This is a genomic window from Nosocomiicoccus massiliensis (genome assembly GCF_002871345.2).
Classification (GTDB): domain Bacteria; phylum Bacillota; class Bacilli; order Staphylococcales; family Salinicoccaceae; genus Nosocomiicoccus; species Nosocomiicoccus ampullae_A.
The window spans coordinates 1-922,746 of record NZ_CP136964.1 but is presented as its reverse complement, the minus strand read 5'-3'; the positions used below and the strand labels follow the sequence as shown (position 1 = coordinate 922,746).

General features: G+C 35.9%; 922 protein-coding genes, 38 tRNA genes, 6 rRNA genes, 2 other RNA genes, 16 pseudogenes, 7 riboswitches and 3 other annotated features (1 of these 994 only partly in view). Of the genes and pseudogenes, 452 read left to right on the top strand and 532 right to left on the bottom strand.

Annotated features, from left to right (window positions below):
- Together CJ229_RS04905 and CJ229_RS04900 are read left to right on the top strand one after the other, a co-directional pair.
- Positions 1-9,109 carry the 3' portion of a DUF7507 domain-containing protein gene (locus tag CJ229_RS04905; RefSeq protein ID WP_317846512.1) on the top strand. 4,238 nt of this gene lie to the left of the window's left edge, so 9,109 of the gene's 13,347 nt are visible here — the last part of the coding sequence; the start codon falls outside the window, past its left edge; it ends in the stop codon at positions 9,107-9,109.
- Positions 9,110-9,189: 80 nt separating this feature from the next.
- On the top strand, positions 9,190-9,570 hold the full coding sequence (locus tag CJ229_RS04900; RefSeq protein ID WP_102167631.1) for an IS3 family transposase: 381 nt from the start codon (positions 9,190-9,192) through the stop codon (positions 9,568-9,570).
- A gap of 55 nt (positions 9,571-9,625) precedes the next feature.
- On the opposite strand, the gene menC is transcribed toward CJ229_RS04900, so the two are convergent.
- The gene (gene menC / locus CJ229_RS04895; protein ID WP_102167630.1) at positions 9,626-10,765 is read right to left on the bottom strand and encodes an o-succinylbenzoate synthase; all 1,140 of its coding nucleotides are present in this window, start codon (positions 10,763-10,765) and stop codon (positions 9,626-9,628) included.
- Positions 10,766-10,870: 105 nt separating this feature from the next.
- On the opposite strand from menC, the gene CJ229_RS04890 reads away from it, so the two are divergent.
- Entirely contained in the window at positions 10,871-11,986 is a 1,116-nt protein-coding gene (locus tag CJ229_RS04890; protein ID WP_257993700.1) for an amidohydrolase, read from the top strand.
- Positions 11,987-11,997: 11 nt separating this feature from the next.
- Positions 11,998-12,687 (top strand): SDR family oxidoreductase, encoded by a 690-nt coding sequence (locus tag CJ229_RS04885; protein WP_102167629.1) that lies wholly within the window; start codon positions 11,998-12,000, stop codon positions 12,685-12,687.
- 39 nt (positions 12,688-12,726) lie between these two features.
- Here CJ229_RS04885 and pdxS read toward each other — a convergent pair whose 3' ends face one another.
- Entirely contained in the window at positions 12,727-13,608 is an 882-nt protein-coding gene (pdxS, locus tag CJ229_RS04880) for a pyridoxal 5'-phosphate synthase lyase subunit PdxS (RefSeq protein ID WP_371440547.1), read from the bottom strand.
- A gap of 94 nt (positions 13,609-13,702) precedes the next feature.
- On the opposite strand from pdxS, the gene CJ229_RS04875 reads away from it, so the two are divergent.
- Both CJ229_RS04875 and CJ229_RS04870 read left to right on the top strand, forming a co-directional pair.
- A complete protein-coding gene (locus CJ229_RS04875) occupies positions 13,703-15,046 on the top strand; it encodes a MocR-like pyridoxine biosynthesis transcription factor PdxR (protein ID WP_102167628.1) in 1,344 nt (447 codons plus the stop codon).
- Between the two features lie 74 nt (positions 15,047-15,120).
- On the top strand, positions 15,121-15,873 hold the full coding sequence (locus tag CJ229_RS04870) for a DUF6612 family protein (protein WP_102167627.1): 753 nt from the start codon (positions 15,121-15,123) through the stop codon (positions 15,871-15,873).
- A gap of 24 nt (positions 15,874-15,897) precedes the next feature.
- On the opposite strand, the gene CJ229_RS04865 is transcribed toward CJ229_RS04870, so the two are convergent.
- Complete coding sequence (locus tag CJ229_RS04865; RefSeq protein ID WP_102167626.1) at positions 15,898-16,824, bottom strand: VOC family protein; 927 nt, start codon at positions 16,822-16,824, stop codon at positions 15,898-15,900.
- Between the two features lie 97 nt (positions 16,825-16,921).
- Here CJ229_RS04865 and CJ229_RS04860 point away from each other — a divergent pair, with 97 nt between their 5' ends.
- On the top strand, positions 16,922-17,536 hold the full coding sequence (locus CJ229_RS04860) for an alpha/beta hydrolase (protein ID WP_068130174.1): 615 nt from the start codon (positions 16,922-16,924) through the stop codon (positions 17,534-17,536).
- On the opposite strand, the gene CJ229_RS04855 is transcribed toward CJ229_RS04860, so the two are convergent.
- Together CJ229_RS04855 and CJ229_RS04850 are read right to left on the bottom strand one after the other, a co-directional pair.
- Positions 17,531-18,373 (bottom strand): Cof-type HAD-IIB family hydrolase, encoded by an 843-nt coding sequence (locus CJ229_RS04855; protein WP_102167625.1) that lies wholly within the window; start codon positions 18,371-18,373, stop codon positions 17,531-17,533. The two genes, CJ229_RS04860 and CJ229_RS04855, sit on opposite strands and share 6 nt — an antisense overlap.
- A 15-nt stretch (positions 18,374-18,388) precedes the next feature.
- Entirely contained in the window at positions 18,389-19,288 is a 900-nt protein-coding gene (locus tag CJ229_RS04850; RefSeq protein ID WP_102167624.1) for an acetamidase/formamidase family protein, read from the bottom strand.
- A gap of 144 nt (positions 19,289-19,432) precedes the next feature.
- Between CJ229_RS04850 and CJ229_RS04845 the strand changes: the two genes are divergently transcribed.
- The 6 genes from CJ229_RS04845 to CJ229_RS04820 all read left to right on the top strand — a co-directional run bounded on the left by CJ229_RS04845 (position 19,433) and on the right by CJ229_RS04820 (position 24,120).
- Positions 19,433-19,942 (top strand): GNAT family N-acetyltransferase, encoded by a 510-nt coding sequence (locus tag CJ229_RS04845; RefSeq protein ID WP_102167623.1) that lies wholly within the window; start codon positions 19,433-19,435, stop codon positions 19,940-19,942.
- 72 nt (positions 19,943-20,014) lie between these two features.
- Positions 20,015-20,117: riboswitch (SAM riboswitch) on the top strand.
- A 55-nt stretch (positions 20,118-20,172) separates the two neighbouring features.
- Complete coding sequence (locus CJ229_RS04840) at positions 20,173-21,189, top strand: methionine ABC transporter ATP-binding protein (protein ID WP_070458647.1); 1,017 nt, start codon at positions 20,173-20,175, stop codon at positions 21,187-21,189.
- A complete protein-coding gene (locus CJ229_RS04835) occupies positions 21,182-21,835 on the top strand; it encodes a methionine ABC transporter permease (protein WP_040928560.1) in 654 nt (217 codons plus the stop codon). Before CJ229_RS04840 ends, CJ229_RS04835 begins: the two co-directional genes overlap by 8 nt.
- Before the next feature lie 4 nt (positions 21,836-21,839).
- Complete coding sequence (locus CJ229_RS04830) at positions 21,840-22,643, top strand: MetQ/NlpA family ABC transporter substrate-binding protein (protein WP_070458650.1); 804 nt, start codon at positions 21,840-21,842, stop codon at positions 22,641-22,643.
- A gap of 3 nt (positions 22,644-22,646) precedes the next feature.
- Positions 22,647-23,810: an aminotransferase class I/II-fold pyridoxal phosphate-dependent enzyme gene (locus CJ229_RS04825; RefSeq protein ID WP_257993699.1), complete on the top strand. Its 1,164-nt coding sequence runs from the start codon at positions 22,647-22,649 to the stop codon at positions 23,808-23,810.
- Positions 23,811-23,898: 88 nt separating this feature from the next.
- On the top strand, positions 23,899-24,120 hold the full coding sequence (locus CJ229_RS04820; protein ID WP_068130203.1) for a hypothetical protein: 222 nt from the start codon (positions 23,899-23,901) through the stop codon (positions 24,118-24,120).
- A gap of 415 nt (positions 24,121-24,535) precedes the next feature.
- Here the strand turns inward: CJ229_RS04820 and CJ229_RS04815 are convergent, their stop codons facing one another.
- Genes CJ229_RS04815 through CJ229_RS04795 form a run of 5 tightly spaced genes read right to left on the bottom strand, consistent with a single transcriptional unit; the run spans position 24,536 to position 28,692 of the window.
- Complete coding sequence (locus tag CJ229_RS04815) at positions 24,536-25,558, bottom strand: lipoate--protein ligase (protein ID WP_102167622.1); 1,023 nt, start codon at positions 25,556-25,558, stop codon at positions 24,536-24,538.
- Positions 25,545-26,432, bottom strand: a complete 888-nt coding sequence (locus CJ229_RS04810; protein WP_102167621.1) for an SIR2 family NAD-dependent protein deacylase — start codon at positions 26,430-26,432, stop codon at positions 25,545-25,547. The genes CJ229_RS04815 and CJ229_RS04810 overlap by 14 nt, the downstream gene beginning before the upstream one ends.
- 12 nt (positions 26,433-26,444) lie before the next feature.
- Positions 26,445-27,206, bottom strand: coding sequence for a protein-ADP-ribose hydrolase (locus tag CJ229_RS04805; RefSeq protein WP_102167620.1), 762 nt, complete (start codon positions 27,204-27,206; stop codon positions 26,445-26,447).
- Positions 27,207-27,266: 60 nt separating this feature from the next.
- Positions 27,267-27,602 (bottom strand): glycine cleavage system H family protein, encoded by a 336-nt coding sequence (locus tag CJ229_RS04800; protein WP_068130215.1) that lies wholly within the window; start codon positions 27,600-27,602, stop codon positions 27,267-27,269.
- A gap of 28 nt (positions 27,603-27,630) precedes the next feature.
- Positions 27,631-28,692, bottom strand: a complete 1,062-nt coding sequence (locus CJ229_RS04795) for an MsnO8 family LLM class oxidoreductase (RefSeq protein ID WP_317846511.1) — start codon at positions 28,690-28,692, stop codon at positions 27,631-27,633.
- A 53-nt stretch (positions 28,693-28,745) separates the two neighbouring features.
- Here CJ229_RS04795 and CJ229_RS04790 point away from each other — a divergent pair, with 53 nt between their 5' ends.
- Together CJ229_RS04790 and CJ229_RS04785 are read left to right on the top strand one after the other, a co-directional pair.
- Complete coding sequence (locus tag CJ229_RS04790; protein ID WP_070457052.1) at positions 28,746-29,936, top strand: NADH-dependent flavin oxidoreductase; 1,191 nt, start codon at positions 28,746-28,748, stop codon at positions 29,934-29,936.
- Between the two features lie 45 nt (positions 29,937-29,981).
- Positions 29,982-30,662, top strand: a complete 681-nt coding sequence (locus CJ229_RS04785) for an ATP-binding cassette domain-containing protein (RefSeq protein ID WP_068130219.1) — start codon at positions 29,982-29,984, stop codon at positions 30,660-30,662.
- Here CJ229_RS04785 and coaW read toward each other — a convergent pair.
- Both coaW and CJ229_RS04775 read right to left on the bottom strand, forming a co-directional pair.
- Positions 30,649-31,464: a type II pantothenate kinase gene (coaW, locus tag CJ229_RS04780; RefSeq protein ID WP_102167619.1), complete on the bottom strand. Its 816-nt coding sequence runs from the start codon at positions 31,462-31,464 to the stop codon at positions 30,649-30,651. The two genes, CJ229_RS04785 and coaW, sit on opposite strands and share 14 nt — an antisense overlap.
- 69 nt (positions 31,465-31,533) lie before the next feature.
- On the bottom strand, positions 31,534-33,117 hold the full coding sequence (locus CJ229_RS04775; RefSeq protein WP_083286840.1) for a BCCT family transporter: 1,584 nt from the start codon (positions 33,115-33,117) through the stop codon (positions 31,534-31,536).
- A gap of 188 nt (positions 33,118-33,305) precedes the next feature.
- Between CJ229_RS04775 and rpoE the strand changes: the two genes are divergently transcribed.
- Together rpoE and CJ229_RS04765 are read left to right on the top strand one after the other, a co-directional pair.
- A complete protein-coding gene (gene rpoE, locus CJ229_RS04770) occupies positions 33,306-33,797 on the top strand; it encodes a DNA-directed RNA polymerase subunit delta (RefSeq protein WP_068130226.1) in 492 nt (163 codons plus the stop codon).
- Positions 33,798-33,925: 128 nt separating this feature from the next.
- Positions 33,926-35,542 carry a CTP synthase gene (locus tag CJ229_RS04765; RefSeq protein ID WP_102167618.1) on the top strand — a complete coding sequence of 539 codons (1,617 nt, stop codon included), beginning with the start codon at positions 33,926-33,928 and terminating at the stop codon, positions 35,540-35,542.
- A gap of 704 nt (positions 35,543-36,246) precedes the next feature.
- On the opposite strand, the gene CJ229_RS04760 is transcribed toward CJ229_RS04765, so the two are convergent.
- Positions 36,247-36,762, bottom strand: coding sequence for a DUF2529 family protein (locus CJ229_RS04760; protein ID WP_102167617.1), 516 nt, complete (start codon positions 36,760-36,762; stop codon positions 36,247-36,249).
- A 114-nt stretch (positions 36,763-36,876) separates the two neighbouring features.
- Between CJ229_RS04760 and fsa the strand changes: the two genes are divergently transcribed.
- From fsa to yidC, 32 genes and pseudogenes are all read left to right on the top strand, one after another.
- Positions 36,877-37,518 carry a fructose-6-phosphate aldolase gene (gene fsa / locus CJ229_RS04755; protein WP_102167616.1) on the top strand — a complete coding sequence of 214 codons (642 nt, stop codon included), beginning with the start codon at positions 36,877-36,879 and terminating at the stop codon, positions 37,516-37,518.
- Positions 37,519-37,544: 26 nt separating this feature from the next.
- Entirely contained in the window at positions 37,545-38,804 is a 1,260-nt protein-coding gene (locus tag CJ229_RS04750; RefSeq protein WP_070623354.1) for a UDP-N-acetylglucosamine 1-carboxyvinyltransferase, read from the top strand.
- An 81-nt stretch (positions 38,805-38,885) separates the two neighbouring features.
- Entirely contained in the window at positions 38,886-39,854 is a 969-nt protein-coding gene (gene glpX, locus CJ229_RS04745) for a class II fructose-bisphosphatase (RefSeq protein WP_040928312.1), read from the top strand.
- A 167-nt stretch (positions 39,855-40,021) separates the two neighbouring features.
- Positions 40,022-41,314 carry a transcription termination factor Rho gene (gene rho, locus CJ229_RS04740; protein WP_068128769.1) on the top strand — a complete coding sequence of 431 codons (1,293 nt, stop codon included), beginning with the start codon at positions 40,022-40,024 and terminating at the stop codon, positions 41,312-41,314.
- A 112-nt stretch (positions 41,315-41,426) separates the two neighbouring features.
- Positions 41,427-41,651, top strand: a complete 225-nt coding sequence (rpmE, locus tag CJ229_RS04735; protein WP_040928311.1) for a 50S ribosomal protein L31 — start codon at positions 41,427-41,429, stop codon at positions 41,649-41,651.
- Positions 41,652-41,769: 118 nt separating this feature from the next.
- Complete coding sequence (gene prfA / locus CJ229_RS04730) at positions 41,770-42,849, top strand: peptide chain release factor 1 (protein WP_068128570.1); 1,080 nt, start codon at positions 41,770-41,772, stop codon at positions 42,847-42,849.
- On the top strand, positions 42,836-43,675 hold the full coding sequence (gene prmC / locus CJ229_RS04725; protein WP_102167615.1) for a peptide chain release factor N(5)-glutamine methyltransferase: 840 nt from the start codon (positions 42,836-42,838) through the stop codon (positions 43,673-43,675). The genes prfA and prmC overlap by 14 nt, the downstream gene beginning before the upstream one ends.
- The gene (locus tag CJ229_RS04720) at positions 43,675-44,730 is read left to right on the top strand and encodes an L-threonylcarbamoyladenylate synthase (RefSeq protein WP_068128566.1); all 1,056 of its coding nucleotides are present in this window, start codon (positions 43,675-43,677) and stop codon (positions 44,728-44,730) included. Before prmC ends, CJ229_RS04720 begins: the two co-directional genes overlap by 1 nt.
- Before the next feature lie 4 nt (positions 44,731-44,734).
- On the top strand, positions 44,735-45,133 hold the full coding sequence (locus tag CJ229_RS04715) for an arsenate reductase/protein-tyrosine-phosphatase family protein (RefSeq protein WP_070457041.1): 399 nt from the start codon (positions 44,735-44,737) through the stop codon (positions 45,131-45,133).
- Positions 45,134-45,194: 61 nt separating this feature from the next.
- The gene (gene rpiB, locus CJ229_RS04710; RefSeq protein ID WP_070709205.1) at positions 45,195-45,623 is read left to right on the top strand and encodes a ribose 5-phosphate isomerase B; all 429 of its coding nucleotides are present in this window, start codon (positions 45,195-45,197) and stop codon (positions 45,621-45,623) included.
- Entirely contained in the window at positions 45,592-46,146 is a 555-nt protein-coding gene (locus CJ229_RS04705) for a TIGR01440 family protein (protein WP_070709207.1), read from the top strand. Before rpiB ends, CJ229_RS04705 begins: the two co-directional genes overlap by 32 nt.
- Before the next feature lie 41 nt (positions 46,147-46,187).
- Complete coding sequence (gene glyA / locus CJ229_RS04700; RefSeq protein WP_040928304.1) at positions 46,188-47,429, top strand: serine hydroxymethyltransferase; 1,242 nt, start codon at positions 46,188-46,190, stop codon at positions 47,427-47,429.
- A gap of 11 nt (positions 47,430-47,440) precedes the next feature.
- The gene (gene upp / locus CJ229_RS04695; RefSeq protein WP_068128559.1) at positions 47,441-48,070 is read left to right on the top strand and encodes a uracil phosphoribosyltransferase; all 630 of its coding nucleotides are present in this window, start codon (positions 47,441-47,443) and stop codon (positions 48,068-48,070) included.
- Between the two features lie 14 nt (positions 48,071-48,084).
- Positions 48,085-49,221 carry a non-hydrolyzing UDP-N-acetylglucosamine 2-epimerase gene (wecB, locus tag CJ229_RS04690; protein WP_070623366.1) on the top strand — a complete coding sequence of 379 codons (1,137 nt, stop codon included), beginning with the start codon at positions 48,085-48,087 and terminating at the stop codon, positions 49,219-49,221.
- 112 nt (positions 49,222-49,333) lie between these two features.
- On the top strand, positions 49,334-49,687 hold the full coding sequence (locus tag CJ229_RS04685) for an ATP synthase subunit I (RefSeq protein ID WP_070623369.1): 354 nt from the start codon (positions 49,334-49,336) through the stop codon (positions 49,685-49,687).
- Between the two features lie 13 nt (positions 49,688-49,700).
- Entirely contained in the window at positions 49,701-50,432 is a 732-nt protein-coding gene (gene atpB, locus CJ229_RS04680; RefSeq protein ID WP_040928300.1) for a F0F1 ATP synthase subunit A, read from the top strand.
- Positions 50,433-50,480: 48 nt separating this feature from the next.
- Positions 50,481-50,696: a F0F1 ATP synthase subunit C gene (gene atpE, locus CJ229_RS04675; RefSeq protein WP_040928299.1), complete on the top strand. Its 216-nt coding sequence runs from the start codon at positions 50,481-50,483 to the stop codon at positions 50,694-50,696.
- Between the two features lie 85 nt (positions 50,697-50,781).
- Positions 50,782-51,300 carry a F0F1 ATP synthase subunit B gene (locus CJ229_RS04670; RefSeq protein WP_052327239.1) on the top strand — a complete coding sequence of 173 codons (519 nt, stop codon included), beginning with the start codon at positions 50,782-50,784 and terminating at the stop codon, positions 51,298-51,300.
- Positions 51,300-51,839 (top strand): ATP synthase F1 subunit delta, encoded by a 540-nt coding sequence (gene atpH / locus CJ229_RS04665; RefSeq protein ID WP_068128554.1) that lies wholly within the window; start codon positions 51,300-51,302, stop codon positions 51,837-51,839. Before CJ229_RS04670 ends, atpH begins: the two co-directional genes overlap by 1 nt.
- Positions 51,840-51,853: 14 nt before the next feature.
- Positions 51,854-53,362, top strand: coding sequence for a F0F1 ATP synthase subunit alpha (gene atpA / locus CJ229_RS04660; RefSeq protein ID WP_068128552.1), 1,509 nt, complete (start codon positions 51,854-51,856; stop codon positions 53,360-53,362).
- 35 nt (positions 53,363-53,397) lie between these two features.
- Positions 53,398-54,270, top strand: a complete 873-nt coding sequence (atpG, locus tag CJ229_RS04655) for an ATP synthase F1 subunit gamma (RefSeq protein WP_070457035.1) — start codon at positions 53,398-53,400, stop codon at positions 54,268-54,270.
- Between the two features lie 21 nt (positions 54,271-54,291).
- Entirely contained in the window at positions 54,292-55,710 is a 1,419-nt protein-coding gene (atpD, locus tag CJ229_RS04650; protein WP_068128550.1) for a F0F1 ATP synthase subunit beta, read from the top strand.
- An 18-nt stretch (positions 55,711-55,728) separates the two neighbouring features.
- Complete coding sequence (locus tag CJ229_RS04645) at positions 55,729-56,136, top strand: F0F1 ATP synthase subunit epsilon (RefSeq protein WP_068128549.1); 408 nt, start codon at positions 55,729-55,731, stop codon at positions 56,134-56,136.
- Positions 56,137-56,183: 47 nt separating this feature from the next.
- Entirely contained in the window at positions 56,184-56,414 is a 231-nt protein-coding gene (locus CJ229_RS04640) for a DUF1146 domain-containing protein (RefSeq protein ID WP_068128547.1), read from the top strand.
- A 64-nt stretch (positions 56,415-56,478) separates the two neighbouring features.
- On the top strand, positions 56,479-57,756 hold the full coding sequence (murA, locus tag CJ229_RS04635; RefSeq protein WP_070623375.1) for a UDP-N-acetylglucosamine 1-carboxyvinyltransferase: 1,278 nt from the start codon (positions 56,479-56,481) through the stop codon (positions 57,754-57,756).
- A gap of 14 nt (positions 57,757-57,770) precedes the next feature.
- Positions 57,771-57,956 (top strand): DNA-directed RNA polymerase subunit beta, encoded by a 186-nt coding sequence (locus CJ229_RS04630; protein ID WP_040928291.1) that lies wholly within the window; start codon positions 57,771-57,773, stop codon positions 57,954-57,956.
- Positions 57,957-57,960: 4 nt separating this feature from the next.
- Positions 57,961-58,395, top strand: a complete 435-nt coding sequence (fabZ, locus tag CJ229_RS04625; RefSeq protein WP_040928290.1) for a 3-hydroxyacyl-ACP dehydratase FabZ — start codon at positions 57,961-57,963, stop codon at positions 58,393-58,395.
- A 479-nt stretch (positions 58,396-58,874) separates the two neighbouring features.
- Positions 58,875-59,522 (top strand): transglycosylase family protein, encoded by a 648-nt coding sequence (locus CJ229_RS04620; RefSeq protein ID WP_068128543.1) that lies wholly within the window; start codon positions 58,875-58,877, stop codon positions 59,520-59,522.
- Between the two features lie 118 nt (positions 59,523-59,640).
- Positions 59,641-61,236 carry a M20/M25/M40 family metallo-hydrolase gene (locus CJ229_RS04615; RefSeq protein WP_102167614.1) on the top strand — a complete coding sequence of 532 codons (1,596 nt, stop codon included), beginning with the start codon at positions 59,641-59,643 and terminating at the stop codon, positions 61,234-61,236.
- Positions 61,237-61,249: 13 nt separating this feature from the next.
- The gene (gene thiD, locus CJ229_RS04610) at positions 61,250-62,047 is read left to right on the top strand and encodes a bifunctional hydroxymethylpyrimidine kinase/phosphomethylpyrimidine kinase (RefSeq protein WP_070457025.1); all 798 of its coding nucleotides are present in this window, start codon (positions 61,250-61,252) and stop codon (positions 62,045-62,047) included.
- Positions 62,044-62,226, top strand: a pseudogene (locus CJ229_RS04605) (hypothetical protein); the annotation flags it as partial. The gene thiD and the pseudogene CJ229_RS04605, both read left to right, overlap by 4 nt.
- A gap of 110 nt (positions 62,227-62,336) precedes the next feature.
- Positions 62,337-63,203, top strand: coding sequence for a membrane protein insertase YidC (yidC, locus tag CJ229_RS04600; protein WP_102167613.1), 867 nt, complete (start codon positions 62,337-62,339; stop codon positions 63,201-63,203).
- Between the two features lie 37 nt (positions 63,204-63,240).
- Here yidC and cls read toward each other — a convergent pair whose 3' ends face one another.
- Positions 63,241-64,728: a cardiolipin synthase gene (cls, locus tag CJ229_RS04595; RefSeq protein WP_257993698.1), complete on the bottom strand. Its 1,488-nt coding sequence runs from the start codon at positions 64,726-64,728 to the stop codon at positions 63,241-63,243.
- Between the two features lie 150 nt (positions 64,729-64,878).
- Between cls and CJ229_RS04590 the strand changes: the two genes are divergently transcribed.
- Positions 64,879-65,028, top strand: coding sequence for an Lmo0850 family protein (locus CJ229_RS04590; protein WP_168161304.1), 150 nt, complete (start codon positions 64,879-64,881; stop codon positions 65,026-65,028).
- 33 nt (positions 65,029-65,061) lie between these two features.
- On the opposite strand, the gene CJ229_RS04585 is transcribed toward CJ229_RS04590, so the two are convergent.
- Positions 65,062-66,264 carry an FtsW/RodA/SpoVE family cell cycle protein gene (locus tag CJ229_RS04585; protein ID WP_068128530.1) on the bottom strand — a complete coding sequence of 401 codons (1,203 nt, stop codon included), beginning with the start codon at positions 66,262-66,264 and terminating at the stop codon, positions 65,062-65,064.
- An 86-nt stretch (positions 66,265-66,350) separates the two neighbouring features.
- Between CJ229_RS04585 and CJ229_RS04580 the strand changes: the two genes are divergently transcribed.
- From CJ229_RS04580 to CJ229_RS04515, 14 genes are all read left to right on the top strand, one after another.
- Positions 66,351-67,691, top strand: coding sequence for a UDP-N-acetylmuramoyl-tripeptide--D-alanyl-D-alanine ligase (locus tag CJ229_RS04580; protein ID WP_317846509.1), 1,341 nt, complete (start codon positions 66,351-66,353; stop codon positions 67,689-67,691).
- Positions 67,692-67,776: 85 nt separating this feature from the next.
- On the top strand, positions 67,777-69,246 hold the full coding sequence (locus CJ229_RS04575) for a DEAD/DEAH box helicase (RefSeq protein WP_070457013.1): 1,470 nt from the start codon (positions 67,777-67,779) through the stop codon (positions 69,244-69,246).
- Positions 69,247-69,326: 80 nt separating this feature from the next.
- Entirely contained in the window at positions 69,327-69,794 is a 468-nt protein-coding gene (locus CJ229_RS04570; RefSeq protein WP_102167611.1) for a PH domain-containing protein, read from the top strand.
- The gene (locus tag CJ229_RS04565) at positions 69,787-71,316 is read left to right on the top strand and encodes a PH domain-containing protein (RefSeq protein WP_102167610.1); all 1,530 of its coding nucleotides are present in this window, start codon (positions 69,787-69,789) and stop codon (positions 71,314-71,316) included. The genes CJ229_RS04570 and CJ229_RS04565 overlap by 8 nt, the downstream gene beginning before the upstream one ends.
- Positions 71,300-71,809, top strand: coding sequence for a PH domain-containing protein (locus CJ229_RS04560; RefSeq protein WP_068128521.1), 510 nt, complete (start codon positions 71,300-71,302; stop codon positions 71,807-71,809). Before CJ229_RS04565 ends, CJ229_RS04560 begins: the two co-directional genes overlap by 17 nt.
- The gene (gene acpS / locus CJ229_RS04555) at positions 71,793-72,146 is read left to right on the top strand and encodes a holo-ACP synthase (protein WP_306452471.1); all 354 of its coding nucleotides are present in this window, start codon (positions 71,793-71,795) and stop codon (positions 72,144-72,146) included. Before CJ229_RS04560 ends, acpS begins: the two co-directional genes overlap by 17 nt.
- A 13-nt stretch (positions 72,147-72,159) precedes the next feature.
- Positions 72,160-73,302: an alanine racemase gene (alr, locus tag CJ229_RS04550; RefSeq protein ID WP_102167609.1), complete on the top strand. Its 1,143-nt coding sequence runs from the start codon at positions 72,160-72,162 to the stop codon at positions 73,300-73,302.
- A gap of 68 nt (positions 73,303-73,370) precedes the next feature.
- Positions 73,371-73,556, top strand: coding sequence for a hypothetical protein (locus tag CJ229_RS04545; protein ID WP_068128515.1), 186 nt, complete (start codon positions 73,371-73,373; stop codon positions 73,554-73,556).
- On the top strand, positions 73,557-73,940 hold the full coding sequence (locus CJ229_RS04540) for a type II toxin-antitoxin system PemK/MazF family toxin (protein WP_068128513.1): 384 nt from the start codon (positions 73,557-73,559) through the stop codon (positions 73,938-73,940). It abuts the gene before it with no gap.
- Positions 73,941-73,976: 36 nt separating this feature from the next.
- The gene (locus CJ229_RS04535) at positions 73,977-74,990 is read left to right on the top strand and encodes a SpoIIE family protein phosphatase (RefSeq protein WP_083314932.1); all 1,014 of its coding nucleotides are present in this window, start codon (positions 73,977-73,979) and stop codon (positions 74,988-74,990) included.
- A 70-nt stretch (positions 74,991-75,060) separates the two neighbouring features.
- Positions 75,061-75,393: an STAS domain-containing protein gene (locus tag CJ229_RS04530; protein ID WP_068128511.1), complete on the top strand. Its 333-nt coding sequence runs from the start codon at positions 75,061-75,063 to the stop codon at positions 75,391-75,393.
- Positions 75,386-75,853, top strand: a complete 468-nt coding sequence (gene rsbW / locus CJ229_RS04525) for an anti-sigma B factor RsbW (protein ID WP_102167608.1) — start codon at positions 75,386-75,388, stop codon at positions 75,851-75,853. The genes CJ229_RS04530 and rsbW overlap by 8 nt, the downstream gene beginning before the upstream one ends.
- A complete protein-coding gene (gene sigB / locus CJ229_RS04520) occupies positions 75,834-76,616 on the top strand; it encodes an RNA polymerase sigma factor SigB (protein ID WP_040928273.1) in 783 nt (260 codons plus the stop codon). The genes rsbW and sigB overlap by 20 nt, the downstream gene beginning before the upstream one ends.
- Before the next feature lie 42 nt (positions 76,617-76,658).
- Positions 76,659-78,797 (top strand): Tex family protein, encoded by a 2,139-nt coding sequence (locus CJ229_RS04515; protein WP_317846508.1) that lies wholly within the window; start codon positions 76,659-76,661, stop codon positions 78,795-78,797.
- A 44-nt stretch (positions 78,798-78,841) separates the two neighbouring features.
- On the opposite strand, the gene CJ229_RS04510 is transcribed toward CJ229_RS04515, so the two are convergent.
- Entirely contained in the window at positions 78,842-80,377 is a 1,536-nt protein-coding gene (locus CJ229_RS04510) for a catalase (RefSeq protein ID WP_102167606.1), read from the bottom strand.
- Positions 80,378-80,612: 235 nt separating this feature from the next.
- On the opposite strand from CJ229_RS04510, the gene CJ229_RS04505 reads away from it, so the two are divergent.
- The 9 genes from CJ229_RS04505 (at position 80,613) to tsaD (ending at position 88,453) form a co-directional block, all read left to right on the top strand.
- Positions 80,613-80,697: transfer RNA gene (locus CJ229_RS04505), tRNA-Leu, on the top strand.
- A gap of 156 nt (positions 80,698-80,853) precedes the next feature.
- Positions 80,854-80,927: transfer RNA gene (locus tag CJ229_RS04500), tRNA-Gly, on the top strand.
- A gap of 134 nt (positions 80,928-81,061) precedes the next feature.
- Positions 81,062-82,622 (top strand): 16S ribosomal RNA (locus CJ229_RS04495).
- Positions 82,623-82,816: 194 nt separating this feature from the next.
- Positions 82,817-85,687 (top strand): 23S ribosomal RNA (locus tag CJ229_RS04490).
- A 52-nt stretch (positions 85,688-85,739) separates the two neighbouring features.
- Positions 85,740-85,853: ribosomal RNA gene (gene rrf / locus CJ229_RS04485) — 5S ribosomal RNA — on the top strand.
- The 16S, 23S and 5S rRNA genes sit together here with 2 tRNA genes alongside, the layout of an rRNA operon.
- A 62-nt stretch (positions 85,854-85,915) precedes the next feature.
- Positions 85,916-86,365 (top strand): tRNA (adenosine(37)-N6)-threonylcarbamoyltransferase complex ATPase subunit type 1 TsaE, encoded by a 450-nt coding sequence (gene tsaE / locus CJ229_RS04480; protein WP_070458254.1) that lies wholly within the window; start codon positions 85,916-85,918, stop codon positions 86,363-86,365.
- On the top strand, positions 86,366-87,007 hold the full coding sequence (gene tsaB, locus CJ229_RS04475; protein ID WP_070458252.1) for a tRNA (adenosine(37)-N6)-threonylcarbamoyltransferase complex dimerization subunit type 1 TsaB: 642 nt from the start codon (positions 86,366-86,368) through the stop codon (positions 87,005-87,007).
- The gene (gene rimI / locus CJ229_RS04470; RefSeq protein ID WP_257993718.1) at positions 86,986-87,450 is read left to right on the top strand and encodes a ribosomal protein S18-alanine N-acetyltransferase; all 465 of its coding nucleotides are present in this window, start codon (positions 86,986-86,988) and stop codon (positions 87,448-87,450) included. Before tsaB ends, rimI begins: the two co-directional genes overlap by 22 nt.
- Positions 87,434-88,453 (top strand): tRNA (adenosine(37)-N6)-threonylcarbamoyltransferase complex transferase subunit TsaD, encoded by a 1,020-nt coding sequence (gene tsaD / locus CJ229_RS04465; RefSeq protein ID WP_068130370.1) that lies wholly within the window; start codon positions 87,434-87,436, stop codon positions 88,451-88,453. Before rimI ends, tsaD begins: the two co-directional genes overlap by 17 nt.
- A gap of 47 nt (positions 88,454-88,500) precedes the next feature.
- Here tsaD and CJ229_RS04460 read toward each other — a convergent pair.
- From CJ229_RS04460 to CJ229_RS04450, 3 genes and pseudogenes are all read right to left on the bottom strand, one after another.
- A pseudogene (locus CJ229_RS04460) lies at positions 88,501-89,403 on the bottom strand (IS3 family transposase); the annotation flags it as partial.
- Positions 89,373-89,915 (bottom strand): helix-turn-helix domain-containing protein, encoded by a 543-nt coding sequence (locus CJ229_RS04455; protein ID WP_317846594.1) that lies wholly within the window; start codon positions 89,913-89,915, stop codon positions 89,373-89,375. The pseudogene CJ229_RS04460 and the gene CJ229_RS04455, both read right to left, overlap by 31 nt.
- Positions 89,916-90,078: 163 nt before the next feature.
- Entirely contained in the window at positions 90,079-91,992 is a 1,914-nt protein-coding gene (locus tag CJ229_RS04450; protein ID WP_102167703.1) for an ABC-F family ATP-binding cassette domain-containing protein, read from the bottom strand.
- Positions 91,993-92,113: 121 nt separating this feature from the next.
- On the opposite strand from CJ229_RS04450, the gene CJ229_RS04445 reads away from it, so the two are divergent.
- The 6 genes from CJ229_RS04445 (at position 92,114) to CJ229_RS04420 (ending at position 96,882) form a co-directional block, all read left to right on the top strand.
- Positions 92,114-92,749 (top strand): redox-sensing transcriptional repressor Rex, encoded by a 636-nt coding sequence (locus CJ229_RS04445; RefSeq protein WP_070622214.1) that lies wholly within the window; start codon positions 92,114-92,116, stop codon positions 92,747-92,749.
- 11 nt (positions 92,750-92,760) lie between these two features.
- Positions 92,761-93,009, top strand: a complete 249-nt coding sequence (gene tatA / locus CJ229_RS04440) for a twin-arginine translocase TatA/TatE family subunit (RefSeq protein ID WP_068130359.1) — start codon at positions 92,761-92,763, stop codon at positions 93,007-93,009.
- Positions 93,010-93,056: 47 nt separating this feature from the next.
- Positions 93,057-93,815: a twin-arginine translocase subunit TatC gene (gene tatC / locus CJ229_RS04435; protein WP_068130356.1), complete on the top strand. Its 759-nt coding sequence runs from the start codon at positions 93,057-93,059 to the stop codon at positions 93,813-93,815.
- 1 nt (position 93,816) lies between these two features.
- Positions 93,817-95,301: a sucrose-6-phosphate hydrolase gene (locus CJ229_RS04430; protein WP_070622212.1), complete on the top strand. Its 1,485-nt coding sequence runs from the start codon at positions 93,817-93,819 to the stop codon at positions 95,299-95,301.
- A gap of 19 nt (positions 95,302-95,320) precedes the next feature.
- Positions 95,321-96,121: a MurR/RpiR family transcriptional regulator gene (locus tag CJ229_RS04425; RefSeq protein WP_102167702.1), complete on the top strand. Its 801-nt coding sequence runs from the start codon at positions 95,321-95,323 to the stop codon at positions 96,119-96,121.
- A gap of 113 nt (positions 96,122-96,234) precedes the next feature.
- Positions 96,235-96,882 (top strand): LPXTG cell wall anchor domain-containing protein, encoded by a 648-nt coding sequence (locus CJ229_RS04420; RefSeq protein ID WP_102167701.1) that lies wholly within the window; start codon positions 96,235-96,237, stop codon positions 96,880-96,882.
- A gap of 27 nt (positions 96,883-96,909) precedes the next feature.
- Here CJ229_RS04420 and CJ229_RS04415 read toward each other — a convergent pair whose 3' ends face one another.
- Complete coding sequence (locus CJ229_RS04415) at positions 96,910-98,610, bottom strand: M3 family oligoendopeptidase (RefSeq protein ID WP_102167700.1); 1,701 nt, start codon at positions 98,608-98,610, stop codon at positions 96,910-96,912.
- A 132-nt stretch (positions 98,611-98,742) separates the two neighbouring features.
- On the opposite strand from CJ229_RS04415, the gene CJ229_RS04410 reads away from it, so the two are divergent.
- The 4 genes from CJ229_RS04410 to CJ229_RS04395 all read left to right on the top strand — a co-directional run bounded on the left by CJ229_RS04410 (position 98,743) and on the right by CJ229_RS04395 (position 101,775).
- A complete protein-coding gene (locus CJ229_RS04410) occupies positions 98,743-99,339 on the top strand; it encodes a LemA family protein (RefSeq protein WP_102167699.1) in 597 nt (198 codons plus the stop codon).
- The gene (locus CJ229_RS04405; RefSeq protein ID WP_180953417.1) at positions 99,339-100,160 is read left to right on the top strand and encodes a TPM domain-containing protein; all 822 of its coding nucleotides are present in this window, start codon (positions 99,339-99,341) and stop codon (positions 100,158-100,160) included. The genes CJ229_RS04410 and CJ229_RS04405 overlap by 1 nt, the downstream gene beginning before the upstream one ends.
- Before the next feature lie 82 nt (positions 100,161-100,242).
- Positions 100,243-101,373: a globin domain-containing protein gene (locus tag CJ229_RS04400; RefSeq protein WP_102167698.1), complete on the top strand. Its 1,131-nt coding sequence runs from the start codon at positions 100,243-100,245 to the stop codon at positions 101,371-101,373.
- A 30-nt stretch (positions 101,374-101,403) separates the two neighbouring features.
- Entirely contained in the window at positions 101,404-101,775 is a 372-nt protein-coding gene (locus tag CJ229_RS04395; RefSeq protein ID WP_102167697.1) for a thiol-disulfide oxidoreductase DCC family protein, read from the top strand.
- Positions 101,776-101,806: 31 nt separating this feature from the next.
- Here the strand turns inward: CJ229_RS04395 and CJ229_RS04390 are convergent, their stop codons facing one another.
- Positions 101,807-102,571, bottom strand: coding sequence for a CPBP family intramembrane glutamic endopeptidase (locus tag CJ229_RS04390; protein WP_102167696.1), 765 nt, complete (start codon positions 102,569-102,571; stop codon positions 101,807-101,809).
- Positions 102,572-102,740: 169 nt separating this feature from the next.
- On the opposite strand from CJ229_RS04390, the gene CJ229_RS04385 reads away from it, so the two are divergent.
- The 5 genes from CJ229_RS04385 to CJ229_RS04365 all read left to right on the top strand — a co-directional run bounded on the left by CJ229_RS04385 (position 102,741) and on the right by CJ229_RS04365 (position 107,104).
- Positions 102,741-103,034, top strand: a complete 294-nt coding sequence (locus CJ229_RS04385; RefSeq protein ID WP_102167695.1) for a co-chaperone GroES — start codon at positions 102,741-102,743, stop codon at positions 103,032-103,034.
- 12 nt (positions 103,035-103,046) lie between these two features.
- Positions 103,047-104,669 carry a chaperonin GroEL gene (gene groL, locus CJ229_RS04380; RefSeq protein ID WP_070458187.1) on the top strand — a complete coding sequence of 541 codons (1,623 nt, stop codon included), beginning with the start codon at positions 103,047-103,049 and terminating at the stop codon, positions 104,667-104,669.
- Between the two features lie 168 nt (positions 104,670-104,837).
- The gene (locus CJ229_RS04375; RefSeq protein ID WP_102167694.1) at positions 104,838-106,289 is read left to right on the top strand and encodes a phospholipase D-like domain-containing protein; all 1,452 of its coding nucleotides are present in this window, start codon (positions 104,838-104,840) and stop codon (positions 106,287-106,289) included.
- A gap of 92 nt (positions 106,290-106,381) precedes the next feature.
- Positions 106,382-106,867 carry a GNAT family N-acetyltransferase gene (locus CJ229_RS04370; protein WP_102167693.1) on the top strand — a complete coding sequence of 162 codons (486 nt, stop codon included), beginning with the start codon at positions 106,382-106,384 and terminating at the stop codon, positions 106,865-106,867.
- A 69-nt stretch (positions 106,868-106,936) separates the two neighbouring features.
- Positions 106,937-107,104: a hypothetical protein gene (locus tag CJ229_RS04365; RefSeq protein ID WP_180953416.1), complete on the top strand. Its 168-nt coding sequence runs from the start codon at positions 106,937-106,939 to the stop codon at positions 107,102-107,104.
- A gap of 54 nt (positions 107,105-107,158) precedes the next feature.
- On the opposite strand, the gene CJ229_RS04360 is transcribed toward CJ229_RS04365, so the two are convergent.
- Complete coding sequence (locus CJ229_RS04360; protein WP_102167692.1) at positions 107,159-108,148, bottom strand: DUF1307 domain-containing protein; 990 nt, start codon at positions 108,146-108,148, stop codon at positions 107,159-107,161.
- Positions 108,149-108,394: 246 nt separating this feature from the next.
- On the opposite strand from CJ229_RS04360, the gene CJ229_RS04355 reads away from it, so the two are divergent.
- Positions 108,395-108,541: a hypothetical protein gene (locus CJ229_RS04355; protein ID WP_180953415.1), complete on the top strand. Its 147-nt coding sequence runs from the start codon at positions 108,395-108,397 to the stop codon at positions 108,539-108,541.
- A gap of 326 nt (positions 108,542-108,867) precedes the next feature.
- Here the strand turns inward: CJ229_RS04355 and CJ229_RS04350 are convergent, their stop codons facing one another.
- The 3 genes from CJ229_RS04350 to CJ229_RS04340 all read right to left on the bottom strand — a co-directional run bounded on the left by CJ229_RS04350 (position 108,868) and on the right by CJ229_RS04340 (position 112,342).
- Complete coding sequence (locus tag CJ229_RS04350) at positions 108,868-110,190, bottom strand: nucleobase:cation symporter-2 family protein (RefSeq protein WP_102167691.1); 1,323 nt, start codon at positions 110,188-110,190, stop codon at positions 108,868-108,870.
- A complete protein-coding gene (locus CJ229_RS04345) occupies positions 110,190-110,768 on the bottom strand; it encodes a xanthine phosphoribosyltransferase (protein ID WP_070623706.1) in 579 nt (192 codons plus the stop codon). Before CJ229_RS04345 ends, CJ229_RS04350 begins: the two co-directional genes overlap by 1 nt.
- 65 nt (positions 110,769-110,833) lie before the next feature.
- Positions 110,834-112,342 (bottom strand): amidase family protein, encoded by a 1,509-nt coding sequence (locus CJ229_RS04340; RefSeq protein ID WP_102167690.1) that lies wholly within the window; start codon positions 112,340-112,342, stop codon positions 110,834-110,836.
- Between the two features lie 73 nt (positions 112,343-112,415).
- On the opposite strand from CJ229_RS04340, the gene CJ229_RS04335 reads away from it, so the two are divergent.
- Positions 112,416-113,267 carry a DUF4097 family beta strand repeat-containing protein gene (locus CJ229_RS04335; protein ID WP_102167689.1) on the top strand — a complete coding sequence of 284 codons (852 nt, stop codon included), beginning with the start codon at positions 112,416-112,418 and terminating at the stop codon, positions 113,265-113,267.
- An 11-nt stretch (positions 113,268-113,278) separates the two neighbouring features.
- Here the strand turns inward: CJ229_RS04335 and CJ229_RS04330 are convergent, their stop codons facing one another.
- From CJ229_RS04330 to CJ229_RS04320, 3 genes are all read right to left on the bottom strand, one after another.
- Complete coding sequence (locus tag CJ229_RS04330; RefSeq protein WP_102167688.1) at positions 113,279-113,947, bottom strand: RluA family pseudouridine synthase; 669 nt, start codon at positions 113,945-113,947, stop codon at positions 113,279-113,281.
- A gap of 289 nt (positions 113,948-114,236) precedes the next feature.
- Positions 114,237-114,599 (bottom strand): hypothetical protein, encoded by a 363-nt coding sequence (locus CJ229_RS04325; protein WP_070710059.1) that lies wholly within the window; start codon positions 114,597-114,599, stop codon positions 114,237-114,239.
- Between the two features lie 637 nt (positions 114,600-115,236).
- Positions 115,237-116,121 carry a fructose bisphosphate aldolase gene (locus tag CJ229_RS04320; RefSeq protein WP_068131119.1) on the bottom strand — a complete coding sequence of 295 codons (885 nt, stop codon included), beginning with the start codon at positions 116,119-116,121 and terminating at the stop codon, positions 115,237-115,239.
- Positions 116,122-116,231: 110 nt separating this feature from the next.
- Between CJ229_RS04320 and CJ229_RS04315 the strand changes: the two genes are divergently transcribed.
- Positions 116,232-117,173 carry an ABC transporter ATP-binding protein gene (locus CJ229_RS04315; RefSeq protein WP_180953414.1) on the top strand — a complete coding sequence of 314 codons (942 nt, stop codon included), beginning with the start codon at positions 116,232-116,234 and terminating at the stop codon, positions 117,171-117,173.
- A gap of 12 nt (positions 117,174-117,185) precedes the next feature.
- Positions 117,186-117,755, top strand: coding sequence for a nitroreductase family protein (locus tag CJ229_RS04310; RefSeq protein WP_102167686.1), 570 nt, complete (start codon positions 117,186-117,188; stop codon positions 117,753-117,755).
- A gap of 43 nt (positions 117,756-117,798) precedes the next feature.
- Here the strand turns inward: CJ229_RS04310 and CJ229_RS04305 are convergent, their stop codons facing one another.
- The gene (locus CJ229_RS04305) at positions 117,799-119,514 is read right to left on the bottom strand and encodes an ABC transporter ATP-binding protein (protein ID WP_102167685.1); all 1,716 of its coding nucleotides are present in this window, start codon (positions 119,512-119,514) and stop codon (positions 117,799-117,801) included.
- A gap of 127 nt (positions 119,515-119,641) precedes the next feature.
- On the opposite strand from CJ229_RS04305, the gene CJ229_RS04300 reads away from it, so the two are divergent.
- Both CJ229_RS04300 and pepT read left to right on the top strand, forming a co-directional pair.
- The gene (locus tag CJ229_RS04300) at positions 119,642-120,703 is read left to right on the top strand and encodes a D-alanine--D-alanine ligase family protein (protein WP_102167684.1); all 1,062 of its coding nucleotides are present in this window, start codon (positions 119,642-119,644) and stop codon (positions 120,701-120,703) included.
- Between the two features lie 34 nt (positions 120,704-120,737).
- The gene (gene pepT / locus CJ229_RS04295) at positions 120,738-121,955 is read left to right on the top strand and encodes a peptidase T (protein ID WP_102167683.1); all 1,218 of its coding nucleotides are present in this window, start codon (positions 120,738-120,740) and stop codon (positions 121,953-121,955) included.
- 17 nt (positions 121,956-121,972) lie between these two features.
- Here pepT and CJ229_RS04290 read toward each other — a convergent pair whose 3' ends face one another.
- Positions 121,973-123,454 (bottom strand): MDR family MFS transporter, encoded by a 1,482-nt coding sequence (locus CJ229_RS04290; protein ID WP_102167682.1) that lies wholly within the window; start codon positions 123,452-123,454, stop codon positions 121,973-121,975.
- A 20-nt stretch (positions 123,455-123,474) separates the two neighbouring features.
- The gene (locus CJ229_RS04285) at positions 123,475-123,654 is read right to left on the bottom strand and encodes a hypothetical protein (RefSeq protein WP_102167681.1); all 180 of its coding nucleotides are present in this window, start codon (positions 123,652-123,654) and stop codon (positions 123,475-123,477) included.
- Between the two features lie 105 nt (positions 123,655-123,759).
- Here CJ229_RS04285 and CJ229_RS04280 point away from each other — a divergent pair, with 105 nt between their 5' ends.
- The gene (locus CJ229_RS04280) at positions 123,760-124,551 is read left to right on the top strand and encodes a class I SAM-dependent methyltransferase (RefSeq protein ID WP_102167680.1); all 792 of its coding nucleotides are present in this window, start codon (positions 123,760-123,762) and stop codon (positions 124,549-124,551) included.
- Between the two features lie 570 nt (positions 124,552-125,121).
- Here the strand turns inward: CJ229_RS04280 and CJ229_RS04275 are convergent.
- Positions 125,122-125,508: a VOC family protein gene (locus tag CJ229_RS04275; RefSeq protein WP_102167679.1), complete on the bottom strand. Its 387-nt coding sequence runs from the start codon at positions 125,506-125,508 to the stop codon at positions 125,122-125,124.
- 114 nt (positions 125,509-125,622) lie between these two features.
- Here CJ229_RS04275 and CJ229_RS04270 point away from each other — a divergent pair, with 114 nt between their 5' ends.
- From CJ229_RS04270 to CJ229_RS04220, 11 genes are all read left to right on the top strand, one after another.
- Complete coding sequence (locus tag CJ229_RS04270; RefSeq protein WP_102167678.1) at positions 125,623-126,516, top strand: YitT family protein; 894 nt, start codon at positions 125,623-125,625, stop codon at positions 126,514-126,516.
- A 10-nt stretch (positions 126,517-126,526) separates the two neighbouring features.
- On the top strand, positions 126,527-126,946 hold the full coding sequence (locus CJ229_RS04265) for a hypothetical protein (RefSeq protein ID WP_070623673.1): 420 nt from the start codon (positions 126,527-126,529) through the stop codon (positions 126,944-126,946).
- A 27-nt stretch (positions 126,947-126,973) separates the two neighbouring features.
- Positions 126,974-128,164, top strand: coding sequence for an NRAMP family divalent metal transporter (locus tag CJ229_RS04260; protein ID WP_102167677.1), 1,191 nt, complete (start codon positions 126,974-126,976; stop codon positions 128,162-128,164).
- A gap of 120 nt (positions 128,165-128,284) precedes the next feature.
- Positions 128,285-129,013, top strand: a complete 729-nt coding sequence (gene nagB / locus CJ229_RS04255; protein WP_102167676.1) for a glucosamine-6-phosphate deaminase — start codon at positions 128,285-128,287, stop codon at positions 129,011-129,013.
- Positions 129,014-129,122: 109 nt separating this feature from the next.
- On the top strand, positions 129,123-130,865 hold the full coding sequence (locus tag CJ229_RS04250; protein WP_102167675.1) for an ABC transporter ATP-binding protein: 1,743 nt from the start codon (positions 129,123-129,125) through the stop codon (positions 130,863-130,865).
- Positions 130,852-132,585 carry an ABC transporter ATP-binding protein gene (locus CJ229_RS04245; protein ID WP_102167674.1) on the top strand — a complete coding sequence of 578 codons (1,734 nt, stop codon included), beginning with the start codon at positions 130,852-130,854 and terminating at the stop codon, positions 132,583-132,585. The genes CJ229_RS04250 and CJ229_RS04245 overlap by 14 nt, the downstream gene beginning before the upstream one ends.
- 157 nt (positions 132,586-132,742) lie before the next feature.
- Positions 132,743-133,159, top strand: coding sequence for a helix-turn-helix domain-containing protein (locus CJ229_RS04240; protein WP_317846631.1), 417 nt, complete (start codon positions 132,743-132,745; stop codon positions 133,157-133,159).
- Between the two features lie 76 nt (positions 133,160-133,235).
- On the top strand, positions 133,236-134,492 hold the full coding sequence (locus CJ229_RS04235; protein ID WP_102167673.1) for an MFS transporter: 1,257 nt from the start codon (positions 133,236-133,238) through the stop codon (positions 134,490-134,492).
- A 286-nt stretch (positions 134,493-134,778) separates the two neighbouring features.
- On the top strand, positions 134,779-135,177 hold the full coding sequence (locus CJ229_RS04230; RefSeq protein WP_327084875.1) for a VanZ family protein: 399 nt from the start codon (positions 134,779-134,781) through the stop codon (positions 135,175-135,177).
- Positions 135,174-136,091 carry an ABC transporter substrate-binding protein gene (locus CJ229_RS04225; RefSeq protein ID WP_070623658.1) on the top strand — a complete coding sequence of 306 codons (918 nt, stop codon included), beginning with the start codon at positions 135,174-135,176 and terminating at the stop codon, positions 136,089-136,091. The genes CJ229_RS04230 and CJ229_RS04225 overlap by 4 nt, the downstream gene beginning before the upstream one ends.
- A gap of 16 nt (positions 136,092-136,107) precedes the next feature.
- A complete protein-coding gene (locus CJ229_RS04220) occupies positions 136,108-136,950 on the top strand; it encodes a M23 family metallopeptidase (RefSeq protein WP_102167671.1) in 843 nt (280 codons plus the stop codon).
- Here the strand turns inward: CJ229_RS04220 and CJ229_RS04215 are convergent, their stop codons facing one another.
- Positions 136,951-137,160, bottom strand: a complete 210-nt coding sequence (locus CJ229_RS04215) for a hypothetical protein (RefSeq protein ID WP_040929004.1) — start codon at positions 137,158-137,160, stop codon at positions 136,951-136,953.
- 68 nt (positions 137,161-137,228) lie between these two features.
- Between CJ229_RS04215 and CJ229_RS04210 the strand changes: the two genes are divergently transcribed.
- Genes CJ229_RS04210 through CJ229_RS04200 form a run of 3 tightly spaced genes read left to right on the top strand, consistent with a single transcriptional unit; the run spans position 137,229 to position 138,123 of the window.
- Complete coding sequence (locus CJ229_RS04210) at positions 137,229-137,582, top strand: TIGR04104 family putative zinc finger protein (protein ID WP_052327309.1); 354 nt, start codon at positions 137,229-137,231, stop codon at positions 137,580-137,582.
- Positions 137,566-137,958: a (deoxy)nucleoside triphosphate pyrophosphohydrolase gene (locus CJ229_RS04205; protein ID WP_040929003.1), complete on the top strand. Its 393-nt coding sequence runs from the start codon at positions 137,566-137,568 to the stop codon at positions 137,956-137,958. Before CJ229_RS04210 ends, CJ229_RS04205 begins: the two co-directional genes overlap by 17 nt.
- A 3-nt stretch (positions 137,959-137,961) precedes the next feature.
- Positions 137,962-138,123 carry a hypothetical protein gene (locus tag CJ229_RS04200; RefSeq protein ID WP_155974675.1) on the top strand — a complete coding sequence of 54 codons (162 nt, stop codon included), beginning with the start codon at positions 137,962-137,964 and terminating at the stop codon, positions 138,121-138,123.
- 62 nt (positions 138,124-138,185) lie between these two features.
- On the opposite strand, the gene CJ229_RS04195 is transcribed toward CJ229_RS04200, so the two are convergent.
- Entirely contained in the window at positions 138,186-139,181 is a 996-nt protein-coding gene (locus tag CJ229_RS04195; protein WP_246827417.1) for a metal ABC transporter solute-binding protein, Zn/Mn family, read from the bottom strand.
- A gap of 205 nt (positions 139,182-139,386) precedes the next feature.
- Here CJ229_RS04195 and rpmG point away from each other — a divergent pair, with 205 nt between their 5' ends.
- From rpmG to CJ229_RS04180, 3 genes are all read left to right on the top strand, one after another.
- Entirely contained in the window at positions 139,387-139,536 is a 150-nt protein-coding gene (rpmG, locus tag CJ229_RS04190; RefSeq protein ID WP_040929001.1) for a 50S ribosomal protein L33, read from the top strand.
- 103 nt (positions 139,537-139,639) lie between these two features.
- Positions 139,640-140,518 carry a bifunctional 5,10-methylenetetrahydrofolate dehydrogenase/5,10-methenyltetrahydrofolate cyclohydrolase gene (locus CJ229_RS04185; RefSeq protein WP_070623655.1) on the top strand — a complete coding sequence of 293 codons (879 nt, stop codon included), beginning with the start codon at positions 139,640-139,642 and terminating at the stop codon, positions 140,516-140,518.
- Positions 140,519-140,522: 4 nt separating this feature from the next.
- Positions 140,523-140,810 carry a hypothetical protein gene (locus CJ229_RS04180; RefSeq protein ID WP_070710025.1) on the top strand — a complete coding sequence of 96 codons (288 nt, stop codon included), beginning with the start codon at positions 140,523-140,525 and terminating at the stop codon, positions 140,808-140,810.
- Between the two features lie 37 nt (positions 140,811-140,847).
- On the opposite strand, the gene CJ229_RS04175 is transcribed toward CJ229_RS04180, so the two are convergent.
- Together CJ229_RS04175 and CJ229_RS04170 are read right to left on the bottom strand one after the other, a co-directional pair.
- Entirely contained in the window at positions 140,848-141,165 is a 318-nt protein-coding gene (locus CJ229_RS04175) for a hypothetical protein (RefSeq protein WP_102167670.1), read from the bottom strand.
- 55 nt (positions 141,166-141,220) lie between these two features.
- Positions 141,221-141,538: a hypothetical protein gene (locus CJ229_RS04170; RefSeq protein WP_070623648.1), complete on the bottom strand. Its 318-nt coding sequence runs from the start codon at positions 141,536-141,538 to the stop codon at positions 141,221-141,223.
- Positions 141,539-141,694: 156 nt separating this feature from the next.
- Here CJ229_RS04170 and CJ229_RS04165 point away from each other — a divergent pair, with 156 nt between their 5' ends.
- A complete protein-coding gene (locus CJ229_RS04165) occupies positions 141,695-142,771 on the top strand; it encodes an IS30 family transposase (RefSeq protein WP_068128648.1) in 1,077 nt (358 codons plus the stop codon).
- Positions 142,772-143,069: 298 nt separating this feature from the next.
- Here the strand turns inward: CJ229_RS04165 and CJ229_RS04160 are convergent, their stop codons facing one another.
- Genes CJ229_RS04160 through CJ229_RS04150 form a run of 3 tightly spaced genes read right to left on the bottom strand, consistent with a single transcriptional unit; the run spans position 143,070 to position 145,235 of the window.
- Positions 143,070-144,002, bottom strand: coding sequence for a manganese-dependent inorganic pyrophosphatase (locus CJ229_RS04160; RefSeq protein WP_102167832.1), 933 nt, complete (start codon positions 144,000-144,002; stop codon positions 143,070-143,072).
- Positions 144,003-144,050: 48 nt separating this feature from the next.
- Positions 144,051-144,425, bottom strand: coding sequence for an MFS transporter (locus CJ229_RS04155; RefSeq protein ID WP_317846630.1), 375 nt, complete (start codon positions 144,423-144,425; stop codon positions 144,051-144,053).
- Positions 144,426-145,235 carry an MFS transporter gene (locus CJ229_RS04150; RefSeq protein WP_317846629.1) on the bottom strand — a complete coding sequence of 270 codons (810 nt, stop codon included), beginning with the start codon at positions 145,233-145,235 and terminating at the stop codon, positions 144,426-144,428.
- 88 nt (positions 145,236-145,323) lie between these two features.
- Between CJ229_RS04150 and CJ229_RS04145 the strand changes: the two genes are divergently transcribed.
- From CJ229_RS04145 to gatB, 12 genes are all read left to right on the top strand, one after another.
- Complete coding sequence (locus CJ229_RS04145) at positions 145,324-146,772, top strand: nicotinate phosphoribosyltransferase (protein ID WP_102167830.1); 1,449 nt, start codon at positions 145,324-145,326, stop codon at positions 146,770-146,772.
- Complete coding sequence (gene nadE, locus CJ229_RS04140; RefSeq protein WP_102167829.1) at positions 146,765-147,595, top strand: NAD(+) synthase; 831 nt, start codon at positions 146,765-146,767, stop codon at positions 147,593-147,595. The genes CJ229_RS04145 and nadE overlap by 8 nt, the downstream gene beginning before the upstream one ends.
- 36 nt (positions 147,596-147,631) lie before the next feature.
- The gene (locus CJ229_RS04135) at positions 147,632-148,207 is read left to right on the top strand and encodes a DUF2179 domain-containing protein (RefSeq protein ID WP_068131072.1); all 576 of its coding nucleotides are present in this window, start codon (positions 147,632-147,634) and stop codon (positions 148,205-148,207) included.
- Entirely contained in the window at positions 148,197-148,394 is a 198-nt protein-coding gene (locus tag CJ229_RS04130; RefSeq protein ID WP_070710029.1) for an NETI motif-containing protein, read from the top strand. Before CJ229_RS04135 ends, CJ229_RS04130 begins: the two co-directional genes overlap by 11 nt.
- Positions 148,395-148,416: 22 nt before the next feature.
- Positions 148,417-149,715: an adenylosuccinate lyase gene (purB, locus tag CJ229_RS04125; protein WP_070458510.1), complete on the top strand. Its 1,299-nt coding sequence runs from the start codon at positions 148,417-148,419 to the stop codon at positions 149,713-149,715.
- A gap of 103 nt (positions 149,716-149,818) precedes the next feature.
- Positions 149,819-150,493, top strand: a complete 675-nt coding sequence (locus CJ229_RS04120; RefSeq protein ID WP_040928990.1) for a heptaprenylglyceryl phosphate synthase — start codon at positions 149,819-149,821, stop codon at positions 150,491-150,493.
- On the top strand, positions 150,493-152,658 hold the full coding sequence (pcrA, locus tag CJ229_RS04115) for a DNA helicase PcrA (protein ID WP_102167828.1): 2,166 nt from the start codon (positions 150,493-150,495) through the stop codon (positions 152,656-152,658). The genes CJ229_RS04120 and pcrA overlap by 1 nt, the downstream gene beginning before the upstream one ends.
- A gap of 6 nt (positions 152,659-152,664) precedes the next feature.
- Positions 152,665-154,635, top strand: a complete 1,971-nt coding sequence (gene ligA / locus CJ229_RS04110) for an NAD-dependent DNA ligase LigA (RefSeq protein WP_070623625.1) — start codon at positions 152,665-152,667, stop codon at positions 154,633-154,635.
- A 3-nt stretch (positions 154,636-154,638) separates the two neighbouring features.
- Positions 154,639-155,844: a CamS family sex pheromone protein gene (locus tag CJ229_RS04105; protein WP_102167827.1), complete on the top strand. Its 1,206-nt coding sequence runs from the start codon at positions 154,639-154,641 to the stop codon at positions 155,842-155,844.
- 64 nt (positions 155,845-155,908) lie between these two features.
- The gene (gene gatC / locus CJ229_RS04100; RefSeq protein WP_040928986.1) at positions 155,909-156,199 is read left to right on the top strand and encodes an Asp-tRNA(Asn)/Glu-tRNA(Gln) amidotransferase subunit GatC; all 291 of its coding nucleotides are present in this window, start codon (positions 155,909-155,911) and stop codon (positions 156,197-156,199) included.
- Between the two features lie 11 nt (positions 156,200-156,210).
- Positions 156,211-157,674, top strand: a complete 1,464-nt coding sequence (gene gatA, locus CJ229_RS04095; RefSeq protein ID WP_102167826.1) for an Asp-tRNA(Asn)/Glu-tRNA(Gln) amidotransferase subunit GatA — start codon at positions 156,211-156,213, stop codon at positions 157,672-157,674.
- Positions 157,675-159,105, top strand: a complete 1,431-nt coding sequence (gene gatB / locus CJ229_RS04090) for an Asp-tRNA(Asn)/Glu-tRNA(Gln) amidotransferase subunit GatB (RefSeq protein WP_102167825.1) — start codon at positions 157,675-157,677, stop codon at positions 159,103-159,105. It begins immediately after the preceding gene.
- Positions 159,106-159,153: 48 nt separating this feature from the next.
- Here the strand turns inward: gatB and CJ229_RS04085 are convergent, their stop codons facing one another.
- Positions 159,154-159,924 carry a hypothetical protein gene (locus CJ229_RS04085; RefSeq protein ID WP_317846628.1) on the bottom strand — a complete coding sequence of 257 codons (771 nt, stop codon included), beginning with the start codon at positions 159,922-159,924 and terminating at the stop codon, positions 159,154-159,156.
- Positions 159,925-160,063: 139 nt separating this feature from the next.
- On the opposite strand from CJ229_RS04085, the gene CJ229_RS04080 reads away from it, so the two are divergent.
- Positions 160,064-160,951 carry a diacylglycerol kinase gene (locus CJ229_RS04080; RefSeq protein ID WP_040928982.1) on the top strand — a complete coding sequence of 296 codons (888 nt, stop codon included), beginning with the start codon at positions 160,064-160,066 and terminating at the stop codon, positions 160,949-160,951.
- Between the two features lie 9 nt (positions 160,952-160,960).
- Here the strand turns inward: CJ229_RS04080 and CJ229_RS04075 are convergent, their stop codons facing one another.
- A complete protein-coding gene (locus CJ229_RS04075; RefSeq protein ID WP_068131008.1) occupies positions 160,961-161,185 on the bottom strand; it encodes a hypothetical protein in 225 nt (74 codons plus the stop codon).
- Between the two features lie 76 nt (positions 161,186-161,261).
- On the opposite strand from CJ229_RS04075, the gene rlmD (CJ229_RS04070) reads away from it, so the two are divergent.
- The 9 genes and pseudogenes from rlmD (CJ229_RS04070) to CJ229_RS04030 all read left to right on the top strand — a co-directional run bounded on the left by rlmD (CJ229_RS04070) (position 161,262) and on the right by CJ229_RS04030 (position 169,967).
- Positions 161,262-162,593, top strand: coding sequence for a 23S rRNA (uracil(1939)-C(5))-methyltransferase RlmD (gene rlmD, locus CJ229_RS04070; protein WP_102167823.1), 1,332 nt, complete (start codon positions 161,262-161,264; stop codon positions 162,591-162,593).
- An 82-nt stretch (positions 162,594-162,675) separates the two neighbouring features.
- Positions 162,676-163,122, top strand: coding sequence for a type IV toxin-antitoxin system AbiEi family antitoxin domain-containing protein (locus tag CJ229_RS04065; protein ID WP_317846627.1), 447 nt, complete (start codon positions 162,676-162,678; stop codon positions 163,120-163,122).
- A 142-nt stretch (positions 163,123-163,264) separates the two neighbouring features.
- Positions 163,265-164,098 (top strand): nucleotidyl transferase AbiEii/AbiGii toxin family protein, encoded by an 834-nt coding sequence (locus CJ229_RS04060; protein ID WP_102167822.1) that lies wholly within the window; start codon positions 163,265-163,267, stop codon positions 164,096-164,098.
- A gap of 91 nt (positions 164,099-164,189) precedes the next feature.
- A complete protein-coding gene (rlmD, locus tag CJ229_RS04055) occupies positions 164,190-165,578 on the top strand; it encodes a 23S rRNA (uracil(1939)-C(5))-methyltransferase RlmD (protein ID WP_102167821.1) in 1,389 nt (462 codons plus the stop codon).
- Between the two features lie 559 nt (positions 165,579-166,137).
- Positions 166,138-166,365, top strand: coding sequence for an SHOCT domain-containing protein (locus CJ229_RS04050; protein ID WP_102167820.1), 228 nt, complete (start codon positions 166,138-166,140; stop codon positions 166,363-166,365).
- Between the two features lie 207 nt (positions 166,366-166,572).
- Positions 166,573-167,241: pseudogene (locus CJ229_RS04045) on the top strand (recombinase family protein); the annotation flags it as partial.
- Positions 167,242-167,292: 51 nt separating this feature from the next.
- Positions 167,293-167,985: a recombinase zinc ribbon domain-containing protein gene (locus CJ229_RS04040; RefSeq protein WP_246827419.1), complete on the top strand. Its 693-nt coding sequence runs from the start codon at positions 167,293-167,295 to the stop codon at positions 167,983-167,985.
- Positions 167,985-168,398, top strand: coding sequence for a serine integrase family protein (locus CJ229_RS04035; protein ID WP_068131174.1), 414 nt, complete (start codon positions 167,985-167,987; stop codon positions 168,396-168,398). The genes CJ229_RS04040 and CJ229_RS04035 overlap by 1 nt, the downstream gene beginning before the upstream one ends.
- Positions 168,399-168,401: 3 nt before the next feature.
- Positions 168,402-169,967, top strand: coding sequence for a recombinase family protein (locus tag CJ229_RS04030; protein WP_068131171.1), 1,566 nt, complete (start codon positions 168,402-168,404; stop codon positions 169,965-169,967).
- Positions 169,968-170,360: 393 nt separating this feature from the next.
- Here CJ229_RS04030 and CJ229_RS04025 read toward each other — a convergent pair whose 3' ends face one another.
- Positions 170,361-171,476, bottom strand: a complete 1,116-nt coding sequence (locus tag CJ229_RS04025) for an IS4 family transposase (protein ID WP_102167819.1) — start codon at positions 171,474-171,476, stop codon at positions 170,361-170,363.
- Between the two features lie 241 nt (positions 171,477-171,717).
- On the opposite strand from CJ229_RS04025, the gene CJ229_RS04020 reads away from it, so the two are divergent.
- The 4 genes from CJ229_RS04020 (at position 171,718) to CJ229_RS04005 (ending at position 174,018) form a co-directional block, all read left to right on the top strand.
- Positions 171,718-172,257, top strand: a complete 540-nt coding sequence (locus CJ229_RS04020) for a TetR/AcrR family transcriptional regulator (RefSeq protein ID WP_317846626.1) — start codon at positions 171,718-171,720, stop codon at positions 172,255-172,257.
- Positions 172,258-172,572, top strand: coding sequence for a DMT family transporter (locus tag CJ229_RS04015; RefSeq protein WP_057995856.1), 315 nt, complete (start codon positions 172,258-172,260; stop codon positions 172,570-172,572).
- Between the two features lie 17 nt (positions 172,573-172,589).
- Complete coding sequence (locus tag CJ229_RS04010; protein ID WP_057995855.1) at positions 172,590-172,940, top strand: DMT family transporter; 351 nt, start codon at positions 172,590-172,592, stop codon at positions 172,938-172,940.
- A 595-nt stretch (positions 172,941-173,535) separates the two neighbouring features.
- Positions 173,536-174,018, top strand: coding sequence for a gamma-glutamylcyclotransferase family protein (locus CJ229_RS04005; RefSeq protein WP_419181882.1), 483 nt, complete (start codon positions 173,536-173,538; stop codon positions 174,016-174,018).
- A gap of 115 nt (positions 174,019-174,133) precedes the next feature.
- Here the strand turns inward: CJ229_RS04005 and erm are convergent, their stop codons facing one another.
- The 3 genes from erm to ermCL form a co-directional block, all read right to left on the bottom strand.
- Positions 174,134-174,868: a 23S ribosomal RNA methyltransferase Erm gene (erm, locus tag CJ229_RS04000; protein WP_070458552.1), complete on the bottom strand. Its 735-nt coding sequence runs from the start codon at positions 174,866-174,868 to the stop codon at positions 174,134-174,136.
- 266 nt (positions 174,869-175,134) lie between these two features.
- Positions 175,135-176,211 carry an IS30 family transposase gene (locus tag CJ229_RS03995; RefSeq protein ID WP_068128648.1) on the bottom strand — a complete coding sequence of 359 codons (1,077 nt, stop codon included), beginning with the start codon at positions 176,209-176,211 and terminating at the stop codon, positions 175,135-175,137.
- Positions 176,212-176,326: 115 nt separating this feature from the next.
- A complete protein-coding gene (ermCL, locus tag CJ229_RS03990) occupies positions 176,327-176,386 on the bottom strand; it encodes a 23S rRNA methylase leader peptide ErmCL (protein WP_123317386.1) in 60 nt (19 codons plus the stop codon).
- 281 nt (positions 176,387-176,667) lie between these two features.
- On the opposite strand from ermCL, the pseudogene CJ229_RS03985 reads away from it, so the two are divergent.
- Positions 176,668-178,039, top strand: a pseudogene (locus CJ229_RS03985) (terminase large subunit).
- Positions 178,040-178,133: 94 nt separating this feature from the next.
- Here CJ229_RS03985 and CJ229_RS03980 read toward each other — a convergent pair.
- Positions 178,134-178,676 carry a recombinase family protein gene (locus tag CJ229_RS03980; RefSeq protein ID WP_070456258.1) on the bottom strand — a complete coding sequence of 181 codons (543 nt, stop codon included), beginning with the start codon at positions 178,674-178,676 and terminating at the stop codon, positions 178,134-178,136.
- 178 nt (positions 178,677-178,854) lie between these two features.
- On the opposite strand from CJ229_RS03980, the gene CJ229_RS03975 reads away from it, so the two are divergent.
- Positions 178,855-180,300 carry a SulP family inorganic anion transporter gene (locus tag CJ229_RS03975; RefSeq protein WP_102167736.1) on the top strand — a complete coding sequence of 482 codons (1,446 nt, stop codon included), beginning with the start codon at positions 178,855-178,857 and terminating at the stop codon, positions 180,298-180,300.
- Positions 180,301-180,327: 27 nt separating this feature from the next.
- The gene (locus tag CJ229_RS03970; RefSeq protein ID WP_070456262.1) at positions 180,328-180,747 is read left to right on the top strand and encodes a universal stress protein; all 420 of its coding nucleotides are present in this window, start codon (positions 180,328-180,330) and stop codon (positions 180,745-180,747) included.
- A 219-nt stretch (positions 180,748-180,966) separates the two neighbouring features.
- Here CJ229_RS03970 and CJ229_RS03965 read toward each other — a convergent pair whose 3' ends face one another.
- Both CJ229_RS03965 and CJ229_RS03960 read right to left on the bottom strand, forming a co-directional pair.
- Positions 180,967-181,281 (bottom strand): DMT family transporter, encoded by a 315-nt coding sequence (locus tag CJ229_RS03965; RefSeq protein ID WP_102167737.1) that lies wholly within the window; start codon positions 181,279-181,281, stop codon positions 180,967-180,969.
- Complete coding sequence (locus CJ229_RS03960; protein ID WP_102167738.1) at positions 181,281-181,631, bottom strand: DMT family transporter; 351 nt, start codon at positions 181,629-181,631, stop codon at positions 181,281-181,283. Before CJ229_RS03960 ends, CJ229_RS03965 begins: the two co-directional genes overlap by 1 nt.
- A 46-nt stretch (positions 181,632-181,677) precedes the next feature.
- Positions 181,678-181,776: riboswitch (guanidine-I (ykkC/yxkD leader) on the bottom strand.
- Between the two features lie 275 nt (positions 181,777-182,051).
- Between CJ229_RS03960 and CJ229_RS03955 the strand changes: the two genes are divergently transcribed.
- The 14 genes and pseudogenes from CJ229_RS03955 (at position 182,052) to CJ229_RS03890 (ending at position 194,359) form a co-directional block, all read left to right on the top strand.
- The gene (locus CJ229_RS03955; protein ID WP_070623602.1) at positions 182,052-182,753 is read left to right on the top strand and encodes a ferredoxin reductase domain-containing protein; all 702 of its coding nucleotides are present in this window, start codon (positions 182,052-182,054) and stop codon (positions 182,751-182,753) included.
- 19 nt (positions 182,754-182,772) lie between these two features.
- Positions 182,773-183,333, top strand: coding sequence for a TetR/AcrR family transcriptional regulator (locus CJ229_RS03950; RefSeq protein WP_102167739.1), 561 nt, complete (start codon positions 182,773-182,775; stop codon positions 183,331-183,333).
- A gap of 671 nt (positions 183,334-184,004) precedes the next feature.
- Positions 184,005-184,925, top strand: coding sequence for an AlbA family DNA-binding domain-containing protein (locus CJ229_RS03945; protein ID WP_070709349.1), 921 nt, complete (start codon positions 184,005-184,007; stop codon positions 184,923-184,925).
- 348 nt (positions 184,926-185,273) lie between these two features.
- On the top strand, positions 185,274-186,038 hold the full coding sequence (locus tag CJ229_RS03940) for an HNH endonuclease (RefSeq protein WP_102167740.1): 765 nt from the start codon (positions 185,274-185,276) through the stop codon (positions 186,036-186,038).
- Positions 186,039-186,184: 146 nt separating this feature from the next.
- Positions 186,185-186,991, top strand: a pseudogene (locus CJ229_RS03935) (aminoglycoside phosphotransferase family protein); the annotation flags it as partial.
- Between the two features lie 175 nt (positions 186,992-187,166).
- Positions 187,167-188,252, top strand: coding sequence for an alpha/beta hydrolase (locus tag CJ229_RS03930; RefSeq protein WP_102167741.1), 1,086 nt, complete (start codon positions 187,167-187,169; stop codon positions 188,250-188,252).
- A gap of 302 nt (positions 188,253-188,554) precedes the next feature.
- Positions 188,555-189,151, top strand: coding sequence for a protein kinase (locus CJ229_RS03925; protein ID WP_102167742.1), 597 nt, complete (start codon positions 188,555-188,557; stop codon positions 189,149-189,151).
- A gap of 164 nt (positions 189,152-189,315) precedes the next feature.
- Positions 189,316-189,732: a PH domain-containing protein gene (locus CJ229_RS03920; RefSeq protein ID WP_070623590.1), complete on the top strand. Its 417-nt coding sequence runs from the start codon at positions 189,316-189,318 to the stop codon at positions 189,730-189,732.
- 38 nt (positions 189,733-189,770) lie between these two features.
- The gene (locus tag CJ229_RS03915) at positions 189,771-190,217 is read left to right on the top strand and encodes a gamma-glutamylcyclotransferase family protein (protein WP_102167743.1); all 447 of its coding nucleotides are present in this window, start codon (positions 189,771-189,773) and stop codon (positions 190,215-190,217) included.
- Positions 190,201-190,713 carry a methylated-DNA--[protein]-cysteine S-methyltransferase gene (locus CJ229_RS03910; RefSeq protein WP_219718736.1) on the top strand — a complete coding sequence of 171 codons (513 nt, stop codon included), beginning with the start codon at positions 190,201-190,203 and terminating at the stop codon, positions 190,711-190,713. The genes CJ229_RS03915 and CJ229_RS03910 overlap by 17 nt, the downstream gene beginning before the upstream one ends.
- Positions 190,714-190,759: 46 nt before the next feature.
- Entirely contained in the window at positions 190,760-192,193 is a 1,434-nt protein-coding gene (locus CJ229_RS03905; RefSeq protein ID WP_102167744.1) for an AlbA family DNA-binding domain-containing protein, read from the top strand.
- 230 nt (positions 192,194-192,423) lie between these two features.
- The gene (locus CJ229_RS03900) at positions 192,424-192,723 is read left to right on the top strand and encodes a DUF2089 family protein (protein WP_070709338.1); all 300 of its coding nucleotides are present in this window, start codon (positions 192,424-192,426) and stop codon (positions 192,721-192,723) included.
- Positions 192,723-193,013 carry a hypothetical protein gene (locus CJ229_RS03895; RefSeq protein WP_102167745.1) on the top strand — a complete coding sequence of 97 codons (291 nt, stop codon included), beginning with the start codon at positions 192,723-192,725 and terminating at the stop codon, positions 193,011-193,013. The genes CJ229_RS03900 and CJ229_RS03895 overlap by 1 nt, the downstream gene beginning before the upstream one ends.
- 155 nt (positions 193,014-193,168) lie before the next feature.
- Positions 193,169-194,359, top strand: coding sequence for a chromate transporter (locus tag CJ229_RS03890; protein WP_102167746.1), 1,191 nt, complete (start codon positions 193,169-193,171; stop codon positions 194,357-194,359).
- Here CJ229_RS03890 and CJ229_RS03885 read toward each other — a convergent pair.
- The gene (locus CJ229_RS03885) at positions 194,343-195,296 is read right to left on the bottom strand and encodes a hypothetical protein (RefSeq protein WP_102167747.1); all 954 of its coding nucleotides are present in this window, start codon (positions 195,294-195,296) and stop codon (positions 194,343-194,345) included. The genes CJ229_RS03890 and CJ229_RS03885 overlap by 17 nt on opposite strands.
- Before the next feature lies 1 nt (position 195,297).
- Positions 195,298-196,134, bottom strand: coding sequence for a hypothetical protein (locus CJ229_RS03880; RefSeq protein ID WP_102167748.1), 837 nt, complete (start codon positions 196,132-196,134; stop codon positions 195,298-195,300).
- 206 nt (positions 196,135-196,340) lie between these two features.
- On the opposite strand from CJ229_RS03880, the gene CJ229_RS03875 reads away from it, so the two are divergent.
- The 5 genes from CJ229_RS03875 (at position 196,341) to CJ229_RS03855 (ending at position 199,768) form a co-directional block, all read left to right on the top strand.
- Positions 196,341-196,532, top strand: coding sequence for a hypothetical protein (locus CJ229_RS03875; protein ID WP_102167749.1), 192 nt, complete (start codon positions 196,341-196,343; stop codon positions 196,530-196,532).
- Positions 196,533-196,913: 381 nt separating this feature from the next.
- On the top strand, positions 196,914-197,810 hold the full coding sequence (locus CJ229_RS03870; protein WP_102167750.1) for a nuclease-related domain-containing protein: 897 nt from the start codon (positions 196,914-196,916) through the stop codon (positions 197,808-197,810).
- Positions 197,811-198,681: 871 nt separating this feature from the next.
- Entirely contained in the window at positions 198,682-198,981 is a 300-nt protein-coding gene (locus CJ229_RS03865; protein ID WP_070623565.1) for a DUF4298 domain-containing protein, read from the top strand.
- A 36-nt stretch (positions 198,982-199,017) separates the two neighbouring features.
- Entirely contained in the window at positions 199,018-199,530 is a 513-nt protein-coding gene (locus tag CJ229_RS03860; protein ID WP_068128724.1) for a hypothetical protein, read from the top strand.
- A 4-nt stretch (positions 199,531-199,534) separates the two neighbouring features.
- A complete protein-coding gene (locus tag CJ229_RS03855) occupies positions 199,535-199,768 on the top strand; it encodes a hypothetical protein (protein WP_068128722.1) in 234 nt (77 codons plus the stop codon).
- A gap of 23 nt (positions 199,769-199,791) precedes the next feature.
- Here CJ229_RS03855 and CJ229_RS03850 read toward each other — a convergent pair whose 3' ends face one another.
- The gene (locus CJ229_RS03850) at positions 199,792-200,790 is read right to left on the bottom strand and encodes an NAD(P)/FAD-dependent oxidoreductase (RefSeq protein ID WP_102167751.1); all 999 of its coding nucleotides are present in this window, start codon (positions 200,788-200,790) and stop codon (positions 199,792-199,794) included.
- Positions 200,791-200,881: 91 nt separating this feature from the next.
- On the opposite strand from CJ229_RS03850, the gene dinB reads away from it, so the two are divergent.
- Positions 200,882-201,955, top strand: coding sequence for a DNA polymerase IV (gene dinB, locus CJ229_RS03845; protein WP_068128782.1), 1,074 nt, complete (start codon positions 200,882-200,884; stop codon positions 201,953-201,955).
- Between the two features lie 49 nt (positions 201,956-202,004).
- Entirely contained in the window at positions 202,005-202,757 is a 753-nt protein-coding gene (map, locus tag CJ229_RS03840) for a type I methionyl aminopeptidase (RefSeq protein ID WP_070456302.1), read from the top strand.
- A gap of 41 nt (positions 202,758-202,798) precedes the next feature.
- On the opposite strand, the gene CJ229_RS03835 is transcribed toward map, so the two are convergent.
- Genes CJ229_RS03835 through CJ229_RS03825 form a run of 3 tightly spaced genes read right to left on the bottom strand, consistent with a single transcriptional unit; the run spans position 202,799 to position 204,927 of the window.
- Positions 202,799-203,356, bottom strand: coding sequence for a beta-class carbonic anhydrase (locus CJ229_RS03835; RefSeq protein WP_068128715.1), 558 nt, complete (start codon positions 203,354-203,356; stop codon positions 202,799-202,801).
- Positions 203,353-204,558 carry a YihY/virulence factor BrkB family protein gene (locus tag CJ229_RS03830; protein ID WP_246828777.1) on the bottom strand — a complete coding sequence of 402 codons (1,206 nt, stop codon included), beginning with the start codon at positions 204,556-204,558 and terminating at the stop codon, positions 203,353-203,355. The genes CJ229_RS03835 and CJ229_RS03830 overlap by 4 nt, the downstream gene beginning before the upstream one ends.
- Positions 204,559-204,606: 48 nt before the next feature.
- Positions 204,607-204,927, bottom strand: coding sequence for a hypothetical protein (locus CJ229_RS03825; RefSeq protein WP_068128714.1), 321 nt, complete (start codon positions 204,925-204,927; stop codon positions 204,607-204,609).
- Between the two features lie 147 nt (positions 204,928-205,074).
- On the opposite strand from CJ229_RS03825, the gene CJ229_RS03820 reads away from it, so the two are divergent.
- The 8 genes from CJ229_RS03820 to CJ229_RS03785 all read left to right on the top strand — a co-directional run bounded on the left by CJ229_RS03820 (position 205,075) and on the right by CJ229_RS03785 (position 210,659).
- Positions 205,075-205,272, top strand: a complete 198-nt coding sequence (locus CJ229_RS03820) for a DUF1128 family protein (RefSeq protein WP_040928250.1) — start codon at positions 205,075-205,077, stop codon at positions 205,270-205,272.
- A 13-nt stretch (positions 205,273-205,285) separates the two neighbouring features.
- A complete protein-coding gene (locus CJ229_RS03815) occupies positions 205,286-206,512 on the top strand; it encodes an aminopeptidase (protein ID WP_102167752.1) in 1,227 nt (408 codons plus the stop codon).
- A 76-nt stretch (positions 206,513-206,588) separates the two neighbouring features.
- A complete protein-coding gene (locus CJ229_RS03810; protein ID WP_168162127.1) occupies positions 206,589-206,765 on the top strand; it encodes a hypothetical protein in 177 nt (58 codons plus the stop codon).
- Between the two features lie 64 nt (positions 206,766-206,829).
- A complete protein-coding gene (locus CJ229_RS03805; RefSeq protein ID WP_068128709.1) occupies positions 206,830-207,333 on the top strand; it encodes an acyl-CoA thioesterase in 504 nt (167 codons plus the stop codon).
- 9 nt (positions 207,334-207,342) lie between these two features.
- Entirely contained in the window at positions 207,343-208,116 is a 774-nt protein-coding gene (locus CJ229_RS03800) for a regulatory protein RecX (RefSeq protein WP_102167753.1), read from the top strand.
- A complete protein-coding gene (locus CJ229_RS03795; RefSeq protein WP_068128706.1) occupies positions 208,106-208,420 on the top strand; it encodes a YfhH family protein in 315 nt (104 codons plus the stop codon). Before CJ229_RS03800 ends, CJ229_RS03795 begins: the two co-directional genes overlap by 11 nt.
- Positions 208,420-209,913 carry a P-loop NTPase family protein gene (locus CJ229_RS03790; protein WP_102167754.1) on the top strand — a complete coding sequence of 498 codons (1,494 nt, stop codon included), beginning with the start codon at positions 208,420-208,422 and terminating at the stop codon, positions 209,911-209,913. The genes CJ229_RS03795 and CJ229_RS03790 overlap by 1 nt, the downstream gene beginning before the upstream one ends.
- A gap of 8 nt (positions 209,914-209,921) precedes the next feature.
- Complete coding sequence (locus CJ229_RS03785; RefSeq protein ID WP_102167755.1) at positions 209,922-210,659, top strand: hypothetical protein; 738 nt, start codon at positions 209,922-209,924, stop codon at positions 210,657-210,659.
- 33 nt (positions 210,660-210,692) lie between these two features.
- Here the strand turns inward: CJ229_RS03785 and CJ229_RS03780 are convergent, their stop codons facing one another.
- Positions 210,693-211,664, bottom strand: a complete 972-nt coding sequence (locus CJ229_RS03780; RefSeq protein ID WP_102167756.1) for a metal-dependent hydrolase — start codon at positions 211,662-211,664, stop codon at positions 210,693-210,695.
- A 40-nt stretch (positions 211,665-211,704) separates the two neighbouring features.
- Between CJ229_RS03780 and mutY the strand changes: the two genes are divergently transcribed.
- From mutY to CJ229_RS03760, 4 genes are read left to right on the top strand one after another with little or no spacing between them, the layout of a single operon-like run.
- On the top strand, positions 211,705-212,724 hold the full coding sequence (gene mutY, locus CJ229_RS03775) for an A/G-specific adenine glycosylase (RefSeq protein WP_102167757.1): 1,020 nt from the start codon (positions 211,705-211,707) through the stop codon (positions 212,722-212,724).
- Positions 212,725-212,778: 54 nt separating this feature from the next.
- Positions 212,779-213,321: a nucleoside tri-diphosphate phosphatase gene (locus tag CJ229_RS03770; RefSeq protein ID WP_040928242.1), complete on the top strand. Its 543-nt coding sequence runs from the start codon at positions 212,779-212,781 to the stop codon at positions 213,319-213,321.
- 30 nt (positions 213,322-213,351) lie between these two features.
- Entirely contained in the window at positions 213,352-215,094 is a 1,743-nt protein-coding gene (locus CJ229_RS03765; protein ID WP_102167758.1) for an ABC transporter ATP-binding protein, read from the top strand.
- The gene (locus CJ229_RS03760) at positions 215,091-215,699 is read left to right on the top strand and encodes a DNA-3-methyladenine glycosylase (protein WP_102167759.1); all 609 of its coding nucleotides are present in this window, start codon (positions 215,091-215,093) and stop codon (positions 215,697-215,699) included. The genes CJ229_RS03765 and CJ229_RS03760 overlap by 4 nt, the downstream gene beginning before the upstream one ends.
- A gap of 32 nt (positions 215,700-215,731) precedes the next feature.
- Here CJ229_RS03760 and CJ229_RS03755 read toward each other — a convergent pair whose 3' ends face one another.
- The gene (locus tag CJ229_RS03755) at positions 215,732-216,838 is read right to left on the bottom strand and encodes an FUSC family protein (RefSeq protein ID WP_068128692.1); all 1,107 of its coding nucleotides are present in this window, start codon (positions 216,836-216,838) and stop codon (positions 215,732-215,734) included.
- Positions 216,839-216,849: 11 nt separating this feature from the next.
- Positions 216,850-218,142 carry a glutamate-1-semialdehyde 2,1-aminomutase gene (locus CJ229_RS03750; RefSeq protein WP_102167760.1) on the bottom strand — a complete coding sequence of 431 codons (1,293 nt, stop codon included), beginning with the start codon at positions 218,140-218,142 and terminating at the stop codon, positions 216,850-216,852.
- Positions 218,143-218,282: 140 nt separating this feature from the next.
- Between CJ229_RS03750 and bcp the strand changes: the two genes are divergently transcribed.
- The 3 genes from bcp to perR all read left to right on the top strand — a co-directional run bounded on the left by bcp (position 218,283) and on the right by perR (position 220,191).
- On the top strand, positions 218,283-218,729 hold the full coding sequence (gene bcp / locus CJ229_RS03745; RefSeq protein WP_070456318.1) for a thioredoxin-dependent thiol peroxidase: 447 nt from the start codon (positions 218,283-218,285) through the stop codon (positions 218,727-218,729).
- 1 nt (position 218,730) lies between these two features.
- The gene (locus CJ229_RS03740; RefSeq protein WP_102167761.1) at positions 218,731-219,672 is read left to right on the top strand and encodes an NAD(P)-dependent oxidoreductase; all 942 of its coding nucleotides are present in this window, start codon (positions 218,731-218,733) and stop codon (positions 219,670-219,672) included.
- 72 nt (positions 219,673-219,744) lie between these two features.
- Positions 219,745-220,191, top strand: coding sequence for a peroxide-responsive transcriptional repressor PerR (gene perR, locus CJ229_RS03735; protein ID WP_040928235.1), 447 nt, complete (start codon positions 219,745-219,747; stop codon positions 220,189-220,191).
- Between the two features lie 12 nt (positions 220,192-220,203).
- On the opposite strand, the gene CJ229_RS03730 is transcribed toward perR, so the two are convergent.
- Complete coding sequence (locus CJ229_RS03730) at positions 220,204-220,587, bottom strand: DUF2614 family zinc ribbon-containing protein (protein ID WP_040928234.1); 384 nt, start codon at positions 220,585-220,587, stop codon at positions 220,204-220,206.
- 407 nt (positions 220,588-220,994) lie between these two features.
- On the opposite strand from CJ229_RS03730, the gene CJ229_RS03725 reads away from it, so the two are divergent.
- From CJ229_RS03725 to CJ229_RS03590, 28 genes are all read left to right on the top strand, one after another.
- Positions 220,995-222,555 (top strand): 16S ribosomal RNA (locus tag CJ229_RS03725).
- A gap of 114 nt (positions 222,556-222,669) precedes the next feature.
- Positions 222,670-222,743: transfer RNA gene (locus tag CJ229_RS03720), tRNA-Ile, on the top strand.
- Positions 222,744-222,755: 12 nt separating this feature from the next.
- Positions 222,756-222,831: transfer RNA gene (locus CJ229_RS03715), tRNA-Ala, on the top strand.
- Positions 222,832-222,975: 144 nt separating this feature from the next.
- Positions 222,976-225,846, top strand: a 23S ribosomal RNA gene (locus CJ229_RS03710).
- 52 nt (positions 225,847-225,898) lie between these two features.
- A 5S ribosomal RNA gene (gene rrf / locus CJ229_RS03705) occupies positions 225,899-226,012 on the top strand.
- Between the two features lie 61 nt (positions 226,013-226,073).
- A tRNA-Val gene (locus CJ229_RS03700) sits at positions 226,074-226,149 on the top strand.
- 5 nt (positions 226,150-226,154) lie between these two features.
- Positions 226,155-226,230: transfer RNA gene (locus CJ229_RS03695), tRNA-Thr, on the top strand.
- Between the two features lie 4 nt (positions 226,231-226,234).
- Positions 226,235-226,307, top strand: a tRNA-Lys gene (locus CJ229_RS03690).
- Between the two features lie 8 nt (positions 226,308-226,315).
- Positions 226,316-226,400: transfer RNA gene (locus tag CJ229_RS03685), tRNA-Leu, on the top strand.
- Positions 226,401-226,416: 16 nt separating this feature from the next.
- Positions 226,417-226,491: transfer RNA gene (locus tag CJ229_RS03680), tRNA-Gly, on the top strand.
- A gap of 12 nt (positions 226,492-226,503) precedes the next feature.
- Positions 226,504-226,592 (top strand) — tRNA-Leu (locus tag CJ229_RS03675).
- A gap of 7 nt (positions 226,593-226,599) precedes the next feature.
- Positions 226,600-226,673, top strand: a tRNA-Arg gene (locus CJ229_RS03670).
- Between the two features lie 13 nt (positions 226,674-226,686).
- A tRNA-Pro gene (locus CJ229_RS03665) sits at positions 226,687-226,760 on the top strand.
- 6 nt (positions 226,761-226,766) lie between these two features.
- Positions 226,767-226,842: transfer RNA gene (locus CJ229_RS03660), tRNA-Ala, on the top strand.
- 33 nt (positions 226,843-226,875) lie between these two features.
- Positions 226,876-226,949 (top strand) — tRNA-Met (locus CJ229_RS03655).
- A gap of 8 nt (positions 226,950-226,957) precedes the next feature.
- A tRNA-Ile gene (locus CJ229_RS03650) sits at positions 226,958-227,031 on the top strand.
- Positions 227,032-227,056: 25 nt separating this feature from the next.
- A tRNA-Ser gene (locus CJ229_RS03645) sits at positions 227,057-227,146 on the top strand.
- 15 nt (positions 227,147-227,161) lie between these two features.
- Positions 227,162-227,234, top strand: a tRNA-Met gene (locus tag CJ229_RS03640).
- A 19-nt stretch (positions 227,235-227,253) separates the two neighbouring features.
- Positions 227,254-227,329 (top strand) — tRNA-Asp (locus CJ229_RS03635).
- Between the two features lie 15 nt (positions 227,330-227,344).
- Positions 227,345-227,420, top strand: a tRNA-Phe gene (locus tag CJ229_RS03630).
- A 4-nt stretch (positions 227,421-227,424) separates the two neighbouring features.
- A tRNA-Thr gene (locus CJ229_RS03625) sits at positions 227,425-227,497 on the top strand.
- A gap of 6 nt (positions 227,498-227,503) precedes the next feature.
- Positions 227,504-227,584, top strand: a tRNA-Tyr gene (locus CJ229_RS03620).
- Positions 227,585-227,589: 5 nt separating this feature from the next.
- Positions 227,590-227,660, top strand: a tRNA-Trp gene (locus CJ229_RS03615).
- Positions 227,661-227,667: 7 nt separating this feature from the next.
- Positions 227,668-227,743, top strand: a tRNA-His gene (locus CJ229_RS03610).
- A 3-nt stretch (positions 227,744-227,746) separates the two neighbouring features.
- Positions 227,747-227,818 (top strand) — tRNA-Gln (locus CJ229_RS03605).
- A gap of 6 nt (positions 227,819-227,824) precedes the next feature.
- A tRNA-Cys gene (locus tag CJ229_RS03600) sits at positions 227,825-227,895 on the top strand.
- An 18-nt stretch (positions 227,896-227,913) separates the two neighbouring features.
- Positions 227,914-227,989 (top strand) — tRNA-Gly (locus CJ229_RS03595).
- Positions 227,990-228,037: 48 nt separating this feature from the next.
- Positions 228,038-228,117 (top strand) — tRNA-Leu (locus CJ229_RS03590).
- 135 nt (positions 228,118-228,252) lie between these two features.
- Here CJ229_RS03590 and CJ229_RS03585 read toward each other — a convergent pair.
- The 6 genes from CJ229_RS03585 to lysA are packed head-to-tail and all read right to left on the bottom strand — an operon-like array spanning position 228,253 to position 234,282.
- The gene (locus CJ229_RS03585) at positions 228,253-229,218 is read right to left on the bottom strand and encodes a diaminopimelate dehydrogenase (RefSeq protein ID WP_257993712.1); all 966 of its coding nucleotides are present in this window, start codon (positions 229,216-229,218) and stop codon (positions 228,253-228,255) included.
- Complete coding sequence (dapB, locus tag CJ229_RS03580; protein WP_102167842.1) at positions 229,211-229,948, bottom strand: 4-hydroxy-tetrahydrodipicolinate reductase; 738 nt, start codon at positions 229,946-229,948, stop codon at positions 229,211-229,213. The genes CJ229_RS03585 and dapB overlap by 8 nt, the downstream gene beginning before the upstream one ends.
- An 11-nt stretch (positions 229,949-229,959) precedes the next feature.
- Complete coding sequence (dapA, locus tag CJ229_RS03575) at positions 229,960-230,838, bottom strand: 4-hydroxy-tetrahydrodipicolinate synthase (RefSeq protein WP_102167841.1); 879 nt, start codon at positions 230,836-230,838, stop codon at positions 229,960-229,962.
- Positions 230,839-230,850: 12 nt separating this feature from the next.
- Complete coding sequence (locus CJ229_RS03570; protein ID WP_102167840.1) at positions 230,851-231,807, bottom strand: aspartate-semialdehyde dehydrogenase; 957 nt, start codon at positions 231,805-231,807, stop codon at positions 230,851-230,853.
- An 11-nt stretch (positions 231,808-231,818) separates the two neighbouring features.
- Positions 231,819-232,994, bottom strand: coding sequence for an aspartate kinase (locus CJ229_RS03565; protein WP_102167839.1), 1,176 nt, complete (start codon positions 232,992-232,994; stop codon positions 231,819-231,821).
- A gap of 1 nt (position 232,995) precedes the next feature.
- Positions 232,996-234,282, bottom strand: a complete 1,287-nt coding sequence (lysA, locus tag CJ229_RS03560) for a diaminopimelate decarboxylase (RefSeq protein WP_180953422.1) — start codon at positions 234,280-234,282, stop codon at positions 232,996-232,998.
- Positions 234,283-234,345: 63 nt separating this feature from the next.
- A riboswitch (Lysine riboswitch) is annotated at positions 234,346-234,490 on the bottom strand.
- A gap of 227 nt (positions 234,491-234,717) precedes the next feature.
- Here lysA and CJ229_RS03555 point away from each other — a divergent pair.
- Entirely contained in the window at positions 234,718-235,827 is a 1,110-nt protein-coding gene (locus CJ229_RS03555) for a PfkB family carbohydrate kinase (protein ID WP_068130426.1), read from the top strand.
- Entirely contained in the window at positions 235,811-236,725 is a 915-nt protein-coding gene (locus CJ229_RS03550; protein ID WP_068130423.1) for a pseudouridine-5'-phosphate glycosidase, read from the top strand. The genes CJ229_RS03555 and CJ229_RS03550 overlap by 17 nt, the downstream gene beginning before the upstream one ends.
- Positions 236,726-237,164: 439 nt before the next feature.
- Here CJ229_RS03550 and CJ229_RS03545 read toward each other — a convergent pair whose 3' ends face one another.
- Positions 237,165-238,082, bottom strand: a complete 918-nt coding sequence (locus CJ229_RS03545) for a nuclease-related domain-containing protein (protein WP_102167837.1) — start codon at positions 238,080-238,082, stop codon at positions 237,165-237,167.
- 677 nt (positions 238,083-238,759) lie between these two features.
- Positions 238,760-239,305 (bottom strand): Maf family protein, encoded by a 546-nt coding sequence (locus CJ229_RS03540; protein ID WP_102167836.1) that lies wholly within the window; start codon positions 239,303-239,305, stop codon positions 238,760-238,762.
- A 121-nt stretch (positions 239,306-239,426) separates the two neighbouring features.
- Here CJ229_RS03540 and CJ229_RS03535 point away from each other — a divergent pair, with 121 nt between their 5' ends.
- The 7 genes from CJ229_RS03535 to fumC all read left to right on the top strand — a co-directional run bounded on the left by CJ229_RS03535 (position 239,427) and on the right by fumC (position 244,740).
- Positions 239,427-239,774: a DUF6176 family protein gene (locus CJ229_RS03535; protein WP_068130678.1), complete on the top strand. Its 348-nt coding sequence runs from the start codon at positions 239,427-239,429 to the stop codon at positions 239,772-239,774.
- 48 nt (positions 239,775-239,822) lie between these two features.
- Positions 239,823-240,950 (top strand): tRNA epoxyqueuosine(34) reductase QueG, encoded by a 1,128-nt coding sequence (gene queG / locus CJ229_RS03530; protein WP_070456230.1) that lies wholly within the window; start codon positions 239,823-239,825, stop codon positions 240,948-240,950.
- Positions 240,951-240,953: 3 nt separating this feature from the next.
- The gene (gene trmL / locus CJ229_RS03525) at positions 240,954-241,421 is read left to right on the top strand and encodes a tRNA (uridine(34)/cytosine(34)/5-carboxymethylaminomethyluridine(34)-2'-O)-methyltransferase TrmL (RefSeq protein WP_371327384.1); all 468 of its coding nucleotides are present in this window, start codon (positions 240,954-240,956) and stop codon (positions 241,419-241,421) included.
- A 10-nt stretch (positions 241,422-241,431) separates the two neighbouring features.
- A complete protein-coding gene (gene nfsA / locus CJ229_RS03520) occupies positions 241,432-242,175 on the top strand; it encodes an oxygen-insensitive NADPH nitroreductase (protein ID WP_070710223.1) in 744 nt (247 codons plus the stop codon).
- A 312-nt stretch (positions 242,176-242,487) separates the two neighbouring features.
- Positions 242,488-243,072, top strand: a complete 585-nt coding sequence (locus CJ229_RS03515) for a sugar phosphate isomerase family (RefSeq protein WP_070622980.1) — start codon at positions 242,488-242,490, stop codon at positions 243,070-243,072.
- Between the two features lie 11 nt (positions 243,073-243,083).
- The gene (locus tag CJ229_RS03510; RefSeq protein WP_070456221.1) at positions 243,084-243,269 is read left to right on the top strand and encodes a hypothetical protein; all 186 of its coding nucleotides are present in this window, start codon (positions 243,084-243,086) and stop codon (positions 243,267-243,269) included.
- A gap of 82 nt (positions 243,270-243,351) precedes the next feature.
- On the top strand, positions 243,352-244,740 hold the full coding sequence (gene fumC / locus CJ229_RS03505) for a class II fumarate hydratase (protein ID WP_068130659.1): 1,389 nt from the start codon (positions 243,352-243,354) through the stop codon (positions 244,738-244,740).
- A gap of 42 nt (positions 244,741-244,782) precedes the next feature.
- On the opposite strand, the gene CJ229_RS03500 is transcribed toward fumC, so the two are convergent.
- From CJ229_RS03500 to CJ229_RS03490, 3 genes are read right to left on the bottom strand one after another with little or no spacing between them, the layout of a single operon-like run.
- Entirely contained in the window at positions 244,783-245,571 is a 789-nt protein-coding gene (locus CJ229_RS03500; RefSeq protein WP_102167835.1) for an RluA family pseudouridine synthase, read from the bottom strand.
- Entirely contained in the window at positions 245,568-246,071 is a 504-nt protein-coding gene (locus CJ229_RS03495) for a thioredoxin family protein (protein WP_102167834.1), read from the bottom strand. Before CJ229_RS03495 ends, CJ229_RS03500 begins: the two co-directional genes overlap by 4 nt.
- Positions 246,061-246,483 carry a disulfide oxidoreductase gene (locus CJ229_RS03490; protein ID WP_306452479.1) on the bottom strand — a complete coding sequence of 141 codons (423 nt, stop codon included), beginning with the start codon at positions 246,481-246,483 and terminating at the stop codon, positions 246,061-246,063. The genes CJ229_RS03495 and CJ229_RS03490 overlap by 11 nt, the downstream gene beginning before the upstream one ends.
- 100 nt (positions 246,484-246,583) lie before the next feature.
- Here CJ229_RS03490 and CJ229_RS03485 point away from each other — a divergent pair, with 100 nt between their 5' ends.
- Positions 246,584-247,684, top strand: coding sequence for a GAF domain-containing sensor histidine kinase (locus CJ229_RS03485; RefSeq protein WP_102167833.1), 1,101 nt, complete (start codon positions 246,584-246,586; stop codon positions 247,682-247,684).
- A gap of 13 nt (positions 247,685-247,697) precedes the next feature.
- Positions 247,698-248,324 (top strand): response regulator, encoded by a 627-nt coding sequence (locus tag CJ229_RS03480; RefSeq protein ID WP_068130646.1) that lies wholly within the window; start codon positions 247,698-247,700, stop codon positions 248,322-248,324.
- On the opposite strand, the gene CJ229_RS03475 is transcribed toward CJ229_RS03480, so the two are convergent.
- Complete coding sequence (locus CJ229_RS03475; protein WP_070622962.1) at positions 248,314-249,189, bottom strand: cation diffusion facilitator family transporter; 876 nt, start codon at positions 249,187-249,189, stop codon at positions 248,314-248,316. The genes CJ229_RS03480 and CJ229_RS03475 overlap by 11 nt on opposite strands.
- A 373-nt stretch (positions 249,190-249,562) precedes the next feature.
- Positions 249,563-250,639 carry an IS30 family transposase gene (locus CJ229_RS03470; RefSeq protein ID WP_068128648.1) on the bottom strand — a complete coding sequence of 359 codons (1,077 nt, stop codon included), beginning with the start codon at positions 250,637-250,639 and terminating at the stop codon, positions 249,563-249,565.
- A gap of 450 nt (positions 250,640-251,089) precedes the next feature.
- Here CJ229_RS03470 and CJ229_RS03465 point away from each other — a divergent pair, with 450 nt between their 5' ends.
- The 6 genes from CJ229_RS03465 (at position 251,090) to yhaM (ending at position 258,339) form a co-directional block, all read left to right on the top strand.
- A complete protein-coding gene (locus tag CJ229_RS03465; protein WP_040929032.1) occupies positions 251,090-251,536 on the top strand; it encodes a helix-turn-helix transcriptional regulator in 447 nt (148 codons plus the stop codon).
- Between the two features lie 49 nt (positions 251,537-251,585).
- Complete coding sequence (locus CJ229_RS03460; protein WP_070456210.1) at positions 251,586-252,716, top strand: DUF445 domain-containing protein; 1,131 nt, start codon at positions 251,586-251,588, stop codon at positions 252,714-252,716.
- A gap of 74 nt (positions 252,717-252,790) precedes the next feature.
- Positions 252,791-253,138: a YlbF/YmcA family competence regulator gene (locus CJ229_RS03455; protein WP_040929034.1), complete on the top strand. Its 348-nt coding sequence runs from the start codon at positions 252,791-252,793 to the stop codon at positions 253,136-253,138.
- Between the two features lie 121 nt (positions 253,139-253,259).
- Positions 253,260-254,444, top strand: coding sequence for a metallophosphoesterase family protein (locus tag CJ229_RS03450; protein WP_068130637.1), 1,185 nt, complete (start codon positions 253,260-253,262; stop codon positions 254,442-254,444).
- Positions 254,445-254,448: 4 nt separating this feature from the next.
- On the top strand, positions 254,449-257,394 hold the full coding sequence (locus CJ229_RS03445; RefSeq protein ID WP_070622956.1) for an ATP-binding protein: 2,946 nt from the start codon (positions 254,449-254,451) through the stop codon (positions 257,392-257,394).
- A gap of 6 nt (positions 257,395-257,400) precedes the next feature.
- A complete protein-coding gene (gene yhaM, locus CJ229_RS03440) occupies positions 257,401-258,339 on the top strand; it encodes a 3'-5' exoribonuclease YhaM (RefSeq protein ID WP_068130632.1) in 939 nt (312 codons plus the stop codon).
- A gap of 51 nt (positions 258,340-258,390) precedes the next feature.
- Here yhaM and CJ229_RS03435 read toward each other — a convergent pair whose 3' ends face one another.
- The 3 genes from CJ229_RS03435 to CJ229_RS03425 form a co-directional block, all read right to left on the bottom strand.
- Positions 258,391-259,344 (bottom strand): peptidylprolyl isomerase, encoded by a 954-nt coding sequence (locus CJ229_RS03435; RefSeq protein ID WP_102167444.1) that lies wholly within the window; start codon positions 259,342-259,344, stop codon positions 258,391-258,393.
- An 82-nt stretch (positions 259,345-259,426) separates the two neighbouring features.
- The gene (locus CJ229_RS03430) at positions 259,427-259,789 is read right to left on the bottom strand and encodes a YtxH domain-containing protein (protein WP_068130626.1); all 363 of its coding nucleotides are present in this window, start codon (positions 259,787-259,789) and stop codon (positions 259,427-259,429) included.
- A 53-nt stretch (positions 259,790-259,842) separates the two neighbouring features.
- On the bottom strand, positions 259,843-260,271 hold the full coding sequence (locus CJ229_RS03425; protein ID WP_102167443.1) for an HIT family protein: 429 nt from the start codon (positions 260,269-260,271) through the stop codon (positions 259,843-259,845).
- A 92-nt stretch (positions 260,272-260,363) separates the two neighbouring features.
- Here CJ229_RS03425 and CJ229_RS03420 point away from each other — a divergent pair, with 92 nt between their 5' ends.
- The 6 genes and pseudogenes from CJ229_RS03420 (at position 260,364) to CJ229_RS03395 (ending at position 266,745) form a co-directional block, all read left to right on the top strand.
- Positions 260,364-261,095, top strand: coding sequence for an ABC transporter ATP-binding protein (locus CJ229_RS03420; RefSeq protein ID WP_102167442.1), 732 nt, complete (start codon positions 260,364-260,366; stop codon positions 261,093-261,095).
- The gene (locus CJ229_RS03415) at positions 261,085-262,287 is read left to right on the top strand and encodes an ABC transporter permease (RefSeq protein ID WP_102167441.1); all 1,203 of its coding nucleotides are present in this window, start codon (positions 261,085-261,087) and stop codon (positions 262,285-262,287) included. Before CJ229_RS03420 ends, CJ229_RS03415 begins: the two co-directional genes overlap by 11 nt.
- A 72-nt stretch (positions 262,288-262,359) precedes the next feature.
- A complete protein-coding gene (locus tag CJ229_RS03410; protein WP_102167440.1) occupies positions 262,360-263,034 on the top strand; it encodes a response regulator transcription factor in 675 nt (224 codons plus the stop codon).
- Positions 263,035-263,937: pseudogene (locus CJ229_RS03405) on the top strand (sensor histidine kinase). It abuts the gene before it with no gap.
- Between the two features lie 92 nt (positions 263,938-264,029).
- Positions 264,030-264,779, top strand: a complete 750-nt coding sequence (locus CJ229_RS03400; protein WP_070622933.1) for an ABC transporter ATP-binding protein — start codon at positions 264,030-264,032, stop codon at positions 264,777-264,779.
- Between the two features lies 1 nt (position 264,780).
- Positions 264,781-266,745: an ABC transporter permease gene (locus CJ229_RS03395; protein WP_070622931.1), complete on the top strand. Its 1,965-nt coding sequence runs from the start codon at positions 264,781-264,783 to the stop codon at positions 266,743-266,745.
- Positions 266,746-266,789: 44 nt separating this feature from the next.
- On the opposite strand, the gene CJ229_RS03390 is transcribed toward CJ229_RS03395, so the two are convergent.
- Positions 266,790-267,317: a hypothetical protein gene (locus CJ229_RS03390; protein WP_102167438.1), complete on the bottom strand. Its 528-nt coding sequence runs from the start codon at positions 267,315-267,317 to the stop codon at positions 266,790-266,792.
- 178 nt (positions 267,318-267,495) lie between these two features.
- On the opposite strand from CJ229_RS03390, the gene hemE reads away from it, so the two are divergent.
- From hemE to CJ229_RS03360, 6 genes are all read left to right on the top strand, one after another.
- Positions 267,496-268,524, top strand: coding sequence for a uroporphyrinogen decarboxylase (gene hemE / locus CJ229_RS03385; protein ID WP_070456189.1), 1,029 nt, complete (start codon positions 267,496-267,498; stop codon positions 268,522-268,524).
- 6 nt (positions 268,525-268,530) lie between these two features.
- Complete coding sequence (gene hemH, locus CJ229_RS03380; RefSeq protein WP_102167437.1) at positions 268,531-269,445, top strand: ferrochelatase; 915 nt, start codon at positions 268,531-268,533, stop codon at positions 269,443-269,445.
- 13 nt (positions 269,446-269,458) lie between these two features.
- The gene (gene hemG / locus CJ229_RS03375; protein WP_102167436.1) at positions 269,459-270,853 is read left to right on the top strand and encodes a protoporphyrinogen oxidase; all 1,395 of its coding nucleotides are present in this window, start codon (positions 269,459-269,461) and stop codon (positions 270,851-270,853) included.
- A gap of 60 nt (positions 270,854-270,913) precedes the next feature.
- Positions 270,914-271,903: a lipoate--protein ligase gene (locus CJ229_RS03370; RefSeq protein ID WP_102167435.1), complete on the top strand. Its 990-nt coding sequence runs from the start codon at positions 270,914-270,916 to the stop codon at positions 271,901-271,903.
- A gap of 86 nt (positions 271,904-271,989) precedes the next feature.
- Complete coding sequence (locus tag CJ229_RS03365) at positions 271,990-273,438, top strand: APC family permease (protein WP_102167434.1); 1,449 nt, start codon at positions 271,990-271,992, stop codon at positions 273,436-273,438.
- Between the two features lie 88 nt (positions 273,439-273,526).
- Positions 273,527-273,862, top strand: coding sequence for a cupin domain-containing protein (locus CJ229_RS03360; RefSeq protein ID WP_102167433.1), 336 nt, complete (start codon positions 273,527-273,529; stop codon positions 273,860-273,862).
- Positions 273,863-273,930: 68 nt separating this feature from the next.
- On the opposite strand, the gene CJ229_RS03355 is transcribed toward CJ229_RS03360, so the two are convergent.
- Complete coding sequence (locus tag CJ229_RS03355; RefSeq protein WP_068130587.1) at positions 273,931-274,137, bottom strand: IDEAL domain-containing protein; 207 nt, start codon at positions 274,135-274,137, stop codon at positions 273,931-273,933.
- A 160-nt stretch (positions 274,138-274,297) separates the two neighbouring features.
- Between CJ229_RS03355 and CJ229_RS03350 the strand changes: the two genes are divergently transcribed.
- The 3 genes from CJ229_RS03350 (at position 274,298) to CJ229_RS03340 (ending at position 278,175) form a co-directional block, all read left to right on the top strand.
- Positions 274,298-274,882, top strand: a complete 585-nt coding sequence (locus CJ229_RS03350) for a competence protein ComK (protein WP_070456174.1) — start codon at positions 274,298-274,300, stop codon at positions 274,880-274,882.
- Between the two features lie 238 nt (positions 274,883-275,120).
- The gene (locus tag CJ229_RS03345) at positions 275,121-276,467 is read left to right on the top strand and encodes a ribonucleotide-diphosphate reductase subunit beta (RefSeq protein ID WP_068131217.1); all 1,347 of its coding nucleotides are present in this window, start codon (positions 275,121-275,123) and stop codon (positions 276,465-276,467) included.
- Positions 276,468-276,486: 19 nt separating this feature from the next.
- Positions 276,487-278,175, top strand: coding sequence for a ribonucleoside-diphosphate reductase subunit alpha (locus CJ229_RS03340; RefSeq protein ID WP_102167432.1), 1,689 nt, complete (start codon positions 276,487-276,489; stop codon positions 278,173-278,175).
- Between the two features lie 455 nt (positions 278,176-278,630).
- Here CJ229_RS03340 and CJ229_RS03335 read toward each other — a convergent pair.
- From CJ229_RS03335 to CJ229_RS03300, 8 genes are all read right to left on the bottom strand, one after another.
- Positions 278,631-278,718: transfer RNA gene (locus tag CJ229_RS03335), tRNA-Ser, on the bottom strand.
- A 54-nt stretch (positions 278,719-278,772) separates the two neighbouring features.
- Positions 278,773-278,844, bottom strand: a tRNA-Glu gene (locus CJ229_RS03330).
- A gap of 4 nt (positions 278,845-278,848) precedes the next feature.
- Positions 278,849-278,920 (bottom strand) — tRNA-Asn (locus tag CJ229_RS03325).
- Between the two features lie 7 nt (positions 278,921-278,927).
- A tRNA-Gly gene (locus tag CJ229_RS03320) sits at positions 278,928-279,001 on the bottom strand.
- An 8-nt stretch (positions 279,002-279,009) separates the two neighbouring features.
- Positions 279,010-279,082: transfer RNA gene (locus CJ229_RS03315), tRNA-His, on the bottom strand.
- Between the two features lie 2 nt (positions 279,083-279,084).
- Positions 279,085-279,160 (bottom strand) — tRNA-Phe (locus CJ229_RS03310).
- Positions 279,161-279,173: 13 nt separating this feature from the next.
- Positions 279,174-279,249 (bottom strand) — tRNA-Asp (locus CJ229_RS03305).
- Positions 279,250-279,260: 11 nt separating this feature from the next.
- Positions 279,261-279,333, bottom strand: a tRNA-Met gene (locus tag CJ229_RS03300).
- Between the two features lie 143 nt (positions 279,334-279,476).
- On the opposite strand from CJ229_RS03300, the gene CJ229_RS03295 reads away from it, so the two are divergent.
- The 3 genes from CJ229_RS03295 to CJ229_RS03285 all read left to right on the top strand — a co-directional run bounded on the left by CJ229_RS03295 (position 279,477) and on the right by CJ229_RS03285 (position 280,534).
- Entirely contained in the window at positions 279,477-280,064 is a 588-nt protein-coding gene (locus CJ229_RS03295) for a thermonuclease family protein (protein WP_180953403.1), read from the top strand.
- A gap of 294 nt (positions 280,065-280,358) precedes the next feature.
- Positions 280,359-280,433: transfer RNA gene (locus CJ229_RS03290), tRNA-Asn, on the top strand.
- A gap of 11 nt (positions 280,434-280,444) precedes the next feature.
- Positions 280,445-280,534: transfer RNA gene (locus CJ229_RS03285), tRNA-Ser, on the top strand.
- 67 nt (positions 280,535-280,601) lie between these two features.
- Here the strand turns inward: CJ229_RS03285 and CJ229_RS03280 are convergent.
- Positions 280,602-281,651: a tyrosine-type recombinase/integrase gene (locus tag CJ229_RS03280; protein ID WP_102167430.1), complete on the bottom strand. Its 1,050-nt coding sequence runs from the start codon at positions 281,649-281,651 to the stop codon at positions 280,602-280,604.
- Positions 281,652-281,660: 9 nt separating this feature from the next.
- Positions 281,661-282,293 carry a helix-turn-helix domain-containing protein gene (locus tag CJ229_RS03275; protein ID WP_102167429.1) on the bottom strand — a complete coding sequence of 211 codons (633 nt, stop codon included), beginning with the start codon at positions 282,291-282,293 and terminating at the stop codon, positions 281,661-281,663.
- Positions 282,294-282,437: 144 nt separating this feature from the next.
- Between CJ229_RS03275 and CJ229_RS03270 the strand changes: the two genes are divergently transcribed.
- The 20 genes from CJ229_RS03270 to CJ229_RS03175 all read left to right on the top strand — a co-directional run bounded on the left by CJ229_RS03270 (position 282,438) and on the right by CJ229_RS03175 (position 296,300).
- Positions 282,438-282,644: a helix-turn-helix domain-containing protein gene (locus tag CJ229_RS03270; protein WP_102167428.1), complete on the top strand. Its 207-nt coding sequence runs from the start codon at positions 282,438-282,440 to the stop codon at positions 282,642-282,644.
- Positions 282,645-282,923, top strand: coding sequence for a hypothetical protein (locus CJ229_RS03265; protein ID WP_102167427.1), 279 nt, complete (start codon positions 282,645-282,647; stop codon positions 282,921-282,923).
- A complete protein-coding gene (locus CJ229_RS03260; RefSeq protein ID WP_145998145.1) occupies positions 282,916-283,152 on the top strand; it encodes a hypothetical protein in 237 nt (78 codons plus the stop codon). The genes CJ229_RS03265 and CJ229_RS03260 overlap by 8 nt, the downstream gene beginning before the upstream one ends.
- A 13-nt stretch (positions 283,153-283,165) precedes the next feature.
- Positions 283,166-283,360: a hypothetical protein gene (locus CJ229_RS03255; protein WP_102167425.1), complete on the top strand. Its 195-nt coding sequence runs from the start codon at positions 283,166-283,168 to the stop codon at positions 283,358-283,360.
- Positions 283,353-283,583, top strand: a complete 231-nt coding sequence (locus CJ229_RS03250) for a hypothetical protein (RefSeq protein WP_102167424.1) — start codon at positions 283,353-283,355, stop codon at positions 283,581-283,583. Before CJ229_RS03255 ends, CJ229_RS03250 begins: the two co-directional genes overlap by 8 nt.
- A gap of 147 nt (positions 283,584-283,730) precedes the next feature.
- Complete coding sequence (locus CJ229_RS03245) at positions 283,731-284,603, top strand: hypothetical protein (RefSeq protein ID WP_102167423.1); 873 nt, start codon at positions 283,731-283,733, stop codon at positions 284,601-284,603.
- Positions 284,604-284,605: 2 nt separating this feature from the next.
- Positions 284,606-286,192 carry a DNA primase family protein gene (locus CJ229_RS03240; protein WP_102167422.1) on the top strand — a complete coding sequence of 529 codons (1,587 nt, stop codon included), beginning with the start codon at positions 284,606-284,608 and terminating at the stop codon, positions 286,190-286,192.
- Positions 286,193-286,475: 283 nt separating this feature from the next.
- Entirely contained in the window at positions 286,476-287,018 is a 543-nt protein-coding gene (locus CJ229_RS03235; protein WP_102167421.1) for a hypothetical protein, read from the top strand.
- Positions 286,999-288,213, top strand: a complete 1,215-nt coding sequence (locus tag CJ229_RS03230; RefSeq protein WP_317846625.1) for a phage portal protein — start codon at positions 286,999-287,001, stop codon at positions 288,211-288,213. The genes CJ229_RS03235 and CJ229_RS03230 overlap by 20 nt, the downstream gene beginning before the upstream one ends.
- A complete protein-coding gene (locus CJ229_RS03225; RefSeq protein ID WP_102167419.1) occupies positions 288,200-288,775 on the top strand; it encodes an HK97 family phage prohead protease in 576 nt (191 codons plus the stop codon). Before CJ229_RS03230 ends, CJ229_RS03225 begins: the two co-directional genes overlap by 14 nt.
- Before the next feature lie 3 nt (positions 288,776-288,778).
- Positions 288,779-289,993, top strand: a complete 1,215-nt coding sequence (locus CJ229_RS03220) for a phage major capsid protein (RefSeq protein WP_317846624.1) — start codon at positions 288,779-288,781, stop codon at positions 289,991-289,993.
- A gap of 60 nt (positions 289,994-290,053) precedes the next feature.
- Positions 290,054-290,338, top strand: a complete 285-nt coding sequence (locus CJ229_RS03215) for a head-tail connector protein (RefSeq protein WP_102167417.1) — start codon at positions 290,054-290,056, stop codon at positions 290,336-290,338.
- The gene (locus tag CJ229_RS03210) at positions 290,331-290,612 is read left to right on the top strand and encodes an HNH endonuclease (RefSeq protein WP_257993691.1); all 282 of its coding nucleotides are present in this window, start codon (positions 290,331-290,333) and stop codon (positions 290,610-290,612) included. Before CJ229_RS03215 ends, CJ229_RS03210 begins: the two co-directional genes overlap by 8 nt.
- A gap of 116 nt (positions 290,613-290,728) precedes the next feature.
- A complete protein-coding gene (locus tag CJ229_RS03205; protein ID WP_102167415.1) occupies positions 290,729-291,055 on the top strand; it encodes a hypothetical protein in 327 nt (108 codons plus the stop codon).
- The gene (locus CJ229_RS03200; RefSeq protein ID WP_102167414.1) at positions 291,055-292,695 is read left to right on the top strand and encodes a terminase large subunit; all 1,641 of its coding nucleotides are present in this window, start codon (positions 291,055-291,057) and stop codon (positions 292,693-292,695) included. Before CJ229_RS03205 ends, CJ229_RS03200 begins: the two co-directional genes overlap by 1 nt.
- 12 nt (positions 292,696-292,707) lie before the next feature.
- Positions 292,708-293,022, top strand: a complete 315-nt coding sequence (locus tag CJ229_RS03195; RefSeq protein ID WP_102167413.1) for a phage head closure protein — start codon at positions 292,708-292,710, stop codon at positions 293,020-293,022.
- Positions 293,023-293,718: 696 nt separating this feature from the next.
- Complete coding sequence (queD, locus tag CJ229_RS03190; protein WP_317846623.1) at positions 293,719-294,093, top strand: 6-carboxytetrahydropterin synthase QueD; 375 nt, start codon at positions 293,719-293,721, stop codon at positions 294,091-294,093.
- Positions 294,093-294,833 carry a 7-carboxy-7-deazaguanine synthase QueE gene (queE, locus tag CJ229_RS03185; protein ID WP_102167410.1) on the top strand — a complete coding sequence of 247 codons (741 nt, stop codon included), beginning with the start codon at positions 294,093-294,095 and terminating at the stop codon, positions 294,831-294,833. The genes queD and queE overlap by 1 nt, the downstream gene beginning before the upstream one ends.
- Positions 294,834-295,063: 230 nt before the next feature.
- Complete coding sequence (locus CJ229_RS03180) at positions 295,064-295,723, top strand: transglycosylase family protein (protein WP_317846622.1); 660 nt, start codon at positions 295,064-295,066, stop codon at positions 295,721-295,723.
- 79 nt (positions 295,724-295,802) lie between these two features.
- Positions 295,803-296,300, top strand: a complete 498-nt coding sequence (locus CJ229_RS03175) for a hypothetical protein (protein WP_040928544.1) — start codon at positions 295,803-295,805, stop codon at positions 296,298-296,300.
- A gap of 43 nt (positions 296,301-296,343) precedes the next feature.
- Here CJ229_RS03175 and nhaC read toward each other — a convergent pair whose 3' ends face one another.
- Positions 296,344-297,762, bottom strand: a complete 1,419-nt coding sequence (nhaC, locus tag CJ229_RS03170; protein ID WP_070456951.1) for a Na+/H+ antiporter NhaC — start codon at positions 297,760-297,762, stop codon at positions 296,344-296,346.
- 25 nt (positions 297,763-297,787) lie between these two features.
- On the bottom strand, positions 297,788-298,939 hold the full coding sequence (gene iadA, locus CJ229_RS03165) for a beta-aspartyl-peptidase (protein ID WP_102167409.1): 1,152 nt from the start codon (positions 298,937-298,939) through the stop codon (positions 297,788-297,790).
- 47 nt (positions 298,940-298,986) lie between these two features.
- On the opposite strand from iadA, the gene CJ229_RS08815 reads away from it, so the two are divergent.
- The 7 genes and pseudogenes from CJ229_RS08815 (at position 298,987) to CJ229_RS08810 (ending at position 303,953) form a co-directional block, all read left to right on the top strand.
- On the top strand, positions 298,987-299,178 hold the full coding sequence (locus CJ229_RS08815) for a JAB domain-containing protein (RefSeq protein WP_102167408.1): 192 nt from the start codon (positions 298,987-298,989) through the stop codon (positions 299,176-299,178).
- Positions 299,179-299,207: 29 nt separating this feature from the next.
- Positions 299,208-299,528: pseudogene (locus tag CJ229_RS03160) on the top strand (transposase); the annotation flags it as partial.
- A gap of 9 nt (positions 299,529-299,537) precedes the next feature.
- Positions 299,538-299,914: pseudogene (locus CJ229_RS03155) on the top strand (DUF6262 family protein).
- 235 nt (positions 299,915-300,149) lie between these two features.
- On the top strand, positions 300,150-300,515 hold the full coding sequence (locus CJ229_RS03150; protein WP_068128936.1) for an ArsR/SmtB family transcription factor: 366 nt from the start codon (positions 300,150-300,152) through the stop codon (positions 300,513-300,515).
- Positions 300,508-302,922: a cadmium-translocating P-type ATPase CadA gene (locus tag CJ229_RS03145; protein WP_317846621.1), complete on the top strand. Its 2,415-nt coding sequence runs from the start codon at positions 300,508-300,510 to the stop codon at positions 302,920-302,922. Before CJ229_RS03150 ends, CJ229_RS03145 begins: the two co-directional genes overlap by 8 nt.
- Positions 302,923-303,001: 79 nt before the next feature.
- The gene (locus CJ229_RS03140; RefSeq protein ID WP_102167406.1) at positions 303,002-303,619 is read left to right on the top strand and encodes a CadD family cadmium resistance transporter; all 618 of its coding nucleotides are present in this window, start codon (positions 303,002-303,004) and stop codon (positions 303,617-303,619) included.
- A 181-nt stretch (positions 303,620-303,800) separates the two neighbouring features.
- Positions 303,801-303,953, top strand: a complete 153-nt coding sequence (locus CJ229_RS08810; RefSeq protein WP_084778812.1) for an IS3 family transposase — start codon at positions 303,801-303,803, stop codon at positions 303,951-303,953.
- A gap of 56 nt (positions 303,954-304,009) precedes the next feature.
- On the opposite strand, the gene CJ229_RS03135 is transcribed toward CJ229_RS08810, so the two are convergent.
- Both CJ229_RS03135 and CJ229_RS03130 read right to left on the bottom strand, forming a co-directional pair.
- Positions 304,010-304,612 (bottom strand): DUF5067 domain-containing protein, encoded by a 603-nt coding sequence (locus CJ229_RS03135; protein WP_102167405.1) that lies wholly within the window; start codon positions 304,610-304,612, stop codon positions 304,010-304,012.
- Positions 304,613-304,691: 79 nt separating this feature from the next.
- Positions 304,692-305,609, bottom strand: coding sequence for a 1,4-dihydroxy-2-naphthoate polyprenyltransferase (locus tag CJ229_RS03130; RefSeq protein WP_070456944.1), 918 nt, complete (start codon positions 305,607-305,609; stop codon positions 304,692-304,694).
- Between the two features lie 122 nt (positions 305,610-305,731).
- On the opposite strand from CJ229_RS03130, the gene CJ229_RS03125 reads away from it, so the two are divergent.
- The 4 genes from CJ229_RS03125 to menB are packed head-to-tail and all read left to right on the top strand — an operon-like array spanning position 305,732 to position 310,326.
- Positions 305,732-307,084 carry an isochorismate synthase gene (locus CJ229_RS03125; RefSeq protein ID WP_317846620.1) on the top strand — a complete coding sequence of 451 codons (1,353 nt, stop codon included), beginning with the start codon at positions 305,732-305,734 and terminating at the stop codon, positions 307,082-307,084.
- Positions 307,081-308,736, top strand: a complete 1,656-nt coding sequence (menD, locus tag CJ229_RS03120) for a 2-succinyl-5-enolpyruvyl-6-hydroxy-3-cyclohexene-1-carboxylic-acid synthase (protein ID WP_102167404.1) — start codon at positions 307,081-307,083, stop codon at positions 308,734-308,736. The genes CJ229_RS03125 and menD overlap by 4 nt, the downstream gene beginning before the upstream one ends.
- On the top strand, positions 308,723-309,511 hold the full coding sequence (gene menH, locus CJ229_RS03115; RefSeq protein WP_068130696.1) for a 2-succinyl-6-hydroxy-2,4-cyclohexadiene-1-carboxylate synthase: 789 nt from the start codon (positions 308,723-308,725) through the stop codon (positions 309,509-309,511). The genes menD and menH overlap by 14 nt, the downstream gene beginning before the upstream one ends.
- Positions 309,508-310,326, top strand: a complete 819-nt coding sequence (gene menB, locus CJ229_RS03110; RefSeq protein ID WP_040928528.1) for a 1,4-dihydroxy-2-naphthoyl-CoA synthase — start codon at positions 309,508-309,510, stop codon at positions 310,324-310,326. Before menH ends, menB begins: the two co-directional genes overlap by 4 nt.
- A gap of 40 nt (positions 310,327-310,366) precedes the next feature.
- On the opposite strand, the gene CJ229_RS03105 is transcribed toward menB, so the two are convergent.
- From CJ229_RS03105 to CJ229_RS03095, 3 genes are read right to left on the bottom strand one after another with little or no spacing between them, the layout of a single operon-like run.
- Entirely contained in the window at positions 310,367-312,247 is a 1,881-nt protein-coding gene (locus CJ229_RS03105; RefSeq protein ID WP_317846632.1) for a phosphatidylglycerol lysyltransferase domain-containing protein, read from the bottom strand.
- Positions 312,248-312,271: 24 nt separating this feature from the next.
- Positions 312,272-312,841 (bottom strand): putative bifunctional lysylphosphatidylglycerol flippase/synthetase, encoded by a 570-nt coding sequence (locus CJ229_RS03100; RefSeq protein ID WP_317846619.1) that lies wholly within the window; start codon positions 312,839-312,841, stop codon positions 312,272-312,274.
- Positions 312,834-313,445: a C39 family peptidase gene (locus tag CJ229_RS03095; RefSeq protein WP_102167402.1), complete on the bottom strand. Its 612-nt coding sequence runs from the start codon at positions 313,443-313,445 to the stop codon at positions 312,834-312,836. Before CJ229_RS03095 ends, CJ229_RS03100 begins: the two co-directional genes overlap by 8 nt.
- A gap of 121 nt (positions 313,446-313,566) precedes the next feature.
- Here CJ229_RS03095 and CJ229_RS03090 point away from each other — a divergent pair, with 121 nt between their 5' ends.
- The 4 genes from CJ229_RS03090 (at position 313,567) to CJ229_RS03075 (ending at position 316,789) form a co-directional block, all read left to right on the top strand.
- The gene (locus tag CJ229_RS03090) at positions 313,567-314,454 is read left to right on the top strand and encodes an SDR family oxidoreductase (RefSeq protein ID WP_102167401.1); all 888 of its coding nucleotides are present in this window, start codon (positions 313,567-313,569) and stop codon (positions 314,452-314,454) included.
- Positions 314,455-314,496: 42 nt separating this feature from the next.
- Entirely contained in the window at positions 314,497-315,471 is a 975-nt protein-coding gene (locus CJ229_RS03085) for a tRNA dihydrouridine synthase (protein ID WP_102167400.1), read from the top strand.
- A 152-nt stretch (positions 315,472-315,623) separates the two neighbouring features.
- A complete protein-coding gene (locus CJ229_RS03080; protein ID WP_168162124.1) occupies positions 315,624-315,797 on the top strand; it encodes a hypothetical protein in 174 nt (57 codons plus the stop codon).
- Positions 315,798-316,048: 251 nt separating this feature from the next.
- Positions 316,049-316,789, top strand: coding sequence for a hypothetical protein (locus tag CJ229_RS03075; protein WP_102167399.1), 741 nt, complete (start codon positions 316,049-316,051; stop codon positions 316,787-316,789).
- 69 nt (positions 316,790-316,858) lie between these two features.
- Here the strand turns inward: CJ229_RS03075 and CJ229_RS03070 are convergent, their stop codons facing one another.
- From CJ229_RS03070 to CJ229_RS03050, 5 genes are all read right to left on the bottom strand, one after another.
- On the bottom strand, positions 316,859-317,926 hold the full coding sequence (locus CJ229_RS03070) for an acyltransferase family protein (RefSeq protein WP_102167398.1): 1,068 nt from the start codon (positions 317,924-317,926) through the stop codon (positions 316,859-316,861).
- Positions 317,923-318,732 carry an intercellular adhesin biosynthesis polysaccharide N-deacetylase gene (gene icaB, locus CJ229_RS03065; RefSeq protein ID WP_070622847.1) on the bottom strand — a complete coding sequence of 270 codons (810 nt, stop codon included), beginning with the start codon at positions 318,730-318,732 and terminating at the stop codon, positions 317,923-317,925. The genes CJ229_RS03070 and icaB overlap by 4 nt, the downstream gene beginning before the upstream one ends.
- Positions 318,729-318,953, bottom strand: a complete 225-nt coding sequence (locus CJ229_RS03060; RefSeq protein WP_070622845.1) for a hypothetical protein — start codon at positions 318,951-318,953, stop codon at positions 318,729-318,731. Before CJ229_RS03060 ends, icaB begins: the two co-directional genes overlap by 4 nt.
- Positions 318,954-318,994: 41 nt before the next feature.
- Complete coding sequence (gene pgaC / locus CJ229_RS03055) at positions 318,995-320,218, bottom strand: poly-beta-1,6-N-acetyl-D-glucosamine synthase (protein WP_070622843.1); 1,224 nt, start codon at positions 320,216-320,218, stop codon at positions 318,995-318,997.
- Between the two features lie 306 nt (positions 320,219-320,524).
- Positions 320,525-321,262: a YebC/PmpR family DNA-binding transcriptional regulator gene (locus tag CJ229_RS03050; protein WP_102167396.1), complete on the bottom strand. Its 738-nt coding sequence runs from the start codon at positions 321,260-321,262 to the stop codon at positions 320,525-320,527.
- 119 nt (positions 321,263-321,381) lie between these two features.
- Between CJ229_RS03050 and menE the strand changes: the two genes are divergently transcribed.
- Positions 321,382-322,773 (top strand): o-succinylbenzoate--CoA ligase, encoded by a 1,392-nt coding sequence (menE, locus tag CJ229_RS03045; protein WP_102167395.1) that lies wholly within the window; start codon positions 321,382-321,384, stop codon positions 322,771-322,773.
- On the opposite strand, the gene yidD is transcribed toward menE, so the two are convergent.
- Positions 322,757-322,981 carry a membrane protein insertion efficiency factor YidD gene (gene yidD, locus CJ229_RS03040; RefSeq protein WP_102167394.1) on the bottom strand — a complete coding sequence of 75 codons (225 nt, stop codon included), beginning with the start codon at positions 322,979-322,981 and terminating at the stop codon, positions 322,757-322,759. The genes menE and yidD overlap by 17 nt on opposite strands.
- Positions 322,982-323,050: 69 nt before the next feature.
- On the opposite strand from yidD, the gene ytkD reads away from it, so the two are divergent.
- A complete protein-coding gene (gene ytkD / locus CJ229_RS03035) occupies positions 323,051-323,512 on the top strand; it encodes an RNA deprotection pyrophosphohydrolase (protein ID WP_102167393.1) in 462 nt (153 codons plus the stop codon).
- A gap of 114 nt (positions 323,513-323,626) precedes the next feature.
- On the opposite strand, the gene pckA is transcribed toward ytkD, so the two are convergent.
- Positions 323,627-325,201: a phosphoenolpyruvate carboxykinase (ATP) gene (gene pckA / locus CJ229_RS03030; RefSeq protein WP_040928517.1), complete on the bottom strand. Its 1,575-nt coding sequence runs from the start codon at positions 325,199-325,201 to the stop codon at positions 323,627-323,629.
- Positions 325,202-325,337: 136 nt separating this feature from the next.
- Positions 325,338-325,449: riboswitch (SAM riboswitch) on the top strand.
- Between the two features lie 83 nt (positions 325,450-325,532).
- Here pckA and metK point away from each other — a divergent pair.
- Together metK and CJ229_RS03020 are read left to right on the top strand one after the other, a co-directional pair.
- Complete coding sequence (metK, locus tag CJ229_RS03025; RefSeq protein WP_068130728.1) at positions 325,533-326,708, top strand: methionine adenosyltransferase; 1,176 nt, start codon at positions 325,533-325,535, stop codon at positions 326,706-326,708.
- Between the two features lie 90 nt (positions 326,709-326,798).
- Positions 326,799-327,707: a nuclease-related domain-containing protein gene (locus tag CJ229_RS03020; protein ID WP_070456920.1), complete on the top strand. Its 909-nt coding sequence runs from the start codon at positions 326,799-326,801 to the stop codon at positions 327,705-327,707.
- Positions 327,708-327,747: 40 nt separating this feature from the next.
- On the opposite strand, the gene CJ229_RS03015 is transcribed toward CJ229_RS03020, so the two are convergent.
- From CJ229_RS03015 to CJ229_RS03000, 4 genes are read right to left on the bottom strand one after another with little or no spacing between them, the layout of a single operon-like run.
- Positions 327,748-328,095, bottom strand: coding sequence for a fluoride efflux transporter FluC (locus tag CJ229_RS03015; RefSeq protein ID WP_068130734.1), 348 nt, complete (start codon positions 328,093-328,095; stop codon positions 327,748-327,750).
- Positions 328,088-328,462 (bottom strand): fluoride efflux transporter FluC, encoded by a 375-nt coding sequence (locus CJ229_RS03010; protein WP_070622835.1) that lies wholly within the window; start codon positions 328,460-328,462, stop codon positions 328,088-328,090. Before CJ229_RS03010 ends, CJ229_RS03015 begins: the two co-directional genes overlap by 8 nt.
- A 51-nt stretch (positions 328,463-328,513) precedes the next feature.
- Positions 328,514-329,503 (bottom strand): proline dehydrogenase family protein, encoded by a 990-nt coding sequence (locus CJ229_RS03005; RefSeq protein ID WP_102167392.1) that lies wholly within the window; start codon positions 329,501-329,503, stop codon positions 328,514-328,516.
- A gap of 43 nt (positions 329,504-329,546) precedes the next feature.
- The gene (locus tag CJ229_RS03000) at positions 329,547-330,050 is read right to left on the bottom strand and encodes a gamma carbonic anhydrase (RefSeq protein WP_102167391.1); all 504 of its coding nucleotides are present in this window, start codon (positions 330,048-330,050) and stop codon (positions 329,547-329,549) included.
- 72 nt (positions 330,051-330,122) lie between these two features.
- Between CJ229_RS03000 and CJ229_RS02995 the strand changes: the two genes are divergently transcribed.
- Complete coding sequence (locus tag CJ229_RS02995; protein ID WP_102167390.1) at positions 330,123-330,923, top strand: alpha/beta hydrolase; 801 nt, start codon at positions 330,123-330,125, stop codon at positions 330,921-330,923.
- Here CJ229_RS02995 and CJ229_RS02990 read toward each other — a convergent pair.
- Positions 330,913-331,479, bottom strand: a complete 567-nt coding sequence (locus CJ229_RS02990) for a tRNA 5-(aminomethyl)-2-thiouridylate-methyltransferase MnmM (protein ID WP_102167389.1) — start codon at positions 331,477-331,479, stop codon at positions 330,913-330,915. The genes CJ229_RS02995 and CJ229_RS02990 overlap by 11 nt on opposite strands.
- Positions 331,480-331,780: 301 nt before the next feature.
- On the opposite strand from CJ229_RS02990, the gene leuS reads away from it, so the two are divergent.
- The gene (leuS, locus tag CJ229_RS02985) at positions 331,781-334,189 is read left to right on the top strand and encodes a leucine--tRNA ligase (protein WP_317846618.1); all 2,409 of its coding nucleotides are present in this window, start codon (positions 331,781-331,783) and stop codon (positions 334,187-334,189) included.
- Between the two features lie 309 nt (positions 334,190-334,498).
- Here the strand turns inward: leuS and CJ229_RS02980 are convergent, their stop codons facing one another.
- Positions 334,499-335,167: a hypothetical protein gene (locus tag CJ229_RS02980; protein ID WP_070456897.1), complete on the bottom strand. Its 669-nt coding sequence runs from the start codon at positions 335,165-335,167 to the stop codon at positions 334,499-334,501.
- Positions 335,168-335,179: 12 nt separating this feature from the next.
- The gene (locus CJ229_RS02975) at positions 335,180-336,397 is read right to left on the bottom strand and encodes a BaiN/RdsA family NAD(P)/FAD-dependent oxidoreductase (RefSeq protein WP_419181881.1); all 1,218 of its coding nucleotides are present in this window, start codon (positions 336,395-336,397) and stop codon (positions 335,180-335,182) included.
- A 122-nt stretch (positions 336,398-336,519) separates the two neighbouring features.
- On the opposite strand from CJ229_RS02975, the gene CJ229_RS02970 reads away from it, so the two are divergent.
- The 7 genes from CJ229_RS02970 (at position 336,520) to trmB (ending at position 344,061) form a co-directional block, all read left to right on the top strand.
- Positions 336,520-338,157 (top strand): putative polysaccharide biosynthesis protein, encoded by a 1,638-nt coding sequence (locus CJ229_RS02970; protein ID WP_102167386.1) that lies wholly within the window; start codon positions 336,520-336,522, stop codon positions 338,155-338,157.
- Positions 338,154-338,849 carry a pseudouridine synthase gene (locus CJ229_RS02965; protein WP_102167385.1) on the top strand — a complete coding sequence of 232 codons (696 nt, stop codon included), beginning with the start codon at positions 338,154-338,156 and terminating at the stop codon, positions 338,847-338,849. The genes CJ229_RS02970 and CJ229_RS02965 overlap by 4 nt, the downstream gene beginning before the upstream one ends.
- A gap of 78 nt (positions 338,850-338,927) precedes the next feature.
- Entirely contained in the window at positions 338,928-339,713 is a 786-nt protein-coding gene (locus tag CJ229_RS02960) for a hypothetical protein (protein WP_102167384.1), read from the top strand.
- A 719-nt stretch (positions 339,714-340,432) separates the two neighbouring features.
- Positions 340,433-340,816, top strand: a complete 384-nt coding sequence (locus CJ229_RS02955; protein ID WP_180953402.1) for a hypothetical protein — start codon at positions 340,433-340,435, stop codon at positions 340,814-340,816.
- A gap of 89 nt (positions 340,817-340,905) precedes the next feature.
- Positions 340,906-342,315 carry a dipeptidase PepV gene (gene pepV / locus CJ229_RS02950; protein ID WP_102167383.1) on the top strand — a complete coding sequence of 470 codons (1,410 nt, stop codon included), beginning with the start codon at positions 340,906-340,908 and terminating at the stop codon, positions 342,313-342,315.
- A gap of 310 nt (positions 342,316-342,625) precedes the next feature.
- The gene (locus CJ229_RS02945) at positions 342,626-343,417 is read left to right on the top strand and encodes a phosphotransferase family protein (protein WP_040928500.1); all 792 of its coding nucleotides are present in this window, start codon (positions 342,626-342,628) and stop codon (positions 343,415-343,417) included.
- A gap of 11 nt (positions 343,418-343,428) precedes the next feature.
- Positions 343,429-344,061 carry a tRNA (guanosine(46)-N7)-methyltransferase TrmB gene (gene trmB / locus CJ229_RS02940; RefSeq protein WP_070456881.1) on the top strand — a complete coding sequence of 211 codons (633 nt, stop codon included), beginning with the start codon at positions 343,429-343,431 and terminating at the stop codon, positions 344,059-344,061.
- Positions 344,062-344,140: 79 nt separating this feature from the next.
- Here the strand turns inward: trmB and CJ229_RS02935 are convergent, their stop codons facing one another.
- Positions 344,141-344,440, bottom strand: a complete 300-nt coding sequence (locus CJ229_RS02935; protein WP_040928499.1) for a hypothetical protein — start codon at positions 344,438-344,440, stop codon at positions 344,141-344,143.
- A gap of 74 nt (positions 344,441-344,514) precedes the next feature.
- Between CJ229_RS02935 and CJ229_RS02930 the strand changes: the two genes are divergently transcribed.
- From CJ229_RS02930 to CJ229_RS02885, 10 genes are all read left to right on the top strand, one after another.
- Positions 344,515-345,591, top strand: a complete 1,077-nt coding sequence (locus CJ229_RS02930; RefSeq protein ID WP_102167382.1) for a M42 family metallopeptidase — start codon at positions 344,515-344,517, stop codon at positions 345,589-345,591.
- Positions 345,588-346,580, top strand: coding sequence for a PTS sugar transporter subunit IIC (locus tag CJ229_RS02925; protein ID WP_068130921.1), 993 nt, complete (start codon positions 345,588-345,590; stop codon positions 346,578-346,580). The genes CJ229_RS02930 and CJ229_RS02925 overlap by 4 nt, the downstream gene beginning before the upstream one ends.
- A 12-nt stretch (positions 346,581-346,592) precedes the next feature.
- On the top strand, positions 346,593-347,402 hold the full coding sequence (locus CJ229_RS02920; protein WP_070710092.1) for a DUF1444 family protein: 810 nt from the start codon (positions 346,593-346,595) through the stop codon (positions 347,400-347,402).
- A 14-nt stretch (positions 347,403-347,416) separates the two neighbouring features.
- A complete protein-coding gene (gene ytpR / locus CJ229_RS02915; protein ID WP_102167381.1) occupies positions 347,417-347,995 on the top strand; it encodes a YtpR family tRNA-binding protein in 579 nt (192 codons plus the stop codon).
- Positions 347,996-348,009: 14 nt separating this feature from the next.
- Positions 348,010-349,602 carry a DNA translocase FtsK gene (locus CJ229_RS02910; RefSeq protein ID WP_102167380.1) on the top strand — a complete coding sequence of 531 codons (1,593 nt, stop codon included), beginning with the start codon at positions 348,010-348,012 and terminating at the stop codon, positions 349,600-349,602.
- Between the two features lie 2 nt (positions 349,603-349,604).
- Positions 349,605-350,903, top strand: a complete 1,299-nt coding sequence (murC, locus tag CJ229_RS02905; RefSeq protein WP_102167379.1) for a UDP-N-acetylmuramate--L-alanine ligase — start codon at positions 349,605-349,607, stop codon at positions 350,901-350,903.
- A 72-nt stretch (positions 350,904-350,975) separates the two neighbouring features.
- A complete protein-coding gene (locus tag CJ229_RS02900; RefSeq protein WP_040928491.1) occupies positions 350,976-351,422 on the top strand; it encodes a DUF948 domain-containing protein in 447 nt (148 codons plus the stop codon).
- A 14-nt stretch (positions 351,423-351,436) separates the two neighbouring features.
- On the top strand, positions 351,437-351,805 hold the full coding sequence (locus tag CJ229_RS02895) for a YtxH domain-containing protein (protein WP_068130896.1): 369 nt from the start codon (positions 351,437-351,439) through the stop codon (positions 351,803-351,805).
- A gap of 117 nt (positions 351,806-351,922) precedes the next feature.
- Positions 351,923-352,909, top strand: a complete 987-nt coding sequence (locus CJ229_RS02890; protein WP_102167378.1) for a substrate-binding domain-containing protein — start codon at positions 351,923-351,925, stop codon at positions 352,907-352,909.
- Positions 352,910-353,067: 158 nt separating this feature from the next.
- The gene (locus tag CJ229_RS02885) at positions 353,068-353,481 is read left to right on the top strand and encodes an AzlC family ABC transporter permease (RefSeq protein WP_102167377.1); all 414 of its coding nucleotides are present in this window, start codon (positions 353,068-353,070) and stop codon (positions 353,479-353,481) included.
- A gap of 47 nt (positions 353,482-353,528) precedes the next feature.
- Here CJ229_RS02885 and CJ229_RS02880 read toward each other — a convergent pair whose 3' ends face one another.
- From CJ229_RS02880 to CJ229_RS02870, 3 genes are read right to left on the bottom strand one after another with little or no spacing between them, the layout of a single operon-like run.
- Entirely contained in the window at positions 353,529-354,671 is a 1,143-nt protein-coding gene (locus tag CJ229_RS02880; protein WP_317846617.1) for an acetoin utilization protein AcuC, read from the bottom strand.
- Between the two features lie 4 nt (positions 354,672-354,675).
- On the bottom strand, positions 354,676-355,308 hold the full coding sequence (locus CJ229_RS02875; RefSeq protein ID WP_068130884.1) for a CBS and ACT domain-containing protein: 633 nt from the start codon (positions 355,306-355,308) through the stop codon (positions 354,676-354,678).
- Between the two features lie 11 nt (positions 355,309-355,319).
- Positions 355,320-355,952 (bottom strand): GNAT family N-acetyltransferase, encoded by a 633-nt coding sequence (locus CJ229_RS02870; protein ID WP_419181880.1) that lies wholly within the window; start codon positions 355,950-355,952, stop codon positions 355,320-355,322.
- Positions 355,953-356,133: 181 nt separating this feature from the next.
- Between CJ229_RS02870 and acsA the strand changes: the two genes are divergently transcribed.
- Together acsA and CJ229_RS02860 are read left to right on the top strand one after the other, a co-directional pair.
- On the top strand, positions 356,134-357,849 hold the full coding sequence (gene acsA, locus CJ229_RS02865; RefSeq protein ID WP_102167374.1) for an acetate--CoA ligase: 1,716 nt from the start codon (positions 356,134-356,136) through the stop codon (positions 357,847-357,849).
- A gap of 163 nt (positions 357,850-358,012) precedes the next feature.
- Positions 358,013-359,680: a formate--tetrahydrofolate ligase gene (locus tag CJ229_RS02860; protein ID WP_070710098.1), complete on the top strand. Its 1,668-nt coding sequence runs from the start codon at positions 358,013-358,015 to the stop codon at positions 359,678-359,680.
- A gap of 82 nt (positions 359,681-359,762) precedes the next feature.
- Here the strand turns inward: CJ229_RS02860 and CJ229_RS02855 are convergent, their stop codons facing one another.
- Positions 359,763-362,327, bottom strand: a complete 2,565-nt coding sequence (locus CJ229_RS02855; protein ID WP_070456850.1) for a transglycosylase domain-containing protein — start codon at positions 362,325-362,327, stop codon at positions 359,763-359,765.
- Positions 362,328-362,635: 308 nt separating this feature from the next.
- Here CJ229_RS02855 and tyrS point away from each other — a divergent pair, with 308 nt between their 5' ends.
- Both tyrS and CJ229_RS02845 read left to right on the top strand, forming a co-directional pair.
- Positions 362,636-363,904 (top strand): tyrosine--tRNA ligase, encoded by a 1,269-nt coding sequence (tyrS, locus tag CJ229_RS02850; protein ID WP_102167445.1) that lies wholly within the window; start codon positions 362,636-362,638, stop codon positions 363,902-363,904.
- A 1-nt stretch (position 363,905) separates the two neighbouring features.
- The gene (locus tag CJ229_RS02845; RefSeq protein ID WP_102167373.1) at positions 363,906-364,937 is read left to right on the top strand and encodes a cytochrome P450; all 1,032 of its coding nucleotides are present in this window, start codon (positions 363,906-363,908) and stop codon (positions 364,935-364,937) included.
- Between the two features lie 19 nt (positions 364,938-364,956).
- Here the strand turns inward: CJ229_RS02845 and CJ229_RS02840 are convergent, their stop codons facing one another.
- Positions 364,957-366,297 (bottom strand): YjiH family protein, encoded by a 1,341-nt coding sequence (locus CJ229_RS02840; RefSeq protein WP_068130865.1) that lies wholly within the window; start codon positions 366,295-366,297, stop codon positions 364,957-364,959.
- 168 nt (positions 366,298-366,465) lie between these two features.
- On the opposite strand from CJ229_RS02840, the gene CJ229_RS02835 reads away from it, so the two are divergent.
- Genes CJ229_RS02835 through CJ229_RS02825 form a run of 3 tightly spaced genes read left to right on the top strand, consistent with a single transcriptional unit; the run spans position 366,466 to position 368,529 of the window.
- A complete protein-coding gene (locus CJ229_RS02835; RefSeq protein WP_102167372.1) occupies positions 366,466-367,605 on the top strand; it encodes an MFS transporter in 1,140 nt (379 codons plus the stop codon).
- 1 nt (position 367,606) lies between these two features.
- Positions 367,607-367,894 carry a hypothetical protein gene (locus CJ229_RS02830; RefSeq protein WP_145998141.1) on the top strand — a complete coding sequence of 96 codons (288 nt, stop codon included), beginning with the start codon at positions 367,607-367,609 and terminating at the stop codon, positions 367,892-367,894.
- Between the two features lie 11 nt (positions 367,895-367,905).
- The gene (locus CJ229_RS02825) at positions 367,906-368,529 is read left to right on the top strand and encodes a hypothetical protein (RefSeq protein WP_070622809.1); all 624 of its coding nucleotides are present in this window, start codon (positions 367,906-367,908) and stop codon (positions 368,527-368,529) included.
- A 24-nt stretch (positions 368,530-368,553) separates the two neighbouring features.
- Here CJ229_RS02825 and CJ229_RS02820 read toward each other — a convergent pair whose 3' ends face one another.
- From CJ229_RS02820 to CJ229_RS02790, 7 genes and pseudogenes are all read right to left on the bottom strand, one after another.
- A complete protein-coding gene (locus CJ229_RS02820; RefSeq protein ID WP_168161300.1) occupies positions 368,554-368,724 on the bottom strand; it encodes a hypothetical protein in 171 nt (56 codons plus the stop codon).
- 3 nt (positions 368,725-368,727) lie between these two features.
- Complete coding sequence (locus CJ229_RS02815) at positions 368,728-369,390, bottom strand: ABC transporter ATP-binding protein (protein ID WP_102167371.1); 663 nt, start codon at positions 369,388-369,390, stop codon at positions 368,728-368,730.
- Positions 369,387-370,616 carry an ABC transporter permease gene (locus CJ229_RS02810; RefSeq protein ID WP_102167370.1) on the bottom strand — a complete coding sequence of 410 codons (1,230 nt, stop codon included), beginning with the start codon at positions 370,614-370,616 and terminating at the stop codon, positions 369,387-369,389. The genes CJ229_RS02815 and CJ229_RS02810 overlap by 4 nt, the downstream gene beginning before the upstream one ends.
- Before the next feature lie 595 nt (positions 370,617-371,211).
- A pseudogene (locus CJ229_RS02805) lies at positions 371,212-372,117 on the bottom strand (IS3 family transposase); the annotation flags it as partial.
- Positions 372,084-372,626: a helix-turn-helix domain-containing protein gene (locus tag CJ229_RS02800; protein WP_317846616.1), complete on the bottom strand. Its 543-nt coding sequence runs from the start codon at positions 372,624-372,626 to the stop codon at positions 372,084-372,086. The pseudogene CJ229_RS02805 and the gene CJ229_RS02800, both read right to left, overlap by 34 nt.
- Positions 372,627-372,695: 69 nt before the next feature.
- Positions 372,696-373,235 (bottom strand): hypothetical protein, encoded by a 540-nt coding sequence (locus CJ229_RS02795; RefSeq protein ID WP_102167447.1) that lies wholly within the window; start codon positions 373,233-373,235, stop codon positions 372,696-372,698.
- 59 nt (positions 373,236-373,294) lie between these two features.
- Positions 373,295-373,732 carry an SACOL1771 family peroxiredoxin gene (locus CJ229_RS02790; RefSeq protein WP_068128940.1) on the bottom strand — a complete coding sequence of 146 codons (438 nt, stop codon included), beginning with the start codon at positions 373,730-373,732 and terminating at the stop codon, positions 373,295-373,297.
- A 207-nt stretch (positions 373,733-373,939) separates the two neighbouring features.
- On the opposite strand from CJ229_RS02790, the gene CJ229_RS02785 reads away from it, so the two are divergent.
- Positions 373,940-375,115, top strand: coding sequence for a Fic family protein (locus CJ229_RS02785; RefSeq protein ID WP_317846615.1), 1,176 nt, complete (start codon positions 373,940-373,942; stop codon positions 375,113-375,115).
- 62 nt (positions 375,116-375,177) lie between these two features.
- Here CJ229_RS02785 and CJ229_RS02780 read toward each other — a convergent pair whose 3' ends face one another.
- A complete protein-coding gene (locus tag CJ229_RS02780) occupies positions 375,178-375,525 on the bottom strand; it encodes a zinc ribbon domain-containing protein YjdM (protein ID WP_070622805.1) in 348 nt (115 codons plus the stop codon).
- Positions 375,526-375,805: 280 nt separating this feature from the next.
- On the opposite strand from CJ229_RS02780, the gene CJ229_RS02775 reads away from it, so the two are divergent.
- A complete protein-coding gene (locus CJ229_RS02775) occupies positions 375,806-376,105 on the top strand; it encodes a hypothetical protein (protein ID WP_102167449.1) in 300 nt (99 codons plus the stop codon).
- A gap of 12 nt (positions 376,106-376,117) precedes the next feature.
- A complete protein-coding gene (locus CJ229_RS02770; protein WP_102167450.1) occupies positions 376,118-376,456 on the top strand; it encodes a hypothetical protein in 339 nt (112 codons plus the stop codon).
- Between the two features lie 19 nt (positions 376,457-376,475).
- On the opposite strand, the gene CJ229_RS02765 is transcribed toward CJ229_RS02770, so the two are convergent.
- The gene (locus CJ229_RS02765) at positions 376,476-376,676 is read right to left on the bottom strand and encodes a helix-turn-helix domain-containing protein (protein WP_102167451.1); all 201 of its coding nucleotides are present in this window, start codon (positions 376,674-376,676) and stop codon (positions 376,476-376,478) included.
- 68 nt (positions 376,677-376,744) lie between these two features.
- Positions 376,745-376,942 (bottom strand): hypothetical protein, encoded by a 198-nt coding sequence (locus tag CJ229_RS02760; RefSeq protein WP_102167452.1) that lies wholly within the window; start codon positions 376,940-376,942, stop codon positions 376,745-376,747.
- Positions 376,943-378,584: 1,642 nt separating this feature from the next.
- Between CJ229_RS02760 and CJ229_RS02755 the strand changes: the two genes are divergently transcribed.
- Complete coding sequence (locus CJ229_RS02755) at positions 378,585-379,091, top strand: Panacea domain-containing protein (protein ID WP_102167454.1); 507 nt, start codon at positions 378,585-378,587, stop codon at positions 379,089-379,091.
- Complete coding sequence (locus CJ229_RS02750) at positions 379,051-379,491, top strand: hypothetical protein (protein WP_102167455.1); 441 nt, start codon at positions 379,051-379,053, stop codon at positions 379,489-379,491. The genes CJ229_RS02755 and CJ229_RS02750 overlap by 41 nt, the downstream gene beginning before the upstream one ends.
- 421 nt (positions 379,492-379,912) lie before the next feature.
- On the opposite strand, the gene rpsD is transcribed toward CJ229_RS02750, so the two are convergent.
- On the bottom strand, positions 379,913-380,515 hold the full coding sequence (gene rpsD / locus CJ229_RS02745; RefSeq protein WP_068129271.1) for a 30S ribosomal protein S4: 603 nt from the start codon (positions 380,513-380,515) through the stop codon (positions 379,913-379,915).
- 227 nt (positions 380,516-380,742) lie between these two features.
- Positions 380,743-381,213 (bottom strand): GAF domain-containing protein, encoded by a 471-nt coding sequence (locus tag CJ229_RS02740; protein WP_102167456.1) that lies wholly within the window; start codon positions 381,211-381,213, stop codon positions 380,743-380,745.
- A gap of 109 nt (positions 381,214-381,322) precedes the next feature.
- Here CJ229_RS02740 and CJ229_RS02735 point away from each other — a divergent pair, with 109 nt between their 5' ends.
- The 8 genes from CJ229_RS02735 to CJ229_RS02700 all read left to right on the top strand — a co-directional run bounded on the left by CJ229_RS02735 (position 381,323) and on the right by CJ229_RS02700 (position 389,881).
- Positions 381,323-383,017 carry a septation ring formation regulator EzrA gene (locus CJ229_RS02735; protein ID WP_068129274.1) on the top strand — a complete coding sequence of 565 codons (1,695 nt, stop codon included), beginning with the start codon at positions 381,323-381,325 and terminating at the stop codon, positions 383,015-383,017.
- A gap of 49 nt (positions 383,018-383,066) precedes the next feature.
- Positions 383,067-384,194 (top strand): cysteine desulfurase family protein, encoded by a 1,128-nt coding sequence (locus tag CJ229_RS02730; protein ID WP_102167457.1) that lies wholly within the window; start codon positions 383,067-383,069, stop codon positions 384,192-384,194.
- On the top strand, positions 384,184-385,380 hold the full coding sequence (gene thiI / locus CJ229_RS02725; protein WP_102167458.1) for a tRNA uracil 4-sulfurtransferase ThiI: 1,197 nt from the start codon (positions 384,184-384,186) through the stop codon (positions 385,378-385,380). Before CJ229_RS02730 ends, thiI begins: the two co-directional genes overlap by 11 nt.
- 47 nt (positions 385,381-385,427) lie before the next feature.
- The gene (gene sppA / locus CJ229_RS02720; protein WP_102167459.1) at positions 385,428-386,429 is read left to right on the top strand and encodes a signal peptide peptidase SppA; all 1,002 of its coding nucleotides are present in this window, start codon (positions 385,428-385,430) and stop codon (positions 386,427-386,429) included.
- Between the two features lie 11 nt (positions 386,430-386,440).
- Complete coding sequence (locus CJ229_RS02715) at positions 386,441-386,950, top strand: RDD family protein (RefSeq protein ID WP_102167460.1); 510 nt, start codon at positions 386,441-386,443, stop codon at positions 386,948-386,950.
- A gap of 3 nt (positions 386,951-386,953) precedes the next feature.
- Positions 386,954-387,454, top strand: coding sequence for a thiol peroxidase (gene tpx / locus CJ229_RS02710; protein ID WP_068129284.1), 501 nt, complete (start codon positions 386,954-386,956; stop codon positions 387,452-387,454).
- A gap of 63 nt (positions 387,455-387,517) precedes the next feature.
- Positions 387,518-388,399, top strand: coding sequence for a class I SAM-dependent methyltransferase (locus CJ229_RS02705; RefSeq protein WP_070622796.1), 882 nt, complete (start codon positions 387,518-387,520; stop codon positions 388,397-388,399).
- A gap of 66 nt (positions 388,400-388,465) precedes the next feature.
- Complete coding sequence (locus CJ229_RS02700) at positions 388,466-389,881, top strand: aldehyde dehydrogenase family protein (RefSeq protein WP_102167461.1); 1,416 nt, start codon at positions 388,466-388,468, stop codon at positions 389,879-389,881.
- A 51-nt stretch (positions 389,882-389,932) separates the two neighbouring features.
- On the opposite strand, the gene CJ229_RS02695 is transcribed toward CJ229_RS02700, so the two are convergent.
- Positions 389,933-390,433 (bottom strand): universal stress protein, encoded by a 501-nt coding sequence (locus CJ229_RS02695; protein WP_068129290.1) that lies wholly within the window; start codon positions 390,431-390,433, stop codon positions 389,933-389,935.
- A gap of 199 nt (positions 390,434-390,632) precedes the next feature.
- Here CJ229_RS02695 and ald point away from each other — a divergent pair, with 199 nt between their 5' ends.
- The gene (ald, locus tag CJ229_RS02690) at positions 390,633-391,745 is read left to right on the top strand and encodes an alanine dehydrogenase (protein WP_040928732.1); all 1,113 of its coding nucleotides are present in this window, start codon (positions 390,633-390,635) and stop codon (positions 391,743-391,745) included.
- Here the strand turns inward: ald and CJ229_RS02685 are convergent.
- A complete protein-coding gene (locus CJ229_RS02685; RefSeq protein ID WP_102167462.1) occupies positions 391,737-392,306 on the bottom strand; it encodes a hypothetical protein in 570 nt (189 codons plus the stop codon). The two genes, ald and CJ229_RS02685, sit on opposite strands and share 9 nt — an antisense overlap.
- A gap of 89 nt (positions 392,307-392,395) precedes the next feature.
- On the opposite strand from CJ229_RS02685, the gene CJ229_RS02680 reads away from it, so the two are divergent.
- Positions 392,396-393,085, top strand: a complete 690-nt coding sequence (locus tag CJ229_RS02680; protein ID WP_102167463.1) for a metal-dependent hydrolase — start codon at positions 392,396-392,398, stop codon at positions 393,083-393,085.
- 911 nt (positions 393,086-393,996) lie between these two features.
- On the opposite strand, the gene CJ229_RS02675 is transcribed toward CJ229_RS02680, so the two are convergent.
- Positions 393,997-394,683, bottom strand: a complete 687-nt coding sequence (locus CJ229_RS02675) for a phosphoribosylaminoimidazolesuccinocarboxamide synthase (RefSeq protein ID WP_102167464.1) — start codon at positions 394,681-394,683, stop codon at positions 393,997-393,999.
- 114 nt (positions 394,684-394,797) lie between these two features.
- Complete coding sequence (locus CJ229_RS02670) at positions 394,798-395,136, bottom strand: YtpI family protein (RefSeq protein ID WP_068129297.1); 339 nt, start codon at positions 395,134-395,136, stop codon at positions 394,798-394,800.
- 73 nt (positions 395,137-395,209) lie between these two features.
- Between CJ229_RS02670 and CJ229_RS02665 the strand changes: the two genes are divergently transcribed.
- The 43 genes and pseudogenes from CJ229_RS02665 to CJ229_RS02455 all read left to right on the top strand — a co-directional run bounded on the left by CJ229_RS02665 (position 395,210) and on the right by CJ229_RS02455 (position 441,414).
- The gene (locus CJ229_RS02665) at positions 395,210-396,169 is read left to right on the top strand and encodes a DHH family phosphoesterase (RefSeq protein ID WP_102167465.1); all 960 of its coding nucleotides are present in this window, start codon (positions 395,210-395,212) and stop codon (positions 396,167-396,169) included.
- Between the two features lie 18 nt (positions 396,170-396,187).
- Positions 396,188-399,331, top strand: a complete 3,144-nt coding sequence (locus tag CJ229_RS02660) for a DNA polymerase III subunit alpha (protein WP_102167466.1) — start codon at positions 396,188-396,190, stop codon at positions 399,329-399,331.
- A gap of 65 nt (positions 399,332-399,396) precedes the next feature.
- Positions 399,397-399,807 (top strand): FadR/GntR family transcriptional regulator, encoded by a 411-nt coding sequence (locus CJ229_RS02655; RefSeq protein WP_068129303.1) that lies wholly within the window; start codon positions 399,397-399,399, stop codon positions 399,805-399,807.
- A 20-nt stretch (positions 399,808-399,827) separates the two neighbouring features.
- Positions 399,828-400,670, top strand: a complete 843-nt coding sequence (accD, locus tag CJ229_RS02650; protein ID WP_040928723.1) for an acetyl-CoA carboxylase, carboxyltransferase subunit beta — start codon at positions 399,828-399,830, stop codon at positions 400,668-400,670.
- A gap of 10 nt (positions 400,671-400,680) precedes the next feature.
- Positions 400,681-401,625: an acetyl-CoA carboxylase carboxyltransferase subunit alpha gene (locus CJ229_RS02645; RefSeq protein ID WP_102167467.1), complete on the top strand. Its 945-nt coding sequence runs from the start codon at positions 400,681-400,683 to the stop codon at positions 401,623-401,625.
- 75 nt (positions 401,626-401,700) lie between these two features.
- Positions 401,701-402,660 (top strand): 6-phosphofructokinase, encoded by a 960-nt coding sequence (gene pfkA / locus CJ229_RS02640; RefSeq protein ID WP_102167468.1) that lies wholly within the window; start codon positions 401,701-401,703, stop codon positions 402,658-402,660.
- Between the two features lie 9 nt (positions 402,661-402,669).
- On the top strand, positions 402,670-404,430 hold the full coding sequence (gene pyk / locus CJ229_RS02635) for a pyruvate kinase (RefSeq protein ID WP_102167469.1): 1,761 nt from the start codon (positions 402,670-402,672) through the stop codon (positions 404,428-404,430).
- 15 nt (positions 404,431-404,445) lie between these two features.
- Complete coding sequence (locus CJ229_RS02630; RefSeq protein WP_070456766.1) at positions 404,446-405,126, top strand: hypothetical protein; 681 nt, start codon at positions 404,446-404,448, stop codon at positions 405,124-405,126.
- Positions 405,127-405,369: 243 nt separating this feature from the next.
- On the top strand, positions 405,370-406,488 hold the full coding sequence (gene citZ, locus CJ229_RS02625) for a citrate synthase (RefSeq protein WP_070456763.1): 1,119 nt from the start codon (positions 405,370-405,372) through the stop codon (positions 406,486-406,488).
- A gap of 27 nt (positions 406,489-406,515) precedes the next feature.
- Positions 406,516-407,778: an NADP-dependent isocitrate dehydrogenase gene (gene icd, locus CJ229_RS02620; protein ID WP_102167470.1), complete on the top strand. Its 1,263-nt coding sequence runs from the start codon at positions 406,516-406,518 to the stop codon at positions 407,776-407,778.
- A gap of 87 nt (positions 407,779-407,865) precedes the next feature.
- Positions 407,866-408,355, top strand: a pseudogene (queF, locus tag CJ229_RS02615) (preQ(1) synthase).
- Positions 408,356-408,364: 9 nt separating this feature from the next.
- Positions 408,365-409,006, top strand: a complete 642-nt coding sequence (queC, locus tag CJ229_RS02610) for a 7-cyano-7-deazaguanine synthase QueC (protein WP_068129316.1) — start codon at positions 408,365-408,367, stop codon at positions 409,004-409,006.
- Between the two features lie 94 nt (positions 409,007-409,100).
- On the top strand, positions 409,101-410,657 hold the full coding sequence (locus tag CJ229_RS02605; RefSeq protein ID WP_102167472.1) for an AbgT family transporter: 1,557 nt from the start codon (positions 409,101-409,103) through the stop codon (positions 410,655-410,657).
- Positions 410,658-410,746: 89 nt separating this feature from the next.
- Entirely contained in the window at positions 410,747-413,344 is a 2,598-nt protein-coding gene (gene polA / locus CJ229_RS02600) for a DNA polymerase I (RefSeq protein WP_102167473.1), read from the top strand.
- Between the two features lie 5 nt (positions 413,345-413,349).
- Complete coding sequence (gene mutM, locus CJ229_RS02595) at positions 413,350-414,210, top strand: bifunctional DNA-formamidopyrimidine glycosylase/DNA-(apurinic or apyrimidinic site) lyase (RefSeq protein WP_317846614.1); 861 nt, start codon at positions 413,350-413,352, stop codon at positions 414,208-414,210.
- Positions 414,211-414,214: 4 nt separating this feature from the next.
- Positions 414,215-414,805, top strand: a complete 591-nt coding sequence (gene coaE / locus CJ229_RS02590) for a dephospho-CoA kinase (RefSeq protein WP_102167475.1) — start codon at positions 414,215-414,217, stop codon at positions 414,803-414,805.
- Positions 414,806-414,850: 45 nt separating this feature from the next.
- On the top strand, positions 414,851-415,858 hold the full coding sequence (gap, locus tag CJ229_RS02585; protein ID WP_068129325.1) for a type I glyceraldehyde-3-phosphate dehydrogenase: 1,008 nt from the start codon (positions 414,851-414,853) through the stop codon (positions 415,856-415,858).
- 104 nt (positions 415,859-415,962) lie between these two features.
- Positions 415,963-416,427, top strand: coding sequence for a transcriptional regulator NrdR (nrdR, locus tag CJ229_RS02580; protein ID WP_068129326.1), 465 nt, complete (start codon positions 415,963-415,965; stop codon positions 416,425-416,427).
- Complete coding sequence (locus CJ229_RS02575; protein ID WP_102167476.1) at positions 416,420-417,697, top strand: replication initiation and membrane attachment family protein; 1,278 nt, start codon at positions 416,420-416,422, stop codon at positions 417,695-417,697. Before nrdR ends, CJ229_RS02575 begins: the two co-directional genes overlap by 8 nt.
- A gap of 9 nt (positions 417,698-417,706) precedes the next feature.
- Positions 417,707-418,639, top strand: a complete 933-nt coding sequence (dnaI, locus tag CJ229_RS02570; RefSeq protein ID WP_102167477.1) for a primosomal protein DnaI — start codon at positions 417,707-417,709, stop codon at positions 418,637-418,639.
- Positions 418,640-418,938: 299 nt separating this feature from the next.
- Positions 418,939-420,873: a threonine--tRNA ligase gene (thrS, locus tag CJ229_RS02565; RefSeq protein ID WP_068129331.1), complete on the top strand. Its 1,935-nt coding sequence runs from the start codon at positions 418,939-418,941 to the stop codon at positions 420,871-420,873.
- Between the two features lie 15 nt (positions 420,874-420,888).
- Positions 420,889-421,323, top strand: a complete 435-nt coding sequence (locus tag CJ229_RS02560) for a PH domain-containing protein (RefSeq protein WP_068129333.1) — start codon at positions 420,889-420,891, stop codon at positions 421,321-421,323.
- A gap of 52 nt (positions 421,324-421,375) precedes the next feature.
- Positions 421,376-421,498 (top strand) — a sequence feature (ribosomal protein L20 leader region).
- 13 nt (positions 421,499-421,511) lie between these two features.
- A complete protein-coding gene (gene infC, locus CJ229_RS02555; RefSeq protein WP_179853829.1) occupies positions 421,512-422,039 on the top strand; it encodes a translation initiation factor IF-3 in 528 nt (175 codons plus the stop codon).
- A gap of 25 nt (positions 422,040-422,064) precedes the next feature.
- On the top strand, positions 422,065-422,268 hold the full coding sequence (rpmI, locus tag CJ229_RS02550) for a 50S ribosomal protein L35 (RefSeq protein ID WP_040928701.1): 204 nt from the start codon (positions 422,065-422,067) through the stop codon (positions 422,266-422,268).
- A gap of 19 nt (positions 422,269-422,287) precedes the next feature.
- Positions 422,288-422,644, top strand: coding sequence for a 50S ribosomal protein L20 (rplT, locus tag CJ229_RS02545; protein WP_040928700.1), 357 nt, complete (start codon positions 422,288-422,290; stop codon positions 422,642-422,644).
- 130 nt (positions 422,645-422,774) lie between these two features.
- Complete coding sequence (locus CJ229_RS02540) at positions 422,775-423,845, top strand: M42 family metallopeptidase (RefSeq protein WP_102167478.1); 1,071 nt, start codon at positions 422,775-422,777, stop codon at positions 423,843-423,845.
- Positions 423,839-424,555 carry a TrmH family RNA methyltransferase gene (locus tag CJ229_RS02535; RefSeq protein ID WP_102167479.1) on the top strand — a complete coding sequence of 239 codons (717 nt, stop codon included), beginning with the start codon at positions 423,839-423,841 and terminating at the stop codon, positions 424,553-424,555. Before CJ229_RS02540 ends, CJ229_RS02535 begins: the two co-directional genes overlap by 7 nt.
- A gap of 297 nt (positions 424,556-424,852) precedes the next feature.
- Entirely contained in the window at positions 424,853-425,905 is a 1,053-nt protein-coding gene (pheS, locus tag CJ229_RS02530) for a phenylalanine--tRNA ligase subunit alpha (RefSeq protein ID WP_070709980.1), read from the top strand.
- Entirely contained in the window at positions 425,892-428,291 is a 2,400-nt protein-coding gene (gene pheT / locus CJ229_RS02525) for a phenylalanine--tRNA ligase subunit beta (protein ID WP_102167480.1), read from the top strand. Before pheS ends, pheT begins: the two co-directional genes overlap by 14 nt.
- 119 nt (positions 428,292-428,410) lie before the next feature.
- Positions 428,411-428,668, top strand: a complete 258-nt coding sequence (locus tag CJ229_RS02520; protein WP_040928696.1) for a cell division protein ZapA — start codon at positions 428,411-428,413, stop codon at positions 428,666-428,668.
- Positions 428,669-428,671: 3 nt separating this feature from the next.
- Complete coding sequence (locus tag CJ229_RS02515; protein ID WP_070456726.1) at positions 428,672-429,199, top strand: CvpA family protein; 528 nt, start codon at positions 428,672-428,674, stop codon at positions 429,197-429,199.
- Positions 429,200-429,245: 46 nt separating this feature from the next.
- Positions 429,246-430,937: a DNA polymerase/3'-5' exonuclease PolX gene (gene polX, locus CJ229_RS02510; protein ID WP_102167481.1), complete on the top strand. Its 1,692-nt coding sequence runs from the start codon at positions 429,246-429,248 to the stop codon at positions 430,935-430,937.
- Between the two features lie 6 nt (positions 430,938-430,943).
- A complete protein-coding gene (locus CJ229_RS02505) occupies positions 430,944-433,265 on the top strand; it encodes an endonuclease MutS2 (protein WP_102167482.1) in 2,322 nt (773 codons plus the stop codon).
- 177 nt (positions 433,266-433,442) lie between these two features.
- A complete protein-coding gene (gene trxA, locus CJ229_RS02500; protein ID WP_040928688.1) occupies positions 433,443-433,757 on the top strand; it encodes a thioredoxin in 315 nt (104 codons plus the stop codon).
- Between the two features lie 54 nt (positions 433,758-433,811).
- Positions 433,812-435,596 carry an excinuclease ABC subunit UvrC gene (uvrC, locus tag CJ229_RS02495; RefSeq protein ID WP_102167483.1) on the top strand — a complete coding sequence of 595 codons (1,785 nt, stop codon included), beginning with the start codon at positions 433,812-433,814 and terminating at the stop codon, positions 435,594-435,596.
- Positions 435,597-435,688: 92 nt separating this feature from the next.
- Positions 435,689-436,300 carry a succinate dehydrogenase cytochrome b558 subunit gene (locus CJ229_RS02490; RefSeq protein WP_068129345.1) on the top strand — a complete coding sequence of 204 codons (612 nt, stop codon included), beginning with the start codon at positions 435,689-435,691 and terminating at the stop codon, positions 436,298-436,300.
- 13 nt (positions 436,301-436,313) lie between these two features.
- A complete protein-coding gene (gene sdhA, locus CJ229_RS02485) occupies positions 436,314-438,059 on the top strand; it encodes a succinate dehydrogenase flavoprotein subunit (RefSeq protein WP_102167484.1) in 1,746 nt (581 codons plus the stop codon).
- A gap of 18 nt (positions 438,060-438,077) precedes the next feature.
- A complete protein-coding gene (gene sdhB / locus CJ229_RS02480) occupies positions 438,078-438,839 on the top strand; it encodes a succinate dehydrogenase iron-sulfur subunit (RefSeq protein ID WP_040928684.1) in 762 nt (253 codons plus the stop codon).
- A 91-nt stretch (positions 438,840-438,930) separates the two neighbouring features.
- Positions 438,931-439,374, top strand: coding sequence for a MarR family winged helix-turn-helix transcriptional regulator (locus tag CJ229_RS02475; protein ID WP_317846613.1), 444 nt, complete (start codon positions 438,931-438,933; stop codon positions 439,372-439,374).
- 16 nt (positions 439,375-439,390) lie between these two features.
- The gene (gene racE, locus CJ229_RS02470; protein ID WP_257993693.1) at positions 439,391-440,167 is read left to right on the top strand and encodes a glutamate racemase; all 777 of its coding nucleotides are present in this window, start codon (positions 439,391-439,393) and stop codon (positions 440,165-440,167) included.
- A gap of 9 nt (positions 440,168-440,176) precedes the next feature.
- Complete coding sequence (gene rdgB, locus CJ229_RS02465) at positions 440,177-440,767, top strand: RdgB/HAM1 family non-canonical purine NTP pyrophosphatase (protein WP_070709787.1); 591 nt, start codon at positions 440,177-440,179, stop codon at positions 440,765-440,767.
- Between the two features lie 8 nt (positions 440,768-440,775).
- A complete protein-coding gene (locus CJ229_RS02460; protein ID WP_246830697.1) occupies positions 440,776-441,255 on the top strand; it encodes a metallophosphoesterase family protein in 480 nt (159 codons plus the stop codon).
- 85 nt (positions 441,256-441,340) lie between these two features.
- Positions 441,341-441,414, top strand: a tRNA-Arg gene (locus CJ229_RS02455).
- Positions 441,415-441,490: 76 nt separating this feature from the next.
- Here CJ229_RS02455 and CJ229_RS02450 read toward each other — a convergent pair.
- On the bottom strand, positions 441,491-442,057 hold the full coding sequence (locus tag CJ229_RS02450) for a hypothetical protein (protein ID WP_102167487.1): 567 nt from the start codon (positions 442,055-442,057) through the stop codon (positions 441,491-441,493).
- A 500-nt stretch (positions 442,058-442,557) separates the two neighbouring features.
- On the opposite strand from CJ229_RS02450, the gene CJ229_RS02445 reads away from it, so the two are divergent.
- Complete coding sequence (locus tag CJ229_RS02445; protein ID WP_068129357.1) at positions 442,558-442,767, top strand: hypothetical protein; 210 nt, start codon at positions 442,558-442,560, stop codon at positions 442,765-442,767.
- Positions 442,768-442,803: 36 nt separating this feature from the next.
- Here CJ229_RS02445 and CJ229_RS02440 read toward each other — a convergent pair whose 3' ends face one another.
- Positions 442,804-443,262, bottom strand: a complete 459-nt coding sequence (locus CJ229_RS02440; protein ID WP_102167488.1) for a QueT transporter family protein — start codon at positions 443,260-443,262, stop codon at positions 442,804-442,806.
- Positions 443,263-443,267: 5 nt separating this feature from the next.
- Positions 443,268-443,312, bottom strand: a riboswitch (PreQ1 riboswitch).
- A gap of 73 nt (positions 443,313-443,385) precedes the next feature.
- Here CJ229_RS02440 and CJ229_RS02435 point away from each other — a divergent pair.
- The 13 genes from CJ229_RS02435 to CJ229_RS02375 all read left to right on the top strand — a co-directional run bounded on the left by CJ229_RS02435 (position 443,386) and on the right by CJ229_RS02375 (position 459,148).
- On the top strand, positions 443,386-443,997 hold the full coding sequence (locus CJ229_RS02435) for an NUDIX domain-containing protein (RefSeq protein ID WP_068129362.1): 612 nt from the start codon (positions 443,386-443,388) through the stop codon (positions 443,995-443,997).
- Positions 443,990-444,985: a hypothetical protein gene (locus tag CJ229_RS02430; protein WP_102167489.1), complete on the top strand. Its 996-nt coding sequence runs from the start codon at positions 443,990-443,992 to the stop codon at positions 444,983-444,985. Before CJ229_RS02435 ends, CJ229_RS02430 begins: the two co-directional genes overlap by 8 nt.
- 77 nt (positions 444,986-445,062) lie before the next feature.
- The gene (gene tig / locus CJ229_RS02425) at positions 445,063-446,355 is read left to right on the top strand and encodes a trigger factor (protein WP_102167490.1); all 1,293 of its coding nucleotides are present in this window, start codon (positions 445,063-445,065) and stop codon (positions 446,353-446,355) included.
- A gap of 114 nt (positions 446,356-446,469) precedes the next feature.
- Positions 446,470-447,726, top strand: coding sequence for an ATP-dependent Clp protease ATP-binding subunit ClpX (gene clpX, locus CJ229_RS02420; protein ID WP_068129367.1), 1,257 nt, complete (start codon positions 446,470-446,472; stop codon positions 447,724-447,726).
- A gap of 49 nt (positions 447,727-447,775) precedes the next feature.
- Positions 447,776-448,363: a ribosome biogenesis GTP-binding protein YihA/YsxC gene (yihA, locus tag CJ229_RS02415; protein ID WP_102167491.1), complete on the top strand. Its 588-nt coding sequence runs from the start codon at positions 447,776-447,778 to the stop codon at positions 448,361-448,363.
- Between the two features lie 102 nt (positions 448,364-448,465).
- Entirely contained in the window at positions 448,466-449,815 is a 1,350-nt protein-coding gene (hemA, locus tag CJ229_RS02410) for a glutamyl-tRNA reductase (RefSeq protein ID WP_102167492.1), read from the top strand.
- Positions 449,816-449,822: 7 nt separating this feature from the next.
- Positions 449,823-450,746: a hydroxymethylbilane synthase gene (gene hemC, locus CJ229_RS02405; RefSeq protein ID WP_102167493.1), complete on the top strand. Its 924-nt coding sequence runs from the start codon at positions 449,823-449,825 to the stop codon at positions 450,744-450,746.
- Positions 450,724-451,425 (top strand): uroporphyrinogen-III synthase, encoded by a 702-nt coding sequence (locus CJ229_RS02400; protein WP_102167494.1) that lies wholly within the window; start codon positions 450,724-450,726, stop codon positions 451,423-451,425. The genes hemC and CJ229_RS02400 overlap by 23 nt, the downstream gene beginning before the upstream one ends.
- Positions 451,415-452,395, top strand: a complete 981-nt coding sequence (hemB, locus tag CJ229_RS02395) for a porphobilinogen synthase (protein WP_102167495.1) — start codon at positions 451,415-451,417, stop codon at positions 452,393-452,395. The genes CJ229_RS02400 and hemB overlap by 11 nt, the downstream gene beginning before the upstream one ends.
- A gap of 2 nt (positions 452,396-452,397) precedes the next feature.
- A complete protein-coding gene (gene hemL, locus CJ229_RS02390) occupies positions 452,398-453,681 on the top strand; it encodes a glutamate-1-semialdehyde 2,1-aminomutase (protein ID WP_102167496.1) in 1,284 nt (427 codons plus the stop codon).
- A 232-nt stretch (positions 453,682-453,913) separates the two neighbouring features.
- Positions 453,914-454,966 (top strand): AbrB family transcriptional regulator, encoded by a 1,053-nt coding sequence (locus CJ229_RS02385; protein WP_102167497.1) that lies wholly within the window; start codon positions 453,914-453,916, stop codon positions 454,964-454,966.
- Between the two features lie 33 nt (positions 454,967-454,999).
- Positions 455,000-455,210: a binding site (T-box leader), on the top strand.
- Between the two features lie 43 nt (positions 455,211-455,253).
- The gene (locus CJ229_RS02380) at positions 455,254-457,881 is read left to right on the top strand and encodes a valine--tRNA ligase (protein WP_102167498.1); all 2,628 of its coding nucleotides are present in this window, start codon (positions 455,254-455,256) and stop codon (positions 457,879-457,881) included.
- A gap of 1 nt (position 457,882) precedes the next feature.
- Complete coding sequence (locus CJ229_RS02375) at positions 457,883-459,148, top strand: bifunctional folylpolyglutamate synthase/dihydrofolate synthase (RefSeq protein ID WP_102167499.1); 1,266 nt, start codon at positions 457,883-457,885, stop codon at positions 459,146-459,148.
- 40 nt (positions 459,149-459,188) lie between these two features.
- Here CJ229_RS02375 and mscL read toward each other — a convergent pair whose 3' ends face one another.
- Positions 459,189-459,593 (bottom strand): large conductance mechanosensitive channel protein MscL, encoded by a 405-nt coding sequence (mscL, locus tag CJ229_RS02370; RefSeq protein WP_102167500.1) that lies wholly within the window; start codon positions 459,591-459,593, stop codon positions 459,189-459,191.
- 225 nt (positions 459,594-459,818) lie between these two features.
- Between mscL and acnA the strand changes: the two genes are divergently transcribed.
- Positions 459,819-462,512 carry an aconitate hydratase AcnA gene (gene acnA / locus CJ229_RS02365; RefSeq protein ID WP_102167501.1) on the top strand — a complete coding sequence of 898 codons (2,694 nt, stop codon included), beginning with the start codon at positions 459,819-459,821 and terminating at the stop codon, positions 462,510-462,512.
- 39 nt (positions 462,513-462,551) lie between these two features.
- Here the strand turns inward: acnA and plsY are convergent, their stop codons facing one another.
- Complete coding sequence (plsY, locus tag CJ229_RS02360; protein ID WP_070456666.1) at positions 462,552-463,148, bottom strand: glycerol-3-phosphate 1-O-acyltransferase PlsY; 597 nt, start codon at positions 463,146-463,148, stop codon at positions 462,552-462,554.
- A 195-nt stretch (positions 463,149-463,343) separates the two neighbouring features.
- Between plsY and parE the strand changes: the two genes are divergently transcribed.
- The 11 genes and pseudogenes from parE (at position 463,344) to CJ229_RS02305 (ending at position 475,992) form a co-directional block, all read left to right on the top strand.
- Positions 463,344-465,317, top strand: a complete 1,974-nt coding sequence (gene parE / locus CJ229_RS02355; protein ID WP_419181879.1) for a DNA topoisomerase IV subunit B — start codon at positions 463,344-463,346, stop codon at positions 465,315-465,317.
- Positions 465,310-467,724, top strand: a complete 2,415-nt coding sequence (parC, locus tag CJ229_RS02350) for a DNA topoisomerase IV subunit A (RefSeq protein WP_102167502.1) — start codon at positions 465,310-465,312, stop codon at positions 467,722-467,724. Before parE ends, parC begins: the two co-directional genes overlap by 8 nt.
- A 66-nt stretch (positions 467,725-467,790) precedes the next feature.
- A complete protein-coding gene (locus tag CJ229_RS02345) occupies positions 467,791-468,591 on the top strand; it encodes a gluconate 2-dehydrogenase subunit 3 family protein (RefSeq protein ID WP_070456658.1) in 801 nt (266 codons plus the stop codon).
- Complete coding sequence (locus CJ229_RS02340) at positions 468,584-470,338, top strand: GMC family oxidoreductase (RefSeq protein WP_070709906.1); 1,755 nt, start codon at positions 468,584-468,586, stop codon at positions 470,336-470,338. The genes CJ229_RS02345 and CJ229_RS02340 overlap by 8 nt, the downstream gene beginning before the upstream one ends.
- Positions 470,339-470,532: 194 nt before the next feature.
- Complete coding sequence (locus CJ229_RS02335; protein ID WP_180953406.1) at positions 470,533-471,405, top strand: Abi family protein; 873 nt, start codon at positions 470,533-470,535, stop codon at positions 471,403-471,405.
- 268 nt (positions 471,406-471,673) lie between these two features.
- Positions 471,674-472,060: pseudogene (locus CJ229_RS02330) on the top strand (acetamidase/formamidase family protein); the annotation flags it as partial.
- 91 nt (positions 472,061-472,151) lie between these two features.
- Positions 472,152-472,604: a hypothetical protein gene (locus CJ229_RS02325; protein ID WP_102167505.1), complete on the top strand. Its 453-nt coding sequence runs from the start codon at positions 472,152-472,154 to the stop codon at positions 472,602-472,604.
- A 391-nt stretch (positions 472,605-472,995) separates the two neighbouring features.
- Positions 472,996-473,439 (top strand): LytTR family DNA-binding domain-containing protein, encoded by a 444-nt coding sequence (locus CJ229_RS02320; RefSeq protein WP_102167506.1) that lies wholly within the window; start codon positions 472,996-472,998, stop codon positions 473,437-473,439.
- A complete protein-coding gene (locus CJ229_RS02315; RefSeq protein ID WP_102167507.1) occupies positions 473,440-473,814 on the top strand; it encodes a DUF3021 family protein in 375 nt (124 codons plus the stop codon).
- 77 nt (positions 473,815-473,891) lie between these two features.
- Positions 473,892-474,791, top strand: coding sequence for an ABC transporter ATP-binding protein (locus CJ229_RS02310; RefSeq protein ID WP_102167508.1), 900 nt, complete (start codon positions 473,892-473,894; stop codon positions 474,789-474,791).
- Positions 474,784-475,992 carry an ABC transporter permease gene (locus CJ229_RS02305; RefSeq protein ID WP_102167509.1) on the top strand — a complete coding sequence of 403 codons (1,209 nt, stop codon included), beginning with the start codon at positions 474,784-474,786 and terminating at the stop codon, positions 475,990-475,992. Before CJ229_RS02310 ends, CJ229_RS02305 begins: the two co-directional genes overlap by 8 nt.
- A 36-nt stretch (positions 475,993-476,028) precedes the next feature.
- On the opposite strand, the gene CJ229_RS02300 is transcribed toward CJ229_RS02305, so the two are convergent.
- Positions 476,029-477,000, bottom strand: coding sequence for a DUF1002 domain-containing protein (locus CJ229_RS02300; protein WP_102167510.1), 972 nt, complete (start codon positions 476,998-477,000; stop codon positions 476,029-476,031).
- Positions 477,001-477,140: 140 nt separating this feature from the next.
- On the opposite strand from CJ229_RS02300, the gene CJ229_RS02295 reads away from it, so the two are divergent.
- The 4 genes from CJ229_RS02295 (at position 477,141) to CJ229_RS02280 (ending at position 482,335) form a co-directional block, all read left to right on the top strand.
- Positions 477,141-478,403: a Y-family DNA polymerase gene (locus tag CJ229_RS02295; RefSeq protein ID WP_070456634.1), complete on the top strand. Its 1,263-nt coding sequence runs from the start codon at positions 477,141-477,143 to the stop codon at positions 478,401-478,403.
- Positions 478,404-478,537: 134 nt separating this feature from the next.
- Positions 478,538-479,776, top strand: a complete 1,239-nt coding sequence (locus tag CJ229_RS02290) for an aminoacyltransferase (RefSeq protein WP_102167511.1) — start codon at positions 478,538-478,540, stop codon at positions 479,774-479,776.
- A gap of 16 nt (positions 479,777-479,792) precedes the next feature.
- Positions 479,793-481,070, top strand: coding sequence for a peptidoglycan bridge formation glycyltransferase FemA/FemB family protein (locus CJ229_RS02285; protein WP_102167512.1), 1,278 nt, complete (start codon positions 479,793-479,795; stop codon positions 481,068-481,070).
- Positions 481,071-481,087: 17 nt separating this feature from the next.
- Positions 481,088-482,335 carry a peptidoglycan bridge formation glycyltransferase FemA/FemB family protein gene (locus CJ229_RS02280; RefSeq protein WP_317846611.1) on the top strand — a complete coding sequence of 416 codons (1,248 nt, stop codon included), beginning with the start codon at positions 481,088-481,090 and terminating at the stop codon, positions 482,333-482,335.
- A 54-nt stretch (positions 482,336-482,389) separates the two neighbouring features.
- Here the strand turns inward: CJ229_RS02280 and thiW are convergent, their stop codons facing one another.
- Together thiW and tenA are read right to left on the bottom strand one after the other, a co-directional pair.
- Complete coding sequence (gene thiW, locus CJ229_RS02275; protein ID WP_102167514.1) at positions 482,390-482,902, bottom strand: energy coupling factor transporter S component ThiW; 513 nt, start codon at positions 482,900-482,902, stop codon at positions 482,390-482,392.
- Positions 482,903-483,574, bottom strand: coding sequence for a thiaminase II (gene tenA / locus CJ229_RS02270; protein ID WP_102167515.1), 672 nt, complete (start codon positions 483,572-483,574; stop codon positions 482,903-482,905).
- A gap of 73 nt (positions 483,575-483,647) precedes the next feature.
- A riboswitch (TPP riboswitch) is annotated at positions 483,648-483,743 on the bottom strand.
- 501 nt (positions 483,744-484,244) lie between these two features.
- Between tenA and trpB the strand changes: the two genes are divergently transcribed.
- Positions 484,245-485,423 (top strand): tryptophan synthase subunit beta, encoded by a 1,179-nt coding sequence (gene trpB, locus CJ229_RS02265; protein WP_102167517.1) that lies wholly within the window; start codon positions 484,245-484,247, stop codon positions 485,421-485,423.
- 409 nt (positions 485,424-485,832) lie between these two features.
- Here trpB and rarD read toward each other — a convergent pair.
- The 3 genes and pseudogenes from rarD to CJ229_RS02250 form a co-directional block, all read right to left on the bottom strand.
- Positions 485,833-486,588 (bottom strand): annotated as a pseudogene (gene rarD / locus CJ229_RS02260) (EamA family transporter RarD); the annotation flags it as partial.
- Between the two features lie 232 nt (positions 486,589-486,820).
- Positions 486,821-487,897: an IS30 family transposase gene (locus CJ229_RS02255; protein ID WP_068128648.1), complete on the bottom strand. Its 1,077-nt coding sequence runs from the start codon at positions 487,895-487,897 to the stop codon at positions 486,821-486,823.
- 63 nt (positions 487,898-487,960) lie between these two features.
- Complete coding sequence (locus CJ229_RS02250) at positions 487,961-488,167, bottom strand: EamA family transporter (RefSeq protein ID WP_102167283.1); 207 nt, start codon at positions 488,165-488,167, stop codon at positions 487,961-487,963.
- Positions 488,168-488,413: 246 nt separating this feature from the next.
- On the opposite strand from CJ229_RS02250, the gene pepF reads away from it, so the two are divergent.
- Positions 488,414-490,201: an oligoendopeptidase F gene (pepF, locus tag CJ229_RS02245; RefSeq protein ID WP_102167284.1), complete on the top strand. Its 1,788-nt coding sequence runs from the start codon at positions 488,414-488,416 to the stop codon at positions 490,199-490,201.
- 92 nt (positions 490,202-490,293) lie between these two features.
- On the top strand, positions 490,294-491,052 hold the full coding sequence (locus CJ229_RS02240) for a MarR family winged helix-turn-helix transcriptional regulator (protein ID WP_102167285.1): 759 nt from the start codon (positions 490,294-490,296) through the stop codon (positions 491,050-491,052).
- 39 nt (positions 491,053-491,091) lie between these two features.
- Here the strand turns inward: CJ229_RS02240 and CJ229_RS02235 are convergent, their stop codons facing one another.
- Entirely contained in the window at positions 491,092-491,967 is an 876-nt protein-coding gene (locus CJ229_RS02235) for a CvfB family protein (protein ID WP_102167286.1), read from the bottom strand.
- A gap of 85 nt (positions 491,968-492,052) precedes the next feature.
- Here CJ229_RS02235 and CJ229_RS02230 point away from each other — a divergent pair, with 85 nt between their 5' ends.
- On the top strand, positions 492,053-493,660 hold the full coding sequence (locus CJ229_RS02230; protein WP_102167287.1) for an ABC-F family ATP-binding cassette domain-containing protein: 1,608 nt from the start codon (positions 492,053-492,055) through the stop codon (positions 493,658-493,660).
- Positions 493,661-493,716: 56 nt separating this feature from the next.
- Here CJ229_RS02230 and CJ229_RS02225 read toward each other — a convergent pair whose 3' ends face one another.
- Positions 493,717-493,917 carry a cold-shock protein gene (locus CJ229_RS02225; protein WP_040928095.1) on the bottom strand — a complete coding sequence of 67 codons (201 nt, stop codon included), beginning with the start codon at positions 493,915-493,917 and terminating at the stop codon, positions 493,717-493,719.
- 106 nt (positions 493,918-494,023) lie between these two features.
- Positions 494,024-494,320 carry a DUF1033 family protein gene (locus CJ229_RS02220; RefSeq protein WP_068130041.1) on the bottom strand — a complete coding sequence of 99 codons (297 nt, stop codon included), beginning with the start codon at positions 494,318-494,320 and terminating at the stop codon, positions 494,024-494,026.
- Positions 494,321-494,435: 115 nt separating this feature from the next.
- Between CJ229_RS02220 and CJ229_RS02215 the strand changes: the two genes are divergently transcribed.
- Entirely contained in the window at positions 494,436-495,152 is a 717-nt protein-coding gene (locus CJ229_RS02215) for a 5-bromo-4-chloroindolyl phosphate hydrolysis family protein (RefSeq protein ID WP_070456591.1), read from the top strand.
- Positions 495,139-496,290 (top strand): toxic anion resistance protein, encoded by a 1,152-nt coding sequence (locus CJ229_RS02210; protein WP_070456588.1) that lies wholly within the window; start codon positions 495,139-495,141, stop codon positions 496,288-496,290. The genes CJ229_RS02215 and CJ229_RS02210 overlap by 14 nt, the downstream gene beginning before the upstream one ends.
- A gap of 30 nt (positions 496,291-496,320) precedes the next feature.
- Here the strand turns inward: CJ229_RS02210 and brnQ are convergent, their stop codons facing one another.
- From brnQ to CJ229_RS02065, 29 genes are all read right to left on the bottom strand, one after another.
- Entirely contained in the window at positions 496,321-497,658 is a 1,338-nt protein-coding gene (gene brnQ, locus CJ229_RS02205; protein ID WP_102167288.1) for a branched-chain amino acid transport system II carrier protein, read from the bottom strand.
- Between the two features lie 134 nt (positions 497,659-497,792).
- Positions 497,793-497,993 carry a DUF6501 family protein gene (locus CJ229_RS02200; RefSeq protein ID WP_040928100.1) on the bottom strand — a complete coding sequence of 67 codons (201 nt, stop codon included), beginning with the start codon at positions 497,991-497,993 and terminating at the stop codon, positions 497,793-497,795.
- 46 nt (positions 497,994-498,039) lie between these two features.
- Positions 498,040-499,266 carry a 2-oxoglutarate dehydrogenase complex dihydrolipoyllysine-residue succinyltransferase gene (odhB, locus tag CJ229_RS02195; protein WP_102167289.1) on the bottom strand — a complete coding sequence of 409 codons (1,227 nt, stop codon included), beginning with the start codon at positions 499,264-499,266 and terminating at the stop codon, positions 498,040-498,042.
- Positions 499,267-499,282: 16 nt separating this feature from the next.
- Positions 499,283-502,063: a 2-oxoglutarate dehydrogenase E1 component gene (locus tag CJ229_RS02190; RefSeq protein WP_102167290.1), complete on the bottom strand. Its 2,781-nt coding sequence runs from the start codon at positions 502,061-502,063 to the stop codon at positions 499,283-499,285.
- A 95-nt stretch (positions 502,064-502,158) separates the two neighbouring features.
- Complete coding sequence (locus CJ229_RS02185; RefSeq protein WP_317846610.1) at positions 502,159-503,484, bottom strand: sensor histidine kinase; 1,326 nt, start codon at positions 503,482-503,484, stop codon at positions 502,159-502,161.
- A 23-nt stretch (positions 503,485-503,507) separates the two neighbouring features.
- The gene (locus CJ229_RS02180; protein ID WP_068130063.1) at positions 503,508-504,176 is read right to left on the bottom strand and encodes a response regulator transcription factor; all 669 of its coding nucleotides are present in this window, start codon (positions 504,174-504,176) and stop codon (positions 503,508-503,510) included.
- A 97-nt stretch (positions 504,177-504,273) separates the two neighbouring features.
- Positions 504,274-504,897 carry a GNAT family N-acetyltransferase gene (locus CJ229_RS02175; protein WP_083286822.1) on the bottom strand — a complete coding sequence of 208 codons (624 nt, stop codon included), beginning with the start codon at positions 504,895-504,897 and terminating at the stop codon, positions 504,274-504,276.
- A gap of 21 nt (positions 504,898-504,918) precedes the next feature.
- Positions 504,919-505,536: a phosphatase PAP2 family protein gene (locus CJ229_RS02170; RefSeq protein ID WP_102167292.1), complete on the bottom strand. Its 618-nt coding sequence runs from the start codon at positions 505,534-505,536 to the stop codon at positions 504,919-504,921.
- Positions 505,537-505,538: 2 nt separating this feature from the next.
- Entirely contained in the window at positions 505,539-506,609 is a 1,071-nt protein-coding gene (locus CJ229_RS02165) for an undecaprenyldiphospho-muramoylpentapeptide beta-N-acetylglucosaminyltransferase (RefSeq protein ID WP_070709935.1), read from the bottom strand.
- Positions 506,610-506,669: 60 nt separating this feature from the next.
- Entirely contained in the window at positions 506,670-508,214 is a 1,545-nt protein-coding gene (locus CJ229_RS02160; RefSeq protein ID WP_102167293.1) for a S41 family peptidase, read from the bottom strand.
- A gap of 21 nt (positions 508,215-508,235) precedes the next feature.
- A complete protein-coding gene (gene deoD, locus CJ229_RS02155; RefSeq protein ID WP_068130073.1) occupies positions 508,236-508,952 on the bottom strand; it encodes a purine-nucleoside phosphorylase in 717 nt (238 codons plus the stop codon).
- Positions 508,953-508,962: 10 nt separating this feature from the next.
- Positions 508,963-509,184 carry a YozE family protein gene (locus CJ229_RS02150; protein ID WP_068130076.1) on the bottom strand — a complete coding sequence of 74 codons (222 nt, stop codon included), beginning with the start codon at positions 509,182-509,184 and terminating at the stop codon, positions 508,963-508,965.
- Positions 509,185-509,188: 4 nt separating this feature from the next.
- On the bottom strand, positions 509,189-509,608 hold the full coding sequence (gene msrB, locus CJ229_RS02145; RefSeq protein ID WP_102167294.1) for a peptide-methionine (R)-S-oxide reductase MsrB: 420 nt from the start codon (positions 509,606-509,608) through the stop codon (positions 509,189-509,191).
- A complete protein-coding gene (gene msrA / locus CJ229_RS02140) occupies positions 509,608-510,129 on the bottom strand; it encodes a peptide-methionine (S)-S-oxide reductase MsrA (RefSeq protein WP_317846608.1) in 522 nt (173 codons plus the stop codon). Before msrA ends, msrB begins: the two co-directional genes overlap by 1 nt.
- Before the next feature lie 12 nt (positions 510,130-510,141).
- Entirely contained in the window at positions 510,142-510,693 is a 552-nt protein-coding gene (locus tag CJ229_RS02135) for a DUF2140 family protein (RefSeq protein WP_102167296.1), read from the bottom strand.
- On the bottom strand, positions 510,686-511,168 hold the full coding sequence (locus tag CJ229_RS02130; RefSeq protein ID WP_419181878.1) for a dihydrofolate reductase: 483 nt from the start codon (positions 511,166-511,168) through the stop codon (positions 510,686-510,688). Before CJ229_RS02130 ends, CJ229_RS02135 begins: the two co-directional genes overlap by 8 nt.
- A 12-nt stretch (positions 511,169-511,180) precedes the next feature.
- On the bottom strand, positions 511,181-512,134 hold the full coding sequence (locus tag CJ229_RS02125) for a thymidylate synthase (protein ID WP_102167298.1): 954 nt from the start codon (positions 512,132-512,134) through the stop codon (positions 511,181-511,183).
- A gap of 200 nt (positions 512,135-512,334) precedes the next feature.
- A complete protein-coding gene (locus CJ229_RS02120; protein WP_102167299.1) occupies positions 512,335-512,772 on the bottom strand; it encodes a BrxA/BrxB family bacilliredoxin in 438 nt (145 codons plus the stop codon).
- Positions 512,772-513,569, bottom strand: a complete 798-nt coding sequence (locus CJ229_RS02115) for a virulence factor (RefSeq protein ID WP_257993686.1) — start codon at positions 513,567-513,569, stop codon at positions 512,772-512,774. Before CJ229_RS02115 ends, CJ229_RS02120 begins: the two co-directional genes overlap by 1 nt.
- Positions 513,570-513,604: 35 nt before the next feature.
- Positions 513,605-513,874, bottom strand: a complete 270-nt coding sequence (locus CJ229_RS02110; protein WP_246827345.1) for a NifU N-terminal domain-containing protein — start codon at positions 513,872-513,874, stop codon at positions 513,605-513,607.
- Between the two features lie 62 nt (positions 513,875-513,936).
- Positions 513,937-514,329 carry a ribonuclease HI family protein gene (locus tag CJ229_RS02105; protein WP_102167300.1) on the bottom strand — a complete coding sequence of 131 codons (393 nt, stop codon included), beginning with the start codon at positions 514,327-514,329 and terminating at the stop codon, positions 513,937-513,939.
- Positions 514,329-515,201, bottom strand: a complete 873-nt coding sequence (locus CJ229_RS02100) for a 5'-3' exonuclease (RefSeq protein WP_102167301.1) — start codon at positions 515,199-515,201, stop codon at positions 514,329-514,331. Before CJ229_RS02100 ends, CJ229_RS02105 begins: the two co-directional genes overlap by 1 nt.
- Positions 515,191-516,039, bottom strand: a complete 849-nt coding sequence (locus CJ229_RS02095; RefSeq protein ID WP_102167302.1) for a sulfurtransferase — start codon at positions 516,037-516,039, stop codon at positions 515,191-515,193. The genes CJ229_RS02100 and CJ229_RS02095 overlap by 11 nt, the downstream gene beginning before the upstream one ends.
- Entirely contained in the window at positions 516,026-519,382 is a 3,357-nt protein-coding gene (locus tag CJ229_RS02090; RefSeq protein ID WP_102167303.1) for a dynamin family protein, read from the bottom strand. The genes CJ229_RS02095 and CJ229_RS02090 overlap by 14 nt, the downstream gene beginning before the upstream one ends.
- On the bottom strand, positions 519,382-520,503 hold the full coding sequence (locus CJ229_RS02085; RefSeq protein WP_102167304.1) for a THUMP domain-containing class I SAM-dependent RNA methyltransferase: 1,122 nt from the start codon (positions 520,501-520,503) through the stop codon (positions 519,382-519,384). Before CJ229_RS02085 ends, CJ229_RS02090 begins: the two co-directional genes overlap by 1 nt.
- An 85-nt stretch (positions 520,504-520,588) precedes the next feature.
- Positions 520,589-520,962: RNase P RNA component class B (gene rnpB, locus CJ229_RS02080), an RNA gene on the bottom strand.
- 7 nt (positions 520,963-520,969) lie between these two features.
- The gene (gene gpsB / locus CJ229_RS02075; RefSeq protein WP_040928122.1) at positions 520,970-521,290 is read right to left on the bottom strand and encodes a cell division regulator GpsB; all 321 of its coding nucleotides are present in this window, start codon (positions 521,288-521,290) and stop codon (positions 520,970-520,972) included.
- 12 nt (positions 521,291-521,302) lie between these two features.
- A complete protein-coding gene (locus CJ229_RS02070) occupies positions 521,303-521,842 on the bottom strand; it encodes an SLOG family protein (protein ID WP_102167305.1) in 540 nt (179 codons plus the stop codon).
- Positions 521,839-522,165: a hypothetical protein gene (locus tag CJ229_RS02065; RefSeq protein ID WP_068128461.1), complete on the bottom strand. Its 327-nt coding sequence runs from the start codon at positions 522,163-522,165 to the stop codon at positions 521,839-521,841. The genes CJ229_RS02070 and CJ229_RS02065 overlap by 4 nt, the downstream gene beginning before the upstream one ends.
- Positions 522,166-522,255: 90 nt before the next feature.
- On the opposite strand from CJ229_RS02065, the gene recU reads away from it, so the two are divergent.
- Both recU and CJ229_RS02055 read left to right on the top strand, forming a co-directional pair.
- On the top strand, positions 522,256-522,855 hold the full coding sequence (gene recU / locus CJ229_RS02060) for a Holliday junction resolvase RecU (RefSeq protein ID WP_102167306.1): 600 nt from the start codon (positions 522,256-522,258) through the stop codon (positions 522,853-522,855).
- Positions 522,856-522,859: 4 nt separating this feature from the next.
- Positions 522,860-525,106: a transglycosylase domain-containing protein gene (locus tag CJ229_RS02055; RefSeq protein WP_068128458.1), complete on the top strand. Its 2,247-nt coding sequence runs from the start codon at positions 522,860-522,862 to the stop codon at positions 525,104-525,106.
- Positions 525,107-525,143: 37 nt separating this feature from the next.
- Here the strand turns inward: CJ229_RS02055 and nth are convergent, their stop codons facing one another.
- The 30 genes from nth to CJ229_RS01905 all read right to left on the bottom strand — a co-directional run bounded on the left by nth (position 525,144) and on the right by CJ229_RS01905 (position 552,068).
- The gene (nth, locus tag CJ229_RS02050; protein WP_068128456.1) at positions 525,144-525,809 is read right to left on the bottom strand and encodes an endonuclease III; all 666 of its coding nucleotides are present in this window, start codon (positions 525,807-525,809) and stop codon (positions 525,144-525,146) included.
- Between the two features lie 2 nt (positions 525,810-525,811).
- Entirely contained in the window at positions 525,812-526,411 is a 600-nt protein-coding gene (locus CJ229_RS02045) for a DnaD domain-containing protein (RefSeq protein ID WP_068128455.1), read from the bottom strand.
- 62 nt (positions 526,412-526,473) lie between these two features.
- A complete protein-coding gene (locus CJ229_RS02040) occupies positions 526,474-527,658 on the bottom strand; it encodes a pyridoxal phosphate-dependent aminotransferase (RefSeq protein ID WP_144265401.1) in 1,185 nt (394 codons plus the stop codon).
- Between the two features lie 32 nt (positions 527,659-527,690).
- Positions 527,691-530,189, bottom strand: coding sequence for an exonuclease domain-containing protein (locus CJ229_RS02035; RefSeq protein ID WP_317846607.1), 2,499 nt, complete (start codon positions 530,187-530,189; stop codon positions 527,691-527,693).
- Positions 530,190-530,198: 9 nt separating this feature from the next.
- The gene (locus CJ229_RS02030) at positions 530,199-530,960 is read right to left on the bottom strand and encodes a biotin--[acetyl-CoA-carboxylase] ligase (protein ID WP_068128451.1); all 762 of its coding nucleotides are present in this window, start codon (positions 530,958-530,960) and stop codon (positions 530,199-530,201) included.
- Complete coding sequence (locus CJ229_RS02025; protein ID WP_317846606.1) at positions 530,947-532,128, bottom strand: CCA tRNA nucleotidyltransferase; 1,182 nt, start codon at positions 532,126-532,128, stop codon at positions 530,947-530,949. The genes CJ229_RS02030 and CJ229_RS02025 overlap by 14 nt, the downstream gene beginning before the upstream one ends.
- Positions 532,118-533,266 carry an N-acetyl-alpha-D-glucosaminyl L-malate synthase BshA gene (gene bshA, locus CJ229_RS02020; protein ID WP_102167308.1) on the bottom strand — a complete coding sequence of 383 codons (1,149 nt, stop codon included), beginning with the start codon at positions 533,264-533,266 and terminating at the stop codon, positions 532,118-532,120. Before bshA ends, CJ229_RS02025 begins: the two co-directional genes overlap by 11 nt.
- A 92-nt stretch (positions 533,267-533,358) precedes the next feature.
- The gene (locus CJ229_RS02015) at positions 533,359-534,057 is read right to left on the bottom strand and encodes a zinc metallopeptidase (RefSeq protein ID WP_068128442.1); all 699 of its coding nucleotides are present in this window, start codon (positions 534,055-534,057) and stop codon (positions 533,359-533,361) included.
- A gap of 53 nt (positions 534,058-534,110) precedes the next feature.
- Entirely contained in the window at positions 534,111-534,692 is a 582-nt protein-coding gene (locus tag CJ229_RS02010; RefSeq protein WP_070456530.1) for a DUF1405 domain-containing protein, read from the bottom strand.
- 54 nt (positions 534,693-534,746) lie between these two features.
- On the bottom strand, positions 534,747-535,541 hold the full coding sequence (locus CJ229_RS02005; RefSeq protein WP_070456528.1) for a menaquinol-cytochrome c reductase cytochrome b/c subunit: 795 nt from the start codon (positions 535,539-535,541) through the stop codon (positions 534,747-534,749).
- Positions 535,542-535,569: 28 nt separating this feature from the next.
- Positions 535,570-536,244, bottom strand: coding sequence for a menaquinol-cytochrome c reductase cytochrome b subunit (gene qcrB, locus CJ229_RS02000; protein ID WP_040928134.1), 675 nt, complete (start codon positions 536,242-536,244; stop codon positions 535,570-535,572).
- 19 nt (positions 536,245-536,263) lie between these two features.
- Complete coding sequence (locus tag CJ229_RS01995; protein WP_068128436.1) at positions 536,264-536,764, bottom strand: Rieske (2Fe-2S) protein; 501 nt, start codon at positions 536,762-536,764, stop codon at positions 536,264-536,266.
- 113 nt (positions 536,765-536,877) lie between these two features.
- A complete protein-coding gene (locus CJ229_RS01990; RefSeq protein ID WP_068128434.1) occupies positions 536,878-537,306 on the bottom strand; it encodes a DUF2487 family protein in 429 nt (142 codons plus the stop codon).
- 26 nt (positions 537,307-537,332) lie between these two features.
- Positions 537,333-538,598, bottom strand: coding sequence for a tetratricopeptide repeat protein (locus tag CJ229_RS01985; protein ID WP_102167309.1), 1,266 nt, complete (start codon positions 538,596-538,598; stop codon positions 537,333-537,335).
- On the bottom strand, positions 538,591-539,886 hold the full coding sequence (gene aroA, locus CJ229_RS01980) for a 3-phosphoshikimate 1-carboxyvinyltransferase (RefSeq protein WP_102167310.1): 1,296 nt from the start codon (positions 539,884-539,886) through the stop codon (positions 538,591-538,593). Before aroA ends, CJ229_RS01985 begins: the two co-directional genes overlap by 8 nt.
- Entirely contained in the window at positions 539,883-540,926 is a 1,044-nt protein-coding gene (locus tag CJ229_RS01975; protein ID WP_070709950.1) for a 3-dehydroquinate synthase, read from the bottom strand. The genes aroA and CJ229_RS01975 overlap by 4 nt, the downstream gene beginning before the upstream one ends.
- Positions 540,926-542,092 (bottom strand): chorismate synthase, encoded by a 1,167-nt coding sequence (aroC, locus tag CJ229_RS01970; protein ID WP_068128428.1) that lies wholly within the window; start codon positions 542,090-542,092, stop codon positions 540,926-540,928. The genes CJ229_RS01975 and aroC overlap by 1 nt, the downstream gene beginning before the upstream one ends.
- 62 nt (positions 542,093-542,154) lie before the next feature.
- Positions 542,155-542,601, bottom strand: coding sequence for a nucleoside-diphosphate kinase (gene ndk, locus CJ229_RS01965; RefSeq protein WP_068128426.1), 447 nt, complete (start codon positions 542,599-542,601; stop codon positions 542,155-542,157).
- A 63-nt stretch (positions 542,602-542,664) separates the two neighbouring features.
- Positions 542,665-543,621: a polyprenyl synthetase family protein gene (locus CJ229_RS01960; RefSeq protein ID WP_068128503.1), complete on the bottom strand. Its 957-nt coding sequence runs from the start codon at positions 543,619-543,621 to the stop codon at positions 542,665-542,667.
- The gene (locus tag CJ229_RS01955; protein WP_068128425.1) at positions 543,605-544,312 is read right to left on the bottom strand and encodes a demethylmenaquinone methyltransferase; all 708 of its coding nucleotides are present in this window, start codon (positions 544,310-544,312) and stop codon (positions 543,605-543,607) included. Before CJ229_RS01955 ends, CJ229_RS01960 begins: the two co-directional genes overlap by 17 nt.
- Positions 544,302-544,763, bottom strand: a complete 462-nt coding sequence (locus CJ229_RS01950) for a hypothetical protein (protein WP_068128423.1) — start codon at positions 544,761-544,763, stop codon at positions 544,302-544,304. The genes CJ229_RS01955 and CJ229_RS01950 overlap by 11 nt, the downstream gene beginning before the upstream one ends.
- 58 nt (positions 544,764-544,821) lie before the next feature.
- Positions 544,822-545,094: an HU family DNA-binding protein gene (locus CJ229_RS01945; protein ID WP_040928142.1), complete on the bottom strand. Its 273-nt coding sequence runs from the start codon at positions 545,092-545,094 to the stop codon at positions 544,822-544,824.
- Positions 545,095-545,199: 105 nt separating this feature from the next.
- The gene (locus CJ229_RS01940; RefSeq protein ID WP_068128421.1) at positions 545,200-545,940 is read right to left on the bottom strand and encodes a hypothetical protein; all 741 of its coding nucleotides are present in this window, start codon (positions 545,938-545,940) and stop codon (positions 545,200-545,202) included.
- The gene (locus CJ229_RS01935; RefSeq protein WP_083286818.1) at positions 545,933-546,139 is read right to left on the bottom strand and encodes a DUF2768 domain-containing protein; all 207 of its coding nucleotides are present in this window, start codon (positions 546,137-546,139) and stop codon (positions 545,933-545,935) included. The genes CJ229_RS01940 and CJ229_RS01935 overlap by 8 nt, the downstream gene beginning before the upstream one ends.
- Position 546,140: 1 nt before the next feature.
- Positions 546,141-547,193 carry an NAD(P)H-dependent glycerol-3-phosphate dehydrogenase gene (locus CJ229_RS01930; protein WP_070456515.1) on the bottom strand — a complete coding sequence of 351 codons (1,053 nt, stop codon included), beginning with the start codon at positions 547,191-547,193 and terminating at the stop codon, positions 546,141-546,143.
- A 16-nt stretch (positions 547,194-547,209) separates the two neighbouring features.
- Positions 547,210-548,520, bottom strand: a complete 1,311-nt coding sequence (der, locus tag CJ229_RS01925; protein WP_102167311.1) for a ribosome biogenesis GTPase Der — start codon at positions 548,518-548,520, stop codon at positions 547,210-547,212.
- A 93-nt stretch (positions 548,521-548,613) separates the two neighbouring features.
- Positions 548,614-549,795 carry a 30S ribosomal protein S1 gene (rpsA, locus tag CJ229_RS01920; RefSeq protein WP_102167312.1) on the bottom strand — a complete coding sequence of 394 codons (1,182 nt, stop codon included), beginning with the start codon at positions 549,793-549,795 and terminating at the stop codon, positions 548,614-548,616.
- A gap of 55 nt (positions 549,796-549,850) precedes the next feature.
- On the bottom strand, positions 549,851-550,447 hold the full coding sequence (locus CJ229_RS01915; protein WP_068128413.1) for a lysophospholipid acyltransferase family protein: 597 nt from the start codon (positions 550,445-550,447) through the stop codon (positions 549,851-549,853).
- Positions 550,437-551,096, bottom strand: coding sequence for a (d)CMP kinase (gene cmk / locus CJ229_RS01910; protein ID WP_070622711.1), 660 nt, complete (start codon positions 551,094-551,096; stop codon positions 550,437-550,439). Before cmk ends, CJ229_RS01915 begins: the two co-directional genes overlap by 11 nt.
- 15 nt (positions 551,097-551,111) lie before the next feature.
- The gene (locus CJ229_RS01905) at positions 551,112-552,068 is read right to left on the bottom strand and encodes a LysM peptidoglycan-binding domain-containing protein (RefSeq protein WP_317846604.1); all 957 of its coding nucleotides are present in this window, start codon (positions 552,066-552,068) and stop codon (positions 551,112-551,114) included.
- Positions 552,069-552,220: 152 nt separating this feature from the next.
- Here CJ229_RS01905 and CJ229_RS01900 point away from each other — a divergent pair, with 152 nt between their 5' ends.
- Positions 552,221-552,472, top strand: a complete 252-nt coding sequence (locus CJ229_RS01900) for a ferredoxin (RefSeq protein WP_102167314.1) — start codon at positions 552,221-552,223, stop codon at positions 552,470-552,472.
- Positions 552,473-552,550: 78 nt separating this feature from the next.
- Here CJ229_RS01900 and CJ229_RS01895 read toward each other — a convergent pair whose 3' ends face one another.
- The 13 genes from CJ229_RS01895 to CJ229_RS01835 all read right to left on the bottom strand — a co-directional run bounded on the left by CJ229_RS01895 (position 552,551) and on the right by CJ229_RS01835 (position 564,318).
- Positions 552,551-553,120, bottom strand: coding sequence for an ECF transporter S component (locus tag CJ229_RS01895; RefSeq protein WP_070709956.1), 570 nt, complete (start codon positions 553,118-553,120; stop codon positions 552,551-552,553).
- Positions 553,117-554,817: a HAMP domain-containing sensor histidine kinase gene (locus CJ229_RS01890; RefSeq protein WP_102167315.1), complete on the bottom strand. Its 1,701-nt coding sequence runs from the start codon at positions 554,815-554,817 to the stop codon at positions 553,117-553,119. The genes CJ229_RS01895 and CJ229_RS01890 overlap by 4 nt, the downstream gene beginning before the upstream one ends.
- The gene (locus tag CJ229_RS01885; protein WP_102167316.1) at positions 554,814-555,524 is read right to left on the bottom strand and encodes a response regulator transcription factor; all 711 of its coding nucleotides are present in this window, start codon (positions 555,522-555,524) and stop codon (positions 554,814-554,816) included. Before CJ229_RS01885 ends, CJ229_RS01890 begins: the two co-directional genes overlap by 4 nt.
- Positions 555,525-555,536: 12 nt before the next feature.
- The gene (gene ccsB, locus CJ229_RS01880; protein WP_102167317.1) at positions 555,537-556,742 is read right to left on the bottom strand and encodes a c-type cytochrome biogenesis protein CcsB; all 1,206 of its coding nucleotides are present in this window, start codon (positions 556,740-556,742) and stop codon (positions 555,537-555,539) included.
- Positions 556,743-556,747: 5 nt separating this feature from the next.
- On the bottom strand, positions 556,748-558,406 hold the full coding sequence (locus tag CJ229_RS01875) for a cytochrome c biogenesis protein ResB (RefSeq protein WP_070622706.1): 1,659 nt from the start codon (positions 558,404-558,406) through the stop codon (positions 556,748-556,750).
- A gap of 1 nt (position 558,407) precedes the next feature.
- The gene (locus tag CJ229_RS01870; protein WP_102167318.1) at positions 558,408-558,950 is read right to left on the bottom strand and encodes a redoxin domain-containing protein; all 543 of its coding nucleotides are present in this window, start codon (positions 558,948-558,950) and stop codon (positions 558,408-558,410) included.
- A gap of 82 nt (positions 558,951-559,032) precedes the next feature.
- Entirely contained in the window at positions 559,033-559,764 is a 732-nt protein-coding gene (locus CJ229_RS01865) for a pseudouridine synthase (protein ID WP_070709962.1), read from the bottom strand.
- Complete coding sequence (gene scpB, locus CJ229_RS01860; RefSeq protein WP_102167319.1) at positions 559,757-560,308, bottom strand: SMC-Scp complex subunit ScpB; 552 nt, start codon at positions 560,306-560,308, stop codon at positions 559,757-559,759. Before scpB ends, CJ229_RS01865 begins: the two co-directional genes overlap by 8 nt.
- Complete coding sequence (locus CJ229_RS01855) at positions 560,308-561,015, bottom strand: segregation and condensation protein A (protein WP_068128390.1); 708 nt, start codon at positions 561,013-561,015, stop codon at positions 560,308-560,310. Before CJ229_RS01855 ends, scpB begins: the two co-directional genes overlap by 1 nt.
- Positions 561,016-561,152: 137 nt before the next feature.
- A complete protein-coding gene (gene deoB, locus CJ229_RS01850; protein WP_317846603.1) occupies positions 561,153-562,325 on the bottom strand; it encodes a phosphopentomutase in 1,173 nt (390 codons plus the stop codon).
- Positions 562,326-562,341: 16 nt separating this feature from the next.
- Positions 562,342-563,232, bottom strand: coding sequence for a site-specific tyrosine recombinase XerD (gene xerD / locus CJ229_RS01845; protein ID WP_102167321.1), 891 nt, complete (start codon positions 563,230-563,232; stop codon positions 562,342-562,344).
- Positions 563,222-563,680: a ferric iron uptake transcriptional regulator gene (locus CJ229_RS01840; RefSeq protein ID WP_070456491.1), complete on the bottom strand. Its 459-nt coding sequence runs from the start codon at positions 563,678-563,680 to the stop codon at positions 563,222-563,224. Before CJ229_RS01840 ends, xerD begins: the two co-directional genes overlap by 11 nt.
- An 86-nt stretch (positions 563,681-563,766) precedes the next feature.
- Positions 563,767-564,318, bottom strand: coding sequence for an NUDIX hydrolase (locus CJ229_RS01835; RefSeq protein ID WP_070456489.1), 552 nt, complete (start codon positions 564,316-564,318; stop codon positions 563,767-563,769).
- Positions 564,319-564,400: 82 nt separating this feature from the next.
- On the opposite strand from CJ229_RS01835, the gene CJ229_RS01830 reads away from it, so the two are divergent.
- Positions 564,401-565,384, top strand: coding sequence for an aldo/keto reductase (locus CJ229_RS01830; protein WP_257993687.1), 984 nt, complete (start codon positions 564,401-564,403; stop codon positions 565,382-565,384).
- A gap of 12 nt (positions 565,385-565,396) precedes the next feature.
- On the opposite strand, the gene rnz is transcribed toward CJ229_RS01830, so the two are convergent.
- Positions 565,397-566,320: a ribonuclease Z gene (rnz, locus tag CJ229_RS01825; protein WP_102167322.1), complete on the bottom strand. Its 924-nt coding sequence runs from the start codon at positions 566,318-566,320 to the stop codon at positions 565,397-565,399.
- Between the two features lie 97 nt (positions 566,321-566,417).
- On the opposite strand from rnz, the gene CJ229_RS01820 reads away from it, so the two are divergent.
- Positions 566,418-567,263, top strand: a complete 846-nt coding sequence (locus CJ229_RS01820; protein WP_068128376.1) for a helix-turn-helix transcriptional regulator — start codon at positions 566,418-566,420, stop codon at positions 567,261-567,263.
- Positions 567,264-567,288: 25 nt separating this feature from the next.
- Here the strand turns inward: CJ229_RS01820 and CJ229_RS01815 are convergent, their stop codons facing one another.
- The 6 genes from CJ229_RS01815 to lpdA (CJ229_RS01790) all read right to left on the bottom strand — a co-directional run bounded on the left by CJ229_RS01815 (position 567,289) and on the right by lpdA (CJ229_RS01790) (position 573,708).
- Positions 567,289-568,404: a M20/M25/M40 family metallo-hydrolase gene (locus CJ229_RS01815; RefSeq protein ID WP_102167323.1), complete on the bottom strand. Its 1,116-nt coding sequence runs from the start codon at positions 568,402-568,404 to the stop codon at positions 567,289-567,291.
- A gap of 209 nt (positions 568,405-568,613) precedes the next feature.
- Complete coding sequence (locus CJ229_RS01810; RefSeq protein ID WP_040928324.1) at positions 568,614-569,051, bottom strand: BrxA/BrxB family bacilliredoxin; 438 nt, start codon at positions 569,049-569,051, stop codon at positions 568,614-568,616.
- 60 nt (positions 569,052-569,111) lie between these two features.
- Positions 569,112-570,293 (bottom strand): dihydrolipoamide acetyltransferase family protein, encoded by a 1,182-nt coding sequence (locus CJ229_RS01805; protein WP_102167366.1) that lies wholly within the window; start codon positions 570,291-570,293, stop codon positions 569,112-569,114.
- Positions 570,294-570,325: 32 nt separating this feature from the next.
- Positions 570,326-571,312 carry an alpha-ketoacid dehydrogenase subunit beta gene (locus CJ229_RS01800; protein WP_068128373.1) on the bottom strand — a complete coding sequence of 329 codons (987 nt, stop codon included), beginning with the start codon at positions 571,310-571,312 and terminating at the stop codon, positions 570,326-570,328.
- Complete coding sequence (locus CJ229_RS01795; protein WP_102167324.1) at positions 571,312-572,301, bottom strand: thiamine pyrophosphate-dependent dehydrogenase E1 component subunit alpha; 990 nt, start codon at positions 572,299-572,301, stop codon at positions 571,312-571,314. Before CJ229_RS01795 ends, CJ229_RS01800 begins: the two co-directional genes overlap by 1 nt.
- A 12-nt stretch (positions 572,302-572,313) precedes the next feature.
- Positions 572,314-573,708 (bottom strand): dihydrolipoyl dehydrogenase, encoded by a 1,395-nt coding sequence (gene lpdA / locus CJ229_RS01790; RefSeq protein ID WP_102167325.1) that lies wholly within the window; start codon positions 573,706-573,708, stop codon positions 572,314-572,316.
- A gap of 184 nt (positions 573,709-573,892) precedes the next feature.
- On the opposite strand from lpdA (CJ229_RS01790), the gene CJ229_RS01785 reads away from it, so the two are divergent.
- Complete coding sequence (locus CJ229_RS01785; protein WP_040928330.1) at positions 573,893-574,135, top strand: DUF2627 domain-containing protein; 243 nt, start codon at positions 573,893-573,895, stop codon at positions 574,133-574,135.
- Positions 574,136-574,140: 5 nt separating this feature from the next.
- Here CJ229_RS01785 and recN read toward each other — a convergent pair whose 3' ends face one another.
- The 13 genes from recN to CJ229_RS01720 form a co-directional block, all read right to left on the bottom strand.
- Positions 574,141-575,808: a DNA repair protein RecN gene (recN, locus tag CJ229_RS01780; protein WP_102167326.1), complete on the bottom strand. Its 1,668-nt coding sequence runs from the start codon at positions 575,806-575,808 to the stop codon at positions 574,141-574,143.
- Positions 575,809-575,821: 13 nt separating this feature from the next.
- Positions 575,822-576,274 (bottom strand): transcriptional regulator AhrC/ArgR, encoded by a 453-nt coding sequence (ahrC, locus tag CJ229_RS01775; RefSeq protein WP_068128364.1) that lies wholly within the window; start codon positions 576,272-576,274, stop codon positions 575,822-575,824.
- Between the two features lie 104 nt (positions 576,275-576,378).
- Positions 576,379-577,158 carry a TlyA family RNA methyltransferase gene (locus CJ229_RS01770; protein WP_068128361.1) on the bottom strand — a complete coding sequence of 260 codons (780 nt, stop codon included), beginning with the start codon at positions 577,156-577,158 and terminating at the stop codon, positions 576,379-576,381.
- Entirely contained in the window at positions 577,151-579,028 is a 1,878-nt protein-coding gene (dxs, locus tag CJ229_RS01765; RefSeq protein ID WP_102167328.1) for a 1-deoxy-D-xylulose-5-phosphate synthase, read from the bottom strand. The genes CJ229_RS01770 and dxs overlap by 8 nt, the downstream gene beginning before the upstream one ends.
- Before the next feature lie 80 nt (positions 579,029-579,108).
- Positions 579,109-579,984 carry a polyprenyl synthetase family protein gene (locus tag CJ229_RS01760; RefSeq protein ID WP_068128357.1) on the bottom strand — a complete coding sequence of 292 codons (876 nt, stop codon included), beginning with the start codon at positions 579,982-579,984 and terminating at the stop codon, positions 579,109-579,111.
- Positions 579,977-580,186 carry an exodeoxyribonuclease VII small subunit gene (xseB, locus tag CJ229_RS01755; RefSeq protein WP_068128354.1) on the bottom strand — a complete coding sequence of 70 codons (210 nt, stop codon included), beginning with the start codon at positions 580,184-580,186 and terminating at the stop codon, positions 579,977-579,979. Before xseB ends, CJ229_RS01760 begins: the two co-directional genes overlap by 8 nt.
- Complete coding sequence (xseA, locus tag CJ229_RS01750; protein ID WP_102167329.1) at positions 580,179-581,519, bottom strand: exodeoxyribonuclease VII large subunit; 1,341 nt, start codon at positions 581,517-581,519, stop codon at positions 580,179-580,181. Before xseA ends, xseB begins: the two co-directional genes overlap by 8 nt.
- 4 nt (positions 581,520-581,523) lie before the next feature.
- A complete protein-coding gene (gene nusB, locus CJ229_RS01745) occupies positions 581,524-581,898 on the bottom strand; it encodes a transcription antitermination factor NusB (RefSeq protein ID WP_102167330.1) in 375 nt (124 codons plus the stop codon).
- Positions 581,899-581,909: 11 nt separating this feature from the next.
- On the bottom strand, positions 581,910-582,263 hold the full coding sequence (locus CJ229_RS01740; RefSeq protein WP_083302000.1) for an Asp23/Gls24 family envelope stress response protein: 354 nt from the start codon (positions 582,261-582,263) through the stop codon (positions 581,910-581,912).
- Positions 582,264-582,273: 10 nt separating this feature from the next.
- Positions 582,274-583,623: an acetyl-CoA carboxylase biotin carboxylase subunit gene (gene accC / locus CJ229_RS01735; protein ID WP_068128496.1), complete on the bottom strand. Its 1,350-nt coding sequence runs from the start codon at positions 583,621-583,623 to the stop codon at positions 582,274-582,276.
- Entirely contained in the window at positions 583,623-584,084 is a 462-nt protein-coding gene (gene accB / locus CJ229_RS01730) for an acetyl-CoA carboxylase biotin carboxyl carrier protein (protein ID WP_102167331.1), read from the bottom strand. The genes accC and accB overlap by 1 nt, the downstream gene beginning before the upstream one ends.
- A 103-nt stretch (positions 584,085-584,187) precedes the next feature.
- Entirely contained in the window at positions 584,188-584,745 is a 558-nt protein-coding gene (gene efp / locus CJ229_RS01725) for an elongation factor P (RefSeq protein ID WP_040928337.1), read from the bottom strand.
- A gap of 12 nt (positions 584,746-584,757) precedes the next feature.
- A complete protein-coding gene (locus CJ229_RS01720) occupies positions 584,758-585,816 on the bottom strand; it encodes a M24 family metallopeptidase (protein WP_102167332.1) in 1,059 nt (352 codons plus the stop codon).
- A gap of 108 nt (positions 585,817-585,924) precedes the next feature.
- On the opposite strand from CJ229_RS01720, the gene CJ229_RS01715 reads away from it, so the two are divergent.
- Together CJ229_RS01715 and CJ229_RS01710 are read left to right on the top strand one after the other, a co-directional pair.
- Positions 585,925-586,485: a coiled-coil domain-containing protein gene (locus CJ229_RS01715; protein WP_070622134.1), complete on the top strand. Its 561-nt coding sequence runs from the start codon at positions 585,925-585,927 to the stop codon at positions 586,483-586,485.
- Positions 586,486-586,497: 12 nt separating this feature from the next.
- The gene (locus CJ229_RS01710) at positions 586,498-586,719 is read left to right on the top strand and encodes an SA1362 family protein (RefSeq protein WP_068128337.1); all 222 of its coding nucleotides are present in this window, start codon (positions 586,498-586,500) and stop codon (positions 586,717-586,719) included.
- Between the two features lie 20 nt (positions 586,720-586,739).
- On the opposite strand, the gene CJ229_RS01705 is transcribed toward CJ229_RS01710, so the two are convergent.
- On the bottom strand, positions 586,740-587,555 hold the full coding sequence (locus CJ229_RS01705; protein ID WP_070622135.1) for a lipoate--protein ligase family protein: 816 nt from the start codon (positions 587,553-587,555) through the stop codon (positions 586,740-586,742).
- 80 nt (positions 587,556-587,635) lie between these two features.
- On the opposite strand from CJ229_RS01705, the gene CJ229_RS01700 reads away from it, so the two are divergent.
- On the top strand, positions 587,636-588,019 hold the full coding sequence (locus CJ229_RS01700) for a rhodanese-like domain-containing protein (RefSeq protein WP_068128333.1): 384 nt from the start codon (positions 587,636-587,638) through the stop codon (positions 588,017-588,019).
- A gap of 38 nt (positions 588,020-588,057) precedes the next feature.
- Here CJ229_RS01700 and gcvPB read toward each other — a convergent pair whose 3' ends face one another.
- The 10 genes from gcvPB to CJ229_RS01650 form a co-directional block, all read right to left on the bottom strand.
- Entirely contained in the window at positions 588,058-589,542 is a 1,485-nt protein-coding gene (gcvPB, locus tag CJ229_RS01695) for an aminomethyl-transferring glycine dehydrogenase subunit GcvPB (protein ID WP_068128329.1), read from the bottom strand.
- Positions 589,535-590,878: an aminomethyl-transferring glycine dehydrogenase subunit GcvPA gene (gcvPA, locus tag CJ229_RS01690; protein ID WP_068128328.1), complete on the bottom strand. Its 1,344-nt coding sequence runs from the start codon at positions 590,876-590,878 to the stop codon at positions 589,535-589,537. The genes gcvPB and gcvPA overlap by 8 nt, the downstream gene beginning before the upstream one ends.
- A gap of 27 nt (positions 590,879-590,905) precedes the next feature.
- Positions 590,906-591,982: a glycine cleavage system aminomethyltransferase GcvT gene (gene gcvT / locus CJ229_RS01685; protein WP_102167333.1), complete on the bottom strand. Its 1,077-nt coding sequence runs from the start codon at positions 591,980-591,982 to the stop codon at positions 590,906-590,908.
- A gap of 67 nt (positions 591,983-592,049) precedes the next feature.
- Positions 592,050-592,141, bottom strand: a riboswitch (glycine riboswitch).
- A gap of 88 nt (positions 592,142-592,229) precedes the next feature.
- A complete protein-coding gene (locus CJ229_RS01680) occupies positions 592,230-592,706 on the bottom strand; it encodes a shikimate kinase (RefSeq protein WP_070456460.1) in 477 nt (158 codons plus the stop codon).
- A gap of 153 nt (positions 592,707-592,859) precedes the next feature.
- Positions 592,860-593,282, bottom strand: a complete 423-nt coding sequence (locus CJ229_RS01675) for a competence type IV pilus minor pilin ComGF (RefSeq protein ID WP_068128324.1) — start codon at positions 593,280-593,282, stop codon at positions 592,860-592,862.
- Positions 593,245-593,508: a hypothetical protein gene (locus tag CJ229_RS01670; protein WP_070622136.1), complete on the bottom strand. Its 264-nt coding sequence runs from the start codon at positions 593,506-593,508 to the stop codon at positions 593,245-593,247. The genes CJ229_RS01675 and CJ229_RS01670 overlap by 38 nt, the downstream gene beginning before the upstream one ends.
- Complete coding sequence (locus CJ229_RS01665) at positions 593,498-593,929, bottom strand: type II secretion system protein (RefSeq protein ID WP_168162104.1); 432 nt, start codon at positions 593,927-593,929, stop codon at positions 593,498-593,500. Before CJ229_RS01665 ends, CJ229_RS01670 begins: the two co-directional genes overlap by 11 nt.
- Positions 593,907-594,236: a competence type IV pilus major pilin ComGC gene (gene comGC, locus CJ229_RS01660; protein WP_068128320.1), complete on the bottom strand. Its 330-nt coding sequence runs from the start codon at positions 594,234-594,236 to the stop codon at positions 593,907-593,909. Before comGC ends, CJ229_RS01665 begins: the two co-directional genes overlap by 23 nt.
- Positions 594,237-594,246: 10 nt before the next feature.
- Positions 594,247-595,293 (bottom strand): competence type IV pilus assembly protein ComGB, encoded by a 1,047-nt coding sequence (comGB, locus tag CJ229_RS01655; RefSeq protein WP_083302002.1) that lies wholly within the window; start codon positions 595,291-595,293, stop codon positions 594,247-594,249.
- The gene (locus CJ229_RS01650) at positions 595,265-596,257 is read right to left on the bottom strand and encodes an ATPase, T2SS/T4P/T4SS family (protein WP_102167334.1); all 993 of its coding nucleotides are present in this window, start codon (positions 596,255-596,257) and stop codon (positions 595,265-595,267) included. Before CJ229_RS01650 ends, comGB begins: the two co-directional genes overlap by 29 nt.
- 156 nt (positions 596,258-596,413) lie before the next feature.
- On the opposite strand from CJ229_RS01650, the gene CJ229_RS01645 reads away from it, so the two are divergent.
- On the top strand, positions 596,414-596,659 hold the full coding sequence (locus tag CJ229_RS01645) for a DUF2626 family protein (protein ID WP_040928347.1): 246 nt from the start codon (positions 596,414-596,416) through the stop codon (positions 596,657-596,659).
- Positions 596,660-596,706: 47 nt separating this feature from the next.
- Here the strand turns inward: CJ229_RS01645 and CJ229_RS01640 are convergent, their stop codons facing one another.
- Positions 596,707-597,330 carry an MBL fold metallo-hydrolase gene (locus CJ229_RS01640; protein ID WP_070456455.1) on the bottom strand — a complete coding sequence of 208 codons (624 nt, stop codon included), beginning with the start codon at positions 597,328-597,330 and terminating at the stop codon, positions 596,707-596,709.
- 87 nt (positions 597,331-597,417) lie between these two features.
- Between CJ229_RS01640 and CJ229_RS01635 the strand changes: the two genes are divergently transcribed.
- The gene (locus tag CJ229_RS01635) at positions 597,418-597,651 is read left to right on the top strand and encodes a DUF2759 domain-containing protein (RefSeq protein ID WP_040928349.1); all 234 of its coding nucleotides are present in this window, start codon (positions 597,418-597,420) and stop codon (positions 597,649-597,651) included.
- A 30-nt stretch (positions 597,652-597,681) separates the two neighbouring features.
- On the opposite strand, the gene CJ229_RS01630 is transcribed toward CJ229_RS01635, so the two are convergent.
- The 10 genes from CJ229_RS01630 to CJ229_RS01585 all read right to left on the bottom strand — a co-directional run bounded on the left by CJ229_RS01630 (position 597,682) and on the right by CJ229_RS01585 (position 607,034).
- Positions 597,682-599,109 (bottom strand): rhomboid family protein, encoded by a 1,428-nt coding sequence (locus CJ229_RS01630; protein WP_070456454.1) that lies wholly within the window; start codon positions 599,107-599,109, stop codon positions 597,682-597,684.
- The gene (locus tag CJ229_RS01625; protein ID WP_068128310.1) at positions 599,106-599,666 is read right to left on the bottom strand and encodes a 5-formyltetrahydrofolate cyclo-ligase; all 561 of its coding nucleotides are present in this window, start codon (positions 599,664-599,666) and stop codon (positions 599,106-599,108) included. Before CJ229_RS01625 ends, CJ229_RS01630 begins: the two co-directional genes overlap by 4 nt.
- Positions 599,667-599,745: 79 nt before the next feature.
- Complete coding sequence (gene phoU / locus CJ229_RS01620; RefSeq protein ID WP_068128308.1) at positions 599,746-600,381, bottom strand: phosphate signaling complex protein PhoU; 636 nt, start codon at positions 600,379-600,381, stop codon at positions 599,746-599,748.
- On the bottom strand, positions 600,381-601,121 hold the full coding sequence (gene pstB / locus CJ229_RS01615; protein WP_246827362.1) for a phosphate ABC transporter ATP-binding protein PstB: 741 nt from the start codon (positions 601,119-601,121) through the stop codon (positions 600,381-600,383). Before pstB ends, phoU begins: the two co-directional genes overlap by 1 nt.
- Positions 601,122-601,221: 100 nt before the next feature.
- Complete coding sequence (gene pstA, locus CJ229_RS01610; RefSeq protein WP_040928354.1) at positions 601,222-602,097, bottom strand: phosphate ABC transporter permease PstA; 876 nt, start codon at positions 602,095-602,097, stop codon at positions 601,222-601,224.
- On the bottom strand, positions 602,097-603,014 hold the full coding sequence (gene pstC, locus CJ229_RS01605; protein WP_068128307.1) for a phosphate ABC transporter permease subunit PstC: 918 nt from the start codon (positions 603,012-603,014) through the stop codon (positions 602,097-602,099). The genes pstA and pstC overlap by 1 nt, the downstream gene beginning before the upstream one ends.
- Before the next feature lie 16 nt (positions 603,015-603,030).
- Entirely contained in the window at positions 603,031-604,005 is a 975-nt protein-coding gene (locus CJ229_RS01600) for a PstS family phosphate ABC transporter substrate-binding protein (protein ID WP_246827334.1), read from the bottom strand.
- 120 nt (positions 604,006-604,125) lie between these two features.
- Complete coding sequence (locus tag CJ229_RS01595) at positions 604,126-605,304, bottom strand: penicillin-binding transpeptidase domain-containing protein (protein ID WP_317846602.1); 1,179 nt, start codon at positions 605,302-605,304, stop codon at positions 604,126-604,128.
- A 123-nt stretch (positions 605,305-605,427) separates the two neighbouring features.
- A complete protein-coding gene (locus tag CJ229_RS01590) occupies positions 605,428-606,318 on the bottom strand; it encodes a penicillin-binding protein 2 (RefSeq protein ID WP_317846601.1) in 891 nt (296 codons plus the stop codon).
- Positions 606,319-606,431: 113 nt separating this feature from the next.
- Positions 606,432-607,034, bottom strand: a complete 603-nt coding sequence (locus tag CJ229_RS01585; RefSeq protein WP_068128303.1) for a superoxide dismutase — start codon at positions 607,032-607,034, stop codon at positions 606,432-606,434.
- Between the two features lie 135 nt (positions 607,035-607,169).
- On the opposite strand from CJ229_RS01585, the gene CJ229_RS01580 reads away from it, so the two are divergent.
- Complete coding sequence (locus CJ229_RS01580; RefSeq protein WP_102167336.1) at positions 607,170-607,901, top strand: DUF1189 family protein; 732 nt, start codon at positions 607,170-607,172, stop codon at positions 607,899-607,901.
- 86 nt (positions 607,902-607,987) lie between these two features.
- Positions 607,988-609,109 carry a flavodoxin-dependent (E)-4-hydroxy-3-methylbut-2-enyl-diphosphate synthase gene (ispG, locus tag CJ229_RS01575; RefSeq protein WP_068128299.1) on the top strand — a complete coding sequence of 374 codons (1,122 nt, stop codon included), beginning with the start codon at positions 607,988-607,990 and terminating at the stop codon, positions 609,107-609,109.
- 58 nt (positions 609,110-609,167) lie between these two features.
- Here the strand turns inward: ispG and CJ229_RS01570 are convergent, their stop codons facing one another.
- From CJ229_RS01570 to CJ229_RS01550, 5 genes are all read right to left on the bottom strand, one after another.
- The gene (locus CJ229_RS01570) at positions 609,168-609,590 is read right to left on the bottom strand and encodes a Fur family transcriptional regulator (protein WP_102167337.1); all 423 of its coding nucleotides are present in this window, start codon (positions 609,588-609,590) and stop codon (positions 609,168-609,170) included.
- Entirely contained in the window at positions 609,580-610,419 is an 840-nt protein-coding gene (locus CJ229_RS01565) for a metal ABC transporter permease (RefSeq protein ID WP_102167338.1), read from the bottom strand. The genes CJ229_RS01570 and CJ229_RS01565 overlap by 11 nt, the downstream gene beginning before the upstream one ends.
- The gene (locus CJ229_RS01560; protein ID WP_070456448.1) at positions 610,409-611,206 is read right to left on the bottom strand and encodes a metal ABC transporter ATP-binding protein; all 798 of its coding nucleotides are present in this window, start codon (positions 611,204-611,206) and stop codon (positions 610,409-610,411) included. The genes CJ229_RS01565 and CJ229_RS01560 overlap by 11 nt, the downstream gene beginning before the upstream one ends.
- A 95-nt stretch (positions 611,207-611,301) precedes the next feature.
- A complete protein-coding gene (locus tag CJ229_RS01555; RefSeq protein WP_102167339.1) occupies positions 611,302-612,201 on the bottom strand; it encodes a deoxyribonuclease IV in 900 nt (299 codons plus the stop codon).
- A 6-nt stretch (positions 612,202-612,207) separates the two neighbouring features.
- Positions 612,208-613,527 carry a DEAD/DEAH box helicase gene (locus CJ229_RS01550; RefSeq protein WP_102167340.1) on the bottom strand — a complete coding sequence of 440 codons (1,320 nt, stop codon included), beginning with the start codon at positions 613,525-613,527 and terminating at the stop codon, positions 612,208-612,210.
- A gap of 126 nt (positions 613,528-613,653) precedes the next feature.
- Between CJ229_RS01550 and CJ229_RS01545 the strand changes: the two genes are divergently transcribed.
- Both CJ229_RS01545 and CJ229_RS01540 read left to right on the top strand, forming a co-directional pair.
- Positions 613,654-614,616, top strand: a complete 963-nt coding sequence (locus tag CJ229_RS01545; protein ID WP_070710283.1) for a 4-hydroxy-3-methylbut-2-enyl diphosphate reductase — start codon at positions 613,654-613,656, stop codon at positions 614,614-614,616.
- Between the two features lie 126 nt (positions 614,617-614,742).
- Complete coding sequence (locus tag CJ229_RS01540) at positions 614,743-616,143, top strand: YfcC family protein (RefSeq protein WP_102167341.1); 1,401 nt, start codon at positions 614,743-614,745, stop codon at positions 616,141-616,143.
- Between the two features lie 58 nt (positions 616,144-616,201).
- Here the strand turns inward: CJ229_RS01540 and CJ229_RS01535 are convergent, their stop codons facing one another.
- The 6 genes from CJ229_RS01535 to CJ229_RS01510 form a co-directional block, all read right to left on the bottom strand.
- The gene (locus CJ229_RS01535; protein ID WP_102167342.1) at positions 616,202-617,266 is read right to left on the bottom strand and encodes a Nif3-like dinuclear metal center hexameric protein; all 1,065 of its coding nucleotides are present in this window, start codon (positions 617,264-617,266) and stop codon (positions 616,202-616,204) included.
- Positions 617,256-617,936: a tRNA (adenine(22)-N(1))-methyltransferase gene (locus CJ229_RS01530; RefSeq protein WP_317846600.1), complete on the bottom strand. Its 681-nt coding sequence runs from the start codon at positions 617,934-617,936 to the stop codon at positions 617,256-617,258. The genes CJ229_RS01535 and CJ229_RS01530 overlap by 11 nt, the downstream gene beginning before the upstream one ends.
- A 63-nt stretch (positions 617,937-617,999) precedes the next feature.
- Entirely contained in the window at positions 618,000-618,374 is a 375-nt protein-coding gene (locus CJ229_RS01525; protein ID WP_068128282.1) for a c-type cytochrome, read from the bottom strand.
- A 103-nt stretch (positions 618,375-618,477) separates the two neighbouring features.
- Positions 618,478-619,584 (bottom strand): RNA polymerase sigma factor RpoD, encoded by a 1,107-nt coding sequence (gene rpoD, locus CJ229_RS01520; RefSeq protein WP_317846599.1) that lies wholly within the window; start codon positions 619,582-619,584, stop codon positions 618,478-618,480.
- Positions 619,585-619,599: 15 nt separating this feature from the next.
- Positions 619,600-621,351 carry a DNA primase gene (dnaG, locus tag CJ229_RS01515; RefSeq protein ID WP_102167344.1) on the bottom strand — a complete coding sequence of 584 codons (1,752 nt, stop codon included), beginning with the start codon at positions 621,349-621,351 and terminating at the stop codon, positions 619,600-619,602.
- Between the two features lie 11 nt (positions 621,352-621,362).
- Complete coding sequence (locus tag CJ229_RS01510) at positions 621,363-622,169, bottom strand: pyruvate, water dikinase regulatory protein (RefSeq protein WP_068128277.1); 807 nt, start codon at positions 622,167-622,169, stop codon at positions 621,363-621,365.
- Positions 622,170-622,426: 257 nt separating this feature from the next.
- On the opposite strand from CJ229_RS01510, the gene CJ229_RS01505 reads away from it, so the two are divergent.
- Positions 622,427-623,818: a glycine--tRNA ligase gene (locus CJ229_RS01505; protein WP_068128275.1), complete on the top strand. Its 1,392-nt coding sequence runs from the start codon at positions 622,427-622,429 to the stop codon at positions 623,816-623,818.
- A 38-nt stretch (positions 623,819-623,856) separates the two neighbouring features.
- On the opposite strand, the gene recO is transcribed toward CJ229_RS01505, so the two are convergent.
- The 21 genes from recO to lepA all read right to left on the bottom strand — a co-directional run bounded on the left by recO (position 623,857) and on the right by lepA (position 642,595).
- Entirely contained in the window at positions 623,857-624,597 is a 741-nt protein-coding gene (recO, locus tag CJ229_RS01500) for a DNA repair protein RecO (RefSeq protein ID WP_070456430.1), read from the bottom strand.
- Positions 624,598-624,605: 8 nt separating this feature from the next.
- On the bottom strand, positions 624,606-625,508 hold the full coding sequence (gene era / locus CJ229_RS01495; RefSeq protein WP_070622148.1) for a GTPase Era: 903 nt from the start codon (positions 625,506-625,508) through the stop codon (positions 624,606-624,608).
- Positions 625,508-625,924 (bottom strand): cytidine deaminase, encoded by a 417-nt coding sequence (gene cdd / locus CJ229_RS01490; protein WP_070456427.1) that lies wholly within the window; start codon positions 625,922-625,924, stop codon positions 625,508-625,510. Before cdd ends, era begins: the two co-directional genes overlap by 1 nt.
- Complete coding sequence (locus CJ229_RS01485; protein WP_180953398.1) at positions 625,925-626,278, bottom strand: diacylglycerol kinase family protein; 354 nt, start codon at positions 626,276-626,278, stop codon at positions 625,925-625,927.
- Position 626,279: 1 nt separating this feature from the next.
- On the bottom strand, positions 626,280-626,744 hold the full coding sequence (ybeY, locus tag CJ229_RS01480; protein ID WP_102167346.1) for an rRNA maturation RNase YbeY: 465 nt from the start codon (positions 626,742-626,744) through the stop codon (positions 626,280-626,282).
- Positions 626,731-627,693 carry a PhoH family protein gene (locus CJ229_RS01475; protein WP_068128265.1) on the bottom strand — a complete coding sequence of 321 codons (963 nt, stop codon included), beginning with the start codon at positions 627,691-627,693 and terminating at the stop codon, positions 626,731-626,733. Before CJ229_RS01475 ends, ybeY begins: the two co-directional genes overlap by 14 nt.
- Before the next feature lie 41 nt (positions 627,694-627,734).
- Positions 627,735-628,469, bottom strand: coding sequence for a YwiC-like family protein (locus tag CJ229_RS01470; protein WP_102167347.1), 735 nt, complete (start codon positions 628,467-628,469; stop codon positions 627,735-627,737).
- A 61-nt stretch (positions 628,470-628,530) separates the two neighbouring features.
- Complete coding sequence (locus tag CJ229_RS01465; RefSeq protein WP_070710270.1) at positions 628,531-629,049, bottom strand: hypothetical protein; 519 nt, start codon at positions 629,047-629,049, stop codon at positions 628,531-628,533.
- An 8-nt stretch (positions 629,050-629,057) separates the two neighbouring features.
- A complete protein-coding gene (gene floA, locus CJ229_RS01460; RefSeq protein ID WP_040928384.1) occupies positions 629,058-630,050 on the bottom strand; it encodes a flotillin-like protein FloA in 993 nt (330 codons plus the stop codon).
- Positions 630,050-630,724, bottom strand: coding sequence for an NfeD family protein (locus CJ229_RS01455; RefSeq protein ID WP_168165520.1), 675 nt, complete (start codon positions 630,722-630,724; stop codon positions 630,050-630,052). Before CJ229_RS01455 ends, floA begins: the two co-directional genes overlap by 1 nt.
- Before the next feature lie 113 nt (positions 630,725-630,837).
- The gene (gene rpsU / locus CJ229_RS01450) at positions 630,838-631,014 is read right to left on the bottom strand and encodes a 30S ribosomal protein S21 (RefSeq protein WP_040928386.1); all 177 of its coding nucleotides are present in this window, start codon (positions 631,012-631,014) and stop codon (positions 630,838-630,840) included.
- Between the two features lie 105 nt (positions 631,015-631,119).
- Positions 631,120-631,782, bottom strand: coding sequence for a deoxyribose-phosphate aldolase (gene deoC / locus CJ229_RS01445; RefSeq protein ID WP_068128260.1), 663 nt, complete (start codon positions 631,780-631,782; stop codon positions 631,120-631,122).
- Positions 631,783-633,168: a tRNA (N(6)-L-threonylcarbamoyladenosine(37)-C(2))-methylthiotransferase MtaB gene (gene mtaB, locus CJ229_RS01440; RefSeq protein ID WP_102167348.1), complete on the bottom strand. Its 1,386-nt coding sequence runs from the start codon at positions 633,166-633,168 to the stop codon at positions 631,783-631,785. It abuts the gene before it with no gap.
- 71 nt (positions 633,169-633,239) lie between these two features.
- On the bottom strand, positions 633,240-633,953 hold the full coding sequence (locus CJ229_RS01435) for an RsmE family RNA methyltransferase (protein ID WP_102167349.1): 714 nt from the start codon (positions 633,951-633,953) through the stop codon (positions 633,240-633,242).
- A gap of 5 nt (positions 633,954-633,958) precedes the next feature.
- The gene (prmA, locus tag CJ229_RS01430) at positions 633,959-634,891 is read right to left on the bottom strand and encodes a 50S ribosomal protein L11 methyltransferase (RefSeq protein ID WP_102167350.1); all 933 of its coding nucleotides are present in this window, start codon (positions 634,889-634,891) and stop codon (positions 633,959-633,961) included.
- Between the two features lie 2 nt (positions 634,892-634,893).
- Complete coding sequence (gene dnaJ, locus CJ229_RS01425) at positions 634,894-636,027, bottom strand: molecular chaperone DnaJ (RefSeq protein WP_102167351.1); 1,134 nt, start codon at positions 636,025-636,027, stop codon at positions 634,894-634,896.
- An 84-nt stretch (positions 636,028-636,111) separates the two neighbouring features.
- A complete protein-coding gene (gene dnaK, locus CJ229_RS01420) occupies positions 636,112-637,932 on the bottom strand; it encodes a molecular chaperone DnaK (RefSeq protein ID WP_068128248.1) in 1,821 nt (606 codons plus the stop codon).
- Between the two features lie 44 nt (positions 637,933-637,976).
- Positions 637,977-638,537 carry a nucleotide exchange factor GrpE gene (gene grpE, locus CJ229_RS01415; RefSeq protein WP_068128246.1) on the bottom strand — a complete coding sequence of 187 codons (561 nt, stop codon included), beginning with the start codon at positions 638,535-638,537 and terminating at the stop codon, positions 637,977-637,979.
- Between the two features lie 3 nt (positions 638,538-638,540).
- Positions 638,541-639,509, bottom strand: a complete 969-nt coding sequence (gene hrcA, locus CJ229_RS01410) for a heat-inducible transcriptional repressor HrcA (protein ID WP_102167352.1) — start codon at positions 639,507-639,509, stop codon at positions 638,541-638,543.
- A gap of 82 nt (positions 639,510-639,591) precedes the next feature.
- The gene (hemW, locus tag CJ229_RS01405; RefSeq protein WP_102167353.1) at positions 639,592-640,710 is read right to left on the bottom strand and encodes a radical SAM family heme chaperone HemW; all 1,119 of its coding nucleotides are present in this window, start codon (positions 640,708-640,710) and stop codon (positions 639,592-639,594) included.
- 61 nt (positions 640,711-640,771) lie between these two features.
- Positions 640,772-642,595: a translation elongation factor 4 gene (gene lepA / locus CJ229_RS01400; protein WP_070456973.1), complete on the bottom strand. Its 1,824-nt coding sequence runs from the start codon at positions 642,593-642,595 to the stop codon at positions 640,772-640,774.
- Positions 642,596-642,756: 161 nt separating this feature from the next.
- On the opposite strand from lepA, the gene rpsT reads away from it, so the two are divergent.
- Complete coding sequence (gene rpsT, locus CJ229_RS01395; protein WP_068128241.1) at positions 642,757-642,999, top strand: 30S ribosomal protein S20; 243 nt, start codon at positions 642,757-642,759, stop codon at positions 642,997-642,999.
- 34 nt (positions 643,000-643,033) lie between these two features.
- Here rpsT and holA read toward each other — a convergent pair whose 3' ends face one another.
- A complete protein-coding gene (holA, locus tag CJ229_RS01390) occupies positions 643,034-643,996 on the bottom strand; it encodes a DNA polymerase III subunit delta (RefSeq protein WP_070456394.1) in 963 nt (320 codons plus the stop codon).
- Positions 643,997-644,080: 84 nt separating this feature from the next.
- On the opposite strand from holA, the gene CJ229_RS01385 reads away from it, so the two are divergent.
- Positions 644,081-644,221, top strand: coding sequence for a YqzM family protein (locus CJ229_RS01385; RefSeq protein WP_083286812.1), 141 nt, complete (start codon positions 644,081-644,083; stop codon positions 644,219-644,221).
- A gap of 23 nt (positions 644,222-644,244) precedes the next feature.
- On the opposite strand, the gene CJ229_RS01380 is transcribed toward CJ229_RS01385, so the two are convergent.
- From CJ229_RS01380 to CJ229_RS01270, 23 genes are all read right to left on the bottom strand, one after another.
- On the bottom strand, positions 644,245-646,377 hold the full coding sequence (locus CJ229_RS01380; RefSeq protein ID WP_317846598.1) for a DNA internalization-related competence protein ComEC/Rec2: 2,133 nt from the start codon (positions 646,375-646,377) through the stop codon (positions 644,245-644,247).
- Positions 646,378-646,451: 74 nt separating this feature from the next.
- Entirely contained in the window at positions 646,452-646,916 is a 465-nt protein-coding gene (locus tag CJ229_RS01375; protein ID WP_102167355.1) for a ComE operon protein 2, read from the bottom strand.
- 10 nt (positions 646,917-646,926) lie between these two features.
- On the bottom strand, positions 646,927-647,517 hold the full coding sequence (locus CJ229_RS01370) for a helix-hairpin-helix domain-containing protein (protein WP_179853815.1): 591 nt from the start codon (positions 647,515-647,517) through the stop codon (positions 646,927-646,929).
- A gap of 49 nt (positions 647,518-647,566) precedes the next feature.
- The gene (locus CJ229_RS01365) at positions 647,567-648,280 is read right to left on the bottom strand and encodes a class I SAM-dependent DNA methyltransferase (protein ID WP_168165517.1); all 714 of its coding nucleotides are present in this window, start codon (positions 648,278-648,280) and stop codon (positions 647,567-647,569) included.
- Positions 648,270-648,605: a ribosome silencing factor gene (gene rsfS / locus CJ229_RS01360; protein WP_102167356.1), complete on the bottom strand. Its 336-nt coding sequence runs from the start codon at positions 648,603-648,605 to the stop codon at positions 648,270-648,272. Before rsfS ends, CJ229_RS01365 begins: the two co-directional genes overlap by 11 nt.
- A 14-nt stretch (positions 648,606-648,619) precedes the next feature.
- Positions 648,620-649,177, bottom strand: coding sequence for a bis(5'-nucleosyl)-tetraphosphatase (symmetrical) YqeK (yqeK, locus tag CJ229_RS01355; protein ID WP_102167357.1), 558 nt, complete (start codon positions 649,175-649,177; stop codon positions 648,620-648,622).
- Positions 649,170-649,733: a nicotinate (nicotinamide) nucleotide adenylyltransferase gene (gene nadD / locus CJ229_RS01350; protein ID WP_070622404.1), complete on the bottom strand. Its 564-nt coding sequence runs from the start codon at positions 649,731-649,733 to the stop codon at positions 649,170-649,172. Before nadD ends, yqeK begins: the two co-directional genes overlap by 8 nt.
- Positions 649,730-650,023 (bottom strand): ribosome assembly RNA-binding protein YhbY, encoded by a 294-nt coding sequence (yhbY, locus tag CJ229_RS01345; protein ID WP_068128226.1) that lies wholly within the window; start codon positions 650,021-650,023, stop codon positions 649,730-649,732. The genes nadD and yhbY overlap by 4 nt, the downstream gene beginning before the upstream one ends.
- Positions 650,020-650,817, bottom strand: coding sequence for a shikimate dehydrogenase (aroE, locus tag CJ229_RS01340; RefSeq protein ID WP_070622403.1), 798 nt, complete (start codon positions 650,815-650,817; stop codon positions 650,020-650,022). Before aroE ends, yhbY begins: the two co-directional genes overlap by 4 nt.
- A gap of 1 nt (position 650,818) precedes the next feature.
- Positions 650,819-651,922, bottom strand: a complete 1,104-nt coding sequence (gene yqeH / locus CJ229_RS01335) for a ribosome biogenesis GTPase YqeH (protein WP_070622402.1) — start codon at positions 651,920-651,922, stop codon at positions 650,819-650,821.
- Positions 651,923-652,453, bottom strand: coding sequence for a YqeG family HAD IIIA-type phosphatase (locus CJ229_RS01330; RefSeq protein WP_068128219.1), 531 nt, complete (start codon positions 652,451-652,453; stop codon positions 651,923-651,925).
- Positions 652,454-652,629: 176 nt separating this feature from the next.
- Positions 652,630-653,328, bottom strand: a complete 699-nt coding sequence (locus CJ229_RS01325; protein ID WP_257993688.1) for a 5'-methylthioadenosine/adenosylhomocysteine nucleosidase — start codon at positions 653,326-653,328, stop codon at positions 652,630-652,632.
- Positions 653,321-653,800 carry a transcription elongation factor GreA gene (greA, locus tag CJ229_RS01320; RefSeq protein ID WP_040928411.1) on the bottom strand — a complete coding sequence of 160 codons (480 nt, stop codon included), beginning with the start codon at positions 653,798-653,800 and terminating at the stop codon, positions 653,321-653,323. The genes CJ229_RS01325 and greA overlap by 8 nt, the downstream gene beginning before the upstream one ends.
- A 12-nt stretch (positions 653,801-653,812) precedes the next feature.
- Positions 653,813-654,421, bottom strand: coding sequence for an O-methyltransferase (locus tag CJ229_RS01315; RefSeq protein ID WP_068128217.1), 609 nt, complete (start codon positions 654,419-654,421; stop codon positions 653,813-653,815).
- Positions 654,422-654,514: 93 nt separating this feature from the next.
- Complete coding sequence (gene mltG, locus CJ229_RS01310) at positions 654,515-655,639, bottom strand: endolytic transglycosylase MltG (protein ID WP_068128215.1); 1,125 nt, start codon at positions 655,637-655,639, stop codon at positions 654,515-654,517.
- Positions 655,640-655,691: 52 nt separating this feature from the next.
- On the bottom strand, positions 655,692-656,000 hold the full coding sequence (locus tag CJ229_RS01305; protein ID WP_068128213.1) for a DUF1292 domain-containing protein: 309 nt from the start codon (positions 655,998-656,000) through the stop codon (positions 655,692-655,694).
- Positions 656,001-656,012: 12 nt separating this feature from the next.
- Positions 656,013-656,435 carry a Holliday junction resolvase RuvX gene (gene ruvX / locus CJ229_RS01300; protein WP_102167358.1) on the bottom strand — a complete coding sequence of 141 codons (423 nt, stop codon included), beginning with the start codon at positions 656,433-656,435 and terminating at the stop codon, positions 656,013-656,015.
- The gene (locus CJ229_RS01295; RefSeq protein WP_040928416.1) at positions 656,428-656,691 is read right to left on the bottom strand and encodes an IreB family regulatory phosphoprotein; all 264 of its coding nucleotides are present in this window, start codon (positions 656,689-656,691) and stop codon (positions 656,428-656,430) included. Before CJ229_RS01295 ends, ruvX begins: the two co-directional genes overlap by 8 nt.
- Positions 656,692-656,751: 60 nt before the next feature.
- Complete coding sequence (gene alaS, locus CJ229_RS01290) at positions 656,752-659,379, bottom strand: alanine--tRNA ligase (RefSeq protein ID WP_102167359.1); 2,628 nt, start codon at positions 659,377-659,379, stop codon at positions 656,752-656,754.
- A gap of 222 nt (positions 659,380-659,601) precedes the next feature.
- On the bottom strand, positions 659,602-661,968 hold the full coding sequence (locus tag CJ229_RS01285; RefSeq protein WP_317846596.1) for an SF1B family DNA helicase RecD2: 2,367 nt from the start codon (positions 661,966-661,968) through the stop codon (positions 659,602-659,604).
- Positions 661,968-662,612 (bottom strand): tetratricopeptide repeat protein, encoded by a 645-nt coding sequence (locus CJ229_RS01280; protein WP_070456370.1) that lies wholly within the window; start codon positions 662,610-662,612, stop codon positions 661,968-661,970. Before CJ229_RS01280 ends, CJ229_RS01285 begins: the two co-directional genes overlap by 1 nt.
- Positions 662,609-663,715, bottom strand: a complete 1,107-nt coding sequence (mnmA, locus tag CJ229_RS01275; protein ID WP_317846595.1) for a tRNA 2-thiouridine(34) synthase MnmA — start codon at positions 663,713-663,715, stop codon at positions 662,609-662,611. The genes CJ229_RS01280 and mnmA overlap by 4 nt, the downstream gene beginning before the upstream one ends.
- Positions 663,716-663,729: 14 nt before the next feature.
- Positions 663,730-664,842, bottom strand: a complete 1,113-nt coding sequence (locus tag CJ229_RS01270) for a cysteine desulfurase family protein (protein ID WP_102167362.1) — start codon at positions 664,840-664,842, stop codon at positions 663,730-663,732.
- Between the two features lie 142 nt (positions 664,843-664,984).
- Here CJ229_RS01270 and CJ229_RS01265 point away from each other — a divergent pair, with 142 nt between their 5' ends.
- Both CJ229_RS01265 and CJ229_RS01260 read left to right on the top strand, forming a co-directional pair.
- On the top strand, positions 664,985-665,989 hold the full coding sequence (locus tag CJ229_RS01265; protein ID WP_070622388.1) for an LLM class flavin-dependent oxidoreductase: 1,005 nt from the start codon (positions 664,985-664,987) through the stop codon (positions 665,987-665,989).
- 199 nt (positions 665,990-666,188) lie between these two features.
- Positions 666,189-667,868: an ABC1 kinase family protein gene (locus CJ229_RS01260; RefSeq protein WP_102167363.1), complete on the top strand. Its 1,680-nt coding sequence runs from the start codon at positions 666,189-666,191 to the stop codon at positions 667,866-667,868.
- A 47-nt stretch (positions 667,869-667,915) separates the two neighbouring features.
- Here CJ229_RS01260 and CJ229_RS01255 read toward each other — a convergent pair.
- From CJ229_RS01255 to CJ229_RS01245, 3 genes and pseudogenes are all read right to left on the bottom strand, one after another.
- Positions 667,916-668,818 (bottom strand): annotated as a pseudogene (locus CJ229_RS01255) (IS3 family transposase); the annotation flags it as partial.
- Complete coding sequence (locus CJ229_RS01250; RefSeq protein ID WP_317846594.1) at positions 668,788-669,330, bottom strand: helix-turn-helix domain-containing protein; 543 nt, start codon at positions 669,328-669,330, stop codon at positions 668,788-668,790. The gene CJ229_RS01250 and the pseudogene CJ229_RS01255, both read right to left, overlap by 31 nt.
- A gap of 67 nt (positions 669,331-669,397) precedes the next feature.
- Positions 669,398-669,811, bottom strand: a complete 414-nt coding sequence (locus tag CJ229_RS01245; RefSeq protein ID WP_070622385.1) for an RrF2 family transcriptional regulator — start codon at positions 669,809-669,811, stop codon at positions 669,398-669,400.
- A 70-nt stretch (positions 669,812-669,881) separates the two neighbouring features.
- Here CJ229_RS01245 and CJ229_RS01240 point away from each other — a divergent pair, with 70 nt between their 5' ends.
- Complete coding sequence (locus CJ229_RS01240; protein WP_068128193.1) at positions 669,882-671,147, top strand: replication-associated recombination protein A; 1,266 nt, start codon at positions 669,882-669,884, stop codon at positions 671,145-671,147.
- 757 nt (positions 671,148-671,904) lie between these two features.
- Here the strand turns inward: CJ229_RS01240 and ssrS are convergent.
- A non-coding RNA gene (gene ssrS / locus CJ229_RS01235) (6S RNA) lies at positions 671,905-672,093 on the bottom strand.
- A gap of 51 nt (positions 672,094-672,144) precedes the next feature.
- Positions 672,145-672,849 (bottom strand): Crp/Fnr family transcriptional regulator, encoded by a 705-nt coding sequence (locus CJ229_RS01230; RefSeq protein ID WP_102167637.1) that lies wholly within the window; start codon positions 672,847-672,849, stop codon positions 672,145-672,147.
- 203 nt (positions 672,850-673,052) lie between these two features.
- Here CJ229_RS01230 and CJ229_RS01225 point away from each other — a divergent pair, with 203 nt between their 5' ends.
- Genes CJ229_RS01225 through CJ229_RS01215 form a run of 3 tightly spaced genes read left to right on the top strand, consistent with a single transcriptional unit; the run spans position 673,053 to position 675,421 of the window.
- Positions 673,053-673,232 (top strand): cytochrome c oxidase subunit 2A, encoded by a 180-nt coding sequence (locus CJ229_RS01225; protein ID WP_068128192.1) that lies wholly within the window; start codon positions 673,053-673,055, stop codon positions 673,230-673,232.
- 18 nt (positions 673,233-673,250) lie between these two features.
- Complete coding sequence (locus CJ229_RS01220) at positions 673,251-673,733, top strand: cupredoxin domain-containing protein (RefSeq protein WP_068128190.1); 483 nt, start codon at positions 673,251-673,253, stop codon at positions 673,731-673,733.
- A complete protein-coding gene (locus CJ229_RS01215) occupies positions 673,733-675,421 on the top strand; it encodes a b(o/a)3-type cytochrome-c oxidase subunit 1 (RefSeq protein WP_102167638.1) in 1,689 nt (562 codons plus the stop codon). Before CJ229_RS01220 ends, CJ229_RS01215 begins: the two co-directional genes overlap by 1 nt.
- 41 nt (positions 675,422-675,462) lie before the next feature.
- On the opposite strand, the gene aspS is transcribed toward CJ229_RS01215, so the two are convergent.
- From aspS to mreC, 19 genes are all read right to left on the bottom strand, one after another.
- Complete coding sequence (gene aspS / locus CJ229_RS01210; RefSeq protein WP_102167639.1) at positions 675,463-677,220, bottom strand: aspartate--tRNA ligase; 1,758 nt, start codon at positions 677,218-677,220, stop codon at positions 675,463-675,465.
- The gene (gene hisS / locus CJ229_RS01205; RefSeq protein WP_102167640.1) at positions 677,220-678,476 is read right to left on the bottom strand and encodes a histidine--tRNA ligase; all 1,257 of its coding nucleotides are present in this window, start codon (positions 678,474-678,476) and stop codon (positions 677,220-677,222) included. The genes aspS and hisS overlap by 1 nt, the downstream gene beginning before the upstream one ends.
- Before the next feature lie 258 nt (positions 678,477-678,734).
- A complete protein-coding gene (locus CJ229_RS01200) occupies positions 678,735-679,463 on the bottom strand; it encodes an N-acetylmuramoyl-L-alanine amidase family protein (RefSeq protein ID WP_102167641.1) in 729 nt (242 codons plus the stop codon).
- On the bottom strand, positions 679,463-679,915 hold the full coding sequence (gene dtd, locus CJ229_RS01195) for a D-aminoacyl-tRNA deacylase (RefSeq protein ID WP_040928787.1): 453 nt from the start codon (positions 679,913-679,915) through the stop codon (positions 679,463-679,465). The genes CJ229_RS01200 and dtd overlap by 1 nt, the downstream gene beginning before the upstream one ends.
- 10 nt (positions 679,916-679,925) lie before the next feature.
- Positions 679,926-682,085, bottom strand: coding sequence for a RelA/SpoT family protein (locus tag CJ229_RS01190; RefSeq protein WP_102167642.1), 2,160 nt, complete (start codon positions 682,083-682,085; stop codon positions 679,926-679,928).
- A 63-nt stretch (positions 682,086-682,148) separates the two neighbouring features.
- On the bottom strand, positions 682,149-682,667 hold the full coding sequence (locus tag CJ229_RS01185; protein WP_068128169.1) for an adenine phosphoribosyltransferase: 519 nt from the start codon (positions 682,665-682,667) through the stop codon (positions 682,149-682,151).
- A gap of 68 nt (positions 682,668-682,735) precedes the next feature.
- Entirely contained in the window at positions 682,736-684,982 is a 2,247-nt protein-coding gene (gene recJ / locus CJ229_RS01180; RefSeq protein ID WP_102167643.1) for a single-stranded-DNA-specific exonuclease RecJ, read from the bottom strand.
- A 47-nt stretch (positions 684,983-685,029) separates the two neighbouring features.
- Entirely contained in the window at positions 685,030-687,309 is a 2,280-nt protein-coding gene (gene secDF, locus CJ229_RS01175; protein ID WP_102167644.1) for a protein translocase subunit SecDF, read from the bottom strand.
- A gap of 104 nt (positions 687,310-687,413) precedes the next feature.
- Positions 687,414-687,671, bottom strand: coding sequence for a preprotein translocase subunit YajC (gene yajC, locus CJ229_RS01170; protein ID WP_068128162.1), 258 nt, complete (start codon positions 687,669-687,671; stop codon positions 687,414-687,416).
- A gap of 14 nt (positions 687,672-687,685) precedes the next feature.
- Positions 687,686-688,834 carry a tRNA guanosine(34) transglycosylase Tgt gene (gene tgt, locus CJ229_RS01165; RefSeq protein WP_070456342.1) on the bottom strand — a complete coding sequence of 383 codons (1,149 nt, stop codon included), beginning with the start codon at positions 688,832-688,834 and terminating at the stop codon, positions 687,686-687,688.
- A gap of 7 nt (positions 688,835-688,841) precedes the next feature.
- The gene (gene queA / locus CJ229_RS01160) at positions 688,842-689,864 is read right to left on the bottom strand and encodes a tRNA preQ1(34) S-adenosylmethionine ribosyltransferase-isomerase QueA (protein ID WP_102167645.1); all 1,023 of its coding nucleotides are present in this window, start codon (positions 689,862-689,864) and stop codon (positions 688,842-688,844) included.
- Complete coding sequence (gene ruvB, locus CJ229_RS01155; protein WP_102167646.1) at positions 689,861-690,874, bottom strand: Holliday junction branch migration DNA helicase RuvB; 1,014 nt, start codon at positions 690,872-690,874, stop codon at positions 689,861-689,863. The genes queA and ruvB overlap by 4 nt, the downstream gene beginning before the upstream one ends.
- Before the next feature lie 17 nt (positions 690,875-690,891).
- A complete protein-coding gene (gene ruvA, locus CJ229_RS01150) occupies positions 690,892-691,485 on the bottom strand; it encodes a Holliday junction branch migration protein RuvA (RefSeq protein WP_070623915.1) in 594 nt (197 codons plus the stop codon).
- Between the two features lie 8 nt (positions 691,486-691,493).
- Positions 691,494-692,774 (bottom strand): GTPase ObgE, encoded by a 1,281-nt coding sequence (obgE, locus tag CJ229_RS01145; RefSeq protein WP_070456338.1) that lies wholly within the window; start codon positions 692,772-692,774, stop codon positions 691,494-691,496.
- Positions 692,775-692,855: 81 nt separating this feature from the next.
- Positions 692,856-693,140 carry a 50S ribosomal protein L27 gene (gene rpmA, locus CJ229_RS01140; RefSeq protein ID WP_040928799.1) on the bottom strand — a complete coding sequence of 95 codons (285 nt, stop codon included), beginning with the start codon at positions 693,138-693,140 and terminating at the stop codon, positions 692,856-692,858.
- Positions 693,141-693,464 carry a ribosomal-processing cysteine protease Prp gene (locus CJ229_RS01135; RefSeq protein ID WP_068128149.1) on the bottom strand — a complete coding sequence of 108 codons (324 nt, stop codon included), beginning with the start codon at positions 693,462-693,464 and terminating at the stop codon, positions 693,141-693,143.
- Positions 693,464-693,772, bottom strand: a complete 309-nt coding sequence (gene rplU / locus CJ229_RS01130) for a 50S ribosomal protein L21 (RefSeq protein WP_068128146.1) — start codon at positions 693,770-693,772, stop codon at positions 693,464-693,466. Before rplU ends, CJ229_RS01135 begins: the two co-directional genes overlap by 1 nt.
- 11 nt (positions 693,773-693,783) lie before the next feature.
- Positions 693,784-693,856, bottom strand: a sequence feature (ribosomal protein L21 leader region).
- Positions 693,857-693,907: 51 nt separating this feature from the next.
- Positions 693,908-694,429, bottom strand: a complete 522-nt coding sequence (gene mreD, locus CJ229_RS01125) for a rod shape-determining protein MreD (RefSeq protein WP_068128144.1) — start codon at positions 694,427-694,429, stop codon at positions 693,908-693,910.
- Between the two features lie 2 nt (positions 694,430-694,431).
- Positions 694,432-695,259 carry a rod shape-determining protein MreC gene (mreC, locus tag CJ229_RS01120; protein ID WP_257993701.1) on the bottom strand — a complete coding sequence of 276 codons (828 nt, stop codon included), beginning with the start codon at positions 695,257-695,259 and terminating at the stop codon, positions 694,432-694,434.
- 335 nt (positions 695,260-695,594) lie between these two features.
- Between mreC and CJ229_RS01115 the strand changes: the two genes are divergently transcribed.
- Positions 695,595-696,191, top strand: coding sequence for a hypothetical protein (locus tag CJ229_RS01115; protein ID WP_102167647.1), 597 nt, complete (start codon positions 695,595-695,597; stop codon positions 696,189-696,191).
- A 54-nt stretch (positions 696,192-696,245) separates the two neighbouring features.
- Here CJ229_RS01115 and CJ229_RS01110 read toward each other — a convergent pair whose 3' ends face one another.
- From CJ229_RS01110 to CJ229_RS01055, 13 genes are all read right to left on the bottom strand, one after another.
- Entirely contained in the window at positions 696,246-696,737 is a 492-nt protein-coding gene (locus tag CJ229_RS01110) for a dihydrofolate reductase (RefSeq protein WP_102167648.1), read from the bottom strand.
- Between the two features lie 86 nt (positions 696,738-696,823).
- Positions 696,824-697,372, bottom strand: a complete 549-nt coding sequence (locus CJ229_RS01105; protein ID WP_102167649.1) for a GNAT family N-acetyltransferase — start codon at positions 697,370-697,372, stop codon at positions 696,824-696,826.
- A 108-nt stretch (positions 697,373-697,480) separates the two neighbouring features.
- Complete coding sequence (gene radC / locus CJ229_RS01100; RefSeq protein ID WP_145998154.1) at positions 697,481-698,164, bottom strand: RadC family protein; 684 nt, start codon at positions 698,162-698,164, stop codon at positions 697,481-697,483.
- Positions 698,161-698,856 carry a prepilin peptidase gene (locus CJ229_RS08805; protein WP_373554031.1) on the bottom strand — a complete coding sequence of 232 codons (696 nt, stop codon included), beginning with the start codon at positions 698,854-698,856 and terminating at the stop codon, positions 698,161-698,163. The genes radC and CJ229_RS08805 overlap by 4 nt, the downstream gene beginning before the upstream one ends.
- Before the next feature lie 862 nt (positions 698,857-699,718).
- On the bottom strand, positions 699,719-700,033 hold the full coding sequence (locus CJ229_RS01095; RefSeq protein WP_068128128.1) for a DMT family transporter: 315 nt from the start codon (positions 700,031-700,033) through the stop codon (positions 699,719-699,721).
- Positions 700,033-700,371, bottom strand: a complete 339-nt coding sequence (locus tag CJ229_RS01090; RefSeq protein WP_102167650.1) for a DMT family transporter — start codon at positions 700,369-700,371, stop codon at positions 700,033-700,035. Before CJ229_RS01090 ends, CJ229_RS01095 begins: the two co-directional genes overlap by 1 nt.
- Before the next feature lie 64 nt (positions 700,372-700,435).
- A complete protein-coding gene (locus CJ229_RS01085; protein WP_102167651.1) occupies positions 700,436-700,999 on the bottom strand; it encodes a TetR/AcrR family transcriptional regulator in 564 nt (187 codons plus the stop codon).
- Positions 701,000-701,106: 107 nt separating this feature from the next.
- A complete protein-coding gene (locus CJ229_RS01080) occupies positions 701,107-701,718 on the bottom strand; it encodes an SCO family protein (protein ID WP_068128116.1) in 612 nt (203 codons plus the stop codon).
- Between the two features lie 68 nt (positions 701,719-701,786).
- Positions 701,787-704,777 (bottom strand): SbcC/MukB-like Walker B domain-containing protein, encoded by a 2,991-nt coding sequence (locus tag CJ229_RS01075; RefSeq protein WP_102167652.1) that lies wholly within the window; start codon positions 704,775-704,777, stop codon positions 701,787-701,789.
- Positions 704,764-705,876: an exonuclease SbcCD subunit D gene (locus CJ229_RS01070; RefSeq protein WP_102167653.1), complete on the bottom strand. Its 1,113-nt coding sequence runs from the start codon at positions 705,874-705,876 to the stop codon at positions 704,764-704,766. The genes CJ229_RS01075 and CJ229_RS01070 overlap by 14 nt, the downstream gene beginning before the upstream one ends.
- A 77-nt stretch (positions 705,877-705,953) precedes the next feature.
- Positions 705,954-706,076, bottom strand: coding sequence for a YvrJ family protein (locus CJ229_RS01065; protein WP_179853813.1), 123 nt, complete (start codon positions 706,074-706,076; stop codon positions 705,954-705,956).
- Positions 706,077-706,289, bottom strand: a complete 213-nt coding sequence (locus CJ229_RS01060; protein ID WP_102167654.1) for a DUF2922 domain-containing protein — start codon at positions 706,287-706,289, stop codon at positions 706,077-706,079.
- 16 nt (positions 706,290-706,305) lie between these two features.
- Positions 706,306-706,506, bottom strand: coding sequence for a DUF1659 domain-containing protein (locus CJ229_RS01055; RefSeq protein WP_102167655.1), 201 nt, complete (start codon positions 706,504-706,506; stop codon positions 706,306-706,308).
- Positions 706,507-706,618: 112 nt separating this feature from the next.
- Here CJ229_RS01055 and CJ229_RS01050 point away from each other — a divergent pair, with 112 nt between their 5' ends.
- Positions 706,619-707,095 carry a DUF2621 family protein gene (locus CJ229_RS01050; RefSeq protein ID WP_040928822.1) on the top strand — a complete coding sequence of 159 codons (477 nt, stop codon included), beginning with the start codon at positions 706,619-706,621 and terminating at the stop codon, positions 707,093-707,095.
- An 11-nt stretch (positions 707,096-707,106) separates the two neighbouring features.
- Here CJ229_RS01050 and CJ229_RS01045 read toward each other — a convergent pair whose 3' ends face one another.
- From CJ229_RS01045 to CJ229_RS01020, 6 genes are all read right to left on the bottom strand, one after another.
- Positions 707,107-707,607, bottom strand: coding sequence for a CcdC family protein (locus CJ229_RS01045; RefSeq protein ID WP_068128104.1), 501 nt, complete (start codon positions 707,605-707,607; stop codon positions 707,107-707,109).
- Positions 707,608-708,312: a cytochrome c biogenesis CcdA family protein gene (locus CJ229_RS01040; protein ID WP_102167656.1), complete on the bottom strand. Its 705-nt coding sequence runs from the start codon at positions 708,310-708,312 to the stop codon at positions 707,608-707,610. It lies immediately after the preceding gene.
- Between the two features lie 139 nt (positions 708,313-708,451).
- Positions 708,452-708,682, bottom strand: coding sequence for a YneF family protein (locus CJ229_RS01035; protein ID WP_102167657.1), 231 nt, complete (start codon positions 708,680-708,682; stop codon positions 708,452-708,454).
- Positions 708,683-708,785: 103 nt separating this feature from the next.
- Positions 708,786-710,771: a transketolase gene (gene tkt, locus CJ229_RS01030; protein ID WP_102167669.1), complete on the bottom strand. Its 1,986-nt coding sequence runs from the start codon at positions 710,769-710,771 to the stop codon at positions 708,786-708,788.
- A gap of 16 nt (positions 710,772-710,787) precedes the next feature.
- Complete coding sequence (locus CJ229_RS01025; RefSeq protein WP_371327386.1) at positions 710,788-711,024, bottom strand: DUF896 domain-containing protein; 237 nt, start codon at positions 711,022-711,024, stop codon at positions 710,788-710,790.
- Between the two features lie 74 nt (positions 711,025-711,098).
- Entirely contained in the window at positions 711,099-711,314 is a 216-nt protein-coding gene (locus CJ229_RS01020; protein ID WP_068128097.1) for a hypothetical protein, read from the bottom strand.
- A 139-nt stretch (positions 711,315-711,453) separates the two neighbouring features.
- Here CJ229_RS01020 and lexA point away from each other — a divergent pair, with 139 nt between their 5' ends.
- Both lexA and CJ229_RS01010 read left to right on the top strand, forming a co-directional pair.
- Entirely contained in the window at positions 711,454-712,068 is a 615-nt protein-coding gene (gene lexA / locus CJ229_RS01015; RefSeq protein WP_102167658.1) for a transcriptional repressor LexA, read from the top strand.
- A 751-nt stretch (positions 712,069-712,819) separates the two neighbouring features.
- The gene (locus CJ229_RS01010; protein ID WP_317846593.1) at positions 712,820-714,394 is read left to right on the top strand and encodes an ATP-binding cassette domain-containing protein; all 1,575 of its coding nucleotides are present in this window, start codon (positions 712,820-712,822) and stop codon (positions 714,392-714,394) included.
- 519 nt (positions 714,395-714,913) lie between these two features.
- Here CJ229_RS01010 and CJ229_RS01005 read toward each other — a convergent pair.
- The 5 genes from CJ229_RS01005 to CJ229_RS00985 all read right to left on the bottom strand — a co-directional run bounded on the left by CJ229_RS01005 (position 714,914) and on the right by CJ229_RS00985 (position 719,368).
- Positions 714,914-715,081: a hypothetical protein gene (locus tag CJ229_RS01005; RefSeq protein ID WP_168165514.1), complete on the bottom strand. Its 168-nt coding sequence runs from the start codon at positions 715,079-715,081 to the stop codon at positions 714,914-714,916.
- Positions 715,082-715,278: 197 nt separating this feature from the next.
- Positions 715,279-716,262, bottom strand: a complete 984-nt coding sequence (gene rsgA / locus CJ229_RS01000) for a ribosome small subunit-dependent GTPase A (RefSeq protein WP_102167660.1) — start codon at positions 716,260-716,262, stop codon at positions 715,279-715,281.
- Between the two features lie 57 nt (positions 716,263-716,319).
- On the bottom strand, positions 716,320-717,915 hold the full coding sequence (locus CJ229_RS00995) for an ABC transporter ATP-binding protein (protein WP_180953413.1): 1,596 nt from the start codon (positions 717,913-717,915) through the stop codon (positions 716,320-716,322).
- 721 nt (positions 717,916-718,636) lie between these two features.
- On the bottom strand, positions 718,637-718,732 hold the full coding sequence (locus CJ229_RS00990) for a type I toxin-antitoxin system Fst family toxin (RefSeq protein ID WP_143861279.1): 96 nt from the start codon (positions 718,730-718,732) through the stop codon (positions 718,637-718,639).
- Positions 718,733-719,020: 288 nt separating this feature from the next.
- The gene (locus CJ229_RS00985) at positions 719,021-719,368 is read right to left on the bottom strand and encodes a hypothetical protein (RefSeq protein ID WP_102167662.1); all 348 of its coding nucleotides are present in this window, start codon (positions 719,366-719,368) and stop codon (positions 719,021-719,023) included.
- A 318-nt stretch (positions 719,369-719,686) separates the two neighbouring features.
- On the opposite strand from CJ229_RS00985, the gene CJ229_RS00980 reads away from it, so the two are divergent.
- Both CJ229_RS00980 and CJ229_RS00975 read left to right on the top strand, forming a co-directional pair.
- On the top strand, positions 719,687-720,775 hold the full coding sequence (locus CJ229_RS00980) for a YkvI family membrane protein (protein WP_317846592.1): 1,089 nt from the start codon (positions 719,687-719,689) through the stop codon (positions 720,773-720,775).
- Positions 720,776-720,917: 142 nt separating this feature from the next.
- Positions 720,918-722,006, top strand: a complete 1,089-nt coding sequence (locus CJ229_RS00975) for a YkvI family membrane protein (RefSeq protein ID WP_102167664.1) — start codon at positions 720,918-720,920, stop codon at positions 722,004-722,006.
- Positions 722,007-722,062: 56 nt separating this feature from the next.
- Here CJ229_RS00975 and CJ229_RS00970 read toward each other — a convergent pair whose 3' ends face one another.
- The 10 genes from CJ229_RS00970 to hflX form a co-directional block, all read right to left on the bottom strand.
- Positions 722,063-722,461: a type II toxin-antitoxin system HicB family antitoxin gene (locus tag CJ229_RS00970; protein WP_070457806.1), complete on the bottom strand. Its 399-nt coding sequence runs from the start codon at positions 722,459-722,461 to the stop codon at positions 722,063-722,065.
- A 31-nt stretch (positions 722,462-722,492) separates the two neighbouring features.
- The gene (locus tag CJ229_RS00965) at positions 722,493-722,678 is read right to left on the bottom strand and encodes a type II toxin-antitoxin system HicA family toxin (protein WP_102167665.1); all 186 of its coding nucleotides are present in this window, start codon (positions 722,676-722,678) and stop codon (positions 722,493-722,495) included.
- A 101-nt stretch (positions 722,679-722,779) separates the two neighbouring features.
- Complete coding sequence (locus tag CJ229_RS00960) at positions 722,780-724,114, bottom strand: protein adenylyltransferase SelO family protein (RefSeq protein ID WP_102167666.1); 1,335 nt, start codon at positions 724,112-724,114, stop codon at positions 722,780-722,782.
- A 5-nt stretch (positions 724,115-724,119) separates the two neighbouring features.
- A complete protein-coding gene (locus CJ229_RS00955) occupies positions 724,120-725,334 on the bottom strand; it encodes a CynX/NimT family MFS transporter (protein ID WP_102167667.1) in 1,215 nt (404 codons plus the stop codon).
- Between the two features lie 150 nt (positions 725,335-725,484).
- Positions 725,485-726,840, bottom strand: a complete 1,356-nt coding sequence (locus CJ229_RS00950) for an IS1182 family transposase (RefSeq protein ID WP_102167897.1) — start codon at positions 726,838-726,840, stop codon at positions 725,485-725,487.
- Positions 726,841-726,957: 117 nt separating this feature from the next.
- Positions 726,958-727,899, bottom strand: a complete 942-nt coding sequence (gene arcC, locus CJ229_RS00945) for a carbamate kinase (RefSeq protein ID WP_068128083.1) — start codon at positions 727,897-727,899, stop codon at positions 726,958-726,960.
- Between the two features lie 140 nt (positions 727,900-728,039).
- Positions 728,040-729,260 (bottom strand): allantoate deiminase, encoded by a 1,221-nt coding sequence (gene allC, locus CJ229_RS00940; protein WP_102167567.1) that lies wholly within the window; start codon positions 729,258-729,260, stop codon positions 728,040-728,042.
- Positions 729,261-729,284: 24 nt separating this feature from the next.
- Positions 729,285-730,247: a 2-hydroxyacid dehydrogenase gene (locus CJ229_RS00935; RefSeq protein ID WP_070457797.1), complete on the bottom strand. Its 963-nt coding sequence runs from the start codon at positions 730,245-730,247 to the stop codon at positions 729,285-729,287.
- 43 nt (positions 730,248-730,290) lie between these two features.
- Positions 730,291-731,532: a methionine gamma-lyase family protein gene (locus tag CJ229_RS00930; RefSeq protein ID WP_040929101.1), complete on the bottom strand. Its 1,242-nt coding sequence runs from the start codon at positions 731,530-731,532 to the stop codon at positions 730,291-730,293.
- Positions 731,529-732,755, bottom strand: a complete 1,227-nt coding sequence (gene hflX / locus CJ229_RS00925; RefSeq protein WP_102167566.1) for a GTPase HflX — start codon at positions 732,753-732,755, stop codon at positions 731,529-731,531. Before hflX ends, CJ229_RS00930 begins: the two co-directional genes overlap by 4 nt.
- Before the next feature lie 101 nt (positions 732,756-732,856).
- On the opposite strand from hflX, the gene CJ229_RS00920 reads away from it, so the two are divergent.
- The gene (locus CJ229_RS00920) at positions 732,857-733,348 is read left to right on the top strand and encodes a thioredoxin domain-containing protein (protein WP_102167565.1); all 492 of its coding nucleotides are present in this window, start codon (positions 732,857-732,859) and stop codon (positions 733,346-733,348) included.
- Between the two features lie 22 nt (positions 733,349-733,370).
- Here CJ229_RS00920 and miaA read toward each other — a convergent pair whose 3' ends face one another.
- The 7 genes from miaA to CJ229_RS00885 all read right to left on the bottom strand — a co-directional run bounded on the left by miaA (position 733,371) and on the right by CJ229_RS00885 (position 743,543).
- Positions 733,371-734,264, bottom strand: a complete 894-nt coding sequence (gene miaA / locus CJ229_RS00915; protein WP_102167564.1) for a tRNA (adenosine(37)-N6)-dimethylallyltransferase MiaA — start codon at positions 734,262-734,264, stop codon at positions 733,371-733,373.
- Positions 734,254-735,135: an alpha/beta fold hydrolase gene (locus CJ229_RS00910; protein WP_070622239.1), complete on the bottom strand. Its 882-nt coding sequence runs from the start codon at positions 735,133-735,135 to the stop codon at positions 734,254-734,256. The genes miaA and CJ229_RS00910 overlap by 11 nt, the downstream gene beginning before the upstream one ends.
- A gap of 14 nt (positions 735,136-735,149) precedes the next feature.
- A complete protein-coding gene (gene mutL, locus CJ229_RS00905) occupies positions 735,150-736,979 on the bottom strand; it encodes a DNA mismatch repair endonuclease MutL (protein ID WP_102167563.1) in 1,830 nt (609 codons plus the stop codon).
- Between the two features lie 12 nt (positions 736,980-736,991).
- Positions 736,992-739,460 (bottom strand): DNA mismatch repair protein MutS, encoded by a 2,469-nt coding sequence (gene mutS / locus CJ229_RS00900; protein ID WP_102167562.1) that lies wholly within the window; start codon positions 739,458-739,460, stop codon positions 736,992-736,994.
- Positions 739,461-739,530: 70 nt separating this feature from the next.
- Entirely contained in the window at positions 739,531-739,956 is a 426-nt protein-coding gene (locus CJ229_RS00895; RefSeq protein ID WP_040929107.1) for a YlbF/YmcA family competence regulator, read from the bottom strand.
- Between the two features lie 58 nt (positions 739,957-740,014).
- A complete protein-coding gene (locus CJ229_RS00890) occupies positions 740,015-741,829 on the bottom strand; it encodes an ABC transporter ATP-binding protein (RefSeq protein ID WP_070710387.1) in 1,815 nt (604 codons plus the stop codon).
- On the bottom strand, positions 741,822-743,543 hold the full coding sequence (locus CJ229_RS00885; RefSeq protein WP_102167561.1) for an ABC transporter ATP-binding protein: 1,722 nt from the start codon (positions 743,541-743,543) through the stop codon (positions 741,822-741,824). Before CJ229_RS00885 ends, CJ229_RS00890 begins: the two co-directional genes overlap by 8 nt.
- A gap of 198 nt (positions 743,544-743,741) precedes the next feature.
- Between CJ229_RS00885 and CJ229_RS00880 the strand changes: the two genes are divergently transcribed.
- A complete protein-coding gene (locus CJ229_RS00880; RefSeq protein ID WP_102167560.1) occupies positions 743,742-745,862 on the top strand; it encodes a DEAD/DEAH box helicase in 2,121 nt (706 codons plus the stop codon).
- A gap of 104 nt (positions 745,863-745,966) precedes the next feature.
- Here CJ229_RS00880 and CJ229_RS00875 read toward each other — a convergent pair whose 3' ends face one another.
- The 44 genes from CJ229_RS00875 to ylqF all read right to left on the bottom strand — a co-directional run bounded on the left by CJ229_RS00875 (position 745,967) and on the right by ylqF (position 795,519).
- On the bottom strand, positions 745,967-746,833 hold the full coding sequence (locus tag CJ229_RS00875; RefSeq protein WP_040929111.1) for a 2-oxoacid:ferredoxin oxidoreductase subunit beta: 867 nt from the start codon (positions 746,831-746,833) through the stop codon (positions 745,967-745,969).
- Between the two features lie 17 nt (positions 746,834-746,850).
- Entirely contained in the window at positions 746,851-748,569 is a 1,719-nt protein-coding gene (locus CJ229_RS00870) for a 2-oxoacid:acceptor oxidoreductase subunit alpha (protein ID WP_102167559.1), read from the bottom strand.
- Positions 748,570-748,664: 95 nt separating this feature from the next.
- Entirely contained in the window at positions 748,665-749,423 is a 759-nt protein-coding gene (locus CJ229_RS00865; RefSeq protein WP_070622081.1) for a TIGR00282 family metallophosphoesterase, read from the bottom strand.
- Positions 749,424-749,470: 47 nt separating this feature from the next.
- Positions 749,471-751,030, bottom strand: a complete 1,560-nt coding sequence (gene rny, locus CJ229_RS00860; protein ID WP_068130441.1) for a ribonuclease Y — start codon at positions 751,028-751,030, stop codon at positions 749,471-749,473.
- Between the two features lie 140 nt (positions 751,031-751,170).
- Positions 751,171-752,208 (bottom strand): recombinase RecA, encoded by a 1,038-nt coding sequence (recA, locus tag CJ229_RS00855; RefSeq protein ID WP_317846591.1) that lies wholly within the window; start codon positions 752,206-752,208, stop codon positions 751,171-751,173.
- A gap of 165 nt (positions 752,209-752,373) precedes the next feature.
- The gene (gene pgsA / locus CJ229_RS00850; protein WP_068130445.1) at positions 752,374-752,958 is read right to left on the bottom strand and encodes a CDP-diacylglycerol--glycerol-3-phosphate 3-phosphatidyltransferase; all 585 of its coding nucleotides are present in this window, start codon (positions 752,956-752,958) and stop codon (positions 752,374-752,376) included.
- A 3-nt stretch (positions 752,959-752,961) separates the two neighbouring features.
- A complete protein-coding gene (locus CJ229_RS00845) occupies positions 752,962-753,711 on the bottom strand; it encodes a helix-turn-helix domain-containing protein (RefSeq protein WP_102167558.1) in 750 nt (249 codons plus the stop codon).
- Between the two features lie 14 nt (positions 753,712-753,725).
- On the bottom strand, positions 753,726-754,415 hold the full coding sequence (locus tag CJ229_RS00840; RefSeq protein WP_102167557.1) for an SDR family NAD(P)-dependent oxidoreductase: 690 nt from the start codon (positions 754,413-754,415) through the stop codon (positions 753,726-753,728).
- The gene (gene yfmH, locus CJ229_RS00835; protein WP_102167556.1) at positions 754,408-755,682 is read right to left on the bottom strand and encodes an EF-P 5-aminopentanol modification-associated protein YfmH; all 1,275 of its coding nucleotides are present in this window, start codon (positions 755,680-755,682) and stop codon (positions 754,408-754,410) included. Before yfmH ends, CJ229_RS00840 begins: the two co-directional genes overlap by 8 nt.
- A complete protein-coding gene (gene yfmF / locus CJ229_RS00830) occupies positions 755,672-756,928 on the bottom strand; it encodes an EF-P 5-aminopentanol modification-associated protein YfmF (RefSeq protein WP_102167555.1) in 1,257 nt (418 codons plus the stop codon). Before yfmF ends, yfmH begins: the two co-directional genes overlap by 11 nt.
- A 2-nt stretch (positions 756,929-756,930) precedes the next feature.
- Positions 756,931-759,261 carry an FtsK/SpoIIIE family DNA translocase gene (locus CJ229_RS00825; protein WP_102167554.1) on the bottom strand — a complete coding sequence of 777 codons (2,331 nt, stop codon included), beginning with the start codon at positions 759,259-759,261 and terminating at the stop codon, positions 756,931-756,933.
- A gap of 60 nt (positions 759,262-759,321) precedes the next feature.
- Complete coding sequence (locus CJ229_RS00820; RefSeq protein WP_102167553.1) at positions 759,322-760,998, bottom strand: ribonuclease J; 1,677 nt, start codon at positions 760,996-760,998, stop codon at positions 759,322-759,324.
- 3 nt (positions 760,999-761,001) lie between these two features.
- The gene (pnp, locus tag CJ229_RS00815; protein ID WP_102167552.1) at positions 761,002-763,137 is read right to left on the bottom strand and encodes a polyribonucleotide nucleotidyltransferase; all 2,136 of its coding nucleotides are present in this window, start codon (positions 763,135-763,137) and stop codon (positions 761,002-761,004) included.
- Positions 763,138-763,231: 94 nt separating this feature from the next.
- Positions 763,232-763,501 (bottom strand): 30S ribosomal protein S15, encoded by a 270-nt coding sequence (gene rpsO / locus CJ229_RS00810; RefSeq protein ID WP_040929129.1) that lies wholly within the window; start codon positions 763,499-763,501, stop codon positions 763,232-763,234.
- Between the two features lie 97 nt (positions 763,502-763,598).
- Entirely contained in the window at positions 763,599-764,537 is a 939-nt protein-coding gene (gene ribF / locus CJ229_RS00805) for a riboflavin biosynthesis protein RibF (RefSeq protein ID WP_102167551.1), read from the bottom strand.
- A gap of 7 nt (positions 764,538-764,544) precedes the next feature.
- Complete coding sequence (gene truB / locus CJ229_RS00800) at positions 764,545-765,456, bottom strand: tRNA pseudouridine(55) synthase TruB (RefSeq protein ID WP_070710375.1); 912 nt, start codon at positions 765,454-765,456, stop codon at positions 764,545-764,547.
- 11 nt (positions 765,457-765,467) lie between these two features.
- The gene (locus tag CJ229_RS00795) at positions 765,468-765,659 is read right to left on the bottom strand and encodes a hypothetical protein (protein ID WP_040929132.1); all 192 of its coding nucleotides are present in this window, start codon (positions 765,657-765,659) and stop codon (positions 765,468-765,470) included.
- Between the two features lie 85 nt (positions 765,660-765,744).
- A complete protein-coding gene (rbfA, locus tag CJ229_RS00790; RefSeq protein WP_070457754.1) occupies positions 765,745-766,092 on the bottom strand; it encodes a 30S ribosome-binding factor RbfA in 348 nt (115 codons plus the stop codon).
- A gap of 2 nt (positions 766,093-766,094) precedes the next feature.
- On the bottom strand, positions 766,095-768,182 hold the full coding sequence (gene infB / locus CJ229_RS00785) for a translation initiation factor IF-2 (protein ID WP_102167550.1): 2,088 nt from the start codon (positions 768,180-768,182) through the stop codon (positions 766,095-766,097).
- A gap of 4 nt (positions 768,183-768,186) precedes the next feature.
- A complete protein-coding gene (locus CJ229_RS00780) occupies positions 768,187-768,492 on the bottom strand; it encodes a L7Ae/L30e/S12e/Gadd45 family ribosomal protein (RefSeq protein WP_068130470.1) in 306 nt (101 codons plus the stop codon).
- The gene (rnpM, locus tag CJ229_RS00775; RefSeq protein WP_068130472.1) at positions 768,489-768,773 is read right to left on the bottom strand and encodes an RNase P modulator RnpM; all 285 of its coding nucleotides are present in this window, start codon (positions 768,771-768,773) and stop codon (positions 768,489-768,491) included. The genes CJ229_RS00780 and rnpM overlap by 4 nt, the downstream gene beginning before the upstream one ends.
- Positions 768,774-768,786: 13 nt before the next feature.
- Entirely contained in the window at positions 768,787-769,875 is a 1,089-nt protein-coding gene (gene nusA, locus CJ229_RS00770) for a transcription termination factor NusA (protein ID WP_070457864.1), read from the bottom strand.
- Between the two features lie 8 nt (positions 769,876-769,883).
- Positions 769,884-770,351, bottom strand: coding sequence for a ribosome maturation factor RimP (gene rimP, locus CJ229_RS00765; RefSeq protein WP_040929136.1), 468 nt, complete (start codon positions 770,349-770,351; stop codon positions 769,884-769,886).
- Between the two features lie 106 nt (positions 770,352-770,457).
- Complete coding sequence (locus CJ229_RS00760) at positions 770,458-774,720, bottom strand: PolC-type DNA polymerase III (RefSeq protein WP_070710373.1); 4,263 nt, start codon at positions 774,718-774,720, stop codon at positions 770,458-770,460.
- A 53-nt stretch (positions 774,721-774,773) separates the two neighbouring features.
- The gene (locus CJ229_RS00755; RefSeq protein WP_102167549.1) at positions 774,774-776,465 is read right to left on the bottom strand and encodes a proline--tRNA ligase; all 1,692 of its coding nucleotides are present in this window, start codon (positions 776,463-776,465) and stop codon (positions 774,774-774,776) included.
- Positions 776,466-776,469: 4 nt separating this feature from the next.
- Positions 776,470-777,774, bottom strand: a complete 1,305-nt coding sequence (gene rseP / locus CJ229_RS00750) for an RIP metalloprotease RseP (protein ID WP_070710371.1) — start codon at positions 777,772-777,774, stop codon at positions 776,470-776,472.
- The gene (dxr, locus tag CJ229_RS00745) at positions 777,775-778,902 is read right to left on the bottom strand and encodes a 1-deoxy-D-xylulose-5-phosphate reductoisomerase (RefSeq protein ID WP_102167548.1); all 1,128 of its coding nucleotides are present in this window, start codon (positions 778,900-778,902) and stop codon (positions 777,775-777,777) included. It lies immediately after the preceding gene.
- A gap of 11 nt (positions 778,903-778,913) precedes the next feature.
- Complete coding sequence (locus CJ229_RS00740; protein ID WP_102167547.1) at positions 778,914-779,699, bottom strand: phosphatidate cytidylyltransferase; 786 nt, start codon at positions 779,697-779,699, stop codon at positions 778,914-778,916.
- The gene (locus CJ229_RS00735) at positions 779,689-780,438 is read right to left on the bottom strand and encodes an undecaprenyl pyrophosphate synthase (RefSeq protein ID WP_070622092.1); all 750 of its coding nucleotides are present in this window, start codon (positions 780,436-780,438) and stop codon (positions 779,689-779,691) included. The genes CJ229_RS00740 and CJ229_RS00735 overlap by 11 nt, the downstream gene beginning before the upstream one ends.
- Positions 780,439-780,547: 109 nt before the next feature.
- Positions 780,548-781,105 (bottom strand): ribosome recycling factor, encoded by a 558-nt coding sequence (frr, locus tag CJ229_RS00730; RefSeq protein WP_068130493.1) that lies wholly within the window; start codon positions 781,103-781,105, stop codon positions 780,548-780,550.
- Between the two features lie 13 nt (positions 781,106-781,118).
- Positions 781,119-781,841, bottom strand: coding sequence for a UMP kinase (pyrH, locus tag CJ229_RS00725; RefSeq protein WP_102167568.1), 723 nt, complete (start codon positions 781,839-781,841; stop codon positions 781,119-781,121).
- A gap of 63 nt (positions 781,842-781,904) precedes the next feature.
- Complete coding sequence (gene tsf / locus CJ229_RS00720) at positions 781,905-782,786, bottom strand: translation elongation factor Ts (protein WP_317846589.1); 882 nt, start codon at positions 782,784-782,786, stop codon at positions 781,905-781,907.
- Positions 782,787-782,868: 82 nt separating this feature from the next.
- Positions 782,869-783,636: a 30S ribosomal protein S2 gene (rpsB, locus tag CJ229_RS00715; RefSeq protein ID WP_102167546.1), complete on the bottom strand. Its 768-nt coding sequence runs from the start codon at positions 783,634-783,636 to the stop codon at positions 782,869-782,871.
- 140 nt (positions 783,637-783,776) lie between these two features.
- Positions 783,777-784,547, bottom strand: coding sequence for a GTP-sensing pleiotropic transcriptional regulator CodY (gene codY, locus CJ229_RS00710; RefSeq protein WP_040929146.1), 771 nt, complete (start codon positions 784,545-784,547; stop codon positions 783,777-783,779).
- 18 nt (positions 784,548-784,565) lie between these two features.
- Positions 784,566-785,930 (bottom strand): ATP-dependent protease ATPase subunit HslU, encoded by a 1,365-nt coding sequence (hslU, locus tag CJ229_RS00705; RefSeq protein WP_102167545.1) that lies wholly within the window; start codon positions 785,928-785,930, stop codon positions 784,566-784,568.
- Positions 785,931-785,938: 8 nt separating this feature from the next.
- Positions 785,939-786,484 (bottom strand): ATP-dependent protease subunit HslV, encoded by a 546-nt coding sequence (gene hslV, locus CJ229_RS00700; protein WP_040929147.1) that lies wholly within the window; start codon positions 786,482-786,484, stop codon positions 785,939-785,941.
- A gap of 5 nt (positions 786,485-786,489) precedes the next feature.
- Entirely contained in the window at positions 786,490-787,371 is an 882-nt protein-coding gene (xerA, locus tag CJ229_RS00695) for a site-specific tyrosine recombinase/integron integrase (protein ID WP_102167544.1), read from the bottom strand.
- A 152-nt stretch (positions 787,372-787,523) separates the two neighbouring features.
- A complete protein-coding gene (gene topA, locus CJ229_RS00690; protein WP_102167543.1) occupies positions 787,524-789,590 on the bottom strand; it encodes a type I DNA topoisomerase in 2,067 nt (688 codons plus the stop codon).
- A gap of 84 nt (positions 789,591-789,674) precedes the next feature.
- Positions 789,675-790,469, bottom strand: coding sequence for a DNA-processing protein DprA (dprA, locus tag CJ229_RS00685; RefSeq protein ID WP_102167542.1), 795 nt, complete (start codon positions 790,467-790,469; stop codon positions 789,675-789,677).
- Between the two features lie 89 nt (positions 790,470-790,558).
- Complete coding sequence (sucD, locus tag CJ229_RS00680) at positions 790,559-791,464, bottom strand: succinate--CoA ligase subunit alpha (RefSeq protein WP_068130516.1); 906 nt, start codon at positions 791,462-791,464, stop codon at positions 790,559-790,561.
- Positions 791,465-791,482: 18 nt separating this feature from the next.
- The gene (gene sucC, locus CJ229_RS00675) at positions 791,483-792,652 is read right to left on the bottom strand and encodes an ADP-forming succinate--CoA ligase subunit beta (protein ID WP_068130519.1); all 1,170 of its coding nucleotides are present in this window, start codon (positions 792,650-792,652) and stop codon (positions 791,483-791,485) included.
- A 98-nt stretch (positions 792,653-792,750) separates the two neighbouring features.
- Positions 792,751-793,926 carry a DUF418 domain-containing protein gene (locus tag CJ229_RS00670; protein ID WP_102167541.1) on the bottom strand — a complete coding sequence of 392 codons (1,176 nt, stop codon included), beginning with the start codon at positions 793,924-793,926 and terminating at the stop codon, positions 792,751-792,753.
- Positions 793,923-794,675 carry a ribonuclease HII gene (locus CJ229_RS00665; protein ID WP_257993695.1) on the bottom strand — a complete coding sequence of 251 codons (753 nt, stop codon included), beginning with the start codon at positions 794,673-794,675 and terminating at the stop codon, positions 793,923-793,925. Before CJ229_RS00665 ends, CJ229_RS00670 begins: the two co-directional genes overlap by 4 nt.
- The gene (ylqF, locus tag CJ229_RS00660) at positions 794,665-795,519 is read right to left on the bottom strand and encodes a ribosome biogenesis GTPase YlqF (protein ID WP_102167539.1); all 855 of its coding nucleotides are present in this window, start codon (positions 795,517-795,519) and stop codon (positions 794,665-794,667) included. Before ylqF ends, CJ229_RS00665 begins: the two co-directional genes overlap by 11 nt.
- Positions 795,520-795,736: 217 nt before the next feature.
- On the opposite strand from ylqF, the gene CJ229_RS00655 reads away from it, so the two are divergent.
- A complete protein-coding gene (locus CJ229_RS00655) occupies positions 795,737-796,984 on the top strand; it encodes a Glu/Leu/Phe/Val family dehydrogenase (RefSeq protein WP_246830714.1) in 1,248 nt (415 codons plus the stop codon).
- Positions 796,985-797,015: 31 nt separating this feature from the next.
- On the opposite strand, the gene arsC is transcribed toward CJ229_RS00655, so the two are convergent.
- From arsC to CJ229_RS00630, 5 genes are all read right to left on the bottom strand, one after another.
- A complete protein-coding gene (gene arsC / locus CJ229_RS00650) occupies positions 797,016-797,414 on the bottom strand; it encodes an arsenate reductase (thioredoxin) (RefSeq protein WP_070710360.1) in 399 nt (132 codons plus the stop codon).
- Between the two features lie 15 nt (positions 797,415-797,429).
- The gene (gene arsB, locus CJ229_RS00645; RefSeq protein WP_102167538.1) at positions 797,430-798,719 is read right to left on the bottom strand and encodes an arsenite efflux transporter membrane subunit ArsB; all 1,290 of its coding nucleotides are present in this window, start codon (positions 798,717-798,719) and stop codon (positions 797,430-797,432) included.
- On the bottom strand, positions 798,716-799,033 hold the full coding sequence (locus CJ229_RS00640) for an ArsR/SmtB family transcription factor (protein WP_102167537.1): 318 nt from the start codon (positions 799,031-799,033) through the stop codon (positions 798,716-798,718). The genes arsB and CJ229_RS00640 overlap by 4 nt, the downstream gene beginning before the upstream one ends.
- 100 nt (positions 799,034-799,133) lie before the next feature.
- Positions 799,134-799,835: a VOC family protein gene (locus CJ229_RS00635; protein ID WP_102167536.1), complete on the bottom strand. Its 702-nt coding sequence runs from the start codon at positions 799,833-799,835 to the stop codon at positions 799,134-799,136.
- A 31-nt stretch (positions 799,836-799,866) separates the two neighbouring features.
- Positions 799,867-800,670 carry a MerR family transcriptional regulator gene (locus tag CJ229_RS00630; RefSeq protein WP_317846588.1) on the bottom strand — a complete coding sequence of 268 codons (804 nt, stop codon included), beginning with the start codon at positions 800,668-800,670 and terminating at the stop codon, positions 799,867-799,869.
- Positions 800,671-800,793: 123 nt separating this feature from the next.
- On the opposite strand from CJ229_RS00630, the gene CJ229_RS00625 reads away from it, so the two are divergent.
- Positions 800,794-802,134: an MATE family efflux transporter gene (locus CJ229_RS00625; RefSeq protein WP_068130548.1), complete on the top strand. Its 1,341-nt coding sequence runs from the start codon at positions 800,794-800,796 to the stop codon at positions 802,132-802,134.
- Between the two features lie 87 nt (positions 802,135-802,221).
- On the opposite strand, the gene CJ229_RS00620 is transcribed toward CJ229_RS00625, so the two are convergent.
- From CJ229_RS00620 to CJ229_RS00530, 19 genes are all read right to left on the bottom strand, one after another.
- Positions 802,222-802,968, bottom strand: coding sequence for an ABC transporter ATP-binding protein (locus CJ229_RS00620; protein ID WP_068130551.1), 747 nt, complete (start codon positions 802,966-802,968; stop codon positions 802,222-802,224).
- Entirely contained in the window at positions 802,965-803,741 is a 777-nt protein-coding gene (locus tag CJ229_RS00615) for an ATP-binding cassette domain-containing protein (protein ID WP_070622105.1), read from the bottom strand. The genes CJ229_RS00620 and CJ229_RS00615 overlap by 4 nt, the downstream gene beginning before the upstream one ends.
- Positions 803,734-804,546: an ABC transporter permease gene (locus CJ229_RS00610; RefSeq protein WP_068130558.1), complete on the bottom strand. Its 813-nt coding sequence runs from the start codon at positions 804,544-804,546 to the stop codon at positions 803,734-803,736. The genes CJ229_RS00615 and CJ229_RS00610 overlap by 8 nt, the downstream gene beginning before the upstream one ends.
- The gene (locus CJ229_RS00605) at positions 804,543-805,490 is read right to left on the bottom strand and encodes an ABC transporter permease (protein WP_040929161.1); all 948 of its coding nucleotides are present in this window, start codon (positions 805,488-805,490) and stop codon (positions 804,543-804,545) included. The genes CJ229_RS00610 and CJ229_RS00605 overlap by 4 nt, the downstream gene beginning before the upstream one ends.
- A 19-nt stretch (positions 805,491-805,509) precedes the next feature.
- Complete coding sequence (locus tag CJ229_RS00600) at positions 805,510-807,024, bottom strand: ABC transporter substrate-binding protein (protein WP_317846587.1); 1,515 nt, start codon at positions 807,022-807,024, stop codon at positions 805,510-805,512.
- Positions 807,025-807,397: 373 nt separating this feature from the next.
- Positions 807,398-807,640 (bottom strand): hypothetical protein, encoded by a 243-nt coding sequence (locus CJ229_RS00595; RefSeq protein ID WP_145998148.1) that lies wholly within the window; start codon positions 807,638-807,640, stop codon positions 807,398-807,400.
- Between the two features lie 793 nt (positions 807,641-808,433).
- Positions 808,434-809,825, bottom strand: coding sequence for a GntP family permease (locus tag CJ229_RS00590; RefSeq protein WP_068131075.1), 1,392 nt, complete (start codon positions 809,823-809,825; stop codon positions 808,434-808,436).
- Positions 809,826-809,868: 43 nt separating this feature from the next.
- A complete protein-coding gene (gene pdxA, locus CJ229_RS00585) occupies positions 809,869-810,870 on the bottom strand; it encodes a 4-hydroxythreonine-4-phosphate dehydrogenase PdxA (RefSeq protein WP_070710353.1) in 1,002 nt (333 codons plus the stop codon).
- 18 nt (positions 810,871-810,888) lie between these two features.
- Positions 810,889-812,169: a four-carbon acid sugar kinase family protein gene (locus CJ229_RS00580; protein ID WP_102167534.1), complete on the bottom strand. Its 1,281-nt coding sequence runs from the start codon at positions 812,167-812,169 to the stop codon at positions 810,889-810,891.
- 12 nt (positions 812,170-812,181) lie between these two features.
- Positions 812,182-812,931 (bottom strand): DeoR/GlpR family DNA-binding transcription regulator, encoded by a 750-nt coding sequence (locus CJ229_RS00575; protein ID WP_180953408.1) that lies wholly within the window; start codon positions 812,929-812,931, stop codon positions 812,182-812,184.
- A 238-nt stretch (positions 812,932-813,169) separates the two neighbouring features.
- On the bottom strand, positions 813,170-813,679 hold the full coding sequence (locus CJ229_RS00570; RefSeq protein ID WP_102167532.1) for a DUF2165 family protein: 510 nt from the start codon (positions 813,677-813,679) through the stop codon (positions 813,170-813,172).
- Positions 813,679-813,873 carry a DUF4177 domain-containing protein gene (locus CJ229_RS00565; protein WP_317846586.1) on the bottom strand — a complete coding sequence of 65 codons (195 nt, stop codon included), beginning with the start codon at positions 813,871-813,873 and terminating at the stop codon, positions 813,679-813,681. The genes CJ229_RS00570 and CJ229_RS00565 overlap by 1 nt, the downstream gene beginning before the upstream one ends.
- A gap of 456 nt (positions 813,874-814,329) precedes the next feature.
- Complete coding sequence (locus tag CJ229_RS00560; RefSeq protein ID WP_317846585.1) at positions 814,330-815,652, bottom strand: type II restriction enzyme; 1,323 nt, start codon at positions 815,650-815,652, stop codon at positions 814,330-814,332.
- 18 nt (positions 815,653-815,670) lie between these two features.
- On the bottom strand, positions 815,671-816,519 hold the full coding sequence (locus CJ229_RS00555) for a DNA adenine methylase (protein WP_317846584.1): 849 nt from the start codon (positions 816,517-816,519) through the stop codon (positions 815,671-815,673).
- A gap of 127 nt (positions 816,520-816,646) precedes the next feature.
- Positions 816,647-819,859 (bottom strand): DUF3427 domain-containing protein, encoded by a 3,213-nt coding sequence (locus CJ229_RS00550; RefSeq protein WP_317846583.1) that lies wholly within the window; start codon positions 819,857-819,859, stop codon positions 816,647-816,649.
- A 28-nt stretch (positions 819,860-819,887) separates the two neighbouring features.
- Positions 819,888-821,051 (bottom strand): M20 family metallopeptidase, encoded by a 1,164-nt coding sequence (locus CJ229_RS00545; protein ID WP_102167528.1) that lies wholly within the window; start codon positions 821,049-821,051, stop codon positions 819,888-819,890.
- A 45-nt stretch (positions 821,052-821,096) separates the two neighbouring features.
- Entirely contained in the window at positions 821,097-822,512 is a 1,416-nt protein-coding gene (locus tag CJ229_RS00540; protein WP_102167527.1) for a YfcC family protein, read from the bottom strand.
- Between the two features lie 115 nt (positions 822,513-822,627).
- Entirely contained in the window at positions 822,628-823,734 is a 1,107-nt protein-coding gene (locus tag CJ229_RS00535; RefSeq protein WP_070710343.1) for a glycerol dehydrogenase, read from the bottom strand.
- A gap of 68 nt (positions 823,735-823,802) precedes the next feature.
- Positions 823,803-824,267, bottom strand: coding sequence for a GNAT family N-acetyltransferase (locus CJ229_RS00530; protein WP_102167526.1), 465 nt, complete (start codon positions 824,265-824,267; stop codon positions 823,803-823,805).
- Positions 824,268-824,425: 158 nt separating this feature from the next.
- Between CJ229_RS00530 and CJ229_RS00525 the strand changes: the two genes are divergently transcribed.
- The 3 genes from CJ229_RS00525 to CJ229_RS00515 are packed head-to-tail and all read left to right on the top strand — an operon-like array spanning position 824,426 to position 826,263.
- The gene (locus CJ229_RS00525; RefSeq protein WP_102167525.1) at positions 824,426-824,797 is read left to right on the top strand and encodes a GntR family transcriptional regulator; all 372 of its coding nucleotides are present in this window, start codon (positions 824,426-824,428) and stop codon (positions 824,795-824,797) included.
- A gap of 5 nt (positions 824,798-824,802) precedes the next feature.
- The gene (locus tag CJ229_RS00520; RefSeq protein WP_102167524.1) at positions 824,803-825,663 is read left to right on the top strand and encodes an ABC transporter ATP-binding protein; all 861 of its coding nucleotides are present in this window, start codon (positions 824,803-824,805) and stop codon (positions 825,661-825,663) included.
- Positions 825,664-826,263, top strand: a complete 600-nt coding sequence (locus tag CJ229_RS00515; protein WP_102167523.1) for an ABC-2 transporter permease — start codon at positions 825,664-825,666, stop codon at positions 826,261-826,263.
- Positions 826,264-826,495: 232 nt separating this feature from the next.
- On the opposite strand, the gene rplS is transcribed toward CJ229_RS00515, so the two are convergent.
- The 15 genes from rplS to fapR form a co-directional block, all read right to left on the bottom strand.
- Positions 826,496-826,849 carry a 50S ribosomal protein L19 gene (gene rplS / locus CJ229_RS00510; protein ID WP_040929189.1) on the bottom strand — a complete coding sequence of 118 codons (354 nt, stop codon included), beginning with the start codon at positions 826,847-826,849 and terminating at the stop codon, positions 826,496-826,498.
- Positions 826,850-826,963: 114 nt separating this feature from the next.
- Positions 826,964-827,635 (bottom strand): tRNA (guanosine(37)-N1)-methyltransferase TrmD, encoded by a 672-nt coding sequence (gene trmD / locus CJ229_RS00505; RefSeq protein WP_102167522.1) that lies wholly within the window; start codon positions 827,633-827,635, stop codon positions 826,964-826,966.
- Positions 827,632-828,120 (bottom strand): ribosome maturation factor RimM, encoded by a 489-nt coding sequence (rimM, locus tag CJ229_RS00500; RefSeq protein WP_068128805.1) that lies wholly within the window; start codon positions 828,118-828,120, stop codon positions 827,632-827,634. Before rimM ends, trmD begins: the two co-directional genes overlap by 4 nt.
- Before the next feature lie 47 nt (positions 828,121-828,167).
- The gene (locus CJ229_RS00495; RefSeq protein WP_040929192.1) at positions 828,168-828,395 is read right to left on the bottom strand and encodes a KH domain-containing protein; all 228 of its coding nucleotides are present in this window, start codon (positions 828,393-828,395) and stop codon (positions 828,168-828,170) included.
- Positions 828,396-828,397: 2 nt separating this feature from the next.
- Entirely contained in the window at positions 828,398-828,670 is a 273-nt protein-coding gene (rpsP, locus tag CJ229_RS00490) for a 30S ribosomal protein S16 (RefSeq protein WP_040929193.1), read from the bottom strand.
- Positions 828,671-828,754: 84 nt separating this feature from the next.
- On the bottom strand, positions 828,755-830,101 hold the full coding sequence (ffh, locus tag CJ229_RS00485; RefSeq protein ID WP_070457661.1) for a signal recognition particle protein: 1,347 nt from the start codon (positions 830,099-830,101) through the stop codon (positions 828,755-828,757).
- Positions 830,102-830,112: 11 nt separating this feature from the next.
- Positions 830,113-830,445: a putative DNA-binding protein gene (locus CJ229_RS00480; RefSeq protein WP_102167521.1), complete on the bottom strand. Its 333-nt coding sequence runs from the start codon at positions 830,443-830,445 to the stop codon at positions 830,113-830,115.
- Entirely contained in the window at positions 830,423-831,538 is a 1,116-nt protein-coding gene (ftsY, locus tag CJ229_RS00475) for a signal recognition particle-docking protein FtsY (protein ID WP_068128810.1), read from the bottom strand. Before ftsY ends, CJ229_RS00480 begins: the two co-directional genes overlap by 23 nt.
- Complete coding sequence (gene smc / locus CJ229_RS00470; protein WP_102167520.1) at positions 831,539-835,084, bottom strand: chromosome segregation protein SMC; 3,546 nt, start codon at positions 835,082-835,084, stop codon at positions 831,539-831,541. It abuts the gene before it with no gap.
- Between the two features lies 1 nt (position 835,085).
- A complete protein-coding gene (gene rnc / locus CJ229_RS00465) occupies positions 835,086-835,847 on the bottom strand; it encodes a ribonuclease III (RefSeq protein ID WP_317846582.1) in 762 nt (253 codons plus the stop codon).
- A 96-nt stretch (positions 835,848-835,943) separates the two neighbouring features.
- Positions 835,944-836,180: an acyl carrier protein gene (locus CJ229_RS00460; protein WP_040929198.1), complete on the bottom strand. Its 237-nt coding sequence runs from the start codon at positions 836,178-836,180 to the stop codon at positions 835,944-835,946.
- A 555-nt stretch (positions 836,181-836,735) separates the two neighbouring features.
- Positions 836,736-837,473, bottom strand: a complete 738-nt coding sequence (fabG, locus tag CJ229_RS00455; RefSeq protein WP_102167519.1) for a 3-oxoacyl-[acyl-carrier-protein] reductase — start codon at positions 837,471-837,473, stop codon at positions 836,736-836,738.
- A complete protein-coding gene (gene fabD, locus CJ229_RS00450; RefSeq protein ID WP_102167518.1) occupies positions 837,466-838,371 on the bottom strand; it encodes an ACP S-malonyltransferase in 906 nt (301 codons plus the stop codon). The genes fabG and fabD overlap by 8 nt, the downstream gene beginning before the upstream one ends.
- Positions 838,364-839,344, bottom strand: a complete 981-nt coding sequence (plsX, locus tag CJ229_RS00445) for a phosphate acyltransferase PlsX (RefSeq protein ID WP_070457649.1) — start codon at positions 839,342-839,344, stop codon at positions 838,364-838,366. Before plsX ends, fabD begins: the two co-directional genes overlap by 8 nt.
- A complete protein-coding gene (gene fapR / locus CJ229_RS00440; RefSeq protein WP_070710335.1) occupies positions 839,341-839,910 on the bottom strand; it encodes a transcription factor FapR in 570 nt (189 codons plus the stop codon). Before fapR ends, plsX begins: the two co-directional genes overlap by 4 nt.
- Positions 839,911-840,302: 392 nt before the next feature.
- On the opposite strand from fapR, the pseudogene CJ229_RS00435 reads away from it, so the two are divergent.
- Positions 840,303-841,486 (top strand): annotated as a pseudogene (locus CJ229_RS00435) (IS256 family transposase).
- 392 nt (positions 841,487-841,878) lie between these two features.
- On the opposite strand, the gene CJ229_RS00430 reads toward CJ229_RS00435, so the two are convergent.
- The 6 genes from CJ229_RS00430 to CJ229_RS00405 are packed head-to-tail and all read right to left on the bottom strand — an operon-like array spanning position 841,879 to position 848,112.
- Positions 841,879-842,508, bottom strand: a complete 630-nt coding sequence (locus CJ229_RS00430; RefSeq protein WP_040929204.1) for a sortase — start codon at positions 842,506-842,508, stop codon at positions 841,879-841,881.
- Position 842,509: 1 nt separating this feature from the next.
- Complete coding sequence (gene recG / locus CJ229_RS00425) at positions 842,510-844,471, bottom strand: ATP-dependent DNA helicase RecG (protein WP_102167272.1); 1,962 nt, start codon at positions 844,469-844,471, stop codon at positions 842,510-842,512.
- Between the two features lies 1 nt (position 844,472).
- Positions 844,473-845,351: an L-serine ammonia-lyase, iron-sulfur-dependent, subunit alpha gene (gene sdaAA, locus CJ229_RS00420; RefSeq protein WP_102167271.1), complete on the bottom strand. Its 879-nt coding sequence runs from the start codon at positions 845,349-845,351 to the stop codon at positions 844,473-844,475.
- Between the two features lie 3 nt (positions 845,352-845,354).
- Positions 845,355-846,026, bottom strand: coding sequence for an L-serine ammonia-lyase, iron-sulfur-dependent subunit beta (gene sdaAB / locus CJ229_RS00415; protein WP_102167270.1), 672 nt, complete (start codon positions 846,024-846,026; stop codon positions 845,355-845,357).
- Between the two features lie 54 nt (positions 846,027-846,080).
- Entirely contained in the window at positions 846,081-847,727 is a 1,647-nt protein-coding gene (locus CJ229_RS00410; protein WP_068128827.1) for a DAK2 domain-containing protein, read from the bottom strand.
- A 19-nt stretch (positions 847,728-847,746) separates the two neighbouring features.
- Entirely contained in the window at positions 847,747-848,112 is a 366-nt protein-coding gene (locus tag CJ229_RS00405) for an Asp23/Gls24 family envelope stress response protein (RefSeq protein ID WP_040929209.1), read from the bottom strand.
- Between the two features lie 187 nt (positions 848,113-848,299).
- Between CJ229_RS00405 and rpmB the strand changes: the two genes are divergently transcribed.
- Positions 848,300-848,488, top strand: coding sequence for a 50S ribosomal protein L28 (gene rpmB, locus CJ229_RS00400; RefSeq protein ID WP_040929210.1), 189 nt, complete (start codon positions 848,300-848,302; stop codon positions 848,486-848,488).
- A 1,118-nt stretch (positions 848,489-849,606) separates the two neighbouring features.
- Here rpmB and CJ229_RS00395 read toward each other — a convergent pair.
- The 13 genes from CJ229_RS00395 to gmk form a co-directional block, all read right to left on the bottom strand.
- Complete coding sequence (locus CJ229_RS00395) at positions 849,607-850,311, bottom strand: DUF554 domain-containing protein (protein WP_102167269.1); 705 nt, start codon at positions 850,309-850,311, stop codon at positions 849,607-849,609.
- 11 nt (positions 850,312-850,322) lie between these two features.
- Positions 850,323-850,928: a thiamine diphosphokinase gene (locus CJ229_RS00390; protein ID WP_102167268.1), complete on the bottom strand. Its 606-nt coding sequence runs from the start codon at positions 850,926-850,928 to the stop codon at positions 850,323-850,325.
- A gap of 3 nt (positions 850,929-850,931) precedes the next feature.
- The gene (rpe, locus tag CJ229_RS00385; protein WP_102167267.1) at positions 850,932-851,576 is read right to left on the bottom strand and encodes a ribulose-phosphate 3-epimerase; all 645 of its coding nucleotides are present in this window, start codon (positions 851,574-851,576) and stop codon (positions 850,932-850,934) included.
- Complete coding sequence (gene rsgA / locus CJ229_RS00380; RefSeq protein WP_102167266.1) at positions 851,576-852,439, bottom strand: ribosome small subunit-dependent GTPase A; 864 nt, start codon at positions 852,437-852,439, stop codon at positions 851,576-851,578. Before rsgA (CJ229_RS00380) ends, rpe begins: the two co-directional genes overlap by 1 nt.
- A gap of 100 nt (positions 852,440-852,539) precedes the next feature.
- Positions 852,540-853,808, bottom strand: coding sequence for a cytochrome P450 (locus CJ229_RS00375; protein WP_102167265.1), 1,269 nt, complete (start codon positions 853,806-853,808; stop codon positions 852,540-852,542).
- 81 nt (positions 853,809-853,889) lie between these two features.
- A complete protein-coding gene (gene pknB / locus CJ229_RS00370) occupies positions 853,890-855,818 on the bottom strand; it encodes a Stk1 family PASTA domain-containing Ser/Thr kinase (protein WP_102167264.1) in 1,929 nt (642 codons plus the stop codon).
- Between the two features lie 2 nt (positions 855,819-855,820).
- On the bottom strand, positions 855,821-856,549 hold the full coding sequence (locus CJ229_RS00365; RefSeq protein WP_070622448.1) for a Stp1/IreP family PP2C-type Ser/Thr phosphatase: 729 nt from the start codon (positions 856,547-856,549) through the stop codon (positions 855,821-855,823).
- 12 nt (positions 856,550-856,561) lie between these two features.
- A complete protein-coding gene (rsmB, locus tag CJ229_RS00360) occupies positions 856,562-857,854 on the bottom strand; it encodes a 16S rRNA (cytosine(967)-C(5))-methyltransferase RsmB (protein WP_102167263.1) in 1,293 nt (430 codons plus the stop codon).
- The gene (gene fmt / locus CJ229_RS00355; RefSeq protein ID WP_102167262.1) at positions 857,851-858,789 is read right to left on the bottom strand and encodes a methionyl-tRNA formyltransferase; all 939 of its coding nucleotides are present in this window, start codon (positions 858,787-858,789) and stop codon (positions 857,851-857,853) included. The genes rsmB and fmt overlap by 4 nt, the downstream gene beginning before the upstream one ends.
- Positions 858,790-858,797: 8 nt before the next feature.
- Positions 858,798-861,173, bottom strand: coding sequence for a primosomal protein N' (gene priA / locus CJ229_RS00350; protein ID WP_102167261.1), 2,376 nt, complete (start codon positions 861,171-861,173; stop codon positions 858,798-858,800).
- On the bottom strand, positions 861,173-862,360 hold the full coding sequence (coaBC, locus tag CJ229_RS00345; RefSeq protein ID WP_102167260.1) for a bifunctional phosphopantothenoylcysteine decarboxylase/phosphopantothenate--cysteine ligase CoaBC: 1,188 nt from the start codon (positions 862,358-862,360) through the stop codon (positions 861,173-861,175). The genes priA and coaBC overlap by 1 nt, the downstream gene beginning before the upstream one ends.
- A 54-nt stretch (positions 862,361-862,414) precedes the next feature.
- On the bottom strand, positions 862,415-862,618 hold the full coding sequence (gene rpoZ, locus CJ229_RS00340) for a DNA-directed RNA polymerase subunit omega (RefSeq protein ID WP_068128850.1): 204 nt from the start codon (positions 862,616-862,618) through the stop codon (positions 862,415-862,417).
- Positions 862,618-863,241, bottom strand: a complete 624-nt coding sequence (gene gmk / locus CJ229_RS00335; protein WP_070622464.1) for a guanylate kinase — start codon at positions 863,239-863,241, stop codon at positions 862,618-862,620. The genes rpoZ and gmk overlap by 1 nt, the downstream gene beginning before the upstream one ends.
- Before the next feature lie 128 nt (positions 863,242-863,369).
- Here gmk and CJ229_RS00330 point away from each other — a divergent pair, with 128 nt between their 5' ends.
- Positions 863,370-865,070: an Rqc2 family fibronectin-binding protein gene (locus tag CJ229_RS00330; protein WP_102167259.1), complete on the top strand. Its 1,701-nt coding sequence runs from the start codon at positions 863,370-863,372 to the stop codon at positions 865,068-865,070.
- A gap of 81 nt (positions 865,071-865,151) precedes the next feature.
- Entirely contained in the window at positions 865,152-865,388 is a 237-nt protein-coding gene (locus CJ229_RS00325) for a hypothetical protein (protein WP_102167258.1), read from the top strand.
- 168 nt (positions 865,389-865,556) lie between these two features.
- Here CJ229_RS00325 and pyrE read toward each other — a convergent pair whose 3' ends face one another.
- From pyrE to CJ229_RS00190, 27 genes and pseudogenes are all read right to left on the bottom strand, one after another.
- A complete protein-coding gene (gene pyrE / locus CJ229_RS00320; protein WP_070622442.1) occupies positions 865,557-866,165 on the bottom strand; it encodes an orotate phosphoribosyltransferase in 609 nt (202 codons plus the stop codon).
- On the bottom strand, positions 866,165-866,857 hold the full coding sequence (gene pyrF, locus CJ229_RS00315) for an orotidine-5'-phosphate decarboxylase (RefSeq protein WP_070457614.1): 693 nt from the start codon (positions 866,855-866,857) through the stop codon (positions 866,165-866,167). The genes pyrE and pyrF overlap by 1 nt, the downstream gene beginning before the upstream one ends.
- 9 nt (positions 866,858-866,866) lie before the next feature.
- Entirely contained in the window at positions 866,867-867,769 is a 903-nt protein-coding gene (locus CJ229_RS00310) for a dihydroorotate dehydrogenase (RefSeq protein WP_068128860.1), read from the bottom strand.
- Positions 867,766-868,515 (bottom strand): dihydroorotate dehydrogenase electron transfer subunit, encoded by a 750-nt coding sequence (locus CJ229_RS00305; RefSeq protein ID WP_070622441.1) that lies wholly within the window; start codon positions 868,513-868,515, stop codon positions 867,766-867,768. Before CJ229_RS00305 ends, CJ229_RS00310 begins: the two co-directional genes overlap by 4 nt.
- Positions 868,516-868,528: 13 nt before the next feature.
- Entirely contained in the window at positions 868,529-869,791 is a 1,263-nt protein-coding gene (locus CJ229_RS00300; RefSeq protein WP_102167257.1) for a dihydroorotase, read from the bottom strand.
- Positions 869,757-870,674 (bottom strand): aspartate carbamoyltransferase catalytic subunit, encoded by a 918-nt coding sequence (locus tag CJ229_RS00295; protein WP_070457606.1) that lies wholly within the window; start codon positions 870,672-870,674, stop codon positions 869,757-869,759. The genes CJ229_RS00300 and CJ229_RS00295 overlap by 35 nt, the downstream gene beginning before the upstream one ends.
- A gap of 45 nt (positions 870,675-870,719) precedes the next feature.
- Positions 870,720-871,235 carry a bifunctional pyr operon transcriptional regulator/uracil phosphoribosyltransferase PyrR gene (gene pyrR, locus CJ229_RS00290; protein WP_070457604.1) on the bottom strand — a complete coding sequence of 172 codons (516 nt, stop codon included), beginning with the start codon at positions 871,233-871,235 and terminating at the stop codon, positions 870,720-870,722.
- Between the two features lie 207 nt (positions 871,236-871,442).
- Positions 871,443-872,357 carry an RluA family pseudouridine synthase gene (locus CJ229_RS00285; protein WP_102167282.1) on the bottom strand — a complete coding sequence of 305 codons (915 nt, stop codon included), beginning with the start codon at positions 872,355-872,357 and terminating at the stop codon, positions 871,443-871,445.
- Positions 872,338-872,817: a signal peptidase II gene (lspA, locus tag CJ229_RS00280; protein WP_070457603.1), complete on the bottom strand. Its 480-nt coding sequence runs from the start codon at positions 872,815-872,817 to the stop codon at positions 872,338-872,340. Before lspA ends, CJ229_RS00285 begins: the two co-directional genes overlap by 20 nt.
- An 8-nt stretch (positions 872,818-872,825) precedes the next feature.
- Positions 872,826-875,564 (bottom strand): isoleucine--tRNA ligase, encoded by a 2,739-nt coding sequence (gene ileS, locus CJ229_RS00275; RefSeq protein WP_102167256.1) that lies wholly within the window; start codon positions 875,562-875,564, stop codon positions 872,826-872,828.
- Positions 875,565-875,823: 259 nt separating this feature from the next.
- Positions 875,824-876,606 carry a YlmH family RNA-binding protein gene (locus CJ229_RS00270; protein ID WP_070710316.1) on the bottom strand — a complete coding sequence of 261 codons (783 nt, stop codon included), beginning with the start codon at positions 876,604-876,606 and terminating at the stop codon, positions 875,824-875,826.
- A 50-nt stretch (positions 876,607-876,656) separates the two neighbouring features.
- Positions 876,657-876,962, bottom strand: coding sequence for a YggT family protein (locus tag CJ229_RS00265; RefSeq protein WP_083286890.1), 306 nt, complete (start codon positions 876,960-876,962; stop codon positions 876,657-876,659).
- A gap of 12 nt (positions 876,963-876,974) precedes the next feature.
- Positions 876,975-877,490: a cell division protein SepF gene (locus tag CJ229_RS00260; protein ID WP_070457597.1), complete on the bottom strand. Its 516-nt coding sequence runs from the start codon at positions 877,488-877,490 to the stop codon at positions 876,975-876,977.
- 9 nt (positions 877,491-877,499) lie between these two features.
- Positions 877,500-878,129, bottom strand: coding sequence for a YggS family pyridoxal phosphate-dependent enzyme (locus CJ229_RS00255; protein WP_070622429.1), 630 nt, complete (start codon positions 878,127-878,129; stop codon positions 877,500-877,502).
- Positions 878,130-878,894 carry a purine nucleoside phosphorylase YfiH/LACC1 family protein gene (locus tag CJ229_RS00250; RefSeq protein WP_102167255.1) on the bottom strand — a complete coding sequence of 255 codons (765 nt, stop codon included), beginning with the start codon at positions 878,892-878,894 and terminating at the stop codon, positions 878,130-878,132.
- A 274-nt stretch (positions 878,895-879,168) separates the two neighbouring features.
- Positions 879,169-880,123, bottom strand: a pseudogene (ftsZ, locus tag CJ229_RS00245) (cell division protein FtsZ); the annotation flags it as partial.
- Positions 880,124-880,148: 25 nt separating this feature from the next.
- Positions 880,149-881,588: a cell division protein FtsA gene (gene ftsA, locus CJ229_RS00240; RefSeq protein WP_068128883.1), complete on the bottom strand. Its 1,440-nt coding sequence runs from the start codon at positions 881,586-881,588 to the stop codon at positions 880,149-880,151.
- A 98-nt stretch (positions 881,589-881,686) separates the two neighbouring features.
- Positions 881,687-882,832 carry a cell division protein FtsQ/DivIB gene (locus CJ229_RS00235; RefSeq protein ID WP_102167254.1) on the bottom strand — a complete coding sequence of 382 codons (1,146 nt, stop codon included), beginning with the start codon at positions 882,830-882,832 and terminating at the stop codon, positions 881,687-881,689.
- A 15-nt stretch (positions 882,833-882,847) separates the two neighbouring features.
- Positions 882,848-884,179, bottom strand: a complete 1,332-nt coding sequence (murD, locus tag CJ229_RS00230; protein ID WP_102167253.1) for a UDP-N-acetylmuramoyl-L-alanine--D-glutamate ligase — start codon at positions 884,177-884,179, stop codon at positions 882,848-882,850.
- Between the two features lie 3 nt (positions 884,180-884,182).
- Positions 884,183-885,142: a phospho-N-acetylmuramoyl-pentapeptide-transferase gene (gene mraY / locus CJ229_RS00225; RefSeq protein WP_102167252.1), complete on the bottom strand. Its 960-nt coding sequence runs from the start codon at positions 885,140-885,142 to the stop codon at positions 884,183-884,185.
- A 9-nt stretch (positions 885,143-885,151) separates the two neighbouring features.
- Complete coding sequence (locus CJ229_RS00220; protein ID WP_180953396.1) at positions 885,152-887,329, bottom strand: penicillin-binding protein; 2,178 nt, start codon at positions 887,327-887,329, stop codon at positions 885,152-885,154.
- Positions 887,319-887,693, bottom strand: coding sequence for a cell division protein FtsL (ftsL, locus tag CJ229_RS00215; RefSeq protein ID WP_068128891.1), 375 nt, complete (start codon positions 887,691-887,693; stop codon positions 887,319-887,321). Before ftsL ends, CJ229_RS00220 begins: the two co-directional genes overlap by 11 nt.
- A gap of 15 nt (positions 887,694-887,708) precedes the next feature.
- A complete protein-coding gene (gene rsmH / locus CJ229_RS00210; RefSeq protein WP_102167251.1) occupies positions 887,709-888,635 on the bottom strand; it encodes a 16S rRNA (cytosine(1402)-N(4))-methyltransferase RsmH in 927 nt (308 codons plus the stop codon).
- A 12-nt stretch (positions 888,636-888,647) separates the two neighbouring features.
- Entirely contained in the window at positions 888,648-889,079 is a 432-nt protein-coding gene (gene mraZ, locus CJ229_RS00205) for a division/cell wall cluster transcriptional repressor MraZ (RefSeq protein ID WP_070457577.1), read from the bottom strand.
- 122 nt (positions 889,080-889,201) lie between these two features.
- Complete coding sequence (bshC, locus tag CJ229_RS00200) at positions 889,202-890,779, bottom strand: bacillithiol biosynthesis cysteine-adding enzyme BshC (protein WP_180953395.1); 1,578 nt, start codon at positions 890,777-890,779, stop codon at positions 889,202-889,204.
- Between the two features lie 110 nt (positions 890,780-890,889).
- Complete coding sequence (gene rpmF / locus CJ229_RS00195) at positions 890,890-891,063, bottom strand: 50S ribosomal protein L32 (RefSeq protein WP_040929246.1); 174 nt, start codon at positions 891,061-891,063, stop codon at positions 890,890-890,892.
- A 2-nt stretch (positions 891,064-891,065) separates the two neighbouring features.
- Complete coding sequence (locus CJ229_RS00190; RefSeq protein WP_040929247.1) at positions 891,066-891,587, bottom strand: YceD family protein; 522 nt, start codon at positions 891,585-891,587, stop codon at positions 891,066-891,068.
- A gap of 148 nt (positions 891,588-891,735) precedes the next feature.
- Between CJ229_RS00190 and CJ229_RS00185 the strand changes: the two genes are divergently transcribed.
- Positions 891,736-892,866 (top strand): nucleotidyltransferase, encoded by a 1,131-nt coding sequence (locus CJ229_RS00185; RefSeq protein ID WP_102167249.1) that lies wholly within the window; start codon positions 891,736-891,738, stop codon positions 892,864-892,866.
- Here the strand turns inward: CJ229_RS00185 and coaD are convergent.
- Complete coding sequence (gene coaD, locus CJ229_RS00180) at positions 892,847-893,344, bottom strand: pantetheine-phosphate adenylyltransferase (RefSeq protein WP_102167248.1); 498 nt, start codon at positions 893,342-893,344, stop codon at positions 892,847-892,849. The two genes, CJ229_RS00185 and coaD, sit on opposite strands and share 20 nt — an antisense overlap.
- Positions 893,337-893,909, bottom strand: coding sequence for a 16S rRNA (guanine(966)-N(2))-methyltransferase RsmD (gene rsmD / locus CJ229_RS00175; RefSeq protein WP_083302021.1), 573 nt, complete (start codon positions 893,907-893,909; stop codon positions 893,337-893,339). Before rsmD ends, coaD begins: the two co-directional genes overlap by 8 nt.
- A gap of 39 nt (positions 893,910-893,948) precedes the next feature.
- Here rsmD and CJ229_RS00170 point away from each other — a divergent pair, with 39 nt between their 5' ends.
- The gene (locus CJ229_RS00170; RefSeq protein ID WP_040929251.1) at positions 893,949-894,317 is read left to right on the top strand and encodes a DUF7147 family protein; all 369 of its coding nucleotides are present in this window, start codon (positions 893,949-893,951) and stop codon (positions 894,315-894,317) included.
- Here CJ229_RS00170 and CJ229_RS00165 read toward each other — a convergent pair whose 3' ends face one another.
- Positions 894,318-894,557 carry a DUF2129 domain-containing protein gene (locus tag CJ229_RS00165; protein ID WP_102167247.1) on the bottom strand — a complete coding sequence of 80 codons (240 nt, stop codon included), beginning with the start codon at positions 894,555-894,557 and terminating at the stop codon, positions 894,318-894,320.
- A gap of 76 nt (positions 894,558-894,633) precedes the next feature.
- On the opposite strand from CJ229_RS00165, the gene CJ229_RS00160 reads away from it, so the two are divergent.
- The gene (locus CJ229_RS00160) at positions 894,634-895,533 is read left to right on the top strand and encodes a glycerophosphodiester phosphodiesterase family protein (protein ID WP_070622413.1); all 900 of its coding nucleotides are present in this window, start codon (positions 894,634-894,636) and stop codon (positions 895,531-895,533) included.
- Positions 895,534-895,573: 40 nt separating this feature from the next.
- Here the strand turns inward: CJ229_RS00160 and CJ229_RS00155 are convergent, their stop codons facing one another.
- A complete protein-coding gene (locus CJ229_RS00155; protein ID WP_068128913.1) occupies positions 895,574-896,011 on the bottom strand; it encodes a YlbF/YmcA family competence regulator in 438 nt (145 codons plus the stop codon).
- A gap of 115 nt (positions 896,012-896,126) precedes the next feature.
- Here CJ229_RS00155 and CJ229_RS00150 point away from each other — a divergent pair, with 115 nt between their 5' ends.
- Positions 896,127-896,483 carry a YugN family protein gene (locus tag CJ229_RS00150; protein ID WP_068128914.1) on the top strand — a complete coding sequence of 119 codons (357 nt, stop codon included), beginning with the start codon at positions 896,127-896,129 and terminating at the stop codon, positions 896,481-896,483.
- A 36-nt stretch (positions 896,484-896,519) separates the two neighbouring features.
- Here CJ229_RS00150 and CJ229_RS00145 read toward each other — a convergent pair whose 3' ends face one another.
- From CJ229_RS00145 to cyoE, 7 genes and pseudogenes are all read right to left on the bottom strand, one after another.
- Positions 896,520-896,984, bottom strand: coding sequence for a DUF420 domain-containing protein (locus CJ229_RS00145; protein ID WP_070457562.1), 465 nt, complete (start codon positions 896,982-896,984; stop codon positions 896,520-896,522).
- A 14-nt stretch (positions 896,985-896,998) separates the two neighbouring features.
- On the bottom strand, positions 896,999-897,961 hold the full coding sequence (ctaG, locus tag CJ229_RS00140) for a cytochrome c oxidase assembly factor CtaG (RefSeq protein ID WP_257993684.1): 963 nt from the start codon (positions 897,959-897,961) through the stop codon (positions 896,999-897,001).
- Positions 897,962-898,073: 112 nt separating this feature from the next.
- Complete coding sequence (locus tag CJ229_RS00135) at positions 898,074-898,421, bottom strand: cytochrome C oxidase subunit IV family protein (protein ID WP_068128918.1); 348 nt, start codon at positions 898,419-898,421, stop codon at positions 898,074-898,076.
- A complete protein-coding gene (locus CJ229_RS00130) occupies positions 898,422-899,048 on the bottom strand; it encodes a cytochrome c oxidase subunit 3 (RefSeq protein WP_068128920.1) in 627 nt (208 codons plus the stop codon).
- Positions 899,048-900,979: a cytochrome c oxidase subunit I gene (locus tag CJ229_RS00125; protein WP_102167246.1), complete on the bottom strand. Its 1,932-nt coding sequence runs from the start codon at positions 900,977-900,979 to the stop codon at positions 899,048-899,050. Before CJ229_RS00125 ends, CJ229_RS00130 begins: the two co-directional genes overlap by 1 nt.
- A 2-nt stretch (positions 900,980-900,981) precedes the next feature.
- A pseudogene (gene coxB / locus CJ229_RS00120) lies at positions 900,982-902,131 on the bottom strand (cytochrome c oxidase subunit II).
- Positions 902,132-902,159: 28 nt separating this feature from the next.
- Entirely contained in the window at positions 902,160-903,071 is a 912-nt protein-coding gene (gene cyoE / locus CJ229_RS00115; protein ID WP_068128924.1) for a heme o synthase, read from the bottom strand.
- A gap of 299 nt (positions 903,072-903,370) precedes the next feature.
- Here cyoE and CJ229_RS00110 point away from each other — a divergent pair, with 299 nt between their 5' ends.
- The gene (locus CJ229_RS00110; RefSeq protein WP_336619816.1) at positions 903,371-904,285 is read left to right on the top strand and encodes a COX15/CtaA family protein; all 915 of its coding nucleotides are present in this window, start codon (positions 903,371-903,373) and stop codon (positions 904,283-904,285) included.
- Between the two features lie 59 nt (positions 904,286-904,344).
- Here the strand turns inward: CJ229_RS00110 and CJ229_RS00105 are convergent, their stop codons facing one another.
- Both CJ229_RS00105 and CJ229_RS00100 read right to left on the bottom strand, forming a co-directional pair.
- Positions 904,345-905,541, bottom strand: a complete 1,197-nt coding sequence (locus CJ229_RS00105) for an FtsW/RodA/SpoVE family cell cycle protein (protein ID WP_102167245.1) — start codon at positions 905,539-905,541, stop codon at positions 904,345-904,347.
- A gap of 11 nt (positions 905,542-905,552) precedes the next feature.
- Positions 905,553-905,855: an Fpa/YlaN family protein gene (locus CJ229_RS00100; RefSeq protein ID WP_040929268.1), complete on the bottom strand. Its 303-nt coding sequence runs from the start codon at positions 905,853-905,855 to the stop codon at positions 905,553-905,555.
- Positions 905,856-905,971: 116 nt separating this feature from the next.
- Here CJ229_RS00100 and CJ229_RS00095 point away from each other — a divergent pair, with 116 nt between their 5' ends.
- Positions 905,972-906,442: a hypothetical protein gene (locus CJ229_RS00095; protein ID WP_317846580.1), complete on the top strand. Its 471-nt coding sequence runs from the start codon at positions 905,972-905,974 to the stop codon at positions 906,440-906,442.
- A 44-nt stretch (positions 906,443-906,486) separates the two neighbouring features.
- On the opposite strand, the gene CJ229_RS00090 is transcribed toward CJ229_RS00095, so the two are convergent.
- Both CJ229_RS00090 and typA read right to left on the bottom strand, forming a co-directional pair.
- The gene (locus tag CJ229_RS00090; RefSeq protein ID WP_257993683.1) at positions 906,487-906,867 is read right to left on the bottom strand and encodes a YlaH-like family protein; all 381 of its coding nucleotides are present in this window, start codon (positions 906,865-906,867) and stop codon (positions 906,487-906,489) included.
- 6 nt (positions 906,868-906,873) lie between these two features.
- Entirely contained in the window at positions 906,874-908,706 is a 1,833-nt protein-coding gene (gene typA / locus CJ229_RS00085; protein ID WP_102167244.1) for a translational GTPase TypA, read from the bottom strand.
- A gap of 103 nt (positions 908,707-908,809) precedes the next feature.
- Here typA and CJ229_RS00080 point away from each other — a divergent pair, with 103 nt between their 5' ends.
- Entirely contained in the window at positions 908,810-908,998 is a 189-nt protein-coding gene (locus CJ229_RS00080) for a DUF5325 family protein (RefSeq protein WP_068128930.1), read from the top strand.
- A 33-nt stretch (positions 908,999-909,031) separates the two neighbouring features.
- On the opposite strand, the gene CJ229_RS00075 is transcribed toward CJ229_RS00080, so the two are convergent.
- Positions 909,032-909,841, bottom strand: coding sequence for an inositol monophosphatase family protein (locus CJ229_RS00075; RefSeq protein ID WP_102167243.1), 810 nt, complete (start codon positions 909,839-909,841; stop codon positions 909,032-909,034).
- 77 nt (positions 909,842-909,918) lie between these two features.
- Here CJ229_RS00075 and CJ229_RS00070 point away from each other — a divergent pair, with 77 nt between their 5' ends.
- Positions 909,919-910,542 (top strand): YktB family protein, encoded by a 624-nt coding sequence (locus CJ229_RS00070; RefSeq protein WP_102167242.1) that lies wholly within the window; start codon positions 909,919-909,921, stop codon positions 910,540-910,542.
- Positions 910,543-910,593: 51 nt separating this feature from the next.
- On the opposite strand, the gene CJ229_RS00065 is transcribed toward CJ229_RS00070, so the two are convergent.
- The 6 genes from CJ229_RS00065 to pdhA all read right to left on the bottom strand — a co-directional run bounded on the left by CJ229_RS00065 (position 910,594) and on the right by pdhA (position 916,498).
- The gene (locus CJ229_RS00065) at positions 910,594-911,295 is read right to left on the bottom strand and encodes a DUF4064 domain-containing protein (protein WP_317846579.1); all 702 of its coding nucleotides are present in this window, start codon (positions 911,293-911,295) and stop codon (positions 910,594-910,596) included.
- A gap of 80 nt (positions 911,296-911,375) precedes the next feature.
- The gene (locus CJ229_RS00060; RefSeq protein WP_102167240.1) at positions 911,376-911,645 is read right to left on the bottom strand and encodes a UPF0223 family protein; all 270 of its coding nucleotides are present in this window, start codon (positions 911,643-911,645) and stop codon (positions 911,376-911,378) included.
- Between the two features lie 49 nt (positions 911,646-911,694).
- On the bottom strand, positions 911,695-913,104 hold the full coding sequence (lpdA, locus tag CJ229_RS00055) for a dihydrolipoyl dehydrogenase (RefSeq protein WP_070457543.1): 1,410 nt from the start codon (positions 913,102-913,104) through the stop codon (positions 911,695-911,697).
- Positions 913,105-913,108: 4 nt separating this feature from the next.
- Positions 913,109-914,392, bottom strand: a complete 1,284-nt coding sequence (locus CJ229_RS00050) for a dihydrolipoamide acetyltransferase family protein (protein ID WP_317846578.1) — start codon at positions 914,390-914,392, stop codon at positions 913,109-913,111.
- Positions 914,393-914,410: 18 nt separating this feature from the next.
- On the bottom strand, positions 914,411-915,388 hold the full coding sequence (locus CJ229_RS00045) for an alpha-ketoacid dehydrogenase subunit beta (RefSeq protein ID WP_040929276.1): 978 nt from the start codon (positions 915,386-915,388) through the stop codon (positions 914,411-914,413).
- Positions 915,389-915,391: 3 nt separating this feature from the next.
- Positions 915,392-916,498 carry a pyruvate dehydrogenase (acetyl-transferring) E1 component subunit alpha gene (pdhA, locus tag CJ229_RS00040; protein ID WP_102167239.1) on the bottom strand — a complete coding sequence of 369 codons (1,107 nt, stop codon included), beginning with the start codon at positions 916,496-916,498 and terminating at the stop codon, positions 915,392-915,394.
- Between the two features lie 197 nt (positions 916,499-916,695).
- Between pdhA and def the strand changes: the two genes are divergently transcribed.
- Positions 916,696-917,250, top strand: a complete 555-nt coding sequence (gene def / locus CJ229_RS00035; RefSeq protein ID WP_102167238.1) for a peptide deformylase — start codon at positions 916,696-916,698, stop codon at positions 917,248-917,250.
- Here def and CJ229_RS00030 read toward each other — a convergent pair.
- Entirely contained in the window at positions 917,247-917,513 is a 267-nt protein-coding gene (locus tag CJ229_RS00030) for a hypothetical protein (protein WP_070710293.1), read from the bottom strand. The two genes, def and CJ229_RS00030, sit on opposite strands and share 4 nt — an antisense overlap.
- Positions 917,514-917,761: 248 nt before the next feature.
- On the opposite strand from CJ229_RS00030, the gene CJ229_RS00025 reads away from it, so the two are divergent.
- On the top strand, positions 917,762-917,977 hold the full coding sequence (locus CJ229_RS00025) for an RNA polymerase epsilon subunit (RefSeq protein WP_068128017.1): 216 nt from the start codon (positions 917,762-917,764) through the stop codon (positions 917,975-917,977).
- Complete coding sequence (rnjA, locus tag CJ229_RS00020; RefSeq protein ID WP_102167237.1) at positions 917,977-919,662, top strand: ribonuclease J1; 1,686 nt, start codon at positions 917,977-917,979, stop codon at positions 919,660-919,662. Before CJ229_RS00025 ends, rnjA begins: the two co-directional genes overlap by 1 nt.
- A 58-nt stretch (positions 919,663-919,720) precedes the next feature.
- On the opposite strand, the gene CJ229_RS00015 is transcribed toward rnjA, so the two are convergent.
- From CJ229_RS00015 to CJ229_RS00005, 3 genes are read right to left on the bottom strand one after another with little or no spacing between them, the layout of a single operon-like run.
- On the bottom strand, positions 919,721-920,365 hold the full coding sequence (locus CJ229_RS00015; RefSeq protein WP_317846577.1) for a potassium channel family protein: 645 nt from the start codon (positions 920,363-920,365) through the stop codon (positions 919,721-919,723).
- A gap of 3 nt (positions 920,366-920,368) precedes the next feature.
- Positions 920,369-921,382, bottom strand: a complete 1,014-nt coding sequence (locus CJ229_RS00010) for a cytochrome d ubiquinol oxidase subunit II (protein WP_102167236.1) — start codon at positions 921,380-921,382, stop codon at positions 920,369-920,371.
- Positions 921,382-922,746, bottom strand: a complete 1,365-nt coding sequence (locus tag CJ229_RS00005) for a cytochrome ubiquinol oxidase subunit I (protein WP_068128003.1) — start codon at positions 922,744-922,746, stop codon at positions 921,382-921,384. The genes CJ229_RS00010 and CJ229_RS00005 overlap by 1 nt, the downstream gene beginning before the upstream one ends.

Genomic DNA, 922,746 nt, shown 5'->3' with positions numbered 1-922,746 from the left:
TTACACGGTGACTCAAGCTGACGTAGACAATGGATCAGTTTCAAACAAAGCGACAGTAACTGGTGAAGATCCAAAAGGAAATACCTCAACAGATGAAGACGATGTAACAGTTGTTGGAACACAAGACCCTCAGTTAACACTAGAGAAGACAAGCGACACTAAAGAAGTTACAGAAGTCGGTCAAGTAGTCACTTATAACTTTAAAGTGACAAACAACGGTAATGTAACAATGAAGAATATCGTGTTAGACGACCCAATGCTTGGCGGAACTATTGAATTAGAGAAAACAACACTAGCACCTGGTGAGTCAATCACAGTTTCTAAAGAGTACACTGTAACTCAAGATGATATTGATAAAGGCACTGTTCACAACACCGCTACTGTTAAAGGTGAAGATCCGAAAGGTAAGACACCTGAACACAAAGATGAAGTGGAAATTCCTGTCACTCAGAAGCCAAGTATCAGTATTGATAAGCTCGCTGTTCGTAGTGATTTAGTAGTTGACGAAAATATTGACTATATATTCCTAGTAACGAATGACGGGAATGTTACATTATCAAATGTTGAAATCACTGATGTTTTAGAAGGCTTAAGCGATATCACATATGTATCCGTAAATGGAGAAGTGATTGAAGATGTTGAAGCAATTACTCTGAAACCTGGTGACATCCTGCTTGCGAACGCAAGTTACACAATTACTCAAGCAGATATAGATAATGGATCAGTGAAGAACGAAGCCACTGTCTCTGGTACACCTCCGAATAGTGATAAACCAGTAGAAGCTAAAGATGAAGTTACAGTTTCAGAAGAGTTTCATGGAAATCTTGAGCTTAAAAAATCTACTTCAACAGAGTCCTATGCAGAGATTGGTCAAACAATTACTTACGATTTTGTCATTACGAACAATAGTAAAGTGACAATGAACAATATCGTACTAATCGACCCAATGCTTGGTGGAAACATTGAACTTGAAAACACAACATTAAAGCCTGGTAAGTCAATCACTGTATCAAAAGATTACACTGTAACTCAAAGCGACATGGATAAGGGGAATATCCCAAATATTGCGGTTGTAACGGGAGAAGATTCAAAAGGTGAAACTTCTACAGCTACGGATGAAAAAGATGTACCTGCAGATCAACAACCTAGTATCTCTTTAGTCAAAGAAGCAGATCACACTGACCTAGTCGTTGGTGAAGATATTACCTACACGTTCACTGCAACGAACACAGGTAACGTGACGCTTAACAAAGTAAATCTTGTAGATGAACTTGAAGGTATTAGCGATATAACTTATGTTTCTGTAAATGGAGAAGCAATTGACGATATCGAAGCAATCACACTAAAACCAGGTGACGTACTTGTTGCGAACGCAAACTACACAATCACTCAAGCTGACGTGGACAATGGGTCAGTGAAGAATGAAGCGACAGTATACGGTACACCACCAAACGTCGATGAGCCAATTCAAGCAAAAGACGATGTAACAATTACCGGAACACAAGACTCTCAATTAACATTAGAGAAAACAAGCGACACTAAAGAGATTACAGAAGTCGGTCAAGTGATCACTTATAACTTTAAAGTGACAAACAACGGTAACGTAACACTTAAAAACATTGTGTTAGATGACCCAATGCTCGGTGGAGACATCGAACTTGAAAAGACAACACTAGCACCAGGTAAGTCAATCACTGTATCTAAAGAGCACACTGTGACACAAGATGACTTAGATAAAGGTGAAATCGTCAACGTCGCGACAGCGACAGGTGAAGATCCAAAAGGAAATACTTCAACAGCTAAAGACGATGTAACAATTACCGGAACACAAGACCCTCAATTAACATTAGAGAAAACAAGCGACACTAAAGAGATTACAGAAGTCGGTCAAGTGATCACTTATAACTTTAAAGTGACAAACAACGGTAACGTCACGATTAAAAACATCGTGTTAGACGACCCAATGCTTGGTGGAAACATTGAACTTGAAAACACAACACTAGCACCAGGTGAATCAATCACAGTTTCTAAAGAATACAAAGTAACTCAAAGCGATATTGACAAGGGTAAAGTTCACAACATCGCTACCGTTAAAGGAGAAGATCCGAAAGGTAAGACACCTGAGAACAAAGATGAAGTGGAAATTCCTGTTACTCAGAAGCCAAGTATCGAACTTGTGAAGACTGCAGATCGCACTGACCTAGTCGTTGGTCAAGATATCAACTACACATTCACTACAACGAACACAGGTAACGTGACATTAACTCAAGTAAATATTAAAGATATTCTTGATGGCTTAAGCGATATCACGTATGTCTCTGTAAATAGGGAAAATATTGAAGATATCGAAGCAATCACACTGAAACCAGGTGACGTTCTTCTTGCGAACGCAAGTTACACAATTACTCAAACAGATATGGATAATGGATCAGTGAAGAATGAAGCGACTGTCTTTGGTACACCGCCAAACGTCGATGAGCCAATTCAAGCAAAAGACGATGTGACGGTAACGCAAGACATTACAGGTAGTCTAAAACTCGAAAAGACAAGTAAGACTGAAGAGTTTAGAAGAGCTGGTCAAATTGTAACTTATAACTTTAAAGTAACAAACAATAGCAATGTGACAATGAAGAACATTGTGTTAGATGACCCAATGCTTGGTGGGAATATTGAACTTGAAAACACAACATTAGCACCAGGTAAGTCAATCACTGTATCTAAAGAGCACACTGTGACACAAGATGACCTAGATAAAGGTGAAATCGTCAACGTCGCAACAGCGACAGGTGAAGATCCGAAAGGAAATACTTCAACAGCTAAAGACGATGTAACAATTACCGGAACACAAGACCCTCAATTAACATTAGAGAAAACAAGCGACACTAAAGAGATTACAGAAGTCGGTCAAGTGATCACTTATAACTTTAAAGTGACAAACAACGGTAACGTCACGATTAAAAACATCGTGTTAGACGACCCAATGCTTGGTGGAAACATTGAACTTGAAAACACAACACTAGCTCCAAGTGAGTCAATCACAGTTTCTAAAGAGTACACTGTGACACAAGATGACGTAGAGAACGGCAAAATCGTCAACGTTGCGACAGTAACTGGTGAAGATCCAAAAGGAAATACTTCAACAGCTAAAGACGATGTAACAATTACCGGAACACAAAATTCTCAATTAACATTAGAGAAAACAAGCGACACTAAAGAAGTTAAAGAAGTCGGTCAAGTGGTCACTTATAACTTTAAAGTGACAAACAACGGTAACGTCACTCTTAAAAACATCGTGCTAGACGACCCAATGCTCGGCGGTAACGTCGAACTTGAAAAGACAACACTAGCTCCAAATGAGTCAATCACAGTTTCTAAAGAATACAAAGTAACTCAAAGCGATATTGACAAGGGCAATATTCATAACATCGCTACAGTTAAAGGAGAAGATCCGAAAGGTAAGACACCTGAGAACAAAGATGAAGTGGAAATTCCTGTCACACAGAAGCCAAGTATCGAACTTGTGAAGACTGCAGATCGCACTGACCTAGTCGTTGGTGAAGATATTACCTACACGTTCACTGCAACGAACACAGGTAACGTGACACTTAACAAAGTAAATCTTGTAGATGAACTTGAAGGTATTAGCGATATAACTTATGTTTCTGTAAATGGGGAAGCAATTGAAGATATCAAAGCAATCACACTGAAACCAGGTGACGTTCTTCTTGCGAACGCAAGTTACACCGTGACTCAAGATGACGTGGATACTGGAATCGTAGAAAACAAAGCAACAGTATTCGGCACACCAGCGAACTCTGAAGAACCTATCAGTGATACAGATGAAGTATCTGTACCACAAGATGTACAAGGTAACTTAACGCTTGAGAAATCTTCAGACACAACTGAATTTACTGAAGTGGGACAAACAATTGTTTATAAATTCGTAATCACAAACAACAGTAACGTGACAATGAAAAACATTGTGTTAGATGACCCAATGCTTGGTGGGAATATTGAACTTGAAAACACAACATTAGCGCCTGGTAAGTCAATTACTGTATCTAAAGAGTACACTGTGACACAAGATGACGTGGAGAATGGCAAAATCGTCAACGTTGCGACAGTAACTGGTGAAGATCCAAAAGGAAATACTTCAACAGCTAAAGACGATGTAACAATTGTCGGAACACAAGACTCTCAATTAACATTAGAGAAAACAAGCGACACTAAAGAGATTACAGAAGTCGGTCAAGTGATTACTTATAACTTTAAAGTGACAAACAACGGTAACGTCACGATTAAAAACATCGTGCTAGACGACCCAATGCTCGGCGGTAACGTCGAACTTGAAAAGACAACACTAGCTCCAAATGAGTCAATCACAGTTTCTAAAGAATACAAAGTAACTCAAAGCGATATTGACAAGGGCAATATTCATAACATCGCTACAGTTAAAGGAGAAGATCCGAAAGGTAAGACACCTGAACACAAAGATGAAGTGGAAATTCCTGTCACACAGAAGCCAAGTATCGAACTTGTGAAGACTGCAGATCGCACTGACCTAGTCGTTGGTGAAGATATTACCTACACGTTCACTGCAACGAACACAGGTAACGTGACGCTTAACAAAGTAAATCTTGTAGATGAACTAGAAGGCTTAAGCGATATAACTTATGTTTCTGTAAATGGAGAAGCAATTGAAGATATCGAAGCAATCACACTAAAACCTGGTGACGTTCTTCTTGCGAACGCAAGTTACACAATTACTCAAGCGGATGTAGACAATGGATCAGTTTCAAACGAAGCGACAGTCTACGGTACACCATCGAACTCTGAAGAACCTATCAGTGATACAGATGAAGTATCTGTACCACAAGATGTACAAGGTAACTTAACGCTTGAGAAATCTTCAGACACAACTGAATTTACTGAAGTGGGACAAACAATTGTTTATAAATTCGTAATCACAAACAACAGTAACGTGACAATGAAAAACATTGTGTTAGACGACCCAATGCTTGGTGGGAATATTGAACTTGAAAATACAATGCTTAATCCAGGTAAATCAATCACAGTTTCTAAAGAATACACTGTGACACAAGATGACGTAGAGAACGGCAAAATCGTCAACGTTGCGACAGTGACTGGTGAAGATCCGAAAGGAAATACTTCAACACATGAAGACAATGTGACAGTTACCGGAACACAAGACTCTCAATTAACATTAGAGAAAACAAGCGACACTAAAGAGATTACAGAAGTCGGTCAAGTGATTACTTATAACTTTAAAGTGACAAACAACGGTAACGTCACGATTAAAAACATCGTGTTAGACGACCCAATGCTTGGTGGGAATGTTGAACTTGAAAACACAACATTAGCACCAGGTGAGTCAATTACTGTTTCGAAAAATTACACTGTAACACAAGATGATATTGATATAGGAAATGTTCACAACATCGCTACTGTTAAAGGGCAAGATCCGAAAGGTGAAACGCCTGAAAACAAAGATGAAGTGGAAATTCCTGTCACACAGAAGCCAAGTATCGAACTTGTGAAGACTGCAGATCGCACTGACCTAGTCGTTGGTGAAGATATTACCTACACGTTCACTGCAACGAACACAGGTAACGTGACGCTTAACAAAGTAAATCTTGTAGATGAACTAGAAGGCTTAAGCGATATAACTTATGTTTCTGTAAATGGAGAAGCAATTGAAGATATCGAAGCAATCACACTAAAACCTGGTGACGTTCTTCTTGCGAACGCAAGTTACACAATTACTCAAGCGGATGTAGACAATGGATCAGTTTCAAACGAAGCGACAGTCTACGGTACACCATCGAACTCTGAAGAACCTATCAGTGATACAGATGAAGTATCTGTACCACAAGATGTACAAGGTAACTTAACGCTTGAGAAATCTTCAGACACAACTGAATTTACTGAAGTGGGACAAACAATTGTTTATAAATTCGTAATCACAAACAACAGTAACGTGACAATGAAAAACATTGTGTTAGACGACCCAATGCTTGGTGGGAATATTGAACTTGAAAATACAATGCTTAATCCAGGTAAATCAATCACAGTTTCTAAAGAATACACTGTGACACAAGATGACGTAGAGAACGGCAAAATCGTCAACGTTGCGACAGTGACTGGTGAAGATCCGAAAGGAAATACTTCAACACATGAAGACAATGTGACAGTTACCGGAACACAAGACTCTCAATTAACATTAGAGAAAACAAGCGACACTAAAGAAGTTACAGAAGTCGGTCAAGTGATCCCTTATCACTTTAAAGTGACAAACAACGGTAACGTAACACTTAAAAACATCGTGTTAGATGACCCAATGCTCGGTGGTAACATCGAACTTAAAAAGACAACACTAGTACCAGGTGAGTCAATCACAGTTTCTAAAGAATACAAAGTAACGCAAAGCGATATTGATAAAGGCACTGTTCACAACACCGCTACTGTTAAAGGGGAAGATCCGAAAGGTAAGACACTTGAAAACAAAGATGAAGTGGAAATCCCTGTCACTCAGAAGCCAAGTATCGAACTTGTGAAGACTGCAGATTGCACTGACCTAATCGTTGGTGAAGACATTAACTACACATTCACTGCAACGAACACAGGTAACATGACGCTTAACAAAGTAAATCTTGTAGATGAACTTGAAGGTATTAGCGATATAACTTATGTTTCTGTAAATGGGGAAGCAATTGAAGATATCAAAGCAATCACACTGAAACCAGGTGATGTCCTTCTTGCGAACGCAAGCTACACTGTGACTCAAGATGACGTGGATACTGGAATTGTAGAAAACAAAGCAACAGTATTCGGTACACCATCGAACTCTGAAGAACTAATCAGTGATACAGACTCAGTATCTGTACCACAAGATGTAACAGGTAACTTAACACTTGAGAAATCTTCTGAAACAACTGAATTTACTGAAGCTGAACAAAAAATTGTTTATAAATTCGTAATCACAAACAACAGTAACGTGACAATGAAAAACGTCAAGTTAGATGATCCTATGCTTGGCGGAGACATCGAACTTGAAAATACAATGCTGAATCCAGGTAAATCAATCACAGTTTCTAAAGAATACACGGTGACACAAGATGACCTAGATAACGGCGAAATCAAAAACGTTGCGACAGTAACTGGTGAAGACCCAAGAGGAAATACTTCAACAGATGAAGACGATGTGACAATTGTCGGAACACAAAATTCTCAATTAACATTAGAAAAAACAAGCGACGCTAAAGAGATTACAGAAGTCGGTCAAGTAATCACTTATAACTTTAAAGTCACAAACAACGGTAACGTAACACTTAAAAATATTGTGTTAGACGACCCAATGCTTGGTGGAACTATCGAATTAGATAAAACAACACTCGCATCAGGTGAGTCAATCACAGTTACTAAAGATTACACTGTAACTCAAAGCGATATAAACAAAGGCGAAATCATCAACATCGCTACAGTTAACGGTGAGACACCTAAAGGTGAAACACTTAAAGACGAAGATAAGATTATTATTCCAGGTAAAAACTCTCCTAACATCACCCTCAAAAAAGAAAGTGACGTTAAGGAAGTTGAAAAAGTGGGTGACGTAGTAAACTATACATTCACTATCACAAACAACGGAAATGTAGACCTACACAGAGTGATTCTGAATGATCCAATGCTCGGTGGAAACATAGAGCTTGAGTCAACTGATCTAAAAGTTGGAGAAAGCATCAAGGTATCTGTGCAACATAAAGTCACAGAAGAGCAATTAAAATATGCAACAATCACAAACAAAGCGATTGCTTCTGGGTTATCACCTAACAACGAACTTGTGTACGAGGTTGATGATGTAGTAATCAATACTACACTTCCAGTTGTTGAGCCAAAACCAGAAGGTGAAATCACTAAAGAAGTTAACGGTAAAGGCGGATACAGAGTTGCAGACAATGGTGAAACATTTACTTTCGATATCAAAGCACTTCTGAAAGAAGGTCAAAATATTGAAACTCTAACAATCTTAGACGAGATTGATGAGCGTCTAGAAATCGAATCTGTAGATGTGATAATTGGTGAAGATACAGTAATCGAATCATCATCAGACGACATTAAGAAACTCGATTCAGAAAAAGCAGAATTACAATCTAATCTGACAGTCCTTGAAAGTGAACTTGAAGCATTAGAAGCAGCGCTTGCCCAAGCAAAAGAAAAAGAAGCTGAAGAACTAACAGAACCTACTGAAGATGAATCAACTGAAGAATCTAAAGTTACTGAAACATCTGAAGAAGTAGAAGTGACCGAGCCTACTGAAGTAGAAACTGAAGCACCAGTTTCAGAACCTAAAGGTGCTAAGTCAGTAAATACTGAAGCAATCGAAGCAGCAATCGAAGAATTGAAAGTACAAATCAATGAAGTGAAAGCTGAAATCGAAGGCATCGATGTACAAATTAGTGAACTAAAAGCTAACAACATCGATCTCAAAGCTGGAAGTATTTTAGAACAGGGTGAGTTAGTACAAAATGGTCAAACAATTGAATTTAAAGTTATTAACAAAGAAGTACTTAAAGCACTTGAAGGTCAAACAATCAAGATGACAATCAAAGCTAAATTCAAAACAATTGACGATGATGCACTAGCTAATGGAGTAGAAAACACTGCAACTGTTACTTTCGGTGATAAACCAAAAGATACAAATACAGTAGTGGTTTACCCAATCAAGAAAGAAGAGCCAACTCCAGAAGAACCTGAAATTCCTGAAGAACCTGAAATTCCTGAAGAACCAAAAGAGCCAGAAGATCCAGTTAAACCGACTCCTGAGCCTGAAAAACCAGAGGTTCCTAAGAAACCTGAAGTTCCGGTTAAACCGACTCCTGAGCCAACACCGCCACCAACTAAGGAAGTACCTAACGTAACTCCTCCAGTTGAAAAGGCACCAGAAACACCTGCTCAATCAAAAGTTGAAGAGAAAGAAAAATTACCTAAGACTGGTGAAGCGCACAACACGAATTACGCAGGAGTAATTGCATTAGCACTTGCAGGAACATTCATGCTTCTCATCTCTAGAAGAAGAAAATCTGAGAGATAATACTCCACAAAAATGGCCTAGACAATTTGATGTGCACCCCTTAAGTTAGACTTAATATCCAACTTAAGGGGTGCTTTTATATGAAAAATAAAAAACATAGTCATGAATTCAAGGTTAAGGTTGTTAATGAGTATTTGAATAATGAAGGTGAATATACTTATCTAGGTAAAAAACATAATGTTAATCCTTCAATAATTCGAAAATGGGTCATTATGTATGAACAATTTGGTGCCAAAATGAGTATGTCACGAAAAGGAAATTGCTTAGATAACTCACCAATGGAAAACTTCTTTGGTTTATTAAAGCAGGAAATGTTTTACGGAGAATCTTTTAATTCTTACAAGGACCTAGAAGAAGAAATACATGAATATATTAATTATTATAATAAACATAGAATCAAGATAAAATTAAAAGGTATGTCTCCTGAACAATTCAGGAAACATACCCTAGAATTAGCTTAATTCCAAAAGTTCAACTTTTGGGTAGCACATCAATCTATTCAGGGACGCCTATTTTTTAATCGAAAAATACCATATCGAGCTTATCTTCTTTTGTGATTACATCTGTTTCGAGTAAATACTGATTGAGTTTTTCAAAATCAACATCTGAACCGATGCCTGGTTTGTCACTTACTGTGACGACCCCATTTTCTGCAACGACTTCTGGCGAGATAATATCCATATCCCAGTATCGGCTTGAAGATGCTGTGTCACCAGGAAGTGTGAAGTTAGATAATGTTGTAATCGCGATATTTGTTAAACGACCAACACCCGCTTCTAACATTCCACCACACCATAGGGGGATATTGTTTGCTTTCGCGAGATCGTGGATTTTAATTGATTCTGCTAGTCCACCGACGCGTCCGACTTTAACGTTAATAATTTTACAGCTACCGAGCTCAATCGCAGCTTTTGCGTTTTCATAGCTATCGATTGATTCATCTAAACAGACAGGTGTCTCGATTTCTTTTTGAAGTTTTGCGTGATCGACGATATCTGAACTACCGAGTGGTTGTTCAATCATCATTAAGTTAAATTCATCGAGCGCTTTTAACGTTTCGACGTCATCTAACGTATATGCTGAGTTAGCGTCGACCATAAGTGGAATGTCTGGGAAATGTTTACGGATCAGACGAACGTATTCAACATCTCGACCAGGTTTAATTTTTACTTTAATTCGTTTATATCCTTCGTTAACTTTCTCCTCGATTTTCGGAAGAATTGCTTCATCTGTTTCTTCTAACCCTAGAGAAATACCAACTTCGACTTTTGTTTTCTCGCCGCCAAGCACTTTATATAACGGTTCACCGATTTGTTTTGCGTATAAATCCCATACTGCAGTTTCAACACCAGATTTTGCCATGTTATTACGTTTAAATGGCTTAAAAATCTCAGTGACTTCTTTAGGATGACTCAATTCGCTTTGGATGAGTAGTGGACCAAAGTATTTCTTAATTGTAACGACTGCACTATCCATAAATTCTTCAGAATATAATGGGTCCTCTCCAGCCACACATTCTCCAAAACCGCTCAAACCATTTTCGTCGATGACTTCAACGATTGTCATGAAGCGGTCAATTTGCGTTCCAAAACTTGTGGTAAATGGAGTTTTCATTTCCATTTTTAACTTGTGAAGTTTAATTGTTTCGATATTCATAACGCATCTCCTTTAATTTATCGTCTAACGACGACAAAACCTTTGTTAAAGTTATAGTGTATACGTTATCATTATATCAAATACACTATTGAAAAGAGGATAAAAATGACTGAACCTGAAATAATTCAAACTGAAATTAATAAAATTTTTAAACACATTCATGCGCATCCTGAACTAAGTTTACAAGAAGTTCAAACAACACAGTATATTTTTAATTATTTACAAAAAAGAGGATTTTCACCGGTTAAATTTGAAGATTTTCCGGGGCTATATTGCGACATTGGGGATTTTAGTGAGAGTAGCGTAAAAATCGGTGTTCGTGCAGATATCGATGCGTTATGGCAAGAAGTAAATGGTGTCGAGCAGGCGAATCACTCGTGCGGACACGATGCACATACAGCGATGGTAATCGGTGCGATGTTAATGCTAAAAGACAACGTTCCTGAAAATAAAGGCGTCCGTTTTGTATTCCAACCGGCAGAAGAAATTGGACTCGGCGCACAAAAGATAAATAAAACAGGTATTATTAATGATTTAGATTACATGTTTGGAATTCACTTACGTCCAATTGAAGAAGCAAAATCAGGATATATTTCACCGAGTATTGAGCATGGTGCCACAGGTTCGATTGCATTTAAAATTATCGGTGAAGATGCGCACGGCGCACGACCACATTTAAACACGAACGCGATTGAAATTGGTTCAACAATCGTAGCGATGCTAGAAAACATCCATGTTAACCCAATGATTCCACACTCGATTAAAGTGACAAAATTCCATGCAGGTGGTCAGTCGTTAAATATTATCCCAGGTAGTGTGTCGATGGGTATTGATTTACGCGCGCAGACAAATAAAGTAATGGATAAAATAATCAATGAAGTGATGGACGTATTAAAAACAATTGAGACGTTATATGAAGTTGAAGTCGACATTGAAGAATCTCAAAAAATGGTCGCAAGCGAAAGCCATGAAGACGCGATTGACGTATTAAGAGAAGCAATTGTAAGCACTGTAGGAGAAGAGTACTTAATCGATCCGATTATTACGAGTGGTGGAGATGATTTTCATAACTATACTGTAGAAAATCCACACTTAAAAGGTGCGATGATCGGTCTAGGTTGTAATTTAACGCCAGGGCTTCACCACCCATATATGAAGTTTGATTATGATATGATGCCAGTAGGTTCACAAGTGATTTACGAAGCAATTATGAAAGTATAAAGGAGAATTTCATGAATTTAACAGGTAAAACAGCAATAGTAACAGGTGGTAACGGAGGTATTGGCCTTGCAATCGCGAAGCGACTCGTTGAAGAAGGTGCGAACGTCACGATTACCGGCCGAAGTGAAGATAAACTACAATCTGCGTTAAAAGAATTAAATAGCGACCACGTACTCGCTCTAAAAACAGACGTTTCAAAATTTGATGAAGTAAAACAATTAGTCGATAAAACGAAAGAAAAATTCGGTGAAATCGATATTTATGTAAACAACGCAGGCCTTATGAAAAGTAGCCGAGTAACTGATGGTGACGTAAAGTCATGGGATAATATGATAGACACGAATATTAAAGGTATTCTATACGGTGTTCACCACGTCGTATCTGATATGAAAGAAAGAGGAAGCGGACATATTATTAATACGACGAGTGTATCTGCACACGAAGTGACAAAACAAAGTACTGTATACTCCGCGACGAAAATCGCAGCACTCACAATTGGGCAAGGGTTAGAAAAAGAACTCGCGCATACTGGAGTGAGAGTGACGAGCATTTCTCCAGGTATGGTCGACACAAGACTTGCTGAAAATGTAAAGTCTGACCGTAAAAAATTAGAAGCAAGAGATATTGCGAACGCAGTCATTTATGCACTCACTCAACCAGATTATGTGAACGTCAACGAAATCATCGTTAGACCAGTATAATAAATAAAGCACTCCGCGAGGAGTGCTTTTAAATTTTAATTATTCACTTCTATCTGCCATAAGTTCAGCTGCATCGAGTGTTCTAATATCGATACCTTTCATAGCTGCACCTAAGTCTTTCGCAAGTTCACCGATGAGTTTGTAGTCTTTATAGTTTTCAGTTGCTTGTACGATTGCTGATGCAAATTTTTCAGGGTCTTCAGATTTAAAGATACCTGAACCGACGAATACACCGTCCGCACCAAGTTCCATCATAAGTGCTGCGTCTTGAGGTGTTGCAACACCACCTGCTGCGAAGTTTAATACAGGTAAACGTCCGTATTCACGAATTGCACGTAATACGTCGATTGGTGCACCAAGTTCTTTACTAGCTGTCATTAATTCCGCTTCGTCTAAGTTTAAAATGTGCTCGACTTCTTTGTTCACTTGTCTCATATGTCTCACTGCTTCAACGATGTTACCAGTTCCTGGTTCACCTTTCGTACGTAGCATCGTAGCACCTTCACCAAGGCGACGTGCAGCTTCGCCTAAGTTTCTACATCCACAAACGAATGGCGTGTCGTATGTCCATTTGTCTAAGTGGTATTCTTCATCTGCAGGAGTTAATACTTCTGACTCATCGATATAGTCGACGTTTAACGCTTCTAACGTACGTGCTTCAGAGATATGTCCGATACGACCTTTCGCCATAACTGGAATAGATACTGCGTTTTGCACTTCTTCGATAATTGAAGGGTTTGCCATACGTGCAACGCCACCCATTTTACGAATGTCGCTTGGTACAGCTTCTAACGCCATTACAGCAACCGCTCCTGCTTTTTCAGCGATTTTTGCTTGTTCAGCGTTAATGACGTCCATAATGACGCCACCTTTCATTTTTTGACTTAATTCCGATTCTAAATGTAAATATGATCGACTCACTGTCATCCACCTCTTTTTTATTGATTAATTTCAGTGTAATTGATAATCTGATGCTTAGGAATACTCAAAACTATAAATACTTTAGGGGTCAGTTATGACATTATATTTAGAATTGTACGAGTCACTAAAATCACAAATTATATCTGGTGATTATGAAACAGACGATAAACTCCCGTCAAAGCGCCAGTTAGAAAAGCATTTAAACGTGTCACAAACGACTATCGAACGGGCGTATGAATTGCTGTTAGATGAGGGGTTTATCTATTCAAAACCGAGAAGCGGATATTATGTCAGTAAGCTAGAAGTGCTACCAGTCGTCAGAAAAACACAAATAGAATCAGATGAAAAAACGATAGAACAAGACTATACATATTCGTTTGAAACGGCTCAAGTAGACTTAGAGCACTTTCCGTTTGATACGTTTCGTAAATTGTCCCGACAAGTGTTTGACGCGCCATATGAACATTTGTTAAATGAAGATTATAACGAAGGGTTATATGAGTTGCGTCAACAAATTGCGAAATACCTGTTTAATAGTCGCGGTGTATCGGCATCTCACGATCAAATTATTATCGGGTCGTCGACAAATCAGTTGATGGAATACGTCGTAAGGTTATTAAACAACCATACGTTTATGATCGAATCACCGAGTTATCCACCAGCGAAAATGGTATTAGAAAAGCATAGAATTGACTACATGACACTACCATTAGAATCAGACGGTATTAACATCGATGACGTTAAAAATAGTCATAGAGATGTGATTTTCATCACGCCAAGTCATCACTTTCCGACCGGTTCAGTGATGACGATTGAAAAGCGCACGCAACTATTAAAATGGGCATATGAAAAAGAAAATCGATATATTATCGAGGATGATTATGATTCAGAATTTCGTTATTTTAAAAAGCCATTACCTGCACTTCAAAGTTTAGATACGGAGTCACGCGTTATTTATATCAGTACGTTTTCTAAAGCATTATTTCCGATGCTTCGTATGGCGTATATGGTACTACCTAAACATTTAGTCGAAGATTTTCATCGGTTAAAATATAAAGAGTCGAATACAGTGCCGGTTCATACGCAGCAAATCGTTGCGCTCTTTTTACGGAGTGGCCATTTCGACCGTCATTTAAATAAAATGCGTAATATTTATGAAAAGAAAATTACGTACATTATGAAGCGTCTAAAACCATATGAGACTGAGTTAACTGTAAGTGGTGAACAAGCGGGCATGCATTTTGTGTTAACAGTAACGAACGGCCGAACGTTAGATGATTGCTTAAAACGTGCGAAGACACGCGATTTAAAAATTGAGCCGATGAAAACATACGATAAAAATCATACAGATGTATCGTTTGTGATTGGCTTTGGTAGTATCCCTTTCAGTCAACTTGAAAGTCATATGGACTTGTTAATTGACGCGTTAACGGGTTAGATTTACTTTTTGTTAGTTTATCTTTAAATGTCATGTTATTATCGAAATAGAGAGTGTATCGGAGGAATTACAAAATGAGATTAACACGTTTTATCGGTTTAGGTTTAAGTTCACTATTAGTACTCAGCGCATGTTCGAATGACGAAAAGGAAGAAAAAGAAGTTGTCGAAGAAGAAACGACAACAACTGCTGAGAACGAAGAGGTAACTGAAGAAGTTAAAATAAATGACGAGACTTTACAAAAAGTCGTCGACAAATCAAACGAGGTTGATTCGTATCATACATCGTTAGCTGTGGATGCGGAATTAGATGAAGAAGTCGAAGAGACAATGAACCTCGAGGTCGATTATGTGGATGGGAACCCACCGGAAATTGCGTTAAAGTCTTCTGACGTTTTAAGAACGATCTCTAAAGATGGTCGTACGTACTTTAATAACGATGAAGAGTGGGTAGAAATTACAGATTCTATCGACGAAGGTTCGTTATTTAGAGTGACGTATCAAAAGCTAGTGAATACGTTAATGACCGTTAAAGATGAGCTTGAAAGAGAAGAAGTCGACGGAAATTATGTATATAAATTTAAAGGTCAAAATCAAAATATATATCATGCGATAGAAAAACTGTTACACATGAACTTAGGAGAAGTCGATGTATCGAATCACGATATCGAATTAGAGTTTGTTGTCGACGAAGAGCATTTCATTCGTTCAATGATTTTTAATATTGCGATTGAAGATGAAGAAGGTACTGTAAACCTTAAAGGTGAAAGCACATTCGATTCGTTTAATGAAATCGATGGAATCGAAGTGCCAGAAGAAATAGAGTAAAAGACTAGCCGAGGCTAGTCTTTTTTAGACTTCAATATCTTTTAAATATAATTCGATAAAGTCTCTATTTTCTTCTAAGAATGGTGGTAGGGATAACTTCTTTCCAAGTGTTTCAATTGGTTCATCGACAGTAAATCCATTCGTATGAACCGCAAGTTCAACGATGATATTTCCAGGTATGTTAATATAGAGTGACGTGAAGTAGTGACGGTCGACAATACCGGAATTAACGTAATGTTCGTCGTTTAAAAGATTTTCTAATTCTTTTAATTCACTTAGACTATCGACATTTACTGCAAAATGATGCACACTCCCGTAACCTTGTTGCTCTATCATCGGTGAGCGGTTTTCTTTAACGTAAATGCGGTCATCACCGATTTTAATGACAGTATCATCTTGATTTTTAAAGTCTTCATCAACTATTCCCCCGAGTAGCTTTAACGTTTCAGTAAATGCTACTTGATACTGCACAGTAACTTCCACACCGTGTATACTCGTAATACGATATTTTTCAACGATTTCACCGTTGTTACCAAAAGGTACTACGTCTTCTTCAACAGGATCCACTATTAACATCATACGTTGGTTTTCAACGTCGTAAAATTTAAGTGCATCTTTACCACTATATTTAGAAATCCCTTCATGACGGATGTTAAAAGAATTGAAGCGGTCTTCAAAAAATTGTAACGCTTCGATTGATTGGACTCTAAAAATAGTCATCGTGATTGCATTTGTCCCATAGCGAACTGGTTGAGAATTTTTAATCTCGAAAAAAGTCATGTCCGTACCGATAGATCCTATTTTGTCTGCATAAAATAAGTGATACATTGATGTATCATCTTGATTGACTGTTTTTTTCACACGACGTAGTCCTAAAATTTTTGTAAAGAAATGGTTGTTGTACTGAATGTCTTTGGTGATTGCAGATACGTGGTGCATTTGATTGATCATATTCATCATCCTTTGGAATTCTTTAAAATAATTATAAGTCATTTATTATGAGTGTTTAGCTTTTTTGTCTTATCATAATAGTATTGGGAGTGAAAATATGAAACACTTATTTATTAAAGGGAAAAACAATTCTGAAGAAACATTAATTCTCCTTCACGGTACCGGTGGACGCGAGACAGATTTGCTCGACATCGCAGCAACGGTAAATAGTTCAGCAAATATTTTAGCATTTCGTGGAGACGTACTTGAAGGTCAACAACTTCGTTACTTTAAACGAATTCATCCTAAAAAATATGATGAAGACAGTTTAAAAAATGAAGGTCAAAAGTTATACGATGAAATTAAAAAATTATTTGAATTATATGACTTAGACTTAAATAAAGGATTTATTATCGGATATTCTAATGGCTCAAATATTGCCAGCCACGTATTATTAAACTATCCGTTACCGATATTTGGTGCATTTTTAATGCATCCAGCTTACTATTCAGAACAAATGCGAGACATAGATTTAAGCCATTTAAATGTGTTAATTACAGCTGGAGCAAGAGACTTTAAGACGTCAGCTGGTGATGCGTTTAAAGTAAAGCAATTATTTGAAGAACGAAATGCAAACGTACAAATTGAACTCACCGATGGTGGTCATGAAATACATTCGGACGAACTGATGCAAGGTCATGTATTTTATATTCAAAAAAGAAGCGCATTATAAGTAATGCGCTTCGAAATATTGTGCGAGACCTTCTTCTGCATTCGTAAATTCTGTTTTGTCATCGCTAAGGTCTTTTAACTCTTCAATCGCATGTTTCATTGCGACAGATTTCCCTGCGACTTTAAACATTGGGATATCGTTCATACTATCTCCGAATACATGAATGTCCGATAAATTTATATTAAAGTGTTCAGCAAGTACAGTGAGACCTGTACCTTTATCTACACCAGGAACCATAATTTCAGAGTTATGCACCGCTGTTTGATAGAGTGCATATTTTGTATTGTTGTCTGAATTTTGATCGAGTGTATTATAAAACTTCTTGATTTTATCTTTATAATTACTAAAGAAATATAGTTTAATAACGTCTGTTAAATCGATCGTATCTACCCACTGATTACTGTCTGTAATACTTCGGCTTGCACCGATTGTTTCGTACGCGAGTACATCTTCTTCAGGTGGATGAAGTAAATCTTCTAACGCGTATTCTTTATCTTGTACAAATGTAAACGGCCCGTCGTTTGTCGTATTGACTTCGTAATAGACATTTTGTTCTCTTGCGATAGAAATGACTTCTTCAATCGTTTCTTTTTTAAATGTCGAACTTCTTAGCACTTGACCTTGAGCAACAACAACAACGCCACTTGCTGCGACGTATCCGTCGACCGGTAAATCCTTAGGTAGCTTGGACGATAATGATTTCATTGAACGACCGGTTGCAATAAAAATGAGTATTCCCTTATCGTGCATTTTTTGTATGGCTTGTTCTAATCTTTTGCTAAATTTACCGTCATTCGTTAGAGCGGTACCGTCTAAATCGATTGCGACTGCCTTCATATTGAAAGCCTCCTATTATTTTAATTCAATGTTTAATTTGTCTAACACATATTGCGGCACGAAGAAACGTGCAGTTTTTAACGGGTCTACAACTTGGTTGATTTCTGTTTGCCCGACTAAACTCATTAGCATTGTCAGTTCTGGTAGTGTTAGTGGCGTTCTTGGCTCTAAAATATTTTGAATCATCACCTGTACGGACTGGTCAACAGCCTCGTCTAAACTTTCGTGAGACACAAATTGATAAATACCTTCATCGTTTACTAAAATTGGATGTTCAGTTTGAACGTTCTCCGCTTTTTCTAAAGTCACTGTAACAGATCCTTCAACTTCTAAACCACTTACAGAAACTTCACCGTCACCCATGGCACCGTGTAAGTCACCTAATCCAAATAATGCACCATCGTGATAGACAGGTAAGTAAAGCGTTGCGCCTGTAGTAACTTTAACAGAGTCCATGTTACCGCCATGGGTATCTGGTGTACCGTTGTTAATCGCCTCATCTTTTGGTGCGACACCAATCACTCCAACCATTTTGTTAATTGGAATTTCAATATCGTTAAAGAGGACAGTATCATCTTTAATATCGAGCACTTTAATCGTTGGTTCGTGTAAATATTTACCCATCACACCAGCATCAGGTACAGTTACCATGACGCCTTTATCGTCAATTTCAATGTCTTGAATCGTAACTTTTAAAACATCTCCAGCTTGAATACCACTGACAAAAATAGGTCCAGAGGCTGGGTTCATTTTATCCCAATCGAGTGTGTCAAACGCGTAATCCTCATCTTGAATTTGATTCGTAAAACAGTCGAGCGTGTCAATTTTAACAGTATCACCAACATCTACAGTTAACTTCGGTTCGTTATCTTTAGACATGTGATAAAAATAATGTTCGTTAGAAAGATGTTTCATCTAAAAATCCTCCTTAAATAATCAGTAATCAACTTCATTGTTACAAATAAACGAGAGCTTGTCTATTTAACTGATAAACAGACAAAGTGAGTGTAGAAAGTATAAATGTTACTATAGAAGTAGCATTAAAAAGGATGGGATACGATGAATTTAGAAATAAGAAAACCGAAAATTGAAGACGCAGAGTCAATCATTGAACATAAAATAAAAGTAACAAAAGAAAATCCAGACACACTCGCAACAGCGATAGAAAATCAGGAACCAGACTTAGAAGATCAAATAAACAAAATAAAAAACATCGGTGAAAACGACTTAAAACTCGTCGCATTAGATGGCGACACAGTCATTGGAATCATCAACATGTTCCACGACAAGCGCCATAAATTCCGTCACATCGCACAATTTGGAATTAGTGTTCAACATAAATACGCAGGACACGGTATCGGAAGCAAACTCATTCAAGAAGTCGTCGATTTCGCGACAGAAAACGATAATATCGAAAAACTAATCCTCACAGTATTTGGTAACAACGACGGCGCGATCAAACTATACGAACGATTCGGATTCGAAAGTGAAGCAACACTAAAAGATCAAGTCAAACTAAACAACGACAGCTACACAGACCTCATTTACATGTCCAAATGGGTGAAGTAGGAGTTTTCTAACAATTTCGAAAAAGTGTTGTAAAATAGCTCTATGTGGTATAAGATTGTTTTAATTGAATATTAAATATCCAGAGAACTCGAGGGATTTGGCCCAGTGACAGTTCAGCAGCGGGCTTTTTAAGTACTGTGCTAATTCCAACGAGCAGATGCTTGACAGATATCATTACAAACCATTTGCTTATTTTAGTAAATGGTTTTTTATTTTGAGGAGGAGTTTCCATGAGTCATATTGAATTGAAGGGCGTTAGTAAGACTTACGATGTCAAAGGTAAGTCTGTTGAAGCGGTTAAAACGACGGATTTATCGATTCGCTCAGGTGAGATTTTTGGACTAATCGGCTTTAGTGGCGCAGGTAAAAGTACGCTACTACGCCTCATTAACTTACTTGAAGTGCCGACAACGGGTGACGTCATTGTCGGTGACGATAATTTAACAAAACTTTCTAAAGATAAACTACGTGTTAAACGTCAAAAGATCGGAATGGTGTTTCAGCATTTTAATTTAATTAACAGTAAGACAGTTGCTGAGAACATTAAGTTTGTTTTAAAAGCAGCGAAATATCCGAAAGAAAGAATGGACGCACGAGTGGATGAGTTGTTAACACTCGTCGGACTTTCAGATAAAAGAGATGCGTTACCTAAAAATTTAAGTGGGGGACAAAAACAGCGTGTCGGTATTGCACGTGCACTTGCAAATGATCCAGAAGTTTTACTATGTGACGAAGCGACGAGTGCGTTAGACCCTGAGATTACAAAAGAAATTTTAAAGTTATTAAAAGAGATTAATAAAACACTCGGTCTCACGATTGTTTTAATTACGCATGAAATGGAAGTCATAAAAGAAATTGCACATCGCGTTGGAGTCATGTCTAACGGAGAAATCATTGAAGTAGACGATGTTTATAACATATTTAGTAATCCGACACATGAAGTGACGAAAGGTTTCGTTCAAGAAATTTATAACTTCCAAGTGCCACCACATATTAAGACAACAAACGAAAACCGAATCATTACGTTAAAATTCGCAAAAGATACAGCAGAAGAAAACCATTTAAATCAGCTGTATAAACTATTTGATTTAAACATTAGTATTTTAAACGGTCGCATCGAATATATTAACGGCGATCCACTCGGTTTACTTATGTTACAAGTGAGTGGTGACGAAGCGGAAATCGGAAGATTTTTTAAACATATCGATGACAGAATCGGATTAGAGAGGGCTGAGATTTATGGATAAGTTAGATATTATACTACCGCTACTGTACCGCTCATTTTTAGAGACGGTATTAATGGTGTCTATTTCAATTTTCTTTGCGGTATTAATCGGTTTACCACTTGGAATTTTACTTTTCATAACGAGCGAACGTCAGTTATTTAAAGTGAAGTCGCTAAACGTCATACTCGGGTTTATTGTAAACGTGATTCGTAGTTTTCCGTTTATCATTTTAATCGTTGCGATTATGCCGTTTGCTACGTGGTTAGTAAATGCGTCACACGGACCAGTATTTGCGTCAGTTGCGTTAAGTATCGCAGCGATTCCATTATTTGCAAGACTCGCAGAGTCGAGTTTTCATAGTATCGATAAAGGTGTCATTGAAGCGTGTATCGCTGGAGGCGCACCGTTATCACAGATTATTTTTGACGTGTTAATACCAGAATCAAAACGAAGTTTAACTCAAGCGATAACGTTAACGATTATTTCAATCATTGCATTTAGTGCGACAGCTGGAGTTGTCGGTGGTGGAGGTATAGGTGACCTCGCAATCCGCTACGGATATTACAGATACGATACGTTCGTCATGTTAATCACTGTCGTATTATTAATCGTTATCGTACAACTCGTTCAATGGATTGGTGACTTTTTAAGTCAGAGGGAGGGGTAAAACTATGCGTGGAATTATTACATTTTTAGCAGGATGTTTAGTCGTCATCGGTATTTCATCTTATTTATTGAGCGACAAACAAGGTGAAGTCATTACGATCGGTGCGACGAGTGGACCATTTACAGATATGGTCGAAAAAGCGATACGACCTGAATTAGAAGAGATGGGGTATACGGTGAAAGTCGTTGAATACTCTGACTGGATTCAACCGAATACAGCACTCGCGAATGGCGATATAGATGCAAACCTGTTTCAAAATATTACGTTTATGAATAACTATAATGAGAAAAACGATAAGAATTTAATTGATTTAATACAAGTGCCAACTGCACCGATGGGATTATATTCTGGTAAATATAAGTCGTTAGACGATATAGAAAACGGTAGTGAAGTTGCGTTACCACCAGACCCAGTAAATATGAGTCGTGCATTTATGGTGTTAGAAGATTCGGGGTTAATCGAACTAAAAGAGGGTTATGATATGTTTGATATCACAGAAAATGATATTATAAGTAATAAGATGAACCTCAAGTTTGTTTATCAAGATGCGGGGCAACTTCCGAGAAGTGTGGATCAAATTGGTTTATCACTCGTACCAGGGAACTTTGCTTTAGCGAGTAACATGAAGTTAGAAGATGCACTTATATTAGAAAATATGTCAGAATACTTTAGAAATAGAATCGTCGTTAACGATGACCTTGCATCAGATAAGATTCGTGAAGATTTAATAAAAGCCGTACAATCGGAAGGATTCAACAAAGTAATCGACGAGGAGTTCAAAGGTTTTGACAAACCGGAGGATGATTAACAAATGGCAAACAAACGTTTAATGCAGTTAGAAGGAGACTTCTTTATGTCTCTACGTAAGCGTCTAGAAAAGATTAAACTGGGCGACAAACCATTACTCAATATGTCAATCGGTGTACCGGATGGTCGTACGCCAGATCACGTACTAGAAAACGTGAAGGAAACGATAGACGACATTCAAAACCACAAATACGCAGGTGTTAACGTTCGCGAAAACTTAATGCAAGCTGTTAAAGACTTTTATAAAAGACATTACGATGTCGAGTTAGAAGATGAAAACATCGCACTATTATACGGTTCAAAAAATGCAATCATTAACTTCCCAAGTCTCTTTATCGAGCCAGGAGAAGGGGTATACGTGCCAAATCCTGGATATATCGATTATGTACCAGGAGTAAAACTAGCGAATGGTGAAGTATATGATTTACCGTTACTAAAAGAAAATGATTTCTTACCGGACTTTGATAATTTAGATGAAAAAGAATTAGACAACGCACGTTTAATCATTTTAAACTATCCATCAAACCCAGTCGGTGCAGTTGCGACAAAAGAGTTTTTCGATGAAACAGTCGAAAGATTTAAAGATACGGACATTATGCTGATCAACGATTTCGCGTATGCTGCATTCGGATTTGAAGGAAAGCCACCGAGCATTCTTGAAAGTGACAAAAACTTTGAAACGTCGATGGAATTTTTCTCATTATCAAAAGCGTTTAACATGTCTGGATTCCGAATAGGATTTGCGGTCGGTAACAAAGATATGGTCGGCGCGCTGAATTTATATCAGTCGTTTGCACATGCAGGAATGTGGGGTGTTCAACAAGAAGCTGCCGCAACGGCGTTAAACGAATCCGATGAATTCTTATTAAAACAAAACGAAATATTTAAACGTCGCCGTGACAAATTCGTGTCAGGACTTCGTGAAGTCGGTATCCCGTTAAATGATATTGACGGTGGTATGTTTGGATGGGTCGAAGTACCAAAAGGCTTTAATAGTGAGTCGTTCTTTGAATATCTATTAGAAGAACAGTCGATTATGGTCATTCCAGGATTCCCGTTCGGATCACTTGGTGAAAACCGAATTCGTGTATCACTCGCAATTGCAGATGAAGAGTTAGATGAAGTCGTCGAGCGATTCCAATCAATCAGTCATTTATGGAAAGAGTAGAAATGTAACGAATTAGTCAAAAATGACTGTTAAATGAAGTAGTAGTCATGTTACAGTGAACGTACGAACAATGAGGGGAATTAGTATTATGATGAAAAATTGGCAAGTCATAATTTATGCATTTGTAGGTGCATTATTTACTGGTGGAATTATATTTTCAATTACGAGCGTAATTACGCAAGAAAATCCACTCAGTTACGTCCTAATATTTGCATTATTGTTAGTACTATTCATTCTATTTACACTGTTACTATTTTCATATAAAAAACACCGTCCGAGTGTAGAAGACATGACAGACGACCGTGAATAATCACGGTCGTTTTTTTATTTCTTTGGTGTAGTTGTTTTAATTGTCAACGTAATGAGATGTCCTTTAATGTAAAAGCGATTTGCGTTAAATAGTTTTTCATCTTTTAATGCAAAATGGATTTGCGTCAAATCAGTTCCGTATATGTTAACGCAAATGCTCTAATCGTTAAATAAAAGTAGCATGCTTTAACAGAAAAGCAATTTGCGTTAAATAGTTTTTCATCTTTTAATATAAAATGGATTTGCGTAAAAGGGATAGTCCGTACGTTGACACAATTCTCGTAATTGTCAACGTAATCAGACACTCGTTTACACAAATGCGTTTTGCGTAAAATAAAGCTATAACGACGCACCCTCACCAAATAAAAAGGCCGTAGTTTCGAACTCTTATGAGTCGTTAACTACGGTCGTTTTTATTAGCTTAAAATTAAATCTGTCAGTTCTTCTTTTGATAAATTACCGAAGTAATAGTTTAAATCGATTTCTGCTAATCGTTCTAATAGATCTTCTCGTTTTACTTTTGTGCCGATTAAGTGCGCGCTCACGTCGTCGATTTGTCCTTGACCGAAGAAGTCACCGTAGATTTGGCATTTGTCGATACGACCTTCGACGATTTCTAAACTGATATCAATCGTTCCAGCTGTCGTACGGCCATCTCTTTGATAACTATAGTTTGGAGAGTTACCATAGTTCCAGTCCCAGTTTTTATATTTCTTTTCGACGAGTTCATCGATTTTCTGCCAGTCTTCGTCAGTTAGTTCGTAGCGTTTTGCTTCATCTACAGATTGAATATTGAGAAGTTCTTTAATGATGAGGTCTTTAAATTCATCTGTCGTAACATTTTGAAGTTCTGGTTTTAAATGTTCGCGAATGCTCGTTACGCGACTTCTTACAGATTTAATACCTTTTGATTCGATTTTCTTTTGATTCGGATTTAATGACTCAAGCATACGTTCAGGGTGAATGTCGAGTAGTAGAGAGAAACCACCATATACGCGTCCGTTTGATTTTGTCATCGCTGCACCAGATACTTTTTTACCGTCTATTAAAAGATCGTTTCTTCCGCTTTGCTCGACATTTTTAACTCCGAGATTTTTCAGGGCTTGAATGACAGGGGCGTACATTTTCTTGTAGTCACCGTATATTCTACTGTCTTCAGGGATTAAGAAACAAACGTTTACTGCACCTTCATCGACGAGTACTGCTCCGCCTCCAGTGTCACGGCGTACGACGATAATGCCGTTTTCGTCTAAATAGTCTTGGTTCACTTCTGCACGAGCGTTTTGGAAACGTCCGATTTCAATTTTAGGTTGGCAATAATACGGAAATATAATTCCTTCATCTAAAAATATATTTTCATTGACATATACTTGCATTGCGAGTGCGTATGCACCGTCGTCTACATATTTTCCGTTACGAAATGGTTCAATTAGATACATGTTGTTGCTCCTTTAAAATGTGATTTGCTTTGACAATCGTCGTTTGAATATCATCTGTTAAAGCGATCGACTGCTCTTTAATATCATCAGGAATTCGGTATGATTTTTGGTTCATCGTAACAAATTTAGCGTCTTTATTTTGACATGTGAATCGCCAAAACGGATGTTTGATAAACTGTGGCGTCGTATAGCCGACACCGATTTCTAAATAGATGACTTTTCCGGATTTATGCTCGTTAAGAAACGCTTCGTATCGCGCTTTTTGCTCGAAGAAGTGTGGACTTTCGACCATGCCTTTTTCGGCGTTACGTTTGTTAATCTCTAACTTTGCGTTACATTTTGGACAAAACGGAATTAGGTCGTATGGTACTTTCATATCTTGTTGTTGTTCGACCATTTTTAACATCATTTCGTCATCTCGGTACGTCTCGTTATGGCAAAACTGACTACACTGCATTAACGCATATTCACCTTGATAGTAGAATACTTTATCCATATCATAGTCTGCTTTATAAAAAGCGTTATCTGCGTTTGTCGTAATGACAAAGTACGGTGTATGTTCGAGCATTTCTTTAAGTGCTACATACGATTTACCGACCGGTTGATCGATATAATTTAGCTTGACGAAGCGACTTTGAAACGCCCAATACTCTTCAGTCGTCGGAAAGTCAAAAAGACTCGCTTGTAACATGTCGAACCATCCGTACTTTTCAATAAAATCTGGAAAGTTCTTTTTAAAACGGTCACCGACATAAGTGAAACCATCTGAAGCAGACATCCCAGCGCCGACACCAACGACGACAGCATCCGCATCTTTTATGAGTGAAGCGAGCGTTTCACTGTCTGAATTTGTGTTGTAGTTCCAAGTAGACATAGTATTTCCTTTCTAACGTAATATGTTCTTATATATCATTTTATCTTCATCGGAGAATACGTTAAAGATGACTTTTATATTAGAGTTTGTTTCTTTTAAATAATCTTTGACTGTTTTTATTGCGATTTCAGCAGCGAGCGGTTTAGGGAAGCGAAACACCCCTGTAGAAATACTACAAAATGCGATGCTCTCTAAATTGTGCTCATCTGCTAATGTAAGAACACTTTTATAACATTGTTTAAGTAAATCTTGCTGCATTTTTGAAGGGCCATCACCTTTAATGTACGGGCCGACTGTGTGAAATACGTATTTTGATGGTAAGTTATAAGCGTCTGTCATTTTCGCGCGACCGACTGCTTCTTTACGACCTTGTGCTTCCATAATTTCGTGACATTCATAGCGTAGCTGAACACCAGCTTTCGTGTGGATGATATTATCAATACACGCGTGGCCTTTTATAAAGCAGCCGAGTAAATCAGCGTTTGCTGCATTCACAATACCATCAACAGCGAGTGTTGTTATATCGCCTTTAAACATATAGATTTGTCTTTCAACTTCTTCTAAATCTTTAAGATGAACAACCGTGTCGTTAATTGACTTTAAAAACTCATCTTGGATGCGTAAATATTTCTCAGGTAAAGGCTTCGGCTTACGCACGTTGACGAGTTCACGGTATAACGTAAATGCATGTTCAAAATCTCTTGCAGATGTGTGCGCGATATTTTGTTCATCTTGTAAATAATGTATTAAATCATTTACTTCGTTTAGTCTCATAACATAAAACCCTCTTTACTAGAAAAAAGCTTACAATTAAAAATTGTAAGCGATCTAACATTATTGTGCGTCGTCTAACGCATTAAATGCATCTTCATCGACGTCTGTCAGTTTTACAACCCAGCTTTCGTTTGCGTCTGAAGCGTTTAAAATTTCTGGTGTGTCGATTGCTTTTGTATTTCGTTCAACGACTGTCCCAGCAAGTGGTGACATTAAGTCTAATACTGTTTTAGAACCTTCTAATTCAAGTAGTGAGTCGCCTTTTTTAACGACGTCCTCTTTACTGAACTGAACGTATCCAACTGTTCCGATATCGTCTTGAAGTTCAGGCGTTAACACTAATGTATAAGTGTCTCCATCTTTATCAATCCATAAGTAGTTTGCTGTTTTTCTCATAAAAAACATCCTTTCTAAATTTTCGAATTTATAAATTAAATGCCTCGTGTATTAACGTGAGTGCATGTTTTCTATTGTTAAATCCTGGCATTAGCGGAATGATGAGTAATTCATCAGCTGAAAGTTCGTTTTGAATATCCAATAGCTTTGCTTTTACCGTTTCTTTTGACCCGACGACCATACGTGTCCGGTTGGCTTTCATACGCTTCAGTTCATCATCTGTATAATCATAGGCTTTCGCTGTTTCTACAGATGGGAAGTATTCGAACTCGTTAAAGTTATTTTTACCGAGTAGCCATACGTCTAAAGCATTCGCGAGTGTCTCGGCTTTTTCATCCGTATCTGAGATGACGACGAAAACTGCTGCAATAGTGACAGGTGTTTCGTTCGTTTTTGACGGTTGAAACATTTCTTTAAATTGCTTTATTGCCCGTCGTCCAGTTGGTATTTTATCGGTAGATGCATACGGAAATAACCCGAAAATATACCCGACACCGAGTTTCGCTGCGAGTTTCGCTGAACGTTCACTCGTACTTAGCATCCACATAGAAGGCGCTGAAGAAGTTTCAGGGTGAACGGTAATGTTTGACGCATTAGTTAAATGTTGTTGCAACGTATCGATATGATGTTCGTAGTCAAAATCAGCTTTTTTCGTATCCATTGCACGTTGTACTTTAGCTGTACCGAACGTATTACCAAAGCCTAAGTTCACACGTCCACAGTGAAAAGCTTCTAACATACGAAAGTTTTCTGCAACTTTTAACGGACTGTAATGCGGCAACATAACACCAGCTGAACCAATTTGAATGTCGTTTGTTTCATCGAGTAGTTTCATCATCAATAGTTCTGGTGAACTGCTTGCAAATGATTTTACATCGTGATGCTCTGCGACGAAGAATCGACTGAAATTTAATGCTTCAGCATGTTGAGCGAGTTCGATTGCTTCTTTCACTGCAGTTACTGCATCTTTCCCTTCATCAATCACTGCGTAATCAAGGACGCTTATTTTAACGATGATTATCAATCCTTTTAAATTAAAATTAATGTATGAAGCATATATAATTATAGTCGCACTGAATTTTATAGTCAAAGAAAGCATATGGTATGCTAGAATGACAAACTTACAATTAAAGGAGTAAGAAAATGAACGAAAAATACGAACCGCTATTTGAACCATTTCAACTGCCGAATGGTGACGTCATTGATAACCGTTTTGTATTGTCTCCAATGATTACAAATTCATCGACTAAAGACGGGGAAGTAACGACTGAAGATGTCTTATATCACGAACGACGCAGCAAGTCTGCGCCGATTCTCGTAACAGGGGCTGCGTATATCGAACCGTACGGTCAACTGTTTGAATACGGGTATAGCGTTGCAGATGATAAAAAAATTGAAGGATTAAAAAAACTCGCACAAGCGATGAAACAGTCTGGTGGAAAAGCGATATTACAACTCACACATGCTGGACGTTTTTCTAACCAAGCAATTTTAGATTTAGGCGTCGTTTATGGACCGAGTTTGATGGAGTTAAATGTGCCAGTAAAACACCAAGTGTTGCCGATGTCTAAACGTAAAATCGACATGGTGATTGATAATTACCGCGAGGCAACTAAGCGCGCAATTGAAGCGGGATTTGATGGTGTTGAAGTATCAGCTGCACAACGATTACTCATTCAAACATTTTTCTCTAAATTTTCAAATGAGCGTGACGACGAATATGGTAGTAAAACGTTAGAAGACCGATCACGATTTGGTTTAGAAGTATATCAAGCTGTTGCAGATGTTATTGAAACTCACGCGCCAAAAGACTTTATGCTCGGCTTTAGAGGGACACCTGAAGAAACAAGGGGTAGTGACGTCGGTTATACAGTTGAAGAGTTTTTACAATTCGTAGATGCACTCGAATCTATTCGACCGCTCGACTATTTAGCAATCGCAAGTTGGGGTCGAAACATTTATAAAGCGACGGTCCGTGCACAAGGTGAAAACGAAGGTGAATACGTCAATAAGATTGTCTATGATCACGTGAAAGGGAAAATCCCACTTATGGTTACTGGAGGTATTAACACGCCAGAAAAAGCACTAGAAGCATTACAATTTGGCGATATGGTCGGAATGTCGAGCCCATTTATTACCGAACCAGATTTCGTAAATAAGTTAAAAGCAGGTCACGAATCAGATATTACACTTCAGTTTGAGATTGACGAGTTAGAAGACTTAAAAATTCCACGTGCAGCTTTTAAAGACATCGTTAGAATGATGGATTACGGCGAAGGGCTACCAAAAGAGACGCGCGATGAGTTAAGACGTATGGCAGAAGATAAAGAATAAGAAATTTCTTGGGAAATATTTAATCTACACGAAAGTAGGAGTCGTATGGAGCTATCCATTGAAAAATTAACCGTTCAATTTAATACGTTTTTGCTCAATATCAATGAACTTCATTTTAATGATGGGTTAAATATCATTATCGGGGGTAACGGTAGTGGGAAAACGACGCTTTTAAATGGTTTAATCGGCTATCAATATAGTGAGAGAGATGTATTGTTTAACGATGCACCGTTTCATTTAAAAGAGCACGTCACATATATCCCGCAACTTTTAAATCGCCCTGACATGACAGTTAAAGACTTCGCCGAGTTAACGAGTCAAAAAAGTAGCGATGATTTACTGAAACGTTTTTCTTTATACGATTTAAAAGATACATCTGTATCTCATATTTCGGGTGGGGAGTTTAAGCGTGCGGTATTTGTCCAAGCAGTGTTAGAAAATAAACCGATACTTATCTTCGATGAACTTGAAGAAGGACTCGACGTCAAATATAAAAAAGAGATGTTTGACTATATAAAAGAATTATCAAAAGAAAAAATCGTTATTATGAACGTGCATGATCTCACGCTCGTATTACAATATGCAGATAAAGTAATCGGAATGAAAAAAGGTGAAGTCGCATTTACGACTTCACCAGAATGTATCACAGAATATAATTTAACGAATATCTTTAACGTACCACTCGAAATTATTGAGTATGGCCGTAAGCGACTTATTGTTTTGTAACTAAAATCGCACCGATTGCACCACTATATTCACCGTTTTCGATGATGTGTGGTTTTATTCCTTTTAGTGAACCGTAGCTATGAATGACACCTTGCATGACATCGTTATCTTTTAATGTCGAACCAATGAGTACTAAATCATTCGTTTTAAATCCTTGAGCGAGCGTCACGCCAAATGAAATCGCACCTTCAGCGACCATTCCGATGACAGATGCAAGTTTATCTGCAGCTGAAGCGGTCGTATGATGGTGTGGTTCTACGCGTGCAAAGTTACTTGCAGTGAGTTCAGGAGTTAACGGTTTTGGTACAGGACCGTCTTTAAATATGTGCTTTACTTTTAAATCTAACGTATCACGGTTTCCTTTTTTTGCTGTTTCTACGATTTCATCAAACGTTTCATAACCTGTAAGTAGTTGTGATAACCCCATTAACGTACCACCACCGATACCAGTACCACCGACGCGGCGCTGAGCGTTATTTTCGACGACGTGAAAACTCGTTCCCGTTCCGATGTTTAAGTATACGAAGCGATCTAAATGGATATTTTGTTGTTCCATTAAATAAGTAAGCCCTGTATACGCTGCGTCGAATTCAATTTGTAAATGCGACTCGTGCTTCACATGTTCTGATATGTATACACTGCCGCCTCCAGTTAAGTATAGTGTGACGTCTTCTTCGTCGTTTAGCTCTTGAATGAGCATATCTACTTCAGTCGTTGGACGGCTACTATATTCATATGTACCATCGTCATACATTTTGACGACTTTCGTTAACGTACCACCCGCATCAATTCCTATTTTCATCGTTATCCTCCATATAAAATAAACTTAGCACCCTCTATTATATGGGTGCTAAGCAATTATTGTAAACTATTAAAATTGTTTATGTTCTTCTTTTGCGTTGTCACTGTGTCGGCGTCTTGCGAGTGCTTTGTTTGGCTCTCTTCGCATACTCTTAATAACACTAAATATCATTAAGATAAGAACGATCGCAAACGGTAGACCAGCGAGTAAGCTTGCTGCTTGTAAACTTGTCAGTCCACCAGCTAAAATCAGTGCGACTGTTAATACTCCGAGTAATACTCCCCATAACACTTTCATGCGTATCGGTGGATTTTCAGTATCACCAAGACTCATTCCAGATACGATAAACGTTGCAGAGTCTGCAGACGTTACTAAGAATAAGAAGATGAGTAAAATCGCAACGATTGACGTTAACGTTGTAAATGGCATCGTATTTAATAACTCAAATAATGCGCGTGTTTCATCTTGTTGAACGATTGACGCGATATCTGTGTTTTTAAATAAGTCAGAGTAAATCGCAGTTCCTCCGAGGGCACCAACCCATAAGAATGATAAAATCGGTGGGACGATTAAAATACCAGCGACGTATTCACGAATCGTACGACCACGTGATACACGTGCGACGAATGAACCGATAAATGGACTCCAAGCAATTACCCATGCCCAGTAGAATACTGTCCATCCTCTTGTCCAATCTCTCGCGTTATATGGTTCGGCACGTAGTGAGTAACCGACATAATTCGATAAATAATCTCCGAGACCTAAAACGATAGATTCCATAATGAAGCTAAACGGACCGAAGATAATCATGAATACTGTTAAGAATAATGCGAGTACCATGTTCATCGTACTAAAGAACTTCATCCCTTTTTCTAGACCGATTACTGTCGATAAGATGAATACCGTTGTCATAAGTACCGTTAAAATAATTTGAGTGACAGGGCCTTGAGGTAATCCAAATGCGTGGTTTAACCCACCATCCATTTGTAAAATACCGAGACCGACTGACGTCGCCATCCCTGTAATTGTCGCGATAATTGCGAGCGTATCGATCGAGTTACGACCGAGTTTACTATAGTTAAATCCAAAAATAGGTTCGAGTGACGTAGAAATTAACCCGTCACGCTTTTTACGATATTGGAAATAACCAATCGCAAGTCCAGCAACTCCGAAAATTGACCACTGTGAAATTCCCCAGTGGAAATACGTATAACCCATTGCGATTCTCGCAGCTTCAGCATCTTGAATTGGGCCACCTAAAAACGGTGCTTCTACGAAGTGTTGCATCGGTTCAGCAACTCCGAAGAATACGAGTCCAACTCCAAGACCACTCGAGAATAACATACCAATCCAAGGCCAAAAGGCAAATTCTGGCTCAGAATCGTCATCACCGAGCTTAATACGACCGTATGGTGAGAGTGCTAAGAATATAAGTAACACACCAAATCCGAATACGAGAAGTAAGAAGAACCAAGTGAAGTTTTGAGAAATAAATTCATAAATTGCTTCAGAAGCTGCCTGGAATCTGCCAGGGATAACCATCGCAATAATTGATGCGACAATGATTATCGTCGCTGAAGTCCAAAAGACTGTTCCGAGTTCAAGTTTAGAGAACCCCTTACGCTTATGTTGATTCGTGTTTTTATTTGACACGATAAAATTTCCTCCTTATTGTCCAATGATTTATTATTACCCTAATCATTATGAAATAAACACTATTTTTTACGGGTTTTATTTTCAAAATATCATATGCTACACTATGAAAAATGCTTGCATTATAATAGTATTGAATGTAATATACTTTTGATTGTGCAATGAATGATATGAAAGGATATCAAATTATGAGATTAGATGAGTTTACAAAAGAAATGATCGACGAACAAGCGTTTATTGATATGGCTTATATTTACTTAGATGATTTAGAAAAAGAAACTGATTTATATTCAATTATCGACAAATTCCAAGAAATCGGTGGATATACTGAGAAAGAAATCGAAAATCGTATTTTACAATTTTATACAGACTTAAATACAGATGGTCGTTTTGTTTCTACTGAAGACGGTGTATGGGGTCTTAGAAAATGGTTCACGGTGGATGACATCAACGACAAAATTGCACCGACGGTTCATAAGTTTGAAGTCGTCGACAATGAACTTGATGAATTCGACGAACTTGACGAAGAACTTGACGATGAAGACATCGAAGATATCGACGAAGAAGACGATGAGGATATCGATGAAGCTATTGATGATGAAGACATCGACACTACGGATTTAAACATCGATGAAGGCGATACGCTCGAAGATGATTACGGTGACGGAGACGACTATTAAATTATTGACAAATTCCGTAATCGTGCTATTATTTTAATTGGGCTCCCTTATTTTAGGGATACAGTGAACGAGCTCCTTTCCAAGCGCATTTGGGAGGGAGATTTTTTTATTTATAGGAGGAATCTTACTTGACTAAGTATATTTTTGTAACAGGTGGCGTTGTATCTTCTCTTGGTAAAGGTATTACGGCTGCATCACTCGGTAGAATTTTAAAAGCACGTGGATTTAAAGTAACAGTTCAAAAGTTTGATCCATACTTAAACGTTGACCCAGGTGAAATGAGCCCGTTTCAACATGGGGAAGTTTTTGTCACAGATGATGGTGCAGAAACGGATTTAGATTTAGGACACTATGAACGATTTATCGACATTACAGTAAACAAATACTCAAGCGCTACAGCAGGTAAGATTTATTCAGAAGTGTTACGAAAAGAGCGTAACGGAGATTACTTTGGAGGAACTGTACAAGTCATTCCTCACATTACAAACGAAATTAAATCGAGAATGTTACGTAACGGTGAAAAGACAGATGCTGAAATCGTCATTACTGAAATTGGCGGAACGACAGGTGACATCGAAGGATTACCGTTTATTGAAGCTATTCGTCAGTTAAGAACACAACTCGGTAGAGAAAATGTCATGTTTATTCATTGTACGTTACTACCATATATTAAAGCAGCAGGCGAAATGAAAACTAAACCGACGCAACATAGTGTTAAAGAATTACGTGGTTTAGGTATTCAACCAGATATGATCGTCGTACGTACAGAGTATGAAATGACAGAAGACTTACGTAACAAGATCGCATTATTCTCAGACGTCAGTGTAGAAAACGTCATCGAAGCAAAAGATGAAGACACAATTTATAACATCGTGTTAAGTATACAAGATCAAAACATGGATGATATCGTCCTTAAAACATTAGGTTTAGAGAGTAAACGTGAAGCAAACTTAGACGACTGGGTACAAGTATTAGAAAACATCCGCAACTTAAATCAAAAAGTGAAAATCGGTATCGTCGGTAAGTATGTCGAACTTCAAGATGCGTATCTTTCAATCGTTGAATCTTTAAACCATGCAGGATTTGAAGAGTTAACAGAAATTGAAATCGACTGGATTTATGCAAAAGACGTAACGGATAAAAATGTCGATGAAATACTCGGTGGATTAGACGGAATCGTCGTTCCAGGAGGATTTGGAGATCAAGGTATTGAAGGTAAACTTGAAACGTTACGTTACGCACGTGAAACAGGTAAACCAGTACTTGGAATTAGTTTAGGAATGCAGTTAATGGCAATTGAAGCGGCGAGAAACATCTTAGGTATGAAAGATGCGAACTCTACAGAAATCGATCCAACAACACATGATCCAATCTTTACTTTAATGAGTGAAGATGCGGAGCTACTTGACCGTGAACATTCATTAAGAATTGGAAGCTATGACTCAGTCGTAGTAGAGGACACACTCGCTTCAAAACTGTATGGTGTGAAAGATATAAGCGAACGTCATCGTCACCGCTTTGAATTCAATAACGAATACGAAGAAAATATTAAAGACGCAGGACTTACATTCAGTGGAATGAGTGAAGATGGTAAATATAAAGAGATTATCGAAATTACAGAACATCCGTTTTATATCGGTGCAGTCTTCCACCCAGAATTTAAATCAAGACCAACAAGACCACATCCATTATTTAAAGGATTAGTTGAAGCGGCTTTAAAAGAAAAAGAAAATAACGAGCAATAATAAAACGGCGTGCAGTGCACGCCGTTTTTTGCTTTGTGGTTGCTTTTTGTTAAAATAACGCCACTGTTGTTAACGCAAAAGCGATTTGCGTAAAATAGTTTTTCATCTTTTAACACAAAAGTGATTTGCATCAAATCAGTTCCGCATACGTTAACGCAAATGCTCTAATCGTTAAATTAATGGGGCAGCCTTTAACGCAAAAGCGATTTGCGTAAAATAGTTTTTCATCTTTTAACACAAAAGCGATTTGCGTAAAAACAGTTCCTCGTACGTTAACGCAAATGCTCTAATCGTTAAATTAAGAGAGCGTGCTTTAACACAAAAGCGATTTGCGTGAAAACAGTTCTGGATTCGTTGACGCAAATGACCCAATCGGATCTAATCGTTAAATTAATGGGGCAGCCTTTAACACAAAACGGATTTGCGTAAAATAGTTTTTCATCTTTTAACACAAAAGCGATTTGCGTCAAATCAGTCCTGCATACGTTAACGCAAATGCTCTAATCGTTAAATTAAGAGAGCGTGCTTTAACACAAAAGTGATTTGCGTGAAATAGTTTTTCATCTTTTAACACAAAAGCAATTTGCGTGAAATCAGTCCGGCATACGTTAACGCAAATGCTCTAATCGTTAAATTAACGAAGCACCTTTTAACGCAAAACGGATTTGCGTCAAATAGTGACTCAAAGCCTAAGTAAAACTATCCTATTCATACTTCGGATTCGTCATTTCTTCGATGAGAATATATAAATGATAATAGATGAATAAAAACGCCGTGCCATATGGGTTTAACACACGATCAAAGTCCGGCATCGGTACGAGTTTTCGCTTCGAAGATAAATCGATGAAGTGATGCTTTTCTTCGAGTTCCGCTTTATTATCTTTATTTGTATTTGAAACTAAGACGTAGTCGATAAACTCGTCGTCGAGTTGATCGACGAATGCTTTTACTTCTTCTGTATATTCTTTTGTGATGATTAATAGACGGTCTGGTGTTGTGATATCTTCGATGGAATGGAACGGTTGAATCGATGGGATACGTTCGTCATTGTGTAAAAAATAATCTTCAAAAAATGTGGCTTCGTTAAATGACTTTAATAATATGTTCCCTTCAGACATCGTTGCTTGAGCGAGTAATCGTGCAGCGATTTCTATTTCTTCTTCTTGATTTTCTATCGTGTTAAACACATTTGTCATTTGTGTATGTAGTATTTTATCCATAGTAACTCCTTTAGTTATATCGTTTAATATATCGTATCATGATGTATTCGTTGAAGAGAGAGAAATACTTATTTATAATGACAGTATATATGTGAAAAGGGGAACATAAAAGAGATGAAATATTTTATTGATACAGCGAATATGAATGAAATAGAAGAAATATATAAATGGGGCGTATTAAGTGGTGTAACGACAAATCCATCACTTGTCGCTAAAGAAAAAGATATATCGTTTCACGATCGTTTAGTTGAGATTTGTGAACTTGTCGATGGGCCTGTGAGCGGTGAAGTTATTTCACTAGAAGCTGAAGGTATGATCGAAGAAGGTCGCGAACTTGCTAAACTACATAAACATATCGTCGTTAAAATTCCGATGTGTGCTGAAGGTATGAAAGCTGTAAAAGTGTTATCTGAAGAAGGCATCAAAACGAACGTGACGTTAATTTTCAATACGGTACAAGCGTTAACAGCAGCGCGTGCTGGTGCGACGTATGTGTCACCGTTTATCGGTCGTTTAGACGACATCGGTTTAGACGGATTACAGCTAATTGAAGATATTCATGATATCTTTTTCATCCACGATATTAACACAGAGATTATCGCCGCTTCGATTCGTAACGAAGGACATGTACACGGTGCTGCATTAAGAGGTGCGGACATCGCAACGATTCCATTTAAAGTGCTTAAAAAGTTAACGAATCATCCTTTAACAGATAAAGGAATCGAGCAATTTTTACAAGACTGGAATAACCAGTAAACCGAAGACACACAGGAGTGGAAGACATGGAACAAGTCATTCAAATAAACGGGGGTCACACACTTTCTGGTGAAGTGTATGTGAGCGGTGCTAAAAACAGTGCCGTCGCACTCATTCCAGCTACATTAATGGCGAGTAGCGGTGAAGTGACGTTAAAAGGACTGCCGGATATTTCTGACGTGAAAACGTTAGTAAGTATACTAGAAGATTTAAATATAAAAACGAAGTTATCAAATCATACACTTACAGTCGATGCTGAAGATGCTGTTAACGTTCCACTAGCAGATGAAAAAGTAGAATTATTACGTGCATCATACTATATGATGGGCGCGATGCTTGGACGCTTTAAAAAAGTAGTCATTGGTCAACCAGGAGGATGCCATTTAGGCCCGAGACCAATCGATCAACATATCAAAGGGTTTGAAGCACTCGGAGCGACAGTTAAAAATGAGCACGGTGCACTGCACATCGAAGCAGAAGAACTCGTCGGTACAAAAATTTTCTTTGATATCGTGAGTGTCGGAGCGACGATTAACGTAATGCTCGCAGCGACGATGGCAAAAGGGCGTACAATTTTAGAAAACGTTGCGAGAGAACCAGAGATTATCGATGTGGCAACACTGTTAAATAAAATGGGCGCAAACATTCGCGGAGCTGGGACAGAGACGATTCGTATCGAAGGTGTTGGGCATTTAAATGGTGCGGCGCATACGATTATCCCGGACCGAATCGAAGCAGGATCATATATTTCACTCGCTGCCACAATTGGAGATGAAGTGAAAGTTAGAAACGTGATTCCAGAACATTTAGACGCGTTGTTTTCTAAACTAGAAGAAGCGGGTGTTGAACTTGAAATAGACGATGACGACGTCATCGTGAGACGTCCTAAAGCATATAAAGCTATAGAAATTAAAACTCAAGCATATCCAGGATTTGCGACAGATTTACAACAACCGATTACACCATTATTATTTTTAGCTGAAGATACGAGTAAAATTACTGAAACCATTTATCCAGCACGTTTTAGACACATCGACGAACTACGCCGTATGAATGCGCACGTTGAAAATAGAGGCGGTTCTGTCTTTATTCATCCTTCAAAATTAAATGGTGCAGACGTATATGCATCGGATTTACGTGCAGGATTTTGCTTAGTCGTTGCTGGTCTATTGGCAGAGGGGACGACGAGAATTCATAATGTTCACCATATCATGCGCGGGTATTCAAATATTATCAAAAAATTACAGCAACTAGGTGCACATATTGAATTGATAAATAGAGAGTAAAATTACTCTCTATTTTATTTTAAACTGTTTATAATGGTGTGTTATAATTATCTATGATAAAAACCGAGGGGGAAACTATAGATGGAACGTAGTTTATCAATGGAATTAGTAAGAGTCACAGAAGCCGCAGCACTTGAAAGTGCAAAATGGGTCGGTAAAGGGTTAAAAAACGAAGCGGATGACGCTGCAACGACAGCCATGCGCCACGTATTTGATACGATCCCAATGAACGGAACTGTTGTGATTGGAGAAGGCGAAATGGACGAAGCACCGATGTTATATATTGGTGAAGAGTTAGGAACAAAAGAAGGTCCAGATATTGATATCGCAGTAGACCCTCTCGAAGGTACGACAATCGTTGCTGAAGGTGGCTGGAATGCATTAACAGTTATTGCAATCGCAGACCGAGGTAATTTACTGCACGCACCAGACATGTACATGGACAAAATCGCAGTCGGTCCTGAAGCAAAAGGTCACGTCGATTTAGATGCGTCAGTAACAGAAAACGTTAAAGCAGTCGCAAAAGCAAAAAATAAATCAATCGAAGAAGTAACAGTTACATTACTTAAAAGAGATCGTAACCAACACATTATCGATGAAGTGCGTGAATTAGGTGCGCGTATAAAATTCGTTGAAAACGGAGACGTTGCAGCAGCAATTAATACTTGCTTTGACTACACTGGTGTCGATATTTTATTCGGTTCAGGTGGTGCACCAGAAGGTGTAATTGCAGCAGTTGGTATCAAAGCACTTGGCGGAGACTTCCAAGGACGTCTCATGCCTAAAGACGCTGAAGAAGAAGCACGTTGTAAATCGATGGGTGTCGATCCAAAAGAGAAGCTTCTATTAGAAGACTTAGTAAAAGGAGACGACGCAATCTTCGCTGCAACGGCAGTGACAGATGGTGAGTTAATGAAAGGTGTGCAGTTTAAAGGGGACTACGTAAATACGTCTAGCCTTGTCATGCGCGCTAAATCAGGAACAGTTCGTTTCATCGAAGGTAAACACTCAATGAAGAAAAAACCTAAAATGGTCGTTGAAGATAATTAATCGTTATATTTTTAAAGTCTAGGATATTTTATCTTAGACTTTTTTATTCGTTTTAATTTATGAGAATGTTACTGTATAATAATGACTGACTTAATAGGCAACAGTGAATTTTTAAATAGAAGAGAGTGTAACATATGTCAGAAGAAACTGAAAAAGTACATGAAGGCATGAAATATGAAACGTTTGACGCGTTATATAAAAATAATACGACGAAAGATTTAACAGCGAGAGCGAAAAGTTTAAACGTTCAAAACTATAGTAAATTAAACAAAAAAGAACTTGTTTTAGCAATATTAGAAGCTGAGATGGAACAAGATGGTAACTATTACATGGAAGGTATTTTAGATGATATCCAACCAGACGGTTACGGCTTTTTAAGAACGGTGAACTATTCTAAAGGTGAAAAAGATATTTATATCTCTGCGTCACAAATTCGTCGCTTCGAATTAAAAAAAGGTGACAAAGTTACTGGTAAAGTTAGAAAACCAAAAGACAAAGAAAATTATTACGGATTACTACAAGTCGACTTCGTAAACGATAATAACGCTGAAGAAATTAAAAAACGTCCTCACTTCCAAGCGTTAACTCCACTTTATCCTGATACAAAAATTACGTTAGAAACGAATTCAAAAGATTATTCGACGAGAATTATGGATTTAATTACGCCGATTGGATATGGACAGCGTGGTTTAATCGTCGCGCCACCTAAAGCAGGTAAAACATCGATGTTAAAAGAAATTGCTACTGCGATTACTAAAAATTCTCCAGATGCAAAGCTTTTTATTCTCTTAATTGGTGAACGTCCAGAAGAGGTTACGGATATCGAGCGCTCTGTAGAAGAAGCTGAAGTCGTGTACTCGACGTTTGACGAGCATCCACAACATCACGTTAAAGTTGCAGAACTATTACTTGAGCGTTGTAAGCGTCTCGTTGAAATGGGCGAGGACGTAATCGTATTAATGGACTCTATTACGCGACTTGCACGTGCGTATAACTTAGTCGTGCCGCCTTCAGGGCGTACGTTATCTGGTGGACTAGACCCTGCGTCACTATTTAAACCAAAAGCATTTTTTGGTGCAGCGAGAAATATTGAAGCGGGTGGAAGTTTAACGATATTAGCAACCGCACTTGTTGATACGGGTTCAAGAATGGATGATATGATCTACGAAGAGTTTAAAGGTACAGGTAACATGGAGTTACACTTAGATCGTAATTTAGCAGAACGTAGAATTTATCCGGCGATTGATATTAAACGTTCAAGCACGCGCCGTGAAGACTTATTATTAGAACAAAAAGAGCTTGAAGTTTTATGGCAACTTAGAAACTTATTTACAGATAAGCATGACTTTACAGAGCGTTTTATTAAGACGATTAAAGAAACGAAATCAAACGAAGACTTCTTTGAAGTACTACGTAAAAAGATGATTGAATCTAGCAGAACTGGAAAACCGTTTATGTAAATTGTAGTGTTGATTTTTTGAAACCATCCGTGTATAATATTTTAAGTATTAGAAAAGGGAAAACCCGAAATAACTCTGTTCCAGATGGTTCAGGGCAAAGGAGATGTGTTTTATGAAACAAGATATTCATCCAGCATATCACAGAGTAAATGTTATCTGTGGTTCATGTGGTACTGAATTTGAAACAGGCTCAACTTTAGAAGAAGACATTAAAGTAGAAGTGTGCTCTAACTGTCACCCATTCTACACTGGACGTCAACGTTTCGCAGCTGCGGACGGACGCGTAGAGCGCTTCAACAAGAAATTTGGTTTCAAATCTCAAAACAACGAAGAGTAATCGATATAAGAGCTACACAGATACGTTCTGTGTAGCTTTTTTTGTACCGTAAATAACAAGGTAACGTACATAATTTATGATATAATTAACAAGAATCTAGAAGAAAAGGACGAAGGATATGTTTGATCAACTCGATATATTAGAAGATAGATACGAACAACTCAATGAACTGCTCAGTGATCCAGATGTAACTAGTAATCCGGATAAGTTAAGAGAGTATTCAAAAGAGCAAAGTGATTTATCAGAAAAAGTAGAAGTGTATAGAGAATATAAATCACATAAAGAAACGATTGCCGAGTCTAAAGAAATGTTAGAAGAGTCAGACGACCCGGAAATGAATGAATTACTAAAAGAAGAAATCAAAGAATCTGAAGCGTTACTTCCTGAGCTTGAAGAAAAACTTAAGTTTTTACTCATTCCAAAAGACCCGAACGACGACAAAAACGTTGTTATGGAAATTCGCGGGGCAGCAGGTGGAGACGAAGCACAAATTTTTGCTGGAGATTTATTCCGTATGTATTCACGCTATGCAGAAACGCAAGGTTGGAAAATCGATGTCGTCGATAAAAGTGCTTCTGACCAAGGTGGGTTTAAAGAAATTAGCTTCGTAATTAACGGTCACGGTGCGTATTCAAAACTAAAATTTGAAAACGGCGCACACCGTGTTCAGCGTGTCCCTGAAACAGAATCAGGTGGTCGTATTCATACGTCAACAGCAACAGTTGCGGTTTTACCAGAAGTTGAAGAAGTTGAAGTAGAAATTCGTAACGAAGACTTAAAAATCGATACGTACCGCTCAAGTGGTGCAGGTGGTCAGCACGTTAACACGACAGACTCTGCCGTACGTATTACGCACTTACCGACAGGTTTAGTCGTAACGTCACAAGATGAAAAATCACAAATCAAAAACAGAGAAAGCGCAATGAAAGTTATGCGCTCTAGAATTTACGACATGATGCAACAAGAAGCACAAGATGAATACAGTGAAAAGCGTAAACTCGCAGTTGGTACTGGTGACCGTTCAGAACGTATTCGTACGTATAACTATCCGCAAAACCGTGTGACAGATCACCGTATCGGTTTAACGATTAATAAACTCGATCAAATTATCGATGGTAACTTAGATGAAGTACTAGACTCACTCATGATTGAAGACCAAAAATCTCGATTAGAAGAGTTAAACAATGCCGAGTTTTAATATTGCTCTAAAAGAAGCGAAAAAATTATTGTCTGCAGCACGTAAAGAAACGCGCGCTGCAGACATATTATTAGACGATTTATTTTCAATGGATACGCTCAGTCTAATTTTAAACGGTCATAATGAAATGACGGATGATGATTACAAGCGATATATGAACGGTGTACAACGACTGTTAAACGATGAACCTGTTCAATATATTACGAACATACAATATTTTTACGGTAGAAATTTTTACGTGAACAACGATACGTTAATCCCAAGAAATGAAACAGAAGAGCTCGTCATGCACGTATTAAAAAACGCCGACTCAGGCGTCGTTGCGGACATTGGGACGGGCACCGGAGCAATTGGTATTACACTCAAATTAGAACGTCCTGAATTAGACGTATACATATCTGACATTTCTAAAGATGCTTTAGAAGTCGCGAAGAAGAATAAAGAAAATCTTGAAGCCGACGTTAAAATTTTAAACGGTGATCTATTTGAACCGTTCATCGAACAGGGGATTAAAGTCGACATACTCGTATCAAATCCACCGTACATTAGTGAAAAAGAACTTGAAGATATGTCATTATCTGTAAAGAAATATGAACCAAAGCTCGCGCTCTTCGCTGAAGAACAGGGTCTGTATTTTTATCGTAAAATGATAGAGTCGTTAGACGACATCTTAAATGACGGTGGGAAAGCTTTTTTTGAAATTGGTTGGAAAGAAAAAAAGGACGTGCTTGCTCTTGTTGACACATATTGGCCGAACGCTAAGCGCGAAGTTATTCAAGATATAAATGGTAATGACCGCATTTTATATATAGAGTGGGTGAAGTAATGAATACAAAAGTATGGGAAATCACATCTGAAGACGTTAACGCACCACTTACAGAGGAAACGATTGAAAAGTTGGACGAAATCAAACTAGCATTTGAATACGGAGAAATCATCGCTATTCCAACAGAAACAGTATATGGTCTCGGTGCAAATGCAAAAGATCCAGAAGCGATTATTAAAATTTTCCAAGCGAAAAACCGGCCTGGAGATAATCCATTAATCGTCCATGTACATAGCTACGAGCAAGTTGAATCGTTCACGTCTTATATCGATGATAAAGTAAAAAAACTCATGGATACGTTTTGGCCTGGACCGATTTCTTTTATCTTACCTTTAAAAGATGGGGTCATCGCTTCAAATACAGTCGCTGAAATGGATAGTGTCGCAGTAAGAATGCCGTCTCATCCAGTTGCACGAAAGATTTTAGAGTACACAAATATACCTATCGCTGCACCGAGTGCGAATTTAAGCGGCAAACCATCTCCGACAGATGCAGAACACGTGATTCACGACTTAAACGGTAGAATATTTGGTGTAGTCGTATCTGAAAAATCTGAGATTGGACTAGAAAGTACAGTGTTAGACTGCACACAGTTTCCATATAAAGTCGCACGTCCAGGACACATATCAATCGAAGAGTTACAAGACGTATTAAAAGAAGAGATTTTAGAACATAAAGATACGATGGAACGACCGATTTCTCCTGGCATGAAGTACAAACACTACGCACCACGTCAGCCGATGAGTGTCGTTGAAGGCGGCATTAACTCGAACACGAGACTTCGTGTACCTGAAGGTATAAAAAAGAATAAAGTTGGAGTCATCGCGCCAGAAACTGTCCGCCAATACATCGACAAAGACATGCAGTTTACGAGTCTTTGCAGAGACGAAGAAAGTTACCGTGAAGCGGCTAAAAATTTATATGCCGCACTTAGACATATGGACGCGTCGGATGTTGAAATCATCTATATATACGGATTTAAGCAAAATAGTGAAACTGAAGCGCTGATGAACCGTATTTATAAAGCGACAGGCAGTACTATTATTAAAGGGTGATTGCATGATTATATTTGTATGTACAGGTAATACGTGCCGAAGTCCACTTGCAGAAAGTTACGCTAAAACAGTGACGGACAGAGAAGTTGAGTCGAGAGGTTTATTTGTTACGTCCAATCAAGTCAGTCCGTATAGTGAGGAGATTATACAAAGAGAAAATTATTCGCCTTCTACGCTACCAGAGCAGTTGACTCATGAGGACACGCTCGACAATACGCTACTCGTCATGACAAAAAGTCATTATATACAAGTAAAAATGTTAAATGAGGATGCGGATGTTCATCTTTTAAGTGAGTATGTAGGTGAAAGTGGAGACGTCCTCGATCCATTTGGCGGTAATATGGATGATTACACACGTGTGTTTCATCAGATGAAACATTATATCGATAAAATAAACTGGTAATAACGAATGATTTTGAAACTGCATTTTAAGAATGTATAATAATATTTAGGAGATGATTTCAATGAAAGTGATTATCGGTTCAGACCACGGTGGATTCAACTTAAAATCAGCCATCATACAGCATTTAGAAGATAAAGGAATCGACGTTAAAGACGTTGGGCCATTCGATACAGATTCTGTCGATTACCCAGATTATGCAAAACCGGTTGCTGAAGCTGTTCAAAATAGCGAATACGACCGCGGTATTTTAGTATGTGGAACAGGTATTGGAATGAATATCGCAGCGAATAAACATAAAGGTATTCGGGCAGCACTCGTTCACGACACGTTTTCTGCACACGCTACACGAGAGCACAACAATTCAAATATTTTATGTATGGGTGAACGTGTAATCGGAACTGGATTAGCGTTAGATATCGTTGATATTTGGTTAGAAACTGAATTTGAAGGTGGTAGACATGAGCGTAGAATTGAAAAAATTGAACAGTGAGCTTACAACGATCATTCAAGAGTTAGAAGACGCTGATTTTTTCTTTTCAAATGCCTCACTCGTCATCGGATGTTCAACATCTGAAGTACAAGGAGAACATATCGGTAAACATAGTTCGATGGAAGTTGCGGAAGTGATTTTCAAAGCATTCGAACCCATCGTTGAACGATATGATATGGATGTGTTTTTCCAAGGGTGTGAACATATTAACCGTGCACTGACTACTACTAAAAAAGCAGTCGAAAGAAATCATTTACAATCACAAATTGTAACTGTCGTTCCTGACAGAAGTGCAGGTGGAAGTTTAAGTGAATATGCGTTTAATCATTTAAAGGATAGTGTCGTAGTCGAGCACGTCGATGTCGATTTAGGCATCGATATCGGGCAAACACTAATTGGTATGCATATTAAACACGTACAAGTTCCTGTTCGAGTGAATACGAAAACGCTCGGAGAAGCACAACTTACAATTGCGAAATCTCGTCCGAAATTAATCGGCGGGGAACGCGCGCATTATAACTAAATGAATTAATAAAATTTATATATTAAGGAGAGTTATCAAACATGTCTTACATTAAACAATCAGATGAAGCACTATACGAAGCGATTCAAAAGGAATTCGACCGTCAAAATGAAAATATTGAGCTAATCGCATCAGAAAACTTTGTATCAGAAGCGGTATTAGAAGCTCAAGGAAGCGTGTTAACGAACAAATACGCTGAAGGTTACCCAGGCAAACGTTACTACGGAGGATGTGAGTACGTAGACGTTGCTGAAGATCTAGCACGTGAACGTCTAAAAGAAATCTTCGGTGCAGAACACGCAAACGTACAACCACACTCTGGATCACAAGCGAACATGGCAGTGTACTTCTCGGTGTTAAACCCTGGAGATACGATTTTAGGTATGAACTTATCTGACGGTGGTCACTTAACGCACGGTGCACCGGTAAACTTTAGTGGTAAATTATTTAACATCGTAAGTTACGGTGTATCTAAAGAAGATGAAGCAATTGACTACGATGAGTTACGTGAAATTGCGATTAAAGAACAACCTAAACTTATCATCGCTGGTGGTAGTGCATACGCGTTACAAATCGACTTTAAAAAGTTCAGAGAAATCGCAGATGAAGTCGGTGCGTACTTAATGGTAGACATGGCTCACATTGCTGGTTTAGTTGCAGCTGGTCTACATCCAAACCCAGTTGAGTACGCAGACTTTGTAACTTCAACAACACATAAAACATTACGTGGACCACGTGGTGGAATTATTTTAACTAAAAAAGAACATGCGAGAAAGATTGATTCAAACATCTTCCCTGGTATTCAAGGTGGACCGTTAATGCACGTAATTGCAGCAAAAGCTGTTGCATTTAAAGAAGCATTACAACCTGAATTTAAAGCATACCAAGAGCAAGTGATTAAAAACGCAAAAGTACTTGCAGAAAAATTACAAGAGAACGGTTTAAGAATCGTTTCAGGACGTACTGAAAACCACTTAGTGTTAGTAGATACAAAAGTATTCGGCTTAACAGGTAAACAAGCAGAAGAAGCGTTAGATAAAGTTGGTATTACAACAAATAAAAATACTATCCCATTCGAAACAGAATCACCATTTGTAACGAGTGGTTTACGTATGGGAACACCTGCGATGACAACACGCGGATTTAAAGAAGCGGAAATGGAAGAAGTTGCAGACATTATCATTGAAACATTAACAAAAGAAAAGAACGGAGAAAGCTTAGACGGAATTCACGACAGAGTCGTTCAGTTAACTAGTAAATATCCGTTATATGACCACAAATAGGGAGAGAGACTATGACAAAAGTACGCGTAATGGATCATCCATTAATTCAGCATAAACTCGGATATATCCGAGACAAACACACGTCGACAAAAGAGTTTAGAGAACTCGTCGACGAAGTCGGAATGCTTATGGCATATGAGGTAACGAGAGAATTATCTCTAGAAGACGTTACTGTTGAAACGCCAATCGGTCCGACTACAGCAAAACGTTTAAGCGGGAAAAAGATTTGTCTCGTACCAATTTTACGTGCTGGTTTAGGAATGACTGAAGGAATCCATAAGCTTATTCCATCTGCGCGCGTTGGCCATATCGGTTTATACCGTGACCCAGAAACGCTTGAAGCGGTGGAATACTATGCAAAGTTTCCAAGTGATATTGAGGAAAGAGATATTTTAGTCATTGACCCGATGCTCGCTACAGGTGCAAGTGCTGTTGAAGCAATTACTGCGATTAAAAAACGTGGTGCAACTAAACTGACATTCATCTGTTTAATTGCGGCACCTGAAGGTGTAAAAGCTTTAGAAGAAGCACATCCAGATGTGGATATTTACATCGGTGCATTAGATGACTCACTCGATGAAAATAGTTATATCGTTCCAGGACTTGGAGACGCAGGAGACCGTCTATTCGGAACGAAATAATAAGGGGTAATCGTATGAAAAAGCGAATTATGGTCGTTTTTGGTACTCGACCAGAAGCGATTAAAATGGCTCCACTTGTGAATGCATTAAAAGAGTCAAAGCATCTAGAACCGGTTGTTGTCGTAACCGCACAACACCGCGAAATGTTAGATCAAGTACTCAATGCATTTAACATTACTCCAGACTATGACTTAAATGTGATGAGAGCAGAACAGACGCTCTCTCACATTACAAGTCAAGTATTAAAAGAGATGGAGTCGATTATACAAAAAGAAACTCCTAATATGGTTCTCGTCCACGGTGATACGACGACGACGTTTTCTGCTGCACTGGCAGCTTTTTATCAGAAAGTAAGTATCGGTCATGTCGAAGCAGGTTTACGTACGTATAATAAATTTGCGCCGTACCCTGAAGAGTTAAATCGACAATTGACGACGCGTTTGGCGGATTTGCATTTTGCACCGACTTTACGTGCAAAAGATAATTTACTTAAAGAACAAGTCGATGAAAGTACAATTTTTGTGACGGGTAATACAGTGATAGATGCTTTAAATACAACGGTAGATCCAAATTATAACAGTAAATTATTATCTCAATATAAAGATAAGAGAGTAATTCTACTTACAGCACATCGTAGAGAAAACTTAGGCGAGCCGATGATTCAAATATTTAAAGCGATGAAACATATTGCTGATACACACCGCGACGTTGTGATTGTATACCCTGTTCATAAAAATCCGAAAATACGCGAACTTGCACAACGATATTTAACACACGACCGTATCGAGTTAATTGAACCGTTAGATGTAATGGATTTTCATAACTTTGCTGCGGCAAGTGAAATTATTCTCACAGATTCTGGCGGCATACAAGAAGAAGCACCATCGCTAAATAAACCTGTACTCGTTTTAAGAGATGTCACAGAACGCCCAGAGGGTGTAGAGAGTGGTGTGCTTAAAATTGTTGGGACAGATTTTGAGAAAATCGTCACTGAAACAAATAGATTACTAAATAACCGAGAAATTTATGATGAAATGACTCAGTTAAAAAATCCATATGGTGATGGACAAGCGAGTCATCGAATCGTCGATATTATTTCACATTATTATGGTTTTATATTAGAAAAACCATCAGATTTTATGAACTCATAATATGTTATTAAAATAACAATAAATGCGTTGACACTTAGGCATGTAATAGGTACACTTTATAAGTGTGCAAACAATACATATATGCCTAAATCACACTTGAGGAAAATGTAAAATGACACTTTTTAAAGGATTTATGAACTTTTTTGCGAAGGCTTTTATTATCATCTTTGTTATAGAGTTCTTGTCATTATTCTTTTTTGATCGAATAATTGTCCAAAGTTTAGTCGTTGGAACAATTATCTCTGTATTTATGGCATTAAGTTGGTATTCCAACTACTATAAAGCATTGCACAGTCAGCAACGAATGACTACAACAGGAACTGTTACGCGTGTAATACTCGTGTTATTAGCGTGCATTATCTGGTATAAATTTCAGGCTGAATTAAATATTATTGCGATTACTGTCGGTTTAATGTCGACTTACGTAATTATATTTGTGAATGCAGTAAGACATTTTAGAAAATGAAAGAGGTGAAGAAATGGATCACGGAACTCCGACTTATGAAGTGAACATCGGTGGCATTCCAATCGTTTTTGATTTAGCAACATGCTTTATGATTGTTGTCACGTGTTTAGTCGTGTTTTTCTTAATGTTTTTCCTTACAAGAAACTTAGCGATTAAGCCAACAGGTAAACCTCAACTCTTTGTTGAATGGCTAATGAACTTTGTTAAGGGCATTATTTCAAGTAACATTGCTTGGCGTGAAGGTGCACGCTTTCACTTCTTTGCGCTTACATTAATTTCATTTATTTTCATGGCAAACTTTATCGGTATACCATTTACCTTTGTTTCGCCGGAGAATAACCTTTGGTGGAAATCACCAACAGCAGATCCAACTGTTACGTTAACACTTGCAGGTCTTATGATTGTCTTAACGCACTACTATGGTGTGAAGATGAAAGGTATCAAAGAATATGCTAAAGACTACGCACGTCCAGTTTGGTTCTTAGTACCAATTAAAATTCTTGAGGAATTTACGTATAACTTAACACTTGGTTTACGTTTATACGGGAACATTTACGCCGGAGAAATCCTATTAACATTACTACTTGGTCTCGTAACGACTGGTGGAGTTTTAGGATTCGTTGGTGGTATCGTACCGATGATGGTATGGCAAGGATTTAAAACATTTATAGGTGCTTTACAAGCATTTATTTTCATCATGTTATCAATGGTATATCTCGCACATAAAATGCAAGATGACCATTAATATAAAAAATAAAAAAATAAACAAACATAATTTAGGAGGAAGTTTTTTATGGCTTTATTAGCAGCAGGTATCGCAGCTGGTCTTGCAGGACTTGGCGGTGCGTTAGGAATTGGTTTAGTTGTTTCAAAAACAGTTGAAGGTGTTGCGCGTCAACCAGAATCTCGTAGTTCATTAATGACAATCATGTTCATCGGTGTTGGGGTAGTTGAGGCGACTCCAATTATCGCGATTGTAATTGCATTCTTATTAATGTTCGCACTATAGATAATTAGAGGCGAAGTCTGTCTAGATTTCGCCGTTTCTTTTGTAACCTTAAGTATTGTGAACTTTCTTGAAAGGAGTGTACATAGTGGAACTATTAATATTAGGCGCTGCACCGTCGTCAATCCCAACGGCTTTTGGTACAGGTCTCGTTTTACTCGGGAGCTTCTTAGTACTACTTTTTGCTCTTTCATATTTCGTATGGGAACCAGTTAAAAAAGTAATGGACGACCGTGAAAAGTTAATTCACGACGACATCGAGAGCGCTGAAATTGCAAAACGAGAAGCAGAAGCGCTTCGTAAAAAGAACGAGGAAATTTTATCTCAAACTCAAGCTGAAGTTAGTGAAATGTTTGAAAAATCTCGTGAAGAAGCGAAAGTACAACAGCAGTCAATTATTGACGAAGCAACAATAAATGCGAAAAGACTTATGTCTGATGCACAAAAAGATATTGAGCAAGAAAAAGAAAAAGCAGTACGTGAAATCAACGACCAAGTCGCTGAATTATCTGTTTTAATTGCTCAAAAAGTGATTGAAAAAGAATTGTCTCCACAAGATCAAAAAGATCTCATTGACAAGTACCTACAGGAAGCAGGGGATAGATAATGAGTTTAGCTAAACAGTATGCAAATGCCCTGTTTGACGTAGTAATTAAACATGACCAACTTGAAGAAGCACGCTTAGATTTAAACGAAGTATCTAAAGTGGTTTCAACAGTTGATGATATTAACGAGTTTTTAATCAACCCGAAAATATCTAAAGAAACAAAATTAACGACGATTCGTGACAGCTTCAAAGGAACGAATGAGTATGTATTTAATATGTTACTCGTACTCACTGAGAAGAAACAATTTTCAATTGTGTCACGTATTCACGAAGAATTTACACATCTGTACAATGAACATTACAATCAGGCGAAAGTTATCGTGGAATCTGTTTACGAATTAGAAGATGAACAAGTAGCTAAAATTGAAGAAATCTTCAAAGCGAAAACAGGTTATGACAAATTGCTGATTGAAAACAAAATAAACGAATCTTTAATCGGTGGATTTAGAGTACTCATTGGTTCTAAAGTTTATGATGAATCAGTTGTACTTCAATTAAGAAAAATTAAAGACCGTTTTAAAACAACGAAAAATATTTAAGGAGTGAAATTTCTATGGCAATCAAGGCTGAAGAAATTAGTGCTCTTCTCAGAAGTCAAATAGAAAACTATGAAGCTGACATGGAAGTCTCAGATGTCGGTACAGTTACTGAAGTCGGTGACGGTATCGCAGTTGCTCATGGTTTAAACGATGCGATGGCAGGAGAGTTACTTGAGTTCTCTAACGGTGTGTTAGGATTAGCTCAAAACCTTGAAGAAGACGAAGTTGGTATCGTTATTCTTGGACCATATTATGATATTAAAGAAGGCGACGAAGTTAAACGTACTGGGAAAATCATGGAAGTACCAGTAGGTGAAGAACTTATCGGTCGTGTTGTAAACCCACTTGGACAACCAATCGACGGTAAAGGTCCAATTAGTACAACAAAAACTCGTCCTGTAGAAAGTCCAGCTACAGGAGTTATGGATCGTAAATCAGTATTCGAACCATTACAAACAGGAATTAAAGCGATTGACGCTTTAGTACCAATCGGACGTGGTCAACGTGAGTTAATTATCGGTGACCGTCAAACTGGTAAAACGACACTTGCAATCGACACGATTTTAAACCAAAAAAACGAAGATATGATTTGTATCTACGTAGCAATCGGTCAAAAAGAATCTACAGTACGTTCTACTGTTGAAACATTCCGTAAGCACGGTGCATTAGACTACACAATCGTAGTAAGTGCAGGTGCATCTGACCCAGCTCCATTATTATACATCGCGCCATACGCGGGTGTATCTATGGGTGAGGAGTTCATGTTCAACGGAAAACACGTATTAATCGTATACGATGACTTAACAAAACAAGCACAGGCTTATCGTGAAATGTCATTACTATTACGTCGTCCACCAGGCCGTGAAGCCTTCCCAGGGGACGTATTCTACCTACACAGTCGTTTACTTGAGCGTGCAGCGAAATTAAATGACGATTTAGGTGGCGGTTCGATCACTGCGTTACCATTCGTTGAAACGCAAGCAGGAGACATCTCTGCATTCGTACCGACAAACGTAATCTCGATTACAGACGGTCAGATTTTCTTACAGTCTGACTTATTCTTCTCTGGTGTGCGTCCAGCGATCAACGCGGGGCTTTCAGTATCTCGTGTAGGTGGTTCAGCACAAATTAAAGCGATGAAGAAAGTTGCGGGTACACTTCGTTTAGACTTAGCTGCTTACCGTGAGTTAGAAGCATTCGCTCAGTTCGGTTCTGATTTAGATAAAGCAACAGCTGCTAAATTAGAGCGTGGTAAACGTACAGTTGAAGTACTTAAGCAAGGTGAAAACCAACCACTACCTGTCGAAGAGCAAGTAGTAATTCTCTACGCATTAGTAAACGGTTATTTAGATGATGTTGCAGTACAAGATATTACAAGATTCGAAAGTGAATTCTTAGAGTGGCTAAGTGCAAACAACAAAGAATTATTAAACGGTATCCGTGAAACATCAGAGCTTCCAGATCACGAAGCATTCGATGCAGCAATTAACGGATTCAAAAAGTTATTTAACAGCAGTAAATAATAAATAACACTATTTATATAAAGGATGGTGAAATCATGGCTTCATTAAGGGAGATAAAAGGTCGTATTAACTCAACTGAAAAGATGAGTCAGTTAACGAGTGCGATGAACATGGTCGCGAACTCAAAACTCGGTCGTTCAGAACAAAACACTAAAAACTTCCGTCCGTATATGGACCGAATGGAAGAAACAATCCAAGCAATTGGAGCAGGTGGAAACAACGTTCACCCGATGCTAACTGCACGTCCTGTTAAGCGTGTTGGCTATATCGTAATCTCAAGTGATACAGGTAAAGCAGGTCCATACAACGCAAACGTTATTAAAGCAATAACAACTGAAATCAATGAACGCCATAACGGTAACCAAGACGAAATTTCACTTATGGTTCTCGGTAAAATGGGATACGACGTACTTAGATTACGTGGCTATAAGATAGATGACTACCGTCTAGGGTTACCAGATCAGCCATCATTTTCGGATGTGAAAAAAATAGCGGCGGCAGCAATTCGTCAATATGAAGATGAAGAAATCGATGAGCTTCATATTATCTATAACGAATTCATCTCTATCCTCGAGCAAAAAGTAACTGTAAGACAGTTACTTCCAATGTCAGAAGATGATATAGAAACGAAAAATGAGTACACTCATCTCGCTTCTTATGAATTCGAACCAGATAAAGAAACGATTTTAAAAGAATTATTACCACAATACGCTGAAGCTATTATTTACGGTGCTTTACTTGAAGCAAAAACAAGTGAGCATGCTGCTCGTATGACAGCGATGAAAGCTGCTACGGACAACGCAAACGAATTGATTGGTGAGTTAACATTGTCTTACAACAGACTAAGACAAGCAGCGATTACACAAGAAATCACAGAAATTGTAAGTGGTGCACAAGCACAAGAATAATAATTTATAGGAGGAACTCAAATGGCTTTAGGACACGTGGTCCAAGTTATGGGACCTGTTGTAGATGTGCGTTTTGAAGAAGGTCAATTACCTGAGTTAATGAACGCACTTACAATAGATCATAAAGGTGAAACTGAAGAAGATTCAATTGCACTTACTTTAGAAGTTGCGCTTCACCGTGGAGACAACACAGTAAGAACAATTGCGATGAGTTCTACAGATGGTATTCAGCGTGGTATGGAAGTAGTAAACACTGGTCAACCTATTTCAGTACCTGTAGGTAATGCCACTTTAGGACGTGTATTCAACGTTTTAGGTGAAACGATTGACCTAAAAGGTCAGATTCCTGAATCTGAACTCAGAAACCCAATTCACCGAGACGCTCCAGAATTTGAGGATCTGTCAGTAGCGACAGAGATTTTAGAAACTGGTATTAAAGTAGTAGACTTATTAGCACCTTACACGAAAGGTGGTAAAATCGGGTTATTCGGTGGTGCCGGAGTAGGTAAAACTGTATTAATCCAAGAATTAATTCATAACATCGCTCAAGAGCACGGTGGTATTTCGGTATTCGCTGGTGTTGGTGAGCGTACGCGTGAAGGAAACGACTTATACTTTGAAATGTCTGACTCAGGCGTAATCGATAAAACAGCGATGGTATTCGGACAAATGAACGAGCCACCTGGTGCACGTATGCGTGTTGCATTAACAGGATTAACGATGGCTGAATACTTCCGTGATGTGGAAGGTCAAGACGTATTACTATTCATCGACAACATCTTCCGTTTCACACAAGCAGGTTCAGAGGTATCAGCACTTCTTGGACGTATTCCATCTGCCGTTGGTTACCAACCGACACTTTCAACTGAGATGGGTCAGCTTCAAGAACGTATTACATCAACGAACAAAGGATCAGTAACGTCAATTCAAGCGGTATTCGTACCGGCCGATGACTACACTGACCCAGCGCCAGCTCAAACGTTCGCACACTTAGACGCGACGACAAACTTAGAGCGTAAAATTTCAGAGATGGGTATTTACCCAGCGGTAGACCCACTTGCATCAACGTCACGTGCGTTATCTCCAGCAGTTGTTGGTGAAGAGCACTACAACGTTGCACGTGAAGTTCAAGCAACTTTACAAAAATATAGTGAATTACAAGACATCATTGCAATCTTAGGTATGGATGAGTTATCAGAAGAAGATAAGGAAGTCGTAGCACGTGCACGTCGTATCCAGTTCTTCTTAAGTCAAAACTTCCACGTTGCAGAACAATTCACAGGTCAAAAAGGTTCGTACGTACCAGTTGAACAAACTGTTGAAGACTTCAAAGCAATCTTAGCAGGTAAATACGACCACGTACCAGAAGACGCGTTCAGACTTGTTGGTGATATGACACAAGTTCTTGAAAAAGCGCGTGAGATGGGTGCAGAAGTTTAATAACAGGAGGTTAGTTATATGAGTACAATTGCATTAGATGTAGTTACTCCTAACGGTTCTGTTTTTACTGATGATAACTGCGAAATTGTCATCTTGGAATCAACGCAAGGTGAACTTGGGGTCATGGCAGGTCACGTCCCAACAGTGACACCTTTAAAGATTGGTAGTGTAAAAGCTAAAATCGATGGTCAATTCGAATATTTAGCAATTACTGATGGATTTGCAGAAATCCGTGGCGACAAAGTTACAGTATTAACTCAAGCTGCAGAATTCGCGGATGATATCGATACTGATCGTGCACTAGCTGCACGTAAGAGAGCAGAAGAGCTTCTAAAACGTGCGCATGAAGAAGAAATCGATGAAGTGCGTGCAGAACTTGCATTCCAAAGAGCAATTAACCGTTTGAATATTGCACAATTTAAATAAACAAAAAGTCTAAGGGAAACCTTAGACTTTTTTTAAGGGGTTTTTAAATGTTTTTATCTCAAATCGCATTGATGAAAATTATATTACATATCGCATGTTCTATTTTTGCATTTTATATTTTAGACTGTTTAAAAGTAGATATGATCTTTAAAAAAGGTCATACTGCTAAAATAAGAATGTTTTACATATTGCTCGCGATTCTTCTAGGGACGAGTATGTCGAATTTTATCATTGATATTTTTGTAGAAACACAAAACCTACAACTACTATTTAGCTAAATACTTTACACTATAAATAGAAGTCTATAGAATTAAATTAATGAGAAATATGTGGAGTGAGAATATGGATAGAATTATTGTTAAGGGTGGACGAAAGCTCGCTGGAAGTGTAAAAATAGAAGGCGCTAAAAACGCAGTTCTGCCTATTTTAGCTGCGTCTCTCTTAGCATCAGAAGGAGAATCGGTAATTACTAATGTTCCAAAATTATCAGATTGTAAAACATTAGTTGAACTACTTCGTATTTTAAATGCAGATGTTAAAATCGAAAGAGATAAAGTATACGTAGACGCAAGTTCAGATTTATCGGTATCAGCACCTTATGAATTAGTGAGCAAAATGAGAGCTTCTATGCTCGTTATGGGACCACTACTTGGTCGTTACGGTAAATGTGAAGTTGCGATGCCCGGCGGCTGTGCAATTGGTAGTAGACCAATTGAACAACATTTAAAAGGTTTTGAAAAAATGGGTGCCACGTTTACAACGTTAGATGGTTTCATTGAAGGTAGAGTAGATGGACGTCTTAAAGGTGCTAAAATACATCTAGATTTTCCAAGTGTCGGTGCCACACAAAACTTAATGATGGGTGCAGCACTTGCCGATGGTGTCACTCATATTGAAAATGCTGCAATGGAACCAGAGATTGTCGATTTACAAAACTATATTAACCGTATGGGTGGTAAAGTAACTGGAGCAGGAACTGGACATATTAAAATTACAGGTGTCGATCAGTTATACGGCACAAAGCATCAAGTCATTCCTGACCGTATTGAAGCAGGCACATTTATGATTGCTGCAGCGATAACGAGAAGTGATATTTTAATTCAAAATATCGTCATTGAGCACTTAAGCGCAGTCGTATCTAAATTAGAAGAAATTGGTGTTCAAATTATTGAAGATGGGGATAATGTCCGTGTAAATGCATCGGAACCGTTAAAGCCAACAGACATTAAAACATTACCACATCCCGGATTCCCGACAGATATGCAAAGTCAGATGATGGCATTACTATTAACGATTGACGGTACGAGTATCGTTACTGAAACTATTTTTGAAAATCGCTTCATGCACGTCAGAGAATTTAATACGATGAATGCAGATATTTCACTGCAAGATAATCATGCTGTAATCCACGGTGGTAAAGAACTTCATGGTGCTCGTGTAAAAGCGACAGATCTACGTGCAGCAGCTGCTCTTATATTAGCAGGACTTGTTGCTGAAGGAGAAACGACGGTTACAGAGCTTCGTCATTTAGACAGAGGATATGTAGATTTTCATAAAAAATTAAAAGCTCTCGGGGCAGATATCGAGCGCGTTACAGAAGCTGAACTCGAACACGTTTAATTTAGAGGTGAGTTATGAAAGAGACATCTAAAATTGTACATCGAAAAATTCCGATGATTGTACGTATACTACTCTATTTATACATCGCAATTTTACTCGTCGTCATCGGTCTAATGATTGGATATGGCATATTAGGGAACCCGTTTGAAGTGTTTAGAATTGAAACGTGGCAGCATATAAAAGATCTAATGAGAGGATAAAGATATGTTAACTTATGACCAAATTAAAGCGATTATTCCGCATCGCCCACCATTTTTATTAATCGATCGTATCGTTGAAATTACCCCAGGTGAAAAATGTGTCGGTATTAAACAAGTGTCTGGAAACGAACCATTCTTCCAAGGACACTTCCCTGAATACGCAGTGATGCCTGGAGTGTTAATCGTAGAAGCACTCGCACAAACTGGTGCAGTTGCTTTATTACAAGAAGAACAATTTAAAGGGAAACTTGCATTTTTTGCAGGTATCGATAAGTGTCGCTTTAAACACCAAGTGACACCTGGAGATACTTTAGAATTAACAGTAGAAATTACACGTGTTAAAGGGCCGATTGGTAAAGGTAAAGCTGTTGCCAAAGTCGGAGACAAAGTAGCATGTCAATGTGAAATTACATTTGCAATCGGAGATCCAGCTGAGTAAAGCTGGATCTTTTTTATACTAACTTTGATGAAAAAACGACGTATTTTAAAAAACTGTACGAAATTAAGACTTAAAATTTAAAAATTACAGAGGATCACTCTATAAATTTAAAAAATTGAGATTTGTTGAAAATAATATTTGGTTGTATATTGTGTTTAAGAAAGGAGACACATACATTTCTAGTTCAAATATGAATGGACTAATTCTCTCAAACTTGTCTGATAAAGCTGTAAACTAAATTTTTTAAGATTCTTTTCATACTCACACACACTCACTCGCCTTAAGATTTCTACGCTGCGTAAGAGAAATCTTAAGGCGTTTTTTATGTTATCTGACAACGTTAATGATAGACATCTGATTGTAATGTTTTTGTAAAAATAAAGTAAAAGCTTTATATAGCTGTAACCTATGAAATGCTTTAATTTGTTAGTATTGTATCTAGTTGAAAAAAGAGACAATATTTTGGGGGCATATATATAATGAAACGTACAATTTTTGCATTAGGATCAGTTGCGATATTAGCGAGTGGTATGGGACTTTCAACGCATGCTAAGGCAGATGAACCAACTGCAAAATCAAACGAAATAATTGCTGAAATCGCACAAGAATATAAATCATCAGTTCAATCATTTACAGCTGAGAAAAAAGTAGAAAAAGAAATTGCACTTAAAGAAGAACTAAAAGCAAGCGAATTAAAAGCTGAGAAAAAAGCTAAGAAGAAAGCTAAAGACAAAGCAAAAGAAGAAAAAAGCGTTGAAGTAGCATATGAAGATACTAAAACGAATGAAACAAACTATAACAACGAACAAGAAGAGACATATGAAGAAACATATGATGATACATATGACAATTCTAACGCGCATGCATCAGCACCAGTTCAACAAGCGTCTAACGATGGTTTAAACTGGGCAGGACTTGCAGCGTGTGAATCTGGTGGAAATCCAAACATTGTAGATGCATCAGGAACATATCACGGCCTATATCAATTTGACGCTGGTACATGGCAAGCAATGGGTGGAACAGGTGTTGCATCACAAGCTTCTGCTGAAGAACAAACGATGCGTGCACAAATGTTATACGCTCAACGTGGTGCACAACCTTGGCCAACATGTGGTGCTTACTTATAATTACTTGACCGATTAAGATTATTCTTAATCGGTTTTTTATTTTAAATAAAAACGCTATCAAAAGACGTCAAAAAGTTGTAGTCTTATATATAGAACAAAGTAATGGAGGAATTTAACGATGAACGGTTTATGGCAAACAGAAGAGAGCCGTGTAGAGTTATTAAAAACACTCGTTAAACATGATTCAATCACACATTCAACAGGAGAGAAAAGTTTTCCAGACTTAGTAAAGAGTGAATTACTCAAACTCGATTATTTTAATACACATAGTGATCACATATATTTTGCGCATACTGAAGATGACCGACGTGCTGTCCTTGCACATTACGCTGGTAATGAAAATAATGATACAGTCGTTTTAATTAGTCACTTCGACACAGTCGGTATCGATGACTTTGGAGAGTATAAACAACATGCATTTAGTATGGATAAAATAACAGATATTTTTAAATCTGATCATACGTACTTAAATGATGATGCCGTATCTGATATTAAAACAGGACACTATTATTTTGGTCGTGGTAGTATGGATATGAAACCAGGTCTTATGCTCCATATGTCTTTAATCGAAAAAGCAGCGCTTGAAAACTGGGACGTAAACTTATTACTCGTTACAGTGCCTGATGAAGAAGTAGGATCTAAAGGAATGTTAGCAGCAGTTAAAAAAATCAATGAAATACGAAAAGAAAAAGATTTAAATATCGTACTTCACTTAAATAGTGAACCGACATTCCAACAAGCACCTGGTAACAATACGCACTACGTATATACTGGAACGATTGGAAAGTTAATGCCTGCAGTGTACGTTTACGGTAAAGAAACGCACGTCGGTAACGCGATGAACGGTTTAAGCTCGAATTACATAATGAGCTTCATCAATAAAAATATGGAATACAACAAATCGTTTATAGAGCGCTATGAGGGTGAAGAAACACCGTTACCTGTTTCGTTGATGATGCGTGATTTAAAGGCGCACTACGACGTTCAAACGCCGTTTAGAACGGTCAGTTTATATAATTTATTTATATTTAAACAAAATGCGAGTGAGATATTTAATACGTTCAACACGATTGTCAAAGAGTCGGTGGATGAGGTAAATGAAGTTATTCAAACGTTTGACGATGGTATTTATAAAGAAGAAAAAGTAAATGTAAACGTCTGTACGTATGAAGAGTTACTTCAACAAGCAATCGATAAATTTGGGGAAGATAAAGTCAGTGAACTACTAGAAAATATTTCAAACAATCAAGACGATCATTTACAATGTATCGAAGCAATCGACAAAATTATGATGTTACTGCGTCATTTAGGACCAACAGTCGTCACGTTTTTCACTCCGCCTTATTATCCAGCAACTAACAGTTCAGAAGATACACTCGTTCAAAATATCGTCGAAACGATAAAAGAAACGAGTAACACATTGAATCGTAACGTTGAACAAGTACATTTCTTTAACGGTATTTGTGACTTAAGTTATGTGAAATACGCGACGAGCTATGAAAGTGATAGAGTATTTAGCTTAAACACTCCGACGTTTAATAAGACGTATATGATACCTTTTGAAGATATTAAAGAAATATCAGCACCGGTATTAAACTGCGGTCCAATCGGTAAAGATGCGCATAAAGTTACAGAGAGATTATTAAAGCCGAGTGCGTTTAAAGAGTTACCTGTCGTATTAGAGACAGTGATTAAACAATATTTTGTAAAGTAAAGGAGGAGCTACAATGACATTACCAATTGTGCTCACTGTGTCGAGCTATGATCCAACAGGAGGGTCTGGCGTGAATGCAGATTTAAAGGCGTTTCAAAATTTAGGTGTATACGGAATGTCTGCAATTACAAGTTTAACGGCACAAAACTCGAGTGGTATTAAAGATGTATTAGAAATACCAGATGATTTTTTAGAAGAGCAGCTTAAAAGTATATTTGATGACACAATTCCATTTGCAATGAAATCCGGAATGATCACGAGCATACCGATGATTGAAATGCTCACGAAATACGTCAAACAGTATCATATACCATTCGTCGTCGATCCGTACATTTTTACACGCGACGGACAGCGTATTATTTCAGAAGAGACGACGAGTGTGTTAAAACAACAATTACTTCATCATGCTGCAGTCGTGACACCGAACATCAACGAAGCAAAATCGTTAACAGGTATTGATATTGAGACTGAAAAAGATATCGAAACAGCAGCGAAAATCTTTTTAAGAGAAATCGGTGTAAAAGCAGTAATTATTAACGATAGTAATATGACTGGTGAAGCGTGTGATTATTTATATACGAAGACGACGTCGTTAAAACTCACTGAAGCAATCGTTCAGACAAAAAATAAGCGTGGAAGTGGCAGTACGTTTTCTGCAGTTATCACGGCAGAGATTGCAAAAGGAAATAGTTTAGAAGACGCGTTTAGAAAAGCGAAGCGATACGTCACTGCTGGTTTAAAAAACAGTCTAGATATCGGTAAAAAGAATGGTCCACTGAATCATTTTATCGACATTACATCATTCGTTTAAGCAAAAAGACGTTAACAATTATAAAACAAAATATTACATTTTCATTAGGGATTAAACTAATTGCATTACTACTCGTGATTCCAGGATGGTTAACTTTATGGATTGCGATATTCTCTGATATCGGAGCGACTTTAATCGTTACTCTGAATAGTATGCGATTAATGAAAAAAGAAGATTAAATATTTCTGAGTAGATTCAAATATATCGCCTATTTTCCTCATGTTTTATCTGTAAATGTGGTTGTAAGTATGGTACAATCACTCTTGTATATAAAATTAGAGGTGAAATTATGGCTAAAAAATGGCTGTTACCGTTAACGATGGGCCTCGTCTTGTTTTTAGCAGGGTGTGACTACTCGAAGCCTGAAAACAGAGATGGTTTTTTCTTTAATACATTTGTTCAACCAATGGACAACTTACTTCATTGGCTTGGAGATCACTTAAACCATAACTATGGTCTTGCGATTATCGTATTAACGTTAATCGTGCGCTTAATCATCTTCCCATTCATGATGAAAACATATAAAAATCAAATGTTGATGCGTGAGAAGATGAAGATTGTTAAACCAGAAATGGAAGACATTCAGCGCCGTATGAAAGTTGCGACGACGCAAGAAGAAAAAATGGCTGTTCAACAAGAGATGATGGCGTTATATAAGAAACACGATATTAACCCATTAAATGTTGGATGTCTACCAATCTTAATTCAAATGCCAATCGTTATGGCGTTATTCTTCGCTTTAAAATATCCATCAGAAGGTGGTATTACTAAATATCCAGAATTCTTATGGATGGACTTAACAGAGCGCAGTTTCATTATGATTGCGATCGCGGTACTCGTATACGCGGTTCAAGCATACGTATCTATGATGTTCTTACCAGAAGAACAACAAAAGCAAATGCGATTATTTATGTTTATTTCGCCACTGATGATTCTGTGGATTTCGGTGATTTCACCATCTGCCTTACCATTATACTGGGCAGTCGGTGGTGCGTTCTTAATCCTTCAAACGATTATCGGTAACTTATATTACCGTAAAAAGGTCGATGAAGAAATGGCGCCGATTTTAGCAGCACACGAAAAAGAACTTGCAGAAAAAGAAAGAAAATCACAAGGTGCAAAAGTATTACCGAATAAAAACAAAAAGAAGAAATAACAAAACTCCGTTTAGCTATAGCTAAACGGAGCTTTTTTTATAGTATCGGTGCAATTAAATTTGCGATTGCTTCTTTAAATTTAATCCACTTACTTCTAGATTGATAGACTTCCGGTGAAAGTATGCGTGAATGTAGCGCATCTTTTTCAAATTGAAGTCTATTTTTTATCGCTTCTTTTTCATCGAATATAAACGCGTTGACTTCGAAGTTTAGTGCGTAACTTCTGTTATCCATATTACATGATCCAATCGATACGACTTCGTCATCGATTATCATTACTTTTTGATGTAGGAAACCACGCTCATAAATGTAGACGCTTGCTCCTATCATCGCAAGCTCTCCAACGTTATGATACGTCCCCCAGTATACGAATGGATGGTCAGGAAATGGTGGGATCATAATGTTAACTTCGACGCCTGACAGGAGTGCGATTTTAATCGCTTCTCTCATCGATTGGTCAGGTATAAAGTACGGTGACTGAATGTATATAGACTTTTTAGCTGAGTAGATCATTTTTAAGTAACCGTATTTAATTTGCTCCCATTCTTCATCTGGACCACTTGCTGCGATTTGCATCGTCGTATCACCAACGACTGGAATTTCTGGGAAGTAACGTGGATGGTGTTTTAAATTGTCACGCGTTGCGTGAGAGTTCCAGTCAAGCATAAAACGTAGTTGTAGAGATTTTACAGCGTTTCCTTGAACTCGAATATGCGTGTCTCTCCAGTAGCCAAATTTTTTACTCAAACCGATATATTCTTCTCCGACATTTGTACCTCCCGTATATGCAATTTTACCGTCTATAACAATGTTTTTACGGTGATTACGGTTATTCATACGAGGGTTTATAAGAGAGAGACGACTTGGGAAGAATGCTTCAACTTTTCCGCCGTAATCACGTAACTCTTTAAAGTTTCTAAGTTTTAAAGTACGTGAGCCCATGTCGTCATATAAAATTTTAACGTCAACCCCTTCTTTTTGCTTTTTAAGTAGGGCGTCGTAAATTCTTTGGCCAAGTGAATCTAATCTAAAAATATAAAATTGAAAGTGAATATGGTCTTTTGCATTTTCTATATCATGTATCATCTGATCAAAAAACTCTGTCGTTTCATAAAATGTCTCTACTTTGTTATTAGACGTTATGAATGACTGATTATTGTTTAATAACATATGGATCAGTTTACGATGTTTTTTAGCTTCTTCTGACGGAAGTGTTAGCTTGTCCATCTTAATATCTTCGAGTTGCTCTGTAACGAGTGATTCAAGACCAATTTTATCTTCTTCGGATATTTTAAAAATTTCTTTATTGTATATCGTACGACCGAATAAGACATATAAAATAAATCCGATAATTGGTATGAAGAAGAGGACAAATAGCCATGCCCAAACACTTTGAGCACTTTTACGCTCCCAAAAGATCATACCAATTGCGAGTACGAAGTTAATGAGTAAGATGATAAATGTAAAAATCGTTGCATACGAAAGTGATGAGAAAAAATCAGCAACGGATTGAGATATATTCATTAATGTACTGAAATAATACAATTTTAAAAATCCTCTCATAATTTTTTAATGTATTCGTGACAAATATGTAAAAAGTTTTTTGAATAACTATAGTAATATTACCACAGTGTCTGTATAATTATAATTAACTCGATAGGAAGGGAGATCATTATGAAACAAAATGACACATCCAAACTAAAAGATGCGGTTCGAGTATTGAAAGAACTTGGCATCAAAGTATCTGTTGCCCCTTCAAGACTAGAAATTATGAATCGTATTTCGAAAGTAGAACAGTTAAGATTAAACGAGAATAATATTTAAAAACGCAAACAGCTCACTGAGCTGCTTGCGTTTTTATTTGTTAAATCGAGCTTCTTTTTTACCAGATAATTCATAAAAATAAATACTAAGTACAATACCAATTCCGACCATGTTTGCCCATAAACCACTACCACCGTAACTTAAAAATGGTAACGGTAATCCAGTGATCGGTACGAGTTGAATCGTCATTCCGATATTTTGGAATATATGGAAAAACAGTAACGATAAAAATCCGATTATAAAGTATCCACCGAAACTGTCGTGTGTTAACAGTGAAATTCTAAACAGTCGTAGTAATAATGAGAGTAATACGATGACTACAAAAGTCGTTCCAATAAAACCGAACTCTTCACCGACGATTGTAAATATAAAGTCCGTGTGGTTTTCAGGAATATAAATTATACCGTCCTTATAGCCACGACCTGTAATTCCACCTGATCCGATTGAAATGAGTGAGTTCATCAGTTGGAAACCACTGTCAGAAATGTATTTTTCTGGTTGTAGCCAAGAGTAAATTCTATCGAATTGATACGCGTGTACTCCGAGTTTATCGATTAAATCTGGTCGATATAAAATACCGAGTATCAGTGACACACCGACTGTCGTAACGACAAATACGACGGGTAAAATAAGCCACCAACTAATCCCAGATATGAGGACCATTCCAAAGAATATCGCAACCATGACGAGTGTCGTTCCTAAGTCGTTTTGTAATAGTACTAACAACATTGGTAATGCGGAAACAACTGCCATTTTACCGAGTAATTTAACGTCTAATGATAAGTCGTCTTCAATCTTATATTTGTTATGTTGGCTGATGACGTATGCAAGTGCCATAATATATATGATTTTCATAAATTCAGAAGGCTGAACACTAAAAAAACCGAACTGATACCAACTTTTTGCACCGTTAATAATTGGAGTAATACTTTCAAATGGAGAAAAGTGTAGAAACACTAAACTCAAAATACCAAAAGCATATATACCCCATATATAATCTTTATAAAAATGGAACGGAATGAGCATTAAAATAAATGCAATTAAAAATCCAAATAAGTAAAATAATAGTTGTCGTTGAGCGAAATTTGTTGAATACTGTTCGCTCGTCATCGCACTGCTAATAATGAGTATGCTGATCGCTGCGAGCATAATAAGTATAAAAATAAGTGTCCAATCAATACGAGCTAATATATTTAAATTTTGACGGGAATACTTTTTTTGATTCAATAGCTTCACCTAAATCTGTGGTAATCTAATATGTAGGACTTATGTCCATCTAATAATTATAACAGTATTTTATTAAAATTATAGGAATGAATATCATGATATCATTAACAATTAAAAAAATCTCCGAACTATGCGGAGGCAAGCTAAACAATCAAGCAAAAGAAATTGAAAATACAAAGATTCACGGAGTTTCAATCGATACGAGAACGATTGATACAAATAATTTGTTTGCACCGTTTGTCGGTGAAAATGTCGATGGACATGATTTTATATTGAATGCGATTGAATCAGGGGCATGTGTTTCTTTATCAGAAAAAGAAGATGTTGATGCACCGCTAATTATAGTAAAGGATGTTCAAAAAGCACTTGGTGACATCGCAAGAGGATATTTAAATACGTTAAATACAAAAGTCATTGCGATTACTGGGTCTAACGGTAAGACGACGACAAAAGATATGGTCGAATGTGTATTAGCACCTCATTTTAACGTTCAAAAAACAATCGGAAACTACAACAATGAAATTGGAATGCCACTGACGATTTTTAATACGAAAGACGATACGGATATTTTGATATTAGAAATGGGAATGGATAATCTTGGTGACATCCATTATCTATCATCTATTGCTCGTCCTGACATTGCGATTTTAACGAACGTTGGAGAATCTCACATTGAAAAGTTAGGGTCTAAAGAAAACATCGCAAAAGGGAAGTATGAAATTGTCGATGATTTAAAAGAGGACGGGTTATTTATCTATTCCAATGACTATGTCGAACTCGAAAATCTTGTTAAAAAAGATACACCTTATGAACAGGTTACAGTCGGTTTAACTGATAAAAATGACCTCGTTGTGACAAACGTTAAAGAAGATAAAAACGGTGTAAGTTTTACACTAAATGGATTTGACTATTCAATTCCGTCACTTGGTAAGCATAACGCCGTTAACGCGAGCTTTGCGATCGCTCTTAGCAAGCATTTTAATATTAGTGAATCGGATGTAAAGAAAAGTTTAGAACAGTTAACGATCACAAATATGCGTATGGAGCAACATATCGATGAGACTGGCGCTTTAATTATTAATGATGCGTATAACGCAAGCCCTTCATCGATGAAAAGTGCAATTGATACAGTACGTCATTTAGATTATAAAAACAAAGTGCTCGTTTTAGGAGATATATTAGAGCTCGGTAGATACAGCGCTCAACTTCATGAATCGGTTGGAGCATATATAAATGAGGATAACAACTTTACACATATCTTCACTTATGGTGAACATGCGAAAACGATTCATGATACGATTCAAAAAGAAAATACACAACATTTCGAGTCGATAGAACAGTTAAAGAATAGTTTAAATTCGTTAAAAGATGAAAATACGGTCATACTATTAAAAGCATCTCGTGGTATGAAACTCGAAAGACTGATCAGTGAATAGTTGTTGTACAATGATCGTGAAAATGATAGCATTAAGTAGTTATGCATTATGAGATAATAGTTAAGAGTCAAAGGAGACTATACATTTGAAATTTTTTGAAGCACTAGGTGTAAGTGATGAAACAATACTTGCACTTGAAGAAATGGGGTTTGAAACTCCAACTCCGATTCAAGAGGAGAGTATTCCTTTCGCATTAGAAGGAAGAGACATATTAGGACAAGCACAAACAGGTACAGGAAAAACAGGAGCGTTTGGTATTCCACTCGTTGAAACAATCCAGCGTGGACAAGGAACGCAAGCGTTAATTTTAGCGCCGACAAGAGAACTTGCGATGCAAGTGAGCGAGCAACTTAAACATTTTTCTAAATATAAAAAGTTAAAAGTATCTGTTATTTTCGGAGGCGTATCAATCGAACGCCAAATTTCAGAGGTAAAAAGACACCCTGAAATTATCGTCGGGACTCCAGGACGAGTCATCGACCATATTAAACGTCGTACGTTAAAACTAAAACACATCACTAAATTCGTATTAGACGAAGCGGATGAAATGATGAACATGGGCTTTATCGACGATGTTAAGTTTATAATGGACCGTCTGCCTGAGGGGAATCGTCAAACGTTACTATTCAGTGCAACGATGCCAAAAGCAATTCAAGAACTCGTCACACGTTTCATGGATGAACCGAAAATCGTAAAAACGATGAACCAAAATCAATCAGATCCACAAATTGAAGAGTATTATACGATTGTGAAAGAGTTAGAAAAACTAGACGTATTCGTCGATTTTTTAGACGTTCATCGCCCGAAACTTGCGATCGTATTCGGTCGTACGAAACGTCGTGTAGACGAACTGACGAGTGCATTAATTGCTAAAGGATATTTAGCAGAAGGCCTTCACGGAGATATTACTCAGTCAAAACGACTCGAAGTATTAAAGAAGTTTAAAAATGACGCACTACAAATTTTAGTTGCAACAGACGTTGCTGCACGTGGGCTCGACATTACAGGTGTTACACACGTGTATAACTTTGATATTCCTCAAGACGCTGAAAGTTACACGCACCGTATCGGCCGTACAGGACGTGCTGGTGAAAGTGGTGTCGCGTTAACATTTGTTAACCCAATCGAAATGGGTTACTTACGTCTAATTGAGGAGACGAAAGGTAAACCGATTCGTCCGCTACGTCCACCATTTAAAGAAGAAGTAAAAGCGGCGCAAGCAGAAGTCATGATCGATAAAGTAAGAAAATACGAAGGAAAAGAAATCGACGAAGAAGTATACGAATTATCGAGAAAATTAGTCGAAACGTTCGATCCTTTAGATATTATTACTGCTTTTGTGAGCGAATATGTCAACGAAAAAGAAGACGATGCGATTCAATTATCATTTGAAAAGCCTCTACCAAGACGTGCAACAGCAAAACAGTCTGGTGGAAAACGTCGAGACTATAATCGCGGTAAAAAAGGTGATAGAAACAACCGTCGTAAACCTCAAAAACGCGACAACCGTGACAGATCGAATCATAAGAAGACATTTAAACAATTTATGAAGTAGTTTAGAGCGCCGTCTGGCGCTTTTTTTAATTTATATTAAAAAATAACTCATGTATAATAGATTAAAAAAGGAGTGTGCGCATGGAATCTGTCGATAAAAATCTACGTCCGTATATGCAACTTAGAGCAGTGCTCGATGGATTAGTTATCTTTTTACTTCCGACGATATATATCTTCGTGTCTTATATATTAGATTTTTATTTTAAATTATCAGTGATTATCTATGCCGTATTAATTGTACTCTATATCGTATTTCGTGTTTTATTACGTCCGATTTTATATACGAGAATTACAAAAATCGGTGTATATGACGATTATTTAATCGTTAAAAAAGGCTTTTTCTTTATAGAAACGGTATTGTATCCGATTGAACGTGTACAAATCGTTAAATTAGAAAAAGGATTTATTGCAAGACGATTTAATCTCGCAAAAATAGAATTAACAAATGCTGCATATACCGTTCGTTTACCAGAAATTGAAACGGTTCGGGCCGAGAAACTAAAAGATACGATTATCACGCGTTTAAAAGAGGTGGATAGTGATGTCTAACGTTCATAAATTACATCCTGTATCTTATGTTTTAACTATAATCGATGTATTTAAAAGATATTGGTACGTATTCATATTGACTATTTACAACCTCGTGACGAGTAAATTACAAGAAGGTGTACTAACAGATAACGCTTTTGGAATCATCTTAATGATCATCAGTATCTTTTTAATTATTACCGGTATCATTGAAAAGTGGACAGTGCGTTATTGGTTTGAAGCAGACAAGGTCATTTATAAATCTGGGCTGTTCGTTAAGAATGAACGTGAGTTAAGTATCGATCGTATTCAAAGTATCGATATTACTCAACCAATACTCGCCCGACTATTTAACGTTGCAGTTGTAAACATTAAAAGTCCAGCTGAAAGTATTTCCCTACCTGGTGTGAAATACGATATGGCAGAGTCGATTCGAACGTATGTGTATCAGCAAAAAGAAGATAAAGACTCTACTCAAGTACATGAGGAAATCGACAATGAATCATATGAAACTAACAAGAGTACAGATTTTAAATTAAATGAAGCAGAAGTCGTCTACGAAATTTCGCCAAAAGAAATGCTATTGCTTATCGCAACGAGTGGAGGACTAGGAATGTTTTTAGCAGCTGTCGCTGGGGGACTCGGGTACTTCGGGTTTGATACGATTATTGTAAATGCGATTGAATCACTCCAAGGACACGCAGGTACGTTATTTGTTCCGATTCTGGTTGCGATAGGAATTGTCATTTTATTTATTGGAATAATTATCGGTGGCATCATCATATTTGTCAGATACTACGGTTACCAAATTAAAAAGCATAAAGATGACTTTATTATTCAGTACGGTTTACTCGAGAGAAAAACAATTACGATTAATAAGAAACGCATTCAAAATATTTCTGTAAGAGAAGACGGATTATTTGAGCGTCTGTTTAAAATTCATGCGTTATATGTCGGAATTACGAGCAACGACTTTTCTGATGAAGACGTTGGAGACGTTGTGCTGACACCTGTTATTAGACAAAGAGAGAGTTATAATTTTTTAAATGAACATTTTAGTGAGTATAATATCAAACGACCTGAACCGAGTGTTCCAATTAGGGCATATAGGAGATATTTCCAAGTGTCGCTCTTGGTCCCGCTTATGATCATTTCAATCACGAGTGGTATTCTTTATTACTATGATCAAATGATTGCATTATATATCGCACTTCTAGTCGGTGTATTTATAATGATTTTAACTATTATTAGTGGCATATATTCTGCTAAAAATAGCGGTGTTCGTATTGAAAATGGAGATTTAAATATGTTAACGACATCTTCATTTAAACGCAGTCATTATATTTTTAAACGCAGTAAAATTATCGACTGCGCGATTCGCCAAACGATATTTACAGAGCATGCAAACCTCGGAACTATTGAAGTGAAAACAGCGTCTGGTCTTATACCTACAACGGTTGACGTAAAACATTTAGAGTATAAAGAAGCAAATGAAATATTCGACTATGTAAGAAAGGGAGTTCAGAATGGAGAAAGTATCTAGAAAAGCGATTAACTACTGGAGAATTCAAGCTGTATTCGGACTTCTAGTCGCACTCGTCGTTATTATAATTTGTGGTGTTCTAGCATATTTCTTTGACTTTCTACACATTCCAGCGATGATTGTCGGAGGAATTGCAGGACTTTTTCTTTTATATGAACTGATCTATAGAATGTGGGTTCACCCAAGTTTATTTTATAAGTATTTTGAATTTAAATTTACAGATGAAGTACTCATCGTTAACGATGGTATATTTAACCGTAAGCACACGGTAATTCCACTTTTTAGAATCCAAAATGTAGACGTGACAGAAGGTCCAATCATGAGTAAATTCGGCTTAAAAGGAATTAGTATATCGACAGCGGGTGGTGGCACGTATATCCCTGAATTAGAAAAGGATCGTGCCGATGAAATTCGTACGATGATTCGAAGTATCGTAAAAGATAACCGAAAAAGAGAAATAGCAATTCTTAAAGAGGATGAAGTACATGATTAATGGTCTCGGCACAGATATTATCGAAATTGAACGTATTCAATCAGTTAATAAAGACGACCGTTTGGCACGTCGTATTTTAAGTGATGAAGAACTCGCAAAGTATATGTCAATTAAAAATACCGAGAGAAAGCTTGAGTATTTAGCCGGGCGCTTTGCAGGGAAAGAAGCATACGCAAAGGCACTTGGAACAGGAATTGGCGCTTTAAACTTTAAACATATTGAGATTTTAAACGACGATGACGGAAAACCGTATATAGTAAATACAAATTCACTGATTTCAATATCCCACTCTAAACAATACGCGACAGCGACTGTCATTATAATGAGTGATAATTAAGGAGAGTATAATTATGGAAGATAGATTTTATCGAGATGCATACGTTGAAGTCGATTTAGACCGAATATACCGTAACTATTTAGAAGTTCAGCGACTACACGAAGATAAGACATTTATTGCTGTTGTGAAATCTAATGCATACGGACATGGCGCCGTAAGAGTAAGTCAATTTTTAGAAGAAAATGGGGTAGACTTTTTTGCGGTTGGAACACTCGATGAAGCGATTGAACTAAGAATGCACGGTATAAAATCTAAAATACTCATTCTTGGAATCATCAATCCAGAACATATAAATAAAGCAATCCAGCATCGCATCGCACTTACAGCTCCAAATTTAGAGTGGCTTGAAGCGGCATTAAAACATAATACCGGTGAATATGACAAAAACGTATGGATTCATATTAAAGTGAATAGCCATATGAATCGCTACGGTACAGATGATGTTGAAGAAATTAAAGAGATGATTGAAAAAATAGAAGCATCAGATCACTTCGTGTACGAAGGTATATTCTCTCATCTTGCACTTTCCGCATCGACGTCGTACGGTGCGCAAAAAGAAATTGACAAATTTAAAACAATTGTTGAATCAGTAAAACGCCCACAATTTGTGCACGTATTAAATTCAGCGGGCTCGTTACTGTTTGACGGTGAATTTACAAATGCAGTTCGAGTAGGGATTTCATTATATGGCTATTACCCAAGTTTAATGGTCAAAGAGAAATCGCAAATTCCACTTAATCCTGCGTTACGACTTATTACACAAGTTGTCGATACGCACGAATTAAAGAAAAACGATTTTGTCGGTTACGATGAGACGTTTATCGTCGATAGCGATACTAAAATCGCGACGATACCGATAGGTTACGGCGACGGCTTATTAAGAAAACATACAGGATATACTGTAAAAGTGAACGGCAACAATCATCCGTTTGTCGGACGTATTTGTATGGACGCTGCGATGATTGAAGTCGATGCTAAAGTTGGCGATGAAGTCATCGTTATTGATAACCATTACGATAGCCCACAATCACTTGAGCGCTTTAGTGAACATGTTGGTACAATACCATATGAATCGACAAATTTACTAACGAGACGACTACCACGCGTATACAAACAATCTGGTGAAATAGACGTATCCAATGAAATCTTAAAATAATTCAGAGAATGTTACTTATTATGTTAAAATATAACTAATGGCATAGAGAATATAGGGAGAGGATTATTGTGAGTTCATATATGTTAGACAAATCAATAGAACAGTCTATGAAAGATGGATATTTAGAGATGTCTGAACTTAACTTAATAATCGCTAGAGAAGGTTTTCATCTTGAATGTGAGGTAGAACGTATCTACTCCCAAAAACTTCAAAATGAACAAAATAAAAACAATAACAAAAAAGATGGTGAGTAGATGAAACGTGGAGAAGTATACCTAGCTGATCTTTCTCCAGTTCAAGGCTCTGAACAGGGCGGTAAACGCCCTGTTGTTATTATTCAAAATGATACGGGGAACAAGTTTTCACCGACGTTAATCGTCGCTGCGATTACTGGAAAAATTGATAAAGCAAAAATACCGACACACGTCGAAGTGAACGCTGAAAAGTATAAGTTTAAGACTAACTCGGTAATACTGCTAGAGCAAATTCGAACGATAGATAAGACTAGGTTACAAGAAAAACTTACATATTTAGATGATGAGAAAATGAAAGAAGTGGACAAGGCGATTCAAATCAGCCTTGGACTAGACGATGATTCAAACAAAAAGCAAAAGAAGAAACATCGTAAATCGAAGTAAGCATTACATACATATTAATGAATAGGAGGAGCACGATTGACCTACATTGATAAACTTGCAAAAGAATACGAAACGATACTACAACTATTCATTTATGAGAATGCAGTGGATGAAGCAATCGCACGATGCCAAACGTTCAGTCAAAATGTTATTGAAATAGACACTTCTCCTGAAGAAATTGTATCCTTACATATTCAAATGCTCAATCATTTACATATTAACGACGGTGAAGAAATAAAAAAGTCGTTAGAAATTCTTGAGGAAGTCATGATATCATTCGGATTTACGTACCGTGATTATCGAGCGATGCTCGATCAAATTAATCATCATGACCAAGAATTAGAAGTCGCTGCAAGTGTTCAGCGTACGATGTTAAAGTCAGAAATTCCAATTATCGATAACTCACAACTCGGTGCAATTAGTGTTGCTGCAGGAAAAGTAAACGGAGACTACTTTAACATATTAAAACAATATGACGATAAAGTAGGTATCGCAGTTGCAGACGTCATCGGTTCAGGTATCCCTGCATCTATTGCGATGGCGATGTTAAAGTTCTCTTTAGAACTTTCACATTTAACGTATAGCCCTCACCGTGTATTAGAGAAAATTAATGACTTAGTAGAAAAAAACATCAATAAAAATATGTTTATTACGATGTTTTATGCCGTTTATGATTATAAAAACTTTGAACTTACATACGCTAGTGCTGGTCACGAGCCCGCATTAGTATATCGATATGAAGACGACATTTTTGAAACTCTCGATACGAGAGATCTTGTCCTCGGTGTGATGCAAGGCGTTTCCTATAAAGAAAGTACAGTTTCACTTAATGATAAAGATATTATTTTCATTTACACTGATGGGGTCTCAGAATTAAGAAAGCACGACGGTACTTTTATAGATATGGAAGACGTTAAAAATATGATTCGCGATAATCGCGACGAACATCCGCAAGATATCGTCCGAAATCTATATCAGCAACTCACTCGTATGCAAGATCAGACTCGAAAAGATGATTTAACGTGTATTTTAATTAAGACGCTACATTAACGTTTATTAAAAAATCAATACGGGTATTGTATTACTATATATTTGTCTGAAATGGAGTAGGATTACTGTTATGAATATTAAGATTGAAGTCAAAGAGGCACAAGAAGTATTTTATGTGAAAGTTGGAGGAGAACTCGACATTTATACAGTGCCGGAATTAAAGAAAGTATTTAACCCGATCGTCTCAGAAGGCACTCATAACTTACACGTCGATTTAAGTGACCTTACATATATGGATTCAACAGGACTTGGTCTTTTTGTTGGGACACTCAAAGATTTAAATCAGTATAATAATGAGTTAAGAATTTCAGGTGCAAACGATCGTGTTATGAAACTATTTGAAATAACAGGACTAAGCGACTTGATTCAAATCACGCAATCGGGAGCGAATGTAGATGAGTAAAAATTATGAATATATAGAAATGAAAATACCTGCAAAACCAAAATACGTAGGGCTCGTTCGCCTAACGTTATCTGGTATTTTAAATAGTGCTGGCGCGACATACGAAGAAATTGAAGATACGAAGATTGCTGTTAGCGAAGCGGTAACGAACGCAGTGAAGCATGCATATTCTGATAGCGATAATGAAATTACTATCGGATTTGCGGTATCAGATGGTCGTGTTGAAATTATCGTTCAAGATTCTGGAAAAAGTTTTGACTATGAAACGGTAAAAAAAGAACTTGGACCGTACAAAGAGTCTGATTCTGTAAGCTTTTTAAGAGAAGGAGGACTTGGGCTTTTCCTAATTGAGACACTAATGGATGATGTGAACGTTAGACGTACACAAGGTGTGACAATTAGTATGGTGAAGTACATTGGTGAAGGTCAGGTGCAAAAAGATGGAGCAATCACAAACTAGAAAAGAACTTTCACGTGATGAAATTAATCGCTTAATTACTGAATATCAAGAAACTGGAAGCGATGAAGCACAAACGCGTTTAGTTTATCACTATGAAAAACTCATCGAGTCACTCGCATATCGATATTCAAAAGGGCAATCACATCACGAAGACCTTGTACAAGTCGGTATGATTGGATTGCTCGGTGCAATTAAACGATTCGATTTATCTTTTGAGCGTAAATTTGAAGCATTTCTAGTACCGACAGTTCTCGGTGAAATCAAACGTTATTTAAGAGATAAAACGTGGAGTGTTCATGTCCCGAGGCGTATTAAAGAGCTTGGTCCAAAAATCAAACGTTCTACAGATGAGTTAACGAATGAGCTAGAGCGATCACCATCTGTTAAAGAAATCGCAGAATATATCGGTGCAACAGAAGAAGAAGTACTCGAAGCGATGGAGATGGGACAAAGCTACAATGCGTTAAGTGTGGATCACTCGATTGACGCAGATAACGAAGGTTCATCTGTGACGTTACTCGACGTAATGGGTGAGGAAGATGATAATTATGCTCAAACCGAGGAACGTTTACTTATAGAAAAGTTATTACCGATTTTATCTGAAAGAGAACAACAGATTATACGATATACATTTTTAGAATCTTTAAGTCAAAAAGAGACTGGAGAAAAAATCGGTTTAAGCCAAATGCATGTATCAAGATTACAACGTGCAGCACTTAAAAAGTTGAGAGATTCTGTTAAAAATACAGATATAGATATTTAAGCCTAATCATAATGATTAGGTTTTATTGTTTAGGAGGACATTATGAACGAAACATTAGTTAAAGAGTTATCGAGTAAATTAAAAATTAAATCAGAGTATGTATTAAACGTACTCAATATGTTAGAGGAAAATGCGACGGTGCCTTTTATCGCACGTTATAGAAAAGAACAAACGGGCGGACTTGATGAAGTTTCAATTAAGCAAATTTCTGATGAGTATAACTATCTAGAAGAATTAGAAAAAAGAAAAGAAGATGTCATTCGCTTAATCGACGAACAAGGGCTACTTACTGAAGATTTAAAAAATCAAATATTACGTCAAACATCTCAAGCACGTGTTGAAGATTTATATCGTCCGTTTAGACAGAAGAAGAAAACACGCGCAACAGAAGCAAAGCGTAAAGGATTAGAGCCGCTCGCTGAAATGATTTATAAACAAGATGTTGACGCTAAAGATATTTATAAAGAGGCAGAACAATATATTAACGAAGAAATCAAAACTATAGAAGACGCAGTTGCAGGTGCAAAAGATATAATTGCAGAAATAATTTCGGATAACCCACAACACCGTATGTACATATTAAGCGTCATTCAAAATCACTCAGAAATTACATCGACTGAGAAAAAGGAACACGATGACAAAACGCAAATTTTTGAAATGTATTATGAGTATAGTGAACGCGTAAAAACAATACCATCGCACCGTATACTTGCAATGAATCGTGGAGAGAAAGAAGATGTGTTACGCATCGGTTTCCAACATGATGACGATAAAATTACGAGTTATTTATACCGTCAAGAATTAAAAGAAAAAAGTAAAACAAAGCAATTGATAGAAGAAACGATCGACGATAGTTTAAAACGTTTAATTTTACCAAGTTTAGAACGTGAAATACGTAATGAGTTAACGAAAAAAGGGGAAACGCATGCGGTAAATATTTTCGAAGAAAACCTAAAGAGTTTACTTTTACAACCACCACTTAAAAATCATACGATTTTAGGTGTCGACCCAGCGTTTCGAACAGGGTGTAAGCTCGCAGTTATCGATTCAAACGGTAAGTTTTTAGAGAAGAATGTTATTTATCCTCACAGCTCTAAAAACACGGATAAAAGCGAAGCGATTTTTAAAGAGATTATTGAAGAAAATAAAGTCACATTAATTGCGATTGGTAACGGAACAGCATCGAGAGAGACTGAAGAATTCGTTGCAAACTTTTTAAAGAAATATAAAATAGAAGTGCCGTTTATTATCGTAAATGAAGCGGGTGCTTCTGTGTATTCAGCGTCGGACGTAGCACGTGAAGAATTCCCAGATTTTGAAGTTGAAGAGAGAAGTGCGGTATCGATTGCCCGTCGTATTCAAGATCCACTTGCTGAACTCGTAAAAATTGACCCGAAATCATTAGGAATCGGACAGTATCAACACGATATTAACCAAAAATTCTTAAATGAGTCATTAGATTTTGTTGTTGAAACAGCAGTAAACCAAGTGGGTGTAGATGTAAACACTGCGTCTTACAAATTACTAGAACACGTTTCAGGATTAAATAAAACAATTTCAAAAAACATTGTAGAGTATAGAGAGACTGAAGGGATTACAAAACAATCAGACCTTAAAAAAGTAAAAAGACTAGGACCGAAAACATTTGAGCAAGCTGTCGGATTTTTAAGAATTGTCGGTGGAGAAGAACCACTCGACCAAACGCCAATTCACCCGGAGCAATATAAAAACACATATGCATTACTAAAATCAGTTGGTGCATCGATAGATGAGCTCGGTGAAGAGAGTATTAAGGAAAAGTTAAATACACTCGATAAACGTAAATATAGTGAAGAAAATGATATCGGACTTCCGACATTAAACGATATTATCGATAGTTTAATTGCGCCTTTAAGAGACATCCGAGATAAGTACGATACACCGATTTTAAAAAGCGACGTGTTAGAACTTTCGGATTTAAAAGAAGGTATGAAGCTATCTGGAACAGTAAGAAATGTTACAGACTTCGGAGCATTCGTTGACATCGGAGTCGGCCAAGATGGACTTGTCCATATTTCACAACTAGCTAATCGATATGTAAAACATCCGCTCGACGTTGTAAGTAGTGGAGATATTGTTGAAGTCTCTGTTTTATCAGTAGACGAAAAGAAAAATAGAATATCATTAACGATGAAAAAGTAATTAAAAAAGAGTGAAGCATTTGCTTCACTCTTTAGTTATTTATTTTAGTCTTTTTTAACTTGCACTGGTTTACCTTCGAATGGGTGATCTCCATTTACTAGGTCAACATCGTTGATGTCAATGCCGAGTGCCTCTGCGACACCTTTACCGTACTCTTCGTCTGCTTGGTAACAGTTGAAGATGTGACGTTTTTTAATGTGCTCTTCAACGCCTGCCATTTCAATTGCAGTGTTTTTGAAGATTGTTTGTTTACCTTCTTCAGATTGAAGACGGAATAATTTACCTGGTTGCTCGTAGTAGTTATCGTCGTCTTCACGGAAGTCGTACTCATATACTTGACCGAGCTCTAAGTTTAATTCAGGTTGTTTTGCATCTTTTTGTGAATTGTGTGCACCGTAACTATTTGGATAATAGTTGATATGTGAACCTAAGTTACCGTCAACTCTCATCGCACCGTCACGGCTGAATGGACATACGTTAGCTGCACCTTTTGGTGAGTTTACCGGAATTTGGTGATGGTTTACACCTAAGCGGTAACGCTGAGTATCTCCATATGAGAATAAACGACCTTGTAACATTTTGTCTGGTGAGAATCCAAGACCAGGAATGATGTTTGTTGGTGCAAACGCTGCTTGTTCTACTTCTGCAAAGTAGTTGTCAGGGTTTTTATTTAACTCGAACTCACCAACTTCGATTAATGGGAATTCACCTTTATACCATACTTTTGTTAAATCGAACGGGTTGTGGTAATGATTTCTTGCTTGCTCTTCAGTCATTATTTGGATGAACATTTTCCATTTAGGGAAGTCTCCATCTTCAATCGCGTTGTATAGGTCACGTTGTGAAGATTCACGGTCTTTACCGACAACATCTACTGCTTCTTCAGCAGTGTAGTTACGAATACCTTGTTGTGTTCTAAAGTGGAATTTCACCCATACACGTTCGTTATCTTCGTTAATCATCGCATAAGTGTGTGATCCGAATCCATGCATATGACGGAAGTCTGACGGGATACCACGGTCAGTCATAAGAATTGTCACTTGGTGTAATGCTTCAGGTAGTGACGTCCAGAAATCCCACTGAGAATTCGGGTTATTCATGTTTGTACGTGGATCACGTTTAACGACGTGGTTTAAGCTTGGGAATAATTTAGGGTCGCGGAAGAAGAATACAGGTGTGTTGTTACCAACTAAGTCCCAGTTACCTTCTTCAGTGTAGAACTTAAGTGCAAATCCACGAATATCACGTTCAGCGTCAGCTGCACCGCGTTCACCAGCTACAGTTGAGAAACGAGCGAACATTTCTGTTTTCTTACCAACTTCTGAGAAAATCTTTGCTTTCGTATATTTAGTAATATCATTTGTTACTGTGAATGTACCGTAAGCACCAGATCCTTTAGCGTGCATACGACGCTCTGGAATTACTTCGCGGTCGAAGTGTGCCATCATATCTAAGAAATAAGGATCTTGCATAACGATTGGACCACGTGGGCCAACAGTCATTGTGTTCTCACGGTCACCTACAGGGTTACCGAATAGAGTCGTTAACTTTTGTTCTTCAGGGTTATAGTGTTTTGACATAATTAACCTCCAAAATTAAATTAGAATAATTCTAAATAAAGTATAGCACATTAAATTTTGACTTGCAAATTCGACAGAATAATAATTCCCTCATTATATAGAAGTAAAACATACATTATTTAAAAGAAGATATTTAGTATGGATGTTGATAAAAATAAAAAGTATTGAGAAATCTAAATAATCGTATTGACAGAGAAATGTAAAGAGAATATAATAGATATCGTTATCTTAATAAGCGGTTGTGGCGGAATCGGCAGACGCGCTAGGTTGAGGGCCTAGTGGGAGTTTATCCCGTGGAGGTTCAAGTCCTCTCAGCCGCATATACATTTTTGTTTGCATTAAGTTAAACGATTGTGTATAATAATTAGGCGTCAACTTAACAACTAGTTGCGCAGATAAAATAAAATAAAAAACTTTAACTTTTCTATTGACTTAGTTTTTCAACTCTGTATAATAGTAAGAGTTGAAACGAAAACGCGGGTGTAGTTTAGTGGTAAAACCTCAGACTTCCAATCTGATGTCGGGAGTTCGATTCTCCTCACCCGCTCCATTAAATTTGAACATTGAAAACTGAATGACAATATGTCAACGTTAATTCCGATAAAAAGAAGTTACTATTAAAGGTAACAAGAACTAGAGCGACTAGTATAAAACGCAATTTAAAAGAGCTAGAAAACTCTAACTATTATGGAGAGTTTGATCCTGGCTCAGGATGAACGCTGGCGGCGTGCCTAATACATGCAAGTCGAGCGCGACTTCTTATACCGAACCTTCGGGTTCACTTTAAGAGTCGAGCGGCGGACGGGTGAGTAACACGTGGGCAACCTGCCCTTAAGACTGGGATAACTACGGGAAACCGTAGCTAATACCGGATAACACTTTTAAACATAAGTTTAGGAGTTAAAAGGTGGATTTATCTATCACTTAAGGATGGGCCTGCGGCGCATTAGCTAGTTGGTGAGGTAACGGCTTACCAAGGCGACGATGCGTAGCCGACCTGAGAGGGTGATCGGCCACACTGGAACTGAGACACGGTCCAGACTCCTACGGGAGGCAGCAGTAGGGAATCTTCCGCAATGGGCGAAAGCCTGACGGAGCAACGCCGCGTGTGCGAAGAAGGTCTTCGGATCGTAAAGCACTGTTGTTAAGGAAGAACGACAGTAAGAGTCACTGCTTACTGTGTGACGGTACTTAACCAGAAAGCCACGGCTAACTACGTGCCAGCAGCCGCGGTAATACGTAGGTGGCAAGCGTTATCCGGAATTATTGGGCGTAAAGCGCGCGTAGGCGGCGAAATAAGTCTGATGTGAAAGCCCTCGGCTCAACCGGGGAAGGTCATTGGAAACTGTATCGCTTGAGTGCAGAAGAGGAGAGTGGAATTCCATGTGTAGCGGTGAAATGCGCAGAGATATGGAGGAACACCAGTGGCGAAGGCGGCTCTCTGGTCTGTAACTGACGCTGATGTGCGAAAGCGTGGGGATCAAACAGGATTAGATACCCTGGTAGTCCACGCCGTAAACGATGAGTGCTAAGTGTTAGGGGGTTTCCGCCCCTTAGTGCTGCAGCAAACGCATTAAGCACTCCGCCTGGGGAGTACGGCCGCAAGGCTGAAACTCAAAGGAATTGACGGGGACCCGCACAAGCGGTGGAGCATGTGGTTTAATTCGAAGCAACGCGAAGAACCTTACCAAATCTTGACATCCTCTGACCGTCATGGAGACATGATTTTCCCTTTGGGACAGAGAGACAGGTGGTGCATGGTTGTCGTCAGCTCGTGTCGTGAGATGTTGGGTTAAGTCCCGCAACGAGCGCAACCCTTAACTTTAGTTGCCATCATTGAGTTGGGCACTTTAGAGTGACTGCCGGTGACAAACCGGAGGAAGGTGGGGATGACGTCAAATCATCATGCCCCTTATGATTTGGGCTACACACGTGCTACAATGGGCAGGAACAAAGGGCAGCGAAACCGTGAGGTCAAGCGAATCCCATAAAACTGTTCTCAGTTCGGATTGGAGTCTGCAACTCGACTCCATGAAGCTGGAATCGCTAGTAATCGTGGATCAGAATGCCACGGTGAATACGTTCCCGGGTCTTGTACACACCGCCCGTCACACCACGAAAGTTGGTAACACCTGAAGCCGGTGGCCTAACCATATGGAGGGAGCCGTCGAAGGTGGGACTGATGATTGGGGTGAAGTCGTAACAAGGTAGCCGTATCGGAAGGTGCGGCTGGATCACCTCCTTTCTAAGGAAATGGAACGGAAAGTTGACATATTGTATTCAGTTTTGAGTGTAATCACTCTAAAGACGTACATTGAAAACCAAATAGAAGCAACAGATTATATATTAATATATGATTTCAAGCGTAGAAACCGAGAACGAAAAAGTTCAAAAATACACGCGCGATAGAGTAGAGATACTCTCTCACAAATTCATTACGATTAAGTAGTGAAGGGCGCACGGTGGATGCCTTGGCACCAAGAGCCGAAGAAGGACGGAACAAACACCGATATGCTTTGGGGAGCTGTAAGTAAGCTGTGATCCGAAGATTTCCGAATGGGGGAACCCGGCATTTTTAATGTCACTCCATTACGAATTAAGTAGTGATGGTAGAGGTAGACCTGGGGAACTGAAACATCTTAGTACCCAGAGGAAGAGAAAGTAAACACGATTCCCGTAGTAGCGGCGAGCGAAGTGGGAAGAGCCCAAACCAGTTTAAACTGGGGTTGTAGGACTTCGAGATGCGAGAAGCAAGTTTAGTGGAAGATTATGGAAAGAATGACCATAGAGGGTAACAGTCCCGTACACGACAAGCGAGCGGACGCTAGAAGTATCCTGAGTACGGCGGAACACGAGGAATTCCGTCGGAATCTGGGAGGACCATCTCCTAAGGCTAAATACTCCTTGGTGACCGATAGTGAACCAGTACCGTGAGGGAAAGGTGAAAAGCACCCCGGGAGGGGAGTGAAATAGAACCTGAAACCGTGTGCCTACAAGTAGTCAGAGCCCTATAAGGGTGATGGCGTGCCTTTTGTATAATGAACCGGCGAGTTACGCATACATGCAAGGTTAAGCAGCGAATGTGGAGCCGAAGCGAAAGCGAGTCTGAAATGGGCGAGTAGTATGTGTGTGTAGACCCGAAACCAGGTGATCTACCCATGACCAGGTTGAAGTCCAGGTAACACTGGATGGAGGACCGAACCGACTTATGTTAAAAAATGACCGGATGAGTTGTGGGTAGGGGTGAAATTCCAATCGAACCTGGAGATAGCTGGTTCTCTCCGAAATATATTTAGGTATAGCCTCATATTATCATCGTGGAGGTAGAGCACTGTTTGGATAAGGGGCCCATCCCGGGTTACCGAGTTCAGACAAACTCCGAATGCCATAGATGAGATGTATGGGAGTCAGACAGTGGGTGATAAGGTCCATTGTCGAAAGGGAAACAGCCCAGACCACCAGTTAAGGTCCCCAAATATATGTTAAGTGGAAAAGGATGTGGCGTTGCACAGACAACTAGGATGTTGGCTTAGAAGCAGCCATCATTTAAAGAGTGCGTAATAGCTCACTAGTCGAGTGACGCTGCGCCGAAAATGTACCGGGGCTAAACATATTACCGAAACTGTGGATCCGAGAGGATGGTAGGAGAGCGTTCTATATGCAGCGAAGCCAAACCGAGAGGGAAAGTGGAGCGTATAGAAGTGAGAATGCCGGTGTGAGTAGCGCAAGACGGGTGAGAATCCCGTCCACCGAACGACTAAGGTTTCCAGAGGAAGGCTCGTCCGCTCTGGGTAAGTCGGGACCTAAGCCGAGGCAAACAGCGTAGGCGATGGACAACAGGTAGAAATTCCTGTACCGGTGTAACATGAATGAGTGAAGTGGTGACGCAGGAGGAGAATCGAATCGCACGACTGGAAGAGTGCGTGCAAGTGACAAGCTGTCATACCAGGCAAATCCGGTATGAGTGTAAGGTAAGTCATGATGCGGAGGGCGAAGCCCGAAGATCGATATTCACACTGCCAAGAAAACCCGCTAGCGAGTGTTATACTGCCCGTACCGCAAACCGACACAGGTAGTTGGGAAGAGAATTCTAAGGTGAGCGAGCGAACTCTCGTTAAGGAACTCGGCAAAATGACCCCGTAACTTCGGGAGAAGGGGTGCTCATGAAAATGAGCCGCAGTGAATAGGCCCAAGCGACTGTTTATCAAAAACATAGGTCTCTGCCAAACCGAAAGGTGACGTATAGGGGCTGACGCCTGCCCGGTGCTGGAAGGTTAAGAGGCGTGCTTAGCGTAAGCGAAGGTACAAATCGAAGCCCCAGTAAACGGCGGCCGTAACTATAACGGTCCTAAGGTAGCGAAATTCCTTGTCAGGTAAGTTCTGACCCGCACGAAAGGCGTAACGATTTGGGCACTGTCTCAACGAGAGGCTCGGTGAAATCATAGTTCCAGTGAAGATGCTGGATACCCGCGACAGGACGGAAAGACCCCGTGGAGCTTTACTGTAGCTTGATATTGAATCTCGAGTACACCTGTACAGGATAGGTGGGAGTTTAAGAAGCATGCACGTCAGTGTATGTGGAGACGCTGGTGGGATACCACCCTGGTGTACTTGCGGTTCTAACCCGGTACCGTGATCCGGTACGGAGACAGTGTCAGGTGGACAGTTTGACTGGGGCGGTCGCCTCCTAAAATGTAACGGAGGCGCTCAAAGGTTCCCTCAGAATGGTTGGAAATCATTCAAAGAGTGTAAAGGTATAAGGGAGCTTGACTGTGAGACCAACAAGTCGAGCAGGGTCGAAAGACGGACTTAGTGATCCGGTGGTTCCGCATGGAAGGGCCATCGCTCAACGGATAAAAGCTACCCCGGGGATAACAGGCTTATCTCCCCCAAGAGTTCACATCGACGGGGAGGTTTGGCACCTCGATGTCGGCTCATCGCATCCTGGAGCTGTAGTCGGTTCCAAGGGTTGGGCTGTTCGCCCATTAAAGCGGTACGCGAGCTGGGTTCAGAACGTCGTGAGACAGTTCGGTCCCTATCCGTCGTGGGCGTAGGAAATTTGAGAGGCGCTGTCCTTAGTACGAGAGGACCGGGATGGACATACCACTGGTGTACCAGTTGTCGTGCCAACGGCATAGCTGGGTAGCTACGTATGGACGGGATAAATACTGAAAGCATCTAAGTATGAAGCCCCCCTCAAGATGAGATTTCCCTATAGATGCCAGAGAGACGATCTGGTTGATAGGTTTGGCGTGTAAGTATGGTGACATACTCAGCGGACAAATACTAATTCATCGATGACTTATTCAATATGATTCAAGCGTGTAACTACGTAATGCTTCTATTTGGTTTTGAGTGTATGTCTAGTGACGATGGCGGAGAGGCCACACCTGTTCCCATGCCGAACACAGAAGTTAAGCTCTCCAGCGCCGATGGTAGTTCGGTTGACCCGTGCTAGAGTAGGACGTCGCTAGGCACTCATTGGAGACCCTATAGGGTCTCCTTTTTTTATATATTTTTATATATTATGAGGTTATTATGGATAAAACTATTTATATAAATGATTTAAATGATACTAAACAACTAGCTGAAACGATTGGTAAATATATAAAACCAGGTTTTGTTATTCTTTTAAGTGGTGATTTAGGGGCAGGTAAAACAAAATTTACTCAATTTTTAGGTAAATCTTTAGGTGTTAAGCGTGCAATTACTTCTCCAACTTTTAATATCATTAAGTCATATAAATTAAATGATAATTATTTACATCATATGGACTGTTATCGATTAGAACAGAGTGATGAGGATTTAGGGTTTGATGAGTACTTCAATGATTTCGATATTACGATTATTGAGTGGTATAATTTTATAAAAGAATATTTGCCGAATGAATTTTTAAAAATTAATATTGAACGTATTGATGAAAATCAAAGGAAGTTTACAATTGTATCAGAAGGTAAACAATACGAGGAGTTAGTAGGTGTGTTATAAGTGAAGTCTTTATATATAGATACTTCAAATCGAGCGTTGTCTGTAGCCGTTTCAGATGACGTATTATTAGCTGAAATTAATATCAATGTTAAACGCACACATTCAGAAACGTTAATGCCAGTTATTAACGAGGTACTTAAACTAGCGAATGTAGATAAGTCTGAGTTAGAACGAATTATTGTAGCAAATGGTCCGGGATCATATACAGGGTTAAGAATAGGAGTAACAGTTGCAAAAACGTTAGCTTTTTCCATAAATATACCGATTTATACAGTATCAAGCTTACTCGTGCTAGCAGCAAGCTATCGTGGTGTAGTTGCACCAATGATGGATGCTAGACGTGGAAACTGTTTTAGTGCGATATATGACGTTGATCAAAATGGATACGATGTTTTAGAAGAGCCAAAGCTTAGAACAGGGAAAGAGTATTCAGATCTCGTGTTAAAATACGGTGCTGTTATTGTGCATAATACATTAGAAACACAGTCATTTGAAGTTGACGGTGTCCATACTACACCAAGAATTTCATCTCTTATCGGAATGGATGATGATCTTTTAACTAAAGTTGATGCACATGACGTTGTACCAGACTATTTAAGATTAACTGAGGCGGAGAGAAATTGGAAAAACAATCAATCGTAATCCGTCCGATGAACTCTGATGATGTTCCAGCAGTTCAGAAAATAGAAGTTGTATCTTTTCCTGATTCACCATGGACAGAAGAAACATATGTCCATGAACTGTGTAACAATCATTTTGCACATTATTTTGTCGCAGAAAAGAATGACGTCATTGTCGGTTATATTGGACTATGGATTGTAGTAGATGATGCACAGATTACAACAATTGCGGTCAGTCCAGAGTCGCGAGGAAATGGATATGCGAATACATTGATGGATTTTATTATAGATTATTGTAAACCAACTGTCCGTCAAATATCATTAGAAGTAAATGTTAATAATTATCATGCGATTAAATTATATGAATCTAAAGGATTTGTATATGGTGGTATACGAAAAGATTATTACGGTGCAGGTAAAGATGCACATGTCATGTGGGTGAGATTAGATGGAGAAAAATATTAATATATTGGCGATAGAAACAAGCTGCGATGAGACTGCTGCGAGTGTTATACAAAATGGGAATACTGTTCTTTCAAATATCGTCGTGAGTCAAATAGAGAGTCACAAGCGTTTTGGAGGTGTCGTTCCAGAAGTCGCATCAAGACATCACGTTGAGTCTATTACCCGAGTGATAGAAGAGGCACTTCACGAGGCGAACGTCACACCAAAAGAACTCGATGCGGTTGCAGTAACATATGGACCAGGTTTAATCGGAGCGTTACTCGTCGGTGTAAACGCAGCGAAAGCATTTGCGTTCGCACATGATTTACCACTTATTCCTGTCCACCATATCGCAGGACATATATATGCAAATCAATTAGAGCATGACGTAAAATTCCCACTCATTGCGTTAATCGTGTCAGGTGGGCATACTGAGCTTGTTAAAATGGAAGACCATTTACAGTTTGAAGTGATCGGTGAAACTCTAGACGATGCGGTAGGAGAGGCATATGACAAAGTCGCTCGTGTAATCGGATTACCGTATCCAGGTGGTCCAGAAATAGATAAGTTATCTAAAGAAGGCATCGATACGTACAATTTCCCACGTGCATTGCAAGATGAGGGATATAACTTTAGCTTTAGTGGTTTAAAATCAAACGTAATTAACACACTTCACAATGAAAGACAGAAAAACATCGAAATTAAACCAGCAAATGTTGCGAAAAGCTTCCAGGAAAGCGTCGTAGATGTCTTAACGACAAAAACAATGCGCGCTTTAGACGAAGAAAATATAAAGACATTAATCGTTGCTGGTGGAGTCGCAGCGAATAGTGGACTTAGAGAACGATTCGAAACGTTAACAAAAGAAAACGGAGTAGAATTATATATACCGAGTTTAAAATACTGTACCGACAATGCTGCAATGATTGGGGCCGTTGCGTACGAACAGTATAAACGTGGAGATTTCGCAGATTTAAATTTAAATGGATATAACTATATAGATATAGAAGACGTAATATACTAACACATCAGACTAAATTGATGTGCTACCCAAAAGTTGGACTTTTGGAATTATGCAGATTGTAAGGTATGTTTCCTGAATTCTTCAGGAGACATGCCTTTTAATTTTAGCTTAATTCTATCTTTATTATAGTATCTAATATATTCATGTACTGCAATCTCTAATGCTTCATATGTCTTGAATACTTCTCCATAAAACATTTCCTGCTTTAATAAGCCAAAGAAGTTCTCCATCGGTGAATTATCTAAACAGTTTCCTTTACGTGACATACTCATTGTTGCACCATATTCTGTTATGGTATTTCCCCAACTACTATGCTGATAATGAAATCCTTGATCCGAGTGAACAACTAATTGGTTTAGATTGTGTTGGTGTTCCTCAAGTGCTTTATTTAAAGGATTTATAGCGATTGCTAGGTTTGGTGAACGACTTAATTGATAGGCAATCACTTCAGAGTTATAACAATCCATAATCGTTGATAAATATAGTTTCTTGCCTTTGATAGGTAACGCAAACTCTGTGACATCTGTGACCCATAGTTGATTAAATGTTTTCGGCTTAAAGTTACGCTTTACCTTATTTGGAGCGACTTTTCCAACTTGTCCTTTATATGAACTGTAACGTGTTCTCGATTTGTTTTTGAATTTTTGACATAGTAAATTATAGGTTTTCATAATGCGTAACAAGCGCTTATGATTCACCACAATTTGTTCTCTGTTTTCGAGTATCGCTTTGATTCTTCTGTAACCATATCTACCTTTATGTTTTGATACAATTTCTTTAATTTTATTTACTAGCCATCGATCTTTTTGTTTCTGATCATCCATATGTTTTATCCAGTAGTAATATACAGACTTCGGTAGCTTCAACACTGTTAAAATCTCTTTTAGTGTATAAGTCGTTTCTTGCCTTACCTCAAGCGCTACTTTCGTTTTTTGTCTGTTGGATCTGTCGGTAAGGCATTTAACTTTTTTAGAATGATATTTTCCAGTTCTTTCATTCTTAGTTCTTCTCTTAGACGTTCTAACTCTTCGCGTTCTGTTTCATTCAGTGGTTCACTCTTCGATACTTGTTTTTGGTTATTTTCTTTATTAGGCATATGTTTTATTGGTCTCCCTTGTTTGCCCTCTAGAGCAGCTGGGCCACCTTCTTGAATCTTGCGATTCCAGTTAGCGATTGTTGAAAAATGCTTGATACCAAAGTGTTCCGCTGTTTCTCTATAAGACAATTGATTTTCTTCTCTATATTTTAAAACAGCTCGCTTAAATTCACTAGTATATTGAGTATTACTTAGAGATTTAGTGAGGCCCTGATAGCCATATGTGTTGTATTGTTTTACCCATGTTTGAACAAGCAATCTATCCACATTATGCTTTTCACCTAAAAATTTATATCCTCCTGCTTCATTTAAATATTCATTAACTACTTTTACCTTAAATTCAAAGCTATGCTTTTTATACTTCATACAAAAACACCCCTAAAGTTGGATTTTAGTGTCCAACTTTAGGGGTGCACCTCAAATCTGATGTGTTTTTTAATAAAAATTACGACAGAATAAAAAAAGTTATGCACAGTTGTGGATAACTTTGTGCATAACTTATGGATTATGTGTGTATTGTTGTGGAGAATTATTCGAGTTCTGATTTTTTAATCTCTATTTCTTCCCATTCTAATAGATTATCTTCGAGTTCAGTATTCAGTGACTCGAGCTTCTCATTCAGTTCATTTGTTTTCTCAAAATCGTTGAATACTTCTGGCTGTGTCATTTCTAATTCGACTTTTTCAATTTCTGTCTCGATTATTTCTATTCTTTGTTGAAGTTTGTCGCTTTCTCTCGATAGTTTTTGTATTTGGCTACGAAGTTCTTTTTGTCTTAGGTAATCGTCGTTAGTATATTTCTCCACTGTTTCCTCTACAAATGCACGTTGTGCTTCTTCCTCTTCTTTTTTATGGAGATAGTATTCATAGTCACCATTTATGATTTTCGTTTTTTGCGTATCCATTTCCATAATGCGATTTGCTAGCTTTTTGATGAAGTACCTGTCGTGCGATACGGCGATAATTGTACCTGGGTAATCCATCAATGCTGATTCAAGCATCTCTTTACTTTGAATGTCTAAGTGGTTTGTAGGCTCGTCGAGTAGTAGCAAATTATTTTTTTGTAGCATGAGTTTAGCGAGTTGTATGCGTGCTTTTTCTCCTCCACTTAACTGATAGACATGCTTAAGTACGTCATCTTGTGTGAATAAAAATTGTCCGAGTATTTTACGAATATCTTGTTCTTGAAAATGAGGATACTCTTTCCACAACTCTTCAAGTATCGTGTTTTCAGAATAGAACTCTGCTTGTTTTTGATCATAGTAACCAATCGATACGTTTGTACCGTACTGGATGTCACCACTGATAGGAGGAAGTAATTTTGCGATTGTTTTAATGAGAGTAGATTTACCGATACCATTTGGTCCTAAAACGAGTAAACGATCCTCTTTTTCAACGAAGAAGTTTAAGTCGTTATTGATAACCTCGTCATATCCAATCGCAAGTTCTTTCACACGTAGTACGTCATTTCCGCTTTCCTTTTCAATGGTGAAATGAAACTGTGCTTGCCTTGTATCGCGCGTTGGAGAATCGATTCGGTCCATTTGTTCGAGCATTTTACGTCTACTTTTTGCCATACCACTCGTCGATGCACGTGCGATGTTTTTCTCGACGAACATTTCAAGTCGCTTGATTTCATCTTGTTGTCTCCTATATAGTCCAAGCTCACGATTATAATCTTCTTCTTTTTGTTTTTGATAATTCGTGTAATTACCGTGATATAATTTTCCTTGTTGGAATTCTATTTCATAAATTTTATCGACGATACGGTCTAAGAAAAATCGGTCGTGGGATATAACGACGACAGATCCAGTATAGCGATTTAAATAGTTTTCTAGCCATTCGACAGTTTCTAGGTCAAGGTGGTTCGTAGGCTCATCGAGTAATAAAATGTCCGGGCGGTAAAGAAGCATTTTACCGAGTTGTAATCTCGTTTTTTGACCACCAGAAAATTCATTTATCGGTCGGTCTAAGTCTTCTAAGCTAAAGTTTAGTCCAGTAATGACCGTTTTAATTTCAACGTCGATTGTGTAGCCATTATGAGCTTCAAAAAAGTTTTGAAGATACTCTAAACGTTTCACTTGGTCGTTATAGTCTACGTGTGTATACTCATGATTTGTTAGCCACTCTGTGACGATATCGATTTCATCTTTTACTTTTAATACGTGACTAAATGCTAGATTCATTTCTTCACGTACAGTTTTGTCGGATTCGAGTGACATTTCTTGTGTTAAATAGCCAATAGAAATATCTTTTGGTGTCGAGATATTACCGCCATCATACGATAATTCATCTGCCATAATCTTCATGAGAGTTGTTTTCCCCGCACCATTTCCACCGACAATACCAATTGTTTCTCTCGATTTAACTTCTAAATTTATATTTTTTAAAATTTCTGTTAAACCGTAATTTTTTTCAACGTTTTGCAAGCTCATGATAATCATAAAAATCCCTCTTTCTCAGTAAGTGTAGTGTACCATGTTATGTATGAGAAATACGATAAAAACCTTAAAGTCATTGACTTATATGGTATAATTAAATGACAAAATATTTGAGGTGAGTCTTTTGTTAAAGAAGCAGAAAATACCGAACGCAACATTAGATCGATTGCCTTTATACTTCAAGTATTTCAAACAAAGTGAAGACAACGGAATTGATAGAGTGTCTTCTAGAGAGATTAGCGAAGCACTTGATATAGACTCAGCAACGATTCGACGTGATTTTTCTTATTTTGGAGAGCTTGGCAGAAAAGGGTATGGATATAATGTCCATGCACTCGTTAAGTTTTTTTCAGAACAAGTCCAAGGCACAGGGATGAAGAACGTTATACTAATTGGTGTTGGTAATCTCGGAAGTGCGCTACTAAACTATAATTTTACAAAAATTCATGATAAAATAAAAATAGCGGTAGCCTTTGATATAGATCAACATATTATTGGACAAACAATAAATGGGGTTGAAGTAAAAGATATTTGCGAGTTAGAATCCGTTGTTCAAGATATTCAAGCAGAAGTGGCGATTCTAACAGTTCCTGGTCAAGTCGGAGTTGATCTATCTTCCAAACTTGAGGCCCTTGGGATTAAAGGGATATTAAACTTCACACCAGAAAAACTTGCAGTTTCAAACGAAGTTACTGTACATAATATAGATTTAAGCGTTGAAATGCAGGCGTTATTATTCTATATGAAGCATAACAATTAGGAGGGGAAAAGATGAGCGTATTATTATTTCCTATGACAATCGGCGCTGTAGCACCGGTAAGTTTAATTATCATCGCTGCAGTTGCACTTTTAATCTTCGGACCTACGAAGTTACCACAACTTGGTCGTTCAGTCGGAACTACAGTTAAAGAATTTAAAGAAGGCTTTAACGGTTTAGGAGAAGACGAAAAACCTGAAGAGAAAAAAGAAGAAGTCGTTAAAATTCAAACGAAACAAGAAGACGAAACAATTCAAAGATAGTTGATTAAAGGTGGCGAACGCCACCTTTTTTTCCGTGAGGTGGCTTTATGCAGGAAAAGAAAGAAATAATCGAGCACGTTCAAGAGTTACGTAAGCGCGTTTTATTTGTCACGTATTTCTTTGTCGCAGCGTTACTGATTGGATTTTATTTTGCAAAACCACTTGTTCATTATTTACAAAATGCACCGTGGTTAGAAATGACTGAAATGCATGCGTTTAACGTGACAGATCCGTTAAGAATTTACTTAACGATGATCGTTATTATCGCGTTTATACTAGTGCTCCCAGTAATTTTATATCAGTTTTGGGCGTTTGTTAGTCCAGGTCTATATGAAAAAGAGCGACAAGTAACACTTATATACATACCGATTGCATTCATTCTTATGATTATAGGAATGGTGTTTTCTTATTTTATCGTCGTACCGTATATCGTGAAATTTACGTTTAGTTTATCAGTTGAAATGGGGATTGTGACGACGATTGGTATTAATGATTACTTTGGCTTTTTAGTACGCACGGTACTTCCTTTTGGTATAATATTTCAAATGCCAATTCTCGTCTTATTTATGACACAGCTTGGCATTATTACGCCAATGTTTTTAAAGAAGAATAGAAAATATGCGTACTTCATCTTATTTGTCTTGGCAGCAATCATTGCGCCACCAGACGTTATGACGCATTTTTTACTAACGTTACCAATGATTTTATTATACGAAATTAGTATCACTGTATCTAAAGTAGGGTATAGACGTTATTTAAAAGCAGAAGAACAGGCGTTAAAAGAAACGTTAAAGGGGGACGAGTAGGATGAAACGAATCGAAGACTACAACTCAGAACAAATCGAAACAGCTATTGAGTCATCGATGATGAGTAAATGGCGTTTAAATTATCACGTTCAACCTGTGATGGGAATACTCGGTGCACCTTGTGGATTCTTCTACATTAATGGTCTGTACCATATCTTTTATGAATGGGAACCTGCAACTAACGAAGAAAGTGCAACGTATTTATATCACGTGACGAGTGAAGACTTAATTCATTTTAATAACGAAGGAATTAAATTACGTCCAGATGACTTATATGATAAAGACAATCTATACGGCGGGAATTTAACTTTAATCAACAATGAACTGACGCTATTTTTTACTGGTGAACAGCAAAAATCAGACGGAGTTCATACATATCAACGTGCAGGTGTTATCGATACAGATTTTAAAATCAAAAAATATCCCGCACCGATTTTAAGGGAAGTTGAACCTGGTTACAAACAATATTTTAGGAATCCATACGTATTTACACACGACGGTGAAATCAATATGATGATCGGAACAATGAACGACGAAGAGTTTGGGCGAATCATCATGTACCGTGGTAAATCACTCGAAGATTTAAAGTTTTTAGGTGAAGTCAATACAGGTTACGATATGTTTGGATATTTCTGGGAATCACCGGAGCTATTTACGTTAGATGATGCCGAAGTGTTAATGTTTAACCCGAGAGGGCTCGATAAGTTTAAACATCATTTTTGGAATATTTATCAGTCAGGATACGTCATTAATGACTTTGAATACGGCTCGTTATTTGTTAATCACGATGATTATAGAGAATTTGATGGTGGATTTGATTTTTATCGACCAGTGACGACATTGGATTCTGAAGGACGACGTGTTTTAATCGCTTGGATGTCAGCTGAAGAGAGTAAGTATCCTACGGAGATTGAAGGCTATAAAAACGCACTGACAATTCCTCGAGTGTTAACGGTGAATGGAGACAGACTCATTCAAACTCCGCATCCACATTTAAAAGAGTTAAGAAGAAACGAATTAAAAGCAATTGGATACTTTAACGAACATCGTAAACCACTCACAGATTTTTATGGGGACAGTTATGAGTTAAATATCGATATCAAAGAAAATAATGCACGTGAGTTATTCTTTTTACTGAGAAAGAGTAATCGTGAAGAAACGATTGTATCTTATAACAGTGAGGAACAAAAGATAACGCTTGATCGTACATTTAGCGGCGCACTAATTTCAGGAGTAGACGGGACAACTAGAAGTATAGAGTTAACAAGACCACTCGAACGACTACAAATATTTATGGACCGCTCATCCATTGAGATTTTTATAAATGACGGAGAGCATACGATGACGGCGAGAATTTTCCCGCGTGAAGAATCTATCGGTGTGGAAGTGATGGCAGAAGATGGTGATTGTTACGTCGAAATGACGCATTACACATTAAAAGGATTCAAAGAAGACCCTGTCATTAGTCAGCGCAAGAAGATTTAAACAACTGGAGGTAGCACTCATGTTTTCAGTATTAGAACTTATCCGTAGAAGGTATGAACATTTCACACCAGTTGAGTTAAAAATTGCAGATTTTATATTAGAACACCCAGAAGACGTGACTCATATGACAGTTCAAGAAATATCTAAAGAGAGTCAAACGAGTGACGCTGCGGTGATTCGATTTAGTAAAAGACTTGGCTTATCAGGTATTAAATCATTAAAAGTCGAACTCGCGAAAGAACTTCATTCTATTAATGAAAATCCTTTATCGAGTAATGTGCAAATAGTATCAGATAATGAGTCGACAATTTTCCAAAAAGTATTTCAAAATACGTTAAGGGTGTTACATAGTAATGACACACTAGTTGATAGAAAGATTCTAAGTGACGTTACAAAGGTAATTGCTAAAAAAGAACGTGTGTTACTATTTGGTGCAGGAGAATGTCTTCCAGTAAGTTTAGACTTTCAGAGTAAATTAATCGAATTAGATATACCGGTGTTTGTCGTAAACGATTTAACGACGTTACGAGGTCGTTTATCAAAATTTACGTCAAAAGATTGTATGATTACGATTAGTACGAATGACAATCCGGAAATTATGAAAGCGTTGAGGCTTGCGAATGAACGATCAGTAGAAACAGTATCGATTACAGATGGTAATTCATATCGAGTCGAGCGCTTATCAGATTATACGGTATTTTTCTCTGAAGAAGTGACGAATACGAACTTAATGATGACGAGTCGAATTGGGTTATATATGATACTCGATATTATATTAATATATCTCGCTAAATATAAAAAACATAACATTCTTTCATAAGTATTTATAGATTGTTTCATAAGCATTAAAGTTATGTGACAAATAGTGTTGTCGATAGAAAAACTACCTATATTTATCTATACTAAAGATAACGAATACGAGGGGGCAGGCTTATGAAACTAAAAGAATTATTGTTATTTTCGGTACTGATTATGTTATTAATTGCACCTGTTTCTTCTGCAGATGAAGAAACGAATGCTTCAGATACTGAAAACTCAGCAACTCAAGAAGAAACAAAACAAAATCAAACGAATTATGCGGATAACCCATCAGAAGCCCCTGATGAATCTACTGACTCTGATAATTCAAACGAAACTGAGAAACCACAAGAGCCAGAAACACCAGAAACAAATGAACCAGGTGAAACTGATAATGAAGACACTAAAAATCCGCCGAATAATAATGATATCATCGACACAATTGATGAACAGGTTAAAGAAGCGGATGATAACGTACTCGACGCGATTGGTGTAGAAGAAAAACCTGGAAATAACAACCCAATTGTTTCAGATGATACACTCGTAACGGATAACTCAAATACTGACACAGCTGTTACGTCAGATAAAGAGTCTAATAAAAAGTCGACATCTAAATCATCAAAGGATTCTGAAAAGAAGAAAACACCACATGGTGCAAAAGAGTTACCAGATACAGGTGTTAATGAGAACATTGAATTACTATACGTAATAGAAATTATTTTATTAAGTGCTGGACTCATGCTATTAGTAAGAAAAACTAATAAAATAAAAATCAAAAAATAAATGCCACATCTTTGATGTGGCATTTTTCTATAGACTTTTATCGTCGATATCATTTAAATAATCTTTTACGAAATCTACGACTTCTTCTAACGTTCCGTCCTCAAACGGAGATTTTAAGTTGGCAACTTTTACTAATTCACCAAATGGTAGTGAACCACCGAGTTTACATAGCGTTAAATAGTCGCCAAATGCGGCTACAAAGTCATCCATTACACGTTTAAAGAACTGCAGTGCACACACTTGTGCGAGCGTGTAGTCAATATAATAAAATGGAGACGCAAATAAGTGACCTTGACCATGCCAAAAAGCACCATCTACATATGCAGGGATGTCTTCATAGTCTCTATCTGGTAAGTATACCGCTTCAATTTTCTTCCATTCTGCGCGGCGTTCTTCAGGTGTTAATTCAGGATTATCATATACGACGTGTTGGAATTCATCGATCGCTACACCGTACGGTAAAAATTCTAACGCACCTGAAAGATGAGAGAATTTAAATTTATCTGTATCTTCTTTAAAGAATAATTCCATCCATGGATACGTAAAGAACTCCATACTCATCGAGTGAATCTCACATGCTTCATATGTTGGCATAATGTATTCTGGAACTGAGAAGTGACGTGAAGAGTACATTTGGAATGCGTGTCCTGCTTCGTGAGTAAGCACTTCGATATCACCTTGAGTCCCGTTAAAGTTTGAGAAGATAAACGGCGCTTCATAATCTTCTATGAATGTACAATATCCTCCGCCTTCTTTTCCTTTTTTAGCCTCGACATCGAATAATTCTCGTTCTGTCATAAATGTATAGAACTCATCCGTTTCTTTAGATAATTCTCTATACATTTTTGCACCATTTTCCATAATTGCTTTAGTGCCACCTTTAGGTGTTGGGTTTCCAGATTTAAACTCATAAGCAAGGTCGTAATATTTTAAGTCTGATACACCGATACGTTCTTTTTGTCGCTTTCTTAATTCAGTCACGTAAGGAACGACGTAATCACGCACTTGTTTACGATAATTTTCTACCATCTCACGGTTATAATCGATACGGTTCATATGAACATATCCGAGTTCTGTGTAGTTGTTAAATCCAAGCTCAACAGCCATTTCATGACGTTTTTTGACGAGTTGATCATAAATATCATCGATTTCATCGAGATGTTCTTTCATGAAATTTTGTTTAGCATACATCGCAGACTTTCTCACTTCACGGTCATCGTTAATCATATACGGAGAAAATTCTGTGAGTGCCAGCTTCTTTCCATCGTATTCAATTTCAGCAGATGAAAGTAAAATCGAATATTTCGATGTTAACACGTTAATTTCAGTCATTAAATCTTTAACTTTAGGGTCAAAACCTTTAATTTCATTGTCGATTAACGCAAATAACTGTTTACCGTATTTTTCTTCTAATTCGTCACGAAACGGACTATTTGCCAGCGCTTTATAATAATCGTTTGTTACAGAAGACAGAACCGGCAAGTTGTTATCGTAAAAATCACGCTCACCAAGATAAAACTCATCATTCGTGTCGATAGATGCACGAACAGTTGCGATCGTAATCATCGAATGGATGTGTTTAATTTTCTCATTGTACTGATCGATAACGACTTCTGCATCTTCTACTGTTTCTGCTTTCTCAAATGCGCTTAAGAGTCCATCGACCTGTTCTCTAAATAAATCAAAATCTGGTCGTTTGTACTCAAAATCTTTAAATTTTGTTACCATAAGTTTCTCACTCCTTGATGTGGGGTACTATTATATTACTATATTATATTGGAAATGTTCATGACTTTAAAAGTAGTCGTATATAATATTTCTTTAGTATAATGAATTTATATTTAAAAAAGGAGTTTTCCAATGAAAAAATTATTAGCACCAATCGGTATTGTACTCGGGATTATCATTGTATTGGCAATCCTTATAATGCCAAAATATAACAAGTTTGTTCAGTTAGATGAACAAGTCAATGAAAAAGAATCACAAATCGAAACGCAACTACAGCGTCGTGGAGATTTAATTCCGAACTTAGTTGAAACAGTTAAGGGCTATGCCTCACACGAAAAAGAAGTGTTTCAAGATGTTGCGGATGCACGTGCACGTTTAGCAGGTGCAAACGGAGTAAATGAGTTAAGCGAAGCAAACGATCAAATGACTAGTGCTTTATCTCGTTTATTAGCTGTTGCTGAAAATTATCCTGACTTAAAAGCGAACGAACAATTTACAGGATTACGTGATGAGCTTGCGGGCGCTGAAAACAGAATCGCAGTTGCACGTCAAGATTATAACAAATCAGTAGAAGAATATAATAAACAAACACGTGTGTTCCCAGGGAACATTATCGCTATGATTTTTAATTTTGAGAAGAAAGACTACTTTAAAGCAAGTGAAGGTGCAAAAGAAGTGCCAGGTGTAGATTTTAACACGAACCAAGAGGATAACTCTGGTGATGAGTAATGAAGCGGATCATTCCACTTCTTCTCATCATTATATTAACAACACCAATCGCAACGGCAGCACGCGTTGAAATGCCGAAACTCGATACGTCGCATTATTTTGTTCAAGATAATGCGCACGTATTAGATGAGTCGACAATTTCTGAGTTAAATGAACTAGGGTCCCATTTAGAAAAAGGTACCGGAGTAGAAATGTTACTGATGACGATGGACTCAACAGGGCAAGAGCATCGTCAAGACTTTGCACTACGTGCATTAAGAGAATATGGTGTAGGTAAAAAAGAAAGAGATAACGGTATCGTTATACTATTTAATAACGACAACGACAATGAATTTAATAACCGAGGAATCGATGTCCAAGTTGGATACGAAATTGAAGGGTATTTAAACGATGCAAAAATTGGTAAAATTATCGATGATTATGCACTTGAAGCGGCTAAAAAAGGCGACTATAATACAGCGCTTAAAAACTTATACACAAAACTCTATGAAGAAAGTCTAGAAGCATATGGCTACGATGAAACTACAGGTGAATTTACGAATGAGCAGCCTGAAAAGACATCGAATGACGATTCGTTTTACGATTTCTTATTCCGTACATTTGTCATTGTGTTTATTATTGTGTTATTGCTATACATTATAAGTAACAATGGTGGTGGCGGACCACCAAGAGGAAGACGCCAGCCGTCGTACCGACGTAGTGGCACTCCAATATTCTTCCCACAAAGTGGAAATGGAGGAGGATTCTCCGGTGGTAGCGGTGGATTTGGTGGCTTCGGAGGAGGAAGCGGCGGCGGTGGAGGTGCCGGTCGCGGATTCTAAAAGAACCTTGACATGACATTGTCAAGGTTCTTTACTTTTATTGTCATGTATAGATGTTAGAATTACATTAGGAGTGATTGTTATGTTAACGAATAAAGAAAAAGAACTCATTAAAGCAACAGTTCCATTACTAAAAGCGTATGGTAGTGAAATTACAAGCACATTTTATAAACGTATGTTCCAAGAACATGATGAATTATTAAATATGTTTAACCAGACAAATCAAAAGTTTGGTGATCAACCCAAGGCACTTGCTAATACAGTGCTTGCAGCTGCTGAGCACATCGATGATTTAGAAGCAATTGTACCTGCAGTCATAGGGATTGGTCATAAGCACCGTGCATTAAATGTAAAAAAAGAACATTATCCTATCGTTGGTAAATATTTACTCATAGGTATTAAAGAAGTACTTGGTGACGCGGCAACTGATGATATTATTAATGCATGGGCTAAGTATTATAATCAAATTGCTCAAATATTTATTGAAGTAGAAGAAAAAATGTATGATGAGGCTGCATGGGACGGGTTTAAACCATTCACTGTAAAAAATAAAGAGTATCTAACGGAAGATATCGTTAGGTTTACAGTAGATAACAATGAGAAATTACCAGAGATTCTTCCAGGACAGTACATTACAGTCAAAGTAAAGCCAATCGATTATCCGTATGAAGCGTTAAGACACTATTCGATTTGTTCTACTCATACAGAAAATGGTTTACAATTTGCTGTTAAACGGGAAGGTCAAAATGATGATGCGGGCGTCGTTTCTCATTACTTATTTGATGAGTTAAATAGTGGAGATGTCATTGAACTTTCAGCACCAGCCGGAGACTTCTTATTAAATGATTCTGATGAAAACTTATTATTCATTGCCGGAGGAGTTGGTTTAACACCGATTATGTCTATGGTCGAAAGTGCGGTAGAAAATAATAAAAACATTGATCTAATCATTTCGACTCATGATGAATCTACATTGCCATTTAAAGAGGAACTAGAATCATTAGAAGATAAAGTGAATGTTACGATTAGATATACTAAAGACGAAGGTTATTTAAATGAGAGTGACATTAAAGGTTACGATGATTATTCAATTTATATATCAGGGTCATTAGGATTTAACCAGGCAATGATTAATGCTTGTGGATCCAATAAATATGATATGAGCAAAATTCATTACGAAGCGTTTGGACCAAGAATGAGCTTAGCATTATAGATTATTATAAAAGAAAAGTGTAGAGTGTATATGAAAAAAGTACTAGTTTATGATGGTGAATGTCAGTTATGTAATCGATTTGTGAATTTCGCAGTTAAGATGAATAAAAATAATGACCTATATGTGACAGATTTTAACAGTCAGTGGATAAAAGATTTAACGTTTCAAGTGAATTCAAATCACGTGTCATATATTTCAAAACATAAAGTATATGAAAAATCAGACGCAGTTCTTCATTATTTAGTGGATGCGAATGATTACTTTAAACCGTTACTCGTGACAAAACTAATTCCAAGAAAATTAAGAAATTCTTTATATGATTATGTCGCAAAAAACCGACATAAATACAATAAAAAATGCACAGTAAAATCTGTAAAATTTTATCAAATGTACTTAAAATGAAAACGACTCAAGCGTTGCTTGAGTCTTTTTTTTAGATGATCGACATGATTACTTTGCCGATTAATATAATGTTAGACTGTAATTGTTCGAGATTTTCTATCGCATCTTTAAAGAATACCTGTGCAGCGACAACCGTTCCGTTCATTAACATATGAACGAGAATTGGAACGAGTAGACGATTTGTCATCACATATACAAAACTAAATACATAACTCATTCCTAAATAAACGAGAATATGTGTAAAGTCAAAGTGTGCGACCGCAAATATTAATCCAGAAATCAGTCCTGCGATTAAAAACGAAACGACACGGTTCATCGGTAGTCGTTCATAAATTTCTGCGAAAATCGCACGTCTAAATACGTACTCTTCGATAATTGGGCCAATAATCGCAACGAAGATTGCCATATACGGCATCGCAGTAATCATTTCCATAATAAGCTGTGTGTTTGCACTCTCTTCAGGGTTTCCGAGTAATTTAATATTAATTGTTGCAGTAACAAATTGGGCGACGAATGCTAACACTAATCCTCCGAATACCCAAACAATTGTCATGAGTGGTGTGGACTTTTCACCGAGTTCAAACATGTTTTTATTTTTATGGATATTACCTAAAACTAAAATAACGATAAGTCCGATAATGTAAATAACAAACTGATAGGGCATATATAAGCTTAAAATTTCCTGAACACTCGCACCAGGATTTTTAAGTGCGATATAAATTTGAATTGGAATACCTGCGATTTGAATGACCCCAAACATCACGACAATAAATAAACTATATATAGTTCTATTCATAAACAATCTCCTTAAAATAAGTCTTTAAACAATAGTACCATTTTACAATATAAAACATGAAAACGAAATGCTATAACTTGAAATTTGACTATCTTTGATGTACTATAAAAATCAGTTAGCACATTACAATGATGAGTGCTAAAAGACGATTATTGAGGAGGCTATAACAATGTTACGACCTTTAGAAAATAGAGTGATTTTAGATATTAGTAAATATACAAAAGAAGAAACGACGTCCTCTGGTATTATTTTAACTGGAGATTCTTCAAAAGAAGAACCGGTCTATGGTGTAGTTGTTGCAGTAGGACCTGGACGTACGTTAGATAACGGAGAAATTTTAAAAATAGATGTTAAAGAAGGCGACAAAGTCGTTTACAACTCATTTACAGGAACAGAAGTGGATTACGAAGGTAAAGAGTACATCATCGTACCAGTACAAGATATTTTAGCAGTAGTAGAATAAGGAGAGATATGAATGGCAAAGGAACTTAAATTTTCTGAAGATGCACGTCAATCGATGTTACGTGGAGTTGAAAAACTCGCAAACGCAGTTCGAGTCACACTTGGACCTAAAGGACGTAACGTCGTTTTAGATAAACAATTTACAGCACCTCTCATTACCAATGACGGTGTGACAATCGCAAAAGAAATCGAGTTAGAAGATCGCTTTGAAGATATGGGCGCAAAACTCGTTTCTGAAGTTGCGACTAAAACAAACGACATCGCAGGAGATGGCACAACAACAGCAACAATTCTCGCTCATGCAATGATCGAGGAAGGACTTAAAAACGTTACAGCAGGTGCAAACCCAGTTGGCATTCGCCGTGGTATTACAAAAGCTGTTGAAGAAGCGGTAAAAGCACTAGAAGACATTTCAAAACCAGTACAAGATAAGGAATCGATCGCTCAAGTCGGTGCGATTTCAGCAAACGATAAAGAAGTCGGAGAATTTATCTCTGAAGCGATGGAAAAAGTCGGTAATGATGGTGTCATTACAATCGAAGAATCTCGTGGGTTAAACACGGAGTTAGAAGTCGTTGAAGGGATGCAGTTTGATAGAGGTTATTCATCTCCATATATGGTGACAGACTCTGAAAAGATGATCGCAGAACTCGATAATCCATATATCCTCATTACAGATAAAAAAATCACGAACTTCCAAAACGATTTACTACCTATTTTAGAACAAATCGTTCAACAAGGACGTCCAATTTTAATTATTGCAGATGACGTTGAAGGGGATGCACTTGCGAACCTCGTGCTAAATAAATTACGTGGTACATTTACGGCAATCACTGTAAAAGCACCAGGATTTGGTGACCGTCGTAAAGCAATGCTCGAAGATATCGCAATTTTAACAGGTGGCCAAGTCATCACTGAAGACTTAGGACTCGAGTTAAAAGACGCTAGCTTAGATATGCTCGGTACAGCTTCAAAAGTACATGTCGATAAAGAAAACACGACAATTGTAGAAGGAAGCGGAGACGAAACAACAATTAAAGGTCGCGTCTCTCAAATTAAAGCACAACTTGAAGACACAGATTCAAGTTTTGATAGAGAAAAACTTCAAGAACGCTTAGCAAAACTTTCAGGAGGCGTTGCGGTCATTAAAGTCGGTGCGGCAACAGAAACTGAAATGAAAGAACGTAAACTTCGTATTGAAGACGCGTTAAACTCAACACGCGCTGCGGTGGAAGAAGGAATTGTATCAGGCGGTGGAACTGCACTGATTGAGGTGTATGACAAAGTCGCATCACTAGACGCAGAAGGCGATGAAAAAACAGGTATAAACATCGTACTAAAAGCACTCGAAGCACCAGTAAGACAAATCGCAGAAAACGCAGGACTTGAAGGTTCAGTCATTGTAACGAAACTAAAAGAACAAACAGGTGGCGTTGGCTATAACGCAGAAACGGACGAATGGGTGAATATGATTGAAGCGGGAATCGTCGACCCTAAAAAAGTGACACGTTCAGCACTCCAAAACGCAGGATCAATCGCATCAATGTTCTTAACAACAGAAGCGGTCGTTGCTGATATACCAGAAGAAGACAACATCGGAGACATGGGCATGGGCGGCATGCCAGGAATGATGTAATCCATTTGACCTATCATCTTTTTTGATGATAGGTTTTTTAATTTTATAAATATTTCTTAAATCAATACAAATTTGTTGAACGATAATTTACAATCTGTTTACACCTTTCTAAAAGTAAATTCATTCATTTCCTGTATAATAATAAAATAGGTATCGTGAGGTGTTCTTATGACAAAAAAGAATTATCGTAGGCGAAGATTTGTCGGGTTGACTGTTGGTGTGGTGGCGATACTCGTTGCTATCCCGCTTTTCGTTGGCGTCTATTCGCTCGTTAAGCCCCTCCCTGACGGGATTTCTACGCAGTCTGATTTTGTTAAAACAGATGATTTGGATATTCTTTATGATGTGACTTATGAGGATAAAAACAGTGCTGTCCATCATGAACAGGAAATCGTTGATACAATGTACGAAGTGATTGATAATGCTGAGGATTTTATCGTTTTAGACATGTTTTTATTTAATGATGACTATAATCACGACACATTGGAGTTTCCTACCTTATCAGAGGATTTTGCTGAGCGTTTAGTTCAGAAGAAGAAAGATTCTGATATTCCAATTACCGTCATCACAGATCCCATCAACTCTTTTTATGGTACATATGATACGCATGTATACAAAAAATTACGTGATGCTGGAATTGATGTTGTCGAAACGGACCTGTCTAAATTAAGAGATTCTAACTATCTATACGGTGGTTATTATAGGACGTTTTTTACTTGGATAAAACCAGGTGGTCTGAAAATTTTACCAAACGCACTTCGTCCGATGGATGACAAAGTGGGTATTGGGAGTTATTTAAGACTCTTAAACTTCAAAGCCAATCACCGCAAGACAATCATGAATGAAAAAGAGGCCGTCATTGCGTCACTAAATCCGCATGATGGTTCGAGCTTACATTCAAATATCGCTGTGAAGTTTTCTGGAGATACTTTGAACGACCTATTAAAAAGTGAAACAGCTGTTTTAGATTTTTCAGGATATGATACATTTAAAATTAAGAATTACGAAGTTGAAACTGATAAAAACACGGGGGAATACGAAATTTCTCTCGTCACTGAAGGTAAGATTAGAGAAGCGCTAATAGATACAGTCAATCAAGCTGAAGCGGGGGACTCTCTTAAAATCGGTGTGTTTTATCTTTCAGATCGCGGTTTAATTAAAGCACTGAAGAAGGCGTTAGATCGCGACGTAAAAGTGCAAATTATTTTGGACATTAACCAAGATGCTTTTGGTAATGAGAAGAATGGTATTCCAAACAAGCCGGTTGCGAGTGAGTTAATGAATTATAAAAACCCTCCAGAAATTCGTTGGTATAAATCTCATGGCGAGCAGTATCATGCAAAGTTTATGATGCATGATAATGGTGAAGATTCAACTTTAATCCTCGGTTCATCTAACTTCACAAGACGTAACCTGAAAGACTTAAATTTAGAGACAGATCTCGTTGTTAAGGCAAAATCAGAAAGCGAAGAAATGATTTCTATGAACGACTATTACGATAGACTTTGGAATAATAAAGATGGTGTTTACACACTCGATTATGAGAAAGAATCTGAAGATAATATAATGAAAAGAATTTTATATAGAATTCAAGAAGGACTCGGTCTCTCTACATTTTAACGAAGACATTTGTCTTGGTTTTCATATAAATTGAATTTTTAATTAAGGAAATTATAGATATTCTGTAAAACAGATAAAAAGGTGATGTAGTTATGGATTTAATCATTCGAAAAATGTTAGAGGCTGATATTCCAGACGTTCAATATGTTGCTAAAAAGAGTTGGAATGCTACATATCAAGGTATAATTCCAGAAGATGTACAAAACAGCTTTCTAAAGGTTGCATATAGTGATGAGATGTTGAAAAAACGACTTGATCAAATTATATTCGTGGCAGAACATGATGAAAAAATCATTGGTTTTATAAATTTCAAAGAAACGGAACAACCAAACACATATGATTTATCAGCAATATACATATTACCAGATTACCAAGGAAAAAGAACCGGTAGTCGGCTGATAGCTCATAGTATTGAGCCAATCAAAAATTTTGAAAAAATCTTTCTAGAAGTTGAAAAAGATAATATCAATGCGGTTAATTTTTATAAGAAACTAGGATTTAAAATTGTAGATGAATATGATGATGAATTTGATGGACATGTCTTGAAAACATTAGAAATGTCTTTATCAAATGTTTAATAATAAATATTTCATGAAATGCTTTTGATGATTCACTATAAAAATTTTAAAATTTATGGGGGTAAGTATATGAAAATTAGAAATACGATATTTATATTTTTATTCATTAGCTTCGTCATGATGCTGCTGGCGGCAACAATTCCAGAAAAATTGGGTGGATTTTTATTTTTATTTTACATCATACCAGGGATTTTATTTTTTGTAAGTGCTGGGATGATTGCGTATAAGAAGGATTAGTTTTCAAATTAAAAAGCACGCGCTGAAGGATTTTTCAGCTTGCGTGCTTTTATGTTATTTCTTTGTTTCTACATGTTCTAATCCATTTCCTAGAAGAGCCATCGCGATTTCTGTGTAGTTTCGTGCTTCTTCTTTTGCACTTTCATCTACTTGCTCAATACCCATTAACTGAAGAACTTTATCTAGATCTTTAACTTTTTCATAATCCATGACGCCTTCTACAGTGAATTTATCATCTTCGAATTTCATATCAAAATTCACACCGTCAAGTTTGTTTAACTCTTCATAATTTTTGGCGATATCTTTAAATTGTTCTTCTGCAGCTTTTTTATCTGCTAAGCCAAGCGATTCATATGACTGTTCGTTATAAGTTGTCTGTTTTAAAATTTTGTTGTTTCCGTCTTGTAAAACAGATACTTCATAAATATAGCCTTCTTGTTCAAGAAGGAATACTTCAGTCGATTCTTCACCTTCAAGATAATATCCTTGTTTTTTAAAGTTATCTACACTTAATTCATAGCTTACAAACTGTGATTCTGTACCAGAGTCAGGTAGTGATGACACTACACTGAGATCTGCGACTGTGTAGTCGACCTTGAATGTTTCGATGAAAGTATCATCATTAAATTCTACTGAGTATTCGACACCTTCTTGGTCTTTATATTTTTCTTCATCACCGAATTCTTTAATCTTTTCTTGTGCCTCTTTTTTGTCTTTCACACCAAGTGTGCTGTATTCGCCCTCAGTGACCTGGTTTTGTTCCAGTAATACGTCATCTGCATGTTTCATTTCGATTGTACTAAGTAAGCCGTCTGCTTCTTTTTTCATGATGTTAGTCGTAGCTTTCGCCTCATCATATTCAGGTTTCTTAGATGACTCACTATTCTCTTCGCCCTCAGTGTCTGTCGATTCTTCTTTCTCAACTTCCTCTGTCTTTTCGTCCGCTGACTCATTACTAGTATTCGTGTCTTTATCTTCATTAGAAGAACAAGCAACGAGCGTTATAAAAGATAGGGCCAGCAGGACCATCCAAAACTTTTTCATTTAAATTTCTCCTCTCAAATATGTAGTAATTAAAGTAAAATTACTAACGGGTCCCATTTAAGGAACTTAATCAAAAACCGTTACGGCAGTGTTCCTTATTCTTAAAATTACCTAATTGAGATATTTTAAACTTAAAATTATAAAATAATACGCGAGGTTGGACTTATGCCTGACTGAATTCAGTGATTTATAATCTGTTTCAGACTAGAATAGAAAGTAAGTATAGAAAGGATTAGGAGTGTAATTATGCTGACAAATAAAGAAAAAGAATATCTTGAACTCGCTGTTAGTCTTGCAGAAGAGGCGTTAAATAAAGGAGACCAACCGTTTGGTTCAGTTAAAGAATTTGAAGATAGAGTAAAAGCACTTCATAAGGAGTACTATAGAAAATAGAGTTTTAGAGTGGTTTTTCATCTTTTTAGGGGTGGTTCGGACGAATCGTCGGCGAGATGAAAAACTCCCCGTCGCTATGGAGGTTATCGTCGGCGAGTTTTTGGTACACCGACGCAAAATGATGAATCGTCGGTGAAAAACGGAAAATCGCGAAATTCACCGACGATTCGGTGATTACCGTCGGCGTATAGAAATTTCGCCGACGATAGTGCTGTCTGCGTCGGTGGGATTCGAGATTCACCGACGATTCCAAAAATCCAAGAAATCCTCACCAAAATCCAACCAAAACCACAAAAATACGCGCACTTCCACGAGTGCGCGTATTATTATTTTGCGTCATCTTCTGCCGCTTCATATATTTGATCTTTTATTTCATCGCTTGGTTGTAAGTTAAAGTTTAATACGATATTTAAAATGATGGCCGATAAACTACCCATTACAATTCCGCTTTCTGTGATGACTGAAATGCTTGACGGGAGACTACTGAAGACGTCTGGTACCGCAGTAACTCCAAGTCCGAGTGCGAGTGAGATCGCGACGACCATTAAGTTGTTTTGTTTTTCAAAGTTTACTGTGCTAAGCATTTTGATTCCGTATGCACTGACCATCCCGAACATCGCAATCATTGCACCGCCTAAGACGGATTCTGGTATCGCGAGTGTCGCTGCTCCAATTTTTGGCATTAGACCGAGAATCATTAGCATAACTCCAGCGATGTAAATAATTTTTAATTTACGTACACCAGACAGTTGAATGAGTCCGACGTTTTGACTGAATGTCGTATATGGTAGGGAGTTAAATAATCCTCCGAGCATAATCGCAAAACCTTCTGCACGGTATCCTCGTTTTAAATCTGCTTCACGAATTTCTTTATCAGTAATATCTCCGAGCGCGAAATAGACTCCTGTAGATTCTACTAAACTCACCATCGCAACTAATATAAGCGTCAGTATCGGTACTAAGTGGAATTCTGGCGTTCCGAAGTAAAAGACGACCGGTAAGTGTAACCATGATGCCTCTTTTACTGGAGATAAATCGACTTGTCCGAAAAAGGCTGCAATAATCGTCCCGACGATGATTCCAATTAATATCGCGATGGATGCGAAAAATCCGCGTGCAAATTTTAAAACGACGAGTATAATAAGTAACGTTATAAATCCGAGCGAGACATTTTCAATCGATGCGAAATCTTCTGCACCTTGGCCTCCAGCGAAGTTATTTAAAGCAACTGGAATGAGTGTTAAACCGATAATTGTGACGACCGTTCCTGTTACAACTGGAGGGAAGAATTTTATCAGTTTACTAAAGTATCTTGCGACGATAACGACGAATAACCCTGCGGATAAAATTGCCCCGTACACACTTTGGATACTATATGTATTTGCAATGTTGATGATCGGTCCGACGGCGGTAAATGCACATCCTAGTACGACTGGGAGTCCAATTCCCATAAATTTGTTTTTCCATACTTGTAAAATAGTAGCGACACCGCACATCATAATATCAATTGAGATTAAATACGTCAGTTGTGCAGTCGTTAGGCCAATCGAGGAACCAACGATTAACGGCACGATCACGGCACCTGCGTACATCGCAAGTACGTGCTGCAGTCCGAGTGAAGCATCTTTAAGATGCTGTCTTTGCTCCATTAATTGTCACCTACGAATTTGACTTGTTTATCGTACATCGACTCGATGCGTGCAAGTGACTCTACGCGGTATCCTTTATCGCGTAAAATTTTACCGCCACTTTGGAATGCCTTTTCTATGACGATTCCAACACCGACAATTTCTGCACCGGATTGTTCAACGACGTCAATAAGAGCGCCCGCCGCTTCACCGTTTGCTAAGAAGTCATCGATGATGAGTACTTTATCATCTTTACTTAAAAACTTTTTCGCTACTGCGATCGTGTTCGTCTCTTGCTTTGTATATGAAAACACTTGTGACGTGTATAAGTCATCGCTTAACGTTAACGATTGTCTTTTTCGTCCGAAAACAACTGGGATATCTAAAAGTAAACCGACCATCACAGATGGTGCGATCCCTGAAGATTCGAGTGTTAACACTTTATTGAACTCGACGTCTTCAAATCGGTGAATAAACTCTTGTCCCACTTCTTTCATTAGTAGAGGATCGATTTGGTGATTTAAAAATGAATCAACTTTCAGTACATTTTCGTTTAATGCTTCACCGTCATTTAATATGCGCTGTTTTAAAAGGTCCATAGTAATCTCCATTCAATTTATTAGTGTATAAATAATATCAAACTCTTCCCTTTATAACAATATCGTTAACGCTTCTTCGGATGAAAAACTTTCGCGTCTAAGCGTCCGGCGTTCTCAATTTCTAAAGCGAGTTGTAGTAATTTATCTTCTTCACCTTTACGTGCGATAAACATGCTTCCGACAGGTAAGCCTTCGTCTGTATTATATAGCGGAAGACTAATTGCGGGTTGACCGGTTAAGTTGAGCGTCCATGTGTACGGGCTATAAGCGCTGCTCGTTTTAAAGACGTCTTCAAAAATATGGGATACTTCATCGTCTGATAAATTTTCTATATTATTAAGCTTTTCAAAAGCCTCATCTGACGGTTTGAACTGATCGATATCTTTTGTCGGACCATTCATTGTTGGTGTTAAGTAAAAGTCATAGCCGTTATCGTCTAAAAATTGGTGATACTGTTCACTTAACGTATCCCAGTAGCTAAGTGACTGTGTGTACATCCATCCAGGTACTTTTAAGCCTGCATAGTACATACCGTATGAGATAAGTTCGACATCGTCTTTTGTAATCTCACGGCCTAAACTTTGCTCCATAGATTTAAACATCGCAGCAGTTTCTACCATGTTCATAGTGAAGTATGAATGAATTGCTTTTTGCCCGTCGATTGAAACAGTATCTTCGACAACTTCGTGACCGAGTGATTCAAGCACTTCGACTGTATATTTTAAGCTTTTAACAGCTTCATCGTTTACTTCTGAACCAATGGGAGATTCCGCACTATACGCAATTTTTAAGCGTTTCTTAGGTGGTGTAAGTTCACAGAACGTAAGTGGTGGAGCGATATACGGCGCTGCAGGTGGCTGGACGTCCATCATCTTTAGAAGTTCGTACGTTTCTCTCACTGATTTTGTTAAAAAGAAATCAATGGACGCACCTTGCCATTGTCTATAACTTCCCGGACCGCTTGTGACGCGTCCTCTTGTCGGTTTTAGTCCGATTAAACCGTTAAAGCTTGCTGGAATACGAATCGAACCTCCACCGTCACTCCCTGAAGCAGCAGGGACGAGTCCAGCTTTTAACGCAGCTGCCGCGCCACCACTAGATCCACCTGAAGAGAGTGGTCGACCAAATGGTGCGTAAGAATTTCCTAAAAGATCCGAATCAGTGACCATCTTAAACCCGAATTCTGGGACGTTTGTTCGTCCGACGATGACAAATCCGTTTTCAATGAGTCGAGTTACAAAGTTGCTCGAAGTTTTTGCGATGTAGTCTTTAAATAAATAGGAACCATTCGTCGCCGGTAATCCAGCTTCTTCTTGCCCGAGGTCTTTAACGACAATTGGCACTCCGTAAAATGGAGGCAATGCTTTTATTTCTTCTGAAGATAAAGTACTTAACACTTTGTCCATTTCTCGTGCGGTACGGAGTGCTCTATCTTTTTGTATATGAATGACAGCGTTCATGTCGTCGTAATGCTCGATATTATGTAACGCACGCTCGACGAGCTCTGTCACACTGACTTCTTTTTGTTTTACTTTTTCGCTATAGTATAATGAATCGTGATGAAATAATGTCATGAGAATTCTCCTTTACGTCTTTACAGATTAGTATATATAAGAAAATTAGTTTTAAAAAGGAAGGTGCCACGAAATGGACCGTTATGAGTATTTAGGGACTGTGAAGTATCATTTACAATCCCTCTCAACTAAACGACAAGATAAAATAATCGAATCGTTATTGAATCGCTTTCGAGACAGTGAGGATGATGACGCACTAATAAAAGAATTAGGTGCCCCGGAAGCACTTGCTGAAAAGTATTTATATAGTAAAAAAGATTTAACGATTGATGAAGATATTACGCACTTTAGTTTTGAGACGACGTTTGTCCCAGTTTATATGTATGAATCAGACGATGAAGATTTGCATTTTAACGTAACGAAAGATATCGACTTGGAAAACGTTCAATATGAAATTAAAGACGGGGTTTTTCATCTGAATTTAAAGCTGTCTCATGCAAATAAAAACACGCGATTAGACATCTATTTACCAGATAAAGAAATTGAGCGACTTGAAATGACGCAGCATTACAGTTCAATTCATGCGGACAGTATAAAAGCGAAAGATATACAATTTAAAAATGACGTCGGGCAAGTATTAGTGAAGAGAGTAGAAGCGGATACGCTCACGTGTTATCTCCAAACGGGAGAGATGCGAATTGATGACGTCGATACGAACCATTTAAAATTTAACGTCAGTACTGGGAAGCTCGTTTTAAATAATGTCAATCCGGATCAACATATCGACGGGAAAGTTGCGACAGGTAACGCGATGGTTACGTTAAAAGAGATGTTTAAAAATAACGAGTTAACGTTAAAAGAGCAATTTGGATTACTCGATATTGAAGGTTACGACGATACGCTAGATGGAGAGGTCCTCGGAGACGGGGAGTATAAAGTGAAGCTCGTCGTCAGTTACGGTACGTTAATGATAGACACGAATTAAGTCAAATAGACTTAATTCGTGAATCTATTCCAAGGATAGCGGTTTGGCGGTTGTCTAGTTACAGTGATGATTTCATCTTTAGTTGGATGTTTAAATTTGATTTCAGAACTCCATAAAGCGATTTGTTCGCCGACTTTACTAAGCTTGTTATAGCGCTGATCGCCGAAAATCGGAGTGTTTTGATTTGAAAGTTGAACGCGTATTTGATGTGAACGACCGGTATGAAGTTTAACTTCGAGTAGGCTGAGTGCTTCATCTACACCGATAGTTTTATAATCAAGCACCGCGCGCTTTGCGTCCTTTGTATCTTTACTCGTAACATAAGACGTGTTCGTCTTACGGTTTTTAACTAAATAATCTTCTAGCGTACCGCTATTATTTAGATGGCCTTCAATGACCGTTAAGTATTTGCGCTCGAACGTCTGTTTACGAATTTCATTTGAAAGGCGACTCGCACCTTTAGACGTTTTCGCAAACACAATCGCACCACCAACTGGACGGTCGAGACGATGGACAAGACCTAAAAAGACATTGCCCGGTTTATTGTATTTTTCTTTAATATATTCTTTTACGATCGTCAGCATGTCTTTATCATTCGAATCATCCGCCTGAACCGGTATATTATTCGGCTTCGTCACAGCAATGACATGATTGTCTTCGTATAATATTTCTAAAGTCATAGTTTAACCTTCTTTGTAATAGTAATTCAATTCAACGGTATCACAATAATTAGTATAAGACGAATGAAATATAAAAAGTCCTTCACAAGTCATAATATTTTGAGACTATCTCTAAATAGTTATGTAGTGCGAAGGACTTTTAGTTTGATAAAAAACTTTCGTGAATTCAATCATAAACTCCTATTCTAAGTTAAAGGGTTTCCAAACAAGTAAATTAAAATAAATGCAACGAGAAAACCGAGTAAGAATATACCGAGGTACTTCGAGTTTTTCATTATAAATCAACTCCTCATAATTTACTTAAATTATTTGCATTAATTTGACAGTTACCTGATGAATCACAGACGCTCATATTACCTTCTTTTGTAACGATGATATAGTAGCCAGGTGGATAAGTGGTACCAACAAGAGCTTTTTCTACCCACTCTAATCCATTTGCAACCCAATATGATGCATTGTGTCCAGTAGTATATTCTATAACACCATCAACTAAATAACCTACTAACACACCACCGACAAAAATAGCTATAGCAGATGCAGAATTTTGCTCCACTTCACTGTTGGTATTATAATGCATTTCATCATAATTTTTTTCATAATTAGAGGAAGCGGATACAAAAGAATTGTTAAGTGTAAACGATGTAGTTAACATAATAACAATTGCAAATGATGAACAAATTTTTTAGTAAACATTATTATCACCTCCATTCAATATTACTTAAATACCCTTAAATTTTAATTTTAAACATAATATTTAATTTTGAATATTATTAAGAAATATAAAGGTATTATGAAATATAAAATTAAATTATAATAAGTTTAATAAATAAAATTCGTTAAAAATATTTTCTAAAAACACATATATTTGATTTTATAAACTTTTTAAATAATTTTTAGGAGAGGTGTATGAGTTCTTTATCTACTTTTTCTCGAATCGTCGGCGAGATGAAAAACTCACCGTCGCTGTGAGGGTTATCGTCGGCGAGTTTTTGGTACACCGACGCAAAATGCAGTATCGTCGGCGAAAAATGAGAAATCGCGAATTTCACCGACGATTCGATGATTCCCGTCGGCGAATAGAAATTTCGCCGACGAAAGTCCTGTTAGCGTCGGTGGGGAATCGAATTCACCGACGATTCGCCAGAATCATCGTCGAGATTCAACTTTCACCGACGATTCCACCATACCAACTCACCACGCAGCTAAATCTAACCAATCGAACCGATGAAACACCCTGAAAAATAGAAAAAACCGAAATTCGATTAGAATTTCGGTTTTATCATCTTTAATTATTTCTTGTTAACTGAAGCGTCGTAGATTTTTTCTACTGAATCAGCGAGTAGGTTGTTGAATTCTTCATCAGTTTGATCGACTGATAATCCTTCTGTTAACCCGCGTGAGAAACTCGCGATGATTCCTTCGTTTTCTTTTAATAGTTCGTTTGCTGTTGCACGGCTATATCCACCTGATAATGCAACGACACGAATGACGCGTTTGTGGTCGACTAATTCTTTGAAGTTATTTCTTACCGAAGGAATTGTCAGTTTAAGCATGACGTCTTGTCCTTCTTCTAACTTATCTAGCTCTTCTAAAATCGCTACTTTTAAAATGTCCTCGATTTTTTCTTTGTCTTTAGAGTTGATGTCAACTTCAGGCTCGATGATCGGTACTAACCCTTTAGCTAAGATTTTCTTACCGATTTCGAATTGTTGCTCTACAACTTCTTTAATCGGACCTTCGTTTGCTTCGTGGATTACTGAACGCATTTTTGTACCGAAGATGCCGTGTTCGTTTGCACGGTCTAATAACTCATCAAGTTCAGGCATTGGTTTCATTAATTGAACGCCGTTTTCTTCATCAGCAAGTCCTTTATCTACTTTTAAGAATGGCGCGATACCTTTGTCTCTTAAGTATTCCGCAGTGTATTTACCGTCAACTTTACTTTCCATCGTTTGTTCGAAAAGAATTGCACCTAAGATTTTGTCGCTAGTAAATGCTGGTGACGTAACGATACGTGTACGCATTTGGTGTACAAGATCGAACATTTCCTCTTCAGTATCGTAGCTATCTTCAGCGATACCGTATAAACGTAAAGCTTTAGGTGTTGAACCTCCACTTTGGTCTAACGCTGCAATAAATCCATTACCGTTTTTAACTTTGTCTAAATGTGACATGTATGAATTCCCACTCCTAAAATAATATTAAGCATAATCGCTCATCATCTATATTATGCTAGATTTCTCGATTTAGTTCAATATGTAAGCAATTTATGTATAATATAATTATGGATAAAGTACAACTAACTCAAGTGAGTAAGCATTTCGGAGATATGAGTGCATTACGAAACGTAAATATAAATATAAAAGAAGGAGAATGTTTGGCAATTGTCGGTCCGTCAGGATCAGGCAAAAGTACAATTTTACGCATAATTGCTGGACTCCTTGAACCGTCACATGGTGAAGTGTATATCGATGGTCAAAGAATGACCGATGCTAAACCGAAGGACCGTAATTTAACATTTGTGTTTCAAAACCTTGCACTGTACCCGCATTTAACAGTGAAACAAAATATCGAGTTTAGTATAAAGAAAAGTATGAGTAAAGAGGTGCTCAGAACTCACGTTGAAACGATTGCGACTGAACTTGGTATTAAACGACATTTAGAAAAACTTCCGAACGAATTGTCAGGCGGTGAACGCCAGCGTGTCGCGCTCGCTAGAAGTCTCGCGACAAATGCAGATATTATATTAATGGATGAACCACTCGCTAGCCTTGACACGAGTTTAAAACGCGAAATTACTGACTTAATTTTACGCATTAAAACTGAAGAAGAGAAGACGATTATATATATCACGCATGATCATAACGAGGCGATGAAATTAGGCGATAAAATACTCGTTTTAAAAGACGGTGAAGTCGAGCAATTTAGTGACGTTTCTAAAGTGTATCATCATCCAAATAATCCGTTCGTCGCGCAGTTTTTCGGAACGTACCCGATGAACGTTTTTACAGGCGACGGTAAATTATTCGCTGTTAGACGAGAAGATATTAAAATCGTTGACGATGGAATTCCAGTAACCGTCGACGATGTTGAAATCGTCGGAGGGGACGCGTTTGTTTCATTTACATATCGGGACCAACCGATGGTATTACTAACGAGAGACGAGAACGTAAGTGTTCACGACGATATTCAAATACAATTTAAATCACTACACGAATTTCAATAAGGAGAATGGCCAATGAGCGTAATTGAACCAATTTTAAATAGAAAAAGTACGAAGATATTTAAGAAGACAGAACCGATTTCTAAAGAAGCGGTTGAAACGATTATAGAAGCGGCAATCCAAGCGCCGAACCATCACATTACTGAACCTTGGAAGTTCTTTGTTATGCAAGGAGAAAATATGCAGCAGTTTTATGATGCGGCGATGGAATTCCAAAAAAACCGTGACATTAGTGAAGAAGAATTTGAGCGTATGAAAGTTAAAATGATCAGTAAAACGATGGTTGCTCCAACTGTTATCTTAGCGGTCTATAGTAAAAATAAAAATAAGACACGCGGTAAATACGAAGAAGATATTTTAGCAGTCGGTGCAGCAATTCAAAATATGCTTATTCAAGCGACAAGTATGGGTATCGATTCTATTTGGAAGACTGGCCCAGTTTATAATGCTACAGAAGTAAAATCAGCACTAGGCATTGAAGAAGACGAAGAAGTTGTAGGGGCAATTTTCTTTGGAGAAAACGACAACGCAAAAGAACTTCTTAGAAAACGTACTGATAAACAAGAAAAAACAATTTGGCTATAAAAATAACTATCCTTTTATATTAAAAAGGATGGTTATTTTGTGTTTATAATGCTGCAAATTGTGCATCGTGTAACGCTCGGTAAAGACCTTCGCTATTTTCTAGTAATTCTTCGTGTGATCCGGATTCTTCAATACCGTTTGGTGTCACAACTAAAATACGATCTGCGTTTTTAATTGTCGCAAGTCGATGAGCGATAACAAGTGTCGTACGACCGACTGCGAGTCGGTTTAACGCGGATTGTATTTCTCGCTCTGTTTCAGTATCTAATGCACTTGTCGCTTCGTCTAGTATTAGAATCGGTGGATTTTTTAAGAACATACGTGCAATCGAAATTCTTTGTTTTTGACCACCAGATAATTTCACGCCGCGTTCACCGACGACTGTGTCTAAGCCTTTAACATAACTATCGACAAGATCTTTTAACTGTGCTTTTTCAAGCGCATCGTATATTTCTTCATCGGTCGCATCAGGTTTACCATATGCGACGTTTTCTCTTAACGTTCCTGAGAATAGAAATACATCTTGTTGAACGATACCGATATTTTCTCTAAGTGATTTTAATGAGTATTCCTTAATGTTCGTGCCGTCTATCGTAATTGCACCGTCAGATACTTCATAAAATCTCGGAAGTAAACTCGTGATCGTCGTCTTACCCGCACCACTTGGCCCGACAAGTGCGACAGTTTCTCCAGGAGTTACGTTAAACGATAAGTCGTTTAAGATTTTTTTATCCTCATATGAGAATGAGACGTTTTGGTAGACGATTTCGCCTTTAGGATTTTCAATCGCTATTGGATTTTCAACTTCTTTAATTTCTGATTCGACGGCCATCGTCTCAGTAAAGTGTTTAAATCCAGCAATACCATTTGGATATAATTCGATGACGGCGTTAATTTTTTCGAGTGGTTTAAATAATATATTTGAAATTAAAATAAACGCAGCGAAATCCCCGTAAGAGATTTTATCGTTTAATACGAAGTACGCACCCGCAATTAAGATGAATACTGTCACAAAACGCATGAGCATATATGAAATTGAGTTGTTTAACGCCATGATTTTATATGCTTTAAGTTTTGTCGCTCTAAAGCGTGAGTTAATTGCTTTAAATGCTTTAATTTCATCTTCCTCACGAGCGAATGCTTGAACGAGGCGAATTCCACCGATTTTATCTTCAATTAAATGGTTGAATTCAGAGACACGTCCGAATAATTCTCTAAACGCAACTGTCATCTTTTTGTTGAAATAAATAGCGATGATTAAAATCAGCGGTACGATCACAAATGAAATGACAGCAAGTTCAGGGTTAATCCAGAACATAATTCCAAATGCACCGAGTAGTGTCATCACGGCAATAAATAAGTCTTCTGGCCCGTGGTGTGCCATCTCACCGATATTCATGAGGTCGTTTGTTAAACGTGTTAACAACTTACCTGTTTTTGTATTGTCAAAATATCGGTACGATAAATATTGAATGTGACTATATAAGTCGTTACGGATATCTCGTTCAATATTTGTACCGAGTAGATGTCCGTAATACGTCACGACATACTGTAAAAACGTATTGAGTATGTATACAGCGAGTAATCCAACTGTTGCGAGTAATATAATTTTAAAGTTACCTGTCGGCAGTAAATTATCTATAAAACCACTGACGATGAGTGGGAAAAGTAACTCTAATAATCCGACAAACACTGCTGATGAAAAATCAATCATAAACAGCGTCTTGTACGGTTTATAATATGAAAAGAATCGCTTCATATAGCACCAGCCCTTAAATAAGATTATCAAAATTATAACATAATAAAATTACGACACTTAAAAAGAATGATTTATAAATAATGAATATGATAAAATAAAAACGAATTTATAAAAAAGGACGAATCATATGAATAAATTAAACATTGGGTTAATATACGGTGGAAAATCAACGGAGTATGAAGTATCACTTCGCTCAGCGAAGAGTGTTTTAGATGCACTCGATAAAAATAAATATAACGTTCGTTTAATACACGTACTAAAAACCGGCGAGTGGGTCACTACAACAGATTTAACAGAAATCGACTTAACATTAGTCGACGAAAAAGAAACGATGAAAGTGATTCCGGGTAATCAATTTGAGACGGAATCTGGTGAAATTCAACTCGATTCAATCTTCTCAGTACTGCATGGTACATATGGTGAAGATGGCAACGTTCAAGGATTACTTGAATGTGCGAACGTCGCTTATGTCGGCTGTGATACGAAAGGTAGCGCAGTCGCTATGGACAAAGACGTGACAAAAAGGTTACTCGATTACCATCATATTCAAGTGGCAAACGGAATCGTCGTTCATTCTTATGAAAAGGATGTCGTCGATTTTAACTTAATTGAGGAAGCACTCGGTTTACCGATGTTTATAAAACCTGCGAACCAAGGTTCTTCAGTCGGTGTGAGTAAAGTAGAGAATGAAGACGAATTTAATCATGCTTTAAACGACGCATTTAAATTTGACGATAAAGTACTCATTGAAACAGCGATCATCGGTCGTGAAATCGAAGTGTCTGTACTCGGGAATGACGAGTTAATAGTATCGATTCCAGGTGAAATTGTTTCAAACGTTGATTTTTATGACTACGAATCAAAATACTTAACAGATGACGGTGCGACGCTAATCATTCCTGCTAAACTGACAGAGGACGAAACGAAAAAAATTCAAGAAGTCGCAGAAAATACTTACCGCACTTTAGACTCTTTAGGATATGCACGTGTAGACGTATTTTTAACTGAAGATGGAGAAGTGATTGTAAACGAAGTCAACACGTTACCTGGATTTACATCGATTTCAATGTATCCAAAACTAATGGAACAAAGCGGTATACCGTATAGTGAATTACTCGACCGATTAATCGGTTTAAGTATTGAAAGATATAACGAAAAAAATAAGTTAACACGTGATTCTGGATTTTAATTTTCGATAAATTACATGGATAAGGGAGATTACTATGAAAGAACAACTTACAGAAAGACTCATTAGATATGCAAAAGTAGACACTCAGTCCGACGCTTCAAGTAAAACGACGCCTTCTACGAGTAAGCAGTGGGATCTTTTACATATGTTAAAAGAAGAGTTAGAAGAAATTGGTTTATCTGATATTACTCTCGACGATAATGGGTATTTATTTGCAACAATACCTGGTAATGTCGATGCTGAAACAGTTGGTTTTTTAGCACACGTTGATACAGCGACAGACTTTACAGGAACAAACGTTAACCCACAAGTCGTTCAGTATAAAGGTGGCGACATCATTTTAAATAGATCACAAGATATCGTCATGACTGTAAAAGAGTTTCCGAACTTAAACAATTATGTTGGTCATACACTTATTACAACAGACGGTACAACACTTTTAGGAGGAGACGACAAAGCAGGTATTACTGCAATCGTCACTGCCGCTGAAGCGATTTTAAATAGCGATATCGAGCACGGTGATATCCGTATCGCGTTTACGCCAGATGAAGAAATAGGTCGTGGACCTCATAAGTTTGACGTCGAGAAATTTAATGCAGACTTTGCATATACAATTGACGGTGGGCCAGTTGGTGAACTTCAATACGAAAGCTTTAACGCTGCAGGTGCGAAAGTAATTATTAAAGGTAAAAACATTCACCCAGGTACTGCGAAAGATAAAATGATCAATAGTTTAACAATCGCTTCTAAATTTGCTTTAGAGTTCGACCCTGAAGATACTCCAGAATGTAGTGAAGGGTATGAAGGATTTTTCCATTTACTCACAATTAACGGTTCAACAGACGAAACTGAATTAGAGTATATTATTCGTGACTTTGATAGAGATAATTTTGAAAATCGAAAAGAAACGATGAAGAAAATTGTAGAGAAATATCAAGATACGTACGGCTCACAAAACGTAAGATTAGAACTAGAAGATCAATATTACAATATGAAAGAGAAAATTGAGCCTAAGTTTTATATCGTAGAAATTGCTCAAGAAGCAATGAAATCACTCGGTATCTCGCCTGTCATTCAACCAGTACGTGGCGGAACAGACGGTTCTCAGCTATCTTTTATGGGACTTCCAACACCAAACATCTTCACAGGAACTGAAAACATGCATGGTAGATACGAGTTTACGTCAGTCAATGATTTAGAAAAAGCGACAGAAACGATTATAGAAATTGTTAAACGTATCGCCCAAAAATAAAAAATCCGTAAAGAAGATTAATCTTCTTTACGGATTTTTTTTCGTCCATCGTCAACAGGACGTGCAGCGTACGTTGCGTTTTTCATCATATCTTCACTCGTCACACGTTTTAAGAAAAACGCAGTGATGAGCCCTATTCCCATAAATACAGCACCGACGTTAAATGCTAAGTTAATGCCCTCAATTGTAATTTGGTTTTCAATTTCAGGTGTCACAACGTCTAGTTTATTTAAATTAAAATTAACGTATCCTTGCATGATGGAAATAAGTAAGGCGATACCAACAGCTCCAGATACTTGGTTTTGCATAGAGTTTAGAGAAGATCCATCTGGGGTTAAATCACGTGGCAAGTCGTTCATACCATTTGTCATAACTGGTGTGTTAACGAGAGTCATACCAAACGCACGAATGACGTAAATCGTTAAAATGTATGAAAAACTAGTATCTATTGTAAGTCGACCTAAAAACGCTGTTGTTACAGTCGCAAGTGTAAGACCGATAATTGCCATTCCTTTAGGGCCATACATATCAAATAATTTACCAGATACAGGGGACAGAAGTCCTAAAATTAACGCACCGGGTAACATGAGTAACCCTGTTTCAAGTGGCGAACGATGTTGTATATCTTGTAAAAAGATTGGGACTAAAATCATACCTGCAAATAGTCCCATATTCGTTGCAGCACTAATGATCGTTCCGAGTAAATACATACGATATTTATATACTCTAAAGTTTAACATCGGAACGTCTAATTTCATTTGTCGCATCACGTAAAAGTAAATGACAACAACACCAATGATAATTGGACCAAATGTTTGAATAGAAAGTAATTTATGGTCTCCAGCAGATACAAGTCCATATAATAATGCACCGAATCCTATCGTTGACATAATAACGGATGGAACGTCCATGACAGCTTTTTTATTTAGTAAAACGTTAGGTAGTAAAACATAACCAGAAATTAAAAGTAAGATTAAGATCGGTATCATCATTAAAAATAAAACATGCCAGTCATAACGTTGAATGATGACACCTGATAGCGTCGGACCAATTGCAGGGGCGAAGAACATGACTAAACTGAACATCCCCATAGCTGTTCCACGTTTTTCAGGTGGGTAACTTCTAATTAAAGTATTCATTAGAAGCGGCATGAGTATTGAAGAACCTGTCGCTTGGATCATACGTCCTGCGATGAGCATCGGAAATGTCACTGAAAATCCTGCAAGTGAAGTCCCGATTAAAAATAATCCCATTGAACTTAAAAATATTTTCTTCGCGCTAAAGCGGTTCATAAAGTAAGCTGTCATCGGAATGATGATTCCAGCAACGAGCATATAAGACGTCGATACCCACTGAACGCTACTCGTTGAAATGCCAAAGTCATTTTTAATCGATGGTAATGCGACGTTTAAAAATGTATTTGATAAAAATGCGATAAACGCACCACTAATTAAAATGATAATTAAACGATAATCTGGCTTTTCGTTCGTTTGTGTCATAATTTCCCCTCCATATATTTTTAATCGAGATAATTATTATCAATAATAGTATATATGTAGAAACCTGCCACACTTCCTAATATAATAGATAATGCAACGATTCTTGGGAAACCGAAACTCGGTACGACAAATGTCACTCCCCAGTAGAATATTAAAATCATCAACGCTATGAGTGTAATTGCGAGTAATGGCTTAGACATAAAATATTCACTCCATATTAATTAAAAAACAATTATTTATTTATCATACAGTTATTTACGTATAGAATACAATTAAATAGTTTGATAGAAAAGGGCGGATAAAAAATGGATTATAAACTAAAAACGTTTGAAGAAGAATACTTTAAAAGTCGTAACGACATACCAAAGGAATTATTAGATGGCATAAAACAACTCGGTATAGATTTTAAAGGTAAGAAAATTTTAGACCTCGGTGCAGGCCCTGGATTTTTATCTAAAATGCTGTCTGACGAAGGTGCGACAGTAGACGCATTAGAGCCGAGTGAAATATTTAGAAAAATGGGAATCGATTATACGCGTGGTGACAACGTTAAATTCCATGACGGATTTGCAGAAAACACGCATTTAAGAGAAAACGATTATGACATTATTTTTGCATTACGTGCATGGCAGTATTTTGATTCAAATGAAGCGGTTAGAGAGGTAAAGCGACTTTTAAAACCAAACGGCTTGATGATTATTTCAGATTTAGGGTTTAGAGTAAATAACTCGATGATGAAAGAAACGATGAAAATCATTCGTGCAAATGCAAAATATAATCAATTAGAACCTGCAGGGTCAAAGAAATATTCAATACAAATGATTAACAGTTTCCCAGTAGAATGGTTCAGTGACTTTAATTACCATAAATTCGACTTAACAAATCTTTTCAAAAAGGATTATAAAATAAAATTCACGGACGAAGAATGGTTGAAACGTATTGGAACGTCATCATGGCTTTCAAGATTTAGTGATCACCGTAAAGAGTCTGTACTAAAAGAAATTAATGATACGTTAAAAAAGTCCGTTGAAGGAGATATTTACGAAGTACCACACGTCGTCAGTACAGCGATATTTAAAAATAAAAATAAAAACTAAAAGAAATGAATGTGTGAAAGCACATTCATTTTTTATGCAAAAATTAGGAAAACGAATACAATTTACACTAAAATTTCAGTGTAAATTGTAATTTTTATGTGTGTTAATTATCAAAAAACTTATAAAATAGACTGTAAATCGTTATCATTCGTATGTTTATTCATTTGTATGTATAAAACAAGTTGAATCTCAAGTGATTAGAAAAAATATTTCAAAATTAAATAAACAATATTAAAATAACTGAATATTATCAATATATAAACTTTAAAAAATGACAATCAAAAACCTTGATAAACGTTGATATAAAGCCTATACTGTACATAGTAAAGAAAACAAGCACATGAAATAAATTAAAAATTACAGGAGGAAAAAACATTGTATAGCACTCAAATTATTCCAGTTGAACAACGTATCAAGGAGTTTAAAGCAGAAGCTCTGAACAACAAAACAATTAAACAAAGAAGAAATAGTCGTAAATCTACAAATATTTTCTCAAAATTACTTGGTTAATTCGTATTTTTATGAACGTAAATAGATTAAAACCGAAGTCTAAGACTTCGGTTTTTTGTTTTATACTAAATTTATCTGCCAAGATACACCAAATGGATCTGTGACCCATGCAAACTGTCTGCTAAAGCCATAATCTTCTAACGGCATTAATATAGACCCTTTTGACTTTATTTTGTCATAAATCGTAATTAATTCGTCCATAGAGTCACACTCAATAAAGAAACTCATTCTCGGTGTAAATTTTGATGCTTCGGATACATTCGCATCGTTTAAAATGACTGGATTACCATTTATTGTAATCAAGCTTTGCATCACTTTGCCTTTCGTTTCTCCACTTTCAAAATAATTAATGAAAACGACCTCTACATCTTTAAAAACTGATTGATAAAACTGAATTGCTTCTTCTGCTCGACCTTCAAACATTAAAAACGGAGTCATTGATTTCATTCATTTCATCCTTTCTATTGTTGATTGATTGAATCTAATCCTGTTCTGTCATTGAATAAACGTATTAAATCTTATAAAATTAAAGTGTTATATAAAATAAAAGGAGTCGATTAAATGATAGCAAAAAACAGAAAAAAAGTTGAAAACTTTAATAAGCGAAAACTTTCGTTTAATAAAAATTGGACTGTTCAAACGCTAATCAATGCGTTTGTTATCATCGTCGGCTCTTTTGTCTTTGCGATTGGGATTAATACATTCATGATCGGTGGTCACCTTGCTGAAGGTGGGGTTATCGGTATATCAATCATACTTTACTATGCATTTGGTTGGTCTACTGCCCTTACGAACTTACTCATTAACGTTGTGATATTAGCTATCGGCTTTAAGTTTTTATCTCGTAGAGCAATGTATTATACAATATTTACAATACCGATGACGTCAATCATGTTATGGATAACTGAAGATTGGCAAATCAATTTTGAGAATATCATCGTAAACATGGTGTTTGGTGGTATTTTAATCGGTATGGGAATAGGTTTAATATTTAGAGTCGGTTCGACGACTGCTGGAACGACAATTTTAGCGCGTATTGCAAACAAATACTTAGATGTTAACGTGTCATATGCATTACTATTCTTTGATTTAATCATTGTGACGATCGGTTTAACAGTCGTACCGTTAGAACGTGTATTACTGACAGTCATAGCTTTATACATCGCTACGAAAGTGATGGACTTTATCATTGAAGGTATGAACCCGAAAAAAGCAGTGACGATTATTTCAACAAAACCAGAGTTGCTCGCTGAACACGTGGCGAACGATATTAAACGCGGTGTGACAATCATGCATGGTCGCGGGTATTATACACAAGAAAACAAAGATGTATTATACGTAGTTATTAATAAAAACCAGCTCGGACGTTTAAAACGTGTCATTAAAAAACACGATGAATCTGCGTTTGTCGTTGTCCATGATGTAAACGACGTGCTCGGTAACTTTATAATTTAAGGAGGAAATGATGGAACTACAATTATATTTTCATAATAAAGAAGTAGAGTTATTACCAGAAACAGTGTTTGAGTTTTTAAATTCTGATCAGTGGTTTAAAAATAATATTAATGGTCTATCACGTATTTTCTATGAGACAAATAGTGAAAATGTGAGAGATGAAGGAACTCCGTTTGTACTCACATATAATGGAACTGACTATAAAGGAAAGATTGATAAATATGTCGAAAATAGAAGGTTAGAATTTACGATCTTTGGTTACGATTATATTATTAAAACGATGATTAATATCGTTCCAGTGGAGTCGCGTTCAGAAGTCGTTATTTCATCAGTGTTAGAAACACATTCTGTTTCAACACTTTTAAAATTCGGCGCACGTAAATTTTCTATTACAAAACAATTGAATGACGTAATAAAACCAATGTACTAATTAAATGGGCGAATTGAGGTGAAGGTCATGAACGAGAGAAGATTAGAGAGAAATAAAATCTTTAGTGCGGTATTTTTAATGGCCAGTGCTTCAATTGGCCCTTTGTTTTTAATGTCAACGGCGGACTTAACGATTCAATTTTATGAGCGTCTTGCGTTCGTCATTATAATCACTGGAATTATCGAACTCGGCATACAAATGAACATATGGCGAATACTCACTGTCGCAAAAACGCCGGCACATTTAGTCATCAATAAAATTATCCCGAATTTTGGGACGTTTATGTCTGTCGTTGTCTTACTTGGTGGAATCGCGTTTAATATCATTAATATTTCGGGTTTAGGAATTGGAATTAGTTTATTATTTAATGTCGATATAAAACTCGGCGCATCCATTGGGCTTATGATTGCGATTTTATTTTATTTATTAAATAGAAATCGTATTACGTTAGAAACGTTTATCGGAGTGATGTTAAGTTTTATTATCGCAATAATTCTACTTGCGTACGCATTTACAGCAACAGATGTACCGTATGATGTCACACTTGCAAAAACGGTCCTACCGATGATTGATTACGATATTGTGACGACAATTGCGATGATGGTTGCCCTATCGATTGGTGGATATATTAGTTTTGCTGGTGCACATCGCTTAATTGATGTTGAAATTACCGGTGAAAAGTATAAAACAGCAGTCACTCGATCTGCTGCTTATAGTGTGATTATCGTTACAGTGACACGCTTACTATTATTCTTCACAATACTCGGGTTATCTAGAAGTAACGTCATTTTATTTAAAGATAACTTATTAGAAAGTGCTTTTTCAGAAGTGTTTGGTGGTCTTGGTAGCTACGCTTTAGGGATATTATTTATATGTGCATCATTAACGTCTATTGTGAGTGTCGCGTATACGACAGGAACATTTATTAAATCAGTTAATGATATTATTAAAAAATATATCGATGTCGTATTACTCATGCTCGTTTTAACGAGTTGGTTCATCTTTTTACTAAAGGGCGAAGAGGTTGTGTTACTTCAGATTACAACAATTTTAAATGGATTAATATTACCAGTTATTCTCGGTGGGATATTACATGCTTCAAGACGCTCTGATATCGTTGGACATTATCGTCATCCACTATGGTTGTCTATATATGGAGTCTTATCACTAGCAGTATCATTTATACTCGTGTTTATTTTAATTTACGAACTTCTATAGTTATTGTTTTACAGAGAAATTAAAAAAGAATATAATATTAAAATACTTAAAAGTTTTAAAGACACTTAAGTATTGTATGTAAATTTTTTGCATACACTCAGTTTCAATTGGAGGCACAAAATGACAAATTTTAAAGAAATTAAAGCAAATACTTATGAAGACATGAGTAACGAAGCGGCAACAATTATTTTCGACGCATTAAAAGAATCGAAACAATTTTCATTAGGACTTGCGACAGGGTCAACGCCTGAAGGTATGTATGATGCGTTAGCAAAAAAAATTAACGAAGCAAACTTAGATCTATCAGAACTAACAACATTTAACTTAGACGAATATGTCGGTCTAGATGAATCAAATGACCAAAGTTATCATTATTTTATGGAAAAACACTTCTTTAGTAAGTTAGATATCCCACAAGAAAACGTTCATATTTTAGATGGTGTTGCGGAAGATTTACAAAAAGAAGTGGAAGACTATGAAGCGCTTATTGACGAAGTAGGTATCGATATTCAAGTACTCGGTATCGGAAGAAATGGTCATATTGCGTTTAACGAACCAGGAACAGATTTTAATTCACTCACACATAAAGTACAGTTAACAGATGAAACGATCGAAGATAATTCAAGATTCTTTGAATCGATTGAAGACGTTCCAACTGAAGCGGTATCGATGGGGCTTCAAACGATTATGAAAGCTAAAACAATCATTCTTTTAATCTCTGGTGACAATAAGAAAAATGCACGTGATTTATTCATCAGTGGAGAAATTACAGAAGACATCCCGGTATCCATTCTCCACAACCACGACAACGTTATTTTAATTACAGATAGTGCAGCACGTGGCGAATAATTATTATTGAATAATTATTTTAAAAATCGTAATATATAATTAATCATTTAACGGAGGGTAATTACCCTCCGATTTTTGTATCTAAAAATAAAAAAGAAAGGAACAAAAGATGCTTACATTTTTAAAGAAAATCAGATGGTATTTTCGAAAACATAAGCTCAAATTACTCATTATATTAGCATCTGCATTAATTTTAAACATTTTAGAAATTTTACCTCCGCTACTTATCGGTAAAACAATCGACCTCATTACAGAGGGTTCAATGACAATAGATTCGATGAAAATGATTATCGGTATATTCTTCTCTGCGATTCTATTGATTTATATACTGACATACATAAGTACGTATTATATCATGCAGTCTGGTTATGATATTGATGCGATTTTACGTAAGCGTTTAGTCCGTAAGTATTTAGCGATGTCCCCATCATTCTATGAAAGAAATAGTACGGGAGACTTAATGGCGCGCATTACGAATGATTTACGCAGTGTGACGATGGGAACGACATTCGGTATTATCACGATTATCGATACGTTAATTTATGGGACAATAATATTAGTTACAATGATGATTGTCGTTAATCCGGTGTTAACAATTATTGCTTTACTGCCGTTACCACTACTAATTGTGACGGAAGTAAAAATCGGTAAAAAGATTATGGAACACCATATGAAAGCACAAGAATCATTCGGAAAAATGAACAACAACGTATTAGAGGTTGTTGAAGGTGTTAGAGTAACGAGAAGTTATGTACAAGAAAATCCGGAGTATAATCGTTTTAAATCAATGACTTCTAATTATATTGATCGCATTATGAAAGTTGCGAAATTAGAAGCACTTTTTGAGCCAATTACGACGTTAGTCGTTGCAACGTCATTTATCATCTCATTTATTGCCGGTGCGTTTTTTATCAATAACGGAACGATCACACTCGGTGAGTTTATAACGTTTAATATTTATTTAAATATGATGATTTGGCCGATGTTCGCATTCGGAATTATGTTAGACACTACAGAAAGAGGTCGTGCATCACTCAACCGAATTGAAGACTTACTAAACGAAGAAGATGATGTGTTAGTCTCAGGTGAAAGTGTTCAAAACAACAACATCTCATTTGACGACTACTCATTCACATATCCGACATCGAGTCGTGAGAATTTAAAAGGTATTGTTCTCGAACTTAAAAAAGGAGAGACACTCGGTATCGTCGGTAAAACGGGAAGCGGTAAAACGACGTTTATTAAACAGTTCTTAAAGTACTATTCTGAAGGTAATGGTCAATTTATTATCGATGGAAAACCGATTCGAAATATTAATAAAAAAGAACTGAGAGATTTAATTGGCTATGTTCCGCAAGAAAACTTCTTATTTAGTAAAACAGTTCGAGAAAACATTTTATTTGGTAAAGAAAATGCAACAGAAGAAGAACTGCAGCGCGCAATTCAAAATAGTGCGCTAGTCAATGACTTAAACAATATGAAGCACGGCTTAGAAACGAAAGTCGGAGAAAAGGGTATCGCATTATCTGGCGGTCAAAAGCAGCGTATATCGATTGCGAGAAGCTTAATTAAAGATCCGGAGATACTTATTTTAGATGATGCTTTAAGTGCAGTAGACGCAAATACTGAACAACATATTATCGATGCGTTAAAGAAAACACGTAAAGATAAAACAACGATTATCATTACGCATAGATTATCTGCCGTGGAACATGCAGATCAAATTATCGTTATCGATGACGGGGCAATCGTTCAGTCTGGTACTCATAAAGAGTTAATAGAAACAGACGGATGGTACAAAACACAACACGAGTACTTTAAACATGGAGGTGAGAACGTTGAACCAACTTAAAAGATTATATGAATTTACAGCTGGTCACCGTTCGCTCCTTCTCTTCGGAATCGTCCTTAACTTAATCGCGGTTGGGTTAAACTTACTCGGGCCGTTTTTATTAAAAATTATTTTAGATAATTACTTAGTAAAAGAGAATGTCGTTGTTAAAGGCTTAATCATTATGCTTTTCATATACTTAATTGTCCAAGTGACTAACGGACTTATTGGGTATTTCTCGCGTATAATTACGTTAAAAGCAGGAAGTAAAGTAATTCAAGCAATTCGACTTAAAGTCTTTAGACATGTTCAAAAATTACCGGTACGTTACTTTGACAACTTACCAGCAGGGAAAGTTGTAGCAAGAATCACAAACGACACAGAAACGATACTAAATGTATTTACGTCAGTTCTCACTCAAGTCATTACGAGTGTATTTACGATTTTAGGGGTCGTTATTGCATCGTTCTTTGTAAACGTGTATGCAGGATTGTTAATGATACTCGTATTACCGTTTCTATTTTTATGGTTATACTTATACCGAAAAGCGTCTAACAAATTTAACATGACGAAACGCGAACGAAATAGTGAAATGAACGCGTCTATTAATGAATCTATTAGCGGTATGAGTGTCATTCAAGCATTTAATAACGAAGAAAAAGTGTTTAACGAGTTTTCTAAACTAAACGAAGATTACTATAAAAGTTCAGTGCGACTTTCAAGGTTAAACGCACTGACAAATACGAACTTAATCGAGTCGTTACGTAGTGTTGTACTCATGATTTTAATCTTCGTATTCAGTTATATGTTTGTATTCCAAAACACAGCATGGTCTGTCGGTTCGATGTATTTAATGATTGACTACGCCGGGAAAATCATGATGCCTTTATATGCGATTATCGGTGTGTTTGATATCATCGAACAAGCTCGTGTCGCGACAAATAAAGTGTTCGAATTACTCGATGAGGAAGAAGAACGAGAAGACCATCAAGAACTTCAAACGTTTAAAGGAAATATCGAGTTTAATGATGTCACTTTCTCATACAATAAAGGACACCGAGTGTTAAATAACATTAACTTTAAAGTGAAAGAAAATGAAACGCTCGCACTCGTTGGGCATACGGGATCTGGTAAGAGTTCAATTATCAACTTACTGATGAGGTTTTATGATCCGGATAGTGGAGAGATACTGTTTGACGGTGTCGACACAAAAACATTAAACAAACAATCGATGAGAAGTCATATGGCAATCGTTTTACAAGATCCATACATCTATAACGGAACACTTCTTTATAATATTCGTCTTGGTAGTGAAGACATTACAGAAGAAGAAGCCATCGATGCTTTAATTTCTGTCGGTGGAGAAATGATTTTAGAACGCTTTGAAAACGGGATTCATGAAGAACTTATTGAAAGTGGTTCGACATTATCACTTGGAGAACGTCAGCTCATTTCATTTGCGAGAGCATTAGCATTTAAACCGACACTATTAATACTAGACGAAGCAACGTCTAACGTTGATAGTGAAACAGAGCAACTTGTACAAAATGCAATGAAAGTAGTATCTTCAAATCGAACGACTGTAATAATCGCACACCGATTATCAACGATTCAACATGCGAACAATATTCTATTATTAGATAAAGGGAATATCGTAGAATCAGGTAATCACGAGCAATTACTAAAACTCGGCGGTAAATACCAAGAAATGTACCATAAACAAGTAATGAGGAAAGAATGAGATTGAGGTTATTCTCAGAATTTTAGACTGTAGATTAAGTCGGATATCGACTTGATCTACAGTTTTTTGTTAAGAAAGGATTATTGAGTTGACAATTTATAATTTGTCGTGTATTATAATTTTAACGTTCAAATTAAATAGAATGTTAGGTGAAAACATGGATGAAGTACATCGTATTAAAAATATTGAGGATTTAAAAGTTTTAAGTGATCCTTTTAGAGTTAATATTTTGCTAACCCTTGGAAACGTGGCTAAATCAGGACAAGAACTTTCTAAAATATTGAATGAAAAGGGATTGAAGATTTACTACCATCTTAATGAGTTGGAAAAGAGAGGGTTTATTAAAGTAGAAAAAACGGAAGTTGTAAATGGGATTGTTCAAAAATTTTATTTGCCAGTTGCTAAAGCATTTATTCCAGATATTAATATATTTAGCCAATTTACTGATACAACACATGAGAATTTCTCAGTTAAAGCAGATGAATACGACATGTTCATTAAAGAATTTAAACAATTGATAGAAAAGTACGGTAGTAATGATGGAGTGCACCAATTTATCGTATTAGAAAGTTAACCCAATACATGGGTTAATTTTATAGCCTAACATTCAAATAAATTTAAACGTTCAAAATCTTAAAGGAGAGTTTGTTATGATTAAAAATAAAGATTTTAACATTTTACTCGTTGGTCGTCTTATAGCAAATTTTGGAGACAGTCTATATAGCATCGCAACTATGTTATTAGTCTATTCGATGACAGGATCAGCACTTTACACTGGTCTTGCATTATTTATTACTTCATCAGCAGCTATTATACAAGTATTATTTAGTCCTTTACTCGATCAAATTAACTTAAAAAGATACTTAATTGGATCACAATTTATTCAAGCGATATTATTAATACTTATACCATTACTAAATCATCTAGAACTTCTAAAAGTGTCTTATATATTTATTATTATGTTTGTTATAAGTTTGATAAATCAAATTATTTATCCGGCGCAAGTTTCGATTTTACCTAAATTATTGAATGAAGAAGAATTGGTTAAGGCAAACTCTTTATTTACAGCAGCGTATCAGGGTAGTGATGCATTATTTAATGCGATTGCAGGGCTTTTAATTACTATATTTGGAATTTTCACTATGTATTACATCAACAGTGCGACATTCTTAATTAACACGATCGTGTTTATATTGTTAAGTAGCTTGATTTCAAAATTAAATCAAAATATAAAAACTAGTTCTAAAAGCAATCGATTTAAATTAGTGAATCATTTTAAACAATTAAAGAATGGGTTGTCACTCTGGAAAGAAGAAACTTTATTTCCATTGTTAGTAGGTGTAATATTTATTAACTTTGCATCAACAGGTATTTTTGCAAATCTTCCTGTATTTGCTATAAATGAAATTCACTATAGTTTTTTACTATCTACTATGGGGTTTGGGGTGTTAATTGGTGCAATTATTGCCGGAAAAAAGAAATCACAAAGTATTTTGTTAGGTCATTTTTATATTATTGGAATTATGAGCATCGGAATATTATGGTTCGCTATGACATTCATCAGTGGTAATTCTCAAATAAATATAATTACTTCATTGATTCTATTCTTTATTGGATGGTTAATTGTAGGAGTATTAAATGTGTTTTCACAAACCATCGTTCAATTAATTGTAGCACCAGAAAAAGTAGGGGTAGCTATGGGTTCTATGATTGGTATTTCTACGACACTCGCTCCTTTAGGAGCTCTTACTGGTGGAATTATTGGAAATTATTTTGGAGTTAAAATAGCAATGGCTACCTTCTCTATGCTTTTTGTATTAGTAGCGATGTATTGGATATTTAATACATCAATTAGAAAGTTAGAAAGTATCACAAACATGATACAAAAAAGGAGTGAAGTGCTATGATATGCAAATAAACTATGACTTACACACAATGACATTGAGATTTATCTCAATGTCTTTTCTTTTTAAATTGATATACTCATGTCAAAATAATATGGTATAGTCAGTCCATAAATAAAATTGGAGATTTGTTACATTGATTTTAATTAAAGCGTTTTGGCCTGTCATTCCGGTTTTTTTCATTTGTATTGTCATATTGCTTTTATTCGCAATTTATTTCAATGGAAAGTTCAATCACCGGTTAAATGATTATAATAAATTTAAAGATTTTACCGTCTTTATAGGCATAATGATGAGTGTTATTGGTATACTATTAATTACGATGATGCCGACAAGTCTACAGGGACACACGATGAACGTCGTACCGTTTCAGTCGATGAGAGAGCTGTATTATTATGGTACAGATGAGGCGATTTTTAATAATTTAGTTATGAATATCGTATTATTTGTGCCGTTTGGATTTTTCGTCTATTTAATGACGAAAAAGGAATGGTTGACGAGTATATTTGGATGCTTGTTTTCAATGTCGATTGAGACGATTCAATATATTTTACCGCTCGGACGTACGACGAACATCGACGACGTTATTTTAAACGTCACGGGAACGTTAGTCGGAATCATACTCGCATACTTTTTTAGAAAGCTCGAGTACTTTATATTCAATTATATTAGTAGGGATAAATCATGAAAAAAAGATTATTGACGTTATCTGCAACCATACTATTAGCTGGTTGTAGTACATATCAGGAAGTGAGTAGTGACGAAAATACACGTGTCATTACAACTGAACAAGCAGGACACTTAGAACTAAATAAAGAAATTAAGCGACCTGTATTATTTCGTGCAGCAGACCCATTAAATGCTGAACTGCTCGGTGTAGAGCCAGTAGGTGTTAACTCTCAGCTTAAAGGTTCAGAGTTAGTAGAAGAGAAGTTAGATGCGACTTTTATTGAACCTGGTGATTTTGAAACAGTAGAGTCATTAGATCCAGATTTAATCGTCACGTATGCTCCAGATGAGTATTCTGCGACATATAGAGATTACGCACCAACAATTGAAATGCGATATATTACGAGCGCATTTAATCCATATAAAAAGCGAATTTATTTAACGCATTTTTATTATTTAGGTGTCATGTTAAATAAAGAAGAAGAAGCCAAACTTATTGCGGATGAGTTTTTAGAAAAAATGTCTACACTTCGTAGTCAGTTAAATCAACAAGTGCTCGATATGAATGCTGCAGTAATTGTCGATGAAGATGATACGTATTATTTAAGGCCGAAGTTTTCAAGCTTTGGAACTGAAGCAGTATATGATGTACTAGGATTTAGTCAACCAAAGTATATTAAACGTATACTAGAAAGTGATGACTATAAAATATACGAGACTGAAGATTACAGTGCTGCGAAACTCGATTATTTATTTGTCGCGACAGATGACTTAAATAATGATAATAAAAAAGAGGCTCTTGCGAAAGCGTTTGACATAAATGTCGAACAAGTGATATTTATGGATATCGATAATTTTAGACCGAACGATTTACAATCTATCGAGTTTCAGTCTAAAGAGTTAATACAAACGTTAAACAAATTAAATCATTAAAAAGGGACGTGACTTCATGGTAACACCAGATACATTTGTAGAATATTTTAATAGTGAGAAGTTTAAAGAAATCTATGACACAGCATTTGAACCGTTTAAACAAAATACTGAAGAATCAAGATTTGTCGAATCGTTACAAATCTTTCATCGTGAAGCGGGAGATCTTCATCAAAAATATCACAATAAGTTAACGATGAATTTTAATCGATATTTTTATGTCAATGATGATGAAACACATAGTCTTACTGCAGCGTTTACAGATGATAACGAGATCATCGGTATTGAACTTTACTTAAATGAAAAGTACGATACGGATGACGTTTGGACAAAAAATGAGTATGCACTACCACTAGAAGAAGCAGTTGTGTCTGCAGGTGGTACAGACGTGTTTCACAACTATCATTACAGAACAGAGAATCAACGCTATGCGTATGATTTAACGAACATGGTTGAGTTTTATCACCATAACGGTGACCCCGGTGATTTAAATGCGTACTTCGTCTTTGGAAATGATGTACTTGCACCGCTAGACGGAGTAGTCGTTGACGTTAAGCGTGATGTTAAAGATAACCAAATTGGCATCGTGAATCAAGATGAGCCGTCAGGAAACTATGTAATCATCGAGCACGAAAACGGAGAATATAGTTTACTTGCACATTTAAAAAAGGATAGTGTAAAAGTTGACGTAGGAGATAGTGTCGTTACTGGAGAAATCGTTGGACAAGTTGGAAATAGTGGCGCGACGACATTGCCACACTTACATTTTCAAGTAATGAGCGACAAAGAATTAAATAAAGACTCTATACGCATTCGTTTTAAAGACTTTGAGAGTCTTAAACAAGGCGATAGAGTCGAATAATTACTCGTCATTGTTTTTTCGTTCGAACGGGTTTTCATCGTATTCTCGTTTAAATACACTCATAATCGACATTAAAGCGATGAGTACGAATAAAACGAGTACTGCGAATTTAAAAACTCCAGGTAAATAAGGCAAACTGAATCTATAAATAACAGCCAATGCAATAATGATAAGAATCGTATTTAGTGATTTACGTAACTCGATTTTCAATATAAGCACTCCTTAACTATGATACTTATTATATTAGCATAAACAGTGTAAAAAAATGGGGGATTCAAGTGGCAAAAAAAGAGTTTCATACGGCCGTATGTCCGCATTGCCATCATAAATGGACATATAAAGAGAAGTTGCTCGGCTATATGATTAAGCCGAGATCTAGAACGCGTTGTCCAAATTGTAAAGAATATATAGAACCATCGACAAAATCTGTTGTGTTTGAGTATATCGCACTCGCTTTACTTATTATTTCAATCGTTTTTATCGTTCCGAATTTACCGATATTAAATTCGACACGAATCATTATTGTGTTATTTCTGTTTTTTGTTTATACGTTTATCTTCGTACCACTTACAGTCAGGTTCGAAGAAATACATTACAATATAAAGGATAAGTCAAATGAAAAAGGAAATTAACGTCGTTGCAGCAGTAATTGTCGACGATTTAGATCGCATACTCGTCGCAAAAAGACCTCCTGGTAAAACACTCGCGAACCTTTGGGAGTTCCCAGGAGGGAAAGTTGAAGCGGGTGAGGATGAAATTGAAGCGTTAAAGCGCGAATTGTTAGAAGAAATGGATACTGAAATCGAAGTGCTCGATAAAATTACGACGACGCGTTATGAATATGATTTTGGAATCGTCAATTTAACGACGTACTATTCAAAAGTAGTACGTGGAAATTTAACATTAAACGAACATATTGAAAAAAGATGGTTAAAACGTAGTGAACTCGGGAATATAGAACTAGCACCCGCAGACTTACCTGCGATTCGAATCATTCAGGAGGGATAACAAGTGGATTTAATTAAAGGATTAATTGGTTTTTTATTTAAAACATTACTCGTACTGACATTATTTACTGGAATTGGATTAGTCGTCGCATACTTTGTCGTTAAAAAAGACGTAAAAGAAATCCAAGAATTTACAGAACGTATCCGCCTAGAAATGGAACAATAATACGTTTTACACACATAAAAATACCCTTTGTTGATTTTAAAAAGTCAACAAAGGGTGTTTTTTTAATCTTGTAATGCTTTTTTAAGTGTTTCGATATTTTCTTTCATCAGACTTTGATATGTTGAGTCTTCTGGATCGTTATCAGTTAAAGCTTCTAAATTGTGGAACGGTAAGAATTCTACATCTGTCTCTTTTCCGATCATGTCAGTTAGACGTGAAGAAACGTTTTGTTCCCTTAAAATGTATGGTGTTTTCGTTTCTTTAATGTCTTCAATCATATGAGTAAGTTCTTTTTGTGATGGTTCATCGTCGTTTAATCCGTGAATACCAACTTGTTTAAAGTCGTATTTGTGTGCTAAGTAACCGATAGACTCGTGTGAAATATATACTGTATCACGTTTTTTATCTTTCATTGCTTCGTCTAGAGAATTAGATAATTCTTCTAAGTCAGCTTTTAAAGATTCAAAGTTTTTCTCGTAAGTTTCTTTTTCGTCTGGGTTCATTTCAACTAATTTGTCTTTAATGTTTTCTGCCATTTGTGTAGCTAGTTCTGGATCTAACCAAACGTGTGGGTCGAACTCACCGTGGTGGTGATGATCGTGTCCGTGGTCGTGTTCATCTTCATCTTCAGTTGCATCGTGATCGTGATCATGGTCGTGGTCATGATGATGTTCGTCTTCGATGAATGCTTCTTCATTGTTAAATGCTTCTAACACTTCAGTGTCGTTTTCGATTGTCTCATGTATCTTTTTAGCTACAGGGTCTAATTCATGATTTGTATAGATGAAAAGATCGCCTTTTGCATAGTTTAGAATGTCTTTTTGGGACGGTTCATAGTTATGCATGTTGACGTTTTTAGGGTAAATAGATTCGACTTCCATCGTGTCTCCTGCGATTTCTTTAGTCATACTATATAGTGGAAAAACTGTAGTATACACTTTAAGATTTTTGTTGTCGCTATCTGTGTTATCACTTTCTTTGTTGTCAGCTGCGTCGTTACTACAAGCAGCGAGAACAAGTATAGCGACGAATGAAATTAGTAATGCTCTTAATTTCAAAATAATTCCCTCCAATGTTTTTGTTCTAAATTAGTATATCGTAACGCCTACGATTTAGCAAATATAAATTTGTGAAATTTACTTGAATTATTAGGGCGTCTACTGTAATATTAATAAAGTGATTAAAAACCGTAATCATCCGTTGATGATCAACTGGCCAGTTGAAGAGAAATCACACGATAATTTATTTGAAGAGGTGACAATAATGCGCGTACAAGTTATTTTAGAATGTACTGAAACAGGTGACCGTAACTACCACACAGTGAAAAACAAGAAAAACAATCCTGAGCGTATCGAGCTTAAAAAATACAGCCCAAGATTAAACAAAGTTACACTTCACCGTGAAACTAAATAAGTAATTGTTTTCAATAACCATATCTATTTGATATGGTTATTTTTTATTATCGAAATGTCATTATGGTATAATAATCTCAACATAAAATATGGAGGATTACACAATGGCAGAAATTTTAGATGGCAAAAAAGTAGCCGCACATTTATCTGAAGAAATTAAAAACGCAGTTGAAGAATCTATCAATCACGGGATTACACCGACAGTCGCTTTTGTCCGTGTTGGTGATCTTGAAGATTCAATTTCTTACGAAAATGCAGCGGTAAAAAAATTCCAAAAATTAGGTATCGAAACGAAACAATTCCATTTTCCTGAAGACATTTCTGAACAGGAATTTTTAGATAAATTTAAAGAGATTAACTGGGATTTTTCAATCCACGGTATTCTTTTATTACAACCACTTCCAAAACATATTAATATTACGAGAGCTGCGCAGTTAATGCGTTCATTTAAAGATATCGATGGGTTAACAGTTATGAACTTAGGTAAAGTGTTAACGAACGCAGATGACCGTTTAGAACCATGTACGCCAGCAGCGGTGATGGAGTTCTTTGATTACTACAACCTCGATTTAAAAGGTAAAAACGTAACAGTAGTCGGAGCAAGTGCAGTCGTTGGTAAGCCGTTATCGTTACTCATGATGAATAGAGATGCAACAGTAACGACGTGTAACTTATATACAGACGACTTAGTCGACAAATGTAAAAATGCAGATGTTATTGTGAGTGCTGCTGGAGCAGTAGATTTAATTCGTAAAGAGCATGTTAAACCAGGTGCTGTCGTTATCGACGTTGGTATTAACTTTAACGAAGAAGGAAAACTTGTCGGAGATGTTGCGTACGACGAGGTTAAAGAAGTCGCAGGTTACATTACGCCAGTACCAGGTGGAGTGGGTGCAATTACGACGACAAAACTCGCTGAGCATTTAATTAAAGCAATCGAACATCAGAAACAAGCAATATTATTTATCGAGGATAAATTCTAAACCGATGAAAAAACGTACAATAGTTTTATTAATCATTGCAATTATTATTTTATTTATCCCAGTGGTCGATAAGACGAGCCAATCCGAGCGAGTGATTATAGATAATTCAACGAGAGAAATTATTCATCCGGATTGTTTTGATGAAAAAAAACATTCAAATTGGATCGACGAAGTTACATTTAACAATGCGTTAAACAACAAAGAATATTTGGTTAGAGACACATGTTCAAAAGAAAAATTGCCGATTGGAAAGACGTCTATATTTAATCGGATGTTTTTAAAAAAAGATTAAACAAAAATGTCTGGCTCAATTAAGAGTCAGACATTTTTTAGTATAAATCCAATTTCATCTTAGGTTTCGCATCTGTTTGAACGAATATAACGACGTCTCCATCTGTCGTAAAATATACATTCTCTAAATTTCGATTCGTCGTGACAGACGCCTCCTCAATTTCAGTGTGCGATTCAATAATAAAATCGTGTTCTTTTATATCGAACGTAATCGTAAATGTACCTACACTTTGAAACTCTTCGTCTTCATATTGCGGAATATCTCTAAAAGCTAAGTCATATACGATTTCAATTTTATTTTTAGAAACAGTGTTTTCAGAAAAACTCGTATAATAATTTACTCCATCAATTGTCATATACATATTAACGAGCGTATTTTCGATATATTTATATTCGAATTTAATATCTATCTTAGTCCAACTCCTTTACAGTAGGGTCAACGTTACTATACACAGTTACTTTTTCGTCAGATGAATCATAGACATAGCACTGGACTTTTGGCTCGATATACTTAATGCCTTCTATAACATTAGATGGTTTATATGAATTTCCTTTTTGTATGATTGAAGATACATGTTGCATCCCGCGATAAGTTCTAAATGTCGCTTCAAATAACTTTCTATGGTGTTTGTAATGAATAGTTGTCGTCATAGGATAGCTTCCTTCTTCTACTGTTATTTCGTATCTATAAAACAGAATTTCATCTACTTCAACATGAATGTGTTCCATAGGCAACATCTCCGTTTTTTAATTATTTTTATTATAAAACGTTAATTGAAAAATTAAGGAAGATTTTATAATCAACCTAGCCACTTAAAATAAAAAAAGCCATGTGAATTTCATGTTATATTGAATGTACCACCAACCAATATAAGGAGAATTCACATGACCCATGTAGATAATAACACAGAATCACGCAAATCTAAACACCTTACATACGGTGAAATGAAGAAAATTGAAGCGTATAAAGCACTTGATTTATCCAATCGAAAGATTGCGTCTTTGCTTGGACGTAGTCCACAAACCATCAATAATGCCATCAATACAGCGTCTGTCACGCAGAAAAGCCAACAGAAACAGAATGGCAAGACGTATACCTACTATAAAAAGGTCTACTCCGCAGAGCTGCATCATGACATTTATCTGCGAAATCGTGCGAACTGTGGCCGCCGTCCCAAATGGGTGGAAACGGAGCGATTCACTGAATGGGCGGATCGAAAAATGCTTGAAGACAAATGGTCTCCAGATACAGTGGTTAATAAAGCCATGGACCTGTTTGATCCGGCGATCATTCCAAGTACTTCAACCCTCTACAATTGGATCGACAGTGGCATCATGCGCACCAAGAATATCGACTTACTCGAAAAGGTTGGACGGAAACCGCGGTCTACCAAAGGTCGAGTGCGACGAAATGTAAAAGTTTTGGGTACCTCAATCGAAGAACGGCCAAAATCCGTAGAGAATCGCCAAGAATTTGGTCATTGGGAAATTGATACCGTCATTGGAAAAATTGATGCCGATGAACCTGTTCTATTGACGCTCGTAGAGCGAAAGACACGCTTTGAGAAAATTTTCAAAATTGCGGGTCAGAGAGCTGATGCGGTAGACCAAACTCTGCAGAGCTTTATACAGTCCTTAAAAGGATTGGACAGTCAGATTTTTAAAACAGTCACTTCGGATAACGGAAGTGAGTTCGCCAACCTATCCCATCTGTCTGAAGAAACCGATGTGTATTTTTGCCATCCTTTTGCTTCTTTTGAACGTGGAACGAGTGAGAATCAACATAAGATTATCCGGCGTTTCTTGCCGAAACATCAGTCTCTTAAAGAAGTAAGCGACCGCCAGGTCCAGCGGATTCAACAATGGATGAACGATTATCCAAGAAGAATTCTGGACTATAAAACACCCCACCAGGCTTTTGTGCAAGAGTTGAAGCAATTGGATTTAGAACTGGCTGCTTAATCTTTTGCTTGACCTGGGGCCCTTATGGGCATGACTTGCCCTGTGTGTTGTTTGAAGTTGAACGCAAACATCCACCACACATCCCGCTTTGCGGATATCTTGCCCATACCCACGTCAAGCAAAAGACTGTAAGAAAGCGTACAATATAACTTTGTGAAATTTACTGAAATAACTATTTTCAAGTGGCTAACTTAAACTTGAAATTTAAGATTGAAAAATTAATATTAAATATATAAAGTGAAATCAAAATAAAAACCTTCCAGTATTTTTATAATACTAGAAGGTTATGATATTATTTTTACTCATATAATGATTGGAATGCTTTTTCGATGTTTGGAACGACTTGTTTTTTACGAGAAACAACACCTGTGAGTAACGCTTCGTTGTCATCTAGTGCAACGTCAAATGCACGCTCGATGACTTTGTTGTTTTCTCCGATTGCGATGACTCTAGAGTCTGACGCTAAGATGTCTGTTACGACTAAAATGAATAGGTCGTACTTTTCTCTGTCGCTTTCTTTTTTGATTTCATCGACGATTTCTTCTTTTCTTTCGAAAAGTTCATTTAAATCAACGACGTTTACTTGAGCGATTCTTACGCTGTTATCGCCCATTTCAAAAGTTTTCGCGTCTCCAGTGATAAGTGCTTGTGTACTTTTATCTTTCGTTGAAGCACCTGCTTTTAACATTTCTAAACCGTAATGATCATAGTTCACGTCTGCGATTGTTGCGAGTTCGTGAAGTGCTTCTTCGTCTTCAGTAGTCGTCGTTGGTGATTTTAATAATAACGTATCAGAAATGATTGCTGACATCATTAAACCAGCCATTTCTTTTGTTACTGTGACATTGTTTTCTTTACAAATCTTATTTAAAATCGTCGCAGTACAACCGACAGGCTCTGCTCTAAAGTAGAGTGGAGCATTCGTTTCAAAATTTGCTACACGGTGGTGATCGATGACGCTAATAATTGTTGCTTTGTCGATACCGTCTGCAGATTGTTGAAACTCGTTATGGTCAACGAGCATGACTTCGTCGTCACTGTTTACTGAATCTAATAATTCAGGTGTTTCCACATTAAAATAGTTTAACGCGTATTCTGTTTCTTTGTTTAAATCTCCAAGTCGGTAAGCTGTCGCTTCTTTACCGAGTTCACGTTCAATAATTGCTGCTACGATCGCAGATGTGATTGTGTCTGTATCTGGGTTTTTATGTCCAAAAACTTTTACTGTCATTGAATAAACTCCTTATTTATTGTCTAATTAATTTTATTTTATCACGAATTAGAAATTCGTTCTATTTTTGAGTTGATAACGGAAAATTAAGTTTCCGATTAATACGAGAACCATTACAACTGTAAAGAATGAGAAGTATAACGTGCCATTTGATAGGCTGATTAACGATCCACCAAATACTGGTCCGAGTATACTTCCGATAGAAAATATAATACTGATAAGTAAGTTCCCTGCAGCTATATGTGTACGTGGAATGACATCTGTTAAATAGCCAAGTCCAAGACTATACATCGATCCACACGCAACTCCGGTCATTAAAAATAGTGCTGTCAGCATGAAAAATGATTCTTTATTGAGTTCCATTAGTAAAAATCCGATACTTCCGATTGAAACTAGCCACGTGAGTAGTTTGCCACGCCCCATTCAATCTCCGAGTGCACCGATTGGAAGTTGGAATAAAATAGCACCTAAGTTAAACATCGGTAAAATCCAAGTCACTTGGCTAATTTCAAAGCCATTTCGCATTGCAAATACTGGGAAGTTTGAGTTTAAAGAACTCTCATAAAATCCGTATAACATCGGGAACATTAGTGCTGCCCATCCGTATACGATAACTGTTTTAAAGTTCGTTAACGTCGATAATAACGTAATTGGTACGTTATCACTATCTGGTTTTGCTTCACTCGCACCTTTTAATGTGAAAATTAGCGGCCATGCAAGCATTGTAATCACACTCGATAAAACAAACGGAACATGAGTCCCATAAACGACTAAGTCGGCAACTTTTGGTCCAATCATAAATCCTAATGAGAAAAACAGACCATACACAGCGATAACTTTTCCGATTTTATGTTGCGGTGTTGTGGACGTTAGCCACGTTTGTGTTGACATATGTAATACGTTATCTGCAATTCCGATAATTACGCGTAATATAAACCAAAACATAATTGAATCTAAAATGGGGAATAAAAACAACGATACACCGACAAATAGTCCACCGAATACAATGAGTTTTTGATATCCGTATTTTCTCATCGGTGCTTCTATTAAGAAACTAGATATAAACACACCGAGATATAACCCAGCAGTATGGAATCCACTTAACGTCGCACTAATGCCACGCGACTCAAAAATAAACGATATTAAAGGGAGCAACATACCTTGAGAGAACCCGCTAATACAAACGATGATAGATAAAACGATGAAGCGTGCTCTGAAACTAGTAAATCTCATTTAATTCACCCGCCAATTCATATATAATGTATGTAATCTATAAAAAATTTAAAAATAAAAATTCATCTTCTAAGTAAGGGGTTAAACGATGTTTAAAGACGACAGTTATATGTTACACACAGATTTGTATCAAATCAATATGGCAAAGACATATTTTGATAAAGATATTCATAATAAACGTGCAGTGTTCGAAGCATATTTTAGAACGATGCCGTTTAAAAATGGATACGCTGTATTTGCTGGACTTGAGCGTATTATCGACTATATTAAAAATCTTAGATTCTCAAAATCAGATATCGAGTATTTAGAAACACTTGGTTATGACGAAGCATTCATTAACTATTTAAGAGAGTTTCGTTTCACAGGTACAATTCGTGCGTTTAAAGAAGGGGACGTTTGTTTTAATAACGAGCCGATACTCCAAGTGGACGCACCACTTGCAGAGTGTCAACTGATCGAAACGGCTATTTTAAATATCATCAACTTCCAAACACTAATCGCAACGAAAGCAAGCCGTATTCGTGAACTCGTTCCGAATGATCAACTGATGGAATTTGGTACACGTCGTGCACAAGAGTTTGACGCGGCAATTTGGGGCGCACGCGCTGCAGTCATTGGTGGATTTGACGGTACGTCAAACGTTCGCGCTGCTAAAAAGTTCGGTATTAAGCCTACAGGTACACATGCCCATGCGCTCGTTCAAACGTTTGGCGATGACTATTCAGCATTTAAAGCATATGCTGATACGCATAAAGACTGCGTCTTTTTAGTCGATACGTTCGATACGTTAAAGTCTGGTGTTCCAACAGCGATTCGTGTCGCAAAAGAATACGGTGACAAAATTAACTTTATCGGTATTCGTTTAGACTCTGGAGATATTGCGTATTTATCTAAAAAAGCGAGAAAGATGTTAGATGACGCTGGATTTAAAGATGCAAAAATCATCGTATCTAATGACCTCGACGAATACACAATTCAGTCGTTACTCACGCAAGGTGCTAAAGTAGATAGTTACGGTATTGGTACAAAACTAATCACTGCATACGATCAACCTGCACTTGGTGCAGTATATAAATTATCTGCAATTGAAGACGAAAATGGCGAGTTAGTCGACCGTATGAAAATTTCAGGAAACGTCGAAAAGTTAACGACACCGGGTAAAAAAGAAGTGTATCGTATTATTAATAATGAGACGAAAAAATCTGAGGGTGATTATATTACACGTGTCGGTGAAAAAATCGATCATAGTGAACCTTTATTTATGTTCGACCCTGTGCATACAGTTAAACGTAAATACGTTAAGAACTTTACAGCAGTGAAAAAGTTACATGATATTTTTGTCAACGGACAACTCGTATATGAGTCATCATCTATTGAAGAAATGAGTCAATTACGTGAAGCAGCGTTAGATGAATTATGGGAAGAAAATAGACGTCTATTAAACCCACAAATTTATCCAGTCGATTTAAGCTTACAATTATGGGAAGATAAAAAGTCATTAATCGAATCGATTGCTGAGCGTGATATTAATGCATGATATTCAGCGAGAAATTATAGATGCGTTACACGTTAAAGAAAACATCAACCCTGACAGAGAAGTGCGTGAAATCATCGATTTTCTTAAAAACTATAAATACCACCACGACTTTATTGAAAGTTTTGTCTTAGGGATAAGTGGTGGTCAAGACTCAACATTACTCGGGAAACTCGCGCAAATGGCGGTCGAAGAGTTACGTGAAGAGGGTCATACGATTCATTTTTACGGAGTACGTTTACCGTACGGTACACAGCTCGATATGAATGACGTCGACGACGCTATTGCTTATATAAATCCAGATTTTGACGTTACTATTAATATAAAAAATGCCGTCGATGCGAGTGTAAAAGCACTAAATAATGCATCGTTTCATATTAGTGACTTCGTAATCGGTAATGAAAAAGCACGTGAACGCATGAAGGCGCAATATGCGATCGCAGCAGACCGTAAAGGTGTAGTACTCGGTTCAGATCACGCAGCAGAAGCGTTAACTGGGTTTTATACGAAGTTTGGTGACGGTGCAGCAGACGTCATGCCGTTAACCGGTTTAAACAAACGTCAAGGTCAACAGATTTTAAAATATTTAAATTGTCCAGAACATTTATATTTAAAAGTCCCTACTGCAGATTTAGAATCTGACCGCCCACTGTTAAGCGATGAAGATGCACTTCAAGTGAGTTATAAAGATATCGATGACTTTTTAGAAGGGAAAACAGTACCTGTAGCGGCGTTTAATCGTATCATTCATTTATATAAAGTGAGTCAGCATAAAAGAGACAAACCGTATCATCGTTATCTTAAGCCGAAATACATGGAGGAATAATTATTGTTACAATTAATTAGCGAAAACGCATGGCTGATGGTACTTACAATTTTTTTAATCAACATATGTTACGTCTCGTTTTTAACGATGCGTACGATTTCGACATTAAAAGGATATAAGTATGTCGCTGCGTTAGTGAGTATTTTTGAAACGCTCATTTATATTATCGGACTTGGTCTTGTTTTAGATAACTTAGATAAGCCGATTAACATACTTGCGTATGCGTTTGGTTTTGGTACAGGGATACTCGTTGGTATCCGCATCGAAGAAAAGCTTGCTTTAGGATATCAAGTCGTCAATGCAATTACTGCAGAAAAAGATAAAGATTTACCGATGCAGTTAAGAGAACTTGGCTACGGTGTTACGCACGGGTACAGTTATGGACGTGACGGTGAACGTACGACGATGCAAATTTTAACGCCGAGACGCCACGAGAAAAAACTTATAAACACGATCATCGAGCTCGATCCGAATGCATTTATCGTGTCATATGAGCCAAAATCTATTCACGGTGGGTTCTGGACAAAAGGTGTACGAAATCGTGAAGTCGCGTCATATGACGTTGAAGATGTAGAAGAAATTTTAGAAGAAGTCGGTACTAATGAAAAATAAAAAACAACTAAAAAAGAAGAAGTTTGAAGTTACAAAGAACGATACGATTGAATCCGTGTTACAACAAATGAGAAGTGAAGGGTATACGCCCGTGAGACGTATGGAAAAACCTGTCTTTAAGGAAACTGAAAACGGGATTGAAGTGAGTCACCAAGAAATAGTATTTGAAGGTAAATTAATCGATTAACGATAAAAGGAGACGTATAGATATGATTCCTCGTTATACTAGAGAAGAAATGGCCAATATTTGGACAGAAGAAAACAAATTTCGTGCATGGTTAGAAGTTGAAATTTTAGCAGCAGAAGCTTGGGCAGAGCTTGGAGAAATTCCAATGGATGAAGTAAAACAACTCCGTCCAAATGCTAAAATCGACATCGACCGAATTAAAGAGATTGAAGCAGAAACACGCCACGACGTCGTCGCGTTTACGCGTCAAATCTCTGAAACGTTAGGGCCTGAGAAAAAGTGGGTCCACTACGGTCTTACGTCAACAGACGTCGTCGATACGGCACAAGGGTACTTAATTAAACAAGCAAACGAAATTATCGAAAAAGATTTAAATGCATTTTTAGACGTCTTAAAAGATAAAGCGCAAGCACATAAATACACGTTAATGATGGGTAGAACACATGGTATTCATGCAGAGCCTACATCGTTCGGTATTAAACTTGCATTATGGTATGAAGAGATGAAACGCAACTTAGAGCGTTTTAAATATGCGAGAAAAGATATTGAAGTTGGTAAAATGAGTGGAGCAGTCGGCAACTTTGCGAATATTCCACCTGAAATTGAAGAGTACGTGTGTAAACATCTCGGTTTAGACTATGCACGTGTATCGACACAAACGTTACAGCGCGACCGCCATGCATTTTATATTTCGACACTTGCGTTAATCGCAACATCTATTGAAAAGATGGCAGTAGAAGTCCGTCATTTACAACGTAGTGAAGTGCGTGAAGTTGAAGAAGCGTTTAGAAAAGGACAAAAAGGTTCGAGTGCGATGCCACATAAACGTAACCCGATTGGCTCAGAAAACGTTACAGGGATCGCTAGAATTATTCGTGGGTATATGACGCCAGCGTTTGAAAATGTACCGTTATGGCATGAAAGAGATATCTCTCACTCAAGTGCAGAGCGTATTATGCTGCCAGACGTTACGATTTTAACAAATTATATGTTAAATCGATTTAAAAATATTATTCAAAACTTAGTCGTTTTTGAAGACAATATGAAAGCAAATATTAACGCGTCATATGGACTTGTGAACTCTCAGCGCGTCATGCTCGGTTTAATCGATAAAGGACTATCACGTGAAGCAGCATATGACCTCGTTCAACCACGTGCGATGGAAGCATGGGAGGGTAAACAAGCTCTACAACCGTTAATAGAAAACGACGCAGAAATCACGAAATATTTATCACAAGAAGATATTGATGATGCGTTTGATAATAGACATTATTTACAATCAGTAGACCGTATATTTGAACGCGTCGGATTAGATGAATAAACCTAGACATTGTCTAGGTTTTTTTCGTGGATGACTATCGTACGTTTAGAATGCATAGTAAAAAAATGCTATAATTATAATATTGATTTTATGGAGGAAACGAATGTTAAGCGACGTAAAACATATATTTAAATTAGATCCAGCGAAAGAGATTAGCGATGAGCATTTAGAACGGTTAGCTGAAAGTAAAACAGATTTAATCGTCGTCGGAGGAACAGATAATGTCACTGAAGACAACGTTTTAGATTTACTCGCACGCGTGAGACGTTTTAGTATTCCACTCGCACTTGAAATATCTAACACTGAATCTGTCATTGGTGGATTCGATCATTATTTCATCCCAGTTGTGTTTAATACGACGAATATTAAGTATCATAACGGACTACTCGTTGAAGCGTTACAAGAATTTCACGATATTATCGATTACGACGAAGTCTCGATATTGCCATATATAATTTTAAATGAAGAGTGTAAAGCGTTTAACAAGGCGGAGTGCTATTTACCAGATGAAGAAACACTCACAAGCCTTGTAAATATGATTGATAAGCTATATGAGTCAAAGTATTTATACATCGAATGCAGCGGGACACTGATCGACGTAGACACGTTAAAACATATACATTCACAACTTAAAAATAGCCATCTTATTTACGGTGGTGGAATTAAAAATCGTGAAGAGTTTAAAGAAAGAAAACCTTTCGCAAATACGTTAGTCGTCGGTAATTCAATTTACGATGACTTTACTCAAGCATTAAAAACGACAAATGAGGTAGAGTAATGGATTTATCTTTAATGAACCGAGCGCAATATGAAGCAATTACGACAACAGAAGGCCCTGTCCTCGTTATGGCGGGAGCTGGAAGTGGAAAAACACGTGTGTTAACGCATCGTATCGCATATTTAATTGAAGAAAAAGATGTGCCAAGCTATAACATTTTAGCGATCACATTTACAAATAAAGCAGCGAAAGAAATGAAAGAGCGTGTCGACAAACTAATCGACGACGACACATCTAAAATGTGGATTTCAACGTTCCACGCGATGTGCGTTAGAATTTTAAGACGAGATATCGACAAACTCGGCTACGATAGAAGTTTTTCAATCTTAGACACGACAGATCAGCTCAATGTCGTAAAAGATGTTTTAAAATCGATGAATATAGACCAAAAACAATATCCACCCCGCCAGTTTTTAAATGCTATTTCAAACTTTAAAAACGCATTAATTACTGAAAAAGAAGCGAAAGAAAACGCATATGATTTTAGAGAAAAACTAAATGCGGATATATATACGTCATACCAAGAAATTTTATATCGTAACAGTGCGCTAGATTTTGACGATTTAATTATGCTGACGATACAACTGTTTCAAAAAGATGAAGCAATCTTAAATTATTACCAAACAAAATTTCAATATATTCATGTCGATGAATATCAAGATACGAACCATGCACAATATCAGCTCGTCTATATGCTTAGTCAAAAATATGAAAATATTTGCGTCGTTGGGGATAGCGATCAGTCAATTTACAAATTCCGCGGTGCAGATATTATGAATATTTTAAACTTCGAAAAAGACTACGATAACGTAAAGACGATTTTACTCGAAGAAAACTACCGCTCGCATCAGCGTATATTAGACGCAGCGAATAACGTCATCGAAAACAATACGAGCCGCGTACCGAAAAATTTAGTGACAAGTCGTGGTAAAGGTGAAAAAATTACATCAATCGTCTCTCAAAACGAACGAGAAGAAGGCCAGCGTGTCGTTAAACAGATTCAAAAACTCAAAAATGAAGGATACAGATTTAACGACATGGCTGTATTATACCGCGCAAACTCACAGTCACGTGCAATCGAAGATGCACTCGTAAAATCATCCCTACCATATAATATGGTTGGTGGTATGAAGTTCTATCAACGTAAAGAAATTAAAGACTTAATGAGTTATATGAAAGTCGTTTTAAATATCCACGATGATATCGCAATGGAACGTATTATTAATACACCAAAGCGTGGAATCGGACCGAAGACGATCGACACGTTAAAGCAACACGCGAACGCGTTAAATTCGAGCATATACGACGCAATTAAAGACGCGGATTTCATCGGTCTATCAAAGAAAAACGCTGAAAACTTAGCACAATTATTAAGTGTACTTGAAAACTTAAAAGAAAAGTCTAAGTTTATGTCGATTACAGACTTAGTCGATGAAATACTCCACGACACTGGATATTTAAATATGCTTATCCGTGAAAACACACTTGAAAGTAATTCACGAATAGAAAACTTAGAAGAGTTTAAAACAGTAACGAAAGAATTTGACGAAACACATACGATTGGAGACGAACTGCTCTTTGACTTTTTAAGTGATATGGCACTCGTTAGTGATCAAGATAGTGTTGACGACACAGATGCTGTCACACTTATGACAATCCACGCCTCTAAAGGACTCGAGTTTAAAGTGATTTTCATCGTCGGTCTTGAAGAAGGGCTATTTCCTTCATATAGATCGATGGATACTGAAGAAGAACTCGAAGAAGAGCGCAGACTTATGTACGTCGCGATTACACGTGCGATGGAGCGCTTAATCATTTCACGTGCGACGTCACGTACTATATTTGGTCGAACAAATAACGCAATGGAAAGCCAATTCTGGTCAGAAATACCAGCAGATTTAGTTGAAGGTGAATCCCTCATTTCTGTATACGACGGACGTAGTAGTAACAGTAAGAAACGTCCACGTAGTAAAAGCCAAGTGTTTACAGATAATAGTGGCGTAACATTTAACGTCGGCGATAAAGTAACGCATAAAACGTTTGGTGACGGGATGATTACAGCAATTAACGGTTCAGGTGACAGTGAAGAGCTCGATATCGTATTTTCAAAAGTCGGTCCGAAACGGTTACTTGCGAAATTTGCGCCAATTGAAAAGAAAGGGTGATAAGAAATGGAAAAACGCATGCGAGAATTAGAAAAACTTCTGACGCAGTACAATTATGAATATCATGTTTTAGATCACCCTTCGGTTCCAGACGAAACGTATGACAAATTATTCCATGAGTTACTTCATCTTGAAGAACAATATCCTGAGTTAAAAAGTGACACGTCTCCAACTTCTAGAGTCGGAGGAGTGGTGCTTGATAAGTTTGAAAAAGTCACGCATGAGACGCCGATGTTATCTTTATCTAATGCGTTTAACGAAGCAGATTTACGTGCATTTAACGATAGAGTAGAACGCGCAGTCGGAAAAGTAGAGTATATGTGTGAATTAAAAATCGACGGTCTTGCAGTATCGCTTTTATATCAAGACGGTAAATTCTCTCAAGGTGCCACACGTGGCGACGGTACTGTTGGTGAAAATATTACTGATAACTTAAGAACGATTCGAGCGATTCCACTGTCAACAGATTTAAATGCACAATTTGAAGTACGCGGTGAAGCGTATATGCCAAAAAAAGCATTTGAAACGTTAAATAAACGTCGCGAAGAAAATAATGAACAAGTATTCCAAAATCCGAGAAACGCTGCAGCAGGTAGTTTACGTCAACTCAATACGAAACTGACGAGTGAACGTAATTTATCTATATTTTTATACGGGACACCACGCGCGGACATATTAGGGGTAACGTCTCAAAGTGAGGCGCTCGATCAGCTCGATAAGTTAGGATTTAAAACAAACAAAGAACGCGCAGTGAAAGAAGATATCGACGGGGTGATTGAATACGTCAACTACTGGCAAGAGCACCGTAATGAGTTACCGTATGAAATCGACGGAATTGTTATTAAAGTGAACAACATAGACCTACAAGAAGAAATTGGTTATACTGTCCGCTCGCCAAAATGGGCAATTGCGTATAAGTTTCCAGCTGAAGAAGCAAAAACGAAAATTATAGACATTGAACTGACAGTCGGTCGTACAGGTGTCATTACACCGACGGCAATTTTAGAACCTGTTCGTGTCGCTGGGACGACTGTTGCACGTGCGTCACTTCATAATCATGAGCTAATCGAGGAAAAAGATATTCGTATTAACGACACGGTAATTATCCATAAAGCCGGAGATATTATCCCGGAAGTTGTGCGTGTCGTGTACGAAGAACGTACAAACCAAGAAGTGTATAAAGCACCGACACAGTGCCCGTCATGTGGTCATGAAGCGGTTAAGTTAGACGAAGAAGTTGCGATTCGTTGTATTAACCCGAAATGTCCGGCTCAAATCGTAGAAGATATTATTCACTTTGCTTCTCGAGGGGCAATGAATATCGACGGACTCGGTGAGAAATTTGTTCATCAGTTATACGATGCGAAACTCATTTCAGACGTTGCAGATCTATACACACTTAAAAAAGAGGAACTTATAGAGTTAGACCGTGTGGGAGATAAAAAAGCTGAGAACCTCTTAAACGCAATCGAAGCGAGTAAAGAAGCACCACTTCAAAAGTTATTATTTGGTCTTGGTATTCGTTTTCTCGGCCAAAAAGCATCACGTTTAATTGCTGAGAGATTTATAACGATGGATAATATTTTATCTGCTGAAAAAGACGAGTTGATGGAAGTTCCTGAAATCGGTGAAGTGATCGCAGATTCTGTTGTAACGTATACGTCAAACGAAGATTTTATTCATCTTATAGAAAAACTAAAATCAGCAGGTTTAAATATGACTGAAGAGGTTGAAGAGCAAGAGAGTACACAGTTTGACGGGATGACGTTTGTGTTAACAGGTAAACTCGAAGAGTTAACACGTAAGGAAGCGAAAGAAAAAATTGAGTTAAATGGCGGGAAAGTGACAGGTAGTGTGTCTAAAAACACAGATGTCGTCGTCGCTGGAAGTGATGCGGGGTCTAAATTAGACCGTGCGAGAGAGTTAGAAATTACTGTATGGAGTGAAGCGGATTTACTCGAAAGGTTGGGCGAATAGCAGATGAAAAAACTTGTAATGAGTACGTTGTTTGGTACAGCGATATTAACGGCATGTTCGAATACGTCTGTCGACGTTGAGAATGCGTCAGAAAATAACGATGAAAATAACAATAACGTTCAAACAGTACGAAATGAAGATGTACAAGATAGTGTCACACAAAGTATTTCAAGCGATTATTACCAATCTGTCTTACCATACGAACTCTCTCCAGCACGCGGGTTAACAAGTTCTAACATGGTTTCAACGTATAATATGGAAGCATTTGAAAAAGGCCTTTTTGAGCAGTCGAAAAGATTCTTTCCGACAAATGAATACGTGTTTCGAGAAGGACAAATTATGTCTGATAAAATGACTCGCGAGTATTTAAAACGTCAATATACGAAAGAGCAAATCGATGAGATGGATGAAGCAACACTTAAAAGGACAGGTGCATTTAGTAACTTAGGGTTAAACCCATCAAACAACGGAGAAGAAGATCCAGAAAAACTTGCAGAGAACGCGCCACTTTACTTATCTCATATACTTGAACAAGATTACTTAAAAATTGACGAAGAAGGTAATCAGACGTTCGAAGGGATTACGTTCGGACTTGCAATGAACAGTGAGTACTTATATCAAAAAGAGCAGTATGGTACGACATATCAAAAAGATTTAGATTTAGAAGTCGTTCAAAAAGAGGGCGAAGATATGGCGCGTGAAATTTTAGAGAGACTTCGAGAAAACAGTGATTATGTCGATAAAAAAGTCGTATTTGCAATCTTTATCCAATCAAAAGGAACCGATATTATACCTGGTAACTTCGTATCCTACGCGGTTGTTGAACCAGGTGTAAAAGAAATTCCTAAGTTTGAAACGATCGATGAACAGAACGTTTTACTACCATCAAATAATGAATCAGTACCAGAAGAAGTAAATAGCGAATATCGTGCATTTAACCGAGAACTCGAAAGTTACTTTAAATCATTTTCTACAAGTGTCGGACGCGGTGTGATTCGTGACGGTAAACTCGACGAGTTATCGATTGAAATACCATTTGAATACGAGTCACGTGGTGAAATGGTCGGTTTAAGCCAATTCGTGTATGAACTTGTCGAAAAACATTTTAAAGGCACAAAAGTTCAAGCAAAGATTCAAGATAAGTCAAAAGTGTATTCGATTATTACGTCTGACGGTGAAGAGAATACGGAACTTTATATTACAGAATAACAAACAATAGAATTGAGACGTATATTTTGATAAAATAATACGTGTTTTAAAAAGGAGGATATTTATGCCAACAGTATCAAAAGAAGAAGTACTAAAGATGGCAGACGTTGCGAAAGTTGCATTAACTGAAGATGAAGCAACGCGTTATGCCGAGTCTATTACAGACATCGTACAACGTGCAGAGGATTTAAAAAACATGGACTTATCTGACGTTGAACCAGCAACACATGCGTTAGAGATTTATGACGTCGTACGTGAAGACGATCCAAACAATCAAGTGTCGATTGAAGACGCGTTATTAAACTCAGAATCAACAGAAGACGGACAATTTAAAGTACCAAAAATGATTTCCTAGGAGGGACATTGGTGACTAACATTCATCATTTAACGGTTGAAGAAATCGTATCAAAAATTAAGCAAAAAGAACTCACACCTTCAGAAGTCGTTGAAGGATTATATAAACATATTGAAGCGCATGATAATAGCGTTCAGTCATTCATCAAATTAACGAAAGAAGACGCATTAAAAGAAGCAAAGCATCTTGATGAATTGCAAGCAAAAGATGAAATGACAGGTGAACTATTTGGATTACCGGTCGGTATTAAAAATAACATTTTAACAAAAGGGATCACGACAACAGCAGCATCTAAAATGCTTGAAAACTTTATACCAATTAACGACGCGACGGTCGTTAAAAAGTTAAAAGACGCAGAAACAATTAGTCTCGGTAAAATTAACTTAGACGAGTTTGCGATGGGATCTACAACTGAAACGTCCTATTATAAAAAGACGACAAACGCTTGGAGCACAAAACTCGTTCCAGGTGGATCTTCAGGTGGCTCTGCAGCTGCAGTTGCGGCAGGATTTGTGCCAGCAGCGCTCGGAACTGATACTGGTGGATCAATTCGTCAACCTGCAAGCTTTAACGGTGTCGTTGGTATGAAACCAACGTATGGAAGAGTATCACGTTTTGGTGGCATTGCATTCGGTTCATCATTTGACACAATTGGCCCAATTACAAAGACGGTAAAAGATAATGCGATACTTTTAAACGTTTTAAGTGGACTCGATGAGTTTGACGGTACAACTGCGGACAAAGAAGCGGATTTCTTAACAAACATCGATAACGATATTAAGGGTATGAAAATCGCAGTCGTTAAAGAATTAATGACAGAAGATGTTAACGCTGAAGTACGTGAAAGCATTGAAAAAGCAGTTGAAACGTTTAAATCACTCGGTGCTGAAGTTGAAGAAGTCAGTATCGATCATTTAGACAAAGTCATTTCAATTTATGAAATCGTAAGTTCAAGTGAAGCATTTTCTAACTTAGCACGCTTTGACGGAATTCGTTACGGTTACCGTGCTGAAGCAGAAAACTTAGAAGACTTATATAAGAAAACACGTGGAGAAGGTTTCGGTGACGAAGTAAAACGCCGTATCATTTTAGGTACGTATATGTTACAAGCAGGTCATTTTGAAGATTACTTCGAACAAGCGCAAAAAGTACGCCGATTAGTAATGGAAGAATTTGCGGAAGTTTTATCGAAATTCGATCTCATATTAACACCAACAACAGCTGCACCAGCACATGAATTTGGTAAACCAGACGAGAATGTATGGATGACAGACATCTTAACAATCCCTGCAAACTTAACAGGATTACCAGCATTATCAGTACCGTGTGGCTTAACTGAAGATAATCGTCCAATCGGATTACAAATCATTGGAAATCACTACGAAGAAAGTAAGATTTACAATGCTGCGTATAAATTCGAACAACAATTTAATCTTCACGATGAATTAAAAAATCTCACATTGGAGGTTAAATAAATGCATTTTGAAACAGTAATCGGACTCGAAGTACACGTCGAGCTAAATACAAAATCAAAAGTATTCTCAGGTGCACCTTCACACTTTGGTGCAGAACCAAATACAAACCTTTCTGTTATGGAGCTTGCACATCCTGGTGCGTTACCAGTCGTTAACAAAACAGCAATCGAGTACGCAATGAAAGCAGCTCTTGCTTTAAATATGGAAATTCCATCTGTTACTCGATTTGACAGAAAGCATTACTTCTATCCAGATAACCCGAGTGCGTACCAAATTACGCAGGATAAAGAACCAATCGGTCAGCACGGACATATCGAAATTGAAGTGGATGGTAAAAAGAAAAAAATCGGTATCACGCGTCTACACTTAGAAGCGGATGCTGGTAAATCAGTCCATAAAGACGACCATTCACTCGTCGACTTAAACCGTCATGGTTCAGCACTTGTAGAAATCGTATCTGAACCAGATATTCGTACACCTGAAGAGGCATACAAATATTTAGAAAAACTAAAATCGATCATCCAATATACAGGTGTTTCTGACGTTAAAATGGAAGAAGGATCATTACGTGCGGATGCGAACATCTCAATTCGTCCATACGGACAAGATGAATTCGGTACGAAAACAGAGTTAAAGAACTTAAACTCATTTAACCACGTACGTAAAGGTTTAGAATTCGAAGAAAAACGCCAACAACAAGTCCTAATGTCAGGTGGAGAAATCAAACAAGAAACGAGACGTTTTGACGAAAAAACTGGCGAAACAATTTTAATGCGTGTTAAAGAAACAGCAGATGATTACCGTTACTTTAGAGATCCAGACCTTGGACCTGTAAGAATTAGTGACGAGTGGAGAGAATCTGTAAAAGCAAGTATTCCAGTACTCCCAGACGAGTTAAAAACACGCTACTTAGAAGAGTACGGTTTACCAGAATATGACGCAGATATTTTAACACTCACAAAAGAACACTCAGACTTCTTTAACGAGATGGTCGAAACACATAAAGCAGATCCAAAACTTGCATCAAACTGGATCATGACAAGTGTGAACGAGTACTTAAACAAACAACAAGTAGAACTTCACGACACAGAAATTACACCGAAAAACTTAGCTGAAATGATCGGACTTATTGAAGACGGTACAATTTCAGGTAAACAAGCGAAAAAATTATTCTCTGAATTAATTAAAAACGGTGGAGAAGCAAAAGCAACAGCTAAAAAGCTCGGTATGGAACAAATTTCAGACCCAGCAGTACTTGGTGAAATGGTCGAAGAAGTACTCAATGAGAACCCTCAATCAATCGCAGACTTTAAAGATGGTAAAGACCGTGCGATTGGATTCTTAGTAGGACAAATTATGAAAAAATCACGTGGACAAGCAAACCCACAAATGGTTAACAAGATTCTTTTAGAAGAAATTAATAAGAGATAATATTTAAAAAAAGACTTTGCACCTAAACTTTAGGTGCAAAGTCTTTTATTATTGTAAGAAGAAGTCTCTAATATTTTTAGCAACTTCTTTTTCAGCTTCACGAGTTAATACGTTTTGATTGTAATCATACATGTCATCGAGCTCTATTCTACTATTATCAACGTAGAAATAATCGTTCTCTCTCATAAATGCTTGATCATCTTCTAATACGTTTTGTAAGTTAACATGCGCATGTGCGTTTGGTTCACTTAAAATGACAGCTGTCTTATTTGCTTCAAGTAGCGACATATACATACGTAATACGTTTGGTAAGTCGTGACTTGGAAGGACCTCTTCGTTATAGTCTTGAATTTGGAGTGCGCTTAACAGCACGACATCAGCACTGTCATTAATGTTTAACTGTGCAAGTTGACCAGAATTAACATCGATATCGATACGATTAAATCCAATCGTCGTATTGTTAAATGCTTCTTTTAAATCGTTCATGAATGCATCGCTATAATACGTCGGTAATACAACATCGACCGTTAACGGTTCGTTGTTTTGAATGTTTGCATCATACTTATCTTGGATGACATCTTCATTAAATATAAGTGGTTCACTTGAAACATTATTTTCTGATGTAGAAGCTTCTTCTTTTCCATCATCTTCTTTGTTCGTGTGATCGTTTTTATCTTTTTGGTTATCGCTGTTACTGGAATTTTCTACTTGACTAGTATTGTTATTATTATCTACGTTACTCTTATTTTCGTGTAAAAAATTTAAGTATAATAAAAATAAAAATACTAGTGAAAGTAGGACAATAATTAGTTTTTTCATCAAATCTCCTCGTAATTTTTTAATGTCTATATTATATATGATACAATTATCTAGATTAGATAATACCATATTTAAAAATATTTTTCATTAACATGAGCAAATATTGTTAGTACGATCAAATATGCGTAGGTGATAGCTTATGAAAACAGCACGTATTATATATAATCCGACGGCAGGGCGAGAAGTGTTTGAGCAACAACTTCCTCAAATTCTCGAACGTTTAGAGCGTGCAGGGTACATTGCGAGTGCACATAGAACGACTGGTATTGGTGATGCGATTGTTGCTGCGAAACGTGCATGTGAACTCGAGTTTGATTTAGTCATTGCGGTTGGTGGAGACGGTACGGTAAATGAAGTCATTAACGGCCTACTTCAGCATGATACACCACCTGAGTTTGGGATTATCCCAATGGGGACAGTAAATGATTTTACACGAGCGCTAGGTATACCGAGTGATATTTTTGAAGCGCTCGACTATATTATTGAAGGTGAACCATTTGCGATAGACCTCGGTCTAATGAACGGTAAATACTTTATGAATATCGGTGGGGGCGGTAAGATTACAGAGGTGTCTTACGAAGCACCGAGTCGCTTAAAGGCAGTTATCGGATCTCTTGCATATTACGTAAAAGGAATTGAACTTATCCCGCAAATTACATCATTCCCAATACGAATTGAACACGATGATGATGTTTACACAGGACGTGTTATGTTGTTTTTAATCGGTTTAACAAACTCGATTGGCGGATTTGAACAACTCGTACCAGATGCTGAGTTAGACGACGGATATTTTTCGGTTTTAATATTAGAAGAGGTCAATTTAGCAGAGCTTGCACACGTTTTAACGCTTGCGATGCGTGGGGAGCATTTAAAGCACGATAAAGTAAAATACTTTAAATCAAGAGAGCTATATGTCTCGAGTTTCGAAGAAGTACAGTTAAATTTAGACGGAGAACTCGGTGGTGTGTTACCTGCACATTTTAAAAATTTACAACAAGCCATTAAAGTAAGAATTAAAAAAGAATAACCGCTTTGGTTATTCTTCGTTTTTTTGTTCATTTTTAATCGACTCGATTTCTTCATCGAACGTCGTTTTATGTTTTTCGTTAAATGCTTCAATATGCGTATTTCTTACGAGGGTAAAATTTAACGCAATAAAAAATGAGACACCAGTCATAATGATTGCTGGTAAGCCAAGTTCAAATGCAGTAAAAAGAATATATGCAAATAGAACCCATAACATCAAACCACTCGCTCTCACAACATACCCTCCCAAATCTTAATATAAATATTATAATTAATTTCATCTATTTTTAAAAGAGAAAACAGGGGATCACATGGACAATACATATAAAAGTAAAGTGTCAGGATATACACATGACGGTAGAGGTGTTGTAAAAGAAAATCACCTCGCGTTTATAGATGGCGCTATAAGAAATGAAACAATTACATATACACTCACTCAGACTGGTAATAAGTTTAGTCAGGGGAAAGTAGTAGATGTTTTATCGAGAAGTGAAAATCGTGTAAATCCACCGTGTAAATATTATGACATCTGTGGTGGATGCCACGTTCAACATATGAATGAAACCGAGGAACGAGACTTTAAAAAAGAAGCGGTTTTAAATACGTTAAGACGTCATATTAAAGATATAGAAGTGAACGATACAGTTGAACTTGACGAACTATATTATTACCGAAATAAAACAGTGTTTGCAGTGAGAGAACAGCGTGGTAAAGTGGTCATCGGTCAATTTCAAAAAAATGGTAAAGACGTCGTCGATATCGATCATTGTATGATTCAAAAAAGAAGTCATAACGAGATCATCGAAGTGTTAAGAAAACTGATAGTAAAATACGACATTTCAATTTACAATGAAGAGAAACATACTGGGTTTTTAAGGCACTTAATCATCCGTTCTAATCACGATGACAGTGAAATACAAATCGTGTTTGTTACGAATGGTAAATCATATACATTTAAACCATTAGTCGATGAACTCGTTCAAGACGCTAGAATTACAAGTGTCATTCAAAACATTCACACTGAAAGAACAAATCTCGTCACGAGTTACAACTCAGTCGTACGATACGGTAAGTCATATATAGTGGATGAGTTATTAAATAAACAATTTAAAGTGAAAGACTTATCGTTTTATCAAGTAAATCATGAAATTACAGAAAAGATGTATAGTGAAGCAATCGAACGGGCTGCACTAACAAAAACAGACGTCGTCATCGATGCGTATTCAGGTATTGGTACGATCGGTCAATTATTAGCAGACAAAGTGGATGAAGTAATCGGTGTAGAAATCGTCGAAAGTGCAGTCGAGGATGCAAGAGACAATGCAAAGTTAAACGACATAAAAAATGCGACGTATATAAATGGTAAAGCTGAAGAGAAAATTAAAGAGATTGTAAACGAAAAACATATCGATGTACTATTTATAGATCCACCGAGGAAAGGGTGCGACCGTACATTTTTAGATACAGTTTTACAAGTGGAACCAGAGAGAATTGTGTATATCTCATGTAATCCAGCAACACTTGGAAGAGATTTAAAAATATTAAGTGAAAAATATACAATCGGTTCAGTCACGCCGTACAATATGTTTTCAAAGACGTATCATGTGGAGGCTCTAGTGCCACTGACAAGGAAAAATGATTAAATTTGAATTGATATGATTTCTATTTATTACTTCCTTTTGTGCTTTGTTTTATATATAATAAAGCACAAAAGGAAGTTTTTTTATGAACAAGAAAAAAATAAATAATATTATTAAAAAAAATAATGGAATAATTACAGCATCAGAAGCTACAGAAAAAAGTATAGATTCTTGGTATCTTACAGATATGGTTCGAAATGGTGAACTTGAAAGAGTAGCAAGAGGTGTTTATCTTCATCCTTCCTATGATAATTATGATGAACTATATATTTTCCAACTTCAACATAAGGTATGCATTTATTCTTATCAAACCGCGCTTTATTTACATGGTCTGACGGAAAGACTACCTTTTACTAACGAGGTTACGGTATATCAGGGATATAATACTTGGAGAGTAAAAGATATGGTTATACCTCATCATGTAAAAAAAGAATGGTACGAAGTGGGAATTACTGAGGTTAAAACGGAGATAGGTAATATAGTTTCGGTATATGATATGGAAAGAACACTTTGTGATATTGTTAGAGATTGAAAAAATCAAAATCCTGAAATATTTTCAAAAGCTTGGAATTTTTATCTGAAGAGAGATAGTAAAGATATATGGAAATTAAGAAAATATGCGAATATATTTGGAATATCCGAACAGATTGAAAATATTTTAGAGGTTATTGTATATGAATAAAGATAGTATAACTGCAAAAATTAGAAATAAAGCTATGGAATTAAAGATTAACTATAATTTAGCGCTAAATCAATTTTTCTTTGATGAATTCCTAAAACTTTTGTCACAAAGTAAGTATAAAGATAATTTCATGCTTAAGGGAGGTATTCTACTGACATATAAGTTAGGAGTTCAAAATAGAGCTACTCAAGATATAGACTTTTTAGCAAAGGGAATTAACATCGACTCTGACAATATTAAATCTATTTTAATATCAATAATTTCAGAAATTAATCAATCAGACGTTTGGTTTGAAATTGACGGGCATGGTGAAAGAATACGCTCTGATGATGAATATGGTGGACATAGATTTAAATTAATTGGCCATCTATCAAACATAAGGATTCCTTTTGCTGTAGATATTGCAACAGGAGATCCAGTTTATCCTAGTCCAGTTGATGAGGAATATCAGACAATCTTAGGAGATAGATATGACCTTAAATGTTATCCAATTGAGTCTGTTTTGTCGGAAAAACTCCATACGATATTAACTAGAGCTGAAAATAATAGTAGGAGTAAGGACTATTATGATATTTATATAATTTTTAGCACACAAATAGAAAAAATAAATTTTGAAGATTTGAAAAGAGCTGTATCACTTACTTTGAAATATAGAAAAACAAATATTTCCAAAGATAGAGCTATTGAAATTATAAATCTTATAAAAAATAATGAATCAATTAGGGATAGATGGAGTAGATATCAGAATAAAAACCCATATGCTAAAGGAATAGATTTTGCTCAGGTTATTGCTACAATTTATAATTTAATTGAAGAGGTAATGTAAACAATTAATTCAGATAATTATGATGGAGACGGTAATGTCTATTACTTTAATTAGTTTAGAAACTAACGAAGAAATGTAGAAGGTGAAAATTATGTCAAAGTCACGTACATATGATGTGACAATAAAAAGTTTTAATAAAAAAGGTCAAGGAGTTACGAAGTATCGTAGAGATGATTGGGAAGGTAAAGGTAAAAATTTACGTTTAACAATCCCTCGCACTATTCCGGGAGAAGTGGTTCGTGTTGAAGTGCCAAATGCTATGAACCGTAAAAGTGCATTTACGCGTCCAATTGAAATTATAAAAAAAGATGAAAACAGAATCGACGCACCGTGTAAATATTTTGATATTTGTGGTGGATGTCAGTGGCAACATTTTGATTATAATGCGCAACTAAAAGTAAAAGAAAATGCGGTTAAAATGTACATCGAAAACAATGGTTTCGACCCTTCAGTGATTCGTCCAATTATCGGTGCAGAAAATATGTGGCGTTATCGTAACAAAATGGAGTTTACGTTCGGTAGTAACGGTGAACTAGGTCTCCATGAAATGGATAACTTTAGAAATATTATTGACCTTGATTCATGTTTAATTGCTGGAGAAGAAACGGAAAAAGTCATGAATATCGTTTCAGAATGGGCAAAACAAAGTGGCATTAAAACATATAACAAAGATACAAAAGAAGGGATTTTACGTTACTTAATGGTGCGAGAGTCTCAACATACTGGAGAAGTGATGTGTGCGATATTTGCTGCAGATGATCCAGAAGCGTATGAAGAAGAAATTAATCAATTATTAAAAACGTTAGTATCTGAAGTCGAAAATATCGAAAGTATTACGTGGTCAAAAAACACAGATCTAGCAGATATGACGCAATCAGAACGTACTGTCGTTCTTCACGGTAGAGATTATATTCACGACGAAATGTATGGATTTAACTATCGTCTATGGTTTGACACGTTTTTCCAAACAAATCCAAGACAAGCTGAAAAATTAGTAGACCTCGCAATAGAATTTGCAAAACCGACGAAAGATCAGTCGATGATTGACTTATTCTGCGGAGTAGGAACATTCTCATTACCATTTGCAACGCGCGTCAAAAGACTCGCTGGTATTGAAATTGTCGAAACCTCAATAGAATCAGCAAAACAAAACGCTGAAGAAAATGATATAGCGAATACATATTTCCTCGCAAAGGACGCTAGACGCGGTATTGACGAAGTACTAGAAAACTGGGGCAGACCAGACGTCATCATGCTCGACCCACCACGATCTGGCGCAGGTGGAAAAGTAATGCGTAGAATCGGACGCCTTCAAACAGATAGAGTAGTATACGTTTCATGTAACCCAGAAACATTCGCAAAAGATATCACATGGCTCAGAGATTTTGGCTATGAACTAAAAATCGTACAACCTGTAGATCTATTTCCGCATACAGTGCATGTGGAGTTGGTGGCGCTGTTGTCAAGGGTGGAAAAGTAAAAGGTTGAAGTGTTAAAAATGTGGGTAAGCAACAATTAAAAGCAATGAAAGCTGGATTTAAAGATGTGTTTGTGAAATATGAGTAAATAAAAACAACCGAGGAGCAGTTAAACTCTTCGGTTGTAACTTAAATGACTATTTAATCTTCCACAATCGCGCCCGATTGTGGAATTATTCAATTTAATTATAACACTTCAAACAATTCTCTCTTTGAGCTTTTTTATAAAATTTCAAAAGAAATTTATTTGTAATTTTTAAACAGGGTGTTAAAAACCAACCTTTTAAAAACGATTAAATATTTTGCCTTTTAATATCTAATTCATCTTGTTCAATTAGATATTTCTGTTCTTCAATATCCAACTTCTCTGGTTTAGCATTATTTAAATTAAACATCTCAATCATCCCTCCAATAAAACTGCCCGTTTGTTGAATAATTTTCTTTCATTATATCTAGAACTTCAATTACATATCAACTATTAATAAACATATTACCGAAATAAGGGGTTCGATTCACTCTTTCTTCGCATATAGGTAGAAGACTATTTAGGAGGAAACCTATATGCGAATGACACAACTCTCACCTAATCATCAAACATCAAATCATAAACAATCAAAACCAACTGAAGATCAACTTCAAAATGAACTTTATTTCCATCTTGCTGAAAATATGCTCATGAAACTACGTGAAGAGGAGCTTATTTCCCATGAAGAACTCAATCAAATAAGTAAATTAATTCGTCAAAAATTCAATCCCTTATTAGGCTCTTTAATGTGCGATAAACCTTGATATAACAGTGTTCTAACGCTAATATGTCACATGCAAGAAAGGAGGCTGAGTGGATGAGAAAGATAACAACACTTGATATGACAACATTTTCAGTAGTAAAACCGAAACAAAAGGTTGCTGCCTATATACGTGTATCAACATCAAATGAGGATTAACTTATTAGCTTGGAAGCACAGAGAAGACACTACAAAACTTTAATTGAAAAGAATGATGAATGGCAGCCAGCTTGTTGATATTTACAGCGATGAAGGTATCACAGGTACGAAAAAAGATAGACGACCAGAACTGCTTCGCTTAATATCCGACTGCGAAAAAGGAAAGATCGACTTCATTTTAACAAAATCAATTAGTTGATTTGCGAGAAACACAATTGACTGTTTAGAACTGGTTAGAAAATTAATGGACTTAGGTGTACACATTTATTTTGAAAAAGAAAACATCAATACAAATTCGATGGAAAGTGAACTCATGCTTTCAATCTTAAGTAGCCTTGCTGAAAACGAATCAGTGTCACTTTCAGAAAACAGTAAGTGGTCGATTAGGCAACGATTCAAACGTGGAACGTACAAATTATCGTATCCGCCTTACGGTTACGATTATATCGATGAACAGGTTGTTGTAAATGAAGAACAAACACAGGTCGTCAAGCGAATATTCAATAGTGTACTTGAAGGAGTGGGAACTGAACGCATTGCTAGGCAGCTAAACGAAGAAAGAATTCCAACAAAACGAAATGGTAATTGGACAGGTTCTACGATACGTGGAATTGTTAAGAACGAAAAATACACTGGAGATGTGCTACTTCAAAAGACTTTTACTGATGAGCATTTTAATCGAAAAGTAAATCAAGGTGAACTGGATCAATACTTAATTGAAAATCATCATGAAGCAATCATCACACATACTGATTTTGAAGCGGCTAATCGAATGCTAGAATATCAAGCAAGCCAAAAGAATGTAGCTGCTGGAAGTAGAAAGTATTTAAACCGTTATCCTTTTTCAGGGAAAATTGAATGCGCGGAATGTGGCGATACATTTAAAAGGAGAATTCACACTTCTACGCATAGAAAATATATTGCTTGGTGCTGTTCAACACACATTAAAAACAGAGATGAATGTTCGATGCTTTTCATTAAGGAAGAACGCATTCATCAAGCTTTTATTACAATGATGAACAAACTCGTTTTTGCTCGAAAAGAAATACTACATCCACTTTTTGAAACAATGAAAAATGGCTTTAAACATGATACAGAAGAACAGCTCGATCATATTGAATTGCAATTGACTGAGTGCTATGCGAAGAGTCAAATGTTGAAAAAGCTAATGGATGATAAGTTTTTAGAACAGAAATTGTATGAAGAACAACGGGCGAAAATGGACAACCAAATTAATGAGTTGTTGGAGGATAAAGAACGGTTGCTACGACTTATTCGCAACGAAGAAGAACAAGTCTACGAACTGAAAAGACTGATGAGTTTCACCAATAAACAGCAGAAAGTTGCATCATTTGAAGAAACGATATTTAACGAATATATTGAAAAGGTTTATATACACTCGTCAACAAAAATAGGTTTTTTATTAAAAAGTGGCTTGTTGCTAAAGGAAGAGGTGAATAGGTGATGGCACATACACCATTTGGCTATCAAATTGAAAACGGTAAAGTAGTCATAAATAAAGAAGAGCTGAAACAACTGCAGCATCTTTTTCAAGCGTATTTATCAGGATTGTCATTAGCAAATGCCGCTAAGGAAGCGGGAATAAAGCGAAATCATGGCGGTATTACCCGAATATTAACGGATGAAAGATACTTAGGAACGGATATTTTTCCTACCTTAATATCAAAAGAATTATTTGAAAAAGTGAAGATAGAAAGATATAAACGGGCAAAAAAATTAGGAAGACTAAATAAAAAACAAGAAGAAACCCCGTTTGAAATTCCCACATTCACTTTACCATCTATCGATATCAAACATGACAACCCATATAAACAAGCAGAATATGTTTACAGTTTAATAGAAAGTGTGGTGACCTAGAGTATGGAAAGTTCAAGAAATGTTACAGTCATCCCGGCAAGACCAAGAAGAACGAGGGAAGTAAGTGATAAGCAAAAGCTGAGGGTAGCTGCTTATTGCCGAGTATCAACTGACAGTGATGAACAGGCAACGAGTTATGAAGTGCAAATCGAACATTACACGTCATACATTCAAGCTAATCCCGAGTGGAAACTTGCAGGAGTTTATGCAGACGATGGCATTACAGGAACGAACACAAAAATGCGAGAACAGTTTAATAAAATGATAGCTGATTGTATGGATGGAAAAATCGATATGATCATTACAAAGTCCATTAGCCGATTTGCAAGGAACACGTTAGATTGCTTGAAATATATAAGAAAGCTGAAAGAACAAGATATACCCGTATTCTTTGAAAAAGAAAATATCAATTCGATGGATGCGAAAGGGGAAGTGATGTTGACGATTATGGCGTCACTTGCTCAGCAAGAAAGTCAGTCGCTTAGCCAAAACGTAAAACTTGGTATTCAATATCGATACCAACAAGGCGAAGTGCAAGTAAACCATAATCGATTTCTCGGCTACACAAAAGATGAAAATAAACGCTTAGTCATTGTGCCAGAAGAGGCGGAAATCATCAAGCGAATTTACCGAGAATACCTGGAAGGATTTAGCTTAAATAAAATTGCAAAAGGACTTGAAGCGGACGGCATATTAACAGGTGCGGGAAGAAAGAAATGGTACAGTAGTTCACTGCATAAAATTCTGACGAACGAAAAATATATGGGAGATGCACTCCTTCAAAAAACATATACAGTCGATTTCTTATCGAAAAAGCGAGTGAACAACGATGGGGTTGTTCCACAATATTATGTAGAAAACAATCATGAAGCTATCATACCAAAGCACCTTTTCATGTTAGTACAAGAAGAATTGAAAAAACGAAAAATCGCTCATATTAGTAAAAATGGACAAAGGCGAAATTACAGCAGTAACCACAGTTTGGCTCAGATTGTATTTTGTGAAAACTGTGGAGAAATATTTAGAAGAGTCCATTGGAATAACCGAGGGAAGAGGTCAATCGTTTGGCGATGCGTCAGCAGGCTTGAAAATACAGGAGTGTTTTGTGATGCGCGAACTGTTAGAGAAGATGACTTAAAGCAAGCCGTTATCCAAGCGATAAATGAACTGTTTAAAAATCGGAGCAACTTTCTAAAAGTCTTAGAACAAAATATTGCACATACGTTATCAAGTCATTTACACGATAAACTGGTGAAAGTTGAAAAAGAACTGGAAGCCTTGCAACATTCTTTAATCGGCCTAGCGAATTCGAACAAAGACTATAATGACGTTGTCGATAATATTTACAAACGTAGAGAAGAAAAACAACAACTTCAACTAGAGATTGCAGAACAAGATAATGGAAGAGAACGATTGGAACAAATATCAGCGTTATTAAAAGAGCAAACATGCGAACTAGAAACGTATGATGAGCAGCTAGTTAAGCGGATGGTTGAGAGAATTGTAGTTCATCCTGAAAAGTTGGAGATTGAATTTAAGTCTGAAATGATTGTTGAAATTGATGTATAGATTAATTGCATGACCCTGTGAAATCGGAGGTAACTTTTCATCGGCTTTTCAATTCTTTATTATCAAGATATCGATAGTCTAGTTGATTGGATAATAGGGACAACTTACAAGTGGAAGTTTCAGAGTATTGCCATTTGGTCAGTAGGTCAGGAAGATATGCGAATTTGGGGAGCATTACCGAAACAAATATTAATAATTCAAGAATGTCTACTAGATGTAGGCATTTTTTTATAACAGTATCATTTTATCACTAGCGTTGCATTAATATTATTGTAATTTTCAGTTTTTGTTTATTTTCTGAGAGAGCCAAAAAACTGAATACCCAACTAAAGGTGGCTCCATCCATTTTTTTAAATATACAGTTAAACATGAGTGACAGCGACGTTTTCTTTATTAAGAGGCGCCTTTCCCTTCTATTTTTAGAAGCCAGATGTAAGCTGGTTTCCATAGAGATGCCCTTAATAAACGGCTGATTTGTAAAATAGTTCTTTTGCTTTCTGTATTGATTTGAACCAGCACATTTAAACAGAAGACAATCATCGCAATATATACTTGATTGTGAATGGCGAACTCACTCTGACCATAGAACTTTTTAATGTTTAAATGTTGTTTAATCCACTTGAAAAAGAGTTCAATCGCCCATCGCGATTTATACATCTCAGAGACTTCTTCTGGACTTAAATCAAAACGATTAGTTATTAAATGGAGTACATTCCCTTTTGAATCGACAACTTTTAATAGGCGAAAGTAATTTTCAGCACGGTTTTGCGTTGTACCAATCAAGACCATTTGGTCCGATAGAACCGGCGAATCCTCTTCTAGCTTAAAGTCGTAAATTTCCCGAATGACGGCATTTTTACGAAGCCTAGAAAGGAAAAAGTAGCCATCGTCTGTCATACGATCGAAACGATCATAATCTAAGTAGCCGCGGTCAAACACATACATGCACTCTTTGTCATCGACCATAACTTCAAGCTGATTTCGATCATGTTCTTTTGCGTTAGTTAGCACGGCTTTTTCAGGATAGGATATTCCTTTCTCCATAAATACCAAGCGGAGATGTAGCTTGACACCTGCTTTTGTTTTACGGAATTCGGCCCACCGATGATTAGCTAGGCTGAGTGGTAGCGTGCTTGAATCAATAATTTTTAACGGCATGACTAGCTTAGAATAATGAGTTTTATCATGAATTTGAGCTACTAAGTCCAAAAATATACTTTGAAATAGTTGCGGTGGCATACCGTTTAATCGCCGTGATAATTGAGATACACTTATCGAATTCAGCTCGGTTTCATGTTGAAGTTGGTCATTGAAAAGCCAGTCGCTTATGGCATGTAAACTCTCCACCTCTTTTAGTTGTGAAAAAAGTAATAATTTCAGGAATGACTCTGTCGTTAGCTTTTTTGTATAGTGGTCTAATTTCAATGTTTTTACGTTTTCTTCAAATAGTTGAAGATTTATAGGTGAAAACCATTGCTCAAATGATGTTTTTCGTGTAATCTTGTCCATGAGTTTGGTCCTTTATTAATGGATTTGGACGGGTTACCACCTGGTTATATCCATTATAAAGGACTTTTTCTTTGGATAATAGTAAATTAGTGAATATTCGATATGTTGTTAATATTTTGTGTTAATTAATGCAATGCTAGTGTCATTTTATATAAAATCAATAATTGACAATTTAAAAATGATTTGCTAATATTACTGTACTGAACGTTCAGTACAGTAATATAGATAACTGGAGTGATGTATGTTGAGTAAAAAAGAAGAACTTCTTACAAATGCGGCTAAGATTATAAATGAGGAAGGTATCCAAAAATTAACCATGCAGTACCTTGCCGAGAAGTCTGGAATTACAAAAGGTGGTGTTCTCTATCACTTTGATAGTAAAGAAATATTATTATTAAATATGAATAAAATGGTGATAGAACAATTCGAGGGAAAAATTAACAAATATAAATCTAAACTGTCTGGAGCTTATCAATTTACACGGGCATATGCATTAGCAACCATTGACTATTTAGATGATACTGAAAATGTTTTGCTTCCATCGGTTTTTATTTCTTCTCTAGAAGATGGAAAGAGTATAGAACTGTGGGAATCCGTATCTGAACACTGGATCAAACTATTCAATCAAGACAAAGGAAATCCTGATAAGATTTTAGAACTGCGTTTGATTTGTGACGGAATTTGGTTTTCTATCATGTATAGCTATGTGGATATTTTTAAAGAAAGAATGGAAAAAATAGTGCTTCATTATTGTGATTTAATGGAAAGAGATGTGATTTAAATGGCATATGTATTTTTAGTAAGTGCGATTCTTGCGGAAGTATTTGGTACAAGCATGATGAAACTAACTTCAATAAGTAGCAATAAAAAAGTACTTTCAATCCTTGGGGTAATTATTGGGTATGCGTTAGCCTTTTATTTACTCTCATTGTCATTAATTTCCATACCGTTAAGTTTCGCTTATGCAGCTTGGAGTGGGACAGGAACAGCATTAACAGCACTCGTAGGTTTTTTAATTTTTAAGGAAAAAATAACTATACAAGGCGCTGTAGGTATTCTTTTACTGATTGTTGGCGTTGTATTAATGAGAATTTAAAAAGGAGTTATTATGGTATGAAATATTATTTGATTTTATTTACTTCCATTTTATTTGAAATTTTTGCTACATCGATGCTTAAACTATCTGATGGGTTTACGAATTTAATTCCTAGTATTGCTCTTGTCATTGGCTTTGGAATTTCTTTTACTTTGTTAATTATTTCTCTAAAGTTTATTCCACTAAGTGTCGCATATAGCATATGGGCTGGACTTGGGACTGCAGGAACAGCTTTAGTTGGAATGTTTCTTTTTAATGAAATCCTCTCAGGCTTAAACGTTTTCGGTCTTATGATCATTATTGTTGGTGTCGTCATCATGAATCTCGAAAAAAAGTCTGATAATCTAAGTAGTTCAAATGCTCTATGAAGTTTATTGACAAATTATTTACTTAAGAAATTATATGTAATTGTTATTTCTAAAATCAAGGTAAGAATAAATTTTCACGTCAATATCATTAATATAAACCCAATTTTATCCAACTGACACGATGTTCAGTTGGAATTCTATTTTCTAGAATGAAATTATTCGAGAAAAACGTAATCTAAAAGAAGTTGAAGCAACAAATTCCCGGCTGAATGGGAGTCTTTTTGTGTATTGATTAGAACTATTTCAGGTTCCGAATTTGAGTAAATTCATTGATATGTTCCCACGTACGTACACCTTTAGTCGATATGTTCCCGCAAACGTACTCACCCATAAAAAAGCGCTAGACATCAAGCTTGGTGGCTCGTCCCACTGTGAAATTGTGGCGTTATTGTCTAGGGTGGATGAATAGGAAGAGTTGAAGTGTTGATAGAATAAGGTTTATAGGGTTTCGCTGAAGTTTATTTTGGATGGATAAACGAGCGAAACCCTTTTCTATTAGCTTTAGATGCCCTGAAAATCAGGGTTGACATGGAGATTCCGGGTTGGTTAAGCCACCCGGAATCATTCAGAAGTAAATTATGAAAGGATTGAAAAGATCGGAAAATTATATATTGTCTACGGATCAAATTTAAATTTAGAACCAATGGCAAACAAATGTCCAACTGCAAAATTAGTAGGAACAAGTGAAATAAAGGACCACAAACTCGTTTTTAGGGGGCCACACGCGCATGCTGTTGCAACGGTTGAACCATGCAAGGGAGAAAGCGTTCCGGTCCTTGTGTGGCAGATTACCTCTAGTGACGAAAAGGCACTTGATCGTTATGAAGGATGGCCACATCTGTATAGAAAAGAAATGATGAAAGTTAAAGTAGATAAAAAGACAGTAAATGCGATGGTCTATATTATGAATGAAGGCAGACCACTTGAGCAGCCGAGTTGTTACTATTACTCAATCATTTTAGAAGGTTATCAAAGCGCAGGATTTGATGTCGAATATTTACGTAGAGCAGTTGAGAATTCATATAAAAAAGACGGTGTTACTTTAGAAAACGAATCTAATGGAGGGAAATTAGTGTAGTCCGAATAATATGATAATATATAAGCAAAGTTGAACACACTAGGTGAATGGAAAATACCAAAAAAGGACTGCCTAGATGGCAATCCTTTTTATTAAATGCTAAGGAATTTGTCACTTAGTTATTAAACAATTTATAGCTATTAAATACTGATAAAAATTGTTCGAAGTTAATGTTCCTTAAATCCTTTATTTTTGCATAACTTAAGGCTTTATTAAACTGGTTTTTAGTAAATAGTTCTCTGTATTCTTGGTTAACCCATTTCATAACAAAATTATTATATATTTTTTTATCTTTGTGTGATATTTTTGATGGGTGTCTTTTTAACATAATTAAAGAACTATTAATTTTAGGTTTTGGATGAAAGTATTCTTTAGGGATTTTACTTAATATGGATATATCTACTTCAGTCATTAAAAGTAACGCTAGAGAACGATTTGTATTGAGTAGCCTTTTAGCAAATCCTTCCTCGACTATTAAGTAACTAACTGTTGCATTACTTTCAAAGACAATTTTTCGTACTATATCCGTACTTATATAATAAGGTATATTACCATAGATTTTATATGTTCTGTTGTTTGGGAACTTGAACTGTAATATATCCTTATTTATAATTCGAAAATTATCGTAATTTGTAACTTTATTTTGTGTTTGAATACATAAATTTGAATCTATCTCGATAGCTGTTACATAATTACATTTTTGAACCAGTTCTAGTGTGAAATGGCCTTTTCCTGAACCAATTTCAAAAACATTATCATCGCTATTTAATTCTAAATTACTCATAATTTTATTTATATGTCGTTTCGAGGTAATAAAGTTTTGACTAAATTTTATCTCTTTTTTGTTCATTATAACCCACTCCAATGTGGTTATAATGAATTTTCTATATTAACAATTCATTATAACCTTAAATTTCAAGTTTAAGTTAGCCACTTGAAAATAGTTATTTCAGTAAATTTCACAAAGTTATATTGTACGCTTTCTTACAGTCTTTTGCTTGACGTGGGTATGGGCAAGATATCCGCAAAGCGGGATGTGTGGTGGATGTTTGCGTTCAACTTCAAACAACACACAGGGCAAGTCATGCCCATAAGGGCCCCAGGTCAAGCAAAAGATTAAGCAGCCAGTTCTAAATCCAATTGCTTCAACTCTTGCACAAAAGCCTGGTGGGGTGTTTTATAGTCCAGAATTCTTCTTGGATAATCGTTCATCCATTGTTGAATCCGCTGGACCTGGCGGTCGCTTACTTCTTTAAGAGACTGATGTTTCGGCAAGAAACGCCGGATAATCTTATGTTGATTCTCACTCGTTCCACGTTCAAAAGAAGCAAAAGGATGGCAAAAATACACATCGGTTTCTTCAGACAGATGGGATAGGTTGGCGAACTCACTTCCGTTATCCGAAGTGACTGTTTTAAAAATCTGACTGTCCAATCCTTTTAAGGACTGTATAAAGCTCTGCAGAGTTTGGTCTACCGCATCAGCTCTCTGACCCGCAATTTTGAAAATTTTCTCAAAGCGTGTCTTTCGCTCTACGAGCGTCAATAGAACAGGTTCATCGGCATCAATTTTTCCAATGACGGTATCAATTTCCCAATGACCAAATTCTTGGCGATTCTCTACGGATTTTGGCCGTTCTTCGATTGAGGTACCCAAAACTTTTACATTTCGTCGCACTCGACCTTTGGTAGACCGCGGTTTCCGTCCAACCTTTTCGAGTAAGTCGATATTCTTGGTGCGCATGATGCCACTGTCGATCCAATTGTAGAGGGTTGAAGTACTTGGAATGATCGCCGGATCAAACAGGTCCATGGCTTTATTAACCACTGTATCTGGAGACCATTTGTCTTCAAGCATTTTTCGATCCGCCCATTCAGTGAATCGCTCCGTTTCCACCCATTTGGGACGGCGGCCACAGTTCGCACGATTTCGCAGATAAATGTCATGATGCAGCTCTGCGGAGTAGACCTTTTTATAGTAGGTATACGTCTTGCCATTCTGTTTCTGTTGGCTTTTCTGCGTGACAGACGCTGTATTGATGGCATTATTGATGGTTTGTGGACTACGTCCAAGCAAAGACGCAATCTTTCGATTGGATAAATCAAGTGCTTTATACGCTTCAATTTTCTTCATTTCACCGTATGTAAGGTGTTTAGATTTGCGTGATTCTGTGTTATTATCTACATGGGTCATGTGAATTCTCCTTATATTGGTTGGTGGTACATTCAATATAACATGAAATTCACATGGCTTTTTTTATTTTAAGTGGCTAGGTTGATTATAAAATCTTCCAATTCATTATAACCAATTATTTTTCATTTGGTTGATAATGAACTGTATTTATTACAAAAATGCTAAAAATACCCAAGTGCTAATTCTCCTTCCGTTTTAAGTGTTAAAACTTAGACGAAAATGGAGAAGTCAATTACAAATAATGAACAATTACCCATTTAAATTCCTCCTTGTTAAACCTAAAGTTATTTTAACACATAAATTGTGAATTAAACAGTGAATATTGTTCTGCAAAAGGGTACAGATTGTGGAACAATTAAATAGATGTCTTAAGCTCAGATAGCAATCTGGGCTTTTTTGTCGTGCAAAACTTTATAAATTCATTTAGTTTTTTTATTTGCTAAGGGGGTGGTTATAATTAGAAAGCTAGAAATTTATAAACCAACAATCTTTAAAGCTGAACAATCTTACTACGATAAGGATGCTGCTGATATGGCAGTAAACTTTATAAGTTATTTAAAACATACAAAAGGTGAATGGTTTGGAAAAAACTTTGACTTGATAGATTGGCAGGAGCAGATTATTCGAGATGTATTTGGGACGATGAAGCCTAATGGCTATCGACAGTTTAATACTGCCTATATTGAGATAGCTAAGAAACAAGGAAAGTCAGAACTTGCCGCTGCGGTTGCCTTACTTTTAACATGTGGTGACTTTGAACATGGTGGAGAAGTATATGGATGTGCTGCGGATAGGCAACAAGCATCGATTGTATTTGACGTTGCAGTTGATATGGTGGAACAATCACCCGCACTTAAGGCACGATTTAAACCCGTCCTTTCACAAAAACGATTGATTTATAAACCATTGGGTGGTTTCTATCAAGTGTTATCTGCGGAAGCTTATACAAAACATGGATTGAACGTCCATGGGGTAGTTTTTGATGAGTTACATGCACAACCGAACCGAAGGCTATACGATGTTATGACTCATGGTTCAGGGGACGCAAGGAAACAACCATTGTATTTCTTAATCACAACTGCAGGAAATGACCAGTATTCAATATGTTACGAAGTACATCAGAAAGCAAAAGATGTACTTGAGGGAAGAAAAATAGAATCCTACTTTTTATCCTGTTATCTATGGTGCAGAGGAAGATGATGATTGGACAGACCCTGAAGTTTGGAAGAAGGCAAATCCATCACTAGGAATTACAGTTGATATTGAGAAAGTCGAACAAGCATGTGAAAGTGCCAAACAAAACCCTGCTGAGGAGAACTTGTTTAGGCAGTTACGACTGAATCAATGGGTAAAGCAATCTGTCAGATGGATGCCAATGGAAAAGTGGGACAGATGTGGTTTGCCAGTTGACCCTGAAAGTTTAATTGGTAGAGAGTGCTATGCGGGTTTAGACTTATCATCGACAACAGATATAACCGCATTTGTTTTAATCTTTCCACCAGAATATGAAGGTGATAAATATGTTGTTTTGCCTTACTTTTGGATACCTGAAGAAAACATTAGACAGCGTGTGGATCGGGACAGAGTACCTTACGAAGAAATATATCGATTGCGGGAACTGAAGCAGGAAGTCATGATGAAAAACGTAGCGCGAGAAGGACTTAGACAGCGGATTGTAGAAATGACAAAGTATTTAAAAGAGCAACCGCAGCAACTTGAAACATACGATGACCTGCTTGTAAGGCAGTTAATTGAAAGAGTGACGATTCATAAAAGGAATTTAACGATTGAGTTTAAATCGGGTATTGAAAAGGAAATAGCAATATAAAATAAAAACTAACGCAGCGTATTTTCAGAATATGCTACGTTAGTTTAAATTAACAATATAGGATTAAACTGTTTCTTTGAATGTAGAATGATAATTAACTTTCAAGATATCTATATAAGGTAGATTTACTAATACCAGTTTCATTTCTTATTTCAGATAGGCTATATTTTTTACTTTGATACATATTAATAGCGCGTTTTACATTTTCATCAGGTAATCGTGGTCTTCCGGCAGTAACTCCTCTTTGTTTTGCCTTATTTAATCCCTTCTTGGTCTTTTCGCTAATTACATCACTTTGAAATTCAACTAGATGTTTTACAATATAACTAAATTGATACCCACTTTCATTGCTCGTATCAATATCTTCTCTAATTGATTTTATGTAGGCACCTTTGTCTTCAATCATCTGTAATAGCTCGACTAAATGTAGTGTAGAGTCCGCTAGCGAATATAATTTAGTGATTATTATTTTGTCACCTTGTTCAAGTGTATGGATCATTTCGTTAAGTTTAGTTCGATTCTTTGCGGAAGAATGATTTTCGATAATTATTTTATCGCAATTTATTTCACGAAGTGTTGTTATTTGTTTATTATAATTATCATCATCACTTTCAGGTCTTATATAACCAATCAACATATTAAACACCCCTTTATTTTAAAAAAGAAGCCCTAATAATTATATCATAAAATATAATATGTTATTTCCCATAATGGTTCCATTTTGGGACGAAAGGTGTTAAACTATTTTTATTAAGGTCAGTTTGGATTTTTCGAGGGATAAAAAATAAATTTAAACAGAAGAGGTGTAGATTTAAGTGTTAGAGAAAATAAAAAGAGAATGGTTTTCAAATGTGAGAGGGGATATACTTGCTGGAATTGTTGTTGCATTAGCACTAATACCTGAAGCAATTGCATTTTCCATCATAGCAGGTGTAGATCCCATGGTTGGTTTATATGCCTCCTTTTGTATCGCTGTAATTATAGCATTTGTCGGAGGACGACCGGGAATGATTTCAGGAGCAACTGGTGCAATGGCATTACTTATGGTTCCTTTAGTAAAAGAACATGGACTTGATTATTTACTGGTTGCAACTATCCTAACAGGTGTAATCCAAATATTATTTGGTATATTTAAAGTAGCTAAAGTGATGAAATTCATACCAAGAGCTGTCATGATAGGTTTTGTAAATGCATTAGCGATTCTAATTTTTATGGCTCAGGTACCTCACTTTATTGGGATTTCTAATTTGACGTATGTATTTGTAGCAATTACATTAGCAATCGTGTATATACTTCCGAGATTTTTCAAAGCTGTTCCAGCTCCATTAATCGCAATTATTGTATTGACAGCCGTAGCACTTTATACCAATGTTGATTTACGCACTGTCGGTGATTTAGGAGCTATCACAAGAACATTGCCAGAGTTTTTTATTCCAAACGTTCCATTTACGTTGGAAACATTAGTAATTGTATTTCTTTTTTCCCTAGCGTTAGCTATTGTTGGATTACTGGAGTCTTTACTTACAGCTTCCATTGTAGATGATATGACAGACACAGAAAGTGATAAAAACAGAGAGTCAAGAGGACAAGGTATTGCAAATATTGTTACAGGGTTCTTTGGTGGGATGGCTGGATGTGCAATGATTGGTCAATCTGTTATAAATGTGAAGTCTGGTGGACGTGGAAGGTTATCTACCTTTATTGCCGGGATATTCTTGATGTTTTTAATTATAGTATTAGGGGACTTAGTCATACAAATCCCAATGCCTGTATTAGTAGGAATAATGATTATGGTTTCAATAGGGACATTTGATTGGTCATCGTTTACTTATCTTAGAAAAGCTCCCAAAACTGATTCTATTGTTATGTTGGTAACCGTAGGAATAGTTGTAGCTACCAATGATTTATCAAAGGGTGTTATTGCGGGTGTTATACTTAGTGCGATCTTCTTTGTAGCTAAAATATCAAAGTTAAAAGTGAAAAATAAACATCAAGATAATAAAGTAATTTATGAAGTGGAAGGTCAGTTGTTTTTTGCATCAACTGAAGACTTTTTAAAGTCATTTGATTTCAATTTGGAGAATAAAAATATAACAATTGATTTTTCAGATTCACATATTTGGGATGACTCTGCTGTAGGGGCAGTTGATAAAGCAGTGATTAAATTTCAAGAAAAAGATAATAAGGTAACTATCATTGGTTTAGATACATCAAGCAGAGAGATATTCCATAAACTCGCTGTGAATAATAATGTAAATTAAACAATTAATAAAATGGGAGGTTAGAAAATGTATAAAAGGTTATTACTAGCTGTTGATGGATCAGAAAACTCATTACGAGCAACTGATGAAGCGGTGAAAATCGCTTCGTTAATTTCCGATTGTAGAATTGAAATTATTTATGTTGCTGATTATTCAAAATCTAAAAATGAAATTCTTCATTCACAGGGAAAAGAAGAACTTGAATATACTCGTCGCAAAAAACTTTCCCCAATAGAAGAAAAAGTGAAGTCGAAAAATATAGAATATAAAATTGAAATACTACATGGATATCCTGGTCCTACTATTATCGAATATGCAAATAAGGAAAAGGTTGACATGGTTGTTATAGGTAGTCGGGGACTCAATTCATTGCAAGAAATGGTATTAGGTAGCGTAAGTCATAAAGTAATGAAAAGAGTAAATTGCCCAGCTCTAATAGTCAAATAAAAATATTAAAACCAAAAATTTTTATCATAAAAAATCAGTTGATATGTTCCCACAAACCTACAAATTAGTCGACATGTTCCCGAATACGAACATTTCATTAAAAATAGCAAATTCATCAATTCTATCAACTCGTACCATGTGGAGGTGGTGGCGTTATTAGAACGAAAATTGATATAGAAATAAAAAATGCCCGTTAGATTTTAGTCTAACAGGCATTTTTTATGAAATGAGTTTTAAGCCAATTGCACTTCTAAGAATCAGTGCAATAAATAATATTCTATAAATACTTTTTGATTCTCCAAAGTAAAACATACCAATAAGTGAACTACATACAACGCTTATTCCTGTCCATATTGCGTAAGCTGTTCCCATAGTAATATAAATCAACGAATAGTGAAGGAACAATAGTGACATACCTATACCAATGATAATGTAAATGACAGTCTGCCAATCCTTTTTTATAGTTAAGCGGTTGATCATTGAAACCGCAAATGTTTCAAACATGCCTGAAATAACTAAGCTTATCCATGCCATCAGCTCTCATACCTCGCTTCACTTTGCTGTTTTTCATAATCTGTGACAATCATTAACCCAATCACGCTAGTTAGAAGTATTAAAATTAAAAAAATCTTCATCCAATTGAAAGGTTCTCCAAAGAATAATATTTCTGCAACTACAGTACCACCAGCTCCTAATCCAACAAACATAGTATATACGGTAGTAGTAGGTAGTACCTGTGCAACTTTGATCATTAAAGTGTTACTTAATATGATTAAAATGACAGTAAGTGTCCATGTTAAAAAGTTATACGAATGAGCAAGTCCAATCACCCATAAAACTTCAAAAAAAGATGCTAAAAATAAAGTGAACCAATATTTTTTCATAGTTACCCCCAATAAAATTAAAAAGCCTGAGAAAACTGATATCAGTTTCTCCCAGGCTTTTATCCTTCCGTGACACAGAAAAATCTGTGAGTTTTCTCTCGGACCAGGCTAACTTAAAAGTTACGGAACCCTAGAAAACATTTTATATTTACTTATTATTCAATAAGATTATAGATGATTTTAATATCATTTTCAAATCAACAAGAATTAATTAATAACAGTATTTCCCTTTTAATTATTATATAACTAGAAAAAGTCGTAAAAGTAGAGAATGGAGAAGTGACCATAAATAAGATTAAACCAACAAAAGATAATCTTAAAAATTTGAAATCTGACGCGTGTCAGAATATACTAAATGGTGTAGTACGACGCATGTGAAGTTAGACGAAATTATAAATTATATATAGAGGAGCATGCTTAATGCAAATATATTGGACTAAAATAAATAAGATTAAAGATGAGAATTCAGAAGTCAAAACATACTTCTTAGACTGTCCTGAGGACTTCACTTGGGAAGAGGGCGCACATACGCATTTTGCACTGAAAGGTTTCCAAGATGAAAATGTTGGCAAGAAAATGGTACGCCATATGTCTATCTCAACAACGAATGATGAAAGTGTAATAGGAATTACAACACGTATCAGAGATTTGCCTTCTGAATTTAAAAAAGCATTAAAGGAACATTCAGTTGGAGATGATGTTGCATTATTTAAAACTCATTCCAACGTGCCGCTAAAAAGAGAAAACAAGAATATTTACTTACTATCATCAGGTGTTGGTTTAGCAACATTTAGACCACTTGTTCTTGAATATTTAAAACGTGCGGATGACGTAAATCAAATTCATTCACTAAATATTGATTCATCAAAAGAATTTTTATTCTCTGATGTATTCGAGAGTTCGACAGAGAAGAAATTTACTTCTGAGTTTGTGGATAACCGTCAAAGTTATTATGAGAGAGTAAAAGAACTTGCTGAAGACAAAGGCGGTCTATTTTATGTTGTAGGTAGCGACGAGTTCATTGTACAAAACATAGAATTATTACGCGAACAAGGTATTCTAAAAGAGCAGATTTTACTTGATAAGCATGCACTACAATTACCTAAATATTTTACTGCTTAAGTAGTTAGGAGTAGTTAAATTGAGTAGAGATAAAATTAAAGAAGTCGCAATTCAACATTTTAATCATTATGGCTACGCAGGGACAAGTCTTTCTAAAATTGCAGCAGAAGTCGGTATTCGTAAACAGTCACTAGCATATCATTTTCCAAATAAATGTGAGCTATTTCAAAATGTATATAAAGAGGTAGTGGAGAAAGAAATTAATTTTGTCCGAAATTATTTTCAGGAAAATAAAGATAAACAACTAGATGAGCAGCTATATAATTTTTTGTCTCTACACAAAGAACGATTTCTATCAGATCATAATGCAACACTTATGTTAACGACAACGCTTCAGACACCTGAAGGTATACCAAAAGATATCTTAGAAGCGCCCTATAGATTTATCAGAATATTAACTGAAACACTAAAAAGTTGTTTCCAAAAAGAATCATTCCGACTAAGTGCAGAAGACTGCGCACTCGCTTTTGTTACGTTAATCGATGGTCTAAATATCCAGCTAGTTTATGAAGACAAAGAGAGATATGAACGACTACAAAAGATAACATGGGATATATTTTGGTCAGGGATTCAAAAATAAAATGGTTAAGACCTATCACAGTCCGAATTTAAAACGTTACGTTGGGCCAGATAATGGTTTGTTAGGGAAAAACCAATGTAAGAATCACTAGGATCATCAAAACAAAATGCCGAAGATAACGATGTTACAAATAATTATTTGCTCCCAAAAGATATCATATGGCTCAGAGACTTTGGCTAAGACTAAAAATGGTATAACCAGTGGACCTAATCCCCTATACGGTTCATGTAGAGACGGTGGTATTACTTGTGAAAAGCACAAAATAAATTACAAAGACCTTTACAATAGCTATCGAATAAGGATGAATGAAGTGAGGAAATGATTAGAGACAATGAACCGCTAAGTGTGTGGTAAAGATTCAAAAGGTTGAAAAATGAATCGTATAAGGAGACAGGGTTCTTGGGCGCTTACCAGATGTCTGAGGGTCCTGTTTTTAACTTTTAAGTGCATGCCGAACTATGTTACAGAATGGGGGATTGCATAGTTCCGTGTCTCTCTTTTTGGTATAATGATTTAGAAGTAAATAATCGTGAGTGAATCGTGCGAAAATCGTGCGAACAAAATCGGAAAATCTTGTTTTGATGCGGTTTGTTATGAAAATAATCGTGAGTGAATCGTGCGAAAATCGTGTAAGATTCTAACCAATATAAGTGCAGTAATGGAGGGTTTAGGTGAAACAATCTGAAATACTAGGAATTGTTGAAGGGAAATATGTAGAGTTAAAAAGAGCTAAAAACAAAATTCCCGATTCTTTTTGGGAAACATACTCCGCATTTGCAAATACAGATGGTGGTATTGTTATTTTTGGTGTGGATGAAAAAACAAAGCAAGTTGTAGGTATAGATCAACCAGAAAAAATGAGAGATGATTTATTTAATATGGTGAATAATCCCCAAAAAGTAAGCATCAATCTCATCAACGATAATGATGTGAAAATTATAGATAGTGATAATGGTGTTCAAATTATGATGATAAAAATATCGGAAGCACCTTATCAATCGAAGCCAGTTTATTTAAAGGGAAATCCTCAATTAGCTTTTGAACGACTTGGAGAAGGTGATAGACGATTAACTCCGGATAAATATAAAGAGTTAGTTGTGGGATCTCAACCTGAGACAGATAATGAGCTATTAAGCAATTATGATTTGTCGGATTTATCCGTTGATGATTTAGAAGTTTATCGAACGGCCTTATATGAGCAAACAAAAAATGAACGATATAGAAGTATGGATTTCAAAGATTTATTAATCGAAATCGGAGCGTTTAGAAAGGATAGACAAGGTGACGGTCAGTATCACTTAACAGTGGGAGGGTTGTTGTTTTTTGGGAAGTACACAGCAATTACAGATAGGTTCCCAGGGTTTCAGTTAGATTATTTTGAAAAAGAATCCTCATTGGACGTTGATTGGAAAGACCGGATTTCATCAGGAGATGCAGGGTATCCCCAATTAAATGTGTATAGTTTTTATCGAATGGTAATGGCTAAATTGAGTACCACATTAAAAGATGAATTTATTTTGGATGAAGATACAAAATCTAGACTTCCATTTAGAACAGTCCTACAGCATGAAAAGAATTTTAAGGATTGTTGAAGATAGGATTACTAAGACATCATAGAATAAATATGTAATTTCCATCCTAACTACCTAATCACACACTCTAAATCACTTTGTAACTTAAGGTCGACACATGGTAGAGTTAGTAGCATTAGTGTTAAGAGTGGTTGAATAAAATGACTTTAAGTGTTGATGTAATAAGGAATATAGGGTTTCACCTAAGTTTGTTTTATGAAAATAAATTGGTGAAACTCTTTTTGTTATTGGTGTTGTAAGAACTAGAATTTGGGGTTAAGTTGACGGATTAGATTTTGAGTAGGACAGTTGATAGACTAGATAAGATTACTATGCGAATTGAAAATATAAGAATGGTAGGTGGTTTATATGCAAAAAGAATTAGATTACTATCCAACAAATGCAAAAAACTATACTGCCGATGAGTGGATTCTGATGTTACAGGAGAAAGACTGTTTTACACCTTTCTTACAGGAAGCAATCTATGTTTTAGTGTTCGAAATGGATGGTAAAGGATCAGCCAAACAAATATCGGAAATTACTGGACGCCCATATCAAGTATATAATACATCTATGGCTCAAACAGTTAAACGGCTAAGAAAAAAAGGCTATACTTTTGAAACTGATTTAAGGAATAAAAGTAAAAAAGAAAGGTACTGGAGTCATTTTTTTAATGGGTATTATGAGAAGGAATTATTTATTTGGGAAGTGAAAGATTCTTTACAAGAAGCATTTATGAAATATATTGGAAAGTTTGATAGAGACGATGTCCTCACTTATGATAATGAATTAGCGAATGAATATGAAACTATAGAAGGAATGAAACGCCATCGTACTCATTATCAAATTGAACGTAATTCAAAAATCATAAATATTGCAAAGAAAGAATTTATTAAAAAGCATGGGGAACTTTTTTGTGAAGCTTGTAACTTTTCATTCGAAAAAACATATGAAATTGAATTTATTGAAGCACATCATATTTTACCACTATATATGGGAAAAAGGAGAACTAGAAAGATAGACTTAATTATGCTGTGTGCAAATTGTCATCGTGCAGTACATAATAAGAAGTGGAATGATAAGCCGATAGATGAATTTTTGGAATATATGAAAAATAAATCGATTAAATATTAATTCATATTAAATTAACTAAACGAAAAAGATACGTTGAGATGATGGCATTACTTGAAAGAATTGAAATTTAAACAATGTCACAACTAAATTTAATTTCTAAAGAACCAATTAATAAAGGTTGATCGTGCGATAAAAAATATTGTGTTACAGCGGACGATGGTGTTAAATACTTTTTGAGGATAGCCCCCGAAGAAGAAAGTGCTAATCGTGCAGAGATGTTTCGAATGATGCAACAGCTAGCCGCTCTTGATATTTCTATGTGTAAACCAGTTGAGTTTGGAAAGTGTGATCAGGGTGTTTATATCATTGAGAGTTAGGTTGAGGGTAGAAATTCTGGAGAAGTCATTCCTAACCTAACTAACAGTGAGAAGTATGTTTTTGGTCTTGAGGCAGGAAGAATGCTCAAAGCCATCCATTCTATTTCAGCTCCGGAGAATCAATCTGATTGGGAAACTCGATTCAATGAGAAGATGGATTCTAAAATCAAGATGTATAAGGATTGTCCCATTAAATTTGACGGAGCAGAAGATATTATAGACTATATAGAATCCAACCGTCAATTGCTTGTAAACAAACCACAAACCTTTCATCACGGAGATTTTCATATTGGCAATATGATGATTGAAAATAATAAGATAGTAATCATTGATTTCAATCGTTTCGATTTTGGTGATCCTTGGGAAGAGTTTAATCGTATTGTATGGTGTGTTCAAGCTTCTCCAATATTTGCTTCAGGCATAATAGATGGATATTTTGATAATGAAGTACCGATGGAATTTTGGAAGTTACTTGCCCTGTATATTTGCAGTAATATTCCGTCCTCCATACCGTGGGCTATTTCATATGGGGGAAGTGAAGTACAAACGATGCTTAACCAAGCAGAAGATGTATTGAATTGGTATGACAATATGCGTAATCCTATTCCAACTTGGTATATTAAAGAAAAAATTTAATAGATGTCTTAAGACCGGATTGATATCCGGGCTTTTTTGTCGTGTAAATTAAATGTATAAATAGCGCGTCTTAATTAGCTTCGATTTAATAGTGACAATCATTCATTATGTTATAAAAGAATAAATAATGGATATAAGTAAATTGAACTTAATTAAAAAATATAGGAGTTTAATTATGAGAAAATTAAAGAAAAGAACTGAGCTATTTATTGTCATCATTCCGCTTGTGTTAATAGTAAGTGCTTTTTGTATTTTTTCAATATTCATATACAATCAGAACATCAATCAGCGATTTGAAAGTTATCCACCACTTATGCTAAAAGTTTCAGACTTTGAAGGCTTGAATTCTAAACAGTATGAATTTCCATCTGATAAGGGACAAATACTAACAGGATCACTGTATAGTGTAGGGGACGACCAAAAAGGAATTATTGTATTATCACATGGTTTTGGCGATGGAGGACATAATTTTTATTTAGAATATATTAATTATTTTGCACAAAATGGATACTATGTATTTGCCTATGATGCGACGGGTACTGATGATAGTGAGGGAGACGGAGTAGGTGGGTTTCCTCAAGGCGCAATTGACCTAGACTATGCGATATCATTTGTTAAAGAAAGTGGGAACTTCCCGGATTTACCAATAGGACTGTTTGGACATAGCTTAGGTGCTTATAATGTTTATAGTGTACTTACATATCACCCTGAAGTAGAAGCGGTTATTGCTTGCTGTGGTGCTAATAAATCTTCAGATTATTTTGAGGCAGTAGGAAAACAAGAAGCGGGTAGTTTTATTTATACAATGATGCCTTTTGTAAAAATTCATGAATGGATGAAGTTTGGTAAATATGCGACTAACACATCGATGGATGGATTTGAGTCGAGTGATGCAGCTATTTTACTTGCCCATAGTGAAGATGATGAAATGATTCCTATACAATACGGCTACGATTTATTTCATGAAAAATATAACGATAACTCGAGATTTACCTTCCTTCACTTTGAAGATAGAGGACATGATCATTTCTTTGATGATCCGAACAACACATATAAAGACGAGTTAGATGAAGCAATAAAAGAGTGGACGGATTCTCTCGACTATAATTATGAGAAAGAAGAAAATGAACAAAGATTTGAGAAAGACAAGGCAGGGTTCATTGAAGAAAATCTTGATAGAGAACGTTGGAGTAACCGTATAGATACTGAATTATTTGAACAGTTTGTTGAGTTTTATGATGCGAATTTAAGTGCGAAGTAAATAATGATTTCAAGGTTTTATAGACTACTTAAGCTCCTGAGAAGGAGCTTTTAATTTTCAGAAATAATAAGAGAGTGTATAGAAGTGTGGACAAAGAGTGACTATCATCTATGTTTGAGTCTTATGTAGCATTTGCAGTGTAATCATCTTTGGCACGAAGAAAGAATACTTTATCGATAATTTGGTATAATGATTTAAAACTATTTAATCGTGAGAGAATCGTGCGAAATGAAGTAAGGATTGTTGATATAAAAGTATTCGATTTAAAGATCATATGCTTATCTTTATATAGGAGTGATTAAATGCTTGAGGAATTAATTAAAAATTGGAAGTTGTACTGTAAAGAGGAAAATTTTGTGGGGTTAGGCTCTACAAGAAAAGTTTATAGAGTTTCAGACTATGTAATAAAAGTCAATTTACATCCAATTGGATATCATCAATCAAAAAATGAATTTGAAATTTACACTACAATGGCTTATAAATATTTAGATCCTTTACTCGCTCAGACATATTACTACGATGAACTTATTTCTATACAAAAATACTACGCTCCCTTAGAACTTATAGATAATCAATCGTATGAAATAAACCTTGAGAATCACTCGCATTTAATACCTGATTCATTTGAAAAAGTTTTAAATGAGCTGGATAAAAACTTCGATTGCTTTGATTTGAGAGACAGTAGCAACTATGGGTTAGATAATGAAGGTAAGCTCGTTTTTATTGATTATGGTATGACAAAATCTTTGTATGAATCGAAATGGGTACCACTAGCTGAAGAAGGTATACTTCCACAAATATACTTTGATATTTGTAACAGCTGTCGAGTAGAGAAAGAGCTACGTATGTATGGAGATAATGATAAAGATAAACGTTGCTATGAATGTGGAAAGGAATAAGGTGATTTAGAAGTATTTAAGTAGATTTCTTAAGCTCGGGATAACAATCCGGGCTTTTTTTCGTGTAAAAAATATAACAGTACAATTATAAATACAAATGGTAAACTATAAATTAACTATAGATCACAATTTTGTTTTTCGTTTAATATATTGGAGGTGAAGTGTTGAACTTTAAATCTAAAAAAGATATTTGGCTTGCTGTGTCCATTTGGGGAGTAATTATTTTAATGTTTTTTATGATGATAACTGAGCGAAATATAGTGGTATATATTGTCGGAATATTAAACAATGCACTACTATTATGGCTATGGTTTGGTACAAGTTATAAAATTGACGATGAGAATCTTATAGTTAAAAACGGACCTTTTAAAAGTACGATAGATATTAAAAGTATTAAAAAATTACGAGCTACAAAAACATTATTAGCAGGACCAGCATTATCTATCGATAGAATAGAGATTCAGTATAAGAGATATGATTCCGTAATTGTATCTCCTAAAGAAAAGAACAAGTTTATTGAGTCTTTATTAAGCAAAAATAAATCAATTAAAGTTGATGATAAACTTTATCCAGATAATTAATAAAGCTAAACGAATATACTTCATGTGGAAGGATTGAGATGATGACTAAATATTATATTGCATATGGTTCCAATTTACACCTTGAACAAATGGCGAAAAGATGTCCAACTGCTAAAGTGGTTGGTAAGAGTGAAATTAAAGATCACACACTTACTTTTAGAGGGACAGATAACCGATCTTTTGCAACAGTTGAACCGTGCAAGGGTGAAAGTGTTCCGATTCTCGTGTGGCAGATTACACCGAATGACGAAAAGGAACTTGATATTTATGAAGAGTACCCAGATTTATATAGAAAAGAAGTAATGGAAGTTATTGTTGATAATCAACCAGTAAACGCGATGGTCTATATTATGAACGAAGGCAGACCACTAAATCTGCCGAGTAAAGAGTACTACTTAACAATTCTAGAAGGGTACAATAGTGCAGGGTTTGATGTTGAATATTTAAATATTGCAATGGAAAACTCAGTTGAAAAAAATAAATAATATTAAAAAGAATACAGGGTTAGATTATGCTGTATATGAATTTCCATTTGGCTTATTAAAAATAGGCTATAAGAAAAGTGTTCTAACAATGGTGAAGAAGATTGATGAAACAAGCGATTACGGCAGAAAGACAGAGTTTACTGAACGTGTATACCGTGAAATTATGGAATATTTGAATGGTGAACGAATATCTTTTGATATTACTTATAATCTTGAGGGAACGGATTTTCAAAAGAGAGTTTGGAACGAACTCGCGCGTATACCTTACGGTGAAACACGTACATACAAAGAAATTGCAACTAGAGTAGGTAATGTGAATGCAAGTCGTGCTGTAGGAATGGCTAATAATAAAAATCCACTCATGATAATCGTTCCGTGCCATAGAGTTGTTGGAACAAATGGAAGACTCATCGGTTATGCAGGTGGAATCGAAATGAAAAAAGAACTGCTAGATATGGAAGAGAAGGTTATAATGGAAGTCGTAAGGAAACATTAAATAATATTATACTTTTTTAAATTGTTTAAATGAGAGGAGGATTATTTTGAACCTAAAGGATTACATTGGTGAGACCAATTTCTATGATAAAAAAGAAAGGTTAGAAGTAAAAAGGCCTAAATCATGGCTAAAATCTGTATCTTCTTTTGCAAATGGAAAAGGTGGTAAGTTAATATTTGGAGTTCAAGAGGATAATACAGTTCTTGGTCTCGAGGATTACAAAATGGATTCAGAAACTATTAGTGAGATCATAAAAAATAAGATGGAGCCAAATCCAGAATTTGATATGGAAATAATCGAAATTGAAAACAAGTTTATATTAATTTTAAGTATTTCATCAGGGAAAAACACACCTTACTTCGTAGTTGATAATGGCTCAAGAATAGCTTATAAAAGAATAGGTAATCAGAGCGTTCCAGCGAATAACTTAGATTTATTTAACCTAACACTAGAAGGAGAACACCTTAGCTATGATTTACTTAGGACAAGTAAGAAATTAGAAGATGTTACGTTTCATGATTTAAGTTTAGAATACAAAAATAGGACGAGAACAGAATTTCATAGTACAGATTTAAAATCGTTTGGACTTGTTAATGATGATAACACTATAACAAATGCAGGATTGTTGTTTGCAGATGGTTATCAAGTTTATCAATCTAGAGTGTTTTGTACAAGGTGGAATGGTTTAACAAAAGCCAACGGTAGAATAGATGCTATAGATGATGTTGAGTTTGAAGGAAACTTAATATATCTCTTAAAAGCAAGTTTAGACTTTGTAAAAAGAAATATCAAAAAAATGTGGATAAAAGGACCTACTTTTAGAGAAGAATATCCAGAGTATCCCGAAAGAGCGATACAAGAAGCACTTGTAAATGCTTTGATTCATAGAGATTATTTAGTAACAGGAAGCGAAGTACACATAAGCATCTATGATAATAGAGTGGAAATATTTTCACCGGGTGGAATGTGTGATGGTACTTTTGTTCAAGATCTTAATCCTTTAAACATTTCTTCGACAAGAAGGAATCCAATTATAGCGGATGTATTTGCAAGACTAGGTCTAATGGAAAGACGTGGATCAGGTCTTAGAAAAATAATTGAATCTTATAAAATAGCGGGAAATTATGACGAAAGACTTCATCCAGAATTTACATCTACAGAAACATCTTTTACAACCATACTTTGGAATATGAATTACAATAATGAGAATGTCACCCAAAATGTCACCCAAAATGTCACCCAAAATGTCACCCAAAATGTCACCCAAAACAATCAACGAAAATTAAAACCAAATGATAGGCGTAAAAGTATTTTAGAAATATTAAAAAACAATCCAAAAGTAACTGCTTTAGATTTGTCGATTCAATTTAAAGTGACAGAAAGAACAATAAAAAGAGATTTGAAGATTCTAACGGATAAAGAAATAATAAAGTATGTTGGCAGTGCTAAGGATGGACACTGGAAGTTAATAAATGAATAATAAATAATATAGATATAAAATTACCATGAGATTTAACATTTCTATGAGAGGAATGTTGGGTCTTTTTCTTTAAGATAGCCAACTTGAAATGAAGCAGCTACATATTTAATTAGCTAAAATTAATCTTATTTAATTAAAAGTAAAATAAAAATTTAACTTTATTAAAGATTTATTTTACAAAATTAAACATACATGATAAGATTTAATTAGAAATAAGGAGGTCGAGTGCTGTGGAAAGAGATAACATACCAAATTGGATTTTATCGTTAGAGCAAGAAGACTTGGAGTTTATAAAAAAGTTTATGTTGCTCTCGGGCTCTTTGAAAGAAGTCGCTAAAATGTATGGTGTATCATATCCGACAGTTCGCATTAAGCTAGACCGTTTAATTGAAAAAATTAAATTGCACGATGAAATTGAAAATGAAGATTTCATCAGTTTTATTAAACAGTTGTCAATTGATGATCGAATTGAATTAGAAGAAGCAAAGTTAATTATTGAAAAGTATAAAAAAGAAAGGAAGAATTCATAGTGTTTGGTTTAGGGTCAATTTATGATGTGTTAATTATAGCAGCCTTTTTAGGATTACAGTTCTTTTTAAGTACGAGACATAGTAAGTTTTGGGGGTTAATATTACCAGTTGTTTTCTTAGTTTGGAGAGGGACTATTATATTTACAACAGATGTAAATGTTTTAGCGGAGGTATTAATTACAGCAGTCGGACTTCTGTTTCTATTTGGTCAGTTTAGCGCTGGTCGAAAACAAGTAAAAGAAAGACAAAAGAAAGAGTTAGAAAAAATGACGTCGCATGATCTAAATTAATTTAGATCATGCTTTTTTAATATATAAAAGTATACATGGTCTCTTCAAAAATCTTTGTAAAAAATATGTAAATATAAAGTTTAATTGACTGAAAACAGATAAAATAAACGATAACTATCGATGTTAATTTAAATAAATCTTAAAAGGAGAGAGTGATGAATAAAGATAAACGTAGTAGTGTGAAGGCACTTTTAGAAATTTTGTTCGTATCTACGCGTCTCGGTTTAACTTCATTTGGTGGGCCGACTGCACATCTCGGTTATTTTCACGAAGAGTATGTCCGTAGAAGAAAATGGATGGACGAAAAGAGCTACGCGGATTTAGTTGCATTATCTCAGTTTTTACCAGGTCCTGCGAGTAGTCAGGTTGGAATTGGTATCGGTGTGATGCGTGGAGGTGTTCTCGGTGGAATCGTATCTTTTATTGGGTTTACACTCCCGTCCGTACTTTTACTGATTTTATTCGCTTTATTTTTAACAGAGTTTGACGTTGCAAACGCAGGATGGATTCACGGATTAAAAATTGTAGCAGTTGCAGTCGTTTTACATGCAATTATCGGTATGGCAAAAAGTTTAACACCAGACTTAAATCGAAAAGCACTCGCTTTATTTGCGTTAATTATTACACTGCTTTGGCCGGCTGCTTTTACGCAAGTCGGTGTGATTATAATTGCTGGTGTAATCGGGTTTTTAATTTATAAAAACCATAACAAAGATGAAGCACTAAGCACCAGTTTCCCAATTAGTAAAAGATTTTCAGCGACTTGTCTTATTCTGTTTTTCGTATTGCTCGTATTGCTACCGGTTATAAGAGAAACGACCGGATCATACTGGATTGCGATGTTCGATAGCTTTTACCGGTCAGGCGCATTAGTGTTCGGTGGTGGGCACGTCGTGTTACCGCTATTAGAACAAGAATTTGTTCCAACAGGATGGTTAAGTGAAGCGGAATTTTTAGCAGGTTACGGTGCCACTCAAGCAGTTCCTGGTCCCTTATTTACTTTTGCTGCGTATATCGGTGCAGTAATGAATGGATGGCTAGGCGGACTCATCGCAACGATTGCGATTTTCCTACCTGCATTTCTACTCATCCTTGGCACGTTACCGTTTTGGAATCAATTACGAAATAACCCGAACATTAAAGGCGCAGTCATGGGTGTGAATGCCGCGGTTGTCGGGATTTTAATTTCTGCGTTATATCATCCGATTTGGACGAGTTCGATTTTAAAACCAATTGACTTTGCATTAGGCGCAATATTATTTAGTATGCTTACATACTGGAAATTACCACCATGGGTCGTCGTGTTGACTGGAGCATTCGGAGGTATAGTTATTCATCTTCTATGAATTGAACCATGAATATATCCGTATCACGGGGAAGGTAGATGATTTCTGCCTTTCCTTTTTTAAGTTCATGTAGTTCTGTTAAACTGATGACATTTTTAATCCGCTTCGTTAGTTTTTTGCCTTCGTCTGTTACATACTGGATGCTAAAAAGCACTTGAGGTTGTTCGTTTACGTGAAGTCCAGTTTGAGAGTAACTGAGAATTTCACCTTCGACAGTTTTTCCATATAATAACAATTCTCCAAACTCTTCTTCAGAATTAAAAGAAATGAGTGGGTGGTATCTCATGACGATATCAAAACTACTCGATAGCTTTAGTAATATTCTTAAAAGGATAATCCCAGAAATCGGTGCCCATATCCAAGACGTTACTGGGCTTAAAAACCTCCAGCCGTATCCGTCATTTTGAACGTAATACGTCACTATAAAAAATCCAATCATATAGACGATGTTAAAAATAATCCACACCGAAGCAAAAGGACTCGTCTTTGTTTCGTATTCTCCGTCATTAAGAGTAAACGGAGGCTGAAAACCGTTTTTATTTAACTTTAAATCAATCGTTTTACCTCTTTCAAAACGGTGTTCGTGTGGCTTTGAATCGACAACTTTAACATATGACTTTACAGGATTTCCTGCTAAATTTAAAAATTTTACGAGTAACCTTTTAGAAATTTCATTACTGTTTTCTTGTATAACCTCTTCATTTAATATTTCAGCGTGTACGAGTTGGCCTGAGTACCTAATATCCTCATGTTGCGTCAATAGTTTTTGTGGTCTCGTTACCAATTTATAAATCATAAATGTTTGTACGAGATAAAGTACAACCCCGACAACTAAAAGAATCGTCGCAACGATTGGTGTAGTTCGAATAGCTGGTATATATAAGAAAAATATTGGAAACACGTACATAAAAAAGAATATGAGTAGTATAAACATCATGTTAAATCCTCTCTTTCTTTATAAGATTGCCCTTATGATCAAAAGTTAAATGGTAATCTTCTCTCGTTCCTTTAAGTAGAGTGTTAAAAGACACGTCATTTCCATCAAATCGCGACTGGATCGTTGCGATATTATTATCGTTAATAATTGTGGTTGATTCATCGTATTCGCCCATATCTTTTAAAATTTCTATCGCCGTATCTACAATTTTTTCATAGCTATCAAAATTAAATTGAGACACTTGAATCGATGCAGTGACGGGATCGACATCTTCCTTTAGTTTTTCAGGGATGATACTCCATGATCCGATTGACATATTATAATAATATAGGTCGACATGTTTTGTATTATTTGGATCGACAACATACACGTATAGATTAGTAGAATTCAGCATGATACGCCCTTCATACACGTAAAATTCACGTGTACCGACAAGTTCGAAAAGAGATTCCATAATCTCATCGCGTTTGTCACGATTTGTCAAAAGATTATTTGATTTGAAAACATTGATAATTTCCATGATTTCTTCTTCAGACAAATAACGATTGATATTCTCTTCTTTTAAGTACAAATCAAATTGTCGATTGATTTCGACATCAAACTCAGTACCATACTTTTCTTCTGCATCTTTAATAATGTCTGAAGAAGTAATGACTTCATTGCTCTCGTCTAAAAACAATCCTTTAACTGTATCGGTTAACGATTGTTCACTGTCTTCTTTGTTCAATTTTTCAGGACTTTTTCTGAACGTGTCTTCAATCGCCTGTTCGACCGCTTGACAAGAAGTTAAAAACAGAGCAACTACAATGTTCAGCAAAATGAATCGTGTTTTATTCATTCCTTATCTCCTTGAGAATGTTTATTTAAAATATGTATATTATTTACTTACTTATAATTTTAGTACCCTGAAACCATTGAAATAAAGCGATTTATAGAACATTTACAAAATCTTTACAATATGAAACGAATTGATGTAAAGATGAAATCAAAGTGTTTGAAATGTATAATGAATAGTAAGTAGAAGAGTGTTAAGGAAGTGTAAAGATGAATGTTAAAAAGTTCTTCGTCATTTTATTTATAGCATCACTCGCAATATTTTTAGGCGGTTTTGTAGTAAGTCATTATGAAACTCTACTACCGTTTAAACCGTTTTATTATGTATTTACATTTGCAGTGACGATCGTCATACTCGTATTTGGATTTAGAGGGTTATATAATGCTTTTGATGAGGAATGATAATATGAAATTTAAATGGCTATTCGTTTTATTGTTTGTCGCATTCGGTGGAACGTTTCTATTTTCGAATATTGATATGTTAATTCCATACAGAAAAATATTTTTATTTGTAGTATTGCTTTTGTTCATAGTAGCATTTATTACAAGTATTTTTAAGTTAAAGAATGAAGCCTGAACTTTTTTGAGTTCAGGCTTTTATTATGGAAACAATAAATTATCATTATTGCCACTTTTAAAATATGGCTAGGTTTTTAATCGATTTATAAAAAATAGATGATTAAATGATTCAGATTTTAAAGAATGTAATGATTTACGTGAATTTATGGAGTTTTTGTATTTGCCTGATATGAGTTAATGTATGTCTAAAAAGGAGTTTTTACTATGAAATCACTCGTACATAGACAACTTGATGCGCTGAAATGGAGAATGGATTTAACGAATGAGCAGTTATATTATTTGGAAAATTTAACAAGAGGCTACAGCGGGGAAGAGGAGTTTAAAGGTTTCTTGATGAATTTAGTTGGTGAGAGTGCCTGTATACTCACAGATTTTACATTTTCAGTCGATGGAGTAGTTAGACAAATTGATGCACTGGTTGTGTTTCGAAACGCAATTTTTATATTCGAAGTAAAGAATTATCATGGAGACTATCTGTTTAGAGATGGTGATTTTTACAACACAAAATTCACTAGTAAAGTGAGATCACCACTAGAGCAACTGGATAATACAGTAATATTATTCAATCGTCTGACTCAAAAGGTGGGGAATACTCTTCCAATAAAAAGTTACGTCGTATTCATTGGTAAAGATTTTCATCTATATGAATCACCGCGTGGTCTTAATATAATCATGCGCGGTCAACTTAAAAAGTTTTTAAATGAATTGCGGTTAAAATATCAGCACGCAGATCAAGGTACAAAAAAGCTTGTCGAGAGTATATATCAGTTTAGACATTTAGAAGAACGAAGGTTAGACATCAACTATTACTATGAAAGTTTAAAGAAATCTTTGTTTTGTAGTGATGATGGAGGAGAAATTATATTAAACAATCGAACGTATTATGAATGTCAGAAATGTAACGGGAAAACTCCAATAGAAGCGGTCGTCCTACAAGCAATTAAAGATTTCCAAACACTATTTCCAGAGATGAAAATAACAATTTCTAATCTCTATAATTTCACAGGAGAGAAAATCTCAAGATATCACTATAGAAAAGTGTTAAATTCGCATTATCAGCGAGTAGGTAATGGTCGCGGTGTTCAATATATAGAGAAATAGCTGATTAACAGTAGCTCGGTTTTTCATCTTGTTAAATTAACGAGGGTGCCTTTAACGGAAACGCCCTTTGTGTAAACGAAATAAAATTAATTTTACACAACTGCGGAATACGTCAAAGGGTACCTAGTTAATTGCACACAAAAGCTCTAATTGTCAACGAACGTGCAACGCTTTTAACACAAATCGGATTTGCGTAAAATTAATCCGAAAACGGTCCTGCTGACATCGGTTGTCCAGAATAAAAACCGTTAAACAGCGGATCGGTTTTTCATCTTGTTAAATTAACGAAGGTACCTTTAACGGAAACGCCCTTTGTGTAAACGAAATAAAATTAATTTTACACAACTGCGAAATAAGTTAAAGGGTACCCAGTTAATTGCACACAAAAGCACTAATTGTCAACGAACGCGCAACGCTTTTAACACAAATCGGATTTGCGTAAAATTAAACTGAAAACGGTCCTGCTGCCACTAATTTTTAAGATGAAAAACAGTTAAACAGCGGATCGGTTTTTCATCTTGTTAAATTAACGAAGGTACCTTTAACGGAAACGCCCTTTGTGTAAACGAAATAAAATTAATTTTACACAACTGCGAAATAAGTTAAAGGGTACCCAGTTAATTGCACACAAAAGCTCTAATTGTCAACGAACGCGCAACGCTTTTAACACAAATCGGATTTGCGTAAAATTAATCCGAAAACGGTCCTGCTGACATCGGTTGTCCAGAATAAAAACCGTTAAACAGCGGATCGGTTTTTCATCTTGTAAAATTAAACGACCCAAAACCTAAACTCAACCAAAAATCATAGAACAATTCACCGACTCTTAGTGGTATACTTAAATTAATTCTATTGTATAGGGTGTGTTGGCATGAAAAAAGATGTTATTCGTTATGAAGAGATTTTAAACCGTAGTGCAGATCTTAAGGATGAAATGCAAAACCTCCTTCAAAAGTTCGAAGAGAACTTAGATGAATATAATGCACTGAAAAATTATTATGGTAGCCAGGAATATTTAAATGACCTCGAGGTGTCGAATACGACTGACGAATACGATGATATTAACCAAGGTGTACTGTCTGAAGATGCGGTGTTTAACCTAATTGGTGAGATGTATCACTTAAATGTTGATATGTTAGAAATCGCTGCAAAATATTTAAGAACTCATTAATATAACCGAATTGAAATAAATTGAGGAGGGACGTTCATGAAGCATTATTATTTTGAAGTGGAGAGACGACACCGTGAAAGTCATGTCTATATTACGAACGAAGCGAGTCAGAAGATTGGTGAAATCATCTTGAACCCGCGTGAAAAGTTCGATAAGGAACATAGCTTTTTGTTTCGTTATAGAGACGGTGAAAGTTACTTTTTAGGATTACGTCAGCGCCGCTTTAAAGATATGAACGTCGCTCGTTATGAATTATTTACGGATGATGAGAAGTTTAAATTTAAAGAAAGAAAAATACATAATATAATGAATTTTCGAGTCGATGGGGTGATTGACGATTCGAACTATTCATTTACAGAACGCGTGGCGAATACGCTAGAGATGGTAAAAGAAGGTGTGACGATTGGTCGTATTACTGAAGATGAAATCGTCGTAAACGATCACACACTACGCGTTGAAGAAAGTGTATTATTTTTAATGTATTTCATGTTTAAATTATATAAACGTGAACCTGTAAGCTTTAAAAAGTACCTTTATAATATGGGGTGACATCATGTCTTTATTAGTGTTAAGTTTTATAATCCCGTTAGTTGGTGTCTTTTTACCGATTTTTATGGAAAATGATTTCGGATGGACACTGACGATTTTATTTTCAGTGCTCGGCGTACTGTTTAGTGCGACAAGCGTCAAAGAACGAAAAGATAAATGGGCGATTATTGCCTTATTATTAAACGTCGTAGCTGTTGTTTACGCAGCATATGTGACGACTCAATTTTTTATGAGCTGATAAAGTATCAGCTCATTTTTTATTTATAAATAACTATACTTATTAATATCGAGTTCAGCATCGTTAAAAATAATAGTGTCAGCAATTACTTTTCCTAAAAATGGAGCAGCTGTTAATCCGCTTGATCCGAGACCATTCGCGACGAATGTTCTTTCATCGACAAATCCAATGAACGGTAGGAAGTCTCTCGTATATGGACGGAGACCAACTTTCATAAACTGTTCCACAATTTCTATATTAGGATAAAACTCCTGAAATACGTTCAATAAATACTCCTCATTTTCTTTTGTCGGAGTGACGTCAAAGCTTTCCGTATCAATATGTGTCGTACCGATAGCAAAGTGGTTTTTACTTAAGTTAACGATGTAGTGACTTCTATGCATGACGACCGGTAGATGTTCAAAGTGACCAGAAGTTTTCACGTGTAAAATCTCAGCTTTTTGGTGGCTGACTTTTGGTTCAAAAGGTTGTTCAGCGCCGTATGCACCGGTTGCGTAAATTTTAAAATCATCATCGTTTGGAATGTATGATTCATTTTTAATCGTGCCACCGGATTTTAAATACGCATCTTTTAATGCGTTTAAAAGTGCATCGCCTTTTACTTGCATCACACCTTCAACGAATATGTTATAGTACTTGTTGTTTAAATATTCTACAGGCGCATCTTCTGACACAGAAATCATTTCTTCGTATACGTCATTATTTTTTTGAATACGTTTCAGCGCTTTACTATATTTCTTTTCGTCGTCGAATAAGATGTACGCACCGTTACGTTCAAATGATGGATTAATTGGTGAAGTTTTAGCGAGTGTTTCAATAAACTCTGGATAATACTTCGCACTTTTAGTGACCATATCGAGCCATAACTTGTTGCGTCTTTGACTGACCCATGGACAGATGATACCAGCTGAAGCTTTAGTCGCTTGTCCTTCATCTTGTCGGTCGTACACAATTGTATCTGTATGTTGTTGTAAGTGGTAGGCGATTGACAAGCCCATAATACCGCCGCCGATAATAATCATAATGATTCCTCCTAATCATATTATAACGATAAACGTTTAGATTTAAATTTAGAACAAATGTTCGATTTTTGGTATACTATTGTTGGTGAGGATAATGGAGCGACGGATTATTCATATAGATATGGACGCTTTTTATGCACAAGTTGAACAAAACGATAATCCTAAATTAAGAGGGAAACCGGTCATCGTTGGTGGGCGGTCTTTTAGCCGTGGCGTCGTTTCGACCGCGAGTTACGAAGCGCGTAAATACGGTGTGCATAGTGCAATGGCAATGAGTCGTGCGCATCAGTTATGCCCGGACGGAATCTTTTTACGTGCGCGATTTAACAGATATCGTGAAGTGTCGAGTCAAATTATGGATATCTTTTTATCGTACACAGAGATCGTTGAGCCATTAAGTTTAGACGAAGCATACCTCGATATTACGCATTTAGTGAGTAAAACTAGACCTGCGAAATCAATTGCGTTACAAATTCAACACGATATTTTTGAGAAAACGGGACTCACGTCTAGTAGTGGGATTTCATACAATAAATACCTCGCAAAACTCGCTTCAGGTATGAATAAACCAAGCGGTACAACGGTAATCGATTACGACAACGTCGACGAAATTTTAATGCACCTGGATATCGGTGATTTCCCAGGAGTCGGTAAAGTAACGAAAGAAAAGATGCACCGACTTAAAATATTTAACGGGCAAGATTTATACGACAAAGACGAAAATTTTTTAATCTTTCATTTTGGCAAAAGAGGAAGAAGTCTATATGAAAAGGCACGAGGGATTGGAACGAATCAACTCGATTACGACCGTGAACGTAAATCTGTAGGTAAAGAAACGACATTTAGTTACGATAGAAATGACGATGAAGAAATGGTACGTGTTTTAAAAGATTTGTCAGAACAAGTATCCGTAAGACTTGAAGATAAAAAACTATGTGGACGCGTCGTCACAGTAAAAATTCGTCACGACGATTTTACAGTGCATACAAAACAAACAGGGACGAGTAATCCAATATTTCGTACAGAAGACATATATGAAGTCGCGCATCATTTGTATTACGAGTTAAAAGATCCGACGATACCGATTCGTTTAATCGGTGTCACTGTTTCGGACCTAGAAAAACGATCGTATCGGAACATGACAATATACGACTTTTTAAAATAAAATATGATTTGTTATACTATATAAATATAGAAAAAAGCGAGGGTTTAAAGTGATAGTTGAAACAGATAAAGAACTAGAAGGATTAAAAGAAATCGGTCAAATTTGTGGACGCGTATTAAAAGAGACAATCGAGTACACAAAAGTAGGGATGACGACAAAAGAAGTCGACGACTATGCAGGTGCTTTACTCGAAAAGTACGGTGCAAAAAGTGCACCGATTACTGAATATGACTTCCCGGGATATACGTGCATTAGTATTAACGAAGAAGTAGCACATGGTATTCCAGGAAAACGAGTCATTAAAGATGGAGATCTTGTGAATATTGACGTCTCTGCAATGAAGGACGGTTTTTATGCAGATACAGGTTTATCATTTGTCGCTGGAGAAGTGGATGATGAACAAAAGCAAAGAGTTATCGACGTTGCTGAACTGGCATTTGACGAAGCGATGAAAAAAGTAAGACCAGGAGCGAAGCTATCTCAAATTGGGCGTGCAGTGCATAATACAGCACGTAAACATAATATGACAGTCATTAAAAACTTAACAGGGCACGGAGTTGGATATAGTTTACACGATGAACCACAGCACGTTTTAAATTATTATGATGCATCGGATAAGACGATTCTTAAAGAAGGTATGGTGCTTGCGGTTGAACCGTTTATTTCAACGAAAGCAACTCTCGTTTATGACGGAAAAGACGACTGGGCATTTGAAACAAAAGACGGTAGTTATGTCGCTCAAAAAGAGCATACAATTATGGTCACTAAAGATGGCCCAGTATTACTCACTGAAGTAGAGTAACAAAAAGACGATCAAACTTTAAGTTTGATCGTCTTTTTCTTTTAGTAATCGTTATGAATAACTTCTACAGCACCTGTACCAGGGTCCATGACAAGACCGTGAACAGGAACATTTTTATCCATTAAAGGATGTTGTTTAACAATTTTGATGTTTTCCGCTACACTTTCTTCTACGCTATCAAAGCCTTGTAACCAGTCGACGACGTCGATTCCTGAATGCATTAACGTGTTAATCACTTCTTCACTGACTCCGCGCGCGTGCATTTCTTTTAAAATCGGTTCTGGCTTTAACGCACCAAATCCGCAGTCATTATGACCCATAATGATAACCTCTTCAACACCGAGCATATATACAGCGACGAGTATACTTCTCATCGTACTGCCGTATGGGTGTGTAATCATAGCGCCAGCGTTTTTGACTTGTTTAATATCGCCATTTTTAAGACCGAGTGCTTTATAAGTTAGTTCCGTTAGCCTAGAATCCATACATGAAACGATTAGCACTTTTTTATCTGGCGTTTTTGACGTTTGATAGTTTAAATAATCTTTGTTTTCAACAAATTTTTCATTGTTTTCTAATAACGTATCGAGTAATCTCATGCTTTTTCTACCTTATCTCTATTCCCGTCTTCATTGACGTTTAAGTATTCTTTATGTTTAATTGCGTTAATTTGAGCACCTAAAATTAAAATGATACTCGTAATATATAGCCATAAAATTAAAATGATAACCCCTGCGATACTACCGTATGTTGCAGAGTAGTTACTAAAGTTAGAAACATAAAAACTAAATCCGAGTGATGCGACGATGAATAGCACTGTTGCAGTAATCGTACCTGGTAGTACAGATTTAATTTTCACTTTAATATTAGGTGCAAAAATATAAACGATTAAGAATGAAACGAAAACGAGTAATACAGGAAGTAAATTACTCACTAAGTTCCATACAAATTTTAACTGTTCTGCATCAACAAAACCAAAAACGAAACTACCGATTTGGTTACCGAGAATCATTAACACGAACGTACCGACAATACCGAGAGCAAGTATCAGTGTAAATACTACAGATAAAATACGAGAGACAATTCCGTTACGATTGTCTTCAACATCATAAGCGACGTTAAATGCACTCATTAACTGGTTCATACCGTTCGAGGCAGACCATAGCGTTAAGAGTAAACCGATAGACAGTAATCCGCCAGAACTACTCGATAGCACGTCGTCTAAAATACCTGTCAGCATACCAGAAATCTCTGATGGTGCGTATTCATTGATCAGATCTGTAAATTGAGACTGATCGACATTAAATAACGGTATGATAGTCAGTAAAAAGATTAACGCAGGGAAGATTGAAAGTAATAAATAGTACGCAAGCTGAGCTGCCATACCTGTCGTATTGTCTTTACTAAACTGGAATAACAACTTACCTAAAAATCCAGCGTCGTCTTTTACTTGAACGGGTTTATTCACTTTTGAGACGTATACAGATGATCCAGGTTTAGGAACGACTGATTGGAACGTCTGATACCCGACGAAATACTCGTGCTTTTTGTTATCTTCTTTTTGTTTTTCATTTAACTCTTTCATGAGTTTTTTCTCTTTTTTCTTTTCGTCAGCTTCGTCTTCTTTTTTTTGTTCTTTATATTCAGCCTCGGCCTTTTCTTGCTCTGTTAACGCATCTTCTTTAGCCTGTGCTGTTTCGCCTTTGTTGCCTTGAGCTTTATGTTCTTTGTTGTAATCATCACCGTGCTTTAACTCATTTAAAAAATCGGTGTTACGTTCACGGTTCGTTTCTTTACTCATACACATACCTCCTATAAAAAAGAGCGCCATTCGACGCTCTATATTGTATTATTGCAGATGCTTTTGATCTTTATTTTTATCGAAAATTGCTTTTGCGTTTTTAAGTGATTCTTCAAGCTCTGGGTTGTTACGGCGAATTTCTTCGAACGTATCTTTCCAGAATAGAACCTCTTCTTTAATTTGCTCAAATTTTGATGGTTCACTTGAATTTGACGCAAATTGATTTTTTAATTCGTCTGGATGTTTTGCATAGTCAATTGCTTTTTTAGAACCTTGAATGACAGATTCTCGTGTGTTTTTATCTATTAGACTAACGAGTCCTCCGACTGCTGCACCTAATAAAACGGCAGGTAATAGTTTGTTTTTCATAATCCATCGTCTCCTTTAAATCTCTCAATACTTAGATATAACCATTTTAGCGAACATTTAAACGAAAGAAAATATAAATCGACAGTAAACGCTATTATTTGGTAAACTTAACTTTATGATAGTACGATTCGGGAGGCCTTATACGAAATGGATAAAGTACAAATGTTAAAAGAAATCGAAGAAGCTTTGAATGTCGTCAGTAAAGGAATTTTAAGTGACGAAGAATTCCCTGACGATAAAATTGATGAATTAAGAGATTACCATCGCTACATCAAAAATCAAAAACAAATTTCACCAAAAGAACAAACGATGATCATCGACGAAATTGGTAAACTTAAAAAGTAAAGGGGTACTACATATGACAAACAACAAGTTAACAAAATACGCAGAGTTACTCGTAGATGTAGGTGTAAATATTAACGAAGGTAAACGTCTATTTATTTCAGCGACGACAGATGCGTTACCACTCGTTCGTGAAGTGACGCGTGTTGCGTACGAACGCGGAGCAGCTGAAGTCGTTACGAAACTTTCTGACGATACGTTATCACGCCTTCACGCTGAAAAACGTTCAGCTGAAGAACTCGCAACAGTTCACCCGTGGATTGTAGAAGAGCGTATGCATTATAGCGACGAGCATGCTGGATTCTTAAGCATTATCTCAAGTTCGCCAGAACTACTAAAAGGGATCGACCCGATGAAACTTAGAGAAATGCAAATCGCTTCAGGTAAAGCGATGAAAGATTTCTCTGCACGTGTACAATCAGATTTCCACTCATGGTGTGTCGCAGGGTATCCGTCTGTAGAATGGGCAAAACTCGTTTACCCAGATGAGACTGAAGAAGTGGCATTTGAAAAGTTATTAGAACTAATTCTTTATACAGTTCGTGCTGATCAAGACAATCCAGTAGAAGCATGGGATACGCACGATAAAACATTGCGTGAGAAAGTTGATATTTTAAACGATGCGAACTTAAAATCGATTCGTTTTGTGTCTGAAGGTACAGATTTAACGATCGGTTTACCGGAAGGATATCTTTTTGCAGGGGCTTCAAGCGTTGACGCGACAGGTCGTAGCTTTATGGCAAATATGCCAACTGAAGAAGTATTCACTGCTCCAGATAGAAATAACGTAAACGGATATGTAAGTAATACGTTACCGTTATCGCACGGTGGAAACATCGTCGATAACTTTAAATTAACGTTTAAAGACGGAAAAGTAGTCGACTTTGAAGCAGAAGTTGGTTACGAAATTTTAGAAAACATTTTAGAAACAGATGAAGGTGCACGTTACTTAGGTGAAGTGGCACTCGTACCGTATGATTCTCCAATCAGTAACACGAATACGTTATTCTACAACACGTTATTTGATGAAAACGCGTCATGTCATATTGCGCTCGGAAGTGCGTATGCATTTAACGTGAAAGACGGAAAAGAAAAATCACGTGAAGAATTAAGCGAAATCGGTATTAACGATTCAATTACGCACGTTGACTTTATGATCGGCGCTAGTGACACAGATATTATCGGTTTAACAAAAGATGGAGAAGAAATTCAAATCTTCAAAGATGGAGACTGGAGTATTTAAAAAGTCTATCCCACACTATTTAAAGTATGGTATTATAGTAGTAGTATAGGTAAGTAATGATTCGGAGGTAAAAACTATGTTCTCATTCGGATTTTTTGGAATGACGTTAAGTATTTTAATTGCTGTTTCGATTACTCTCGTCGCTGTATTAGGTTTCGGCGGTGTAGTTTTCTATTTCTTAGCACAAGCGTTCAACAGTGAAGACGCACTTGTTGTTGATACGAGAGAAGAAGCATTAAACCGTAAAATTTAACACATAATTTTAGAGGAGACGATGATCTCCTCTTTTTTTACTTAAAACAAATCGAGGTGACAACATGATTAAGAAAATGTCAGAATCATATTCAGTAAAATCAGCAATTGTTTTCCCGCAACATACGAACAATTACAATACGATGTTTGGTGGCGTGTTACTCTCTCAAATTGATGATATCGCAGCAATCACTGCAAGACGCCATTCAGGAACGCAAGTGTTGACTGCATCGATTGACTCGATGGACTTTTTAAAACCGATAGAGCTCGGTGATATCGTCGTGTTAGAAGGTGTTGTGACACATACAGGTACTTCATCGATGGAAATTATGGTAAAAGTATCTCGTGAAAGTCACGGGAGTAATGAAAAGAAACTCGCAGGCTTTTGTTTTATGACATTTGTTGGTGTCGATGAAAACGGTAAGCCGGTACCTGTTCCTAAAATTGAATGCGACTCAAACACGCTACAATTTTTAGTCGATAGTGCAGACGTGAGAGTAAAACGACGTAAAGAACGATTAACACATACAAAAGAGCTCGCAACATATATTGAACAAGAACTTTTTTAGGAGGACGTTATGAAAGTAGAAAGAGTCGTGCAGTTAAAAAATAACTTTTACGACGTATACTTTAGCGATCAGTCTAAATTAAAAGTACACGAAGAATCACTCGTAAAATACGAGCTATTGCCTGGCCGAATAATTTCTAAAGATATGCTAGACGATATAAAAACATCAATTGAATTCGACCGAGCATATATTAAAGCAATTCAATATATATCGTATAAAATTCGTTCCACTCAAGAAGTGATCGACTATTTAAAAGACGAGTATGCGGTGGATATTATTAATCAAACGATTATTCGTCTAAAAGAAGAACGATATATTGACGACTCACATTATGCGACGAGTTTAAGTAATACGATTTTTAATACGACAGATAAAGGACCAAAACACCTTGAACGTAAGTTGTTCGAAAAAAACATCGATGAAAATATAATCGTCGAAGAAGTTGAACGATTTAACGACAAAGTCGACGAAGGACGTATTGAACGAATCACTCAAAAAGAGTTAAAAAAATATAAAAGTTCGTCAAATCATTTCGAAATGAAGTTACGTCAAAAACTGATGCGTGATGGTTATACGAACGCACATTTTGATTTTATTCCGTCAGATATTCAGTTTGACGACACTGATTATTTTGAGAAAGAATTTGAAAAATATTATAATAGATTGAAACGTAAATATGAAGGATTTCAACTAAGACAAAAACTAACGGCGTCACTGATGCGCCGTGGGTTTAGTTACGATCAAATTAACGAGAAGTTAGAGGGAATTGAAGATGAGTTTTAGTACGATGACGAGAGTTGAATTAGAGCGATACATTCAAGAGACGCGTGAAAAAATGCGTAAAGCTGAAATGATGGGTGTCGAAAATGAATACCGCGTATTAGAGCGTCAAGCACTAATTGCGGAGTGTTATATGATCGACTTATCACTCATTCAACCAGGGAAAATATATAAAGTGATTGCAAACGAAGATCACTACTTTAAAGTCGAATATTTAAAAGGTGTGTTTGCGTGGGGCTTTTACATCGGTGGAGACGAACCAGAAACAGCAATACCTGTAAGCTTACTTCAGTTGGATAAAAAGTAATGCAAGATATTATTCTTCATAAAGCGACAGGAATCGTCTACTATCATAAAGAGCGCACGAAAGATACGCGTTTCTTTTTAAAGCCGACGTATCTCATATTACGAGACATTAATACTACATTATACCGAGGAGAAGTTCTCGGTATACTCGGTGATTATTCAACTTTAAAGTATTTAAAAAATGTGTTTTCTGGACATTTAAAACCTGAAGAAGGTCGCGTGAAATACGACGTCTCATTTTTAAGTTTAGACGTTGAAGATCATCTTTTAAACGATAAACCTCTAAATACGTTTATAGCTGAAATATTAGAAGAGTATATGACAGAGCGAAAAGTGAAAGAGTCGCTCGAATCGTTAAAACGTCATCCACTCTTTTTTGACTACTGGGAAAACTCAGTGAGTCAATTATCGCGTCAAGATATCGCAGTCATTTTGATGGAACTATCGTCAGAGATAAAAGCCGATATTACGTTATATAATAACTTTTATCGTTATTTAAACGACGATGGTTTTAAACGATTAAAATTCATCATTAATACGTTAGAATCTCGCGAGCTCGGTGTGTTTTTACTCGAGTCGAATTTCATACCGATTGAAAAACTTGCCAACCACTTCGTATGGCTCAGTTATGGCCAAATGCGTTTTGAAGGCACCGTTCAAAATGGTCGTAAAGTGTATAACGATTATATGAAACTACGTTCTCAAATTCGTAGTACGGATGAAGAAGCGCTTTTTGATTTAGATTGGAAAGAGCGTATGTATGAACCGATGAACTTTAAGCACGGTTTAAAACGACGAAACCGAAAAGGTGAATCGGTCATCGATACGTTAAACATACAAAGACTTATTATCGCGTTTGTCGTTTTCTTTACGATGGTACTCTCATACTTTTTAGTCGTTATGGATTTTGAATTCACAAAAGAAGAGCATCCATTTGTAGAAGTTGCTGAAGAAGAAGAGGAAGAGACACAAGTCGAAAGGCTGCGTTATGCGTTTATAATTAGTGATGACGTCACTGTCAATGATACGTCTATACCTAAATACGCCTTAATCGCTATCGATGAATCTAATAAAAAGAATGTGACGACAACGATAGATAATGAAACAGTAAAAATACCGATAGACAACGTCGTATTATTTAACCCGTCGAGTATGTATGAGACGATTGATTACGACACGATGCTTCAGTATATGAATGATCAATTTTTAGACAATCATCTTTTTTATGCAAACTACTTAAACGTAGACGTTAGTCATATTGAGTCAGACTTTAGATTATCGCGTTTAGATTCATATGAAGCAGAAGTTGAAGGTGTCGATATAACATTTTTATTAGACCGTGATACTTCAATTGGTTTAATGACGAGTGGAAAAGAAAGTGACAAAATAAAAAGTGAGTTTAACATTACAGAAGATTATAAAATTTTTAGAACAGATGGTGGATTTGTATTATATGATGCACCAAATAACAAATGGATTTATTTAAGTAGATAGGTGAAACTATGAATCATACATTTCAATATTTATGGAAAAAGACATTTACGTTCCGTGGGCGTCACGTCTTAGCGAGCTTAATTCCGACGTTCATTTATATCTTCTTTATGATTATATTAATTGCAGGACTCACATTTTTATCAGCGGACCAAATGACACGACTCACTTATTTTGTAATCGGTATAACAGCAGTCGTTTGGTTATACCACTCAGCGATGTTGAACTATTATGAAATATTTAGAAAAGACTCGATTATACGGATGAATTACATTCCGTTATATTTAAGAGTATTACCGACAATTGTATTCCAAACAGTGCTTTATATATTGTTTACAATTCTTTATAGTGCGATACTTTCACTAAGAACGGCTGATTTTATGTTGAAATTATTCTCGCTTGGATATTACGTCATACTCGGTATGATTTTAATCGTTCCGTTTACGATATTTTATATTCAACTTCGTCAGCATATAAAATGGAAGCATACAGATAAAGCACTACTCGTTATTTTATTAATTACGACACCTGTATTTTACATCGGAGATAATTTATCGACGATTTTACAAAATATATTAACGTTGAACCCATTTTACTACATCATTTACGGGATTGAATTATCTGCAATAAATGTTTCGTGGTCGACGAATAGGATTCCGACAGATCTATTATTTTTATCTGAGATGACATTAATATATATGGCGTTATATGCAGTGTACACAAAGACAAATATATATATGAAAAAATAATTCCCATTGAATTGATATTCAATGGGAATATTTTTAAGTGACTTTACTTTGGAGTTTTTCTTCAGAAAATACCCAACCTGTAAAGCTCGATTTAATGTCGTTTGTGTCTTGATTTATAATGATAATACATACGAACGGGTAGTGTCCATTTTGTAAATATCTTAAATCGATGTACCTTACCTCGATATGTGACCGATCGACTTGTGTGACTTCATATCGGTAAATACTTGAAAAGTAGGTAAACGCATTAAAGTCTTTGTTTGATTTTACGATTTCGTATAACTCTTCTTCAAGTGGACCGACTTTGTCGAACTCATCATATATAACGACTTGTGTTTTAAACGCTCGACCGACGACAAACTTGTCTTTTGTGACGAGCGCGATACGCCACTCGAAAAATTTAATCGTCGGCATAACAAATAGTCTTAGAATTTCAGAATTTGGTAACAGTCGACTGACTTTTTTCATCAGCATGCGTTTATACATTGCACGCATGACATAATAAATAGCGAGTATACTATAAATGATGAAAAATAGTATGACTGGGTTAAATCCAAATGCCCATAAAACTAAATATAGTGAAAGTAATATTAATATTGGAATATCGATCGTGTTGATAATACCGAGTTGAATCCAACGGTTATCAAAAAATCGCAACGCTTGCGTACCGTACATATTAAATATGTCAACAAACACATGTAAGAACACAGCAAGCAACGACCATAAATACATATGGAAAAAATCTAGGCCGAATATTACGTTTGATACAGTCGCGAGTAGAAGCGGCCAAATGACAAACGTAAATGGTAAACTATGTGTTAACCCGCGGTGGTTTTTAATGTACGTCGCATTATCTTTTGCTTTTAATACCGTATCGATATCCGGGATTAAACTTGCGGCAACCATCGTTGAAGCGAACCCAACAGTGACAGCGTCAACGTGTGGGTCGATTGTTGCGAGTCCAACGAGCGTACCACCCATTAATCCGTGTGTTACAGTATCCATATATAAAACCTCATTTAATATATTAGAATAGGTGAAAAATTTGAACTATAAATTGTTTAACGAATCACTTTTAGATTGGTATTATGAAGTGCGCCGTGATTTACCGTGGAGAGAAACTTCAGATCCATATAAAATCTGGCTATCTGAAGTGATGCTCCAACAAACTCAAGTGAAAACCGTCATCCCTTATTATAATAAGTTTATCAAAAAATACCCAACACTTGATTCGATTGCGAACGAAAATAGTGAATCGCTACTGAAAGAGTGGGAAGGGCTAGGTTATTATAATCGTATTCGTAATTTCCATGAAGCGGTCAAAGAAGTCCAATCAACTTATCAATCCGAAGTTCCAAATCAACCTGAAACGTTCTTCACATTAAAAGGTGTCGGACCGTATATCGGCGGTGCGGTTCAGTCGATCGCATTTAATCATAAAATTGCCGCAGTGGACGGGAATGTCCTTCGTGTTATGACAAGACTCACTGAAGACTCTAGAGACATTTCAAAACAAAAGACGATTTCCTCAATTAAAGCACATATAGAAACGTTTATGCCAGACGATGCGGGTAATTTTAACCAAGCGATGATGGAACTCGGTGCAACTGTTTGTACACCACGCGCACCAAAATGTATTACGTGTCCAGTTCAAGCACACTGTGAATCATTTAAAAACAATACTGTTAATCTATACCCGTTTAAGAAGAAAGCTAAAGCTAAAAAAGAGTTGTACTTTAATGTCTATCTTATCCTAAATGATCAGAATGAAATTTATCTCTATAAAGAAACGAAAGACTTACTCCAAGGCATGTACAAATTTCCAAAATTTGACGTCGACACGAATGTAGAAACGATAGAGGATAAATTACACATTGAATTATCTCAACCTCAATTTTTAGGAGAAGAAAAGCATATATTTACTCACAAAGTATGGTATATGAATATATACGTCGTTCATACGACGTCTACAAATGACCATTTTGTACCACTAAATGAGGTACGAGAACTTCCGATGAGTGTTGCGATGCAAAAAGTATATAAATATATCGATGAAACGATTTAGTAAAGTTCGTATGTTGAATGTGATATACTAACAAAGTAAAAAGAGGTGTGGCGAATGATTAAAGAAACCATACCGAAAACGGGTGAAACCGTCAGAATACAAAGTTATAAACACGACGGTAACATTCATAGAGTGTGGAAAGAAACGACAATTTTAAAAGCGACAGATAGTATTATCATCGGTGGTAATAATCATACACTCGTCACTGAAAGTGATAATAGAAAATGGGTGACGAGAGAACCTGCGTTAGTATATTTTCATAAAGAAGCATGGTTTAACGTCATTGCGATGTTTAGAGAAGACGGCGTATATTATTATTGCAATTTAGCTTCTCCATACGTTTATGATGGTGAAGCAATTAAATACATCGACTACGATTTAGATATTAAATTATTTCCAGATGGGAAATACTTTTTACTCGATGAAGATGAATACATCCAGCATAAAAAAGAGATGAGATATAGTAAAGACATCGATGATATACTGCATTATCAAGTTGACACACTCCAAGAATGGATTGAAGAAAAAAGAGGCCCGTTTGCGGAAGATTTTGTACACATATGGTATAAACGTTATCAAGAATTAAACCAATCGTAAGATTGGTTTTATTAGTGTAGGGGGGATTTCTTGGTTAAACGGTATTTAAAATTTGTTAAACCGTATACGTGGCACGTGATTTTAACGATTATTATCGGGATTATTAAATTCGGTATTCCATTACTCATTCCGTTACTCATCGCGTACACAATCGACGACGTGATTCTCGTCGACAATTTAACAAATGATGAAAAACTCGATAAAATGTGGCGCGTACTTATGCTGTTTGGTGTCATATTCGTCTTAATTCGTCCGCCGGTTGAGTATTTAAGACAATATTTAGCACAGTGGACGAGTAACAAGATTTTATATGACATTCGTCATTATTTATATGCGCATTTACAGCGTTTAAGTTCGAAATATTACGCGAACAATAAAGTCGGCGAAGTAATTTCACGCGTCATTAACGACGTAGAACAAACGAAAAACTTTATCGTCACTGGACTTATGAATTTATGGTTAGACTTAGTCACGATTTTAATCGCGTTAGGTATTATGTTTACGATGAACGTTCAACTGACGCTCGTATCGATGATTATATTTCCGTTTTATATTTTCGGCGTATGGTATTTCTTTTCTAGACTACGCCATTATACGCGTGAACGTTCACAAGCAGTAGCAGAATTACAAGGATTTTTACATGAAAGAATTTCAGGTATTAACGTGATCCGTAGTTTTGCGATTGAGAATTACGAACAACAACGATTCGATAAAGTAAACGATAACTTTTTAAATAAAGCGACAACGCATGCAAAATGGACAGCGTATAGCTTTATGACGGTCAATTCGATTACAGATATCGGTCCGTTACTCGTTATCGGCTTTGGTGCATATCAAGTTATAGAAGGAAGCTTAACGGTCGGGGTACTTGCAGCGTTTATCGCGTATTTAGACCGGTTATATGGACCGCTTCGTCGACTCGTTTCTTCATCTACAACGTTAACACAAAGTATCGCATCGATGGACCGTGTGTTCCAGTTGATCGATGAAGAATACGACATCGTCAATAAAGAAAATGCGTATGAATTAAAAAATGTAAAAGGTGAAATCGAATTTAACGACGTATCATTTAAATATAATGAAGATACACCACTCGTTTTAAATGATGTTAATGCAAATATTGGTGTCGGAAAAACTGTCGCGTTTGTTGGAATGAGTGGTGGGGGTAAATCTTCACTCGTATCACTTATACCTAGATTCTATGAAGTGTCAGACGGACAAGTTCTAATTGACGGACACGATATTAGAGACATCACGTTACATTCGTTAAGAGATAATATCGGCATGGTTATGCAAGATAACATTCTCTTTTCTGATTCGATTAAAAATAACATTTTACTCGCAAAACCAGATGCGACTGACGAAGAAGTGTACCGTGCAGCAGAGCGTGCGAATGCTTCGACGTTCATAGAGAATTTACCAAATGGTTACGATACAGAAGTCGGTGAGCGCGGTGTGAAATTATCTGGTGGTCAAAAGCAAAGAATCGCAATTGCTAGAGTCTTCTTAAAAAATCCACCGATTTTAATATTAGATGAAGCGACAAGTGCTTTAGACTTAGAAAGTGAAGCGATTATACAAGAGACACTAAAAGAACTTGCACACGACAGAACGACAATTGTCGTTGCACACCGACTCTCTACGATTACACATGCCGACACGATTTACGTCATCGAAAACGGTCAAATTGTAGAAAGTGGAACGCATGAAGAGTTACTTGCAAAAAATGGTGCGTATTTTAGACTTTATAGTATTCAGGACGTTGAAGTATGAGTTATTTAGATCTTGAGTTTTTATCAGAAGATACGTTAAAAGCAGCAAAAGAGTTACTCGGTAAAAAAATCGTAACGTATACAAATGGAGTAACAACGAGTGGGTATATTACTGAAGTCGAGGCGTATTTAGGTACGAAAGACCGTGCGGCACATACGTTTAGTGGTGTAAAAAATAAAAAGAACAGAACGATGTTTGAACCATACGGTCATATATACGTCTATACGATGCATGGACATCACTGCATGAATTTTGTCACAACAAAAGACTTACCTGAAGGGATTTTAATTCGAGGAATAGAACCTGCTGAAGGTATTGAAGAGATGATTTTAAGGCGCGGTCGAGAAGTGAATCTTACAGATGGACCGGGTAAATTAACTGAGGCACTTGGTGTTAAAAGAGACACGCATAACGGTAAGATATTAAATACAGGGTACGTCGATATTTACGACGGTAAAATCCCTAAGGAGATCGTTGCGACACCACGTATCGGAATCGATAATAAAAAAGAAGCGGTCGATTATTTATACCGCTTCATCGTAAAAGGCAATAAACATGTTAGTCGTTTTAAAGGAAAACAAGATGACAATAACGGCTGGCAGTAAAAAACGTTCGATGAAATTCATCGAACGTTTTTTTAATCTAAAGTTTCTTCAGTAATTGATAAATCTTCGTCATTTGCGTGATATTTAAAATAGCTATTAGTAATACGGTCCGCATTTTCTATAGACGTATGGTACTCGTTAATTGCGGTAATACTGTTTAAAATGTTTTCGTATCGTAATCGAACGTCTTCACTAATGAGTTTATGATAATCATCTAAAAAGTGTTCGATTAGCGTGTTTTCATAATGGTATAGATTATCTTGGTAATACTCTGACGTTTCTGGTGGGATTTTCTCAGAAATTTTGAGTAAGACTTGTTCATGATACGCAATCAGTAAGTCCATTTCATAGCGAATTCGGTTAATAAAGTCTTCAGTTAAATATTTATAGTCATTTTCAAGTTTGTTTAAACTTTCTAACACATACCACGCGTTACGCGTCATCTGAACGACTTGTCTAAATAATATTTTACTACGTAAGTCACCAAGTTTCGTTTTTCTGAGGTATGGTTTTTCTTCTTCGTACCAGGCGTATAATGTTTCTAATTTAGTGACGCGTTTATCGAGTGATTTCACATCTTTACGAATAGTGATTGCGTCACTCGCACCGTTTAACTCTAATCGAATGAGTTTAAATATGTCGTTACTGATGACGACAGAGTGATTATATAGCCGGTCTTCATATTTAGGAGGAATTATAAATAAGTTAATGACTAACGCACATAATACACCAATCATAACGAGTGAAAATCGAATAATTGCTGTTTGTAAAAAGTCTCCAGTCGTCATGTCAGCACCGAGTGGTTCATCCATAATTGCGATTACTGTAACGACAGCTAAACTCGACACACTTTGTAAATTGAAAAACATGAGTATTGAAAGAACGAGTATAATCGTTAAACCGATGACGATTAAGTTACTTTCAAATAAAAGAACCATGACGATCGCTGAAATTGCACCGATAATGTTTCCTCTAAACTGGTTCCACGTTTGAGAAATACTGCGGTGCACGTTTGGTTGTAGTGCGTTCACTGCAGCGATACCAGCGATTAACCCTGGTGTTAAACCGAGCAATTGCACGACGAGTAATGTTAAAACGACCGCGATTCCCGTTTTTAATATTCGGGCGCCAAACTTCATAGCACCATCTCCTAAAAGTCTTCTTTAAAGACCGCTTCAATAATGTTAAGCGTATCTTCGATATCTTGATCCGTATGTTCAGTTGTAATAAACCAAGCTTCATATTTAGAAGGTGCGATGTTAATACCACGGCGAATTAGCCCGTTAAAGAACGTGCTAAATGCTTCACCGTCAGTATCTTCTGCACCGATATAATCCGTCACTGTTTTATCTGTAAAGTAAATTGAAAAAGCCCCAACTTTACGGTTTACAACTGCTTTAATATTATATTGTTCGATTAATGATTGAATACCTTCAACTAATCGTTTACCTTTACGATCTAATTCTTCATAAACACCGTCTTGTTCTAATACTTCTAAACATGCGATTCCGGCAGCCATCGATAACGGGTTACCCGCCATCGTACCTGCTTGATATGCAGGGCCAAGTGGAGCGACTGATTCCATAATATCTTTACGTCCACCGTATGCACCAATCGGAGTACCACCACCAATAATTTTACCGAGCGCTGTTAAGTCTGGTTTTACACCGAGTAAATCTTGTGCGCCTCCGTACATAAATCTAAACGCTGTAATGACTTCGTCATAGATGACGAGTGCACCGTGTTGATGCGTAATTTCATTGACTGCTTCTAAGAATCCTTCTTTTGGCTCGACGATACCAAAGTTACCGACAATTGGTTCAACTAACACACCGGCAATTTCATCTCCAAAACGTTCAAACGCTTGTTTTAAACCTTCAATATCGTTAAATGGAACGGTGATCATATCTTTCGCAACAGCTTCCGGTACACCAGCAGAGTCTGGTGTACCGAGTTGAGCTGGTCCACTTCCTGCTGCGACTAATACTAAATCGGAATGTCCGTGATAACAACCTTCAAATTTAACGATTTTGTTACGTTTCGTATAGGCGCGCGCGACACGGATCGTTGTCATAACTGCTTCGGTTCCTGAGTTTACAAAACGAATGCGTTCTAAGTTTGGCATTGCACTTTGAATTTTTTCAGCAAAGAATACTTCTTCTTTTGTCGTCGTACCATATAGAATCCCTTTTTGGCTTTGTTCGACGATCGCTTTATGAATATGAGGGTGTGCGTGTCCTGTAATAATTGGTCCGTAAGCTGCTAAATAATCGATGTACTTGTTACCATCGATATCATAAAAGTACGCACCTTCCGCGCGGTCCATTACAATCGGTGCACCGCCACCTACTGCTTTATATGATCGTGACGGAGAGTTTACTCCGCCTAATATAATGTTTTCTGCACGATTTCTAAATTGTTCTGAATTTTTATGACTATACATATATGTGTCATCCTTTAATATGAGATTATTATTTATATAGTAACATATTTACACGCACTCTTTAATTAAGAAGATAGACGTTTAAAATGTTTATATATAAGGTATATTATAAGAAACAATTTATTTTAGGAGCGATAGAGATGGAACAGTTTCCACAATTTAAATTAGAAAATCAAAATGGAGATATTATTACAAACGACGATTTAAAAGGGTTAACAGTCATTTACTTTTATCCAAAAGATAATACACCTGGATGTACGACTCAGGCGTGTGATTTACGCGATAATATAGAAGCGTTTAACGACTTAGATGTTACGGTATATGGTGTCAGTGGAGATACTAAAGAGTCTCACCAAAAATTTATCGAGAAAAAAGACTTAAACTTCGATTTATTAGTCGATGAAAATAATGAGCTTGCGAGTGCAGCGGGAGTTATCGGAGACAAAACAGTTTTCGGTAAAAAGGTTCGAGGTATTGTCCGTACGACATTTATCGTGAATGAAAATAATGAAATCGTAAAACGTTTTGACAAAGTGAGTCCTAAAAAACACGTCGAACAACTACTAGAATTCTTAAAAGAGGGATAATATGGTAAAAATTTTATCAAATGCAGAACTAGATGAAAGTAAATTAAAACAACTAGAAGAAAAAGGCGTTGAATTTAAATACGTTTCTAATAAAGAAGACTTAACTGAAGACTTACTTAAAGACGTTGACGTTTTTAATACGTACGGCGGGAATTTAAAAGAAGATATGGTTGAACTCTTACAATCAGTTAAATGGATAAACGTCATGAGTGCTGGTGTCGATAATATTCCAGAATCATTATATAAAAATAAAATCATTACAAATGTGAGTGGTATTCATAAAATACCGATGGCGGAATATACGATTGGATTACTATTAGCCCATTATAAGAAGTTATATGAGGCGTATGATAATCAAAAGAACAAAAAGTGGGATTATAAATTAACAGGCGGAGAACTCTACGGTAAAACAGCGATTATACTTGGAACAGGTGAAATTGGTAAAGAGCTCGCGCGACTGTTAAAAGCGTTCCATGTAAAAGTAATCGGATTTAATACGAGTGGTAGAGATGTCGAGTATTTCGACGAAACTGAAAGCATTGATAATGTAAAGAATAGACTGAGTGAAGCGGATTTTGTTGTCAGCATTTTACCGAGTACGAAAAAGACGAGAGGATCTGTAGATATAGATTTCTTTAAACATATGAACGATGAAGCGGTATTCGTAAATATTGGGCGCGGTGATCTTATCGAAGACGAGACATTAAAACACGTGTTAGATAAAAAACTCATATCACATTTAATACTCGACGTATTCAATGACGAACCTTTAGACAAAGATGCGTTCATTTATGAATATGATAACGTCACAATTACACCTCACGGAAGCGCACGGACAAACCGATATACTGAACGTGCACTCGATATGTTTTTAGATAACCTAGAGAATTATTTAAACGATGAAGAACTATTTAATCTCGTTTCCTATGAGAAAGGATACTAACATATTTGACATTGTGAATGGGTTATTTGTAAACTGTAATTATATAGATGTAACGAAAGTAGGTTAAACCCTATGACAATTATCGATTGCGATACAATGTTTAATGAGTCGATTGAAAAGTTAAAAGAGACAGGAGTTAGAATTACTCCACAACGTAAAGCAGTGCTAGAGTATTTAATTGAAACAGAAACTCACCCGACTGCAGATGAAATTTTTAAAGCATTGTCACATAACCATAAAAATATGAGTGTTGCGACAGTTTACAATAACTTAAAACTATTTAAGGAAGTCGGTTTAGTAACAGAGTTAACATATGGTGATGCATCAAGCCGATTTGATTTTAAAACTTCACCACATTATCACGTCATTTGTAAAGACTGTGGTAAGATTATGGACTTTCAATATCCAGCACTTGAAGAAGTGGAAGAACTCGCAAGTCTTTTAACAGGTATGGAAGTCGACGGGCATAGACTAGAACTATATGGTCGATGCCGAACATGTAACAAAAAAGAAGATTAGAAGGTTTAACTTCTAATCTTCTTTTTTTAATTGTGATTTAAGTTTTTCGCGTCGATGTTTTACGTTGTAGTCGATGTTAAATTCTTCGCCCTCTAAATCTTTATCTAAAGTTAGTGGTTCTTTACAATGTTGACAATAATCGACTGTGCCTAAAATTTTTGTATGTTTACCGCAGTTTGGACATTGTACTCTCACTGCACGTGCACTAATCATGCCGACGTAAAAGTAAATAACAAAACTTAAAAGAATCGGTATTACACCGAGTATTAAAAAGATCAGCATTAACCACGGCGTCGATCTAAAGAACATTCCCGCATACATAATAATCATACCGATAAAAATTAATGCGAGTGCCCATCCACGTATACGTAATATCTTATTACCTGGAAGTCTCATATTTTCACCTCAAAACTTATTATATACAAAAATCATTTTATATTGTATTATAGAGAAAGTCTTTCTTGAGACGAATTAATTTTTAAAAAAACTTATAAAAACTCTTGACTATATTTTCCAAGGTGTTATTATAGAGTAGTCGCTTCAGTAACGGCGACAAAAATCAAGTAACATATCATCAAATCAAAAAGTTTTAAAAATAATTTTTAAAAACTGTTGACAAGATAAAAACTACTTGATATAGTTAAGAAGTGTTCGCTTCACAGCGACGCAAAAACAATGAACATTGAAAACTGAATGACAATATGTCAACGTTAATTCCGATAAAAAGAAGTTACTATTAAAGGTAACAAGAACTAGAGCGACTAGTATAAAACGCAATTTAAAAGAGCTAGAAAACTCTAACTATTATGGAGAGTTTGATCCTGGCTCAGGATGAACGCTGGCGGCGTGCCTAATACATGCAAGTCGAGCGCGACTTCTTATACCGAACCTTCGGGTTCACTTTAAGAGTCGAGCGGCGGACGGGTGAGTAACACGTGGGCAACCTGCCCTTAAGACTGGGATAACTACGGGAAACCGTAGCTAATACCGGATAACACTTTTAAACATAAGTTTAGGAGTTAAAAGGTGGATTTATCTATCACTTAAGGATGGGCCTGCGGCGCATTAGCTAGTTGGTGAGGTAACGGCTTACCAAGGCGACGATGCGTAGCCGACCTGAGAGGGTGATCGGCCACACTGGAACTGAGACACGGTCCAGACTCCTACGGGAGGCAGCAGTAGGGAATCTTCCGCAATGGGCGAAAGCCTGACGGAGCAACGCCGCGTGTGCGAAGAAGGTCTTCGGATCGTAAAGCACTGTTGTTAAGGAAGAACGACAGTAAGAGTCACTGCTTACTGTGTGACGGTACTTAACCAGAAAGCCACGGCTAACTACGTGCCAGCAGCCGCGGTAATACGTAGGTGGCAAGCGTTATCCGGAATTATTGGGCGTAAAGCGCGCGTAGGCGGCGAAATAAGTCTGATGTGAAAGCCCCCGGCTCAACCGGGGAAGGTCATTGGAAACTGTATCGCTTGAGTGCAGAAGAGGAGAGTGGAATTCCATGTGTAGCGGTGAAATGCGCAGAGATATGGAGGAACACCAGTGGCGAAGGCGGCTCTCTGGTCTGTAACTGACGCTGATGTGCGAAAGCGTGGGGATCAAACAGGATTAGATACCCTGGTAGTCCACGCCGTAAACGATGAGTGCTAAGTGTTAGGGGGTTTCCGCCCCTTAGTGCTGCAGCAAACGCATTAAGCACTCCGCCTGGGGAGTACGGCCGCAAGGCTGAAACTCAAAGGAATTGACGGGGACCCGCACAAGCGGTGGAGCATGTGGTTTAATTCGAAGCAACGCGAAGAACCTTACCAAATCTTGACATCCTCTGACCGTCATGGAGACATGATTTTCCCTTTGGGACAGAGAGACAGGTGGTGCATGGTTGTCGTCAGCTCGTGTCGTGAGATGTTGGGTTAAGTCCCGCAACGAGCGCAACCCTTAACTTTAGTTGCCATCATTCAGTTGGGCACTTTAGAGTGACTGCCGGTGACAAACCGGAGGAAGGTGGGGATGACGTCAAATCATCATGCCCCTTATGATTTGGGCTACACACGTGCTACAATGGGCAGGAACAAAGGGCAGCGAAACCGTGAGGTCAAGCGAATCCCATAAAACTGTTCTCAGTTCGGATTGGAGTCTGCAACTCGACTCCATGAAGCTGGAATCGCTAGTAATCGTGGATCAGAATGCCACGGTGAATACGTTCCCGGGTCTTGTACACACCGCCCGTCACACCACGAAAGTTGGTAACACCTGAAGCCGGTGGCCTAACCATTAGGAGGGAGCCGTCGAAGGTGGGACTGATGATTGGGGTGAAGTCGTAACAAGGTAGCCGTATCGGAAGGTGCGGCTGGATCACCTCCTTTCTAAGGAAATGGAACGGAAAGTTGACATATTGTATTCAGTTTTGAGTGATTGTTATATTGCTCTTGACAAAATGTATCTCTATTCATTAATATAGAATACATTCAATAAAATATGGGCCTATAGCTCAGTTGGTTAGAGCGCACGCCTGATAAGCGTGAGGTCGGTAGTTCGAATCTACCTAGGCCCACTTTATATATGTGGGGGGTTAGCTCAGCTGGGAGAGCGCCTGCTTTGCACGCAGGAGGTCAGCGGTTCGATCCCGCTACTCTCCACCATTTATATAAAACACGTACATTGAAAACCAAATAGAAGCAACAGATTATATATTAATATATGATTTCAAGCGTAGAAACCGAGAACGAAAAAGTTCAAAAATACACGCGCGATAGAGTAGAGATACTCTCTCACAAATTCATTACGATTAAGTAGTGAAGGGCGCACGGTGGATGCCTTGGCACCAAGAGCCGAAGAAGGACGGAACAAACACCGATATGCTTTGGGGAGCTGTAAGTAAGCTGTGATCCGAAGATTTCCGAATGGGGGAACCCGGCATTTTTAATGTCACTCCATTACGAATTAAGTAGTGATGGTAGAGGTAGACCTGGGGAACTGAAACATCTTAGTACCCAGAGGAAGAGAAAGTAAACACGATTCCCGTAGTAGCGGCGAGCGAAGTGGGAAGAGCCCAAACCAGTTTAAACTGGGGTTGTAGGACTTCGAGATGCGAGAAGCAAGTTTAGTGGAAGATTATGGAAAGAATGACCATAGAGGGTAACAGTCCCGTACACGACAAGCGAGCGGACGCTAGAAGTATCCTGAGTACGGCGGAACACGAGGAATTCCGTCGGAATCTGGGAGGACCATCTCCTAAGGCTAAATACTCCTTGGTGACCGATAGTGAACCAGTACCGTGAGGGAAAGGTGAAAAGCACCCCGGGAGGGGAGTGAAATAGAACCTGAAACCGTGTGCCTACAAGTAGTCAGAGCCCTATAAGGGTGATGGCGTGCCTTTTGTATAATGAACCGGCGAGTTACGCATACATGCAAGGTTAAGCAGCGAATGTGGAGCCGAAGCGAAAGCGAGTCTGAAATGGGCGAGTAGTATGTGTGTGTAGACCCGAAACCAGGTGATCTACCCATGACCAGGTTGAAGTCCAGGTAACACTGGATGGAGGACCGAACCGACTTATGTTAAAAAATGACCGGATGAGTTGTGGGTAGGGGTGAAATTCCAATCGAACCTGGAGATAGCTGGTTCTCTCCGAAATATATTTAGGTATAGCCTCATATTATCATCGTGGAGGTAGAGCACTGTTTGGATAAGGGGCCCATCCCGGGTTACCGAGTTCAGACAAACTCCGAATGCCATAGATGAGATGTATGGGAGTCAGACAGTGGGTGATAAGGTCCATTGTCGAAAGGGAAACAGCCCAGACCACCAGTTAAGGTCCCCAAATATATGTTAAGTGGAAAAGGATGTGGCGTTGCACAGACAACTAGGATGTTGGCTTAGAAGCAGCCATCATTTAAAGAGTGCGTAATAGCTCACTAGTCGAGTGACGCTGCGCCGAAAATGTACCGGGGCTAAACATATTACCGAAACTGTGGATCCGCAAGGATGGTAGGAGAGCGTTCTATATGCAGCGAAGCCAAACCGAGAGGGAAAGTGGAGCGTATAGAAGTGAGAATGCCGGTGTGAGTAGCGCAAGACGGGTGAGAATCCCGTCCACCGAACGACTAAGGTTTCCAGAGGAAGGCTCGTCCGCTCTGGGTAAGTCGGGACCTAAGCCGAGGCAAACAGCGTAGGCGATGGACAACAGGTAGAAATTCCTGTACCGGTGTAACATGAATGAGTGAAGTGGTGACGCAGGAGGAGAATCGAATCGCACGACTGGAAGAGTGCGTGCAAGTGACAAGCTGTCATACCAGGCAAATCCGGTATGAGTGTAAGGTAAGTCATGATGCGGAGGGCGAAGCCCGAAGATCGATATTCACACTGCCAAGAAAACCCGCTAGCGAGTGTTATACTGCCCGTACCGCAAACCGACACAGGTAGTTGGGAAGAGAATTCTAAGGTGAGCGAGCGAACTCTCGTTAAGGAACTCGGCAAAATGACCCCGTAACTTCGGGAGAAGGGGTGCTCATGAAAATGAGCCGCAGTGAATAGGCCCAAGCGACTGTTTATCAAAAACATAGGTCTCTGCCAAACCGAAAGGTGACGTATAGGGGCTGACGCCTGCCCGGTGCTGGAAGGTTAAGAGGCGTGCTTAGCGTAAGCGAAGGTACAAATCGAAGCCCCAGTAAACGGCGGCCGTAACTATAACGGTCCTAAGGTAGCGAAATTCCTTGTCAGGTAAGTTCTGACCCGCACGAAAGGCGTAACGATTTGGGCACTGTCTCAACGAGAGGCTCGGTGAAATCATAGTTCCAGTGAAGATGCTGGATACCCGCGACAGGACGGAAAGACCCCGTGGAGCTTTACTGTAGCTTGATATTGAATCTCGAGTACACCTGTACAGGATAGGTGGGAGTTTAAGAAGCATGCACGTCAGTGTATGTGGAGACGCTGGTGGGATACCACCCTGGTGTACTTGCGGTTCTAACCCGGTACCGTGATCCGGTACGGAGACAGTGTCAGGTGGACAGTTTGACTGGGGCGGTCGCCTCCTAAAATGTAACGGAGGCGCTCAAAGGTTCCCTCAGAATGGTTGGAAATCATTCAAAGAGTGTAAAGGTATAAGGGAGCTTGACTGTGAGACCAACAAGTCGAGCAGGGTCGAAAGACGGACTTAGTGATCCGGTGGTTCCGCATGGAAGGGCCATCGCTCAACGGATAAAAGCTACCCCGGGGATAACAGGCTTATCTCCCCCAAGAGTTCACATCGACGGGGAGGTTTGGCACCTCGATGTCGGCTCATCGCATCCTGGAGCTGTAGTCGGTTCCAAGGGTTGGGCTGTTCGCCCATTAAAGCGGTACGCGAGCTGGGTTCAGAACGTCGTGAGACAGTTCGGTCCCTATCCGTCGTGGGCGTAGGAAATTTGAGAGGCGCTGTCCTTAGTACGAGAGGACCGGGATGGACATACCACTGGTGTACCAGTTGTCGTGCCAACGGCATAGCTGGGTAGCTACGTATGGACGGGATAAATACTGAAAGCATCTAAGTATGAAGCCCCCCTCAAGATGAGATTTCCCTATAGATGCCAGAGAGACGATCTGGTTGATAGGTTTGGCGTGTAAGTATGGTGACATACTCAGCGGACAAATACTAATTCATCGATGACTTATTCAATATGATTCAAGCGTGTAACTACGAATTGCTTCTATTTGGTTTTGAGTGTATGTCTAGTGACGATGGCGGAGAGGCCACACCTGTTCCCATGCCGAACACAGAAGTTAAGCTCTCCAGCGCCGATGGTAGTTCGGTTGACCCGTGCTAGAGTAGGACGTCGCTAGGCAAACATTTATTTTAAAAAAAGTATTGCATACATACAAGAAATATGTAATAATAATACGTGCGGAGAATTAGCTCAGCTGGGAGAGCACCTGCCTTACAAGCAGGGGGTCGGTGGTTCGAGCCCGCCATTCTCCACCATTTATGCCGGCCTAGCTCAATTGGTAGAGCAACTGACTTGTAATCAGTAGGTTGGGGGTTCAAGTCCTCTGGCCGGCACCATCTAGAGCCGTTAGCTCAGTCGGTAGAGCATCTGACTTTTAATCAGAGGGTCACAGGTTCGATTCCTGTACGGCTCACTCTTTAAGCGGGTATGGCGGAATTGGCAGACGCACTAGACTTAGGATCTAGCGCCTTCGGGCGTGGGGGTTCGACTCCCTTTACCCGCACCATAAAAAATTAAATATCGCGGAAGTAGTTCAGTGGTAGAACACCACCTTGCCAAGGTGGGGGTCGCGGGTTCGAATCCCGTCTTCCGCTCCATTAAATGGTTGCGCCGGGGTGGCGGAACAGGCAGACGCACAGGACTTAAAATCCTGCGGTAAGTGATTACCGTACCGGTTCGATTCCGGTCCTCGGCACCATTTTTAAGCGCCCATAGCTCAATTGGATAGAGCGTCTGACTACGGATCAGAAGGTTAGGGGTTCGACTCCTCTTGGGCGCGTATATAAAAGTGACGGGAATTAGCTCAGCTTGGTAGAGCACTTGGTTTGGGACCAAGGAGTCGTAGGTTCGAATCCTATATTCCCGATATAATGGGGGGTTAGCTCAGCTGGGAGAGCGCCTGCTTTGCACGCAGGAGGTCAGCGGTTCGATCCCGCTACTCTCCACCATTAGTTTTATATATAAGTTTGATGAGTATACCAGGCGGTGTAGCTCAGCTGGCTAGAGCGTTCGGTTCATACCCGAAAGGTCGGGGGTTCGATCCCCTCCACCGCCACTTAAAGTGGACCTTTAGCTCAGTTGGTTAGAGCAAACGGCTCATAACCGTTTGGTCGCAGGTTCGAGTCCTGCAAGGTCCATCGAATTTTAATTTAATATTATAATGGAGGAATACCCAAGCCTGGCTGAAGGGATCGGTCTTGAAAACCGACAGGGGCGTAACAGCTCGCGGGGGTTCGAATCCCTCTTCCTCCGTTTTCTTTTTATTATCGCGGGATGGAGCAGTTGGTAGCTCGTCGGGCTCATAACCCGGAGGTCAGTGGTTCAAATCCACTTCCCGCAATTTTTTTATATCAATTAATGGTCCCGTGGTGTAGCGGTTAACATGCCTGCCTGTCACGCAGGAGATCGCGGGTTCGATTCCCGTCGGGACCGCCATTTAATTTAATACTTGGTTCTGTAGCTCAGTTGGTAGAGCATCTGACTGAAGATCAGAGTGTCGGCGGTTCGATTCCGTCCAGAACCACCATTTTGCCGGCCTAGCTCAACTGGTAGAGCAACTGACTTGTAATCAGTAGGTTGGGGGTTCAAGTCCTCTGGCCGGCATATTTTGGAAGGGTAGCGAAGTGGCTAAACGCGGCGGACTGTAAATCCGCTCCTTCGGGTTCGGCAGTTCGAATCTGCCCCCTTCCATTTATAGGGGTATCGTATAATGGTAATATAGAGGTCTCCAAAACCTTTGATGTGGGTTCGATTCCTACTACCCCTGTACGACGGCGATTGTGGCGAAGTGGTTAACGCACTGGATTGTGGCTCCGGCATGCGTGGGTTCGAATCCCATCAGTCGCCCCATATTGGGCTGTAGCCAAGCGGTAAGGCAACGGATTTTGGCTCCGTCATGCAAAGGTTCGAATCCTTTCAGCCCAGTAGTTTGGCGCCTTAGCCAAGTGGTAAGGCCGAGGACTGCAAATCCTCTACCACCGGTTCAAATCCGGTAGGCGCCTTTTTTCAATTTTATATATGCGGAGATAGTTAAGTTGTTTATAACATACTTCTTCCTGAAGTAAGTCGTTGGTTTAAATCCAGCTCTCCGCTCCATATTTTTGGTAAGACTATATTAAGTCTTATTTTTTTTATTTAAATTAAGCTCCCGTGGCGGAATAGGCAGACGCGTCGGACTCAAAATCCGATTCTTAGGAGTGCCGGTTCGATCCCGGCCGGGAGTATACAACTAGTATCTACTTGAAGACGTAAAGAAAACGAAGAAAAATAATTGAATAAGTAATTATTGATTGATGTTTACACCACACAGCAATGTGTGGTGTTTTTTTGTATAGAAAAAGCCCTACATAATGTAGGACTTATAGTAATGACTGAATCATCTCTTCAGTTGTGAGTCTCGATAAGTAGCTTGGTGGAACGTCGAATAATGATTTTGCACCGAAGTTTTTATCTTTTAAAAATCTATATGCCGCACGTGCAGAGGCAACTGCGACAGATGCTGTAAATTCTGGGTTACTGTCTAAGTTTAATTCTATTTTATAGGTTGCTTGATTGTTGTTCGTAAACCCACGTCTTAATACATATCCACCATGATTTAAGTTTTGATGATTTTCTTTAAATTCATCTTCAGAGATGAAGTAGACGTTTGTTTCATAGCCTTTAAAGTAGTCTGGCATGTTAATAATATCATTTTTAATATCTTCATCATTTCTAGAATTATCACTCACGATATATACGTCACGAATATGTGCAGATTCTTTTGTATAATTGACATCTTTACCGTCTTCGATTTCTTTGACGAGGTGATCATTTGGAAGTGTATACTGTGCACCGTATTTTACACCGTTGACTTGTCTTACTGCATCGCTATGTCCTTGAGATAGACCCGGACCATAAAATGTATATGACTCACCATTTGGTAAAAAGGATTCGCTATATAGTTTTTGTACAGAGAACACTCCAGGGTCCCAACCTGTACCAATAATCGATACGTTTTCATTGTCCTTTGTGATTTTATCTAAAATATTATAATGGTTGAGTAAATCTTGGTGATTATCATAGCAATCGACTGTAGAGAAGTGAGTACTGTAAAATTCTCTCGTTTCTGGGATGTCATTTTTAGATCCACCACATAATATAAGAACATCGATATTTTCTTTAAAGTCTAATATATCGTCAACATGATACGCTTTCGTATTTAAAGACTTTGGATCACGACGCGTAAACACTCCGACTAAATTAAAGTCGTCATTATAAGAAAGACTCGTCTCTACACCTTGACCTAAATTCCCGTATCCAACGATACCAACATTAATTTTACTCATTATAATTCACCTCTAAAATGTCGTTTACATCATATAATCCTTGAGTTTTTGTTACGATAAACTCTGCAGCTTTTAAACTACCCTCAGCAAATATTCGTTTAGAATATGCGGTATGTGTCAGTTCTAATACTTCATCTTCACCGAAGAAACTAACAGTATGTGTTCCGACAACTGTACCACCTCTTAGGGCGTGGATACCGACTTCATTACTTTCTCTTTTTGCCATACCCTCTCTACCGTAGTTTGCCGATAAAGTATCATCTCTACCATTATTTACCGCATCAAATAACATGTGAGCTGTACCACTTGGTGCATCTTTCTTTTTATTATGGTGCGTTTCAGTAATTTCAATATCAAAATTTTGTAAAGCTCGTGACACTGTTTCAGCAAGTTTTTCTAATATGTTAATACCGAGACTATAGTTACCAGCATAAACGATAGGAATTTTTTTCGATGCTTTATTGATCTCTTCAATACTGTCAATTCCAGTCGTTGCAATAACGACTGGAATCTCTTTAGTTGTTGCATAATCAAGTAGAGGAGAGAGTAAATCAGGCGATGAAAAATCAATAATTACATCGATATTTTCCTTCACATCGTTAAAATTATCGTATATATGATCTTCATTACTATGACCGATACCAGCAGCAACTGTATGATTTGAATCTTCAATTGTTTTAACTAATACTTGTCCCATTTGACCGGTAATTCCAGCAATTAGTATATTCATAGACTTCACCCTTATAATCTATTTAAATTCTTTAGTGTTTGACGGATGCTTTGTTGTACGTTTTCTTCAGCGACTGTCAGAGGTAATCTTAACTCTGGTGTACCAAACCCGAGTAAGTGAGTCGCATATTTAATAGGTACTGGACTGACTTCAGAAAACGCAGCTTCAATAAATGGTAATAATTTTAACTGTAACTCTTTTGATTTTTTAGAGTCACCGTTTAAGAAACTATGGACCATCTCACTCGTTTCTTTCGGGAAGACATTTGCAACGACTGAGATTACTCCTTCAGCACCGACAGCTAGCATCGGTACAGTTAGATCATCATTTCCTGAAATAATCTGAAATTCATCAGGTGTATTATTTCTAATATTCATCGTATACGATAAATCACCGGATGCATCTTTAATACCACAAATATTTTTATGTTTAGATAATTCAACAACAACGTTTAGTGGAATATTATGACCCGTACGTCCTGGAACTGAGTAGAGCATTACAGGGACCTTGCTGACGTTTGCGATCTCAGTAAAGTGTTCAATTAAACCAGTGTCTGTCCCTTTATTATAGAAAGGGGAGACGACGAGAAGGCCGTCTATGTCTAATTCTGACACTTCTTTACTAAATGAGACTGCGTCTTTGGTGTTATTGTTTCCTGTTCCAACAATAATCGGCACACGGCGATTTACTTTGTCGATTGTAAAATTAATGATTTCAAGTTTTTCATCAATAGACAATGTTGCTGCTTCACCAGTAGTACCGATTGAAATAATTGCATCGATTCCTTCTTTAATTTGAAATTCAATAAGTTCACCGAGTGCTTCAAAATCAATGTCACCTGAATTTGTAAATGGTGTAACAATCGCTACACCTGAACCTTTAAATAACATACTAATCTCTCCTTAATTTAAAATTTCTGCAATTTGAACAGAATTTGTCGCTGCACCTTTACGGATATTGTCCGCAGTGACGAACATATGAATACCGTTATCTGTACTATAGTCTCTACGGATTCTACCGACATATACGTCATCTGTACCATTTGCGTCTTCAGTAATCGGGTAGACTAAATTTTCAATATCGTCTTTAATAACAACACCTTCAGCTTCTTCTAGTGCTTTATAAATATCTTTAATATCAAAATCTTGTTCAAATTCGATGTCGATATTGACTGCGTGACCATTTTCAATAGGGACACGCACCGTTGTTGCGGTTACTTTTAACTGATCATCATTTAAAATTTTCTTCGTTTCTTCAATCATTTTCATTTCTTCTTTTGTATAGCCGTTATCTAAAAATACATCAATGTGTGGTAAAACACTTTGTTGAATGTTATACGGATACGTATTCGTCGTACCGTTTTTTAAGTCCTCAATACCACCGACACCAGATCCTGATACGGCTTGATACGTCGTATATGTGATGCGTTTAATACCAAATTTTTGAAGCGGCTTTAACGCAACGACTGATTGAATTGTTGAGCAGTTCGGATTTGCAATGAGTGTTTCATCATTTAAATCATCTCTATTCACTTCGGGGACGATTAACGGCACGTTTTCATCCATTCGGTACACGCTACTATTATCAATCGCAACAATACCTTTTTCTTTTGCAAGGGGGATAAATTTCTCTGAAACCGCGCCACCTGCAGCAAAGAATAGTACGTCGATGTCTCTATCAAATACTGATTCTTCTAGTTCTTCTAACGTATAATCTTTACCATTAAAAGTAATTGTTTCTCCTGCGGATTTTTTAGAACTAAATAGATAAAGTTCATCGACATTAAAATTTCTTTCTTCTAACACTTGTAAAATTGTTCGTCCAACTGTGCCACTTGCACCAACGACTGCAATATTCATAACTATTCCTCCTAAAGTTCAAAATGCTTTCCGAGTTTTATTACGACGTCATCTGCGATTTTGCTATCGACGACATATGAAATACTAATTTCTGACGTTGAAATTTCATAGAAGAAAATATCTTCTTTAACGAACAATTCAAACACTTGTGCAGCGATACCGACTTGACTACGCATCGCAGTACCGACGATTGAGACTTTGGATAGGTTATCTTTAATTTCATAATCTAGGTTAAGCTCTGTAAGCACTCGTTTCGTATCTTCTATCGATGATTTTTCACTCGTAAACGTCACTTCTTTTCTATCGTTTAACCGTGTATGACTAATAATATCTACGTTGACGTTTTCTTTAGCGAGTTCTAAAAAGATATTTGAAATATTGACGTCTTTTGTATCGTGAATAATAACGAGTACAACGTCATCTAATTTTGAGACACTTGTTAGTTTTGTATCTTCCATATCATAAGCCTCCAGTACTTTTGTGCCTTTTGTTTTACCGTCGTTTAATAAAATTTCCATCGGGACATTAAATTTATACGCAAGTTCAACACTTCTTGGTTCAATGACTTTTGTGCCGAGATGCGCCATTTCCATGAGTTCCTCGTATGTGACGACGTTTAACTTTTTTGCGTCACTATAAATTCTCGGGTCAATAGAGTAAATGCCGGAAACATCCGTATAAATTGCACATTTCGCATTTAATTTTACAGCGAGGGCAACAGCTGACGTATCTGATCCTCCGCGACCAAACGTTGTAATATCTCCTAGAGGATTTATTCCTTGGAATCCAGTCACGACGACGATTTCATTTTGTCTTAAATGATTTTCTATACGTTCGATATTAACGTCAGTAATTTTATTTTTACCGTGAACACCGTCGCTTTGAAATCCAGCTTGAAATCCAGTTAACGCGACAGCTTTATGCCCGGCTTCATTTAAGTGAATCGCGAGGAGTGCAGCACTTTTGTTTTCTCCAGTTGAAACGAGCATATCGAGTTCACGTTTAGAAGGTGTCGTGGACAATGCATGTGCCATATCTAATAACTCATTCGTCGAGTCTCCCATTGCTGAAACGACGACAACGACTTCTTCTGTTTTACTTTTTTCTAGTATGATGTCACTCGCACTTTTAATCTTTTCTAAATCTTTTAAAGACGAGCCTCCAAATTTCATGACGAGTCGTTCCATTTTAAAAGACCTCATTTCTTATTAAATCTTCGTAAGTTTCTCTTTTTACCGCAAGATGCGTGTCACCATCTTTAACAAATACGACCGCGCCTCGCGGGATTTTGTTGTAGTTTGACGCCATCGACTCTGTATACGCACCAGTTGATGGTACTGCTAACGTATCTTTAATGTTAGCTTTTGGTAACTTAATATTTTCTATTAAGACGTCGCCACTTTCACATAACTTACCGGCAATTCGGTAATTAGTTATTTTATTAGCAGTCATATTATTAGCGATTGCCGCAGTGTATTTTGCTTCGTATAAAGAAGGACGTAAGTTGTCGTTCATACCACCATCGATCAGTAAAAAGTCAATGTGACTTGACGGCTTAATATGAGAGACGTTATATAAGGTAGTTCCAAAATCATTAATTAATGATCGACCAGGTTCAATAGAAATCGTTTCAACATCAATATCATATTCACGGATATAATTTTCGAGTACGTCTATATATTCATTTAAAAAATTTTCGAGTTGAAGCGGCTGATCACCTTTAGTGTAGTAAACACCAAATCCGCCACCTAAGTTTAATTCATCGAGTTTTAAATTGAACTCTTTTTGAACGTCGCTATAAAATTCAATCATACGTTTTGCTTCAGTAAAATAAGATTTAGAGTCAAAAATTTGTGATCCGATATGACAATGAAACCCTTTAAAATCTAAATGACTTAAATGATTAAGTTCTTCCAAAAACTGTAAAGCTTCTTGAAATGTCAATCCAAATTTAGAATCATCGTTAGACGTTTGAATATATTTATGTGTATCTGTTTCAATCGTTGGGTTGACTCTTAACAAGACACGTTGTGTTTTATTTAAGTTACTTAAAATATTGTTTAATATAGTTGCTTCACTTAAATTGTCTAAAACAATCGTACCGACATTTTCTCTTACTGCAAATTCGAGTTCTTCATTGGTTTTTGCGTTACCGTGAAAGTAAATATTTTTACTATCAAATCCTGAATGTTTCGCTACGAACAGTTCACCACCACTCACAACGTCAAGTGACAGTTGATGAGATTTTAATTGCTTAACTAAATAACTGCATAGGAAAGCTTTTCCAGCGTATATAATATTTGTGTTAAAAATACTTGATTTAAAATGATTTTTAAATATATTAATTTTTTCATCGATTCCTGCTTCATCAAACACGTAAAGTGGAGTACCGAACTCTTCTTTTAGCGTAGAAGTTGCTACGCCACCAATTACTAATTCGTTATCAATTACTTCTGAAGTACCAAATAATCTCATCATTATCCTCCTTACAAATAAAAAACTCATGAGTACAAATGGCACTCATGAGTTCGGTGCCCTCAATGCAACTGCTCACCACTATAAGATTGGGCGTCTTATAGTGACAGTACTATTCTTATTCAGAAATAGTCCCAACGATCATATCGTTTCGGCGATGGCTCCTTTCGAAAATTCTACTCTTAGCGCACCGCGGCCTCTTGTTACATTGAATATTAAATTGTATTTAAAATCTGAAAATTTAGATTAGACAAAATATATCATACAAAAATGAAAGGGTCAAATTTGCTTTAAAAATTAATAGAAAAATATATATCGTCATGATAAAATAAGTGAGCAGTAGCAATGCGTTATTTTTCACAAAGTTATACTGCTAAAATTTGATTGATGTGCTGTATAATAATAGATAGAAATCGTTTGAGAGGAGATAGGCTGTTGGATCAAAGAGAGACTGAAGTATTAAATCTCATAAAAGAGAACCCGTTTATTTCTCAGTCGGAGCTGTCTAAAAAGCTTGGTTTAACTGCTTCGAGTGTATCGAGAATTATAGCAGATCTCGTGCATAAAGAGTTTATTCAGGGACAAGCTTATGTTTTAAATGAAGAGTTCCCGATTGTCTGTGTCGGTGCAGCGAATATTGATAAGAAGTTTTTTGTTCATGAAAAGTTGATTCATGGAACGTCGAATCCGATTGATTCTGCGCATTCTGTCGGTGGAGTCGTGCGTAATATCGCTGAGAACTTGGGTCGTTTAGGCCAAAATGTGGCGCTCATTACGACAAGAGGTGATGACGCAGAGTGGCTGAAGGTAAAAGAAGCTTCTGAAGCGTATATTAATTTAGATTTTACTGAAATCATCGAAGGGAAAAATACAGGCGCATATACCGCATTAATAAACCGTGAAGGCGAAATGGAGTACGGTTTTGCGGATATGAGTATTTACGATGAATTCACACCTGAAGTACTAATTCGTCAGACGTATATTTTAAAGCGTGCAAAATGTATTGTAGCGGATTTAAACGTTCCGAAAGTAACGCTTGAATTTTTAGTGGCATATGCAGAAAAACACGATATTAAGCTCGTATTTATTCCTGTATCTGGACCGAAAATGGAGCGTCTGCCGGATTATTTAGAGCCAGTGGACTGGTTGATTGTAAACCGCGATGAGACCGAAGCGCAGTTTAATATGGTCATTCAGACGGATGAAGATTTAATGGAAGGTGCGAAGCTTTGGAACGCACGCGGTGTGTCTAACGTCATCGTAACGAACGGATCTAAATCTTTAGCGTATGCGTCTAAAGATTATGAAAAGATTTACCCAATTAAAAAATCGAACCGCGTCGTCGACGTAACAGGAGCTGGCGATAGTTTTTCTAGCGCAGTGATTTACGGTTGGCTAAATGGGTATAGTATAGATGACTGTATTGAACTTGGTATGGTCAACTCAACAAAAACGATTGAAACAGATTTTACAGTACGTCAAGATTTAACAGAAAAGCAGTTAAAATTAGATTTGGAGGCTTATAGGAATGAATCATTTAATTGATCTTACAAAAGAAGTACAAGAAGCATTAGAAAATAATAAACCAGTGGTTGCATTAGAGTCGACTATTATTTCTCACGGAATGCCGTATCCCCAAAACGTAGAGATGGCGAAAAAGACTGAAGAAATCATTAGAGAAAACGGTGCAGTACCAGCGACAATCGCAATTATGGACGGCCGTATTAAAGTTGGACTTACTGAAGACGATTTAGAACTACTTGCTAAAGAAGGACGTAACGTTACTAAAGTATCTCGTCGTGACTTAGCAGAAGTTATCGCAATGAAAACACTCGGTGCGACGACTGTAGCATCTACAATGATTTGTGCGAACCTAGCAGGAATCAAATTCTTCGTTACAGGTGGAATCGGTGGTGTACACCGCGGATATGAAGAGCATATGGACGTATCAGCAGACTTAGACGAACTTGGTAAAACAGACGTCGTCGTAATTTCTGCAGGTGCGAAATCTATTTTAGACTTACCAAGAACATTAGAATACCTTGAAACAAAAGGTGTACCAGTAATTGGATATCAAACAGAAGAGTTACCAGCATTCTTCACGAGAGAAAGCGGACTTAAACTCGCATCACACTTCGATACGACAGAAGATATCGCAAAAGTTATTAAAGCAAAACACGATTTAGGACTTGAAGGTGGTACGAGCGTCGTAAACCCAATTCCTGAAGATGAAGCACTCGACAAAGACTACATCAACGGTGTGATCCAAGAAGCGGTAGAACAAATGGAAAAAGACGGTGTCGGCGGTAAAGAAGCAACACCTTACTTATTAAAAGCAATCGTTGAAAAAACAGACGGAAAAAGCTTAGAAGCTAACATCAACCTCGTATACAACAACGCAAAAATCGGCGCACAAATCGCGGTTGATTACTACAAGCTGTAATTAGATAATAGAAGTTAGTGCCCCCTCACATGGTGTGAGGGGGTTTTTATTCATTAAATAATAGTGTATGGTTACTCGAATGTTTGACGAATAGAGGTTTATTCGTGAAGAAATTGTGGGAAGTTACACTGTAACTTAATGAATAAAGGCTCATTCGCTAAGGAATAGTGTAGAGTTACCCGAACCCTTGATGAACAGCGTCGCTTTCATGAAGGAATAGTGTAGAGTTACCTGAACCCTTGATGAACTGCGTCGTATTCATTAAGAAATAGTGTAGAGTTACCCGAACCCCTGATGAACTGCGTCGCATTCATGAAGTAATAGTGTAGAGTTACCCGAACCCTTGATGAACAGCGTCACATTCATTAAGAAAAAGTGAATAGGAGCTACACAGAAACATAAAGAAGAACTATCAATTCTAGACGTAACCGTTAATTTGTTAGTGATCATTTTCTTTATCCACAAAATAGACCATACGACTTGTACCAATTCTTTCGTAATAGCGATTCATAATTTTTCTCAATTTATAATACGAAATGCGACCATCCGTGAAGTCATATATATTTTTATAAGTCACTTTTTCGTCTGGAAATAAGCTCTGAAAATCCTGGATAACTTCAATAATTATATCTTTTTGATGATAAAAACTACCGCACTGTTTGCAAATATATTTTTCATGACCATTTTCGACTAATTTCTCACCATCCAATCTACAAAAAATACGTTTATTTATAGTGTTGAACGTATAATTAACATCGCATTGACGAGTTATTTCGTTGTAACACATTAATATACGTTGTCTAATCGAATTGGCATGAGATTTTAGTGGGAAATTGTTTTTCTTCAAATTTTCAAGAAATGCTGGAAGTTGCGCGTTTGTAACAATCATTTCATCAATCGGCGCATTAAAAAGATGAAAGTTATTGTTAAGAAAAATCACATATTTTTCAATAGGAATACTATAATTTAATTGCTTCAGCAATTGAGTAAATTTATCACTAGTATCGTTAATTTGTTGTATTGGAGACTTCAATAGTCGATTTGTTTTATAGGTATAAAAATTATTGTCTCGAAATACTAAATTGCCGTTATAGTTTTTTACTTCAAAAAGTACTATTTTATTATTAAATATTGCTAACGTGTCAATTTGTCGTTCAGATCCGTTGATTATAAATCTAAAGTCATGAATAGTTGTACAAAATTCGGACATAATGCGATCAAAATTATTAGAAAAACTGATTTCTCCTTCATATCCTAAATTCAGATATCTCAAATATTGATTCTCATGGCTATTCAAATGCCCCCTCTTTTTTAAAGCGATTAACTGACGATGAGCAAGCGATTTTTTTATCTTCATATAATCCTCCTATATACAATATTCACTATATAATTATAAACTTTTCTACTCTTTATAGAAGCTAATTACAAGTTTTGATTATAAATATACTGTTTTAAAATTTCTGCGAAACAATCATGTGAATTACTTAAAAATTGCAACTCATTATTAAAAAATTGTAATGATATTGGAATTTTAAAAGAAGAAATACATAGTGCCTCTTAAAATTTCGCAACAATTTATGTTTGTATGTTCCGAAATTACTGGAGTGTCACTAGAAATGGATAATATGAAGTAATAATTAATAAGAGAGCACTTATTCGTGAAGTAATAGTGTAGATTTACCCGAAAGCTTGACGAATAGCGACTTATTCATGAAGTAATAGTGTAGATTTACCCGAAAGCTTGACGAATAGCGGCTTATTCATGAAGTAATAGTGTAGATTTACCCGAAAGCTTGACGAATAGCAACTTATTCATGAAGTAATAGTGTAGAGTTACCCGAAAGCTTGACGAATAGCGGCTTATTCATGAAGTAATAGTGTAGAGTTACCCGAAAGCTTGACGAACAGTGACTTATTGATGAAGTAATAGTGTAGAGTTACCCGAAAGCTTGACGAATAGTGGCTTATTGATGAAAAACACCTGCTAATCTTCTTCCCCTAGTTAACTGAATAGAAGTTAGCAAGTGTTATTCCTTATTCAAAAAATCTCAGTTCCCGACACACATCTCCAAGTGGTAATCCAACGACAGCGTTGTAATCGCCGGAGATTCGCTTAACAAACTTCGCGCCGAGTCCCTGGATACCGTAGGCTGCTGCTTTGTCATATGGTTCGTCTGTGTTTAAGTAGTGTTCGATTTCTTTATCGTCTAACTCGAAGAACTCGACTTCAGTTTCTCTAACGATTGGTATTTCAGTGTCACCTTTACGCAGGAGTGCTGCTGAAATAACAGTATGCGTTTTGCCCGATAGCATTTTAAGCATGTGGCGTGCGTCGGCTCGGTCAGCCGGCTTTTCTAATATTTCACCGTTAAACTGTATGAGTGTGTCACACGATAAAATAATGTCTTCGTCGTTATCAATCGCGTATGATTTTAAGCTTGCGAGAGCCATTGCTTTCTTCTGTGGATCTCTTTCAGTGACAGAAGATTCGTCAACGTTTGGGATAATAGTTAAAAAGTTTAATTCGACTTGTTTTAATAACTCTTGCCGTTTCGGTGATCCAGATGCTAAAATAAGCATAAATTGTCTCAATCCTTTCTTTATAATAGGTGTGGAGATATTCTAAAATAAGTGTATAATCTAATAATGTATTGAGTATCATTTTAGAATGTTTATTTGCATATCGCAAGAGGTGAAATAAATGTATAAAGTGGAATTAACTAAATTTAGAGTGAAGCCAGGTAAGTCTAAAAAAGTAGACCGCTGGTTGAAATACATCCAAGAAAATATGGAAGGTGTCATTCGTAACGTCGAAGGTGAAAAAGTATATGTCGAGACGATTTTCCGTGAAGCGTTTAACGATGTAGAATATCTTTACTGGTATACAATTCAAGATAAAGAAGCAGCAGAAAGTGAAACGACTTCACCGATTGATCAAACACATATCGACTTTTTTGAAGACTGTATTGATCACACGTTCCATCCGGAAGACATGGTGTCAGAGGTACTCATCATTCCTGATCGTATAAAAAAAGCAATGCAGTATTAAAAGAAGCCAACTTCGGCTTCTTTTTTAATCTATTTAAAGAGGTGGCGTATGGACTATCAAAAGTTAAAAGATGAAATAATAGAATACGCACATACAATCGGCATTGACGAAATTGGTTTTACGACAGCAGAACCGTTTCATGAGTTTAGAGATAAATTAATTTCGTACTACGAAAACAATTATGAATCTGGTTTTGAAAAAGGGACGATTGAAGAGCGTGTAAATCCGAAGTTGTCTCTCCCGAGTGCGCGTTCAATTATCGCGATTGCAGTTGGGTATCCGAATCGTCTACCAAAAGACGCACCGAAGTCTCGTAAAGGCGAACGTCGTGGTATATTCGCGAGGTCTTCTTGGGGATTTGATTACCATCATTTACTTAGAACGAGGCTCGAAAAGTTAGAGGCGTTTATAAAAGAACGAGTCGACGGTGTTGAAACGATGTCTATGGTCGATACGGGTGTTTTATCTGATAGAGAAGTTGCGCTACGAAGTGGTCTCGGATTTGTCGGTAAAAACGGATTTATAATCAATCCGAAACTTGGCACGTGGACGTACTTAGGTGAAATGCTTATTAGCATTCCGTTTCCGCCAGATAAACCACTCGTTGGAACTTGTGGGGACTGTACGATTTGTATTGACCGCTGTCCAACGGGAGCACTCGTTGGCAACGGACAACTCGATTCTAAAAAGTGTATATCGTTTTTAACACAGACGAAAACATTTGTGCCAGACGAGTATCGTAAGTCCATCGGTAATAGAATTTACGGATGTGACACGTGTCAGCAAGTGTGCCCGTTAAACGTTGGTATCAATACCCAGCAAGACGATATTATACTAGAGCCAGAAATTTTAAAGCCGGAATTAACGAGTCTTTTAAAAGTGTCAAATAGAGAATTCAAAGAGACGTATGGTCACTTAGCAGGTGTATGGCGCGGTAAAAATCCGTTACAGCGTAACGCAATTATCGCGCTCGCACATTTTAAAGAAGAAAGTGCGATCCCGACGTTAAAAGACGTCGCAGAAAACGACGTACGCCCTGTCATTAAAGGGACAGCGTACTGGGCGATTGGACAAATTTTAGGCGATAGAGCACTCGATTATATTCACGAGCGCTACAGTAAAGAAACAGACGAAGCAGTAAAAGAAGAAATGCTAAAAGGTATACAAGAGGGTTAAATTATGAATCATATCGTATTATTTCGACCAGATATTCCACAAAATACAGGGAATATCGGACGTACATGTGCAGCGACGAAAACGAAGTTGCATCTAATAAAACCATTAGGGTTTGAAATTACTGACAAACATTTAAAGCGTGCAGGTATGGATTACTGGTACGATCTCGATATTACATATCACGAGAGTATCGAAGACTTTTTAGAAGAAGCAGACGGGAAACTTTACTTTATTTCTAAATTCGGAGAAAATTATTATCATGAAGAGGATTATTCTGATTCAGATGAAGACCACTATCTAATTTTCGGCAGAGAAACGAAAGGTCTTCCAGACTATATTAAAGAAAAGTACAAAGACCGTTTAATGCGTATTCCGATGCACGAAGATTTTAGAAGTTTAAATCTTTCAAATACAGTTGCGATGGTGCTTTACGAAGCGCTACGTCAACAAGGTTTTAAAGGACTTATATAGGAGGATGAACATGAACGAGACAATTCAATTATTACAAAATCACCGATCGATTCGTGATTTTAAAGATCAACCACTTGAAAGAGAAGTGATTGAAACACTAGTGAAATCTGCACAGCAAGCTTCGACGTCAAGCTACGTTCAAGCGTATTCAATTATCGGTGTGACAGATGAAGATAAAAAACAAGCGATTATGGAAATTAGTACACAACCGTACGTAAAAGATAATGGTCATTTATTTATCTTTGTCGCAGACTATAATCGTCATTTAGAGCTTGCAAAACGTAAAGGATATGAAATACATTTTGATACGACTGAAAGTTTACTCATCGGTGTCGTAGACGCAGCGCTTGCAGCACAGAACTTAGCAGTCGCAGCAGAGTCTCTAGACTTAGGGATTTGTTATTTAGGTTCGATTCGTAACAATACGAAAAAAATGATTGAAATTTTAGAACTACCAGAAGGAACGTTCCCAGTGATTGGTATGGCAGTTGGATATAAAAATAGCGAAGGTAGTTTTAAAGAAAGATTACCACAAGACACAGTTTACTTTGAAAATACGTATCCAGAATTTGAACAAATCGAAGCGTCTCTAAATGATTACGATGAATCAATTACAGAGTATTATAAAACTCGCGATGAAAATAAACGACAAGATAACTGGTCAGAGCAAGTCGTTAAGAAATTATCAAAAATGGACCAAGTCCGTAAAGATATAAAAGACGTATTAAATGCACAAGGATTTTTAAAAGATTAAACGAAAAAACGCAAACTTTAGAAGTTTGCGTTTTGTTATGTCATTATTATTTTTCATCTGGTCCGTTATCGACGTATCCTGGTTTGTTTTCTTTACCAGCTGTAAGAATCGAAGTTAGGAATGCTGCACATACCATAAAGATAAGAATTGCTTTCATCTATAATATCCCCCAGTGCGTTTAATAGTTACTCTCATTATAAACTATTTTGTCAGTGAAACAAAGCGTATTTTAAATATCAATTAAACATTGTTTAAAATGGCTGTTTTCGGGTAATCTATTATTAATAACTGTTCTGATAGGAGACGACAATTATGGCTTTAAACTTTAGAATTTATGAAACAAAACATGATGCGGATTTATTTTTAGCAGATCAATTAAGAAAACAAATTTCATTAAATCCGGATTCTACATTAGTACTTGATTTAAACGATACATTAGATAACGCATATGATTATTTAATCGGTGAAGTAAATAACCATCCAGTCAATTTAGCAAACGTGAAATTATTACTTGCAAATGGTGATGGGGGTGCGAAATTTAACGCACTCGATATTCCAGAGCAACAAATTCGTAACGTAAAATCAGATGACGATTTAAATCGTTATCTCGACAAAAAAGAGAAAGTAAACGTTGCGGTATTAAATTTAGATCATGAATTTAAAGGATTTAAATCTGGTAGTAGCGACGACTTATTTAAAGCAAAAGAGTTATTTATATATGCGTCAGGTAGCGGTGCGAGTGAAACAGTTCGTAAACTATACGACGCAGATATGAGTAAAGATTCTCCGTTAAGTAAAGTAAAAAATCATCGTATGGTAACTGTTATTTTAGACGCTGAAGCGGCGAGTAAACTAGATAGAGACATTCGCGAATTTTACACGTACAAGTTTGCGTAGGAGAGATAATGATGGATAAAAAACGTAATGAAGAATACACTGACGAAAATACGATGACGTTTAATACAGAAGACGTAAAAGCACTCGGTGAAGAGATGGAAGCTATCTCCGAGGGCCAAACAGCGTCAATAGACCATACAAACCACGGTGCGGACTTAGAAGATAAAGACCTCGGTAAAGACGAACCGGAAAAGTAATCATGAACTATATATTTTAAGTGAATCCTCCTGTAATTTCAGTTATACTAATGGTAAATACAAATTCAGGAGGATTTTTTTAATGTCTTACAGAATAGAACATGATACGTTTGGTGAAATTAAAGTTCCAGCAGATAAGTTTTGGGCAGCACAAACTGAGAGAAGTCGTCAAAACTTCCCAGTTGGTAAAGAAAAAATGCCGATTGAAGTGATTGTTGCTTTTGCACAACTTAAACGCGCGGCTGCAATTGTGAACTCTGAACTCGGTAAATTATCTGAAGAGAAAAAAGACGCAATTGTTTACGCGACAGACAAAATTATCGCTAGAGAACTAGACGAGCACTTCCCGTTAGTCGTATGGCAAACCGGAAGCGGTACGCAAAGTAACATGAACGTGAACGAAGTCGTTGCACACGTTGCGAACGATTATTTAAAAGAAAAGGGTAGTGACGAGGTTGTTCATCCTAACGATGACGTCAACAAATCACAAAGCTCAAACGATACGTTCCCAACAGCAATGTACGTTGCGTTAATGACTGAAACAGAAGTGACGTTACTTCCAGCACTTCAAAAGTTACGCGACACGTTTAAAGAAAAAGAAGAAAAGTTCCAAGATATTATTAAAATCGGTCGTACACACTTACAAGATGCAACACCACTTTCACTTGGTCAAGAAGTGAGTGGCTGGAGATATTCTTTAGATAAGTCATTAGAAATGATCAACGAATCTAAAAAACAACTCGCAAACTTAGCAATCGGTGGAACTGCTGTTGGTACAGGGTTAAACGCACACCCTGAGTTCGGTGATAGAGTTGCAAAACAAATCTCTGAGCAAACAGGATATGATTTTGTTTCATCTGACAACAAATTCCACGCGTTATCACAGTACGATGAAGTTGTATACTTCCACGGTGCTTTAAAAGCATTAGCCGGAGATGTATTAAAAATCGTTAACGATATCCGTTGGTTAGCATCTGGTCCACGTGCAGGTATCGGTGAAATTACGATTCCTGAAAACGAACCAGGATCATCAATTATGCCAGGTAAAGTAAACCCAACGCAAGCTGAAATGTTATCGATGGTTGCAGCACAAGTATTTGGTAACGATGCAGCAGTTGGATTTGGTGCGTCACAAGGTAACTTTGAATTAAACGTTTATAAACCATTAATTTTAATGAACACGTTACAATCTATTTACCTTCTAGGCGACGGTATGGATACGTTCAACAACAACTGTGCAGTTGGAATTGAACCGAACATGGAAGTAATCGATGAGTTATTAAATCGTTCACTCATGTTAGTCACAGCATTAAACCCACATATCGGTTATGAAAATGCAGCGACTATTGCGAAAAACGCACATAAAAAAGGTATTACATTAAAAGAATCAGCATTAGAAACTGGTCTAGTAACAGAAGAACAGTTCGACGAATGGATCCGTCCAGAAGATATGATTCATCCGAATGCGTAATTGAAATAGAAAAGGTCAGTCTCATATGAGACTGACCATTTTTTATATTTCTACATTGATAATTTTTTCTGTAACGGGATGGTTAAACTGGACACGTGAAGCGTAGAGTCGTAGTGTATCATTGTTAGTGCCACCGTATATTTTATCTCCAATAATCGGTGCGCCGAGATATGACAAGTGAACGCGAATTTGATGTGTACGTCCTGTTTCCAGTTGAACTGTCACTTTATTATCTCTGATTGAAATAACGTTTGTTACTGCGTGTTTTCCACGTCGATTCACTTCTTGATGATTTCTACTTTTCGCTTGTTTGATTGGTAACTCTATTTTACCGATTTTTAATCTACCGATTGAAGAGACATATGCTGTATATTCTCTTATAATTTCATGGTGTTCGATCATATAGTCTAACATCTTTTTAACGTAGCTATTTTTAGCGAGTATGAGAAGGCCTTTCGTGTCGTAGTCTAATCGGTGTACGGGCTCTAAGTATGCAGATGAAATTGTATTCGCCGCGTCGTTCATTAACGTATTTGTTTCGTCGTCGTTCGGATGCGTCTTTTTATTGTGCGGTTTTAACACGACTGCTAAATAATCATCTTCGTACATGACATTTACTGTCTCGTTACTTTTTATATAATTACTATCTTGTGAAAAATCAGGAAGATGAACAACATCTCCCTGACTGACTAAATCTCTTAATTGTTTTTGTTCGCCGTTTATCGTAATTTCTTTACTCATTCTTAACCAGTGCATTTCTTTTTTAGGAATATGCATTGATTTTAAAATGTTTTCTAGCGATTCGTTTTGCTGTGTGACGGTAAAAATCATTGGTTTCTAACGCTTTTAATCCATTCTACGTAGTTGTCTGCCGATTGTGCGCCGCCTTCTGCACGCGTCACTTCTTTACCGTTTTTATAGTAGACGAGTGTTGGTGTTGCAGTAATCCCTGCAGTTTGCTGGTATTCTGGATATTCTAACACGTTAAGTTGAACGAGAGGGAAATCCTCTTTTTCTTTTGCACCGATTAATAGTGGTGTAGATTCGATACAATACTTACAAACTGGGCTCCAGTAATAGACGAATAATTCATCTTCAGAATCGATCTTTTCTTGTGTCACTTCAGGTGTTTCATTGAAATGATAGTTCTCATCGTCTAATCTGTCGATCGTTGGACCTTGGAGGTCTTTGACCTCTTTATCAGTATATGGATAATAGCCACTATCGCTGACTTTTTCAAGGTCGTTTTTGTCAGACTGTAATACTAAAAATACCGCAGCAAAAGCGATGATAACAACCGCGATAATACCGTAAAATAATTTATTGTTCATAGTTTTTCTCCTTTTTAAAAGTGAGTATTGATAAAATAATAATAATAAAGAACGCTGTAAGCGACATGAACGGAATTGTTATAAATCCGAGATAGTTTACGTATGTCACTGTACAAGAGTTATCACTACACGCATTCAACCCGTCTTGTATAGCCGGTAGTTTTTGAAGTGAATAGTGGTAAATGCCGATTAAAAAGCCGAATACACTCATCGATAATATATAAATGTTCGCTTTTATGTCGTTTTTAATTATTGCGATTAAAGATATAATAGTAAGTGGGTACATTAAAATTCGTTGATACCAGCATAGCTCACATGGTATGTAGTTTCTAATTTCACTAAAATATAAAGACCCGAGTGTCGCGATGAGTGACACTAAGAAAATGAGTTGCATTAAAAATTTCTTATTCAACCTATCACCTCAATGTGTTACGTACGTTAAGTTTTATTTTAACATAAAGAGAATTGTATAGAGTAAATAAAGTGTCTAATTTTTTACAAGGAGCATGCATGTGAAAAGTAAAATAGAATTACTACGAATGATTGCAGAGTATTTAAATCAAGAGACAAATCGAGACACGATGTTAAAAGAGGCGCTGAAGTTACTGATCGACAATAGCGAATTCAATACAGGATGGATCTTTTTCATTGATAATAATGGAGAACACGACCTCGCTGCGCATTATAATTTACCAGTTGGATTAAAGGAAAATGATTATGAGAAATTATTTAACGGTAAATGTTGGTGCGTCAATCAGTATAACCATGATAATTTAAAAAATGCGACGAATATAATCGCGTGTTCTAGACTAGAAAAATTGATGCGTGAAGATGCTTCTAAAAATGAAGGGATCACACATCACGCGACAGTACCGCTTATATCTAGTGGGGATTCGTTCGGTATATTAAACGTCGCTTCTAAATACGTTAAAGCATACGATAAGGACACGTTAGATTTGCTAGAATCCGTCGCGTTTCAAATCGGTTCAACGTTAAAGCGACTTGAACTGACAAAGATTGAAAAAGAAAATGCACGTATTCAAGAACGTCAACGCCTCGCAAGAGATCTTCATGACTCGATTAGTCAGACGATTTTTTCAATTAACATTATGAGTAATGCTGGAGTTAGAATTGCAGAGTCAGAAGAGATGAAATCGACGCTACAAAAAATTGAGTCGACGTCTAAATATGCAATGAATGAAATGAAAGCATTAATTTGGCAGCTAAAACCAATTGGGTTAGAAAACGGGCTCGTCGACGCGTTAAAAGAATATGCAGCGCTCATTCATATTGAATTATCGATTGATATCGATGGATTTTATCAGTTACCAGATAACAGTGAAATTGAAGTGTTTCGTGTCATCCAAGAAGCGTTAAATAATACGAGCAAGCACTCGAATGTTAATAAAAGTGATGTCAAAATTATCGTTTCTGAAGGTGTGTTTTCTGTCGTTGTAAGAGATGAAGGTGACGGATTTGATATGAAAGAAGTTACGCGCCAACACGGTCTAAAAAATATGAAAGCACGTGTCGAACGACTCGGTGGGTTGTTTAGTGTTAAATCTAGTCTTGGGCATGGTACGACGATTCGCTTTACGATACCGATTGAATAGAGGGGATATAACTATGAATATTGTAATTACTGACGATCACGCAGTCGTGCGTGAAGGTATGAAGTTTTTACTTAGTACGACAGAAGATTTAAAAGTCGTAAAAGATGTCGATAGTGGTGCGAAGTTAATTCAGTTTTTAGAAGACAATCATAAAATGATAGATTTAGTATTACTCGATTTAGTCATGCCTGAAATGGACGGTATGGCAGTATTAGAAATCGTTAAGCGAGATTTTCCAAAATTAAAAGTCGTTATATTAACGAGCTACACGTCAGAAGAGTACGTACGTCCTGCATTAAATAAAAAAGCAGACGGCTATTTAATTAAAGAAATGGATGCGGATGATTTAATCGAATCATTAAGAAGAGTTGCAAATGGAGATCAGGTTATTCATCCTGATGTGGAGTTAATGTTATCTAAAGGGCAATTACCACATCAAAAAAATGTATTATCAACTAGAGAATTAGAAGTGTTAAAAGAGATGGTACTTGGTAAAAGTAATAAAGAAATCGCGGAGACGCTATTTGTAAGTGAAAAGACGGTCAAAACACATGTGAGTCATATTTTAAATAAACTCGAAGTGTCTGACCGTACACAAGCTGTCGTCTATGCGATTCGTCATCACATTATTAATTTATAACTGCAGGTTCTATATGAACGATTGTTTCAGTATCTCCGAATGCATCGGACATAGCATGTTCGATGTGTTCGGTAATTTTATGTCCTTCTATCACGTTTAAATGTGGATTGACAGTGACTGTCACATCGATAAAATAAATAAATCCGTGAGAACGACCCTTAATATCTACAACGTCTATGACACCGTCGACATCTTCGATGAGTGTCTTCATTTGATTCAATATTTTGCTATTAAATCCGTCAGTTAATGTCGTTGCGGTTTCTTTAAAAATAATAATCGCAGTGTATATAATTAACGCTCCGATTAAAAAACTCGCAATTGTATCCAGTGTTTTAAAACCAAGTAATACTCCAATGATACCAATCGCAGCACCAAGAGATACCATGCCGTCTTGGAAGTTATCGATACTCGCAGCTTTTAACGCGACACTGTTGACTTTATTTGCAAGTTTATAGTTAATGACCGCGACGATAATCATTACAATCATTGAAAACAGAGATACATATAACGATGTCGTACTCGGTTCAGCGAAGTCGTTATTAATAAATTTAATAACCGTTTGTATAATGACTTGTATACCGACCGCAAACATAATGAAACTTGCAATTAACGCTGCAATTAACTCTGCACGAAAGTGACCATACGTATGGTTATCGTCTCTTGGAATTAAAGCGATTGTTAAACCGATAAATAGCGCTGTCGATCCAATCACGTCAGTAAAGTTATTTAATCCGTCTGCGATTAACGCATCGGACTTATCGAAAAAACCAACGGTAATTTTAACGACTGTTAAAAAAATATATGTACAAATAGAAAGCACTGCACCGTGGCGTGCTTTTTTAATATTTTGTTTAATCGTTTGCATTTAAGCACCTCGAACAAAAATAATCTAGATATAAATTTTATCACTTTTTAATTGAGATTACATATGTATTATTTTACTTTTACGTCTAAAAAGGAATATAATAAAATAGCACGATAGGTATTAACAAACAGAAAACAAAATGGCATAATTATAAAATAAAAAGACTTAAATTTCAAGTTTAAGTTAGCCACTTGAAAATAGTTATTTCAGTAAATTTCACAAAGTTATATTGTACGCTTTCTTACAGTCTTTTGCTTGACGTGGGTATGGGCAAGATATCCGCAAAGCGGGATGTGTGGTGGATGTTTGCGTTCAACTTCAAACAACACACAGGGCAAGTCATGCCCATAAGGGCCCCAGGTCAAGCAAAAGATTAAGCAGCCAGTTCTAAATCCAATTGCTTCAACTCTTGCACAAAAGCCTGGTGGGGTGTTTTATAGTCCAGAATTCTTCTTGGATAATCGTTCATCCATTGTTGAATCCGCTGGACCTGGCGGTCGCTTACTTCTTTAAGAGACTGATGTTTCGGCAAGAAACGCCGGATAATCTTATGTTGATTCTCACTCGTTCCACGTTCAAAAGAAGCAAAAGGATGGCAAAAATACACATCGGTTTCTTCAGACAGATGGGATAGGTTGGCGAACTCACTTCCGTTATCCGAAGTGACTGTTTTAAAAATCTGACTGTCCAATCCTTTTAAGGACTGTATAAAGCTCTGCAGAGTTTGGTCTACCGCATCAGCTCTCTGACCCGCAATTTTGAAAATTTTCTCAAAGCGTGTCTTTCGCTCTACGAGCGTCAATAGAACAGGTTCATCGGCATCAATTTTTCCAATGACGGTATCAATTTCCCAATGACCAAATTCTTGGCGATTCTCTACGGATTTTGGCCGTTCTTCGATTGAGGTACCCAAAACTTTTACATTTCGTCGCACTCGACCTTTGGTAGACCGCGGTTTCCGTCCAACCTTTTCGAGTAAGTCGATATTCTTGGTGCGCATGATGCCACTGTCGATCCAATTGTAGAGGGTTGAAGTACTTGGAATGATCGCCGGATCAAACAGGTCCATGGCTTTATTAACCACTGTATCTGGAGACCATTTGTCTTCAAGCATTTTTCGATCCGCCCATTCAGTGAATCGCTCCGTTTCCACCCATTTGGGACGGCGGCCACAGTTCGCACGATTTCGCAGATAAATGTCATGATGCAGCTCTGCGGAGTAGACCTTTTTATAGTAGGTATACGTCTTGCCATTCTGTTTCTGTTGGCTTTTCTGCGTGACAGACGCTGTATTGATGGCATTATTGATGGTTTGTGGACTACGTCCAAGCAAAGACGCAATCTTTCGATTGGATAAATCAAGTGCTTTATACGCTTCAATTTTCTTCATTTCACCGTATGTAAGGTGTTTAGATTTGCGTGATTCTGTGTTATTATCTACATGGGTCATGTGAATTCTCCTTATATTGGTTGGTGGTACATTCAATATAACATGAAATTCACATGGCTTTTTTTATTTTAAGTGGCTAGGTTGATTATAAAATCTTCCTAAAATAAAAAGACGTATTAATTTGAAATTCATTAGAAAATTATATGAATAACATGCGTTTTAATTGCATTTACACTACATTATGTACTAAAATGTGTTTCTACGATGAAATTCATGTATATAGAATTCTCATCAAACGTTGACAGTATTATATTGTATGTCATTTTAAATATTATCCTACCAGTTTCATTCATCGTTGCGAAGATTTACTTTAAGATTTATAAATCGGTTTAAACTTTGTTCAACTAAAAGGTGCGACTGCTAAATGGGATGTTAATATCCTCGAGTCGAATGAGGAAAACACACGTTAACACATAGTTTAACGTATAAATGAAGGGAAGAATTTTAGTTATGGACAAAAAAGCCTTTACTAAGGTCATTCAGGAGAAGTTCAAAATAGTACGAACAGAAGCTGGCTATACTCAAGATTCAATGAGTCAAACAGTCGGTCTTTCTAAAAAGACACTCGTACAAATCGAAAAAGAAAGAATAGTTCCAAACTGGACAACATGTGTTTCAATTTGTGCATTATTCAGAGATAGCGACATTTTAACAAGTACTTTCGGTGGAGACCCACTAGAACTTGCTCAAGTATTATCTCGCGGTAATGCTCACTATCCACAATATAACAAAGAAATGTTATATTGGGAGAAATTAGAAGAAAAAGACGGATGGAGATTAGAGAAAAACAAAATGAACGATCTCTACCGCGTCGTAAATGCTGACAATCAGGCAGAACACGCGTCTTACCTAGAGCGTCAAGCAGTGACATTCTTCAAACAAAAAACTTCAGAATAATATGTCGAACACCTACACTTAGGTGTTCTTTTTTTAAGGAGGTATAAGAATGTCTGTGACGACGATTATAATAACGACAATTGTCGGTGCGTTAATCGGTGGAATAACGAACACGATAGCGATTAAAATGTTATTTCATCCGTATGAAGCAAAACATATATTTGGGAAACGCATCCCACTTACGCCTGGTGTTGTTCCGATGCGTAGAGATGAGGCATCTAAAAAGCTTGGAAATATAATTACAGGCTATTTATTAACACCGGAAGTTTTTGTAGAAAAACTACAAAGTAAAGAATCACAAAAGTTTATGGATTTATTCATCGATCGCCAAATTCAAACGATTGAAGAAGAAAACGTGTCAATCGGTGACGTGTTAAATAAAATATCTCCAAATTTAAAAGAGAAAATATTATCATTTTTATATCAAGAAATTGATTCGAAGATAAAAACGTCGAGTGACGAACTTATGAACAGGTCAATTGAATCGTTGATTCCGCATGACGCAAAAGAGACGATTGACAAAGAAGTCAATAATTTACATCTTGTGATTAACGAAAAAATCATTACTTATTTAACATCCGATAAAGGTTACGAAGATATATATACGATGATTGATGATTTTATCGAAAATAGAGGTAAACTCGAGCGTGCGTTAAAATATGTCGTACCGAAAGACTCCCTTGCAACTCGTGTACAAGGGGAGTTAGTGAAGCTATTAAGTCATGAAGACATGAAATCGATTGAACGAGAATTCATCGTAAGAGAGTATGATAAATTTATAAAAAAATCTCCGAGCGAATATATCTCTAAAATTGATCAAGAAAAAGCGACACATAGTGCAGCGGAAATTTTTAAACGCAAAATGAATTTAGAAGAATTACTCGATAGACCAATCGCTCAGTTAAATGAGACGATGTTTCAAACGTTTAAATCTTCAGGAAAACTACGTTTAAGAGACAACATCACGCATTATCTTGGAAAGTACATTCCAAGTATCGTAAAACATTTAAAATTAGCTGAAGTGATTAAACGTCAAATCGATAGTTTTGACATAAAAACACTCGAATTTTTAGTGTTTGAAGTTGCGAGAAAAGAACTCCAAATGATTATGTTACTCGGATATGTACTTGGAGGAATCGTTGGATTTTTACAAGGTATTCTCGTTCCGTTAATAGTGTAACCGTATCATTTTATTTTATATTAGACGTATGATATTATAATCAATATGAAATTTTAAATACAGAGGAGAATTCCATGGTAAATGTATATGATCAAGCAAATGCGCTTGAAAGTGCATTGAGACAATCTGAAGAATTTAAAGCATTAGAATCTTTTTATAAAGCGGTAAATGAAAATGAAGATTCAAAAAAATTATTCGATGAATTTAGAGAAGTTCAAATGGAACTTCAATTAAAACAAATGCAAGGGGAAGAAATGTTAGATTCTGATATTGAGCGTGCACAGCAAACAGCACAATCAGTAGAAGAAGATGAAAACATTAAACAATTAATGGAAGCGGAGCAAAAATTAAGTATGTTAATCCAAGACTTAAACCGCGTCATTATGAAACCAATCGAAGAACTATACAAAGTGAATGAGTAAATTATAGTAGATTGATTATAGGTTTTTAAACGAATATAATCTCTCAAGAGGCAAGGGTTAGACCCCATGCCTCTTTTGTCGTTTTTTGGTATAATGTATGAAAAGAAAGGTGAGGTGAACGATGGTTAAATTTATCCACGCCGCTGATTTACATCTCGATAGCCCCTTTAAGTCGAGAAGTGAATTGCCGCCACACATTGTTGATCGTTTAATGGAAAGTACATACAACGCAACGAAACGTATGATCGACTATGCAATTAAAGAGAAAGTCGATTTTATCATTATTGCTGGAGATGTATTTGACCAAAAAAACAGAACATTAAAATCAGAAATATTTTTAAAAGAACAATTTCAACGTTTAGAAGATAACGGAATCTTTACGTATATGATTCACGGTAACCATGACCCACTTGATCATAACGTTAAGACGAGTTGGCCAAGTACGGTTCATGTATTTAAAGAAAACATCGAAACATATCAATTGATGAGTAAAGATAACGAGAAAATCTTTTTACACGGATTTAGTTATTTACACGATGAAACATACGAAAATAAAATTGATCATTATCCAGTAAATAATCGAAACGACGGTATTCATATCGGTATATTACACGGAACGTATTCTAAGTCGAATACGAAGAGTAAACGATATACAGAATTTACTTTAGAAGACTTACGTTCGAAACTCTATCATTACTGGGCACTTGGGCATATACATCAGCGTCAAGAACTATCAGATATGCCGCTTATAAATTATGCAGGTAACATTCAAGGGCGTCATATGAATGAAACAGGAGAAAAAGGATTTTATATCGTATCCGGAGACCACGTTCATTTATATAGTACATTTGTCAGTGTTGAAGATATTCAGTTTGAACGCTATGATCTTGAAGTCAATAATATTTACCGTGATGAGTTATATCGTGCAGTCACGGAATATAAAAACAAACTCCGTAAAGAAGGTAGTCGTGTAATCGAATTGACGGTCTATTATGACGGAGAAGAAGACATTAGTGGTAACGACTATTACGAAATACTATCTCTATTACAAGAAGATGAACGAGATGTCGAAGACTTTGTGTGGATTGACCGACTATATATCGAACAAGAAAATGCCGATCAAAACGCACTACTCACGGATATAAAAAATTCATTTAAAGATGACGATGATCTATATAAAACAGCGTTAAACACGTTATATATGGACCCGAAAGTCAATAAATTTTTACCACCAATGGAAGATATCGACAAAGAAAAGCTACTAGAACTTGGTGAAGCACGTTTAAAACTACTCATGAGGAAGTAACAATATGAAAATTAAAGGATTAGATATATACGGTTACGGTAAAATCATCGATAAAAGTTTTAAAATTGAACATGATTTCGTCCAAGTGTTTGGGGAAAACGAAGCGGGTAAATCGACGATGATGTCGTTTATTCACTCGATTTTATTTGGGTTCCCGCGCCGAAACGAAGGCGAACCAAGACGTGAACCGAGACTTGGTAACGCCTATGGTGGGCGACTAATCGTTCAGTTTGTCGATGAAGTTGGACCGGTAACTATTGAACGTATTAAAGGTAATAAGTCAGCTGGAGACGTACGTATTACGATGGCTGACGGTACAGAACGAAGCGAAAATTGGCTAAAAAGAAAATTAAATTATATCGATAAAGAAATGTATCGTTCGATATTCTCGTTTGATGTTCTCGGTCTACAAGATATTAACAAAAACTTAACCGAAAAAGACCTTCAAGATTATTTACTGCGTGCAGGTGCACTCGGTTCTAATAAATATGAAGACATGCTTAACGCAATTAACACTAAGCTTGACGAGCTATATAAACGTAACGGTACAAAACCAGATATTAACGTAAAAATTGATTCGATAAGCAATATGACTGAAAAAATCGCAGAGCTTGAATCGTATGAAGAGACATATGAATCACTCGTGAGTGAAAAGCATAAAATTATCGAAAGTATCGAACGTAAAAGACACTCGGTAAATAGTACTAAACAGCAACTCAAAAATAAGATGAAAGAAATTATGTATCATCCTGAAATTAAAGAGTGGCAAAGTTTAGCAAATAAAATCGATGTCGAACCAGCCTTGTTCCCAGAAAAAGGGATTGAGCGTTATGAAGCGCTTAAAAACCATTTAACGACGGGTCAAAAAGATAAATTACTCCGTCAAGAAAAGCTCGAAGCACTCATCCGAGAAGAGAATAGAGTCGTGTTACCAGAAGAAGACACACTTAATTATTTAGAAAGACTGAGTAAAGAAGAGCCAAATATTAAACATGAACTGCTTGAACTCGAACGTTTACAAAGTGAAGTCGCAACAATCGAAGAAAAAATTCACCGCTCGATGAACGATATCGGTTGGCAAGAAGAGCATTTAGATGTAGATGATTCAAACATCGTGAGAGAAAATGTTCAAAGTTTACTCTCCCGTCACGATGAAATCGAAATGGAAAGCGAATTTTATAATAATTCAATCGCCCAGTTAAAAGATGAAATTAAAGAGACGGATAAAAAACTAGAAAGTTTCTCTGACACTCAAATTTCAAATCAAAGAATACGTGCAAAACTTGAAGTTCAAGACTTAGAACATGAGCTTAAAGAAAAAGAACGCGTCTATCATTTAATTGAAGATAAGTACTTTGAAGAAGAGAAAAAGCGAGAAGCACGTAATAAAACTCAAGGCACAGTTATTATCTCGATGAGTGTCATACTCATGCTAATTGGTCTGTCGTTTATCTTTATAAGTAACCAAAATATATACGGTATTATATTTATCGTCGTTGGGTTATTATCATTACTCTTATTAAAACTCAATAAAACTGAAGAAGAAGACGATCATTTAAAAGATGAATACGAACAAGACCTTGAAAAGCTTAAACAACAAATTAAAGAGAAAAAAGAAGCGCACGATTTAAACTTCGATTATTATGATGCACGTGAGATGATGAACGAAGTCGATCGTCATATGAATAAAAAGTTATCAGATGAAATTAAACTAGAAAGTTTAGAAGAAAAACGTTCGATTTTAGATAGTACAAATGACCAGTTAAAACGAGATCTTGCTCGTGTTAAAGAGAAATTATACGTTAGCGATGAATTAGAAAATGCTCAAATCGTCGATACGATATATACGATTCGTAATATCAAACAAATGAGACGTAACATCGATGAGCTGAATACACGCATCGAAGCAATTGATAGTAATATTACGCAATTTAGTAATTCAGTTAGAGAAGAAGTTTCAAAATACGGTATCGATTTCCACATTAATTCAATTTTCTTTGAAACGAATAAGCTGCTCGAAAAGCTATTAAAAGATAAATCGACATATCATAACTTAAGAGAGCAAATTAACTTATTTGAAAACGAAATCGACGTCATTGATAATCGTAATTACGTTGCAGAAAAAGAAATGAAGGAACTCTTTAATTATGTCGGAGCAGATGATGAGGACGAATATTATTACTACGGCCGAATGTTTACAGAATTTAAAGAGAATGAAGCACGATTCAAAGAGCTCAATAACAAGTTAACAGAAGAAAACTTCGATTTAGAAAGAAGACAGCAATTATCTGAATTCAACACAGCTGATTTAAGAGACGAAGAAACAGCGCTTAATACGATGATCGAAAACTATGAAAATGACATCGACGAAGAGACAACTATGCTTGCAAAAATCGAACAAGACATTAAACATCTTGAAAAAAACGGACAACTTTCAGTACTCCGTCATCAATACGAACTTGAAAAGAATAGTATAGAAACGAGCGCTGTCGATTATATGTCACTGATGTATATTAAGACGTTAATCGAAGCACACATTAAAGCGATCAAAGACAAGCGTCTTCCAATCGTCGTTGAAGAAGCGAGAAAAATCTTTGAATATATTACAAAAGAACGCTATATCGATGTGATGTATGAAGACAACATCATTAAAGTGAAGCATAGTAACGGTCAAATTTTTGATCCTTCTGAAATCTCACAGTCGACAAAAGAACTATTATATATCGCGTTACGCATTAGCTTAATAAAAGCACTTAAAAACTATTATAATTTACCGATTATTATCGATGATGCATTTGTACACTTTGACCAGACACGTACAAGAACAATTTTAGATTACTTTAAAAAGCAATCAGAAGAACATCAAGTGTTATTCTTTACATGTAATTTAGAAAAGAGCATTCCATCGACAAATACAATCGTTTTACAAGATAGTAAAAATAGGAGGTAACAACCGATGAGTAAAATTTCTGCTTTACAACCTGGAGATAGTGTTGAATCGTTTTACTTAGTAAAACGCGCACAAGATGGTGTCACGCAACAGGGTAAGCCATATATGACACTGATTCTAGCAGACAAAACAGGTGAGCTCGATTCAAAATTATGGACTGTTACACCTGAACAAATTAAAGAGTTAAAAGAAGCAGATATGGTAAAAGTTAGAGGAGAAGTTATTAACTACCGTGGGAATAATCAAATGAAAATTTTAGAAATTCGTACGGCAAACGAAAACGATAACGTTTCAATCCATAACTTTTTAAAAGAAGCACCGATCGACGGTGATGATCTGTTCGACAAAATTATGGATTACGCATTAAAAATTACGAGCGCGAATCTTCAGCGCATTACACGTGGATTACTCACGAAATATCGTAAAGAATTCTCAACGTTTCCAGCAGCGATGACAAACCATCACGACTTCGTATCTGGCTTAGCATATCACGTTTATACGATGTTAAGAGTTGGGGAGTCGTTATGTGACATCTACGAAACGCTCGATAGAAATCTGTTATATGCTGGAATCATTTTACATGATATCGGTAAAGTCAAAGAATTATCTGGTGCGGTAAATACGACATATACAGTTGAAGGAAATTTAATTGGACATATCGTTATTGCGACAGAAGAGATTACAAAAATTGCAGACGAACTGAACATTGAAGGCGAAGATATATTGTTACTAAAACATTTAATACTCGCACATCACGGTAAATTAGAGTACGGTTCTCCAAAAACACCGATGATTAAAGAAGCAGAAATTCTGCATATGATTGACAATATCGATGCGAGAATTTTAATGATGGACAAGCACATTCAATCTGTAGAACCGGGCACATTTACACAGCGCGTTTTCCCGTTAGAAGGTAGAATGCTATACAGAAGTGTTGATGAGTAAAATATTGGTTTAAAAAACAGGCTCTATTTTTAAAAATAGAGCCTGTTTTTGTTATTTTTCTTGAATGTCAATCGGTGACATCATTTTATCGACTTGTTCTTTAATATCTTTGTTTTCAAATTTTACGTTGTACTCATCGAGTAATTCTTTGTAGAAGTCCATAATTTTGTTTGGATTTTCTTGGATTTTTTCGTTAATCAATTTAGATTTTGCATCTGCAATTTCAGATTCTGACATATCTTCTGCTTTTTTGTCGAGACGCTTAATGATATGGTAACCGAACTGTGTTTTTACAACGTCAGATACTTCGCCTGGTTTTAATTTGAATAGTGCTTCCTCAAACTCAGGAACCATTTGACCTTTTGTAACGATACCTAATTTACCGTCGTTCTCCGCACTACCAGTGTCGTCAGAATGTTCTTTCGCAAGCTTACTGAAGTCTTCACCATCGTTAACTTTTTTTAGAAGGTCTTCTGCTTCTTTTTTAGCTTCTTCGTCCGTTTTACCGTCTTCAGCTTCTTCATCGACTTTAATTAAAATATGTTGTGCGTCATATGCACCGTTAATCGCATCTTCATCAGAAATTTCTAGCTTTTCACTAAAGAATTTGTTGTGTAGAATGTTTGCGATTTTATTTTGCTTATAACCTTCAACCGTTAAACCGGGTTGGCTTTGAGCGAGTAGTTGTTTGAACTGATCTTCGCCACCATAACCTTCAATCTCTTTGTCGACATCTGCTTTAATTTTATCGATATCAACTTCATCTTTATATTTATCTTCGATTATTTTGTTTAATGCGAGTTCAAACGTTTGTGATGCGACTTCTTCCATACCGAATGAATTTAAAACGTCGTCCACTGTCACGTTTCCGGCGTCACTCTTTACGAGTGTTTCACCAAATTTTGTTTCTTTGTTATCGCTTTTTGATGCGTTATTGTCATCATTTGCACATGCAGATAAAATGAGTGCTGCAGATAACGTTGTTGTTGTGAGTAGTTTTTTCATCTTTTAAAACTCCTTTAAATTTTAGCTTTCACTAATATAACATAACATAAGCGGTGATGCATTTAATACATCACCGCCCATATTATTTGTTATTTGGTTTATCGAAAGCGTGCTGAAGGTCTTCCGCTGTGTTTTGAAGTGTTGCGACGTCGTCTTTTAAATGATCGATATTTGGTTCAATATCTGATTTAAAGTTATCGACTAAGTCTTTCACTTCGTCAGTTAGTTCTTTAATGTTAGACGCTTCATGCTTTGCACGAAGTACAGATTGTTTAATGTTATTAATTTCTTCTTTAACTTGGCTTGCTGACGCACTCACTGTTCCAGAATTAGATTTTAAAGAAGCTGTGAGTTCACGTCCTGATTGAGGCGCATTTAGTACTGATAAAGAAACGCCACCTACAACACCAACGACAAAACCAACTGCAAAATTTCTAATACCCATTTATGTCACTTCCTTACGTATCATACATATTTCTTACCCGAAACGAATGTTTATTATGCATCGAGTTTAGATTTAATTGCTTCAGCGAACTGTTCACGTTCTTCTTTTGTAAACTCAATGTCTTCCCATTTGTAACCAAAACCGTCATGTTCGTCTTTATATCTCGGTAAAATGTGGAAGTGAATGTGGAATACAGATTGTCCAGCAAATTCACCGTTGTTTTGTATGACATTTAAACCTTCAGGGTTAAACGTATCATGTACTGCTTTTGATACGTTACGAATGACTTTCATATAATCGTTTGCTGTTTCGTCGTCTAAATCAAAAATGTTTTCGATACGTTTTTTTGGAACGACGAGCGTATGACCTTTAACGACAGGAAACGCATCTAAAAATGCGATGAATTTATCATCTTCATAAATAATGTTTGCATCGATATCTCGGTCGATGATCATTTCAAATACTGTTTTGTTCTCACTCATTAGTGTTCCCTCCATAATAAGTTATGATATAGTTTACTTAAGATTATTATATACTTATATACACGAATAACAAATTGAAAGCGAGTTTCAATATGAACATTTTAGAATTACAAAACGTTACTGGTGGTTACGGTAAAACACCAATTATTCACGATATATCTTTTTCTTTAAAAGAAGGGGAGATTGTCGGCTTAATCGGTTTAAATGGTGCTGGTAAAAGTACGACAATTAAACATATATTAGGACTTTTATCCCCACATAGTGGAGAGATAAAAGTATTAGATAAAAATATCCGAGACGAAAATATGCGTAAACATTTAACGTATATTCCTGAGACACCAATTTTATATGAAGAATTGACGCTAAGAGAGCACATTCATATGACAGCAATGGCATACGGTTTAATTGAAGACGAGGCGATGACAAGAGCAAAGCCACTACTCAAACTGTTTCGTTTAGAAAATGAACTCGATAAGTTTCCGGCACATTTTTCTAAAGGGATGAAACAAAAAGTGATGCTAATTTGTGCATTCGTTGTTGAACCTGAATTGTTTATAATAGACGAACCGTTTCTAGGACTCGACCCGTTAGGTATCGAAGGTTTAATTGAGTTGATGATATCTATGCGAAATAAAGGTAAATCGATTTTAATGAGTACGCACATTTTAGCTACTGCTGAAAGATATTGTGATAGATATATTATTATTCATCACGGTAAAAAAATCGCAGACGGTACGATCGATTCTCTAAGAGAAGAGACAGGCATTAATGGTACGTTAGATGATATTTATTTACATTTAACAGGTGACAGCAATGTGGACTGATTTATTTAAAACACGGATGGATAAAGACATATCTAAACGTATGTATTATATGAAGTTTATTTTTAACAGTCACTTTTTAATCTTTTTAACGATCGCGCTCGGTGCGTTTTTCTATTCGTTATTTGAGTTACGTGACGTGCTACATAACAATATATACGTCGATATGTTAGTCGCTGTACTCGTAGCGTTATCGATTACACCGACGTATCGCAGTTTGTTAAAAGAAGCGGACCTTATCTTTTTAGTACCTGTAGAAGATGAATTAAATGGATATTTTAAAGAAGCAGAGCGATACTCGTTAGCGCTCAGTTATATATTCCCAGTCGTTATGGTGATATTAACGTTTATGCTCGTTTTAATTAACCATACGCTAATTGAATTTGCGATATTTTCAGTCGCAGTAATCGTGACAGTATATTTAACGTTTAAAATAAAAGTTGAAACGATTCACACGTTACTGAACACTCAACTTGTTATGTATGTTTTAATCGTTTTTAACGCGATATTATTATATTTAACGTTAGTTAACATATACTTTGTCGCACTAATCCCGCTCGTATTAAGTATCGTTTTACTTATTACTCGAAAAAAACGAATCTTAAAAGTGAATTGGACGAGATTAGTAGATTACGAAACACATGAAATTAACCGTTTTAATACGATTATTTCGATGTTTGCGAACGTAAAAAATGCAGATAAAAAATTCAAGCGTCGCAAATATTTAGACGTATTCATGAGAAAACAAAACGTAAAGCATTTCGATCAAAATCATATGTATGATTATATGTTTCATCGTAGCTTTTTAAGAGACTTTGATTTGCCGATGATTATTTTAAGGTTAATGCTTTTATTTACAATTTTCATCGTCTGGATGTCAAACATATATGTGACTGTTATATTTTCATTGTTTGTACTATACATTATCATTTTACAGCTCACACAAATTTACCAGTCACAAGCGTATTTACTATGGCCGAAAATATGGCCAGTACGACGTAGTAATATCCAAAAATCTTATATACGCTACTCACATAAAGTAATTTTTATCATATCGATCATATTTGTGATTATATTTGTCATCATGCACAATAAAGAGTTTTATATCGGCCTAATCTTCCCAATCTTTGGTTACGTATTAAATCAACTATTATCTAAAAACGTATATAAAAAAGAACGCGCACTGAGTGATTAATTGACCAGTGATTAAGCTTCTGGCATGCATCTATTATTCTACCGAGTTATCTAATTGAAATTGAGGTATTTAATGAAAATATTTATTATAGAAGATGATGTGACAATCAGAGAGAGTTTTAAAATTGAATTAGAAAAATGGGATTTTACGGTTACGATTGCTGAAGAGTTCAACACAATTGATCAGCAAGTAAAAGACGAGGAACCTCATATTATACTTCTTGACATCAATTTACCTTCTTATAATGGCTATTATTGGTGTCAAGAGATTCGTAAATTTTCAACGGTTCCTATAGTATTTATAAGCTCTAGACATGAAAGTATGGATCAAGTTATGGCGATGCAAATGGGTGGAGATGATTTTATAGAAAAGCCATTTAATATGAATGTTGCCATAAGTAAAATTCAAGCGCTACTCAGACGAACATATGAATTCAAAAAGGATTTAAATGTACTAAATAAGGGTGAGTATAGTCTTTCGCTCGATACGATGACGTTTACATATCGAGATCAATCGATAGAATGTACACATACTGAATATTTAATTATACAGTTATTACTTCAAAACTTTACTCATTTTGTGAGTCGAAATACTCTCATAGAAAGATGCTGGGAATCTTCACATTTTATAGATGATAATACCCTTGCAGTTAACATAGCTCGGCTTAGAAAGAAACTGAAAAAAATTGGACTAGACGGTTCGATTGAAACTAAAAAGAATTATGGCTATCGATTAAAGGATGTATAAATGAAGCGATATCTATCAAGTAAGAAAAACGAAGTAATTATCATTGCTTTTATATCACTATTATTTTTAATTGTATTCTATCTGTTTGATTTTACATTTCGAGCATATGTACTAAGCATTGCGATTATATTTACAGTATATGTGATTTACTTTATCACTCAATTTTTCACTTTTATAGATGAAGAAAATAAATCTGAACAGATAGAGAGACTAAAAACCCAAATTCAGCAACAAAAAAATAAAGAATATAATTACCGAGAAGAACTCGAATCCTATTTTCTGTTATGGGTTCACCAAATCAAAATACCAATTACTGCTTCAAAGCTTTTGCTTGAACGAAAAGATGATAATCAAAATGATCGACTGAAACAAGAAATCTTTCAAATTGATAACTATACGAATCTAGCATTAAATTATTTAAAAATCATGAATGATTCAACAGACATGTCATTTAAAGAAACAGATTTAGATTCAATTATTCAGCAAGTGATTAAAAGGTACGCCATTATTTTTATACATAATGGTACGAAATTACATTATGATAAAATTGAAGCAGTTGTTCTGACAGATCCCAAGTGGACGGCAATTATGATAGAACAAATTCTAAATAATGCACTAAAATATGCAAAGGGTAAAGATATATATATTTATTTTGATGATTGAACAGAAGAACTCGTAATTAGAGATACAGGTATTGGAATTTCAGAGTCGGATTTACCTAAAATATTTGATAAAGGATATTCAGGATTCAATGGTATGTTCGATGAAAAATCTAGTGGTGTTGGCCTATACATTGTTCAGAGTATAGCACATCGTTTGAATCAAAATGTTTCCGTTGACTCTAAGATAAATGAGTTTACGACTTTTAAAATTAAATTTAAGAAATCAATAACCTTACAATAATGTAAGATTACCAAGTATGTTTGTAAGAATATATAAATGTACTTGGTTTTTTTGTGTTTTATACTTGATCTAAATCAATAAGAGGTGAAGATATGTTACTTGAAGTTAAAAATTTATCAAAAGAATTTGGTCGTGGAAATAATAAGGTGACGGCATTAAAGCAAATGAACTTTTCTATACAAGAAGGTGAGTTTGTTGCAATAATGGGAGAGTCTGGTTCTGGAAAATCTACTTTATTAAATATAATTGCAACATTCGACACACCGACAGATGGAACAGTTTTAATTGATGGTCAAGACTTATCATTATTAAAAAATAAAGATGTTGCTCAGTTCCGTCGTGATCAGCTTGGGTTTGTATTCCAAGATTTTAATGTCCTTCATACAATGACTAATAAAGATAATATTTTAATGCCACTCGTATTGTCTGATGTGAAACCGAGTGCTATGAAAGAAAAATTAATGCCACTCGTGAAATCACTAAACATTGAGTCTCATATCGATAAATTTCCATATGAGATTTCTGGGGGACAACAACAAAGAGTCGCAATCGCACGTGCACTGATCACTGATCCAAAAATATTACTCGCTGATGAGCCTACAGGTGCATTAGACTCGAAGACATCAAAAGAAATAATGGAATTATTTCAAAAAGTTAATGAAGATCAACATACTATTTTACTTGTCACACATTCAGTAACTGATGCTGCCTATGCAAAACGCGTATTATTCATAAAAGATGGTAAAGTCTATCATGAAATTTATAAAGGTGACAATTCAAACCAAGAGTTTCAAAAGAGAATATCAGAAAGCCTTACAATGCTAAGCGAAAGTGGTGAGTAAGATGACATTTAAACTCATTAGTAAACTCGTTGTTAGAAATTTTAAAGCATTAAGAGAAATTATTATACCGTTTGTCATTGCAGTATCTGTAATGTTTGGACTGGAGTATATATTTTTATCTTTAATTTTTAATGATTACTTAAACGAACGCAGTAGCGATCTTATTGAAATAATGATTTATGCCAATGTTCTTGTCGGTATGCTCGTTTTAATATTCGTGATTTACGCTTATAATTTTGTGATTAAACGTCGGAAAAAAGAATTTGCAATTAATATGGTACTCGGTATGGAAAAGAAACATATCCGATTAATCATTTTCTATGAATTAGTTGTAGAATTTATTATAGTGTCATTTTTAAGTATTGTTTTAGGTTATCTATTTGGAAATTTAATATTTTTAACTTTAAATAAACTTGTTCAAAATACAGGCGTATCTATTATGGATTATCCTTTTAGTATTGAAGTGAGTATTATTTTAACTGTATTTATTTTCTTTATCTTCGTAATGTTATTTATTATTAGTAACATTCATATTACTAGACAAAGTCCTATTCAGTTGATGAAGACAGATAAAGCAGGAGAAAAGAAAACTTCAAAATTAGTGATCACAATCCTATCTATACTTGGAACATCATCACTTGCATATGGATATTACTTAGCATTAACAACAACCGGTGTCATAGAGTCGATATTTATCATTCTAATCGCCGCAGTATTTGTCCTAATTGGTACGTATTTTATATTCATGTCCGTGACGTTTATCGCTTTAAACATATTAAAGAGCAGTGAAATGTATTATAAAAAGAAACATTTCTTTACAATATCAGGACTTAATTCACGTTTAAAATCACATGTTGTTGGATTAGCAAGTATTACAATGATCTTAACATTATTAATCGTTACCCTCGGACTAAGTTTGACGACTTACCGTGGAATTCAAACACAAATTGAACATATTCAAAAATACGATTATGAAATAAGTCTTTCTGTAAACGATGAAAACGAGTTTCCTGAAATGCAAGAGTTATATGATAATTTGAAACTGAATGACGATGTAGAGTCTTTAAAAATGAGAAAGTTTATAGAGTTACCAGTTATAGATCGTGATGGTGTTATTGAAAACTTTAAACATTTAAAAAATCCAACTAAAACAACTATGATGTATATGTTTCTACAAACAGTCGACAGTCATAATGAATATCATGATACAAATTTAACTTTAGATGACAATGAAATTTTAGTCAGTAGTAATATGAAACGTTATAATGAGGATTCTAAACTTAACTTTTTAAATAATAATGCGTTAAATGTTAGGTTTGTGGATGATAATTTAATTCAGTCACGAATTGGAATTGATGCATTATATGTGGTCGTACCGAATGAGGAATTATATAAAGAGTTTCAGGCATTCTATAATGAAGAAAATGGTGAAATGGCAGAAGTAAAAGCGATTGTATTTAATGCAAAAAATCATGAAGCAAAAGATAGACTAGATGAAACTGTTCAATCGTATAAAGAGACTACTGGTCTGCCGATTGATAGTAAAGAAGAAATTAAAAAAATGATATACTATTTAAACGGTGGTCTCGTTTTTATCGGAGTAGTTGTATCAATTACATTACTTGCAGGTCTGTTTTTAATTATGTATTACAAACAAATTTCTGAAGGTTATGCGGATAAAGATAACTATCAAATTATGCAAAAACTTGGGTTATCATTTTCACTCATTAAATTGACAATTCGTAGACAAATACTTGTAATTTTTGGGCTACCTATTATAACCGCAGTGATTCATACATTGTTTGCGTCGAAAATAGTGTATAAAGTCCTCGGGTTACTTGGAATTAACGATATATCATTATTTGTTACGAGCTATGCTAGTGTAATTGTTGCTATGATGGTTGTATATATCGTTATGTATATGATTACATCACGAACATATATTAAAATAGTTGGTGAAAAATAAAAGAACGCGCACTGAGTGATTAATCTCAGCGCGCGTTTTTATGTTTAAAATTCGTCTTCTTCGTCTTGTTCTACTTCTTTAACAGTAAAGTAGAGTTGTGACGTTGCAAAGTCTTGGAACATACTTTCTTCGTTTTGGAATTTTTTAAGCACGTCTTGTGTTAAGTAATTCTTAAATGTGTCTGTCTCTTTAAAGTCGTGGTATGCATCGATACTTGTAAATGTGACAATAACTAAATAGCTATCTTGATCGAGCTTACGTGCGATACGATAAGATTTAACACCTTTTACGTTGTCTAACTCAGATCTAAAATCACTTAAGTGTGAAATGATCGTCGATTTACCTAAACCATATGCAGGAATGTGTACTGCGTATGTTGGATGATCTTCACTTAAATCACCTTTAGAGTCGACAATCTCATATGATTGTTCTGTTTCAAATTCAGATTTTGCTTCATTATCTTCGTAATATAAAATACCAGTGTTCGGATTTGCTTGTAGATGTGCATTTGGATATTTTTCTTTTAAACTTTCTAAATAGTCTACTGTTCCGTTTGTTTTGTGGAAATACATATTGATTACCTCTCATTCTTTCTAAGTTGTTATTCATATTATATTATATATAGCCATAATCGAAAAGTTGTTAAACATTTAGGAAATTTTTAAATATGACAATTCATTCACATTTCACGAAAACTTCATATATCATGTTACAATATTGTCGATACAAAAGTAATTAGGGGGAAAATCATTGTTTAATGATACGATTTTAAGAGCAGCTCGAGGGGAGAAAACAGATTACACACCTGTTTGGTTTATGCGTCAAGTTGGACGTTCACAACCAGAGTACAATAAGATTAAAGAACAATACGGTGGGTTAATCGAAATTACGAAGGATCCAGAAATTACAGCTTATTTAACAGCAACGCCTGTTGAAAACTACAATGTAGATGCTGCGATTCTTTACAAAGACATTATTACACCACTTGCACCGATTGGTATCGATGTAGATATCGTGAAAGGTGTAGGGCCTGTTATCGATAATCCGATTCGACGTATTGAAGACGTCGAAGCACTGGGTGAACTTGATCCAACAAAAGATTTAGATTACACAGTAAAAGCAATCGACATTTTAGTCAATGAAAAATTAAACGTTCCGTTAATTGGATTTTGTGGAGCGCCGTTCACTGTCGCAAGCTACATGATTGAAGGCGGACCGACAAGAAGATACCACAAGACAAAATCGTTAATGTATAACGATGAAAAAACATGGTTTGCATTAATGGAAAAATTAACAGATATGAGTATCGTTTATTTAAAAGCACAAGTAGATGCGGGTGCTAAAATGATTCAAATCTTTGACTCATGGGCAGGTGCATTAAACAAAGAAGATTATGAGTACTATTTAGGAAACTCTATGCGTCGTTTAATTAGTGAAACGAAAAAATTAGGTGTACCAGTCACAATTTTTGGAATTGGTGCAAGCCACTTATTAAAAGAGTGGGATACGTTAGGTAGTGACGTAATTGGTCTCGACTGGAGAACGTCGATTAAAGAAGCAAGAGAAATGGGAATTAATAAGTCATTACAAGGAAACTTAGACCCAGCAATTCTACTTGCAGAATGGGACGTTATTGAAAAGTATGCATCTCAAATTTTAGAGCAAGGTCAAAACAAAGGTCATATTTTCAACTTAGGGCACGGGGTATTCCCTGAAGTAAATCCAGATACGTTAAAACGATTAACAGAATTCGTTCACAATTATTCGAAAGGATTGTAATTTAACATGGCAAAAAAAGCATTACTCGTAATGGCGTACGGAACGCCGTATCAAGAATCAGATATCGAACCGTATTACACACATATACGTCACGGACGTCCACCTTCGGAAGAAGCATTAGAAGATTTAAAAATGCGTTATAAAGCAATCGGTGGTGTATCTCCATTAAAAGATACAACAAAACGTCAAGCGCTCGCATTAGTTGAAGAAATGAATAAGCGTAGTGACGATGAGTATGAGTTATTTATCGGATTAAAACACATCACACCGTTTATCGAAGAAGCGGTTGAAGACATTAATAAAGCGGGCATTAAAGAAATTGAAACTGTCGTACTTGCACCGCATTATTCAGCGTTTTCTGTAGAAACTTATAACAAACGTGCAAAAGAAGAAGCAGAAAAGTACGGTATTTCAGTAAAATCAGTCGATGATTTTTATCGTCAAGAGCCGTTCATTGATTACTGGGTAGAACAAGTTGAAGAAACGATGAAAACTATTCCAGAAGATGAGCACGATAAAACAGCAATTATTGTAAGTGCACATAGTTTACCTGAAAAAATGATCGTTGAAAATAACGATCCATATCCAAAACAATTAGAAGAGACGATGGAGCTCATTCGTGAGCGTGCGAATTTCGGTCATTATTTCACAGGATGGCAGTCTGAAGGAAACACGCCAGATCCTTGGTTAGGGCCTGACGTTCAAGATTTAACACAAGACTTATACGATGAACATCAATTTAAACACTTCGTTTACTTACCATTAGGTTTTGTATGTGAACATTTAGAAGTGTTATACGATAACGACTACGAATGTAAAGTAGTTACGGACCGCAACAACGCAGTGTACCACCGTCCACCAATGCCGAACACGGACCAACGATTCATCGACGCAATGGCAAACGAAATCGAAAAGCTATAAAGAGGTGAGTCACGTGAAAAAAGTATGTATTGTCGGAGGCGGGGTTACAGGATTATCTACTGCATACTATTTAACTAAAAATGGTATTGCTGTCGATTTATACGAAGCGAGTGAGAGAATCGGCGGTAAAATTAAAACGTACCGTAAAAATGGATTTGTCATCGAGCAAGGTGCAGAATCTTATATTAGTCGTAAACCTGATCTGACAGATCTCGCAGTAGAAATTGGTATGAAAGATGACCTCGTTCGAAATTTAACAGGGCGATCATTCATATATGCGAACGGTTCACTTAGTCCAGTTCCACAAAACACGATATTAGGTGTGCCGACGACTAAAGAAGCAATTCAAGATACAGAACTCTTATCTGTCAGAGGAAAAGCACGTGCGTTACTCGATAATCAAATTCCAGTCGTTGAAATGCATGGGGATATATCAGCCGGTGAATTCTTTAAAAAGCGTCTCGGTGAAGAAGTCGCGACAAATATGATCGAGCCGCTTCTCGGCGGTGTTTATAGTACAGCTTTAGACGAGATGAGTTTAATGGCGACGTATCCATTCTTTAAAGAAGAAGAAGAACGTTACGGTAGCCTCATAAAAGGAATGTACGAACGCAAAAAACGCAGTCAAAATACTGCAGTTAAAGTATCACAAGATAAAAAACAAGGGATGTTTTATCAATTTAAAAATGGACTGGAGTCTTTTATCGACCGTTTAAAAGAAGTTATCGAATCTCAAGGTGGTCATATTTATTTAAATACATCAGTTGAAAAAATTGAAAAACACGATGATCACTATGAAGTTACTGTTAGTAATAGTAAAAAAGAATATAGTGATGTCGTCGTTGCGACGATGCATTTTGCATATAAAGATTTAATTGACGATCCGATGTTAGAGTACTTTAACCATATGAAGGCGACGACAGTGGCCAATATCGTATTATGCTTTGACGAATCACAAGTCGATAACGCACTCGACGGTACTGGATTTGTAATTAATCGTCAAGAAGATGACATGGCGATGACTGCATGTACGTGGACAAACAAAAAGTGGGCACATTCCGCACCAGAAGGTAAAGCGTTACTTCGTGCTTATATTGGAAAGCCGAACAATGAAAAACTAAATGGTCTCATTAAAAATGGTAAGGACGAAGAAATTTTAGAAGCTGTCAGACGTGACTTAGATAAGATGATGAACATTAAGGGAGAGCCCGAATTCCATATTATTACACGTATGCCTGACGCTGCACCGAACTACTTAGTCGGTCATAAAGAAATGATCGATAAAATTCACGCGTACTTAAAGGAAAATTATAAAGGCCTTTATTTAATCGGCGCACCGCATTATGCAGTTGGATTACCGGACTGTGTAAAAACAGCAAAAGAAACTGCAAATGAGATTATCAATTAAATGTATCAATTAGACTTACTTGCTATAATGGCAGTAAGTCTTTTTTAATGGAGGAAAACAATGAAATTTATATCAAATAAAAATATAGATGACCCAATGATTAACTTAGCGATGGAGGAATACGTCTTAAGAGAGATTCCTACAGATGATTCGTACTTTTTATTTTATGTAAACGGACCATCAATCATCATCGGTAAAAATCAAAATACTGTTGAAGAAATTAATGAAAAATATACACGTGAAAATGGCATTAAAGTCGTACGTAGAGTGAGTGGCGGTGGTGCAGTGTATCACGACAAAAACAATTTAAACTTTAGTTTTGTAACTGAAGATGATGGAAATAGTTTCCACAACTTTAAAAAGTTTACGCAACCAATTGTCGACGTATTAAATGACTTAGGTGTTCCAGCAGAACTTGTCGGTAGAAACGACATTGAAGTGAATGGTAAAAAGATTTCAGGCAATGCGATGGTGTCTATTAAAGGACGTATGTTTAGTCACGGAACGATTATGCTAGATAGCGACCTTGAAGCGGTTCAAAACTCACTAAAAGTAAACCCTAAAAAGATCGAATCAAAAGGTATTAAATCTGTAAGAAGTCGCGTAGGTAACGTGAATGAGTTTTTAGATGAACCATTAGATATCGAACGATTTAAACGACTTATTTTAGAAAAGATATTTGGTAGTGTAGAGGAAATTGAAGAATATGAGTTAACAGATGAAGATTGGGATAAAATCATGACGTTATCTAAAGAGAAGTACCAAACTGATGATTGGAACTTCGGTAAAAATCCACACTACAATTTTGAAGCGAGCCATAAATTTGATGCAGGACTATTAGATGTCCGTTTAGAAGTCCAAAAAGGAATAATAGAACGTGCGGCAATATTTGGAGATTTCTTTGGAATTGGAGAAATTAAAGATATTGAAGAAAAATTAATCGGTGTTAGACACGATTATAAATCGATCGATGAAGCACTTAAAGGTGTTGATATACCGCACTATTTAGGACGTATTACGAGAGAGGAATTTTTAGAACTAATCGTATAAAATATATCGAAAATCGAAATATCCTGTTTATCCTCAAAAATTTAGGGTAAGTAGAATTTATATACTAAATTATTTGAGGGGATATCATGAAAAGACGTAAAGAAAAACGTGAGTCATTCGACAGTACGATGTCGAGGCGTTTTGTATGGGCAATCGCTTACGGTTCATCGATCGGATGGGGTGCGTTCATATTACCAGGTGACTGGTTAAAATCTTCAGGTACGCTCGGTGCCGTTTTAGGGATTATTATCGGTGGATTACTCATGTTAATGATTGCTGTCGGTTATGGTGCGTTAACAGCGAAGTTTCCAGTGTCTGGGGGAGAATTTGCATTTACGTACGTTGGATTCGGAAAGTACTTTAGTTTCATATCATCATGGTTTTTAATTTTCGGATATATATGTGTAGTAGCAGTAAATGCGAGTGCTTTTAGTTTACTATTTAAGTTTATACTTCCGGACTTTTTAGAAGTTGGATATTTATATTCAATTGCAGGCTGGGATGTATATATTACTGAGGTTATTTTATCGACATTTATTTTAATCGTATTTGCGATAATTAGTTTTAAAGGATCAGGACTTTCAGGGAAACTGCAGTTTTACTTTTGTTTATTTATGGCAATCGTTGTGGCGGGATTATTTACTTTATCATTTACACCGTCAACATTTAGCTTTGAAAATGCAGTTCCACTATTTAATGAAGACGTCGGAGTTTTAAGTTCGATTATCGTAATTGTTGCAATTGCACCGTGGATGTATGTCGGCTTTGACAACATCCCGCAAGCAGCAGAAGAATTTAACTTTGAAGCGAATCAGACGTTTAAATTGATTGTATTTGGAATCGTTGCAAGTATTGTTACATACGTGCTTATGATTTTAATTACATCGTGGACGTTCCCGTATACTGAAATGCTTGAGGAATCTAAGTTATGGTTAACAGGAGACGTCATTCATTCAGCGTTTGGTAAAATCGGACTATTCTTCTTAGCGCTGTCGATTTCATTTGGTGTATTTACAGGGTTAAATGGATTTTACTTATCATCATCACGACTCATCTTTGCATTAGGTCGTGCGAAATTTATACCAGAAGCATTTTCAAAACTGCATAGAAAAACAAATACACCGTTAAACGCAATCATATTCGTCATGGTCGTCTGTTTAGCAGCACCTTGGCTTGGACGAACAGCACTCAGCTGGATCGTCGATATGTCATCCGTCGGTGTATCGATAGCATTTTTAGCAACGAGTTTAGTAACAGTAAAATTCTTTAGCGATAAACGCCATAAAAACACACTATATACGGTATTTGGAGTCATCGGAGCAATCATCTCAGCAGTATTCCTGTTGTTATTACTAATTCCAGGATCACCAGCAGCACTCACACTACCGTCATATATCGCATTAGGAATCTGGACAATCCTCGGCGCAGGATTCTTCATGTTCCAGTTTAATAAACTAAAAAGCTTAAAACGAGAAGAACTCGATCACTTGATTTTAGACATGACAAGAGAGGAAATACATTCGAAAGAGATATAGTAGGAAGATTTTTGACCCTTCTAAATATTAGTTATTTAGAAGGGTTTTGTTATGTAATGATATAATATAAATAAAAGCAGGTGAACATATGATTTATAATGAAAAGAATTCTTTAAAGATAGACAATCATTTCGGAGGTAAAGGTACGATTGAAATATTTAAACACGTATCAAAAGGGGATTTAGATACGATTGATATGGTTGCGAATGTTGTACTTCCAAAAGGTAGTTCAATTGGTTATCACTTACATGATAAAGATGCTGAAATTTATAATATCGTTAGAGGAAAAGGATTATTTACTGACGAAAACAAGAAGGAACACATCGTTGGACCAAATGATTGTTGCGTTATTAAAAAAGGGCAGTCTCACGGAATTGAAAATGTTGGAGACGAGGATTTAGAATTTATTGCGATATTATTTTAAATTAAAAAAGCTGATTGAGTTTATGATTAAATCTCGATCAGCTTTTTCATTTGAATACAGTTTTCATATTAATTTTTAACATTTTTTAATAACTCCGTATACTCATTAAACATTTCTTCGTTTTTAGTTAATAGCGCTTCTTCGATTTTTTGTAAATAATGTGCTTCTTTAAAATGATTTAAAGACTCTTCGAGAATAAGATCTGCCGAAAGATCAGTAGCGGCTTGTAAAAACGCACGACGTTGAGCGAGTAGTTTAACTGACTTACTTTCCATTGGTAACGCCTCCAATCAATTGATAATTATTATTATAGTGAGTAGTTATGTGGAAGTCAATATAATATTTGAAATTGTCTGAAAATAATAATGATTATTTTATTTAACATTTATATACATATGTTGTATAATAAGTTAACAACACATGGAGGTAATTGTAGTGCTTACATATTATTCAATTAATAAAAATACGATGTATATTGCTTCGGATAACTATTTCAATACGAACACGTCAATTGCTAGAGAAATTACAGGAGAAGAGTATGTGATTAAAAAAGAAGCGAATAAGTTAATGGCAGAGAATTGTTTGCGGTTCTCTTCGAATTATTTACATAGGAAAGCAATTACTAAAGATATGACGAATATTACTTCTAAGCCACCAATTATGATTGATTTCTTTGGAAGTTATATTTATTTTCCTTTGTTTTCTGACCGTAACTCTTATAATCTTTGGTTTAACATCAGACATATTAAACGGTATGAAAAAGATGAAAGTCGTACACGCGTTCATTTTTATAACGGAGAAGATATCGTCGTTGATGTGACTTATTATCAATTCGACAAACAATACTCTAACGCGATGAAGTTGTATTATAAAATTAGCTTAAGACGTGAAGCATTTTATAGAGAAACAGAAGTTAATGATCGATCGTTGTTGTCACAGAGAGAAACTTTAATGCTAGACGAATTCAAACGACACGAATATTTAATGCATATGCAGCAGCTAGACTATGGTGTGTACTAGCTGTTTATAGCTCTTACGTTTTTAATCTTTTAAAGACGTAAGGGCTTTTTATTTGCGTGATAAGATTTTCTTTTCTTAAATATAATATATCTATATATTGTGCTATTCTATTTGTTTTCATAGTTTTTCACACTATATATTGTGTGTCGTTTTAAAAAATTAAGTAAAAAGTCATTCCATTTTTATCGTGTTAGTGTTAGAATGAATAATCGAAAGATAAAGAAATGAGGTCGAAGTTTTGATTACACAAATTAGAAAACGTAGTGGCGAAATTGTGAATTTCGATAAGAATAAGATTTCCGTTGCAATGTCTAAAGCGAATAAAGCAACTGGTGAACCAGGTATGGCTGAAAAGATTGATGACTTAACGGATCAAGTTGTTAAAGTGCTAGAAAAAAGCGAAGATATTATTACAGTTGAATATATTCAAGACGTCGTAGAGGACGTTTTACTGAAAAGTGATTATAAAGATACAGCGCGTGCGTACATCATTTATAGAGATCGTCAAAAGCAAAAGAGAAAGCGCGATATTTTTGAGAGAAGAGCGGAAATGAAGCCGTTTGAATATCCTGAATTATATCAGTATGTCGATGCGATTCGACACTCTTACTGGATTCATACAGAGTTTAACTATACATCAGATATTCAAGACTATATGCAAGGGGCGTTACCTCACGAGAAGACTGCAGTGACACGTTCGATGCTTGCGATTTCCCAAGTTGAAGTTGCAGTAAAAACGTTCTGGGGAGATCTTTATCACCGTATGCCGAAGTACGAGATCGGTGCGGTTGGTGCAAGTTTTAGTGAATCAGAAGTTCGTCACGCAGATGCGTACAGCCATTTACTCGAAATTTTAGGACTGAATAATGAATTTAGTAAGATCAAAGACATTCCAGCGTTAAAACAACGTGTAGATTACTTAACACGTATGGTTCAATACGCGAGAAGTGAAGATGATAGAGAGTACATCTTATCGATGATTTTATTCTCACTATTTACTGAACACGTGTCATTATTTAGTCAGTTCTTAATTATGATGTCATTTAACAAGCATAGAAATATGTTTAAAGGATTATCAAACGTTATCGAAGCGACTTCTAAAGAAGAGCAAATCCACGGTATGTTCGGTATCGACATTGTAAATACAATTCGCGAGGAACAACCAGATTGGTTCGATGAGGATATGGAAGAAGCGGTGTATAAAGCGTGCCGTGAAGCATATGAGTCAGAAGGAAAAGTAATTGACTGGATCTTAGGCGAAGGTGAACTTGAGTTTATGTCAAGTAACGTCGTTAAAGAATTCGTTAAACAACGTTTAAATAATTCACTTGTATCTGTAGGGTATGAAAAATTATTTGACGTCGATGAAAAACTCGTCGCTGAGACATCTTGGTTTGACGATGAAGTTATCGGTACAAAACTCACAGACTTCCTTCACAAACGTAGTGTAAACTACACGAAGTTTAGTCAATCAGTAAGTGGAGACACGATTTTCTCACCAAAATCTGATTTAGAAGGTAAGACAAAACAAGAGGTAAACCAAACAATCAGACTTAGAATGCTCGACGTAAACGATTTGAAGTAAACAATTAGGAGGATTTCAATTGGCTAAACAACCATTTTATTGGCTTAACGAAGATTCTCGCGTCTTTCTAGAACGCGGGTATTTATCAGAAGGCGAAACACCTGAACAAAGAATAAGAGATATCGCAAATAAAGCAGAAGAAATTTTAGGTATAGATGGATTTTCAGATAAATTTTACGACTACATGGGTAGAGGGTTTTATTCACTTTCAAGCCCAGTATGGTCGAACTTTGGTAAAAAACGTGCATTATCAATTAGCTGCTTCGGTTCATATATTGAAGACAATGTGCCATCAATTATGGACACAGCAAGTGAAGTTGCATTAATGAGTAAATACGGTGGAGGAACGAGCGGTTACTTCGGTAAAATTCGTCCACGTGGATCTGAAATTACTGATAACGGACATACGAGTGGATCTGTTCACTTTATGAAACTATTCGAACAAGTTACTGACACGATTAGTCAGGGATCAGTTCGTCGTGGTCGTTTTAGTCCATATTTACCAATCGAACACGGGGATATCCACGAGTTTTTAGATATTGGTACAGAAGGAAACCCAATTCAAACGTTAACGCACGGAGTTTCAATAACAGACAAATGGCTTGAGGAAATGATCCGTGGAGATGAAGAAAAGCGTAACGTTTGGGCGAAACTCTTATCTAGACGTGTTCAAATGGGTTATCCGTACATTTTCTTCCATGACAATGCAAATAACGATACAGTAGATGTTTATAAAGACAAAGGGTTAACGATTAACAACTCAAACCTTTGTTCAGAAATTATGTTGCCAAACAAAGAAGACTGGTCATTCGTATGTAATTTATCTTCAATGAATATTGAACGTTATGACGATTGGAAAGACACAGATGCAGTAGAAACGATGATTTACTTCTTAGATGCAGTCATGAGTGAATTTATTGCTGATTTAGAATCTATGAGAGATTCTGAAGACGCAGAACTCCGTGAAGCATTTAAACATATGAAACGCGCTTATAAATTCGCGGTTGAAAACCGTGCATTAGGCCTTGGAGTACTTGGATGGCATTCATATTTACAAGCGAACATGATTCCATTTGAAAGTATCGAAGCAAACAAAATTAACTCACAAATCTTCTCACTTATGAGAAAGCGTGCGTATAAAGCAAGTGAAGAACTCGCAGAAAAATTCGGTGAACCAGAAGTACTAAAAGGATACGGTAGACGTAACGCAACGCTACTTGCGGTCGCACCAACAACGTCAAGCTCATTCATTTTAGGACAAGTATCAAAATCGATTGAACCGTTCATGTCAAACTACTTCGTAGTCGACACTGCAAAAGTTAAAAAGACAATGATTAACCCGTACTTAAGAGAATTATTAGAAGAAAAAGGTAAAAACACTGAAGAGATTCTAAAGTCAATTCGTGACAACGACGGATCAGTTCAGCACTTAGACTTTTTATCAGCAAGAGAAAAAGAAGTATTTAAAACGTTTGGTGAATTAAACCAATACAACGTGATTGAACAAGCATCAACAAGACAGCAATTCATCGACCAAGGTCAATCATTAAACATCATGGTAAACCCAAGTCACATTACAGCAGAAGAGTTAAACGAACTGCACTTATTCGCTTGGGCGAATGGTATCAAATCACTATACTATCAACATGGTACAAACGCTGCACAGCAATTTAACTTAAGCAAAATTTGTATCAACTGTGAAGCATAAAACGATGATACACCTTCTAACTGAAAGTTAGGAGGTGTTTTTTCATCTTTAAAAACTAGTTGTTTGTGATATTTCGTTTTATTTAACAGATTTTGGATGAATTATTGGGTTTTTGTAAATGAGAAGATGAAGAGGTCATCCGAAACAGGAGTATAAGGTTGTTTTTAATCTTATTGTGTAATAATAGCTTTTTACAAAATTATATTTAACAAAAATATCGTGATTCTGTTAGATATCTGGATATAATTAACAGATTTTCGGAAATCTGACGAGTTTTTGTTAGATATATTTTTATAATTAACAAATTTTGACTCGCCGGCACAGTTTTTGTTAATTATCTGGATATATCTAACAAATTTCCACTGCAAACCGCAGTTTTTGTAAATGAGAAGATAAAAAACTACCTATAATCCTACAAAAAAGACGAGCACTAAAATCAGTACTCGTCTAATTAGCGGGTAGAAAGGGATTTGAACCCTTGAAACGGGGTTGCCGTTTACACGCGTTCCAGGCGTGCGCCTTCAGCCGCTCGGCCACCTACCCAAACTTATTAAATTATAAAAATAAAAGGCTGTTCGAATGAACAACCTTTAAGAATGACCCCTACGGGACTCGAACCCGTGTTACCGCCGTGAAAGGGCGGTGTCTTAACCGCTTGACCAAGGGGCCAAAGCTCCGCAGGTAAGATTCGAACTTACGACCGATCGGTTAACAGCCGATAGCTCTACCACTGAGCTACTGCGGAATAATAATGGAGCGGGTGAGGAGAATCGAACTCCCGACATCAGATTGGAAGTCTGAGGTTTTACCACTAAACTACACCCGCTAATGAAGGGCGACTGATGGGAATCGAACCCACGAATGCCGGAGCCACAATCCGGTGCGTTAACCACTTCGCCACAATCGCCATGGTGGTTCTGGACGGAATCGAACCGCCGACACTCTGATCTTCAGTCAGATGCTCTACCAACTGAGCTACAGAACCTTAAATATATAAATGGCGGTCCCGACGGGAATCGAACCCGCGATCTCCTGCGTGACAGGCAGGCATGTTAACCGCTACACCACGGGACCTCATTAAAAAATTGCGGGAAGTGGATTTGAACCACTGACCTCCGGGTTATGAGCCCGACGAGCTACCAACTGCTCCATCCCGCGTTAATATGAATTTTTAACGTCTAGATAGTATTCTACACAATGAAACGAATAATTACAAGAGCTTTTTATTAATTTTAAAAAATAAAATGTATCTCTATATAATTTCTTGTATAATTGTAATAGCATAAATGAAGGATGGTTTTATGAACAAGAAATTTAACGTGAACGACCTATATAAACCAGGTAAAGATCCTTTTAAAAAGTTTCGCAAATTAAGTTTACCTGGTTTACTGATTGTCTTTCTGTTTTTAATAGTATTATATTTCGTCAGTGAGAATCCAAAAATTGTCGAAACTGGTGTAGATATAAATGATGCTGAAAGTCTCGTAAAATACGAAGTGACAGTTGATTTTCATATAGATGGAGATACGACTCGATTTTACTTTAATGATGAAAGTTATTCCTTTAGATATTTACTAATTGATACTCCTGAAATCGGCAGAAAATCTGGTGAGAAAGACGAGCCGTTTGCAAAAGAAGCTTTACATAGAGTAGAAGACTTACTTAACGATGCAGAACATATATATGTTATGTTTGATCAATCACAAACAGATAATTATGGTAGATATTTAGTATATGTATTTGCGGATGACATAATGGTCAACGAACAACTTGTAAAAGAAGGTCTTGCAGAAGTAAAGTACGTATACCCGCCAAATACAACGTATGAGAATAAAATGCGACAAGCAGAAGAAGAAGCGAAAAGAAAGAAAGTCGGTATGTGGCGATAAGAAATAATTTTCTAATTATGACTAAATTATGAACGCCTAATTGAGAAAAACGAATTATTTTCTCAATTAGGCTTGTTTTATTTATAAACAGGTGCTATTATATAATCATGAAATGAACAAATCGCCCCCCGATTACATTTTCATTTCGAAGTTGTTCGCAAAACTAATAAATTTTTAAGCAATGCAGAAAATAAAATCTGCATTGCTTTTTTATTTAATTCATATTTTTTTATAAAATATCATTGAAATATTTTACAGAGTTGCTATAATAGAACATGTTGATTAATTAAATATTCCGCAGTAGCTCAGTGGTAGAGCTATCGGCTGTTAACCGATCGGTCGTAAGTTCGAATCTTACCTGCGGAGCCATTTTTATTTTTGGGCACGTACTCAAGTGGCTGAAGAGGCGCCCCTGCTAAGGGTGTAGGTCGGTTCATTCCGGCGCGAGGGTTCGAATCTCTCCGTGCCCGTACATAAACCTTAATATATCAACGTTTACCGTCATTCACGGGGCGTATACGGGGCGTTTTCATTTTATTATGAAAACAAGTCCCGTATTTTTTTTGCATTCTCATCTTCTAATTCCTTAAGTATATGAGAATAAATTTCCCTCGTAGTCGTGGTGCTTTTGTGTCCTAAACGTTTAGATACAACTTCAATATTAATTCCTTTTCTTAAAAGATAGCTACAATGTGTATGACGTAATGAGTGAAGTGTACGATCATAATTAATATTTAAATCTTTGAATGCTTTTCTGTAAGATTTTAAACCAGCATTGTGGGATAAATCGAAAATCATTCCATTAGCCTTTTTAGGTAACTCATCTATTCTTTTTCTGATATAATTCATATCTTTTTCACTAATAGCTACAATACGATCACTTGTTTCATTTTTTGTTCCTCGTAGGTGTATTCTATTACCTTCCAGTAAATCTTTTTCAGTGAGTTTATTTGTTTCTGAAAATCGTGAGCCAGTAATTGCAATTATAAAGAGTAGTAGGTAAGAGCGTTCTTTACGACTTCTAAAGTACTCAATCAATCTTAAGTAATCATCAGTACTTTTTATAAACTTGTCCTCATCAGCTTGATTTACACCTGTAGCGTACGTTCTTAACTTTGCTTGATAAGTAGGGTCTTTGAAAATATCTCCTTCACTATGGGCAAATTTAAAGACTTGCGACAAACAAGAGTGTACTTTTTTAAGTGTACTAAATGCACGATCATCACCATACCACTTTAAGAAGTTTCTATAATCTATCTTTTCTATCTCATTTATTTTAATATCTTCACCAAAATACTCATTAAATAAATCTAATGAACGAGTGTACCAGTAATATTGCTTTTTACTTATTTCTTCTTTCTTATTTTCCAGTAATAACCAATCTGTATAATACTTAGAGAAAGTTTTTTCAGTTGCGACTGGTGAGCCTTCCAGCTGTTCTAAATGCTCCCGTGCTTTTTGTCGTGCAATTGCTTTAGTTGGAAAGCCACCACCTCTATAACGCTTATTCTTGTAGTGAAATACATATCTGAAACGCTTATTTTTGTCTTTTATATCTTTTCTTTCTTGAATGGTGATGTTAGTCATGGTTATCACCTATGATAATGTCATTCTTTTTAATTTTTCATGTCTTGTATCTTCAAACAACCTTATTAACACTTTGTCGCCTTGTTTTATATCATTTTTTTTATCTGCAATAAGTACCTTATCTAATTCATGGTTTTCTTTAATGGCTCTAATTATTAACTTTTTTGATTTATATACCAATTCATTTAGGAAGTCTGTTCTAAATGAAACTGTTAAATCATCTAAAATTTTATAAAATTCCTCATTATCATATAAATCTGTATGTTCAAGATTAATTCTAATAATCGCCGTGTAATCATTTTTATCTATTGGAAAATAGTATGGATCTGAATTAATCGATAAGGTGAAATAAAAGTTTTTCTCATACGATTGCTTTTTAACTTTTAAAGTTAAATTACTCATCTCTCTTTCACTCTTAAAGTAAGTTGATAAATCAATCATATAAGGAGAGTATTCAAAAAACTCGCATGGTGTCACACCTAAATAGTTACAAAGTCTATCTACTGTTTCATACTGAACTCCTTTACCCGTATTTTCTGATATAGCCATTAGAGTAGTTTTTGAGATCCCTGTTTCATAATAAACATCTGAAATTTTTAAACCTCTTTCCGCCATTAACACTGCTAATCTGCTTTTTATCATTGTCTTCACTCCTTTTTATACATACTACTATATCACAATACACACTAATTAAATACAGAGTATTGACAATAATAATTATATATCTTACTATGTAAATAGTTAGTGATTACACTAAATATTTAGTCACAAGTGGGAGGTGTGATTATGAAAAATCAATTAAGAGTGATTTTAGCGATAAAGAAAATATCAGTATCAGAGATTTATGAAAATACTGGTGTTTCTAAAACAACGATTTATGGTCTTTATCATGAAAAAACTAAAAACCCTAGTTTAATCACAGTATTAAATATTTGTGATTATTTAGGTATCACAGTTGATAACTTTATACACGGTTTAGAGGAGGTGAGTTAAATGTTCAATGAATTACTTTTTAAGGAACTCATTAAATCAGCGGTAAAAGAAACACTACACGAACAATCGTTAGAAGAAAATGAGTTTTTAGGCTATTGGTCGAGTAATCAGTTTAAAGAAAAAACAAATATTAGTGAGTTCGATTTTCGTTCCAAGCTATTAACAGACCCAGCATTTCAAAAATGTGTATACAGATTTGAAGGGTCTAGAAAATATTACATTAAGGTAGACGAGGCTTTGAATTATCTAAATAAACATATGATAAGGGGAATTGAATGATATGAATGAAAGTATTTTACAGAGATTAGAAAATGTCGAGAAGAAAATTGAAGAAATCGAAAAAACGTTAAGCAACCTTGAAGGTAGCTATTGTGATTTAGAACATAAACATGAAGATTTACGAGGTGACGTAAATATTATGGAAAGTTCTATACCTACAGATATAGTTGATGAAGTCGCAAGGTTTGAACTTCATGAATTAAAAAATGAATTAAACATAGATCTATAAGGAGAACATAACAATGAAAAATATTACTCGATTAAACAAATTGAAGGTAGAAAGTTATTTTGAAGCATTACATGATTTAGTGGATATACTCGAAATTGAAAATTTCAGTTTTAAAAATGCAGACGAACACAAAAAATTTAATGAATGTATCGAAATGTTAAAGGACTTTAAAAAACATGAATTAAATGAGGGATATAAAAATGATTAAAGATTTTGATATTGAAGATTTATTAGTTGATAACGAGATACACAATGAGCAGGTCAGACTATTAGCAATTTCAATAGCTGAAAAGATAGATGATATTGAGTCAGCTTTAAGAATGATGAAACAAGAAAATACAATGTTAGGCGTTTGTGTCAATGACGTACGCATACTAGCGGATATTATCATTAAGCTAACACATGATGAAATTAAAAAAAGCCAATGCTAATTGAGATAGCAAAGGCTTAAAGGAAATCAACACACAAGGTGTGTGCTGTAATTATGTTATCAAATTTACAGATGAACGTTCAGACGTTCACACCTATATTATAGCACACTCCTATGCATTTTAGAAGAAGAATAGGAGATAAAAATAATGAAAAATATCAATTTAAACAACGATTTTGAAACAGCGGTAACTTATAGCAGTGGAGTTAGAAATGTAACAGATTTAAGATACCAAACTATGAAATGGTCTAAATTTTTAGAAGTGATTAGCAAGGTTGTAGTTGGAAACAAAGGGGATAACGGTGTATTTATCGGCGGTAAAGTCGTAGATAGAAGAAATAACGAAAACGTTGTAAATAGATCTATGGCAACTATTGATATTGATGATATACCCGCAGACTTCCCAAATATGTATGAGCATTTAGCTAAAAAAGGAAATAACACATTTGCAATGTATTCAACTTATCAACACAAACTTATAGACAATAAGCCTAGATACAGATTGATTATACCTTTTGATAAATCAGTTGAATTAAGTAGCGAACAGTACAAGGTACTTATTCGAACTTTAGCTAAAGCGTATGAATTACCAATCTATGACATAAATTGTGAGTCAATCAGTCTAGCAATGAACATGCCAACGGTTAAGCGTGAACAGTTAGATAACTTTGAATTTTATCACTTTGAAGGTGAGCCTTTGAATGTAGAAGGGCTTAAAGAAGTTTTAGATCAAGAAGTTAGAAAAATTAAATTAGATTTTACAAACACATATGAAGAAAGATTAGTAGAGTACAGAAGTATCGCTAGAGATGGTGGTTTTGAAGGTAGTAGAAATGAAGGGCTCACGAAGTTACTCGGTCATTTACTTAATAAAGAAGTAGATGAATTAATATTATATGAATTGTTAAATGGTTGGTGGCATTGCCACAGATACGAGCACGAGAGTTACACAGATAGTCAAAAGGAATTTGACAGTACTTTTAAATCTATCTTCAAAAAACATTTGCAGGGAGGTAGATAGTATTGGCAAAAAAGCTAGAAGAATATGCAGATATTGAATTAGTTGATGTTACTAGTGAAACGGGCAGAGAGAAACACTCTGCTCGTGAAACTGGTAAACCGATTAACTCAAAGATATATCGAGAGATTAAAAAAATAAAAGAAGAAAATAAATCAGATTTACCTTATGGAAACGAATTAAAAAAACGATTAAAACAAGCAAGAAACACAAAGCTAGAAGAAATTAATGAGTATCGTAGAGCAACTATGGAAAAGCCTCAAGAGGTTAAACGATTAAGTCCATTACAGGTTGCTAATTTATTTATTGAAACTGGTCTAGTTAAATTTAATTTATTTGATGATCAAGAGAATAGCAGAATTGGAATGTATTTATCTGATGAAGGAATTTATACGGTCAATCTATTCTATATACAAAGAGTTATTAGCTATGTAGAAGAAAGTTTTACTGAAAACCATGCCAACAATGTTATTTATCATTTAAGGCAAAAATTAAGTATTAAACAACCAACAAAAGATAAAAATTTAATAGCGGTTAATAATGGCATATTTAACAACAAAACTAAAAAACTAGAGCCATTTAGCCCCGATTATATATTCACTACTAAAATATCAACAAATTATATTGATAACCCTAAAAAACCGAAATGGAATGTAGAAGAATGGTTGTCGTCAATTGCTTGTAATGATGCAGATCTAAAAACATTGTTATGGCAAGTTATAAATGAAACATTAAACGGAAACTATACAAGAGGTAAAGCGTTCTTCTTAACTGGTGAAGGTAATAACGGTAAGGGTACATTTCAAAAGTTTTTAACAAATCTTATAGGGGAGAATAACTATCAAGCAATTAAAGTAGACCAATTTGATGAACGTTTTATAACTAGTTCAATGGTTGGAAAATCACTAATTTTAGGTGATGACGTACCGCCAAATGTATACGTTGATAATTCTTCAGTATTTAAAAGTCTTATTACTGGTGATCCAGTTATGATTGAATACAAAAACAAACAACCGTACACGTTAGAATTAACGCCTACGATAATTCAATCAACAAATGGAATGCCAAAGTTTAAAGATAAAACACACGGACTATTACGCAGGATACAAATTGTACCTTTTAGAGCAGATTTTAACGGTGCAATTGAAGATAAAAGAATAAAAGATGAATACATTCATAAAAAAGAAGTTCTCGAGTACGTTCTTAATAAGGCAATTAAAATGGAGTTTGATAAATTTATTCAGCCAAAAGCAACCCTAGATGCAATGGAAATATACAAAGAAGAAAACGACCCAGTTTATGAGTTTTATAAGAACATATTTAAAAATTGGAAAGCTGAATATATACCTAAAAGATTTGTGTTTGAAGGATATGAAAAGTTTTGTGAAGTATACAATTACCGTGCTTTAGGCAGTCGCAAATTTCATAAAGATTTTAAAAACTATGCAATTAAAGATTATGAAGAAAGCACTAAAAAAATAACGCCCGATATAATAGCAGATTTAAAAGACGATAGCGAAAGACAAGATTTTACTTTTTATAGTCCTTTAGACCCAATCGCATACGTTGTTTACGAAAATAAAAAAAGTTAGTGAAGGTTAGCGAAAGTTAGCGAAAAAAATCGTTTCACTAACCAGCGTAAGCCATACGTACCAAAGGTTTTAAGGTTTTGGTTAGCGAGTTAGCGTAAATATCTATATTTTTAAAAATAATTCTATAGTAGATAAAAAAGGCGAAAAGAAGAAAAAAACAGAAATAAGTCGAAAGTTACGCTAACCACTAACCAACATGGAGTAAAACCATGGCACACATGGAGTTTCACGGTTAGCGAAAGGTGAAATTTCACTAACCTTTTCACTAACCGAGGTGATCTAATTGGAGTACTTTAATCAATATTCAATATACAAGAAGATAAACCCGTACAACATAAACCAACAGATACAGGAATTAAAGGATAAACGGGAAGATTTGATTTTTCAATCAGTGCCGAGAATGGCATTTGATGAACAAACTGGTGACATATCGACTTATGCAAGAAGTGTAGAAATAACCGCAATTGATTTGGCACATATCGACAATCGCATTGAGAAACTCGAAAAGCAATTAGAAGTATCTCATGAATTGTTAGACCAGCACGGCAATGAACATATAGATAATTGCTTAAGACAACAATATGAAACAGGTCAATTCATGATTGATTGTACGGAATTTGACGAGTTTTCAAAAACTGTAAATAACAAACTTGGTAAGTTGAGATCTAAAAGAGAAATAGCATACGTGGAAAGAACTAAAAAAATTGATTACACACATGGCGGTAAATACCAACTTTACCAACTCTCAAATTATTTTATGGACTTACCGCCAATATCATTATTTGCAATGGGAAAGAAGGGAACATATGGCAAGTTTACTAGATAGAATATTAGGCATTAACAAGATTAAAGAAAAGCAAACTGAACGGCTGGAGTTACTAACTTCTAACATTGGCATATTCAATAGCTTTACTGGTAATGCTTATGAGAATGAGGTATTTAGATTTGCAGTTGACAGTATCGCTCGAAATATTGGGAAGTTAAGAGGTCGCCACATTGTACACACTAAAAACTATAGTGAGCGTTCCAACGGTAACACACAACTAAATAGAATACTTGGTAACAGACCAAACCCATATATGACGAGTTACGATTTTCTTTATAAATTATGTACGCATTTATACATTCACAACAACGCATTTGCATTACTGGATAAAGATGATAACGGTAATTTACGTGCAATATACCCGTTGCACTCGGTGAATATGGAATATGTCACGGACTTAAGCGGTGAACTGTATTGTAAATTCTTATTTGCCAACGGGAAACACGCAACGTTTCATATTAATCAACTCATCATATTAAGACGACACTTCAACTCTAATGAGTTACTCGGTGACTCTAACGCATCTATTTTACCGACTTTAGAAGTCGCACATATGCAGAACGAGGGCATGACACACGCTATTAGGAATAGTACTAACTTAAAAGGAATTTTAAAGTATAGCCAAACAATCAGCCCCGATAATTTGAAGAAGGAAAAAGATAGTTTTGTAAGAGATTACCTTGATATTTCAAACACTGGAGGCATTGCCTCACTTGATGCAAAGGCGGAATATATACCACTTAAACCAACTGATGCAGATATTAACAGTAATGAAATTGAGGCAATCAAAACAAAGATATATGACTATCTCGGTGTAAGTGAACGTATTGTAAATAGCACATATTCAGAAGATGAGTGGAGTGCATTTTATGAAAGTATCATTGAGCCATTTGCATTACAGTTATCGCAGGAACTCACTGAAAAGGTATTTACAGAGCGTGAGCAGTCATTTGGTAATGAAATTATATTTGAGTCTAATAGGCTACAGTTCGCTAGTAACAAGAGTAAGACGGCAACTATTGAGAAGTTAGTACCATTAGGCATACTCACACCAAATCAAGCCCTAGAGATGCTTAATTTACCTCCTATAGAAAATGGAGATGAACACATTATGTCATTAAACTACATTGATAAAAATATTGCTGAACAATACCAATTAAACAAGTCGGAAGGTGATAAAAATGAAAGAGTTTAGAATAGCAGAATTGAGAGCAGACGAGCAAGAAAACAATGAACTCATATTAGAAGGTGTACCGATTTTGTATGACACACCAACAGTTATAAACGCTCCATTTGGATCGTATAAAGAAGTTATACAGCGTGGTGCATTAGATGATACTGATTTATCTGATGTATCACTGTATATAAATCATGACGTTAAGAGAATACCACTCGCACGAACGCCAAAGACAATGCAGTTAAGACTAGGCTCGGCAGGGCTAGAAATAAGGGCGGAACTTCCACACACCGAAGAAGGTCGCAGTGTTCATACGGCAGTAGAACGAGGCGATTTAAAAGGTATGAGTTTTGCTTTTACTGTAGATGATGACGGTAGTCATTATGATGCGAAAACAAATACACGAACGATTACTAAAATCAATAAAGTGTATGAGTGTTCAGTGGTTTCATTTCCAGCATATCCACAAACGAGCGTGGAGGCACGTTCACAAATTGAGGAAGTATGGAATGAACTTAACAGTCATGAAAGGCAACAAACAAAAATTAAAATTAATCAATTACTAAAAAAGGAGATTTAAACAATGAATACAGTACAAGAATACTTTAACAAATACCGTGATTACTCAATGAATGAAATTGAGAAACGTGCGGAAGAAATCAACGAGGAAATCGACACTAACCCAAATGCAGACGTGAAGAAATTAAATATTGAAATTGAAGGACTGATGAAAGTGAAAGAAAATATTTTAGAGAAAAAAGAAAACGCTACGGAAGAAAGAAGTTTCAACCCAATTACACAAATGAACTTTAAAGAGGAAGTACCGACTGAAAACATTTTTGATACAAAAGAATACAGATTAGCATTCTTCAAAAAGATGCTCGGACAAGAATTAACAAGTATTGAAGAACGTACATTCAATACAGCAATGGAAAAGCAAAAGGTAGAAGGTAGAGCGAACAACTTTAACACAGCTACAAACTCATCTGCCGTATTACCAACTCAAACACTTAACGAGGTTATCCGATTAGCTAAAAAGCAAGGCGGACTACTTGCACACGTTCGTAGTTTCAATATGCCTACAAAGATTGCTATTCCAATTGGAACACCACACGACAAAGCACAATGGCATACAGAAGGTAAGTTAGTTGATGCTGAAATTGTAGAAACTGCTACTGTCCAATTTGACGGTTACGAGATTATCAAAGTATTCTCTATCAGTGCTAAAGCACACAAAATGTCAATTCAAGCGTTCGAGTCATATGTAACAGAGGAATTAACTTCTTGTGTTATGGAGGCAATCGCTGATGCAGTAATTAACGGAACAGGTAAAGAACAAGGCACAGGGCTATTAACTGGCGTTCAGTGGAACGACACAAACACTCTAGATTTAAAAGGTGAGTATTTAGACTTTACGAAAGCACTCGCTAAATTAAAGCGTGGATATTCTAGCAATGCAAAATTTGCAATGAGCAACGCAACGCTATATAACACAGTGTATTCAATCGTGGATAACAACAACAGACCTATCTTCCTACAAGACCCACGCAATGAGTCGGTTGGTCATATTTTAGGTAAAGAGGTTATCATTGATGATCACATTGATGACGGCGTTATTTTACTCGGTGACTTTAAATATATGGGCGTAAACATTTCAGACGGTATGATGCTTGAAGTATCTCGTGAGTCATCATTTAGAAGTGGTTTAATCGACTATAGAGCAATGGCAATTGCAGATACAAAACCTTTAGTAGATGAGGCATTCATTAAACTAACTGCTCCAGTTGAAGAAGTATAAATAATTTATTAGGGCACTGGTGTAATGCTAGTGTCCTATTTTAATAAGGAAGTGAATAAAATGATTATTAAATTAGAAGAGGCAAGAGAGTTCTTAAGAATAGATGATGATTACGCTGATGAGATAATTATTCCATTAATTAATGCTATTCCTAGCTATATTGAGGTTAGTACAGGGTATAAGTGCCCAAATGATAAAGAGGCTCACCCAGTAGCCCAAAACGTTGCTAAATTCATTCTTTTACTATGGTTTGACACTCAAACAGAGGATAGCGAACGCTTAAGACGTACAATTGATAGTCTTTTTACGGCTTTAACGCTTATAAATGAGTCAAATCATGGATAGAACAGCGTTTTACAAGTCTAAAGCGTGGAGAAAGTGCCGTAATGGATATATGCAAAGTAAAAACTATATTTGTGAGCGTTGTGGTGGTGTAGCGACTATATGCCACCATAAAACCTACTTAAACGATAGTAATTATGATGATCCTAACGTTAGTTTGAACTGGAGTCTACTAGAAAGCCTATGTATAGATTGTCATAACAAAGAACACTTTAAAACAGATGCAACGGAAGAAGGACTAACCTTTGATGAGAACGGACAATTGATAAAAAGATGAGTACCCCCATTCATTCCCAGCGAGTGCGGGGCTCGGGGAACGGTGCGGGGAGTTTACTTTTCCTCCACACGAAAAATTTAACGATATGGGGCAAATTTAGGAAAGGATTGAACGATATGAAACAGATTAACCTTAATTTTAAGAAACTTGAAAAAAGTTTACAGGAAGTACCCGACAATAAACAACCAATAGCAACGGCGTTATATGATGAACTCGTATTCATTAATGCAACATTAAACAATTTGCGAGAAATCATAAAAAAAGAAGGCGTATTAGATTTATTTCAGAATGGTAGTCAGGAATACTACCGTGAACACCCAGCACTAAAAAGCTATAATACAACGTTATCACGCTACAGTAATATCATTAAGCAACTGATTGAATTACTTCCAAATAGTGAACAAGCAAGTGATGAACTATTAGACTTTCTCGGTGGTAACTAATGAATTACATGGTTGAATACTTTGAGAAAATGAAAAGCGGTGAAATCGTTGTAAGTAAAAGATTGTACAAGCAGTACGAACAACTTGTAAATGATATGTACGAAAGTGAGCAATTTGAATTTAATTTAGAACTTGCCAACCGCCCAATTGAATTTATCGAGCGTTTTTGTAGGCACTCAAAAGGTGAATGGGCAGGTAAACCAATTGAACTCGAGTTGTTTCAAAAAGCCTATATCAATGCTTTATTTGGTTTTGTCGATAGAGATACAGGTTTAAGACGATTTACAGAGTCATTCTTTTATATCGGGCGTAAGAACGGTAAAACTACACTACTTGGAGCATTGGCGTTGTATATGCTGATTGCAGACGGTGAAGGTGGTAGTGAAGTATACTCGATAGCTACTAAAAAGGAACAAGCCAACATTCTATTTGATGAGGCACACAACATGGTACAACAAAGTAAGTTTTTATCTAATCACGTAAGAAAGCGTAAGAGTGATCTATACTTTCCGCATACATTTAGCAAATTAATGGCACTCGGTAAGAACTCAAACAGTTTAGACGGTTTAAATGCTCATCTCGTTGTAATAGACGAGTTACACAGCATACAAGATAGAAACATGTATGAGGTAATGAAACAATCTCAATCAGCACGTAGACAACCTTTATTAATCATGATTACAACCGCAGGAACGTTAAGAGGTACTATTTTTGATGATATGTACGAGTACGCTTGTAATATTGTAGACGGTAACTTTAAAGATGAGCACTTTTTACCGATTATTTATGAATTAGATAGTAAAGAGGAATGGAAAGACCCTAATATGTGGGAGAAAGCCAACCCGTCACTCAATAGCATTAAAAAGGTGAGTGATTTAGAGCGTAAAGTAGAACGTGCAAAGAACTCACCGAACGACTTAACAGGTGTACTCACTAAAGACTTCAACATAAGAAGTACAGCAGAGCAATCGTGGTTAAGTTTTGATGATATTAACAATGAAGAAACGTTTGATATAGAAGATTTTAGAAACGGTTACGCTATTGGTGGTGCAGACTTAAGTATTACTACAGACTTATCGTGTGCCACACTGTTATTCATGGATCCAGAAACAGAAAAGAGATATGTACACCAAATGTACTGGTTACCTCGTGATAACTTCTATGAGCGTGTAGAAGAAGAAAAGATACCCTATGACAAGTGGTACGAGCAGGGCTTATTGAGGCTATGTAACGGTAATACCATTGACTATAGTGATATTACAGATTGGTTTAAGGAAATGCTTGAAGATTACGGCATTACACCGTTGTGGATATATTACGACAACTACAGTGCGAGGTATTGGGTTGATGAAATGGAACAACACGGCTTTAAAATGGTGAGGTGTCACCAAGGTGCAAGAACGTTAAGTTTACCGATGCAGAACATGGGTGCAGATCTAAAAGCGAAAAGAATTAACTACAATAACAACCCGTTACTTAAATGGTGCTTAACAAACACAAGTATATTGACGGATAGAAACGGTAATATTGTACCGATTAAAAACCAAACAGCTAAAAGAAGAATAGACGGTACAGCAAGTATGCTCGATGCTTATGTAGGCTTATTTGAGCATTACGAGGAATTTATTAGAGCACAGTAAGGAGTGAATATAATGGCATATCATTTTAATCAAAGAATAAACATTATCGAGCGTAAACGTATACCACCAATGCCAAGCGATTATGAGGATATTGTTATTTTTAGACCATATGCAGACGTAAGAACGCTTAAAGGTCGAGATTTTATTTCAGCGGGTGGACTAGGAGGCGTAAAAGGGTTTATACGCTTTATAATACGTTATCGAGAAGGAATAAAACACTGGCATAAGATAGAATACAAAAATAATATCTATGATATTACGAGTATTGAGAATGATGACGGAAAAAACCGAACTATAACGATTTTTTGTGAAGGTGTTAAAAATTGACCTCACAGGAAGGGCACAGAGGAGCGTTAAGAGGTAAACTAATGTTATAATACCTAAATAACGAGAAACCTCATAACGAGCCTTATTTAAAGAAATATAGGTAGGTGCTTAAAATGAGCCGATATTTTATTATAAAACCATACTATTTTAAATATGTACACGAAATAGAGAAGATAATTGTACATTTAATGAACTTAAACAAAAACGATTTGTACATGATTTATAAAGTAGATGATTTACTAGATAGATTAGAACTATTTAGAATTAGTTCTAATCATCATGAAAGTGTGCTGATCCATAATTATATGAAGTCCGTACAGGAGTTATTGAATGCTATAGAATATGCTATAATTAGTGGTGATACTGATACAATTTCCCTCGATAGCTATGCAGGATATTTATTAAGTGAAAAAGAATTATTTTGCTATAATACGGGGCGAAAAACGGGGCGTTTTACTCTGTAATTGACTAGAATTAACGAGATACAAAAAGGGCATAACCGTTGCGGTAACAACGTTTATACCCTAGTCAAAACTGTCTATTTATCTCTCCGTGCCCGTACATAAACCTTATTATATAAGGGATTTAACCAGTTTGGTGACTAACTGGTGGCAGTTATGAAAATAACTGCCGTATTTTTTTGTCTTTTTTTAAATGATACAATGTATATAACGAGTTTATACAAGGAGTACGAATATGTTTTACAATTATGAAATAACAAAAGAGTTTCATTTTAGTGCGAGTCATCAATTAGATTACTTACCAGAAGGACATCAATGCAAAAGACTGCACGGTCATAATTATATCGTTAAAGTGACTTTAGGCTCAGACGAACTCAATGATGATGGTTTTGTTACAGATTTTGGTTTATTAAAGCCAATTAAAGTATTTATAGATGAAAATCTCAATCACAGACATTTAAATGACGTGTTTGATTTTAAAACAACTTCTGAGAATATCGCAAAATTCTTCTATGAAAAAATCAAAAATGAGTTAAATATGGATAACGTTGTAGAAGTTGCAGTATCAGAAACGCCAAAAACATCGGCGAGATACAGGGAGTTACGCTAATGAGACAACAAAAGAAAATGCCTATTATGGAAATTTTTGGACCAACTATACAAGGTGAAGGTATGGTCATTGGTCGAAAGACGATGTTCGTTCGTACAGGTGGATGTGATTATTCATGCGCGTGGTGTGACAGTGCCTTTACGTGGAATGGTGAAGAAAAGGCGAACGTCCTTTCAGCAGAAGACGTCTATAATAAAATTCAAGAAATAGGGTACATAGATAATAGAAGAAATTTTAATCATGTGACGATTACAGGTGGAAACCCTGCACTTATTAATAAACCGATGAATGATCTAATTGATATGCTCCATAATGATGATGTGAAAGTTGGACTAGAGACTCAAGGTTCTATTTATCAAGATTGGTTTTTAAAAATAGATGATTTAACAATTTCTCCGAAACCACCATCTTCTAAAATGGAAACAGATTTTAAGATTCTCGATGATATATTAAATAAACTACATGAAGCGAATGTCAATTTCAGCTTAAAAGTCGTTATATTTAATGAAGAAGATTTTGACTATGCGAAATACGTATATAATAGATATAAAAATTATAATCGAAATTTTTATGTGAGTGTTGGGAATCCGGACCCTTATGAAGGTGGCGATATAAGTCGCCGTCTATTAAACGATTTAAAAGAGTTATGGGAAATGGTATTAAATGATCCTGAAGCTAATGATTTTAAGCCATTACCTCAACTTCACGCACTAATTTATGATAATCAAAGAGGTGTTTAATGACGATTGTTACAATCTGTTACACGCCTGACACAATCACTTCAAACCTTATAGAAATAGGTCTTGGAGTGATTTTTTGGTTAATCGTATCTGAGTAATGAAATACTATGTAATTATCCTGTCAAATATGGGCGTGATTCTTAATATTGCTGTAACCACAGTAATATTTAGACGTGCTATAGTATGTACAGTGAAAGAAATGATTCTACATTTTTTAGGAGGATTTCATAGTGAAGAAAACAATTTTAACAACAGGTTTAGCAGTTGGTTTAAGCTTATCATCATTAGCAGGAGTTCAAGCAAATGCATCAGAAGTTAATGTTGATGAAGCAAAACTTGCAAAACTTGCAATCAATAATCCAGAAAAATTAAACGAAGCACCAGTTCAAGAAGGAGCTTACGAAATCTCATTTGATTCTGAAGGTACAACTTTCAAATTCAAATCAGATGGAGAAAGATGGGTATGGAAATACGCACCAGTTGGTTCGGATTTCTCTGATTTTGATAACTCATTTAACAACAACGAATCATATGTAGCAAGTGCTCCAGTAGTAGAGAACTATTCTTCTTACGAAACGTATGAAGCACCAAGCTACTCATATAATGAACCAAACTATTCGTACAGTGCTCCAAAAGCATCAGCTCCATCATCAAACGATGGTTTAAACTGGGCTGCTCTTGCAATGTGTGAATCAGGTGGTAACCCGAACATCGTAGATGCTTCAGGAACTTACCATGGATTATACCAATTTGACGCTGGTACATGGGCATCAGTAGGTGGTACAGGAGTTGCTTCTCAAGCATCTGCTGAAGAACAAACAATGCGTGCAAAAATGTTATATGCTCAACGCGGTGCACAACCATGGCCTAACTGTGGTGCTTACCTATAATATTTAATAAATCAAGCATGTTTTCTTCGTGAAAACATGCTTTTTTTGTTATTATTATAATTAAGAGAGTGGTGATTATATGGATATAAGTCTAGACGTCATTAGTATTTTATCGATTATAATTGCAGTCATTGCTATTACGACAGCAATTTTAGCATTTAGAGTTCGTGGCAAGTCTCAAGTGTTACTTACTCAACCTTATTTAGAAATCGATGAAGTAAAGACATTTACGAACGATCAAAACCGTCGTGTTCTGCAATTTAGAATTATAAACAACAATGCAAATCCGTTTCATTTTGAGGATTTTACAATTGAAGGTTATGATTTTACGACAGATTATGAATATGGGACACCAGCAGTGGATTCACGAGGGGTTATAGAGCATGACGTAATTAAACTAAACGTTTATATCGAAGAAAGAACAGCGTTTAATGCGAGAATTTTAATTAGATATCGTGACTTTAACAACCATGTACATAAAGCGCGATCAGTTAAAATCTACATTGAAGGTGGAGAAATCGCGCATGACGTCACAGGTACGAAATTTATTTTAACGAAGCGTACTGCGATGTTTTAAGGTGAATTAAATGCAGAAAAAATAGAGATGTTTAAAAACATCTCTATTTTTGTGTGGATTTTTCTTCAAGTTTAGTAATGCCAATACCTGTGTAGCCAAGTATTATTGCAAATATAAAACCACTATAACAAAGTATTGCCCAAGGCGCATAAGATAGAGTAGGCACACCTAATGTACCAGCCATAAAGACTCCTGCACTTGACCACGGGATAATTGGGACAACTACAGTACCAGAATCTTCTAAAGTTCTAGACAGATTTTTAGGATCTAATTGCTTTTTCTTATATGTGTCTTTATACATTTCACCAGGAACTATAATTGAGAGGTAAGAGTTACCAGTTACTAGTGCCATAGTTAAACAAGATAAAACCGTAGCTAATATTAAATCTCCAGTCTTTTTAACAACAGTTAATAGTTTTTCAATGATAACTTCTAGTGAGCCCGACGTTGTAATGATGCCGGCAAACACAAAAGCAGCGAAAGCAATAAGTGTTACGGACGTCATAGACTCCATACCACCTTGGTTGACTAGTCTAAGAACTTCAGGCATTACTTCTTCTTCAGTAATTGTTATTTTTGATACCATATCTACGTTAAAACCACTTACAGTTGAAAGAAATACGTCTTGTAATGTAGATTTTTGGAAAATCATCGCTGTAATTCCAGCAACGATTGAAGATAATATAATCACTGGTAATGTTGGATATTTTTTAATCGCTCCTATTAGGACAATAAGTGGAGGTATAATTAAACAAATATTCCAGTTAAACATCATATCGAGTTCTTGAATCATATTTGTCGCTAAAGGTGATTCTATACTTGAAGATTTCACATTTAGACCGACGATAAAATATATAATTAGTGATAATAACGCAGCGGGGACAGTTGTCCATAACATATGTTTTATATGTTCGTATAATTCAGTTCCTGCAGCAATCGGCGCTAATATTGTTGTATCTGAAAGTGGTGATAGTTTATCTCCAAAATAAGCACCTGCTACGATTGCACCTGCAGTTGCCGGAATATTTGCTTCTAGACCTGTTGCGATACCGATTAAAGCAACACCAACGGTTCCAACAGCACCCCATGATGTACCAGTAACTATTGAAATTATAGCAGCAACAACAAATGATATAACGAGTATGAATTGCGGATTAATGAGTTGTATACCATAATATATTAGCATCGGAATTGTCCCAGCAATCATCCAAGTTCCGATCAGTATACCGATTGAAATCAATATTAAGATTGAGGGCATAGCGAGTGAAATCTTCTCTTGTATACCATCCATCATCTCTTTCCAACTATAGCCTAGTCTTAGAGTGATTAGACCAGCAAAAACAGATGATAATATTAATAATGGTTCAGGTCTGAGTTTTAAGACGCCAAATCCAATAGATAATAATAACAGCATTATAATGATTGGTAATATTGCTTGAAATAACGTAGGCTTTCTTTTCATGTGATTCACATACTTTCTAATTTAATTATTCAAACGTCCCTTTTACAATGACAGCACCACGTGACATCATCTGTCTACCTTTCATAAATACTTCTGTAAGTTTAAATGTGTCTTTATCAATAATTAAAATATCTGCGTCATAGTCTTTCGCGATATTTCCTTTATGTTCTAGTTCTAAAGCTCTAGATGTGTTTGTTGTCACTAAACATAAAACTTCTTCTAATGAAAGAATATTATGTTGTACGACTCTTTTCACTGTCTCTAAAATAGTATCCGTTGGTGCGACGTCTAAGCCGAGTAGATTACCGTCGTCATCAAATTTAGGTAAGCTCCCATTACCGTCAGTAGATAATGTCAGTTGTGATAGAGCTCCATTATTTTCTTTGTAATATTTGACCCATCCAAATGCCTCATCATAATCACATGTAATGTCAACAAATGATCCTTTTTTACCGAGAGAAATCGCGTCGTTCATTAGCTCTTTACTTCTATTAATATGTGTTGCATATAATTTTGAAGCGGGTAGTTCGTACTCATCGAGTACCTCATGTAATTGAGATAAATACGCTTTACCAGGTCCAGTATGGAAATGTGTAACACCAACTTTACCACTTATTAATCCGCCAACACGAGAATCTCCAATAATTTTTGCGAGTTCATGCGTACTCGGTTGACCTGATCGTGAATCGGCTATTGCAATTTCAGCAGTACCGATGATTTTATCGATTAAAATAATATCGTCTTTAACGTTCCCTGTAATTGTCGGTGTAGGTACGTCATAGTTTCCTGTGTAAATGAAAGTAGTGACACCTTCTTTTTCTAATCCACGCGCTTTAGCGAGTAGGGATGAAACATGTCTCGTCGTGCCGTCAGTTCCGAGTAGTCCAACGACAGTTGTTAAACCACTTTTTATAAGGTCACTGAGTTGAACTTCAGGTGTACGCTTATGGAAACCACCTTCACCGCCACCACCGAGTAAGTGGATATGTGGGTCAATAAAACCAGGAACGACGTAGTTATTATTAGCCTCGATGACTTTAACAGTAAACATTTTTTGAAGATCTGTGACATCGATATGATCGTCAATTTTTAAAATTTTATGTTGAGTAAATAAAATATCTTTTTTGCCTAATGACTTTGGAGTAAATAAATCTGCGTTTTTAATTAATGTAAACATATTAGCACTCATTTCTAAATATTCTTACTATTTATATAACCATATTAATGAAATTAAAACATGTTCTATTTTTAAGCACTAAATATAAGGTACTTTATGAAGAAACATTATTTAAAGGAACTGTTGATTCAACTTTAGTAAGTCCAAAAGAAATATTTAACCGAGCATTGCTTACTTCATGTACTGCGATAGTATGTGTACATAATCATCCAAGTGGTGACCTATTAACCATAGTATAATAAATAATAGTAGTTAAAGTAGTTTAGGAGGAGATGTGCTCAATCTAGATGATGATAGTGAAGTCGATGATGTAGTGCTTCAATGGTTCAAGAAAAATATAAATGCACAAGTGCTTCCAAATGGTTATTGTAGATTGCCAGTAATATCAGGTGGTTGTCCACATGCGAATGCATGCTTAGATTGCACTCACTTCTGTACCAGTAAGCAATTCTTACCACAGCACGAAGAACAGTTAGAGCGTACAGAAGAGTTATTAACCATAGCAAAGGATAAACAATGGCAAAGACAAATAGAGACTAATAGCCGTGTTAAAGAGCGTTTAGAACAAATCATTGGAAGTTTGACAGGGTTATTATCAATGGATAAACAAGTTAGAAATACAACAGAAATTGTACGTTTGGCGAAGCAGAAATCACAAAAGACAAGGGGAAAAGTAGACAAAGCGATTTCTAAATTTTCGATTGAAGGTAAAGCTATTAATTTTAATTCAATAGCAAAGGAAGCCAAAGTTTCTAAATCATGGCTTTATAAAGAACAAGATATTAGGCAAAGAATCGAATCCCTTCGTAAAGGTTAAATAACATCAAATATAGTATCAAAATCTGAGAAAAGCTCTCAATCTGAAGGGGTTCTTGTTAAGACTTTAAAAACAAGAGTTAAGGAATTAGAGGAGGAAAATAAAAATTAAAAAACCAAATTCAGAAATTATATGGAGAATTGTACAATAATGAATAGTTAAAAGTTAATCTATAATTGAATTGTGAAGAAATGTACTTAAACTAACAGGGCAGTTATGTTTAAGATACTTTAAAATTTGGTTAAAATCTCCGAAGGGATTGGTTTCTAACATTAGAAATCAATCCTTTTTAATATTAATTATATATCATTCAAACAATCTTTTGACTATTTGTTTATGGTATGATATATTATAATCATCAAACTAACAGTCATTTGAATAAGGAGGATAATTATGACAAAAGATATGTGTGAAGTTACCTGTATTCACGAAGATAAGGTAAACAGGGCTAAAAAAGAGCTTGCTAAACAGAATCCTATGGATGTAGCGAAAGTTTTTAAGACTCTGTCAGATGATACAAGGGTTAAAATTGCTTATGTTTTATCTTTAGAGGGAGAGTTATGTGTTTGTGATGTAGCGAATATCATTGAATCTTCAACGGCTACGGCATCCTATCATTTAAGATTGTTGAAAAATTTAGGTATAGCAACATACCGTAAAGAAGGAAAATTAGTCTATTATTCACTAGATGATGAGCATGTTAAACAGCTTGTAGAAAAAGCTTTCTTGCATCAAAGGGAGGTTGCTAGTATTGGATAGTTCAACAAAAACATTAACAGAAGATAAACAGGTTTACCGTGTGGAGGGTTTCTCGTGTGCGAATTGTGCTGGGAAGTTTGAAAAAAATGTAAAAGAACTACCAGGGGTGCATGATGCGAAAGTCAATTTCGGAGCTTCCAAAATTGATGTCTTTGGCAGTGCAACTGTTGAAGATCTGGAAAAGGCTGGTGCTTTCGAGAATCTTAAAGTGGCACCAGAGAAGACTAAAAGACGGGTCGAACCAGTGGTAACAGAAGATAAAAATGTTTACCGTGTGGAGGGATTTTCTTGCGCAAACTGTGCTGGGAAGTTTGAAAAAAATGTAAAAGAACTACCAGGGGTGCATGATGCTAAAGTCAATTTCGGAGCTTCCAAAATTGATGTATATGGAAATGCATCGGTTGAAGAGCTTGAAAAAGCAGGTGCTTTCGAGAATCTTAAGGTAATTCCTGAAAAACTGGCGAATCCATCGATACAAGCGGTCAAAGAAGACACTAAGGCTCTTAAAGAAGAGAAAATACCGTTTTATAAAAAGCACAGCACATTGCTGTTTGCCACATTAATGATTGCTTTTGGTTACCTTTCTCACTTTGTAAATGGAGAAGATAACCTTGTAACTTCCATGTTATTTGTAAGTTCGATTGTAATTGGCGGATATTCACTATTTAAAGTTGGTTTTCAAAATTTGATACGCTTTGATTTCGACATGAAAACCCTTATGACCGTTGCAGTTATTGGAGCTGCCATCATTGGTGAATGGGCAGAGGCATCCATTGTTGTCATTCTCTTTGCAATCAGTGAAGCACTTGAACGTTTTTCTATGGATAGAGCAAGACAGTCCATTCGTTCATTGATGGATATTGCTCCAAAAGAAGCACTTGTTAGGCGGAATGGTCAGGAAATAATGATCCATGTGGACGATATCGCCGTGGGTGATATTATGATCGTCAAACCAGGGGAGAAAATTGCCATGGATGGGATCATTATAAATGGGGTGTCGGCTGTCAACCAGGCTGCTATAACAGGAGAATCTGTCCCTGTTGCCAAAACGGTAGATGATGAAGTATTTGCAGGTACGCTTAACGAAGAGGGACTACTTGAAGTAAAAATCACCAAATACGTAGAGGATACAACCATCTCCAAGATTATTCATCTGGTTGAGGAAGCACAAGGGGAGCGCGCTCCAGCGCAAGCATTCGTAGATAAATTTGCGAAATATTATACTCCGATCATTATGGTTATTGCGGCGCTCGTTGCAGTCGTTCCACCTTTATTCTTTGGTGGAAGTTGGGATACTTGGGTTTATCAAGGATTAGCGATACTTGTAGTTGGATGTCCGTGTGCATTAGTTATTTCTACTCCAATCTCGATTGTCTCGGCAATTGGAAATGCAGCTAAAAAAGGTGTGTTGATTAAAGGCGGTGTCTATCTAGAGGAATTAGGAGCCATTAAGGCAATCGCATTTGATAAAACAGGAACACTGACAAAAGGTGTACCAGTGGTAACAGATTTTAAAGTGTTAAATGATCAAGTGGAAGAAAAAGAGCTGTTTTCCATTATTACAGCTTTAGAATATCAATCACAACATCCACTTGCTTCAGCAATAATGAAGAAAGCAGAGCAAGATAATATTACTTATTCCGATGTTAGAGTGGAAGACTTCACTTCTATTACAGGTCGGGGCATTCAAGGGAATATAGATGGAACAACCTATTATATTGGCAGTCCAAGGCTTTTTAAAGAATTAAATGTTTCCGATTTTAGCCTTGAGTTTGAAAATAAAGTGAAAGTTTTACAAAACCAAGGGAAAACGGCCATGATTATTGGAACGGACCAAACAATCCTCGGCGTGATTGCTGTAGCAGATGAGGTCCGCGAAACAAGTAAAAATGTGATTCAAAAACTTCATCAGTTAGGAATCAAGCAAACAATTATGCTGACAGGTGATAATCAAGGTACCGCAGAAGCAATCGGTGCTCATGTAGGCGTTTCTGATATTCAGTCCGAATTGATGCCACAGGATAAGTTGGACTATATTAAAAAAATGAAAGCCGAGCATGGTAATGTAGCTATGATTGGCGATGGCGTCAATGATGCTCCTGCACTTGCTGCATCCACTGTTGGCATTGCAATGGGCGGTTCTGGAACAGATACTGCCATCGAGACAGCTGATATTGCATTAATGGGAGATGATTTAAGTAAGCTTCCATTTGCAGTAAGACTTAGCAGGAAAACGCTAAATATCATCAAAGCGAACATCACGTTTGCCATCGGAATTAAGATAATTGCCTTACTATTGGTTATTCCAGGCTGGCTAACCCTTTGGATTGCGATTCTTTCCGATATGGGAGCCACTATTTTGGTAGCATTAAATAGTTTGCGACTGATGAGAGTGAAGGATAAATAGGTACTATATGTGTGTAATTTACGGAAGGACTTTTCATTTTGAAGAAAAGTCCTATCCCTAAAATATTGGAGACGATAAAATGATCGCGACGATACTGACGGCTACTGCGGTATATGTAGCAACAGGAATTGATTATCTCGTCATATTAATTCTTTTGTTTTCGCAAGTAAAAAAAGGTCAGGTAAAACATATTTGGATAGGACAATATATAGGGACTGCAATTGTGATAGGAGCAAGTCTTTTAGTTGCACAGGGGATTGTAAATTTAATTCCTCAGCAATGGGTTATCGGACTACTTGGGCTTTTACCACTTTACCTAGGCGTGAAAATATGGATTAAAGGAGAAGAGGATGAAGATGAAAGTAGCATTTTATCCTTATTCTCCTCTGGAAAATTTAATCAGTTATTTTTGACGATGACTTTCATCGTATTGGCTTCCAGTGCGGATGACTTTTCCATTTATATACCGTACTTCACGACCTTAAGTATGTCGGAAATCTTTATTGTCACTATTGTCTTTCTTATTATGGTTGGAGTTTTGTGCTATGTCAGTTACCGTCTAGCTTCCTTCGATTTTATATCGGAAACAATTGAGAAATATGAACGTTGGATTGCACCAATTGTATTCATTGGGCTAGGTATTTATATATTGTTTGAAAATGGAACATTCAATGCTCTGATTTCATTTCTTCTTTGAAGTGGCGAATCCAAATCATAAAGTAAAGTATAAAGAGGTTATCCTATTGATTGGGATAACCTTTTTATATTTAACTAATTATCATTTACGTTAAACACATGTACTTAAAGTAAGAACATTGATTTAAACCATTTTTTTCATAATTTACTCTTGATAAGATACAAACCCATCAAGAGAAGATATTGAAGTAAATGGAGAAGTATTCAAGACATATGAAGCATTAGAGATCGCAGTACATGAATATATTAGATACTATAATAAAGATAGAATTAAGCTAAAATTAAAAGGCATGTCTCCTGAAGAATTCAGGAAACATACCTTACAATCCGCTTAAGTTCAAAAGTCCAACTTTTGGGTAGCACATCATCAGCATACTGTTGTAAAAAGTTATTATTTAAATTTTAAAACAAGATCAAGTAATGACTCGTCTTCGCGAGACTGAACTTTCACTTCGTTTTCGTCTGGATTTACTGGACCATATGCAACTACTGCTTTAGTAGATTCATTTGTTTGAAGTGTTTTTGTAGAGTCGTTGACAAGTGCGTGATATTCACTATCTTCTGGAATATCTAATGTTAAGTTATCCGTTGCAATCATCCCAGTTTCTGAGAACTGACGTACCGCAAGGTCTAAAGCAAATGCTTCGTTTCCTGCAGTAGGGATTGATGACTTGTTTGTGAATTCATATTCGATGACGACAGCTTTCTTAGCTGTAGCATTTTCATCTGCTTTTTTTTCTTCATCTGATGGTTCGATATCGATAGTATCGATACGTGTAATTACGTATTTACCATACTCGCCATCATATTCAATCGCTTCGTTTAAGTCGTTTTCGCTTACGTCAACGTCTTTAACTACTGATTCGTTTGATTCTGTCGTTGCAGTTTCTTCTGTACCATTTTCTTTTTCGCTTGTTTTGTTATCATCAGTGTTACAAGCAGTAAGTAGTAATGTAGAAGCTGCACCCGCAACTAAAAAGTGTTTTAAATTCATTATTATGCCTCCAATATTGTGTGAATAATTTAAGTATATATGACAATTAGTCAAATATATAGCCGTTTTCAAGAATTGGTTAATGTATAAATAAACCGTATAATAATACGCCGATTGACAGTAATAAACCGTAAATCGTGTTGAATTTGCCCATCGCAGCCATCGCTGGAATGAGCTCTACTGGTGAATCTCCGTCTCTTAAAAGCTGCATTGTTTTTTTATACAATTTAAATGAAAGTAACGGTAAAAGTAAAAATAATGATGGCCATAAATTTGTAAAAGCCATAATAATTGCGAATGCAAAACATAGTATTAGTAAAAAGTTAACGACTTGAGTAGCCGTATCTTTACCTACGAGAATGACGAATGTACGTCGTCCACTTTGTGCATCTTTTACGCGATCACGAATGTTGTTAAACATATTTAACAAGCCGATTGTAATCATAATTGGTAAAGATAATACGAATGGAAACATATGTAATTCTTGTAAATGGATGTAAAACGTAATAAGAATAATGACTGGTCCCATAAATATTCCTGAGAATATTTCACCAAAAGGTGTCCATGATATTGGAACAGGACCACCTGTATATAAGTATCCGACAGCCATCGATATACCACCAATGACGAGTAACCACCAAGAAGTTTCGTATGCAATGTATAATCCAATAAGCGCTGCAATAAAGTAAAATGTAAGTGCGAAAGTTAACACACGTCTCGGTGTAATACCATTTCGTACGATGGCACCGGCGATTCCAACAGAATCTGCACTATCGAGTCCACGTTTAAAATCGTAGTACTCGTTAAACATATTTGTTGCGGATTGAATTAAAATTGTCGCAGTTAACATTAAGAAAAACATTAAAAAGTTTACATTTCCAAATGGAAGTACTGCCGCTGTCCCAACAAACACAGGGACAAATCCCGCGGTCAATGTATGGGGACGTGTTAAACTAATATATTTTTTGTATCCGGTAAGAACATCTGCATGTTGCATTTTAAATCTCCTTTTAAAGATAACTGTACAACATTCTATCATACTTTATGGCGAACTATGTACACAGTTTTTTGGAAAGATGATAAAATATAAAGTAATTATATTAAAGGAATGTGAGTATAATGCATATTGAGTCCTCGCAATCACTTATTGATGAGATTGGTATAGATTCAAACACATCATATTTGGCATTACATTTTAGTACGAAAGATTTCGATATAACGCCGTCCAAAATCTTTATGCACTTTAATCATAAAAAAGGCGAAAGATACTGGTTTAAATCACGTGAAGCGGATATTAACGTAATAGGTGTTGACTATATCGATTCAATTAATCGTAAACAATTTAATGCGGACATTTTAAACACTCAAAAAAATGGCCTATTTAATAATATTCAACATGTTAAATTAAATGATGGATTAGTCGGGGATATCCACTTATTTGGTGGCACACGTTTTGACGATAAAAAAACGACTGATGAATGGATCGATTTTAAAATGGTCGAGTTTATCCTTGCATCATGGCAATTTGATTTACACAATCAGGAAGCGTTTCTTATTTTAAAGAAAGAAGACCTTCAAACAGAAAATTTAGCTGAATTAATCGTGAATACGTTGCGTGGAATCGAAGTGGCAGAGCCTCGCTTCAGATTTCCAGAAATATCGAGCCATCATGAAATTTATCCAAAAGCTTGGAAAGCACTTGTTGACAATACAGTGGACATTTTAGATGATGACTTTGAAAAAGTCGTTTTATCAAGAGAATTACTTATTCGATTTGAAAATGAAATTGATCCAAATTTTTTAATTAACCGTTTAAAAGTAGAGTCAGATACTTTCAAGATATTTTATGAACGTGGGACGTCGACGTTCGTTTCTAAAACACCAGAGAAGCTATTTTACTTAAAAGATGAAAAACTCTCGACGCACGCAATCGCTGGATTGATTCGTAGAGAAGATGACGACACGGTAAACGAACAAAATAAAAAAGATTTCTTAAACGATGAAAAAAACCACTTTGAACATATCGTCGTCAGGGATTCAATCGTCGAAGACTTAAAACCTTATACATGTTCAGTTTATTATGACGATACGCGTATATTAGAAAATAAATTTATTTATCATTTATATACACCAATCGAAGCGACACTTAATAAGGAAAGCAACTTGTTCGACGTCTTACACGCCTTGCATCCAACGCCTGCTGTCGGAGGGTTACCAAAGGATCGTGCGTTAGAATATATAAAGGAAAAAGAATACTTTACGCGTGGATTATACGCAGCACCTATTGGCGTCATTTCAAAGTCTAACGAAGCTGAGTTTGCAGTAGCACTGCGCTCGATGCGCATTACAGGTAAAAGTGCGACGCTTTACGCGGGTGCTGGAATTGTGAAAGGATCTACAGGAGAATCTGAATACGAAGAGACTAGAACGAAATTTAGACCGATGTTAGATGTATTGGAGGCGCTAGAATGACTCATCAAGAATCCTTAACTGAACAAATTTTTACGTTAGTCGACGCGTTATACAGTAAAGGGATGACAGAAATCGTCATTAGTCCAGGATCTCGTTCGACACCAATTGCGATCGCATGTGAATGTCATCCACACATTAAAACATATATCCACCCAGACGAACGTGGTGCAGGTTTTTTTGCGCTCGGGTTAAGTAAAGCATCAAAACAACCAGTCGGCATACTATGTACTTCTGGAACAGCAGCAGCAAACTACGTACCGAGTGTGTCTGAAGCGGGGTTAATGCACATTCCGTTAGTCGTTTTAACGTCAGACCGTCCACATGAATTAAGAGATGTCGGCGCACCACAAGCGATTAAACAAACGAATATGTTTTCGAACTATGTAAAATTTGAAACAGAACTTCCGATTGCTGACGAAAGTGAATATAATATGTCTCACGTTGAAGATCGTGTACTTCAAGCGAGTCAGTATTTTGACGGGATTTTAAAAGGTCCTGTACACATTAATATTCCGGTTCGTGAACCGTTAATGCCAAATATAAATCGAACAGATTGCTTTTTTAGAGAACAACTCATTCAAGAATCTATTACTGTAGAATCGAATATAGAGCCGTTACTAGGAAATGGATTAGTCATTATTGGTGAAACGGACTGTAGTTTAGAAAAGATTGACTTTGAAAAGTATAAGCAACTCACGTTTATAATGGACCCAAGAGTCAGTGAGCGCACGAAGTTATCACGTGTTGTTACAACACATGACTTAATATTTATGAATTTAACAGATGAACAACGTAATGAATTAGAATCACAGTTTGATTTTATATTACGTATCGGTGAAGCGGTGACGTCCAAATCGACGAATCAATTTTTAAAACAGACGTCTTTAAAACAAATATTAATAAGTGAGTTTATCGATGTTAAAACATTTCCGAAAACTCCAGACGTCACTTATGTTGGTGACGTTAAACAAACGTTAGATGCGTTACTCATTGAATCGGATCATTCAGTGGATGTACTATACGAAGTCGATAGAGATATTAAGCAGTTGATCAATGATGAAATTGAAAACTATGACGACGAAGGACGCTATATGTATGAAATTATTAAAAGAACTAATAATGATCGAACGTTATTCGTCTCAAGTAGTATGCCGATTCGTGACTTTGAACGGTATGATGTATTTAATCGATTAAATATATTAGCAAATCGCGGAGCAAACGGTATAGATGGTGTTGTCTCAACGGCATTTGGTGTTGGAACGAAGATGCCGATGACGTTAATTATCGGAGACGTGTCATTAAACCACGATATTAATGGTCTTGTCATGTCGAAGCTTGAAGAGATAGACGGCACTGTCATTTGTTTTAATAATAATGGCGGTAATATTTTTAGTTATTTACCTCAAAAAGAGCACGACATACACTTCGAGAGATTGTTTGGAACACCGCTTGATTTAGACTTTTCACATGCAGCGAAATTATATGGATTTAATTATGATTTAATTAAATCCGTAGATGATTTAACAGAGGAAATTTTAAATCAAAAAGGTCGTAACTTCATTGAAATTAAAACAGACCGTGAAGATAACGTAAAGCAGCATAATGATTTAAAACAAAAGGTAAAGGCACTCGTTCAACATGTTAAATTTTAATTATGAATTTAATGATCATGGTCACGACGAAACGCTAATCATTTTACACGGTTTTTTATCAGATTTACGTTCTATGAGAAAACTTGCTAAAGCATTTACTGATGTGAACACTTTACTTATAGACTTACCTGGCTTTGGGAAAACGAAAAGTGTCGGTATTGATTATGATATGAATCATATTGCTAAAAGTATTGTTCAGCTTATCGATACATTACATTTAAAACATGTTCATGTGTACGGATACTCGATGGGCGGGCGTGTTGCAGTGTCACTACTTGCAAATTATAGTGAACGATTTTCTAAATTTATATTAGAATCCACGTCGCCAGGAATGAGTAAAGTAGACCGACGACATGCGCGTATTAAAATCGACGAATCACGTAGAGAGCGACTTGAAACAGATTTTAAAGCGTTTATAGATGAATGGGAAGAGTTACCGTTATTTCAAAGTCAAAAACTGTTAGATGAAAAATCTTTTTTATTGCAACGAGAAGAAAGACTGAGTCAAAATAATATTGAAGCAGCAGATAGTCTACGTAAATACGGAACAGGTATTCAGCCACATTATTGGGACGATTTAAATAAAGATAACGACGTTTTAATTATCGCCGGTGAAAAAGATGAAAAGTTTGTTAAAATTGGGGATAATATGAATAAGCAACTTAAAAATAGTCGCTTACATATATTTAAAGGGTGTGGCCATAACGTCCACCTTGAAAATAAAGAGACATTCGTAAAACTATGCCACGAATTTTTATCGGAGGGAAAACAATGACACGTGAGTGGAAAACATTAAAGGAATATAAAGAAATTAAGTACGAATTTTATAACGGTATCGCTAAAATTACGATCAACCGACCGGAAGTGCGTAACGCATTCACACCGTTAACTGTTTCAGAAATGATCGACGCGATGAGTCGCGCGCGAGATGACGAGAACGTTTCTGTGATTGTTTTAACTGGTGAAGGTGACTTAGCGTTTTGTTCAGGTGGAGACCAAAAAGTACGCGGGCACGGTGGATACGTTGGAGACGACCAAATCCCACGTTTAAACGTATTAGACTTACAACGTTTAATTCGTGTAACGCCTAAACCAGTTGTCGCAATGGTTGCTGGATATGCAATTGGTGGTGGACACGTACTTCACGTTGTGTGTGATTTAACAATTGCTGCGGATAACGCAAGATTTGGACAAACAGGACCAAAAGTAGGTTCATTTGATGCTGGTTACGGTTCAGGTTATTTAGCACGTATTGTAGGACATAAAAAAGCACGTGAAATTTGGTTCTTATGCCGTCAATATGACGCACAAGAAGCGTTAGACATGGGCTTAGTAAACACGGTTGTACCACTAGAAGATTTAGAAGACGAAACAGTGAAATGGTGTGAAGAGATGATGCAACATTCACCAACAGCACTTCGTTTCTTAAAAGCAGCGATGAACGCTGATACTGATGGACTCGCTGGGCTTCAACAATTCGCTGGTGACGCAACGCTTCTTTACTACACGACAGATGAAGCAAAAGAAGGTCGCGATGCGTTTAAAGAAAAACGTTCACCAGACTTTGATCAATTCCCTAAATTCCCATAAATTTATGAATAAAAAATCTCAAGTTCAATTGAACTTGAGATTATTTTTTATGGATTGTTTGAAGAACTCGAATAATATTTAATAATATCGAGTCATATTTTTTATACACTAAATATCGTGTCTCCCAATGTGGTTTAAATTTAGATTTATAATGACGTAACCCACTGAAACTATAGTAGTCTCCGAGTTTTTCATAAGCGATTGCTGCAAATTTTTCTCGTAAGTAACCGTATTTATTTAATCCGACGTTAGATAATGTCGCCATCCCCATATTAAAGTATTTATAGCCATGATTTTGTGCGTAAAGTAGCATGTTAATGTATAAAACGTCCATCATTGGTAAGTCGACATTTGGGCTCCAACGAATTAAATCGACGGATAGTCGTTCGTCATCGACAGGCATGAAAGTGCAAAATCCGACGACGTTATAGATTTCGTCACGCACTAAACCGACTGGTGCAGCCATTACATAGTCTTTTTCAAATTGACCGACAGAAAATGACAACTCATTTTTTACACCGAGCCAATGATTACTCACACGTAAACATGCGTTGTAATCTTTTTCAGATAACGTGTCTACGACTTCAAAAGAGTATCCCTCTTTTTCAAATTTATTCATCGTCGCACGGAATGCGCGCTGCTTTTTACCACTTAAAGTAAAATTATCTAACGGGATTACAGCTTCCTCACCAAGCTTAAAGAACACATTACCGAAATTATGATAGAGCGGCAAATATTTTTCCTGTGCCTGATAAAATACGATGCGCAATCCGAGTGGTTGATACGTGTCGTAAAACTCCATTAATAAGTCTTCAAAAGAATCCTCGTTTCCAACAGGATCTCCGAGAACAACTGCACGGTCTTTCGTGATACTAAACATAATAAAGGCGTTCTTAGTTTCATTACTAAATATATATTTATCATCGCTAAATGCGAGGTGGCTTAAATAGTTTCCACCATATGTGTTTAAAATCTCACGAACATCATTTTTATCAATACATTGAACGAGTAATTGACCGAGTTCACGTTTAATACGAGATTTTAAAATTGCGGATAAAAGAATCGCTAATCCAACGAGCACAACGGTCATTAAAGTTATAGATTCAACGAGTGTTATACTTTTAAATGATTCTTTAAGAGATATGCGTGAAATAAAATACGTATATACTGAACCTGACACGAACATCATAAATAATAATCCATATCGCTTTGGTTCTAGTGGATATATGATGTAACGGCAGTTTTTCATCTGGTTAAATAGCATGACGATAATTGTGACAAGCCATATAACACTGACGACAGTTCCGTAAGTAAACAACACACCGACACATAGCATTACTGCACCGATTAGGGCCATCAACATACCACGTAACGACTGTTTAAACACTCCGTATGAAGATATAACAAGCAACATTGCACCGGTGATTACTACTGTATACATGATGAATGACACTGACGAATGGTCAAATGATATATTGTATAAGATAATGACACTACCTGTTAAATGTACGAACGCTGTGATGAGTAAAATAATCGCTGTCACTGCGCTTGGTATATGTTTAACGTATGACTGTATTAAATGTGTCGTATAAGAATCGTTGTCTTTAATATATGTACTCATAATCGTCGGTAAATTACTCATAATGAGTGTTAACGCGATCATAAACGGTACGATGTAATAGACAAATCGATAGATTAATAATGCAAGTAATATTTTTTCGCTCGGAATACCGTGTGAACTTAAAAGTGAAATAAATGCTAAATCAAATGCACCTAATCCACCCGGAATCATACTGAGTAATCCGATAATCGATGAAATCGTAAATACCGCAAAGAATAAACTAAATGACATATCAGCATCCAGTAATTTAAAGATAATCAGTAAAATTCCACTTGCTAAAATCCAATCAATTGTGGAGATAGAAACGACTTTAATACCAAATAGTCAATCTGTTCCGATTGGTTTCAATATCGTGAATAAAATAAAAACAATAACAAAAAGAGCCATCGCATACATTAATAGTTGAGCACCTTTGTACTCTAAACTATAGTGAGAAATATCAATCATTTTTGTAATGACACAAATACTAAAAATACCGAGTCCACTCACAAATGATAATAAAACGAGTGATATGTATTTAATTAGATTTTTATTTTCAGTTTTCGGTTGATACATCATAATACGAATACCGTTGCCGATTAACGACCCAAATCCGATTAAGTTATTGAGCGCATTAACGATAAAGCTAATAATAATGACAGTGCGAACGGGTAAGTCTATGTGTGCTGCACGTCGTAATAGTAAATCATATAGGGATAAAGAAAAAATTGCTAAAATCCCAATGAGTGCAATACCCGTAAAGCTTAACGTATCTAGATTTTGAAATTCTTTAATCGTTTCTTTAAAGTTAATTGTTCGAATTTCTTTAAATAGTAAATTCGTAACGATTAAAATGATCGCAAATATTAACACGTACTTAAATTTTGGCCAGACGTGTTTTAATGTTTTATTCATGTAGACTGACCTCCCTGTATACAACGTCGTTTTCACCGTTTACATATCCTTTATAAAATTTCGATTTACGTATTTTAAAAATCTGACGTTTACTTGGCCATAATGCTGGTAAATGTAAAAATTTAAACTGAAATAATATAGGATCGATATAGTAATAGTGTTGTTCATCGTATCCGATTAAAAGGATCGCATGTATATTTGATACCGTTCTAAAAGATCCTGTTGATAACTGAAACGTCTTATACTTTGGACGTTTAAAATTATTCGTTGGAAGCATAATAATCGGTTGCTTCGTATCGAGTACGTCTTCAAGTTCTTTCATCGTCATTTTAGAATGTACAACAATTTTGTCATCAAAAGATTTTAAAAATTGACCGAGCGGTCTTGGGAAAATCGTTTGATGTACGTTAAAATATAAAAAGCTCGGATGCCCCACATATCCAATTCTTGGATCATCCGCATGTTTTGGCATTAGCTCAGCAAGTTTTTTTGGTGAATAGTTGATGCCGTTATACTCTAAAAGCATCGATGCAACTGTTGACTCACACCCCATAATCATTGGGAAAGGGAGAAGTTGCGTTTTCGGTTGAACATTTAATATCATAGGCTTCACTCTTTAGTTTTTATTAATTATATATTACATGATATGAAAGACTACGAGAAACATTTTTAAAATTAAAAAAATAGGGTATAGAATAAGTAAATTTTAAAAGAGGAGTTTTTTCATGACACATTTACAAAACCCAAGAACAAAATTTGAATATAATGATTTTCCAGATCAAAATCAAAAAGGACCTGCGTTACAAACTGAAATGACACCAGTTCCTGATACTGGTGAAGAAACGTATACAGGACATGGTCGTATGAAAGGGTTAAAAACACTCATTACTGGAGGAGATTCAGGTATTGGACGTGCGGCAGCAATCGCATATGCTAAAGAAGGTGCAGACGTTGCCATTCAATATCTTCCAGGTGAAGAAAAAGATGCTAAAGAAGTTGAGGATTTCATTAACAATTTAGGTCAAAAAGCTGTGACTTTAAAAGCAGATTTTCGTAATGACGGAGAAGCGGCAAAAGTAGTAGAAGATGCTGTAGAAGCCCTTGGTGGATTAGACGTTTTAGTTTTAAACTCAGCAGAGCAATTCGCTCAAGAGAAATTAGAAGATTTATCAATAGAACAAGTAAAAAACACATTTCAAGTGAACGTTATTAGTATGTTTGAAGCAATTAAACAAGCTGAAAAACATCTAAAACCTGGTGCATCTATTATTTTAACGACATCTGTTGAGTCATTTAATCCATCTAAACAATTATTGGATTATGCAGCGACAAAAGGTGCCATTTCAAACTTAGTCGTAAACTTCGCTCAGTACTTTAGTGAAAAAGGAATTCGCGTAAACGGAGTCGCTCCAGGTCCAATCTGGACACCACTTCAATTAGACGGTGGGCAACTTGAAGGTAAAATACCAACATTTGGACAAGGGTCACAACTTGGTAGAGCAGGTCAACCAGTAGAACTGTCATCAGTATATGTATTATTAGGCAGTGATGAAAGTAGCTACACGACAGGTCAAATTTATGGTATAACTGGTGGGTACAATATTACGTTATAATAATTAGTATTTTAACTGTGTTTGAGAGGAATTGAACGATAGATGAAAGAGAATTTTTGGAACGATCTTCCGAAACCATTTTTTGTGCTTGCACCGATGGAGGATGTGACGGACGTCATCTTTAGACATGTCGTTGGAGAAGCGGCTCGTCCAGACGTTTATTTTACAGAGTTTACGAACTCTGAAAGTTACTGTCACCCTGAAGGTAATAAAAGTGTGCGTGGTCGTTTAACATTTACTGAAGATGAACAACCAATGGTTGCACACATTTGGGGTGATAAACCGGAGTTCTTCCGTGAGATGAGTATCGGTATGGCCAAAGCAGGATTTAAAGGGATCGATTTAAATATGGGATGTCCAGTCCCAAATGTCGCTGGTGACGGCAAGGGAAGTGGTCTAATCTTACGACCAGACGTTGCAGCTGATTTAATAGAAGCAGCAAAAGCTGGGGGACTTCCAGTAAGTGTAAAAACGAGACTTGGGTACACGTCAATAGACGAATGGAAGCCGTGGCTAACGCATATTTTAAAACAAGATATTGCGAACTTATCTATCCATTTACGTACACGTAAAGAGATGAGTAAAGTTGACGCACATTGGGAGCTAATTCCAGAAATTAAACAATTACGAGACGAAATCGCACCGAATACGTTACTCACAATAAACGGAGATATCCCTGACCGTAAAACAGGTTTAGAACTCGTTGAAAAATATGGAGTAGATGGGGTGATGATTGGTCGCGGAATTTTCCATAATCCATTTGCTTTTGAAAAAGAACCGAAAGAACATTCAAGCGACGAATTACTCGAACTACTCTATTTACACTTAGATTTACATGACAAATACTCAAAAGAACTCGAAGAACGTCCGTTTCAAGCGTTACACAGATTCTTTAAAATATATGTCAAAGGCTTTAGAGGCGCGAGTCAGTTAAGGCATGCGCTAATGAGTACTAAAAATACTGATGAAGTACGAGAGATGATAAAAAAATTTAAAGCACAACAAGTGAATGAATAAAAAATGCCGTCCTAGTATAAGGGCGGTTTTTTGATTGAAATTTCAATATACTACCCCAAAGTTTGTAAATTCTATATAATAGATTTAAGAGGGTAAAATATCAATATTGATTAATGTTTACTTATTAAATATACATAAAGAGAAGGTGATTTATGAAATCCCTAGATGTAGTCGTACTGTTTTTAATCATCATATATGTATTTCTCAATAGTTTTACTTCTATTATGCCAAATGATCCAGTATTTCAAAAAATAATGGCAGGACTAGTCATTCTCGGTGCGTTGTTAATCATTTTTAAAACCTTAAAAAGAGAAATAAAGCATTAAGTTTACGCAAATGAGTTATGCGTAAAATCGTTTTTATTAATTTTACATAAAAACGATTTGTATAAAGAAGGTGTCTGTTTCGTTTACGCAAAAGGCTTAATTGTCAACGAAATGAATGGGGCTTTAATACAAAAGTGATTTGTATAAAATTAAATTATTTAATTTGATGCAAATTAATATAACGACATTATTTTGATAAGAAAATCAACTTTATTATAAAGAGATGATTAATTATTTAAAGGAGTGTTTTCATGAATGCAGGAGTAAATACGTCGGAAGCTGTAACAAGCGGTGGATTTTCACAGTGGTTTATCATTGTTTTAGTAATAATTAATATTGTGATAAGTCTTTATCAATTTAGGGAAATGTCAAAAATTAGAAAACGTGAAATCGAAGATACCAATACACGGCATAAAGAGATGCTAGAACAACAAAGACAACAATTCGCTGAACAATTAAAGCAATTGAATGAACAACATACAAGAGAGTTAGAAGTGAAGGTGATTGTTGAGTCTCAAAAAGAGAGAATTGAGGATATCAGACAGTTAACTAGTGACTACTTATTAAAAATCAGTGAACTAAAGAAAGTTGTATACAATAATTTACTTCACCGAATTCAAGATGAGGAGGATTATAAAAACAATTTACAATCATTAAGTGGAAACTATCATGATTTAACTTATCCAGTACTTGAAGCTAAAAATTTACTTGAGTTCAGACTGTCAGAAATTGAAAATACAGATCATCTAATAAAATATACAAATGATTTGTATCATAAAACCAAAATGACACCGATTAAAATATATGAATGTGACACTTTTAGTCCACCTAATGGTCAGTTTCCTTTGGAATACACGGGTGAATTTACACGTAAAAAATATGATGAAGAACAAAATGATGCGAGGCAAAAGTTATTTGATGAATCAGCTAAATATCTTAAAAATCAGTGGACTAGTCTATACAACAAAATAGATAAATTGAGTGATTTTTAATTTATTGGATTATTGACATATGAAAATGAAAGAGCTACCTCCCAATTTTTTTATGGGAAGTAGCTCTTTTTATGATAGATATTTTGCATCTATTTCTTTAAATATATATTTAAAATCTCTCGTACCAAATAAAATTCGTGTTACTGAGAATGTATGAACGAATATTGAAAATCCGATGATGCTTGTTTGAACAACGAACAGTGTTATTAATATGAATGCAAGTGTTGAATCTACAAATGGTCGAGTGACGTCATACACGCTATTTAAATATAACGGATGAAGTAAATAAATTTGGTATGAGAAATGCGACACAAATATAACGTAAGAATAAGCGATTGTTTTACAATGAATCACTATTCCGAGTACTAAGAAAAACATCATTGTGTTATACGGTATGAGTTTTCCTGCAAAACTTTGAACTGTATAGTAATCGTGGTTAAAGTACATGACGAAAATGACAAACGCTAATATTGAAGCTGCGATGACAATCACTAGATAATCCTCTAAGAACTTGATTACATTATCATAATGATAGCCAATAAAGCCACCTAAAAAGTAGTAGAATATCCAGCCTAGAAAGAACGTGTGCTCATTTAATGGATAGTCATGTATTAAAAACTCTTGGAACCAGTCATAGTGATTTCTTACATAGAAGAACACGACTTGGACTATGAGTGCACTAAACAAGACCCAAATATTTCCGAATATTTTTAGAGGTATCCTTTTAAAAAGTAAATTGAGTAAAATCGTAAATAAAAATATGATAATAAAATACCCGTACCAGTTTCCGATGATTACAGCATCTTTATAGATCTCGATGAAACTTTCATCACTGCCATATTTCATAGTATAAGCGTATAAAATACCGACAAAAAAGTACGGTATAAACACATAAATAATTCTTTTTCTTATAAAGTTATAAGGTATATAATCATACCTTGCAGTCACCAGTAGTTGACTTAAAATTAAAAAACATGGCACTCCAAAAATAAATATATTTCGTATGATATATAAGTATTCATACTCAACTGTCTCCGTCGCTTCTTGTATTGTGTAAGACGTTAAAATATGAGTTAATACGATCGAAGTACATATTATTGCACGTACGTAAACGAGCTCTAGTTTCTTATTTTTCATTTAAATTCATCCCATTCTTCCACAAATTTTTTAAACGAAGATTCTGTAATTAAAATGCGTGGCAAATAATAAGGATGACTGTCTGTTCGAATAGGTGCTTCCTGAAGTGAATATCCGTATACAATTTCTGCACTTTTAATCGCACTTAATTTGGAATCATCGACATAGCCATATGGATAGGCGAGTCGATGATTGGTTTCGTTAAAATGTTTTTTAAGGTAATCGTTACTCGTTTTAATATCTTTTGTTAACGCTTGATCTTCTGTTCTATTTAAAATGGTTTTATGATGTTTATCCATGAAATGTAAGTTATTTGTATGAGAGCTAAATTCCCATCGATTTGTTTTATAGAGTTTTTTTAAACCGTCGAGATCTAATAAAGTTAAATTTAAATAGTTATCGTTACCGACTTGTCCTGTGATGACAAAGCCTGTAGCTTTTATATTATATTTTTTCAATATTTTTTCAGCATTTAAAACCGTATCATCCAGATCATCGAAATTCACCCAAACACATCGCTTAGGGAATTCTCCTTTTTCGTAGTAAAATTCTAACTCTTCTGCATTAACAAACGTTGCATCGTGATCTACGAGCCATTTCATCTGCCGCTCAAACTCATCAGTTGTGACACTATAGATATCTTGCTCTTTGTTTGGTGCAATGACTTTGAGCAATTTATATAGAAGTGTTTCTTCACGGACGCGATGATAATTTAACGCGAGACACTCCTCAGATGCTTTGACATCGTTTGGTATATTCATAAATATCATGAATGTAAGTAGTAGAGCTATACACAATTTCTTCATAATTTTTCCTCTTTAAACGATTGAATAAATCTCATAACGAAGAAAATTGCGATAACGATTATGAAGTAAAATACGGGTTTAAATATATCGATATAATCTGTACGACTGATAGACATTGAGATTCTAGCGAGTTGTACGAACTCTGTATTAATATTTAAAAGTGTCATAGATGTAATGTAAATAACGAATAAACAATATAGCCATAATGGAATAGAACTCACATAAAGAATTGTTTCTCTTAAAAGGTTTAGATTGGAGTGTACTACTGGATATCTCCTCTGTCTGGGCTTGTCCATGTCGCAAACTCTCCTTTCTTACGCTTTAATGCTTTCGGTAATGCAAATAATACGACGAGCCCATTAATTAGCCAGTAAACCGTTGGATACCAACTTAAAAAGAGAAGGCCAATAATATTTCTACGTTCGTACTTTACGTCGATAAATAAAGCGACTAAAAACTGAATAATATTAAAGAACGTTAATATTAAAGCACTGATGACGAGTAAACTTAATTGTTCTCTAACACTAAAAATATTTAGTAAATCTAACCTCATTACTGTAAAGAACAATGTTAGCAATATGATATAAATCCATAAAATTGAAAGTAGAGATTCTAACAGTAATAGATAAAGCGGGAATTGCCCCTTTTTGATAATATTTTTAAAATCACGAATAATGACTTCATGACCACCTTGAGACCAACGCACTCTTTGCTTCCATAAACCACCAAGCGTTTCAGGAACGAGCATAAAACACATCGCGCGTGGCTCGTAAAGGATTTTCCAATCATTTAAATGCAGATTCCAAGACATAGCGATATCTTCAGTGATCATATCCGTATCAAACAGACCGACGTCTTCTAGTGCTTCTTTTCTAAACAATGTAAATACACCTGAAACAGTGTTGATTGCACCTGCTAAACTTTGTGCACGTTTAATACCACCAATAATACTCGCGTATTCAACGACTTGTATTTTTCCAAGCATAGAGTCCTTATTACGAATTCTTGGGTTACCTGTAACTGCACCGATCGAATTGTCGTTTAACATATGTGTCATCATATACTGGGGTGCGCCGTCAAAAATTACAGTATCCGCATCTATACATAGAACGTAATCATACGATGCTTCTTTAACCGCTTCATTTAATGCATTTGCTTTACCTTTGTTTTCTTTTAAATTAATAAATTTAAAATCATAGCGACTTTTTAAGTCAGTTAATTTTGCAGCTGTATAGTCAGTGCTCCCATCATTGACCATAATAATTTCTTTTAAAGGATAATCGAGATGTACTAGGGATGTAAGTGTTTCTTCTAACGTATCTTGTTCATTAAAACAAGCGACGACAAATGTGATTCCTTTTAAATCTGATGGAACCTTGTGACTTTTTGAAAATAACTCATACCTAATAAAGTAAAGGGAAGATCCGATTGTCCAGTACATAGACATAATTGCTGGATACAAAATCAGTATCAATAAAAATTTCAATAAAATCATTCGCTTTCAAGTGTTATCACTTTTAGATATAATGTGCTCTATATCAATACGAGAGCACATTTAATATAGAGAAAAGAAAATTAACACTCAATACTTTTCATTGAATTCTCATTGAGTTGTTAGCGCTTAGTAATAAAAAATGGGTATTATTTCTTTTTTATTTCAAAATAGGGAGTGTGTTTTAACAGAATTCACATTAAATTTTAATGATGATATTTTGAATTTATTATGTATAAAAAGAGAGTTTATAATATAAAAAATCCACTTAAGCTACTAAGCTTAAGTGGAATTGTTATATTACTGTTCACTTGCACGCACTGCGTTATGATGGACGTCAGTGACGTCGTCATCATCATCGAGCGCGTCGAGTATGTTTTCTAAAATTTCATAGTCTTCATCGCTTAATGCGACTGTATTCATCGGAATCATCGTTAATTCACTTTGTGCTAACGTGTATCCTTTTTCTTCTAAATGGTCTCTCACTTGTGCGAAGTCTGCTTGTTCAGTGAAGATTTCAAATACTTCATCGCTCGTTTCTAACTCTTCAGCACCTGCTTCAAGCACTTCTAATAACATTGTTTCTTCATCGTCTTCTGTCGTACTACGTTCGATTACAATATATCCTTTACGTTCGAACATATAACTTACAGATCCAGCTTCTCCAATATTTCCACCGTTTTTATTGTAAGCAATACGTACGTTTGTGTTTGTACGGTTACGGTTATCTGTTAATGCTTCTGCTAAAATACCGACGCCACTTGGTCCGTATCCTTCATACATTACTGGATCGTAGTTTTCACCAGATCCGGATGATGTTGCTTTGTCGATTGCACGTGTAATGTTGTCTTTAGGCATATTTTCTGAACGTGCACGGTCCATAGCTAAACGTAGTGCTGGATTCGTATCTGGATCTCCGCCACCTTGTTTTGCTGCCATATAAATTTCACGCGATAACTTTTGGAAGATTTTACCGCGTTTTTTATCTTGGGCACCTTTACGTTGTTTAATGTTATTCCATTTTGAATGGCCTGCCATAATTTCGTCTCCCTCGTTGTTTTCTTAATTATAATTTATCATTTTTTCTAATGATTGTCTAAATGATACGAGTCACTTTAAAGATTTGATATAATAGGATAGTTAAAGGAGTGTTTACATTGAATCACTGGCTTCACCGTAATTCAAAAAATTATCCGGAAAAGATCGCGGTCATTTACGAAGACTTACACTTAACTTATAAACAATTACAAGATAAAGTACACGATCTCTCTCAAAGAATTCCTAACATTAAAAGAGTTGGGTTATTTATAGATAACAGTGTAGATAGTGCGATTTTAATACATAGTTTAATTGAGCGTCATATCGAAATCGTCATGGTGAACACACGTCTTTCATCTGAAGAAATTAACAATCAACTAATGGACGTTAATGTCGATACAATTTTTTCAACGATTGACTCAGACGTTTTAAATAAAGTGAACGTAAACGTCATCTACTATAGAGAAATCATACAGCACGATAAAGCATCATATGAAGAGGTTGAAGCAAATGATGATGATATATTATCAATCATGTTTACGAGTGGGACGACAGGACGACCGAAAGCCGTGACTCAAACGTATTTAAACCATTATGCGTCTCATATAAATGCGATGAATGGGTTAAATTATGATGAGAATAGTACATGGCTCATGGTCAATCCGATATTTCACATCTCGGGCTTTTCGATATTAATGCGTGCAGTAATTTCAGGGTGTACGTTAATTATCCATAATAGATTCGATTCTAAACACGTTTTAAATGATATTGAACGCTATAAAGTGACACATACGTCGTTTGTACCGATTATGTTATCTCGGATTATGAACGACAAAATGATTCATAGCACGGATTTATCTCGCTTAAAAGCGATTTTAATGGGTGGAGCAAATACGACACCTAAATTACTAAACGAGGCACTTCAATTTAAATTACCGGTATTTAATAGTTTTGGTATGACAGAAACGTGTTCTCAAATTGTTATTGTATCCTATGATGATGACAATATATTAACGGGTACGGTAGGTAAAACCAATGAAAATATCCGTGTCAATGAGAATAATGAGTTGCTCGTTAAAGGTGAAAATGTCACGAGTGGATATTTAAATGCTGAAATGATTACAGAAGATGGCTTTTTTAATACTGGAGATATCGCCGAAGTTAAAGGTGGATATTTATATATATTAGATCGTAGAGATGATTTAATTATTAGTGGTGGAGAAAATATTTATCCAAAAGAAATCGAGGATATCGTCTTACAATATACGGACTTAAAAACGTGTGTCGTTGTTAAAAAAGAAGATGAAGAGTGGGGACAAGTTCCTGTTTTACTCATTGAGGAAAATATTGATGAAAGAACACTCATCAATATTTTTAACACACATTTAGCACGTTATAAGCATCCAAAAGAAATTATTGTCGTTAAAGAAATAAAATATACGCCATCTGGTAAAATTTCTAGAAAATTAAACCGAGAGGCGTATATCAATACATCTACTTCTTCTTTTTAGGAGGGACAGGATCAAATCCACCTTTATGAAGCGGATGACATTTTAAAATACGATGAACAGCTAAATAACTCCCTTTAAATGCACCATGTTCTTCCACCGCTTCAATCGCATATTGAGAACACGTCGGGTAAAATCGACATGATGGGGGAGACATAGGTGAAATATACCGCTGATAAAAGCGAATCATTTGTAAGATTATTTTTTTCATATGCACCATCTTTTCTTATTAAATTTAATATAACAGAATAGCAACTTTAATTTCAATTGAGGTGAGCAGATGAAGCAGTTTATAGATGACAATGGTAATGTAGTAGAGTTGTTTTTTGATGAATCAATTGAAGCGACACATTGTCTTGCGATTCCAATTTATAATAATAAATATGTCTTTACTCGACATAAAACACGTGGTATTGAATTCCCAGGAGGAAAAGTAGAAGCGGGTGAAACGATTATAGAAGCGTTAAAACGTGAAGTATTTGAAGAGACTGGGGGAGTCGTTAAAACTGTCGAGTATCTCGGGACGTATAAAGTTCACGAAACAACACCGTTTTATAAAGCGGTCTATCGCGTAGAGTTATCTGATATAGAAGAAAAAAGTGACTATTTAGAAACGAAAGGTCCGATATTGTTTCACTCCGTTGAAGAAATAAAAGAAACCGATAAAAGTCGATTACTTAAAGATGATTGTATTTTATATTTATATCGTAAAGTTAATAGTAGGGAGTGTAATTATGAATAATATCTTAATCCATGGTTTAGGACAAAATGAAAAAAGCTGGACAAAGGTCATAAATTAATAGAAAAACGCACATTGATTATTTAATCAATGTGCGTTTAATCTTATAAAAAGAGATTAAAATCCGCCTTTTTCAGCGATTTCTTTTACATCATCACCGAATTTTTTGAAGTTTTCTTTAAATGAGTCAATCAGTTGACCTGCTACTTTGTCGTAAGCATCTTTATCTGCCCATGTTTTTCTAGGATTTAATACGTCGCTAGGAACGCCTTCGATTTCTGTTGGAATTTGTAAGCCGAATGTTTCATCAGTAACAAACTCATGGTTTTTAAGTTCGCCTTCAACAGCGTCTGAAACCATTTTACGTGTGTATTTTAAGTTCATACGTTCACCAACACCGTATTCTCCACCAGTCCAACCAGTGTTTACAAGGTAAACTGAAACGTCATGTTCATCGATTAATTCACCAAGTCTATCTGCATATACTGATGCGTGTAATGGTAAGAATGGTGCACCGAAGCACGTTGAGAATACTGGTTCAGGAGATGTTACTCCGCGTTCAGTTCCTGCAAGTTTTGATGTAAATCCACTTAAGAAGTGGTACATTGCTTGTTCTTTTGTTAATTTCGCAATTGGAGGGAGTACTCCGAAAGCGTCGGCTGTTAAGAATACGATTGTCTTCGCGTGACCAGCTTTTGATGGTAATACCGCATTGTCGATGTGTTTAATTGGATACGCTGCACGTGTATTTTCAGTTAGAGAATTATCATCGTAGTCTGGATCTCTTTCATCATCTAAAATAACGTTCTCTAATACACTTCCGAATTTAATTGCACGGTAAATTTCAGGTTCTTTCTCTTCAGATAAGTTGATTGCTTTTGCGTAGCATCCACCTTCGATGTTAAATACACCGTGTTCGTTCCAACCGTGCTCATCGTCACCGATTAGACCACGATTTGGATCTGCAGAAAGTGTCGTTTTACCTGTACCAGATAATCCGAAGAATAACGCTACGTCATCATTTTCTCCGACGTTTGCTGAACAGTGCATACTTAAAATACCTTTTTGAGGAAGTAGGTAGTTCATTACAGAGAAGATAGATTTTTTCATCTCTCCAGCGTATTCAGTTCCACCGATTAAAACGATTTGCTTTTCAAAGTTCACTAAAATAAATGTCTCAGAGTTCGTACCATCTACAGATGGATCTGCTTTAAATGATGGTGCAGAAACAATTGTAAAGTCAGGTGAAATGTTTAAACCTTCTTCTTTTGTCTCAGGATCGATAAATAAAGCTTTTACGAATAAGTTATGCCATGCGAATTCGTTTACGACACGGATGTTTAAACGTGAATCCGTATCTGCACCTGCATATCCGTTAAATACGAATAATTCATCTTTACTATCTAAGTGATCTAACACTTTGTCGAGTAGTGCATCAAACACTTCACCACTAATTGGTTGGTTTACTTCTCCCCAATCTACAGTGTCTCTTGTCACATCGTCTTCAACGATGAAGCGGTCTTTAGGGCTACGACCTGTATATTTACCAGTTGTTGCAGTGAATGCACCGCTCGATGCAATTTTACCTTCTTTTCTTCTAGATGCGGCTTCTACAAGCTCTGCACGAGATAATTGGTTGTTTGTTGAATCTTTTTGTACAAGTGCTTCGATTCTTTTCACAGAGTTTGACATTATATAAATTTCCTCCAAATTTTGTTTATCATCTAATATTTTAATACAAGATACTAAAAGATTCCACCGAATCGAGATATGTTTTAAAAGTACTTGATAATTTCATTGATGTTGTGTATTCTAGTAAACAAGTTATCTCTTATCAAGAGTCGGTGGAGGGAATACCCCCTGTGAAGCCCAGCAACCCCTTCTAACGTAGAAGAATGGTGCTAAAGGTTGCAGAAATAATGATTTCTGAACGATAAGAGAAAAGGGTGGCCTTTTCTCTATGTGTGAGAAAAGGCTTTTTTTATCGAAAGAGATAGCTAATATATTTTAAGGAGAAAATATAATGGAACGTAGATTATTTACGTCAGAGTCTGTAACAGAAGGTCATCCAGATAAAGTTGCAGACCAAATTTCAGATGCGATTTTAGACGAGATTATTAAAGACGATAAAGATGCACGTGTTGCATGTGAGACTGTTGTAAACACTGGTCTTGCAATGATTGTTGGAGAAATTTCAACGTCTACGTACGTCGACATTCCTAAAATCGTTAGAAACACGGTACAAGAAATTGGTTATACGAATGCTGAATACGGATATGATTATAAAACGATGTCTGTATTAACAGGAATTGATGAGCAGTCAGTCGATATTGCTCAAGGAGTTGATGGAGAAGGGGATAACGAATCAAAAGAGAGCGGAACTACTGGAGCAGGTGACCAAGGTTTAATGTTTGGTTACGCGACAGACGAAACTGAGGAATTTATGCCACTTCCAATTACTTTAGCGCATAAACTCGCGCGTCGTCTAACAGAAGTACGTAAAACGCATGTTTTAGACTACCTTCGACCAGATGGAAAAACTCAAGTCACTGTCGAATACGATGAAAATAATCAGCCGTTACGTGTAGATACAATCGTCTTATCCACACAACACGATGAAAAAGTCGCACATAGTGAAATTAAAGAAGATATTAAGCGTGAAGTTATCGATTATGTTATTGATGAAAATCTCATCGACGAGGATACTCGGATGATCATTAACCCGACAGGTCGATTCGTTATCGGTGGACCACATGGAGATGCAGGATTAACTGGACGTAAGATTATTGTCGATACTTACGGTGGTTATGCACGACATGGTGGGGGAGCATTTAGTGGAAAAGACCCAACTAAAGTAGATAGATCTGCAGCTTATGCAGCGCGTTACATTGCTAAAAATATCGTTGCAAGTGGTTTATCTAAACAGTGTGAAATTCAGTTATCATATGCGATTGGTGTTGCTGAACCTGTCTCGATTTCAGTAAATACATTTGGAACAGGTAAAATCGAAGATTCAAAAATTGCAGCCGCAGTACGCAATGAATTTACGTTAACTCCAGACGGTATTATTGAAATGTTAGATTTACAGCGTCCGATTTATAAACAAACAGCAAGTTACGGACACTTCGGTCGTCACGATATCGACGTCCCATGGGAAGCACTCGATAAAGTAGATACTTTAAAATCATATCTTAATTAGTAAAACAGCTCATCATGAGCTGTTTTAATTTTATTTCTATTTAAATTATTGGTATAATTAACAAAGTTAATTGAAAGGAAAGTGAGTTTTATGTCAACAGAAATACTAACAGAGCCTCTATTTATTATTGTTGCAGCTTTGTTACTTATAGTTATTATTTCATTTTTAATTTACTACGTGAAACATCGTAACGAAGTTGAAGAAAATGAAAGATTATATAAAAAGAAAGAAGAAACACTCATCGAAAGCTATGTTAAAAATCAAGAAGATGAACGCATGGCACATAAAAAAGAAGTGTCTCACTTAAATGAAAAATATTTAGAAGATACAACACTTTTAAACAATAAATTATCAAGTATCCAACAATTTACTGTTGATAAAGGTGAATATTTAACAGATTTAGCACTATTAAACTTTAAAAATAAACTCGTCACAGAAGAGAGAATTCGCGAGTCTGATATGTACATTCTGTCGAATATTTATTTACCATCTAGAAATTATACGAACACGCGTAAGATTGATCACTTAGTATTAACGCGCACAGGTATTTATTTAATCGATTCAAAATATTGGAGCGGACATATTTTACATGGTGTGACTGAAGAACAGTACGATGAGATTCCTTATTTAGAAGGGATTTTCCAACTGTTAAACTTAGATCCAAACAAAGAACAAACGTTAATATTTGAAAAAGAAAATGATGAAAAAGTTGCTGTAAATTACTACAACAACACGATCGAAGATACTGAGATGACAGCTGAAAAACTGAGAAACGTATTAAAATTACAGTTTGACGTCGTACCAATTATTTACTTTAACCCGAAAGATAACGGTGGTCATACGATTATGAACTATGCAACAGATAGCAATGCGAAAGTAATCGTAGGAACAGAACAACTTGAAGACTACTTCAATAAACACGTCTTCCAAGGTCGTTTCCAATATACAGTAAAAGATTTAGATGAAATCGCAGAATCACTAATGCGACTAAATCCTTAATTGAAAAACTCACGAAAGTGTAATACTTCCGTGAGTTTTTTTAATTTAAAATATTGATTGATAATGCGACAAAAAATGCACACAACGTAAGTGAAAACATTATTAGTGTGTATAGGAAAAGTTTGATATATTGTTTCTCTTTGAACAATTCGTATTGATCTTTTGTAAAAGCAGAATATGTCGTAAAACCGCCTAAAAATCCAACCATCATTAAATCATAATACTCTCCATTAATAAACTGACTACGAATTATTGTGCCTGCTAAAAATGCGCCGAGAATATTGACAATTAGTGTGCCATATAATGATTTAGGCATATGTATAGATATCATGTCTCTAACGACAGCGCCAATTCCAGAAAGTAAAATAATTATCAGTAATTTAAACATGGCGCTCACCAACTAACTGTTGCACTTTTATTCCGATTAAAAACATCACGAAACCAAATGTCATTGCACATAATAAATAGATATAAAACGAGAGGGCATTATACTCTAAAGTCATTGTAAGATGTACAGTCAATGTAGAAAACGTCGTAAATGATCCGAGGAATCCAGTTATAAATATTGATGCATAAAGAGTATCATTAAAACGATTGTATACGAGTCCGAGTAAAAATGGACCGACTAAATTGACGGTGATTGTAGAAATCATAAAGAAACTGTCAAAATATTGAAGGGTAGTATCAATACTAAATCGACAGAGTCCGCCTAATGTACCACCTAGAAATACTAAAAACATTCTTTTTTTATTCATAAAATTCACCTAATAAATAAAGGATACGGAAGATCCGTATCCTTTATTATATTATTTTTTGAATAATTTTGTTACTGCGATTCCAGCACCGACTGCCGCAGCAGCTGCAGCACCGACTTTGAACTTTTTATTTGTCGTTACTGATTTAACGAGCAAGTTTAAGTTTTGAGGGCGTTCTGCAAGACGTCTCATGAAGTATGCGTACCAGTCGTTACCGTATGGTACGTAAACTGTCATGTTGTAGCCTTCTTCAACTAATGCGAGTTGATAATCGTTTCTAAATCCGTATAACATTTGGAATTCAAATGAATCGTGTGAAATGTCATTCGCTTCAACGAAATCAATCACGCGGTTAATAATGTTATGGTCATGCGTTGCAATCGAAGTGAAACCTTTACCGTGAGTTAAGTGATATTTAATTAACTCAAAGTAGTTGTTGTCAATATCATTCTTACTTTGGTATGCGATACTTGGATCTTCTTTGTAAGCACCTTTAACTAAGCGCGTACGGTTATCCTTGTACTTTTCAGCGTCTTCCATACTATCAAATAAGTATGCTTGTAACACTGTACCGACATTGTCGTAATCTTTTAATAACTCATCTAAAACAAAAAACGTTTTTTCTTTAGAAGCGTAGTTCTCCATGTCGATATTTACGAACATGTTATCTGCTTTTTTAGCAGCTTCCATAATTTCACGCATGTTTTGTAAGATGAAGTCATCTCCAAGGTTTAAACCAAGTTGTGTTAATTTAACTGAAAAATGTGCATCTAAGTGATTTTTATGAATCGCATCAATCATGTCGAGAATTAGATTTTTTTCTATTTCTGCTTGAGCACGATCTTCAATAAATTCACCAAGGTTATCAACTGTAATAGATAAGCCTTTTTGGTTTAGTTGACGGATTTTTTCAACAGTGTCGTCTGTTTTTGTTCCTCCGACAACGTGTTGAGCACCAAAACGTAATCCCATTTTCTTCGTTGCATCGTTTACTGGTTTAATTTGAGATAAACCAATAAAAAAGTCGCGTAAAACTGCCATTAAAAATTCCTCCAAAATGTATAAAATATAAAAATAATAAGAACTACCCTTTGTAATGCGGAATATGATTGACATATGTTGCGTTAATACGTGTCATTTCTTGTATGTCTTCATCCGTTAATTGTCGAATCACTTTTGCTGGTCGGCCGAATGCTAGGCTATTCGGTGGTATTTCAGTATTTGAAGTAACGAGTGAACCTGCACCAATAAATGCGTTCTCACCAATTACTGCACCGTCTAATATCGTTGAGTCCATACCGACTAACGCACCACTTCTAACTGTACAACTGTGTAACGTCACTCTGTGCCCAATTGTGACATGGTCTTCTATAGTGAGTGGCATATTAGGAGTCTGATGAAGGACCGATTGATCTTGGATATTTGTATAATCTCCAATTTTGACTGGCGCAACGTCACCTCGTATTACCGCACCAAACCAAACAGAACAGTGTGCACCGATTTCAACATCACCGATTATTGTAGCATTCTGAGCAATAAAAGTGCTATCATGAATTTTTGGAACGTGTTCTTTATAGTTTAATATCATTATAAACGCGTCCTTTAACTTTGTTATAATTATATAATATCAAATATTTTACAATATGTAAGGAGGAAAATTATGTGGAAATGGGAAATTGAAAATAAAGCAAAAGGTACTATTGTAATATTACACGACATGATTGAACACCATGAGTATTACATCGACTTAATTTCAAAATTTAATAGTATTGGTTACCATGTTTTAATGGGTGATTTACCAGGCCAAGGACAAACGACACGTATGAATAAAGGGCATGTTGAAGATTTTAAGCAATATATCGAACGTCTCACAGAATGGGTAGATGTAGCCAATCGATATGAACTACCAGTAATCGTTGTCGGACAAGGTTTAGGTGGACTCATATTAGCTGAAGCATTAAAAGAAGAGTCGATACAAATTGATGGTGCTATATTTTTAAATCCATTATTTACGTTTAAACAGTCGTTTATAAACCGTAAAAATCTACTAAAATCCTCAATTCGCTTATCGAGAGACGAATCGAAATTTAAACTTGGTGTCGATTTGTCGAGTTTTACATCAGATAACAAATGGTTAGAGCGTTATTCTAAAGACGAACTACTTACTGAAGAAGTGAGTTATCATTGGTATAGCTTAATCAACGAACGTATGAATAATATAGAAAATGATATGGATTTAATTCATGTAGATGTACTATGTATCCATTCAAATGAGAATGACATCATTGATGTGGACCGAAATGTACATATCATAAAAAAAGTGGACAATGATTATTTAAAAATCGTCCGACTGAATAATATAGAACACGGTATTTTCCAAAGAGAAAATATAAGCGTGCCGTTTTATCATGTCGAACGATTTTTAGATGATATTCAACATCACATCGGATTCATGGGCTAGATCGTCTTCTTTCAATGACTAAAATAAAAGGTGCATCATTTATTTGATTGATGAAACGATACATTAAAACGTTAAAAAAGTGTTGGTCGAGTTTTTCTGCATATGATAAGACTGCGCGTTTTTCATCTTTTCCATTTTCATGGCCATGGTAAATCGTAATAATAATACGACCGCCGACGGATAACTGAGATAGTATTGCTTCGATAGCAGTGATTGTTGAATGAGAAAGTGTCGTAATTGTTTTGTTAGCTTTCGGTAAAAAACCTAAGTTAAACATGGCGACGTCGATATGTTTGTCAACATACTGTAAAACATTCTCATGGCTATCATGAATGAGAGTGAGCTGTTCAAGATTTTTATGATGGGCGATTTTTTCTTTCGTCGATTCAATCGCTTCACTTTGTATATCGAATGCGTATACTTTACCTTTTGAAATATGGTCTAGTAAAAATGAAGTGTCATTTCCATTGCCACATGTCGCATCTACCGCGATCGAGTGAGGGTGAAGTATATCATAAGCGAACTGTTTACTTTGATCTAAAACTCTATTTAGCATAACGGCCTCCAAAATATTACTTAATATATAATATATATTTAAGATGTCGTTTTATTTAGAAAAGAAGTTTGCAAAAAATAATTAAACGAATTATAATAACTTTAGGAAATAGTAGTAAACGTATGACTTTTAGAGAGTTAGTGGTTGGTGGAAACTAACGTCAAAATTTACGAACTCGTCCAATAATTACAATTAAAATTCTAAATGAAGCTGCACAATGATGTGAATGCGGGTGGTACCGCGGTCTAATAGATCGTCCCAATGTCTTTTGACATTGGGATTTTTATATAGGAGGAAGAAAATGTCATTTAATCATCGTAAAATTGAAAAAAAGTGGCAAGATTATTGGCTAGAAAACAAAACGTTTAAAACAGACACGAGCGATTTTAGTAAAGAGAAATATTATGTGCTAGATATGTTCCCGTACCCTTCAGGTTCTGGGCTTCACGTCGGTCACCCAAAAGGGTATACAGCGACTGATATTTTAGCGCGCTATAAGCGTATGAATGGATATAACGTTCTTCATCCGATGGGGTGGGATGCGTTCGGTTTACCAGCTGAACAGTACGCAATTGATACAGGAAACGATATTCATGAGTTTAACAATAAGAATATCGATAACTTCCGTCGTCAAATTCAAGAGCTCGGTTTCTCATATGACTGGGACCGTGAAGTAAACACGACAAATCCGCATTATTACAAATGGACACAGTGGATTTTCATCAAACTTTACGAAAAAGGACTCGCGTATGTCGATGAAGTGCCTGTAAACTGGTGTCCAGCACTTGGTACAGTACTTGCGAACGAAGAAGTCATCGACGGATTATCCGAACGTGGTGGACACCCAGTAATTCGTAAACCGATGCGTCAATGGGTATTAAAAATTACAGAGTATGCAGATCGTTTACTCGAAGATTTAGACGATTTAGATTGGCCTGAATCATTAAAAGATATGCAGCGAAACTGGATTGGCCGTTCTGAAGGTGCACACGTGACGTTTAATGTTAAAGACACTGAAGAAACATTTACAGTATTTACGACACGTCCAGATACGTTATTTGGTTCGACGTATGCAGTGCTTGCACCAGAGCATGATTTAGTTCAAAAAATTACGACAGATGATCAAAAATCTGTTGTCGAAGAGTATGTTGAAAAAGCATCTCATAAATCAGATCTAGAACGTACAGAACTTCAAAAAGATAAAACAGGTGTATTTACTGGAAGCTATGCTGTGAATCCATTTAGTGGCGAATCGATGCCAATTTTCATAGCAGATTATGTACTTGCGTCGTACGGAACAGGTGCGATTATGGCGGTTCCTGGACATGACGAAAGAGACTATGAATTTGCTAAAAAGTTTGACTTAGATATTAAACGTGTTGTAGATAGTGACGAAGAACTCCCGTTTACTGGTGACGGAAAACACGTAAACTCTCAATTTTTAGACGGATTAAATAACGAAGACGCGATTCAAAAAGCAATCGAACAGTTAGAAGAATTAAAAGTAGGGGAAGCAAAAGTAACGTACAAATTACGTGACTGGCTATTCTCTAGACAACGTTACTGGGGAGAGCCAATTCCTATTATCCACTGGGAAGATGGAACTTCAACTGCAGTACCGGAAAGTGAATTACCATTAGAGCTTCCAAAAATGGACGAAATCAAGCCTTCCGGAACAGGTGAATCACCACTTGCTAACAATGAAGAGTGGCTAACTGTAGTTCGTGAAGATGGTGTTAAAGGTCGTCGTGAAACGAACACGATGCCACAGTGGGCAGGGTCTTGCTGGTATTACATTCGTTACATTGATCCAACGAACGATGAGTTAATTGCAGATCCAGAAAAATTAAAACATTGGCTCTCTGTTGACTTATACGTTGGTGGAGCTGAACACGCTGTGCTTCACTTACTATATGCAAGATTCTGGCATAAGTTTTTATATGACATTGGTGTTGTACCTACAAAAGAACCATTCCAACAATTATTTAACCAAGGAATGATCCTCGGTGAAGGTAACGAAAAAATGTCTAAATCAAAAGGTAACGTCGTAAACCCAGATGACATTACAAGAAGCCACGGAGCAGACACTTTACGTCTATATGAAATGTTTATGGGGCCGTTAGACGCCTCAGTAGAATGGACAACGACAGGTGTAGACGGCGCGAGACGATTTTTAGACCGCGTATGGAGATTATTAATTGACGAGGACAACAATGTAAAAGAAACGGTTGTCGATAAAGAAACGCCTAAACTCGATAAAGTGTACAACGAAACTGTTAAAAAAGTGACAGAAGACTATGATAATATGCATTTTAATACGGCAATATCTCAAATGATGGTATTCGTAAATGAAGCGTATAAAGTCGATGAAGTGTCACTAGATTATATGAAAGGTCTCGTAAAACTATTATCACCAATCGCACCACACATCTCTGAAGAGTTATGGGAAAAACTTGGTGAAACAGATACGATTACGTACGCAGAGTGGCCAACATTTGACGAGTCAAAGCTTGTCGAATATGAAGTCGAAGTACTCGTACAAGTACTCGGAAAACCAAAAGCGCGTATTATGATGGATCCAACATTAAGTAAAGAACAAGTAGAAGAGATTGCATTAAACGATGAAAAGGTAAAAGAATCAATTGAAGGTAAAACGGTTCGAAAAGTGATCGTCGTACCTGGAAAACTTGTAAATATAGTGGCGAATTAAAATAGTTCGTTATTAAAATATAAACTGCGTCTACGATTTTTATCGTGACGCAGTTTTTTTCTTTTTAAATTTTATTCTCCAAAATAATTATGAAGGCAGGGCTAAATTTTTCTAACTAAAAACCTTTTAAAATATACGATACCGATAAACAATGCAGTCATCATGAGAAAGGGGAGTAGTGTTGTTAACATAGTATCACTCCTAATAATTATGTAATCACTTTCATTATACTGTATTGTTAAGTAAAATAAAATAATTTTTAGCATAAACTAAAAAAACCTCATACAATATGATGAGGTTTTCCTAAAGTTAATCTTCTTTGATTTCAGCATCAAGCATTTGTTGTTTTAATGATTGGTCATAAAAAGCGAGACTGTATTGAGCATAACTTGTAATGAATGGATTTTCGAGTTCTGTATACACAAAAAGCTGTTCGATGACGCTCGTTGTTAAATGATTTAGTGCTTCGGTACGGAATTGTTTATTTAACACTTTAGATAAAATTAAAATGTTGCTTTTTATGAGATGATCAAGCACTTTCACTAGACCATCGTAATACTCATTATGATCAAAAGGTAATGCTTTAATGATATGTGTTTCTCTTTCAACATACTCATCTAATGAGCGTAGTACTTTTTCGTGGGTATCTTTTTGTGCTTCTGTGTAGTTATATGTGCCAAATTTATCTGGTGTTGATCTGAATAAAGCATGCATTGCGTAATAGTCATCTAACGGTATCTCTTCATTATCTTCATTGATACGATATGAAACGACTTGTTCGTAACTCATTGCAAGAAGCATATGTTCCACATGGTTTTGAATGAGTTTATTTAAGTGCTCTGGTTGAATCGTTTTATTTTTAACGATTGAAGATTCCAGAAACTTTAAACGTCCCATCGTTTCTTTCATGAGTGGTAATATATGTTGTTCTCTATATTCAAGAGATGAATAATTTGGTGATTTTTTTAATTCTTTCATTGTATACCTTCCTTAATTTGTGTTTTGCCCAGCGTGCTGTCCTGCGACGTATCCAGTAACTAATGCACTTGTGATGTTATACCCTCCAGTATATCCATGGATATCTAATACTTCGCCAGCAAAGTGTAAACCTTTTATTATTTTACTTTCCATTGTTTTTGGGTCAATCTCTTTTAAGTGGACACCGCCACCTGTGACAAACGACTTTTCTATCGGTTGTGTACCGGTGACTTTAAATTGAAATGATTTTAAAAAATTTAAAATTTTGTTTTTAGATTCGTTATCAAAATTATGTCCAGTCATCGTTTTATCTAACTTTAAATGATTAAACATAAAATCGACATATCTATTTTCGATAAATTGTTTTAATACGTTATGAACGGCTTTATCTTTATTTGCTTTGACATCAATTTCAATTTTTTGTCGTAAGTCATGACTCGACAACTTTGGAAAATAATCTAGTTCCATCATAACAGTTTCTGTCTTCTGTTTTTCAAGTTCTTTAATTACAAACTGACTACAACGTAACGCTGCAGGTCCAGTAATTCCAAAATGAGCAAATAACATATCCATTTGATGAGAAATTCTTGGTTTCCCGTTTTTCTTTAAAACTGATAGTTTAACGTTTTTTAAACTTAAACCTTTTAAGTCTCCAGATTTTATAAAAGGTTCGTTACTTAAAATTGGCACTTCTGTTGGAAATAGGTTTGTCACTGAGTGTCCAAGATTTTTAGCGAATTTAAATCCATCTCCGGTAGATCCAGTGTGCGGTACACTTTTACCGCCAGTTGTAATGATAATATTATGACTTTTAATTGTCTTGCCGTCTGTTAATTTAACACCTGTGATTGAAGCATTATCATGAAGAATCTCCTTCACTTCGGTATTTAATAATATTTCGACGTGTTGATTGTCTAAACAATTTAAAAACACTTGTAAGACATCTTTAGCTTTATTTGAAACAGGAAACATTCTACCATGATCTTCTTCTTTTAATTTGACGCCGTGCGACTCTATAAATTGTATGATTGATTGGTTATCAAATATAGAAAACGGCCCGTATAAAAATTTACCGTTACCTGGTATGTTTTGAATGATCTCTTCGTACGGTAGGTTATTCGTCACGTTGCATCTACCGCCACCAGAAATCAGAAGCTTTTTACCGAGTTGCTTATTTTTTTCGATGAGTAATACTTTTTGATTGTTTTCACTTGCAGCGACAGCCGCCATTATACCGGATACGCCGCCACCGATAATTATCGTATCGTACATCGTGTTTCACCTCAATTGATTTAAAAAAACGAATGAATCTATTATAATATAGCTTAATGATTATGTAAGAAGGTTTTTAAATGTCAAATTCAAATCAAAAAATGTTTAGAAGTACGCTGTTCTTGTCTTCAGCGAGTCTAATTACACAATTTTTAGGAATGATTTATATCATTCCATTTTATAGCATCATGGGTGGAGAAGAAAATCTAGCACTATACGGATATGCTTATACACCTTATACTATCATGCTTTCAATCGCATCCGCAGGTGTGCCAGGTGCTGTTTCAAAATTCGTTGCAAAGTATAATTCTCTCGGTGCATTTCAAACGACGCAAAAACTCTATCGTTCGAGTCTTGTCGTTATGTTAGTATCTGGGTTGATTTGCTTTATGGTACTGTATTTACTCGCACCTGTCATTGCTGATGTTCAGCTCGCGGCATCTTCAGATGGTGAGCACGTATGGGGACACGATGAAATTACAAATATTATTCGTGTCGTCGCATTTGCAGTAATCGTCGTTCCATTTATGGCGACGTGGCGCGGTGTCTTCCAAGGGTTTGAATCATTTGGTCCAACAAGTGTTTCATCAGTTGTAGAACAAGTTGTACGTATCACAGTCGTTTTAGTCGGTTCATACGTTGTGATTCGTGTGATGGGTGGAACGATTCAACAGGGGAACCAAATCGCTGTATTTGCAGCTTTTGTCGCAGCAATAGGTGCGATAATTACACTAGCAGTATTTTGGTTTAAACGTAAAAAATTGATTGAAGCTTCTCTTAAAGAAGATAAGACTGGTATTACATTATCTTATAAAGAAATGTATAAAGAGATTATTTTATCTGGTATTCCATTTGTAGTTATCGGTATTACATTTCCAATGATGATGTTTATTGACCAATTGACACATAATAACGCACTGGCAATTGTAGGGGTACCGTCAAACGTGCAAGATGCATGGTTTGGAATGTTAAATATTACGACTCAAAAACTCGTTATGATTCCAGTCAGTTTAGCTGTGTCGTTTTCAATTACGATCTTGCCGTTTATAACGAAAAGTTTTCAACAAAAGAAGTTTAACGAACTCGAGCATCAAGTAAGTACGATGTTGTTACTTCAACTGACATTAGTCGTACCCGCAGCAGTCGGTATGATGATTATGGCAGTGCCGTTATATACATCATTTTATAGTTTTAGTGAAATGGGTATTAAAATTTTAACGATTTATGCGCCAGTTTGTATTGTGATTTCTGTATTTAGTATGACAGCATCTATCGTCCAGGGAATAGAGAAGCAAAAGTTTAATGTGCTTGTAGTGTTACTCGTCTTAGTCATTAAAGCAGCGCTAAACTTCCCATTAATTATGTACTTCCACACTGTTGGTGCAGTTATTTCAACACTCATTGCGCTATTTTGTGGAGTGATGTTCAATTTCTTTATCATTAAAAAGTATGGAAAATTTAGTTTTAGAAAAATATTAACACCGATGTTAGAAATCGTTCTATACAGTTTAATTATGCTTCTAGCTGTAGAAATCGTTTATGGATTATTTGTTTTATCATTAGATATTACAATAAGAAGAAATGCGATTATAACTCTCGCGACGTGTGTCATTGTCGGATCGTTCATTTATTTAGTGGTCATATTTAAATCCGGTCTAGCGGACAGAGTACTTGGTGAACGTGCAAATAAGATTCGAAGTAAGGTGAGATTCTTATGAGACTCGATAAGTATTTAGCGCATGCAAATTTTGGTTCTAGAAAAGAAGTCAGAGAATTGATCAAAAGTGGTCGTGTAACTGTAGGGGGAAAAACCGTTAAAGACAGAAAATTAAAAGTAAAAGTCGAAGATGAAGTTAGAGTCGATGGCTTTACAGTTGTATTAGAAGAATATATGTACTTTATGTTAAACAAGCCACAAAATGTGATTTCAGCGACTGAAAGCTTTGAGCATGAGACTGTTATTGATTTAATCGATCACCCTCAGTATCGTGAATTATTTCCAGTTGGTCGTCTCGATATCGATACGACAGGACTGCTTATCATCACCAATGATGGTAAGTTAAGTCATCAATTGCTGAGTCCGAAAAAAGAAGTATTTAAGACATACTATTGTAAACTTAAACATGATGTATCAAAGTCAGATATTACTTTTTTAGAAACAGGTATACCGTTAAAAGACTTCACGACAAAACCTGCCAAAGTTGAAGTCATCGAAGAGGATGAAGTTCTTTTATCAATTTCAGAAGGTAAATTTCACCAAGTGAAGCGAATGTTTAAATATTTAAATAACGAAGTACTCGAGTTAAAACGAGTCAAGTTTGGAAATCTAGTATTAGATGAGACACTTGAAGCGGGCGAATATCGACGCTTAACAGAAGATGAATTAACGGATTTAAAAAAAATAATTTAAAAAACGTTTATAAAAAACACCATCGGGTATGTAATAGATAGTTGAGAAACTAATTACAACGAAGAGGTGTTTTTTATTATGAAGAAATTATTAAAGAGAGTGTTACAGTTAGCAGCAGTTGTTGGTGTAGGTTACGCAGTTAAAAAATTAGCAGATAACGAAGAAGCGGTAAAACGTGAAATAGAAAAAGCAAAAGAAGATCCAAAAGGATATGCTAAAAATGTTCAAGATTCGGCGAGTGGCAAAGTCGATGAACTTGCTGAAAAGGCAAAAGGCACTGTCGACAAAGTTAAAAACGAAGCAGTAGACTTCCAAAACAAAGCTTCTAAAGACTTAAATGAGTTAAAAGACAACGCAAATGACGTTAAAGATCAAGTAGCCGATAAAGTAGATGACGTAAAAGCACAAGTCAACGAAAAAGTTGAAGATGTGAAAGTTAAAGCTGAAGACGCGAAAGACAAAGCTCAAGATAAAGCTGAAGAAGTGAAATCTAAAGCTGAAGATAAAGTCGATGAAGCTAAAGACAAAGCAGAAGACGTGAAAGAAGACGTCGAATCAAAAAAAAAGGAAGTTAAAGAAAAAGTAGAAGATAAAAAGGACGAAGTGTACACAACTCCGGATTCTACAGCTGAAAAGAGCACGAAAGGTTCTAAAGCAGTTCTTGCAGACGAAGGCGGATTAGCTGCAAATGAAGTTAAGAAAGAGCAACAAAAAGCCAAAAATGAAAACTCAGTAAAGAATACTGAAAAACAATTTGATAAATACGACAAGAAGCAAGGCAACAAAAAGGACTATGAAGTTGTGGATGAAGAAGGTAAATTCGATAGCAACCACAATGTGCACATCGTAAAAGAAGATAAGTAATCAGACACACCCTAAAACAAATGTTTTAGGGTGTTTTTTATCTTAAATTGCTTGGTGTTTGTGTGAAAATGATTAAATGAGCTAGATTGATGCTGTATTTTACAATAACGAATGAATTTGGTTGAAATATGTTAGATATAATTGGATATTTAACAAAAATCGGATTCCATGTGCGAAATATGTTAGATAAAAAATTATATTTAACAAAAATTGAGGCACAGGATCTAAATTTATTAGATAAATCCGGATAATTAACAGAATCACGATATTTTTGTTAATTATATTTTGGAGAAAGTGTTTTATATCTATCTAAGAGTAAAATTGCTTTTAATGATAACCGTAATAATAACTAAATAGCTGGCTCTTCATCCTTATTTACAAAAATAGACTTTGAAAGTGAAAAAGTGTTAAATATATCTGGATATTTAACAAAAATCAGATCGAAGACCCGAAATATGTTAGATAAAAAATTATAATTAACAAAAATTGAGGCGTAGGACCTAAATTTGTTAGATAAATCAATATATCTAATAAAATATAATTTTTTTGTTAATTATATCCATAATAAGATGAACTAATACACTTTAAAGGTTATAACTCAACAATAGAACGCCAATCTAGCACATACCTCATCCAATTTACAAAAATCCAATTCATATTGTGTTCATATTCACTATGTATAGTTTGAATTAAAGGTAAAACAACATTTGGAGGCAATTATGAAGAGTTATAGTAAAACGTTATTAAGATTTTCTGCAGCTTTTGGACTGATGGGTGCATTTATGGGTGCACATATGGCGGGCTCTGGTGGTTATGAACTTCGACCGATCCACGCACATATTTTAGTCGTCGGATGGCTAAGTTTATTTTCTTTCGCGATGTATTATAGAGTATTTCATCAAAAAGAAAGTTTCCTTGCGAAGTTACATGTATGGACGGCAATTATTGGAACTGTTGGGTTAACACTCGGCATGTGGTTCCAATTTGTGAATCCATTTAGTTTCCCGGATACTGTATCACTCATCATTTATATTATCGGTGGATCAGTTTTATTAATTAGCTATATACTATTCTTTGTTTTAACGTTAATGAATAAAGAATAATTCTCATCCTTTAGCATGTGCTAAAGGATTTTTTATTGTGTGAGAACTTTTATTTAGTATAATAATTACAAATAGAAAGGAGTAGTTGTATGAATTTCAATGAAATTGTAAATCAGTATAAAGATAAAATACTCGAGGATTTAAACGGTCTTCTTTCAATTGAAAGTGTTCGTACAGAAGCTAAGCCGGGTGCACCTGTCGGCGAGGGACCGAAAGAAGCGTTAATGTACATGCTCTCTTTAGGTGACCGTGACGGAATGGATACGAAAGTTGTCGATAATTTAGCAGGCCATATTGAACTCGGTAGCGGTGAAAAGCTATTCGGTATTCTCGGACATGTTGACGTCGTTCCCGCTGGAACAGGTTGGGACTCTAATCCGTTTGAACCGGTGATTAAAGATGATATTATTTATGCGCGCGGTGTCCAAGACGATAAAGGACCAACTATCGCAGCTTATTACGCAATGAAAATTTTAAAAGATCTTGAAGTACCATTAAATCAGCGTGTGCGTTTAATCATAGGTACGGACGAAGAGTCTGATTGGTTATGTACAGATGCATATTTTAAAAATGAAGAAATGCCAGATTCAGGATTTGCACCAGATGCTGAGTTTCCAGTCATTCATGGTGAAAAGGGTATTACGACGTTTGACATCGTGTTTAAAAGCGATGACGATGCGTATGGAGATATTGTACTAAATACATTCACGTCAGGTGATCGATACAATATGGTACCTGAATCAGCGACGGCGAATTTAACTGTAAAAGATGTTGAAAAATTAAAACAGTCATTTGAATCGTTTTTAGATGAGATGCAATTAAAAGGTGACTTCATTGAAGACAGCAACAAAGTAAATATTACTGTGTTCGGGAAAAGTGCACACGGTTCAACACCACTTGAAGGTAAAAATGCAGGAATAGAATTACTACGTTTCTTAAAAGTAATTCCAATCGACGCACGTGCACATAAGTTCGTGTCATTTTACGATAGATATATTGAAGATAATTATGACGGTAAATTATTTGAAATGGACTTTAACCATGACGAAATGGGTGAAACATCAGTCAACACAGGAATCATTCGTTATGATTTAAACGATAAAAGTTATTTCGGTGTGAACTTACGTTATCCAATGGGAATGGACTTTAAAGCGTCACTAAATGCACTTAAAAACGATGTAGAAGTATACGGTGTTTCAATCGAAAACGTAAATGATCAAGTGCCGCATTATGTCGAAAAAGATTCTCCGCTCGTTAAAGTGTTAACTGAAACATATCGTAAACATGTCGATGATGACACTGAACCATTCACAATCGGTGGTGGAACGTATGCGCGTGTACTAAAAAATGGTGTAGCGTACGGTGCGATGTTTAAAGATACAAAAGATACAATGCACCAAGCGAATGAGCAAATGAAAGTAGAAGAACTTTTATTAGCGACAACGATTTATTTAGAAGCACTATATGAAATTCTTGTAAACGGTAAATTAGAAAAATAATATTTATGATAGACAGACGATCGGTCTGTCTATTTTTATTAATTTTTTAAAATGTGTTAAATCAGAACGTACATTCGTTTAACAAAACTTAACTTTAATTAACAAAAAAATAACATTTATAACATTGGTCGCTTAAGCACTTATTAATTAAGATATAACAGCAGTTGGCAAAATATAGCGTCATTTTTACCTTGAATTTAGTTATAAAAGTGGATAGTATTTTAAATACAACTAATCGTGCGCTAATTAAAAAATTTACTTAGCGCTTTTTTTAATGAAACGTTTATGAAGAGAAAGTGAGGTGAACACGGTGGAGCATTTTTATCAGCTAGGGTGGACGTTAGACCCTATTGGTGGCTCGTCTAGCGATGCGTATAAGGCAGAGATTAATGGCGACAAATTCTTTTTAAAACGTAATACAAGCCCGTTTATTACGATGCTATCAGTAGAAGGAATCGTACCTAAACTCGTTTGGACAAAACGTATCGAAACAGGCGAAGTTGTTACCGCTCAACATTGGAAAAACGGTAGATGTTTAACCGATGAAGAAATGAACTCTGACCGTGTCGCTTCACTTATGCGTAAAATTCATTCATCGGATAAATTACTTAACACGCTAGAGCGTCTCGGGATGCAACCGATGTTACCAGAATTATTATTAAACAGAATCGAATCCTCACTTTCACCAAAAATTAACGCGCATAAAACAGTAAGAAAAGCGATCAAATATTTAAATAATAAAATTCCACATATCGATTCTGAATTTTGTAGAGTATGTCACGGAGATGTCAATAATCAAAACTGGTTGTTATCTGATGAAGACGAACTATTTTTAGTAGACTGGGAAGGTGCGATGATCGCCGACCCTGCAATCGATATCGGAATGATTCTATATACGTATGTCGATTTTAAAGATTGGAAAAATTGGTTATCTAAATACGGAAAATCACTCGATCATGATTTTAGACAGCGTATGAAGTGGTATACACTCATTCAATGTTTAACGATGATTCAGTGGTACGAAGATCGTAAAAGATATAAAGAAATGAACCATTGGATTATTTTTTTAAATGATATTTTAGAGAAAGATATGATGGTATAGAGGTAAGTACATTGAGAATGCGAAACAAGCCATGGGCGATGGACTATTTAACTGAAAATAGTCATATTGTCGACGTAGATGGTACATATAAAACAAAAATTAAAGAGTACTTTGGTAATGATAACGACATTCATATCGAAGTTGGTACTGGAATGGGTCAGTTTATAACGACTCTTGCAAAACAAAATCCACATATTAACTATGTCGGAATTGAAATTGAGAAAAACGTACTCATTCGTGTTTTAGAGAAAGTGTTAGAAGAGGGGCTGACAAACGTTCGTCTGCTTTTATATGATGCGAATCTATTAGACGAGTATTTTAATAAAGATGAAGTGTCTAAAATATATTTAAACTTCTCTGATCCGTGGCCTAAAAACCGTCACGAAAAGAGACGTCTCACGTATAAATCATTTTTAAAACAATATAAATCTATATTAAAAGATGATGGAGTATTGCAATTTAAAACGGATAATAGAGGTTTATTTGAATATAGTTTAGTTTCATTAAATAATTTTAAAACGGAATTTTTAGAAGTGAACTTAGATTTACATGCAGATGAAGATGAAGATAACATTCGAACTGAGTATGAAGAGAAATTCAGTCAAAAAGGATTTAATATATATAAAATAGTTGTAAAATTTTAGCACCTTTAAAAAGGTGCTTTTTTGATAGTTCCGGTAATTACAATTGTTTGATAAAATGGATAATAATAAAACATGAAGATTACTGAACAGTAATCTCCATGATTTCACCAGTGTACTTATTCGCTGTGAAGTTGTACTTTTGAAGTTTGTCGCCTTGTTCAACGTGAACGACACCATTTAGTACTTTCTTATCTTGACCAAAGCTTTCATTGTTAGAATTGTTATAGTCAACAGATACAAAAGAAATGCCGTCAAATTGTAAGTAAAGATTATCTAAGACCTTGTCAACATTGATCGTACGTCTAGCGATGACATATAGTACAACAGGTACAATTGTTACAACGCTTAAGACAATTGTCCAAAAAGTTCGTTTTGACATTATGGTAGCCTCCCTTTCTGTTAGTCTACCATAATCAACAATAAATATAAATTTAGAAGGGAAGTTTTTTTCAGATGGAAATCAGTCAAAAAACACTACAACGAATGAAAGAGTTAACGGAACTTCACGGCGCTCCTGGCTTTGAAGATTTAGTGCGCAATTATTTGCGTGAGAATTTTGAAGCGTTTGGCGTCGAATATATTAATGACGGTTTAGGTGGCATTTTTGCTGTTAAAAAATCAAAAAATGAAAACGCTCCTAACGTTTTAGTTGCTGGCCATATGGATGAAGTAGGATTTATGGTTACTGAAATTACAGACAATGGATTTTTAAAGTTCACACCACTCGGTGGTTGGTCAGAAGACGTATTACTCAGCCAAAAAATGTCAGTGAGAACGAATGATAATAAAGAGTTAACAGGTGTAATTGGTAGTGTGCCAATTCACTTTAGACGTGGTGAATCGAAAGACTTAGGTACAAAAATTAAAGACATGTTATTAGATATTGGTGCAGACTCTAAAGAAGAAGCACTTGAGATGGGTGTAAATATCGGGGATTCAATCGTGCCAAATGTTCAATTTGAACAACTTACTGAAAACAAATTGTTAGCAAAAGCATGGGATAACCGATACGGTTGTTTAATCGCTTTAGAAGTACTTGAAGCGCTAAAAGATGTTGAACTTGATTGTAACTTATATATCGGTGCGAACGTTCAAGAAGAAGTAGGCTTAAGAGGAGCTAAAGCGAGCGCAAATTTAATTCAACCAGACGTTGCATTTGTCGTTGACTGTTCACCAGCAAACGATATGCTCGGTAAAAAAGATGATCTCGGTAAACTTGGAGAAGGTACATTACTTAGAATTAAAGACGGTACGATGATCCTTGGCAAACCAATGAGAGATTATTTACTTCAAACTGCAGATAAGCACGATGTGAAATATCAATATTATTTATCTCCAGGTGGAACAGACGCTGGAAGCATTCACGTGTCTAATGACGGAGTGCCAAGCGCGGTCGTTGGAATTTGCTCAAGATATATTCATACGAACCATTCGATTATTCATAAAAATGACTACTTAGAAGCGAAAAAGTTTTTAATCGAACTTGTTAAAGGTATTAATAGCGAAAAAGTTAAGGAGTTAAGAGGGTGAAGGGGTTATTAAAGCGCTGGTTCATCGACGGGATGAGCTTTATGGCGCTCGGTCTATTTTCTTCTTTACTTATTGGTCTTATTATTAAGACAATTGGGACGTATATCCCAGCACTCAGTGGTTTAATTCCTGTTGGAGAACTTGCGATGAGTTTAACTGGTGCAGCAATTGGTGCGAGTATTGCATACGGGTTAAAAGCACATCCACTCGTCGTATTTTCAGCAGTGACAGTCGGTTATAGCGCTTATGAATTCGGAGGCGTAGCTGGAAGTTTTATTGCTGTTTTAGTCGCAACTGAACTATCAAGACTATATGCCGGTCGTACGAAATTAGATATATTAATTTCTCCAATTTTCACGATTGTTATCGGATTTTTAGTCGGTAAATTTGTTGGTCCATTTATATCTAAATTAATGTTATCGCTCGGTTCGTTTGTGAACTTTGCGGTTGAACAAAACCCATTTATTATGGGGATGCTCGTCGCATTAGTATTCGGAATTACATTAACAGCACCAATTTCTAGTGCAGCATTAGCGGTAATGATCGACATTAACGGGCTTGCAGCAGCTGCAGCAGCAGTTGGATGTTGTTGTCATATGGTCGGTTTAGCACTGATGAGTTATAAAGATAATGGATCATCAGGGGTGTTATCGATTGGGCTTGGAACTTCAATGTTACAAGTAGCGAATATCATTAAAAATCCGTGGATTATATTACCACCGTCAATCGCGAGTGTGATTATCGCACCGATTATGACAGTGTTTTTCCCGATGCAAAACAATAGTGCAGGTGCAGGTATGGGGACGAGTGGACTCGTTGGTCAAATCATGGCAATTGAAACAATGGGGCCAAGTATGACAACATATATAATGATAATCATATTCCACATCCTACTTCCAGGAGCAGTAACGTATGCATTTTATAAATTACTCATGAGTATGAAACTTATTAAACCCGGAGATCAAGTACTTAATTTAGGGAATCAATAACGGAGGCATTTCATGAATGTTACTGAATTAAAAGATAAAGTATTAAAAAAACTCGATGAAACGGATCTACAATACGATAGTCGTTTCAATCGAAAAGAAGAAATTTTAAGAATTGAACGCCAAGATAACCATAAAGGAGTGGACGTTCAACTAAACAAATTACTTCAAAAAGCAACGAAATCTGAAGAAATCATCGATGAAATTGTCTACTACGTATCTGAAACTTTAACGCGTATGGCAGATACGAAAGAAGTGACAAATGAAGGAATGATTTATCCAGTTGTACGTAGTACAAGCTTTCCAAAAGAAGCAAAAGACGGTAAGAAATTCATATTCGATGAGCATACTGCAGAAACTGTTATTTTTTACGCGCTCGACCATGGACGTTCATACGAGTTAATCGATGAATCATTACTTGAAACATTAGGTCTTACAAAAGAAGCGCTAAAAGAAAAAGCATTTAATAATTTAAAGACACTTGACATTAAGTATAAGAAAGAAACAGTTCAAGAAAATGACTTTTATTTCATAAGCCATAGAGACGGTTATGATGCATCGAGAATTTTAAACGAAGAATTTTTAAACGATTTTCATAGCAAACTAGAAGGCGAAATGATGATTGGTTTACCACATCAAGACGTGTTAATTATCGTCGACGTTAAAAATGAAGTCGGCTATGATATTATGGCTCAAATGATGATGCAGTATTTTGCAGAAGGTTTAACGCCAATTACGAGCTTAAGCTTTAGCTATCGTCATAAAAAATTAGAACCGGTATTTATTCTCGGTAAAGCAAAGAATTATAATAAAAACAAAAAGTAACAAGGTGAATTTAAATGAAGTTAACATACAACAAAAACATTGGAGATGTCCTTCTCGTATCATTAAAGGGAAGCGATAATTTCGAAACGAAAGATTTCGACGGGTATACAACGATTGTCGATAACGATGAGTTACTCGGCTTAAACATATTTAATGCAAGTGAAACATTTACTGAAGAAGAACTTACAGAGTTAAACGAAGAGTCAATCGTAGAAAAAATTAACGATATTATCAAAGGTGATTTCGGTGAAATCAATCCAGATTTATCACCAAAATTCGTTGTTGGATTTGTAAAAGAATGTAAACCACATGAAGATGCAGATCGATTAAACGTAACGACTGTAGACGTAGGAGATGAAGAACTACAAATCGTCTGTGGTGCACCAAACGTCGACAATGGACAAAAAGTTGTCGTGGCTAAAGTCGGTGCTTTTATGCCGAATGGATTATATATTAAACCATCTGAACTTCGAGGTGTGAAATCTAATGGGATGATTTGCTCTAAAAAAGAGTTAAACCTAGAAGATGACGGAGTAAGAGGTATTTACGTATTAGACGATAATTACGAAGTTGGTCAATCGTTTTTTAAATAATAGGAGGGATTAGGATGCGTAGAAGATCAAGGAATAGATTTCAAGATCGAACATTTAGCAATCAGACGATCGATGATATGAAACTTAATAAACGTTTTCCTTTTCCATTTGAGTTATCTGAAGAAGAACAAGACATTCCGAAACAAGAGAAGAAACAAGAGTCTCGTTATACTGAAAGACGTACGGTAAAGCGTCCTTCGAGTCAAACGATTACGAAAGCACGCGTCGTACCTTCAGCAATTCATGGAACGAAGAACCCGTATCGCCGTGAATATGATGAAACTGCAGAATATAGACGAAAATTTGAACACCATCAATCTCCAATTATTCAAGATATTGTTAGAAAGCGTAAAGAAAAAGAAGAGAAAGATCGTCTGCGTAAAGAACGATTACAAAAAGAACGTAAAGTCGAAGAGACAAAACGTCCAATTGAATCGAAGCACAAAGAACAAAAACATGTTGAAAAAGAATTACCAGTCCATAGAGAACGTAAACTCGGGCCAAGTAAGACGTTACCACCGATTAGTATATTAGGTAACGAACAAGAACAAAACTTCGTTAAGCATGATGACGAAAACCTTGAGTCTATAAATGCAATTATTAAACAGGTGGGTATAGAAGGAAAAGTAGTTGAATACTTTTCAAACGGTATCGTCGGTTCTTATTCGATTCAACTCGATAGACATTTTAAATTGTCCAAAATTGAAGATGTGAAAGCGCAGTTAGAGGGTGCCTTAAATAAAAAGGTGCGTATCATTACCGAAGTGCTCGGAAATAATAACATTCAAATTGAATTTCCACTGGAAAAACCAAGTGAAATTTATTTTAAATCTCTATTTTTAAATAGTAGTTTAAAATTAAGAAAAAATGACTATAGATTTGCACTTGGCAAAACAGTGGATAATCGTATTTTTACGTATGAGTTAAGAAAAGCAGGCCATACATTAATATATGGTAACGAAGAAAAAAGAACGGAAATTATTGACAGTATGCTTGTCTCGTTATTAATGAATCATAGTAGTGATTCATTTCAATTTAAAGTAATTTCTGATTCGAAAGAATTCGATACTTTCAATTCGCTCCCTCATTCGTTTAGTGAAAGAAAATCAGTATACGATACTGATGCATTTAATGATATAATAGATGAGTTAAACAGCAGAAACATTCAGTTTAGAAGGGCACACGTACGTAACATTCAAAGTTTTAACACACGTGTGAAGCAAGAATCGAGAAAGAGTACGATAGTTATATATATTGACGACTTTGATAGAATACTCGAGCGAAATAATCCCGAAGTGATTCGTCATATTTTGCAAATTCTAAAGCAAGGTAAAGCATTAGGCATACATTTAGTCATGAATCACACGAAAACTGACGTTGGAATTAGATATCAACTTCTGAGTTTAATGCAAACTAAAATTTCTTATTACGATGAGAAAAGTAGTGTTATTGATGGTGCGGATAAGTTATTTGAGGGCAATGATTGTCTCGTCACAATTAGTACTTCAAACCGACCAGTACGCCTGAATATGAGTACAGTAAAAGCGGAAGTTTTAAGCAACATCATCAACTACTTATCAGATAGAAGCGATGAAAGTAAGGTGTAATTGTGAAGAAATATCACTTCATTGGAATTAAAGGTGCAGGGATGAGTGCACTTGCACAAGTTCTTTTTGATTTAGGTCATGAAGTACAAGGTTCAGACATAACAAGTGAAGTTTTCACGGAGTATCAATTAAAGAAAAAAGGAATTAAAATATTACCATTTTCTGAAGATAATATAGTCGAAGATTTTACGTATATTGCAGGTAATGCGTTTAACGATGACCATGTAGAGATTAAAAAAGCACTTGAAAATGGATATCCGGTCATCCGCTATCATAAATTCTTATCTGAATTTATGAAAGACTATACGTCAATTGGGGTCACAGGATCTCATGGAAAAACCTCGACAACCGGTTTACTCAGTCACGTTATGAATGGCGATAAAGAAACGACGTATTTAATTGGAGACGGTACAGGTGTTGGTAAAAAAGAAGCGGATTACTTTGCATTTGAATCGTGCGAATATCGTCGTCACTTTTTAGCGTATCATCCGGACTATGCAATTATAACGAATATCGATTTTGACCACCCAGATTATTTTAAAGATGTTGAAGACGTCGTCAGTGCGTTTCAGTCGATGGCAAACCAAGTGACAAAAGCAGTAGTTGCGTATGGAAATGATCCATATATCAATGAAATAAAAGTCGATGTTCCGATGTATACGTATGGTATCGATGGTGATTATACAGTCGAAGCTAGAAATGTAGAAGTGGTAGATAACGGCACTTCATTTGATTTATACATTGAAGGCGAATATAAAGATAATTTTATTATTCCGTTATATGGTGATCATTTAATTTTAAATTCACTTGCTGTCATTACAATTTGTTATTTAGAAGGTTTTGATTTCGATAATATTAAAAGTGCTTTTTTAACATATGGTGGCGTTAAACGACGTTTTTCAGAGACGAAATATAAAAGTTATATCGTCGTGGATGACTATGCGCACCACCCGAAAGAAATTGAGGCAACGCTTGAAACAGCACGAAAAAAATATAAGAATCACCAGGTCGTTGCGGTATTCCAACCACATACTTTCTCTAGAACAGAAAAGTTTTTAAATGAATTTGCAGACAGTTTAAAAGAGGCGGACAAAGTTTATATCGTAGATATTTTTGGTTCTGCGAGAGAACAAAGTGGTAATTTATCGAGTGAAGATTTGGTGAATTTAATACCGGGTTCAAAACTGTTAACAGAAGCAAAAATTAAAGAACTCGATCAATATGAAGATAGTGTCATTATCTTTATGGGTGCAGGAGATATTCAAAAGTACGAAAAAAGATTTACAGAACTTATCTCTTAAACATGTTTACAATGAATTGAATTCGGCTATTAATAAGTTATACACATAAGAACATTTACGGAGGCGTTATTTATGGATTGGAGTATTTTAGGGTGGATTGCACTCGTAGTTGCTGCAGTTGGATTTTTAGTAGCATGTATTGCAGTAGCTGTCGTTTTACTTAGTGTTAAGAAAAACTTAGATTACGTTGCAGAAACACTCGATGGATTAGATGGACAAATTCAAGGAATTACACGTGAGTCAACCGACTTATTACACAAAAGTAATCGTCTAGTTGAAGACGTACAAGGTAAAGTTGAAAAATTAAACTCAGTCGTTGATGCAGTTCAAGGTGTTGGATATTCAGTTCAAAACCTTAACACATCAGTCGATAGAGTGACAAATTCAATTACGACAAACATCTCAGAGAACGAAGAGCAAATTGCACAAGTTGTACAATGGTCAAACGTTGCAATGGAACTTGCTGATAAATGGCAGCAACGTCAGCGTCGTAACAATGCGATAAAAGGTCGCTACTAAGCGAGGGATGTTATATGGAAAAATATGATAGAGATCGACATACACATGGAATTAAACCGTATAGTCCACCAAAACAAAAGAGTAAAAAAGGATTACCACTCGGACTAATTTTCGGTATGATTGTCGGATCTATTTTAGGTCTATTCTTAGCACCAAAATCTGGACAATCACTTCGTGAAGATTTAAAAGATCCAAAAGGTGTATTTGAAGATCAAAAAGATAAAATTGTCGACAAAGTCAAAGTGAAAAAAGCAGAACTCGAAGAAGTTAAACGTATTAAGGACTCGGATCAGGACTTAATGGCCGCTCAAAAACGAGCAATTCGAGAAGATGTTAAAGATGGATATGTAAACAAAGACAGTGTTGATTTATCTAATTTATAAAGTTCAGCTTTTATGCTGAACTTTTTTGATGTTTATTGTTAAATTATTTACATTCTCATTCATTTTCTGTTATGATTATCAATAAACAAAAACGTTTTCATAGGAGGAAAATAAATCATGGCAATTACGATTTATGATGTTGCAAGAGAAGCGAATGTGTCAATGGCTACTGTTTCACGCGTACTTAATGGTAACCCAAACGTTAAGCCAGAAACACGTCGTAAAGTAAAAGACGTCATAGAACGATTAAACTACAAACCGAACGCGGTGGCTAGAGGTCTCGCTAGTAAAAAAACAAAGACGGTTGGGGTAATTATTCCTGACATTTCAGATTTATATTATTCAGCAGTGTTAAGAGGGTTAGAAGACATTGCTGAAATGTATCAATATCAAATCATTATTACAAATACTGATAATGATGCTAAAAAAGAAAAGAATGCGTTTGAAACGTTATTAAGTAATCAAGTGGACGGTATCATCTTTTTAGGTGGAACGGATGACCAAAAAATAATCGATAATATTCAGCGTTCAAATACGCCAGTCGTAGTCTGTGGATATTCTAAAGAAACGTCAATAAACAGAGTAAATGCAAATTATCGTGATGCAATTGCTCGTATTGTAGAAGGGTTTATTGAGCGCGGCAACAAAAAAATTGCATATGTACAAAGCGGTTACCATAGTGTGTTGGAGACTTTACTCGCAGATAAAATTTGTGAAGTATTAGAAGAGCACAACATAAGTAAAGATAATATGTTTGAGTTTTCAGCAAACACTTATGAAGAGGGTATTGAGCTATTTAATAAAATTCATGAAATTAAAGCAGATGCTGTCATTGCAATATCAGATGAGGTTGCAGGTGGAATCCTTCATGGAACGTTAGATATGAACGTAAAAGTACCTGAAGAATTAGAAATTATAAGTTGTTCTAATACGCGCATTGCATATATGATGCGTCCGAAATTATCAACAATCGCAGTACCACTATATGATATTGGTGCAGTTGGAATGAGATTGCTTACAAAAATTATGAACAACGAAGAAGTCGATGAAAAAGTAACGATGTTACCATTGAAAATTAACTACGCAAAAACAACGCGTGTATAAAGCGATTTATATTTTTAAACTTGAGTTTTATATTAAACTCAAGTTTTTTTATGTTTAATTATAACTTTTATTTGTAGAATAAACACAAGTATATTTCACAATTTTCAGAAAATTTATGATACAATGTTACTAATTGTTTTTAAAAGGAGTGGTGGTTTTTGAGTGAAGTATATAAGCGATCTTTTTCTGACGGTATAGCAATTGGTTTTGGATATTTACCAGTTGCGATGGCTTTTGGTATTACAGCAAAACCACTCATTGATTTACTGTCTACAACATTAATGAGTGGTTTAAACTACGCAGGTGCAGGGCAATTTTTAACGTTACAAATGTTAGAAGATAGTAGTTATATCACGATTATTATCGCTATATTTATTACATTTTTAAATTATATTCCAATCGCTGCTTTAGGTGTTTTAATTTTTCCAGGAATACTATATGCAGTAGAGAGTCCGATCGAAGGAATACTTGGAGGGATTTTTGCCGCTATATTAGGTATCTTTCGTGTACCGTTATTTTTTGTAGTTGTTCTTTCAGTTTTCTTTATATATTTATTAATGTTTATTATGTAACTTAAAAATTGCCCCGTTATATTATTTAATATAACGGGGCAATTTTGTTATTCCAAGTACATTTTAATTCTATCAAGAACCATTTGATTTCTTTCAGTAATTTCAGATTGTCTAGGGATATTCGTATAATCATCTAAGTTATCTTGCCACTCTGTAGGGAATGGAAGTTGTGATAATGGTTTGTACTCGTTTATAAATGATTCGGGTAATGTGCCAGTTGGAGGTTCAATCCCTTTTATCCCAAGCCAAACATACGCCCACATTCTAGGGACGACTTGCCAAATGTTATAACCACCGCCTCCTAGAGCGAGTAGTTTACCATTTGCATATTGATCAGCAATTTCATTAACGATCTTAGGAATCTCTTCGTAAGCTCTTGATGTTAAACATAAATGTGTCATCGGATCACGATAGTGCGCATCTACACCGTTCACATGTACGATAATCGTCGGTTTAAATGATTTAGCTGCAATCTCGATACTCTGTTTAAAAACGTCTAAAAATGAATCGTCTTCTGTAAACGCATCGACTGGTAAGTTCACGCTATACCCAAATCCTTGACCAGTACCGCGTTCAGTTACTAAGCCAGTACCAGGAAATAAATACCGACCTGTTTCATGAATAGAGTAAGTCATAATTTCATTTGAATCGTAAAACGTAAACTGTACACCGTCTCCATGATGTGCATCAGTATCTATATAAAGAACACGTTCATTGTATTTTTCTTTTAAATATTGGCATACAATCGCCGCATCGTTATATACACAAAATCCACTCGCTTTACCAGTAAAACCGTGGTGAAGTCCACCTCCGAGTGAGGCAACTTTATCTGCTTTACCTTCCATTATTAAATCTGCACCAGTTAAACTCGCACCGACAAGCATGCTACATTTCTCATGCATATTTTCAAATTGAGAGGTGTCTTCAGTATTTAAACCATAGTTTGCAAGTTCTCTTTTTGTAATGTTGTTATGTCCTGCACGTTTAACAGCATCGACATAGTCTTTTGTATGAACGAGTAAAATTTCTTCTTCAGTTGCGACGCGTGGAGTTACAATTTCTTCATCGCTTAAAAATTGAGCCGCTTTTAATAAATCTGTCGTCATCTTTAAGCGCATCTGATTAAATGGGTGTGTATCATTAAAGCGATATTTAAGTAACTCATCATCATACACATAAAGTGCACGCATCTTTTTAACCTCTATTTAATGGGTCGACGACGTCATATCCCATTTCTTCGAGTTTGTTTATAACAAACATCGGATTCATAGCGTTAATTTTTATGACGACAAATTTATGGCCTTCTTTTTCAGTATTATCAAATATTGTGATGGATACAGCAACAATATTTAAATCATATAGTATTTTACCGATATCATAGACGATTCCTGGACGGTCGAGTACATCAATTTCGATAATTGAGCCAGGTATTTTCATACCAGTGATTTCGATAAATGCTTCCATAATATCTGTTTGTGTAATAATTCCAACGAGTTTTTTTGATTGGATTACACAAATCGCACCGACGTCGAATTCTAAAAAGTCGACTGCGAGTTCTTCTACGAAATCTCTTGGACTCGTAAACATGACACGTGTTTTCATAATATCTTCTAGTGGATGGTGGATAGTCGTTTCACTATGAGTATTTAAAATCGAAGGTAGTGCGAGATTGATATCTTTATCCGTCACTAATCCGACGACTTCTTCATTTTCAACGATTGGAATATGTCGAATGTGGTGTTCGTTTATTAAATTTAAAGCATCATTGATTGTATCCTTCGGAGAGAGCGTTTTCACATCTCTCGTCATAATTCGGCTAACTAACATACATATCCTCCTTAAAAAAAGTATCGGTGTTTAAATCGAATCTCATCAAATATAAGTTGTTGCTCGGTCGTAATATGTTTTCCAACTCTTGCCATTAAAGTATTCGCAGGATGACTTGTAATTTCAGGGTCGTTTGTCATATATACTTCAAATCCTACAACGGCCATTAAATTAATCATTAATTGTTTATAGTCGTAGACGTCTAATCCTGTTCCTTTTAAATCCCAGTGCCAATAATATTCCGTCGTTAAAACGATATAATTTTCCATATACTCATCCATCATCGACAATTTCAGCATGTTTTGGCCAATTCTTAAATTTCGGTATGAATCAGAAACTTCAACTGCACCGAGTTCTAATATAAAAGGGTGGTTACCTTCACTCCATCTTTCAAACTCATCAGGTCTATGAAACGTAACGTAACCGATAATATTATTATCTACACGCGCAACGATGATACGACCTTCTTCTAAACTTGCGATTTCTTTTAATGCTTCAAACTGATCATTAGGTCTTCTAAATGCATTTAAGTGTTCGTCAAAAGTATACGTGTTTAGTGTTTCTTCACTTACAGGTCCTTCGATTATAATTGTTTGGCTATTTTTTTCGTATTCCATTTTAAAATAATTTTTTATATGCTCCAACATATCACCTCAAATCACAATATATGTCTAGTTATTTATATTATACATGAATCATTTTTATATTTATGTCTAAATGCGATTGAAAATTCGAACGAAACCGTTGAAATTCCTAAAAATAACAGATAAGATTATAAGTAACGTCAAAAGAAAGCGTTTTACTTAAATTTTAGGAGTGAATGTAATGAATTACGAAATCTATAAATCTGTAGATAAAAGTTCGAATATGGGACCTTACGAAGAAACAGTTAAAAACTTTTCGTGGGAAGAAGTAAAAAAACATTTTACATGGTATGAAACTAACAAAGTAAACATCGCATATGAAGCAATTGATCGTCACGTTGATGAAGGATATGGTAACAAAGTAGCATTACACTATAAAGACGATTCTGGCGTTTCATCATTTACTTTTAAAGAGATGAAAGAAAAATCAAACAAAGCAGCTAATATGTTAAAAGATAAAGAAGTAAAAAAAGGGGACCGAGTATTTATCTTTATGCCAAGATCGCCTGAATTATATTTTGTATTACTCGGTGCAGTGAAACTTGGTGCGATTGTTGGACCATTATTTGAAGCATTTATGGAAAAGGCTGTTGTTGACCGATTAGAAGACTCAGAAGCGAATTATTTAATTACGACTTCTGATTTATTAGAGAGAGTACCTTATAAAGAGATCGATACACTAAAACACGTATTTGTCGTCGGAGAAGACGTTAGTGAAGATGAAAAACTCTTAGATTTTAAACAGTTATTTGACGAAGCATCAGATGAATGTGACATCGAATGGGTAGATTTAGAGGACGGATTGATTTTACATTATACGAGTGGTTCAACTGGCTCACCAAAAGGTGTATACCACGTTCATAATGTGATGGTTCAACAATATATTTCAGCGAAATATGTGACGGATATTAAAGAAGACGATGTATACTGGTGTACAGCTGACCCAGGATGGGTAACTGGAACGAGTTATGGTATTTTTGGACCGTGGTTAAACCGCGCGACAAACGTTATCGTCGGAGGACGTTTCTCACCAGATGCATGGTATTCAGCACTTGAAGAGTTAAAAGTGACAATTTGGTATTCAGCACCGACAGCATTCCGTATGTTAATGGGAGCTGGAGACGAAGTTATAAAAAATTACGACCTTAGCCATTTAAGACATTTACTATCTGTTGGTGAACCACTGAATCCAGAAGTCATTAAATGGGGAGATAAAGTGTTCAACTTAAGAATTCACGATACGTGGTGGATGACTGAAACAGGAGCACATATGATCGTTAACTTCCCCTCAATGGATATAAAAGCTGGATCTATGGGTAAACCATTACCAGGTGTAGAAGCGGCAATCATTGACGACAACGGTGAAGTCTTACCGCCAAACCGTATGGGTAACTTAGCAATGAAAGCACCTTGGCCATCGATGATGCGCGATATTTGGAATAACCACGAGAAGTATAAATCGTACTTTATTGGAGATTGGTACGTTTCAGGTGACTCAGCATTTATAGATGAGGACGGGTACTTCTTCTTCCAAGGACGTGTAGACGACGTCATTATGACAGCTGGGGAAAGAGTTGGACCGTTTGAAATTGAATCTAAACTCGTTGAACATGAAGCGGTAGAAGAGGCTGGAGTTATCGGTAAACCAGATCCAGTACGTGGTGAAATCGTTAAAGCATTTATCGCATTACGTGAAGGTTATGAACCGACGGACGAGTTAAAAGAGGAAATTCGTAACTTCGTAAAACTTGGTCTCGCAGCACATGCAGCACCACGTGAAATTGAATTTAAAGACAAGTTACCAAAAACTCGTAGTGGTAAAATTATGAGACGTGTATTAAAAGCGTGGGAGTTAAACTTAGACGCTGGAGACTTATCAAGTATGGATGACGATTAATATTAAAGCAGCAGCAAATTCTGCTGCTTTTGTTATGGATAGTTCACCCGTAATTTGTAAAGAAATGTTAGTGATGGCACATAAGTGAATTTTATGTAATAATAATCATTAGAAAGATTGAGTTAAATCTTAAAAAAATATTCTTGTTGGGAGATGTAAAAGAATGGCACATTTAACAGACCAAGAGATTGCTGCTAAAGCAACATTACAACCAATTGAAGAAATTGCTCAAAAAGCAGGTATTCCTGAAGATGCATTAGAACTTCATGGTAAGTATAAAGCAAAAGTAGACATCAAAAATCTCGTTGGAAATGAAGAGGATTCAAAACTAGTACTCGTAACAGCTATGAACCCTACACCAGCTGGTGAAGGTAAATCAACTGTTACTGTTGGACTAGCAGATGCATTCAATAAACTAGGTGAAAAGGTTATGGTTGCATTGCGTGAACCATCACTTGGGCCAGTAATGGGTATTAAAGGTGGAGCTACTGGTGGTGGACACGCTCAAGTGTTACCGATGGAAGAAATCAACCTTCACTTTAACGGTGACTTACACGCGATTACGTCAGCAAACAATACGCTTTCAGCGTTAATCGACAACCACATTCACCAAGGTAACGAGTTAAATATCGACCAAAGAAGAATTACGTGGAAACGTGTCGTAGACATTAACGACCGTGAACTTCGTAACGTCGTTATCGGTTTAGGAGGACCAACTTCAGGTGTTCCACGTGAAGATGGATTTGATATTACTGTAGCAAGTGAAATTATGGCAGTACTTTGCTTAGCGACAGATTTAATGGATCTTAAAGAAAGACTTGGCCGTATCGTATTTGGTTATACGAAAGATAAAAAACCAGTTACAGTTAAAGACTTAAAAGTAGAGGGTGCATTAACACTACTACTTAAAGAAGCGATTAAACCAAACCTTGTTCAAACGATGGAAGGTACACCTGCGTTAATTCACGGTGGTCCATTTGCGAACATTGCACACGGTTGTAACTCATTAATCGCTACAAACACTGCAAGAAAATTATCAGACATCGTAGTAACAGAAGCAGGATTCGGTTCTGACTTAGGTGCTGAGAAGTTTATGGATATTAAAGCACGCTTTGGTAACTTTAAACCAGATGCAATTGTTTTAGTTGCAACAATTCGCGCACTTAAGATGAACGGTGGCGTTGCGAAAACTGATTTAGGTGCAGAAAATCTTGGAGCATTAAAATCAGGTATCGTAAACTTAGAGAAACACATTGAAAACGCACGTAAATTCGGTGTTGAACCAATCGTTGCATTAAACGACTTCGTTACAGATACAGATGCTGAACGTGAATTCGTACTTAACTGGTGTAAAGATCGTGACGTTAAAGTTGCACTTACACAAGTTTGGGAAAAAGGTGGAGAAGGTGGTATTGAGTTAGCGAAACAAGTAAAAGAAGCACTCGAAACACCAAACAACTTTGACTACCTATATGATCTTGAACTTTCAATCCCTGAAAAGATTGAAAAAATCGTTACAGAAGTATACGGTGGAGACGGCGTTAACTTTACAGATAAAGCAAAACGTCAAATCAAAGAAATCGAAGAAAATGGCTGGGGTAACTTCCCAGTATGTATGGCGAAAACTCAGTACTCATTATCAGACGATGAGAAAAAACTCGGTCGTCCAACAGGGTTTACAATTACAGTACGTGAGTTAATTGCTAAAACTGGTGCAGGATTTGTCGTTGCGTTAACAGGTAACGTTATGACAATGCCAGGATTACCAAAAGTACCATCAGCTAACCATATGGATGTTGATGCAGAAGGTAACTCAACAGGATTATTCTAATAAATCTAAGACGTGTACTAATGTACACGTCTTTTTTTGAATCAAAAAAATCCTCCAAGATTATTCTTGGAGGATAAGTTATTTATTCATCATCGTTGTCATCATCTTCGTCGTCTTCTTTATCGTCTTTTCCTTTTTTAAGTGCCTCTTTAATTCTTTTAGGCGCAGAGCCAATACGGTAATAATTGTCGTTTGTTCCTCTTACTGTGCCGCGTAAATCGCTAGCTGATAATTGGTAATCGAAGTCTGCACCGTTACGGTTTAAAACACTTTGATCATTTAAGCCAGATTTCGTAGAAAACTGTGTATGATCAGCAACGAGCCCTGTGACTTGTTTATCCTCACCGCAGTTTCCTTTTTGCATAAGCATTCCACAAAACGTGTCTTCATAAACAGAACTTGGTCGACTGAATTTTTTCCCAGCACCCATTTTTTCACTGTCTACATTTTGTAGAGCACTTGATAACATTTGCCAATTATAAACTGGTAGGTGTCCATCATCTGCTGTACTGTAAACTTGTGGGATATTACTGTCGTAACCCATCCATATACCGAGTGTAACTTCTGGATTGTAAGCAATCATCCACGTATCGATAAATTGCTCAGATGTTCCTGTTTTTGTTGCCCAATCATATGTCGATGAAATCTGATTATAATAACTACTAATATGATACGCAGAACCTGTTCTAAATACTTCTTTTAACATGTCTGTGACTAAGTACGCAGTAGACTCTTTCCATACGTCGTGACTGACTGTTTCATGTTCGTAAATCACTTTTCCAGTTGGATCTGTAATTTTTTCGATCATATAACTATCCGTCATCACTCCGTTATTACCAAAACTAGAAAATGCATTTACTCCATCTTCTACAGTCATGTTGTTCACTCCAAGAGGTAGAGAAGGGATACCGATGTTATTGGCATCAAATAGTGAGTCTGGCATATTTAATCCCATTTTTTCAAGATATTCTCTCGGGTTATGTTTACGAACTTCCGCCCATAGACGTAATGTTGATAAGTTGTACGAGTTCGCAAGTGCATTTTTCACTGATAGTAAACCAAAGTCTTTTTGGTCATAGTTTTGTGGAGAATAGCTTGTGCCTGCTTCAGGGTTATAAATCGAGAACGATTTATCGAGAATGACTGTATCCGGTGCAATAAGTCCTTTATCGACCCCTGGGCCATATACTGCGAGTGGTTTCATCGTAGACCCTGACATACGTGATGTTTGTGTCGCGTGGTTGTTTTCAGATGATTTAAAATCACGTCCACCGATAAAACCTAAAATTGCACCAGTTTTATTATTTTTAAGCATCGCACCGACTTCATGTTTTAATATCTTTTCTTTATCGTTGTTACTAATATCGATAGCATCTAACGAACTACGGTCACCGTAGTAGTAGAATTGATTGTTTTTAACATCTTGCATCGTGTCGTATATTTTTTTGTCGATTGTCGTTTCGATGTGATATCCGTTATTTCTTAACGCATCGTTTGCTTTTTGCGTATACTCTTGATTTAAGAGTGGTGTGATATTTAAGTCTTCTTTTGAAATACCATCCGCTTCTGCTAGGATGTATTTTAATACACCGACTGCACGGCGCTCAATCTCTTCAGTTAAGAATGGATATTTTTGGTTTGGAATTTCAACTGAACTTGTCATATTTTCATATAAGTCATATTCAATTGCTTCGTTATATTCTTCTTCAGTTATTTTTCCTTCAGTAAACATACGATTTAAAACATGCTCTTGACGATTTTTACCAAGTTCACGTTCATCTTCTGGTTTTAACGAACCGTCCACATTAAACGGTGTGTATGCATAAGGGTTTTGTGGTAAACCAGCAATAAAAGCAGCTTCAGCTAAGTTTAAATCTTCAGGATGTTTACCAAAAATCCCTTCTGCTGCACTTTTTAAACCAGCGATGTTTTGACCATTTGCGTTACGGCCAAATGAAACGGCATTTAAATATGAAGTTAAGATCTCATCTTTAGTGAGTAAATCTTCAACTTTAAATGCGAGCAGTAACTCAGATGCTTTACGTTTAAACGTCGGATCATTAGTCAGTAATTGGTTTTTAACGAGCTGCTGAGTGAGTGTACTACCACCTGTACCTTCACCACTCGAAATAACTTCTTGTAAAGAAGCACGAATGAAGGCTTTCGGTACGACACCGTTATGCTCATAGAAGTTCTCGTCTTCTGTTACGATTAACGCATCGATGACATTTTCAGGAATGTCTTCAAATTTAATCGACTCTCTAATTAAATCGGATTTTAACGTACCGAGGTTTTCACCAGATGCAAATGATACATTTGTACTTTCAGTAACGTCTTTTAGTTTAACTTCGATTTCTTCGTTCGTATAATCATCACCGTTATTTACAAGAGCTGCAAAATATCCAAGCCCTACACTAAATAACAAGATTCCAAGTAGTGATAATGAGAGTATCGTAAATAGTAAAACATTCCACACTGTATCGTATGTCGTATTAAACAAGAAACTAAGCGGATGTTTAGTTTCTTTAAAGCGACGTGATATATTTTTAATACGTGATTTAAATGAATCACCTTGTATTTTATTGTGTGTTTTATCTTGACGTGTAAATAATTGCTTAAAGCGATTAACAAAATTATTCTTTTTCATTACGACCTCCTGTTGACAGAATTATATCATAATTTGACATATACTTAACAAGGATTGTATTATTTAATCATTGATATTATAATATTTAGTAACAAAACTTAATATATTGAAATGTAAGAGAAGTAATTTTAAGCTAACTGTTCAGAGAATGTGTGGGTGGTGAGAACACATCAGTGACTTAAAACGAATACACTTACGTAAATATTTCAAAGCGAGAGCTTCATCTATTAGAGTAAAATTTATGGTGGTACCGTGTTCAGCACCCATACAGTGATGTATGGGTGTTTTTTATATACAAAGGAGAGAATATAATGAGTGAATTAATTCAAGATTTAAAATGGCGTGGGTTATTATACCAAGTGACAAATGAAGAAAACATTGAAAAGTTAGTAGAAAACGAAACAGTTTCATTATACTGTGGAACGGATCCAACAGCAGATAGTTTACACATTGGGCATTTAGTACCATTTTTAGTATTAAAAAGATTTCAGCAATATGGACATCGCCCAGTCGTACTCGTCGGTGGAGGAACAGGTCGCGTTGGAGACCCATCTTTTAAAGCATCAGAACGTGATTTAATTTCTGAAGATGATTTAAACAAAAACATCGCAGGTATTGAAGCGCAACTGCGTCGTATTTTTAATTTTGATAGTGGTAAAGAAACAGATGCAATTTTAGTAAACAATTACGACTGGTTAAAGGATATTAGTTTAATTTCTTTCTTAAGAGATTACGGTAAACACGTCGGTGTCAACTACTTACTCGCTAAAGATGCGATTCAGTCACGTTTAGAAACGGGAATTTCGTTTACGGAGTTTACGTACAACATAATTCAAGCAATCGACTTTTTACATTTAAGACAGACATATAACGTTAAAATCCAAGTCGGTGGCTCTGACCAGTGGGGGAATATCGTTTCAGGTATTGACTTAATGCGTCGTATTGAAGGCATTACGGATGCTGAAGGTTTAACGATCCCATTAGTGACAAAATCTGATGGTTCTAAGTTCGGTAAATCTGAAGGTGGAAACATCTGGCTAGATGCTGAAAAAACGTCACCTTATGAATTTTATCAGTTCTGGTTTAACCAAAATGATGAAGATGTCATTCATTTCTTAAAAGTATTTACATTCTTATCAAAAGAAGAAATCGAAGCGCTTGAAGAGAGTGTTAAAATTGAACCTCATTTACGTAAAGCACAGCGTGCACTCGCTGAAGAGATGATCAAAATTATTCACGATGAAGCAGCATTAGAAGAAGCGTTACGTATCACTGAAGCGTTATTTAGTGGAAACATTAAAGAGTTATCTGGTAAAGAACTAAAAGACGCGATGAAAAACGCACCGCAAGCGACAGTAGAAAACACGGAACATCCACTTGTGAATTTACTCGTCGACGCTAAAATTTCACCGAGCCGTCGCCAGGCACGTGAGGATATTAAAAACGGTGCAATTTATATAAATGGTGAGCGTGAACAAGACGTGGATTACACAGTGACTTCTAAAGACTTTTTAGAAGGGGATTTAATCGTATTTAGACGCGGTAAGAAAAAGTATACAGTCGTATACTTTGAGTAATATGAAACATAATCATCGAAAAGAAGACATATATTTTGATCATGAGTTAAACGCATGGATTATAAACGATGCAGTAATTGCCAAAGATATTTTAAAAAATCCGTCATTTACTGCGTTTAGAAAAAGTAAGCAAATAGAATCGATTCATACATCACAATATAATAAAGATGTTATGAAAGAATTTTATAATCACTGGCTGATGTATCAAAAAGAAGGTATCGATCACACAAATATGAAGCGTTCGGTACAACGTGCGTTAAATCAGTCGATCGCTCGACTATCAAAATCAAGTGTCGACGCGAGTCATTTATCTTTAACAAAAGAACAGATTAATGTAGTTAATGATATATCCGTTCCATTTTTATATAGTTATTTACCAAGGTTTTACGGCATATCAAAAATGGATTATAAAAATCTACTCGATATAGGCGTTCCGTTAATCGATTATATTATGTTGGATAATCAAGATGGGGACGAGATTGTAAAATCGATTCATAAAACACGTAACTACTTAATCGATCTTATAAATAAAAAGAAACTCGATCCAAATGGTTTTGTATCGAAATTGCTTGAAGAAGCGGGACAAACAATGGAAGTCATAGATATATTATTAAATATGATTATCGACGGACACCGACCGTTTTTAAGTAGTGTGAATGCACTTATATATCATACGTTAAATAATAAAGACATGACCTTTAAAGTAAAAGACGTATTAAGAGAATATCCACCGTTTCCGTACATTCGTAGAGTGTGTGTAAACGATACGAAGTATCACGATGTCATAATAAAAGAAGACCAGCACGTATTACTGATGATTCAAAACATAAATACAGATATGAATCGTTATGGTCTGACATTTGGTCACGGGATTCATTATTGTCTTGGTGTAGTAATTGTGACGCTCGGTTTAGAAAGACTTTATAAACAGTTAGACGTTTTGAAGGACTATACAATTAAAGAATATAAATGGTCGAGAACGTTTAGTTTTAATGAACTTACAATTTTAGATATAGAAAAGAGACTTCCATAGTTTGGAAGTCTCTTTATGTTTAGAATAAAAGTAATGCAACTGAGATGATGATTGGAAGTGAAATTGCAGTACGCATTAAGAAAATGACAAACATTTTTCCAACGCCAAGTGGAATTTTAGATCCTAAAATAACTCCACCAACTTCTGATAAGTATAGAAGCTGAGTAATACTTAACGCACCGACAATAAATCTTGCCATTTCTGAAACTTCACTACCGATTACTAATGTTGGTAAAAACATATCTGTAAATCCGATAAATAGCGTTTCAGATACAGCTTTTGCATCTGGAATACCAATCGTTTCTAAAATCGGTACGAACGGTGCACCGATAATACTAAATATAGGTGTAAATTCCGCAAGTACTGTACCGAGTGTACCGACCGCCATTACAACAGGTAATACAGCGATCCACATATCGAGAACTGTTTTATAGCCATCTTTTACGACGCCTAATGCTCCATCTGCACCTTCTGCTTTTTCTAATGCTTGTTTATACCCCCAAGAAAAACTCGTTTCACCTTCAGGTATATGTTCACTATACTCATTGTTTTCTACATAATACGTATCATCAATTTTAGATAGAGGCGGGATACGTGGTAATACAACCGCACATACGATTCCTGAGAATATTACAGTCGCATAAAACGGAACGAAATAGTTCAGCATGTTTAGATAATCTAATATAACGATCGTAAACGTAATCGATACGACAGAGAACATCGTCGCAATGACTGTTGCTTCACGTTTCGTATAAAATCCTGCTTCATATTGTTTACTCGTTAATAAAACCCCGATTGTACCGTCTCCAACCCAAGATGCTAGGTTATCAACTGTAGAGCGTCCAGGTAAAGTGAATACAGGGCGCATAAACTTTCTAAATAATGTTCCGACAAACTCTAGTAAACCGTAGTTTAAAAGTAACGGAAGTAAAAATCCAGCGATTAAAAATACCGCAAATAATGTCGGTAATAAGTCATAAAATACAGTTCCACCTGTATCTTCAGACGTGATTTGAATCGGTCCAATGTTGAAGAGTACGAATACACCAAACACAGCACCTAATACACGAACGATGATCCATCCTATTGATTGCTTAAACAATTGGTTTAATAATGCATTGTCAGATTTAACGACGTATGTAAATAATAAAGAAAGTAGGGCGGATATTACCATAATCGATGCGACGATATAACTAATCGCATTCTCACCGAATAATCCGATGAATTCTAAAATTTTGTTTGCAATATATGCAACGGGTACGGTAATTTCCCCAGCCTCATTTTTAATTGGAAAGATGAATATAAAAATACCAATTAAAGATGGGAGAATGAATTTTAAATTGTTCTTAACTGAATACATATAAAACACCTCTTTACTCTCATAATTATACAGAATATTAACTAAAAATAAAGTACATATCATATATTTTTATTTTTAAATCGCTTACATTATTATATACGATTCTTTGCTTATATAGAATAGTAATTCGTGTTATATTGATATAAGATTTTTAGAAATGGTGATTTAATGAATAGATTACTCATCGCTATATTTATGTTTACGATATTTTTACTCGGAATAATGGAACTCATTATTTCAGGACTTACTGAAATGATTAGTACCGAGCTACATATAAGTTATGGTTTAACTGGACAGTTGATTACAGTGTATGCTGTATCTTTTGCGATTTTTGGACCCGTATTAATACAACTGACAGACAAATTCAGTCAGAAGAAGACGCTTATTTATGCATTTTTAATATTCCTATTCGGAAATGTGATATTTATGCTCAGTCATTCGTTTACGATGCTCGCAATCGGACGTGTAGTGACGGCGATGGGGGCATCGGTTTTAATCGTTAAGATCTTAGACTTAACGTCATTATTATCTGAAGCACATAAAAAAGGAAAGACGATCGCATTTGTATATATGGGGTTTAGCGCAGCAAACGTATTTGGAATTCCAATAAGTACTTTAATTGGTAATATATTTGGTTGGCGAGAAGTGTTTTTCATCATCATTGTACTCACGATTATTACAGCAATTCTCGTATTAACGAAAACACCGAATATTACGTATACGACTACGACAGAAGATAAAAACATCATCACGCATAAAAAGAACGTCGTATTATACATTACGATTACGCTACTTATACTCACTGCGAACTTTATTATTATTGGATATATTTCTCCGTTATTAACGAGTAACGGATTCACGCTGAATCAAGTATCACTGGCCTTATTTATAGCAGGGTTAGGCGGTATGTCTGGGACATATCTCGGAGGAATGTTAGTCGATAAATTTCCAATTAAATATGCGATGATGGCGATGATCGTATTATTTTTAATGATGACAATTGCGATTCCATTTACTTTTAATATTCCTGTTTTATTTTATATCGTGTTTTACTTATTTAACGTATTTGAATGGAGTACATCTCCAATGATTCAATCTGGACTAGTAAGTAGTGTAAAAGGAAGTGCAGCCAAAGTCTTTAGTTGGAATATGTCGAGTTTAAACTTAGGAATAGGACTTGGTGCGGTCATCGGTGGGATATTTATTGACCGAATCGCTCCGTTACATTTACCATATATAAGTGCAATATTTTTAGTTGTCGGCATATTCATTGCATCACAGCTGACATTAGTTGAAAGAAGTGAATAATTTGAAGCGTATATTTGTACTCATCATATTGTCGTTATTACTGACTTTCGTACTCAATGCGACAGACATATATCATATTGATTTTACAATTACAAACCTCATTTATATATTTATATTTTTAGTGATTCTAATGGTTATCTATAAAATTATATTTAGATTTATAAAAACCTTTGCAGTGTTCTTTATATTAATAATAGGAGTATTCATTTTGTATTACATTTACGTATACATTACAGGTCAACCAATCGAATCACTCGAATTTTTAAACAACTATTTATTTAATAACTGAAGGTGAATCATATGGAAATAGTTAAAGTAACAGAGCATCATATCGATGACGTCTTAAAACTTCAGCAAGAAGTGTACGATAATTTAGAAGATAAAGAAATGCTTGAAACGATACCACGAGATTTAATGTTAGAAATTCTAAGCAATGATTACAGCGTTGGAGTATTTATAAATGATGAACTAAAAGCACTCCGTGCATTTTATATACCTAAAGTAGGTGAAGCGGATCATTTAGCTGACGACGCTGGTGTTAGTCAAGAAGATACGATATATTCAGAAATAACATTTATCGATGAATCGTTACGAGGTTATAATTTACAGCTAAAAATGGGACGCGTATTGTTAGAGAAGTTAAGAGAAGATAAACGGTTTAAATATTTAATCGGTACAGTGATGCCAAAGAACTTAGCGAGTTTAAAAAACACGTTAAATTTAGGGTTAAAAATCGTGAATACGAAAATCAAATATGGTAATAAACGAAGACATATCCTTTTTCTAGATTTAGAAAAGGAACTAACATATCATGGTGAACCAATTAAAATAAAATACGACGATATCGATTGGATGTTACAATATGGTAAAGATTATATCGGTGTAAAATTTGAAGACGAATATATTACGTATTACAAAAAATGAGAGTCACGTTGAGTGACTCTCATTTTACATTATAACATCGACTGGCTTTGGCCAGAAAAGATACAGTGCACATATGAATAGTACTAATCCTATAAACAAAATGACGAATCCGAGTTTGTTTTTTCGTAACATTGCTAAGCCATACACGATTAAAAATATACCAAATAGGAAAGCAAAAACCATAGGTAGAAACATAATCTACACCTCATTTTCTATATATATCACTCTGTCGTGACGAAGAGCGACTTCTTCATCGTGTGTAACTGTGATCAGTGTCGTGTTATACTGCTTATTTAAATCAAATAATACATCTAATATAATATTTTTATTTTTTTCATCTAAAAATGCAGTCGGTTCATCGGATAAAATAATATCAGGCTTCATAATAATTCCACGTAAAAATGCGACACGTGCTTTTTGTCCACCTGAACACTCAGAAGGTAGGTGATCGAGTACACTCGTAATACCAATTTCATCAGAAATCTTGTCGAAATATTGTTCCGCTTTAACACGTCTCTCTTTAGACGCATATAGTAGGGGGAGTTTAATATTTTTTTCAACTTTTAACGATTCGATTAACGATGACTCTTGGAGTACAAAGCCGATATTTTCATTTCTCAACGCTGCTCTTTTAGATTCTGAAAAACTATCGACTGTTTCATTGAATAGTTTTAAAGAACCTTCATACTCATTATCTACTAGTCCTAAAATATTTAAGAGGGAAGTTTTACCGACACCAGATTTACCCATAATTGCGACCTTTTCGCCTTCGTTCACTGTAAGAGAAAAGTCGTTTAATATAGATGTTTTTTTGTTTTTAAACATCTTTCTTTTTAAACTTAAATCAATCACTTGACTCATTCGAACACCCCCAAAGTAAATGGAATTTTTTTGAATTTATAAACCATAATTTCTGTTAACACAAATGATATAAGTAAGTTCGATATAAATATCCCACCAATGATTAACCAACTCTCAGGCAAGATACCAAAATATCCAAAAACCATACTGCTATCTATTTTCATGACATATGACTCATAGCTTACTAGCTTTAATGCGACAATTAATGCGATAGTATTCAGACTAAGTAACACAATAAAGAACGTATTTAAAATGATTCTCAGTTCTTTATAACTTAGTCCAACGATAAAGTTCACAGCGAATATCTTTTTCAGTAAGCGACTTGCGATAGATGCGTTCCAGTATATTAATACTGTGAGTAATATGAATAATATTGCGAATATAACTAATTGTATTGTGAATCCGATTTTTAAATATTGATTAACTTCATCAATGTTTTCTTCAGGTGTATAAAAATTAAAGGGGGCTCCAAATCTATTTTTCATTTTTTCTTGAACAGCTTTTATATCTTCTTCAGAATCCGTAAAGATAAGTAAATCATGAATACCGTTCATCGTTATGTCTCTAGCTGCACTCGTCAATATATCATCATTTAATGGCATGATAATAGAATAGTTAAGATATTGACGAGTGATTGGTAAATACATATTGGAAATTCTACTGTCGCGCTCTAAAATACCAGTTACTACATATTCATTAAAATCATTCCCACCGTATGTCTCCGGTATCTCTATAATATCCCCAATATTATATGTTTTAGATAATCCTTCTCCAATTAATATAGGGATAGGATCTACATTTGGTTTAAAGTCAAAATATAAATCGTCACCTTTTTGTATTTTAAATTGATAAGTGTTATAGTAATTTTCATCGTAATACATCACATGAACATTATGAAGATTATGATCATTCTTGATACCTAGGACAGAGGAGCCTTCATGTTTAACTCCGAATTTATAATTTTCTATAAGATATTTATAAAAATCTTGCGCGCTTTCTTCAGAAATAGGAGCCATATTATGGAAATCTTTAACTTTCATATTACTTATGTATACATCGTTGTTCGAAAGTCTATTTAAAACTTCTGAACCGCGTTCCGCATGCATCAAAGTACTGATACTAAAGTATGTAAACGAATTCAAAAGTAGGAACAACATAAAGATTACCGAAAATAGTAGGGGACGCTTGATAAATATTTCATCCACAAAGAAAATAAACCTTTTCACTTAAACTTCACCCCTTGTAAAGAGATTAATATGTATATACTAAATAGTAAGAATAAAAATAACGATTCTGAGATGTTGATACCAATCACTAAGCTGATTGTAAAAGATATTAGTGTACTTGCCACTAACAATATTGAATGACAGTATAAAAATCTTTTCCTTATATTTTGCATCGTGTCACCGACTATAAATCTTGAGACTATTTCCACTTTCTTTTTTACAAAAAATTGATAATGTAATAGCACTATCACGAAAGAAAAAATTATTGATATTGGTATTCTTAATATTATAAATAGATCAGCGAAACCACGAAATATTTCATTTTCATCAATTAATATATAATCAATTTTTAAAAGAGAAATATTTATGATGTAACATATTAGATACATTATAAAAAAATAAATCATTTCATTTTTACGAAATAGGCTCAAATTCATTTGATAAATTCCTCCTTTCTAATTAATATATACAATATAACTTATATATATTAATTAGATTATAATTAATTTCCTTTAGAAAAGCTAATAAAATATAAATAAATTATAAAAAAACACTCTCATAGCTGATGTGCTACCCAAAAGTTGGACTTTTGGACTTAAGCGGATTGTAAGGTATGTTTCCTGAATTCTTCAGGAGACATGCCTTTTAATTTTAGCTTAATTCTATCTTTATTATAGTATCTAATATATTCATGTACTGCAATCTCTAATGCTTCATATGTCTTGAATACTTCTCCATAAAACATTTCCTGCTTTAATAAGCCAAAGAAGTTCTCCATCGGTGAATTATCTAAACAGTTTCCTTTACGTGACATACTCATTGTTGCACCATATTCTGTTATGGTATTTCCCCAACTACTATGCTGATAATGAAATCCTTGATCCGAGTGAACAACTAATTGGTTTAGATTGTGTTGGTGTTCCTCAAGTGCTTTATTTAAAGGATTTATAGCGATTGCTAGGTTTGGTGAACGACTTAATTGATAGGCAATCACTTCAGAGTTATAACAATCCATAATCGTTGATAAATATAGTTTCTTGCCTTTGATAGGTAACGCAAACTCTGTGACATCTGTGACCCATAGTTGATTAAATGTTTTCGGCTTAAAGTTACGCTTTACCTTATTTGGAGCGACTTTTCCAACTTGTCCTTTATATGAACTGTAACGTGTTCTCGATTTATTTTTGAATTTTTGACACAGTAAATTATAGGTTTTCATAATGCGTAATAAACGCTTATGATTCACCACAATTTGTTCTCTGTGCTCGAGTATTGCTTTGATTCTTCTGTAACCATATCTACCTTTATGTTTTGATACAATTTCTTTAATTTTTTCTACTAGCCATTGATCTTTCTGTTCCTGATCATCCATATGTTTTATCCAGTAGTAATATACAGACTTTGGTAGCTTCAACACTGTTAAAATCTCTTTTAGTGTATAAGTCGTTTCTTGCCTTACCTCAAGCGCTACTTTCGTTTTTTGTCTGTTGGATCTGTCGGTAAGGCGTTTAACTTTTTTAGAATGATATTTTCCAGTTCTTTCATTCTTAGTTCTTCTCTTAGACGTTCTAACTCTTCGCGTTCTGTTTCATTCAGTGGTTCACTCTTCGATAATTGTTTTTGGTTATGTTCTTTATTAGGCATATGTTTTATTGGTCTCCCTTGTTTGCCCTCTAGAGCAGCTGGGCCACCTTCTTGAATCTTGCGATTCCAGTTAGCGATTGTTGAAAAATGCTTGATACCAAAGTGTTCCGCTGTTTCTCTATAGGACAATTGATTTTCTTCTCTATATTTTAAAACAGCTAACTTAAATTCACTAGTATATTGAGTATTACTTAGAGATTTAGTGAGGCCCTGATAGCCATATGTGTTGTATTGTTTTACCCATGTTTGAACAAGCAATCTATCCACATTATGCTTTTCACCTAAAAACTTATATCCTCCTGCTTCATTTAAATATTCATTAACTACTTTTACCTTAAATTCAAAGCTATGCTTTTTATACTTCATACAAAAACACCCCTAAAGTTGGATTTTAGTGTCCAACTTTAGGGGTGCAGCTCAAGCATTTTGAGAGTGTTAAAAAAGTTTAAACTTTGAATTTTCTTCTTTATTGTAATGTAGTTTTACTACGAATGGATACGACAAACTTGGTGATCCAATAAATGTGTATTGTTGTTCGAGTTTAATGTTTCTTTTTCCTACTGGGTCATAAATAACGACGGAATTATTGTCCTTTTCAATCGTAATATATTGTCCTCTTGGTTTTTTCACAATGTTCGTCACTTTGTAGTTAGAGAACTTCAAAGGAGTATTTGGACGATATTCTCCTTTTTTAAACTTTGGAATATCCGCTTCATAATAGTCATCTTGTAAATTATATGCATGTACAACGTCTTGTATTTGTTGACTCATCACGTTATCTGGAATTTCCTTTGGGTTATAATATAACCGCTCTTGTTGATATAACCCGATAACGATTGTTGTAATGACTAAGCTAACTACTGTAAATCCTGCCCACATCGCAGTACGTTCGTGGAGTGACTTTTTTACAGTTACCGTAAAAAAGTACAGCGTGATTACAGCAAATATAATCGATAATATTAAGTACGTGTTCATAACATCACCTAAAAAGAGTATTAGTTAAATTTTAGTTGAAGTATCTAGAAACCGCAACGTTAATTAATAATTGGCTCAATAATAATTTCAACATTACCTCGAATCGCTTTAGAAACCATACAATTTCGATCTGCGATTTCAATTAGACGATCGATGCGTTTATGAAGTTTATCAGTTTCATTAACTGAAATAGTCGGGCGGTGGGTAATTTTTTCCATTTTAAATTGTTCATCATCACTTAAAGAAGCGGTACCGATAGATGTTAGTTCAATCGTAACGTCAGTAAATCTCGCACGCTCTAACGCTGCAGACAGACTAATAATATAGCAACTTGAAGCGGCCGCAACTAACAACTCATCTGGATTTGAAGCATTACCGGGCCCACCAAGTGAACTTGGTATTGAGATATTTCCATTTAAATGATCCGCTTTAAACTCTCCTGTAGAATTTCTTCCATTATTCCAAAGTGTTTGAACTGTAAAATCATGTGTAATCATAGAATCACCTGAATTATTAAATTGATATAAGTAAGTGTATCATTTTGAAACACAAAACTATAGAAAACAGTTATTTTATGATATATTAATATATATTTTATAGTATATTTGATAAAAACTACATTTTTTATAAAGTGGGTGAGTAAAAGATGAAGTATAAAGATTTAAAAACGGTATTTCACATGTCTGGAACACAAGAATGGGAAAATGAATACACAAATAGATTCAATCATTACGGTTCATACAGAACAGATATTAATATACATCCAATTCAAGAATCAACGTCAAAAACTTGATGTATCATATCCAGTATTCTTTTCAATAACTAAAACGATATTTGAAAGTACAGAAACAATACTCTTAAACTCTAATAAAATAAACTTTCTTTTAAATGAGCAACCAGAAACAGCAAAGAAAGCGTATATAACAAAATTAATTATTAATGAGTTACAAAGTACAAATGAAAAAGAAAATATACGTAGTACAAAAGAAGATATTGCAGATGCGATTTATAGTGTGGATGTTAATAAGAAAAACAAGAAATTTTTAGGACTAGTTAAGCAATATACATCGCTACAAAAGGTGAATGGTGAAAGATTCGAAAATGTTAAAGATTTTAGAACTGCATATGACAAACTTTTAATTAATGAAATAGATCCTGAGGAGTTACCAGATGGAGAACTTTTTAGAACATCTGGGGTAGGGATATATGACAAATCAACAAATAGATGGACACATAGAAACGAGTTTAATGAAGCGGAAATTAATTTGTTTTTAAAAGATATTATACAATTTAATAAATACTATAAGGCACCACAGTTATTAAAAATAGTTTCTACTCATTTTATGTTTGAGTACTTACATCCATTTTATGATGGTAATGGAAGACTTGGAAGGTATATACTTGCGAAGGAATTGAGCGCTTACCTAGATATCATAACTGCATTTACTTTTTCCTATACTATAAATAGAAATAAAGGGAAATATGATAAGTCATTTGAAAAAGCAACAAACTTCCATAATAAAGGTGAATTGACTTTATTTATAGACACGATGTTAAAACTTATTATTGAAGGCCAAGAAAGTGCAATTAAAGATTTTGAAGATAACGAACAAAAGCTATCGCTTTTAGTAGAAAATCTTAAAAATGAAAATTTATTGGACGATGAATTTATCGTAATAAAAAAATTATTAGAAGATAAAGTGTTTGGTAGTCATTACTCTAGAATATCGGTGAAGAAATTAGTAGAAGAGGTGCCGTTTAGCAGACAAAAAGTAGATAAAATTCTAAAAAAACATTTGGATAAGCTCGATAAGTTAAAAGGTAACCCAGTCGTTTATGAAATAAAAGACAGTTTTATCGAAAGATTATTGTCATATTAAAAGCGTCGGTACATATGGTTATTCATATGAACCGACGTTTAATTAATATTTATACTTTAAATTTATATCTTCTTTACAAATTCTGATTTTAGCTTCATCTGACCAAAGCCAGGAATCTTACATTCAATATCATGTCCATCCTCAGGTTCTATTAGTCTAATACTCTTAATATTTGTTCCTTTTTTAATTGAATCAGAAGAACCTTTAACTTTTAGATCTTTAATCACAGTGATTGAATCACCATCGTTTAAAACCGTTCCATGAGCATCACGAACGAGTTGAGATTCCTCAAACTCAAGTTGAGAATCCTTCGTCCACTCGTGACCGCACATCGGACAAATATACAATTGACCATCCTCATATGTATACTCCTGATTACAACTTGGACAAGCAGGTAATGTTGTACTCATTAAAAATCCTCCTAAAAATTAAGTTTTCATACTTTGTTTTTTTATCAATTTACTTTTAATAAAACGCTTTTGTTAGATTCTATAATAGGTGAGAAACTATAAGAAGGCAAGGAGCGTGTACAAATATGCTTTAAATGTTTAATAGTCTATAATTAGAATGTGATAGATGATTATTTTACTGAAATTCTATTAAGGCTAGAGATTATATTTTGAGCATTTGATAAAAATATTGATGACAATATTATCCTTTTAAATACGGACTATCAGGAGGTGTTTATGTATGACTAACGTAGAAAAATACATTATAGAACCATTTCATGATGCAAGTGATGATGAAAAGAGGTTAGTCGGCCCTTGTATATTTGGTGACAATCCTGCAGTGTTTTTTAGAGATGAAGATATCATGTTCGATTATCTGGACAAACTAGGTATACCACATCATGAGGAGATAAGAAGAGTACTAAAGTATATTATTTCGGATATCCAATACCAGGACGAAAAGCCGACGTTAGAAGAAGCATTAAGTAAGATTAAAGAGATTAGAGAACTTCATGCACAGGGTTACTATGATCTTAAATAGGGGTGTTTTACGATGACTAACGTAGAAAAATATATTATTAAACCGTTTGATAAGGCTACTGATGAAGAAAAGAGATTAGTAGGACCGCATATATTTGGTGATAATGCTTATGTATTTTTCAAGGATCAGGATATTATGTTTGATTATCTGGATAAATTAGGAATACCCCACCAAGAAAAGCTTAGAGCCGTTCAACAATATATCTACTCATATGTTCAGGACAAAGAAGATAGGCCAACATTAGAAAAAGCTTTAAGAATGATAAAAGAAATTAGAGATACGGGTGGGAAAGGGCCATACAAGATAAAAAGTAGGCAAGTAATCAAGATAAGGCTACCTAATAAAGAATAAACATATTATATACCAGGGATTAATATCCATGGTTTTTTGCGTAATTATATAATTTTATAATTACCTCAAATGTGAGGTTTTTATAGTCTCTTTCTCCTCTTCTGATTGCGTTAAAATTGCTAGATGAAACACCAGTATCTTTTTGAATTCTATAGCCAGATACATTCTCATCCTCAATTAATTGTTTTATCATATGTTCAACTTCTTCAATAGGATTCATTAAAGCACTTCCTTTTATTTATAGTTTTAGCTACTTTTAAATATAGAAATATGTATTGTTAAATTATTCTATAGAATATTATATCCTTGTTTTTTTGCGTACTCATATAAAGATTTTATAGTTTCATAACGTGCTTTTTCTAAACTAGATTTTCCATTTCTTAAATCTTGAACAGTTTGGTAGGATAGTCCTGCTTGTTTAGAAACTGAGTAACCAGACTCTTCTTTGAATAACTTTAAAATAGTTTGATCAATTTCATTAAACATATAAAACGTCTTCCGAAGTTAAATGATAGTTATCTATAATTTTAGTTATTTTATTTTGTTAAGACTAATAAAATGGATATTATCCTTAATATAATGAACACGTTACATAGGTATTACCAATTAGGAGAGTGCAATCTTGATAACTAACATTTCATTTGCTCTTTATTTATTCTTTAAATTGTAAATACCTTTACCGTTCTATATAATATTTAGTAAGTGGGGTGCTAAAAGCTCCACCACACTTTAATTAAAGTGCCGATTGCGGTTAAGATGTAAACAATGTTCTTATTATTTCTGTTTGTGTCTTAATTCTTTCGGCTCTTATTTTTATTTCAACCAATATTTTACCTGAGCTATATTCAAAACGTTTTTCGAATTAATACGTAGCATAGAAAACCTCCAGAAACTTATATTTCTGGAGGTTAAAAACGTTTCTACTTTTTGATAATTTTCATATTATAAACTCTTTGTGGTTAGATAGGATTAAAAGAGGTTATATAATAGATTTAATACCCTTTGACTTTGCGTATTCGTATAACTTTTCAGCATTGTTTAATATCATTCGGTCTATTTTCAATGATCCTAAATGATATTTTTGAATTGTAGAAGTGTCAATACCAGTTTGTCTGCTGATTTCAGCAGCGCTTATAGACTTATCTTCTAACAATTTAATTATATTATTTCTCATATTTATGGAATGAGCAGAATAATTTAAAGTTACCAATTAATAATTAATGTGATTGTTGAAATAATTATATTAATAATCATTAAAGTAATTAAGATACGTTGTGTTTTTTTCTGTCATTTTTATCACTCCTATACTAGAATAGTAGGGAGAGGGGCATAGCCCCAATCCTTAGAAGAACGATTTGATGAAATTAATCAGAGCTAATACTGTATGGATTATTGCTAGTCGGATTAATAACTCTTCATTTCGTTCTTTTTGTTTCTCTTTTCTTCTGCTCATTCCTTCATATCCTTATATTACGCATGATTATAATCACGAAGTCAACGATATATGTTATATAATATAAAGAAAAGAAGGTTATTTTATTTATATTCTTTGAATTCGTCCTCAATAATTTTTAACGGTTCAAATGGAATCAAATAAACTTTAAACTTTACCTCTGCCCATATACTTTTTTATATTTTTGAATCCCCCAACACTAATACCAGTATCCTTACTAATCCTATAGTTTGAAATGTTCTCACTTGCAACTAACTCTAGGATAGTTTTTTTAATTTCATCAATCGTTTTGACACCCCTTATTTAAACAATGCGATTAAGATATTAATAACACTTAAAATTATAATAACTGTCAGTAAAGCATTTATTTTTTAGTATTTGTCATAATAATGTACCTCTTTTATAATGAAGGTAGAGAGCCTTTCGGCTCTAAACCTTTTTTATAAGAGCAATGAGAGTTTGGATTAAAGCTAATATTGTTTGGAAGATTACTAGCTTTAAAGTTAAATTGTCTCGTTGCTCTTTTCGCTTTTCCGAGCGTTTCAAAGTTACATATAAACTGTACTTTCCATATTCATCACATCACGTCACATATGAGATATAATTCTCAATTGTTTTCCTATGAAAAAACAAAACAATGATATATCATTAAAGTAGTAGATAAGGAGGGGTACAATGTCTAAGCTTAATGATTTTGCGAATTATATGATCGAGTCACATAGAAACATTACTTCTTCTCAATTAAATAGTGAACTAAAACTGCAGAAGTTATTGTATTTTGCACAACGAGAAAGTTTAGCATATACAGGAGATGTACTTTTCGATAATGAATTTGAAGGTTGGGAGCATGGACCTGTTCTAAAAGATATTAGATATTATTTTGATGAGAACTATTCTATTAGTAATCAAGAGTCCACTCTAACTGAAACTGAAAAATTTATCATTGATAGTGTTGTCCACAAGTATGCTAAATACGATGCTTGGTACCTAAGAAATTTAAGTCATGAAGAATACTCTTGGATTAAATCTAGAGAAGGGCTTAAGCCTCATGAATCAGGGAATAAAGTTTTAGCAGTATCTGATATAAAAAAAGATGCAGAGAAAGTTAAGGTTTTTGATTCCTTGTACGGAGTATATATTGATGAACATGAAGATGCAAAAGGGTATAGTTTTGGACTATAGAAAAAGTACGAAAGACTATATCAATTGTATTACACTGTCACGTTACCCTTATTTTGATGTAAAAAGTCAAAAGAAAAGTTTTAAAGTTAGACCCGTTTTAATTATTGGTTTCGAGAAAGACTCCTTTCCATGCGACATAAATGTATTACCAGTTTCATCTATTCAATCATCAAAACATAGACACAATGAATATGATAAACAAATTCCAGTTGATATATTAAACCAGTTAGGGACTGTATTGAATAAAACATCTTATATTAGAGTTCATAAGCAAAGTGTAGTATCTTCAAACGATATAGTTAACAATATAGGTCCAATCAATTTAAAAGATATATCTCAGAAATTCTATGATGAAATAATAGAAGCGCATAAGAAATTTTATGATGAACTTTTTGAATAAGAAAAAAACAGGGATTAATATCCCTGATTTTTTATGTAGTTGTACAATTCTTCAACAAATTTTAAGATAATACTGTCTAGTTTACAACCAATTCATTACTGATGTGTATTAAAAATAATGTGCTATAATATATCTAGGAATAGCTACAGTATCCGTACGCGGACTGTTTGCGGAAGACGTCTATATTGATTGTAGACGTCTTTTTATTTGCATAAAAATAAGCACCCACATTCTTATGTGAGTGCTAAATACAATCTATTTTGTACCTATATTTTTTGCCCCAATTTTGCCCCAATTTTGCCCCAATTTCAAATATAAATACGGGTAAATAAGGGTATTATGTTAATTTTTAATATAAAATAAAAACCCCACAAACATTGGTTTAACAACGTTTGTAGGGTGATTGTAGAAATTAAGTCGTTTATCTTGAGTAGTACTCAACGATTAATTGTTCGTTGATTTCAGCTGATAATTCGCTACGCTCTGGTTGACGTACGAATGTACCTTCTAGTTTATCAGCGTCAAAGTTTAGATATTCAGGAACAAAGTTGTTGAATTCGATAGCTTCTTCGATGATGTTTAATTTTTGTGATTTTTCACGTACAGCAACTGTTTCACCTGGTGAAAGTTGGTAAGACGGGATGTCTAATACTTTACCGTTAACAGTGATGTGTCCGTGGTTTACTAATTGACGTGCTTGACGTTGTGTTTTAGCTAAACCTAAACGTAATACTACGTTGTCTAAACGTGAAGCAAGTAAGATCATGAAGTTTTCACCGTGAATTCCAGGCATTTTACCTGCACGATCGAATAATGTACGGAATTGACGTTCGTTAATTCCATGCATGTAACGAAGCTTTTGCTTCTCTTTTAATTGTAAACCGTATTCTGAGAGTTTAACTCTTTGGTTTGGTCCATGTTGACCTGGAGCGTATGGACGCTTTTCTAATTCTTTACCTGTGCCTGATAATGAAATACCTAGGCGACGTGACTTCTTCCAAGTCGATCCTGTATAACGAGCCATTATTGACTCCTCCTTAATGATATATTTATATGCAAATAACATCATAAGGGGTAGTTACTTCTATGGATATGTGATTCAAAGTGTCTTCGCCTCATAGCATTGGTTACACAACACATCGCAACCGCTAATCACATAAGGTCATAGAATAAATACCTGCTACTTATATTGTTCATTTACACAATTTATTATATTACTTGAAGCTCTACGTTTTGTCAACAGTTTATCGATTATAAATACTTTTTAATTATCTCTACGACTTCGATTAAACCAACGCGGTCTTCTTCATCGAATCGTTCATAAATCGGTGCATCGATATCTAACACTCCGATTCCTTTATCGTCTTTATAGATCGGTAATACGATTTCTGATTTACTACGAGCGTCACACGCGATATGGCCTGGGAATTCTTCGACGTTATCAACGATAAATACGTCGTTACCTCTATAAGCAGTTCCACAAACACCTTTACCAACTTCAATAGTCGTACATGCAGGTTTTCCTTGGAACGGACCAAGGACGAGTTTTTCTAATTGTTCATCGTATAAATAAAACCCGACCCAGTTAATATCTTTTAGAAAGTGGTTAAGTAGTGCAGAAGCATTTGCCAAATTAGCAGTTATGTTTAAGTTTTCCTCAAGTAATGCATCGAGTGCTCCGTGTAGTTCTGAATAGTTTTTAAGCTGAATATCATCAAACATTGTATGTCCTCCTAAAGTAACTGTTACATTTTTAAAAATTATACTGTTTATTGTTTTTTCTTTCAAAGAATTAGTCTATAATTGATAATAAGTTGAGGAGGGTAATTGTATGTGGGTTTACATTTTAATTGGACTGATTATCCTTGTTATTATAGTAATCGGATTACTGTTGTTTTTAAGAAAATCAAAACTTGAAGAAGTACAGAAAGAAGAAGCACGATTACAAGATGTAATTCAATTACCATTTCATTTAGATTTAGAAAAATTAAAAACATACAATCTACATGGAGAGGCAAAAGAATTATACGAACACTTGGATGAGAGATGGAAAGATGCGTTATCCAACAATAAGACGCATGCAGAAAGCAATTTTAAAGCTGCAAATGAAAATTTAAAGAAATTTAAATTTAGTGATAGTAAAAAGAACGAAGATAATGCCGTTCAACATATCGGTAATATCGAGACTACATATGATGCGTTAACAGTTGAAATTAACGACTTTATGAAACAAAATGATGAGAGCAAAGAGTTATATGAAGAGTCGGTTACGCTTCAAAGAGAAGCAAACCGTGACGTTTTAGCAGATGGCCATAAATTCGGTGACTCGAGAAAACCATTAGAATCGTTAATCAACTCATATGAACCAGAACTAGAGAAGTACAACACACTCATCGATGAGGGGAATTACAATAACGCACACGATCATATCGTAGAAATTCACGAAGAACTTACGAATTTAAAAGAGAGTATGGAGAAAATCCCTGCGCTTATTAAAGAAGTTCAAAAAGACTTACCAACACAATTTCAAGAAGTCCGTTATGGTTGTAGAGAGTTAAGATTAGACGGATATGATTTAGAGCATATCAAAGTCGATACGACGCTATCACGCTTACGTACAGAATTAAATTTAATCGAGCCTAAAATTGCAAAACTAGAATTAGAAGAAGCAGAAGAAGATTTAGAACGTATTCACAGCGAACTCGATGATATGTATGACTTAATTGAACACGAAGTCGAAGCGAAAATTAAGTTCGATGATTTACGTGACAAAGTGAGTGATATGCTGTTTAAAGCGAAAGACACAAACATGTCATTACGTACTGAAATTAACTTTATTAAAGATGCATATTATATTAACGATAGAGAAATTCAAACAATTCATAAATATGAATACGAAATCGAAGATCTCGTTACGATGTATGCAGATATTGAGTCTGAAGTTAATAAAAATACGACGCGCTATAGTCAGATTATCGATAACTTAGAACACATCGATCATACGATTGAAGATATTAATGACAAGCAAGAAGATGTACTAGATTACTTACAGTCGTTAAAATACGATGAAGAGGAAGCAATCGATAATACGAACTTAATCGATGACAAAAAAGAAGAAGTCATGCATAGATTAACGACGTCAAACCTCGTGAGAATTCCAGAGCAGTTTATCGTTATGAAGCATGAACTCGATAACGAAGTGAAAGAAATCGATAGATATCTTGAACGTCGTCCGTTAAATGTACGTTATATTAAAGAAAAAGTCGATAAAGCAGTCATTTTATTAAACAACTTCGAGCAAGAAGCGTATGAAGTCATTCACGACTCTGAACTGTCTGAGTTAATTATTCAATACGCAAACCGTTATCGTAAAGATAACAGTACATTAGATGGTGAAATTGAAGAAGCGACGCGTTTATTCAATGAAAATAGATATAAACGTGCACTTCAAATTGCAGAACATGCATTACGAGAAGTTGATGAAGATGCAGTAAAGCGTATCATCGACTCATATGAAAACAGATAAGAGACTTAGGAGCATTCCTAAGTCTTTTTTATGGTAGGTGAAGGAAACATTGATTTATTTTGACAACGCAGCAACGACACGTCCATTAGACGACGTCTTACAGACGTATGACACGGTAAATCGAAAATATTTTTATAATACAGCAAGTTTAAGTAAAGGTGGACAAGAAGCGAGAAAGCTTCTTGAAGCTTCTAGAACACAGATCAAGCAACTATTTAAATTAAATGATTACGACTTACTATTTACTTCTGGAGCCACAGAAAGTAATAACATCGTGATTCAAAGCGTCATTAAAAAGAAAAAACAATTCGGTCGAACGGTGCTCGTTTCAGAACTTGAACATCCGAGTGTTATCGAAGTACTGAGACATATTGATGGGATCGAATTAGTATTTATTGATACGACACCGGAGGGAATCATTGATATCAAAGATTTACAAGAAAAGATGTCGGATGATGTAATCTTTGTATCGGTTATTGCAGTTAACAATATTATCGGGAGTATTCAACCGATCGAGAAAATTGTTGACGTCATCAAGCAATATAACAGAGCATTTTTACATGTCGATGCAACCCAAGCTGTCGGTAAGGTAAATATCGATTATCACGGGGTGGATGCTGTGTCGTTTTCAGCGCATAAGTTTTATGGCGTTAAAGGTGTAGGTGGATTATTTGTTAAAAATATTGCGCAGTTAAATCCAGTGATGTACGGTGGCGGACATGAATATAACGTGAGAAGTGGTACGGTAAACTTACCTGGTATCGCGTCTACTGCGAAAGCACTACGTTTATCTTTTGAAACGATGGAAGATACGTATAATAAGTTGAATTCGTTTAACGATAAAATACGTGAGGCGCTTCGACAAAATGAAGGGGTATATATCCAGCCTAAACATGTACCACATTATATTAACCTGTCGATTACAGGTGCTAAAGGTGAAGTTATTGTGAACGCACTGAGTAAACGTGATATTTATGTATCTACAACGAGTGCATGTGCGTCACAACGTAACGCACCGAACGAAACACTCATCGCGATGGGAAATCCGTTACGTGTGATTGAAGGAAGTATCCGTCTTACGATGGGACAGTATACGACTGAAAGTGAAATAGATACGTTTATAAAAGTATTTGATGAAATATATAAAGAATTAGGAGATGTCATCGTTGAAATATGATTTACTACTTGTTCGTTACGGCGAACTTACGTTAAAAAAGAAAAATAGAAAGATGTTTATCGGTAAATTAGTGTCGCAAATCGAACGTGCTTTAGAAGGACTTGACATCGTTATTCGTGCGAATAGAGATAGAATGTACATCGATCTAGAAAATGAAGATGCATATGAAGTCATCAATCGATTAAAACATGTGAACGGTATATTAAGCATGTCGCCAATTATTCGTCTTGAAAAAACGGATGAAGCGATGAAAGAAAATGCATTACTATTAGAGTCAACATTTAAAGAGGGCGATACATTTAAAGTTGAAGTAAAACGTATCGACAAAGCGTACCATTTAAAGACACATGAAATTCAGCAGTTAATCGGTGGTCACGTCGTAAAAGAAACAAATCGATCAGTGAATATAAAACATCCAGATCATACGATTATGATAGAAATTCGTTATGACGGAATTTATATGTACAGTGAAGTGTATGACGGGGTCGGTGGATTACCACTTGGAACAGGTGGTAAAACTGTTTTAATGCTTTCTGGTGGAATCGATAGCCCAGTCGCTGGATTTGAGATTATGCGTAGAGGTGTTGAAATTGAAGCAATTCACTTTTTCTCTCCACCGTATACGAGTGAGCAGTCGTTAGAAAAGGTAAAAACACTTGTAGATATTATGGCAGATAAAACCGGTGTCGATATTAAAATGCATATCGTACCATTTACAAATATTCAAACGACTATTTACGATAAAATACCTGATGGATATTCGATGACGACAACGAGACGTATTATGTTAATCATCGCAGAACGTCTCGCACGTAAAATCGGTGCGGAAGCGGTCGTAAATGGAGAGAATATTGGACAAGTTGCATCGCAAACATTAACGAGTATGAATACGATTAATGCAGTGACAAATTTCCCAGTACTACGACCATTACTCACATATGAAAAGAATGAAATTATACAAAAAGCTGTGAATTACGGTACGTATGAAACTTCAATATTACCGTTTGAAGATTGTTGTACAATCTTTAAACCAAAACAACCGAAGACATCACCAAATTTAGATACGGTCATAAAATATGAATCTAATGTCGACTTTGAACCACTCATCGAAGATGCGTTAAATCAAATCACAACATACACATCAAAAAACGAACAAGAATCTACAGAATTTGAGGATTTACTGTAATCCACTGTGTTATACTAACTCATACAGATATTAAAGGAGATGAACTTATGAAACGAACGATTGCATTAGTCGCAGCAATTGCCTTACTGATTTCAGGCGTTGTAATGAGCGTATTTAATGTATTCCAAAAAGATCAATTTGAAGACTTATTTAGTAGTCTTGCAGATGATTCACCTGTTAGCGTTATTGAAGAAGGTGACCCGTCAAATAGAATCGCGGTCATTAGTGTAGACGGCGTCATTCAAGATACACCGCAAGGTAGCGGATTATTTTCTGGAGTAGCGGGTTATAATCATCGTTTAACAGTTGATGCTTTAAAAGAAATTATTGAAGATGATTCAGTGAAAGCAATTTTACTCGACGTAAATTCACCAGGTGGTGGAGTATTTGAAAGTGCTGAAGTGTACAAGTACTTAAAAATCGCAAAAGATAAAGGGAAAATTATCTACAGCTCAATGGGTAACATGGCAGCAAGTGGTGGATATTATGTCTCAGCACCTGCAAATAAAATTTACGCAAGTAACGAAACTATTACGGGTTCTATCGGCGTAATTATGCAAAGTATCGATTACAGTGAGCTTGCTGAAAAATACGGCGTAAAGTTTAACACATATACATCAGGCGATATGAAAGACATGTTATCAGGAGCAAAAACTCCATCTAAAGAAGAAAAAGAATACGTTCAGCACATGGTAGATACGATGTTTGATGAGTTCGTAAAAGTTGTTGCTGAAGGGCGTAACATGAGTGAAGAAGAAGTACGTAAATTAGCAGATGGACGTGTATATCTTGGAAGTGATGCCATTAAAAACGGACTTGTAGATGAGATTGGATACTTTGATGACACGCTCGCTGATTTAAAAGAAGAGATTGGTTCAGACAATCCACAGGTTTATACGTATGGTTATGGTTCAGGTCGTTTTTCAATGTTCAATTTTAACGGACCGAGCATCGTGAAACAATTATTTAACGATTCAGATGCGTTAATCGTTGAAAACTTAATCAATAAACGCCAAGGTCCAAAACCGATGTACTTATATGATGAGTAAGGAGTGAGATTATGAAAAGAGAAACAGTGTTCTTGCAAAAAGAAATGGGTTACCCTGTTGCAGATACGTTAATACGTCTCCTCGCATATATCGTTGATCTCATCGTCTTATGGTCGGTACGCCAAATCGCAATTATTCCGATTTTAACGATGCTAGGCGTCATGAATCAAAATGTTATTTTTGATGCAATTCCAATACGCAGCATTGTCGTAGCGGTCGTATTTTTCCTTTACTTCGTTTTAATGACATATTTCTTTGGCCAAACGTTAGGAAAAATGATTTTCGGTATTCGTGTTGTTTCAAGTAAAGGGTACGAGTTAACATTTGCTCAAGTATTATATCGAGAACTTATCGGTCGATATATTACGCAAGCATTATTAAACTTACCGTACTTAATGATTTTATTTAACGAAAATCGAATGGGACTTCATGATTTTATCGGAGACACATTAGTTGTAAACAGAAAAGAGGTTGAATATACTGTGGATGTAGAGACTAATAGAAAAGAAGGGCTGGTTTAATTTATGACGACAATTACTTTTGGTGGAAATGAAGTTAAATTAGACGGAAAAGCTGTTGAAGTTGGTCAACATATCGATAGTTTTAATGTCGTGAATAGCGAATTAAAAGATGTAGAACCGTTAAAAGAATATGCAGGTACAAAAAAGCTGATTAGTGTTGTACCATCTCTTGATACAGGAGTTTGCCAAGTTCAAACGAAAACATTTTATAATAAAGCAGCAGATGTTGAAAACACACAGTTAATTACAATTTCAAACGACTTACCATTCGCTCAAAAACGTTTTTGTGCAGATGAAGGTATCGAAAATGCAGTAACTTTTTCAGATCATAAAGATCTATCATTTGCGAAACAATTCGGTACGCTAATGCCACATTTACGTTTACAAGCGAGAAGTGTATTCGTATTAGACGAAGACGATAATGTTGTCTACGTAGAATACGTACCTGAAGGAACAAACGAACCAGATTATGACAAAGCAATTGACGCTTTAAAAAATATTTAATCAATTGTTATAATAGGGCTATTCGAAAGAATAGTCCTTATTTTTTTAGAGGTGAACTTTTTAATGGAACTCAGTAATTTAGAAAAAATATACGAAGCATTAGTAAATAAAACAGATGATATTCATGAACATACTGGCTTATCGCGAATAGAATCATTGTCTCAAGCATTATTAGAAGTAGACGTAACAGGTACAAAAATAGAGAAGCGAAAAGCATTTCAGTTTGCTTATTTAAAGCAGTTAAAAGAAGAGCAAGTACAACCGAACCATCAACTGACTCCAGACGTCATCGGGTACACAATCGGGTATATCGGTAACGTACTAAATGAAAATAGTAGCGGTTCGGTGTTAGATGTCGGGAGTGGATCTGGCCATTTATCGATGACGTTAAGTGAGTTAAATTCAGAATTACAGTTAAACGGTGTCGAAATCGATCCGACGCTCGCTGAATTAAATGCAAATCTATGTGAGTTTTTAGAGACACATATGAAGATATATCCACAAAATATTATCGAACAAAACTTTATCGAGCCAGTTGATTTAGTCGTTGGAGATTTACCCGTCGGTTTTTATCCGGTAGAGGTTGAAGGGTATACGACAGCGTTTAAAGAAGGTAAAAGCTTTGCGCATCTTTTAATGATTGAAGCGGGGATGAATAAAGCAAAAGAAGACGGAATCGGTATTTTTACAGTACCTTCTAACATCTTAACCGAAAATCAAGAAACGTTTAAAACGTATATAAAAGAAGATGTGACGTTACTCATGTTCTTAAACTTACCGAAGACTATTTTTAAAGACGAAAAAAGTCAAAAGTCGTTAATCGTTCTGAAAAAAGGGCACGTGGCATTAAATAATAAAGATGTTTTAATCGGAGATATCCCTGATTTTAAAGACAAAGACAGTATGAAACAATTTTTATCAACAGTTGAAGCGTGGCAAAAATAATCAGATGTTTGTTTAAATGACTAAACGGATAGAATAGTAATACAAACCTTAAGGAGGGTTTATGAAATGAAATACGACAAAATATATATTGACGGCGAGTGGGTCAAACCATCAACGTCTGACGTGATTGAAGTTGAGAATCCAGCGACAGAAGAAATTTTTACAACGGTTGCTAAAGCAAATAGTGAAGACGTCGATAAAGCAGTCGAAGCAGCAGCACGTGCATTTAAAAGCTTCAATGAAACGTCTTATGAAGAGCGTCAAAAATACGTTGAAGAAATTTTAAACGGTATTAAAGAGAGACAAGAAGATTTTGAGAAAGTCATTCGACAAGAATTAGGAAGTTCATATAACTACACGAAATCAGCTCAGGTGGAACAAGTAATCAAAGAGATGACACTCGCACTTGAAAACGCGGATAAAGTAAAATTTACTGAACATCATGATGGATTTGATTTAGTGCGTGAAGGTGTAGGTGTTGTAGCAGCAGTAACACCATGGAACTTCCCACTGAATCAGATTCAAAGAAAACTTACATGTCTTTTACTCGCTGGTGCCACAGTCGTACTAAAACCGAGTACGAAAACTCCAGTTTCAGCATTTTTACTTGCTGAAGTGATAGATAAAACAAGCCTTCCAAAAGGTGTATTTAATATCGTCCCTGGGTCTGGTAGTGAAGTTGGAGATGCGTTAACTGGACATGAAAAAGTTGATATGATTTCATTTACTGGATCTACTAAAGTAGGTCGAGGCATTTATGAACAAGCAAAAAGTAATATTAAAAACATACACTTAGAACTCGGAGGAAAATCACCGAACATTTTACTTCCTAAAGGTGATGCTAAAAGAGCAGTAAAACAATCGATGGACGCGATTATTAACAACGCAGGACAAGCGTGTTCAGCACTTACGCGTTTAATCATCCCAGAATCTCGACTCGAAGAAGTTGAAGGATATGTTAAACAATATGTCGAAGAAAACGTACGTGTTGGAAATCCTGAAGATGAAAACAATACGATTGGACCAGTCGTCTCTAAAGAAGCTCAAGACCGCGTGTATGACTATATCGACAGCGGTAAACAAGAAGCGACGTTACTAATCGGTGGCGGTAGAGTAGAAAGTGAAGACAAAGGATATTACGTCGAACCGACGGTATTTACGAAAGTCGATAACAAGACTAAAATCGCCCAAGAAGAAATATTTGGACCAGTTTTATCGATTATCACTTATAACGATGTCGATGAAGCGATAGAAATCGCAAATGATACGACGTACGGGTTATATGGTGCAGTATTTGGTGAAAATGACGAAGAAGCATATGACGTTGCCAAAAAATTACGCACAGGTAGTATCATTATAAACGGTGCAGCAAGAAATCCAGCCGCACCATTCGGTGGTTATAAACAGTCTGGTATCGGTAAAGAAATCGGTTGGATTGGTATCGAAGAATATACAGAAACAAAAGTGTTATTTAAGGAGTAATATAAAAATAAGCCTCTACTTTTTAAAAGGTAGAGGCTATTTTCATGGGAATTAATTTACTTCATTTTGAACGAGCTCATCTGTTGCGACTGTCGGTTCAAAATCTTCAGGTAAAGTTTCAGTTCTTACAACTAATACATCACATGGTGCATGACGTACAATAGCTTCAGAGACCGATCCAATAATGAATCGTTCAACTGCGTTTAAACCTGTAGAACCAACGACAACTAAGTCTGCATTTGTGTCTTTAACAATTTTTTTAGGAATCACTGATTTCGGTGAACCGTATTCTACGAGTGTAACGACATCTAATACACCGTCAGCCAGTGCTTTTTCTTTATAGCCTTGTAAAAGCTTATCTGCAAAGTTTTTAGCACGTGCTGAAATCGTACGATCATACGCTTCAACTGATGCGTAACTTCTCGTATCAATAACATTTGCGACGATTAAACGTGCGTCCGTTTTCTTAGCTAAGTTAACAGCTTTTTCAAATGCCCACTCTGCTTCGTGTGATCCATCGACTGCGATTAAAATGTTTTTGTAATCTAACATGTCATTTCCTCCTTAACTTTCAGTACACTATACCCTTTAGCGACTAAAAATAATCAAATAGTAATTAAAATTTGCTAACTTGTACTGTTAATTTTATTTTACCAAATTTTGTATGATAACGATAACATTTTTATGAATGAGTATGTTAATATAAAATAAAGAAAGAGTTTTCATAACAAAAGAAAAGGGGTTATACTTCATGATTATTGGTGTACCTAAGGAAATTAAAAACAACGAAAACCGTGTTGGGCTTACGCCGGATGCAGCATATGCATTTGTCCAAGCAGGACACGAAGTGCGTATTGAATCTGATGCTGGTGTTGGTTCTTTCTTCACTAATGAAGAGTATGTAGAAAAAGGAGCAACAATTGTTTCATCAGCAAAAGAAGCATGGGACGTTGATATGGTCGTTAAAGTTAAAGAACCACTTAAAGAAGAGTTCGATTTCTTTAAAGAAGACCAAATTATCTTTACGTACTTCCACTTAGCACCAGAGGTCGACTTAACGAAGGCGTTAATTGATAAAAAGGTTACAGCGATTGCTTATGAAACAATCGTCGACAGATTTGGTGGATTACCACTATTACAACCGATGAGTGAAGTTGCTGGACGTATGGCAACTCAAGTGGCGGTAGAAAATTTATCAGCAATTAAAGGTGGACGTGGTATTTTACTTGCAGGTGTACCTGGAGTAGACCGTGGTAAAGTTACGATTATCGGTGGAGGTAACGCAGGTACAAACGCAGCGAAAATTGCGGTTGGACTCGGTGCGAGAGTTACAATTTTAGATTTAAACCCACATCGTTTAAGAGAGTTAGATGAGTTATTTGGTGATTCAGTGCAGACGTTAATGTCTACACCGATGAACATTAAAAAAGAAGTTGAGTCGAGTGACGTCGTCATTGGTTCAGTGTTAATTCCAGGTGCAAAAGCTCCTGTATTAGTGACTGAAGAAATGATTAAAAACATGGGTGACGGTTCAGTCGTTGTTGACATCGCAATCGACCAAGGCGGTAACTTTGAAACATCTGACCGCATTACAACTCACGACGACCCAACGTACGTGAAACACGGTGTAATTCACTACACAGTTGCGAACATGCCAGGTGCAGTACCTAGAACGTCAACAATCGCATTAACAAACGCTACGTTACAATACGGTCTTCAAATCGCAAACTTAGGTGCTGAAGAAGCGGCAAAACGTAACGCAGGACTTAAAGAAGGCTTCAACGTGTATAAAGGTCACGTGACTTATAAAGCTGTTGCAGAAGCACAAGATTTAGAATACGTTGAAATTGATTCATTAATCTAATATACAGACTGTTTGAAAAGGGATGAGTGATAGTAGCTCATCTCTTTTTTCTACGGATTCAACGACTGGGATAATTTCAATACGCTTTCTCGCAAATGACTTTAGTTTTGCGAGCGGCTTTAATTCGTTATAGTTTTTAAAATCTATATTTCTCACATCATACATGACTGCAGTTGCGTTATGCTGAATGGCTACCTCTAAATTTTTAGACTGTAAAAAGTATGGGATATTGGAAAACGACGGGCCGATAATTAGGTGTTTATCCTTAACCATCGTTGACAGTTCTCTTAAAAAGTTACTGTCTAATTCATTCTTGACGATACATTGATCCGTCACGTAACCATCGATGCTATCCGTTTCTTTTATCGTTTCATAATGAATGTTTTGAATAATAAAAGGATCTAATTCATTTAAATAGTTGAGTGAAATTAGAACAGTCGAATTTTGATGCATCATTTTATACATCTTTGCAACGAGTGGATTAGATTCTAATTGGTGATTTGTAAAAAATACGAAGTCCTCAGATTCAGTCAATGAATTAACTTTAAAAATAGTAGTCATAACAACACCTCTAACATAATATAGCACATCTATATGGTTAATCTTTTAAAATTTCGGTTATAAATACAGTATATAAAGGAGGAAATATAATGACAAAAGTAACGTATCACGGACATTCAGTCGTTCAGTTTGAACACGATGGTGTAAAAGGGATTTTCGATCCTTTCATCACTGGAAATGAATTAACAGATTTAAAAGTTGAAGACGTAAAGGTAGATTATATTTTACTCACTCATGCACATAATGACCACGTTGGAGACACGGTTGAAATTGCTAAAAACAACGATGCAACAGTTATTGCGCCAGTTGAATTAGCGGGATATTTAGAAACTCAAGGATTAAACACGGTAGGTATGAACATCGGAGGAGAGAAGTCTTTTGATAGTATCAAAGTAAAATTCGTGCAAGCATTCCATTCATCAAGCTTTACAGACGATGACGGAAACGTTCATTACGGCGGAATGCCTACAGGAATCATTTTAACTCTTGGCGATAAAAAGATATATCATGTAGGGGATACAGCAATCTTTAGTGATTTAAAACTCATCAATACATTAAATGGTGAGATTGATGTTGCATTCGTACCAATCGGTGACCACTTTACAATGGGAATTAACGACGCGATTCACGCAACAGACGAATTAATTCAGCCACGTGTTGTAGTGCCTGTACATTACAATACATTCCCACCAATTGAACAAGATCCGGAAAAATTTAAACAAGCGCTCAAAACAGAGTGCCAGATTTTAAAGCCAGGTGAAGCGGTGACGTTTAAATAATCTGGAGGTTAAGGTCGGGTGGACTTTGTGTTTTTTCATCTTAATTAACAAAAATTAGTCATGTAGGTGAAAATTTGTTAAATATATTAGGATAATTAACAAAAATCGGCTGTGGCGGGCGAAATTTGTTAGATAAAAAATTATATTTAACAAAAATGGGGCGTTGAGTCTGAAATTTGTTAAATATATCCGGATATCTAACAAAATCAGGAAATTTTTGTTAATTAAATTTCGGCGAAAGAGCGTTTATATTAATTTAGAGATTAATTACACAATCGAAACCGGGCTTTTCATCCTTATTTACAAAAATGCATCATTTAGCTGAAATTCTGTTAAATATATTAGGATAATTAACAAAAATCGGCTGTGGCGGGCAAAATTTGTTAGATAAAAAATTATATTTAACAAAAATGAGACGTGGAGTTTGAAATATGTTAAATAAATCAGGATATCTAACAAAATCGCGAAATTTTTGTTAATTAAATTTCGGCGAGAGGGCGTTTATATTAATTTAGAGATTAATTACACAATCGAAACCGGGCTTTTCATCCTTATTAACAAAAATATGCCGTGCAGATGAAATTTTGTTAAATATATTAGGATAATTAACAAAAATTCGCTACGGCCTGCCAAATATGTTAGATAAAAAATTATATTTAACAAAAATGGGGCGTTGAGTCTGAAATTTGTTAAATATATCCGGATATCTAACAAAATCAGGAAATTTTTGTTAAATATATTTGGCGAAAGTAGTATTTTCATTCTTAAGAAGAATAAATATATAAAAAGACCAGATTTTTAACACGAAACACCACAGCAATAGTTTTTTTAAAAACAAGATAAAACACCCCATCACCGAGGCGAAGTGTTAGATCACGTCGCGGGTTGGGGTGTTTTTATTTTAGTTCTAATTAGTTAAATAAAATCTTACCGATATCAAGTGGGTGGATATTTTCGTCGCCTTTATAAACGCGCATGTTTCCACCAGAGATTTCGTCGATTAATAAGATGTCGCCTGTTTCTTTATCTCTACCGAATTCGAGTTTAATGTCGTAGAGTTCTAAGCCTTTTTTGAGTAGCTCGTATTTAATGATGTCACAAATTTGGATCGTGAGTGATTCGATTTCGTCGTACTCTTCGTTTGTGAGGAGTCCTAATATATCGAGCGTTTCTTTTGATGCGACTGGATCTTGTCGTTCATCGTCTTTTAACGTAAATTCTACGACAGGTGATTTTAATACTGTGCCGTTTTCAATGTATTTACCATAGCGTCTGTAGTAACTACCAACCGCAACGTATCGGCAGATGACTTCTAATCCATCTCCGAAGTTTTCGATTTCATTTACGCGCATTTCTTTTTTATCTAAGTCGCTTGAAATGTAGTGTGTTGGGATATTTTTATCTTTTAAAATGTTAAAGAAGTGAGATGTCATTTCTAATCCAGCACGACCTGAACCTTCTACAGTCAGACCAACTTGGTTTTCACCTGGATCAAACACTCCGTCTTTACCTGTCATATCATCTTTAAAATAGAGGACGATATCTCCGTTCGTATCTTTAAATACATCTTTCGTTTTACCAGTATAAATACGTTCCATAACAAACTCCTTACAAATCAGTGATATATTAATCATATAAAAAAATTACGCTATTGTCATTTTAAAATTTAAAAAAACCACCTAACTTTTTTATTAGATGGTTTCTACATAATCTTATTGTTTATTGAGTTTGTCGTATGCTTCATCTTCAATCGGTAAGTTTGATTTAAAGTATTTACGTGCTTTGTTAAAGTGTGTCACGTTAATAATTCCTAAAGCGATAAAAATACCACCGATTATATATGTCACAACCGTATTAAACTGAACGATTGAGTTTGTACCGAAGATGATTAAAAACACGCCAAACCATAATCTAGCCATCGCGTTATAGTAAGCTTTTCTCACGTCACGTTTCGTACGAATTTGACGTACTTTGTAGATGAAGAACATTAAGAAACTTACGATTAGCGCTGTGACTAATGTAGTAATTAACAATTGAAAACCAGTGCTCATTATTACAACTCCATTCTACTGTAGTATAATTGCTTAAAAGGAATATCACAACTATTACTGAGGTGTTTTTTATATGTTTAACAAATTTTTAAACCAATTATCATCACTAAATCAATATAAAAATGAAGCGTTTCAAAAAATTGAATCCGCAAATTCGATTGTGATTTTACGACATATTCGTCCGGATCCAGATGCTTTAGGATCTCAACTCGCTTTAAAAAAGTTTTTACTCAATAAGTTTCCAGAGAAAAAAGTACGCGCTCTCGGAAGTACTGAAGAGAACTTAGAATTTATGGGTGAACTTGACGATGGCGAAATTACTAACGAAGATCTCGTTATTATTTTAGACACGGCTAACGTCGAAAGAATCGACTACGACGGAGATTATAGAAATGGTCAGTACGTTATTAAAATCGACCACCATCCAAATGTCGAGCCATACGGAGATGTTAATATCGTAGAAACATCTGTGTCTTCAACGTGTGAACTGTTATATATGTTTTTATCGTTATTTGATAGTGACGCTATTAATGAGGACGTTAAGTCACTCGCGTATTTAGGAATTGTCGGAGACACTGGTCGATTTTTATATAATTCACATGAAACGACTTATGACGTCATGAGTGACATTTCTAAAGGGGGTTTAGACACGAATAGTCTATTACTAGAACTGTACAAAAAATCGTTAGAAGACTTTAAATTTACTGGGTTTTTAATCAGCAACTTTAACTTAACAGATAGAGGTGTACTCAGTGTCTTTGTGTCGATTGAAGACCGTGAAAAGTACGGGGTAGATGAGGCGAATGCTGCGTTACAAGTGAATGTGTTTAGAGAAGTTGAAGAAGTTAAAGTTTGGTTTATGGCACTTGAAACAGAAAATGATATCCGTGTACGTCTACGTTCTAAAGATGTGCCGATTAATGACGTTGCGCAACATTTTGGTGGTGGCGGACACAAACACGCAAGTGGCGTTCGTTTCAGAAGAAGAGAAGATTTACAGCTGTTAATTGAAAAGTTAGAAGAAAAATTATAAGAGGCGGAGTGAATACGAATGATCAATTTAAATGTGCATAGTAGCTATGAATTTTTAAATAGTAATATTCAAATTGATCGCCTTATAAATATTTTAAAAGAAGACGACCAGTGTTCTGTTGCGATTACGGACTTCAATAGTATGCACGGTGCATATGAGTTTTTACAAAAAGCACAGACAAATGATATAAAACCTATCGTTGGACTAGAGATTAGTATAGAAGATGATTTTAAGACGAGCGATATTGTGTTGTATGCAAAAAGTTTAAAAGGTTTTTATTTTCTATCTAAACTATCTTCTAGAATTAGTTATAAAAAAACTGAAGTCATTCCATTATCATTTCTAAGCGATATTACAGACTGTATTGCGGTTCTTAAAAATGATGAAGGACTTAACATCTTTGAATATATAAACATCCCTGACGAGGATAAATATACTGCCCATACTGTTAATAGTGCGTATAAAAAAGCCTACATTCGTCCGAGCTATTACTATAAAAAAAGTGATGCTGCAGTCGTTAACGTATTAAATGCCATTAAAGAAAATGAAAAAATAGACTTACAGTATTTAAACGAATCAGACGGTGACGACTTTATTAAACTACAAGCGGATGTCGCTAAATATAGTGATTACTTAGAAACGAACAAAGAAATCGTCGATAAATGTGACGTCTATATGCCAAAAGTCGAATATACACTACCGAAGTTTACGGAAGGTTCAAGTGAAGAGTTATTAAAAGATGAATTAAAAGATGCGATAAAACGTAAAATTGGTCATATGACAGACGCCTACCGTGACCGATTAAATAAAGAATATAAAACAATCGTCAACATGGGATTCGCAGATTATTTTTTAATCGTTTCAGATCTCGTCAGATATTGTAAAAATAATGAAATTTATGTCGGTCCAGGTCGTGGATCATCTGGGGCGAGTTTAGTCGCGTATTTACTCGATATTACTGACATTGATCCGATTGAGTACGATTTACTATTTGAACGATTTTTAAACGAAGAGCGTGTCACGATGCCAGATATCGATATCGACTTTGCATCTGTCGATCGTCCGAAAGTAATCGAGTATTTACAGCAAAAATACGGCGAAATGCACGTTGCGAACATTTTAACTTATAACAATATGACAGCTAAAAGTGTTGCGCGTGAAGTGGGGCGTATATTTAGCTTTAATGACAGTGAACTAAAAGAAATATCAAACATTATCGATGAAAATAATGTTGACCTGGAACAAGCGTTTAACTCTGAAAGGTTTAACAACTTAATTGAAACAAATGTTAAATATAAGCTGTTAAAAAAATACGCATTAAAAATAGAAAACTTACCACGAAACACTTCAATTCATGCAAGTGGGGTACTGCTTGGTAGAAATCCTTTAAACGAAGAAATACCAATCATGTTTAATGAAACAGGTGTCATAAGTCAGTGGCCGATGGAAGACTGTGAAAAGGTCGGGCTTTTAAAAATCGACGTCTTAAGTTTACAGACGCTATCGTTAATTCGCTATATGAGTACCCGTATCAAAACACGTAATCACGATTTTGACGTAAATAAAATACCTTTAGACGATAAAAAAACATTTCGACTATTATCTGCTGGAATGACGGCTGGTATATTCCAATTAGAATCTGATGGAATTACGAAAGTAATCGAGCGATACAAACCAAATAGTTTACTCGATCTTGCGCTCGTTCTTGCGATGTACAGACCAGGTCCGATGGAACAAATCGACCATATCATCGACATTAAACATTCTTCAAAAAAGGTCGTTTATCCGCATGATGATTTAAAAGAAATTTTAAAAGATACGTACGGAGTCATGATATTTCAGGAGCAAATTATGCAGACGACTCGAAAAATTGCAGGGTTTAGTTTGCAAGAAGCGGATATTACACGACGCGCGATGGCGAAAAAGAACCGCGACGAGTTAATGCGTGAAAAAAGTAAGTTCATTGAAGGCGCTGAGAGGAATCACTATAGCCGTGAAGTGAGTGAACACTTATTTGATTTAATTTTAAAATTCGCAGATTACGGTTTTCCAAAAAGTCACGCGCTCGTCTATGCGTTAATTACGTACAGAATGGCGTATATAAAAGCACATTTCCCGGAAGAGTTTTATGCGGTCATGCTGCTTGACCATAAGACGAAAGAAGAAAAACTTGCAAATACGTTACGTGAGTTAAAACGATTAAAGGTTCAAATAAAACGACCAAGTATTCATGAGTCGTTTTATAACAATACGAGCAAAGACGGATTACGTCTCGGATTTTCGATGATTAAATATATAACGAAAGATATCTCAAATGCAATTGTTGAAGCAAGAAAAGAGAAACAGTTTGAAGACGTGTACGATTTTGTATCACGCATGAATCAGTTAGGTATAAGATTAAACGAAAGACAACTTCGCGCTTTAATTCTTTCAGGTGCGTTCGATGACTTTAATCGCTCGAGAAAGTCGTTATTACAACAATCTAAAAAAGCATTAGATTCCATTAAGGATGGCGTAGACCAAATTAATTTACTCGACATGGTGCTCGGTTTAACAATAATTCGCCCTGAGGATGAAGACGTCGAAGAAATGGCCCAACAAGAACTCATCGATGGAGAAATCGAAATGCTTGGATTTAATATTTCAGAGCATCCAATCATTACAAAACATAATGATGTTCAATATATTCCGTTTTCATTACTCGATCATAAGTCTAATAAACAACGAGGTATTTTTCTCGTTTCTATACTTAGTGTGAGACAAATAAGAACGAAGAAAAATGACGACATGGCTTACGTATCAATCACAGACGGGCATACTGAAATGGATGCGGTACTTTTCCCGAAAGACTATATGATCAACTTATCAAAACTTCAACAAGATATACTCGTAATCGACGGTCGGATGGATGAGTACAGAGGTAAAAAACAATTAATCATCTCTAGGGTTTATATAGTGGATGATTTTATAAGAAATTATATTAAAGATACGAAGTATGTCTATGTAAGAAATTACGAAGATACGCAGTTTAAAAAGCTGTTATCATCGGAAGGAATTCCAGTTTTTGATATGGAACAAACGAAACTTGGACACATGCAACATAACAATTTAAATCGACTTATTAATCTGTTAGGAAAAGAAAATGTACGTTTTATGAAATGAAAATTGCTTGAAAATTTAAATCATGTTATTATCAGTGGTACGACCACTGAAATGGCAGGTATAAAATGAACCAGAAAACTAGATTTGAATATATTTTAACTGAACTAGAAAAAATCATTCGTGAGACGAATATTCAACCTGGAGACCGACTTCCAAGTGAACGATATTTAAAAGAAGAGCTAAACGTTTCGCGTCAAAGTGTACGTGAAGCTTTAAGAGCGTTAGAAATGTTAGGTGTCGTTCACGTGAAAATTGGAGAAGGTACATATCTCGCTGATTTTAAAGAACATCGATTATTTGATATCATCGGACGATTTTTAATTAAAACGGATGCACAACGTGATGAGTTAATGGAAATCAACGAATTATTCGAACGATATATCGATGAAAAATATGACGGCAAAAAAACGGTTGAAGAATCGGATAATTTAATATTATCTACAATTTATACAATCATTAAAAAATATACAGATTAACAAAATGTCGAGGGGAAATTATGTTAAAAGACTTATTTTATAAACTTAACAAAAAAGTAAACGAACCGACCAAAAAAGGAACATATAAAGATTCAGAACCAGTAATGACAAAATGCCCACAATGTAAAAGCTTACTCTATACAAAAGAGTTAGTGAGTAATGTCCACGTGTGTCCAAAATGTGAGTATCATTTCCCAATCACTAGTGACGAGCGTCTCGACGCATTATTCGATAAAAATAGTAAAAAGTTATTATTCACAAATATTACATCGAAAAACCCATTAAACTTCCCGAACTACGTGTCAAAATTAGAAAACGATAAACGTCGAACGGGACTCAATGAAGCGCTTCGTGTTGCACATGGTGAAATTGACGGACACGAAGTCGTGATCGCTGTGATGGATACACGCGTCCGCATGGGTAGTATGGGAAGTGCGGTTGGTGAAATGCTCGCACAAGCATTTAACTATGCAACGGACCATCGTTTACCCGTCATCGTGTTCACAGCAAGTGGTGGAGCGAGAATGCAAGAAGGTATTTTATCGTTAATGCAGATGGCAAAAGTATCTGTAGCGATAGAGCGCCATTCTAGTCACGGACTATTATATGTCGCATATATGACGCATCCAACAACAGGTGGAGTCAGTGCGTCTTTTGCATCTGTCGGTGATATTAACTTAGCGGAAAGCGGTGCGTTAATTGGATTTGCTGGGCGCCGAGTAATTGAAGAGACGATCAAAGAGAAATTGCCGAAAGATTTCCAAACGGCAGAGTTTTTAATCGAACACGGTCAACTCGACAAAGTGGTAGACCGAACGGAAATGAGATCTGTATTAGCTCAAATATTAAGGTTGCATAGTTAGGGGTGAGTGTATGTCTGAAACGAGAAGAGATACTGTACAAGATTTAAAAGACAGAATCGAAGAGTTAAAAGGTTATGAAGAAAAAAACAATATCGATTTATCAAAAGAAATCGATGCACTAAACGATAAAATTAAGATGATGACACGCACACTAACACCTTGGCAGCAAGTAGAGCTTGCTAGAAAGTTAGAGCGTCCAACGACGTTAGAATACATCGAAGCAATTTGCGATGAATTTATCGAGTTTGCTGGAGACCGTGCGTATGGAGATGACCGTGCAATTATCGGTGGTGTCGCAAGCATTAACGGCACACCAGTGACTGTTATCGGTCACCAACGCGGGATGTCGACAAGAGAAAACATTAAACGCAACTTCGGTATGCCACATCCTGAAGGTTACCGTAAAGCACTCAGGTTAATGGAGCAAGCAGAAAAGTTTAAACGTCCAATCGTTACATTTATCGATACGAAAGGTGCGTATCCAGGTAAAGAAGCAGAAGAACGCGGACAAAGTGAAGCGATTGCTAAAAACCTCGTAAAGATGGCTGGATTTAACGTCCCGATCATTTCTATTGTTATCGGTGAAGGTGGATCTGGAGGAGCGGTAGGAATTGGCGTATGTGATCATCTTTATATGCTAGAAAACAGTACGTATTCAGTCATTTCTCCTGAAGGTGCTGCGAGTATTTTATTTAAAGATGCATCGTTAAAAGAAGTAGCAGCAAAATCATTAAAGTTAACAGCTGCAGACCTTTACGAGTTAGGCGTTGCTGATTTTGTAATTGAAGAACCTGAAGGTGGCGCACACGTCGACAAACCGTTCGTATATAAACAAACAAAAGAAGCGATTATAAATGGTCTTGAACAATTAAGTGAAATCGACGATTCATCACGTCTTGATGTACGATTTGAAAAGTATATGGCGATCGGTGATTTTAAAGTTGAAGATAATTAATACAAATTTAACTCTCTTTTAAGTAGAATACTTAGTAAGAGAGTTATTTTTATAAATAGAAAGAAGCGTGTAATTGTGAAACGTATCGCAGTATTAACTAGTGGTGGAGATGCACCTGGTATGAACGCAGCAGTTCGAGCTGTCGTACGTACGAGTATTAATAGAGGTTTAGAAGTGTTTGGAATCTCCCACGGCTTTTTAGGTTTGCTCCGTGGAGACATTATACGCATGGAATTATCCGACGTCGGTGATATTATTCAGCGTGGTGGAACGGCATTATATTCTGCTCGCTGTAACGAATTTAAAGATGAAGAAATACAGCAAATTGCAGTTAAAATTTTAAAAGAATTTGAAATAGAAGGACTCGTTGTTATCGGAGGAGACGGGACGTTTAGAGGTGCGTATGCACTTGAAAAACACGGAATTAAAACAATATCGATTCCAGCAACAATTGATAACGACATTCCATTTACTGAAAGCTCCATTGGATTTGATTCAGCATTAAACACAGTCGTTGAAGCCGTCGATAGAATAAGAGATACAGCAACGAGCCACGAACGTACATTTATTATTGAAGTTATGGGTAGAGATAGTGGAATGCTCGCATTATATAGCGGCATCGCAAGTGGTGCAGAGTCGGTTTTAATACCAGAAGTACCATATAATATTAACGACGTTGCTACAAAAATTAAACGAGGGATTGAACGTGGGAAAACACATTCGATAATAATCGTTGCAGAAGGGGTTATGTCTGCAGAAAAATGTAGTAAACTATTAAGTGAACAATTAAATATAGATTCACGAATTAGTGTCCTTGGACACATTCAAAGAGGGGGACGACCGTCTTCAAAAGACCGTATACTTGCTTCTCGATTCGGATATGAAGCTGTCAATTTATTACTAGAAGGACAATCTGGACAAATGGTGTACTTAACACAGAATTCAATAAAACATGTCGATTACGACACGGTTTTAAATCATGAAAAGAAAATTGATATATCACTCATTGATATAATTAATGAGCTATCTATTTAGGAGGATATTATGCGTAGAACTAAAATAATTTGTACGATTGGGCCAGCATCAGAAAGTGAAGAAACATTAGAAAAATTAATGCGCGCTGGTATGAACATCGCGAGACTGAACTTTTCACACGGAGACCATGAAGAGCATTTAAATCGTATTAAGAGGATTCGAAAAGTTTCAAAAAAGCTTGAAAAACATATCGGTATTCTACTCGATACAAAAGGTCCTGAGATTAGAACGCACAATATGAAAGACGATGTTGTTCATCTTGTTAAAAATCAAAAGCTTGCCGTTCATATGAATGAAGTGCTTGGTGATTCTGAAAAAATATCGATTTCTTATAATGGTCTGATTCACGATGTAAAAGTAGGAGACGAGATTTTAATCGATGACGGAATTATTACGTTAAAAATCGATGCGCTTGATTATGATAACGAAGTTATTCATACAACAGTTCTAAATGAAGGTGAAGTAAAAAATAAAAAAGGTGTAAACGTTCCTCAAGTTAAAGTGAACTTACCGTCGATGACTGAAAAAGATGAAAGTGACATTTTATTTGGTATTGAAAACGAAGTAGATTTCATCGCACCGTCATTTATCCGTAAAAAAGATGACGTATTAAAAATTCGTGAACTACTCGAAGGTAATAACGGTAGCTACATTAAAATCATACCTAAAATTGAAAACCAAGAAGGTATTGATAATATCGATGATATATTACTCGTATCAGACGGTTTAATGGTTGCTCGTGGAGATCTAGGTGTTGAAATTCCGACAGAAGCTGTACCACTTGCTCAAAAAGAGCTTATTAAAAAATGTAACTTTGCAGGGAAACCAGTCATTACAGCAACACAAATGTTAGATTCAATGCAACATAATCCACGCTGTACACGTGCAGAAGCGAGTGACGTTGCGAACGCAATTTACGACGGAAGTGACGCAGTCATGTTATCAGGAGAAACAGCAGCTGGTGAATATCCAGTAGAAGCTGTAACAACGATGGCAAACATTGCGAAGTCAAGTGAAGCAGCACAAGACTATAAGAAGCTATTATCAGATCGTACGAAAGTCCAAGATACTACAGTTACGACAGCAATTGGAGTTTCCGCAGCACATACTGCGTTAAACTTAAACTGCCGTGCAATTGTTGCGGCAACTGAATCTGGACATACTGCAAAAATGATTTCTAAATATCGTCCACAGTGTGATATTATCGCAGTCACTCCGTATGACCACGTCGCTAGACAACTTGGACTCGTATGGGGTGTTCAACCGATTGTTTCAAAAAAGCTGAGTAATACAGATGAAGTATTAAACGGTTCAGTGCAATCTGTCGTTGAAAAAGGATACGCTAATGAAGGTGATTTAATTATTATCACAGCCGGTGTGCCGACTGGACAAGCTGGAACGACAAACTTAATGAAGTTACACGTCGTTGGAGATACGTTAATCACCGCTCAAGGAATAGGAAAATTAACAGGCTACGGTGAAGTAGTTATGGCGAAATCATATGATGAACTTGCTAAAATTGATACGACAGGAAAAATCGTTTTACTAGAAAAAGTTGATGGTATAATGACACCTCACTTAGTTAAAGCGGCAGGGTTAATTACTGTTGAAGGTGGTTTAACAAGTCCTGGAGCAATCGTCGGTTTAAATTTAGAGTTACCGACAATCGTTGGAGCAACAGATGCGTTTGATATATTAAAACCAGGCATGAAAGTTACTGTCGACAGTGAACAGCATGTCGTTTATAGTGGACATGCAGACGTACTGTAATTAAGGAGGATCCGAATGAAAAAGCTTGTCATAAGCATTTTTTCAGCAACTTTACTATTAAGTGCATGTAGTAATAGTAATGATGGTGAAGAAGAAGTAAAAGAAGTTAAACAAGATAAATCTATGACGTCAGAATCGTTAATCGACGAAGTTGTCGCGAACAACCAAGATGTGATTTCTTATGAAGAGCGTGGGACGCTTACGATGAATGATGAAGACGAATTAAACTTTATAGTTACTATTGATAACGATGAAAATGTAAAGTTTGAAGTTGATACGTCTGACTCGGTGTTTACATTATATGATGTAAATGGTGAAAAGAATGTCTTAACAAATGGTGAATTTGAAACGAGTGACATTGAACTAAATCCGTTAACGTATAGGGAGCTCGTTGAAAAACTTAAAGAATTACCAAAAGGCGATCTTAAGACAGATAAAGATGTTTACGTCATTACTTACGATTTACTGACAATTGAAGATTTATCTATATTTAGTAATGAACTTGCATCTAATTTACAAGATTATGATGTTGAAAATTTATCATTAACGCTTCAAGTGAATGCTGACTATAAGGTTGTGCGTGCAGATGTCGAAGGCACTTTAAGAGATGATAAAGAAAATTATGATATTAAAGGCTTCGCAACATTTGAAAACATTGGAGAAGTTGAACAAATAGAAGTACCTAAAGGAGAGTAGTTTATCTACTCTCTTTTTGGTTATAAATTAAACTTATTAAAAAGTATAAGAAACTTAATTTTTAGTTATGATTAAAAATGTTAGTGATTTTAAGTTTTAAGACCGTTCTATATCAATCGTCACAATAGTTTTTGATATAAAATTCACAAATAAGTGTATGAATTAAACGTAAGCACCTATATACAAAGTTTGCTATAATGAAATTAAATAAATCGTTTAAAGATATATGGGGGGTTAAATTCTATGCCTGAAATGAAAGCTGGTTTAGAAGGTGTAGTAATTGGAGAGTCAAGAATTAGTTCAATTATCGGAACTCAGCTAACGTATGCTGGTTATGAAATTGATGACTTAGCCGAAAATGCATCGTTTGAAGAAGTCGTTTATTTACTATGGAACGACCGCTTACCAAACGAAGAAGAGTTAAAACAATTTGAAGCGGACTTATTTAAATATATGTCACTCGCTCATGAAGACGAAGAAGTGTTTAAAATTTTCGCTAAAACAGGTAATCAGCCGATGGCTGCATTAAGAACGTCAATCTCATATCTAGGTATGCTTGATGATGAAGCGGATATTTTAACTGAAGAAGCAAACATGAATAAATCAATCCGTATTCAAGGTGCGATTCCTGCGATTGTTGCTAACTTTGACCGCTTTAGAAAAGGTTTAGATGTTGTTAAACCTAAAGAAGAATACGGCTTTGCTAAAAACTTCTTATATATGTTATACGGTGAGGAACCGACAGATGTACAAGTCGAAGCGATGGAAAAGGCACTTATTTTACATGCTGATCACGAAATTAACGCATCGACATTTACTGCTCGCGTATGTGTTGCGACGTTATCTGACTTATATTCAGGAACAGTTGCTGCGATTGGAGCATTAAAAGGACCACTTCACGGCGGAGCAAACGAACAAGTGATGAACATGTTAACTGAAATCGGTAGTTTAGATAAAGTTGACGAATACATCCATAAAAAACTTGAAAACAAAGAAAAAGTTATGGGTATCGGTCATCGCGTGTATAAAGAAGGAGATCCGCGTGCGAAGTACTTAAAAGAAATGTCTCGTAAGTTAACTGAAGAGACAGGTGAGCCTGAATTATACGAAATGTCTACACGCATTGCTGAAATTGTAGAAGAAGAAAAAGGGTTATTACCAAACGTCGATTTCTTTAGTGCATCAGTGTATCACTCAATGGGTATTTCACATGATTTATTTACTCCAATATTCGCTGTCAGCCGTACGTCAGGTTGGCTTGCACATATGTTAGAACAATATGCAAATAACCGACTCATTCGTCCACGCGCAGAGTACACTGGATATACGAGTAGAAAATACGAACCAATTGAAAGTAGATAATTTTATACACATAAAGGAGATTATATAATGGCAGAGAAAATTACTTTAAAAGACGGCGTTTTAAACGTACCAAACACACCAATTATTCCTTTTATTGAAGGAGACGGAATCGGTAAAGATATTTGGCCAGCAGCTAAAAAAGTAATCGATAGCGCTGTTGAAAAAGCGTACAACGGTGAAAAGAAAATTGAATGGTTAGAAGTTTACGCAGGACAAAAAGCATTCGATAAAACTGGCGAGTGGTTACCACAAGATACACTCGACAAAATTAGTGAGTACTTAATCGCAATTAAAGGACCACTTACTACACCAATCGGTGGAGGTATCCGTTCATTAAACGTTGCGTTAAGACAACAACTTGATCTCTACGTATGCTTACGTCCAGTAAGACATTACAGCGGTGTACCATCACCAGTTAAAAATCCTGAAGACGTCGATATGGCGATTTTCCGTGAAAACACTGAAGACATATACGCAGGTATCGAGTTTGAATCAGGTAGCGATGATGCTAAAAAGCTGATCAACTTCTTACAAGATGAAATGAATGTGACTAACATTCGTTTCCCAAAAACATCTGGAATTGGTGTTAAACCAGTATCTAAAGAAGGTTCTGAACGCTTAATTAGAGCCGCAATTGAATATGCACTAGAGCATAATAAACCGACTGTTACACTCGTTCATAAAGGTAACATCATGAAATTCACTGAAGGTGGATTTAAAAAATGGGGTTACGAGTTAGCTGAAAGAGAATATGGTGACAAAGTATTCACATGGGATGAATACGATAGAATCGTTGAAAAAGAAGGTAAAGAAGCTGCAAACAAAGCACAAGATGAAGCGGTTAAAGCAGGTAAGGTCATTATCCAGGACTCAATCGCAGATATCTTCTTACAACAAATTCTATTAAATCCATTAGATCACTCAGTTGTTGCAACGATGAACTTAAACGGAGACTACATCTCTGACGCGCTTGCAGCACAAGTTGGTGGAGTAGGGATCGCACCAGGTGCGAACATTAACTACGACACAGGACATGCAATCTTTGAAGCGACTCATGGTACAGCACCTAAATATGCTGGTTTAGACGTTGTGAACCCGTCATCAGTAATTTTATCTGCAGTACTTATGTTAGAACACCTCGGTTGGAAAGAAGCAGCTGAGTTAATTAACAAATCTATGGAAACGACAATTGCTAACAAAACAGTCACATACGACTTCGCGAGACTAATGGACAATGCAACAGAAGTGAAAACTTCTGAGTTCGGTGACTTATTAGTAGAAAACATGTAATAGAGAGTATATAGAACCACATCAGTGGTTCTATTTTTTATTTGTTTCTTATATACTGGATAAGACTATAATTAAAGGAGAATTATAATGAAAGACGACACGATGAAAGACTTAACATTACTCGGAAATCAAAATGTTCAATATCCGACAACGTATGATAACAGTGTGTTAGAGACGTTTGATAATAGTCATCCTGAAATGGATTATATGGTGAAGTTTAATTGTCCAGAATTTACGACACTGTGTCCGATGACGAATCAACCAGATTTCGCAACGATTTATATTAGTTATATCCCGGATATTAAAATGGTAGAGAGTAAATCTTTAAAGTTATACTTATTTAGCTATAGAAATCATGGAGGCTTTCATGAAGCAGCTGTGAACACGATTATGAGAGATTTAATCGACTTAATGGATCCAAAATATATTGAAGTGTGGGGTAAATTCACACCGCGAGGTGGAATTTCAATCGAATCCATATGCAAACTACGGTAAACCAGGAACGAAATTTGAAAAAATGGCTGAAAAACGTCTTTTTGAACACGATATGTATCCTGAAATAATTGATAATAGATAGGAAGTTTATATGTCTAAAGCATTAATTGTATTTAGTGGTGGTCAAGACAGTACGACATGTTTAGCATACGCATTAAAACATTACGATGAAGTAGAAACAATCACGTTTCACTATAATCAAAGACACGCTGAAGAAGTTGAAATCGCTCAAAAAATCGCAAAAGATTTTAACGTAAAAAACACTTGTATCGATGTATCGTTAATTAACGATTTAACAGAAAATGCGTTAACGAGAGATATCGACATAAAATCAGATGGTGACGTGCCGAATACATTTGTCCCTGGTCGAAACATATTATTTTTTAATATCGCGAGTATCGCGGCGTATCAAATCGGTGCTGATACGATTGTAACAGGTGTCAGTGAAACTGATTTTAGTGGTTATCCGGATTGTAGAAGTGACTTTGTTACAGCGTTAGAGCATGCGATACATCTAGGACTCGATCGTCATATTAAAATTGACACACCACTTATGGATAAGGATAAAAGTGAAGTGTGGGAAATGGCAGATGAACTCGGTGTATTTGATTATGTTAAAAATGAAACGCTCACGTGTTATAACGGTATAAAAGGATCAGGGTGTGGAGAGTGCCCGGCTTGTATTCTTAGAAATGAAGGATTAGAAGAGTACGAGAAAAGGAAGTTCAATTAAACATTTGAATATGAGATATACTTAAACCCCTATTGAAATATTGTATATTTTCTGACAGAATAGACAGATATATACTTTTAATGGGGGTTTATATATGGAGAACATTAATAAAAAGGGTGGCGTGTTCCAGAAGTTTCTCGACTTCGTTGAGAAATCTGGGAATAAGTTACCACACCCTGTGACTTTGTTTTTCCTGCTAGCAGTTTTAACATTAGTCGCTTCTGCGATTTTATCTGCGATAGGAATTTCAGTCGCGCATCCAGGTGACAAAAACGAAATCATTGAGGTCAATAACTTATTAAGTAAAGACGGAATTACATATATATTTGAAAATATGGTCGATAACTTTATCAACTTCGCACCATTAGGTGTCGTACTTACAACGATGCTTGGTATTGGTATCGCAGAACGCTCTGGTTTAATTTCTGCAGCGTTACGTGGTTTTATTTTAGCAATTCCGAAGTCTTTAATTACTGCAGGGTTAGTGTTTGCAGGGATTATGTCGTCACTCGCAAGTGACGCAGGATACGTTGTATTACCACCACTAGGGGCAGTTATTTTCTTAGCACTTGGTAGACACCCAATCGCAGGACTTGCTGCAGCGTTTGCTGGGGTATCTGCAGGGTTTAGTGCGAACCTCTTACTAAGTGGTACGGATGCGATGCTCGCAGAACTTTCAATGGACGCAGCTAAAATGATCGATCCAGCGTACGTTGAGACGATGAACGTCGCGATGAACTATTACTTTATCGCAGCGAGTGTGTTCGTGTTAACGTTAGTCGGTTGGTTCGTTTCAGATAAAATCGTCGAACCACGTCTAGGTACGTATGACTCTAAATATTTAAACACAGATGATTCAGAAGATATGCATGCGTTAAACGATTTAGAGAAAAAAGGATTACTTTACGCATTTATTTCAATTATTGTTTCAGTACTACTTGTTTCTTTACTCGTCGCATTCCCATTCTCACCAATGCGTGGAGATGAAGGAAGTTACATGGATCAGATTATTCAATCTCCATTCATGTCAAGCTTAGTACCAATCATTGCGATTTTATTCTTTATCCCTGGTCTCGTTTATGGTCTTGTTACAAAAACAATTAAAGGTGAAAAAGACGTCGCGCATCAGTTAACAGATACGATGAACACGATGGGTACTATTATCGTACTTGCATTTACTGCTGGTCAATTCGTTGCATATTTCGCCGAAAGTAACATCGGTATGGTAATCGGTGTTTATGGTGCAGAATTACTTGAGAGTTTAAACTTAAAAGGGATTCCTTTAATTATAGGGTTCATTTTAGTTACAGCATTCATTAACTTATTCATCGGAAGTGCATCAGCTAAATGGGCGATGATGGCACCGATATTCGTTCCAATATTAATGCAACTCGGTTACTCACCAGAATTAACGACAATGGCATATCGTATCGCAGACTCAAGTACAAACATCATTACACCATTAATGACGTACTTCGCAGTCATTATCGCGTTTGCCAATAAATATGTAAAAGATATCGGAGTCGGAACATTAATTTCAATTATGCTACCGTACTCAATATTTTTCTTAATCACATGGTCAATATTCCTAATCGTTTGGATGCTACTTGGATTACCACTTGGACCAAACGCGCCGATCGTATATCCATAAAAACACGTCTTCGGACGTGTTTTTTTAATTTGGAAAGAAACTATTCGACTTGTATAATGAAACTAATAACAAGTTGAGGGAGACTTACTATGGATAAGTTAATTTTAATAGATGGTAATAGTTTAGCATTTCGTGCATTTTATGGACTTCCACTTTTAAGTAACCAAAGTGGACTGCATACGAATGCTATTTTTGGTTTTCAAAAAATATTAGATAAAATTATACGTGAAGAAAATCCGACTCACTTTTTAATTGCGTTTGACGCAGGTAAAAAGACGTTTAGACATGAAAAGTATGGTGAGTATAAAGGTGGACGTCAAAAGACACCACCAGAATTAGGAGAACAGTTTGCGCCGATTCGTAAATTAATTGATGCATACGGTATTAAACGATACGAAGAAACGAACTACGAAGCGGATGATATTATCGGTTCGTTGTCTAAATTAGCAGATGAAAACGGCATGGAGACGATCATTATTACTGGCGACCGTGACTTAACTCAACTCGCAAGTGAACACGTGACGATTTACTTTACGAAAAAAGGTGTCACTCAAATCGATAAATATACGCCGGAGTTTATTGAAGAAGAATACGGTCTTCGTCCGGAACAAATTATTGATATGAAAGGTTTATGGGGCGATACGTCTGATAATATCCCAGGTGTCCCTGGTATTGGTGAAAAGACCGCGATTAAGCTGTTAAAGAAATACGATTCAGTCGAAGGTGTCTACGAACATATTGAAGAATTAAAGGGTAAACAGCGCGAGAATTTAGAGAACTTTAAAGATGATGCATTTATGTCTAAAGAACTCGCAACGATTTATAGAGATATGACGTTTGATTTTAGTTTAGACGACTTAAAACTTCCACCTGAAGACATCGATGCGAAAATTAAAGTATTTAAAGAATTTGAATTCAATTCGTTACTTGAAAGTTTAAATGAGTCGCCTGTAAAGAATACGACGACTTTTGAAGCAAATCGAGTCGACCGCTTAGACATGCTCGGTGAAGATGTTTCTTTATATTTAGAGAGTGAGGAAGCGAATTACTTATTAAATGAACCGACTGTACTCGTAGTCACTGATGGTGAAAATAGTTATGTGATAGCTACTGAAGATATAGATAAAAACGAACTCGAAGAGTTTTTAAAGACGAGAAAATCAGTGAATACGTATGACTTAAAACGACAAATCGCATTTTTAAATCAATTAGGTGTTTCATTTAATCAATTTACAGAGGATATTATGCTCGGGGCATTTTTACTTGATCCTGGTAAAAAAATTGAAGATGTCAGTTCGACTGTTGAACAATTTAACATTCAAATCGATAGCGACGAGTCTCATTACGGTAAAGGGCGTAGTAAGAAAAACCCAACGATTGAAGAGACGAAAGATTTTACAGAAAAGAAAGCCTTAGCAATCCATCATGCATTACCACTTTTAGAACAAAAACTAAAAGATGATGATATGTTTACGCTATGGAAAGAATTAGAAATTCCTTTATCTAAAGTGTTATCTGAAATGGAAATTAAAGGAATCACAGTAGATATTAATACGTTAAAAGAAATGGAAACAGAGTTAGAGGAACGTCTCGATCACTTAAAAAGTAAAATCTATGAAATCGCTGGAGAAGAGTTTAACATCAATTCACCGAAACAGCTCGGTGTAGTGTTATTTGAACATTTAGAGTTACCAGTAATTAAAAAGACGAAGACAGGTTACTCAACAGCAGCGGATGTATTAGAAGCGTTACGTCCACAACATGAAATTATCGATTTTATTTTGGAGTATCGTGAAATTCAAAAATTACAATCGACGTATGTCATAGGATTACAAGGACAAATTCATGAAGACGGGCGCATTCATACGAGATTTAACCAAACGCTTGCTCAAACGGGACGTCTATCTAGTGTTGAACCAAACTTACAAAACATCCCAATTCGATTAGAAGAAGGGCGTAAAATTAGAAAAGCGTTCGTCCCAAAAAGTGAAGAGAACGTATTATTATCACTCGACTATTCACAAATCGAGTTAAGAGTCCTTGCATCGATTTCTAAAGATGAAAAGATGATCGACGCATTCAAAGAAGGCAAGGATATTCACACGACGACGGCAGCGAACGTGTATAACGTCGACTCGAGTGACGTTACGAGCACAATGCGTTCAAATGCCAAAGCGGTAAACTTCGGTATCGTGTACGGTATTTCTGATTACGGATTATCTCAACAACTTGGGATCACGCGTAAAGAAGCGAAAGCGTTTATTGATACGTATCTCGATACGTTCGTAAACGTGAAAGAGTATATGAAATATATCGTTCAAGACGCAAAGCGCGACGGTTACGTATCGACATTGCTTGGTCGAAGACGTTACGTTCCGGATATAAACTCACGTAACTTTAACGCGAGAAGCTTCTCAGAACGTATCGCTATGAACTCACCAATTCAAGGAACAGCAGCTGATATTATTAAACTTGCGATGGTGAATTATTATGAGAGTGACCAAAAAGATAAGTTCAATGCCGAATTACTACTACAAATTCATGACGAACTTGTCTTTGATATTCCAAAAAGAGAAGTAGATGATTTCGTCGTCTTCATTAAAGATATTATGGAACACGCATTAGAGATGGAAGTACCATTAAAAGCTGAATATGAATACGGTCCAAATTGGTACACAATGGAGTAGATGATATGCCAGAATTACCTGAAGTTGAACTCGTAAAAAGAAGTTTGACGTCTTTAATCGGTTTAAAGATTAAAGACGTCGTCTTTTCAGACACTGTCATAAGCGGACATAAAAATGACCGAATGACGATCGTGAAAGAACCAATAGAGTCATTTTTAAATATAAGAAATTCAACGATTATTAATATTAAACGTCGTGGTAAATATATGTACTTTGAACTTATGAATGATGAAGGCATATTATATATGATTAGTCACCTCGGTATGAGTGGTGGTTTCTTTATCGTTAACACGCTTGATGAAATTACTGAGGCGAACTATAAAAAACATTGGCACGTTCAGTTTCATTTAAGCAATGGCCAAATTTTAGTCTACTCAGATATTCGTAGGTTTGGAGAAGTAAGAACGATTCGTGATTTAAACGACTTTCTGCCTTTTAAAAATATGGCGCCTGAATATACTGAAGAAACGGCTAAAAACTATTTCGTCGAAACGTTAAAATCTAACCGTTATGACAATTCATATATTAAGGCAATTATTATGGATGCTAAAATTATCCCAGGTGTTGGGAATATCTATGCTTCTGAAGCGTTATATAGAAGTGGGATTTTACCGACGAGGCGCGTCAAAAATATTTCTAAAAAAAGATTAGAACTATTATTTGATAAAATCGTTGAAGTGTTTGAATTATCGTTAAATGCTGGCGGATTGACAATTTCAGATTATAGAAGTACAACGGGAGAATCCGGTAGTATGCAAACAAAGTTCAAAGTATACGGGCAAAAGTTCTGTCCGAAAGGTCATGAAATAAAAACGAAAACAATCGGGCAGCGTAACACGTATTACTGCACGACATGTCAGAGGTGATAATATGTACAAATCAATCGGAATTACAGGCGGCATTGCGAGCGGTAAAAGTACAGTTAGTCATTATTTAAAAGATAAAGGATACGTCGTGCTCGATGCAGATATCTATGCAAGAAACGTTTTAAATAAAGGAACAGAAGGTTTAAAAAAGATCGTCGAACACTTTGGTAATGGTATCTTAAACGATGACGGTACTTTAAATCGTGAGGTATTAGGTCATATCGTATTTAACGATAAAGATGAACGTGCTGTATTAAACTCGATTACGCACCCGATTATCCGACAAGAAATGAACGATGACAAAAATAAAAATTTAAAAACAGGCCACGTGTTTTCAGATATACCGCTTCTTTATGAAAATAAACTAGAAGACCAGTTTGATATAGTTATCGTCGTATACGTCGATGAAGATACACAGTTAAAACGTTTGATGACGCGTAACGATTTTACTGAAGAAGAAGCAAGACGTCGTATAGCGTCACAGCTATCTTTAGAAGAAAAAAAGAAACGTGCAGACATCGTCTTTAATAATAACGACACGAAAGAAGCGTTATATAATCAGATTGATGATTTTATTAAACAACTTAATGACTGATATGCTATAATGAACATGACTAAATTCTAGGAGAGATTATTGACTATGACAAATGTAGCGATTAATGGTTTAGGAAGAATTGGTAGACAAGTATTTCGTATCGTTCATGAATCAGATACGTTAAACTTAGTAGCAGTAAACGCTAGCTATGATGCAAAAGATTTAGCGCACTTACTAAACTATGACACAACTCACGGTAAATGGGAAAAAACTGTTGAAGCTAAAGATAATGACACTTTAGTAGTTGACGGAAAAGAAATCAAAGTCACTCGTGACAGAAACCCAGAAAACTTACCATGGAAAGATTTAGGTGTAGACATCGTATTTGAAGCAACTGGTGCATTTAACCACGGTGACACAGCATCTAAACACTTAACAGCAGGAGCGAAAAAAGTCGTACTTACTGGTCCATCTAAAGGTGGAGACGTTCAAACAATTGTACTAGGTGTAAACGACAAAGACTTAGACGTTGAAAAATACGACGTATTCTCAAACGCTTCATGTACGACAAACTGTTTAGCGCCTGTGGCTAAAGTGTTAAACGACTCATTTGGCATTAAAAAAGGGTTAGTAACTACAGTTCACGCGTATACTTCAGACCAAAGAATTTTAGACAACCCACACAAAGATTTACGTCGTGCGCGTTCAGCAGCTGAAAACATCGTTCCAACATCAACTGGAGCAGCAAAAGCAACTGCACTCGTATTACCAGAACTCGAAGGTAAATTAGACGGAATGGCATTACGTGTTCCAACTGACAACGTTTCATTAGTAGACTTAGTTGTTGAGTTAGACAAAAACGTAACGAAAGAAGAAGTAAACGAAGCGCTTAGAAACGCTGCGAATGGAGATCTTAAAGGTGTCCTAGGTGTATCTGATGAGCCACTTGTTTCAAGTGACTTCAACACAGATTCACGTTCATCAATCGTAGATTCTGATTTAACGATGGTTATGGGTGACAACCAAGTTAAAGTACTTTCTTGGTACGATAACGAATGGGGTTACTCAACGCGTACAGTAGAACTCGTTGAACGTGTTGCAAAAGAACTTTAATTCAAAGAACCACTCTCTATAAGACAATCTTATAGAGAGTTTTTTAATCGATTTAATAAATAGTCAATCATGTTATACTAATAAAAAAAGAATTAGGTGATTTGATGCGATGCCCAGTATGTAGTCACGAAAACACAAAAGTCATCGATTCACGTCAAACAGATGATATGACGAGTATACGTCGTAGACGTGAATGTGAATCTTGTGGTGCAAGATTTACAACGTTTGAACGTATTGAATTATCACCTCTTATGGTTATAAAAAAAGACAATACACGTGAACAATTCGATAGAGATAAATTATTAGACGGTCTTATGAAATCATGTGAAAAACGACCGATTAGTTTTAAAGAAGTAGAAAAGTGTGTAGATAATGTAGAGAAGAAACTTAGAAACAAAAACACAAATGAAGTGTCATCGACTGAAATTGGTGAAGTCGTTATGGAAGAATTGATGCAGCTGGATCAAGTGGCATACGTTCGTTTTGCGAGTGTGTACCGAGAGTTTACAGATATTAACCAACTCATGGACGCGCTAAAGCATTTAGAAAAAGGTGAAAAAGGTGAGTAGTTCACTAACGCCACGTACGGAGTTTATCGTCCATAACCAGCAGTATATTTCTGAACATGACCGTACGATGTTAAATGATATATATATGCCGATTCTCGGTAGTGTTGCAGTTTCTATTTATATTTATTTACATGATTCAAGCCGAAAGTTTGAACCGCTAGAAATTAGAATGCATAGCGAAATTATCGATGAAATGAATATGACGTTGTCTATATTTTCATCAGAACTTGAAAAATTAGAAGCGGTTGGCTTGGTTAAAACGTATGTGAATGATGACGCACATATTGATCAACTTATCTACGAAGTAAAACAACCGTTAACAGCAACAGAGTTTTTTAACGATCCGATGCTGAGTATGTTTTTATATATGAAAGTCGGTAGTGAGTTATTTAATAAAAAAAGAGAGTACTGGAAATATCCAAAACTTCCAGATAATATCACTGACGTCAGTCGTAAATTTACTGAAGTATTTTCAAATATTTCTTTAGAATCATTTAAATTACCTGAAGATCATTACGAAGGTAGAAATAATAGTACAGGTAGCAATGTGGAACAGGATGACTTCGATTTTGAAGTACTATTTACTCATTTAAGAGGAACATTTGTCGACCGTAAATTCTTTACTCAGTCTGTGAGAGAAAATATCGTCAAGCTCTCAGAGCTTTTTCATCTAAATGCTTATGAAATGAAAAAAATCATCGTAAAATCAACAGACAAATCAAAAGGTATCGACTTAAATATTTTAAGACGTGCAGCACTCGATTATTATCGACATGAAAAAGAAGATGAAAAATTACAACCAGAAGACACACCTACAAATGAAGATTACTTTACGTCGCTTGACCGTATTAGTCCAGTTACTCGAATTCGTCAGTTAAGAAATAACAACCCATCAAGAAGCGATGAACTAATCGTAACACGACTCGTCACAGAGACGAATTTAAATAACGGAGTAATCAATGTACTGTTAGAGTATGCGTTAATGCAAAAAGACGGACAATTATTTGACAATTATGTATTTACAATCGCGAGAGATTGGGAAAGTAAAGGATATCAAACGGCTGAAGAAGCAAAAGATGCAGCGCTTACTTTTTATAATAACCAATCGAAAAAGAAAAGTAACTATCGTGTAAAGCGTCAAATTGTCGAACCGAAATGGTTTAATGAGCAAAAGAAACAAAGTTCAGACCAGACAATGCATAATAAAAAAGTAACAAAAAAACAATCGACATCGATTCAAGAAGCAATCGACCGATTTAGAAAGTTGTAGGTGAAATAAATGGAATCATTAAGCGATATGATGAAAAACAATCCGCTTTTTAATGCACATAACGAACGTAATGAAGAAACGTACGAAATGATCATCAATTCACCAAAATTTAGACAGTTTGTAAATGATTCTGGTGTCTCTGTGACTCGAGAGATGATTCAAGACGAACTGTTAATGATAAAAAAGTTTGTTGAACAAGATTCAGAATGTGTTCAAGATGAAAATGGTCATTGTAAGTCTCATCCAGACGGTTATGTCATTAACTTAGAAGTTCGAAATGGCAAAATCCATCACTATTTAACACCGTGCAAAGTTAAGGTCGAGAGAGACAAGTACAAAGGAAAACAAAAGCTAATTCAAAGCTTTTTCATCTCTCGAGATATCGTGAACGCTCAATTTGATGACTTAGATATTATCGAAGGGTCTAACCGTGAAGAAGTGATCCATAAATCGATTGAAACGGTCCACAATATTGTGAGTAAAAAGGACTATAGAGGGTTATACATTCACGGTAACTTCGGTGTTGGCAAGTCATTTTTCCTCGGAAGTTTTGCGAACGAGTTAAAAGAAAAGAATATGAGCTCGATGATTATATATGTACCTGAACTGTTACAAGAGCTTCGTGCAGGGTTTAAAGACAATACGAGTGATGATAGAATTCGTGCGCTTAAAGAAGCGGATGTGTTAATGTTAGACGATCTCGGTGCTGAAGATATTACCGCATGGAGTAGGGATACAGTACTGACACCGATACTTCAAAGTCGAATGGCAGAAAAACGACCGACGTTTATAAGTTCAAATTATAGTATTGATCAGTTGGTCGATTTATATGCAGTAACGAAAGATGGTACGGTCGATAAAATAAAGGCGACACGTATGGTGGAAAGAATTCGTGCATTGACGTATGAAGTTGAATTAGTTGGGCCGAATTATCGCCATTAGTACTTGGCAGTTTATTCAGAGTAATGTATAATATGCTTAACAATTGATTTTAAACATTAAAAGGACACAATTTTTTTGATTTATTTATAGAGAGTGCATGGTTGGTGAAAATGCATAATAAAGCATTAAAGTTACTACCTTTATTAATGATAGCTTAATCGCTATACGCTTTGGAGCGTTATCTCCTATTTCTGAGGCAAGTCTATTTGTCGACTTGTGAATCAGGGTGGTAACACGGCACTACAGTCGTCCCTATTATTAGGGGCGACTTTTTTTATTAAATTTTTGGAGGAATTACTATGTCAGATGTTAAAGTAAACATTAAGTTTCCAGACGGAAGCGAAAAACAATTTGATAGTGGTATTACAGCAGAAGAAATTGCTGGGTCAATTAGCCCGGGATTAAAAAAAGCATCAGTCGCAGCACGCGTAAACGGAGAAATGTATGATCTCGTACGTCCAATCGTTGAAGATGCAGAAATTGAACTATTCACAGATAAAACTGAAGAAGGCTTAGAAGTGATGCGTCACTCGACAGCACACTTACTAGCGCATGCTTTAACTCGTCTTTATAAAGATGTGAAGTTTGGTGTCGGACCAGTCATCGAAGAAGGATTCTACTATGACTTTGATATGGATGAGAAATTATCTAACGAAGACTTCCCTAAAATTGAGCGTGAAATGAAACAGATTATCGATGAAAACATTCCAATCGAGCGCCGTGTATTATCACGTGAAGAAGCAAAAGAATTATTTAAACACGATGAATATAAATTAGAATTAATCGACGCGATTCCTGAAGACGAGCTCGTCACTGTATACACTCAAGACGACTTCACAGATTTATGTCGTGGTGTACACGTACCGAGAACATCAAAAATTAAAGAATATAAATTATTATCAATCGCTGGTGCATATTGGCGTGGAGATTCTGATAATAAGATGTTACAACGTATTTACGGTACTGCGTTCTTTAAAAAGAAAGATCTTGAAGAGCATTTAAAAATGTTAGAAGAAAGAAAAGAACGTGACCATAGACGAATCGGTCGTGAGATGAAAATCTTCGATACGTCTCAACTCGTCGGTGCAGGTTTACCATTCTGGCTACCAAACGGTGCGACAATTCGCCGTGAAATCGAACGTTATATCGTCGACAAAGAAGTAGCACTTGGGTATGACCACGTTTATACTCCAATTTTAGCAAACAGTGATTTATATAAAACGAGTGGACACTGGGAGCATTATCAAGACGACATGTTCCCTGCTATGAAAATTGGTAACGAAGAACTCGTTCTTCGTCCGATGAACTGTCCACATCATATGATGATTTATAAAAATGAAAGACACTCATACCGTGAACTTCCAATTCGTATCGCAGAATTAGGAATGATGCACCGCTATGAAGCGTCTGGAGCAGTTTCAGGATTACAACGTGTTCGTGGAATGGTATTAAATGATGCACACGTATTTGTTCGTCCAGATCAAATTAAAGAAGAAATTAAACGTGTACTTCATTTAATCGAAGAAGTATACAAAGACTTTAAGATTGAAAACTACTCATTCCGCTTAAGTTACCGTGATCCAGAAAATACAGATAAGTATTTCGATGATGATAACATGTGGAACACTGCAGAGAGAATGTTAAAAGAAGCGGCAGATGAATTAGAACTTGAGTACGTTGAAGCACTCGATGAAGCGGCATTCTACGGACCGAAAATTGACGTTCAAGTGAAAACAGCTTCAGGAATTGAAGAAACATTATCAACAGTTCAATTAGACTTCCTACTTCCTGAACGCTTTGATTTAACATATATCGGTGAAGACGGACAAAACCACCGTCCAGTCGTTATCCACCGTGGTGTTGTTGGTACGATGGAACGATTTGTCGCATTCTTAATTGAAGAATATAAAGGTGCATTCCCATTATGGTTAGCACCAGAACAAGTGCAAATTATTCCGGTAAACTTAGACTTACACTATGATTATGCACGTGAAATTTTAGATGAAATGAAATCATATGGTATCCGTGCAGATATCGATACACGCGATGAAAAAATGGGGTATAAAATTAGAGATGCACAAACTCGAAAAGTACCCTACCAAGTCGTCGTAGGTGATAAAGAAGTTGAAGCACAAGAAGTTAACGTGCGTAAATACGGTGAAACTGAGCAAAATAGTTACGAAAAAGAAGAGTTTTTATATAAACTCGTCGATGAGATTCGACTTAAAAAATAATAGGTAGGTGAGAGTATGACCTATTATTCTAAATACGGGATTAAATTTATAAGGTATAACTTGCTACTACTTCTTATACCGACGATCATCATTGTTTTGGTTGGGTATTTAAGAGATATTCCGCCAAGTCGAATATCAGTATCGATTACACTCATTATAATCATCGTACTTGTGAATACGTTTAAGCCGGTGAAATATACGTTTACAAATCATCAGTTAATCATATATAACGGTTTTAAAAAGTCGAAAATCTTTTACGATGCGATCACAAACGTTTCTGCAACAGACGATATTATCGTCGGTGGAAACAAAGCAGCAAAAAGTGAAGATGCGATACAAATTGATTATATTGGTGGAGTATATGATAACGTAAAAGTGTCACCAAAAGAAAAAGAAGAATTTTTACGTGAACTAAAGAAAAAAGCAGTGAAGGCGAAATTTAATATATAAATATGTTTGACATATACAAATAACTACTGTATAGTTATAAGAGTTGAATTGAACGGACAAGTTGAAGCTCCCGCTTCACACCCTTAGCCAACGGTAAACGGGTTTTCGGGAATGGGCACTATTAGTGTCTTTTCAGTGAGCGGGTGCAGCTATGCACTCGCTCTTTTTTGTTCGTTAAATTTTTGGAGGTGTCAACAATAGCAAAAGACCAAGCAATTATTAATAATCGTATTCGTGCAAAAGAAGTTCGATTAATCAGCCAAAATGGCGAACAGCTCGGTATTAAATCTAAGCAAGAAGCACTTGAAATGGCAGAAAGAGTAGATCTTGATGTTGTTTTAGTTGCTCCAAATGCAAAACCACCTGTTGCTCGTATTATGGACTATGGTAAGTACAAATATGAACAACAGAGAAAAGAAAGAGAAGCACGTAAAAAACAACGTGTGATCAACGTTAAAGAGATTCGTCTATCTCCGACTATTGAGGAGCATGACTTTAATACGAAAGCTAACCAAGCGAAGAAGTTCTTATCTAAAGGTGATAAGGTAAAAGCTTCTATTCGTTTTAGAGGACGTGCAATTACTCATAAAGACATCGGTAGAGATGTTCTCGTTAAGTTTGCAGAGGCGCTAAAAGAAGAAGGAGATTTAGAAGTCCGTCCTAAAATGGAAGGTCGTTCGATGTTCTTAGTCTTAGCTCCTAAAAAAGAAAAATAATACTTGATTTTGGAGGAAATTTATTATGCCTAAAATGAAAACTCATAAAGGTTACAAAAAACGTGTTAAGAAAACTGCATCAGGTAAGTTTAAACGTTCACAAGCGTTTACTAGCCACTTAATGGCAAACAAAACTAAAAAACAAAAACGTAAACTTCGTCAACCAGCATTAGTTGCTAAGTCAGACGCAAGAAGATTAAAACATTTATTAGCTAAAGCTGGTAAGTAATTTTTAAGGAGGAACAACAATGGCTCGTGTTAAAAGAGGAGTAACTACTCGTAAAAGACGTAAAAAATTATTAAAACAATCAAAAGGCTACTTCGGTGCTAAAGGAAATTTATATAGAGTTGCGAAGCAACAAGTAATCAAATCAGGTCAATATGCATACCGTGACCGTAAAAATAGAAAGCGTGAATTCCGTAAATTATGGATCGCACGTATTAACGCTGCAGCGCGTCAACACGACATCAGCTACAGCCGTTTAATGAACGGTCTTAAACTTGCTGGCATCGAAATGAACCGTAAAATGCTTTCTGAAATCGCAATTAACGATGAAAAAGCATTCGAACAGTTAGTAAACACAGCAAAAGACGCTTTAAAATAATGTCTATCATCCACATTGAGTAATCAATGTGGATTTTTTAGTTTAGATATATTTTTATTATTTGATTCAGGATTAATAAATCAGATTTTAAATGTGCTAAAATAATGATTATAAAAGAAAGGGGATACATATGGATAAACAATTAGAATTATTAAAGTCTCTAACAGATGTGAATGGAATTTCTGGTTTTGAATATGATGTTAAAAAGTTAATGAAAGAATATTTAACACCAGTTTCTGATGAGCTCATTGAAGATAACTTAGGTAGTATTTTCGGTAAGAAAAAAGGGAATGGATCACGCACGATCTTAATTGGTGGTCACTTAGACGAAATCGGATTTATGGTCACACAAATTGACGATAAAGGGTTTATTAAATTTACACCGATCGGTGGTTGGTGGAGTCAAGTTATTTTATCTCAAAAAATGACACTCGTGACAGACGACGGCGAGTATATTGGTGTTGTTGGTTCTACACCTCCACATATGTTATCGCCTGAAGCACGTAAGAAAACAGTCGATATTAAAGATATGTATTTAGATATCGGTGTAAAAGATAAAGAAGAAGCAGAATCTCTCGGGGTTAAACCTGGAGACATGATTGTGCCTTATACTGAATTTACAGAAATGGCAAACAAAGATTACGTTTTAGCAAAAGCGTTTGACAACAGATTCGGTTGTGCACTTGCGGTTGAAGTGTTAAACGAGTTAAAGGATCAAGAAATTGACGTTAACTTAGTGAGTGGAGCAACAGTTCAAGAAGAAGTCGGACTACGTGGTGCACAAACTGCTGCACATAAAGTAAATCCGGACCTTGCGATTGCGATTGATGTTGGTATCGCAACAGACACTCCAGGACTTCAAACGAGCGACGGTGTTGGAGTGCTTGGAGACGGACCATTACTCGTCATGTTAGATGCGACAAATATTGGACACGTCGGATTTAGAAAACACGTTCAAAAGCTCGCGAAAGAAAAAGGAATCGACGTACAACTTCAAGCTATCCCTGGTGGTGGAACAGACGCTGGACGTTTCCATACAGTTCACGACGGCGTACCATCACTTGCGATCGGTGTACCTTTAAGATACATGCACTCAAACGTAAGCATCATGCACCGTGAAGACTTTAAAAATGCAGTAAAACTTGTCGTTGAAATCGTAAAATCATTAAATGACGACGTCGTTGACAATATCAAATGGTAATTACGTCTAAAGATAATAAGCGTATCAAAGAAATACGTAAACTATTAACTAAAAAAGGACGTACAAAGGCACAACAATTTTTAATTGAAGGTGAGCACTTAATCGAAGAAGCGATTCAGTTTGGTGCACATATTGAAGAGATTTTCGTGCTTGAAACGGATACGTATAACTTTGATTTAAAAACGACTGTTGTCACAAAAGACGTGATGTCGTCACTATCGACACTCGTGACACCGCCGGGTATTATTGCAGTCGTTCGTATGGAAACAAAAAGTATTGAAAGTGATCGAGTCCTTGCTATTGACGGTATACAAGATCCTGGAAATCTCGGTACTTTAATTCGTACAGCCGATGCCTTTAATTTTAAACGTATTTTAATCGGTAAAAACACAGTTGATCCTTATAGCGATAAAGTACTAAGAAGTAGTCAAGGTAGCCATTTTCACGTCTCACTTGAAGACGTAGACTTGATTGAAGTGATGCAAAATTTCAACGGGACAATACTTACGACAGATCTTTCAGGAGAATCACTTACAGATAAAATCACAGATGAAAAAATAATGATTGTTCTAGGTAACGAAGGTCAAGGAGTTAGTCAAGAAGTACTCGAGCATGCGAATTATAAAGTAAAAATTGATATGCCAGGAGACGCTGAAAGTTTAAATGTCGCCGTTGCTGGTGGTATTTTAATGCATCAGTATAGTCTTTAAGTTTTTTAAAAAATCATGTATAATTAAGTCAATCGAATAATAACTTCAAGCGAAGTAGGCATAAATGACAACGTTAGTATGACCAGAGAGTGAATACGATTGGTGGAAGTATTCTCATACTATAGTCAGGGTTCACCTAACAGATGAAGTTAAAGGGTCATTTCCTTATCAAATGAGAGAGCCTGTTTAACAGGAATTTAGGTGGTACCACGGAACTCCGTCCTATTGTTATAGGATGGAGTTTTTTTATGCGAAAAAATAAATGAGGTGAAAGTATTGAGTTATAAAGACATCGATATGCAAGCGATTAAAGAAAAATTTGAATCGCTATTTGAAGATGCCGCGGATCGTAAACAACTCGACGATTTACGCGTTAAATTTTTAGGTAAAAAAGGAACTGTCACGACGTTAATGCAACATATGAAAGACATTCCAAATGAAGAGAAAAAGGAATTCGGACAAAGCGTCAATGCGCTACGTCAATCAATTCAACAAAAATTAGAGCAAGGTATTGAAGAAGTTGAAGCACGTTTACTAAAGAAAAAATTAGAAAATGAAACGATTGATGTTACGTTACCAGGAAGACAACGTCCAATCGGTGGAAAACATCCGCTTCAACATATTATCGACGGTATCGAAGATATTTTTGTCGGTCTCGGTTATGAAGTGTATGAAGGTTATGAAGTTGAAAGTGATTACTATAACTTTGAAGCTTTAAACTTACCTAAATCTCACCCAGCACGTGATATGCAAGATTCGTTTTATATTTCTAACGAAACACTACTGCGTACACATACGTCACCAGTACAAGCACGCGTATTAAATGCAGCTAAAGGTAAAGGACCTATTAAAATTATCTGTCCTGGTAAAGTGTATCGCCGAGATAGTGATGACGCGACTCATTCTCATCAATTTACTCAAATTGAAGGACTTGTTGTCGACAAAAATATTTCTCTTGCAGATTTAAAAGGGACACTCGAATTATTCTTAAAAGAAATTTTTGGTCAAGACCGTGAAATTCGATTACGTCCAAGTTACTTCCCATTTACTGAGCCGAGTGTTGAAGTTGACGTATCGTGCTTTAAATGTGGCGGAAAAGGATGTAACGTTTGTAAACAATCCGGATGGATTGAAATTTTAGGTGCTGGTATGGTGCACCCGAACGTATTAGAAATGGCCGGATTTGATAGTAGTGAATATAGCGGATTTGCTTTTGGTATGGGACCAGACCGTATGGCGATGTTATATTACGGTGTGGAAGATATCCGTCATTTATATACAAACGACTTACGATTCTTAGAACAGTTTAAATATATTGAAGAAAGAGGGGTTAAACATGAGAGTATCTAAAGAATGGTTAGATCAGTTTATCCCGCTAGAAGTTTCAAAACACGAGTTAAGTGAAAAGATTACTAGAAGCGGTATTGAAGTCGATAACATTATCGATTATAGAGAAGAAGTAAAAGACGTAGTTGTCGGTTACGTTGAAGAATGCGTGCAGCATCCAGATGCCGACCGATTAAACGTCACGAAAGTAAATATTGGGAACGAAACGGTACAAATTGTATGTGGTGCACCAAATATTAAAGCAGGGGTTTACGTCATCGTCGCAAAAGTTGGCGGCACAATTCCAGGACTTAAACTCCGTAAAGCAAAATTACGTGGGGTAGAGTCTCACGGTATGATTTGTAGTTTAGAAGAGCTCGGTATAGAGAAAGATTTAACACCTAAAAAATATGAAGATGGTATTTTCATCTTTAGTGAGAATGAAGATGTGACAGTCGGACAAGATGCGTTAGAAGCACTTTACTTAAATGACTACGTCTTAGAGTATGATCTCACACCAAACCGTAAAGATGCGTTATCAATGATAGGTAGTGCGTATGAAGCGCGCGCACTATTTGGTGGAGAAGTGACAGAACCAGAGCAGACATTTAAAGAACACGAGTCAGCTTCAAAATTATCTGTAACGATTGAAGATAAAGAAAGCGTTCCTTATTACGGTGCGCGTGTCGTTAGAGACGTAATGATTCAACCGAGTCCGTTATGGATGCAGATGCGTTTAATTAAGTCTGGAATTCGCCCAATTAATAACGTTGTTGATATTTCTAACTACGTATTATTAGAATTTGGTCAACCGATTCATATGTTTGATTACGATAAAATTGGTAGTGCAGAAATTGTAACGCGTTATGCTAAAGATGGCGAGACGATGACGACTCTTGACGGAAAAGAACGTGAACTGTTAGAGTCAGATATCGTCATTACGAACGGTAAAGAGCCAGTCGCCCTCGCAGGAGTAATGGGTGGAGACTTTTCTGAAGTTAAAGATGACACGAAAAATGTTGTTATTGAATCTGCGCTATTTGATCCGGTCAATGTCCGTAAAACGTCATCTCGCTTAAACCTACGTAGTGAGGCATCACAACGTTTTGAAAAAGGCGTATCGCACGTGTTTGTATTAAAAGCATTAAACCGTGCGGCACATTTACTTGAAAAGTACGCAGGCGGAACGGTAGAGGAAAAAATTATATGTGATGGACAGTTAGATTTAGAGGATACGACAATTAAGACTTCAGTCGACTTTTTAAATCAACGACTTGGATTATCTCTAAGTTCTGATGAGGTTAAAGAAATTTTAAACCGACTTGGCATTAAAGTCGAAGGTGAGAATGAGTTAACGTGTTATATCCCGTCTAGAAGAGACGATTTAAAAATTAAAGAAGATATTTCTGAAGAAGTCGCACGTATTTATGGTTATGATAATATCCCTTCAACATTACCGAAATATAGTAAAATCACGCCGGGTCAATTAACAGATTCGCAAGTGAAAACGAGAAGTATGCGTGAATTGTTAATGTCAAATGGCTATAGTCAGACGATTAACTACGCATTAACGAGTGAAGAAAATATCGGTTTATTTACACCGTTAAAAGAAGGGTTAAAACTTAGCATGCCGATGAGTGAAATGCATTCAGTGTTAAGAACGAGTCTTATTCCACACCTCGTTGATAACGCGACATATAATATGAACCGTATGCAAGAGCGTGTTGAAATTTTTGAAATTGGAAATGTATTTAAATCAAATGGTCAAACAGAGTTACCAGATGAGATTCAAAAGTTAGCAATTTTATCGACAGGTAAAGTAAATGACACGAAATGGTTAAAAACAACACACGAACCGGACTTCTATCACGTTAAAGGAATTGTCGAAGCAATTTTTACAGAGTTTAATTTATTAAGTTCTGTACGATTTGAAGCGACGCAAGACTACGAGGAACTACATCCAGGTCGTAGTGCTCACATTTTCTTAGATGACGTTAATGTTGGAGTCATTGGTGAGCTTCATCCGACGTATCGTAAAACACATGACTTAGGACAAACGACAGTTGCTGAAATTGATCTCGCATATATTTTAGACAATAGTGCATCAATTGAGTACGAACCAATCGTTAAATTCCCTTCGATTTCTCGAGATATCGCTCTAGAAGTGCCGAGAGAGATTACGTCTCAATCGATTATCGATTTAATCTGGTCGTTACGTCCGAATTATTTAGTCGATGTATATCCATTTGATGTGTACGAAGGCGAACATATTGACGACGATAAAAAGTCGATCGGATTACATTTAATTTTTCTCAATAAAGAAGACACTTTAAAAGACAGTGATGTAAAAGAAGCACATGATCCAATTATTGAAAAGTTAGAAGCAGAAGGATTTACAATTCGTGAATAATAAAGAGGCATATTTGCCTCTTTTTTCAATGATTTAATTAGATTTGTTGTGAATACGCACATCCTTCAGTATAATTAAAATAAATTTAAATGAATTATTGATGAAAAAGAGAGAGTACTATGGAAAATAAAAAGAATAGAGTATCTGTTAAAATTTACAATAATGAATATACGTTAGTCGGTGCAAATGATAGAGAATACTTAGAGCGAGTTGCTGAAGCGGTCGATGAAAAAATAAGTGAAGTTGCACGTATGAATGCTGGTTTAGATTTACATCGTAAAGCAGTGTTAACGTGTGTAAACTTAATGGATGATTACTTACAACTCGAAGAAAAGTATGAAGATGTCTTAAAGCAATTAAAAGAGTCAAAGGAATAGTCTATGACAATTTTAATTATTATACTCATCGTAATTGGTGGAATTGTAGGCTATAGACGTGGAGGCATCCTTCAGTTTTTACATTTCTTCGGTACGTTATCAGCCATTATTATTGCGCGACTCAATTATAAACAGCTCGGAGACCGACTCGATCTAATTATGCCGTACCCATCTAGCCTTTCTGAAGTAAACAATATCGTCTTTGATGATATTGCGAATTTAGAACAAGCATATTATTATATTTCTGCGTTTTTAATTATTTTTATCGTGTCAAAAATTATAATTCAGATTGTGATTAGTGTATTTGACTACATCAATCAAATTATTTTTGATAGAAAAACGAGTAAAATTGTTGGAACAGTGTTAGGAATTATTGAATGTCTGTACATTTTAGCGATCGTTTTATTTTTCATTGGGACAGTTCCATCAACAACACTACAACAGATGGTCGGTAACTCAAGCTTAGCGACGTTTATAATCGACCATACGTTATTTATTTCTGGCAAGTTAAAAGACTGGTCACAAATATAGCTTATAGTAGGGCCAGAGTGGCCCTATTTTTTATGGAGGTATACAGATGACAAAAAGAGATATTATACGTATGCTCGAAGAAATCGCAACGTATTTAGAATTAAATTTAGAAAACTCATTTAAAGTTTCTGCATATAGAAAAGCAGCAGCAGCGCTCGAAAAAGATCCGCGCGCACTTTCTGAAATTGAATCATTCGACGGGATAAAAGGTATCGGTAAATCGACAAAAGAAGTAATCGAAGAATATTTAGAGAAGAATCAAAGTACAGTGTTAAACGAATTAAAAGAACGTACACCTGTCGGGTTAACATATATGACAAAAATTCCAGGGCTCGGTGCAAAACGAGTCGCAAAGATTTATGAAGAGACAGGTATCGACAATTTAGATGACTTCGAACGGTTTTTACGGGACGGCAAACTTCAACAACTCCCTGGGTTTGGTAAAAAGACCGAAGAAAATATACTAAATGGTCTGATTTCGTTAAGCGAAGTAAAGCGTCATCCAATATCTACAGTCATGACGATACGAAAAAATATCGAAAGTTTTTTATCGTCATTAAATTATGTCGAACGCTTTGATATCGCAGGGAGTGCAAGAAGGTTCAAAGAAACGAGTGGAGATATTGATTTTATCGTTCAGTTAAGTGACAGTCACGAATTCATAAAAGACATTGAAGACGCATCCTTTTTTAAGTCGTTTATCACTAAAGGGGATAAAAAGGTTTCGATTCAATATACGGAAGGTTTAGTCAATATACAAGTAGATTTTAGGCTCGTTCAAGGTGACGAATATTACTCTACGTTACAGCACTTTACAGGGAGTAAAGATCATAACGTGAGAATGCGACAAATCGCAAAATCACGTAACGAAAAAATTAATGAATACGGCGTCGAAAGTGACGGTAAAATTATAACGTTTGATAGTGAAGCGCAATTTTATAAACACTTTGATTTACCATATATCCCGCCAGCGATGCGTGAAACTGGTTCTGAAGTAGACGTTAATATGAGTGAGATTATTACGCTCGATGATATTAAGGGAGATATTCATATGCATACGACGTATAGTGATGGTGCATATAGTATACGTGAGATGGTCGAAGCATGTATAGAGCGTGGTTACGAGTATATCGTCATTACAGATCACTCTAAAAGTTTACCCGTTGCAAATGGGTTAAGTGAAGAGCGTTTACTAAAACAAATCGAAGAAATACGTAAAATTAACGATGAATATGATGAAATTGACGTCTATGCAGGTACTGAAATGGATATTCTAAGTGACGGAACACTCGATTATTCAGATGATATATTAAAATCGCTCGACTACGTCATTGCGAGCATTCACTCTAACTTCAATCAGACTGAAGAGGAAATTATGCACCGACTAAAATGTGCAATGCATAATCCATATGTCAGACATATCGCGCATCCAACAGGGCGGTTAATTGGTCGACGTGACGGCTATAATGTTAATATGGAAGAGTTGTTACAAATCGCAAAAGATACGCGTACTATTTTAGAAGTGAATGCGAATCCGAATCGTTTAGATTTATCGAGTGACGCTATTTATGGAAAAGATATCATGTTAACAGTAAATACAGACGCGCATCATATCGATCATTTAGCGTTTATGGAATACGGTATCGCAACGCTTCAAAAAGGACAGGTTAATAAGAAAAACGTAATCAATACGTTATCTAGACAAGCATTTAAACAATTTATAGAAGATGGTAAGTGATAAGAAATGAATGAACGTACAATACGCGCTCTAGAATTTAACAAAATTTTAGAGCGAGTAAAATCGTATGCAATGAGTGAAAAAACGAAAAGTAAAATATCTCCTAAATTATTTGCAACGTCTGTAATAGAAGTAAAAGAAAACCTTGCTGAAACAGATGATATTTTAACGATTTTACGCCATCAAAACTTAGAGATGGCAGGCATTTCAGACATGAAAGTCTATGTAAAACGTGCTCAAATTGGTAGTGTGTTAACGGTCGATGAGTTTTTAAAAATTAAAAGTAACTTATATCGTAAAGATACGTTGAATCGTGTGATCGAATCATTTAAAGAAAACGAAATAGAACTTCAGTCAATTGAACGCTACACGTCACAACTCCCTGAAGATAAATCACTCTATAAAGAAATTACGAGTACAATCGATGAAAGTGGCGTATTAGATCACGCGTCAAACGAATTATTAAAAATACGTCGACAAATTACACGTGAAGAAAGTTCAATTCGTACGCGCTTAAACGACATTTTAAGAAAATCTAGCAAGCATTTAAGTGACTCAATTATTACGATGAGAAATAATAGGTTTGTACTTCCAGTTAAAGCAGACTCTCAAAGTTCAGTGCGTGGTATCGTCCACGACGTAAGTGCGACAGGTCAAACGGTATACATTGAACCGATGGCCATCGTCGAATTATCAAATAAAATTGCGAGACTACGTGAACAAGAAAATGTTGAAGTAGAAAAGATATTAGTTGAACTTACAGAGAGAGTTGTATTAGAAGCAGAATCGTTAATTCTTATCGATGATATACTTCATCATTTAGATCTCGTGCACGCGAAAGCGAAATACGGTAATGCTATAAACGGAACAATTCCAATTATAAGTGAAGATGAAGAACTTCATTTAACAAAGGCGTATCATCCACTGATTGATATCGATGAGGTTGTAAAAAACGATATTCATATCGGTGATTTGTCGGTCATTATTACAGGACCAAACACTGGTGGTAAAACTGTTACGATTAAAACAATTGGTTTATGTGCAGCGCTCGCTCAAAGTGGGATTCCAATTCCAGCGTTAGACGGCTCAAGACTCCCAGTATTTGATAGTATTTATGCGGATATTGGTGACGAGCAGTCTATCGAGCAATCGTTATCGACGTTTTCAAGTCATTTAACGAATATTAGTCATATATTAGACGTTGCGACAAAAGACAGTTTAGTTATTTTAGACGAGCTCGGTGCAGGAACGGACCCAGAAGAAGGGGCAGCGCTCGCGATCAGCATATTAGAATTTTTACTCGATAAAAATATTAAAACGATAGCAACGACACACTATAAAGAGTTAAAGTCGTTTTCATATAGCCGTGAAGACGTAATCAATGCGTCGATGGAATTTGATGTCGACACATTGTCACCAACGTACCGTTTAATGATCGGTATTCCAGGTAAATCAAACGCATTTAAAATCTCAGAAAAACTAAAGTTAAATTCCTCAGTCATACGTCGTGCTGAAGAATTGTCCGGAAGAGATAACTTTGAAATCAACGAAATGATCGAGTCGTTAGAACGACATACAAAATCTGCGAGAATCCATGAAGAAGAAACGTATCAATTATTAAAAGAAACTAAAGATATTCATAAAACGTTAAACGGATTTATGGCAGACTACGAATATCAGAAAACTCGACTCATTGAAGTGGCTGAAGATAAAGCGAATACCATTATTAAAGATGCAGAAAGAAAAGCATCTGAAATTATCGAAGAGCTAGAGCTCATGAAGTCTCTCGGTGTTGATAATATCGAATCACATAAACTTATCGAAGCTAAAAAGGCATTAACAGATAGCTATTATGAAAAAGATATTAAAAAAGAGGTTACTTCAGAAGATAATACAGAACTTCATGTCGGTGATTCTGTCGATGTTTTATCGTACGGACAAAAAGGTGATGTCATCGAAGTTGATGGTGACGAGGTCACTGTTCAAATGGGTATAATTAAGATGAAAATCCCACGTAACGAGCTTAAAAAGCGTAAAGAGAAAAAAGTAAAACCGGTCATTTCTAGAAAAGTAAGTCGACAAAGTGTTCCGAATAAACTGGATTTACGCGGAGAGCGATATGAAGATGCGGTCATTCGACTTGACCGTTATATAGATCAAGTCGTGTTATCGAATTTAAATGAAGTTGAAATCATCCACGGTAAAGGGACAGGTGCTTTAAAAGAGGCAGTTGAAAAAACACTTAGAAGACATAGTAAAGTAAAATCGTTTAGACAAGGTTTACCGTCAGAAGGTGGATTTGGCGTAACGATTGTGACGATGAAGTAGGTGCTAAATATGGATAATTTTGATATGTATAAGCTCGCAAAAGTACTGATCACATTTGCAGTGATCATGTTTATTGCAGGGATATTATATTTAACTGTATTTCAATAAGCATAATATTTTTCTATATAAAAAAAACTGTTATAATATATTTACAATACAATTTGGAGGCATAATACTATGGCAATTTATGATGTAAATGATTCAGATTTTAAAGAAAAAATTAGCGAAGGTGTAAAACTTGTAGACTTTTGGGCACCTTGGTGTGGACCATGTAAGATGATTGCACCAGTACTAGAAGAAGTAGCAACAGAAGTTGAAGGTAAAGCGGACATCCTTAAAGTAAACGTGGATGACAACCAAGCTACTGCAGCTGATTACGGAGTTATGTCTATTCCTACTTTAATTCTTATGAAAGATGGAGAAGAAGTAGACAAAGTTGTTGGCTTCCAACCAAAAGAGCAACTCGTTTCATTAATCGAAAAACACTTATAATATACGACTGAGCCGCGATAAGCGGCTTTTTTTATATCAATTGAGGGATCACTTATGGAAAAAGATTCACAGTTAAAGTTAAAACTTTCGGTGTTACCAAAAGAACCTGGCTGTTATTTAATGAAAAACAAACGCGATGAAATTATTTACGTCGGTAAAGCTAAAAATTTAAGGAATCGTGTACGATCATATTTTACCGGTGCACACGATGAAAAAACGATGCGACTTGTGAGTGATATCGTCGACTTTGACTTTGTCATCACAGATTCTGAAGTTGAGTCATTATTACTAGAAAACACTTTAATAAAAAAGCATCAACCACGTTATAACATTTTATTAAAAGACGATAAAAGTTATCCGTTTATAAAAATTACGAATGAACGACATCCACGTCTACTCGTTACACGTACGGTAAATAAACGAACAGGCAAATATTTTGGGCCGTATCCAAACGCTTATAGTGCACATGAAACAAAACGATTACTTGATCGTATTTATCCGTTACGAAAATGCGATACGATGCCGGATAGATTATGTTTGTATTACCACATTGGGCAGTGTCTTGGACCATGTGTGTATGAAGTAACAAAAACAGAAAATAACAAAATGATTCAAGGAATCACAAACTTTTTAAACGGTGATACCGATTCAGTCATAACAGATCTTGAAAATAAAATGCAAAAAGCATCAGAAGCATTAGAATTTGAACGTGCCAAAGAATATCGTGATTTAATTCATCATATAAATGCGACGATGGAAAAACAAAACATGTTAACGAGCGATATGACAGCGAGAGATGTGTTCGGATTTTACACGTATAAAGGTTGGATGGCAATTAGTGTCTTGCTGATTCGTAACGGTAAACTGATTGAGAAAAAAGCAGAAATGTTTGCAATGAATGATACAGTCGACGAAGAATTTAACCGTTTCGTCTTTCAGTTCTATGAGCTAGATTCGAACTTAAAACCAAAAGAAGTTCATTTACCAGTATCAATTGACCCAGCGATTTTAAATAAAGCATTACCGATGAAAACAATCACCCCAAAACGTGGTAGTAAACGTGAAATGGTTGATCTAGCGTGTAAAAATGCCGAAGTTGCAATTAAAAGTCGCTTTGAAATTATCGCGCGAGATGAAAGACGGACGACTGAAGCAATAGAAACACTTGGAGACGTACTGAATATTGAAACTCCAAGGCATATCGAAGCGTTTGATAACTCAAACATTCAAGGCGCAGATCCTGTTAGTGCGATGGTCACTTTTATTGACGGAAAGCCAGATAAAAAGTCATATAGAAAATATAAAATTCGTACGGTAGAAGGACCAGATGATTACGAATCGATGAGAGAAGTGATTCGCAGACGTTATAGCCGTGTATTACGTGAAGGTTTACCGCTTCCGGATCTCATTATCGTAGACGGTGGTATCGGACAAATGAACGCTGCGAAAAGTATTTTAAAAGATGAGCTCGGCGTATTTATTCCTGTCGCTGGTGTAAAAAAAGACGACAAACATAATACGGCAGAGTTGTTATACGGAGAAACTGCAGCAATCGTCCCTTTAAAGAAAACTTCACAAACGTTTTATTTACTACAACGTATACAAGATGAAGTCCACCGTTTTGCGATATCATTCCATCGAAATACGCGTAAAAAAACAGCATTTCGTTCTGCGTTAGACGATATTAAAGGACTTGGTCCAAAGCGTAAACAAGCGATGTTACGTGCCTTTGGATCAGTAGAAAATATGAAAACAAAATCCGTTGAAGATTTTCAAAGAATTGGGATTCCACAAAACATTTCAGAGGCAATTGTTGAAAAACTTAACAATAATAGCTGAAAAGGCTTTATAGTGTCTTGATTTAACTGATAATGAGTCGTAAAATATAAAGCAAACACTATGATTTGTTAATTTGGTTAGGGGGGACAATAGTGTCTAAACAAGATTCGAGCTTTTTTGTGAGAAGATTGCATTCATTGCTTGGAGTTGTGCCACTCGGTGTGTTCTTAGTTCAACACCTGATCATCAACAACTTCGCAACACGTGGACCAGAAGCGTTTAACACGGCTGCTGGATTCATGGGTAACTTGCCTTTTGTTTTAGTTCTTGAAACATTTGTCATTTACTTACCGATTTTATTCCATGGTATTTACGGTGTGTATATTGCATTTACTGCAAAAAACAACGTAGGTCGATACGGTACATACAGAAACTGGATGTTCCTTATTCAGAGAATTACGGGAATTATTGCATTCGTATTTATTGCGATTCACGTCTATCAAACACGTTTCCAAGTACTACTAGGTGCTGAAGTAAACTTTGATATGATGGCAGATATTCTCGGTAGTCCATTTTGGTTTGTATTCTATGTAGTCGGTGTTCTTGCGGTCGTATTCCACTTTGCAAACGGATTATGGTCATTCATGATTACATGGGGAATTACACAATCACCAAAATCTCAGCAAATAATGAGCTATGTTGCGATTATCGTTTTTGTAATTGTTGGATTCATCGGCGTTCAAACATTATTCGCATTTATTTAAAGGAGTGTCACTAATGGCAAATAATAAAGTTATCGTTGTCGGGGGTGGACTTGCAGGTCTAATGGCAACGATAAAAGCAGCAGAAAGCGGCGCACAAATTGATCTATTTTCAATTGTTCCAGTTAAACGTTCACACTCTGTATGTGCACAAGGTGGAATTAACGGTGCCGTAAATACAAAAGGTGAGGGAGATTCACCTTATAAACACTTTGATGATACGGTGTACGGTGGAGACTTTTTAGCCAACCAACCACCGGTTAAGGCAATGACTGAAGCAGCACCAAAAATTATTCACTTACTCGACCGTATGGGCGTTATGTTTAGTCGTACGCCAGAAGGTTTACTCGACTTCCGTCGTTTCGGTGGAACGTTATATCACCGTACGGCATTCGCAGGTGCAACGACTGGTCAACAGTTATTATACGCACTTGATGAGCAAGTAAGAAAATATGAAGTTGAAGGTTTAGTAACAAAATACGAAGGTTTTGAATTTTTAGGCATCGTTAAAGATGCTGAAGGTCGTGCACGTGGTATTACAGCGCAAGACATCAAAACGGGTGAAATTCGTTCGTTCGGTGCTGACGCGGTTATTATGGCTACAGGTGGACCTGGTATTATCTTTGGTAAATCGACAAACTCAATGATTAACACTGGATCAGCAGCGTCAATCGTGTACCAACAAGGTGCAGTATACGCAAACGGTGAGTTCATCCAGATTCACCCAACCGCAATTCCTGGTGACGACAAATTACGTCTTATGAGTGAGTCAGCGCGTGGTGAAGGTGGACGTGTTTGGACATACAAAGATGGTAAGCCTTGGTATTTCTTAGAAGAGAAATATCCAAACTATGGAAACCTTGTACCAAGAGATATCGCGACGCGTGAAATCTTTGATGTATGTGTAAATCAAAAGTTAGGTATTAACGGAGAAAACATGGTTTACTTAGACCTTTCGCATAAAGATCCACACGAGTTAGATGTTAAACTCGGTGGAATTATCGAAATCTATGAGAAATTTACTGGAGACGATCCGCGTAAAGTTCCGATGAAAATCTTCCCAGCAGTACACTACTCAATGGGTGGATTATATGTAGATTACGATCAAATGACAAACATCCCTGGTCTATTCGCAGCAGGTGAGTGTGATTATTCACAACACGGTGCAAACCGACTTGGTGCAAACTCATTATTATCAGCAATTTACGGTGGTATGGTTGCTGGACCTAATGCGATCGACTATGTGAACTCTTTAGAAACGACTTACGAAGAGTTAGATAGTGCAATTTTCGATGAAGCAGTAAAAGTCGAAGAAGATCGCTGGGAAAACATCCTTAACATGAAGGGTGAAGAAAACGCATATCAATTACACCGTGAACTTGGTGAGTTAATGACAAACAACGTAACAGTTGTTAGAGAAAACGCAAAATTAGTTGAAACAGATAAAGAAATCGTTAAATTAATGGAAAGATATCAAAACATTAATATGGACGATACAAAGCAGTGGAGTAACCAAGCTGCATTCTTCACAAGACAATTATGGAACATGTTAGTGTTAGCACGTGTAATTACAATCGGTGCATTAAACCGTAACGAATCTCGTGGTGCACATTACAAACCAGAATTCCCTGACCGTAACGATGAAGAATGGCTTAAAACTACAAAAGCGTATTACGAAGGGCCAACGGAAGCACCACGTTTTGAATATGAAGACGTTGATGTAAGCCTAATCCCACCACGCGTACGTGACTATACTAAGTAATCTGAGAGGAGTATTAAAATGGCAGAAACTATTAAATTAAAAATCAAACGCCAAGAAAACCCAGAATCACAAAGCTACTGGGAAGACTTTGAAATTCCTTACAGACCAAATATGAACGTCATCAGTGCGCTTATGGAGATTCAAAGAAACCCTGTGAACGCTAAAGGAGAAAAAACAACACCAGTCACTTGGGACATGAGTTGTTTAGAAGAAGTTTGTGGTGCGTGTTCAATGGTTATTAACGGAAATGCACGCCAATCATGTACTGCGCTAATTGACCAGTACACGCAACCAATCACGTTAGAACCGATGAGCACATTCCCAGTCGTTAGAGACTTACAAATTGACCGCTCACGTATGTTCGATAGCTTAAAACGTGTGAAAGCTTGGGTACCAATCGATGGTACATACGATCTTGGTGCAGGTCCTCGTATGCCTGAAAAGCAACGTCAAGTTGCATATGAACTTTCTAAATGTATGACATGTGGTGTATGTTTAGAAGTGTGTCCAAACGTAAACGACAAATCTGACTTTATCGGTGCAGCACCGATTTCACAAGTGCGTCTATTTAACTTACATCCAACAGGACGTATGAACAAAGACGAAAGATTAGATGCGTTAATGGGCAAAGGTGGAGTATCTGAATGTGGTATGGCACAAAACTGTGTTAAAGCATGTCCAAAAGGTATTCCATTAACAACTTCTATCGCATCTATGCAAAGAGAAACGACATTCCATATGTTTAAATCATTCTTTGGTAGTGACCATGAAGTAGAATAATATACAAAAAGATGTGTTTCGACACATCTTTTTTTATTTCAATTTTTAATTCATGTATAATATAGCCATATAGGTTAAGGTGGGGATAAATATGTCTTTGAACATGAATAGTGCATCGATTGAAAAGTCATTGAGGTATTTATCGGTGCAAGTAAGACTGTATGGTCGTGAAATATTAAAAGAATATAAATTATCAAAAATTCAATTTATCACACTACAATGGGTGAGTGATTCGAACGGTCAAACGATCGGAGAGGTCGCTAAAAAGTTAAATCTTGCGTATTCGACAACGACAGATATTATAGACAAACTCGAATGTAGTGGTTTTGTGCGTAGAGAGCGTGGTCATAAAGATAAACGTGTCGTTCTCGTAAAAATTGAACAAAAAGGTACGGAACTATTGTCTCAAGTTATTAAAAAGCGCGTACAGTTCATCGATGAAATTACGTGTGATTTTACAGAAGATGAGAAAGAAATGTTATCCACTTTGCTTAAACGAATGATTAAAAAAAGTGAGTCGATGTCATATGAATAATAAGGCGATAGGCGTTATGGATTCTGGAGTTGGTGGATTAACAGTTGTAAAAGAACTCGTACGACAACTACCGAGAGAAAAGATCGTATATTTTGGGGATAGTTTAAGATGCCCGTACGGCCAACGATCGAAAGAAGAAGTGTTATCGTTCACGAAAGAAATATATAATTTTTTAAGTCGTAAAGATATAAAGCTGTTTATCATTGCTTGTAACACAGCGACTGCTCTCGCTATTTCTGAAATTAGAAAGATGATAGATATCCCAGTCATCGGTGTTATTAAACCAGGATCAAGACGTGCATTACAAATTTCAGACAATGACAATATTCTCGTCTTATCTACGCGAGGTACGATGCTTTCACATAAATATAAGTCGACGATACAAAAGATTAATAAATCAGCAATCGTCACAGAGCATGCGTGTCCGGATTTTGTACCACTTATCGAAGCATTTAATTATAAAAATGATGATATACGAAATAATGTAATTTCCGAAACGTTACAGAGCGTTAAAGACACAAATGCAGACACAGTGATTCTCGGTTGTACCCATTATCCGTTAATTAAACAAGCGATTGATGATTATTTTTCAAATGAAAAAAATATTGTCGATTCTGGTTTAGAGACAGCAAGAGACGTCAGTACGTTACTAGAGTTTAAAGAGTTACTCAGCTCAAACGACGATGAGATCATACACGAGATTTACGTTCACGGAGACCATCAACAATTCGAAAAGATTTTAAACGAATGGATGCCGAATTTTAAATATACGATTCAATCAGTACAATTATAGGAGTATTTTATGAGCAAAATAGTAATTGCAAGTGGTAATAAAGGTAAAATTAATGATTTCAAATCAATTTTTAAACAGTTCGAAGTCGTTGGGATTCAATCTATTTTAGAAGATTTTGATCCTGTAGAAGATGGTGAAACGTTTAAAGATAATGCTTTAATAAAAGCATTAGAAGGTGCAAAACGTACGAATCTACCTGTAATCAGTGACGATTCAGGATTATCAGTAGAAGCGTTAGAAGGTGCTCCAGGAGTAAGATCTGCACGTTTTGCTGGAGATGACGCGACTGATCAAGAAAATAACAAAAAGTTATTACAATTAATGAAAGGTGAAGAAAACAGATCCGCATACTTTACTTCTGTTATTGCGGTCGCATTTCCGGATGGAACAGCGTATACGTATGAGGGCGTTGTATTCGGTGAAATATTAGAAGCACCAGTTGGCACTAATGGATTTGGATACGACCCGCTCTTTCAAACGTTAGATGGTAAAAAGTTTGGCGAGTTATCGACAGATGAAAAATCTGAGATTTCCCATCGAAAACGTGCCATCGACAAGTTATTAGAAGATGAAAACTTATTTAATAGACTTCAAAGTTAGGTGAAATAATGAAAGTATTAATCGTCAGTGATAACCATAGAGAAAAGACAATGATTGAAAAATTGCCTAAAGAAATAGATGCTGATCTATACATCCATCTCGGTGATAGCGAACTATCATCAGAAGATGCTCTACTCGAACCGTATGAGTATGTTAAAGGAAATACGGATTATGATACGAGTTTTAGAACTGAACAATTATATGACGGACTTATTTATTTTACACACGGTCATTTATACCACGTAAATCGTGATCGAAATTTACTCGCTTCAAAAGCGAAAGCACTCGGTGCAATTTATGCGTTATATGGTCATACGCATATCGCTAAAGTAGAAAAAATTAATGACGTTTACTGTATAAACCCAGGATCAATATCCGCTTCTAGAAGTTCTGAGCCAGAAACATATGCAGTATTAGACACTGAAGAGAAAATCGTAACGTTTTATAAAAGAGACGGAGAAGTGTTAAAACAAGTCGAACTCGAGTGAATCAATGAAACACGTATAATTATAAAAAAACATGTTGACATTTAGACGTGCCATTTATTATAATGGTTATTGTGTTCATTGATAGGTCCCGGTAGCTCAGCTGGATAGAGCAATGGCCTTCTAAGCCATCGGTCGGGGGTTCGAATCCCTCCCGGGACGTAATAAAATCCTTGTAATCACTTTGATTACAAGGATTTTTTATTGTCATTTATAAAAAGAAGCAATTTTTAAATAATTAAAAATCGATGTTTACTTCATAACTTCCAATATCATCAAATGTTTCATCATCGAAAACAATTAATGTCATTTCAAGATTCTCGTTTAATTCAGGTAATTCTTCACCTTCAGGTAAAAACATTTCTTCTAATACTAGTGCATCTTTAATCTTCTTACCACCAACGATTTCAGCACTAAACACTGCGATGTCATCCACCATATAACCATCAGCAGAAACATCACGTGACTGAACTATAATTTTTCTATCTGTTTTGTTTTCGATTTCAAAGTTAACTTTTATACTGTCTCCAAATATTTCATCTTTAGTTCTCTCAACATTTTTCAAGTCGATTTTTACAAAATCATCATCTGCGATGTTCTTATTAACATCTTCTGTTTCAGTTGTAGCTTCTTCTTCTCCTGTTTCCTCAATCACTTCATCTTTTTTCTTTTCTGCCTCAACTTGTTCAGATTCAGCATCTTTTCTGAGTTCTGATGCGACCTCTTCCGTAGAAGATTCACCACATGCAGTAAGTAATAACAAAAGTGCTGAGCTAGTGAGTGATAATAATAATTTCTTGTTCAACTGTTTATTTCTCCTTTTAATGTCTTTCAGTTAATTAAATTATCTATTCGTAATTTTTAATGGATGTTTTTGAACTCAAAATTTTGTTAATTTTAAAATGCACTAAATAGATACATATTTAATTTTTAAATTAATCCCTTTTTAAATTGTTTACTCAAAGAACTTTTAGTTTTACGGCTAGAAGTAGTTTTATTATATACTTGAGTACGTTATGTAGGGGTAATGATTTTATATTAAAGTGCAATCATTAACCAATAATTGTCATCCTAATATTAAATTCTCTCTCCTTTCTCATTGTTATTATACAATATAAAATTAAAAAAGATATTGAATATTGTATTTTATAAATCATAAACATTTGATTGATACTCAGCACAATCAGTATATCTATTTTATGCAAATGTTAAGTGTTTATTTATACTTCATGAAAGATTACTTTACTGATTATGTTGGGTATACGATATACACGTATTAAAAAAGTATATAAAGGAGTTTAACGTATGGATAAAAATCATATTATTTTATTGATTAACGAAGATTTAGTCAGTATGGATGAAGAATTTAGAGATGAACCTTATGACATTTATTATCAACCGAATGAAGGGCAAATTTATATGTCTGTAAGTGGTATGGAATACGACGGTTACGATAAAGAGGCGTATATAATTGCTAAAATTGAAAATCAAGAAGTTGTGAATTGGTATATTTAAAAAGCACCCATAATATTGGGTGCTTTACTGCTTATATTAATCTACTAATTTCAGTCTTTCTTTTAGTGCATTAAATATGACAGCACCGATCATACCAACGATGAGTGTCGATATAAATATTGCGATGACTGATGGCCAATATGGTATCCCTAATACAGATTTCAGCATGAGTGATACGATAAGCCCACATACAACTGCGTATTGTACGACGTTTATCCATAAGTTTTTAATGAAGTAACTAATTGTATACGAAACGACCGCACATCCTACTCCGACAAGAACGTCGATATACCCGAGTGGTGAAAAGAAGTTTGCAACTGTTACACCTACGATCATTCCAGGTATCAATTTTCGGTTTATAAACGGAAGGATAGCGAGCATTTCTGACACGCGGACTTGTATCATTCCGTGACCGATGGGGTTAATTGTCGTTAAGACGACATACAAAGCGGCGATACATGCATTAATTGCAAGATCCTTTGAAGTAAATTTCATTGTAATTCTCCTTAGTTTTTTATACAGGGAAGTTTTCGAACCTGTTTCAATGTGAAATTATAGCAAAACACATTAAAAATTACTATAGTATAATGAAGACAGTAAAAGATTAGGAGTATATAGATGAGTAAATTTGATGAAATGATTTTAGTAGTAAATAGAAAAGATTTATTTAATGATGAAGCACATGCGTTTAACGGTTTTTTAAGTCAATCTGATGCACGTTTTAATGAAATCACGAAGACGTTAGATGACTATGAAATTAAACGCCGTGGAGATATGGAAGAAGACGAGTCGTATAAACAACTCGTATCATATACGATTGTTGAAAGTGAAGATGAAACGCTCGTTTATAAACGTTTAACAGGTGGCGGTGAATCTCGTCTACATGGACTTCATTCAATCGGTGTCGGTGGACATATGAACGATATTGAATCTGAAGAAAACATTAAAGAAAAAATGTTTGAAAACGCAGCGCGTGAACTACAAGAAGAAATTGGCTTAGAAAAGAAAGACTTAAACGCCTTTGAACTAATCGGTTTAATTAACGATGATACAAACGAAGTCGGACGTGTCCATATTGGACTCGTATTTAAAGTAAATGTCGACAAAGAAAAAGTATTTACGAATGAAGAAGACACGCTACAACTTATATGGTCAAAAAGAGAAGAGTTAAAAGAGTTAGGAAACTACGAAACGTGGAGTGAACTCATCATTCGTGATTTATATGAATAATTTAACATCACACCCACGGTTTATTAAAAAAATCGAACGTGATTTAAAAGCACTCTATCATGATAATGATTTTGATTTTTTTATAGATAGATTTGCTGAATATAACACGTTAATAGAACATACAAATATCACTTTAGTCGAAATGTATTATGATGTGTTAATTCAAAAAAACGAATATGAAAAAATGTATAAATACGCACAGCTTTGTTTTCAAACGAAAGAAGTGTCACGCGATGAAGCAGAAGTTCATCTGAACATGATCCTTCAAGCGTTATTCAATTTAAAGTTATATGAAGAATTACTCGAATGGTCAAATATCGTTACTGTGACAGGTAAAGAGAGTGGGATGGCAGCCTCACTTATACAATTTGCGACACATTGCAAACATTATGCGACAGAAGAGTTAAAGAAAAGAAATACGATGACGCAACCAAATGAAAATAATGATGAAGTGTTTAATACGGTAGATATTGATATAGATGAGTATTTAAACGCCGAAAATCCGACACTTGTCATCGCTGCGGTTGAGCATTTAATCGATTTAAAAGATGAGACATATGGTGATGATGTTTATAAATTACTTCAATCGGAAAGAGATATGAGTGTAGCATCACTGATGGTCATTTATTTAAAAGAAATAGAGTATGACGGTGTCATTCATCTAGAAAAATTTGGTGAAACGTTTGATGCACATACGAGTGAATTTAAACAATTTGAGAAATCTGCAAAAGTTGAACCGACGATTCGTTGGATTGTCGAAGAGGGTCAGCTTCGCTTTGACCACGAGGAACGCATACAACAAGCGATTGAAATATTTTTAAACATTAGCTTACTATGGTATCCTCTTAAAGTGCCGTTCACACCTAAAGAACTAGCAAAAGGGTTTATATCGTATACAAAAATGTTAAATAACGAATTACCCATGCATTCGTTTAATGGTTTTGTGGCGGATTGGATACTAAAAATTGAAAAAGAAATTCATAAGTAGTCGATACTTTTATTGAAAAATCGATTATGTTACAATGAATAGGTTAATTAAAATGTAAAATAACGGAGGAAATGATTATGTCTCAAACACAAACTTGGGAAAAGAAAGAAGGAAACGTAGGTACATTAACAATTACAGTACCTGCTGAAGATTTTGACAAAGCTTTAGACCAAGCATTCAACAAAGTAAAAAAAGATATTCAAGTACCTGGATTTAGAAAAGGTAAAATTCCTCGTCAAATGTTCGAAAAACGCTTTGGCGTTGAATCATTATATCAAGACGCTTTAGATATCGTTTTACCAGGCGCTTATAGCAAAGCGATTGATGAAACAGGTATTAAACCAGTCGATCAACCGAGCGTTGATGTTAAAGAAATTGAAAAAGGCAAAGATTTAGTTCTTGAATTAGAAGTGACTGTAGAGCCAGAAGTAGAGCTTGGTGAATACAAAGGACTTGAAGGTAAAGAAATCGATGCCGAAGTATCTGAAGACGATGTAAACGAACAAATCGAAGCGTTACTCGGTCAATATGCTGAGCTTGTCGTTAAAGAAGGCGAAGTTGCTGAAGGTGACGTTGCAAACATCGACTTCAAAGGCTTCGTTGATGGAGAAGCATTCGAAGGCGGAGAAATGGAAGGACACGACCTTGAAATCGGTAGTGGTACATTCATTCCTGGATTTGAAGATCAGTTAATCGGTCTTAAAGCTGGAGAAGAAAAAGACGTAGAAGTTACTTTCCCAGAAGAGTATCAAGCAGAAGAACTTCAAGGTAAAGACGCAACGTTTAAAGTAAAATTAAACGAAGTAAAAGAAAAAGAAGCAAAAGAACTCACTGACGAATTTGTTAAAGAAGAATTAGAAGGCTTTGAAGGCGTTGAAACAGCTGACGAAGTTAAAAAACAAATCGAAGAAGACTTAAAGAACTTTAAAGAACAAGAAAGAGATTATGAATTAAGAGAATCTCTCGTTGTTCAAGCAGCTGAAAATGCGAAAATGGAAATTCCTGAAGCAATGGTTGAAAGTGAACAACAAAGAATGCTTCAAGAATACGAACAACGTCTTGCTCAACAAGGGTTAAACTTAGAGTTGTTCGAGCAAATCTCTGGTCAAACGAAAGAAGACTTACTCGAGCAAATGAAAGACGACGCGTTTAAACGTGTACGTACTGGTTTAACTTTACAAGCAATTGCACAAGCTGAAAACATTGAAGCGACTGAAGAAGATGTCGATAACGAATTACAAAAGTTAGCAGACCAATTCCAAATGGCAAAAGACGATATCAAAAAAGTACTCGGTGATTTATCTGTCATTGAAAATGATATTAAAAACCAAAAAGCAATTGAGTTCTTAGTAGATAACAGAAAACAATAAAATCAAGAAAAGCTCTATACATGGATGTGTATAGAGTTTTTTTATCAATACAATTTATTTGAAAGAGTCGGTATAGTATAGTAATATACGTAAGAGCGAAAGGTCGGTGTATACATGTTTAAATTTAACGAAGATGATCAAGATCTAACATGTAGTTTCTGTGGTAAAAACCAAGATCAAGTTCAAAAACTGATCGCAGGAAGTGGCGTTTACATTTGTAATGAGTGTATTGAATTATGCCACGAAATAATTGAAGAAGAATTAAAAGACGCACCACAAGAATTTTTAACTGAGATTCCAAAACCAGGTGAAATTCAGGCAGCGCTTGATGAGTATGTCATCGGACAAGAAAAAGCAAAGCGTGCACTTAGTGTTGCGGTGTATAACCACTATAAACGTATTAACCATGAAAGTGATGACGATGTAGAAATTTCTAAAAGTAACATCGCTTTAATTGGACCAACAGGTTCAGGTAAAACATTACTCGCACAAACACTTGCACGCACATTAGAAGTGCCGTTTGCGATTGCAGATGCGACAAGTTTAACTGAAGCGGGTTACGTTGGAGATGACGTTGAAAATATTTTGCTCCGTTTAATTCAAGCAGCGGATTATGATATTGAGCGTGCTGAAAAAGGAATTATTTACGTCGATGAAATCGATAAGATTGCTCGTAAAAGTGAAAATACGTCAATAACACGCGATGTTTCCGGTGAAGGGGTACAACAAGCATTACTTAAAATTTTAGAAGGAACAGTTGCGAGTGTACCACCACAAGGTGGCCGTAAACATCCAAACCAAGAATCGATTCAAATCGATACGAAAGATATTCTGTTCATCCTCGGTGGAGCTTTTGATGGTATTGAAGAGATTATTAAACGCCGTATTGGTGCGAAAGTAATTGGATTTGGTAGCGGCGAAGAAAATGTCGATACGAATGAAGAGTTAATGGCATTAGTTCGTCCGGACGACCTACAAAGCTACGGGTTAATTCCTGAGTTTATTGGTCGTGTGCCGATTATAGCGAATTTAGAAGAGCTCGATACAGACGCACTGACTTCAATTTTAACAGAACCAAAAAATGCTTTAGTGAAACAATATAAACGTATGCTTGAACTTGACGATGTTGAGTTAGAATTTGATGATGATGCACTCGTTGCGGTCGCGAAACTTGCGATTGAAAGAAAAACAGGTGCACGAGGATTACGTTCAATTATCGAAGAGCGTATGGTAGATATTATGTTTGACGTACCGTCAAATGATAATATTTCTAAAGTTAAAATTACGAAAGATACGATTGTGAATGAAACAGATCCTTTAGTATATGATGCTGAGGGTAACGAAATTCACTTAAATGAACAGAGTGCATAATTTATTAGGCTGTCTTTTATAAGACGGCCTTTTTTTAGAGGTGGAGTAAATGGAATTAAATCCAAACAAAATTGAATTTTTAATATCGGCAGTAGCAAAAGAGCAATATCCTGAAACAAATTTACCAGAAATAGCGATGGCAGGGCGTTCAAACGTCGGTAAATCGAGTTTTATCAATGCGATATGTGGACGTAAAAATATCGCGAGAATTTCAAGTAAACCAGGTAAAACGGTGACGTTAAACTTTTATAATGCGGATAATCAATTCGTATTTGTCGATGTTCCAGGCTATGGTTACGCAAAGCAATCTAAAAAAGAACGTGAAAAATGGGCATCGATGATAGAGAATTATTTTATTCATAGAGAGATGTTGCATGCGTGTGTTCAAATTATCGATTTACGTCATCCGCCGACAAACGATGACGTTTTAATGTATGACTTTTTAAAGCAACTCGATATACCAACAATTGTCGTAGCAACTAAATCAGACAAATTACCTAAAAGTAAATTACAAAAACACGTATCAATTATCAAAAAAGAATTAGAATTAGAACCTGAAGACGTCATTATCCCATTTTCTTCAACTGAGAAGTACAATGTAGATAAAGTACTCGATGCAATTGAGGAGAGAATCTAACAAATTATTGAACATTGAGCCAAAAAACTCAAAGAACGTCCTATATTTGATACTATTATATAAGTAAACAAATATTTAATCGGTAAGTAAGGGGCAATCTAAATGCATGTCATTGCACTTAGTATAAACTATAGGAAAGCAAGCGTAGATGAACGCGAACAACTTAATTTTAGTGATCATGATATCGTACCAGCACTTCATACGTTACGTGATCAAAAAAGCATATTAGAAGCGGTAATTTTTTCAACGTGTAACCGAACAGAATTATATGTCGTGACAGATCAAGTGCATACGGGATCTTATTACACGAGAAACTTTTTAAGTGAGTATTTCAACATACCACTAGAAACCGTTAAAAACGTGACAGAGTTAAAAGTGAATGATGAAGCAATTCATCACTTATACCGAGTTGCTGCAGGGTTAGATTCAATGGTGCTCGGTGAAACGCAAATTTTAGGTCAAATTAGAGATGCGTTTATACTCGCACAAGAAGAACATACGACAGGGAAAATTTTTAATCGATTATTCAAAGAAGTTATCACAATCGCAAAACGCGGACATAGTGAAACAGATATTTCTAAAAATGCTGTATCTATGTCATATGCAGCGGTAGAACTCGCTAAGAAGATTTTTACAAATATTCAAGATGTTAAAGTTCTCGTACTCGGTGCGGGAGAAATGTCAGAAGAAACGTTATTAAACTTAACGTCTAATGGTGTGAGTGATGTGACAGTTGTAAACCGTAACAGAGATAACGGCAAACAACTCGCAGAACGTTATTTAGGTCAATTTAGACCGATGGATGAATTAGAAGATGCACTGAAAGATACAGATATCGTCATCTCAAGTACAGGTGCACCGAACTTTATCATTACTGAAGAAATGATTAAAAGAGTCCGTAACCTAGATGATGAACGTTCGCTCATACTTATTGATATCGCTGTACCGCGTGATATCGATCCAAATGTTAATAATGTAAATAACGTCCATCATTATAACGTCGATGATTTAAGTGGAATTGTCGATGATAATTTAAAAAAGAGAAAAGAAGAAGCTAAAAAAATTGAAGCGATGATAGACACATCAATTCAAGAATTTTTAAATTGGGTTGAAATGCAAGGTGTACGTCCTGTAATCGAAGCAATGCGTACGAAAGCATTAAACATACATGAAACGACGTTTGAAAGCATCACAAATAAGTTACCAGATTTAACTAAACGTGAAAAGACGATTATATCTAAACATATGAAAAGTATTATTAACCAAATGTTACGTGACCCTATTACGTACACGAAAGAACTCGCGGATGAACGTAAAGGCGCAGTTCAGTTAACAGAACTTGAACATATTTTTGGTATTGAATCTATCGTTGAAGATATTCATAAAAGACAACATGAATCGTTACAAGCGATTGATAAACTAAGAAAAGAAAAACAAAATGTGAGAAAGTAGGCCAATCATGAAAACAGTTGTAGTCGGGACGAGACGTAGTGGTCTTGCAAAAACTCAAACGATGCAATTAATTAAATCGTTAAAAGAAAAGAATCCAGAAGTAAACTTTGAAGTAAAAGAAATCGTAACTAGAGGAGATAGAATTGTCGACCGCCAATTAAGTAAAGTCGGTGGTAAAGGTCTATTCGTTAAAGAAATCGAACACGCACTAAAAGTTGGAGATATTGACATGGCCGTACACTCGTTAAAAGACGTACCGAGTGAATTACCAGAAGGATTTAAACTTTCAGCTGTACCTGTTCGTGAAGATAGACGAGACGCATTTTTATCGAATGGAAATGTGTCATTTAAAGACTTAAAACCAGGTTCAATTATCGGAACGTCAAGTTTACGTCGTGCAGCTCAACTGCAACAAATGCGTGATGACATTACGGTGAACTGGGTACGTGGAAACATCGACACGCGTATTCAAAAGATGCGTGACGGTGAGTATGACGCGATTATCCTCGCTGCAGCTGGTTTAAAACGTATGGGTTGGAGTGATGATGTCGTCACTGAATACTTTGATCCTGAAGAATTTATACCAGCAGTTGCGCAAGGCGCATTAGGTGTAGAAATTCGTGAAGACGATAAAGAAATGCACGAAATTTTACAGACGATTCACCACGATGAAACAGCGACTGAAACGACAGCAGAGCGTACATTCTTAAAACGAATGGACGGTAGTTGCCAAGTGCCAATCGGAGCAAATGCACAATTTGTAGATGGTGAATTATATTTAACTGGTCTCATTATGAGTGAAGATGGTAATGAGAAGTTTCTCGTTAAAAAATCTGGAGACGATCCGGTTGTACTCGGTAATTTAGTTGCTGACGAAATGGAAAAAATCGGTGCAAAAGAAATTATTGATGAAATCAACAAAAATAAATAAAAGAGTCGTCGTTACTCAAAGTCATTTTAGAGATGTCGAAACATCTTTAGATTTAATTCATCTACCGATTATTACGTTTAAAAAATTACCGTATGAAAAATCGATATTAAATAAACAATATGATTACGCCGTAATTACGAGTAAAAACACCGTCCGTTTCTTTAAAGACGAGTTAAATGTGCTCGATGTAAAACATATTGCATCAATTGGCAAAACAACGTCTGAAGCACTCGTTGAAGCGGGATTCCATGTTGACTTTGAGCCGAGCGATTATACGCAAGAAGGGTTTAAAGAAGAGTTTAAAGTGGAAAAGGGAATGCGTGTACTTTATCCTGCAAGTAAAGATAAGCGTTCAATTATGCGAGATTACTTTATAAGTGAAGGTGCAGAACTAACGGATTTACCGTTATACGCACCCGCATCGAATGATATTACGATAAGAGAGTTAAAACGTATACTAAGTGATATTGACGGTATCACATTTTCTAGTCCGTCTGGCGTTCACGCTTTTATGGCACAATTTAAAAAAGAAGATTTAACAGACTTAAAAGTAATTTCTATTGGGCACGTCACTCAAAGTGCTTTATTATCTTACGGTGTAAAAACGAAGATACCAAAAGAAGCGACATTAGAAAGTATGATTAACGAAATGGAAAAGGAGTTTCAAAATGAAATTTGATAGACATCGCAGATTAAGAAAATCAGAATTTATGAGAGATTTAGTGAGAGAAACATCATTACGTAAAGACGATTTAATTTATCCGATTTTCGTCGTGGAACGTGATAACGTAAAAAAAGAAATTCCATCGATGAAAGGTGTTTACCAAATCTCGTTAAATTTACTTGAAGAAGAACTAAAAGAAGTTTATGAACTCGGTATTAAATCGGTTATTTTCTTCGGTGTGCCAAACCATAAAGACGACGTTGGTAGTGGTGCATATGATGAAAATGGGATTGTTCAAGAGGCATGTAAACTATCTAAAAAATTATATCCTGATTTAATTGTTATTTTAGATACTTGTCTATGTGAATACACAGATCATGGACATTGTGGTGTCATCGATCCAAACACGAAAGACGTTGATAATGACAAAACATTACCTCTCTTAATTGAAACAGCTGTTTCACAAGCAAAAGCTGGTGCAGACATTATTGCACCATCAAACATGATGGATGGTTTTGTTACAGAGATTCGTAAAGGATTAGATGATGCAGGGTTTTATCATGTTCCGATTATGAGTTACGGTATTAAATACGCATCTAAGTTTTATGGTCCATTTAGAGATGCAGCAGAATCTACACCATCATTTGGTGACAGAAGAACATATCAAATGGACCCGGCAAACCGTTTAGAAGCACTACGAGAGTTAGAGAGTGATACACGTGAAGGTGCAGATATGATGATTGTAAAACCTGCACTCTCATATCTTGATATTATCCGTGACGTTAGAAACAATTCGAATTTACCAATCATTGCATATAACGTCAGTGGTGAATACTCGATGACTGTTAATGCGATCGAACAAGGTTTACTAGATGAAGAAGTTATCGTAGAACAAATGTTATCTATTAAGCGTGCAGGTGCGGATATGATTATTACGTACTTTGCAAAAGACTTATGTAAAAAAATTAACGAAGGAGCAATTTAACGATGTACCAAAAATCGAAACAATTATTTGATGAAGCAGTTCATTTAATGCCAGGTGGAGTTAACTCTCCAGTTCGTGCGTTTAAATCGGTAAATATGGATCCGTTATTTATCGACAGCGCAAAAGGTGCGAAAGTGAAAGACGTTGATGGTAACGAGTATATTGACTACGTATTAAGCTGGGGTCCGTTAATTTTAGGTCACACTGATGAAGAGGTTGTTGAAGCGATTAAACAACAAGCTGAAAAAGGGTCTTCATTCGGTGCACCTACAGCGGTAGAAAACGAACTCGCAAAACTCGTCATCGACCGTGTACCGTCAGTTGAAATGATTCGTTTTGTATCTTCAGGTACTGAAGCAACACTTGCAGCACTTAGACTTGCTAGAGGTTATACAAACCGCAATAAAATCTTAAAATTTGAAGGATGCTACCACGGGCATAGTGACTCACTGTTAATCAAAGCAGGTAGTGGTGTTGCGACACTTGGTTTACCAGATTCACCAGGAGTTCCTGAAGGTACAGCTAAAAATACGATTACTGTTCCATATAACGATAAAGAAAGCTTAAAAGTCGCATTTGAACATTACGGTGACGACATTGCAGCAGTGATTATGGAACCAGTCGCAGGTAACATGGGAGTTGTTCCTCCAGTAAATGATTTCTTACAATATGTGAGAGACATTACGAATGAATATGGTTCACTATTAATTTTCGATGAAGTAATGACAGGTTTTAGAGTCGGGTATAACTGTGCACAAGGATACTTTGGTATCGATCCAGATATTACTTGTTTAGGTAAGGTCATCGGTGGTGGACTACCTGTCGGTGCGTTCGGTGGTAAAAAAGAAATTATCGAACGTATCGCACCGGCTGGAGATATTTACCAAGCAGGTACGTTATCAGGGAACCCACTTGCGATGACAGCAGGGTTACACACGTTAAAACAACTCAATAAAGAGAGTTATGACCACTTTAATCATTTAGGAGATATGATTGAAGAAGGACTAACAGAAGTCTTTAAAGAGTTTAACGTACCATTTACAATTAACCGTGCAGGTTCTATGATTGGATTCTTCTTAACAGGTGGTCCAGTTGAAAACTTTGAAGATGCAAATGGATCAGACTTAAAATTATTTGCTAAACTATATCCTGAAATGATTAAAGAAGGGGTATATTTACCTCCATCACAATTCGAGGGAATGTTCCTTTCAACAAAACATACTGAGGAAGATATTAAGTTTACAATTGAGGCGTTTAGAAACGCACTTTCACGTATTATGAAATAGGTATTGCTTTCGTTAGAAAAAATGTGCATAATTTAATATATAAATATGTAAGAGAGTAGGATGACTATGCCAATTCAAAAGAAAGATAAAAGACAACCTGCTTCAGAACGATTAGTATATTGGTTAATGCCTGTAGTAGCGTTTCTTTTACTGTTACCAGTACTTATTTATCATCTATAAGAGACAATACCTCGAGATTTCTCGAGGTATTTTTATATTGAGGTGATGGTGTTTGAGATTTTTAAAATTATTATGTCTTCTTGTGTTTATCGTATTAATAGGTGCTGTATTTAAGTTTTTCTCAATACCACTCGCATACTTGTTTGCGTCAATTATCGGAACGCTATTATTTATACGTATTATCGATAATGATATATATTTTCCAAAACCATTTGCGAATTCCGGTGTATTTGTAATGGGGATTCAAATTGGTACATCATTTACATTACCCGCGATTATTAAAATGACAGATGACTGGTACAATATCGTTATTATTACAATTTTAACGCTTCTGCTCGCTTTACTTTTATCGATCCCGTTTCGCTATTTAACGAATTCAACGGTTGAAACCGCAGTGTTAGCGAGTGTTCCAGGTGCTTTAAGTCAGATGATTATAATGGCAGAAGAAAATAAAAATGCCGATCTAATGCTCGTTTCATTGACACAGACTTCAAGAATCGTTTTTATCGTCATATTAGTGCCGATGATTACACATTTTTCTCAAAGTACTTCTGTCAGTAAAATTACTGAAGTGCCAAACTTATCTGAAGTGTTTTCAGTATATATGTTATTCATACCAATAGCAGGATATGTGATGTATCGTTTATTACGTAGGATAAAATTCCCAGCAGCAATCTTGCTCGGTCCAATGGTCCCAACAATCGTATGGAATTTAATAACGGAAGCACCATTTACGCTAGATTTTGTGCTCATTGCATTTGCACAAATTTTATTCGGTATTCGAATCGGAATGCAGATCACGACGTTATTTAGTCAACTTTCACTACGTGACATATGTGCAATTGTCATACAAAACATCGGTTTAATTGTCGGAAGTATGTTACTTGTCATCATTTATACGATGTTTACGTCTCATGAGTTTACGAGTCTATTTTTATCAGCAGCTCCAGGAGGTCTCGCTCAAATTATCGTCGTTGCGATGGAGAGTGGTGGAGATATTGCGATGATTTCAAGTTATCACTTGTTTAGAATATTCTTTATCATCCTAATTGTCGTACCGATCGTTCATTATCTTTTAATGAGACCACGTGCTCAGAAAAGTTGACTTAAACGCGTGAATACAATAAAATTAACGTAGTTAAATATGAAAAGTAGAAGTAGTAATGTCATCAATGTCTTCAGAGAATATGCGGTTGGTGAGAGCATAGTCATAGTGATATGAAGTAGTCTACGTGTAGAATTTATCTTGAATGTATAGTAAAGATAGACGTTTAGTGAGCGTTAATCATAATTAAGTGTGGCATATTTATGCCAAATTTAGGTGGTACCACGGTAATCCCGTCCTATTTAGTAGGGCGGGATTTTGTCATTTAAAGAAAGAGGTTGATATAGATGGATATGCCAACGAAGTATAATCCAACAGAAGTTGAAAAAGGAAAATATGAAACATGGGTGGAAGCAGGTTATTTTGAATCAGATGTAACGTCAGATAAACCACCATTTACAATCGTTATCCCACCGCCAAACGTAACAGGTAAGTTACATTTAGGTCACGCATGGGATACGACACTACAAGACATTATTACACGTCAAAAGCGTATGCAAGGTTTTGATACGTTGTACTTACCAGGTATGGACCATGCCGGTATCGCAACGCAAGCACGTGTAGTACAACGACTTAAAGAAGAAGGCATTGATATTCACGATTTAACACGTGAAGAATTTTTATCTCACGCGTGGAACTGGAAAGAAGAATATGCAGGCCACATCCGCGATCAATGGAAAAAATTAGGGCTTGGATTAGATTATAAAAAGGAAAGATTCACGTTAGATGAGGGGCTTTCTAAAGCAGTACGTAAAACGTTCGTTAATATGTATAACAAGGGACTCATTTACCGCGGTGAATACATCATTAACTGGGACCCAGAAACACGTACAGCGTTAAGTGATATTGAGGTCATTCATAAAGAAATCGAAGGCAAATTTTACCATATTAAGTATCCATATAGTGATGGTAGTGGTTATTTAGAAATCGCAACGACACGCCCAGAAACGATGCTCGGTGATACTGCGGTTGTCGTACATCCAGACGATGAAAGATATCAAGATATTATTGGTAAAACAGTAATTTTACCACTGATGGAACGTGAAATTCCTGTGATTACTGACGATTACGTCGATATAGAATTTGGTACAGGTGCAATGAAAGTCACACCAGCGCACGACCCGAATGACTTTGACTTAGGTAATCGTCACAATTTAGAACGTATTAACGTTATGAATGAAGACGGTACGATTAACGAACTCGGTGGGGAATTCGTTGGAATGGACCGCTTTGAAGCACGTAAAACGATTGTGAAAGAATTAGAAAAAAGAGACCAACTGATTAAAGTTGAATCACATATGCATAGCGTTGGACACTCAGAACGTAGTAATGCAATTGTCGAGCCGTATTTATCGACGCAGTGGTTCGTTAAAATGGCACCACTTAGAGATGAAACACTCGAAAACCAAGAGACGGACAATAGAGTTCATTTCGTACCGAATCGTTTTGAAGGTACGTTTAACCGCTGGATGGAAAACGTTCATGACTGGGTAATTTCAAGACAGTTATGGTGGGGGCACCAAATTCCAGCATGGTACCATAACGAAACTGGAGAAATGTACGTCGGTGAAGAAGCACCAGAAGATATTGAAAACTGGACGCAAGATAAAGACGTATTAGATACGTGGTTCTCAAGTGCATTATGGCCGTTTTCAACGTTAGGTTGGCCAGAAGAAACAGATTTACTTAAAAAATATTATCCAACAAACGTACTCGTCACTGGATATGACATTATATTCTTCTGGGTATCGCGTATGATCTTCTCAGGACTTGAACAAACTGATCAGCGTCCGTTTAACGACGTATTGTTACATGGACTTGTACGTGACGAACAAAATCGTAAAATGTCTAAATCTCTAGGTAACGGTGTAGATCCAATGGATGTTATTGATAAGTACGGTGCAGATGCACTTAGATACTTCTTATCAACAGGTTCTACACCAGGGCAAGACTTACGTTATAGCGATGGAAAAGTAGAATCTGTGTGGAACTTTATCAACAAAATTTGGAATGCATCACGATTTGCGTTAATGAATATCGGTCCAGATTTTAAACATGCAGACATAAATTTAGAGGGCGCAAAAACAGTTGCGGACGAGTGGATTTTAACGCGCTTAAACGATACGATTCGTGAAGTGACTCGTCTATTTGAAAAATACGAATTCGGTGAAGTTGGTCGTATTTTATACCACTTCATTTGGGATGATTTCTGTGATTGGTACATTGAAATGTCTAAAATCTCAATGAACGAAGGTACTGAAGAAGAAAAACAAATGACGCGTTCAGTATTACTTTACACACTTGATAAAATTCTAAAAATGTTACATCCGTTTATGCCGTTTGTCACTGAAGAAATTTACCAAGCGATTGATAATAGTCAATCTATCGTCGTGAGTGAGTGGCCGACGGTTGATGCGTCACTATCTAACGAAGAAAGTAATAAGACGATGAGTTTACTCGTAGACATTATTAAATCAGTACGTCAAACGAGAAATGAAGTGAATACACCACTATCTAAGCCAATCGATATTAAAATTGAGATTAAAGATGCAAACAGTCGAGCGCTTATTGAAGAAAACAAACACTATATTACACGATTTACAAATCCTGAAACGTTAGAAATCAGCGAAAAAGTGAACATTCAAGACGATGCAAAAACTCAAGTCGTTAAAGGTGCGACTGTCGTTTTACCACTTGAAGGTTTAATCGATATAAACGAAGAAATCGAACGTTTAGAAAAAGAACTCGAGCGTTTAGATGGTGAATTAAAACGTGTTAAAGGTAAATTAAGCAATGAAAAATTTGTGCAAAATGCACCGGAAAAAATCGTAAATGAAGAGCGTGAAAAAGAAGCTTCATACAAAGCGCAATATGAAGATGTAGAAGCTCGACTAAACGGGTTAAGAGGTAAGTAACATGAATTATGATGAGACGTTAGAATGGATACACAATAGAGGAAAATTCGGCATCAAACCAGGCGTTAAACGCATGGTTTGGATGCTGAATGAACTAGATAACCCACAAGACAATATTACAGGCGTACATGTCGTCGGTACGAACGGTAAAGGTTCTGTCGTATCGTATATACGAAGTGCGTTAAATGAAAATGATTATTCAGTTGGAACATTCACTTCGCCTTATATTGAAGTGTTCAATGAACGCATTTCAATCGACGGTACGCCGATTTCTAACGAAGATCTCGCACACGTTGCCAATATCGTACGTCCTGTGAGTGAACGAATGGCTGAAGAAACTGAACTTGGACAAGCGACAGAATTTGAAATTATTACGGCGATGATGTTTGTGTATTTCGGTAATGTCCATCCAGTAAATATCGTAGTAGTTGAAGCGGGAATAGGAGCAACACATGACTCAACAAATGTGTTTAAACCAGTCATGACTATTTTAACGAGTATCGGTAAAGATCATACAGATATATTAGGAGAGACCCTCGTTGAAATTACGAAAGACAAAGCTGGGGTCATTAAAGAAGATACTCCGCTTGTGTATTTTGTTGACGATACTGAATCAAAACAAGTCATTTACAAAGTATTAGAAGAAAATCATGCGAAAGGTATAGAGCTCGGAAGAGATATTATTTTACTAGATAATGAACAGGAGTTTTCGTTTAAATATAACGATTATGATTTTAACGATATACAGTTAAAAATGCTCGGATACCATCAAATGCAAAACGCGAGCTTAGCACTAGCAGCACTTCTTGAAATGCATGATTTAGACATTGTAAATTTAGATATGAATAAAACAGTCCACGGTGTAGAAAACGTGACGTGGGTCGGGCGAATCGAAGTATTACAAGAAGATCCGACGATTATTATAGACGGAGCGCATAATAAAGAAGCGGTTGATGTTTTAATTAAAACTATCAAAGAAAACTATGCGGATAGAAAGATTACAGTTCTATTTTCATGTGTCGACGGAAAACCAATTCAATATATGGTCGATGAACTCGCATCGATTGCAGATGAATTTGTCGTGACTGAATTTGATTTTTATCGTAAAAAACCAGTTCAAGACATTTATAATGCAGTGAATCATCCGAATTTAAAACAAGTCGATGACTATATAAAATTTGTCGATCAGTTTGATGGTGATGTGTTACTTTGTACAGGTAGTTTATATTTCATCAGTTATATTAAACAACACTTTTCTAACAAATAAAAAAATCCCAAATTAGTATTTACTAATTTGGGATAAATTTTTATTGTTCGTCGCGTAAATATTTTTGTTCTTCTTTAGCATCTTGAAGTTTAAGTTCTTCTAAGATTTCACGTAATAATAATACTTCTTCTGCAGTTTCTGGTTCTTCTTCTTTTTCTTCAAAGGCACCGAATGTAGCTTTGTTTACGATTTTAACAAACATAAACACAGCAAAACCGATGATTAAGAAGTCGATAATTGATTGAATGAATACACCGTAAGTAATACCGTTCCATTCCCATGCAGATGCGAAATCTGTGTTACCAAATATTAATGCAATAAGTGGCATGATAATATTCGCTACAAGAGAATCGACGATTTTACCAAATGCTGCACCAATTACAACTGCTACTGCTAAATCTAATACGTTCCCACGCATCATAAATTCTTTAAATTCTTTAATCATTAAATACACTCCTAAATTAAAACCTTAATATATTATACATTAAAACGATGAAAAGTATATCATAATATTCATAATAAACGAATTGTTATTGTTTTATTCTTTTCCATAACTAAATCTTATACTTAGATATAGGTAGTTCGTATTGAAAAATAATGTTTATATGTTTCAAAATGAGCTGTAAACAGTTACAATTAAATTAACGTATATATTCTGGGGGGAAATTTTATGGCAAACAATTTACAAGAAAATGCAAAGCGCACATTGAATGTAAATGGGGTTGAGAAGACATACTACTCACTCAGATCTTTAACAGATGCTGGGCATAGTGATGTTGAACAGCTACCATATTCTATTCGTGTATTATTAGAATCTGTGTTACGTCAATACGATGGACATTCTATTCAAGAAAAACATATCGAGTCTCTTGCGAACTGGGACAAAGGTGATTTACAAGGTAAAGAAGTACCGTTTAAACCATCACGTGTAATTCTTCAAGACTTTACAGGTGTACCAGCTGTCGTGGACTTAGCGTCATTACGTAAAGCGATGAATGACAAAAACGGTGACATTCAAAAAATTAACCCTGAAGTACCAGTGGACTTAGTCATCGACCACTCAGTACAAGTTGATGCATACGGTACACATAGTGCACTCGTTAAAAACATGGAATTAGAATTTGAAAGAAATAAAGAGCGTTACGAATTTTTACGCTGGGCAGCTGAAGCGTTTGATAACTATCAAGCAGTGCCACCAGCTACAGGTATCGTTCACCAAGTAAACTTAGAGTACTTAGCAAACGTCGTACATGACCGTGATGATGTCGTATTCCCTGACTCACTCGTTGGTACAGACTCACATACGACAATGATCAACGGTTTAGGAGTACTTGGATGGGGTGTTGGTGGTATCGAAGCTGAAGCAGGAATGCTCGGTCAACCAAGTTACTTCCCATTACCTGAAGTTATTGGGGTTAAATTAAAAAACCAATTACCAGAAGGTGCAACAGCAACAGACTTAGCATTACGTATCACTCAAATGTTACGTGAGCACGGCGTTGTTGGTAAATTCGTTGAGTACTTCGGTGAAGGGGTATCAAACTTACCACTTGCTGACCGTGCAACGATTTCAAACATGGCGCCAGAATACGGTGCAACGAACGCATTATTCCCAGTCGATGAGGAAACATTAAACTACTTAAGACTAACTGGTCGTTCTGAAGATCATGTTGAATTAGTTGAACAGTACTTAAAAGAAAACGACTTATTCTTTAATCCAGATAAAGAACCGACATATTCTGAAGTGCTTGAATTAGACTTATCTACAGTAGAGCCTTCATTATCAGGACCAAAACGTCCTCAAGACTTAATCTTACTTTCAAAAATGAAAGAAGAATTTGAAGCTTCTGTAACGAGAGAAAATGGTAACCACGGTCACGGATATTCTAAAGAAATCTTCGACCAAAAAGTCGACGTTGAGTATAACGACGGTGGAAAAGAAACTCTTAAAACAGGTGACTTAGTCATCGCTGCGATTACATCTTGTACGAACACATCTAACCCGTACGTAATGTTAGGTGCAGGATTAGTTGCTAAAAAAGCAATGGAAAAAGGATTATCAGTTCCTAAGCACGTGAAAACTTCACTTGCACCAGGTTCAAAAGTAGTTACTGGTTACCTTGAAAACTCAGGTCTTCAAGAGTATCTAGATAAGCTAGGGTTTAACACTGTTGGTTACGGTTGTACGACATGTATCGGTAACTCAGGTCCATTACGTGACGAAGTAACAGAAGCAATTACTGAAAACGACATGCTCGTGTCATCAGTATTATCTGGTAACCGTAATTTTGAAGGGCGTATCCACCCACTAGTTAAAGCGAACTACTTAGCGTCACCACAGCTCGTAGTTGCTTACGCTTTAGCAGGTACGGTTGATATTGACCTTTATAACGATCCGATTGGACAAGATAAAGACGGTAACGACGTATTTATGAAAGATATCTGGCCATCAATTCAAGAAGTTAGAGATACTGTGTATGAAACAGTAACACCAGAATTATTCAAACGTGAATACGAGACAGTGTTTACTTCAAACGAAACGTGGAACAACATTAAAGTAACAGATGCACCATTATACGATTTCTCTGATGATTCAACGTATATTCAAAACCCAACATTCTTCGAAGATTTACCAGAAGAAGCGGGCAAAGTTGAAGCATTAAATGACCTTAAAGTTCTTGCGAAGTTCGGTGACTCTGTAACGACAGACCACATTTCTCCAGCAGGTGCGATTGGTAAAGATACACCAGCAGGTAAATGGTTAATTGAACAAGGTGTATCACCACGTGACTTTAACTCATACGGTTCTAGACGTGGTAACCATGAAGTAATGGTACGTGGGACATTTGCGAACATTCGTATTCGTAACCAAGTTGCACCAGGAACTGAAGGTGGATACACAACTTATTGGCCAACTGGCGAAGTAATGAGTATTTACGACGCAGCTATGAAGTATAAAGAAGACGGCACTGGTTTAGTTGTACTTGCTGGTGACGACTACGGAATGGGATCAAGCCGTGACTGGGCAGCTAAAGGTACAAACTTACTCGGTGTGAAAGCAGTACTTGCTGCATCATACGAAAGAATTCACCGTTCTAACTTAGTTATGATGGGTGTATTACCGCTTCAATTTGTTGAAGGTAAACACGCTGAAGACTACGGTTTAGAAGGAAACGAAACGTTTAACATCCCTGTAAACGAAGATGTTAAACCAGGAGATATCATTACAATCACTGCGACTAAAGAAGATGGAAGCACTGTAGATATCGATGTTAAAGTGAGATTTGACTCTGAAGTAGAAGTAGACTATTACCGTAACGGTGGTATCTTACAAATGGTACTTAGAGACAAACTTAAAAACTAATTTGTCGAATATAAAAGGCCAAGACATTTGTCTTGGCCTTTATTTCTTTTTAAATAAGTATGCTTTTGGTTCAGTTTTGTTTTTAATCCGCTTCATGTTTGGTATGTGTTTAAAGACGATAAGTATAAATAATATTCCTGATACGATTTTAAGTGCTAAGTTATTTGTAAACAACGATAGTATAAAGAGCATCGTTACGCCAGATACACTTGCAAGTGATACGTAGTGGAATACAGTTAAGACGATTAAAAAACAGAGTAAAATAATTAAAAAGATGAGAGGCGCAACGGCCATAATCACACCGGCACCAGTTGCGACAGCTTTTCCACCTTTAAACTTTAAAAATATAGAATATACATGGCCAAGTGCTGCACATAATCCAAATATAATGACCGGTATATCTACGTTCGCCCACATCGCTACATATACTGGAATTGCACCTTTTAAAAAGTCTAATATTAAGACGATAATCCCTGATTTCTTACCTAAAATTCTAAACGTATTCGTCGTACCGATATTACCGCTTCCGTGTTGTCTTATATCGACGTTATAAAACACTTTTCCGATAATGTAAGCAAACGGAATCGCGCCAAAAATATATGAAGCAATAAGTAAAACGATTGTTGATAATTCCATTTGACACCCTCATTTTTAATAGTAGGTAATAATATTTTAACACATCTCGCTCGTGTGTATATAATTATTAATGAAGCGTCTATAATAATGTTATGTAAACTTATAAAATATGTTAGAGGTTTTCAAATTGAGGGAAGTACTATAAAATATAAGAAGAGATTTTAATTCGAACGTATGTTTGTAGGAGGTACGCGGTTGGCACATTCAAATTACTCAGATGACTCAATTCAAATATTAGAAGGCCTAGATGCAGTTCGTAAACGTCCAGGTATGTATATTGGATATACAGACGCAAGAGGTCTTCATCATTTAGTATATGAGATTACAGATAACGCAGTAGATGAAATTATTAACGGCTATGGTAATAAAATAGAAATTACAATCAATAAAAATGGAAGTATTACTGTGAGTGATAACGGACGTGGATTACCGACAGGCATGCACCAAAGTGGTAAGTCGACGCCAGAAGTTATTTTTACTATCCTCCACGCTGGAGGTAAGTTTGGCTCTGGTGGATATAAAACGTCTGGAGGACTTCATGGTGTTGGTGCGTCCGTCGTAAACGCATTATCAGAATGGCTAGAACTTGAAATATGTAGAGACGGTAAACGATATAGTATGTCATTTAAAAACGGTGGAGAAGTTGACGAGCCGTTAAAAGAAATTGGCAATACGAATCAAACCGGAACGCGTGTTACGTTTAAGCCAGATCGTACGATTTTTAAAACGGGTACACAATTTAATTTCGAGACAATCGTTGATCGTATGAGAGAATCAGCATTTTTAGAAAAGAATCTAGAAGTGAGTATTACTGACTTAAATACAGATAAACATGAATTGTTTCATTACGAAGATGGCTTACTTTCTTTTATTAATTTCTTACATGAAGGTAAAGAAAACTTTGGTTCACCGATCGCGTTTTCTGGTAATCTAAACGGTATGCAAGCAGATGTTGCATTTCAATATAATGACCAGTACACAGAAACGGTCATGAGTTTTGTAAACAATGTCCGTACGAAAGACGGCGGTACGCACGAGGTTGGCTTTAAATCATCATTTACACGTATTTTTAATGATTTCGCGCGTAAAATTGGCGAATTAAAAGATAAAGACAAAAACCTCGAAGGTAACGATATTCGTGAAGGGCTAACAGCTGTCATTTCCGTTAAAATTCCTGAAGAGTTACTTCAGTTTGAAGGACAAACAAAAGGGAAGCTCGGTACACCTGAAGCGAGACAATTAATGGATCACGTTTTAAGTGAGAATTTACCATATATTTTAGAAGAGAACGGTGTTTTATCAGCTGAACTCGTTAAAAAAGCAATTAAAGCTAGACAAGTACGTGTCGCTGCACGTAAAGCACGTGAAGAGATGCGTAACGGTAAAAAATCGAAACGTCGTGACGTTTTACTATCTGGTAAGTTAACACCAGCTCAAAGCAAAAACAGAAAGAAAAACGAACTCTTTTTAGTAGAGGGGGACTCTGCAGGAGGTTCGGCGAAACTTGGACGCGATAGAAAATTCCAAGCGATTTTACCGTTAAGAGGTAAAGTGATCAATACAGAACGCGCACGTTTTGAAGATATCTTTAAAAATGAAGAAATAAATACGATTATCCATACGATCGGAGCAGGTGTCGGTAATGAGTTTGATATCGATCAAGTGAACTACGATAAAGTAATCATTATGACAGATGCAGATACGGATGGTGCACACATTCAAGTGCTACTTCTTACTTTCTTCTTTAATTATATGCGTCCACTTTTACATGCAGGTAAAGTGTATATCGCGTTACCTCCGTTATTTAAATTAGAGAAAAAACGTGGTAAAAAACAAGAGACTCGATATGTGTGGACAGAAGAGGAACTTGAAGAAATGAAAGAAGAACTTGGTGATAACGTTGAAATTCAGCGCTACAAAGGTCTCGGGGAAATGATGGCAGACCAGCTTTGGGAGACGACGATGGATCCAGAAAATCGTACACTCATTCAAGTTCTAATTGATGATGAGGCACTTTCGTTAAAACGAGTATCAACTTTAATGGGTGATAACGTTGAAATTAGACGTGACTGGATTGAAGAGAACGTCAGCTTTACGTTAGAAGATGACGCGTCAATACTCGATAGTGATCGTATTGACATTTTAGAGGACGGTGATAGTTATGCATAAACATATTCAACAATTAAAACTTGAAGACGTAATTGGTGACCGCTTTGGTCGATATAGTAAATACGTTATACAAGACCGTGCGATTCCAGATGTACGTGACGGATTAAAACCCGTACAGCGCCGTATTTTATATGCGATGTATAAAGACGGAAATACGTTTAACAAAGGATATCGTAAATCTGCGAAAACTGTCGGTAATGTAATTGGTAACTACCACCCACACGGTGAATCGAGTATATATGACGCGATGGTACGTTTAGGTCAAGACTGGAAGATGCGTGAAGAGCTCGTTCAAATCCACGGTAACAAAGGTTCAGTCGACGGAGACCCACCAGCAGCAATGCGCTATACTGAAGCGCGTCTGTCTGAATTATCAGGTGAGTTATTAAACGATATCGATAAAGATACTGTCGACTTTATGGATAACTTCGACGACACGGCAAAAGAACCGACAGTATTACCGTCAAAGTTTCCAAATATATTAGTGAATGGTTCAACTGGTATTTCAGCGGGTTACGCAACAGATATTCCACCGCATAATTTAGAGGAAGTCATTAACGCCACGCTAAAAGTCATCGATAAACCGACTGTAAAAACAAGTGAATTACTTGAAATTATGCAGGGACCTGATTTCCCAACAGGTGGGATTATTCAAGGTAAAAAAGAACTTCAAAAAGCATATGAAACAGGACAAGGTAGAATTGTCGTGCGTGCAAAAGTCGACGTTGAAACTAAACGTGGAGACAAAGTACATTTAGTCATTACAGAATTACCGTTTGAAGTAAATAAAGCAGCACTTGTTAAAAAGATCGATGAGATTATATTAGATAAAGAAGTCGATGGTATGTTAGAAGTGCGAGATGAAACAGACCGTGACGGTTTAAGAGTGATCATCGAATTACGTAAGGATTCAAATATCGATGCGATACTCAATTACTTATATAAAAAGACGAATTTACAAGTGTCGTATAACTTTAATATGGTCGCAATTAATAATCGCCGACCAAAACTACTAAGTTTAAAAGAGATATTAGAAGCATATATCGCACATCAAAAAGACGTCGTTTTACGTCGTTCTAAATATTTACTCGATGCAGCGTCAAAACGTATGCATATTATCGAAGGATTAATGCGTGCGTTATCGATACTCGACGAAGTTATTCGAATTATACGTGAATCAGAAAATAAAAAGAATGCGAAAGAAAACTTGATGAGCGCGTATGATTTTACTGAACGACAAGCAGAAGCAATCGTCATGCTTCAGTTATATCGATTAACTAATACGGATATCGTCGATTTAGAAAACGAACATGTCGATTTAGAATTCGAAATCAATATGTTAAAAGAAATAATAGATGATGAAAACACGCTTAAAAAAGTGATTAAAAAAGAGTTACGTGACGTGAGACAACAATTCAAATCAGAGCGCTTAACAGTCATCGAAGACAAGATACAATCACTTGAAGTCAATCGTGAGATGTTAATTCGAGAAGAGGATACAGTAATTACTGTGACACGTGACGGATACATTAAGCGTACAAGTCCGAGAAGTTTTGGAGCGAGTCCATTTGAAGAACTCGGTATGAAAGATGACGATGAGTTACTGTTCTTTAAAGAAGGACATACGCTAGAAACGTTACTCGTATTTACGAACCGAGGAAATTATATGGTAATCCCTGTCCATGAACTAGAAGAGATTCGTTGGAAAGACCACGGCGTACATTTATCAAGTAAATATAATATCGAAAGTAATGAGTATCCACTGTTTGCGTATGCGATTGAGTCGTTTGAGGAAGCGGCTTCTATCGTCATTACGACAAAACTTGGTCAAGTGAAGAAAACAACGTTAAAAGATCACGAAATGACACGTATCAATCGTGTGATTGCAGCAATCAACTTAAGTAAAGATGACGTGATCGTTAGCGTGGATGTTGTCACAGACAATACGAACATATTGTTATTAACTAAAAACGGTATTTCACTTATGTTTAATATCGATGAAGTATCAGAAACTGGTCTTCGAACAAAAGGTGTTAAAGGTATCTCGTTAAAAGAAGACGACAAAGTAGTATTAGGACAACTCGTAAAAGACAATGATTACTTGTTATCTGTGACGAATAGAGGAGCCGTGAAACGTACGAGTATCGACGTATTCGAACTCGGAAAACGTAGTCAAGTTGGTAAAATGTTATATAAAACAGTGAAGTCAAAACCGCATGAAGTAGTCCGTGCCACACTTTACAAAGGTAACTTTAAGATTTTCTTATTTAATGATGAGGAGCATGTAGATATTGAAGCAATGGATATTCGTTTATCCGACAAATACTCAAACGGATCCTTTGTGATTGACGAAGACAAATTTGGGGAGATAGAAACCGTAAACTTTTCTAAGTACTTAATACCTTAATCGTATTGTATTTTAGATGTAAGTTGTTAAAATAGAGATATGATAATGTAAAGGGGGAAAATTATCATGGCTGAAAACAAAAATGAAAAACAGTTTTCAAGACGTGACTTCCTGAAGACAACAGGTGTTGCTACTGGTGGTATTATCGGTGGTTCGTTACTTGGTGGACTCATTGGGTTCAACTTAGATGGCGGTAAATCTGATGCACCGACTGTCGGAGGAGGCGATTCTGGTGAAGGTGGCGGCCAATCGGCTGAATCACTTCCAATTAAAGATGCGAGAACATACTTCAGTCGTCAAGACGACTTTAAAAATCTTGCTGCAGCTGCAGATATTATTTATCCAGAAGATGATAATGGACCGGGTGCAACTGAACTCGGTGTACCATATTTCATCGATAGACAAATGTATGGTCATTACGGACACAACGCAACAGACTACCGTTTTGGACCATTTGAACCGATGCGTTCAGACACTCACGGACGTCAAGAGAGAATTACACGTGGTGAGATGATGATTATCGGCTTAAGAAAATTAACAGATGTCAGTCAAGAGGCACACGATAAAAAGTTCCATGAACTTGAAGAGAAACAAATGATTGATATTTTAAAACAATTTGAAGCGGGAGAAGTTGAAACGCCAGGTATGCGTTCAGAGGCATTCTTTGAATTATTAAGAAGCCTTGTAATCGAAGGTGTGTATTCTGACCCGGTTTACGGCGGAAATAGAGATATGGCAGGTTGGAAGATGATCGGTTACCCAGGACCTCGTATGGGATGGGAACACGATATTATGTCTGAAGAGTTCTTAGAACTCGAACCTGAAAGTTTAAGAGATTATCAAGGAGGAGGCGTAACTTATGGCTAAGAAATTAGATAAAGTCGACGTAGTAGTCGTAGGTACCGGCTGGGCTGGTGGAGTAGTAAGTGCTGAAATGGCGAAAGCTGGTAAAAAAGTAGTTACACTAGAGCGTGGTGGACACGCAAACCGACAAGACTATATCGGTGTAAAAGACGAGCTTCGTTTTGATAATCGTTTCCAAATCATGCAAAACTTAAAAGGTGACACAGTAACGTCACGTAACGAATTGGACGAAACAGCGTTACCTGTTCGTACGATGAAAGACTTCCAATTAGGAGTTAACGTCGGAGGAGCAAGTGTGCACTGGGCAGGTAGTACATATCGTTACTGGCCATATGACTTTGAAATTCGTAGTATGACTGAAGAGCGCTACGGTAAAGATAAAATTCCTGAAGAAATGTCGATTCAAGACTGGGGAATTACTTACGAAGAGCTTGAGCCATATTATGAAATGTGGGAGAAAACAGCAGGTATTGGTGGAGAACAAGATCCATTAGCTCCAGAACGTAAAATGGAATGGCCAAACCCACCGATGGAAGAAACTCCTCCATTAAAATTATTTAAAGATGCAGCGAGAGAACTCGGATTACATCCGTTCCAAATGGCATCAGGAAACATGTCTCAAAACTATGAAAACCCTGATGGAGAAAAAATGAACGCTTGTATGTACTGTTCATTCTGTACACGTGCAGGCTGTGACTTCAGTGCAAAATCTGACCCACTCGCAACTGTTATTCCAACTGCTTTAAAACACGATAACTTTGAATTACGTACAAACTCTCTTGCTCGTAGAGTACTGTACAACAAAGATTCTAAAAAAGCAGAAGGTATTCTATATACAGACTTAGTAACTGGTGAAGAATATGAGCAACCAGCAGACGTTGTTGTACTTGCAGCATTTGCGATTTCTAACAACCGTCTACTTATGCTTTCAGATATCGGTGAACAGTACGATCCAAAAACTCGTAAAGGTGTAATTGGACGTAACTTCAACGGTCAATACAACTCTTCATTTAACGGTGCAAGAGGATTCTTCGACGATAAGAAGTTTAACTTATACATGGGTGCAGGAGCACTTGGTGCATGCTTAAACGACTATCAAGCGGATAACTTTGACCACACTGATTTAGACTTCATCGGTGGTGGATGTATCGAATTACGTCAATACGGATTCGGTGCGATCGCTAGTGGACAAAACATTAAAGGCGATACACCAACTTGGGGTAAAGAGTTTAAAGAAGAGTCACTAAAATATGCATACAGTATGCTACATGTTTGGTATTCTGCGTGTACTTTATCTTACTACCACAACTACACGGATTTAGATCCAACATATAAAGATGAGTTCGGTGACCCATTATTACGTGTAACGTATAAATTTGGTGACAACGAACGTAACATCGCGAAGTTCGGTGTAGAAAGATGTCATGAAATCTTAGAAGCGATGGGTGCAGACCACATCGAAGATGACCAAGTACCAGAAGAATTTGACCACAAATATCAAGGTGGACACTACACAGGTGGAGTAATCATGGGTGAATCAAGTGAGAACTCAGCAGTCAACAACTACCTACAAATGTGGGACGTTGATAACCTATTCGTAGTCGGTGGATCAGCATTCCCTCAATTCGGAGGACACCACCCAACACCAACAATCGGTGCACTCGCATACCGTGCGTCAGAAGGTATTCTAAAATACTTAGACGACGGTGGTGGACAATTAGTAAAAGACAAAGAAGCGGCGAACGCATAATATAAAATTTAATTCGCACACCCTCTAATGTTAGATGAAATTCTAGTTTTAGGGGGTTTTTCTTCTTAAATAAAAATCATTTGTATAGACAAAGTGAAATAAAAAGCTTATTATATAAGTAACAGAACCCACCACGCCTCTTAACAATGCGTACCATGGTGGGACTTTTTTTATATCTTGATAAGGGGGACCTTATGGTAAACGGTGATAATATGCATATTAAACAACCAAAAACATATGAGGAACAAATCGATTTATTAAAAAAACGTGGACTTATTATAGAAGATGAATCATATGCTATAGATATACTTAGTAAAATTAATTATTATCGTTTTAGCGCCTATACTTTAACTTTAAAGAGTAATGATATATTTTATGAAGATGCTTCATTTAATCATATATATAAATTGTATGAATTTGATAGAAAGTTACGTTTAGAATTACTATCATTATTGGAGAAAATTGAAGTTTCCTTTCGTACTAAAATCTCCTACTATTTGGCCCATAAATATGGTTCAACATCATATCTAGATGAATCTAACTTTAAAAATTTAGACTATTTCAACGATATGAGAACTCAAATTAATCATGAAGTACATAGAAGTAAAGAACTATTTATTATTCATCATAAAGAAAAATATAAATCCATATTTCCAATTTGGGTTGTAATTGAAGTCACTTCATTCAGTTTACTTTCAAAAATATACTCGAACTTACATGATAATGATCAAGATGGAATTGCAATTACTTTTAACAACAACCGTTTTTATATTAGAAACTGGTTATATGCTTTATCTACTTTAAGAAATATCTGTGCGCACTTTGGTAGACTATATAAGAGACATTTACCTATTCATTTTAAACTATCAAAAGCGGATCGAAAGAAAATAAAATATGGCAATACTACTTTTGCAGCTATTTATGTGATTTGTAAAATTTTAAATGATAAAGTTTTAACGAAAATACTATTAACAAATATCTCAGAACTTTTTAATGAGTATGAAGAAGTGGATATTACTCAATTAGGTTTTCCTGAAAACTGGACAAATATTTTAGAAACCATATAAAAGTATCGAATTAAATTAGGTTTAATAAATTTATTTATTACGGTGCTTAAAATTATGAGCTTTTAGTGATTTAGGTATTTATCTAACAAAAAAAGTGCGATTTTGTTAGATATCTGCGGATAATTAACAAATTTTAGTTTTTCGACCTGGTTTTTGTTAGATATATCAGGATAATTAACAAATTTTGTTTTTTTCAACTCCTTTTTGTTAGATATATCCAGATATCTAACATTTTGTGAGCTATTTTGTTAAATAACTCCCAGTTCGTACAGAAGGTGCGTTATTATGCTTAGGTGATTTTCACGGTGCGATGGCAGATGGTGAAATTTGTGGTACAGGCGTTGAAATTGCTGGTTCTGCCGTTTTAAAAGTTGAAGTGATTAAAGATAATGAGATCGAACATCCAATCGTCAAATATGATGAAGGACTTTCGTTTATCGTTTCAAAAGATACGCTCGATGAGTCGATGAAAGAAGCGACAAAACAAGCGGTTCATTACTTAGCTAAAAATACTGACTTAGAATTAGACGAAGCTGGGATGTTACTAAGCGCAGTCGGTCAAGCACAAATCAGTCAAGTCGTCGATCCACTCATGACAACACGGTTTTTAATCCCACAATTTGTATTAGATACGTATGACTTAAATTTCTATTAAGATAAAGAACTCAAGGCACTTCTCACTATAAAGAGAAGTGTCTTTTTGTGCTATCATTATAATTAATAGTGTTTCAGTAGAGGTGAGTAGAATGGGGAAGTTTTTAGATTTTTTCTTTTCTAAGAGAAGCCGTGAGGATAGAATCCGTGATGGTGTTTTATCGCTGAGAGAAAAACTCGAGCAGGATTATCGTGAAGATGGATACGATAAGATTCCGTATATTGCGTCTGAAGGTGATGCGCATGATCTGTTAAAGCAAATTAAATTGTCTAACACGTTATTGCCGCATAAATCGTATATGACGTTCATTAATGATAACGAGTTAGTGTTCGGTCACGTCGTCATGCTTTGGTGGATTAAGAATGTGAATCGTAAACGTACACCGAAGTTCTTCTCACAAGAGTATGGTTTAAATTATAAAGAAGAATTCGAATGGCTGAAGAAAAATGGTTATGTAGATGAAAATACGTTGACGTCAAAAGGAGAAGAGCTTTTAACTTGTCATCCTGACATTATTGAACATCATCAGGAGAAGTTTAGGTAAGAAAGCTAGCTGATAATCCGGATATTTAACAAAAATTTTCGGAATATGTTAGATATCTCAGGATAATGAACATATTTTGATTGTTCGAGCTGATTTTTGTTAGATATATCATTTTATCTAACAAAAAAGCGTCGAAATAACTAAAAAGTGTTAAATATAATTTTTTATCTAACAAAATTTCATAGAAACAGCACAAAAGTGTTAAATAACGGTACTAATCCAGTACATCAAAACTAAAATCATAAAATATAGAACAATATCAAGCACTTCTCACTAATAGAGAAGTGTTTTTTTACCGGTTGTACCGATATTTTTACCACTTACGAATTTTTTAACTGTAATTTTAAATATAATTGTATACTGAATTTAGCGAGAGAGGGAGGGGTCGAAAGTGAAGGTTAATCTTATTATCGATAGTAGTTTAGATGAAGGTGAAGTGCAAGTGCACGCACAAAATGCTACTGTTGGCGCACGAGTGTTGTCGTACGTCGACCATTTTACGAAAGACAAGGAAAATATCACTGTGAAATCTAATGATGAATTTACCGTCATTAAAAAGATGGATATCGTTTGTGCGGAAGTCCATAACAAAATTCTGACGATTTATACGAGTAAAGAATCTATACAAACGTATAAAAGTCTCACGATGTTTTTAGATGAATTGAACTCGAATACGTTTATGCAAGTATCTAAGTCAGAGCTATTGAACATACAGAAGATTAAAAAAGTCGAACCGTCTTTTTCTGGGAATTTAATTGCAGTCATGTCGAACGGACAAAAGGTCAATATTTCAAGACGATTTGTATCAATTTTAAAAGAAAGGTTGGGGATTTAAATGTTAGGAAATGCTTTAAAGTTTATGGTTCAATCTGTACTAATCGGAAGCTTTATCTATTTAGTTTCACTTATGATTTTAGAACCTTCTAAGGAGATTATGTCAGTATGGATTGCCTCTTCACTTATCGGACTCGCAACGTGTGCACATTTAACTAAGATGCCACCATCTCTTGCTGGACTCATACAAATTGTTGTTGGTACTGTTGCTTTTACTACTGTTGCGATCATGAACGGCTGGATCTCAGCAACTCTGACTGATATATCTTTCTATGCCGCTTCAATCGTTGTCATTATTCTAATCGTCCAAAGTATATTTATTATTATGGCAATACGTGATAGTAAAGAAATTAACAAAAAATTAAATGATAAATAATATGCCTAGAGAACTTTTATATTGAAGGTGTTTCACGTTATACTAAATACTATACAAATATAACTAGGATGGTGCTTATGGGACTGAAAATTAATCATTTGACGAAAAAATTCGGTGATTTTACTGCTGTAGATGATTTAAATTTTAATGTTCATGACGGTGAAATGTACGGTTTACTTGGTGGAAACGGTGCAGGTAAGACGACGACGTTTCGTATGATCTTAAATATATTAAAACCAACGAGTGGTTCTGTGACGTTTAACGATAAAAAAATCGATTATAACTTTACAGACTACATTGGATATTTGCCTGAAGAGCGTGGATTACATCCAAAACTAACTGTTGAAGAGCAAGTGATGTATCTTGCGCAACTTAAAAATATGTCTAAACAAGACGCAAAAAAGCAATTAGAATATTGGCTAGAGCGCTTTAAAGTATCTGAAAACATGAAGAAAAAAATTGGAGCGTTATCTAAAGGGAACCAGCAAAAGATTCAACTCATTGCGAGTATTATCCATAATCCAAAGTTACTCATACTCGACGAGCCGTTTTCTGGATTAGACCCTGTTAACGTAGAATTATTAAAAGAAGCGGTCAAAGAGTTAAACAAAAATGGTGCGACGATTATTTTTAGTACACATCGTATGGAACACGTCGAAGAGCTATGTGAATCGATTTGTATTTTAAAACGTGGTACACAAGTCGCAGAAGGTTCAATTCAGTCTATTAATGATGACTTTAAGCAAAAAACGATATTCATTCGTGGAACGCATGACGTATCGTTCTTAAAAGATCATCCGGGTGTTTTATCTTACAACAAAAAGAATGATTTAGTAACACTAAAAATTGAAGATGAAACATTCGCTCAACCGATTTACGATCGCGTAACACCACTTGGTTATTTTAGTGAGTTTAGCGTAAAAGATCCGACGTTAAACGAAATATTTATAAGTAAAGTGGGTGAGCACGATGAATAAATTTTTAGCGACGTTATTGTCGACGTATATACAAAAAATTAAAGCGAAATCGTTTATAATTACGACGCTATTACTCGTTCTGTTCGTATTTGCAGGTATGAACTTCGACAAAATTTTAAATCTATTTGATAGTGAAGATGAAAAAACAGTAATAACGATAGAAGCGACAGAAGAAGATAAAAAAGTCGTTACGGATGTTATTACGTCGTTCGACGATACGATTCTAATAGAGCCAGATGCTAAAAACGTATTACAAATCGATTCTGAAGAGCTACCAATCAAAGCAACGCTAACTTCTGACGGCGAATTATCTAACGATAACCGTCAAGCGATAGAGTTTGCTCTTGATGAGTTAAATAAAATCTACGTGACAAATGCGATTGATATCTCTGAAGAGGATTTAGCGTTACTTGATTCACGTGTAGATTTAACTGTCAAAAGTAGTGACTCTGACGGTGAAGGGGAAGTAGAAGAAGGCGGATTTTTCGAAAGTGAGAACTTACTGAATTTAGTTATTATTTATGCCGTCATTATGCTTATGTTCTTTATCATCATTGGATATGCGAGTCAAATCGCAACGGAAATTGCTCAAGAAAAATCATCACGAGTCATTGAAATGATCGTATCAAGTATATCTCCAACGCAGCACGTATTAGCGAAAGTAAGTGCGATTATACTCGTATCTTTCACACAGATATTGATTGTGATTGGTCTAGGGCTAATTGCATTTAAAACGTCTTCTTTACAAGAGACGTTATCAGAATTTGAATTAGTTTCAAATGAACACACTGTACCAATTATTGTTTACTCTGTTGTATTTTTAGTGCTCGGATTATTACTATATTTAATATTTGCAGCATTACTTGGATCGTTTATATCGCGTATGGAAGACTTACAGCAAGGACTCATGCCACTCACATTTATTTCAATCGGTGGATTTTATATCGGTCTATTTAACATCATGAATAGTGATGGAACTTTACTCAAGATAAGTAGTTATGTCCCATTCTTTACACCGTATACAATGCCAGTACGACTTCTTAACTTAGATACACCGATGAGTGTAATATATATCGGTATCGCAATTCTCGCTATTTCAATCATATTATTGCTGTTCTTAACGACGACAGTGTACAAGCGAAACGTGTTAATGAATGATTCTAATATGTTAAAATCGATTAAAAAATTGAAAAATATGTAAAATAAATGCCGATGGGATATCCCATCGGCATTTTACTTAGTTAAATAAGTTTTTAATGGATTCAAATAGTGATCTAAAGAATGATTTAATAGACTCGATGAGCCCTTGTCCTTCTTCACTTTCAGCGAAGTCTTTAATATCGTTACCTAAGTTTTTCGCTTTATCTTTTGCGTCTTTAAAAGCATCACTATCTTTAATTTGGTTAAGTAAGTTTTTAGAACTTTCTAAGATTTTTGTTGCAGATTCTTCATTGAAAAATCCTGAGTTTTTAATTTGGATAATAATGTTAATGATTTGAGTTTTTTGTTCTTCAGTCACGATGCCATCGAGTCCGTTGTCTTTAATTTTTTCATCGACAATTTGACGGATGTCGTCTTCTGTGAGGTTTGCACCGTTGTTAATTTGGTTAATGATTGTAATTTTGATTTCGGTAATTGCTTTGTTTAATTGTGCTTCACTAAAGCCGTCTTTACCTTCGTTTTCAGACGTGATGTCTGAGATTGTGTTTAATTCATCTTGAGCGTTTTTCGTATATTCAGGATTTAAACTATCCCCTTGGACTTCATACGCTTTATAAATTCCTGTTAACGCTGATTCTCCTGTAACGTCGTGTGGTGCAGCGATTACGACATCTGCATTAGTCACACCTGCTGTAATCAATGCGTTTTGATAAGTTTGTGGACTAATTTGAGTGATTTTACCGTACGTTTCGTCGATATCAATTTTTAGTCCGCCAGAATTCTTCTCCATAATGCGAATACTAGAGAATAAAATACTGTCGTCATATCGATAGTTAATATATTTTTCAGTGTCGTTACCATATACGTAATCGACGATGTCATCATCTTTAGTTCCTAATAATTTTGCTATTTGCTCTTGTTGAGGTGAATCTTTAAGACCAGCACCATAAATTGTGACGCTTTCTTTCCATGCGCTTGCAGCGAGAGCTGGTGTTGCGAGTGTAATCGTTAATAAAAGCGATGCGATTACTGCTATCCACTTTTTCATATATAAACATACCTCTCTTACTTCTAAATTTGTTTTAAGGATACTATATTCATTGTCGTTATACAAAAGATAAGGTATTTACGCTTCGTAAAAATATGTTATTCTAATATAGAACATATGTTCGTATTAGGAGGTAGCGTATGTACAATTATCATTTATGTCCAAAGAGAGATATATTTTGTATCGATCAGAAAAGTTTCTTTGCGAGTGTATCTTGTATTATGAATGGATGGGATCCGAATACGACGTACCTCGCGGTCGTTGGTGATGTTGATTCGATGGGGTCTGTCGTATTAGCAGCAACACCAAAGATGAAAGAACTCGGTATTAAAACAGGATCGAGACATTTTGAAATACCAAAAGGCGAACATATTAAAGTTATTAATCCTTCGATGAAAACCTATTTAACGTATTCAAAGCGTATTACAGAAATTGCTTTACAATACGTTGCACCTGAAGATTTTCATCAATATTCGATTGACGAATTTTTTATGGATGTGACAGATAGTTATCATTTATTTGCTGAAACACCGTATGCGTTAGCTGAAATGTTAAAAGCACATATTTATAGAGAAACGAAAATTGACTGTGCGATTGGGATTGGAGATAACGTGTTGTTAAGTAAAGTATCTTTAGATATTGAAGCAAAGAAAATGCCGAGCGGTATTACAGAGTGGCGCTATCATGACATTCCTGCAAAACTGTGGCCGATTACACCGTTAAGAGATTTTTTTGGTATTAATAAACGTTCAGAAAAGAAATTGAATCAGCGGGGTATATTTACTGTTAAAGACTTAGCACTTTATCCGGTAGAATATTTAAAAAGAGATTTTGGCGTGATTGGAATCGACTGGCATATGCACGCAAACGGTATTGATTTTAGTAAATTAAGTGAAAAATACAATGCGAAAAGCCCGACAATCGCAAAAAGTCAAATACTAATGAGAGATTATCAATTTCACGAATTATATGTCGTCTTACTCGAGCACGTGGATGAGGTCATCCATCGACTTCGTTTAATGAATAAGCGCGCACGAACGATACATTTTCAAGTGTCGACAAAATTCGGGAAATCGTACGGGAAACAATTTACAATTGATGAAGGGACACATGACGAAAACGAAGTGATGTTTGGTATTTGGATGCGACTGACAAAAATTGCTGATACAGACGCACTGTATCGTACGATTAGTGTTAGCTTAACGAATTTAATTCGTAATGATTATATACAAGGTAATTTATTTAAAGATAATGAAAAAGAGTATAAACGAGATCAACTGTTAAAGACAATCGACGAATTAAAAGTGAAATACGGAACACTTAGTGTGATGCGTGCGTTAAGTATGACAGAAGCCTCGACGTTAAAACTAAGAGAAGGGTTAATTGCGGGTCATAAACGCTAAAAAAGCTATATAAATTATGCTATAATGATAGATTGATATTAAGTTATGCAGAAAATGGTATGAATAGAATACTATAGTAAAAAAATGCTATACTTTAACCGATGAAACGAGTATACGATAAAGGATTGAAACGCATGGAGTTTGTAGAACTTACACAAGAAGAATTTGGACAATATACGAAAGAAAACTTTAGTCATTTTACACAGACGTTAGATAACTATCGTTTAAAGCAAGATGAAGGCACAGAGAGTTATCTCGTCGGTTTAAAACATGATGGTGAAGTAAAAGCAGCGTGTTTAGTTACGCTCGGTCGTGTAATGAAATTCTTTAACTTTGCTTATACGAACCGTGGTCCAGTGTTAGATTACAGTGACGAAAAAATCGTTAAAGCATTTTTTAGAGGTCTAGAATCATTTTTAAAAAATAAAAAAGTCGTGTATCTTCGTGTAGATCCATATGTCGTACTAAATATACGTGATCACGACGGAAATATTCTAGAAGAAAAAGATAGTCATCAATTATTTGATACGTTTAAAAATCTCGGGTATGACCATGACGGATTTACAGTTGGCTTTAGCCCAGACACTCAAATTAGATGGCATTCAACATTAGATTTAAAAGATAAGACTGAAAAAGAAATATTTAATGACTTTGATCAACTACGTAAACGTAATATTAAAAAAGCTGAAAAAGATGGAATTAAAGTTAAATATCTCGATTTAGATGACATCGATATATTTACTGACTTTATGGAAGATACAAGTGAGATGAAAGAATTCTTTGACCGTGGACCGAAGTTTTACAAGTCACGTAAACAATATTTCGGTGACAACGTTATGATTCCACTCGCGTATGTTGATTTAAACGAGTATGTGGATACGTTACAGTCTGACGTCCAAAAAATGCAAAGAGATTTAAACAAAGCAGAAAAACAGTTAGAACGTCATCCAGATAATAAGAAAGCACAAAACAAAGTAAAGAACTTTAAAGAACAACTTGCTAACATTGAAAAGAAATTAGAGGAAGGTCTAAAACTTCGTGAAACTCACGGTGAAGAGTTGCCGGTTGCAGCGAGTTATTATATCAATACACCACATGAAGTTGCATATTTAGCTGGAGGTACTGCAAATGAATTTAGACATTTTGCAGGAAGCTATAGTATCCAATGGGAAATGATTAAATACGCTATAGAACATGGCGTAGATATATATAATTTCTACGGAATTAGTGGGAAGTTTACAGAAGATGCTGAAGACTATGGTGTTATTCAATTTAAAAAAGGGTTTAATGCAACGGTCAATGAATATATTGGAGATTTTGTAAAGCCAATCAATAAAACATTAGATAAGTTATATCACCTGTTAAAAAGATAAGGAAAGAGAGAAAAGTATGAAGTTTGTACAATTAACTGATGAAGAATATAAAAATTTCATTGAAAACGATGGGCGTGAAAGTGCCTTTTTCCAAATGATTGAAAATAAAGCAAATCGTTTAGTCGATGGACGATGGGAAGTAGAACTGCTCGGTCTTAAAGACAAAGAGGACAAAGTCATTGCAGCAGGACTATTTACAAAAGAACCGAGTGTATTAGGCAAATACTTTTACTATTCAAATAGAGGACCTGTCTTAGATTATGATAATTTAAATATCGTTCGTGCTTACTTTGCTGGATTAACTGAGTACTTAAAGCAAAACGATGCATCACTCGTTAAAGTGGATCCAAACTGGATTTATAAAAAATACGATAAAGATGTAAAACCTTATGATGATTATGAAAACCGTGACGAAGTCATTCAACTATTAGAGAGTATGGGGTATGTTCACCAAGGATTTACACGAGGCTACTCTAATACATCACAAGCACGTTGGATGAGTGTGTTAGACGTGAGTCAATTTAAAAATGAAGATGAGCTTGTAAAGTCGTTTGATAACTTACGCAGAAGAAATATGCGTAAAGCCAAGCGTTACGGGGTAAAGGTTCGCTTTTTAGAAGTAGATGAGATGGACATTTTTGTCGATATGTATCTCGATACTGCAGAGCGCCAAGACTTTTTTGTCAACGAAGATCCTAGAACTTACTTTAAACAATTCAAAGAAACTTACAAAGACAAAGTGCTCGTACCTTTAGCATATATCGAGCTCGATCCTTTTATCGAACAAACAGAAAAAGAAGTCAACAAACTTCAAAAACAAAAAGAAAAGCAAGAGAAAAAAGAAAATCAAAATCAAAAGACGTTAAATAGAATTAACGAATTAGAGAGAAATATCGAAGGACATTTAAATGACCTTGAAAAAGCGAAAGAGTTTAGAGAAAAATACGGCAACGTATTAAATCTCGGTAGTGGGGTATACTTTGTAACACCTTACGAACTCGTATATAACGCAGGTGCTTCAAGCGATGAATTTAACATGTTTGTTGGTCCATACATGATGCACTTAGAGATGATGAAGTATGCGATGGATCACGGAATTGCACGTTATAATTTCTACGGCGTATCTGGGGACTTTAGCGAAGACGGTGAAGACTACGGAGTATATCGCTTTAAGAGAGGATTTAATGCTCAAATCGAAGAATTAGTCGGAGATTTTGTGAAAGTCATTCATCCACTTGCAAATAATGTAAACAAGGTTAAAGCAAAGTTAAAACAAAAGCTCGGAAAAAGATAGTAAAGGATGCATTGTAAATGAAAGTTGAAGAGATTTCAGAACAACAATTTTATACGTTTATGAAAACATATAAAGATATGTATCATTTTATGCACGATGAACTATATTATGACTACATGAAAAATAACACAACCGTCTACCTATTAGGTTTAATAGATGACATGGATAATGTAATTGGGGTATCAATGCTGAGTGAATATCCGCTTGTCAGATTCTTTAAAGCGATGACTACACATTCTGGACCTTTAATTCTCGATTATACTAACGATAAGCTAGAATATTTTATTCAAGAAATCAGTTCATTTGCAAAAGAAAAAGGCGCAGCAAGTCTAACATTTTCACCTTATATGATATATCAAGTGAGAGATTCTGAAGGAAATGTCATAGAAAACGATGAGCGAAATAATCATGAAGTCATTCATCTTTTTGAAAGAAATGGATTTAAACATCACGGTTTTACAAGACAAATGATCTTTGAAGAAAATATACGATTCCAATCTGTAGTAGATATCAGTGGTAGTTTAAAAGATATTTTAAAAAATATGAGCTCGTCTACACGATATAATACGAGACAGTGTGAAAAACTCCCTCTGAAACTAAAATATTTAGATGAATCAGAGTATGATAGATTCATTGAAATCTATAAAGATACTGAAGAACGATTACAATTCAATCCAATCCCAGAACATCGTATAAAAGCACAGTTGAGAAATTTAAAAGATAAATCATATATCGTCATGTCTCAAATTGATTTAAACGAATATATAGAGTCTCTAGAGAAAGAGTTTGATGAATTATCTCAAGAAATTGAAGCATTAGAAAATAAAGAGAATAAATCAAATGGTGAAAAACGCCGCTTAAATGAAAAGAAAAACCTAGTGAAAAGTAGAGAAAAACGATTAAATGAAGCAATCACACATCGTGATAAATATGGTGGTTTAATCGATTTATCTGTCGGTATGTATTACTACAATAATAATGAGATGGTATATCTATATAGTGGTAGTTATCCAGAGCACTCACAGTATCTAGGCACGAACTTTGTGACGTGGGAAATGATCAAAAAAGCAAAAGAACTCGGACTTGAGCGCTTTAATATGTTCGGAATCACAGGAAATTTCCATGAAGGCGCAAGTGATTACGGTGTATTTAAGTTTAAACAAGGTTACAATGCTTATATCGAAGAACTACCTGGTACATTTACAAAAGTATTTAAACCGATCGTTTTAAATGCTCAAAAATTAATCGATAAAGTTAGAAAATAATGAAAAAGAGAAGCACAGATGTTAATAATAATCTGATGTGCTTCTCTTTTATATTCATTTCGATGTGGTTGATTCTTTATCGAATAAATTTTGTATGTCCTTAAATACTCTTGAGTGTTTAAGTCTAGAGTAGATCAGTACTGCGATAATTCCACCAATGATTGTCGCGCCGACGAATCTCGGCGTATATAAGAACCAAACTGCATTTGAGTCTAGGTCCATAAAGAATTGCATAATAGGTACGGATACAATCGATCCGATGATTCCTGTTCCAACGAATTCCCCGAACCATGCTCCAAATATGGATTTTGTGAATTTGTAACATAATCCGGCTAAAATCGCACCAAATAAAGCGCCTGTTATAGCAAGTGGCGGAATGTTAAAGATAAACATTCTTAAAATTGCTGTGACGAGTGCGATTAGAGTGACATAAAATGTACCAAATGTGGCAAATATAATGTTAAATACTGTTGACATAGGTGCCATACCTTCGATTCTAATCACTGAAGATAATACAGTGTTTAATGCTATACATATTGAAATGATTGTCAGTTTCTTTGTCGACAATTAAAGTTGCACCCATTCTTCTTGTTTATATGACATATCAAAGAATAAGTACTCGAATCTGACACTCATATAAAATGCGTTTAACATTCTTTCTTTTTGGTCGTCGTTTGCTTTATCGTATAATTTGTCGCAAAGATCGATATGTCTTTCTGTTAAGTTGTTGAACTCGTCTGTCACGTACGTATCGATCCAGCTTTGGTAGATCGGTACTGGAGACTTATGTTTCACTAATTCAGCACCGATATCTTGGTATAACCAAGGGCAAGGTAACATCCCCGCAACCGCAACGCCAATGTAGTCTTCAGACTCTACAATTTGTCTATACATATGAGCGATGTAGTGATCAGCTGTCGGCGCAACTTCTGTGTTGTCAAATTCTTCATCCGAAATATTTTGATCTTTAAAGAAATCTTCACGAACAGCGATTTCTCCTGCTTCTAAATCTTCTCTGTTACGCGTCATAATATCTTTAATTTCTTTATCTTCTGCGCGATCTGCAATTTCACCAAATAGGCGAGAGAAGTGGATTAAGTAATAGCCATCTTGTATTAGATAATATCTAAATGATTCATCGCTTAACGTACCGTCAGCTAACCCTGTTACGAACGGATGCGTGTGGCTACCATCCCAGAATTTCTTTGATAATTCGCGAGCTTTCTCACTAAACTTCATAAAATAATTCTCCTTTTATTTGCACAAAAAAAGCTCCGTTAGAGGAGGCTTGTGAAATAAACACATGCAAAATAAGCATGCATATACACAACACCTACGCTAGCATTACCTAGATCAGGTTGTGGGTCAGGTCTTATCTTTCTCAGCCGAAGCTCCCCATGTGCTTAATATTTGATTACAACCGAAGTATACTATACTTTTTACATTTTGTCTTATAAATATAAAAAGATGAAAAATTATTGACAATTTAAAATAGAGCGTTTAATATAATAATTACTTATTCGTAAAAGTAAAAGTAGTTGTTGTAGCAGTCAGAAAACATGTGGTAGATGCGAACATGTACAATGCTATTTTGAATTGGGCGAATAATGTTTAACTAAATATTGATAAGAAAAGCAATTAAGGTGGCACCGCGAAATAATATCGTCCTTACGAATATTATTACGTGGTGCTTTTTTGATTGAATGAGTGAACAGTTTTACTGTTAATATAGGTGGCACCGCGCATTTTGCGTCCTTTTTTAGGATTCAAATTGCGCGTTTTTTTATAAGGAGAGTGATGACAGTGTTATTAAATAATTATTGTGAGTTTAAATTTAAGCGATGGCGTCATCGTGATAAATCTAAATAATATTAAAAATAAGGAGATTATAATAATGAATATTAACACAATAAATAAAATTCAAACTGAAGCAGATAACAATGGATTTTTTGGAGAATATGGCGGTGCATTTGTACCTGAAGAATTAAAAGCGGCTATGACAGAATTAAAAGAAGTGTACAACGAATTAAAACATGATGAATCATTCCAAGAGGAATTTAATTATTATTTAAAAGAATACTCAAGTCGTGAAACACCACTGACATACGCTGAAAATTTAACGAGAACACTTGGCGGCGCTAAAATTTATTTAAAGCGTGAAGACTTAAACCATACAGGTGCTCATAAAATTAACAATGCGATTGGGCAAGCGTTAATTGCACAACGAATGGGTAAAAAACGACTCGTTGCTGAAACAGGTGCTGGACAACACGGAGTTGCAAGTGCAACTGTCGCAGCGATGTTCGATATGGAAATCGTAATCTTTATGGGTGCTGAAGATATGCGTAGACAACGATTAAACGTCTTTAGAATGGAACTTCTTGGTGCAAAAGTTGTCGCTGTTGAAGAGGGGAATCGTACGTTAACTGAAGCAGTAGACGCTGCACTTGAATATTACGTAAAAAACGTCGATGACACACATTACTTACTCGGAAGTGCATTAGGTCCAGATCCATTCCCAACAATTGTCAGAGACTTCCAAAGCGTTATCGGTCGTGAAATTAAAACTCAAATATTAGAAAAAGAAAACCGACTACCAAATGCGATTGTTGCATGTATCGGTGGCGGATCAAACGCAATTGGTACGATGCATCCATTTATCCTAGATGAAACGGTAAAATTATATGGTGTAGAAGCTGCTGGTAAGGGATTTGAAACGAATCAACACTCAATGGCCATAAATAAAGGAAAAGTAAATATATTACATGGTACTAAAATGTATTTAACTGATGATGATGCATACAGTATATCCGCTGGATTAGATTATCCAGGAGCTGGACCTGAACATTGTTATTATCATGACATTGGACGTGTTTCATACGAATACGCAACAGATGAAGAAGCATTAAACGCACTCCAAGTACTATCTAAAACAGAAGGAATTATTCCTGCTTTAGAAAGCTCACATGCCGTCGCACATGCATTAAAACTAGCACCAACGATGAATCAAGACGAAATACTCGTCGTAACAATATCCGGACGCGGCGATAAAGATATGGACCAAGTCATGGAATACTTAAATCAATGAACACGACAATACGTATCCTTATATAAGCTATATTTGGATACGTATTTGTTTTTACATATAAAGTTTACATAACATATATTATAGGAAGTTATATGTATTGTAGGATACGAACAAGTACTCACTATCCTTTTTACGTTAACGTATCGAAAATTCGTTTATGCAAATTGCTTTATCGTTCATATAAATTATTTAATTTTATATAATGCTCTTTTGTGTAAACACAGTTATCTTTTCGTTAACGCAAATCATCTAATTGTTCACATAATAACTCAGTCGTTTACACAATTTCAATTTGTGTAAAATTAATAATACTACTGACATTTACTACGATATTAAACAATAAAAAAGATGAAAAACCTCGAGCTTCCGAAGCTCTTCATCTTTTAAATGATATGATACATATCTCATGTTAGTCATATAGTTCTTCTTTTCGACGCTTATATTGACCAGAATCATATGCACGTTGTGCGATTTTACCTTCATTGTATTTCGTGTAAATGTACAGTATCATCGCAATCCATATAAATATGAACCCGATAAATTCGTCCATACTAAAAGGTTCTTTAAATATAAATATACCTAGAATAAATATTAGCGTTGGATCGATATAGAGTAAAAATGCCATTAATGATAACGGCACTTGTTTTGCACTCGCACTGAATAATACGAGTGGCACGCTTGTCACAGCTCCTGATAATAGTAACCAGTACGTTGACGGGTTCATACCTATTGTTAAGCCGTAATTCACATGCATATAGATTAAGCCGGCAATTGCAAATGGTAATAATGCTAGTGTTTCTAGCGTAATACTGCTAAGTGCGTGTATACTTAATGATGATTTAATTAAACTATAAAATGAAAATGATAATCCAATAATAAACGCAATATATGGTACAGTACCGAGTTTTATGATCATATACATAATGCCAATCACTGTAATTCCAATGGCTACCCACTCTACTAACTTATAACGATCTCTTAAAAATAAAAATGCTAATATTATCGTAATTAACGGTGTTAAGTAAAATCCGATACTCACTTCAACTGCGTGGCCAGAATTTACTCCGTATACGTACATACCCCAGTTTATTGAAATAACAAAGCCAGCAAGTATTACCGTAAAAATCTTACTTTTATTTTCTTTTAAATATTTTAAATCCTTCTTAAATTGAGACGTATGATTAAAAACTTAAATTTCAAGTTTAAGTTAGCCACTTGAAAATAGTTATTTCAGTAAATTTCACAAAGTTATATTGTACGCTTTCTTACAGTCTTTTGCTTGACGTGGGTATGGGCAAGATATCCGCAAAGCGGGATGTGTGGTGGATGTTTGCGTTCAACTTCAAACAACACACAGGGCAAGTCATGCCCATAAGGGCCCCAGGTCAAGCAAAAGATTAAGCAGCCAGTTCTAAATCCAATTGCTTCAACTCTTGCACAAAAGCCTGGTGGGGTGTTTTATAGTCCAGAATTCTTCTTGGATAATCGTTCATCCATTGTTGAATCCGCTGGACCTGGCGGTCGCTTACTTCTTTAAGAGACTGATGTTTCGGCAAGAAACGCCGGATAATCTTATGTTGATTCTCACTCGTTCCACGTTCAAAAGAAGCAAAAGGATGGCAAAAATACACATCGGTTTCTTCAGACAGATGGGATAGGTTGGCGAACTCACTTCCGTTATCCGAAGTGACTGTTTTAAAAATCTGACTGTCCAATCCTTTTAAGGACTGTATAAAGCTCTGCAGAGTTTGGTCTACCGCATCAGCTCTCTGACCCGCAATTTTGAAAATTTTCTCAAAGCGTGTCTTTCGCTCTACGAGCGTCAATAGAACAGGTTCATCGGCATCAATTTTTCCAATGACGGTATCAATTTCCCAATGACCAAATTCTTGGCGATTCTCTACGGATTTTGGCCGTTCTTCGATTGAGGTACCCAAAACTTTTACATTTCGTCGCACTCGACCTTTGGTAGACCGCGGTTTCCGTCCAACCTTTTCGAGTAAGTCGATATTCTTGGTGCGCATGATGCCACTGTCGATCCAATTGTAGAGGGTTGAAGTACTTGGAATGATCGCCGGATCAAACAGGTCCATGGCTTTATTAACCACTGTATCTGGAGACCATTTGTCTTCAAGCATTTTTCGATCCGCCCATTCAGTGAATCGCTCCGTTTCCACCCATTTGGGACGGCGGCCACAGTTCGCACGATTTCGCAGATAAATGTCATGATGCAGCTCTGCGGAGTAGACCTTTTTATAGTAGGTATACGTCTTGCCATTCTGTTTCTGTTGGCTTTTCTGCGTGACAGACGCTGTATTGATGGCATTATTGATGGTTTGTGGACTACGTCCAAGCAAAGACGCAATCTTTCGATTGGATAAATCAAGTGCTTTATACGCTTCAATTTTCTTCATTTCACCGTATGTAAGGTGTTTAGATTTGCGTGATTCTGTGTTATTATCTACATGGGTCATGTGAATTCTCCTTATATTGGTTGGTGGTACATTCAATATAACATGAAATTCACATGGCTTTTTTTATTTTAAGTGGCTAGGTTGATTATAAAATCTTCCCGTATGATTAAAAATTGGTATGATTAAAATCATAAATAAAAACGACATAATCGTTCGAACTAAAACGACTTCAATTGGATGAATATCTTCTAATAATGCCCAATATAAAGGCGTTAACCCCCATAATGTATATGCTAAAATCGCAGTTAAAATGCCATGTCTTTCAGTCATTCACTTCACCATCCATTATTAAATTTGTACATTTTAAAACCCCTTATATAGGTATATAAAGGGCCAACAAATAGCAAAGCTTTTTCGCTTTATTTATATAATATTTATATGTTCAATTGCATGAACTTAATTTTAATATAAACAATATGAATAAGCAATATGATAGAAGATTAAATTTTCTGTATTTTTTAGAAATACAATGTATAATAAGAATATAATTCGAAAACCGAAAGGAAGATAAAATATATGGCATTACCTTTAAGAAGCGAAGTAGATGTGAACTACACATGGAACTTAACGGATTTATGTAAAAATGACGAAGAAGCAAAAGAGAAATGTGTTGCTTTAAAAGAAGAAATTCAAGCATTTAATTCAAAGTTTGAAGGCAACTTAAATGACGTTGACACTGCAGTCGATGCAATTGATGCGTATCGTTCACTACTAGAGCAACTCGTAGTTGTTAGTACATATTCGAGTTTAAAACTATCGAGTGACCAAAGCGATGCTGAAGCACAAAAACTTTCTAGCGTTGTCGGTACGACGTCTACTATATTTTCAACAGAGACATCATTTTTAACGAGTGATTTACTAAGTAAAGAAGAAGACTTTTTAACTCAAATAAAAGAGAATAAAGAAGAATATACAGGTTATATCGATCACTTACTACGTTTTAAACCGTATCAACTCGATCCAAAAGTTGAAAAAGCACTTGCTAGTTTTAGTAATGTATTTAGTGGACCATACGAACTGTATTTAAAAACGAAATTACTCGATTTAGACTTCGGTTCGTTTACTGTGGACGGTAAAGAGTACCCACTTTCTTATTTATCATTTGAAGGTGAATTAGAATCACACCGTGACGAAGAAGTTCGTCGTACAGCATTTAGACAATTTAGCGACGTACTAAGAAAGTATGAGCATACGACGGCTGCGACATATGATTTACATTTGAAAAAAGAAAAAGCAGAAGCAGACTTACGTGGATTCGATTCAGTCATCGACTACCTACTCCATGATCAAGAAGTGCCACGTGAGTTATATGACCGTCAAATTGACACGATTATGAAAGATCTTGCGCCACATATGAGACGCTATGCTAAACTTTTACAAAAAGAAAACAATATCGAACATATGAAATTTGAAGACTTAAAAATTTCACTTGATCCTGATTCAGAACCAGAAATTACAATTGATGAGTCTCGTAAATATATACTCGACGGCTTAAGCGTTATGGGAGAAGACTATATAAACATGATCAACCGTTCATACGATGAACGCTGGATTGATTTTGTATCGAATAAAGGTAAATCAACAGGTGCATTTTGTTCGAGCCCATATGGTGTACACCCGTATATTTTAATTACGTGGACGTCACTTATGGAAGAAGTATTCGTTCTTGCACATGAACTTGGTCACGCAGGGCACTTCTATAATGCAAATAGAGAAAACAATATTTTCGATACACGCCCTTCTCTATACTTTATAGAAGCACCATCAACATTAAACGAAATGTTAATGGCAAATCACTTATTAAAAACAAGTGATAACGATAAATTTAAGCGCTGGGTCATTAGTTCTATTATTTCTAGAACGTATTACCATAACTTTGTGACACACTTACTTGAAGCCGCATATCAGCGTGAAGTGTACAAAATGGTCGATAACTACGAAACAGTAACCGCTGCAGATTTAAATCGAATTAAACGTGAAGTACTAGAGGAATTCTGGGGTGATGATGTAGAAATCACTGAAGGTGCTGAACTTACATGGATGAGACAACCACACTACTATATGGGATTATATCCATACACGTATTCTGCAGGACTTACGATCTCAACAGAAGTATCTAAGCGAATTTTAAACGAAGGACAACCAGCAGTGGATGACTGGTTAGAAGTATTAAAACTCGGTGGTAAGAAAAATGCAGTAGAACTTGCAAAACATGCAGGTGTTGATATTACAACAAGTGAACCACTTGATAATACAATTAATTATATCGGTGAACTCATCGACGAATTAGAAAAATTATCATAATTACACTACCCCTTTAGACAAACTAAAGGGGTATTTGATTTCATCAACTAATTTTAATATAATTGACCTACTCAATTATATTAGGTGATGTTATGGATAATAAATTAAAAGAGACGATTTATGGATTTATACAATTTTATGAGATCCTTAATCACAGTCAGAACCCTACTAAAATTGGTTTAACAAAAGCTGAAGTAGATGTAATTGACTATGTCGGTCAAAATGAGCAAGTCACAGCACGGCAAATCGAGAAAGCACTTCATATAGATAGAGGCTTTTTAAGTAGAACAATCAAAAGTCTTGTTAATAAACAGTTAATCGATCGTTTGCAGTCAAAACACGATAAGCGAAGTTTTGTTTTAAAGCTAACTAAAGATGGAGATGTAAAGAGAAAACAAATTGAAATTGAACAAGAACAATCATTTACTGAAACGTTCAAACATCTATCTGAAGAGGAAAAAGAATTATTCAATGATGCATTATTAAAAGTCATTAAAATTTATAACAAAGAAGCATTAAATGTAGAGTCAGTAGAAAAGAAGAAAATAGATAATGATATAAAATCGTTTGATAAAGAGGATAAAGTGTGGCAAACGAGTGATGGTGCTACCCTACTCTATAAAAAACACGATGAATGGATGGCTGAATTGATACTTTCTGAAAATTTACTGAAGGAAGATGCGTTAAATGCAATTTTAAAAGATGTTATATCATATGCATATGATGACTATGCGAACCACTTATATGTCAATGTGCCTAAAGAAGCTAATTACGAGAGCGTATTAGAAAAACATGACTTTTTTGAAACAGAAAATCAAGATGATCATATTCGATATGACTTATTCTTATAAAAGTTAACATAATATTATTGGTGTAAACAAAAAGAGCGCTTATTCGCGCTCTTTTTTAATGTATGTGCCTTTTTTATCTTGCGTAATTTTACCATCTTTCATTAAGCTACCTAATGCGCGTTTAAAGCTCGCTTTAGACATGTTAAATATCGATTTAATATCTTCTGGCGATGATTTATCGTTATAGACCATCGATCCGCCATTAAGAAGTAAATACTCGTAAATTTCATCAGCATCGGTATCTATCTTTTTGTAAGCTTTTTCGATAAATGAACCGTTCATTTCGTTATGCTCATTAAATCCAATGACTCTTACTTTTACAGCTTCACCGAGTCTTGGCTCTTCTTTTCGTTCTGATTCATGGACGAATACTTTGTATCCATCGTCAGCTAATAAGAATGTACCAACCTTTAATAAGCGGTAAGGTCTTGCGTTTAACCATGTGTTACGGTGTGTTTTAAACACTTCTTCATCAAACGGTTGTGACATCTCTCTAGCTTCTGTTTCTGTAATTAATCGACCGTATATTTGGTTGTCACTTTCTACACGTAAAGTTGCCATAACTTTATCGCCAGGTTTTGGCCAAACTTTTTTAAGTTTTGGTAAATCTTCATAAGGGATTAAAAAATCTTTCGGTGCGTCGATATCGATGTACACACCGTCATACGTCACTTCACTCACTGGTACGAAATCAAATTTGTCTCGAGTAATTTTTGGAATGACTGGAGAAGCGAATAACTCTCCACGCGTATTTGGATATATGAATACCGCAACGTCCTGTCCGACTTCATACTCCTCTTGTTGTAATGATTTGTTCATACGAATTACTTCATCGTCTTCAGTTTTAAAGTATAACGTTGACCCCTCTACTCTATCTAACGTTAAAAATTGAGTCGTTCCTGATAATCTCTTCATAAAATCTCCTAATCGTCGTTATAATATATTAATCATAGCATATGTATAGTATAATTACGTGTAATAATAATTAAGGAGAATGCACATGTTACAAGTTAGTGATGTGAGTTTACAATTTGGAGATAGAAAATTATTTGAAAATGTAAACATAAAATTTACACCGGGTAACTGTTATGGACTTATTGGTGCAAACGGTGCAGGTAAATCGACGTTTTTAAAGATCTTATCTGGAGAAATCGATTCTCAAACGGGTCATGTAACGATGGGACCAAATGAACGTATGGCGTTTTTAAAACAAGACCATTATCAGTACGAGGATGAGACAGTTTTAGACGTTGTATTAATGGGACACGAAGAGTTATGGCAAATTGCAGAAGAGAAAAATGCGATATACATGAAACCAGACTTTAATGATGAAGATGGTATGCGCGCAGCTGAGCTCGAAGCGTTATATGGTGAAAAAGGTGGATATACTGCAGATAGTGATGCTGAAAACTTATTGCACGGTTTAGGTATTGATCAGGATATCGTTAATAAAAAGATGTCTGAACTAGAAAACAGCCAAAAAGTAAAAGTATTACTCGCACAAAGTTTATTTGGTAACCCAGACGTGTTACTACTCGACGAGCCGACGAACGGTTTAGATATTAAAGCGATCCAGTGGTTAGAAGAGTTTTTAATCAACTTTGAAAACACTGTAATCGTCGTATCACACGACCGTAACTTCTTAAATAACGTCTGTACACATATCGCAGACTTAGATTACGGTAAAATTCAAATTTACGTTGGGAACTATGACTTCTGGTATCAGTCAAGTAAACTGGCTAAAGAGTTAATGCAAGAACAAAACAAGAAAAAAGAAGAACGTATCGCTGAGTTAAAAGAGTTTATTGCGAGATTTAGTGCAAACGCTGCAAAATCGAAACAAGCGACGAGTCGTAAAAAGATGCTCGAAAAAATTGAACTCGATGATATTAAACCGTCAAGCAGACGTTATCCATACGTTGGATTCACGCCAGAAAGAGAAATTGGGAACGATCTTTTACAAGTTAAAAATTTATCACACTCTATTGATGGAACTGAAATTTTAAAAGATGTAAACTTTACAATTAACCCGAACGACAAAGCGGTTATCGTTGGAGATAGTGAAATTCAAAAGACAGTTCTACTCGACATTTTAGCAGGCGTCATTGAACCTGACGAAGGTGAAGTCATTTGGGGTGTAACGACGACACAGACGTATATGCCTAAAGATAATAGTGAGTACTTTGAAGGCGTAGAATTATCACTCGTTGACTGGCTAAGACAATACGCACCTGAAGACGAACAAACAGAAACGTTTTTACGTGGTTTCTTAGGACGCATGTTATTTAGCGGTGAAGAAGCAAAAAAACACGCACACGTTCTTTCAGGTGGAGAAAAAGTACGAGCAATGCTGTCTAAAATGATGTTATCTAAAGCGAACGTTTTACTACTCGATGAACCGACAAACCACTTAGACTTAGAAAGTATTCAAGCGGTGAACGATGGTCTCATTAAGTTTAAAGGATCGGTTTTATTTACATCACATGACTTTGAATTCATCAACACGATCGCAAACCGAGTCATTGAACTAAACGAAGTCGGAGCAATGACTAAAGAAACATCTTACGAAGAATACTTAATTGACAAAGGTATTTTAAACAAATATTAAACAAAAGAACCTCTACCAGTTGGTAGAGGTTCAATTTATATTGAAAGCTATTAGTATTATAATTTAACTACGTTTGTCGCTTGTGGACCACGGTCGCCTTCAACGATTTCGAATTCAACTGCTTGACCTTCTTCAAGAGATTTGTAACCTTCCTCTTGAATTGCTGAGAAGTGTACGAATACGTCATCTTCTCCTTCGATTTCGATAAAGCCAAAACCTTTTTCAGCGTTGAACCATTTTACGTTACCTTGTTTCATTTAAAAAATCCTCCAAAAATATGTTCAATATTCAAATAAATATCGACAGTCATATTATATATCAATGAAAGCGTTTGTGTAAAGACCTACTTAAAAAGTGTAACATTTATTTCATTTCTAATATCGTATCATTTTCTAACGCGATTAAAGAGTGATATATTTGTACATCATCATCACAATCTTCGCAGTATTGAATCTCACAACAATTAAAAAATGCTGGGATATGATACTTTCCGATTTTTACGGATGTATATTTGTCCTGTAATAATTGATAGATTTCATCATATTTTATTTTCATCGTTGGATAATCATTAAATATGAACGACTCTGTAACATCATCCCTCCACTCTTCAAATAACCACCAACCTTCATAATCGGCTGTAATTATAACTATTTCATACATATGAACACCCCATTTTAAGTCAATGTTCTAGTGAGTTTATTATAGTCCTATTATTCGCAAATTCAAGGACAAAGACTTATAATTATAGTAAGAGATAAATGAATGGAGAAGTTTTATGAAGGATTACCTGACACATTTGTACGGCGTGTTGATTGCGAGTCCTGTTGCGCTTATTACGTGGCTAATGTCGTTAATGGTGTTCGATTTAGCGACTTTAACGTCAGCGATCGCAACGAGTGTTGCTGCACTCTTAACGTATGTTACAACACAGCAATTTACGTTACAAAAGTATTTAAACGAACACGAGCTTGCACGCAGTGAATATAAATATATAAAACAAGAGTTAAAGGTCGCTAAGGGAAAACAGAAGCGGCTTTTAAATAGCTTTAAAAAGATTAGAAATTTAAATGATATTAAACTTATCTTTGATATAAATAGAGTCGTACGCGCGATTATGAAACGTGTAGAAAACGAACCTAAACTATTTTATAATGGTTTACAATTCTTTCACTCTAATTTAGATTCAGCGGTAAACATGGTCGAAATATATTTAGATTTATATCGTTTACCAGGTAAAACGAAAGAAGAAAAAATTGAACTCAATACGGCAAGGTTACGCCTACTCGATTTAAAACGAAATTTAGAACTCGATTTATCAGAAATAAACAAACGAGATTATGAGCGGCTTAAAATAGAGCGTGATGTATTAAAACGCACCGAAGGAAATAATAGAAAAAGACAGTTAGAAATGAAGGAAGATGAACGCCTTCCTGACTTTTCAAAAGTGATTCAAGAGAAAGAAAAAGCAGGTGAATATATTGACAGAAAGTAATAAAAAAGATGAATTATTAAACAACCCTTTTCAACCCGTTACGGAGTTACAAAAAGAAGAACACTCACAAAATGTGACAACAACATTTAAAGATGATGAATTTACAGCAGAAGAATTAAAACAGATAGAAACGATCAAAAATCAAATACAACCACTCGACAACGATGCACTCATTTCATATGGTGCGAACGCTCAATCCCAACTGTCACAGTTTTCTCACGATATGTTAAATCAAGTACAATCTAAAGAGATAGGACCTGTTGGAGACTCTTTAAAACAGTTGATGAGTAAATTAAAAGAAATTGATCCAGAACAATTAACGAAGCAAAATAAGAATGTATTTCAGCGTATGTTTGGTAAAGTCAATCGATCAGTAAATGAATTACTCGCTAAACATAAAGGTGTTGCGAGTCAAGTAGATAGAATTAGTGTACAACTGGAAAACTCAAAAGATTTACTCGTTAGAGATGTTCAATTATTAGACAATCTCTATGAAGAAAATAAAGCGTATTTTGAAGCGCTAAACATTTATATACGTGCTGCAGAGCTTAAAAAGAATGAAATTGAGACAGAAACACTACCTGAGTTAAGACAGCGCGCAACAGCGTCTAACAATCAGATGGCAACGCAAGATGTAAACGATATGATTCAGTACATGAATCGATTAGATAAACGTATTCACGATCTTAAATTATCTCGACAAATTACGTTACAATCTGCGCCACAAATTCGTATGATTCAAAATATTAACCAGTCACTCGCTGAAAAAATTCAAAGTTCGATTTTAACATCTATCCCACTGTGGAAAAACCAAATGGCGATTGCGTTAACATTACTAAACCAAGAATCGGCGTCAAAAGCACAAAAAGCTGTAACGGACACGACGAATGAATTGTTAAGTAAAAATAGTGAGATGTTAAAACAAAACGCACTCATGACAGCAGAAGAAAACGAACGTGGTATCGTAGATATCGAAACGCTTAAATACACGCAAGAAAACCTACTTGAGACGATTGAAGAAACGTTACGCATTCAAACAGAAGGTAAAGCAAAACGTCAAGCTGCTGAAAAAGAATTACTTCAAATGGAAGAAGAACTTAAAACTCGCCTATTAGATATAAAAGATAGATACAAATAAAAGGAAAGGAGTCCCCTCCTTTCCTTTTTTCTATTCGTATACAATTTTTTCTTGTTTTGAACCGAGTATATATCCGATGATATAACCGATAACTAATAATGGAATCCATTCAAACTGTGTAGAGAATAATGGTAAACTTTCTAATACTTGAAGCGGTAGCTTTTCTAATGCTGCTACTCCAAAATATTCTGATCGATACACGACTGCAAGAATTGAAACAACCGAAATTAGATATACTGGAACTTGCATTGAAAGCTTTGGTGATGGTACAAAATACGTGATAATTACTAACGCTACGACAGTCATTGCGATTGGATATAAGATCATAAGTACTGGAACTGACCCTTGGATAATTGTACTTAAACCTTGGTTAGCAAGTACTAATGATACGAGTGTCCAAATTGCTGCCCATGCTTTATAACTTAATTTAGGGATTAATTTATTGAAATACTCTGCAACTGCTACGATTAATCCGACACAAGTTGTTAAACAAGCAAGGAATACAATCGTTGCTAGTATAAATACTCCAAATCCTCCAAGAACATCTTCAGCTACAAACGTTAAAATATAAGTTCCTAAGTTTTGACCTTCAGGTAATGCTCCAGGTAAAGCAACTCTGTTACCAATCCATGCGAGTGATACATAAATCACTCCAAGTAATGATGCGGCAATGAGTGCAGATTTAATTGTTCCATTAAGTAAATCTTTTTTATCTGTGAATCCGAGTCCACGTATTGCATTTATAACGATTAAACTAAATACAAGTGCTGCAATTGCATCCATCGTTAAATAACCTTCTGTAAATCCTACTGAAAAGGCGTTCTTTTCTAAAAATGCACCAGCCGTTGGATTTGGCGTTAAACCTAAGTAGCTCACAATACCCATAACGACTAATAAAATAATAGTAATTAATAAAATAGGTGTTAATGCCTTACCAATAGTATCTACCAGATATCCTGGCTTTAAAACAATTAAGAAAACAATAACAAAATATAACACCGAGAAGATGAGTAAACTTAATGAGCTTGTACCACTTAAGTATGGTAATACTGACAGTTCATACGCAGTTGTTGCCGTTCTCGGAATCGCAAAGAATGGTCCAATTGTTAAAAAGATAGCGACCATAAATACGACTGAGAACCACTTACTTATATGATTAAGTGACTCATCGTACCCACCTTTTGAAATGGCACCTGCAATTACTGCAATGAGTGGTAACCCTACTCCAGTAATTACAAATCCTAATATTCCAATCCAAAAGTGATCGCCGCTTTCATGTCCGATTGACGGTGGGAAAATTAAGTTTCCGGCCCCGAAGAACATCGCGAACAGCATGAATCCTACGACAAATACATATTTAGTATTCATTTCTAAACCTCCAAAAAATTAATTTATCTTTTTGCATAAACAACATATTACATGACTTAATTCATTATGTCTATATGTTTTTCGAATTATCAGAAAACTTTTTTTAAAAAATTAAGATGTGCTTAACGCACATCTTAAACTTCTTCAAAATATTCTTTATAATAGCCGCCGACTTTATTAGAATTATCGATGACAAACAAATATTCTTCAGTTTCATTAACGACTTTATACGTTTTACCAACTGTTAACATATCAGATACTTTAAACTTTTTTGCATCTGTATGAACGACTTTGACATCTTTAATATGATTATCTTTCCAAGTTTCGTGTAACATATATTCTCTCCTTAAAAAGAAAGAGGTGCATATTGCACCTCTTCTATTAACCTTCTAATAGTAAGTCTTCAGGGTTTTCAATTAATTCTTTAATTGTTTTTAAGAATCCAACAGACTCAGCACCATCAATGATACGGTGGTCGTAACTTAATGCGACATACATCATTGGACGAATTTCTACTTTACCATCTACTGCTACTGGACGTTGTTGAATCGTGTGCATACCTAAGATTGCAGCTTGAGTGCCGTTAATAATCGGCGTAGACATTAATGAACCGAATACTCCACCATTTGTAATTGTGAATGATCCACCTGTCATTTCATCAAGCGTTAATTTCTTATCGCGTGCACGTGTCGCAACATCGATAATATCATTTTCAATTTCAGCAAAGTTTTTACGGTCACAATCTCTAATTACTGGTACAAGTAGTCCCTCATCAGTTGATACTGCAATCGCAATATCATAGAACTGTTTGTAAACTAAATCTTTACCGTCGATTTCAGCGTTAACTGCTGGATATTTTTTAAGTGCAGCGACTACAGCTTTTGTAAAGAATGACATGAAGCCAAGTTTCGTTCCGTCATTTCTTTCCATAAACTGATCTTTTTTACGTTTACGTAAATCCATAACAGCAGACATGTCGATTTCGTTAAACGTCGTTAACATTGCTGTAGATTGAGAAACTTCTAATAGACGATTTGCAATCGTTTGACGACGACGTGACATCTGTTCACGCACTACAGGTTTTTCAAAAGTAGCTTGTTCTTTAACTTCTGGTTTTGCTTGTTCTGCCTTAGGTGCTTCTTTAGGCGCGTTGACATGATTATTAACGTCATGTGAACGTACTAGACCTCTTGGATCTGCAGCGTTAATGTCAGCTAAGTCGATGCCTTTTTCACGTGCTAATTTACGCGCTGAAGGCGTTGCAACGATTTGTGAATCTTCTTTAGATTCAACTACTGTTTCTTCTTTAACTTCTTCTTTTTTCTCTTCTTTAGCTTCTTCTGCTTTAGTCTCTTCTGCTTTAGGTGCACCACTGCCTTCACCAACTACAGCAACAACTTGTCCGACTTCAACAGTGTCTCCTTCTTCAGCTTTCACTTCAGAAATTACACCATCTTCTTCACTGACAATTTCAACGTTGACTTTGTCAGTTTCAAGTTCTAAAACAGCTTCCCCTTTTTCAACACTGTCTCCAACTTTTTTAAACCAAGTCGCAATCGTACCTTCTGTAATCGATTCTGCGAGCTCTGGAACGATAATTTCACTCATTCTCTATCTTCTCCTCTTATTTCAATGCTTCTTTAATGATTCTATCTTGAATTAATTTATAAATACCTGCGTTTCCTTCTGCAGGAGACGCACTTTCGTTTCTTCCAACATAGCTTAAAGCGATTTTGTCATCGAGTAGATCGCGTAAGTACGGTTCTACGAAACGATATGAACCTTGGTTTTTAGGCTCCTCTTGTACAAATCTAACTTCTTCTAATTTTGGTAGAGTACTTAGAACTTCTTTAATTTCTTCCTCTGGGAATGGATATAGTTGCTCTAATTTAATTAATAACTTAGAAGTGTCTTCTTCTTTTTTAAGATTTTCTTCTAGTTCAACTGCTACTTTACCACTAGCGATTAAAACCGTTTTAACTGATTTAGGCTTTTCGTTATTATAAATGATTTCTTTAAATGTACCATTTACAAACTCTGAAACTGGTCTAGATGCTGTTTGGTTTCTTAGTAAACTTTTCGGTGAAGTAAGTACTAATGGACGCATTAAATCAGTGTTTAAGTTTTGTGCTTGTCGTCTTAATAGATGGAAGTAGTTCGCACTTGATGATAAGTTCGCCACGATCATGTTGTTTTCTGCACATAACTGTAAGAATCTTTCAATTCTTGCACTTGAGTGTTCAGGACCTTGTCCTTCTTGTGCATGAGGAAGTAACATCGTTAAGCCTGTCGTTTCTCCCCATTTAGAATGCGCTGCAGAAATAAACGTATCAATGATTGGCTGTGCCATGTTTACGAAGTCACCGTATTGTGCTTCCCAAATTGTTAAGACGTCTTTATTTTGAACGTTATAACCATATTCATATGCTAATGCTGCAAGTTCTGATAACGGTGAGTTATAAATATCAAATGATGCTTTCGCGTCACTAATATTTTTTAACGGTGTATATTTTTCTCCGCTTTCAGGATCATGTAACACAGCGTTACGGTGTGCGAACGTACCACGTTCTGCATCTTCACCTGTAAAGCGAATTGGTGTACCGTCTTGAAGTAATGTAGCAAACGCAAGTGCTTCAGCGTGACCCCAGTCGATACCAGCTGAGTCATCTTCAAATGCTAACTTTCTTCTTTCTAAAACTTTAGAAAGTCGTTTGAATACCTCAAAATCACCGTTATAAGTTAATAATTCTTCAGTAATTTTTTCTAAACGTTCTTTCGTAATCGTTTCGTCAGCTTCGTTTTTCTGTTTACCGAACACGAATTCAGGATGTTCGATTTCACCACTTACAATCGTATCGTTTTTATCGATTTTATCGTGTGCTGAACGAATTTCTTTTTCAACATTATCAATAATTTCTGATTTTTGGTCTTTAGAAATTACTGATTCCTCAACTAATTGATCACCATATAAGTGTTCAATTGTTGGATAGTTTTTAATTTCATTGTAAAGCATTGGGTTCGTTGTCATTGGTTCATCCATTTCGTTATGCCCCATTCGACGGTATCCGATGAGGTCGATAACGATATCACGGTTGAATGTTTGACGGTATTCAAATGCTAGTTCAATTGCTTTTAATACATATTCTGGTTTGTCGTTGTTAACGTGTAATACAGGGATATCAAATCCTTTTGCGATATCACTTGAGTAAAGCGTTGAACGACCGTCCCATTCTTCTGTTGTGAATCCGATACGGTTATTCGTAATGATGTGAATAGAACCACCGACAGTGTAACCATTTAGGTCACTCATGTTCATTGCTTCAGGGTTTACACCTTGAGCTGGAAACGCAGCGTCTCCATGAACAACTACTGCAAATGATGCATTTTTGTCTTGTACACTTTCGCCGGCTACATCGTTTTGTTCTTGTGCTGCACGTGTTTTACCTTGTACGACAGGTCCAACGATTTCTAAGTGAGACGGATTATTAGCAAGTGTAACTGTTTGCTCAAGATCGTTATCATTTAATGTTTTAACCCCACCGAGGTGATATTTAACGTCTCCCATCCAACCGTTAGTAATTGCTAGAGATTCATCAGTTGGTAAGAATTTCATAGCGTCCGTTGACATGAATTCACTTAACATCATTTCGTATGGTTTTTGTAATACATGAGTTAAGACGTTTAGGCGTCCACGGTGTGCCATCCCAATTTGAAGGTGTTGTAATTTATCTTCGGCCATTTTCTTAAGTAGATGATTTAACATCGGTACTAAAGAGTCTACACCTTCAATAGAGAAACGTTTTGCTCCTACGAAGTTTTTTTGTAAATATTTTTCGAAACCTTCAACTTTTGATAATTCTTTAAATAGTGCTATTTTTTGATCGTTATCATAATTCGGTTGCCCTTTTGTTTCTGTATACTTTTTGAACCATTCTCTTTCTTCTTCGTTGTTAATGTGTGAGAATTCAAAAGATAATGGTGAAGTATACGTATCTTTTAAATGATGAATCGCATCGAGTGCATTATCAAAAGTATCTACTAAATATGGACTAATCGTTTCAACAGAAACGTTTTTAAGATCCTCTTCAGTAAATCCATAACTTTCAAAACTGAAATCAGGTTTGTTTTTAATTTCAGGAGGATACACCGGATAAACGTCAGCCACTAAATGACCGTAAGTACGAATATCAGTTACCCACTTAATAATGTTCTCTAATTTGCTACTTGAGCTACCTGTTCTCGGAGCGCTAAATTGAGTATCATTGTTTAAAATTGACTCAAATAAAATTTGCATCTCCTCAGAAACACTATTCGGGTCCTCTAAATACATATCGTAGTATTCTAAGATTAACCCAAGGTTTGTTCCGAAACTAACAGGCGCGTGATCATACGCCTTCTCTTTCATATAAGACACCTCTTCTGTGTATTTGTTACTCGCTATAAGTTTACCATTTTAAAGCTATCCTTTAAAGTAAATGACCTGTCTTAAGCGATATAATTTTACTTTAAAGGAAATTCAATATGAATTGTCGTTCCTTCATTAATTTTACTTGTGATATACACGTTTCCACCGTTTGCTTCAATAATTTTTTTAGCAATCGATAATCCAAGTCCATTACCACCGAGTTCACGACTTCTTGATTTATCGACTCTATAAAAACGGTCGAAGACTTTATTGACCTCTTCTTTAGGAATCCCGACTCCTTTGTCAGATATTTCAATTTTAATTTTATTACTCATTTGTTTAGATACGATATGAATTGATTTATTTTTATTATCGTATTTTACGGCATTATCTAGGAAGATAACGAGTATTTGTTCAAACTGATGCTGACTTATAGCGTAATATAAATCATCTTTTAAATCAGTAGTAAATGTATAAGACGGATGAAGTTGCCTCATCGCATTGACGCGACTTAAAATTTCATTGTTTAAATCAATTGGCTCAAGGACGAGTTTTTGTTTGTTTTCATTTTTTGTTAACTCTAACAATTCTTCAATTAATTTAGTAATACGCCCCATCTCATCGATAGAAATTTGAAGTGACTCTTCAAGTACCGCTTTGTCATTTTTACCCCATCGGTTTATTAAATTTAAATGCCCTTGAACAATCTGTAGAGGCGTACGTAGTTCATGTGATGCATCTTCTACAAATTGCTTTTGCTGATTAAATGACTCTTCAAGTGTATCCATCATTTTGTTAAATGAAACAACCATGTAATCAATTTCTGATAAATTCGTTCGTAAATCGAGACGTTCAGAAAACCCGTTATTTTCAACGTACTGAAGTTGCTTTGTAAATCGGTATATTGGACGTACCATTTGTCCAGAAATAAAGTAACTAATGACAGATGTCACGGATATCGACATAAATGCGATAATCGTTGCGATAATAATTATCATTTGTAAAATTGTATAATACTCTTGCATCGGGTGAATGATTGCAATATATCCATTCCAATATTCTGATTCTATCATGACAGTTTTTACGATATATTTTTTGTCATTGATTTCCATCGGATAAAAATCCGGGTTAATAATTTGTTCACGTGGTACATTATAAGACTGATCCTTACTCGGCCAACGGTACACTTCTTCACCGCTCATCGTAAAGAGTACAAATTTTTGATTATCATAAAGACTCGTATAAATATCGCGTTCAGTAATCGCGTTGATCGGTGTCGTTGAATACAAAGAATGTAATTCAACAGCACTTCTATCAGCTGCACGGTACTGTAAATCTTTTAAATATATACTCGTTGCATAAATTAAGAACGTACTGAACATAATAAAAGAACCCGTGATTATCAAAATTGCTAACCGCATCCACCTTGATCTTAGAGAGGTTTTCATTCTCGAATCACATACCCAACACCCCGAACAGTTTCGATAATTTTATCGAGGTCATATTGTTTGAGCTTATTTCGTAAATAACGAATGTAAACGTCAACGACGTTCGTTTCAACTTCGTTATCGTATCCCCAAATTTGATCTAGAATCGTCTCACGTTTTAATACAATATTCTCGTTTTCAATGAGTAATCGTAATAATTCGAATTCTGTTTTTGTTAAGTCTAGTTCTGTTTCATTGACGAGTACTTTATATGCTGATAAATCAATTGTTATACCGTTTGATTCTAATATATTCGACTCGTGTACTTTTCTGCGTCTCATAATGACGCGAATGCGTGCGAGTAGCTCTTCAATTTCAAATGGTTTAACGATATAATCGTCTGCGCCATAATCTAAGCCAATTACCTTTTCATATGTTGTATCTTTTGCTGTAATCATAATAATTGGTGTGTCTTTTTCTTTTCTAATTTTACGACATACTTCTAATCCATTTAACTCTGGCAACATTAAATCGAGTAATATACAGTCGTAATCTTTGTCTAAAGCATGTTCTAGCCCACTTAATCCGTCGAACGTTACTTCTACGTCATAGCCTTCATAAGTGAGTTCAAGCTCTAGAAAACGTGCTAAATTTTGTTCATCTTCGACAACTAAAATGTTTGGCATCGTCTCACCTCAAGTTAACTATATCATTTTGAATATTATCTCTAAAATTATCATAAAAAATACTCCGATTAAAGCAAAAACTTTAACCGGAGTTCTATTACACACCAGAAACTTTACCTGGAGTATCATTACTATAGCTTTGTTGTCGTATGATTAAGTTCTTTTTCACTTCTGGCCATTCATCATCAATTATTGAGTATACGACTAAGTTTCTAGGTATGCCATGGAGTGCACGTTCTTTTCTTAAGACTCCTTCTTTTGTAAATCCGAGTCTCTCGATTGCTTTATTTGAACGCACATTTCTTTCATCAGCACGAATTTGAACACGCATCATACCCATTACTTCAAAACAAAATTCGAGCAGTAAAAACTTTGAGTCAGAGTTTACAAAAGTACGTTGTGCACTCGTTCCAAACCAACTGGCACCAATCTCGCAACTTTGTCGTTCATAGTCGATATGCTGAATTCTTGTACTACCGAGCACTTCATCTGTTGATTTTAAAATGACGACAAACGGAATTGCCTGCATGTTGTTACGTGAATCTATTGCACTTGAGACCCATTCAGTCATCTGCTCTTCAGTGATAGCTTGATATAACATATACGTCCATATACTTTCATGGTTTACTTTTTGTAAATCTTTTGCGTGGGACAACTGCATCGGAATTAATTTAATTCTGTCATTCTCAAGAGTGATTGATTCATATAAATGAGTAATCAATAGATCCACCTACTTCATGAATTATTTTATATCTTTAAATTTTCCATGGAATATCCATGATACTAAAGAAACTGTCGCTGCTCCGATTGCCATGCCTGCGAGAACGTCTGTTGGAAAATGGACGCCGAGATATACGCGTGACGAGCAAATAAGTAAAATTGCGACAGCACAAAGTGCATACAGTACAGCTTTATGATTTAAATTCGTATGTTTTATTAACACCATCAAACTTCCAAAAAATATGGTCGAACCGAGACTGTGTCCACTCGGAAAACTAAATCCACCAATTTCAATTAAGCGTAAAAACGCCGGACGCTCTCTGTCGAATGAATGTTTCAGAACAGGAATTAAAATGCTAGATATTAACATTGAGACGACCAAAAACAATGCGTGAATGTTCATTCTGTATAACAGTAAAATCGCAATGACAATGATTGAGAGAATAATCATTGAGATAACTTCACCGAGTTGAGTGACCCCTAAAAATAATGCAGTTGTTAAAAAACTTTCTGACGCATAGATAAACTCATACACTTCGCGGTCGATATAACGACCGACACGTGATTCGTGAAACACTGCAATCACACCAAATATTAGAGTAAATACGATAAACAGTGATATTTTCTTGTCACGACTCATATTTACTCCTCCTTAAGTAGATGTTCTGTTAAGCGTTTTGGTGTCATCCCCGCTGTAAATGTCTCCATATTTTTAATGTATTCTAGTTTATTATTTTCGATTTTCCTAATATTGTCAATGATTCGTTTTGGAGTTATAGATTCATCTTCAATCGTTTCAGCATATCCCTTACTTTTAAAGTACTCAGCGTTTTCAATTTGGTCTCCACGACTTTGAGATAACGGTAATGGGATTAAAAGCATCGGTTGCTTAAGGAGTAGTAATTCGTAAATAACGTTTGCTCCACTACGTGAAATCACGACGTCAGAAATTTTATAGAAATGTGCGAGTTCATGTTGTACGAATTCGTATTGGCGATAATTAGGATGACTAATATCTTCACGAATGTTATCTGGACCAGTTATATGAATGACTTGGTATTGGTCTACAAAAGTATCTAAATGGTTATGCACTAAATCGTTTATAGATTTTGCCCCTAAACTCCCTCCGATAAACATAATTGTCGGTTTATTCGGATCTAGTCCAGTAATGTTCTCTGCAATCTCTTTACTACCATGTAGCAATTCTTCACGAATGACAGGTCCTACATACTCAGATTTATTTGAATCGACAAAGTTTAACGTCTTTTCGAAAGTGACAAATATCTTTTTAGCAAATTTACCAGCAATTTTATTCGCTAGTCCTGGAGAAATATCTGACTCATGAATATAGACGGGTATATTCAAACTTTTTGCTGCGAGTACAACTGGTACTGACACAAAACCACCTTTTGAAAAGACGAATTTCGGTTGTAACTTTTTTAATATACGTCTCGCATCAAAAATGCCTTTTGTCACCTTAAATACATCTTTAATATTTTCAAATGATAAATAGCGTCGTAACTTACCACTTGAAATGCTGTAGTATTCGATACCGGATTTTTCGATAATTTCTTTTTCAATACCTGTTTTAGAACCGATGTAATATGGCTTTACGTTATCATTTAACAGTTCTGGAGCGATTAACGTATTTAACATGACGTGACCGATTGTTCCTCCACCTGTTAATACGACTACATCATCATTTAATTTCATATGTATCCTCTTTCTTTAAATAATGATAAACACCATGCATATGCACGGTGTTTATATGAATTATTCATCGTCTTGATTTGAACGTTTACGAGAATCATCGACAGGAATGTACTTAGACTCTTCTTTCATTTCTTTTGTAATATCTTCTTTAGACTTTTCGCCTTTAATATAATCTAATAGATAATCGTATTGAGTGTCATTATCTTGGATGTGTTGACGAATATCTTTCATTAATTGAGCTGTCGTATCCCCTGTAACGATACCATTTTCATCTAAGTTATTGTCTTTTTGATAATTTTTAACAGCATCTGTTAAATTAGCGTCAAAGACGTTATCCATTGTTTCTATGTTATAACCTAACGCTTCTAACATCACTTTAATCGTAATAATATCATCGTTCTCTTGTGTTTCAATATAGGCATCTTCTCTATCTAAGAACTTCACTCGATAGAAATCTGGATTGTTAATTACAAAGTCAGGTTCGATACCTTTTTCGTGAATCCAGTCGCCATTTGGTGTTAACCATTTCGTGTTCGTATATTTAACTAATGATTGATCTTTGAATTCACTCGTTCTTTGTACGATACCTTTACCAAATGATTTCGTACCGACGATTTCAGCTTTCGTTAAATCTCGCATCGCTCCAGCAAATACTTCACTCGCACTTGCTGAACCTTCGTTGAGTAAAATATAGATGTTGTCAAAGTCATCTTCTTTTACTAATCGATCATTTTCAGCATATATCTCTTCACGGTCACCATTTTTATGCTCGAGATATAAGACGAGTTCGCCTTTATCTACGAAGAAATTAATCATCTCAACAGCTTCGTTTAATAGACCACCTGGGTTTGAACGAAAATCTAGTACGACGTCTTTAACTTTTTTCTCTTTAGCATCCTCAAGCGCAAGTTTTAATTCTTTCGCAGTATCTTGTTGGAAACGATTGATACTAATATGAGAAACATCATCTTTAATTTCTGAAGTGACACTATCGATATGAATTTTTTCACGAGTAATAACGAGGTCAAATGGTTTGTCAGAACCTCTTTGAATCGTTAACGTGACATCCGTACCCTCTTCACCACGAATAAGTTGAACAGCTTCGTGTGAAGACCAACCTTTAATTGACTCTCCGTCAATTGCGAGTATTTTATCTCCAGGCTGAACGCCTGCTTTTTCCGCTGGCGAGCCTTTCATTGGACTTGAGACGATAACGTTTTGATCATCTTGCATAATTTCAGCACCAATACCGTAAAATTCGCCGGTAATTGATTCTTCAAAATCAGCTGTTTCGTCTACTTGCATGTATTCACTATATGGATCGTTTAAACCATTCACCATACCTTTAATCGAAGATTCAATTAAATGTTCTTTGTCAACGTCTGTATAATATTCTGAAGATAGAGTGTCGTACACGTTATATAATTTAACGAACTCTTGTCTCGTATCAGTTCCGACGTTTACTGCGCGTTCCGTTTTTCCACCTAAACTTAGTGCGGTAATTAATACAGAGAGAAAAATCGTCGTTAGTATGATGACGATAAACCAGAATATATTTAAACTGACTTTTAAACGATGACTACTTTTTGGTATTTCGTTGTTCACAGTTTCACCTAATTTCTAATATTACAATGATTCTGCAAATGGAAGAGCTGCATCTAATGCAATTTCAATCATCTCATTAAATGTCGTCTGTCTTTCCATTGCTGAAGTTTCCTCACCTGTTATTACGTGGTCAGATACTGTTAAAATACTCAGCGCTCTTGCGTTATATTTTTTAGCAATTGTAAATAATGCGCTTGACTCCATCTCTAACGCAAGTACACCGTATTCTGCAAGTTGTTCGATGTTTCCTTTTTCATCGTAAAATGAATCAGCTGTAAATACGTTACCGACAATCGCGTTCGTTCCGCGTTTCGTTGCTTCATTGTAAGCGGACGCGAGTAATTCAAAGTCTGAAGTCGGTGCATAACTGATATTATTAAATAATTTCGTGTTTTGACTAGAATCAGTCGATGCACTTTGAGCGATAATTAAATCACGTACATTAATATCTTCTTTAATCGCACCACAAGTACCAACACGAATTAAGTTTTTAACTCCGTAATCACGCATTAACTCATGGACATAAATAGAGATAGAAGGAATTCCCATTCCTGTACCCATAACAGAAATTCTTTTTCCTTTATATGTTCCAGTAAAACCGAACATGTTTCTTACTTCATTAAATTGTGTAACATCTTCTAAAAATGTTTCTGCAATGTATTTTGCACGTAACGGATCTCCTGGTAGTAAAATAGTTTCTGCAATGTCGCCTTGTTTTGCACCAATATGAATGCTCATGTTCATCCTCCTAATATTTTAACCAATTTTCATATTCTTCAAATAAAGTATCAAACGTGTGTAATGACGCACCGTCGTATGGTGTTTTTTCTAAATAGTCTGAAATATTATTATAGTCAGTAGAAAATTTGGGGAAATCTAAATCATTCACTACGTGTGTAGCGAACACTCCGCTTTCACTCTTTTCACCGACTTTTGTTTTCATAAACTGATAAAAAGAATAACTTTTCATAGTATCACTCAAACAATGTTAAATACTTTTCGTAATCTGTATCTTTTAACTCTTCTTTTGGAATAAAAGTTAATGCAGCAGAGTTAATACAATATCTCATTCCCCCTGATTCAACAGGACCATCATTAAATACATGACCTAAATGTGAATCAGACGTTTCGCTACGTACTTCAATACGACGCATTCCAAATGAATCATCAAAATGTTCAGAGACAGATTCATCGATTGTACGTGTAAATGATGGCCAACCACATCCAGCATCATATTTATCCGTCGAACTAAACAATGCTTGACCGGATAATTTATCGACGTAGATACCCGCTTCAGTGTGCTGATCATACTCATTTTGAAACGGTGGTTCAGTACCATTTTCTTTCATGACGTGATATTCCATTTCAGTGAGTTCAGAAATGTCTTTTTTCATTAGTTTTCACTCCAATGTTTCTCAATAAACCCTTTACGACCAGAACCTTTATAAAACGCATTATAATGTGCACTGTTTTTCTTATAAAAGTCTTGATGATAATCTTCTGCTGCATAAAAGTTCTTATACGGTAACACAGGTGTAATCACAGGATCGTTAAATACTTTTGACTCGTTTAATTCATCGATATAAGTTTCTGCTGTTTCTTTTTGAGTGTCATCATGATAAAAGACAGCAGGCATATACATCAATCCACGGTCACCGAATTGTCCATCATTATCTGTTGGGTCAAATGTTTTAAAGAACACTTCTAAAATTTCACGGTATGAAATAACATCTGGGTTAAAATCAATTTGTACCGCTTCTGTATGACCTGTTGTACCAGATCCAACCTCTTCATATGTCGGATTCTCTTTGTGGCCGTTTGAGTAGCCACTTGTTACTGAATTTACACCATCGTATTGGTCGAATGGTTTAACTAAACACCAAAAACAACCACCTGCTAATGTCGCTTTTGCCATCATATCACTCCTCTAAAATAATCCATCAACTGAAAAATACCACTTATCATTTTTATAATCAATTTCATCGATTGTAACGTCGTATTCAAGTTGTTGTTTAAAAACTTTTGAATCGATAATAATCTCTGGTGCATCATCACTAAATTCCATGCCATTATCTAATGTTACATGGTTTTTAAGTGTATCATATATTAAATCTAAGCTGACTGAAAATCTTGCGATATCAATATCTTTTAATTGTAAAATAATCTGATCGTCTTTTACAAGTGGTTCAATTGAAACGTTTACTGGAACATTGATGTTTAAAACAGAATATAACGTTTCAATTTCGATGCCACTTGTTGAAACATTGACGTACATATTATCGTCTATGTTGTCATTGATAATTTTTTCAATTGTTTCGTTGTTCGCAACGACTTGTAAGTTCGAATCTTTTGACTGTGTGCTAGGCTCACTTAATTGGTCATAATCTGGTAACGTTATGACCTTATAACCAATTGTCCCAATAACTATAGCGTTAATGGAAAATAATATTATAAATAAAACTTTCCAAATATTATTCATAAGAATCCTTCTTTACGTAATGTAAATATGCGTACGGATAATTTACTTCTTCTGAAACGTCATAATCTTCTCTTGATACTAATTCAAAATCATTTTTGTCATATTCTGGGAAGAACGTATCTCCAACGAACGATTCATAAATTTCAGTGACGTACATCTCTTCTACTTCATCGATCATTGCATCGTATAACTGACTGCCACCGAATACAAATACTTTACCGTCTAAAGATTTGATTTCATCGAGACTACGAATAATCTCAATACCGTCATCATCTATATCTTGACTCGTTAAGACGACGTTTTTTCTATTTGGTAGTGGTCTCCCAAGTGACTCATATGTCGTTCGACCCATGACGATTGTATGTCCTGTTGTAATTTCTTTTAAACGTTTTAAATCATGTGGCAAGCGCCACGGCATATCGCCTTTAAATCCGATAACGTTTTGATTTGCATATGCTACTATTAACGATAACATTATTTATCTCCTTTAGACCGCAATTGGTGCTTTAATGCTTTTATGGCTTTTGTAATCGACGAGCTCAAAGTCTTCGTATTCTAGATCGAACATTGACTTATCTGTATTTATTTTAACAGTTGGTGCATCAAACCCATCTCTAGATAGTTGAGTCTCAACTGCTTCAATGTGATTCTTGTAAATGTGAACATCACCAAAAGTATGAATGAACTCACCGACTTCTAGTCCTGTTTCTCTTGCGACGAGTAGCAATAATAGACTATATGACGCGATGTTAAATGGAACACCTAAAAATACGTCCGCGCTTCTTTGGTATAGTTGTAGACTTAACTTACCATCGTTTACGTAAAACTGAAACAGTGTGTGACACGGCGGTAATGCCATCGTTTCAATTTCTGCAGGATTCCATGCTGAGACGATATGTCGTCTAGAATATGGAGTATTTTTAATCGAATCGATTAAGTTCTGTAGTTGGTCGACAGACTCTCCATTTGGTCCGATCCAATCTCTCCACTGTTTACCATATACATTTCCGAGTTCACCATACTTTTTAGCGAATGTATCATCTGTTAAAATGCGTTCTTTATATTTTTCCATTTCTTGCTGATATACTTCGTTAAACGCTTCGTCTTTCAACGCACGTCGGCCAAAATCTGTCATATCTTCACCGTGATAATCATCAGATTCTACATAACGTTTAAATGCCCATTCGTTCCAAATGTTGTTGTTGTACTGAAGTAAATACTTGATATTCGTATCTCCACGCATAAACCAAATGAGTTCTGTCGCAATCAGTTTAAACGATGTACGTTTTGTCGTTAATAATGGGAAACCTTTACTTAAGTCAAAACGCATTTGATATCCGAAAGTTGAAATTGTACCCGTTCCTGTGCGGTCATCTTTAGTTGTTCCTTTATCTAACACATGTTGTAGTAAGTCGTGATACGCTTGATCGAAAGTGTTCATTAAAATCTTCCTTTCTTTTATTCGGTATTTTTAATATAATATAAGTAATCATATATACTTCAAACGAAGGAGTGTTCCGGATGGAAGCAGTAATGTTTACTGGATTAGTATTACTTTCACTTTACATGATTTCGATGTGTATTTTTGAATAATACTAATTAATAGACTAAAAAGGAAAGCATAATCAGTGCTTTCCTTTTTTATTGACAATACTCGTCAAAGACGTCTTTTAAATCCATCATAATATCTTCAATTTCTCTGCCCTCAATAAACATTCTCGGTAAAAAGTATTTTAACTCTTTACCTTTAAATAGTGCCATTGATGGGCTCGAAGGTTCCTGACCAATATATGTTCTCATTTCTTCTGTCGCTTCTTTATCTTGTCCCGCAAAAACAGTCACTAAATGATCTGGTGTAATTGGGTTTTGTAATGCGACTGTACGTGCTGCTGGTCGTGCCAGTCCTGCTGCACATCCACACATACTATTGATAACAACGAAAGTCGTTTCATCGTCATTTACATTGTCCATAAAGTCTTTGACCGCTTCTTTAGTTGTGAATTCTTCAAAATTGTATTTTGTTAGGTCTTTTCTATAAGCATCAACAAGTTCATTCATATATGCTTCATATGGATTCATTATTGATTCCTCTTTTCCATTTGTTTCCAGACACTTCCAAGTGCTCTTTCGCCTTCTTCAATTCTTGAAATCGCAAGTTCTTTTTGCAATTTACATTCGTATGACGAATCATCTCTATATTGATATAAAAATGGAAGACTAGAATCGTCACCGACTTCATATACAAACATCGCTGCACGCCAACGAACGATTGGACTTTTATCATCAAGTAACGGATACATATCTTTTAAACCAGACTTAAGACCAAGATCACTGTATGCATCTCCTGCTGTTCTACGAACAGTAACGGATTTATCTTGAAGCGCCTGCTTTAAATAATTTAAAGTTTCCTCTTTTTCAATCATTGCTAGAAGTGAAACTGCCATACGACGAATTTGTACTTTTGAATCGTTTAACGCAAACGTTAATAATTCATAATCGCCTTCATCCGGTGTATCAAAGTGATTTAAATAATAGAGTCTCTTCTTCCAATCCTTTTCTTGCTCGAAAGTATCTAAATCAATTTTAAAGTAGCGTTTTGGTTCTGGTTGTTTATTTTCTTTAGCAGCCTTTACAAGATTAGTCAGACGCTCTTTTGTATAAAGTGCACCGATTTCTTCTTTTACTTCAGTTAGAACGTCATTTAGCTCACCGTAATAGTATCCGAGAGACTCCCATTTTCTACTAAATATAATATTGTCTTCAGGGAGTGTGGCAGATTCTACAGCGTTTAAAAAGTCATCGTTTAACGCTTCTCTCACTTCGCCATCATTCAATTTAATTTGATAAGGAATTTCTTTAAATTTTAGTAATTCCACTTTTACTTCGCCAAAGTGTTCGTCGACGTGCGCAATTACTTTTTTGTATCTTGTCCTTCAAATTGAGCTTCAATTTTAGGAATAACAACGTCCCACTCTGCACGTGGATCTTTATCTACAGATATGAAATCTAGAGCGTAAAATACGCTAGTCACTTCATCGATTTCAAGTACACGGTTGATGAAGTCCGGATTTTCTGGACTTACTTCTCTATGTGTTGAAGATTTCATATCTGGCTTTTGCTCATCTAAAACAACTTTCATCGTATTTGGGTTTGGTGTTGGTTCGATTTTGATAATATTCATATACTTTCTCCTTATTTTACGTATTACAGTCATTATACTATTTTGAGAGATATTTTTTAATTTTATTTGTTTAAATATTTATATAACTCTGTTTTAGCGAGATGATCTGCGTGTTTATTGTGCTCACGTGTGATAAAAGAAACTAATAATAAATCAAATTTAGTCTCGTAATTAACGTATGTTGTTAAATATTGTTTAAAGCGCGGATCTTTTGCGAAACGTTTTTCAATTGAATCGACGACAATTTGTGAATCGGTATAAATTATTGCTTGTTTAATATTCAATTCAATACTCTTTTCAAGAGCAAAGATTAACGTCGCCCACTCTGCTTCATTGTTATCTATATGATGAAACACTGATGTAAATTCGTGTGTAGTTTCATCTTTGATGATCACTGCACCAACAGAAATGTGCGGATTTTGACGCGTTGCTGCATCGATGTGTACCGTTGCCATTATAAATCTAACCCTTCTACGTAACGTTTAGCGATTGTTAAGTCGTATTTATCGAGCACTTGTAACGTACGGTCAAGATTAAATGTATAATCACTATACTGAATCACATCGTTAACATTTATCGGAACATCCGTAATAATTTCAGCGAGTCGTCGGCTGAGTATTAAATGGTCGTAGTCTTTTAAAATGTTTTCTTTTTGACGTTTTGTTAAGGTGTCTAAATTTTCTAGTAAATGGTCTAAGGACTGGTGTTTTTGGATGAGTTTTAACGCGGTCTTTTCACCAATTCCGGTGACTCCAAAGTATCCGTCACCGCTATCTCCCATTAACGCTTTTACATCGATAAATTGATGTGGTGTAATTGAAAATTCTTCAGTAAAACGGTTTAGATTATATATATCGTATTCTGTATATCCTTTTTTCGTTAGCCATAACTCGTTATCGTCATTAATGATTTGTAAAAGGTCTTTATCTCCAGAAATAATCACCGAATCATCATAGTGTTTTGTAATTGTTCCGATGAGGTCGTCCGCTTCATATCCTTTTAACCCAACTTGATAAAAATCAAGCTCGGCAAGTACATCTTTCACTAAATCAAATTGAGGAACGAGTTCTTCTGGTGGTGCTGGTCGATTAGATTTATAATTTTCATACCACTCTGTTCGAACTGTCTCACTCCCCATATCCCACGTAATGATTACTTTTTCAGGTTGAATGATCTCAATTGCTTTATAAATATGACGAATTGTCCCTTGTACACCATTTGTTGGTAGATCTAAGCTGTTATAAAAAAATTGTTTACTAAAACTTGTTGCAAAGAAGTGACGGAATAATAGAGCCATTCCGTCGACAATTAATAATTTACTCAATATTTAATACACGTTCCTTTAGCGTCGTTTCTTTCGTGACAATCGGTTCATCTTCACGAATCCACTCAGAAAAACTACCACCATATAATTTTACGGGAATGCCATTTTCATGTAAAAACGTAAACATAGGTGTTGCACTCATTCCTGACCCACAAGAGACAGTCACTGAACCAAACTTTTTAATGTCTTTTAATTCATCTTGTAAGACGTCTAACGACATCGTCCCGTTTTTAAATAGTCTCGTATTTGGAATGTTAACAGCAGTCGGAATGTGACCACTTTTACTATCCATGTTATCCCCTTCTCCGAGATAACGCGAACGTTCACGTACATCTATTAATAAATGCTTCGGATCTTTTATGCTGTTTTTAACATTTTCAAACGTCGCATATAAAGATTCATCAGGTAATTGATCAACATCTTCAAATACATTTGGTAGTGTTACGTCATTATATTCAACTTTTTTCGCAACTTCTTTTAGCACACCTAAACTACCGATATATAGCGTCGTTTCATAGCCATATAGTTTAAAAACAACATATAAACGTGTATGAAAGAAACTGTTGTCGTTCGCAAACAATACAATTTCTTTACCTGGTTGACTTAATGCATCATATAATCCTTTTACGACACCTGCTGTTGGTATAGGGCTTCTCCCATTGTTATGGCCATCCGCTTCAACGATAAATGGATTCTCTTGAATGTGAATCGTATTCTCAACCGGATCATTAAGTACTAATTCTTTTGTCTTCTCTTCGTTCCCCATAACGTTTCTCGTGTCGACAAGTAATAATGTGGAAGGGTCTAATTCTAGTAGCTCTTTGTCATTAATGATTGTCATTTTCTTCACCTACAATTGAATGTATTTCGTTTAATAAATCGATACTTTCTTTGTACATTACTTCATCTGGTGCTTCGATTGGTGTATTTAACATCTGTAATACTCTAGTTTTATCTTCTAACAACTTATGATCGATATCATTAAAATAATACGTCGCATTTTGAATGACGTTATCTTTTAGTGCGTCTAATTGAATAGAATCTACAATCGTTTTACTCACTTCTAATAATTGCTCTCTCAGTTGTTTATGCGTTTTAACAGATTTTTCGAAGCGTTTTAATTCCGCGTTCACCTGTCTGTCATTTACTGAAACTTTTACTTGATGCTGTTCTACTTTTGGATATTGCAGCGTGTCTACAACGTTGCTTGCTCTCAGTTTAACATTAAAATCATTGATATGTTGATTTACTAAATCATCGATAAATCTATACACGTTGTTGATAATTGTATTACTTTCAATCGTTACATACTGCTCAATATCGTTTTTAATTAACTGACGATTTGCACTTAACATTTTTTTAGAAACGTCGTTCATCGAAATATTAGATGATAGATAATCATACAATTTAAGCTCTAGTTGCTTTCGTATGAATGCAAATAAATTTTCGATTTCATTCACTGTTTCATTTTTGACCGTATGTGCTGTAAAGTCATTTAACAAATGAGACGTATTTTGACGGTTTTCTTTAAGAGTGTTTATATACGACTCACCTTCATTGAATTGTTTAATATTTGAGTTTAGTAATTCGATAAACTGCTTAATGTTTTCATCAATAGATAGTGCAAGTAATTCTTTTGATTTATTTTCTGCATCTTTTAAAAATGATAACTTCACTGCTTCAAATGATGCATCTTCATGTTCTAATGCAGATTTACTTGAAACACCATAAATCTGATGTTGAATTTTTAATTGGTTTAGTGACTGATGCATATACGCTTCAACGTCTTCAATTTCTTTATCATTTTTTGCTAAGTCAACAGCGTTAATAACGACCGATAACGGAAACTCTTTTCCTTTGATTGATTGAATATACTTTAAAAACTGTGCGTCAGATTGAGTGAACACATGGTTGAAATACGATACGTAAATGATTAAGTCACTATTTGCAATTATTTGGTGAGTTTCTTGTGTATGACGTTCGTTTATCGAGTTAATACCTGGTGAGTCGATAATCGTAAATTGATTTAATAACGGTGCATGATGGCCGATAAATGCCTTATCGATAAATATTGCATGACTGTCTTCACTCGTTTTAAAATCGATGTCTTCTCGAGTCGTTTCGATCTTTTGACCGAATAGCGGTCGATACGTCTCTAAATTTTTGTTCACACCATTTTTAAGTGGTACAAATAATTTAGGCACATCCATTTTATTTAATTGTTTGACTTGGTCATCTAACGACAAATTGCTCTTTCCAGTGACAGACTCTAACAATTCAACGATTGATTCTTCAGATTTATATTGAATATAGCTTTTATCGCTGTTACTAATCTCAGTAATTGAAGCGGTCGTTGGGTTCGGACTTGTCGTAAGAAGTTTTTCTTTTAATAAAGCGTTGATAAACGTACTTTTACCTGCGCTAAATCCACCGAATACACTGATATTCGCTTCGTTATGCTTTAAACGGTTAAGTTTATTCGTTAATAATTTATAAATATGTCGATAGTTATTTGACTCTTTGATTAAATCGGTAATGCTATAAAATTTTTCTGTATCTAATGCTGTTGATTTAAAGTCATAACTCACAACGTCTTCTTTTTTCTCTGTTAAATCTTTTATCGTATCGAGTGACAATTCAATGTTCTCATTTAATGCTTTTAATTCATCTTCGACATGCGTATATAAATGTTTGTAGCTACCAGATAAAAATACAGATTTTAACTCAGCGAGTTGAAGTGCTTTTTTGTAACGATTTAATTCTTCGTCTACCGTATCATCTGGATTAACGTCATAAACTTTAATATCTAATTGCTTTATAAATACTTTAAGGAGATTTCTTACTTCTTTAGAAATCGTTTGTTTTAATTCTCCTAAATAGACATCTAAAACCTTCTCATTACTTTCAACGATTTCATAATCTGTAAGTAAAGCGTCGTGATACTCATATTTAAAGTATTCGTTTGAAGAGATTTTAAGCTCTAAAAACAAGTCATTGATTTGCGTATTAATTTGACGATCAATAACGTCTTGCATCAGTTGATGCACAATCTTTACTTGATCTTCTTTCATCGCTTGTAACTTTTTCTTTTTCCCAAATAAGCCTTTTACTTGTACGTCCCCAGTACTGATTTTGAAGTACTCGCGTATACTATCCTTTACGTCATGGGGGAATAAGTAACTATTACTTACAATATCTTTCGCATGCGCATCGACGTATTCAGTTAATTTATGAATATCACTTTTAATATGTGACGCATCGTGTGCTTGTTTTTCTTCTAGTAAATAATGGATATGTGTTTTTAGATCTGAATCTATTTCTGAATCTACGTCTAAACTATTTAACTGATCATCTAAATATTCGATATGCTTTTGCTCGATATTTTGAATAATTCGTTCATGATACAGCTTTTTAAACGACGCCCTTGAATCGTCTAATTCTTTTAAAAATGATTCTAATTGATCGTTTTGACGGTATGGTGTGCCGTAAATCGACGTCGTAAATATATGTTCTGGATGAATGTTGTGGTTTGATAACGTCGACTTTAAGCGATTAATGAACGTATCGTATGATAATTCACTATCGTCGTGTTTATCGATTTGGTTGACGATTAAAGAAAACGGAATATTATAAGATGCGATTTCTTCTAAAAATGATAAATTTGATTCACTTTCGACATGGTTATACTCTACTGTAAAAAATACATAGTCTGAGTTGAGTAAAAATTTATGCGTACTTTCTTCGTGTGTTGATGTTTTTGAATCCACTCCTGGAGTATCTTGAAACACGAACGTATCATTGTAATTTTTACTATCATGCATAATTTTAACGTATTCAATCTCAACGTCTTTTTTGTTAATTTGTTTTACTTCGCTTAAGTCATTAAGTTTTACATAATGATTTTTATCAATATAGACACGCGCACGTGTCTCATCGCAGATTTCTATTTGCACTGTTTTACTCGTCGTAGGAATCGGAGAAGAAGGCAACACTTCATCTTCTAATAAATAGTTAATTAAACTCGATTTCCCGGCAGAGAAATGTCCGATAAACGACACGACAAATAAGTCATCATAAACTTTTTTAATCGTATAATCGATTTCTGACAAAAGTTGTTTGTTGTTAGATTTACTAATTTCTTTTCGAATCTTATATAAAATATTTAAAGTATCATCGTTTACCATTACTTTTTACCCCAGTACTGATAATAAGTTGTTTCAATATAGCCGTTAAATAATTTCCTTCTATGTGTTGCACGTTTTCCAATAATGATTTCAAATTCTTTATTAGACGTCATTAAATAAACGTTTAACGTATCATTTTGCTCCATTAATTGTCCGATTTTGCGGTACATATCTTCGACTGCTTTAGCCTCTCCGATACGTTCACCGTAAGGAGGGTTTGTGACAATTTGCGTATGATCTTTTAAATGATCGATATCATGGACATTTTTAACACTAAACTGTATTTCTTCTAACAATCCGACTTCATCTGCATTTTGCTTAGATACTTCAATCATTCGTTCGTCGATATCACTCGCATATATTTCGACATCTTTATCGTAAAGAGCGTCATTTTCACATTGATTTCTTATATCTGACCATAATTCTTCAGGGATAATGTCCCATTTTTCTGCGTCAAATGTTCGATTTGAACCAGGTGCAATGTTTTTAGCAATCATCGCCGCTTCAATCGCGATTGTTCCAGATCCACAAAATGGATCAACTAATGGGTTTTCACCAGTATAGTTAGCGAGTTGCAACATCGCTGCAGCAAGAGTTTCTTTAATCGGTGCGTCACCTTGAAGAACTCTATACCCGCGTTTATGTAACGCATCTCCTGACGTATCAATTGTGAGTAATGCTCTGTCTTTTAATATATTAATGTCTACTTTATAACGCGCACCTGTTTCAGGTAATTTACCATCGAGCTTAAATGCTTCTTTTAAATGTTCAACAATTGCTTTTTTAGTAATACGCTGTACGTCAGGTACAGAATATAACGTTGATTTATGTGAGCGACCTGTCACAGGGAAATTCGCATCAGGGCCTAAAATATCTGACCATGGTAAATCTTTGACAGCTTCAAAGAGACCATCAAACGTCGTGACTTTAAAATCCCCAATGATAATACGGATACGTTCTGCTGTTCGTAATTTTAAGTTCGTTTCGACAATTGTTTTTTCATCGCCTGAAAAATATACGCGTCCATTTTCTAAAGTCGTCTCAAGCCCGAGTGACTCGATTTCATTTGCAACAACACGCTCAAGTCCCATTGGCGTATTCGCTAAAAATTTAAATTTCATATTACGCATCCCTTTATATTGTGTTTATACATATTTAAAAAAAGACTCTCCATATACATATACGGAGAGTCACCTAGCCCGGCTTCTCTATAAGCCATGTTCTGTACTAATGTGTTCTAACGTGCACTAGATTACACTCACACAATAGTGATAATCATCTGTCTATATTACTTTCGTAATATCTCTTTCTTCTGTTGAATTCCAGAGAAAAAGTGCTCCTACCAAATTTGGATTGCTCACTCGAGGGGTTTACCCGTTCCACTTTTTACGTTTCCGTAAAACATCGTCACTGTGGCACTTTCAAGTTTTCTTTCATATCTTACGACTTAGAAAGTTAAACTGCCGTTAGCAAAATTTGCTACCTTGACTTATTGTTTCGTCAAGCACGAACACTACAATCATCTCAGACTGTGTGAGCATGGACTTTCCTCTAAGTTTCCTTAGCGATTATCCGATCCACCGGGAATTATTTACTTTGTCCAAATACTTTTTTCTCTAAATTAGAAAGACGTTTTAAAATATCGATATGTTGGTTTTGACTGTCTGACACATCACTACGTGAACGCGTCGCGACTCTAATTCTTAACTCTTCGATTTCTTTTTTTAAACGTTTGTTTTCTTCTTCAAGTTTTTGTAAGTTTTTGTTCATATCTGCCATACGCTGATAATCTGCAATGACATCATCTAAAAATGTATCAACTTCAATTGGTTGATACCCGCGAAGTGTTTTTTCAAATTCTTTTTCGAAAATATCTTTTGCAGACAAGTTAAGAGAGTATTCACTCATTTTTTTCACCTCTTAGTTGTCATATTGATAAGTGATAAAATCATTTAAATCATCAAATTGAATTCTTTCAATATTATAATCAGATTTGCTGCTATTTTCAAGTAAATCATCATATATGTACTTTAAATTAGATTCCGTAGATTCATCATAAAAAATTAATGCATCTGTCGTATTGTCTATTAAAAACTGATTGATTTCTCTAAACATACGTGGACCTTCGTACGTGCGTTTATATACATACGAAGAAAACTCTGCATGAGATTCTATATCTTGTAAAATTAATTTGTCTTCTTCTTTAAATCGCTCGTCATATTCATAAAAAGGTTTTAAAATCGCATACTGAAAAGAATAGTCGTCTTTTAAATCTTGTAGCACTTCTCCTGCGTACATATCGATGCCAGGATAGTTTTGTAAGATAAACCACTCTGCCCCATGTTCTAAGTATTCGATTATTTTCATCTTTAAAAAAGCTTTTAATACTTCTACCTCTTTTTGAGTATGACTAAATATACCGAGCTCAAAACTTCTATACCCTAATATAAGTACTCTCATATAATCTCCTTATTTATAAAATAATTAAACCACATATTAATAAATTTAATCTTTTCATTATAAAGTCTTGGTTTTAACTCTTTTTTATGACACGCCATTGCAAGCTCTGTAATCTGTTTTGAAAGTTTTAACTGTGTAGAATCGTTAAAGTATCGATCAGTCGGCAATGACTCTATAAATGATGCAAGGGCATCTGCTTCTAATAGAAATGGTTGGATCTCATCATCAAAATGATACTCATACCCATCTTGTGCGAATCTGTATTTACGTTTTACGTCATCAATATATTTTAAAAGACACTCTTTAGTGTACGGTCTATTCAACGTTATCACCCTTTAAAACATTAGATTTATGTATGTATATTATTGTATAATAACTAAACATGAATGAATATAGCCAAGGAATGATCTAATGTGAAATACCCTGCTGGTATTCAAAAAAGTAATGTTACTAGTAATTCAAGGAAGAAAAAAGTACAATATGGACATCGTGGGATGACTCTTGAAAAAGATATTGACACGACAAATAAGTATTATTTAAATACGAATCGCGCGATTATTCATAAAAAACCGACGCCGATTACTGTTGTAAATGTCGATTACCCATCGAGACAAAAAGCTAAAATTACAGAAGCATATTACAAAATTCCATCTACAAGTGACTATAACGGTATTTATAGAGGGAAATATATCGACTTTGAAGTAAAAGAAACACGAAACGAAACTCGCTTCCCTTTTATTAATATCCATGAACATCAAGTTGAACATATGAGAAAATGTCACGAGCACGGCGGCATTGTTTTTATTATTATGAGATTTCATGCACACGACGAAGTGTTTTTATATCCGATTGAGAAGTTTTTAATCCACTGGGACAATTACAAACTTAAAAACGGTAGAAAATCCATTTGTTATGAGGATGTAAAACGTGACAGTCATATTATTACAGAAAAATTTAACCCGCGTTTTGATTATCTTCAAGTGGTAGATGAATTATATTTTGGAATGAGGTAGCAGAATGAAAGATCCTTTATCTAGAAATAAAAGGAATAAAATGAATAAGAAAACATTGTGGAAACGAATTGCACTAATCTTTATGATGGCAGCTGTTTCTATCTTTGTTTTAGGGATAGTCGTATTTGCTTATTTTGCATCGACTGCGCCAGCATTTAGTGTTGAAAAGCTAAAAGACCCTATCCCTTCAAGAGTATTTGACCGTAACGATGAACTCGTTACAACAATTTATCAAGGTATTGAACGTGAATATATCGATATTACCGATACACCAGAACTTGTTACAGATGCAGTCCTTGCGGTTGAGGATAATAGATTCTATGAACATGGAGCGATTGACTTCAAACGTCTTGGCGGTGCCGTTATTAGTAACATAACAGGTGGATTTGGGTCTCAAGGTGCGTCGACGATTACTCAACAAGTTGTAAAACGTGCGTTTTTAACTGAAGAAAAAACGATTAAACGTAAAGCTCAAGAAGCATATTTATCGTACCGACTCGAGCAAGAATATGCGAAAGACGATATTTTAGAAATGTATTTAAATAAAATATATTATTCAGATGGTATTTACGGTGTAAGAACAGCAAGTTTATATTATTTCGATAAAGAACTCGATGACTTAAACTTAAAAGAAGCGGCTTATTTAGCTGGATTACCAAACTTACCAAACGTTTATAACTTATATGTAGACGCTGAAGCAGGTAATAAACGTGCGAACCAAGTACTCGCGCTTATGTTACACCACGGACGTATTACTGAAGATGAGTATAACGAAGGAGTAAATACTGACTTAACAACAAATTTAGTTGCAAGATCTGATGAAGAACGTTCTTCAACTGAACCGAAAGACCCACAATATGCATCATATATAAACGTGGTCAAGCAACAACTTGAACAATCAGATGAGTTTAAAAATATAGATATTTCAGAGCTACTCTCGTCTGGTATAGATATTTACACAAATATGGATGCAAATATTCAGCGTACGTTACAAAACACTGTAAACGATAAAGACTTTTTCTATGGTGATAAATTTAAAAGCGATGATTTTAATATCGCATCTTCAATTATAGATACACAGTCAGGTGCATTAATTGCGATTAGTGGTGGTCGAGATTATCAGGAAGTCGTTAAAGAAAACTTAGCAATCACTCAGCATAATACAGGTTCTACAATGAAACCGATTCTTTCATATGCACCAGCAATTGAAAATATGGAAGTGCCGACGAACTATACGATTCAAGATGAATACGAATATAGCCCAAAACATTTTGAAGGTAAAATTTATAACTATGATAATCAAGGTCATGGTACTGTCACGATACGTGATGCACTGCGTAAAAGTTATAACATACCAGCCGTTAAACTTTTTGAAGAAGTGCGTGAAGAATCAGGAGATAATGTACCTGAACAGTTCGCAAAAGATTTAGGGTTAGATTATTCAAAAAAATCTGATGGTAATTATACGTTATCATTTAACGATGTTCTCGGAGGTAACGAATCTAGATTTAGCCCACTTCAAATGGCGCAAGCGTATGCCGCATTTGGTAACGGTGGTACATTCAATGAAGCGGGAGCCGTTCGTTACATCATAAATTCTGAAAACGAACAAGTCGACATGGAATATGAAAGCCATGAAGCAATGAAAGACTCTACAGCATATATGATTACAGATATGTTAAAAGGTACGTTCCAGCCATACGGAAGTGCGGATTATATTAATATGAATGGTTTAAATATCGCAGGTAAAACAGGAACGACATCATATTCAGAAAGTATGTTAGCTGAATATAATTTACCTTCAAACGCTGCAAAAGATGCGTGGATTGTCGGATATACACCTGAATACACAATGAGTGTGTGGACAGGATTTACAAGTACTAAAAAAGACGGTGCGACGTCATTTGTCGGAACACAAGAACATATCACACCACAGTGGTTCTTCCAAAATATTATGACACAAATTAGCACGTATAACGGTCAAGACTTCACGATGCCAGAAAGTGTGACTTGGGTGGGTGGTCAAGAATTAGGTGTAGTAAATAGTTCTTTCCAATTTAACCCAAATCGAATTAGACGATACTATTACGAAGCACCTGAGGAAGAAACTGAGGTTGAAGAGGATAATACTGATGAAGAAGTTATCGATGAAACTGAGCCAGAAGAGCCTGTAGAGACACCAGAAAATGGTGATGATGGCAGTACGGATAATTCAGATACTACAAACCCAGACACCGATAGCGGTGAGTAAAATTTAATACAAATAAAAAAGCAAAGTAATTTAGAAATTACTTTGCTTTTTGTTTTAATAAATTTCTCTCTCTTTTTTGTCCTTCTCGGCACATGTACAAAAGTGGACATTCAAAACATTTAGGATTTCTCGCTAAACAATGATAACGTCCAAAGAAGATAAGTTGATGGTGCGCTTTACTCCATCTATTTTCTGGGATTTTTCTCATCAATGTTTCTTCGACTTGGTTTACATTATCTTTCCAACGTGCGATTCCTAGTCGTTTTGAAACGCGTTCAACGTGTGTATCGACAGCGATTCTTGGAGTGTCAAACGCGACACTTAATACGACGTTAGCTGTCTTTCGACCGACTCCTGCGAGTGTTATGAGTTCTTCGTAAGTCGTCGGTACTTCTCCATTAAATTTATCGATTAAATCTCTACATAACTTTTGTATGTTTTTTGCTTTCGTACGGTATAGTCCAATTGATTTGATATCGTTCTCTAGTTCTTCTAGTGGAACGCTTAAATAGTCTTCAGGTGTCTTATATTTTTGAAATAACGTATCTGTCACTTTATTTACAGATACGTCTGTTGCTTGAGCAGATAATAATACTGCAATTGTCAGTTCAAAATCATTTGTATAATTTAGCTCTGCTTCCGCATCTGGAAACATCTCATGGATAATATCGAGTGCTTCCATCGTCTTTACTTTACTCAGCACGACTAAATATCTCCTTTTAACCAATTTTTAAACGGAATAACCGGTTCATTGTTTGATTCTTTTTTTATACTATTCAGTATTTTTTCGACATAACTTAATGATGTAATATCATTTTTATAGGCAATATCAACGCCTTCCTTGATTTGATCTACAGAATATCCATCATCTCTTAACCACGCCGTCATACGTTCATACTCACTCGGCCCGAGCGTTCGTCCATATAGCTTTTCAATATATTGAAATAGATCACTCACATCATTTTTTGTATAAGTATGGGTAGCTTTATTTGTTATGATATTTTCAAGTTTTTTATACAGCGGATTAAAATCGTAACTTTCTACGTGTTTTCCACTAACCACTTTATTATTAATTCCAATAAATTGATTAGCAATTAAATGTTGTATTAACTTTGATAGTTCTTCACGAGTAAAAGTTGAACCGTCAATAATATCATCAAATGTAACTTCTGTTAGACCGTCATTACTATAACTCATTAGACGGATTAAAAGCATCGTCATCTTTTCATCGAGCCCAATAGTTGCATAGTGATCGATTAAAATTTTATTGACAGGAATATTTATATATTTAATATATTCATCCATCCTACTCTCTCCTAGTCGCTAACAATAAAGAGATATTAGCAACTAATATCTCTTTACATCGATTATTTGTTTAAATATTTGTTAACAAAAGTTTGAATACGTTCTATCGCTTCAGAAAACTTTTCTTCACTTAATGCATAACTGAAACGTAAGTTTGACGGTATACCAAATGCAGATCCTGGTACGAGTGCTACGTACTGTTCTTTCAGTAGCTGTTCAGTGAACTGATCTACACTTTCGAAATTACATTTTTCAACGAGTTCACTCACATCAGGGAATAAGTAAAACGCTCCATTTGGTTTTGCACATTTTATATACGGAAGCTTTTGAAGTTGACTATATGCGTGATCTCTTCTTTTCTTAAATGTTTCATTATATTCTTTTAAGTATGAATTATCTAACTCATAAGCTTTTAATGCTGCGTACTGCGCAGGTGTTGTAACGTTTGAGACAGATTGACTTTGAAGTTTAGACATCGCTTTGATTAATTCTTTGTCACCACAAGCAAAGCCGATTCTCCATCCCGTCATTGCATATGATTTACTAACACCATTAACGACAATTGTATTTTGTTTCATCTTTTCACTCATTTGAGCGATTGAGTAATGCGCGCCTTCATAAACGAGCACTTCGTAGATTTCATCTGAAACGATAATAATATCTGTTTCATCTAAGTAATCTGCAAGTCTTTGAAGCTCTTCTTTACTGTAAACTGCACCAGTAGGATTGTTCGGTGAATTTAATACGAGAGCTTTTGTTTTATCTGTCACGTACTGATCTAATATTTCAGGTGTAAGTTTATAGTCTGTTTCACTTGTCGTTTCAGCAATTACCGGTACACCTTCTGCAAATTTTACTTGATCACCATAAGATACCCAGTACGGAGAAGGAATAATTACCTCATCTCCCGGGTTTAAAATCGCAAAGAATATATTAAATAATACTTGCTTTGCACCTGCACCGACAAAAATTTCATCGACTGAGTAATCCAAGTTATTATCACGTTTCATTTTGTCTTTTATTGCTTCACGTAGTGGCAAAATACCAGGTGTTGCAGAGTATTTTGTTTGCCCATTTAACGCTGCTTCATGTGCTGCTTCTATTACTTTTTTTGGAGTGTTAAAATCTGGTTCTCCGGCAGATAAACTGATGACGTCATTTCCTTCTTCTTTTAGGCGACGTCCTAAATTTGTTATCGCTATTGTCGGACTTGGCTGTAAGAGGTCCATTCTATTTGAAATTTGCACTTTGTTTCCTCCTAAAAATCATATTAATATAATTATAATCTAGATAACATCTCAATGAAAGCGGTCCTATCACCGTGTATAAGACTTTTCTCATTAAAGTACTTTAAAAATGCATTACGATACGGTTTCTCGAGCAATCGCTCATCAAATAGCACAACACGGCCACGGTCAGAATCATCTCTTTTAATGCGCCCAACAATTTGTCTAAACATAAATACTGCATCAGGCAGGTCGTGTTTATAAAAATGTCTAAAACCTTTACCTGTTGGTACTGGGAAAGGTAACTTAGTTAAAAAGATTGTACGATTGTTTAGATTTTCCAAATTAATTCCTTCAGTAAAACTTTCAGTTGCGAGTAATATACAATTTTGAAGTTGATTATACTGAAGTAATAATTTACTAGGTGTATCGTTTTTATTTTGTTTGATAATAGGAATATCAAACAGTTCACCGTCTAGTAAAAATTGATAGACTTCGTTTAGCAATTTATAATTCGTAAATAAAACGATTACTTTATCTTCTTTAATTGAATGATAAGTCGATAAATAATCGACTAAATCTTCAATATATGAATCTCTATCATTTAGGTCGTGAATATCGTTCGGTATAAATAGTTCTACTTCTTTAAACAAATTATCATTAGCAATTATTTTTGTATCAAATTCATCTAAAAACCACGGTTCTAGATGGTTAAATGATCCATTAACTTCTAATGTACCAGAAATTAAAACTTGTCCGTGTAGCCCTTTTAAATGATGAAATAGACGGTCTTTACTATTATTGTTAACGAGTAACGCTGTTTTTTGATAATTATTGTCTTGATGGATAGTATAATTATCTAACGTTAAACTCTTTTGCATATCTTTTAATTTAAACTGGAAATGCTTTAAATAATTATAAAGAGATTCATAATTGTTCGTGTCGACAATCGATTTTAGAACGAAATCGATTAAGTAATTTGAGTGATTTAATTGTTGAATTGCTCGTTTTATTTCCTCGATACGTAATGATGAAAATACATCATCGATTGTTTTATTTAAATCTGTAAGCATACGTACAAGAAAGTCTTTTGCTCGAATATCATTATGTTCAAGATATTCTTTTAACATTTTATCTTTATTGTTTATACCGATTTGAGATAGTAAAAATTTAAGGTCCATATATTTATATTCTGTGATAGACTGACGCTCTACAGTATTTAACACTTGGTGTGCTTCATCGACAATTAAATACTTATTATCGAGTTCTGATAAGCACTCTTCAATAAAGTAATGATTTGTAATGCAAATACGGCTATTTTTTGCATGTTCCACTGCTCTATTATAAAAATAATTGTCATTAGAATTGATTTGAAAATGTGCAGTGTCATAGTAAAGTCGTTCTGGTCCTTTTAATGAAATCTCACCTAAATCACCGGTTATCGTCTCTGTTAACCAAACGAGCAATTTCATTTTTAACATGACAATTTCATAGTTATCATCTTTAAAACTTAAGAGCTTTAAAATGGTATCTATGTCGACGTAATTTGTTTTTCCTTTTAACATAGATACTGGTAATTCATTTAATTTAGACGACTCCAGAAGACGAATTAAACTTTGATAATACATTTGATCTTGTAAAATCTTCTTACTTGTAGAAATCAATACATGCTGTTTTGTCTCATTTGTATATACGATACTCGCGATTAGTATTGCTTCTGTTTTACCTAGTCCCGTATAAGCTTCTAGAGCAATATTTTTATTTTCTTTTAGTGCACTATAAATCGTATATATTAAATCGAGTTGATCTTGGCGATGCTTAAAGTTATTTTGATCTATAAAATTTTTATACAAGTCCTCTATTGTGATTTTGTGATTTGATTCAAAGTTAAATTTTGGATGTTGTATAGATAGTGACTGCACTGTATAATCCGCGTCTCTATGATTATTTTCACTTAGAGAAGCAAATAAAAGATCACTGACATTTGTTTCGAGATATTTTGAAATGTTATATAGACGTATTATCGTCTCTTTGTCGAGTTGATTAATTCGCTCTAAAATTTTAATAAATAGTTTTGCTGTTGCAAGTGCATCATCATAGGCACGATGTGCATGTTTTAAAGATAAATTAAGAGTCTCAGACAACATACCAAGTTGATAAGAGCTCAATGTAGGAAAAAATATTTTAGATAAATCGACTGTATCGAGTGTTAAGTGTGGTTGAAAATGAATACCTGTATTTTGGAATGCGACTTTTAAAAAATTAAGATCGAATTCAATATTATGTGCGATGAAACAACAGTTTTCTAGTAATTCGTATACTTCATTTGAAATATCGTTAAACTTCGGTGCTCCTTTAATATCCTCTAATGTAATAGAAGTTAATTCTGTTACAAAAGCTGGTATATCAGAAGCATCCGACAATAAAGTACTATATGAACTGATTACTTCGTTATTTTTTACAAATACAATGCTTAACTCGATGATATGATCTTTTAATGGATCATTACCTGTTGTTTCTAAATCCACAACAGCAAAACAACTGTCTAACATACTAAATCCCTACTCTTCTATATCTGCACTCAAAACTGATTTAATTTGACCGTCTCGGTCGATTACTTTCAGTATACCAAAATCATCTATATCTATCGCTGTAGCCTCGTACTGTTCTGAAGGTGTTGTGATGATAATTTCTTTACCTAATACGGTTGAATAACTGACATACGTATCTCTAATCATACTAAAATCATTTTTTAAAAATAAATCATAATACTTTTCTATATTTTGAAAGAGTGTTTTTACAAATGCTCCAACATCTATCTCTTCATCAGCAAAAGTTTCTAATGCAGCTTTCTTGCCTACTTCAGATGGTGAATTGAAAATATTTACACCAATACCACAAACGATAGTATCAAATTGACCGTCTGGGATCATCTCTGTTAAAAAACCACAAAGTTTTTTGCCTTCTACGTATATATCGTTCGGCCATTTTATACCAATCGGACGATTTATAAAGCGTTCAATTGTTTTTGTAATAGCGAGAGCAATAAATAAATTAAACTGCATAAGTTTGTCTCGATTTACATTTGGGCGAACGACAAACGTGCTATAAAACCCACAATTATCTGGTGATTCAAATTCTCTTTTAAATCTACCGACACCTTGTGTTTGATGTAGAGACGACACGACAAAAGAATTTTCAATTTCAAATAGTTTCTCTTTAGCTATTGTTTGTGTCGATGTCACGACATCTTCAAAAATGATATATTTAAAATATTTACTATTCTCTGCTGATTGTAAAACTGACTGTTTAATGATATTCATTGTGCACCCACTCTATAATTGCGTCAAAATCGTTTGGTAATGTTTCGAACAATATTTGGCGTTCAATTTCATCTAATAACTCTTTTAGCCATGGTCCACCACGTTTATTTAAAGAATTCATTAAATCGTTACCGTTCACTGCAAAATCTTTTTTACTTTGAATTGTTAATGATTCTTTCTTTTGAATTGCTTCTAATAGGTCATCTTCCATATTTATATTTAATGCAGAGTTATCACTTAAGATTTTTAACATATTTTTTAACAACATTGTGTCGTATTTATAGGCAACAATGACTGTTTCTAATTTGTTTTTTAAGTCATCGTATAATTGAATTGAAGTGTTTATATACTTTTTGTCTTCATTCGATAGTTTTAATTCATTTTTAAATGAGACACTATCATTGAATAATAACTGTATAATAATCTCATTATTTAATGTATGTACTACAGACTTTTTTAAATCATCTTTACCCACACGATTAAAAAATGGAATGTATTTATACATATCGCTTTCTATTAGTAATCTTTTAGACGCTTCTATATTTATACCCTTATATAGCTTTTTCAATTCTTGCACAATACGTTCTACCGATATATGTTGAACGTTAGAAACTAACTTTTTAATCGCATTATATGAATCTTCATTTAAATCAAATTGTAGTTGAGACATAAAGCGTAATGCACGTAACATTCTAAGTGCGTCTTCATTAAATCGTTCGTCTGGATTACCGACGGTGATAATTTCTTTATCCTCTATTGCGGATTGTCCGTCATAAGGGTCATACAGCTTAAAATGTTTGTCCATTGCGATTGCATTCATCGTAAAATCACGTCTTGCGAGATCTTCTTTTAACGATGTTGTAAATTCAACACTGTCCGGACGTCTAAAGTCTGAATACGTCGTTTCAGTACGGTACGTCGTCACTTCATAAGGTGTTTTGTTAATAACGACTACAATAGTCCCATGCTCAATACCAACATCTATCGTATGTTTAAATAATGCTTCAATTTGTTTCGGTAGCGCATTTGTCGTGATATCGATATCACCGACTGATTTACCCATACAATAGTCTCTAACTGATCCTCCAACATAATATGCTTCAAATCCGTTAGATTCTAATGTATCTAGAATAAATTGTCCTTCTTTAAATGCGTTCTTATTTGTCATCGTTATTGTCCTTAATAATCGATCTGTATAAGTCTTCATATTGAGCGACGATTTCTTTTTCTGAGAAACGACTTCTGACGTCTGTAATCATCGCTTCTCTCATCTCGTTATATAACGCTTCGTTTGTCATAAGCTCTACTGCATATTGAGCTGCATTTTCTTTATCCATCGGATCAACGATAAATCCTGTTTTTTCATGTTGAATCACTTCAACAATTCCTCCCGCATTTGAACCAATTGGAACACAGCCACAGTTCATAGCTTCAAGAAGTGCAAGACCAAAACTTTCTTTTAAACTCAGTAACATAAATAAGTCACTCATCTTATAAAATGACGTCATATCTGATTGTCGTCCGACGAGATGTACGTTATCACCAACACCTAATTCATGTGCCAAGTCATATACAACACTCATTTCTGGCCCATCCCCAACTAACACAAGATCACTTTTAACTGATTCTCTAACTAATTTAAAAGCTTCTACAATTGTCGTTATGTTTTTAATTTTTCTAAAGTTGGATGAATGAACAATGACTTTAGAGTCTTCATCAATACCAAGCTGCTGTTTCATACGACTTCTAACTACTTCAATATTGTCACGATTAAATCGTTTTTCATCGACAAAGTTATAAATTGTTTTAATCTCTTTATTAGGTTGAATCATTTCTTCTGTTTGCTTTTTTAAACTATAAGACACAGCCGTTGTAATATCAGATTTCTCGATACCAAAGCGAATCGCAGGCTCTAAACTTCTATCATGACCTAGTACTGTAATATCTGTACCGTGAAGTGTTGTTATAATGCCTACGTCACGTTTTGACATTTGATTTGCTAAAATACCTGCAACCGCATGAGGAATTGCATAATGCATATGTATACAATCTAATTGATGTACATCGATGACTTCAGCAATTTTCGATGCGAGTGTAATATCATATGGTCTATATTTAAAAACGTTATAATCATTAATTTCTACTGTATGGACATAAATGTTTGAGTAGTTTCCTGCGAGACGAAATGGAACACTTGATGATATAAAATGGATTTCATGACCGAGTTTCGCCATCTCAATTGCGAGTTCAGTCGCAACAATTCCACTTCCACCAACACTTGGATAACATGTTACTCCTATTTTCATTTAAATCCTCCTAACATACGTATTCTTTATAAGTATAATAAAGAATAGTTCTATTGTGAATTAAAAAAACTACTCAATAAATATTGAGTAGTTTAGTTATTACGTGCTATGAGTATTAAACGAACGAGCTCTGCGATAGCAGTTGCTGTTGCTGCTACGTATGTCATTGCTGCTGCACTTAATACTTTTTTAGCATGTCTGTATTCTTTTTCGTTAACGATATTTAAACGTTCTATTTGTTTCATCGCTCGATTTGATGCGTCGAACTCAACAGGTAATGTGACGATTTGGAATAATACAGCGAATGCAAATAGTCCAATACCACCCCATAATAGGTAAGTTCCAAGAGTCGGACCAGATGATTGCATACCAGCTGTTAAAACGATACCTGCCATAATCAAGAAGAAAGCAAAGTTACTTCCGAATTGTGCAAGAGGGAAAATCGCGGCTCTTAAATTTAAAAATTTGTAGCCAGTTGCGTGTTGAATCGCGTGCCCTACTTCGTGTGCTGCAACTGCTGTACCAGCAACTGATGGTTTGTCATAGTTATCTGGTGATAATACGACAACTTTTTTCCCTGGATCGTAGTGGTCTGTTAAATGGCCTTTGCCTCTTAGTACTTCTACGTCATAAATACCATTTTCTCTTAAAATTAACTCCGCAACTTCCTTACCAGTTAAACCACTCGTCGAACGTACTCTACTATACTTTCTAAACGTAGACGTAACATTCATTTGAGCGAGCATAGGTACGATTAATAGAATTGCGAAATAGATAATATACATTAACATAAAACAACTCTCCTATTCTCACTTTACATCATACTTTAATTATTAATTTAAAGTCAACGCATACGATTTATTGGAACTAACGTTTTAAGTAATATTAAAACGATAACCGTTAACCAAAACGATAAATAACCAATATGATCACTAAAGCGGTCTAATGACCCGTATTTTGGGTATTGCATATATACATAATCAATCACATCGTTGTGGAATAGCCAAAATGCTGTTACATAAAAATGCCACGGTTTTATCTCTAAATGTGGTAAAAATAAAAATGCTTGAAGTGCCATAATGCTATGAGAAAAAATAAGCATGACACCGACAGGTGTTATCATATTTATCTCTATAAAATATAAAAAGTTCATAATTACAGCCCAAACACCGTATTTGATTAATGTCGTAAAAGCTAATGCGTCGATGAGACCATATTTTTTATTAAATAAAATCGCTAGTATGACGATACATAAGAATAAAGTTGCAGTTGGACTATCAGGAACAAATGGATAAAAATACCATTCAGTAACGGATAATTGCCCTCGGTACCAGTAGTAACCATAAATGGTACCTAAAAAGTTAGATATAAATAACAAAATTAAAAATGTTCTATTATACATTAATTGATAAAGATAATGAATCATACATTCACCTATAAAAATACCCCCAATGCTTACTGCATCGAGGGTATGATTTAATTATTTTTCACCAGTGTTTTCAGCGTTCTTTTTATCTGTAAGTTCAAGGTTTGCTATGAATTTAGAGATTTCGTCAATCTCTTCTTCAGTAAGCGTATCTTTGAACGCTGGCATAGTTTGTGTACCGTTTTCTACGAAAGCTTTAACAGTTGCTTCGTCAAGCTCAGGAGTTACTAAGTCCGGACCTGATGCACCTGTTAATTCTCCTCCGTGACAACTTGTACAGTTCGTTCTAATTAATTCATTGAATACTGGATCTTCTGCATCTAAGTTAGAGAACACAATTTTACCTTGTTCAGATTGTTGCTCCCAATCGTGATATGCAACTGATTCCCATGTTGCATAGAAAATAATCGCTACAGAAACTACCATTAAGCTTGTTGCTACTGGACGTTTTTTCCAGTTTCTATGTTTAGAGTTATCTAACCAAGGCATTAATAGTAATGCACCCATTGCTAGACCAGGAATAATAATCGCACCAACTACGTTGAATGGACCTGAAGCATATGTGTACTTTAGAATCTGGTATAAGAATAAGAAATACCAGTCAGGTAATGGAATATAACCTGTGTCAGTTGCATCAGCCATTCTTTCAAGAGGTGCCGGGTCAGCAACGATTAAGCATAGGAAACCGACTAAGAATACCGCACCCGTTAACCACTCTTTTAATAAGAAGTCGGGATAGAACTCTTCTGTTCTACCAGGGAATTCTGAGTAGTCGCGATTTAATTTCGGCTTTTCGTAGCTTTGAACTCGTGAGTCTCCAACAAATTTAAGACCTTTACCGCGCTTCATTGATTTCTACCTCCCCTTAAATTAGGTCCTATAGTGGACCTGAAATTCCTTGTCTACGTATTAGGATAAAGTGTATCCCCATTAATACAAATAATGCCGCAGGTAGGAAGAATACGTGAATCGCAAAGAATCTTGTTAATGTTTGTGCTCCTACAATTTCAGCATCTCCTGCGAGTAATGTTTTAATCCATTCACCGATAAATGGAACTGATTCAGCAATATCTAAACCAACGTTAGTTGCGAATAATGCTTTCATATCCCATGGTAGTAAGTATCCTGTGAATGCTAATCCAAGCATAACCATGAAGAGTAGAACACCTACAACCCAGTTTAACTCACGTGGAGATTTATAAGCACCTGTAAAGAATACTCTTAGCGTATGTAAGAACATCATTACAACTACTAAACTTGCACCCCAGTGGTGCATACCGCGAACGATCATACCAGCCGCAACATCGTTCTGTAAGTAATATACAGAATTCCAAGCGTTAACGATGTCTGGTACGTAATACATTGTTAAAAACATACCGGATAGAACCTGAATTACTGTAATGAAGAAAGTTAATCCACCAAAACAGTAGACGAATGCTGAGAAGTGATAGGCAGGGTTAACGTGCTCAGGCACTTCGTGATCAGCGACGTCTCTCCATATCGGAGTGATATCAATTCTATCATCAATCCAATCGTAGATACGATTTAGCATAAAATCCCTCCTATTTTACTCAAACAAGCGTGTTCTCTTTTTTCTTACCAATTGTGATGTACCCATCTTTTTCTCCAACCTCGAACTCATCTAATGGTCCACGTGGAGGTGTTCCTGGTACGTTGTTACCATCTTTAGTGTACAGTCCGTTATGACAAGGACAGAAGAACATATCTGGGTTACCATCGTCTCCAGCCCACGTTACTGTACAACCTAAGTGTTTACACACTGGTGATAAACCGATGAGCTTATTACCATCTTTGTAGACCCATGCGAAGTTTGTAACTTCACTTTCGTACCAAGCATCTTGTTGAGTAAATGTGAAATCAACCTTTTGAGGTTCTTCTGTTATTTCACTTACTTTAACGCTCGTAACGATTTCGTCACCTTCAGCATCTGTCTGGAATAATGGATCTAAAGCGAATCTACCCATTGGTAGAATCATTCCGGCTGCCATAAAAGAACCGACACCCATTAATGAATAGTTTAGAAATTGGCGTCGAGTAACTTTATTTGACATTCCATTTCCCCCCTCAAACTTACAAACTTTTCTATATTAATAACTAAGACATATTAAGTTTATCCTATTAAATAAGCACGGTCAATAAGTCTTTTCATATTTTAGACAAACTTTTATTGATTCCAAAATTGAATAATTTGTTTTAATACATTTGTCATCTCATCTTTTACTAGAGATTGCATCACATCAGGCTCCATTGTTTCTAAAGGAATGCTATTTAGCTTAATGAGTTCTAAGTCGTTGATATCACGTGGATTCACAGTTAATACAACGACGTGTTTAAAGCCAAATTCCTTTAATTGAGCACCATAATCTGAGACGTGTGACACGTCGTTGTTAATTACAGAAAATAAGGGTGTGATAAGTAATCGACCTTTTAGTTGTTTCTCTAGCAAATAAATTACGTGTTGCATGAGTTCAATGTTATTTGCGTTCTCTTGTCTTCTATTTGTAATATCAATATCTATGACAGGTATAATCGCAGTGTCTACAAATTCAATTTCATCTTGTATAAGAGATAAGTCTTGATAATTATATAGCATTAAAATCCCTCTTTAATAATTATATTCTAAAAATGATCGATATCATCTTGTATACGTTCTAACTCTAACTGCCATTCTGGATTTGATGGTTCCAGTGCAATCAACTGTTGTAAGATATCTACTCGTCGTTCATCTCTAATTTCGCTTAAATAAGAATAATAATCTGATAAAAATTCAACGTTATCTTTTAAAAACTTAGCAGCTTCTTCAAAATATTGCATTGCATTTTCATCATTTTCATTTCGCGCTTCAATCGTTCCAAGTAAATGAAGTGCTTCAGGTGATAATTCTTTAATATCTAAATGTTTTATATAATCGTTAATTTCATCAGTCGTATCGGACTCTAATATACTTTGGAATAATTTTAATAGTGCATCTTCATACTCAATATCTAATTCAGTTGCACGCTTAAAATAACCTTTAGCATCTTCTAAAGAACCGAGCTTTAAGCTTAAACGACCGAGATGGTAAAACATTAACGGATTTAGATCATCGATGACGACGTAATCTTTTAATAGCTCAGTCGCACCTTCAAAATCGTACTCTTTTTCTTTAATCTTCATAAGTAAAATATATGCGTTCGTATAGTACGGTTCATTTTTTATAACGTTATCTAACATTTTCTCAGCTTCATTATATTGTTCTAGCTGGAAGTGAACGAGACCTTTTAAGAAATAGTCATCATTTTCTAGTTCATGGTCCTCTACTTCATTGAAATAACTTAATGCCATTTCTGACTCCATTAAATTACTATAAATGTTAGCAAGTCTTAAATTAATGTTAATATTGTTGATACGGTCAACTGTCTTTAACGTGTTTTTATAATAATAAATTGCTTCTGTTAAATTACCTTCATAATAATATAATTCAGCAATTGCAAAATCTATAATTGCGTCATTACTTAAAGAACGAGCTTTCATTAAATGCTTTAATGCGACATCGTTTAAATGCATTTGTTGAAATACTTCTGCTTTTAAAAATAGTACAGTCGGTGTTTCTTTTGCCTCGTTTAAAAGAAGTAACGCATTATCAATGTCACCATTTGTTATATAAATGTCAATGAGATATGAAAGTATATTGTCGTCGTGTTCACTAGACTCATATAGATGTTTAAAAATTGTTAATGCATAATTTTTTTCCCCAATTGAATCTAATAAATCTCCTAATACAAAAAGGAGTTCTTCATCTTCTTCTGTATAATAAGTTAGATGATTAATAACCGCTTCAATCGTCGCTTGATTATACGTTCCTGTTTTTAACTCATCAATTGCCTTCGTAATTGTATTATTCATAGTCCACCTCTTTTTCTAGAGATTCAATATCTTTTAATATATTCGGGTACGATACATTTAAGTGTGATGTATCATCGATATTGAGTCGTTGATTCATTTTTATTGTCATAATGATTAGCATCATAATGATTCGGTGATCGCTATAACTTTTTAATTGTTCATTTGCTTTTTGTAAGTTTTGGTTCTCTAATATTTCAAATCCATCATCATAAATATTAAAATCTGCACCGAATTTTTCTAGTTCACGTGTGACCGCTAATATGCGATCAGTTTCTTTAACTCGTAATTCGTGTGCATCCCGTATTATACTTTTACCATTCGTAAAGAGTCCTAGGACTGTAAGAATTGGAATTTCATCGATTAGCTTTGGAATTAATGGCCCGTCTATAATAAACGGTTTTAGATTTTCCTTATATTTTACGCGGATATCTCCATACGGTTCACCGGCGTTATTTCTTTCTAAAACTTTAATATCTGCACCAATCATTTTAAAAACAGTAATAATGCCATCTCTAGTTTTATTTAGAGATACGTTTTCTATAGTTATATCACTTCCAGGAATAATTGCTGCAAGAACCATTAAAAATGCAGCACTTGAAATATCACCAGGAACGGCAACCTCTTTTCCTAATAAATTATAGCCAGGGTGTACGGTAATCGTATTACCATCAGTATGAATATTCGCCCCAAAATCTTCTAACATACGTTCAGTATGATCTCTAGAAATATCTTTTTCAATGATCCTCGTTGGACCTTTTGCTCCTAACGCTGCAAATATAATTGCACTTTTTACTTGAGCACTTGCGATTGGCATATGATACGTAATACCGTTTAGAGATTTTCTTTTAATATTAATTGGAGGAAAATTTTCACGTGTAAGTTCTATAGACGCGCCCATTAGCTCAAGTGGTGTCTTTATACGCTGCATTGGACGTTTTTGTATCGTTTCGTCACCATTAATAGTTGCATTGAAGTTTAAACCCGCAATAACCCCTGTTAAAAGTCTTGTTGTTGTACCGCTGTTTCCGGTATATAGTATGGTGCTAGGTTCTCTTAGTGACTCCACACCATTACTTTTTATAACGATTTTCTCATCTATTAATTCAATTGATACACCGAGCTGTTTCATAGAATCGATTGTCATTAAAATATCATCACTAATTAACGGACGATATATTGTCGTCGTACCTTTACTTAAACTCCCTAACATAACTGCACGGTGCGTAATTGATTTATCTCCAGGTACTTCTATCGTGCCTCGAAATCTCTTTTTATATTTATCGATCATATAATCTCCTGAAATTCTTTTAAATAATGTGTTAATTCATCGATACATATATTATCAAACTTTGGTGTACCGAATGCTTCAAGTAAAACGAATTGAATTTTTTCAGTTTCATTATTCTTTTTATCGTGTGACATCCGTTCAATTAAACTCGGAATATTGAGTTCGTTTAAATAAGACACGTCATAACCAACTGATTTAAAATATTCGACATATTTTTGTAAATTGAATGATTTATTTAGTCGCTCATTTGAAACATAAAGCATAAATAATAAACCTAAGACTACCGCATGTCCGTGCTTTAATTGATATTCATATTCTAATGCATGACCTAATGTATGTCCTAAATTTAATGCTTTACGGACGTTAGATTCAGTTTCATCTTCTGTGACATATCTAAGTTTTGTTTTAATACCAGTAATAATAAATGGCTCTAGTTGTTCTATGTTTATACAACGTCTATTTTGATGCATTAAATTTTCTACAGTAATTTGATCATTTAACATTGCATGTTTAATGACTTCTCCGAATCCACTGAGTATTTCTTCGTCATCTAACGTCTTTAAAAAGTTTAAATCAAAAATAACTGCTTTTGGACGATAAAATGTGCCGACTAAATTTTTTCCATGTGGACGGTTAATTGCGGTTTTACCACCGACAGATGAGTCGTGACTAAGAAGTGTAGTTGGAACGTGTATATAATCGACACCACGAAGTATAATACTTGATAATAACGCACCCGCATCCCCTGTCGCGCCACCACCGATAACGACGATTAAACTATTTCTTTTTATATTTAAATCTAATAGTGAATCAATTGTATTCATAACGGGATTAATATGCTTAAAAGCTTCACCTCTCGGTGCTTTTATTACATGATTAAGCTGTGAAAATTTAGTTTCATATAATTCATATACATATTCATCGATAATATAATAGACGTCTTTATAGTCTTTTGTGTAATCATGAATAAGTGTGTCATAAATATTATGACCGACATGAATCGTATAATTGTCATCATTATAAGCCGTTTTAATGTCCATTAGTATTCCTCTAAACGCTGATTATATTTTTTTATATTTTCTTGAATATCTGAGAAATCATCGCTACCAAACTTATCCAATATCGCTTTTGTAATCTCGATTGCAACCATATGTTCTGCGACGATACTCGCTGCCGGAACAGCAGTTGGATCACTACGTTCAATCGTCGCCTTAAATGGTTCTTTCGTGTCGATATTGACACTCATTAATGGTTTATAAAGTGTTGGTATTGGCTTCATTACTCCGCGTACGACAACAGGCATGCCTGTTGTCATTCCACCTTCAAAACCACCTAAATTGTTTGTCCGTCTCGTAAATCCATCGTTAGGATTATATAGAATTTCATCATGGACTTGACTGCCTGGATAGTCAGCCATCTTGAATCCCATTCCAAATTCTACACCCTTAAATGCGTTAATGCTAACGATAGACTGTGCTATTTTACCATCGAGTTTTGTATCGTAATGTACGTGTGAGCCAAGTCCAACAATCGGATTTTTAACGATGACTTCTACAACTCCCCCGAGCGTATCTCCAGCTGCTTTTGTTTGATCGATTAACAATTCAGCTTCTTTAGTTTTGTCATCCGAAACCATTCGAACAGAAGATGATTCTTTATTATTTTTAATTTCATCAAACGTATATGTGCCGTCATCTATAACTGTACCTATTTGAACGACACGACTTGTCATTTCAATATTTAAAGCGTGCAATAACTCTTTACAGAGTGCTCCAACGAGTACACGTGCTGTCGTTTCTCTTGCTGATGAACGTTCGAGTACGTTTCTTAAGTCTCTGTGATTATATTTCATTCCACCGACTAAATCAGCATGACCAGGTCTTGGTTCTTTAATCACTCTTCTCATCTTTTTAATTTGTTCATCTGTAATCGGTTCAGACTGCATCACGTTTACCCATTGTTTGAAATCATCGTTATTCACTTCCATTTGAACGGGACTGCCTAACGTATAGCCATGTCTTACGCCACTACCAAATTCAAATGTGTCTTTCTCTATTTGCATACGGCGACCTCGACCGTATCCACCTTGACGCATGAATAATTCCTTAGTCATACGTTCTTTATTGATCGGAACATTTGAAGGAAATCCTTCAACAATCGCCGTCACTTTTTTACCATGAGATTCACCTGCTGTTAAAAATCTCATTGAATCCACCTCTTATTTATATAAAATAAAAAGCTGAGTAGTTATACTCAGCCTTGTTATCATTAATAGATCCAATCTTTATTGATTAAGCTATAATCGATAAGCTCTGATTCATCAAAGAAAAGATTAATTTCACGCTCAGCACTTTCAGGTGAGTCTGAACCGTGAATAATATTTTTACCAACTGTTAAACCAAAGTCTCCGCGGATTGTTCCTGGAGCTGCTTCTTGAGGGTTTGTAGCACCAACAACTAAGCGAGCAGTACTGATGATGTTTTCACCTTCTAAAACCATTGCGAATACTGGTCCTGAAGTAATGAAGTCTACTAACTCACCGAAGAATGGCTTTTCGCTGTGTTCACCGTAGTGAGTTTTAGCAAGCTCATCTGATACTTGCATTAATTTTGCACCTACAATTTTAAACCCTTTGTTTTCTAAACGCTCAACGATTGGTCCAATAAGGTTTCTTTGAACGCCGTCTGGTTTAATCATTAAAAATGTTCTTTCCATTTGACATAATCTCCTTTAACTAGTCTCTGTATATCATATCATTTATGAGTAATAAATGTCACTTTAATTTAATCTGTCTCTCAGTTTTTCTACTACTTCAACTAAATATTCTTTAATTGGTGACTCAATATCCGTCACATTTTGTAATGCGTCATCTAAATATTTATTACTTATTGCTTTTGACTCTTGAATCGCATTAGATTCTAATATATATTTGGATAATTCTTCACTGTTTGCTCTATGCTTACTATACTTTTTTAACATTGATCTAAATGTGCTATCTTTATTTCTGAGTAATAGTACAGGTAATGTATAATGACCATTTTTTAAATCTGAAAATTTAGGTTTACCAAGGATTTTTTCACTAGCTGTAAAATCTAAATAGTCATCTATAATTTGAAAACTCATTCCAACGTTATATCCGTATTCAATCAAAGATTTAAGTACTTTTCGATCAACATTGGTAGCAAATGCTCCAAGTTTAATACTTAATACGATGAGTAACGCTGTCTTTTTATAAATTTTATCTAAATAATTATCTATTGTCTGCATATCGTCAAACTGAGTATCGAATTGGAATAGCTCTCCCTCTACAATTTGACGCATCGCAAGAGCATATGTGTCGTGAAACTCTTGATGTTCTATGTGAGACACTGCTTCTATCGCACTGGAAATTAAAAAGTTACCTGTATTAACTGCTTGAAAGTAACCATGTTTATAAAACGTAGTCTTACGTTTTCTTCTCGTCTCTGAGTCATCGATAATATCATCATGAACTAAGCTTGCCATATGAATTAGTTCTAAACTCGCTGCAGTTTTAATTAAATCATTATATTTATCTTTGTCCCCTAATTTACCAACGAGAAGTGCAAGTGATGGTCTAAGCTTTTTACCGCCTGTGACGTATAAATTAAAACTTTCATCGTTTACTATAGAAGTTCCTGGGTCTAGATTCTTTTTAATATACGCCTCTATTTTCTTTAAATCAGGCTTTATAAAAGATTTAAACGGTTTTGTCATAATCAATCGGTTTATATGCTAAATGGGTTGCAGCCATACCCATGTTATGAGGGACTATTTTTATATTTGTAAACCCAGTTGAATCCATTAAATCTTTTAACTCTTCTTTTGATAGAAAATCTCTCGTTGACTCATAGAGCCATTTGTACTCTTCGCCACTTTTCGCAAAGATTTTTCCAAATAATGGCATGATTTTACCGAAATATATGTTAAATAATGTCGCAACGACTTTGTTATTCGGATTAGATGTTTCTAGAATAACGAAATGACCGCCTGGTTTTAGGACTCTAGCCACTTCAATAAGCGCTTGTTTATAATCTGGTAAATTTCTTAAACCAAAACCAATCGTAATCAAATCAAACGAATTATCTTCAAACGGTAAATCCATTGCATCACCTTGAAGTAACTCTACATTTTGAAGATGTTTCACTTTACTCTCTGCAACTTTTAGCATGTTTTCACTGAAGTCTAATCCAATTACATTTACATTAGGATTACTTTCAGCAAGTTGAATTGTCCAGTCACCAGTTCCACAACATAGATCTAATACATTATCATCATCGTGAAGAAAAATTTCAGACATCGTCTTTTTACGCCATACATCATGTTGTTTAAAACTTATAATGTCATTCATTTGGTCGTAATCTTTTGAAATTGTGTTAAATATATTTTGTATTTTATTATCTTTCATTATTTTCACCATCATCTAAAAATGCTTCAATCGTTTTATCTATAGTGTTACTGATATATCCATTTGAAATTAAATAATCAATCGGCGTAAACAATAACTCTTTTTTATTTTTAAACGATAATTGATTCATTTCATAACATTTTGATTTTTTTGAGATTGATTGTTTTGTTAGCACTACTATATCAGATAGTATTTTGTAATGACCTTTATCTGCCATCGCACTGTAAAACTCTGTCATTAATAAATCATTGTATAAAATATGTGTTTCGACTGTATCTTTGTTAGGCTCTTCATCGAGTAGAAGTAATGCGATATTAAATTTTATAACAGCTTCAATCATTTCTTTATCTTTAAATAAATAATATGTATCATCAGTTAGTTCATTTACAAAATTTGAATATTTGTTTTGAATGTCATCATCAAAATAAGTCATAATTTCACTTAACGCCAACAAAAAAATCACCCTTATAAATGAATAGACCTAACATCAGTTAGGTCTATTAAAATTCTTATTTTACTGCGTCTTTTAGAGCTTTACCTGCTTTGAAAGCTGGTACTTTAGATGCTGCAATTTCAATTTCTTCACCAGTTTGTGGGTTACGTCCTTTACGTGCAGCACGCTCACGTACTTCGAAAGTACCGAATCCGATTAATTGAACTTTTTCACCTTTAGTTAGTGATCCTTGGATTGCTTCGAAAACTGCGTCTACAGCAGCACCTGCATCTTTTTTAGTAAGATCAGCTTTGTCGCTTACTGCGTTAATTAAATCAGTCTTGTTCATAATTAAATGACCTCCTAGATTCTATATAATGATTAATCATTATGTTTTGACTTTACCACAGGAATGCCGTCACTTCAACATATTTCAGCATTCTTTAGTATATTATTATTTATTTGCTTCTTTTTTTATTTTGCTCGTCATAAAGATAACATTATTGTTTTCATCGACGGTTAATTCTGGACTGTAAATCGGTACGACAGGTGTTTGTTCATATAAAACGTGGCGTACGTCTTCGCCAGGTTTAAACGACAATTCTTGGTCATCAATGATATGTTGCACATCTTCACGATAATCAACTAAAAATTCTTCTCCACCGTTAAAGTATACGTTTAATGGATTACCTGTATATGGGCTCGTAACTGTTGGATTTTGATCGAGATGATAATGATCTAAATCTAACATATAAACGTTCGGACCGACCGTATCACCTAATTTAACATGGTCACTAAGTATGTTTAAGCGAGTCGTTAACGAGCGAATTGTGTTCGTAATTCTTAAATCTGCAATTTTAACTTTAGGATCTGTATCTTCATCGATAATGACATATTGATAATGTCCACCATTTTCAAACGCTGTCGGTGGAATATCACTAATATAGTCCGGAACTAATTTGTTAAAGTCTACTTGGTATTGTAAATACTCTCTATTTTCTAGATGATTTTCAGTTGTTTTAAATGGTAATAATCCATCGTTATCTTCTTGGAATTGTTTGACTGCGTTCTCGACCATTTTAATTTGTGATTCTTTTGGCTGTGCATTTTTATCACGCTCACTCTGTGGATACATACAAGCACTTAGTAAGAGTGAAACTGATAATAAAACGAATAGTTTTAATGCGTTACGCATGGTTACTGCCTCCTAATACGAGTATCATTGTTATAAATGCAAATATTAGAAGTAACCATGCAATAATTGACATGATAATACTTACGAAACGATATGGCATTTTATAACGTGCGATATATATTAAGAGTGCCGCAAGTGCCATCGCACCCATCGAATAAAACGACACCCACATTAAATCCATTCTAGATATATCAAACATTTTATTTCTCCGCTTCTAAATGATTTCTCATAATTTCTAATAAACCTTCCGTTTCAGACTTTCTTTCTCTCATCATTAAAGAGATTAAAGCATCTGTCTCAGAGATTGATTCAAATAAATATTCGTACAATACATTCGTAATCGGCATATCGACGTCGTGAATTTTTGCAAGCTCGTATGCTGCTTTTGTCGTGTTAACACCTTCGACGACCATTCCCATATTTTCAACAATATCGTCGAGTGACTGTCCACTAGCGAGCATCTTCCCACATCTGAAGTTTCTAGAATGTTCACTCATCGCTGTTACAATTAAGTCACCGACACCTGTTAATCCCATAAAAGTTAAAGGATTCGCACCCATTTTAGTACCGAGTCTTGCGATCTCATGAAGACCTCGCGTAATAACAGCAGATTTTGTATTATCTCCAAATCCTAGACCATCTAAAATACCAATTCCAAGGGCGATAATATTTTTAAGCGCACCGCCTACTTCCACGCCAATTAAGTCATTGTTTTCATACACTCTAAAGTATTTATTTATAAATACATCTTGAATTTGCTTTTGACCTGTTTTATTTATTGAGGCTGTACTTACTGTTGTCGGTTGTTTTAATGCGATTTCCTCTGCGTGTGATGGTCCACTTAAAATTGCGACGTCTATATAATTTTTTTCGTCAATTTCTTCAATGATAATTTCAGACACACGTTTATGAGTACCTAGTTCTAATCCTTTAGCAACGTGACATATTAACACTTGTTTATCTAATTCATTTAAATAATCGTTAATTTGTTTACTTACAGTTCGGACTGCTTTTACTGGAACTGCGAGTATTAATATATCACCATGCTTAATAGCATCTTTAAGATCATCTGTCGCTTTAATTGTCTCACTTAGCGTAATATCTTTTAAATAGTTTTTGTTCGTATGATCTTTGTTGATTTCTTGAACAGTACTTTTATTTCTGCCGTACATTAGTACATGATGATTGTTAGAATCGAGTATCATTGAAAGACTTGTACCAAAACTACCTGTCCCTATAATTGTTATATTCATAAAACTCTCTCCTATATTAATTTCGACGACGTGCAATGATATGAATTGGTGTTCCTGTAAAGTCAAAAGCTTCTCTTAAACGATTTTCTAAGTATCGCTTATAACTAAAATGCATGAGCTCTGGATCGTTTACAAAAACTACAAACGTCGGTGGTGCGACGCTGACTTGAGTCCCGTAGAAAATATTTAATCGTTTTCCTGTCTTATCTGTCGGTGTAGGATTCATTGCAACACTATCTACTAGCACTTCGTTTAACGCACTCGATTGAACGCGTTGCTTATGTGCATTATCGACTGTATGAATAAGTGGGAATAACGTATGCACACGACTTTTAGTTTTCGCTGAAACGAATGCAATTGGTGCATAATCTAAAAATCTAAATTGATCTCTAATCTTTAGTTCGAATTTACGCATCGTTTGTGTATCTTTTTCAACGGCGTCCCATTTGTTAACGACAATAACAATTGCTCTTCCTGCTTCATGTGCAATTCCTGCAATGCGTTTATCTTGTTCTCGAATACCTTCTTCGCCGTTTAAAACGAGTAAAACTACGTCGCTTCGTTCAATCGCAACGTTAGCTCGTAATACCGAATATTTTTCTGTGTTTTCGTACACTTTTCCTCGTTTACGAATACCCGCCGTATCGACAAATGTATAGTTAAACCCGTCTTTTTCAAGTTTTGTATCGATAGCATCTCGAGTCGTCCCAGCAATATTCGAAACAATGACACGATCTTCACCGAGTATTGCGTTGACTAAACTAGATTTACCAACGTTCGGTCGTCCAATTAAAGAAACTTTAATTGAGTCATCTTCATCCACTTCATAGTTTAATGTACTAAAGTTTTCAATGACTTTATCTAGAACATCACCTAATCCTAAACCATGAGAACCAGATACTGGATAAGGGTCGCCTAGACCTAATTCATAAAACTGATATATTTCTGAACGCATTTCGTAAGAATCGATTTTATTGACCATTAATACGACAGGTTTTTTTGAACGATGTAAAATATTTGCAACGTGAACATCATCATTTGTAACACCTTCACGTCCATTTACTACCATTACTATTACATCAGCTTCATTAATTGCAATTTCTGCTTGTACTGAAATTTCATTTTGGAATAAGTTGTCATCGAGTTCAATTCCACCAGTATCTATGATATTAAATTCATGACCGAGCCAATCTCCTGTAGCGTATATTCGGTCTCTTGTAACGCCTGGAGTATCTTCTACAATTGATTTTCTTTCTCCAATAATTCTGTTAAATAACGTGGATTTTCCAACGTTCGGTCGTCCCACGACTGCTACTGTAGGTATCATTCAACTTCCCTCATTTCTCTTATATTTTATCATAACTCTAATTTTATTCTATAAAAAAATAAAGAGCGAGTTCCCTCGCTCTTTTACGTAAGATTAAAGACCTAAATCTTTAAGTTTATCACCTAAAATATCTCTTAATGTAGGTGCATCGTCTTCTTCGTCTTTATAAACTGTTTTATCTTTTTGTTGAACTGAACGTTGTGGTTTTTCTTTTGTTGCTTTAATTGAAAGTGATGTTTTTTCGTCTTCTTCGTTGAATCCGATAATTTTAACATCGACTTCTTCTTCTGCTTTTAATACGTCTTGTGGGTGTTCAACATGATCATATGAAATTTCTGATACGTGTACAAGCCCCTCTACACCTTCAGCCACTTCTACGAAAGCACCGAAGTCTACTAGGCGTTTAACAGTTCCTTTTACGACGTCACCGACTTTATGCTCGTTGAAGAATTTATCGAACGGACTGTCTCCAGCTTGTTTAATTGAAAGTGATACTCTTTCGTTATCTTTGTCTACTGAAAGAATTTTAACGTTGACCGTGTCACCGATTGAAACAGCATCATCAACGCTATCTACTCTGTTGTAGTCAATTTCTGAGATGTGTACGAGACCATCTACCCCATTAACATTAACGAAAGCACCGAAGTTTGTTGTACGAACAACTTCACCTTCAACGACCTCACCTTCTTCAAGTGAATCGAAGTTTTTAAGTAATTCTTCTTTTTCAGCTGCTTCTTCTAAAACGCGTCTGTTTAAAATAATACGGTTATTTTCTGGATCAACGTCTTCAACTTTAACGTCTAGAGTTTGACCATCAAATTGAGTAAGGTCTTCAACGAATTGTGTTGAAATAAGTGATGCCGGGATGAAACCACGTGCACCGACGTCAACAACTAATCCAGCAGGAACAACCTCAATTACTTCTGCTTGAATTGTTTCATCGTTATCTTTTTTTGATTTTAAGTCATTGTATGCTTCTTCTGTCTCATATTGACGTACAGAAACAACTACTGTTGACTCATCTTCGATTTTAATTACTATAGCTGTAAGCTCATCATCAAGACTTACAATCTCATCTGTTGTATCAATTCGTTTTGAAGTTAATTGACTAATTGGAACGACTCCAGTCGTACCGTCTTCAAGTTCAACTTCTACAAATTTTTCTTCAACTTTAGAAACTTTACCAGTTACAACGTCGCCTTCGTTGTATTTAGACTCAACAGTTTCTGTGTTTTCAACTTCTAAGTTTTCTTCAAATTTTTCTTCGTTTGTCATACCGTTATCCTCCAATTTTAAAACGCTTAATACTATTAAGTTCCTATAAATCTAGCTATTTGTCAAGGTGTAAAGGTCCATTTAACAAATTATTTAGATTATTTTCTAAAATTTTCGTAATATCTTTTCTCTTTAATCCATCTTTCCTTAACTCATCTGTATATATTGGTTGACCGAATATAATCGTTACGCCATTTTTATCATCATAATTTCCACGTACAGCAACTGGCACAATCGGCGCTTTTGCACTCATTGCGATAAAGCTTGCACCTTCTTGAAGAGGTCTTAACTCATCCTTTTTATCTTTGTTACGTGTCCCTTCAGGAAACATTAAAAGCATACGTCCCTCTTTTAATGCCTCAATCGACGTTTTTAATGCCGCACGATCTCCTTTACCTCTATTGACAGGTATTGCATTTAAATTACGGATTGCTGCTCCGAATAATTTATTTTTAAACAGCTCAGATTTTGCAAAAAATGACATCTCACGTTTTACGGAAATACCAATTGCTGGTGGATCGTGTAATGATTTGTGATTTGCAGCGAGTAAAACTGGACCTTCTTTTGGAATGTTGTTTTCACCGATGACTGTGATTTTATGACGCACTCGGTAATATAACGTCACAAATACTTTCATAATTTTATAAAACATTGTCGTTAATCCTTTCGCGTGCATAATTTAAAATTGCCGATGCAACTTCGTCAATCGTCATATTATCAGTATTAATCTCTATTGCACTGTCTGCTTTTTTTAAAGGTGAATGTTCGCGGTTCATATCACTTTCATCACGTGCGATGATTTCTTTAATTAAATTATCTAATGTAATATTATTTCCACGAGCTTCTTCTTCAATAAGTCGACGTTTTGCACGAATTTCAGGACTCGCTGTTAAATAAATTTTTAACTCAGCATCTGGAATTACAACAGTACCGATATCTCTACCGTCCATTACAATACCTTTATCTGCTGCTATTTCACGTTGCATATCAACGAGATAATCACGTACAAAATCAATCGAAGCAATAGAACTTACTTTATTTGTTACTTCACTATTACGAATATCTTTCGTAACGTTCGTATCGTTTAAAAATACATCTCCAGATTCACTAAAATTTATTTTAGCGTCTGTAATATTTGATTCCGTAAGTGATTCACTTAGATTCAGAGAATATAAAGTAACCGCTCGGTACATTGCACCGGTATCTAAATATTTATAATTTAAATGGTTCGCAACAATTTTTGCGATGGTACTTTTACCAGCGGCAGCAGGACCATCAATTGTTATATTAATTTTTGACATTCATGACACCTTTTCTTATGGAATAATGAGTTCTTGACCAACTGTTAAGTTGTTTCCTGAAATACCGTTCGCGCTTCTTATTTTCTGGATGTTTTCTTCTGTACCAGCTCCGTAATATTTAAGTGCAATTCGGTATAAGTTATCTTGCGCAGTAACAACGTGTGTCGCTCCGACTTTTTTCTCTTCTTCTTCTTTCTTTTTAGCCTCTTCAGCTAGGCGTTCACGTTCTCTTTCTTCAGCTGCTTTTTGTTCGGCCTTCTTTACGTCAGATTCTTTCTTAGACGAGATGACTGATTGACCAAGCTTTTCAAGACTTGCGATTTGTTCTTCAGAGTATTTCGCTGGCAGATTACCATCTTTATTTGAAGCGACTTCTTCACCGTCTTTATTATCTTTACTCTTTTTATTAGAGTTACTATCTTTGTTTTTTGCAAACTGCTTTTCTAATTCAGCTTTTTTACTTTCAAATTCTTTGTCAATTTGTCTCGTGTTCTCTTCTTTTTTATCGCTTGCAACAGATTGTTCATCTATACCGTCACCTGAAGGCCAAAAGTTAGAGACAATCATTACACCTAAAACGAGAGTTAACGGAATTAAAAGTGCGAGTAAAACGAGTAGAGACTTTTTATTTTTATTGTTTTTAATTGATTGAGTGTTTAAATGTTTGTTTTTAAAATCTTTTAACTTTGATTTTGATTGCTGCATCTCTTTAGAAAACTGATCACCATATTTCGATGAAGTACTCTTGAAGGATGCTAAAATTGCAGCAATTACAGACTTATCGTCATCTTTTTTAGGTTTGTTTTCTTTTTTATTTTCATTTTTTACAGTTTTATTTTCTTCACGATTATACTTCGCGCTACGGCTGAACTGTTCGTCTACTTTATTTTTTCTAGATTGACGTCTTGTTCGTTCATCTTTATTTGTATCAGTACGTTTATGCTGTATATCTTTATAAAAATCATCTTTCATAATACATTCCTACCCTACATACATTATTACTTTTATTATAGTCTTTTTTCCTATACTTTTAAAGGGAATTCGAAAGCGAGGAATTTTTGAAAAGCAATTGGTTGAAAAGAAGAAATAAACACCTTAATATAGTGTTATTAAGAGGTGACAATGTGACGATTAAATATACTATTTCTGACCAGGACACTTGTATTGCTTGTGGAGCATGTGGAGCGTCAGCGCCGGATATTTTCGATTATGACGATGACGGAATTTCGTACTCCATACTCGATAACAATGAAGGTATAACACCTGTTCCTGAAGAACTCCTTGGTGACCTTGAGATGGCGTATCTAGGGTGTCCGACAGATTCCATAAAAGTAGCCGATGAACCGTTCGACGGAGATCCGTTAAAGTTTGAATAAAAAAGAGTACTCTGTTTTTAATGAGCTGCACCCCTAAAGTTGGACACTAAAATCCAACTTTAGGGTAGCACATCAGTTTTACAGAGTACTCTTTTCTTTTTGCTTTTTCAGTATTGGAATTAATTTTGTGTGAACGATATAGATGACTACACCGAGTAAAATACCTTTTACGATGTTAAATGGAATGATACCTACTGTTACAAGTGTTTTTACGTTTTCAAACACTGCACGCTGATCTAAAATCATTCCATATAATGGTAATAAGATAAAGTAATTAAGTATCGATAACACGAACGTCATGAATAGTGTACCGACGACAATTCCCGTTATTAAACTTTTGCTCGTTTTACTTTTAACATAGATAATATATATCGGAATTAAGTAACTAAGTGATGCGAGTAAATTCGCTATCGGACCGATTGGTTCACTGGAAACGAGAAAACCATATATGATAATTTTTATAGCTATTATTAAAACTCCGACTCCACCACCGAATAGTATAAATCCTATATAGGCAGGAATATCTGCAATATCAAATTTTAAAAATGGTGGAAAGAATGGTAGTGGTACGCTTATCAGCATGAGTATAAAAGAAATCGCTGATAAAATACTAATCATAATTATTTTGTAAATCTGTGACTGGTTCATAGTTGTTCTCCTTTACTTAACGTCATAATAAATGTCGTGCCTTTTTCGTACTCGCTATCAACCGTAATTGTTCCTTTATGGCCATTAATAATACTTTTTACGATACTAAGTCCAAGACCTGTACCTTGTTTACCTCTGGTTCTTGCTTTATCTTCTTTATAGAAACGTTCAAATATACGATTTAGCGTTGAAGCTTTCATACCAATACCTGTATCAGATAATGTAATCACTACATGAGTGTTCGTTTCGTCAATGTTTATTGAGATAGTATCTCCGTCTGAAGTATATCTAATTGAATTATCGATTAAATTCGTAAACACTTGGTACATTTTATCATAGTCAAAAGGAACGAGAGAATTATTTAGCCTATTTTTAACTCTAAAGTTCAACTGATTTTTCTTCATTTCATAATCAAATCGCTTCTGTAAATCAGCCATCAACACGTTTAAATCATTTTCTTTAATATTAAATAATCCCGATTCAGTTTCTAACTTATTAATTTCAATTAACTCGTTGATTAAGTGATTCATACGGTCAGATTCTTCTTTAATAATACTTAACATATTCTTTACTTCTTTTGGATCAGTGACAATTTCATCTAGTAATGCCTCAGTATAACCAGTGACCATAACCATTGGAGTTTTTAACTCATGAGATACACTCGATATAAACTGTGCGCGCATCGTTTCTAGTTTCTTCTCATGCGACACGTTACGGATAGTCATCGTAACACCTGTTTTTGACTCTGCATAATTCACAGGTGTAAAGAAAATTTCAATATACGTATCTGTATCTAGCTCTTCAGTAATCGAATAAGATTCAAAGTTTTCCCGACAGCGAATAATACATTCGTTAATTTTTTCTATTAAGCTTTCATGCTGTGAAATCTCTTTGAACCATGTATTACCTTCTTTATTTCGGTAAATTTGACTGTTTGATTCATCAAAAAATACTATACCATCAGAAATTGATGTGAATATTGATTCTCTCAAGTTTTTCTCATACTCGAGGTTATCGATATTTCCTTTAATATCTTCACTCATCTTATTAAATGCAAGTGTCAATTCTCCGATTTCATCAAAATTTTTAACTTCTAATTTTTGGAATTTTCCACTTGCCATTTTTAACGAAGCATTTCTCAAATCAATTAATGGATCAGTAATTCTTTGGATTAAAATAAAAGCAAATAACGTCGTAACGATAAATAATACAAAAGCACTCACTGATATGATCATCGTAATATCACGTATCGATTTATAAATCGGTGACATATCCGAGTATTTTATAAGCATTGTATCTGTATCATAGTACTGCGTCATATTAAGCACTTTTACCATGTAATCGATGTTTTCTTCATCTTTAACGAAAAAAGTATCTTCTTGTAGGCCTTCACTATTTAAAATGTAGTTAAACACAGATCGGTCTGTCTCTGTATTACTCGATACAAATTGACCGTCTTGGTAAATGATTAAGTTCTCTTCAGTAATTACTTTTGTAGATTCAATGACAGGTTCGTGTTGACTGAGTATTTCTTGTTCTATACGCTCTAAATCGTTTAATAGTTTTTGATCGCTACTATTTAGAGCGTAGTTTCTAAAGTAAAAAGCTAAACTAATGGACAATATAATTAAAACTGCGGTTACTATCATGATGATAGTAAACCACAGTTTTACAACTAAACTATTTTTAATCGTCATTCTGTAACCACGAATTTATATCCGACGCCCCAAACAGTTTGAATCATTAAACTTGCATCGACAGATACATCATTTAACTTCTCTCTCAAACGTTTAATATGTGTATCGACTGTTCGTAAATCACCGTAAAACTCATAATTCCAAACCTCTTTTAACAGTTCTTTACGATCGAATACTTTGTCAGGATTTTCGGCTAAAAATAGTAATAACTCGTACTCTTTCGGCGTTAAATTTACATCTTGTCCATCTACAGTTACTTTGTGTGCGTCGTTATCAATTTCTAGATGCTCATAGACGATAATGTCGCGACTTGATGAATCGAATTTCATATACGCAGTTTGTGATGAACGTTTTAAAATAGCTTTAGTTCTCTGTAACACTTCTCGTGGAGAGAATGGCTTTTTAACGTAATCATCAGCACCTGCTTCAAAACCTTCTAATACGTTATTTTCTTCACCTTTAGCAGTTAATAAGAGAATCGGTGTTGACTTATGCATTCTTAGCTGTCTCGTCACTTCAAACCCATCTTTTCCAGGCATCATTACATCTAAAATAATTAAATCAAAGTCTTCATTCAGTGCAAGTTCTAAAGCATCGTCACCATTATCTGCTTCTGTAATTTCATAATCATCTGCTTCTAAATATAAGATGACAAGTTTACGAATTCTTTCTTCATCATCTACAACCAATACTTTACGTTTCGACATTTCGTCACCTCTTTAAGCGTATGAATGTAAGCCAGCGACAATTAAGTTAATTGCGACTAAGTTGAATAAGATTAAGAAAAATCCTGCAACGGCTAACCACGCTGATTTTTCACCTTCGTACCCTCTATTAATACGTAAGTGTAAGAAAATTGTATAGAACATAAACGTAATAAACGCCCATGTTTCTTTCGGGTCCCAGCCCCAGAATCTACTCCAAGCTGCTTGTGCCCAAATTGCTGCGAAGAAAATACCACCTAATGCAAATAGTGGGAAACCGATTATTACTGAACGATATCCAATGTCGTCCATTAAGTTTAAGTCGGCTTTATTTGCAACTGGTTTAAGTAATGTGTAAATACGTCTTCTTACAATGAGTCGTAATAAACCATAAACAATTAAACCGACACCAAGAGACCAAATCACCGTATTTAATGAATGAGCTTTAATGATTGGTGGCACTTCAATACCTGTTGTAAAGTGTTCTGTGCGGTCGTATTCATTATTTCCTAAATGCTCAACTGGAATTGAGTCTTTATAGTTAATTAAGCTTGGTAAATTATACGTTACAACGGATTCATTCCCTTGCTGATCAACGTAGAAGAAGTCTGCTTCGTATTTCACGACACCGCGCATAAGAACCATCATTAACATAAATGTCAAAATGACGATTATAAAATACGTAATTGCTTCTAGAGAAAATGATCTCCAAGACTTTTCATTCTCCGGAATAATTTTTAGTAAATAAATGAATCCCGCAACAGCACTCATCGATAATATCCCGTATGAAATCGTTACTGTTATTACGTGAATTGCAAGCCAGTTACTTTGTAACGCTGGAATAAGTGGTGCAACATCTGTTGAGAATAACGCACCATATCCAAGTAATAATAACGAAATAGGAATCGCAAATAATCCAAAAACTTTCGTCTTATAGTAGTGATACGTTACTAAGTATCCAAAAATTAGCATGATAGAGAACATTGCAATAAATTCAAAAAGGTTTGATACTGGCGCATGTCCAGTTGCAAGCCATCTAAACACAAAATATGCAAGCTCTAGTACAAATGCAAGAGTAACGATCCAAACTGCTATATTCGCGTAACGCGCTGATCTTTTAGAGCTAATACTCATACCAAGTGGTACGAGTGATATGAGTAATAAAATAAATCCTATATAAATTGAGATGTTACTTATTTTTAATAGTAGATGATCGGTCATAACCATTATCCTTTCATTCGTTCGTTATGAACTTTTGAGTCGCTATCTTCTACATAGCCTAAATTATACTTATCGAGTGCTTCATTAATCTCTTTTGTAATACTGTAGTAGTTACGATTCGTATGTGCTGCAAGTGTAAGACCATTATCAGAATTAATCCAAATACGTCTATGGTTAACATATGAACCGATAAACACACCGATTAAGAAAATAACAAAACCTGCACCGATTAAGAACATCGTTTTATCTTTCTTAAGTGTTAATACACTAACAACTTCGTTTTCCATCGATACAAATTTAATACTGTATTTATTATCTTTGGAAATATCTGTCGTATTCTGTATTTGAATGAGAGAATACTCTTCGCTACCTTCACTATCATTAACTTCAAATAAGAATGCAGGATTTCGTGGAACAGGTGTGTTAGAAATTAACGTTCCATTATTACCAACTCCAGCATAGTCTGGTGCAAATGATCTAAGTTGAACTTCAAAGTCATTTCCATCTTTACCTTTAACTTTATACGTGTCTAAATAATCTTTTAACATAATCTCAAAAGGTTCAGATAAAACATTCCCTTCTTTATCTTGAAGTTCAAACGTCATCGACTTCATTGCAGACATATCAAAACTCGATTGGTATAAGTGATAACTATCATATATGAACGGATGATTGACTTTTATTTCCGCTTGATCTATTTCTTTTAAATCAGGCTCTGAACCGACGATATCTGCTGATTCATTTTCATAAAACGTAATGTTCGTTTGATAGTTACTTGCAAGTTCTCCTTGCGTGCTTAAAGATTTGTCAAACACTGATCCTGAATCTTTATCGTACGTGTCAATGATAAATTTGTCGTTACGAATATAATATTGACCACCTGTACCTGGAAGTTGTACCGTCTCTCCTTCAGGTGCATAGACAAGTTCATCTAAATACATTCCAGGGAAGAAGCGAAGCATACTTCCGATTAATAATATAATTAATCCAGTATGGTTAATGTACGGACCATAACGAGACAAACGCCCCTTTTCAAGGAGGTACGAGTTATCTTCTTTGCGAATAATATATTTTTTCTTTTTAAATTCACTAATTAACTGATCAACATCATCATTTGCTACATCTTCATTATGTAGGTATATTCTTTGTCTTTTGTAGTATGAAGGGTGTTTTTTAACCCCTTGATTATATAGTGTTTTAAATAATGGTACTCCACGGTCGATACTTGCCGCAATAATAGACAATGCGAGCATTGCATTTAATAGTAAGAACCACCATGAAGAATATAAGTTATGCAATCCTAAACTATAATATAATTTTCCAAACGAACCATAGTTTTCATAGTAATAATCACTTGCATTTACACCGACAGGAATAAAGTATTCTTGTGGTAGAATCGTTCCGATTGCCGATGCGATAGCAATTAACGCGATAATAATGACACCGTTTCTAATGGAAGTGAAAAATATCCATATTTTATCGAATAAAGAAGACGATTTTACTTTAGAACGAACTGCACTTCCATCATAACGCATGACATCCTTAATTTTCTTTTTGTCATAATCTTCATTAATCAGTAATCCACATGACTGACATAATTGAGTCCCCGGTGGATTGAAATGTCCACAGTGCGGGCATTTGATTGAATCATTTTCGCTAGACATATTATTCACCTTTATCATTTAATGCTTTTATAAAATCTTGTATGTCTTCTTGAGTTAACTGATATTCTTGTTTTTTAACAATTTTATTATTTTTATCAACAGCAATCGTCGTTGGTAAAGGTCCAACGTTATAAGCTTTAGTTACGCTACGATCACTATCCATAGCCATTCTTAAATTGACTTCTTCGTCAAGGCTGTTTAAGAATTGATTTATTTGTTGTTTGTTTTCTGAAACATTGACTGTAATAATCTCATAATCACTACCATCACCTAAATCGTTCGCTTCACTTAAGTGTGGCATTTCTTCACGACATGGTTTACACCATGTACCCCAGAAGTTGATGATGACTCCTTTTTCTTTAGTGAGTTCATATAGATGTATGACCTCACCTTCTGTTGTTTTCAATTTAAAATCTACAGCGGTATCTCCGACTTTTGTCGATTGATTTTTCGATGAAAAATTGAACCACAGAGTCACAGCAGTTAATACAACGATTCCGATAATAATCGTTATACGTATGATATTACGTACGGATCTACTCAATGAACGCTCCCCCCTCTTTAATATCTTATATATATTATAGCAGTTATAGTATCTTGTTTTTGACAGAACTATGACAATTAAACTACTTCGAAACTGCTTTTGCATGTCCGACTAATTGTTTAACTTCATGTGGTGTTAAGAAACGATATTCACCAGTCGGAACTCCTTCGATTGTTAAGAAATCGTATCCGATACGCTTAAGTTTAATTACTTCTGCATCAAAATATTCAAACATACGACGGACTTGATGGTTTCTACCTTCAGTAATCGTTAATTGTACAATCATATCCATATCTTTTTTATCTCGAATCACTTCAACGATTGCTTTAGAAGTTTTTCCGTCTTCCAGCATAACTCCGTTTTCTAACTCTTTAAGTTCTCTATTTGTTAAACTTTTATTTATTTTTGCACGGTATGTTTTTTCTACCTCATAACGTGGATGGGTCATATAATTTGTAAATTCTCCATCGTTTGTGAGTAATAAAATTCCCGAAGTATCGTAATCTAGACGACCAACTGGATATATGCGTGTATTTAAGTGGTCGAACTTGTCTACAACCGTACGACGATCTTTATCGTCACTTACTGTAGACACCTCTCCTGTCGGTTTATGGTAAAGAATATAAATGGGCGTTTCATTTTCAATTGGAATACCATTAACTTCTACTTTGTCTTTATCAGTAACGAACGTTGCAAGTTCTTTACATACTTTATCGTTTACTTTTACTTGACCATCTAATATTAATTGTTCTGCTTTACGACGGGACGTTATACCTGCATCTGCAATTTTTTTGTTTAATCTAACTTTACTCATCATTTTCTCCTTTTAACTGATTAAAGAATAGTTCGATATGTTCATCTTCTTCAATTTCATCGGCACTTGGTAAATCTGTAATTGTCTTGAGACCGAAAATCTCTAAAAATGTCTGTGTCGTCTTATAAAATGTTCGGCGGTCATTTTCAATGGATACACGTTGAATCAAATTCTTATTTAAAAGTGTCTGAATTGGACCGTCTGGAGATACACCTCGTAACTCTTCAATCATACCTCTTGCTACTGGTTGATTATACGCAATGATAGACAATACTTCCAAAGCTTGGTTTGACAATTTATTACTTGGACGTTCCTTTAATAACTTTAGAATGTATTCTTCAACAATCGGAGTCGTTTTTAAATAATAAATGTCTTCATGAACGAGAATATTTAAGTGTTTTTTATGTTTGTTGTATAACTCTACAGATTGTTCTAACCCATCTTTAGTAATTGGGATATTTTTAATTAATGATGACTCTTTCACACCAATGTCTCCTGCGATATAAAGCATCGCTTCTACGATATCAATTTTTTCTACACTCATTATGCTACGTCCTTTAATTTTATAAATGTATATTCATCGTTATTTTTTTCGAACTTAAATGTGCTTTGGCTAATACCTTCTAACAGCGTTAGAAATATTTGAACGACTTGATATCGTTTTACGCCAGACGAAAACATTTCTTCTAACGTTAATTCATTCTGATTTTCAAACCGTTTTTTTAAAAAGAGTGTCGCTTCCTCATGTGTATACGATTCTGTTGTAATAAAACTGTGTGTATTTTGAACGTCAACTCTTTGTCTTACTTTGTTATAAGCTGTAATGAGTTCTTCTAGGGAAATAGAAAATGTATCACTCACTTCGACTTCTTCAAATTCATGAGGTGCTTTCACTAAAAATTGTTCAGCTGCTTCTTTTAGTTGCTTTAACTCCTCAGCATACATTTTATAGTTCTGATACTCTAGCAATTGTGAAATTAACTCTTCACGCGGATCTTCTGTATATTCTTCAAGTGGCGGTTCAGGTAAAAGCATCTTACTTTTAATTCTTAAAAGCTCGCTCGCCATAACTAAATATTCACTCGCAACGTTAATTTCAAGCTCTGTCATCTGCTTAATATAATTCATATATTGTTCCGTTAAAACTGCCATCGGAATATCATAAATATCAATTTCTAACTCTTTAATAAGATGAAGTAATAAATCGAGTGGTCCGTGAAAGACGTCTAACTCTACTTCATAATTTTTCATAAGTTCACAACCTATCTTTAATTAAAAAAGACTAAACGTGACGTTTAGTCTTAGACGACGTATATCCAGTAAATGAAACCCCAAATTAACGAGACGATCAATATAAATAGAAATACAAATACTTTTGCCTTATCCATCTATTTTATTTCTCCTAAAAAGCTATTACCATGTGTACTAAATTGTACATTAAAATTGTCTGCAATAGTAGCAGCTACATCACTAAAAGTTTCACGGTCATTTATTTTTTTGTAATCAAACTGCTTTTTTGAAGTTACAATTAATGGAACATACTCTCGAGTGTGGTCTGTACCTGTAAATGTTGGATCATTACCGTGGTCTGCAGTGATAATCAGTAAATCATCTTCTTTTAATTTACTAAAAATCTCTGGTAAACGGTCATCGAATTCTTTTAATGCATCCGCATATCCTTCACTATCTCTTCGGTGACCATAAACTGCATCAAAATCTACTAAGTTAGTAAATGATAGTCCCTCAAAATCTTTATCCATAACATTGAGTAATTTATCGACACCATCCATATTATTTTTCGTACGAACCATATCAGTAATACCCTGACCGTTGAAAATATCATTTATTTTACCTACGGCATATACTGTATAATCGTTATCTTTTAGCGCATCTAATACAGTCGGTTCAAACGGACTGAGTGCATAATCGTGGCGATTTTCAGTTCTTGTAAATTTACCTTTACCTTCTCCAATGAATGGTCTTGCAATTACACGACCAACTAAAAACTCATCGTCTAATGTCAGTTCACGGACCGTTTCACAAATCTCATATAATTCATCGACAGGAATAACCTCTTCATGTGCAGCAATTTGAAGTACAGGGTCTGCTGAAGTATAGACGATTAAATCACCCGTCTTCATATGGTCTTCACCGTAATCATCGATCACTTCAGTTCCTGAATATGGTAAATTACATACGACTTTACGATTCGTTTTTTCTTCTATTTTTTTGATAAGTGCGTCAGGAAATCCGTCTGGATATGTTTTAAATGGTGTTTTAATGTTTAAACCTGCAATTTCCCAATGACCAGTCATCGTATCTTTTCCACGTGATACTTCACTCATCTTCGCAAAAAATGCATTCGGTTGTTCAGGACAATTTAATCCAGGTAATTCTTCTATACATCCTAGACCAAGTGATTCAAGGTTTGAAAAATCTACTGCTTTAGATTCTAACGTGTGTTTTAAAGTGTGTGCTCCTTTATCACCAAAGTTTTCAGCATCTTTAGCTTCTCCTATTCCAACAGAGTCTAATACGATTAAATGAATTCTTTTAAACATAATTAACCTTCTTCCTTTATTTTCGCGGATGAAATTTGTCATACATTTCTTTCACTGATTTTTTAGAAAGATGTGTATATACTTGTGTTGTTGAAATGTCTGTATGACCAAGTAGTTCTTGAACAATTCTTAAGTCTGCACCATTTTCAATTAAATGTGTTGCAAAAGTATGTCTGAATGTATGTGGTGTGACATTTTTTGAAATACCACTCAGTAAATTATACTTTTTAATCATCTTCCATACGCCTTGCCTTGTAAAACTATTACCACGATTTGTTAAAAATAATGCATCCGTATCTTTATCTTTTAGTAGATTGATTCGTATATCGACTATATATTCTTGTAATAACTCTGCGACGTAATCCGTAATTGGGATAATACGTTCCTTTTGGCCTTTACCGACAACAGTAATAAAACCCATTTCACTATTTACATTGATCGTATTCATTGAAATGAGTTCTGAAACACGGATACCTGTTGCATAGAGTAGTTCCATCATAACTTTATCTCTAATGCCTGACGTCGTAGGTTCCGGTGTATCTAGTAGCTGTTCCATCTCTTCAATCGTTAAACTGTCAGGAAGTGATTGTTCGATTTTTATACTACTCAAAAGTGCAGCAGGATTTTTATCTGTTTTCCCGTCATTAATTAAATATTGATGGAAATTTCTTAACGTTGACTGGAGTCGTGCAAGTGTTTTCGAGCGTTTGCCTTTTTCTTTTTCTTCTTTTAAAAAGTTAATGATATCAGTAGAAGAAACTGTACTAAAAGTAAGGTCTAATTTATCTAAAAAATCGCGATATAAATTAAGGTCTTGTGCGTAAGAATCTAAAGTACTGTTAGAAAGACCGCGTTCTATTCTTAAAAACGACAGATAATCTTCTATACCTCTTTCGTTATTTTTCATTAATGTCTTCCTTCATTTGGCATTCGTGACATACACCGTGAAATGTCAAACGATGATTCAGTACTTTAAAATTAAACTCGTGTTCGACGATTTGTTCAACGTCATATAAAAGATCATCTTCAACTTCAATAATCTTTCCACACTTTACGCAAATTAAATGATGATTAAAGTGCTTTTCACCAGGCTCTTTAAAATCATACCTTGAGACACCGTCGCCGAAATTTGCTTTAACAATAATTTTTAGATCACATAGTAATTCTAATGTACGATATACAGTTGCAAGACCAATTTCAGGATACTTTTCTTTAACGCGTTGAAACACATCTTCTGCACTTAAATGTTTACTGTTATTTTCAAGTAATACGCGTAACGTGACTTCCCTTTGAGGTGTCAGTTTATAACCTGATTGTTGTAACTGTTCTTTAACTGTTTTCAATTTAGTTTCCACTTGCACCACTCCGATTTTCATAGTTAATTATACTAGAAATGGTGCTTATTTAAAATAGTTTAAATAAAAACGACTGTTTTATGTTCTTATTTATAATTGTTTGAATATAAAACGTGTTGAACTGCGATTAACGTTTTCGCATCTCTAAACACGTTTTCTTTCATTAAGTGTTCTAGATCAGTTATTTTAATTTTTTCAATTTCTAAAAATTCATCTTCATCTAATTTTTGTTCTTCAAGCTCTAATTGATCTGCTTCAAATAAATAGATGATTTCATTAGAAAATCCTGGAGATACATAAAACTCTTGTAAATATTGAACCTCTTTAGCGACTAGACCCGTTTCTTCTTTTAACTCTTTTATAGCTGTTTGTTCAGGTGTATCTTTCGGTTCTATCTTACCTGCAGGAATCTCTAATAAAACTTCTTCTGCCGCAATTCTATACTGTTTTACAAAATACATATATCCATCGTGCACAGCGATAATTCCTACTGCACCTTGATGATACACAACTTCTCTACTACTCGTTTCTCCGTTTGGTAATTCAACATCGTACACAGTAACATCAATAATTTTTCCTTTATAAATATCTTTATGCGATAGTTTCTTTTCAACTAATTGATCATCATTTTGATTCATCTTGTATTACCTCACTATATTCAGTAGTTAAATTGAGTTATACTTATTTATATATAATATTGTAAACGTTAGGAGTGACATTTTGAAACATTTTGTTACTAAAGATAAGCAATCCATTTCACAATTTGCACTAGGTACGATGAATTTACCACTAGATGACCGTGAAGAGTTAAGTGAGATTATTAGATTAGCATTTGAGTCCTGTATTAACTACTTCGATACTGCGGACTTATATCAATATGGTAAAAATGAAGCTGTTATTGGTTCAATTTTATTCGATTACGGACAGTTTTTCGAATATAATATCGGAACAAAAGTAGGTAATGAATTTGATGCAGCACTTCGTGAAAAAATTAAATGGAATCCAAGTGCAGAATATATTAAACATGCTGTTAGTCAGTCAAAACTTCGTTTATCACGCGATGTGATTGACTTATTAATGTTACACGGTGGAACTGTTCACGATAATATGGATGAAACAATCCGTGAGTTTGAGTCATTAAAAAGAAAAGGCGACATTAAAAGTTACGGTATCTCAACTACGCGTAAAAATGTCATTGACTACTACACTGAAAATAGTGATATATCAGTACTGATGGCACCACTAAACATTATCGATAATCGAAGTGAAGAATATCTATCTGACGACTATGTATTTTTAGCCAGAGGTCCGTTAATGCAAGGACTCCTCACTGAAAATTATGATGTAGCACTTAAAACAAAGTTTAAACATGGTTATATGGGATATTCACAGGATGAATTAAGAGAAATTATATTAATGATCAAAGAATATGGCTACCCTCTTGAAGCTATCGCTTATAAATATTTAATGAATAAAAATGTCGTAATCGTACAAGGTGTAAGTACTGTTTCTCAGCTCAAGAAAAACTTACGCCATTATGAAACAGCAAAAACTATACGAGACGAAGTAATTGAAGACATTTGTTCTAAAGTTGAGAAGAAACATTACAAAGAACATAGAGATCCAAAAACAGTTACACATCAAGAAGATAACGATAAAAAGAATGTTTTGAAGAAATTACGTAAAAAAATAAGTCAGCCATAAAAAATGGCTGACTTATTTTTTTCTAGCAATTTCATATTTAAAATAATCGTGTGCAACCGACACATTTGAAGGTAACGTTTTAATAAAGTTCGAAATAAATTCCTCCTCATATCGATTACTAATATGTGTGAATATATAGTGTTTCACACGTAAATCTTTTTGAATACTTAACACGTCATGTATTTCAGAATGATAGTAACTATACGCCTTTTCGTATTCATGATCTAAAAATGTCGCTTCATGAACAACGCAGTCCGCGTCTTTTAGTAAATCGAAATATACTTCACTTTGAAGCGGTCGTGTATCTCCATGAATACATACTTTTCTCCCTTTTATTACAGGCCCTAAAAAGTCGTTCGTATCATAAATAACACCATCATGTACAAACGTATCACTATTTTTTATTTCACTATAAATTGGGCCAGGACGTATACCAATTTCTTTTAACTTTAGAACGTTTAACGCACCTTTTTGATCATTTTCTTTAAATACATATAAAAAACTTTCTATATTATGATCAAGTGTTTTTACCTCTATAGTAACATCTTTAATCGAGATAAAAGATCCATCTTCAATTTCCACTATTTCAACTGGATAATTCAATATTGTCTCACTTACTTGAAACGTCGTTGTTAACCATTCAGAAAGTCCTTTTGGTCCGTAAATTTTTAGTGGTTTACCTTCTCCACCTTGATGCGCACGGCTCGATAAAAAACCTGGTAAACCGTAAATGTGGTCACCATGTAAATGCGTAATAAATATATGGTTAATTTTAGATGGTTTAATAGACGTATTTAGTAAACGATGTTGAAATGCTTCTCCAACATCAATTAAAAAATATTCGTTGAGCTCATCAACCATATCTAAAATTATCGCTTGAGTATGTCGTTTTTTTGAAGGTAAGCCTGCCGCAGAACCTAATATATTAATATACATAGTAACCTCCATATAAAAGTAATCTAATTATATCATAGTCATCTTGTCTTTTAGACCCCTTCGTGGAATAATATATAAAGGAAAGTAAGGTGACATTATGGACTCTATTCAATTTATAGAACAGTTTATTGTATTCATAGAAGATCATTTACGTGAAGACATAGATTTCGATGAAGTGTTAATGGAAATGGATGTTGAATCGAAAAGTTTTTTAACGCTATTTACTGCTCTCGTTGGGATGTCTCCAGCAGACTATCAAAAACGCCGTCAATTAACTGAAATTGCTTTAGAAGTTTATGATGGTCATCGACGTTTAACAGATATTATAAAATACTATAACCATAAAGATTTAGCGCAGTTTAAAGATGATTATCAAAAATTCTTTGGTATAAGCGTGTATGATACTGATAAATTTATCGAAGAAATGCCTCTACAATACCGTATTTCATTTGAAATAAACCCTACGACAAAACGTGAACCTTTTTCTGAAACACGTTCACTTGATGGGTATCGATTAATTGGTGTCGAAGAATTTTTCAATATGAATAGTTATAATGAGAAAAAGAAAACTCGATACTTAAACTACTTACTAAATAGCGGTATTATTAGCGAAATATTAAAGCATAATAACGGACCAATTAAAGGGTTATTCGTAATGGAACGATATAGTTACGGAGAAATTCAAGTATTCGTCGGCACAGCATCAGATATGAATACACCTTTTACAACGACGTATACACCTAGTGGTTTATATCAAATTTTTGAGTCGGACGGTCAATTAGACGTCGAAACAAAAAAACTTTACGAGTATATATTTAGAAGATGGCTCGTAAAAGAGCACGTTGAGCTAGACTTAACATTTTCAATAGAATTAATAAAAGGACTTACACACTCGATTGACGATTCAGTCATTGTACAAGTATGGCAGTCCATAATTGATTAAAAAAGGCGACATATGTCGCCTGTTATTATTTAGTTGCTTGTAACTCAACCATTTTAATAATAAGTTCTGTGATTTTATATAATTCTTCGAGTGGCATTCTTTCTGATGTCGTATGAATCTCTTCATATCCTAAGCCTAAAATGACTGTGTCGATTCCTTGGCCTGCAAAGATGTTACCGTCACTGCCTCCACCTAAAGAAATAATATTGGGTTCACGACCAATTTTTACGGAAGCATCGCTTGCGAGTTTTACAGCTTCTGATTCTTCCTCTGAATGCAGTGCTGGATACATTAAGTCAATGTCAACATCGACTTCTCCACCGAGTTTATGCGCTGCTTTTTTAAATTCAGATTCAATATGTGCTGTTTGTTTTGCAAGACGATCCTCTTCTAAACTTCTTGCTTCAAGTAACACATATGCATAGTCTGATACGATGTTCGTCGCTTCCCCACCTTTAATAATACCAACGTTTGATGTCGTCATTTCATCGACGCGACCAAGTGTCATATTACTTATCGCTAGCGCTGCGATATTAATTGCAGATACACCGACTTCTGGTTCGATTCCCGCGTGAGCTTTTTTACCATGAATGTGTGCTTCAATTTTATTTTGTGCAGGTGCACGGTTTACAATTGTACCCACTTGACCTGTACCGTCTACTGCGTATCCTATTTTACTTTTAACAACTGAAGTGTCAAAAGCTTTTGCACCGACAAGACCTGTTTCTTCACCAACTGTTACGATAACTTCAATATCACCATGTGGGATATTATTTTCTTTAATTGATCGAATTGCTTCAATTACTGCAGCGATCCCTGCTTTATCATCCGAACCGAGAATTGTCGTTCCATCAGAATACATATATCCATCGCGAACTTCGGGTTTAACTCCGTTACCTGGCTTAACAGTGTCCATATGAACCATAAAACAAATCGGCTCTATTTCTTTATTTCCTTCTAGTGTAAAGAATAAGTTCCCTGCACCGTAACCTGTTTCAGATTGTGTATCATCTTCAAAACCTTTTAATTCAAGTTGATCGAACTCTTTAAATAAACGATTAGCTATCTCTCTTTCATCACCAGATTCTGAATCGATCATTACGAGTTCTTTTAATAGTTCTACTACTCTTTCTTTCTTCATTAATTACACTCCTAGTTGAAAATTATTACTTGAACAAGTAATATAAAATTATATAATTTGAGAAAATGAGGGTTCACAATATGCCGAAAAAAGCACAAAACATTATCATTTGGGCAATGATTATCTTAATCGTTGTTTCAGGTTTATTAATGGGATTAAGCTATCTCACAGCACTATAAGAAAAAGTGGTCCATCAATGGACCACTTTTTTAAATGTCATCGCCGTGTTCCATAAACCATGCTTGCAGATCTGTAATGACACTCATGACATCGTGACCTTCAATTTCATGTCTCTCTATCATATCTACCACTTTTCCGTCTTTGAAAAACGCAAAACTTGGAGATGACGGTAAAAAGTCTGGTGTACGTTCACGAACTGCTTCAGTTGCATCTTTTTCTTGTCCGGCAAAAACTGTATATAAATGTGTTGGTTTTTTGTCGAAGTTTAGTGAGTGAATCGCTGCTGGACGTGCGATACCACCTGCACATCCACATACTGAGTTAATCATCACAAGTGCAGTACCTTCTTTGTCTAACGCTTCATTAACTTCTTCTGGCGTCAAAAGTTGTTCGTACCCAACATCTGTGAGTTCTTTTCTCGCATTTTCCACTAAATCTTCCATATATATTTTAAAATCTAAATCCATAGATAGCACCTCTTTACTGTAATAATTAAAGTGTAATGTTAAATATTTTATTTGTAAAGATTAAAGCGTTGTTTCACTATCAATAGACTCAATATTTTTCTTAACATCTTGTAAAAATTTACCTGCATCTACACCGTTCAGTACTCTATGATCGATAGATAAACAAAGGTTTACCATATATCTTGCTGCGAGCATTTCATCGATAAAAACAGGTTTTTTAACGATAGATTCAACTTGTAATATAGCAGCTTGTGGGTGGTTAATGACGCCTTGTGACTGAATAGAACCAAATGCGCCCGTGTTATTAATTGTAAATGTCCCACCGTGCATATCTTCCGAAGTTAGCGCATGTGTTCTGCCTTTTTCAGCAAGTTGTGCAAGTTTTTTTGCGATTCCTCGAATCGACAACATATCTGCATTATGAATGACCGGAACGTATAAGTCGTCATCAGCGGATACTGCGATATTTAAATTGATTGAATCGTGGATTTGAATAGAATCCCCTTGCCAACTGCTATTGAGTATTTTATTTGTATTTAGGGCTTTTGCTACTGCTTCTATAAAGAATGCAAAATAAGTTAATTTAATACCTTCAGATTTAAATGCATCTTTATATTTATTTCTTAAATGAACGAGCTCTGTTGCATCTACTTCTATCATCATCCAAGCATGTGGAATTTCAGTTTTAGATTTCACCATATTATTTGCGATTGCTTTTTTAACACCGGTTAATTCTAGTCTAGAAGTGTCACTAGTAGTTTTAATACCGATTGATGATTTATCTGTTTTTGGTGCTTCATTTTTCACAGGATTATCGATATACGATAAAATATCCTTTTTTGTAACACGTCCAAATTGTCCTGTACCTTCAACATCATCTAAATTAACGTTATGTTCTGATGCTAATCTCATCACGACAGGTGATATTCTTTTAATCTCTTTTTGTGTGTCTGTACTATTATTATCTTTTTTATTAGTTTGTGGTTGAGATTTTTGTTCTGGTTCTTTTTCATGAACTTTGTTAGATACCTTAATTTCACAAATTGGTGTTCCGACTTCTATTGTTTCACCAACATCTACGAGTATTTTTTCTATCACTCCTTCAAAACTAGAAGGGACTTCAGCTGTTACTTTATCGGTTAAAATTTCACATAACGGATCATATTCATTTACTTTACTACCAGGCTCAACAAGCCACGCTTCTACTGTTCCTTCATGCACACTTTCTCCGAGTTTTGGCATTTTAATGACTTCTATCAATCGTTTCACCTCTTTTAATGTTCTGCAAGTTCTTTCATCTTTTCATAGATTTTATCTGGATTCACCATAAAATAGTCTTCCATTGGTGGTGCATATGGCATCGCTGGTACGTTAGGTGCGGCAAGTCTCATAACTGGTGCGTCTAAATCGTAAAATGCATGTTCAGATATAATCGCAGATACCTCACTCATTACACTACCTTCTAAATTATCTTCAGTGACGAGTAATACTTTACTTGTGTCTTTAACAGATTCTATAATCGTCTCTTGATCGAGCGGGTAAATTGTTCTTAAATCAACAACTTTAGCACTGTATCCATCATTCTCTAATCGTTCAGCCGCTTCAATGGCCATATGAACACATAACCCGTAAGTTATTACCGTGATATCTTTACCTTCACGTTTAATATCTGCCTTACCAATAGGTACAACATGTTCACCTGTCGGTACGTCTTCTTTAAGTAAACGATATGCTTTTTTATGCTCGAAAAATAAAACAGGATCGTTATCGCGTATTGCAGAAATAAGTAATCCTTTTGCATCACTTGGTGTAGAAGGTATAACAACCTTTAAACCGGGTGTGGAACTAAATACACTTTCAATCGATTGTGAATGATAAAGTGCCCCGTGTATCCCTCCACCAAATGGTGCACGAATTACAATTGGACAATGCCATCCATTATTAGAACGATATCTAATTTTAGCTGCTTCACTCATAATTTGGTTTGTCGCAGGTAATATATACTCTGCAAACTGTATTTCAGCAACTGGTCGTTTCCCTGCGAGTGACGCGCCAATTGCTGTACCGACAATTAATGATTCTGCGAGTGGCGTGTCGAGCACTCGCATTTTTCCGTACTTCTCTTGGAGTCCAGCCGTTACTTTAAACACGCCACCTTTTTGACCGACATCTTCTCCTAGAACGAATACATTCTCATCTTTTCCCATCTCATAGTCTAATCCGTCATGGATTGCTTCTAACAATGTCATCGTTTTTGTCATTATAATTCCTCCTCATACACGTGTTTTAACGCATAAGAAGGTTCTGCATATGGTGCATGTTCTGCTTCTTTTGTCGCGTCGTTAATAATATTTTTAACTTCTTCATCGATTGCTTCGAACCACTCTTCTTCTATCGTTGTATTTTTTAATATATAATCTTTAAACGTGATTAAGCAGTCCGTGTCTTTTAATGTTTGTACATGTGCTTTATCTCTATAAGAATCATCGTCATCTGAAGAGTGTGCCCCAATTCTCGAAACTAGCGCATCGATTATCGTAGGACCTTCCCCGTTGATAGCACGTGTTCGAGCAGCTTTTACAGATTGAAATACTTCAAGTGGATCATTGCCGTTAATTTGTTCTCCGTGTATTCCATATGCATGTTTTCGCTCTGATAAGTCATCAATATTGTATTGAAGTGATTTTGGGACACTAATCGCGTAACCATTATTTTCAATAAAGCATATATACGGTAATTGATGAACACTCGCAAAGTTTAGCGCTTCATGAAAATCGCCTTGAGACGTAGAACCTTCACCGAGTGAAGTAAATGATACAGCTTCTTTACCATCCATTTTTAATGCATACGCAATACCTGCTGCGTGAAGTACTTGAGTTGTTACAGTTGATCCTTGAGTCACAATATTTAACTCGTAATCGCTAAAGTGACCGGGCATTTGTCTCCCTCCACTTGACGTATCATCTCGCTTCGCAAATGCTGCAAGCATACTTTCTAAGGGTGTTGTACCAAGTGTTGTTACCATTCCTAAATCTCTATAATATGGGTTTAAATAGTCAATTTTTTTCTTTAAAGCATAAGCTGCACCGACTTGTGCCGCTTCTTTACCTTGACACGATACGACAAATGGAATTTTTCCCGCACGGTTTAATAACATCATACGTTCATCAATTTTTCGTGTCGTTAACATTAAACGATACATTTCTTTTAAGTCGTCTTCTGTTAAATCTAATGTTTTATAATCTATCATTCGAATCTCTCCTTAAAAATGAATCCCTCTTTCGTCAATAAGTAATGCAGATTCCATAATTCCTTCACTTATTGACGGATGCGCATGTACTGAATTATATAGTTCTTCTACCGAACTATTTAAAAACGATGCAAGCGATAATTCGTTAATAATTTCAGTCGCATTTGGTCCAACAATCGATGCGCCTAATAACATATTATCTTTATCAGTAATTAACTTAACAAAACCTTCTCCGCCATTTTCAATAATCGCCTTACCAACTGCTTGAAGTGGTAATACGCTCACATTATATTCGATACCTTTTTCTTTTAACTGTTCTTCTGTAGGACCGACTACCCCAACTTCTAAATTCGTATATATACATCTCGGTACAGTGTCATAATTTAGTGTGATTGGATTTAAACCTTTAATATGCTCAACCGCTATTATGCCTTCTTTTGAAGCAACATGTGCGAGTTGATATGTATTTAATACATCTCCAATCGCATATATATGGCTGTCTGCTGTTTGGTAAAATTCATTCGTTTCAATATAAGTATTGAATTTTGCTTTCGTGTTGTTTAAGCCAATATCATCGATATTGGCTTTACGCCCAATCGCAACAATTACTTGCTCGAAATTCAATGTTTCGTCGTTATACTTTATAGAAACACCGTTATCAACTGTAACGCTCTGATTACTAATTTTAAAGTCAGTTGTGATTTTTACATTACTCTGTTCTAAATGTTTTTTAAGCGTACGAATAACGTCTTTATCTTCATTAGGAATTATATTTTGACTACCTTCAATTATCGTCACGTCGACATTTAAATTAGATAATATAGATGCAAGTTCTAATCCAATGACTCCACCGCCGATAATACCTACAGATTTAGGTAATTTTTTTTGAGATAAAAATTCTTTACTCGACAATACAAATTCCCCATCAAATGGTAAAAAGTCAAGTTCGATCGGTTTAGACCCAGTCGCTATAATGACATAATCATTTTTAATAATAATAGAATCGTTTTCAGTTTCTACAGCGATTGTGCCTGCCATCGGTGAGAAAATTGACGGCCCTAATATCCTCCCATGACCATAGTAAACGTCAATTTGATGTTTTTTCATGAGTGATGACACACCGTTATATAACGTGTCTACAGTTTTATTCTTTTTATCAATGATTTTTTCATAATTAAAATTCAATACTTCAGAAATTCCGAATTCAGATAACTGATTGGCAGTTTTTATTAAATTTGAAGTGTTCAGCAAACTTTTCGTTGGTATACAACCGTTATGTAAGCACGTGCCACCGAGTTTATCTTTTTCAATGAGTGCGACAGTAAAGCCGAGTTGTCTTGCACGTATCGCAGCTACATAGCCGCCTGTACCTCCACCGATTATCGCGATGTCATATGATTTTTCCATAAAACCCTCCATAAGTTACTGGTCAGACCAGTGAAAGTTGTAAAAAAATATACTACTTGCTCGCATTTTCTATATAGACTAGAATAAATACGATGAAACAAATGTATTATCTCCTATTATACATTAACAAACGATGATTTCATTAACAGACTATATAATTATGTTGAGTAAGGTGTTTGATTACATGAAAAAAATAATTGCACTATTAATATTAGTGATTCCTGTCTTTATTGCAGGATATGGCGTAAAATTAATTCGCGACAGTATATTCGGTATCACAATTGATCCATTTAGTTCTCTTGTCCTTCAATTTATTGTAGGGTTAGTACTCTTAGTGTTCGGAGTTTGGTTCGTTGCAGGATACGTCCTTCATAGAGAGCGAAAAAATAAACGAGTTCAAGAGCGATTTAAAGCAAAAGACGAGTAAACAAATTACTGTTTACTCGTCTTTATTAATTCTTTCGCGTTTTTAATTGCTGCATCATTAATCGTAGACCCACTTAACATACGTGCAATCTCTTCAATATGTTCATTTTCATCTAAATATTCAGCTTTCGAAACAGTACGATCATTAACAACTGTTTTATACACGTGTAAATGATGGTCTGCCACCGCTGCTGCTTGAGGTAAATGAGATATCGCAAATACTTGTCTCGTCTTTGCGAGTAGTTTCATTTTTTCTGCCATTTTAGTCGCTACTTTACCACTGACTCCTGAATCGATTTCATCTAAAATTACGAGGGCTTGATTTTCAAACATTGAAAAGATTGATCTGAGCCCTAAATTAATACGTGAAACTTCTCCCCCTGAAGCCACTTTGTTTAATGGTTTCAACGGTTCACCTTTATTTGTCGTAATGAAAAATTCAACGTTAGAAAATCCGAGTGTGTTAAATTGAGTTTCCTTTACATCGATTTTAAACTGAACATCTTTCATATCGAGGTCTTCTAGTTCTTTCACAATCGCAGATTCTAAAAAGTCTTTACGGTCAAGACGAATGTCATGTAGCTTTTTAGCATATACATTTAATTGTTTAAACACTTTTTCTTTTTCATTGATTAATTCTTCATATGATTGACTAAAGTTTTTTAAATCATTAATATCCGTCTCTAGTTTACGCTCTAAACGTAATAAACCTTCAAATGTCTCATTAAATTTACGTTTTAACTGATTAATACTATTTAAACGGTCTTGGATTTCGTTTAAACGCGCTTCATCGTATTCAAGCGTACTCAAATCATTCGTAACTTGACTATTTAGCTCAGTTAATAAATGATAACTCTCTTCGAGTTTTTCAGTATATATAGAATACTTTTCATCAAATGGTGTAATCCCCTCAAGTTGATGCACGACGTCATATAAAAGAGACTGAACACTAATTTCACCGTCTAAAATCGATTTAATTTGTTCGAACTTCTCATTGACGTTTTCAAAATTCATTAAGTATTCGAGTTCTTTTTCTAAATCATCTTCTTCAGTTTCTGTCGTGAAATTCATTAATTGAAGTTCATTATATTGGTGTTCTAATAGTTCTAGTTGTTCTAATCGATTGCGATCTTTATATTCGAGTTCTGCGATACGTTTTTGTATAGAGTCATATTGATAAAATAACTGCTGATACTGTTTAAAATCTTCTTCATCATAGAGTTCAATATATCGATCGAGATAATCGATTTGACGGCTTGTTTCTAATAATTCATCGTTTTTGTGTTGCGTATGAATAGTAAATACTTCTTGCATAATTTCTTGAAGTTGGCCAAGAGTAATCATTTGGTTATTGATTTTAACGATACTTTTTTTGTTATGCATTATCTCTCTTTTAACGATAAAAACTTCATCAACTGGGATGTTATATTGTTCAAGTAAGGCGTTTAGTGTAGCGGTATTTGGAAAATCAAACACACCTTCTAATACGAGCCCACTCGTATCATAACGAATGTCATCCATTGAAGCACGCTTACCCGCTAAGTATGACAACGCATCAATTAACATCGACTTACCGGCTCCGGATTCACCAGAAATAATCGTTAAATGGTTGTAAAAATCAAGCTCTACATTTTCTAGTACCGCAAAGTTATTGATATTTAGACGGAGTAAAATAGTGCTCAGCTCCTTAAATCAGATTAAAAATTTTCTCTTTAACGCTATCTCTTGCTTCTTCTCCTCTACAGATTATAAGACACGTATCATCTCCACAAATTGTACCGATAATTTCTTCCCATTCGAGTTGATCAATAATCGCTCCGATTGACTGTGCGTTACCAGGTAACGTTTTTAATACTATTAAACTGTCTTGATAATCTAGCTTTACAAAGCTATCCATTAAATAGCGACCGAGTTTTTCAAGAGTATGATAACGTCTATCTTCAGGCATGCTGTAAATATACGTACCATCAGCTTTTGGAACTTTAAATAATTGTAATTCTTTAATATCACGTGACACCGTTGCTTGAGTTACATCGAAATTATTTTCGCGTAATTTTTGGACAAGTTCTTCTTGCGTTTCAATGTCGTTACTCGTAATAATTTCTCTAATTTTAATTTGCCTTACTACTTTACTAGACATAATTGTCACCTCAATGTATATCATTAATATTTATTCAATAATATCATGTTTTCGTGTAGTATAACAAACTAAAAGAAAAGAAAAACTATCCGAAAACGGATAGTTTAAAATAATTGGTCGATTTTTTGTTGTTCGATCACTGAATTTTCCCCATCATTTTTTATGTGAAGTAAAAATTCTTCGTTACCTTTTGTACCAGTAATTGGTGAACGAATAATATCATACGTTGATAATCCAAGAGAAGTACATACTTCAACAACGCGCTCTATTACGTTTCTCTTCGTCACGTCGCTTTGAATAATCAGTGTATCCTCTTTTTCTTCTAAATAGCTTTCAAATTGTGGTTTAATTAATGCAATGACTGTGTATTCGTGATTGAAAAGTTCAGTGATGTGTCTAATAATCGGGACGATAGAAGTAAAACTCACATCAATCGTCATGACGTTTGGTAAATTTTTAAAATCATCAATTGCCGTATGCTTAAAATTCGTTTGCTCCATCACTGTGACACGTGAATCTGTTCTAAGTTTATAGTCGAGTTGGTTTGTACCGACATCAACTGCGTAAACAGACTCTGCACCATGCTGTAAACTACAATCTGTAAAACCACCTGTTGAACTTCCAATATCAAGAACGATACAATTTTCTAAGTTTAAATTAAATTCATTAATCGCAGCTTTTAATTTGATACCGCCTCTTGAAACGTAAGTTTTCACTTTTTTAAAGCGAATATCAACCTTCTTCGTATCGATAATATCAGATGGTTTATACACTGGTTCATTATTATTTAACACTTTTCCTGCCATAATTAGACGTCTGACGTCTTCAATTGTGCCAAGACTAAAATGTTCAAATATATATTGATCTGCACGGATCTTAGCCATTATGTTTTACCATTTTTTGTATTGTATTTACAATATTTTCAGAAGTAATTCCTGCTTCTATAAGTAACTGTTCAACGTCACCTTGTTCAATATATAAGTCAGGTATAGCGATTGTTTTAACATCATTTGTAAAGTCATGTTGGGACATAAACCCTTGAATAAATTGGCCAAGACCACCGGCTTCGATGACTTCTTCGACAATTAACATCGGTACATTTTCCTTACCATATTCATGTAACATTTCTTCATCTACCGGTTTTATAAAGCGCGCATTTACGATTTCAACATTAATATTCGTTTCAGATAGCATGTCTTTTGCCTCTTCAGCAATATCTAACGTTGGACCGTAACTGATGATTACAACGTGCTTCTTGTCTTCTTTATGGACGACTTCCCATTTGCCTTTTTCAATTGGCTGACGTTCAGTGACTTCAATACCTTTAACATTTCCTCTAGGATAACGTAATGCAATTGGACCATCGTATTCGACAGCGTAGTCAATCATTAATTTCGCTTCAACTTCGTCTCGAGGCATCATAATCGTCATGTTAGGAAGTGGTAGTAAGAAACTCACATCAAATATGCCGTGATGTGTTTCACCATCAGCACCGACTAACCCACTACGATCAATTCCAAAAAATACATTTAAGTTTGGACGATCTACGTCATGTAACACTTGGTCATATCCGCGTTGTAAAAATGTCGAATAAATAGCAAGATATGGTTTCATACCTGAAGCTGCGAGTCCAGCAGACATCGTGACGGCATGTTGTTCCGCGATTCCAACATCAAAAAATCTTTCTGGTAGCTCGTTTTGGAACTTAGTTAATTTCGAACCTACCGGCATTGCTGGTGTTAACGCGACGATACGTTCATCTTCTAATGCATGGTCAAAAACTGAATTCGATACGAATTCACTCCACGACTGTGTACCACTGCCACCAATTGTTTCACCAGTTTCAATTTTATAAGGTCCGAGTCCATGCCAAGTACCTACCTCATCATTTTCAGCGTGGTAATACCCTTTACCTTTTTTTGTGATGACATGAATAATTGCTGGTCCGTCATAATTTTTTGTTGATTCTAAAGCTTTAGTAATGTCTTTAAAATTGTGTCCATCTACTGGACCGATATATTTAATACCGAGTTCTTCGAAAAATACACCGTCTACGACTAAATATTTTAAACTGTCTTTAACTTTATCAGCTAAATCTCTTAAAGACGGTCCAAATGACGGAATTCTTTCGAGTAATTCTTCAGCATCATATTTAAATTTGTTATAGCTTGAATTCGTTCGAATACGTCCAAACATATTGTGTATTGCACCGACGTTTGGTGCGATACTCATTTCATTATCATTTAAAATAATCGTCATTTTCGTTTTTTCAGATCCGATATGGTTTAACGCCTCTAGGGCCATTCCACCTGTTAATGCACCGTCACCGATAATCGGAACGACATCATATTTCTCATTTCTGATATCTCGTGCTTTCGCCATACCTAATGCAGCTGAAAGCGAAGTAGATGAATGGCCTGCTTCCCATACATCATGCTCTGATTCCGACATTTTAGGAAATCCGGACAGACCTTTATATTGACGTAGCGTTTTAAAATCTGTCGTTCTTCCAGTTAATATTTTATGGATATACGCTTGATGACCAACGTCAAATAAAAGTTTGTCTTCTGGTGAATTATAAAAACGATGTAATGATAAAGTGAGCTCGACGACACCTAAGTTAGCACCGATATGCCCACCTGTTACTGCACATGATTCTATTAAAAAGTCTCGAATTTGTTGTGCTAATTGTTCAAGCTCTTCATCACTTTTATCTTTTAAAAATGATGGATTTTCTATTTCTTCAAGTTTCATATAGCACCCACCTATCTTTTTCTAATTATATCATTTAAAAAAGATTATAAAAATAGAAATGATATCCATATGTATGAATATCATTTCGTACGATTTACAACAATGGTAATGATATCTTCTAAATGAATAATATCAATTTCATCTTTTAATCGATATAATAATTCAGTCGTCTCTTTCTCTTTTTTCTTTAGAAGATCTGTCGCACCTTCAATACCGAATAAAGAGACATATGTCGTCGTATTGTTTTTTTCGTCTGTGCCGACTTCTTTACCGATTTCTTCTTTAGTACCTTGTACATCTAAAAGATCGTCTTTAATTTGGAATAATAATCCTAGTTCTTCCGCAAATCGCTGTAATGTCGCAATAACATCTTCATTTTGGTTTGCAATAATTGCTGCTGATATTACTGGTGCAACCATTAGTTTTCCAGTTTTATGACGATGAATTTGTTCTAACGTTTCATAATCAATCGATGCATTTGTGCTTAAAATATCGTTCATCTGGCCACTGATCATTCCATTTTGACCTGCTGCAGAAGTAAGAGTTTCAATAAGTTTAACTTTAACATCGTTACTATAATCCGCGAGAGTTAATAGATGAATACTTTCTGTTAATAAGTTATCACCAGCTAGAATTGCAGTTGCTTCACCATACACTTTGTGGTTTGTCAGTTTTCCACGTCTATAATCATCATTATCCATCGCAGGTAAATCATCATGTATTAATGAATACGTATGGACCATTTCTATAGCAGCAGCCATAGGTACCCCGTTACTTAATTCGTGATTAAGTGCTCTCAACGTTTTAAAGAGAAGGAGTGGACGTATTTTTTTACCACCTGCGGAAATTGAATATAACGAAGATTCTTTAATACGATCAGACACATCATTTAAACTTAAATGATGTTTAATATGTTTATCGACATCGTCTAAATATTTTTGATAGCTATTAATCATCTGTATTACCTTCTAAAGCTTCGACTTCAAGTTGCGCATTTTTTAATATCTCATCACACTGTTTAGAAAGTTCGATACCTTTTTTATATAAATCTAAAGACTCTTCTAATTGAACATCTTCACGATCTAATTGTTCGATGATTGACTCTAGTGTTTTCATTTTTTCTTCAAAGCTTTGTGTTTCCTTTACTGATTCACTCATCTTTATACACCTCAGTAATTTTTGTTTCTAAGCGACCATCACTTAATTTCACTTGGATTACATCTCCGACATCCACATCATTTGTACTCTTTAAGACGTGTCCATCTAAACTAACAAATGAGTATCCACGTTTTAGAATTTCTAGTGGATTTAAACTATCTAAAATTTCAAGTTTGTTTTTTACTTGCAATTTAGAATGTTCTATCTTATATTGCATTAATTTAGTTAATGACTGTCGATATTGCTTATTTTGTGTTTGTCCGTTTTCAATAATATGTCGTGGACTGAGCGTATTGATTTTATAATTCAAATGACTAAATTGATGGTGTCTTTCATTATACTTTTTATTATACAACGACTCTAATTGATCTTTTTTATAGACGAGTTGTTGTAAATGTTGATCATACAACCGTGTTGGCATTCTAAATTTATAATAGCTTTTATGGCTTTCAAGTTTTGATTGTTTGTTGAGAAGTGTATCTTGTATTTTCTTTTTCAATACTAATTGTGATTCGATAACTCTCTCTTTTAAATATCGTTGATCAGGCAAAGCATGCTCCATTGCTTGCGTTGGTGTTGTCGCTCTTTTATCAGATACAAAGTCCACGAGTGTCGTATCTGTTTCGTGTCCAATTGCAGTGATAATTGGTGTTTTCATATTAAATACTTTTTTGGCAACTTCTAACTCATTAAATGTCCATAAGTCTTCAATTGAACCACCACCACGCGCTAAAATAACAACATCAGCATGTAACTGATCTACATAATCTAAGTTGTTAATGACAGAATCGATACTCTTTTCACCTTGCATTAACGTATTAATGACTTTTATTTTTGTAAGTGGGAAACGCTTTTCAGTAGCATGTATCATGTCTTCATATGCAGCACTTGTCGCACTTGTGACTAAAATAATTGTTTTTGGAAAATAAGGAAGTTGTTTTTTATGTGCTGGATCAAAATAACCCTGCGCTTGAAGCATCTTTTTATTTTGTTCTAACTTTTCATATAACTGTCCTTGACCATCGAGTACAATATCGTTTGCGATAACTTGATAATATCCTCCGGGTTTGTAGACAGATATCCTACCTTCTACGATGACTCCGTCCCCATCACTCGGAACTTTTTTTAGTCGCTTCACACTATTACTAAACATAATACCGCGTAGTGTTGTCGATTCATCTTTCAAAGTGAAATATAAAATACCTGAACTATGTAATTTACTATTAGATATCTCACCTTTAATAAAGACCCGTTCTAAGTACGGGTCTCTAACAAATTTTTCTTCAATATATGATGATAAAGCACTCACAGTTAGCACTTGCTCGTTCGTCATAATATCACTCGTTTTTAAAGTTTTTTAACACACCGTTTACGAATTTAAAACTGTTTACGTCACTATAGACTTTTGTGATTTTTACAGCTTCGTTAATAATCACTTTTTTCGGTATATCTGTAGAAAGAATCTCCGTCACTGATATACGTAAGACATTTCTATCGACTTTGCTAATACGATCTAACGTATAGTTTTTTAGTAAACTACTAATTTTATCATCAATATCATTTTGATGAGCAATATAATAATCTACTAATTGCTTAATATAATCATATTTATTATACATCTCTTTAAATTTCACATCTTTTAATGACACTGCGTCATTATCGATTTGAAACAGTATTTGAAATGCTTTAATTCTTTGTTCATGTCTATTCATAAAAACACCTATTACTTCGCAATATTTACGATGTGAACATTAATTTCATCAATTACATTAATATCGAGCATCGTTGAGATAGATTGTTTAATATTCTCTTGGATATTTTCTGCAATCTTATGCACATTTTTACCGTCAGATAGATTGACGTACGCAGAAATTTTTAAATATCCGTTTGACTCATCTACACGGATACCTTTGCCGCGATATTTCTTACCAATTTTTTCAATTGTTCCACTCGCTAAGTTATTTTGTAAAGATGAAACACCCTTTGTTTCTAAAACAGCGATACTTGAAATAACTTCAAGTACTTCTGTTGAAATCTTAATTTTACCAATGGATTCATCGTGTCCTAATACTTCCACTATAATCACCTCATTCACTCATTATATCATGGTTTTCTAGCATATTCGTATTATAATCGTTATTAATAAACGCTTCATTATTAATAATTTTTTGATGGAATGGTATCGTCGTATTAATACCTTCAACGATGAATTCATCTAACGCGCGACGTGCAATCTGTAATGCGTCGTCTCTGTCTTTTCCATATACGATAAGTTTTGCAATCATCGAATCGTAATATGGTGGAATTGTATATCCTTGATAACAAGCTGTTTCTAAACGTACACCGAATCCACCTGGTTCTTTAAACTTCGTAATTTTACCAGCAGAAGGCATAAAGTTCTTATAAGGATTTTCTGCGTTAATTCTGAATTCAAACGCATGTCCATTAAACTCAATGTCTTCTTGAGTAAATGGTATTTCTTCTCTCATTGCAATTTTTATTTGCATTTTAACTAAATCAATCCCTGTAATCATTTCTGTAACAGGATGTTCGACTTGAATTCTCGTATTCATTTCCATAAAGTAATACGTTTCTTCATCGAGATCATATATAAATTCAATCGTCCCTGCGTTGACATAGTCGATAAATTTCGCTGCACGAACTGCTGCTTGCCCCATTTCTTCTCGAACTTCTTCAGAAATAATTGGACTTTTAGCTTCTTCAACTAACTTTTGCATACGGCGTTGAACAGTACAATCTCTTTCTCCAAGATGAACGACATTTCCGTGATAATCACCAAGTACTTGGATTTCAATATGTCTAAAATTGCTAATATATTTTTCGATATATAAATCTTTGTTCCCAAACGCACTTTCGGCTTCTTGTTCAGTTAACTTGTAGTTTTGAATTAACTCTTTCTCGTTACGTGCAACTCGAATACCTTTACCGCCACCACCGTAGCTTGCTTTAATAATGACAGGATATCCGATTTCTTCTGAAATTTTCTTTGCATCGTCTAGTGATTTTACAACACCATCAGATCCTGGAACTGTCGGGACATTTGCTTTTTGCATCGTATCCTTTGCAACGTCCTTAACACCCATTAAAGCGATTGTTTTATAATGTGGACCGATAAAGATTAAATTACTCGCATCACACATCTCTGCGAAATCGACGTTTTCAGCTAAAAAGCCATACCCTGGATGGATTGCATCACAGTTTGTATTTTGAGCGATTGTTATGATACTAATCATATCTAAGTAACTGTCTTTAGATAATTTAGGGCCGATACAATACGACTCAGTTGCGAGTTTCCGGTGTAAGCTATCTTTATCCGCTTCTGAGTATACGCTCACTGTTTCAATACCGAGTTCATGACACGCACGAATAATACGTACTGCAATTTCTCCTCGGTTTGCGATTAATACTTTTTTTATCATTTAACTTTGAATAATGGTTGGTTATATTCAACCATTTCTCCATCTTCAACTAAAATCTCTACAATTTCACCGGAAACTTCTGCTTCAATTTCGTTGAATAGTTTCATCGCTTCTAAAATACATACGATCGTATCGTTTTCAATCTTATCGCCGACTTGAACATAAGGATCTGCCTCAGGTGATGGACTCTTATAAAATGTTCCAACCATCGGCGCTTTAATCGTATGAATGTTTGAAGTATCAGCAGCAGGAGCGCTAGTTTCTGGAACACTTGCTACTGGCGCTGGTGGAATAGGTGCTTCGACAGACTGTACTGGTTGTACAGGTTGCGCTTGATATTGTGGCACTTTTGATTCACGCTTAAGTTTAATATCCACTTCTTTGTCTTTATATGTGAGTTCAACTAAATTAGCTGTTTCCATTTTTTCAATGAGTTGGTCTATATATTCTAATTTCATAATCAAATCTCCTAAACTGTTTATAATAGTATTTTACTTTAGTGGTATGACCAATTCAAATGGTAATTAAAAAAAGCAGATAAAATATCTGCTTTTAAAAAGATTATGCTCTTGAAACGTATGAACTTTCTTCAGTATTTACTACAAGTACGTCACCATTATTGACAAATAGTGGTACTTGAATAGATAAACCTGTTTCGAGTTTCGCTTCTTTTGTCGCACCAGAAACAGTATCCCCTTTAATGCTTGGTTCTGTTTCTACTACTTCAAGCTCTACAGTTTTTGGTAGTTCAACACCTAAAGTTTCACCTTCATACGTCATAATAGACACGTTCATATTTTCTTTTAAGAAATTAATTTCATGTTCTAACTGTTCTTTTGGAATCGTTACTTGTTCAAACGTGTTATTGTCCATGAACACATATCCGTCACCATCGTTATATAAGAATTGCATCTTATTGTTATCGATATGTGCTGTCCCGACTTTTTCACCTGCTCTAAACGTCTTTTCTTGAATTGCACCTGTACGTAAGTTTCTTAATTTAGAACGTACAAACGCCGCACCTTTTCCTGGCTTAACGTGTTGGAAATCAATAACTCTCCAAATACCGTTATCAAATTCAATTGTAAGTCCTGTTTTAAAATCGTTTACTGAAATCATTAAATTATCCTCCTACTTGATTATGAATAACTCTTTACTACTATGTGTCAGTTTTTGAAGTCCATCTTTAGTTACGAGCGCGTCATCTTCAATTCTAACGCCACCAAGTCCTTCAACATAAATACCTGGCTCGATCGTAATAATCATATTTTCTTCTAACATTGTATCGACAGTTTTTGCGAGTCCTGGACCTTCATGTACTTCTAGACCAATTCCGTGACCGAGTGAGTGACCAAAGTTTTCACCATATCCATTTTGATCAATAATATCTCTAGCTACCTTATCTGCCTCGCTACCAGTAAATCCAGCTTTAATTATTTCTAAAGATTTTAACTGACTTTCTAATACAATATTATACACTTTTTTGAGTTCGTCTGAAACATTACCGACACCAAACGTACGTGTAATATCTGAAACATACCCTTTATAAGTTGCACCGAAGTCTAACGTCACAAGATCTCCATCTTCAATAACTTTTTCTGAAGGTGTTGCGTGAGGTAATGCCCCTCTATGACCACTCGCTACTATCGTATCGAAGCTCGGACCTTCTGAACCGAGTTGCGCCATAATATATTCTAGCTCAGCTTTAACTTCTAACTCTGTCATACCGACTTTTACAAATTTTAAAATACGTTCATATGCTTCGTCGACGATTTTACAAGCGACTTTAATTTTTTCAATTTCTTCATTTGATTTAACCATACGGAAAGTTTCAAACTCGTTGTTAATCGGTACGAGTTCAAAATGCTCATTTAATGTATTGTACTCATTATAATTCGTATAGGCTGCTTCAAACGCGAGTTTTTTAACGCCTTTTTCTTTTAAAAATTCGATGACAAACGACGTTAAACTTCCCTTTTGTAACACGAATTCAAAATCAGGTGCTTCTTCACGTCCTTGTACATTATATCTAAAATCAGATACTAAGTACTGTCCTTCATCAGTTACTATTACTACGCCACTTGATCCTGTGAACCCTGAGACGTATCTTCTGTTGTGAGTACTAGATACGATTAGCGCATCTATTTCATATTTCTTTAGTAACTCTTTTGTTTTTTCGATAATGCTCATTCATAATCACTCCTTAACCGTAGTTTACCGTATTTTAAAAGACTTTTCATTTTCTTTTTAATAATTTTAAAGAAATGGTAGAATAATAAAGTATTGAGAGGGATTCTAATGAAAAAATCATTATATATTGGAGCAATCTCACTTTGCTTAGTAGCTTGCTCACCAGAAAATTTAAATGAAAAATATGAAGAAAAATCTAATAGAGTTAAACAGCTTGAAAAGGAGCTACACTCTGTTGAAGTTGAAAATCAAAAACTGAAAGATGATTTTAAAAATATAGAAGAAGAAATTTCACGTATTAGTCGTGATAAGAAAGATACTAACATCTCTAAATATCAAAATGTCGTCCGTGTATATGCAAATGGTGTTAAAAAAGAGTTAGATGTTCTTTCAATAGAAGCGGAAAACTTTAAGGAAGAAGAGGATATTGACGGACGTACCGTTTCTAATATCGAATCTAATTTAAAAGAGATTATAAACACATATAACAGCGACGTAGATGAATTAAAACTTCAAGATATGTTAAATCGGCAACATAATAAAATAGAAGTGTTTAATAGTAACTTACTTAAAGAGATTAACACTTTAAACGAAGCGATTGGTAAAGATGATAAAAAGAATATCGAAAAACAGCTGAATAAAATCAAAGATCTCAATAAATATTTATAAAGGTTGATTCAATTGAAAAAAATATTATTTTATATCGTAATTATCATAGCAATTATTGGTCTTCTCACTAATTTAGATACTGTTTTTAATTTAATATTTAATATGGCTGTTTCTTTAGTCATTATTGGTTTAATTTTTTATGGTATATATTACTTCTTCATTTTATCTGAAGACGAAAGAAAATATAGACGTGCGGTCCGTAAAACGAAAAGAAAACGTAAGTTTAGAGATTAATTCTAAACTTACGTTTTTTATTATCGTTTATAATTCCATTCTTCAGATTTGTATTTCTCGATTAAGACGTCAAGTTGGTTTAAATCGTCTTCTGTTAACGTATATTCCGTCGTTGTCATTGATAATCCTTTTTCAAATCCGTCTTTAAATGCTATGTATAATTCATCGACTGTTATATTTTTGTCTGTTAGATCATTAATCGGAACAGCCTTTGATTTAAAATCACTTTTCATTTTTTGTTTAAAACGTTCATTTGTAAATTTAAACATATCAAATAGATGATCGATATCAACATCTAGAAGTATTGAACCGTGTTGCATAATAACACCATCATTTCTTGTCTGTGCACTTCCTGCGATTTTTCTTCCTTCAACGACAAGTTCATACCAGCTCGGTGTATCAAAACATACGCTCGAACGTATTTCTGTTTTAGTTTTTTCCGGAATACTAAAATAAGCGTCTAAACCTAAATTTTTAAACCCTTCTAGTAATCCCATCGATAATACTTTATAACTTTCTGTTACAGTATGTGGCATTCCTTCGTAATTTTCAGGTAACACGAGACTGTACGTTAGTTCTTTATCGTGTAATACACCGCGACCACCCGTTTTACGCCTTACGAGCTGGTAGCCATACTCTTTTACTTTTTCAACATCGATTTCTCTATGTATCTTTTGAAAATAACCGATTGACAGAGTTGGGATTTCCCACTCATACAAACGTAATACTGGATTAATCTCACCCTTCTCAACTTTCTTCATGAGTAATTCGTCTAGCGCCATGTTATAAAACGCATCTTGTTTACCACTTTTAATATAACTCCATTTTGCTGTCAAATTTCTCTCCCCCAGATTACACTTTTAAAATTGTGACAAACACACTATAATATATATTGTATCTAAAAAGGAGCGATTGTGTGAGTACTACGACAATAATTTTATTAATTGTTTTAGCTATTTTAATAGTTTTATTTATAATTAATGCTGTATTAAGTGTTAGAGGAGTTAATATTGTAGGTGAAGAAGAATTTAGTCAAAACTTACGTAAAGTGCAACTCGTCGACTTACGAGAAAAAGATTCTTATAAGCACGGACATATATTAGGTGCGCGTAACATCCCTCTAAGCACATTTAATACGAGAGCGAAATCACTACGTACAGACCAACCTGTACACTTATACGACCAAAATGGTCGTACAGCGCTAAGAGCTGCAAGAATTTTAAAGAAACAGGGTCATAAAGATATTTACGTATTAAAAAGTGGTATCGCTAAATGGACTGGTAAAATTAATTCTAAATAAAGAAAAAGCGATTCGAAAAATTCGAATCGCTTTTTCAATTATTTTTTATCTTCGATAATATCTTCTTTTTCATAACGTAATACTGGATGACGTGCTGCAAGTGTTTCATCAAGTCTTCCGATTACTGTTGTATGTGGAGCTTCTAATACTAAGTCTAAATCTTCTTTGATTTCTTTATCGATATTTAGTAATGCATCGATAAATCCATCTAACGTTTCTTTCGACTCTGTTTCAGTAGGCTCAATCATTAAACCTTCTTCAACGTTAAGTGGGAAGTAGATTGTTGGTGGGTGATAACCGTAATCTAATAAACGTTTTGCTATATCTAGAGTACGTGCTCCTTCTTTCTTCTGATTCACACCGCTTAAAACAAATTCGTGTTTACAGTGTTGTGTGTATGGTAAATGATAAGTACCTTCAAGACGTCTCATCATGTAGTTCGCATTTAACACTGCATCTTCAGAAACCTTTTTAAGCCCCTCTGGCCCCATCGTTCTGATGTACGTGTATGCACGTAAGTAAATCGCAAAGTTACCAAAGTAAGGTTTTACGCGCCCAACACTTTGTGGAATATCGTTATCGAGTTTATACGTATCTCCCTCTTTTTTAACGTGAGGTTTTGGTAAGAATTTCGCTAAGTCCGCTTTAACTCCGATAGGACCTGAACCAGGACCACCACCACCGTGTGGACCAGTGAATGTTTTGTGTAAGTTTAAGTGTACTGCGTCAAAGCCCATGTCTCCAGGACGAACTTTAGCCATAATCGCGTTTAAGTTCGCGCCGTCATAGTATAACTTACCACCCGCACCGTGTACGATATCTCTAATTTCTAAAATATCTTTTTCGAATAGACCAAGAGTATTCGGGTTAGTTAACATGATTGCTGCAGTTTTATCACTTACAACACGTTTTAAGTCTTCGATATCTACAGTTCCGTCTTCGTTTGATTTAACTGTAACTGAATCGAATCCAGCAACTGTTGCTGAAGCTGGGTTTGTTCCGTGTGCTGAGTCTGGAACAATTACTTCTGTTCTTTGGAAGTCGCCGTTTGCTTCGTGGAATGCTTTAATCATAATTAAAGCTGTCCACTCACCTTGAGCTCCTGCTGCTGATTGTAATGAGATTTCATCCATCCCAGTAATTTCTTTTAATGATTCTTGTAAACGATAAGTTACTTCTAATGATCCTTGGATTGCTTTTTCGTTTTGTAATGGATGTGAATAAGCAAATCCAGCAAGACGAGCAACTTGTTCGTTAATTTTAGGGTTGTATTTCATCGTACAAGATCCTAATGGATAGAATCCTGAGTCGATTCCCCAGTTTTTGTTTGAGAGTTCAGTGTAGTGACGAATTAAATCAAGTTCACTAATTTCTGGTAACTCAGCTTTTTCTTTACGGATAAATTTATCATCTAATAAACTAGAAAGTTCTTTTTTCTCGATTTCAAGTTTAGGTAACGAATATGCATAACGATCTTCAATACTTCTTTCAAAAATTAATGGGCTTGAACCTTTTTTAGCCATTATAAGCACCTAACCTTTCAACAAACGCGTCAATTTCATCTTTTGTACGTAGTTCTGTAACAGCGATTAGCATATGATTTTTGAACGCTTCAAAGTCTAATCCTAAATCATAACCACCGATAAATCCGTCTTCATATAACTCATCATTAATTTCAGTGACATCTTTGTTTAACTTAACGACAAACTCGTTAAAGTTCATATCACCAAATACTTCAAACCCAGCTGATTTAAACGCTTCTTTTGCGTAATGTGCATTTTGGATGTTGTTTTCTGCCATCTCTACCGCACCATACTTACCTAAAGCACTCATTGCAATTGATGATGCTAGAGCGTTTAACGCTTGGTTTGAACAGATGTTTGAAGTCGCTTTTTCACGACGAATATGTTGTTCACGTGCTTGTAAAGTTAATACGAAACCACGGTTACCTTCGTCATCTTTAGTTTGTCCGACAAGGCGTCCTGGCATTCTTCTCATTAATTTTTTAGTCGCTGCAAAGTATCCACAGTGTGGTCCACCGAATTGTGACGGGATACCGAATACTTGTGTGTCCCCAGTAACGATATCTGCACCGAATTCACCTGGAGGTGTAAGTAATGAAAGTGCAAGTGGGTTAGAGTTTACAATGAATAACCCTTTATGCTTATGTGCAATCTTTTCGATTGCTTCTAAATCTTCAATTGAACCAAAGAAGTTTGGATATTGTACCATTACTGCTGCTGTGTCTTCATCTGCTAATTCTTCAAGATGTTTTAAGTCAGTCTTAGTTCCGTCTAAATCAGCGACAACTACTTCTACATTTTGAGCGTTTGCATAAGTCTTGACGACTTCTAACGTTTGAGGATGAACTGCACCTGATACAACAACTTTTTTCTTTCTCGTTGCACCAGCAGCCATCGTTGCACCTTCAGCAAATGCAGTTGCTCCATCATACATTGATGAGTTTGCAATTGGTAAGCCTGTTAATTCTGAGATAATCGTTTGGAATTCAAAGATTGCTTGTAATTCACCTTGAGAAACTTCAGGTTGATATGGTGTGTATGCAGTATAGAATTCGGATCTAGAGATAATAGAATCTACAACCGAAGGAATATAATGATCATATACACCTGCACCTAAAAATGATGTGTGAGTAACTGACGTAATGTTTTTGTTAGCAATTTGCGTCATTTCTCTCACTAGTGAATGTTCATCTTTAGCTGGTTCAATATTTAAATCGCCTTTAAATCTTACTTCTTCAGGGATATCTGAAAATAGTTCATTAACATCTTTAATGCCAATGACATCTAGCATCTCTTGCTTGTCTTTTTCTGTTACTGGTAAATAACGATGACTCATATTTACACTCCTTAAAAGTTTAATGTTTTATTTAAAATTTTTAACAAACTGAGCTGGAATTTCACGTTTACGAACTTTAACGATAAATTCCTTACCGTCTTCATAGAAGTCAGTGTCTACTAAAGCAAATCCAATTGCTTTACCAGAGGATGGTGATTTTGTACCACTTGTAACGTATCCCACTTTGTTACCTTCAGTATCAAATACTTCATAGTCAGTTCTTGGAATACCTTTACCAGTCATTTCAAATGCGGATAAACGACGTGGAGCACCATTTGCTTTTTGATCTTTTAAGATATCACTACCAATAAATTTATCTTTGTTTGCATTTACAGCAAATCCGATTCTTGCTTCTATTGGAGTAATTTCTGGAGATAAATCTTGACCGTGAAGTGGTAAACCAGCTTCAAGTCTTAACGTATCTCTCGCACCAAGACCACATTCAGTTGCACCATCATCTTTGAATAGTTTCCATAATTCTTCTAATGAATCTGGCTTCATATAAATTTCAAAACCATCTTCTCCTGTATAACCACTTTGAGATAATAGTACTTCTTGTCCAGCAAGTGATACATTTTGTTTTGCGTCGAACATTTTCATCTCTGAAAGATCTTCGTCAACGTGTTTTTGTACCATCGCTCTTGAATTTGGCCCTTGAATTGCGATTACAGCGTAATCATCTGACTCATCTGATATTTCTACGTCATAGCCATCAATCTTAGTTAACCATTCATAATCTGTGTCTTTGTTTCCAGCATTCGGAACTAAGAAGAACGTATTGTCATCTAGACGATAAATTAATAAATCATCAATTACTCCACCGTCTTCGTTACAAATTGTCGTATACTGCGCACGATTAACTTTTAATTTAGATACGTCATTTGTTAATGCGTAGTTTAAAAAGTCAACTGCTTCACTACCTGTAACTTTGAATTCTCCCATATGAGAGACATCAAAAATACCAACGTCTTCGCGTACAGCGTTATGTTCATCAATAATACTCGTAAATTGAACAGGCATTTCCCAGCCGCCAAAATCTACAAGTTTTGCACCAACTTCACGATAATAATCATTAAGTGGTGTTTTCTTTAGTTCACTCATAATATCCCCCTTTTTATAAAAAAAAGGACACTTTAATTAAAAAGTGCCCTGTTGAAATATCTTCAGGATTCGTCACGATATCGTCCTTTTGCCTGAGAGATTCACCTAAAAAGGCTTGCTCCTTCGGCGACGTAATTATACGTTCTCTCCGACATCGTTCAACCGAAAACATCAATTTTCAATGATTTTGTATCCGAATTCATTATATATACTATATTCACAAATTGCAACTTAAATACTGTTAACTCAATTATTCAACGATTAAAAGTTTGTGAATTAATTCATCTACCGTCGTTTCGTTCCTTATCGTAATATCAGCAATGCTCTTATATAGAGGTCTACGTTTTTCATATAAATCTTGTAATTCTTCATATGATCTTAATGCATTGGGTCTACTGCTATCATTTTTAATACGTTTATATATTTCCTCGAACGGTGCATCGATATAGATCACTAGTTGAGTAGATTCTTTTAAAAGATTGAGAGACGGTTCATATTCTACAATCCCACCACCAGTAGATAGTATGTCTACATCTAAACATTCTTTTAGTGCGTCATATTCGTATTTCCGAAATACACTTTCACCGTAATTTTTAAATATGTCAGATATTTTTTGATGCTTGTTTTCTATATATACGTCTAAGTCTATAAATTCCTTTTGTGTTATCTCACTTAACTTTTGACCAGCAGTTGTTTTACCAACACCCATAAATCCTATTAATATCATAGCTATGCTCCTAAAAACAATTTAACCTTACTTTCATAATAATAAATAAGATTCATTTTAATCTCAATGATCATATATAAGCGCATATAATATGTGTAGAAAACATTTGTTATAAAACCTAATATGATTAACGATGTGACACTTATAAATCCATCATTTTTTAATATACATTTCATATGTTTCATCGCCTTCTTCAATCATAATATATACATGATGTTTATCTTCTGTAACGTTGAATTCAAGGACGTTCGTCATCAAAGGAATAAAGCCTTTTTTGTCTATCGATTTGACAATACGATTATTAGATAGTCGATACGTAATCGTTCCGTGTTCATTATCAAAAGTAAGGCTGTTTTTTGTAATTACAATATCTTTCTTATTTGTTTCTACTTCAAAAATGTCTTCTATAAAAACATCGATATCAAAACTCTGTTCATTTAATTCAATCGAACCAAATAGTCGTATCGTTGGAATAGTTATAAATAAGATCATAGATAGAACAAATAGACTCAGTAACATTTCAATATATGTAAAACCTTCATTTAATTTTAATGCATCTATTTGCAGACGCTTCACAAATTTCATCACCTCTTATAAAATAACGTTCACTTTTTAAGAAATCATCTTGATCCTCACTATTTTGTATCTCTATATAAAGACTCCTTAACATTTCAAGTTTATTATCTGCTTGTTTGTCTACATGGTTTAAATGAATGATTGTTGGCACTAAAATCGTCGTAATTATAAGCATAATTTTCAACGAGATGACACTATCGATTAATAAAAAACCATCATCTTTCAATACGATACCTCCCCTTTTGAATTTGAAATATTATCTTAATAACATCGCCATCGCAATTTAATATCATCGTGCCAAATTTTGATGTATTTCCTGTTGGATAGTAAATGACGTCTTCTAATCCACCTTCAACGATAAAACAAGATGTAAGCTGATACCTTTTTTCATAATATTGTTTATAGTCTTTCAGAACAATTTCATTCGTCGAATGATAGATAATAACGTGTTGATATGTATCATACGTACGAGCTCTAATTTGGGCGTTTTGAAATATGTATTCTATATTTTTTAGTTCATCTTCATAATTGTTTTCGTTATATCTTGGGATGTAGGTAATTGTAGATAATAAAATGATACTTACAATAAATAATGTAAGTATCATTTCAATCATCGTAAATCCATCATTCTTTTGTAGCTTGTCCATTAACAATTGTGATCCCTGTTCCATTGGCACATGATGTTTGCTTATCTGTTAAGTAATTTGGCACTAATTGGTTAATGTTAGTTGGTGTTTCACCTTCATTTAACGTATATGCCTCAATCTGGCTTTGAACCATCTTAACTTGCGCGTCACAGCCAGTGTTTTGAACGTTTTTAGATTGTGCTGCAATATTTGGGATAATTAAGATGATAAGCACGGAGATGACGAGTAGTACGAGTAACATTTCTATTAACGTAAATCCTTCTGATTGTTTACTTTTTTGAATTAGTTTTTTAATATTAAATTTCATTGTTTTCCTCCTAATTTAAGTCAGACATCATTTGAAATACAGGTAATACAATAACGAGATATAGACAAATAACGAGTAAACCGAGTATGACGAATATGATCGGTTGAATACGCTTTGTTAATTTTTCAAGTTTAAAAATAATTCCTTCTAGGACATATTCACTATATAGACTTAATTCTTTACCGACGTTTGAATTATATTCTCCGTGCTGAATGAATGGGATTATACGTTGATCGATGAGTGGAATTTGTTTAACCGCTTCACTCATCGAAAAACCTGACAATAATAACTTCTCTATAGTTTGTCCTAAATACTTTAATTCATTATCCAAGTTTTGATTTTTTAATATATTTACAATTTCTTTTGATTCAATGCCGTTACTTAGCATGAGCCCTAATTCTCTTGAGAACTTGTACGTCACATTATATTTATAGTAAGTGCTAATAATTGGTAGTTTTAATAAGTGAGATTGTTTTAACTCTATATTATTAGACCTCAATATGATTGATATATACATTAGAAAAATCATAGCAATTGATATGATAACGAGTACGATTTTCGGTAATACGTTCAGCATGAATGTAAGTATTGTCATCAAATTACTTTTATGTGTACCCATCGCTTCGTATAGTGTATTGAACTGTGGAATAACAGTGTAATTTAATACGATTAAAATCACTATAAATATAGAGATTAAAATAATCGGATATTGAAGTGACTTCATTAAATTTTTAATCGTTTGTCTACGCTTGGTGATATATGAGTAACACGATTCTAAAATATTAATTAAATCACCGTGTACAGCAGAAAATCTAATTTGAGCAAGTATTGCAGGGCTATAACCAATATATGTGAGTATTTCTTCTAAATTTTTACCATCTCGTATGAGCTCTAACAGCTTTGTTTTATCTTTGATATTTAGAACTTCATATTGTTCTACTAAAAAAATTAATGCTTGTTTTTGAGTAAAACCATTACTTAATAGATGCGCGAGCTTTTTAAGAAATTCTGCATCGTACTGTTTTAATTTATTTTTCAAACGCTTTATATGCTTCATACGTATTCGCCTCTATCAAGTTGTTTTCATATAATTGTTTAAGTTTATCTTGTATCGTGTCATAACGTATCGATTCACCACTCAATATCTTTTTAATATCGTTTTTTGTAATATATTCATATAGAATAAAAGATTGTTTTTTATTATGAATAATTCTCTGATTTATAATTGCTTGTATCGATTCAGCAAGCTCTTCATTGTAAATTCCGTATTCTTTAAGTCGAAGTATCGCACTATATGCACTATTACTATGAAACGTTGAATAAACTAAATGACCCGAAAGACTCGCTTTAACTAGTTCTGTCGCAATTGTTGAATCTCTAATTTCACCGAACATAATAACATCAGGGTCGCAGCGCATTACTCCCCTTAGAATCGGTGCGTAGTCTAGTTTTGCTTTTTCATTAATTTCAACTTGTATAATGTTTGGTAAATCAAATTCGATTGGATCCTCAATCGTAATAATTTGTTTGTCACCAACGTTTCTAATATCATTTAACAATCGAAACATCACAGTCGATTTACCAGATCCAGTTGGTCCAGTAAATAGTACTAATCCATCTTTTTTCAGACACAATTCCTTTAAATGACTATATTCATCAGACCTCCTAAATAACTTTTCAGAAGGGATGTCTTTTGCACTATTTAAAATTCGAATCACGACGATCTCATTCATTAAAGAGGTAGGCAACGTTGAAATTCTAATATTCACAGTTACGTCATCTACATCTTTTTCAATTCGGCCACTTTGGGGGACTCTATGTTCATTCGTATCGAGTTCAGCAATAAATTTTAAATAATTAACGAACTGTTTGTACGTATGCGTATTACAACAAGCGAAATTTTTCATTTTGCCAAATTGTCTTATTTTAATTAAACCGTGTGAGTGTTCTAATGTAATATGTATATCTGTATAAGAATCAGATATACTTTGTTTTAATAAATGGTGTAAAAGATTCTCCATTTCATCCCTCCTATACACATATGCTCAAAAAGTCGGTTTTATCTTTTTTTATTTTTAAAAGTTTTAAGAATTTACAATTCCTGATTTGGTATTTACTTATCGATTAGAGTTGATTATAATTAAGTTAATAGATTATGGTTTGGTGGGAGGATTACGATGGATAAAGTATTTAAAACGCTCGGTTTTTGGACAGCAATCTTTGCGATTTTATTCTATGTCGGTGATATGACAGAAATGGCGTTTTTCTTCATCGGTCAAACTGGTTTCTTTATATTACTTGGATATATGAAACTGACTGAAAGAATGTATATGTATGTATTCGCAGCTTACCTCATGCTATTCTTTGTTGGATTTACTTACTATTCAACTTTCCTTATGGAACCAGCATTTGGTAACCAGTAAAAAAATAAAAGAGAGTTCAGACGTTTGTCTGAACTCTCTTTTTTTATTTACCATATTATGTTAGGATTTTCGTATTTTTCTTCGAGCAATGTCGTTGGCATACCGTGACCAGGATAGACGTCATACTCTAAATTTAAATTAAATAACTTCTCTTTAATTGAATGCATAACCGCTTCTGTGTTACCACCATATAAATCTGTACGGCCAACACCTTTGTTAAAGAGCACATCTCCAGAAATAATAAACATATCGTTTTCAAATATATAACTTAAACTCCCTGGAGAATGACCTGGCGTATGAAGTATTTTTAAGTCAAATTCTCCAATTGAAAGCTCCCCTTCACCAACATAAACTCTCTCAACGTCAGCAGTAATCACTTCGATAAAACGAATCGAACCGTTTTTAGTCGGATCAAGTAACCAGTCTGACTCTTGTTCACTCATATATACAGGCAAATTAAAGTGTTTTGATACTTCCTCTAACGCACCGATATGATCATAATGTGAATGAGTAAGTAAAATTCCTTTGACGGTTAGGTCGTGTTCCTCAACTGTACGAATAATTTCATCACTATTATCTGCTGGGTCAAAAATCAAACAATCTTTCTTCTCATTATAAACAATATAGCAATTTGTATTTAACGCTCCAAGTGGTAATGTAATGATTTCCATAGTGTCACCTCAAAATAGTCTAGACATTTACATGTATCAATTATACAATAGAGTTAACGTAATGTTAAAAGTATTGGGGGATTAAAAATGCCTTTTATTAATACAGGTGAACTGTTTAAAATTGGTGGTACATCGATTCACATTGGTGTAAACACGATGTCACTATTAATGTTACTTATTGCAGTTTTAAGTGTATACGCATTAATAAACGCGGTAAGATCTAAAAACATTCTAGGTATTATTTTTAGTATCGCAGGAATCGCAACATTCGGATTCTTCTCACTCGCAACAATCTTTACATTTGGTTATCCAGACCTTTAAAACAAAAGCTCGCGAATATTCGCGAGCTTTTTAATATCCTCTAAAACTTAATTCTTCAAGTATGACTGAAAGTTCTTCATCTTTTACTTTATTTACATTAACATCCTCACTAAGTTTTGCCATCGCTTCAAAGTCTTGGTTTTTACGTAATTCTAACAATTTACGTTTTAATACATACTCATTCTTTGGATCGAGCTCAAAAGCGACATTAAAGTTTTCCTCAGCGGCTGCATCATCCCCTGCAACTTCATAAAGTTTACCGAGTATATAATAACTCATACTCGTCTCGTTTCCATATTTAAATGTTTCGTTCACTTTTTCGAGAGCATGAGTGTAATCCTTTTCATAAAAATAACGGAGTGCTTCCTCATCATACGGTTGATATGATACATGATCTCGTTGGATCATCCACATAGACACCGGTAAAACAATCATTAAGATAAATGCTCCGATAGCAATTTTGAAATCTACTTTTTTAAAGTTATAAATAACACCTAATATAAGCCCATATATAAACCCACCTGCATGCGCATAGTGATTAATGTTACTAAAGAAGCTCGTTAAAATACCAATGACAACAAAGGCAACGAGTACTTGAAATATGAGTTTCTTTTGAACTTTTTTATAAACAAGTAGATGTATAACGAGTAGCCCCATCATACCGTAAGTTGCCCCGCTTGCACCTAGAGAAAGTGCATTTGTAATAAACACAAGAGAAACAATATTTGCTACGATTGCCGTTAAAACATAAGTTATAAGCATTTTCGTAGAGCCGTATATCGATTCAACAAATTTACCTAGGACGTATATCGCAAATATATTAAATAAAAAGTGTTCGACATCTGCATGTAAAAACGCACTCGAAATGAGTCGATAAAACTCCGTATCTTGATTGACTCCGTGATGTGTTAAACCTAAGTTGTTCGTGATGTGGACTGAATCACGTATATGAATATAAAATAAATTCGTTAAAAAGATGAGTGTGTTGATCATTATAAGTATCAACGTCATCGGTGTAAATTTAATTAGATACGTTTCAAGCGGGTTACTTGATAAAACACGCTTCTTATACCAATCTAGCGGTTTAGATTTTTTATATTTCGTATCTATTTTATAGAATGGATTTAATATGACATTTGCAATACTATCCGTACCTGTGTGAATAACTTTTAGAGCTTTAGACTTAAATTGACGTTTAAATGGTTCACAATCGATATAGTGGACATATATTTTACTTACATTAAAATCGACAGCTGCATCGATATTCGCTTTATTGTCATATAATATTTTAGTTGTAGTTTCAATTTCTTCATCCTCAAATTGACCATCAACTAAAATCATTAGTGAACGATTTTTTCTGTTTTTTAACCAAATCGTGTCTGCAACTTCGTCATAACGTGAAAATACATATTTTGTATAACGTACAATTTCATACGCTGCTTGCCATTTGTTAATCATAGTCTATTCTCTCTTGCGTTAATATTTTTTGTCGGCGTGATTAAATAATCGACAGGCATGTCGTGTGATTCAACGATCACCTCACCGAACTGTTCATCGAATAAAATTGACACAGTTTTTCCTTGATAACCCTTTAAAAATCTATCGTAAAAGCCACCACCATAGCCCGTACGATAACCTTTATCATTAAATATAACTCCTGGGACGACTAGTAAATCGACGTCGTTATTTAATTCGTTTGATGTTGGTATAAAAATCCCTTTTTCATCTTTGAAAATTTCATCAGCACTATTCACTCTATAAAAGTCCATTTCTTTTGTTTTATAGTTCGATTTTGGACCATATACAGCAATATTATTATCGTTTAAGTATTCAATAATCGGAAGCGTATCAATTTCATGTGGCATCGATAAAACAATCCCAACAGAGTTTATACTGTGTTCGTGTATAAATTTCTTTAAAGATTGATATATATTCTGTTCTTTTTGTCTTTTATCCGTTGGATTAAGTGACTTTAACTTTACAATCATCTCGTGACGTAGTTCTTTTTTACTCATGGAGACATCCTTTCTCTCTTCATTTTAACAGATATTATTATAATAGTTTAAATAAAAAAACCACTTTTATAAAGTGGTTTTATTGATACTGTCTACCAGTCAAGTAATAGTATAGATGTTCACTTATATTTTCTAAGTGATCACCGATACGTTCAATATATTTAGCGATTAACACAACTTGACTCATAATGACTTTATCTTCAATTTTTTCGATTGCTTCTGACGTCGTATCGATATAAAGCATATCGATATCTTCGTCTCTAGATAATAGTTCTTTAATTAAAGCTAAATCTTTTGTTTCCATGGCAACGGTCGCATCTGAAAGCATGAGTTTTGACAGCTGTAACATCGACTTAAATTTGTTGATAATTTCTTCTGAACCGATATTATATTCAGCACTTACGTTTGCAATATTTACAACGTTATCTGCCACTCGCTCTAAATCTTCTGCGATTTTAATATAAGAGATTAACATTCTTAAATCAGAGGCAACTGGTGCTTCTAATGTAATTAAAGATATAATCTTTTCATTAATTAGAAGCTCTAAGTCATTGACAACAATATCTTCTTTAGAAATATCTTTTAGCGCATCTACATTTCTATGTTCTATACAGTGAATGAGTTTATCAATTCTTTTTTCTACTTCGTTTGATAATCTAAAAACATATGAAGTGACTTCATCTAAATTATTAATAAAATTTTGTCTCGGCTTCATTATCCAAACCTACCTGTTACATAATCTTCTGTACGTTGATCACGAGGGTTTTCAAAGATGACTTTAGTATCATCATATTCGATTACCGATCCGTTATAGAAAAATGCCGTTTTATCTGAAACACGAGCTGCTTGTTGCATGTTGTGTGTCACGATAATAATCGAATATTTTTCTTTTAACTCTTGCATTAAATCTTCGATTTTAATTGTAGAGATTGGATCTAGTGCACTTGTCGGTTCGTCCATTAATATAACATCTGGTTCAATCGCGAGTGTTCTAGCAATACATAAACGTTGTTGCTGTCCGCCTGATAGACCATATGCATTATCTTTAAGACGATCTTTTACTTCGTCCCAAAGTGCTGCTTGTTTTAAACTTCTCTCAACGATTTCATCGAGTGTCTTTTTATCTTTAATACCATGTACTCTTGGACCGTACACGATATTCTCATAGATAGATTTTGGGAATGGGTTCGGCTTTTGGAACACCATTCCAACTTTTGTTCTTAACGATTCAAGAGACATTTTTTTATTTAAAATATCTTGTTCTCTATATAAAATATCTCCTTCAATTCTAACGTTAGGAACGAGCTCGACCATTCGGTTTAACGTCTTAATGAAAGTCGATTTACCACAACCAGATGGTCCGATAATCGCACTAATTTCTTTTTCGTTAAATGCTAAGTTTACATCTTTTAATGCATGCGTGTCTCCGTACCAAAGATTTAAATTATTTGTCATAAATACTTCTTTACCAGAAGTTTTATCTAAAGTTTGATCTTGAGTTAATATATCTTTTACTTTATTGTCTTCTTTTACTTTTACTTCCATCTTATTTCACCTAAAATCTTTTTGAATATTTATTTCTTATGAGTACTGCGACAAGGTTCATGAGTAATAACATCGCGAGTAATACGATAATTCCAGCTGATGTTAAACTAACAAACGCTTCTTGTGGCATTTTTACCCAGTTATATATTTGCATTGGAAGTGCTTGGAATGAATCAAAAACACTTTTTGGAGTCGCTAATAATGCAACTGGAATTCCAATTACAACGAGTGGCGCTGTTTCACCTATTGCACGAGATACCGCTAGTATAATACCCGTTATAATACCAGGTACTGCTGCAGGTAAAACGATTCTATAAATCGTTTGCCATTTAGATGCACCAAGTCCGATTGAACCTTCTCGAATAGAATTTGGCACACTACGTAATGCTTCTTTACTCGATACGATAATTACCGGCATTATCATTAGCGCTAACGTTAAACTCGCAGCGAGAACTGAATTCCCTAAGCCAAATTGTCTTACAAATATTGTTAAACCAAGTAAACCAAATACGACAGATGGTACTCCGGCTAAGTTCGAAATATTCACTTCGATAAAGTGAGTGAGTTTGTTTTTCGGCGCATATTCTTCTAAATAAATAGCTGTTCCGACAGATAATATAACTGCTATAGGTGTTGTTAGAGCCATTAACCATAAAGTACCAATTAAGGCACCCTTAATTCCTGCTCTTTCTGGTCGACTTGAACTAAAGTTAGTAAAGAAATCAATAGATAACGCACCGACACCTTGTTTTAAAATCGATGCTAAAAGAATAATTAACACAACAATACCGATCATCGTTGATAAGAAGAATACTTTGCTCATAATAGAATTCAGCATTCGACGCTTTGATTGTCTTTTGACTAATACTGCTTCATCCATAGCCATTAGTATTCCTCCCTAAATCTTTTTGCAATCCACATTGCTAATACGTTCATAATTAAAGTAAATATAAATAGCGTGATACCAACAGCATATAAACTGTAATACACTTGAGAACCGAATGCTGCATCACCAGACGTCACTTGTACGATAAACCCTGTCATCGTTTGAAGTGACTCAAATAAGTTGAAACTGCTATTTGGTGTTGACCCTGCTGCAATTGAAACGATCATCGTCTCACCGATAGCTCGACTTGTTGCAAGTACGATTGACGCTAAAATCCCTGATAAAGCAGCCGGTAAGACTACTTTAAAAACAGTTTCTAACTGCGTTGCACCGAGTCCATAAGACCCTTCTCTAACTGCATCAGGTACACTCGTAATCGCGTCATCAGTTAAACTTGTAATCATTGGTAAAATCATAATTCCAACAACAAGTCCCGGACTAATTGCATTAAAGTGGCCCATCGATGAAAAAATAGATTGTAACATCGGTGTGACCACTGTGATCGCAAATGCCCCATATACAACTGTTGGAATACCAGCTAACACTTCTAATGTTGGCTTTAATACTTTACGCACTGATTTTGGTGCGTATTCAGATAAATAAATTGCTGAAAATACACCTGTTGGAACAGCAAACAATGTCGCAATAACAACTATTTTTAACGTTCCTAAGACTAATGGGAATATACCGAATGTTGGCGTGCTACTAAAAGCGTTCCATGTTTTACTCGTTAAAAATTCCACAATTGATACTTCTCTTAAAAAATGGAATGTTTCAGAAATTAATGTATATAAAATACCTATTGTTGTTAATACTGAAACAATAGTAATAGAAAACAGTACGATAGGTACTGCTTTCTCAAGAGTTTTTGAACGTTTTTTTCGTTCTATTTGTTGTTGTATACTTAAATCCTTCATATAAATCCCTACTTAATTAGTTCCCAATAATCTCTTTGAACTTATCCTTTTGCTCATTAAGCTTCTCTTCGTCTAATGCTACGTAACCAGAATCTTCAGCAGCTACTGATGCATTATCTAATAAGAACTCAATGAATTGACTTAACGATTCGTTTTCTTTCACTTTCTCATCCGCAACATACACGTATAATGCTCTTGAAAGTGGATATTTATAACTCTTAACGTTTTCTTCTGTTGGTTCAACAGCTTCTGTGCTATCTTCACCTTGGATCGCTACTGCTTGTAACTTATCTTTGTTGTTTAAGTAGAAGTTATATCCGAAGAAACCAATTGCATTTTTATCAGATGTAACTGCGTTTACTACTTGGTTTGTATCTTGGATTAACTCACCTTGAATGTCTTCATCATCCATGACTTCTTCTTTAAAGAAGTCATGTGTTCCGTGAGATTGGTCTGGACCATATACAACAATTTTTTCATCTGGGAAGTCACTACGAACATCCGCCCATGTTTCAGCTTGACCTGAGTAGATTTTGTATAACTCTTCAAATGTTAAGTCTTTTACAAAATCGTTGTCTTTGTTAACTGCTACAGTTAAACCGTCAATCGCGACTTCTAATTCAGTGTATTCAATACCTGCGTCTTCTAACGCTTGTTTTTCTTCATCTTTAATTGGACGTGAAGCGTTTTGGAAATCTGTTTCACCTGCGATAAATCTGTCAAACCCAGCACCTGTACCAGATACTCCAATTTCTGCTGCACTTCCGTATTCAGCATTGTAGTCTTCATTGACGATTTCTAAGATAGGGAACACTGTGCTTGAACCGTCACCAACAATCGCTTGTTCAGTGACTGAAGATTTTTCTTCGTTCGTTTCTGTGCTTGTTTCATTTGATGCATTGTTGTCATCATTTTCAGCATCATTATTACATGCTGCAAGTGTACCTCCTAGAACTAACATCATTGCTACGCTTAAAGTTTGCTTTTTCAATTTAATTCCTCCAAATGGTTTTGATTATGATTACATAGTACAGGTCGTTTTTAAATTTTAAATAAACGTATTGTAAAGAATATGTAAAATCAAAAAAGACTACTGAAAATTTTCAGTAGTCTAACTATCATACGTGCCTGCTTTAATTCGTCTGTAAAATTCATCTAAATTATATTTGTAGTAATCTTTTTTAGGCGCACCATATTCAAGCTCATAATATTTTTGGATAACATCTCTTCCCATATATTGGGCTGGGAAGAATGGAATCGTCATCGGTGTCGTTGGCCATATAATAGAGAATGCCATATCTGGATTGTCATATGGTGCATATCCGATATACGTTTGGTTTAAAACTGAAACTCCTTCACGATACGCTTCTGCAGTTCCTGTTTTACCAGCAGCTTTTGGTTCTAATTCATGATACGCATCCCATCCTGTTCCGTATCTATCCGTCGATTGATGATGGGTATTAAATACATCATATAACCCTTTAGAAATTTGTTCTTTTTCAGCGTCAGTCATCATGACAGTATTTAAAACATTACCATTGAACGAGCGTATTACTTTTCCTGGTTCATTTGGATTATGCTCTCTAATTTCTTTTGCAAGGTGTGATTGCATTCTATTACCACCGTTCGCAACTGTAGAAATATATTGTGAAAGCTGTAGTGTAGAGTACGTGTCATATTGTCCAATCGCTAAGTCTAAATAGTTCCCAGGGTTATTAGTTAGTGGTGGAGAAATACCTGTCTCTTCATTAGGTAAGTCAATACCTGTTGACACACCAAGTCCAAATTGATTTAACCCATTTCTTAGTTTATATGCATCGTTAGAAATATCACTTGGCAGTGGCATATTACGATCGTATTCTAAGCCGAGTAAACGAAGTGCGATTTTAATCATGTAAACGTTCGAAGATACCATTAAAGCGTGTTGATCGTCTACGTTGTAACTATTGTCACGGTTAAAGAATGAAGATTTGTTCGTACCATCTGCAAATACGAGTGGTTCATCGACTTGTGATTCTCCAGGTTGTAGAACATCGTTTTGATAACCTGTAACAACCGTACCAATTTTAACGGATGAACCTGGTACATAACTCACAGCAAATGTACCATAATCAAAATCTTCAATATCTCCGTCTTTATTAATATGTTTACCAACCATCGCTAAAATATCACCATTATATGGATCTTGTACGACAAGAGTCACAGTATCTAAAAACTCTGGTCGAATGTCCCATTCGATATCGCCATTTAAATCCGCACGTTGTTTTGCAGCTTCTGCTAAATTACGCATTTCTTTTAAATGATGCTCTGCAATTTTTTCTAGTTCTTGCTGTAATTTGATATCGATTGTTAAATATAAATCGTTACCAGGTTTACCATCTTTTACAACTTCTTGATTGATAATACGACCTGCTCAATCTGTTGAATATTTAACCTCTTCTTTTTCACCACGTAAAATATCCTCATATTGAAACTCTAAATATGATTTACCGACACGGTCGTTTTGAGAGTATCCAAGTGATTTATAATAATCAGAGAGTTCTTTAGGTAGTCCTTCTTTCGGTGAACTTACGTCTCCAAGAATTGTACGTAGTGTTGAACCATAAGGATATTCTCTTTTCCAGTCCATTCCAGTTGTAATTCCTTCTAACTTATCGAGATCTTCATTAATTGTAGCGAACTCTTTTTCTGTGACGTTACTTCCTTTAATAGTAACGGGATCTAATTCTGTTGCGACGATCATTCTCGTATATATAGATATGATGTTTTTATCTTCTTCAGTAAGTAATGAGTCTAAATATTCATTACTAATGTTCTCATATACCGCTTCATTAAAATCATTTCTAGATATATTACCGTCATCAAGTAATGTGGCCTCATTAGGCATTTCTTTTAGTAACTCATCAAAATAATTGTTTAATGCATAGTCTTGCTTATCACGTAACGTTAAATTTTCTTCATCCATCTCCAAATAATTAGATAGCTTATTGGCTAGTTCCATAATTTCACTATTAGACATGTTGCGATGTCTCGTAAAGAAAATTGCACGTTCGGATTTATTTTTAACGAGTACGTTACCGTTTCGATCATAAATCTCACCACGTGGTACGTTTTGATTGATCTTAACGTATTGTGCGTTTTCAACGCGTTCGTGGTAAGACTCACCCTGAATGACTTGTAACTGTCCGAGGCGAAGAATTAAAATTATAAATGATATAAAAACAATAAATACTAAAGTATTTGCTCTCGACTTAAATAACTGATATTTAATCTCTTCAGAGCTTTTTTTCCTAACACGTCTCACACGCTTCAACCTAACTTTCTTTCGTAAAAATTCACATTCTATTTTAACATATTATCACGATAATCATTAAAAAAAGCCATGAGTTTTTAAACTCATGGCTTGAAAGGAAGTTATTATTTAGCTTCTTGGTATAACTCGTTGACTTTTTCCCAGTTTACAACGTTCCAAATTGCACCTAAGTACTCTGGACGTTTGTTTTGGTATTTAAGGTAGTACGCATGCTCCCATACATCCACACCAAACACAGGTGTTTTATCTTCCATTAATGGGTTATCTTGGTTAGGAGTAGAAATAATTTCTAAACCATCATTCCCAACAACTAACCATGCCCAACCAGATCCAAAACGACCTGCAGCTGCAGCTTCAAATTTCTCTTTGAATGAATCTAAAGAACCGAATTTATCTTCGATAGCTTCTTTAAGTTCAGCTGGTACGTCTTTTTGTTCTGGAGTTAATAATTGCCAGAATAATGAGTGGTTGTAGTGTCCACCACCGTTGTTTCTTACAGCAGTACGAATATCTTCAGGTAATGAATCGATATCTTTTACTAATTCTTCTAAAGATTTGTTTTCGAATTCTGTACCTTCAACTGCGTTGTTTAAGTTTGTTACGTAAGTGTTATGATGTCTAGAGTAGTGAATCTCCATAGTTTCTTTGTCGATTGTAGGCTCTAACGCATCATATGCATAGTCTAACTCAGGTAGTTCAAATGCCATAACTAAAATCTCCTCCTAATGATGTTTACATCCCAAATATACCAAATTAAGTGCTACAATAAAAGGTATTAGTTTCTACCTATCAGTAAATCAGTCAAATGTCTGACTAAAATAGAACTTGGATGTGTTGAATTCATGGATTATTTAAAATATTTCAAACGACTACTGAAGTTTGAAAAGTATCCTCTATTTAGAACTGTACCCTTTAAGTATCTGTTATTAAACATATTAATTATAGGTATACTTCTTTCAGTCCCTTATATGTTATCTTTTTTTAATACAAATCAATTTGCAAATGCTCTAAGCGAAGTAAAAGACGAAATTCCTCATTTTGAAATTAAAGATGGCTATTACGTTGGAGATGAAAAAACCTTAACTACCTCTAAAGGTCGAATTGTCTTTACAGAAGAGTCTTTACCATTAGAAGATGCCTTTATAATATTTCAACATCAAGGCATTCAAATTCATAATATGACTGAAGATTATTTACCTTACTCAAGTTTTAATAAATTTAATAACGAAAACGAGTTAAAGCAATATATTGATACACATATGAAGAGTACTGGATTCTTTTTTGCAGTGTATTCAATCATACAAATTATAGTGATGGCTGCATTTTCATTTACATTATTATTACTACTATCATTTATATTAAATAAAATTGCATCAATGAGAAATAAACGTACGGATTATATGAACTGGTTTAAAATCATTTCTTATAGTTTCGTCATTCCGACGATACTCTTTACAATTTTAAAACTGATAACGGGTAAAGAACTTTGGTTCATATATATTATCGTATTAATCTTCTTAATATATTACGACAAGAAACTACCCGTATTCAAAAAGAAGCAGACGATAAAATAGTTTGTTCATCATTACAATATAATAGATTTGTTGTATAATTGAACATACAAAAAAATAAATCACATTGTTTCAAGGAGATATATTAAATGTCAGAAATTACACATCGTAAAAACACTCGTCCTGTACGAGTTGGCGATCTAGTGATTGGTGGCTCAGACGAGATTATCATTCAAAGTATGACAACGACGAAAACCCATGACGTTGAGGCGACAGTCGCTGAAATTAAACGTTTAGAAGAAGCAGGTTGTCAAATCGTGCGCGTCGCTTGTCCACGTGAAGAAGATGCGCTAGCAATTAAAGAAATTAAAAAACAAATTAACATACCATTAGTCGTCGATATTCACTTCGACTATAGACTTGCACTACTCGCTATTGAAGGCGGTGCAGATAAAATTCGTATCAATCCGGGTAACATCGGTAAACGTGAACGCGTTGAAGCGGTTGTTAATGCGTGTAAAGAAAAAGGGATACCGATTCGTATCGGTGTAAACGCAGGAAGCTTAGAGCGTCACATTATCGAAAAATATGGTTATCCGACAGCTGACGGAATGTTAGAAAGTGCGTTACACCATATTAAAATATTAGAAGACTTAGATTTCCACGATATTATCGTATCTATGAAAGCTTCTGACGTTCATTTAGCAATCGAAGCGTACGAGAAAGCATCTAAAGCATTCGACTACCCGCTTCATATCGGTATCACTGAAAGTGGTACGTTATTTGCTGGGACAGTTAAAAGTGCTGCAGGGCTTGGGGTGCTCATCAATAAAGGAATTGGTAATACGATGAGAATCTCATTATCCGCAGATCCTGTTGAAGAAGTAAAAGTTCAAAAAGAATTATTAAAAACATTTGGACTCGCTTCAAACGCAGCAACACTTATCGCGTGTCCGACATGTGGACGTATTGAAATCGACTTAATTGCGATCGCAAATGAAGTCGAAGAATACATTTCAAATATTAAAGCACCGATAAAAGTAGCCGTTCTTGGATGTGCAGTAAACGGTCCAGGAGAAGCACGTGAAGCGGACATTGGAATTGCAGGGGCGCGCGGAGAAGGATTACTATTTATGCACGGAAAAACAGTGCGAAAAGTACCTGAAGAAACGATGGTCGAGGAACTTAAAAAAGAAATCGACATTTTAGCTGAAGCACATTACGAAAAAGAAAGACAACGTAAAAAAGAACTTGCAAATGAAAATAAATAAGCATTAAATGACAACACCCCTAAAATTAGATTTTATTTCTAACTTTAGGGGTGATTTTTTAATCATTTTGACAACTCGAACATAAACCGTATAGCTCTATTTTATGTCCTTTTATTTTAGCGCCTGGTATTTCTTTTTGCCATTCATCTACTGGACAGTAATGGATGACTTTTACCATGCCACAATTGTCGCATATAAAGTGGTGATGATGGTGATCGCTACAAGCGATCATATACTGCATCTCACCGTCTAATGTCGTCTCCTCTACTACGCCAATTTCATGTAGCGTATATAGATTTCTATATATTGTATCGTAACTAATACCGTCGTATATTTCTGACATTTTATTATAGACATATGTCGCTGTGACGTATCTATCTTCTTCCAGTAATATTTCTATTAAAGATAATCTTTGTTTTGTTAGTTTAAACCCATGTTCTTTTAGGGTTGTTTTAATTCTTTCTTTTTCATTATTCGGCATTCATCTTCACTCCTAATCGATTTACGATAAATGTCATAGATAATATAAAAATCGCAACTAATACGATCATACCACCAGGAGCGATATTTAAGTAAAATCCTAATATGAGTCCAAGTATGACCGAAATTTCACCAAATAATATACTCACTGCAATAAGTGTTTTAAAGCTTGACGTCACTCGAATTGCGGCAGCGACCGGTAATGTCATCATCGCACTGACGAGTAGCGTTCCGACAATTCTCATAGATGCACTAATAACTAACGCAACGAGTACGATAAAAATAAAATGTATAAATCCACTAATTTTCATCACTTCGCTATACTCTTCATCAAAGGATAATAAAAACATCTCTTTATATAAAAAGTAAACGAACGTAATGACGATAACTCCAATACAGCTAATTAAAAATAAATCATTTTTAGTTACTGCACTGATGCTTCCGAATAAGTAGCCAAATAAGTCTTGGTTAAAACCATTTGCTAGTGATAAAAATATAACAGATAATGCAATCCCAAGGCTCATAATTATTGGTATCGATATTTCAGAAAAGTGTTTATAAACAGTTCTCATCTTTTCTATACCTACTGCACCGATAATTGAAAATAGCGTTGCAGTAATGAGTGGGTTAATTGTAAATGAGAGTATGCTCGATAAATACACACCGAGCGTAATCCCACCAAGTGAAATATGTGAGAGTGCATCTGCAATTAAACTCAGTCTTCGAACGACGATAAATGTTCCGAGAAGTGGCGCGATACACCCTACAATTAAACCACTAATAAACGAGTATCTCATAAATGCATAGTTTTGTAGCGCATCAATTAGCATATGGCACCTCACAGCAACTTCTCGTATGATCGTGATTTACGAGTTGTAACGGAAACCCGTATACTTTTGATAACTCCGCTTCATCAAGTTTTAAGAAGTCTTGTTTTGAACCGTGGAAATGTAGATGCTCATTTAAGCATGCAACGGTGTCCGCTTGATCGACGACGACGCCAATATCATGTGTGACGAGTAAAATCGTCGTTCCACTTTCTTTTAATCGTGTTAACACCTCATAAAAACTATAGACGTTTTTTGCGTCGATCCCTTCTGTAGGTTCATCTAATACTAGGATCTCTGGTTTGTTAATTAGAGCACGAGCGATAAATACGCGCTGTGTTTGTCCTCCTGAAAGACTCGCAATGTTTTTATTTTTTAAATCTTCTATGTCGAGTAAATCTAACACTTCATCGAGTGCTTTAAAATCTTCTTTGTTAAACTTTTTAAATAGTCCACGCTTTTTTGTTAGACCACTTAATACGACTTCTTTTACAGTCGCAGGAAACCCTTTAGCAAATGATGCCGCTTTTTGAGATACATAACCAATTTTTGTTTCTCGATTTCTACGATTCATTCGCTTACCATTAATTAAAATCTCGCCTTCTTGTAACTTCTTAATACCGAGAATTAGTTTTATTAATGTAGATTTACCGGAACCATTCGGTCCAACAATTGCCATAAATTCTCCACGCTCTATTTTGAGATTTATGTCTTTTAATGCCACTGTCGTTTCCATTTTTTCATAATATTTGTATGATACATTTCTTATTTCGAAAACGGGCGTTGACATGACAACACCTCCAACATGCTTTTAGTCGTATAATTATAACGTAACTGTTACGAATTGTAAATAAAACGAGCACTTTTACAGTGCTCGTTTTAATATTATGATTTTATATTTGGATTTATTTTTTCAAGTAGTTGTGGATCAAACACACCGCTTTTAATCATTTCAATTTCATGCTTATATGGGGGTTGTTTATCTTTTTTGTCTAAACCAACAAATGGTGTCTCTAAAATTTTCGGTAAATCTTTAAACGTTTCGTGATTGACGATATATTGTAATGCGTCAAATCCGATATGACCGAAACCATAGTTCTCATGACGGTCTTTTTTCGCGCCGACTTCGTTTTTAGAATCGTTCACGTGAACGACTTTAATACGATCGACTCCGATTGTTTTATCAAATTCATTGAGTACACCGTCAAAGTCATTTTTAATGTCATATCCTGAGTCGTGAACGTGACACGTATCAAACGTAACGCTTAAACGCTCGTTGTGAGTGACCCCGTCAATTATACGCGCGATTTCTTCAAAGTTACGACCGATTTCTGATCCTTTACCAGCCATCGTCTCTAAAGCGATTTGTACGTCGTGTTTTTCTTCTAAAACGATGTTTAAACCTTTAATAATTGATTCTATTCCAGCATCTACACCCGCACCAACGTGTGCTCCAGGATGAAGTACAATTTGTTTTGAACCAATTGCTTCTGTACGCGCGACTTCATTAATTAAAAACTCAACACCTAAGTCAAACACGCCTTCACGTGTAGTGTTTGCGATGTTTATGATATATGGTGCGTGTACGACGATGTCTTTCATACCATACGCTTTAATGAGTTCTTGTCCTCTTTCGATATTTAACTCTTCAATCGGTTTTCTTCTTGTGTTTTGTGGTGCACCTGTATAAATCATAAATGTATTTTCACCGTAAGAATGTGCAGTTTCAACTGCGCCTTCTAACATCTTTTTACCATTCATCGGTACGTGTGATCCGATTAACATATTATCTTACCTCTTTTTATTTCTTCTTTTTTGATTTTGCGCATATTGTTTACGCTTGTCTTTTTTTAGTTGTTCGAGTTGTTGCTTCATTTTCTTTTTATAACCTGGTTTTACTTTTTTTGGTTTACGTACTTTATATGAAACATCCTCATCTAAGCGAACTTCTTTACGACGTCTCGTATCACGTTTGTTTCGTTTTTTAATCGGTTTAAGTTGACCGTTAATTAAGTCCTCATGTTCAAATGTGAATCCTTTTTCTTCAATTTGATCGATTAAGTCTTCTTCGTTTGGATCATACAGTGTTATTGCAACACCTGTATACTCTCCTCGACCAACACGACCTACTCTATGTGTGAAGAATTCAATTTCTCTAGGGATATCGTAGTTAATAACGTGGGACGCTCCGTCAAAATCTAAACCACGTGCAGCTAAATCACTGGCTACAACGTAATGATAATCTAGATTATGGATTTGCTGAATCATCTGCTTACGTTCTCTCGGTTTTAAACCACCGTGGAATAAACCAACGTTTACCCCATTTTCTACAAGAAATTCATATAACTCATCTGCACGTTCGCGTGTATTTGCGAAAATAAAACCTAAATACGGTGTAATAGATTGTGTCAATTCTAATACTTTATTGTTTTTATCTTTACTACGAACTGGAATTAGACTGTAATGGATATTAGTTTTTTGACGTGTATTGTCAATTTCTAACACTTCAGTATGCGTTAAATACTTTTGTAAAAAGTGACGTAACTCATTTGGAATTGTCGCTGAAAACACTAAAAATTGTGCGGACGGATCCATTGCATTAGAAATTTGGTCAATCGTTTCTAAAAATCCTAAATCAATACTTAAATCTGCTTCATCAATGACGATTGACTTTGCTTCTGACACTTTTAAACTCGATGAATGAATGAGTTCTATTAATCTATTCGGAGTACCAATCGCAATATGCGGACTATTTTCAGCACGTGTTTTATCTCTTTCGAAATCTTTACCACCGATAAATAATTTCGCTTCAATTTTAGGGAAAGATTCTAATATATCCGTTGTCATATTATAAAGCTGACGTGCTAACTCTCTTGTTGGTGCGACTATAATTGACTGTACTTTCTTTTCATCCACTTGAATGTTATTAATAATCGGTAATAAAAACGCATGGCTTTTACCACTACCCGTTGAGCTTTGAACGATAACATTACTTCCTTTTAAAATTCTTGGAATAACTCTTTCTTGAACGAGAGTCGGATGAGTAAAGTGAATGTTATCAATTGCTTCAAGCATACCTTCTTTAAAATTAAATCTTTTGAATGCGTTCATATTCTCACCTATTTCTATTTTAACTCGCACTATATTATACATGAACATCGACTTTTAAGATACCACTAGTGATTCATTTGAATTCAATTAATAATGATATATAATCAATGAAGAGGAGGCATCTGAATGGATATAATTAAAATTTCACCACGTGGATATTGTTACGGTGTCGTCGATGCAATGGTTATTGCCAAAAATGCATCTCTAGATAAGACATTACCTAGACCGATTTATATATTAGGGATGATCGTTCACAATAAACACGTGACTGATGCATTTGAAGATGAAGGGATTATCACATTAGATGGTGAGAATCGCTTAGAAATATTAGAACAAATCGAAGAAGGTACCGTAATCTTTACTGCACATGGTGTGTCACCAGAAGTAAAAAGACGCGCAAAAGAAAAGGGATTAACGTGTATTGATGCGACGTGTCCAGATGTTCAATTTACCCACGATTTAATTTCGAACAAAACAAAAGAAGGTTACGAAGTGATATATATCGGTAAAAAAGGACATCCAGAACCAGAAGGTGCAGTCGGTGTTGCACCAGAAGAGGTCCACTTAATCGAAACGATTGAAGACATTCAATTACTTCCAAATCGTTTACATGATAAAAAACTAATCGTCACGAACCAAACGACGATGAGTCAGTGGGATGTTCAGCATATTATGAATGCATTAAAAGAAGAATTCCCACATATCGAAGTTCATAGAGAAATATGTATGGCAACACAAGTTCGTCAAGAAGCGGTTGCAGAACAAGCAAAAGACGCAGATCTTTTAATTGTCGTTGGAGATCCAAAGAGTAATAACTCTAACCGACTCGCTCAAGTTTCAAAAGAAATTGCTCATACGAATGCGTACCGTATCTCGTCACTCTCTGATTTAAAACTCGAGTGGTTAGATGGAGTTGAAACAGTAGCGGTGACTGCGGGTGCTTCAACACCAACACAAATTGTTAAAGAAGTCATTGACTACTTATCAAACTACGATAAAGAAAATGTAGTAGAGCCAACTTCTACTGTGCCTAGAGAAAAAATATTGCCAAATATTAAAAATCCAAAACCAGTTAAAATACTAGACTAACTTATACGGCTGTATTGTTACAGCCGTATTTTATTTTTAATGAACAGATGAACTAGAATTAAACATTGCATTATTCAACACTATTTCTGTATAATTATAACCATCATTAACTAACGAGGTGAATTTATGGAGAAACAAGAAAAGAAACAAAAGTTTCAAATGCCACACATTTACGTTATTCTATTTATTATTATCTTGCTTGCATCAGTAGCGTCTTACATTATTCCAGCAGGTACATTCGATCGTGAAGAAGTAAATGGAATTAACGTAATTATTGCAGATACGTTCCACTATATCGACCAAGCACCGGTTACTTTCATGGAATTTATGACAGCGATTCCAAGAGGAATTCAAGAAACTGTTATTATCATATTCGGTATTTTAGCAATTGGTGCGATGTTTGGTGTCATTGAAAAAGCTGGAATTATCGATGTTATTTTAAACTTCCTAATTAAAACATTTGGAAACAAAGGTTTACTTATCGTTCCTGTAATTTCCTTTGTACTTGCACTATTCGTTGCGATGACAGGAATGATTGAAGCATCACTCATTTTCTTACCAGCATTGCTACCCCTATTTTTAAAATTTGGGTATGACCGTATTGCATCAACAGCAATTATATTAATATCAACTGTCATTGGATTTGCTTGTGGTTTAACAACTGCTGCAAACGTCGGTACAGCACATACGATTGCTGAGCTTCCATTATTCTCTGGTCTATGGTACCGTGCAATAGCATTAGTAATTATGCTCACTGTTGGTATTATCTTTGTCAGTCGTTATATTAAAAAAGTACAAAAAAATCCAGAGGCTTCATTTGTTACAGATAACGTTGACAATAGTGAATTTGTAAAAGAAAAAGTCGAATATCCAAAATCAGAGACAAGAACAGTTATTGCAACATTCGTATTAATTGTTTTACTCGTTTTAATGGCATTTATGATTTTCCAATATAAATGGTACTTCTTAGAATTAGGTGGTTACTATATCTTTAGTGGTATTTTAATCGGTCTAATTGCAGGATTAAAGCCATCTAAAATAGCTGAATATATGAACGACGGTATGCGTATGATCTTACTCGGAGCATTCATCGTTGGGGTTGCGAGAGCAATTTCTGTCGTCTTAGCAGATGGTATGATTATGGACACAATTGTATACGGATTAAGTAAAGTTGTAGTACTTTTACCTGAATCAATAATTCCAGTTGCAATGATGGTTGTCCAAGGGTTAATTAACTTCTTAATCCCTTCAGGTAGTGGACAAGCAGCTGCGACGATGCCTATTATTATCGGAATTGTCGACTTAACAGAAATGACAAGACAAACTGCCGTACTTGCATTCCTATTTGGTGATGGGTTCTCAAATATTTTCTACCCAACATCAGGATACTTCATGGCAGCATTAGCAATTGCAAAAATTAAATATACAGACTGGATCAAATTCATTTGGCCGTTAATCCTTGTTTGGTACACAATCGGTGCGGTATTACTCGTCATCGCGTACTTCATCAACTACGGTCCAATGTAAAGGGCTGACTGTAAAACAGTTACAATGAAAAAAGCAGATGCTGACGCATCTGCTTTTTTTACATAAACGGATTCGTATTGATGTTTGTTGATACGACTTTTAAAGCAATTTTTTCAGCTAATATATTTTTTAATCCGTCGATCATCATATATTCTAAATAATGACCCGCATCGATTAAATTAAATCCTTGTTCTTTTGCATCGAATGCTTCGTGGTATTTAATGTCTCCAGTTATGAGGCAATCTGCTTGTCTCATCGCTTGAGAGATAAAGCTCGCACCACTGCCACCAACTATCGCAACACGCGCTAATTTTTCGTCATTACCTTTTACGACATTAACGATTGGTGTCTTTGATGATGTCTTTATTTGTTTAACTAAAGCATCCATTGTGCCGTTAAATTCAGCAACTACACCGAGACCGTTACTTGTTGGTTTTGTAATCGTAAATACGTCATATGCTGGCTCTTCATATGGATGTGCTTCGATCATTTTTAATATTTTATCCGTACTTCCGTCGAATATTGCTTCAATGATGACTTCATCTACGTACTCTAATTCATTATGCGTTCCAATTGTAGGATTAGCATGTTCATTTGGTCTAAATTGACCTTGAACGTCATATTCAAAGAAACATTCGCTATAGTCTCCTTGATTACCAAATCCAATGTCGCTTAACTCCTTTTTAAACGTTTCTTTATCTTCTTTAGGAATATTCACGCGTAACTTATAAGTCACCGCGTCATGACGGATTAAAGGAGATACAACTTTTAACCCGAGAGTTTCTGCAATCATAACACTTACCCCGTCATCTTGATGGTCAAGGTTTGTGTGCATTACGATTAAATTCATATCATTTTTTATAAGGGTTTTTATAATTTTTGATTGATAACTATCATCGAGTTTTGAAATTTTTGGAAAAATGATTGGATGATGCGCGATAATTGTATTCACATTTTCATTAAGTGCCTCATCAATAACGTCTAAATTACAGTCGAGTGTCGTCATAACTCCAGTGACTGTATTATCATTTGAACCAACGAGAAGACCGACGTTATCCCAGTCCTCAGCGTCTTTAAACGGTGCAACTGTATTAAGAACTGCCATTAACTCTTTAATATTCATGATTAATCACCTGATTAATTAAATTTATGTCGTTCGTAATCTCTTCTAACTTATCTGTTTTTTTACTCGATTGTTCAATTTGACTTTTAATATGCTGTAGGTGTTCTTTATCTTTTTGTAATTTTAATAAAAAAAGATTTGTTCTATCTTTTAAATTGATAGGTCCAAATTTAAACTCTAAATCACTCAAATCGTCTTCACCATATTCAAATACGATGAGTTCATAAAATTTATTATTATAGAAGTTTATTTCTTCAGAGATAATTTTATAGTTTAAATTGGCCATCTCACGCCTAACAGATTCACCATAAACATTTGAGCTTACTACAAACCTCGGCGTATTATTTAAATAACTTATGCCTTCTTTTATAATAGACGCGATTAAAGGACCGCCCATACCACAAATCGTAATAGTATCAAACTGTTCATCTTTTTGAATAACAGATAAACCAGACCCTAGTCTCACATCGATTTTGTCGTCAAATTTATATCCTTTAACATTCGATTTTGAGTTTTCAAACGGTCCTTTAACAACTTCACCTGCTACGGCATATTTAATTTTGTTTTGTTCTATTAAATAAATAGGTAAATACGCATGGTCACTACCGACGTCTAACAATCTTTCTCCAACAACGTATTTACTTACTGCTTTTAGTCTCGTGTCAATCATTATGTTCACCTAATTTAAAAAAACTCCTACATCAAATGTAGGAGTTATAATTTCAATTATTTATTACTTAGTAAAGAATTCATAAATTGCGTCGATTTCTTCATCTGAAATTTGACTTTCAGAGAACGCTGGCATTGCAGTTCCTTCAATACCATTTCTAACATCTTTAACAAATGTTTCTTTGTCAACGCCAGTTCCAGCTAAAGCAGGACCCATACCACCAGAGAAGTCTTGACCGTGACAAGACGAACAGTTATCTTTTGCTACGCTTTCACCATCAGCATCTCCAGAAGATGCGTTATCTCCGTCTTGTTGTTCAGTTCCGTTATCAGCAGTATCTTCACCATCATCAGTAGCTCCGTACGAAGAAAGTAAGAATACAAGTCCGACACCTAGGAAGATGATCAGTAAGAATGGGATAATTGGATTCTTGTTCATTAAATTTCCCTCCCCTTATAATTAGCATATTCTTATTCAATTGTATACTACTTGCAAGTAAATTCCAACGAGTTTTTTTAGTAATTATACACTTTGTTCACAATTAATCCATAAAATCTTTAAGTTTTTTAGATTGAGATGGGTGACGTAGTTTTCTTAACGCTTTCGCTTCGATTTGACGTATACGTTCTCGTGTCACTCCAAACACTTTACCAACCTCTTCTAACGTACGAGTACGTCCGTCATCTAAACCAAAACGAAGACGTAATACATTCTCTTCACGGTCCGTTAACGTATCAAGTACATCTTCTAATTGATCTTTAAGCATTTCATATGCTGCGTGGTCTGATGGACTTTGTGCTTCAACGTCTTCGATGAAATCACCAAGGTGAGAGTCATCTTCTTCACCAATCGGAGTCTCAAGAGAAACTGGTTCTTGTGAGATTTTTAAAATTTCTCTTACGCGGTCAGCTGTAATGTCCATTTCTTCTCCAATTTCTTCAGGTGTTGGTTCACGCCCTAAATCTTGAAGTAATTGTCTTTGAATACGAATGAGTTTGTTAATCGTTTCAACCATATGAACAGGGATACGAATTGTTCTCGCTTGGTCAGCAATCGCACGCGTAATCGCTTGACGAATCCACCACGTTGCATACGTAGAGAATTTAAACCCTTTCGTAAAGTCGAATTTTTCAACAGCTTTAATGAGTCCCATATTACCTTCTTGAATAAGATCAAGGAATAACATCCCACGACCGACATAACGCTTAGCAATACTCACTACAAGACGTAAGTTTGCTTCTGCTAATTTATTTTTAGCCTCTAAGTCTCCCTCTTCAATGCGTTTTGCGAGTTCAACTTCTTCTTGAGCTGTTAATAAGTCAACGCGTCCGATTTCTTTTAAATACATACGTACCGGATCGTTAATTTTAATACCGACTGGTGCAGACATATCACGTACGTCTAATTTATCATCTTTATCTTCAGCGTCTTTTTCGTTAACAAGTTCAATCTCTGCAGTATGAATTTGCTCAAAAAATTCATCCATTGCATCAGAGTCTAAGTCAAAATTTTGTAACTTATCGGCAATTTCTTCGTGAGATAACTCACCTTCTTGTTTTCCTTTTTCTAATAGGAACTGTTTTACAGACTCAATATTCGTCATATCTAGTTCATTTTCATCTAATGATAGCGTCTTTTTAACAGACATTGAAATCCCCCTAATTTATTTTGACTTTGGAAATTTTTGGAGTTCTATTAATTGATTAAAGAGTTCTAACGCTCGCTCATCATCTCCAATGAGTTCAGCTTGCTCAATTTCTTTGATCAGATTATTTTTCTCCCCACTACTTGAACTTATACCACAAATCGCCTGTATATAATCATTTAATTCTTGTTCTTCTAAGACAGGTAAATCAGTCGCGATAATATGTTCTAAACAAGTGATTAATTCGGGGTCAATATAAGATATAAACATCTGTTTATCAAATGTATCGAATTCGCTAAAATATTCCACTAATTTATTTATTATATCATGATAACCATTTGTTTGAAATAAATTTAAGTCAAAATTTGAGGTAAAATACCGCATTCTCTCTTTACTATTGATTAATGTATGCATAATATGTTTCTCTTTAAATTCACGTGACGTTACACGTGTCACACTCGGACTACTGAACGTTATTTTATTGCCTCGTCGACGTTGTTTTTTTGGTAATTGTCGATGGATAAGCTCTGCATCAACTTCATAGAGTTCAGATATTTGTTTAACAAGTCGGCTTCGTTCCACTTCGTTATCAATATATTTTAAGAGTTGAATCGAATGATTTAAGTACTCAGAGAACTTTAAGTCGTTTCGTTTTGAACTTTTAAGTTTTTCTTTCGCATCATAAACAATAAAATGATCTCGGTTCTCATAAATATATTTCTCAAATGATTCTTCGCCATGCTTTTCAATAAACTCATCCGGGTCCATACCTGTTTGTAACGGAATGACATATGGATTTCCTTTTTGTTCGAGTATCTTTTCTCCGACCGATTGAGTTGCATTTTTACCCGCTTCGTCTCCGTCGAACATTAATGTTATATTTTTAGAGACTCGCTTTAAAATTTCAATTTGCTTTAAAGACACACTCGTCCCCATCGTCGCGACGACATTTTTTATAGATGTATTTTTTACTTTTAATACATCCATATGTCCTTCCATTAAAATCACTTCTTTTTCATCTTGGATAACTTTATAAGCATCAGATAAATTAAATATAATCGAGCTTTTATGGAAGATGTCTGTTTCAGGAGAGTTTAAATATTTCGGTGTATCATCACCTAACGCTCGTGCTGTAAAAGCGACATATTTACCTTTATGATTTTTAATCGGTATCATAATACGGTTTCTAAATCGGTCAAAGTACTCGAACGTCTCTTCGTTTCGTGCAACGAGACCAGCTTGGTACATCATCTCTTTAGAGAACTTTAGATTTTCTAATAGCTGAATAGCACTATCTTTTATATTTGGAGCAAAACCAATCTTTTCCTTTTTGATTTGTTCGAGTGTAAAACCTCTCTTTAATAAATAGTTCAGTGCTTCTTTCCCTTCAGCAGTTGACACTAAAATATTATGATAGTTATCTACCATAATCTCATGCATTTTAATGAGTTGAAGCTCTTTTGAATTCACATTCGTTTGTTTATGTTTAACTTTAATACCCGAACGCTCGCCAAGAGATTGTAATGCTTCATTGAAGGGAAGATTTTCCATCTCCATATAAAAATCAATTACTGATCCATTTGCTCTACAACCGAAGCAATAATAACTTCCCGTATCTTTATAAACGTTAAAAGAAGGTGTTTTTTCGTTATGAAATGGACAAAGCCCAACGTAGTTATTACCTCTTTTTTCTAAATCAACATATTCTGAAATGAGATTTACAATGTCAGTAGATTCTTTTACTTGATCCACTACAGATTTTTCTGCCATTCAATACACCTCTATAAATTCATAATTCTAATAATCTCACTCGCGGTTTCTTCTATCGCTTTATTTGTAACATTGATTGTACAGCAACCAATTTTTTTAACTGTTTGATGGAAATACTCGAGTTCCGCTTCGATTCTTTCGTTTTGCCCGTATTTAGCATTTTCAAGTAAACCAAGTTGCTCGAGTCGTCTTTTTCGGATTTCAAACAGTGAAGATGGATCAATTTCTAAACCGATACATTTATTAGGGTCGATTTCAAATAGTTGTTCTGGTAATTCGACTTCTGGGACAAGTGCAATATTAACAACTTTATATCCCCTATATGCTAAAAACTGTGAAAGTGGTGTTTTAGATGTTCTCGAAACACCAATTAATACGATATCTGCATATTTTAAACCAGATGGGTCTCTACCATCGTCATAACGTACTGCGAATTCAATCGCTTCTATCTTTTTGAAATAGTCCGCGTCGAGTTTATGGACACGACCAGGTTCATATAACGGTCCATCCTCTAGTTTTTCTTTCAACATATCCATAACTGGTGTCATAACGTCTACAAATGGAATATTGAGTTGTGTTAGTTTCTCTACAATATACTTTGAAAGCTCTGGTTTAATGAATGTGAAAATTACAACGACATTATCTAATTTAATCGATTGAATGAAATTATCGATATCCTTTACATCAGTTAAATGTGCATATCTCTTTAAATTTCTTTCTTCTACTACAACATCAAATTGAGATAGTGCTGCTCGTGCAACTACTTCTCCAGTTTCACCAATAGAATCTGATGCAATGACTATTTTTAAATTTTTCACGTATGATCATTCCTTTATAAAACGATAGATATATGTGTGATTGATACGTTTTGTTGCATTGTGAATACTTTAATTATATAATATATGTGACAGCGAGTTAAGAGTAGTGAAAGCTTAACGCATAAATTGGCATATAAAAGTAAATAACGAAATGAAGTAATTTTAAATTATAAATAAGGGTGGAACCGCGGGTATATACTCGCCCCTGGGTAACATTTTTTTGTTATCCAGTTTTTTTATGTAAAAGGAGAATGAAAATGTCAGAAGAAAAAAAGTACTCAATGGAAGAAATTGTAAACTTCGCGAAAACGAGAGGTTTTGTGTTCCCTGGTTCTGAAATCTATGGTGGTCTTGCGAACACTTGGGATTACGGTCCACTTGGAATCGAATTAAAAAACAACGTCAAACAACAATGGTGGAAAAAATTCATTCAAGAATCTCCATATAACGTTGGAATCGATGCATCTATTTTAATGAACCCTAAAGTATGGGAAGCATCAGGTCACTTAGAAAACTTTAACGACCCGATGATCGACTGTAAAGCATGTAAAGCACGTCTTCGTGCAGATAAGCTGATTGAAGAACATATGCATAAAACAGACGATAGCTTTGTTGCTGATGGTATGGAATTCGATGAGATGAGTAAACTCATTGACGATGAAGGTATTAACTGTCCAGTGTGTGGTGCACATGACTTTACTGAAATTCGTCAATTTAACTTAATGTTTAAAACGAGCCAAGGGGTAACAGAAGATTCTTCTACAGATATTTTCTTACGTCCTGAAACAGCTCAAGGAATTTTCGTTAACTTTAGAAATGTACAACGTTCGATGCGTAAAAAATTACCATTTGGTATCGGTCAAATTGGTAAATCATTCCGTAACGAAATTACTCCAGGTAACTTTACGTTCCGTACGCGTGAATTCGACCAAATGGAATTACAGTTCTTCTGTAAACCAGGTACTGAATTAAAGTGGTTTGATTACTGGAGAGATTTTGCTGAGACTTGGTTAAAAGACTTAGATATTGATATGGATAAAATTAGAATTCGTGCACACGATGAAGATGAGTTATCACACTACTCTAACTCTACAGTTGACTTTGAGTACTTATTCCCATTCGGCTGGGGAGAGTTATGGGGTATCGCATCTCGTACAGACTTCGACTTATCTAAACATATGGAGTTCTCTGGTGTTGATTTTAAATACCATGATCCAGAAACGAACGAAAAATACGTACCATTTGTTATCGAGCCGTCACTCGGTTTAGACCGTATGACACTTGCATTTTTAGTCGATGCATATGAAGTTGAAGACTTAGGCGAAGGACAAGAGCGTAACGTCTTAAAGTTACACCATAAACTTGCACCATTTAAAGCAGCAGTGTTACCACTATCTAAAAAGTTAAGTGAAGATGCAATGAAAGTATACGAGCAACTTGCTCCAGACTTCAACATCGAATTTGATGAAAGTCAATCTATCGGTAAACGTTACCGTCGTCAAGACGAAATAGGTACACCGTATTGTATTACGTTTGACTTCGACTCTGTTGAAGATAATAAAGTAACAGTACGTGACAGAGATACGATGGAACAAGAACGTATTGCTATCGCTGACTTAAATGACTACTTAAAAGAAAAAATGAAATAATAATAAAGCAGTGTCGTAAATAATTTACGACACTGTTTTTATATTTGAAGTAACTTTCTCGTTTTAAAAAATTCTCCGGTATATTCTTGAAACAACATATCGACAAACTTAAAAAGTTTCTTTCCGTCTTCTTCACCGATATTAATAGAGTTTAAATGTTCGACTTGAACGTGCTTTAAAAATGCTGCTAAATAGATTGAGCGGCTACTCACATATACTGAGCGCTCTAAATGTTCTTCATCATAATGATCATTACATATGACACCGTGGTATTTAAACGAATATCGGTTCATGTTTTCATAACTATAACTGCCACATAATACACATTTGTCAACATTTAATAGTGCACCGTACATTGGAAATAGTTTTATAATGACAAAACTTAACACCGAATATTTTTCATTTTTATCATCGAGTAATTTAAACGCTTGATGTATTAGTCGGTATAACGACGGATCAGCGATTTCTTCGTCTGTCACTCGACTAATGAGTTCAACGATATAACTCGCTATCGTATACGTGTCAAAATCATTGTTAATGGTATTGTACCCATCGATGATATCAATTTCTGTTAATGTGCCCATACCTCGGTGTCTTGAATACGTAAATAACGTATGTTTATAGCCTTGTTTTAAACTATTAAACGGACTTCTTGGCTTGTTAAATCCACGTGCCATTAACGGTACAAGTGCACCATGTTCACTGAGTACTGTGATAATTTTACTGGACTCACTATAATTCGTTTGTCGAATCATGAATCCTTTATTTTGGTGGATCAAACTATCACCTAATATTCTTCGTCTTTATAGCCTAAGCTTCTAATAAATTGAGGTTTGTTTCTCCAGTCTTTTTGGACTTTTACCCATAATTCTAAATACACTTTGTCTCCAAGTAATGCCTCGATATCTATACGTGCAAGCGTACCAACTCGCTTTAGCATCTTACCACCTTTACCGATGACCATACCTTTTTGAGAATCACGTTCGACGTAAATCGTCGCTTCGACTTTTACTTTTTCGCCGTCATTTTCTCGCTTCATCTTCGTTACTTCAACGCCAATTGAATGTGGAATTTCTTGTTCAGTTAATAGTAAAATCTTTTCACGAATTAACTCCGAAACGATAAAATGCTCTGGATGATCCGTAATTCTGTCTTTTGGATAATACATAGGGCCTTCTTCAAGGTGTGATTCAATAACATCTAATAACTGACCCGTATTTGTGCCTTGTAATGCACTAATTGGTACGACATCACTAAATTCAAAATCAGTTGTATATCGTTCAATAATTTCAGGTAACTCATCAGGGTGAATTAAATCGATCTTATTGATGACTAAAATAACAGGTGTATCTGTATCTCTAATCATATTTATGACGAATTCGTCCCCAGGACCTTTTTTCTCAGTTGCATTTACGACGAATAAAATCACTTCGGTTTCACGTAGCGTTCGTTTAGCAACGCGCATCATATGTTCACCGAGCTGATGTTTTGGTTTATGAATACCCGGTGTGTCGATAAAAATCATTTGTGCTGTTTCTGTCGTATACACACCTTGAATTTTATTTCTCGTCGTTTGTGGTTTATCACTCATAATCGCGACTTTTTGACCGAGCACGTGATTCATAAATGTCGACTTACCAACGTTTGGTCGCCCGACTATTGTAATAAAACCAGATTTAAATGTTGACATTAATCCATATCCTTTCCGCTAAATCCAAGTGGTAACAATTCATCGACCGTCTTTTTAATGCAGCGCTTATCTTTACTTAACATATAGACTGGCATATCATCATGAGTTAGTTCTTTTAATACTTGACGACATACACCACATGGACTCGCTGGATCTTTAGCATCTGTAATTACAACACATGCTTTAAACTTTGTAATCCCTCTTGCATACGCAGAAACAAGTGCTGTACGTTCTGCACAAATTGTCGCTGGATACGATGCGTTTTCGATATTTGCACCGTACACGTATTCATCGTCTTCAGTAATGAGTAATGCACCAACATTAAATTCAGAATACGGTGTATAAGCGTTTTGTTGTGCTTTGATTACTTCATCGTACCATTCATCTTTAAAAATCCCATCATCAATAATTGCCATTTATAACACTCCTATCAATTTTAATAACCTTGGTAGTAATATGATTACACCAATTAAGGCTGCGTAAATACTCGAAAGTAATACTGCAAAACTTGCGATATCTTTTGCATATTTTGCATGTTGTTCAAAATCACTCGTTACGAGGTCAACGACCTCTTCGATTGCTGTATTTAAAGCCTCTGTAAGTAGCACTAAAAATATTGCACTTAATATAAAGAGCCATTCCGTCATATTAATAGATAAAAAATAAGATACGATGATAACACATACTGCACTTACTAAATGTAAGACGTAATGAGAGTCTTTTGTAACGAGTCGTAGAAATCCAGAAAATGGATATTTAAACCGCTTCATGTTAATCTCTCGTGATTCCAAATGCATTTAATATTTCTTTTTGAAGGCCGAACATTTCTTTTTCATCTGCTTTAGTCATATGATCATATCCAAGTAAATGTAAAAATCCATGTAAAGATAAAAACATCAATTCACGTTTATATGAGTGACCATATTCTTCTGCTTGCTCTTTCGCACGATTAGTATTAATAATAATATCTCCAAGAGTTACTGGCATTCCTGGAATTTCTATATCATCATTTTCATCGTCTAAAAAGGCAAATGAAATAACGTCTGTCACTTCGTCTTTATTTCGATAGTCTCTGTTAATTTCTTTTATTTCATCTTCTGAAACAAATGATATAGATACTTCAGCATCTTCACTTTGTTTTAAAAACTCATATGAATAATTAAGTAGTGATTCTATATCTTCTTTTTCTAAATCTGACGAATAATTCTCATCGTCTAAAAAATCAATCGTTAACATTTAAATCACCTGCTTCATATGCACGAATTATTCTTGATACAAGTGGGTGTCTCACAACGTCTTGATCTGTAAAGTGATTAATTTGAACACCACGTACGTTTCTTAATCGTTCTACACTTTCAATTAAGCCACTTCTCGTTTTACTCGGTAAGTCAATTTGTGTTTCGTCTCCTGTGACGACCATTTTAGAACCAAATCCAAGACGTGTTAAAAACATCTTCATCTGCATTGAAGTCGTATTTTGTGCCTCATCTAATATGATAAAAGCGTCATTTAACGTACGTCCTCTCATATACGCAAGAGGTGCAACTTCAATAATGCCACGTTCGATAAGACGATCCGTATGTTCTTGACCTAAAATTGCATGTAGACCGTCATATAACGGACGTAAATACGGGTCCACTTTTTCTTTTAAATCACCAGGTAAAAATCCTAGGTTTTCTCCTGCTTCTACTGCTGGTCTTGTTAATACGATTCTTTTAATATCATTATCTTTTAACATTTGGCACGCAATAACGACAGCTAAAAATGTTTTACCTGTACCTGCTGGTCCGATACCAAAGGTTAAGTCGCTGTTTTTAATATGATTGACGTATATTTGTTGTCCAGTTGTTTTAGCTCGAACCGGTTTACCTCTATAATCTTTTGCGATCTCTTCTTTGTATAGATCTTCTAAATATTCTAACGTGTCCTTTTCTGCCATTTGAATTGCAGATTGTAAGTCACGTAAAGTTACTTGATGACCTTGTTGCTTTACGCGAAGTAAGGACATTAAAATATTATAGATTTTTACTTCTGTTTCTTCATTATCACTTTGAATTTTAACTTCATGTCCATTTGAACGAATCTCAGCGTCATATTCATCTTCTAAAACTCGAATATGGGAATCGTTTACCCCTAAAATTTGTTGTGCGTCGTCCAAATTATCAAAATGTATCACTTTTGGCATGTACTAACCCTCTCTGTTTTGAAGTATAACTATTTTTTAGATTACCTAAAATATACCATAAATAGTGATATAACTATAGTCACGAACACTACATGGATGATTTCTAATATCCCAAGTTGCTTTGGTTTCCATCCTCTCCCGTAGACATAAACCGCTCTTATAAAACCAAATGTAAATGCGATACCGACTACAGGATGGTAAATAAAACCAATAATCATTACTATAAAATGATAAATAAACGATGCCCATTTATAAGTCGGATTATTCTTCTCACGAATGACTGTTTTAACAACGAGTGCTGATCCAATGAAATATAGTGTCGATACAATCATCACAAAGTATAGATTAAACGTCATTGAATGAGTGTTTAAAAATGCTGTTGCACTACCTGCTAAACTGAAAATGATAATTGCTGCTATATTATTCAGCATATTTCTTTCATCGCGTGTGTAGGAAAAATAAGCATTCAATATACCGAATGGAATCATACATAGGAAAAAGAAAATGACTCTATAATCAGTAACAATCGGATAAATTAGAATTAGAAGCGATAGACTCGTAAAAAGAAGCGCACTATTTAAAACTTCATATTCTTTACGTTTAATTCTTTTAAAAAAATAAAGTATATGATCAGCTGCAAAAAATATGAACAACCATCCGATAATGAAAAACAATTGAGAAACATGGAATCCTCCTGCAACTATTCCTAATATCGGAGGCATAAAAACCATCGCCCATGCACCGTGCTGGTTTTGCTTTTTAAATTTAAACTCCATTACTCACACCTCTCCTCCATTATACAATGAATACTCATGTAAACAAAAAAGAGCTAGGTAATTACCTAACTCTTCTCATCTTACTTTTCGGCGGACCGAGAATCTCTTTCATCACGATACCGTTAACGACTGCTTCTTTATCGAATGATAACTTTTTATTGTACGGACTATCGTCAAAGATAACTTGTTTTACTTCATCAGTTCCATTCGTGAGAACTGATTTTTCTTTATTTTTTTGTAGCTCTGCGACTCTCTTTTTCGCTTCATCCGCTTGACGCTGTCTTTCTTTGAGTCGTTCTTTTTCACGTTTATATTTGTCCTCAACGGCCTTTTTAGAAGTTTTGTCTAACTTAGGTTTTCCTTGTTGTGTTGTCGTCTCTTGCTTTAAGTCCGTAAATTCTTTTTTTAAACGTTTAAACTCGTCCACCGCTTCAGTTTTTGATTTTTGATATTTTTCATTTAGTTTATCAAAATCAATATTTCTTGGATTCTTAGATTGCTTTTCCTTTTCTTTAGCATCATTGAGATATGATATTATCCCACCAATAGCAAAAATTATTAATGGTACGAGTAACTCCATATTATCACTTACTCTTCTTCATTATATTTCGTTGGATCTGTCATCTTGTTAATAGAATCTCTCATTTTAGTGTCTGCTTCGATGTTCTTTAAATCGTAGTATTCACTTACAGTGATACGGCCTTCCTCTAAAGCTTTTGCAAATGCAAGTGGTACTCTAGATTCAGATTCTACTACTTTCGCGTGCATCTCTTGAACACGTGCTCTCATTTCTTGTTCTTCGGCTACTGCCATTGCACGGCGCTCTTCAGCTTTTGCTTGAGCGATATTTTTATCTGCCACAGCTTGTTCAGTTTGAAGGTCTGCACCGATGTTTTTACCGATATCTACGTCAGCGATATCAATCGATAGAATTTCAAACGCAGTTCCTGAGTCTAGTCCTTTTTCAAGTACAGTTTTTGAGATTAAATCTGGGTTTTCTAATACAACTGTGTGATGCTTTGAAGAACCGATTGTCGATACGATACCTTCACCAACACGTGCTACAATTGTTTCTTCACCGGCACCACCGACGAGACGGTCGATGTTGGCACGTACTGTAATACGCGCTTTCGCTTTTACTTCGATACCATTCATTGCAACACCGGCAATAAATGGCGTTTCGATAACTTTCGGGTTAACTGACATTTGAACAGCTTCTAAAACGTCACGGCCTGCTAAGTCAATTGCTGCACAGCGTTCAAACGTTAAGTTGATATCTGCACGTTGTGCCGCAATTAATGCATCAATTACTCTGTCTACGTTACCACCAGCTAAGTAGTGTGATTCTAATTGGTTAGTCGTTACGTCAATACCAGCTTTACGTGCTTTAATTAACGGTTCTACAACACGTTTTGGTTTTACTTTTCTTAAACGCATACCAATTAACGTAAATATACCAATCTTAACTCCAGCAGCTAATGCTGAAATCCATAATCCTACTGGAACAAAAGATAAAATAAACATTACCGCTATAAAAATAACGACAACGAATAATATAAGTGAGATTAAACCACCTGTCATTAATTATCCACCTCTTCATTTTTTATCGGTCTAACAACAATTCGAGTACCTTCAACGAAGATCACTTTTACTTTAACGTCTCTTTCTATAAAAGTTCCCTCTGCTACCGCATCAATTCTATTATCATCGATTATTACTGTTCCAGAAGGTCTTAATGGTACTGCAGTCACGCCTACTTTTCCAAGTAGATAAGAACGGTCATCAAATGAAGTATAACCACTTTCGCTGTCTGTCGCGTCTGTCAAGACAAAACGCTTCCATAATGGGACTCTCTTCTTTTTCATTTTGACTAAAACACCTACCTCTATCGCAACTAAAATGATAATGAGAAATACGATAACACTATAAAGCATTGGGTCATTCGTTATAAATATAATACTTATAAAGAGTAAAATCGTTCCGATGACGCCGAGTACTAATCCGAAGATAAAAAACTCTAAAACGATTAGTGCAGACGCAACTAATAGTAATAACAACGCAAACACACTCGACTCGTTTACGAGTATATGTCCGAGATAAAATGTGAAGATCGAAAATATACTTAGTACACCAACGAAATTAATTTTGTGTGAAAAGAGTTGATATGTAAGTCCTAGAAAGAACGTTAACAAAAGAATTGTTGAAACGACTGGACTCGATATAAAGTTAATAATATTTATCAATAACCCGTTCACGTTGAATTCCTCCATTTTATTATACATAACTCCATTAATTTTTTATATAAAAAAGGGGATGATTCTCATCATCCCTTTATTTATAATTCTGTTACTCGAGGGAGTTACACGAATTATCTAAATTTACGTTTACGTGCCGCTTCTGATTTTTTCTTACGTCTTACAGAAGGTTTTTCGTAATATTCTCTTTTACGTGCTTCTTTAATCGTACCGCTTTTAGAAACTGTACGCTTGAAACGACGTAACGCATCTTCGATAGATTCGTTTTTTCTTACTACTGTTTTAGTCATCGTGTTCCCCTCCCTCCGAAATAACACAAAGAGCAAATATTTAAGATATTAAAATAATATCTAGTGTATATTATATTATAAATTTAATAATATGGTCAAGGTGTTTTAATATTCTGAATTACTTTTTTCACCTAGAACAATTTTCACGCCACTTGATGCACCAAGTCTTGTTGCACCTTTTTCAATCATTTGTAATGCGTCTTCTTTAGAGCGGATGCCTCCACTTGCTTTAACACCGAGTGCATCTCCAACTGTTGACTTCATTAGCGTAACGTCTTCTACTGATGCTCCTCTTCCGTTAAATCCTGTTGAAGTTTTAACGAAATCTGCACCTGCTTTTTTAGAAAGTTCACTCGCTGTTACGATCTCATCAGGAGTTAGTAACGCTGTTTCAATAATTACTTTAACAAGCGCTTCACCTTTAACATTTACGACTGCTTCTATGTCTTTTTGAACCGTTTCTAAATCTCCAGTTTTTAATGCGCCGATATTAATGACCATGTCAATTTCATCAGCACCATTACGAATCGCTTGAACCGTTTCAAACTGTTTAACTTCTGACGTCGTCGCTCCGAGTGGGAATCCAACAACTGTACAAACTTTCGTGTCGCTACCTTCAAGTAGAGACTTACATAGCTCAACGTGTGACGGATTCACACAGACGCTAAAGAAATTATATTGTTTTGCTTCTTCACATAATTTTTTAATATCGTCTGTTGTTGTATCTGGTTTTAATAATGTGTGATCGATATATCGTTCTATTTTCATTTAAATCCTACTTTCCATATGTGCAGCTTCACTTGTGTGCACATGTCTTTCTAAATAATCGTACTGTTTTACCATCGGTTTTTCGAGTACTTTAACGATTTCACCTTTTGATACTGGATAACCTGGCTCTGTCACTTTAACTTTAACGAGTTCACCAGTTAGGCTTTCATCTCCATCTACTGCTACTTTCATGTAATTATCCGCATGTCCAACGAGAATACCGTCTTCCATTTTTTCAGGAATAATTTCTAATACGTCATCTTTAAACTTCTCAGCATAGCTTAACGCAAGTGCGTCCGATAACTCGATGAGTTTTTTTACGCGCGCTTCTTTCGTTTCATTATCGATTTGATCTTTCATACGTGCAGCTGGTGTTCCTGTACGTGTTGAGTACGGGAATACGTGTAATTCTGAGAAATGATGCTTTTTAATGAAATCATATGTTTCCATAAACTCTTCTTCTGTTTCACCAGGGAATCCAACGATAACATCTGACGTAATCGCAGCACCTGGCATCATTTCTTTAAGTCTTAAAATACGAGATTCATAAAAGTTCATCGTGTACTTACGTCTCATACGTTTTAAAACAGTATCTGATGCAGATTGAACAGGTATATGGAAGTGTCTTACAATTTTATTTGAATGATAAATAACATCGAGTACTTCATCTGTTAATTGCGACGCTTCGATACTAGAGATTCTTAAGCGATTAAGACCTTCGACTTTTTCGAGATCTCTTAATAGCATTGCTAAGTTATAATCTTTTAAGTCTTCACCATATCCACCAGTATGAATACCTGTTAAAATGATTTCTTTATAACCTGCTTCAACAAGTTTTTCTGCTTGTTCAATTACCTTTTCAGGGTCTCTAGAACGCATTAAACCACGTGCCCACGGAATAATACAAAATGTACAGAAGTTATTACACCCTTCTTGAATTTTTAACGTCGCACGTGTGCGGTCTGTAAAGTACGGTACGTCCATTTCTTCAAACGTACGTTTTTTCATAATGTTTTGAACACGGTTAATCGGTTGACGTTCTTCATGATACTGTTCGACATAGTCAATTAACTTATCACGATTTTCTGTACCGATAATTATATCGACACCAGGTATTGCTTCTATCTCTTTTGGTGCTGTTTGAGCATAACATCCAGATACTGCAATGACTGCATCTGGATTTTGACGAATCGCTCGACGAATCACTTGACGTGACTTTTTATCACCTGTATTCGTTACTGTACAAGTGTTCACAACAAAAACATCAGCATTATCTTCAAACTCAACGCGTGAATATCCTGCATCTTTAAAAATTTGCCACATCGCTTCGGTTTCGTAATGGTTTACTTTACAACCGAGCGTTGAAAAAGCAACTGTTTTTTCCATCTATATCAAATCTTTCTTATAAAATAATCATCAGCTATTTTAACATAATGAAAAGTGCGCTTCAATAAACGTTAATTATAGAAGCTGTCGATCACCGATAACATATATAAAGGTGCGGTCTCTGCACGTAATATACGTTTCCCGAGTTGAACGATTGTAAAGTTATTATGTGACGTGACTTCACTCTCTGTAAATCCACCTTCAGGTCCGAAAATAATCGCGATATGTGTGTCTGTTCTATTTAAAGCAGTTGCGAATTTTTTATTTTCTTGAAGACGAACATCTTCATAACCTATAAAGACGTTATCATACTGTGTAAAATCTATTGACTTTAGTTTACCTAGAAATTCGATCGTAGGTATCGTATTACGTTTTGACTGTTCGCTTGCTTCTGTTACGATTTTTTCAAAACGTGTTTTACGTTTTTGTTTTTTCTTTTCATCAAGCTTTACAACTGAACGATCTGCGTCATAAAAGTAGAAATGTTCCGCACCGAGTTCGGTACTTTTTTGCAGCATAAAATCAAGTTTATCTCCTTTTAAAAACGGAGTATATACACTCACTTTAATGTTGCTCTCTACACTTTGAAGCGTCGAAATCACTTCTATTTTAAATGGAGTGTCTTCAATTATGTTCACGATAAAGACATCTTTGTTTTTGTCCACAACTTCTATTTTGTCACCAATAGACATACGCATCACATTAAAAATGTGATGCGTATCTACATTTAAGTCTGTATAAATTTCGTTTTCTTGTAAAACAGTATCTACAAAATATCTTTGCATAGCACTTATCCTTTTTTAGATAGTATACTCACCCATCCATCGTCTTCTAAAACTTCGATTATACTAAATCCAGCATCTTTTAATTGCGAAAGAATATCTTCTTTTTTCTCTACAATAATACCACTTGAGATAAAGTAACCGCCATCGTTTAATACTCGATAAGAATCTGTAATCATATCCTCAATAACATGAGCTAATATATTAGCAACGACTATATCGTAATTTTTTTTGTCATTTTTTAATAAATCCGCAGCTCTTAAATCGACTGGTTTAGTATCGTTTAATTTAAAGTTTTCTTCAGCAACTTTTAATGATAACGTGTCTATATCTGTTGCTGTTAAGTCTCTCGCATCCATTAAATACGCGCCGATTGTTAGAATACCAGAACCTGTACCAACATCGATCACTTTATGTTCCGGACGTATGATTTTTTCGATAAACGTTAAACACATCGACGTCGTCGGATGGTCTCCTGTACCAAATGCCATTCCTGGATCAAGTTTAATTAAACGGTCATTAGCGTCATATTCATAATCATCCATTTCCCATGACGGAACAATGACAAATGACTCTGACACTCTAAAACTGTGGAAATACTTCTTCCATTCATTTTCCCAATCCGCTTCTTCTACAGTATCCACTGTAACTTCAATCTCGTCACGATTAATGATTTCTTCATTTTCAGAAATGAACTGATTAATGAGGTTCAGCTTTTCATCGAGATTTTCTGTCTCATCGTAATATACTGAAATACGAATATCGGACTCTGGATAATCACTTTCGTTTAAACGGAATTTATGTTCGAAATCATCGATATTACTTTTCATTAAATCAACTGAATAATCGACAGAAATACCATTAGAAATATCTGTTAAAAATAGAGATAGTGGTGCTTCATTTTCAATCTGTGAGTGTAACGAAATTTTATACCACTTCATAATTAGTCCCCTTTAAAGAATCGACGTGCTTTATCTGTAAATGATTCTTGCGATCCTTTTACTTGATTACCGTTTAGTTCGGCCAGTCTTCTAAATAATTCTTTTTCTTCTTCTGAAAGTTTCGTCGGTGTCTCTACTCGAATTGTAACGATTTGGTCACCAAAACCAAATCCATTGACGTTTTTAACACCTTTTTCTCTAAGACGTAATTTACGTCCAGACTGAGTGCCTGCTTTCACGTCGATTTCAACTGGTCCGTGTAATGTCGGTACTTTTACTTGGTCACCAAGCGCTGCTTGTGAGAACGTAATAGATAATTCATAGTGAATATCGTCACCATCACGTACGAACTCTTTGTCTGGTTTCACTCTAAATGCGATATAAAGGTCACCCGCTGGTCCACCGTTATATCCAGGTTCACCATATCCTTGAAGACGTACTTGTTGTCCGTTATCAATACCTTCAGGAATAGTCACTTCGATTTCAACATCTTTTTGTATTGTTCCTTTTCCGTGACACTTATCACATGGATGTTCGATTTCTTGACCTGTTCCTCCACATGTTGGACATGTACGTTGTGTTCTAATTTTACCGAATGGTGTATTTTGTTCTACATTGACGTTACCTGTTCCTGAACACGTTGAACATGTCTTTTTAGACGTTCCGGCTTTTGCTCCGCTTCCACCGCAATGATCACATTCAACTTCTTTTGTGATTGTGACAGTCTTTTTACCTCCGAAAACCGCTTCTCTAAAGTCGATTGTCATCGTATATTGTAAATCGTCACCTTGGCGTGGTGCATTTGGGTCTTGACGACGGCTTCCACCGAAGAAACTTGAGAATATATCTTCAAATCCTCCAAATCCACTTCCACCGAAGTCATTAAATCCACCGCCGAATCCTCCAGTACCATCAAATGCACTATGTCCAAACTGATCATACTGACGACGTTTTTCATCGTCATATAGTACGTCGTATGCTTCTGTTACTTCTTTAAATTTTTCGTCTGCGCCTTCTTCTTTGTTAATATCTGGGTGATATTTCTTAGACAGTTTACGATATGCGCGCTTAATTTCTTCTTTTGTTGCGTCTTTGTTTACGCCTAATACGTCATAATAATCTTTTTTAGTAGCCAATTTTTCTCCTCCAACATACAAATATTACCATTTAAAAAAGTCAAAGCCAAATGCATTGGCTTTGACTTTAAGAGTCTATCTATATTACTTGTTGTCGTCTTCGTTAACTTCTTTAAAGTCCGCATCTACAACGTCATCATCTTGAGCTGGTTGACTAGCGTCACCTTGTTCTTGTTGCATTTCTTGGTAGATTCTCATAGAAACTGCTTGAAGTGCTTGTTCAAGTGCTTCTTTCTTAGATTTAATTTCATCTAAGTTATTCTCTTCAAGTGCTTTTTGTAATGCATCTTTCGCTTCGTTTACGCTCGTTTTTTCATCTTCAGTAACTTTGTCGCCAAACTCTTCTAAAGTTTTACCACTTTGGAATACGAGTTGGTCTGCTTCGTTTTTAAGATCTGCTTCTTCACGACGTTTTTTATCTGATTCTGCATTTTCTTCTGCTTCTTTGATCATGCGTTCGATATCTTCGTCTGAAAGATTTGAAGATGCTTCAATTTTAATGCTTTGCTCTTTACCAGTTCCTAAGTCTTTTGCAGACACGTTTACGATACCGTTTTTGTCGATATCAAACGTAACTTCGATTTGTGGTACTCCACGTGGTGCTGCTGGAATGTCTGTTAATTGGAAACGTCCAAGCGTTTTGTTGTCTGCAGCCATCTCACGCTCACCTTGTAGAACGTGGATATCTACTGCTGGTTGGTTATCTGCTGCTGTAGAGAACACTTGTGATTTACTAGTTGGGATTGTCGTATTTCTTTCAATTAAAATTGTGTTTACGCCACCCATTGTTTCAATACCAAGTGATAACGGTGTAACGTCGAGTAATACTACGTCTTTTACATCTCCAGATAATACTCCACCTTGGATTGCTGCACCCATTGCAACAACTTCGTCTGGGTTAACAGAGCGGTTGATTTCTTTACCTGTTTCTTTTTTGATTGCTTCTTGTACCGCCGGAATTCTCGTTGAACCACCGACTAAAATAACTTCGTCAAGATCTGAGAAACTTAAGCCAGCATCTTTAATTGCGTTACGTACAGGAATCATTGTTCTTTCAACTAAATCGTGTGTTAACTCATCAAATTTAGAACGCGTTAATGTCGTTTCTAAGTGTAATGGACCTGCTTCTCCTGCACTAATGAATGGTAGAGAAATTTGTGCTGATGAAACACCTGATAAGTCTTTTTTCGCTTTTTCAGCTGCATCTTTTAAGCGTTGCATCGCCATTTTATCTTGTGATAAATCAATGCCGTTGTCTTTTTTGAAGATGTCTACTAAGTAGTCGATGATTTTTTCGTCAAAGTCATCTCCACCTAGTTTGTTATCCCCACTCGTAGCTAGTACGTCGAACACACCGTCACCAAGTTCTAAAATAGAAACGTCGAACGTACCTCCACCTAGGTCAAATACGAGTACTTTTTCTTCCTCTTCTTCTTTGTCTAAACCATATGCTAACGCTGCAGCTGTTGGTTCGTTAATGATACGCTCTACTTCAAGACCAGCGATTGTACCTGCGTTTTTAGTCGCTTGACGTTGTGAGTCATTGAAGTATGCTGGAACTGTAATAACTGCATGTGTCACTTTTTCACCTAAATAGCTTTCTGCTGTTTCTTTTAAATCTTGTAAAATCATCGCAGAGATTTCTTCTGGTGTATATGATTTACCTGCAACTTCTACTTTATAGTCTGAACCCATGTGACGTTTAACACTCATCACTGTGTCAGGATTAGTAATCGCTTGACGTTTTGCAACTTCACCAACTTGTCTTTCTCCATCTTTAAACGATACAACTGATGGTGTCGTTCTGTTACCTTCACGGTTAGCGATAACTTTCGCTTCTCCACCTTCTAATACTGAAACTACTGAGTTTGTAGTACCTAAGTCAATACCAATAATTTTAGCCATAATTAAAATTCCTCCATAAAATATCTATATTATATCTGTTAATATTATTCGCTTACTTTGACCATGCTCGCTCGAATGACACGGTCTTTTAGTAAATACCCTTTTTGGAATTCTTCAATCACTACACCAGATTCAACACCGTCTTTTGCTTCCGTCATAATTGCTTGATGGAAATTCGGATCAAACGGTTCGTCTAATGCTTTGATTTGAGTAATTCCATTTGCTTCAAGTTTATTTAAAAAGTCGTTATAGACCATTTCAACACCCTTATGCAGTGATTCAAACGATTCAGAATCTCCTGTTTCTTGAAGCGCACGTTCTAAATTATCAAGAACGGATAATAAATCAGTTGCTAAACTTTGATTTTTATATTTGTTATTTCTTTCTGTTTCTTCTCTAGAACGTCTTTTAAAATTTTCAAATTCTGCATAAAGTTTTAAATATTTGTTTTCAGATTCATCCAGTTGTTGCTCTAACTGTTCTACTGGATTTTCTTCTACTTCTTCAACTTCTTCGATTTCTTCCAAATCTTCGTTCTTTTCTTCTGTAAGTTCTTCAGTTTCTTTTAGTTCTTCTTCTTGTATGTTTTCATTCTTCTTTTCCACGCACTAACTCTCCTTTTGATTAAATGCATGTAATAATGTGATTATTTTTTGATACCCCATAATTTCTGGGCCAATCACCATCAAGTTAGCCGTCACATCGTTATAAGTGACGTTTGTTGATACGATTGATAAAAGTTCATAGTTTTCATCGATTTCTTCACCAAAACGTACTTCAACTTCACGACTATGTGATCGTAATTGTGGAAGTTTTGCATGCTCAATGTCATCGTAAAGTTGAGTGAGCGTTTCTACATCAGTTTCAAAGTCTCTCAGTAAAAATCCGAGTCCTGAGTAAAACGATACTGTTTTCTCATCGCCTAGGTTCTCGATTTTTTCGGATAATTTTAATAAAAACTGCTGTAACAACGGATTGTTTTTAACGAGATGCGTTTTAACAATATTAATTGCTTCTTTAATAGAAGCATCAATAAGTAATACATTTAAGTCTCTCGTTAACACATCTAAATCGTGCTGTTTTATATCTCGTGACTTTCTAATCGTCACTTGCTTTACCGCTTCACTATCTAACACGATGACTAAAAGCACAAGCGCGTCTGAAATCGATGTGAGGTAAACACCTTTAACTACTTCTTTTTCATCTGTTAATGTAACGTAAGTTAAATGTTGTGTTTTGTTGCTAAGTGTATGCGCAATACCTTGTCCTAAACGATTTAAATTCGACTCATTAAAATCAAATTTTAAGTCGATTTTAGCTGGCATACTTTCAATATCTCGTTGAAAATCTTCGATGTACTTTCTAAGACCTTTTCTTGATGGAATTCGTCCCGATGAAGTATGTGCTTTAGAAAGATATCCAAGATTTTCTAACTCTGCCATTTCGTTACGAATTGTCGCACTAGAAACATCTAATGGATATTTCTCTAACAATCGCTTTGAACTAATCGGTACGCTCACATTTAAAAAATCATCTACAATAAAATGAAGAATGATCTCTTGACGTTTTGTAAGCATCCTTTCACCTCATTAGCACTCATCATCTCTTAGTGCTAATTCTATAATAATCAATAGGTCAAAGAATGTCAAGACTTAACCCTCAATCGATTAAAAAATCAATAAACACGTCGTTTCCAACCATTTTCCCTTGCTCTGTCAACGATAAATATTCTCCGTTTATTTGTAAATTATTTTGATTAATATGCTTTTCAATAACATCTCCATATATATCAAAAAGAGAAACTCCATATTTATCTTTAAACTGGTTGATTTTTAGTCCTTTGTTTAATCTTAAGTTTAAAAACATTTCTTCTTCGTACATCTCTTTATTAGATAATTTATGAATTTCCTTAATCGCATTGGTATCTTCTTTCATACGATTAATATAGTGCGGTACTGGTTTTACATTAAAATATCTTTCTCCATTTACATATCCATGGCTCCCAGCACCTGCACCGTAATATTCATTGTTTTTCCAGTATGTCTTATTATGCATCGATTCATATTTTGGATCTGATGAAAAATTTGATATCTCATATTGGTGATAACCGATTTTTTTTAAACCTTCCATTACACGCTCATATCTTTTTCCTTCTACTTCAGAATTTGCTATGTGTAATTTCCCTTGTTTAATTTTGTTATAAAAAATCGTATGTTTTTCAATAATCAATGAATACCAAGAAATATGTTTTGGCTGTAACACTTTTATATTATTCAATGAGTCTTCAATATGTTGAGACGTTTCCCCAGGAAGGTTATACATAAGATCAATCGAGTAATTATCTAAACCAATTTTTTCCATATGATTAATAGAGCGATAAATATCATCAAAATTATGCGTACGTCCAAGAATTTTTAATAGCTCGTTATCAAATGTTTGTACACCGAGAGACACGCGATTTACACCGTATTCTTTTAATAGACTGATTTTTTCAGTCGTTAACTCATCTGGATTTGCTTCGAACGTATACTCATGACTGACATTAAAATTATCATTAATAAATGAAAGTAATCGTTCAAGCTGGTTCAGATTTAAAGCGGTTGGTGTTCCGCCACCGACGTATATCGTTTTTAAACTACGTTCTTTTAAGTACTTTAATTCTTTAATTAACATATCTACATACGTGTCGACTGGCTGATTGTCGATTAAAAACTTATTAAAGTCGCAATATGCACAAATTCGATTACAAAACGGAATGTGAATATATAGGCTATCCATAATTGCCTCCTTAAAAAAAATGAGAAATCATGAAACATGATTTCTCTTTTAAAATAATCAATTAGTCTTCATCCATACGTAATACTGCTAAGAAAGCTTCTTGTGGAATTTCAACTGAACCAACAGCTTTCATCTTCTTTTTACCTTCTTTTTGCTTTTCTAGTAGTTTACGTTTACGTGATACGTCCCCACCGTAACATTTAGCAAGTACGTTTTTACCAATCGATCGTATATTTGTACGTGAAATAATTTTGTTTCCAAGCGCTGCTTGAACAGGCACTTCAAATTGCTGACGTGGAATTAACTCTTTTAGTTTCTCTACGAGTGCACGGCCTCTTTGATATGCAAAGTCTCTATGAACGATAATACTTAATGCATCGACGACTTCGTTATTTAGTAAAATATCCATTTTAACTAATTTCGATTCTTTATATCCGATGATTTCGTAGTCTAAACTTGCATATCCTTTCGTATGAGACTTTAACGTATCGAAGAAATCAAATACGATTTCTGCTAATGGTATTTCATATTTAACATTCACGCGAATATCATCTAAATAATCCATCGTTATAAAATTACCACGATTCTTCTGACAAAGTTCCATCACTGCACCAACATAATCGTTTGGTACCATAATCTCTGCCTTTACATAAGGTTCTTCGATATAATCAATTAAATCTTGTTTTGGCATTTGTGACGGGTTATCTACGTTATGTATTTCACCGTCTGTTGTATGCACTTTATAAATCACTGAAGGTGCTGTCGCAATTAAGTCAATACCAAATTCACGCTCTAGTCGTTCTTGGATAATCTCCATATGAAGCATTCCTAAAAAACCAGTACGATAACCAAATCCTAATGCTTGAGAAGATTCTGGTTCAAACTCTAATGCAGAGTCATTTAACTGTAATCTTTCAAGAGCTTCACGTAAATCTACATAGTCTCCAGAATCAATTGGATATAGTCCACAGTACACCATCGGGTTCATACGTTTATATCCAGGTAGCGGAGTATCTGTTGGGTTGTTTGCATGTGTAATCGTATCACCAACACGTGCGTCAGATACTGATTTTACTTGTGCTGCTAAAAATCCAACGTCTCCAACAGTTAGTTCGTCAACTGCCATTGGAGCTGGCGTATGTATGCCGACTTCAGTTACTTCAAATTCGGTACCTGTTTGCATCATACGAATTTTATCTCCAACTTTAACCGTACCGTCAAACACACGAATCGACGAAATAGCACCACGATATTGATCGTATTCAGAGTCAAAAATTAACGCTTTTAAAGGTGCACTTGGATCACCTTCAGGTGGTGGTACAGTGTCTACGATACTTTCTAATATATCATCGATACCAATATCCGCTTTTGCAGATGCGCGTACCGCATCGTCTTTATCTAGACCAATGACATCTTCAACTTCCTGTGCAACACGTTCTGGATCTGCAGCAGGTAAGTCTATTTTATTAATTACAGGTACTAATTCTAACTCGTTATCTAATGCAAGATAAACGTTCGCGAGTGTCTGTGCTTCGATACCTTGAGCAGCATCGACGACTAAAATTGCACCTTCACATGCCGCGAGAGAACGTGATACTTCATAAGAGAAGTCGACGTGCCCTGGTGTATCGATTAGGTGGAAAATATACTCTTCTCCATTTGGTCTTGTATATTTTAACTGAACAGCGTTTAACTTAATCGTAATACCACGCTCTTGTTCAAGCTCCATTGCATCGAGTAGTCTGTCGGACATATCACGTGCAGCTACTGATTCTGTATGCTCAAGTAATCGATCGGCTAATGAAGATTTCCCGTGATCGATATGAGCTATAATAGAAAAGTTTCTAATTTTCTTTTGTCTTTCTAAACGCTTTTTGTCGTCCATAATATATCCAACACCTTTACTAACAATTGAATTAATTATATCAATTTCATATAGTTTCATCAATTCATTTTGAAAGTGTACATTGCATTACACTTGTAAATCTGATAGAATATTTTTGTTGCAATCAAAGTTGTACAACTTTTAACTCTGGAGGTGCAAACATGGCTAACATTAAATCAGCAATTAAACGTGTTAAAACTACACAAGCAGCTACTGAACGTAACATTGCTCAAAAGAACGCAATGCGTACTGCAATCAAAGCTGCAGAAACTGCGAAAGAGAACAACGCTGAAAATGTTGAAGAATTAGTAAACAAAGCAATCAGCTTAGTTGATAAAGCTTCTAACAAAAACTTATTACACAAAAATAAAGCAAGTCGTTTAAAATCTAAACTTGCTAAGTAAAGAAAACTTCCTAATTTTAGGAAGTTTTCTTTTTTTATATTTTGCTTATGAATACTTCAAATAAAGCTTCGCTATCTAAATACGTTGATTTTAACTCATAATCCATATCTCTAATTAACACCATTTTTTGAAGTAATACTTCTAACGGATACTGATTGACTTGAGACATCGCTAATTTCACACGATACGGATGCACTTTTAAACGACTACTAATTTCATCTTGACGCATTCCCTCGTTCATTAAAATCTTCGTTTGATAATATAACCTAAACTGTGACGAGATTAGCCCGAGTAATTTAATCGGCTCTTCTTTTTGTAATATTAAATCTCTAAATACATCGACCGCTTCACGCTTTTGATTTTTAAGAATAAAGTCTGTTAAAGAAAACACGTTTGCTTCTAAACTTTTACTAACTATAATATTCACGTCTTCAACTGTAATTATATCGTGGGCAAACAACATCAACTTTTCTAACTCATTTTTAACAATCGTATAATTCGCACCTGTACGATTTAGTAATTCATTTACTGCATCGTTTCGAATTGTCAAACCTTCACTTTTAACAGCGTCGTTAATATGTTGAACGAGTTCACGTTCATTCATTTCTTCACACTCAATGATTTTCCCTTGTTTTTTTATGAGTTTCGTAATCTTTTTTCGGTTGTCTAACTTTTCAGCAGATGTCACGAAAATGAGTAACGTATCGTCTTCTTTGTCCTCGATATATTGGATCATTTTATCGATGTTGTGATCGATAGACGTTCTCTTCTTTTCGGCTGTAAATAAAAATGCATCTTTTACAATCACGACTTTTCGATCCGATAAAAACGGTAGCGTAATACACTCTTCGATAATATGTTCAATCTCTGTTTCGATATAATCAAAGACGATTCGATTAAAGTCATCGACTGTTGCTAAATAGTCTTTCGTTAACTTATTGACTGTTTCGTCTATACGCACTCTATTCTTTCCGTATACTAAATAGAGTTTTTCCATGTAATCACCATTCTTAATTGAATTCACTATAGATTTTTCTCTAACTCTATTCTATACTATAAATAAGTAATAGGGGGTTATGTCATGAATAAATTTGAAAAAAATGTACAATCTAAAAATAACGACGTAATCGATTCAGGACTTGCATTTTTAGTCGGACTTTTAGGATTCACTGCAGTCTATGTGATTGCACAAATTTTCCAAATCGTCGCGAGTTTTAACTAGAGCTAATTTTATTAGCTCTTTTTTTATTTATAACAACGGTTCTCTATCTTTCGTAATTTATGTTTTGTACAATAACCATTCTTTTTAAAAGTAATCTCGACCATCCCGGATTCTTTAGTACTTACAATTTCCTTATTGTACTTGGTGAGTAAATCCGTTACCTCTTTATGCGGATGCCCATATGAATTATTTACCCCACTCGATATAAGTGCTAAATTAAATTCTCTTTCTACAAGATCCACGCCGGTACTCGTATTCGAACCGTGGTGGCCAATTTTTACGATATCTATTTTGTTCACATTTTTTAATATTTCTTCTTCATACTCTACACTTAAATCTCCGAGCATTAGTATATGATAGTCAAATAGATTTACATCTAGCACAATCGACTGGTCATTTGAATTATTTGTATGAATGATTGTATTGACATTTTTTAAAGTTATACGCTTAAACTTTAACTCACTTACTTCTGTAGAGTAAAGGATATTTGATTCACTAAATTGTTTTAAATATCCTTCAGTAAGCTTTTCATCTCGCGGGTTTATATATACGTTCTTAATCGGCAGTTTACTACTAATATAAGTCGCTTCACCCATATGGTCGTTGTCCATATGACTAATGACGAGTAAGTCTATTTTTCTTATACCATTTTCTTTTAAATACGGTAAAATCGTTTTTTCTGCAAGTCGAATTTCATAATCATTTCTATAAAATTTGCCACCAGTATCTACGAGAATTGTTTGATTGTACTTTTCATCGGTGATTAAAAACGCATCCCCTTGTCCGACATCGACCATTACAAATTTTATATCGTCTTTAAAGTTAAACGACGATAATAATAAAAATACAATAAATATTAACGTCATTCGAATTATTTTTTTGAGACTTTTTGTCAGTACAGTTCTTATATGAAAATAGCTAATAATCGCTAATATGACGATAAATATCGACGATATGTTTTTTATCGGCAAACGGTGTTCAATTACATTCCCTAAATAAAGTATGAGTGATGTATTCGTTGAAAAGATTAAGTGTAGAAGATAATCAAAACATTCCGGAAGATACGTAAATAGACTCATGTTAAAAATAAAAACAGAAGGGAAAATGACAAAACTGAATATTGGACCGAATATTAAGTTCATTACAATTCCACTGATTGACACTTCGTTAAAGTGAAATAGTATTAAAACAATTGTACACACTTCACATATTACAGTAACAATTATCATTTGTATGAAAGGTTGTCTATCATTAAAGAAATGACGGCTAAGAATAATTGTGAACGTCGTAACATATGACAACTGAAAACCTGCATGAAAAATTATATAAGGATGAATTACAAATTGAATAATTGCAGTTAAACTGATGATCGCTAAATACGGTTTTTTATTAAAATAACTCGTAATAATGAGTAACACTGCCATAAGTACAGCTCGAAGTACACTTGGAGAAAAAATATTAATCATTAAAAATATAAGTAAACATATGACTACGAGTGCTTTAACATATTCAATCGGTAGTCTAAATCGTGTAAATAAAAATATTAGTACCATCGTAATATACGCAACGTGTGTACCTGAAATCACGTATAAATGGTAAATACCGAGCTTTTGAAGTGCTGAAAAGAATTGTGAATCGAGCATCATCTTATTACCGATTGACAGCATTAATATATCCCCGGTGTACGGATAATTACTAATCTTTAAAACTTTTTCGGTATACTTATATTTTAAATTATTGATTTTCATTTTTACTGTTTTCTTCGTTTCTGAACAGTTTGAACGATCGTCTTTCACATAAATACTTCCAACTACGTTAGAAATTTTCATCGATAACGCTTGATTACGTTTAATAAAATTTCTTTCAATATTTGGTTTCACGACTTCAAAATCGCCATTACACATTGTACCGATAGGAAGAAGTGCTTCATTCTCCATATAAACATAAAAACGATAATTTTCATATTCACCAATATAAGAAATCGTATCGTTATTATATTTGTAGTCTGATATTGTGAAGTAATCAATAGTCTCCTCTTTAAAGGTATCTCTATTAGAATAGAAATATGTACTAGAAATAATTACAGAAATTAAAATTAACGTATATACGATATAACTAATTCTCTGTATAAAGACGATATATGTAATAATGACCATAAAAAATAACCCTAGCAGTGGAATTTTCACGATTAACGCTCCACTGACTAAGGCTAAAAAAATTAAAAATAAAATCATAATTTCACTTTTAAGTATTCATATATTTTATCGACATCTAAATCAATCTGTGTATATTTAACACTTGTCTTATCGAGTAATTCAATTGCATACGGGTGGTTTTTATACGACTCTCTATAATAAATGTTTTTAATACCTGCTTGAATTAATGCTTTTGTACAATGTATACATGGGAAGTGTGTTACGTATATCGACGCATTCTCTGTCGATACTCCGTTTTTAGAACATTGAAGTAACGCGTTAACTTCTGCGTGAATCGTACGAATGCAGTGACCATCTTCTAAATAACAACCGACGTCTATACAGTGATCTTCTCCACTTACTGAACCGTTATACCCACCAGCAATAATACGGTTATCTTTAACAATTGTAGCCCCTACGCTTAAGCGTTCACACGTTGAACGTAGTGCGAGTAACATCGCCTGAGCCATAAAATATTCGTGCCAATTGATACGCTCCACAGTTTCACCCCTAAATTTCTATATCATTTTCTAAGTTTTCAAACGTTTTTTGACCAATACCAGGTATGTTCATTAAATCTTCTTTCTTTTCAAACAAACCATTCTCTTCACGATAATTAATAATCGTTTCAGCTTTCTTTGCACCGATTCCATTTAACGTCATCAGTTCGTCTTTACTCGCTTTATTTATGTTGACGATATGGCTACTTGAAGTTTCACGCTCTGTTTCGATTATTTCACCTTTTGCTGGTACATAAATGCTCATTTCATCTCTTAACTTTTCTGATTGATTAATTTGGTTTAAGTCTGCAGAGTCAAGTGGTTCACCGAGTAATATAATGTCTTTAACTCTCGCGTCCTTTGGCATTTCATATACATTTGGATGCTTAACAGCACCTTTTATTTCAACAAATATTGAGTTTAGACTCATAGTATCTACTTCTTCTTCGACTTGTGCATGTACACTATTATCTACTTCTACAGGTGTTGTATATTCAAAATCATCTGTCGTTTTAAAAAATAAAATAAACATGACGACTGCTATAATACCTAGTGCAGCAGTAGAAATAATCGTTTTATATTTAAAAAATAATTCAGTCATAAGACACCTCTTTATATACATATGCTGTCAAAAGCTGAATTATCTTTTTTTATTTTTTTACGATGTAAAAAGTGCGTTCTGAATAGTCTCGAATAGTTCCATCAGAATCGAAATCACTAAACGCTTTTACTAATTTAAAATTCAGTGCCTGTAATACATTTAACACAGTATCATGAGTAAATGTTCGTTGATAATGAGATTCAAAATATCTTTCATATAAATCATCTTCATTTTTAATAAAAAACGTTAGCTCATGATGAAGAGACAAATCATCATCTTTTACTGTATTCCAAATATAGACGAAATCATCACTTTCATCCGTAAACATTTCGCCTTCAATCATCGCATTTACTTTACTCTCACTATGAATATCAAAAATAAAGACTCCGTCGTCATTTAAATGTTCGTATACATTTAGAAGAACGCGTTTAAATGAATCTAAGTCTTCGACATAATTTAAGACGTCGACTGTCGCGATTACCAAATCAAATGATTCATTTAGCTTAAAATTTTTCATATCATTAACAAAATATTGACTAGAGTCATCATTTCTCGTGGCGATTTCAATCATCGTTTCAGAATTATCAATCCCTATCTTTTTAGATGCAGTTAACTGTTTTAAAATTTCACCTGTACCACATCCAACATCTAGAATTGACGTGTTTTTGTTAAATGGTTCTATAATATCAATCCATAAACTGTATGGGATGTCATAATTCATAGCTTCGTATAAATAGCTAAACGCCTCATACTTAGAGCTCAACCGCTTCACCATCATAATATAGACGCTCTAAATTATAGTACTCACGCTCTACTTTTGTAAAGATATGTGCGATAACATCTCCTAAATCGACTAGAATCCATTTACCTTCTCGCGATCCTTCAACTGAAACTTGGAGGTCGTTATCTTCTGCAAGTGCTTCTAAAGCACCTGCAATTGCTTTTACTTGACGGTCTGATGATCCGTGACAAATGAATACGTAATCCGCAATTGTACTCGATTCTCTAACATCAAATACTCGAATATCTTCCGCACGTTTACCATCGACTGCATCAATTGCTAAATCTAATAATGTTTTACTTTCCAAAGTATCCATCCTTTTTAATTATAATAGTTATAACACTTAAACGTTTCACTATATATTTTTACACCTTGTTCTGCTAAATAACAGATATTTCTTCTCGTAATTTCAAATACCGCACGTTCTAAATCGTGATCGTTATATACGATATCTCTAATGTCTTCAACACCAGGTGTTGTTCGAGCGGGTTCAATATAATCTGCGACAAAAATAATTTTTTCAACTAAATTCATGTCTGCACGACCAGACGTATGATTTTTAATAGCGAGAAGAATTTCTTCATCGTGAATATTAAACTCTTTTTCTATTAAAAATGCTGCGATAGGTCCATGTAAAATCGCACTCGTGTATAGTTGTAGTTCGTCATCTAAACTATTCTCTTTAACGATTTCATGCATATCATTTAAGTCGTCATACTTACAGTAATCATGTAAAAGACCAGCAAGATGACATTTCTTTTCATCTGCTTTAAACAATCGTGCCATTAAAACGGCCGTTTCAGCAACACGCAAGGAATGTGCGAATCGCTTTTCAGGCAACTTTTCTTGTACGAGTTGTTTTGCTTCAAGCTCATTCATATAGCTCGTGCTCCTTAATATAATCAAATACGTTCTTATGAACGAGATGACTATAATAATCGTCATTTCCGATACGTTTACGTATTTCGCTAGAACTCACTTCAATTATAGGTACTGTTGCTGTTAGAAATGGTGCAGTAATATTTGTCTCTTCCATCGTACGTTTTAATACAATAAACTGCGCAATTTCAAGTAGTTCTTCGTGCTTATACCATCTATCAAATGCGTGAAACTGATCTTCTCCCATAATAAAATAGAGTGTATCATTCGGGAACTTTTCTTTTAAATAACACATCGTATCATACGTATAGCTTTTACCTTTATGTTCAAGTTCGAACATGTCAATAGAAATAAAGTCTAAATCTTTAGTCGCACGTTCAATCATTTTTAAGCGGTCCGATTCATGAATCGGACGGTCCGCTTTATGTGGTGATTGAAATGCTGGGACGATAATTACTTCATCTAAATCAAAATGACGTTTTGCTTCAACGATTAAATGAGTATGCCCGATATGAATCGGGTCTAGTGTCCCACCAAACACTCCGATTTTTCTCATGGTAATTGAATCGTCTTCTCTTCTTTGTTTTCTTTATACAAAACGATAATACTTCCGATAATTTGAACTAAATGACTGTCTGTACCAGACGCTAATTTCTCAGCAATCTCTTTTTTGTCGTACGGACAGTTTTGAAGTATAGAAATTTTTAATAGTTCATGACTATTAAAGTAATCGGAAATTTGATCATTGAATTCATCAGTTACACCTAATTTACCGACTTGAAAGACCGGTTTTAAATCATGTGCAAGTTTTCTTAAATATCTTTTTTGTTTACCAGTTAATGTCATCCATTATTCTCCTTTAAATACGTTCGCAATACTGACTTTACTTCTTCTCTATCTCCTACTTTTCCTGTCCATATTTCATATGACATCATCGCTTGATTTACGAGCATATCAAGCCCATTAAATGACGTTTTAAAATATGACATAAAAGGAGTGACTGCAGGATTATAGATTAAATCATAACCTACTGTACTTTCTATATTGGTCAGTTGATTTAGTTTAAACGTTTGAAAAGCATCTTCACTCTTTAAACCGAGTGGTGTTGCATTTATAACAATATCAAACGCCCCACCTTCAAACTCATCAATTGTTAACGCTGTAAAATCATGAGTTCTAAAACTTTGAAAACTTTCTTTACGGCGCGTAACAATTGTCACTTTAGAACCGAGCTCAAGGTGTGCAAGACACACTGCTTTTGACGCACCACCCGCACCTAGTATTAAAACGTTATCGTGTTTAATATCGTTGTCAATAATCGTTTGTTTATATCCAGATACATCTGTATTATACCCGTATAATTTATGATCTATTCGTTTAACTGTATTTACTGCGTAAATTTCCTTCGCATGACCATCTATCTCATCTAGATATTGGATAATTTCTTCTTTATGAGGTACCGTCACGTTTATGCCTAAAAGATTTTCTTTTTTCATAATTGCATCAATATTTTTTAGTTGCTCAGGTGTAATTTCTAATTTACCGTAGTTTAATGGATCATCGTTCTTTTTAAAATTAGTATTATGAATCAGTGGTGAATACGTATGATGTATTGGATAACCAATGACTGCATAGCTCATTTTACTTATCCTTAAATACCGTATGGCGTGCAATCACTTTTACACCTTTAGGTACTGTAACGTTTACTGTGATATCTTTATCCACTGTTATAAAACATAATCCACTAATTAAAATATCACTACGAACGTCTGTTTTAAATGTATATGTCTCACTATTATCAAGTAAAATAGGAGACTCTAATTCTGGTGGTGCAAGTAATCCATTGTAATGCTTACGATAAAATTCTTTCGCATTATCTAGTTTCGTACGATGAACGACAAGCTTATCACTACGATATATTGTAAAACTAGAGCGATTACCTGTTACAAAATCAATTTGTGCCAAGTTTGAAACAAATAAAGTTTGTCCTTCGTCTAATTGATATGTGAGTGGCTTAATTTCTTTTTTAGGCATAATATGTTTTACGTCGTCTAGAGATAACACCGTACTCATCGCACTTTTTGCAATAACTCCAGGAGTATCATACATAAACTGATTATTTCCAAGAGGTATATCGATCATACCAAGTGTCGTTCCAGGGATATTAGACGTCGTAATCACTTCTTTTTCACCTGTTGTTGCTTCTATTAATTTATTAATTAACGTAGATTTACCAACGTTTGTCGTACCAACTACATATACATCTTTACCTACGCTATATTGATTGATTTGTTCGATCAAATCATCTAATCCAAAACCTTTTGCACCTGAAACAACGACTGTTTCATTGGCAATAATTCCTTCATCTGCAAGCATCTTTTTAAGGCGATTCAATAAACGACTCACATTAGTAGATTTAGGAAGAAGATCAATTTTATTTACCGCAACGATAATTTTCTTATTTCCAACGATACGGTTAAACGATGGAATAATACTACCTTCAAAGTCAAACACGTCGATCACTTTAACGATAACTCCGTCTTTTTCATAAATCGAGTTTAACATCGTCATAAATTCACCAGATTCAATATTAACGTCAGGTGTCTCATTATAATTTTTTAAACGAAAGCAACGTCTACAAATGACGTCTTCTTCGTGAATACGACTTTTTGGTACAAACCCGCTTTCATTTTCATCTTCAGACTGTAGTACTGCGCCGCAGCCGATACATTTATATTCAGTCATTTAATAGTTCCTCCAATTTAGTAAGTCCTCATCAGCTATCCATTTCATAATACGTCGTTCCATACGGCGGTTAAACTTCGTAACAAAAGCGTCTTTCTCTTTTACAGGTAACACTAAAATACTATCGATTCCAGTTCTATTGGCACCGAGTACGTCTGTCATCACTTGGTCTCCAATCATTACAACTGCTTTCTTCTTCACACCGAGCTCTGTAATTCCTTTATGGAAGCCTCGCATTGCTGGTTTTCTCGCTGTATGAATGTACTTCAAATCTGAGTCTTTACAAAAGCGTTCGACCCTATTTTTTCTTCCGTTAGATAGAATAAGAACTTGAATACCGTCTTCTTGTAACGTTTCTATCCATTCGATGACTTCATCGTTAATATCTGGATCATCAAAAGCGACGAGTGTATTGTCTAAGTCAATCATCACTGCAGTTTTGTCATGTGATTTTAAATAATCAGATGTAATGTCAGTAAAACGATTGACGTAATCACTTGGCAAAAAATAATCTTTTAACACAGTTTTCATATCATTAACCTCTTAATTTTTAAAAATAAAAAGCGCCCAAAAAAGGCGCCGTCTCAATTACTCTTCAATTCCTTGTGTGTGTTCAACTTCAGTTTCTTTATAAATAAAGAAACCAACAATTGTAGTTACAATTAAGGCAAAAACCATAAGAAATAGCATTACTTTACCCCTCCGAATCACAGTTTCTCTAATACTAATTTTACCGTGTTAGATGAGTGAATACAAGCTTTTCTAAGAAACTCATCATAGTTCATATCCGCTGAACCATCTGCTTTGTCACTCATCGAACGTAATATTAAATACGGTGTTTTAAATTGATAACACGTTTGTGCAATCGCAGCAGATTCCATATCGACTGCTTTTGCATTACTGAACGCATTTAAAATCGTTTGTTTTTTATCATCTGTGTCGATAAATTGATCGCCACTAACGACTTCACCGACTGTATAGTTAATTTCATTGTATTCATTAAGTGCAAGTTTCGTAGCTTCTATAAAGCGCGTATCTGCTTCAAAGTTGAGTGGCATTGATGGTACTTGCCCTATTTCATAACCAAATGTTGTCGCTTCAACATCGTGGTGCGCAGTATGACTGCTTATGACCATATCTAAAATATCGAGTTCTTCAGCTAAACTACCAGCAACACCAGTATTAATGATCACATCTACGTTAAAAGTTTGTATTAATAACGCTGTAATAATCGATGCATTTACTTTACCGATCCCACTTTCAACGAGAACGATATTTTTATCTTGTAACGTACCTTCATAAAACTCAACGTGAGCAATATTAACAGTACGTGTAATGTCCATGTCATTTTTTAATATCTCTACTTCCGGTTGCATTGCTCCAATAATACCAATTGTATTAGTCAATTTTAACGATTTTCACTTTCATTTCGTTACCGTTTGGAAGTGGTACGTTTACTTCATCGTTTAATTTTGAGCCGATTAATGCGCCCGCAATCGGAGACTCATTTGAAATTTTACCTTCAAATGGATCTGCCTCTGCAGAACCGACGATTTTATAAGATTCTTCAGGTCCATTTGGTAACTCTTTAAATGTTACTGTTTTACCAATTTGAACTTCTGTATTATCGACGTTTTCTTCGATAATTTTAGCGTAACGAATCATCTCTTCAATTTTAGAGATTTCTTGCTCTACGAAACCTTGTTCATCTTTTGCTGCATCGTACTCAGAGTTCTCAGAAAGGTCTCCAAAACTACGTGCAACTTTAATCTTTTCAACGACTTCAGGTCGTTTTACTGTTTTTAAATGATCGAGTTCTTCTTGAAGTTTGTCAAATCCTTCTTGTGTCATTGGGTATTCTTTATTATTTAAATCCATGTTTTCACTCCGTTATTTACTTATAATTAATAGTCCATCGCCGACATTTAAAAATGACGCTGACGGATAGTTTTCATAAATGTATTCGTTAAATTGACGTACTTTATCACGTAGTTTAATTTTGTTTTTACTATGTAGATTCTCTTCTACAATTTGACCACGTAATAATATATTATCGACAACGATAATACCATCATCCGTAAGTAGTGGACTGTACTTTTCAAAGAAGAGCTTATTGTTACCTTTCGATGCATCGATAAAAAGCAAATCAAATGTATCTTCTAATTCGACTTCTTTTGCATCACCGAGTATACCATTCACTCTTTCACTTACACCGTGTTTTAAAAAGTTTTCTTTTGAAATGTCATATGAAGCTTCATCTTTCTCAATCGTCGTTAATGTAATATCTTTGTTGACACTGAGCATATGGAGTCCACTATATCCGATTGCTGTTCCGATCTCTAATATTTTTTTACGACGTGTTAATTGAATGAGTTGTTTTAATACAGTCAGTGCATCGCTATCGATAATTGGTACACGATTATTTACAGCGTACTCATAAACGTCTTGAAACGACTCAGTTTTTGTGTTCAATTGTTTTAAATATTCTTCTATAGTCATGTTTTCACCACAAAAATATACAACCGGCAAATCAATGCCAGTTGTAGATATTAGTTAGATATTAACATAAAGTTTTAAAAAGAGAAAGCGAAATCAGTCACCTTCTATATACTTTTCACGATTCTCTTGGTGTTCTTCATATGTTTCAGCGAAATGGTTAACTCCATCCTTATCAGCTAAGAAGTAGTAGTAATTCGTATTCGCTGGATTTAATACACTTTGAACGGACTCAGTTCCAGGTGCACCGATTGGCCCTGGTGTTAATCCTTTATGAATATATGTGTTAAACGGGTCATCGACTTCTAAGTCTTCGTATAAGACGACTTCTTTATGAATGCCTTTTGCGTATAAAACAGTCGGGTCCGTTTGAAGAGGCATCGATGGATTTTCAGCCATTCTGTTTAAAAACACACTCGTAATTTTAGCGCGATCAGCTAAACTCGTCGCTTCTTTTTCTACAAGTGAAGAGAATGTTAAGAATTCATGGAATGATAACTCTTCATTTTCTCCTTCATAGTTCACAGTGTATGTGACAGATTTATATAAGTTAAACGTATTACTTCGCGTGGCGTTTAACATTTGACGCACTAACTTATCTAAATCCGGCTGCTCTTCAGTGATATCGTAAGTCGCTGGATATAAGTACCCTTCGAGCGGATATTTAATATCTTCATCAAATATTTCATCCGTTAACATGTCTTTATAATCTTTTTGCAACTCTTTTAAATATTCTTTGTCTTGAACTAAGTTTATAAACTCATCTTTTTCAACTGGAAGTACTTCTTGTACGAGATCTCCAATTTCATCGACAGTATACCCTTCAGGCACTGTTAATTTATAATGCACCTCTTCGTACAACACACCAGTTTCTAATGTTTTTGCAATTGTTTCATAATCCATAGAAGGCGAAAGTTCAAATTCTCCCGCTTGATAGTTTGAAATGCTATTAAGTCTTAAGTAAAGTTTAAAAAACTTACTGTTTTTAATAATCCCTTTCTCTTCTAACATATTACTAATATCAGTCGATGAAGAACCTGCTGGAACTTCAACTCGTACGACCTCGGTTGAATCTTTGTCTAACGGCTTCATACCTTGCTTAATGTAAAACACGCCAAACAATGCTCCTAAAACGAGCATTGCAATAATCGCAAGGACGATGATTACCGAAACATAAGATGATACGTTTTTTGAAAATCTTAAATCATCATTGTTTGTCATAATTTCTCCTTATTTTTAAAAATTGCTCCCGAATTCACGGAAGCAATTATAATTATTCTTCAATATCGTCAAAGTTTGTGTTTACGATTTCTTCAATCATGTCCCACTCTTCATCAGATTCAACTGGTGCAAAACGGTAATTTTCACCATCGTCTAAAGGTTCAGCAATCATAGGAATTAATTCGATTTGCTCATCATCATCTTCAGAGTTATAGTTGCTTTCTTCTGCAACAATTACGTATGTTTTGTCAAATCCTGGATGATGAAACTCCATTAATTTTCTGTAAAGTGTTTCATTACCTTCTTCATCGACAAGCGTCATTAACTCATCATCTGTGTTTAATTCAAATTCATTTGACATTAATATTCTCCTTTAATTAAATCGGTCTAAGTACCCTTGTAATATAAATACTGCAGCCATTTTATCGATCACTTTACTACGTTTTCTCCTCGATAAATCCGCTTCAAGAAGCGTGCGTTCTGCGGCCATCGTACTGAGTCGTTCATCCCACAATTCAACTTGAATTGTCGGAAACTTTTCTTTTAAAAGTTCAGAAAAATGAATCGAACGTTCGCCACTTTCACCGACTGAGTTATTCATGTGCTTCGGTAAACCGACGACAATCGTCGTAATATTTTCATCTTTAATAATTTTTGCTAGATCATTTAGACCAAAATCATTTTGTGCCGTATCGACCTTTAAAGTTGTTAACCCTTGTGCTGTCCAGCCTAAACTATCACTCACTGCAACACCAATCGTTTTAGTACCTACATCTAACCCAAGTGTTTTACTCATTGAGTTCACGTGTAATGTAACTTTTCACGAGCACTTCCATAATCTCGTCACGTTCAATATGACGAATTTGGTTTCTCGCTTCGTTATGGCGCGGAATAAATGCCGGGTCACCACTTTGTAGATATCCTACAATTTGGTTTACAGGATTGTAGCCGCGTTCTTCAAGTGTTTTATATACATTCGAAAGGACGTTCTTGATATTCTCATTTTGTGCTTCTTCAATGTTAAACTTCATTGTCTTATTTAAATTATCCATGCAGTAACACTCCTCGACTACTAAAGTTAGATAGTGTTAGTATAACAAATTATTATATTATTAAAAACCATTTAGATAATCTTTAACGATTTGTAAAGCTTCTGACATATTTTCAGTGTTCGTACCGCCGCCTTGTGCCATGTCCGGGCGACCGCCACCTCTACCGTCAACTGCTTCAGCCATTTGTTTCATAATATCTCCAGCTTTTACGACTGATGTTTTAGCTTTAGGCACCGTAACAATCATCGATACTTTGCCGTCAACATTTGAAATGAGTGCAATAATGCTTTCTTGGTTTTTAGATTTAATAACATCCATCGTCTGACGCAGTTCTTTAACACTATCAACAGAAACTTCAGTCGCAATTAAATTAAATCCGTTAATGTCGAACGTAGCATCTGTTAAATCAGATAATGCATCTTTTTGAAGTTCTGATTTTAATGACTTTACTTCTTTCTCTAGTTGCTTCTTTTCTTCAAGTAATTGTTCAAGTTTAGAAATTGTATTTCCAGATTTTACTTTTAAATGCGTATTTACGTCTTCAAGTACGTTGTCTTTATCTTCATAATATTCAACCGCATATTTTGAAGTGACCGCTTCGATACGTCTTACACCAGCACCGATTCCGCTTTCTGAAATGATTTTAAAGAGTCCAATTTCGGATGTGTTTTTAACGTGGACACCACCACATAATTCAACGGAATACTGATCGATATCAACAACTCTAACAATAGCTCCATACTTTTCACCGAATAATGCCATTGCTCCTTTACGTTTTGCGTCTTCAATTGGCATCTCGTTAATGTCTACGTAAAGTGAATCAAAGATTTTTTCGTTTACGATACGTTCAATCTCTTTTACTTCTTCTTTTTTAAGACCTTCAAGATGTGTAAAGTCAAAGCGTAGACGTTCTTTTTCAACGAGTGAACCTGCTTGATTCGCATGCTCTCCAACGACGTCTTTTAATGCTTGGTGTAGTAAATGTGTTGCGGTATGGTTTTTAATGATAAAGTTACGGCTTTCACGATCCACTGTTAACTCATATGTTTCACCTGTTGCGATGACTCCTTCAGTAACAGCTACTGTATGGATGTTTTGTCCGTTTGGTCCTTTATATACATTTTTAACTTCCATTGTACCGTGTTCATTTTTAATGACACCGACATCTGCAACTTGTCCACCACTCACTGCGTAAAACGGGGTTTTATCAAAAATGACGTCGACGTCATTACTTCCGTCATAATGATTGACAACTTCATCATTTGAAACGATGTAAAGCAGTTCAGCAGTTTCATTTAAGTGAGTATACCCTGTAAAGATACTCTCCTTATCTAATTTCTGGTACGTTTCTGATTGTACGTTCATCGATTCAGAAGATTTTCGCGCAGCGCGTGCACGTTCTCTTTGTCGTTCCATCTCTTCTTTAAAACCGTCAAGATCAACAGCAAGTCCGTCTTCTTCTGCGTACTCTACTGTCATTTCAACAGGAAATCCAAACGTATCATATAGTTTAAATGCATCTTTACCACTAATTACTTCATCTTCTTTTAATGCTTTTTCTTTAACTGTACGGTAAATTTCAATACCTTCGTCAAGCGTTTGTAAAAATCTCGATTCTTCTTGTTGAATTACTTTTTTAATAAAGTCTTTATTTTCACCAATTTCTTTATAGAACGCGTTCATAACGTCGTCTACGACGTCAACTAATTTATATAAGAACGTTTCGTTAATCCCGAGTTCTTTTGCGTAACGCGTTGCACGACGAATGAGTCTTCTAAGCACGTATCCACGTCCCTCGTTGCCAGGTAACGCACCGTCACCAATCGCAAACGCAACTGTACGGATATGGTCACTAATAACTTTAAACGCAACGTCATCCTTATCGTTATCACGATAAGTTTTACGAGAAGCTTTCTCGATTTCATTAATAATTGGAATAAATACGTCCGTATCAAAGTTTGTTGGTACGTTTTGGATTACGCTCGATAATCTTTCAAGCCCGAGTCCTGTATCAATGTTTTGACTTGGAAGTGGCGTATATGAATGATCGCTATTATGGTTAAATTCAGAGAATACTAAGTTCCAAATTTCTAAGTAACGTTCGTTTTCTCCACCTGGATACATTTCTTCTCTTGGTGTATCTCCTTCATATGTTTCCCCACGGTCGTAGAATATTTCAGAGTTTGGTCCACATGGCCCTTCACCGATATCCCAGAAGTTTCCTTCAATACGGATAATTCGGCTTTCTTCAATACCAATTTTATCTTTCCAAATATGATATGACTCATCATCTTCAGGGTGAATCGTCACGTATAATTTATCTACTTCAAAGTTTAACCATTGATCACTCGTTAAAAATTCCCAAGCAAATTCAATTGCTTCCTCTTTAAAATAGTCACCGATTGAAAAGTTACCAAGCATTTCAAAGAACGTATGGTGTCTCGCTGTAAAACCGACATTTTCAATATCATTCGTACGAATCGACTTTTGCGCGTTTACAATTCTTGGGTTGTTTGGCTTTTCAGTTCCATCAAAATACTTCTTTAACGTTGCCACACCTGAGTTGATCCACAGTAACGTGTCGTCGTTAACTGGTACTAAGCTTCTACTCGGTTCAATGTTGTGTCCTTTTGTTTCGAAAAAGTCTAAAAACATTTGACGTAGTTCGTTTGTTGAGATTTGTTTCATTTTAATTCCTCCTAAAATAAAAAATAGAATTCGCCCTTATTAAAAAGGGGCGAATTCTATCCGCGGTACCACCCAAATTATGAATGTTATTCATCACTTTAAGTATATAGTTGTGTGCACAAAGATCGATGCATTGCTCTCATCTACCGCAACGTTTCTGTATTTTCATCGAATAAAATAGTTCTAATATCAGTATAATTATAAAAATCATACGTCTTAAAGTCAATTGAAATCATACGGTGAAACACCTGACATGTTAATCATCGGGTCGATTCTTTTTTGCATGATTAATTCCATCGTTAACATATGATTATCTGTTTCTTCAATTGTCTCTTTTATATCTGTTTGTTTAAACATTTCTTTTAAATACGTTTTTAACATCGTTTGACGTTCGATACCTTCTTGGTTAATTGCATGGATAAAGGAATCTGGTTCACCGCATAAGACGAGGGATTCTTTTGCGCGCGTAATACCAGTATAAATAATATTCTTTTGTAACATATGATAATACTGTCTGACGATTGGCATAATGACAATTCGGTATTCACTACCTTGTGCTTTATGGATACTCGTACAATATGCGTGAGACAACTCTGAGTAATCTTTACGTTCATATACGATTTCTTGACCTAAAAAGTCTACCGTAATCGATTCTTTTGTCCCCGTTTTATCGTCTCGATATGTAATTTCTGTAATGATTCCACTGTCACCGTTAAACACATTATCTTCACGACGATTTTCAAGTTGAATGACTTTATCGTTTTCTCTATATATCTTATCTCCGAACTCGACTTCTTTTTTGTCTTCACTTGGAGGATTTAATACTTTTTGAATCGTTTGATTTAACACATTTATACCGGCAGGTCCTCTATAAATCGGTGCAAGCACTTGAACATCTTGCATCGTATACCCCTTTTTAACCGCACCCTTTACGACGATGTCAACAATATTTATAATGCCACTCGCGTCCGTTTGGAAAAAAGTACGATCTGGATGTCTCTCTAAAATATTTACTGGCAAGTTATTGTTAATTTGATACGCAAGTTGGATAATCGACGACGATTCCATTTGCCTGTATATCTTTTTTAAAATTGTCACGGGCACAGATTGTGATTCTATTAAATCTTTAAACACTGTTCCAGGACCGACTGACGGTAACTGAGCATCATCTCCAACGAAGACGATTTGCGTTTCTGGCAATACGTTTTTAATAAACTGATAAAACAACCACGTATCGACCATCGACATCTCATCGACGATTATTAAATCTGCATCGATAATATTGTCTAATATATCTGTCTCTTCAGTATCACGACCATATCCAATTAACCGGTGAATTGTCGACGCGCCTATACCTGTTGCGTCTTTCATTCGTTTTGCTGCACGTCCTGTTGGTGCGGCAAGCTTTATTGGATACTCTTCACCTTCAAAGTCGATAAACTTATCTATATTATGTAGGATTCTATACACCTCAATAATCCCTGAAACAATTGTTGTTTTACCTGTCCCTGGTCCACCTGTTACGACAGATATCGGATTAAGAATCGCATGCTTTATTGCTTTTTGTTGTTCATCATTAAATGTAATTTCTAACGACTTCTCGACTTGTGAAATCACTGTTTCAATACGTGAATGACTATACGATTCTACTTTTAGTTGACTAAGTCCATAAACTTTTTCAGCAGATTTACGTTCGCTAAGAAAAAACAATTTTAACGTCACTTTATTGTCTCTTATTACTAATTCATCTTTTTCAGCGAGCTCGTCAATACGTTTATGAATGTCAGATGCTGAAAAATAAATCGAACGATTATTTAATATATTTAAAGATAGATTGATTAAATCGTTTAACTCTACGTACGTATGTCCGACTTCATTTAACTCTGTCTCTAATGCGTATTTAATTCCTGCGTCTATTCTTTCGGTTGAATTTGGTTCGATACCTGCTTTAATTGCGATTTCGTCTGCCTTTTTAAATCCGATACCGAATATGTCTTCGACGAGTTTGTATGGATTATTTTGTAGAATATTTAATATGTCTTCTTTATATGTATCGATAATTTTCGCGCGTTTTGATGGTGCAATACCAAGCTCAATCATCATTAAATCCGCACGTGTCGTCGATTCGTTTTCAACGACTGTTCGGTATATTGTTTCTTTTCGTTCTTTTGTCAGACCATTTACTCGGTCTAAATTCGACTTGCTTTCTAATATGAGTTCTAACGTCTTATCACCGAGCGTATTTACGATGTTTTCTGCTGTTTTTTGACCGACACCTTTAAATTTTTCACCAGACAAATATTGGATAATTCCTTCTTTTGTCTGTGGGACATTCTTTTTAATTTGCCGTGCACTAAACTGTTTACCAAACCGTGCATGTTCGACAATTTCGCCTGTAAATGTGTACGTTTCATGTTCATCGACATGATGAAAATTCCCAGTGATGATTGTCTCTTCTTTTAATTCTGTGTTCGTTTCATCGATCAAAACACGCATGACGTAGAAGTGATTATCATCATTATGAAATATTATTTTGTCGACTGTTCCAGTAACGAATAGATCATCTTCTATCGTCAATTGTGTCATCATTATCCCTCGTTTATATTTTTTATGCCGTTATGTGCAAGTATATGGTCTGGTTTGATTTGAATTGCTTTTTCAAAATGTCTTTTTGCTGCATCTTTATCGTCATATTTTGTCCATTTAATAAGTCCTAAGTTATATTCTGCGTCGGCAAAATCGTATTTGTCCGTAATATTCGTGAGTAAAATTTCACCTTGATCAAGTAAACCGAGTTGACAAAGTGTTAACGCATATTGAAATACGAGTTCATAGTCTTCTTTATCTGCTCTATACATCGCTTCAAAAAACGGAATGGACATACTTAAATTTCCTTCATGGACATGCGTCATCGCGAGTAAATAGTTAATGTCTTTGTCTTCATTAAACGTATCATAAATACTTAAGAGTAGCGTACGTGCATCTCTATATTTCCCTTCATTAAAATACATATTGCCGAGCGTAAAATATGCCGCAGAATTATTTTTATCAAGTTCAATTGCTTTTAGTAAGAAGTTGTTCGCCTCTTCAAGTTTACCGATGTTATATAGAACCGAACCTCCGTTAATATAGTGCGCCGGATTTGTCGGATCCTCTTCAATAGAATCAAAAATTTTCTTTAACGCTGTTTCATAATCGCCTGCTTGAATAGAATCTTCGTATTTAAAACTCATGCTAAATACTCCAGTTTCTCTTCACCGTTAAACACTTCGTCAATCGTCGCGCCACCAATTACTCTGTCACCGTCATATAATACGACTGCTTGGCCAGGTGTGACTGCGCGCTGTGGTGCTTTAAACGTTACTAAAATTTTATTGTCATCTATCTTTTTAACAGATACGGCACTATCCGCTTGACGATATCTAAACTTCGCATTTGCATCAAATTCGTCGGGCATATCATTAATGAAGTTAACGTCTTCAGCGATAAGACTCGTTGAGTATAATTTCTCATTATGGAATCCAGTAACGACGTATAATTCATTCGTTTCTAAGTTTTTACCTGCGACAAAATATGGTCCACCCGGTCCACCAATTCCTAAACCTTGGCGTTGACCGATTGTGTAGTACATAATTCCGTCGTGTTTGCCTTTTTCTTCGCCAGTTTCCATGTCGATTATTTTTCCTGGTTTAGCTGGTAAATAATTTGAAAGGAATGTTTTAAAATCTCTTTCTCCGATAAAACAAATTCCTGTGGAATCTTTTTTATCTTTCGTTGCGAGATTAAATTTATGTGCGAGTGCACGAACTTCTTTTTTATCAATTTCACCTAACGGGAATAGTGTTTTACTTAACTGTTCTTTCGTTAATTGGTTTAAAAAGTATGTTTGGTCTTTATTGTCGTCGACACCTTTAAGCATCGTCACTTCACCGTCGTGATTCACTCTCGCATAGTGCCCTGTCGCTACAAAATCTGCACCGAGTTTCATCGCGTGATCTAAAAATGCTTTAAACTTAATTTCTTTATTACACATGACGTCTGGATTCGGTGTACGTCCACGTTTATATTCTTCTAAAAAGTATTCGAATACTCTATTGTAATATTCTTTTTCAAAGTTGACTGAATAGTATGGTATACCAATTTGTTCAGCGACTTTTCTGACGTCCTCATAATCGACTGTCGCTGTACAGACACCAAACTCATCCGTATAATCCCAGTTTTTCATAAATATGCCGATGACGTTATACCCTTCGTCTTTTAACAGTTTCGCTGTGACTGAAGAGTCAACGCCACCACTCATTCCAACGACGACTGTCGTATCTTCTTTTCTCTTCATTTATATTCAACCCTTTATTTTAATCGATCATATAATTTCTTTAATGACTGTATTGTTTTTTCTATATCATCTTCAGTCGTTAAATGACTAAAACTAATTCTAAGTGAATGTGCCGCACGGTTTTCATCATACATTTTTGTAATAACGTGTGACGGTGTTACAGTTCCAGCGTTACATGCACTACCACCTGATATATAAATACCCTCTAAATCTAATGCCGTGAGTAAAAGTTCCGTTTCTGAAAATGGCACGTAAATGTTTAAAATATGTGGAGATTGACTGTTTAAATCACCGTTTACTTTAAACTCAACGCCCGCTTCTTTTAATCCATCTATGAGCTTCTCTTTACGAGATAAAATCACGTTGTTTCTTTCATCTTTTAACTGAACTGCTTCTAATACAGCTTCACTCATCGCATAACTGTAAAGCAAGTTTTCAGTACCTGCACGGCGTTCTCTTTCTTGTTTACCACCGACGAGTTGTGCGTGTAAATGCGTGACGCTTCTTACATATAATACCCCTACACCTTTCGGTGCATATAATTTATGACCACTCATACTCATTAAGTCCACACCTAAATCGTCGACATTCACATTTACGTGACCGACTGCTTGTGCAGCATCAACATGAAGTAATACATCTTCTGGTAGTGATTCTTTAATCTCTTTTACCGGTTGGATTGCTCCTGTTTCGTTGTTGACGTAATGTAATGAAACGAGCGTTGTATTTTCATCGATTTCCTTATTTAATTCGTTTAAATTGATGAGACCATTTTCTTGTATAGGCACATATTTTACATGTGTTTTTAACCCTTTAACCGTTTCTAATATCGACATATGCTCTACTTCTGTCGTAATTACATTGACTTCTCTATTAAAGTGAGAGAGTGTCCCTCGAATGGCTAAGTTGTTAGACTCTGTTGCACCACTCGTAAATATAATCTCCTCAGGTTTTGCACCAATTGCTTCAGCGATTTTTTGTCGATTCTCTTCTAAAAACGCCTTAGCTTCTTTACCGATTCGGTGAATACTTGACGGATTTCCATATATATCAGAATGTTCTAGCATTCCTTTTATGATTTTTTTATCGACTGGTGTTGTTGCAGCATAATCTAAATAAACAGCCATAACACTTCTCCTTTAAAACTTAGTTCAGTAGAGATTTTACCATTTTTAACGTTATAAATATAGTCGACTGCTCTGAGTCGTTTCTTTAGATAAATTACGTCAAGTCTTGTAAGTTATAGAGTATATAAAAGGGAGAGATTAAATGAGTAAACCAGTCAATATATCAGTATTAAACTTAGTCTATGTACGTGAAGGATACGATTCAAAAGATGCATTTACACGTATGCGTCTTTTAGCAGAAGCATTAGATGATTCTAGTTATAAACGTTACTGGATCAGTGAACATCATAATATGAAATCTATCGCATCTAGTGCGACAAGACAACTCATACAGTACACGTTACAACATACTAAAAGAATTCGCGTCGGAAGTGGCGGCGTCATGTTACCAAATCATACGCCGTATATTGTCGCTGAAGAATTCGGTACGATGTACGAATTATTTGGAGACCGTTTAGATATTGGTCTTGGCAGAGCACCTGGAACAGATCAAGTAACAGCAAACGCGATTCGCCGTGGTAACCATCAAGGTATCTTTGACTTTGAAGAAGAAATTCGTGAGTTACAATTCTTTTTATCTGATAAAGAGTCGCAAGTCATCGCGAACCCAGGTTTAAACACAAATATCCCGTTATATGTTTTAGGAAGTTCAACTGATTCAGCGTACATCGCCGCACGTTTAGGACTGCCATATGCGTTCGCTGCACATTTTGCACCAGCAATGATGGAAGAAGCATTTGAAATATATGAACGCAACTTTACACCGAGTGAGCAATTAAAAGAACCATATAAAATGGCGTGCTTAAACGTCGTCGTTCAAGACACACAAGAAGAAGCAGAATACGTCGTAACGAGCCATTATCAAAATGTTTACGGAATGATCACACATCACCGTGGTCCGATGAAACAACCTGTTACAAACATGGACGAGATTTGGTCAATGCAACATAAAGAAATCATACTCAATCAATTCCCAGTTCAAATACTTGGCGATAAAGAACAAGCACTTAAAGACCTAGAAGCATTTCAAAATAAATTCGACGTCGACGAAATCATCGCATCTACTGCGATTTATGATACAGACGCTTTTATAAAGAGCTATCAATTATTTGAAGACGTCGTTATAGAGTATAATAAAAAGCAATAAGACTATCTTATTGCTTTCTTTTTGATAAAATATAGTAAATTAAACCACTAAAAAATATGACTTGAATAATTAATATCGGTGCAATTAAAAATAATAGTTCACGCAATGTTTTCACCTATTCTTATAGTAATTATTGTTAACTCTTATTTTAGCACTCTTCTAGCGTTTCATCATCTCGTTTTAGATTGGAAGGAACATTATGATACGTAATCAATTTAAATATATTAACCGTTTTAGAGAAATTGCCATCTTGTTTTCTAAAACTGGACTTGGGTTTATTATCGAAGAAAGTGGCTTAGATAAGTTACTCTCTTTACCGAGTCGATTATTTAATAAAAGCCAAAAACAAGAAGAAGATAAAACAATCGCAGAGCGTATTCGATTATTTCTAGAAGAAGCAGGACCTGCATACGTTAAACTCGGCCAAATTGCGAGCACACGTGGTGATATATTACCGGAGGCATTCATTAAAGAATTAGAAAAACTTCAAAGTAATGTACCTCCATTTTCTAGCGAAACTGCAAGAGATTTAATCGAACAAGAATTAGATATTAAAATCGAAGACACATTTTTAATATTTGAAGATGAACCACTCGGTTCAGCGTCGATTGGACAAGTTCACCGCGCAGTGTTAAAAACTGGTGAAGTCATTGCGATTAAAGTTCAACGACCAAACATTGAAAGAAATATTCGTATCGATTTAGAAATACTTAAAACGATCGCACAAGTTGCTGAAAAGAACTTTAAGTGGGCGAAACAATATCAAGTTACAGATATTGTCGATGAGTTATCTACTGCAATTATTCAAGAAATGGATTATACGTTAGAAGCGAGAAACATTAATCGTATTGAACGTCAGTTTAAAAATTCAGAGGACGTCAAATTCCCACACGTCTATGAAATGTTATCAAACAAAACGATTTTGACGATGGAATATTTTGAAGGTATTTCAATTCGTAAAGTCGATGAACTTTCGAAAAAAGGCTTTGATCGTTATCAACTCGCAGATACATTTGCGCGAACAATTTTTACACAAATATTTGAACACGGATTTTTCCATGCGGATATTCACCCAGGGAACATCATCGTCTTAAACGATGGTACGCTTGGGTTTATCGACTTTGGTATGGTCGGGAAACTCACAGATAACGTCAAGCAAAACTTCGGAAGCCTACTTATTGGTTTAATGCAAAAAAACTCTAAAAAAGTTGTACGTTCAATTATACAAATGGGCGTTGTACCAGATGACGTAAATATAGATGACTTATACGAAGAAGCAGAGCTTATGCAAGATAAGTATTATGATATTCCACTGAAAGATTTAGAATTTGGAGATGCAGTTAGAGACTTATTTACAATTACAAATAAATACCATATCCATTTACCAAAAGACTTTACATTACTTGCTAAAACGTTAATTACGTTAGAAGGTAACATTGAAATTTTATATAAAGACTACAGCATATTATCTGTCGCTGAACCGTTTGGTAAAAAGTTATTACTTAAAAGATTAAACCCTAAACGCGTTGCGGAAGATAAGTTTGAAGACTGGATTCTGTTAACAGATATCGTTGAAGATTCTGTAACAAACATCCATCAATTTACGAAAGGTTTAAGTACGAGACGATTGCCGATCAGTCTAGAACTTAAGGAAGAAAAAAGTATCGGAAGACATTTAGACCGAACGATTAATAGAATTTCTTTTTCAATCGTCTTAATGTCACTCTCTATATTAATGGCCGGAATCATTGTCGGATCTTCACTACTTGGTCAAGGGTCGATACTCTACAAATTCCCGGTGATAGAACTCGGTACGATACTCGCAGTTGCGATGTTCTCTTGGCTAATATTTACGATATTTAAAAGTGGTCGAATGTGAAAACACCTCCCAAATTGATGTGCTACCCAAAAGTTGGACTTTTGGAATTATGCAGATTGTAAGGTATGTTTCCTGAATTCTTCAGGAGACATGCCTTTTAATTTTAGCTTAATTCTATCTTTATTATAGTATCTAATATATTCATGTACTGCGATCTCTAATGCTTCATATGTCTTGAATACTTCTCCATAAAACATTTCCTGCTTTAATAAGCCAAAGAAGTTCTCCATCGGTGAATTATCTAAACAGTTTCCTTTACGTGACATACTCATTGTTGCACCATATTCTGTTATGGTATTTCCCCAACTACTATGCTGATAATGAAATCCTTGATCCGAGTGAACAACTAATTGGTTTAGATTGTGTTGGTGTTCCTCAAGTGCTTTATTTAAAGGATTTATAGCGATTGCTAGGTTTGGTGAACGACTTAATTGATAGGCAATCACTTCAGAGTTATAACAATCCATAATCGTTGATAAATATAGTTTCTTGCCTTTGATAGGTAACGCAAACTCTGTGACATCTGTGACCCATAGTTGATTAAATGTTTTCGGCTTAAAGTTACGCTTTACCTTATTTGGAGCGACTTTTCCAACTTGTCCTTTATATGAACTGTAACGTGTTCTCGATTTGTTTTTGAATTTTTGACATAGTAAATTATAGGTTTTCATAATGCGTAACAAGCGCTTATGATTCACCACAATTTGTTCTCTGTTTTCGAGTATCGCTTTGATTCTTCTGTAACCATATCTACCTTTATGTTTTGATACAATTTCTTTAATTTTATTTACTAGCCATCGATCTTTTTGTTTCTGATCATCCATATGTTTTATCCAGTAGTAATATACAGACTTCGGTAGCTTCAACACTGTTAAAATCTCTTTTAGTGTATAAGTCGTTTCTTGCCTTACCTCAAGCGCTACTTTCGTTTTTTGTCTGTTGGATCTGTCGGTAAGGCATTTAACTTTTTTAGAATGATATTTTCCAGTTCTTTCATTCTTAGTTCTTCTCTTAGACGTTCTAACTCTTCGCGTTCTGTTTCATTCAGTGGTTCACTCTTCGATACTTGTTTTTGGTTATTTTCTTTATTAGGCATATGTTTTATTGGTCTCCCTTGTTTGCCCTCTAGAGCAGCTGGGCCACCTTCTTGAATCTTGCGATTCCAGTTAGCGATTGTTGAAAAATGCTTGATACCAAAGTGTTCCGCTGTTTCTCTATAAGACAATTGATTTTCTTCTCTATATTTTAAAACAGCTCGCTTAAATTCACTAGTATATTGAGTATTACTTAGAGATTTAGTGAGGCCCTGATAGCCATATGTGTTGTATTGTTTTACCCATGTTTGAACAAGCAATCTATCCACATTATGCTTTTCACCTAAAAATTTATATCCTCCTGCTTCATTTAAATATTCATTAACTACTTTTACCTTAAATTCAAAGCTATGCTTTTTATACTTCATACAAAAACACCCCTAAAGTTGGATTTTAGTGTCCAACTTTAGGGGTGCACCTCAAATTGGGAGGTGTTTAAATATAGAACATATAATCATCAAACTCGTCTGATTGATTCTCAAGATCATGTAACGTCGTATGACGCAGCACGTCGTGTGACGCATCTCGTATTCTTTTCCATAAGAATCTCTCGTTTTTTGTGTCTTTATCGTCTAACTCTATTGCGATTATATTTTCGCCGACAGCTTGGAATACGTCGAGCACTGTAATTTCATCTGGCGGATAATTTAACTCATAACCACCGTACGCTCCGCGCGTACTTTTTACTAAATCTGCTTTTTTTAGACACGCGACGATTTGTTCTAAATATAAGTCGCTTATTCCTCTTTCAGTCGCGACAGATTTCACTGAACGCTTTTTAACTCCATATTCAGATGCGAGGACGTTCATAAAATATAATCCGTAGCGCCCTTTAGTTGATATCTTCACGTCATCACCTCTTAGTCATATCTCTTATGTTATGATTATAATTATAACGAAAAAGTTGGTGAAAAATCTAATGTCAAATGAACCATTAAGTTTTCGCATGCGACCAAAAACAATCGATGAAGTACTTGGCCAAGAACATCTCGTCGGAGAAAAAGGAATTATCAGACGAATGGTAAATGCTAAAAGACTACAATCGATGATTTTTTACGGTCCCCCAGGTATAGGTAAAACGAGTATTGCGAACGCATTAGCTGGCAGTACTAAATATAAATTTAGAACGTTAAACGCGGTGTCTAGCTCTAAAAAGGATATGGAACAAATTGTTTTTGAAGCAGACATGAGCGGTAGCGTAATTTTAATGCTCGATGAGATCCACCGACTCGATAAAGGAAAACAAGACTTTTTACTCCCTCATCTAGAAAGCGGAAAAATCGTTTTAATCGGTGCGACGACGTCAAATCCGTACCACGTCATTAATCCTGCAATTCGCTCTAGAACACAAATTTTTGAACTACATCCATTAACAGATGAGGATGTTAAAACTGGACTCACGCGCGCTTTAAATGATAAGGAGCGTGGCCTTGGTAATTTAAATGTAACCGTAGATGATGATGCTTTAGAGCACTTTATCCATGCAGCAAATGGTGATATTAGAAGTGCATTAAACGGCCTAGAACTTGCAGTATTAAGTGATACAAATAAAGAGATTCACGTTACACTTGAAGACGCGAGAGATACGATGCAACATAGTCAATTCTTGCACGATAAAGACGGCGATCAACACTACGACGTAATGAGTGCTTTTCAAAAATCAATACGCGGTAGTGATGTCGATGCGGCACTTCATTATTTAGGACGATTAATAGAAGCAGGAGACCTCGTTACAATTGCAAGACGATTACTCGTCATTAGTTATGAAGATATCGGGCTAAGTAACCCGCAACTACCAAGCCGCACACTAGACGCGATCATCGCAGCAGAACGACTTGGATTCCCGGAAGCGAGAATACCTCTCGCACAAGCAGTTATAGATTTAGCACTCTCTCCAAAATCAAATACAGCAATCAAAAGTATCGACAGTGCTTTATCAGATATACGAAAAGGACATATCGGCGTCATACCAGACCATTTAAAAGACGGTCATTATAAAGGTGCAAAAGAACTCGGTCGTGCAATCGGATATAAATATCCGCATAACTACGATAACCACGTCGTAAAACAGCAATATTTACCAGATAGTTTAAAATCAAAACAATACTTTAAAGATACGGGATCATCCAAATATGAAAGTTATTTAAATGAGACGTACGAGAAATTAAAACCGTTCGTAAAATAAAAATAAGGCGAGTATCCAATTGATACTCGCCTTTTATATGTACTCGATGTTTTAATTTTACGCAAATCACTTTTGCGTCAACGACTATCTCATTAATTTAACGATTAGGGCAATTGTGTTAACGAAACCTCTTTTACATAAATCCGATTTATATCAAAAGATTAAAAACAATTTTACGTAGACGACTTTTACGTTAAATCATATCCTATTATTTAAACAGAACGAAAATTAAAACCGTTCATAAAATGAAAACGAGGCGATTATCACCCAGATACTCGCATTTTTATCGTCTCGAACATCTTAATTTTACGCAAATCACTTTTACGTCAACGACTATCTCATTAATTTAACGATTAGAGCAATTGTGTTAACGAAACCGCAACCTCTTTTACATAAATCCGATTTATATCAAAAGATTAAAAACAATTTTACGTAGACGACTTTTACGTTAAATCATCCTCAGATATTTAAACAAAAAACGAGTACCACCCAGATACTCACCTTTTAGATTAAGATATTATTGTTAATTTGTTTTTTTAGTTGTTTTCGTTTTTTTAGTAAATCACATGATTTCGATGCGTTTTTAGCATTTAATTTTTGCTTTCTTTTCGTAATTATCTGACTGACAGATACCATCAAATCACGCAACCTTTCACGTTTATTTTTTTACTTTACTATAGTAACATACTTTAAAAATTTTTAAAGAATTTTATCTGATTTTTTTCAAAAAAAAGACAGTTACAAAGTAACTGTCTTTAAAACATCCGATAGCGTCGTGTGTTTTTGCCAGATGATTTGGCCTGCTTTGTGCAGGTGGGTGCCCTGCCAAATACTCATGAAGTCCCGTTAAATCCGGGCGTTCCAATTATATTCGGACGCCAAGCTCCCGATTTTATAGGTGTTAGGTCAAAATAAAACCGGCACATCACGAACGCATCAGATGTTTTACTTGTTATTATAATAGCATATACTGTGTATTCATGCAAAGAAATTGTATTTAATGAATCTGACATAAGTTAACATCGCAGTTTTCACAGTTAATAATTTTTCTTAATCGCTTAATATCTTTAATCGTAATAATCTTACGATTTACGTCAATGATACCCTCTTTTGTTAATTCTTTTAAATATCGATTCACGACTTCTCGGGAGGTACTAGCGAGCATCGCGAGTTCTTGGTTTGTTAGCTTCGTGTCAATCACAATACCACTCTTCGTCTCTACACCAAACGAGTTAGATAATCGAACAAGGACGCTAGCAAGTGCACCGAGTTTTCCATATGAAAGTAAATCTCTTAGTTTAGAAGAGTGTCTTTGTCTTTCAATTTCAAGCCAACGCATCCATTCTATTGTATATGAATTATCTGAAAGTATTTTTTGTTCAAAAATCGAGCGTTCAATACGATATAGACGTACTTCAGTTTTCGATTTAGCAAACGTAGAATGACGCTTTGGTCCACAAAATAAAGTGAGCGCTCCAAACAAACAATCTTCTTTTAAGTAACGGATTGCATTTTCTGATCCATCATCTTGCATTCTTAAAACAAATACTTCCCCAGTTTCAATTACATATATATGTTCTGTTGGATCTCCAGAGTGATAAATAAATTCGTTTTTCTTTAATTTTAATTCATTACCATTTTGCTTTATGTATTTAAGGATAAGTTCAGGTTTAAATAATTGAGAATTCGAGATAGTAATCACTTCCCTTTAAACAAAATTCTATCATATTTTGTGACTTTTATCACTTTTTACAGCATATATTGTGAACGTTTTCAAGAAAAACATCACAAATATCTATGAAATTGTTACGAAAATAAGTCAAAGTGTGACTTTTATCACTTTTTTAAAAGGGTAAATACACTACAATAAAGGTATAAGAATACGGAATTGGAAGGTGAATTACTATGGCTGATAAAAAAGTCGTACATCAAAATGATGACAAAGATATTGTAAAAAACGAAAATGTCACTGAAGATGTACATAATTTAGATTTACGAGGCACGTTTTTCTTTACGATGGCACTCGGCGCACTAATGTTAGTTTCTTGGCTAGGTGTATTCTGGTTATTTATGGAAAGAATGTAAAAAGGAAAGGTGAAATAAATGCATAAGTACGAAAAGATATGGTTAAGCTTTGGAACTGGTTCATTAATCTTATTCCTTGTTATTTTAGGAATTTCAGCAGTTCACCAAGGTCACTCACCTGCAGCATCAGGTATTGAAACAATTAACCCTGATCACGTGAGAGACGATGCAAGATTTAAAGAACCAGGTTTATATGAGTCACAAGAAGAAGGATTCGATTATGACTTATACATGGTCGCAAGCATGTTTAGATATGAACCTGCTGAAGTCGAAATCCCGAAAGGTTCTAGAGTTCGTGTAATGGTAACAACTCCAGACGTGATTCACGGTTTAGAAGTAGCAAAGACAAATATTAACATGATGGTAGAGCCGGGGTTAATCTCTAAATATCATGCAACTTTCAATAAAGAAGGCGAATTTTTAGTTGTATGTAACGAATATTGTGGGACTGGCCATACGGACATGACATCAATCATTAAAGTTGTCGGGAGTGAAGAATAATGGCGAAGTCTTATAAAAACACAACTAAAAATGAATTATACAAAGCAGACACAGTCATTAATAGAAAAGACGCAAAATTAGTTCTTGCGAACTTCTTATGGGTAATTTTTGCACTCGTAGTTGGTGGATTCGCAGGGGCATTACAGACATTTGTTCGTTCAGGATATTTTGAATTACCGTTTAATATTGGATACTACCAAATCTTAACGTTACACGGTGTTATTCTTGCATTAGTTCTTACATTCTTCTTTATTGTAGGATTCCAAACTGCTGTTGTTTCAAGAGCAATGGGTAGTTTAACTGACGGAGAAAGAAAGTCAGGTTGGATCGGTTTTTGGTTAATGACAATCGGTACGTTAATGGCTGCAGTGATGATTGCAACTAACCAAGCATCAGTATTATATACATTCTATGCACCACTTAAAGCACACGGTATCTTCTATGTTGGTTTAACACTCGTCATCGTAGGTACATGGTTCGCAACAGGTGCTCAGACTAAGCGTTACTTTAGATGGAAAAAAGAAAATCCAGGTCAAAAAACACCTGCGATTGCTTACTTCGCTGTGATTAACAACGTCATGTGGTACGTATGTAACATCGGTATCGCAACATCAGCTTTAACTCAACTTATCCCTTGGTCATTCGGATTAATCGATACAGTTAACGTTAAACTTACACGTACGTTATTCTGGTACTTTGGACACGCACTTGTATACTTCTGGTTATTACCAGCATATATGGTTTGGTATTCAATATTACCTAAAATTATCGGAGTTAAAGGTTTCTCAGATAAACTTGCACGTTTAAGTTTCGTATTATTCCTATTCTTCTCAATTCCGGTTGGTATCCACCACCAATTAGTTGAACCAGGAATCGATGCATTCTGGAAAGGACTCCAAGTTGTATTAACGTTCATGGTTATCGTACCATCTCTCATTACAGCATTTAGTTTATTTGCATCATTTGAAACATTCGGACGTAAAAATGGTGCGACAGGTTTATTCGATTGGTTTAAGAAATTACCTTGGAACGACTCAAGATTCGTATTACAGTTTGTCGGTATGTTATTCTTCGTACCTGGTGGTATCGGTGGTATCATCAACGCATCTGGTCAAATGAACCAGGTCGTTCACAACACGATGTGGGTCGTTGGACACTTCCACATTACAGTTGGTACACCAGTTGTATTAACTTACTTTGCAGCAATGATGTTCTTACTTCCGCACTTAGTCGGTGGTAGAATGACTAAACTTACAAACTCACTTGGTTTATGGTTAGCATACACGTGGGCATTAGGTATGGGTATTATGTCATTTGCAATGCACATGGCAGGTATCAAAGGTGCCCCTCGTCGTTCAACATTCTCTGAATACGGTGGGCATGAAGTAGCTCAAGAGTGGATCAGTTATCAGTTATTACAAGCAATTGGTGGTTCATTCTTACTAATCGCTATCATCATCGCATTCTTCGCATTCTTCTTATCACTTAGAACACCGAAGACAGATGTTGTCGAAGAATTCCCTATCGCTCGATTTATGGACGATGGAGATGCACCACTTAAATGGGTTGAAAACTGGAGATTATTAATCATCATTACGATTTTCTTAGTCGTAATTGCATACACAGTTCCAATCTCACAAATCTTTACAGAAAACATTCCAGGATCACCAGGATTTAAAGCTTGGTAATCAAATAAAAGAAGCTTAGCAATCGCTAAGCTTCTTTTTTATTACTTACCTTCTGGTTTAATTTGAAGATGTAATTCGTTTAATTGTCTGTTTGAAACAAACGATGGTGAATCCATCATTAAGTCTTGTGCACTACTTGTTTTAGGGAATGCAATAACGTCACGGATATTATCTGTTTTTGTTAGTAACATAACGAGACGATCTAATCCGTATGCTAAACCACCATGTGGTGGTGCTCCATATTTAAATGCTTCGATTAAGAAACCAAACTGATCGTGCATTTCTTTTTCAGAGAAACCAAGTGCTTTGAACATTTTCTCTTGAAGTTCAGGATCAGAAATACGTATTGACCCTCCACCGAGTTCATAACCGTTTAATACGATGTCATAAGCATTTGCTTTTACTTTTTCTGGTGTTGTTTCTAGTAGCTCGATATCTTCTTCTTTTGGTGACGTAAACGGATGGTGTGCTGCAACAAAGCGTTCTTCCTCTTCATCGTATTCAAATAATGGCCAATCTGTAATCCATACGAAGTTGTATTTATCTTCGTCGATTAACTCTAACTCTTTACCAAGTTTATTTCTTAAGTTACCTAGACTTGCATTTACAACAGATGCTTTATCTGCGCCGAAAAATACGAGGTCATTGTCTTCAACGCTTAATAGTTCTTTTAATTCTGATTGTTTTTCATCGTCAAAGAATTTAGCAATTGGACCTGAGAATGCTTCGTCGTTATATTTTAACCAAGCTAGTCCTTTAGCGCCGTATAATTTTACGTACTCTTCAAGTGCTTCGATATCTTTTCTAGAGTATTTGTCTGCATTGTTTTTAACGACGATTGCTTTAACGATTCCACCGTTTTCAACTGTAGATTTAAACACTTTAAAGTCGACGTTCTTACTAAATTCGCTAAGTTCTACGAGTTCCATATCAAAACGTGTATCTGGCTTATCTACACCGTAACGTAACATCGCATCATCATATGTCATACGTGCAAATGGTGTTTCAATGTCTAAGCCTTTGACTGTTTTAAATACGTGTTTTAATAAACGTTCGTTTAAGTCGATCATATCTTCAACGTCAGTGAAAGACTTTTCGATATCCACTTGAGTAAACTCTGGTTGACGGTCACGACGTAAGTCCTCATCACGGAAACATTTTACGATTTGATAATATCTTTCAAAACCACTTAACATAAGTAGTTGCTTATAAATTTGTGGTGACTGTGGTAATGCATAAAATTCACCGTGGTGAATACGTGACGGTACTAAATAGTCACGTGCACCTTCTGGTGTTGATTTAGATAAAAACGGTGTTTCAACATCTACGAAAAATTCGTCATTTAAAAATTCACGAATTGCTGCAGTAGTTTTATGGCGTGTTCTTAATGTTTCTTGTAAACGTTGACGTTTTAAATCGACGTAACGATATTTTAGTCTGACGTCTTCACTTACGTCTTCATCTTCAATTTGGAATGGTGGAGTTTGCGCTTTAGATAACACTTTAAGTGTATTTGCAACGACTTCTAACTCACCTGTTTTAATGTTTTCGTTCACTGTCGACGGGTCACGTTTAACGACTTCACCAGTTACTTCAATAACGTACTCTGAGCGTAGTGTGTCTGCAATTTCAGTTGCTTCTTTATAATCTTGATTAAAAACAACTTGTACGACGCCTGAAGCATCTCTTAAGTCGATAAAGATTAACCCACCTAAGTCACGACGGCGTTGTACCCAGCCTTTTAATGTTACTGTTTCGTTTAATCGTTCTAACGTTTCTAATACGAGTGTTCTACTCATTATTTAATAGCCTCCCCTAAGTTTTCAATTGAAGTTTCGACTTCTTCTCCTGTTGCCATATGTTTTAATTTGACTTGACCAGTTTCAAGTTCATTTTCACCTAATACAATTGTATAAGTCGCACCTTTACGGTCTGCATCTCTAAACTGAGCTCCGACACCACGAGCTTTATAATCCATATCGACAGTCAATTTATTTTTTCTTAACCGTGATAATAACACGCTCGCATAGTCTCTTGCTTCTTCCCCTATCGTCACAACATATAAATCTAGCGTGTGAGGGTTTTTAATCTCTATACCTTCTGCTTCAAGTGCAAGTAGTAATCGTTCAATAGATAAAGCAAATCCGATACCTGTTTCTTTCGGACCGTCTAACATTTCTACTAAACCGTTATATCGACCACCACCTGCGAGCGTAGTAATCGAACCAAAACCATCTGAAGTACTCATTAATTCAAATGCAGTATGTGTGTAATAGTCGAGTCCACGAACTAAATTCGGATCTTCGACGTATTTAATACCGATTTTGTCGAGTTGAGATTTTACTTTTTCGTAATACGACAGTGATTCTTCATTTAAGTAATCAGTGATTTTTGGTGCTGTCGCCATTAACGGGTGATTTTTATCTTTTTTACAGTCTAATATTCTCATTGGATTTGAATCGATTCGTGACTGACAGTCAGAACAAAACTCATCAATACTCGGTCTAAAATGTTCTTGAAGTGCTTTTTGATACTCTTTACGACTATCAAAGTCACCAATTGAGTTAATGTGTAACTCTAAATCTTTTAAACCAAATGACTCGTAAAACGCCATCAGCATGCTTAAAATTTCAACATCGATTAACGGATCTTCAACACCGATCGCTTCTACACCGAACTGAACGAACTGTCTGTAACGCCCTTTTTGTTGACGTTCGTATCTGAACATCGGCTGATTGTAGAAGACTTTAATCGGTTGATTGGGGTCGCCGTACATTTTGTTTTCAATATAACTACGTACGACCGGTGCTGTACCTTCAGGACGAAGTGTCATACTTCTATCGCCTTTATCTTTAAACGTGTACATTTCTTTATTGACGATATCTGTCGTATCCCCAACAGCTCTTACGAATAAATCTGTACTTTCGAAAATTGGTGTTCTAATTTCTTGATAATTGTACTTTTCACAAACGTCTATAAGTGTGTCTTCAATAAACTGCCACTTATAAGAATCTTTCGGTAAAATATCTTGCGTACCGCGTGGTATTTGTATCATACATTTCCCTCCATAAAAATATCCCTTATACCGCTTATGGTATAAGGGACGAATATATCGTGGTGCCACCCTAATTTAGTAATGGTTTACTCTTCATTAAAAATTATTTTATTAATATATAGAAGTGTCTGTAACATTTTAAAATGCGTCATTCTCACCAAACATGACGTCTCTGCTCGCTCATTTTTAAACGTACTTCTTCTATAGTTAGATTAAATAAATTATAAATTAATATCGTACTTATAGTCAAATGTTTATCTACTCTTCAAGATATATTTCTAAGCCATCTAATAGTCCTTTAACTAAACGATTTTGATAATCGTCAGTATTAAGTAAATAATCATCAACGTCGTTACTTAAAAATCCGAGTTCGACTAACGTCGCAGGATAATCGAGTTGTTCTGTTACTTGATATCCCATAACTTCAACGCCATTATTCGGTAACAGTGCGTAACGGTCTAAACCTTCATTCATAGCAGTTGCTAAGTCTTTTTGGTTATCATGAGTATAGAATGTTTTAAAGCCAGTAGGTTCTGGAGATTCAAACGCATCACTATGAAGTGAGATAAAAATATCTCCTTCGACTTCACGGTCATCGAGTTCTACTGTTTTATTAGAATTACGAATCATGACAACTTTTGCATTCGATTGTTTCAACACTTTTTCTAACTTTAGCGCAACGGATAACACAATCGTTGCCTCGTTTTCACCGTAGTATGACGGTGCCCCTGGATCTGTACCACCGTGACCAGGGTCAATGACGATTGTTTTTCCTTTAAAGTCATATTTCTTTTCTGTAAAATCAATCGTTATATTTTGATAATTATTTTTTGGTTCATATGATTTTACGATGTAAATAAATGAAAAAATAAATATTAAAGACGTTACAAATATAAATAACGGTTTTACATATACATGCTTTTTTGTTTTAAGAAACCAAATTAAAAATTGGCCGACCTTTTTTAAGAATGCCTTTATTCCATTCATTAAATAATCTTACCTTCTTTGGCTTCATATATAATAGTAATCGGCCCACTATTTGTGAGTCGCACATCCATATGCGCTCCGAAAAATCCAGTTTTAACGAGAACTCCTGCTTCTCTTAGTTGCTCATTAAAGTATTCATATAACTCGTTTGCATGCTCTTTACTCGCAGCATCGACAAACGATGGACGGTTTCCTTTTCTGACATCTGCATATAACGTAAACTGAGAAATACTTAAAATTTCTCCTCCGACATCTTTGATCGACAAGTTAATTTTTCCGTCGTTATCTTCAAATACTCTTGCCTTTACAATTTTTTCAGCAAGTTTTTTTGCATCTTCTTTCGTAGATGTCTCACTCACACCGACGAGTAACATATATCCGGTTTGGATTTCATTATATAACTCGTTTGTAATGACTGATGCATGACTCACTTTTTGTAATACGACTTTCACTTATAACACCTCATTTAAACACGCGCTCAACACTATATATATCTTTTAAATTTTTAATCTTATCGACGATACGATGTAAATCTGGTTTAGATTGAACCATAATCGAAATATTTACTTTTGCATGATTACTCGTATTCGTTTGGCCACTCACTTGAGTAATCGGAACTTTCTCACTAGACACGAGGTTTAATATTTCATTGACTAAACCATTTCGATCGAATCCGTGAATTTCTAAATTCACTTTATAGCGTGCTTTGTCCTCGATACTTCCGACCCATGAAACGTCGATTAAACGTTCTGTTTCATTTTGAATGTTCGCACAACTTTTGACGTGAACTTTTACACCGTGACCTTTTGTTATATAGCCGACGATGTCATCTCCTGGAACCGGGTTACAACATTTTGCAAGGCTCACGAGCATACCGTCTAATCCTTCAACAATTACTCCAGACTCTGAAGTCGTTTGTTTAAAGTCTTTTTTACGTTCTACTTCAAGAACAGGTGACGTATCTTTTTGTTTTAAATGACTCGTCAAACGGTTCACGATTTGCTGTGGTGTTACACCACCATATCCAACCATTGCATATAGATCATCGATTTGATTTAAATTATAACGCTCTAACACTTGAGCGACTGTTTTTTCAGTTAATGCTTCTTCTAGTTTAAAACCGTTTAACTTAATTTCTTCTTCAACTTGTAGGCGACCTTTTTCAACGTTTTGTTCACGGTCTTGCTTTTTAAAGAACGCTCGTATTTTATTTTTAGAGCTCGATGACTTTACGAGATTTAACCAGTCTAAACTTGGTCCGTATGACTGTTTGCTCGTACGAATTTCGACGATATCACCAGTATTTAACGTAAAATCAATCGGTACAATTTTACCGTTTACTTTTGCTCCGACCATCTGATTTCCGACTTCTGAGTGTACAGAATACGCAAAATCAATCGGCACTGCACCTTGTGGTAACTCGACGACGTCACCATTTGGTGTAAATACATAGATCTTATCAGATAACATATCGCTCTTTAATGCATCCATAAATTCTTCAGCATCCGTATAAGATGACTCGTTATCAACAATTTCTTTAACCCAGTTATTCGTCGGTGCACTTAACTTTTGACCTTCTTTATATGCCCAGTGTGCAGCGACCCCGTGCTCTGCGATTTCGTGCATTTCAAACGTTCGAATTTGTATTTCAAGCGGATCCCCATTTGGGCCTACAACTGTCGTGTGTAGCGACTGGTACATATTTTGTTTCGGCATTGCGATATAGTCTTTAAAACGACCAGGTACCGGCTTCCAAATCGTATGGATAATACCAAGTACTGCATAACAGTCTCTAATGTCATCTACGAGAACACGTACAGCGAGCAAATCAAAAATTTGGTCAAATTGTTTATGTTGGTCTTCCATTTTACGGTAAATACTATAAATATGTTTTGCGCGACCAGATAAACTATGTTTGATATGCGATTTTGATAATTCACTCTCGATTTGTTCAATCGCTTTGTTAATGATAACTTCACGTTCACTACGTTTCTTTTTCATATAACTAACGATTCTAAAATATGCACTTGGATCGATATAGCGTAATGAAATATCTTCTAATTCCCATTTAATACTCGAAATCCCGAGTCGGTTCGCAATCGGTGCGTAAATTTCAAGTGTTTCTTTAGAAATACGAATTTGTTTTTCTTCAGGCATCGCTTTTAACGTACGCATATTGTGCAGTCTATCTGCGAGCTTTACTAAAATTACTCGAACATCTTTTGCGATCGCAACGAACAGTTTTCTATGGTTTTCTGCTTGTTGCTCTTCTAGTGAACGGTACTTTACTTTTTCTAACTTCGTTACACCATCAACAATTACCGCAACTTCTTCATTGAACATATTTACTAAATCTTCATGAGTATACGGCGTATCTTCTACAACGTCGTGTAAAAATCCTGCGACAATCGTCGCTACATCGAGCTTTAACTCTGCTAAAATTCCTGCAACTTGGACTGGATGTAAAATATACGGCAATCCATTTTTTCTAAATTGACCATCATGAGCTTTTTCAGCAAGATCATAAGCATCTTTAACCATATTTAACTCATCATCATTCATATATGCACTACATAAATTAAATACATCTTCAGCAATATATGGGTATTCTTTATCACTCATGATCTCACTTCCTTTAAAAGTCTTGTTATGTAAAAGTGCCTGATTGCTCAGGCACTATAATTATTATTCATTATATTCTAATAATGAGATAATTTCATAGTCTTTAATTTTATCTCGACCATTTAAATAGTTTAACTCGATTAAAAACGCGAGTCCGACTACGATACCACCGAGCTCTTCAACAAGATGAATCGCCGCTTCAATCGTTCCACCAGTAGCAAGTAAGTCATCTGTAATTAACACACGTTGACCTTTTTTAATTGCATCTTTATGAATTTCAAGTGTGTTTGTACCGTATTCTAAATCATACTCATAAGAGATCGTTTCTCTCGGTAGCTTATTTGGTTTACGCACTGGCGCAAAGCCAATACCTAACTTATAAGCAACTGGACATCCGATAATAAATCCTCGTGCTTCCGGTCCAACGATAATATCGACGTCTTTATCTTCAGCGAATTTAGCAATTTGATCTACCGCGTAGCCAAATGCTTCACCGTTATCCATAATAGTCGTAATATCTTTAAACTGTACGCCAGGTTTTGGCCAGTTTTCTACTTCAGAAACATACTGTCGTAAATTCATTTAATAATCTCGCACCTTTACATTTAATACTATTATTTTAACATAATTCATACGTATACACATCGTTTTTATTCGTTTATTAGCGTTTCAATATATGTTTTTAACTCTGGTCTCGAGGACATTTTTAAAATCGTCTCCGCATTTAACTTTTCACTAAGTTGTTTAAAATATTTCGATTCGATGACGACGAGATCAGACGTTAAATCCTCATTGTAAAAAATGACGCCTTCATTTAATTTAACACGATTTAAATCATCTAAAACATTTAATACTTTGACGAGCATATCCATAGTAATATTATGTTTTTTTGCAAATTGTGGTGCATATTTTTTTAAGTCAATCGCACCATTTTCAGCATTAATAATCGTTTCATACACATGTTCAATCGTTTGAACTTTAGGAATCCCACTAAAGAATAAATTATCTTTATCATCAAAAATAGCGACGAGTTTTGAAGTTTTTAATTGCTTCACTGATGCTTCAAAATTTTGTATAGAAATTGGCAAATCTCTAAAAATCACTTGGTCAACGTTATAAATAATCGTCTCACCGTAATGGAAATAGTTATCACCGAGCTTTTCTTTATCTTCAGCGATAAAGAAAATATCACTCTTTTTATTAATACGTTTAAAGTTTTGATTGTTTTTTGAACGCATATCAAATAGCTGCATATCTTTAATTTCAGCGTCATTTAATACGAGTTGAACTTTTTCTACACCGTTAAACTCGTTGATACCGAGCGTTCCAATCATGTAAATTTTCTCGCCTTGAGATGTCTCGTTGTATAATTCCCCGTAGTTAAATCCGATGACTTCAAAACTATAATCGTAAAGCGTCATTTTTAAATGCTTGTTATCAACTCCGAGCTGGCGAATCGAATCAATTCGTGCGCCACTTATCATGACTGTTGGTGCTAAAAATCCATGTCCAAACGGTCGCAATGCATTTAATGCCTTAATATCATCTGTCGTAACGTTCTTGTTCGTTAGCTTTAAATCAACATCTCTAGTCGGTTTTGATGAAGATCCTTTGTCGTTCATGTACGCTGTTAATTCATCTTTAAAATCGTCCATGGATTCTATTGGTACTTTAATACCAAACGCTTGATTATGTCCGTGTGCAACATGAGACACTTTTAAATGTGATAATTCTTGAAGTAGTTCTATCGTATTAATTGAACGCGCACTTCCAGTGTATACATCTTCATCTTTTGTCAGTAAAATTGCCGGTACACCGTATGCTTCAACTATTTTAGAAGCAACGATTCCTAACACACCAGGATGCCATAAATCACCGTAAATGACGTGAATGTTATCGTCAGCATTTAAAAACTCTACCGCTTCAGCGTACGTATCCTCAACCATTTGCTTCCTAGTATCATTTAACATCTCTATTTCTGTAGCTATCATTTCCGCTTCACTATAACTTTCTGAAAGTAAGAGAGATACTGATATACTCGCTTCGTCTATACGACCCGTTGCATTTAAACGCGGTGCAATCGTAAAACCGACCGTCTCTTCGGTAATTTCACCTGAAGATTTCGCGGCATTCAACAGTGCTTTTACACCAATATTCGTATGACTGTTTAAATAATCTAACCCATGAATGACAAAATATCGATTCTCATCAAACATCGGCACCATATCTGCAATCGTTCCGATCGCAACAAGGCCAATAAATTCATCTTCAACGTATCCTAGCGCTTCAATCACTTTATAAGTAATACCGACCCCGGCTAAGTTGTTACATGGATAATTTCCATTTGGATGATTCGGGTGAATGATAACTGCATTTGGCATTTCCTCACTAAATTCATGGTGATCGATGACGATGACGTCTATATCATTCTCTCTTAGTAATTCAATTTCTTTAATATGTGTGACCCCATTATCAACTGTAATTACTAAGTCAAAATTCCCGATGACTTCTTCTTTTAATAAATCATAATTTAAACCATAACCGTGATCGACACGATTTGGGATAAAGAAATACACGTTTATATTTCGTTTTTTTAACGCTTTATAAAGAATCGTCGTACTCGTAATTCCATCCGCATCATAGTCCCCGTATATTAAAATTCGACTTTGATTGTTAACATGCTCCTGGATTAACTCTGTCGCTTTGTCGATATCATATATGAGTGACGGTGAATGTGTTTCTGGTTCTAATATTTTCTTTAAATCATCTTCAGATGTGAACCCACGATTTTCTAAAATATGTTGACTGAGTTCACTTAATTTATATCGTTCGATAAGTTCGTCTGTAATAGACGATTCATTTTCATTTAAAATCCAATGATATGTTGACTCGTACATATAATCATCCTTTAAAAAACGTCTAGGCGATTTGCCTAGACGTTATTTTATACTAATACTTTATCGTCATTACTACGTTTTTCTTCGTATACAACTAGTTTACCACCATTTTTACGAAGTTGTCTCTTTTTAAGAACACCCCATAATTGAATTGCGATAAATAGAGATGAGTATACACCACTAATTAAACCAACGAGTAACGCAACTGAGAACGTAAAGATCGATTCGCTTCCCATAAATACGAGGAAAACAACGACGATGATTACAGTAATTACTGTGTTTAATGAACGTGTCATCGTTTGTCTTAATGACGTATTGATGAGGCGATTAATATCGTCTTCACTATGATATACTTTCATCTTTTTATTGTTTTCACGAATACGGTCTAACGTAACAATCGTATCGTTAATTGAGTAACCGACGATTGTCAGTACTGCGGCAATAAATGTAATATCGACTTCTAATCTAAAGAAACTGAATACCGCAATCATTATAAATACGTCATGAAGTAGAGCGAGAACAGCCGGTAATCCCATACGCCATTCAAAACGAATCGTTACGTATATAATAATCGCAACTGACGCTATAAGTAATGCTTTAATTGCGTTTTTAACGAGCTCTTGTCCAACGACTGGACTCACTGTACTCGTCATCGGAGTTTCGCCATACTTCTCTTCAAAGAACGATTGTAACTCTGCAATTTGGTTTTTATCTAAATCTTTTGAGTAGCGCGCAACAACTGTCTTATCCCCTGACTTCGTTAAACTTTCTGGCTCTAGTCCAAGTTCAACTAAATCATCTCTTACAGACTGTTCTGTCGTATTAGACTCAGCGACAATATCTGCACGTGTACCACTCGTAAAGTCGATTCCGAGGTTCAGTCTATATATTGATAAAATAGCGATTCCTGCTACGATAATGAGACCACTTAATAGGAAGAATTTCTTCGCATGTTCTGCAAATTTTAGTCCATCCCAAACAGTCGTTAGTTCTTGAACATTTACCCCTTCACGAATGTTATGGATATGCTTTTTCTTTAAACCGAATAACTGCGGTTTGTTGTCCATCCAGCCAGATGAAACGAGTAAACGCATCAGTACGCGAGTTAAGAATACTGCTGTAACGAAACTCATTAAAATAGATAGTAAGAGCATCGTCGCGAATCCTTTAACGCTAGACGTACCGAATATGAATAAAATAATCGCAGCGATTAACGTCGTTAAGTTCGCGTCAATAATTGTCCATAATGACTGATTCGCACCTTTTTTATACGATTCTTTAATACTTCGTCCGATTCGTATTTCTTCTTTTATACGTTCATATAAAATAATATTTGCGTCAACGGCCATACCGACCCCTAATATTAACGCTGCAATACCAGGGAGTGTTAACACACCGCTAATTAAGTTAAACATTACGAGCGTTAAGTAAATGTACACGACGAGTGTAACTGACGCAATGAGTCCTGGTACTCTATAGAAAATAAGCATATAAATGAGTACGATTGCGACACCAATTAAACCTGCTGTTACAGTTTTATCGAGCGCCTCTTCACCAAACTGTGCGCCGACACTTGTCGAATAAATTTCAGTTAACTTAACAGGTAACGCACCAGAGTTTAGTAATGCTGCAATGTTTTGAGCACGTTGTAACCCTTCTTTATCACCAAACCCTCCAGAAATCATTACTTCTGTTGAGTTAATTGGCTTATCCACTGAAGCTGCTGAAATATATTTAGAATCTTCTTTTTTGGCTTCTTCAACGAAAGAGTCGACGCCTTCTTCAAAGTCCATCCAAATAACTAAAAGATTTGCTCCTTTCTGTTTTTCAGAAATTTCTTTTGTTATTTCATGGAACTTACTTGCATCTTTTAATTTTAAAGATACGATCGGTTGGTTTAAATCGTCATACCCTTGACTCGCCCCACCTTGTACTAAATCTTTACCGGATAGTAAAACATTATCTTCAACGTCACGAATTGTAAGTTCTGCTTGCGTTGAAAGTAACTCACGTGCTTCTTGTTGGTTTTCAACTCCGGCAAGTTGTACTCGGATACGATTTCCTTCTTCTATTTGAATGTTCGGTTCAGATACACCGAGTACGTTTACACGTGAATCTAGTGTTGAAGCTGTCGCTTCGACATCTTTTTGTTCAATCGTATCGTCTTTTTCTAGTGGCTCAACTTGGTAAAGTACCTCAAATCCACCTTGAAGGTCTAAACCTAAGTTAACGTCTTTAACTATGTCTTTATAAGTAAGCCCAATCGCTGTACCTAAAAGTACGACGATGAGTAACATACTTATAATTCTACTTGGTTTCTTTTTCACAGTGTCACCCTTTTTATGTTATGTAAATTAATATATACATTATAACGATAATTTGGTTAAAACTAAATATAAATTAAAAAAAGCCGACATTTGTCGACTTTCAATTACTTAGTTACTTGGTGTAACGCACGGCGTTCAAATTTTAAAGTTGTGCCTTCATCGACTTTTAAATACATGTAGTTCGCATCGAAAGATTCAACGACACCTGTAAGGCCTCCGATTGTTACAACTTCATCACCTTTTTGTAAACCTGCTTGCATTTCATTAATTTGTTTTTGACGCTTTTGTGCTGGACGAATCATTAAAAAATACATCACAGCAAAAATTGCGATAAATGGTAGTAAAGTTACTAGTAAATCCACGTGATTCCCTCCTCTTAAAAGTTTTTAGCATTTTCTTTATTAAGTCCGTATGTTTCAAAGAAATATTCTTTAAAATCTAAAAGACTGTCATTTAATATTGCTTGACGAACGTCACTCATCAAGTTTAACAGAAAATGTAAGTTATGATAAGTCGTAAGTCTAGCACCGAACATTTCATTTGCTTTAAATAAGTGCCTGATATAAGCACGCGTATAATTACGGCACGTATAACAATCACAATTTGGATCGAGCGGACTAAAATCACGGCTATATTTTTGATTTTTAACGACGAGACGTCCTTGACTCGTCATCGTCGTACCATTTCGTGCGATTCGTGTCGGTAATACACAGTCAAACATATCGATACCACGAATGACTCCTTCAATTAACGCATCTGGTGAACCAACACCCATTAAATATCTCGGCTTATCAAACGGTAATAACGGGACCGTTTCTTCTAACATTTCATACATTAATGGTTTTGGTTCTCCGACAGATAATCCGCCGATAGAATATCCAGGAAAATCTAACGACGTAATTTCTCTCGCACTTTGCTTTCTTAAATCGCTATATTCTCCACCTTGAACGATTCCAAATAACGCTTGTTTTTTATCGTTTCCAGATTTCACATGGTAATTTAACCCACGCTCTGCCCATCGTGTCGTACGTTCTAACGAATCTTTAACGTATTCACGAGTTGCTGGAATTGGTGCACATTCATCAAATGACATAATAATATCTGCACCTAAATCGTGCTGAATATCCATTGCCTTTTCAGGCGTTAAAAATAACTTTGAACCGTCTAAATGACTTCTAAAGTGTACGCCTTCTTCTTCGATTGTACGAATGTTCGATAAACTAAATACTTGGAATCCACCAGAGTCTGTTAAAATCGGTTTTTGCCAGTTCATAAAATTATGAAGCCCACCCGCTTCTCGTACGAGATCACTGCCTGGTCTTAACCATAAGTGATATGTATTTGATAAAATAATCTGACTACCCATTTCTAATAATTCTTCTGGTGACATCCCTTTTACTGTTGCGAGTGTCCCGACAGGCATAAATATTGGTGTTTCAATAATGCCGTGTGGCGTATGTAAACGCCCAGCACGTGCACCAGACTGTTTACACGTATGAACGTGTTCATATCGTATTGCCATAATTTCACCTCTAAATGATTAACATCGCATCGCCAAAACTAAAGAAGCGATACTCTTTTTCTACCGCATGATTGTATGCTTTTAAAATATTTTCTCGTGTAGAAACCGTACTTACGAGCATTAATAATGTCGATTTCGGTAAATGGAAATTTGTAATAAGACCGTCTACAGATAATATATCTTGACCTGGATAAATAAATATATCCGTCCAATCACTCGTTGCTACGAATTTTTTATACGTTCTAAAATTCGCTTCTAACGTACGCGTCGACGTTGTGCCAACACTAATAATACGATGGCCCTTTTCTTTTGCTTCGTTCAGTCTTTTAGCAGTAGATTTTTCAATTGAATAAAATTCGCTATGCATATCATGCTCTTCAACGTTTTCTACTGCGACTGGTCGAAATGTACCAAGTCCAACGTGAAGCGTAATGTAGACGATATCTACACCTTTTTCTTTTATTTGACTAAGTAACTCAGTCGTAAAGTGAAGCCCAGCAGTCGGTGCAGCTGCACTTCCGCTATGTTTTGAAAATACAGTTTGATATCTTTCGTTATCTTCTAATTGTGCTTTAATGTATGGTGGAAGTGGCATTTCACCAAGTCCATCTAACACTTCTTCTAAAATACCATCATATTGAAGTTTTACGATATAAATACCGTTGTCATGCTTTTCTAACGGAGTTGCTGTTAGTTCACCGTCACCAAACACTATTTCCGTTCCAACATGCACACGTCTCGCAGGTTTAATGAGTACTTTATATCCATTCGTTTCAGGATTAAGTAATAACATTTCAACGTGACCGCCACTGTCTTTTTTATGTCCGTGGAGTCTCGCAGGTAGTACGCGTGTATTATTTAATACGAGAACGTCATCTTTTTTTAAATAATCGATTATATTATAAAAATGACGATCTTCCATTTCACCAGTCTCTCTATCTAACACTAATAACTTAGAATCCGTACGATTTTTAAGCGGATGTTGTGCGATGAGTGATTCTGGTAAGTGAAAATCAAAATCGGTTAATTTCATGATTCATTATCCTCTATATGTTTGTGTCGTTTAAAATAGTCATAACTTTTTGCTGTCGCTTCACGACCTCTTGGTGTACGTTGTAAAAATCCACGTTGGATTAAATACGGTTCGTATACATCGATTAACGTCACGACCTCTTCGCCAATTGATACAGCGACTGTTTCTAAACCGACAGGACCTCCGCCATACGTATCGATAATTGTCGTCATGACTTTATGGTCAATCGGATCGAGTCCTTCTTCATCGACTTCTAAAACGCGTAGTGCATCATTCGTCGTTTCTAGTGAAATCGACGCTTCACCTTTCACCATTGAGAAATCACGAACGCGTCTTAATAAGCGGTTCGCAATACGCGGAGTTCCGCGACTTCTTCTCGCGAGTTCGTATGCAGACGTTTCATCGATTTTCACGTCAAAAATATCCGCGGTACGTTCAACAATCGTTTGTAACGCGTCGTTTGAGTAGTATTCTAATCGTAATTGTATTCCGAAACGGTCTCTAAGCGGTGCTGATAAACTACCAAAACGCGTCGTTGCACCGACTAACGTAAATGGTGGTAAGTCAATACGAATACTTCTCGCTTCATCTCCTTGACCGATGACAACGTCAATAAAATAATCTTCCATCGCAGAATATAAAATTTCTTCGACGATACGCGGGAGCCTGTGAATTTCATCGATAAATAAAACATCTCCAGGTTCTAAGCTCGATAAAATCGCCGCTAAATCTCCCGCACGTTCAATTGCAGGACCTGCAGTCGTTCGTATATTTACGTTCATTTCATGCGCGATAATATTTGATAACGTAGTTTTACCAAGCCCCGGTGGACCGTGTAAAATAACGTGATCGAGTGGTTCCTCACGCATCTTTGCCGCATCTATAAAAATTTGTAAATTCCTTTTAATCGTATCTTGACCGATATATTGTGATAAATATAACGGGCGAAGCGATAACTCTTCTCTCGCTTCACCTTCTATTAGCGACTGTTCTAAAATTCTATCGTCCATGATTATCGTCTCCTGTTCTATTCAACGATATGTCTTAAACTTAATTTCACTGCATCTTCGACAGTTGTGAGTTCTTGCTTCGATAAATATTTTTCTAACGATTTTAACTCACGTTTGCTGTATCCGAGTGCTTTTAATGTTTCAAGTGCTTCCTCTACAATGACGTCGTTTGAACGCGTTGATTGCTGTAGTTTTACCTCAGCTTTAAAGTCTGCTTTTAACTTCCCTTTTAAATCTAAAATGATTTGTTGAGAGGTCTTCTTACCTATACCAGGGAATTTTTGTAAATACTTTTGATCTTCGTTTTCAATCGCATTTACGACTTCAGACGGTGTTGACGTCGCGAGAATTGCGAGCGCACTTTTTGGTCCAATTCCAGTCACTTTTAATAGCGACTGAAACATTTCCTTTTCACTTATACTGCTAAACCCATATAGCGTGAGACTATCTTCACGAACGATTTGTTCAACGTAAATACGCGTCTCTTGATTTAAATACTTTTCAAAATGATAAGGATTTGCAGCAACGATTAAATACCCAATACCAGCTGTTTCCAGTGTCACATAATTCGCATGAATTTCTGTGAGCGTGCCTTTAATATACTGATACATATTTTCACCTATTCAATAAATTCAAATTCAAAGTCTTTAATTCTAACGACATCTCCAGATTGTACGCCTTTTTCTCTTAACGCGTCATCGATACCCATCGAACGCATTTGGCGAGCAAATCTTCTGACTGCTGCGTCACGCGAGAAGTCTGTACGCATAAATAGCGTTTCGATTTCTTTACCGTGAATTTCAAATGTTCCGTCCATACCGCGTTTAATTTCAAACGGTGCTTCTTGTTTTTCATGTCGATACACGACGCGCACGTCTTGGTCTATTGTTTCTTCTTCCTCTTCAGGGACATAATTTTCTAACGTTTCGATAATTAAATCGTTTAACGCTTGAATACCTTCTCCAGTCACTGCTGAAATTTCAACAATTTTAGAATCCGTCTCGACTTCACGTTTAAATCGTTCAATATTTTCTCTATCTTGAAGTACTTCGATTTTATTTAAAGCGATAATTTCTGGTCGTTTTAATAATTTCTCGTTGTATTCTTTTAATTCATTGCGAATGATTTTATAGTCTTCCACCGCATCTCTATACTCTGTTTCTGCGATGTCGATGACGTGTACGAGAACTTTAGTACGTTCGACGTGTCTTAAAAACTGTATTCCAAGACCTGTTCCCTCAGCTGCACCTTCAATTAACCCTGGTAAGTCCGCCATAACAAATGACTTATCTCTAACGATTACAACACCTAAATTCGGTTGAATCGTTGTAAATGGATATGACGCAATTTTTGGTGTCGCGCGAGATACACGACTTAATAACGTCGACTTTCCAACACTTGGAAATCCTACTAAACCGACGTCCGCCATTAACTTTAATTCTAATATAAGGTCGAATTCTTCTCCTGGTTCTCCACCTTCAGCAAAATCTGGTGCTGTATTTCTACTCGATACAAAACGAGAGTTCCCTCGTCCACCACGACCACCTTTTGCGATGACTGCACGCTGAGTATGTGTCGTTAAATCTGCAATGACTTCTTCAGTTTCAGCATTTTTAACTACTGTACCTGGTGGTACTTTTAAAATCATCGGTTCACGACTTTTACCGTGTTTATTTGAACTCATACCAGATTCACCGTGCTCTGCTTTAAAGTGACGCTGATATTTAAAGTCCATTAACGTATTAAGCCCTTCGTCGACTTCCATAACGATGTCTGCACCGTTACCACCGTCTCCACCTGCTGGGCCACCCATAGGTTCATATTTTTCTCTTCGGTACGCAACGATTCCATTACCACCGTTTCCTGCTTTTACATAGATCTTCGCATAATCTGCAAACATACCGACACCTCCATTCTTATCTATTATACATAATATACTGACATAAAAAAAAGCATCAGCGAATCGCTGATGCCTGTTTTATTACGCTTCGTAAACAGATACGCGTTTTTTGTTACGTCCAACGCGCTCAAATCTTACGACTCCATCTACTTTAGCAAATAATGTGTCGTCTCCACCTCTACCAACGTTTACACCTGGATGAATTTTAGTTCCGCGTTGACGGAATAAAATTGAACCACCTGTTACAAATTGGCCATCTTGGCGTTTCGCACCAAGACGTTTCGCGTGAGAGTCACGACCGTTTCTAGTAGATCCTACCCCTTTTTTCGATGCGAAAAATTGTAAGTCTAATGTTAATTTAAACATTCAGTCCACCTCACTTTTAGTTACCTTAATATAGTCTTTATACGATTGTTCTATAGTTTCGAGTGATATAATCATCGTTTTAAGTATTAGATCTACAGATTGGTCGTATTCTTTTACTTCTAAAAAGAAATACCCACCATCATTATTGATATCTAACACCGGTTCGACATCTGTCAATTGAAATATCGCATTCGTGTTTCCGAATACTACACTAGACGCTCCAGCACAAACGATATCTTGTCCATGTTCTCCATAATCGGCATGGCCAGACATTTCTATGCTTTTAACAACGTCATCTTTCAACTTGACTTCAACATGAACCATTACGCATCAATCTTTTCGATTGTAACTTTTGTGAATGGCTGACGATGACCTTGTTTACGTAAGTAGTTCTTTCTACGTTTGAACTTAACGACGTGGATTTTCTTGCCACGGCCTTGTTGTTCAACTTTCGCAGTTACTGTAGCACCTTCAACGATTGGCGCACCGACTTTAACGTCGTCTCCACCAACTAAAAGTACGCGATCAAAAGTAACTGTGTCACCTTCATTAGCGTCAAGCTTTTCAACGAAGATTGTTTGACCTTCTTCTACTTTAACTTGTTTACCGCCTGTTTCGATGATAGCAAACATACTTTACACCTCCTAATTATAAGACACGCCATATAGGTGGATTAAATAATCACTTAAACCTGTTCTGAGCGGTTGATGTTTACAAATTCATCAACTTCTAAAGTATACACATACTAACTACTCGAGTCAATCTTTTTATGCATGTTTTGTGAATACATTTTTTCTTATTTTTCTTAAAACGAGTACAAAGATGAGAAGTGGTATATATAGTAATGCGTTTAATAATAAACTCGGCACTGCACGTAACGCAATATAATCAAACAGTGGTAAATCTACATATCCAATCACTTTGTATATTCCGTATATATAAAAATCAAATAAAAACGTATTGACGATAACGACAAAGAATAGCCCTATCATATCTCTATAGAATACTCTAAATGCCGAATGCATAAATAATACAAATGCGACAAATCCAAATAAATGAATGCCGTAAATTGAACCTGTATATAAATCTAAAATGACTCCGAATACGATACTAAAAAATATGCTATATGATCGCCCGAAGTAAATCGATACGAGTAATAACATCATAAATAATAACTTCGGTACAAAATAAACGTCAGAACCTAACAGTGAGAATGGGCTCACTGAAGCGAAACTAAAATCTAAAAACAATACAGTAAAGAATCCGATAAATAAAAAAATTGAACGCATCGTTATTCCTCACCTACAGTTTCAGGCTCACGTTTAATGACAAATATCATGTCGAGTTCATTAATATCGCTGTCCATTTTAACACTTGCATTTTTGCTTAGGCCATATCGGTCGTTGACCGAATCGACAACTTCACCGACGATAATCCCTTCTGGGAAAATACCCGTTAAACCGGATGTATATACTTTTGATCCTTCTTTAATTTTACCGTCGTTGACGATATTACCGACGAGTAACGTATTTCCATTTTCATCATAACTTTGAATCGTACCATAATGTCGCTTATCTCCGTTATGTATTTCAACAGAAATGTTTTTCTTTGCAGCGTCTGTCGTAATCATTTCAATAAAACTTGAACTTCCATTCGCACGTTTTACGACCCCAATCAGACCTTTTGGCGTCATAACAGCCATACCTTCAGATACACCGTGCTTCGTTCCCTTATCGATAGTAAAACTATTTAACCATTGATCTGGCGAACGTGAAATTACACGTGCATTAATTGTTTCATAGTCGATTTTAGAGGATACATCGAGTGCTTCTTTTAATTTTTCATTTTCTTCTTCAAGGCGTTTTAAATCCGCTTCAAGTTGCGGTAACATATCTAACTTAGCCTCAAGTTCTTTTTCGTTTTTTGACGGTCCGAATATAAAACCTAATAAGTTAAACGGAGTTCTCATTACTTTTTGTGTCGTAGCTGTCGCATCTCCAACGAACATCTCCGCCTTTGTCGTATGTGTACGATCAGATATAGAAAATCCTATTAATAAAATAAGGAGGATGACTGAAAAGACAATCGTAATCATTTTATTCTTATTAAAAAACTTCAAAACTCCACCCCCATAATTATCATTATTTTACCATATCTAATTGTAAAATATATGTGTTTAAAAGTTAATATTAAATAAAATCCGAGATAAACTTGCATTTCTCTATACATTAAAATATAATGAGAATATATTAGACATAGAGAACGACAGTGCCTAGCAAATGTCACTCACCGATAGCACGCCTAAGTGCTAGATATCATATTATTATCTGTTAAATGTAGACTCAGAACGTCTACGTCAAAGACCCACTAAATCGAGAATTTAGTGGGTTTTATTTTGTAATAATGTACATAAACCTATACACTAGTAATCGTAATATAAAACGGAGGCTAAGCATGACACTTAAAACTTTCATCATTGTACTCATCATCACACAAATATATTTTGCATACCATGCTTTCCTATTTAAAAAGAAAGAACAGCCTATGGTCAATGTAAAAGATGATAAAGCAGAAATTAACGGTCAAGAAGTGAATACAAAAATATATTCGTTCGTCTTAAACTACGGTCCACAAATGCGCAGACACTTTAACAACATTTGGTTTGTCATTGCGTTTTTCATCATCGGTTCAATCGTCATCGCACCATCGATGCCAGACTATGCGAGATACGGTAGTAATTTAACGTTTGTCATTCCAAACTTAATATTATTTGGACTTATCGTATCAGTATTAACAATTATCATTAATGTACTTTTAAAAGAATATATGATTGCAGGGACAGCACTATTTAACGCAATCGCGATGTATATCGCATATTTCCAAATGAACTTAACATTAAATATGGACGGCTTTACTGAATTCGTATTAACACTTGTACTTGTATTTAACACAAATAAAATGTTAAAACTTCATAATGGCACGTATCCATTCTTTACGTGGACGATGTTAAATCACCTCATTGCGTCAACGTTAGTGCTACTATTAATGTAAAAAAAACCTAGAGTTTGAATATCGAAACTCTAGGGGTTTTTAATTCTAATCACTCTATTTTCTTTTCCATATTTCAAAAGTATGGGGATGCTTGTTATTTTCATCTACATTACCGTCCCAAGACTTTTCAAGTTCAAATTCATTGTAATCAAAGTCATCAGGAAAATATACGTTACCATCGAATTCGTCATGAATTACCGTACGGTATAAATAATCAACATCGTCTTCAAAGATTTTAAATAAGCTTACACCGCCGATAATATAAAAATCTTCAGCGTACTTTTCATATAACTCTAAAACTTCTTTTTTACTATTAACGACAATCGCACCAGGTGCTTCATAATCAGGATTATGAGTTAACACGATATTACGTCGACCTTTTAACGGACGGTTCGGTATTGACTCATAAGTCGCGCGGCCCATGACGACGTCTCCTTGCATCGTTACTTCTTTAAAAAACTTTACATCTGCAGGAAGCCTCCATGGTAGTCTGTCTCCTTTACCAATTAAGCCGTTTTCATCTTCAGCATATACATAAGCAAGCATAGAATCACCTCATTCCATATCGTTTATACTCATATACCCTCTTATTCAAAAATTAAAAACAAGTGCTTTTTTATTAATTATAAAGGTTAATTTAAGTCCACCCACTCATCTTTTAACATCCCATAAACCACATGGTCGACGTAGTGATCATATAACCACTGGACTTGTCTTAAAATTCCCTCTTCAGTAAATCCGAGTCTTTCAGGAATTTTACGACTTTTAAAATTTTCAGTTGCAACTCTTATTTCTATTTTATTTAAACGAAACTCTGTAAAACCAATATCCATTAATGCTCGAACAACTTTTGTCATAATACCATGCCCTTGAAACTCCTCGCCAAGAAAATAACCGATTTGACCAATACGACTTGTCCAGTCAAACGAGTTAAAACTCACAATGCCAGCGACTTTATCTTTAAATAAAATAACTGTCACCATGCTCTTATTATCGACAAAATTTTGCATCGAAGACTTAATAAAATCTTTCGTATCATCTACTTTTTTAATAAAAATAGGCCACGGTAACCACTCTTTCAGATAATCACGTGACTTATCCGTCAATTCAAAAATAGCATCCGCATCACGATGATCCACTAACTTCAAAGAAATATCATCGTCAACTTTATGTGTAAACATAGGAACACCTGCCTCAATAGTTATTATGTATAAAATCAATGTTCTGTAATTTTAACATAAAATATTAAAGAATAGTGAGTCAGAAACCCCTATGTAATCATTACTGGATTAAAAACAATCCATCTCTTTCAGGCTAATGTATTTACCATTACCAATGATAATGTGATCTAAAAAGTCGATACCAATGAGTTCACTACTCATCTTTAGTCGTTTACTAACTTCAATATCTTCACTGGAAGGTGTCGGATCTCCACTCGGATGATTGTGGACACATATAAAAGCTGCCGCACTTCTTTTGACCGCTTCTTTAAAAATTTCTCGTGGATGAACTACCGTTGTATTAAGTGATCCTTTAAATACTGTTTCTTGATGAATCACTTTATATTTAGTCGATAAATATAAGACGACAAAATGTTCTTGTTGGAAATATCTCATTTTCTCCATTAAAAGTTTCGATACGTCATCTGGAGAATGAATGAATACATCATCTTCTAAGCTATGACTATGCATTCTTACAGCAAGTTCAATCACTGCCAATATTTTTATCGCTTTAGCTTCACCGATACCATTAATCTTAGTCAGCTCCTGATACGTAACATCTCTTAAATCGCTGATTTTCTTTAAATTCTTTAACACATTATCTGCGAGTGTTAAGCTGCTCTCATTCCGACTGCCGGTATTTATAATGATTGCTAAAAGTTCTCGATTCGTTAAATTATCAGCGCCGTATATTTTTAATCGTTCTCTCGGTTTATCGGAAGACATCATTTCTTTAATCATTAAATCGTTCATAAGAAACCTCCAAAATATATAGTTGATAAATCATCATAAATAATAAAAGTGAGAATCGTACTCGTGGCTACAAAAGGTACATACGGTATTTTACGATTATCTGGACTCTTGATAACTTCCATAATAATCACGTAAAACCCACCGACTATAAATGAAAATAACAAGATAAAACTAAATAACAACGTAGGAGTGATTAAAGTTATCACAGACAGTAACTTTATATCTCCATAGCCGATTTTTTTATCAAACAGAATATAAATAACATGAGCTAAAGTTATAATAATCAGATCGTCTATTACATCTACATAATTAAATCTCGTTACATAGAGACCTGTTGTTAAAAGTATAACTAACGTAAAATTAGGTATTTTATAATGCTTAAAATCGTATAACGCAAGAGGTGCTAGAAATACAATCAATAAGTAATAAAGTGAAAAATCTCTAAACTGTATGTAAACTAAACTTGGAACTATAAAGAGCAGTGCAAGTACAACTTCTGAACACACATAAATAAAAGGTATATATCTGTGGCACTTATTACATCTGCCCCTCGACAATATATATCCAAAGATCGGTATGAGTGCAACAGCATCTATCGTATGATTGCAATGATTACACTTACTTCTTCTGAATAAAAACTTAAAGTTAAAACTCTTTTCCTCTAACACAACAAATATAAATGAAGCGAGTATCCCTCCAGTTATTAATAATAAAAGAATACGACCACCTCCAAAATGTTGCCATAACTATATTCCATACGTTCAAGATTGTAAAATTGCAATTTTTGAAAAATAGCTTTTTATCTCTACAGTATTTAAAAAACTGTCAGGAAAATCCTGCAGTACTTGAATAATCGTAAGTTTTATAGATAAAATTAGAAAAAAGCGCTCTAAATAATTTTAGAGCGCCTCATATTGATTGATTTTATTATTGTTATTTACATATATTAGTCTCTGCAAAGGATTTTTGTTAGATATAATCATTTATTTAACAAAAAGTGATTATCTCCAAAAAATATGTTAAATATATTGTTTTATCTAACAAAAATAACTCCAAAATTGTGAAATCTGTTAAATATATCCATATATCTAACAGAATCGCGATATTTATGTTAATTAAATTCACAAGAAGTTGTCATAACACACTTTAAATGATAAAGGACACGAAATACAGAGGGCATTCCTGCAACACTCCGACTAATTCGGCGCTTTTCATCCAACTATTCCAACAATTATCATTACTGCACTTAAAACTCTTCTTTTTCTTTGATTTTTAAAGATTTTTATTCTTCTTATTTACATATTTTGCTCCTTGGAACGAATTTTTGTTAGATATAATCATTTATTTAACAAAAACGGATCTAAAATCATAAAATATGTTCAATATAATTTTTTATCTAACAAAAACAGGTCCAAAACAATAAAATCTGTTAAATATATCCATATATCTAACAGAATCTCGATATTTTTGTTAAATAAAATCAGAAGAAATCGTTTTAAGTCGTTTTAAGTGATAAAGTACACAAAAAGCGCGGCGATTTCGCACAACACCTCGTTAACTCACAGCCTTCAACCCAACTACTCCGATTATTATGATTACTAAACTAAAGACTCGTCCAAAGCTCTTTGATTCTCCGTAAAATATCATGTTTACAATCACCGCTGCGGCTGTACCAATTCCGATCCATACCGCATATGCGATACTGACTGGGAGATAGTTAAACGCTTGGTATAGTGAGACAAACGCTCCTCCGAATCCTCCAAAGAATAGTATGAAGTTTTTTACTGATTTTTTCTGACTAAATCCGTTTAATCCTATAACTCCAACGAGTTCTAATATTGCTGCTAAAAAGACGTATATCCAACCCATTATTTAACAACCTCTTTTTTATTTGTATCATCTGTTAAATTTAACGCAATGACTCCAATGACTAATAGTCCGATGAAAAACCCTTTTTCTATCGTAAAGACTTCGTCAAATAAGTATATATCCATTAATGCTGTACCGACTGTACCTGCTGCAGCAAATATTGCGTACACAGTTCCTGTTGGTAATGATTCACACGCTTTTGATAAGATTAAAAAATCTAAAATAATAATTGGTACGAGTATCGCCCAGTGCCACCATGTACTCGCGACGTTAAATCCGTATATCCAAACGAGTTCTAGGAAACTCGTTAAAAAGACATATATCCATGCTTTATTCATAAAAATCCCTTTCTAAATGAAATGAATGACTATCAGTCATTATAAAATAAAATAAAATTAAATTCTACTTTAATCCTTTTAAAATAAAAGTAAATAACTCTTCTTTATATTCAATTACATTTTCTTCACTTGCTTCATCATATAAATACATCTGTTCAGCCAATGATTCGATTGAGCCGATTAAAATTTTTGATATAAATGCTGTATTTACCGTTTCTCTAATTTCACCGTTATTTTTACGTGGAATTAGTAATTGTTCTATAAAATCATAGAGTGGTGCGTATATTTTTTCCCAGTCACCGACATATTGTGTTTGTGTAAGTCCTGAGTAGATGAGTGTTGTCAGTGATTTGTATTCTTTTGTTATATTAAAAATCGTGTCGATCACCGATTTTATTTCTTCTTCAATTGACTCTCCATCGACATTTTGTGAGAGTTCTTCTAATATTTTCTCAACCATCACTTCAGCAATTTTAGGCATGACGGATAGTTTTGAATCGAAATATAAGTAAAACGTACCCTGTGCGATCTCTGCTTTCTTTACGATTTCAGACACCGTTGCTTTCTCAATTCCTTTTTCTAAAAATACCTCGATTGCGGACTCGATAATTCTTTCCTCTTTGTTCAAGTGACACACCTCCTAAAAATGACTGATTGTCATTCATATATCGTAACACAAATTTTCTAATTTTAGAAGATAAAAAACCACTAAGATTACTCTTAGTGGTTTAGGGTCTATAGATTTTTTGTTAACTTCTTAATGTCACTGACGATTTCTTCTTTAGGGAAACGCTTGTCTCCACTATCTACACCTGAGTAGTCTTTGATGATTTTCCCGTTTTCATCGACGAGATAAAACGATGTTCCGTGTGTAATTTGGTCACTACCTTCTGGTGGTGGTGCGACGATTGTTTTAAAGTTTTTCTCTGAGAATTTACGTATAAATTCATAGTCATACCCTGTAACGAATGTCCAATCTGCGTTTAAATCATTAATATGATACATATCAATATATTCTCTTAACACTTCTGGTGTATCTCTTTTTGGATCCACTGAAAAACTTAAAATTGCATAGTTTTCTACACCGTCTTTTTCAAGGTCTTCTACGACAGACGTCATGTTATGTGTCATCGGTGGACATACTGTCGTACAGTTTGTAAAAATAAAGTCTACTAAGTATACTTTTCCATCCATGTCCGCTTTTGTAAATGTTTCATCGTTTTGGTCAACGACTTCAAAGTCATCCATCGTATTGCCGTATCGACTGCTTACGTCTACTTCTCCACCTTTAGAGCATGCAGATAAAACAATACTTGATAGTAAAACGAGTAATAGTAATCGCTTCACGATTATCCTCCTCAATATGTTCTATATAACTTGATTATCTCACATAACCTTTTTATATCAAATTGCCTTTATGACAAATAAGTTACAATATTTGTCATACTTCTTTCGTTTTCTGTTTCTACATATATAATGTTTTGAAGTCGTGTTTTTAATGCCTCAACGTGTGATATAATTCCGACCATCTTTCCTTTCGTTTGAAGGTCGACTAACGTGTTAATCGCAGTGTTAAGTGTTTCTTCATCTAATGTTCCGAACCCTTCGTCGATTAAGAGCATATCCATGTTAATGCTACCTGCTTCATGTTGAATGACTTCAGAGAGCGATAAACTAAGGGCAAGACTCGCTTGGAACGTTTCTCCACCTGAAAGTGTCGCGATATTTCTCGTTTCGTTGTTAAAGTGATCAAATACGTCGATGATGAGCGCGTCTGCCGCATTAAACGTATCTTTTCGTCGCAATTCATAACGGCCATTCGTCATTTCTGTGAGTCTTCTATTAGCATAAACTAAAATCAATTCTAAATAATGAATCAGCACAAATCGTGACAATGTTGGATGGGTTGAATTTCTACCTTCACTATTACCGTTTATAATTTTTGCTAAGACTTCGAGCTCGCGAACGCGTTTCTCGTCTTCGTTATATGTGTTGATAGAATCCGTTAATTTTTCTATTAATGCCTCGTCACTATTTAATTGATATTCAGTCTCTGTAATAACGCGTTGTAGCTCTCTCTTTTGCTCTTCTAACTCTTTTAACTTTTTTTCTTTTAAAGTGACATCGATTGCTTCAAAAGTTGTGAGGGATTCTTTTAACGTGTTTGATTTTATTTCTAGCTCGCGCACTTTACTGTAAAACGTATCGACTGTTTGCTGTAACGCTTCATCATCGATTTTAAAATACGCTTCAATATTTGTTCGGTCTACTGTGTCATAAGTGTTTAAAAATGATTCAACTTTTGGTGTATATTCATTTAAATCACGGTGAAACGATTCAATATTATCTTTGACTGATGATAACTCTGTGTGTAATTTGGCGATGTTTAATTCGATGTTTTGTCGTTTAGACTCTGCTTCTTTTAACGAACGCTCATGAAGATTAACAGAATCCGTTAGTAGAGTGATTTTCTCTTCTAACGCTGTATAATCATTTAGTCCAGTCTCCGCAATAAATGATTCTTTCGTTTGTGTAAGATTTTTTAACGATTCATTTTTATATGTGAGTGCCTCACTTGTTTTTAATCGTGAATCTTTAAGCTCGTTAATATCACTCATTAACTTCTCTTTACGTTCTAACTGTTCACTCACATTTTTAAGCTGTTCATCAATATTTTGAAGTTTGAATTCTAACTTAGAAAAGTCTTCTCTTAACTGATCACCATCATATTTAACGTCACTAATATTTGACTCTGTCGCTTCTATATGAATCGTCAAACGATCAATATCTTTAGTGCACTCATTTTCTCGATTCATTAATTCAGTTAACCTGTCTTTTGTTTCAGCATCCATCACTTCTTTATGTTCTGGATACGTTTCGACAACTGTTTGACAGACTGGACACGGCTGACCAATTTCTAAATGAGACAGTAAATGATTGATCGCTTCGTTTGTTTCGAGTGAAATATCATTAAATTGTTTAACTATACTTTCTTTATCTTTAATGACTATAGCTAAGTCTTCAGACAGCTTTTCTTTTTGTTGAATAAAAGACTCTAGCTGCTTTATTTTCTTCTCTTCTACTTTCTGCATTTCAATATCTCGTTTGATATCGTTAATCGCGATTTGAATAGAATGTTTTTCTTCTTTTAAAGTGTTCAGTACATCAATACTCGCGTCGTTCGTTTCTAATTCTTTTTCTTTTAATGAGATGTCACTATTTACTGTTTTAAGTGTGTCTTCAGACTCTTTTATTTCTTCCTCAGTGTTTAAAATAGACGCATCAAGATTTTTATATTGCGCCGTATCATACTTATTTAAAAGTGAAAGATGCTCTCTTTGACGTTCAATCACTGTTTCTTTTTCTTTTAGTGCTTTTATCTCATTCGTAACTAACTCATTCTTTGCCTCTTCACTGTTTAAATCATTCGTTAAAGTCTCTTCTTGTTTCGTTGATTGACGTAGCTTAACCGTTACATTTTTTTCAAGATGAAATACTTCTTTAATTTTAGACAGTTCATTTACTAATTGTAATGTACGTTCTGTTTCTTTTATTTCATCAGATTGTGCACGCAATTCAGATAATGCTACGTTTGTTTTATTAAATTCTGATAACCGTTCATTATGCTGCTCGTCTTCTTGAATTGCTTTAGATAACTTTTCAATGTCTAATTCAACAAGCTCTATTTCTTTTTTCTTTTTATTTAACACATGTTTATCTTGTTCAATTTTTTCTTTAAAAGATTTTAATGACGTGTTAAATTCTAACACCGGTTCTTTTGAAACAGATAGTAACTGCGTTTCAATTTCTTTATAAAGTAATTGTCGTCTATTGTCTTTATCTTTATATTCTTTATAAATACTTTTGTACACGTCGTTAAAACGTTCCGTACCGAATAATGTTTTTAAAATTTCTTCTTTGTCTTTCGTATTTGCAGTGAGTAACTTTTTAAATTCTCCTTGTGGTAACAGTGCAATTTGTCTAAATTGTCGCGCTGACATATGAAGGAGTTCTTCGACATATTTTGACACTTCCTGTAATCCGGATACGATGAGTTCACCGAAGTCATTGTATATTGCTGCTTGGCCTGTCGTTGGGTTTTTGTTCGTTCTTTTTTTGTATGTCAACGTACGTTCGATTCGGTATTGTTTACCACGATGATAAAAATCTAAATTAACTTTTGACAATTCATCATCACTTGCAAACTGGCTTCTTAAAGACTCACCACCTCTACTCTCTGTAGAAGCTGTCGCAAATAATGCATACGTAATCGCATCAAAAATCATAGATTTCCCAGATCCCGTGCGACCTGATATTAAAAATAATGAGTCGTTTAAGCGTGTGAAATCAATCGTTTCGTTTTTATATGGACCGATAAACTCCATCTGTAATTTAATTGGTTTCATCTGTAATCCCTCTTAAATGTTTATTAAACGTTTCAAATTCGAACTCTGTCGGTTCACGACCTGTAAACTTTTCATAAAACAACTTAAAAATTTGATCGTCACTCGTGTTATTAGTGTCTATCTCGATTTCATCGTTTTCATAGCGTTCAACTTTTCGTGATAATACGAGCGTGTTTTTATACAATTGTTTTAACGCTGTCATCGGTTCCGTGAACCCTTCCATATCGGTTAACTCAAATTTGATATATGCGTCTTTGTCTTCAATCTCTACTTCACCGGTAATAATATCTTTAAAACTTCCTTTAAAATGGATGAGGTCGTGAAGTAATTTAAATTCGATAAATTCAACTGTGTTCTTATCAGTATCAATCACTTTAAACCCTTTTTTATCGTTCGCTTCATCGAAACTATATTTCATGATCGCACCACTATAAAACGTTTTTTCACTATTAAATGCGTTATGTCGGTGTAAATGGCCGAGTAACGTATAATCGAACGGTTCAAAAATTGTATGCGACACTTCTTCAGTTAAACCGATCGTAATTTTTTCCTCGGATTCTGATTCTTTACTCCCAGAAACAAATAAATGACCGACGAGTATATTATTTTCTCGTTTAAAATTGTTTGTAATCTCATCAATTACACGGCGGTATGCTTTTTCGAACGTATCGATTGTATCGTCATTAAAATAATGTCTCACTTCAGGTATTTCAATATACGGTAATAAATAAAAATCAACGTCGTTAAACGTGACCGGTGTAAAACAGTTTTCAAGTTCAGTGTTTACGTAAAAGTGATTCGCTTGAAACCACTCGCTACGTGCGTCGATATATGGTTTACTATCGTGATTTCCACTAATTAAAAATATTGGCTTTTTACGTACTAAATTTATTTCTTTTAAATAATAGTTCACGACGTTCATCGCTTCTTGAGACGGTTGCTTTTTATCGTATAAATCTCCTGCAATCACAACCGCGTCCACATCGTTCTCATCTAAATATGTTAATAACTGGTCGAGCACATAGCGCTGATCATCAATTAAAGATTGGCGATTTAAACGTTTCCCGATATGCCAATCTGCTGTATGTAAAATTTTCATAGTAGCACCTCTTTACTCATCATTCTATACGAGTTAGAAATGTTTTAAAAACAAAAAAAGCCCCGAAGGGCTTTTTGTTAGTTCGATAGATTTTGAAGTGCCATCACTACTTGGTCGAGCTTTCGTTCCATACGGTGCAAGAGGAAGAACGTGATGACGATAGGAAATCCAACGTCACTAACGAGTTGTGTAATATCCATTTACACGAGCGTTTCAACGTCTTGAGTGACAATTTTGGCACTCTTTAGACGTACCGGTGCACCGTCTTTTGAAATTAACGCTTTTGAGTCGATAATTTTTTGAGCTTCTATCTCGACTTCCTCTTGAGAGAGTCCTTCTTTAGGTTCATTAATCGTGAAGTTAAATACTCCTTCATATTCTGTTTCAAATTGTAAAATAAGTTTTCTAGACATTTTGTTTCCTCCTTAATTAGTTTACTTCTTCCGTAATGACTTTAAATACGTTGACGTATTTTTCTCCTTTTAAGTTACCGTATGCTTCACTTAATCGTAGTAAAGCATCATTTCCTGTGTGTACTGAAAGACGATTTAACGTACGTGTCTTTAAAACTGCTTTACCAGACATGTCTTCCTCTTCATACACAAATTTCGCTGCTACTGATTTAATCATGTGTCTCACCTCCTTACACCCTATATATCGTTCTATTTAGAAAAATGGACATAAATATTTTTATTTTCTATAATCTAGTTAAGAGGTGAAGGACGTGTATAGTGATTTTGTCATGTGGATGATCGCTTTATGGGGATTCTTAATGATTGGACTCCTTGCGATTGGTGGATATTTTATGTTTAGAAAATTTTTAAAAGCATTGCCAAGAGAAGATGGATGGTCAGAACTCGATTGGCAAGAGTATTATATAGAACAAGCATTACCATTATGGAACGATGAAGCACGAGAACTGTTAGACGAACTTGTGTCACCTGTACCACAATTATTTAGAGACGTAGCGAAACAAAGAATCGCCGGACGCATTTCAAAAATCGCGTTAGATGAGAAAGTAGATACAATTCATTTAGACCAAATCATGAAAGGTTATATTATCGCAACTCCAAAAAGAGATCACGGTTTTATGAAGAAAAAACTGGACGAGCTAAACATCGACTATAAACCATACGAAAAGCTCTTTGAACTCGCAGACGATGAAAAACAAAAATTTTCTATATTTGAACAAACAGAAGCATTAAAAAAGGTTGAGTAATTTATCATTACTCAACCTTGTTTCTTTTTAAATTGTAAATAATGTAAGACCATCGATGTACGCCATATAACGATCATCGTAAATGCGAGTAGGAAAAACATCCCACCGATTTCACCAGGTGTAATTTCTTGAGATAGAATCGTCTTCATAAATGTACGGATAATTAAAAGCCCGACGAGTATAACTGGAAATAGTTTGGATGCTTTAACGTATAATTCGTCATCTTTTACTTCATACTTCGTCGTAAGTAATAGTGCAAATGAAAATACGATACCGACGACTACCGCTTCAAGTATCAAATGATTATCTAAACGAAAATATGGGAACAAGAACATCAACGCACCCGTTGACATCATAATCGGTGGGATAATAATTTTCTTTAAATGTAGCGGTGTTTTTGTTTCATTATTTCTCCAAAGAATGACGAGTAACCCCATTATAATCGCACCGATCGATGCGATTATAAATAGCGTATCCTCATATTCTTTTAGTAAAGCGAATAATTCATTCATTTAAAACCCTCTAAACTCTCCAAAGTACGGTGATAACCAAATAATAATCTTAGTCAGACCGTCAAAGTATAATAAAATACCCATTAAAATCATAATTACGCCGCCGACTTTCATTAGAATGCCAGAATATTTAACAATCCAACGTGTACGAGAGACGAAGAAACTTAATATGAAGAACGGTACTGAGAATCCTAAACAATAAATGACCATTAACATTAATGCATTTTCTGGCTCTGTTGCGCTCATCGCAAAAATTGCACCGATAATTGGTCCGTTACATGGAGTCCACCCTGCAGCGAACGCCATGCCGATTAACACAGAGCCTACAAATCCACTCGGTCTATTTTTAAATTCAATTTTTCTATTTTTATTTAAGAAATCGAAGTTTAAAATACCCGTAATAATTAAACCAAATACGATAATTAGTATTGAACCTATTTGTTGGATTAGTTTCGAATATTCGATGAGTACTCCACCGAAAAATGACGTACCAAATCCAATGGCGATATAAATGATACTAAACCCAACGAGGAAGAATAACGTATGTAAAATTGCGCGTAAGTTAAAATTACGATTTTGAACTTCGTCAAAACTCATCCCAGTAATGTATGAGATAAATGCCGGGAATACCGGTAATACACATGGGGATACAAAACTTAGCACGCCTGCTCCAAATGCTAAGAAAAAAGTGACTTCACTACCCAATTTACTGCCTCCATTTCATATATATTAAGTGTATCATCTAAACGAACGAACTGCTCTATTAACAGTAATATATATATGACAAATTATCAAAATAAAAAGCACGCCTCTTAAATGATTCAAGAGACATGCTTCATATCAGTTATTTTTTAACGTCTTTCATGTTTTTATTCATCATAGACATCATTTGGTTAATTTTCTTTTGTGAAGGTTTTTGACCCATCTGCATCATCATCATTCTTAACACGTCTTCGTTAATTGGTGGGTTTTTCTCTAAGTAATCCATCATATATTTTCGTGCTAAATAAAAACCTAGTGCAGTACCAGCAATTAGTGCGACGATAACGATTAAAATCCAAATCCAAGTTGCCAAACGACTCACCTCTTTCCAATTTTCAACATTATAATTGTACATGAATTTAAAATTACGTTCAATGCATTTTAAAACATCCTGTACACAGTACAGGATGTTTGTATTAGTCTTCTAAAATAATATTTACTAAGTTGTCGACTGTGTAGCCGTATTTTTCCATTACGTAATCACCAGGCGCACTTGCACCGAATGTGTCGATCGTTAAGTACTTACCGTCAAGACCGACAAATCTTGCCCATCCGATACTCGCTGCCATTTCTACAGCTGTTCTATTTTCGATATGTTTATTTAATACGCTGTCGATATACGCTTTATCTTGTTTAAAGAATGTTTCAGTATCTGGTAATGATACGACTTTAATGTTGACGTCTTTTTCTTTTAAAACTTTTGCCGCTTCAATCGCAAGTGACACTTCACTACCTGTCGCAAACACAATTGCGTCGTCTCCATTATCATACGCAACGTACCCACCACGTTTTACACCTTCAGCAAGCGTACCTTTGTCGATATCTAACGCTTCGACGTCTTGGCGCGTTAATACGAGTGCTGTCGGAGTATTTTTAGATTCAACTGCACGTTTCCAAGCTTCACGTGTTTCGTTACCGTCAGCAGGACGAATGACGTTTAAGTTTGGAATTGCGCGAAGTCCAGCCAGTTGTTCAATCGGTTCGTGTGTTGGACCATCTTCACCGACAGCAATTGAGTCATGTGTAAACACGTATGTGACTGGTAACTGCATTAACGCACTTAAACGTACAGCTGGTTTTAAGTAGTCACTAAATACAAAGAATGTACCGACGTACGGTAAAATTGCACCGTGTGCTGCCATACCGTTCGCTGCAGCTGCCATCGCAAACTCTCTTACACCAAACCAAATGTTACGTCCGCTATAATTACCTGGTAAAAATGCTTCTTCAGCATTGACTAGCGTTTTGTTTGATGATGCTAAGTCAGCTGCTCCACCGAATAACGTTGGTATGTTTTCTGATAGTTTTTGAATGACGTCACTTGAACTGCCACGTGTTGCCTTTTTAGAGCCGACTTCGTATGTTGGTAGGTTCATGTCATAATCCACTGGTAATTTACCGTTAATTGCATCTACTAACGTATTGTATAAATCTTCATTGCTCTCTTTATATTCTTCCATTAAAGCGTTCCATTCGTTCTCTAACTCTTCACCACGTTTGTTTAACGTTTCGTTAAAGCGCTCATATACGCTATCATCTACGTGGAATGACTTTGTGTGGTCTAAACCATAATGATCAAACGCACTCTTTCTTTCATCTTCACCGATTGGCGCACCGTGTGAATCACTTTTACCTTGTTTGTTTGGTGAACCATATCCAATAATTGTTTTTACTTCAATTAATGACGGCTTATCTGAAGATTTTGCGTTTTCAATCGCTTGACTGATTGCTTCTAAGTCGTTACCGTCTTTTACGATATGATAATCCCAGTTATATGCTTTAAAACGACCTTCAATATTCTCAGAGAAACTCATATCTAAATCACCGTCGAGTGAAATATCGTTAGAGTCATATAATACGATTAACTTATCAAGCGCTAAATGCCCGGCAAGTGATGCAGCCTCATGTGAAATACCTTCCATTAAGTCACCGTCACTTGCTAGTACGTACGTATAGTGATCGATAACGTTATGTTCTTTCGTATTAAACTTAGCTGCTAAATGAGCTTCAGCCATCGCCATACCAACACTCATTGCGAAACCTTGGCCAAGAGGACCTGTTGTAATTTCTACTCCGTCAGTATGCTTAAACTCTGGGTGTCCTGGTGTTTTTGATTCGTATTGACGGAATTCTTTAATGTCGTCCATAGAGATTACACCAGAAAAATGAAGTAAGCTGTATAACAGCATGCTTCCATGTCCCGCACTTAAGATGAAGCGGTCTCTGTTAAACCAGTTTACAGATTTACTATTAAAGTTTAAGTGGTCTTTCCATAACGCATACGCCATCGGTGCAGCCCCCATCGGAAGTCCTGGGTGTCCTGAATTTGCTTTCTCAATTGCATCGATAGACAATGCACGGATTGAATTGACAACTAATTGGTCTGTTTGATCAAAAGTCATAGTCATTTAAATCTCCTTAATTATTTCTTCTTCTTTTTTGAATGTCTTTTACTTTTTGAGGTGTAACATCGTTACCCTCTGGATCAATCACTGTCGCATTTTCAATTTGCGATCTAAAGCTACTTCTAAAGTTTTCTAAATACTCTTTTCTTAGTGCATTCAGTTCTTCAAGATCATCTTTAGTAATCTTTTCTTCACGCTTTAACTTCGCTAAATGGTTCAGTCGTTTTAATTTTTTATCATCTAACATGATGACTCATCCTTTCTACTTAAATTTACCATAAAAAAACGCATTCGGCTATATTGCCGATGCGCAAATATCATATATTATCTGTTTAATGTTTTACTTGCGAATTCAAGTGTATCGTTCGTATCACTGTTCGCTATTTGATCTTGTACAAAAAATGCCGCTTGTGATGACCCGAATACATGATCGAGTTCATAAAGTGGTGCATGTATATAAAAATCTATTAAAAAGTAAATGCTTAACGTGATAAGTAAAGCTGTAATCGCAAGTATTGTAATTTGTTCTTGTTTAACCATGTTTCATCTCTCCCGAACATTTGTTTGTACTATCATATTAATAGAACACGTGTTCGTTGTCAAGAGATTACGAACAAATGTTTGTACTCAGCATATACATATGCTAAAATTAAGTTAACTCAATATCGGAGGAAATATTATGGAACAATTAACCGCTCGTCAAAAAGAAGTACTTCAATATATTAAGCAATGTGTAAACGAACAAGGGTACCCACCGAGTGTCCGTGAAATTGGAAATGCGATTGGTTTACAATCGAGCTCTACTGTCCATGGGCATTTAAGTAAATTAGAAGAAAAAGGCTACATAAAACGAAATCCAACAAAACCTCGTGCAATTGAAATTGTTGGTAATGAGTTTGAAGAAAAAGTAGCTGTCATTCATGCACCAGTACTCGGTAAAGTTACTGCTGGGTTACCGATCACTGCTGTTGAAAACGTCGAAGAATACTTCCCACTTCCAGAACATTTAACTGCTGGACATAATAGTGAGGTATTCCTACTTACAGTTGTCGGAGATAGTATGATCGAAGCAGGAATTCACGACGGAGATAAAGTCATCGTTAGAAAGCAAAACATCGCACATAACGGGGAAATTATCGTTGCGATGAACGATGAAAACGAAGCGACAGTAAAACGTTTCTATAAAGAAAAAGGCTACTATAGACTCCAACCCGAAAACAGTACGATGGAGCCGATTATTTTAGATTCAGTCACAGTACTTGGTAAAGTAATTGGTCTATATAGAGAGTTATAATTTTTATTAAGATAAACATTGTTTTCAATGTTTATCTCAGGCTGTAGACAAAGTCTCAAATGAGATGACGTTTACAGCCTTTTTTATAAAATATAATTTACTTCTAAGATAGTTTCTTAATCACTGTAACGAAATTTTTTTAAATATAATATTAAAACTATTAATTGTAGAAAATAAACTATGACAGAAGCATAAAAATGCAATGTATTGTCCTCAAATATATATTCATCCATTAATTCTCCAGATGTAAAATTTAATAATATACATATTATAGTTAATGTTAATGTGCCTATAAGAATAATTATAGGTCTATCATTCTTTTTATTTGTATACAAATAAGTTATAACTCCAATTAGATTAAGTATTATGAAAAAATATATAAGCAAGAAAACATTGTAAGTTAATATATATATTCCTCTTTTCATTTTAAATGATATAATTTATTATAATGAATCAATTTAATTAATCAATTAAAAGAGGGTTACTTCAAATTAATATAAAAGGGAGTTTTTTTATTTGTAAGTATTAAAAAATTTAATACATCTAAAAGAAAACAAAATTCATTTATTATAATGTAACGCAAAAATATATGGTTGTACTTCAGGAGGAAAGAATATAATTACAAATATATTTAGATATAAATCATATTATATTAAGGTACCTCGATTCATATATTATTTTAAAGATGAAGTAGATAATTCTCCTCATAATAATAGTAGACCGGATTATAAACTAAAAAGGAAAAATGAATATGAAAGATATACTTTTAAAAAATAAAAAATTTGTCATTATTACTTTTATTCTTACTCTATTTACATCTATATTGACTGTTTCTGTTCCTATTGTATTATCTAATATTTTTAATAATGATTATAAGATTAATACTTATAATTTTACACTGCTTATTGTATTTATGTTTGCTACATATGCAATTCAAATTTTAATGGTAATTATACGAGAGAATTTTGCATTAAAATTTAATGTTGATTATTCTAAGGAGTTATATTCAAAGCTATTTAATATGAAATACGATTCAATATTAAATCAAGGTTCATCCTATTTAATTGATTGTATTGCTCAAGTTGTTAATAACTTATATCTATTTTTAATCAATAGTCTGGTAGGTATTATAAGCAATATAATAATACTCATTGTTTCTCTTACACTTATTGGTTTTATAAATATCTACCTTTTTCTAATGCTATTATCTCTAGTTCCTATCAATTATTTAGGCTATAAATTTATTAATAAAAAACTCCATGAAAAAAGTAAAATTATGCAAAAAGAAACATCTTCAGGCTACAAAGATTTAATAGCTGTTTTTAAAAATATTGATATGGTTAAACAAGAAAGTGATTATAAAAGAATAGAAAATTTAATCTCTCCGTCAATTTATAGAATATACGACTCAATGGCAAACGTAAATAAGTTTGGTCAGAGTAGAAGTTTAATTATCAAATTAATCAATAGTTTTGTTCAGAATCTAATGTTTCTTGTCTTAGCTTACTTAATATTTACAGGAAAAACACAAATAGGAGATTTAGTCGTTGCAAGTGTCGTGGTTCCAATATTTTTTACTGCACTTCAAGGATTCACAAATGTAAACTTAGAATATAGAGATTTAATAGTATCAAAAGAATTTGTAAATGAATGTATTATTAATGAACAAGAAGAACAAAAAGATTTTAACATAAAAAGTATTAAATCTATATATTTTGGTAAAGTTGAATTCGATATTGCTAATAAAAAGATTTCTCATAAAATAAATACAACTTTTTCTCCTGGGGACATCATCTATGTAGATGGTCCTTCAGGGTCAGGAAAAAGTAGTTTAATGAAAGCTTTATTAAAGTTCAGAGATTCTACAGGTATATGTATCAACGACTATAACTTAGAAGATATAAACACTCTATCTTTAAGAAGTCATATGTTCTATTTATCTCAAGAAAATGCTATTTTACCGTTTACTTTAAAAGATAACATTCGTTATGGATATGAGAATGATAATTATAATTGGAATAATTTAAAGGATTCTGAATTAATGAAATCTATTCTGAATAATCACGACTTAGACGATAAATTATTAGATCAAGGTAATAATTTATCTGGTGGAGAGAAACAAAGAGTAATGCTGGCTAGATTGTTAATAGAAGATTATGATGTTGTGATATTAGATGAAGTGACTAGTAATATCGATAAAAAATCACAAAATATTATCTTAAATACAGTACTTAATAACATGAAAAATAAAATAGTATTTATCATTTCTCATGATTTATCAGTTAAAGAATTTTGTAATAAAGAAATTAAAATTAATCACAATTAATTATTTTAAATTATATTATGAAAGATATGTTTTAATAGTCGACTAAATTAGATTTAATATCTTAAATACTAAAGACTCTCTTACTCTAAAAAGTAAGGGAGTCCTTAGTAAACTCTAAATTACTACAAATATTTTTATTATTTTTGTTAGGATTTATCTTAAATGAAATAAAACCGTATCTTCTACCATCTTTTTTCTTATAATTCCCCTCTGAGTTATGTCCAACAAATTGTCCCTTATTCACCATACATAAACGGCATTATTTCTCTCGTCTTGTTGGATAAATTCTTTACATAAATTAAATATTCTCTTACTTTAGTCGGATTTTTCATCATATTATCTACCAACTGAAATAAACATTGTTTTCAATGTTTATCTCAAGCTGTAGACAAAGTCTCATATGAGATGACGTTTACAGCTTTTTTACAACTTATATGTAAGCTTAGAAAAGACGAACCTATTTTAAATTCTGAAAACGGTTCGTCTACATTCTGATAGCACTCTATAGAGCGCCTTGCTTTAGTAATAGTTATAAATCATTAACTCTTTTAAATCGCCTATATAAAATTCATTAATTGTTTGTGTCATCATGTTAATATCTGTTTCTAATAATTTAAACTCATCATCTACTAATAAATAATCAAGTGCTCCTTCTAACGTATGGTAGAAACTTAATTTTATAGACAAAAAACAATAACATAAATAGTATTTGTACATATATAATTATACTGAGTAAATGAACTTTAAAACAATAAAAAATAACCGTTTAATAAGTAATAAAATTCATTTATTAAAAGGTCATATGCCTTTAATTAGAAAAAGAATAATATAAAACTAACTTTAAAAATCTAAGATAGACCTCAAAAAGAAAGGAAGCATAAACATTATTTATGCTTCCTTTCTTTTTGTTTTTGATGACGTATCTGTCCGTCGATAATTCTTTTATTTTCTAAATATCGTTCATAGTAATCTTCGCTAATATCGCCTTCATTTATTGCTTTCTTTACAGCACAACCTGGTTCATGTGAATGTGTACAATCTCTAAATTTACAGTATTTAGATAACTTCATAATGTCAGAAAAAAGAATGGACTCATCTACAGAATGTACCGCATTAATTGTTTTAAAACCTGGTGTATCTATGATATATGCATTTAACAAGTCATTATATAGCATTTGAGTATGTGTTGTAGTATGTTTACCTTTCCCATCCGTACGCACTGATTGCGTGTGTTGGTTGTCTTGACTGAATAAATTATTAAATAACGTTGACTTTCCTACTCCTGAAGCTCCTAATAAAATAGAAATTGAATTTTTCTGAATTAATTGTTTAAAGTCTTCAATATTATCAGCATTAAAATTAGACAATAAAAAGATATTTAATTCTGGATAAAACTTATTTATTTCTTTACGAATACTTTCTGTCTTATCTCTATAATCTGCTTTAGTGATAACAATATTTAAATGAATATCTTTCTTTTTAAAAGTTAAAATATATCTTTCTAATTTACCAATTGTAAACTTTTGATCTGCTGCAATAAGTATAAACACGTTGTCAACATTAGTTGCTAGTATTTGTTCTTTACTTTTATCATGATACGACTTCATTGTTGTACTTGCTTCTTTAGAAACCACATTTCTACGCTTTAATACTTCTACAATATAGTGTTCATCATCTAAATTCACAACATGAACAAAATCCCCAACGAATACTTGATCGCTAGAAATTTGGTTTACTGCCATTACTTTTCTATATATATTATTATTTAAGTATATATCATAGTAATGACCATACTTTACAATAACTCTTCCGACTTTATTTATATCTAAATCATTTTTATTCGAATATTCACGAATACCGTAATCCATATATTCACCATCTTCTTACTAATAAATTTTACGTCCCATAATGCACTTTAAAATATTTTACAAGTAATAAATAGTATCTAATCTACTTTTTATGTCATCTGTTAAGTGATGCGATATTATTATCACTGTTTTATTACTATTTAAAATATCTTCCTCTATAATAGAAGCACTTTCTCTATCTAAAGCGGATGTGCCTTCATCAAATAATATAATCTCTGTATCTCTAATTAAAGATCTCGCATATGCAATTTTCTGTTTTTGTCCACCAGATAAAATATTTTCATTAATGATATAACTCGAGACATCCTTATCTATTGTCCATTCACTTAATCCAACTCTATCCATCAAATTAGCAATATCTATTTGGTTATTAGTGTTTGAAATATCAATATTCTCTAATAATGTGCCAACTATAATTGGAGATTTTTGTTCAAGGTATGTAAATTTATTCACCCAGGAATCTTTTGAAAATGTTTTTACATCTTTTCCATCAACTGTTATTGCGCCATCATAATCATTTATGAATCCCATCAACAGCTTCAAAATCGTTGATTTTCCCGATCCAGATGGTCCTACTAACGCATACTTTTTACCAGGCTCAAATTTTAAATTCACATTATCAAGCACAACTTCATCATCATATTTAAAACTAACATTTGAAAATTCAATGCCTTGTGAAATAGTTAATAGTTCTTCCTTATTATTTACTCTTCTCTTACTTTTGAAAAACTTCTCAAATATTGGTTGCGTTGTTTTTAACTCTACATAATTTGAACTAATCCCCATCAAACTAGTAAAAATAGTTGCAGAAAAATATTGTGCTGCTGTAATCGTACCAATTGGGGCGATATTTTTAAAAAATAACAATGCAGCAACTAGTAAAATAGCCACTTGACTTATTAAACTAACAAAATTATTAGTACCATACATATATCCAGTTAAAGTGGCTAAAGATATTTTTTTATTCGCCAATTTTAATGATTCTTTTTCAAATTTTTCAACAAGTATTTTTTCATTATTTGTACTATAATACAAATCGTATTTATCGAATATATCATTAGAATAATTTGTGAATTTTTCATTGGCATTTGATACTTCATTAATTTTTCTATTCATTGATTTACTAAAAAATTTGGGTGTGATAATCATAATAATAGCAAAGAAAAATACCGCTATGTTTAAACTGAAATGAAATGAAAAAAGAGCGATACTACTAAAAGTTATCGTAAAAATTTGAGTGATAATCATTTGTAAAGTTGCATACCCATAATCATTAATCATATTAATATCATTTGTCATCCAAGAGGTATACTCTCCACTACTCTTTTGATGAAAATCTTGATATTCAATATTTCCTAAATGTTCTGCAATATCAATACGTATCTGAGTATTCATTTTCTGAACAACTTTTGTATAATACCATGAATCTAAATGAATCTGAAGAGACCAAATAATAAGAGAGACTATCATGATTAATATCCACATGTAGAACTTTTTTACGTCATGATTTGCTAAACTTGTTAGCGCATAGGAACTAGAAATGCCCCAAGCAGTTAAAGTCAACGATCCAAGTGCTATAATACATAGCATAAAAAAATTTTCTTTTTTAAAAGGTTTAATGTAATAAAAAATAAACGTTTTACAAAAATCCAAATACTTCATCTCCTACAAATCTTTTATTAAAGTAATTTCGAAAATAAATCATTAATACCCCTCCTCGACAATATAATAAAGAAAAATCATTTTTATCCACATATATAGATGTAGTCACTTCCGCATCCAGTATACGCTACCATCTCTAAAAAGATGAACTGGGAAGTTATTTATATTTTAATTTCTATGTTAAAAAATGAAGTTTCTTTTAAACCTAATTTTTCATTAGTATTACTTCTTACATAGAGATTACTCTATTGACAGATTAATGTAAACCCTTACTTTCAGTTCTTTCTATCAGCTCACCATCTTTCATTTTCTTTTTTCAGGTCCTAATATAAAATAAATATGTTCAATTTTATCTTGATTAAATTTTAATCCTACTTCATCATTATCTACTGCATACACTACATTTGGTATCTTTCCTGTATTTTGACCAACTTCTAAAATTTGTTCGTTTTATGTACATAATAAAATAGTAATCAGTATTATAAACCTAATAAATAAACAATTTAATAATTAATGTTATATGAAGATGATAGATATAATGGTAGATATCGTAAAAGGGGAAATATTTAATTTAGAAGTCAAATAGCTTGAACATTGCAAGTCACTAATATAAATTGTATAATATAAATAACAAAAATTAGTTCCATGGCTTCACCAAAGCCCTCACTACTCGCAATAGTGAGGGCTTTTTTATGGTGTTGGCTATTGTCGCCTATTTATCATTGCGATTACGTAACCAATACGCAAAGTACGCAACGATACCCCCAACAATAATAGGGGCAATGATGTTAACAAAAATTAATTCCATGGTGTTTCACCTCCTTCCTGGTAAATATTCGCCAGGAAGTTACGGCGACTATATTATTATAACAATTAAATTCTATATGAGAAGTAAACAGATGAGTAATACTGTCTACTTTTTATTTCACAAAAGAAAACAATATGTAGTGTTTGAATATAAAAAAAGATCGATGCGTTATGCACCGATCTTTATAATTGTAAATAAATATCATCTCTAATTCTATAAAAGAATTAGAAAAAAAGAAGATGTACATATATTATAATATAAAATAATTTTGTTATCAATATTTACTGATTATTTCATTTCCATACCTCTACTACTCTCTAAATGTCTGTAATTTTGTAAATACTGTTTCTTACTTAATGGAATATTTTTCTCATGTTCTTGATAAGCATGTACATTTCTTCTTACTAACTCATCATTCCAATCTTTTACATTTACTCTTTTAGGTGGTACAGCAAAAAATATCCGCATTTCTCCGTGTTCACGGTGAACTAAATTATTTTCAATTTTATCTTGATTAAATCTTAGTCCTACTTCATCATTATCTACTGTATACACTACATTTGGTATCTTAACTGTGTTTTGACCGACTTCTAAAATCTGTTGATAGATTATACTTGGATTGTTAATCCCTTGCATTGAAACATATTTTGAGTTTTATGTTAGTCCAATGAGTAAAGCATAGATAATTGCAGCAACCTCACTTTCAAAAAAGTAAAAATTCTCTTACTTTAGTCGGATTCTTCATCATATTATCTACCAACCGAAATAAACATTATTTTAAATGTTTATCTTTTTTATTTGACATTAATGCGCTATCATTTTTCTAATTTCAGAGAAATATTACACTATGTAAATTATGGTTGTTTTATTTAACGTATAGTGTAATATCCTACTTTACATATAATCTACGTTCTGTATAATCGAAAAATGTATGTATAAAAGGGAGATGATACATTGAATATTAAAGAACTCTTAAAATTCGCGTTCGCATATTGTGGTATCGTCATCGGTGCTGGATTTGCGACTGGTCAAGAAATCATGCAGTTCTTTACTAATAACGGAATAATGAGTTTCGCAGCAATTACGCTCGCTGTTTTAATGGTTACTTTTGCATTTAGACAATCAGCAAAAGTTGGTTATTTATATGACGTTGAGTCACATGAGTTACCACTCATAAAATTATTCGGTAAATATTTTGGAACATTTTTAGATTACGCACTTATATTCTTTATGTATGTAACATGTTTTGTCATGATTGCTGGTGGTGGTAGTAACTTAAACGAAAGTTTCGGTATGCCAGTATGGGTTGGATTGATTGTTATGATTATATTAGTGTCTATTACACTGATGTTAGATTTTGATAAAATCATACACTTACTCGGTATCGCAACACCAATTCTTTTAATCATGGTTATCTTTATGACAATTTTCGCATTTATCAATGCAGACCTTTCATTAATAGAAGGTGCGAAATATGCGGATTCTACAGTACCACCTTGGAATGTTTGGTGGATTGATGCAACAGTATACGCTGGACTGATGTACGGCGTTGGATATAGTTTTATTACGATTATGGGATCAGATACGAGACTTTACGAAGTTGTTAAAAGAGGTTCATTACTCGGTGGACTATTCGTTCTAATTTTAATGCTTCTATTAAATGGTGGATTATTATTAAATATGGATATTGCAGTAACTAGAGATATTCCAGCACTCGTCGTAGCAAACGCAGTGCATCCACTATTTGGTTCTATCTACTCTATTGTAATTATCGTACTTATTTACAATACGGTAGTGGCACTTATGTATGCAGTACTCGTTAGATTCACTGAAGCTAAAAGTAAAAAGTATGTCGTACTACTCAGTGTTTTAATGGTCGTTGCGTTCTTATTTACTCGCATCGGATTCGTTGAACTCATTAATATATTCTATCCATTATATGGTTATCTCGGTATCATTATCGGATTCGGATTCTTCGTATTATGGGTTAGAAAAAAAATACAACGTTCTCCGTACTACGACAATACAAATAGTGGAGAATAGTTATCATTACCTATCCAAAGTTTTGGATAGGTTTTTTTGTGTAAACAAACCACCTCACAATCAATACAGCCCTATAAGAGTCATTGTAAACTTTACATATTTCATCCGTATTATATAATTATCATGTATAGGAGATGGTTTTTTGAATATAAAGGAACTTTTAAAGTTTGCCTTTGCGTATTGTGGTATCGTAATCGGTGCCGGATTTGCAACTGGCCAAGAAATTATGCAGTTTTTTACAAATAATGGAATGGCGAGTTTCATATCTATTATTTTTTCTGTTTTAATTATGACGTTTATTTTTAGACAAATTGCGAAAGTCGGATACTTATATGACGTAGAATCACACGAATTACCACTCAATAAATTATTCGGTAACGTGTTTGGACGTATACTTGACTATTTACTTATATTCTTTATGTTCGTCACGAGCTTTATTATGCTAGCTGGTGGCGGTAGTAACTTAAATGAAAGCTTTGGTATGCCGACATGGGTCGGTACGATTGTATTAATTGTACTCGTCTCAATTACGTTAATGTTAGATTTCGATAAAATCATTAACTTACTCGGTATTGCGACACCGATTCTTTTAATTATGGTAACAATTATGTCGATTTACGCATTTTCAACAGCAGATATGACACTTTCTGAAGGTGCAGCTTATGCGGACTCAACAGTACCACCTTGGAACAACTGGTGGATTGATGCGATTGTATATGCCGGATTAATGTTCGGAGTTGGATTTAGTTTTATTACGATTATGGGTTCTGACACGAGATTATATGAAGTAGTAAAAAGAGGTTCGTTACTCGGTGGATTCTTTGTTTTAATTTTACTTCTACTAGTAAACGGAAGTTTATTACTGAACATGGATAGTGCAGTAACTAAAGACGTACCATCATTAGTTGTCGCAAACGCAGTACATCCAATTTTTGGATCTATATACTCGATCGTCATTATCGTACTTATCTACAATACAGTCGTTGCATTAATGTATGCGGTCCTCGTTCGATTCACAAGTTTTAGAAGTAAACAATACGTCATTTTACTTGTCGTACTAATGATCGTATCATTCTTCTTAACACGTATCGGTTTCGTTACATTAATTAACATATTCTATCCATTATATGGATATTTAGGAATAATCATCGCAATCGGCTACTTTGTACTATGGGTGAGAAAGAAAGTTCAACGCTCACCATATTACGACAATACAAATAGCGAAGAATAAAATAACACTCCTAAATTGGACGACCAGTTTAGGAGTGTTTGTTTATACTGAAAAACTTACTTAACACCAAGTTCTTCTTTTAGTGCACGTTGTAATGTTTGACTAAAATTAATGCCTTTTTCTTTACCTAATTCCACTAGATAATTTGGTAATGTCACCATTTTATTCACTGTTTTGTTTTCTTCTTTTATACGTAAAAGATGAGTATCTGCAACAATTAGTTGTAGTTGTTCATTGTCATTTAATAAAGGTTTTAGTTCAGAAAAATCAGTCGCATTTGGAATATAATCCCCGTCATCCTCCATTACTAACAGGTGCCCCTCTAATGCATCTTTTGCCATATAAATAGCATCCTCAATATCCTCACCAAATGTAAGAGCACCTGGTAAATCTGGAAACCTTACGTTATAGTTTTCATCTTCTTTTTCAAGAATTGCATAATAATGATATTTCATAGTAAGTCCTCCTAATTTATTTGCAAGCAGTCTATAAAAGCCCTGCTTGCTTTAAAATTGAACGCTCTGTACCTCGAGGTAAATCTTTTTTTGGATGAGGCACAGTTACTTTTCCTGGATTTGTATCATGTTTAAAATGGTAATGACTTCCAACGATTTTAACAAGATACCAACCCTCGTGCTCAATCTTTTTAATAAGATCTTTTGATGAACTCATTAGATTTACCTCCTACAACAATTATAATATATGTTATAACATATGTAAAATATTTTGAGAATAAGAAAAGAACTACTTTAGCTCAGTAGTTCTATATCCTCTCACGTTCCACACGTCGTATAAAAGTCGTTGCCTCTCGACTCTTTTAAGTACTCTGGAACGTTGTCATTATATGGTTTTGTACTTGCCTTTAGCATTTCATGTACTTTATTGTAATCCCCATTTATTGCATCTTCTATCGCTTGCTGTACCGTATGATGTCTCGGCACAAACGATGGATTTTTTCGTTTCATTAAGTCATAATCTACGACGTGATCACGATAATTTGGTGTAAATGCTAGTGTCCCTAAAGCGAGTTGTCTAAACGTATTTGTATAATCGAGTTGTCTTTCTTCGATTTCTTTTAAAAATTCAATAATCATTTTTTGGTCGTTTTCATCGTTATAGTCGATATCTTCTATACCGATTTTTTCACCCATTAACGTAAACCATTTGCGGTTATAAAATTTAGGGAATTGATCGAGTACGGATTGCGCAATTTCAACCGCTTCTTTTTCATCGTCACTAAATAATGAAATCATCGCCTCACCGAGTTTGCTTAAGTTCCAGTGCATAATTTTCGGTTGGTTTTGATAACGATATCTACCGCCCTCGTCAATTTGGCTAAATACTGCGTCTTGATGATACGTTTCTAAAAATGCACACGGTCCAAAGTCAATTGTTGAACCGTCAATCGTTACGTTATCTGTATTCATAACTCCATGCACAAATCCAACACTTTGCCAATGTGCAACGAGTTCGGCTTGTTTTCTTACGACCATTTCAAAAAACATTTTGTATTTTTTGTTATCGTCAATATCTTTTAAATACGGATAATGTCTATTAATTGCGTAATCGACGATTTCTTTTAAATACGGTTCTCCAGCTACCTTGCCAAATTGAATCGTACCAACACGTAAATGAGAATTCGCAACTCGGATTAGTAACGCGGCTGTCTTATCGACTACTCTTTCAGCAACTTCAGTCGTTTCTAATAACGCTAAACTTCTCGTCGTCGGTATATGAATATTATATAAAAACTCTGAGTAAATGTATTCTTTAATGGCAGCGTCGATCGGCAGTAATCCGTCTCCACCACGAGAATACCTCGTCGGTCCACTTCCCTTTACAGCTATGTCAACAGGTGAATTGTCTAATAATGTTTCGCCTATTATTATTTGTCTGCCGTCTCCTAAAATAACTGGGTTACCAAACTGATGACCAAAATAACTTTGAGAAAATGGTGTCTCTTGATTATTAAATAAATCTGATGCACTTTTAAAGTCGAATTTACGACCTAACGGTACGTTAAATAGTTTCTCTTTAAAATCATAATGTAGTGGTGTATGAGTTTCATAAAATATTTCACTGTTATCTAAATATGTGTAGCTATACATATAATCTACCTCTTTGTAAAAATCGTTTCTTCGATTGTTTTATCTTCAGTGGCAATCATTAACGTTATAAATACCATTATACTTAACAGAATGAAAATATAAATATTAACGATTTCGTTTTGAATGTGATCTTGAATCATACCCATTAAGAGTGGCCCGCTCGCTGCGATAATGTAACCGACTGACTGAGAGAATCCGGATAACATCATGCTCCCGTCATATGTATTCGCCTTTAAAGAAAATAGAACCATACATGTTGAAAAAGCCGAACCAGCACTACTACCAATAAGTAACATCGCAATGAGTAATACGATGTTTTGTTGAACGAACATTAAACTAAAACCTGTAATGAAACATATAAATATAATAATGACTGGTATTCGTTTGTTTTTTACACTTTCAACAAATTGAGGGAAAATAAACGCAATCGGGACTTGAATAAATTGTGCGAACATAAAGTAGTATCCCGCAGTTTTAAATGTTAATCCTTGTGCAACTAAAATTGTCGGAACCCAAGCGACGACGCTATAAAAAATCATAGATTGTAAACCGAAGCTAAGTGCGAGACCCCACGCTATTCTCGATTTTGTTATGTCTTTCACAGTGAGTGTAGGTGTATTCTCATCGACTCCTTTAGTATGATAAGTCGGTGCTTTTAATTGTTTAATCCAAAAAACAATCGCTAATAGAGCTAAAATAAGCCAAATCGATAATGATAATTTATAGTCATATCGACTCACCTCTGATAGTGGAAAAGATAAACCACCTCCAACACCCGCCATACCGTTCATCACAGCACCGTATAAACCAGTGACAAGACCAATATGAAGCGGGAATTTTAGCTTCACATAACTCGGAATCGTCACGTTTCCAACTGCTATCCCTAATCCGATAATAATTGTTCCTAATATAAACCACTCGACACTCGATAAGTTTCGAATGACAAGACCACATAATATAAAAATTAAAGAATAAAATATGATCAGGTTAATAGAATATTTTCTTACGAGTTTCGGTATAATTGGTGACGCGATACCAAATATTAAGAGTGGTATCGTCGTGAGAAGTCCAGCGACTGTATTCGAAATTTGTAGTGATGCTTTAATTTGATCGACTACAGGACCAACAGCTGTAATTGGTGCACGTAAAATCGATGCAACGAGCATCAATGAAATAATTAGCATCCAATGCTCTTTTAAATCATATAATTTTCCACTCAATAGTATCCTCCTTAAACTAGAAAAACACAGCCAATAATTGGCTGTGTCAGATTGTAGACGAACCTTTTTTTAAATTCTAAAAAAGAGGTTCGTCTTTTTTTCTACATATATTTTAAAATAAGTTTGATATTTCAAAGAAAAAACAGTGGTTTACACTGTCAGTTGAGGCTCTTTGATGAGCCAGTTTGCCAACTTTTTCAAGTTCATGCATGCACAAATAAGCGTGGTGTCTCGGAACACTTTTTTAATACCTCTATGACGTGTCCATCTGAGTCCATGCTGCTCTTTCGCATCTCCAAAACGACGTTCGACGGTTTGGGATCTCTTCTTATATTCAGTTTTACCTTTTTCCGTATGTCGAATTTCTTCGACTGTATCAATGTAGGATTGCCATACATGTCGGGTAATCACTTTTTGTTTCCCCTGACTTTTTGTACACTGTGAAAGTAACGGACACTCTTTACATTTCATAGGATCTGACATATACAGGCGATAACCGTCCTTATCTGTGCGTCTGTAAGTGAGTTCTGAACCGCCAGGACATAAGTAAACATCATAATATTCATCATAAACATATTCACTCTTTTTGAGTAAATCCTTTGAACCTCGTGGTCGAGTATATGGCATATACGGTGTAATGTTTTTATTAAGTAAATATCTCGCGTTCGCTGGTGTTTTATACCCCGCATCTACCGCAACACTTTGAATGGAATAGCCCTTTTCGAGTAAACGATCGATGGAGACATGGAGTTGGGTACTATCATGAATGTTTCCAGGGGTCACATGTTGATCAAGTACAAATCCGTGACTATCTACACAGGCATGCATACTGTAAGCAAATTGTTTTTCACGCTCACTTTTTACATAATATCCTGCATCCGGATCTGTTTTACTAACACGACTCGTTTTTTCTTCATTGGATTCTTTTGGAGGGTAAAGCTTTTTTCCTTCTGATAACCGGATGTCATTGACTTCTTCACGTAATTCCTCAGCATAGAAAGTCGCTGTTTTTTTAATCGTTTCTTTCGTATACTTATTACGATTAGCGTTTGCTTTGATATGCGTTGAGTCTATGTATAATGCAGAAGTGTCAATCAGTCCATGAGACATCGCGATTTCTAAAATATGCTCAAAAATCTCGTCAAATAATTGACCGTCACTAAAGCGACGTGCATAATTCTTTCCAAAGGTTGAAAAATGTGGCACCTTATCATGAAATCCAAAACCAAGATACCAACGATAAGCAACGTTTGTATCAATTTCTCTAATTGTTTGTCGCATGGATTTTATACCAAATAAATGTTGAATCAACACAATTTTTACAAGAATTACTGGATCAATCCCAGGTCGACCATTATCTAAACAGTATCTATCCTTTACAGAATCATACACAAAATTTAAATCTAATACGGCATCCACTTTTCTTAGTAGATGATCTTTTGGTACGAGGTCGCTAATCGCTACAAATTCTATTTGATCACGTGAATTTAATGATTTTCCTAACATGATTTCCCTCCAAAATAATCATATTAATTATATTTTATAAAAAAAGGCTGTAGACGTCATCTCATAAGAGACTTTGTCTACAGCCTGACACAGCCAATAATTGGCTGTGTAATTATATTATAACGTAATATGAGTACCCGCTTCACCTGCTAATGCTTTAACCGCATCAGATAATGAACAAATAATCGATTCTTTTCCTTCACCTGATTTTGCAAAACCAATTGCTGCCTCTACTTTAGGAAGCATTGAACCTGAAGCGAAGTGACCTTCTTCAATATATCGTTCCATTTCTTCGACAGTGACGCGTTCTAATTTTGTTTCGTTTTCTGTACCGTAGTTAATAAGAGCGTTCGGTACATCTGTTAAAATCATTAACTTATCTGCATCACTTTGTAGTGCAAGTTTAAGTGCTGAACGGTCCTTATCGATTACAGCGTCCACTCCGTGAATGACACCGTCTTCGTCACGCCAAACCGGAATACCCCCACCGCCTGAAGAAATAACGATCGATTGTTCAGAAAGTGTTTTAATTTCTTCGACACCGTGAATAAGTTTTGGTTCTGGAGATGGCACGACGCGTCGATATCCACGTCCTGCGTCTTCTTTCATGTCGTATCCGAGTTCTTCTTCCATACGTTTTGCTTCTTCTTCAGTGAAGAATACGCCGATTGGTTTAGTCGGATTTTGAAACGCTTCGTCGTCTTTGTCAACTTCAGTCATCGTGAGTAATGATACGACGTTTTTGTCGATATTTGCTTCTTTCAGCTTGTTTTTTAGTGCTTGCTCAAGCATGAATCCAATCATACCTTGTGATTCCGCACTACTTACAAATACTGGCATCGGTTTAATGTCAGCTTTAGCCGCTTCATTTTGAGCAATAATAAGACCAACTTGAGGTCCGTTACCATGAGTAACGATAATTTCGTGTCCTGCTTTGATGAGGTCAACCATACTCGTCGCTGCGCTATACACGTTTTCGTACTGGTTCTCGTAAGTTGGCTCTTGTTTTGGTTGTAAAATTGCGTTACCACCTAATGCTAAAACTACTTTTTGACTCATTAATACCACTCCTGATTAAATATTTAATTGATGCCATATGGTCACTCACATTTGACGTAAGATTTAATTTATACAGCATTTTTATTTTATCAAAACTTTCTTTATGAATAAATAAGTAATTTTAGTGATTTCATATCTTTTTAATACGCTAATTTATACAACGCTTTTGCTAAAACTTCAATCCCTTTAACTAAATCTTCAATATCTGTGTCTTCTTCGACGTTATGAGATAATCCACCGATAGATGATACGAACAACATACCTGATGGTACAAACTGTGAAAATATTTGTGTGTCATGACCTGCGCCTGAAACCATAAACTTATAGTTCCCTGATGTTACTTCTTTTGCAGAATCTTCGATCGTTTTTATAATTTCTTCATTCATCAATGTTGGTTGTTCATCTAAATGAAGTGTAATCGTCGCTTCTAATCCATTTTTTGTAGCAACTTCTTGAATCGTATCTTCGACAATTTTACTAAAGTGATTTAATTCCTTTTCGTCTATATGACGCGTGTCTACACTAAATTCAATTTCACCTGGGACAACGTTCGTGACATTTGGAACGAGGTTTACTTTACCAAACGTAATGACAAGTGGATCTCCAATCTCTTTAGCTTTCTGATTTAGTCTTTGTACGATTTCGCTAAATGAAACAACTACATCTTTTCTATAACCCATCGGTGTTGTTCCAGCATGGTTTGCTTCACCTTTTAAGTTTATGTAATATCGTTTAAAACCAACAATACCTGTAACGACACCGATTTGTTTTTGTTCTTTTTCTAGCACTTGACCTTGCTCAATATGAATTTCTATCCACGCTTTAATGTCGTTTCGTACTGAGTCGTCTGTTCTAAAGTCAAAACCTGATTGTCTCATAGCATCGACAAAATTAACGCCTTCAGAGTCTGTGAGTCCTTTTACAATTTCGTTATCTTGAATGTTAAAGAAGTTTTTACTGCCCCAAAATGCAATTGGGAACCGGCTACCTTCTTCTTCAGCGAGTGCAAGTACTTCAATATTTTTCTTAGGTTGACCATATTTTTCTTTTAAGTAAAGAATCGCTGTAAGTCCGGCGAGAATTCCGTATTGCCCGTCGAGATGACCACCTTCAACGACAGTGTCGATATGAGATCCCGTTAAAATCGTCTCATCGCTATTTACTCCAACGAGTTTACCTGAAACGTTACCGATTGAATCTTGAACGACTTCTAATCCGTTATTATCGAACTCTTCAATGAGGGCATTAACGGCAGCCTTCCACTCATCTGTATATAATAATCGTGTAATCCCACGTGGTTCTAAACCACCAAAACGAGAAAATTTTTCATCTAACTTTATAAACGTTGAACGAATATCCATATATCATGCCCCTAATTCAATCATTTAGTTCATTAAGTTTTGAGGATTTCCTTCTAAAAACTTAATCGTATTTTCAAATGCGATTTTTGCTCTTAACTCCATCGCTTCATCTGTTAAGAATCCGACGTGTGGTGTTAATACTGTGTTTTTTGCATTTAATAATTTGTAGTCCCCTGGAATTGGAGGTTCCATATCATATACGTCGATTCCTGCTCCAGCGATTACATCGTTATTTAACGCATCTGCTAAAGCATCGTTATCAACGACTGGTCCACGCGCACAGTTAATTAAAACGGCACTTTCTTTCATCTTTTCAAATTCTTCTTTACCGAGTAAATGATGCGTATCTTTCGTTGCTGGTACGTGTAAAGTAATGATGTCTGACTGTTTTAACATGTCATCTAAGTCCATATACTCCATACCGAGTTCTAATGCTTCAGGTTTTTCACTCGAGCCGTTATACGCGATTAAGTTCGCTCCAAACGCTTTAAATAGCTTAGCAGTTTCTAAACCGATTTTACCTGTTCCGATAAAACCAACTGTTTTTCCTTTAATTTCTCTACCTTGGAAAGCACCAGGGAAGTTTTCAGCTTTTCTCGTATCACTGTCTCCTTCAGTGATTTTTCTGAATACGTCTAACGTTAAACCGACCGCGAGTTCAGCAACAGCTGTATTAGCATAACCTGCAGCGTTACTTAAAAGAACTTTTTCTTTCGTATTTGCGTCATCTAATTCCACGTGATCGACACCTGTAAATGCAACGTTAATGTATTTTAAGTTCTCATTTTGTTCGATTGCTTCTTTTGGATATGGATTGTTCGCAATCATAATAACGTCAGCGTCTTTACTACGCTCGATTAATTCATCTTTATCCGTCGTTTTCTCGTTGTAATACACAAATTCGTGACCTTTTTCTTTAATCGGTGCTGCGAGTTTTTCCACCATTTCGTCCGGTATGTTTAGAGGTTCTAATAATTTAACTAACATAGTACCATTCTCCCTTCACAATTCGATATACCCTTAAGCGTTTCTATATAATCCCTTTCTCACTCCAGTGAGTAAGAACTTTTTCTAACGCGTATTTAACGTGCTCGTATACTAAGCCACCTTGCATAAATGCGATATATGGTTCCCTCACTGGCCCATCTGCAGATAATTCTAAAGATGCACCTTGTATAAATGTTCCTGCTGCCATAATGACTGGATGTTGATAGCCTGGTATTAAATCTGGAATCGGTAAAAATTTAGAGTTTACAGGGCTCGCGCTTTGTACCATTTGTATAAATGAAATCATTTCTTCTTCAGTGTTAAACTGAATGCTTTGTATTAAGTCAGTACGTGTTTCATCAAATAATGGATCTGTACGATACCCTAATTTCGTTAACACGTGACTCGTAAGTAGCGCCCCATTTAAACTTTCAATGACAGCGTGCGGTGCCATAAATAATCCTTGATACATATCGAGTAGTACTTCTAGTGACGCTCCCATTTCTTTACCGATACCAGGGACAGTTAATCTATAACTGACACGTTCAATTAAATCTTTACGACCAACAACGTATCCACCCATTTTAGCAAGTCCACCACCTGGGTTTTTTATTAAACTTCCAGCAGCGATATCCGCACCGACTTCAATCGGTTCTCTACGTTCTACAAATTCACCATAACAGTTATCGACAAATACGATAATATTTGGATGACGTTCTTTAATCGTTTTTATAACCGCTTCAATTTGTTCGATCGTTAACGATTTTCTAGTCGAGTATCCACGTGAACGCTGAATACCGATTACTTTCGTGTTGTCTTTAATATTGTTTAAAATCGCATCGATATCGAACGCTTTATCGTCAATTAAATCGACATAATTAAAATCAATGCCGAGTGCTTTCATACTTCCGACGTCTTCCTCACTATCTCCGATCACTTTTTCTAACGTGTCGTACGGCCAACCCGTAATGTATAATAACTCGTCACCACGTTCTAATAACGATAAAAGACTGAGAGAAATCGCATGTGTTCCTGAAATAATTTGCGCGCGTACGAGCGCATCTTCCGCTTTAAAAATATCTCTATAAATATCTTCTAATTTGTCACGACCCGTGTCGTCATACCCGTAACCTGTCGTTCCAGTAAAGTCACTTTCCATAACGGAGTGATCGTTAAATGATTGCATCACTTTTTTAAAGTTATCATATGCAATTTGTTTATTCTGTTTTACAAGTGGTTCTATTTCTATTTCTGATTGCTTAATAATCTCTAATGCGTGTGTCATTGTTTCTCCTTTAAAATCTCTTGAACGATACTTATATCTTTTGTGTATCCCTCAATTTTGTATACTTCTAACTCCTCGTCAAACGCTTCTTTCGTCACGTACGTTCTTTGTTTTAAATCATATAATTCGTTGATTTTACTCGGTTCAATATTTCTATTATACGCTTCATAATGCATTTTTATTCCGTCTTCTAAACAGTTTAACAGCGTATGTTTTGGCATAAATTTATTGACGATAAAATACATTTCCTCTGTCACATAATTTAAATTCGGATTTAAGTCACTTTTATTGAATAGTACAATGACCGGAATGTGTGACATATCGAGCTCTTTTAATAGAGCGATCACCGTATTAAAATGGGCGTCGATATATTTTGAGTTGTTATCGATGACGTGAATTAAAAAGTCACTGTCACGTGCTTCTTCTAGCGTAGATTTAAAACTTTCAACGAGTGTCGTCGGTAATTTTTGAATAAACCCAACCGTATCTGTCAAAATCGCATTAAACCCGTTTTGAAATCCTAACTTTCTCGTCTTCGGATCGAGTGTTGCGAATAATTGGTTAATTTCTTTCGTGTCCGCTTCAGTAAGTGCATTAAACATCGCTGACTTCCCGGCGTTCGTATATCCTATCAAACTAAATTTAGTGACATTACTACGATTTCTTTGATCGCGGTAATTTTGTCTCGTATTTTCAATCGTCTTTAGTTCTTTTTTAATCTCTTTAATACGTCTATTAATATGTCGTCGGTCGGTTTCTAATTTCGTTTCACCAGGACCTCTCGTCCCGATTCCCCCACCAAGACGAGATAAGTTAATACCTTGTCCGCGAAGTCTCGGGAGTAAATACTCAAGCTGAGCGAGCTCGACTTGTAGCTGACCCGCTTTCGTATTTGCACGTAAACTAAATATGTCTAAAATGACTTGCGTTCGATCGAGAACTGACGTATCGAGTATACTTTCAATATTTCTATTTTGTGATGCTTTAATTTCATCGTTTACGATGACGTAATCGAGCGTGTCATACATCGCTTTAACTTCTTCTAAAAAGCCACTTCCGACATAGTAACGCGTGTCGACTTCTTGGCGATTTTGAATGTGCGTATTTAATATGTCAATGCCGATAGATTCAGCTAAAACCTTTAATTCAGATACTTCACTTTCGATGTCTTCAGTATCTTTTGTGTTTACGGCGATAATGATGCCTGAAAATTGTTGTTCCAACTTGTGTCACCTCCAGATTTAAAAATAATTATCTGTTTTGTGTTTAACGTCAGCGTTTTAAGTGAATATAAGTAAGGCGAATAGATAAGGGTGATAATTAAATGGTACGTGAGTTTTACGATTTAAAAACAAGAGATATCCATAAAAACTTAATAAAAATGTCCGATTATAAAGATCATGTTGTACTAATTGTTACGATGGCGAGTAATATCGACCGTTTTAATGATTTAACGATGCTAGAGAAACTCTACAGCAACTTAAAAGATCAAAGATTAGAAGTTCTTCTATTTCCTACAGATCAACTCGATGAAAAAGAAACACTTCGCTCTACTGAACTCGACCATGCGTTACATCAAGCATTGGCCATCGATTTACCGTTAATGGAAAAAGTAGATGTAAAAGGTGATACGAAACATCCGATTTTTAGTTACTTAACTGAAGGTAAATTTAAAATGTTTAAAAACGATGTGAAACGAAACTTTACGATGTTCGTCGTTTCTAGAACAGGTGAAATCGTTAAGCGACTCAATCACGATGTGAATTACGAAAGTCTATATAATATAATCGAACCATACTTAGAAGAAAGTGTATAGTAAAAGTCTCATTGATGTATGATCAATGAGACTTTTTTATGAATGTCTCTATTCTCTCAAATATCTCCGCTTCATCAGTACCGACTTTATACCATTCCACACTCAATTTATTTCTTAAATATGTCAACTGACGCTTCGAGTATCGGCGTGAATCTTGTTGAATATCTTCGATTACCTTATCTAGCGATTTTTTTCCGTTAAAATAATCGATGAATTCATGATAACCAATTGCTCCAAGTGCTGTTTTAGATAAGTCATACGTTTCAAAGAGGTTACTTACTTCTTCTTCAAGTCCTTCACTTATCATCGTTAAGACTCGCTCATTGATACGTTCGTATAAGACATCTCTATCGTCATATAATCCGATAATTAACGCGTCGTATTTTTCTTCAGTATCATGTGACGGTTTCGCACCTAAATCATGTTTTACGAGTACACGTATCATACGTTTACGATTGTTAATATGAACGTCTTCATTTAATGCTTTTACTTTCTCATACAATGCTTCACTAGAAAACGTTTCGTAATACTGTACACGTGCTTCTTTCTCTTTATGGTCTTCATCGTCAAACTGAAAATCGTTAATAAGCGCATGGATGTAAAACGCAGTACCTCCAACGATAAATGGAATATTATCGTTTTTATATTCACGTTCCATTAACTCTCTGACTCTCGTTTGAAATTCTTTTACAGAAAATTCTTCTTCTGGTGATAAAATATCGATCATCTCATGGCGAACACCGTCCATCTCTTCACGAGAGATTTTACCAGTTCCGATATCCATCCCTTTATACACTTGCATCGAGTCACCGCTAATTACGTTTAAATTAAATCGTTGTGCGATTTTTATAGACATATCTGTTTTACCAACAGCAGTCGGCCCGACGAGACAAATTACTTTTTGTTTACTCTCCATCGATTACCGTGTCCATCCACTCTAAAATCATACGGTAAACGTCATTTTTAATATCTTCGTTTAAAATTTCATGACGATATCCTTCGTATAATACGGATTTTGTGTGTAATCCGTGCGCTTTTAAAGTCGCATCTAGCACTTCAACGTCTCTACCGTTATGACTAAATGGATCATCTTTACCGCTAATTAACAAAAAGTTTGTGTCTTTACTATAGTGTCCAATAACTGCTTCACTATTTACTGCAAAAATCGCATTGTTCACAGCTTTAAACGTATTAATCGATACCGGATGACCAGATAATGGATCTTTGTTGTAGTTCACTACGTTTTCATAGTTTTTGCTAATCCATCTATTTCTCGCTGTTCCATCCACTTGACGATCAAATCCAGAAAATGCGAGACGATTAATAAATAAGCTCTTAGCGTCTGGTAATACTTTAGCGACACCGTTAACGAATGCTGTTTCAATCATCTCCATCGGCGACGTACGATTACCTGTTCCTACAATGATTGCACCTGTTGGTTGAATTGTTGAGAGTAATAATCTTAAAACGATACTCCCCATCGAATGCCCGATGACAAATTTCGGTAAATCTTCTGGAAGTGAGTCGTAGACGTCTTTTGCATCTCGAACGAGCGTCTCAAAACTTCCTATTTCTCCGCGATTTCCTTTATCTCTTGAACCGTGTCCGTTATGATCATATACAACGCAGTATATGTCATGCTCTTTAAAGAAGTTTAAAAGATAATCATAACGTCCACTATGCTCTGAAATTCCGTGAAGGAGTAACATCGCGGCTTTTGGATTTTCTGGTTCATATACTTTTACGTCAATCGCTTCATTTCGCGTATAGACGAGTTGTTGTTTCATTTAATAAACACCTCTTACTTCATAATACGATTAAACATTTTTTCAATTTCATACGTTGTCCACTTAATAATGACAGGTCTACCGTGTGGGCATGTATATGGTGACTTACACTGAGATAAATCTTTTAATAATGCACGCATTTGTGTTAAATCTAAATAATGATTCGCTTTAATCGATTGTTTACAGCTCATCATAATCGACATCTCTTCACGGTATTTATTGACTGAAAACTCATCAGTATTCGAGATAAAATCAATGACTGACTCGATATCTCCTTCTGGATCGTCTTTTAATATCCACGACGGATATTCTGTCACTGTATATTGCTTAATACCCGTTTTTTCAATATTAAAGCCGAGCGCTTTTAAATCTTTTAGTTTTTCATCGATTCGAATGACGTCGTCATATGAAAACTCAAAGTGATATGGTAACAGTAAAGGTACACGCTCATCACTATTTTGAATGTTTTCATAGAAATACTCATACTTAATACGCTCTTGTGCAGCATGTTGGTCCATTAAATACATACCTTCATCGTTTTGCATGACGATATACGTGCCGTGAATTTGTCCAACGATTTCTAAATACGGTAATTTTGAATCGTTATAATCATCATACGACTCACGTGAATGACTCATATGCTCTTCTATTGGCGTATTCACATACGATACTTCATCTCTTTTTTCCGTATTAAAATCAAAATTATTTTGAGTTTTGCCTTCTTTATTCGAAAATATATTTTCCCTTTTATACTCGTTAAACGTATTGTCAAACACCGGGCGTGATGAAAAATCAAACACATTTTGTGTCATCACCGGCTTCTCAGTTTTCTCACGCGCTTCGATTTCAGGAATGAGACGTTCAGAACGCAGCTCTTCACGAATCGTCTGTTCGATTAATTGCTGTAACTCTTTTAACTTAGACAGTCGGACTTCTGTTTTCGCTGGATGGACGTTTACGTCTACGAGTTTTGGATCCATATCGATATTTAATATGACAACCGGATATTTATCTTTTGGTAATAGTGTATGATACGCTTCGACTACACTTTGTACGAGTCTAAAATCTTTTATAATTCGTGAGTTGATTGCAAGGTTAATATAGTTTTTGTTACTTCTCGTAATTTCCGGTCGAACGATAAACCCGGATAATTTATAATCCGGAGTTTTCGCCTCAACTTTAACACTATGTCTCGCGACGTTTAGTCCGTACACATCAGAAATGACTTCTTGTAAATTTCCATTTCCTTTCGTATGAAAACGGACTTTACCATCAAATGCTAATTTAAACTGAATATGCGGATGGTTAAAACTAAAACGCTGCATAATATCGATAATACGGCCCGCTTCAGTTTGTAAACTCTTAATATATTTATAGCGTGCTGGTGTATTAAAAAATAAGTCTTCAATTGTAACGACTGTCCCGACACGTGATTTACCATCTGTATAATTTACTTCTCGACCACCGCTATACTCGAGTTTAAACGGTTGTCTATCTTTACGATAACTTTCAACCGTCGCTTTAGATACCGCTCCAATACTCGCGAGAGCTTCTCCTCGAAATCCCATCGAACGAATTTCAAATAGATCGTAGTCTTCAGCGATTTTACTCGTTGCATGACGCTCAAATATTAAACGGCTATCTCGGTCGTCAATACCTTCGCCGTTATCGACGACACGTATCATTTTTAGTCCGCTTTCTTCTATAAATACTTCAATCGAAGTCGCATTCGCATCTATAGAGTTTTCAACGAGCTCTTTAACGATCGAACTTGGACGTTCGACCACTTCACCAGCCGCAATTTTATTTTGGATAACTGGATCTAGTACGTGGACTCTCTCCATATAATCCCCTCTTTACTTTAGTTCGTCTTGAAGTTCACTCAGTAATGTCAACGCTTCTATCGGTGACATATAATTTACGTTTAATGCTTTGATTTTTTCTTCTACGACACTAAATGTTTCTGTGTCTTCTTCTAGCGATAATTCAAGTTGTGTGACGTCTTCTTTCTTATCGTAGTTCGCTTCTTCTAAACGTTTTAACACTTTTCTCGCTTCAATCGTCACTTCTCTTGGAAGGTCTGCGAGTTCTGCTACTTGTATACCGTAACTCTTTTCAACTGCACCTTTTTCTACTTTATGTTGGAACTCAAGTTTACCGTTCTTTTCTGACGCTTTAACGTGTACGTTCATTAAGTGATGAAGTGACGCGTCTAAATTCGTCAGTTCATGGTAGTGCGTTGAAAATAGTGTTTTCGCACCGATATGATTATGAATATACTTTAACATCGCTTCAGCGAGTGCCATGCCGTCGTACGTACTCGTACCTCTTCCAAGTTCATCAAATATAATTAAACTATTCTTTGTCGCGTGTTTTAACGCATCATTCGCTTCCATCATTTCTATCATAAATGTTGATTTACCACTCGATAGATCATCACTCGCACCAATTCTCGTAAATATTGCGTCAAATACAGGTATCTTACATGACGATGCTGGTACGTTCATACCGATTTGCGCCATAATTGTAATCATCGCAACTTGACGCATATACGTACTTTTACCACTCATATTCGGTCCAGTAATTAAATAAATAAACGTATCGTTATCCATAACGACGTCATTTGGTACGTACGTTCTTTCTCCGAGCATCTTTTCAACGATTGGGTGTCTTCCATCGATAATTTCTAATTCCCCGTCCGTAAACGTTGGTCGAACGAGTTGGTGCGTATTAGATACGTCTGCAAAACTAATTAAGCAGTCAAGTATAGACAGTTGTTCACTCGTACGTTGAAGTCTTGCAGTGTGTAATTTGACGCTGTCACGTAACTCGACGAACATTTCATACTCTAAGATGACACTTTCATCTTCTGCTTTTAGTATTTTATCTTCCATTTCTTTTAACTCTGGTGTAATATAGCGCTCTGAATTCGTTAACGTTTGTCTACGGTCATAACCAAAGTTTTCAGCGTTAAATGTCGCTGCTTGTCCTTTTGAGATTTCTAAAAAGTAACCGAACACTTTGTTAAAACCGATTTTCATATTTTTAATGTTCGTTCTTTCTTTTTCCGTTTCTAAATAATTTTCTAACCACTCTCTTGAGTTATGTTGTAAATCTCTTAACTCGTCGAGCTTTTCACTAACACCTGATTCAAAAATATTACCTTCACGAATCGTCTTTGGTGCGTCAGATTTTAATACTTTTAGCATTGAGTAGACGTCACTTAACACGTCAAAGTCTTTAAATAACACATTATCAATTAAACCAATCGATGAAAGTAATCGGTACACGTCAGGTAAGCCTTCTAAAGAATCTCTAAGTTCTACAAATCCTTTGACGTCGATATTTCCAAAACTCATTCGACCTGTCAGTCTTTCGATATCATAGACGTTATTTAACGCAGCTTTTATATCTTCACGTTCTATAAAATTGTCGAGTAACACTTGAACGACGTCTTGACGGTTTTTAATCTCATTAACGTCGATGAGTGGCGATTCTATTAAACGCTTCAGTTTACGTCGCCCCATCGGTGTTTCTGTTTGATTTAAGTACCAATATAACGATCCTTTTTGCTTTTTAGTTTGAAGATTTTCAACGAGCTCTAAGTTACTAATCGTCGACTGAGATAACTTTAAATGTAAGTCGACATTGATCTCTACAATATCTTTTAAATGTGTTAGTTTTTGTTTGTTTTGAGTTTCTATATAAGATAGTAACTGTGTATGAGCATTCTCTTCACTATGTTCTACGACAGTGATTAACGGTGGGTCTGTAAACATGTTTTTAAGTACAGTTTCACCGTCATTTGTCGTAACGATTTCTCTCGCATTTATACGTGATAATTGAGTGTATAACGTATCTATGTCTTGCGTTTTAAATTGATACATATCACCCGTCGAAATATCTCCGTAAACGACTTCATACGTATCCTTATTTACATATAGCGATAAAATATAGTTACTTTTATCTTGTTCGATACCAAAATCATCGATTAACGTTCCCGGTGTAATGACGCGAACGACTTCACGTTGCACCATACCTTTTACGAGCTTTGGATCTTCCATCTGTTCACAAATCGCGACTTTATGACCTAAGTTAATGAGTTTTTCAATGTAGCGCGTCGCAGAATGATGCGGTACACCTGCCATCGGTACTTTACTTGTTTTATCTCTCGCAGTTAACGTAATTTCTAAAAGCTTAGCCGCTTCAACTGCATCGTCATAAAACAACTCATAAAAATCACCAAGTCTAAAAAATAAAAAGGCATCTTGATAGTTTTCTTTAATCGATAAATATTGTTTCATCATCGGAGTAACGTTCGACATATACACTCATCCTAACCATTAATATGACTTAAATTATACCATGAAAAAAAGAGTGGCTCTAGCCACTCCCTTACTCAACGTCTTTACTTGCTTTGTTGTTCATCGCAGCGCCAGTTTCACCTTCTAAGTGATCTCCACCTGTACGCTCGATGATTTCATATGTCACTGAACTACTAATCGCATGTGACACCATTTGTAAAATGTCGTTTACATTTTCTTGCGCATCGATAAATTGCTGAACGATTGGCATATCGTCAAGTTCTTTTTCGAGTGCGTCAATTTTTTCTTGTGCAAGTTCATATGCACGTGTTTTCCCGTAACTTTGGAAGTTTACTGCCTGTTGTTGTAGTGAACGTAAACTTGCCATCTTTTCACGGATTTCTTTATTTTCGTGAATTTTCGCCTCTGCCTTTTCAAAGAATTTTACTTCTTCAGTTTCCGAAATCATTTTACCGACTTCTTTTGCAGCTGCTACAATTTCATCTTTAGTTGCCATTATAACTCACCTTTTATTTTTAGTATGTCACTATTATAAAGTATATCATTGAATATTACTATCCGTTCACCATTTTATAATATACACCTTTTTGGTCGAGGAGTTCTTTATGACTTCCGGATTCAATAATTTCACCATGCTCTAATACGATTAAACGGTCGACTGCGCGCACTGTATTTAATCGGTGTGCGATGATTATAGACGTACGACCTTTCATTAAGCTTTCTAATGCTTCTTGAATTTTTAACTCTGTAATCGTGTCGATACTTGAAGTCGCTTCGTCGAGTAATAATATGTTCGGGTTACGTATAAACGCACGTGCGATTGATATAAGTTGACGCTCTCCGACAGATAATGCATGATTTTCTCCGTCGATCACTGTGTCATATCCATATTCAAGTTCCATAATAAAATCATGAGCGTTCGCATTTTTACATGCTTCGATAATTTCTTCATCAGTCGCGTCTAGCTTACCGAATCGAACGTTTTCTTTAATCGATGCGTTAAATATAAACGGATCTTGTATAACGAACGCACTGTTTTCTTTTAAGACGTGTCGCTTATAGTTTTCGATGTTTTCTCCGTCGATTAAAATCTCACCTTTGTCAACTTCGTAAAATCGATTCAATAATTGTACGATCGTCGTTTTACCAGCACCTGTTGAACCGATTAACGCAATCGATTCACCTGGCTTGATGTCAAACGATACATCGTTAATTGTCGGACGCTTTTGATCTTTGTCGTAACTAAATACGACGTTTTTAAACTCGATATGACCGTTTAAATCTCTATCTGTAATCGTACCGTCATCTTTTTCTGTTTCAGTATCGATAATATGGAATACACGTTCTGCCCCTGCGATTGCAGAAAGTACTTGGTTAAACTGGTTCGCTAGATCTGCGAGTGGACGTGTAAATTGTCTCGCATATTCAGCGAATACGACGATAATACCAACTGTTACAGTATCTGTCGTTAGTGCGAGTATCCCACCGATACCTGCAACGATTGTAAAACTTAAGTTGTTTAACATGTTCATAATTTTAGGAATCATACCACTGTAAAGGTTCGCCCAAAATGTGACGTCACGTAAGTTTCTCGTTCTCTTTTCAAATTGATCGATAACATAATCTTCTTGAGAGAATGCTTTAACGATTTCTTGACCAGAAATTACTTCTTCGATATAAGCGTTTAACTCCCCAGTACTTCTTTGACGTATTCTATATAACGGACGCGTACGGTTTGTTATATACTTTACCAGAACAAATAATAACGGAATGATTGTAAGCGTAAGTATTGTAAGTAACGGGCTTAAGTACAGCATGACTGAAATTGTACCGATAAGTGTAATTACAGATGTCGTAAACTGTATGAACGAGGAGTTTAACGTTTGAGAAATTGTCTCGATGTCGTTTGTCATACGACTCATTAACTCCCCTTGTTGACGTTTATTGTAAAAGTCGATCGGTAAATACTGCATATGATTAAATAATCGATATCTCATATTAAATACTGTACGTTGACTCGCACCAACCATAATAAACGACTGTGCTAACGTCGAAATACTATGAAGGACATATACACCGAGTAATACGAGTAATAGAGTTACAAACCCATCAAACTCTTTTGGTACGAGATAGTTATCGATCGCTCGACCAACTAAAAACGGACCGATGATACCGAGTAAACTCGTAATGACAACGATAATTATTACGAGTAATACTTTGTAACGTTCATCTCTCATAAACTTCCAGAGTCGCTTTAACGTACCAGACATATTCGATGCACGTTGCTGATTTTTGTTTCCTTTATTGCCAATATCTTCTTTTTTTAATATTGGTTTTAAACCGAAAGGTTCTCTTATAAATTTAATCATCAAACGACCCTCCTGTCTTTTGGCTTTCTACAATCGATTGATATAACTCAGATTCTTTCAGGAGTGAATCGTGTGTACCAATTGCTGATACTTTTCCTTTTTCAAGAAGAAGTATTTTATCCGCAGTTTGTGCCGTTGAAATTTTTTGCGTAATAATAATTCTCGTGACATTTAAATCACTCATCTTTTCCCATAAACTACTTTCAGTCGTTCTATCTAACGCACTCGTTGAGTCATCTAATATAAGGATAGATGGACGCTTTAAAAGTGCACGTGCAATAGATAGACGTTGTTTTTGTCCACCAGATAACTGCACGCCGCGTTGACCGACTTGTGTGCTATATTGATGATCAAAACGAATAATGTTGTCGTGAACTTGTGCTTTTTTCGTCGCATCATAGACGTCAGCTTCTGTCGCAAATTCGTCTCCCCAGAGCATATTTTCAAAAATTGTACCGGTAAATAACACTGCTGACTGCGGAACGTATCCAATGAGTTCTCGTAATTCATTGACGTTCCAATCTTTCACATTTTTACCGTCGACATACACTTCTCCGTGCTGTGGATCATATAGTCTTGGTATAAGATTCACGAGTGAACTTTTACCAGAACCAGTCGCCCCCATAATGACGAGTGTTTCATTTTTATCAACTTTAAACGAGATGTCTTCTAATATATTTGAAACGCTGTTCACGTATTTAAATGTTACATTTTTAAACTCTACAGATGCACCTTCATTGTTATCGATTTTCTTAGCAGTTTCTGCTTCAGTAATATCTGCATGTAACACTTCACTAATACGGTCTGCTGAAGCTTTCGCACGCGTCGCAGAAATAATTAGGAAACTGAACATAGAAAATCCGCCTTGCATTCTTAACGCGTAGTTAATAACAGCGACGACTTCACCGACTTGTACTGAACTCGTCTGTAATAAGTCAGACGATACGTAAAGTACGAGCAGTAAACTTCCGTTCATAATGAGTAAAAGAACCGGTAAGATCGACTCCATTAATCGAAGTCCAAAAATCATATCATCGCGTAGTTTACCTGCAATACCACTAAAACGATTCGATTCATATTCTGCACGGTTATTTACTTTAATTAAAAGCATCCCGCTTAAATTCTCTTGGAAGAAGCGGTTAATCTTATCGAGACGTCTTTGAATACGACTGAAAATAGTCGCTCCCATTTTCGCAACGATATATAAAAAGACGAGTAAAATCGGTGTCAATAGTGTTAAGTAAAAGCCGAGTTTTACGTTCACGACAAATGACATCACTAACGACCCGATAACGAGAAGCGGTGCACGTAGTAATATACGCATTCCCATAAATAGTAACATCTCAGAAATTAAAACATCTTGAGTGAGTCTCGTAATTAGCGTCGAACCGTTAAATTTTGATAACGTCTCTAACGAAAAACGTTGGACACGTCTAAAAATCGCATTTCGTAAGTCATTACCAAATGCATTCGTTGCAAAGCTCGATAAATATGTGTTAAAAATACCGGCAATAGTTGAAATGATCGATGCAAATAACATCAGACCTAAATAAAACCAAACGGTATTTAAATTATTTTCTGCAATCCCGTCATCGATTACCCCCTGGATAAATAACGGCTGAATTAGCTCCACCGCAAGCTCTACAAACATAAGTAAAAGCCCGATGATGATCAGCCATTTATACTTTAGCGCATAACTAAAGACTGTTCGCATAGTGACACCTCTTATTTCGGTTTTCGAATTACTTTAAACCTATTTTAGCACAATTAAACTGAACTTACTGTTGAAGTAGATTAAATTTTCAAAATCATTCTTTCGTCCGAAACACAAACAATGATTATAGAATTTTTAACGTGATTCCTATATATTAAAAGTAACTTTTTAAACGAAAATCTAAGGAGTTAATAAGATATGGATGTTCAGTCAGAAACGTTTCAAGTAGAACAGCTGAAACGTAATGTAGATAATTTTCTAACGCATATAAGTGAAGACACAATGAAAACATCGCTACAAAACATACAGAAAAGACGAGCGGAAAATGATATTAAAGTTGTCCCAGTAGACGTTTTAATTGATGATAATCGTAGACTCATCACAAGTTTACGTGAAAATAACATTTTCAACATCGGCGATTTAAGACGGTTTGATTCGAAGTCTTTACAAATCGTACTAAAAGGAGCTGAACCTGAAGAAGTCGAACGTTTAGTAAAAGATAAAGACGAAATGATCCGAGACATTACGAATCATACATTCCCAAAAATTGATATTGATAATTTAACTCAAGATGCGCGTACATTATTAGATTATTGGTACTTTCATACGACGTATAAAAATGAAGTGGAACAGTTAAAAAATGAAACTGTTACAGATGACGCGGAAAATCTATTAAAAACGATGAAGAAAAAACGTGGTATTTTTATGTCGTGGTTTCAATCTTCATCTGAAAAAGAAAAAATTAACGCGGCGTTTCATCAATTTGAAAAAGTACAACCAGAGCTCAATCAACTACATAAAGATGTCGATACGCTCTATAGTGAACTGAATAATGATTTAAAAATAAAAGAAGCATTTATGAATGACAGTGCGTCGTTTTATGCATTTATAGAATCAAGAACAGGCGTCTCGTCGAGTCAACACGCAGGCGATTTACCTTCAGTATTAGTTGAAAAAATAACAAACATGGATCTCGACGTATCACTACTTACAGGTGGAACATTACGTCCGTATCAAGCATTCGGAACGAAGTATGCGTTGTATAACAAACGCACGCTAATCGGTGACGAAATGGGGCTCGGTAAAACAATTCAAGCACTCGGAGTGATTACGCATTTATTTAAAGATAATAAAACGCGCGCATTTGTCATTTGTCCAAAAAGCGTGATGGCGAACTGGGCGCATGAAATCGAAAAATGGACGAGCATCCCAGTAAAAATATTTCACGGTGCTAAGCGTGACGAAGCGTTTAACGAATGGCTTGAAACACCGAGTATTTTAATTACAAATCCCGAGCATACGAAAAACATAGATTTCGACGCATTAGATTATATCGACTGCCTAATTATCGATGAAGCGCATTTAATTAAAAATCCAAATACACAGCGTACAAAGAACGCTATGGTACTTGCTGAAAAAAGTGAATACGTCATGATGATGACAGGTACACCGATTGAAAACAATTTAAACGAGATGAAGCACTTAATCGGCATATTACAACCTCAAATCATTAAAGAGATAGATAATAATCCACGTATGAATGAACCAGAAACATTTAAGACGATCGTATCTCCTGCGTATTTAAGACGTAAACGTATTGATGTGTTAAAAGAACTCCCAGATATAGAATTCATCGAGATGTTTTCTGAAATGAGTCAAAAAGAACGCCAGTACTATAATGACGCTGTTCGAGAAGGTATATCAGGACTTATGAAGATGAGACGTGCTGCATTTACTGGTAATAACATCAACGATTCAGAAAAACTCGCGAATTTAATAGAAATTTGTACAGAGGCAAAAGAAAATGGTCATAAGATCTTAATCTTCAGCTTCTTTAAAGATAATTTAGAGCTCATTCATCAAACACTCGGCACTCAAAGTGCGGGGATAATTTCTGGAGACGTTTCAATGAATGAGCGTCAACAAATGATTGATACGTTTACACATCGAGAAGCTGGTGCAACGTTAATCGGCCAAATTGACGCAGCAGGTGTTGGTTTAAACATACAAGCGGCAAACATTGTAATTTTATGTGAGCCACAGTGGAAACCTTCGACAGAGCTTCAAGCAATTGGTCGAGCGTATCGTATGGGACAAACAAAAAACGTCATCGTGTATAGATTGTTATCGGAAAACAGTATCGACGAAGCGATCACACAAGTTAGAGATGAAAAACTAAAATCATTTAACCTATACGCAAATGACTCAAGTGTTGCGGATGTCTTTAAAGCTCAAGAAATAGAAATTAATGAGAAAGACATTCAAAAAGAAGCATTTGAAATCGAAAGAAAACGATTAGAGGAGAGTCAGGGTGCATAGACGGAGTTGGAGTTTATCTTAATTTTACGCAAAATATCCAAAACCTCTCACCCAAAACAAAAAGAAACACGCAAACTAAGATTTCTCTTAATTTGCGTGTTTTATTATGCGAAATGATTCATCAGTTCGTTAAACTGATCGTCTTTTAACTTTAAATCATGATTAACGACTGCTTCATCTAAATAGCCGTCGATATGTGATGCATATGATTTAGAGTGATTGTCTTGATATAAAATTCCTTTTAATAACCCTTCGTGCTCGTTAATGTAGTTCATTACTTTGTTGCGATCTTCTCTATCGTAGTCTTCGATATCTTCAATATCAGTCACGCGTTCTTTAAACCATTCATATGTGTTCACTTTGTTGTATGTGACACACGGACTATAAACGTTTACGAATGCGAAGCCGTCGTGCTTAATTGCCGCTTCAATTATTGCAGTTAACCCTTTAATATCACTCGAGACACTTTGAGCGACAAATGTCGCACCACTTGCCATCGCAGTTGATATTGGAACGATTGGACTTTCGATTGAACCGTCTGGTGTCGTGTTCGTTACGAAACCTTTCGCACTTGACGGTGACGTTTGACCTTTTGTTAAGCCGTACACTTGGTTATCCATGACGATATACGTCATATCGATGTTACGCTTGATTGCGTGAACAGTATGTCCAACACCGATCGCAAATCCGTCACCGTCTCCACCTGTTGCGATAACTTCTAAATCTTTGTTGGCCATTTTAATACCTTGGGCGATTGGAAGACTTCTACCGTGAGTTGCGTGGAAACCATATGAACGAATATATCCAGATACACGTCCACTACAACCGATCCCACTGACTAATGCTAAGTCTTCTGGCTCTAATCCAACGTTTGCAGAGGCACGTTGAATCGCAGATTGAATACTAAAGTGACCGCATCCAGGACACCAGTTTGGCTTTATATCGTTTCTAAAATCTTTAAATTTTGCCATGACTATTCATCCTTTAATTACAATAATTCGTTCAAATGACGTTCGATTTCTACCGGTTTTAACGGCGTACCGTCATATTTATTAAACTGAGACATTTTACTATGATGTGGGTAGTTCATCTTAATGATGTTAAACAATTGTCCCGTATAGTTTTGCTCGACGACGAGTATCTCTTTAGCGCCATCCAAATATGGCTGTAGTGCTTCAATTGGCACTGGGAATAGTTGACGCATATGAATCGTCGTAATATTTTTATCGATACGTTCGACCGCTTCATCGACTGGGCCGTTACCACTTAAGAAACTAATGACGAGTAACTCAGAGTCTACGTCACCATTTATTTTAAACGGTGCATCGATCGTTAGTCCCTCAAGTTTACGCATACGTTTGTTCATTTGTGTTTTACGGTTCACTGCACTTTCGTTAGGCGTACCGTTCGGGTTATGTTCAACACCCGTGACGTGGTGAATACCGCCTTTCACTCCAGGAATCGGTCGTGCGGAAATACCACTTTCTGTCACTTTAAAGCGTTCAAAGTAACTTTCGTCTCCGTCGATGTCTTCAGTAATCATTTGTCCTCTATTAATGACGACTTTTGAAGGGTCAAACGGATTTGATGACTGCTTACCGAGTGACATTTGTAAATCTGATAAAAGAATGACAGGCACTTGATATTCATCTGCTAAGTTAAACGCTTCAGTTGTCAGATAAAATGCATCTTCTACGTCTGTTGGTGCGAGGATGATTTTTGGAATTTCACCGTGCGTACCATAAATCATCTGCATTAAATCCGATTGCTCTTGCTTTGTAGGAAGGCCTGTTGACGGACCTCCACGCATCGTATCGACGATTACGAGTGGCGTTTCAGTCATACCTGATAGTCCAATAGACTCCATCATCAGTGACAGTCCAGGACCTGAACTAGATGTAAAACTTCTTGCACCTGCATAGTTCGAACCGATTGCCATCGTAACCGCTGAAATTTCATCTTCAGTTTGGATGACTGTACCATCGACCTTTGGTAAATGTTCGATCATATACTCCATAATGTCACTCGCTGGAGTAATTGGGTATGCTGCCATAAAACGTACACCTGCGTTTAATGCACCAAAACCTATCGCATCGTTACCAATGAGATATAAAGAATCACGAGTTTCGACTTTTTCTAATTCAAAGTCTCCATCGATTTGGTCGAGTCGTTCTTCGATATAATTAAACCCGTCTTTTAATGCATTTATATTATTATCGACAATTTCTTGCCCTTTACGTGCAAACATCGTATAAATCATATCTGTAAACTTCTCAATATCAAGATGCATAAGACTTGCACTTGCACCGACAGCAACCATGTTTTTCATTAACTTACTGCCGTGTTCATTTGCGATTTCAGTAAATGGAACTGCGATGAGCTGAACGTTTAAATCTTCTTTTACTTCTGGTTTAAACTTTTCGTCAGCTAATATTACACCGCCATCTATTAACTCGCTTGCGTTAATATCGATCGTCTCTTGATCGAACGCAACTAATATATTTGTGTGGTCGCTAATTGATCGTACTTCTTTTGTTGAAATACGAATGTTGTTGTTCGTATGACCACCTTTAATTCTTGATGAAAAGTGACGGTAACTATATAAATAGTACCCCATACGGTTTAACGTCGTTGAGAAAATTTCACCTGTCGACTCAATTCCCTCACCTTGTTGTCCACCGACTTTCCATGATAATTGACTGATCATTTTCGTGCCTCCTCTAACAATTAAATCATATCAAATTTAACTGTTGAATTCAGTGTACATACTGTCATTCACTTAAAATTCATACTTATGTCCGATTACTCTCGTATTAAAATCGGTTCAATTGTCTGTCTGACTGTATCAATCACTACTGCAGATAAAATACCATCACCTTTATCAGGTACGACATGTCGTTTTGGTAATTGGTCTAAAAATCTAGAAATGACCGCTTCTTTATCGATACCGAGTATGCCATCTTTATACCCTGTCATACCGACATCTGTTATGTACATCGTCCCGTTGTCTAAAACGACTGCGTCGTTCGTTTGAACGTGCGTATGCGTCCCGACGACAGCATTCACTCTACCGTCTAAATAATATCCCATTGCAATCGCTTCAGATGTCGTTTCACAGTGAAAATCCACAAATATTTGATCAGCGGATTCTCTTTTTAACAATGCATCGATTTCTGTAAACGGGTTATCAATCGACTCCATAAAACTACGCCCTTGTAGATTCACAATCATTAACGTTTCATTGTTAATATTTACTTTTTTAAATCCTTCGCCTGGAACGATTGACGGATAATTAAGTGGACGGATAATTTTTTTATCTGCTTCAAAGAGTTCAAATACTTCATCTTTATGAAATGCATGGTTTCCGAGTGTGATAAAGTCCACACCGTATCCCATGAGCTCTTTATAAATCGCTTTTGTCATCCCTTTGCCGTGTGCAGCATTTTCTCCGTTTGCGATTGTATATTGTATGTTATATTCTCGTTTTAACTCTGGTAAATTTTCCTTTACCATTCGACGCCCAATTTTACCGACAATATCTCCAATAAATAAAATTCTCAATCTTTTATTCCTTTCATAAAAAAAGATTGGAAACAATGTTCCAATCTTTATTTGGCATATTCTACAGCCCTCATCTCACGGACAACTGTCACTTTAATATGTCCTGGATACTGCAGTTCATCTTCGATTTGTGATTTAATATCTCGAGCGAGTCGATATGCTTGTACATCATCGACGTCTTCTGGACGAACCATAATTCGAATTTCTCGTCCCGCTTGAATGGCAAACGACTTCTCTACGCCGTCGTAGCCTTCTGCAATTTTCTCTAAGTTTTCAAGTCGTTTTACGTAATTTTCTAACGTTTCACGACGTGCACCTGGACGTGCTGCACTTAATGCGTCAGCTGCTGCAACGATTATAGAAATGATACTCGTTGCTTCAACGTCACCATGATGTGAAGCGATTGCGTTAATCACTGTCTCGTTTTCTTTGTAGCGTTTTGCTAAGTCTACTCCGATTTCTACGTGTGAACCTTCGACTTCATGGTCGATCGATTTACCGATATCGTGGAGTAATCCTGCACGTCTCGCGAGACTCACGTCTTCGCCAAGTTCAGCAGCGAGCATACCTGCTAAAAATCCAACTTCTACTGAGTGCTTTAATACGTTTTGACCGTAACTTAAACGGAATTTCATCTTACCAAGATGTTTAATGAGTTCAGGATGTAAATTATGAATATCCAATTCGAATGCTGCTTGTTCACCAGCATCGCGAATGATACTCTCCATATTACGTCTTGCTTTATCGACCATTTCTTCAATGCGTCCTGGGTGAATACGTCCATCTAAGACGAGTTCGTCTAACGCATTTTTAGCGATCGTTCTACGTATTGGATCGAATCCTGAAAGGATAACCGCTTCTGGTGTATCGTCGATAATTAAATCGACTCCTGTTAACGTTTCAATCGTACGAATGTTACGACCTTCACGTCCGATAATACGACCTTTCATTTCGTCGTTTGGTAAGTTGACAACAGATACCGTCGATTCACTCGTGTACTCTGCTGCGTATCGTTGAATCGTCGTCGCAAGCAATTCTTTTGCTTTTCGGTCCGCTTCATATTCCGCTTGTTCTTGACGCTCTTTTAGCATTACAGCCATATCGTGTGACAGTTCTTTTTCGAGCGCTCTAAAGATTTCATCTTTAGCTTCAGCACTTGTTAATCCGGAGATGCGAGTTAATTCATCATTTTGTTGACTGATGATTTCATTAATCTTTTGTTCCTTGGCATCCACCGATTGCTGTTTGTCTTCAATTTTCGCTTCTTTTAAATCTAATATCTCATCTTTCTTATCTAGAGTTTCACTTTTTCTATCTAAGTTTTCCTCTCGAGAAAGTAGTCGAGATTCAAAAGCTTGTAGTTTTTGTCGTGCATCGTTTTGCTCACGATCAAACTCTTCTTTTAACTTTTGATTGTATTCTTTTGCTTCAAGCAATTTCTCCTTTTTTAAATTCATCGCAGTTTTATTTGCTTCTTCGATGATATGTTCAGCTGAAGATCTTGCTTGTTGCTGCTTATTCGTCATAATTCTATTGACGATTAAATATCCGATAACAACACCGAGAATAATACCAAGTAAGATTAAGAAAATGTCTTTCATGTCCACAAAAAACACCTCCCTAATACATGCTATTCACGTGTTGGTTAAAAATGTGTATTTTAAATATAATAATTTATCATACAGATTTCATTTTATATATTTTACATAAAAAAATCAAGCATGAGAGTGACTCATGCTTGATAATATTACTCATCAAATAGGCTGTTTTCTACTTCTTCACTTTCTTCAGTGACTTCACCTTCAAAGCCTAATTCGTTTCGTAATTTATCATTAATTTCTTCTAGTACTTCAGGGTTATTCGTTAAGTACTCTTTTGCGTTTTCTTTACCTTGACCGAGTCTTTCCCCGTTATAAGAGTACCACGCACCGCTTTTATCGACGATGTCGTATTCGACTCCGAGATTGAGAAGTTCACCTGTTCTAGAAATACCTTGTCCGTACATAATATCTACTTCTGCCACTCTAAATGGTGGTGCAACTTTGTTTTTAACAACTTTAATTTTCGTACGGTTTCCGACGATATCTTGTCCGAGTTTTAACTGTTCTGCACGGCGCACTTCTAAACGAACTGAACTGTAGAACTTCAGCGCACGTCCACCAGGTGTCGTTTCCGGGTTACCGAACATAACTCCAACTTTTTCACGAATTTGGTTGATGAAAATCGCTGTCGTATTACTTTTAGAAATTGCAGCAGATAGTTTACGTAATGCTTGTGACATCATTCTCGCTTGTAAACCGACGTGAGTATCTCCCATCTCACCTTCGATTTCTGCTTTTGGTGTTAATGCTGCAACTGAGTCAATAACGACGATATCCACTGCACCACTTCGTACGAATGCTTCGGCGATTTCTAATCCTTGCTCCCCGTGGTCTGGCTGAGACAGGTATAAATTCTCGATATCGACACCTAAGTTTTTAGCATACACTGGGTCCAGTGCGTGCTCAGCATCGATAAATGCAGCGATTCCACCTTGACGCTGCACTTCAGCAATCGCATGTAATGCGACTGTCGTTTTCCCTGAAGATTCTGGTCCGTAGATTTCGATAATTCTACCTTGTGGATATCCACCGACACCGAGTGCACGGTCTAATGTGATCGAACCTGATGACGTCGTTTTTACTTTACGTCCAGGATCGTCACCGAGTTTCATAACGGCACCTTTACCGAACATCTTATCCATATTCTTTTGAACAGTTTCTAGAGCTTTTTGTCTTTCATCCATCTATTACATTCCTCCGAACTATCTTTTAAATCATTTTTCGATATTTAAAGTATACCATAACAAAAAATAAAAGACGAATATATGTTCGTCTTTTATGTGCTAAATTTCAAATATTAAATTCAGTATTTTAAATATCGCTTACTTTTTAAAGCAGATAATTAAAAGTTACGCTTTTTGATTTAAAAACACGTCTCGTCCTTTGTAGAAATACTCAATCATCGATAAAATCGTGAAGAACACTGCGATATATAGAGATATCATACCGATAGATACCCCGATATAATTGACAAATAAATCTCCAAATAGAAGTAAGACGAGAGCAACCATTTGGAATACTGTTTTAATTTTTCCTAAATTACCAGCGGCACTGACAAACCCTTGTTCGATTTGAAGTAAACGTAATCCTGTAACTGCAAATTCTCTTGCGATAATTACGATAGCGATCCAACTTGAAATTACTGACCACTCGACTAATACAATGAGACCTGAAGCGACGAGTAGTTTATCTGCAAGTGGGTCTAGAAATTTACCCATATTTGTAATTAAATTTAACTTTCGTGCTAAATAGCCGTCTAACGCATCTGTCAGTGACGCGACGACGAAAATAATCGCTGCGATAAGTTGCTCAATTAAAATCTCGTTTCCTCCAAGTATCGCTACTGTACCGAAGTTAAAATCGTTAATTGCAAATATAATAAAGACCGGTATTAGTATGATTCTTATCACTGTAATCCAGTTAGGTAAATTCATAGTTTACTCCCTCTCAATCGTAAAATGATAAAACAACGTGCCGTCATTTTGTACTTCATCGTCTTCTAATTCAACATCATTCACAAAAATACTGAGTTTGTCGTTGTCTTCAACTGCAATAAATAACTCTGATGCATCTGACTGAATTAAATATGTCTCATCATTAATTGTCTCGTTGACATACGTATTATTGTTATCGTCTGTCATGTTGACAGTACTCCCGTCACCTTTAAACGTGACGTTAATGTCATTTGACGTATTTATCGTATAAAATGCTGTATTGTCTTCAACGCGCTCTAGCGTTACGTTAAACGTGTCGCTTTCTTCTTTAGGTGAGACTTCGACCTCATCATATACAGGAGACTTTCTAAAGTAATCTCCTTGTCCACCGACTTGTAAAAGAACAAGCCAAAGAACAAACAACACTCCGATCACAATTAAAAAAGTATATATCGTCTTTTTTAAATAGAGCATGTCTTTATCGACTTTATTTTCTTTACGTTCTTTATAGACCGCTTCTTTTGTCGGTATTTCGTCACCATAACGTTCAAACAAATCGTCACTATTTAACTGTAAAGCATCCGCATACGTACGAATTAAATACTTCGTATGACTACTATCAGGAAGCTCGTGATAGTCGCCTCTTTCAATCGTTTGAATAATGTCACGACGAATATTCGTACGTGCTTCAATTTCACGTAACGTAATGCCTTTTTGTTCTCTCACATTTCTTAAATATGGTCCTAAACTCATAATTTAACCCTTCTTTATAACGTGTACCATCCACCGTTAATATTTAGCACTTCACCTGTGATCGATTGACTCTCTTTACTGAGTACGAAGTTCACAAGTTTTGCAACTTCAACTGGCTCAATCAGTCTTTGCTGTGGTAACTCTTCGAGTAAAACTTTAGTATCCTCTTCACTTAAAAGATTAGTCATCTTACCTTTAACAGCACCTGGTGCGACGGCGTTAATCGTAATATTCGTACCCGCGTACTCGACAGCGAGTGAACGAACGAGTGTGTTTTGTGCACCTTTCATCGACGCATAAACACTTTCACAACTCGCACCAATTTGACCGTACACACTTGAAATAACGACGATGCGTCCGTGTGAACTCTTCTTTAATCTCGGTAATGCTGCCTGTATAAAAACAATTAAGTTCCGCACTTGGATGTTATACTGTTCGTCGATAACATGTAGTGGTGTATCTTCTAGCATATCAAAATACGCACTACCAGGTGTATAAATTAAACAATCGATTGTTTCGATATGTTTAAATGTCGCTTCGACTTCTTCTATAGAAATCGGCTGTGATAAGTCAAAGTAATGATGCAAATTGTCATAAGTTGACGGTGTGTGTCTAGAATAGCTAATGACGTGTTCGTCTTTTAATTCGTTATGTATTGCGGATCCAATGGATCCGCTACTTCCAACTAGTATGACGTTACGCATTTTTCATCATCACGACAGAGGCATAGCCGTCTTTTAATACAGTGTTAAATGCATCCTTCACGTCATCGACGGTAATCGAATCGACGATATTTGGAATGTCATAAAGGTTGCCACCGTCTAATAAATATTTTGTATATTGATTTGCAATATATTCTGGTGAATTTAAAGAAGATAAATAGTCACCAATCGTTTCACGTTTTTCGCTTTGTAACATCTCTTCAGTGAAATAATCCGTATTTTTAACTTCATCGATAATCGCCTGAATTCGTTGAATCGTTTCTTCAGGTTTTTCACTATGTGCAATAAATAGCGTGTGTGAGAAGTCAGATTCCCCTTGGAAGCCGTATTGGAAACTATCATCTACAAGATTTTCATCGATTAGATCATAGAAATACTGAGATTTCGCTCCAAATACCATCTCTAACGCAAACATCATTGTGAAATCGAGTTTTAATAACGACGCGTCATCTAAATCGTGATTATATTTATATCCGAGCATCACTCTGTCATCCGACACGTTCATCTTAATTGTTTTTTCTTTGTCGTGAACGTGATTTTCTTCAGTCACTGTATGAAGTGTTAACTCTTTCGGGTCGTGATTACGTTTTGATTGATGTGTTTCGATAAAACTAAATAACTCAGCATCATCTAAATCACCGACGACGATTAACACCATATTGTTCGGTGCGTAAAATGTCTCATGACACAAATATAAATCTTCTTTTGTAATTTGTTGAATCGATTCTAACGTTCCAGCGATATCAATACGAACCGGATGTGTGTTATATAGTGACTCCATCATCGTAGAGAATAATTTATACCCCGGATTATCTTGATACATTTTGATTTCTTCGTTAATAATACCGACTTCTTTTTCAACAGATTGATCGGTGAAATAAGGCTTTTCGACCATATCCATAAGGAGTTTTAAGTTGTCATAAAAGTTGTCTGTACAACTAAATAAATAACTCGTACGGTCAAAAGATGTAAATGCATTCGCACTTGCACCGTGTTCACTAAATTTATGGAAGACATCACCATCTTCTTTTTCAAACATTTTATGCTCTAAAAAGTGTGCGATTCCGTCAGGAATTTTGTGCGTCACACCGTCGACTGTAAAATGATTATCTACAGAACCAAAACGCGTCGTATACGTCGCAAACTTTTTGTTAAACCCTGGCTTTTTAACGTAAATGACTTCTAATCCGTTTGGGAGTGTTTTACTAATGACTGTTTCTTCAAGTGCTTCATAATATTTAACTGTCATCACTTTCTCCTCCTGTTAGCGTATATACCGTATCGAGATGAATCGAGTGCGCTGCTTCAATAATATCTTCACGCGTAATGCTTTCAACTTTTTCTTTAAATTCTTCATCTGTCAATCCTGTTAAGTTTTCGCTATATACGATTGATATCATACCTTTTGCTCGATCTTTACTGTTTTCTCTATCTGATAATAACTTTTTCTTCGTCTCTTCTAAAAACTCAGTAGTAAAGTCACCATTTTGGAATTTTTCAAGTTCGATAATGATGTGCTGTTCCGTTTCTTTCACACGTGAGTGGTCAACTCCAGCTAAAGCAAATAAATAACCATTTTTAACATCGACGTTTGAACTAATTTGATACGCTAAAGAACGTGCTTCACGTAAATGCTTAAATAGATAGCTCGACGCGCCACCACCAAACATACGGTTAAAAATACGCACTGACATTTCGTTAGTTTTATCTTTATCGATTCTAAAACCTAAAATTGCTTTAGACTGTTCTACGTCGTCATGCATTACTTTGTAGTTGACAATTTTTTTAAGATCTACTTCATAATTATTGAACGGTAATTCAACATAGTTTTCTCTATCGTAGATTTTTTGTAAAAGATTAATTGAACGATCGTCAATATTTCCACAGAGTAAAATCATCATTTCGTCCGTATCCATCATCGACTTGTGAACTTTTTTAATGTCATCGATTGTAATTTCATCGATATCTTCAATATTTCCGTAAGACAGTTGTCCTTCTGGTTTATCTCCAAACATCTCTTTTAAAAGACCTGTGTATGCGCGCTGCATACTGTTATCCATCATACTTTTTAGACGGTTTTTATAGAGTCGTTTTTCTTTTTCTAAAAATTTAACCGTTTCTTCATCGTAAGAGAATGGTGTCGTTAACACGTCATTTAATAGTTTAGACATGTGTTCTAATATGTTTAAGTCTTCTTTAATAAAACGTTCGTTTACAAACTCTAACGTAAAGTGGACGAGATGACTCGTCCCAACTTTTGACGTTTGATACGTTAGATGTGCACCGTAATATTCTGATAAATACTGTACGAGTGCCGCTTCACTATTATGCGTCTTTGTACGTTTTACCATCATGCGAGCAAGTAAATTTCTCGCTGTAACAGTGTTTACGTCTAACTCATTTCTAAATGTGACGCGTAACGTGAATGTTTTAAATTTATTTGTATCGATCGTTACGATTGGAATGTTATTTAATCGTTCATTTCTAATTTCCAATACTAACTCTCCCTCTCATCCATTTCGTCTTCTGTGACGAGTACGTTTCTCGGCTTTGAACCACTTGCTGGTCCGATTATACCGTTACGCTCTAAATCGTCAACGAGACGCGCTGCACGGTTATAGCCGATTCTAAATTGTCGTTGAAGTAAACTTGCACTTGCGCGCTGCTCTCTGATGACGAACCATTTCGCTTCCCCGTATAATTCGTCTTCAGATTCAACTTCTTCTTTTTTCGGCTCTTTTTGATTTAATATGACCGACTTATCGTAATTTGCTTTCATCTGGCTCGTGACGTAATTGACGACATCATTCACTTCTTCATCTGATAAAAATGCCCCTTGGACACGAACTGGTTTTGATCTACCAGATGGTAAGAAAAGCATATCCCCTTTACCTAGGAGTTTTTCTGCACCCCCGGAGTCTAATATCGTACGAGAGTCAGTCGTTGAGCTGACGGCAAATGCAATACGTGACGGTATGTTTGCTTTAATGATCCCTGTAATAACGTCAACAGATGGACGCTGTGTAGCGATAATTAAATGAATACCTGCAGCACGTGCCATTTGTGCAATACGCGTAATACTTGCTTCAACGTCTTTACTTGCGACCATCATTAAATCAGCAAGCTCATCGATGATGACGACGATATACGGCATTTTAGATACTTTATCTTTATCTTCAGCTGTACGTTCTAAGTAATTGTTATATGCTGAAATGTTCTTAGTATTTGTTGCACTAAATAAGTCATATCGGCGTTCCATCTCGTTTACGACGCGTTGTAAAGCGTCCGCTGCTTTTTGTGGATTCGTCACGACAGGACTTAGTAGGTGTGGAATACCGTTATATACATTTAACTCCACCATTTTTGGGTCAATCATCATTAATTTTACTTCGTGCGGTTTTGCGTTTAGTAAAATCGAAATGATAATACCGTTAATACATACGGATTTACCGCTTCCTGTAGACCCAGCAACGAGTAAGTGTGGCATCTTGTTTAACTCTGCCATAATCGGTGCACCAGAAATGTCTTTACCAAGCGCAACTTCTAGCGGGTTTGTACTCGTCTTACGCTTCATAACTTCACGTAATGTAACCATTGAAACGACCGAGTTCGGCACTTCAATACCGACAGCTGATTTACCAGGAATCGGTGCTTCGATACGAATATCTTTTGCTGCAAGCGACAGTGCAATATCATTTTGTAAATTAATAATACGGCTGACCTTTACGCCGATATCCGGCTGCACTTCAAACTGTGTCACGGCTGGACCGATTCTAATTTTTGACACTTTCGCTTTTACACCAAAGTTATGAAGTGTTTCTTCTAAAACTTTACCTTGTTTTAACACGACGTCATTTGACATCTTTTCTGACACTTCAGCATCTTTTAGTAATGTAATCGGTGGTACTTTATACTCGAGAAGCTCTTTAATTTCTTCTTCGTCTAGTTCGTCGAGTGGAGTATTCTCCTCGACGTCTTCAATCGAGTCATCGAGTTCCTCTTCTTCGTACTCTAAATCAACAGTCTCATCTTTTGTTTCTACGAGGTCACTCTCGATATCATCACTACCTACAATTTCAGGTTCATATACTGCTTCTTCGACTTCTTCTTCGATATCATCATGACTTGAAGACTCGATAATTGGATCTTCAACTTTCGTTTTCTTTGCTTTTTTCTTCTCTATTTTTTCTGGTTTATTCGCACGTTTTTCTTTATTTTTCTCGATGATTTCAGACGTTTTACTATTAATGTTTTTACCCGTCACTGATAACAATTGTCCGACGCGAGAAAAATCTTTACGCAGTTGTTCTTCGACGCTTTTATTTCGAATCATAATAATCGAAAAGTAAATAAACACAGCAGCAAGTAAAACTGTACCGATAAAGCTGAGCGTGTTATTCATCGCTGTAAATAGTACTTGACCAATAATTCCGCCACCGGTGAAGTTTTTAAATCCTGTCGTAGCGATCGTATTTTTTATTTCATCAAAACTATAAAAATTGTTAATGAGTGGTTTGTTCGTTAAGTAAAGCACACTATGGAATAAAAAAATCAGTCCAAATTGTAGCAATATATAACCGAACATGCGCTTTGTGAATGGGAAGTTACGGTTCATGGCGACGTAAATACTCGTTAATGTAATGATTAAGTACGTAAAATATTTACTCGTTCCAAACAGGTACGTAAATATTGAATCGATATATTCACCAAAACTACCGAGTTGAAACAAAGATATAAAGACAAGTAATAATGTGATAAAACTCGTTAACGCATAATAGGTTTGGCGCTCATCTTTCTTTTTACGACGCGTTGCTTTCTTTTTCGCCATCACAAACTCCTTCCTAAAAAATTTGGAGATACTATAATATAATATCTCCAAAATTCTTTCTTATATTTCAGATATGATTGGTATAATCATCGGACGTCGTTTCGTACTTTCGTATAAGAACTTAAGTAACGCTTCTCTAACGTCTTGTTTTAAGTCGTTCCAGTCTAAGTTTCCTGATTGAATAGAATCTTCAACGACTTCTTTTACAATTGCTTCAGCAGTCGCTAATAGCTCTTCACTTTCTTTGACGTAGACAAAGCCACGACTTTGAATTTCAGGACCGGCTTTAATTTTTCGCTCGTTACGATCGATCGTAACAACCGCAATGAATATACCGTCTTCACTTAATATACGGCGGTCTCTTAAGACGATGTTACCAACGTCCCCGACACCTCTACCGTCAATTAAGACGTTACCTGCATGTACTTTTTCTTGATAGTACATCTCTTCTCCGTCGTAGCTGACGACGTCACCTTTTTCAAGTAAGAAGATATTTTCTGGATCGATACCTGCTTCAGCAGCAAGTTTTGCGTGAGCAATCTGGTTTTTATATTCGCCCTGAACAGGAACAAAATATTTCGGTTTAAATATATTAAACATCATTTTTAACTCTTCACTTAAACCGTGACTCGATGCGTGAATTCCACTTGTCGGTAAGTAAATTTTAGCACCTGCTTTAGTTAAGTCGTTTAACGTTGAATATAAAATGACTTCCATGTTTGACGATGGCGTCGTTAAAATATACACTTCATCGTTTTCTTTAATGTTTGTCACTTCATGCGTTCCTTTTGACATCTCTGTCAGTGCATCGAATGGTTCCCCTTGTTTACCAGTTGCGATAATGACAATTTCATTATCTGGGAAGTTTTTAATTTGATGTGACGGAACGAGTAACCCTTCAGGAATATCGAAATATCCGAGCTTTCTTGCGACTTTAAACGATGCTTCTAACGTCTTACCTAAAAATGTCACTTTTCGGTTTGCTTTATGTGCGTTTGTTAACACTTGTTGAATACGTACGAAGTTCGATGCATAAAGTGACACGATAATGCGCCCTTTAGATTTTAAGAAATCTGATAATAACTGCTCTTCGATAATATTTTCAGGTGTATTATATCCGCGCTTTTCTGCTTCCGTAGAATCACTAATTAATACGAGACAATCATCTTCACGTGCTAAGTCGTACATCTTCGCACCGTTAAATCCGTAATCTCCTTCGAGACTTTGATCGAATTTAAACTCACCAGTATAGACGATTGAACCGTACTTCGTTTTAATTGAGCATCCGTAAGAATCAGGAATACTATGGCTCGTTTCGAAAAATTCAAAACTTGCATTTTTAAAGTTCATTTTTGATTCACTATTAATCGTATAGAACTTTTGTTTTTTACGAATATTTAATTCTTTAAATGATTCTTTAATTAAAGCAATCGTCAGCTTTGAAGCATAAATCGGTACGTCGATATCTTCTAAAATATACGGTAATGCACCGATTGAATCTGCATGACCATGCGAGATAAATATCGCTTTTAAACGGTCGATATTTTCTTTCACGTACGTAATGTCCGGAATAACGACATCTACACCGTACATTTCGTTTTCCGGAAACATTAACCCCGCGTCTAGCATGAACATTTCATCGTCTACCTCGACGATGTACATGTTTTTAGCAATCTCTCCAACTCCGCCGAGTGGGATGATTTTTACGTTCGCGTCACGCTTTCTTTCTTTTGCCACGATTTATCCCTCCTCGTTATTCTTTTTGTTTTTATCGTTATCTTTCTTTTCAATTAATGCTTTACGAGATGCGTTTACGCGTCCTTGCTTATCGATTTCTGTTACTTTAACGAGTGTTTCATCGCCAATTTTTAACACGTCCTCTACGTTTTTAACGTGTGCGTGATCTAAATTAGAAATGTGAACGAGTGCGTCTTTACCAGGGAATAACTCAACGAACGCACCGAATTTTTCAATACGTTTTACTGTACCCATGTAAATTTCTCCAACTTTTGCTTCACGCGTTAAGTCTTCGATAATTTTACGTGCTTTGTCGATCATTTCTTGGTCGACAGCACCGATAAAGATCGTTCCGTCTTGCTCGATATCTAACGTTACGCCAGTTTCATCGATAATTTCGTTAATTTGTTTACCACCAGGTCCAATGACGTCACGAATTTTATCTGGGTTAATTGTCATCGTTTCAATCTTCGGAGCGTATGGTGATAACTCTGTTCTTGGTGATTCGATTGTCGCTAACATGTTTTCTAAAATGTGTAGACGACCGACGCGCGCTTGTTCTAACGCCTCTTCTAAAATATCTTCACGTAATCCGTCGACTTTAATATCCATTTGAATTGCAGTAATCCCTTTAGCAGTACCTGCTACTTTAAAGTCCATATCACCTAATGCGTCTTCCATACCTTGGATGTCTGAAAGGATTGTATAGTTTTCACCATTCATCATCATACCCATCGCAATACCAGCAACTGGTGCTTTAATTGGCACACCTGCGTCCATTAATGCGAGCGTTCCACCACAAATTGACGCTTGCGATGAAGAACCGTTCGACTCTAAAACTTCTGACACGACGCGAATCGTATGCGGGAATTCCTCTTGTGAAGGAATGACTTGGCTAAGTGCACGTTCACCTAACGCACCGTGACCAATCTCACGACGTCCTGGAGCGCGAAGTGGTCCAGTTTCACCGACAGAGAAGTGCGGGAAGTTATAGTGATGCATGAAATGCTTCTCTTCTTCTTCACCGAGTCCGTCGATAATTTGGTGCTCACTTAAACTTCCTAACGTCGCAACAGATAATACTTGTGTTTGTCCACGTGTAAATAAACCAGAGCCGTGTGCTCTAGGTAAAAGCGCAACTTGAGAGTTTAACGGACGAATTTCGTCCGGTTTTCTTCTATCTGGACGGATTTTATCTTCAGTGATTAAACGACGCACTGTATTAAATACCGCATCGTTAAATAAGCGTTTCGCTTCTTTTTCGTTCGCTTCGAAGTTTTCGTCTTCTTCATCGAGTAGAGCGATAATTGCTTCTTTCACTTCAGATAATTTATTATCACGTTCGTGCTTATCAACTGTTAATACACACTCTTCAATATCAAACTGCTCGAGTTGACTATCGACAATCTTTTGAATTTCTTCGTCGTCAACTGGAGGTTCAAATGCCATTTTCTCAGGATTCACGTAGTCGACGATTTCTTGTTGGAACTCGACTAACTTTTTAATTTCTTTATGACCAAAAAGGATTGCTTCGAGCATTTTATCTTCAGGTACTTCTTTTGCACCTGCTTCAACCATGTTGATTGCGTCAAACGTTCCTGCTAAATCAAGTTCTAATACAGAGTTGTTTAACGTCTCAACATCTGGGTTAATGACGAACTCGTCGTCTTTAATACCGATACGTACACCAGCAATTGGTCCGTTAAACGGTACGTCAGAAACAGATAAAGCAATCGATGAACCGAGCATCGCTGCCATTTCAGGTGAGTTGTCTGGATCAACAGAAAGCACTGTCGAAATAATTTGAACGTCGTGTCTAAATCCGTCTGGGAAAAGTGGACGAATTGGACGGTCGATTAAACGACTCGCAAGTGTCGCTGCTTCACTTGGACGTCCTTCACGTTTATTAAATCCACCAGGTATTTTACCGCGTGCGTATAATTTCTCTTCGTACGCCACTGTTAGTGGGAAAAAGTCCATATCTTTAGGTTCTTTAGAAGCAGTTACTGTCGATAAGACAACTGTATCTCCATATCGTACTAGAACTGCACCGTTTGCTTGTTTGGCTACTTCGCCGTATTCAACGATTAGTGGACGTCCTGCCCACTCCGTTTGAAACGTTTTCTTAGTTTCTATCATATAATTTCTCTCCTCTACATACTTCTCTTTATGATACCATTTTTAACGACTAATTTATATAAAAAAAAGCATACCAAATGGTATGCTCTCTCTATTAACGACGTAAACCTAATTTTTTAATTAACTCACGGTAACGAGTAACGTCTTTTTCACGTAAGTAGTTTAATAAGTGCTTACGGCGACCAACCATTTTTAAAAGTCCGCGACGTGAATGGTGGTCTTTTTTGTGTACTTTTAAGTGTGCGTTTAATGTGTTAATTTCTTCAGTTAACACTGCAATTTGAACTTCAGGAGATCCAGTGTCCGTTTCGTGTACACGGTATTCTTCGATTAATTGTTGTTTTCTTTCTTTTGACATTGACATAGTCATGTCCTCCCTTATATATATATTCGCTAATATCTGAGTCAAAAGTTAGGGTGTCTAATGACCAAGATATCGCACTTAAATTATTATACGCGCTTTACTCGAATTTTTCAAGTAACTGTATGGCGTTTTCTTTATCGATTGTCATCGCTTCAATTAAATCATCTAAACCGTCAAATTTCTTTTCTCCACGTAAATAGTTATGAAGATACACTGACACTTCTTCACCGTATATCGTACGGTCAAAATCAATTAAATGGACTTCAATCGTCACTTTATAATCTTCGTGGAACGTCGGTTTTTTACCAATCGATGCGACACCTCTATAAATCGTATCATCTGCACCAATCGTCATCGTAACAGCGTACACCCCGAGTGACGGTAGTAAAAACGGTCCGCTCGGTTCGATGTTTGCTGTTCTAAACCCAATCGTTCTCCCGCGTTTTTCACCTTGAACGACGACACCGTTAATTTGATATGGTCGACCGAGTATTTTATTTGCTTCTTCTAGCTTGTCACTTAAAAGAAGTTCTCGGATTTTTGTCGTCGAAATTTTTTCTTCGTTCTCGTTTATCGGAAGTACTTTAGTCGTGTTAAATTCGTCATACGTCTTTAACGTCGTAATCGATCCTTTACCGTACTGTCCATATGAAAAATCAAACCCTGCGATTACTTCTTTCACGTTGTTAGAGATTAAATACTCTTTCACAAACGTATCGTGAGATAACGCTGCAAAGTCACTTGAGAAGTTTACGACAAATAAGTAGTCGATGCCTTTTTCTTTTAGCATCTCTTCTTTTTCTTTTAACGGCGTAATATACGTCGTCCGTCGCATTTTCGGATTTAAAACGACAGAAGGATGCGGATCAAACGTCATCACTGCTTTTTTTAATCCTTTTTCTTCTGCAATTTCAATCATCGTGTCAATCACTTGTTGATGTCCGAGATGGAGTCCATCAAAAAAACCGAGCGCTAATGCGATTGGTTCGTTTTCTATAGATAAATCATTTGGATAATATAGTCGATATGTTTTCATAAAGCCCTCACAAGTCATTTGACGTAAGAAACATTTTAAACGGTTTAAATTCGTTTTCTTTATGTTTTTTATACAAACCGATTGGTCGGTTGTTTTTAACAAATAAAACAGTCTCTACGTCTTCATTATTCGTTAGTTTCATCATATCATTTTGACTCATCTTTTGCCCATTTGAAATTTTAAACAATGGTCCACGGTCTTTCAGTTCGTCGAACAGTTCTACGGTATATTCATCGCTTAAAACTTCTAAAATCGGAATTATCGACGCTTCACTAATTGTATCTAATTCGACCGCATCATCTTCAGTAAACCCACACGATTCTGTTCTTCTTAAATACGACATATGTGCTTCTACACCGAGTTTACGACCGATGTCTACAGCAAGCGTACGAATGTATGTACCTTTTGAGCATGTTACGTCAATTTGAAAATCTATCGTATCTTTAAACGTAATATCTCCAGTACGTTCTAAACGATAAATCGTAACGACGCGGCTCGGTCTTTCTACCTTTTCGTTATTTCGTGCGTATTCATATAACTTTTTACCGTTTACTTTCACCGAGCTATAGATCGGTACTGTTTGGTTATAATCTCTTTCAAAGTTTTCAATAACGTCGTCGATCATTTCTTTAGTAATATGTGATACGTCACTCGTTTTTACTTTTTCACCTGCAGAATCTTCAGTTGTCGTTGAAAATCCGAGCGTTACTACTGCTGTATAACTTTTTTGTCTTTCTTGTAACACTTCAGTCAGTTGCGTTGCATCTCCAACGACAACCGGTAACACACCAGTCACATCCGGATCTAACGTTCCTGTATGACCGACCTTTTTCATATGTAATTTACGTCTGACTTTCATGACGACGTCATGACTTGTCATACCTTTTGGTTTATCCACACAGATGACTCCACTATACATTGTGACACCTCTTACTTTTTTCGATTAAAAATTTTTTCATATAAAAAGACAAAGAGCCCAGCAATAACAACGATAAATACGAGTGATAAAAATGCCGAACCAAATGTTTTAGTAGGTAGTAAATTGAAAAATAATGCATCGATTCCGATTACTAATAATCCGAGAAATACTAAGTACATTAAAAACCAAAAATTGTTTGACATCTCTTTCCTCCATACAATTATTTAATTATAAATATACCACTTATCTATTCATAAAAAATTAATGAGCGACGAATCGTCGCTCATATTATTTGCCTTCGTTTTTAATTTGGTTTAATAAGTCTTCAATTCTGCTACCGTAGTCGACAGATTGATCGTACTTCACGTAAATTTCTGGTGCTTTTCTTAAACGAATATTTTTTGCAACTGCTGAACGAAGTAATCCACGATATTTATTTAAAATATCTTCAACTTCTCTTTTATTTTCGTTTAAAGTCGTAAAGTATACGTTCGCATATTCAAGCTCTTCAGAAACTTCAACTTCAGTCACTGTAACGAGTTTTAACGATGGTTCTTTATCCATCACTTCGTTATCGATGACTTCAGTCACTACTTTTTTAATTTCTTCTGCAACTCGGTCATTACGCTTAGCCATAATTAAACTCTCCTAACTTCAACCATTTGGAACGCTTCGATTTGGTCGCCCTCTTTAATATCGTTAAAGTTTTTGATCGTAATCCCACATTCGTATCCTGAAGCAACTTCTTTTGCGTCGTCTTTAAATCGTTTCAGTGAATCGAGTTCACCTTCAAAGATGACGACACCTTCACGGATTACACGAACGCCTGCGTCTCTAGTAATCTTACCTTCAGTCACGTAAGAACCAGCGATTGTACCGATTTTAGAAACTTTAATCGTTTGACGTACTTCTGCGTATCCAATGACTTCTTCTTCGTATTCAGGGTCGAGCATACCTTTCATTGCTTGCTCTATTTCTTCTAATGCTTTATAGATTACGCGGTGTAGACGAATGTCTACTTTTTCGTTTTCTGCTGTACGACGTGCGTTTGCATCTGGACGTACGTTAAATCCGATAATAATCGCGTTCGATGCGTTTGCAAGTGTAACGTCTGATTCGTTAATTGCTCCAACACCTGTATGGATAATTCGGATATTTACACCTTCAACGTCAATCTTCATGAGTGACGCTGCAAGAGCTTCTACTGTACCTTGAACGTCCGCTTTAAGAATTAAGTTTAAGTCTTTTAACTCGCCTTCTTTAAGCGTTTCAAATAAGTTATCTAAACTAATCTTATTTGTAGACTCGCGGTCGCGCATAATTTTGTCTTCACGGCGTTTTTCACCGATAGAACGTGCCTTTTTATCGTCTTCAAAGACGACGAATCTGTCGCCAGCTTGTGGAATATCGTTTAAACCAGTAATTTCAACTGGTAATGATGGTCCAGCTGTTTGGATTCTTTCACCTAAGTCGTTTGTCATCGCACGTACTTTACCGAACGTATTTCCAACAACTAAAGAATCTCCAACATGTAACGTACCGTGCTGAACGAGTAGCGTCGCTACAGGTCCACGTGATTTGTCGAGCTCTGCTTCGATTACTGTACCAATCGCGTCGCGGTCAGATTTTGTGCTTAACTCTTCGACTTCACTGACTAGTGTAATCATTTCAAGTAAATCATCGATTCCTTCACCAGTTAATGCTGAAAGTGGTACGAAGATTGTATCTCCACCCCAGTCTTCTGGGAATAATCCGTGTTCACCGAGTTCAGTCATGACGCGGTCAGGATTTGCTGTTGGCTTATCGATTTTGTTTACTGCTACGATAATTGGTGTCTCTGCAGCTTTAGCATGGTTTAACGCTTCGATTGTTTGAGGCATTACACCGTCATCTGCTGCGACGACTAGTACTGTTAAGTCTGTCACTTGAGCACCACGTGCACGCATCGTAGTGAACGCTTCGTGTCCTGGTGTATCTAAGAATGTAATATCTTTACCGTTCCAATGAATTTGGTATGCACCGATATGCTGAGTGATTCCACCCGCTTCTCCACTCGTTACGTTTGCGTTACGGATTGAGTCAAGTAGAGTCGTTTTACCGTGGTCAACGTGTCCCATAATCGTAACGATCGCTGGACGCTCTTCTGTTAACTCTTCGTTTTCTAAATCGAAGTAAATATCGAGGTCCGTGTCGTCGATAACTTCTTCTTTTTCAGCTGTATAGCCGTAGTTATCTGCGACGATTTCAACCGCTTCGTCATCTAAACTTTGGTTGATGTTTGTCATAATTCCGAGCATAAATAAGTCTTTAACGACTTTTGATGCGTCGACATTAATTTTTGAAGCAAGCTCACCGACTGTAATTCCTTCTTCATACGTAAACGTCTTTTCACCTTGAATCTCAGCTTTAGCTTCTTTTACAGGCTTTTCTTGTTGTTTTGGTTGTTGCTTTTGCTGCTTATTTTTTTTGTCATTCTTTTTGTTTACGTTCTTTTTATTGTCTTGCTTTTTATTGTTATGTTTATGTTTTTTCTCTTTGTTTTGTTTTGGTTTGTCATTTTTCTTTTCTTTTTTAACAAACTTTTGGTCTAATAGTTTAACGTCATCATCGTTTAACGTCTGCATATGAGAGCTAAAGTCTTTTCCACTCTCGTTTAAAGTATTTATAACTTCTTTACTCTGTAAGTTATGTTGTTTCGCGTATTCATGAATTCTAATCTTACTCATTGAATCACGTTCCTTTCTCATTCAACTCTAACAACTTCTTTTTAAAGCCAACATCTGTCACACCGAGAACCACTCGGTTATATGCTCCAGTGCTTTGTGAAAGCTCGTGATTAGTATAATCTTCAATTAAAGGAATTGACTGAGTTGTTGTTTTATCGCGTATTCTCTTTTTTGTACTATTCCCAGCGTCACTTGCTAAGTAAACAAGTTTCACTGATTTACGTTTAATACCATCTAAAGTTAGAGGTTCACCGTTAATTACTTTTCCTGCACGTGTTGCAAGTCCGAGTAAATTTAACTCTTTATTCATCGCTTCGGAATATCCTCGCGGTATATGAGACGAATAATTTCGTCATACACTGGGCCTAACACCTCTGTTGATACACCGAGTTTACTTTCTAAAACCTTTTTGTCACGTGCATCGTTTACTTTTTCTAAATCTTTGACGACGTAGGCACCACGACCGTTTTTCTTTCCAGTTTCATCTGCAAATACTTCGCCGTCTTTCGTTTTAACGATTCGTATAAGATCTTGTTTTTTAAACATTTCACCAGATAAAATATCTTTTCTCATCGGAATTTTTCGTGCCATAAACGTCACACCTCTACTCTTCTACTTCAGTTTCTTCTAAAGTTTCTTCATCCTCAGCATCACCGTTAAATTCAGATTCTGAAACGATATCGATCTTCCAGCCTGTTAACTTCGCAGCAAGTCGTGCGTTTTGACCACGTTTACCAATTGCGAGTGATAACTGGTGATCTGGTACAACGACTGTCGTTGATTTTTCATCTTCATTAATAATTACGTCGACCACTTCTGACGGTGATAATGCGTTTTTAACGTATACTTTAGGATCTTTGTCATATAATACGATGTCGATTTTTTCACCTGATAACTCGTCGACGATTGCTTCAACGCGGGCACCTCTTGCACCAACACATGACCCAACTGCATCGACGTTTTCGTTTTCAGCGTATACTGAAATTTTAGAACGTTCGCCAGCTTCTCTTGCGACACTCATAATCAGTACTGTTCCGTCATAAATTTCTGGAACTTCTTCTTCGAAGAGTCGTTTTAAAAGATTTGGATGTGTACGTGAGACGTAAATTTGTGGTCCACGTGTCGTTTGTTCTACTTTGTTTAAATAGACGCGAATTTTATCGCCAGTTTTGTAGACTTCATTTGCCATACGCTCTGACTCTGGTAATACAGCATCCGTGTTACCAAGTGTGACGTATACGAAACGACTGTCGACTCTATCGACTGTTCCGATTAATAACTCATCTTCTTTATCTATAAACTCTTCATATAAAATTTCACGTTCAGCATCTCGAATTCTTTGCATAACTGCTTGTTTCGCAGCTTGTGCACCGACACGGTTAAAGTCTGAAGGTGTTACGTCTTCATCAAACGGGTCACCGACTTCATATGCTGGGTTGTATTCTCTCGCTGTGAGTAAATCAATCTCTGCTGTGTCGTCTTCTACTTCCTCAACGACGTCTTTTCTAGATACAACGCGGTAGTTTCCTGTGTCCATATTAATTTCTACACGGACGTTTTTATGTTCTTTATAATTTCTTTTATACGCAGTTAAAAGTGCCGCTTCAATTGCTTCAACGAGTACTTCTACTGGGATGTTCTTTTCTTTTTGAATATATTCTATTGCATTCAGTAATTCCTGATTCACTACTATTCCTCCATTCAAACTAATACAGCTTTACGAATTACAGCAATTTTGTCACGATCGACTGTTACAGTCTTTTCGCGCGTTTTATCGCGATACTTAATCGTTACCGAACTGTCATCGTACTCTGTGAGTATCCCTGTCCATTCTTGTTCACCATCGATATGCTGGTACGTTTTTACATAAATACCATTGTTTAAAGTCGTCTCTAAATCTTTTTCAGTTTTGATTGGACGCTCTGCACCTGGTGAAGAGACATCGAGGAAATAATGACCGTCGATAATATCCCATTCGTCTAATTTCTCAGCAAGTACTTCACTGCCACGTACGCAATCATCTAACGTAATTCCACCTGGTTTGTCTAAATAAAATCTTAAAAACCAATCTTTACCTTCTTTTTTGTACTCCACTTCAATTAATGAGTAGTCCAATGATTCTACAACCGGTTCTGCTAATTCAAATATGTGTAATTCTTTTTTATTCACCGATACGTTCACCTCGCTTAAAACATAAGAAAAGAGCGGACACGATGGTGCGCTCTTTTCCAAATCCACAACATTTTATTTCTAGTTAATTATAACACATCATTATTTATAAGTCGAATATAGAAAGCTGTGCTTTATCTGGTAAATGATCTAAACTTCCAAGTTCTGTTAAATAATCGATCACTTTTTGGGATACTCCAGCTTTTTTATTTAAATCTTCTTTACTTATAAAGTGGTCATGTTTTCTCACTTCAGCAATATTTCTTGCAACACTTAGCCCGAGTCCTGGTACTGCAGTAAACGGTGGGATTAAAGCATCGCCTTCTATAATGAAGTGCTCTGGATGAGATTTTTCGATATTGACCGGTAACATATTAATATCACGATGTCTCATCTCATTCACAATTTCTAAAACGATTAATAAGTCTTTTTCTTTTTTCGTTAACTCATTATAGTTGTCTTTCATCTCTTTTACGCGCGTACGAATTGTCGACTTGTCTTTTGTCATCGTCATTAAATCAAAGTCAGCTGCACGTACACTTAAATATGTCGCGTAATATTCTTTAGGATAATGCACTTTAAAGTACGCAATTCTTACTGCCATAAGTACGTACGCTGCTGCGTGTGCTTTCGGGAACATGTACTTAATTTTTAAGCAAGAATCGATATACCAATCTTCTACCCCATTTGCTTTCATCGCTTCAATCCACTCTGGTTGAAGTCCGCGTCCTTTACGTACACTCTCCATAATTTTAAACGCTAAACTCGGCTCGAGTCCTTTATACATTAAAGTAACCATTATATCGTCACGACACCCGATAACTGTTGAAATGTCACAAATTCCTTTTCGGATTAAATCCTGCGCATTTCCTAGCCAAACGTCTGTACCGTGTGATAATCCCGAGATTTGAACGAGCTCACCAAATGTATTTGGTTTTGTATCTTCTAACATTTCACGAACAAAAGGTGTTCCGAATTCAGGTACGCCGTACGTTCCAGTATTACTCATAATGTCATCTCGACTTACACCGAGTACTTCTGGACCTTCAAATAGTTTCATCGTATCTTCGTCGTCGATTCGAATCGTCTTCGGATCCACGCCTGTTAAATCTTCGAGCATACGAATCATCGTCGGATCAACGTGACCAAGGATATCGAGTTTTAAGACGTTTTCGTCGATACTATGGAAGTCAAAGTGTGTCGTACGCCATTCACTCGACGTATCGTCTGCTGGATATTGAATTGGCGTAAAATCAAAGACGTCCATAGAATCCGGGATAACGATAATTCCCCCTGGGTGCTGACCTGTCGTACGTTTAATCCCTTCACTTTCGCTTGATAGTCTATCGATTTCTGCTTTACGTTTATGAAGTCCGTGATCATTCATATATCCATTCACGTATCCGAATGCAGTCTTATCTGCGAGTGTAGAAATCGTTCCTGCACGGTAGACGTAGTCTACACCGAATAGTTCTTTCGTGTAGTTATGTGCTGTCGCTTGATATTCTCCACTAAAGTTTAAATCGATATCTGGAACTTTATCCCCTTTAAATCCTAAAAACGTTTCAAACGGAATATCCTGACCTTCTTTAATGAATTCGACATTACACTTCTCACATTTTTTGTCGGGTAAGTCAAATCCTGAGTTATATTTACCATCGTCGAAAAACTCACTATGCTTACACTTCGGACAAATATAGTGCGGCGGCATTGGGTTAACTTCAGTAATCCCCATCATCGTCGCGACTAAACTTGAACCAACTGAACCACGACTACCTACTAAGTAGCCGTCATCGAGTGATTTTTTAACGAGCTTTTGTGAGATTAGGTACACGACGCCAAATCCGTTTGAGATAATACTGTTTAACTCTTTTTCTAAACGTGCTTCGATGATTTCTGGTAATGGATCACCGTAAATCTCTTTTGCTGTTGAATACGTTAACTCCTTAACTTCTTCGTTTGCATTTTCAATTTCTGGTGTGAATAATCCGTTTTTAATGACTTCGACTTCGTCAATCGAACGACTAATTTCGTTCGTATTTTCAATGACAATTTTTCGTGAAAGTTCGTCACCTAAAAACGAAAAGTCCTCAAGCATTTCAGTCGTCGTTCTAAAATGAGCTTCCGGTAACGTTTGTCGGGATAACGGATTCCCAGGGTTTCCTTTAATGATAATTTCGCGACGAATTTTATCTTTTTTATCGAGATAATGAACGTTTCCTGTCGCGACGACTGGAATCGATAATTCGTCTCCGATTTTAATCATGTTATGAATGAGTTCTTCGTACATATCGTCATCTCGAATTAACTCGCGTTCATAGAGATGAACATATAAGTCTTTCGGGAACACTTCTAAATAGTCATAGTAACGTGCTTTTTTAAGTGCATCGTCATATGACTTTTCTAATAACGTTCGAAACACTTCTCCGTTATCACACGCACTTCCGATAATTAACCCTTCACGGTGAGCGTCTAAAAAGTGCTTTCTCACTCGCGGTACTTGGTAAAAACTATCTGTTAAACTATCTGAAACAATTTTAAATAAGTTTTTTAAACCGATTTGGTTTTTAACTAAAATTGTCGCGTGGCTCGGTTTACTTAACTTAAACGCATCATCTCTAGCGAGCGTATTAATATCCTGATGTGTGGCAATGCCCGCATTCTTTAACTGCGCTAACATCTTTATAAATATAAAACCTGTCGCTTCTGCGTCGTAGATCGCTCTATGGTGACTGACGAGTTCGACGTTATAATGTTTAGCAAGTGCTGCTAAGTTATGACGTTTTAAGTCTTTATTGAGTACTCTCGTAATCTCTAACGTGTCGATGACAGGGTTATCTGACGGACCAAACCCAAGCTTAGTGAACGCCGTATCAATGAAGCCCATGTCAAACGTCGCGTTATGTGCGACATATATCGCATCCCCGACCCACTCTCTAAATTCAGGGAGAACATCTTCAAATTCACGTTCGTTTTCTAACATCGAATCTGTAATACCTGTTAAGTTTTTAATGACCTCTGATAACGGTTCATGCGGATTAATAAAGCTTTCATAACGGTCGATGATTTCACCGTTATGTACTTTAACTGCTGCGAGTTCGATAATTTTATCGTATCTACTAGATAACCCTGTCGTCTCAACGTCAAATACGACGTACGTCGCGTCTTCTAAACGCACTGGACTATCTTTAAATGCGAGTTTCGCACTATCTTCGACGATGTTTGCTTCCATACCAAAGAGCATTTTTAAACCTTTACTTTTAGCATAATTATATGCGTTCGGGAATGCTTGAACGTTGTTATGGTCTGTTATAGCAAGTGCAGGATGTCCGTATTCAACCGCGCGGTCAATATAATCTTCTATTGTCGTCACACCGTCCATCGCACTCATCATCGTATGAAGATGAAGTTCGACACGCTTCTCTTCACTATCATCTTCATGTTTAGGTGGTTTAGTAATCGTTAACGCACGTAAATTCATGACAAGGTCTTTTGCGAAGTCATCGTACTCAATATTTCCTTCGACGATTACCCAGTCCCCTTTATTCAGCGCTTCGAATACGTTAGTTTCTTCTTCTTTGTTACCGAAACGTTTCACTTGAATGCTATCCGTGTAGTCGGTAATTTTCATATTTAAAATTTGCTTTCCAGTACGTGTATGTATCACGTCTTTACTGAAAATTACACCTTCTAATCGGACGTTATATTCTTCATCTTCGATCGTATACATCTTTCTTACGCCATCAAACGTAAGTTTTTTACCGATTTGCTTAACGATTTCTTTAGGCTTCGATACTTCTTTTTCTTTCTCTTTTTTATGTTGTTCTAATAATTTTTCTGTATGATTCGTAATTTTTTGATCGAGTTTTTCATCGTTTTTTGTTTGTGCATCAAAATCTACATCTGCCACGATGTCTGAGATGAGGATGCCATATGAACGATATTCTAAAATTAAATTGTTTTTAATTTTTCGTTCAAAATATTCTTTAGTAACGTCACTCGTAAAACTAAATTTTAAAGTGTCGTCGTTATACATAATTTTCGAATTGTTAATTTGGCGCTTAAAGTTTTCAGTCACTTCGATATTTTCTAGCGCTTCTTTTAAATACTCGTAAATGTCTCGCTCTTTGAATTCATTAGCATGTACTCTTAAGCGAACCGTTGCGATATTTCGAAACGTCTCTTCGACTTTTTGCTTTAAAAACGCAAATACCGCGTAATCGATCAGCGTCTCAAAATGTATATGAAACTCCCATTCACGCGTTTTGTCGTCGACGATTACTTTTCTAAGTTCCCCGCCAGTTAACTGTTCATTGTCTTCTATATTTGCCTGTTGTAAGAGTATGTTAAATTGCCGGTTGTAATCCACAAAGCATCTCTCCAAAAAGAAGCGTAAATCTCTCGATTTACGCTGTAGTATTGTTAGTTATAATGTTCGTTTATAAATGATTCTAAGTCTTCTAATTTAACGTCGTGCGTTTTTTCACTATTTCTAAATTTCACTTCAACGACACCATCTTTAATACCGCGCCCTACGACAACTCTTACTGGAATGCCGATTAAGTCTGAGTCGTTAAATTTAACACCCGCACGCTCATCACGGTCATCGAGTAACACTTTATATTGTTTAGATAGTGAATCGTATAATTCTTCAGCTGGATTTACGAACTCTTCTTTTTTAACGTTCATCATGACGATGTGTACGTCAAAAGGAGTGACAGATTTCGGCCACATAATTCCATTTTCGTCGTGGTATTTTTCAATGATTGCTGATAAAGCTCTTGAAATACCAATACCATAGCATCCCATTAATACTGGAACACTTTGGCCACGTTCGTTTAACACTGTTAAATTTAATGCTTCACTATATTCAGTACCTAGCTCGAACACTTGTCCAACTTCGATACCTTCTCTAAACTTCACTGGTCCGCTACCGTCTGGTGCCATTTCACCTTCAGTAATGAATCTGAAATCTCCGACGTCTTCGACCTCAACGTCTTTTAAGTTCACGTTGATAAAGTGATAATTATCTTCATTCGCACCAACTGGGAAGTTCTTCATCACTTCTACTTGATAATCGATATATACAGGAATTTTACTGTTTACTGGTCCGAGTGATCCTGGTTGTGCATTGAAAATTTCTAAAATATCTGATTCATCTGCAAGCTCTGGCTCTGTATTTGAATTAAAGAATGTTTTTAATTTAATCGTATTTAACTCGTGATCTCCACGAAGTACGATCATTTTAAGTTCACCATCGACGTTAACGACCATCGTTTTCGTCGTTTCTTTTAAATCAATGCCGAGTAAATCAGCAAGTTCACTACATGATTTTACGTTCGGTGTGTCTACTTTTTCAATGTCTTTTTCTGCATCATCGCTTTTTTCTTCAGGACGTAAGCACGCTGCTTTTTCGATGTTTGCTGCGTAGTCACTATTTTCACTGAATACAATCGTATCTTCACCAATTTCAGATAGCGCCATAAATTCGTGAGTGTGTGAACCACCGATTGCACCACTATCTGCTTCAACTGCTCTAAAATCTAAACCGAAACGTGTAAATATTTTTTCATACGCATTGTACATATCTTGATACGTTTTAGACAGTGACTCTTGGTCGATGTGGAACGAATACGCATCTTTCATAATGAATTCTCTTCCACGTAATAATCCAAAGCGTGGGCGTAGTTCGTCACGGAATTTCGTTTGGATTTGGTAAATCGTGAGTGGTAGACGTTTATAACTACGTAACTCGTCTCTCACTAAGTCCACGACGACTTCTTCATGTGTTGGTCCGAGTAAAAAGTCTCTATCGTGACGGTCTTTTAAACGCATTAATTCTTTACCATATTTCTCCCAGCGACCAGACTCTTCCCACAATTCTCTCGGTGCGAGTACTGGCATTTGAACTTCGTTTCCATCGATACGGTTCATTTCTTCACGTACGATGTTTTCGATGTTTTGTAGTACGAGTTTTGTAATTGGTAAGTACGTATACACCCCGCGCGCGAGTTGTTTAATCATTCCTGACTTTAACATTAACTGGTGACTTAAACTTTCAGCTGAAGCTGGAACTTCACGCTGCGTTGGTATAAACATTTTTGATTGTCTCATTCAATTATCCCCCTAAGAAAAATACTTTGATGTCATTCCATGTCACTAAGATCATAATCATTATAACGAATAATACACCAGCAATTTGAATATTCATTGCAACCTTTTTATTTACCGGTTTTCTAAATATCGCTTCGTATAAGACGAATAATATTCTTCCGCCGTCAAGTGCTGGAATTGGTAATAAGTTCATTACCCCTAAGTTTACACTAATCATCGCAGTAAATGCGATTAAACTAATAATGCCGAGCTGCGCGACGGATTCTGTCACTTTATAAATACCGACGGGTCCGTTTAACATATCAAATGTAAACTCACCTTGGAATATCGATAAGAATAGTTGACCGAGTAATGTAAGTAACATCGTACTCACTTCAATCATTCTTTCAGTTCCCCAAAGTATCGGTTCGAAAATATTTTTAGGTTCTGCCATCATTTGACGCACACCGATAATTAAACGTTTCTCAACGTCACCGGTTGGTGTCTCTGTTTCTTCAATCATCGGTACGATGTCAACTTCACGTACCTTACCGTCGTTTTCAACTTTAAACGTAATCGGTTTATCTTCTCCACCGTTTGCTGCGATTGTTTGTGTCATTTCTGTCCAGTCACTGACGACTTGACCGTTGACTTCTTTCACTTCGTCACCAGCGACAATTCCAGCTTTTTCTGCTGGAGACCCTTCAGATACTTCACCGACAGTCGGTGTATCGACTGTTTTACCAACAACATAAGCTAAAAAGATAAATAACACAAATGCGAGTAAGAAGTTAAATAATGGTCCCGCAAACAATGTTAAAAATCGTTGCCACGGTGTCTTTGACTCAAAACGCTCATCGTAGCTTGCGATACGTTCTAATTGTCCGTTCTCTACTAAATACGCTGTTTTTGCGAGCGTGTACGTGACGATATTATTGTCGCTATAGCGATTCGCTGTCACTGTCATTTTCTCAACAAAATCGTTGTCAATAACTTCCACCGCTTCGATGTCGTTAAAATTATGTTTATCATCTAATAATACGTGTGTAATTTCGTTTGAATCGTTTAATTTTAGTGCGATGCTCATCCCTTTGTTTAAAGGGTTCACTTCCATATCCGCACTTGCCATACGAACGTATCCTCCGACTGGTAATAAACGAATTGTATATAACGTGTCGTTATGGCTGTATGAAAATAATTTTGGTCCCATTCCAATCGCAAACTCCGGACAATAGATACCTGCACGTTTTGCAAAGTATAAGTGACCGAGTTCATGTACTGTAACGAGTACTCCAAATACGACTATAAAAGATAAAATACCTACCAACAGTTAAACCCTCCAGTCCGACTTATATAACTTATCATAATGTAAAATCGTTTCGAGGTCTGGATTTTGTACAACCTCATGGTGTGCCATTCTCGATTCAACGATATCTTCTATTTCTAAAAATGTAATTTCATCGTTTAAAAACCTGTTCACCGCATACTCATTCGCTGCGTTCATAACCGCTGGCATCGTTCCACCAACTTTTAACGCATCATACGCAAGTTGAATCATTTTAAATCGCTTAAAGTCCATCGGTTCAAAATTTAATGTCGATAACGTATTGATATCCAGTGGATTGTCTTTATAAATACGGTCTGGATACGTCATCGCGTATTGAATCGCTGTACGCATATCACTATTTCCAAGTTGAGCGATTATACTATTATCCGTAAACTCAACCATCGAGTGTATAATGCTTTCACGATGAATTAGCGTTTTAATTTTATCGATTGGTATATTAAATAAGTGATGTGCTTCGATGACTTCTAAACCTTTATTCATCATCGTTGCGCTGTCGATCGTAATCTTTTGCCCCATCGACCAGTTCGGATGGTTTAACGCATCTTTTTTCGTGACGTGTTTTAACTCTTCACGTGTTAAATCTCTAAAACTTCCGCCTGACGCAGTAATAATGAGCTGACGAACTTGAGAGAGTTTTTCACCATTTAAACATTGAAAAATCGCAGAATGTTCACTATCGACAGGAATAATTTCTGCACCGTACTGTTTCGCATGGTTCATGACGATGTCACCTGCTGCGACGAGTGTTTCCTTGTTAGCTAAAGCGATTTTACGCCCCTTTTCAATTGCGCGTAACGTCGGAACGAGTCCGACACTTCCTAATATCGCAGTCACTAATATATCCGCGTCATATGTCGCAACGTCTACTAGACCATCATTTCCGTACGTAAATGTCACATCTGTAAACTCACCTTTTAAAGATGTCGCATCTCGTTCGTCCATGACTGATACGAGTTTCGGTTTAAACTCTGTAATAATTTGCCTTAACATCTCGATATTTCGACCTGCAGAAATTGCTTCTACAGAAAACTTATCACTATTATACCTTATGACGTCTAGTGTTTGAGTTCCAATTGACCCCGTCACACCTAATATCGATATTTTTTTCATAAAGTCACCTTCTAAATAATTATCGGTAGTATATTCATTAACGGTAGAACGAATATAAAACTATCGAATCTGTCTAGAATACCACCGTGGCCAGGTAAAATTGTCCCTGAATCTTTGACGTCAAAATGTCTCTTTAATGCAGATTCAACGAGATCTCCCATTTGACCAAATGCACTTAAAATCACCGTTAAAACGATGAGTGAAAACATATTGTTATCTAAAAGACCCGTCAGTGAAAATATTACTGCAAGAACTGCAGCACTAAATAGCCCACCGAGCGCACCTTCTATCGTTTTATTTGGTGAGATACGCGGCCATAATTTTCGCTTACCAATGGCGCGTCCAAATAAATACGCACCTGTATCTGTCGTCCATACGATTAAAAGTCCGTACATTAAATAAATCAAACCAGCATTTCTCGTTTCATATGCATACATAAATCCAATACCGATATAAGCGACACTCATGACACAAAATCCCATGTCGACAAACGAGAATCGGTTATTAGATATAACAGTAAACGACAACATAACGAGCGCAATAACGATGAGTAAATTTAAACGGTACGCTTCAACTGTTGGTAAAAATGTCGAATTTGGTCCGAGGATTAAAAACAACGCGAGAATTGACATAATACCCGGCACACTGAAAATATGAATTCGATTCATTTTTAAGATTTCGTATAAAGCGACAAAAGACATTAAGTAAACGAGCGCTAAAAATGGAATACCGCCGTAGATTACAAGAGGTAAAAATATGAGTAACGCGACAACTGCTGTAATAACTCTAGTTTTCATCGTGACGTTCCTCCTTTAACCCACCAAATCTTCGGTCTCTTTTACAATAACTTTCTATAATCGAATTGAACTCTTCAACAGATAATTCCGGCCAATACGTATCTGTAAAATATAATTCACTATACGAAATTTGCCATAATAAAAAGTTACTTATTCGATATTCCCCACTCGTACGAATGAGTAATTCCGGATCCGGATAGTCTTTTGTATATAAATACGTGCTAAACGTTTCGTCAGTAATATTTGATGACTCTATAGTCCCTCTTTCTACGTCTTTTGCGATATTTTTTACAGCGCGTACAATTTCATTTCTACCACCGTAATTCAGCGCAAAAATTAACGTTAAACCCGTATTGTTTTTTGTTTTATTGACGGCATAAGAGACGGCTTTTTTAGTATGTAAAGGTAATTCATCAAATTCACCGATCGTCTCTACTTTTACATTTTCTCTCATCAATTCTGGTAAGAATTTGTTCATAAAAATTCCAGGAAGCTTCATCAAAAATGATACTTCACTTTGTGGGCGTGACCAGTTCTCTGTAGAAAATGCATATAGCGTTAAATACTTTATATTTAATTGATTCGCAGCTACGACTATTCGACGAACAGTCTCCATACCTTGTTCGTGCCCTTTTACTCGAGGTAATCCAAGGCTTTTAGCGTATCTGCCGTTTCCATCCATGATAATCGCTACATGGTTTGGACCATTTATATCGGTCGAGTTTTTCTCATTAAACATAAGTAGCCTCCGAGTTAAAATTAAAAAACGTACAGACTGTACATATTAATCTATTTTAACATAAGAAACATTAAAAAATACAGGTAAGCGAATGCTTACCTGTAAACTTTTAAACTTCCATAATGTCTGCTTCTTTTTCCTTTACGCGTTCGTCGATGATGTTCACAAATTTATTTGTTAAATCTTGAACATCTTCTTCTAATGAACGTAATTCGTCTTCACTAATTTCAGAGTCTTTCTCTTGTTTCTTTAGTGTATCGTTTGCATCACGGCGGATGTTACGAATAACGACTTTAGAGTTTTCACCAACGCTTTTAACGTCTTTTGTTAATTCTTTACGTCTGTCTTCTGTTAGTTGCGGAATTGTAATACGAATCATCGTACCATCTGACGTTGGGTTCACACCTAAGTCAGCTAATTGAATCGCTTTTAACACGTCGTCTACTGAACTTTTGTCGTACGGTGTAACTGTTAACATTCTCGCTTCTGGCACTTGAATGTTTGCAAGTTGTTGAAGCGGAGTGTCCGCACCGTAATAGTTTACGTATACGCGGTCTAATAGACTTGCGTTTGCTGTTGCTGTACGAATTCCTGCAAGTTCACGATTTAACGCATCAATTGCGTCGTTCATTTTCTTTTCTGCTTGTTTCAATACGTCGTTAGCCATTATTTTCTCCCTTTTAATCTGTTATCGTTGTACCAATATCTTCGCCGAGTACTGCGCGTTTGATATTGCCCTCTTCTGTAATTGAAAATACCACAAGTGGGATAGAGTTGTCCATACAAAACGATGTTGCTGTTGCGTCCATCACTTGTAAGTTCTTCTGTAACATGTCGATATAAGAAAGCGATTCGAACTTTGTCGCTGTGTCGTCGTGCTTTGGATCTGCTGAATATACGCCGTCTACGTTATTTTTACCCATTAAGATAACGTCAGCATTGATTTCAGCTGCACGTAATGCTGCTGTTGTATCTGTTGAGAAGTACGGGTTACCAATTCCTGCTGCAAATATAACGACGCGTCCTTTTTCTAAGTGACGAATCGCACGACGTCGAATATACGGCTCTGCAATTTGTTTCATTTCAATCGATGTTAATACGCGTGTATCAACACCTAATTGTTCTAAACTGTCTTGTAACGCGAGTGAGTTCATTACTGTAGCGAGCATACCGATATAGTCTGCGTTCCCACGTTCCATACCTAAGTCACTTCCAGTTTTACCACGCCAAATGTTTCCACCGCCGACGATTACAGCGATTTCTACATCTAGTTCTCTCGCTTCTTTAATTTGCTTTGCGATATTTTTAATGATATCCGGTTTAATTCCGACACCTTCTCCACCAGCAAGTGCCTCACCAGAAAGTTTTAATACGATGCGTTCATATTTAGAAGAACTCATGATTTTCATTCCTTTTAACTGTTATATATATTGATATAGAAAAAAGACACCGAAGTGTCTTTTTAATTACTGACCCATTTGGCCTTTAACTTCTGCAGCAAAGTCTTCATTACGTTTTTCTAAACCTTCACCTAGTCCGAAACGAACGAAAGTAACGAGTTCAGCGTTGTTTTCTTTTAAGAATTGATTGACAGTTTTGTCACTATCTTTAACGAATGGTTGTGAACCGATGACGATTTCTTCTAAGAATTTACGCATTCTTCCTTCAACCATTTTATCAACGATGTTTTCTGGTTTACCTTCTTCAAGCGCTTGGTTACGTAATACTTCACGCTCTTTATCTAACTCTTCTTGTGGTACTTCGTCTTGTTTTGCATATTGAGGATTTAATGCAGCAGCGTGCATTGAAACATCTTTAGCGATTGCTTCGTCTGTTGAACCTTCAATTACAGATAACACACCAATCGTACCACCCATGTGGATGTACTCACCGAATGCACCATTTTCTGGCTTAGTTAAAACTTCAAAACGACGGATGTTCATGTTTTCACCAATTGTAGCAATTGCTGATTTCATAACTTCCTCAACTGATTGACCATCTAATTCAGAAGCGTTTAACTCTTCAAGATTAGCTGGTTTTGTTTTAACGATATGCTCAGCAATTTTCTTAACTAAGTTTTGGAACTGTTCGTTACGTGCAACGAAGTCAGTTTCAGCGTTAATTTCAACGATTGCTGCATCGTTACCGTCTACTGCGATTTCAATTAAACCTTCAGTAGCGATACGGTCTGCTTTTTTACCAGCAGAAGCAATACCTTTTTCACGTAGGTATTGGATTGCTTCTTCGATGTTACCATCAGTTTCTTGTAACGCTTTTTTACAATCCATCATACCTGCGCCAGTTTTTTCACGTAATTCTTTAACTAATTGAGCTGTAATTTTAGCCATTATTGTTCCTCCATATTCTTTAAAATCAATTTATGTTTTAAAAAAGGTGATAAATAACAAGTACTTATCACCAAATTGTTTATTATTCTTCAGTTTCTGATGCTTCTTCAGCTGACTCTTCTTCTGTTAAGTCGATGTTTTGTTCAGCTGCAACATCTTCGTTAGATACACCTTGTTGACCTTCTAATACAGCGTCAGCCATTTTAGATGTCATTAAGCGTACCGCACGAATCGCATCGTCGTTAGAAGGGATAACGTAGTCCACTTCGTCTGGGTCACAGTTAGTGTCAACCATTGCAACGACTGGGATACCTAAGATTTTAGCTTCGTTAATCGCGATAGATTCTTTACGTGGATCTACGACGAATAATGCTTTAGGCATATCTGTCATTTCACGAATTCCACCTAAGAATTTGATTAAACGATCATATTCTTTATTGATTTCTGCAACTTCTTTTTTAGGAAGTACTTCGAATAATCCGTCTTCTTCCATTTTTTCGATTTCAGAAATTCTGTCGATACGACCTTTGATTGTATCGAAGTTTGTTAAGATACCACCTAACCATCTGTGGTTTACGTAAAGTTGACCTGCACGCTCTGCTTCTTCTTTGATTGCTTCTTGAGCTTGCTTTTTCGTACCGACGAATAATACTTTACCGCCGTCACGTGAAACTTCTTTAATGAAGTTGTACGCATCGTCAACCATCTTAACTGTTTGTTGTAAATCGATAATGTAGATACCGTTACGCTCCGTGAAGATGTATTTTTTCATCTTCGGGTTCCAACGGCGTGTTTGGTGTCCAAAATGTACACCAGCTTCAAGTAATTGTTTCATACTAATTACTGCCATGAATATTTTCCTCCTTGGTTTTTACCTCCGCTTTAACGCTAGCTAACAACCGTTACGGCACCAGTTAGCTCCTTGCTAAAACGTGTGTAATTGGCTTTATAGCCGTTTATTATAATAGCACAGTTTAGTCAGGGCTTCAACTAAAACATATCTTTTTCTAGTTCTTTTAAGAATCCTGGCTTTTTAATGCGAATAAACGTCCCTTTCATACCGAGTGAACGAGATTCAATAACGCCTGCACTTTCTAACTTTCTTAACGCGTTTACGATAACTGAACGTGTAATCCCGACTCTATCCGCAACTTTTGACGCGACGAGTAAACCTTCTAACGCATCGAGCTCTTCAAAAATGTGTTCGATTGCTTCACGTTCAGAGTATGATAATGAACGGATTGCCATCGCGATGCTCGCTTTATCACGTGCTTCTTTTTCAACTTCTTTTTGACGCTCGTTCATCATTTCCATACCTACAACAGTACTTGCGTACTCACATAAGACGAGATCTTCTTCAGTAAATTTTTCTTCTTTTTTACCGACGATGAGCGTTCCAAGACGATCTCCACCACCGAAAATTGGAATGACGCACGTCTCTGAGTTACTATATTCTGCAACTTCTTCTGGGAAAATCGTTAACTTATTACTAAAGTCGATATTCTCTTCTGTTTCACGTAATCGCATAATACGGTTCATATAATACTCAGGGAACTCACGATTTTCTAAAAATTCGTGCATACGACTGTTTTCATCGAAACTTTCGTGATACGTACCATAACCGAGTAACTTCGCATCACTTGCGACGATGAACGTGTTACAGTCTAATATTCTACTAAGTTTTTCTGCTAACGCTTCGTGTTTTACGTTTTCTTGAATGAGCTTATTAATTTCTCTCGCTCTTTCTAATAATGTTGGCATATAGAATAGCCCTCCGTTTTATAAAATAAATTGACTTAAGTTTTTACTACTCTTAATTGTGTCTAGCTTATCATTTACGTATTTCTCTGTAATTTCAACATGTGCACCGTGCATATTATCCGCTTCAAACAGTAACTCTTCAAGCAGAGTTTCCATAATCGTATGAAGTCGTCTTGCACCGATATCATCCGTCGTAGAGTTTACGTCGTACGCAATATTTGCGAGTGCTTCAATTGCTTCATCGGTATAACTGACCGTCACACCTTCAGTTTCAAGCAGTGCTTCATATTGCTTTAATAATGAATGTTTTGGTTCAGTTAAAATACGTTTAAAGTCTTCTGCTTTTAACTTATCGAGTTCTACACGAATCGGGAAACGCCCTTGTAACTCTGGAATTAAATCACTCGGTTTTGCAACGTGGAACGCTCCAGCACCGATAAATAAAATATGTTCCGTATTCACCGGTCCGTATTTCGTTTCAACAACACTTCCTTCAACGATTGGTAAAATGTCACGTTGTACCCCTTCACGAGATACTCCAGCTTGACTATTTGACCCCATCGCAATTTTATCCATCTCATCGATAAAGATAATCCCTAACGTTTCAGCGAGTTCAATCGCTCGGTCATAGACGAGGTCCGTGTCGATCAGCCCTTCAGACTCTTCTCTAATTAAATGCTCACGCGCATGTTTTACTGGCAGACGTTTTTTACGTTTTTTCTTCGGCATCATATTTTGTAACATATCGCCCATACCATTGTCCATACCTGGCATCATCATCGACATTTGTTTCTCTTCGACTTCGATTTCAACGACACGCTCTTCTAAACGTCCGTCTTCTAAATCCTGGCGGATGTTACGACGTTTTTCACGTACAGTGTCATCAACTTCTTCTACTGGTTCTTCTGTTTTACCCATATTTGAAAACATTTCAAACGGATTGTTAAACGTCGGTTCTTTAAAACGTCCTGGTGCGAGTAATTTTATTAAACGTTCGTTCGCTAATTTCGTCGCCTCTTCACGAACGCCTTTAAATAATTCTTCTTTCACCATTTTTACGCTCGTCTCGACTAAGTCTCTCACCATCGACTCGACGTCACGACCGACATAACCGACTTCTGTATACTTTGTCGCTTCAACTTTTGTAAACGGTGCACCGGTAATTTTAGCCATGCGTCTTGCGACTTCTGTTTTACCGACACCTGTTGGTCCGATCATTAATATATTTTTCGGGATGACTTCATGTTTAAGTTCGTCACTTAATTTCATACGGCGATATCTATTTCTCATCGCTATCGCAACTTTACGCTTTGCTTCATATTGTCCGACGATGTCTTCGTCGAGTTTTGACACAATTTCTCTTGGAGATAAACTAGCCAATATATATCCTCCTATTCAGCATCTATCGTTTCAACGATAATATTATCATTTGTAAAGACACAAATATCTGCAGCGATTTTTAACGCGTCACGCGCAATCGTCTCAGCATCTAAATCGTCTCCGTGTAATTTCATCGCGCGTCCTGCGGCGAGTGCGAAGTTCCCACCAGACCCAATCGATAAAATACCATCGTCTGGCTCGATGACTTCACCTGTACCTGAAACGATTAACATCGTATCTTTGTTCATAACGATTAACATCGCTTCAAGTTGGCGAAGCATTTTATCTGTACGCCACTCTTTCGCAAGTTCTACGGCTGCACGTTCAAGTTGACCGTTATACTCATATAGTCTTGCTTCAAATTTTTCATATAAAGTAAATGCATCAGCGACACTGCCTGCAAATCCAGCGACAACTTTTCCTTCATATAAACGTCTCACTTTTCTCGCGGTATGTTTCATGACGACTTGGTTACCTAAAGTAACTTGTCCGTCACCAGCCATCGCCATTTTACCTTTATGCTTGACTGCAAATATCGTCGTTCCTTTAATTGCCACTTTCGTCACCTCTTATTATTTTGTGGATGTGCGTTTAAATACGCTTGTCTCAACTGCTCTTTAGAAACGTGCGTATACCTTTGAGTCGTCGATAACGACTCATGACCAAGTAGTTCTTGTACTGCACGTATGTCTGCACCGTTATTTAACATATGCGTTGCGAACGTATGTCGTAACGTATGCGGATGAAGCGATGCTTTTATTGCACTTTCTTTCATCACTTTATTGATGATATAGCGTAATCCACGGTCAGTTAATTTCGTCAAATTATAATTTAACCAAAAAGCACCTGTCTCTTCCATATGTTTAGAAAACGTCTCGATATATTCAAGTAACGCTTCTTTTACGGATTCATTAAACGGTACGATACGTTCTTTGTTCCCTTTACCGAGTACTTTTAACAACCGGTGATCAAAGTCGATATCAGAAACTTCGATGTTTAATAGTTCTGCACTACGTATTCCTGTGCCGTATAATATCTCGAGTAACGCACGATCTCTCGTGTACATCTTTTTGTTTTTATCGAGTGACTGAAACAAAGCATCGATTTGGTTTTCATACAAGAAATCCGGTAACATAGAGTCTCGCTTTGGAAAAGACACTTGACTCACCGGATTGTTTTCTACGATATATCGTTCGTTTAAATAATTATAAAAACTACGAATCGCAGAAATTTTACGGCTAATCGTCGTCTTTTTGTAATCTTTATCGTATATAAACGTTAAATAATTACGTGCATCTCTCGACTCAAACGTCGTTACCGTTAGATGTTCCGCGTTTAAAAATGATTCAAACTCGCGTAAATCGAGTTGATAACTTTCAATCGTTTTTGGAGAATACTGCTTTTGATACTTTAATACATCTAAAAAGTCGAGTACATAGTCCATCCACAGTCCTCCTCACTGTTATAAAAAAATTCCCATTGAATAGTTTAATATATTTGACAGACAATTGCACACAATTACTATTTTTCTGAAATATCTTTTTTCTTATGAAACACCATAAAAAATCTAGGCTAGATTAGTAGCCTAGATTATTTTTAGTTTGCATCTTCTTCATAATCACAGTTCGAACATTTTACCTTGACCGTTTTACCTTTACGTTGCTCGACTAAGTACTGGTCACATTTCGGACAATCTCTACCGACTGGCTTATCCCATGATACGAAGTCACAGTCTGGATATCGTTCACATCCGTAGAAAATACGACCTTTTTTAGACTTACGTTCAACGATTTCGCCTTCTTTACAAGTCGGACATTTTACACCGATCTTTTTAACGATTGGTTTTGTGTTACGGCAATCTGGGAAGTTTGAACATGCCATAAATTTACCGTAACGTCCCATTTTGTAAACCATTGGCGAGCCACATTTTTCACAGTCTATGCCTGCGGGTTCGTCTTTAATTTCGATTTCTTCCATTTCTGATTCAGCTTTTTCAACTTGTGGTCTAAACTCTTTATAAAAGTCATCGATCACTTTTACCCACTCTTTGTTGCCGTCTGCAATTTCGTCGAGTTGTTTTTCCATATCTTTCGTAAAATCAACATCGATAATATCTGGGAAGTAATCGGATACTTGTTCAGAAACGATTTCTCCAAGTTCAGTTGGAACAAAACGACGCTGGTCGAGACGTACGTAATTACGTTTTTGAATCGTCTCAATCGTCGGTGCGTACGTAGATGGTCGGCCGATACCTGACTCTTCTAACGTTTTTACAAGACGTGCTTCAGTGTAACGTGGTGGTGGTTGAGTAAAGTGCTGATTTGAATCGATCTTTTCAGCAGTAACCGTTTCACCTTCAGAAATTTCAGGGATAATATTTTCTTTCGCATCTACTTTTTCGTCTATACCTTCTTCGTATACTTGTAAGAATCCTTTAAATTTAATAGTAGAACCGTTACTTCTAAAGATGACTCCGTTATTGTTTAAGTCCACGCGCACAGTATCGAGCACTGCTGGTGCCATTAAACTAGCGACGAAACGGTCCCAAATTAGTTTGTACAAACGGTACTGATCACGTGATAAGAAAGCTTTCATTTCTTGTGGTGTACGTAATGTAGATGTTGGACGCACCGCTTCGTGCGCATCTTGTCCTTCAGACTTTTTATCTTTACGTTTACCTAAAAACTCTTTACCGTACGTGTTTTCAATATATCCGTATGCTTCAGACTTCGCTTCGTTAGATACGCGCGTAGAGTCTGTTCTCATATACGTAATTAAACCAATCGTCCCTTGTCCTTTTACGTCAATTCCTTCATACAGTTGTTGAGCGAGCATCATCGTTTTACGTGCACGGAAATTTAATTTACGCGCCGCTTCTTGTTGTAATGTAGAAGTCGTAAATGGATACGCAGGATATCTCAGTTGTTCTTTTTTCTCGACAGAGTCGACGTTAAAGTCGTCTCCTTTAATTTGCTTTAAAACGTCTTTAACGACAGATTCATTTGGTAACTCTGTCTTTTTAGCGTCAGACGCTAACTTATAAAACTTACCTGTAAATTTCGAGCGCTTATATTTAAAGTGACCTTCAATTGACCAATATTCTTCTGGTTTAAAGTTACGGATTTCATTTTCTCTGTCGATAATCAGTTTTAATGCAACTGATTGTACACGACCTGCAGATAATCCTTTTTTAACTTTCTTCCATAATACTGGTGAAATGTTATAACCAACGAGTCTGTCTAATATACGACGTGCTTGCTGTGCGTCGACGAGTTGTTGGTCCATTTCTCTCGGTTCTTTAAAACTATTTTTTACTGCATCTTTTGTAATTTCATTAAATACGACGCGGTGATATTCTTTATCGTCACCGAGAGCGTGTGCTAAATGCCACGCGATCGCTTCACCTTCACGGTCCGGGTCCGATGCTAAATAGATTCGTTTTGCTTTTTTTGCTTCTTTTTTAAGTTCTTGAAGTAAAGGTCCTTTACCTCTAATCGTTATATATTTTGGTTGGTAGTTGTTTTCGACGTCAATACCAATTTGACTACGGGGCAAATCTCTAAGGTGACCCATCGAAGCGACGACTTTATATCGTTTTCCAAGATATTTACCAATCGTCTTCGCTTTTGCTGGGGACTCTACAATGACTAAATTATCTGCCACTTTTAATTGCCTCCCTCACGTTTTATGATTCAATGAACAATATTACACACTAACTTTTAAATTTGTCAACGGTTCTAAATTCATTTATTGTAATTCATCTAAAATATCATCAGCTTTTGTAACGAATATCGCACCTTCTTTTAACCGCGCATTTACACCTGCACTGAGCGGTGACGTAATATTTCCTGGTATACAAAAGACGTGTCGATTTTCTTCAATCGCCATCTCTAACGTAATTAAACTTCCGCTTTTTTCTTCGGCTTCAGTGACTAATACACCTTCACTTAAGCCAGCGATAATTCTATTTCGTGCGACGAATTGATGCTTATTTATCGGTGTGCCTGGTGGATACTCACTAATCGTACAACTATATTTTTCAATACGATGTCTCGTTTTTATTGTTGACTTCGGATAATGGATATCGTGACCAAATGCGAGTACACCGATCGTTTGAATATTCTCTTCAAGTGCAATATGGTGCGCGATATCATCTGCACCATATGCGAGACCTGACACGACTGTAAACTCATTTAACGCTGGAATGATTCTTTGTAACGCTTGACGCGTATACATTCCAGCTTTACGACTACCAACGATGCCGATTTTGCGACTATTTAAAGCCGATAAAGAGCCCTTTACATATAATACGTACGGCGGGTCGTAAATTTCTTTTAACGATGCTGGATAATACTTTGAACTCTCCGTTATAAACGTCACACCGTTCTCACACAATTTACGGTGGATGTCTTCTAACGAAATTTCTCTCGCATGCTGTAACTTCTTAATTGTAGATTCTTTTAATACTTCACCATTTCGGATCTTCTGAAACTCTTTTCTTGTAACTTTTGCAAAACTTAATTGTAAAATGTGAAGTTTCATAACTGTATTATAATCGATAGTTTTTAAAATTGGTATAAAAATAAAAAAACGCAGAGATTATATTATCTCTGCGTTACAATTTAAATTTATTATTTAATTGTTAGACATTGCTCGTAAAGGCCTTCTTTTTTAATACGCTCGATTAATGTCTCACCGATTACTGACGGTGTATCTGCTGTGTCGATACCTGCGTCGTTCATCGCTTTAATTTTACCTTCTGCTGTACCTTGACCACCAGAAATGATCGCACCAGCGTGACCCATACGTTTTCCTGGAGGCGCTGTTTGACCACCGATGAATCCAACAACTGGTTTTGTCATATGTTCTTTCACCCAAGCTGCTGCTTCTTCTTCAGCTGTACCACCGATTTCACCGATCATTACAACTGCGAGTGTTTCATCGTCTTCGTTAAATGCTTTTAATACGTCGATGAAGTCTGTACCGTTTACTGGGTCTCCACCGATACCAACAGCTGTCGTTTGACCGATTCCAGCTTCAGTTAATTGGTGAACTGCTTCGTAAGTTAACGTACCAGAACGTGATACAACTCCTACGTGACCTTTTTTGTGGATATATCCTGGCATAATACCAATTTTAGTTTCATCAGCAGTGATGATACCAGGACAGTTTGGTCCAACGAGACGTGTTTCTTTATCTTCTAGGTAGTCTACGACTTTAACCATGTCTAATACTGGAATATGCTCTGTAATACAGATAACAAGTTCTACACCTGCATCTGCTGCTTCCATGATTGAATCTGCTGCGAATGGAGCTGGAACGTATACGACTGATACTGTCGCGCCAGTTTCTTTCTTTGCTTCTTCTACTGTATTGAATACAGGTACACCTTCTACTACTTGTCCACCTTTACCTGGTGTTACACCACCGACAATTTTCGTGCCGTAGTCTAACATTTGTTTCGTATGGAATAATGCAGTAGATCCAGTAATACCTTGTACGATTACTTTTGTATCTTTATCTACAAATACTGCCACAATTAATTTCCCCTTATCTTATTTATTTTCTTCAACGAGTGCGATAATTTTTTGTGCACCTTCAGCCATTGTGCTTGCTGGTGTAATTGCTAAACCAGAGTCTTTAAGAATCTCTTTACCTTCTTTAACGTTTGTACCTTCTAAACGTACGACTAATGGAATTTCAAGTCCGACGTTTTTAACTGCTTGTACAACACCTTTAGCAATGACGTCACATAACATGATTCCACCGAAGATGTTTACAAAGATTCCTTCTACGTTTTCATCACTTAAGATGAGTTCGAATGCTTTTGTAACTTTCTCTTCAGTCGCACCGCCACCTACGTCTAAGAAGTTCGCTGGGCTTCCACCGAAGTGGTTAATTGTGTCCATCGTTGCCATCGCAAGTCCAGCACCGTTAACCATACAACCGATGTTACCATCTAGTGCAATATAAGATAAGTCGTATTTAGACGCTTCAACTTCTTTTGGATCTTCTTCGTCGAAGTCACGCATTTCCATTACTTCTTTTTGACGGTATAATGCGTTATCGTCAAAGTTGATTTTCGCATCTAACGCCATAACTTCACCGTCACCTGTTGTTACAAGTGGGTTGATTTCGACGATTGATGCATCTTTTTCTACAAATACATCATAGAGTCCAAGTAATAATTTTGCCGCTTTGTTAATTAACTCAGTTGGAATGTTGATGTTAAACGCAAGTCTTCTTGCTTGGAATGGTAATAAACCAACTGCTGGGTCGATCACTTCAGTGAAGATCTTTTCAGGTGTTTTAGCTGCAACCTCTTCGATTTCAGTTCCACCTTCTTCAGAACCCATTAACACGACACGGTTTGTCGCACGGTCTACAACAAAGCTGATGTAGTATTCATCTTTAATGTCGCAACCTTCTTCAATTAATAAACGGTTAACAACAGTACCATCTGGTCCGTTTTGTACCGTTACTAATGTAGAACCGAGTAAACTTTCAGCGTATTCTTTAACTTCATCTAAAGATTTCGCAATCTTTACGCCTCCAGCTTTCCCACGTCCACCTGCGTGAATTTGTGCTTTCACTACGTAGACGTCAGAGTCTAATGTTTTTGCTACTTCTACCGCTTCTTCAGGCGTACGCGCAACGTCACCGTTCGGTACTTTTACCCCTTTAGAGCGGAAAATTTGTTTTCCTTGATACTCATGAATATTCATGGTCTGCCTCCTAAGCGTTATAATAATAAGCTTTCAAAACTATTATATAAATTCATCGCACTATTGTAAACTTAACACGCTTCTAAAAAGTGTAATTTTTAAATATGTGCGTTTTTTCCACGTTTTAAATGTGGTTTAAACGAGAAATACGTCCAAATTCTAAGTATATATTCGAGTGGTCCGTATTTAAACTTCTTCATATAGTAATAACTACATATAATTTGTACGATAAAGAAGAGAATTGCTAACGTAAACGACAGCGTAAAATTCCCGTCTCCAAATCGTCCGAGTCCACTGCCGTAGTATATAAACGAGTGGAACACTGATTGTAAAATATAGTTCGTTAACGATAATTTACCGACGGCGGATAAACTATCCATAAATAAGTTTTCTTTATATAAATAATAAAATAGTCCAATATAACCATAAGCTAACGCTGTGTCTATAAAGAACATATAATAATCGAGTGTCTCATTATTAAGCCCAAATATATTTAATATAATACCGATCGGTACGAGTAGAATGAGTGCTTTTTTCCACGTGCCACCTGTTTCAAACATTTTAAGTTTTGCTGCAATCATTCCAGATATAAAGACAGGCACGTAAAAGGAAATAATGAGTATATACGTAAATATGTATCCGACTACACCACCGCCAAAAAACGGATTCTCTGAATCGAATATAAACGACTGACGTTCAGCATTCGATAACGTACGATACGCTTCTTTTTCTTCGAGTAAATATTCGATTTTTTCATCGGTTAACTCTGTCGTATAACTCTCAAACTCTTCATCTATGTCTTCTACACTACTACCAAAGTCTAAATGCATTAATACAACGAGCGCTGATGATAGAAGAAAACAAACAATCATCGTTTTAAGACTTCGATTCGGTAGCCAAAATAAAACAATCGTCATCAGTCCATAAACGAACAAAATATCTCCTTCAAATAAATACATCGCGTGCAGTGTACCAAATAATAGTAACGCGAGTCCGCGACGAATGAGTCCACGTTTAACACCGAGATCTTTACGTTTAAAACTAGACGCCATCATATACATCCCAAATCCAAATAAAAAGGCAAATATCGGCATCGTACTACCTTCAAATAATACGCGAATCGTATTCATTAAAAAGATGCCGACATTAGACACGTCATATACTTCAGGATAACTATTACCAAACATGCCGTAGTTAAAAACGAGCAAGTTAGCGAGTAATATCCCTAGTAAACTAAATCCTCTTAAACTATCTACTACTTTAATTCTGTTCATCTAAAAATCTCCTGAATTTCCTTAACGGGTGAAAAACTTTTTCTATGAATCGGTGTTGCTCCGTATTGTCTTAACGCTTCTAAATGATTTTTCGTTCCGTACCCTGAGTTTTTTTCAAAATCGTATGCTGGATACTCTTTACTATGTGCTTTCATTAAACGGTCACGGTACACTTTTGCGATAATTGAAGCGGCAGCAATCGAATTCGAATTTGCGTCTCCTTTTATAATACTTTGCTGATGAATATCCATATCTAACACCATCGCATCAATCAATAAGTGATCCACTTGTACTTTTAAATTTTTCACTGCACGCGTCATCGCAAGTTTTGTCGCTTCATATATATTTAACGTGTCAATTTCTTCCACTGTTGCGGTACCTATACCAACCGTGCACGTGTCTAAAATTAAATCATATAAGCGATTTCTTTCAGTTTCACTTAACTTTTTAGAGTCATCTAACCCATATAATTTCTCGTCACCTAAAATTACTGCACCAGCAACGACTTCTCCTGCGAGTGGTCCGCGCCCTGCTTCATCAACGCCAGCGATCACACCTGTTAACTCACGCTCATAGACCATCATACTTTCAAAACGTCGTTTCGTCTCTTCGATTTTTTCAAGTTGACGTCTGCGACTTTTAATTGCATTTTGTACGCCGACACGTGGGTCACTTTGTAAATCAATACTCTCTAAATCTTCTATAGAATGTATCGTCTGTAAAAATTCTTTTACTTCTTTAATTGTCATCATTTACCTCATCAAACGTATATCTGCCGATTTTACCGTTTCGAATGTCGTAGACGACTCGGTTTGTCACTTGTTCATAATCGACTTCGTTACCAGACATTAACATACCTCTACTTCTACCGATTGCGTCAAACACGGATACGATATCATCGACGTCATAATTTGTAATTTTATAAAACGTATCAAACGTTTCCTTATCGTGTTCGATTAAAAACTTCATACCAAAAATAGCGACCTCGTCTAAATGAACGACCCTATCCGTAATTGCACCAGTTAAACTTAATTTTAACCCGACATCTCCTTCAAACTTTGGCCATAATACACCTGGAGTGTCTAGCAGTTCTAAATTATTACCTGCTTTAATCCACTGCTGTGATTTTGTAAGACCTGGCGTATTTCCTGTTCTCGCGGCTTTACGTTTTGCGAGACTATTAATTAATGTTGATTTTCCGACGTTAGGAATACCAATAATCATCGCACGAATCGGACGACGATTAATACCGCGAGCTTCCATACGTTGAAACATCTCTTCAGTCGCTTCCATCGCAACCGGTTCAATGCGCTTTAATACGTTATTGCTACGAGCATCCAGTGCTATCGGATACGTCCCAATCGACTTAAAGTAATTCATCCACTGATTTGTCATATTTTGATCTGCGAGATCAGACTTATTTAAAATGACAATACGTGGTTTATTTTTAACGATCTCGTTCATCATCGGATTTTGACTCGACATTGGAATTCTCGCGTCTAAAATTTCTATCACTACATCAACTTTACTTAAATTCTCTTCAATTTGGCGCCTTGCTTTAGCCATATGTCCAGGAAACCAGTTAATAGACATCTCATCACTTCCCTATACGTTTTAGATTCTATTCGATTATAGCAAATTCCGTTTAACATACGATATACTACTAGAAATTAGCAAATGTGAAATATGAAAAAATAGCTATACGAACATTAAATTTTTGTTCGAAAATACAAAATAACAATCTTTCATTATTTTATAAACGTGATATTATATACATATGAACTTAATATCAAAAAAGGTGGTCTTTCCTTTGAGTAACAACTCATTTATTAATGCGCAACAACAAGTTGAATCAGCATGTAGAATTTTGAATACGGAACCAGCAGTCTTTGAAATTTTAAAAGACGTTGAGCGTATGATTGAAGTTAGCATTCCAGTTAAGATGGATGACGGTACTATCAGAACGTTCAAAGGTTACCGTGCAGCACACAACACGTCACTCGGACCAGCAAAAGGTGGAATTCGTATTCACCCTGCAACAACGTACGATGACGTAAAAGCGTTATCTATTTGGATGACATTTAAATGTGCAGTAACAGGTACACCATACGGTGGTGGTAAAGGTGGTATCGTTGCTGACCCAACAAAACTATCTGAAAACGAACTCGAGCAATTAGCGCGCGGATACGTTCGTGGTCTTTACAAATACTTAGGCGAAAAAATCGACGTACCTGCACCAGACGTAGGCTGTAGTGCACAAATGATCAGCTGGATGGTTGACGAATACTGTCAATTAGCTGGTACACAAGCACTCGGTACATTCACTGGTAAACCAGTAGAATACGGTGGATCACTAGGACGTACAGAATCAACAGGATTCGGTATTTCAGTCATTGGACGTCAAGTTGCTAAGAAATTCGATATCCACTTCGAAGAAGCAACACTTGCAGTACAAGGATTCGGTAACGTAGGAAGCCACGCGGTAAAATACTTCGAACAACTCGGTGCAACAGTACAAGCAGTTATGGAGTGGCACCCAGATGGATTATTTGCTATCTACCGTGAAGAAGGATTTACTTACGAAGAGCTAGAAGCAAACCGTGGTAAATTCAAAGAAATGGACAACGTTAAAATCTTAAACCCAGAAGACTTCTGGTCATTAGACGTAGACATTATGGTACCAGCAGCACTTGCAAACGCAATCGATGAGCGCGTTGCGAAATTAGTAAAAGCAAACATCGTACTTGAAGGTGCAAACGGACCAGTCACTACTGAAGGAGATGCAGTATTCAAAGAAAGAGGCATCACAGTAGTACCAGACATCCTTACAAACTCAGGTGGAGTAATCGTATCTTACTATGAGTGGGTACAAAACCTACAAGGATTCTACTGGACAGAAAAAGAAGTCTTAGAGCGTCAAGAAGAGAAAATGATCCAAGCATTTGACGAAATCTGGGATACAAAAGAAAAACACGACGTAACATTCAGAGAAGCGGCTTACTTAAACTCAATTCAAAAAGTAGCAGACGTTATGAAGTTACAAGGTAAATTATCTTAATATAAAAGAGGCGAAATGACTCGCCTCTTTTTTAGTATCTCAATTTAAATTGTTCTATCGCTAATTTAATTTCATCTCTAACACGCTCGAATTCTGACCACTCTTTACCCGCAGGATCATCAAAACCCCAATGTTCTTTTTTAACATTTGGTGGTAAAATCGGACAATTCTCATCTGCATCACTACATAACGTTACGACTAAATCTGATTGTTTTAAAATATCATTATCAATCAAGTCTGACGTATGGTCTGATATATCAATACCTACTTCTTTCATAGCTTCTACTGCTTTAGGATTAACACCATGTGTTTCAATACCAGCAGAATAGACATTCCAGTCTTCACCTAATAATTTCTTCCCCCAACCCTCAGCCATTTGGCTACGGCAAGAGTTGCCAGTACATATAAAATAAATTGTTTTCTTATCCATAATTAAAGCCTCTTTTTAAAATATGATTAGTGTAAAATACAATCCTAAGAGTGTTACAAATAGGACTGGAATAGTAATGACAATTCCCGTTTTAAAGTATGTTCCCCATGAAATCTTTACACCTTTTTGTGCTAAAACATGTAGCCATAATAATGTTGCTAAAGAACCAATCGGCGTAATTTTAGGTCCTAAATCAGAACCTATAATATTCGCATAAACCATACCCTCTTTGAGTAGTCCTGTAGCACTAGATTGACCAATCGCTATTGCATCTATTAAAACAGTTGGCATATTGTTCATAATTGATGATAAGAAAGCAGCTATAAAGCCCATACCCATCACACTGATGAATAATCCATAACTTGAAATATTAGTTAATATTTCAGCTAAAAATGTTGTGATACCTACATTTTTTAATCCAAATACAACTAAATACATACCAATAGAAAATAGAACGATGTTCCATGGTGCACCTGTAATCACTTGTTTTGTATTAACTGCTTTAGATTTTCGAGCGAATAGCACAAAGATTATAGCAATCGTACCAGCAACAAAAGATACAGGTATCTGAATAAACTCACTAACAAGATAACCAACAAGTAGTATTGCTAATACAATCCATGAAATCCTAAATAGTTTAAGATCTTTAATTGCATCTTTAGGATTGGGTAGATTTTCTGCATTAAACGTTTTAGGTATAGATTTTCTGAAATATAACCATAAAACGACAATACTAGCAATTAAAGAGAATATATTAGGAACAATCATACGGTTAAAATATTCAATAAATCCAATATCGAAGTAATCTGCAGAAACAATATTCACTAAGTTACTGACAATTAAAGGTAGTGATGTCGTATCCGCAATAAATCCACTAGCTATAATAAAAGGAAAAATCTCTTTTTGATTAAACCCTAAACTTCTTACCATTGCTAATACAATAGGCGTTAATATTAAAGCTGCACCATCATTTGCGAAAAATGCTGCTACAACTGCTCCAAGTAACATAATAAAAACAAACATTTTTAACCCATTACCATTTGAAGCTCTGACCATATGTATTGCAGACCATTCAAAAAATCCAATTTCATCTAATATTAATGAAATTAGAATAACAGCTACAAAAGTTAGAGTTGCATTCCAAACAATACCTGTTACTTCTAGTACATCAGAAAAACTTACAACTCCTGTAACGATAGCCACAACTGCCCCAATCAGAGCTGTAATACCAATATCTAATCCTTTTGGTTGCCATATCACAAAAATTAAAGTTAAAAGAAAAATCACAATTGCTAAAACCATCAACAGCAATCACCTGATTTCACATTTTTACATACACATCTTTCGGTCGATGTATTAATGATATTTAAATTTTTGATAATATCTTCTAAATTATCATGATTCAGTTGATACCAATGCTTGTTACCGTCTTTTCTTATTGTAACTAATTCATTATCTACTAAAGACTTCATATGATGACTGAGTGTTGGTTGTGAGAAATGAAAGTATTCCAGCAAGTCACAAGCACATAATTCCCCACAAGATAGTAAATCTAATATCTCCAACCGACTTGGATCTGATAAGACTTTTAATATTTTTGATAGTTCTTTATAAGACATGACTAAACCTCCTAGATGGTAAATAGATTAACATCTATATAGATTGTTGTCTATGTGCTTTTGTTATTTTTTTACAAACCCTTACGAAACGTTAATTACATTAAATTATGAATGTCTCTCCGTCTGTTTCGACTACTACCTGATTTTCTTGTAACTCTTCCGTAAATGTTAGTCTTACTTTACCTAATTCCAGAGTGTTCTCATCATGTTTATTTAAGTGAAAAGCTTCGGCGAATGCGTGAATCGCATTATCAACATTTTCTACTGCTACCTTAATTTCTAATAGTTTACCGTTATCTCCTAGTATGCTTCCTGCTTCAAGGTTTTCTAGTCTCTCTTCGTCACTCATACCCCAGTCAATGATGAATGGCATAGGGACGTTCGTCTTATTGTCTTTTATAAATAACAACTTCCATGAGACTACTTCTCCATTTTCTTTTTCTCTCTTGAATGTGCGAGGCCCATCGATTTCGAATCCTGAATTCTCGAGCGACGTACTGAGAGCTTCGATGTCAGTCGTTCGAAGTGCAAAGTTGTGCATACCCTCACGGTAATTTTCTTTATATATGGAAGACATGAGCGTGTAATCTACATTATCTTCGTTGTACTTCTCGAAGGTTTGTCTGTTTTTTATCCCTAAAAATTCAATATAATAGAGCCCGCAGTGTAATAGTGTATTATACGTGCCCCAAATGTCGTGTGTACCGCCGGTCACAGTATAAAACCCTTTTTGTTCGTATTCGTCTTTCATTGCACTAGGATCTTCAGAAAAATAGATGATGTGGTCGAATAATACTGTCATATGAACGCCTCCTTTACTATAATTATCCCGCTCATTTTCCTTCCACTTGTATCATAATTTTTGTAATGTAATCTTCTTCACCTATTGCACTGAGTCCATCAATGACGTACTCCTCAATCGTATCTCCACTAATTTGATATCCATTGCTATCTATAAAAGATTTCATTTTTTCATATGTTTCGTATGTCTTTATGTACGAGCCTTTGTGATAACCTACCGCATAAGTGCACGATTTTCTAATGAATGGATTCTTTAAAGCTTTTTCTTTAATTCTCATAAATAGATGAGACACATTTAAATAATCGTTCTTTTCAATTTGTGCTTTTGGAATCACCCCACCTACTGGATATCCAATATCTAGCCCTTCTTCTTTTATATGTTTGATAAATGACATCATTACTTCCGTAAATTCTTTGTCAGTGCTATTTAAAATATTTTTGCTTAGCACGTAGTATTCTCTCTCTAAATGTTCAATTGTAATATTATCGATATCGAGATTTATCGCATTTACAATCTGCTCTTTCTTGTTTTGAATAATCTCTTTCGTGCGCTGTAGTGCCTCAATCTTCTGCTGCATCATTTCCGCTTTTTCAGTTAACATCTCAGCTGTTTCTTTTAAATTGTTGGCATTTAAAAAATCTTTTATATCAGATAAAGACATACCAATCTCTTTTAATATTTCAATGACCGTAAACACTTCTGCTTGTTGAAATGAGTAATACCGATATCCATTCGGAGCTACATACTCAGGTTTTAACAAATCAATATCATCATAATGAAAAAGTGTTTGTTTCTTCACGTTACAAATATTTGCGAATTCTCCAGTGGTAAACAAATTTTTTAAAAATTCCAGTTTTTATCTCTCCCGTCCTTGACTATATGGTTACTGTATAATTTATTATCATAATATAGTAAGAACAAACGGAACAGATTTATATATATATAATGAGGTATTTTTATGGAACGCGTACACACTACAATGCAAACGATGCAACCACGAAAACTTTTCCTTAAATATTTAATTCCATCGTTATTTGGAATGATGCTCATGGCCATCAACATTTTAGTCGATGGACTCTTCGTGAGCCACGGTGTAGGAGATAACGGACTGGCTGGAGTCAACATCGCTTTGCCCATTTATTCAGTCATCTTAGCATTTTCTCTATGGATTGGAATGGGTGGAGCAACCCTGTACTCCATTGCTCTAGGACAAAATAATGTGCATCGTGCAAAATCGATTTTTACACACGCGATTATTATTACCGTTGTCGTCACTGGTATCATCATTGGAGTATGTCTCGTATTTGAAGAACCACTCGCGTACCTATTCGGCGCAAATGATGCAATCATTAGTTATGTGCTCGATTATCTACACGTCATTTTAGTATTCGGAATCTTCTTCGTGTTAGAAAACATTCTGAGCATTTTTATACGTAACGACGGGAATCCAACACTCGCGATGGTCGGCTTAGTTGTCACATCGGTTGTAAATATTATCCTAAATTACATCTTTATTTTCATCTTCAACTGGGGTGTAAAAGGAGCCGCATATGCTACAGTCCTTGCGACTGTTATCGGTATTTTAGTCCTCGTGACGCACTTTTTAACTAAACGAAGTCAACTGGCACTCGTAAAGATAAAGATCGACCCATCTATTGTTCGCAATATCATTTCAATTGGATTTCCAAGTTTTATATTGGAAGCCTCAGCTGCAGTAATGATGATTGGGCTGAACGTTACATTTAGTCATTATGTCGGTGAAACAGGAATCTTCTCTTATGCGGTTGTAAACTACATGCACACTGTGTTCTTGATGTTATTCATTGGAGTGGGTGCAGCACTTCAACCAATTTCGAGCTATCATTACGGTGCAAAACTCTTTGAACGATTACAACAATTTATCCGTATCGCAACAGTCACTGGATTCATAGTCGGTGTCCTCATTTTTGTAATTGGAGTCTTAGGGAGAGGACTCATCATATGGCTATTTGGTATTGAAGGTACCGAAGTAATTAGTTATATAAAAATCGGAATCACCCTATTCTTCATTGGATACTTATTCTTAGGAATCAACATGGTGCTCACGGAATTCTATCAATCAATCGGTATAATTCGTATCGCGATTATGATTAGCTTATTACGTAGTTTTATTATCTTCATCCCTCTATTATTTATAATGCCAATTCTATTTGGACCAAACGCGATTTGGCTTGTATTCCCAATAGCAGAGGGACTTACAATGGTTATCATGTTTTTATCTTTAAAATTTAAATGGATACCATTAATTCCTAAAGCGTGATGAAATGTATCGTAGTAGAATACTACTAATAAAATTTTCTAAAAATAAAAAGAATACTCATGGTTAGTATTTAGCTTATCAAACACTTCATATCGAACTCGCAATAAGTTTTTTGGTATAGGGATTTTGTGGATTGTTCAAAATATCGTCCGTTTTACCTACTTCTACAATCTGTCCGTCTTTCATAACGATGATTCTATCTGTCAGTGTTTTTACTGTGGATATGTCGTGCGTGATGAATAGATATGAAGTGCGAATGTTATGTCGTAACTTCTTCAAAATCTCGATGACTTCTTTTTGCACGAGTATATCTAGTGCGGAGACCGCTTCGTCAAATATTACCACTTTCGGATCAGTGATCATCGCTTGGACGATCGATATGCGCTGTGCTTGTCCACCGCTTAACTGGTGCGGGTATTTATCTAGAATCGTTTCGTTTAATTGCACACGTTCTAATGCGCGAAGTATCTCTCTATCCATCTCTTTTTTTGTCTTTCGCGGAAGTCCTTTCGCAAAAAATGGTTCTCGGAGTGACGTTCTTACCTTCAAATATGGATGTAGACTTTCTTTAGGGCTTTGAAATACAAACTGCACATTTTGTCTAAATTTTAGGTAGTTACGTTTTTTCATACTTTTGATATCTTCACCTTCAAAATATACAGTTCCTGAGTTTGGACTTACAAGTCCGCCAAGGATATTCGCAAGTGTAGACTTTCCGGACCCAGATTCTCCAACAATTCCGATAGATTCCGCTTCTTTAAGTTCCAAACTCACATCTTTCAAAGCTATTGTATCTTTGAAGTTTTTAGACACATTTTCACATGATAAAATCATCTCACGTCCTCCTCTCTCGATACTTGGACGAGTGCTTTTGTATGCGGATGCGTTGGATGCTTAAATAGCGTCTTTGTATCATTCGTCTCTACCATTTCTCCCTTATAGAAAACATACGCACGGTCCGTGTACTTCTCTATCAGTTTCATGTTATGTGTGATTAAAATGAGCGACACGCCTTCTTCTTGATTCAGTTTTTTAAAAAACTCCATTATCTCGTTTTCCGTGATGCTATCTAGAGCAGTCGTCGGCTCATCTAAAATAATTATACGTGGCTTCGTCATTAGGGAGAGTGCGATATTGACGCGTTGGCGCATTCCACCAGAAAGTTCGAACACGTATCCGTTCAAGATTTTTTTAGGATTTTTAAGCCCCACAAGTTCTAACAATTCCGTCGCACGTTCTAATCCTTCACGTTTAGTGCCACACTGATGCGTCACGAAACCCTCTAACATCTGGTGCTTAATTTTTACTAACGGATGTAAAAATTCCGTTGTATTTTGTGGAATATATCCAACATCAAGTCCGATGAGTTTTCGGTAATCGCTCGACTTAAGGTCATCTATGTTTTTATCTTCTACCATTTTTAGCGTAGCATGTGACACGAGTGATCTCGGAAGCAAGTTAAACATCGCTTGTGTCGATATTGTTTTCCCTGAACCTGATTCCCCAAATACCCCTACAATTTCTCTCTTTTTAAGATAGAAATCAAATGGCTGTACGAGTCTCTTTCCTTCATTTGTGCGCACTTCGAGTGCCTTTATATCAATCATTAGTATCACCTAATTTCATGAGTCGATCATTCAACGTATCTCCCATTAAGTTCAGACCAAGGACAGTAATCACAAGTAATATCCCTGACGGCAAGATTAAATATGGATAGCTCAGCATAAAGCTCTGCGCTTCTTTTAACATCAGTCCAAAACTCGCGTTCGGTGGAACGACACCAAGTCCTAAATAAGATAACGCGGATTCTATTAAAATTGCAGATCCAATACTTGCACTGAATTGTGTTACGAGTCTAGGCAAAATGACTGGGAGATAATGTCTCCACACAATTCTCATTGTCGATAGTCCCATGCTTTTTGCCGCCACTATATAGAGTGCGTGTTGTTGTTCTTTAATGAGTGAATACGTCAGTCTAGCAAATATTGGTATCATAAATATCGCGATTGCAATAAGTGTAGAGTAAAGTCCATCCCCAAATACAACCACAAACATCATAGCAAGTACGATACCTGGGAATGCGAGCATCCCATCTATAAACCTTAGGAAAATCATGCTGATCCACTTATTTGATAAAGCAGAAATGACACCTATGAAAATCCCAGCACATAAGCCTAAAGTGACTGAAACCGTTCCTAAAAGTAACGCATAGCGTGACGCAACCATTAACCTAGATAATATATCTCTACCAAACTGATCCGTACCGAGTAGATGCTCTTTAGACATCAAAGAAAAACGATTATCAATATCCATCTCTGTAATCGGATATGGTGTATAGAAAAATGACACTATTCCTAGCGATAACGGAATGAGTAAGAGTACTACGCTCAATATAAACACATATTTTCTCATGACTCTTTCCTCCTCATTCGCTTATTCAGGAGAATATAGAGTATGTCTGTGATAAGCGTAATGATTATGACAGAAGTCACAATAAAGCTCACGAGCCCTAAAATTAAGAAGAGATCTCGTTTTAAGACTGCACTAAATAACAGTCGGCCAACTCCAGGCAAACTGAAAATACTCTCTACGACAATCACACCTGAAATTAACCCCGCAATTTGAATACCAATAACTGTAAGTGGTGCAATCAACGCATCACGCAGTGGATATTTAATGATTGCAAAAACAGGATTCATTCCAGACACTCGGGTCATGAGCATATAATCTTGTTTTAAACTATGTAACATCGAGCTTCTCACGATCCTAATCTGTGTCGCAATCATACCAAATGCGAGCACAAGTGCCGGCAGTAGTAAGCTCATAAAGCCACCATAAACACTCTCCGTAAATGGTTTAAATCCAGATATCGGAAACACGTCAAACTGTGCAGCGATGTAAACGAGAAAAATGAGTGCAATAAAAAACTGTGGCATCGCGTCACCAATTTGCATGAGCGTTCTCGCTATAATATCAAACGTCTTATTTTGTTTTAATGCAGCAAAGACACCAATTGTGAGTGCTAAAGGCACCGCAATTACGATTGACATCACCATGAGTGTTAACGTAACAGGTAACCTACTTAATAGAAGTGCTGTCACTGTCTCACCATATGTAAAAGACACACCAAAATCACCAGTTATCGCACTGGTCAACCAGTTAAAATATTGCGTATACCAAGCAGCATCCATCCCGAGAGCTGCTCGAAGTTCTCTGACACGTTCTGGTGTGGCTTCTGTTCCGAGACTAATTTCCACCGCATCTCCAGGTATCATCATCAACATAAAAAAAGTGATAAATGATACGACAATTATAAGTACTATGCTACTCGTAATGCGTCTTATAATTTCTTTCATATCATCCATCACCTATTGATTACTCTTTAAATTTTAAATCTTTTAATTCAAAAACATCGATTGGATATGACGTGAATCCTTCTAAGTCTTCACTGATCGCGTAAATACGTGTTGGCGCTTGAATATACAATGCTGGAACTTCTTCTGCTAGAATCGTTTGGACACGGTTATACATGTCCATACGTGTATCATCATCTAATTCTACTTTAATAGATGATAAAAGTTCGTCTACTTCTGCATTTTTATAATTAAAGTAGTTATCCGAGCGCGTGCTTCCATATTTCTCTAGTAAATCATAACCTTCGATACGACCTGTGTGTCCAACGACTGTGAGATCATAGTCACGGTTACCATAGACATCTGTTAACCATGTACCCCATTCTATCGTCTCTATTTTAACATGAATTCCGATTGCCTCTAATTTTTCAGCAATAATCTGTCCTGCATTCACATAGTTTGGATAGTCTGTTGGAAGTTTCATATTCAATGTGATGCCCTCTCTGCCTGACTCTTTCACGAGTTGTTTCGCTTTATCTACATCATACGGATAAGTGTCTGTTGTGTCGACATATCCTTTTAAAACAGGGGGATAGTGCGAGCCGATTTCTTTACCATATCCCCACCACACTGCTTTGATGAGTTCTTCTTTGTCAACTGCCATATTGATTGCTTGTCTCAGTTTTTCATCTTTTAAATGCTCGTTTTCTAAGTTCATAGCCATGATCTGTACAGAGTTATTGTCGATTTCAACGATTTTTGCATCACCTAATGTCTCTGCAACATCCCCTGTAGTTTCGATTAAATCTATATCGCCCTTTTTGAAGCTTGTTACCTGTGCAGTTGAATCTGGCATCATCTTAAACTCAATATGTTTAATTGCACCTTCGTTATAGTGTTCGACACCTTCTAGAACAACCTTATCTTGAGGCGTCCAGTTCACAAGCTTATATGGTCCCGTGCCTACTGGTGATTTCTTTAAGTCATCTCCAGCACCGTCTTTAACAATCGCTGCCCATGGGTATGCAAAGTCACTTATAAATGTTGCAGATGGTGCTTCCGCTTTGAATTCTATCGTATAATCGTCAATTACACTGACTTCTGTTATGTATTCATAGTTATCTTTTCTTGGCCCTAAATCATCTCTGATGCGTTCAAATGAATAAGCCACGTCTTTTGCTGTGAACTTTTCGCCATCATGGAACTTAACGTCATCTCGCAAGTGAAATGTGAGTGTCTTTCCGTCATCAGACTGCTCATAAGATGCAGCCAAACTTGGCACGATTTCTCCGTCTTCTGTCACTTTGACTAACGTGTCATAAATATTGTTTGTGATGACAAACGTCGAACTAGCAGTTGTTCGATGCGGATTTAACCCATCTGGATCCACAGATATTGCGATTTTAAGTCCATCTTTCGTTTCTTCAACTTTATCTTCTTTTAATATTTCCTCGACTTCCTCAGAACTTTTTCCACAAGCCGATAACAAAAGCGTAAGCATAAGTGCTACAAATAATACACCAAATTTTATTTTCATTTTGGTCTCCTTAGTATAAATAGTTTATTCTATTGATTATATTTTCCATGATTTTGGTTGTTTTATCAATTGAAAAAAAGATGCGCATCTTTAACTTTTGATACATGAAACCTTCTATCTATATATCAACACACATGAATATATCATAATTTTTACTTCCATACTTAAATTTTTAAAAAGTCACTTTGGTTTTATTTTTAAAATTAGCAGTTATGTTTCTAATAAGAGTGCTGAACGAAGAGCAGTTGGATTTGACTGAGGATAAGACGTGTCCATCATAGTAGAATACTACTAATAAAAATTTTCTAAAAATAAAAAGAAAACCCATGTTTAACGGATATCAATCATCCGTTAAACATGGATACATTATAGATTATTTTGTAGGTATTCTGTATGTTTTTTGATCATCTCTCATTCCTTCGAAATGTAAATATACATTCCCTTCTGGATCACGAACAGTTAGTAGATCTTGTATAAATACAAAATCCAATTCTACTTCTTCACCAGGTGCAATTTCTTTTGAGAGCTCTTCTTCTGACAACTCAAAAATGAAACTTTCACCACTGCCTCCTTTATCAATACCAAGTCTAGGAATCACGTACTCTCCTGTAATCATAGGTTCATCACTAGTATTCTTTATTATAGTATTCGCTACAAGAAATTTAATGTTCTCATCAGCATTACTAACATATTCTGTAATATCTTCACCATTATATTCACTAACAAGATCAACAGAATTTACGGTTACCTGATACGGAACATCCCACTCAAAGCTTTCTACATCGACAGCCTCTCCGACTTCTACTACTTTTTCATCAGTCTTATCATCTCTTTCTGATGATTCTTCTTTATTTACTTCTTCTGTTTCATTTTCTTCTTTCGTTGTATCTTTCTCATTGTCATCCTAACTATCACCACACGCAACTAGCACGAACGATAGTCCCATTACGAATAATAGATTAAGTATTTTTCATTAGAATTACTCCAATATTTAGTATGAAAAGATTTTATATCTGTTTACAAAACTTCTTTTCCCATATGTATCCCGAAATCCTTCAATATAGAAGTAAGAAGAATAGAATGTTTATTTCTCAATTAGCTGTGCCTCCTATATAAGTATTGTCACTTACAGAGTTCAACAGAAATAACAATCTAGGTCAAAATAGAACAGATATTCTTATACCGTTCTCTTTCCCAGTAAGCGCTCTATATAAACTAAATTGTTAAATATACCTCTTAGCAATCTGTTTTAAGGTAACGGTATCATCTAGTTTTTATTATAATTATTTTGCAAAATATGTAAATGTTTTATAAAGTTTTAAAATATTTTTATTATTAAATGATATATATATGAAAGAAAAAAAGCTCTCTTCATAATACTATGAAGAGAGCTTTCATATTATAAATAATTATATGAATAAACTTAAAATAACTAATGTAATTCCTGATACAGCCCAACCAATTGTTGTTGGAACTGACCAAACAAGTACCTGTTCTTTAACTTTTTTGATTCCCATCATTCTATTAACAACCCAGAATAAAGAATCATTAAAATAAGAGAAAATCATCGCACCAAATGCCGCTGCTTGAGCTGCAAGTACTGGATTAATATCTAAATTACCAAGTATTGGTGCAGAAATTGAAGCTGCAGTAATCATAGCAACTGTACCTGATCCTTGGATAAGTCGAACAAATGTGGCAATTAAGAAGGGAATAAGTACTGCTGGAACACTCCAAGTTACTACTTCTTCTGCAATAACTGTACCTGCACCACTCTCCCTTAACACTGCACCAAATGCGCCACCTGCTCCTGTGACAAGTAAAATAATTCCAGCATTATTTAAACCAACTTCAAGTTCTTCGAGTGTTTCTTCTACAGTAAAACGTTTTGCTAATGTAAATAATGCAAATAGTAATCCAATCGCTACTGCAATAATTGGGCTACCTAAAAACGTTATATAAGAATGCACTGTTTCATTTATATGTATAACATCGATTTCAACGAGTGCATTAATACCTGTGTTTAAAAAGATCAGTAATAACGGAATTAAAATTGGCATCAGCGATAACGTAAAACCTGGTAATTCCTTTTCACGTTCACTCGCCTGGTTTTTAAAATCTTCAAACACTTCTTCAGTTGTCGGACGATAATACCCCTCACCATCCGCTTCAGGCAACTGATAAATCTTCTTTCCTAACCACTGTGCGTATAATACACCTGAAATTACGACTGGTATTGAGATAACTAAACCAAGTAATACCATTAGTCCGATATCTGCACCAAAAATACCTGCTACCCCGAGTGGTCCAGGTGTTGGTGGTACAGCATGGTGTGTTGCAGCTAAACCGATACCGAGTGCTACACCAAGTGTAATTACAGATTTACCTGTTTGGCGAGACAACGCTTTAACTAAAGGATGTAAAATAACGAATGCTGAGTCTACAAATATTGGAATTGAAATGATGTATCCTGCTAATGCAATCGCCCATTCTTCTTTTTTCTTTCCGACAAATTTAACGACTTGATAGGCTAATCTTTCGGCAGCACCAGAAATCTCCATCACTTTACCAATCATGATACCAAAACCGATAATAATACCTATCGAGCCTAGTGTCGAACCAAATCCTTGTGAGACGGCTGTGACGACGTCAGTCGGTTCCATACCACCAATTAAACCAGCAATAATTGCGGAAATTGTTAATGCTAAAAACACGTGAACTCTCGTTTTTAATACGAGAAAAATTAACAAAACAATTGCCACAATTAGACCTAAGATCATTTGTGCTGAAGATACTTCCATAATAGTTCCCCCTATTTATGAAAGGCGCTAGAATATGCGCCTATTAATTTCTAAAGCTAAGCGCATATTCTCCTGCTAATTTAATTGCTTCTTCCATCGATTCACTTGAAGCGATATTTTTACCAGCAATGTCAAATGCTGTACCGTGGTCAACAGAACTTCTTAGGAATGGTAATCCGTTTGTAATTGAAATTGTCTTATGAAAGTCCGTCATTTTAGCAGCGATATGACCTTGGTCATGATATAAAGAAATTACTGCGTCATATTTACCATTTAATGCTTGGAAAAATACGGAATCTGCAGGAACTGGACCAGTTACATCAAATCCGTCTTCTTGTGCTGACTTAATACCAGGAGTGATTTCTTCTACCTCTTCCATACCAAATAATCCGTTCTCCCCACTATGTGGATTTAAACCAGCAACGGCAAGTTTTGGTGACTCTACGCCTAACTTAATTAACGCATCATAAGAACGTTCAATATAATCACGCACACGCTCTTTAGTCATTTGGTCAATTGCATCTTTTAGAGATAAGTGACGTGTTAAGAAGAAAATTCTTAAGTTTAACACTTGGAACATTGTTAACGGATCGTGTGAATTCGTAAGTTCTTCTAGCATTTCTGTATGACCGATAAACGGTACTTTTGCTGCGTATAACGATTCTTTGTTAATAGGTGTCGTTGCGAGAGCATCTACTTCGTGTTTCATCGCAAGGTCAATTGCTTTTTCAATATAATCAAATGCTGCTTGACCACACTGTGCTTGAATTTCGCCAAATTTAAATGTATCCATATCTACATTGTTCATGTCAATTAAATCAATCGTATCAGTTGCAAACTTCGCATCTTTTACCGATTCAATAACGTTAACATTTAAGTCTGTTGCGGTAATTTCTAATGCTCTTTCTATGACATCTTTGTCACCAACTACAACGATGTTTGCACTATTTAATACTTCTTTATTTAAAAATGATTTCACTGTGATTTCTGGACCAATTCCAGCTGGATCTCCCATTGGTACTGCTATAATTGCTTTTTTATTCATAAAAATTTCCTCCTAATTTTAAGTCGCTTTTAAATATTTTATTGCTTCATATATTGTTCTAATATCACCAATCATACCGCCTTTAGTAATGATTGGAAGACCATCATATTCACCATCAATGAGCGTTCCATATGCTGTTAATGGAGCAACCTCATCTATCAAAGTAATACCGTTGGCATTCATAATAGTAGTTAGTGATGCTGTCACATCCCCACCACTTGTAAAGCATCCTTTAATACTATAATCAGTCTCATCAATTACTTTTTTAGTAATTATTGCCAAACCATCAGTAATTCGTTTAGTAACTTCTTCTGGTTGTACATTATTTTCTTTCGCTAGCTTTTGTATATCAATAATGACAAGATTCTCTTCATTAGTTGTAATAATGACTGTTTCACTTGTTTTTAATTTTAGCTTTGCTTGTCTTACACAACGGTTAATTTCATTTTCAAAATTATCATCAAAAGAGGCAAGCTTATATATGTCTGGAACAACAGGCTTAATATTCATACGATCTATTAGATAAGTTAACTGCTTCTCTGTTACTTTTGTTGCACTACCGACTGTTACAATAATTTTGCTGTTATCTACTTTTTGATTTACTTTAAATTTTGAATATGCTGCTGTGAAAGGTCCTGAGTCGACAGGTATAATAGGTAAATTCACCTTCGATAATGACTCTGCAATAAATTCAATATCTTGATTGGTCGCTGCATCAATCACAACAATTCTCTTACCAGTTTGTGTTATACCTTTAAACTTTTCGATAAACTCATCACAATTGCCTGATAATTCATTAATAGTCATTAAACCAACTTCGTATTTAGACTGGCTTTCTATTATCTCTGAAATACAAGACGTGTTAATTGGCATAATTGGATCATTGGCCACATCCGTTTTATGTAATGGAATATTATTAACAACTAAGTATCCACCAATAGTAACTCGACCTGAATCAGGAAATGAAGGTACAACAACGGCTACATTATCTTCATCAACATAATCAAGTAGTAAGTCAATTTCGTTGCCAACATTACCACGCATCGTCGAATCAATCCGCTTACAAATAAAATCAATGTCACACTTAAACAGGCTCTCAAGCGATTGATTTATACGTGTCTTTAAGATATCCTTGCTTAAATATCTACTATCAGTATCAATAATTACAGTATCGATATTTTCATTACTTATAATATCCTTGTTATAAAAGTAAGTTGCTGGACGAAATCCACTTTTACTCATACGTACACCCGTGGCATTCGCTCCTGTTAAATCGTCTGCTATAATTCCAATTTTCACTTAGATAACTCCTCAAATCACTTTTGTAAATTGCTCTATACAGTTCTTAGTAACATCATCTAACTCACTGTTTACGACAATACCATCAAACTTGTCTAAGTTTGCAATTTTAGAATAAGAATAACGGTCAAACTTACTATCATCCACTAATAAGTACGAAGTATACCCACTCTCAATCATTAGTTTTTTGATAAAAGCCTTTTCTCTTGTCGGCGCATAAATTGAACCGTCAAAAATCGCTTCTGTTGCAACAAAAGAGACATCGAACTTTGATTCTTCTAAATACCTAATTGTATGTACCCCGTACATAGAACCAACATTGTTCTGAATAATGCCTCCGGTTAAAATTACAGTGTGATGACTATCCACTAAAATAGATGAAGATTTAATATCATTAGTCGCAATTGTTAAAGGAAAATTAACATCCTTTAGTAATTTAGCTAATTCAAAAGTTGTAGTCCCAGCATCTAAAAATATATGATCATTCGGCTTAATAAAACTAAGCGCCTTAATAGCTATCTCTTTTTTCTCGTCTACTTTGACTAACTGTTTTTTAAAAAAAGGTAACTCTGTTGTTATATTATCCATGAGCATATAACCATTATTAGTACCAAGAACAATTTCGTCATCCTCTAACTCTTTCAAGTATCTTCTTACTGTCATTTCAGATACCTCAAGAAACTTTGCAATAGACGTAATTGTCAAAGTTTCATGTTCACTTAAAAACTCTATAATTTTAGACTTTCTAGATTCCTTAGACAATCGCATCACCTAATTTTTATTGTATTGATTATTTCACAAAATGTAAACTGTTTTTGATAATATATAACAACTTTATGTTTTATTATGATAATTTTTAACAATAAACATTGAGCAGAATAAAAAATATCACAAGGTTATTCTCTTTTTTCAAACAAAAACACCCCTAAAGTTGAATTTCATAAATCAACTTTAGAGGCGTAGAGCAAAATTTTCACTTGAACTATTAATAAAATATTCATTAACCATCTATTAAATCTTCATCCTTAAGAGCTAGTAAAATTACAAAAGCTGCCCAGAGAGTTGAAATACTCATAGCTGTTTCTTTACCATTCCAGATTTGTGATTGCCACATAGCGAACCATTCGCTACCAACTACGATAAATCCAACAAACCAAATCGTAAAACCTAGCAAATAAGCGTAAAAACCAAAATCTTTAGCTTTATTAAAGTCTTTACCAGGTTTTTTAACAGCCTTTATCATACGATATACTCCAATAAATGCGAGTAAAGAAAATAGACCTTCTGCGATAATAATTCCCCAATATGCAATCGTATGAATTGTCGTACTTTCAATAGCTCTCCACATGAGTGCATTGCCTTCAAAGGTTGTATCCATAGATAGAACATGATGGACAAATTGGTAATTTGAATTATAATCCATGAGATTTCCTGCAAAGACAAAAAGTCCAAATAAACCAGTGATGAATAATACAAAAATCTTTAAAAATCTTAAACTTAGAGTTGACATTACTTTCTCTCCTTTTTCTCAAAAATTAGATTGATTCTTCGTTGTTCTCTTGATAAGTTTGTTAAGTTGACAAGTTGAACAAAACGCCATCCCTCTTGAGCCTTTTGTTGAATGATATTTGAGTAATTGTCTTTTAAACTGAGTCCCTCTCTCTTTTCAGATACGGATAGTGAGACAATGTCATAGATATACATCGGAGAACCTCCTTTCTATATTTATTATAAGTTTAAATTACTTTTGTTACTATAAATCAACATAATTATGTAGAAAAATTGAATATCTATTAAAACATGATAGAAATTAAAAATACTCCTCTATTCTAAAGTTTAGAGGAGTACAAAAACAAAAGTCTTTTAAGTAGAATTTATATAGTTATAAACTGCTTAATTATCAACCTAAATAAATTAATTTATGTCTAATGGCATAAATTCATATTATCCTTGAAAAGTAGTTGTAAATGATTCTTTGACCCCATCTTTTCTAGTATAAAATCTTTAGCAATACTTCTTAGCAAATAAATAATGGTCATATCATCTATCTCAAACTTAGCTTAGTTTTTTTGAAAATAATGAGAGTGATAATTACGAAATTTTACAAGAGAGGAAATAAAATTTTCATGGTTTAAACTCTCTGAAATTTGTGAGTCATTATTATTTACTCGTCACACTATAAATCCATTCTATCCAACCTTTTACTGTCCCTGCACGACGTTTTGCCGTCGACTCTGATTGGATTGAATGTATATTGTTTAATAAAATTCCTGATACATATTTATTAAACCCATTTGGCCCATGCTCTTCATAATATAAGAATGCCTTTCTGAGAGTGTTGTATTGTAGCATACACTCAATAATGATTTTATTTCTTTCATTATTGTTATACATTTTTTGAATTTTTTGGCCAAGCTTTGATAATGAAAACTTTAAGTCCGTTTGCTTCTGCGCAAGCCCTAAAAACACGAGTGCATTGGCATAATAATCACTTTGCCTTATATTAAACTCATATTCTTTTGCTAATTCTTCTTTGCTCTTCGGTTCAACTAAATAGTCAATCATATCTAATAAACGCATCACATTATCTGCTTGTGGGTAAACAACATCATTAGGTTCATATTTCATAGGTGTTTTTTCTATAAAATTATGAATATGTCTAATATCCAGATTCAAGTTCTCATTGAGTATGAAGCTGTATTGCCCTTTCCATTTGATACTCGAGTAATTCATAGCATCTGTAAATTCATAAACACTAAAATAAAACACGTCATCAGCGAATGTAAAAAATATCGGAAGTATCTTTTTGTTATCTGTTATTGAGTTTATTACTCTAAATGGATAATAAAGTTGACGTATCATAAAATCTTTTGGAACTTTTGCCTTAGCTTCAATTAAAGCAATGGAACTATCATCTTCATAACTTCCGTCTATCTCAACTTGGCTATTTGTTACTTCAAAATTATAAACTTCATCATTCAACTTACTACGAGTGTTGATCTTATAGAATAATTTACCCGAACTCATTCGTCCTGTTAGGGTTAGAACACTTTTCTCACTTGTATCTTTATTTTGAACTTTGTTCATAACTTCATCGACCATACCAGAAGCATGCGCCACGTTTAAAGCAACCGCTTCACTCGTAATATTGTGAATATCTATCGTTTCAATATACTCTGGTAATTTAACAAACTTTGGCTTTGTTGGAATCATTTTAAGTTTTTCATAAGCCTTGAATCTACCAATAATATAAGTTCCTCTTGTATCTGGTAGTATTGAAAAGTTATTTTCAGAAAACAAAGTAGGTAACTGATTTGAGTGGTCAAACTTAGTCATGAGTCTAGCTTCTCTAAACTCATTAATTTGAGTTGAAGTAATTCTGAAGAAACCATTATTCTCAACTTCGTCTTTAATATTATATTTTTCAAAAAGTTTATTCCAAGCATCATCTGTTTTATTAACTTTCCTTGAAGTTTTAGTCACGTAATCACCTACTTATCTCTAATAGTTTTTTACTATAACTTCATCAACTTTGCCACGTCCTGTAGCTACTGAATTCACCGCACGTGTTGCTCCAACAATTAATGTTGTCTCTTTATAATCTTTGTATAATTCATGGATTATTTCTGAGCTTGAATTTGAAAGCATCACATAACAACCTCTCTCATCTAACTCAACAAATAAATCCCTTAATCTTAATTGTTCATCATATCCAAATCCGTTATCTGTATAACCAACAAAGTTATTTAAATCTACATCTAGTGGTGCATAAGGAGGATTGAAATATATAAAATCTCCAGCTTTCGCATCTTTAACTGCTTCCTCAAAATCACCAGCAGTGATTCTTATACCATCTTCATTAAGGAATTCTGATACTTCTCTTAATAAACCCTCATTGACAATATTTGGATTCACATATTTTCCATATGGTACATTGAATTGATTCTTTTTATTAACTCGATATAACCCATTGAAACCCGTTTTATTCATGTATATAAATCTTGCAGCACGTTCAACATTGGTTCTATTTAAATAGTTATCCGTTCTGTCCCAAGCTCTAACTTCTAAATAATAGTCTTTAGAGTTCTTTGCATCATGAATTTTTAGCTCTTCTACTAATTCATCGATATTATCTCTTATCGTTTCATAAACATTTACCAATTCTGTATTGTAATCATTGATTAATGATGGTGTGTGTTGTAATTCAAAAAATACAGCACCACCACCAATAAACGGTTCATAATAATGATTAAACTCTTTTGGTAAATTACTCGTAATGACATCAAGGAGCTGACGTTTACCGCCCACCCATTTAATAAAGGGCTTAAGAAATAAGTTTTTTTGATACATTTATTAAACTCCTTATGTAAAATATAGTCTCTTAATTTTAATGTATTCGAAAATGTATTTCAATTAAACCTCTGAATGTGAATTTCATTAAACAAAAAAGAAGCCTCTTTTCAGAGACTTCTCATCATTAACTTTCTAAATCATCCATAACGTCTTTCGGAACCGCTTCTTTAAAGTTCCAAATAATCGACATTGGACTTCCACCTTCATGGGATTCGTACTCTACTTCACCAAGGTAGTAAAATGGTAGCGTTAAGTTGTCTTCACTATTTTCTCGTCGTACGAAGAGATGTATTTTCTTACCATTCTTTTTATGATGAATGTACTGTTGACCAGTTGGTGTATCTTCATGGGTTTGGTTTTGTGATTGCCAGTGGAACTGATGTTGTGATATAAAATAATCATCATACAGTAGATGCTCTTCTACTGTTTTTTCATTCTTCTCTAAGTTTACAAATAAGTAGTGGTCTCCGCGATATTGTAGGACCCCTTCACGTAGTGAATAGATACTTTTATCGTATCCTACTAGTGCAAGGGTTTCACTTCTTGAATATTGCTCATAAAGCAGTAGTTCGTTACTGTTATTTAAGTTGTCCACTGGATAGTTTTGTTTATAGCTCAGTTGTATGAATTCTAAGAACTCATTTAACTCTTTTCTCACTTGTTCAGATAAATTATAGTCTGATTGTAATACTCCATCGGTGTATTTAAATAGAGCCTTCTTTTTAAATTTGATTTCAGATATTCTTTTAAAAGCGTAGTGAATTTTATCTTTTGCTTGGGTGTTAAGTTGAACTTTTAACTTATCTTCTATGTACGAAATGACATCTTTTTCTTGTAAATTTTTATTTAGTATCGCCATTATTAAGATAATCGGGTCGTATAACATTTTTACTGGAATACTTTTCATTATCTGATCCATGACAAATGTTAAATATGGTGATTCGTTGATTTCCTTATCAACTTCTCGTTCTGCATCGATACGTTTATTGAGTATCGATAAGTTTTTATATGCGCCCTTAAATAATCGCGACAGTGATGGTGCTTGCTCGTGACTATAAAAGTCCATGATTGATAGTTTTTTCTCATCATTTTTAGTTTCGAGACGTATAATTTCTAAAAATTGACGCGCATCTTTTTTAATGAATTCTGCTCTCATAAAGTCCGTATTATCAAGACTTTGTAGTATACGCTCTTTTGATATGTGATCTAGTTCTATATGAATAGAACTAGATAAGTTCACAAAGTTATTTTTCACGCTATTTTTAAGCTTTTGTTTGTCTATGAACTCTTTGTTACCATTTAATGCGATCGGAATGAGATAGTTATTTCTATTATTCGTTACAAAATCGAGCACTGTTAAATACTCTTTGTCTTTAGCTTTACGTAATCCACGGCCGAGTTGCTGTGTAAATATAATTGCGGATTCTGTAGGTCTTAAGAATAGTATTAAATTGACTTTAGGAATGTCGACACCTTCATTAAATAGGTCAACGATACATATTATTTCAAGTGGATGACTGTCGTCTTCGAGTTGTTTAATCGTTTCTGAACGCGTTTCATCGTTATCTTTTCCAGTTAGTACCGTTGAATGATATCCTCTTTTTAAAAACTCTGCATTCATATATTCAGCGTGTTCAATATTTTGACAGAAAGCTAAACATTTTCTCGTATCTGTTAAAATGTATTGTTCCATCTTTTTTACTATAAAATCTACTCGACGATTCGTATTTAAGATTTTAACTAAATCATCTTCTTTAATATTATCCTTTTGAGCTAAATCAATTGTCGTATCACTAATTCCGTAATACTGGAATGGTACGAGTAATTCACTCTCTAGTGCATGCTGTAACCTAACATCAACGATAATATTGTATTCCGCAAGTTCATATATATCCCCCCCATCAGTACGATCTGGCGTTGCGGTTAAACCGAGTAAAAAGTTTGGTTTAAAATAGTCGATAATTGCTTTATAAGTTGGTGACGAGCCGTGATGGAATTCGTCAATGATGATTAGATCAAATTCATCTGTATTTATCTTTTCATAATCGTTATATAGCGTTTGAATCGATGCAAAAGTAAATTTCGCAATTTCTCGTTTACTACCTTTGTATATTTTAAAATCTTCTTCTAAATGATTGTTATAAATCTTTTTGAATGTTTCTTTAGCACCATTTAGTAATTCAATTCTATGTGCTATAAATAATACGTTTTTAGGTTCAAGTTCTCTTGCACACATTGCGGAAAGAAATGTCTTACCTGTTCCAGTTGCAGCAATCGCTAGTCCTCGTTTGTAACCTTTATTTACTGACTCTAGCATATTTTTTATAGCTGTCATTTGCATTGAGTTCGGTAAAATCTTCGATGATTTACCTTCTGTTAATACTTTACTGTTAAAAGATGTTTTTAGCGGTTTTAAAACAGTTTTTGTTTCTAGGAAGTGCTTATATTTTTTAATATAAGCATTGGTAACTTCAACTGTATTTTCATGATTCCATAGACGTTCAAAACGTGCTGACATATTATCGTATATTGAGTCGCTTGCACGTTCATACGTACGTATATTCCATTCCTCACCTGTTTTTAATGCAGCAGCTGAAATGTTTGAAGATCCGATAATTACAAATCCATAGTTATTTTCTCTATGGAATATATATCCTTTCGTATGAAAGCTATCTTTAAAATCTTGACTTTCATAAACTTTTAACTCAATATTTGGATACTCTTTTAATACTTCTAGTGCTTTAGATTCAGTTACGTTCATATAAGTCGTCGTAATAATACGACCTTTTATATTATATTTATGTAATAAATCTAGCGTATTTATAAGTAAATTAAGGCCTGAGCCTCTAATAAAGCTCACGATAATATCGAAACTAGAACATGTTAATAATTCATTCTTTAAGTGATTCAGTAAAAACTCTCCTGTAGAATGATCATTTACAATTAGTTTACTTTCCATTAACTGAAATTCATCTGTTAACTCATGTTTATACTCATCTAAATTTTGATTACCATATAAAGATAATGCTAACGGAAATGAGTTTAAATCACCTGATACTCTTTCATTCATGTAAAGTACTAAATCTCTAATCGAATAGTTCGGATTATTTTTAAATTGAATGATTTCATCTTGTGTTTTCGCTTCATGCTTATTATGGAAATACTGAAGAGAAGCTTTATCACTCAATAGTTTCTTGTTTAATAAAAACTTCGATGTCGTTTTATATTCACTCATCGATTCATAGATAATTGAATCGAGATCAGAACGCTCGTATGACATAATATCACCACTCTCTATTATTTCTATTACACCATTAAGTAATTCTTTTCTCAACATAAAAAAAGCCGCATGCTTACGCATACGACTATTTCTTAAGTCTCGTTGCCTGTTCTTCCTTCACCGCTTCAAGCACTTCTCTATTCTCTAATAACTCGAGTCCTGTATTCGCGAGTGCTAATACCGCTTCTTCCATCGCTTTAAATCCGTCTTCAGTAATCGTTTGTTCTCTGAATTCTGGCGTGTGTGCTTTTACGCCTGGGCAGTTCATGCCGACATATGGATGGAGTGCTGGGATTCGGTGTGAAACGTCTCCGATGTCTGCACTTCCTGTTGATTTTTCTTTTTTATTGATTGGTCGATCTGTAAATTTCTTATGATGTTTTGTAAAAAGCTCTGACAGTGTGTCGTTTGGTATTAAGTTGTTGTAACTTAGCTCGTAGTTTGATATTACGACTTCTGTTCCTGTCATTAGTGCTGCACCTTTCGCAACGTTTCTAATTTTTTCTACGACTTCATCTAAATAGTCTCTTTCGTTTGCACGAATGTAGAATTGTGCCGTTGCGTGTTCTGGGACGATGTTTGCTGCGTGTCCTCCGTTATTGATAATGCCGTGTATTCTCACGTCATCTTGGACATGTTCTCTGAGTGCGTTGATGCCGCTAAATAGTTGAAGGACGCCGTCTAATGCGTTGATTCCTTCTTCAGGGTTTCCTGCAGCGTGTGCTGCTTTTCCGTAGAAGTCAAATTGTAACGCGTCCATCGCGAGCATGTCTCCACTTTCTGATGAGACGTCTGACGGGTGAACCATTAGTGCAACGTCCATATCGTCAAATATACCTTCTGCTGCCATCGGTACTTTTGCACCGTTCGTTTCTTCTGCTGGTGTTCCGACGACAACGACTTTTCCTCCTGTTTCATCTACATGTTTACTTAATAGAATACCTGCACCGATACTCATATTACCAATTAAGTTATGTCCACACGCATGTCCTAGTCCTTTTAATGCGTCATATTCTGCTAAATAACAAATCGTAGGTCCTTCTTTTTTACTGTCATATGTTCCAATAAAAGCCGTCGGACGATTGACGATATTCGTTTCTATTTCAAAATCGTGCTTTTTTAACTCTTCAGTTAATAATCGCATCGCACGATATTCCTCATCACCAAGTTCTGGATTTCTGTACATGTCGACTGCGTTATTTTCTAAATTCTCTCTAATCGTTTCGTAATCTTTTAAAGTTATTTCCATGCGATTCACCCTATGTTAAATGTTAAAATGTCTGATTATTATATATTAAAACACAAATAAATGTGCGATTGTGACAAATACTGCTGCGAGTAAGTACTGAATAAGGATAATCGGCAGTACGAACTTCGCCCATTTTGTCCATTCAATTTTCGCGATTGCTAAACTCGCCATTAATACACCACTTGTCGGTGTAATTGCGTTTGAGATACCGTCACCAAGTTGGAATGCGAGTACTGCTGTTTGTCTCGATACTTCTGTTAAATCAGATATCGACGACATAATTGGCATCGATAGTGCTGCTTGACCGCTTCCTGACGGAACTAAGAAGTTAAGTCCACTTTGAGTTAATAACATTCCGAGTGCGGATAATAATGATGGCAATTCGTTAATTGAGTTCGCAACAGCGTTTAAAATCGTATCGATTGTCATACTTTCTTGAAGGATGACGAGTACCCCGTATGCAAATCCTACGACTAATGCTCCAGGTACTAAATCTTTACATCCATCGATAAAACTATCTGCAATTTCGTTGTAGTTCATTTTACCAATGATTCCTGCAATAACTCCAAATAATAGGAAGAGCGATGCGATTTCCATAATGTACCAACCAAATTTAGTTACTCCGATTGCTAAAAATAGAATCGTGAGTGTAAATATGACGAGAATAATTTTCTGGCGTAACGTAAACTCTACATCCTTTAATGCGTACGTTTCTTCTTGGAAGTTCGATAAGTCGATTTCTTCTTCGTCTAGTTTACCGGCTTGTCTTAGCTTTGCGACTTTTTTCGCTTTATACATCACCCATGCGATTGTGACACTGACCATCACAACCCACATAATCATACGGTAACCTTTACCAGAGAATAACGGTAACTCTGCGATACCTTGTGCGATACCAACTGTAAATGGGTTTAAAAATGCTGTAGTAAACCCGGCAACTGACCCTAATATTACAATCGATGCACCGATCATCGGGTTATACCCAAGACGAATTGCGAGCGGTACTAATATAAATAGAAACGGAATCGTCTCTTCACTCATTCCAAATGTCGCACCACCAAGTGCAAAGAGTACCATGATAATTGGAATGAGTAAGAACTTCTTGTCTTCCATCTTATAAACAAGTCGCTCTAGTCCGTTTTCTATCGCCTGAGTTTTTGATAAAATCCCGAACGCGCCTCCGACGATAAATATAAAGAATATAATCGGAGCAGCGTTTTCCATTCCTTTAAATACCGCTTCAAATATTCCAAATAATGTCGCGTTTTCTGCTTCTACACTTTGATATGTACCTTCAACAACTAGCGTTTGAACGTTACCATTTACTTCTTTTTCTACACGCTCAAAGCTACCTGACGGAATAATATAACTGACAGCTGTTGCAAGTATGATCAGTCCAAATAACAACGCAAATACGTTTGGGAATTCCCATTTTTTCTTGTTTATACTTTCGTTATCCATAACTTTCGCCTCCTACATACGTTATGTTTATTAATTATACACATTACTTCATAAAAAATCATATTCGGTTATAATAAAAAATCCGCGCATAAACAATGCGCGGAATATATTGATTTTATTCATATAATTCGTTTAACGATTTTACATACTCATCTGCTGCGAGTAAAGCATTCGCCACGTCTTCTTTTGTATACTTTACACGCATCTCGTGAATCGTTTCGCCTTCTGCTGTTGCGAGCTCTCCAACTTTTAATAAGTCTTCGTATGACGCATCACCTAAATGTAATTCTTCGAGTGTCGTTGGTAATCCAAGTGTTTGATAGAGTGACACATAGTTGTCGATTTCATCGATATCTCTATTTTCTAAAATAAGTTGTGTTAACGTACCGTATGCAACTTTTTCACCGTGAGTAAGTTCGTGAATTTTACCATCTAGTGCTGTGAATCCGTTATGGATTGCGTGTGCAGCTGCAAGTCCACCACTTTCAAATCCTAAACCACTTAATAGTGTGTTTGCTTCTACGACGTCTTCTAATGATTCTGTTACAACTTTCGCACGGTTTGCTGCAATCGCAAGTTCTGATTTTTCAAATAGTGTGTCGACACATTTTTCTGCGATTGCTTCTGCTGCAAGTGACGTTACTCCGCCTGCCATCGTGTTACCTTTTGCTTCGATGACTGCACGTGCTTCAACGTATGTTGCGAGTGCATCTGCAATTCCTGAAGCAAGTAAACGCTCTGGAGCGTTTGCTACGACTGCTGTATCGACTAATACTAAATCTGGGTTTTTATCATAGAAGATGTACTTTTCAAACGTGCCTTCGTCTGAGTAAATGACTGATAACGCTGATGTTGGTGCGTCTGTAGACGCGATTGTTGGTAATACCGCAACACTTACTGCCGCTTCATCTGCAACTGCTTTACCTGTGTCGATCGTCTTACCACCACCAAGTGCGATGACAAAGTCACATTCTTCTTTCGTCACACGTTCAGAAATACGTTCGATTTCTGACGTCGATGCTTCACCGTTAAATAACTCACGTGTTACATTAAATCCATTTTCATTTAAATAGTCATGAAACTTTTTACCGACAATGTCATATACGACGTCATCACATAATAGTAACGGTGCTTCACCAAGTGCTTCTAAATGCGTCTTACTATTTAGTAAGGCATCTTTTCCTTGAACGTATTTCGCTGGACTAATAAATACTTTTTCCATTCATACAACTTCCTTTCAAATTTTATAAATCATCTTGATGTATATATTAATTTTTAATGTACAGTGTTTTATGAAACATCCTTTTCAATTTCAATCGTGCCGTCTTCGTTAAACACATACTCATCGTCTTTCGTTCTAAAACCGAACTTTTTATAAAAACGAATCGCATTAATTAATGCACTACCGACAATTTTATCCGCTTCTTTTACGTACTCATCTTCTAACACGGTCTCCATAATTTTACGACCGAGCCCTTCACCACCGTGATCTGGGTGAACGTATACGAGTTTAAGTGTCGATACACCGTCAACCGGTTTTGAAATACCGCCACTTGCTATTAGGTTTCCTTCTTTTTCAATGACGTAAACATGTGTGTCTTTTGCTTCTTCTCTATAATAGTCTTCTTTTTGTTCATCTACCCACTGCTCGATTAACTCATCGGGATATGTTTCTGTATTTACTTCTCGCATCGTGATGTTTACTAAATGCATTAATGATTCAATATCTTTATCTTCAAGTCGTCTGATTATCATCTGTCGACTCCTTTCTTATTAAACTTATAGACGTATCTCCATGTTTTTAAACCAAAATTTTTAGAAAATAAAAGTTTTTTGTTGACACAAAGTGAGTATGATGTATATAGTGTATATAGAGTATATATACATTATCATTTTAGATTGGAGATGCAGCTATGAATATTCTCATTGACAATACGAGTAAAACTCCGATTTACGAACAAATTGTAAATCAAATTAAGGAGAGTATTATGAATGGTTCTCTTAATGAAGGGGATGCGCTACCTTCTATGCGTCAACTCGCTAAAGATTTAAAAGTAAGTGTCATCACGACAAAACGTGCGTATGAAGAGTTAGAAAATGAAGGATTTACGTATTCCGTTGTTGGAAAGGGATCATTTGTTAAAGAGCAAAACCTCGAGCAAATCCGTGAAAGAAAATTAAAGCTACTAGAAGAGATGATTGACGATGTAATTCAAAACAGTAAATCTCTCAATTTATCAAAAGATGAATTGTTTGAGTTAATTAACATTTTATATGAGGAGTGATTGTGATGAATCAAAATGCAGTTGAACTTAAAAACGTAAATAAACACTACAAAGATTTTACGATTGAAGATTTAAACTTAAATATTAAAAAAGGTTTTGTTACAGGATTTGTCGGACGAAACGGTGCAGGTAAATCGACGACGATTGAAATGATTATGAACCTGACACGACCAAATTCTGGTGAAGTTAAAGTATTTGGTTTAGATATTAGTAACAATGAAAAGGTAGTAAAAGATAAAATTGGTTACGTAGATGCTGCCAGTAACTACATGGAAAGTTTTAAACTTAACGACATTATTAAATACGTTTCAAAAACGTATTCTAACTGGGATGAGAAGGCTTGTAGTCACTATATTAAAGAGTTTAATTTACCTTTAAACAAAAAATTTAAAGATTTTTCTACAGGAATGCGTGCAAAAGCATCGATTGCTCTCGCATTATCTCATAACGCTGAACTATTTATTATGGATGAGCCAACGACAGGTCTAGACCCAGTTGTAAGAAGAGAAATTATAGAAACATTAAGAGAGATTATGGTAAATGAAGATAGAACTATTTTATTTTCAACGCATATTACCGAAGATCTTGAAAAGTTAGCAGACTACATCGTCATGATCGACGACGGTGAAATTATACTAAACACTTCTAAAAATGATTTAGCTGAGAATTACTTTATCGTTCATGGTAGTAACGACTTATTAGATAGAGATACAGAATCATATTTTACATCGATTAAAAAAGGTGACGTGAACTTTGAAGCTTTAACTAAATCACCAAAAGAAGTTGAAGCGGTGTTCAGCGACACTGTAGTGATAGAACCCGTAAAAATCGATGATATCATCTACCACTTAAAGGGGGAGAAATAAATGTTAAACTATATGATCAGAGATATTAAAATTCAAAAGAATTACCTATACCTCTTACCATTACTCATTCTATTTCTAATGTATATGGAAACTCCTATAAATGTAGTCTTAGCCGTTGCAATGGTGTATATTCCGGTAAACGCGGTTTATTTACTCGCAAAGTCTAACATCAACCATTTTGATTTAACACTTCCTTATGCGAGAAAAGACATCGTAAATTACAGATATATGAGTACATTATTATACGCGATTGTAGGCGGTACGGTAGTCGCTTTAATACTAAAAGCTATTGGTTTTGACGTTTCATTATTAGACTTAGAATTCGCTTTACAATCAACATTATGGCTTTCAGTAGTGTTTTTCCCATTAAGCTTTGCACTTACGACAGAGAAAGCTTTACTCATCTCAGTGTATGTCGTGTTCTCACTATTTATGATTCAAACGGTATTTCTAGGATACGCAGTAGAAAACGTACAACAACTGGCTAAAGCTGATAATCCATTCACACTCATGATACACATCGGATTTGTTTTAGCTTGTGTACTTTTCGTTGTCTCTTGGCTACTTAGCTTATTCATTATTAAAAGAAAAGATATTTAAACGTAAAAAGAGCTGCTCTATACAATTAGAGCAGCTCTTTTACATAGAATTATTCATTGAGTACAGGGGTTCTGTATGTTTTTTGTTCATAAATTTTCTCATAACTATTCATTTATGTAATTTATAGTTTAAAGTATAGTACAGTGTTTTTTAGAGTATAATTGATAAGAGAACAGAAAAATTTATACAAAAAAAGACCGAAGAATATATCTTCGGTCTTTTAAAATGAGAATTAGTTTTCGCGTTTCTCTTTGATACGTGCTGCTTTACCACGTAAGCTACGTAAGTAGTATAATTTCGCACGACGTACGCTACCTTTACGAGTCACTTCGATTTTATCGATTTTTGGTGTGTGAACAGGGAATGTTCTTTCTACTCCAACACCGTAAGAGATTTTTCTTACTGTGAATGTTTCAGAAATTCCACCACCACGGCGACGAATAACTACACCTTCGAACACCTGGATTCTTTCACGTTCACCTTCAGTGATACGTACGTGTACTTTTACTGAGTCCCCAGCTCTAAACTCTGGTAAGTCAGTTTTAAGTTGTGACTTTGTAATGTCTTGTAATAATTGTTGTGACATTTAAATTCTCCTCTTCCTACCAACCATCTTATATAGCATCTATACAGCGGATCGTTGTGATTTTTCGTCCTCATAGACTTATTCATATTACCATATTTAATTGGTCGATTCAACTTATTTTTTATTTTTTATTAAATCTGGTCGTCTTTCTTTTGTGCGTTTTAACGATTCCTCTTCTCGCCACTCTTCGATTTTTTTATGATCTCCACTCAGTAATACGTCTGGTACTTTCATACCTCGATATTCTCTTGGTCTCGTGTAATGTGGATGCTCGAGCATACCTGTTGAAAAGCTGTCGTTTTCGTAACTTTCTTGTTGAATGACTCCAGGGATGAGACGAACGATGGCGTCTGTCATTGCCATCGACGCAATTTCTCCTCCCGTTAATACGTAGTCCCCGATTGAAACTTCATCAGTTGCGAGGTTTCGTATACGCTCATCATATCCTTCGTAATGTCCGTTTATAAAAACGATGTTTTCTTCAGTAGATAATTCTTCAGCAAACTGTTGATCGAACGGTCTTCCGGACGGACACATGAGTAATACGCGTGCGTTTTCTAAATGTAATGATTCAAACGCTTCGTATACTGGTTCTGGTTTTAAGACCATACCAGCACCACCACCGTACGGATAGTCGTCGACTTGATTATGTTTGTTGTTTGCGTAATCTCTAAAGTTAATCGTTTTATAACTCACGATACCTTTGTCATTTGCACGCTTTAAAATTGATGAACTTAAAATACCTTCATACATTTCAGGAAATAATGTTAAGTAGAATATGTTCATAAATCTAACAGCCCTTCAATCGGTTCTATTTCAATTCGTTTACGCTCGATATCAATGAGTTTAATAAAGTCGTCTACGTTTGGAATCATATACTTATCAGATACGACAAAGACGTCTTTACTACCAGTTGGGATAATTGACGTCACTTCTCCTAAAGTTTCGTTATTGTCTAAGTTTATTACTTCACAGCCGATAATATCTTCATAATGATATTGCCCTTCTGGTAGTTCAATATCAATCGCATCTAGTGCTTGATACACTGTGTGACCTTTTAAATGTTCTACGTCGTTTAAATTTGTAACTCCGTCGAACGTTAACATATGAAAGTTTTTATGTTTACGATAACGCGTGATTGTATATGTTTCGTTGTTAATCGTCACTGTTTTACCGACCGCAAATCGTTCGTTCGTAAAATCACTACTACTTAAAATTTTAACTTCACCACGGACACCGTGGAAATTTACTAATGTTCCAATATCAATCATCGTGATTCCTTTCCGAATAAAAAAACACACCCGTGTCGGATGTGTTTTTACTCTACGTCAACAAACACTCTTACTGACGGGTCATCATTTGCTGCTGTCATGATCGTACGCACTGCTTTAATGGCACGACCACCTTTACCAATGATTCTGCCAATGTCTTCTTCATGTGCATTAACAGTATAGACCACTTTTCTATCTTCAGTCGTCTCAGTAATCGTAAGACTCTCGGGATGACGAACGATAGGTTGTAAAATCGTTTGGAGTAGCTGTTTCATAATTATTTACCTTGTTTCGCGTTATGGAATTTTTCCATAAGACCACGTTTACTGAAAATAGAACGTACAGTGTCTGAAGGTTTTGCACCTGTTAACATCCACTCTAATGCTTTTTCATCATCTAATTTAACGTTGTCTTCTTCTTTTAATGGGTCAAAGTAACCAAGTTGCTCGATAATACGACCATCTCTTTTTACTCTTGAGTCCGCAACTACGATTCTGTAGAAAGGATTTCTTTTAGAACCCATACGAGTTAATCTGATTTTTGTTGCCATTTATATACACCTCTCATGTTCAAAATTACTTATATAATAATAACAGATGATTTTAACGTTGTAAAGAGGTTTTCCTTTACAATTTTAAAATGGGAGTCCCATGCCGCCAAATGGGTTTTTACGCTTCCCTTTTTGGTTTGTAAATTGCTTCATCATCTTTTTCATTTCGTTAAATTGTTTTAATAAACGGTTCACTTCTTGAAGTGATCGACCTGACCCTTTAGCGATACGACGCTTTCTTGAGATGTTTAGTTTTTCAGGGTTTTCTCGTTCTTCCATCGTCATCGAACGGATAATCGCTTGAACATGGTCAATTTCTTTACCGCTCATTTTTACTTTATCTAACCCTTTAATTTTGTTAGCACCTGGAAGCATTTTGATTAACTCATCGAGTGGTCCCATATTTTTCACTTGGTCCATTTGATCTAAAAAGTCGTCTAACGTAAACGAGTTTTCTTTTAACTTTTGCTCGAGCTTTTCTTGCTCTTCCATGTCGACGTTTGCTTGCGCACGGTCGATGATTGATAAAATATCTCCCATTCCGAGAATTCTGCTTGCCATACGCTCTGGATGGAACGGTTCTAGACCGTCTAGTTTTTCTGATACCCCGATAAATTTAATCGGTTTTTCAGTGACGCTACGAATTGAAAGTGCCGCACCACCACGAGTGTCCCCGTCTAACTTTGTGAGTGTCACTCCTGTGATGTCTAGTAAATCGTTAAACGATTCTGCGACGTTCACTGCGTCTTGACCTGTCATCGAGTCGACGACGAGCATAATTTCATCTGGATTTGAAATTTCTTTGACGTTTTTTAATTCGTTCATTAAATCTTCGTCAATGTGCAGTCGACCCGCTGTATCGATGATGACTGTATCTAAATGTTCTTCTTTTGCGTACTGCATCGCGTTTTCTACGATTGTTTCGACTTTTTCTTTGTCTCCCATTGAATAGACTGGAATGTCTAATTGACGGCCGATCGTTTCTAACTGGTCAATCGCAGCAGGACGGTATATATCTCCTGCTACGAGTAATGGTTTTTTGTTATGTTGTTTACGTAACAGTAACGCGAGTTTACCAGCAGTCGTCGTTTTACCTGCCCCTTGTAAACCAACCATCATAATAACTGTCGGTGGTTTTTTTGCTAAATTGATTTTCGCATTTTCTCCACCCATTAACGCTGTAAGTTCTTCTTGTACGATTTTAATGACTTGTTGGCCTGGCGTTAATGATTTCATGACATCTGCGCCTTCAGCACGCGCGGACACATCTTTAATAAACTGACGGACAACTTTAAAGTTAACGTCCGCTTCAAGAAGTGCTAAGCGTACTTCACGCATCATCGTTTTTATATCTTGTTCTGTGACTTTACCTTTACCTTTAATATCATCTAAGATACTTTGAAGCCTTGAACCTAATCCTTCAAATGCCACAATAATTCCTCCTAATCGAGTGATTCGAGTTCTTCTATTATACTGAGTGCTGTGTCTTTATCGTCGAGTGATGATTTTAACGCATCGAATAATTGTTGACGTTTTAAATAACGCGCGTACATACCGAGGTTTTCTTCGTATGCTTCGAGTACTTCTGTCGTACGTTTTAAATTATCATAAACCGCTTGTCGCGTCACGTTTAACTCATCTGCGATTTCAGAAAACTGTAAGTCCATTAAATAATAGAGTTTTACGTAATCTTTTTGCTTATCCGTTAATAAGCCGTTATAAAAATCATACAGATAGTTCATACGTAACGTCTTATTCAGTTCGTTCATCTTCAACAACTTCCTCTGCATTATCAATCATATCTGCAAATAGTCCATAAACATAGTTTTCCGCACTAAATATTTCGAGGTCATCAATTTTTTCTCCGAGACCGACGAATTTTACTGGAATACCGAGTTCGTTTTTAATCGCAAGGACGATACCACCTTTTGCGGTACCATCAAGTTTTGTTAAGACAAGCCCTGTTAACTCTGTTACTTCGTTAAATGCTTTCGCTTGAAGCATTGCGTTTTGACCAGTTGTAGCGTCTAATACGAGTAGCACTTCGTGTGGTGCATTTTCGTCAACTCTTTGGATGACGCGTTTCATCTTTTCGAGTTCTTTCATTAAGTTCCCTTTATTTTGTAGGCGTCCTGCTGTGTCGACAATTAAGACATCTGTCCCTCGGCGCTTTGCTGCGTTTACTGCGTCGAACACTACAGCTGCTGGATCTGAACCTTCTTGGTGTTTAATGACGTCTGCACCGACTCTTTCACCCCATACTTCAAGCTGATTAATAGCCCCAGCTCTGAATGTATCTGCGGCTGCGAGTAATACGTCTTTACCTTCAGACTTATAGCGATGTGCAAGTTTACCGATTGACGTCGTTTTACCGACACCGTTTACTCCGACGACTAAAATAATCGTTAAATCGTCTTGCATGTTCATGCTTTCGTCTAAGTCACCGTTACGTTCGTATATCTCTATCATCTTTTCAACGATTACTTCACGGAGTTCTTTTGTTTCAGTAATATTTTTAAGTTTCGCATAATCTCGTAACTCGTCTGTTAACTCCATCACCGTTTCAAAACCGACGTCTGCAGTAATGAGCACTTCTTCGAGCGCTTCAAAAAAGTCCTCATCTACTTTACGGTACGTCGCCATTAACTGGTTGATTTGATCTTGGAATTTCTCACGAGATTTTTCAAGTCCTTGTTTAAATTTATAACCGACTTGTTCTTGTTCCCACTCTTCAAATTCTTCAATCGATATTAAACCGTCTCCGTCTAAATCTGCATCTTTCATTTCATCAGTGACGGGCGTTTGTTCAAACTCTTCTTTATCTGCTTTACCTGAGAATTTCTTTTTTAAACGATTAAATAAACTCACTTAGTATTCCCCCTCAACTTCTCGTTCCTCGTATGTCTTTAAGTCTACACTAATTAGCTCAGAGACACCTTTTTCTTGCATCGTCACACCGAATAATCGGTCGCTTTGCTCCATCGTCTTTTTACGGTGAGTGATTACGATACACTGGCTGTAACGTGTTAAATGTCTTAAGTAATTTGAGAATCGTAACACGTTCGCCTCATCGAGTGCCGCTTCTACTTCATCTAATATTATAAACGGACTACTTCTCACTTCTAATATACTGAATAATAAACTAATCGCTGTTAACGCGCGCTCTCCCCCACTAAGTAGCGACATGCTCGTTAGCTTTTTACCTGGAGGTTGAGCGTATATGAGTAATCCAGCATTTAAATAATCACCCGGTTCTGTTAAGCGGAGTTCTGCTTCCCCACCGCCGAACATCGTCTTAAACACTTTTTTAAAGTGTTCATTAACGTTGTGATACGTCTCTTTAAAGCGTTCAGACACTTCATAGTCCATTTCTTTAATGACGTCGAGTAACGTTTCACGTGCTTGTAACAAATCGTCTTCTTCGTGTTTTAAAAACGTATAACGTTCGTTCACGACTTCAAACTCATCAATTGCGTTTAAGTTTACGTTACCGAGTTCGTCGATACTTTTTTTATTTAACTGAATTCTTTCGCGCTTCATGTCGATGTCTGTTAAGTCCGTATATTCTTTTTCTGCACGTTCAAACGTCATTTCATACGTTTCAGATAAGTAATCGATTTTTACACTTAACATTGATTCGACGCGTTCCTTTTTACCGTGCGTTTTACGTAGCGATTCAGAAAGTTTCTCTATCGTATCTAAATGCGACTGACGTAAATTCACGTCGTGCTTTGTTTCTTCACTCACTTCGTGTATCTCTTTTTTAAGTTGTGATGAAGAGTCTTGTAACACGTCTAACTGTTCGTCGAGTTCTAAAGATAACGTCTCTAACGCTTCGATATCGATCGACTCGTAATCTGAAGTCAACATTTCAATACGTGAATCGATATCTACAATTTCACGTTTCACTTTTAAAAGCCTTTCTTCGTAATCCGTTACTTGAGAACGTTTATATCGAAGTGTCGATTCTAATTCCGCTTGTTTTGTAAGAAGCGTTTGCTTTTTACTTTCGTATTCTTTTTCAGCCGCTTCAGTATCCCCTTGAGCTTTCGTGAGTAACTGAATATCCTTTTGAAGCGAATCGAGTGTTTTTGTTTTCTCTTCTATCTCTTTTATTAACGTCGATGCTTCCATAGTTTCAGTTGTAGAATCAAACGTTTCTTTTAATAACGCAATGCGTTCATTTGTTAATTTAATGTCTTGGTTCGTTTGTTCTAGTAACTGACTCTGTTCATCGTATGATTCTTTTAACTGAATGCCTTCAGTTTCTAGCGTGTTTAGAAGAGTGTCTAATTCTTTTAGACTGTCCTTTTCTTTTGAAAGTTCTTTAGTAAGCCTGTCGACTTCTAGCGTGTACGCTTTGATTTTATCGTCGAGTGCATCTTTTTCTTTTCGTAATTTAAGTGCTGAGTTGTTGTTTTGACGGCTTCCCCCACTGACTGCACCACCCGGGTTAAAAATTTCACCGGCTTTTGTTACGATACGCGCTTTAAAGTTTAACTCTCTAGAAAGTCGTGCACCGTCGTCATAATTTTCGACGATAATCGTCGTACTAAATAAGTGACCGATCAGTGCGTCATATTTCGTGTCGACTAAATCTTTTAATATATGATGCTCTACTGATGTCGATTCGAGTTTAAATACAACTTCTTGAGATAAAGATCTCCTTTGTATTGTGTCGAGTGGTAAAAACGTCGCGTAACCGAGGTTTTTATCTTTTAAATAATGGATTGCACGTTTAGCATCCTGTTCAGTTTTTGTCACGACACTTTGCGTTTGACTACCGAGTGCTGCGTCAAGTGCTGTCATATACGCACTGTCGATTTCGATAAGTTCCATGACGGCACCTAATACACCTGTGAGCTTGTCTTTACGTTTTAATACAGACTTTACGCCACGGTAATATCCATCGTAATTTGACATCATCGACTCATACATATCACGTTTAGATGTAAGTTGTGAGATGTAACGATTCGCTGTGTCGAATTGCTCTGTTAACGACTTTGTATGAGACTGTTCATGGTCACGTTTTGATTTCGTTTCTTTATACGCTTCACGCTTATCCTTTAATGATGATTCAAGTGTTGAGAGTGTATCTGTTAAACTTTTATTTTTTTCATTTAACGTGTCGAGAGACTCTTTTAATTCGTTCATGCGACGGTCTAACTCTTCGCGCTTGCTTGAATCGATTGCCTCTTGTTTTTCATAGTCTTTTAACTGGTTGTCTAAAGAAGTCTTTTCGACCATGATCGCATAATACTGTTCTTTTAATGCGTCAATATCGACGTCGTTACCGTCAACAAGCGATTGTAACGAAGCATTGATTGTATCGATTTCTGCTTTTACGTTCGACTGTTCATCTTTCGTTTCATTAAAAGATGTACGTAATGCTTCAAGGTCATGCTCTAGTGATTGTTGTTCTTTTAATTTATTGTTTTTTTCTTCAGTTAAATTGTCGTGTTGATCTGAACGACTCGTTTTACGTTCTTTAAATAATTCGATTTTACCGATTGTTTGTTCTTTTTCTCTAGATGCTTTGACGAACGCGTCGTGAATGCTACGCTCGTTTTCAGTTAACACTTCTCGCTTGTCGCGTAAGTTATTGATCGCAACGTCGAGTAAATTGACGTGATTTCTCGCGTCTTCAATTGTACGTTCATCGTTCGAATACGTCTCTTTTAACTGATGAAGTTTTGAAGACAGCTCTTTAATATCAAACACAGTAACTTCAATGTCGCTTTGCTTCATCTCGTTTAAAAGCGCTAAATACTCAGTCGCGATGGCACTTTCTTTTTCGAGCTTTTTAACGCGTGACTCGAGTTCACTCGTAATGTCGTGAATACGGCTTAAGTTGAGTAACGTATCATCGAGTTTACGTTCTGCTTCTTTTTTACGTGTTTTATATTTCATGACGCCGGCAACTTCTTCGATAATTTCACGGCGCGTTTCTGGTTTTTGATTTAAAACGTGATCAACTTCACCTTGAGAAATAATGTTGTATGCGTGTTTACCAAGACCAGAGTCCATAAAGAGTTCTGTCACGTCTTTTAATTTTGCGCGTTCTTTATTGATATAGTAGTTACTTTCACCACTTCTAAATAGCTCACGACGAATCGTGACGCTGTCGTAGTCAAAGTCTAACACGCGGTCTTTATTGTCTAAATTCAGTTGAACGACTGCACTGTTTTGCTTACTTCGTTCTGTCGTTCCGTTAAATATAACGTCTTCCATTTTAGACCCACGAAATTGCTTAGCGCTCGTTTCACCGAGAACGAACCTGACAGCGTCGATAATGTTACTCTTACCACTACCGTTCGGTCCAACGACCGCAGTGACGCCGTCATTAAATTCGATCGTCGTTTTATCGGCAAACGATTTAAATCCTTTAGCTTCTATACTTTTTAAAAATACCATATTATCTTTCGGCCTTTTCTTTTAAATGATAAAACGCAACTTTTGCTGCGAGTTGTTCAGACTCTTTTTTAGAGCGACCACTGCCACGCCCGATTTCTTTATCGTTTAACGTCACGTTAGAAACGAAGTTTTTGTCGTGTGACGGACCTGTCTCTTCGAGTAAGTGGTAATACACTTCCTCTTTATACGCTTTATGAACAAACTCTTGAAGTGCAGTTTTAAAGTCTGAAATTCCGAGGTAATCATCGCGTTCAATTTTCGGGAATACATTCACACTTAAAAACTTCCACACAGCGTCGTATCCTTGATTGAGATATAACGCACCTAAAAATGCCTCGAACATATCCGAGATAATCGACGGACGCTTTTTACCGCCTGTCTTTTTTTCTCCTGGACCGAGTAATAGTAACTCTTCCATTTTTAAGTCGTTCGCAAATATTACAAGTGAAGGCTCACAAACGATATTTGCACGCAACTTTGTTAAATCTCCCTCAGGGAAATCTTTAAACGCGTCAAATATATATTCTGAGACCATCAGTTCTAATACCGCGTCACCTAAAAATTCTAGACGCTCGTTCGAATGAATTCGGTCTAAATGAATGTTATACACGAACGAACTGTGCATAAATGCTTGTAAAAATAATTTGTCATTTTCATATTGAATATGATGTTTCTTCATAAAAGAATCGAACTTTTTAAAAAATGAATCGACGTGTCTTTTAGAGTCTTCATCTTGTTCGATTGCTTTAAGTACTTTATCCATAATCTCACCCTAATATAGTTTACTAAACTTATGCGGTTTGTTGTAGCGATATAAAAGAAAAATCCACTTTATAGAAAGTGGATTTTGTCTATCAAATTATTGGTTTTCAAGCTTCTCGATGAAATCTAAAGCATCACCAACAGTAACGATTTTCTCAGCTTCCTCATCTGGAATCTCAGTATCGAACTCATCTTCTAATTCCATTACAAGTTCCGCAATGTCTAAAGAGTCCGCACCAAGGTCATCTTTGAAAGTCGCATCTTTCGTCACTTGATCCTCATCGATACCTAATTTGTCGACAATAATGTCTTTAATTTTATCAAAATTATCCATCCCTACTTCACCTCCTTAAAATAGTGGCCATATCTCAGTTGTTGAGATGATCATTAATCATTATACCCAGTGAGTGGGTTTTAAATGCGTGATTTTCGTGATTTGGTCCGACGATTGTATCGAATCGACTGGGAAACTTCGGTTTCGCCGACGATTCCCCGAATCGACTGCGAAAAGTTTATTTCACCGTCGCAGATGAGACTTTCGTCGATGAATTTTTGATTCGCCGACGGGAATGATCGAATCGTCGGTGAATTTCTCGTTTTCCCGATTTTCGCCGACGATACTGCTTGAATCGTCGATGAAATCTGACTCTCGCCGACGATAACCTCCATAGCGACGGGGAGTTTTTCATCTCGCCGACGATTCCCCGAATCGACTGCGAAATGTTTTTTTCACCGTCGCAAATGAGCTTTCAACAGAGAAACCTACCATCCCTCGCCCGACTACAACCATCTCATCACTCATTTAAAAGAATAAAAGCCACACCCCGCGAATGTTCGTGGCCGACCTTTATTTTCGGCACTGAAACTTGTGTTTATAATAACACAGCGGTTACGCCATGTACATTCCACCGTTGACGTGAATCGTTTGGCCTGTAATATAGCGCGCACGGTCTGATGCTAAAAATGATACAGCTTCTGCGATGTCTTCGACTTGACCGAACTGCTGTAATGGAATTTGTTCGAGCATTTTGTTTTTTAAATCGTCGCTTAATACGTCTGTCATATCACTTTCGATAAATCCTGGTGCGACTGCGTTTACTGTAATATTTTTACTTGCGAGTTCTCTTGCGACACTTTTCGTTAAACCGTCGACTCCTGCTTTACTCGCAACATAGTTTGCTTGTCCAGGGTTACCAAGGGTTCCGACGATACTTGAGATGTTGATGATACGTCCAGATTTCGCACGGATCATCATACGAGAAACGTTTTGAATGACGTTAAACGCACCTTTTAAGTTGACGTTAATAACTTCGTCAAACATCTCTGGCTTCATACGCATAAGTAGCGTATCTTTTGTAATCCCTGCGTTGTTCACAACAACGTCGAGTTGACCGTACGTATCTTTAATATGTGCGATCATCTCTTTCACTTCGTCATAGTTTTGAACTTGGCATTGATAGCTTTCAGCATTTCCACCTTGTTCTTTAATCTTCTCTACAACTTCGTCTGCTTTTTCTTTATTCCCTGAATAGTTGACGATAACTGTATAGCCGTCTTCACCTAAACGTAATGCGACAGCGCGACCGATACCTCTTGATGCGCCTGTCACTAATGCTACTTTACTCATTGTATTCATCCACCTCTTTAACTGTATCGATATGTTCCGTGTCTACAGATTTCGTGATCTTTTTAAGTAAACCTGTTTGAACTTTCCTCGGTCCAACTTCGACAGATTCAGTTACACCAAGTTCGACTGCTTTTTCGACGCATTCTACGAAACGAACTGGCGACGTAATTTGTTGAATTAAATTTTGTTTAATAATTTCTTTATCAGTTTCTGGTTCTGCGGATACGTTTTGAATGACCGGAATCTCTGCATCATTAAACGTAATATCTTGTAAAAACGTTTCGAACGATTCTTGAGCGTCTTTCATTAAATGTGAATGGAATGCTCCTGATACTTTTAGCGGAATGACGCGTCTCGCGCCGTGTGCTTTTGCTTCATCTATAAATAAATCGACTTTCGCTGCATCTCCAGAAATCACGATTTGGTCTGGTGCGTTTATGTTTGCTGGTGAGACTTTTTCTTCGTCATCACTGAGTGACTCACATAACGCTTCGAGCTTGTCCTTATCCATACCGATGACTGCAGCCATTTTACCGTCTTTTGCTTCACTCATTAAACGTCCGCGCATGGCGACTGCTTTTACTCCATCTTCTAAAGATAAAACACCCGCATGCACTAGAGCTGGCAATTCTCCTAAACTATGTCCGATTAAGTAATCGCCTTTAATTCCCGTTGCTTTAAGCACCGCAAGTGAATGTGCAAATAATGCGGGTTGCGTGAACGCTGTATTATTGAGTCGTTCATCGTCTTCAGAAAACATGATCTCTTTTAAATCAAAATCAACGTAGCTAAAGATCGTATCGAGTAGTTCTTTTGCTGCGTCATTATGTTCATATAAATCCTTTGCCATTTCATGATACTGTGCCCCTTGCCCCGGGAACAAAACGAGTTTACTCATCTTCGAAAATTGCCTCCTTAATTTGTTCGATCGCGTCACTATTCGCCATTGTAATCGCGTTTCGAATCGCATTTTCTATTGCGAGAGCGTCACTTGAACCGTGCGCTTTTAAAACATGTCCATTTAAACCGAGTAACGGTGCACCGCCAAATTGACGGTAATCCATTAAGTCTTTTAATTGACCTAAATCTTTTTTAACGACGAGCGCAGATAACTTATTTAACATCGAAGATAAAAAGATTTTCTTCACTTCACCGAGTAGGCTACTTGCTGTTCCTTCGATCGTTTTAAGAACGATGTTACCTGTAAATCCGTCTGTGACACCGATATCGTATTTACCAGTTAATATGTCTCTTGTCTCAAAATATCCACTATAGTTTAAGTTTGAGTCTTGAAGTAACTGGTGCGTCTCTTTAGTAAGTGGTGTTCCTTTAATATCTTCACTACCGTTGTTGATTAAACCAATTGAAGGATTTTTACGTCCACGAATGTTTTCCATATAAATAGACGCCATATGCGCAAACTGTAATAAGTGCTTTGGCTTATTTTCAGAGTTTGCACCGAGATCGAGTAAGAGCATGCCTTTATTATTCGTCGTCGGAATCATCGACGCGAGCGCTGGACGCTCGATTCCTTTAATACGTCCTATAACGAATAATCCAGCCGTAAGTAAGGCACCTGTGTTACCTGCAGATACGAAAGCATCTGCTTTCCCTTCTTTTACTGCTTTTGCCGCACGTACAATCGATGAATCTTTTTTACGACGAACTGCACGTACTGGATCGTCTTCACTTGTAATGACCTCTGTCACTTCTACGAATTTCACTCTATCATGCGTCTCAGTCCAACTACCTGCTGTTCCGAACGCTAAGATTTGAATATCTTCATATTTCTTTAATGCTGATTTAATACCATCGACAATTGCTTCTGGTGCGTGGTCTCCACCCATCAGATCGACTGCGATTGTTTTCATTCTATTTCACCTTCATTTTCAAAATGCATGACATAATGTCCAATAAATACTGTTTCATCTTTTACATATGATTCCACTAATATAAGTGCTTCATATGGTTTAATTTTTAATACGGTCGCTTTTGCGACAATCTTATCTCCGACTTTTGCCGGTTTTAAATATTTTACGTTTGCTTCCTTTGTCAGCACCTTCTTTTTACCGAGTACTGCCACAGCAAGTGAGTTTGCTTGACCAAATAGGAAGTGTCCGCGTGCGATATTATAATTTAAAAATGCGTGTTCTTTTTCAACTGTAAAAAACGAAGACGCTTGTTTGTTCACTTCAATTTGTACCAGTTCACCGATGACATCTTGAAGCGGAATACTTTTAATTTCTTCAGCATTCTTTTTAGCGACTGCTTGAACTCTGACACGCAGTTCTGGAATATTTAAAACAGAACGGTCCAGACGAATCGTTTGAATCGAAACGTTCAAATCGTTTGCGAGTGTTTCATCTGTTAAAAACGGATCCTCGTCCAATCGCTTCACAATTTCTAGACGGCGTTCATCTTTCTTTAACTTTGCCACATTATCTCCCCATTTAGTAGTTGGTGCTAAAATTAGTATATAAAATTAACGATTACTTTTCAATCTTTTACATTATTTCAGATGAAAAAACTCGTGAATTTCTTGTTGCGTTAAATTAATTGAGTGGTCGTTTACAGAAATGTGCGTTGTGTAAAATTGTTTTTTATCTTTTAACGTAAATGCATTTTGCGTAAAAGGGTTCGCTATTACGTTGACGCAAACGCTCTAATCGTCAAACTAATCGCGCTACCTTTAACGTAAAAGCGATTTGCGTAAAATTAAGCGGGTTATGCGAGTTACGTCCATATAATTGTGTAAAATAGAAAAAAAGAGCCATCGTATTCTCTGTTATAATTTAGTTACCAACAAAAATTAACAGGGAGAGAATACAAATGACTCAACTTAATTTTACAGTAGATATGAAAAAATTCTAGAGGATATCTCTGGAAGTAACCTTAATGAAATGACTAAGGGTCTTCTAACTTTAGTGTTAAATCAAGTGATGCAAGAAGAACGAGATGAATACATGGGTATTGGCTCATATGAAAGAAACAGTAGTCGAAAAGACTATCGTAATGGCAGTTATCGCCGAGGGTTCACAACGTTAGTTGGAAAAATTGAACTCGAAGTCCCACGAACACGTTCCGGAGAGTTTTCACCACAGGTATTTGAGAAGTGGCAAAGAAAGGACCAGGCGCTCGTGCTTTCTTTGATTGAAATGGTAGTCAGCGGTGTGTCTACGCGTAAAGTCACTAAAATTGTGGAAGAACTAGTCGGAGAAAGTGTCTCGAAATCATTCGTATCTAACGTGATGAAACGATTAGATCCAGAAATCCAAGACTTCGCGGAGCGTTCATTAACACACAATATATTTAAATATGTATCAGTAGATGCGATGTATATTAAAGTACGTGAGAATCATAGAATCGTCTCTAAAGCTGTGTATATTGCGCTCGGTATTGGTGTAGATGGTCATCGTGAAGTACTTGGGTTTAAAGTGGATGATGCTGAGAGTAAGAATCACTGGGGGCACTTTTTACGTGACTTAAAAAATCGTGGGTTAACACAACCAGAACTCATTACTTCAGATTCACATCAAGGTTTAAAGCAGGCGATTCAAGAAGAGTTCCCGGGCACACCTTGGCAAAGATGCACAGTCCATTTCTTAAGAAACATTACGAATGTAATGCCTAAAAAAGGTTCAACTGTTGCGCGTCAATTATTGAGAGAGATTTTTCATACGACAACACCCCAACATGCACGAGAAGCAAAAGAGAAGTTTTTAGACTTTGTATCAGAGGATCCAAGATTTAATCACGCGGTAGAAATTTTAGAAAGTGGATTTGACGATGCGATTCAATGTTTAATGTGTCCAGCGGCTAGACAAAAGTTTTTAAAAAGTACAAACGCACTCGAACGACTAAATAGTGAGTTAAGACGTCGTGAGCGCGTTGTTAGAGTATTTCCAAATATCGAGTCTGCATTTCGTTTAATTGGCGCACTTCTTCTTGATGCGAATGAAGCCTATAAAGAAACAAATAGAAAAGTGAGCGCGTTCGTGGAAGCTAAAGAATAACAGAGAGATTTTTTATTTTACACAATATTTAAGACTTGACCGTTATGCGGGTCTTCGATGCTTCTCTTCCTGAATTCTCAGATGAAAAACCTCCGGAATCTTGAGTTGCGTTAAACTAATTGAGTGGTCGTTTACGCAAACGTGCGTTGTGTAAAGTTGTTTTTTATTCTTTAACAGAAATGCGATTTGCGTAAAAGGGTTCGCTATTACGTTGACACAAACGCTCTAATCGTCAAACTAATCGAGCTACCTTTAACACAAAAGCGATTTGCGTAAAATTAAGCAGGAAAAACCGCTTCTCCTCCCGAATTTTCCGATGAAAAACTACTCGCGTATTCCATTACGCGTAAAATAATACGATCAAACAATCAGTAAAAACAAAAAAGTGATTCTTACGAATCACTTTTGATTTCTGCTTGGACGATGAGTCGCTTTTCAAATAGTAACGTATCTGGGTTATAGTCTTCACACGTGATGAGCGTTAATATTTGCGGGTCGCCTTCTGATTGTTGGAGTATATCGACGCGGTCTGGTGTGACTTCAAAGATGTCGGTAATTTCGTATTCTCGTTTACCGTCTCGCGTTATAATTTCTATCGTGTCACCTTTTTCTGCTCGGTCGATATAGTTAAATCGTATCCCGGCACCTTCTACTCGGTGGCCAGCGATTGGGACGTTCTGCATGTCGAGACTATCTGTTGACTCTAGCATACTGACGCCATTTCGTAGTTTTTCTTCAGTTAATTCTCCGTAATAAATCGGCTCTGAAATTCCGGCAGATTCAATTTTGATAATCCCTGCCATATCGTCTTTAATTTTAACCCCTTGTTTGTCCCCGGGCTCAATTCCAGTAATAAACTTTTCTAATATATTTACATTGACGTTGTCATCACCGTTTTCGTAGGCTTCGATGATTCTATCGTTTACGATATCTGTGAAAAATGCACGGATATCTTGCCAGAAGAATAAGACAAGTGCCGTCATGATAAGTAGTACACCTAAAATTCTAGTAAATGATCTCATATCATTGCTCCTTAAATAGTTTAATTGCTTCACTTCTCGCCACTTCTAATATTCTATAGTCGTGTACGAGATCTGCAACTTTAAATTCTGGGAGCCCACTTTGTCTTACACCAAAAAAGTCTCCCGGCCCGCGCATTTCTAAATCTCTTTCAGAAAGGACAAAACCATCTGTCGTTTCTGTCATAATATTCATGCGCATTTGTGCTTGCTCAGTTTTACCTTCACTTATTAATATACAATAACTTTGTAAATCATTTCTACCTACACGACCTCGAAGTTGATGTAACGTTGATAAACCAAATCGCTCTGCGTTAAAAATCGTCATCACTGTCGCATTTTTAACGTTGATACCAACTTCAATGACCGTCGTTGAAACGAGAATCGGTGTTTCAAGCGATTCAAAGCGCGCCATTGCTTTTCTTTTCTCCTCAGGTTTCATACGCCCGTGGACGAGTTCGACTTTATCTTCACCGAACGTTTCTCTAAACATATGATACACTTCTTCAGTCGTCATTAAATCGAGTACTTCTGATTCTTCGATTAACGGCGCAACGACGTAAATATTACGCCCAGCATCCATCTCTTTTTTGATAAACGCGAGTACTTCATCGATTTCTTTTTCTTTTTTCCAAAATGTTTTGATCGGCAACCTACCGGCAGGCATCGTCTTTATAAGAGAGACGTCCATATCTCCGAATGCTGTGATCGATAGCGTTCTTGGGATTGGTGTTGCTGTCATATATAATACGTTTCGACTTTTGGCTTTTTTAATTAATTTCTCTCGCTGATTTACTCCGAAGCGATGCTGTTCGTCGATAATGACGAGCCCTAAATCTTTAAACACGACGTCATCTTCAAAAAGTGCATGCGTCCCGATAATTAAATCGATGTCTCCATTTTTTAATGCTTCTTTTATACGACGTTTTTCACTCGGTGTCGTCGTCCCTGTTAATAACTCGATTGTAAGCTCATCGTTAAACGATTCGACTAAACTTTCATAATGCTGATTTGCAAGCACTTCAGTCGGCACCATAATTGCACTTTGTTTAAGAGCAGTTTTAAGCGCATAAACCGAAATTCCAGCGACGATTGTCTTACCGCTTCCGACGTCCCCTTGCAGCAGACGGTGCATATTAAATTCACTAAGTAAATCTCTACAAATGTCGTTCACACTTGTCTTTTGATCTTTCGTCAATTCAAACGGTAACGTACCGATAAACCGCTTCAGCTTATCAATATCATATTTTATAATTGATTCTTTTTGTGGCACGCGTTCTTGCTTACGCTTTTCGATGATTTTTACTTGGAACATAAACAGTTCATAAAACTTCATCGTACGTCTCGCATTTTGAAGTTCATCCATATTATCCGGAAAATGGAGATGATACAGCGTTTGTTTAATCGGCATCAGTTTATATTTTTTGATTAAATACTCCGGTAAATCTTGATTAAAAATATGTGTTCGAAACACTTCTTTTACGATATTACCAAACGTCTTATTATTCATCACTTTATTTAACGCATAGCGCATATCCATCGTATCGCCGTTCGGTTTTATAATACTTCTACCTGACATCTCTTGTTTTGGTTTATTAAATTTACCGTGGACGTTTATCGTATCTCCGACTTCGATTTGTTTTTTTAAATACGCCTGATTAAAAAACGTCACTTTTATGTAGACGTTGTTCGTTTCCATATGAAAACTCATCCGGTTTAACCCTTTTCGTAAATACGTCACCGTCGGCTCCGTTTTTACGACACCACTCACTGTAATGACTTCTTCTAACTTTACGGAATTCACGTCTGTCGGATTTTGGTCAACGTACGAATTCGGCAGATGAAAAACTACATCATTCACCGTATGAATACCAATACTATTTAATTTTTCTTCGGTCTTTTTACCGACACCTTTTAACGTTCCGATAGAAGCAGATGGCGTGATCACTTCATATAGCTCTGTCATATTATGACCCGATTAACTCTTTTTTCAGTCGTTCGCCTGTCGGAGTTGCTGCGAGTCCTCCGCGACCTGTTTCACGTAAGTGTGATGGCATCGTTAATCCGATTTTAAACATCGCTTCGACGACTTCGTCTGCTGGGATTCTAGATTCTATTCCAGCGAGTGCCATATCTGCTGCTGTTAGTGCGTTAGATGCACCAGCTGCATTACGTTTAACGCACGGTACTTCAACGAGACCTGCGACTGGGTCACAGACAAGACCGAGCATATTTTTAAGTGCGATAGCAAACGCATGTGCACACATTTCTGGCGTGCCTCCAGCCATTTCAGTGACTGCTGCAGCTGCCATTGCTGACGCACTCCCGACTTCTGCTTGGCATCCACCTGCAGCACCTGAAATACTCGCATTGTTCGCGACGACCATTCCAAATGCACCTGCTGTAAATAGAAACTTTACCATCTCTTCACGCGTTGTTTCTGGATATTTTTCTTTCATCGCAAATAATACACCTGGAACGACACCCGCAGACCCTGCAGTTGGTGTTGCACAAATTTGCCCCATCGCAGCGTTCACTTCATTTGTAGAAACAGCGTTCATAATCGCGTGTAGTGTTAAATCTCCACTTAACCCGCGACCCGATTCGATATAGCGTCTCATTTTTACTGCGTCTCCGCCTGTTAGACCAGTCGTACTTTCTACACCTTCAAGCCCTTCTTTTACTGCATTTTCCATCGTGTCTAAGTTGTATTCCATCTGCTTATAAATATCGTCATAGGATAGTCCTGATGTTTCCATTTCTTGAGCGATCATAATATCTGCGATTGATTTTTGTTCAGTTTCTGATCTAGAAATCAGTTGGTTAATACTATTAAACTCTTGCATCTATTACACCTCTTTTCCTTTTAATTCTATGACACGCTCGACACCTTCTACTTGTTCAATTCTCTTCACTGTCGATTCATCACATTTTGAATCGATTTCTATCGTCATAAGCGCAGTTTGACCGACTTCTTTACGCGATACGTTCATCGTTCCAATGTTGAGTGCTTCATCTTTTAAAATACTTGTAACGTTCGCAATCGTCCCGAAGCTATCTTTATGAAATACGAGTAGCGAATGTAAATTACCAGATAAAGAAATCGGATAGTCGTTAATAGAGACGACTTGAATCATCCCACCACCAATTGACACAGCTTCAACCATTAACGTGTCGTCTCCTTTAAATAAGTGGAGAATAGCTGTATTCGGGTGACTCTTTTCTTCTGGCATCTCTATGATTTTGACGTGCATATTTGCTTTTTCGGCTTCTTCGTAAGCGTTTTTAATTCTTGAATCTTCAGTACTAAACCCGAGCACTCCTCCGATTAATGCGACGTCTGTTTTATGACCTTTATATGTTTCTTTAAATGAACCGTATAAGTATATATCGACTTTGTCTGGCTGTTGTTTAAATAAATTACGTGCTGTTTGTCCAATTTTAACTGATCCAGCCGTATGAGAACTTGATGGACCAATCATCACAGGCCCGATAATATCAAACACACTATTATATTTCATAATTTCACCTCTTATTAAAAAACCACATCGATATTATCGATGTGGCTATATTGATTACTCTACAGAAATTAAATAACTGTATACCGGTTGTTTACCGTCGTGAATTTCAAATTCAACGTCATGCGATTCTTCAAACTGTTCAGCGAGTGCTTCAACGAGTGCTTCATCGCTTCCTTCACCTGTAAAGATCGTTACGATTTCTGAATCGTCATCGATCATTGTTTCAAGTAAGTTTTCGAGTGTAACTTTGACGTCTTTATTACATGAGATAATTTTCCCATCGACGATACCCATATGTTCGTCTTTTTTAATTTCAACGTCATCGATTTTCGTATCTCTTACTGCATACGTCACTTGACCTGTTTTCACTTGGTTCATCGTGTCGATCATCGTCTCTTTGTTTTCTTCGAGACTTGCATCTCCATTAAACGTAAACATTGCAGACACACATTCAGGAATCGAACGTGTTGGAATTACAACAGCCTCGACATCTAATAGTTCAGCTGCTTGTTCTGCTGCCATGATGATATTTTTATTGTTCGGCATGATGATAACTTCTTCGACGTCGTCATCTTTAATAATATTGACGATGTCTTCAGTTGATGGGTTCATCGTTTGACCACCGCTAATTAAGTGTGTAACACCGATACTCTTAAGGAGGGTATCAATACCTTCCCCACTTGATACTGCGATAATTGCCGTTTTAATTTTTTCTTTTTTCTTTTTCGCTTCACGTTTAGCTTCTAACGCTCTAAACTGTTCGCGCATGTTTTCGATTTTAATCTTAATGATTTCACCGTACTCTGCACCGTATGATAGTGCTTCACCTGGATGGTCTGTGTGTACGTGAACTTTTACGATTTCATCATCGTTAATAACGAGTAATGAGTCACCGAACTTATCCATATCGTTTCTAAATGATGTTTCTTCGAATGGTTTTTTATCTTTACCGAAACGTACCATGAATTCTGTACAAAAGCCGAATTCGATATCGTCGACTGACATAAACTCATCAAATTCGTGTTCATCGTTTACGAACTCTTCTGTATTGACAGGCTCTCCTGAAGTGCTTGACGTCTCTTCTACGTCTTCACCTTTTAACGCTTTTAAAAATCCTTCATAAACGTATACGAGTCCTTGTCCACCTGAGTCGACAACGCCCACTTCTTTTAGAACTGATAATAGATCTGGTGTACGTTTTAAAGATTCTTTCGCTTCTTCTAAAACAGCTTCCATAATTTTAACGATATCTGTTTCGTTTTTAGCGACTTCTTCTGCTTTAGCGCCTGAGTCTTTAGCAACTGTTAAAATCGTACCTTCAACAGGTTTCATAACTGCTTTATATGCAGTTTTCACACCTGCTTGGAATGCTTCACTAAATGCATGATGATCGATTTCTGCTAACTCTTCGACGTGTTTAGAAAACCCTCTAAATAATTGAGATAAAATAACGCCTGAGTTTCCTCTTGCGCCCATTAATAACCCTTTAGAGAAATGTTTCCCAACTTCACCGACGTGGTTGCTCGTTAAGTTTTCTACTTCAGAAGCACCCGATACAATAGATAACTTCATATTCGTTCCTGTGTCTCCATCCGGTACTGGGAAGACATTCAGTGAATCAACATATTCCGCATGCTTTTTTAAATTTTTCGCACCATTTAAAATCATCTTGCGAAAGAGTTGTCCATCTATTTTATTCATTTTTAAAAATCCTCCCTAACTACTCATCCGAATCAATGATTCTGACACCTTGAACATGAATATTCACAGAATCAATTTTTAGTCCTAATGTTTTTTCTAACGTATACTTAACTGTAGATTGTACGTTCGATGCAACTTCGGAAATCTTCACACCGTAAAGTACAATAATATATAAATCAATTTTTAAATTTTCGTTTTCATTATCTACGACGACACCGCGTGCGTAATTCTCTTTACCAAGTAATTCCGCAAAGCCATCTCTAAATGTTTTCGATGCCATACCAACAACGCCGTAACTTTCACTTACGACGCCACCAGCGATATTTGCGATTACATCTGTAGACACTTCAATCGTGCCAAGTTCATTATTAATTTTTAGTGACATAAACTCACTCCTAATTCATCATTTTATTATAGATTTAAACACACTATTTGACAACCCCTGTTCAAATCAGCATGATTAAATACAACGATATTATATTTGTTATTGTGTTTTAAACGATATTCATGTATTATATTATAGTATTCGCAGATAAGAATTATCAATTAAAAACAATGAAGGGGTGGGACGAATGGCTAAAGTATGTTACGTTACAGGTCGTCGTGCTAGATCAGGTAACAACCGTTCTCACGCACTAAACGCAAGTAAAAGAACTTTTGGTGCTAACTTACACAAAGTAAGAATTTTAGTAGATGGCAAACCTAAACGTGTTTGGGTTTCAGCTAGAGCGTTAAAATCTGGTAAAGTACAACGCGTATAATTAAAATAATAAAAGAGATTTGTGCGATAGAATCGTACAAATCTCTTTTTTTGTGTATACACATGCAAGATTTTAGGTTGGATGTGTGACTTTGGTCGGAGTAGGCTTTTATTCTTCTATATTAGTTGAATTTTTGGTTTAATTTTACGCAAATACAATTTGTGTTAAAAGGGTTGTGCGTTCGTTGACAATTAGAGTTTTTGCGTGCAATTATCTAGGCACCCTTTGACGTATTTCGAACTTGTGTAAAATTAAATTTATTTCGTTCACGCAACGGGCGTTTCCGTTAAAGATACCCTCGCTAATTTAACAAGATGAAAAACCGAGTCGCTATTAAGCAGTTTTTATGCTGGAAAAGTGACGGTGGCAGGACTGTTTTCTGTTTAATTTTACGCAAATCCAATTTGTGTTAAAAGCGTTGTGCGTTCGTTGACAATTAGAGATCTTGCGTAAAATTATCGAGGTACCCTTTGACGTATTTCGCACTTGTGTAAAATTAAATTTATTTCGTTTACGCAACGGGCGTTTCCGTTAAAGGCACCTTCGTTAATTTAACAAGATGAAAAACCGAATCGCTATTAAACAGTTTTTATGCTGAAAAAGTGCTGGCGGCAGGACTGTTTTCTGTTTAATTTTACGCAAATCCAATTTGTGTTAAAAGCGTTGTGCGTTCGTTTACAATTAAAGTTTTTGCGTGCAATTATCTAGGCACCCTTTGACGTATTTCGCACTTGTGTAAAATTAAATTTATTTCGTTCACGCAACGGGCCTTTCCGTTAAAGATACCCTCGTTAATTTAACAAGATGAAAAACCGAGCTGCTGTTTAACAGCTTTTCATCTTAAAAAATAGTGGCGGCAAGATCGTTTTCGGTTTAATTTAACGCAAATGCTGTTAGCGTTAAAAGAGTTCGTGTTAGTTTAACGCAAAACGCTTAATTGTCAACGTAACGAGATGGTCGTTTACAGAAATCGAAGTTATGTTAAATTATTTAAAATCTTTTTACGCAAATCCCTTTTGTGTAAACACCCTACCTATTTCGTGTACAATTACGCTCTCAACCAACCCAACCACCACGCCACAAGATGAAAAAAGACGAACTCTGAATTATAGTTCGTCTTATCTAAAGAAACTCATGATATATATGACGATCATCGCGACAAATATCGCTGGGATCATGTTTCCGACACGTGTTTTTGTGATGTTCATCATGTTTAAACCGATCGCAAAGATAATGACTCCTCCAGTTGCGCTGACTTGTTTTGTCATCGTTTTTAATACGTCTTCTGGTATGAAGTGCGCAAATCCTTTTGCGCCGAGTGTAATGAGTCCTTCATATAAAAATGTAGGAATACCAGCAATGATGACACCGAGTCCGTATGTCGTTGTCATAACGAGTGCGATAAAGAAATCCATAAATGATTTCGTATATAAGACTGTATTGTCACCGCGCATCCCTGCGTCGAGTGACCCGACGATTGACATCGCTCCGATTATAAATATCATCGTTCCAGAGACGAGTCCTTGCGAGATGTTTCCTGCGTTTTTATCGCCTAGCTTAAATTCGAGCCAATGTCCGATACCGTTTAGTTTATCTTCTAATTTTAAATACTCACCGATTGTCACCCCGACGATTAAACTCAACAGCGTAACAATGACGTCTGTTGAAGCAGAAATCATCTGAATTCCGAGCGCAATAATAACGAGTCCTTGTGCTTTTAAAATTGAATCTTTCACATGTTCGGGGATAAAAGTAAATATTAACCCGAGTGAACCACCGATAATAATGGCGAGCCCGTTGACGAGTGCACCAAGTAATATCATACTTTCATCTCCTAACTTCTGTCGTTTGAATAAATCGCGATTATTGGTAGATTCGTTACAACCGTCGCAACGTCACTTGCAAATTCATTAGATACTGTTAACGTACTTCCAATAGACGTAATGACTTCTCCATCATACTTAAATCCGACTAATTTTAAAACTGTGTCGTTAAAAATTGGTATAAAAGAAATGTACTTATATCCGAGATTTTGTAGTTCACGACTACCTTCAACTTTAAATATAATATTTAAATCATTGATCAGCCTGACGTCGACGTCTTTAAATTTCTCGTTTAAAAGTAGTTGAATATTCATTAACTCATGATCAATACGGTCACCTAATGCACCGTATACGTCGATTTTTTTGTAACCTTTATCGACAAGATCAAATAACGCAAGCTCGCTATCCGTATAATCCTTTTCACTATTGACTGCATGGATTTTAAGTTTTGATTCAATGAAGTCGCGTTCTTCGTCGTTCACAGAATCGTAATCACCGTAACAAAATTTCGGTGTAATACCAAGTTTAAGTAACTGATACACTCCGCGGTCGACCCCGACATAATCTCCAGAAATTTTTGGAACGCTCACTTCTCTCATCACTACGTTAGCTTTCATATATTAACCTCTAAGTTTATCAATCGTCTCTTTTGTATTATCTGCTTTAAATAAGTACGATCCACTCACGAGTAAATCTGCACCCGCTTCACGGCACACGCGTGCGGTTTCATCGTTCACTCCGCCGTCTACTTCAATTAAATAGTCATAATTTTCCCTCGTACGAATAGAATCGAGTTCTGCAATCTTTTTAACACCAGATTCGATAAACGACTGCCCACCAAATCCTGGATTCACTGTCATGACGAGAACGAAGTCTACGATGTCTAACAGATACTCAACATCTTTCACTGGCGTTTGTGGGTTTAAAACGATGCCTGCTTTCATGTTGTTGTTTTGGATATGCGTGATTAAGCGATGTGCGTGCGGCGTTGCTTCAATATGAAACGATAAATAATCAACACCCATATCACGAAACTCTTCGACGAACTGCTCTGGATCTTCTGTCATTAAGTGAACGTCTAGTGGAATATTCGTTTTTTTACTAATCGCTTCACAAACAGGAATACCGTATGAAATATTCGGCACAAATTGTCCATCCATAATATCTAAATGGAAAATATCCGCACCTGCTTCTTCCATTCTCTTCATTTCACTTTCTAAATTTAAAAAATCACTCGCTAATAATGATGGTAATACTTTAACCATTAATATCTCTCCTTGTAATTCGTCATTTCTTCGTATATTTGTAAGTAACTGTTGTAGCGACTTTCTTTTATATCACCATTATTCACAGCATCTTTTACGGCGCATTTCGGTTCGTTAATATGGACGCACCCTCTAAATTTACAGTCGTCTAAATAGTCATTAAACTCTTTAAAATAAAAACGTAAGTCTTCTTTATCGATATGTGTAAAATCAATCGTAGAAAATCCTGGAGTGTCTGCGATTTGACCGTTGTTTTTATCGATCAGTTCAACATGACGTGTCGTATGTTTTCCGCGATTTAGCTTTTCACTAATTTCATTTGTTTCTAAGTTTAAGTTTGGAAGTAACGTATTTAATAACGTACTTTTCCCGACACCCGTTTGTCCAGCAAGGACCGATAACTTATCTGGGAATATATCTTTTAATGATTCATTTACCGTGTCTTTTTCTGTAAAGTACACGTCATACATATCATATGTTTCTTTTATTTTTTTGATTAATTCTTCATCGTCATTTAAATCGTTTTTAGTAACGATTAAAATTGGCGTAATATGATTAGATTCACTATATGCTAAAAATCGGTCTGTTAAATAAAAACTAAAGTCCGGATTTTTTATGCTCACTGTAATGAGTAGTTGATCGACGTTAGCAACTTGCGGACGGACTAAACTATTTTTACGTGGATGTATATGAGTAATCGTTCCTTCTTTTACGTTGTCCGCTTCAAAATCGACAATATCTCCAACTAACGGACTCTCTTTACGTTTACGGAATATTCCACGCGCTCTTGTTTGATATACTATGCCGTCACTTTTAACGTAATAAAAACCGGCAAGCGCTTTTACAATTTTACCTGTTTGCATAATGCCTCCTAAAATTTTCATCTAAATAAATTATAACAAACGTTTATATTTAAGAAACATAAAAAATCCCTCTAAACATTTTTGTTTAGAGGGAAATATATTAGAAACGATCCACTTTTTCTCTAACGTTGTTGATGACCATACCGCTGTTGATGTAACCAGGGATACTGTTTAAGTCGATTGTTAAGTCTTGCTCTGGAACGTCCCAAGTGATTTCGTTTGCGAAGTATTTCATAGTTTCTTCCATGATGATGATTGTGATCCACTCACCTGCACAACGGTGGTTAGTCCAGTAGTCTCCGCCACCTTGTGGAATCATATCAAATGGTGATCCGTCCCAGTCTTTAAAGCGCTCTGGAATGAATTTGTTTGGTTGATTCCATAACTCTTCACTGTGTAGTGTACCGTATACGTCGATAACGAGACGTTGGTCTTTAGGAATCGTTACACCTTTATGTTCCACTTCTACTTTCGTTTTACCAGGTAAGAATGGAACGAATGGGTAGAATCTTCTTACTTCTTGAGCGAACATGTACGGATAATCTTCTACCGTGCTCATTTTACGAATTGCTTCTGGGTGTTCGTAAAGTGCAAGTACACCGTATGATACGAAACGGTTAATTGCAATTAATGGACGGAACGTGTTCATGAGGTCGATACCTGCAAGACGTGAATCCATTTGATTACCTTCATAGTCTCTCCAGTGTGCTAACTCATATAATGATGAGCCTTTTGGAGGATTAATTTCACCGTTACGTGTTTTAATGATTTGATCTTCTAACCAGTCTTCAACACGTTTACGCGCATCTTTAGATGATTTGTAACCTTTGAACGCATTACCGAGACCTTTGAATGAGTCGATCATGATATCCATGTCTTCTGCGATTCTTTCGATTTCTTCTTCTGGAGCAGTTACTCCCGCCCAGCGCATACCAATACGTGTTAATAGAACGATAGATTCGTGGTAAACGTTAACGTCTCCCATCGCTTCCATACGCGCTGTGTTAGCTTTCCAGTAGTTACGTGTTAATTTACGTACATACTCTAAGTTTCCTTCAGTCATTAATGACATGAATAGCGCTTTTCTGTCGATATGTTGTTTACCAGTTGTCGTGTGGATCGCACCTTTACCGAATAAAGTGTTTACAACACGCTTAGGTAAACCACCTTCACGTTCGATTTTGTCGTTATCGTAGAATAGTTCTGCCCCTTCTTTTCCACTTAAAACGACGTAGCTTTTACCACCGAGTGCACGTGTTTCAAACACTTCTGCACCTAGGCGTTCTCTTTGATTTGTAGTATAAAGGTAGCCTTGTTTAAATACTTTTAACGTATTATCTAGACCTTTATCTCTTTTAATTTTCGCCATTGTTTTCATCCTCCAAATTGAAGTCTTCCTTTTTATTATAAATAACATTTTTGATAAACGCCAATATTTCAATAAATTTATTTAATCATTTTTGATTTTTTCTTCTAACACTTTTTTACCATCGACTTCGATACGATAACCACCGGATTCACCTTCTTCTAGGACGAGGTTAATCGTGTACGGTGTGTCTTCAAAGATCACAAACTCTTCCTCGACGTCATCGATGCTTCGTGTTTTATCTTCGATATAGACTTTTACTTTTTTCGTTTTTTCTTTCTTGTCTTTATCTTTAGAAGTATCTTCTCCAAATGGAATCGTCACTTTAAATTGATATTCTTTTGCTTCTTTTGGCGCTTTACCTTTAGACACTGTTAAATTAATCGGAGAACCTGGTAAAAACGCACCGTAACTTGGATCTTGAGAGACTACGATACCTGCATCGTACTCGTCGCTATGAATTTCATTTACACTATTTATAATAAATCCGTTTCCTTCAAGGACTTGCCTTGCTTCCTCGAACGGTCTTCCGACGAAGTTCTCTATTTCTATCGGTTCAGGACCTTGAGATACCGTTAACGTAATCGATTCTTCTTTTGGAATAATTTTTGTGCCTGGTTTTATCGATTGTTCGATAACTTTATTTTTATCGATTTCACTTGAATATTCCTCTTCGATATTAACAGAATTAAATCCGAGTTCTTCTAATTTCTTTTTAACGTCATCGATTGATTTTTTCGTAAAGTCTTCCATTTCATATGGTGGTTCACCGTCAGACACATTTAAGTCGATCGTGTCTCCTTCTTTTAAGATAGCACCGGATTTTGGAGACGTATTAATGACGTGATCTTTTTCAATCTTTTCGTTATGTTCACGTGTAATATCACCGATCACGAGGCCTGCTTCTTCGAATTTTTGAACTGCTTCGTCAACATGCATACCTTGAACGTTTTCTACAGTGACTTCTTTCGGTGTCGATTTTAAGAATAATGCACCTAGTGCACTACCACCGATTAAAAGCAGTAATAGTATTACGATAATCGGCCATATACGACGTTTCTTTTTAGTCTCTTCTTTTGGTGGTTCTGTCTGTTCTGGCTTTTTGTTCTTAGGTTTTACCGGAACTGGTGCAACAGGTGCTACTTTCACTTTGTCCTTATCGACTTTTTTAGGTTCATTATTCGCTTTATACGCATGTGTCATATTTTTGTAGTCAAGTAAATCACGAATTACTTCTGACGCGTCACTATAACGGTCGTTCGGTTCCTTTTCGGTACACTTATAGACGATGTTTTTAAGTCCTAGTGGTACACCTTCACGCTTATCGTCGATGTTTGGCATTGGTGACTGTATATGTTGAAGCGCTACGGATACTTGAGTTTCAGCTTGGAACGGTAATTCTCCCGTAATCATTTCGTATAACATGATTCCAAAGCTGTAAAGGTCCGCACGTTCATCCGCATGCTTTCCTTTTGCTTGTTCTGGTGCAATGTACTGAACAGAACCCATCACTTGGTTCGTTTCAGTAAGTCTTGTTTCAGATAAAGCTTTCGCGATACCAAAGTCCGTAATTTCTAACTGACCATCTTCATCGATTAAAATATTTTGCGGCTTAATATCTCTATGGATAATTCCACGGTTATGCGCGTGTTCGATACCACGAAGCGTCATAAGTGACAGTTCTACGATTTTATCATATGGTAGCGGCTTATTTTCATCGATATATTGTTTTAAGTTCGGACCTTTAATGTATTCCGTGACAAGTACGTGGTATTCACTCGTATCATCGACGTCGATCACTGTAACGATGTTTGGGTGGTTTAATCGTGTTGTGTTTTGTACTTCACGCTGGAAGCGTTGCATCATCTTTTCTTTGTTATACGGATCTGATTTTATCAATTTTACGACGACTTCACGGTCTAATATAATATCATCGGCCAAATAAACTGAACTCATCCCACCGCCTAAATATTTTTTAAGGCGATAACGATCTGAAATGATGTTTCCTTCCATTACTATTCACCCGCCTTTAAGTCGACGACGATAACGCTGATGTTATCTTTCGAGTCATTTTTTTCAGCTTTAGCTACAATTTCATCTGCTTTACTTTCGTTTTCATACACAATTTTATGAATCGTTTCATCGTCCACGACATCTGTCACGCCGTCACTCGTTAAAACGATATAATCATACAGATGATTTTTTAAACGGAATAAATCCGGCTGAATGAGTCTTGTTGTACCGAGTGCTTTCGTTACGATATTTTTTTGAGGATGAGATTTTGCTTCTTCTTTTGTAATTTCACCTGAACTGACGAGCATATTAACAAACGTATGGTCGTTCGTGATTTGGCGTATTTCTAACTTTTTAAGTGCATACGCTCTAGAATCTCCGACGTTAAATACGTAAATCATTTCATCTAAAAACGCTGCTAGAACGAGAGTTGTTCCCATATTTTTAGACTCCGTATTTTCGTTTGAATAGTCATATAACTCGCGGTTCGTTTGAATAATTAAATCTCTTAAAAAATCTTTGCCGTCGTCTGGTTTAAAGTAGTTCGTCTCTTCGAACGCTTCTTTAATTTTAGAAGCGACAAATTTTGAAGCGACTTCACCATGCTCATGGCCACCCATACCGTCGGCAATTAACGCGATTTTTTGACCGGTTTTATTTTGAAATACGTAGGTCGTATCTTCGTTTAAATTACGGTAACTCCCACAAATACTTTTCTCATAAAATTTCATAGCTGTCCTCCCTCACAGTTTCTTAAATTTAGCGATAAAGAAACCGTCTGTATTCAGTTCATGGGGGAGAATTTGACGCATGTTTCCTTTAAATTTAAACGGTGGAATTTCAAATTCGTCAAATTCTATATCCGTCGACTGTTTTTTAAACGTATATGCGACGTTTTCATTTTCCATTTGATGCAGTGTACATGTCGAATAAACGAGTGTACCGCCACGTTTTAAATACTGTTTGACGTGATTTAAAATCGATAGTTGAATGTCAACAAGTGTGTTGATATCTTCTTCACGGACGTTGTACTTAATTTCAGGTTTACGTTTTAAAACGCCGAGCCCTGAACACGGTGCATCTACGATTATTTTATCGTACATCGTATCATAATCGTCTTTCGTTGCATCTTTTAGCATTACATTTAAATTCGTATGTTTTAAACGTTTGCTTTCATTTTTGATTAATGTCAGTTTATGATCAAATACGTCTGAAAAATCGACGTGTCCATTCATATTTTCTAGTGCGTGGAATCCTTTCCCGCCAGGCGCACTACATGCATCGAGTATCACTTCTTTTCCAGTTGGATCTAATGCATAATTGACACACATCGAACTCGCATCTTGAATACCAAATAATCCATCTTTATAGGCTTTCGTTTCCGTTAGCCCTCCACCATAAACGATGACTGCATTTTCATGAATAGAGCTTTTCTTAGCAGTCACTCCTTCGTCTTGTAGCTGTTTAATTAGTGCCTCACGCGTCGTTTGTTTCTTGTTTACGCGGACGTACATGTTTGGTCTCTCAAGTAGACTTTTTGCGATATTTTCTGTGTTTTCGACTGAATGATGTTTTAATAGATGTTTGACGATCCACTTCGGTAGTGAGTACTCGATTGATAGCCTCGTCGCGTCGTTCTTAATATCGCTGATTTTTGGTTTTTCTTCACGTAAGAAACTACGTAAAATACCGTTAATTTGACGTGAACTCTGTAGTCCACCACGCTCTTTAGCAATTTCAACCGCTTCATTGATCACTGCGTAACTCGGTATTTTATCGAGATATTCTAATTGATATAGACTGATGACGAGTAAATCGCGTTGCCAACGTTTTAGTTTCGTTTGTATGAGTGGGCGTAAATAATATTCGAGCGTTAATTTCCTCGAAATCGAACCGTACAAAATCTCTGTGAGTAACGCACGGTCTTTTTGTGATAATTCGTTTTCCTCGATGATTCGATTTAAAACGATATTTGAATACCCACCGTCATGAATGACGTTTGAATACGCATCGAGTGCTAATTCTCTTACTGTCATACGTCTTCACCGAGCACGTCGCCAATTAAATCACTATTATTACGAATATATTGACTTGCGTTTATACGTTTCCCGCCTGCAGGTTGTACTTCTGTAATTTCTAAGTCAAAATCAATTGTCGCAACTAAAAATCCGTCTTTCGTTTCTTTTATAATCGTCCCTGGCTTTTCTGTCGACTGTTTTTCTGTCAATTTCGATAAATATAACTTCAGTCGTTTACCATTTAAGAATGTATAACTCCCTGGGAACGGGTTTAAACCCCGGATATGGTTAAACACTTCTCTAGACGGACGGTCGAACGTAACGAACTCATCTTCTTTTTCGATGTTTGGACTAAACGTTTTTAATGCGTCGTCTTGAGGCGTACGTGAATTTGTTTCGTTCAAAATATTTGGTAACTCATTTATCAGTAATTCCGTACCGATTTCACTTAAACGGTCGTGAAGCGTACCGACTGTGTCACTATCTCCGATGACTGTTTCTTGCTGCGCGATGATGTCTCCCGCGTCTAACGCTTTTGCCATATACATTAATGTGACGCCAGTTTTTTCATCGCCTTCAATTATCGAACGGTGAATCGGTGCGCCCCCTCTATGTCTAGGTAGGAGTGACGCGTGAACGTTAACACACCCGAGTTTTGGTATGTTTAACACGTCTTCACTTAACAGCTGACCGTATGCGGCTGTAACAATAATATCTGGGTCGTATGATTTTATTTTTTCAATCGATGAAGTACTACCGATAGCCTCCGGTTGGAATACTTCTATGCCAAGCGTTGCCGCTTCTTTTGCGACTGCAGGAGGCGTTAAAATTTGTTTTCTGCCGACCTTTTTATCGGGCTGAGATACGACGAGATCAACTTCGAACGTCTCGTGTAGCGCTCTTAAAATGGGAACAGAGAAATCTGGCGTTCCCATAAAAATTATATTTGCCATAGTTTCACCTACATAATATATTCTGGATCAACATCGATTCTTAACGATGTTTGTGTCTTTTGATATTCCTTACTATACTTATTATCCAGTTCATGGAGTACTTTAAACAGTTCTGGCTCACTTTTATATTTTAATATTATTTGGAACCTATATTTGTTTTGGATTCTCTCGATTGGAGATGGACTCGGTCCAATTAAAATCGAACGATTCGACACGTCTTTTTGAATGACTGTATGAATGTCACTCGCTGCTTTAATGACGCGGTCTTGATACTCGCTTGAAATTGTAAATAATACGTGGAAGTAATACGGGCTATACCGTGCGAGTTTTCGATATTCCATTTCTCTTAAGTAAAACGAACGATAGTCATTTTCTTTTGCGAATTGGATCGCGTAATGATCTTCGTTATACGTTTGGAATATCACTTCTCCTTCAACGTCTCCGCGTCCTGCGCGCCCGGATACTTGAGTGAGGAGTTGAAACGTACGTTCATTTGCTCTAAAATCCGGTAGATTTAAAATCGTATCTGCATTTAACACTCCGACGAGTGTGACGTTTTTAAAATCTAACCCTTTCGCAATCATCTGTGTGCCGAGTAGTATCGGAATATTTTCTTTTTCGAACGTGCTTAATAGCTTTTCGTGTGCACCTTTGTTACGCGTCGTGTCGATATCCATTCGTACGACGTCGACGTTATACGTATCGCGCAATATTTCTTCTATCTTTTGTGTTCCTGTCCCGCGAAGACTTAAATCGTGTTCACCACACGCTCCGCATTTTGTTGGCATCGGCTCTTCGTATGCACAGTAATGACACATCAGTGAATTGTTAGATTTATGATACGTTAAGCTGATGTCACAGTTTGGGCACATCGGAACGTGACCACAGTTTTGACAGACTAAAAAGTTCGCATATCCTCTTCGATTGAGTAAAAGTATCATTTGTTCATCTTTACTTATTCGGTCTCGAATTTTCATGTCGAGTTTACGTGAAATGATTGACGTGTTGCCGTCTTCTCGCTCTTTAACCATACTGACGATTTCTGGAGTTGGAACGGTTTGTTCCGTCGGTCTTTCTGTAAGTTCAAGTCTCTGATACACGCCGACTTCACTTCGGGCGTATGACTCGATACTCGGTGTTGCAGAGCCAAGTATTAACGGACAGTTATAATACTCCGCGCGCCACTTAGCAACGAGTCGTGCGTGATAATACGGGCGTTCGTTTTGTTTATAAGTCGACTCGTGTTCTTCATCGATAATAATACACCCGACGTTTTGAAATGCCGCAAACACGTTACTTCGTGCGCCAATAGAAATTCGAGCACGCCCTTCACGTATTTTACGCCACTCATCATATCGTTCACCGTGACTTAACATCGAGTGAATCACTGCAACGTCGTCACCAAATCTCGATTTAAAACGCTGCACCATTTGTGGAGTAAGTGCAATTTCTGGGACCATCATAATCGCATTTTCACCACGATTTAATACTTCCTCAATCACTTGTAAATATACTTCTGTCTTTCCGCTGCCAGTGATTCCGTGTAGTAAAAATGTTTCGTGTGTATCGTCATCAATCGATTTTTTAATCTTGTCAAACGCGTGTTGTTGTTCAGGCGTGAGTATCTTTTTTTCATCTTGATAAAATACTCGCCCTTCATATGGATCGCGCTCGACTAATATATCGATTTTTTTACAAAAGCCGTTATCGACGAGTGCGTTAATGACTCCTATAGAGTATCCTTCTTCTTCGATTTGTTCATACGTTAACGGACCACTTTCTTCGACGAGTTCGAGTAACTCGATTTGTTTCACTGCTCGACTCGATGGTTTTATATCTAAATAGTTTGACTCAATCCCTCGACGTGTCTTCTTTTTCGTATGCTGAGAAAATTCTTTTTCTTCGATAATTTCTTTAGAGTTAATAAACGGCATTAATTGTTTTAAGTCGTTCATATCGAGCAGTTTAACGTCGATTTTTTCATCGTCAAACTTTTTAAATGTTTCTCTAGCAATTGTGGACGCGTCATCACTTAGTTTTAATACAGATCTCGATTTCATTTTTAACGCTGCAGGGAGTATTGCTTCAATGACTTTTATATGTCGTTCGACGTAATAATCTGCGAGCTTTTTACTTAAATGAATAAGTTCTTTCGTAAGGACTGGGTAGACGTCCATAACTTTTTGAATCGGTTTAATTTTAGAAGGGTCTAAGTCGGTATCATTTTTAACCTCGACGACAAATCCTTGAATCATTCTCGGTCCAAATGAAACGAATACTCTAGATCCTGGTTGTATTTTATCTTCTAAGTGTTCAGGAATTTTATACGTAAAGAGACGATCGACGTTCTTATTGCTAATCGCGACGATGACTGATGCGTACATTATAGGTCCACTCGCTTTACGATTTCGTCGACGATTTTGTCTGCGATTTCTTGTTTCGTCCCGTAGTTTAACTGTGTTTTATCACCCGTTTTAAAGAACATCGTAATCTCGTTAAAGTCACTATTCATACCGATTGACGAGTTCGATACGTCGTTTAAACAAATCGCGTCAATTTGCTTTTTCTTTAGTTTTTTTAGCGCATTTTCTTCGACGTTATCCGTCTCAGCAGCAAATCCGACGACGTATATATCGTCCGTATTGTGCCCGACATATTTTAAAATATCTGTCGTTTCTTTTAACTCAATAGCGTCAAGTGCATCTGTCTCTTTTTTAAGCTTTTTTGTCGCTACGTGTTTTGGTGTGTAATCAGATACTGCTGCAGAAAATATACCGATATCGTTGTCTAAATTATTTTTGACCGCTTCAAACATTTCTTCTGTCGATTCAACTCGAATGACATTGACACCGCTCGGCGGGTCAATACTGACTGGCCCACTCACGATTGTTACAGTCGCACCTCGATTTTTAAACGCTTCAGCGATACTGTAACCCATCTTTCCACTCGAATAGTTCGTTAAATATCTAACGCTATCTATTCTCTCTCTTGTCGGACCTGCTGTTACTAATACGCGTTTTCCTTTTAAATCTTCATTTAAAGATAAAATACGATTCATCTCCGCGATGACCGTTTCAATACTCGCTAGTCTACCGTCGGCATTATATCCACATGCTAAAAAGCCAGTTTCGCTATCGACAAAATGATAACCGTCTTTTTTTAAGATGTCGATATTACGTCGCGTCGCCGGATGATTTAACATATTAACGTTCATTGCCGGCATAATCATGACGGGTTTCGTATTTGCCGCGAGGACGTTCGTTAACATATTGTCGTATATCCCGTTTGCGAGTTTACCGATCGTATTTGCCGTTGCGGGTAACACTAAAATAATGTCTGCCCATTCACCAAGTTTAATATGCGCAATTTCAGCTGGATTTTCTTCTTTAAATGTATCCGTATATACGTGATTTCGACCAATCGCTTGAAATGCGAGTGGTGAGACGAATTGTAACGTATTTTCTGTTAAAACAACTTTAACGTTATGACCGAGTTGCGTGAGTTTGCTCGTTGCATCAATTGCTTTATAACTCGCGATTCCACCAGTTACTCCGAGTAAAATATTTGCCATAAGATCACCTCTAATAGTAAAGAAAAGCTGACAACATACATTGTCAGCTTCACATTAGTCCTTACGTGTTACGTGTTTATCTGCGATTTCTTCGAGTGCCATACCGACAGTCTTTTTAGACCTATATCCTGTGTCTCCACCGAACACCGCATATTCAGGATGGTCTTGTAATTCTCTTGCACGTTTTGCCGCCATAATGACGATCATATATTTTGAATTTTCGTTTTCTTTTAATTCATGAAGTGACGGGTATAACATTACTCCTCTACCTCCAACAGTAATTTTCTTAAATGTCTTTCTACTTTTGAGCGTCTTAAATGATTTGCTTCTACAATGCATCGAATTTTTCGTTTTGCTTCTTCGATAGAATCATTGACGACAACAAAGTCATATAAATTCATAAGTGTTAATTCTCTTTTTGCTTCGCTAATACGGTGTTCGATAATCTCGTTAGAGTCTGTGCCACGACCGACAAGACGAGACTCTAACTGTTCGATTGACGGTGGTGCTAAAAAGATAAATAGCGCTTCAGGGAATTTGTCGCGCACTTGTTTTGCACCTTCAACCTCGATTTCTAAAAACACATCGTGGCCTTGTTCCATCGTTTGATGAACAAAATCAACAGGTGTACCGTAATAATTTCCAACATATTCCGCGTATTCAATAAATTTATCTTGTTCAATGAGTTGCTCAAATTCTTCACGCGATTTAAAGAAGTAGTCGACACCGTCAACTTCCCCTTCACGTTTATCACGTGTCGTCATTGAAATTGAGTATTTAAAATTCGTTTCTTCATCTTCAAACAATGCTTTACGCACTGTCCCTTTTCCGACCCCAGAAGGCCCAGATAGAACAATCAGCAATCCTTTATCGTTTGTCATTCGCAGTAAACCTTTCATTAAAGTGATTACTCTTAACTTTACCATAATTATGAGATAATTTCACTATAAGTTAGACGGTGTTATAATAGATAAAGTAAATTTTACTGAAAGATAGGAGTGCAATGATCATGGCACTTGACGGAAATTTTATACATGAACTCATGAACGAATTTTCACCACTAAGAGGTGGACGTATTAATAAAATTCATCAAATCGATCCGTATACAATTATATTAAAAATACGTGCAGAACGTAAAACACAAACACTTTTAGTGAGTTGCCACCCAAGTTTAGCACGTATTCATTTTACAAATGAATCTTACGAAACACCGTTTGAACCGCCGATGTTTTTACGCATGTTACGTCGTGATTTAGAGTCTGGAATTATTAGAGATATTAAGCAAATCGGTAATGACCGCCGCATTCATATGAGGGTTACGAATCGCGACGAAATCGGTGACGAAATCGAACGAGAGCTCATCATTGAAATTATGGGTAGACACTCGAACATCATTTTAACGGATGAACATAAACAAATCATTTTTGCGATGAAGCACATATCGCTCTCTGAAAACGAGCGCCCGATTCAACCAGGGATACAGTACGAGGCACCGCCAACGAAAAAGAAGTTAAATCCTAGAACTGAAGAAATTAACGACTTACCAAAATATATTGACTTTAACGGTGGGAAACTGAATCGACAAATTTTAAATAACGTCGAAGGTGTGAGTTTACAATTTATTGAAGAAGCTGAGCACCGTGTAAAGTTCTGGAACATCAAAAATATCGTGAGTGGTATTGAAGAGACACTGAGTGCTTTATCTTTAAATCCGACATTGTACATCGGTAATAGAGATGCGTTTTACTATAGTGAACTCGAGACTTTAAATCATCAATATGATGAAAAAATCCACTTCGATACGCTCTCAGAATTACTCGATGAATTTTATCATTCAAGATATATTAAACAAAATATAAAACGACAAGCGAATGATTACTTGTATGTCATCGAGCAAAATTATGACAAAACAAAGCGTAAAATCGAAAAGTTAAATGAAGATATCGAAGAGTCTCACCGTAAAGAGGACTATCAAAAGTACGGTGAATTGCTGACGGCATACATGCACGAGTTAAAACCGTATAGCGAGGAAGCGAAAGTCTTCGATTACTATGAAAATAAAAAAATTACGATTCCGCTAAAAGTGCACTTATCACCTGCGGATAATGCACAAAGATATTATCACTTATACAATAAGATGAAAAACCGAGAAATTGAAGCGGAAAAGCAACTCGAAATTGCGAAGATGGATTTAAATTATCTCGAGACGTTACTACATCAAATGGAGAGTATTTCAACTACCGAAGAGGTCGAAGATATCCGTGAGGAACTGATGTCAGAAGGAATCATCAAAGAGAAGAAGCGCAGAAAGCGTAAGAAGAAGCATGCGGTTCATCTTAATAAATATAAAACGTCAAACGGTTTAACGGTCCTCGTCGGTAAAAATAATACGCAAAATGATTATTTAACAAACCGTCATGCGAGTAAAAACCATCTGTGGTTCCACGTCAAAGATATGCCAGGAAGTCACGTCGTCATTATGCATGTTGCCGACGAGATCACTGAAGACGATATAATGGAAGCTGCGAAAATCGCTGCGTATCACTCAAAAGGAAAAGAATCACAATCAGTCCCAGTCGATTACACAGAAATCCGACATGTCAAAAACATCCCAGGCACAAAACCCGGGTTCGTCACGTACACCGATCAAAAAACAGTGTACGTCACACCGGTAGAACGAGAAATCCGTCTAATGGAAGACTCGGAGTAGATGATTATCTGTCTGAGTGGAGGATCGGGTGCTTTATCGTCTGTGCGTTTGTGATTGTGCAGTTTGCGTCGGTGAGATTGGATGTTCACCGATGATTCAGTGATTTGCGTCGGTGAGATTGGATTTTCGCCGACAATTCGGATTATCGTCGGCGAATGGATTTTTTCACCGTCGCAGAACGGACTTTCGTCGGAGAATTTTTTATTCACCGACGGGAAAGACAGTATCGTCGGCGAAAAACCCGAAACTCAAAATTTCACCGACGATTCGACCGTTACCGTCGGCGAACTGAATTTTCGCCGACGATTTCCTTATTAGCGACGGTGAACTTTTCATTTCACCGACGATTCAGCTTATCGACGGCGAGTCCGGTCTTTCACCGACGATTCCCGCATCCAAACGTACGAAATCACATCAACCACCCATCAATACGCACCAAAACACACCAAACAAAAGAAGAACTCGGCATCGCCGAGTTCTTTCATTTTATAAATTATCTCTAAAGTTTTTAACGACTTCGATGTCCGCTTCACTGAGTCTGTTTGTTTCTTCGCATAGTTCAAGCATTTCATCGATTGTGCTTAAACTTGCGTATTCTAATCCAGCTGCTTCAAAGTTTTCTTTTAGTACGTCTAGTTCATAACTAAATACACTCATCACGGATATGACTTCAGCGCCTGCTTCTTTTAAAGCGTCTGCTGCTTTTAGGCTAGAACCACCTGTTGAGAATAGGTCTTCAATCAAGATCACTTTTTTACCTTCGACGTCGCCGCCTTCGATTTGTTTTCCTGCACCGTGCTTTTTCTTTTCACCGCGCACGTACACCATCGGTAAGTCGAGGCCTGCTGCTAAAAATGCTGCGTGCGGAATGCCAGCTGTTGCTGTACCGGCGATAACTTCAACGTCGCTATAGTTTTCTTTAATCTTTTCAATGAATAACGTAATAAGTTCTTTTCTCTCTTTCGGGAATCCTATCGTTTTACGGTTATCACAATAGATTGGAGATTTAATGCCACTTGCCCATGTAAATGGATCGTTCGGTTGAATTTTAACCGCTTCGATATCTAATAAAATTTCTGATACACGTTTACTCATTATTTCCCCTCCCACATTGCTTTGATTTTATGATAACTTTCAACTGGATTATCTGACTGAGTAATCGGGCGGCCTACTACGATATAGTTTGAACCGAGTCGTCTCGCTTCGTCTGGTGTTACGATACGTACTTGGTCGTCTGTTTGACTCTCTTTTAGACGAATCCCCGGTGTAATTGTTAAAAAGTCTGGACCAATTTTTTCGTGTAGCATTTGACTTTCTAATGGAGATGAAACAACTCCATCTAAACCAGCGTCGTATGTGAGTTGTGCTAAGTTTAGCACTGAATCTCTTAACGATAATTTTGACTGAAGTTCGTGTTCAACCATATGTTCGTTCGTACTCGTTAACTCAGTAACCGCAATACAAATTCCGTCTGGATTATATTCTTTAAAGCTTTCGTTTGCACGTCTCATCATTTCACTTCCACCGCGTGCATGTACGTTTACCATCTGTACGTCTAAACGTCCAAGTCCTGCCATCGTACGTGACACAGTGTTCGGGATATCATGAAGTTTTAAATCTAAAAACAAATCATGTCCCATCGCGCGAATTTCTTTAATGACGTTATGCCCTTCAAGCATATATAATTCCATTCCAACTTTAACGTATAGTTTTTCATCGAATTGTTTTAAGAAGTTTTCGACCTCTTCATAACGATTAAAGTCAAGTGCAATAATTGGTGTATTCATTGTATCCTCCTAGAGCGTTCTCCCTTTTAAGTCGTGTATATGTTTAATGTTGTGTTCTTTTAAGTATGCTTCAAGTCCGTCTATTAATTTCGGACAAGTCATCGGATCTGTGAAGTTTGCTGTACCAACTGCGACCGCATCTGCTCCGACTGAAATATAGTCGATGACGTCTTGCACGTCCGTGACGCCACCCATCGCGATGACCGGCATATCTGGTAATGCTTTTTTCACTTGGTATACCATGTTTAACGCAACCGGTTTAATTGCTGGGCCAGATAAACCACCCGTAATATTACTAATAATCGGTTGGCCATTATTATCAAGTCTCATACCGACGAGTGTGTTAATCATCGTAAGACCATCACATACATCTTTAACTGCCATCGCCATATCGACGATTGACGTGACGTTTGGTGAAAGTTTAACGTATACCGGCACTTCTGACACTTCGTATACTGCTTTAGTTAAGTTATACGCCATCTCAGGGTTCGTACCGAACTGGATTCCACCTGCTTTAACGTTTGGACAACTAATGTTTAACTCTAAAGCATGCACGTTTTTCGCTTTTGAAATACGTTTTGCAACTTCCACATAGTCTTCGATTGTCGTTCCAGCTACGTTAGCGATTAACGGAACATCGAACTGTTCTAAATATTTAAGCTCATGTTCTAATACGTGATCTAAGCCTGGATTTTGTAGTCCAATCGCATTTAACATGCCTGAATCTGTTTCAGCTACTCTCGGTGTTGGATTCCCTTTACGTGGTTCAACTGTTGTCGCTTTAATCATAATCGCGCCGAGTTTAGAAAGGTCATAAAACTGACTGTACTCTTCGCCAAAACTAAAGCAACCAGAAGCTGGCATAATCGGATTTTTTAAAGAGAGACCTGGTAATTCTACGTTTAAACTCATAAAATGATCTCTCCTTTTTTAAATACTGGACCGTCGACACATAGTTTTACTTGTGTCCCGTCTTCTTTATCAGCAACACATGCGTAACATGCACCAAATCCACATCCCATACGCTCTTCTAATGAAATGTATCCATCCATATCTAACGTGTCACTTAACACTTTTAACATCACTTTTGGTCCACAAGAATAAAATTTATCGAACTTTGTATCTAACGTGTCGATGACGTCTGTGACAAAACCTTTTGTTCCGTAGCTACCATCGACTGTTGCGATATATGTGTCTCCGTAACGGCTAAATTCTTCTTCATAAAAGACTTCACGTTTAGAACTAAAGCCTAATACGTGTGTCGTTTTTACGTCGCGTTTATGTAATTGCTTTGTTAACTCAAGTAGTGGTGGTACACCAATACCTCCACCGACGATTAATACGTGATTCGCCTCTTCTACTGGGAAACCATTTCCAAGAGGTGCTAACACATCTACGTTGTCTCCAGCTTTTAATTTCGATAATTCTGTAGTCCCTTTTCCACCAGCACGATATACAATTGTAAAAGTCTCATTGACAGCATCAACGTCCGATATAGATATCGGACGTCTCAGCATAAACGCCGAAGTCTCGTTTACACGAATATGTGCAAACTGACCTGGCGTTTTCATTTTACTTGTAATCGGGCCATGGATCACCATTTTGTATATGTTATGTGCAATTTCTTCTTGAGATTTTACACTGAGTAAGTGATTCATGTCGACACTCCTATTATTTTTCGTAGACGATTTTACCGTCGCAAATTGTCATGAAAATATCTGACTCTAATTCCTCACCAATAAATGGTGAGTTGCTTGCTTTAGATACGAATCCATCTTCAGTAATCGTCACGTTATCCTCTAAATCAATCACTGTTAAGTCAGCAGCTTTTCCTTCTTTAATCTCACCGCTATCTAAGTTAAAGACGTTACTTGGTTTAACTGTCATGAAATCTACAAGTTGTTGTAACGTGAATACACCTGTTTTAACGAGCTTCGTATAGAGTAATTGGAACGCATGTTCAATGCCGACAATTCCAAATGGAGCTTTCGCAACACCAGCTGCTTTTTCATCTTTATGATGAGGTGCATGGTCTGTTGCGATAAAGTCAAGCGTACCGTCTAGTAGGCCTTCAATTAATGCTTCACGGTCATCGCTACCACGAAGTGGTGGGTTCATTTTGAAGTTTGGATCGAGTTCAGTAAAGTCACTTTCATCTAACACTAAGTGGTGTGGTGTCACTTCTGCTGTCACTTTAATGCCTGCACGTTTTGCGTCGCGAATGACACGAACTGATTCTTTTGTTGAAACGTGACATACGTGGTAATGGCACCCTGCTGCTTCAGCAAGTAATACGTCACGTGCGATTTGTGTAGATTCTGCAAGACTTGGAATTCCTTCGACACCGAGTCTTTCTGAGACGTCACCTTCATGAACAGCTCCAGACCCTGCAAGTGAGTTATCTTCAGTATGTGCAACGATCGGCATATTAATCGCTGCTGCTTTTTTCATAGCTTCATACATAACTTTTGCTGTTTGAACACCGACACCATCATCAGTGAATGCGAATGCACCGTGTGCTTTTAACCCGTCAAAGTCGACGAGATTTTCTCCGCTTAACCCTTCAGTAATCGATACGTATGGTAATACGCGAATAACAGCATCACGCTCGATAATTTCGTTTACTTTGTCGAGTGTTTCAACGCTATCGATAATCGGATTTGTATTTGGCATCGGACATACTGTCGTAAATCCTCCACGTGCTGCTGCTAAAGATCCTGTTTTAATCGTTTCTTTATGTTCAAATCCTGGTTCTCTAAAGTGAACGTGAACATCGACGAGTCCTGGTGTTAATAACTTACCGTTTAAGTCGATTACGTCGTGACCTTCTTGCTCGATTGAATCCGCAATTTTTGTGATAATACCGTCTTCGATTAATACATCTTTTGTGATGAAGTCATTATCTAACAATAACTTCGCTTGTGTTAAAAGCACTAGATTTCTCTCCTTCAAGAACTCTTTCTAAAATACTCATTCTGATAAATACACCGTTTGCCATTTGTTCGAAGATAACACTCTTATCTCCTTCTACACATTCGTCAGTAATTTCTACACCGCGGTTCATTGGTGCTGGGTGCATTAAGATTGCATCATCTTTCATGCGTCGAACGCGTGCTTGGTTAATACCGTATCTTTGGTTGTACTCGATGTTTGATAATAACATTTTTCTGTCGTGACGTTCGTTTTGTACACGTAACATCATGACGACGTCACATACTTCAATCGCTTCGTCTAATTCCATGTAAGGGACTCCGAGTGAGTGATCTTGGTACTCTTCTGGACCTGAGAAGTAAACTTCTGCGCCCATTTTACGAAGTGCTGTTGCGTTTGATTTCGCTACGCGTGAGTGTACGATGTCTCCAACGATTACGATTTTTAACCCGTGGATTCTACCGTGGTGTTCGTAAATTGTCATCATATCGAGTAGAGATTGTGATGGGTGACTTCCGCTTCCGTCTCCACCGTTTACGATTGGAATGTTAATGCCTTCTAATTGTTCGTAGTACTTATTATCAGGGTGTCTAATGACAAGTGCATCTACACCGATTGCTTCAAGTGTTTTACACGTGTCGTATAACGATTCACCTTTTTGAACTGCTGATTGTGACACTTCAAAAGGAATTGCGTGCATACCAAGTCTAAATTCAGCCATTTCGAAGCTTGATTTTGTACGTGTTGACGTTTCAAAGAATAAGTTACATACCGTTTTGTCTGTGTCGAATTTTTTGTAGTCGCCTTTTTTGATTTCTTGCGCGCGTGAAATAATTTCGTAAATCTCTCTTGGTGATACGTTGTCCATTGATAATAAGTTTTTCATAGTATATGCCTCCGGTTTTAAGATTATTGTAGGAGTAGTTTTAGATTAAGAAATTGAAACTGAGTTTTCACCGTCGATTTCCTCGATTTGAACGACGACTTCTTCTTCTTTTCGTGTCGGAATGTTTTTACCGACGAAGTCTGGTCGTATCGGTAACTCTCTATGACCTCGGTCAACGAGTACTGCAAGTGAAATCGTCTTTGGTCTATGGTGGAACATAATTGCGTCTATTGCTGCTCGAATCGTTCGACCCGTTTGCATGACATCATCTACTAAGACGACGTGCTTGTCATTTAAATCACTGTCAGTATCTAACCCTTCAGTGTTTTCACTTCTCGCTGTGTCATCTCTAAAGTTTTTAATGTCGATCGTACCGCCTGCAACCGCTTCTCCTTCGATTGTTTCAATCTTGTCTCGCATTCGGTTTGCGAGGTACTCACCGCGTCTTCGAATACCGAGTAGTACGACGTCATTACTTCCTTTATACCTCTCGAGTATTTCATGTGACATTCTCGTTAAACTTCTATTGATTCCTTGTTCATCTAAAACAGTTCTTGCCATTTGGCATCCTCCTAATAATCATAAAAAAATACTCATGCCAAAGACATGAGTATACGCGTCAGTAAACTCGCACATAAAGCGAGCGTTATATATATACGTTTCATCATGTCTTTTTGGCCTCACGGGACCAATTTTAAAGACACATAAGTATTTAATTATGTTGCTTATTATAATAGTCTTATTTAAAATATTTGTCAACACAATCCATTAACTTTTTTCTAAACGTAATTCTTCTAGTACTGTTTTAAATTGTTCTGGTAATTCAGATGAAAAGCTCAGTCTCTCTTTTGAAACAGGATGCGTAAAACCGATTGTTTTCGCATGTAGTAATTGTCCATCTGTAACAAATTTTGTTTTTCTACCGTAGACGGGATCTCCAACGATTGGATATCCGATATAATCCATATGCACACGAATTTGGTGTGTACGCCCCGTCTCTAAAATCGCTTCGATTAACGTGTAGCCATTAAAACGTTCTAATACGTTAAAATGCGTGACTGCATTTTTCCCATCATCGACAACAGCCATTTGTTGACGCTTTTCTTTGTTACGTCCAATCGGAGCGTCAATCGTTCCTTTGTTATGCTGAATTTCACCGTGAACGAGTGCAACGTATCGTCGGTCTACTGTTTTATCTTTTAACTGATCACTTAAATCGCGATGTGCGACATCGTTTTTAGCGACCATTAACAGTCCACTCGTATCTTTATCGATTCTATGAACGATACCCGGACGATATTCTCCGTTAATGCCTGAAAGTGAATCGAGTGCATACATTAAACCGTTAACGAGCGTGTTGCTTTTATGTCCAGCTGACGGATGAACGACCATCCCAGACGGTTTATAAACGACTGCGACATTATCATCTTCATATACGATATTTAAATTTAAATCTTCAGGTATAATATCGACGTCTTCTACTTCTCGCTCAAACACTTTGATCACGTCACCGAGTTTCACTTTATAGTTCGGTTTCACTTCGTCACCATTGACGACAATATTACCTTCTTTTAAACGGTTCTGAATTTCAGTACGAGAACTATTTTCGACGTAATCAAGTAGTAGTTTGTCGATTCGTACGTTGACATCTTTTTCTTCGATTTTAATTTCCACTTTGTTCACCACGCTCTGTAAAGAATTGAAATAGCATGAGTATGACTCCAATCGTTAAACTCGAATCTGCAACGTTAAATATCGGGAAGTCATATGAGAAAATCATCGTATCGATCATATCGACCACTTCTTGAAATAGTACACGGTCGATAAAATTCCCTAACGCTCCTGCGATTAGCATTGTCAGTGATAATTGTAGTAGTAAATTATCCGTCGCTTCTTTTTTATAAAAATATACCAACATAATAATGACGAATACGGTAATGATGTAGAAGAGCCACATCTTACCTTGTAACATCCCCCATGCTGCACCACTATTTCTATGTGACGTTATCGATAAGAAGTTTTCGATGATTGGTATCGATTCCCCGTAGTCCATAAATTTAACTACGAGGAATTTTGTAATTTGGTCAAGCGCCAATATACCGATACCGAAAATACTCATCGGAATAATTCGATAGTTTTTCATCGTCTCACCTAGTTTTCTCCAACAACAGTACGGCAACGATCACAAATATCATCTTTACCGCTCACGAGGTTTCTGTCTGTTTTATAGTTCCAGCAACGTGCACATTTTTCGCCTTCAGCATGCTCTACTTTAACTGTCGTGTTTTGATATGTTGTACCATCTGTTAACTCATCGACGATTTCAACTTGCGAAACGATAAAGAGTTGTGTGAACTCTGAATTGATGCTGTCTTTTGTTAATCCTTCAGGTAATGTTAACGTCACTTTCGCATCGAGTGATTTACCGATGACTTTTTCGTTACGTGCCACTTCTAACGCTTTATAAACATCATCACGAACTGCCATAATTTGTGCCCACTGTTCTAAAACTTTCTCATCGACATCTTCTTTGTCACTAAAGTGTGTTAAGTGGATACTTTCAGCTGTACGGTTTGGTGTATGGTCATAAATATCTTCAGCAGTGTGAACGAGCACTGGTGCTAACACTTTTGTTAAATCTTCTAAAATACGGTGTAACACTGTTTGTACACTACGTCTTACTAGAGAATCTTCTTTTTCGATATATAAAATATCTTTTGCATAATCTAAGTAGAAGTTTGATAAGTCTACGTTGATGAAGTTCTGTAACGACTGGTAAATCGTAATGTAGTTATATGCGTCGTAGTTGTCTCTCGTTTCGTTATAAAACTTACTAAATTTGTTGTACATATATTTATCGACGTCGTATAAATCGTCATATGCAACTTTGTCTGTTTCAACGTTAAAGTCGCTTAAGTTTCCGAGTAGGAATCTCATCGTGTTACGGATTTTACGGTATACGTCTGACACTTGTTTTAAAATGTCGTCAGAAATACGTACGTCTTCTTCAAAGTCACTTGAGAATGCCAATAGACGAATGATGTCTGCACCCATTTGGTTCATAATTTTCGTTGGATCTACAACGTTACCGAGTGATTTCGACATCTTCTTACCTTCTCCGTCCATGACGAATCCGTGTGATAATAACTCTTTGTATGGTGATACTCCACGCGTTGCGACACTTGTAATAAGTGAAGAGTTGAACCAACCTCTATATTGGTCAGAACCTTCAAAGTATAAGTCTGATGGATACGTTAAGTAATCTCTATAATCGAGTACCCCTCTATGTGTTGACCCAGAGTCGAACCACACGTCCATAATATCTGTTTCTTTTTCAAACGTACCGTTTGGAGAACCTTCGTGCGTAAATCCTTCTGGTAATAAGTCTTTTGCATCCCATTCAAACCAAACGTTACTTCCGTGTGTTTCAAATAGAGTTGCAACGTGTTCCATTACTTCAGGGTCTACTATTGCTTCACCATTTTCAGCATAGAAGAATGGAAGTGGTACACCCCAAACACGTTGACGTGAAATGACCCAGTCTCCGCGGTTTTTAATCATGTTATACATACGTTCTCTATTCCACTCAACTTGGAATTTCGTGTTGTTTAATGCTTCTAGAATTTCTTCACGTACGTTTTCGATTGACGCAAACCATTGTGGTGTTGCACGGAAGATTACCGGTGTTTTAGAACGCCAGTCATGTGGATATGAGTGCGTAATGAACTGTAGTTTAACTAATGCGCCTGCTTTATCTAAGTCTTCACCGATTACTTTGTTTGCATCGTCATAGTATAACCCTTCATATTTGCCCGCTTCTTCAGTAAATACACCTTTGTTATTTACTGGAGATAAAATTTCAAGATCATATTTTTGTGCAACTTTATAGTCGTCATCCCCGTGACCAGGTGCTGTATGGACAAGTCCAGTACCGCCGTCAGTCGTTACGTGATCTCCTAAAATAACGAGACTCATACGATCAAATAATGGGTGTTTTGCTTCGACGCGTTCGATTTCAGAACCTTTAAATTCTTTCGTACGAGTAATTTTTTCTTTATCCCACTCAACAGCTTCTAAATACGCGTCAAGTAATTCTTCAGCAATAACGTACGCTTCACCTTCATAATCAAACTGTACATAATTCAATTCAGGATGAACAGCGATTGCTAAGTTTGAGGGAATCGTCCACGGAGTTGTCGTCCAAATGACTAAGTTTACGCCTTTTTCAATTACGTCATTACCGTTTTCTACTTTAAACGTCACGTAAATTGACGGTGAACGTTTGTCTTTATATTCAAGTTCCGCTTCAGCTAAACTCGATTCTGATACAGGTGACCAGTACACTGGTTTTTTACCACGGTAAATTAAGCCACGCTCTACCATATCTTTTAAGACACGTACTTGTGATGCTTCAAATTCTGGTTTGTATGTTAAATACGGGTTATCCCACTCTCCGTCGATACCCATACGCATAAATCCAGCCTTTTGACCTTGTACTTGTTCGTTTGCGAATGCTTCACATTTTTTACGGAATTCACTCACAGACATTTTGTTGCGGTCGACACCTTTATTCGTCAGTGCTTGCTCGATTGGTAAACCGTGCGTATCCCATCCAGGTACATATGGTGTGTAGTATCCTTGCATTTGTTTGTTACGGTTAATGATATCTTTTACAATTTTATTTAACGCGTGTCCCATATGAATTGCACCGTTAGCATATGGTGGTCCGTCGTGTAATACGAACGGTTCATTCCCTTTATTTAATTCTAATTTTTTATTATATAAATCCATTTCGTGCCAGCGCTTTTGCATTTCTGGCTCTTTTTGTGTTAATCCACCGCGCATTTTAAAATCCGTATGCGGCATAAGTAGCGTGTCTTTGTAATCCATTCTTATATTTCCTCCTAATAAATTAAAAACTCTTTACAAGTCAAAAAGGGACGATTTCACCGTGTTACCACCCTAATTGACTCATAAAGAGCCCACTCATTTATATATTTATATAATTATCATATTAGTGATATCAATATATTTATTTTCTAGAGCTTTCACCGTCCTCTAGTCGCTTTAAAAAATGCCATATATTGCGTGTCTAATACATTAATAACATTATGCAAAAATTTCAGACTATTGTCAAACTATATTGAAACTAGTCTTCATACACTAAAACTTCGATTCTCGACTTCCCTTTTCTCGTTACATGAATAAATTCACTGACGATAAATCTTCCAAAACCTCTTACACTTATTACGTCTTCAAGTTCGACTTGGAAACTCGGATCTGTCACGAGTGCATGATTGACTTTAACTTTCTCTCGCGTGACACGATTTTTACTTTTTGCTCGTCCTTCTTTTAATACTTCTGATACGATCACATCTAAACGAAATGATGATACGATAATCGAATGTTTCGTCGTATTCGAGACTGCACTTAAAAATTCATCGTTAGGAATTTTAACGAGTTCTATCGGTGCGTTTTTAATCGTCGTAAGTTCTGATTTAAATAAATCAAAAAAGTTTTTATCGATCGCAAACTGAATGTGATCTGAAAGTATAATGTCACCGAGTTTACTACGGTCGACGCCGACATTCATCATCGCACCTAAAATATTACGATGTGTGAGCGTCACAAATTTTTCTGGATAATGTAACTCTACCGTCTCAATTTCAAAATCATCTCGAGACACTTCTAACATTTCAGGAACGAGTAACACACGTTTGCGTTCGTGGTTATCTTCAAGACCCCCACCGTAATATTCGGTTTTTATATCAGGGAAACGTCCGCTAATACTTTCGATAATTTTACGTTCTCTCGGGTCGGTAAAATCAAGCAGTACAGGATAATAATCTCTCGACGCGATTTCAAATTTACTGTAGTAAAAAATAATCTTTTCTTTTTCTTCTTGTCTAAAATGTTGAAATAGGGATTCCATAATATAACTCCTAATGGCGAAATAAAAAAGAGATATTGTAACAATATCTCTTACATTAACATATTATATAACGATACAAATATTTGACGCATTCCAAAGTTAAATAACTGGAATATAATAATTAAAAAGATTGGTGAAATATCAATCATGCCACCAATTGGTGGAATTATATTTCTCAGTGGTGAAAGTAACGGTTCATATATTTTACCGAGTAACTCACCAAATGATGACTCTCTTAAACCTGGAATCCAACTAGATAGTATGTAAATGATGAACCCCCAAGTAAAGATTGGCCATAATATCGAATATATTTTAACTACTGTTGTCAGTATATTTATCGCTGTTGATTGGTCCACAGTAAAAACTCCTTACATTAAGTCAGAGTCATTCTTCTCCGAAATAACACCTTCCACACCAACAGAGTTTGGTGTACATAAGAAAATGTCAGCTCCAACTTTTTGAATATCGCCTTCTAAAGCATACACTGTTCCACTTAAAAAGTCGATGATTCGCTTTTTTGATACTTTATCGAGTTTTGATAAGTTCACAAGTGCTGTTTGATTATTTTTTAATTGATCCGCGATATCTTGAGTTTCACCAAATACATATGGTTCAAACAGACATACTTTCGTATTAATTTTACTCATGTCAACGTGTCCCCCTTGTTTCACTACTGGCTCACTCACTTCACGGTGCTCTCTTGCCTCAATTTTTGGTCTACGGCTTCTCTTTGTTTTTTCAGAAAAATCGACTGCTGTAACTTTACTTTTCTTTTCTACTTTTGGCTGTTCTTTAACTTCAGCAACTTGCTTTTGTTCTGTTTCGATTTCATCCATATCTTCAGATTCGATTACGAATAAATCTTTTAAAAATTGTAGAGCCATTTGAATCACCTATTTTCCCATAATTTTACTACCGAGTCTAATAAATGTCGCACCCTCTTCAAGTGCAATTTTATAGTCGTTACTCATTCCCATACTTAACTCAATAATATCTTTAAATTCCTTTTGTAAATCATCTCTAAGTTCTCTTAACTGTTTAAACACATTTCTAATTTCTTCAACGTTGTCTGTTTCAGGTGCCATCGTCATGAGCCCGATCACTTTAACGTGATCATATTTTGATACTTTCGTTACAAAATCTTTGACGTCTTCAGGTTTTAAACCATGTTTCGTCTCTTCTCCTGACACATTTACCTGTATAAAACATTTTACATCATGCGAGCTATATTGTTCAATACGTTTCGCGATAGATTCTCGTTCTAATGAGTGTAAGTAATATAGATTATCTATGACATCTTTAACTTTTCTCGATTGAAGTGTTCCGATAAAGTGCACATTCGCATCCTGAGGAAGTGCGGCTCTTTTTTCATTAAATCCTTCAATTCTATTCTCTCCAAAGTCTCTCACACCAGCGTCGTATGCTTCTAGCGCATCTTCAACAGTGTGATATTTAGTCACAGCGATAATCGTCGCTTGATTATTGACTTCTTCTTTTACTTTTAAATAATTATCTTTATTCAATTATAATCTCCTTCCAATAAACCCTAAAGCACGTCCCGTCGGTTGATCATCTAACCGATATGAAAAGAATTCTTCACTTTCCGTACCGATTGGTGTGACGTGAATGTTCGATTCTTTTATACCGTAATCGAGTGCTTGGTGTTTATTTGCAGTTTTTAAATCGAGTAAGAATTTATCGTTACCTAATGGAGTGACTGCCTCTTTAGCAACTAAAAACGAATCGTTGACGACCGCATCATCGACTTCATAATAATCGCCGTTAATCGCAACTCCAATGACGACGTGTAAATCATCGATATCTCCGTCGTAATGATCTAATAGGTTTTTTAATACGTTCCCACGCGTCCCCTTCCATCCTGCATGCACTAAACCGATAAAGTTATTCGCTACGCTGTACACATAAATTGGTGTACAGTCTGCGTAATTCATACCGAGTACGATATTTCTTTCATATGTATATAGAGCGTCTATACCATATATGTTATCTGTTAACGCATCTACATTTGTCCCGGCATCCGCTTTTTTTACTTCATACACTTTGTTTTCATGCGTTTGAATTGGGATCACGAAATCTGAACGTTCAAATCCGATTTCTTCACTTAAAAGTTGTTGATGACGGTGTACATTGTCCGGATTATCTCCGATATATAGCGCCATATTAAATGCATTTTTTGGATAGTCGCTTTGACCGTTTGTACGTTTCGTATACCCAAACACTAAATCGTCTGAACTGTATCCTACATAATGATTATAATTTTTAAACACGCGTATCTATCTCCTAATAGACAAAAACGGAGATATTGATGTCAATATCTCCGTGAGTAAATGTCTTATCTTCTACGACTACGACGACCTCTAATAAATGATGGTACGTCTGGCTCGTTATCTAATGAAGATTTTCTATCAGAGCTATCAAATGATTGTTCAGAATTTGAACGATCATCTAAGTTGATGAATGAATCTTCTCTTTCTTTTTCTTCGAATGAAGGTGCTTGTCTACGTTCTTGTTGAACTGGACGTTCAGGACCTCTTGATACTGACTTTTCGTTAAAGCCTGTTGCGATAACTGTAATTACTAACTCATCTTCAAGCTCAGGGTTGATTACTGTACCGAAGATCATGTTTACATCTTCGTCTGCAGCGTCTTGAACGATGTCCGCAGCTTCTTGAGCTTCGAATAGTGATAAGTTTTCGCCACCAGTGATGTTCATTAACACACCTTGTGCACCGACGATTGAAGTTTCAAGTAATGGACTTGAGATTGCTTTTTTAGCCGCTTCAACCGCACGGTTTTCACCACTTGCGACACCGATACCCATTAATGCAGAACCTTTGTCTGTCATAATCGTCTTAACGTCCGCAAAGTCTAAGTTTACTTCACCGCTTACGCTGATGAGGTCTGAAATACCTTGAACCCCTTGACGTAATACGTTATCCGCTTCTTTAAATGCTTCCATCATCGGTGTTGATTTGTCAACGATATCGAGTAATCTGTCATTTGGGATAACGATTAATGTATCTACAGCAGCTTTCATTTGTTCTACACCTGCAGCTGCTTGTGTTTGACGTTTTCTACCTTCAAAAGAGAATGGGCGTGTTACAACACCAACTGTTAAAGCTCCCATTTCTTTTGCGATTTTCGCAACGACTGGTGCTGCTCCAGTACCAGTTCCGCCACCCATACCAGCAGTGACGAATACCATGTCCGCACCTTGGATTGCGTCTTCAATTTGTTCACGTGATTCTTCTGAAGCTTTTTTACCAATTTCAGGGTTCGCTCCAGCACCTAAACCACGTGTTAATTTTTCTCCGATTTGGATTTTAGATTCTGCTTTTGATAAGTTTAAAGCTTGTCCGTCTGTGTTAACCGCAATAAATTCAACGTTTTGCATACCTTCATCAATCATTCGGTTTACTGCGTTGTTTCCTCCGCCACCGACACCGATTACTTTAATAGATGCTTGATGGTTAAAACCAGTTTCAAATTCTAACATCTCACCATATCCTCCCAAATTTTAATTACTCAAATAAATTCTTAAATACTTTTTTCATAAATCCACCAAAGTCAGATTTCTCTTTTTCTTTTGGCGGGGCATTTTTAACATCTGACGTCTCAACGATTTCACGTTCGTAATCGTCATGTTCGTCTTCTTCGTATCGGTCGTCGTCTGACTCATATTCAACGTCTTCTTCGACTTCAACACTTTGATTTTTCTCTTTTCTTTCTCTAAATAGAGAAGGGAAAATCGACTGTTTTTCTTCTTCTACAATTGGTTCGTTGTCATCTCTGTCATAATCATCTTCATGATTATCAATTGTAACATAATCGAGGAGTTCATCAAAACGAATACCGCTTTCAACTGTAGCGATTGCACTCGTGAATTCAGGTTTTCTCGCACCCATTTGTGTTGGGATATGAACGCGTACTTTTTCAGAAACAATATCGAGTAGTAAATCTCTAATTCCTCTCATGTTTGCAGTACCACCTGTAATGACGAATCCACCGCTAATATCGTCGATATTCGCTTCACCGAGTTCTCTAAAGATTTCCATAAACATATCTTCAAGAGTCACTTCGATGACGTCAGATAAGTCTTTCGCACTCACTTCTACGTCTTTATCACCGTTGTTTTGTGGGAAGACGACGCGTTCACCTTCTGGTGCTCTTTCGTAAAATGCGTGACCATATTGCTCTTTTGCACGGTTTGCATAATGGAAGTCTGTATTAAACTCTCTCGCAATGACTTCAGTAATCGTGTTACCACCTGCAGGGATAACACCTGCATATTTTAACGATCCATCTTTATAGTATGCGTACTGTGTTAAGTCAGCTCCGATATCCATAACGACTGCGCCGAGTTCAATTTCAGCCTCTGTTAAAATATGTGAGTAGTTATATGCGTCTGAAGTGACGTCTACGATATCTAGACCTGCTTCTGCCGCACAGTTACCCATGTTTAAGAATAACGTACGATCTACAGCGATGATACCAGCTTTCACAGTGAGACTTTCTCTAGCGATAATCCCTTTTGGATCTTCGACTTCATGTAAATCGTCAACGACAAATGACACAGGGAATACTGTGACAATTTCTTGATCTGTTGAAATTTCTTTAAAGCGAATATTTTCAAGTAATTCTTCGATGAGTTCTCCATCGATTTCTGTATCTTTACCAGAGAATCTTAACGTTTCTGTTGTAAATATGACATCAGAATTCGTTATTGGAACTTTTAAAAATACTTCGTCAATATCTATATTTGCTATTAGTTCTGCTTTTTTCACTGTATCTATAATTCCACTTTTAGCGAGATCAAAATCTCGAATCATACCCTTTGATACGCCATCAGTGAAGGTTTGGCCAGTACCAATAATATTTACACCATCGTGAAATTTCTCTCCAATCACGATTTTAACACTCGAGGACCCTACATCTAGGGCAACATAATATTGTTCCTTCACCTGAATGCCTCCCAATCTTTTCAGAATAATCTATCCTATAGTTTACCTTAAATAAAGCGAATTGTGAACTAAATCAGTTAAATAAATGAAACTTTTCACTAATCTGTTGATGTTTCGATTTTTTCAAGTGATTTCTTAATCACATCTAGGCTTTCGTTTATATCTTCGATATAAGGTACATGTCTTGGAATACTTGACATGTCGCGCTTCACACGCCTTGCTTCTTCAGTATTATACGGAATAAACGCATTACTCACTTCTAAATCGATAATCCCCTCATTATCTCCTATAGATTCGCGCATTCCATTAAAGTAGTTGATCTTCTCACCAAATGTCGTATAGTCTGCGATAATTTCCTGACCGTTATTCATAAGTACTTGAATTCTCGTATATGATTCATCATACGGTCGATAATATATCTCAGAAATCATTCGTAACATCTCTGGATTGACATCGTTTAAACTATCGACAAGTGCGTCGAATTCTTTACCTTCAAAGAAATGGATAATCGGTGCATCTACAGGTTCCATATGAAATCCTCTTAATACGCGTTTGTTTTCGAGTACTGGATAATAGTTTCGGTTACTTTCAATAAAACCAACGACGTTATGTTCTTTAACATTTATAATAACTTTATTTGGCCATTCACGTTCGATGTCAATTGACTGTATAATCGGTAACACTTTTACTTTATCTTCAGATTTATTTGACTGAAGCAAGTACATTTTTTGTCCTTTGTCTATACCGCTTCTATCTAGTATTTCTTTGTCGGTGATGTTTTCATTCCCGACAATTTCAACTTCTTTAATATCAGATAGACTGGATATTAAATATGTAGCTATCGTAATTAAAACGAGCCCAATTCCAATAAGTAATATAAGTTTTTTATAATTTAAATTTGGTAGTGATAACTGTGGCTTTTTAACGGATTTAAATCGCTCTTTTAGCGTCTCTTTTAGCGTCTCTTTTTCATCTTCTAGAGACTCATATTCTAAAGAAGGTGTATCCTTTTCTTCATCTCGGTAGTCTTCAATTAAAGATGGATCTAACGTGTCTTCGTCACTCTTTGTCACTTCATCTTGTTGTAGTGTTATAACACCTTCCTGAACGAGTGCTTCTATGACTTCAAGTTCCGTTTTAAATGAGGGGACATCGTCAGTGTGTGTATGCTTCTTATCTTTTTTAGTCGTATGATTCTTTTTTAACTTCTTTTTTAAATCATCTACGTTAAAATCTTCACTCATCGTGTCCCCTCCTTTTTATAATTGATGAACTGCTTCTTTAAAATGTCGGCCACGCGTTTCAAAATCAGGATACTGATCCCAACTCGCACACGCTGGTGAAAATAGCACTTTGTCTCCAGCATTACCATATGTTTTGACAATGTCGACAGCTGTGAATGGATTATCTGTTTCAATCACTTCGATATTGTTTTCATTTAAAAATTGCTTTAGCTTTTCTTTCGTTTCACCAAATACGATACCGAGTTTTACATGCTTTAAATGTGGAAGAAGTTCTTTGAAATCTTGTCCACGGTCTAATCCACCAGCAATCCAAATCGTCGGCGTATTAAAGCTATCTAATGCAAATGTCGTCGCGAGCGCGTTCGTCGCTTTAGAATCGTTATAAAATCTCATGCCGAGTTTTTCATCGACGAATTCCATACGGTGCTCGATACCTTTAAACGTCGTTAAAACATATTTCATATGCTCAATCGGTACATTTTTTAAATGTGCAACGAGTAAACTCGCAAGGATATTCTCTAAGTTATGTGGACCTTTTAACAGAATTTCTTCGATATTTATTATTTTTTTACCAAATACATAAATCCAGTTATCTTTTACATATGCATCTGCTTCCTCATCGATACTGAAGAAGTAAATGTTACTCTTCACATCTTTACATTCGACAAAATGTCGTTGTGATTGATTAAAAATAACAATGTCTGTGTCTCTCATATTTTTCATCAGAGATAGTTTCGCTGATTGATACTCATTTAAATCTTTATGATAATCGAGATGCGCTTCATATATGTTTGTAAATACTGCGATATTCGGTCTAAACGTATCGATGCCCATTAATTGAAAGCTAGACAATTCCATTACGAGTTCGTCTGACTGTTCTTCAAGCGCCGCTTGGCTTGCTGGATATCCGATGTTCCCGCATAAAATTGGAGTACGGTTTCCGTCAGTGAGAAGTCTACCAACGAGTTCTGTTACCGTCGTTTTTCCGTTCGTTCCGGTAATACCAATAATCTCATTATCTGTGATTAAATACGCAAGTTCTACTTCAGTAATAATTTTAATATTGCGTTTTAAAGCTTCCTGTAAAAAAGGAATCGTATACGGAATACCTGGATTTTTAACGATCAACTCTGTGTCGTTTAATAGATGCTCTGGATGATGACCATCGACGACTTTCACATTCATTTGTTTTAAATGATTTATAACACTCTCTTCAACGAGTACTTCACTCGTAGTAAGTGTAATGTCTGCACCGAGTTTAAACAGTGCTTCTATCGCACTACGACCACTTCGTCCGTAACCTAAAACGAGCACCTTTTTATGTTTAAATGATTCGATTTCTTTCATAATTTAGCCTCCGATTAAAATACCAATTAGACCAAAAATTAAACCAACGAATGAAAATACGAATACAATTTTACGTTCATTCCATCCAGACAATTCAAAGTGGTGGTGAATCGGCGTCATTTTAAATACACGTTTACCTGTCGTTTTAAATGATACGACTTGTATAATGACGGATGATGTTTCGATGACGAATATGATACCGACTATAAGCAGTAATAAACTGTTGTTTAATATAATCGATACGATACCGACAATCCCACCGAGTGCTAAAGATCCAGTGTCTCCCATAAATACCTTCGCTGGATATTTGTTAAATAGTAAAAATCCGAGTTGTGCACCAATTAGTATCGATAAAAATAAAATAATTTCTTTTTCTGAATGTAACCACGCAATGGCTAAAAATGCACCGTTCGCAATAATCGTCGTACTTGTTGATAACCCGTCTAAACCGTCCGTTAAGTTTACAGCGTTACTAAAACCAACGAGCCAGAATACGATCCAAACGATGAAAAACACACCGAGTGGAATTGTAATATCTGTCATTGGTATCGAAACACCAAGCTCAATAGAAGGTACGAATTTCATCATAATGAAAAAGACGATAATTGACACGACTACTTGTGCCAGCGCTTTTTGCTTAGATGTTAATCCTCTATTATCTTTTTTTACAACGATGATGTAATCGTCAATAAAACCAATTAATCCAAATCCTAGCGTTACGATGACGAGGATGAGTAATTTCGAAACGTCTTCAACGAAGAACATACATATTATCGATAACACGACCGTTACAGAAATAAATGAAATACCACCCATTGTCGGTGTGCCTGTTTTCGCTAAATGACTTTCCGGACCTTCCTCACGAATTGCTTGTCCAAATTTTAATTGTTTTAACTTTGGTATCATCATTTTCATTAACGTTGCAGACAATATAAATGAAATGATTAATAATATTATACTCATCGTTACCTCCTAATTGTTTGGGTCTTTCATTTGTAACGTAAAGTTGACTTTTTGTTTATCTCCAAGTGGCTCACCTGGTTTAATCGTTTGTGCTGTGACGTAACCTTCACCTTTAAAGTTCGATTTAAGTCCGAGATAGTCCATGATGAGTAATGCGTCACGCTTAGAAAATCCACGTAAGTCCGGCATCGTACGTTCACCGTCTGTGACGATGACGAGCACTTCAGACGGTAACATTTCATCATGTTTTGGATAATAGTCTTCAACTTTCGTTCCTTCACCGACATACACTTGTTTTAATAAATCATTTTGTAATACGTCGACGTCTTCAATGTTTTGACCTGTAATGTCTTCCATTTTAATCGTTTTAATTTCTTGACTGTTTTGAACGTCTTTAACGTCTAAATATTTCAGTGAGCGTTCCATTAACGGATTAAATCCTCTCGACACACCGAAGTCCCACGTCTCACTTTTATTTTTTGATGCACGTTTAATACCGTAATAGACGATAATTCGTGGATCCTCAACTGGTGCATATCCGATAAATGACGTTATAAACTCATATTCTCCTGTTAAATATCCGCCCGTTTTTTCGTCATATATTTGTGCTGTACCAGTTTTACCTGTGACTTGATAGTCATCGAGTGCGTACATACTGTTTATATCTAACGAACCTGCGACGAGTGTGCTCATCTCTTCCATCGTTTTCTCGGCTGTTTCTTTACTAATGACTTGTCCGAGATTACGTTCTTGACCTCGATATACTTCTTCGTTCGTTTCTGGGTCGACAACTGACTGAACGACGTATGGTTTTTTCATCATCCCGTCGTTCAGTAACGCAGTAAATCCTTGAATCATTTGAATTGGCGTGACACTAATCGTTTGCCCAAACGAACTCGTCTTTTGTTGAAGTTCATTGTCCCACACGATTTGACCACTTGCTTCTGTATTAAATTCTGATTTCGTAGGTGTCCCAAATCCAAATGACTGATAATATTCGAGCATCTTTTTAGGTCCGACTGAATCGAGTAAATCCATCATTAGAGTGTTCGAAGAATATTGTAACCCTTCGTTATAAGTAATTGTACCCCAACCTGACTTTTCCCAGTCGTAAATCGTCGCATCCATCACTTGTCTATTACCTGTCGTGTAGTACTGATTTGGATCATACTTACCTTCTTCAATTGCTGCCGCTAATGTAAATACTTTAAACGTACTTCCTGGCTCGAATTGATATTCATAAAGCATATTTAACCAGCTCGTCCCAAACCCTTCTCGAGTATCTGGGTTAAATGACGGACGTTGACCTGCGCCTAGGATTTCGCCTGTTTTTGCATCTGCAACAAAAGCAAATAACTCTTCAGGTTCGAAGTGTTCTTGCATATCATCTAATGAGTCTTCTAAGTAAAGTTGGATGTTAGAATCAATCGTAAGTTCAACGTCTAACCCATCGACCGCTTCTTCACTTTCCATCGTTCCAGGAACGATATAGTTCCAACTATCGACGTTATAATCTTTAAAGCCGTCTTTTCCGGTTAATTCTTTATTGTATTCTTTTTCAATACCTACAGCACCATTCATATCCCCGTCTTCATTTAACTCAGCCATTCCAATTAAATGTGAAGCAAACACTCCGTTAGGATACGAGCGTTTGACAACAGGAGTAAAAATGATTCCTTTTAATTCTTTCTCTTCTACTAATCTTTTTGCTTTATAATCGATATTTCTTCCTTTACTACCGAATTCAACTTGATATCTATTATTTTTAATACCATCATCGATTACCTTTAAAATTTCTTTTTCTTCCATATTCATAATTTCAGATAAGACTTTTGCTACTTCGTTTTTATCTTCGATATGATTATCAAAATCTTGTCCGACGATGACCGCGATATTATAAGCTTCCGTATCTCTTGCTAAAACATTCCCATCGCGGTCAGTAATTTTACCACGTTCAGCACGGTTAACGGTGTGACGTTCATATTTACTGCGCGCTTGATCTTTTAAATTGACGTCATCCACATTTTTAAACAACATAATCGTAATGATATTAAAAACGAGTAAAGCAAAAAACACTCCTAAACTAATATAAATAAGGAGTGTAATAATCGGTATTGAAAAAGTAAATTGATTTTTACGTCGCTGTTTTAACGACTTAAAGATATTAGACTTAAAATTACTTTTCATACTTCCTAACAACCTTTACATTATCATTGTTTGGTTTTAGCCCAAGTTCATTTGCTTTTTGATAAATGCGTTCGTATGAAGATAAATGTGTAACTTCTGTTGTTAGTTCGTCTATCTCTTTTTCTGTAGCGTTAATTTCGTAGTTGATTTGAGATATTTCTCTCTCATATTCATGCGCTTCTAATTTTGTGTTGAGTACAAATACTACTGCTGCCGATAAAACAATCATTAAAGCGACATATAACAGAAGCTCATTTAACTTCAGACTTACAAGGTAGCGTTTTTTCTTTGGCGCTACGTTATGTACATGATTTTGTTGTGTGTGTTCTTTTTGAACTGTTTGTCTTACGCGTGCTGCTTCCATGGTTTCACTTCCCTATCACTTTAACTTTTCTGCGATTCTAAGTCTAGCGCTACGTGCACGACTATTATTCTCAAGTTCTTCGTCACTCGCTAGTATCGGCTTTTTATTGACTCTTTTTAAAATTGGCTCGTATCCTTCAGGGATAATCGGCATGTTTTTAGGTAGTTCGGGTCCGCGTTCATACTCTAAATAAATTTGTTTACAAATTCTATCTTCGAGTGAGTGGAACGTAATGACCGAAACTCTACCACCTTTATCTAACAATTCGATCGCATCTTGTAAGCTATTTTCAAATACTTCAAGTTCGTTATTTACTGCGATACGTAATGCTTGAAAGACTCGGCGTGCTGGGTGGCCTTTCATGCGTTTAAACTTTTCAGGAATTTTCGACTTAATTAAGTCGCTTAACTCTGTCGTCGTTTCAATTGGCTTTTCCGCACGTCGTTTTTCGATTTCACGTGCGATTTGTTTTGAGAATTTCTCTTCACCATATCTAAAGAAAATGCGTACGAGATCGTCATAGCTATATGTATTTACAATTTCATAAGCATCTAGACTTTGTGTTTGATCCATTCTCATGTCGAGTCGCGCTGTTTTCGAATGTGAAAAGCCACGTTCTACTAAATCAAGCTGAGGACTCGATACGCCTAAATCATATAAAATGCCATCGATTTTTTCGATGCCGAGTTTATTTAATTCTTCTTTTAAATATTTAAAATTTCTATGAACGAGCGTTAATCGGTCGTCATCAAATTTTTCTTTTGCGTGATTAATTGCAAGAATGTCTTGGTCAAATGAAATCACTCGACCTGTCGTCAATTGATCTAGTAAATAAGATGTATGTCCGCCACCACCAAGTGTAGCGTCTACATAGATGCCTTCAGGTTTAATGTTTAAACCATCAATTGTCTCTTTTAGTAATACTGTGTCATGTTTAAACATTTTGTCACCCTCTTATAAATCAAAATCAATCAAATCTTCTGCAATCATTTCAAAGTTATCTGCTGAATCACTGTAAAAATCGTTCCAGCTGTCTGTATCCCAAATCTCCACACGATCTGAAACACCGATGACTGTGCACGATTTACTTAAATCTGCGTAGTCTCTTAAATGTTGTGGGATGTTTACACGTCCTTGCTTATCGACGTCAACAATCGCTGCGCCAGAAAAGAATAGTCGTGTAAAACGTCTTGCATCACGTTTTGTGAGTGGTAGTTGTTTTGTCTTTTGTTCAATCGCTTTAAAATCGTCGACTGTATAACAAAATAAGCATTTATCTAATCCGCGAGTAATGACAAATTGCGCTTGTAATTCATCTCGAAATTTACTCGGGACGATCATGCGTCCTTTAGCGTCTAAATTATGATGATACTCGCCAATAAACACCCAAACTACCTCCTCCCACCTACTATATTAATAATTTACCATATTCTACCACTTTCCACCACTTTCTTCTTAAAAAAATTGCAAAAAAAGAACGGCTCAACTTTTTGAGCCGTTTTTAAGGGTTAGTCTATAATAATGATTAACTGATCCGTATAAGTTAATGGTGTAAAATCAATGAACGCATTTGAAAATACTGTTGGGTGGAACGTACGCTCTTGCAGTGCATTTTTCGGAAGTAATAACATTAGAAGTTCATCTAATTGATTGAGTTTATTTCTCACTTGTCGTTTGACATCGTATTGATATTTTCGTTGTAAATAATCGACTTCTTTTAACATACGAGATTCGTTAATATCGATGAGTGTCTCTTCATGTTTAGTTTCAGTTACTTCTCCAAGAGAGTCATAGTGTTGTTCAATCACGTCTTTTAGAGTTTGAATACGTTGTAACAACTTTTCATTCGTCGATTTATCTATAAGTTTATCTTTTTCTTTTTCAATATGTTCAACTAAATTCGGTGTTAACGATAAATCGTATTCGTTTAATCGTTTTTCTAATTGTGGTGGAACGTGGAGGAAAGACATACGTTTTAAGACGATCGGCATTTCTCTATCCATTACTTTAAATACTTCGTGAAGTTCTCCCCAATATTTTACTTCTGCGCCTCCACCTAAAAAGACAATTGTATTAAATAGCAACTCTTGCATTAACGGACGCGTGACGACGTTGTTACTAAATGTTTCTGGTGATTCATTTAAATAGTTTAACAACTCTTCTTTCGTATATGTTTTGTCTTCAGTTTTAAAGACGTCACCGTCACGATGAAGTAGCTCTCTGTTCGATTCAGAATGAATAAATAAATGAACATTCGTGTCCGTTTGAATCGTAGGGCTGATATCGAAGTGTTGATTAAATGACTGTTGACCAGATCTAAACGCTGCGTCAATTTCCTCTGATTTTTCGATTATTCGTTGAAAAATCTCTTTTTCTAACTGTCTAACGTCTTTGCTGTGCGCATTAAATATGAGTAAGCCATGCTCACTGAACACTTTATTTGTTAGTGCTGTAAAGAGCTCTGACCAGTATGTGTGCGCATTAATTTCTCGTTCGATTGTATTTTTAATTTCGATATTTTGCTTTGAGTCCTCTGTATAATTAAATACTTCATCGAGAACGTTTAACATTTCTTTTTTATCGTATTCATAAAAGCCGATACTCATTTGTATATCGAGATTTGGTTTATATGACACTTTTTTAATACGTTTATGCAAACTATCGTAAACGTGAGTATGGTTAATTTCATTGTAATCGTGATCTTCAGACGCGACCCAAAATACAGGTACCGCGTCGTAATTCACTTTTTCCTTAATATCTTTTACGACGACTAAAATCGAAATCACTTTATGCAAAATATATGCTGGACTGCCAAACAGACCTGCTTGTTGTCCGCCGATGACGACTTTATGGCCATTTTTTAATTTTTTAATATTATTTCTTTGACTTTCTGTAAGATCACCAACAATTTCGAGCATATCTTTTTCGATTATAGACGCGAGTCTTTCTGTATGTTCATGTGGTGCTCTTTTAATTAATCGATGAAGCGATTCATCATCAAACTTATTATGATGAAAGAACTTATAATCCTCTTCGCTTATACAGTGAATGTCATCATTAAATTCATCATTAAACAGATACCTCATAATGTGTCTCCTAACAATCGTCATAGTTAAATAAAATTATATGGAATTTATCCGTATGACACAAATAAATAGTTTATAAATAAAAAAACATGGACATTTCTATGTCCATGTTAGTTGTTTACAACTTCTGCACCGTTATATGACCCACAGTTCGGGCAAACGCGGTGTCTTAATTTCATTTCTCCACACTCAGGGCACTCAACCATTCCTGGTGCACTTAACTTAATGTGTGTACGACGTTTATTTTTACGAGTTTTCGAAGTTCTTCTTTTAGGTACTGCCATTGTTAATCCTCCGTTTCGTCTGTTTTAAACAGCGTTTCTAATTTTTTTAATCTTGGGTCTACAGGCTTATCTTTTTCGTACGCTTCGATACTACCGTAGACGTTCCAATTATCAGTGTTTGATGAGTCCGGTAATTCATTACTTTCAGAATACACTTCAGGAATGCTAACATTTATTAACTCACGAATGACTGGTTCTAAGTCGAGTTCATGTAGCACCGGATGTAATGACGGATCTTCTAGCTTTTCATCCGCTTCAAGCGTCTCATCATACGTTTCAAACGAATTTACGCTTAAATCGTAAAAAACATCCTCTCCAGAACGACTATCAACCATTTTAACACGTGCTTGAATTGTTATGTCGACATAAAATTCATGACCACTGTTTTTGATTGAGCCTTCTGTGAAAATGTCACTTACATCTAGAACGTCTTGACGATTCGAAACATCTTCAAGTGATAAGTGTTCTTCAAAAGTAAATGCGGTATTTTGAAACTTTCTGAGTTCCGATAATGACCACTTCATATTTACCCACCTCTTATAAGCACAACAAACATTCTACCGATTTTCAGTGAAAGTGTCAAGTTATTTTCTTAACATATCACCGAATAAAATTAAGATTTATTATCTATTTTGATATAATGATATCGAATAATAAACGGAGTGTTGCGATATGAAAGTTTTGTCTTTAATTACAGAGTATAACCCGTTTCATAACGGTCATATTTACCACATCGAGTCTTCCAAACAATTAATTCAACCGGACGTGACGATTGCGATCATGTCTGGTAACTTTACTCAGCGCGGAGAACTCGCTGTGACGAATAAATTTAACCGTGCACAAGAAGCAATTAAACACGTTGATTTAGTCATTGAACTACCGACACTATATGCGATCAGTTATGCGGATGACTTCGCATATGGGGGGCTTCTTGCTGCAAAGATGCTACAAACTACCGATATCGTCTTCGGAAGTGAACTCGATGATATCGAGAAACTCCATAGTGCATACTTAAAAGCAAAGCGTATTACGAAAGAAGACCTCGTACCGATGTTACAAAAAGGATATTCGTATCCACGTGCAATGTACGACTTAACAAATGAAGATGCATTTCAATCTCCAAACAACACGCTCGGCATGAGTTATTTAAAAGCACGCGACGATTTAAACTTTGACGTCTCTATGCACACGGTTAAACGCACGGGTAACAACTATAACGATAAAACACTCTCTCATAGTCAGTTTTCAAGTGCGACGAGTATACGCGAGTCATTATTAAATGGAGAACTCGAACATGCGATTCAATTTATGCCAGAAACTCTCGCAAAAGTGATTATGGAAGATAAGGTCATTACAAATGAGCACATGTTTAATACGTTAAAAGTAATTATCGAGCGCAGTTCTTTAAACGATTTAAAAGACATATACATGATGACTGAAGGTCTCGAACATCGTCTTAAAAAGAATATTCGTCTATCAAATAATTACGAATCGTTTATCGATTCTATTAAAACGAAACGCTATACGAGAACACGTCTTCAACGTCTACTCTTATACGTTCTTTTAAACGTTACAGAAGAAGATTTTCGTAACTATGAGGTGAATAAGTTAAGAGTGCTTGCAATGAATCATACTGGTCAACAATACTTATCGACAATCCAAGATCGTCGCTTTATAACAAATTTAACAAAAAAAGATGCGCCAGACTTTTACGAAACGATAAAAGCGACGCATATATATAACACGTTAACGCAAGGACGTGTGAATGATTTTAATCAACCTGTTATGATTCTAAAGTCTTAAACTTTTCTACGAGAGCTTCTTCGACTACTGGTGGCACGACATCACTAATTTTACCGTGGTGTTTTGCCACATCTTTTGCGATTGAACTCGAAATAAACGAATATTTGTTATTCGTCATAATAAATAACGTCTCGATATTTTCAGCGAGCTTTCTATTCATCGATGCCATCTGCATTTCATATTCAAAATCTGAAACTGCACGTAATCCACGAACGATTGCATCTGCATCGACTTTTTTACAAAAATCTATTAACAACCCTTCATGCTTATCAACTTTCGTATTGTCAATATGAGAGATTGTTTCTTCGATGAGGTGTACACGTTCGTCTGGTGTAAATAATCCTTTTTTTGTTTGGTTATGTGATACACACACATAGACGACGTCAAAGATTCTTGACGCACGTTCAATAATGTCGATGTGTCCATATGTAATCGGGTCAAATGATCCAGAGCATACTGCGATTTTTTTCTTAGTCATAATTTTCCTCCGTTGTTAACACTTTATATTGAATCGTTCCAACTTCGTTATGCTTTAATTCAACAAAACCATTTAAGTCTATCGTTTCATTCGCACCCGCTTCAACGATAATGATTCCGTCTTTTTTCAATATATCGTACGTTTTAATGAGATGAAGTGCTTCATCGATCAACTTTTTATTGTACGGTGGATCTAAAAATATTAAATCCATTTGTCTATCTCGTTTACTTAGTGCTTTTAACGCTCGTCTAAAATCATTTCGGTAAATTTCAACAGGTTCGTCTAACCCTTTCGTATTGTTATGAATGATACGAATGGCGTCTTTTGCACCGTCAACAAAAATACAGCGTTCTCCGCCTCGAGATAACGCCTCGATTCCAAGCGCACCAGATCCTGCAAATAAATCGAGCACATCCCCACTGACTCTTTCACCGATTGCGCTAAACATGCTTTCTCTTACTTTTTCACTCGTCGGACGCGTGTCTTTATGTTCGAGCGTCTCAATACGTCTTTTTTTATATTTACCAGTAATTACTCTCACGTATACACCTCGTTTTCTATTTATACTATAATTAAAGAAACAATTATGAGAGGTTGAAATTTCATGCAAAAATTTATCGTCTTAGGACATGGCTACAGCGAGATTTTCGAGTTGAAAGCGTTACTCGAATACAATCACAAACGTGTAAATAAAGCGATCTTCTTTCACCATGAAGATGCGCCGTCATCGTTTAGTTTAATCATGAACCCTGTCGAAAAAGACTTCCAAGCTCTTTATACAATCCTTCGAGGGCTAAGAAACGGCCCGGAAGGTAAAATGTACGAAATGATTCGCGAATTATGTGAATTATACGATATACAAGTCGTCGAGATGACAGCACGTGATCCGAAGGATTTTCATGAAGAGGAATTGTTCTTCCAATATATGATCGGTGTGTTACGACTCAACCATCTCATTCCACCGTTAAAATAATTAAACTGTTCCTTTTGGATAGGATAGTTTAATATTTTTATATTCACTGACGAGTACTTCTGTCACATATTTTAAGTTAGATAAGCGTTTTAAAGTGTCATCGAGCTCGTTCTCATCGATATATATAAGCATATATTGCTTATTTGTATTGACGTAAACGACATGACCATGACGCTTTAACTGTCTAATAAATTTATTATGCTTAAAATAAATATATATTCCAATGCGGTCCTTTAGCATATATATCACCCTTCTTCGTTAAACACATGATAACACATTTAACTTTTAGTATACTAGACACATTAGGAGGACAATTATGAAATTACGTACAAAACTACTTCTACTTACTGCTGGCCTTTCTAGTGCTTATATTTATAGTAAAATCCAAGCAGAACGAAGAGTAAACGAAATGAAACCTGTCTTTAAAAGACCCGGACCATACATATTCGCTCATCGTGGAGGTAAAGGAAATTATCCAGAGCATACGAGACTCGCGTTTAATAATGCAGTAAATCAAAACGTCGACGGTTTTGAAATCGACGTACGACTTACAAAAGACAATGAGATCGTCGTACTTCACGACTTATATGTAGATAGAGTTACTGAGTATAGCGGAAAAGTTTCAGACTATACGCTCGACGAATTACGAAAATTAGATTTTGGATATAACTTTAAAGACGTAAGAGGCAACTACATATATCGTGGGCATCCTGATGCCGGCATCGTTACTTTACGTGAATTATTTAAAGAATATCCACACCAAATTATTAACATCGACATGAAAGATTCGATCGATACAGAAGCAGGTCAAAAAATTGCACCTCTACTATTCGAACTTATATTAGATGAGAAAGCAACTGACCGCGTCATTGTGACAAGTTTTGAAGATGAACAAATTCGCCGCTTCACGAGTTTTAGTGGAGATTTAATTGCGTTAGGTGCTGGCACTGAGGAAGTGACAAAAGCATACACGCTTTACCATAGTGGGCTTGGTCACCTATACCAACCGTCAAGAGACACATTCCAAATCCCGATTAATTTATCGTCTGTTAAGCTCGATAACGCTGGATTCATTCGTTACTTAGATGATTTAAACGTTAAAGTCGGATATTGGGTCATCAACGATACAAATGAGATGACACGCTTACTAAACTTAGGTGCACATACGATCGTTACAGATTATCCAGACAAAGCAAATCTACTCATTAATTATTAATAACAAAAAACGGATTCGTAAAATACGAATCCGTTTTTATTTAACTCGCACAACTACATCCGCCACCCGTCATACAGTTTGACTCTCCACTTGCAAAAAATGGATTCGTACTAACGACATTGGCATGATCACTGACAGACTTACCGATTATATATAAAATCTCGTCGAGTAAACTTTGTAGTACATACTCTGCCCGTCTAAATTCTATGACGTTTTCATCCATATCTACTTTCTTTTTAAATAAACGAATCTCTTTACGTTTTTCTTTATAGTCTGGATGATATCTCCCAAAACGTTCAACTTCTTCAAAGTCTTCTTTTAATCTATTGAATTGTTTGATGAGCATTTGTGTATCATTATCTTGTTCTAATTTATGTTTGTAATATATATATGATTTAAATTCCTCAGAAGATTTTACCATATCGTTAATGTGATCGAGATGATCTAAAATTTCGATTGTTTGATTTGTAGAAAACATACGCATCCTCCTACTGAGAATATGATACCATACTATTGTAGTACATAAAATTGTATTTGTGTTTCTCGCTCTTTTCGATTAAAATAAAGATATTGGAATAGGGAGGTCTACTCGGATGGTATTTGAAAATTCTGGTCTTGAAAAATTAGTAATTGAACAAAACTTATTACAAGAGGTCATGAACGAACATGGCTGTGTTTTAGGTGGAAGTTGGGATTACGAACGTATGACGTTCGACTTCCAGTACAAAGTTCCTGAAGGTGTGTTTTACCTACGTTTCCCTGCATATGCAGTAAGTGGTGACGTCGGTGCGAACGACGCTGTACTTCAACTTATGGATCCTTACATTGGTAAGTGGTATTTCCCAACAGGTATTGAATACGGAAAAGATGAACATTTCCCAGAAAGAATTGTTGAACATGCAATTCAAAAAATTAGAGCATTACACAGCGACTTAGCTGTTCACGCTTAATAAAAAAACCCGTTACTTTAAAAGTAACGGGTTTTTTTAATGGAATATCGCATCGAGTAATCCAGAAGTTTCTCCACCTGGATATAACACATATAATAAAATATACACAGTTACTCCAGTAATTGCTGTTAAGAACCAAATCACTGCTGCAAAGATTCCAACTTTTCTATGCTTCGATAAAATTCTCTTCTTACCTGTAAATACTTGGAATCCTCCAAGTACACCACCTGTCGTAGATAAGATAATATGAGAAATTAAAAATACAACATAGTATGTTACGAGATGTTCAGGTCCACCGAACTTCGTACTTCCTAAAAATACTGTTTTCGATAAGTAAATGATAAAGAAAATTAACGCAAACCATGCACTTAATGTCATAAACTTATCGTGACCAGCAAGGTCTCTTTTCTTAAACATTTTGTAAAGTCCAATTGCCATCATTATCGCACTTAATACGATAAATGACGTACTAATCGTTGGTAGTATAAAATGCAAATTCATAATTCAACCCTCTATTATCTATATAATTCTTCTAACTTTTTACGCTCATTTGCTCTTTCTAATGATTCACGCGTAATTTCATCTGGATCTCTAGACTCTTGTTTCCACCAGTTTGCAAATAAATACGCAATGATAAATCCAAAGAACACTTCTTGAAGAATCTTCATAATGATTCCACCTGTACGTTGGTCAGACAGTGGCGTCATATGACTGAAGTATTCCGGTCCACTAATCATATTTTGATCTTTTAGCGTATCAAGAACACCTACTGGAACACAAAGCTCCATCGATTTTAACCATGCCGCACTTTCAGTATACGTCTTAAACATAGGTGTCTCTGAGAAAATGATTAACCCACATGCTGGTAATAATAATCCACCAATACCAAATACATATAATATCTTAAATAAGTAGTTCATATGCTTTTCTTGAGGATCCACTTTATTTAATACTGGCCAAAATGCGATTGTTGCAAGTAAAAATAAAATCGCTAATGACATAAAGTGTAATGACTGATTTAACTTTAACGTATCCATAACTGTAGGGATATGGTAAAGCGAAAACGCACCACAGAAAAGTATGAGCGCTAGTAACGGTTTCTGACCAATCTTATGGAAAAATCGTAATACAGGTAGTTTTACCATGTATGCCCATAAGTAATCTGGTATTGCAAAGTATAGTAACGGCGGAATGAGTAACAACCCAAGTGCCATTTGCACCATATGAAACGTAAATAAAATATGACTTAATATATCAATTGGTGATCCGAACGTTATATAAAATAATAAAATAACTGTAATTGACATCCAAAACTCTAATTTAGTTAGTTTTCGACCACCTGGTATATCTTTGTACCATTTCATCGTAATTAAGAAGTACACTACTGACGCTACAATAATAAACGCAATTAAAAATGGACTCCAATTTCCGATGAAACCAAAAATTCGTATCGACATTAAACGATCCAAATTTATCACCCTTTTAATATAAGCTACATACCATTATAGACTATTTTTAATGAAACGAACATATTTTAATATGTCTATTTTCCAACAAAAAAATGGACTAGCAATGCTAGTCCATTGAAGTTTATTGAATTCCACCTGTTCCAATCCATACAATGAACACAAATGTGATAATAAACGCAATTGCAAAGTACATACCAACTAAGATAAATAACTTCGCAAAATCATGTCCTTTGTCCTTCATGTGCATGAAGTAGAAGAATTGTAGAATAACTTGTACAAACGCTAAAGTAACAATGATTGCTCCAACAAAGTATTTGTTAAAGTCTAATGCTACTAATCCAAATGCTATAAATGTCATGAAAATCATAAGAGCAAAAGATGTTAGCTGAAGTCTCATTTCTTTTGCACGTGCTTTGTAAAGTGCGTCTAACTCTTTTCTTGTTAATGATTCGGTTTCTACGTTCGCCATTTATAACACCCCTAACAGATAAACGATTGTGAAGATGAACACCCACACAACGTCAATGAAGTGCCAGTATAATGAAGCTGTATTAACTTTCGCAGCTGTGTATACTGATAATCCGCGTCCAGAGTTACGGATGATGAGTAATGTAATCCAAATTAAACCGATAATAACGTGGAATCCGTGTGTACCGATTAAGATATAGAATGCACTACCGAACGCACTTGATCTAAACGTGTGACCGAGTTGTACATATGCAATGAACTCGTAGATTTCAAGTGCTAAGAACCCAGCACCTAAAAGAACTGTAATTCCTAACCATAATTGCATTTTCGCGAAGTTGTTATTTCTCATATGGTGTACTGCGAAAACACTCGTTAATGATGATGTTAATAAAAACATCGTCATTACGAACGCTAACTCTAAGTGGAATAGGTCAGCTGCTAATAAGTGATCGCTACTTGGCACTGAGTCTTTAAGTGCGAGGTAAGTTGCGAAGAGACATGAGAATAATACTGTCTCTCCCGCTAAGAATGTCCAGAAACCAACAAACTTGTTTTTACCTTCTAACGTAGCTGTTTCAGGGTGCTTCGGCCAATTAGCATTATCAACATTATATTTAACTTCTGCCATTAGTTCGCACCTCTTTTTCTTTCTTCATATTCACGCATTTCTTTTTCAATACGTTCTTTCTTGATGTAGTGACCGTGGTCATCAATCCAAGATCTCGCCATCATTGAAAGGAATGTGATCGTTAAACCACCAACGAGTAAAATCATTGACCAAGGTCTCATACTTGGTAAATCCTTAACTGCTGCAATCGCCCACTCTTGACCAGATGCATGGAATAATGCACCAAATCCTGCAATGAATAAACCAGCTGTTAAGATGAATGGAATGATTGAGTTGTTTGGCATATGAATATCCTCAACTGGTCCAGCTGATGGAATTTCACCGTTGTTTTCTTCTTTTTCTAATTGTAAAACATCTAAACCACGTACTAGTGGAGTTTGGAAAAAGTTGTATTCTGGAGTTGGTGTAGCAACTGCCCACTCAAGTGTACGACCGTCCCAAACGTCGACGTTAACGACTCTATCGTTTTTAACAACTGTCATAATGATGTTAATTACAAGTACGATTACCCCAACTGCCATGAGTAATGCACCGATTGTTGAGATTAAGTTCGCTAAGTTAAAGCCTTGGCCGTCTAAGTATGTGAATACACGACGTGGCATTCCCCATAAACCTAACCAGTGTTGAACTAAGAATGTCATGTGGAAACCGATAGCAAAGATTGCCATTTCGATTTTACCTAATGTTTCGTTTAGCTTAGTACCGAACATTAAAGGCCACCAGTAGTGAAGCCCAGCTAATATCGCGAATACTACCCCACCAACGATTACGTAGTGGAAGTGAGCTACGATAAAGTATGAGTCATGATACTGATAGTCTGCTGGAGCTACCGCTTGCATGATACCTGTTACCCCACCCATTACGAATGAAGGGATAAACGCTAATGCATAAAGCATTGGTGTAGTAAATGTAATACTACCGCCCCAAATTGTAGCAATCCAGTTAAATATCTTAATACCTGTTGGTACTGCGATTGCCATCGTCGCTAATGCGAAAATTGCGTTCGCTGTTGCACCTAAACCTACTGTAAACATGTGGTGCGCCCAAACCATGAATCCGAAGAATCCGATTAATACTGTCGCGAATACCATCGCTGAGTAACCGAATAATCTCTTTCTAGAGAATACTGCGAAAATCTCTGAGAAAATACCGAATGCCGGTAAGATTAAAATATATACTTCTGGGTGTCCGAAGATCCAGAATAAGTGTTCCCAAATAATTGTGTTACCACCAGCTTCAACTATGAAGAAGTTCGAACCGAACATACGGTCAAACGTTAATAGGAAAAGTCCTACTGTTAATGGTGGGAAACCAAATACGATAAGAATTGATGCAACAAGTGCTGTCCATGTGAATAATGGCATTCTCATGTAAGTCATACCCGGTGCTCTCATCGTAATAATTGTCGTTACAAAGTTAATACCTGTAATTAACGTACCAGCCCCTGCAATCTGTAAACCAATTGCGTAGAAGTCAATACCGTGTCCAGGTGATGCAATAGATAGTGACGCATAACTTGTCCAACCAGCGTCTGGCGCATCTCCGAATAACCAAGAAACGTTAACGAAGATACCTCCGAAAATAAACATCCAAACACCTAAAGCGTTCATGAATGGGAACGCTAGGTCACGTGCACCAATTTGTAATGGAACTACTGCGTTCATAAATGCGAATAAAATTGGCATCGCAGCTAAGAATATCATCGTAGTACCGTGCATTGTAATCATTTCGTTAAATAATCCAGCTGATAAGAAATCGTTATTTGGTACCGCGAGCTGAATACGAATAAGCATCGCTTCAATACCACCCATGACGAAGAAGAATCCACCGCCAATTAAGTAAAGGATTGCAATCTTCTTATGGTCTACTGTCGTTAAATATTCCCATATTAAACGCCCAAAGCCAACTTTTTGCCCATTAACTGTTGCCATGCTTATTTGTCGCCCCCTTCATCATTGTCCTCATTTTTCTCTGCTTCAATCTCTTTTTTCATTTTTTCGACATCGCCAGAGTTTTTATCTAGTTTTAGCTCCATTAAGTATGCAGCTACTTTGTCAATTTCTTCATCGTTTAATTGATAAGCACCAGTCATTTTGTTGTCTGGTTTAATCTTTTCTGGATCTTCTGATCCAGCTTACTAAGTTTTCTTTGTTGTGCTCTAAAATACCAGCGATTAGTTCTCTATCACCAAAGTTAGTTAAGTTTGGTCCAGCAGCACCAGGGTTAGTTGGTGTAACTGCGTGACATCCTATACAAGAGTTGTTGAAGATTTCTTGACCTTCTTTTGCATCGTCAGCTGATGCAACTTTTGCCTCTTCTTCGTAGACTTTCATATCAGCTAACCATTGATCGAATTCTGCTCTTGGTAATGCAACTACTTTAAAGTCCATTAGTGCGTGTGAAGGACCACATAATTCCGCACATTTACCGTAGAATAAACGATCTGCGTTTTCTGCTTTGTCATCATCAAACACTAAGTAGAAGCTGTTGATTCCGTCAACGTTTGTATCGAGTTTACCACCCGCTGCAGGTACCCAGAATGAGTGTTTTACGTCAGCACCTTTTAAGTTGAAGAATACTTTTTCATCCGTTGGAACGACTAAGTCTTGACTCGTAACAACATTTTCATGAACGTATTCAAACTCCCACCAATATTGGTAAGCAGTTACGTTAACGATTACTGAATCTTTGTTCGCTACACCATCTTCAGTTACCATATCCTCAACGTCTGCTAGAGTAAATGTTACCCAAACTGTTGGGATTGCTAAGATGATAAGTAAAATAATTGGGATAGTCGTCCAAATTACTTCAAGTGTATGGTTACCCGCAACTTGCTTTGGTACGAAATCTTCTCCCACTTTACTTCTACGACTTTTTACAACTGCAATTGTAAATGCGATTGCTACTGTTCCAACGACAAGTAACATGATTGAAATTGAAAGAATAATTAAGAAAAATTGTTGTCTCCCAACTTCACCAGCAGGTTGTAAAGCACTTAAGTTTTCTTTACCACAGCCTGCTAAGAAAATAGCAAGAACAGACATTAACATATAAAATTTTGTTTTAGTCCAACTGTTCTTCATCTAATAGACCCCTCTTTCAAAAATAAGTTTAGATTAATAGACCGGCGACTATAATCATAACGTAAAAAATAAGAATGTAATTTAAAGAAAATACAAACACTGTTTTTGCATAGCGCTTGTAATCGGTGATTGGCTTAAACATGTTTAAGGAAAGTATTAACCAACTTAAGTTCAGCAGTGTGATTAATACGACAAACCAAATCCCTAAATCAGTCATGAAAAACGGGGTAATGACGAGTAGTGATATCCACATCACAATCGACCTAACCGTACGTTTTTCTCCCTTCACACTCGGTAACATTGGAATGTTAGCGGTGCTGTACTCATCTTTACGATTTATTGCTAAAGCGTAAAAGTGCGGTGGTTGCCATATAAACATTACAAAGAACATCGCAAACGCGAGTGTATGTAAGTTTGGGTCTATAACCGCCCATCCAATTAAGGGAGGTGCTGCTCCTGGTAATGCTCCAACTACTGTATTGACAACATAATGTCTTTTAGAGTAGATGGAATATAGGACTACATAGCCAAAACCAGCTAAGAGGCCAAGTGTACCTGCAGTCATATTAATTGAATATAAGAGAATTTCTCCTATAACAACCATTGAAAAACCAATCCATAGGATGTCTTTCCCACTATACGTGCCGTCGATACTTGGTCGTTGTTGCTTAGACTTCATAACTGAATCAATATCCCGGTCATAATAGTTATTCAGTGCAGCAACGCCACCAATTAAAAGACCAACACCTAATAGCATGATTAACAACAATGGAAGCGAGCTGAAAAAAGAATGACCATAATACATAACAGCTAGAAAACCAGCAGCAAATGCTGGGATCAAGTTCGCTTTTATGATACCTTCTTTAATTAACACTCGAAATGCTTGTTGTTTTTCAATAAACGTCATCGTATGCCTTTCACTAGACACATGACTCTGCATTTAACCTTCGCCCCCTTTCACCAACATTTCTAGTTACTATAATGATATAGGAAAACAGACCGAGAATCTATAGTGTTGACACCTTTTTTTCACAGATTGTTCAAAAATTGTTCAAATAATTTACAATTGAAACATTTATCTATGGAAAGTGCCACTATAGTCGCTATTGTTTACATATAGATTCTACCACAGTTTACAATTTTGTTAAGTCTTTCTTATAACTTTAATTATTGCATGATTCTATGTGATGGTTTATATTTATTAATTGAACAGATATTTGTACGGATTTTTTTAATGAGGTGTTTTGGTTGTATAAAAAATTGAAAATAGTGGCGGTGATCACTACACTCATCATGGTTTTTGTTCAAATCGGTGGAGCACTCGTGACAAAAACTGGATCTGCTGAAGGGTGTGGAGATTCTTGGCCACTATGTCATGGTCAACTTATCCCTAAAGACTGGCCATTAGATACGATAATTGAGATTGCACATAGAGGTGTATCTGGAATCGCAATTATCTTTTTAATCATCTTTGGAGTTATGGCTTGGAAACAACTCTCACATATTAGAGAGACGAAGTTTCTCGTCTGTGTATCTCTTAGTTTTATTCTCATCCAAAGTTTAATTGGTGCCGCGGCAGTTGTTGGTTTATGGCACGGTGAGTTTGTTCTCGCTGCACACTTTGGAATTTCGTTAATATGTTTTGCAGCTGTGTTCGTGTTAACACTACTCGTCTTCCACGTTGACTTAAAGTATGATACGAAAGGTCTTATCATACATAAAGGACTGAGACGTCATACGATCGGGATTATTATTTATATTTATTTCGTAATATATAGCGGCGCATTAGTTAGACATGCCGATGCATCACTCGCATGTACAAAATGGCCACACTGTATGCCAAACCAAATTTTACCAACGAACTTTTATCAAGCCGTTCAAATGGGACACCGCTTTTTAGTACTCATACTATTTATTTGGATGGTTATCGCTTTAATTCACGTATTAAAACATTACAGCAACTACCGAGTCATTAAGAACGGTTGGATTATCATGATGACTTTACTCGTATTACAAATCATCACAGGTGCTTTAACGATATTTACGTACGCAAATATTTTCATCGCACTATTCCATGCATTATTTATCACTTTAATATTCGGTATACTATGCTATTACATCTTACTCATTAGTCGACCGGACTATGAACCATAAAACGTGAGGGTTTCCCCTCACGTTTTTTTATATTAAAAAAAGACGTTATAACAACGTCTTTAATCACGATTGATTGCTTTACGATATCTAATTTCTTTAATAGCCACAGATAATACTGCTAATGCAATCGATATACTCAAGAAACTTGATCCACCGTAACTGAGCAACGGTAACGGAACACCCGTTAATGGAATAGTTTTCGTTGCGCCTCCAATGTTAAAGAAACATTGGATTGTAATATATATACCAATCCCAAACGTAATGAGTCTTAAATATAAATCTCCAGTATGATATGAATAATAAAATGCTTTAATGACAATTGTTGCATATAATCCTAGTACGATAAGTACCCCGATGAGCCCAAGCTCTTCTGCGATAACTGAAAATATAAAGTCCGTCTGTGCTTCAGGTAAAAATCCGAGTTTCAATATGCCGTTTCCAATACCTTGCCCAATTAGTCCTCCATTGGCTATCGCAATTAAGCTGTTCGTAAGCTGATAACCGTCACCATACGGGTCGTTAAATGGATGGAAAAACGTATCGATTCTCGCGAGCTGATATGAACTTAAAAATTGTCCGTCAAACATGATAAAAGCTCCGACGACAAGGATGATAATACCTACAATTCCTGCAAATATCATAAACGTAAATTTCCGTTCAAAGTTTAAATAGAAAAACATCGAGATAATAATCGATAAAATGATTAACGACGTTCCGAAGTCATTTCTACCAATCCATAACGTCATTACGAGTACGAGTACAAATGGCATCAAGTGCTTCGTATCTGTAGGGATAAGCTCTGTTTTTATACGTAGTCGCCTGTCATAAACATATGCTAAATACATAATGACAACAATTTTAACGAACTCAGATGTCTGTAAATTTATAAATCCGAGACGAATCCAGTTTTTCTCACCGTTTACTTCAATACCAAAGATTTGAGTCGCAAGAAGTAAAAGAATACTTCCCGCAATTAACGCAATTGGAATAATCGGCTTTCTAAATAATCGTGAACTCGTAAAAAATGTAATAATTACAAATATCGTCATCCCAAATATGACAAAACGTAACTGCGAATCAAAGAAAAACTTTGGATTAAAGTTCGTCATCTCACTGCGTGATGATTTAACCATACTCCCACTATAAATCATGACAAGGCCAATGATTGCAAGTGCTATGTATGCAAATATAATGACATAATCAATGTGCTGATTTGTCTTACTAATCGGGTAGTTTAAGCGTTTTGCTTTCTTCATTGGATCACCCACTACTTATTTGCCTTTTTTAGTTGTTCTCTATGCTCATAATACGCTTCATGTACGTCTGATACTTGCTTTTCTAAATCTGCTAATATCGAACGTCCATGCTCTCTATCTATTAACCCTAGTCTCACTGCAAAATGAATTTCTTTAGATAACCCGAACATTTGAGTATCTAACACTTCTTCATATACCGGGCATTGAGGCATTGTCAAATTATCCATTTGAACACGAATCAGTTGTACGATTCTATCTGCATCTTGCTCGAGTGTTTCTAATGCAAGCCTTTTTAAAGTTTCTTCACTAGACAAGGCCCTTCCCCCTTTTCATTACAACTAAATACTACTCTACAGTATTACATTTTTCAAGTGAGTGGCTATGTTCAATTATGTATAATTTGGTATAATTTAAGCTTAGGAGGGGTTACATGCTGCTACAAATTAAAGGAAACGTAAACTTCGTCATTACATTAGACTCGAGTGCATGGATTTTCGACAATCGTAAAATACATATAGAAGATTTAGTACATGATGAAGAACACATTGAATTTGAGGATAGTGAAGAGTGGAACCGTCAAATTATAGAAGGAGACACACTTCCACCGACATTAAAATCAGAAAAGAGATATAAAAATAAAAAAGAAGAACTGCTAAACGGCACGTTTATTATGGCGCTCGACCCATTTTTAGAATACGCTGAACCAAAAAGCGTAAAGTATGAAATTACACATAAAAACGGGACGACAACACTCGCATATAAAGACCGTTACGAGCATTACGCACAGTTTTCTAATAATGGTAAGAGATTATACGACGACGGTATGATCGACCTACTCGTCATTAAAGACGGAGAAATCATCGAACGATACGAATACGTTACAGCATTTACGTTCGTATAAAATAAAGACCTGTCACATTTTAATATATGTGACAGGTCGTTTTTTTATTTATTCGTTTCTTTTTTATCGAATGAAATCGTACCTTTTTTCTTTTCATTATATAGTCTAAATCTGTACATTCCCATTACAAATACGATGACGATTAAACACTCTGCCACCGGGTAAAACGCTGCAAAAAATGTCAGTGGTAATGAGAATAATAGCATGATGATATAAATCACGATATTTTGCCAAAGTTTTAACTTTTTCGCAAAACCAAGTACGTATGCGAGAACGGATAGTACGTATACAGTAATAAACAATAACCACATCGCAGTATCTGGATTTTGATCTGCGCCATATAGCTTACCAAACATCGACAATCGGTTATATAAGCTACTCTCGTCTGTTTGTGCCGCTGTCATTAAGACGAACGAAAAAAACATTGCCTTCTACTCCTCTTGCTTTTTAGCATTCTTTAGCGCACGGTCGCGTTCACTTTTGTTTAAAATCTTTTTACGTAAACGAATCGACTCTGGCGTCACTTCTACTAACTCATCGACGTTAATATATTCTAACGCTTCTTCTAGCGTCATAATTCTTGGACGTTTCATCGTTTCTGTTTGGTCCTTTGTTGCTGAACGCATATTTGTGTGTGCTTTTGTTTTCGTAATGTTTACACCTAAATCATTTTCACGTGAGTTCTCACCGACAATCATTCCCTCATACACTTCTGTACCAGGTTCAGTGAAGTTTGTTCCACGGTCTTCTAAGTTCATAATTGCAAATGCGCTCGCTGGACCTTTGTTAATAGAAACGAGTACACCGTTACGACGTCCACCAATTTTACCTTGGATTACTGGACGATAATCTTCAAACGTATGGTTTAAAATACCATAACCGTGAGTCATCGTCATAAAATCTGTCGTATATCCTATTAAACCACGAGATGGTACTAAAAACACGAGTTTCGTTTGACCATCTTCAGTCGCCATATCTAACATTTCACCTTTACGTTGGCCGAGCGACTCAATGACACTTCCTGCATGTTCACTTGGTACGTTAATTTGTACGCGCTCAAACGGTTCATGTTTTTTACCATCAATTTCACGAATAATAACTTCTGGTTTAGATACTTGAAGCTCGTATCCTTCACGTCTCATATTTTCAATTAAGATGGATAAGTGTAACTCTCCACGTCCAGAAACGATAAACTGATCTGGCGTTGCTCCTTGGTCGACTCTTAACGATACGTCCGTTTCTAGTTGAATATCTAAGCGGTCTTTAATTTGACGTGCTGTTACAAATTTACCTTCACGCCCAGCAAATGGTGAGTTATTTACTGAAAACGTCATTTGTAACGTAGGTTCATCAATAGTTGGTGCAGGGAGTGCTTCTACTGTTTCACGGTCTGTGACTGTTTCACCGACGTTAATATCTTCTAAACCACTTAATGCGATAATGTCTCCAGCTTTCGCATGTTCAATTTCAATACGTTTCAGACCTAAAAATCCAAACATTTTAGTGACTCTAAATTGTTTTACTGTACCATCTAATTTAACGAGTGATACATTTTCTCCAACTGAAATTGACCCTCTAAATACACGACCGATACCGATACGTCCAACGTAATCGTTATAATCTAATAATGATACTTGGAATTGTAACGGTTCATCGCTATTATCTACAGGTGCAGGAACAGACTCTAAAATCGTATCGTATAGCACTTTCATATTGTCGTCTTGAGTTTCTGGATCTAAGCTTGCAGTTCCGTTCATCGCTGAAGCGTATACGACTGGGAATTCAAGTTGGTCATCATCTGCTCCTAAATCGATAAATAGTTCAAGTACTTCGTCGACAACCGCTTCAGGTCGTGCTTGTGGTTTATCGATTTTATTGACGACAACAAGCGGCGTCACACCGACGTCTAAAGCTTTTTTAAGCACGAAACGCGTCTGTGGCATCGTACCTTCAAATGCATCAACGACGAGTATTACTCCGTCGACCATTTTTAAAATACGTTCTACTTCTCCACCGAAGTCTGCGTGTCCTGGTGTATCTAAAATATTAATTCTTACATCTTCATAATCAATCGCAGTGTTTTTAGATAAAATTGTAATACCGCGCTCTTTTTCAATATCGCCACTGTCCATCGCACGGTCCTCAACGTGTTCGTTGTCTCTAAATAAACCAGATTGTTTTAATAATTGGTCGACTAACGTCGTTTTACCGTGGTCTACGTGGGCGATAATCGCTATATTTCTTAAATCTTTTCTTACTGTCATTCAAAAGTTCCCTTCGTATTTAGGTTATTTAACTGTACAATTATATCATATCGTACTTATTCTATGATATAATTGAGAAAATTTATATGTGGAGTCGATATACATGGAGAAAAAATCGAAAGGGATTTTTTTCATACTTGCGGTACTCGCAATCGTTTTACTCGTTTTATTATCAGTCACACTCGCTGAAGAGATGTGGGGATTCGCAATACTATTAGCAATTGGATTTGTTGCAATTTTTGGTATTGGTTTTACATTAAAGAAAAAATATCGCGAAAACGATTGGCTATAATAAATATTCCCCCTCATACGAGCGGGGAATTTTTTATTTAATAAAGAATTTGTCGTGTACTTCTTTAAATGATTCGTGATCAAATATCTCGAGTATTTCATCGACTAATTTCTCATGCCCACATACGACACTCGATGCTTCAAGTTCTGGAACGTCTTCACCTGTTAACGTCACACATTTTAGTCCGAGTTCATTTGTTAAAATTCTACCCCCGGCATAATCCCATGGGAAGAGTTCGTAAAATACGACAGCTCCATATTTACCATCAGCGACTGACGTAAAGTCGAGTGCTGCGCTTCCTCTATTTCGTACAGATCGTGCTTTATCGACTAGTTCGATAAAGAATTGTCTCACGTCGTCTTTTAATAACCATTTATGACTCACGCCGACGATTGTATCGTCTAATGGCTGATAGTCAACTTCTTTAATTTTCTCGCTATTTCTATAAGCGCCTTCACCAACTTTTGAGTGATAGAGTACTTTATTCGCTACGTCATACACAAATCCACAATACGGTTCTTCGTCTTTATATATACCGACAGAAATCGCAAAGTTATCGTTTTGGTTAATGAAGTTTACTGTACCGTCAATCGGGTCGACAATCCACGTAAACCCTTTTAACGTTTTAACGTCTTTACCATATGTCTCTTCACCAACGATATTGTGTTCAGGGAACTGTGCTTTAATACGCTTATAAATAAATTCTTCTGTTTCTTTATCGACTGGCGTCACTAAATCATGTGGTCCAGTCTTTCTCATTACTTCAAAGCCTTCAAGTCGTCTCGTTTCAATAAAATCTCCAGCGTCTCGTATTAATGATTTTGCAAATTCATATACATCCATTTACTTCACCTCAATTATTTGATGATTACTCATTATTATTTTATCATAAAGCTAACGAATTGTTGGAGGAAGAGACGATGAAGTACACATTTACTGAAGAAGATTTCGATGTATTTACACATGATACACTCGAAAAAACAATGTCTGAACTAAAAAAGCACGCACGAGTTAAGCTTGAAAATTTAGGTGAATATTTTAGTGATTACTTAACAGAAATGACGGATGACACACATTTTACACACGTCGCACAACATGCACGCCGTAAAGTGAACCCACCGATTGATTCTTGGGTTGCGTTTAGTACGAATAAACGTGGATATAAAATGTTACCGCACTTTCAAATTGGACTATTTAAAGACCATGCGTTTTGTCAGTACGGTATTATTTATGAAGCGCCGTCAAAAGAATATATGGCCGACCGTTTAATAAATCAAGTCGATGATATTTTAAATTTAGGTGACGGGTATTTTATTACAAAAAATCATATGAAACCTGAAAAGATGTTTATAAAAGATTTAAAAGAAGACGACGTTAAAAAAGCAATCGAACGTTTAAAAACGGTAAAATCTGGAGAGTTAATGATCGGTAAGTTTTACGATAAAAATGATCCGGTCTTAAAATCAGACGAAGCTTTCTTAGAAGAACTTAAAAACGTGTTCAATACACTGCATACATTTTATATTGAAGAAGAGTCGGTCTAACCGACTCTTCTTCAATATAAAAAAGCAACTACAAAAGTAGTTGCTTATAAATTACTCTTCATTTCTCTTATCGAGGTTTTCTCTTCTCGTACGTTTTGCATCGTTATCTACATCGTCTAATGGAGATAAGTCTTCGTCGTAGCTGATGTCTTTATAATCCTCTTCGTCTACTGCCGTAAACATGCGTGTTTTTTCTAGATCTTCGTCTTCAGCGATTACTGGCGCTGGACTAGTTTCAGGTTTTTTAGCGACACGTGTATCGTCTTCATAAGTCGGTGATACTTGACGATCATTATAATCATTGATACTCGTTTCTTTATCTTTACGTACAAATAATAATACCGCTGCAATGACGAACATTAATGATGAGAATAATGTTACGACAAATGGTGCAATAATGATTGCTGTAATTAAGAGTAATGAACCTGCTAAGATTCTCTTTTTCATTTTTACTAAACCGATAAATGAAATAATTAACGGAATTACTCCAATTAAGCTAAGAAGCCATAATTTACTAAGCATTCCTACGAGAAGATTTGTTACTTCTTGAGGGTTAACTCCCTCTTCTACTGCTGCTCGTCTCGCTTCTTCTTCAATAATATTCATAAATTGTGGATCGTTTCCAATCGCATACGATACGTAGGCAATTAATACTACGACTGCGAGTAACGCAATCCAACCAATCCAACCGATAATTTTTTCAGGCACGCGTGAAATCGGTTCAACTCTCACGGTGTAATCTCGTTTTGCCATAATCTTCACTCCAATATGTTTCTGTTGTTTCTTGATTATACCCTATTTATTATTTTTTTAGACATATTATTTAAATCATTTTATTTTTTAATAATATCATTTGAATTCGTATCTTTTAACTCTTTAATAAGTCCCCAAGGATGATAGCTAGATGCTTTTTCAAACTCGTTAAATAATGTTTTTTCTTCTGCTTTACTCGGTACAATTTCTTTAAACGATTCATAAGCAGTCTGTAACTCATTATGAGTCACACCTGATTCATATCCCTTTTCAATCGTTTGATAAAAGTGCGTCACTGTAATTATTTCTTCTGTCGACCATTCTAAATCAAGTGGGTAACTATATTCCATATATAAAAACCTCCAAAGAAAAAAGCGCTCATTTGAGCGCTTTAGTTAATTATAATGAGTGGATTGGACGTCCAAGTGCTGCTTCAGCCGCTTCCATAGGCATTTCACCTAATGTTGGGTGCGGGTGAATTGTTAATGCAACGTCTTCTAATGTCATTCCTGTTTCAACTGCTAATGCAAGTTCAGAAATGATGTCTGACGCGCCGTCACCAGCTACTTGAGCACCGATTACTAATCCGTCTTCTTTACGCGCAACGAGTTTTACGAAACCATCTGTTTTGTTTAAACCGATTGCACGACCATTTGCTGCAAATGGGAAACGGCCTGTAACGATGTCGAGTCCTTCTTCTTTTGCTTCAGTTTCATTAATACCAACTGATGCAAGTTCAGGCTCTGTGAAGCATACTGCAGGCATACCGATGTAATCTACTTCAGATTTTTCACCAGCGATTGCTTCAGCAGCAACTTTTGCTTCGTAGCTTGCTTTATGTGCAAGTGGTAAACCAGGTACGATATCACCAATTGCAAAGATTGAATCAACAGATGAACGACCTTGTTTATCAACTTCAACAAGTCCTCTGTCTGTTAATTTAACACCGATACCTTCTAAACCAAGTTCGTCTGTATTTGGACGACGACCTACAGTAACTAATACGTAGTCTGCTTCGATTGTCTCAGTGTTACCTTTTTTATCTTCATACGTAACTTTAACGCCATCTTTAGTTTCTTCAGCTGATTTTGCCATCGCCTCAGTCACAACTTTAACGTCTTTTTTCTTAAGGTTACGTTTAACGAGTGATGTCATGTTTCTTTCGAAACCACCTAAGATATCTTTCATACCTTCTAAAATTGTTACTTCAGTACCTAAGTTTGCATATGCAGTACCAAGTTCAGTACCGATATATCCTCCACCGATAACAACAAGTTTTTTAGGTAATTTTTCTAGGTTAAGTGCACCTGTTGAATCGAGTACACGATCACCAAATGCAAATCCTGGGATTTCAATCGGACGAGAACCTGTCGCTACAATCGCATGTTTAAACTCATACGTTTGTGATTGGTTTTCAGTCGCAACTTTAATGCTGTTTTTACCAGAGAAGTAAGCTTCACCTTTAACAACTTCAACTTTGTTACCTTTAAGTAGTGATTCTACACCACCAACAAGTTGGTCGACGACTTTACCTTTAAATTCTTGTACTTTAGAGAAATCTAATTTTACGTCTTTAACTTTAACGCCCATATCTTCAGAGTTTTTAGCATCTTGATATCTGTGTGATGAAGCGATTAATGCTTTAGATGGAATACAACCAACGTTTAAGCATACGCCTCCAACTGTATCTTTCTCAACGAGTACAACTTTTTGTCCTAACTGAGCCGCACGAATTGCTGCTACGTATCCTCCTGGACCAGCACCAATGACGACTGTATCTACTTCGATTGCAAAATCTCCTACAACCATTATTTTACCCCTCCATTAATAGTAAATCAGGATTATTTAGTAATTTCTTAATGTGATTTAATGCTCTTTGCGCTACTGCACCATCGATTACTCTATGGTCGTAACTAATAGAAATCGCAAGTACACGTGCAGGAACAACTTCACCGTCTACAACGACAGGTTGCTCTTCAATGCGTCCAATTCCTAAGATCGCAACTTCAGGTTGGTTAATTACTGGAGTAAACCATTTACCTCCTTCAAATCCGAGGTTAGAAATCGACATGCTTCCACCTTGCATTTCTTCCATTGTTAGTTTACCATCTCTCGCTTTTGTTGCAAGTTCCATAATATCATCTGAGATTTCAAAAATAGATTTTGCATTTGCATCTCTAATTACTGGAACGACTAACCCGCGGTCAGTGTCAGCAGCAATACCGATATCATAGTAGTGTTTATGGATAATTTCATCCGTTTCACTATCTACTGATGTGTTTAACTCAGGATATTTCTTCAGTGCAGATACAAGTGCTTTAACGACATATGGTAAGTACGTTAATTTCGTACCTTGCTCTTCAGCGTAACCTTTAAACTTCTGACGGTGTTCGTATAGATTGTCTACGATTACTTCGTCGATGTTTGTAACGTGTGGAGACGTCTGTTTACTACTCACCATCGCTTTAGCGATTGTACGGCGAATCGACGTCATCTTCTCGCGTGTTTCACGGTCTTTAGTTACCGTCGTTACACTTTGTTTAGATGTTTCTTCAGATTTAGTTTCTGCAGTATCTGCTGCTTCTTCAGCGCCACCATTCATAAATGCTTCAACGTCCGCTTTAGTAATGCGGTCGTGTTTTCCTGTACCTGTTACTTTCGTAATATCTACGTCGTTTTCACGAGCAAATTTACGAACTGAAGGCATCGCTTTTACGAATCGTTTATCTGTAGAACCTTCCTCTTTAGATTCTGATTTTTCTTCAGTTTTCTCTTCTTTTTCTTCTTTTACAGGCTCTTCTTTTTTATCTTCTTCTTTTTCTGAGTCAGAAGATGTGTCTTCTGACGGCGTATCTTCACTACCGTCATCAATCGTTACAAGTACTGTCCCGACTGTCGTCACTTCTCCTTCTGCGACGTGAATCTTTTGAATTGTACCTGATACTGGAGATGGCATTTCTACGACTGCTTTGTCGTTTGCGATCTCTACGAGCGTATCATCCTCTTCAATTTGGTCACCTTCATTGATGAACCACTTCGCAATTTCACCTTCATGAATTCCTTCACCGATATCATGAAGTTTCACTTCATAAGCCATGAATTTCCCCCCTAAGTTTTAGAAATTGATAACTTCTTTCGCTTTTTCGATAATTTCATCTTTTCCAGGCAGCCATACTTTTTCAGCTGCAGTGAATGGATACACTGTGTCTGGCGCGCTTACACGTAAAATAGGTGCTTCTAACGAAAGAATTGTACGTTCTTGTAACTCAGCTGTGACTTGTCCACCAACACCTGCTTGGTGCTGAGCTTCTTGAATCACGACTGCACGATTTGTTTTCTCTACAGATTTAACAAGTGTTTCGTAGTCGACTGGAGATACTGTTCTTAAGTCGATCACTTCTGCAGAAATATTTTCTTTTTCTAACTCTTCAGCAGCATGAAGTGCTTCGTGAACCATCGCACCATAAGCGATTAATGTCACATCGTCACCTTCACGACGAACCGCTGCTTTACCAATTTCCACTTCGTAAGCCTCTTCAGGTACTTCTTCACGGAATGAACGGTATAACTTCATATGCTCTAAGAAAATTACAGGGTCATCTGAGCGAATTGCTGAGATGAGTAGTCCTTTTGCATCGCTTGGTGTTGATGGAATTACTACACGTAAACCAGGCGTTTGTGCCATGAGACCTTCAAGTGAGTCTGCGTGTAATTCTGGTGTGTTTACTCCACCACCAAATGGTGCACGAACTACGATAGGAGTCTTTTTAGAACCGCCTGAACGGTATCTATGACGTGCAATTTGTCCAGCAATTCCATCCATCGCTTCAAATAAGAATCCGAAGAACTGGATTTCAACAACCGGACGATATCCTTCTAATGTTAAACCTAAACCGAGTGATGCGATTGCACTCTCTGCAAGTGGTGTGTCAAATACACGGTCGACTCCAAACTCTTCTTGTAATCCTTGAGTCGCTAAGAATACACCACCATTAACTCCAACGTCCTCTCCAAACACGAGTACGTTTTCGTCATTTTTAAGTTCTGTACGCATCGCTTCAGTAATCGCTTGAATCATCGTTAATTCAGCCATTGATTATGACTCCTTCCCTTTGTAGTATTCATATTGCTCTACAACGTTTGATGGATTTTCTTCATACATTAAATCCATTAAACCTGTGATTGTTTGTGGCGCTCTTTTATCTGCTTCTTTAATCGCTTCTTTAACTTCTTCACGCGCACGCTCAATCACTTCTTTTTCTTTCTCTTCGTTCCATAATTCTTTTTCTTCTAAGAACTTTCTGAAACGAACGATTGGGTCTTTTTTCGCCCATGCATCGTCTTCATCTTGTTTTCTATAACGTGTTGGGTCATCTCCTGACAGTGTGTGTGCACCGTAACGGTAACATACTGTTTCGATAAGAGTTGGTCCTTCACCTTTAATTGCACGGTCACGTGCATCTTTTGTTACTTTATAAACTGCAAGTGCGTCCATTCCGTCCACTTGAACAGATGGAATACCTGCTGCAACACCTTTTTGCGCTAACGTTTTAGCAGCTGTTTGTAAAGATCTCGGTGTTGAGATTGCATATTGGTTATTTTGAACGACGAAAATCGCTGGTGCTTTATAAGCGCCTGCAAAGTTAATACCTTCATAGAAGTCACCTTGAGACGTACCACCGTCACCAGTATACGTAATTACGACGTTTTCTTTTTCTCTCTTTTTAAGACCTAAAGCGACACCAGCCGTTTGCACGTACTGTGCCCCGATAATAATCTGCGGGCTTAAAGCATTTACACCTTCTGGGAACTGGTTACCTTCATAATGCCCTCTTGAGAATAAGAATGCTTTGTATAACGGTAAACCATGCCAAATTAATTGTGGGACATCACGGTACCCTGGTAAAACATAGTCCCCTTTTTCAATTGCAAAATGACTTGCAATTTGTGATGCTTCTTGTCCAGCCGTTGGTGCGTAGAACCCAAGTCTACCTTGACGGTTTAAAGACGTAGAACGCTCGTCTAATACTCTCGTCCACACCATTCGCGTCATAATCTCCACTAATTCATCATCAGAGAGTTCAGGCATTTCGTTTTTATTTACGACTTTACCTTCCTCATCTAAAATTTGAAAAAGTTCAAATGACGCCTCAATATCTTGTAATTGAGCAACCGGATCGAATCCTTTTTTCTTCGGTGCCATACTTCTTCACCATACCTTTCATAAAAATGCTTACAGTAATAATAACATAAAGTATTCACGCATTTAAAAGATATCGACTTTTAAACGGTACTTCTGTTTCATTATATAGTATTTTGGACGTATCAGTAACTCTTTTTGTCATACTTCTATAATATAATGTATAATTAAAAAATGAATTTTAGCTTAGGAGAGATTTTATGCTTACAATGGATGATATTGTTAGAGATGGACATCCAATATTAAGAACAAAAGTAAAAGAAGTCACTGAAATTGACGAGGAGACAAAACGTCAATTACGTGAAATGCGCGAGTATTTAGTGATGTCACAAGATGAAAAAACCGCTCAAAAATATAATTTAAGAGCAGGCGTTGGACTTGCAGCACCGCAAGTCAATATCGATAAACGTATGATCGCGATTTACATTACAGACGAAATGAACGAACCAGTGTATGATTATATGCTCATTAACCCGAAATTAGTGAGTCACTCTGTACAAGAGACATATCTTCCAGGTGGAGAAGGATGTTTAAGTGTCGATGAAGATATCGACGGAATCGTCCACCGCTATAAACGTTTTAGAGTATCTGCATTAGATATTGACGGCAATAAAATTGAAATTAAAGCAAAAGGATTACTTGCAATCGTCCTTCAACACGAGATGGACCACTTAAACGGTGTGATGTTCTATGATCATATCGATCAAGAAAATCCAAACGAGCCGCGTGACGGTGCAGTACCATTTGAAGATTAAATAAAATCGTCATTTCTAGTGACGTAACGAATTCCTTTATCGTTTAAAATATCGATGAGTTGTTCGTACGTCTCTTCGTTTAAAATAAGTGGATCTGCCTCATGTGGTATAAAGTGATGTTCGTACGTATTAGAAGCCACATAATCATAAATTAAATTCATAATATACATGTCATTTCTTATGTTAAATTCAATGAATTCGACACGTTTATCTTCACGCGACATTTCACGACGAATCGTTTCGTAAATTTGTAAAGCATCCATTGCCTTACCCCCTTTATTATTATTATAAAGTCTTTGCAACACATTCGTCTATGAGGTAGAATAAACTTAAGTATAAAGGTACGAATTGTGTTTATGAAAATGAGCACAAATTGACATGTTCAATAACATCTAAAAGCCGAAATGGCAGTTGGCAACTTAGTATAAAAGGATATCTATCCGGTTGAAGATGTGCTTTCATGAACGAGCACATCTTATTTTTTATAAAACATTTAAGGAGTTTATTTGAAATGGAAATTTTTAAAGTATTTTATCAAAATCATAAAACGCAACGTATTATTCGTGAAGAAACAAAATCAATGTACGTTGAAGCAGAAAATTTAGAACAAGTAAGAAAGTATTTCGGTGACAAAGAAGTCACTTTAGAGCACATTGAAGCGTTAACTCCCGATCATTTAGCATACGAAAAAGAACATAACGAAGACTTTGAGGTTACGAAACTATAATGACTCAAACATCCAAAGTAAAAGTGTTCGCCCTAGGTGGACTTGGGGAGATCGGGAAAAACACTTACTGTGTGGAATACAAAGACGAAATTATTATTATTGACGCGGGGATTAAATTCCCAAGTGACGATGAACTTGGCGTTGACTACGTCATACCGGATTATACGTATTTAAAAGAAAACGAACATAAAATTAAAGCGCTCGTCGTCACACATGGTCACGAAGACCATATCGGTGGAATTCCATTTTTATTAAAAGAAATTTCAGTGCCTATATACTCTGGCCCACTAGCACTTGGCCTTATTCAAAACAAATTAGAAGAACATAAGTTAATGCACCGTACATCATTAAATCCAATTACTGAGTCAGACGTGTTAAAGTTTGAAAATATGTCAGTAGAATTTTACTTAACGACGCACTCTATACCTGAAGCGTACGGTGTCGTTGTAAAAACACCTGAAGGTAACATCGTCCATACGGGTGACTTTAAGTTTGACTTTACACCGGTTGGAGAGCCTGCGAACATTACAAAAATGGCCAATTTAGGTGAAGAAGGCGTACTTTTACTTCTATCAGACTCAACGAACGCGACTGTACCAAATTTCACAATGAGTGAAAAAGAAGTCGGTCAAAACGTTGAAGATATTTTTAGACAATGCTCTGGTCGTATTATATTTGCGACATTTGCATCTAACATTTATAGAGTTCAACAAGCAATCGATGCTGCTGTAAAATTCAACCGTAAAATTGTCGTTTTCGGAAGAAGTATGGAAAACAACATTAAAATCGGTCAAGAACTCGGTTATATTAAAGCGCCAGTAGACACATTCATAGAAGCAAAAGAAATTAACCGTTACGAAAAACACCAAATTATGATCCTTTGTACAGGATCTCAAGGTGAACCGATGGCAGCATTGTCTCGTATCGCAAACGGTACACATAGACAAATTTCAATCATTCCAGATGATACAGTCGTCTTTAGTAGCTCACCTATTCCTGGGAACACGATGAGTGTCAATAAAACAATTAATGCTCTTTATAAAGCAGGTGCAGACGTAATTCATGGACCGTTGTCAAACATCCATACGTCTGGACACGGCTCACAAGAAGAACAAAAACTAATGCTTAGACTCATTCGCCCAGAGTACTTTATGCCTATTCACGGTGAATACCGTATGCAAAAAATCCATAAAGAACTCGGTATCGACACAGGTGTCGATAAAGATAAAATCTTCTTAATGGAAAATGGTGACGTCTTATCTATCGATAGAAACGGTGCAGAGATTTCAGGAAAAGTACCAGCTGGAACAGTATTTGTAGACGGTATCGGAATTGGAGATATCGGAAATATCGTACTACGTGACCGTAAAGAACTTTCAGAAGAAGGATTAGCAGTCGTCGTCGTATCTATCGACTTTAAAACACAGACACTACTTTCAGGTCCAGACATTATTTCTCGTGGGTTCGTCTATATGAGAGAATCATTTAGACTCATTCGTAGCGCAGAGAAACGCCTAAAAGAATCCATCGAAGAGTTATTAGAAGAAGACAACGTCGAATGGTTTAACGTCAAACAACTCATCATTCAAGACTTATCGAATTACTTATACAAAAAGACACATCGTAAACCGATGATTTTACCAATGATTATGAGAGTTAACGACGAGACGTTAGAAGATAAATAAAAACTTGAAAATACCCGTTACTTAATTGTAACGGGTATTTTTTAGTTGTCCCCCATCACTATTTCAAAGTGTGAGAGATTTCATCGCTTGCAATTAATATTAAAATATCGTCTTCAAGAATTGGCGTGTGCGAATCTGGCGACACGATAATGTGCTCATGTCGTTTAATGGCTAATACGGATACTCCAAATTTATTTCTAAAGTCTAACTCATCTAGCGTACGATTTGTAAAAGCTTCAACTGCTTTAAATTCTACGATTGAGTGGTTATCTGAAATTTCGAGTATATCGAGAGTATGTGTCGATACGAGTCGGTGTGCAAGTAATCGCCCGATATCTCTTTCAGGGTGAATCACAGCATCTGCACCGATTTTTTCTAACACTCTACCGTGATAATCATTTTGAGCTTTAACCGTCACTTTTTCGCATCCGAGGTCTTTTAATATAAGTGTCGTTAAAATACTGCCTTGAATACTCTCACCAATCGCAACGATGACGTGGTCGAAGTTAGTAATACCTACACTTTTTAAGACGTTTTCATCCATCGTATTACCGATCACCGCTTCAGTGACAAGATCCTTATATTCGTTAATAACCGCTTCATCTTTGTCAATCGCAAGAACGTTCACATTTAACTTTTGTAATTCTTTAACGATACTCGAACCGAATCTTCCGAGTCCGATTACCGCAAATTCTTTTTTCATAACTTACTCCTTACCTTGTACGTAATCTTTATCGAATAAGAATAATCTCATTAATATTATAAGACTTGGAATAAGTAATAGTAAACCTAAAACGAACACAATGACGAGTGCGATGGCCATCGAGTCGTTAACGACCGCATCGAGTTTTATAAACGGATATAAAATATATGGTAATTTACTAATTCCATAACCGAAAAATGCGAACGCAAACTGTAACATCACCATAATAAACGCAATACCGTAATTTTTCTTTTTATAAACTAAGTACACAGCAATTGCCATAAATACAATACTACATAAGAAGAAGTACCAGTAATTTTGTGTGGCATTGTCAAAGTGTTCTCTATTCGTTGCGCGAAGCTCTAGGAACACAAATTGAGAAATGACGAGCATTGGAATTGTCCATGTTAAGAACCATGTACGCGTTAAATGCACGGCTTGCTTTGCTTTTGCACGATTCGAATAGAAAAGTAAAAAACCACTCGAAATATATAACACAGAAATGACTGCTAAAAATACGACGGACCACGTATATCCGCTAAAAAATAGTTCGACATAGTCTAAATCAAGACCTGCAGCAGTTTCTTCTATAAAACCACCTTCAGATATGACCAGTGCGACTGAAAGCGACGCTGGGATAAATAACCCTGTTACACCGTATAAAAACGTCCAAACCATATTCGTGCCTTTAGAATATTGGTTAAATGCATAATAACTTCCGCGAATCGCTAACATAATTAACGATATAGACGCTGGAATGAGTAACACCGTACCTAAATAGTATGCCGAGTCCGGGAAAAATCCGACGATCCCAACGAAGAAGAATACGAAGAATACGTTCGTGACTTCCCATACAGGATTTAAATAGCGGTTAATAATCGGTGTAATAATATTATCTTGATTCGTTAATTTTGCATAGAAGTTATAAAACCCTGCACCAAAGTCAATCGATGCAATGACGACGTATCCGTATAAAAACGTCCAAAGTACTGTAATACCTAGTGTTGCAAAATCCATTAGAATCGACCTCCAGTCTCATCTAAACTTTCAGTACCATAATATTGAATTTGGCTATCTTTTGCTGATTTATCTTTAAACATACGCGTTAACACGAGAATAGTCGTCGTTACTAATACGAAGTATAAAACACCGAATAGGATTAGCGTTAACCCTAAACCACTCGCCTCGGTGATCGCTTCACTGACGCGCATATATCCACGTACCATCCATGGCTGACGACCAAGTTCAGCTGTAAACCAACCCGCTTCAATTGCTAAAAATGATAACGGACCGGTTAAGACATATATATACAACATCAACTTACTGTGTAGTAACTCCGGTTTTAACCATTTTAAGATAAAGTATAAAAGACTCGCTCCGAATCCAAACATTCCAAAGAATACCATGACGTCAAAGAAATAGTGAATGACAAGTGGTGGCCATTCATCTTTAGGGATATCGTTTAACCCTGTCACTTCAGTACTCGGTTTCCAGTCCGATAAAATACTTAACGCGCTCGGAATTCTGAGTGCACCTTTCACTTCTTGGTTTTCTTCATCGAGTACACCAAATAAAATTAAATCCGCGTTACTTTCTGTTTCAAAGTGCCACTCCATTGCAGCAAGTTTTTCTGGTTGATGATTATGTAAATACTTTGCAGATAAATCTCCTGCGAGTAAAGTGAGTCCAGACATAATTAAACCAATGACCATCATCACTTTTAAGCCTTTTTTGTGATACTCACGATCTTCATCGAATTTAGACTTTAATAAGTTAAACGCTGCGATCGTCACCATAATAAACGCTGCTGTCATATACGCTGTAACGAGTACGTGGAACACTCGTTCTGGCATCGACGGGTTAAACATCGCTTTTAAAGGATCGACATTTTTTAACACACCGTCAACGATTTTAAAGCCTGCTGGAGAGTTCATAAAGCTATTTACCATCGTAATAAACACCGCGGAAATTCCTGCACCAAGTACGACTGGAATTGTTAAATACCAGTGGTGCCAGCGATTTTTAAATCGATCCCACGTATATAAGTAAATACCTAAAAATATCGCTTCAAAGAAAAACGCAAATGTTTCCATGAATAGTGGTAACGCAATAATATGACCGGCAAGTTGCATAAACTGTGGCCATATTAATGATAATTGAAGACCGATAATTGTACCGGTAACAACACCTACGGCAACAGTGACTGTGTATCCCATCGCAATTCTACGTGCCATCGTTAAGTAGTGATAATCATTCTTTTTAATGCCTAGAAATTCCAGTACCATAATGAGTAACGGAATTCCTACTCCTACTGTCGCATACAGAATATGTACACCTAACGTTAAACCAGTCAATATTCGACCAATTAAAACATCTTCCAT

Coding starts and splice junctions, on each gene's coding strand:
- CJ229_RS04900 (WP_102167631.1), top strand. CDS start 9,190: ATGAAAAATAAAAAACATAGTCATGAATTCAAGGTTAAGGTTGTTAAT.
- menC (WP_102167630.1), bottom strand. CDS start 10,765: ATGAATATCGAAACAATTAAACTTCACAAGTTAAAAATGGAAATGAAA.
- CJ229_RS04890 (WP_257993700.1), top strand. CDS start 10,871: ATGACTGAACCTGAAATAATTCAAACTGAAATTAATAAAATTTTTAAA.
- CJ229_RS04885 (WP_102167629.1), top strand. CDS start 11,998: ATGAATTTAACAGGTAAAACAGCAATAGTAACAGGTGGTAACGGAGGT.
- CJ229_RS04875 (WP_102167628.1), top strand. CDS start 13,703: ATGACATTATATTTAGAATTGTACGAGTCACTAAAATCACAAATTATA.
- CJ229_RS04870 (WP_102167627.1), top strand. CDS start 15,121: ATGAGATTAACACGTTTTATCGGTTTAGGTTTAAGTTCACTATTAGTA.
- CJ229_RS04865 (WP_102167626.1), bottom strand. CDS start 16,824: ATGATCAATCAAATGCACCACGTATCTGCAATCACCAAAGACATTCAG.
- CJ229_RS04860 (WP_068130174.1), top strand. CDS start 16,922: ATGAAACACTTATTTATTAAAGGGAAAAACAATTCTGAAGAAACATTA.
- CJ229_RS04855 (WP_102167625.1), bottom strand. CDS start 18,373: ATGAAGGCAGTCGCAATCGATTTAGACGGTACCGCTCTAACGAATGAC.
- CJ229_RS04850 (WP_102167624.1), bottom strand. CDS start 19,288: ATGAAACATCTTTCTAACGAACATTATTTTTATCACATGTCTAAAGAT.
- CJ229_RS04845 (WP_102167623.1), top strand. CDS start 19,433: ATGAATTTAGAAATAAGAAAACCGAAAATTGAAGACGCAGAGTCAATC.
- CJ229_RS04840 (WP_070458647.1), top strand. CDS start 20,173: ATGAGTCATATTGAATTGAAGGGCGTTAGTAAGACTTACGATGTCAAA.
- CJ229_RS04835 (WP_040928560.1), top strand. CDS start 21,182: ATGGATAAGTTAGATATTATACTACCGCTACTGTACCGCTCATTTTTA.
- CJ229_RS04830 (WP_070458650.1), top strand. CDS start 21,840: ATGCGTGGAATTATTACATTTTTAGCAGGATGTTTAGTCGTCATCGGT.
- CJ229_RS04825 (WP_257993699.1), top strand. CDS start 22,647: ATGGCAAACAAACGTTTAATGCAGTTAGAAGGAGACTTCTTTATGTCT.
- CJ229_RS04820 (WP_068130203.1), top strand. CDS start 23,899: ATGATGAAAAATTGGCAAGTCATAATTTATGCATTTGTAGGTGCATTA.
- CJ229_RS04815 (WP_102167622.1), bottom strand. CDS start 25,558: ATGTATCTAATTGAACCATTTCGTAACGGAAAATATGTAGACGACGGT.
- CJ229_RS04810 (WP_102167621.1), bottom strand. CDS start 26,432: ATGTCTACTTGGAACTACAACACAAATTCAGACAGTGAAACGCTCGCT.
- CJ229_RS04805 (WP_102167620.1), bottom strand. CDS start 27,206: ATGAGACTAAACGAAGTAAATGATTTAATACATTATTTACAAGATGAA.
- CJ229_RS04800 (WP_068130215.1), bottom strand. CDS start 27,602: ATGAGAAAAACAGCAAACTACTTATGGATTGATAAAGATGGAGACACT.
- CJ229_RS04790 (WP_070457052.1), top strand. CDS start 28,746: ATGAACGAAAAATACGAACCGCTATTTGAACCATTTCAACTGCCGAAT.
- CJ229_RS04785 (WP_068130219.1), top strand. CDS start 29,982: ATGGAGCTATCCATTGAAAAATTAACCGTTCAATTTAATACGTTTTTG.
- coaW (WP_102167619.1), bottom strand. CDS start 31,464: ATGAAAATAGGAATTGATGCGGGTGGTACGTTAACGAAAGTCGTCAAA.
- rpoE (WP_068130226.1), top strand. CDS start 33,306: ATGAGATTAGATGAGTTTACAAAAGAAATGATCGACGAACAAGCGTTT.
- CJ229_RS04760 (WP_102167617.1), bottom strand. CDS start 36,762: ATGGATAAAATACTACATACACAAATGACAAATGTGTTTAACACGATA.
- fsa (WP_102167616.1), top strand. CDS start 36,877: ATGAAATATTTTATTGATACAGCGAATATGAATGAAATAGAAGAAATA.
- CJ229_RS04750 (WP_070623354.1), top strand. CDS start 37,545: ATGGAACAAGTCATTCAAATAAACGGGGGTCACACACTTTCTGGTGAA.
- glpX (WP_040928312.1), top strand. CDS start 38,886: ATGGAACGTAGTTTATCAATGGAATTAGTAAGAGTCACAGAAGCCGCA.
- rho (WP_068128769.1), top strand. CDS start 40,022: ATGAAATATGAAACGTTTGACGCGTTATATAAAAATAATACGACGAAA.
- rpmE (WP_040928311.1), top strand. CDS start 41,427: ATGAAACAAGATATTCATCCAGCATATCACAGAGTAAATGTTATCTGT.
- prfA (WP_068128570.1), top strand. CDS start 41,770: ATGTTTGATCAACTCGATATATTAGAAGATAGATACGAACAACTCAAT.
- prmC (WP_102167615.1), top strand. CDS start 42,836: ATGCCGAGTTTTAATATTGCTCTAAAAGAAGCGAAAAAATTATTGTCT.
- CJ229_RS04720 (WP_068128566.1), top strand. CDS start 43,675: ATGAATACAAAAGTATGGGAAATCACATCTGAAGACGTTAACGCACCA.
- CJ229_RS04715 (WP_070457041.1), top strand. CDS start 44,735: ATGATTATATTTGTATGTACAGGTAATACGTGCCGAAGTCCACTTGCA.
- rpiB (WP_070709205.1), top strand. CDS start 45,195: ATGAAAGTGATTATCGGTTCAGACCACGGTGGATTCAACTTAAAATCA.
- CJ229_RS04705 (WP_070709207.1), top strand. CDS start 45,592: ATGAGCGTAGAATTGAAAAAATTGAACAGTGAGCTTACAACGATCATT.
- glyA (WP_040928304.1), top strand. CDS start 46,188: ATGTCTTACATTAAACAATCAGATGAAGCACTATACGAAGCGATTCAA.
- upp (WP_068128559.1), top strand. CDS start 47,441: ATGACAAAAGTACGCGTAATGGATCATCCATTAATTCAGCATAAACTC.
- wecB (WP_070623366.1), top strand. CDS start 48,085: ATGAAAAAGCGAATTATGGTCGTTTTTGGTACTCGACCAGAAGCGATT.
- CJ229_RS04685 (WP_070623369.1), top strand. CDS start 49,334: ATGACACTTTTTAAAGGATTTATGAACTTTTTTGCGAAGGCTTTTATT.
- atpB (WP_040928300.1), top strand. CDS start 49,701: ATGGATCACGGAACTCCGACTTATGAAGTGAACATCGGTGGCATTCCA.
- atpE (WP_040928299.1), top strand. CDS start 50,481: ATGGCTTTATTAGCAGCAGGTATCGCAGCTGGTCTTGCAGGACTTGGC.
- atpH (WP_068128554.1), top strand. CDS start 51,300: ATGAGTTTAGCTAAACAGTATGCAAATGCCCTGTTTGACGTAGTAATT.
- atpA (WP_068128552.1), top strand. CDS start 51,854: ATGGCAATCAAGGCTGAAGAAATTAGTGCTCTTCTCAGAAGTCAAATA.
- atpG (WP_070457035.1), top strand. CDS start 53,398: ATGGCTTCATTAAGGGAGATAAAAGGTCGTATTAACTCAACTGAAAAG.
- atpD (WP_068128550.1), top strand. CDS start 54,292: ATGGCTTTAGGACACGTGGTCCAAGTTATGGGACCTGTTGTAGATGTG.
- CJ229_RS04645 (WP_068128549.1), top strand. CDS start 55,729: ATGAGTACAATTGCATTAGATGTAGTTACTCCTAACGGTTCTGTTTTT.
- CJ229_RS04640 (WP_068128547.1), top strand. CDS start 56,184: ATGTTTTTATCTCAAATCGCATTGATGAAAATTATATTACATATCGCA.
- murA (WP_070623375.1), top strand. CDS start 56,479: ATGGATAGAATTATTGTTAAGGGTGGACGAAAGCTCGCTGGAAGTGTA.
- CJ229_RS04630 (WP_040928291.1), top strand. CDS start 57,771: ATGAAAGAGACATCTAAAATTGTACATCGAAAAATTCCGATGATTGTA.
- fabZ (WP_040928290.1), top strand. CDS start 57,961: ATGTTAACTTATGACCAAATTAAAGCGATTATTCCGCATCGCCCACCA.
- CJ229_RS04620 (WP_068128543.1), top strand. CDS start 58,875: ATGAAACGTACAATTTTTGCATTAGGATCAGTTGCGATATTAGCGAGT.
- CJ229_RS04615 (WP_102167614.1), top strand. CDS start 59,641: ATGAACGGTTTATGGCAAACAGAAGAGAGCCGTGTAGAGTTATTAAAA.
- thiD (WP_070457025.1), top strand. CDS start 61,250: ATGACATTACCAATTGTGCTCACTGTGTCGAGCTATGATCCAACAGGA.
- yidC (WP_102167613.1), top strand. CDS start 62,337: ATGGCTAAAAAATGGCTGTTACCGTTAACGATGGGCCTCGTCTTGTTT.
- cls (WP_257993698.1), bottom strand. CDS start 64,728: ATGAATATATCTCAATCCGTTGCTGATTTTTTCTCATCACTTTCGTAT.
- CJ229_RS04590 (WP_168161304.1), top strand. CDS start 64,879: ATGAAACAAAATGACACATCCAAACTAAAAGATGCGGTTCGAGTATTG.
- CJ229_RS04580 (WP_317846509.1), top strand. CDS start 66,351: ATGATATCATTAACAATTAAAAAAATCTCCGAACTATGCGGAGGCAAG.
- CJ229_RS04570 (WP_102167611.1), top strand. CDS start 69,327: ATGGAATCTGTCGATAAAAATCTACGTCCGTATATGCAACTTAGAGCA.
- CJ229_RS04565 (WP_102167610.1), top strand. CDS start 69,787: ATGTCTAACGTTCATAAATTACATCCTGTATCTTATGTTTTAACTATA.
- CJ229_RS04560 (WP_068128521.1), top strand. CDS start 71,300: ATGGAGAAAGTATCTAGAAAAGCGATTAACTACTGGAGAATTCAAGCT.
- acpS (WP_306452471.1), top strand. CDS start 71,793: ATGAAGTACATGATTAATGGTCTCGGCACAGATATTATCGAAATTGAA.
- alr (WP_102167609.1), top strand. CDS start 72,160: ATGGAAGATAGATTTTATCGAGATGCATACGTTGAAGTCGATTTAGAC.
- CJ229_RS04540 (WP_068128513.1), top strand. CDS start 73,557: ATGAAACGTGGAGAAGTATACCTAGCTGATCTTTCTCCAGTTCAAGGC.
- CJ229_RS04530 (WP_068128511.1), top strand. CDS start 75,061: ATGAATATTAAGATTGAAGTCAAAGAGGCACAAGAAGTATTTTATGTG.
- rsbW (WP_102167608.1), top strand. CDS start 75,386: ATGAGTAAAAATTATGAATATATAGAAATGAAAATACCTGCAAAACCA.
- sigB (WP_040928273.1), top strand. CDS start 75,834: ATGGAGCAATCACAAACTAGAAAAGAACTTTCACGTGATGAAATTAAT.
- CJ229_RS04515 (WP_317846508.1), top strand. CDS start 76,659: ATGAACGAAACATTAGTTAAAGAGTTATCGAGTAAATTAAAAATTAAA.
- CJ229_RS04510 (WP_102167606.1), bottom strand. CDS start 80,377: ATGTCAAAACACTATAACCCTGAAGAACAAAAGTTAACGACTCTATTC.
- tsaE (WP_070458254.1), top strand. CDS start 85,916: ATGGATAAAACTATTTATATAAATGATTTAAATGATACTAAACAACTA.
- tsaD (WP_068130370.1), top strand. CDS start 87,434: ATGGAGAAAAATATTAATATATTGGCGATAGAAACAAGCTGCGATGAG.
- CJ229_RS04455 (WP_317846594.1), bottom strand. CDS start 89,915: ATGAAGTATAAAAAGCATAGCTTTGAATTTAAGGTAAAAGTAGTTAAT.
- CJ229_RS04450 (WP_102167703.1), bottom strand. CDS start 91,992: ATGATTATCATGAGCTTGCAAAACGTTGAAAAAAATTACGGTTTAACA.
- tatA (WP_068130359.1), top strand. CDS start 92,761: ATGAGCGTATTATTATTTCCTATGACAATCGGCGCTGTAGCACCGGTA.
- tatC (WP_068130356.1), top strand. CDS start 93,057: ATGCAGGAAAAGAAAGAAATAATCGAGCACGTTCAAGAGTTACGTAAG.
- CJ229_RS04430 (WP_070622212.1), top strand. CDS start 93,817: ATGAAACGAATCGAAGACTACAACTCAGAACAAATCGAAACAGCTATT.
- CJ229_RS04425 (WP_102167702.1), top strand. CDS start 95,321: ATGTTTTCAGTATTAGAACTTATCCGTAGAAGGTATGAACATTTCACA.
- CJ229_RS04420 (WP_102167701.1), top strand. CDS start 96,235: ATGAAACTAAAAGAATTATTGTTATTTTCGGTACTGATTATGTTATTA.
- CJ229_RS04415 (WP_102167700.1), bottom strand. CDS start 98,610: ATGGTAACAAAATTTAAAGATTTTGAGTACAAACGACCAGATTTTGAT.
- CJ229_RS04410 (WP_102167699.1), top strand. CDS start 98,743: ATGAAAAAATTATTAGCACCAATCGGTATTGTACTCGGGATTATCATT.
- CJ229_RS04405 (WP_180953417.1), top strand. CDS start 99,339: ATGAAGCGGATCATTCCACTTCTTCTCATCATTATATTAACAACACCA.
- CJ229_RS04400 (WP_102167698.1), top strand. CDS start 100,243: ATGTTAACGAATAAAGAAAAAGAACTCATTAAAGCAACAGTTCCATTA.
- CJ229_RS04395 (WP_102167697.1), top strand. CDS start 101,404: ATGAAAAAAGTACTAGTTTATGATGGTGAATGTCAGTTATGTAATCGA.
- CJ229_RS04390 (WP_102167696.1), bottom strand. CDS start 102,571: ATGAATAGAACTATATATAGTTTATTTATTGTCGTGATGTTTGGGGTC.
- CJ229_RS04385 (WP_102167695.1), top strand. CDS start 102,741: ATGTTACGACCTTTAGAAAATAGAGTGATTTTAGATATTAGTAAATAT.
- groL (WP_070458187.1), top strand. CDS start 103,047: ATGGCAAAGGAACTTAAATTTTCTGAAGATGCACGTCAATCGATGTTA.
- CJ229_RS04375 (WP_102167694.1), top strand. CDS start 104,838: ATGACAAAAAAGAATTATCGTAGGCGAAGATTTGTCGGGTTGACTGTT.
- CJ229_RS04370 (WP_102167693.1), top strand. CDS start 106,382: ATGGATTTAATCATTCGAAAAATGTTAGAGGCTGATATTCCAGACGTT.
- CJ229_RS04365 (WP_180953416.1), top strand. CDS start 106,937: ATGAAAATTAGAAATACGATATTTATATTTTTATTCATTAGCTTCGTC.
- CJ229_RS04360 (WP_102167692.1), bottom strand. CDS start 108,148: ATGAAAAAGTTTTGGATGGTCCTGCTGGCCCTATCTTTTATAACGCTC.
- CJ229_RS04355 (WP_180953415.1), top strand. CDS start 108,395: ATGCTGACAAATAAAGAAAAAGAATATCTTGAACTCGCTGTTAGTCTT.
- CJ229_RS04350 (WP_102167691.1), bottom strand. CDS start 110,190: ATGGAGCAAAGACAGCATCTTAAAGATGCTTCACTCGGACTGCAGCAC.
- CJ229_RS04345 (WP_070623706.1), bottom strand. CDS start 110,768: ATGGACCTTTTAAAACAGCGCATATTAAATGACGGTGAAGCATTAAAC.
- CJ229_RS04340 (WP_102167690.1), bottom strand. CDS start 112,342: ATGACATTATTTCATCACGATTCATTATACTATAGCGAAAAAGTAAAA.
- CJ229_RS04335 (WP_102167689.1), top strand. CDS start 112,416: ATGGACCGTTATGAGTATTTAGGGACTGTGAAGTATCATTTACAATCC.
- CJ229_RS04330 (WP_102167688.1), bottom strand. CDS start 113,947: ATGACTTTAGAAATATTATACGAAGACAATCATGTCATTGCTGTGACG.
- CJ229_RS04325 (WP_070710059.1), bottom strand. CDS start 114,599: ATGTTAACTACATCGTTTACACTTAACAATTCTTTTGTATCCGCTTCC.
- CJ229_RS04320 (WP_068131119.1), bottom strand. CDS start 116,121: ATGTCACATTTAGACAAAGTTAAAAACGGTAATGGATTTATTGCAGCG.
- CJ229_RS04315 (WP_180953414.1), top strand. CDS start 116,232: ATGGATAAAGTACAACTAACTCAAGTGAGTAAGCATTTCGGAGATATG.
- CJ229_RS04310 (WP_102167686.1), top strand. CDS start 117,186: ATGAGCGTAATTGAACCAATTTTAAATAGAAAAAGTACGAAGATATTT.
- CJ229_RS04305 (WP_102167685.1), bottom strand. CDS start 119,514: ATGAAGCGATTCTTTTCATATTATAAACCGTACAAGACGCTGTTTATG.
- CJ229_RS04300 (WP_102167684.1), top strand. CDS start 119,642: ATGAATAAATTAAACATTGGGTTAATATACGGTGGAAAATCAACGGAG.
- pepT (WP_102167683.1), top strand. CDS start 120,738: ATGAAAGAACAACTTACAGAAAGACTCATTAGATATGCAAAAGTAGAC.
- CJ229_RS04290 (WP_102167682.1), bottom strand. CDS start 123,454: ATGACACAAACGAACGAAAAGCCAGATTATCGTTTAATTATCATTTTA.
- CJ229_RS04285 (WP_102167681.1), bottom strand. CDS start 123,654: ATGTCTAAGCCATTACTCGCAATTACACTCATAGCGTTGATGATTTTA.
- CJ229_RS04280 (WP_102167680.1), top strand. CDS start 123,760: ATGGATTATAAACTAAAAACGTTTGAAGAAGAATACTTTAAAAGTCGT.
- CJ229_RS04275 (WP_102167679.1), bottom strand. CDS start 125,508: ATGAAATCAATGACTCCGTTTTTAATGTTTGAAGGTCGAGCAGAAGAA.
- CJ229_RS04270 (WP_102167678.1), top strand. CDS start 125,623: ATGATAGCAAAAAACAGAAAAAAAGTTGAAAACTTTAATAAGCGAAAA.
- CJ229_RS04265 (WP_070623673.1), top strand. CDS start 126,527: ATGGAACTACAATTATATTTTCATAATAAAGAAGTAGAGTTATTACCA.
- CJ229_RS04260 (WP_102167677.1), top strand. CDS start 126,974: ATGAACGAGAGAAGATTAGAGAGAAATAAAATCTTTAGTGCGGTATTT.
- nagB (WP_102167676.1), top strand. CDS start 128,285: ATGACAAATTTTAAAGAAATTAAAGCAAATACTTATGAAGACATGAGT.
- CJ229_RS04250 (WP_102167675.1), top strand. CDS start 129,123: ATGCTTACATTTTTAAAGAAAATCAGATGGTATTTTCGAAAACATAAG.
- CJ229_RS04240 (WP_317846631.1), top strand. CDS start 132,743: ATGGATGAAGTACATCGTATTAAAAATATTGAGGATTTAAAAGTTTTA.
- CJ229_RS04235 (WP_102167673.1), top strand. CDS start 133,236: ATGATTAAAAATAAAGATTTTAACATTTTACTCGTTGGTCGTCTTATA.
- CJ229_RS04230 (WP_327084875.1), top strand. CDS start 134,779: ATGATGAGTGTTATTGGTATACTATTAATTACGATGATGCCGACAAGT.
- CJ229_RS04225 (WP_070623658.1), top strand. CDS start 135,174: ATGAAAAAAAGATTATTGACGTTATCTGCAACCATACTATTAGCTGGT.
- CJ229_RS04220 (WP_102167671.1), top strand. CDS start 136,108: ATGGTAACACCAGATACATTTGTAGAATATTTTAATAGTGAGAAGTTT.
- CJ229_RS04205 (WP_040929003.1), top strand. CDS start 137,566: ATGAAAAAGGAAATTAACGTCGTTGCAGCAGTAATTGTCGACGATTTA.
- rpmG (WP_040929001.1), top strand. CDS start 139,387: ATGCGCGTACAAGTTATTTTAGAATGTACTGAAACAGGTGACCGTAAC.
- CJ229_RS04185 (WP_070623655.1), top strand. CDS start 139,640: ATGGCAGAAATTTTAGATGGCAAAAAAGTAGCCGCACATTTATCTGAA.
- CJ229_RS04180 (WP_070710025.1), top strand. CDS start 140,523: ATGAAAAAACGTACAATAGTTTTATTAATCATTGCAATTATTATTTTA.
- CJ229_RS04175 (WP_102167670.1), bottom strand. CDS start 141,165: ATGACAATTGATGGAGTAAATTATTATACGAGTTTTTCTGAAAACACT.
- CJ229_RS04170 (WP_070623648.1), bottom strand. CDS start 141,538: ATGGAACACATTCATGTTGAAGTAGATGAAATTCTGTTTTATAGATAC.
- CJ229_RS04165 (WP_068128648.1), top strand. CDS start 141,695: ATGACCCATGTAGATAATAACACAGAATCACGCAAATCTAAACACCTT.
- CJ229_RS04160 (WP_102167832.1), bottom strand. CDS start 144,002: ATGACAGTAAAAGTTTTTGGACATAAAAACCCAGATACAGACACAATC.
- CJ229_RS04155 (WP_317846630.1), bottom strand. CDS start 144,425: ATGGGGCGTGGCAAACTACTCACGTGGCTAGTTTCAATCGGAAGTATC.
- CJ229_RS04150 (WP_317846629.1), bottom strand. CDS start 145,235: ATGAGATTTACTAGTTTCAGAGCACGCTTCATCGTTTTATCTATCATC.
- CJ229_RS04145 (WP_102167830.1), top strand. CDS start 145,324: ATGTTTAAAGACGACAGTTATATGTTACACACAGATTTGTATCAAATC.
- nadE (WP_102167829.1), top strand. CDS start 146,765: ATGCATGATATTCAGCGAGAAATTATAGATGCGTTACACGTTAAAGAA.
- CJ229_RS04135 (WP_068131072.1), top strand. CDS start 147,632: ATGGTACTTACAATTTTTTTAATCAACATATGTTACGTCTCGTTTTTA.
- CJ229_RS04130 (WP_070710029.1), top strand. CDS start 148,197: ATGAAAAATAAAAAACAACTAAAAAAGAAGAAGTTTGAAGTTACAAAG.
- purB (WP_070458510.1), top strand. CDS start 148,417: ATGATTCCTCGTTATACTAGAGAAGAAATGGCCAATATTTGGACAGAA.
- CJ229_RS04120 (WP_040928990.1), top strand. CDS start 149,819: ATGTTAAGCGACGTAAAACATATATTTAAATTAGATCCAGCGAAAGAG.
- pcrA (WP_102167828.1), top strand. CDS start 150,493: ATGGATTTATCTTTAATGAACCGAGCGCAATATGAAGCAATTACGACA.
- ligA (WP_070623625.1), top strand. CDS start 152,665: ATGGAAAAACGCATGCGAGAATTAGAAAAACTTCTGACGCAGTACAAT.
- CJ229_RS04105 (WP_102167827.1), top strand. CDS start 154,639: ATGAAAAAACTTGTAATGAGTACGTTGTTTGGTACAGCGATATTAACG.
- gatC (WP_040928986.1), top strand. CDS start 155,909: ATGCCAACAGTATCAAAAGAAGAAGTACTAAAGATGGCAGACGTTGCG.
- gatB (WP_102167825.1), top strand. CDS start 157,675: ATGCATTTTGAAACAGTAATCGGACTCGAAGTACACGTCGAGCTAAAT.
- CJ229_RS04085 (WP_317846628.1), bottom strand. CDS start 159,924: ATGAAAAAACTAATTATTGTCCTACTTTCACTAGTATTTTTATTTTTA.
- CJ229_RS04080 (WP_040928982.1), top strand. CDS start 160,064: ATGAAAACAGCACGTATTATATATAATCCGACGGCAGGGCGAGAAGTG.
- rlmD (WP_102167823.1), top strand. CDS start 161,262: ATGGACAATACATATAAAAGTAAAGTGTCAGGATATACACATGACGGT.
- CJ229_RS04065 (WP_317846627.1), top strand. CDS start 162,676: ATGAACAAGAAAAAAATAAATAATATTATTAAAAAAAATAATGGAATA.
- CJ229_RS04060 (WP_102167822.1), top strand. CDS start 163,265: ATGAATAAAGATAGTATAACTGCAAAAATTAGAAATAAAGCTATGGAA.
- rlmD (WP_102167821.1), top strand. CDS start 164,190: ATGTCAAAGTCACGTACATATGATGTGACAATAAAAAGTTTTAATAAA.
- CJ229_RS04050 (WP_102167820.1), top strand. CDS start 166,138: ATGCGAATGACACAACTCTCACCTAATCATCAAACATCAAATCATAAA.
- CJ229_RS04040 (WP_246827419.1), top strand. CDS start 167,293: ATGCTAGAATATCAAGCAAGCCAAAAGAATGTAGCTGCTGGAAGTAGA.
- CJ229_RS04035 (WP_068131174.1), top strand. CDS start 167,985: ATGGCACATACACCATTTGGCTATCAAATTGAAAACGGTAAAGTAGTC.
- CJ229_RS04030 (WP_068131171.1), top strand. CDS start 168,402: ATGGAAAGTTCAAGAAATGTTACAGTCATCCCGGCAAGACCAAGAAGA.
- CJ229_RS04025 (WP_102167819.1), bottom strand. CDS start 171,476: ATGGACAAGATTACACGAAAAACATCATTTGAGCAATGGTTTTCACCT.
- CJ229_RS04020 (WP_317846626.1), top strand. CDS start 171,718: ATGTTGAGTAAAAAAGAAGAACTTCTTACAAATGCGGCTAAGATTATA.
- CJ229_RS04015 (WP_057995856.1), top strand. CDS start 172,258: ATGGCATATGTATTTTTAGTAAGTGCGATTCTTGCGGAAGTATTTGGT.
- CJ229_RS04010 (WP_057995855.1), top strand. CDS start 172,590: ATGAAATATTATTTGATTTTATTTACTTCCATTTTATTTGAAATTTTT.
- erm (WP_070458552.1), bottom strand. CDS start 174,868: ATGAACAAAAAAGAGATAAAATTTAGTCAAAACTTTATTACCTCGAAA.
- CJ229_RS03995 (WP_068128648.1), bottom strand. CDS start 176,211: ATGACCCATGTAGATAATAACACAGAATCACGCAAATCTAAACACCTT.
- CJ229_RS03980 (WP_070456258.1), bottom strand. CDS start 178,676: ATGTTGATTGGTTATATAAGACCTGAAAGTGATGATGATAATTATAAT.
- CJ229_RS03970 (WP_070456262.1), top strand. CDS start 180,328: ATGTATAAAAGGTTATTACTAGCTGTTGATGGATCAGAAAACTCATTA.
- CJ229_RS03965 (WP_102167737.1), bottom strand. CDS start 181,281: ATGGCATGGATAAGCTTAGTTATTTCAGGCATGTTTGAAACATTTGCG.
- CJ229_RS03960 (WP_102167738.1), bottom strand. CDS start 181,631: ATGAAAAAATATTGGTTCACTTTATTTTTAGCATCTTTTTTTGAAGTT.
- CJ229_RS03955 (WP_070623602.1), top strand. CDS start 182,052: ATGCAAATATATTGGACTAAAATAAATAAGATTAAAGATGAGAATTCA.
- CJ229_RS03940 (WP_102167740.1), top strand. CDS start 185,274: ATGCAAAAAGAATTAGATTACTATCCAACAAATGCAAAAAACTATACT.
- CJ229_RS03930 (WP_102167741.1), top strand. CDS start 187,167: ATGAGAAAATTAAAGAAAAGAACTGAGCTATTTATTGTCATCATTCCG.
- CJ229_RS03925 (WP_102167742.1), top strand. CDS start 188,555: ATGCTTGAGGAATTAATTAAAAATTGGAAGTTGTACTGTAAAGAGGAA.
- CJ229_RS03915 (WP_102167743.1), top strand. CDS start 189,771: ATGATGACTAAATATTATATTGCATATGGTTCCAATTTACACCTTGAA.
- CJ229_RS03890 (WP_102167746.1), top strand. CDS start 193,169: ATGAATAAAGATAAACGTAGTAGTGTGAAGGCACTTTTAGAAATTTTG.
- CJ229_RS03885 (WP_102167747.1), bottom strand. CDS start 195,296: ATGATGTTTATACTACTCATATTCTTTTTTATGTACGTGTTTCCAATA.
- CJ229_RS03880 (WP_102167748.1), bottom strand. CDS start 196,134: ATGAATAAAACACGATTCATTTTGCTGAACATTGTAGTTGCTCTGTTT.
- CJ229_RS03875 (WP_102167749.1), top strand. CDS start 196,341: ATGAATGTTAAAAAGTTCTTCGTCATTTTATTTATAGCATCACTCGCA.
- CJ229_RS03870 (WP_102167750.1), top strand. CDS start 196,914: ATGAAATCACTCGTACATAGACAACTTGATGCGCTGAAATGGAGAATG.
- CJ229_RS03865 (WP_070623565.1), top strand. CDS start 198,682: ATGAAAAAAGATGTTATTCGTTATGAAGAGATTTTAAACCGTAGTGCA.
- CJ229_RS03860 (WP_068128724.1), top strand. CDS start 199,018: ATGAAGCATTATTATTTTGAAGTGGAGAGACGACACCGTGAAAGTCAT.
- CJ229_RS03855 (WP_068128722.1), top strand. CDS start 199,535: ATGTCTTTATTAGTGTTAAGTTTTATAATCCCGTTAGTTGGTGTCTTT.
- CJ229_RS03850 (WP_102167751.1), bottom strand. CDS start 200,790: ATGATTATTATCGGCGGCGGTATTATGGGCTTGTCAATCGCCTACCAC.
- CJ229_RS03835 (WP_068128715.1), bottom strand. CDS start 203,356: ATGAGATTACTCGATACGTTATTAGAAAACAATGAAAAATTTGTTGAA.
- CJ229_RS03830 (WP_246828777.1), bottom strand. CDS start 204,558: ATGAGTAAAGAAACGAACCGTGAACGTAACACCGATTTTTTAAATGAG.
- CJ229_RS03825 (WP_068128714.1), bottom strand. CDS start 204,927: ATGAAAAACAAACTATTACCTGCCGTTTTATTAGGTGCAGCAGTCGGA.
- CJ229_RS03820 (WP_040928250.1), top strand. CDS start 205,075: ATGGATAAAGTACAAATGTTAAAAGAAATCGAAGAAGCTTTGAATGTC.
- CJ229_RS03815 (WP_102167752.1), top strand. CDS start 205,286: ATGACAAACAACAAGTTAACAAAATACGCAGAGTTACTCGTAGATGTA.
- CJ229_RS03810 (WP_168162127.1), top strand. CDS start 206,589: ATGTTCTCATTCGGATTTTTTGGAATGACGTTAAGTATTTTAATTGCT.
- CJ229_RS03805 (WP_068128709.1), top strand. CDS start 206,830: ATGATTAAGAAAATGTCAGAATCATATTCAGTAAAATCAGCAATTGTT.
- CJ229_RS03800 (WP_102167753.1), top strand. CDS start 207,343: ATGAAAGTAGAAAGAGTCGTGCAGTTAAAAAATAACTTTTACGACGTA.
- CJ229_RS03795 (WP_068128706.1), top strand. CDS start 208,106: ATGAGTTTTAGTACGATGACGAGAGTTGAATTAGAGCGATACATTCAA.
- CJ229_RS03790 (WP_102167754.1), top strand. CDS start 208,420: ATGCAAGATATTATTCTTCATAAAGCGACAGGAATCGTCTACTATCAT.
- CJ229_RS03785 (WP_102167755.1), top strand. CDS start 209,922: ATGAATCATACATTTCAATATTTATGGAAAAAGACATTTACGTTCCGT.
- CJ229_RS03780 (WP_102167756.1), bottom strand. CDS start 211,664: ATGGATACTGTAACACACGGATTAATGGGTGGTACGCTCGTTGGACTC.
- CJ229_RS03770 (WP_040928242.1), top strand. CDS start 212,779: ATGATTAAAGAAACCATACCGAAAACGGGTGAAACCGTCAGAATACAA.
- CJ229_RS03760 (WP_102167759.1), top strand. CDS start 215,091: ATGAGTTATTTAGATCTTGAGTTTTTATCAGAAGATACGTTAAAAGCA.
- CJ229_RS03755 (WP_068128692.1), bottom strand. CDS start 216,838: ATGAAGTTTGGCGCCCGAATATTAAAAACGGGAATCGCGGTCGTTTTA.
- CJ229_RS03750 (WP_102167760.1), bottom strand. CDS start 218,142: ATGTATAGTCATAAAAATTCAGAACAATTTAGAAATCGTGCAGAAAAC.
- bcp (WP_070456318.1), top strand. CDS start 218,283: ATGGAACAGTTTCCACAATTTAAATTAGAAAATCAAAATGGAGATATT.
- CJ229_RS03740 (WP_102167761.1), top strand. CDS start 218,731: ATGGTAAAAATTTTATCAAATGCAGAACTAGATGAAAGTAAATTAAAA.
- perR (WP_040928235.1), top strand. CDS start 219,745: ATGACAATTATCGATTGCGATACAATGTTTAATGAGTCGATTGAAAAG.
- CJ229_RS03730 (WP_040928234.1), bottom strand. CDS start 220,587: ATGAGACTTCCAGGTAATAAGATATTACGTATACGTGGATGGGCACTC.
- CJ229_RS03585 (WP_257993712.1), bottom strand. CDS start 229,218: ATGAGTAAAATTAATGTTGGTATCGTTGGATACGGGAATTTAGGTCAA.
- dapB (WP_102167842.1), bottom strand. CDS start 229,948: ATGAATATACTAATTGCTGGAATTACCGGTCAAATGGGACAAGTATTA.
- dapA (WP_102167841.1), bottom strand. CDS start 230,838: ATGTTATTTAAAGGTTCAGGTGTAGCGATTGTTACACCATTTACAAAT.
- CJ229_RS03570 (WP_102167840.1), bottom strand. CDS start 231,807: ATGAATATTGCAGTCGTTGGTGCAAGTGGCACAGTTGGACGAACAATT.
- CJ229_RS03565 (WP_102167839.1), bottom strand. CDS start 232,994: ATGGAACGACTCGTCATGAAATTTGGAGGCTCGTCTTTAAAAGATTTA.
- lysA (WP_180953422.1), bottom strand. CDS start 234,282: ATGAGATTATTTGGTACTTCAGAAGTAATTGATAACGAATTAGTAATT.
- CJ229_RS03550 (WP_068130423.1), top strand. CDS start 235,811: ATGAATCATTTAATTGATCTTACAAAAGAAGTACAAGAAGCATTAGAA.
- CJ229_RS03545 (WP_102167837.1), bottom strand. CDS start 238,082: ATGAAGATAAAAAAATCGCTTGCTCATCGTCAGTTAATCGCTTTAAAA.
- CJ229_RS03540 (WP_102167836.1), bottom strand. CDS start 239,305: ATGCTTATTTTAGCATCTGGATCACCGAAACGGCAAGAGTTATTAAAA.
- CJ229_RS03535 (WP_068130678.1), top strand. CDS start 239,427: ATGTATAAAGTGGAATTAACTAAATTTAGAGTGAAGCCAGGTAAGTCT.
- queG (WP_070456230.1), top strand. CDS start 239,823: ATGGACTATCAAAAGTTAAAAGATGAAATAATAGAATACGCACATACA.
- trmL (WP_371327384.1), top strand. CDS start 240,954: ATGAATCATATCGTATTATTTCGACCAGATATTCCACAAAATACAGGG.
- nfsA (WP_070710223.1), top strand. CDS start 241,432: ATGAACGAGACAATTCAATTATTACAAAATCACCGATCGATTCGTGAT.
- CJ229_RS03515 (WP_070622980.1), top strand. CDS start 242,488: ATGGCTTTAAACTTTAGAATTTATGAAACAAAACATGATGCGGATTTA.
- CJ229_RS03510 (WP_070456221.1), top strand. CDS start 243,084: ATGGATAAAAAACGTAATGAAGAATACACTGACGAAAATACGATGACG.
- fumC (WP_068130659.1), top strand. CDS start 243,352: ATGTCTTACAGAATAGAACATGATACGTTTGGTGAAATTAAAGTTCCA.
- CJ229_RS03500 (WP_102167835.1), bottom strand. CDS start 245,571: ATGATTTTTACCGTCACACAGCAAAACGAATCGCTAGAAAACATTTTA.
- CJ229_RS03495 (WP_102167834.1), bottom strand. CDS start 246,071: ATGAACAATAAATTATTTTACGGTATTATCGCGGTTGTTATCATCGCT.
- CJ229_RS03480 (WP_068130646.1), top strand. CDS start 247,698: ATGAATATTGTAATTACTGACGATCACGCAGTCGTGCGTGAAGGTATG.
- CJ229_RS03475 (WP_070622962.1), bottom strand. CDS start 249,189: ATGCAAACGATTAAACAAAATATTAAAAAAGCACGCCACGGTGCAGTG.
- CJ229_RS03470 (WP_068128648.1), bottom strand. CDS start 250,639: ATGACCCATGTAGATAATAACACAGAATCACGCAAATCTAAACACCTT.
- CJ229_RS03465 (WP_040929032.1), top strand. CDS start 251,090: ATGGACAAAAAAGCCTTTACTAAGGTCATTCAGGAGAAGTTCAAAATA.
- CJ229_RS03460 (WP_070456210.1), top strand. CDS start 251,586: ATGTCTGTGACGACGATTATAATAACGACAATTGTCGGTGCGTTAATC.
- CJ229_RS03455 (WP_040929034.1), top strand. CDS start 252,791: ATGGTAAATGTATATGATCAAGCAAATGCGCTTGAAAGTGCATTGAGA.
- CJ229_RS03450 (WP_068130637.1), top strand. CDS start 253,260: ATGGTTAAATTTATCCACGCCGCTGATTTACATCTCGATAGCCCCTTT.
- CJ229_RS03445 (WP_070622956.1), top strand. CDS start 254,449: ATGAAAATTAAAGGATTAGATATATACGGTTACGGTAAAATCATCGAT.
- yhaM (WP_068130632.1), top strand. CDS start 257,401: ATGAGTAAAATTTCTGCTTTACAACCTGGAGATAGTGTTGAATCGTTT.
- CJ229_RS03435 (WP_102167444.1), bottom strand. CDS start 259,344: ATGAAAAAACTACTCACAACAACAACGTTATCTGCAGCACTCATTTTA.
- CJ229_RS03430 (WP_068130626.1), bottom strand. CDS start 259,789: ATGGGTATTAGAAATTTTGCAGTTGGTTTTGTCGTTGGTGTTGTAGGT.
- CJ229_RS03425 (WP_102167443.1), bottom strand. CDS start 260,271: ATGAGTGAGAACAAAACAGTATTTGAAATGATCATCGACCGAGATATC.
- CJ229_RS03420 (WP_102167442.1), top strand. CDS start 260,364: ATGAACATTTTAGAATTACAAAACGTTACTGGTGGTTACGGTAAAACA.
- CJ229_RS03415 (WP_102167441.1), top strand. CDS start 261,085: ATGTGGACTGATTTATTTAAAACACGGATGGATAAAGACATATCTAAA.
- CJ229_RS03410 (WP_102167440.1), top strand. CDS start 262,360: ATGAAAATATTTATTATAGAAGATGATGTGACAATCAGAGAGAGTTTT.
- CJ229_RS03400 (WP_070622933.1), top strand. CDS start 264,030: ATGTTACTTGAAGTTAAAAATTTATCAAAAGAATTTGGTCGTGGAAAT.
- CJ229_RS03395 (WP_070622931.1), top strand. CDS start 264,781: ATGACATTTAAACTCATTAGTAAACTCGTTGTTAGAAATTTTAAAGCA.
- CJ229_RS03390 (WP_102167438.1), bottom strand. CDS start 267,317: ATGTATTTCCACAAAACAAACGGAACAGTAGACTATTTAGAAAGTTTA.
- hemH (WP_102167437.1), top strand. CDS start 268,531: ATGGCAAAAAAAGCATTACTCGTAATGGCGTACGGAACGCCGTATCAA.
- CJ229_RS03370 (WP_102167435.1), top strand. CDS start 270,914: ATGAAATTTATATCAAATAAAAATATAGATGACCCAATGATTAACTTA.
- CJ229_RS03365 (WP_102167434.1), top strand. CDS start 271,990: ATGAAAAGACGTAAAGAAAAACGTGAGTCATTCGACAGTACGATGTCG.
- CJ229_RS03360 (WP_102167433.1), top strand. CDS start 273,527: ATGATTTATAATGAAAAGAATTCTTTAAAGATAGACAATCATTTCGGA.
- CJ229_RS03355 (WP_068130587.1), bottom strand. CDS start 274,137: ATGGAAAGTAAGTCAGTTAAACTACTCGCTCAACGTCGTGCGTTTTTA.
- CJ229_RS03295 (WP_180953403.1), top strand. CDS start 279,477: ATGAACAAGAAATTTAACGTGAACGACCTATATAAACCAGGTAAAGAT.
- CJ229_RS03280 (WP_102167430.1), bottom strand. CDS start 281,651: ATGACTAACATCACCATTCAAGAAAGAAAAGATATAAAAGACAAAAAT.
- CJ229_RS03275 (WP_102167429.1), bottom strand. CDS start 282,293: ATGATAAAAAGCAGATTAGCAGTGTTAATGGCGGAAAGAGGTTTAAAA.
- CJ229_RS03270 (WP_102167428.1), top strand. CDS start 282,438: ATGAAAAATCAATTAAGAGTGATTTTAGCGATAAAGAAAATATCAGTA.
- CJ229_RS03265 (WP_102167427.1), top strand. CDS start 282,645: ATGTTCAATGAATTACTTTTTAAGGAACTCATTAAATCAGCGGTAAAA.
- CJ229_RS03255 (WP_102167425.1), top strand. CDS start 283,166: ATGAAAAATATTACTCGATTAAACAAATTGAAGGTAGAAAGTTATTTT.
- CJ229_RS03250 (WP_102167424.1), top strand. CDS start 283,353: ATGATTAAAGATTTTGATATTGAAGATTTATTAGTTGATAACGAGATA.
- CJ229_RS03245 (WP_102167423.1), top strand. CDS start 283,731: ATGAAAAATATCAATTTAAACAACGATTTTGAAACAGCGGTAACTTAT.
- CJ229_RS03230 (WP_317846625.1), top strand. CDS start 286,999: ATGGCAAGTTTACTAGATAGAATATTAGGCATTAACAAGATTAAAGAA.
- CJ229_RS03225 (WP_102167419.1), top strand. CDS start 288,200: ATGAAAGAGTTTAGAATAGCAGAATTGAGAGCAGACGAGCAAGAAAAC.
- CJ229_RS03220 (WP_317846624.1), top strand. CDS start 288,779: ATGAATACAGTACAAGAATACTTTAACAAATACCGTGATTACTCAATG.
- CJ229_RS03215 (WP_102167417.1), top strand. CDS start 290,054: ATGATTATTAAATTAGAAGAGGCAAGAGAGTTCTTAAGAATAGATGAT.
- CJ229_RS03210 (WP_257993691.1), top strand. CDS start 290,331: ATGGATAGAACAGCGTTTTACAAGTCTAAAGCGTGGAGAAAGTGCCGT.
- CJ229_RS03205 (WP_102167415.1), top strand. CDS start 290,729: ATGAAACAGATTAACCTTAATTTTAAGAAACTTGAAAAAAGTTTACAG.
- CJ229_RS03200 (WP_102167414.1), top strand. CDS start 291,055: ATGAATTACATGGTTGAATACTTTGAGAAAATGAAAAGCGGTGAAATC.
- CJ229_RS03195 (WP_102167413.1), top strand. CDS start 292,708: ATGGCATATCATTTTAATCAAAGAATAAACATTATCGAGCGTAAACGT.
- queD (WP_317846623.1), top strand. CDS start 293,719: ATGTTTTACAATTATGAAATAACAAAAGAGTTTCATTTTAGTGCGAGT.
- queE (WP_102167410.1), top strand. CDS start 294,093: ATGAGACAACAAAAGAAAATGCCTATTATGGAAATTTTTGGACCAACT.
- CJ229_RS03175 (WP_040928544.1), top strand. CDS start 295,803: ATGGATATAAGTCTAGACGTCATTAGTATTTTATCGATTATAATTGCA.
- nhaC (WP_070456951.1), bottom strand. CDS start 297,762: ATGAAAAGAAAGCCTACGTTATTTCAAGCAATATTACCAATCATTATA.
- iadA (WP_102167409.1), bottom strand. CDS start 298,939: ATGTTTACATTAATTAAAAACGCAGATTTATTTACTCCAAAGTCATTA.
- CJ229_RS08815 (WP_102167408.1), top strand. CDS start 298,987: ATGAAATTAAAACATGTTCTATTTTTAAGCACTAAATATAAGGTACTT.
- CJ229_RS03150 (WP_068128936.1), top strand. CDS start 300,150: ATGACAAAAGATATGTGTGAAGTTACCTGTATTCACGAAGATAAGGTA.
- CJ229_RS03140 (WP_102167406.1), top strand. CDS start 303,002: ATGATCGCGACGATACTGACGGCTACTGCGGTATATGTAGCAACAGGA.
- CJ229_RS03135 (WP_102167405.1), bottom strand. CDS start 304,612: ATGAATTTAAAACACTTTTTAGTTGCGGGTGCAGCTTCTACATTACTA.
- CJ229_RS03130 (WP_070456944.1), bottom strand. CDS start 305,609: ATGCAACATGCAGATGTTCTTACCGGATACAAAAAATATATTAGTTTA.
- CJ229_RS03125 (WP_317846620.1), top strand. CDS start 305,732: ATGCATATTGAGTCCTCGCAATCACTTATTGATGAGATTGGTATAGAT.
- menD (WP_102167404.1), top strand. CDS start 307,081: ATGACTCATCAAGAATCCTTAACTGAACAAATTTTTACGTTAGTCGAC.
- menH (WP_068130696.1), top strand. CDS start 308,723: ATGTTAAATTTTAATTATGAATTTAATGATCATGGTCACGACGAAACG.
- menB (WP_040928528.1), top strand. CDS start 309,508: ATGACACGTGAGTGGAAAACATTAAAGGAATATAAAGAAATTAAGTAC.
- CJ229_RS03100 (WP_317846619.1), bottom strand. CDS start 312,841: ATGAATAAAACATTAAAACACGTCTGGCCAAAATTTAAGTACGTGTTA.
- CJ229_RS03095 (WP_102167402.1), bottom strand. CDS start 313,445: ATGATATTAAATGTTCAACCGAAAACGCAACTTCTCCCTTTCCCAATG.
- CJ229_RS03090 (WP_102167401.1), top strand. CDS start 313,567: ATGACACATTTACAAAACCCAAGAACAAAATTTGAATATAATGATTTT.
- CJ229_RS03085 (WP_102167400.1), top strand. CDS start 314,497: ATGAAAGAGAATTTTTGGAACGATCTTCCGAAACCATTTTTTGTGCTT.
- CJ229_RS03080 (WP_168162124.1), top strand. CDS start 315,624: ATGAAATCCCTAGATGTAGTCGTACTGTTTTTAATCATCATATATGTA.
- CJ229_RS03075 (WP_102167399.1), top strand. CDS start 316,049: ATGAATGCAGGAGTAAATACGTCGGAAGCTGTAACAAGCGGTGGATTT.
- CJ229_RS03070 (WP_102167398.1), bottom strand. CDS start 317,926: ATGAAAAATAAGAAACTAGAGCTCGTTTACGTACGTGCAATAATATGT.
- icaB (WP_070622847.1), bottom strand. CDS start 318,732: ATGAAGAAATTGTGTATAGCTCTACTACTTACATTCATGATATTTATG.
- CJ229_RS03050 (WP_102167396.1), bottom strand. CDS start 321,262: ATGGCAGGCCATTCAAAATGGAATAACATTAAACAACGTAAAGGTGCC.
- yidD (WP_102167394.1), bottom strand. CDS start 322,981: ATGAAAAAAATAATCTTACAAATGATTCGCTTTTATCAGCGGTATATT.
- ytkD (WP_102167393.1), top strand. CDS start 323,051: ATGAAGCAGTTTATAGATGACAATGGTAATGTAGTAGAGTTGTTTTTT.
- pckA (WP_040928517.1), bottom strand. CDS start 325,201: ATGTCAAACTCTGTGAAAAGAATCGAAGCACTTGTACAAAAAGATTCA.
- metK (WP_068130728.1), top strand. CDS start 325,533: ATGGAACGTAGATTATTTACGTCAGAGTCTGTAACAGAAGGTCATCCA.
- CJ229_RS03020 (WP_070456920.1), top strand. CDS start 326,799: ATGTCAACAGAAATACTAACAGAGCCTCTATTTATTATTGTTGCAGCT.
- CJ229_RS03015 (WP_068130734.1), bottom strand. CDS start 328,095: ATGTTTAAATTACTGATAATTATTTTACTTTCTGGAATTGGCGCTGTC.
- CJ229_RS03010 (WP_070622835.1), bottom strand. CDS start 328,462: ATGAATAAAAAAAGAATGTTTTTAGTATTTCTAGGTGGTACATTAGGC.
- CJ229_RS03005 (WP_102167392.1), bottom strand. CDS start 329,503: ATGGCAGTTTTACGCGACTTTTTTATTGGTTTATCTCAAATTAAACCA.
- CJ229_RS03000 (WP_102167391.1), bottom strand. CDS start 330,050: ATGATATTAAACTATAAAGAACACGTTCCAAAAATTCATGATAGCACT.
- CJ229_RS02995 (WP_102167390.1), top strand. CDS start 330,123: ATGTGGAAATGGGAAATTGAAAATAAAGCAAAAGGTACTATTGTAATA.
- CJ229_RS02990 (WP_102167389.1), bottom strand. CDS start 331,479: ATGCTAAATAGAGTTTTAGATCAAAGTAAACAGTTCGCTTATGATATA.
- leuS (WP_317846618.1), top strand. CDS start 331,781: ATGTCATTTAATCATCGTAAAATTGAAAAAAAGTGGCAAGATTATTGG.
- CJ229_RS02980 (WP_070456897.1), bottom strand. CDS start 335,167: ATGAAAGAATTAAAAAAATCACCAAATTATTCATCTCTTGAATATAGA.
- CJ229_RS02975 (WP_419181881.1), bottom strand. CDS start 336,397: ATGGCGGCTGTCGCTGCAAGTGAAAACAATCAAAAAGTATTACTCATC.
- CJ229_RS02970 (WP_102167386.1), top strand. CDS start 336,520: ATGTCAAATTCAAATCAAAAAATGTTTAGAAGTACGCTGTTCTTGTCT.
- CJ229_RS02965 (WP_102167385.1), top strand. CDS start 338,154: ATGAGACTCGATAAGTATTTAGCGCATGCAAATTTTGGTTCTAGAAAA.
- CJ229_RS02960 (WP_102167384.1), top strand. CDS start 338,928: ATGAAGAAATTATTAAAGAGAGTGTTACAGTTAGCAGCAGTTGTTGGT.
- CJ229_RS02955 (WP_180953402.1), top strand. CDS start 340,433: ATGAAGAGTTATAGTAAAACGTTATTAAGATTTTCTGCAGCTTTTGGA.
- pepV (WP_102167383.1), top strand. CDS start 340,906: ATGAATTTCAATGAAATTGTAAATCAGTATAAAGATAAAATACTCGAG.
- CJ229_RS02935 (WP_040928499.1), bottom strand. CDS start 344,440: ATGTCAAAACGAACTTTTTGGACAATTGTCTTAAGCGTTGTAACAATT.
- CJ229_RS02930 (WP_102167382.1), top strand. CDS start 344,515: ATGGAAATCAGTCAAAAAACACTACAACGAATGAAAGAGTTAACGGAA.
- CJ229_RS02920 (WP_070710092.1), top strand. CDS start 346,593: ATGAATGTTACTGAATTAAAAGATAAAGTATTAAAAAAACTCGATGAA.
- ytpR (WP_102167381.1), top strand. CDS start 347,417: ATGAAGTTAACATACAACAAAAACATTGGAGATGTCCTTCTCGTATCA.
- CJ229_RS02910 (WP_102167380.1), top strand. CDS start 348,010: ATGCGTAGAAGATCAAGGAATAGATTTCAAGATCGAACATTTAGCAAT.
- CJ229_RS02900 (WP_040928491.1), top strand. CDS start 350,976: ATGGATTGGAGTATTTTAGGGTGGATTGCACTCGTAGTTGCTGCAGTT.
- CJ229_RS02895 (WP_068130896.1), top strand. CDS start 351,437: ATGGAAAAATATGATAGAGATCGACATACACATGGAATTAAACCGTAT.
- CJ229_RS02890 (WP_102167378.1), top strand. CDS start 351,923: ATGGCAATTACGATTTATGATGTTGCAAGAGAAGCGAATGTGTCAATG.
- CJ229_RS02880 (WP_317846617.1), bottom strand. CDS start 354,671: ATGCGTGCACTTTATGTGTATGATGATGAGTTACTTAAATATCGCTTT.
- CJ229_RS02875 (WP_068130884.1), bottom strand. CDS start 355,308: ATGTTAGTTAGCCGAATTATGACGAGAGATGTGAAAACGCTCTCTCCG.
- acsA (WP_102167374.1), top strand. CDS start 356,134: ATGAATTACGAAATCTATAAATCTGTAGATAAAAGTTCGAATATGGGA.
- CJ229_RS02860 (WP_070710098.1), top strand. CDS start 358,013: ATGGCACATTTAACAGACCAAGAGATTGCTGCTAAAGCAACATTACAA.
- CJ229_RS02855 (WP_070456850.1), bottom strand. CDS start 362,327: ATGAAAAAGAATAATTTTGTTAATCGCTTTAAGCAATTATTTACACGT.
- CJ229_RS02845 (WP_102167373.1), top strand. CDS start 363,906: ATGAAACATAATCATCGAAAAGAAGACATATATTTTGATCATGAGTTA.
- CJ229_RS02840 (WP_068130865.1), bottom strand. CDS start 366,297: ATGTATTCAGTTAAGAACAATTTAAAATTCATTCTCCCATCTTTAATT.
- CJ229_RS02835 (WP_102167372.1), top strand. CDS start 366,466: ATGAATAGATTACTCATCGCTATATTTATGTTTACGATATTTTTACTC.
- CJ229_RS02825 (WP_070622809.1), top strand. CDS start 367,906: ATGGAAATAGTTAAAGTAACAGAGCATCATATCGATGACGTCTTAAAA.
- CJ229_RS02820 (WP_168161300.1), bottom strand. CDS start 368,724: ATGTTTCTACCTATGGTTTTTGCTTTCCTATTTGGTATATTTTTAATC.
- CJ229_RS02815 (WP_102167371.1), bottom strand. CDS start 369,390: ATGAGTCAAGTGATTGATTTAAGTTTAAAAAGAAAGATGTTTAAAAAC.
- CJ229_RS02800 (WP_317846616.1), bottom strand. CDS start 372,626: ATGAAGTATAAAAAGCATAGCTTTGAATTTAAGGTAAAAGTAGTTAAT.
- CJ229_RS02795 (WP_102167447.1), bottom strand. CDS start 373,235: ATGAACACGTACTTAATATTATCGATTATATTTGCTGTAATCACGCTG.
- CJ229_RS02790 (WP_068128940.1), bottom strand. CDS start 373,732: ATGATTACACATGATTTTACAGTTCAAACACTTTGGAATAATGGAAGA.
- CJ229_RS02785 (WP_317846615.1), top strand. CDS start 373,940: ATGAATACACAAATAGATTCAATCATTACGGTTCATACAGAACAGATA.
- CJ229_RS02780 (WP_070622805.1), bottom strand. CDS start 375,525: ATGAGTACAACATTACCTGCTTGTCCAAGTTGTAATCAGGAGTATACA.
- CJ229_RS02775 (WP_102167449.1), top strand. CDS start 375,806: ATGACTAACGTAGAAAAATACATTATAGAACCATTTCATGATGCAAGT.
- CJ229_RS02770 (WP_102167450.1), top strand. CDS start 376,118: ATGACTAACGTAGAAAAATATATTATTAAACCGTTTGATAAGGCTACT.
- CJ229_RS02765 (WP_102167451.1), bottom strand. CDS start 376,676: ATGAATCCTATTGAAGAAGTTGAACATATGATAAAACAATTAATTGAG.
- CJ229_RS02760 (WP_102167452.1), bottom strand. CDS start 376,942: ATGTTTAATGAAATTGATCAAACTATTTTAAAGTTATTCAAAGAAGAG.
- CJ229_RS02755 (WP_102167454.1), top strand. CDS start 378,585: ATGTCTAAGCTTAATGATTTTGCGAATTATATGATCGAGTCACATAGA.
- CJ229_RS02750 (WP_102167455.1), top strand. CDS start 379,051: ATGAACATGAAGATGCAAAAGGGTATAGTTTTGGACTATAGAAAAAGT.
- rpsD (WP_068129271.1), bottom strand. CDS start 380,515: ATGGCTCGTTATACAGGATCGACTTGGAAGAAGTCACGTCGCCTAGGT.
- CJ229_RS02740 (WP_102167456.1), bottom strand. CDS start 381,213: ATGTTTGATGATATTCAGCTTAAAAACTATTCAGAACTACACGGAGCA.
- CJ229_RS02735 (WP_068129274.1), top strand. CDS start 381,323: ATGTGGGTTTACATTTTAATTGGACTGATTATCCTTGTTATTATAGTA.
- sppA (WP_102167459.1), top strand. CDS start 385,428: ATGAAACGAACGATTGCATTAGTCGCAGCAATTGCCTTACTGATTTCA.
- CJ229_RS02715 (WP_102167460.1), top strand. CDS start 386,441: ATGAAAAGAGAAACAGTGTTCTTGCAAAAAGAAATGGGTTACCCTGTT.
- tpx (WP_068129284.1), top strand. CDS start 386,954: ATGACGACAATTACTTTTGGTGGAAATGAAGTTAAATTAGACGGAAAA.
- CJ229_RS02705 (WP_070622796.1), top strand. CDS start 387,518: ATGGAACTCAGTAATTTAGAAAAAATATACGAAGCATTAGTAAATAAA.
- CJ229_RS02700 (WP_102167461.1), top strand. CDS start 388,466: ATGAAATACGACAAAATATATATTGACGGCGAGTGGGTCAAACCATCA.
- CJ229_RS02695 (WP_068129290.1), bottom strand. CDS start 390,433: ATGTTAGATTACAAAAACATTTTAATCGCAGTCGATGGATCACACGAA.
- ald (WP_040928732.1), top strand. CDS start 390,633: ATGATTATTGGTGTACCTAAGGAAATTAAAAACAACGAAAACCGTGTT.
- CJ229_RS02685 (WP_102167462.1), bottom strand. CDS start 392,306: ATGACTACTATTTTTAAAGTTAATTCATTGACTGAATCTGAGGACTTC.
- CJ229_RS02680 (WP_102167463.1), top strand. CDS start 392,396: ATGACAAAAGTAACGTATCACGGACATTCAGTCGTTCAGTTTGAACAC.
- CJ229_RS02675 (WP_102167464.1), bottom strand. CDS start 394,683: ATGGAACGTATTTATACTGGTAAAACGAAAGATGTATTTAAAGATACG.
- CJ229_RS02670 (WP_068129297.1), bottom strand. CDS start 395,136: ATGAGCACTGGTTTTCAATTGTTAATTACTACATTAGTCACAGCGCTA.
- CJ229_RS02665 (WP_102167465.1), top strand. CDS start 395,210: ATGTTTAACAAATTTTTAAACCAATTATCATCACTAAATCAATATAAA.
- CJ229_RS02660 (WP_102167466.1), top strand. CDS start 396,188: ATGATCAATTTAAATGTGCATAGTAGCTATGAATTTTTAAATAGTAAT.
- CJ229_RS02655 (WP_068129303.1), top strand. CDS start 399,397: ATGAACCAGAAAACTAGATTTGAATATATTTTAACTGAACTAGAAAAA.
- accD (WP_040928723.1), top strand. CDS start 399,828: ATGTTAAAAGACTTATTTTATAAACTTAACAAAAAAGTAAACGAACCG.
- CJ229_RS02645 (WP_102167467.1), top strand. CDS start 400,681: ATGTCTGAAACGAGAAGAGATACTGTACAAGATTTAAAAGACAGAATC.
- pyk (WP_102167469.1), top strand. CDS start 402,670: ATGCGTAGAACTAAAATAATTTGTACGATTGGGCCAGCATCAGAAAGT.
- CJ229_RS02630 (WP_070456766.1), top strand. CDS start 404,446: ATGAAAAAGCTTGTCATAAGCATTTTTTCAGCAACTTTACTATTAAGT.
- citZ (WP_070456763.1), top strand. CDS start 405,370: ATGCCTGAAATGAAAGCTGGTTTAGAAGGTGTAGTAATTGGAGAGTCA.
- icd (WP_102167470.1), top strand. CDS start 406,516: ATGGCAGAGAAAATTACTTTAAAAGACGGCGTTTTAAACGTACCAAAC.
- queC (WP_068129316.1), top strand. CDS start 408,365: ATGTCTAAAGCATTAATTGTATTTAGTGGTGGTCAAGACAGTACGACA.
- CJ229_RS02605 (WP_102167472.1), top strand. CDS start 409,101: ATGGAGAACATTAATAAAAAGGGTGGCGTGTTCCAGAAGTTTCTCGAC.
- polA (WP_102167473.1), top strand. CDS start 410,747: ATGGATAAGTTAATTTTAATAGATGGTAATAGTTTAGCATTTCGTGCA.
- mutM (WP_317846614.1), top strand. CDS start 413,350: ATGCCAGAATTACCTGAAGTTGAACTCGTAAAAAGAAGTTTGACGTCT.
- coaE (WP_102167475.1), top strand. CDS start 414,215: ATGTACAAATCAATCGGAATTACAGGCGGCATTGCGAGCGGTAAAAGT.
- gap (WP_068129325.1), top strand. CDS start 414,851: ATGACAAATGTAGCGATTAATGGTTTAGGAAGAATTGGTAGACAAGTA.
- nrdR (WP_068129326.1), top strand. CDS start 415,963: ATGCGATGCCCAGTATGTAGTCACGAAAACACAAAAGTCATCGATTCA.
- dnaI (WP_102167477.1), top strand. CDS start 417,707: ATGGAATCATTAAGCGATATGATGAAAAACAATCCGCTTTTTAATGCA.
- thrS (WP_068129331.1), top strand. CDS start 418,939: ATGTCAGATGTTAAAGTAAACATTAAGTTTCCAGACGGAAGCGAAAAA.
- CJ229_RS02560 (WP_068129333.1), top strand. CDS start 420,889: ATGACCTATTATTCTAAATACGGGATTAAATTTATAAGGTATAACTTG.
- rpmI (WP_040928701.1), top strand. CDS start 422,065: ATGCCTAAAATGAAAACTCATAAAGGTTACAAAAAACGTGTTAAGAAA.
- rplT (WP_040928700.1), top strand. CDS start 422,288: ATGGCTCGTGTTAAAAGAGGAGTAACTACTCGTAAAAGACGTAAAAAA.
- CJ229_RS02540 (WP_102167478.1), top strand. CDS start 422,775: ATGGATAAACAATTAGAATTATTAAAGTCTCTAACAGATGTGAATGGA.
- CJ229_RS02535 (WP_102167479.1), top strand. CDS start 423,839: ATGGTAATTACGTCTAAAGATAATAAGCGTATCAAAGAAATACGTAAA.
- pheS (WP_070709980.1), top strand. CDS start 424,853: ATGCAAGCGATTAAAGAAAAATTTGAATCGCTATTTGAAGATGCCGCG.
- pheT (WP_102167480.1), top strand. CDS start 425,892: ATGAGAGTATCTAAAGAATGGTTAGATCAGTTTATCCCGCTAGAAGTT.
- CJ229_RS02520 (WP_040928696.1), top strand. CDS start 428,411: ATGGAAAATAAAAAGAATAGAGTATCTGTTAAAATTTACAATAATGAA.
- CJ229_RS02515 (WP_070456726.1), top strand. CDS start 428,672: ATGACAATTTTAATTATTATACTCATCGTAATTGGTGGAATTGTAGGC.
- polX (WP_102167481.1), top strand. CDS start 429,246: ATGACAAAAAGAGATATTATACGTATGCTCGAAGAAATCGCAACGTAT.
- CJ229_RS02505 (WP_102167482.1), top strand. CDS start 430,944: ATGAATGAACGTACAATACGCGCTCTAGAATTTAACAAAATTTTAGAG.
- trxA (WP_040928688.1), top strand. CDS start 433,443: ATGGCAATTTATGATGTAAATGATTCAGATTTTAAAGAAAAAATTAGC.
- uvrC (WP_102167483.1), top strand. CDS start 433,812: ATGGAAAAAGATTCACAGTTAAAGTTAAAACTTTCGGTGTTACCAAAA.
- sdhA (WP_102167484.1), top strand. CDS start 436,314: ATGGCAAATAATAAAGTTATCGTTGTCGGGGGTGGACTTGCAGGTCTA.
- sdhB (WP_040928684.1), top strand. CDS start 438,078: ATGGCAGAAACTATTAAATTAAAAATCAAACGCCAAGAAAACCCAGAA.
- CJ229_RS02475 (WP_317846613.1), top strand. CDS start 438,931: ATGTCTTTGAACATGAATAGTGCATCGATTGAAAAGTCATTGAGGTAT.
- racE (WP_257993693.1), top strand. CDS start 439,391: ATGGATTCTGGAGTTGGTGGATTAACAGTTGTAAAAGAACTCGTACGA.
- rdgB (WP_070709787.1), top strand. CDS start 440,177: ATGAGCAAAATAGTAATTGCAAGTGGTAATAAAGGTAAAATTAATGAT.
- CJ229_RS02460 (WP_246830697.1), top strand. CDS start 440,776: ATGAAAGTATTAATCGTCAGTGATAACCATAGAGAAAAGACAATGATT.
- CJ229_RS02445 (WP_068129357.1), top strand. CDS start 442,558: ATGGATAAAAATCATATTATTTTATTGATTAACGAAGATTTAGTCAGT.
- CJ229_RS02440 (WP_102167488.1), bottom strand. CDS start 443,262: ATGAAATTTACTTCAAAGGATCTTGCAATTAATGCATGTATCGCCGCT.
- CJ229_RS02435 (WP_068129362.1), top strand. CDS start 443,386: ATGAGTAAATTTGATGAAATGATTTTAGTAGTAAATAGAAAAGATTTA.
- CJ229_RS02430 (WP_102167489.1), top strand. CDS start 443,990: ATGAATAATTTAACATCACACCCACGGTTTATTAAAAAAATCGAACGT.
- tig (WP_102167490.1), top strand. CDS start 445,063: ATGTCTCAAACACAAACTTGGGAAAAGAAAGAAGGAAACGTAGGTACA.
- clpX (WP_068129367.1), top strand. CDS start 446,470: ATGTTTAAATTTAACGAAGATGATCAAGATCTAACATGTAGTTTCTGT.
- yihA (WP_102167491.1), top strand. CDS start 447,776: ATGGAATTAAATCCAAACAAAATTGAATTTTTAATATCGGCAGTAGCA.
- hemA (WP_102167492.1), top strand. CDS start 448,466: ATGCATGTCATTGCACTTAGTATAAACTATAGGAAAGCAAGCGTAGAT.
- hemC (WP_102167493.1), top strand. CDS start 449,823: ATGAAAACAGTTGTAGTCGGGACGAGACGTAGTGGTCTTGCAAAAACT.
- CJ229_RS02400 (WP_102167494.1), top strand. CDS start 450,724: ATGAAATCAACAAAAATAAATAAAAGAGTCGTCGTTACTCAAAGTCAT.
- hemB (WP_102167495.1), top strand. CDS start 451,415: ATGAAATTTGATAGACATCGCAGATTAAGAAAATCAGAATTTATGAGA.
- hemL (WP_102167496.1), top strand. CDS start 452,398: ATGTACCAAAAATCGAAACAATTATTTGATGAAGCAGTTCATTTAATG.
- CJ229_RS02380 (WP_102167498.1), top strand. CDS start 455,254: ATGGATATGCCAACGAAGTATAATCCAACAGAAGTTGAAAAAGGAAAA.
- CJ229_RS02375 (WP_102167499.1), top strand. CDS start 457,883: ATGAATTATGATGAGACGTTAGAATGGATACACAATAGAGGAAAATTC.
- mscL (WP_102167500.1), bottom strand. CDS start 459,593: ATGATTAAAGAATTTAAAGAATTTATGATGCGTGGGAACGTATTAGAT.
- acnA (WP_102167501.1), top strand. CDS start 459,819: ATGGCAAACAATTTACAAGAAAATGCAAAGCGCACATTGAATGTAAAT.
- plsY (WP_070456666.1), bottom strand. CDS start 463,148: ATGGAATTATCAACAATCGTTTTACTTATTGCTTCATATATTTTTGGC.
- parC (WP_102167502.1), top strand. CDS start 465,310: ATGCATAAACATATTCAACAATTAAAACTTGAAGACGTAATTGGTGAC.
- CJ229_RS02345 (WP_070456658.1), top strand. CDS start 467,791: ATGGCTGAAAACAAAAATGAAAAACAGTTTTCAAGACGTGACTTCCTG.
- CJ229_RS02340 (WP_070709906.1), top strand. CDS start 468,584: ATGGCTAAGAAATTAGATAAAGTCGACGTAGTAGTCGTAGGTACCGGC.
- CJ229_RS02335 (WP_180953406.1), top strand. CDS start 470,533: ATGGTAAACGGTGATAATATGCATATTAAACAACCAAAAACATATGAG.
- CJ229_RS02325 (WP_102167505.1), top strand. CDS start 472,152: ATGGGGAAGTTTTTAGATTTTTTCTTTTCTAAGAGAAGCCGTGAGGAT.
- CJ229_RS02315 (WP_102167507.1), top strand. CDS start 473,440: ATGTTAGGAAATGCTTTAAAGTTTATGGTTCAATCTGTACTAATCGGA.
- CJ229_RS02310 (WP_102167508.1), top strand. CDS start 473,892: ATGGGACTGAAAATTAATCATTTGACGAAAAAATTCGGTGATTTTACT.
- CJ229_RS02305 (WP_102167509.1), top strand. CDS start 474,784: ATGAATAAATTTTTAGCGACGTTATTGTCGACGTATATACAAAAAATT.
- CJ229_RS02300 (WP_102167510.1), bottom strand. CDS start 477,000: ATGAAAAAGTGGATAGCAGTAATCGCATCGCTTTTATTAACGATTACA.
- CJ229_RS02295 (WP_070456634.1), top strand. CDS start 477,141: ATGTACAATTATCATTTATGTCCAAAGAGAGATATATTTTGTATCGAT.
- CJ229_RS02290 (WP_102167511.1), top strand. CDS start 478,538: ATGGAGTTTGTAGAACTTACACAAGAAGAATTTGGACAATATACGAAA.
- CJ229_RS02285 (WP_102167512.1), top strand. CDS start 479,793: ATGAAGTTTGTACAATTAACTGATGAAGAATATAAAAATTTCATTGAA.
- CJ229_RS02280 (WP_317846611.1), top strand. CDS start 481,088: ATGAAAGTTGAAGAGATTTCAGAACAACAATTTTATACGTTTATGAAA.
- tenA (WP_102167515.1), bottom strand. CDS start 483,574: ATGAAGTTTAGTGAGAAAGCTCGCGAATTATCAAAGAAATTCTGGGAT.
- CJ229_RS02255 (WP_068128648.1), bottom strand. CDS start 487,897: ATGACCCATGTAGATAATAACACAGAATCACGCAAATCTAAACACCTT.
- CJ229_RS02250 (WP_102167283.1), bottom strand. CDS start 488,167: ATGACTGAAAGACATGGCATTTTAACTGCGATTTTAGCATATACATTA.
- pepF (WP_102167284.1), top strand. CDS start 488,414: ATGGCATTACCTTTAAGAAGCGAAGTAGATGTGAACTACACATGGAAC.
- CJ229_RS02240 (WP_102167285.1), top strand. CDS start 490,294: ATGGATAATAAATTAAAAGAGACGATTTATGGATTTATACAATTTTAT.
- CJ229_RS02235 (WP_102167286.1), bottom strand. CDS start 491,967: ATGAAGAGATTATCAGGAACGACTCAATTTTTAACGTTAGATAGAGTA.
- CJ229_RS02230 (WP_102167287.1), top strand. CDS start 492,053: ATGTTACAAGTTAGTGATGTGAGTTTACAATTTGGAGATAGAAAATTA.
- CJ229_RS02225 (WP_040928095.1), bottom strand. CDS start 493,917: ATGAAACAAGGTAACGTAAAATGGTTCAACGCTGAAAAAGGTTTTGGC.
- CJ229_RS02220 (WP_068130041.1), bottom strand. CDS start 494,320: ATGTATGAAATAGTTATAATTACAGCCGATTATGAAGGTTGGTGGTTA.
- CJ229_RS02215 (WP_070456591.1), top strand. CDS start 494,436: ATGAAGGATTACCTGACACATTTGTACGGCGTGTTGATTGCGAGTCCT.
- brnQ (WP_102167288.1), bottom strand. CDS start 497,658: ATGAATACTAAATATGTATTTGTCGTAGGATTCATGCTGTTCGCGATG.
- CJ229_RS02200 (WP_040928100.1), bottom strand. CDS start 497,993: ATGTTACACGAAACTTGGAAAGATAATCATATTAAAGATGTCAAAGTC.
- odhB (WP_102167289.1), bottom strand. CDS start 499,266: ATGAGTGAAATTATCGTTCCAGAGCTCGCAGAATCGATTACAGAAGGT.
- CJ229_RS02190 (WP_102167290.1), bottom strand. CDS start 502,063: ATGAAAGAGAAGGCGTATGATCACGCGCCTGTTAGTTTCGGAACAAAC.
- CJ229_RS02185 (WP_317846610.1), bottom strand. CDS start 503,484: ATGCGGTTAGCAATTTTGATAATCACGGGTTCTTTTATTATGTTCAGT.
- CJ229_RS02180 (WP_068130063.1), bottom strand. CDS start 504,176: ATGCCAAACATTTTAGTTGTCGAAGATGAACAAAATTTAGCACGTTTT.
- CJ229_RS02170 (WP_102167292.1), bottom strand. CDS start 505,536: ATGAGTCGTGACAAGAAAATATCACTGTTTATCGTATTTACTCTAATA.
- CJ229_RS02165 (WP_070709935.1), bottom strand. CDS start 506,609: ATGAAATTAAATGATGATGTAGTCGTATTAACAGGTGGAGGAACAATC.
- deoD (WP_068130073.1), bottom strand. CDS start 508,952: ATGAGCATTCATATTGGTGCAAAACAAGGCGACATTGCAGAAACTATT.
- CJ229_RS02150 (WP_068130076.1), bottom strand. CDS start 509,184: ATGAAAAGTTATTCTTTTTATCAGTTTATGAAAACAAAAGTCGGTGAA.
- msrB (WP_102167294.1), bottom strand. CDS start 509,608: ATGAAAAAAGACATTTCTGAACTCACTGAAATGGAATATCACGTCATG.
- msrA (WP_317846608.1), bottom strand. CDS start 510,129: ATGGCAAAAGCGACATTAGCAGGTGGTTGTTTTTGGTGTTTAGTTAAA.
- CJ229_RS02135 (WP_102167296.1), bottom strand. CDS start 510,693: ATGAATAATATTTGGAAAGTTTTATTTATAATATTATTTTCCATTAAC.
- CJ229_RS02130 (WP_419181878.1), bottom strand. CDS start 511,168: ATGTTATCGTTAATAGTAGCATATGCAAATCAAAACGTTATCGGATTT.
- CJ229_RS02125 (WP_102167298.1), bottom strand. CDS start 512,134: ATGAACACTTTCGATCAAGCGTATCACGACTTACTACAACATGTGTTA.
- CJ229_RS02120 (WP_102167299.1), bottom strand. CDS start 512,772: ATGAATCCATATGAAGCATATATGAATGAACTTGTTGATGCTTATAGA.
- CJ229_RS02110 (WP_246827345.1), bottom strand. CDS start 513,874: ATGAATATTATCAAAATCGAACCAACACCAAACCCAAATACGATGAAA.
- CJ229_RS02105 (WP_102167300.1), bottom strand. CDS start 514,329: ATGGCAACGGTACACATCGATGCAGCAACGCGTCAAAATCCGCACATT.
- CJ229_RS02095 (WP_102167302.1), bottom strand. CDS start 516,039: ATGACAATCATTAATGACAAAGAGCTACTAGAATTAGACCCTTCCACA.
- CJ229_RS02090 (WP_102167303.1), bottom strand. CDS start 519,382: ATGGTAAACGATGATACTTTAAATATTTTATATAAGATTCGAAAAGAA.
- CJ229_RS02085 (WP_102167304.1), bottom strand. CDS start 520,503: ATGAAATTTAAATTTTTAGCGAATACGCCAATGGGACTTGAGCGTGTT.
- gpsB (WP_040928122.1), bottom strand. CDS start 521,290: ATGAGTGAATACTCTCTTAACTTGTCTGCAAAAGATATTTTCGAAAAA.
- CJ229_RS02070 (WP_102167305.1), bottom strand. CDS start 521,842: ATGAGAGTACTTATATTAGGGTATAGAAGTTTTGAGCTCGGTATATTT.
- CJ229_RS02055 (WP_068128458.1), top strand. CDS start 522,860: ATGAAAGATCCTTTATCTAGAAATAAAAGGAATAAAATGAATAAGAAA.
- CJ229_RS02045 (WP_068128455.1), bottom strand. CDS start 526,411: ATGGATGAATATATTAAATATATAAATATTCCTGTCAATAAAATTTTA.
- CJ229_RS02035 (WP_317846607.1), bottom strand. CDS start 530,189: ATGTTAGACAGTTGTTTTGCTGTTGTGGATTTAGAAACAACAGGTAAT.
- CJ229_RS02030 (WP_068128451.1), bottom strand. CDS start 530,960: ATGAATATCATTAAACAGTCAGTTTTACAATCAGCAGAGAATAGTAAA.
- CJ229_RS02025 (WP_317846606.1), bottom strand. CDS start 532,128: ATGACAAATAAGAACGCATTTAAAGAAGGACAATTTATTCTAGATACA.
- bshA (WP_102167308.1), bottom strand. CDS start 533,266: ATGAAAATAGGAGTAACATGTTATCCAAGTGTTGGTGGAAGTGGAATT.
- CJ229_RS02015 (WP_068128442.1), bottom strand. CDS start 534,057: ATGTTAATGTATATTATCTATTTCGCAATTCTATTAATCGTACCTATG.
- CJ229_RS02010 (WP_070456530.1), bottom strand. CDS start 534,692: ATGATTCATTATCTTTATCAATTAATGTATAATAGAACATTTTTAATT.
- CJ229_RS02005 (WP_070456528.1), bottom strand. CDS start 535,541: ATGAAGCGCGGTAAAGGTCTTAAATTTGTTGGAGACTCACGAGTTCAA.
- qcrB (WP_040928134.1), bottom strand. CDS start 536,244: ATGCTAAATCGTATCTACGATTGGATTGATGATAGAATTGATATCACT.
- CJ229_RS01995 (WP_068128436.1), bottom strand. CDS start 536,764: ATGTCAAATAAAGTTACTCGACGCCAATTTCTAAACTATTCATTAATG.
- CJ229_RS01990 (WP_068128434.1), bottom strand. CDS start 537,306: ATGCTATATAATTATCAAGACTTATCTCTTATACAAGATGAAATTGAA.
- CJ229_RS01985 (WP_102167309.1), bottom strand. CDS start 538,598: ATGAATAATACAATTACGAAGGCAATTGATGAGTTAAAAACAGGAACG.
- aroA (WP_102167310.1), bottom strand. CDS start 539,886: ATGATCGATAAATATAAAAAGAGATTTCGAGGCACGATAGAAGTACCT.
- CJ229_RS01975 (WP_070709950.1), bottom strand. CDS start 540,926: ATGGACATTAAAACGGCTTATAATGATGACAATTATACGATTCATGTC.
- aroC (WP_068128428.1), bottom strand. CDS start 542,092: ATGAGATTTTTAACAGCAGGTGAATCTCATGGTAAAAAAGTGACGGCG.
- ndk (WP_068128426.1), bottom strand. CDS start 542,601: ATGGAAAGAACATTTTTAATGATTAAACCAGACGGCGTTCAAAGAAAC.
- CJ229_RS01960 (WP_068128503.1), bottom strand. CDS start 543,621: ATGACAAAACCGTTTAAATCTTTTATAAAGCCTGATTTAAAGAAAATA.
- CJ229_RS01955 (WP_068128425.1), bottom strand. CDS start 544,312: ATGAAAGATAATAAAATACAAAATATATTTAACACAATTTCAAAAGAT.
- CJ229_RS01945 (WP_040928142.1), bottom strand. CDS start 545,094: ATGAACAAGACTGATTTAATTAACGCAGTAAGCGACAAAGCTGATCTT.
- CJ229_RS01940 (WP_068128421.1), bottom strand. CDS start 545,940: ATGCGTAACGCATTAAAACTATTCGTTTTATTATCAGTTTCACTCTTA.
- CJ229_RS01935 (WP_083286818.1), bottom strand. CDS start 546,139: ATGTTTGATATATCTAGAATGGATTTAATGTGGGTGTCGTTTTATTCG.
- CJ229_RS01930 (WP_070456515.1), bottom strand. CDS start 547,193: ATGAATATAACAATTATAGGGACAGGTAGTTTTGGTACAAGTCTTTCA.
- der (WP_102167311.1), bottom strand. CDS start 548,520: ATGATACCTACAGTAGCAGTCGTGGGACGACCGAACGTTGGAAAATCC.
- rpsA (WP_102167312.1), bottom strand. CDS start 549,795: ATGACAAACGAAGAAAAATTTGAAGAAAACTTAGAAGTTGAAAACACA.
- CJ229_RS01915 (WP_068128413.1), bottom strand. CDS start 550,447: ATGTTTTATAAAATTATGAAAGTATTTGTGACGTTATATTACCGAGTG.
- cmk (WP_070622711.1), bottom strand. CDS start 551,096: ATGTCAAAAATTAATATAACAATTGATGGTCCTGCTGCCGCTGGTAAA.
- CJ229_RS01905 (WP_317846604.1), bottom strand. CDS start 552,068: ATGAAAGATGATTTTTATAAAGATATACAGCATAAACGTACTGATACA.
- CJ229_RS01895 (WP_070709956.1), bottom strand. CDS start 553,120: ATGAACCAGTCACAGATTTACAAAATAATTATGATTAGTATTTTATCA.
- CJ229_RS01890 (WP_102167315.1), bottom strand. CDS start 554,817: ATGACGATTAAAAATAGTTTAGTTGTAAAACTGTGGTTTACTATCATC.
- CJ229_RS01885 (WP_102167316.1), bottom strand. CDS start 555,524: ATGTCGAAACGTAAAGTATTGGTTGTAGATGATGAAGAAAGAATTCGT.
- ccsB (WP_102167317.1), bottom strand. CDS start 556,742: ATGACCGATCATCTACTATTAAAAATAAGTAACATCTCAATTTATATA.
- CJ229_RS01875 (WP_070622706.1), bottom strand. CDS start 558,406: ATGTCTAGCGAAAATGATTCAATCAAATGCCCGCACTGTGGACATTTC.
- CJ229_RS01865 (WP_070709962.1), bottom strand. CDS start 559,764: ATGAGTAAAGTTAGATTAAACAAAAAAATTGCAGATGCAGGTATAACG.
- scpB (WP_102167319.1), bottom strand. CDS start 560,308: ATGAGTGTAGAAAAAATTGATATCGTAGAAGCGATGCTTTATATCGCA.
- CJ229_RS01855 (WP_068128390.1), bottom strand. CDS start 561,015: ATGAAAAATTATGAAGTAGAGTTAGACGTCTTTCACGGACCACTCGAT.
- deoB (WP_317846603.1), bottom strand. CDS start 562,325: ATGTTTAAAAGAATTCATTTAATCGTATTAGACTCTGTTGGAATAGGA.
- xerD (WP_102167321.1), bottom strand. CDS start 563,232: ATGAAAAATAACGAAAGAGGTATAGAAGATTATCTGTCGTTTTTAAGA.
- CJ229_RS01835 (WP_070456489.1), bottom strand. CDS start 564,318: ATGAATCAAAATGATGATCAATTAGTTGAAAAGAAACTATCGCATAAA.
- rnz (WP_102167322.1), bottom strand. CDS start 566,320: ATGTATATTAATATATTAGGTTCTGCGGCAGGCTTACCTTCAAAAAAA.
- CJ229_RS01820 (WP_068128376.1), top strand. CDS start 566,418: ATGGACTCTATTCAATTTATAGAACAGTTTATTGTATTCATAGAAGAT.
- CJ229_RS01815 (WP_102167323.1), bottom strand. CDS start 568,404: ATGAAGAAAGAAAGAGTAGTAGAACTATTAAAAGAACTCGTAATGATC.
- CJ229_RS01810 (WP_040928324.1), bottom strand. CDS start 569,051: ATGGATTTAGATTTTAAAATATATATGGAAGATTTAGTGGAAAATGCG.
- CJ229_RS01805 (WP_102167366.1), bottom strand. CDS start 570,293: ATGCCAAAACTCGGAGAAAGTGTGCATGAAGGAACAGTAGAAGCGTGG.
- CJ229_RS01800 (WP_068128373.1), bottom strand. CDS start 571,312: ATGACAAAAACGATGACATTGTTAGAAGCAATCCATGACGGATTAGAC.
- CJ229_RS01795 (WP_102167324.1), bottom strand. CDS start 572,301: ATGATAGATTATAAAACATTAGATTTAACAGAAGACGACTTAAAAGAA.
- lpdA (WP_102167325.1), bottom strand. CDS start 573,708: ATGGAAAAATCATATGACATCGCGATAATCGGTGGAGGTACAGGCGGC.
- CJ229_RS01785 (WP_040928330.1), top strand. CDS start 573,893: ATGAAAAAAATAATTGCACTATTAATATTAGTGATTCCTGTCTTTATT.
- ahrC (WP_068128364.1), bottom strand. CDS start 576,274: ATGTCTAGTAAAGTAGTAAGGCAAATTAAAATTAGAGAAATTATTACG.
- CJ229_RS01770 (WP_068128361.1), bottom strand. CDS start 577,158: ATGGCTAAGATCCGTGCAGATCAATATATATTTGAACATTTTAGTCTT.
- dxs (WP_102167328.1), bottom strand. CDS start 579,028: ATGAAACTTGAAGAAATAGAAAATCCATCATTTTTAAAAGATAAAAGT.
- CJ229_RS01760 (WP_068128357.1), bottom strand. CDS start 579,984: ATGATTAATAGCTATCAAAAATATTTAGACGATGTCGATAAACATATT.
- xseB (WP_068128354.1), bottom strand. CDS start 580,186: ATGAGTGAATCAGTAAAGGAAACACAAAGCTTTGAAGAAAAAATGAAA.
- xseA (WP_102167329.1), bottom strand. CDS start 581,519: ATGACGAACGAGCAAGTGCTAACTGTGAGTGCTTTATCATCATATATT.
- nusB (WP_102167330.1), bottom strand. CDS start 581,898: ATGAATAGACATGAACAAAGAATTAAAGCATTTCAAATACTGTTTCAA.
- accB (WP_102167331.1), bottom strand. CDS start 584,084: ATGAAATTAGAATATATAGACCAACTCATTGAAAAAATGGAAACAGCT.
- efp (WP_040928337.1), bottom strand. CDS start 584,745: ATGATTTCAGTAAACGATTTTAAAACAGGACTTACAATTGAATTTGAT.
- CJ229_RS01720 (WP_102167332.1), bottom strand. CDS start 585,816: ATGAGCATTATCGAAAAAACAAAAGAGTTACTAAAGAAATATGAAATA.
- CJ229_RS01715 (WP_070622134.1), top strand. CDS start 585,925: ATGAAAAAATCATTATATATTGGAGCAATCTCACTTTGCTTAGTAGCT.
- gcvPB (WP_068128329.1), bottom strand. CDS start 589,542: ATGGCTAAAAAAGGTTCAAGCCCATTAATTTTTGAAAGAAGTATTGAA.
- gcvPA (WP_068128328.1), bottom strand. CDS start 590,878: ATGAGTCATCGTTATTTACCAGTAACAGAAAAAGACAAGCAAGAGATG.
- CJ229_RS01680 (WP_070456460.1), bottom strand. CDS start 592,706: ATGATATTAATAGGATTTATGGGTGTTGGTAAAACAACTGCTGGTCAA.
- CJ229_RS01665 (WP_168162104.1), bottom strand. CDS start 593,929: ATGGACAAGCTACAAAAGAATGATGGATTTACGATGATTGAAATGATA.
- comGC (WP_068128320.1), bottom strand. CDS start 594,236: ATGAAATTTAATATTAAAAAACTAATTCAAAAAAGTAAACAATCAGAA.
- comGB (WP_083302002.1), bottom strand. CDS start 595,293: ATGAAGCATATAAAGCGTTTGAAAAATAAATTAAAACAGTACGATGCA.
- CJ229_RS01650 (WP_102167334.1), bottom strand. CDS start 596,257: ATGGAGAATCTTTTACACCATTTATTAAAACAAAGTATATCTGATTCT.
- CJ229_RS01645 (WP_040928347.1), top strand. CDS start 596,414: ATGGATAAAGTATTTAAAACGCTCGGTTTTTGGACAGCAATCTTTGCG.
- CJ229_RS01640 (WP_070456455.1), bottom strand. CDS start 597,330: ATGGAAATCATTACATTACCACTTGGAGCGTTAAATACAAATTGCTAT.
- CJ229_RS01635 (WP_040928349.1), top strand. CDS start 597,418: ATGCCTTTTATTAATACAGGTGAACTGTTTAAAATTGGTGGTACATCG.
- CJ229_RS01630 (WP_070456454.1), bottom strand. CDS start 599,109: ATGATTAACAAATGGCAAGCAGCGTATGAAATTGTACGTTATACAAAA.
- CJ229_RS01625 (WP_068128310.1), bottom strand. CDS start 599,666: ATGAGTAAAAAAGAACTACGTCACGAGATGATTGTAAAGTTAAAGTCA.
- phoU (WP_068128308.1), bottom strand. CDS start 600,381: ATGAAGCCGAGACAAAATTTTATTAATAATTTAGATGAAGTCACTTCA.
- pstB (WP_246827362.1), bottom strand. CDS start 601,121: ATGACAAATAATTTAAATCTTTGGTACGGAGACACGCATGCATTAAAA.
- pstA (WP_040928354.1), bottom strand. CDS start 602,097: ATGGCTATGGATGAAGCAGTATTAGTCAAAAGACAATCAAAGCGTCGA.
- pstC (WP_068128307.1), bottom strand. CDS start 603,014: ATGAAGGATTTAAGTATACAACAACAAATAGAACGAAAAAAACGTTCA.
- CJ229_RS01595 (WP_317846602.1), bottom strand. CDS start 605,304: ATGCGTAATTTAGCAGAAGCTGCAAAACAACGTGCGGATTTAAATGGC.
- CJ229_RS01585 (WP_068128303.1), bottom strand. CDS start 607,034: ATGGCATTTGAACTACCTGAGTTAGACTATGCATATGATGCGTTAGAG.
- CJ229_RS01580 (WP_102167336.1), top strand. CDS start 607,170: ATGGATTATTTAAAATATTTCAAACGACTACTGAAGTTTGAAAAGTAT.
- ispG (WP_068128299.1), top strand. CDS start 607,988: ATGTCAGAAATTACACATCGTAAAAACACTCGTCCTGTACGAGTTGGC.
- CJ229_RS01570 (WP_102167337.1), bottom strand. CDS start 609,590: ATGCCGAATAATGAAAAAGAAAGAATTAAAACAACCCTAAAAGAACAT.
- CJ229_RS01565 (WP_102167338.1), bottom strand. CDS start 610,419: ATGCTAATTGATGCGCTACAAAACTATGCATTTATGAGATACTCGTTT.
- CJ229_RS01560 (WP_070456448.1), bottom strand. CDS start 611,206: ATGTCAACGCCCGTTTTCGAAATAAGAAATGTATCATACAAATATTAT.
- CJ229_RS01555 (WP_102167339.1), bottom strand. CDS start 612,201: ATGTTAATCGGATCACACGTACCGATGAATGGTAAAAAGATGTTAGAA.
- CJ229_RS01550 (WP_102167340.1), bottom strand. CDS start 613,527: ATGAACGCATTCAAAAGATTTAATTTTAAAGAAGGTATGCTTGAAGCA.
- CJ229_RS01545 (WP_070710283.1), top strand. CDS start 613,654: ATGGATATAATTAAAATTTCACCACGTGGATATTGTTACGGTGTCGTC.
- CJ229_RS01540 (WP_102167341.1), top strand. CDS start 614,743: ATGGAGAAACAAGAAAAGAAACAAAAGTTTCAAATGCCACACATTTAC.
- CJ229_RS01535 (WP_102167342.1), bottom strand. CDS start 617,266: ATGAATATTAAAGAGTTAATGGCAGTTCTTAATACAGTTGCACCGTTT.
- CJ229_RS01530 (WP_317846600.1), bottom strand. CDS start 617,936: ATGATTGACACGAGACTAAAAGCAGTAAGTAAATACGTTGTTGGAGAA.
- CJ229_RS01525 (WP_068128282.1), bottom strand. CDS start 618,374: ATGAACAAGAATCCAATTATCCCATTCTTACTGATCATCTTCCTAGGT.
- rpoD (WP_317846599.1), bottom strand. CDS start 619,584: ATGTCTGTTAAAAAGACGCTATCATTAGATGAAAATGAACTAGATATG.
- dnaG (WP_102167344.1), bottom strand. CDS start 621,351: ATGGCAGAAAAATCTGTAGTGGATCAAGTAAAAGAATCTACTGACATT.
- CJ229_RS01505 (WP_068128275.1), top strand. CDS start 622,427: ATGTCAGAAGAAAAAAAGTACTCAATGGAAGAAATTGTAAACTTCGCG.
- era (WP_070622148.1), bottom strand. CDS start 625,508: ATGTCAACATTTAAATCTGGTTTTATTACAATAGTCGGGCGACCAAAC.
- cdd (WP_070456427.1), bottom strand. CDS start 625,924: ATGGCAATTATTGATGATGGGATTTTTAAAGATGAATGGTACGATGAA.
- CJ229_RS01485 (WP_180953398.1), bottom strand. CDS start 626,278: ATGAAGCGGTTTAAATATCCATTTTCTGGATTTCTACGACTCGTTACA.
- ybeY (WP_102167346.1), bottom strand. CDS start 626,744: ATGTTAACGATTGATTTTTTAGACGATGAGAATTATTCGTCAGATTTA.
- CJ229_RS01475 (WP_068128265.1), bottom strand. CDS start 627,693: ATGCCAAAAGTGATACATTTTGATAATTTGGACGACGCACAACAAATT.
- CJ229_RS01470 (WP_102167347.1), bottom strand. CDS start 628,469: ATGGAGTTTAAATTTAAAAAGCAAAACCAGCACGGTGCATGGGCGATG.
- CJ229_RS01465 (WP_070710270.1), bottom strand. CDS start 629,049: ATGGAGTTACTCGTACCATTAATAATTTTTGCTATTGGTGGGATAATA.
- floA (WP_040928384.1), bottom strand. CDS start 630,050: ATGACAGGTGGTTTAATCTCACTTATATTATTCGTTGTCGTTATTTTT.
- rpsU (WP_040928386.1), bottom strand. CDS start 631,014: ATGACTAAAACAGTAGTAAGAAAAAACGAATCTATCGAAGATGCGTTA.
- deoC (WP_068128260.1), bottom strand. CDS start 631,782: ATGAAAATAGAACGATATATCGATCACACATTATTAAAACCAGATACA.
- mtaB (WP_102167348.1), bottom strand. CDS start 633,168: ATGGAAAAAACAGTTGCTTTTTCAACGCTCGGTTGTAAAGTAAACCAT.
- CJ229_RS01435 (WP_102167349.1), bottom strand. CDS start 633,953: ATGCAAAGATATTTTGTAGATACTGTTTTACAAGAAAACGAAATTTAT.
- prmA (WP_102167350.1), bottom strand. CDS start 634,891: ATGAAGTGGTATAAAATTTCGTTACACTCACAGATTGAAAATGAAGCA.
- dnaK (WP_068128248.1), bottom strand. CDS start 637,932: ATGGCTAAAATTATTGGTATTGACTTAGGTACTACAAACTCAGTAGTT.
- hrcA (WP_102167352.1), bottom strand. CDS start 639,509: ATGCTTACAAAACGTCAAGAGATCATTCTTCATTTTATTGTAGATGAT.
- hemW (WP_102167353.1), bottom strand. CDS start 640,710: ATGGATAGCCTATATATTCACATTCCGTTTTGTAATCGAATTTGTGCA.
- lepA (WP_070456973.1), bottom strand. CDS start 642,595: ATGGACGACAAAAAGCGTTTAGAAAGACAAAAGAAAATTAGAAACTTT.
- rpsT (WP_068128241.1), top strand. CDS start 642,757: ATGGCTAACATTAAATCAGCAATTAAACGTGTTAAAACTACACAAGCA.
- holA (WP_070456394.1), bottom strand. CDS start 643,996: ATGGAAAAACTCTATTTAGTATACGGAAAGAATAGAGTGCGTATAGAC.
- CJ229_RS01385 (WP_083286812.1), top strand. CDS start 644,081: ATGAATAAATTTGAAAAAAATGTACAATCTAAAAATAACGACGTAATC.
- CJ229_RS01380 (WP_317846598.1), bottom strand. CDS start 646,377: ATGGTCATTATTACATATATCGTCTTTATACAGAGAATTAGTTATATC.
- CJ229_RS01370 (WP_179853815.1), bottom strand. CDS start 647,517: ATGACTGAATTATTTTTTAAATATAAAACGATTATTTCTACTGCTGCA.
- yqeK (WP_102167357.1), bottom strand. CDS start 649,177: ATGAATGAGCTTGAAGCAAAACAACTCGTACAAGAAAAGTTGCCTGAA.
- nadD (WP_070622404.1), bottom strand. CDS start 649,733: ATGAGAAAAATCGGAGTGTTTGGTGGGACACTAGACCCGATTCATATC.
- yhbY (WP_068128226.1), bottom strand. CDS start 650,023: ATGACATTAACTGGTAAACAAAAAAGATATTTAAGAAAACTTGCACAT.
- aroE (WP_070622403.1), bottom strand. CDS start 650,817: ATGAGCTATGCAGTCATTGGTTATCCAATACATCATACGTATTCACCA.
- yqeH (WP_070622402.1), bottom strand. CDS start 651,922: ATGACTGAATATAAATGTATCGGCTGCGGCGCAGTACTACAGTCTGAA.
- CJ229_RS01330 (WP_068128219.1), bottom strand. CDS start 652,453: ATGAAAACTGTGTTAAAAGATTATTTTTTGCCAAGTGATTACGTCAAT.
- greA (WP_040928411.1), bottom strand. CDS start 653,800: ATGGATTTAAATAATAAAGAATACCCAATGACACAAGAAGGATTTGAC.
- CJ229_RS01315 (WP_068128217.1), bottom strand. CDS start 654,421: ATGACTATAGAAGAATATTTAAAACAATTGAACACAAAAACTGAGTCG.
- mltG (WP_068128215.1), bottom strand. CDS start 655,639: ATGACAAACAATGATGATTTAAGATTTTCAAAAAACGTATCATCTTAT.
- CJ229_RS01305 (WP_068128213.1), bottom strand. CDS start 656,000: ATGTCAAATGAATTTGAATTAAACACAGATGATGAGTTAATGACGCTT.
- ruvX (WP_102167358.1), bottom strand. CDS start 656,435: ATGAGTAAAACACTTGGGTTAGATGTAGGTACTAAAACGATTGGTGTT.
- CJ229_RS01295 (WP_040928416.1), bottom strand. CDS start 656,691: ATGGATAATTTAAATAAGACAATGAAGTTTAACATTGAAGAAGCACAA.
- alaS (WP_102167359.1), bottom strand. CDS start 659,379: ATGAAACAAATCTCAACAAACGAACTACGTCAAATGTTTTTAGACTTT.
- CJ229_RS01285 (WP_317846596.1), bottom strand. CDS start 661,968: ATGATGACACAATTGACGATAGAAGATGATCTATTCGTTACTGGAACA.
- CJ229_RS01280 (WP_070456370.1), bottom strand. CDS start 662,612: ATGAGTTTTAAATACGAAGATTCTATTCAAGCAGGCGATTATGAAACA.
- mnmA (WP_317846595.1), bottom strand. CDS start 663,715: ATGAAGAGAAAAGAAGATACGACAGTCGTCGTTGGAATGAGTGGTGGC.
- CJ229_RS01270 (WP_102167362.1), bottom strand. CDS start 664,842: ATGGCTGTTTATTTAGATTATGCTGCAACAACACCAGTCGATAAAAAA.
- CJ229_RS01265 (WP_070622388.1), top strand. CDS start 664,985: ATGAGTAAACCAGTCAATATATCAGTATTAAACTTAGTCTATGTACGT.
- CJ229_RS01260 (WP_102167363.1), top strand. CDS start 666,189: ATGATACGTAATCAATTTAAATATATTAACCGTTTTAGAGAAATTGCC.
- CJ229_RS01250 (WP_317846594.1), bottom strand. CDS start 669,330: ATGAAGTATAAAAAGCATAGCTTTGAATTTAAGGTAAAAGTAGTTAAT.
- CJ229_RS01240 (WP_068128193.1), top strand. CDS start 669,882: ATGTCAAATGAACCATTAAGTTTTCGCATGCGACCAAAAACAATCGAT.
- CJ229_RS01225 (WP_068128192.1), top strand. CDS start 673,053: ATGGCTGATAAAAAAGTCGTACATCAAAATGATGACAAAGATATTGTA.
- CJ229_RS01220 (WP_068128190.1), top strand. CDS start 673,251: ATGCATAAGTACGAAAAGATATGGTTAAGCTTTGGAACTGGTTCATTA.
- CJ229_RS01215 (WP_102167638.1), top strand. CDS start 673,733: ATGGCGAAGTCTTATAAAAACACAACTAAAAATGAATTATACAAAGCA.
- aspS (WP_102167639.1), bottom strand. CDS start 677,220: ATGAGTAGAACACTCGTATTAGAAACGTTAGAACGATTAAACGAAACA.
- hisS (WP_102167640.1), bottom strand. CDS start 678,476: ATGATACAAATACCACGCGGTACGCAAGATATTTTACCGAAAGATTCT.
- CJ229_RS01200 (WP_102167641.1), bottom strand. CDS start 679,463: ATGAATGGAATAAAGGCATTCTTAAAAAAGGTCGGCCAATTTTTAATT.
- CJ229_RS01190 (WP_102167642.1), bottom strand. CDS start 682,085: ATGAGTGATAAAGAATACCCATATATTGCTGAAGATGTATTTAATTTA.
- CJ229_RS01185 (WP_068128169.1), bottom strand. CDS start 682,667: ATGAATTTACGACAGTATGTTTCTGAAGTAGAAAACTGGCCAAAACCT.
- recJ (WP_102167643.1), bottom strand. CDS start 684,982: ATGTACGAGTCAACATATCATTGGATTTTAAATGAAAATGAATCGTCT.
- queA (WP_102167645.1), bottom strand. CDS start 689,864: ATGAAATTAACCGATTTTGATTTTCACTTACCAGAATCACTCATCGCA.
- ruvB (WP_102167646.1), bottom strand. CDS start 690,874: ATGGACGATAGAATTTTAGAACAGTCGCTAATAGAAGGTGAAGCGAGA.
- ruvA (WP_070623915.1), bottom strand. CDS start 691,485: ATGTATCAGTATATTAAAGGCACGCTCACAGAAATTCATGCGAATTAT.
- obgE (WP_070456338.1), bottom strand. CDS start 692,774: ATGTTTGCAGATTATGCGAAGATCTATGTAAAAGCAGGAAACGGTGGT.
- rpmA (WP_040928799.1), bottom strand. CDS start 693,140: ATGTTTAAATTAACATTAGACTTACAATTTTTCGCATCGAAAAAAGGG.
- CJ229_RS01135 (WP_068128149.1), bottom strand. CDS start 693,464: ATGGTTCATGTTGAAGTCAAGTTGAAAGATGACGTTGTTAAAAGCATA.
- rplU (WP_068128146.1), bottom strand. CDS start 693,772: ATGTTTGCTATCATCGAAACAGGCGGTAAACAAGTTAAAGTAGAAGAA.
- mreD (WP_068128144.1), bottom strand. CDS start 694,429: ATGCGTTCAATTTTTTTATTTATCGGATTCTTTACTGTATTGTTTTTA.
- CJ229_RS01115 (WP_102167647.1), top strand. CDS start 695,595: ATGACACTTAAAACTTTCATCATTGTACTCATCATCACACAAATATAT.
- CJ229_RS01110 (WP_102167648.1), bottom strand. CDS start 696,737: ATGCTTGCTTATGTATATGCTGAAGATGAAAACGGCTTAATTGGTAAA.
- CJ229_RS01105 (WP_102167649.1), bottom strand. CDS start 697,372: ATGTTTACACATAAAGTTGACGATGATATTTCTTTGAAGTTAGTGGAT.
- radC (WP_145998154.1), bottom strand. CDS start 698,164: ATGAACGATTTAATGATTAAAGAAATGATGTCTTCCGATAAACCGAGA.
- CJ229_RS01095 (WP_068128128.1), bottom strand. CDS start 700,033: ATGGGTTGGATATACGTCTTTTTAGCAGCAATATTAGAACTCGTTGGA.
- CJ229_RS01090 (WP_102167650.1), bottom strand. CDS start 700,371: ATGAATAAAGCATGGATATATGTCTTTTTAACGAGTTTCCTAGAACTC.
- CJ229_RS01075 (WP_102167652.1), bottom strand. CDS start 704,777: ATGAAACCAATTAAATTACAGATGGAGTTTATCGGTCCATATAAAAAC.
- CJ229_RS01070 (WP_102167653.1), bottom strand. CDS start 705,876: ATGAAAATTTTACATACAGCAGATTGGCATATCGGGAAACGTTTAAAT.
- CJ229_RS01065 (WP_179853813.1), bottom strand. CDS start 706,076: ATGGATATTACACAACTCGTTAGTGACGTTGGATTTCCTATCGTCATC.
- CJ229_RS01060 (WP_102167654.1), bottom strand. CDS start 706,289: ATGTCTAGAAAACTTATTTTACAATTTGAAACAGAATATGAAGGAGTA.
- CJ229_RS01055 (WP_102167655.1), bottom strand. CDS start 706,506: ATGATTAAATCAGTAGCAGCGAAATTTGTGTATGAAGAGGAAGACATG.
- CJ229_RS01050 (WP_040928822.1), top strand. CDS start 706,619: ATGTGGATGATCGCTTTATGGGGATTCTTAATGATTGGACTCCTTGCG.
- CJ229_RS01045 (WP_068128104.1), bottom strand. CDS start 707,607: ATGAATGAATTATTCGCTTTACTAAAAGAATATGAGGATACGCTATTT.
- tkt (WP_102167669.1), bottom strand. CDS start 710,771: ATGACTTTTGATCAAACAGACCAATTAGTTGTCAATTCAATCCGTGCA.
- CJ229_RS01020 (WP_068128097.1), bottom strand. CDS start 711,314: ATGGTTAAACAAGAACAAATTACAATACTTGCGATTACAGCTTTACTT.
- lexA (WP_102167658.1), top strand. CDS start 711,454: ATGGAACAATTAACCGCTCGTCAAAAAGAAGTACTTCAATATATTAAG.
- CJ229_RS01010 (WP_317846593.1), top strand. CDS start 712,820: ATGAAAGATATACTTTTAAAAAATAAAAAATTTGTCATTATTACTTTT.
- rsgA (WP_102167660.1), bottom strand. CDS start 716,262: ATGGATTACGGTATTCGTGAATATTCGAATAAAAATGATTTAGATATA.
- CJ229_RS00990 (WP_143861279.1), bottom strand. CDS start 718,732: ATGGAATTAATTTTTGTTAACATCATTGCCCCTATTATTGTTGGGGGT.
- CJ229_RS00985 (WP_102167662.1), bottom strand. CDS start 719,368: ATGCAAGGGATTAACAATCCAAGTATAATCTATCAACAGATTTTAGAA.
- CJ229_RS00970 (WP_070457806.1), bottom strand. CDS start 722,461: ATGAAATATCATTATTATGCAATTCTTGAAAAAGAAGATGAAAACTAT.
- CJ229_RS00965 (WP_102167665.1), bottom strand. CDS start 722,678: ATGAGTTCATCAAAAGATCTTATTAAAAAGATTGAGCACGAGGGTTGG.
- CJ229_RS00960 (WP_102167666.1), bottom strand. CDS start 724,114: ATGTATAGCTACACATATTTAGATAACAGTGAAATATTTTATGAAACT.
- CJ229_RS00950 (WP_102167897.1), bottom strand. CDS start 726,840: ATGTTAGGAAAATCATTAAATTCACGTGATCAAATAGAATTTGTAGCG.
- arcC (WP_068128083.1), bottom strand. CDS start 727,899: ATGAGTCAAAAAGTAGTTTTAGCATTAGGTGGTAACGCAATTTTACAA.
- allC (WP_102167567.1), bottom strand. CDS start 729,260: ATGGATATTCGTTCAACGTTTATAAAGTTAGATGAAAAATTTTCTCGT.
- CJ229_RS00935 (WP_070457797.1), bottom strand. CDS start 730,247: ATGTTAGTTAAATTATTAGAACCTCTAAACATACCGGACGAAATGGTG.
- CJ229_RS00930 (WP_040929101.1), bottom strand. CDS start 731,532: ATGACACACGCATTAGAGATTATTAAGCAATCAGAAATAGAAATAGAA.
- CJ229_RS00920 (WP_102167565.1), top strand. CDS start 732,857: ATGGTACGTGAGTTTTACGATTTAAAAACAAGAGATATCCATAAAAAC.
- miaA (WP_102167564.1), bottom strand. CDS start 734,264: ATGGAGAGTAAACAAAAAGTAATTTGTCTCGTCGGGCCGACTGCTGTT.
- CJ229_RS00910 (WP_070622239.1), bottom strand. CDS start 735,135: ATGAAACAACAACTCGTCTATACGCGAAATGAAGCGATTGACGTAAAA.
- mutL (WP_102167563.1), bottom strand. CDS start 736,979: ATGGAGAGAGTCCACGTACTAGATCCAGTTATCCAAAATAAAATTGCG.
- mutS (WP_102167562.1), bottom strand. CDS start 739,460: ATGTCGAACGTTACTCCGATGATGAAACAATATTTATCGATTAAAGAA.
- CJ229_RS00895 (WP_040929107.1), bottom strand. CDS start 739,956: ATGGCAACTAAAGATGAAATTGTAGCAGCTGCAAAAGAAGTCGGTAAA.
- CJ229_RS00890 (WP_070710387.1), bottom strand. CDS start 741,829: ATGATTAAATTTATAAGAGAACCTTTCGGTTTAAAACCAATATTAAAA.
- CJ229_RS00885 (WP_102167561.1), bottom strand. CDS start 743,543: ATGCGAACAGTCTTTAGTTATGCGCTAAAGTATAAATGGCTGATCATC.
- CJ229_RS00880 (WP_102167560.1), top strand. CDS start 743,742: ATGGATGTTCAGTCAGAAACGTTTCAAGTAGAACAGCTGAAACGTAAT.
- CJ229_RS00875 (WP_040929111.1), bottom strand. CDS start 746,833: ATGGCAAAATTTAAAGATTTTAGAAACGATATAAAGCCAAACTGGTGT.
- CJ229_RS00870 (WP_102167559.1), bottom strand. CDS start 748,569: ATGATCAGTCAATTATCATGGAAAGTCGGTGGACAACAAGGTGAGGGA.
- recA (WP_317846591.1), bottom strand. CDS start 752,208: ATGGATGAAAGACAAAAAGCTCTAGAAACTGTTCAAAAGAATATGGAT.
- pgsA (WP_068130445.1), bottom strand. CDS start 752,958: ATGAATTTACCTAACTGGATTACAGTGATAAGAATCATACTAATACCG.
- CJ229_RS00845 (WP_102167558.1), bottom strand. CDS start 753,711: ATGAGTTTAGGACCATATTTAAGAAATGTGAGAGAACAAAAAGGCATT.
- CJ229_RS00840 (WP_102167557.1), bottom strand. CDS start 754,415: ATGCGTAACGTCATACTAGTTGGAAGTAGCGGATCCATTGGATCCGCA.
- yfmH (WP_102167556.1), bottom strand. CDS start 755,682: ATGACAGTTAAATATTATGAAGCACTTGAAGAAACAGTCATTAGTAAA.
- CJ229_RS00825 (WP_102167554.1), bottom strand. CDS start 759,261: ATGGCGAAAAAGAAAGCAACGCGTCGTAAAAAGAAAGATGAGCGCCAA.
- pnp (WP_102167552.1), bottom strand. CDS start 763,137: ATGATAGAAACTAAGAAAACGTTTCAAACGGAGTGGGCAGGACGTCCA.
- rpsO (WP_040929129.1), bottom strand. CDS start 763,501: ATGTCAATGTCAAAAGAAAGAAAACAACAATTAATCGAAGAATACCGT.
- ribF (WP_102167551.1), bottom strand. CDS start 764,537: ATGAAAACATATCGACTATATTATCCAAATGATTTATCTATAGAAAAC.
- truB (WP_070710375.1), bottom strand. CDS start 765,456: ATGTATAGTGGAGTCATCTGTGTGGATAAACCAAAAGGTATGACAAGT.
- CJ229_RS00795 (WP_040929132.1), bottom strand. CDS start 765,659: ATGTCAAACAATTTTTGGTTTTTAATGTACTTAGTATTTCTCGGATTA.
- rbfA (WP_070457754.1), bottom strand. CDS start 766,092: ATGGCTAAGCGTAATGACCGAGTTGCAGAAGAAATTAAAAAAGTAGTG.
- infB (WP_102167550.1), bottom strand. CDS start 768,182: ATGAGTAAGATTAGAATTCATGAATACGCGAAACAACATAACTTACAG.
- CJ229_RS00780 (WP_068130470.1), bottom strand. CDS start 768,492: ATGAATAAAGAGTTAAATTTACTCGGACTTGCAACACGTGCAGGAAAA.
- rnpM (WP_068130472.1), bottom strand. CDS start 768,773: ATGGCACGAAAAATTCCGATGAGAAAAGATATTTTATCTGGTGAAATG.
- CJ229_RS00755 (WP_102167549.1), bottom strand. CDS start 776,465: ATGAGACAATCAAAAATGTTTATACCAACGCAGCGTGAAGTTCCAGCT.
- dxr (WP_102167548.1), bottom strand. CDS start 778,902: ATGAAAAAAATATCGATATTAGGTGTGACGGGGTCAATTGGAACTCAA.
- CJ229_RS00740 (WP_102167547.1), bottom strand. CDS start 779,699: ATGAAAACTAGAGTTATTACAGCAGTTGTCGCGTTACTCATATTTTTA.
- CJ229_RS00735 (WP_070622092.1), bottom strand. CDS start 780,438: ATGTTTAATGAGAAAAACTCGACCGATATAAATGGTCCAAACCATGTA.
- frr (WP_068130493.1), bottom strand. CDS start 781,105: ATGGCTAACGACGTATTGAAACAAGCAGAAAAGAAAATGAACGACGCA.
- tsf (WP_317846589.1), bottom strand. CDS start 782,786: ATGGCTAAAATTACAGCTCAATTAGTTAAAGAATTACGTGAAAAAACT.
- rpsB (WP_102167546.1), bottom strand. CDS start 783,636: ATGGCAGTAATTAGTATGAAACAATTACTTGAAGCTGGTGTACATTTT.
- codY (WP_040929146.1), bottom strand. CDS start 784,547: ATGCCAACATTATTAGAAAGAGCGAGAGAAATTAATAAGCTCATTCAA.
- xerA (WP_102167544.1), bottom strand. CDS start 787,371: ATGGACTATGTACTCGACTTTTTAGATGTATTAAAGTATCAAAAGCAG.
- dprA (WP_102167542.1), bottom strand. CDS start 790,469: ATGAAACTTCACATTTTACAATTAAGTTTTGCAAAAGTTACAAGAAAA.
- sucC (WP_068130519.1), bottom strand. CDS start 792,652: ATGAATATTCATGAGTATCAAGGAAAACAAATTTTCCGCTCTAAAGGG.
- CJ229_RS00670 (WP_102167541.1), bottom strand. CDS start 793,926: ATGAACAGAATTAAAGTAGTAGATAGTTTAAGAGGATTTAGTTTACTA.
- CJ229_RS00665 (WP_257993695.1), bottom strand. CDS start 794,675: ATGACAATTAAAGAAGTAAAAGAATTTTTACAGACGATACATTCTATA.
- ylqF (WP_102167539.1), bottom strand. CDS start 795,519: ATGTCTATTAACTGGTTTCCTGGACATATGGCTAAAGCAAGGCGCCAA.
- arsC (WP_070710360.1), bottom strand. CDS start 797,414: ATGGATAAGAAAACAATTTATTTTATATGTACTGGCAACTCTTGCCGT.
- CJ229_RS00640 (WP_102167537.1), bottom strand. CDS start 799,033: ATGTCTTATAAAGAACTATCAAAAATATTAAAAGTCTTATCAGATCCA.
- CJ229_RS00635 (WP_102167536.1), bottom strand. CDS start 799,835: ATGACAGTATTATTCGACCACATCATCTATTTTTCTGAAGATCCTAGT.
- CJ229_RS00625 (WP_068130548.1), top strand. CDS start 800,794: ATGGAACGCGTACACACTACAATGCAAACGATGCAACCACGAAAACTT.
- CJ229_RS00620 (WP_068130551.1), bottom strand. CDS start 802,968: ATGATTTTATCATGTGAAAATGTGTCTAAAAACTTCAAAGATACAATA.
- CJ229_RS00615 (WP_070622105.1), bottom strand. CDS start 803,741: ATGATTGATATAAAGGCACTCGAAGTGCGCACAAATGAAGGAAAGAGA.
- CJ229_RS00610 (WP_068130558.1), bottom strand. CDS start 804,546: ATGAGAAAATATGTGTTTATATTGAGCGTAGTACTCTTACTCATTCCG.
- CJ229_RS00605 (WP_040929161.1), bottom strand. CDS start 805,490: ATGAAAGAAATTATAAGACGCATTACGAGTAGCATAGTACTTATAATT.
- CJ229_RS00600 (WP_317846587.1), bottom strand. CDS start 807,024: ATGAAAATAAAATTTGGTGTATTATTTGTAGCACTTATGCTTACGCTT.
- CJ229_RS00595 (WP_145998148.1), bottom strand. CDS start 807,640: ATGATTACAGGAGAGTACGTGATTCCTAGACTTGGTATTGATAAAGGA.
- CJ229_RS00590 (WP_068131075.1), bottom strand. CDS start 809,825: ATGGAAGTATCTTCAGCACAAATGATCTTAGGTCTAATTGTGGCAATT.
- pdxA (WP_070710353.1), bottom strand. CDS start 810,870: ATGAATAAAAAAGCAATTATAGCAGTACCAATGGGAGATCCAGCTGGA.
- CJ229_RS00570 (WP_102167532.1), bottom strand. CDS start 813,679: ATGTCAACTCTAAGTTTAAGATTTTTAAAGATTTTTGTATTATTCATC.
- CJ229_RS00565 (WP_317846586.1), bottom strand. CDS start 813,873: ATGTATATCTATGACATTGTCTCACTATCCGTATCTGAAAAGAGAGAG.
- CJ229_RS00555 (WP_317846584.1), bottom strand. CDS start 816,519: ATGTATCAAAAAAACTTATTTCTTAAGCCCTTTATTAAATGGGTGGGC.
- CJ229_RS00550 (WP_317846583.1), bottom strand. CDS start 819,859: ATGTTGAGAAAAGAATTACTTAATGGTGTAATAGAAATAATAGAGAGT.
- CJ229_RS00545 (WP_102167528.1), bottom strand. CDS start 821,051: ATGGAAATAACTTTAAAAGATTACGAAACGATTAGAGAGAATTTAGAA.
- CJ229_RS00540 (WP_102167527.1), bottom strand. CDS start 822,512: ATGGATAACGAAAGTATAAACAAGAAAAAATGGGAATTCCCAAACGTA.
- CJ229_RS00535 (WP_070710343.1), bottom strand. CDS start 823,734: ATGGAAAAAGTATTTATTAGTCCAGCGAAATACGTTCAAGGAAAAGAT.
- CJ229_RS00530 (WP_102167526.1), bottom strand. CDS start 824,267: ATGATAATCAGACGACTTGAAGATAAAGATATTGAATCATTAATGCAT.
- CJ229_RS00525 (WP_102167525.1), top strand. CDS start 824,426: ATGAATATTCTCATTGACAATACGAGTAAAACTCCGATTTACGAACAA.
- CJ229_RS00520 (WP_102167524.1), top strand. CDS start 824,803: ATGAATCAAAATGCAGTTGAACTTAAAAACGTAAATAAACACTACAAA.
- CJ229_RS00515 (WP_102167523.1), top strand. CDS start 825,664: ATGTTAAACTATATGATCAGAGATATTAAAATTCAAAAGAATTACCTA.
- rplS (WP_040929189.1), bottom strand. CDS start 826,849: ATGTCACAACAATTATTACAAGACATTACAAAGTCACAACTTAAAACT.
- trmD (WP_102167522.1), bottom strand. CDS start 827,635: ATGAACATATTCTACTTAACATTATTTCCTGAAATGTATGAAGGTATT.
- rimM (WP_068128805.1), bottom strand. CDS start 828,120: ATGATTGATATTGGAACATTAGTAAATTTCCACGGTGTCCGTGGTGAA.
- CJ229_RS00495 (WP_040929192.1), bottom strand. CDS start 828,395: ATGAAACAGCTACTCCAAACGATTTTACAACCTATCGTTCGTCATCCC.
- rpsP (WP_040929193.1), bottom strand. CDS start 828,670: ATGGCAACAAAAATCAGATTAACTCGTATGGGTTCTAAAAGAAATCCT.
- smc (WP_102167520.1), bottom strand. CDS start 835,084: ATGGTATTTTTAAAAAGTATAGAAGCTAAAGGATTTAAATCGTTTGCC.
- rnc (WP_317846582.1), bottom strand. CDS start 835,847: ATGGATAAAGTACTTAAAGCAATCGAACAAGATGAAGACTCTAAAAGA.
- CJ229_RS00460 (WP_040929198.1), bottom strand. CDS start 836,180: ATGGATAATTTTGATAAAATTAAAGACATTATTGTCGACAAATTAGGT.
- fabG (WP_102167519.1), bottom strand. CDS start 837,473: ATGAGTAAAGTAGCATTAGTGACAGGCGCATCAAGAGGTATCGGTCGC.
- fabD (WP_102167518.1), bottom strand. CDS start 838,371: ATGAGTAAACTCGTTTTGTTCCCGGGGCAAGGGGCACAGTATCATGAA.
- plsX (WP_070457649.1), bottom strand. CDS start 839,344: ATGAAAACAATCGCAGTCGATCTGATGGGTGGAGACCACGCACCAGAA.
- CJ229_RS00430 (WP_040929204.1), bottom strand. CDS start 842,508: ATGAGATCATTTACTAGAATTTTAGGTGTACTACTTATCATGACGGCA.
- recG (WP_102167272.1), bottom strand. CDS start 844,471: ATGACAGAGCTATATGAAGTGATCACGCCATCTGCTTCTATCGGAACG.
- sdaAA (WP_102167271.1), bottom strand. CDS start 845,351: ATGCAAGAGTTTAATAGTATTAACCAACTGATTTCTAGATCAGAAACT.
- sdaAB (WP_102167270.1), bottom strand. CDS start 846,026: ATGAAATATAATAGTGTGTTTGATATTATCGGGCCTGTGATGATTGGT.
- CJ229_RS00410 (WP_068128827.1), bottom strand. CDS start 847,727: ATGAATAAAATAGATGGACAACTCTTTCGCAAGATGATTTTAAATGGT.
- CJ229_RS00405 (WP_040929209.1), bottom strand. CDS start 848,112: ATGTCACTAAAAATTAATAATGAACTTGGCACGATTGAAGTGTCTACA.
- rpmB (WP_040929210.1), top strand. CDS start 848,300: ATGGCTAAAGTATGTTACGTTACAGGTCGTCGTGCTAGATCAGGTAAC.
- CJ229_RS00395 (WP_102167269.1), bottom strand. CDS start 850,311: ATGATATTACTTGGTGCACTCGTCAACGGGCTCGCCATTATTATCGGT.
- CJ229_RS00390 (WP_102167268.1), bottom strand. CDS start 850,928: ATGAAAGCTAACGTAGTGATGAGAGAAGTGAGCGTTCCAAAAATTTCT.
- rpe (WP_102167267.1), bottom strand. CDS start 851,576: ATGGTTAAAGTATTACCATCATTATTAGCGAGTGATTTTTTAAATTTA.
- rsgA (WP_102167266.1), bottom strand. CDS start 852,439: ATGCAAACAGGTAAAATTGTAAAAGCGCTTGCCGGTTTTTATTACGTT.
- CJ229_RS00375 (WP_102167265.1), bottom strand. CDS start 853,808: ATGGCGAAAATTAAAAGAGATAAAGGTCTAGATAATACGTTAAAAGTA.
- pknB (WP_102167264.1), bottom strand. CDS start 855,818: ATGGAAGGAAACATCATTTCAGATCGTTATCGCCTTAAAAAATATTTA.
- CJ229_RS00365 (WP_070622448.1), bottom strand. CDS start 856,549: ATGAAATTTTATGAGAAAAGTATTTGTGGGAGTTACCGTAATTTAAAC.
- rsmB (WP_102167263.1), bottom strand. CDS start 857,854: ATGACAGTAAGAGAATTAGCACTCGATGCGTATTCAAACGTCATTCAT.
- fmt (WP_102167262.1), bottom strand. CDS start 858,789: ATGGCAAATATAATTTTTATGGGAACGCCAGATTTCTCTGTTCCCATT.
- priA (WP_102167261.1), bottom strand. CDS start 861,173: ATGTACGCATCAGTCATCGTCGCGATTAGCAATAAGAACGTCGATCGT.
- coaBC (WP_102167260.1), bottom strand. CDS start 862,360: ATGGCAAATATTTTACTCGGAGTAACTGGTGGAATCGCGAGTTATAAA.
- rpoZ (WP_068128850.1), bottom strand. CDS start 862,618: ATGTTATACCCGTCACTTCATGAATTAAAAGAAAACGAAAATTCAAAA.
- gmk (WP_070622464.1), bottom strand. CDS start 863,241: ATGACAAACGATAAAGGATTGCTGATTGTTCTATCTGGGCCTTCTGGG.
- CJ229_RS00330 (WP_102167259.1), top strand. CDS start 863,370: ATGGCACTTGACGGAAATTTTATACATGAACTCATGAACGAATTTTCA.
- CJ229_RS00325 (WP_102167258.1), top strand. CDS start 865,152: ATGTTCACCGATGATTCAGTGATTTGCGTCGGTGAGATTGGATTTTCG.
- pyrE (WP_070622442.1), bottom strand. CDS start 866,165: ATGAGTAAACGTGTATCAGAAATTTTATTAGATATCGAAGCGGTTAAA.
- pyrF (WP_070457614.1), bottom strand. CDS start 866,857: ATGAATACACCAATTATTGCACTTGACTTTAATCGTTATGAAGAGGTC.
- CJ229_RS00310 (WP_068128860.1), bottom strand. CDS start 867,769: ATGAGTTTAAACGTAGAATTACCAGGTCTCTCTTTAAAAAATCCGATT.
- CJ229_RS00305 (WP_070622441.1), bottom strand. CDS start 868,515: ATGAATCACTTACTCAGTGTAAAATCTCAAGAAGAAATTGCACATAAC.
- CJ229_RS00295 (WP_070457606.1), bottom strand. CDS start 870,674: ATGAAAAACTTATTATCAATGGACAACGTATCACCAAGAGAGATTTAC.
- pyrR (WP_070457604.1), bottom strand. CDS start 871,235: ATGGCAAGAACTGTTTTAGATGAACAAGGAATCAATAGAAGTTTAACG.
- lspA (WP_070457603.1), bottom strand. CDS start 872,817: ATGAAAAACTATCGAATTATTCCGATGAGTATTTTCGGTATCGGTATA.
- ileS (WP_102167256.1), bottom strand. CDS start 875,564: ATGGATTACAAAGACACGCTACTTATGCCGCATACGGATTTTAAAATG.
- CJ229_RS00270 (WP_070710316.1), bottom strand. CDS start 876,606: ATGGAATCCCTATTTCAACATTTTAGACAAGAAGAAAAAGAAAAGATT.
- CJ229_RS00260 (WP_070457597.1), bottom strand. CDS start 877,490: ATGGCTCTACAATTTTTAAAAGATTTATTCGTAATCGAATCTGAAGAT.
- CJ229_RS00235 (WP_102167254.1), bottom strand. CDS start 882,832: ATGAGTGAAGATTTTAACGTAGATGATTTAAAAAAGAAGTTAAAAAAG.
- murD (WP_102167253.1), bottom strand. CDS start 884,179: ATGAAAGAAATCGAATCATTTAAACATAAAAAGGTGCTCGTTTTAGGT.
- mraY (WP_102167252.1), bottom strand. CDS start 885,142: ATGAGTATAATATTATTAATCATTTCATTTATATTGTCTGCAACGTTA.
- CJ229_RS00220 (WP_180953396.1), bottom strand. CDS start 887,329: ATGAAAAGTAATTTTAAGTCTAATATCTTTAAGTCGTTAAAACAGCGA.
- ftsL (WP_068128891.1), bottom strand. CDS start 887,693: ATGGAAGCAGCACGCGTAAGACAAACAGTTCAAAAAGAACACACACAA.
- rsmH (WP_102167251.1), bottom strand. CDS start 888,635: ATGTTTAAACATGACACAGTATTACTAAAAGAGACAATTGATGGTTTA.
- bshC (WP_180953395.1), bottom strand. CDS start 890,779: ATGAGGTATCTGTTTAATGATGAATTTAATGATGACATTCACTGTATA.
- rpmF (WP_040929246.1), bottom strand. CDS start 891,063: ATGGCAGTACCTAAAAGAAGAACTTCGAAAACTCGTAAAAATAAACGT.
- CJ229_RS00190 (WP_040929247.1), bottom strand. CDS start 891,587: ATGAAGTGGTCATTATCGGAACTCAGAAAGTTTCAAAATACCGCATTT.
- CJ229_RS00185 (WP_102167249.1), top strand. CDS start 891,736: ATGAAAGTTTTGTCTTTAATTACAGAGTATAACCCGTTTCATAACGGT.
- coaD (WP_102167248.1), bottom strand. CDS start 893,344: ATGACTAAGAAAAAAATCGCAGTATGCTCTGGATCATTTGACCCGATT.
- CJ229_RS00170 (WP_040929251.1), top strand. CDS start 893,949: ATGCAAAAATTTATCGTCTTAGGACATGGCTACAGCGAGATTTTCGAG.
- CJ229_RS00165 (WP_102167247.1), bottom strand. CDS start 894,557: ATGCTAAAGGACCGCATTGGAATATATATTTATTTTAAGCATAATAAA.
- CJ229_RS00160 (WP_070622413.1), top strand. CDS start 894,634: ATGAAATTACGTACAAAACTACTTCTACTTACTGCTGGCCTTTCTAGT.
- CJ229_RS00155 (WP_068128913.1), bottom strand. CDS start 896,011: ATGTTTTCTACAAATCAAACAATCGAAATTTTAGATCATCTCGATCAC.
- CJ229_RS00150 (WP_068128914.1), top strand. CDS start 896,127: ATGGTATTTGAAAATTCTGGTCTTGAAAAATTAGTAATTGAACAAAAC.
- CJ229_RS00145 (WP_070457562.1), bottom strand. CDS start 896,984: ATGAATTTGCATTTTATACTACCAACGATTAGTACGTCATTTATCGTA.
- CJ229_RS00135 (WP_068128918.1), bottom strand. CDS start 898,421: ATGGCGAACGTAGAAACCGAATCATTAACAAGAAAAGAGTTAGACGCA.
- CJ229_RS00130 (WP_068128920.1), bottom strand. CDS start 899,048: ATGGCAGAAGTTAAATATAATGTTGATAATGCTAATTGGCCGAAGCAC.
- CJ229_RS00125 (WP_102167246.1), bottom strand. CDS start 900,979: ATGGCAACAGTTAATGGGCAAAAAGTTGGCTTTGGGCGTTTAATATGG.
- cyoE (WP_068128924.1), bottom strand. CDS start 903,071: ATGCAGAGTCATGTGTCTAGTGAAAGGCATACGATGACGTTTATTGAA.
- CJ229_RS00105 (WP_102167245.1), bottom strand. CDS start 905,541: ATGAAGAAAGCAAAACGCTTAAACTACCCGATTAGTAAGACAAATCAG.
- CJ229_RS00095 (WP_317846580.1), top strand. CDS start 905,972: ATGCTGCTACAAATTAAAGGAAACGTAAACTTCGTCATTACATTAGAC.
- CJ229_RS00090 (WP_257993683.1), bottom strand. CDS start 906,867: ATGTTTTTTTCGTTCGTCTTAATGACAGCGGCACAAACAGACGAGAGT.
- typA (WP_102167244.1), bottom strand. CDS start 908,706: ATGACAGTAAGAAAAGATTTAAGAAATATAGCGATTATCGCCCACGTA.
- CJ229_RS00080 (WP_068128930.1), top strand. CDS start 908,810: ATGGAGAAAAAATCGAAAGGGATTTTTTTCATACTTGCGGTACTCGCA.
- CJ229_RS00075 (WP_102167243.1), bottom strand. CDS start 909,841: ATGGATGTATATGAATTTGCAAAATCATTAATACGAGACGCTGGAGAT.
- CJ229_RS00070 (WP_102167242.1), top strand. CDS start 909,919: ATGAAGTACACATTTACTGAAGAAGATTTCGATGTATTTACACATGAT.
- CJ229_RS00065 (WP_317846579.1), bottom strand. CDS start 911,295: ATGGCAAAACGAGATTACACCGTGAGAGTTGAACCGATTTCACGCGTG.
- CJ229_RS00060 (WP_102167240.1), bottom strand. CDS start 911,645: ATGGAATATAGTTACCCACTTGATTTAGAATGGTCGACAGAAGAAATA.
- lpdA (WP_070457543.1), bottom strand. CDS start 913,104: ATGGTTGTAGGAGATTTTGCAATCGAAGTAGATACAGTCGTCATTGGT.
- CJ229_RS00050 (WP_317846578.1), bottom strand. CDS start 914,392: ATGGCTTATGAAGTGAAACTTCATGATATCGGTGAAGGAATTCATGAA.
- CJ229_RS00045 (WP_040929276.1), bottom strand. CDS start 915,388: ATGGCTGAATTAACGATGATTCAAGCGATTACTGAAGCGATGCGTACA.
- pdhA (WP_102167239.1), bottom strand. CDS start 916,498: ATGGCACCGAAGAAAAAAGGATTCGATCCGGTTGCTCAATTACAAGAT.
- def (WP_102167238.1), top strand. CDS start 916,696: ATGCTTACAATGGATGATATTGTTAGAGATGGACATCCAATATTAAGA.
- CJ229_RS00030 (WP_070710293.1), bottom strand. CDS start 917,513: ATGGATGCTTTACAAATTTACGAAACGATTCGTCGTGAAATGTCGCGT.
- CJ229_RS00025 (WP_068128017.1), top strand. CDS start 917,762: ATGGAAATTTTTAAAGTATTTTATCAAAATCATAAAACGCAACGTATT.
- rnjA (WP_102167237.1), top strand. CDS start 917,977: ATGACTCAAACATCCAAAGTAAAAGTGTTCGCCCTAGGTGGACTTGGG.
- CJ229_RS00015 (WP_317846577.1), bottom strand. CDS start 920,365: ATGAAAAAAGAATTTGCGGTAATCGGACTCGGAAGATTCGGTTCGAGT.
- CJ229_RS00010 (WP_102167236.1), bottom strand. CDS start 921,382: ATGGATTTTGCAACACTAGGTATTACAGTACTTTGGACGTTTTTATAC.
- CJ229_RS00005 (WP_068128003.1), bottom strand. CDS start 922,746: ATGGAAGATGTTTTAATTGGTCGAATATTGACTGGTTTAACGTTAGGT.